Raw genomic sequence first — 922,746 nt, 5'->3', positions numbered from 1 at the left:
CGCCCGCTGCATGGCGCACAAATAGCGATTTTCCTAGCCATTGCTCCAACTGGCGCACCTGATGACTCACCGCGCTATGAGTCACATGCAGCTCCTGCGCGGCGGCCGAAATACTGAGTTGGCGGGCGGCTGCGTCAAAGGCGCGAAGTGCATTGAGCGGGGGAAGTCGGCGCATGAGGATCGAGACGTCGATTTAACTCACACCATCGTACACAAATTCGTCGCTACCCTGGATATCGATCCGGACGCTACAGTGAGAGCTCATCTCACAGGAGGCTGAATTGAATGACAAGGACATTCCCCTCGCGAACAGCAAGGTACGATACAAGACGCTGCTGATCGAGGAAGACTACGCCGTCTCCCAGACCACGGTTCTTCCCGGCGGCGAAACGGAGTGGCATCACCATACGAAGGTAAGAGATCGCTTTGTCGTCGTTCAAGGCGTGCTGACTGTCGAAACGAAAGCCGGCGCGTTGGTCGACACAAGGCGCGTCGATGACCATTACACGGTTGAACCCGGCGTCATCCACCACGTCAGGAACGAGACGCTTCATGATGTCGTGTACATCAACATCCAGTCTGGAGGGGAGCGGGACATCGTGCTCGCTTAAAGGCGGATCGGGCGTGGATCGCCAGGTAGCCGTGCCGCTTTTTACATTTCCATCAACGCATTTCCTCATGCGGCCGGACATCGAACGCCGGCGCTCATCGGTCGTTTGACCGATACCCTCGCTGCCGCCCACCTGCGATCCTCATCTTCAAGCCGACCACGAGCCGCTGCGCGACCGTGGTGCCGGCTCCGGAGTGTCGAACGATGCTGCGCGGACGACGCGCGCTCTATCGCCTCTCCCGCAGATCGTCGCGCAACGCGCCTTCCGTACCGTCGACAACGAGGTCTCTTTGAATCACGCCACGATTCATCCCTTATGGGTCCGTGCATTCCACTGGATCAACGCCGCAGCGGTGATCCTCATGTGCATGAGCGGCTGGCAGGTGTATGAGGCGTCGCCCGTTTTCAAGGCGATACGCTTCCCGGCGGCTATCACGCTCGGCGGCTGGCTGGGCGGCGCACTGCTCTGGCACTTCGCGGTCATGTGGGTATTGGTCGCCAACTTCGTTGCGTACCTGGCGCTGGGCATGTTGACCGGGCGGCTGCGCAGAACCATTTTTCCCCTTACCCTTCGCGCGGTTGCGACCGACCTCGTCGCAGCGCTGCGCGGCAAGCTTGGCCACAGCAACCTCAGCGAGTACAACGCGGTGCAGAAGCTGGCGTATCTCGTCGTCATCGTCGACATTGCGCTGGTGATCGTGTCCGGCCTGACGATCTGGAAGCCGGTGCAGTTTCCACTGCTGCGGACGCTGATGGGCGGCTTCGATAACGCGCGCGTCGTGCATTTCGCCGCGATGGGCGTGCTCGTCGGCTTCTTCGCGATCCACATCGTCATGGTTGCGCTCGTGCCGCGATCGCTGCTCACCATGATCCGGGGCCGCTAACCATGACTTCAGGCAAAGACGTGCGGACCCTCGACGCCGCCTCCATCATCAAGGACGCACAAAAGGAACTGGGTTCGTCTTCGCGGCGCCTCTTTGGCAAGCGAATCCTGACGCTGGGCGGCCTGGCGCTCCTATCGGGCTGCGATCTGACGAATGACAAGTCGGTGAACACACTGCTACGCACGATGTCCTCGTTCAACGACGACGCGCAGGCGTTGCTCTTCGACGGGCACAAGCTTGCGCCGACCTATCCGGAATCGATGATTACGCGGCCATTTCCGTTCAATGCTTTCTACGATATCGATCAGGTACCGGAGGTCGATGCAAAGACCTGGCGGCTCGAACTCACGGGTCTCGTAAAGGGCAAGCGGGTGTGGACGCTGGGCGAGTTGAGCGCGCTGCCGCAACGCAGCCAGGTGACGCGGCATATTTGTATCGAAGGCTGGAGCGCCATAGGCAAATGGGGCGGCGTGCGTTTCTCCGACTTCCTGGTGCTGGCAGGCGCGGATACGACGGCGAAATACGTTGCGCTGCATTGCGCCGACAACTACTGGACGAGCATCGACATGCCAACGGCGCTGCATCCGCAGACGCTGCTTACGCTGACCTACGACGGCCAGGTGTTGCCAGCGAAATACGGTTTCCCGATGAAGCTGCGCATGCCGACCAAGCTCGGCTACAAGAACCCGAAACATATCGTCGCCATCACCGTGACGAATGAATTTCCCGGCGGCTACTGGGAAAACCAGGGCTACAACTGGTTTGGCGGATCGTGATCCGCCCGACGCAGATATTTTCCATCACATCACATCACAACAACGGAGTACCTATGTCCATTCGCTTCAAGCTCGCTGCTTCCCTCGTCGCGCTCACGCTCGCCAGTGCATCGTTCGCTCAATCGCCGGCGGTGAAGCCCGAACGTATCCGTGGCGACATCGTGTCGTTCTCCGGCAATACGCTGACGGTGCATCGCCGCAGCGGCGACACCGTGACGATCGCGATGAGTGACGCGTCGAAGGTTAGCGCCGTCAAGGCAATCCAGCTCGCCGATATCAAACCGGGCTCCTATGTCGGCGCGGCGGCTACGCCCGGCCCCGACGGCAAGCTGACCGCGAAGGAAGTGCTGGTCTTCCCCGATGCCGCGCGCGGCACGGGCGAAGGCCACTATGCATCGGATCTCGGTGCCAACAGTTCGATGACGAATGCGAATGTGGACACGGTTGTCGAGAGCACAAACGGGCGCGACCTGAAACTCTCGTACAAGGGCGGCAGCAACTCGATCACGGTGCCGGCCAATGTGCCTGTCGTGACGCTTGCGCCCGCCACGCGCGCCGATCTGATCGCGGGCAAGAAAGTGTTCGTGGTGGCGGCCCCCGCCAGCGGCGGGACATACGGCGCGCAATTCGTCGTGGTTGAAAAGGACGGAGTCGCGCCGCCGATGTAACTGTGCCTGGCGTACGGTGCCTTTCGCGTGGTTGACGCGAAAGCCCGGAGGGGTGCCTTAGATCTTTTAGACAATGTCGGCGATCTCGCTTGCAACGCAGGCATGGTCGCCGTCGGTCGATTCGCGGGCCGAGCGGCTTTCCTCCCGTGCATGACTCATCTGGAACCTCCAACGCAATTGAGTGGTGTTCGCGGGGAATCGGACTCGCATGTCTGCTGCCACTCGAAACAAATGTAATCATCTGTTAATGGTTCGGCCGGCACCCCTGTTTTGACGGCAAAAGCGTCCTGGCGCTTTGGTACGATCCCGCCTTTTCCGCCAGCGCGTCGTCACCGTGAACCGTCGATATTTGTCCTTGTTTCATCAACATTGCACAAGGTGGCTCGCCCGCATCGAACGGCTGGCGGCTGCCGGCAGAACGAAAGCCCGACTCGTTGTCGTCGCCGCGCTGCGAGCCCTGAGGCATCCGACGCGACGCGGCGTCGCGCTGGCATTCGGTGCGGTGCCGGCGGCGTTCCTGCTGTACGTGCTCGCGCTCGTGCCTTTCACGCCGGGCATCGGCGACATCCGCAAAGTCCGCGTCGACCGCCCAGCGTCGATCCTGTCTGCCGACGGCAAGCTGCTCGCGGACTTCAAGCCGGTCAATCGCGAATGGGTGTCGCTCAAGCAGATTTCGCCGTACATGGTGGATGCCCTGGTCGCGACGGAAGACCGTCGTTTCTACGAGCATCACGGCATCGACTGGAAGCGCACCGCGTCGGCCGCGCTGCATACGTTCTCTGGCGACCGGCAAGGCGGCTCGACGATCACGCAGCAGCTCGCGCGCAATCTGTATCCCGACGACATCGGCCGCGCACCGACCCTCACGCGCAAGCTCAAGGAAGCCATCACGGCGTTCAAGATCGAAGCGGTCTACAGCAAGGATCAGATCCTCGAGACGTACCTGAACACGGTGCCGTTTCTGTATAACGCATACGGCGTGGAAATGGCCGCACGCACCTATTTCAGCAAATCGGCGGCCCAGCTAGACATTCTTGAAAGCGCGACGTTGGTCGGCATGCTGAAGGCCAGCAGCACTTACAACCCTGTGCTCAATCCCGAGCGCGCCTTGCAGCGGCGCAATACGGTGCTCGGGCAGATGAACCGGTATGGGAAGCTCAAGTCCAGCGACTATGAATGGCTGAAGCGTCAACCCCTCAACGTCGATTTCGAACTCCAGACCGCGTCGCCGGGCCCCGCACCGCATTTTGCGGTGCAATTGCGCAAGTGGCTGACCGGATGGGCCGATCGCAACGGCTACAACATCTATGCCGACGGGCTCGTCGTGCGCACGACCATCGATTCGCGTCTGCAGGCAATGGCGACGCAGGCGATGAACTGGCAGACGAACCAGTTGCAATGGATCGCGAACGACACATGGAACGAACGCACGGGTTGCTGGCCGGGCAACGACCTGTTCCAGACGTTCATCCGGCAGACGCCCGAGTACCGCGCCGCGCGCGACGCGGGGCAATCGGATCAGGCAGCGCTACGAAAGCTCGCCACGGACCCCGCGTTCGTCCGCGCGCTGTGCCGGAGCAAAGCGCAGATCCAGGCGGGCTTTGTCGCCATCGATCCACGCAACGGAGATATCAAGGCATGGGTTGGCAGTCGCGATTTCGCCGACGAGCCATTCGATCACGTGCAGCAGGCACGGCGCCAGCCGGGCTCGACGTTCAAGCCGTTCGTCTACGGCGCGGCCTTTGCGGACGGCGCGCGGCCGAGCGATACGATCGTCGACAGGAACGTCGCCATTCCTCTCGCCGGACATGCGATCTGGCGGCCGACCGACGCGGAACCGCCCACGGGTGGTCCCATGACGCTGCGCGACGCACTCGCGTATTCGCGCAACCGCGTCACGGCTCAGCTTATGCAAAAGGAAGGCCCCGAGAAGGTCGCGCGGCTCGCGCGCGCGATGGGTGTGCGCGAGAGTCCGCTCGAAGCGGTGCCGTCGCTCGCGTTGGGCACCAGCCCCGTCACGCTGAAGGAAATGGTCTCGGCGTATTGCACGATTGCGAACCGCGGCGCTTATATCGAACCGCGCATGGTCACGCGCATCGAGGATCAAAACGGCAAGGTGCTCGCAGAATTCCCGAGCGCATCGCCAGAAGCGGCGCTACCGGCCACCGCTGCGCAAACGCTCGTCGACGTGATGCGCGACGTGGTCAACCGGGGAACCGGCTCCGACATCCGGGCCCGCTTCGGGATTCGCGCCGACGTAGCCGGCAAGACGGGCACGACGCAGGGCAACACCGATAGCTGGTTCATCCTGATGCATCCGCAACTGGTCGCTGGCGCGTGGGTGGGTTTCGACGACGCACGTGTGACGCTCGGCAACGACTATTGGGGCGAGGGAGCCCACAGCGCGTTGCCGATGGTGGGCGCGTTTTACGACATGGCGCTGCGCGCGCGAGTCGTCGATCCCCGTGCCCAGCTTGGCCCGCAAACGCGCCCGCCCCGCACGGTCCACGCGCAACGTCGCCGCCACTTTCTGTTCTGGTCGTTCTAGTGTCGTTGGCGGCGACGCTCCCGTAGCGTGTTGCGTCATGTGATGGCGTGCGCCGGGGACGTGACGTGACGCGTGCGTTCCGAGGATCGCGCGCGGAGTTTCGTCGGCTGTAGCACCTGTTTTTCTATCGATTAGCCCACACGTGCCAGGCCGCGTGCCGTGCGAACCCTGGGCGGCCGGTCGCGCAGAAGGAGAGGCATCAAACGCCGGTTGGCCGTCTGCGCCGCCCACTCGCAATACGCGGCGCTGCCGAGCACCCAGCCCTTGAGCGTCGACTGAATCAGGTTATCGACCTCGAGTTCGTCCAGGGGCTGTGCGCCCAGTTCGCGGTAAGCCTGGTGGCGCTCGAACGGCGTATCGCCGAGCGCCCGGTAGAGCGGATGGTCCTTGATGAAGCTATCGGAGCGCAGCCCGACATGATGCGTGTAGCTGGACCACGGGTAGCTTCCCGGCTCTGCCACGAGGCGGTTGCGCACCGGCGCATGATCGATGACCTGACTCGCAAACAGAAAATACCGGTCGGGCTCGATCACCGTTGCGCAGTAACCGCCACGCCACACCGTACCGCGGCGTCCATGGCGGCGGTTGAAGGTCTCAACATAGCGACGGCCGACCGCCTGCATCGCCATCGCCACGCTCGATTCGTATGAAGGTGTGACGAGGAACTGTACGGCGTCAGGCATGAGTACCCACGCATGGACTGCCAGATCGGCGACGCGCGCTGCGTCTGCCAGGCAGGCGAGAAAGTACCGGTAGTCTCCTTCGTCGAGGAATGCGGGCCCCGTGAGCCCCTGCAAGATAACGTGCTGCGGTTGTTCTGGGACGTAGTGCCGTGCGAGCCGTGTCATGCTGAATTAACCGGAAATCCGATGTGAGAGAGCGATCCGACAGCTATCGGACGCGTGACGGTGCGTAATGAAATTCTATCGACGACGTGCGCGCGGTTACATCGCGATTAGGCCTTTTTTCTGGCCTCATTTCGCTGATTTGCCGATCGCGACCTGATTTTCTTATGCCAGCGCTGAATAGCGGCGTCATTGTCTATGGCATCGGGCACCAATATTTGAGGCAGCACGGCGGCATAGCAGTCGAACGAGATCGGGTGCTCCATTCGAATCTCCTCTGACCCGGCCAAGCCCAGCAATGAAGTTCTCGGTTCAGATTGATAGGTATCCGAATGATAACGATCAACTCGAATCAGCGATTCTTCCGACGACGTGAATTCCCGGGTTGGGAGCGATCGGCCATTCGCAGGCCGTCACCGGGAGCAGCGATTCAACGGTATTGACCTGCGCGGCAAACAGACGCTAGGATTGTCGACATGTCCAGTCACGCCAAACTCCTCGCCTCACTGATCCGCGCATGTTGTCAGAACGTGCCGGGGGGGAACTGCGTCTAGCCGTCCAGCTATACGTTGAAGCCAACGCCTTCTGGCCGCCCGTTGCAAAACCGGCGGCCTTTCTGTTTTTTGGCCCTATGTCTTGGGGATGGAGAAACTCGATGCCGCTTGCGCTGTATGACACCTGGTCGCGTGCCGTGCGCCCGTTCACGCCAATCCACGCCGGTCGGGTCGACATGTATTGCTGCGGACCCACCGTCTATGACTATGCACATATCGGCAACCTCAGAACCTACGTGTTCGAGGACATCCTGCGCCGCGTACTGATGCGTAACGGTTTCGAGGTCCGGCACGTCGTCAATATCACTGACGTGGGCCATCTGACTTCTGACGCGGACGAAGGCGAAGACAAGATGGAGAAAGGCAGCCGGCGAACCGGGGAATCCGCGTGGGCGATTGCGCGACGCTACACCGACGCGTTCGTCGCGGACTGGCAAGCCCTGCACCTGCTGGAGCCGACGGTCTGGTGCCGGGCGACCGATCACATCGCTGAACAGATCGCGTTCATTGACGAACTCGAACGCGCCGGCTACGTGTATCGGACGGCCGACGGTCTCTACTTCGACACCAGTAAGCAGGACGATTACGGCTATCTCGCGCGGCTGGACCGCGCAGGTATGCACGCGGGGAAGCGGGTCGCGCTCGGCGCGAAGAAGAACGCAACCGACTTTGCGTTGTGGAAATTCAGTCCGTCCGGAGTCAAGCGGCAGATGGAATGGGACAGCCCATGGGGCCGCGGTTTCCCCGGTTGGCATATCGAATGCTCGGCCATGTCCGCGAAATACCTCGGCACATGGTTTGATATCCATTGCGGCGGCGAGGACCATGTCGCCGTCCATCACAACAACGAGATTGCACAGACGGAAGCGGCATACGGCACGCGGCTTGCCAACTTCTGGATGCACGGACACTTTCTGACGCTCGATACGCACACGAAAATGTCGAAGTCGAGCGGGGATTTCATTCGTCTTCAGACCTTGCGAAGTCGAAGCATCGATCCGCTCGCTTACCGCTACCTGTGCCTGACAGCCCACTACCGGAGTAATCTGCGCTTCAGCTGGGCGTCGCTCGACGGCGCGCAGACGGCATTGAACCGGCTGCGCCATCTCTATTCGACATGGCCGGAAGCAGGTCGCGTCCATCCGGAATTCGCTGCCCGCTTCGACGATGAGGTGAACGAGGACCTGAATCTGCCGCGAGCGCTTGCCATTCTTTGGGAACTCACCAGGAGCAACCTGCCACCCGCGACGCTGAGGGCAACCGTAGACAGCTTTGATACCGTGCTTGGTCTTGGCTTGCGCGAATGGAAACCTGTTGCATCTGATATTCCGGACGACATTTGCGTGTTACTCAGCGAACGCGAGCGGGCCAGGTCTGGGAGGGATTGGGAGAGAGCCGATCAGATACGGGCGGCGTTAAGCGCGCGTGGCTGGAGAATCGAGGACAGCAAAGAAGGGCAACGGCTGATCGGAATCACTAGGGAGCGGACAGATGTCGAGGGCGGTTGATCGCTGCATCAGCGATGAACCGGATGCCCACTTCCGACAAAGTTCGACGGCTACGCAGGGTCGATCCGGCAATGGCGCGTCATTGCGCCCTGACGTGCAGATCGTTGCTTACGGATTGCACGCCCGGCACGCCGCGCGTCACGGCGAGCGCCCTCTGAATCTGTGCTTCCGAATCCACGTAGCCCGATAACTGCACGACGCCCCGATATGTCGCTACGCTGATCGGCAACGACCGCAGCCCCGCGTCCGCGAGTAACGCCTGCTTCACGCGGGCGGCGAGCGTAGCATCGTCAGGGGCGATCTTCCCGGTCGCGGTCGCGGGTGGCGTCGCTGCCGACTGACAGCCGTTGATCAGCACGGACGCGGACAACGCGCATGCCGTCACGATCAGCAACCGGATTTTGCGGTATCGCGGGTTTCGCATGTCTGCCATGACAGCCTGGTTCGTGCACGACCAACGTCGTGCGGGGTCGATTCGCAGGTACACATATGCGTCCTCCTGAGCCGACCATGATAGTGCAGCGTAGCGGACGACGGTACGAACGCGATATGGGCGAAGGGTTCGACCGGTTCAATGGTGTGCGGCACGGTGACGTTCGCCTGGGCGCGCAAGCATCGTCCGGCAGGAAGCCAACCAGACCAAAGTATGACAGCCAATACAAAAGTGCAATCGACGAGGCGCGTGGTCGACGGGCAATCAGGTTGTCGGCACTGTAGGCATGCGCGCGCGGTTCTGATAGGGTCCCGGCGAACCAAAAAAAGACGCACAGACCGTTGAGGTCTGTGCGAAGCCGTCGAGAGGGACTCGACGGCGGAGGTAATGTAGAACGACTTTGACCTGCGGCCGGATTCGGCAGAGACCGCAGGCCGGTTTCACATCAGGTCGCGCGGATATTACGGACGGTTGTACATCGCGTCCCAATCAGCCTTCGAAACGGCAGCGTGACCGGCACCAAACGATCCGCTCGTGACGCCACCCATGCCCGTCGCATTGTTCTGCGCAGCAACCTTAGCCTCGGCTGCCTGAATCTCTGCTGGATAGCTGGTGTTGTCACCATCGCCGGGATGATACCCAGCCTTTTCGAGTTGAATGAGTTCGGCGCGTACCTGCGCACGGGTGACGGGCTGGTTCGACTGGGCGAATGCGGCTACGGGGGCAGCGAGGGCTGCGGCAATGACAACGGCGTGGATCAGGGACTTCATGATAGTTACCTCCGGTATTCGGTTCAGTTTTCAAACAATCGCGTTTGCGAACCGTTGAATGCAGTGTAGGTATCCGCCCGCGCAAGATTAAGGCGGATAACTGGAAAGCATTGTTCTTGGTTCTGGGCACGCACGCGTGTTTCGAACGCGTCAACGGCACTCACGGTTCGCATGTACAGGCGCCTCTCGCCCAGTGGGCAAAGGTCTGCAACGCTGTGGACGCACGAGGCAATACCGTGCGGATCGGAGATTTATTCCCGGCGTGAAAAACTGTTGTGCCGGGAAATCAGGCGACGGCCTGGCCGGCTGTCGGGGCGGCGCATCGACAGCGTAGACGAGGACCAAGGGGACAGCCCGCCCGTTCAGCGCCGGTATCGGTCAGCGGGAAATCCTCGCCCGGAGCAGCGTCGACGCGGCGCCTGCTACAGAGGACAAAAGTCCTTTAGACATCGGGTCCAACGCGTGAAGGCCCCACCCGGCGCGAGTTCATTGGGTTGATGCGAAAATCACGCTTTGCCCAAATACGCCTGTTTCGGAGGACCCGCGTGCAAGACTTCCCACGCATCAATCCCGCTCGTCTGCTCGACGATCTCAAGGCTTTGCGTAACTTTGGCGCCAATGGACCCGGCGTGGTGCGTCTGTCGCTGTCGCCGGTCGATATGGACGCGCGCCGCTGGCTTGCCAGCCGGATGACCGATGCCGGGCTGGACGCAACCATCGATGGTGTCGGGACGGTGTTCGGGCGCTCGCGCAAGTCCGGCCCAGCGCTCGTGATCGGCTCGCACACCGACACGCAGCCGACGGGCGGCTGGCTGGACGGCGCGCTCGGCGTGATCTACGGCCTCGAAATCGCGCGCGCCCTCGACGAATGCGCGGCGACACGCGACTTCGCGGTGGACGTGGCATCGTGGATCGACGAAGAGGGCGCGTTTTCGAGTTTCCTTGGCAGTCGCAGTTTCGTCGGCGATGCAATCGATGCGTCGTTGCAGCACGCGCGCAATCGTGACGGCCTGTTGCTCGGCGATGCGCTCGCACAGGCAGGCGTGGCCGACGTGCCGCGCGTGATGCTTGATCGGACGAGACAACGCGCGTATCTCGAACCGCATATCGAACAGGGCGGGCGGCTCGAAGCATCGGGGAAGTCGATTGGCGTGGTGACGACGATCGTCGGCATCCGCGAATTTCAGTTGCGCTTCACCGGGCAGCGGAATCACGCGGGCACGACGCCGATGTCCATCCGGCGCGACGCGGGAGCGGCGCTGGTTGCGTTCATCGCGCGTATCGATGCTGCGTTTGGCCGCCTGGCGGATGCGGACACGGTGTGGACTGTCGGCCGGATCGATCTCGATCCCGGTTCGTTCAGTGTGGTGCCCGGCAAGGCCGATATGTACTTGCAGTTCCGTGACGGGAACTCCGAGCGGCTGCATGCGATGGAAAGCGCGCTTGCTGCGTTAGCGGACGAGTGGAATTTGCAGCACGCCGTGCAGGTCGAACTGATACCTTGCGACGGCCCGGAAGAGCCGGTCGTAATGGATACGGCGTTGCAGCAGCGCATTGCGCAAGCGGCCGAAGCGGTCGCACCGGGCCAGTGGATTCATATGCCGAGCGGTGCGTCTCACGATGCGCAGGTGATCGCGCATCACATTCCCGCATGCATGCTTTTCGTGCCGAGCATTGGCGGCGTCAGTCACGATTTCATCGAGGATACTTCGGAGGCCCATATCGTGCTCGGGTGTGAAGTGGCCGCGCGGGCAGCGGCGGGGATCGTGGAGGCGCTGAGGGGTCCCGTTTGACGCGTGATGGGTTCGACTATTCGGGGCGAATAGCGATAGCCGGTCGGGTTGGCAATCCCGGTGTTGCTGATCTTCATTGGGGAAAAGGTCATTTTTGTTTCGTTCATTGCCGGGCTCGATTTTCTGTGTGCCGGGGAACAGGAAGACTCAGTGCAACGTCGTGCGAAAAAAATCGACCACATCTCCATTGAACTGCTCGTGGAACGCCGCGCGATCGAAGCCCGGCAAGCTATTGCAAAGGGCGGGCATTTTGCGGGCGAGGCGCGCATTGCAGGGCGGCAGAAAATCGTAGTGTCCTGCGTTCGGTACGACGTGATATTCAGGCGGATAGGGCAGGCCGGTGCGCACCGCTTCTTCATAGTAGGGGTCCGGCTGATGACGGTCATCGGCGGCACGCCACAGTTGGATTGGGATACGTACGCCGCTTAAGCCCTCGCGTCCAAAGGCAAACCCGAAAGCGGGAGCCGCAATCACCGCGGCCTTGATTCGCGGGTCCCGCACCCACATGCTCGCGGGCACCGCCTCAGCCAGATCGGGATTGACTCCGGCATGCTGCAGCGCGCTGCACAGGTCGTGATCCGCGTGTGCGTGACAATATGGAGCAATCTCCGACAGTTTCGGCACACCGCCCACCGTCACGAGTACGGTGAAGCCGCCATTGGAGAAGCCGAATGCGCCGACGCGCGCCTTGTCCAGATGCTCATGATCGGCCCACTCGTCCAGCATGTAGTCCACCAGTCGGTGCAGTTGAACGGGACGACGCCATAGTTGCATAACGCGGCTCTGATCGTCGAACGTGTCACCCGCATGGCTCACCGCCGCTGCCACGAAGCCGGCGTGGGCCAGCGCGATGGCGGTGTCATAGTGGCTGTCGTACCATCCGCCGCCGCCGTGCGAGATCACGATCAACGGCAAGCCTCGCCCGGCGACGGGCGCATCACGTGCGACAGTCTCCGTGGAGTTGCCGACGGTTTGCCCGGCTGCGGCAGCGTTGGTCGGATACCAGATTCCGGCCGTCAATGGCGGTTCCGTGCCATTGGCGATCTTGACCTCTTCGAAGTCGACGTTGGCGGCAAAAGCCGGCGCAGCAAGCAAACCGCAAACGACAGCGACCACAGCAAATATCTTCACGGCAGGCGATCTCCCTCTTTGTCGTTGTTCGCGCCGTGCGCCGTTGGCACTTCCCCGACGCGATGGGTTCAGTTGCGGTCCGGTTTGCCCCACAGAAGTGATTCAGAATGCCGTTGCAAATATTCCGGCAGTGTCCAGGACTGACAAGGGTTCGACGTAATTCGCCCAGCGCCTGATGGACATCGGCTTGAAGCGGAGAGTCCTTCGCAAGTGTAGCGTTTGCCGCATCGAATGAACGTTGCGCAGCTTCCAGTGTTGCCCGAGTTTCGGGGACCAGTTCACTGTCCACCTTCTGGAACAGCGACGCCGAGTTCCGGACGAGCATTCGCTGCCTATCGATTCCGCAACTACCAGCCTGCTGTAATGCGTGTTCCTGGGGCGCCAGAAAGTGTACCGGCCCTGAATGTTGATGTTGCGGTGCGACAAAAACCAGCCTATAACCATCCATATGGATGGTGAGAGGATGGAAAAATGAAGAAACCCGCTGCACTCGAGCTGATTCGTCCCAAGGGCGGCGAGTCGGAAAAAATCACGATCAACCTCGGCCCCGTCGATCTCGGACAGATCGATCTGCTGGTCGAAGAAGGCTTTTATTCGAACCGGACCGACCTGATCCGGACGGCCATTCGCAACCAGCTTGCTCTTCATGCGCAGGTCGTGCAGGACACGGTGACACGCCGTGCCCTCGTGCTCGGACTCCAGCATTTTTCGCGGCAGGACCTCGAGGCGGTTCGCGCCGCGCGCCAGCGCCTCACCATTCAGGTGCTGGGACTCGCCAGCATTGCCAGCGACGTCACGCCCGAACTTGCGCTCGCCACCATCGAAAGCGTCACGGTGCTCGGCGCGTTTCACGCCTCGCCTGCCGTCAAGACGGCGCTCGCTGACAGAATCCACTGATCAGGCTGCGCAATACCCACTTCCGCTAACCGGACACAAACGATGAAATTCGACGAAGGTTTCATGAATTCAATGCACGAAGCGATGAGCTTGCTGCGTACTCGCGGTCCCGCCGAAGCGACGCAAGCCATACAACGCGCGCTGCGAGGCGACGTTGTCGATGGCGTGAGCGACGCGGCGCGAGATCCAGCCGTTTTTCCGTTCGCCGGGACAATAGCCAAGGATGTCACGCCACATACCGCACGAGAACATGCCGACGACGTCGAAGACCGGGGGCATTTCAGCACGCATGCGTATTCGAACGCCGCGGGCTCGCGGCAGTATCGGCTGTATGTGCCAGCGGGCGCAGTCGGTGAGCCGCTGCCATTGATCGTGATGCTGCACGGCTGCACGCAGAACGCCGACGACTTTGCCGCAGGTACGCAGATGAACGCGCTTGCCGAGCAGCATCGATGCCTGGTCGCTTATCCGGTGCAGCCGCAACAGGCCAATCCGTCGAAGTGCTGGAACTGGTTCAAACCCAACGATCAGCACCGCGAGAATGGCGAGCCGTCGTTGATCGCAGGCATCACGCGCGAGATCATCGCGGCCCATAATGTCGATCGGTCGCGCGTGTATGTCGCGGGCCTGTCTGCGGGCGGCGCGATGGCGGCGATCATGATCGCCACCTACCCTGACCTGTACGCGGCGGCGGGCGTGCATTCCGGTCTGCCAGCCGGCTGCGCGCACGATTTGCCCTCTGCGCTCGCCGCAATGAAAGGCGGCAAACGCCGCAGCGCGACCGCGCACGGGAAGCCCGCCAAAGACGCACCGAAGCGGCCCATGATCGTCTTTCATGGCGACGCGGACGCCACGGTTCACGTCACGAACGCTACGCAACTGGTGCAGGGTTTCGACGCGCGGCCTGACGGCAGTGTACGGCGTCAGGCCGGAGCGGGCCGGCGTAGCTGTACCGTCGCGAAGCTTGTTTCCCCCGATGGAAACGAGGCGGAGCTGTGGACGATTCATGGCGCGCCACACGCGTGGTCGGGCGGTAATGCACGCGGCAGTTATACGGACCCGAGCGGCCCGGACGCGAGTGCCGAGATGCTGCGATTCTTTCTTGAGCATCCCAAACGGGGATGAGGCGGTTTGCTGTTTCGCGCGGCCTGTCAGCCGCTAAACGCAACGCGGTAACAACAAACGCCGCTCTTCGCACGAAAAGCGGCGTTTGCCTTTTGAGTACTTCCAACCTCTGCTTAACTCGACTGCTTCGCCGATGAGTGTGCTTTCGGCACCGAGCCAGCCTGCACGAGGCGCGCGTCTTCCTGCGTCACAGCGCCGACGAATTTCCAGCCGTCCGGCAACTTCACGAACGTGTAGCCCGTGGGCGCATCGACGAATACGGTGTACACGGGCGAGTCAGCCTTCGCCTCGGAAACCGCTTGCGCGTGCGATACCATCGGCACGGCCAGCAACGTGGCAGCGAACAGGGAAGAGGAAATCAGCTTCATTGCACAATCCTTAAGATGTTAAACCGCCCGACCATCGCATCTACCCGATGGGCACGATATTTTGTGACGACTATTACATATATTGAAGCACAGGCTCAGTGCGTGCGTCCATATTTTTGTTATGATCGACATAGAATTCAGTTTTCGTGGGTTTGCGACAATTGCATGCCCGGAGAGAGGGGACATGGAGCCAGCCAGTGGCGGCGAAACCAAAGGGCGCGGCAGGCCGAGAGCATTCGAACGCGAGGTGGCGCTCAGGCGCGCCATGGACCTTTTCTGGGAAAAAGGCTTCGACATGTGCTCGATGTCGGATCTCGTCGATGCAATGGGCGTCAACTCGCCGAGCATCTACGCGGCATTCGGCAACAAGGAAAGCCTGTATCGCGAGGCGATCGAGCTTTACGTGCGCGCTGAAGGCGGCGCGGCGTTGAGGAACTTCGAATCGCGCGCGACTTTGCGCGAAAGCCTCGAAGCGATGTTCGATGCAAGCATCGACCTTTTCACGAGCGGACAGCGTTCTCGTGGATGCATGATTTTTCTCGGCGGCGCGGGGATCGGCGCGGAGCACGTCGAGCTGCGAAACTTTCTTCAGGGGTTGCGTCTCAGGATGACGCGTACCGTAGAAAAACGCTTGAAGAAAGCCGTCGAACAGGGCGAACTCGCGCGCGACGTGGACCACGCGGCGCTTGCCACCTTGTGCATGTCCGTTTTCTCCGGCCTGTCCGTCCAGGCCGCCGACGGTGCCAGCAAACGCAAATTGCACGCGGGAGTGGCGCAGTTGCTGGCGGTGATTCCTTTTCGCGCTGCGTCGTAGTGGGTGAATACCATCCTTGCGTCGAACGATCTCCCTCTGGCTCGCCGGACGTTCCGTGCCGTTCTTCAGAAGAGGCGAACGCGCCGATGGCAGCGCTAACGGGCGGTACCGCTATTGGAAACTGTCGTGCAGATAATCGCGCACGGCCGTCAGTATTTCATCGGAGAGCGGATCGCCCCGCACCGCGCGCGCGAGCGTGGCCGCACCCACCAGCATCGAAAGGCGGGCGATGGCGCGCTGACGCGCTCGCTTCGACGGGCGCGGACCCGCAAACGACGCGAGCCGGCTGAACATCGACTTGAGCCCTTGCGCATAGGCGCCGCGCACCGGCTTGGTCGTCTCCTCACGTGCCACGTCAGCAGCGAGACCGACGGCGGGGCAGCCACCGCCGGGCTCGTCGCGCTGCTTCGGGCTGAGATAGTGCTTCGCGAGCGCGTCGACGAACGCCTGTTCGCCCGCATCGTCCTTGACCAGCGCTCTCCAGCGCACCACGGATTCACCGAATGCACGCTCGCACGCCACGGCGGCGAGTTCGTCCTTCGATTCGAAATGGCCGTAGAACCCGCCATGCGTGAGCCCCGCGCTCGCCATGATGTCGGTGACCGAGACACCATTCAGCCCGCGTTCCTTGAAGAGGCGCGCGGACGCCGCCTCGATCAGCAAGCGGTTCCTGTCGGTTTGTTCCTTCGATACGCGAGGCATCCGGGCCCTCCGTGGTGAGTGCGGCGCGCGTCGCCCCTGCGCTTATTGCGCGTATTGTGCTTCGCCGTTGCCGAACGACCAGTTCTCCTTCGGCACTTCGACGAGACTGATGAACAGGTCTTCTCGCCGCAGTCCGACGCGCGCGTGAAGACCTTCGCTCAGCGCCTTGTAGAAGGCTTTTTTGAGTGTGATATCGCGGCCCGCATTCAATGTGAGCTGCACGATGATGCATTGAGGCGAGCGCTCGATGCCCAGATAGGTCGGATCGGCAATGAAGTTGCCGGACTTGTGCTCGTTGATCACCATGAAACGGTCATTGACGGGCACGTTCATCGTGGTAGTCATCGCCTTGTAGACCTCGTCGGCGACGGCACTGCGATACTCGGCGGATTGACCTTCTGCGAGATCGATACGTACAAGTGGCATGATAATTTCCTCGACTGGAACGTCGGTGACGGCGCGCGGCATTGGTTTGTGCGCAAGAAAAGCCCGAATAGCGGATCGGGAGCACGTTGATAATAAATGACGGTCATCATTTATGCAATAGATGATGAACGTCATTTATTGGATGGAAGCCATGTGATCGATGCGATGCTTTTGATCGCTCTTGTGGTGCCGACGCGCGACGCGTGGTTTGAGGCGCAGCTACCTTCCCGTCATCGAGTCTACGACCTCCTGGGTCGTGACAACGGCATGCGCAAGAAACGCATAGTTGATCATCGCCGCCTTATAACCGTCGCCCCAGATCGGATGACGCGGCCCAGCCGTCGCGTCGGAGACGACGCACACTTCGAAACCCTGCTCGATCAGGTCGCGCAGGTGAGACTCGACACACATATTGGCTAGCATCCCGCCCAGCACGACTTTTTGCACGCGATGCTTTCGAAGTTGCAGTGTCAGGTCATTTGTCTGCGGTCCGAACACCTTGTGCGGACTCACCACGATAGTCTCGCCGTCCTCGATAAACGGCTTGAACTCATCCAGCCAGTCGGCCCCCGATTTCTCGAATCCGCTCAGGTTCAGCGCCCCCGCTCGTGCGAAGGTGCTTGTCGCAAACTCGTCTGCCTCCAGTGGGCCGTTGAATTTCCATGCACGGTCGGTCGGATAGAAATAGTGTGGGGAAATGAACACGCTGAACTTCGCTGCTTTGGCTGCCGTGAAGATTTTCACCATATTTTCGACCGTTCGGTTTTCGGTCACGCTCGCACCGACGGCGCCCCAGTTTTTGCCCGTAGGGCTCAACACGTCGTTCTGTGGATCGATAAACACAACTGCCGTATCGGCGGGGTCGTAGCTCATGGTCGAACTCCAGTGAGTGGATGGCGTGACTTGGGCATTGCTGTACTAATGTATGCCATCAGAGTCGACCCTGCATGCTTACGGACCTGTTATGGTTGAAAGGCCGCCGTCCGGCTATTTACATGTATATGGCGCGCTCGCCGATGCCGTGCGCGATTTGACAGCAGAACTGGCACGGGTGTGTTCGGCGCTGGATTTCCTTTGAGGACGGGTCTATAACTGGAGGACAAGAAAAGGCGCGTCCCTAAACATGTGCCCCTGTGACCTCTTCAGAGGATGCCTCCGATCATAAAAGTCACGCTGCTGGCCGGAGCAGGCTTCCTTTTCCTCAATCGGCAACCGAAAGTCTGTTTTTTCTTCAAGTCAATGTATTTCGATTCGTTATCCTTATCGGATTGAATCGAATTGCATTATCGACAAAGGTGCAGAAATGAGAGTTCTTTTGGCTTCGTTATTGGTAGTTTCTGCATTGTCCGCGGTCACGGACTTTGCGTATGCGCAGACAACATGGCAACAGCCGTCCGGAAGCGCCGACCCACAAATGGCGCCCGCTGCGACGATGTCCCAACCACAAATGGCGCAGCCCGCCAGTTCGATGAATCGCTATGAATACGATTCCGTCGGTCCTCAGCCAGGTGGATCGAGTGGAAGCGGACGAGGAAGGAATGGCGGGCCGTGTGTCGTCGGATTGTCCTGTGATATCTACCAGGGGAGTTGAGTTCGGAACGATGGAATCCCGCCGGACGGATTCCGTGCAGTGGGTCCCCACGCGGCGCGCCGGATCATCGTCGGAAATGGCGGGAATTTTTTCTGGCAGTCTTCCCGCGCGTCAACGCCAACCGAGACCCGGAGCGACATGCGTGAGAATCGATTCTATGACGTGCGCGCAGTACTCGACGCCTAACTGGTTAGGCACGGTGAGTAGCAACGTATCGGCTGCCGCAATAGCTTCGTCTTTTGCCAGTTCTTCGATGAGAACGTCGGGCTCCGCAGCGTAATTCCTGCCAAAGATCTTCTGGACGTCGTCGTCGAGAAAACCGATTGTGTCCTTGCTCTGCGTGCCCCGTCCGAAATACATGCGGTCCTGTTGATTCACGAGCGCGAAGATACTCCGGCTGACCGACACGCGCGGCGCTCGCGTATGCCCGGCCTCTTTCCATGCGTCACGGAAAACCTGGATCTGCTCCGCTTGCTGGATATGAAGCGGACGGCCCGTTTCGTCGTTCTTCAGTGTGGACGTCTGCAGGTTCATGCCCATTTTCGCGGCCCAAACGGCCGTCGCGTTGGAGCCCGAGCCCCACCAGACGCGCTCACGAAGTCCTTCGGAATGAGGTTCGACGCGTAGAAGTCCCGGCGGGTTGGCAAACATGGGGCGCGGATTCGGCTGTGCAAAACCCTTGCCTCGCAGCACTTCATAAAACACTTCCGTGTGACGGCGTGCCAGATCGGCGTGCGTCTCGCCTTCTTCTGGCGCGTACCCGAAGTGGCGCCAGCCATCGATAACCTGTTCGCCGGAGCCTCGGCTAATACCGAGTTGCAGGCGTCCGCCAGCAATCAGATCGGCTGCGCCAGCATCTTCTGCCATGTAGAGCGGGTTCTCGTAGCGCATGTCGATGACACCCGTTCCAATCTCGATCGTGCGCGTCTTCGCGCCGATTGCGGCGAGAAGTGGAAAGGGCGATGCAAGCTGTTGAGCAAAATGATGGACGCGAAAGAACGCACCATCAGCGCCGAGTTCTTCGGCGGCGACGGCGAGGTCGATGGATTGCAGAAGTACATCGGCTGCCGATCGTGCCTGTGAACCCGGAGAATTGGCCCAGTGACCAAAGGAGAGAAAGCCAATCTTCTTCATAGCAGTAGATTCGATTAGCCGGTATCTGCGACGCCGGCTGCGAGAGCAGGAAAGCTGTAACACTACAGCATCGGTCTGCAACGCGCCGGAACTCGCCGTTCCAGACGACCGGCGCGCGAGTTCTCGCGGCTATTTAAGCCGTGAGCGAGGCGTTCTGCGGGAACAGCGCGCGGCGAGTCTCTTCGTCGAACTCGGCCTTGAACACCTGCCTGTCTTTCAGCGCCAGCGCGCGGATAGCCGCCGGACGCGCCGAGATCTCGTCGACCAGACGCTTGACGTGCGGATAGTCGGAGAGTCCCTTTTCGCCCAGGATATAGCCGGCGAAATGCGCCCAGCCCCACAGCGCGATATCGGCGATCGAGTAAGTGTCGCCCGCCAGATACGGCGAACTCGCGAGACGCTCATCGAGAATGCGATAGTGACGCTCGACTTCTTTCAGATAACGGTTGCGCGCATACGGCAGCGGTTCCGGTGCATGGTGCAGGAAATGCACGGCCTGGCCGGAAAACGGCGACAGCCCTGTCGCGACGAACTGGAGCCACGAGAGCATCGCGGCATGCTGCGACGGCGCGGCGGGGACGAACTTCCCATGCTTTGCGCCGAGGTGCAGAAGAATCGCGTGCGAATCGAATACGGTCACACCGTCATCGACGATGGCCGGGACCTTGCCGTTCGGACTGATCTTCCGGTACGCGGGCGCGTGTTGTTCTCCCTTGAAAGTATCGACGGCGGAAAGCTCGAATGGTGTTTCAAGCTCTTCGAGCAGAAGCGCCACCTTGAGAGGATTGGGAGACGGGTGGAAGTAGAACTGAAGCATGGTGTTTCCTTGATGAGGGAATAGATGAGATCGCAGCGCACGCGTAGCCTGTTCGGGTAGTCACATGCTGAACGCAATGTCACCGTCTGCCGTACGGTCCTCCCGATGAACACATTCGATGAAGTCGAACATGTGCGCTGAAGACGAGTTGGCGTTTCGCACACCACGCGGCAACCGGGAACACGTCCCACTGCGTCATCGACGCGCACCGGCTCCTGAATTCTGACAAATAGCTTACAATGTCGTCAGGACTTTCCGACACCGTTGGCGCGATCCAGTCCGCAGCGGGGTCTCCATATAAGGGTCTGAGGAGGCGATATGCACTTCTATCACCACGGCGTAGCGATTCAGCCGTCGGTCGCACGAAGCGGCAATACCTTTGTCGCCCGGGTCGCCATTCTCGAAGAGGATGGCGAGGCGACGTCGCTTGGCGATCTCGGTCACTTCGCGAACCGGCAATCCGCGTTCGCGTTTGCGGTGCGCTGCGGCACGGCATTCGCGGATAACGAACCGATGCCGTTGCCGCCCTGCGATATCCCGTCAAAGCAAGCCGGTTCCGCACACAAAACTGCCGTCGATCTTCCTTGAGGCGCAACGGTTTCGTCTGCAACGATTAGCGCGTTTCGAGGCCGGGCCAATATGTTCGCCAGCACGAAGCGTCACGTGGAATCGAACACCCGGAGGCGGTATCCATGATTCACTCGGAAGTCCACAAGTTTCCCTACACGCGCGCGAGCGGCATGCAGCGTACCTACGACGTGACGATCAACCTGGCCCGGCGCGATTCGGGCGTGTACGCGTATCGGTCATGGGTGCACTACGCGGGGAGATTCAAGGGCAATGGTCTCGACTTTCCGCTTGTTTCGCGGACCACGGATCACGCGATCACCGAGGCGCGTGCCCGTGTTGAAGAACACATCGAACATCTGCTCGGGGTAACGGAATGACCTGCACTGAAGCGGGTGCCGCATAGGCATGGCAGAAGACGGGCACGATGTGTCAGTGCGCCGGTCTTGCCCGCAGGGGCGCCGAAGGTCGTGCGCCGCTCTGTCTCTTCAGAAGGTAACGCGAGCCGCGCTGCGCAACGGCTCGCCGCAAGCCGCGTCAAATCCGCCCGAAACCGCCGCCGCCAGGCGTTTCAACGACGAACACATCACCCGCCGCCATCTCGACACTGGCGATATGGCCCAGCGCGACGATCTCGCCGTCCGCCCGTTCGACGCGATTGCTGCCTTGTCTTCCCGAAGCGCCGCCTGCCGCGCCGAATGGCGCGTGGATGCGGTTGTTCGACAGGATCGAGGCTGTCATCGGCGCGAGAAAGCGGATGCGCCGGATCGCGCCATTGCCGCCTTTCCACTGTCCCGCGCCGCCCGAACCGGTGCGGATCAGATGCGATTCGAGCCGCACGGGGTAACGCCATTCGAGCACTTCCGGGTCCGTCAGGCGCGAGTTGGTCATATGCGTCTGCACGGCATCGACGCCATTGAAGCCGTCTCCCGCGCCGCTGCCGCCCGCGATCGTCTCGTAGTACTGGTAGCGCGCATCGCCGAACGTGAAGTTGTTCATCGTGCCCTGGCTCGACGCCACGACACCGAGCGCGCCATACAGCGCATTTGTGATCGCCGATGAAGTTTCGACGTTGCCCGACACGACGGCAGCGGGATAGACGGGATTGAGCATCGAACCCTCCGGCACGATCACGGAAAGCGGCCGCAGGCAACCGGCGTTGAGCGGGATATCGTCGCCCACCAGCGTGCGGAACACGTAGAGCACGGCTGCCATGCAGACCGCCTTCGGCGCATTGAAGTTGTTCGGCAGTTGTGCCGACGTGCCCGTGAAATCGACCGTTGCGCTGCGCGTGGAAGCATCGACGTGGATCGCCACGTCGATCACCGCGCCGTTGTCGAGCGCATAGCGATACGCGCCGTCCTTGAGCGCGCCGATCACGCGGCGCACCGCTTCTTCCGCATTGTCCTGCACGTGCTGCATGAAGGCGAGCACCACGTTGCGGCCGAATTGCGCGACCATGCGGCGCAGTTCGTCTACGCCTTTCTGATTGGCCGCGACCTGCGCGCGCAGGTCGGCCATGTTCTGCGTGATGTTGCGAGCGGGATAGCGACCCGACGCCAGCAACGCGCGCGTTTCGGCATCGCGTAGCACACCTGCTGAAACGAGCTGCCAGTTGTCGATCAGCACGCCTTCTTCTTCGATGTGCGTGGAAGCGGCCGGCATCGAGCCCGGCGTGATCCCGCCGATATCCGCATGATGGCCGCGCGAGCCAACGTAGAAGAGCGGCTCCTCGCTGCCGTCGGCGAACACGGGTGTGATGACGGTGACATCGGGAAGATGCGTGCCGCCGTGATACGGATCGTTGAGCATGAACACATCGCCGTCGCGCATCGTGCCGCGATTGCGTTCGATGACGGTCCGGATGCTTTCGCCCATCGAGCCCAGATGCACGGGCATGTGCGGCGCGTTCGCAATCAGATGGCCGGCCGCGTCGAAGATCGCGCACGAAAAGTCGAGCCGTTCCTTGATGTTGACCGAGTAGGCAGTGTTCTGCAGACGCAGACCCATTTGCTCGGCCACCGACATGAACAGGTTGTTGAAGATCTCCAGCCGCACCGGGTCGGCTTGCGTGCCGATCGAGCGGCGCGTCGGCAGCGCGAGCACGCGCGTCATCACGACGTTGCCGTCGCCCGTCAGCGCCGCCTGCCAGCCAGGCTCCACCACGGTCGTGCCGTTCTTCTCGGCGATGATGGCCGGGCCGTCAAGCGTGTCGCCCGCCATCAGCGTATCGCGCGCATAGAGCGACGCGTCGTGCCAGCGGCCGCCCGAATACATGCGGACCGTCGCGGCGGCCGTGGGCGCGCCGCCGGCAGGGCGATCGGCGATGCTGCCTGCCACCGGCTGGGCATCCGAATGACCGATTGCTTCAACGGAGGCGAGTTCCACCACGAGCGGCGTATCCGCCATGAGAAACGCGTAGCGCTGCCGATAAGCCGCTTCGAACGCCGCGCGCATCGACAGTACGCTGCCCGCATTGACCGCGAGCGCCGAATCGGTGCCCTGATAGCGCAGGTGCACACGCCGCGCCGTCGAAATGCGCGCCGCGTCGACGCCTTGATCGAGCAGCACGCGGGTTGCTTCATCGACGAGCGCATCGAGCGCTGCGTCGATGGAGGCAAGCGACGTGTCGTCGAGCACGATTTCGAGCGCGCGCTCGCGCATCGCGGTCTGATCGGCGAGACCCATGCCGAACGCCGACAGCACGCCCGCGAGCGGGTGCGCGAACACCTTCGTCATGGCGAGCGCATCGGCCACGCCGCATGCATGCTGGCCGCCCGCGCCGCCGAAGGTCGTGAGCACGTATTGCGACACGTCGTGGCCGCGCTGCACCGAAATCTTCTTGATCGCGTTCGCCATGCTGCCGATCGCGATCTCCAGATAGCCTTCCGCGATCTCTTCCGGCGTGCGGCGCTGGCCCGTCGCCGCGCAAATCTCGTCGGCGAGTGCGCGAAAGCGTGTCGCCACCGCTTCGCGGTCTAGCGGCTGGTTGGCATGCGGACCGAAAACATGCGGAAAATAATCGGGTTGAATCTTGCCGAGCATCACGTTGCAGTCGGTCACCGTGAGCGGGCCGCCGCGCCGGTACGCGGCCGGTCCGGGGTTCGCGCCCGCCGACGCAGGGCCGACACGCAGACGTGCGCCGTCGAAGCCGAGTATCGAGCCGCCGCCGGCCGCCACCGTGTGAATGCTCATCATCGGCGCACGCATGCGAACGCCCGCCACCTGCGTTTCGAACACGCGCTCGAACTCGCCGTTGAAGTGCGATACATCGGTGGACGTGCCGCCCATGTCGAAGCCGATGACGCGCTCGAAGCCCGCCGTCTGCGCCGCGCGCACCATGCCGACGATGCCGCCTGCGGGGCCGGAAAGAATCGCGTCCTTGCCCTGAAACAGATCGGCACGCGTAAGGCCGCCGCTGCTCTGCATGAACTGCAGATTCACGCCGGGCATCTCGCTCGCCACCTGATCGACGTAGCGGCGCAGGATCGGCGACAGATAAGCGTCGACGACGGTGGTGTCGCCGCGCGACACCATCTTCATCAGCGGCGACACCTCATGCGAAACCGAGACCTGCGTGAAGCCAATGCGCCGCGCCAATGCCGCGACTTCGCGCTCATGCGCGGTGTGCCGATAGCCGTGAACGAGCACGATGGCCAGCGCGCGGATGCCCGCGTCGAAGACCTCGCGCAAGGCTGCTTCCGTGGCGGAAAGATCGAGCGGCACGACAACGTCGCCTTGCGCGCTCACACGTTCGTCGATTTCGATCACGCGCTGATAGAGCGCTTCGGGCAGCGCGATGTCGAGGTCGAAGAGGCGCGGACGGTTCTGGTACGCAATTCGCAGCACGTCGCGAAAGCCGCGCGTGGTCACCAGCGCGACGGGCTCGCCCTTGCGTTCGAGCAAGGCATTGGTCGCGACGGTCGTCCCCATCTTGACCATCTCGACATCGCGCGGCGTGATCGCTTCGCCTTCGCGCAGGCCAAGCAGATGACGGATGCCCGCAACGGCCGCGTCGCGATAGTGTTCGGGGTTTTCGGAGAGCAGCTTGTGGGTGGTCAGCGAGCCATCCGGCCGACGCGCGACGATATCGGTGAAGGTGCCGCCGCGGTCGATCCAGAATTGCCAGCGGGACGGCGTGCATGCTTCGGGTACGTGATCTTGGTTCATGGTGCGATGAAAGATGAGAGCGACATGCAGGGACGGTTGATCGAAGGGGCGCGCAATCGTGCGCGCCGGGTTCATGCGGATTCGAGTTCGCGTCCGCGTGTTTCGGGCAGCGTGAGGGCGGCGACGATCAGCACGCCATAGGCGGCTACTGCAAAAATGCCGATGCTCGTGCCAAGACCGAACTCTTTCGACAGTGAGCCGATCAGCACGGGAAACAGCGCGCCGATCGCGCGGCCGACGTTGTAGCAGAAGCCCTGTCCCGAACCGCGCACGCGAGTGGGGAAGAGTTCGGTGAGAAACGCGCCCATGCCCGAGAAAATGCCGGAGGCGAAAAAGCCAAGCGGGAAGCCGAGCCACAGCATCGACGTATTCGTGAGCGGCAGCGACGTGTAGGCGAACGCGATCGCCATCGAGCCGACTGCGAACAGAATGAAATTGGGCTTGCGGCCAATGCGGTCCGTGAGCCACGCGCTCGACAGGTAGCCGACATAAGAGCCAGCGATGATCATCGCCAGATAGCCGCCCGTGCCCATCACCGTGAGATGGCGTTCCGTCTTGAGGAAGGTGGGCAGCCAGGTGGTGATCGCGTAGTAGCCGCCTTGCGCGCCCGTCGTGAGCAGCGCGGCGCGCAGCGTCGTGGACAGCAGCTTCGGCGCGAAGATTTCGGTGAAGCGCGGCGTATCGTTGGCGTCGCGCCGTATTGCTTTCGCCTGCTCGAATACTTCGGGTTCCTTCACATAGCGGCGGATCACCAGCACGAGAAACGCGGGCACGAGGCCGATCAGGAACAGCGCACGCCACGCGAGTTCCGGGGCCATCGCCGAAAAGAGCACGGCGTAGAGCAGGGCGGCCATGCCCCAGCCGAGCGCCCAGCCGGACTGCACGAGGCCCACGGCCTTACCGCGGTCGCGTGCGCGAATCACCTCGCCGATCAGCACGGCGCCCGCGGTCCATTCACCGCCGAAGCCAAAGCCCATCAATGCGCGGGCGGCGAGCAACTGACCGTAGTTCTGCGCAAGTCCGCACAGCCCTGTGAAGACGGCGAACCACAACACGGTCAGTTGCAGTGTGCGCACGCGGCCAATGCGGTCGGAAAGTATGCCCGCGATCCAGCCGCCCAACGCCGACGAAAGCAGCGTCAACGTGCCGATGAACCCGGCATCCGCGAGCGTGATGCCCCACGTCGCGACGAGCGTCGGGATCACGAACGAGAGCATCTGCGTGTCCATGCCGTCGAGCATGTAGCCGACCTTGCAGCTCCAGAACGCGCGTCGCGCGCGCGGACCGGCTTCTGCGTACCAGGAAAGCCGGCTTTCGCTGGCCGCTTCGCTGGGCTCGTCTGCGATTGCCGTGAGTGTCTTGCTGTCCATCAGTTGCTCCTGTCGATCGACGAGTGGGGCATGTCTGGCGCCGCCCGCATGCCTGAAAACGATTCAAAGGATTGAGTCAGCCCCTCTGGTCGGCGCGGCCAGATCTCGTTCAACGAATGGGATGCCCAGCGATGCGGCGCAACGCGCCGCGTTGGTCAGAACACGGCTAGCGACGCGTTCGTGATATCCGTCATCAGCATGTGGCCCGGTGCATGGGCAATCGCGAGAGGCAGCTTCGCCGCCATCAGCGCGGTCTGCGGGGTCACGCCGCACGCCCAGTAGACGGGCAGTTCGCCCGCACGGATCGTCACGGCGTCGCCGAAGTCGGGGCGCGCGAGATCGGCGATGCCGAGCTCGGCAGGGTCGCCGATATGGACGGGCGCGCCGTGCACGCCGGGAAAGCGGCTCGTGATCTGCACCGCGCGAATCGCATCGGCGCCGCGCATCGGACGCATCGACACCACGAGTTCGCCGCCGAACACGCCCGCGCGCCGGTTGGGAATATGTGTGCGATACATCGGCACGTTGCGTCCCTCTTCGACGTGGCGCAGCCCGATGCCTTCGAGCGCAAGCATGTGCTCGAACGAAAACGAGCAGCCGATCGCAAACACGACGAAATCGTCCTGCCACAGCGCTTCAATGGAGTCGACGCGCTCGCTCAGTGCGCCGTCGCGATAGACGTTGTAGGCCGGTACGTCCGTACGGATGTCGATATCGCGGCCCAGCATGGGTACGCGGAAATCGCCCGGTTCACCGACGCCCAGCAGCGGGCACGGTTTCGGATTCGCATGGCAGAAGCGCAGGAAATCATGCGCATGGGCGGCGGGCAGTATCGCGAGATTGGCTTGCGCGTACTCGCCGCAATGTCCGGCGGTCGGGCCGCGAAAGTCGCCGTGACGAACGGCCTGGCGGAATTCGGATGGAGTCATGGTCGGGCGGGCTTCTGATGTTTTCGGTTGGCGGCGCGCGTCACACCTCGAATTGCGTACCGTCAGGCAAAGCATAGAAAAGAAGAAAATTTGACGCCAACTAGTTTTCTTTGCTGTCCACGAATAGAATTTCTTAACGAATCTGCGGGTTTTCCCGAGTCACGTCGTTTTTTTTGAAGCGCTTCGCGCCATGAATACTCGCTTTCTCGAAACCTTCGTCACGCTGGCGAAATTGCGCAGCTTTCGCACGACAGCAACGGCGCTGCATGCCACGCCCGCTGCGATTTCCCAGCGTCTGAAGGCGCTCGAAGATGAATTGCAGACCGTGCTGGTCGATCGCGACAGCCGCGAGTTCCGCCTGACGCCGAATGGCGATTACCTGCTCGGCTACGCGAAAGCCGTGGTCGAGGCGACGCGTCAGTTGCAGGCGGCCGCGTCCAACGAAGGCGCGATGCGCGGCAAGCTGCGCCTGGGCGTGATCGAGACGGTCGTGCACAGCTGGCTCGCCGACTACATGCGCATGCTCGCCACCGACTATCCGCAACTCGAAGTGGATCTCGCGGTGGATGTGAGCGTGGTCCTGCAGCGCCGTTTGATGGCGGGTGAACTCGATCTGATCATTCGCGTGGAGGGCAGCGATGAGGAATCGGTGGTGTGCGACGCGCTCGCCAACTATCCCGTTCACTGGATCGCGCGCGCGGGTCTGTTGCCGTTGTCCCGCAGCGGGCTCGCAAAACGCGTGTTGCGGCATCCCATCCTGACGTTCGGCCGTGGGACCGCGCCGCATCGCGCGCTCGAAGACATCGTCAGCAAGCTCGCGCTCGCGAATGGCGTGCCGCTTGCCGACACGCGCATCACCGGCTCGCCGTCCATTTCAGTGATCGTGCAACTGGTGCGCGACGGCTTTGGCGTCGCGGCTATTCCGCGGCTTTTCGTCGACGAACTGATCGCGCGCGGCGAAGTGGTTGAGTTGCCTTTGCAACCTTCGCCGCCTTCGATCGTCGTGTCGATGTCGCGCCGCTCGGATGCGCCGCTGTTCGTGCACGGCGCGGCGAATGCTGCACGCACTGCGTGTCACGCGTACTGCGAGCATGGCGACGCGCGGCTGATCGAGCGGCTGTAATGCTGCGTTTTCGCGAACGCGCGGACGGCTGAAGGATTTTTGATCAGCGTTGACAACGCAAAATTCGGCGCTTTAGACTGCATCCATTCCTCGCGGCCCGACAAAGATGTCCGCCCGAGGATCCGGCACAGAAGCCCCCTGACGAACCGTGTGTTCGTCAGGGGGCTTTTTTTTGTTCGCATTTTTGGGAGTTCGAGCCCATTTCTGGAGAATCCGCATGTTGCTTAAGCCGTCCGGCTGGATGCGTCTGGCCTTCATTGCAGGACTTGCAGTCACGTCGCTTGTCGCGAATGTCACGGATGCCGCCGAACCCGTGAAGGTCGGCCTGCTCGAAGACGCGTCGGGCAACTTCGCGCTCGCGACCATCCCGAAGATTCACGCCACGCAGCTTGCCGTCGACGAAATCAACGCGAAGGGCGGCATTCTAGGCCGCCCGATCCAGCTCATCGCGTACGACACGCAATCGGACAACACCAAGTTTCAGGAACTCGCGCGGCGCCTCGTGCAGACCGACAAGCCGGACGTGATCTTCGGCGCGTTCTCCAGCGCCTCGCGCGAAGCGATTCGTCCCATCATGGATCGCGCGCATCAACTCTACTGGTACGACAACCAGTACGAGGGCGGTGTGTGCGACACCAATACCTTCGTGACGGGTGCCGTGCCCGAGCAGCAGTTCTCGACGCTGATTCCGTGGATGATGCAGAAGTTCGGCAAGAAGGTGTACACGATCGCCGCCGATTACAACTTCGGGCAGATCTCCGCCGAATGGGTGCGCAACATCGTGAAGGAGAACGGCGGCACGATGGTGGGCGAGGAGTTCATCCCGCTGTCGGTATCGCAGTTCGGTCAGACCATCCAGAACATCCAGAAGGCCAAGCCCGATTTTGTCGTGACCTTGCTGGTCGGCGCGAATCAGGCGTCGTACTACGAGCAGCAGGCTTCGGCGCATCTGAATCTGCCGATGGCGAGTTCGGTGAACGTCGGTCAGGCGTATGAGCACAAGCGCTTCAAACCGCCTGCATTGAAGGACATGTACGTGACCGCGAACTATGTCGAGGAAGTCGACACGCCTGCCAGCAACGACTTCAAGAAACGCTTCCACGCGAAGTTCCCGAATGAGCCGTACATCAATCAGGAAGCCGCCAACGCTTACGACGCGATCTACCTCTACAAGGCCGCCGCCGAAAAAGCGAAGTCCACCAATCAGGATGCCGTGCGCAAGGCGCTGGAGAGCGGCGGCATCTGTACGGAAGGCGCGCAGGGCAAGGTGTGCATCGACCCGAAGAGCCATCATGCGAGCCATACGATCTTTCTCGTGCATGTGAAGGACGACCATTCCGTCGATATCCCGAAGGTCTGGGACGACGTGCAGCCGTACTGGCTCGGCAAGGTGGGCTGCGATCTGCCGAACAAGCCGGATCACCGTCAATACACGCCGTCGAATCTGCCGAAGAAGTCGTGACCCGAACGGGCGCGCCCGGATGCAATGAAGCGCGCGCCCGTTCTCTGAAAGTGGAGCAATCATGGCCACCTTGTCGGTGCTCTATTCGCTGATCTATCAGTTCGGCGACAGCTTTGCGTATCTGGTGCTGGCCGCGCTCGGGCTTGCGGTGATCTTCGGCATGATGGGCGTCATCAATCTCGCGCATGGCGAGTTCATCATGTGCGGCGCGTATGTCACCATCATCTCGGCCAAGCACGGCATGCCGCTGCCGCTCGCGATGCTGCTCGGCGCGCTGTCGGCGGCCATGGCGGGCGTCGTGATCGAGCGGCTCGTGATTCGTCATCTTTATGACCGCCTGTTCGATTCCGTCGTGGCGACGTGGGCCATCAGCCTGATCGTGCAGCAGACCATGCTGCTCGTCGCCGGTCCTTCGCTCGAAGGTATCGGCACGCCGTTCGGCGCGTTCTCGCTCGGCGAGTATTCGTTCTCGACGTATCGCGCGGTGCTGCCGTTGATCGCGCTTTGCATTCTGTTCGCGCTTTATCTACTGTTCTTCAAGACCAACTACGGCGTCTGTGCGCGCGCGACGATCCAGAACGCCAGCATCGCGCAATGCCTCGGCCTGCGCACGGATCGTCTCTACACACTGACCTTCGCGCTGGGCGCGGGACTCGCCGGACTCACGGGCGCGCTCTACGCACCCACCATGACGGCCGTGCCGACGATGGGCAGCAACTTCATCGTGCAGGCGTTCGTCTCGGTGGTGGTCGGAGGCGCGAATGTGATTGCGGGCACGACGCCGGCGGCGGGCGTGCTGGCGATCATCCAGACCGCGCTCACCGCGTCCTACGGTCAGCTGTTCGGGCAGATCGGCCTGCTCGTCACGGTGATCGTGGTGATCCGGTTGATGCCGCAAGGGCTCGGCAACCTGTTCATGCGCTTGCGCCGGGAGGAGTCGTGAAGCAGTCGGGGAAGCAATCGGTGAAGCAAGCGCAACTGGCTGCCTCAGGCCCGGCACCGCGGGCGCTGCGTTACGTGCCATGGCTCGTGGCGCTGTGTCTGCCGCTCGTCGTGGACGCCAACACGAGCGGCAATCTCGCCTACTGTCTGCTGTGGGCGTTCAGCGCGGTCGGGCTTGCCGCGATGTGGGGCTACGGCGGCATCCTGTCGTTCGGGCAGACCGCGTTCTTCGGGCTGGCCGGCTATAGCTACGGCATCTTCACGCTGAACTTCGGCGACACATGGTTCGATGCGTGGCTCGGCCTCGGCGCGGGCATCGCGGTGAGCGTCGTCGTGGCGGCGCTGATCGGCTACATGATTTTCTTCGGGCGCATCAAGGGCGTGTTCATCGGCATCGTGACCTTATCGGTGACGCTTGTGCTCGAGACCTTCATGGCGCAGACGGCGGGGCCGCAATGGGCGATCGGCGAGGCGCGCCTGAACGGCTACAACGGCATGGGCGGCATGCCGCCGCTGACGATTCCGTGGCCCGGCGGGCCGCTCACGCTGGAGAACACGAGCTTCTACTATCTGGTGCTGATCCTGCTGATCGCCGTCTACGCGTTCATGCGCAAGCTGCTCGACGGACCTTTCGGACTCACGCTGATTGCGATCCGCGAGAACCCGCAGCGCGCGGAAATGCTGGGCGTCGATATCCGTCTTCATCAATTGCTGGTCTTTGTGCTCGGCGGCACACTGGGCGGATTGTCGGGTGCGCTGTACACGATCTGGGGCTCGTACATCACGCCGTCGACAATGGGCCTCACGGCTGCGGCCATGCCCGTGATCTGGGTCGCCACGTCGGGCCGGAAGAGCATCGGCGGCGCGATCGTCGGCACGGCATTGCTCGTGTGGCTTTCGCAGAATCTCGCGGTATATGGCAGCCAGTACGCGCTGATCCTGATGGGCGCGATCCTGCTGGTGGTCGTGCTGGCCGCGCCCGAAGGCCTGCTGCCGTTCGTAGCAAGGCAGTTGCGGCGCTTCGAGCGTGAGCGAGGCCTTGGCAACGGCCGCAACCGTCCGTGTTTCGACGAACCGCTCAAGCAAGAGGAGGGCAAATCGTGACCGTGCTGCTCGAAACACGCGCGCTCAAGAAGCACTTCGGCGGTGTGCAGGTGATCAACGGTATCGACTTTCAGATCGACGCGGGCGAGATCCGCTGTGTGATCGGACCGAACGGCGCAGGCAAGAGCACGTTCTTCAAGCTCATCACGGGGGAACATAGACCGTCTGAGGGCAGCGTGCATTTTCTCGGGCAGGACATGAGCCACGTGCTGCCGCACGAGCGCATCCGCATGGGGATGAGCATCAAGTTTCAGATACCCGGCGTCTTTCCGGATCTGAGCGTGCGTCAGCATCTGCAACTCTCGTTGCATCGCGCGAAGGACGACCGGCCTGGAAGTATCGAAGAACTCTTGCAGCGCTTCTTGCTGGAACAGGAAGAGCATGTGCTTGCGCGCAATCTGTCGCATGGCAAGAAGCAGTGGCTCGAAATCGCAATGGCCGTGTCGCTGCGGCCGAAGCTGCTGTTTCTCGACGAGCCCGTTGCGGGCATGTCGATCGAGGAAACACATGCGACGGGCGAACTCATCAAGCGGCTATCCGCATCCGGCCTGACGATGATGGTAGTCGAGCACGACATGACCTTCGTCAAGCAGATCGCGACGCGCGTGACGGTGCTGCACGGCGGCAGGCTGCTCGCCGACGGGCCACTCGAAGAGATCCTCGCACGCGACGACGTCGCGGAAGTCTACCTGGGGAAGAAATCATGAGCGCGCTTCTCGAAGTCGCGGACGTGGCAGCGGGCTATGGCGGCGGGCGCGTGCTCAACGGCGTGTCGTTCGGCATCGGGCGCGGCGAAGTGCTGGCGCTGATCGGGCGCAACGGCGTCGGCAAGACCACGCTGATGCGCACGCTGATCGGGCTCGTCAAGCTCGACGCGGGCCAGATCGTACTCGACGGCGCGCCCATCGGTCATGAAAAGCCCTACGTGCGGGCACGCAAAGGCATCGGCTATGTACCGCAGGGCCGCGAGATCTTCGGCGCACTGACGGTCGCGGAGAACCTTCAGGTCGGCGCGCAGGCGAACCCGGACAAGGCAGCGCTGATGCGCGAGAAAGTTGTCGGCTACTTCCCCGTGCTCAAGACGCGCTACCGGCAAAAGGCGGGCACGATGAGCGGCGGGGAACAACAGCAGCTCGCCATCGCGCGCGCGCTGGTCAGCTCGCCGCAGGTGCTGCTGCTCGACGAACCATCGGAAGGCATCCAGCCTTCCATTGTCGATCTGATCGGCGAGACGCTGCTGACCATCGCGCGCGAGACGGGCATCGGCGTGGTGCTGGTGGAGCAGGATATGGGCATGGTCGAGCGCATCGCGACGCGTTGCTGCGTGATGGACAAAGGCCGCATCGTGGACACGTTGAGCCCGGCGCAACTCGGGGACGAGCAACTGATACGCCAGTATCTGGCACTGTGACGGAGAGCAGAACATGAAATGGCTAGAAGAATCGATCATGATGAAGCGCGGCGTCGGCGCCGATCGCGAACCGGTGGAACATCATCTGACCGAGGAACTGCAGAAGACCTTCCACTACACCATTGGGCCGTATTCGCAGCCGGTACTGCACGTGAAGCCCGGCGATCGCGTGGTGGTGGACACGCGCGACGCGTTCGAAGGGAAGATCAAGAGCGAGACGGACAAGCCATCGCAGGTGCTGACGGTGCCGTTCCTCAATCCGCAGAACGGTCCCATCATGATCGAGGGCGCGGAGAAGGGCGATGTGGTCGCGGTGTACATCGAAAAGATGTCGCCGCGCGGCGACGATCCGCACGGCTTTTGCTGCATGATTCCGAACTTCGGGGGACTGACGGGCACCGACTACACGGCGCTCCTTAACGAGCCTTTGCCCGAGGTGGTGCGCAAGATCAAGATCGACGAAGAGAACGTGTACTGGAGCAAGCGCAACACGCTGCCGTACAAGCCGCATATCGGCACGTTGAGTCTGTCGCCCGAACTCGATTCGATCAATTCGCTCACGCCCGATTCGCACGGCGGTAATATGGACGTGCCCGACATGGGGCCGGGCAGCATTACCTATCTGCCCGTGCGCTCGCCCGGCGGGCGGCTCTTCATCGGCGACGCGCACGCTTGCCAGGGCGACGGCGAAGTGTGCGGCACAGCCGTCGAGTATCAGAGCACGACGACCGTACGGGTCGATCTCATCAAGAAGTGGAAGATCGACTGGCCCCGGCTCGAAAACGAGGACGCGCTGATGAGCATCGGCAGCGCGCGGCCGCTCGAAGACGCGACACGTATTGCGTATCGCGAACTCGTGCTGTGGATGGCGGCGGAGTACGGCTTCGACAAGTGGGACGCGTATATGATGCTGAGCCAGGTCGGCAAGGTGCGGCTCGGCAATTTTGTCGATCCAAAATATACGGTCGGCGCGATGGTCGCCAAGCACTACCTCAAGTAAAACGATCTGCCGTGCGGGCGCCGTCCCGCACGCATCATACGGAGAGCACGTCACGACATGGCATTGTCCGATCCCATCAGAGTTGGTCTGCTTTGCTCCACGAGCGGCTCGACGGCGCTTCTGGAGCAGTCGCAATGGCGCGGCGCGTGCCTCGCGATGGACGAGATCAACGCGCGCGGCGGCATCGACGGACGCGAACTCGTTGCAATCCACTACGATCCGGGCTCCGACCCCGCCGTGTTTCGCGAGCTGGCCGAGCGCCTGATCGTGCAGGACGGCGTCAACGTGATCTTCGGCGGTTATACGTCCACGAGCCGCAAGGCAATGCTGCCCGTCGTCGAGAAGCACAACCGGCTGCTGATCTATTCGCAGCAATACGAGGGCTTCGAATACTCGGACAACATCATCTACAGCGGCGCGTCGCCGAATCAGAACGGCGTGCAGCTCGCCGACTTCATGACGCAGACGTTCGGCGCGCGCGTCTACTTCGTGGGCTCTCGCTACGTCTATCCGTACGAATGCAACCGGACCATGCAGGAACTGCTGCTTCAGCACCCGGAAGGCGCCATACTCGGTGAGCGGTATCTACCCCTCGAAGCAGACCGCGAGCAGTTCGCGCAGGTCGTCGCGGATATCGCGCGCAAGTCGCCCGACTGGATCTTCTGCACGGTGATCGGCGCGACCGTGCCGTATCTGTACGAGGCCTACGCGCATGCGGGTTTCGATCCCGCGCGGATGCCGATCGGCAGCCTCAACACGTCCGAGACCGAAATTCACGCAATGGAGCGCGGCATTGCGGCGGGACACTTCACGGCGGCGCCCTATTTTCAGAGCATCGATACAGCCGAGAATCATCGCGCCGTGCGGCAGCATCAGGCGCGCTTCGGTGCCGATACGCCGACCGACATGAACTGGGAAGCCGCTTACTATCAGATGCATATGTTCGCCGAAGCCTGCACGCGCGCCGGTTCGGACGAAATCGGCAAGATCATGCCGCATCTGCTCGGCTCGGAATTCGCGGCGCCGCAAGGCAGGGTGCGGATCGATCCCGTCAATCATCACATGGCGCTCTATCCGCGCATCGGCCGCGCGAATGCAGACGGCCAGTTCACCGTGCTACGCGAATCGAAGTTCGCCGTCGGCCCCGACCCGTATATGACACGCCAGACGCTCGGGGACTGGGTGACGAAGTTGAGCACACGGGACTACTGACGTGAGCGCGCGCATGGGCAGAGACCAACGCAGCCTCACCAGTTCGATTCTGGAGCGTCATCCGCGCGTGCTCGTGTTCCATCCCGACGATGACGACGGCCAGACGCTCACGAACCATCTCCGGCGCATGGGCTTTCAGGTCGAGCGATGCTGGCCGCCGCTGGAGACGTTGCCCGACAGGACGGATCTGGTGTTCCGTGCGCTGTTGCCCGAAGAGCGCGCGCCGAAGGACGAATGGTCCGGGCCGGATGCGCCGCCCGTCATCTGCGTGGTCGCGTATGAGAATCCGACCTTCATCGATCAGGCCATCAAGATGGGATCGGACGGCATCGTCACGACGCCGATCCGCGCCTCGGGCCTGCTGTCGACCGTGATCATGGCGCTCTATCATGCGCGCCGCTCGCGGCAGCACTTGCAACGCATCGCGAGACTCGAGCAGAAGCTGCTCGACAGCCGGCATCTGCAGGAAGCGAAGGGCATTCTGATGACGATGCATGGCGTCAACGAGAACGAAGCGTACGACATGCTGCGCGCCCAGGCGATGGAGAAACGTGTGTCGATCGACGACATCTGTCACTCGGTGATCCAGGCGGGCGAGGTACTGCAGATCAAGCGCGGGATGATGCCCGAGGATGGGCGAGGCGAAGACTGAGTTCAACCGTAGGTTCAACAAGAGGCAACCAGCATGGACTTGCAACTGAAGGGACTGAAGGCGATCGTGACGGGCGGGACCAAGGGCATCGGTCTTGCCATTGCGCGCACGCTCGCGCAGGAAGGCGCCGACGTCGCCATCTGCGCACGCGACGAGGCGGCCGTGACGGCGACTGCGGGCGCACTGGCGGAGCTGGGCGGCGCACGCGCGTCGGGCGCTGCCGTGGATGTCGCGGACGGCGACGCGCTGAAGGCCTGGGTCGGGCATGTCGCGAAGGACTGGGGCGGGCTCGATATCGTGGTGGCCAACGTCAGCGCGCTCGCTATCGGCAACGATCTCGAATCGTGGCGCAAGGAGTTCGAGACCGATCTGCTCGGCACGGTCAATCTCGTGGATGCGGCCATGCCCTGGCTCGAAGCGAGCAAGGCGGCGTCGATCGTCGCGATATCGAGTGTATCGGGGCGCGAGATCGATTTCGCCGCCGGCCCTTACGGCGTATTCAAGGCGGCACTCGTTCACTACATGCAGGGACTTGCGAATCAGCTCGCGTCCAAAGGCATTCGGGCGAACACGGTATCGCCCGGCAACGTCTATTTCGAAGGCGGCGTGTGGGACTGGATCGAGCATAACGATGCGGCGCTGTTCGAGCGGGCGCTCGCATTGAATCCGACCGGGCGCATGGCGAGGCCGCAGGAGATCGCGAATGCCGTGGCGTTTATCGCGAGCCCGGCGGCGAGTTTCGTGAGCGGCACCAACTTCGTGGTCGATGGCGCGCTCACGCGCGGCGTGCAACTTTGAAGAGGGCGGCACGCGTCAACGCGGCCCCGACTCCTCGATAAACCGTTCGAGCAGACGCTTCAACTGCTTTGCGTTACGAGGGCCGAGCGCTTCTTCGATGGCGGCGTGATGCGCGTCCACGCCCGGTTGCAGGCGGGCGAGCAGCTTGATGCCCCGGTCGGTGATGAAGATCAGCACCTTGCGGCTGTCGTAGTCGTCCGCCGACCGCTGCACCAGGCCGCGGCTCACGAGCTTGTCGACGTTCTTGGTCAGCGCGGGAAGGTTGAGCAGAACCTGAGCGGCGAGTTCGCTCATCGAGTGTCCCGCCTCGTCGGACACGGCGTGCAGGATGCGCCAGTGCTCTTCGTTCACGCCTTCTTCGGCGGTCAGCTGGGCGAGACTGAGCTTCATCTGCCGATGCGCGGATGCGATGAGCCAGGCAAGGTAGGAGGAGAGGTCGGTGTCCGGCATGGTAGATGCTTTGTGAAAGACGAATAGCTGAATCTTACGCAAATAAACTTTCTGCGGAAAGTATCGGTGCAAGTGTCCTCTGGCGCGTGCCCGCGATGGTGCGCGCACGCCATTCGTTGGTGCATGCTGAATCGTTCGAACCCGCCGCGTCGACCGTCTGATGAAGCCGCGTTCCCGTGCCTGCCGTCCCGGGCAGGAGATGACCATTGCGTTGTGCGTGCCGCTAGGCGGCGCGGCCGGGCTTTGGGGGCCGTGCGCGCTCGCTTCGGCGCAACTTGCCGTCGATGAACTGAATGCGTCGGCGGGCATCGCGGGCCGCCCCTGCCGGCTTTTGACCATCAATGCGGGTGACGACGCGCGCGAGCTCGACTGCGCGTTGAGCGATCTCGTCGGCGACGGCACAATCGATGCGCTCGTCGGCATGCATACGAGCGCAGTGCGCCTCGATCTGCTCAAAGCCGTAGGCGGACAGATACCGTTCGTCTATACGCCGCTCTACGAAGGCGGCGAGCGTACGCCCGGCGTGTTCGCGATAGGCGAAACCACGCGGCGCCAGCTCCAGCCGGCCATTCACTGGATCAGCACGCAGCGCCGCCCGAAGCGTTGGTTCTTCGTCGGCAATGACTATGTATGGCCTCACGCGACGCATCGGCTCGCGCGACGTTACGTGCTCGATGCGGGGGCCGAGGTGGTCGGCGACATGTATCTGCCGTTCGGCGGAGGCGACTATGGCGAGGTGCTCGATGCGATCCGCAAGCGGCGAGCGGATGCCGTGCTGCTGTCGCTGATCGGCCAGGACACCATCGACTTCAATCGCGCGTTCGGCGAGGCCGGGCTCGCAACCAGCGTCGTGCGGCTTTCGTGCGCGCTCGGGGAAAACGAACTGCTCGGCATCGGGGCGCGCAACACGGCGGAGCTGTATGTGGCCTCGGGCTATTTCGCTTCATTGGGCACGGATGCGAACCTCGCGTTCAAGGAACGATATCGCGGGCGATACGGTGCGCGTGCACCGACGCTCGACACCTTCGGTCAATCCACCTACGAAGGCATTCATTTTCTCGCTGCGCTGTTCGACGACGCCCGGCGCAGACGGCTGTCCGCGCAGGCAGGACTCGCGCAACTCGGCATCGCGCCGCTTTCTTTCCGAAGCGCCCGCGATTCAGCCTATGCGGGCGGCCGCGTGAACCGCGTGCCCATCTATCTCGCGCGGGCCGCGGGCCATCATTTCGAAGTGCTTTCGCCGCTATAAGCACTCCTTGCGTCGTGTCGCATCGTGCTTTGTCCAATTTACTTTCCATGGAAAATAAATTGTTGACGCGGAAAATATGTGTCCATACCATGGCTCGCAGATCGGGACATGTGCAGAGCGTTTCGTCCCGTTCATTACGACACGCCTGCATGACAGTCTGACAGCAGGCCGCAATCCGTCACGAATCCGTTCGAGTGAGGAAGCCATGGCAGTGAAACGTCCCACGCCTGCACAGCTTGACGAAGTCGCCAGCAGTCTCGGCATCCATCTGTCCGAGGCGCAGCTTGCTGCGTATCACACATTGTTGCAGCCGAATTTCGACGCATACGATGTCATCGACGCGATGCCCGACTACGTCCCGCGCGTCACTTATGCGCGCACACCGGGGTATCGTCCTTCGGGCGAAGAGAACCGCTATGGCGCCTGGTACGTCAAGAGCGAAGTGAAGGGCGCGCCCACGGGCAAGCTGGCGGGCAAGACCGTCGCGCTGAAAGACAACGTATGCCTTGCGGGTGTGCCGATGATGAACGGCGCCTCGACGCTCGAGGGCTATGTGCCCGATGTCGATGCAACCATCGTGACGCGTCTGCTCGATGCGGGCGCGACGATTGTCGGCAAGGCCACCTGCGAGTACTTCTGCTTCTCGGGCGGCTCGCATACCAGCGCGCCGGCGCCCGTGCACAATCCGCGAAAGATGGGCTATTCGGCGGGCGGTTCGTCGTCGGGTAGCGCGGCGCTCGTGGCCGCGGGCGAAGTCGATCTCGCTATCGGCGGCGATCAGGGCGGCTCTATCCGCATGCCCGCCTCGTACTGCGGGATCTACGGCATGAAGCCCACGCATGGGCTGGTTCCTTATACGGGCGTCATGCCGATCGAACTGACGATCGACCACACGGGACCGATGACGGCCAACGTGACGGATAACGCGTTGATGCTCGAAGTGCTGGCCGGCCCCGATGGCCTCGATCCGCGCCAGTACGCGGGGCAGACGGCCAAACCCTATTCGGACCTGATGAAGGAAGGTGTGCGCGGACTGAGGATCGGCGTCGTGAAAGAGGGTTTCGGATGGCCGCAATCGCTCGCGGAATCGGATGCGAAGGTGCGCGCCGCCGCCGACCATTTTGCGGAACTGGGCGCAAAAGTCAGCGAGGTATCGATTCCGATGCATCGCGTGGGCCCGTCGATATGGCTGCCCATCGCCGCCGAGGGCGCCACGCAGCAGATGATGAAGGACAACGGTCACGGCTTCAACTGGAAGGGCCTGTACGTGACGGGCATGGTGGACTATCACGCTGGCTGGCATGAGCGCGCGGACGAACTGTCGGAGACGTTGAAGATCACGATGGTGCTCGGCGAGTACTTCATCCGCCACTATCGCGGGCACTTTTATGCAAAGGCGCAGAACCTGTCGCGCCAGCTCACGGCCGCCTACGACGCCGCATTCGCCGACTACGATCTGCTCCTGATGCCGACGCTGCCGCTCACGGCGACGCCTCTGCCCGAACCGGGCGCGAGCGTCGAGGAAATCGTCACGCGCGCTTTCGAAATGTTGCCGAACACCTGCCCGTTCGATTGCACGGGACATCCCGCGATGAGCGTGCCGTGCGGCACGGTCGACGGTCTGCCCGTCGGCATGATGCTGATCGGCAAGCATTGGGACGAAGCGACCATTTATCGCGGCGCCTACGCATTCGAACAGTCGATCGACTGGATGAAAGTCTGACCCTTGTGATCCTTCTCGCGTCTCTTTCCGGAACCCCTCTATGGACCGACGTGCGTTTCTGAAATCGTCTGCGGCATCGGTAGCCGCTGGCATGGCGGGCTCGTTTCCCTTCATCGCCGAAGCGGCCGACGAGATTCTTGTCGGCGGCATCACGGACCTGTCGGGCGGCCTCGATATCTACGGCAAGCCGATGGCGGACTGTCTCACCATTGCCGTCGAGGAGTGGAACGCGCAGGGCGGCCTGCTCGGCAAGCAGATCAAGCTGCTGAATTACGATCCGCAGTCGAGCATGCAACTCTATACGCAGTTCGCGCAGCAATCGGCGTTGAAGGACAAGGTCGCGGTCGTGCACGGCGGCATCACGTCGGCTTCGCGCGAAGTCATGCGGCCCGTGCTGGACCGTTATCGCACGCTCTATTTCTACAACACGCAGTACGAAGGCGGCGTGTGCGACCGCAACACCTTCTGCACGGGCGTGACGCCGGGCCAGACTGTCGCGAAGCTGATTCCTTACGCGATGAAGCAGTGGGGCAAGAAGGTCTATGTCGTTGCCGCCGATTACAACTACGGCCAGATCACCTCGCAATGGGTGAAGAAGTTCGTTCAGGACAACGGCGGATCGGTACAGTCAATCGACTTCTTTCCGCTCGACGTCACCAATTTCGGCTCGACCATCTCGAAGATCGAGGCGGCGAAGCCCGACATGCTGGTGTCGGCGCTCGTCGGCGGCTCGCATATGTCGTTCTACCGGCAATGGGCGGCAGCGGGGCTGCACAAGAAGATTCCGCTGGCATCGACGACTTTCGCGGGCGGCAACGAGCAGATCGTTCTCTCGCCCGAGGAGTGCGATGGTTTCCTGGTCTCGTACAACTACTTCGAGAATCTCGACAACCCGGTGAACAGGGCGTTCAAGGACCGTTTTCACAAACGTTTCGGCGCGAACTACCCGAACATCACCGAGCTGGCGATGGGTACGTATCAGGGCTTCAACCTCTGGGCGCAGGGCGTGAAGAAAGCGGGCACGCTCGACCGCATGAAGGTGATCGAGGCGCTGGAATCCGGGATCAGCATCGACGCGCCCAGCGGCAAGGTGTCGATCGATCCGGCGACGCATCACTGCGTGCTCAACGTCAGCATCGCGCAGGTGAAGAATCACAAGCTCGACATCGTGCAGACGTTCCAGAACCAGCCTCCCGTGGATACCAGTGCGGTGTGCAATCTCATCAAGAACCCGCGCGACAACCAGCAGTACGTGATCAAGCTTTGAGGCGCACGCTGCGCCTTCATGGAGAGGAGCTACGATGGATCTTGCCGCGATCGTTGTGATTCAGGTGCTCTATGCCATCGCGAGTCTCGTCGTGATTTCATCGGGGCTCGCGGTCATCTTCGGCATGATGAAGGTGATCAATCTCGCGCACGGCGAATTCATGATGCTGGGCGCGTATGCGGCTATCGAAGCGATCCGCTTCGGCGTGAACCTGTGGGTGGCGATTCTCGTCGTCGCGCCGCTTGTGGTCGCACTGATCGGCGTCGTGCTGGAACGGGTCTTCATCCGGCGGCTGTACGGCCGCATGATCGACACGATGCTGGCGACTTGGGGACTGTCGCTGCTGCTGATCGGTGTCGTCACCTCGATTGCGGGCAATACGACGGCGGGCATTTCCGCGCCGCTGGGCAACTTCACGATCGGCGGATACTCGGTGAGCAGTTATACGCTCGTCATCATCGCAGTCGCGGTGGTGCTCGGTGTCGCGCTGCGGTGGGTGCTGCTGCATACGTCGCTCGGCCTGATCGCGCGCGGCACGATGCAGAATCCGCAAATGGCCGACGCGCTGGGCATCGCGCCCGGCCGCGTGTACTCGGCCACCTTCGCCATCGGCGCGGCGCTGTCGGGACTCGCGGGCGCGTTGCTCGCACCAATGACGGGTGTCGTGCCGACCATGGGCGGCGCGTTTATCGCCAAGGCGTTTATCACGGTAATTGGCGGCGGCCCGGCGATCGTGGCGGGACTGGTCAGTTCGTCGATGCTGTTCGGCGCGATCAATCAGATCGCCACCTTCGCGTCGACGCCCGTGCTCGGCGAGGTTGCGCTGCTGGTCGGCGCCATCGTGATGCTGCGGCTTCTGCCGCGCGGCATCACCGGCCGCTTCTTCAAGGGGGCATTGTGATGACGCCTGTCAACGCGAACCGCACCATGCCCGTCGCCGATGCGCTCTCGCGCTTCTCACGGTCGTGGAAGAGCGCGGCACTCGCGCTGGCCGTCGGCATGGTGATGTTGATCGTGCTGCCGCGTGTGCTCGATGACTTCGCGCTCGTGCAGGCCACCGTCTACGCCGTGATGGCGATACTCGCGCTGAGCCTCGGCTTCGTGTGGGGCTTTGGCGGCATACTGTGCTTCGGCCAGTCGGCGTTCTTCGGTCTCGGCGCTTACACGTATGCGATCGCCGTCACCAATATGGGCGACAGCACCGTGCCGTTCGTGCTCGCCATCGTGTTGCCCGCCGCCTTTGCGGCGGTGCTCGGCTATCTGATCTTCTATGGGCGGCTTTCGGATGTGTACATGGGCGTGATCACGCTCACTGTCACGCTGATTCTCTTCAACCTCGTCAACTCGACAGCCGGGCCGGAATGGAAGATCGGCACTGCGGCGCTCGGCGGCTTCAACGGTATTCCCAACATCGCGCCGCTCAATACGCCGGGCAATGTCGACGATGTGATCGGTCCACGCGGACTGTTCGAACTGTCGCTGGGGGCGTTGCTCGGCGTCTATTTCCTGCTGCGCGTGCTGCTCGCGTTCAAGATAGGACGGGTGATCGTCGCGAGCAAGGAGAACGAACAGCGTCTGCTGCTGCTCGGTTACGACTCGCGCGTCTACAAGCTCCTGACCTTCGTGCTGGGTGCGGCCATTGCGGGGCTGTCGGGCTGCCTCTTCGCGAACTGGGGCGCCTTTACGAGTCCCACGGTGTTCGGCCTCGCGCAATCCGCGCAGATCATCATCTGGGTCATCGTCGGCGGGCTTGGGACGCTGGTCGGACCCGTGATCGGATGCGTGGCGATCCAGTGGCTCACGACGCAGATCGGCACGCAGCAAACCATCAACTCCAACCTCGTGCTCGGCGCGATTCTCGTCGTGTTCGTGCTGATGGTGCCGAAGGGCATCGTGCCGAGTATCGGTGAGCTGGGCATGAGATTGTTCGCAGCCGTCCGGCCCCCGCGCCGCACATCGGGCGACACGCGCAACGCCGCGCAGGACGACGCACATAGCGCCTCGCGCGAGGAAGCCGCATGACACAGCCGCTGCTGGAAACACGCAAGCTCAATGTCCGTTTCGGCGGCGTGCACGCGACCCGCGACGTCGACTTCTCACTCGCCGAGGCGGAGTTGCGCTGTGTGATCGGGCCGAACGGCGCGGGCAAGAGCACATTCTTCAAACTGCTCACGGGACAGGTCAAGCCGACGTCGGGCGAGATCCTGTTTCGCGGCAGGGACATCACCGCGATGCAACCGCATGAGCCCGCGCGTCTGGGCATCGGCATCAAGACGCAGGTGCCGAGCCTGTTCAACGGACTTTCAGTGTGGGACAACGTGTGGCTGGCGGCACGGCGCGTGAATACGCCCATGCAGACCGAGCGCGTGACGCGCGACGTGCTGGAGCGCGTCGGCATGCTCTCGCATCGCGACGCGATCACCGGCTTGCTGGCGCACGGCGAGCGTCAGTGGGTCGAGCTGGCTGTCGTGATCGCCGCCGACCCGCCGCTGATTCTGCTCGACGAACCCGCTGCGGGCATGAGCGATGCGGAAGTGGCGCGCACGGCGGAGCTGATACGCGAGATCAACCGGCGCCATGCCCTCGTCGTGGTGGAACACGACATGAGCTTCATCCGGCGGATTGCCAGGAAGGTCACGGTGCTGCATCAAGGCGCGATCATTCGCGAGGACACGCCCGAGCGCATCATGAGCGATCCGTTCATCCAGCAAATCTATCTGGGCAAGAAGCCGCACTGACGGGAGGCGCGATGCTTGAAGCAAACGGCTTGTGTGCGGGCTATGGCGCCATTCCCGTGCTCTACGGCGTGACACTGTCCGTCAGGAGCGGCGAGGCTATCGGCATTCTTGGGCACAACGGCATGGGCAAGACGACCTTGCTGCGCACGCTGATTGGCGCGCTGCCCGCGACGGCGGGCACCATCCGCTTCAATCACGACGACGTGACGGCACTTGCGCCGCACGCGCGCGCGAAACGCGGCATGGCGTATGTCCCTCAGGGGCGCGAGATTTTCCCGGCGCTGTCTGCCTACGACAACTTGCGGCTCGGCCTCGTGAAGACGGGGCGTAAGCCCGAAGGCGCGATCGACGCGCTGCTCGAGGATTTTCCGCGCCTTCGGCCTTTGCTGGACCGGCCAGGCGGGGCGCTCTCGGGTGGCGAACAGCAACTGCTCGCCCTGGCGCGCGCGCTGGCGGGTGAGCCGTCGATGTTGCTGCTCGATGAGCCAACGGAAGGCATCCAGCCTTCGATCATCGAGGAAATCGCCGAGACGCTCGTGTCGTTGCGGGAAAAGCGCGGCCTGACGATCGTGCTAGTCGAGCAGAACCTGGACTTCATCGCCGCCGTCTCGCAACGGGTGCTGGTGATCCGGCGCGGGCGCATCGGCGATGAAATTCCACGCGAGCATCTGGCCGACCTCGACAAGGTCAGCGAGTACACGGGCGTACACGCCTAGGCGCTCTTCAACACATCGAGCGCGGCGGCGCATGCGCCTTGCAATTGCTCGCGCATCAGGTCCTGAACGTCCGCCGTCTGGTTGACGATCGCATCGCGAATCCGTACCGCCTGCTCATACGATGCGCGCATCCGTCCACCGCGTGACATCGCGATACGCCGCAAGCGGCGCACAGGCCCGATCAGTGCGGCATGGTTCTGTTGCAGCGTGCGGTTGTCGGCGATCGTCATCACGATCGTATAGAAGCGATCCAGTGCGTCGACATAGCTCGCCGGGTCGTCCGCTTCGACGCTCGCCTGCATTGCGCTGATCACGTCGTCCAGTTGCGCCGCGCCGAGCGCCGTGATGCGCTCCGACGCCAGCTGCACCGCGAGACATTCGAGTGCGGCGCGCACCGTATAGATCTCTTCGACATCGCGCAGCGACACGGCACGCACATAAGCGCCCACACGCGGCAGGATCGTCACCAGCCCTTCGCGCTCCAGTTGCGCGAACGCTTCGCGCATTGGCGTGCGGCTGACGTTCAGTTGCTTCGCGACCTGCACTTCGGACAGCCGGCTGCCCGGCGCCAGCACCCCCTCCACGATAGCCTCGCGCAACGCGGGCACGACCACGCCGTCGCTCAACGAATCGCCCGTGGTATCCAGCGTGCGCAGCCGCGCGTGATACCGCGTGGCGATCGACTCCAGCGTGGGCGTATGGCGGACAGGCGCCTTTTTAGATGCAGTTTTTGCGGCAGGCATTGACACCTCGAAGTTCTGTGAATACGCTGTATACAGATTATACATCAGGAGACGACATGGATCGCAGTCCATTGCAGGCCCCCGTTCTGATCGAGCAGACGGGCGACACGCTCACCTTCACATTGAACCGCCCGGACGCTGGCAATGAAGTATCGGGCGCGATGTTCGACGCGATGTCGGCTGCGTTGCGCAGCGAGGCCGTCGAGCCGAGGGCGCGCGTGCTGCGCCTGCGCGCGAATGGCGACGTGTTCTGCACGGGCCGCGAGCGGGCGGGGCGGGATGCCGTGTCGATACGCGCCGAAGTCGCGCGGCTGATCGAGTTGAAGCGGCTGTTGCGCAATACCTCGCTGATTTCGCTTGCGCAGGTGCACGGCGACGCGTTCGGCTTCGGTTTTGGGCTGGCCATCCTGTGCGACTTCACGCTGGTCGCGTCGTCGGCGCGGCTCGGCTTTCCGGAGATGCGCGCCGGCTTGCCGCCCGCTGCGATCATGGCCTATCTCGGCCGCTACGCGTTGCCCAAGACGGTGTTTCCGATGGTGCTGTTCGGCGATGCCATCACACCCGAACTTGCCATGCAGGCGGGGCTGATCACGCGCGTGTGCGAGCCAGCGAGCCTGCATGCCGAAGCGGACGCGCTAGCCGAACGCGTTCTCTCGCTGGACGAAGCGGGTGCAAGGCAATGCAAGGCGTTTTTCCTCGCGGCGCAGGAAAGCAGCGTCGAACACAACTTCCGCAACGCAACCGATATGTTGACCGTCAATGCGCTGCGGCTGATGCAGGGCCGCTGAACACGGTAGTGCATCTCTCACGCAATACAACACGACGTGCTGCGGCGCGGGCGTCATCGGACGAGGACGTCGCGCGACCTTGACACGTCGACAGGAGACAGACATGAACGTCAACGCAGGGCCGAGGCTCGACCGCTTGCCGATGTCGGGATTTCACCGGCGCATCATGTGGTTGATCGGCATTGGGATGTTTTTCGATGGGTTCGATATTTACGTCGCGTCGACGGTGCTCGGCGCGACGCTCAAAAGCGGCTTCTCCACGCTCGGACAGAACGCGCTGTTCGTGTCGTTGACTTTTCTCGGCATGATGCTCGGCTCGCTTGGCACCGGCTTTCTCGGGGATCGCTTCGGGCGCAGGTTCACCTATCAGGCGAACCTCGCCGTATTCGGTCTGGCGTCGCTCGGTGCGGCGCTCGCGCCGAACATGAGCGTGCTGATTGCGTGCCGCTTCGTCATGGGGCTCGGCCTCGGGGCGGAAAACGTGGTCGGTTATTCGACGCTGACGGAATTCGTGCCGCCGCAAAAGCGCGGCAGGCTGCAGGGCCTGATGGCCGTTTTCGTGGTGTCGGGATTGCCCGTTGCCGGGCTGATCGGATTGCTGCTGATTCCATCGTTCGGCTGGCGCGCGATGTTCGTGCTCGGCGGACTTGGCGCGCTCGGTGTCTGGTATGCGCGCAAGGCCTTGCCTGAGTCGCCGCGCTGGCTCGATTCCGTTGGACGGCACGACGAAGCCGACGCGATCCTGCGTCGCATTGAAGCCGAAGTGACGGTTGCGCGGGGTGGCGAGCCGCTGCCCGCTCCCGTTTCGATGAAAGCGGGCGCGGCCGTGCCGCAGGCGCTCACGTTCCGTTCGCTGTTCAGCGGCGCGATGCTGCAGAGGATGATCGTCGGTTGCGTGACGCTGGTGGTCATCAACACGCTGTTGTACGGTTTCGTGACCTGGCTGCCGACGTTCTTCGTGCATCAGGGCTTCAGTATCGCGAAGTCGTTCGGCTTTGCGCTCGTGATGTCGCTCGGCGCGCCGATCGGCTCCGCAATCGGCGCGCTCACGGCCGATGCGTGGGGACGCAAGCCGACCATCATCGGCTCGTCGTTCGCGGCGATCCTGTTCGGCGCGATGTACCCGTTCATCACGAGCCCGGTGATTTTGCCCATCGTCGGACTGCTGTTGACCATTCCCATTTACGTGCTGGTCGCGCTGCTGTTCGCCGTGTATGTGCCCGAACTCTTTCCGACTGAAGTACGGCTGCGCGCGTCGGGTGTGTGCAACACGCTGGGGCGTGGCGCAACCATCGTGACGCCTTTCATCGTGGTGGCGCTGTTCGCGCAGCACGGCATTGTCGGCGTGCTTGCCCTGATGATCGGCCTGCTCGCCGTGCAGATCGTCGTGGTTGCCTGGCTGGGCGTCGAGCCGACGGGACAGCGCCTCGAAGATCTTCAGCCGGAAGACACAGTCGCGCGCGATTCGCTTCATGGCGACGCGCACGCTTCGCCTCTCAAGTGAACCAACAGGAATGATGCAATGGATACGACGAACACCCAGCACTACGACGCACAATTGTTGATCGACGGCGAATGGACGGATGCCGAGGAGCACCGCTCGCTCGATATCGTGAATCCCGCGACGGGCGAAGTGATCGGCGCACTGGCGGCCGCGTCGGCGAACGACGTCGACCGCGCGGTGCAGGCGGGGCACCGGGCGTTCGAAGGCGGCGCGTGGCGCGACATGCCGATCCAGCAACGCGCGCGCGTGCTGAATCGTTTCGCCGATCTGTTCGAAGCCGACCTCGAACAGTTCTACAAGCTGGAGACACTGAACAACGGTCGCCCGATCTCCGAGACGCGTGCGCAGATTTCGCGGTTGCCGCAGTTCTACCGGTACTTTGCCGCGCTCGCACTCACGCGCCGCAGCGACGTGATTCCCATTGAAGGGCCGTACCTGTGCTACACGCAGCGCGTGCCGCTCGGCGTGGTCGCACTGATGACGTCGTTCAATCATCCGTTGATGATCCTTTCGAAGAGTCTCGCGCCCGCGCTCGCCACAGGCAACAGCGTGGTCATCAAGGCATCGGAGCAGACGCCGCTCACGACGGTCCGGCTCGTGAAGCTGCTGCAGGAAGCGGGCGTACCGAGAGGCGTCGTCAACGTGGTGAATGGCGAAGGCCGCGAAGCCGGCGCGGCGCTCGCGCGGCATCCGCTGATCCGCAAGGTCGTGTTCACGGGCGGCACGGAAGTGGGCCGCACGATCGGTGAGGCGGCAGCGCGCAATTTCGCGTTGACCACGCTGGAACTGGGCGGAAAGGGCGCCGTGATTCTGTTCGACGACTTCGACATCGAGCGCGCGGTGAACGGCGCGGCGTTTGCGGCCTTCATCGGCGCCGGGCAAACCTGCGTGTGCGGCGCGCGCATCCTCGTGCAGAAGTCGATGTACGCGGCGTTTCTCGAACGTTTCCGCGTGAAGTCGGAAAGCATTCGGGTCGGCGATCCAGCCGATCCGAAGACCCAGCTCGGCCCGGTGATTTCGGACCGGTCGAGGCAGCGCATTCTGGCGATGCTCGAACGCGCGAAGGAGGCAGGCGCAAAAGTGCTGACGGGCGGACGCGTGCCGCAAGGATTGACGTCGGGCTATTTTCTGGAGCCGACGGTGATCCATGACGCCAGCCCGCATTCGGAGATCGGCCAGGACGAAGTGTTTGGGCCCGTCACCGTCGTCATGCCCTTTGAAGACGAAGCCGATGCCATCCGTATCGCCAACGACACGCAGTTCGGCCTTGCGGCTTCCATCTGGACGCAGGACGTCGCACGCGCGCACCGGGTTGCGGGCAAGCTCGAGTTCGGCATGGTCTGGGTGAACGACCATCACCGGCTCGATCCCGCTTCGCCGTGGGGCGGCTTCAAGAACAGCGGCGTCGGGCGCGAGACAGGCATCGAATCATTCGATCAGTTCAGCGAGCCGCGCGCGGTGACGGTCAACACGACCGGCAAGACAGTCGACTGGTATGCGGACGATGGTCAGTTGAAGCGGTTGAACTGACGTGTAAGTGGGGTGTGGACGTGGCGGATCGTCCAGACCGGCTCGACCCGACCAGGATGGTCGGCGAGCCGGTCTGGAAACGGTCCGCGATAGCGTGGCCGGCGCTCGTATCCGATGTCCGGTCATTGAAACGGTATTGGTATTCCGCAAGGCGACTTTCGTCAACCGGTCACGCGATCATGCAAACGGCGAGCCGGTGCATGTTGAATCTGACTTCGCTCGGGACAACGTATTGTCAAAGCCGGGCTGCGAAGGCAAACAATCCGGATCTCCTTTTCGACACTTGCGTCTGGAAACAGGTTCTGGTCAATTACCCGCTTCTCGGCCCGTGCAGCTTCCAGAACACTGGCGTTCCCGGCACGATGGGAGAAGAGGGACACGTCATCACGCCAGCGGGTCTGCCGAACGGGATCATGTTCGTGGCGCGGCGCGCGGGCCGTGCGACGATCGATCTCGTCGCGGGAGACTGGCGGGCCCAACGGTTCTTCATCCTCGACGTCGTGGTGGAGGCGGGTGACGCGCGATGACCGTCGCAGTGTGGCAAGCATGTCAAGCACTGCCATCAGCGGAACCGGCTCGTGATGTGCTCGGGAATATTCTCCGGCGTCACCACGACGACCGACGACGACGGCGATACAGCCGACGCCGGCAAAAGTCGATGAAAATGCATGACGTGCTGGCACGCCGAGCGCATGTCCTGACGAAGCTCGTGATGCAAGATCGCCTGGATCCTGCCTTCGCGCAGAAGCCGGACGTTGTCCCTGTCGAGATCGTGTCCGATAAAGCAAACGGGGGACTGCTGCCGCGCTTCGATCGCTTTGAGAATGGCGATATTTCCGCCGCCCATCGAGTAGACTGCATCGATTTTCCTGTGTGCCGCGATGACCTTGAGAACCCGCTCTTCAGTGAGCGAGTCAAGGCCATGGCCACCACTGGCGTCGATCAGCGTGAGCTGCGGTTGACGGGTCCTCAACGCGCGCCGGAAGCTTATTTCACGTTCTTCTTCGCCGCGGAAGCGCTCGTCGCTCATCGTTATCAAAACCTTTCCCGGCTGCGAAGCGAGCCATTGGGTGATGAGATAGGCCGCAGTCGCGCCAGCGACGCGATTGTCGAGCCCGGCATAGGCAATGCGCCCTGACAATGGAACGTCCGTGAAGGTCGTGATGACAGGGATGCCGCTGCGTTGCAACTCGCCTATCGCTGCTGCGATTTCGGGAACGTCGCGCGCCTTCAGAAACACCCCGTGGCTGCCTCGTCGTCCAATTGAACGAAGCGTCTCGAGTACTTCGTCCGTCGTCATCGTCTCGCGCAAGTGGAATCGCGGTCGAAAGACGGCAGGGTGCAGCACCGGAAGCTCGGCTTCGAGCGCGCTTCGTATCTCGTCGGCGAACCGGGCAGGCGCTTCCACGACGACATCGACAATCAGCTTTCGCCCGGTGGTTGCGAGTTGCAGTTCCTGTTTTTCGAGTTCCCTGATGGCCTGCTCGACGCGCTTGCGGGTGTGTTCCCGAACGTGGGCGCGATCATTCAGTACCCGGTCGACAGTTGCAACACCGAGTCCTGCCTGAAGCGCAATCTCCTTGATCAGGAAGCGATGAGCCATTGGGCATCTCAAGTTTGATAGATTTGTGATGGATAAATGATACGTTGGACCCGGCGACGATGCCTACCAGGCAGATTTCGGAGAAGCGCGGGACACTGTGGGTCATTCTGGGTCATTCTGCTGCGAGCCTTGGCCGGTCCGGCGGCCGAGCGACCCATCCCTCACACAAATTCGTTCTGATGAATCTCCCTTCGCTGCGCGACTGGATTTTTTCGCTAAAGACCTTTCTTGCAGGGATGCTCGCGCTTTACATCGCGTTCTGGTTCGACCTTCCGAGGCCGTACTGGGCGCTGGCATCCGTGTATATCGTGTCGAATCCGTTCGTCGGTGCCACCCGGTCGAAAGCGCTGTACCGCGTGATCGGCACCGTGCTTGGTGCGCTCGCTTCCGTGGCTCTCGTGCCGCCTTTCGCAGAGACGCCTTATCTGTTGAGCGCCGTGATAGCGTTGTGGACGGGCGTGTTCGTCTATATTTCGATCTCGACGCGGGCAGCGCGCAGCTATGTTTTCCTGCTGGCCAGTTATTCGCTGTCCGTCATCGCGTTGCCGGCGCTATCGAACCCGCTGACGATATTCGATGTGGCCGTGGCGCGAACTGAAGAGATCACGCTCGGCATCGTTTGCGCGAGCATCGTCGGCAGCGTGTTTTTTCCGAGCCGGCTCGCGCCGACGCTGATCGAGCGCACCGATTCATGGTTCCGCGATGCGACGCTTTACACGAAAGAGTCGCTGGCGGGCCGCGCCGTGGGTGCGCTCGTTTCGGGAAGCCGCCAGAAGATGGCGACGAGTGTGCGCGGCTTCGAATTCCTGTTGAGCCAGTTGGCCTACGATCACGTCAGCCCTGCGATTCTCGCGCGCAGCGAGGAACTGCAAGGCCGGATGCAACTTATCCTGCCCATCACCTCGGCGCTCGCGGACATAGTCGCGGCTACGCGGCAATCCGGGCCCGGCGTGCCCGCCGGCCTGAACGAGCTGCTGCGCGATACCTGCCGCTGGATGGATGCGTCGCTTGGCGAGGACCCCGAGCACGGGGCGCCGCGATTGCGGATGCGTATCGCGCAACTGGACCCCGCCCGCGACGAACTGACGACCTGGCAGGCCGCACTGTTGACCAGCGCGCTGTCGCGCTTGCGGCAAGTGGTGGATCTGTGGGCCGATTGCCGGACGTTGCGCGACATGATCGTTCATGAAAAAGCGAACTGGCGGCCGCGCTTTCGTCATTGGCGGGTCGGCACACGTCACGCTTTTCTCGACCGGGGTCTTGCCTTGTTCTCAGCCAGCTCGGCCGCGCTGGTCATCTTCGTTTCGTCGAGCATCTGGATCGCTTCGGGCTGGCAGGACGGGGCAGCGGCTGTGTCGTTGGGCGCGATCGGTGTGTGCTTTTTCGCCGCGCTCGACGAGCCCGTGCCCATGATGATCACCTTTCTGAAGTGCGCGACGACGGGCGTCGTCATTTCGGCTTTCTATCTGTTTGTCGTGTTGCCGAGCGGCCAGGACTTCGGCATGCTGGTCATCTTCTTCTCGTTTGTGTTCGTGCCGCTCGGTCTGTTGATGCCACGTCCGAAATGGGGGTTGATATCGACGCTCGTAGCGTTGACGACGGCGACGTTTCTTGGCATCGACAGCGCTTACGACGCCAACATCCTGAGCTTCCTGAACGCGAATCTCGCGGGGCTGGCGGGTGTGGTGTTCGCTTCGGTGATGACAGGCGTGATCCGTCCGTTCGGAACGGATGCGGCGACGGCGCGGCTCACCCGCTCCAGCTGGCGGGACGTGGTGCTCAGCGCGTCCGCGTTATCGATCGATCAGCAACGCGACCTGAACGCGCGCATGCTCGACCGGCTCGTGCAACTGATTCCGCGCGTGGCGCCGAGCGAGGACGACAAGCATCCTTCGACGGAAAGCCTGCGCGACATGCGCGTCGCGCTCAACACACTCGACCTGCGCAGACTGTCCGGCAAGTTTTCCGGGGAGCTGCCGCTCATGCTGAACCGTGTGCTCGACGACGTGCGCTCGTACTATGAACGATGCCTCGAATCGGGCGGCCGGCAAGGCGTGCCGTCGACGCTGGCCGCCGACGTCGATGCCGCCATCGGGCGGATTCTCGCAGACTTCGCGGCCGATCCCGGCGCGCCCGGCTACAAGCTGCGCAAGGGCGCGCTACATGCGCTCGTCGGACTCCGATTGTCGCTGTTTCCAGCCGCGACACTGGACGTCGCCGCGTGACGGGAACCCGTTCGACGGCAAGGAAGATTCTTCGTGCGCTTCGCGCCAGCGTGAAGGTCCGCACGGCCGGTGCCGTGAGCGCTCAGATCACGCCCCGATCGCGCTCCGAATGGCCTCTGCCAGTTCTGCCGCCTGGAACTTCGCCACATAGCCGTTGGCACCCGCGTTTCGCACGTGCGCTTCATTTGCCGCGCCCGTCAGGGACGAATGGATCACGACGGGCATATCCCGTGTGCGTTCGTCCGCCCTGATGCGCCGCGTGAGGGTGAAGCCATCCACTTCGGGCATCTCCAGGTCGGTGAGCACCATCGATACGTTGTCGCGCAAGCGCGCTTTGTCGCGCTTGGCTTCATCGGCCAGTTTGACGAGAATCTGCCACGCTTCCTCGCCCGTCTTGGCCATGATGCATTCGGCGCCGATGTCGGCAAGCGCCTGCTGAATCATGGTGCGCGCGAGTCCAGAGTCGTCTGCTGCGAGAATTCGGGTGCCCGGCGGCACCTGAAACGCGGCGGTTTCCGGGGCCGCCGACTCCGGCTGATGCGCTGGAAGCACGTCACGCAACACCTGCTCGACGTCGACCACTTGAGCCAGACGCGAATCCCCCGTGTTGCCGTCGATCCTTGCGATGCTGGTAACGAGCCCCGACCCGGCCGCCGCCGCTTCGGCCGGAAGCACCTGATTCCAGTCCAGTCGCACGATGTCGTCCACATCCTGCACGGCGAAACCCTGCGTCGTGCGGGCGAACTCGGTAACGAGCAGGATGTTCAGGCCGCGCGTGGGCTCGCAGCCCATAAGCTGCGGCAGGTTCACCACCGGGATGATCTGCCCGCGAATGTTGACCGCGCCCATCACGCAACGGGACGCGCCAACGATGGGCGTGATGACGGGCATCGTGAGAATTTCGCGGACCTTGAACACGTTGATGCCGTATAGCTCGTGCGCGCTGTCGCCCGGCACGGTGCCGAGCCTGAAAAGGAGCAGCTCGAACTGGTTCGAACTGGTCAGGGTCGTGCGCGCTTCATTCGATTGTTGGTCCATCACTTGGCTCTGTGGGTTGCACGGGGCGCAAAGCATGCGGTTCCCGGTCACTTGTATATCGGCGGCGCGGCGGAAAACATGAACCTCCGCGATATGCTGCCGGTAGTGCCCCCCGTTAGCGCCCCTTTACCCGCCACACAACTAATTTGCAAATACCCGTCATACGCGTAAAATACATTTACCTGCCAGACAGGTGACCCATACAGGCATCCCGCGATGAAACGCACCTTGCTCAATCCGCACCAGCTTGGCCAGATCCTGCGCACTGCAAGGCGGGCGAAAGGGCTTTCGCAGGCTCAGGCCGCGTCGCGGGTGGGCTTGAGCCAAAGCCGGCTTTCGGCGATGGAGCTCAATCCCGACTCGATCACATCGGAGCAGCTTTTCGCGTTGCTGGCCATGTACGGCCTCGAGCTGAGCGTGCAGACGCGGGCCGCCAGCGCGGCGCCGGGCCAGGAGGACTGGTAGCCATGGGCCGTCCGTCTCATGCGCGCGCGCTTTCGGTGTGGACCAATGGTCTGCGCGTGGGCACGTGGCGCATTCCATCGCGCGGCGACATGGAGTTTCAGTACGACCGCGACTGGATGGCCTCGCCTGCCGGGAGGCCGCTGTCGCTTTCGCTGCCGTTCGGGATCGACGATGCGCCGTTGCGCGGCGAGCGCGTGCGCAACTACTTCGACAACCTGCTGCCTGACAGCGAGCCGATCCGCCGGCGTCTTGCCACGCGTTTCCGGACGGCCACGGTCGACGCTTTCGACCTGCTCGAAGCGATTGGCCGCGATTGCGTGGGCGCGGCGCAACTGCTTGCCGAGGATGCGCAGCCGGAGGGATTCGACCGTATCGAAGGCACGCCGATGTCGGATGACGAGATTGGGGAGATGCTTGCGCGCACGGTGGCGTCGGGCGGTCCGGGGGCGGGGCGGGACGACGAATACGACGACTTTCGTATCTCGCTTGCGGGCGCGCAGGAAAAGACTGCGTTTCTGTGGCACAGGAAAAAGTGGATGCGCCCTCACGGCGCGACGCCCACGACGCACATCTTCAAGTTGCCGTTAGGACTCGTCGGCAACAAGAAGGCTGACTGGACGACGTCCGTTGAAAACGAGTGGCTCTGTCTCGCGCTGTTCCGGGCGTTCGGCTTGCCCGCGCCGAATGCCGACATCCTGGGGTTTGGCGAGCAGAAGGTGCTGGCTGTGGAACGCTTTGACCGCCGGCTTCATTCGTCGAAGCAATGGATCTTGCGTCTGCCGCAGGAAGATTTCTGCCAGGTGCTTGGCAAGCCGTCGCATCAGCGCTATGAAGCGGATGGCGGTCCTGGCATGATCGACATTGCGGGCGTGCTGCGTCAGTCGGAGCGGCCCGACGCCGACCTCGAGACCTTTCTGAGCGCGCAGATTCTGTTCTGGATGCTTGCCGCGCCGGACGGTCACGCGAAGAACTTCAGCATTCATTTGCTGCCGGGCGGGCGTTATGCGCTGACGCCGCTGTACGACATCATGTCGATCTGGCCGGTTGAAGGTGACGGCGGCAATCAATGGTCGTGGCATAAGGCGAAGCTTGCGATGGCGGTGGCCGGTAAGAACCGGCACTATCTGATGAAGGACATCCAGCGACGCAATTTCAATGCGATGGCGTCGCGGTGTTTCTATGGTCCTGACGCTGAGTCGCTGATGGGTCGATTGATCGATGCAACGCCGGGGGCAATTGAAACGGTCGCGGCGGCGTTGCCAAAAGGTTTTCCTGAGCGCGTGGCGCAACGTATCTTCGACGGATTGCAGATGTCAGCGGGGCGGTTGGCGGCGATGCCGCCGGGGATTTGAATGCGGTGGCTCGCGGGTTTTGATTTGAAGTGGTGCTTATTGGTTGGTGCTTATCGCGGCGCGAGGGCGTACACACAGCTTGCCGCTGAAGGTCTTCGTGGTTCGCGTGGCGCTGTTTGGTGTGCTGGTCTTTGCTTTGGCATCCGCGTGACGTTAGCGTGCTTTAGGCGTCGCCCCCGTGCGCTTGCCTTTTCGCTGGCATCCGCGATTCGTTAGCGTGCTTCACGCGTCGCCCCTGTGCGGGGCGGCACCTACTTTTCTTTGCCGCCGCAAAGAAAAGTAGGCAAAAGAAAGCGGCTCACACCGCCAGTGCTAATACTTGCCGGGCCTATCCGTCATTTTGTGGGCGAGGCATATCATGAGAGGTAAAAGTCATGGATATGCCAATGAAGAAGAAACGCACGGTGGCGTCTCAGGCAGCGGCCCGAGGGCCGCTGCCTGAACTGCCCAAAGCACTGCTGGACGAGCTGGTCAAGGGGCCGATGACGCCGACCGAGGTGCAGGATCTGATGCTGGCGTTTAACAAGGCGATTATCGAACGCGCGATGGGTGCGGAGATGAATCTGCATCTGGGGTATCCACCGGGCGAATCCAAACCCGCTGGCCAGGCCAACGAGCGCAACGGCGCCAGCCGCAAGACGGTCATCACCGATCGTGGCGTCGTCCGGGTCGAGTTGCCGCGCGACCGCGACGGCAGCTTCGAGCCGATCCTGATCCCCAAACACGAACGCCGCTTCACCGGCTTTGACGAGCGCATCATCGCGATGTACGCGCGTGGCATGAGCGTGCGCGAGATCCAGGCCTTTCTGGCCGAGAGCTACGGCACCGAGGTGTCGCCCGATTTCATCAGCTCGGTCACCGACGAGGTGATGGCCGAAACGCTGGCCTGGCAGAACCGTCCGCTCGAGACGATGTATCCGGTGGTCTTCTTCGACGCGTTGCGGGTCAAGATCCGCGATGACGGTGTGGTCAGCAACAAGGCGGTGTATCTGGCTCTGGGCATTCAGGCGGACGGCCAGCGCGATGTGCTGGGCCTGTGGATTGAGCAGACCGAGGGCGCGAAGTTCTGGCTCAAGGTGTTCAACGAACTCAAGAACCGCGGCTGCCAGGACATCCTGATTGCGGTCGTTGACGGCCTGAAGGGGCTGACCGACGCGATCGGCGCAGCTTACCCGAAGACGGCGGTGCAGACCTGCATCGTGCATCTGATCCGCAACAGCCTGGAATACGCTGGCTGGAAGGACCGCAAGGCTGTCGCCCAGGCGCTGCGTCCGATCTACGCAGCTGCCAGCGAAGAGGCAGCGAAGCAGGCTCTGCAGGCCTTTGCTGATGGGCCATGGGGCGCGAAATACCCGACTATCGTGCAGTCCTGGCAGCGCGCCTGGGAGCACGTCACGCCGTTCTTCGTGTTTCCACCCGAGATCCGGCGGGTCGTGTACACCACGAACGCCATTGAGAGTCTGAACATGCAGTTGCGCAAGATCATCAAGACCCGCGGTCACTTCCCCAATGACGAGGCTGCAATCAAGCTACTCTGGCTGGCATTGCGCAACGTCCTGGCCAAAAACGTGCGCTCAGCCTTCGACTGGAAGTCAGCCATGAACCAGTTTGCTATTCTGTTTGGCGATCGATTTACGCAGGCGCGCGGCTAACGATTCCTTTAACCGCCTCGCCCACAAAAATGCGGACAGGCTCTACTTGCCTGAGGGCCCCCAAAGGGTCTTACGCTTCACACGGCAACTTTCCTGTTCGCGTTCGTTGCCAACGCTCTGAATGAGCGCCTCACCCGCTTCACACACCTGCGTTTCAGCACGCCGCGCCAGACAGTCCACCGCCGCCCAGGTGGCAAACTGTGTGTAGGCTTTCGCGCCATACGCGCACCACTCCGGACCGATAGCGCACGCATCCCACGTTGTAAGAGCGCCGAGCCATACGACGCGACAACCTACACACAGTTTGCCACCTGGGCGGCGCATACCATTCGCTGCCGCTGGCTCATGTATGGGTGTTTGAAGTGGGTGAGGCGTTCATTCGAAGCGTTGGCAACGGGCACTACCCAGGGCACGGGCGTGTGAAGCGTGGGGACGTTGGGGGCCCGTGGGCAAACGTCAAGAATTGGCGGTGTGAGCCGCTTTCTTTTGCCTACTTTTCTTTGCGGCGGCAAAGAAAAGTAGGTGCCGCCCCGCACAGGGGCGACGCGTGAAGCTAGATAACGCATCGCGGATGCCAGCGCAAAGGCAAGCGCACAGGGGCGACGCGTGAAGCACGCTAACGAATCGCGGATGCCAGCGCAAAGGCAAGCGCACAGGGCGACGCGTGAAGCACGCTAACGAATCGCGGATGCCAGCGCAAAGGCAAGCGCACAGGGGCGGCGCGTGAAGCACGCTAACGCATCGCGGATGCCAGCGCAAAGGCAAGCGCACAGGGGCGACGCGTGAAGCACGCTAACGAATCGCGGATGCCAGCGCAAAGGCAAGCGCACAGGGGCGGCGCGTGAAGCACGCTAACGCATCGCGGATGCCAGCGCAAAGGCAAGCGCACAGGGGCGACGTGTGAAGCACGCTAACGTAACGCGGATGCGAGCGAAAAGGCAAGCGCACAAGGGACGCCGCGTGAAGCACGCTAACAAATCGGATGCCAGCGCAAAAAAGCGCACACCCCAAAACCTACCCTTACACTCCCAACCCTTCCTCGACCAACTCAATCCAGTGCCGCACCTGCGTCTTCCCAGCCCCGTCGAGATGCATCTGGCAACCAATATTCGCAGTAGCGATAACATCCGGCCTGCCACTCTCAAGCGCCAGCATCTTGTTATCCCGCAACTTCTGCGCGAGCTCAGGCTGCGTAATCGAATACGTCCCCGCCGAGCCGCAGCAAAGATGCCCATCGGGCACAGCAGCTAGATCGAACCCTAACCGCGCAAGCACACTCTCCACCGCGCCGCCGAGCTTCTGCGCATGCTGCAACGTGCAAGGGCAATGAAACGCGACCCGCTTCGCGACGGCATCATCAGCGGGCCGCAATGCATCGAGCGGCTCCGCACCCAGCACCTCGACGAGATCGCGCGCCAGCGCACTCACCCTCGCGGCCTTCGCCGCATAAAGCGGATCATTACGCAACAGATGCCCATATTCCTTCACGAACGCGCCACAGCCGCTCGCCGTCTGCACGACCGCTTCGGCGCCGGCTTCGATTGCCGGCCACCACGCATCGATATTGCGCCGCGCCCGATCCAGCCCTGCGTCCTGCGCATTCAGATGATAGTCAGTCGCCCCACAGCACCCGGCTTCGCGAACGGACACCACGCTAATCCCCAGCCGATCGAGCACGCGCGCCGCAGCCGCATTCGTATTCGGCGACAACGAAGTCTGCACGCAACCTTCGAGCATCAACACGCGACGCGCATGACGCAACGCGGGACGCGCTTTCGCAGGCACGGCGGCACGCGCCGGAATCTTCGCCTGCACGCCGGCAGGCAACAATGGCCGCAAAGCGCGCCCCGTCTTCAGCAAGGCATCGAACACAGCAGGCCGCGGAATCACCGTCCGCAAGCCCTTGCGCGCCAGCCGCTCGCCGATGGGCCGCTCCACACGCCGTTCGAGCTCGGCGCGCCCGATATCGAGCAGCCGGTGATACGTCACGCCCGACGGACACGTCGTTTCGCAATTGCGGCACGTCAGACACCGGTCCAGATGCAGTTGCGTCCTGTCGCTGACAGGTTCGCCTTCGAGCAGCTGCTTGATCAGATATATGCGCCCACGCGGTCCGTCGAGTTCATTACCGAGCAGTTGATACGTCGGACACGTCGCATTGCAGAAACCGCAATGCACACATGAGCGCAGGATGCTTTCCGCTTCGGCTGCATCGGGCAGGGTCTTCGCGTGAGAGTCGAGATTCGTTTGCATGATCGCGCTCGCTTCAGAGATCGGCGTACAGTCGGCCAGGGTTCAGCACGCCACTCGGATCGAGGCGGCGTTTCAATTGATGCTGATAGCGCAGCAGCGGCGCGGCGAGCGGTTGGAACGGCTCGCGATCGGGCGACGGCGTGAAGCAGGTCGCGTGACCGCCCGCCGCATGCGCGAGCCGACGGATGTCGGCGGCGGGCGCATCGCTCTTGAGCCAGCGCTGCGCACCCGCCCAGTCGAGCAGCACATCGCCGGGCAACGGCATCAACGGCGTCGCATTCGGCAGCGATAGACGCCACAACGGACGCGTGTCCGCGAAGAACGGCAGCCGATGATCGCGCAGCGCATCCCAGAACGCGCAGTCGATTTCTTCTCCGCCGATCCGGTCCACGGCCGACTTCACCGATCCGCTTCCGCCTTCGAGCCGCACCTGCAGCCTGCCATCGGCATAACATGCGCCGCTCACAGGCAGCGCGGCCTTGCGCCATGCCGACAGCTCGCGCATCGCGTCATCGGCGCCGACCGTGAGCGCGAAGCTGCGGCGCGCGCGCGGTTTCGGCAGCACTTTTAACGACACCTCCGTCAACACGCCGAGCGAGCCGAAACTGCCCGCGAGCAGACGCGACATGTCATAGCCCGCGACGTTCTTCATCACCTGACCGCCAAAGCGCAGATGATCGCCGTCGCCCGTGATCACGCGGCAGCCGAGCACGAAGTCGCGCATCGATCCCGCCCACGGCCGGCGCGGTCCCGAAAGGCCAGCCGCGACGGCGCCGCCGAGCGTGCCCTTGCCGTCGAAAAGCGGCGGCTCGCACGGCAGCATCTGATCGGCGTCGTCGAGCACGGCGTTCAGTTCGACGAGCGGCGTGCCGGCGCGCGCGGTGATCACCAGTTCGGTCGGGTCGTACGCAACGACGCCGCGATGCGAGCGCGTGTCGAGTTCTTCGCCTTGCACGTCGCGGCCCAGAAAACGCTTGCTGTCGCCGCCGCGAATGCGCAACGGCGTGTGCTGGGCGACGGCGCGCTGCACTTGCGCGACGAGACGCGCGCTATCGTCCATCGAATCGAATTCGCGTCTCATCAGAAGCGCTCCAGCTCGGGAAACGGCAGCTTGCCGTGATGAATATGCATCGCGCCGTGTTCGGCGCAGCGATGCAGCGTGGGAACGTTCTTGCCGGGATTGAGCAGACCGTCAGGGTCGAAAGCGGCCTTCAGCGAATGGAACAGCGTGAGTTCCGCGCTGCTGAACTGCACGCACATCTGGTTGATCTTCTCCCGTCCAACGCCGTGTTCGCCTGTGATGCTGCCGCCCACTTCGACACACAGTTCGAGAATCTTCGCGCCGAGCGTTTCGGCGCGCTCCATTTCTCCAGGTGCGTTGGCGTCGAACAGAATCAGCGGATGCATGTTGCCGTCGCCTGCATGAAATACGTTCGCGACTCGCAGACCATATTCGTTCGAGAGTTCGGCGATGTCGCGCAATACGCGTGCGAGTTGGCGGCGCGGAATCGTGCCGTCCATGCAGTAGTAATCCGGCGAGATGCGGCCCACGGCGGGGAATGCATTCTTGCGGCCCGCCCAGAAGCGTTGCCGTTCGGCTTCGTCCCGAGCGATGCGAATATCGGTTGCGCCTGCTTCACGCAGCAATGCACCGACGCAATCGCAATCTTCCTGCACATCGGATTCCGCGCCGTCGAGTTCGCACAGCAGGATCGCTTGCGCATCGACGGGATAGCCCGCGTGGATGAAGTCTTCGGCGGCGCGGATCGCGAGGTTGTCCATCATTTCGAGGCCGCCCGGAATCACGCCCGCGCCGATGATCCGCGCGACGGCAGCGCCCGCCTTTTCAACATCGTCGAAACTCGCGAGCAGCACCTTCGCGCTTTGCGGTTTGGTCAGCAGCTTGACCGTGACTTCCGTCACGATGCCGAGCATGCCTTCGGAACCCGTCAGCAGCGCGAGCAGATCGAAGCCGGGCGAGTCGAGCGCTTCGGAGCCTATCGTCAGACGCTCGCCGTCGATGGTCAGCACTTCGAGCTTCAGGATGTTGTGCACGGTCAGGCCGTATTTCAGGCAGTGCACGCCGCCCGCGTTCTCTGCGACATTGCCGCCGATCGAGCAGGCAATCTGCGACGAAGGGTCGGGCGCGTAGTAAAGACCGTGAATCGCGGCCGCCTGCGAGATCGCGAGATTGCGCACGCCCGGCTGCACGCGCGCAATCGATGCCTCGGGGTCGATCTGCAAGATGCGGTTGAAGCGCGCCATCACCAGCAGGATGCCCTGTTCGAGCGGCAGCGCGCCGCCCGACAGACCCGTGCCCGCGCCGCGCGCGATGACGGGCACCTTGCGCGCGGCCGCGAATCTCAACAGCGCCTGCACCTGCTCGATCGAATCGGGCAGCGCGACCATCATCGGCGTGGTGCGATACGCGGCGAGACCGTCGCATTCGAACGGGCGCAGATCTTCCTTATCGTGCAGCAGCTGCATCGAGGGCACGAGACGCTGCAGCTCGGCAACCAGCGCGGCCTTGTCATGCGACGGGAGTGGTCCGTCGATCCGTTCGTCGTAGGCGTAGCTCATGGGGTGTCTCCGCCGGCGCACGTGATGTGTCATGCGCCGCTTATCCGTGTTGCCGCCGATTGTTCCCGTTTCGTCTAGCGCTGTCGATGGACACGGCAGGTGGTCGTACCAGTTTTTTGGTTTCCGCGAGACCACGCATAGCGCGCGGAACTGGGCGCGGAAAGGAGATTGGCGCTATCATGAGCGACATCCAGAACCTGTTTTACAAGTGGTCATACCAGTGATTTCAGAGCCGGAAAATCCCGCCAGACAGTCCGATCGCAAGATCGCCGACGTGGTCGCCGAGCGCATCGAAAGGCTGATCGTCGACGGCGTGCTGAGGTCGGGGCAGGCGCTGCCATCGGAGCGTCGCCTGACGGACAAGCTCGGCGTATCGAGAACGGCCTTGCGCGAAGGGCTGAAGCTGCTGCGCGCACGGGGCATCATCGAAACCGCGCAGGGCAAGGGTTCGTTCGTCGCGAATCTGACTGCGCAGCCGCCGCAATCGCCGTTGATGCATCTGCTCGCGTCTCAGCCGCGCACGCTTTACGATCTGTTCGAAGTGCGCGGCATGCTCGAAGCCGAGTCGGCGCGTCTGGCCGCGTTGCGCGGCACGCCCGCCGATTACATGATGATCACGCGCCGCTACGAGGAAATGCTCGCCGCGCACCATGCCGAAACCGATCCGGCCACGCATGCGCGCCTCGACCATGCGTTTCATCTCGCGATCTGCGAGGCGTCGCACAACCCGGTGCTCGTGCATACGCTGCGCTCGCTGACGGAGCTGCTGCTGAGTTCGGTGTTTGCGTCCGTGAACAATCTCTATCACCGGCAGCCGCATCGCAAGCGAATCGACCGGCAGCATGCGCGGCTCTACAACGCGGTGACGGGCAAACTGCCCGAGCAGGCCTACCGGGCCGCGGCGGATCACATCGACGGCGTGCGCGAAAGCCTGCAGGAAATCGAACAGGAAGAGCAGCGGTTGGTGCGGGCGACGCTCAGGCTCGAAGGATGGAAATAAGGCGCTTCGCTTCGGCGCTTTTTTGCTTGCGCAAAAACGCAACTACCAGTCTGCCGCGCTCCGGTCTCCGACCACGCCTTCGGCGGCAACTTCGCTTCGCAAGAGAAGGGCTGAGCGTACCGCGGTAAGGGCTACTGGGCCTTTTTCTTCCGCGCCGAGGACTTCATCTCGACGACATCGGGCGACCGCTTGCGCTTGCCGGGCAGCACGCCCATGCGCGGGTCGCGCTCGCGTGCAAGCGCGACCATCTCATGCGCAACCGTTTCGAACTCGGGATGGGTCTGCGACACATACAGCCACTTGCCGAGCACCGGATGCGGCGCGAGCGCAGGGAAGTCATCGAGCAACCCCGCTTGCCGGTCATGCGACGTGCACACCACCAGCCCGTTCCACGGTTCATCGCCGCTTGCCACCGCGAGATACAGCAGGCCGTCGAGATACGCCGCCTGAAAGTTGAAGAACCGTTCCCGCGAGTATTCCGGATCGCGTTCGAGAGGCTCGAAAATCCATACGAGCGGGTTCTCCCGCTTGCGCTTCGGGTTCAGTTCGACGGGCTGCATGACGGGGCCTTCAATGAAATTTTTCCGATGATATATCCAGCGACCGTGTCCGGCAGGCGGACCGTGCGACAGGTTGCCACCCGTTTTTCACACGTGATTGCGCAAGAAACAGGTATCGTATCGTCCATGGTGCAGTGCAGCGCATCGATATGACTCAGCGCAAATCAGGAGAAAGGAGCAGCAATGGCAAACAAGATCGAAACAATCGGCATCGTCGGCGCGGGCACGATGGGCAACGGCATCGCGCAGGTATCGGCGGTGGCGGGGCTGAAGGTCGTGCTGATCGACGTGACGGACGCCGCGCTCGAAAAGGGCATGGGGGCGCTCACGTCCAGTCTCGCGAAGCTCGTCGAGAAGGGCAAGATCGAAGCGGCGGCGCGCGATGTGGCGCTCACGCGCATCGAGACTTCGACCGACTATCAGCGTCTGTCAGGCGTCGACCTCGTCGTCGAAGCGGCGACCGAAAACGCCGAACTGAAAATTCGCATCCTGCGGCAGATCGAATCCGTGGTGAGCGGCGAGACGATCATCGCGTCGAACACGTCGTCCATTTCGATCACCGCGCTCGCTGCGACGCTCGGCAAAGCGGAACGCTTCGTCGGCATGCACTTCTTTAACCCGGTGCCGTTGCTGCCGCTCGTCGAAGTGATTCGCGGCGTGCAGACCAGCGACGAGACGGCTGCCGCCGTGCGCGAACTGACCGGGCGCCTCGGCAAGACGCCCGTCAGCGTGAAGAATGCGCCCGGCTTCGTGGTGAACCGCATTCTCGTGCCGATGATCAACGAGGCGTTCTTCGTGCTGGCGGAAGGCATTGCGTCGGCGGAAGAGATCGACGCGGGCATGCGGCTCGGCGCGAACCATCCGATCGGCCCGCTCGCGCTCGCGGACCTGATCGGGCTGGACGTGTGCCTTTCCGTGATGGACGTGTTCCTGAAGGATTTCGGCGATTCGAAATACCGCGCGTGTCCGCTGTTGCGCGAACTCGTGGCGGCGGGCCGTCTGGGCCGCAAGACGGGACACGGCGTGTATCGCTACGATCCGAAGTAATCGGTCGCGCGTTGAGTTTTCAAGGCTTCAACCAAGCTCGAATGACGTGACGCCATACAGCCGCGCAAGCGGAATGTCCGGCGCGTGCCTGGTGTACATGCGCGCCGTTTCAAAGACGCTCGCCATGCCGTGCCGTTCGGCGAGCGCAATCGCTGCCGTGTTGAGCTCGGGCACGTCGAGCGCGACGGCTTCGCCCGCGCAGCGCCCGGCAAGTGCAGTGAACAGCGCTTCAGCGGTTTGCGCATCGTCGGCGAACAGCGGGCCGATCTTGCGGCCTTCACGGCATCGACGCAGCACCGCATAGCCGCGTATCTGCTCATCGACAACGTTTGCGAGCGCGACGGTTTCCGGTTGATCGATCCATGCGCGCAAAAACGCTTCGCGCGGCGCGGGAAAGAATCGCCCGTCATACAGCGCCAGTTTGTCGAAAGGCAACTGGCGTACATCCGTGAGTGCCGATGCCGTAATGCCGGCCTCCGCGATACCCTGAAAGCGTATGTTCCGGTGCGCGAGTTGAAAGCCTGACTTCCTGTAGTTCGGCTGCTGTGCGACCACGCCGTCGAGCCCGATATTCCGCTTGCCGAGATACGCGATTCCATGCTGCCAGATGCGCAAGCCCAATCCCTTGCCGCGAAACTCCGGCCTCACGATATACAGTCCAATGAAGCCGAACTGCCCGCCATAAGCAACGGCGGAAATGCAGCCGACCGGCTCGCCGCGCAATTCGCCGATAAAGAACCCGTCGGGATCGGCGGCGCGAAAGCAGTGCGCGTCGTACAGGCCCGGATTCCAGCCTTCGCGCGCGGCCCATTCGATGGCGAGATCGACTTCATCGGCGTTCATCGTCCGTACGATGAAGTCGCGTGTCGTGTCGGTCGCTTCGTTCATCACGTCACCTTTTCGTGGCCAGGTCATCCGAATACATATCATGCAGCCAAAATCAGTTCCACGTCCGCGTATGAACCGTCGTGTCGTTATCTCGGGTTGTTCGGGCGGGGGCAAATCGACGCTGCTCGATGAACTCGCGCGGCGTGGATATCGAGTGGTTGCGGAGCCGGGCAGACGCATCGTGGCCTCGGAATTGCAGGCGAATGGCACGGCCTTGCCATGGCATGACCTGCATGCGTTCCTGCATCGTGCAACCGATCTTGCGCTCGTCGATCTGTCCGAAGCCGATGTGCCCAATCAATGGGTGTTCTTCGACCGCGGGCTGATCGATGCCGTATCGGGTCTGGAGCATCTGACAGGCAAACCCGTTGCATCCACATCCGATCTTGCGCGGTGCTATCACCATTGCGTGTTCATGGCGCCGCCGTGGCCGGAAATCTATGTGCAGGACGCAGAGCGTCGTCACGACATCGATAGTGCAATCGCCGAATATGAACGGCTGATGCATATGTATTTCACGCTCGGCTATGAGCTTCAAGTATTGCCGAAAATTTCTGTCCACGAGCGCGCGGACCATGTTTTGCGTATGCTCGATCCCGTTCAGGCGCAGCGCGCAGTACATGGCATACGTTGGTGCGAACCGGATTAAAAGCCCTTGTTCAATGCACCTGCGCGCAGCATTCGCGCACCGTCGAAGGGATTATTCAGCAAACGCTAAAGTCGCGATACGATGCGCCGATATGCCGTAGTGGCGAGCGGCCTTATCGAGGCATGCAGGCCTGTTTTTCACCTTCCACTGACCGGGAGTGCGGTGTGACTCGTTCGATGTCGTACGCGATGGCGCGCATGCCATGAAGCGCAATCCATTCTTCCGTCTGCTTGCGCGTCTGCGCGTAGGCCGCAAGCTGCTGCTGATCTATTTGCTCGATTTGACGGCTGTGGTGTACATCAGCGGCATTCTGATCCACGAGAAATACATTTCGATCGACTTCTCGAACAAGGAGATTGTCGGCAATGCGTATATCGGCACGGTACGCGATGCCTTGATCGACGTGGCGATGGCGGGCGCGGGACAGCGTCCGCCCGCTGCCCGCCTGAAGAGCGCGCAAACGGATCTCGCCAGCACGGAAGCGCGCTACGGCGCGCATCTGGAAAGCGCCGGGCTGAACACCCGCGTGCGCGCCGCGCTGGATGTGCTGGCGCGCGAAGCGCAACCCACTGCCGCGCAAATCAACGAAGCGCTCGAAGCCTGCCGCGAACTCGTGACACGCGTCGGCAATCAGTCGAACCTGATTCTCGATCCCGACCTCGACAGTTACTACGCGATGTCGCTGTCGATCTTGCGCTATCCCGCGTTGCTCGAATCCGTGAACCGGATTGGCCGGCAGTTGCACGAAGGCGTGCATGCCGTGCGCTCGCATGACGAACTGCGCACGCGCTATCTCGTGCTCGAAGGGCAACTCGATGCCGTGCTGCAAGGTCTGCGCTCTGACTTTTCCGAAGCGGGCGCGGCCAATCACGCGCTCGACTCGACGCTCGGGCCGTCGATGGCGCGCATGCTGACGGCTGTCGAATCGTACCGGCACGCGGCGCGCATCATCATCGACAGCAACGGCGAGGTCGATCCGACGCTGCTGTCGATTGTCGACGTGCAGCAGCAGACGCTCGTCGCCAGCGTGCAGGATACGTGGCGCAGCACGGCCGATCAGCTCGACGAGCTGTTGCATGCACGCGTGCGCGGTCTCTTCTCGCGCATGTGGCTGCACCTGGGCACGGCGCTCTTCCTGTTGTGCAGCATTCTGGGCATGGTGTATTTCGTCGCGCAGCAGATTTCGCGGCCGTTGCGCCAGCTTGCGCGCGTGATGGACACGGTGCGCAGAACGGGCGATCACACCGTGCGCGCGAGCTGGCACAGCCAGGATGAAATCGGCCAGCTGGTGCGCGGCTTCAACGAAATGCTCGAGCAGCTCGACCGCGAGCGCGACGTGCAGAAGGAACTTGCGGCGACGGCGCGCGCATCGGCCGCGCAGCATGCGCTCGTCGAATCGACGCCCGTGCCGATGATGGTGACGGCCGTGCCCGGTCATGAAGTGCTGCATGCGAACCAGCCCGCGCTGTACTGGCTCAACGGCTGCACGACCGACCCATGGGCCTACGGTCTCGATTCCTCGGTGCGCGCGCGCTTTTTCCAGCAATTGTCCGATCGCGATGCCGTCGACGAATTCGAAGTGCGCTGGAAGGCGAGCACCGAGCCGACATGGGCGATGCTGTCCGCTCGGCGCCTGAACTTCCAGGGCCGCGACGCCGTGCTGACGGCGTTCACGCCGATCAACCAGATCAAGCTGATGGAGCAGCGGCTCGAACTGTGGGCGAAGGTGTTCGAGGCATCATCCGAAGCGATCCTGATTCTCGATCAGGAGCGGCGTCTGCTGACGGCCAACGCGTCGTTCTATCGCGCGACGGGTTATCGCGCGGAAGATATCGCGGGCCAGCCGCCCGCGTTCATCGTGGCTGGCGCGAACGGCGGCGCGGTGATCACGGCGCTCGCGACGCTCGTCGACCGCTCCAGCTCATGGAACGGCGAAGCGCAGATCCGGCGGCGTCAAGGCGGCGATTATCCCGCTTGGCTGATGATCAGCGCGGTGCGCGACAAACGCGGCAGCGTCTCGCACTACATCTGCACACTGATCGACATCACCGACCGCAAGAAGAGCGAGGCGCGCATCGAGTTTCTCGCCGAGCATGACGTGTTGACGGAATTGCCGAACCGCGCGCTCTTCACGAAACGGCTGGGCGTCGCGCTCGAACACGCGAAGCAGGCTCAACAACGCGTGGCCGTGCTCTTCATCGACCTCGACCGTTTCAAGGACATCAACGATTCGCTCGGCCATCATATCGGCGACGGCCTGCTGCGTTCCGTTTCGCGGCGTCTCGTGCAGGCTGTGCGCAGCAGCGATACCGTGAGCCGTCTCGGCGGCGACGAGTTCACGATGATTCTCGCCGATGCGGGCAGCGCGGCCGACGTCGCGCGCACCATCGACGAACGTCTGCTGCCGCTCGTGCGCGAGCCGCATGCGATCGGCGGCGTCACGCTGCAGGTTGCGTGCAGCGCGGGCGTGGCGCTCTATCCCGACGACGGCACGGACATCGAAACGCTGATGCAGAACGCCGATGCCGCGATGTATCAGGCGAAGGCAGCGGGACGCAATCTCGTGAAATTCTTCTCGCCGGATATGGCCGAGCGCGCACGTCAGCGGCTCGCGCTCGAAGCCTGCATGCGCACGGCCATCGAGCGGCACGAACTGCGGCTCGCTTTTCAGCCGTGTCTCGATGCGCAAACGGGCGCGCTCGTGAGCGTCGAAGGATTGCTGCGCTGGACACATCCGCAACTCGGCGCGGTGACGCCCGCGCAGTTCATTCCCATCGCCGAAGAGACGCGGCTGATCATTCCGATCGGCGCGTGGGTCATCGACGCAGCGTGCCGGCAACTGGCGCGCTGGCGCGACGACGAGTTGGGCGAGTTGCGCATGTCGATCAATCTGTCGGCGATCCAGTTACGCGACGCGGATATCGTCGACACATTGCGGCGCAGTCTCGCGATGCATGGCGTCGCGCCGCAGCGGCTGGAACTGGAAATCACCGAAACGGTGTTGATGGATAGCGCGGAGAACTATCTCGACGCGATACGCGCGATACGCGCGCTCGGCGTGAAGCTGTCGCTCGACGATTTCGGCACGGGCTATTCGAGCCTTAGCTATCTGAACCGCTTCCCGCTGGACCGGTTGAAGATCGACCGGGCGTTCGTTCGCGACATGCTCGCCGCGCCAGCGGATCTGGCCGTCATCAAGGCGATCATCGAGCTTGGGCATGAACTGGGTTTGCGCGTGGTCGCGGAGGGCGTCGAAAACGAGGACGAAGCGAATACGCTGCGCAGCATCGGTTGCGATGAATTGCAGGGATTCCTGTATTCGCCGGCGATATCGGCTGAAGAACTGGAGATGTGGGCGGCGCAGCGGGTTGCGGCGGATGTCGAATGATGCGTTGGTATAAGTTACCGGCGCGTTGTCATGAAGACGCTTTCGTGTCGGGCCTGAGACGCGCCACGTGGCTGGCGTAAGCGCTGGCGCGTGAATTGCATGTTACTCACCCCGATGGCGCTAATGCGCCAATCGACAGGGAGAGCGATATGAACCGCGATCAGATCAAAGGGGTTGCGCAGCAGGTGAAGGGCAAGGTCAACGAAGTCGTCGGCAAGGTGACGGGCAATCGCACGCAGCAACTGAAGGGCGATTTGCAACAGGCCACGGGCACGGCCCGTAAGGCGTTCGGCGACGGGAAGGAGAAGATCAGAAGGATGGGCCGGTGACGTTTGCGCCGGACCGGCCCATGTTCATCTAAAAGCGATCAATGATCGTGCCGCATGCAGGCCGTGGCGGGTTGCTGCGCGGCCTTGCGGCTGAGCATCAGCGTGACGGCCGCCGACACGGCCAGCGTCGCGCCGACCACGTACAGGCCTGCCGCATATCCGCCCGTCACATTCTTGAGCCAGCCGATCGCAAACGGTCCGACAAAGCCGCCCAGATTGCCGACCGAGTTGATCATCGCGATACCCGCTGCGGCCCCCGCGCCTGACAGGAACATGCTCGGCATCGCCCACAGCGGCGCCTTCGCCGCGCTGATGCCGACATTGACGACCACCAGCGCAAGCACGATCAGAAGCGCCGTGCCCGCCTGTCCCGCGAAGACAAAGCCGACGCATGCCAGCGCGCACGGAATCACGACGTGCCAGGTACGTTCTTCCGTCCGGTCGGAGTGCCGCGCCCACAACACCATCGCGATCACGGCCAGGACGCTTGGAATGCCCGTCAGCAGGCCCGTTTGCAGCGCGCTGAACCCGTACTGCCGGATGATGAGGGGTGCCCACAGACCCAGCGTATACAAGCCCGCCGATGTGCCGAAGTAGATCAGCGCGAGCGCCAGCACCCGCGGATCACGCAACGCACTCAGCGCGCCCGCCGTATGTCCCGAGTGACCCCTGCGCTCGTCGGCCTCGGCCTTGAGCTTCGCGATCAGCCATTCGCGCTCGTCGTCCTTCAGCCAGTGCGCTTTCGACGGCGTATCGGTGAGGAACTTCAACACGACGAAGCCGAGCACGACGGCGGGCACGGCCTCGATGATGTAGAGCAATTGCCAGTCGGCGAGGCCGAACATCGGCGGCAACTGCATGATCGCGCCGGAGATCGGCGAGCCGATGGCCGTGGAGATCGGCGCGGCCGCCATGAACCATGCGGCGGCCGCCGCGCGCTGCTTGCCCGGAAACCACAGGCTCAGATACAGGATGATGCCAGGAAAGAAGCCCGCTTCCGCGACGCCCAGCACGAAGCGCAACACATAGAAGCTGGTCGGTCCCGTGACGAACGCCGAAGCCGCCGACACGATGCCCCAGGTCACCATCACGCGGGCGATCCAGAGCCTTGCGCCCACGCGATGCAGGATGAGATTCGACGGCACTTCGAACAGAAAATAGCCGATGAAGAACAGCCCGCCGCCGAGACCGAAGGCCGTCGGCGAAAGACCGATTGCCTTGTTCATCGTGAGGGCGGCGAAGCCGACGTTGACGCGATCGAGAAAGCTGACGAAGTACAGCAGCATCACGAACGGAATGATCCGTAGCATAAGCTTGCGCGATACCCGCGATTCGAGTTCGGGTTGCATCTGTCTCCTCCTTGGAGGTTGAGCCGGACTGTGCCGGACAATTCAGGCTTCACGCGTTGTCTGCCGTTTGCGGGTCAGTTGTTGTTGTGTGCGTGAAACCTTCGAGCGCGCTTTTCGCCACGCCCGTCGTCGCGGCGGCGAGCGCCGCGCGACCACGGATTTGCATGCGCGTTATGCGGCGACGGCGACCTTCTCGACGAGCGCGCACACGGCTGCCGTCACCTGCGCCGTCGTCGCCTTGCCGCCGAGATCGCCCGTATGCAGCGACGGGTCCGCGGTGACGGTCTCGACTGCGCGCATCACGCGCTGCGCCGCTTCGAATTCGCCGAGATGCTCGAGCAGCATCACGACCGACCAGAACGTGCCGATCGGATTCGCGAGGCCCTTGCCCATGATGTCGAATGCCGAACCGTGGATCGGTTCGAACATCGACGGATAGCGGCGCTCCGGGTCGATGTTGCCCGTCGGCGCGATGCCGAGGCTGCCCGCCAGCGCGGCGGCGAGGTCGCTCAGGATGTCGGCGTGCAGGTTGGTGGCGACGATGGTGTCGAGCGATGCGGGGCGGTTGATCATGCGGGCCGTCGAAGCATCGACGAGTTCCTTGTCCCATTTGACGTCCGGGAATTCCTTCGAAATCTGCAGCGCGACTTCGTCCCACATCACCATGGCGTGGCGCTGCGCGTTGCTCTTCGTGATGACGGTGAGCAGCTTGCGGGGGCGCGACTGCGCCAGACGGAACGCGAAGCGCATGATGCGCTCGACGCCGGCGCGCGTGAGGATGGAGACGTCGGTAGCGGCTTCGATCGGATGCCCTTGATGCACGCGGCCGCCGACGCCCGAATATTCACCCTCGGAGTTTTCGCGGACGATCACCCAGTTCAGGTCTTCGGGCGTGCAGCGCTTCAGCGGCGCGTCGATGCCGGGGAGAATGCGCGTCGGCCGCACGTTCGCGTATTGATCGAAACCCTGACAGATCTTCAGGCGCAGGCCCCACAGCGTCACGTGATCGGGCACGTCGGGGTCGCCCGCCGAGCCGAACAGGATGGCGTCCTTGTTGCGGATCGCGTCGAGGCCGTCGGCGGGCATCATCACGCCGTGCTTGCGGTAGTAGTCGGCGCCCCAGTCGAAGTTTTCGAATTCGAACCGGAAGCTGGTGCTGGTGCGCGCCAGCGCTTCCAGCACTTCCTTGCCCGCTGGCACGACTTCTTTGCCGATGCCGTCGCCGGGGATCGTCGCAATGCGATAGGTGTTCATGTCTCGCTCCTTCAATTTATCTGGAATGGAACTGACTGTACCCAACTGAAAGCGCGGTAACCGGTGCTAAACTCAAAGCATCTTTAACTTGAATTCACAAATCGAGCCGTGACCGGAACCGTTCAACCGACCGACCTGAGCTTTTTCTCGACGCTCGCCGCATCAGGCAGCCTGAGCGCGGCGGCGCGCGAGCTGGGTTTGACGCCTGCCGCCGTGAGCAAGCGGCTGACGCAGATGGAGCAGCGCGCGGGCGTGCCGCTCGTGAACCGGACGACGCGCCGGATGATGCTGACGCCCGAGGGCGAGGTGTACCTGGAGCACGCGCGGCGGATACTCGATGAAATCGACGCGCTGTCCGAGTTGCTGGGCAGCGCGAAGAAGAGCCCGAAGGGTTTGCTGCGGGTGAATGCGACGCTTGGGTTCGGGCGCAGCCATGTCGCGCCGGCGATCTCGCGCTTCGTGAACCGTTATCCGCAGGTCGCGGTGCAGTTGCAGTTGTCCGTCACGCCGCCGCCGCTTACCGACGACGCGTTCGACGTCTGCATCCGCTTTGGCGAGCCGCCCGACACGCGCGTCGTCGCCCGGCGGCTTGCGCCGAACCGCCGCTTGCTGTGCGCGGCGCCTTCGTACATCGCCGAGTATGGGATGCCGATCACGCCGCGCGAACTGGTGAGGCACAACTGCATCGGCATACGGCAGGGCGACGAAGCGTACGGCGTATGGCGGCTCGCGACAGGGCGCGGCGCTGCGCGCAAGACGGAAGCGGTGCGCATCAATGGCAATCTGACGACGAATGACGGCGAGATCGCGGTCAAGTGGGCGCTCGATGGGCACGGCGTTTTGATGCGCGCCGAGTGGGACGTCAATGAGTATCTGGCGGATGGACGGCTCGTGCAGGTGCTGCCAGGGTTTGAGACGCCGGGTGCGGATATTTTTGCCGTGTACTCGCAGAGGCATCAGATGTCGGCGCGGATTCGGACGTTTGTTGATTTCATCGCGGGGGAGTTGAGGGAGGCGCGGGAGGGGTAGGGGATATGATGCGCGGTACTTGACGTTCTTTGACAGAGCGGTCTGGGTTTCATGCTAGGTATATCCGCTTCTTTATGCGGAGATTGATTCGGATATCTATGCAATGGAATACGCTCGATGTACCGCTGGAAAATGGGTGGAAATGTAGGCTGTATCCGGTGTGGCAATACCGGCGGCTCGCTCGGGAACTGCGAGGAGCGGAGTTATACGGCGGTTCAGTTAGCCGGACGCGTAACGGGTCGTGTTCATTAACGATCGACGACCGACAGCGCGAACTGGATAGACGGGATTTCGATCTTCACTTTCGGCCGCGCCCGGACCTGCGGACGGTGACCGGGAAACGTGAACTTGATGTCATACGTTCGTTTCTGCGCGATCTGTTGGATGTCGCGCACTGGAACCTGCCGGCTGATAACGAAGGTATTGAGAAAGCGCTGCGCGAAGCGGTTGCCTCCGGGCGACTCGTGCCCGTAATCGATCGGGAGCGGCGTGCTCTGGCGCGAGCGACGCGTCCGGATTGCGCCCCGGAACGATGGGCGTCGAGTAGTAGTGGACTTGGCAATGCCGGCGGATTCGGCCGAGGAAAATGGGCCGCTTTCGTGGATGCCGGTCCGGGACCGCTGATGTTGAACGGCGAGCCAGTGTTGAGAGGCCCATACGATCCTGCTACGCGAGAAGCGCAGTTAAAGGCGGCATGGGCGGAGATGGCCAATGGAGCGGGCAGAAGTGGTGATGCTCTTGATCTGCTTGGCGCAGCGAGAGCCATAGCCGGCGGCATGGTCGCAGCCGAGAGTGATGAAGACGCAGTCCCGTCGTTTGCGAAGGGCATCTCAGCGGCGACAGGCATTGACGACAGCGCCAAGGCGGACTCGTCACCTCCAGGTGACGCGCAGCCGTTTGGGTATTACCCGGATAAGTTGAGCGACGAGACGACGGAGGTGGCGGCCCGTGGGGTCCGTCTAAGTGGCAATGATCCGGGCGGATTCCGCATTAACCCGAACGGGCTCGATGTGGATTACTTTGATGACCACGGAAATCTTTGTGCTCAATATCACGAGAGCCATGGTCCCGCACATGGTCACAATTTCGACAACGGTGTCAGGGACAACAGTCATGTCTCGATGTCGCCAATCAATTGTAGATAAAGACAACGCCAGGAGCTTAGATGAACGTTCACAGAGAAACGTGGGGTTGGGAACTTGCAACGAATAGCGACCTGCTATTGAAGATCTTTGGAGAATATCCGTCCTTCCATGATTCAGCGATAAGAAGCATTTGCATGGAACGAAACAGGCAATCATCGGTGACGGTCGAAGGGAAACCTCTGTCAGGCGGACGTCGGCGCGGATTGGTCGACCTTGTGCTCGAAATAGAACACAACCGCTATGGTGCTCCGCGCGCGAGTGACTATCTGGTCGTGGTCGATTTTCTGGATCTAAGAAGTTCCCAAATCGACCTGAATGCGATGCTCGAAGAAGCTTCCGTCATGGACATCACTTTGACGAGGGAATTCGATGGGCTGATCAAGCTCGACCTGATGCCTAACGTTGGTCTCGACATACGGCTGACATGCCGTGAGGTCGTAGTCCGCTCCGTCCAGCACTACACGCGCGACGAATCGTAGTTCGACGCATCTGTCAAAGATTGCAAAGGCTCGCGCGGCGCTCGCGCAGCGCAAACAATGTGACACTCCCTTGTCCCGCAACGGACGAATCGGCACCACACCCGCACCACCCCAACGCACGCCTACAGTGCTGCGCTGCACCAGCAAAGTGCCCGCGAGCCTCACCATGAACCAGCCGACCACCTCGCCGCCAAACCCGCAAACCGCCCTGAAACCCAAGCCAGAAAGGCCTTCCCGCCGCCAATAGCCCGCATGGCACACACCTTGCACTAATCCCCGCATCGCGACTCAACGACGAGCCGCAAAGCAGCATCCTCACCGACGAACTTTGGACAACGGCGTCCCCTGAATCTGGTCTCGCACCCGATTCGCGGGACGCCGTAGTCGTTTACAGGCCCGGAACATGACCGACAAAGCCACATCGATCGATCTGCTGAGCTGGCGCACGCCAGCCATGCGCGCCTTCCACTTCGCGTGGATGGCGTTCTTCGTCTGCTTCTTCGCGTGGTTCGCCTGCGCGCCGCTGATGCCGCTCATCAAGCAGGAGTTTCACCTCACAGCGGATCAGGTGGCCAACATCAACATTGCTGCCGTCGCCATCACGATTCTCGTGCGTCTGATCGTCGGTCCGATGTGCGACCGCTTCGGTCCGCGCAAGGTCTACGTCGCGTTGATGACGATCGGCGCGCTGCCCGTGCTGGGCGCGGCGCTCGCGCACAGCTACACGGCGTTCCTGCTATGCCGGCTCGGCATCGGCGCGGTCGGCGCGAGCTTCGTGATCACGCAATATCACACGTCGGTGATGTTCGCGCCCAACGTGGTCGGCACGGCGAACGCGACGAGCGCAGGCTGGGGCAACGCAGGCGCAGGCGCCGCGCAGATGCTCGTGCCGCTGCTGCTCGCCGGCGCCCTCGCGCTAGGCGCGAGCAATGCCGACGCATGGCGTCTGACGCTGGTGTTGCCGGGCATTGCGATGCCCATCACGGCCGCGCTCTACTGGCGCTTCACGCAGGACTGCCCGCAAGGCAATTTCACCGAACTGCGCGCACGCGGCATCGCCATCGACAGCGGCAAGAAAGGAGGCTGGGCCAGCCTGCTCGCGGCCTCGCGCAACTATCGCGTGTGGATGCTGTTCGTCACCTACGCCGCGTGCTTCGGCGTCGAGGTGTTCATTCATAACGTCGCGGCCATCTACTACGTCGATCACTTCCAGCTGTCGCTGCGCGACGCCGGTCTTGCGGCTGGCAGCTTCGGCCTGCTCGCGATCTTCGCGCGTCCGCTCGGCGGTCTGCTGTCGGACTGGGGCGCGAAGCGCCGCGGACTGTCCGCGCGCTCGATGCTGCTGTTCGCGCTGATCGCGGGCGAAGGCGTGGGCCTGCTGCTGTTCTCGCAGGCAAACCACGCGGCGCTCGCCGTGATCGCGATGCTGCTGTTCGGGCTCTTCACGCACATGGCGTGCGGCGCGACCTACGCGCTCGTGCCTTTCATCGATCGCAAGGCGCTCGGCGGCGTGGCGGGCATCGTCGGCGCGGGCGGCAATGTCGGCGCCGTGGCGGCGGGCTTCCTGGCGAAGGGCATGGGCGACCTGCATCAAACGCTGTTGACGCTCGGCGGCTTCGTGAGCGCGTCTGCGATCTGCGCGATCGCCGTGCGTTTCTCCGCCGAACACACCGCTCGCGATGCTGCACTCGGCGCAACGAATTAAACAAATGAATCCCCTCTCTGACAGGATCGGCGACATGAAAGTCATCGTTATCGGCCACGGCATGGTCGGCCACAAACTGCTCGAATGCCTCGCGGAACAAACCACGGCGCGCCTCGACATCACCGTGCTGTGCGAAGAGCCGCGTCCCGCCTACGATCGCGTGCATCTGTCGGAGTTCTTCGCGGGCAAATCCGCCGACGATCTGTCGCTGGTGGCGCCCGGCTTCTTCGATCGCGACGACATGGTGCTGCGCCTGAACGCAAAGGCTGTATCGATCGATCGCGACGCGCACACCGTGACGACCTCGACGGGCGAGACGCTTTCCTACGACAAGCTCGTGATCGCCAGCGGCTCGTATGCGTTCGTGCCGCCCGTGCCGGGCAAGGATCGCAAGGACTGTTTCGTCTACCGCACGATCGAAGACCTCGAAGCGATGCAGGAATGCGGCGCACGCTCGAAGACGGGCGTCGTGGTGGGCGGCGGCCTGCTCGGTCTGGAATGCGCGAAGGCATTGCGCGACCTGGGCCTCGAAACCCATGTCGTCGAATTTGCACCGCGCCTGATGGCCGTGCAGGTCGACGACGGCGGCGGCAAGGTGTTGCGCGGCAAGATCGAAGAACTCGGCGTGACCGTGCATACGCAGAAGAACACGCTGGAGATCGTCGACGGCGAAGCGGGCACGCACCGCATGCAGTTCGCCGACGGCACGCATCTCGACACCGACATGATCGTGTTCTCCGCCGGCATCCGTCCGCGCGACGAGATCGCGCGGTCGAGCGGTCTGGAAGTCGGCCCGCGCGGCGGCATCGTGATCGACAACCAGTGCCGCACGAGCGATGCCGATATCTACGCGATCGGCGAATGCGCGCTGTGGAACGGCCAGATTTTCGGGCTCGTTGCGCCGGGCTACGAGATGGCGCGCGTGACAGCGAAGCAGTTGCTCGGCGAAGCGGATGCCGCGTTCGCAGGCGCGGACATGAGCACCAAGCTCAAGCTGATGGGCGTCGACGTGGCGAGTCTCGGCGATGCGCACGCGGCGACGGCGGGCAGCCGCACGTATCAGTTCAGCGACGAGCGCAAGCAGGTCTACAAGAAGCTGGTTGTGTCCGATTGCGGCAAGTTTCTGCTCGGCGGCGTGATGGTCGGCGACGCGAGCGAATATGGCACGCTGCTGCAGATGATGCTGAACCGCATTCAGTTGCCGGAGTCGCCGGAATTTCTGATCCTGCCGCAAGCGGACGGCAACGCGAAGCCCGCGCTCGGTGTCGATGCACTGCCCGAAAGCGCGCAGATCTGCTCGTGCAACAACATCTCGAAGGGCGCGATCTGCGCGGCCGTGTGCGCAGGCGCGACGACCATCGGCGACGTGAAGAGCGCGACGAAGGCAGGCACGGCATGCGGCGGCTGCGTGCCGCTCGTCACGCAGGTGATGAAGGCCGAGATGAAGAAGCAGGGGCTCGCCGTCAATAATCATCTGTGCGAGCACTTTCCGTTTTCGCGCCAGGAGCTGTATCACATCGTTCGCGTCGAGCGCATCGAGACCTTCGGCGCGCTGCTGGAAAAGCATGGCCACGGCCTTGGCTGCGATATCTGCAAGCCCGCTGTCGCCGGCATTCTCGCGTCGTGCTGGAACGAGTTCGTGCTGAAAAAAGAACACGCAAGCCTGCAGGACACCAACGACTACTACCTCGCGAACATCCAGCGCGACGGCACGTATTCCGTCGTGCCGCGCATGCCGGGCGGCGAAGTGACGCCGGACGGTCTGATTGCCGTCGGCCAGGTTGCAAAGAAGTACGGTCTTTATACGAAGGTCACGGGCGGGCAGCGTGTCGATCTGTTCGGCGCGCGCGTCGAACAGTTGCCGTTGATCTGGGAAGAACTGATCGCAGCGGGCTTCGAATCGGGCCATGCATACGGCAAGTCGCTGCGCACGGTGAAATCGTGCGTCGGCTCGACGTGGTGCCGCTATGGCGTCGACGATTCCGTCGGTCTCGCGATCGACATCGAGAACCGCTACAAGGGCCTGCGCTCGCCGCACAAGATCAAGTTTGCGGTGTCGGGCTGCACGCGCGAGTGCGCGGAGGCGCAAAGCAAGGACGTCGGCATCATCGCGACGGAAAAGGGCTGGAACCTCTACGTGTGCGGCAACGGCGGCATGAAGCCGCGCCACGCCGAACTGATCGCGTCGGACCTGGATCGCGAAACCCTGATCCGCTATATCGACCGCTTCCTGATGTTCTACGTGCGCACGGCCGACCGGCTGCAACGTACCAGCGTGTGGCGCGAGAACCTCGAAGGCGGCCTCGACTATCTGCGCGACGTCGTCATCAACGACAAGCTCGGCATCGCGGCGGAACTCGAAGCGGAAATGCAGCACGTGGTCGACACGTACGAATGCGAGTGGAAGAAAGCCGTCACGGACCCCGAGACGCGCAAGCGCTTCCGTCACTTCGTCAACAGCGACAGCGTCGACGACAACGTCAGCTTCGTCCCGACGCGCGGCCAGATCCGGCCCGCCACGCCCGAAGAGCGCCAGCGGCCGGTGCGCATTCCCGTCGTCGTCGAACAGCCGACAGAACCCGCTGAAACGGTTTGACCGGCAGCCCCCACGTCATTCACTCATCCGATAGAACGGAGATCGACATGAACAACGACCGTTTGCCCACCACTTGGACGTCGGTTTGCACGCTCGACGACATCGTGCCGAACACGGGCGTCTGCGCGCTCGTCAATGGCGAGCAGATTGCCGTGTTCCGCGTCGAAGGCGATCGCGGCGGCGTGTACGCCATCGACAACTTCGACCCCGCATCGCAGGCGGCCGTGCTGTCGCGCGGGCTGATCGGCAGTCTCGGCGATCGCCTCGTGGTCGCTTCGCCGATCTACAAGCATCACTTCGATCTGCGCACGGGCGAATGCCTCGAAGCGCCCGAGAAGTCCGTCAGCGCCTTCGCGGCGCGTGTCGAAGACGGACACGTGTGGGTGTCGGCGTAATCTGTTGAACGGACTCTGACGATGGCGTGCGAGAACATCAAGACGGTTTGCCCCTACTGCGGCGTCGGTTGCGGCATGGTGCTGCATGTCGAGGAAGGGCAGGTCGTCAAGATTTCCGGCGACAAGGATCATCCGACCAACTACGGCCGCCTCTGCACGAAAGGTCAGTCGGCGCATGTCGCGCTGCGCAAGTCGGGCCGCCTCGAAAGCGCGTTCGAGCGGCGCACGCGCGACGCCGATCCGATTCCCGTTTCCGCCGATTTCGCGATTCCCGACACCGCACGCCGTCTGCGCGCGATTCTCGACGAACATGGTCCCGATGCGTTGTCCTTCTACGTGTCGGGGCAGATGTCGATCGAGGCGCAGTACCTCGTGAACAAGCTCGCCAAGGGCTTTATCGGCACCAACAACATCGAGTCGAACTCGCGGCTGTGCATGGCGAGCGCGGGCAGCGGCTACAAGCTGTCATTGGGCGCGGACGGCCCGCCTGGCTCGTATCAGGATTTCGACAAGGCCAATCTGTTCTTCGTGATCGGCGCGAACATGGCCGACTGCCACCCGATTCTTTTTCTGCGCATGATGGATCGCGTGAAGGCGGGCGCGAAGCTGATCGTCGTCGATCCGCGGCGCAATACGACGGCGGACAAGGCGAATCTGTTCATGCAGATCAAGCCGGGCACCGATCTCGCGCTGCTCAACGGCCTGCTGCATCTGTTGCATGAAAATGGCCGTACCGACGCGCGCTTCATCGGCGAATTCACGGAAGGCTGGGACGCGATGCCCGCGTTCCTCGACGACTACACGCCTGAGAAAGTCGCCGCGCTCACGGGCATTCCCGAAGCCGACATCCGTCAGGCCGCGCAGTGGATCGGCGACGCGCCCGAGTGGATCAGTTGCTGGACGATGGGCCTGAATCAGAGCACGCACGGCACGTGGAACACGAACGCGATCTGCAATCTGCATCTGGCGACGGGCAAGATCTGCCGCCCCGGCAGCGGTCCGTTTTCGCTGACGGGTCAGCCGAATGCGATGGGCGGGCGCGAGATGGGCTACATGGGTCCGGGCTTGCCGGGCCAGCGCTCGGTGCTGGTCGATGAAGACCGCGCGTTCATCGAAGACCTGTGGCAAGTGCCGCGCGGCACGCTCAAGACGAAGCTCGGCGGCGGCACTGTCGATATGTTCTCGCGCATGGTGGCGGGCGACATCAAGGCGTGCTGGATCATCTGCACGAACCCGGTGGCGAGCGTCGCGAACCGGCAGAACGTGATTGCCGGATTGCAGGCCGCTGAACTGGTGATCGCGCAGGACGCGTTTCTCGACACGGAGACCAACCGCTACGCTGACGTCCTGCTGCCCGGCGCGCTGTGGGCCGAGGCGGAAGGCGTGATGATCAATTCCGAGCGCAACATGACGCTGATGCAGAAGGCCGTCGATCCGCCCGGCGCCGCGCTCGCCGACTGGCAGATCATCGCGCGCATGGCGTGCGAGATGGGCTTCGCGGATGCGTTCACGTATGCGTCGGCGGCTGAAGTGTTCGATGAGATCGCACGCGTGTCGAATCCGAAGACGGGCTACGACCTGCGCGGCGCGAGCCATGCGCGCCTGCGCGAGACGCCGCTGCAATGGCCGTGCGCGCCCGACGCCGCGTCCGACCGCAATCCGCTGCGCTATCTGAACGACGGCGTGAGCCAGACGCTGAAAGTGCTGCCCGACGGCACGCGCCCCGCGCTGGTATTTCCGACCGCGAGCGGCAAGGCGATGTTTTTCGCGCGTCCGCACGTCGATCCCGCCGAGATGCCGGGCGCGCAATTCCCCATCGTGCTGAATACGGGCCGCCTGCAGCATCAGTGGCACACGATGACCAAGACCGGCAAGGTGCCGATGCTCAACCGGCTGAACCCTGCGCCCTTCGTCGAACTGCATCCGGAAGACGCCGCATCGCTCGGCGTGCGCGACAAGGACCGCGTCGAGGTTCGTTCGCAGCGTGGGCGCGCGGTGCTGCCCGCCGTCGTCACCGAGCGCGTGCGGCCCGGCAACTGCTTCGCGCCGATGCACTGGAACGACGTGTATGGCGACGACCTGTGCATCAACGCGGTGACGAGCGACGCGATCGATGCGATCTCGCAGCAGCCTGAGTTGAAGTTCTGCGCGGTGGCGCTGACGCGCGTCGAAGCCGACCCTGTCGAAGAAGCGTTGCCGCACGATACTGAAGAAGCACCCGCCGTCACGAAGGAAACGCCCATCGCGACGGCCGGTCAGCCACAGGAACCGGATATGTCCCGTATCGACGCTCTTGCCGCCCTGCTCGGCATTACCGACACGCCCGCGCCGGCGCTGGACGACACGGCGCGGCTCTACATGGCGGGTTTCGTCAGCGGCTTGCGTTCGTCGCAAGGCGACGCGCGAGGCGTGCCTACGTTGCCCGTCAATGCGCCGCTATCCGCGAATGCGCGCCTCTGGTTCGACGGCGTGCTCGCGGGTCTTTTCAGCCGCGCGCCGGAAGCAGGTCCGGCGCTGACTTCCGTGACGCAACCGGCCGCCGCCGGTGAGCCGGCCGTGCGCATCGCGCATGCGCGGCCCAAGGTCGCGCTGCTGTGGGCATCGCAGACGGGCAACATCGAATCGCTAACCGAGCAGTACGCGACGCAACTGATGGAGTCCGGTTTCGAAATCCGCATGTCGTGCATGGCGGACATGCCCGTCACCGCGCTCGCGCAGAGCAAGTACGTGCTGCTGATGACGAGCACGTTCGGCGACGGCGACGCGCCCGACAACGGCCAGAGCTTCTGGAACGCATTGCAGGCCGACAGCGCGCCGCGTCTCGTCGATCAGCAATACGCGGTGCTCGGATTCGGCGACCCCAGCTACGACCAGTTCTGCGGCCACGGCCGCAAGCTCGACGCGCGCTTCGCCGAGCTGGGCGCCAAACGCCTGCATGCGCGCGTCGATTGCGACACGGATTTTCAGCCGGCCGCCGACAAGTGGCTCGAAGCCGTGATCGCGAAGATCAAGGCTGATGACGCGTCGCTGTATGAAGTGCCCGCGCAAGGCTTGATTCCCGCCGTGCTGCCTGGCGCGACGCCGTCGAAGACGAGTCCCGCCCAGTCGCGGCTCGTCGACAATCTGCGCCTCAATCGCAACGGCTCGAAGGACACGCGCTACTTTTCGCTGGCCATCGGCGATTCGAACCTCGAATACGAAGCAGGCGATGCGTTGGGCGTGTGGCCGAAAAACTGCCCCGAACTCGTCGACGAACTTATCGATCTGTCGGGCGTGAAGCCGGACGCGTCGGTGCATGTGGCGGGTGTCGGCGACATGCGGATCGCCGACGCATTGGCGCGGCACTATGAAATAGCGCGGCCGAGCGTCGAAGCGCTGCAGCTGATCGCCTCGCGCAGCCGCAACGATGCGCTCGCCAGACTGCTCGCCGACGATCGCAAGGCCGACCTGAAGCAATGGCTGTGGGGCCAGCAGCTCGCCGACGTGCTGCACGAGTTTCCCGCCGATCTGTCGGCCAGCGAATTGCTCAGTGTGCTCAAGCGCCTTCAGCCGCGGCTCTATTCGATCGCATCGAGCCCGAAGGCACATGCGGGTGAAGTGCATCTGACGGTGGCCGCCGTGCGTTACAACAATGGCCGGCGCAACCGCAAAGGCGTGTCGTCGACGTTCCTCGCCGATCGCGCGCACGACGTCAGCGTGCCTGTCTTCGTGCAGAAGTCCGCGCATTTCCGTCCGCCGCGCAGCGGCGACACACCGATGATCATGGTCGGGCCGGGCACGGGCGTCGCGCCGTTTCGCGGCTTCCTGCACGAGCGCAGCGCGCGCGGCGCGACCGGGCGCAACTGGCTCTTCTTCGGCGAACAGCATGCGGCAACGGATTTCTACTATCGCGACGAACTCGAAAGCATGCAGCAAAGCGGGCTGCTGACGCGCCTCGATCTGGCGTTCTCGCGCGATCAGGCCGACAAGGTGTATGTGCAGGACCGGATGCGCGAGCAGGGCGCGCAGCTGTGGGCATGGCTCGAAGAAGGCGCGCACTTCTACGTGTGCGGCGACGCGAGCCGGATGGCGAAGGACGTCGATGCCGCCTTGAAGGAAGTGGTCGCGCAACACGGCGGCCTGAGCGCGGAGCGCGCGGAAGAATACGTCGGGGCAATGGCGAAGGACCGCCGCTACGTGCGCGACGTGTACTGATGGGGGCGCGGCGAACCTGCCCGCATCCTTGTTCGCATGCTGCCGGCATGTCAAGCATTTCCGATTAAATCGTACGCGATGTATAATGGGTTCTTGTTGAGACATCCGTCTCGTGCCAACGAGGACGCAAATGAAGACCACCGCCAAGGCAGAAGACACGAACCCGAAGCTCGCCGACTTCCTGTGTTTTGCCGTCTACTCGGCGAACCTGGCATTCGGCAAGGCTTACAAGCCGATTCTCGAAGAACTGGGGCTCACGTACACGCAATACATCACCGTGATCGCGCTGTGGGAAGAGGACCATCAGACCGTCAGCAGTCTCGGTGAAAAACTGTTTCTCGAATCGAACACGCTCACGCCGATTCTGAAGAAGCTCGAAGCGATGGGCTATCTGGAGCGCCAGCGCGACCCGGAAGACGAGCGCCAGGTGCGCGTCAGCCTGACCAAGGCTGGGCGGAAGCTGCGCGAAAAGGCGTTCGGCATGGATCTGGTGGAGGCTTGCGGCCTCACGCCCGACGAGTTCTCGAAGATGCAGAAGTCGATCGTCACCCTGCGCAACAACCTGATCAAAGCTGTGAACGAGCAGGACTGAGTAACGCCTGGCCGTGCCCGTCGGCCGTGCCAGGCGCGTCGTCAAGCCGGATTCCCGGCTTTTTTCACGGCATATACATCGCACGCGATTAAATCGTGCTTGACATGAAAAGTTTTGGGCCTAGAATGTGTCGTACGCGATCAAATCGTGTGCGGTTTAAAGAGGTGGGTGACGTCGAAGAGGCGTGATCCACGGAATTTTTAAAGTTACGGCGCCCTTAGGCGGGTGCCTCCATCCTGGCGGAGTTCAACATGAACAAGTTCTTCAAAGTCGCAGTCTGGTTTGCCCTTGGCGCGGCAGCGTCCAGTTCTGCTTTCGCGAGCGGCTACGGCCCGGCGCCGCATTACAACCCGCTGCAAGGCGCGCCCGTGTCGCAGCAAGGCCCGAGCGCCATCGTCGCCGACGCAGGCCGCAATGCAGCTATCAACGACGATATGGGCGGCGTAGCAACCCAGACTGTTCAGTCGGGTCACCGCACCATTTCTGCCGAGTTCGGCCTGTCCACCTTCAAGCATCATTAATTGGCGAGCAGAGGAGAGAGAACGTCATGGCAAGAATCGACAACGTCCTGTACACGGGCAAGACGCAAACCACGGGCGGCCGCGAAGGCGCGGCGCGCAGCTCGGACGGCCGGCTGGATATCCAGCTTTCGCCGCCGGGATCGAGCGGCAAGGGCACCAACCCCGAGCAACTGTTCGCAGCGGGCTGGTCGGCGTGTTTCATCGGCGCAATGGGACTGGCAGCGCGCGATCTGAAAGTGGCGCTGCCCGCCGATACCAGCGTGAACGCCGAAGTCGATCTGGGCACGGGCGAGGGCGGTTACTTCCTGCAGGCGCGTCTGAACGTGAGCCTGCCGGGCGTAAGCGCTGAAGTCGCACGGAAGATCGTCGACGCGGCACATCAGACGTGCCCCTATTCGAAGGCGACGCGCGGCAATATCGACGTCGAAATCGCGCTGGCGTGAGGGCGCGGCGGTGGCCGGTTCGCTGGCGTCCTTCAGACGATGGGCGCGGCGGAGCGGCTATTGCGCCTTGCCGCCCGATTGCGGCGGCTGCGGGTTATGCGCGGGATTCGTGTCGTACCTGAATACACGCTCGATACCCGAGTCGCGATCCAGCGCCAGCGACGAGAGCGCGGCTTCGAGCGAGTCGGCCGTCGCCTTTGCGTAAATCTGCTCGCCCTCCACGTACACGGTGAAGGAGCGCAGGTATTTCGCTTTCTTGTCCGGGTTGTCGATGGTCTGCCGCGTCCAGTCATAGAGCGGGTACGCAGCCGTCCCGACTTCCTCGGCTTCCCTGACGTAATCGGCGAATGCGTCGAACTGGCATTTCAGTTCCGCCCGATGCCGTTTCAGCACGTCATGGAGCGGCGCGTAAGACTGCGCAGCGGGATCGGCGCGCCACGCGCCAGCGCGTTCTTCCGAAGCGGTGATCCGGATCTGGAACTGCCATGTGTCCTGCATGGTTTTCCCCAATCGGGCGATGCCGCGATTCTAGCGAATGGCTGAATTCTCAGCCTGCCCGTCCAGACCAATTCTGAGGTCTCAGAACGGCACCGTCTGCCACTCTTTTTCTACCCGAAAAAACATATAAGAATCAATGGATTAAAAATTTCCTCCTTGGAAAAAAAACTGGCATGGGCTTTGCGCTACAGGCACCCGCTGGCCACGGCCATAGACAAGCGATGCCACCCGCGCATCCCGATCAAGGAGACATGCTTTGCAAACCACTTCACCCGCCCACGGCACTTCGCAGCCGGTGTCCACGCAGCAACCCACCACCAAAACACGCTTCTGGCCGGAAGGCTGGTGGAAGCTGATGGAATACCGGATCGGCATCATCCCGCTGCCCATCTACTTCATCCTGCTGGCGCTGATCACGGGCTTCGCCGTCACCGGCAAGGTGCCCGGCGAAATTTCGATGGCGATCGCGGTACTGGCCTTCTTCGGCTTCACCTGCGCCGAGCTGGGCAAGCGTCTGCCCATCCTGCGCAATATCGGCGCGGCCGCGATCTGCGCGACCTTCGTGCCCTCGGCGCTCACGTACTACCACCTGTTGCCGAAACCCGTCCTCAACCTGACGACGGAGTTCACCAAGCAGACGAACTTCCTGTATCTGTTCATCGCGTCGATCATCGTCGGCAGCATTCTGAGCATGGACCGGCGCGTGCTGATCCAGGGTTTCATCAAGATCTTCGTGCCGCTGGCAGTCGGATCGATTGCGGCGGCTATCGTCGGCACGGCCGTCGGCGCGATGTTCGGGCTTGGCGTGCGGCATACGCTGCTGTATATCGTCGTGCCCATCATGGCGGGCGGCGTCGGCGAGGGCGCGATTCCGCTGTCCATCGGCTATTCGGAGATCATGCACCTGCCGCAGGGCGAGCTGTTCGCACAGGTGCTGCCGCCCGTGATGCTCGGCAGCCTGACGGCGATCGTGCTGTCGGGCGCGCTCGACATGATCGGCAAGCGCTTTCCGCATCTGACGGGACAGGGGCGTCTGCAGGTCGGCGAGAAGGATGAAATGGACCCCGTGAAGGAAGAGATCACCGGCCATATCGACGTCTCGCATATTGCCGCAGCCGGCATTACCGCGATCACGCTGTATCTGCTCGGCCTCATGTGCCGCAACCTGTTCGGCCTGCCCGCGCCCGTCGCGATGCTGTTCCTCGCGGTGCTCGTGAAGCTCGCGCGCGCGGTGTCGCCGCAGTTGCAGGAGGGCGCGTTCGTCGTCTACAAGTTCTTCTCGACGGCCGTCACGTATCCGCTGCTGTTCGCGATCGGCGTGGCGATGACGCCGTGGGACAAGCTGATCGCCGCGTTCACGATCGCCAATATCGTGACCATCGTCGTGACGGTGGCGACGCTGATGGGCACGGGCTTTGTGGTTGGACGCTTCCTGAAGATGTACCCTATCGACACCGCAATCGTGAACGCCTGCCACAGCGGCCAGGGCGGCACGGGCGACGTGGCGATCCTGACGGCGGCGAACCGCATGACGCTGATGCCGTTCGCGCAGATCGCCACGCGCATCGGCGGCGCGATCGTGGTGACGCTGACGCTGATCCTGCTGGCGCATTTCGGCTGACGCGACGGCGCCCGATGCGGCGCGGCGGCGGGCGGCGCGATCGGCTTGCGCCGCCCGTTTTCGTATAAGGTGCCGTGCGCGAGTCCAGCGCAAGCCGGCATCCGGCGTCCGGCATCGATGAGGTTGAATGTGCGCGTGAGAATAAGAGGCATACCGTTATGGGCATGGGCCGCTGCCGGCGCGCTGTATCTCGGCGCAGCGGCCGCGGCCGTCGAATTTGCGTGGGACCGTGCCATCGATGCGCTCGCGCAAGTCGGCGCGCATCGGCTGGACCTGTACGCCGCCAGCCTGAAAAGCGAGTTGGGCCGCTTCGAGACGATGCCCGCCATCGTCGCGCGGCAAGACAGCGTGCGCGCGCTGCTGCGCGCAGGCTCGCGCGCTTCGCCTGAACTGCTGCACGAAGTCAACACGTATCTCGAAGCCGTCAATGCCGACGCGGGCAGTCTCGCCACCGACGTGATCGACCTGCAAGGCGAGGTGATCGCCGCGAGCAACTGGAACCAGTCGTTCAGCTTCGTCGGCACTAACGTTTCCTATCGGCCTTACTTTAAGGACGCGCTCGCGCACGGCGCGGGGCGCTTCTTCGGCATCGGCACGAACACGGGCATGCCGGGCCTGTACTTCTCGAGCGCCGTGCGCGACGCGGGCAAGCCGATCGGCGCGGCGGCCGTGAAGCTGAGCGTCGATGCGCTCGAAGCGGCATGGCGCACGCCCGGTGAAGCGGCGATGGTGATCGACGGTAACGGCGTGATCGTCATCTCGACGGTGCCCGCGTGGAAGTTCACCGCCATCCGTCCGATCACCGCCCAGCAGCAGCACGATATTCAGGCTTCGCGGCAATACGCGGGCCGCAACGTCGACGCGCTGCCTTATCGCCGGGTCGGCGACTGGAATGGAGCGGCATGGCTCGGGCGCTTTCCCGACTGGCGGCGGGCGGGCCACACCACGCAGTTTCTCGTGATGTCGCGGAGCGCGCCGCAAGCGGGCGACTCGATCATGGTGTTGCTCGACGTCGCCACCGCGCGACGCCAGCAGCAGATTGCGCTGGCGTTCGTGACGGGCGCGTTTCTGATCGCCGGGTTGTATGCGCTGTACGCGACCCAGCGGCGCCGCACGATCGCTGAAAAGCTCAAGGCGCAGGACGCGTTGCGCCTCGTGAACGACCGGCTGGAGATGACCGTCGCGCAACGCACGGCGGCGCTCGTGGAAACCAATGAACGGATGAAGCAGGAGATCGTCGAGCGCAAGCGGACCGAGCAGCGTCTGCGCGACTCGCAGCAGGAAGTCGTGCATGCGGGCAAGCTCGCCGTGCTCGGGCAGATGGCCGCGGGCCTCACGCACGAGCTGAACCAGCCTCTTGTCGCGATCCGCACGCTGTGCGACAACGCGCGCACGTTCTTCGAGCGCAACCAGCCGGCGCAGGCGGTGGCGAATCTGGAGCGCGTGGCGAAACTCGTCGACAGCATGGCCGTGCTGACGGGCGAGTTGAAGACCTTCGCGCGCAAACCGGATGTCGAGCGGGTGGCGGTGTCGTTGAGCGAAGCCGTCGCGCACGCGCGGCTCATCTACGAAGCGCGCATCCGCGACGAAGGCGTGCAGCTCGACGTGAGGATTCCGGCGGGCACGACGGTATGGGCGGAATCGAGCCAGTTGCAGCAGGTGATCGTCAACCTGCTGGGCAATGCGCTCGACGCCGTGCGCAACGAACCAAGACGTGTCGTCACGATTGCCGCCGCCGATCCCGACGCGCGCGAACGCGTGCTGTTCACGATTGCGGATAGCGGCCCCGGCATCGCGCCCGACGTGCTCGCGCATCTGTTCGAGCCGTTCGTAACGACCAAGCCGCGCGGGCAAGGTCTCGGCCTCGGGCTTGCCATTTCGTCGCGTATCGTGGAAGGTTTCGGCGCGAGGATTTCCGCCGCGAATCTTGCAGACAGCGGCGCGGACGGCGGCGCACAATTCACTATCGAATTCGCGGCGGCAACGTCGCAGAGGGTGGTTCATGGGAGATGACATTCGCGTGCTCGTCGTCGAGGACGACGAGAACGTTCGCTTCGGCGTCGAACAGGCGGTGGCGCTGGCGGGGTTTGCCGTCAGCGCGTTTGCATCGGCGGCACAGGCGCTGGCCGAAGTCGCGCCGGGCGCGCCGCTCGTGATCGTGTCGGATGTGCGGATGCCCGGCATCGACGGATTGCAGCTGCTCGACAAGGTGATGGCGATCGATTCGCAGATCCCCGTCGTGCTGATCAGCGGGCATGCCGACATCTCGACGGCCGTGGGCGCGATGCAGGTGGGCGCGTACGACTTCATCGAGAAGCCTTTTTCCTCCGACCATATCGCGGGGCGTGTCGCGCGCGCGGTCGAGAAGCGGCGCCTCACGCTCGAAGTGCAGGGCTTGCGGGCGGCGCTCGACAACTGGCAAGGCATCGAGGCGCTGGTGCTCGGCAAGTCTCCCGCCATCGCCGAAGTGCGCAAGAAGATTCTGCGGCTCGCCGACACGTCGGTATCGGTGTTGATCACGGGCGAGACGGGCACGGGCAAGGAGCTGATTGCGCGCAGCCTGCACGATTTCGGCGGACGCCGCGACAAACATTTCGTCGCGCTCAATTGCGGCGGCCTGCCGGAACAGATTTTCGAAAGCGAGCTGTTCGGGCACGAAGCGGGGGCGTTCACGGGCGCGATCAAGAAGCGCGTCGGCAAGATCGAATGGGCGCACGGCGGCACGCTTTTTCTCGACGAAATCGAAACCATGCCGGTCGGGCTGCAGATCAAGATGCTGCGCGTGCTGCAGGAACGCACGCTGGAGCGGCTTGGCGCGAACGAGTCGATTTCCGTCGATTGCCGGGTGATCGCCGCGTCGAAGGCCGATTTGACGGCGCTTTCCGCCGACGGGCGCTTTCGCTCGGACCTGCTGTACCGGCTCAACGTCGCGCAGATCGAACTGCCGCCGTTGCGCGAGCGCCGCGAAGACGTGCCGCTGCTGTTCGAGCACTTCGTGCTGGCGGCCGCGCGCCGCTTTGGACAACCTGCGCCCGTTGTGTCGGCGTCGCAGGTTTCGGAACTGATGACGCACGCGTGGCCCGGCAACGTGCGCGAGTTGCAGAACGTCGCGGACCGCTTCGTGCTCGGTCTCACGGGCGACAGTCTGCTGGCCGAGGGCGGCGGCACGGCTGTCAAGGGCGGTACGCTCGCCGACCAGCTTGCGTACTTCGAGCGCAGGTTGATCGAAGACATGCTGCGGCGTCACCACGGCAACGTGGCGGAAGCGAGCGAGGCGCTCGGCATGCCGAAGAAGACGCTGTATCACAAGCTTCGCCAGTTGAAAATCGCCGCGCGCGATGTGCAGGGCGAAGAGATCGATACGTAGCGTTTGCATTGTCAGGCAAGGCAGATCGTAGGACGTGCTAACCGGCTCGTGATCGTTGCAGATGAGGCATATCACGCTGGGAGAATATACGAGACGATGGGGTTCCAGCAGCAGGGGCGCGTCGCCAGCTTGTGCCAGGATCCACGTAACATGAGTGCACGCTGAGCCGACGCTAACTGAATTGAGTGTGACAGGTATCTGGCAAAGTTCGACCACAAGCGGTAGGTCGGCTAACGTGAGTTGAGTGTCGAAAAAACTCGTGACAGTGTGCGGCGCTTCTTTCGCTTCCCGAATGTCATCACTCCGTCGGCCGAGCCACGTCAACATCGACGTCGATCACTTCACAGATTAAATTTGGTTTGCCAATATCAACATCACGGGCCTCCTTAACGTATTAATTCAGTCTCGTCATCTTCACGATCGCACACTCTTGGGCATTGGTTCCTTACGTCCTTAGCATCAAATCAACCTCATCAGTCAAGCTCCACGTGCAACGACCAAGACGCCTGCGGCGCCTTTTCTTTTTCCCCGTTATCAAGAGCTGGTGATGACCTACTCGATAAACTATCGACGCGCGACCATCGAAGACGTTTTGACAATTTGCGAATTGGGTCAAATCTTGAATGCGAACCACCACTCGGCACGCCCCGACATCTATGCGGATGCCACCACGGAGTTCGGCCGAGACAAGCCGCACTGGCTCTCCAGCCTCCAAGGAGAAGATCGAGCTACGTTCGTTGCAGAGCTTGGCGCCAAAGCTGTTGGTTTCATTACGATTCAGGTGGTGAAACCGATAAGTCCGCTTTTGCAGCCAATGGTCGTTGGTCGCATTGGTTCTGTCGCAGTCTCAGAGCAAGTGAGAGGATGCGGGGTCGGCAGTTCCCTTATTAAACTCGCGGAAGAATGGGCGCGGGAGCAAGGCGCCACTGATATCAGGTTAGCCGTCTGGAAGTTTAACGAACAGGCGATCGATCTGTACCAGGAACTTGGCTACGAGATTCGGGCGTTCGAGATGGGAAAGCGGATTCCGACCGTGGTGGATACATCCTCCGCGTGAGCCGGTGCCCGGCGACCCTGGTTTCCCAACGAAGGTCCGTTCAAAGCTTTTCTGGCCGATCACGCATATATCCGTGCTTCGAATGGCACCGCACGGTTCAAGCCTGAGGAAGTCGAAAGATCGGAGCGATGGTTGCGAGACCGAATCAACAATCTGGAATTTGGTTGATCAGCGATGCGAGCACATGGTCGGCCCATACCCCATCGATCATCAGATAGGACCGAGCCAGTCCTTCGCGCTCAAATCCTAGCCCTTCCAATAGTTTTGCGCTACGAACATTCTCAGGCTTAAAATTCGCCATTACCCTGTGCAATCCGATCGCATGAAAAATATAAGAGATCGCAGCCGTCAAAGCTTCTCGCATCAGACCTTGGCCTTCAAACCGCTTTGCAAGCGAAAATCCAAGATGACATGCCTGAAAGGGTCCGCGAATGATGTTAGTGAAATTGCAATCACCGACCAGCTCGCCTTTTTCCGCCGAAATTAGAAGTAGATGCAGTGCCAGTCCTGAGCTGTTGTTATGCGCCATCGTGGCTAGCCGTTGGTGCACCGAGTCAGGCTCGAAGAAGTCTTCGGCCCGAAGCGGCTCCCACGGCTGCAGGTGATTGCGATTTTCGATGAAGTATTCCCTCAACTGGCTCGCGAACCGCTCACATGCCGGAACAAGCTTCAGGCGTTCCGTTGAAATTGGACGCGGTGGTAAATCGATTTGAACAGGCGTCACTTCGTCCTCCGTCGACAGCGTGGCGAAGTATGTTCAGTCAGAAGTTTTTCGTCAACAATTGGGCTAGCGACACATCATGTAATGTCCATTCTGGGAATGGCCGAGAGACCGCTTGGGGGCGGGCTGCGTCAGTCTGCTCCTCGAACTCATCGCTCGAAAGCGGCCACTTGAATTCAGCGGCCCGAAAACAGCCAGTCGGCAGTGCGTACTCCCGACCCTCAGTCGCCGTTCGGACTGCTGACACCGCAATGACCGCTGTCGGGGTGTAACGGACGCGCCTCCGCCAAGTTGATCTGCAATTGACGGCCGAAGCCGACTCACATGCGGTCGACTCGTGTTCTGGGTGGTCGTCTGCCCGTTTGGGCCATTAATGAAAATATGATGGTCTCTAAAAGGCTTTTTACTGGTTGAGTGTCGCATCAACCGTCATGGGATGGTTTTTGCGCACTATCCACCCCTTGAGAAGACGCCGGCGAACGGGGATGTCGTAGATTTTCTCGGCAATGCTGGCAAGAGCAACCACCGTCAGCAGCAAGCCTGCGCCGACCCAGGGTGTAACGTGGGGTCCGAGGTGCTCGATGTCGGCAAACATAAGCTGGAAAAAGGCGCCAACCGGCACATGCAGCACGTATACGCCGTAGGAAACCGCTCCAAAAAATAAAAATACCTTACGAACCTTGTGCGACGGTTCAACGGCCGCGGCGACCCAGACCAACACCGGAAATACGAAGAGCGCGATGGAAAAGATGAATGCCGTGTGGAAAATATCGGGGATAGGCAAGCAGAAAAGCAATATGAAAGCCGCCACCAGTGCGATTGCAAGGACGTTACTGGTCTTTCGTCGGGCGGCGCGAAACCGGAACAGGAGAATACCTGTCGAGAAAGAATACGCAATGCGTAGCAATCCGCCGTAGCTCCCGGCGAGAATCCATCCGGCGCTAAAAGGCTTGCCGCCATGAATGCCCTTGGCGATCAGCATCACACCAGACGCTGCGACGACCATAAGCAGCACTCGGGTGGAAAGATACTTGAAAAACACTGCGTAGCCAGCGTTCGCCAGGAGTTCGAAAAACAGTGACCACGAGGGATAATTCAAGGGGTACAGGACCCTTTCGGCATAGCTGAGCGGATAGAAGATTCGCATCACGAGAGGACATGGGATCATCAGCAGGCCAAGAGGGAGTGCTGAAGCCACGAGGTGCCAATCCGAAAGAGGTAGCCGCCATAGCAGACCCGCGGTTCCGAGTAGTGTTCCGAGCGCATAAAGAGGATACAGCCGGATAAGCCTGAGTCTCATGAACCGAAGCGGACTGATGTCGCCACGCGAGAGCTTTTCTTCGTAGGCACTCGCAATAACAAATCCGCTCATTACGAAGAACAGGTCGACCACAAGGTAGCTGTTTTCGACATATACCGGACGAAACAAGCCAGGAAAATGGTACATGACGACGAGCATCGCCGCCACGCCGCGTAGACTGTCCAAGGTCGAGTACTTGTCCGACGTGGTTTGCATGTTCATATGCCCCTCTGCCCGATACGCCGTTCAATCGCGAGACAGTGCCCAACATCACTACATGATCCATGCAGTACTCAGCTTCGCCCTGTGCGTGGCTCGAACACCCATTGCAGACCCTCGGCCGGGCTGTCGCTCGCCGCGTTAGATTGTAGGAAGACTTGACAGAGAGGCTCGGTGGGTTTGCGAACACTTGAGCGCCTTAGTCTTGTCCTTTATCGGCCCTGCCATTGTTGTGACGGAAACGGGCGACCCTCTTGAAGTCGGACATCAATCGCCAGGTTAGCCATTTAGGGTGGGTATTGGTTTGGGCCTCGCGCTCGGACGTCGCGTGCTTCCTGACGGCATCTAAGCCAGTAAAAGTTCGGGCCGACCACTGCACCGTCCGGTGTGCATCCGAGGCACGGCAATCGATGCGTATTGCGCTAAGAAATTAGTTACAGCCGGACCGCACCGTGGTAGCAATTTTAGTTGACGCGGAATTCGCGCTGACGACGCTTTGATAGAGCCAGCACCACGGCCGCCCACCACCACTCAGTCCCAACATACGGCGGTGGCACACATCCCGATTCGCACAACTCGGCGAGGCTATTGGGGCTCCAGGTGTTGAACAACGAGGGCGGGGATGGCCGCCGTGCCTGGTTGCCGTACATTCGCGTCTGAAAGCCGCGCAGCGGGAGCGCAGAGATCCGACAAGTCTTTGCAGGAATGAGAAAGAAGTACAACCGGCAAGAGCCTAGTCTTAATGTCTTCGTCGTTGGGTCAATGACCGCGTCGACGAGATCGGCGCCATCTCGTGCCTGCATGCGTGATCGGGATCGCGATGATCGGCAGGCTCCATTCGAGCGTGGCGCCTTACCCAGGCCGCGACGGCAACATCGATCGGACCTCACACACCGAACAAGGAGAAATTTCATGGCTGCGAGCGGCAATCGCGTAGTAACGTTCATGGGTCCGATGAAGATGGAGCTGCAGACTTTCGACTATCCGAAGCTGGTCACCCCGACAGGCAAGAAAGCCAATCACGGCGCCATCCTCAAGATCGTGACGACGAATATCTGCGGCAGCGATCAGCACATCTACCACGGCCGTTTTGCCGCGCCTAAGGGGATGGTGATGGGACATGAGATGACCGGGGAAGTCATCGAGGTCGGGCCGGACGTCGAGTTCATCAAGAAGGGCGACCTATGTTCGGTCCCGTTCAACGTCTCTTGCGGACGCTGCCGCAATTGCAAGGAGCGGCACACCGATGTATGCATGAACGTCAATGACGCCGTCGATTGCGGTGCCTATGGCTTCAATCTGGGCGGCTGGCAGGGTGGCCAATCCGACTACCTCATGGTGCCTTACGCCGATTGGAACCTGCTGCCTTTCCCGGACAAGGACCAGGCGATGGAGAAGATCCGGGATCTCACGCTGTTATCGGACATCCTGCCGACAGGCTTCCATGGTCTGATGGAGGCCGGGGCCAAGGTGGGCTCGACCGTCTATATCGCCGGGGCCGGGCCGGTGGGCCGGTGCGCCGCGGCGGGCGCCCGCCTGATCGGCGCGTCCTGCATCATCGTGGCCGATACCAACCGGGCGCGGCTGGACCTGCTGAAGAATAATGGCTGCGAGGTGGTCGATCTCACCCAGGACACGCCGGTGGCCGACCAGATCGAAGCGATCCTCGGCAAGCGGGAGGTGGATTGCGGCGTGGATTGCGTCGGGCTGGAGGCGCACGGCTGCGGCCCGGAGGCGAACAGCGAGCACTCGGAGGCGGTAATCAACACGCTTCTCGAAGTGGTGCGGGCCGGTGGGGCGATGGGCGTGCCCGGCATCTATACCGACGCCGACCCGAAGGCGAGCACCGATCTGACGAAGAAAGGCCAGCTTCCCGTTGGCTTCGGCAAGGCCTGGATCAAGTCGCCGAAACTAACGGCGGGGCAGGCGCCGATCATGCACTACAACCGCGACCTGATGATGGCGATCCTGTGGGATCGGATGCCCTATCTTGGCGCCATGCTGAACACTGAGATCATTACGCTGGAGCAGGCGCCTGAGGCGTACAAGACGTTCAGCGATGGCTCGCCGAAGAAGTTCGTCATCGATCCGCACGGCAGCGTGAAGAAAGCCGCATAGAGCCGGAAGTCGTTACGGGCCGCTCGACTACGCCTCCCACTTCACGCTCGCTGACATCTTCCGCACGATCCTTTACGCGCGCATCGGCCGGGCCGCGTTAAGCGGCTCGGTGCTGCGTTCAGCAGTGACAAGGAGCAGACGAAGGAGAAGATCGGCGACCATCACCATGCGGATCGACATCCAGTCGACTGGCTTCTACAGCGCGGCCACTGCCGGAGTGCGGGCCAGACGGTTGTCGCAGACGAAGCGTATTTCGAATCGAAGCTCATCATTGGAGATCGAAACATGACGAATGAAACTCTCAAGGGACTGAAGATCGCGATCCTGATCGAGGAAGGATTTGAGCAAGTCGAAATGGTCGAGCCTCGTAAGGCGCTCGACGAAGCCGGCGCCGAGACGCGCATCGTCTCGCCCAGAAATGAGCACGTGCGCGCCTGGAACTTCACGAAATGGGGAGACGAGTTCCCTGTCGACGTCGCCCTCGACCACGCCAAGCCGCAAGATTTCGACGCGCTCCTCCTGCCGGGCGGCGTCTTGAACCCGGATGTGCTCCGGACGGAGCCGAAAGCGGTGGCCTTCGCAAAGGCTTTTTTCGATGACGGCAAGCCAGTGGCATCGATCTGCCACGGTCCGTGGACCGTCATTGAGGCCGGCGCAGCGCACGGCCGGCGCATGACCTCGTGGCCATCGCTCAAAACCGACCTTAAGAATGCGGGAGCGGACTGGGTGGATCAGGAGGTCGTCGTTGACCAAAACCTGGTCACGAGCCGCAGCCCCGACGATATCCCCGCATTCAATCGAGAAATGATCAAGCTGTTTAGCACTATGCGCGGGCGGCGGCATGCTGCGTGATATTGTGGGGAGCGCAAGCGAGAACATGGTACAGCGCCGCTTCGGTTCCTCGTTGTGGGACGGGGCGGTAATCGGCCAGGGCACCTGGTACATCGATGAGGCCGACCGTGCCGCCGCGTTTTGGAGATCATAGGGGGCGATACCCGCAAGCGGCACCAACAAGGAGGCAGGCATGGTCAGGACAGCGTAGTTCGTCAGGCTCGAAGCGAAGCCGGGCAAGGAGCAGGAAGTCGAAAGCTTCCTGATGGGCGGACTGCCGCTCGTCGAGCAGGAACCCGCGACGATTGCGTGGTTCGGGCTGAAAATCGCGCCGTCGGTGTACGGCATCTTCGATGCGTTCCCCGACGACGCCGGCCGTCAGGCGCACCTCTCGGGCAAAGTAGCCGAGGCACTGATGGCGAAGGCGTCCGATCTCTTCGCCAAACCGCCGGAAATCATGAACATCGATGTACTTGCGGCGAAGCTGCCGTCGTAGCCGCGCCGGATTCGGTTGCGGGACTTCGTGGCGTCGCAACGCATGAACAACCTGCCCGTTGGTAAAACGATCGATGAAGCGGGAGAGGGTGACGTGGCCACGCCTTTCGACGTTGAATGGCTCCCGTCAGATAACTCTCTCCGACCTTTCAGTCAGCCAGATCCAGATTTTTGCTAACCGGAGTGCCAATAAGCGGCCGTTGGCGGCCTCACCCTATCGGCCAATCGAAGACTTCAGTCGGATGCGACGGATGACCGCTTTAGCGCGGATTAGACGCGGTCGCGCGTATAGTTGTGTTGATTTGCACACCCAGTTGCCCCTCAGTATGACGAAGGAAACCTTGCATGACTGACCGAGAAATCATTGTCCCCAATGGAATGGAGCAGATCGTAGAACGCGCAGGCTATGCGCCAGCCGTCAGGGTAGGAACAACTGTCTTTTGCGCCGGGCAAGTAGGGCGTACGCGTGAGCTTGAAGTCATCCACGACCCTGAAGCACAGTTCCTCGCGTGCTGGGAGAATCTAAAGACACTTCTCGATGCGGCAGGCTGTACGTTTGAGGACGTCGTCGAGATGACGACTTACCACGTACAAATGAGCGTACACATGTCGGTCTTCCGCGAGGTCAAGAACCGCGTTTTTCCGCGTGGAAAGTGTGCCTGGACGGCGATCGGGGTATCGGAGCTTGCACATCCCGGTTTACTGGCCGAAATCAAGTGCGTGGCGATACAAAGAAGCGCTGCTAGGGCGTAACCGGCCGCTGAAGGTTTGAGTCCCGCCGCCTGATGCCAGTATTTGAATGTTTCAGTTGGATCGCCAGGGAAGTTCGGCGATCAGTTCGGGCGGCCCGTTCGTTGTCAGCCGATGGATTTCCGGGTTCGGCCACTCTCCACGCGCGATGAGAATCGTCATGGCGCGCATCAGTTCGAACACGCGAACCATCTTGGGCGTTTCTGCGCACCGAACACCAGAATCGCCGCACGTTGCATCTGCGCCGCGATCGGCGTTGCCCGTGCGAGGCATTTGCGCGCATATGATATGCGTGGACGCAAAATTCAGGAGGCGCTCCGACGAAGTACGGATCCTGGCCATCTTGCGCACTGAAGTGCCTGCGTTCATTATTGTCGCATGGATGCCCATCCATCCAGGTCGTACGTATTACGTCCCGAACGATGCAGGAGGGTGTTATGTCGGCTCAGAAAGTGACACTAAGCAAAGAATTTCTTGCACGGCAGCAGAGCCGCCTGGTTGCGTTACGGGCGACGTTGCTGGGCAGAGAGGAGAGTACGATCGCAAACGAAGTTTCAGATCAAGAGCAGCACGGCAGCGAAGCCGAGGAGTTCGAGGACGCGGCTCAGGCAATGGCCCAGAAAGAGATCAACCAAGGATTGCGTAACGCGAACGATCAACGGATTAGTGACATAGAACGCGCGCTGCAGAAAATTGAGGATGGAACATACGGCATTTCTGATGAGAGCGGCGAGCCGATACCGCTTGAGCGGCTCGAGGCCGTCCCGGAGGCTGTCTTGACGGTGGACGAGCAAGAGATGCGAGACACAGGCAAATAAGCGTTGGCGAGTGCCGTCGTGGCCCTGTCCGCGAATGAGCGCCGCGTCGTCGCGCGATGGCCGCATCAGTGGTCCTTTCTGTCTTCGACTCCCTGGAACCACTGCTCAGCGCGCGAGCGGACCACCACCCATGATCGAGGTTGCTGCTGCCCGAATTCGCGGTCGATGTATCGACGTCCCCACTCGATCGCATCCCGGATTGCCTCGTCCTCGGTTGTCCATTCGGGTTGAATCGTTTGAGGACGGGCCTCGAGAACCGTCTGGCCACTACTGCTAATATTTAAACGCGCGATCCACGCGCCATAGGTGTTGCGCTCCGGTCGGACCGTGATTAGAAAACCGCCGGGGAAAGAGGTGCTTGAATCCATCGGTAGGCGCCATACAGAGACAATTCCGGGCTTATTTGTTCTCCGATATCTGCAATCGGAAGTGACACACCAGAATGATGACCTATGCTATGCATGATCATCAATGACGGGAGGATTCTATGTTGAAAGTAGACGATGGTCCCGACGCTACGTTTGGTAGGCGCATGCTATGGTTCATCGCACTATGGCTGCTAGGTGTAGCCGGCACAGCACTGCTGGTCTTGCCCTTTCATCTTCTGATTGTTGCGGCGATGCATCATTAGTCAGGCTGGCTGCTTGACGATCGACCCGATGGAGTTTTCAAACATGCAAGAATTTGATTTCTACATCAATCTTGAGAAGCCAACGCTTGGACTTTATGTACGCAATGGAGCAGGGCTGGCTGATCTCGCGAATCCACAAGAGTGGCAATTTGAGGGGCATGTGTGGGAGAGCGAACTCACGCCGGGTATTCTGGCCGACCTGAAAAACAATGGTCATGCGTTCCAGGAACTCGGCGCATGAGATCGTGTTTGACCGACTCAAGGCAAGTCGCAAGCGTGCGGCTGGCGCATCACGGCATTTTTGTCCGGCGTGCGTGGGCGCCGGGTAGTTAGCGAAGGATGACGTATCAGATCGGATGATGATCGAGATTTCTGGGTAGCTGCCCAATCTGGCGAAAAACCGAAAACCAGTCTTCGAGATGCCATGTTTTCGCAATCAAAGGTCCGCGCAACTCATGGAAAGAATGAATGGCAAATTTGATCTGGACGGCACTCGGCGCGATGCCAAGCAACTCACCGGATTGGGTACCAGTGACTTCCGCGCGAACACCAACTCGGTCACCATGAGTCAATAGATCGAGAATGGTAATTTCCATGTCAGGAAGCGCAATGGCCATTCGCGCGAATGCGTCTGCCATCTGATCGGCTCCCGGCTTCGCGCCCGGTGATTCCGGAATGTATTGCCAATCCGGGGTGACGACCTGTCGCAGCAACGCGACGTCTTTCGCGGCAAACGCCCGGTAGAACGCTTCAATTGTCGTGCGAACCATGTCTTCACTGATGTTTTGGCTCATGTCCTTCCTCGCCTCAAGCGGAAGCTGCGCTTCCAGTCAGGAAAATTCCTTGCGAAAGACGTCCCGTCATAGCCTCGTACGATGTTGTCGACTTCGTACGGGGAAGTTTCCTGGGCCTCCACGATCAGCGCGACTGTGTCAGGTCTGAGTTTCTCAGATATTGCTTCTATCGTTTCGTCGTCGAGGACGTCTCTGATTGTATGCTCAGCCAGCCCGCCCGCCGTGCCGACGGTGATGCCCAGGATTGCCGTTGCTGGTCCGCCCAGCATTCCGAAGAGCGCTCCAGTCATTGCACCGATGACAGTGCCCCAGAGTGACCGCGTGTGCTTTTCGAGCATAGTGACGTTGCCCGCTGCGTCCTTCCGGACCAGCATACCACTCTCCACCTTGAAGCCGTCGTCTTTGTCTTCGCACTCTTTGAAATCGCGGCTTGCTTTCTCCGCGGTTTCAACACTGTCGAAGACCGCGATGATCAAGTGTTGAGACACTGGGCAGCTCCTTGCGCCGTTGAAGCGATTATCCAAGGATAGTGAATTTTCCTGAACGGCCGCTATATCCTTTGACGATTCGATATATCGGCAATGGTGACCATCGATCGCGATGCGTACGGTCCGGAGAATTTCCGGGGTGCGCTCTCGCAACTTCGTCACAATCATCCGTACCCGTGGCGGCAACGGGCGCTGTGTTTGAGTCAGGATATGCAGATCGAAAGGAGGAATATCGAAGTCCGGCAATATGCGAACCAGCCGACCTTCTACGAGCGCGTCGACGCAAGCTGGTTCTTCCACCACGCCAATACCCACGCCTGACACGATCATTTCGTACATTGGCCGCCAGTGGCTGGTCTTGATCGATGTGCGAATCGGGACGCTTTCCACGACGCTTTGTACTTGCGTAAGGGGTAACTGTTCCGAATTGAACATGCTCTGAACCCGAATGAACGGGTGTTTTACCAGATCAGTCGGCTTGCGAATTGGCCCGTGTTGCGCAAGATAGCTGGGCGAGGCAACGAGCATCCGGCCAACGCTACCAAGTTCGCACGCTATGAACGCGCCGTCTCCGAGCTGTCCCAGACGAAACGAAATGTCCACTCCCTCAGTGACGAGGTCGACTATCCGGTCGTTCAGGACCAGGTCCAGCTTAAGTTGAGGATAGGCGGCGCGAACGAGCTTCAATGCCTCGGGCACAATTGTCTCGCCGAAGCAGTGAGGTGCTGCCACCCGAATTGTTCCGTTGAGGGCCTGCTGGTCGTTAGAAACTTCGGCAATAGCCTGCTCTACGTCGTGCAGGATTTTTTTACTGCGTTCATAGAAATCCAGACCCTCGGGCGTGCAACTGAAAGCTCTTGCACTCCGGAGCAACAGGCGACAGCCGAGAAATCTCTCGAGTCGCTCGATGCGCTCGCTCGCCGCTGGCTGTCCAATATTGAGGTCCCTGGCCGCTCGGGAGATGCTTCCGCGCTCGACGACCCTGACGTAAATGCGCATCGCTTCCAGCAGGTTCATGACACCGGGTCTTTCATCTTCCGCCTTTGGCCGACAAATGGGGGACAAGTTGGTTACATCGATCATAGCGACGTGGCGGGAGAATCAAAAGGGGCCGAACCCGATATGAAGTATCAACAGAAAGGCGGTCCGAGACCTGGCGCTATCCGCCCCGTGCGCGTCGGCGTTTGCAGAGATCACCCGATGTTAAATATCGGATGAGGAAGGCTGTTCGGAACATGTCGATGCAGATATGTTCGGTGATATGCCGTGTGAAGATAGCGCTGCTTTCTCCTTAGAAAGATGCGGCTTTCCGAAGCAGGGAAAAACGGTCACGAAGCGAAATACGGATACCTAACAATATTGAATGCGATGTCAAATAGCGCCACCGAACCGCAAGCCGTTTGTCACCCCATTACCCGCAGCGCGATCTTCATAACCGCGACGCTTTCTGCTGGCCGGGAAGCAGCGGACGCGGTCCGCAGTTGGTGCGGGGACATTGCTGCCCTGGTACGCTCGGTGGGCACACGCGTGCCCACGGGTGATCTGTCTTGTGTATGCGGCTTCGGTTCGGATGCATGGGACGTGCTATTCGGTGCGCCGCGTCCTGCCAGCCTCCATCCATTTCGCGAAATCATTTCGGGCAATCGTCACGCGGTGGCCACGCCCGGCGACATCCTGTTGCATATTCGCGCGGATCACATGGACCTTTGCTCTGAACTTGCCACGTTATTGCTCGACGCACTCGGCGCTGCCGTCAAGGTCGTCGACGAGGTACATGGCTTCAGGTATTTCGACCTGCGCGACATCGTCGGCTTTGTCGATGGCACCGAGAACCCGCGTGGCCGTGAGGCCGTCGACTTCACGACGATAGGCGATGAAGACGCTTCGTTCGAAGGCGGCAGCTTCGTGATCGTGCAGAAGTACCTGCATGATATGGCGGGCTGGAACGCGCTCTCCGTCGAGGATCAGGAGCGCATCATTGGCCGCAAGAAGCTTTCGGATGTTGAACTCGATCCATCAGTGAAGCCGTCCTGTTCGCACAGTTCCCTCACCACGCTCGACGAGAACGGCAAGGAGGTGAAGATCCTGCGACACAACATGGCGTTCGGCCGGCCCGGTGCCGGCGAGTTCGGGACGTACTTTATCGGCTATGCGCGCTCGCCGGCGCCCATCGAGCAGATGCTGGAAAACATGTTCGTAGGACGTCCACCCGGCAACTACGACCGTTTGCTCGACTACAGTCACGCGATGACGGGCGGTCTCTTCTTTATTCCATCGGCGACGATGCTCGAAGCGCTTGCTGACCGCCACCCTGAAACGGGCGACGATGTCGCGAGCGTGCCTGTTGCTGCGTCGATGTTCAATGAACCACGTGCCGATGGTTCATTGAACATCGGCGCTCTCAAAGGAGATCCTCAAGATGAGTAACCTTCACCGTGAGCGGTAGACGTCAGGGGACCGGTCGGGTCTCAATGATCTCGCGCACGGCGTCATCGACATTCTCCAGCAGCACGAAGCGCAATTGACTGCGTGCATCGGCGGGAATGTCCTCGATGTCCGCGGCGTTGCGCGCGGGTAGCAAAACCGTTTTGATGCCTCCGCGCAAGGCGGCCAGAACCTTTTCCTTGATCCCACCGACGGGCAACACGACGCCCCTCAGGCTGATCTCGCCCGTCACGGCGCAGTCGCTGCGCACGGCCTGTCCCATCAGCAGCGATGCGATCGCAATGAATATTGCCACGCCGGCACTGGGGCCATCCTTGGGCACCGCACCGGCCGGCACGTGAACATGAATGTCACGCTTTTCGAAGCCTGCGCAGTCGATATGAAGCGCGTCGCAACGCGATTTGACCAACGTCAGCGCGGCTTGTGCGCTTTCCTTCATTACATCGCCCAATTGACCGGTCAAGACCAGCCTGCCTCCGCCTGGCGTACTGCTCGCTTCAATGAAGAGCAGATCGCCGCCAACGGGTGTCCACGCCAGTCCTGTTACCACGCCCGGCATGCTGGTGCGCATCGCCACCTCGTTCTCGAAGCGGTGATGTCCCAGTATCGACGACAGATCGTCGGGTTCGATCTTTGCGCGGGTGGCTGCGTCTTCCGCCACGCGTAATGCGACATGCCGGAATACAGCGCCAATTTGCCGCTCCAGGCTGCGCACACCCGCTTCGCGAGTGTAATCGCGAATGATGGACCGCAAAGCCTCGTCGCTCAGATCACATTGCGCCGGCGTGAGACCACAGGCTTCGAGCTGACGCGGAACCAGGAAGCGCCGTGCGATTTCGAACTTCTCGGCCTCCGTGTATCCCGGCAGATCCAGCACCTCCATGCGGTCCTTCAACGGGCCGGGAATGCCCTCCGGCTGGTTGGCGGTGGCAACGAACACGACGGCGGACAGATCGAACGGCACGCCCAGGTAGTTGTCCCTGAAAGAGGCATTCTGTTCGGGGTCCAGCACCTCGAGCATGGCTGCGGCAGGGTCGCCATGCGCGCCTTGACCGAGCTTGTCGAGTTCGTCCAGCAGCATTACGCAATTGCGCGCGCCAGCCTTGCGGATGGCCTGGATGATATTGCCCGGCATCGCGCCGATATAGGTGCGCCGATGGCCGCGAATTTCCGCCTCATCGTGCACCCCACCGAGACTCACGCGCACGAAGGGCCGTTCCAGCGCCCGGGCGATGCTCTGGCCAAGCGAGGTCTTCCCCACGCCCGGCGGCCCCAGAAAGCACAGAATAGGCGCCTTGCCGTGCGGGTTGAGCTTTCTGACACCCAGGTATTCGAGAATGCGGCGCTTGACTTTGTCGAGGCCAAAATGCGCATCATCCAGGATGTGCCGCGCCTGTGCGATGTCGATGGGTGCTTCGGGTGGAAGCTGCCAGGGCAGTTCGGTCAGCCATTCCAGGTAGCTCACACTGATCGAGTATTCGGACGAAGCCTCCGGCATCCGTTCAAGCCGCGCGAGTTCCCTACGGGCATGGGTCTCGACATCGGGCGGCATGCTGGCAGCTGTAATCGCCCCGGCCAGCTTGCGCGCTTCCTCCTGGCCTTCCGCGTCATCGCCCAACTCGTGTTGGATGGTCCTCAATTGCTCGCGAAGCATCATCTCGCGCTGGCGCTTGTCGATGCGGCTACGCGTCTGATCACCGATCTCGCGCGACAGACGAAGGACTTCGATACGTCCGGCGACCGCGTCAAGCACCTTGTCGAGGCGCTTGCATAATTCGAGGGTTTCCAGAATCGCCTGCCTGGTTTCGAGCGGGATCTCGATCAGGCCCGCCAGCGTGTCGGCCAGCAACCCGGGTGAATTGATCGCATCCAGCGCCTTTACCAGTTCGCCGCCGGCATTGGGCAGCAGGCCGATCATTTCGCCCGCGCGCTCCTTGAGCACCAGCGCTCGCGCGGCGACGGCGGGATCATCGGTTTCCTTGTCGGGCAGGAACTCCACGCGGGCCGCCCGGTAGTCGGGTCCGGTGACTGGCGCGATCAGGCGGAAGCGTTCGACGCCCTGGCAGATCAGGTGATGCGCGCCGTCGTCCGGACTCGTGACATAGCGCAATACGTTCGCCACAGTGCCGATTGTGTTCAGGCCCTCGAAGGGCGGGTCCTGCATGTGCGGATCACGTTGCAGCACGACGCCCAAGGGCTGCTGGCGCTTGATGGCTGCCTGAACGTCTTCCTTGCTTTGCCCGCGTCCCGCCGTCAACGTTAGCACCATGCCTGGAAACAGCACGGTGTTCCGGACGGGAAGCAGGATCAGGGTGTCTTGGGGAAGGGCCGGCTCAAGGGCCGTTTCAAGGCTCGCCGAACTGGATTCGGGAGCCTCGCTTTCGCTGTCCATGCTCATCTTCGTTCCTTGATTCGCGGCGAGTTAGCCGAGCCGCTCGAGTTCCAGCAAAAGGCAACCATGTTCGGCATTGCGCCGTGCGAGTCGAAAATGCCCGGCCGGAAGGCGGATGTGCCGCTCGAAGCGTCCATAAGGAATTTCCATGCAATGAACCGCACCCACCGCAAACCCCTGCGGCAGATTCCTTTCGGCAACGACTATCAGCGTTCCACCTTCGAGAGTCAGGTTCACTTGATCGGGACGCACGCCGGGCAATGCAACCACGATGGCCAGCTGGCCATCGTGTTCGAATACTTCAATAGGCGGTTCCCATACAGGTGTCCTGGATGGCTGGCCCGCTAGCCGGAAGAACTGACGATGCAATCGCTCGGCACGCTCAAGGGCGTCGATGGCGGTTTCCAACAGTGCTGTATGGATTGGCGTTGTCATGGCCGGGTCTCTGCCTGATCAGCCGACCGTGCCGGCTGTTCATTCATCAAAGGCGAAGCGTGCACAGCTGTCAAGCACATCAGGCGAGCGTAAGAACTGCCCATCCGCGCCGGACGGGCAGATGCCTGGTTGCTTGCTTCTTCCGATATCAACAATCCGGAAGTGGCGGTGTTGATGGCTTGGGCAATTGCCCGATAATCAAGCCGGTCTGCCTGCGATAGTGATTGCCATCAGCATTTCGACGTGTCACGTTTGTGCGCGTCGGGATCTAGCTCTCATCGAGCAGTGCTTCAATTCGACGTGCCGTTTCACCAGCGTTGGCGCTCACCCGACCGAGAATATTGGGCGTGCATTTTTTCAGCAGCGCTACGATCATCCGTACCCTGGAAGGGATTGGCCGTTGTGCCTGAAACAGGATGTGCAGATCAAGCGGAGGCACATTGAATTCCGGCAGAATCCGTATCAACGTGCGATCCGCGAGTGCGGCGGCGCACGCGGGCTCCTCGATAACGCCGATACCGACGCCAGCCGTTATCATTTCGTACATAGGCCGCCAATGGCTTGTCTTGACTGCCGATTGAATCGGAGCACTCTCCACGACGCTGTCTACATGTTTAAGCGGCAACTGATCCGCGCCGAACATGCTCTGCACCCGAATGAACGGATGGTTCGTCAGGTCGGACGGCGTACAGATCTGGCCATGTTGTTCCAGGTATTCGGGTGCAACTACGAGCGCGCGATCAATCTGGCCGAGCTTACAGGCAATGAATGCGCCTTCTCCAAGTGGTCCGAGGCGAAACGAGATGTCGACACCTTCCGTCACGAGATCGACGACCCTGTCGTTCAGGACGAGATCCAGATCCAGTTGGGGATAGGTTGCCCGGATGACCTTCAACGCCTCCGGCACGACGGTCTCGCCAAAGCAGTGGGGCGCTGCAATACGTATGGTTCCTCTGAGATCCTGCCCGTTGTTTGAGACTTCTGCGATGGCCTGTTCCACGGCGCACAGGATCTTCTTGCTGCGCTCGTAGAAGGCCATACCTTCAGGCGTGCAGTTGAACGCGCGTGCGCTGCGCAGCAGCAGGCGGCAGCCCAGATACTTTTCGAGCCGCTCGATGCGCTCGCTGACCGCGGGTTGGCCAATATTGAGGTCTCGTGCCGCGCCCGAAATGCTGCCACGTTCAACCACTCTGGCATAAATGCGCATGGTCTCCAGCAGGTTCATGGCGCCCACCCCGCCTTCGCACCGGTTGCGCGCAGTTCGAACTTCGACGGGTTGCGCCGTTCGAGCCACGCATGGCCGGTACGGCCCTTGCCCTGGGCGCGTGTTGAGATGGCAACAGGCATGTGACTGGATACGCACGAGGCTTCGTGCAGATCAAAGGCGAGGTATGTCAACGCGCGCATTTGGGCATGTGATTGCCGGTATGCGTTGGCTCTTTCCTTCAATGTTGATCCGTACATGACGTGCCTCCGATAGTTACGCATCGGCCCGCGCTACTGTTGAGAGCTGAAACGATGCACGATGAGGCAAAGCGTAAGGCGGCCCCGTTCATCGCAGTGGGCACAAATCAGGGGGCGGTGAATCAGTACAGTTTTGCTAGGATCTCGATACCGGCAAAAGCCACGCCGGTGGCCGTTCGCGGGACGGTTGGGCTGTGCTGCCCGTCCGACCAGTACAGTGTCAGGGACACGTCTAATGAATATTTACGAGAAACTCGCAGACGACATCGAGCGGCTGATCCGTCAGGGTGTTTACCGTCACGGGGAGCGCTTGCCTTCGGTACGTCAGACGAGTCAACAGCACCGGATCAGCATCTCGACCGTGATTCGGGCGTATTTGTTGCTCGAAAGCCGCGGGTTGCTGACAAGCCGGCCGCAGTCGGGCTACTTCGCCAACTTCCGGGGCGGTGACGAAGAAGGGCAGGCGCTCGATCTGCGCCCGTCGAGACCCATCCCGATCTCGTCGCCGGTAGATGTCAGCCGGCTGGTACTTTCCACGCTGCGCTCGATTGGCGTCGACGACGCGTTGCCGCTTGGTTCACCGTACCCGGACCCCAGTCTGTTTCCATTCGAACGAATCAACCGTTACGCGTACGACATCGGGCGCGGCAAGTCCAGATGGGGCGTAACGGACGCCTTGCCACCCGGCAATCCGAATCTCGTGCGCCAGATTGCGCGTCGCTACCTCGAGAATGGCATGGCGGTCGATCCGAACGAAGTCATCATTACGGTCGGCGCGACAGAAGCGATCAATCTCTGCCTTCAGGCTGTCGCGAAGCCCGGGGATGTGATCGCTGTCGAATCGCCGACGTTCTACGCGATGCTTCACGCAATTGAGCGATTGGGCATGAAGGCGATCGAGGTGTCGACGCACCCCGAATATGGCATCGATATCGACGCGCTGGCTGCGATTGCCGACTCACAGGCTATCGCTGCGTGCATGGTCATGCCGAACTTCCAGAATCCGCTGGGATTTCAAATGCCTGACGAGCGCAAGCGCGAACTCGTCGAGTTCGCGACGAAGCGGGATATCCCTGTCATCGAAAACGGTGTCTACAACGAACTGTATTTTGGCAACTCGCACCCGAGCACACTGAAGGCCTACGATACGAAGGGCCTGGTGCTGCATTGCTCGTCGTTTTCGAAGAGCCTGACGGCTGCCTACCGGATTGGCTGGGCTTTGCCCGGGCGCTATCGCGATCAGGTCGAAAAGCTCAAATTCCTGAATACGTTGACGTCGCCGACGATACCTCAGCAGGCGATCGCGGAATACCTCGAACGCGATGGCTACGAACATCACCTGCGAAGGGTCCGAAAAGCGTACGCACAGCAGGCCAATCTGATGAAGGTCGTTGTGTCGCGTTTCTTTCCCGAAGGTACGCGGATGTCGAATCCCGCAGGCGGATATGTGCTGTGGATCGAACTGCCGCCCAAGGTCGACGGAATGCGCCTCTACAATCTCGCGCTCGATGAGGGCATCACAATTGGACCGGGGTATATGTTTTCAGTGTCCGATGCGACTTATAGAAACTTTATCCGCCTCAACTACAGCAGCCCGTGGACGAGCGAAATCGAGCAGGCGGTGATCACGATCGGCAAGCTGGCGGCCGTTTGTGCCCGCTAACGAAGGCGGTCTGTCACTTCGTCAGCCGCCCGCGACGGGCGGAAAGAATGCGATCTCGCTGTTTTCGCGCAGGACAAATCCGCTGTTGACCAACTCGTGACCGACGGCGATGCGAATCGGGAGGCTCGCATGCAGGGCTTGCGCCATGCGCTCGTCTCTCGATGCCAGCGTAGCTCGCAGATGGTCGATTGCCAGTTCCGCCGAGTCGATGTGGATGACTTCGGATGTCACGCCAACCTGTTACGCGTGACCGGTAGGATTTCGGCCTTTTGCTCTGGCCGGGCAGCTTTGCGCGACCTCTGGCGTCATTCGGGGCGCTTTGGAGCAGATTCACGTGAATTGATATAGACGCACCGGTACGATCTCTTCGGGCAGTTCGCACCCACATAGCTCGAGAACCGACCGCTCGATGTTGCGGGTCATGACATCGAGGGCGAGCGCGTTCGGTGCAACGCTGAACGGCTCCGCAACTTCGCTGGCGATCGCCTCGAGAGCGATCAGCGTGTAAGAAATGAAGACGCAAAGTAGTGGCGTGAAAAATTCTGTCGAGTCGACAAGGCCAAACGGCAGCAAAACGCAGTAGGTGTAGACGGTACGATGCAGCAACACGTTGTAGGCAAACGGAATGGGTGTGGACGCAATGCGTTCGCACCCACCCACACACTTTTCGAGTTCATTGACTTGCGCATCCAGCATCCAGAGCTTCGTATCCGAAATCGATCCTCGACTTTGCAGGTCAGCGAGTTCCCGACGAACTTCCTTGAGAAGCGCGACGGGCCGGTAACGAATCTCCCGCAATCTCCCGGCGCGGTCGGTTCCGAGAAGCCGGGTAAGATCGCCTTCTGGATCAGTACCGCGCAATTGATGCTTGAGTGCGTAGACAAACGCAATCAGGGTATGCGCGACGGAACGGCTTTCGTCGCTCTGAGGCGCATAACATTGCAGTTGTGAAGTGAGGTCACGAGCGGAGATCAGCAAATTGCCCCAGAGTCGGCGCGCCTCGTCGAATCGCTGATAGCTTGCGGTATTGCGGAATGCGAGGAAAATCGCAAGAGTAAGCCCGAAGAGCGTAAAGGGCGTTGTGTTAAGGGGGATCTTTTCGCCAAAGATGCGTCCCTGCGTGACGACGGCCAGACTGCTGACGACCGCCATGAACAAAAGCTGGGGAATAATCGATTGCAATACGGAACCGTTCCAGACGAACAACAAGCTGAACCAGTTCTGTCTCGGCCTCAGGATCATAGCGTGCTCTTCTTTTGTACAGATTGATTCGCCGCCAACTCAGACGTCGGCCGGCGTCCGGAAGGATATGCCCGTCCATGTCCCCCGGAATAACGATTGGGATCAGTGATAGCCCGGGTCTCCCTCCCGCACTTTGCCCCGGAATACACGATATTGCATTGCGTTGTAGACAAGGATGATGGGCAGAATGATGGCGGTGCCCACCAGCGCAAACAGCTGGCTTGATGGGCTCGACGACGCCTCCCAGATCGACAGTGAGGGCGGCACGATGTTTGGCCAGATACTGATCAGCAAGCCGCTGTAGCCAAGAAAGCAGATCGCGAGCGTGAGAATGAACGGCATCGCTTCGTGCTGCAAGCGGACTGAACGGAAGATTCCCCACACGCACGCGATCACCAGAAGGGGAACGGGAAGGAACCAGCCGAGGTTGCCGCTGCCGAACCAACGATGCGCAACGGCAGGCAGGCCAATCACTGTCCACAGGCTCACGATGGTAATGGCGCCGAGCAGCACGCACACGAGCGGTCTCATCAACTGGCGCATATTGCGTTGCAGCTCGCCTTCCGTCTTCAGGATGAGCCATCCGCAGCCGAGCGTCGCATACGTGATGAGCACGCCGATTCCGCAGAACAGGCTGAAGGGCGAGAGCCAGTCGAACGGACCGCCGACGAAACGTCCGTCGGCGATTTTGATCCCTTGCAACAGCGATCCCAACACGATGCCCTGGCAGAGCGCGGCGAGCCCCGAGCCGCAGATGAACGCGAGATCCCACGCATGCTGCGTACGGGTCGCTTTCCCGCGCAGTTCGAACGCCGCGCCGCGAAAGATCAGACCCACGACCATCAGGATCAACGGCAGATAGTTGGCGGGCAGCAGCGTCGAATAGACAACGGGGAATGCACCGTACAGGCCGGCACCACCGAGCACGAGAAACGTTTCGTTGCCGTCCCAGACGGGGGCGACTGTATTGAGCATCACTTGCCGGTCGTTTTTCGCCTCGAAGAATGGAAACAGCAGGCCGATGCCGAGATCGAAGCCGTCGAGCATCACATAGATGAACACGCCCAGCCCAATGATTGCGGCCCAGATAACAGGAAGGTCGATTTGCATGGCTCATTCTCCTTCCAGCGCTTCGAGAGCGCGGTTGTGCAATACGGGATGCTTGCGTTGATCGCGGCGCTCGATGTGCTCGTCAGGACCACGCTTCATCATCATCAGCATGTAGTAGATGCCGACGCCGAACACCAGGAAATACACCAGCACGAAGATGAGCAGGGACACGCCCGCCTGCTGTGCATCGACCGGCGACAGAGAATCCACCGTGCGCAATACGCCGTAGACGGTCCACGGCTGACGGCCGACTTCCGTGGTGATCCAGCCGGCCAGCAGCGCCACGATGCCCGACGGTCCCATGCAGAATACGAAGTGCTGAAACCAGCGCGTCTCGTACAACTGGCCGCGTATCCTGAGCAGCAGACCGACCAGCGCCGTCAGCAGCATTAGCATGCCGAGACCCGCCATCAGCCTGAACGTCCAGAAAATAATGGGTGAATAAGGCCGGTCCTGAGGCGGGAACTCTTTGAGGCCACGAATTTCGCCATTCCAGCTATGCGTCAGAATCAGGCTGCCCAGGTGCGGAATCTGAATGGCGTATCGCGTGACTTCGGCGTCCATGTCGGGCAGACCGACCAGATTCAGCGCTGTTCCGCCTTTCTCCGTTTCCCATAACCCTTCGATCGCAGCGATTTTCGCGGGCTGGTACTTGCGTGTATTGAGACCATGCGCGTCGCCCACCAGGATCTGTATCGGCGTCAGCAGGAGCAATATCCACAATGCCATCGAAAAGCTGCGCATGACGGGCTTGTCGCGTCGGCCGTGCAGCAGGTGCCACGCGCCGCACGCCGCGACGATGAAGCCGGCCACGATGAAGGCGGCAATCGTCATGTGCGCGAGGCGATACGGGAATGACGGATTGAAGATCACCTTGAACCAGTCGACGGGCACAATACGGCCGTTTTCGATTGCATATCCTTGCGGCGTATGCATGAAGCTATTCGACGCGAGAATCCAGAACGTGGAAATCAGCGTGCCGACTGCGACCATCAACGTCGCAAAGAAATGCGCGCGCGGACTCACGCGATGCCAGCCGAACAGCATCACGCCGAGGAAACCTGCTTCCAGAAAAAATGCCGTCAATACTTCATAGGTGAGAAGCGGCCCGGTGATATTCCCGGCGATGCTGGAAAAGCCGCTCCAGTTGGTGCCAAACTCATAGGCCATCACCACGCCCGAGACGACGCCCATCCCGAACCCGACCGCGAAGATCTTCGACCAGAAAAGGAACATGTCCTTGTATGCGGTGTCGCCCGTCAGCAGCCAGCGCCATTCGAGCACGGCGAGAAAGCTGGCCATGCCGATGCTGATGGCGGGAAAGACGATATGAAACGATACGGTGAACGCAAACTGCAACCGGGCGAGATGAAAGGCGTCGAAGATTTCCATAATCGGTCAATAGCTCCCGTTGATGACGACATTTGCCGGATGACTCGCCAGGATCGATTGTGACGTGACCCGTATAACGTACTGAACGACAAGCCGCTACTCACGGAGCCTGCGGTTGTGTCCTCAAACCCCGTGCGCAAAGGCAACTGACAACGTCAACTCGCCGTCGCGCGCGTGACCTTGACTGGCACAGACTTGTAGGAGGGCGTGCCACACTCCTTGTCGATGTAGTCGAGCGGGACCAGAACGTTGGCTTCCGGGTAGTACGCGGCTACCGAGCCCTTTGCAATGGCATACACGATCGCGGTGATGTTCTTCATGCGCAACTGTCTGCCTGAGACGATAGTCTCGATGTCGACCAGGTCGCCATGTTCGAGCCCGTGCTCTTCGAGGTCGGATTCGTTCATGAACAGCACGTCACGCCGGCCGAATACGCCGCGATAGCGGTCGTCCATCGCATAAATGGTGGTGTTGTACTGGTCGTGGCTGCGTATCGTGATGAGCCGCAGTACGTTCTCTGCGCCGAGCACGTCCGCGTCTTCCTTGACGCCGTCATAGACCGAGAAGATCGCCTTTCCGGACGGCGTGGGCCACTGCCGCTCGGTTGGCGGCAGCGGGAGGCGAAATCCGCCGGGATGCCGGATACGTTCGTTGAACGCTTCGAAGCCCGGGACGGTCTGCTCGATCAGGTCGCGGATCTTGTCGTAATCGCCAATGAGTTCCATCCACGCTACCTTGCTGTTGGGTAGCGTCGCGCGCGCCATGCCGGCGACGATGGCGGGCTCCGAGCGCAGATGTTCCGACGCCGGGGTGAGCTTGCCGGCCGATGCATGAACCATGGACATCGAGTCTTCCACCGTCACCGACTGCTGACCTCCAGCCTGCATGTCGAGTTCGGTACGGCCGAGGCACGGGAACAGGTAGGTTTCCTTCGATACCAGCAGGTGAGTGCGATTGAGCTTCGTGCCGATATGGACGGCCAGGTCGAGCCCGGCCATGGCGGGAAACGACGCTTCCGGATCGGGCAACGCGACCGCGAAGTTTCCACCCAGGCAGATCAGCGCTTTCGATTTGCCTTCGATCATCGCCTGCATCGCCTGGACGGCATCATGGCCGTGTTCCGAGGGTGGGGTAAAGCCGCAGGTTTGTTCGATCAGCTTGAGAAACTCGCCGGACGGCTTCTCCGTAATGCCGACCGTGCGATTCCCCTGTACGTTCGAATGTCCGCGAAGCGGGCAGATGCCTGCACCTGGTTTGCCGAAGTTGCCGCGCAGCAATAACAGGTCGGCAATCAGACGGACGTTGGCTGTGCCTTTGTTGTGCTGTGTGATGCCCATCCCGTAGGTCACGATGGTCGCATTGGATTTCGCGTAGGCAAGGGCGACTTCTTCGAGATCGGGGCGCGTGAGGCCACTCGCCTTTTCGATATCGTCCCACGACGTCGCTTCGAGATCAGCGGCGAACGCGTCGAAACCCTCCGTGTGCGCGGCGATAAACTCGCGGTCGAGTACATTGCCTTGCTCCGCCTCCGTCTGAAGCAGTGCTTTCATGACGCCCTTCAGCGCGGCTGCATCGCCGCCTGCGTCAACCTGAAAATAGGTCGAGGCAATGCGCGTGGATGCATAGGTTGCCATTTCGAGGAAGTTCTGCGGATCGGCGAACCGTTCGAGCGCGCGCTCACGCAGCGGATTGAACACGATGATGGGAACGTTGCGCCGCGACGCTTCGTGCAGCGTTCCCATCATGCGCGGATGATTCGTGCCGGGATTGTGACCAATCGATATGATGAGCTCGGCCGAGTCGAAGTCTTCCAGCGAAACAGTTCCCTTGCCGATGCCGATTGAACGAGGCAAGCCGACGCTGGTCGGCTCATGACACATGTTCGAGCAATCAGGAAAATTGTTTGTACCGTACTCACGGGCAAATAACTGATACAGGTATGCCGCCTCGTTCGAGGCGCGACCGGAGGTATAGAATTCGACCTGGTCCGGCGAAAGCGTCCGCAGGATTTCACCTATGCGCGCAAACGCGTCCTCCCATTCAACAGCACGATAGGTATCCGTTGCCCGATCGTAGACGAGCGGATGGGTAAGGCGTCCCATGTCTTCCAGTTCGTAGTCCGATTTTTTCAACAAGGAAGTCACGGTGTTGCTGGCGAAGAACTCGGGAGGAACACGTTTGGTCGTCGCTTCCCAGGTGACAGCCTTTGCACCGTTCTCGCAGAACTGGAATGTGGAGCGATGTTCCTTGTCAGGCCACGCGCATCCGGGACAATCAAAGCCATCCGGCTGGTTGGTCCGCATGAGCGTAATTGGGGCGGAGATGCTTTCCATCTGCTGGCGGACCGCCTGAGCCGTGGCGCGGAGCGCGCCCCACCCACCCGCGGGTCCGTCATATGGGCGAATGCCTGGAACTTCGCGTCGTGTCGTCATCTCGCACTCCGTTAAGGTTTCCGAACCAGAAATTTATGCACCGATCGATGGCGTGGTGAGGTTTCTATTTCCATATACGGCTACGGTCTCGAGTCGAAAAGTTATTGACGAGTTGTGCGCTCTTTACACGAGCGCACAACCGATGTCTTTGCTTGTATAGATCGAGTGAAGAACGGGTAGGTCGGTTACAGGTTGAAAGTGATCTAATCGATAAGCACGCCATTGGAGACAACGCTCATGTGATTCACCTGGTATGTTTACCAGACTCTGTTGAACCACGCTTCTTACGTCCCTTGCTGGATGCGGAATCTGCGAGCGGTGTCTGCGCTTCGCCATCGGGCTGCGCATCGTGCCCGTTACCTGCTTTCGGTTTGTCCTTTGCCGGTTTCGATGCCGATGCGACCTTGTGGAATTTGACCTCACCACTGTCTTTGTCATAGGTGACGTCGGCGGTATCACCGGATCTGAGTGCATCGCCGAGCATTTCCTTCGCGAGCTTTCTTTCGATTTCCTGTCGAATCTGTCGCTTCAGTTCGCGAGCGCCGAACTCGGGCTGGTAACCCGCTTCGACCAGATGCTCGATGACGGAATCGTCGATCTTGAGCGTGATGCCTTGCGCGGCAGCAGTGCGTATGACGCGGTCAATCTGGATTTGAACGATAGAACGGATGTTCTCGCGCGACAGCGAGTGAAATACGATGATCTCGTCGAGACGATTCAGGAATTCGGGGCGGAAGTGACCCTTTAGCACCGTCATCAATTCGTCGCGCAAGGCCTTTTCGGTCATGCGAGCGGCTTCGGGCCGCTCCAGGTTTTCCATGATGATCGACGCACCCAGATTGCTGGTCGCGATGATGATCGTGTTGCTGAAGTCCACGACCCGGCCCTTGCCATCCGTCAGGCGTCCATCGTCGAAGACCTGTAGCAACACGTTGTTCACGTCGGGGTGCGCTTTCTCGATTTCGTCGAGCAGGATCACGCTGTACGGGCGACGCCGCACGCGTTCGGTAAGCTGACCGCCTTCGTCGTAGCCGACATAGCCGGGCGGCGCGCCGATGAGCCGCGCCACTGCATGACGCTCCATGTATTCGGACATGTCGATGCGGATCACCGCCTGTTCATCGCCAAATACGGTTTCGGCCAGCGCTTTCGCGAGTTCCGTCTTGCCGACGCCCGTCGGTCCGAGAAACAGAAAGGTAGCGATCGGCTTGTGTGTCTGACCGAGCCCCGCGCGCGACATACGCACCGCATCGCTCACGGCGATGACGGCATCGTCTTGCCCTACGACTCTTTCACGCAGCGTCTCTTCCATCCTGAGCAGTTTCTGGCGCTCTTCCTGCGTCAGATCGGACACGGGAATGCCCGTGAGGCGCGAGACGACCTCCGCGATCGCTTCGACGGTCACCTCCAGCGTCTCGGAGCCGGTTTTGCGTTGCCACGCCTCGGTCTGCTCATCGAGCGCCTTTTGTTTATCGTTGATGCGATCCTCGAAGCCTTTCGCCTCGTCGAAGCGTTTGCGCGACGACGCGTAATCCTGCTCACGCCTGAGTTGCGCAATCTCGGCTTCTAGTTCCTGAATGCCGGCAGGCCGCGAAGTCGCGCCGATGCGCACGCGTGCGGCGGCCTGGTCGATCAGATCGATGGCCTTGTCCGGAAGGAAGCGCGAAGTAATGTAGCGATCGGACAACTCGGCAGCGGCGACGAACGCATCATCGGCAAACGTTACCTGATGGTGCGCTTCGAGCTTGTCGCGCAGTCCGCGCAGGATGACGATGGTCTGCTCGACCGTCGGCTCCGGTACCAGTACGGGCTGGAAACGCCGTTCGAGCGCGGCGTCCTTTTCGATGTACTTCTGATATTCGTTCAGCGTCGTCGCGCCGATCAGGCTCAGTTCTCCGCGCGCGAGCGCGGGCTTGAGCACGTTTGCGATGTCGAGTCCGCCTTCACCGCCACCCTGGCCTGCGCCGACGATCGTATGCAGCTCGTCGATGAACAGGATCAGTTCGGCCTGTTTCGCAGTGACCTCATCGATCATCTGCTTTGCGCGCTCCTCGAATTCACCGCGATACTTGGCGCCTGCCACCATCGAATTGATGTTCACCTCGACGAGCCGCTTGCCGCGAAGCACCTCGGGCACATCGCCGTTCACGATCCGCTGTGCAAGGCCCTCGACGATCGCCGTCTTGCCGACGCCCGGCTCGCCGATCAGCACGGGGTTGTTCTTCTTCCGGCGCGCGAGCACCTCGATTGTGCTTTCAATTTCCTGTGCGCGCCCCAGCACCGGGTCGAGCTTGCCCTGGCGCGCCATTGCCGTCAGGTCGCGTCCGAACTTGTCGAGATTCGGCGTGCCCGTCGGCGTATCGACACGGCCGTCCTCGGCGCCCTTGCCGACGACCTTCACGACCTTCTGCCGCAGTGCCTCAGGCGTGACGCCATACTTTTTGAGCAAGGTGCCTGCAATGCTGTCGGGCACGGCCGCGAGGCCGATCAGCAGATGTTCGGGGCCGACGTACGAATGCCCGAGATCGCGCGACGCCTGAAACGCGTGTTGAAATGCCTTCTTCAGACGTGGGGAAATCGTCATCCTGTCGAGCGGCGTGTCGGCTTCGGCCGTTCCCGTCTGCGCGTGCTCGTCGATGTATCCCTTGATGTCTTGCGGCGACAACTTCAGTTCTTTCAACAGCGCGGCGACGATGTCGGTATCCGCGAGCACGTAGAGCAGGTGCTCGGTATCGAGTTCTTTCCGGCGCAGTTCGTGCGCTTTTTCGGCGGCTCGCTGTAGCAGTTCCAACGTCTGTTCACTAAAGGCGTCGGTTGCATCGACCGATTCGCGCGGCACTTCGGCGGCAAGTCCCGCTTCTTCGCCGTCACCATCGTCAAAGCCGCCGAAGAAGCGCGACAGGCCCGAGCCGCCACCCAGCAACGAGTCGAATGGGTTAACCATGCTCTGATGGCGCATCAATTGTCGGTAGTCGTAGTCGCATATCGACATGGTCTTACGTTCGCCGTTCTGCACGACGCTTACACGGGCCACGGCGGGACGGGTATGACAGATATCGCAGAGCAAGGGCATGGTGAAATTGCCTCCGTCATATGGAGCGTTTGCATCCATCCGCTGATACGCACGGATTTTTGCAGGACAGTCTTCTGCTCCGAATTGGTGTGCCAGCGAAAACTCATTCCCCCCGAGTCACAAAGCGAGCGAGGACGGCGTCGCGTGACCGGGCAGGTACTGTGTATATAGTCGATCGATACGTCGTCTCCAAGGCAAAACGCGGAGGCCACGGTCTCGCGCCGCCGGAGATACCGGTGAAGAAATTCTAGGGACTGGACAGGCCTGTGTGAATATCGGAAGTACCGATGATATGTATCGGCTCGCATTGCCCCGTTCCAGGTCGGTTCGATGCGGTTTTGCCGTGTCGGATCGCGATCGTTGCGCCATGATAGAGACGCGGGCTATCCACGCGAGGCAGTGCTGCGCGACGTTCACTTCTACAGCGAATGGTTGGTCAAATGCTTTGTTCTGTGAAGGAGATGTGCGATGAGCGATATTACCTGGGTGATTGTGGCTAATGGTGAGCGTGCGCGTGTTTTCCAGACGCAAGGGCTAGCGCTCGATTTGCAGGAGATGGAGGATCTGGTCAACACTGCAGGACGTGGAACCGGACTAACGGATAAAGAAGCAGAAGTGCTTGATCGGGGTGAGCAAAAGGAAAAACTTGAAGCGAAATTTTCGAAGCGTGTTGCAGACTACCTGGAACAGGGACGCTTGCATCAAAAGTATCATCGCTTGATCATCGCTGCCGAAGCAAAATTTCTCGGTATGGTTCGCGCGGACCTGAGCGAAGAAACGCAGCGATTGATATTCGAGGGGGTGAGCGATGACTTCTCGGAGCTTGACGTAGTTGAAATACAAAAGCGCCTCAGGAAGGAGCGATGAGACGAGCAGATACGCCCGCGCGGGATTGTATATTCTCCAAAACGGTTTTCATGGCCGGGAGCAACGGTGCGAAGTGACTGCTCCGCTCTGATACCGGCCCTTGAAACTGCGGCGACCGGACCGGCAGCAGCGGGTCGACTAGGGAAGTTCGGGGGTCGATCCAGGCGGCCCGTTCGTCGTCTGCCGATGGATTTCCGGGGTCGGCCAGAAGCGGTCGGTCGACGCCGACGCCTAGATCGTGGACAATTTCCGTGTCTGTCTCTTGATGAGCGAGTGGTGAGATAAGGGAAAGCTGATGGGACACAAGTTGGCCGATGATGAACTGGAACTGTACCGACGAGTGGACGAAGTTCTGTTCTATGTTTGGGACCCGGTTGGAGTCGCGAACAGCCCGGCGGCACGCGACGAATATTATGGGTACCTGCCCATCGTTTTCTCAATGCTGCAGGATGAGGGAGCGAATGCGTCGATAATCGCGGCATACCTGGGCCTATCCGTCATTTTGTGGGCGAGGCATATCATGAGAGGTAAAAGTCATGGATATGCCAATGAAGAAGAAACGCACGGTGGCGTCTCAGGCAGCGGCCCGAGGGCCGCTGCCTGAACTGCCCAAAGCACTGCTGGACGAGCTGGTCAAGGGGCCGATGACGCCGACCGAGGTGCAGGATCTGATGCTGGCGTTTAACAAGGCGATTATCGAACGCGCGATGGGTGCGGAGATGAATCTGCATCTGGGGTATCCACCGGGCGAATCCAAACCCGCTGGCCAGGCCAACGAGCGCAACGGCGCCAGCCGCAAGACGGTCATCACCGATCGTGGCGTCGTCCGGGTCGAGTTGCCGCGCGACCGCGACGGCAGCTTCGAGCCGATCCTGATCCCCAAACACGAACGCCGCTTCACCGGCTTTGACGAGCGCATCATCGCGATGTACGCGCGTGGCATGAGCGTGCGCGAGATCCAGGCCTTTCTGGCCGAGAGCTACGGCACCGAGGTGTCGCCCGATTTCATCAGCTCGGTCACCGACGAGGTGATGGCCGAAACGCTGGCCTGGCAGAACCGTCCGCTCGAGACGATGTATCCGGTGGTCTTCTTCGACGCGTTGCGGGTCAAGATCCGCGATGACGGTGTGGTCAGCAACAAGGCGGTGTATCTGGCTCTGGGCATTCAGGCGGACGGCCAGCGCGATGTGCTGGGCCTGTGGATTGAGCAGACCGAGGGCGCGAAGTTCTGGCTCAAGGTGTTCAACGAACTCAAGACCCGCGGCTGCCAGGACATCCTGATTGCGGTCGTTGACGGCCTGAAGGGGCTGACCGACGCGATCGGCGCAGCTTACCCGAAGACGGCGGTGCAGACCTGCATCGTGCATCTGATCCGCAACAGCCTGGAATACGCTGGCTGGAAGGACCGCAAGGCTGTCGCCCAGGCGCTGCGTCCGATCTACGCAGCTGCCAGCGAAGAGGCAGCGAAGCAGGCTCTGCAGGCCTTTGCTGATGGGCCATGGGGCGCGAAATACCCGACTATCGTGCAGTCCTGGCAGCGCGCCTGGGAGCACGTCACGCCGTTCTTCGTGTTTCCACCCGAGATCCGGCGGGTCGTGTACACCACGAACGCCATTGAGAGTCTGAACATGCAGTTGCGCAAGATCATCAAGACCCGCGGTCACTTCCCCAATGACGAGGCTGCAATCAAGCTACTCTGGCTGGCATTGCGCAACGTCCTGGCCAAAAACGTGCGCTCAGCCTTCGACTGGAAGTCAGCCATGAACCAGTTTGCTATTCTGTTTGGCGATCGATTTACGCAGGCGCGCGGCTAACGATTCCTTTAACCGCCTCGCCCACAAAAATGCGGACAGGCTCGCATACCTTGACACCATCGCGAGCGAGCGAATGGGGCTGGATGCGAATCCTGAACATTCCAACTGCGTCGCTCAATTGCTGCTCGACTGGAAAACCGAAGTCCGAACAATTTTTGCACGGCCGAAGTGAGCTCACGGACCAACTCAAGCCCTCAGCGTCAATGAGGCTCAGCTTCCACAAACGGCCTAAACAGTCACTCGACGTCAGTATCTGAATCGGTGACAATCGGGTCGCAGGCTTACGCTACGCATGAATTGGAGCGGTGCAAGATCGATAAATGGCTACGAACCGTACAAAAACTCGGCTGGCTGGCGAGCTCAATCGCTTCGTGCAGCAGTAAGCGCGCAAGGCTCAGGCTTCAGAGCCAAACGACCGGCAATACGATCGCAAGCTCGAAAGGAAAATGAAGCGCCTCTCCCCGTCCCAGCTATCCGCCCTTCTGTCTCAAGAAGACCAAGAGTTGGATGAGCCGGGGCATGAGAAAGGGTGAGAACGACCAGAATTGGACACTCGACGGGAATCCCGGAATCGTAAACAATCAGGCGATGGACCGTGAGATGAGGTTAAATTCAATCACGGCCAAATCCCGTCTCCACGCACGGACCCCATCCGCCAAACAGAATGACCTGGACGCCTCCACCTCAAGGCAAGAGCAACGCGCCAACGTGGTTAAAGACGAGCCTTACTCCGCTCTATCGTTTGCTATGCGGACTTTTAGTACTAGGCGCGCTTGTGCCCATTGTGATGCAAGTATTTGACATTCCGATTCCGTTCGATACGCCTCGGACGTTTTCGCTTTTTATCCTGGCCGGGGGCGTGCTCGCGCTCACACACGCCTTGCGCACTTGGCTTTTGCGCCTGCCAATCCCGACCCGATACTCCCAACCGGTGCCATATGGCTATCCAGGATGGCGCGGCTTTCTCCAAGCCCAGTTTGCTACAGGATTTTTCCTGTTTTTCTTCGGTGCGCTGCTGCTCCTGCTTTGAGTCGCAAACGTCGCCGAGTCTAATCGCCGCTTTGTAGAAAGATCGGTGTCTCTTATGGGTCGGTTCATAGCATTGATCGTCGGCTTCATTCCAGCAATCAGTGCGGCGCCTTATCCCACCGCGCGATGCCCATCACGGGGTGATGGGCATCCGATACAGCCGCACCTTTCTTTAAACCTGGCCTCCTGTCTTCCTCACTCGCCGGTTCGCTTGGGCACCCTTGACAGCAGCGGTCCAAGGCCTTCGGCGACGGTCAGATGAGAGATCACGGCATCCCGGAGTTTCTGGTACGGGAGATCCGCAATCATCGCTGTCTGCATGGCCGCCATCACTTCTCCAGCTTCCGAGCCGATCATCGTGAAGCCGAGTATGCGATCGTCGTTTGCGCTGACGAGCACCTTCATGAAGCCCTGCGTCTCGTCGGTCGCTTCCGTCCGCAGCACGTTGTTCATGGGAAGTATTGCGACACGAACGCCGATACCTTGACGTTGCGCATCGCTTTCGCTTAGTCCAACGCGCGCGAGCGGGGGATCGGTGAACAGCGTGTACGGAATCAGACGATCGCCAGTGCTGCGATTGCCGCCTGCCAGGTTGTCGCGCACGATTCTGAAGTCATCGACCGATACATGCGTGAATTGCGGACTGCCCGCGACTTCGCCAATTGCCCAGACGTCGGGTGCCGAGGTTTGCAGCCGGTCGTTCACCCGAATGTATCCACGTTCGTCGAGCTGGATGCCTGCTTGCTCCAGGCCGATGCCGGCTGTGTTGGGAACCCGGCCGGTGGCGACAAGAATGTCGCTTCCATCCAGAGTCCGGTCACCCGAAGGCGTGCGCACGACGACGCGGACATGCGTGCCCGAGCGGCCCTCGACGCTGACTATCCGTGCATCCAGCACGACATCGATTTCTTCCGCGCGAAGCATGCGCATCATCTCCGCGCCGACGTCCGCATCTTCGCGGGCCATCAGTCTTGCACCGCGCTCGATGATCGTCACGCGACTGCCGAAGCGCCGGTAAGCCTGCGCCATCTCCACGCCGATATAGCCGCCACCGAGGACGATCAGATGTGCGGGTGCACGGTCGAGATCCAGCGCGCCGATGTGCGTCAGCGGTTCGGCAGCGCGCAGTCCCGGGACGTCGGGAATCGCTGCGTGCGTCCCGACGTTGACCACGACCTGGCTTGCGCTGAGCGTACGCGTGCCGCCGCCGTTCAGTTGCACCTCGATGGTCTTCGGCCCGACAAAACGGCCGACGCCCATGATCAGCTCAGCGCCGCTCGATTCATACGCCTGCACGTGAAACGCGGCTTCACGTTCGACCATGCCGCGCTTGCGTTCGCGAACCTTTGCCATGTCGATGGTGACAGGTCCCGTAGTCGCGCCGAAGTCAGCGGCATGCCGCGCCAGATGAGCCACGCGCGCGCTCCAGATTTCGTTCTTGCTCGGCAGGCACGCGACGGCCGGGCACGAGCCGCCCACCCACTGCCGTTCGACCACGGCCACACGTTGTCCTGACCGGCCCAGATGCCAGGCCAGCAGTTTGCCGCCCTGGCCACTGCCGAGAATCAACGTATCGAACTGTTCAACCTGAGACATGACTTTCTCCAATCCAGCTAAGGGTGAATGCGCGACGATCGCGACAGGTCCGTCGGCGTCGGCGCGCCAGGTGTACGGCGCGGGCGGCACGTCATCGCGCCGCCTGTCCGCGCGTCAAAGCGACGTCATTTGACCGGCGGGAAATCGACGTCGGTGTCGTTGATGCGGTTGAAGGTGTTCGTGAAAATCGTCATGGCGATTGCCAGTGAGATTTCTGCGAGTTGCGTGTCGCTGTAGCCTGCTGCGCGAATCGCTGCGAGTTCGCTTTCGCCGATCGTGCCGCGGGTCGTCTGCAGGGTCAGCACGAAACGGATGAGGGCGTCGCGTCGGGCATCGCCAGTCGCCTGACCCGCGCGAATGTGCTTAAGCGCTTCGGGCGACAGCCCCGTCATCTTGCCCAGCATCACGTGCGCGGCGACGCAGTAGTCGCAGCCCGTTTGCTCGCTCACGAGCAGCTTGATGGTTTCCAGATCCTGCTTGCTCAGACTGCTCGATGCCAGCGCGCCTTCCGCGTCTAGCGCCGCATTCAATGTCGCGGGCGCGAGATGGCCGAGCGCCGCGAACAGATTCGGCACGCTGCCGCCGGCTATTTTGCGAACCCGTCCATAGACTTCGGCGGTGGCGCCCGTTGCGTTCTCGACTGCGGGGATGGCGATGCGACTCATGTTGGACCTCATTCAGTGGTGGTTAGGAGCCTCCACTTTAGGTGCGGCGAATGAGCTTGTTGAGTCCTTGAATCATCAATATCATGCTCAAAAGTATCACGCGGAGTCGCGATGTCACTTTCGCAAGATTGGCTGAGCCGTTTGCTCGGCATGATGACCGTGCACGGTCAACTCGAATTGCGCTGTTCGTATGGCGCACCGTGGGAAGTGATCTATGGCGATTCGGACCCGGGCGAGATGCCGTATCACATCATTCTCAGCGGGTCGGCCATTCTGGAGACGCCGGGTTCCGGCAAGCCGCAGCAGCTTTGCGCAGGCGACATCGTAATGCTGGCGCACGGCGGCGCCCACATGCTTCACGACGGTAGCGGCGCGCGGCCGAAGCGGGCGCACGAGCGCGCCGCACTGAACCTGACCATTAGCGAAAACAAAGGCACCGGCCCGCGTCTCGACATGCTCTGCGGGCGGATCATTCTGGCGCCGCCACATGACCGGTTCATCCGTGCGTATCTGCCTGCACGGCTTGTCACGCATACGTCGCCGACAAAAAGCGGTGTAAAGCACGGCACGGATGGTGCGGCCTACGAGCACTTGAACGGTCTCGTGGCACTCATGCGAGCAGAGGCGGGTGCAGACAATCTTGGCGGCTACGCGATGATGAATGCGTTATCGGCGGCGCTGTTTGCGCTGACGATGCGCGTGGCCAGCGAGTCCGATGAAGCACCTGTCGGACTGCTTGCGCTCGCAGGCAATCCGCGCCTGTCTCCCGCGCTCACGGCGATCTTCAGCGACCCGGCACGGGCATGGACGCTGCCGGAACTGGCGAACCTCTGCAGCATGTCGCGTGCAACGTTGATTCGTCACTTTCAGGACAAGCTGGGCCGTTCGCCGAATGATCTCTTGACCGATATCCGCATGGCGCTGGCGGCCAACGAACTGAAAAGACCCGGCATTTCGACCGAGGTTGTGGCCGAGACAGTCGGCTATCAGTCCGTCGCCGCATTCCGGCGCGCGTTCAGTCAACGTTTGGGCATGACGCCAGCGGACTGGCGTCGTTCGCAACGGGAGAAACAACATGCGGAGCTTGCAACCTGACGGCGGGAGCGTGCCGCAGAACGGTTGCGCGGCGCGCTGCCGCGCAAGCGGACGTTACGTTGAAGCGGCTATCTGCATTGCGAGTTCTTCGGGCTTGATGCTGGCGATCGGTTGAAGGATCGAACCGTCGAATGTACGGGGTTCGAGCCTGTTTGCGAGCAGTTTCGGCAGGTCGGGATTCGCCAGCGCGCCGCGTCCGACGGTCACCAGATCCGCACCGGAGGCCAGCGCGTGGTTGATACGCTCAGCCGTGTGCAAGCCGCCGTTTGCGATGACGGTGACGGCGGGCGCGTAACGGCGTGCCAGCGTCACGAGGCTATCGTGCGTGCCTTCGAAGGCCGGCTGCCAGGCCTCGAACTCCGTGACGTGAAGGAAGTCGATGCCTGCATCGGCAAGTGTGCCGAAGATCACTTCGGCATCCGCCTCGCCACCCGACCACCTGGAACCGAAATCGTTGACCTTGCTTTGTGAAATCCGGATACCCACGGGTACAGCATCTCCGATGCCGAGCCTGACTGCTTCGACAACATCGACGAGCAGTTGCACGCGAGCCTTCGTGTCGCCGCCCCAACGGTCAGTCCGGCGATTGGTCCCCGCTGTCAGGAACTGGTCGAGGAGATATCCGTTAGCGCCATGAATTTCCACGCCCTGGAACCCGGCGATATTCACGGCACGTCGTGCCGCGTCGACGAAGCCCTGAATCGCTTCGTCAATCTCAGCATCCGTCATCTGTTTCGGCTCAGCATAGCGTCCCTGGCCGAAGTAGAACTTCATCTGTTCGCCCTTGGGGCGGACGGCCGACGGTCCCACGGTATGGCTTCGATAAACGTTGCCTTGACTCAACGCCCCGGCATGCATGAGTTGCGCGAACACAGGGGTCCCATGCTCATGCATCTCGCGATTGAACGTCGACCATGCCTTCGCCTGTTCGTCGTCGGCCAGTCCTGGCTGAAACCGGTATCCTTGCGAGAACGCCTTGTCGGTGTAGATGCCTTCCGTCGTTACCAGCCCGAAACCGCCCTTCGCGAAGCGCTTGTAGTAGTCGAACATGGTTTGGGTCGGATGCCCGTATTCCGTGGCCGTGATTCGCGTCATGGGTGCGACGGCGATGCGGTTGCGTAATGCGATGCCATTGCGGTTATACGAAGAAAGGATGGGGGAGGTTGCGTCGCTCATTTCGCTGCTCGTCTGGTGAAGAAGGTGACTGCATGGTAGGCGTCGCGAGCGGCAGAAAACAGAGGTCGGCGCGTGAAGCCGCCCTAACACTTTTGGATATAGACGATGTTCCTCCCGGACGTTCAGACATTCCTCGCCGTTGCCTCAGCGGGCAGCCTGTCGGCGGCGGCTCGTCAGCTGAACGTGGTGCCCATGCAGGTGTCACGGCGCATCGCCGCGCTCGAAGAAGACCTCGGCGTGCGCCTCTTTCATCGGACCACTCGCTCCCTGACGCTGACCGCAGAAGGGGAGGCGTTTGTCCCTTACGCAAGGGCGATGGTGGCTGCGGAAGCCGGCGCGCGAGCTGAACTCAGTCCGTCGTCGGGCACTGCATCTGGCATATTGCGTTTGACCGCACCGAGTGGCTTCGGACAATCGGTCGTGTTGCCGATGTTGCCGGGACTGCTGGAGGCCAACCCGGAACTTCGTATCGACCTCGACCTTTCCGATCGCCAGGTCGATATCGTGGGGCAGGGGCTGGATCTCGCATTACGCATTGCACCGCTGGGAGATTCGGAACTGGTGGCCAGAAAGATTGCTCCGAATCCACGGCTTATTTGTGCTTCGCCCGGGTATCTGGAGAGGCACGGACGACCTGCGACGTCGGCGGAACTGGACCAGCATCGTTGTATCAGACTTGACTCGGTGGGAAGTTGGCCGCTCGTTGTCGACGGCAAGCTGATACGCGAGCGCATTGAAGGGTATGTCACCACGACCAGTGTGGAAGCGGCACGCACGGCGGCTGTGCAGGGACTCGGGCTCGCAATGCTGACGTACTGGGACGTCTTCAGGCAACTGGCCGATCATTCGCTCGTGCAGGTTCAACTGGAGGACGCCGCGATGGAAGACCTGTCAGTGTGGGCGGTCATCCCAAGCCGGCGATATGTGCCGAATCGGGTGAACATATTCCTCAGTGCGCTTCAGAAGGAAATCTCAGATCTGGCAGAAAAGTGCGGCTAGCTGTGCCGAGACCAGACTCCGGCGTCCCGCTTTTCCAATCTAACGTGCATCGGAGATAGAAGGCCGTTTGGTGCAGCTCACGCGTCACCGCGCAAGCCGTCGCTGTGCCGCTATGTATCTGCAGACATGGCGGGCGCCGCGCTTGAATGCAGCAGCGTCTTGCGGAATTGCTCGACCAGTGGTCTCAGGTTGACCCGATGCCACGCCGCCCATAGCGCCGTCCGATAACTGAACCACGAGACTTCACGCAGCACCACGCCAGCGGGCGCATGGCGCCGCAGGCTTTGCTGGATCATCGTGACGCCGAGGCCCGCCGCAACGAGTCCAAGTGCCGCGAGCGGCTCGGTGGCTTCCATCGCGATATCGGGTGTGAACCCGGCTTTCGCGCATGCTGCGATGAAATTGTCGTGGCGCAGCGCGCCCTCTTCATACATCACGGCAATCCACTTCTGCGCCGCCAGATCGTTCGGTGTGAAGCGCGACGCGTTCGCCAGCGGATGGTCCTCGGGAATCGCGAGCAGCATGGGATCGTCGAGTACCAGCGCCGATTCGAGGTCCGGGTCGTCCGAAGACAGTGGCTCGCAAACAAGCGCAATATCGAGGCTGCGCTGACGCAAGCCGGTCAGCTGATCGGCCGACCGGTAGCTGTAAAGGGCGATGTGCACGTCGGGCTTCTGCGCGCGTAGTTGCCGCAGCGCGCGAGGCAGCACGCCGGAGTGCATCGCGTTCTCCAGATAGCCGATGCATAGCCCGCCTTCGTCGCCGCGCCCAAGACGTCGCGCCAACGATTCCAGCCGTTTTGCGTGCGTCAGGAACGCCTGCGTTTCCGCAAGAAAGGTGCGCCCATCGGTAGTCAGCCGGATGCGCTGCTGCGAACGTTCGAATAGTGTAAGACCCAGATTTTCCTCGAGCTGGGCGATCTGGCGGCTCAATGGCGATTGCGAGATATGCAGCTTCTCGGCGGCGCGCCCAACGTGCTCCTCTTCGGCGACCGCGACGAAATAATGCAGTTGACGGATATCAAGCATATAAGACCTCTTCGGACTCAAGTTTGTCGAATTATGTCTTAGACAGACTTAACTTGTCACCCTAGACTTTGCGCTACCGACTCAATCAAAGGAGCAAGTCATGAGCATCAAGGACAAACTGCCGGCCGGCACGCAGCTGGGTTTTGGCGCTGCGCCGCTGGGCAACATGTTTCGCAACATCCCTGAGGAAGAAGCGCTGGCAACCGTCCAGGCAGCGTGGGATCAAGGCGTGCGTTATTTCGACACGGCCCCGTTGTACGGCGCGGGCCTCTCGGAAATCCGGCTTGGCGATGCGCTCGCCGGCCGCAGGCGTGACGACTACGTGCTGAGCACGAAAGTAGGCCGCGTGATTCTCGACGAAATCGAGGATGTCGGCGCGCGCGATCTCGGCGAGAAAGGGGATGTGTTCGCCTACGGCCGTCCGAACAAGATCGTCAACGACTACTCGGCCGACGCGACGCAGCGCTCGATCGAAGACAGCCTGAAGCGCCTGAAGACGGATCGTCTGGACATCGTCTGGGTGCACGACGTCGCGCAGGACTTCTACGGCGACGAGTGGCTCGCCATGTTCGAATCGGCCCGCAAGGGCGCGTTCCGTGTGCTGAACCGTCTGCGCGACGAAGGCGTGATCAAGGCGTGGGGGCTGGGTGTCAACCGCGTCGAGCCGTGCGAACTGCTGCTCGATCTCTCGGAAGTGAAACCGGATGGCTTCCTGCTCGCAGGCCGCTATACGTTGCTCGATCACGAGCGTGCATTGCAGCGTCTGCTGCCCACCGCTGCCGCGAAAAACGTGGAGATTGTCGTCGGCGGTCCGTATAGCTCGGGCGTGCTGGCGGGCGGCGCACACTTCGAATACCAGAAGGCGTCGCCTGAGATTCTCGCGAAGGTCGAGCGCATCAAGGCGCTCGCCGCGCGTCACAACGTGAGCGTCAAGGCCGCCGCGCTGCAGTTCGTGCTGGCCAATCCGGTGGTAGCCGCAGTGATCCCCGGCGCGAGCAAGCCGGAGCGCATCGCGGAAGACCACGCCGCCGTCAAGGAAGCGGTTCCTGCAGACTTCTGGCGCGAGTTGCGCGAGCAAGGTCTGGTCGCCGCCAATGCACCGCTGCCCGTCAAGGCTTAAGGAGACTGACATGGCCCAAGCCAATGCGTCGATCCGCATTCCCGTTTCGCCCGACAAGGTGTGGCAACTGATCGGCGGCTTCAACTCGCTGCCGGACTGGCTGCCCTACATTCCGTCGAGCGAATTGAGCGAGGGCGGACGTGTGCGGCGTCTCGCCACGCCGAACGGCGATGTGATCGTCGAGCGTCTGGAAGCCTTCGACAACCGCGCGCGCAGCTATACCTATTCGATTCTCGAAGCGCCGTTTCCCGTCACGGGCTATCGCTCGACGCTGCAGGTGCGCGAGGGCGAAGAGGCGGGTGCATCGCTGGTCGACTGGAGCGGTGAGTTCACGCCGAACGGTGTGAGCGACGACGAAGCATCGAGACTTTTCGAAGGTATCTATCGCGACGGCCTGCACGCGCTGGCGGCAGCGTTCGCTGATAAAGGCGTCGCGTAACTTGCGCGAATTCGGGCCCGATGACGCACTATCAGGCGTCCGGGCCCGTGATCACGCGGGACGCTCGGCACCCGCGGCATTACGCTTCGCCGCCATGCTTGGCGTTCAGTTCCTCGATCAGCTGTCGCGCGCCGGGCGAGAGCTGCGCGCCTTTTCGGGTAACGAGTTCATAAGGCTCGCTGCGCGAAGCAAGATGCAGCGGAAGGATGCACGTCATCTCGTGACTGGCGAAAAACTGTGCGACGTCGATCGACACCAGCGCGACGAACGACGGATTGCTTTGCAGCAGCGCGAGCGTGGCGAATGCAGACGTCGTTTCGAGCAGATGCATGGGGAAGCGAATATCGGCTTCGCGAAACTCGCGCTCCAGCAATAGCCGCATCGGCATGTTCGCGCGATACACCACCCAGCGGTATTCCGCGACGTCCTGAAGCTTGAGCTTCTTCGCGCGCCGCAGCGGATGCTGCACATTGGCCACGACTGCGAGCGTTTCCTCCTGCATCCGCGTGGTTTCGTAGTGCTGCGGCGTCTGACTGATCGTCGTCCGGCAGATCGCCAGATCCAGCCGGCCTTCGTCGATCTGGCTGAGCAACGTTGCGCTCGTGTCTTCCACGATCTCGACTGAGATTTCGGGGTTACGCGCGATCAGCGACGTAATCGCATCGGTGAGCAGCGGCACGGCGCCCATGATCACACCGACGGCCACACGGCCGCCCTGGCCGCGCATGATCCCGTCGATCTCTTCACGCATGTGCGACAAATCGGTGTGGATCAGACGCGCATAGCGAATCACGCAGCGTCCTGCTTCGTTGGGCTCGAGTCCCCGGTTCGTGCGATTGAACAGCGGCGTCCCGAATGTTGTTTCGATTTCCTGCAAGGCCTTGCTGGCGCCCGGCTGCGTGAGCGCGACCTGCTGCGCCGCCTTCAGCAATGAGCCGTGATCTCCGAGGGCGATCAGGAGTCGCAGCTGCTTCAGATGCAGGCGGGAAATGATGGAGTTGAGCGGCGGCGTCATGAGGGTTGAGGAAAAGTTATATCTGTATCAAATCTTCTCAATTACTGAGAAAGGGGCGTCTCCTTATACTGGCCCACAAACGGCGTCTCAAAAGCGCCAGCATCAATGCGACGGCCAGGTTCTGGGCCGTTGAAGTCCGGCGCCGCGCCGCCCACAGCCACTATAACTGACGCTCATTCCCATGTCTCTCATCAACTACATCACGCAGATTCAGTTCGACTATGGCGCCATCCGTTTGCTCAGCAGCGAATGCCAGCGAGTGGGGATCAGGCAGCCGTTGATCGTCACGGACAAAGGTGTCCGGGCGGCAGGCATCATCGATATCGTGCTCGACGCACTCGCTGGCAAGGCGTCCGTCCCGATCTATGACGGCACGCCGCCGAACCCCAACGAGGCTGCGGTGCGCGACGCAGTGGCGGCCTATCGCGCGGGCGACTGCGACGGCATCATCGCCGTCGGCGGCGGCTCGGCGATCGATCTGGCCAAGGGTGTTGCCGTTTGCGCGACTCACGAAGGCCCGCTGCAACGCTTCGCCGTGATCGAGGGCGGCGCGACCAACATCACCGCGAAAACCGCGCCCGTGATTGCCGTGCCCACCACAGCGGGGACGGGCAGCGAAGTGGGCCGCGGCGCCATTCTGATTCTCGACGACGGCCGCAAGGTCGGCGTGATCTCGCCATTCGTGGTGCCGCGCGTGGCGATCTGCGATCCGGAACTGACGCTGGGCTTGCCGCCCGCATTGACGGCGGCGACCGGGATGGACGCGATCGCACATTGCATCGAGACCTTCCTCGCGAGCGCATTCAATCCGCCCGCCGACGGTATCGCGCTGGACGGACTGTGGCGCGCATGGCGTCACATCGAGCGCGCGACGCGCGAACCGGCCGACCGTGTGGCGCGGCTGAACATGATGAGCGCATCGATGCAAGGTGCGCTCGCTTTCCAGAAGGGCCTGGGCTGCGTACACAGCCTGAGTCATTCGCTTGGCGGCATCAATCCGCGCCTGCATCACGGCACGCTCAACGCGATCTTTCTGCCCGCGGTGCTCGAATTCAATCAGCACGCGCCATCCGTGCGCGACGAGGACAAACTCAGCCGCATGGCAACCGCTATGGGGCTTGGCAACGGCGCGGAGGTGGCGCCGTCGGTGCGGACCATGACGCAGCGGCTCGGCTTACCGACGGGACTCGCGCAACTCGGCGTCACGCCCGCGATGTTCCCCGACATCATCAGGGGCGCACTCAAGGATCACAGCCACAAGACCAATCCCCGCGAGGCGTCCGAAGGCGATTACCGCGCCATGCTGGAAGCATCGCTCTGATGCATCGTATTTGACTGACACAGTGCCGCGCAGACGGCACTCCAACACATCAACCGGAGACACTCAACATGCAGGCGAGCAAAAAGCTGCGTCGTATCCAGCGCATTTCCGTTTTCTTTTTGACGCTGGCGGGTTGCATCAACTATCTCGACCGCAGCGCGCTATCGGTCGCTAACAGCACCATTAGCGGCGAAATGGGACTTAGCGCGTCGCAAATGGGCCTGTTGCTTTCCGCGTTTTCGATGTCGTATGCGTTCGCGCAGTTGCCGGTCGGCGTCCTGCTGGATCGTCTGGGCGCGCGGCTGATGCTCGGCGCGGGCATGTTGCTCTGGTCGGTCGCGCAGCTGTGCACGGGCTTCGTGCATGGCGTCCAGCAGTTTTTCCTCGCGCGGGTGTGTCTTGGCATCGGCGAAGCGCCGCAGTTTCCCGCCGGCGCGAAGGTGATCGGCGAATGGTTCGCGCTGCGTGATCGTGGCGCGCCAACGGGGATTTTCGTGGCCTCGTCGACCATCGGCCCCGCGATTGCGCCGCCGATCCTCACTGCGCTGATGCTGACCCTCAGCTGGCGCGAGATGTTCATCGTCACGGGTGTGTTCGGCATCCTGGTTGCGCTCGGCTGGTACGCGGTGTATCGCAACCGAGGCGAAGTGGAGCTGAGCCCCGACGAGCAGGCCCATCTCGCCGAAGGCGCGCAGGAAGAACCCAACGCAGCACCGTTGAACAGCGCGCAGTGGCGCAATCTTTTCGCGCAACGTACGACGTGGGGCATGCTGTTCGGCTTCATGGGCGTCATCTACATGGTATGGCTGTATCTGACCTGGCTGCCTGCGTATCTGGAGCACGAACGCGGCATGAGTATCGCGCGCGCGGGCTGGGTCGTGGCGATCCCGTACTTCGTCGGCACGCTCGGCATGGTGGGAAGCGGCTATATCGCCGACTGGCTCTACAGCAAGGGCATGGCGCCGATCACGAGCCGCAAGTGGCCGATCTGCGTGGGGCTGGTGGGCGCTGCGGCGGCCACCGTCCCCGCTGCGTTGACGCCTTCGGCCTGGATGGCGATCGCGTACATCTCGGTGGCGATGTTCTTTCTCAACATGGCTTCCGGCGGCGCATGGTCGCTCGTGAGTGTCGCCGCGCCCCGTCACGCCGTAGCGTCGCTTGGCGGCATCCAGAATTTCGGCGGTTTCCTGGCGGGATCGGCTGCGCCGATCGTCACCGGCCTGGTGGTAGACCGCACGCATTCGTTCGTGAACGCGCTGATCGTGAGCGCGGCCGTCGCGCTGCTTTCCGCCGTTGCTTACATGGTCATGGTGCGCAGGCCCGTGAGCGTCACGCAAGAGCACGAAGAGCGTGGCGCGCTCGCAACCGTGCGGGCGGCCGATTGAACGGCAGCAAGCGCGGCAGCCACCTCACGGCAGTTTCAAACCGATAGACAGTCAAGGTGCAGGGATCGAATGTCAGTCATTACGTGTGTTGAGGATTTGCGTCTGATGGCGAAGAAGCGCGTGCCGAAGGCGTTTTACGATTATGTCGATAGCGGCTCCTATTCGGAATCGACGTACCGCGAGAACAGCCGCGCATTCGACGACCTGAAGCTGCAGCAGCGAGTGGCCGTGAACGTCGAAGGTCGGAGCACGGCCAGCACGATGATCGGTCAGCCGGTGACCATGCCCGTTGCCATCGCGCCAACCGGCCTCGCCGGCATGCAATGGGCAAATGGCGAGATGCTCGGCGCGCTGGCTGCACAGCGCTTCGGCGTGCCGTTCACCCTTTCGACGGTCAGCATCTGCTCGATCGAAGATGTCGCGCGTCATACGGCTGCACCGTTCTGGTTTCAGCTCTACGTGATGCGCGACCGCGGCTTCAATGCGTCGCTGATCGAGCGCGCGAAGCTGGCCGGCTGTTCGGCGCTCGTCGTCACGCTGGACCTGCAGATCAACGGCCAGCGGCACAAGGACCTGAAGAACGGCATGACCGTTCCGCCGCGTCTCACGGCTTCCAATCTGCTCGATTTCGCGTCGAAGCCAGGCTGGATGATGCGTGCGCTGGGCGGCGCCAAAACGTTCGGCAATCTGGCCGGCTACATCAAGGGCGGCGGCGACGTCATCGCGATCAGCAAGTGGGTGGCGCAACAATTCGACCCGACGCTCAGTTGGGACGATCTCGTCGCCATCCGGCGCGGCTGGGATCGCAAGCTCGTGCTGAAGGGCATCCTGAGCGTCGAGGACGCGCGCATGGCCGCATCGATCGGCGCCGATGCCATCGTCGTGAGCAATCACGGCGGGCGGCAACTGGATGGCGCGCCGTCCAGCATCGAAGCGTTGCCGGCCATCGTCGAGGCTGTCGGCGACAAGGTCGAAATCTGGGTGGACGGCGGTATTCGCAGCGGGCAGGACGTAATGAAGGCGCTCGCGCTGGGCGCGAAAGGCACCATGGTCGGACGTGCGTTCATGTACGCACTCGGCGCAATGGGCGAGGCCGGCGTCATGCGAATGCTGCAGATACTGCAAAGCGAACTCGACGTCAGCATGGCCTTGTCGGGCGTCCGAACGATCGGAGAAATCGGCCGGCACAATCTTTTTCAGCGTCGTCATGATCTGCTGTCGCGCGGCAGCGTGCGCGAGTCGCGGGATCGCGCTGAGACGGCAATCGTTTAAGTCAAGGAGCAAGCGGGATGAATCTGAACATCGAAGGCCGGTGGGCGCTGGTGTGCGCGGCAAGCAAGGGCCTGGGAAAGGGTTGCGCGCAAGCGCTCGTCGCGGAGGGAGTAAACGTCGTCATCACGGCACGCGGCAGTGACGCGCTCGAGGCGACCGCACAGGCGCTGCGCACGCTCAATCCCGCGGTCACGGTCAAGACCGTGCCCGGTGACATCACGACGAGCGAAGGGCGCGCGGCCGCACTGGCGGCGGCGCCTCACATCGACATTCTCGTGAACAACGCGGGCGGTCCGCCGCCGGGCGATTTTCGCAACTGGTCGCGAGAGGACTGGATCGCCGCAGTCGATGCGAACATGCTGACACCGATCGAGTTGATCAAGGCAACCGTGGACGGAATGGCCGGGCGCGGCTTTGGCCGCATCGTCAATATCACTTCGGGCGCGGTGAAGGCGCCCATCGACGTGCTGGGACTATCGAACGGTGCGCGCTCGGGGCTGACGGGTTTCATCGCTGGACTGGCCCGGCAAAAGCGTATTGCGCAGGCCAATGTGACCATCAACAATCTGCTGCCGGGGTTGTTCGAAACCGACCGTTTGCGTCAGTCCACGCGAGCAGCGGCCGATGCGCATGGTCAGAGCTACGACACGGCGCTCGAAGCGAAGCGCCAGATCGTTCCTGCTGGACGCTTCGGAACCCCTGAGGAGTTCGGCGCGTTCTGCGCCTTCTTGTGCAGCGCGCAGGCCGGATATCTGACGGGTCAGAATGTGCTGCTGGATGGCGGCGCTTATCCGGGCACCTTCTGACGCGCTCGTCGAACGATGGGCAAGCCTTCCGCTTCGAAGATCCGAAGATAGCGTCGACGCTTGCCAGCCAGTTTGAACGCATTCGTGCAGGTGTTGCGAGCTCGTCATTGCAGCGATGCGAGCGCAATCGAGTGAATAAAGGCGCCCGGGACAGGGCGTCGATTTATCCCATCAAGGAAATAGAAATGAACATCGCAGGGAACCTGTTGATTGGCCAGAGCGTGCGACGCGGAACGAACGGCGTGTCGTATGCCATCGATGCGGCGAGCGGCGAACGTCTGGAGCCGGGCTTCGGTGGCGCGACGCTCGAAGACGTCGATGCAGCATGTGCATTGGCATGGACCGCTTTCGATCTCTTCCGCGAAACCACGCTCGAAGCCCGCGCCAATTTTCTGGAGACGATCGCGGCCAACATTCTCGCAGCAGGCGATGCGTTGATCGAACGCTGCGTCGCGGAGTCGGGCTTGCCGCGCGCGCGAATCGAAGGTGAACGCGCGCGAACGGTGGGCCAGTTGCGGATGTTCGCGGGTGTGGTGCGAGCAGGCGACTTTCTCGAAGCGCGCATCGATCCGGCTCAGCCCGAGCGCAAACCGTTGCCGCGCGTCGATCTGCGTTTGCGGCACATCGGGCTCGGCCCCGTCGCGGTGTTCGGCGCCAGCAATTTTCCGCTGGCGTTCTCGGTAGCAGGGGGCGACACTGCTTCCGCGTTGGCCGCTGGGTGCCCGGTGATCGTCAAGGCCCATGCCGCGCATCCCGGCACGTCGGAACTGGTCGGCATGGCTGTGCAGAAGGCGGTGAAGGACTGCGGAATGCCCGAGGGGACCTTCTCGCTGCTGTTCGGAAGCGGCCGTGAAATCGGCCAGGGGCTGGTTCGCGATCCCCGCATCAAGGCGGTCGGATTCACCGGCTCGCGCCATGCGGGGACGGAGTTGATGGCAGTCGCCGCCGCGCGTCCCGAGCCGGTGCCCGTCTATGCGGAAATGAGCAGCATCAATCCCGTGTTGCTGTTTCCACATGCGCTCGAGCAGCGCGGTGAAGCGATCGCTCAGGCCTTCGTGCAATCGTTGACGCTCGGTGCCGGGCAGTTCTGCACGAACCCGGGTTTGATTCTCGCGGTGGAAGGTCCCGCACTCGATCGCTTCGTGGCCGCGGCTTCGGAGGCGCTGAATCGGGCGCCGGCCGCAACGATGCTCACGCCCGGCATTCATCGCGCGTTTGAAACGGCGGTGTCGAAATTCGCCGACCATCCGCAGGTGCAGACGGTGGCGCGCGCGCAGCCCGCGACGGGCGCGAACAAGGGACAAGGCGCGCTCTTCGTGACAAGCGCCGCCGCGTTTCGTGAGCAAACGGAATTACAGGAAGAGATTTTCGGCGCGGCGTCATTGATCGTGCGTTGCCCGGATCTGGAGACGATGCGTGAATTGATCGAGTCGCTGGAAGGACAGCTGACGGCGGCGTTGCAGATCGATGAAGCCGATTACGCACTGGCGCGTTCGTTCCTTCCGTCACTGGAGCGACGCGTGGGCCGCGTGCTCGTCAATGGCTTTGGTACGGGCGTCGAAGTCGCGCATGCGATGGTGCACGGCGGTCCTTATCCGTCCACCGCCGACGGTCGTTCGACTTCGGTCGGCAGCCTCGCGATCCGCCGGTTTCTGCGGCCGGTGAGCTATCAGGACATGCCGGAGGCGTTGTTGCCCGAGTCGTTGAAAACGGGCAACCCATGGCGAATCAATCGTCTCGTTGACGGGAAGATCGCGTTGGCGCAGCGCGGTTGATTGTCGTTGTCCTGATCAACCTCTTTGCGTTCCTGCTAAAGATTCACCCTCGACGACTCTCCAGGTATTTGTGAACGAATGCGATCGCCATGCTGCCTTCTCCAACGGCGGAGGCGACGCGTTTGACCGGACTCAGTCGTACATCTCCGCATGCGAATACGCCGGGAATACTCGTTTCGAGCAGGTAAGGGTCGCGCGTTTCGGACCAGTGCCCGGCCTTAACGACATCGTCGCCGGTGAGCACGAACCCTCGTTGATCGCGCGCGATCTCCATCGGTAGCCATCCGGTCTCCGCGTCTGCACCGATAAAAACGAAAAGCCCTCCGCAGGCTCTCCAGCTCACCTCTCCCTGTGACCGATCCCGCAAGCAGATCTCGGAAAGACGGGATTCTCCCCGTACCGCGCTCACTTCCGAATTGAGTTGGACGGAGACGTTGGATTTTGCCTTGATCTGCTCGATGAGATAGCGGGACATATTTTTCTCGAGCGAGTCCCCACGCACAACAAGCGTTACGTGCCGTGCATGATTGGCGAAATTCAACGCGGCTTGACCAGCCGAATTGCCACCGCCGATAAGGAATATGTCAAGACCATGCGTACCACTGGAATCGCCGCGCGAAGCGCCATAATGGATTCCCTTACCAGCAAATCGGTCACAGCCCTCGATGTCGAGCCTCCGCCAGCTGACGCCTGTCGCGAGGATGATTGTTCGCGCCTGAATGATGTCGTCCCCATCGAGATGTAGGCAGTGAGCGCCAATCTCGACTTTCCTGACCGATCGCGCAACCACGATCTCCGCACCGAGTCTCTTTGCCTGCTGCAACGCGCGGCTTGCAAGCTCTTCGCCTGATACGCCGTTCGGAAAACCGAGGTAATTTTCGATGCGCGACGATGTACCCGCCTGACCACCGAGTGCCTCGCGCTCGAGGACTAGCGTACGCAGACCTTCAGATGCGCCATAGACGGCTGCCGCAAGGCCAGCCGGACCTCCTCCGATAATTACAGTGTCATAGTCCCGAAGGCTCGGCTGGGTTCTCAAGCCAAGCGCTGTAGCGAGCTGCCGAGTTGACGGGCGCCTGAGAACAGCCCCGTCATGCAGTTTCAAAACGGGAAAATCTGCTGCTTGAAAACGTTCCCCGGATTCGGAAGATTGCTTCTCGAAATCATCGGGCGCTTTCACCTCGAAGCTTACCTGATTGCGTTGCAAGAACTGTTGCAACGCCCTGCAGGTCGGATCCAGGCGATCGCCGATCATCGTCGCCCGAGGCGAAGGCGGCTCGTCAGCGATTTCCTGCAGACCCCCGACGCGCTCTCGGGCGAGGAGGCCCACTTTGACTGCGATTTCCCGGCACGAGGCCGCAATTGAATAATAGTGCTGTGTGTCGACACGCATGACCCGGGAGGGCGAAGCAGCTCGGTAAGAAATAACGAATGGCGAGCTCAACACAAGCGGAAGTTCACCGAACACACTTCCAGGCGTTCTCCAACCAAGCGTGCGCTCAACGCTGTCAAAAACCTTGAAGGCTTCTATTTTTCCTTCCAGCACGGCGTAAAGAGCAGGCTCTCCGCCCTCATGTACGGCAAAATCTCCGGCTTGCAAATGTACGTCGCCGGCGGACTTTGCCAAGCGGTCAAGTTCACTGTCGGGCAGACCAGCGAACAAGGGAACCGTTCGTATATCGTCAATCGTGAGCATATGAAGTGCGGAAAGATGGCGAAAATACAAATGGTGAGAACAATTTGCTTCTCGCGATGATCCGCTTGCGCAAACTATGTCCCCGCGCTTTCTTCATACATTAGATCTCCGACGGCTTTCAGAATATTAAATTTTGTAGCAACTCATCGCAAACAAACGTATCCGTCGGCGCAACCGATGCTCCGGCGGCGCGCCAGCGTTGCGCGGAATTTCACCTGGTGCGTGCCTCGCGGTTCGTCATCATCTCGCTAACCTCCGTGGCATGTGCAGTGCCCCACTCGCATAACGGGGCCAACGCGTTTGCCAGTGTCTGCCCGAATTCTGTTAGCGAGTAGTCGACTCGCGGCGGAATCTCCTTGTGGTCGACACGATGGACGAGGCCATCGACCTCTAATTCCTTCAATTGCTGGATGAGCATCTTATGGCTAACTGCTCCGATCGCCCGCTTCAGCTCGCCATAACGTCGCGTGTCGTGCGCAAGGTGGAACATTATCAAGGGCTTCCATTTACCCCCAATTACGGCCAGCGCCGCGTCGAGGCCACAGGTGAACATATCCCTTTTCATTCGACATTCCATGGGTACTTACCAAAAGGTTCATACTAGCCACAAGTAGAGTGAAGGTCTAGGATGTCGAGCCGCAATCGATATTTTGTAAGGAGTACGCAGATGGGCAGGCTGACCGGAAAGGTTGTACTGATAACGGGAGGAAACAGTGGCATCGGGCTGGCGAGCGCAAAGCGTTTCGTCGAGGAGGGGGCGTTCGTGTTTGTCACGGGGCGGCGTCAAAGCGAGCTTGACAAGGCTGTAGCGAGCATCGGGCACAACGTGCGGGCGCTGCAGGGCGACGTGTCAAAGCTCGATGATCTCGACCGGATTTTTGCTGCTGTGCAGGCGGAAAAGGGGCACCTTGACGTGCTGTTCGCGAACGCGGGGCTGGGCTCGCTGGCGCCGCTTGGAGCTATCACAGAAGAGCAATTCGATCTTACGTTCGACGTCAACGTGAAAGGAACGCTGTTCACAGTTCAGAAGGCGTTGCCGCTGATGAGCGCGGGTGCTTCGATCATCCTGACCGGCTCAACGACAGGTTCGAAGGGGACGCCGGCGTTCAGCGTCTACAGCGCAACGAAAGCGGCAATCCGCAACTTTGCGCGCAGCTGGGCGCTCGATCTGAAGGAATCCGGAATCCGCGTGAATGTGCTGTCTCCCGGTGCGACGGCAACGCCGGGTTTGATGGAGAGCCTTGTCTCGGGCGCTCAACTCGATGCGCTGATCGGCGCATTGAAAGTGCAGACGCCGCTTGGGCGAATAGCTGATCCGGACGAAACCGCTGCCGTGGCGCTATTTCTTGCGTCGGACGAGAGCAGCTTTATGACCGGCAGTGAAGTGTTTGTCGACGGCGGTTTGGCGCAGGTCTAACCAGAACTGGACGCAGACGGATATTCCGTCTGCTGGGATCGACCTCGCTGGTATAGAGAACCTCGCAAGAACTCCACGCGATCTCGCTCACCTCGCCGGGAAATCTCGTCGCGTTGCTGGTCGCGTACTACATTCCAACGTCTGACGGGAACGAAACGGCTATCCGAACATGTCACGAATAACGCCGTAGGAGACCGTGACGTAGCGAGCTTCCTGAACAGGGCCGCTCGCTCGGGAAAAACGTCCCGCTGAATTTCAAAAACCCTTTAATGATTTCCTTCATGGCGACCTCTCGTGGCAACGTAGAAACGGACTGCAAATCACTGCGTGAATCAGTGCAGGCGCTGCCTGGGGCGCGTACGCGTTGATTCGAAGGGTGCCACGCGTGCTGCGAAGGAATATCCCGTAACGCGTAGCACCGTTGCTGGCAGAAAAGGGGCGGCGTCTGAACTATTCGTTTTACCAATCGTGACAAGAACAAATCGGTCTTGGACGCTATAGCTGGACTGGCTCATTCTTCGTTCATCGGTTCCCGGCAAGCACGCGAAGCCGGGACCCAAACTTCACCTGATCCGAAGGAACGAACATGACTCAATCGCAATACAGCCAGGACTCCCGCCTCGCCCTCGTCGACACGATCATCGATGCAAAGGCGCGTAAAGGGCTGACGTTTCAGCAACTGACCGAAGGCACGGGGCTGAGCATCGCGTTTATGACGGCAGCCCTGCTCGGCCAGCATCCTTTGCCCACGGATGCGGCCAAAGTCGTCGCTGGGCGCCTGGATCTATCAGATCAGCAAGCGCGTCTTCTTCAGACCATTCCGCTGCGCGGCAGCATCCCGGGCGGGGTACCGACAGATCCAACGATCTATCGCTTCTACGAAATGGTCCAGATCTACGGCACGACGTTGAAGGCGCTCGTCCACGAACAGTTTGGCGACGGCATCATCAGCGCGATCAACTTCAAGCTCGACGTCAAGAAAGTCCCGGATCCGGACGGTGGCGAGCGCGCAGTTATCACGCTCGACGGCAAGTATCTGCCGACCAGGCCCTTCTGAAACACGCCAGTGTGTGCAGCCAGTTTTCAGAAAACCGGCCGCACATCCCTCCGACCCTGCATGCGCTGGGACAGATGCAGCTGATCGCACGCTCAATGGCGAACCAGCGCTTTCACCTTTCCTGATCGAGAACATCATGAACATCAGAATCATTGCCGCTTTCGTCGTTGCCGCCGTCTTTTCGCTCCCCGCTTTTGCCGCTACTGATGCACAAGTGCCGGACCAGCAACCTGTCGTTGTGGCAGCGCAGTCAGGGGGATTGACGCGTGCACAGGTTCGCGCCGAACTCGTCGCGCTTCAGAAAGCCGGCTACGACCAGTCTCGCGGCGAAGACGTTACCTACCCGACTCAAATCCAGGCGGCAGAGGCGCGGGTTGCAGCGCAGAAGGCCGCGGCTGGCAGCCAGGGTGGAGCCGGCAGCGGTTCGGAGGCGTCCGGTCGTCGCACGGCTGCAGACTGAGCCTCCATCGACGGCGTGAAGCGGGCCTGCCCATTCGCACGCCGGATGATGAAACGATCATTCGCTCCGCCTGGATAATCTGCCCCCATGTCGGTCGATCTCGGCAGATATCCGGTTGAGTCGCCTGAGCAGATTTTTGAATCTTTCGGGCAGGAGAAAAGGGGCAGCTCGGCCCTAGAGTTGAGTCCAGGCCATCCGGAGATTCCCGCTTATCTGGGACAGGCGGTTTGCCAAGTCTATCGACATCGGTGACGCGCGGATCATGTCCTGAACGTTGCCATTTAAGCAGGAACATCATGAACACAATGTTGGACAACCTGTCGTCCCGCTCGGAGACATCCAGGCCACTTGTCATCGCAGCCGTGATGGCCTCGCTGGCGATGGTCGCCATCGAAGCGACAATCGTCTCGACCGCCATGCCGCAGATCGTGACGAAACTCGGCGGACTGCATTTATATAGCTGGGTTTTCTCGTCGTTTTTGCTGACGCAGACCGCGATGACGGTGGTCTTTGGCAAGCTCGCGGATATCTTTGGTCGCAAGCGAATCATGCTGACGGGTATTGTCATTTTCCTGGTCGGTTCGCTGCTGGCCGGCTTCGCGTGGTCGATGCCTGCGATGATCGTCTTCAGGCTCATTCAGGGGATCGGCGCCGGTTCAATACAGCCGGTCACGCTGACCATCGTCGGCGACCTCTATCCGGTCAAAGAGCGTGGAAAGGTTCAGGGCTATCTGGCCAGCGTGTGGGCGACGGCGGCCGTCCTCGGACCCATGATCGGCGGATTGATTGTCCGTGACTTTTCGTGGGCGTGGATCTTCTGGATCAACATCCCCATCGGATTGATTTCAGCCGCAGGATTTGTCCTGTTCCTGCATGAAAAGGAAAGAGACGCCCGGCCGTCGATCGATATCGGCGGTGCGGTTCTCTTTACCGCCGCCATCGCTGCGCTCATGATCGGTTTGACGAACCTGAGTACAGCGGACTATACGCACGCGATGCTCAGCGGCAGCGTGTTCATCGCAAGCGCAGCGCTGTTTGTCTGGCAGGAGCGGCGAAGCCCGGACCCGATGATCTCGTTTAGCCTGTGGGGGCATAGGCCCATTGCGATGACCAACCTCGCGACGGTTTTCTCCGGCATGGCCTTGATGGGGCTGACAACTTTCCTGCCGATGTATGTTCAAGGGGTGCTGCATCGCACGCCGGTGGTCGCAGGCTTTGCGCTAACCATGGTCATGGTGGGCTGGCCGCTGGGCGCCACGCTTTCCGCCCGCTCCTTTCACCGGTTCGATCTGCGCAAGCTGTTGATCGGTGGAAGCGCAGTGATCCCGGTGGGCGCGATGATCTTCGTCTCGTTGACCCCGCATAGCGCGCCGCTTATGGCCGCTATCGGATCGCTGGTCATGGGCTTTGGAATGGGCGCGCTTAGCGTCACTTCTCTCGTCCTCATCCAGGAGCAGGTCGACAAGTCGCAGCGTGGCAGCGCTACCGCCTCAAACCTGTTCTCGCGCAATCTTGGAAGCACGCTCGGCGCGACCGTCTTCGGCGCCTTGCTCAACTACGGACTGGCTCATTCGAAGACGCTTGGCGCCGTCACTTCCGATCAACTGCGCAAGGTGATCGAGTCAGCACCCGGCAGCACGGACAACTTTGCCGCCATTCGCCTGGCCTTGCATCAGTCGGTTCATCTGACGTTTGCCGGACTGTTTATCGTTGCTTTGGCAATCGTCGTTTTCGCGGTTCTCGTTCCCACCGTTGCTGCGGCCAGAAACCGAGAAGCGCCTCAGCGTTGAGCAGGGCTTCATTGTTCCATTCACACGTGATGCGTCGGCAACCGGTTGCACATCCAGTACAACAGTTCCGGCATGCACCATCTTAAGTTCTTCGCCGTAGTCACCTGGCACTACGCGATTTATGGCCGTTAAACAGAACCATCAAAGGGAATAGCATGTCCCGTCTTACTACCGCCACGCTTGAAACCGCGACTGGCGCAACCGCAGAGGTATTCGCGAAGCTAAAAAAAAGGGTAGGTAAAGTTCCCAATGCATTTGCGACGATCGGCACCCACAGTCCTGATGGACTTCAGGCCATATTCGCTGTCGACGCGGCGGTGACGCGAAGCGAACTGTCAGACGCGGATATCGAAACGCTCAAGCTGGTCGTCAGCGAGCTTTCGGGCTGCGATTACTGTGTGGCCGCTCACGCGCTGAAAGGCAAATTCTCGGGCCTGTCTCAAGAGGTGATCACTCAAGTCCGCGCTGGAAAGCCTACAGGTGACGCCAGGCGAGATGCGCTGGTACGGTTCGTTCGGGTCCTTGTCGAAACACGGGGCACGCTTTCCGCTGCTGAACTGGATGCGTTTCGCGCGGCTGGTTACAGCGAACATCAGGTGATCGGCGTGTCTCTGGCGATCGCTTCCATCACCTTTGGAAACCTGGTGAACCGGATCAACGACACCGTGATCGATTTCCCGCTGCCGGCTCAACTGGTGGCCGGGAGCAACGAAAGCACCGCCGGGTGAACGACCCATCCGGGTTCGCGCTATTCAGGTGTGGCGCTGGACGGGTGACTCATCATGGCCGATAACAGCAATTAGAAAACTCCTTGCCGAGCGGTCGTTGAGGTCATCAATGGCTGCTCGCTGGCATTTGCGTGAGCGCGTAACGTCGACGAATCTGGCGGCCGCTTTGTAGAAAGATCGTTGTCTCTTATCGGTCCGGAAGTCGCATTCATCGACAGCGAAAAGTGCGATTCGCCAGCGCCGGTTTGCGAATGGGCCGCAAACCAGCTTGCAGCCGACATACGCATCCTCCGGACTGTTTGCGCTCTACGGAGCCGTCCTCACCCGTCAACGACTCCCACCGGCCGCGCTTTCCTCCAACGCGAGCGCGATGAAAGCCCGTGTCGCCGCGCTTCGATACGCACCTTTACGCAACAGCAGCGCCGCCGTTCGCTTCGGCAGGGTGGGCTCGAGTTTGAGCATGCATAGCTTGTCGCGCTCACGTGCGATCGCGTCTGGCAACAGCGTCGCGAGCGTGGTTCGCTGCACGACTTCAATGACTGCGCTGATCGAGTTGACTTCCATCGCGATGCGAGGCGCGACGCCATGCTGACGGCAATATCTGTCGATGTAGCGGCGTGTCGCAAACTCTTCGTTGAGCAGCACGAGCGACTCGCCACCGAACTCGCGAAGCGTCAGCGCAGTACGTTTCTTTGCGTAAGCGTGCGACCTGCCGACCACCATCGCCAGCGCTTCGACGAAAAGCACCTGAGCCTCGATGTCGGGGGAATGCGTTTCGTCGAATGCAATGCCGACGTCGAGTGCGCCTTCGATCAACATGACCTCCATCCGTTCCTGAGGCATTTCGAGGATGTTCAACGTGATGTCTGGATAACGCTGGTAGTACTTCTCGAGCAGTGGACCGGTCAAATATGCGGTGAACGTCGGCGTCATGGCGAGGCGCAGTGAGCCGCGCGTCAGTTCCTGGACGTCGTGTATCGCGCGTTTACCTTCATCGAGATCCTGCAACGCGCGCTGCGCGTAACGCATATAGGCCACGCCCGCGTCGGTCAGCTGTATTTCGCGCCCGGAACGGTCCAGCAGTGGCACGCCCAATGTGTCCTCGAGCTGCCTGATCTGCTGCGACAGCGTCGGCTGCGACACGTGTAAAGCCTCAGCCGCGCGCGTGAAATTGCGATGCTGTGCGACGGCTATGAAGTAACGGATGTGACGTAGCAGCATGTCTGCCCCTCTCGGGTAACTATTGGTTATGCCTATAGCCACAATCGTAAACCGATCTTGGACACTATGGCAGTTCGCGTCCATTCTTTGTCCAACGCAGCGCAACTCAACCCAGCGCGCTCGGCGACTGAATGGAGCGAATCATGCAAGAGATCATCGACGGCTTTCTGAAATTTCAGCGCGACGTCTTTCCGGCGCGCAAAGAGTTGTTCCGCAAGCTGGCGACCAGTCAAACGCCGCGAACGCTATTCATTTCGTGTTCGGACAGCCGGATGGTCCCCGAACTTGTCACGCAGCGCGAACCGGGCGACCTGTTCGTGATCCGCAATGCTGGCAACATCGTGCCTTCGTTCGGGCCGGAACCGGGCGGCGTGTCGGCCACGGTCGAGTACGCGGTGGCCGCGCTAGGCGTCACCGACGTCGTGATCTGCGGCCATTCGGATTGCGGTGCGATGACGGCCGTCGCGACGTGCAAGTGTCTCGATCACATGCCCGCCGTCGCAAACTGGCTGCGCTACGCCGATTCGGCGAAGCTCGTCAACGAATCGCGCGAGCATGCAGGCGAGCGTGAACGCATCGACTCGATGGTGCGTGAGAACGTGATCGCGCAACTCAACAATCTCAAGACGCATCCGTCCGTGGCGCTGGCGCTCGCGCAAGGCCGCCTGAAACTGCACGGCTGGGTCTATGACATCGAATCCGGTTCCATCGATGCGCTCGACAGCACGACACGTCAGTTCGTTTCGCTGTCCGACCATCCGGATGTCAACGCGAACGCGTGAAGCATGCGTCGCAGCATTCTGATTTTTCCTCGTCGTCGTTCCCTGTCTCATCCATTGAAGGAGCAACACCATGACCCAATCGCAAACCACCCAGTACGCACGCGAAGCCCTGACGGAAACCATCATCGACGCCAAGACGCGCAAGAACCTGACCTTCGAAGCAATCAATGAAGGCACGGGCTTGAGCGTCGCGTACACGACGGCCGCGCTGCTCGGCCAGCACGCACTGCCGGAGCAAGCCGCGAAGCTGGTTGCCGAACGTCTCGGACTCGACGACGACGCGGTCCGTCTGCTGCAAACCATTCCCTTGCGTGGCAGCATTCCCGGAGGCGTGCCGACCGATCCGACCATCTACCGCTTCTACGAAATGGTGCAGGTGTACGGCACGACGTTGAAGGCGCTGGTTCACGAGCAGTTCGGCGACGGCATCATCAGCGCGATCAACTTCAAGCTCGATATTCAGAAGGTGCCGGACCCCGAAGGCGGCGAGCGCGCAATCATCACGCTCAACGGCAAGTACCTGCCGACTAAACCATTCTGATTTTCTGCCCGCAAGAACCTGCATCACGGCAACCTACCTCGTTCAAGGAGAATCGACATGTCGTCGCAACAACAGGAAATTCGCCCGCCGCTTCCGCCGTTCACGCTGGAAACGGCCAAAGAGAAAGTGCGCCTCGCGGAAGACGGCTGGAATTCGCGCGATGCGGCGAAAGTCGCGCTGGCCTATTCGCTGGATACGAAGTGGCGCAACCGCACGGAGTTCGCAAACAATCGCGCCGAAGCGCAGGCTTTTCTGGAGCGCAAATGGCGCAAGGAATTCGAATATCGGCTGATCAAGGAGTTGTGGGCGTTCGGCGGCAATCGGATCGCGGTGCGCTACGCGTATGAATGGCGCGACGACGCGGGCAACTGGTTTCGTTCGTACGGCAACGAGAACTGGGAGTTCGGCGAAGACGGCCTGATGCAACGCCGCTTTGCCTGCATCAACGACATGCCGATCAAGGAGTCGGAGCGTAAGTTCCACTGGCCGCTGGGCCGCCGTCCCGACGATCACCCCAGCTTGAGCGACCTCGGGCTGTGAGCGTTCAGCGCACGCGTCACGCCTGAAAAGCTCAAGGCGTGACGCGTGATTTCGTCGTGGGCGGGTCGGTGCTGGTATCCGCGAAGAGTTGCGAGACGGGCACGGGCCGCTGGTAGAAGTAGCCTTGACCGAACGGAATGCCCAGGCTGCGCAGCGCTTCGTGCTGCGATTGCGTTTCGACGCCTTCGGCAATGACTTCCATTCCGTAGTGCTTCGACACGGCGGCGATCGCGCGTATCAGTTCGCGGCCCTGCTTGTCGACTTGCCGCACGAACTGGCCGTCGATTTTCACGTAGTCGAACGGGAAGCGGCCGAGCAGATCGAGGTTGCTGTGCTGCGTGCCGAAGTCGTCGATCGCGAACTGGACACCTTGCGCCTTCAGGCTGTCGAAGATCGCCTCGATACGCGGATGCTTCTGCAGCAGAAAGCGCTCGGTGACTTCGAGCACGAGCGTGATGTCGTCGGGCAACTGGTCGTTCGCGGCCAGCACGTCTGCGACGAAATCCTTGCGCTCCAGATCCATAGGCGCGACGTTGATGGCGACGCGCAATGGGCGGATGTCCGTCTTTTGCGCGACCTCCTGGGTCGCGCGTTGCAGCGCAAAGCGGGTGACGCTCGCGAGCAGGCTGCTGCTTTCCACTTCCGTCATGAACGCACTCGGGCTCACGGGGCCCCATTTCGGATGCGTCCAGCGTATCAGCGCCTCGACGCCCGTCACGCGGCGCGTGGCGATGTCGACCACGGGTTGATACGCGATATGCAATTGCCCATGCCTGAGCGCGCGGCGTACGGAGGAAAGCAGCAGGCGGCGCGGCGCAAACACGATCAGGTACGCGGCGCCGATCAGCAGGTTCACCAGAATGGCCGCCGCGCCCGCGACCAAAGCGTACTTCCAGTGCGTTTGCGTGACGAATGCCGGCGCGGCTACCACGACGATCGAGAACGACCAGCGTGCCGACGCCGCGCGCGTGCCGCCCAATGCGGCGGCGCTGTCGGCTGAAATCATGTCTCCCCGGTCGTTCAAGGCGCGCGCGTTCGACACGACGAGCACCACCTGGCCCGCTTCGTAACGCACGCCGTGCGCGAGCGTGTCCGCGAGATAGGTGGCCTCGACGATGTAGAGCAGGCCGGTGTGCTTGCCCGTCGGAACATACAGCGGCATCACGGGCGACTGCGGCTGATTCGGCGTGCCTGCGATCAACTCGAGCGTGTTGCCGGCAGGCGCGGGCGACAGATAGTCGGAAAGCGCGACGTCGACACGTCCCATCGCCGAGGAGCAATAAAGCCGCTGGTTCTCAACGAGGTTCACGCTGCGCACGTACTGAACGTAGGTTTCCAGTTCGGAGAGGCGAAGCTCGACGTTGGGGCAGGGCTGTCCTGGCAGCGCCGACAGTTCCTGTTTCCGGCGTGACGTGACGTTGTCGAGAATGCGGTCGATCGATTCGACCATGTCGCTGGCGATCAGGTTTTCGCGCTCGCGAATGGCGGCCTGATCTTCGTGACGCGCCCACCAGGCAGCGGCGGCGATCACGCACGCCCCGCACACTATCGCGACGACGAGTGCGACCATCGGGGTGAAGCCGCGCCCCATGACAGCCGATTGGCGGATAGATGAGAACCTCTTCACATCGTGGTCGCAGGAACGAGGTTGTAATCGTCGGATAAATATAGCATGCGAGCCGTTCGCAAATCCGTGCTCCGAAACATCACTGCACATTGCCATTCGAATGGCATTCCTGATCAATTGGTCGACATGTCATTCGTTGGAAGGTATTTCTTTAATATGCCTTTTCCACCGAATTGGCCATTCAGCAAATAATGCGTTTGTCGGCTTATGTCTTTATGGAAAACCCGTAGGCCCATTTATGCAAAATAAATTCCAATAGCAGCGTTGACTCCAAATCGATTTCACTCATCACGCATAATCGAAATATTCGAGAAATATTTTGTAATGGGCGTTGACACGCTGACGTTTGCCCAACTAATCTACCGTCCATCGTAAGCTGACAGTCATTCGAAACGGGCGCATCAAATCATTATCGCGCGCGTGTCGGCCCTGCGAGCCTTGCGCGTGACGTCCGTCGCGCGTCGGTTTCATGCCGTAATTTTTTCTCTAGTTCACGTTTCAACAATGTAAATATCAGCGAATTCGGCTGAGGCCGGTTTTCGTCTGTTCATTGAAAAATCTTTCATTCGCCTTAACGCGCGTGGGGGAGACCTTTTTTCGCGATTTTTAATAATAAAAAGAGACGCATAACCACACATTTCCAGAGCTGCTTTATCCGATAGGACGAATCATGCGACCATATTTTCGGTTAAAGGCGCAGTGCCTGTTGTTGGCTGCGACAGTGGCATTGAGTGCATGTGGTGGTGGAGACGATGGAGGCGTAACGTCGAGCAAGTCTGCACAGGTGGGCGCAACCGCACCGGCGTCGCAACCTGTGCTGGCGGCGCCGGAGTCGCCCGTCGTCGCCGATACGTCGATCAACAAGTCGGTGCCGCCCGTCGAGTTGCCCGACACCGTGAAGCCGATCAACTACAAGCTGTGGTTCCGGCCTAACGCAGATCTCTCCGCGTTCGACGGCCGCGCGGATGTCGAGATCCAGGTCACGAAGAACATCAATCAGATCGTCATTGCCGGGCATCGCATCAAGTTCGTCAACGGCAAGACGACACTGCAGCCAGGCAATATCCAGCTGATCGCAACGCCGCAGGACGACGGCGACTTCTATCAGCTGCGGCCCGTCAGCGGCCAGATTCATCCCGGCAACTACTCGCTGCATATGGAGTGGTCGGGCATCATCAACTTCAAGACCTACGACGATCCCGCCACGAAAACGGGCGGCAGTTGCGGCGACGATCCGTATCCGGGCTGCTCCGCGGCGGAAGGCGTGTTCCGCGTCGATCTGAAGTCGACGGACGGCACCACGAGCGGCGCGATCCTCACGCAAGGCGAAACCAACCTCGCGCGCCAATGGTTCCCGGGCTGGGACGAACCGGCTTTCCGCATGACCTATGAGGTGTCGGCGGAAGTGCCGCAGAACTGGCGTGTCGTGTCGAATGCCGCGGAGAAACCGTCCGTCAACGTGGACAGCGGCTACAAGCGCGTCACGTTCGACAAGACGCCGCCCATGCCGCAGTATCTGCTGTTCTTCGGCGGCGGTATGTTCGATACGCTCGAAGACGACTTCACGAGTCCGCTGAAGGACGGCAAGAATCTGCACCTGCGGATTTTCACGCCGCCAGGCATGCGCGACTGGGCCGTCCCGGCGATGCAGCAGACCAAGCAGGCGCTCGATTACTACTACCGCTATACGGGCATCCCGCTGCCGCTGACGAAGTTCGACACGATCGCCGCGAACGATGCGTTCAAGGAACAGAAGGACCTGAACTTCGGCGGGATGGAGAACTGGGGCGCCATTCTCGAATTCGCCGACGACATTCTTCCGCCGCCCGGCACGCCGATGTCCGACTATGGCGTGACGGTGCTGACGCACGAGGCCGCGCACCAGTGGTTCGGCGATCTCGTGACGCTCGACTGGTGGGACGACGTGTGGATGAACGAATCGTTCGCGACGTACTTCGAGAACAAGACGAAGATTCTGTTCTTCCCCGATCGCTTCAGCTGGGTCGACGAGGTGAGGACCAAGTACGCGGTGATGTCGCGTGACCTGCGCAACACGTCGTTCCCGGTGCAGCCGAACTTCAACGACTGGGCATCGAACGACTTCGTGTTGAGCGCGAGCCCGTTCACGTACGACAAGGGCGGCATCGTGCTGAAGATGCTGGAGAACTATCTCGGCGATGGCGTGATGCGCAGGGGGCTGCAGTCGTATCTCGCCGATTACTCACTCGGCAACTCGACGCCGAAGCGTCTGTGGGACGAGCTGGCGAAGGTGAGCGGCGAGCCGATGGTGGCGATCGGCGACAGCTTCGTGCGGCAAACGGGCGTGCCGCTGGTGTCGCTCGATACCCAATGCGATCTCACGAGCAATCAGACGGTCGTCACGCTCAGGCAGTCGCCGTATCCGAACCAGAACCTGTATCCGGGCATTCAATGGACGGTGCCGTTGACGCTCGCCTATGGCGAAGGTCTCGCACGGCGCAAGACGGTTGCGCTGAAGGACACGCAGATGCAGGTGCGCGTCAACGGTTGCTCGGCCGTGGTCGCGGACCCGAGCGGGCTCGATTACTACGTGACGAACTACGGCGACAACGCGTGGAGCCAGCTGCTTGCGCAAAGCAGTGCGTTGACCGATCCCGTGTTGCTGACCAACCTGCAGATGGAAGCGAAGATGCTCGTGAATTCGGGCCTCGCCGATCCTTCTCGCGCCACGACGATCGGCTCAATCACGCCGCCAGTTAGCGCGATGGCACGCCGTCAGTTGCAGGTGACGCCGCAGGCCGAAACGGTTCGTCCGACGCTGCGTTATCAGGGCAAGCTGAAGCCGCGTAACAAGACGGAGTAACGTCGGCGCGCGCCGGTCCGCATCACGCGGACCGGCGCGCCTTCGTGTTGCGCTCGATCATCGTGTGCGGCTAACGCGTCAGGCGCGCAACTCCGCCGGCTCGAGATAGAAGTCTTTGTTATCCGCGAGCCGCGCGATCATGAAGTCGATGAAGGTCCTCACGCGCAGCGGCTGTTCGGTGCGATGCCGGTAATAGATGTAGATCGATTCGCGCTGCGTCATGTGCTGCGTCAGCAAGGGCACGAGCCGTTTGCCGCGAATATGCGCGGCGGCAGAGAAGCTGCCTAGCTGGCCGATTGCGAGACCCGCCAGCACCGCGTCCGTTTCCGCGTCGATATCGTTCACGCACAGCGTCGTGGCCATCTCGCGATAGACGATTTCATTGCCCATCAGAAATTCCCACGGCGCCTGCTTGCCGGTGTTCGCGCGCCGGTATCCCGTGCAGCGATGCGCGTCGAGTTCATCGACGGTCGACGGTTTGCCATGACGTTCGATATACGCCGGCGACGCGCACACGATCAGCTGGATAGGCAGTAGCCGCCGCGCAATCGCGCCGCCCGACGGCGGCGATCCGCCGCGAAAGCCGACGTCGGCGCGATCGCTGACGAGATCGGTGAAGTGATCGTCGAAACGCACGTCCAGTTGCACGTCGGGGTAGCGCGCGGCGAATTCGAGCGCGGACGGCCATAGCACCGCGCGGCCGAGCGCCATCGGTGCGCTCACGCGCAGCGGGCCCGCGACTTCGTCCTTTGCGCGGCGCGCGTCGTCGATTGCCGACGACAGCGTGGCGAGCGCCGGCTCGACGCTGTGCAGCAGTCGCTGTCCTTCCTCCGTCAGACTCAGCTTGCGCGTGGTCCGATGAAACAGCCGCACGCCGAGCGACTTCTCCAGTTGCATCACGGCGTGACTGGCCGCCTGAGGCGAGATGCCCTGATCGACGGCGGCCTTGCGCAGGCTGCCGACGGCGGCGGCGCGGACGAAGATCGAAATGGCGCGGACCTCGTTCATCGGCGGGTTCCAATTAGCAAATAAAAGTTGATTATCAGTCTAGCAATGTGCGGCTAGTTTGTGCGAATCGGACGGCCTATTCTTCGTTTCACTCTCACCACGAACGAAGGATCACGATCATGAGCAACGTCACGAAACAACAGTTCAAGCGCGTCTGGTTCATCACGGGCGCTTCGCGCGGTCTGGGCGCGCTGATGGCCGAAGCGGCGCTGGCCGACGGCAATGCCGTCGTCGCCACGGGCCGTAATGCCGCTGCGATTGTCGAGCGGCTCGGCGAGTCGCCAGCCTTGCTGCCCGTCGCCCTCGACGTGACCAGCGAAGCGCAGGCGAAAGCCGCCGTCGAAGCCGCCGTCGAGAAGTTCGGCCGGATCGACGTGCTGATCAACAATGCGGGCTTCGGCCTGCTGGCGGCTGTCGAGGAATCGAGCGACGCCGACGTGCGCCGCATGTACGACACCAACGTCTTTGGTCTGCTGAATGTGACGCGCGCCGTGCTGCCCGTCATGCGCAAGCAGCGCTCGGGGCATGTGATCAACATGTCGTCGATTGGCGGTTATCGCTCGGGGGCGGGCTTTGGCGTGTATTGCTCGACGAAGTTCGCTGTCGAAGGCATCACGGAAGCGTTGCATGCGGAGTTGAAGCCGCTCGGCATTCACGCGACGGTCGTCGAGCCGGGCTACTTCCGCACGGACTTTCTGGATGGGTCGTCGCTGGTTGTCGGCAAGGAAATCATCGGCGACTACGATGAGACGTCGGGCAACGTGCGCCGCTTCGCGGTCGGAATGAATCACAACCAGCCCGGCGATCCGCAGAAGCTGGCGACGGCCCTCGTCACGCTCGTCGATGCGCAAACGCCGCCGCTGCGGCTTGCGCTCGGCACCGATACGCTGAAGGCGATCGCGGAGAAAAACGAGTACGTGACGACGGAAACAGAAGCCTGGAAGACGCTGTCGGCGTCCACGGACTTCCCCGTTTAAGCCACTATTGATCGGACGAAAGCGACATGCAAAGGCGCCGCTGCGAGCGCAGCGGCGCCGTTTTGTCTTGCGCGAACAATCCGCGTTATTTCGGCGGCGGCAGCGAGGGATCGAGCCTGGCGGAATCGCGGACCAGTTGGTCCGTCGCCGCTGCGGCGACAGGGTTCGATCCGGCGCCCGGTTTCATCGCCCGTTGCTGCTGTTCGGTCGCAGCGCGAACGGCCGACATGTTCGGCGGCGGCAGCGAAGGATCGAGTTTCGCCGAATCGCGCACCAACTGGTCTGTTTGCGCGGCCCCGGTCTGATACGCACCGCGAGACGCGCTGCGTGAGTCGGTGCTCGCCGTGGAAGGCGTTTGCGTCGGCATCGACGTGGGAGGCGGCAACGAAGGATCGAGCTTCGCCGATTCGCGGACGAGTTCCTCGGTTTCCGGCGTCGGGCCCTGACTGGTTGCCGCGCGGCGGTCCAGACTCTCACGTCCGCGCTGCGCACGCGGTGCGGGCACCACTTTCGGCGCGCCCGTGTCCTGCACGTTCACCGATGCGACGGCCGTCGAAGGCGCCGGCTTCGCTTGCTCAGTGCTTTGCGTGACGGCAACGCTGGGCGTAGGCGCGGGTTTCATCGGCGCGGGCGCCGCCGGAGCAGGGACGGGTGCAGGCGCAACGGGCTGCTGTGCGACGGCGGCACTCTTCGTGATTGCGCGGGGCGGCGTCGACTGGCCGATGCTGCCTTCCGTCATATGATTTTCGCTCGTACGCGAATCGACGGCGGCGGGGCGCACGCTTTCGTCCATGCCGGCCCTGGCTTCGGCCGTTGCACGGCGGTCCGCCTGAAGCAGCATCAGGTACGTGGTCAAGGCCGCGCCGAGCACGAGCCCGGCGAAAATCATCAAAATCTTTCGGGTAGTCATCATACTGACGGTCGTTCGATCGACGCGAGCCTCGATCATCGCCGGCTCGCGGTTTTAGGTCAGACAAATGCCAGCAAATGGCACGCCTGGCGCGTGGAAACAGGCGAGCAACAACCAGAGAATCGCACTTCCCAAAAGGGACAACGACCCTCATGCGCGTGAAACGCAGCGAGTCGAAGCTTCTCCGATTATCGAACGCTTCGGTTTGATTTGCGTGTCGAGAACGCGCGCGGCTGACGGCGCGTTGATTGCACAACTAACGTCTGATCATTCCCAGGGATTCGCTGCGAACAGTCCCTGTTGGCGGCGCATGCCATGGCGCAGAAACCAGTGCCTGACAGCACCGAGCTTGCGCGGCAAACCCGGCATCCGGTTGCCTTCGATGCGGGCTTTTGCGCACGACGTCGCGTACTCGATCGCCTCTTCCTCGGAAGAAAAGTAGCCGAGGATGCCAAAGGCCTTACGCCGTCCGTTCGGGCCGGTGACGAACACGCTGGCTGCATAGCCGCGAGTGCCCACGGACGCAAGTGGGATGATGACGTGGCGCCGGTAATGTACTGCATGCCTGTCCATGATCATCTCCAAGGGTTTTGCCCTAGGCCACATGGTACACGTTGCGAAACTGTGCGGGCAATGCATTGCCGCTGCGAAAAAAAATTCGCCGGCGAATGGTGTTGGCGTCACGCGCGCGATGCAGGCAATGGGGCTGCATCGCGCGTGTTGTGGAGCGTTTTTGCCGCATTGGCGGCGCGATTGCGGCGCGATTGCGGCGGGCAGCGCCTGCTCAGGCGCTGCGTTCCATCGGTTCGCCGAGCACGAACGCGCCGCCCTGGAAGCGTTGGGCCGGGTCGTCGTATTCGGCTGTCGGCGACGTGACGGGGAAGCGGTCCGAGAACTGCGTGGAGCTGTCGCGCGGACGGAAGCCGAGAAAATTCGCCTTCGTGTTGTCCCACCACTTGATGGGGTTGTCCGACGCGCCATAAACCACCGCGTGGCCAACACGGTTCGTGAACAGCGAGCAACGCACGAGTTCGATGAAGTCGCGATAGCTCAGGTACGTGACGAGCATGCGCGGATTCTTCGGTTCTTCGAACGACGAGCCGATGCGCAGGCATACCGTCTCGATGCCGAAGCGGTCGAAGTAGTAGCGCGACAGCGATTCGCCGAAGCACTTCGTCACGCCGTACAGGCTGTCGGGACGTTGCGGCGCATCGGCGTCGAGCACTTCGGTGACGGGATGAAAACCGATTGCGTGGTTCGAGCTGGCGAACACGACGCGCTTCACGCCATGTTTGCGGGCGGCTTCGTACAGGTTGTACGTGCCGCGGATGTTCGCTTCGATCAGATCGTCGAACGGCGCGTCGATCGAAATGCCGCCCAGGTGCACGATCGCATCGACGCCTTCGACCATGCGCATCACGGCGTCGCGGTCCGCCAGATCGACGACGCTCGCTTCCTCGTGCGCAGCCGCGGCGCTCACCGGGACGATGTCGCTCACGCGCACGACGTCGGCCCAGGCGGCCAGCGCATCGCGCAACTGGCGGCCCAGATTGCCGCCCGCGCCCGTCAGCAGCAGGCGGCGGAACGGCTTGTGCGACCCAGCAGGTGTCTCGTTCATTGCTAATCCTTCGAAATAGCCAAAAATAAGGAAAACGTTTTCCAAATATAAATGCGACGCGGGTTGTGCGTCAATTGGCGTACTCATCAAGCCGCGAGAGGGCCGCTATCAAGCTTCATTGCAGAGCTTTTCTGCGACAATCGGGTTACGGCAAAAGAAAACGTTACCTTCCGGATGAAAAAAGTTTCCCCCACCATTCGCGATGTCGCTAGCGACGCGGGCGTGTCCGTCGCGACCGTTTCCAAGTACATCAACGGCGCGCAGCGTTTTTCTCCTGCGGTCGAAGCGCGGCTCAAGGAAGCGATCGAGCGGCTCGGCTATCGCTCGAACCCGCTCGCGCGCTCGATGATCACGGGCCGCACGCGCACCATCGGCCTCGCGATCCTCGACATCAGCAACCCGCACTTCACGAATGTCGTGAAGGGCGCGAACCGCGTCGCGCTGCAACACGACTACACGCTGCTGCTCGTCGACACCGAAGAAAATCAGGCGCGCGAGCGTTCGCTGATCGAGGCGCTGGCGCAACGCGTCGACGGTCTGATCGTCAACTCGCGGATGCCCGACGAAGAATCGCAATGGATGCTCGAACTCAACAAGCCGCTCGTGCTGTTGCGGCGCAGTCCGGGCCTGCCGATTCCGAGCGTCGGTATCGACAACCGGCTCGCCACCTACATGCTCGCGCGTCATCTGCTGAACCTCGGGCACAGGCATATCGCGTATCTCGGCTTCGGCCAGGCGCGCATCAACGACGAGCGGATTCGCGGCGCGCGTGAATGTCTCGACGAAGCCGGCCTGACGCTCGACGTGCACGACGCCCACGCGCCTACCGCGCAGGCCGGCGAGCAGGCCTGCTCGCGCGTGATGCTCGGGCCGCAGCGGCCGCAGGCGGTGATCTGCTACAACGATCTGATCGCGCTCGGCTTCATGAAAGAGGCGGCGTCGCTCGGTTTCAAGCTGCCGCGCGACGTCTCCGTGACGGGCATCGACAACGTGCCGTATGGCGAGTACGCCGCGCCTGCCCTGACTACCGTCGACATTCAAAGCGAGAAAATGGGCGAACTGGCGATGCAGAAGCTGATCGACGGACTCGCGGGCCACGCGGAAGCCGGGCATTCGATGTTCGAGCCGCGGCTGATCGTGCGCGAGTCGACGGCCGCTCGCGGCTGAAGATCGACTCGCGCCATTCGCGCATCTCGCGTTCGTACGCGCGCCGCGCAACGCGGCGCGGCATGCATGATCAGGCATCGAGCTTCGCGGGCGCCATGCGCGGCGTCAGCAGGTGCATGACGACGAGCGCGACGAGGTAGGCGAGCGCGCCGATCGCGAACAGCACCCAGTAGTGCCCCGTACGCTGCAGCACCTGGCCGATCACTTCCGAGAACAGCACGCCGCCGACCGAACCCGCCATCCCGCCGATACCGACCACGGCGCCGAGCGCGCGGCGCGGGAACAGGTCGGATGCCGTCGTGAACAGATTCGCCGACCAGCCCTGGTGCGCAGCCGCCGCGAGACCGACGATGCCGACGGCAACCCACAGATTGTCCACCTGCGACACGAACGCGATGGGCAGCACGCAGCATGCGCAGATCAGCATCGCCGTCTTGCGCGCGGCATTCACGCTCCAGCCCTTGCGCAGCAGCGTCGATGAAATCCAGCCCCCGCCGATGCTGCCGACCGTCGTGATCGCATAGATGACGACGAGCGGCAAGCCGATGTGCTGCATGTCCATGCCGCGCGACTCGTTGAGCCACTTCGGCAGCCAGAAAAGATAGAACCACCAGACGGGGTCGGTCAGGAACTTGCCGATCAGGAACGCCCACGTTTCGCGCTTGCGGATCAACTGGCCCCAGCCGGGCGCGGGGGCGTTCGCGTTGCGGGCGTCGAGCGAGTCGGCGTCGTCGCGCGTGTCGTCGAAGGCTTCGTCTTGCGCGCTGCGGTCGGCGGGACGGTAGACGACGAGCCACACGGCCAGCCACACGATGCCGATCGCGCCGATGATCACGAACGCCGCGCGCCAGCCGTACAGCACGGCGAGAGGCGGAATGATCGCGGGCGCGAATACCGCGCCGATGTTCGCGCCCGAGTTGAAGATGCCCGTTGCGAGCGCGCGTTCGCGGCGCGGAAACCATTCGGCCGTGGTCTTGATCGCGGATGGGAAGTTGCCGCCTTCGCCGATGCCGAGCAGCGCACGCACCATCGCGAAGCCCGTTACCGAGCCGACGGCCGCGTGCAGCATCGCGGCGATGCTCCACACCAGCATCGCGGCCGCGTAGGAAATGCGCGTGCCGAGCCAGTCGACGATGCGCCCGAAGCCCAGCAGGCCGATTGCATAGAACGCGGAGAAGGCGATCACGATGCGGCCGTACTGCACCTGCGTCCAGCCGATTTCGTGCTGGAGCACGGGGGCGAGCAGACCGAGAATCTGCCGGTCCATGTAGTTGATGACGGTCGCGAAGAAGAGCAGCGCGCAGACGGTCCAGCGGAAGCGGCTGGCAGAGCGCACGACGCCGACGACGGCAGATTGCATGTATGTCTCCATTCGCGGCATCGCTCGTCGCGCCGCGTCTTTATTCATGGCCGGCGACGAGCGCCGGTGCGGGATGCGTCGCGCCGGGGCGGCGGCGCGGGCATGTTTCCGTCACGTTTGGAAAACGTTTTTCCAAGAATAGGCGGTTTATCGCTGCCTGACTAGTACGTATTTTCCGGGATATGCGGCGCGACAACGCTTTCTGCGTGGGGTGGATCGGTGTGCGGGAGGTTAATCGTTTTCTACGGGCGTTGCGAAAGATGGGAGGCGTACGTGCTGGCCGAGGATGTCCCGGGTTACAGGCGCATTGGAAATGCGCGCCGGTTTTTTTGCGGCACTGCGCGGGCTGTGCAGAGGAGAATGCGGGCTGTATGCTGTAAAGGCGCGACCGCGCTAAAGCACGGGGCAAAAATGACTACGAACTCCGCCAGACTCCCACCGGACGTGGAAGCACTCTCGACGTTATCCGAATATCTCGAGCGTGCGCTCGACAAGGCGCTCAGCCTGATCATGCTGCGCACAGGCGTCGAAGACGCAAGGCTGTATCTTGGCGACGTGAGCGCGCCCAAAGAGGAATGGGCGAGCTGCGGGACCATTCATCGTGAACTGTCGGACGCGATCCTGGTGGCGACCCAGTCGGGCCTCAACCATCTCAGCATCGACGGGCAGACGTACCGCTTCACGAGAGTGTTTGCCCAGGCGGAAAACCGTGGGGCGATCGTCTTCACGCCTGCGTAACCGGGCATCCGCAGGCGCACTGGTGGGCCTGCCGCTGTTGCGCGCCGCTCAGCTCGGCAGCAACACCGGCAACTGCGACACGCGTCCCGTCTGCACGTCGAGCCACGTCTGCCGGCCGCTCGCCGAATGACTGTAGACGAGCGCGCGCATATCGCGATGCGTGCCGAGAAAGCCCATCAGCGCACGCACGTTGCGCTTGCCGTGATAACGCAGCGAGCGCGACGTCTCGCCATTGACGATGACGACAGGATTGATTCGCACGAGCCGCGCAATGAGTTCAGGGTTGACTGTATCCACGTTCGATCCTCGAATGAAGTGACTGTCCTCGCTAACGTCCCCAGGATTGGCTTCTTGAGTTTTCGGAAGGATCAGTAAGCGTGAGGATGGTCGTGCGCCTCAGTGGGGCACGTGCGCGACGGCAATCCGCAACACGCTCTCCAGTTCCGGGAGATCGACGGGTTTGGTCAGGTGCAGATCGAAGCCCGCCGCCTCGGTTTTCGCGCGGTCTTCACTGGTGCCGAGCCCCGTCATTGCGGCGATGACGGCGCCCGGTGCCGCAAGCGCCTTACGGATATGCGGCAACGCTTCGAAGCCCGTCATCTTCGGCATCGACAGGTCGAGCAGCACGAGATGCGGCTGCAGCGTCTGCGCCAGCTCGATGGCGGCCGCGCCGTCATATACCGCGTGCGCTTCGTGGCCGAGCACCTGCACGAGCGTCGCCATGCTGTCGGCGGAATCGACGTTGTCGTCGACCACCATCACCTTCAGATCGACGGGTTGCGAGGGCGCAGGCTCGTCCTCGCGCACGGCTTCGGCGGCGATCGCATCACTGAACTCGGGCAGCCACACGGTGAACACGCTGCCTTTGCCGCGGCCTTCGCTGTGCGCTTCGATATGACCGCCGTGCAGATCGACGATGGCGCGCGCCAGCGTCAGCCCGATGCCGAGACCGCTCTTGTCGGCCTGTTCTTCAGTTGGCGTTTCCTGCACGAACAGATTGAAGATCGCGTCGATCGCATCGGGATCGATGCCGCGGCCGGAATCGTGGATGCGGATCGCGAGCAGACGGCCCGAGCGAAACACCTGCAAGCTGATCGACGCGCCTGCCGGACTGAATTTCGATGCGTTGTTCAGCAGGTTCTGCACGACCTGCACCATCCGCGTGAGATCGCCTTCGATCGTCATCAGCGTGTCGGGCAGCATCACATCGAGTGTCTGGTTGCGCGCCGCGAGCAACGGCGCGCTGCCTTCGATGCTCAGTTGCGCGATGGCCTGCATCGACACTGGCTTCGGCTCGATCTGCACGCGTCCGAGGGTCACACGTCCGGCGTCGAGCAGATCGTCGACGAGGCGCGTCAGATGTGACAACTGCCGGTCGATCAGCTCATGCTCGGGCACGAAAGCCTGGTGATCGGCCGTCTTCAGTTGCAGCATGCTGACGGCATTGCGCAGCGGCGCGAGGGGATTGCGCAGTTCGTGGCCGAGCAGCGCGAGGAACTGGCTCATGCGCTGGCTCGACGCTTCGAGTTCTTCGAGGCGCCGGCGCCGCGACATGTCGCGTGTGATCTTCGCGAAGCCTTGCAGCGCGCCGTTCGGATCGCGCAGTGCCGTCGTGATGATGTTGGCCCAGAAGATCGTGCCGTTCTTGCGCACGCGCCACTCTTCCATTTCGACGCGGCCTTCGCGCGCGGCGAGTTCGAGATCGCGTTGCGGCCGGCCCGTCGCGATGTCTTCGGGCGTGTAGAAGAGGGAAGCCGGCTGGCCGATTACTTCATGCGGCAGGTAGCCCATCACCTGCGTCGAGCCCGCGCTCCACGTCATGATGTGACCTTGGGCGTCGAGCATCGTGATCGCATAGTCCTTGATCGCGTCGACCAGCACGCGAAAGCGCTTGTCGAGTTCGCGTGCGTTGAAGCGCTCGGTGACGTCGCGAATGAAATAGGCGAGCTCGGTATGTCCGTCGAACTGCACGGGGCACACGGACAGTTCAGCAGGAAACTCGCTGCCGTCGATGCGCTGCGCGACCAGTTCGGTGCGGCTTCGATGCAAGGGTGCATCCACGCTCTGTTCCGGTGCGCTGTTGAACACGTCCAGTTCGGCATAGTGCGCCTTGCAGCGCGCCGGGAACAGCGCGTCGAGCATCGGGCGTCCCATCATCGCGTCGCGCGCATAGCCGAAGGTGCGCGTTGCGGCATCGTTCCATTCGATGATGACACCGTCGGCGTCGGTGCACACGAACGCGTCGTGCGTCGTGTCGAGCACCAGACGGCGGCGGCGCAGCGATGCTTCGAGCTTACTGTCGGCGGCTTCGCGCAGGCTGATCTCGGTACGCAGCCGGGCGATCGTGATGGTGTTCTGTTCGATCAGCGCGCGGTTCTCCGCGAACACGCGTTGATGCGCCATGCCTGACGCGACGAGCGAGGTGATCCGTTCGAGCGTTTCGATGTCGTCGGCGGAAAAGGCGTCGGTGCGGCTCGCCATCAGCTTCACGACGCCCGCCACTTCCGACTGATAGAGCAGCGGCGCGACGACCATCGACGTCGCGCCCACGCGCTTGCACGCGGCGGCATCGACGCGCGGATCGTCCGATGTGTCGCTGCTGTACAGCAGATGCTTTTCGACCGAGCAGAGTCCCGACAGGCTGCCGTCGCGCTTGAGGCGCAAGCCGATGTGGTGCGCGATGGTGCCGCTGCACGCGCGATAGACCATTTCGTCGCCATCGACCCATTCGACGACGGAGCCATGTGCGGCAGGCACGAGTTCGAGCAGCGAGTCGGTGACGAGCGACAGAAAGCGGTCGAGGTCGAGTTTTGCAGCGGCGATTCTGGAATGTGCGTCGATCAGTTTTCGCAAACGGGCGTTTGCCAGGCGCTCGCGGGTGAGTTGGGTGGCGGCGTCGTTGGTGTCGTTGGTGTCGATCTGGCGGTCTTGGCTGGCGTTCATCGTGAGCAACTCCGTTCGAGGCCGGTGGCGCATGCGGCGCGATTCGCTGAGTGTTTATGCATGCTGCATTAGTGCGGGGGCGCTGTTTAAACGGTTATACACGTTTGCGGCGCGGTGGTCGGGTTTTGCTTTTGTTTTTGCTTTTGCTTTTTGTTTTTTGCCTCTGCTTTTTTTGCTTTTGCTTTTTCGCTGGCATCCGCGATTTGTTAGTTCACTTCACGCGTCGCCCCTGTGCGGGGCGGCACCTACTTTTCTTTGCCGCCGCGTAACTATTCAGCGCTTGTAAACTGCTACCAGGATGTGCATAGTGAGGGGCATGACGAAGATGCCCGACATCAAGGAGCTGACACCGGAGCAGAAGGACGCACTTATCATTGATCTGGTGAGGCGTCTGAACGAGCTCGAGGCAAAGCTTGAGAAGGACAGTCATAACTCCAGCAAGCCGCCGTCAAGCGATGGTCCGAAGCGCAAGCCAAAGTCATTGCGTAACACGAGCGACGCTAGGCCGCGCGCCCAACCGGGGCACAAAGGCAAGACGCTCAAACGCGTCGCGCAAGCCGATCACATCGAGATTCACCCGGTGGCGCGGGTATGCGATAAATGTGGCAACCGCATCGCGGCAGCCAGCGTGGCCGTGTTGCCCGAAGGCCGCCAGGTGATTGATCTGCCGCCCACGCGCTTTGAGGTGACTGAACATCGCGTGCAGATCGCACAGTGCCGCTGCTGCGGCAAGCAGCATTCGGGGGCATTTCCCAAGGGCGTGAGCCAGGCGGTTCAGTACGGCCCCCAGATTCGCGCCGCAGCCGTCTATCTGACGCAATACCAGCAGTTGCCGGTTGCGCGCACCGCCCAGGCGCTGGAAGACCTGTTCGGTTTGCATGTGAGTACGGGAACCGTCCAGCACAGTATTGATCAGGCCGCGCAGTTACTGGCGCCGTGCGTTGATCAGATCCAGCAGGCGCTACGCGGGCAACCCGTCGTGCATTTCGATGAGAGCTGCATGCGCGTGGGGCGTGAGTCCCACTGGCTGCATGTCGCCTCGACGCACGCGTTGAGCTGGTATGGCGCGCACAGCAAGCGCGGCAGTCAGGCGCTGGACAGCTTCGGCATTCTCCCCGGCTTTACGGGAGTCGCGGTCCATGACGGCTGGCGGCCGTATGCCGGCTATGAGTGTGAGCATGCGCTGTGCAATGCCCATCATCTGCGTGAACTGGTGTTCGTCCTGGAGTCCACGCAGCAACCCTGGGCACAGCAGATGATTGACCTGCTTCGCCAGGCAAAGCGCGAGGTCGAACTCAGTCGGGCTTCAGGAAACAACATGCTGAGCCCGGCGCGCCAACGCTATTACACACGGCGCAGCCGCGCCCTGATCGCCCGGGCGCGCAAGCTCAATCCACAGCAGGCGCGTGAGCCCTTGCGCCAGGAACGTCGCGGCAGGATCAGGCAAAGCTTTACCTGCAACCTGCTCACACGGCTTCACAAGTATGCCGATGAGGTGTGGCGCTTCATTGCCGATCACCGCGTACCGTTCGACAACAATCAGGCCGAACGCGATATCCGCATGCCCAAACTCAAACAGAAGATTTCCGGGTGCTTCCGCTCGGAATCGGGCATGGAGGCGTTCTGCACGATCCGCTCCTACCTTGCCACCTTACGCAAGCAGAACCGTTCGCTGATCAACGCGCTGGCGTTAGGCTTTGCCGGATTCGTCGTTTCACCTCTGGTTACCGCTGAATAGTTACGCCGCCGCAAAGAAAAGTAGGCAAAAGAAAGCGGCTCACACCGCCAATTCTTGACGTTTACCCACGGGCCCCCAACGTCCCCATCCTTCACACGCCAGTGCTCTGGTTGCTGCCCGTTGCCAACGCTTCGAACAAACGCCTCACCCGCTTCAATTGCCCGTACCCGGGCCAGCGGCAGCGAATGGTATGTGCCGCCCAGGTGGCAAACTGTGTGTAGGTTGTCGCGTCGTATGGCTCGGCGCTCTTACAACGTGGGATGCGTGCGCTATCGGTCCGGAGTGGTGCGCGTATGGCGCGAAAGCCTACACACAGTTTGCCACCTGGGCGGCGGTGGACTGTCTGGCGCGGCGTGCTGAAACGCAGGTGTGTGAAGCGGGTGAGGCGCTCATTCAGAGCGTTGGCAACGAAGGTGGGTCACGTGATTGCCGTGTGAAGCGTAAGAACCTTTGGGGGCCCTCAGGCAGGACCAAGAGTTGGCGGTGTGAGCCGCTTTCTTTTGCCTACTTTTCTTTGCGGCGGCAAAGAAAAGTAGGTGCCGCCCCGCACAGGGGCGACGCGTGAAGCACGCTAACGATTCGCGGATGCCAGCGAAAACGCCTAGATTCAAACAGGAAATCCATCCGCAAAGCGCTCGCGCAAATAGCCTACAAACAGCCCGACCGCCCGCGGCACATGCGACGCATAAGGCCGCACGATATAAAGCTGCTCGGCGAACGCGCCCGTCACGCGCCAGTCAGGCAACACGACGACCAGCTTCCCCGCCTGCACGGCGGCCTGCGCGGTGAAGTCCGGCAGCAGCGCAATGCCCAGGCTTTCGAGCGCCGCGTCGCGCAGCGTTTCGCTATTGTTCGCGGAGAACTGCCCGTTGACGGGCAAGGTGACCGGCCGCGTGCCTGATTTTCGCGCCGACTTGCGCTCGAACGACCACATCGGTTCGCCCGACGAGCGCGGGTAAAAGAGGCAATCGTGAGAAGCAAGTTCTTCCGGTGACTTTGGCATGCCGCGCTTGCGCAGATAGCCGCGCGTCGCGACGATCACCGAATGCGTGTCGCAAAGTTTCCACGCGACGTGCGTATCGGGTGGCTCGGCGCTGTGACGGATGGCGAGATCGAAACCTTCCGTGGCCAACGATACCAGTCTGTCCGACACCTCCAGTTGCACCCGAACCTCGGGATTGTCCGCCAGGAATCCGGGTATTTTCGGCACCAGTTGCTGCCGCGCGAACGCGACAGGCGCCGTCACGCGCACGAGCCCGCGTGGCACGCCCGACAGCTCGCGGACCCGCGCGAAGCTGGCGGCGATCTGCGCATATTGCCCGCGCGTGCTGTCGACGAGCTGCTGGCCGGCTTCTGTCAGCCGGACGCTGCGCGTCGTTCGCTGCACCAGCGAAATCCCCGCGGCACGCTCCAGTTCGGAGATGCGCTGGCTCATCGCCGCCTTGCTGACGCCCAGGCGCGCAGCGGCCGCCGTGTAGGTGCCCTGTTCGGCGAGCATGGTGAGCCAGTGCAGATGGGTCCAGAGTTCGCCAATATTTTGCGTATCCATACACTCATTGTTCACGATGGCAAACATTGAGTTCAATGTTAGCCTCTTTCCAGCACGACCGCACCTTCCTACACTGCTTCTCAAGCCAATCACGAAGGAGCCGAGACATGCAAGCCTATACCGACAGCGCAGACGTGGGACATTTCATTCACGGGGAGCGCGTCAGCGGAACGGGAAGCCGTAGCCAGGCCGTATTCAATCCCGCCACAGGCGCCAGGGCCCGCAAGCTGCTGCTCGGTGAGGCTGCCGATGTCGATGCCGCCGTCGCGAGCGCGAAGGCGGCGTTTCCGAAGTGGGCCGACACGCCGCCCATCAAGCGCGCACGGGTGATGCTGCGCTTTCTCGAACTGATGAACCGTCACCACGACGAACTCGCGGCCATCATCACGGCTGAGCACGGCAAGGTGTTTTCCGATGCGCAAGGCGAAGTGGCGCGCGGCATCGACGTGATCGAATTTGCATGCGGCATTCCGCAACTGCTCAAGGGCGACTACACGGAACAGGTTTCGACGGGCATCGACAACTGGACGATGCGGCAGCCGCTCGGCGTCGTCGCAGGTATCACGCCGTTCAACTTTCCGTGCATGGTGCCGTGCTGGATGTTCCCTGTCGCGATCGCGGCCGGTAATACCTTCATTCTGAAGCCGAGCGAGCGTGACCCGTCGGCTGCGCTGTTCATGGCGGGGCTGCTGAAAGAGGCCGGATTGCCCGACGGCGTATTCAATGTCGTGCAGGGCGACAAGGTGGTCGTGGATGCGTTGCTCACGCATCGGGACGTCAAGGCCGTGAGCTTTGTCGGCTCGACGCCGATTGCGAACTACATCTACGAAACGGGCGCGAAGCACGGCAAGCGTGTGCAGGCGCTGGGCGGTGCGAAGAACCATATGGTGGTGATGCCCGACGCCGATCTCGACAAGGCTGTCGATGCGCTGATCGGCGCGGCCTACGGCTCGGCGGGCGAGCGTTGCATGGCGATTTCGGTTGCGCTGCTGGTTGGCGACGTGGCAGACAAGATCGTGCCTCGACTCGCCGAACGGGCCCGCAGCCTGATCGTGAAGAACGGTATGGAGCAGGATGCGGAAATGGGCCCGATCGTCACGCGGCAGGCACTGGAGCGGATCGAAGGGTATATCGCCGAGGGCGTGAAGGAAGGCGCGACGCTGGTCGTGGATGGCCGTGGTCTGAAGGTCGCGGGTCATGAAGACGGCTTCTTCACGGGCGGTACGCTGTTCGACAACGTGACGCCGGAGATGCGCATCTACAAGGAAGAGATTTTCGGGCCGGTGCTTGCCTGTGTGCGCGTGAAGGACTTCACGGAAGCCGTGGAGCTGATCAATGCCCACGAATTCGGCAACGGCGTGGCGTGCTTCACGAGCGATGGCCATGTTGCGCGCGAATTCGGCCGCCGCATCGAAGTCGGCATGGTTGGCATCAATGTGCCGATTCCGGTGCCGATGGCGTGGCATGGCTTCGGCGGCTGGAAGCGCAGCCTGTTCGGCGACACGCATGCATACGGCGAAGAGGGTGTGCGCTTCTATACGAAGCAGAAATCGATCATGCAGCGCTGGTCGGAGAGCATCGAGAAGGGCGCCGAATTCGCGATGCCGACCGCGAAGTAACACACTTTAGCCCAACCGGCACAGCCCTTTTTAGAAGGGCTGTTTTCATTTGTGCGCTTTGATCTGATGTTTGACGATGCAGTCAATCGACCCGACAGCACGCATTGTTCCCGATTTGAAAACTGTGAATTCTGCGCAGCCTGATTGATGATTGCCTCAGGAGGTTTACCCTACGTCTATAGGCCGACGTTTGAAACTCGACGTCGCGGCAGGCTCTACTGAGGATCAGGCAATGAAGCGCGAATCTTTGAACTTCCGGAATATCGACGACCATAGCGGCGCAGGCGTACGCATGCGCGTCGAAGCAGTATCGAGCGAGAACGCACAGGCGGCTGCCGTGCCGCGCAACTGGGCATGGGCGCATTTCAGCGATTCATACGACTGGATGGATTCGCATAGCCCGTCGGTGGTGACGGAGTTGCTGGACTGAACAGGCTATTGCGAATTGTGGTTCCCAATTGTGGTTCCGATTCGGCCGTTCAGATTCGCAATAGCTTATTGCCGGCCGCGCGATAATACGGCGGCCAGCAATTGAAGGTGTGAATCAATGCATCAGACGAGCGTGAGCTTCACGTCGATGTTATTACGCGTTGCATTTGAATACGGGCACACGATGTGAGCCTTGTTGACGAGATCTTGCGCGGCATCGCGCTCCATACCCGGCAATGATATTTTCATCTCGACTTCGATGCCGAACCCATTTGGAATCGGCCCGATCCCCACGCTGCTGTCGATCGACGCATCGGCGGGGATCGCGATCTTATCGCGTGCGGCAACGAATTTCATCGCACCGATAAAGCAGGCGCTGTAACCGGCGGCGAACAGCTGCTCCGGGTTCGCGCCTTCACCGCCTTTTCCGCCCAGTTCTTTTGGCGTGGTGAGCTTGAATTCAAGGTTGGCTTCGGGCACCGTCGCGCGGCCGTCACGGCCTCCCGTCGCGGTTGCGTGTGCAGTGTAAAGCGCCTTTTCGAGCGACATGGCAAACTCCTTCAATGAAGTGCTACGCGTTGTTGGAAGACTGCTGGTCAGGCTGATTTCGCTGCTTTGAGCTTGCGAATTTCCAGGGCCGGCAAACCGCCCCAGCCCCAATTGTCCGTCGGCACTTCCTCGATCACAACGAAGGTGGATTCGAGCGGCTTGTTCAGCACCTCGAGCAACACCTGGCTCACACCCTTGATGAGTTGCGCTTTTTCTTCGACGGTCACGCAATCCGCGCCGGGTTTCGTCCCTTCTCGCGTGACCTGAATGGTGACAATCGGCATCTTGCTCCCCCTCGATCGTAGTTGAGGAATGGGCGGAGAGCCGGCTACCGTCAGACACGCTCCCCCCACGATGAGTTCGCTGCCCAGCCATCCCGCCAGCAGCGCACCCGCTTTCGCCACGCCGTCCGCGTCACCCAGACGCTCGACGAGCAGATCGCATAGTGTTGCAAAGCTTTCGTTTTCGTGCAGACGAAGGAGCGCTTCGTACTCGCTGGCGTCGACACGCTTGAGGCACGACACGAATTGCCGCCGCCAGACGGTGCTCGATGTGCGTGATGGCCGCGTGTGGAAAGGCATCCGCGCCAAGCAACGTCCGTACCTGTGGAAACGAATGCTCAAGGCATTCGATCAATTGCCGGCGGTAGTTGTTCTGGTAGACCGACAGACCATACGATGCATCGCTGCCGACGCGGCGGGCGGCTTCTTCCGACCCGTCGGTCAGCCACGAGCGAAAGTCCTGTTGCCAACGATGATTCGTCGCGCTCACCAGGTCATAAAAGAGGAATGGCGTGATACGCGAGAATCTCGCTGGATTGCGAGAGCGGAAAGCCGGGCCATGAGCCCGCAAAGGCGCATGCAAACGCGATTAGTGATTGCATGGATTGTGTCCTGATGTTCAATATTGTCGGGCATTGATGGCCATTGAACGCCGCGTGCGGCGCACGCAGCGATGCTTTAACATTTGCGCGACAAACGTGGCCGAATACCTGGAGAATTCCGCATGCCAAACGCACTTGCTCTCGATCTCAGCGCATTTCCTCGTTACGCATTGATCGAGGGCCCTACGCCGATCCAGCATTTGAGCCGCTTGAGCAAGCAGTTGGGTGACGTCGATATCTATGTCAAGCGAGACGATCTCACGGGCCTTGGCGGTGGCGGCAGCAAGCTGCGAAAACTCGAATTCCTGCTGGGTGAAGCGCTCGCGCAAGGCGCGGATACGATCATCACGGTGGGCGCGCGCCAGTCGAATCACGCCCGGCTCACGGCTGCTGCGGCCGCGCGTGCGGGCCTGGCGTGCGAGGTCGTGCTGACGCGCATGGTGCCGCGCGAAGACGACGATTACGTCCACAATGGCAACGTGCTGCTCGACGCGCTGCTCGGCGCCCGCATTCACGATCTGCCCGGCAACGCCGACGCCATGGCGTTCGCGCAGAACCGCGCGGACGAGCTGCGCAAGGCGGGACACAAGGTCTATCTCGCGCCGCTGGGCGGCTCGTCTGCTGTCGGCAATCTCGGATATGCGGCGTGCGCGATGGAAATGCTCGACCAGTCGCGCGCGCTGGGCATTTCGTTCGATCGCATCGCCGTGCCCAACGGCAGCGGCGGCACGCAGGCGGGTCTTGTCGCTGGCTTGCTGGCGATGGGCGAGGACCCGACGCGCGTCGTGTCGCACAACGTGCTGGCGACGCATGAGAACACCTTGTCCAACACGCAACTGAAGGCGAAGGAAACGCTTGCGCTGCTTCGGCCCGACGCGGTTCTTTCCGACGCGAGCGTGATCGTCGAGGACGGGCAGCGCGGCGAAGGCTACGGCATTCCCACCGACGCGATGCGTGAAGCCGTGCGGCTGCTGGCGAGCGTCGAGGGCCTGCTTCTGGACCCTGTGTATAGCGGGAAAGCGTTCGCCGGCCTGCTGCACGACATCAGAAGCAGAGCCATCGGGCCAGGCGCGAAGGTCGTGTTCCTGATGACGGGCGGCCTGCCGGGACTGTACGCATATCGCAGCGCGTTTTGAGCGGATGGCGCGGCACAAGCGCCGCGCTTTATCCCTATCGCCACATTAGCCAACGTCAACCCGCGCGCGCCAGTTGCTCGCGCACGGCCGCTTCCGTCTTGTCGTAATCGCCTTCGCCGAAATGGCTATAGACGATGTGCCCCTGCTTGTCGATCAGATAGACGGCGGGCCAGTACTGGTTGCCATAAGCGTTCCACGTCGCGTACTGGTTGTCCTGCGCGACGGGGTAATGCAGCCCGTATTCCGCAATCGCCGCTTTAACCTTTTTCGTCTCGCGCTCGAACGCGTATTCAGGCGTATGCACGCCAACCACGACGAGCCCTTGATCCTTGTACTTCTGATACAGCTTCTCGACATGCGGCAGCGTGTTGATGCAGTTGACGCACGTGTACGTCCAGAAATCGACGAGCACGACTTTTCCGCGCAATTGCTGCATGGTCAGAGGCGGCGAATTCAGCCATTGATCGATACCGGCGAATTCCGGTGCGACGCTGTTCTTTGCGACGGGAACGGCCGTCGCGGCGCCGCTGTTGGCGACCAGTGCGCCCAGCCCGGCAACGGCAGCAATCGCAACGACAGTGGTCAGGGTTTTGATTCGGGAGAACATGTCAGCGTCCTTTGAGTGGAAGACATGGCTGTATTTGAACGTTCTCGCGTATCCCGGCTGTGTCGCCGTGTCGCGTGTTTGAATCTTCTTGTATCAGCGGGGTGCCTCGATACATTCGGACACAAAGGGGCGCATGGTCTGCGCTATAACGAGGGTATGACTCAATGTTGGAGGCAACCATGAAGCGGCTTTTGGCAATCTTCTTCTTTCTTGCGGGCGGACTGGCAACCGAAATCACGCATCCCGTCCAGTGCGACCTCATGACGACAAGCGGTGTGCAACAAAAGCGCCGGAGAACACGATAATCAATCTCTTCGAGGATAGGCGACGAAAGACTTCATGCTGAAAATGCATCGTCGCTATCAGCGCAGCAGATATCGGTATCCAAACCCTTCGCTTGATCTCCGCAGTGCGCGGTGCGACATTGAGCCACCCGTTCTTCATGCGAGACCTTCAAGCCATGAGTACTCTTACCGCTGTCGAGCGTATCGGCCGGTTTGCCGACGTTGCGCGCGCCAGTCATCTCACGCCGCCGACCCGGCACCTGCTTAAGCGAAACATCCTGGACAGCCTTGGGTGTGCAATCACCGCTTTGCCGGGCTCGCCTTTCAAGGCGCTCAGAGAGCAGTTCGACGAATATCGCGGCGGCGGCCCATGTACGCTGATCGGCGGCGGCTCGACTTCTCCGGATCAGGCGGCGCTGTACAACTCGGCACTCGTGCGTTACGTGGACCTGCTCGACAGCTACATGTCGCCAGGCGGTCTTTGTCATCCGAGCGACAACTTCGGCGCGGTACTGGCGGCAGCCGAACACGCATCGGCGGACGGCGAATCGTTCATGCTGGCGCTCGCAGTTGCGTATGAGATCGGCTGTCGCATCACCGCGATCGTCCCCGTCATGGCGAAGGGTTTCAACCACGCAATTCAACTGGCGATTTCGTCGGCAGCCGCTTCCGGAAAACTGCTTGGTCTCGACGCGGATCAAATCGCACATGCAATCGCCATCGCCACCGTCGACAACATCTCGCTCTCCTGCGTTCACTCTGAACCCGTGTCGTACTGGAAGGGCTTTTCGCCTGGTATCACCTGCATGCGGGCGGTTTATTCGGCCTCGCTTGCGAAGCGTGGTTTTACGGGCCCGCTGCGTCTTTTCGAGGGACCGAACGGACTCGTGCGTATGTTCGATCAACCGCTCGAAGTGGATTGGGAAGATTCGAGGCTGGAGATCGTCCATCAGACTGTGATGAAGAAGTACTGCTCGCTGATTCACGGCCAGCCCGTGCTCGAAGCCACGCTGGACCTGAAGCGCGCACACGCCATAACGGGCGGCGACATCGAAGCCGTGATTTGCGACATCTTCCAGATGGGCTATGACATCGCGGGTGGCGGCGGCTTTGGTGCAAAAGACCATCCGCAAACCAAAGAGCAGGCGGACTACAACCTCAAGTATCTGATTGCCGCAGCCTTGCTCGACGATCAGGTCGGTCCGGCTCAACTGGAACCCGCGCGTGTCCAGGCAGCCGACGCGCAAGCGCTGCTGAAGAAAGTCACGATACGCCCCGACGCCGCCTTTTCGGCGCAATACCCGCAGGCATTGAATACGCGCGTCACGATCCGCTGCCGCGACGGCCGTGTGGTGTCGAAGGAACACGTGGGCTTTGAAGGCGGTCTCGACAATCCGTTCACGTGGGAGCGGACGGTCGAAAAATTCAACTGGCTAAGCGAGCCCTATGCGGACGAAACGCTGCGCGGCGAGATCGTCGATCTCGTTTCCAGACTCGAAGAACATACCGTCGCGGAGTTGATGCAACGCCTCGCGAAGGTCAACCGGGAAGCGGTGTACCCGGTGAAGCATCCGGGAATTCAATAATTGCGTCAGGCATACAGGAGGTTCGAATGGCCCTGATTTCATGTGACATGCGATACGGTAGAACGGACGAACAGAAACGTCAGCTCGCAGCGGGTCTGCTGCGTGTGGTCAGCGAGGCGACGGGCGAAACGAAGAATGACATCTTCATTGTCTTTCGCGAGGGCCGGGGCATCAACTTCGTCGAGCATGGCGAGCATCTTCCCGAATACGTGGAAGGCGCAGCCAACGACAAAGAACTGATCAGCCGCCTCAAATAAACATTGCAGGAGTATTAGCATGCCTTTTATCGAATGTCATATTGCGGCGGGACTGACGCCGGCGCGTCGCGAGCAACTGATGCGAGACATCATTCAGGTCACGCACGACGCGATCGGCTCCGACCCGAAGATCATCAATGTGATCTTGCATGAGCATCCGCGCGAGAACATCAGCATATCGAGTCGCATCAATGGCGAGGAATTCAAGGCCAAAAAGGCGGGTTGAGAGCTTGCCAGAAGCCATGGCCGTGAACGTCGCGGCAATGCGCAAACCGGCTTTGGTGTAGGATGACGATCGACCTGCGCCCAGCGCAGTGCGGGCCTGTGAGGACAGTGTCAAGGCCTTGTCGATCTCATCGAGGTACACAGCATGGATGTCGCCGACCTCAAGGTGTTCGAGGCAGTGGCCCGTCACGGCAGCATGAACCGGGCGGCTGCCGAACTTCATACCGTTCAGTCCAATGTGACAGCGCGTATCCGGTCTCTCGAACGGGAAATTGGTGTGGCGCTGTTTCAGCGCCATGTGCGCGGCGTCAGCCTGACGCCTGCGGGGCAACGCATGCTGCCGTACGCGGCGCGCATTGCGAAACTGCTTGCGGACGCGCGGCTCGCGGCGCTCGACGACGGCCCGCCCGCGGGCGCACTGGCTTTAGGCACGCTCGAAACGACGGCTGCCCTGCGCCTTTCGCCGATATTGAGCAACTTCGCCAGAATCTATCCGCAAGTGCGCCTGTCCCTGACGACGGGCACGAGTTGCAGCCTGACGGAAGACGTGGCCGCATGCCGGCTCGATGGCGCGTTTGTCGCGGGTCCCGTCGAACATCCCGAACTGCACGCGGAAATGATCTTTCAGGAAGAACTGGTGCTGGTGACGCCGCGCAACCTGCGTGCGATGGATGCGCTGCGCGCCGTGCCCGAGCTCAAGACCATCGTGTTCAGATTGGGTTGTTCGTATCGTCAGCGGCTTGAAGCGCTGCTGGCCGAAATGGGCATCGTGACGGCCACGCCGCTCGAATTCGGTTCGCTCGATGCGATCATCGCGTGCGTCGCGGCGGGTATCGGCGTGACGCTGTTGCCGCGCGGCGTCGTATCGGGCGCGGCCGAGCAGGATATCGTCGCGCTTCATTCGTTGCCGCCGGAGAAAGCGCAGGTTGCGACGCTGTTTATTCGCCGGCATGACGCCTACGTGTCGAGCGCGATGCAGGCATTCGTCGAAGTGACGCGCTCGCGGCTCGGCCCCGTGATGGCGGCAGCCTAAGTCAGTAACTTAAGCAGCCTGCGCCTGGGCATCCGGCAAGGGTGCCCGCCGCCGTGCGCTGTTGAGGCGAAAGAACTCGGTGCAAAAGTCGACAAAGGTTCTGAAGCGCGCCGGCAGCAATTCCCGGTGCGAATAGAACAGACAGATTTCGACTTCGCTGTCCGAGATCGAGCAGCCGGGCAAAACGGGCACCAGCTTGCCCATCGCCACATCTTCCCGCGCCATGGCCTCCGGTAACTCCGCAATGCCGGCACCCGCCAGCGCCGCCGCGCGCAACAGCACGTCGTTGCCGTCCATCGACGACATCGGAATCACCTGCACAGGCTGGCCATTTTCGATCACCTGCACGTAGTTCGTGCTGCGCTGGCGCGACTGGGACGGCAACAGCAGAAAGTGCCCGGCGAGATCCGCCGCGCGGTGCGGCGTGCCGCGTTGCGCCAGATAATCGGCGGATGCGACCAGCGACCTCGACGATTTGAACAAGGTTCTGCGAATGACGGCGGACTGCTCGACCTGATGCGGCGGAAGCATCGCCATATCGAACTGTCCGTCATAGAGATTGACGGCGCCTTCGTCCACGGAAACGACGAGGTTCACGTTCGGCGCGACGGCGCGATAACTGGACAGGAACTGCGAGAACGTCTCGCTCACCAACATCGGATGAATCACCAGACGCAGCTTGCCGCTGTCCACTTCGCGCTCGCGCATGATGCGGCGATTCGCTTCGTCGAGTTCTTCGAGCAGGCGGCAGCAACTGAGGTAATACGATTGCGCTTCTTCCGTCAGCGTGACGGAGCGCGTGGTGCGATGGAGCACGCGCGTCTGGATGGAAGTTTCCAGCTTCGCAATCGCTTTAGAAATCGAGCCAGTCGTCACGCCCAGCGAGGCAGCCGCCTTGCTGAAACTTTGATGCTGCGCCGCCGAGACGAACGCCCTCAACATGTAAAGCTGGTCCATGTTCAACCTCTGCTCTGTTGCTGCCCGACTGCACTGGCATCACTCTAGCAACAGATCACGAGAAGAACGCGCGGTTTGTTTTGATAGGGGTATCACCCGCGGTGATAGGTCATCGCCGCGGCCCTTTCTGCCCGTCATGGATTAGCAGTGGGCGAGTGCAATACGCTGCTCAGCCAGCTGCCTTGAGACGCGGATCGAAGTCGAACTCGAGCCGGATGCCGCCGGGTTCATAGATCATCGTGTGACGTTTCGGTCCAGCGCCGAGATTCTCCGGCGCGAACTCGACCTTGACGCCGGGCCACTGCGAGACGCGCCTGAAAATCTCGCTGAGCGCCTCCTCGCTGCCGACACGCAACGCAAGATGATGCAGGCCGACGTTGGTCTTGCGGTCGAACGCTACGAGGTTCGCCTGATTGGTGACTTGCCACAGCGTCAGCATCACGTGTCCATCCGACACGAACGCGGCGGGGTAGTCCGGCTTTTCGCCGACCTGCTTCCATTGCAGGCATTCGACGAAGAAGTCACGCGTCAAGTTCAGATCGCGCACGGCGAGACCAACGTGATCGATGCCGGAAGTGAGTGCCTGGGTAGTCATGTCGGATTGTCCTGTGCAGTAGGCGGGGATTGTCCCGTGATAGCACGCGAAACTCGCTAACGCAAACGAGGCGACGATGGCGGCCATTATAGGGACGCGCCGCGACGAAGATTCTTGAGCCGCTGGAAACCAACCTTTGCGAGCCGGGCGTTGCGCACGACGGCGTTTTGCGTACGTCTGCCGGGACAATCGGCTCGGACAAACGTTTGCCAGGTTGGTCATGACCGCCACGTCGTGCATACTTGCTGCCTGCACGCGCTGCGCATACTGCACGATTGCGATGCGGTAAAAAGTTCGAGAGGAGAAAACGAGTCATGCCGTTGGTGCCGCTGTCGCAACGGGAGGTCACGATCGGGGTTCCACTGCCGTTTTCCGTCTACACGGCGGACGGCAGGCTGCTGATGGCGCGCGGGCACATCATTCACAGCGCGGCGCAATGCGAACGGCTATTTGTGCAAGGGCCGTTCAGGCAGCCGTTTCCCGGCGAGCGGCGCGAGGACGCCAGACCTGAGGACGCGGACATCACGCCTCCGTCCGCCGGGCGCGCGCGGCGCGGCCACGAAGACCAGACGCTGGTTGGCCCCTTTCCCGTATCGGGCTGCATCCCGGAAGACTTCGTGATCACGCTGGCAAACGGCCCGGCCATTTCCTCGCGCACCCGCTTCGTCGGCGCACTCGACGACGTCAGCCTGCTGCTCGCGGGCGCGGGCGTCGATCCCGCGTTCGCGCCGGGCGAGGCTGTCGAAGGCCAGTTCATCGCGGGGCGCTATCGCCATGCGTTCGAATCGGAAGTCGTCGGCCGGCATACGTCGCCGTTCGACGTGCTGTATCTGCGTTACCCCACGGAAGTCCGCTCGCGGGCGTTGCGTCGGCACGTGCGCGTCGGCATCGACGTGACCGCGCGCCTCTCGCAAAACGACCGGCCCATGGCGGGGACGGAGGTACGCGCAGTCGATCTGAGCGCTGCGGGCGTCGGCCTGCTGGTGAACGCGAACTCGAATTCGCTCGCGCCCGGCGAGCACTTCAAGCTCTCGCTGCCGCTCGCGCGTGCCGGGCGCGTGCGCACGGCGCCGCTGAACTGCATCGCGCGCAACCGCCGCACGAAGGACGGGGAAACCCTGGTCGGCGCCGAATTCGGCAATACGTCAGGCGACGTGCGCGCGCTGGTCAAGGAGTATGTGCTGGACGTGCTGACGGGCGCTGTGCCGCCCGAGCGCCACGCTTAGCGCGACAGCCGCTGCGCGCGTCGGATCGGCGCGAAAAAAAGCCGACGTCGTCGTCGGCTAAATCGGTTCCCGCGGTTGCGAGGGGGTGCACAGGAACCGCCGCCATGATACGGACGGCAACATGAAGAGACGCTTAACGACCTGCGAGATGCCGCATTCGCGCCGATCGCATCATGTGGCCGTGCGCGTCACTCGCACAGAAAGTGATCGACGCTTTGCCCCGCCGCGACCGCGCGGCGCAGCCATTCCGGGTGCTCGCCGTCGCCCGTCCACGTGTTGCCCGACGCATCGCGGTAGCGGACCCGTTTCGCTTCGTCGATATCCTGCTGCAGCGCATGTTGCAGCGCTTCCAATGTGATATTGCACTCCTGCATGCGGCGCTTGAGCCAGACGATCAGCCGCTCGCGCGCTTCGCCTTCGAGATGTTCAATGACGGCGGACACGTTGTTTTCCTCGTTTGCAAAAAGACGGTGCATCCCGTCGCGATGGGGCGAGCCGGGCGCTTGCCCGCGACGTCGACAATGTAGTAAGGCCGCGCGCAAACGGGTTTCCGCATGGCACGAGCGGGTTTCGAAACGCACGGCGGCAGGGCTGGAATGTGCCGTAAGGCAGGCCGGCCGGGCTTGCCGGGCGGTGCGCACAGCCGTGCGGAGGGCCAGCACTATACCTACATATGATTCTCGCGGCGCGGCGATTCCCATAAGATGGAATCATCTTGAACGGCATGACGCAGTATGGTGCCGTCGCAAACCAACGGCCGAGGAAAGTCGCTTGCACAACCATCCGATCGCTTCAGTCATCGACGACGACGAATCCGTCCGCACCGCGATGTCTAGCCTCGTTCGTTCGCTGGATTGGGATGTCCGGCTGTACGCATCGGCCGAGGCGTTCCTCGCATCCGACGTGGACCAGGTCGCGTGCATCATCTCCGACGTGCAAATGCCCGGCATGAGCGGTCTCGACATGTATCGTCATCTGCTCGACAAGGGCGTGACGCAGCCCATCATTTTCATCTCCGCATTCGCTTCCGACGCGGTGCGCCGCCAGGCACTCGACCTGGGCGCGATGTGCGTGCTGACCAAACCTGTCGACGGCGCCGAAGTGTCGCGCTGCCTCGCGCGGCTCGAACCTGACGGCTCGCAGGGCGAATGAGGCCGGCGCGGTTTGCCGCGCCGCGGCCCTATGACACGGGTTCTCGAGCTATTCGGATAGAATCCTTACCGGATTGAAATGGGCCGGCTTGCGGGATGTCCGACTGTCGAGCGACGCGTGTGGCGGCGCGAATCAGGGTTGCGCCGCCCGCTGAAAAATGCGGCTGGGAAATGCCGCTAATAATGCCGCTACTAAATGCCGCAAATAAATGCCGTAAATAAATGCCGCAAATAAATGCCGCACACCAGCGCTCTCGAGGAACGCCTATGCCGAAGATGTGCCGTTCATTCCACTCTATAGCCATACCGCACGTTCTCGGGGCGTCATGATGTTCCGCCAGGCGGCAGGGATGACGTCGGCTCGCGACGCGCGCGTTCTTTTTTCTCTGGCGGGCATCGTCGGCGTGATCGTGTTCGTGATCGACGCGCTGACGCCGCTCGACATCGCGATTGCGGTGCTGTATGTGGTCGTCGTGATGCTCGTCGCGTCGACGGGCTTGCGGCATGCCACGATCGCCACGGCATGCGCCTGTGCGGCGCTGACGGTGATCGCTTTTCTGATGTCGCACGACGAGAACTATTCGGGCGGCTCGATTGCGCGCGGCATCGTGAGCCTGCTTGCAATTGGCACGACCTCGTTTCTCTCGCTGCGCAACCAGGCGAACACCGCACGGCTGCAGGAGCAGATCCAGTTGCTGAACCTGACGCACGACGCGATTGTCGCGTACGACATGAGCGACCGCATCACGTTCTGGAACCAGGGCGCCGAGGAACTGTACGGCTGGACGGCCGAGCAGGCAATCGGCCAGCGCATCCACGAACTGACGCGCACCAGCTCATCCATTCCCGTTCACGAATTGCGCGACGAGGTGGTGCGCAAGGGCCGCTGGGAAGGTGAACTGGAGCGCGTGCGCAGCGACGGCAGCTCCGTCATCGTGTCGAGCCGCTTTGCGCTGTGGCGCGACGACAAGGGCAGGCCGCGCGCGATACTCGCGACCAACAACGACATCACGATGCGCAAGCGCATGGAAGCCGAGTTGCAGCGGCAGCAGGAGGACCTGCGCGCGACCATCGACGCGATTCCCGGCATGGTCTGGAGTTCGTCGCGCGATGGCGAACTGAGCTACATCAACCGCCGCTGGAACGAGCTTGGCATCACGCTGACGGGTGGCAGCGGCGACGTGTGGACGTCGATCGTGCATCCCGACGACTGGCCCGCGATGCATGCGGCGTGGCGCGGCGCGATTGCCACGGGCAAGCCGTTCGAGAACGTCGCACGCATCCGCCAGAGCAACGGCTCGTACCGGTGGATGCATATCGGCGCGGACCCGCTGCGTGATCAGAACGGCCAGATTCTGCGCTGGTACGGCGTGAATACCGATATCGAGGAGCGCAAGCAGGCCGAGCAGGCGCTGGAGCGCAGCGAGGCGTTCCTGTCCGACGCGCAGCGTTTGAGCCGCACGGGCAGCATCGCCACGCGCCTGCCCGCGGGCGCGATGTGGTGGTCGGACGAGACTTATCGGATCTTCGAGTATTCGCCTGACTACACGCCGGGCATGGAGCTGATCCTGGCGCGCACGCATCCCGACGATCTCGCACTGGTGCGCGAGGCGTACGAATCGGGGCGGTCGGGCGCGCCGTATGTCGATGTCGAGCACCGGCTGCAGATGCCCGACGGGCGCATCAAGTATGTGCACTACGTCGCGCATCTGGCCGTGCCGCAGTCGGCCAGCATCGAATACGTGGGCGCGCTGATGGACGTGACGGAGCGCCATCTCGCGCAGGACGCGCTCGACCGTTCGACGGCGGAACTCGCGCATGTCACGCGCGTGACGATGCTCGGCGAACTGGCTGCGTCGATTGCGCATGAAGTCACGCAGCCGCTCGCCGCGATCGTCACGGCGGGCGACGCCGCGACGCGCTGGCTGAACCGCGCGAAGCCCGATCTCGGCGAGGTCGGCCAGTCGATCAGTCAGATGGTGCGCGACGCGAAGCGCGCCAGCGACGTGATCCGCCAGATTCGCTCGATGGCGCAGAAGCGCGATCCGAGCCAGGCGGTGCTCGATCTGAACGGTATCGTGAGAGAATCAATCGAGCTTGTGCGGCGGGAACTGGACGCCGCGCGGGTCGAGCTGGAAGCCAGCTACGCGGAGCCGCCGCCGTTGGTGTGCGGCGACCGTGTGCAGCTTCAGCAGGTGGTCATCAATCTCGTGATGAATGGCGTGCAGGCGATGGCAGGTATCACGGGACAGGCGCGGCGCATGTGCATCGCCACGAGCCGCGTGGACGGGCATTATGGGCAGGTCGCCGTCGAAGATTCGGGAACCGGCATCAGCGAGGAGAACGTGGGGCGGCTTTTCAACGCGTTCTTCACGACCAAGGCGGACGGCATGGGGATGGGGCTGTCGATCTGCCGGTCGATCGTCGAGGCGCACGGCGGGCGTATCTGGGCCGAGTCTGAAGAGGGACGGGGCGCAACGATGCAATTCGTTTTGCCGATCGATAAAGGAACGTGCGATGAGCAGTGATGAAATGAACGACCCGAATCAGTCGATCGTTTATGTCGTCGACGACGACGATTCGATGCGCGCGGCCGTCACGATGTTGCTGCGGTCGGTGGGTTTGCGGGTTGAGGCTTTTGCGTCTGCGCAGGAGTTTTTGTCTTTGGACAAGCCTGATATTCCCAGTTGCCTGATTCTGGATGTGCGGCTGAAGGGGCAGAGCGGGCTTGCTGTGCAGGAGCAGATTGCTGCGGGCAATGTGCATGTGCCGATTATCTTCATGACGGCGCATGGCGATATTGCGATGTCGGTGAAGGCGATGAAGGCTGGCGCGATGGATTTTCTGGCCAAGCCGTTTCGGGATCAGGACATGCTCGATGCGGTTGCGACTGCGCTCGCCAAGGACGAGGAACGGAGAAAGTCCGAACGTTCGGTTTCTGATTTGCGGAAAAGGTATGAGTCGCTGACGCCGCGAGAGCGTGAAGTGATGGCTTTTGTTGCTAGCGGGCTCATGAATAAGCAGATTGCTGCTGAGATGAATCTCAGTGAGATTACTGTCAAGATTCATCGTGGGCAGGCTATGAAGAAGATGGAGTCCCGGTCGTTGGCTGATTTTGTTCTTAAGGCGGAAGCGCTGGGGGTTAAGTCATTGGAAGGGGGGGCGTCGGCGCGGACGCAGCGCGGGGTTTGAGGTTTTGGTGTTGTTCTGGCCCGTTTCGGGTTTTTTAGGCGTTGCCGGTCGGTGTGGTTGTTTTTGCGCTGGCATTCGCGGTTTGCTTTTGCTTTTGCTTTCGCTGGCATCCGCGATTTGTTATCTAGCTTCACGCGTCGCCCCTGTGCGGGGCGGCACCTACTTTTCTTTGCCGCCGCAAAGAAAAGTAGGCAAAAGAAAGCGGCTCACACCGCCAGTGCTAGTTCTTGCCTGAGGGTCCCCAAAGGTTCTTACACTTCACACGGCAGCCACGTGACCCACGTTCGTTGCCAACGCTCTGAATGAGCGCCTCACCCGCTTCATATCCCCGCGTTTCAGCATGCCGCGCCAGACAGTCCACCGCCGCCCAGGTGGCAAACTGTGTGTCGGCTTTCGGGCCATACGCGCACCACTCCGGACCGATAGCGCACGCACCCCACCTTGTAAGAGCGCCGAGCCATACGACGCGACAACCTACACACAGTTTGCCACCTGGGCGGCACATACCATTCGCTGCCGCTGGCCCGGGTACGGGTAATTGAAGCGGGTGAGGCGTTTATTCGAAGCGTTGGCAACGGGCACCAACCAGGGCCACTGGTGTGTGAAGTGTGGGGACGTTGGGGGCCCGTGGGTAAGCGTCAAGAATTGGCGGTGTGAGCCGCTTTCTTTTGCCTACTTTTCTTTGCGGCGGCAAAGAAAAGTAGGTGCCGCCCCGCACAGGGGCGACGCGTGAAGCGAGCTAACAAAACGCGGATGCCAGCGAGAAGGCAAACACACGAACCGAACCGCCGCTGCGCGAAGGCAAAACGCGGATGCCAGCGCAGCGGCCAGAACACACCAAACCAAACCAAACCAAACCAAACCAAACCAAACCAAACCAAACCAAACCAAACCAAACCTCAACCCGCGCCGCGTCCGCGCCGACGCCCATTAAACCTTCATATAGGTTGACACAACCATTCGACTGCAAGGGCAACCCTATGTACGGCTAGTCGCGCCAGGCTCATCCGTTTAACTTTGATTCCATCGCGGCAGCGACATCCAGGCCGCAATCAAATCACTGAAACGGGAAAAACCTGCCATGACCACCACAATGCTCGACCTGCACGCCCCGCTAGCCGATGTCGTGTCGCGCCGCCAGGCATCCCCCATCGTCGCCGAACAGCAATGGCGCCGCATGACCGCGTCCGCGTCCGCGCACGACGCCGCGACCCAGCGCGATAACGTCGTCGTCATGCGCTGGACCCACAACGGCGATGCGCCGCTCGAAGTATCGAACGAAGGAAGCGCCGACGATCACTGCATCGGCCTGAACCTGAAGTGCGCGGCAATGACCTTCGATCACGCCGGACGCAGGCTCGTGCACGGCCGCCTGACGGCAGGCGCCGTTCAGGTCACCGCGCCCGCCGTGCCGACCAAGGCCGTGTTCGCGTCGTCCGCGGACGTGCTGCATCTGTTCGTGTCGCAACAGGTCCTCGCCGAGTGCTATCAGGACCTGTTCCAGCACTCGCGCGACACCGGCATCGTGCTCGACGATCCCGAACTCATCCGCGACCCCGTGCTCGAGCGTCTGGGCCAGGCACTGGCCGTCTCGCAGAGCAACGACGCCGCGCTCGGCAAGATGTTTACCGACAGCGTCAGCCTCGCAATCGTGTCGCACATCGTCGCGCGTCATTTCGCCGGTGCCACGCGCCGTTCGCGCGAAGCCGCGCCGCTGCCGCAATGGCGCATGAACCGCGTGATCGAGTTCGTCGACGCTCACCTCGCCGAACCGATCGGACTTGCCGACATCGCCGCGAGCGCCGGCCTCACGCGCATGCATTTCGCCGCGCAGTTCCGGCGCGCAACGGGCGTGCGTCCGCACGAATACCTGCTGCGCCGGCGTGTCGAGCATGCCCAACATCTGCTCGTGACATCGAAGCACAACGTGATGGATGTCGCCCTCAGTTGCGGATTCCGCTCGCAGGCCCACTTCACGACCGTGTTCAAGAAGTTCGTCGGCGAAACGCCGCATCGCTGGAAAGAAAAGACCAACGACGCGCGCTAACGCGCCGTCCCGTGCCTTCGACAGCGCAGCAGCCTCGCCCGAACCGATCGCTTTCCACAGGAGTTTCGACATGCTGGCAAACGCAAACGTGATGGACCCATGGACCCAGACCATCGGTCTGCTAGGGACGGCGTCGCGCCTGATGGCCGTCGCGGAAGCCGCAGCACAGCCGCGTCACAAGACGCGCAGCGCGGATGAGCCCGTGGGCGCGCAGGTGACGCTGATCGACCGCCCGACGCCGTCGACGGCCACCATCGCGTGGCGCGATTCCACGCGCGGCTGTTTCGGCGATCAGGTCTGGCGCATGGCGCGCGCGCGCATGCCGGGCTTTTGCGCGATGAGCGGCCAGGCCATCCGCCCCGGCGACGCCGTGTACAAGCCAAATCCACGGCCCACGCCCGTCAATGGCGATGCGATGATCCTGGCGTCCGTCCTGCGCGACGCGGCCACCCTCTGAACAGGGCGAGTCGTGTCAGGCAGGCGGCGCGCGATGTCCCCTGCAATGCGAATGACGCGGCACATGTGGCATGGTCCCCGGCTTGGGGCGCGACGCGGCCGCGAACGGGCGAGTCGTGCAAGATGGGATCTGGCATCCGCGCTTTGCCTTCGCGGAGCGGCGGTTCGGTGTGTTTGCCTTTGCGCTGGCATCCGCGTTACGTTAGCGTGCTTCACGCGTCGCCGTTCGGTGTTATCGGCCTTTTCGCTGGCATCCGCGTGACGTTAGCTCGCTTCAGGCGTCGCCCCTGTGCGGGGCGGCACCTACTTTTCTTTGCCGCCGCAAAGAAAAGTAGGCAAAAGAAAGCGGCTCACACCGCCAGCTCTTCTTCTTGCCTGAGGGCCCCCACAGGTTCTTACGCTTCACACGGCAATCACGTGACCCACGTTCGTTGCTAACGCTCTTGCGGTGCGCCTCACCCGCTTCAAGCTCCCGCGTCACGGCACGCCTTGCCGAGCAGTCCACGGCCGCCCAGGTGGCAAACTGTGTGTCGGCTTTCGCGCCATACGCGCACCACTCCGGACCGATAGCGCACGCATCCCACCTTGTAAGAGCGCCGAGCTATACGACGCGACAACCTACACACAGTTTGCCACCTGGGCGGCGCATACCATTCGCTGCCGCTGGCTCATGTACGGGTGTTTGAAGTGGGTGAGGCGCTTATTCAGCGCGCTGGCAACGCGCAGGAACGAGGGCGCTGGCGGGTGAAGCGTGGGGCCGTTGGGGGCCCGTGGACAAAGGTCAAGGGCTGGCGGTGTGAGCCGCTTTCTTTTGCCTACTTTTCTTTGCGGCGGCAAAGAAAAGTAGGTGCCGCCCCGCACAGGGGCGACGCGTGGAGTGAGCTAACAATTCGCGGATGCCAGCGAAAGCAAATACCAAAACACCAAACAACGATGCATGTTGCGGCGGCAAAGAAAAGTAAGTTCCGTCCCGCACAGGGGCGCCGCGTGAAGCGCGCTAACAAAACGCGGATGCCATCGAAAGCAAATGCGAAAACACTAAACAAGGACCCATGTTGCGGCGGCAAAGAAAAGTAGGCGCCCCCCCGCAGGGGGCAACGCATAAAGCAAGACAACGCATCGCGGCTGCCAGCGAAAAAGCAAAACACGCCGACCGGCGACCCAATGCCCGACCTACGCGACGAGCGCCGCATCTTCAACCGTCTGGGGTGATCGACATCACGGCTCCAGGACGCCCGGAAACGCGGCCACATCATCGCCTACCCAAGTCTAATCACTCCCCCGCATGCGCTTCGCCGACCACCTTGCCACGGAAGATGTAGTACTGGTACAGGTTGTACCCGATCATCACGGGAAAGATCAGTCCGATACCAGCAAGCATGAACGCGAGCGTATGCGAATCGGAAGCGGCCTCCACGATCCCCAGCTTGCCTGGCACGAAGTCCGGGAACAGGCTCACCGCAAGGCCGGCGAACGACACGATGAACAGCGTCACCGCACCGCGAAACGGCCCGCGCGACGCGCCCATGTACAGCGACGCCATGATGAACGCGAAGGCGAGCGCCGCGGCAAGGCCGAGCGCGATCAGCACATGCATGACGCCGGGCTGCGACCAGCGCTCGAGGCCCACATCGCTGAAGAACCATGTCGCGATGGTCAGCAGCAACGCGGCGGCGACCGTCAGCACCGCGCTCAGCAGCGCTAGACGGCGCGACCATTGCTCGATCATACCCACCGTCTTCTTGACCAGATACGTCGCGCCCAGCAGCGCATAGCCCGCCACCACGCCGATGGCCGCCACGACGACGAACCCCTGGCTCATCTCGCCCGGCACGAGTCCCGTAACGATCTTGCCGAGCACGACGCCTTGCGCGAGCGCGGCGACCAGGCTGCCGATGCCGAACACCTTGTCCCACAGCGGACCGTGCTCGACACTGTGGCGGAACTCGATGGCCGCGCCGCGCATGATGAGCCCCGCGATCAGCGCCATGATGGGCAGGTAGAGATCCTGCATCAGCTGCGCGTACGCAAGCGGAAACGCGCCGAACAGACCGCCGCCGAGCACGACGAGCCAGGTTTCGTTCGCGTCCCAGACGTGGCCGATCGACTCGACCATCACGTCGCGGTCTTCGCGCCGCGAGCGCAGCAGACTGAGAATGCCGACGCCGAGATCGAAGCCGTCCGTCACGACGTAAAAGACCAGCATCAGGCCGAGCAGGCCGAACCACACGTAGGCCAGCAACGAATGTGTAGAGCTATCCATGAGGCAACCTCTTGAGGGGAGTACGCGGCATCAATAGCCGGAAATGGATTTCGTCGACGCGGCGCGCGCCGTGACGATCGCGGGCGGCACGCTGGTCAGGTCGGGGCCCGTGCGCAGCCAGCGGCGCGCGAGGACGAAGAACGTGACGAGCAGCACGACATAGAACGCGAAGAACATCGCCATGCTCAGCGAGACCGAGGAGGGCGCCACCGTGGATGCCGCCTGGCTCGTGCGCAGCAGCCCATACACGACCCACGGCTGACGTCCCACTTCGCGCACGATCCAGCCAGCTTCGACGGCAACGTAAGGCAGCGGAATGCACAGCACCCAGGCGAGCAGCAGCTTGCGGCGCGCGAGCAGCGCATCGAGGCTGCCGCGTGCCTTGCGCAGCGCGTAGACGGTCCAGAACGCCAGCAGCATGAAGCAGAAGCCGATGCCCGCCATCACGCGGAACGCGTAGTAGAGCAGGGGGATCATCGGCGGCTGGTCTTCGGGCTTGAAGTCGGTCAAGCCCTTCACCTGACCATGCAGCGAGTGCGTGCCGAGCACGCTCAGCATGCCGGGCACTTCCAGCGACCAGTCATTGCGCTGCGCCTGCTTGTCGGGCCACGCGAGCAGCGACCACGACGCGCCCGTGCCCGGCGCATTGGTGTGCCAGTGGCCTTCGATCGCCGCGCCCTTCGCGGGCTGCGTCTCGAACACACTGACGCCGCTCGAATCGCCGAGCCACACTTGCAGCGGCGCGGCGATCACGAGCACGGTAAGCGCGATCTTGAACGAGCGCGCGAAGAACTCGGGGTGGCGCTTGCGGAACAGGTTGTACGCGGAAATGCCCGCGATCACGAACATGCCCGTTTCGATGGCCGCAACCCACATGTGCGACACGCCCCACACCATGTCGGGATTGAAGATCGCGGCCAGATAGTTCGTCACCTCGATCTTGCCGTCGACCACGGCATATCCCGCCGGCGTCTGCATCCACGAGTTGGCGACCATGATCCAGAACGCCGAGATGCTGGAGCCGAGCGCGACCATGCCCGTCGCGAACAGGTGCACGCCGCGCGGCACGCGTCCCCAGCCGAGCAGCATCACGCCGACGAAACCCGCTTCGAGCATGAACGCCATCGCGCCTTCGAAACCGAGAATGTTGCCGATGAACTGGCCGCTGTACTGCGAGAAGCCTGCCCAGTTGGTGCCGAACTGAAACTCCATCGGAATGCCGCTGACCACGCCCACCGCGAAGTTCAGCACCAGCAGCTTGCTCCAGAAGCGCGCCTGACGGTAGTACATGACGTCGCCCGTTTTGATCCACAGTGCTTCGACGAGCACGAGGAAAGCGGACAGGCTGATGGTCAGGATCGGCCACAGAATATGGAAGATGGCCGTCATCGCGAACTGTGCGCGCGACAGGTTGGCAACGTGATCAAGCATGGCTGTTCTCCCCAGCGTGCGACGCGGCCTGCATGACGATGGCGCGTGTTGCGGAGTCGGGGCCGACGGCGGCGGCGCGCCCGATCTTCACGGGCACCGACTTGTACGACGGCGTGCGGCTTTGCGGATCGAACGCGTAGAGCGGCACGAGCGGATTCACCTCGGGGTAGTACGCACCGCAGCATCCGTCGGGCAGCGAATACTCGACCACCTTGAAGCTGCGGATCACGCGTTCGATGCCGTCGGTGGAGAGCGCGACGATATCGACGCGCTCGCCCGGATGCAGCCCGCGTTTGTGCAGTTCGTGCTGGTTCATGAACACCACGTCGCGCTGGCCGAACACGCCGCGATAGCGGTCCGAGTGCGAATAGAGGGTGGTGTTGTACTGGTCGTGGCTGCGCATGGTGGTGAGCCAAAGCGCGTCGGGATCGTCGTGCCAGGGGTTCTCGTCGAGCCCTTTGAAGACGAGGAAATTCGCGCGGCCCGTCGGCGTGTCCCACACGCGTTCGCGCGCGTTCGACGTGAGATGGAAGCCGCCCGGCACGCGGATGCGTTCGTTGTAGGCCTGGAAAATCGGGAACACGATTTCGATCGCATCGCGAATATGGTCGTAGTTCGCGACCATCTGCTCCCAGGGCACGCGCGACTTCTCGCCGAGCGTCGCGCGCGCAATGCCCGCGACGATAGCCGGCTCGCTCATCAGGTGCGGCGACGCGGGCTCGTTGCGGCCGGCCGACGCGTGCACCATCGACATCGAATCTTCGACGGTGATCGACTGCGGGCCGCCCGCCTGAATGTCGATTTCCGTGCGGCCGAGGCACGGCAGAATCAACGCTTCCTTGCCATGCACGAGATGGCTGCGATTCAGCTTGGTCGCGATGTGCACGGTCAGGTTGAGCTTGCGGATCGCTTCCTGCATGCGTACCCAGTCGGGAATCGCGGCCGCGAAGTTGCCGCCGAGTCCGATGAACACTTTTGCGTCGCCGCGCATCATCGCTTCGAGCGTCGCGATCACGTCGTTGCCGTGGTTGGCCGGCGGGCGAAAACCGAAGGCGCGCTCGATGCCTTCAATTAGGCCCTTGTTCGGTTTTTCGGTGATGCCGACCGTGCGGTTGCCTTGCACGTTCGAATGTCCGCGCACCGGGCAGATGCCCGCGCCTTCGCGGCCGACGTTGCCGCGCAGCAGCGCGAGATTGGCGATCTGCTGGACGTTCTCCGTGCCGCGATGGTGCTGCGTAATGCCCATGCCGTACACGAGAATCGCATTGTCGGCCTGCATGTAGATGTTCGCCGCGTTCTCGATATCGGCGCGCGACAGACCCGAATGCCGTTCGATCGCATCCCAGGATGTTGCGCGCAGATCGTCGAGCAGCGCATCGATCCCGTGCGTATGGCCCTGGATGAATTCGATGTCGAGGATGCGCGGTTTGTCGGCGGCGAGCGCGGCGTCGTCGGCTTCGACGATGGCCTTCATCATCCCCTTGAGCACGGCGACGTCGCCGCCTACCTTGACCTGATACAGGAACGTGCTGATCGGCGTGTAGCCGAGCGTCGCCATTTCAACGGGGTTCTGCGGCGACGCGAAGCGCTCCAGCGCGCGTTCGCGGAACGGATTGAAGGATACGATCTTCGCGCCGCGGCGCGACGCCGAATGCAGGTCGCTCATCATCCGCGGGCTGTTGGTGCCGGGGTTCTGCCCGAAGATGAAGATCGCGTCGGCGTGTTCGAAGTCTTCGAGCAGCACCGTACCTTTGCCGACGCCGATCGACTGCGGCAAGCCGACGCTGGTCGCTTCGTGGCACATGTTCGAGCAGTCGGGAAAATTGTTGCTGCCGAACTCGCGGACGAACAACTGGTAGAGAAACGCCGCTTCGTTCGACGCACGGCCCGACGTGTAGAAATCGGCCTGATCGGGATGGTCGAGCGCGTTCAGATGGCGGCCCACCAGCGCGAACGCATCGTCCCAGCTGATGGGCGCATAGCGGTCCGTGCTGGCGTCATAGACCATCGGATGCGTGAGGCGGCCGGCCATTTCGAGGTCGTAGTCGTCCCATGCGGTGAGCTCGGACACGCTGTGCGCGGCGAAGAACTCTGGCGTGCAGCGGTTCACGGTCGCTTCCCATGCGACGGCCTTTGCGCCGTTCTCGCAAAACTCGAACGACGAGGTGTGCTTCGGGTCGGGCCATGCGCAGCCCGGACAATCGAAGCCTTGCGGCTGGTTCATATGCAGCAGCGTCTTTGCGCCCGAGACGGGGATGCCCTGAAGCGTCAGCGCTTCACCCGTTGCCTTGAGCGCGCCCCAACCGCCTGCGGGGTCGCTGTAAATACGGATCACCTTTTTTTTGCCCATTTCCGTTTCCTGTCGAGTCGAATCAGTGTCATCGAACGAATGATCGGGTCACGGAAACAAGGCGTCTTGCCTGTTTGCCCGCTGGTTTTATTTCCACACGGAGTTGCCTGACTGATTACCGCGCGTTCAGGTCTGCGAGCGAATCGTTCGATGCCCTGTTTTAGCCGTCAGCGGATGAAGAAGTCGCCATCGCCATTCATCACGATCGAAAAAAAAGCGGGCGATTTGTCTGACACAAATCGCCCGCTTTTTTAAGCACGAACCTGAACTGCAGGTTACGTCCAGTACTTGTAATCGGTCACGCTGCGCTGATACCCACCCATGCCGCGATGCGTGTGCCGCTCGCGCACGGGCTCGCCGAAACTGCCGAGCTTTAGCATCGCAGGCCGCGCTCGCGCGGGCACATGCTCCTTCCACGGCGACGAAACATCCGTCGCCGATACGGGCGTTGGCTTGCCTGCTTCGGCGGCCAGACGTTCAAGCGGCAATTGCGCATTCGCGCCGACCACGAGAATCGCCTGCATCACGCCCGGTGCCTGATACGCACAGGTCGCAGCCAACGCAACGCTACATGCGGCAATCGCATAGCTGGGCCGGAAGAAAGGAAAGGCGATGGTGCGCATCATGCATTCTCCATTACGCGCGCTACATGGCTAAAGGTTTGAGGTTGGTGCCCGGTTAAGACGCGGGTGTCGAGCGCCTCTTTCAGATGCGACGTCATGAAGTCGATGAAGGTCTTGATCTTCGCGTCGATATGATGCCGGCTTGAATAAACGGCGAAAACGCTCGTATTTTGAAGGCGCGATTCGGGGAATAACTGAAGCAGCCTGCCATTGCGGAGGTCGTCGATTACGCAATGCACCGGCAATGCCGCGACGCCCGCGCCCGCCAGCGTGGCAATGCGGGTCGCCTCAGTGTCGTTGATCGCGAACTGACGGGCGCCCTCCGGACCCGTCGACTGTCCCGCCGGCTTCACGAGGCTGAGCTTCACAGGATGGCCGTTCGGCTCGACGCGGAACGGCATCGGCGTCAGCGCGTGTTCGTCGAGATCGTTCGCGGTTTCGACCCGATGCGTCTGAAGAAAAGCGGGGGACGCGACCAGCACGCGCTCGCAGTGACCGATCAGCTTGCAGACGTTGCGCGAATCGGGCAACGCCGGCGCGGCGACGATCGACACATCCACATCATCTTCGAGCAGGTTCGCCATGCGCGGCAGAAACTTCACCTGCACCGCGACGCTCGGAAAGCGCTTGCGATACTCCAGAATGGAATGCGTCAGTTGCGCAAGGCCGAGGTCGGTCACGCAGTGAATCCGCAGCGTGCCGCGCGCGCTGGTGTGCGCGTCGCCCGCCTCGGCTTCGGCGTCCTCCAGGTCGGCGAGAATCTTCTTGCACTTCCGGTAGTAGCGCTCGCCCGGTTCCGTCAGCGAAACCTTGCGCGTCGTACGTTGCAGCAGCCGTGCGTGCAAGTGGTCTTCGAGCGACGACACGGCGCGCGACACACTGCCCGTGCTGCAGTTCATGTGGTCTGCCACCGCGCTGAAACTGCCCGACTCGACGACGCGCGAGAAAATGCGCATGCTCAAGATCTTGTCCATGGAACCGTTCACCTCGTGCTGTCTGATCCGTTTTGTCTTTGTGCGGAATACGTTCTTTTGCCGCTTGAGACAAAGATAGACCGGGGCGACGGAATGAACCATCGTACGTTGGGACGTCTGCTTAATCCAAGTAGTCAGGGCTTCATACGTTCGTATAGGGCGGCGCGCGCGATTCGCTGCGGCCAGACCATCCGTTGCGCGGAGATCGATCAATCCGTTCGCGCTGCAATCCGGCATTGCGCTGGACGCAATCAAAACCGCGTGACATGACGTGTAGACTTCGTGCGTCTCGTCAAGCGGCGGCGCTTCAGGAAATTTAAAGGCACGAAATCGCGCGCGACGCCTCCGCCCGCACGGCCAGCAGCCATGTGCTCAGTGCAAACGCGATGTGTTTCGCGGCGCGCACCGCGCGATGCCGGGGGCATTGCAGGCGCTTAAAACAGGGAAGTCCGGCGTAGAAACATACGGATCTCACCGCGCGTATTCAGGTTTTTTAATGCTTCGACAAAGTATTCTTCACTCCGCATTGCTACGCTGCACGGTGCATTGGAGCACATGGCCGGGCATCATCCGGCGCGGAGGAGTCAACATGAACAAGAACGTGGCCGGCGTCGACATTCCCGACGGCGTGCTGGCTCGCGCGGCTTTCGAGCATGTTCGCGGCATCGAGCCCGAGCTGTTGTTGCATCACGCGTTGCGCGTGTTTCTGTTCGCTGCGTTGATAGGCTGCAAGGAAGCGCTCGCGTTCGACATGGAACTGCTGTACGTGAGCGCGCTTTTTCACAACGCCGGGCTGAACGAGCGGTACGCCCATTCGCCGAACCGCTTCGAGATCGACAGCGCGAACGCGGCGCGCGAGTTTCTGCGTTGTCATCGCGCCGACGAATCCGCGACGGCGCAAGTGTGGACCGCGATCGCGCTGCATACCACGCCCGGCATTCCCGAACACATGCCGCCCCTCGTCGCGCTGCTCAGCGCCGGCGTGCAAATGGACGTGCGCGGCGCGCGCTATCACGAGTTCATCGCGCAGCAGCGCAATGACATCGTGCAGGCGTTTCCGCGCGAACGCGGCTTCAAGACGAAGCTGATCGAGGCGTACGCGCGCGGCATGGAGCATCGGCCTGAAACGACGTTCGGCACGGTCAACGCGGACGTGCTCGACAGATGGGACCCGGACTATCGGCGTCTGAATTTTTGCGGGCTGGTGCTGGGGTCGGAGTGGCCTCACTAGCGGCCGCTCGCGTCAACATATCCAGTCAAGGCAAAGCAAAGTCATGAATACCCCGGCGATCAACCCTCCCGACCTTCTGTCCGCCCAGCCCGATGCGGGTGCGCCGGATCTGGCGATGCCGTATTCGTCGCTGGAGTTCCGGCAGCATCAGATGTTTCCGCGCTTGTCCGCTGCGCAGATTGCGAGCCTGCGCCGCTTCGCGCAGCCGATGTCGTTCAGGGCGGGCGAGCTGATCTTCGAAACCGGGCGCATCGCGCTAGGGCTTTTCGTGCTGTTGCACGGGCGCGTGCGAATCAGCTCACGCGACAGCTTCGGCCGCTCGACGCTCGTGACGGAGCACGACGACGGCCATTTCATGGCCGAGATGGCGCAGTTGTCAGGCAAGCCCGCGCTGATCGACGGCGTTGCGCTGACCGATTGCGACACGCTGGTGGTGTCGCCCGACAAGCTGCGTGCCTTGATCGTCGCCGATGCGCAACTCGGCGAGCACATCATGCGGGCGTTGATCCTGCGGCGGCTGGGGCTGATCGAGCAGGGCCTCGGGCCGATCATCGTCGGCAATGGCGACGATGCGCGCCTCGTCCGCTTGCAGGGCTTCCTGCGCCGCAATGCCTACCCCGCGACGGTGATCGACGCGCGTCACGACGCCGAGGCCGCCACGCTGCTGGCGGGGATCACCACAGGCCCGGACGATTTCCCTTTGGTGTTCTGCCCGAACGGCTCCGTGCTGCGCGCACCCGACGAAGCGCAACTGGCGTCGTGCCTCGGCCTCGTGCCGACCTTCGAGCGCTCGCATGTGTATGACGTCGCGATCGTCGGCGCGGGTCCGGCGGGACTCGCTGCCGCCGTGTATGCGGCCACGGAGGGCCTGTCGGTTGCCGTGTTCGACCAGCGCGCGCCGGGCGGACAGGCGGGCGCGAGTTCGCGGATCGAGAACTACCTCGGCTTTCCGACGGGCATCTCAGGCCAGGCGCTCGCCGCGCGCGCGTTCCAGCAGGCGCTGAAGTTCGGCGCGCATCTGGCGATTCCCGGCAAGGTCACGTGCGTCGACAGCGAAGACGGCATTCATGGGCTGACGCTGCTCGACGGCCAGCGCGTCAACGCCCGCACGGTGGTGGTCGCGAGCGGCGCGGCGTATCGCAAGCCGGGCATTGCGGGCTTCGATCGTTTCGAGGGAAGCGGCATCTACTACTGGGCGTCTCCCATCGAGGCCAAACTGGTCAAGGGGCAGGACATCGTGCTGATCGGCGGCGGCAATTCCGCGGGCCAGGCCACCGTGTTTCTCGCCAACTTCGCGCGCAGCATCCGCGTGCTGATTCGCGGCGCGGACCTGAATGCGAGCATGTCGAAGTATCTGATCGACCGCATCGGCTCGTTGCCGAACGTGTCGTTGTGCACGCGCTGCACGCTGCAAGCGCTCGAAGGCGACGAGGCGGGATTGACGCATGTCCGCGTGCGGCGCGAAGACGAGGGCGACGAGACGATCGAAACGCGTCACCTGTTCCTTTTCATCGGTGCCGATCCGAAGACCGACTGGCTCATGTCGAGCGGTGTCGAACTGGATAGCCACGGTTTCGTCGTGACGGGCTTCGCGCGGCGCTCGCAAACGCCAGGTGGCTCAGGCATTCACTATCCGCTCGAAACCAGCTTGCCCGGCATGTTCGCGGTCGGCGACGTACGCTCCGAATCGACCAAGCGCGTGGCGTCCGCCGTGGGCGATGGCGCGGCCGTCGTGAGCCAGATTCATGCTTATCTCGCGCATTGCCACGCGGCTGCGCAGAACAGTTAACCACGACTGGCGGCCGCGATTCGACGCACGCGCTGTGCCCTGGTGCATGTCGCAGTGCGCGTGACGTCGGGCGATATCGCGCCTGCGGCCGCGATCCAGTTGCACGACACCCATCTCTGCGTTGGATAAGCCAGCGCAGCGCGCGCCGCGCATCGCCAGCACGCCTTCGCTTCGATGCGAACCTCATACGGGACCTTCGCAATGGATGCCCTTGCAACGACTTCAAATTTTTTGAACGGATCGTTCGGATTTTTCCACCCATGCATCTGCCGCGCCGTTCTAGACTGCCAAGCACATCAACCGGTATGCAGCATGCTTCGCATCGTGCCTTGCTCTATCCGAGCCTTTCGATTCCGACTCAACGGCACGTGCCGTGAAGCGTTGCGTGCGCGTGCCTGCGCGATCCGCTCATGACCCGCGTCGGACCGCTCGACATCGATCTCACGCGCCGTGAAGCACGCGTCGACGGCATGACCGTGCGCATCGGGAATCGTGCGTTCGACATACTCGAACTGCTGATCGAGGCGCAGGGCGGCCTGGTGTCGAAGGAGACGATTCTGGAGCGCGTATGGCCGGACTCGGTAGTCGGCGACAACAACCTTCAGGTGCACATGTCGGCGCTGCGCAAGCTGCTCGGCGACAGCCGCGACCTGATCAAGACGATAGCGGGGCGCGGCTATCGGCTGGTCGGTTCTGGCGCCTGCGTACAGCACGAAGCAGGCGCGTCTTTGCACGACGCGCCTCACGGGCTCGTGCAAAGCGCGGTGCCGAACAATCTGCCTGCGTGCGGCTCCGTGCTGGTTGGCCGCGACGAAGCGACTGCACATGTCAGTACCGTGCTGCGCAACGCGCGTCACGTGACGCTGGTCGGTTCGGGCGGCATCGGCAAGACGCGCGTTGCGATCGAGGTCGCGCGACGCTTGCTGGAGCACGCGCCGGGCGGGGTCTACTTCGTGTCGCTGGGCTCCGCATCCGACATGAGCTGCGTGCTGGCGATGATGGCATCGGTGATCGGCGTGCCGCCCGAAAGCGGGTGTTCGACGCGCGAGCGCATCGTCGAGGCGATTGGCGGGCGGCGCATGCTGATCGTGCTCGACGGCTGCGAGCATGTGATCGACGGGGCGGCGCAACTCGCGAACCATCTGCTGAACGCATGCCCGCACTTGCGCGTGCTGTCGACGAGCCGCGAGCCGTTGCGTATTCCGTCTGAGACGTTGTACTGGGTGCCCGCGCTCGACGTGCCCGAGCCGAACGACGATACGCCGCGCGTGCGCCGCTGCAGCGCCGTGAGCCTGTTCCTGATTCGCGCCCGCGCGATCGACGCGCGCTTCGCCACCGACGACGCGAGCCTTCACGTGACGGGCATGGTGTGCCGGCGGCTCGACGGCATTCCGCTGGCGATCGAACTGGCAGCGGCCCGCGCCGCGCTGCTCGGCATCGACACGCTGGCCGCGCATCTCGACGACCGCTTCGGCATGTTGACGGGCGGCACGCGCACCGCGTTGCCGCGCCATCAGACGCTGAAGGCGACGCTCGACTGGAGCCACGCGCTGCTCGACGAAGCCGAACGCAAGACCTTGCGCCGCGTCGGCATTTTCGCGGACCGTTTTCCGCTCGAGGCGGCCGTGGCGGTCGCGAGCGATCACGAAACGCGCGAGCTGGATGTGGTCGCGGCGATGGCGGCGCTGGTTGAGAAGTCGCTGGTGGTCGCGAGCACCGGGCCGGGCATCGCGTCATTCCGGCTGCTCGAAACGACCCGCATGTACGCGCGGCAGAAGCTCGACGACAACGGCGAGCGCCGTGTCGTCGCGCTGAATCATGCGCGCTATCTGTCCACGGTAATCGACAGTAACGCGCGCGCAGCAGGTCAATGCGGTGGAGAACGCTGGCGCAGCGGGATGCCCGCGCTGCTCGACGAGGTTCGCGCGGCACTCGGCTGGGTGCTGTCCGAGGACGGCGACGCAGCGTTACGCGAAACGCTGCCCGCCAATGCCGTCTTTCTGTTCTACGAGTTGTCGCTGATCGACGAGTGCTGCACATGGGCGCGGCGTGCGCTTGCTGCCATTGCGCCTGCGGACGAATCCGCGCATGCGTTGCCGCGCCAGCGCGCGCGGCTGCGGCTTCTCGCGGCGCTGGGTGCGGCGCTCGTGCGGGTTCGCGGGCCCAACCCGGAAACCCATGCGATCTGGAACGAAGTGCTCGCGTCGGCGATCGCGTCGGGCGACCGGCCGCATGCGGATGCGGGAAGCAGATTGATCAGCGCCACGCCGTTGTGAAACTACGCCTGGCGCCCTGCGTCATTCGTCACGTCAGCTCATGGCCACGAGCCGATGCGCGACATCGTCGATCAGGTCAGGGCGATCGAGCTGATCGACCCACCAGCGCAATGCCTTGCCGGCTTCGTCGTCGCGCCATGCGAGATAGAAGTGCGTAACCGAGCGCATCCCCGACACTTCCTTGCGCACCAGTTGCCCGCGATTCAACGGCCCCGCGGCGATACATTCGGGCACCGTGCCGATGCCGAGGCCGCGAATCTGCGCGGCGAGCTTGGTTTCGAGCGTCGGCACCGTCAGCACTTCCTGATTGGCGGCGAGCGCAATGGTGCGCGGCGTGAGCTTGCGTGACGTGTCGCTGATCGCGACCGCGCGGTGCCGCGCGACAGCATCCATCGTCAAGGGCTCGGCAGCCGAGGCGAGGGGATGACCGGGCGCCATCACGAACGCGTGCTGCAACGAGCCGATCGGCTTCGCAACGAGGTTCGCGATGGGCGGCGGCTCGCCCGCCGCGCCGACGACGAGATCCGCGCGGCGTGTGATCAGCGCGTCCCATGTGCCGCCGAGCGTTTCTTTCGACAGCAGCAGCCGGGTGCCGAGATTGAGCTTGTAGAACTCGGTGACGTGAGGCCAGATGAGATCGAACGGAATGATTTCGTCGATGGCGACGCGCAGTTCCGATTCCCAGCCATGCTCGATCCGCTTCGCTTTTAGTTCGAGCTCGCGTGCGGCTTCGAGCAGACGCCGGCCTTCTTCGACGATCACGCGGCCCGCATGCGTGAGCTTCGCGCGGCGGCCCGTGCGCTCGAACAGCTTCACGCCGAGATCGACTTCCAGCTTCTGAACCAGATAGGTCAACGACGAGGGGACCTTGTGCAGCTCTTCTGCTGCGGCTGCGAACGTGCCCGTGCGGTCGATGGCATCGAGCGCCTGGAGGACTTCAAAAGAGAGGTTCATGAATGGCGTCGCGAGGAATGTGTGAATGCGTTATCGCTCATAGCATGAAGGCGCGTTCGCATTCGCGCAACACGAGAATTTCATGGCGGGTCCATTGCAATCATCAGCGTGCGATTCGGCAATCGACGTGACCCTGTTTCACGCAAAATCAAAGCCTTCACCGTACGCGTATTGCGCGCCTTTTTTCGAAGGCAACGCCCATACCGTACCGACCCGGCAAGACACGGACATCCCTATGAACTTCGATGCAGGCGTCGCGGCGTGGCCGCGATGGCGTGACGAACTCAGGCAATACTGGAGCGACGATTATCCGCGCTTCAGGCATGTCGCCAAGGTCGCGATTGCCGCGACGCTCGCGATGGGCTTGTGCATGCGCCTCGAACTGCGCGGGCCCGGCACGGCAATGGTGTCGTGCATCGTCGTGATGATGTTCCAGCAAAGCGGCATGGTGATAGCACGCGGCTTCTATCGCGGTCTCGGCATGGTGTGCGGCAGCCTCGCCGGGCTCGTGCTGGTGTCGCTGTTCTCGCAGGCGTCGTGGCTCTTTCTGCTCGCGCTGGCTGCGTGGATCGGCGTGTGCGTGTTCGGCTCGTCGTACTTCCGCAACTTCCAGTCATACGGTTTTCTGCTGACGGGCTATGCGACCGCGATCACGTCGCTGCCCACGTTGTCGAATCCGTATGGCGTGTTCGACAACATCGTCTACACGATCAGTGAAGTGGTGATCGGCGTCACATGCGCGAGTCTGGTCAGCGCACTGATTCTGCCGCGCCGCGTGGCGCCCGATCTGTACGCGGCAAGCAGGAACAATCTCGGTCATCTGTTCGCAGCCATTCACACGCTGCCCGGCGCGACGCTGCCGCAGGACGGCTTCGGCACGATGCTCGATCTGCTGCGCGAGCGCGCGAACGTGCAAAGCCTGCGCGTCGGCGCTGTGTTCGAAGACCCGTCGATCCGCCTGCAAAATCATGCATTCATCAAGCTCGATACCAGCTTTGTCGATACGCTCGCCTCGGCGCACGCGCTGCACCAGGTGATCGCGCGGGCCTCCGCCAAAGCCGGCTCGCGCACGACGCGCGCCGCCCATGAACTGATTGGCTCGCTGCTCGCGATCGTGCCTGCGGGTCTTGCGCCGGATGCGTCGCCGGAGTTGCAGGTCGATGCGCTGTCGGCCCCGCTTGCCGGGTTCGAGCGCTCGTTGCAAGGTCGAGTCGACGCCGCGCTAAAAGCGCTGGAAGACGTGCCCGCGTGTGAACGTGTCTTCATCGACATGACGGGCGCGGCGCTGCACGGCTTCGCCGGCAATCTGCGCGAGCTGTGCCGCGGTTTCGTGGATGCGCGCCGCGCCGATCAACGCCCCTGGGCGCAATCGGTGCTGCGGCTGATCACGCATATCGACAGCACGCGCGCCACGTCCAATCGCGCGGCGGCCATCCTCGACGGCATGCGCGCGGCGGCGGCCGTGCTGTCGGTGGGCGCGATGTGGCTGGCGTCGGGCTGGGTGGGCGGATCGAGCGCGCTGGTTTCCGTCGCGATCGTCAGCGCGCTGTTCACGCTCGCGCCCGATCCCGTTGTCGCGAGCTGGCAGATGTTTTGCGGCTGCCTTGCGGGTGCGATCGCGGGCTTCTTCATCGCGTTCTTTGTGTTCCCGCTGTTCGACTGCTTTCCATTGCTCGCTGCGTGCATGGCATTCCCGATCGTCGTGAGCAGTTACCTGAACACGTTTCCGAAAACCGCCACGTTGGGTCTCGGCTTCGGTGTGTTCTTCTGCTACACGGTCAATATCGCGAATCCTGTTATGTACCATCCTGCAGAGTTTCTCGATACGGCTTTTGGTCTGTCGCTCGGCATCGCCGCCGCGGCCGTCGCGTTCTCGACCATCGTGCCGCTGGCGGGCGACTGGATTTCACGGCAATACCTGAAGCAGATCCGCTCGCTCGTCACCAGGTCCACGCGCGACGACGACCTGGAAGACCTCTCGCATCGTTTCGAGTCTGGCATGCGCGGCTTCATCATGCGGATCGCGTCAGCGCCTGCGGGGGAGCGTGTGGACCAGACGCGTCTCGTCGCGTCGGCGTTCGCGGCGCTGGAAGTCGGGCGCGCGATGATCGTGATACGCCAGGACACCGCGCGCATGGCCGCGCATCTGCCGAACCACTGGCTCACGCTGCAACACGCGTGGCTCGACGCGATGGCCGAGCTATTCTCCATCGCCACTCCAGCGGCGCGAGACCGCGCGATGAATGCGACGCAGCGGGCGAGGCGGGCGTTGTCGCGCATCGAACCCGGCGACTCCGACTACGCCACGGCAGATGCGCAGAGCGTGAAGCGGATGCGCCGGCTCATGTACTTCACCGAACTGATGTTGAAGGACGACACGCTGCCGTTGTGGCAGACATCGGCAGCGGCTGCCATCGGAGCGTCGGCATGAAGCAGCGTGTCTCGTTCACGAACCGTGCTTGCCGCGCGCTATCGACGGCGGCGCTGTGTGTGATGCTTTGCTCGTGCATCAATAGCGGGGGCATTCGTCCACACGAAACGGAATTGAATCCGGCGTCGCTCGATCCCGGCAACGCGATCCGCACGACACGCCAGGACGCCGCCTGGCCCGCTGGCGACTGGTGGCGCCAATGGAACGATCCGCAACTCGACAGGCTCGTCGAGGACGCGACCGCGGGCAATCCGGGCCTGAAGGAAGCGCAGGCGCGGATCGACAACGCCCGGTTCCAGGCCCAGGTCGCAGGCGCGGCCGAGTTGCCGCAAGTCAACGTGTCGGGCAACTTCGAGCGCGAGCGCTTCGCCCGTTATACGACGCCGGCGCCGCCGGGCGGAACGACCGTGTGGGACAACAGCGCAACGGCGGGTCTTTCGTACGACCTCGACTTGTGGGGCAAGAACCGCGCGATCCGTGAAGGCGCGCTCGATGCCGTGCAGGCCTCGGTAGCCGACGACCGCTTCGCCGTAGTCGAACTGCAGACGGCCGTGGTGCGCGCCTACGTGCAGCTCGCGCTTCAATACGCGCTGCTCGACGCTGACCTGGCCGTGCAGCAGGAAGAACAGCACACGCTCGATATCGCGAAGGCCCGCTTCGAAGCGGGCATCGGCAGCCGTCTCGACGTGTCGCAGGCGACGACGCAAGCGGCCATGAGCGTGACGAAGGTTCAGCAGACGCAGCAGCAACTCGCGTTGAGCCGCATCGATATCGCCGCGCTTGCGGGCAAGGGCGCCGGTTACGGCGACACGCTGAAACGCCCGGCGCTCGCGCTGAATGTGCCCGTCGCGTTGCCCGCGTCGTTGCCCGTCGATCTGCTCGGCCATCGGCCCGACATCGTCGCGCAGCGCTGGCGCGTGCTCGCCACCGAAAAAGGCATGGCGGCCGCGCATGCCGCTTTCTACCCGAACATCGATTTGCTTGCTACAGCGTCGCTGGGATCGGCCGCGACCTTCGGCGGATTCTTCAACCTGTTGAGCAGCAACGGCGCGGGCCATAGCCTGGGCGCGGCGATTTCGCTGCCGATCTTCGACGGCGGGCGGCTGCGCGGCGAGTACGGCGTGGCCGTGTCGGACCGCGACGCCGCCGTCGATGCCTACAACGCGGCCATCGTCGATGCGATGCGCGGCGTCGCGGCGCAGGTGACGTCGCTGCACGCGCTGGACGAGCAGCAGACGTCGACGCAAAGCACGCTCGATGCGGCGCGCGACGCCTACCGGATCGCGGAGTCGGGCTATCGCAACGGCATCACGGAGTTTCTGAATGTGCTCGCGGCGCAGAACGCGCAGCAGGAGCAGGAAGAGCGGCTCGCCGGCGTCGAGGCCAAACGGCTCGACGCATGGGCGTTGCTGATGAAAGAACTGGGCGGCGGTTTCGCCGCGACGGCAGCCGACCGCGCTGCCATGGAGCCTGACAATGCCCGCTGAGATTGAATTCTGTTCGTTCCTCGTGCCGTATCTGCTGCCCGTGCTGATCGGTTGCGTGGTGGTTTTCGTGATGCTCGATCTGCTGTTCGCGCGGCTCGGTGTCTATCGGTATGCATGGCATCCGGGGCTGTTCCGGGTTGCGCTCTTCGCCGCGATGTTCAGCGGCGTCTCCTTGCTGGTGCGTGGATAACGCGGCGATGAACCATGATGAACCACGCGCCTTGCCGACCTGAAACCGCTCGCAACAACACAACAACATGACGATCAAACCGCAATCCTTCCTGCGCGCGTTCTTCACGGTGACGATCCTGCTGATCGCGGTGGTGCTGGTGCGCCTGCTATGGATCAGCTACATGTACTCGCCGTGGACGCGCGACGGCCGCGTGCGTGCCGACGTGATCGACGTGGCGACCGACGTGTCGGGGCTCGTCAGTGAAGTGCGGGTGAAGGACAACCAGTTCGTGCATCGCGGCGACGTGCTGTTCGTGCTCGACCCGTATCGCTTCAACTATGCCGTCGCGCAGGCGGATGCCGACATCGCGCGGGCCCAGGCCGAGATGGCGCGTGCGAAGGCGCAGATGTCGGAAGGCGCGTCGCGCGACCAGATGAAGCGCGAGCAGGCCGCGCGCCGCGCGAACCTCGCGGGCGACGTGATCTCCGATGAAACCCGCGAAGATGCCGCGTCGGCCGCGAACCAGTCGGATGCCGCCTATCGCGCCGACATCGCTGCCTATAGCGCGGCCGAGGCGCAATATAAAGCCGCCGTCGTCGAACAGCAGACGGCGCAGCTCAATCTGACGCGCAGCGTGGTAAGAGCGCCCGCCGACGGCTATATCACCAACCTGAACCTGTGGCCGGGCGACTATGCGACGGCGGGCGCGGCGAGAATGGCGCTCATCGACGCGCACTCGTTCTGGGTCTACGGCTATTTCGAGGAAACGAAGATTCCGCAAGTGCATGTCGGCGACCGCGCCGTAGTGCGCCTGCTGTCGGGCGGCGTCGACATTCAGGGGCATGTGGACAGCCTGTCGAGCGGCATCGCCGATCGCGACAACCCCACCAGCGGCAACGACCTGCTGGCCAATGTGAACCCGATCTTCACGTGGGTGCGGCTTGCGCAGCGGGTGCCCGTGCGCGTGCATCTCGACAGCGTGCCGGCGGGGATGCACCTCGCGGCGGGCATGACCTGCACGGTCACCTTGCTGCCCGGCAAGCGGGTGCCGTCCTGAGTGCTGTCCCGGCCACCGTCCCGAGGGGCGGCGATCTAACGCCCGGCCGCGCGCCGCCAGGCGCCCGGCGACGTGCCCGTCGCCTTCAGGAACAGGCGGTTCAGATGGCTCTGGTCCGCGAAGCCGCAAAAGCTCGCGATTTCAGTGAGCGTCATGCTGGTGGCTTCGATCAGTTGCCGCGCTTCGCCGATGCGTTGTTCGAGCAGCCATTGATGCGGCGTGCGCCCGGTGGCGCGGGAGAACGCCCGGATGAAATAGCCGCGCGACAGGTTGCATTCGCTGGCGACATCGGCGATGGACGCGCCTTGCCGCGACCGCTCGATCAGCAGTTCTTTGGCACGCGCTTCGTGCGCATGAGACAGCGCGCCTTTCGCGCGCGGCCGGCGATCGCGCAGATTGCCGTAGCGTCGCGCGAGGTGCGTGCCGACGATCACGCCCATCTGCTCGGCGAACAGCGAGTCGACCTCGCCGTAGTGAGCGAGATGACTGTCGAGCGCACGCGCAAGATGGCCGAGCACGGGGTCTTTCTGTTCGAGCGCGCAGGTCAATCCGTCGATGCCGGGGCCGCCGTGCTCGTCGCCAAGCCGTGTGAAAAAGCGGCGCGATAATTCGACCAGCACGAAATCGAAATTACCGTATAGATCCGCGCGATAATCTTCTGAGAAATCACGGATATAAATCGAATCCGCTTCAAACCGTTTGGTGACGAGTCGCTCGCCGTTAAAAATATTCCGCCGGTGCCCGCTGTTCAGCGATATGCCGACCAGAAATCCCCGGTCGCATGCCGGCATGGCAATGCGATCCAGATGCGCTTCATCCATGCACTTGCGATAGAAACGGATATCGCCAATGTCTAATTCAATGTCCTTGCGCAATTTGCCCGACACGCATCCAAGCGCGTCCTTCGGCTTGGGCGGCGCGGCCGCTGCGGGATGTGTGTGAGTCGACATGGAGCAACGTCCTCTATTCATGCATGGCCTGCGAAACATAATTCGGCCAGTTTACACGGAAGTGACTGACAATAAATATTCAAAAACAGGCTGGCAGCCTTAATGGCTTTATCGCGGATGGATTCGCGCCGTTTCGGGCGGCGCGGATTTTGGCGGAATTTGCCGCCGTTCGGGCCTTGACGTCCCGCCTTTGCACCAGGATGTGACGCCATCCTCATAACGGTAAAAAAGACCGCACAAATTCATATCAGGTCACTATTATTCAAGACACGCTCCTTAACGCGTGCTTACAATCTGATCGCATATTCTCTTTACTCTGTCCATTTGCGCGATCGACACAGCCCAATTTTTGAGCAGCGTCGCGGCACGATGCGCGCAAGCCGATGACCACGAACGCAGCGAACGGTTGGCGCGCCCGATCTTCGGCCTTCAGCCATGTGCACGTCATCGTTCAATCGAACTCGCGATCAGCGTTTCCTGGAGGTGGGCATGATTCAGATCGGCACATTGCTCGTCAGCTTCGAACTGCGAGAAATTCGTCAGCATGGCCGGCCGGTGCGGATCGGCGCCCGTGCGTTCGACATTCTCGAGGTGCTGTATCGCGCGGACGGCGGCATCGTGTCGAAGGACGCCATCATGGACGCCGTGTGGCCCGGCTCGATCGTCGAGGAGAACCGGCTGCAGGTGCATATCGCCGCGTTGCGCAAGCTGTTCGGCGCGGACCGCGAACTCATCAAGACCGTGCCGGGGCGCGGCTATCTGCTGGTGTCCGAGAACCGTCACGCGCGCGCGCCCGAACGGCAGGGCGGCCCGCTCGCGAATGGCGGCGGGCTGCCTGCCTGTGCCGCGACGCTGTTCGGCCGCCAGGGCGAGATCGCGCAGATCGTGGAGCGGCTCGGCCACGCGTGCGTCGTCACGCTGGTCGGCGCGGGCGGCATCGGCAAGACATGTCTGGCCGTCCACGTCGCGCGCGCCATGCGCGAGTCCGGGGGCGATCGTTTCAGCGAGCCGGTCTGCTTCGTCGAACTCGCCAAAGCCTCGACGCGCGACACCGTGCTCAAGGCGCTGGCGGGCGCATTGCGGATCGATGCATCCGATGAATACCTCACGCAGGAAAGTCTCGCCGACGTGATCGCCGCCGCGCCGTGCGTGCTCGTGCTCGACAATGCCGAGCACGTGATCGACGCGGTGGCGAGTCTCGTCGAAGCGCTGGCCGCGCGCAATCCGGCGCTGCGCATGCTCGTGACGAGCCGCGAGCCGCTGCATATCTGGGCCGAGTCCGTGGTTCGCGTCGAGCCGCTGGCGGTGCCCGCGAGCGATGCCACCACCGACGCGATCCTCGCGCATTCGGCCGTCGAACTGTTCCTGAGCCGCGCGAAGTCGGTTGCGCCCGAGTGCGGCGCCGATGAAAACGCGATCCGTCTGGTCGGCGAAATCTGCCGGCGGCTCGAAGGTCTGCCGCTTGCCATCGAACTGGCCGCCGCGCGCGTGGCGACGCTCGGTGTCGAAGGCGTGGCCTCGCGTCTGGACGACCGCCTGAATCTGCTGACGGGCGGGCTGCGTTCCGCGCTGCCGCGTCATCAGACCTTGCGCGCGACCTTCGACTGGAGCTACGCGCTGCTCGACACGACTTCGCGCATGTTGTTCAGGCGGCTCGGTTTCTTCGCCGGCGCCTTCACGTTCGATGCTGTCTGCACGGTCGCGACCGAGCCGGACATGCCGATCGCCTCGGTCATTTCGAGCTTGAGCGAACTGGCCGCCAAGTCGCTGTTGAGCGTCGAATTCTGCGGCGCGATCGCGCAATACCGGCTGACGGAATCCACGCGTGCATACGCGATGGAGAAGCTGCGCGACGAAGGCGAGTTGCAGCGCATTGCGACGCGTCATATGCATTATCTGCAGGACCGGATCGAACACGGCAAGGTGTCTGTCGGCGGTGCCGCGCCGGGTCTCGCCGGTGTCGAGCCGCGTCTTGCGCTCGACGACGCGCGCGCCGCGTTCGAATGGGCGTTCTCGCCGGGCGGCAATCCCGCGCTCGGTGTCGCGCTGGCGGGCTCGCTGGTGGGGACGCTGCTGCAAGGCCCGCTGCTGCACGAATGCTATGAACGCTCGGGCCGCGCGCTCGCCGCGCTCGATGCACTGCCGCCCGGCACCGTCGATACGCTGTGTGAAATGCGCTTGTGTTCCGCGTACGCGTCAACGCTGCTGCACACGGGCGGCGCGGTGCGCGAGGCGGGCCCGTTGTGGAAGCGCGTGCTGGTGCTCGCGCGCCACGCACGCGACGATGCGTTCGAGGCGCGCGCGCTGTGGGGCGCATGGAACTCGATGCTCGCGTCGTCGGACATTCACGCGTCGTTCCGCTTCGCGACCCGCTTCCAGGCGTTTGCCGAACGCTGCGGCACGCCGTGGCAGCAGATTCTCGCGGCCGAAATGATCGCCGTGTCGCTGCATTGCTTCGGCGAGCATGAGCAGGCGCGCGTGCGGCTGGAACGGGCGGTCGCCGCCTTGACCGAACTCGGGCCCGTCGCGCCCGGCAGCCTCGGCGTCGCGGTCGATCCGTTGACGTTCGGCAACGGCACGCTGGCGCGGATCGTGTGGATGCAGGGGCATCCCGAGCGGGCGATGCAACTGGTCGAGAACGTCGTCAATTCGATCCGGCCTGACATGCTGGAACCGTCGCTGAGTCACGTGCTCGCGGTCGCTGCCGTGCCATTGGCACTGCAATGCGGCGAACTCGAAACGGCCGCGCGCTATCTCGCCGTGTTGCGATCGCAGGTCGCGTTGAACCGCTTCGAGATCTGGCAGGCGTACGGCGAGTGTCACGCGGGCCATCTCGACATCCTGCAGGGACACCCGCACGCCGGTCTTGCAAAGCTCGAACCCGCGCTGCACCGGTTGTTGTCGTACGGATTCCGGCGAGTGCTGACGCCCGTGATCGCCATTTGCGCGGAAGCCCTGGCGAGAACGGGGCGCATCGCCGAAGCGCGGCTGAAGCTCGACGAAGCGCTCGAGTTCTGCAATGCACATGGCGAGCATTTCTTCATCCCGGAACTGCAGCGTGTGATGGGCGTGACGGCGCTGGAGCAATCGCGCGTGATCCAGTCGAACGGGCGCGCGTCGATGGCCGACGAATTCGAAACGGAAGCACGCCGCCATTTGCTCGACGCGATGCAGACGGCCAGGGAGCAACATGCGCCGATGCTCGAACTGCGCGCCGTGCTGCACTTCGCGGACCATCTGCTCGAACGCGGCGAGACGGCGCGGGCAGCGTCGCTGCTGGCCGATGTGTCGACGCGCGTCGACCTGCAATCGGGCGCGCCCGATATCAGGCGGCTTGCCGTGCTTCTGCATCTGACGCACGATTGCCGTCCGTCAACCGATGCCCACAGCGGCCAGCCCGTGATGGCCAACGACCTTTGACGCGCACGATCACCCTGATTCGAATCAGCCTGAAAATTTCTTAAGCGGCACCCAGGCGTGCTCGCGAGTGCCGCGCATGCCTGCCGAAGCAGGCCTTGCGCCAGGCGGGCACGGCGCTGTTCAGGACGCTTAAGCCGCGCATAAGGACTTTGACTGCGCACCCCGCTAAGCTCCGTCTCTTTTGACACCAGACCTCGCCGCGCCAGCGTGCGCGAGGCGATGCAACGACGGAGAACACTCTATGAGCGCGCACAATCAGCGTGACAACTTCGTGAAGGCGCAGGACGGCACGGACATCTTCTACAAGGACTGGGGTTCGGGTACGCCCGTCGTCTTCTCGCACGGCTGGCCCTTGTCCGCCGATGCGTGGGACCCGCAGATGCTGTTCCTCGCCAACCAGGGCTATCGCGTGATCGCGCACGACCGGCGTGGTCATGGGCGCTCAGGCCAGGCTTCGGGCGGCTACGACATGGACACCTACGCGGACGATCTCGCCGCCGTGCTCGATGCACTCGACGTGACGAACGCGATGCTGGTCGGCCATTCGACGGGTGGCGGCGAAGTCGCGCATTACCTTGGCCGTCATGGCTCGAAGCGGGTCGCGAAGGCCGTGCTGATCGGCGCCGTGCCGCCGCTGATGCTCAAGACGGCCGCTAACCCAGGCGGCTTGCCGTTGTCCGTATTCGACGGAATTCGTACAGGCGTGGCGGCCAACCGCTCGCAGTTCTATCTCGATCTCGCGACGCCGTTTTACGGCTTCAACCGTCCGGACGCGCAGGTCTCGCAAGGACTGGTCCAGGACTTCTGGCGCCAGGGCATGCAAGGCTCGATCAAAGGCCAGTACGAGTGCATCAGGCAGTTCTCCGAAGTCGACTATACAGACGACCTGAAGAAGATCGACGTGCCAACGCTCTTCCTGCATGGCGACGACGATCAGATCGTGCCTGTCGACGCTTCGGCCAGGCTTGCGTCGAAGCTGGTGAAGGACGCGACGCTGAAGGTCTATGCGGGCGCGCCGCACGGCATGTGCAGCACGCATGTCGAGCAGGTGAACGCCGATCTGCTGGCGTTCCTGAAGCAGTAACCAGCCGGGCATTCCCGTCGCGCGCATCGACGTGCATGCCGCAAATCATCGAGAACGCCGTCCGTCAGGCATGCCGGGCGGCTTTTGTTCGTTGTACACTGCTTTGCAGCCGGTCCCGCTTGTCGTTTCGTGCCGTCATGACTGCAATCGTCACAGCTCATGTCGATATGGCGTCGTATAGTGCGAGCCCTTCATGGTTGTGCTACTGCCGTTGCAAGCTCCGCCGTCCTCAACATCACCACTCAGATGATGACGATCAAGATCGGTCAACTCGAGATTTCACTTGATCATCGCGAAGTGCGTCTCGATGGGCAGAGAGTCCCGATCGGCAGCCGCGCGTTCGACATCCTCGCGCTGCTGATCGCCGCCGACGGCGAACTCGTATCGAAAGACGAGATCATGCGCGTCGTCTGGCCGACCACGGTCGTCGAAAAGAACAATCTGCAGGTTCATATCTCCGGGCTGCGCCGCGCGTTCGGCGACGAGCGCGAGCGCCTGCGCACGGTGCCCGGCCGTGGCTACCGTCTGGTCATGCATGACGAGGCCGACGCGCGCGACGGCGCCAGCGCGCCGTCCGCCGCGCAAGAGGACGTATCGGCCGGCGCCGACGCCGCGCGGCCTTCGCGTCAGCCGTTGCCCGCATGCGTGCCGGAACTGATCGGCCGGCAGGATGCGCTCGAAGGCGTGGCGGCCGCGTTGCGCGCCCATCAGGCCGTGACGCTGGTCGGCACGGGCGGCATCGGCAAGACGCGGCTCGCGGTGGAAGTCGCGCACAGGATCCAGCACGAGTTCGCCGACGGCGTCGTGTTCGTGCCGCTCGCGGCCGTGATCGATGCGCCGTCGGCGCTCGACGCGCTCGCCTTCGCGATGGGCAGCCGGCTTTCCGCGAGCCGCACGGCGCTCGCGCAGATCGCCGCCGAATGGCGTGACCGCGAGGCGCTGGTGGTGCTCGACAACTGCGAGCAGGTGCTGGAGATCGTGGCCGCCATCGCGGAGTCGCTGACGGGCGCGGGCAGCCGCATGCGTGTGCTGGCGACGAGCCGCGAAGCCTTGCGCGCGCGCGACGAGATCGTTTATCAGGTGCCGCCGCTGTCCGTGCCGACCCGGGACGATCCCGGCACCGACGTGTTGCGCACGCCCGCCGTGCAGTTCTTTCTGGCGCGCGCGCAAGCCGACGGCGCGCATTTTTCGCTCGACGAAACCAGCATTCGTCTGACGGGTGAAGTGTGCCGCCGGCTCGACGGCATTCCGCTCGCGCTCGAACTGGCCGCGTCGCGTGCGGCCGTGCTGGGCATCGGCCTGCTGGCCGAGCATCTCGACGACCGTTTCCGCATCCTCACGGGCGGCCGGCGCACGGCCTTGCCGCGTCATCAGACGCTCAAGGCGACGCTCGACTGGAGCTACCGTCTCTTGAGCAGCGACGAACAGAAGTTGCTGCGCTGGCTGGGCATGTTCGTCAACGGCTTTACGCTCGACGCCGCCTGCGCAATGGCGGAGCACGCCGGGCTCACGCGCATGGAAGCGCTCGATGCCGTGAGCGGTCTCGTATCGCGCTCGTTGCTGACGACGGACTTCGAAGGCTCGTCGTATCGCTACCGTTTGCTCGAATCGACGCGCGCCTACGCGCTCCAGCAACTCGACGACAACGGCGAGCGGCTGGCCGCCGCGCACGCGCATGCGGTGCTGTTTCTGCAGTTGCTCGAAACGGCGCAGAAGCGCTGGGCCGAGCGGCCCGTCGTCGAGTGGCTCGGCGAGTTCACGCGCGAGCTCGGCAACCTGCGCACCGCGCTCGACTGGACACTGGGTGAACGCGGCGATCACGCGACGGGCATTGCGCTCGCGGCCGTCACCGTGCCTTATCTCTATGAGCTGTCGCTGGTCGAAGAATGTTGCAGCCGGGCGCGCGCGGCGCTGCGCTTCGTGCCTTCTGGCGCGCAGGAAGACGGCGGCACGCGCGTCGAAGCGCGCTTGCGGCTCATGTCGGCGCTCGCCGCCGCGCTCGTTTACATAGAAGGCCCGCTCGCGCAAACGCGCGAGGCCTGGACGCTCGTGCTGGACGAGGCGATGCAGGCCGGCCATGCCGACTACGCGTCGCGGGCACGTTGGGGCGTGTGGAACTGGCATCAGTACAGCGGACGCGCGCGCGATGCGCTGACGTGCGCGCGCCGCTTCGGCGATTTCGCGCGCAGCAGCGGCAATGCAACGCATGTCGTGTTGTCGGGGCGCGTCGAAGGGATCGCGCTGCACTATGCAGGCGACCAGCGTCGTGCACGCGAACTGCTGGAGCGGATGATCGAAGAGTACGAAGTCAAGCCGCTGAGCCGCTGGCATACACCCGGTCTGCGCGTCGATCACGGCATCGCCGCGCGCGCGACGCTGGCGCGCGTGCGTTGGGTGCAAGGCGAGCGCGGCGGCGCGTACGATCTCGCCGCGCGCTGCTTCGATTCGGCCGCGCAGTACGACCACGAAATCGTCATCTGCTATGTGCTCGTCGAAGCGCTCGTGCCGATTGCGCTGCTCAACGGCGACCTCGCCGCGGCGCGTCATGGCATCGACGTGCTGAATGAGCTGTCCACGCGTTTCGGCTTCGCGATCTGGAGCGCATGCTGCGCGTGCTACGACGCATGGCTCGCGACACTCGCCAACCCGGGAGCGAGTGCGATCGAACGGTTGACCGCCTCGATTTCCGCGCTGCGCACGACCGGCTATCTTGCGCAGCTTTCGCCGTTGCAGGGGCAGCTCGCCGTGGCGCTGATGAACGCATCGCGCGACAAGCAAGCGCTCGCCGTCATTGAAGAGGCACTGCGCCACGCCGACGACAACGGCGAACGCTGGTACTACGCCGAGCTATGCAGGATCAAGGGCGACGTGCTGTGCAAGCTCGGGCGTCACGACGAGGCACAACGCTGGTTCTCGACATCGCTCGACTGGGAGCAGCGCAACGGCGTCGAGCGCACCATGGCGCGCGATGCGTCGCCGGGCCCGCGCGGCGCGCTGCGTGTCGTTTCCGTTCAGTCTCGCGCCTGACGACGGCACTTGACAACAGCACTTTACAACGCCGCTTAATGACGCCGCTTAATAACGTTTAAGGCGCGCATCAGGACTTTAAGTCCGCCCGTCACTAATCTTCTCGCAAGTCGAAATGCCTGCACGGCATTGTGAAACTCGCGCACAAGCCGCGCGGGGAAACCGTTTGCATCCGCATGGCCGATGCGACGTCGACTGGATTCATCCACTAACCGGACGCTAGCGCGGTTGCCCTCAGGCCACCGTGCGGGTCTCTCGCATGCCTGCGAAATGGAGTTACTCATGGCACATGAACTGTTGACGCCCGACACATGCGCACTCGCGCTTATCGACCATCAGCCGCAGATGTTTTTCGGCACGCACTCGCACGAGCGCACCACTGTCCTGCACAACGTCCAGATTCTCGCGAAGGCCGCGAAGCTCTTCAAGGTGCCGACCATCCTGACGACGATCGCCGCCGACTCGTTCAGCGGCCATCTGCTGCCCGAAGTGCAAGCGGTGTTTCCGGAGACCAAGCCGATCGACCGCACGTCGATGAACTCGTGGGAAGACAAGGGCTTCCGTGACGCCATCAAGGCAACGGGCCGCAAGAAGATCGTGATCGCCGGCCTGTGGACGGAAGTCTGCGTGACGTTCCCGACCATCCAGATGCTGGCCGAAGGCTTCGAAATCTATGTGCCGACGGACGCATGCGGCGACATCACGGAAGAGGCGCACGAGCGCGCGGTGCAACGCATCGTCCAGGCGGGCGCGGTACCGATGAACTCGCTGCAGTTCATGTGCGAGCTGCAACGCGACTGGGCGCGCGGCGAAACGTACGAAGGCTGCATGGACATCTTCAAGGCGCACAGCGCATACGGCATCGGCGTGCGCTACGCGAAGCAGATTCTCGGCGAGCACGCGAGCGAAGCGGGCTGATCGGGCTTCATCGATTCAAAGCATTTTTGGTTTTGATTCGCGCGCGGCGTCGCTGACGTCGCGCGCGGATTACGCCTGACCACGATTCACGGAGAGCGACGATGACCGCACCCATTCAGCCCGCCCGCATTGCGGACCTGGTGATCTACAACGGCAAGATAGCGACGCAGGACGACAAGCGTTCGTTCGTGACGGCGCTCGCCGTCGCGAAAGGCGAGATCGTCGCGAGCGGCAATGATCACGACATGATGCAATGGGCGAACGATTCGACGCGCCGCATCGACCTGAAGGGCCGCACGGTGATTCCCGGCCTCAACGATTCGCATCTTCACGTGATTCGCGGCGGCCTCAATTTCAATCTCGAGTTGCGCTGGGACGGCGTGCCGTCGCTGCGCGATGCGCTCGAGATGCTGCGCGCGCAGGTTGCGCGCACGCCGGCGCCGCAATGGGTGCGCGTGGTCGGCGGATGGAACGAATTTCAGTTTGCGGAGAAGCGCGGCCCGACACTCGAAGAAATCAACGCGATTGCGCCGGATACGCCCGTCTTCATCCTGCACCTTTACGACAGCGCGCTGCTGAACGCAGCGGCGTTGCGCGCCGTCGGCTATGACCGCGACACGCCGAACCCGCCGGGCGGCGAAATCCAGCGCGACAGGCGCGGCAACCCGACGGGCATGCTGATCGCGCGCCCGAATGCGGGTCTGCTGTACGCGACGCTCGCCAAAGGTCCGAAGCTGCCGCTCGACGATCAGATGAACTCATCGCGCCAGTTCATGCGCGAGCTGAACCGCCTCGGCGTGACGAGCGCGATCGACGCGGGCGGCGGTTATCAGGCGTATCCCGACGACTACGCCGTCATCATGGAACTTGCGAAGCGCAACGAGCTGACCGTGCGTATCGCGTACAACCTCTTCACGCAGAACGCGAAGAAGGAAATCGAAGACTTCGCGAAGTGGGTCAAGGTCACGAAACCCGGCGACGGCGACGACTTCCTGAAGGTGAACGGCGCGGGCGAAATGCTGGTGTTCTCCGCCGCCGACTTCGAAGACTTCCTGGAACCGCGCCCCGATCTGCCGGATGCGATGGAAAGCGAACTCGAAGCCGTCGTGCGGCTGCTCGTGCAGAACCGCTGGCCGTTCCGGCTGCATGCGACTTACGACGAATCGATCGAGCGCTTTCTCAATGTGTTCGAACGCGTCAACATCGACACGCCGTTCGACGGCCTGCGCTGGTTCTTCGATCACTGCGAGACGATTTCACAGCGCAATATCGAGCGCATTGCGGCGCTTGGCGGTGGCATTGCTGTCCAGCACCGGATGGCGTATCAGGGCGAATACTTTATCGCGCGCTATGGCGCGCAAGCCGCTGCGCGCACGCCGCCCGTGCGGCAGATGCTGGAGGCCGGCCTGCCCGTCGGCGCGGGCACGGACGCGACGCGCGTCGCGAGCTTCAATCCGTTCGTCTCGCTGTACTGGCTGGTGTCGGGACGCACGGTGGGCGGCACGCAGATGTACGCGGCGCAAGACCGGCTCGACCGCATGGAAGCGCTGCGGCGCTATACGGTCGGCAGCGCGTGGTTCTCGAACGACGAGACCCGCAAGGGTGCGCTGGTGCCGGGCCAGCTCGCGGATTTCGCGGTGCTGTCCGACGACTACTTCACCGTCGATGAAGATTCGATCCGGCATCTGAGCTCGGTGCTGACGGTCGTCAACGGCCGCGTCGTCTATGCCGCCGACGAGTTCGAAACGTTCGCGCCGCCTGCGCTGCCCGTCAGCCCGACGTGGTCGCCCGTCGCGGAGTACGGCGGCTATGCGCGCTACCGTCCCGCCGCTGCGCCGCTGCAGCAATCGTGCAACGACGCGTGCGTGAACCTGTGCGGCGTGCATCGTCATGCGCATGGATGGGCCTGGCGCAGCAACGTGCCTGCCGGCGACGCGAACTCGTTCTGGGGCGCGCTCGGTTGCAGCTGCTTTGCGTTTTGACGCGTGAGCGCGATGAACCGCTTTTCCGCACCCGACGCCGCGCTGCTGTTTCTGCGCGTCACCGCGAGCGTGCTCGTGCTGCTCGTGCATGGACTGCCGAAGGCGCTCCATTACGCGAGCCAGCTCGGCGCGATCGAAGACCCGTTGCATCTCGGCAAGACGCTGACGCTGGCCTTTGCGATTTTCGCGGAAGTGGTGTGTCCGCTGCTGATGATCGCAGGCGTCGCGACACGGCTTGCCGCGCTGCCGATCATGCTGGTCAGCGCAATTGCGCTCGGCCTCGTGCATCGCGAGTGGACACTCGATCAAGGGCAATTCGCGTGGATGCTGCTGATCCTGTTCGGCACCATTGCGATCGGCGGCGCGGGCCGTTACCGGCTTGCGCTGCGGCCGCATGCGTCCGGGCAGCGACAGGCGTGAGCACAGGCGATGGAATCGATCATCCCGGACGCACGCGCGGCGCTTGCCATGGCAGCCGCCGGGTCCGCGCGCGCGTCGCAGCCAGGGATGATGCCCGGCTCGCCGTGAGCGGCCGGGCTAAGCAACGAAGGAGCAAGTCATGTCATATCTGATTTCGTTGGGCGCAGGCCTCGTGGTGGGCCTGCTGTATTACCTCGTGCGCGTGCAGTCGCCCGCGCCGCCGCTGATCGCGCTCGCGGGACTGCTCGGCATCGTGATCGGCGAGCATGCCATTCCGTTCGTGCAGGCACAGATCCGCACGCCTGACGCGCAGACGCAAAGTGCGCCCTCCGTCGCCAGCAACAAACCGGCTTCGCCATGCAGCAAGGACCAGTGAGCGTGGGCGCGCAGGCGCCACGCGCGGCGCAGATCGATCACGTGTCCGGCGAGGACACCTGGCTTGCGAGCATCGCGGGCTATGTCGACACGCTTGGCTTCGTCGCGTTGTTCGGGCTGTTCACTGCGCACGTGACGGGCAATTTCATTCTGATCGGCTCGGGCCTGGCGGGCGCGGGAAGCGGGCTGCTGATCAAGTGGCTCGCGTTTCCCGCGTTCGTCGCGGGCATCGTGCTCGCGCGCGTCCTCGACAACCAGTTGCTGGCGCGCGGACATGGCGTGCGCGCCTGCGCACTGTATGTGCTGCAGGCGGCGCTGCTGACGGGCTTCATGGCGGCGGGCGTGCTGGCCGCGCCCATCACCAACTCCGACGCGCCGCTGACGATCGCCTGCGGGCTGCTCGGCGCGGCAGCGATGGGCGTGCAGAACGCGCATGGCCGCCTGACGGCGCGCTCCGTCGTCGCGAACACGGTGATGACGGGCAACGTCACGCAAGCCGTGATCGATGTGTTCGATCTGTTGTTTTCACCCGCCGACGCGAAAGCGCGGCAAGCGGCGCGCAGTCGGCTGTGGCGCACGCTGCCGCCCGTGGCCGGCTTTGCGATTGGCGCAGGCGCGGGAGCGGCGGGGTATCTGCTCGCGTCATTCTGGGCGCTGCTGTTGCCGCTCGCCGCGCTGTGCGTGCTCGCAGTGCTGTCGAGAAACACAGGCGCAGCGCCGGCGCAAACCTGATCGCGCCGCGCGTCATGACGAGACGCGGCAGCAACCATTACCAGCAAGGAGTGTTTTCATGAGTACCGTCAAGATGTATCGAATGTTGCGCGCGGCTGTCGTGTCGATTGCGGCGCTCGGCGTGACGCTGGCCGGTTCGCCCGCCTTCGCGGAAGCCGACCATCAGGGCGCGGGCAAGAGCACGCCCGTCGTGTCCGTCGGGCCGCAGTACGACACGACGCACGTCTATGTGTCGAACCAGGACATCGACGCGTTCGTCGACAGCTTCGTCGCGACGTTCGGCGGCAAGGCTTCGCCGCGCGCCGTGTTCACGGTCACGCCGACGCCGAGCAAGACCGCCTCGCAGTACGTGCAGACGCCCGTGGGCATGTTGTCGGTGTTCGCGTTCCAGACGCCGGTTCCGTATCCGTTCGGCAACGAGCGGACCGGCTATCTCGTCACCGATATCGACAAGGCCGTGCGCGCCGCGCGCGCGGCGGGCGCCGACGTGATCGTCGATACGTTCGACGACCCGATCGGCAAGGACGCCGTCATCCAGTGGCCGGGCGGTCTCTACATGCAGTTGTACTGGCACACGAAGGCGCCTTCGTATGGTCCGCTCGAAACGGTGCCGGACAATCGCGTCTACGTGTCCGCGCAGGCGGCGGACAACTTCATCAAGCGCTTCGTGCGCTTCTCGCATGGCAAGGTCGTCTCCGATAACCGCCGTGCGGATGGCGGCGAAATCGGCCGGCCTGGCGAGACGATCCGGCGCGTGCGCATCGCGTCGGGCTTCGGCAACATGCTCGTGTTCGCGACGGACGGGAAGCTGCCGTATCCGTATGGCCGCGAGACGACGGGCTATCAGGTCGCCGATCTCGACGCGACGCTCGCCAAGGCGCAAGGCGTCGGCGTGAAGGTGCTGTCGCCCGCGAGCGGCACGGTCGAAGGGCGCAGCGCAATGGTCGAATTTCCCGGCGGCTATGTCGCCGAGATTCACGACCTGAAGAAGTGACGGTGCGTCGTTCAATGAGGCGCGCAAGAAAGGCGGCTGCTTGCGCCGCGCTCGCCATCTGCGGTCTGGCGGACGGCGCGAACGCGCTCGCCGCCGGCACGGCAGGGACAGGCGCGGCGGAAACAGGTGCGGCCGACGCATCGCAATGCACCGCGAAGCGGCCGTCGTCGCTGTCGTTCAACCGCTGGCAGGAAGACTGGTCGGTGCTGGGGTTGCCGTGCGTGCCGCGCAAGCCGTTCGACGCGCTCAAGTACATTCCGCTGGGCGGCGATCCGTCGACCTATCTGTCGCTCGGCGCAACCCTGCGCGAGCGCTTCGAGTTGAACAACACGCCGCTGTTCGGTCTTGGCAGCGCCCGGCCCGACAGCTACGTGATCCAGCGCGCGCAGGTGCATGCCGACGCGCACATCGGCGAGCATGTGCAGGCGTTCTTCCAGTTCGAAGACGCGCGTCCGTTTGGCAAGAATTCCGTCACACCCGTCGACAAGAATCCGCTCGATATCGAACAGGCATTTGTCGCGTTCGTCTATGGCGTGGGCGGTGGCACGTTCAAGGCGCGCGTCGGCCGCCAGGAGATGGCGTTCGACTTGCAGCGCTTCGTGTCGGTGCGCGACGGCCCCAACGTGCGCCAGGCGTTCGACGCGCTATGGGCCGATTATGAAATCGACAAGTGGCGCTTTATCGGCTACATGACGCAGCCCGTGCAGTACCGCGACGTCACGGCTTTCGACGATGTGTCGAACCGGCATCTGACGTTCAGCGGCGTGCGTGTCGAGCGCGCGAACACGGGACCGGGCGATCTGTCCGCGTACTGGTCGCGCTACAACCGCGACAACGCGCGCTTTCTCGATGCGACGGGCACCGAGCATCGCGATGTGTTCGACGTGCGCTACGCGGGCAAGGTCGCGCCGTTCGACTGGGACGCGGAGACGATGCTGCAGACGGGCCACGTCGGCAACGACACGATCCGCGCGTGGGCGTTCGGCGTGTTGAGCGGCTATACGTTTGCCACGGTCGCGGGCTCGCCGCGGCTCGGGCTGCAGGTGGACGGCGCATCGGGCGACGGGCATCCGGGCGACGGCCGCCTCGGCACCTTCAACCCGCTGTTTCCCAACGGCTACTACTTCACGCTGGCGGGCTACACGGGTTACAGCAACCTGATTCACGTGAAGCCGTCGATCACGTTCAAGGTGACGCCGAAGGTCACGCTGTTGACGGCGCTCGGCTTCCAGTGGCGCGCGACGACAGCCGATGCCATCTACGGCCAGGGTTCGGCCGTGGTGCCGGGCACGGCCGGCAAGGGCACGCGCTGGACGGGGATGTATGCGCAGGTTCGCGCCGACTGGCTCGTCAGTTCGAATGTCGCGCTTGCGCTCGAAGCGGTGCACTTCGAAGTCGGCGATTCGATACGCGCGCTGGGGGCGCGTAATGCGGACTATGTGGGCGTCGAGGCGAAGTTCGGCTGGTGATGCAGAGCAACGCTGCGCATGGACGTGCGCATGCCGCGCCTTCCTGCGAAGGCGCGGCATGCAGACAACACGCGCTGCTTCGTCCTACCAGCCGCCGTAACCGCGGTAGCCGTAATAGCCGGGGCGGTACATGGGCACCTGCGCCGCATACTGCATCGGCATGACCGGCTGGCTCACGTAGACGGGCTGGTGGTAGACGGGCACGTACTGCACGGGCGGCGGCTGATACGGCTGGAACACCACCGTTTGCATCTCTTCGGGCGAAGGGCCGTCGTACATCGGCGGCTGCGTATAGACGACCGTCGCGGGGCGGTAGCGCGGACGCGGCGGCGCGGGTGCATATTGCACGGGTGCCGCGTCGTCATCGTCGTAAGCTGCTTGCGTCTGCAACTGCCGCTGCGCGACGTGCGGCTGATTCACGCGCCGGACCTGCGCGTTGTCGTCGGAAGGCATGTCGGACGGCAACGGCGGCGGTTGCTGCGCACTGGCCTTCGACGTGCGCTTCAACTGCTCGCGCAACGAAGCGTAAGTGTCGGCATCCTCCTTCGCGCGGGCGTTGTAGCCGCTGTGATAGGCGTCGCTCAGATCTTTCAGACGCGCTTTATTTTCCTCGTCGGCGGTCATCTGCTCTTCGCCCGGATCGAGCGAAGCCTCGCTCACGCCGCCATTGTCATAGGCTGACCGCGGCCCGTCAGCCCACGCAGCGGCCGACAGAAGGGCTGGCCCGAAGGCCACGGTCAACGCCGCAGACCCGAGCAATGTGCTGATTCTCATGGTTGTTACCTCGCTGGTGGTCATACACGGCAAACACAACTCTGTACGCGTGTCCGGTGCTGACCGCAGGCGAATCAGCATCCCGCCGGAACCTGACATACACCCATGCTGCACGCCTCTACCAGGGTTGTCAGGGACGACCCCGGGTAGCGGACGCGCATCGCGTCGTCCGCACGATCAACATGATGTGGATTAACTTGCCAGCAATCGATCCGGCCGGATGCGATGTAACGCACATTGCGCGCTATTTGTGTGATGAGGAAAAACGCGAGGTTATGCTTTTTCGATGTCGGTGCTTTGCGCTGCGGCTGGTGTCTCGAAGTGTGGGTGCTGGGAATCGTCAGCGCGGCGCCCGAGCGCGGCGGCGAGCGCGTCGCGATCCAGGCCGCCTTCCCAAGCCGACACGACGATCGACGCCACGCCGTTGCCGATGATATTCGTCAGCGCGCGGCACTCGGACATGAAGCGGTCGATGCCGAGTATCAGCACCATCGCCGCGACGGGTACGGTCGGCACGACGGACAGACTCGCGGCCAGCGTGATGAAACCCGCGCCCGTCACGCCCGTCGATCCTTTCGAGGTCAGCATCGTCACCAGCAGCAGCGTGATTTCCTGCGTGACGGTCAGATGCGTGTTGGTCGCCTGCGCGAGAAACAGCACGGCGAGCGTCATATAGATGTTCGTGCCGTCGAGGTTGAACGAGTAACCCGTCGGCACGACGAGCCCGACCACGCCGCGCGGGCAGCCGAGCCGTTCGAGCTTTTCCATCAGTTGCGGCAGCGCCGCTTCGGACGTCGACGTGCCGAGCACGATCAGCAGTTCGTCGCGGATATAGACGAGAAAGCGCCACAGGCTGAAACCGCACATCCGGGCGATCAGCCCCAGCACGATCGCGACGAACAGGGCCGCCGTCAGATAGAACGAGCCGATCAGCTTGAGCATCGGCAGCAGGGAGACGATGCCGTAGCGGCCGATCGTGAACGCCATCGCGCCGAACGCGCCAATGGGCGCGAGGCTCGTGATCATATGCACGATGCGAAAGAAGGCTTTCGACAGTGTCTCGACGAGATTCGTCACGGGCGCTGCCTTGTCGCCCAGCACGGCTAGCGCCGAGCCGAACAGCATCGCGATCACCAGCACGGGCAGGATATCGCCTTGCGTCATCGCGCCGGCGAAGGTGTCGGGGATCGCGTGCATGACGAACGCGACGATGCCGTCGCCATGCGCAGCCTGCGCCGCGTAGCTCGATACGGCGCTCGCGTCGAGCGTGGCGGGATCGACGTTGAAGCCGCTGCCTGGCTTGAGCACATGCGCGGCAACGAGTCCGATCGCGAGCGCGAGCGTCGACGCGGCTTCGAAATACAGCAGTGCCTTGCCGCCGACGCGTCCGACCTTCTTCATGTCCTGCATGCCGGCGATGCCCGTCACGACCGTGCAGAAGATCACTGGCCCGATGATCATCCGCACCAGTTTGATGAACATGTCGCCGAGCGGCTTCAGCGCGACGGCTTCATGCGGCGCGAAGTGTCCGAGCAGCACGCCCGCGGCGATGGCGAACAGCACCTGGATATAAAGAACCTTGTAGAACGGTTTGCGCTTCATGTCTCCTCCGTTTTTCGGGGCAAAGCGGGGCCGTTCCCTTCTGCAGTCGGAAGGGAATCGGCGTATCTGAATGGAACAGGGCGATGCGGCCGTCGAAGCCGCTATGGCGACGGCGGCGCGGCTTTCATAGCACTTGCGCCCACGTGTGCCGCGCGAAATGCGCGCGCTCGAACGCCTCGATATCGGCCAGCGACGCGAGCGACAGGTCGATCGTGTCCATGCCTTCGATCACCATTTGCTTGTGGCGCGCGCCGAGCGGGTACGTGTAGGTCAGTCCTGGCGCACTCGTTACGGTCTGCCGTTCGAGATCGATGCGCAGCGTCGATTCAGGCGTTTGAGTCGAAGCCTGCATGAGTGCATCGATTGCGTCGCGTTCGAGTTGCACGAGCAGCAGCCGGTTGTTCATCGCGTTGGAATAGAAAATCTCCGCGAAGCTCGGTGCGATCACTGCCTGAAAGCCGTATTGCTGCAAGCCCCAGACCGCGTGCTCGCGGCTCGACCCGCAGCCGAAGTTCGCTCCGCCGATCAGGATGCGCGCGCCGTCCCAGGCGCGCTGGTTGAACACGCAGTTGGCGCGCGGCGAGCCTTGCGCATCGAAGCGCAGGTCGTACAGCAATCCTTCCGCAAGACCGGCCTTGTCGACGACGCGCAAAAACTGCTTCGGCATGATCTGATCGGTGTCGAGGTTGTCGATGGGCAACGGCGCAGCCTTGCCTTCGATAATCGTCAAGCGGTTCATTGTGTGTGTGCCTCCAGTGTGCGGACGTCGGTGATGCAGCCGGTCAGCGCGGCGGCTGCTGCCATCGCGGGACTCATCAGATGCGTGCGGCCGCCGCGCCCCTGGCGTCCTTCGAAATTACGGTTGGTCGTCGATGCGCAGCGCTCGCCTTCGTCGAGCATGTCGTCGTTCATCGCAAGGCACATCGAGCAGCCGGGCTCGCGCCATTCGAAGCCGGCGTCGATCAGCGTCTGCGCGATGCCTTCCCGTTCTGCCGCGCGGCGCACGCTGCCGGAGCCGGGCACCACCATCGCGCGCACGCCTTGCGCGACACGCTTGCCGCGCACGATCTGCGCGACGCTGCGCAGATCTTCGATACGCCCGTTCGTGCACGATCCGATGAAGACACGATCGATCCGCGTGCCGGCCAGCGGCTGTCGTGCTTCGAGTCCCATGTAATCGAGCGCGCGGCGCAGCGACGCGGCGGCTTCGCGTGAAGGCTGTTCGGCTTCGCCGGGTATGCGCGCATCGATTGCGATGGCCTGGTCGGGACTCGTGCCCCACGTGACGAACGGTGCGATGTCGCGTGCGTCGAAACGGTGCTCGGCGTCGAAGTGCGCGTCGTCGTCGGAGCGAAGCGCGCGCCAGTCGTCGAGGGCAGCTTGCCACGCGGCTTCGTCGAGCGTTCTGGCGTGTGCGCGCACGTAGTCGAAGGTGGTCGCGTCGGGCGCGATCAGCGCGGCGCGCGCGCCTGCTTCGACGGTCATGTTGCACAAGGTCATGCGCGCTTCCGCCGACAGCGACGCGATGGTCGATCCCGCGAACTCGACCGCGTAGCCGCGCGCGCCCTGTGCGCCGATGCGGCTGAGCAGCCAGATCACGACGTCTTTCGATGACGTGCCATAAGGCAACGTGCCGTCGATCACGATGCGCATGGTCTGCGCGAGCCGGTAGACGAGGGTTTGCGTCGCCAGCACATGCTCGACTTCGGACGTGCCGATGCCGAATCCCAGCGCGCCCAATGCGCCGTACGTGGTGGTGTGGCTGTCGCCGCACAGGACGACCATGCCGGGCCGCACGAGTCCCATCTCGGGCGCGACGATGTGCTCGATGCCTTGCATCGGATCATTCGCGGCGAGCAGGCGGATGCCGGCGCGCTCGCAGTTGCGCGCGAGATTCTGCGCGAGCACGAGCGATGCGGCGTCGCGGATCACGCGCGGCGTTTCGGCGTGAGTCGGAATGATGTGACTGACGACGGCGAGTTGCTGGCGTGGCCTGCGCACCGCGCGGCCACGCGCTTCGAGCGCGCTGAAGGCCTGCGGGCTGGTGTATTCGTTCATCAGATGCAGATCGACGTACAGCAGCACGTTGTGTTCGTCGATGCGCGAGACGAGATGCGACTCGACGAGCTTCTGGTAGAGGGTTCGTTTCGACATGATGAGATGAGTTTCCTTGTGTTGGCGTCACGCGCCAAGAAAGGGCAGCACGCGGTCCAGTAAAAGTTGCGGCGCTTCTTCCGGGATGTAGTGGCCGCAGGGCAGTGCTTCGCCCTGGACTTGCGGTGCGTATGGCCGCCACTCCGCAAGCGGCGCGAAGCACTGCTGGATCACGCCGTGTGCGCCCCATAGCGCGAGGAAGCCGCACTTGATCTGCTCATGCGCGGCGAGCGTCGCGCGGTCGTGTTCGAGGTCGATCGTGACGCTTGCCCGGTAGTCCTCGCAGATGCCATGCGCGGTCGCGGGGTTGGACAGACAGCGCAGATATTCGGCGTAGGCTTCGGCCGTGAACGGCGCGAGCCCTGCGCTGCGCGCGCCGATCGTCTGCTTCAGATAGAGGTCCGGGTCCGCGCGGATCAGCGTCTCCGGAAACGGCGCGGGCCGCACCAGCATGAACCAGTGCCAGTAGGCGCGGGCGAAATCGAACGAGGTCTTCTCGTACATCGCGAGCGTCGGCGCGACGTCGAGCGTGACGAGGCGTTCGACGGCGTCGGGGTGATCGAGCGCCATGCGCGCGGCCACGCGCCCGCCGCGGTCATGGCCGATCACGGCAAACGACGCGAAGCCGTGAGCGCGCATCAATTCGACCTGATCGAGCGCCATGCGGCGCTTCGAGTAGTTCGCGTGATCCGCCATGCCTTGCGGTTTGCCGCTGTCGCCGTAGCCGCGCAGGTCGGCGGCGATCACGGTGAAGCGGGCGGCCAGTGCGGGCGCGACCTTGTGCCAGATTGCGTGGGTCTGCGGGTGGCCGTGCAACAGCAGCAGCGCGGGACCGCGTCCGCCCTTGATTGCGTGAATCGTGATGCCGTCGATGTGGGCCGACGCATCGGTGAATCCTTCGAACATCGTTGTCTCCCAAGGTTGAATCGAGTCTAATTGATGCCTCGGGCGATAGGGTTTCCTTGAATGCATTCCGGTCGTAACTGCAAGGAACGAATCACGTTGGTGGGAGACGGTGAAAATGGATGGCTTTTCAGATCTGAATCTGTTCGCGCTGGTTGCGCGGCATCGCAATCTGGCAGCGGCGGCGCGCGAGCTTGGCGTGACGCCGCCGGCTGTCAGCAAGCGCCTGGCGCAACTCGAGCGGCGGCTCGGGGTGCGCCTGATGAACCGTACGACGCGGCGTCTGAGCCTGACGCCGGAGGGCGAGCTATACCTCGCGAATGGCTCGCGGATACTCGACGAGTTGCAGGAACTCGAACAACTGGTGACGCGTAGCCGCGCTGAACCGGCGGGGTTGTTGCGGGTGAATGCGTCGTTTGGTTTTGGCCGTGCGCGGATTGCGCCTGCGATTTCCGATTTCGTCGCGCGTTTTCCGTCGATGAAGATTCAGCTTCATCTGACCGACAGGCCGATGAGTTTGCAGGAGGAGGGTTTTGATCTTGGCATCCGGTTTGGCGAGGTGCCGGATGCGCGAGTCAATGCGCGCTTGTTGATGAAGAACCGGCGGATCGTGTGCGCGTCGCCCGCGTATGTGGAACGGCATGGGATGCCGTCGCTGCCGCATGATCTGACGCGGCACGCGTGTATCGTGCTGCGCGAGAATGAGTCGGCTTATGGGACGTGGCACTTTTCACGCGGCAAGCGCGTGGAGACTGTGAAGGTGGATGGGCCGCTCGCCAGTAATGATGGTAGTGCAGTGCTGCACTGGGCGCTTGAAGGGCGGGGTGTTGTTGTGCGTTCGGAATGGGAAGTTGGGGAGTATCTGGAGCGGGGCGTGCTCGTGCCGCTTTTGGTTGATTGGGCGCTGCCCGGGGCGGATATTCATGCGATTTATCTTGAGAGGAATCAGTTGTCTGTTAAGTTGCGGACGTTTGTTGATTTTCTTGGGGAGTATTTGCGGGGTTTCCCGCGGTGAGGTTTTTTTTGCGCCTTCGCGAGGTGGGGTTTGCTGCGCATGCTGTTTGGTTTATTTGCCTTTGCGCTGGCATCCGGGGCCTATCCGTCATTTTGTGGGCGAGGCATATCATGAGAGGTAAAAGTCATGGATATGCCAATGAAGAAGAAACGCACGGTGGCGTCTCAGGCAGCGGCCCGAGGGCCGCTGCCTGAACTGCCCAAAGCACTGCTGGACGAGCTGGTCAAGGGGCCGATGACGCCGACCGAGGTGCAGGATCTGATGCTGGCGTTTAACAAGGCGATTATCGAACGCGCGATGGGTGCGGAGATGAATCTGCATCTGGGGTATCGGCATCCGCGAATTGTTAGCTCGCTTCAGGCGTCGCCCCTGTGCGGGGCGGCACCTACTTTTCTTTGCCGCCGCAAAGAAAAGTAGGCAAAAGAAAGCGGCTCACACCGCCAGCCCTTGACCTTTGTCCACGGGCCCCCAACGGCCCCACGCTTCACCCGCCAGCGCCCTCGTTCGTGCGCGTTGCCAGCGCGCTGAATAAGCGCCTCACCCACTTCAAACACCCGTACATGAGCCAGCGGCAGCGAATGGTATGTGCCGCCCAGGTGGCAAACTGTGTGTAGGTTGTCGCGTCGTATGGCTTGGCGCTCTTACCGGGTGGGGCGCGTGCGCAATCGGTCTGGAGTGAAGCGTGTGGAGCACCGAGGGCCGACACACAGTTTGCCACCTTGGCGGCCGTGGACTATCTGGCGTGGCGTGCCGTGACGCGGGAACGTGAAGCGGGTGAGGCGCACCGCAAGAGCGTTAGCAACAAACGTGGGTCACGTGATTGCCGTGTGAAGCGTAAGAACCTTTGGGGGCCCTCAGGCAAGAATTAGCGCTGGCGGTGTGAGCCGCTTTCTTTTGCCTACTTTTCTTTGCGGCGGCAAAGAAAAGTAGGTGCCGCCCCGCACAGGGGCGACGCGTGAAGCGAGCTAACAAAGCGCGGATGCCAGCGCAACGGCAAACGCACAGGGGCGACGCGTGAAGCGAGCTAACAAAGCGCGGATGCCAGCGCAACGGCAAACGCACAGGGGCGACGCGTGAAGCGAGCTAACAAAGCGCGGATGCCAGCGCAACGGCAAACGCACAGGGGCGACGCCTGAAGCGAGCTAACGAATCGCGGATGCCAGCGCAAAGGCAAACGCACAGGGGGCACCGCGTGAAGCACGCTAACGTAACGCGGATGCCAGCACAAAGCCAAAACAACCCAAATCCCAGCGGGCAAACCCCAGAACAACCAAACCGCTCGCACAACACCCACCGCATCGCGGATACAGAACCAGACCGCCCGCGCCGCAAAGGCGCCTTCCTCCCTCATCCCGGATGCGTGACCTCAGCCGCCTCCTGCGCCTGCTCACGATACCCGAGTCGCGCCGACACAGCAGCCCCTGCAGCCTTGAGCAAACCCACGTAATGCAACCTGGTATCAGCCCCGCACCGCATGGTCGGAAACGACACAGAAAGCCCCGCAATCACACGCCCGAATCGATCGAACACAGGCACAGCCAGACATCGCAAGCCTTCTTCCTGCTCCTCGATATCCTCGCCATAACCCTGCGCCCGCACTTGCGGCAAAATGCTCATCACGGCATCGGCAGAGGCCAGCGTCTTCGCCGTCGACTTGCGAAACTCGACATGCGACAACACCTCGCGCGCTTCAGCAGGCTCCATCCACGCCAGCAACACCTTGCCAATCGCCGTGCTATGCAACGGATTGCGCCGCCCAATGCGCGACTGCATCCGCAACCCATAGTCGGCGTCGATCTTGTGAATGTAGATAATCGCGTCTTCGTCGAATGTGCCGAGATGCACGGCCTCACGCGTCGCGCCCGCAATGCGCCGCATTTCGATGTCGGCCTCGCGCACGAGATCGACGCTTTCCAGCGCCTTCGCGCCCAGTTCGAACAGGCGGATGGTCAGGCGATACCGCTCGGTCTCGACCTCTTGCGTCACATACCCAAGCGCCCTGAGCGTCTGCAGCACGCGATGCACCGTCGTCTTCGACAGCGAAAGCCGTTGCGACAGCTCGCTGATGCCAATCTGCCCGCTGTCGCCAATCGCGCCGAGGATCGCGAACACGCGCGCGATCGACGACAGCGATTCGCCTTTGTCGGCGGCGTCCGCGTCGGACGCGGGCGGGGCGGCGGCGCGCTTGCGGGGCGCGGCGGCCGTGGTCTTGAGTTTGTCGATGGCTGCCATAGTCTCTGCGCAGCGGTTGCCCGCAGCGTCCTTCCACAACGATGTTTCTGATCGCCGAAATATACCGCGTGCGCCGCGCAATTCACATCAAATCACATCACCGCGCGAGCCAGCCGCCGTCGACAGCGAGCGTATGGCCGTGCACATAGTCCGAAGCCGGCGACGCCAGAAACACGACGGGCCCCGCGAGATCGTCAGGCGTGCCCCAGCGTCCCGCCGGGATGCGCGCGACGATCTCGCTGTTGCGCTGCTCGTCGTCGCGCAGCGCCGCCGTGTTCGACGTCGCCATGTAGCCCGGCGCGATCGCATTCACGTTGATGCCGCGCGCGGCCCATTCGTTGGCAAGCAGGCGCGTGAGTCCGAGCATGCCGCTTTTCGACGACGTGTACGACGCGACGCGGATGCCGCCCTGGAACGACAGCATCGACGCGACGTTGATGATCTTGCCGCGCTGCTCCCGCTCGACGTAATGGCGCGCAACGGCCTGCGCCAGAAAGAACGCGCTCTTCAGGTTCACGTTCATCACCGCGTCCCAGTCGTCCTCGCTGAACGTGAGCGCGTCCGCGCGCCGGATGATGCCCGCGTTGTTCACCAGCACGTCGATGCGCCCGCAGGCTTCGAGCGCCGCGCGCACGATGTCGTCGACGGGTGCGATGTCCGACAGGTCGGCGCTCACGCCGACATAGCGGCGGCCCAGCGCCTTCACCTGTTGCGCGGTGTCGCTGTCGTCCGAACGGCTCACGCCGACGATGTCGCAGCCCGCGGCCGCGAGCGCGCGCGCCATGCCCGCGCCGAGCCCCGTGTTGCTGCCCGTGACGAGCGCGACCTTGCCGCTGAGATCGAAGGGACGCAAAGGTTGCGAAGGGTGCGAAGTCATGCGCGATTCCTGTTCGATGAAAGCCTGCGTTGCATCTAGCGCAGATCGCGCACGGCGAGATGGTCCATGTCGCTGAACACCTGGTTCTCGCCGACCATGCCCCAGATGAACGTATAGGCGCGCGTGCCGACGCCCGAGTGAATCGACCAGCTCGGCGAGATCACGGCCTGCTCGTTGTGCACGAGAATATGCCGCGTCTCCTGGGGCTCGCCGAGCATGTGGAAGACGGCGGCATCGTCGGCGACGTTGAAGTAGAAATAGACCTCCATGCGCCGCTCGTGTGTGTGGCAAGGCATCGTGTTCCAGAGGCTGCCGGGTTCGAGCTTCGTCATGCCCATCGACAGCTGGCAGGTCGGCAGCACTTCGGGAACGATGAACTTGTAGATCGTGCGGCGATTGCTCGTAGCGGGATCGCCGAGCGTTTGCGGCGCTGCCTCGGCGAGCGTGATGGTGCGCGTCGGATACGTGGCCTGCGCGGGCGCGCAGTTCAGGTAGAACTTCGCGGGATGCGCGGCATCCTCGCTGCCGAAGGTCAGCGACTGCGTGCCCTTGCCGACGTAGATCGCTTCCTCGTTGCGCACCGCGAAGCGCTTGCCGTCCGCCTCGACCCAACCGTCACCGCCGATATTGATCGCGCCGAGTTCGCGCCGCTCCAGCAGATAGCCGACGCCGATCGACTTGCCGAGCGAGCTGGGCACTTCGACGGCGCGCGTCTGCGGAAACGCGCCGCCGACGATGATCCGGTCGATATGGCTATACGTGAGCGCGAGCGCATCCGGCTCGAACACTTTCTCGACCAGAAACTCTTTTCTGAGGCCTGCCGTGTCGAGCGTTTTTGCGTATTCGCTGTTGATGCTCTGCCTGACTTCCATGTCTCCTCCACTGCCGGGCGGCACGCTGGACGCCGCCTCCGGGTTGATTGTGCGCGCAGTCTAGTATAATCGGAACGTCGGTCCGAAATAAGGAAAACGCCAGATATCCATATTGCGGGAGATGAACTGTCATAGCAGGGTAAACGATTAATCTGCGTGCCGACAAAAACGGAACATCGTTCCTTTGTCGATGCTATAGTCCGCGGACAGGTGGATGTAGCCGGACCATACCGGAGCTTTCCGCCGTTCCCATCGCCGGCCTGGCGTCGTATGGAGGAGACATGAAACTGAAGAAGGTAATCGACCGCGTACCGGGTGGTCTCATGCTGATACCGCTGTTGCTCGGCGCGTGCGTGCATTCGTTCGCGCCTGGCGCCGGCAAGTATTTTGGGTCGTTCACGAATGGCCTGATCACGGGCACCGTGCCGATTCTCGCTGTCTGGTTCTTCTGCATGGGCGCGACCATCGATCTGCGCGCCACGGGCACCGTGCTGCGCAAATCGGGCACTTTGCTCGTCACGAAGATGCTGGTCGCGTGGCTCGCGACGATCGTCGCGTCTTCGCTGCTGCCTATAGACGGCATCAAGACGGGGCTGTTCGCCGGGCTGTCGGTGCTGGCCATCACGACCTCGATGGACATGACCAACGGCGGCCTCTATGCCGCCGTGATGCAGCAGTACGGCACGAAGGAAGAAGCGGGCGCGTTCGTGCTGATGTCGATCGAATCGGGGCCGCTCGTCAGCATGATCATTCTCGGCGCGACGGGCGTCGCGTTCTTCGAGCCGCGGCTGTTCATCGGCGCGGTGCTGCCGTTCGTCATCGGCTTCACGCTCGGCAATCTCGATAGCGCGCTGCGCGAACTGTTCGGCCGCTGCGTGGTGCCGTTGATTCCGTTCTTCGGCTTTGCGCTCGGCAACGGCATCGACCTGAACGTGATCGTCAAGAGCGGCATTCCGGGCGTGCTGCTCGGGCTCGGCGTGATCGTCATCACGGGCATTCCGCTGATTCTCGCCGACCGCTATATTGCGGGCGGCAATGGCGCGGCGGGTCTGGCGGCATCGTCGACGGCGGGCGCGGCCGTCGCCAATCCGTCGATCATCGGCGAGATGATTCCGCGCTTCAAGCCGATGGTGCCGGCAGCGACGGCGATGGTCGCCACCGCGTGTCTCGTCACCGCGATTCTCGTACCGATCCTGACGGCGATGTGGGCGAGGCGTGCCCGGCTGAAAGCAGGGCAGAGCGCGCGGATGGACGAGGACGAAGCGGGGCCGTTGCCGCAGCCGCTCGGCGCGCACGAATAACGCGCACAAGCGGCGCAAAAGCGGCGCGAAACCAACGCACCAGCGACTCGCGCGCTGCAGGCAAAACGGCGCGAGCCGGCAGATCAGTCGAGCCGGTTCGCGCCGTTGTCGTCGATGCTGTCGAAAGAAAGGCCGTTCAGGTGTTCATGCGTGGCCTGCTGCATGCGGCCGGCCGATCACGAGGTAATGTGCGAGCGCGAACACTGGGAAAGCCGTCGCGACGCTTGCCACCAGCGTCCAGCCGCCGTGATCGTACAGCGGGCTGGCGAGCGCCGAACCGATCGCGCCACCGACGAAGATGCTCGTCATATACAGCGCGTTCAAGCGGTTGCGGCTCGCGGCGTGCAGCGCGTAGATTTCGCGCTGGCCGAGCACCATGTTCATCTGCACCGCGAAGTCGAGCACGACACCCGTCACGACGAGACCGGCAACGCCCCACGCCGGATGGATCAGACCTGGCGTATAGGCGAGCGCGCCGACCACGAGCGCGATCAGCGTCGCACGCACCGTGTGGCCTGCGTCCGCGAGCCGGCCCGCGATGGGCGCCGACGTCGCGCCGATTGCGCCCACCAGCGCGAACACGGCGATTGCCGTCTGCGACAGGCCGTAATGCCGGGTCAGCTCGACGGGCACGGCGGTCCAGAACAGGCTGAACGAGCCGAACATCAACGCCTGATACAGCGCGCGATGACGCAGCACGGGCATGGTGCGCAGCAGATGGCCGAGCGATGCGATCAGTTGCGGATAGGTGGCCTGGTGCGAGGGCTGGCGCTTTGGAATGGTCAGCGCGAGCACGGTCGTGACGATTGCCATAAGCACGGCGGCCGAGCCGAATACGACGCGCCATCCGAAATGACCGGCGACGACGCTCGAAATGGGCCGCGACAGCAGGATGCCGAGTAGCAGCCCGCCCATGATCGTGCCTACGACGCGTCCACGCGTTTCATCCGGCGCGAGATGCGCGGCTAGCGGAATCAGGATCTGCACTGCAACGGAGCTGAAGCCGATCAGCAGCGAGACTGCGAGAAATGCGCCCGGCGCATGCGTGAACGACGCGGCCGCGAGGCTCGCAATCGATACGAGCGCTGTCGTGATCATCAGCTTGCGGTTTTCTAGCAGATCGCCTAGCGGCACGAGGAAGAACAGGCCGAGCGCGTAGCCGATCTGCGTGAGCGAGACGATCAGGCTCGCCATGCTACTCGACATGTGGATGGACGGGGCGATCAGTTCAGTGATCGGTTGCGCGTAGTACAGGTTGGCGACGATCGCGCCGCAACTGAATGCGAATAGCGCGATCAGGCCGCGCGTGAGCGCGGCTGGTGTGTCGCTGCGTGCGAGCGTCGAAGTACTGCTGGGCATGCTGGCTCCTATTTCTTTCGCCTGATTGACGGCTGTCACCTGGATGCTTGGGGGGCGCGTTGTCGACGTTTTCTGTGTTGCTGGGCAGCATAGCGAATTGCAGGGAACAGTGCGCGCGGCGTGTATTCGAAAGGTTAGTGGGTGTGGTTGCTGTTGCGCTGGGATCCGCGGTTTGGCGTTTTTTTCGCTGGCATCCGCGATGCGTTATCTAGCTTCACGCGTCGCCCCTGTGCGGGGCGGCACCTACTTTTCTTTGCCGCCGCAAAGAAAAGTAGGCAAAAGAAAGCGGCTCACACCGCCAATTCTTGACGTTTGCCCACGGGCTCCCAACGTCCCCACGCTTCATTCGGCAACCACATGACCCATGCCCGTTGCCAGCGCTCTTGCTGGGCGCCTCACCCGCTTCACGCTCCCGCGTCACGCTATGCCCTGCCAGACAGTCCACGGTCGCCCAGGTGGCAAACTGTGTGTAGGCCCTCGGTGCTCCACATGCTTCACTCCAGACCAATTGCGCACGCGCGCCACCCTGTAAGAGCGCTAACGTGTACGTCGGGAAAAACTACACACAGTTTGCCACCTGGGCGGCGCATACCATTCGCTGCCGTTTGCTCGGGTACGGGTAATCGAAGCGGGTGAGGCACCTGTTCGAAGCGTTGGCAACGGGCACCAACCAGGGCCACTGGCGTGTGAAGCGTGGGGACGTTGGGGGCCCGTGGGCAAACGTCAAGAATTGGCGGTGTGAGCCGCTTTCTTTTGCCTACTTTTCTTTGCGGCGGCAAAGAAAAGTAGGTGCCGCCCCGCACAGGGGCGACGCGTGAAGCTAGATAACGCATCGCGGATGCCAGCGAAAAAAAACACCAAACCGCGGATCCCACCACAAACCCGACCACACCGAACACCGACCGCAAATTCCACCAACAGAGATTAACCTCCGCGCCGCGAGGCTTGAATAGACACCAAACGCAAACGTCCGTTGCATAGAACGCAATCGCCATCATCGGCATAATCCCCCGCATGGACAAACTCCTCGCGTTGAACACATTGCTCGAAGTCGCCGATGCAGGCGGTTTCGCCCGCGCCGCACAGCGCCTCGGCGTCGCCACGTCGTCGGTCACGCGGCTGATGGACGCGCTCGAAGCATCGCTCGGCACAGCCCTGCTCACCCGCACGCCGCGTAAGGTCAGCCTGACGGATGCAGGCACCGCCTACGTCGAGCAGATATCCAAAGTGCTCGACGATCTCGCCGAGGCCGACGAGAGCATTCTCGACAGCGGCGCTGCACCCGTCGGCGCGCTGCGCATCACCGTGCCGTCCGCATACAACCGCATGCGGCTCGCGCCGCATCTCGCCGCGTTTCTCGCCGAGTATCCGCGCGTCGCGCTCGATGTCGTCGTCGCCGATCACTACGCAGACCTCGCCCTCGATCGCATCGACGTCGCCGTGCGCATCGGTCTGCTGTCGCGCGATCCGAATCTCGTCGTGAAGAAACTCGCGGACAATCCGCGCTATCTCGTCGCAAGCCACGACTATCTGCAACGCGCAGGCACGCCGCCGACCCCCGCCGCGCTCGCCGGGCACGAATGTCTGCGCATCGCATACGGCGGCAGTTATCGCGCGCGCCAGGTATGGACGTTCAGCCGCGACGCGGAACACGAACGTATCGATGTGCGCGGACGGCTCATTTCCAACAGCCTGGAGATGCTGCTCGAAGCCGCGCTCGCCGGGCAAGGGCTGGCGCTGTTGCCGGACTGGCTCGTCAATCACGAGATCGACGCGGGACGTCTGATGCGCCTCTTCACCGATTACGACGTGACGCCGCAGAACGGCGAGGCTGTCGTCTACGCCGCGTATCTGCCCAATCGCCGTCATTCGAGCAAGGTGAAAGCGCTGCTGCGTTTTCTCGAAACGCGCATCGGCGGCGCGACGGAAAGCGCGGCTGAAACGCTTCGTTGACCAGCGGTCCGGTCTTTTCTCCAAGCGTGCGCAATCCCGAAATCAACGCTTGACACCGCATGCGATCCGTTCGACCATTGTGTCCATAATACGATTTTCAAGTCCATAATATGGACGAAATCTTCGGAGACACAATGACAGCCCCAACCAACGGCGTCGACGCGATGACGCCTTATCAACTCCCCAATCCGCCCGAAGCGCTGCGCGAGATCGTCGTCGAGTCGGCGATTCCGCAGGATGAACGCGTCTGGGTGCCGCAGGGAGAGAACGTCTCGTTCCGCCCGCTGTGTCTGAACGTGTCGAGCGGTTACTGGATGAATCTGCTGCGCGTGCGCAAGTCGGGCGTGCTGAGCCGTCATCGCCATCCGCAGGCGGTGCACGGCATGGTGCTCAAAGGGCGCTGGCGCTATCTGGAGCACGACTGGGTCGCCACGGAAGGCAGCTACGTGTTCGAGCCGCCAGGCGAAACGCACACGCTCTATGTACCCGAAGACGTCGAAGAGATGATCACGTACTTCCAGGTCAACGGCGTCATGTACTACTGCGACCCATACGGCAATCACACCGGCTACGAAGACGTGTTCACGAAGCTCGACATGTGCCGCGCGCACTACGAGCGCGTCGGGCTCGGCGCGAACTATGTCGACCAGTTCGTGAGGTGAGCGGTGAATGCGCCTCTCGACTTGCGCCGCGCATCGTACGACTTTGCGGGCGCAGTGGCCGTCGTGACGGGCGGCTTGCGCGGGATCGGCGCGGCGATCGCGGGCCGGCTCGCGGAATGCGGCGCATCGGTTGCCGTGTGGGATCGCGATACGCAGGCTTCGTTCACCGATAGCCCGCGCATCGCGTGCTTTCCCGTCGATATCGCGGACATCGCATCGGTAGAGCGCGCTGCGCAGGCGACGCTTGAACGCTTCGGCGGCGTGAACGTGCTCGTCAACAATGCGGGCTACGCGGGACCGACGATGCCGCTCGACGAATACGATCCCGCCGAATGGTCGCGCATCGTCGATGTGAACCTCAAGGGGACCTTCAACGTTTGCCGGCAACTGGTGCCCACGCTGCGCCGCGCGCGCGACGCGCGCATCGTCAACATTGCGTCGCTCGCGGGCAAGGAAGGCACGCCGAATGCGTCGGCGTATAGCGCGGCGAAAGCGGGCGTGCTGGCGCTGACGAAGTCGCTCGGCAAGGAACTCGCGCGAGGCAGCGTGCTCGTCAACGCGATCGCACCGGCAGCGGTGCGCACGACGCTGCTCGAACAGATGTCGCACGCGCACGTGCAGACCATGATCGACAAGAGCCCGATGAAGCGCCTCGGGGAGCCCGACGAGGTCGCGGAATTGGCGCTGTGGCTGTGCTCGTCGTCGTGCACGTTCAGCACGGGTGCGGTGTTCGATCTTTCTGGAGGACGCGCTACCTGTTGATTTGCCGGAAACACCATGCCATTCACGCAATGACTTCCACACAGACTCGCAAGAGCAACGGAGGAGACAGACACATGCAAGCGAAATCACCGCGCCTCAGGCGCATTCAATGGGTCGCGCTAACGTTCCTGACGCTGGCGGGCATCGTCAATTATCTGGACCGCAGCACGCTTTCCATCGCCAATCATTCGGTGAGCGGCGAGCTGGGTTTGACGGCGTCGCAAATGGGGCTGCTGCTGTCGGCCTTTTCGTTTGCGTACGCATTTTCGCAGCTTCCCGTCGGCGCGATGCTCGACCGCTTCGGCGCGCGCGTGATGCTCGGTCTGGGCATGTTCGTGTGGTCGTGCGCTCAACTGTGCGGCGGCCTCGTGCATACGTTGCCGCAGTTTCTCGCGGCGCGCATCGCGCTCGGCATCGGCGAGGCGCCGCAATTTCCGGCGGGCGCGAAAGTCGTCAGCGAATGGTATGCACTGCGCGAACGTGGCCGCCCGACGGGCATCTTCACCACCTCGTCGACGATCGGCCCGGCACTCGCGCCGCCCATTCTCACCGTGCTGCTGCTCTCGTTCGGCTGGCGCTGGATGTTCGTCGTGATGGGCGTGCTCGGGATTGCGGTGTCGATCGGCTGGTACATGATCTATCGCAATCGCGCCGACATCGCGCTCGAACCGCACGAGGTCAAGCATCTGACGGAAGAAGAGCCGCTCGCGCGCGCGGAACGCAAGATGACGTTCGTGGAATGGCGCGGCCTGTTCGGTTCCGCGACCACGTGGGGCATGATCTTCGGCTTCATGGGCGTGATCTATATGGTGTGGCTGTATCTCACGTGGCTGCCCGCGTATCTCGAACACGAACGGCATCTGACCATCGCGAAGACGGGCTGGGTCGTGTCGATTCCGTACATCTTCGGCACGCTCGGCATGCTGTCGAGCGGCTTCGTCGCCGATGGCCTGATGGCGCGCGGCATGGCGCCCATCCGCAGCCGCAAGTGGCCGATCTGCTGCGGCCTGATCGGCGCGGCCGTGTTCACGGTGCCCGCCGCATTCACGCCGACGCTGACGCTCGCGATCGTCTATCTCTCTCTTGCGATGTACTTCGTCAACCTGGCGAGCGGCGCGGCATGGGCGCTCGTCAGCGTGGCCGCGCCGCGGCACCTCGTGGCGTCGCTGGGCAGCATCCAGAACTTCGGCGGCTATTTCGGCGGCTCGTTCGCGCCGTTCATCACGGGCGTGGTGGTCGACAAGACGCATTCGTTCGTCAACGCGTTCCTGATCAGCGCGGGTGTCGCGTTCGCGGCGGCGCTCGTGTACATGTTCGTCGTGCGCATGCCGATCGCCGAACGCGCCGACGAAGGCGCGGCAGCCGAAACCCGCATGACTCACTCCTGAACTTCACCGATATGACGTTTCAACACGATCTGTTTGCAGGCAAGACGGCCGTCGTCACGGGCGGCACGCAAGGCATCGGCGCGGGCATCGCGCGTCAGCTCGCGGCGCTCGGCGCGCGCGTGATCGCGGCGGGTCTCGCGCCGACCGACGAGCAACGCAGCGCGCTCGCCGCCGACGGCATCGAAGCGGTGCCGCTCGACGTCGCATCGAAGGAGGGCGTCGACGCGCTGTTCGCGTCGTTGCCTTCGCTCGACATGCTGGTCAATTGCGCGGGCGTGATACGTCGCGGCGACGAACTCGACCCCGAGGTCTTCGCGCAGGTGATCGACGTGAACCTCACGGGCACGATGCGCGCGTGCGCGGCGGCGCGGCCGCTGTTGCGCGCGCGGGGCGGCGCGATCGTCAACACGGCTTCGATGCTGAGCTTTTTCGGCGGCGGGCTGGTGCCGGGCTATAGCGCGAGCAAGGGCGGCGTCGCGCAATTGACGAAGTCGCTCGCCATCGCGTACGCGCCCGACCGCATCCGCGTGAACGCGGTGGCGCCGGGCTGGATCGCCACGCCGCTGACGCACGCGCTGCAGCACGACGACGAACGTTCGAAGGCGATCCTCGATCGCACGCCGCTCGGACGCTGGGGCTCGCCCGACGACATCGGCCCGGCCGTCGCCTTTCTCTGCTCGCCGGGTGCGTCGTTCATCACGGGCACGGTGCTGCCTGTCGACGGCGGATATCTGGTCGCCTGATGGCAGGGCGCAGCGGCTCGTTATAATCGCGTCGCTTTGCCCTGCACATTCAACGCTCATCACACGACCATGCCGACACCCGCCGCCGACGCGCTCGAAGCCGCACGCGCCACAGGCACCGCCGCTTTTTCGAAGTTCATGTCGGTGCTGCAGTTGATCGCCGATGCGAAGGATGCGCCCAGCGTGCCGCAACTGGCGGCGGCGAGCGGCTTTCCACGTCCGACGGTGTATCGGATCGTCGGCGCGTTGATGGCCGAAGGTCTCGTCGTCGAAAGCCTGCGCGGCGGAACCTTCGAGCTCGGGCCACGCCTGATGACGCTCGCCAGCCGTAGCTGGGAACGCTCGGACGTGCGCGTCGCGGCGGCGGATGCCTTGCAGGCGCTGCGCGACGCGACGCAGGAAACCGTGCACCTCGCCGTGCGCAGCGGCAGCGAGATGGTCTACATCGAAAAACTGGAAAGCCCGCATGCGGTGCGCATGGCGTCGCGCATCGGCACGCGCGTGACCTTGTATTCGAGTTCGGTCGGCAAGGCGTACCTGGCAGCGCTGGACAATGCGGCGCGCGATGCGCTGCTCGAAGGCGTGACGCTCACGCGCTTCACGGCGAATACGATCGTCGAGCCGGATGCGCTGCGCAACGAACTGGATGAGACGCGCGAGCGCGGCTACGCCGAAGACCGCGAGGAAAACGAACCGCAGATCTTCTGCTACGGATGCGCGATTCGCGCCGCGGACGGCTTGCCCATTGCATGTATCAGCGTGAGCATTCCACTGTTCAGGCGCAGCGACACGCCATTGGAAACCTATGTCGAGCCGTTGCGCGCCGCGTGTGCGGCCGTTGCCGAACGGCTCGGGCCTGCGCCGCGTGCGGCAGGCTGAAGCCGCTGAAGCGGGCACTGCACGTTTCTGTCAGAAGCCGGCCACGCCGCGCGTTTTCAACGCGTGCGGCCCGCGCGTCAACTGTTCCTTCAGAAAGTCCACGCACACGCGAATCTTCGCGGACGATGACGCGCGCGCCGACGTCACGGCCCAGACATCGGCGGGTTGATGATGTTGCGGCAGCACGCGCGCGAGCGCGCCCGATTCGAGGCTCGATGCGACGTCCCAGATCGACGCCATGATCACGCCATAGCCTTCGAGCGCCCAGCGCTGGACGATGTCGCTGTGATTCGACGCGATCGGGCCCGTGACCTTCACCGACTTCTCGCCGTCCGGCCCCGTCAGGCGCCACACGCCGAAGCGCTGGTCGCGATCGCGAAACATCAGGCAATCGTGCTGCGCGAGATCGGCGAGCGTGCGGGGCGTCCCCGCCCGCTTCAGATAGGCGGGCGACGCACACAGGATGCGCGCGCTGTCGACGATCTTGTGCGCGATCAGATGCGGCTCCTGGATGTTGCCGACCCGTACGTCGATATCGAAGTTTTCGCCGACGAGATCGACGCGCCGGTCGAGCAGTTCGAGCCAGATTTCGAGTGCGGCATAGCGCTGTCTCAACAGCATGAGAATCGGCGATACGTGATCGCGGCCGAGGCGCAGGCTCGTGCTGATGCGGATCACGCCGCGCGGATCGCTCTTCAGCCCGGCGAAGGCGTCGGACATGCCTTGCACGTCGTCGAGGATTTTCTGCGCCCACTGGAACGCCGCTTCGCCGTCGCTCGTCACGCTGACGCGGCGGGTCGTGCGCAAGAACAGCTTCACGCCCAGACTCTTTTCGAGCAACGCGATGCGCTTGCTCACATGCGAAGGCGAGATGCCCATTTCGGTCGACGCGGTGATGAAGCTCGCGCGGCGGGCAACGGTGCAGAACAACTGCAGGTCGCGCAGGAAGCCGTCATTATTGGCTAATAGCGCATTATGATTTTCCATTCGGCTGCATTGTGTTGGTGATCGGCACGAGTAATCTAGTCGGAATTTACGAAGACGTCCAATCCTGGGCGATAACACGACGAAATCATGAGACAACTGCAGCTTGCCGTCGCCGGCGCCGGCTTGATTGGCCGACGCCACATCGAACTGATCCAGCAGAATCCGCGTTGCCGTCTGGCGGCGATCGTCGATCCGGGCCCCGCCGCGCGAGATGTGGCGAACCACGCCGACGTGCCGCTCTTTCGCACCCTCGGCGAACTGTTCGCTGCCAGCCGTCCCGATGGCGTGGTGCTCGCGACGCCGAACCAGTTGCATGTCGAGCAGGCGCTCGAATGCATCGGCGCGCGCGTTGCCGCGCTGATCGAGAAGCCCGTCGCGCATACCCTCGATGCAGGCGAGCGCCTGCGCGCCTCGGCTGATACGGCGGGCGTGCCGCTTCTGGTCGGCCATCATCGCGCGCACAGCCCGATTCTCGCGAAAGCGCGCGAGATCATCGGAGAAGGGCGGATCGGGAAAATTGTCGGCGTGATGGGCAGCGCCATGTTCTTCAAACCCGACGATTACTTCGACGCCGCGCCGTGGCGGCGCGAAGCGGGCGGCGGACCCATCCTCCTCAACATGATTCACGAGATCGGCAACCTGCGTTCGCTGTGCGGCGAGATCGTCGCGGTGCAGGCGTTCGCGTCGAATGCGGCGCGCGGGTTTGCCGTCGAAGATACCGTGGCGATCAATCTGCGTTTCGAGAATGGCGCGCTCGGCACGTTTCTGTTGTCGGATACGGCCGCGTCGCCGCGCAGCTGGGAGCAGACCTCGCAGGAAAACAAGAGCTATGCGTCCTACGACGACGAAGACTGCTATGTGATCGCGGGCGATATGGGTTCGTTGTCCGTGCCTACGATGCGCCTGAAGACCTACGCTACCAGGGAGGCGCGCTCGTGGTGGAAGCCGTTCGACGTATCGGTTGCGAGCGTCGGGCGCACGGACCCGCTCGAGCGGCAACTGGATCACTTCTGCGACGTGATCGAAGGCGGCGCACAGCCGCTCGTCACCGTGCACGATGGCCTGCGGAACCTGCGCATTACAGAAGCCATCGCGGAATCGGCCCGAACCGGCGCGATCGTCGATACTCGGGGCGGCGCGACGGTCTGACGCGCTGATTTCGAACCAACGGAGGAAACATGAAAAAAGTACTGATGCTGCATGGGATCAACCACAACATGTTCGGCAAGCGCGATCCGGTGCAGTACGGCACGGTGACGCTCGCCGAAATCGACGATGCATTGCGGGCGCTGGGACGCGAGTTGAATGTCGAGGTCGACAGCTATCAGACCAATCATGAAGGCGACATGTGCGAGCGCATTCACCAGGCATTCACTGACGGCGCCGACGCCGTGCTGATCAACGCGGGCGCGTGGACGCACTACAGCTACGGAATCCGCGATGCGCTCGCGATTCTGACCGTCCCTGTCGTCGAGATTCATATGTCGAACATTCATGCGCGCGAGCCGTTTCGTCATCAGTCGGTTTTCGCGGAAATCGTGAAGGGGCAGATTTGCGGGTTCGGCGTGGACAGCTATCTGCTCGGATTGCGCGCGGCGGTTGCCGCCATCGCATAGGCTTCCCGCCTACGATCGAGACTCCGTTGCCTGCTGTCGGGTACACGGCTTGCTCCGGTGATGGGACGTCGCCGCGCAAGCAGCCCGGGACCATCACTCAAGCAACGGAGGTCGGAACATGCTTTATTACGCGTTGGTTTTCTTCGTTATTGCGCTGATCGCTGCGGTGTTCGGCTTCGGCGGAATTGCAGCGGGAGCGGCCGGCATCGCGAAGATCCTGTTCTTCCTGTTCCTCGTCATCTTCATCGTCACGTTGCTCATGGGTGTCGTGAGACGTTGACGTTGTCGGGCACAGGCGGAGCGTTTTCCGCTTTGTCTGTGCCCGATCTTCCTGTGACGAGCCTTGGCGCGGATGCAACGTCCGCGATCTGTCTTCGCTGCCTTGCGAAGATAAAAGTGTTTTGCTATCCGAACATCAATTGGTACTTCTTCCCGCAATGCGCCTTCTATAAGGCCAATCGGTTCGATTGCGCGAATCAGCCCTTAAATACGCCCTTTTCCGGCGTTTTGGAAATGGCATAAGCCTGGGCATAATGCGATAGACACACAGCGGTTGAAAGAGGGACGCATAAGCGTGTCTTTTTTACCGACGTCATTGCACTAAAGAACTGGTCCCTTCCTCGCTCGCGGCTGCGGCCACATTCCAATCCAGTCCCGTTACGCGCATCACGCGCGCGTGCTCCGTTTTATTTTTATCCGCGTCGACACGCGCCGGCCACCATGTGGCCCGTTTTAGGAATCAACTGATGAAACCGGCAAAGAATACGTTCTGGTCGCGCTACGGCCGCTATGTCATGCTCGGCGTGATGGCCACGGCGTTCGCGGCGCTCGTGACGTTCCTGCATCTGCGTCACGATCAGCGTAACGTGCAAGGCTCGCCGGTGCTCACGGGCGTCGCGAGCGAAATGCGCAAGGACGCGTCGGCGTGGACACATCAGGAACGCGATGCGTCGGAGATGCTGCGCGACATTCGCGAGCACAACGTCACGGCAGTCGGCGTGAGTCCGAATGCGATTCTCGTGTCGACGGGAGACGGCGCGAAGTACTACGTCACCGATCACAACGGCGCGTTCTCGAATGCGCTGCTGCTGGGTGAAATGAAAGCGGACGCGCATTCGCCGTATCAGATGGTGTACCTGCCGGATGCCGATATTCATACGGGCTCCGCGCGCTGGATGGATGCTTTCGACAAGGCCCGCGACGCCATCAGCGTACTGCTGCCGCTGTTGCTGATCGGCGGACTCGTGTGGTTCATGCGTCGCGAAATGACGAGCGGCGCGCGTCTGCTCGAAAGAACGCCCGCGCTTTCATTCGAGGACGTGATCGGCGCAGGCGAGGCGAAGGCCGCGTTGTCCGACATACAGGCCTATCTGACCGACCCGAAGCAGTTCACGGGAATGGGTGTGCGCGCGCCGTGCGGCATCCTGATGACGGGCGGCCCGGGCGTCGGCAAGACGCGTCTTGCGCAGGCGCTTGCGGGCGAGTGCGGGGCGAACTTCATTTCGATCACGGGCAGCTATTTCAGCGCGAAGTACTACGGCGTAGGCATTCAGAAGGTCAAGCATCTGTTCGAACTCGCGCGCAAGAACGCGCCCACCGTTATCTTCATCGACGAAGCCGATGGTCTCGCGAAGCGCACCGATACGGGCGGCGGTCCCGTCGAGGCCGAGAGCAATCGCGTCATCAACCAGTTGCTCGCGGAGATGGACGGCTTCGAATCGAACGAGGGCGTGATCATCGTCGCGGCGACGAATCATCCGGACAATCTCGACGAAGCGTTGTGCCGTCCTGGCCGTTTCGACCGCACGGTGCAGGTGCGTCTGCCCGATCTCGACGATCGCGCGGACATCATCCGCTTCTATGCGGAGCGGCTGACCTCGAAGGCGGAGGATATCGATTTCAATCAGCTCGCGCGGCTGACCACGGGCCTGTCGCCCGCAACGCTCGCGATGGTCGTCAATCAGGCCGGGCTGGTCGCGCGCAAGGCGGGCGACACGATGGTCGCGGCGAAGCACTTTGTCGAAGCGATCAAGATCGCGCGTATCGGCGATGTCAATGGCGCGGAGCGCGCGCTTACTGAAGAGGAGCGCACCCGTATTGCTGTTCATGAAGCCGGACACGGACTCGTTGCCGCGCTGCTCGACACGGGCATCCTCGAAGAGGTGACGATTTTGCCGCGCGGCGGCGCATTGGGCGTTGCGCTGATCACGAAGACCCAGGACAAGCACCTGTACCGCGAAACGGAAATGCGCAACGAGATTCAGGTGCTGCTTGGCGGGCGCAACGCCGAATTGCTGATGTTCTCGGAGGCGTCGAGCGGCGCCGCGTCGGACTTGCAGGAAGCCTCGCGCATCAGCCTCGACATGGTGTCGAAGTTCGGCTTCAACGCGGACGGCGATCTGTTCAGCCTGGCCGCGCTGCCCGCGCAGTACGCGGGTTTGCAGATGAAGGGCGCCATCGAGCACGCGAACGTCCTGCTCAAGGATCTGAACGACGCATGCTATGCGCTGCTGCGCGACAACGAGCCTGTGCTGCGCGCCATTGCGGACCAGTTGCTCGAATCGGAGACGGTGCCGGGCGAAACGGTGTATCGGTTGATCGACGCGCACAAGACGAGCCGCGACGGCTTGCATCTGGCGGAGCAGCCGGAAGCAGCATAGCGAGCCTCACGAAGCGACTTGGAAAGCGATCCACGGGGTGTCGCCAGGAACGGGGTGGCCGGACGCGTACAGTCACCGGAGTGGCCGCTCGAGCAATGGATATCCGCATGGGATCTCGCGCTTCATGCTCTGCACGATCGGGTGACCGGTCTGGTAGCCGGTGACCTTTGTCTCTTGCGCAAAAAGGGGCGGTGGAAAACAAGGCGGCCGATTACCTCGACCCGCCCCCGCCGTGACCGCCTCCGCCGTTTCCGCCCCCGCCGTTCCCACCACCGCCGTGACCGCCTGCGCCGTTTCCGCCTGCGCCGTTTCCACCTGCGCCGTTTCCACTTGCGCCGTGACCGCCTGCACCGGCACCGCCTGCGCCCGCGCCGCCTGCGCCCGCACCACCTGCACCGGCACCACCTGCGCCCGCGCCGCCTGCACCGTTTCCGCCTGCGCCGTGACCGCCTGCACCGGCACCGCCTGCGCCGGCACCGCCTGCACCGGCACCGCCTGCGCCGGCACCGCCTGCACCGGCACCGCCTGCACCCGCGCCGCCTGCACCGGCACCGCCTGCACCGGCACCGCCTGCACCCGCGGCGCCTGCGCCCGCGCCGCCTGCACCGGCACCGCCTGCGCCGTTTCCGCCTGCGCCGTGACCGCCTGCACCGGCACCGCCTGCACCCGCACCGCCTGCACCCGTGCCGCCTGCGCCGTTTCCGCCTGCGCCGTGACCGCCTGCACCCGCACCAGCACCGCCCGCACCCGCGCCGCCTGCGCCAGCACCGCCTGCGCCAGCACCGGCCGCACCCGCACCGGCTGCACCGGCACCGCCTGCACCCGCACCGGCTGCACCGGCACCGCCTGCACCCGCACCGCCTGCACCCGCACCGCCTGCGCCAGCACCCGGACCACCTGCGCCTGAACCACCTGCGCCTGAACCACCTCCACTGTGGCCGCCTGAAGTCTGTCCTTGAGCCAGTTGCAGCGAAGCAGACTTCGCAGAAGGTGCATCGCGGTGATCGAGCGAAGCGGAAGCTACGGGCGGGGAGCCCGCCGCACTGCCAATTGCAGTTCCCTGGACAGAGGGTGACGGCGATCTCACCACATGATCGGACGAAGACGCTTGTTGCGTTGGCGACGTGGGTCGCGTGATCCTGGGCGCATGCCGTGCGATTGCTCCCACGTGCGACGCCGGATGGCGGTGATTCTGTGTGGCGGCATGGCTCGCTTGACCAGGCACCCGTGCAACCGGCTGCGCTGCAGCAGAATCCGGATGAGATCCCGCGCCGTGATCGGCGGGAGCTGACGACACAGGTGGGGCGAGCTCAGCACTCGCAATCGCAGGAGAACGCGCGGGAGGCGACGATAGTGGTGCAACATCACCGGACCAGGACGTGTGTTGCGTTGGCGTCGTGGATCCGATGATCGCGAGCAGCTTGTCATAGTCGAACCGGTCGCCAGACGCGACGATACCCATGACCCCGGCAGCCAATGATGCGCTTGCCCAGGCAACCCAAAGCGCAAGACGTTTGCCCCGCAGGGGCGGTGCGACCTTGATGTCTGCATCCGGGTCAGCTGCACCGGCGTGCGCAAGCTCGGCGTGGCGGGACATCACCACGCGCTGCTGATCGTTTCGTCTGATCCTTCCGTTCGCTACGTTCATGTGGCGTCCCCTTGCGGAGTGCTCATCGAAATGCGCCGCGGGACCGTCTGCTGGTTCGACCCCTGGCTTCGCCACGGCAATGGGAGCGGTCAACCAGTTTTTCTATAGTAGGTCGTTGAGCTATGAACGCGCTCGCCATCTTCGTGGCCGATCCGGACAGGTGGCGGGAGTCGCCCTCCGCGGGCTTTCCGCAATGACCCCGCAGTGGGCGACGACGCGATGCACGTAGAGCATTCGCTGTGCCTGTTCGGCCGGATCTTGACGCGGGAATAAGGCAAACCCTGGGATGGCTTGCGAGTAGCGGGGCGATAGCGAATGATCTCGCTATCGTCGCGATGTTCGAATCGACGTCCACTCGAGGATGATCTGGACTGCCATGCAATGGACCCATCTGAGCGGTTGCCGCCAGGACGGCGTTGATCCCGGCAGCCTGGTGAATTCCTTTGGTCGGCAATCGACGGGCATAGCGCGGCGGTGGAGTCGCACATTCAGACGCTCGAGCAATTGATATTGCAGCGGACAACTGGAATATTCTGGAAGCCCGCGGGTTTCAACGGAAGACCCAGACCGCGCAGTTCAGGGGACGATTATTCCATGGTCGTGCAAGAGATCGGCAGCCACCCCGGGCCTCGTACCGCCGCTGCGCACATGAAGCGTGGTGCCGTTGGTGGAGATGTCCTGCGAATGGAAATTGGCAGGAAAGGAGTGCACGTCTCGTCAATGGCCGCGGCGCAGATTCTCCGCGCTCAGCATACTCGCGATCACGGACGCGCCTCGGGCAAGTTCGAGCTGATAGTCGATCTCCGACTGTGCGACGGCACGGTCAATCGCGTCTCTTCCGTATGAGGTCCATTTCGCGGCCACTGTCAGTCATTCAGGCGCGTGATCAGAGACCCGAATTGACCGGTCCGGACTGGTGGTTGCCATCGCGTTTAGCGTGACGAGACCGTGGAGCGTTCCGGTCGACGAGTAGACCGAGCGCGGAAAGAACCTGTCGTGCCTGGGAGAAGCCCCGTTCGGGACAGCGCTCAAATATGCGGTTGAACTCTGAGACGAGCTGAAGGGCTCGCTGTGGCCCTGGCCGGTCGGGGTCCAATGTCAAGGCAGTCTGTGCGAACCTGATGGGACCGGTCTTGATCATCGCGCGCAAAACCGCGTTTGCACTGCCGCTGGAAAATAGCTCAACGCCGTACGCACGGATCATGGCCCGCACGATTGCTTCGGCGGCGGGCGTAAGGGGCGGCATCGCTTCAATGAGGCGTAGTTGCGCTGAACGTCCATCCGCCTCGGTGAAGCGTCCAATATCGTCGATATCGGCTTCAAGACGCTGCACCGGCAGATTGACGCTGAACAGCAGGAGTTTGATGCGCTCAAAAAGCACCGCTTCCAACGGGTCGATGATTGGAGTGTCCGACATTTTCTTTCCTTCCTGTTCACCTGCGCCAGAACTCATAGCCGCCCGGCAGGCGTCGAATCGCGCCGCGCGAGAACTGGCTGATCAATCGGGTTTCTCGCTCGCCGTATGCTGACGGGCATCCCTACATACGCCGGATATACCGTTCCGATATGACTGAACGTTGCTGGATCCATGCAACGGCGAGTTCGAGGGCTTCATCGCGTGCGTCCTGCGCATTAGAGAAGTCGCCATCTACCCCGAGCGTGCGAGTGTCGCCGACGCGGTCCGTGACGATGGCCGCTGCTGCATAACGTCCCGTCGCGGTTGGGGTTACCACCGGCCGGACTTCGCAACCGTGATACTCCACTACGTTTTCCGCTTGCATACGACACCTCCGGTAAGAGATCGCGCCGCGCCGGAAACGGGCGCGCGACGCTAGAGCGGCCGTCGGCCCTGCAGCACACGGTATTCCAGACGGCGCCGCAGGCCCGCATAAACCGGCAATGCGCGACACGTGACTACAAGAAGTCGTCGCCGCGTCCCGGCGAGCGTGTGTTGGCCAGCAATCAGCGTCGCGCAGGGACGTCAAGCCAGGCGTTGCGATCACTGCCATTCAGCTTGCCTGTCGCGGCCCCATGACATCCTTCGTTTGGCCATCGAACCGTAACGGCGTTTCAGGGCGTTCTCCACTGCCGCCATCGGCGGTCTTCGCGCTTCGGGGTATGTCGCTCCCGTGAAGCGCCTCGAGGAACGTTCTACCCTTGCCGGTCAGGTAAGCGCGGCGGGCTCCCGAGGCGCCGTGTTCCAGCATGACCAGCTGGCGTTCGAGCAGCGCGTCGAGTTCGGCGCGATCCATGTCGAGCTGGTCCGGCGCCTGGCGGACCAGCATCAGCGTTGCAAATTCGTGTGGGCTGAGCATTTCCGTCTCCCGTAAAACATGGCCCGAATAACACGGCACGGTGCAGGAAATCAATGCACAGTGCGCGGCATACAAGGCGCGCGGGGCGATGCAATGTGGTGCTGTCATGCGAAGAAGCGCACCGGCACGTCCCGCGACAGGCGATCACTGCGGGGGCGATCGCCCGCCCCGGCGCAGACGCGAAGCCGCTGCGCCGGGCGATGCTGAAGAAAAGTGACTCATGACCGGTCCCTTAAGCCATTCAAGCCGGGGCCTCTCACGAACAACGAACGGGACTACGCGCTCCAGTCCGTCCGTCGATGGAGAAGCGCCACCGGCAAACAAATCGAAACACGCAGCGCTAATCGCAACTGCCTGAGCGATGCATAAAATAGCTCAACGAACGGAAATTTCAAGAGGCTCTGCAACATGTCTCCCGGGAGGCTTCATGAACCTTTTCGATACGCTGCATGAGCAGATGGAGAGCGTGCGCTTGCCGCTCTTTGCCGTCACAGTCACGGCGGCGGCTCAGGTGAATACGCCACTCATTGCGATGCTTCACTGGCACGGTTTCCGGCGCGCGACACCGTTCGTGCTACCCGGCGTCGACATTCCGCCAAGACCGGTTCCCGGCTCGGCGCTCCAGCTTGATACGCCCTGGCGCAGCTTCGAGACCGTGGACGCCATGCTGCTCGATGCCGCATGGCAATTCGGCGCCTGGAACCTTGAACGCGTCGAGCGGCGTGGCTGTGACGTGATCGGTGCCAGCGCAAGCGAAGCACTCGCGTGCCGTCAGGCGTTCGGCGACTATGGAGAAGAAGCGGCGCGTGGCCCGCAGCTGCTTGCCGACGACACCAGCCGCGTCGAACTGATGCAGCTTGCGGCCCGCAAAGGCTACCTTCGCTGGCTGTTCAGGCCCATCAAGGGCGGGCTGTGGAGCGCCCTCGATGAACCCGACGATACGCTTGCGGCCGACGGAGGACGCCGGCCGCCGTGTCCCGTGGCGCCACAGCCGCGCCGTGCGGACGGACACGGTCGCACCGTCTATCGCCTGGGTGCCGTCAATCGCATCATGCTGCTGCGTTGAAACATTTTGTTACAAAGCGCGGCGTGTTTGCCCTCTTGAAGAGCAGCGGGGCTGCCTCTATTTCGCTTTCCGCCAGTCACTGGCACGGCTGCACGGCGGCGCTTCGCGCGCCGCTAACGTGGCAGCCGGATTCCCTTATTGGTGATCCTTTATCGCTCAGGAGATGGAAATGCAGATTCGTCCCCTCTACGACCGGGTTATCGTCAAGCGAATCGAGACGCAGCGGACGACGGCCTCGGGCATCGTGATTCCGGACTCAGTCGCCGAGAAACCCGAACAGGGTGAAGTCATTGCAGTCGGCAGCGGCCGCCTGCTGCAGGATGGAACGCTGCGCGCACTGCAGCTGAAAGTCGGGGACCAGGTTTTATTCGGCAAATACGCAGGCCAGACCGTAAAGGTCGATGGCGAAGAGCTGCTCGTCATGCGCGAGGAAGATGTCATGGGCGTCATCGAAGCCGATACGGTCGCCCGCAAGGCGGCCTGAAACCTTGTCCGGTAGCGGACCCGCGTGTCCGCGATCCGTCAACGACTTTTATCTGGAGCAACAAAATGAGTGCAAAAGACGTCAGGTTCCACGACAGCGCCCGCACCCGTATCGTCAAGGGCGTCAATGTCCTCGCAGACGCCGTGAAAGTCACGCTCGGGCCGAAGGGCCGCAATGTTCTGCTTGAACGCAGCTTCGGCGCGCCGACCATTACCAAGGATGGTGTCTCGGTTGCAAAGGAAATCGAGCTGAAGGACCGCTTCGAAAACATGGGCGCACAGATCGTCAAGCAGGTCGCATCGAAGACTGCGGACGTGGCGGGCGACGGTACGACCACTGCGACCGTGCTCGCACAGGCGATCGTGCAGGAAGGGATGAAGCATGTCGCCGCGGGGCTCAATCCGATGGATCTGAAGCGTGGTATCGATAAGGCCGTAAGCGCCGTACTGGACGAGCTGCGCAAGCTGTCGAAGCCAATTTCGACCAACCGCGAAATCGCGCAGGTCGGCTCGATCTCGGCGAACTCGGATGAGGCAATCGGCAAGATTATCGCCGACGCGATGGAAAAGGTCGGCAAGGAAGGCGTCATCACGGTCGAGGACGGCAAGTCGCTCGAGAACGAACTCGATGTGGTGGAGGGCATGCAGTTCGATCGCGGGTACATCAGCCCGTATTTCATCAACGATCCCGACAGGCAGGCCGCGTATCTCGACGACGCCCTGATCCTGCTGCACGACAAGAAGATCTCGAACATCCGTGATCTGCTTCCCGTGCTCGAAGCGGCATCCAAGGCGGGCAAGCCCTTGCTGATCGTTGCAGAAGATATCGACGGCGAGGCGCTGGCCACGCTCGTGGTGAACGCGATGCGCGGCATCCTCAAGGTCGCGGCTGTCAAGGCGCCCGGCTTCGGCGACCGGCGCAAGGCCATGCTGGAAGATATCGCCATCCTGACTGGCGCCACCGTCATTTCGGAAGAGACGGGCAAGCAACTCGAGAAGGCTACGCTCGAAGATCTCGGCCGCGCGAAACGCGTCGAAGTGCGCAAGGACGACACGATCATTATCGATGGCGCGGGCGACGCGCAGCGCATCGACGCACGCGTGAAGTCCATCCGCGTGCAGATCGACGAGACGACGAGCGACTATGACCGCGACAAGCTGCAGGAGCGCGTGGCCAAGCTCGCGGGCGGCGTGGCCGTCATCAAGGTCGGCGCTGCAACCGAAGTCGAGATGAAGGAGAAAAAGGACCGTGTCGACGATGCGCTGCACGCGACGCGCGCGGCGGTCGAGGAAGGCATCGTGCCGGGCGGCGGTGTGGCGCTGCTGCGCGCAAGAGCCGCCGTGAGCGGCCTGCTGGGCGCCAACGGCGATCAGGACGCGGGCATCCAGATCGTACTGCGCGCGCTTGAAGCGCCCTTGCGCGTCATCGCTTCGAATGCGGGCGATGAGCCTTCGGTGGTTATTGCGAAGGTGCTCGAAGGCAAAGGCAATTATGGCTACAACGCGGCCACGGGCGAGTACGGCGATCTCGTCGAGGCGGGCGTGGTCGACCCGACGAAGGTTACGCGCACGGCGCTGCAAAACGCGGCATCGATTGCCGGTCTCATCCTGACCACGGACGCGACGATCGCCGAAGCCCCGAAGGACGAGAAGCCGGCGCCGGCCGTCGCACCTGAACTGGAGTACTGAGTCGCTTCCTGCAAGCGCTGGCCGCTCCCTCACGGCCAGCGCACTGCCTTCGGCGCCGCCATTGCTTCCATCTCGCGGCGCCGCTTTTTGCCGCAGACAAAGATGAAACTCGACCTTTGCATTGACTCGAAACCGCTCGACATCGAGATCGACGACGTCGTCGCGGGGCTGCTTGCCGTACGGCTTGGCCTGCCCGGCGATACGAACCACCAGCAAGCGCTGGCCCGCTACCTGAGCGAAAAGGGCGCGCCCTGGATGCTTGATGAGGAGCACATGCGCAGACGCATTCTTCGCCGGCTCATCCTGGACATTGCCGACCCGGCGCTGGTTATCCGCCATCTCATGGCGGAAGAATGAACTGCTCCAGCCGGCAACGACGGGTAATGGCGATACAGGTCGCGTGTTGACACCGCTGTCTTGCTGGTCCCAAAGAATAATCTCGCGATGTCAAGCGCTCCTCGTTCGCCTGCTGGCGCACCTGCCAGGCCGCTTCCCGCTGGCGTGCTAAAAGCAGACTACCTGAAGTTCTCACAGCTCTCGGTTGCCGATGAACTTGCCATTGGCCAATCTCTCGACGACGCCCAGCTGGAGGAAGCTTTGTCCGCCATAGCGTGCGGGTCGATGCGGGCGGCGCGGCCCGCAATGAAGGTCTTCTATGATGGGTGCAGGTTCTGGCTCGCCGGGCACTTTCATCGCTACGAGGCAGCCCGGCGTCTCGGTGCGCGACATCAGGAATTCTGGTGTGACATCGAGCCAGGCTCGAAGGACGCCGCCCTCCGGTGGGCGACCCGGGATTCGTTCCGCGCGACGGCGACGTAGCCGTCTGGTGCCTGGGTGCGGGCCACGACAAATCGCACGGGTATCGTGCAGATACGAACGTCGCGACCCCTCCGGAAAAGATGCGTTTACACGGGCAAAGAACCTCCTTGCCATCACGTGGGCAGTGGCGGCGCGGCCACCACCGCCCACGCCTTGTCGTCAGTGCGTCAGCCGGTCTTGACCTCGATACGCCGCGGACGCGCTTCTTCGCGGCGAGGGATCGTCAGCCTGAGCACGCCGTCCAGCAGATTCGCCTCGATCTTCGAAACGTCAAAGTCCGGTGACAGCGTGAAGGTCCGCGCAAAATGTGGCTCCCGGACCTCGGCATGCTGCAGACGCAGGTTGGCGGGCGTCGGGACGACTGCCTCAGCCTCGATCGAGAGGTTTCCGTCGTGCACCCGTACATCCAGCTTGTCCCGGGTGACGCCGGGCAGGTCGGCCCACAGCGTGACGGCCTGGCCGTCCTCATAAATGTCGACGGCGGGAGTGATCGTCATGCGGCGCCTGGACTGTTCGCCCTGGTGCCGCGCGAGTGCCGATTGGTCGCGTTGTGCGAGTTGGGTCGTGTCGTTCATGATTGGCTCCCGGGTTACTGGACGGAAATCGCGCGCGGCTTCGATGATTCGCGCTTGCCGATGGTGATCGTCAGGCAGCCATTTTCATAACGGGCCTGAACCTTGTCGGGGTCCGCCGTTTGTGGCAGCTCGATGACGCGCCGGAAGGCACCGCTAAAACGCTCCTGCGCATAGATGCGCGTTTCGTCATTGGCGCCCTGCAGGGTCGGTTTGCGCTCCCCGCTGATGCTCAGCACGCCCTTGTCGATCGATACGTCGAGTGCGGCCGCGTCGATGCCCGGCGCGAATGCGACGATTTCGATGGAATCGTCAGTAGCGCCAAGATTGACGGCCGGGAACGTGCCCAAGCGGCTCGCGCGAATGCTGGACGGGAAAGTATTGAACAGGCTTGCCATCTGACGCTGTAAGCGGTCGAAGTCGCTGAACAGGTCGGTGCCGGAATAAAGATCGCTCATGATGTAGTCCTCCTCAAGTGACGCATTGAGGCGAACGGGCCTACGCGCTCCAGTTCGCCCGCCAGCGTCTGGCAAACAAATCGAAACACGCAGCGTGCGGCCGGTCGAGCACCGCACGTCTGCCTGAGCGAAACTTAAGATAGGCCTTGTGGCGGATTTTTCAAGGGCGAAAACAAGGTCACGCCGCGCTCCGTAGCGGCACCGGCTTCTTCGATGCGCCGCCAGGCGGCTGGCTACGGCGCGGTGGCACGCCATCAATGAATGCGCGGTTTTCAGACATCTTGAAATTTCTGGTCAGTGAAACTAAGTTATATCCTGCTCAGGCAGTGCGCGCGATAACCCACCGGCGCGCACTGCGTGTTTCGATTTGTTTGCCCCGCAGCATGGCGAGCGAACTGGAGCGCGCAAGCCCGTTCTCTTCCTTGCTGCCTATAAGGAGATGACGATGAGCACTCTTCATTCTCGTCCGCAGCGCGCTATTGTCGACATTCTGCGCTCTTCCTCCAGACGCGCCCGTCGCGTGCTCCATGCAGAGGTTGTTGCAGTGCTGCGCGCGGTCCGGCGTATGTCTTCGCGCTTGCGAAAGCGCTAGCCGGCCTTTAGTCGGGCAATGCATACAGCGTCTTCGCTGTTCCAAATAATTGTGGGCATCCACCAGACCGACGGAGCACGATAACGTGTTTTTGTTCCTGTTCCGGGAAGTGAAGACGCGTGCATGACGTGATCCGTCCTGCGGCAGCCACGCATCGCGTTCGCGTGGCTGCTGCCTGGTGAGCCACGGCATTGGTAAGAGGTTTTTTCCATGAAGACTCGGTTGGCCATACTCGCGACAGCGACGATGTGCGCGGGGATGGGCGTAGCGGGCGGTGCGCTGGCGGGCATCCCGCCGCTGAATACATTTCCCTTCGACCATCAGATCGGGCACACGCCGCCGGTCCTGCACGGCAACGGTACGTCCGCGCCCAGCAACTTTACGACGACGATTCACGATCGCGCCTCGACGCCCTGTGACGACGCGGATGTGGCTGACATCCTCCGGGGCAAAAGGGGCGCGCCGGCTCCCACGCTGGTGCTGCCGTATTTGAACCAGCGGGTGGCACTCAGGGGCAGCGTCATTTGTCCCGGCTCTGGGTCACGGTTGATGCCCGAGCCTGACGACGTGTTTCCGATCAGGTGAAGTGCGATTGATTCGCCGCTGCGCAAGCGAGGAATGCATCTGACGGTGAGGAAGCGCACGGCGGTGAACCCTCGGAGGAGAAATAACATGAATGCCTGCAAGGCCTGCATGAGGTTGAACGGCCAGCATTCCGAGACGCGTCCGCATGGCGATCTTCGTCTGGAGGGGACGGGTGTTTTCGGGACTCCGCGCGAGCCAATACGACGATATGTGCAGTATCGCTGTCATACGTGCGGGAGTTGGCTGCGTCAGAACACCGAACGCGGCGATCCGGCCGGGTTATGGTCGCTTCAGGACCCGAGCGGTCGCGCATCGGTCACCCGCGACGAGACGGTAAAAGACGAGCACGCCGGCCGCGCGGTTGAATGGTTGAAGAACGCAATCGAGTCCGCAAAGGGAACCGGGTAACGGACGCGCTGACGTTCACTCATGTCCGGATGCGCCGGCACTGCGTCACCGTCCTGTTTCAAGGCAGCAGTCATCTCTCAAGTCCGGCGCAACACTGACCGAACGCAAAAAGACGGAGGCTCTGATTCTCATGGAATCGTTTGTAGTGCCGACATAGAGCGAGCGGCACGGTCCGCGCGCGCTTCGGCGCTGACGCGGCAGTCGGCGGCAGTGCAGGCTGGGAATCGTTCAGAGCGCTGGGCCCGCGAAGGAAGCGCGGGTCGCACCTGGCCTCAAGCCTCAAACAGGAAGCGCGACGCGAACAGCAGTACGGACGTGGAGTCCTTCACTTCGATTTCAACATCGTTTGAAGTTCTGGTTCCGCTCGGACTTATCGTTTCAATTCGAAGATGCTGTCGATCTCAACCGGGATGCCCATCGGCAACGTATGCGCGCCAAGCGCGCTTCGAGCTGGAAGCTTGTCTTGCCCAAACAATGTCAGCAAGACGTCACTGGCGCCATTGGCTACTTGCGGATGCTGGGTGAACGACTGTTCTGCACGCACGTAGACTGTCAGCCGGCTGCATCTCTCGACGTTGTCGAGCCCGCATGCCTGATCGACGCAGGCCAGGATCATGAGCATCGTCAGACGCGCTGCGTGCTGAGCCCTTTCCAGAGACACATCGGCGCCGACTATTCCGACAATCGGCTTGCCATCCTCGAAGGGCCCGAGACCGGAGACATAGAGTTGACTCCCCGAAATGGAGACCGTCCGATAGGAGCCGAGCGGGTCAATGGGTGGCGGCAATTCGAGGCCGGCTTGTGCAAGGCGTTCGGATACGTTCATGTTCGGCTCAGTCTGAGGTGATGAAACAATAGCGTACTCTGGTCAATTCTGTTTGATGCATTGGGGTTCGAAAGTCCACTGTAATGTACCCAGCCAGTAGTTCAGGGTCGGCTAGTGCCAGACGTCCGATCCAGGATGCCGGCGAAACCGGGCAGAACCAGCTGGACACATATCCGTCGGATATCTACTCTCGCGTTGAAGTGGCGGACGGGCGGGCAAGATCACACGGTGCATCCCGACCCGCAACGACGGGCCTCGAAGCGCATCGGAGCGACCGTCGCCGAGATGGCGAGCGTTACGTGCCGATGCTCTCGCAGCCTGACTATCAGGTGGCTTCAGGGTCGAACGGCTGCCTGACGCCCTCACTCAACGCATCATCAACACCGCCGCGCCCGACAGGCGCCCACTGCGCAGGTCGTCCAAGGCGCGATTTGCGTCGGCGAGCGGATAGCGCGTCACTTCGATATCGAGCTGCATGTCGCCCGCGATCTTCATGAACGCTGCGCCGTCGGCGCGCGTCAGGTTCGCAACCGATACGACGCGGCGCTCACCCCACAAAAAGGCATAGGGAAACGCGGGAATATCACTCATGTGTATGCCGCCGCACACCACGATGCCGCCCTTGACGACCGCCTTCAGCGCGGTCGGCACGAGCGCGCCGACGGGCGCGAAGATCAGCGCGGCATCGAGCGGTTCGGGCGGCGCTTCGTCGCTGCCGCCTGCCCACGTCGCGCCGAGCCTGCGCGCGAGTTGCTGCGCGGTGTCGTCGCCTGGCCGCGTAAACGCGTATACCGTGCGGCCCTGATGACGCGCGACCTGCGCGACGATGTGCGCCGCTGCGCCGAAGCCGTAGATGCCGACGCGCCTCGCGTCCCCTGCCATGCTGAGCGTCCGGTAGCCGATGAGACCGGCGCACAGCAGCGGCGCAGCTTGCGCGTCGTCGTAGCGCCCGGGTAACGGCAGGCAATAACGGTGATCGGCAATCACCTGTTCGGCGTAGCCGCCGTCGATTGTGTAGCCCGTGAAGCCAGGCGTGTCGCAGAGGTTCTCGCGGCCGCTCGCGCAATACGGACAGACGCCGCACGTGCGGCCAAGCCACGGCACGCCGACGCGGTCGCCGATATCGAAGGCCGTCACGTCCGCGCCGCGCGCCGCGACCCGGCCAACGATCTCATGACCCGGAATCACCGGCCGCTTCGGCTCGCTCAATTCGCCATCGACGACGTGCAGATCGGTGCGGCACACGCCGCATGCCAGCACGTCGATCAGCAGTTCTCCCGCCGATGGCGCTCGCTGGAGCAACTCGCGTTCGGCGAGCGTGGGAGTCGATCCGTCGAAAACCATTGCGCGCATGCTCGATCCTCCTCGCGTGGAATCCGCCAATGCCGCGTCAAATGCGCCGCGACGCGCAACAGTTCAACCGCGCGATGCGGATGCCGCGTCGTCCGTGAGCCGCTTCTCAGGCTCCTGAGAGGGTTGAACGGGCGCGGCAATAGATGGGAGCCACGGCTGCCATGCGCGCATCCACATCGACCACATCGAGAACATCGACAGCGGCGACGCGAGCGAGAAAAAATCGGGTTGCAGAAACCAGCGCGCGGCGGCTTCGACCGACGGCACGGCGGTAATGTGAATCGCGACGCTTTCCGCATTGCGGTCGGGCAGTTTGCGCCGCGTAATTTCTATATCGACGGTGGGCAGGTGGGCGGTAAGTTTCGTCTCCATGCTCGGCCTCGCGATGACAGGTCAGGTGCTGGGAGCGGGCATGTCTGGGAAGGCACGCCCGACGGTGACGCGTTCAGCAAACTCTATCATGCAGCACTGCATGATCCCTGTCCCGACTGCTGACGCAACGGGCGAGGCGCTTTGTGTACGCGCCGTGCCCGAAGCACAAAAGCACCGCGGCACGGAAGTGCCGCTGCGTGCCCGTCAGCGTCGTCCGCCGTGGAATCCACCACCGCCGAAATGCGCGCCGCCAAAGCCGTTGCCGCCGCCAAAGCCGCCGAAGTGCTGGCCACCGAATCCGCCGCCTCCACCGCCTCCACCGAACCCGCCGGCGTGCTGGCTGAAGCGCTGCTCGCCAGTCATGCGCGCGTCATGCTGCTGGTCGAGATCGCTGCCGACCCTGCCGTCCGGTTGGGCCGTTTGCCAGCCGCTCGACGTGTGCTGTTCCCACGATCCGCCGTCCGAACGACGATAGACATTGCCGTCGTGTCCCGCGTAGACGTCGCCGTTGTTCCAGGCAACGGCATTGCCGCGCGACTGGTTTGTCACGATCCCTTTGCTGGCGGTCTGATATTGCCCCGTCTGCGTATTGCCGGACACACCGAATTCGGCGGCGCCCGCGCGGCCCGTGCGGGCGTTGTAACCGGCGACCTGACGGCCCGCCGCATAGTTGCCGTTGTACTGATTGCCGACGATACCGCCGCGACCCGCGCCTTCCCGCCCAGTAACGGGATTGGCGAACGAGCCTTGCCGGCCGGCCGCATAGTTGCCCGAATACGGATTGAATGCGGCTCCGCGTGCGCCCTGAAAGCGCGCGCCTGTGGCGGGGTTATAACCGGCTCCCGCCGTGCCGCGCCATTGCGTGCCCGTCCATGCATTCCAGCCTGTCGTGTGGGTGACCGTGCCCTGGCCCCAGCGGCCGTAGAAATTCGCCTGGTTGACGTTCACGTTGTTCCAGCCGCCGCCCCAGTATCCGCCGCCCCAGTACGGTCCCCAGTAAGGCGACGCGCATCCCCAGACCGCTCCCGCGGCAAAGCCGAACGCAAAGCCCTCTGCCGCGCCCAGCGCGAAACTCGCGCCGTACCCGTAGGTCTGCGGATAGCCGTAGTAATACGCACCGACATACGGCGCATACACATAACCCGTGCCGTAGACGACCGTGCCTTGCGCATCGACGACGACCCCGAGATACCCCGGCGTATAGCCGACGACGACGGTATCCGGCGTCACCGAATAGATGTGGACATACGTCACGTAGTGCAGCGGCGCGCTGGTGGGAATCGTGTAGATCACGGCCGGAACCTCGGTCGCGACGGTCCAGCCGCCCATTGGCGATATCGAGACGAACCAGACGCCGTTGGCGACCGCGTAGAAATGCGTCGAGTCGACTTCGATGACGGGCGTCGCCGTATTGATCGCGTATCGCAACGGCGTGCCGGAGATCGGCTCGAAGCGCGGCGCGCCATCATACGAAACCGACAAGGCGGCTTTCTGACGGGACACCGCGGCCGTCTGCGGAATGGACGCGGCAATCGCCGCCTCTCTCGCTTGAGGCGTGCCCGGCACGGACACCAGCACATTCGCCTTCGGATCGTGCGGAGAAATTCTCGCGAAGTCTGCAGGAAGCTGATTGCCCGGAACGTAAGTCCAGAGGCCGTCAGTCGTCGCAGCCGTGAACCAGCGCCCCGACACGAGCACGTAATACTGGTTCGTCGTGGGATTCACGAACACGGCGTGATCGGTATTGGTAACGGTCAGCAGTCCCGTGCCGTCGACGGGCTTCAGTTGCGCGGGACCGTCCGTCACGATCAGTTCCGCCGGACGGGTCGCGACGAGCAGGGCAGGGGCCTGAGCGGCAGGCTTGCCGCTGGCGGGCAGCATCGGGTCGGCGGCATTGTTTGCGGCCGCTTGCTGCGCGGCATCGGACAGCGTTTGCGACGGCGTCGCGAGGACTTGCCAGGGGCCGTTCGTATCGCGCGCATTGAACCAGTAGCCGGCCGCATGCAGGTACAACGTGCCGCCGGCGTCACGCATCAGCAGCGCGCGGCTGTTGAGCGCGCGCTGGAAGCCTGTGTGTCCGACGTTTTGCCATGCGGGCGCGCCGTCGACCAGCACGAGCACGGTGGGCTGCGTGGCGAACAGGATTTGCGGCGGGTCGTTCTTCACCGGCTCGCGCATCGTATTCGACAGCTCTTGCGATGCCGCGTAGCTCGTCTGCAACTCGTCGAGCGGCATGCTCATGCCCGCTGCGGGCAAGCGCGCGAGCAACGAACGACGAATGCTGTCGGCGAGATTCGCGTCGGTTGGAACGTCGACGCTGTCGATCTGTATCCCGGTGAGTTGCACCAGCCCGGATGGCTTGTCGATATGGGCACGGGCGGAAAAATGCGCGACGCCGAAGGTCGGCGTACCGTTGGCCTTGCCGACGGCAACTGCGGCGCGCCCCGAAATGCGATTGCCGTCCCACTTCTCGATTTGCGGCTGATACATCTCGACATGCTCGCCGTTCGTCTCGAAGTTGCGTGGCCAGTCCGCCTGCGTGGCCGGCACGGGGGCGTTCGCCGCAAACGACGGCGCGATTTGCCAGGTCAATGCGGTGAGCGTCAACACCGACGCGACGATCTGAGTCAATCTCACCCTCGCGCCGCGCTCTTTAAAGTTTGCGTTCATCTTCGAGATATGTCTTCCGTGATTGTTGGTTGCCCAAAAGAAAAAGCCGCCTCTAAAAGAGGCGGTTAAAGCTGGCGGAGACCAGAGAAGATTCCTAAATATCTGTGAATCGTTAGAACCGGTGTCGAATGCCTGTCGAAACGACGTATTGGCTCTTGCTCGTCGAGGGTGCAGCGGTGCCGTTGACCTGTGTCAGGTTCGCGCCGACCTGATTGTCTGCGCCGATCTGCATGACGCTTTCAGCATAGACGTCGGTGCGTTTGGACAGCGCGTAGTCGGCCTGGACGCCGAACTGGTTCCAGTGCGAGGAACTGTTGCTCGTGCTGGACGTACGCGGCGTGCTGCGCAAGCCTTGCGTGTACGTGTACGCAGCGCCGAGACTCAACTCAGGCGTCACGCTATAGCGCGCGTGGATTTCGTGGTTGTTGTAACGCAGCGAGGAGTCGCCGATGCTGTCCTGATAGCGGGTCTGCGTGAAGACCGTGCCGATCGTCAGCGGTCCCATCACGTGGCTCACGCCAAGACCCCAGGTGCGCTGATTCTGAAGGCCCGGAAGGTTCGTCATCGCCGAGGGCGGAAGGTTCTGGATCGCGCCCGAACTGTTGTTGGAATTCAAGCCCTGAATCTGCAGATAGGCGGCTGCGAATTGCAGGCTGGCGTACTTATAGCCAGCACCGACGCTATATGCGCGGTTGTTCGCAAAGCCGCTCGCGTTGTTTGAGAAGCCATACAACGCGTTGAACGAAGCCCCAGCATAGTTTGCGCTTTGATACTTGACCGAATTGCTGATGCTGAACGTGCTGTTCAGGTTGTCGTTATCGCCGCGGTGCGCGAAGTACGTGCCGCCCCAGGTGCCGGCTGCGGAGACCGGGCCCAGATAATCGACAACCGAGTCGTACTGGCGGCCGAGGGTCAGCGTGCCGTAATCGGCAGCAGACACGCCGACGAATGCCTGGCGGTTGAACAGGCTGTTATTGGACTGATTGTTATTGGCCAGGCTGCCGTTGTTCACGTTGAAGCCGCTTTCGAGGTTGAAGACGGCCTTCAGCCCGCCGCCCAGGTCTTCCACGCCGCGCATGCCCCAGCGGCTTTGCTGCACGTTGCCGCTCGTCATGCCGACGGTTGCCTTCCCGTCAGTCAGCCCGCCCGGCGTCATGGGCGAATTGCGCGTGGCCTCGTTGCTCACGTAAGTCAGGCCCGCGTCGACGAGGCCATACAGCGTGACGCTGCTCTGCGCGTGCGCCGCACCCGCGAAGGCCGCCGAAGCAGCCGCGAAAATCAATGTGGTTTTTTTCATATTCGTGTTCCGTACTAAGCCTGGCGACTTGAATGAATGTGCTGTGCTCCGTGTTCGAGATAGCCGCGGCAAGTAGCGTTGAAAACTCGCGGCATGCGTCGATCACGCAAAGCGCACTATAGAGTCTGAGTTGATGTTTCGTTATGTTTAATAATTAAAAACTATTTTTTAGGAACTCAAAATAAATCCGATTTTTAATGATAAGAAGATGTTTTTTCTGATGAAAACCATCTCGATATTTAGTTTGAAAATGGCGCGGATTTGATTTTGTGTTGTGGCATTGCTACGTTGCTCGTTTACATGGGTGATAATCGTATTTGCGGTGATTTAGGCTGTATCGCTGAATGGATTTGGTGATTTAATGTTGATATATATGTCTAATCTGTTTTATTTCTGTTGCTCATGCTGAATAAGTTGCAGGCAATACGAATTTTCTTAAGAGTCGCCGAGAACAACTCGTTCAGTCGAGCCGCTTCGAGTCTCAATCTTTCCAATGCGGTCGTGACGCGCTATGTGGCGCTGCTGGAGGCGCATCTCAATGCGCGTCTCGTCAATCGCACGACGCGCAGCGTGTCGTTGACGGAAGCGGGCCGCGCTTATGCGAGAGGGTGCCAGCAACTGCTGGAGTTGCTGGATTCGATGGAGTCGGCCGTGACAGAAGAGGCGGGCGAGCCCACGGGCACGCTCAAGATCGCGGCGGCCGCCTCATTTTCACTGGCGACGCTGGCGCCTTTGCTGCACCGCTACCGGATGCGTCATCCGAAGGTGAAGCTGGACCTCACGCTGCTGCATCATTCCGTCGATCTCGTCGAAGACGGGTTCGACGTCGGCATCGTCGCGTCGTGGCAGGTGAATGGCAGCACCCTGGTGAAGCGTCCGTTGCTGTCGGTGCGGCCCGCCGTCGTCGCGTCCGCCGGCTATATCGACAGGCACGGCGCGCCGGCCTCGCTCGAAGACCTTGCCTCGCACAGCTTCCTCGCGCCTTCGCGAGACATGCACGGAACTGAGTGGTCATTCGCGAGCGCCGACGGTCACGAGCGGACCTTGAATCTCGACTCGGTGTGCAGGGTGAACAGCATGATCATGCTTCGGCAACTGGTGCTCGCCGACATGGGCCTCGCCATCCTGCCCGAAGACTACGTCATCGGCGACATTGCGAACGGCGCGTTGCTGCGCGTGCTCGAACAGTATCGGGTGACCAACGGTCTCAAGGAAATGTCGCTCGTCTATCCCGGCCGCCGGCATGTGTCGGCGAAAGTGCGCACCTTCGTGGACTTCACGATCGAATACTTCCGGAGAGGTTTCGCGCCGGGTGCGCCGCGAGCCGACTTGACATCGAGCTGAGCCGTCCGGCGCAAGGTCGTCCGGAAGAGGGGCTTGCCAGCTTCTTTTGGCTTCGGTAAGGTCGCACTGTTCCACAACGCAGCACGGGAGAGATCGTCCCCAGCGGACGACGCCGACGGAGCAACCGCCCCGGAAACTCTCAGGCAAAAGGACCGTGCAGCTGGAACATCTGGAGAGCGGCGCCGTGCGCGCCCACCGAAGGGGAGCCCCCGCCGTTCGCGGCGCGCGGGCGAAACTCTCAGGTACATGGACAGATGGGGCATCGGCGCCGGCTGCTGCGTGCAGCGGCAAGAAGCGACAGCACGAAGCGCGGCCGGCGATGCTCAACGAACACTGGACCATGTCATGTCACGAATCGCCATCATCGGCGCCGGGATTACCGGCGTCACGACCGCTTACGCCCTTGCGCAACGCGGCTATCGCGTCACTGTCTTCGAGCGTCACCGCTACGCGGCGATGGAAACCTCGTTTGCCAACGGCGGGCAACTGTCGGCAAGCAACGCCGAGGTCTGGAACAGCCGCGCGACCATCATCAAGGGTCTGCGCTGGATGTTCAGGCGCGACGCGCCGCTGCTGATGAATCCGCGTCCCGACTGGCACAAGTACAGCTGGATCGGCGAGTTCATGCGGCAGATTCCGCACTACCGCGCGAACACGATCGAGACCGTGCGCCTCGCGATTGCCGCGCGCGAGCATCTGTTCGGTATTGCAGCGCGGGAAGGCATCGACTTCGATCTCGAACGGCGCGGCATCCTGCACTTCTACGCGACGCGCAAGGAGTACGAGTCCGCGCTGAAGGTCAATGCGCTGCTGCGCGAAGGCGGCCTGGAGCGGCGCGCCGTCACGCCGGAAGAAATCCGTTCAATCGAGCCCGCGCTGCACGGCGAGTTCTACGGCGGTTTTTTCACGCCGTCGGATTCGACGGGCGACATCCACAAGTTCACGCGCGGTCTTGCCGACGCATGTGCGCGGCACGGCGTCGAGTTTCGCTACGACACGGCGGTGCAGTCGATTCACGAGGAAAGCACCGGGCGGCTCGTCGTCGCGAGCCAAACGCAAGGGCAGCGCGATGCGGCGGCGTTCGACAGCCTCGTGATCTGCGCGGGAGTCGGCAGCCGCGCGTTCGCGGCGATGGTCGGCGATCATGTGAACGTGTACCCCGTAAAGGGCTATTCGATCACCGTGTGTCTCGACGATGCGAAGAGCCAGCAGCACGCGCCGTGGGTCAGCCTGCTCGACGACAGCGCGAAGATCGTCACCAGCCGGCTTGGCGCGGACCGCTTTCGCGTCGCGGGCACGGCCGAACTGAACGGCCTGAATCGCGATATCCGTTCGGACCGCATCGAGCCGCTCGTGCGCTGGACGCGTGAGCATTTTCCCGGCGTATCGACAGCGCGTGTCGTGCCGTGGGCGGGGCTGCGTCCGATGTTGCCGGGCATGCTGCCGAAGGTTGGACGCGGCAAGCGCCGTGGCGTGTTCTACAACACGGGTCACGGTCATCTCGGATGGACGCTGTCGGCGGCGACGGCGGAGGGTGTCGCGCAGGCATTGTCGGCGTCGTCGGTATAACCGGCGCGTAGCGGACGATCCGCGCAGGCGGGCGGCCAGGACTTTCGAAGTCGAAACGCGAAGCAACGTGCGTGAGCGTTTGCGAGCATGCGTTGCCGCGAGCGTCTGGCTGCCCGCTTCATCGACGCGAACCGTCACGAATGAATGACGCGTTTTGCGCGACAGTAATCGCGTCACGGCGGCGTAGCCGCTGACGCGTATCGAGCTATCAGCGCGGACCATCAGCGCGGACTATCAGCGTACCGGCAGCAGTGCCAGCGACGCACGCCAGGATTTGTACTCGCTGCAATTTTGCTGCCCGCTCTCTATAAATGAATCAGGACGAACGGGTCAACCGTTCGCGTCCTGGATTGTCCATTGCGGGCAAACATGCAACTGAATCTCAAGTCGATCTCGATCCACCCGGACAGACATCAAGGGTCGATCGCATCCGTCTGCGCTTGCGGGTGGATCGTCATGCGACATGGTTTGCGTCGGCCGGATGGGCTCTGTTTCTTTTCGGACTCTTCGGTGTGCTATGTCACAGTCGCCGGCTGCGACGCACGAAATAATGTCTTCACAGTGCCAGGCATAACGAACGCCACGGAGGTGCGCTGTGTTTCACTCGACTCTATCCCGCACCTGGTTATGCACCGCCGTGACAACGGCCTGCCTCGCCGGATACCCCCACGCCAACGCCGAAGCGATCGCACCGCATGCTGCGGCTGCTTCCGCGCCGTCGCCTGCGTCCGCGCCAGTGAAAGAGAAACGAACGGCGCCCGCGAATGCGAACGCCCCGCTCGACTTCCCGGCGATCGTCGAGCGTTACGGGCCCGCCGTCGTGAACATCCGCGCGATCCTGCCGGAGAAGCCGCTGGCAGCGCCAACGCCGCCAGCGCCGGCCGCGGCGCCTGCGGCCGCTTCGGGCGCGAGCTCCGAAGCGATCGACGGTGACGACCCGCTGTTCGCGTTCTTCCGGCAGGCCATGCCGCAGTTGCAGGACGGGCAGAGTAGTTCTCCGCGTGCGATGTCGGGCGTGGGCTCGGGTTTCATCGTCAGTCCCAACGGACTGATACTGACGACGGCGCATGTCGTCGACGGCTCCGATGACGTGACGGTGCGCCTGACCGACCGGCGCGAGTTCAAGGCAAAAGTCGTCGCCGTCGATGGGCCAAGCGATGTCGCTGTGATCCAGATCGAAGCGACGAAGCTGCCCGTCGTCAAGCTCGGCGATTCGACGCGTGTGCGCGTCGGCGAACAGGTGCTGACGATCGGCTCACCGGACAGCTATCAGAACACGGTCACGGCGGGCATTGTCAGCGCGACGTCGCGCACGCTGTCCGATGGCACGACGTTTCCGTTCTTCCAGACCAACGGCGCGTTGAATCCCGACAACTCGGGCGGCCCGGTTTTCAATCGCGCGGGGGAAGTGGTCGGCATACACGTCCAGGTCTATGCCGACGGCGATCGTTTCCAGAGTCTGACTTTTGCCATCCCGATTGCGATGGCGAACAAGGTGCGCGCACAGTTGCAGGCGCAGTCGAAGTCTCAAGATGCAGACGGTGCCCACGGCGCGTTCGGCATGCAGGTGCAGGACGTCGATCCGGGACTCGCCGGCGCGTTCGGTTTGCCGCGCGCGGCGGGCGCGCTGGTGATCGCCGTCGAGCCCGGCAGTCCCGCCGCCACGAGCAAGCTGAAGCCCGGCGACGTGATCGTGCAGATCGCCGACAAGCCAGTCGAGCACGCCGCGGACCTCGCCGACCCGGATGCGCTGCCGCAGACGGGCTCGAAAGTCCCCGTGAAGCTGATTCGTAATCGCAAGCAGGTGACGATCATGGTCAACCTGGCGGCGTCGGCGCAATACGCGAGCACGGGTGTGAGCGATGTCGGTCCGCTGGATCATCTCGGTCTGAGCATGCATCCGCTGACGGACGACGAACGGCGCACCACCGGGCTGGCCGAAGGCCTGATGGTCGAGGATGTGTCGGGCGCGGCGGGTCCTGCCGGTATCAAGCCGGGCGATGTGGTGTTGTCGCTGAACGGCACGCTGGTTGCATCGCAGGATGAACTGGCGGCGCTGGCGGCGAAGGCGGGCAAGAAGGCGGCACTGCTGATCCAGCGTAATCACGCGCGCAGTTTCGTGACTGTCGATCTGAAGTGAAGCGCAAGCGCTGCGGCGCGGCGATTGAAATGTGCGCCGCGTCCGCCGTTCTTCGGTTAGAACGGCTAGGCCATCTGGGGCTGGGCCGTGTGGACCAGGCCGTCTGACCGGAGAGCGAACATGTCCCGCTACCACGCGCGCATCACAGGAAAGGATCAGGCGGCACTGGCCGATCTCGTGACGAAGTACAAGGTCACGGTCGCGCGCCATACGGTCGGGAAAGTGCACGGCGGCTATCGCGTCGACGCGCACGCGACCAATGCGCAGATCAAGGCGCTCGAAGCGGACGGCTACCAGGTCGAGCGGCTGGAAGATGCCGAGGCGCAAGGCAAGGTGCGCCAGGCGGAGACGCGCGCGCAACTGGCCGCGCCGCATGCGCTGGAAGCGCTGTCAGTCGCGGCGGGCACCGGCTATCTCGATGTCGACCAAATCGAGGCGGCGCTCGCCGCCGCAAGCGCCGCGCCCAACGATGCGTTCACGAAGCTGATCAAGCTGCCTCACCCAACCTGGGAAAAGCGCAGTTGCCACGCGCTGAAGATCGGCAAGGGCGACGCGGCGGGGCGCCCCGGCATCTATTTCCTCGGCGGCGTGCACGCGCGCGAATGGGGCAGCCCGGATATCCTGATCCATTTCGTGCAACTGCTCGCCAACGCGTACACCACGCACAAACCGGTCAAGATCGGCAGCCGCACGTTCAAGGCGGCGGACATCAGGCACGTGGTCGAAAGCAAAGACCTGTTCGTGTTTCCGCAAGCGAATCCCGATGGCCGCCACTACAGCATGTCGACCGAGTCGATGTGGCGCAAGAACCGCCGGCCCGCGCCGCCGGGGCATGTCAAGCCGCAATGCTGCGGCGTCGATATCAACCGCAACTACAACTTTCTGTGGAATTTCCCGCAGTATTTCGATCCGGAAAGTCCGATCGCCAATTCCACCGATCCCTGCGACTACGAGGTGTATATCGGTCCTGCCGCCGAATCGGAGCCGGAAACGAAGAACGCCGTGTGGATGTTCGACACCTACCCGAACATCCGTTATTTCGTCGATCTGCACAGCTATTCGGAAGACATTCTGTACAACTGGGGCGACGACGAGAACCAGAGCGGCCATCCCGACATGAACTTCCAGAATGCCGCCTACGACGGCAAGCGCGGCATTGCCAACGACAAGGCGTATCGCGAGTACATCGCGACGGCGGACAAGAAGATCGCCGTCGATCTCGCCAACGAAATGCGCGACGCGATCAAGGCGTCGCGCGGCCGCGTGTACAAGACGGAGCAGTCGATGAGCCTGTATCCGACGGCGGGCACGTCCGACGACTATGCATTCAGCCGTCACATCGTCGACGCGAAGAAGGCGAAGGTGTTCTCCTACACGATCGAATGGGGCAGCCCCGACAATCCCACGCCGTTCCATCCGCCATATGCCGAGATGAAGCAGATCATCGACGAGGTGACAGCGGGGCTGCTGGCTTTTTGCATTGCAGCGAAGTGACGATGCTGCCGTTTCAAAGCCCTTCGAAGCGCGGTATCCCGGCCACGCTGGACGACCTCGCCGCGCACCACATCGTCACGCGTCCGTTGGGCCCGTCGCATCTGATCGAGGTCTTTTCCGCGCTGCATGGCGATACGCGCTTCGCGTCGTATCGAAAGTTCGCAGTCGAGCGGACTTCGTAGCTGGCGCAATCGTTTGCGATGCGCGTCGTCCTGCCTGGACCGAAAGCAACGCGGCGCCAGATTTCTGCCGCTTCCGCGCGCAACTGAGACGCACGGTAAAGCCGTGCGGGAAAGCGGCGCTATCGTTATCCGAAAAGAGCCGGACAGGTCGCGTGGCGGTGCGTCATGGAGATCGACGGCACCGTGGACGCGATGACGCCGCTCCGCTGTCGCCGGGGACAGCCGGGCGCCGCGTGCCGGGCAGCGACGGGTGACGATCGGGGGCCAACATGGCGGTAACAGGAGTGGAAACGCCGGCGGGTGTCGGGACGCTGCGCTCAGCGAGCCTGGCGGACGTGGAACTGGAGCATCTGGAGAGGATGGTTCAGTACGTGGTTCGCCGGACGGACACGGACGACGTGTCGAAGCTCGACTACGAATACTGGGCGAAGCGCCTGCGCAAGCTGGCGCAGACTTACGATCTGGTGGCGACCCAACGGCAGCGGGTCATCGCGCTGCTCGATCTGCTCGAACGGGAAATGCTGTATCAGGCGCGCCGCGCGGCCGCCGTCTGAACGCCACCTGCTTCGATTTGCCGTGCGTCAAGGTCGTCGCGAAGCCGTTCGGATCGATCAGGCAAGCATGCCCAGCGCCGTCTCCAGCACCATTCGCTTGAACTTCTTCTCATGCTGCGGCAGCGGCGAAAACGCCAGCATCAGATGGCTGTAGGCGACCGTCTTGCTGATCGCGTTCAGCAGCATGAAAAACATCAGCTCCGGGTCCTTGACCTTCAGTTCGTCTTGCCGCGCGGCGTCGGCGAAGAGCGGCACCATCGCGTCGTGATAAGGGCGCACCAGCCGCTCGATCAGCACATTGAGCCGCTCGCCTTCTTCCGTCGCCGCCGTCGAAAAGAAAATGCCCACGTCGGGGTCGTCGAACACCTCGTCGATGAATCTGGCCACCGCCGTTTCCACCCGCGCTCTCGCGCCCAGCGACGCGGTCCGCAACGCCGACGTCGCGTCGATCATCGGCGCCATCTGCCCGGCGATCTGTTCGACGACGGCCAGCCACAGTGTCTCTTTCGAGCCGAAATGATGCGCGACGAGCGCCGCATCGACGCCTGAATCGCGTGCGATCTCGCGCACGCTCGTTGCCTCGAATCCCCGTTTGCCGAAACTCTTGCGCGCATTGCGCAGGATCGCGTCCGGCCCGACCGACACACCCGATGCCGGGCGTCCACGCGCACGCTTCTTGTCCTTTTGGGGTTCTGCCGCTGCCATCACATCTTTCATTCGAATGAGTCTGCCGATCGTCCCGTCAGGCGTGAGTTTAACCGAGCGTCCGGACGCGAGCCGCAGTGGTCCTGGCGGCGCATGCGTTTGACACGCGCGCCCGGCGACGCTACGATCTCGATATTCATCACGTGTTGAATTAATCATGTCAGAGCGCATACGGAACGAAGAGCTTGCCGATGTCTGGCGCCGGACTGTCGTGGCGATCGGCAATTTCGACGTCACGCCGGAACCTGCCAAAACCCTGCGCCCACCGCGTCCGGCGCGGCGCAGCGCGCGCCCAGCCGCATGCTGGGACGGGCGCAGCGAGCCGACCGTGCGCGTGCTCGACAAGCCGACCGCGCAGACGCTGACGGTTTCATGGTGCGACGCGCGCACGGGCCATTACGGCTATCAGACATGGCGCGTGAACATCGCGCGCCGGGCCGGACAATGCGTGCTGACGGGCCGCTCCATCAGGGCGGGCGAAACCGTCTACTGTCCGCGCGCGAACGGCACACCGCCGGGGAACGCGGGCGCGATGATCGTCGCCTCGGGTGTCGATATCTGAGGCCCACATGGCGCCGAACGCCGCCTGTGGCGCCCGGAGCGCGCGGAATGTCGCGCAATGGAGACACGGTAAGGCTTCGAAATAATGCGCAATCGATGCGCAATCACGCAACAGGCCGACGGTTTGCAGGCTCTTCGAGGCTTGCCGGCACGATGACGGACGACGGGTTGTGTTTTAATCACGGGTACTGTGGTTGCCTTTCAACGTATCTGTCCTCCATCACCATCAGATGTCCCCCGTCGTCAAGTCCGAACTGCTGGAAAAACTGTGGGCCCGCATGAGCGAGCGCGGGGATTTCCCGATGCTCTCGCAGGCGTTGCGCACCACCGTGTCGGCGATGAATAACGACGATCTGGACTTCACGTCGCTCGTGCAGGTCGTGCTTTCGGATGTCGGCCTCACGCAAAAGGTGCTGCGGCTCGCCAATTCCGCCATGTATGTCGCGTTCGGCGGCAACATCACGACGGTGACCCGCGCGCTCATGGTCCTCGGCATGGATACCGTCGGCCATCTCGTGGTCGGGATGAAGATCGTCGATCACTTTCATCACAGCGCGCCGCACCGTATCGACGCGAAGCTCGAACTGAACCGTGCGCTGTTATGCGGAACGGTTGCGCGGCGCATCACGGAAGGCGTCGATCTGCGCGTCGCGGAAGAAGCCGTGGTGTGCGCGCTGATGCGTCAGGTCGGCCGGCTGCTGGTGGCGTTCTATCTGGAAAGCGAATGGGACCGGCTGCGCCGCACGGCGGCGACCGACCAGATCGACGACAGCGACGCCTGCGCGCAGCTGCTCGGCGTGAGCTTCGAGGACATCGGCAGCGAGGCGGCGCGCCGCTGGCGTCTGCCAGAAACGATTTCGGCGGGCATGCAGGCCATCGGCTCGGCATCGGACGAGCCGCTCTCGGAGCATGTGCGCTGGCTGCGGGCCGTCAACAGCTATTCGACGGAAGTCGCCAACGTGCTCGTCACCCAGGCTGCGGGCGACGAGCTGGAGCGCGGCCTCGCCGAACTCGCGAGTCTCTATAGCGACGCGCTGAGGATCGATGCGGCCCGGCTCGACGCGCTGAGCGCCGCGTTGGTCGACGAAGAAAGCAACGAAGGGCTGATGCAGGAGATCTCCGAGTTGCGCGCGCATGCCGATGCGATCGTGCGCACCGGGAAGTCCGCGCAGGCGCGTCTTTCGGCCGGTCTCGAAGACTTGCGCGCGCTGCCGTCGAGCAAGGCACTTTTGCCCGTGCTGACACTGGCTTCCGAAACCATTCTGGCGGGCCTGTCGATGTCGCGTACGCTCGTGTTCGTGCGCCAGGCCGACGCGCGCTATCACGCGCGCATCGGCTTCGGCCCGGACATGGAACGCATGCTGCCCACACTCAGCTTCGGCGCGGGCTTCCAGCCCGACGTGTTCCATCTCGCGATTGCGAACCCGGTTGGCATCTTCATCGAGAACGCGCACGAGCCGCGCATGGAAGCGCGTCTGCCGGACTGGTTCAAGGCGCATCTCGCCGATGCGCAGGCCTTCGTGCTCCTGCCCGTGAAGTCCAACGACACCACGGTCGCGCTCGCGTACGGCGACTGGACCGACGTGCAGGCCGTGCACAAGATCACGCAACCGGAAATGGCGATCCTCAACGAGCTGACGCGTGAGCTGAGCCGTTTCTTTTTCGGCGCGAATCTCGAACAGGCCGAAATGCTTTGAGCTTGCCGTGCGCGACGCGGCTGCGCGGGCACGCGGCCACGCGTCGACGTACAGGCGGCGGTCAGCGTTGCCAGCCCGCGAGCAGCGCCGGCAAGTGCGCCATCTCTTCGAACACGTCGGCGACGCCGACGGCTCTCAACGCTTCTTTCGAGCTATGGCCTTTTTCACCGGGACTGTAGCCGAACACGGTCGCGCCCGCCGCGCGGCCTGCCGTGGCGCCCGTCACGGTGTCTTCGATCACCGCGCAACGCGCCGGATCGACGCCGAGTCCCGCGGCTGCGGCGAGATAAACGTCCGGGTGGGGTTTGTTTCGCGGCGTCTCCTGGCCGCTGAAGATGCGTCCCTCGAAGTCGTCGAGCACCCCGGCTTTCGCCAGCTGCAGGCGTAGCTTGACACGGTCCGCGCCGGATGCCACGGCAATCCGTCCATCGAGCCGCGCATGCAACACAGCGACCGTTTCGACAATGCCTTCGATCGCCGTCACTTCACGTTCGAGCGCGGCGTTGCGGCGCGCGCGAAACGTTTCGAGCCAGGCGGGCGTGATACGCACGCCCGTTTTCGCTTCGATCAGCGGCGCCTCGTCCATCACGGTCTTGCCCACGAAGATCGACATTGCTTCGTCGACGCTCAGATGCCAGCCCAGTTCGCCGAGCATCGCTGCCAGCACGGTATTGGTGATCGTTTCCGAATCGACGAGCACGCCGTCGCAATCGAATAACACGGCGTCGAAGGGGAAAGCAGACATCGCGGTCCTTTTTTGGGTCGGTCAAAACCCGTAAGGGTACCGCGATTGCAGACGTGATGCGCCGCGGCGGCGAAGGTCATGGACGAATCGACGAACAATTTGAATCGTCTTCTTGACGGATTGTATGACAGGAATATAATCCAACCCATCGATCGGCCGCCGGGCGTTCCGCAGCAACCAGCAGCATGGAACGCAAAAGGGACCGCAAAAAAACGCTAACGTCACGGAGACAGCATCATGCAGATGGATGCCAGCATCGGAGCGCGCCTGGACAGGCTGCCTTTGTCCGGCTTCCATTGGCGTCTGCTGGGCCTGATCGCGGCCGGCATGTATTTCGATTCGTTCGACATCTACATCGCCGGCACCGTGCTCGCTGCGATGATCCATAGCGGCGAATCCACGCTCAGCCTCAACGCGACGTTCGTCTCCGTCACCTTCATCGGCATGATGACGGGCGCGTGGCTTTCCGGGCTGCTAGGCGACCGCTTCGGGCGCCGCTTCTGCTATCAGTTCAATCTCGGCATCTACGGCTTCGCATCGATTGCCGCGGCGCTCGCGCCGTCGATCTACTGGCTGATCTTCTTTCGTCTCGTGATGGGCGTCGGCATGGGCGCGGAGATCGTCGTCGGCTACGGCACACTGAGCGAGTTCATTCCCGCAGTCTGGCGCGGCCGCTTCGGCACCATTCTCAATCTGATCATCAACACGTCGCTGTTTCTGTCGACCTTCCTTGGCTGGCTGATCGTGCCGCAATACGGCTGGCGCTGGATGTTCGCGATTGCGGGATGCGGCGCGCTGTTCGTGTGGTTCCTGCGCAAGTCGATGCCGGAGTCGCCGCGCTGGCTCGCGTCGCGCGGACGCGGCGACGAAGCGCGGCAGATCGTCGAGCACATCGAGACGGCGTGCGGTAACGCCGTCGGTTATCCGGCCAATGCAGCGGTCAACGCGCCTGAACCGTCCACGCGCGAGTTCTATTCGAGCGAAACCGGCCGTCTCGGCGATCTGTTCTCGCGCCGGCTGCTCACGCGCACGATTACGGCCATCACGGTGCTCGTCGCGCTCTTCACGGTCAACTATGCATTCGTCAGCTGGATACCGACTTTTCTCGTCAAGCAGGGACATAGCGTTTCCAGTTCGCTTGGTCTGACAGCCGTGATGTTCGCGGGCGGCCCGATCGGCTCGCTGATCGCTTTTGCACTCGCCGAGCACCTTGGGCGGAAGTGGGGCATCGTATTGTTTTCGCTGGTGTGCGTGGCCTTCGGCGTGGCGTATCCGTTTGCGCAGTCGGCGGTGGCGATCACGGCGCTTGGGTTTGCGATCACCTGCTGCATCTACGTGCTGTCGTCGTTCAGCGTCGCGACGTATGTACCCGAACTGTTCCCGACGGAACTGCGTCTGCGCGGCTCGGGCCTCGCGAACACGGTAGGCCGCGCGGTCAGCATCGTCGTGCCGTATGCGGTGGCGAGCGCATTCATGCGCTTCGGCATTGCGGGCGTGCTGACGCTGATCGTCGGCACGCTGCTGCTTCAGGCGCTGATCGTCGGCGTGCTGGGCGCGGAAACGAAGCAGCGTTCGCTCGAATCGATTGCCGCCGGCACCGGCGACACGAGCGCGGAAATCATCGAAGGCGGCGCGACGGCGGCCATGAAATAAGCGCCGCGCAACGTACGCCGCGACGGACCACTGCACAAACAAAGGACACTCGAGACATGTCATCGCCCATTGAGAACTACCGCATCTATGCCGTCAAGTACGCGCATTTCGAGCGCCGTTCGCGCGACAACTTCATCGGCGGCGATTCGCACGACGTGCCGATGCCGCTCGATTACTTCGTGTGGGCCGTGGTGGGCGAATCGCGCACGTTCATCGTCGACACGGGCTTCGACCAGGCCATGGCCGACAAGCGCGGCCGCACGATCACGAACACCGTGGAGCGCGGGCTGAAGCAGATCGGCATTCGCGCCGACGACGTCGAAGACGTGATCATCACGCACATGCATTACGACCACGCGGGCAACAGCACGCTGTTTCCGCGCGCGCGTTATCACCTTCAGGACCGCGAGATGGCGTATTGCACCGGGCGCTGCATGTGCCATCACGCCTTGAGTCATCCGTTCGAGCCTGAAGACGTGAAGTCGATGGTCGGCCGCCTGTTCGACGGACGCGTGCAGTTTCATGACGGCGCGTCGGAGATCACGCCCGGGTTGAGCGTGCATTGGGTCGGCGGACATACGAACGGCCTGCAGGTCGTGCGCGTGCACACGGCGCGCGGCTGGGTCGTGCTCGCTTCGGATGCGTCGCATTTCTACGCGAACATGCAGGAGCACCGGCCGTTCCCGGTTGTCTACAACGTCGGCGACATGCTCGAAGGCTATGAGGCCGCGCATCGGCTGGCGAGTTCGCCGGAACATGTGATTCCGGGCCACGATCCCGCTGTGCTGACACGCTATCCGTCGCACGATCGCGAGACGGAAGGCTGGATCGTGCGTCTCGACGCGCAAGCGCGCTGAGCGGGGCGGCACTCATGATGCTGAAAGGCAAAGGCGCGTTAGTGACAGGCTCGTCGAACGGCCTCGGGCTGGCAATGGCGCGAGCGCTCGCGGGCGCTGGCTGCGACATCGTGCTGCACGGACTCGAAGCGCCGCAGCAGATGACGCGCACCACCGGCGAGCTGGCATCCGCGTTCGACGTGAACGTCGCTTACGTGCAAGCGGATCTCGCGACGCCAGCAGGCGTCGATGCATTGATCGGCGCCGCGCGCGAACGCGTGAAAACGCTCGACGTGCTGATCAACAACGCCGTGGTACGGCATTTTGCGGATATCGAATCATTTCCGATCGAGCAGTGGAACAACGCGCTTGCCGTGAATCTGACGGCCGCGTTCCGCGCGATTCAACTGACCTTGCCCGGCATGCGCGAACGCGGCTGGGGACGCATCTTCAACATGACGTCGGTGTACGGCGCGCGCGCTGTGGCTAATCGCGTCGATTACGTGACGACCAAGACGGCGCTGCTTGGGCTGTCACGCTCGGTGGCCATCGAGACGCTGAACCAGGGCATCACGTGCAATGCGATCTGTCCGGGCTCGGTGCTGACGCCGAACATCGACGGACGCATCAACGCGTTGATGGACGAGAGCGGGCTGAATCGCAGCGATGCCGTGCGCGAGTTCCTCAAGGGCAAGCAGCCGACGGGCGAACTGGTCGAAGCCGCGCATGTCGGCGAGATGGTCGTGTTTCTGTGCGGACCGGCAGCGAGCCAGATCACGGGTGCGATGATGCCGATAGAAGGAGGCTGGCTTGCAGGCTGATTCCATCGACGCCGACGCATTGCGCAGCGGCACGTTGACCCGCACGCTGGCGCGCTTCGTCGCGGACACGCTGTGGCGCGACTTGCCCGCTAACGTGCGCAACGAAGCGAAACGCTCGCTCGTCAATTACTTCGCGGTCGCGCTGGCAGGCTCGCACGATCCGACAGTCGATAAGGCCGTCAACGTCTATCAGCGTTTTCGCGCCGATGAAAACGCGAGCATCGCAGGACGCAGCGAGCGCACGGACATGCTGAACGCAGCCGCGCTCAACGCGATGAGCGCGAATGTCTACGACTTCGACGACACGCATATCCCCACCATCATTCATCCGACTGCGCCCGTCGCGGCGGCGCTGTTCGCGCTTGCCGAATCGCATGCGATGAGCGGCGAAGCGCTGCTGCTCGCGTTCGTGCTCGGCGTCGAAGTGGAATGCCGCATCGGCAATGCGGTGTCGCCGGAGCACTATCAGCGCGGCTGGCACATCACGTCGACATGCGGCGTGTTCGGCGCGGCTGCCGCCGTGGCGAAGGCGCTCGAACTCGATGAGCAACACATTGCATGGGCGCTCGGTAACGCATCGGTGCAAACGGGCGGACTGGTCGAAACGCTCGGCACGATGTCGAAGAGCATCAGCGTCGGCAATGCGGCGCGCAACGGATTGCTGTCGGCACTGCTGGCAGAAGATGGCTTTTCAGGCCCAGACGCGCCGCTCGAAGGCGAGCGCGGCTTTCTGCGCGTGACGGCGTCGCAACCGTCATGGAGCGCGCTGACGCGTGAACTCGGGCACGAGTGGGAACTGCTGAAGAACACGTATAAGCCGTATCCGTGCGGCGTCGTGCTGAACCCGGTGATCGAAGCGTGCCTCGATTTGCGGCGCGACGCGCGCTGGTCGCTCGGCGATATCGAACAGATCGAACTGACGGGGCATCCGCTGCTGCGCGAGCGCACCGACCGGCCAGGCGTGCGCACGGGCCGCGAATCGCAGGTCAGCGCGCAGCATGCGGTGGCCGTGGTGTTGTCGCGCGGCAAGGCTGGCCTCGATGAATTCAGCGATGCGGCCGTCGCCGACGCGTCGCTACACGAGGCGGGAAAGCGTCTGCGTTTCATCGACGACCCGTCGTGGCCCGTCGAATCTGCACAGGTGACGATCATTCTGCGTTCGGGCGAGCGCATCGCGCATCGCGTGCATGCGGCGCGCGGCAGTCTGGCCGCGCCGCTCGCGAACGTCGAACTCGCGGACAAACTGCATCGACTGGCCGCGCATTCACGCTCGGGCGTCGATGCGCAAGCGTTGATCGACAGATTATGGAAGTTCGAGACCGAACAGGACGCGGCCGCGGTGATGCGTCTCGCGCGTGCTCGCGGCTCGAATTGAGCCGGAATTTTTTCATTCACGAGGATTGTCATGTCGAGTAGTCAGGCATCAAGTCAGCAACGCGGTCCGTCGCCCGGTTTCGTCGGCGTCGGCACGATGGGTCGGCCCATGGCGCGGCGGCTGATCGAAGCGGGTCACAAGGTCATCGTCTACGACCGCGATGAAGCCGCCCTCGCGGAACTCGAGGCGGCGGGCGCGCAGGTTGCCGCGTCGGTGCGTGAAGTGGCCGACAGTGCGCGCATCGTCTTCACGAGCCTGCCCACGCCCGCGATCTTCAAACAGGTCGCGCTCGGCGAGGGCGGCCTGATCGACGGCAGTGCGATCAAGGTACTGGTCGATCTGTCGACGGTCGGTTCGCGCATCGAAAAGGAAGTGGCAGAAGGGCTGCTCGTAAAAGGAATCGAAACGGTCGATGCGCCCGTGAGCGGCGGAGCGGCAGGCGCGAAGAAGGGCACGCTCGCGATCATGGCGGCGGGCAATCCCGTCGCGCTGGAGGAAGTGCGCGGCCTGTTCGACGTGCTCGGCAAGGTGTTCGTGGTCGGCGACAAGGCGGGGCAGGGGCAATTGCTGAAGCTGCTGAACAACATGTTGTCGTCGACGGCGTTCGCGATCACGTCCGAGGCGTTCGTCGCGGGCATGCGCGGCGGGCTGGACCCGGAAGTGATGATGTCGGTGATCAACGCGGGCAGCGGCAAGAACGGTGCGACGCTCGACAAGTTTCCGAAGCACGTGTTGCCCGGCACCTTCGATTTCGGCTTTCCCGTCGGCAGCGTCTGCAAGGACATCGGTCTCGCCGTCGACGAGTGCCAGGCGCTCGGCGTACCGATGTGGGTGGGCAGCGTCGCGCGCCAGATGTGGAATTACGCCGCGATGCAGAACGGCGCCGCGCGCGATATGACGGAACTCGTCAAATACGTCGAGCGCTGGTCGTCGGTCGACGGCCTCGAAGATTGAAGCAGCACCGGATCGAACCCACTACACGCAACACGCAACACGGAGAACTTCATGATCGTTGAAATGCGTATCTATCATTGCGCGCCGACGCGCCTGCCTGCCTTGCTCGACCGCTTCACGACGCACACGCTCGGTTTCTTCGAGAAGTACGGCATCCAGCAGATCGGTTTCTGGACCACGCTGATCGGCCCGAGCAATCACGCGCTGACCTACATGATCCAATGGGAAAGCCTGGCCGAGCGCGAGCAGAAGTGGAACGCGTTTCAGGCCGACGCCGACTGGATCGCGGCGCGCGCCGCGACAGAAGCTGAGCGGCCGATCGTCGAGCGCATCGAGAATCACTTTTTGACGCCGACCTCGTTCTCCGCGCTGCGCTAGGAGACGGATGCCATGACCCAGAAGAAGCGCATCGGTTTTATCGGGCTCGGCATGATGGGCGCACCGATGGTGCAATGCCTCGTCAACGCGGGCTTCGACCTGTACATCGACGACGCGGATGCTGCGCGCGCCGACACGCTCGCCGCGCAAACGGGCGCGCAGCGTTTGACGCACGACAACGCCGCCGCACTCGACGCGTTGATCACGATGCTGCCGAACTCGGCCATCGTCGAAAGCGTGCTGCTTGGCGGTGGCCATGACGGTTGGGCAAGCCGGCTCGCGAAGGGCGCCGTCGTGATCGACATGAGTTCTTCGGAGCCGGAGCGCTCGCGCAAGCTCGGCGCGGCGCTCGAGGAACGCGGTCTCGCATACCTGGACGCGCCCGTCTCCGGCGGCGTGAAGAAAGCGAAGGAAGGCACGCTGGCGATTCTCGTCGGCGGCCGCGCGGACGTGCTCGCGCAGTACCAACCCGTGCTGGAAGCGATGGGCAAGAACATTCTGCATATCGGCGGCGCGGGCTCGGGGCATGCGGCGAAGGCGCTGAACAACTACGTGTCGGCGGCGGGACTCGCGGCGACCGTCGAGGCGCTGCTCGTCGCGCAGCGCTTCGGCATCGAGCCGGAGGCGATGACGGACGTGCTCAATGCTTCGTCGGGCCGCAGCAATACGTCGGAAAACAAGGTCAAGCAGTTCATGCTGAGCGGCACGTTCGCGTCCGGCTTCGCATTGCAACTGATGAACAAGGATCTGAAGATCGCTCATGCGCTCGCGCAGTCGGTCGGTTATCCGATGACGCTCGGCGACACGGTCACGGCAGTCTGGAGCGAAGCCGCGCAACGTTCGACGCCCGCCACCGACCACACCGAAATGTATCGCCTGCTCGATCGCGATGCGCCCTGATTCTGGACAGGAACCTGCCATGTCACATGCAGCGCAGTTTTATATCGACGGACGCTGGGTCGAACCCGCGTCAGCCCGCTGGTTCGATATCGTCGATCCCGCCACGGAGGCACCGTTCGAGCGGCTCGCGCTCGGCAACGCGGAAGATGTCGACCGCGCGGTCGCGGCCGCGCGCCGGGCGTTTCCCGCGTGGTCCACGACGAGCGTCGCGGAACGCGTCGCGTTGTTGCGGCGCGTGCTGCAGATCTACGAACGCCGCTACGACGAGTTCGCCGAAGCGATGCGCCGCGAGATGGGCGCGCCCGTCACGTTCGCGCGTAATGGCCAGGCGGCGCGTGGCCCCGCGCATCTGAATGCGCTGATCGACGTGCTGGAACGCTTCGAATTCGAAGAACAGCGCGGCAGCACGCGCGTCGTGCTCGAAGCGATCGGCGTGTGCGGTCTGATTACGCCGTGGAACTGGCCCGTCAACCAGATCGTCGTGAAGATCGCGCCCGCGCTCGCGGCGGGTTGCACGATGGTGCTCAAGCCGAGCGAGTATTCGCCGCTGAGCGCGCTGCTCTTCACGGAAGTGCTCGACGAGGCGCAAGTGCCCGCCGGCGTGTTCAATCTCGTCAATGGCGATGGTCCGGGTGTCGGCGAGGCGATTGCGAGCCATCCCGATATCGACATGGTGTCGTTCACGGGCTCGACGCGCGCGGGCGTGCTGGTCGCGCAGTCGGCCGCGCCGAGCGTCAAGCGCGTCGCGCAGGAACTGGGCGGCAAGTCCGCGAACATTCTGCTCGACGACGTCGATCTCGAAGAGGCCGTCAAGCGCGGCGTCGCGGCCTGCTTCGTGAACTCGGGCCAGTCGTGCTCGATTCCGACGCGCATGCTGGTGCCGCGTCATCTGATGAACGATGCAGCGCAGATCGCGAAGCGCGCGGCGGAACTGTATCGCGTCGGTCCGACCGACGACGCTTCGACGCAACTCGGCCCGCTCGTCAACCGCAACCAGTTCGAGCGCGTGCAGGCGCTGATCCAGACGGGCATCGACGAAGGCGCGCGGCTCGTGACGGGCGGCACAGGCTTGCCTGAAGGCATCGATAAAGGCTATTACGCAAAGCCGACCGTGTTCGCCGACGTCACGCCCGACATGACGATCGCGCGCGAGGAAATCTTCGGGCCGGTGCTGTCGATGATTGCGTACGACAGCGAAGCGGACGCCATCGCGATCGCCAACGGCACGGATTATGGGCTCGCCGCCTACGTGCAATCGGCGGATATTGCACGCGCCCGCAAGGTGGGCCGCGCGTTGCGCGCGGGCGGCGTGCATCTGAACTATCCGCCTGCCGATTTTCATGCGCCGTTTGGCGGCTACAAGCGCTCGGGCAACGGGCGCGAGTGGGGCGAAGCGGGTCTGCGCGAGTATCTGGAAACGAAGGCGTTGGTCGGTTACGGCGCTTAGCCGGTAAGTATGGCCAATACGGCCAAAAAATTTTGCACGTTTAGATTGTCGGACAATCATTGCGTCAGGCAGTCGTAACGCGCAAAGCAACTGAACGGGTTGAAGCAACAGAGAGGACCTCAAGATGGACAGCAACGAACGTTTCGAAAAAGGTTTTGAAAACCGCAAGGAAGTGCTTGGCGCGGGCCATGTGGAGAAGTCATGGGCCAATGCCGACGACTTCAACCGGCCGATGCAGAAGTTCGTCACCGAGAGCTGCTGGGGCGACATCTGGGGCGACAGGACGCTGTCGTTCAAGACGCGCAGCATGCTGAACCTCGGCATGCTCACGGCGATGAGCCAGCATCACGAACTGGCCGTGCACGTGAAGGGCGCGCTGCGCAACGGCGTGACGAAGGACGAGATCCGCGCGGTACTGATGCAGGCGGCCGTGTATTGCGGCGCGCCGCTGGCGCTGGCTGCGTTCCGCGTCGCGACGGAAGCGATCAAGGCATACGAAGCGGAGACTTCGGCGGCCTGATGCTGTGACGACACCACACCAGGCAGCGCGAAACCCAATAAGCAATGCCGACAGAGACTTGGAGACAACGATGAAAACCCTCACTGCGACCGACATCGCACAGTCCGAAGGCGAGCAATCGATCGAAACGAAAAGACGCAATGCCATCAAAGGCGCGTTCTTTTCCGAGTACATCGACATGTTCGATATCTATCTACCCGTCGTCGTGCTGTCGCCGGTGCTGGCGTTTTTCCAGCCGCCGCATCTGTCGAGCGGCATGGAGACGATCCTCGCGTCGCTGGTGTTCATCACGACGCTGCTCGGGCGTCCTATCGGCGCGCTGCTGTTCGGCATGATCGCGGACCGCATCGGGCGTCGCAAGGCGTCGATCTGGTCGGTGTCGGGCTTCGGCGTGGTCACGCTGCTGATCGCGCTGCTGCCGGGCTACGAGAGCATCGGCATCGTGTCGTACTGGGCGCTGGTGCTGCTGCGCTTTGTCGACGGGATTTTTCTGGGGGGCGGCTACACGGGCGCGATGCCGCTGGCCATCGAGTATTCGAAGAAAGAGCAGCGCGGCTTTGTCGGCGGTTTCATCATCGCGGGCTTTCCGGCTGCGTATGTGTCGATCAATCTCGTCGCGATGCTGATGTTCGCGCTCTTTCCGCTGAACGGCATGAACTCGCCCTACGCGCAATGGGGCTGGCGCATTCCGTTCGTGCTGGGCGCCGTGCTGGCGGGCATTCTCGCGCTGTACTACGTGCACAAGGTCGCCGAATCGGAGATCTGGAAAAGCGAAGCCGCCGACAAGGCCGACCAGCCGGAGAAACTGCCGCTCACGGACCTGCTGCGCGGCAAGAGCGGCCGCAACCTGCTGCAGGTGCTGGTGATGATGACGGGCTTCTGGCTCACGCAGAACATCATCACGATCTACCTGCCGACGGGCCTGCTCGTGAAGACGCTGCATCTGACGGGCTTCCAGATGACGTCCACGCTGATGATCACGTACTTCGTGCTGTTCTTCAGCTACATCGGCTCGGGGCTGATCGCGCAGGCGATCGGGCGGCGGCGCTTCTTCGTGATCGTCGGCCCGCTGATCGCGACGGTCGGCGCAGGGCTGCTATACGTGCTCGCGAACAACGACGGATTGTCGCTGCCCACCATCATCGCGCTGGTCTGCGTGCTCGCCGTGCTCGTCACGTCGCCGTGGGGCGTGATCGTCACGTACATCAACGAGCGCTTCGTCACCGATGTGCGCGCAACGGGCTTCGGCGTCGGCTTCAGCCTCTCGGTGATCATCCCGTCGTTCTACGCGTTCTATATGAACTGGCTCGGTGCGTTCATGCCGTTGCGGATGACCTCCGTGGTGCTGCTGTGCATCGGCGGACTAATCGGCGCGGTGGGCGCGATGATGGGACCGGAAACGAAGGACGTCGACTTCTGACGAATCACCTGACTTCAAGGGAATAGCGGAAATGAACAAGGAACGGATCGGATTCATCGGTCTCGGCAACATGGGCGGCCGCATGGCGCGGCGTCTCGTCGATGCGGGCATTGCCGTGCTCGGTTACGACACCGCGCCCGAGCGCGTCAAGGCAGCGGGCGCGCAGGCCGCGGCATCGATCGCGGACGTGATGAAGTTCGCCGACGTCGTGATGATGTCGTTGCCGGACAGCAAGGTCGTCGAGGCCGTGGTCGAAGGCGAGGGCGGCGTGCTCGCGCATTGCCGCGCCGGACAGATCGTCGTCGATCTGAGCACGGCCGCCGCCAGTTCGACGATACGGCTCGCGCGGCGCTTCACGCAGAGTGGCGTGCAGTATGTCGATGCGGGCATTTCAGGCGGCGCGGCAGCAGCGGAGAAAGGCACGCTGACGCTGATGGTCGGCGGCGACGCGAGCGCCGTCGAAGCGCTCAAATGGGCATTCGCGCCGATCAGCTCGAAGGTCGCGCACATGGGCGAGAGCGGCGCGGGCCACACCACCAAGCTGCTGAACAACTTCCTGAATGCCGTGAGCCTCGCGGCGAGCGCGGAGGTGATGGTGGCGGGCAAGAAGGCGGGGCTCGATCTGCATCTGCTGCTCGACGTGCTCAACAGCAGCAGCGGCGTGAACTTCGCGACGCTGAACCGCTTTCCGAAGATCGTCGATGGCGATTATCTGGAAGGCGGGCTGACGGGCAAGCTGATGACCAAGGATGTCGTGCTGTATGTCGATCGCGCGCGCGAGCTGGGCGTGGTGTCGCTGAACGCAGCGGGGCCGCTCGCGAGCTTCGGTCTTGGCACGGCGCTGGGTTATGGCGACGTGATCAGCAACCGCGTGGTCGATGCGATCGGCGATGTGTCGGGCGGCGTGCGACTGTACGACGGGAAGATTCGCAAAGAGGAGAAGCAGGCATGAAGGTATTTCACGGCAGGGCGGAAGGGAAGTTGTCGGAACTGCGCGGCGAGACGTTTTCGGGCACGGTGTGGGCCGACCCCGTGATGCCGCCGACGGATGGCGTCACCATCAACACGGTGTTCTTCGCGCCGCGCGGCCGCACCTACTGGCATACGCACGAGCAGGGCCAGGTGCTGCAGGTGACGGCGGGCAAGGGCTGGATTTGCAAGGAGGGCGAGGCGCCGCAGGAAATCCGCCAGGGCGACATCGTGTTCATCGGGCCGAACGAGCGTCACTGGCACGGCGCGAGCGACGGCAGCTACATGGTGCACATCGCGACGTCGATCGGCAAGGCGACGTGGCAGGAAGAAGTGGCCGAAGCGGATTATCCGCAGGGGCTCGTCGCGGCGGGCTGACACGGCGCGCGGCGCGGGGAAAGCATTGTCGTCATCGGAAGGAGCAAGCGAATGAAGCAGGGAGAGCAGCCGGCGCGCGCGCCTCGCGAGCCGCAGCAGATCAGGGATGACTTCGTGCGCGTGCACGGCGTCTGGAATGCCGCGTGGGACAGCATGCTGCGCCTCGATGCGGGCTTTGTCGATGCGTACGTGAAGTTCTCCGCCGTGCCCCAGCGCAGAAACCATCTCGATGACAAGACGCGCGCGTTCATCGCGCTCGCCGCCGACGCATGCGCGACGCAGCTGTACGGACCGGGCGTCGCGCATCATATCGAACGCGCGCTCGGGTTCGGCGCGACGCGTGAAGAGCTGATGGAAGTGCTGGAGCTGATCAGTACGATCGGCATTCACACCAGCAATGTCGGCGTGCCCGTATTGCTCGAAGTGCTCGAGGAAGAAGGCTTGCGCGCGGGACCCGCGCCGCTCGACGAACGCCGCCGCGCACTCAAGGATGCATTCGAGAAGAATCGCGGCTACTGGCATCCAACGTGGGAAGGGCTGCTCGAACTCGATCCCGATCTGTTCGAAGCGTATGTCGAGTTTTCTTCCGTGCCGTGGCGCACGGGCGTGCTGAGTCCGAAGATCAAGGAGTTCATGTATTGCGCGTTCGACGCGTCGTCGACCCATCTGTATGTGCCCGGCCTCAAGCTGCACATACGCAACGCGCTGCGCTACGGCGCGACGGCCGACGAACTGATGGAACTGCTGGAGATCGTCAGCACGACGGGCATTCACGGCGCCGAACTCGGCGCGCCGCTGCTCGAAGCGGCACTGGCGAAGCAGCGCGTGGCCGTCGATGCTTGACCTCGGAAAGTCTCGCCTGAACGCATCGAGCGGGACCGACACGCGTGCTGCGCGCCCGCCTCGAAACCCCGATTCAGGCGGGCGCGATTCCCATTCGACGTTCCGCGCATTGCAGGCGCTGCCGCTCGCGCGGCTCGCCGCGAACGGCACCGACCACGCGCATGTGCGGGCCGTGGCGATACTCGGCTACAACTGAAGCGCTGCGGCGAGGCAACAATGAACGCGTTTTATGCGTAACGGAGGACGGAAAACGGCTGGCGGTGAAGTATCATAGCGACTGTAACTTTGTCGGACGGGAAGACAATAATGTCGACTGATATCGGGTTGGTCCGACCTGAGACGCTACGTCATCAGGTCGAAAACGTGCTGCGGCAGGCCATCATGAGCGGGCGCTTTGCGCCAGGCGCGCGTCTGATCGAGCGCGAACTGTGCGAGTCGCTCGGCGTGAGCCGTACCTCGGTACGCGAAGCGCTGCGCAAGCTCGAGGCGGAGAAGCTCGTGCGCAGCGTGCCGCACAAAGGCCCTATCGTCGCCGTCATCTCGCAGCAGGAAGCGAGCGAACTGTATGCGTTGCGCGGGTTGCTGGAAGGCTTCGCGGCGCACGAGTTCGCCAGACTCGCCAGCGACGCGGCCATTGCGCAATTCGGCGAGGCCGCGAAGGAACTGCGCACCCAGGCGATGGCGCAAGACCAGGCGGGCGTGCTCAAGGCCAAGACCGCGCTCTATGAGGTGCTGCTCGACAACTGCGGCAATGCGCTGGTTAAGGAGGTTCTGAACAGCCTGTATTCGCGGGTGAATCTGCTGCGCGCCACGTCGCTGATGCATCCCGACCGGCTGCCGAGCAGCCTGCGCGAAATCGACAAACTCTACAAGGCGCTCAAGGCACGCGACGCCGACGAAGCCCAGGCGCTCGCGCGCCTGCACGTGGCGAACGCGGAGAAAGCCGCGATGCGCATGCTCGGCGAGAGCGACGACGCGCAAGCCTGAGCGATCCCGGTGCGAAGCCGGTGCGAACCCGGCCGCCGGCTTCGCATCGCTTCGATGCAACGCACAATGCGTGCGTCCACAAGCACGTTATAAACCCCGCACTACGCCGGTCTGGTCGTCAACGCAGCGCGAGCGGCCGTCAATCCTCATACGTGAACCGACCTTCATTTGCGCGGCAACCGGGCGCCAATGCGCTGCCGCGCGCCTGGTAAATCGGCATCGCTTCGTCTACGCTTAATTGAGCCGGCCTTGAGGGCGAGAGTGATGCCGTACTCGCCGAATCTGCGCAGCCGACCCGTCCCGACCAAGCAATCAAACGGTTCCAATTTCAAAGCTTTTGTTGTTTGAGAGGGGTTGCGCGAGCGTGCCCGTCCACCCGTGGTCTACGTGCGGACAGCCGCCGCGCTCCAGCGCTCGCAAGCTCAAACGATAAAAAGCCGAGGAGACGCTCATGATTCCATCCCCGCGGTACCTCGCCGTTTTCGTTCCCTTGCTGTTCGCCGCGCTCGCATCGCCCACCGCGCGAGCCGCCGACGAAGTGCAGAACACGTCCACCACCACGTCGTCGCCGATGCCGTCGACGTTTGCGCCCGTCAGTCAGTCGCAGCTCGACAGCGCCGCCGGCAACACGTCCGACTGGCTGCATCCGAACGGATCGTATGCGCAGACGCGCTTCTATCCGGCCACCCAGATCAACCGGACCAACGTGGCGAAGCTCAGGCCGGTGTTCATCTTCCAGACGGCTGTCAACGAATCGATGGAAACGGCGCCGATCGTGTCGAATGGCGTGATGTTCATCACCACGTCGTTCAATCACGTCTATGCCGTCGATGCCGTGACGGGCAAGGAGTTCTGGCACTACAAGCACAAGATGGGGCCGGTCACGACGTTCTGTTGCGGGCCCAACAATCGCGGCGTGGCGATCTCCGGCGATCGGCTGTTCATGGGCACGCTCGACGCGAAACTGGTCGCGCTCAACGCGAAGACGGGCAACGTGCTGTGGGAAACCAAGATCGCCGATCCTGACGAAGGCTATTCGGAAACGATGGCGCCGACGGTGGTGGACGGCAAGGTGCTGATCGGCACGAACGGCGGCGAATACGGCATACGCGGCTTCGTAAAGGCGTTCGACGCGAATTCCGGGCAACTGCTGTGGACCTTCTACACGATCCCCGACACCGGCCAGGAAGGCGTATGGGCGACCAAGGACGCAACGGGCCGCGACGAGAAGCGCGATATCGCCGCCGAGAAAAAGCAGCTCGCGGATAAAGGCGGCGACTTCTACAAGACGCTCGGCGGCGGCGTGTGGATGACGCCTGCCGTCGACCGCAAGACGCATACGGTGTTTTTCGTGGTCGGCAACCCGTCGCCGGACCTGTATGGCGCGATCCGGCCGGGCGATAACCTCTATACGGATTCTCTCGTCGCCATCGATCTCGACACGGGCAAGTACAAATGGCATTACCAGTACGTGCCGCACGACGTGTGGGACCTCGACGCCGTCAGCCCGCCGATCCTGATCGACGTGCGCGACACGAACGGCACGATGATTCCCGGCGTGATCCACGGCGGCAAGACGGGCCATATTTACGTGCACGATCGCGCAACAGGCCGCCTGATCCGCTTCTCGCAGGCGATGATTCCGCAGGAGAACATGTGGACGCTGCCCACCGCCGAGGGCGCGCGGATGCTGCCGGGTGCGAACGGCGGTGTCGAATGGTCGCCCATGGCGTTCGATCCGAAGACGCGCCTCGCCTACGCGGCCAACCTGCATCAACCGATGACCTATCAGGTCACGGACGCGCCCTATCCCGGCGGCAGCAAGCTGTGGCTGGGCGGCGCGTTCAAGGTGATTCCGTCCGAAGAGCAATGGGGCAAGCTGTCGGCTGTCAACGTCGACACGGGCAAGGTGGCGTGGGACTTCAAGACGGCACAGCCGTTGATCGGCGGCGTGCTCGTGACGGGGGGCGGGCTCGTGTTCAACGGCGAAGGCAATGGCCTGTTCCGCGCGTTCGATGCATCGACGGGCAAGAAGCTCTGGGAATTTCAGTGCGGCGCGGGCGTCAATGCGCCGGCCGTGTCGTATAGCGTGCGCGGCAAGCAGTACGTCGCCGTCGCGGCGGGCGGCAACACGCAACTGGACTTCAAACGCGGCAACACGGTGCTGGTCTTCGCGTTGCCGTGATGACGAGAGCCCGGACGTCATCTCCAACCGCGCAGCGCGCCGCGCGTATCGTGGCGCGCGTCTGCGCGGTGTTTCTTTGTGTGGGCGGTGCTATGTGGCCGCTAGCCGACGCACGCGCCGACGCGCAAGCGGGCCAGACGAAGGCGCAGACCTGCGTCGCCTGTCACGGCCCGATGGGCAATTCGACCGATCCGCAGTATCCCGTGCTCGCCGGACAGACCCAACGTTACATGTACCTTCAGTTGAAGGACTTCAAGGAAGGCCGTCGCAAGGACCCGCGCATGTCGCCGATGGCGGCCAACCTCTCGAAAGACGACATGCAGGATCTCGCCGACTATTTCGCCGCGCAGAAACCCGTTCCCGTCGATTTCAAGGCGGACGGCGTGGCGGTCGAAGCGGGGCGCAAGAAGTCCGCTGCGGAGCTTTGCACGATGTGCCACCTCGGCAACTTCGCGGGGCAGAACGAGATACCGCGTGTGGCCGGGCAGCACTATCAGTACATCGTCAAGCAGTTGCAGGACTTCCGTTCCCGCACGCGCACCAACGATGCCGGCAACATGGGCAGCGTCGCGCGCAATCTGACTGACGACGATATCCGCAACCTCGCCAGTTACGTCGCGAACCTGCAGTAGCCTCGGGAGACGAACATGTGTCACGCCGTGCGATATGGGGCGACTGCGTTGTTGATGGCGGGCGCACTGTGGGCCGCATCGGGCGCCGCGCTTCCCGCAGCCGCCGAAGAAGCGGGCGAGGTGAATCGCACGCTGCTCGCCGCCGCGAAAGACGGCGACCGCGCGAGCGCGATCGCCGCGCTCGATCGCGGCGCGGCCGTCGATACGGCAACCCGCATCGGCGATACAGCGTTGCTCACTGCGTGCAAGAAGGGCGACGCCGAACTGGCGCGCGTGATGGTCGATCATGGCGCGAACGTGAAGCATGCCAACGCGTCCGGCGTCACGCCGCTGATGGCGGCCGCGTATGGCGGCTACGACGGCATCGTCGCGTTGCTGCTCGCGCGTGGCGCCGATCCGCTGGCGACGGATCGCGTCGGCAAGACCGCGATGGAATACGCGGCGGGGCAGGGGCAAACGCAAGTGGTGAAGCAGTTGCTCGATGCGGGCATTGACGTGAACCGCCGCTACAAGAACGATCTCACGGCGTTGATGTGGGCCGCGGGATACGATCGCGCCGATACCGTCAAGCTGCTGCTCGCACGCGGCGCTGATGAGTCGCTGAAGGACAATCGCGGCATGACGGCGAAGGACATTGCCGCGCAGACACAATCGAATCAGGTGGCGAATCTGTTGTCCGCGCATTAGTTGCGGCGAAAGCGGTTATTAATCCGGTTCGGCACGGATCAATACCTGGTTGAAAAGAAAAGCGTAATTCTTCAATTCGGTTTGTCGGTCGCGCGATAAAACATTACGACAATGATTTCGATGTGATTTTTCGAAGCCGAAACAATAGATGCGAACGCAAGTTTCGCTCCTATTCGCCACGCATCGCGCGTAAAAACGTGCCTTGACAAAGTCCCGCTCGACCTCCTATTTTTCCTCTGCCAACCTTCATTACCAAATCTTTCCTGATCGGAAAGAAATAAAGGACCGAGTACAACTTACCGGGGTGGATTGACGTTTGTAATTAGTGATCCGAATTATTAGAAAATTGGTGCGGGCTGTATCGAGGCTGTTAGAAACAAGAAAGTTTAATGTCAGCCGCTGTGAGTGCCGACGAATTCTGCACTGCTGTCTGTTGCCTATGCGCCTCATCGGCGAAGGCGGCCTTCGTGTAGCGGTAACTTACCTGTCACAGGGACAGAAATGAAACCAGACCGTAGCATTAGCTGGAGCCGCCCGCGTCTGGGGCAGCTAGCCGCTTCAGGCGCGATGATTCTCGGGTTGCTGGTTCTGGCGGCATGCGGGGGAGGCGACGGCAGTCCCGCTTCGTCGGCAACGAGCGCGTTGAGCCAGGCGGCGAATCCGCAAGCGCTCGCGCAACAGCAGGCACAGCCGCAGGCGGCCAACAAGCCATACACCGATCCGATTCCCTATTCGCCGCATGCGAACGACGGCCTTGCCGCATCGCAGGTCACGGAGAAAGCGGCTGTGATGCACTACCAGTGGAAGTCGGGCAAGACGACGGTCAACTATACGACGACGACAGGCCACCTGACGGCAGCGGACGCAAACGGCAATCCGGAAGCCACGATGTCGTACGTGGCTTACACTGCGCCAGCCACGAACGGCAAGCCGCGCCCGCTGACGTTTCTCTATAACGGCGGTCCGGGGTCGTCGTCGATCTGGCTGCGGCTCGGTTCGTTCGCGCCCACGCGCGTCGCGACGCCCGATCCGCTGCTCACCAACTGGCCGAACTATCCCGTCGTCGACAATGCTGAAAGCCTGATCGACACGACCGATATGGTATTCATCGATCCGCCCGGCACGGGTCTTTCGGAAGCGGTCCTGCCGCATACGAACAAGCAGTTCTGGGGCGTCGATTCCGACGTCAACATCATGCGCGATTTCATCATCCGCTATCTGGCGGCCAACCATCGCGCCGGGTCGCCGATCTATCTCTACGGCGAGTCGTACGGCACGCCGCGCACCGACATGCTCGCACTGGCGCTGGAAACGGCAGGCGTGCCGCTGACGGGCATCGTGCTGCAGTCGTCGATTCTCAACTACTTCGCCGACGCAATCGAAGCCGTGGCAATTCTGTTGACCACGGAGGGGCTGCAACTCGACACCGACACGCTCGCCGGTTATTACCCCGGTTATGCGGAAGTCGCGGCGTATTATCGGCAGGTGTCGCCGCCGTTGATCGATCAAGGCCTGTTCGCGCTGCAATCGGAAATCTTCGCGACGGGTCAGTACAACCACTTCAAGCAGTATGCGCAGACGTGGGTGCTGAGCCAGCTTGGCATACCCGATGCGCTCGGCAACCCCGTGGTCCCGCCGACGCGCACGCTGCAATCGTGGGAGTGGCCGTCGAGTCTCACGCTGCAGGCGCTGCAGGGCTACTTCAGCACCGACTCGTTTGGCTTCGCGCTGGTGCCGGGCTATACGATCGGCCGTTACGACGGACGCGTGTCGCTGCCCAATTCGGACCCGCGCCTGCAAACCGATGGCGACCCGTCGGACATCCTGATCTCGCAGCCGTTCACGACGGCGCTCGCGACGCAGATGCCGGACTATCTCGGCTACACGGCGCCGAACGCGACCTACATGCCGCTGAACGACGACATCATCGAGGCATGGGACTTCTCGCATGACGGCCAGCCGCTGCCCGATACGCTGCCCGATCTGCTCGGCGCGATCACGCTCAATCCGAAGCTGAAGGTGCTCGCGGAGAACGGCTTCCACGATCTCGCCACGCCGTTCTTTACGACCGAGAAGGAACTGGCGCGTCTGCAAACGGTGCGTGGCCTGAATCCGAACCTCCAGGTGAATTTCTTCCAGGGCGGGCACATGATCTATCTGGACGATGTGGCGCGTCCGAAGATGAAGAGCGATCTGGTGAACTACTACGGCGGGCAGCCGATTCCGCTCGCGCTATCGCTGTGGACCTTGCCCGCGCCGTGGCGCGACGAAAGCCCGGCGGGCACGCCGACTTCCACCGCACAGGCTGCGACGGCGCAGTAGGCTCAATGGAACAGGTCCCCGCCCGACACGGATGCGGGGATTCCCGGCTCATCTATTCAGGGCGAGTGATCATGTCATCAATCGATAGGTTGTCGCGCGTTGTTCCCATCATCGTCGTGCTCGGCGCCGTGATGGGCAGCGCGCACGCGGCGACGCAGGCCGTTGCGCCTGTGACGCTGCCAAAGGGCGCTCATGGCGTCGACGGTCCGTTTTTCCCGAGCACCCGCGCAGCGGCCATTACGCCATCCACGGGGACGCAATTGCAGCAGCAGGCGCAACAGCGCATCGACGCGCGCATGGGCGCGAATTCGGTGCTGAGCAATGGCGCGTCGATCACGAAAGCGCAGGCGCAAAGCAGCGGTCTTGGTTTTATCGCGAAGCACTTCGATCAGATCGACACCGCGCATTCGGGGCGGGTGTCGTTGAATGACGTCAGGCAGTATTTGCAGCAGCAACAGGGGCAATAAGAAAAGCCCGCGCATCGGTCGACGTCGATGCGCGGGCTGTTCTTGCAATGCCAGACGCAGCGTTGCGGATCAGTTCCCCATCAACGCGCGCACATGTGCGCGCGTGCCGCCCGACAGCCCTTCCGCGCTGTACCCGCCTTCGAGTATCGACACCACGCGGCCCTCGCAGGTTTCGTCGGCGATGCGCACCAGTTCGCGCGTGATCCAGTGGAAGTCGTCATCGTCGAGACGCAGCGCGGCGAGCGGATCGAGCCGATGCGCGTCGAAGCCCGCTGAAATGATGATCAGATCGGGGCGAAACTCGCGCACGGCGGGCAGCATGTCCGCCTCGATGCGCGACCGGAACAGATCCGAATCGCAACCCGGCGGCAGCGGCACGTTGAGGATATTGTGGCTCACGCCTGTTTCAGCCGACTTGCCCGTGCCGGGATACAGCGGCGATTGATGACTCGATGCATAGAAGAGTTCGGGCCGGTCGTAAAACGCAGCCTGGGTGCCGTTGCCGTGATGAACGTCGAAATCGACGACGGCCACGCGCTCCAGTTTGTGCACGTCGTGCGCATACGCCGCCGCGATGGCCGCCTGATTGAAGATGCAAAAGCCCATCGCTTTGCCGGGCTCCGCGTGGTGCCCGCATGGACGCGTCGCGCAGAATACGTTGCGCGCATCGTCGTTGAGCACGGCATCGACGCCCGCGCATGCCGCGCCGACGCAGCGCATGACGGCCTCCCACGAACCCGGCGACATGACGGTATCGCCGCCGTCGAGCGGCATATAGCCGTGCTGCGGCGCGATCTCCGCCACTTCGTCGATGAAGTCCTGGTTGTGAATGAGATGCACCTGTTCGAGCGTGCCCATCGGCGCGTCGCGCCATTCGAGCGCCGCGAATTCCGGCGCGCGCAAGGTTTGCAACACGGTCTTCAGCCGTTCCGGCGATTCGGGATGATGCGGACCGGGCTGATGGTTCAGGCAGGCGGCGTGCGTGTAGACGAGAGTGGGCGGCATGGGGTGCTGATGCGCGGAAGGCCGGGCATCGTCTCCTTGGTCTGGATGTTTTCGAATGAGGAGAACGCGCTGTGCAGCGCTAGCGGCTCCAGAGTATTCTGGCAAGTGTAAGGTCGCGGCTTTCGCGCCGAACAATAAAACAAACTTTGGCACGCCATTGACGTTCGTTTATGGAAGCGCCGCACCGCGATCGCGCCGCACATCGTTCGGCGTCTTGCCTGTCCAGCGCTTGAACGCATGACGAAAACTCACGGCGTCGCTGAAACCCAGCGTCAAGGCAATGTCTTCGATGCTCAGCGCCGTCGTGCCCAGATAGTCGACAGCGAGCGCCTTGCGCACACCCGTCAATAGCTCGCTATACGACGCGCCTTCCGCTTCGAGCTTGCGGCGAAGCGTGCGCGAGGTCATGCACAGGCTCTGCGCGATCTCTTCGATGTCCGGGAATCTGCCGGGCGTACGCGTGAGTTCCTGGTAGACACGCCGCGTCACGCCCGCTTGCCAGCGGAACTGTTCGACCAGACGCGCGCATTGCGTCGAGACTTGTGCGGCCGTGATCGGATTGGCGAGTTGCGGCGCACGCGAGAGCCACGCGGCGGGGTAGCTCAACAGATTCTGCGGCTGCTCGAAGGCGAGCGGGCACTCCAGCACGTCCGACAGCAACGCCGCATGCGGCGGTTGCGCCTGCGTGAACATCGCGCGCGCGGGCACGCACCATGCGCCCATCACGTCCTTGATGACCGTCACGTGCACGGCGAACTGCAGGTCGATCAGAAAGCGATACAACGGCTCGCCGATGTCGGGCATGCGCACTTCGTCGCGATTCGGAAAGACCCACGATGCCGCGTCGTCATGCTCGAACCAGCGGATGTCGAGCATGCCGTTGGCGAGTTGATGGTATTTGACGGCGGTATCGAAGGTCTGCGCGAGCGCTTCCGAGCACAGCAACGCGTAGCCATACATGCCGTAGCTCGAGGCATGCAAACGGCAGCCGACACGCACGCCGAGATCGGGCCGCTCGCATAGACGAACGGCATTGCGCGCCGCGATCAGGAATTGCAGCGAGGAAGTCAGCGTGAACGGGTTGGCGACGGCCGCGGCGTCGAGTTCCGTGCCCGCGAGCACGGCATTCGCGTCGATGCCGGCTTCCGAGGTCACGTCGAGCAGCGCGACGAGCTTGGACGGCGCAAAGCGCTTTTCGCGCCATCCGATCACGGACGGCGCGTGCCGATGAGTTGCCGCCGCGTGTGCGGGCGCGCGTTGCTGCATACGTGAATGAGTCCTGTGTCCGAAAAGATACCGCTTGCGTGCCCGGAATTCTTCGCCCGAACGCATTCGCTCGCCATAGGGTTCACCCTTATTCACCCTGCCAATACCTCGCGCAAACACACATGAATGGCGGCTCGCGCAGCGATCGAGGGCGAAGCAGCTTGTCCGTTGCGATCACCATTTCGGCCTCGCCGATCATTTGCATCCGCGCGGGCGCGCGCGATAGTTCCACCTGCATAAAAGATCGATCAGGAGACAGCGTGGACGACAGCCACCTCAGCCCCCGTCATTGCATGAAGCCGCCCGTGGAAAGCCACGCCAGCCAACGGCACTGGATTGCCTCGTATGGCTCGATCCCTGCGGAGATCGACGCCGGCCGCTATCCGTCGATCAACGCGCTGCTGCAAGGCGCGATGCGCGAGTTCGCGGCCAGGCCCGCGTTCCGCGCGTTCGGCCACACGTTGACCTATGCGGACATCGACCGCCTGTCGTCGGCATTCGCTGCGTATCTGCAGAAGGTGGCGGGCGTCGGCAAGGGCGACCGCGTGGCCGTGATGCTGCCAAACGTGCTGGCGTTTCCCATCGCGTTCATCGCCATCGCGAGGATCGGCGCGGTGCAGGTCAACGTCAATCCGCTCTACACGGCGCGTGAACTGGAGCATCAGCTAAACGACGCGGGCGTCGAAACGATCGTCGTGTTCGACGGCGCGACGCGCACGCTGGCCGAAGTCATCGGCGGCACGAAGATTCGCACGGTGATCACGGCAGGCGCAGGCGACGGCAGCGGCGCCACGCTTGCCGGACCCGCCGCCGATGTGAAGCCGGACGGCGCGCTGCACAACGCGCTCACGCTGCCGCAAGCGCTCGCGCAGGGCGAGCGGCTCGCCGCCGATCCCGTCGACGTCACGGGCAGCGATCTGCTCTTTCTGCAATACACGGGCGGCACGACGGGGCTTTCGAAGGGCGCCGCGCTGTCGCATCGCAATCTGGTCGCGAACATCGAGCAGTTCAAAGCCTTCATGCCCGATTCGCTGCGACCCGGCGTCGAGGTCGTCGTCACGGCGATTCCGCTTTATCACATCTTCGCGCTGACGGTGAATTTCCTCACGTACTTCTCCGTCGGCGCGGAGAACTGGCTCGTGGCGAATCCGCGCGACGTCGAGCCGTTCATCGACGTGCTGAAGGCCGCGCGTCCGACCGTCTTCGTCGGTGTCAACACGCTATACGCGGGGCTGGCCGCGCATCCGCGCCTCGCGGAAGTGGACTGGTCGCGGCTCAGGCTGTCCGCGGGCGGCGGGGCGGCCATGATCGATGTCGTGTCGGCGCGCTGGAAGTCCGTGACGGGCAGCTTTATCCGCGAGGGCTACGGGTTGTCGGAGACGTCGCCCGTGGTGTCGTTCAACCCGCAGTTCATCGACGGGTTCACGGGCAACACGGGTCTGCCCGTCCCTTCCACCGACGTCAAGCTGCTCGACGACGACGGCCGCGAAGCGGGCGTCGGCGAGGCGGGTGAAATCTGCGTCAAGGGCCCGCAAGTGATGCGCGGCTACTGGCAGCAGCCCGAGGCCAATGCGCGCGCTTTCACGGCGGACGGCTATTTCCGCACCGGCGACATCGGCGTATTCGACGACAAGGGCTTTCTGAAAATCGTCGATCGCAAGAAGGACATGGTGATCGTCTCCGGCTTCAACGTTTACCCGAACGAAGTCGAAGCCGTGGCGACCGCATTCCCCGGCGTCGCCGAATGCGCGTGTGTCGGCGTCCCCGATGAAAAGACGGGCGAGGCGCTCAGGCTGTTCGTCGTCACCGCGCCGGGCGCGGACGTGACGCAGCAGGCGCTGATCGCGCATTGCCGCGCGAGCATGGCGGCGTACAAGGTGCCCAAGGTCGTTCACTTCGTCGATGCGTTGCCGAAGTCGACGGTCGGCAAGATACTTCGTCGCGAGTTGCGACGCGTCGAATGACGGGCGGATTGCTGTCACCCCATCTGCGGGCATAAGCTGGTTCATGTGACATGCGGCGGCGGCGGGGCGGCAGGCGCCTCGCGGCCGCGCATCCGACGTGAAGCGCTTGTTTACTCGACAGGGCGGGCGATGAGCCGAGCCACCAGTCATCGGGATCATGCCGGCACCCGCCGCCTCCATTCCTTGCTGCGCCGCGTGCCGGGCATCGCGACGCTACGCGCGTATCGGCGCGCATGGTTCTCGCACGATCTGATCGCGGGCATGGTGCTCACCACGGTGCTCGTGCCCGCCGGGCTGGGCTACGCCGAAGCGGCGCACCTGCCCGCCATCACGGGGCTCTACGCCACCATCGCGGCCGTCGTCGCGTATGCGGCGTTCGGGCCGAGCCGCATTCTCGTGCTCGGTCCCGACTCGGCGCTGGCCGCGCTGATCGCGTCGATCGTGCTGCCGATTGCAGGCGCGCGCCCGGAGCACGTGGCGGCGCTGGCGGGCATGCTGGCGATCCTGTCGGGCGTGTTCTGCATCGCGGTCGGCGCATGCCGTCTGGGGTTTCTCACCGACCTGTTGTCGAAGCCGATCCGCCAGGGCTTTCTGAACGGCGTCGCGCTGACGGTCATCATCAGCCAGGCGCCGAAGCTGCTCGGCTTCGACGTCAAGGGCAGCAACCTGGTGCAGGTCGTGGCGGGCCTCGCGCGCGGCGTAGTGGACGGCAAGCTGAACGAGGTGACGTGCGCGATCGGCGCCGCGTGCCTGCTGGTCATTTTCGCCTGCAAGCGCTGGATGCCCGTGGTGCCGGGGATACTCGTCGCCATGGTCGGTGCGACGCTGGCCGTCGCGCTGCTCGGGCTGGACGCGCGAGCGGGCGTCGCCGTGGTCGGCGACGTGCCGCAGGGCTTGCCCGTGCCGTGGTTTCCTTCCGTTTCATTCGATCAGATCGTCGCGCTGGTGCCCGGCGCGATTGCCGTCGGGCTGATTTCTCTCGCGGATATCAGCGTGCTGTCGCGCGTGTTCGCGGAACGCAGCGGCGAGCGCGTCGACCGCAATCAGGAACTGGTCGCGCTCGGCGCGGCCAACATCGCCGCGGGGCTGTTCCACGGCTTCCCCGTCACGAGCAGTTCGTCGCGCACGCCTGTTGCCGAATCAGCGGGCGCGAAAACGCAGCTCACGGGGGTCGTCGCCGCGCTGTGCGTCGCCGCCTTGCTGATCTTCGCGCCGACGCTGCTGCGCTCGCTGCCCGCCGCCGCGCTTGGCGCCGTGGTCGTCGCGGCGGGCCTCGGGCTGTTCGAAGTGCGAGACGTGATCCGCCTGTTGCGCCTGCGTCGCAGCGAGTTCACGCAGTCGATGGCGTGCTTTGCGGGTGTCGCGCTGATCGGTCCGATCCAGGGCATTTTCATCGCCGTCGGGCTGGCGCTGATGGCATTCGTCTGGCGCGCGTGGCGGCCCTATGACGCCGTGCTTGGCCGCGTCGACGGACGCAAGGGCTACCACGACATTTCGCGGCATCCCGCTGCGCGGACCATTCCGGGGCTGGTGCTGTACCGCTGGGATGCGCCGCTTTTCTTCGCGAATGCCGAGATTTTTCGCGACCATGTACAGCGCGCGATCGAAACGGCGGCCGCGCCCGCCAGGTGGGTCGTCGTCGCCGCCGAGCCGATCACGGATGTCGACGTCACGGCCAGCGAAATACTGCGCGCGTTTCATGCAAGTCTGCACGAGCGGCACATCGAACTGTGTTTTGCCGAGATGAAGGGACCGGTGAAGGACATGCTGCGGCGCTACGGTCTGTTCGACACGATGGGCGAACAGCATTTCTTTCCGACGACGGGCGTGGCCGTGGATGCGTACCTGGAACAGCACAACGTGGAATGGCACGACTGGGAGGACGACGCCGACGCGCAGCAAAAAGGCAAGCCGTGACGGGCGACAGCAGCCCTCACTGCACCGCCGCCACAGCGGCAACGGGCACGCGAATCGAAATGTGAAAGCCCTCGCCCGGCGCACTGACGAACGACACCGTGCCCTGTAGCTGCCTGACGCGCTCGCGAATGCCAAGCAGCCCGAACGACGCGCTGACGGGCGGCAGCGCGAGCGTTGCGCCCACGCCGTTGTCCTCGATGTCGAGCGAGACGAGATTGCCGGTGCGCGCCAGCTCGATGCGCACGCGGCTCGCGTTCGCGTGACGCGCGACGTTGGTCAGCGCTTCCTGCACGATGCGAAACAGGTTGGTCGAAGCGAACTCATTGAACCGGGCGGGGAAATGCGGATCGCCAGCTTCGATATGAACCGTCGCGACGACGCCGTAGCGCTTCGTGAAGTCTTCAGCGAGCCATTCGAGCGCGGCCGCGAGGCCCAGATCGTCGAGCAGCGGCGGGCGGAGATCGGAGGCGATGCGGCGCAGCGACGTCGCCATCGCGTCGATCTCCTGTTGCAGCGCGCGCGTTTTTGGCACGAGCGGCGCGGTCTCGGTCTTCGCGGCCAGCGTCGCTTCCATCAGCGCGACACTCATTTTCAGCGCGGTCAACTGCTGCCCGAGGTCATCGTGCAGTTCGCGCGCGATGCGCTTCTGCTCGTTCTCGCGCGTGATCTGCACCTGCGCCGACACCTCGCTCGCCCGTTCGAGTTCCTCAAGGCGCATGCGGTCGGTCATGTCGCGCGTGACCTTGGCGAAGCCGAGCAGCGTGCCGTTGGCGTCGCGCACGGCTGAAATGGTGACGTTGGCCCAGAACCGCGAGCCGTCGCGCCGCACGCGCCAGCCTTCGTCCTCGACGCGCCCTTCGGCGGCGGCCGTTGCCAGTTCGCGGGCCGGCTTGCCGGCGGCGATGTCCTCTTCCGTGTAGAACGTCGAAAAATGACGGCCGATAATCTCGTCGTGTGAGTAGCCTTTGATGCGCTGTGCGCCCCGATTCCAGCTGGCGACATTGCCGGCAGGATCGAGCATGAAGATGGCGTAGTCCTGAACCGCTTCGATCAACAGGAAAAACCGGTCGTCGAGCCGCACATCCGATGCGGACGCCGCGTCATCGTTGCGGGACGGATCGTTGCCCGGCGCGGTCATCGTGATTCCCGGCGGTTGGTGAAAGACGGTTGATTTATATCAGTTCGCGAACGCTTGTGCCAGTTGGCCGGGCGCGTCCGGCGGCAGACGCTTTGCCGCGTTGATATGGGTCAATCGCGCTTTCACGCGTCGCCGATACCCTGACGGCATGGATCTGCGCAAGACTCGCTCTGCGGATCCGATGAAAGCGCGTCAATGGGAGGCGATGGTGGGCATCGGCATGCAGATTGTCTATCTGGGCTGTCATGCGACGGCGGCGCTCGAAGCGGAGGCGGCGATGCAACTGATGCGACTGCAACCGTTCGGCGCATCGCTGTCGGACTGCCATCTGGCCATCGAAGCGCTGCGGCTGCGTTCGGGCAAGCCGCTTTACGATGTGCGCCTCGACCTCGTCACCGCGACACACGAGCGACAGCCGATCGGCCGCCATGCGGCGGAGAGCGCGGAAGAGGCCGTGCGCCGCGCGTTCGACGCCGCGGAGTGCGCGCTCCAGGCAGCGGCCGCTGCATCCACGACACGCCGTTGAGTGCGTGCCGTGTGCCGCGCCGGGTCACACTTCGTCGGCAAAAACGCCGTGCTCGGGCTCGGATTCGGTCCCGTCGATCCACTGCACATGCCATTGCCCGGCGATGGGCGCACGACCTGCATCGCGGTACCAGCGCGCCTGCCCGGATTCGCCTTCGAACGGTCCGTCGAGATCGAGCAGATCGAGGCCCGCCAACTCGCAGCAGACACGATCGCCTGCCGCGTCGAGAATGCGCGTGCTGTCGTTCGACAGTGCCAGCGCGCCCCATTCCGGCAGATCGATGACGGCATGTCCTTCGCGCGACCATTTACGGGCGTCGCGGTCGAGCCAGAGAATGGCATAGACAGACGGCTCGGTGCATTCGAACGTATCGAGGTGAAGGGTGATTCGCATCGACGGCTCCTTTTCGGCGTGGCGGACGCTTTCAATCTACCGCGTGTGCGTCGCTGGAAGTTGAGGCACGTCAAGGGCCGCCGACATGCGCCTGCGGCAAAGCGCTGCTGCCGCGAAGTCAGATGACGACGTCGGCGAGCGGGCGGCGCGGCGAGTGCGCAGCCTGCGGGCCGCGTCCGACGCGCAACAGCAGTTGCGGCGTCGCGTCGAGATGCAGCAGGCCGCTGATCTGCAAGCGTAGCGTGCTCACTTCGATTGGTTGGTTGAGGTAGGAGGCCGTCAATCCTTCGGCGGTGGCGACCAGCAGCATGCGTTCCAGCGCCTGTCCGGCGGCAACCCATGCCTCGCGGTCGTTGCGCGAGGTGGCGATGCCGACGATCAGCGGCGAGCCGTCGACCAGATGCCGGTGCGTGGCAGGCGTCCCCGCGCCGGCGTCGAACACGCGGACCACGGCGGAGACGAGCGGCACCGCGAAATCGAGCAGCCCGCTCACGGCTGTTCCGTACGCGGGCATCCCGTCGTCGACCCGGCGCGGATGAATCCAGACGGCAAGTTCGCGGCGAAAGCGCGGGTCGGCGAACTGGGTATGGTCGGCCTCGGCGACGAGCTGCGCGATTGCCTGGCGATCGGCGCGCGCATGCAGGCAGCCCGCGAAAGCGCCTTCCGCCTCGCAGGCGTCGGCCAGCTTCTGTTGCACGTCGGCGGGAACGGGCTGGTCGGCAAAGGGCGCGCGCGTCGTGACGCGCCGCGTGATCGCGTCGAACAGGGACGCCACGGCCGCGTCGCCGCGACCGTCACGCGACACATGCACCAGCGCGACGACATCGGGGTCCGGGTCCGAAGGAAACAGCGTGATCGCGTAGCTGAACCCGAAGTGGCTCAACGCCACGCGCAGGTTGAAGAGCGCCGCGCCGCAACTGATGATCAACCCGCGATCGAACGGATCGACGACGGGCAGCGCCCGCAGTCGATCCACGCACACCTGCACGGTGCTGCCGTCGATCATGAAGCGCCACGGCTGCGTATTGTGATTGGACGGCGCGAGCACTGCGTATTGCAGTGCAAAGCGCAGTTGCTCGGCGAGCGGCGCGGCGGGATCGAACCGGGTTTCGTCGATTTCCCATGCCGAACGCGGATTGGCGTGGACCATCCCGGCGTGCTCGCGCTAGACCCGCGCGAGCCCCTCGTGGTCGAGGATGCGGATCGTCTTGCCGTTCGCATCCACGAGCCGCTCGCGCTGGAACTTCGAGAACATGCGGCTCACGGTTTCGAGTTTCATCCCGAGATAGCAGCCGATTTCCTCGCGCGTCATGCGCAGATGGAACTCCGCGGCGGAGAAGCCGCGCGCCTTGAAGCGCCGCGACAGATTCAGCAGGAAGGTCGCGACGCGCTGCTCGGCCGTCATCGTGCCGAGCAGCATCATCTGGCTGGATTCGCGGACGATCTCGCTGCTCATCATCTGGTAGATGTGATGCTGCATCGGCTTCAGCTCGCGGCAGACCGCTTCGAGCTGCGCAAACGGAATGATGCAGACCACACTGTCTTCGAGCGCGATCGCATCGCAGTTGTGCTGACAGGTGCCGACGCCGTCGAGCCCCAGCGCCTCGCCGGCAATCTGGAAGCCCGTCACGTGCTCACGGCCCTCGCGATGCATCACGACCGTCTTGAAAGAGCCCGCGCGCACCGCGTAAATGCTGTGAAACGCGTCGCCCGCGCGATAGAGCGCGTCACCACGCTTGACGGAACGCGTCGCGCAAATGATGGCGTCGAGCCGGGTCAGTTCATCCGCGCTCAGTTCGGCGGGCATGCAGAGCGCACGCATCGCGCACGCCGAGCAGCGGGGCGCGCGACGCGCCGGCGGCTCAGCGCGCGAAACGGGATGAATCGGCACGACGCGCGCCGCGCGCATGATCGGACGATCGCTGTCGGCGGCGGCGGCGGCGGTTTCAGTGACAGTGACAGTGGCAGTGGCGGCAAGCATGGTCGGCTCCTGTTCGCTCACGAGGACGCGCGTTGCGTCCGGGCGATGCCTGCGATGGCGCGGCAGGCCGCGTCGAATTCAGACGTCTTGTCGAAGAAAAAATCGGCGCCCGCCGCGTTGCATGCGTCGCGGAAAGCGCGCGCGATGTGGTTCGTCAGCACGATCTTGACGATGGCCGGGTGCAGCCGGGACAGCGTCTCGATGAGGGCGAGGCTGTTGCCGTCGGCAAGGCGCAGGTCGAGCACGACGATATCCGCGTCGCAGGCACGGATGCCTTCCAGCGCCGAGTCCCCGTCTTCAGCCTCGCCAGCGATTTCCACGCCCGCAATGGCGCCCAGCAGGCAAGCAAGACGGCGCCTCACTTCGACGGCGGTGTCGACGAGATAGACCTTGGCGGCGAGCGCTGGCACGGCGGTATCCATGTCCAGCAGTATCGACGGCTCTATCTCAAAAATGTATAGGAGACGGTGGAACCGGCCCTAGGAGTTTAGGTGGGTGTTATAGGAATATTCCTACTGACAGCGGCGCAACCTTAGGAGTCGCGGCTAGATGTCGGACCCGTCGTCGATCAGCTTGTGCCGGATCGCATAGCGCACCAGGCCGTTTTCGTTCGGCATCTGCATTTTTTCGAGGATACGGGTCTTGTGCGTGCTGATGGTTTTGACGCTCACGCACAGTTCGTGCGCGATTTCGGTGATGCTCTGGCCGGAGACGATGCGGCGGAACACGTCGTACTCGCGATCGGACAGGCGGTGATGCGGCAACGCTTCGGCGGGTTCGTTCAGATGCTGCGCGAAGCGCTCGGCCATGGCGAGACTGACGTAGACGCCGCCCGACGCCACCTTCGTCACGGCGCCGACCAGTTCGGCGCTGGCGCTTTCCTTTGTCATATAGCCGGATGCGCCCGCCTTGAAGGCGCGCACCGCGTATTGCTGCTCCGCGTGCATGGTCAGCACGAGAATGCGCAGCGCGGGTTGCTCGTCCTTGATCTGCTTGATGAGATCGACGCCGTTGCGGCCCGGCATCGACAGGTCGAGTACCAGCACATGGGCTTGCGTGGCGCGGATCAGCGCGATGGTCGTGCCGCCGTCGCATGCCTCGCCCGCCACCTCGAAGCCGCTCGCGGATTGCAGGATGTGGCGCAACCCGTCGCGCACGAGTGTGTGGTCGTCGGCAAGCAATACCTTGATCATGGATGCGTATGTTCCTGTTGCACGGCTGGCAAGGGAAAGGTCACCGTCAACGCAAAGCCCTGGTTCCTCGTCGTGTCGATCCGAACCGAGCCGCCCAGCATATGAGCCCGCTCGCGCACGCCGATCAGGCCAAACGGCCGGTCGATGCCCGCGTGCTCTCCCGTACCCGCGTCGGGTTCGGCGCCACGGCCATTATCCGCGATGCGCAGCACATAGTGTTGACTGCTCGCGTGCAGCGTCAGCTCGACGGCACTGGCTTCGGCGTGACGCGCGACGTTGGTCAGCGCTTCCTGGACGATGCGGAACAGGGCCGTCGCAGCGTCCTTTTTGAACGCAGCGTCGCCTGCGTCGATGTATCGTTCGACAGCGATCCCATAGCGGCTGGTGAAATCGTTCGCAAGCCATTCGATGGCAGGCGCGAGGCCCAGATCGTCGAGCATCACGGGGCGCAGATCGGCGGCGATGCGGCGCAATGACGCCACCGTCGCATCGATCGTGCGAGCCATGCCGTGCAGGCGCGACATGGCGTCGATCCGCTCACGGGTGCCCGAACGCGAAGTCAGCTGGTCTTCGAGCACGGAAAGCTCCATTTTCAGCGCGGTGAGCTGCTGGCCGAGGTCGTCGTGCAGCTCGCGGGCAATGCGCGTTTTTTCCTCCTCGCGCACGCTCTGCAGGTTGGCCGACAGCCGCCGCAGTTCCTCACGCGACTGCTTCAGCGCGTTTTCCGACTTCACGCGTTCGGTGACGTCGCGCAACATCACCGTATAGAGCTTGCCGGCGTCCTCGCGTATCTGCGAAATCGATGCCTCCAGCGGGAATTCTTCGCCGTTCGCGCGCAAGCCGAACAGAATCGGCTGGCGTCCCATGATTCGCTCGGAGATGCCCGTCGCGCCGAATTGCGCGACGTGCTGCGCGTGGCTGTCGCGATACCGCTGCGGGATGAATCGGGACAGCGGCGTGCCGAGCGCCTGCGCGGCGGACACGCCGAAGATGCGTTCCGCGGTCGGGTTGAAAATGACGATGTTCTGCGCTTCGTCGATCGTGATGATCGCTTCCATCGACGAGCGGATGATGCCCATCATGCGCGATTCGTCGCGGCCCGCGTTGGAGGTGGAAAGCGCCTGCGTGCGCGCGGCGGCGATCACGCTGACCACGGCGGCCGCAATCGACAACGCGCACAGCGCCGCGACGAGCGCGAGCGTCGCCGCGCCGCTCGACGCGACCACGACAAGCACGGCGACTGCCGCCAGGCCGCAGGCGAGCGCGGCAAGTTGCGCCCGGGCAGCGCGTCGATGCGCGAGAGACTTGCTGGCGACGTCGAGGTCGACTTTCATCCGTGCCTGCCCCGCGAGAAAGACGGACAGCGCGCAACGCTTCGCGACGAATGCCGCCTTCCTGCGAAGCGCGCGCGTGGCGCCGACATGGCGCGCCGTTTTGTGCGCGGCGCGCCGATGCACCCAGGTTGCGCGCTGCCGTGCCCGTCCGCCGCCTGGCGTCTGGCGTCCCGGCAGCGACGCCACGTTCATCTACGCGTCAATGCGACATCAGCACGGGCACGGTCATCGATTCCAGCATCGTCCGCGTGACGCCGCCGAACACGCGTTCGCGCGCCCGTGCGTGCCCATATGCGCCCAGCACCAGCAGGTCCGCGTGCAGATCGGATGCGCGGTTGAGCAGCGTCGCGCCCGTGCCGACGCCGATAGGGTGCGGCGTCGTCGAAAACGACGCGCGCACGCCGTGTGCGTCGAGCCATGCGGCGACGTCGATGCCTTCGGGCGCATCCGCCCCTGGTTGACCGTCATGCTGCGCACGGTGCCGCACGATCTCCACGCCGACATGGCGCGCCCGTTGCAGCAGAGGCATTGCGTCGGCGGCGGCGCGCGCTGCTTCGCGGCTGCCGTCCCACGCGAGCAGCACGTTTTCGCCGAGCGTGCGTACGTCGCCCGCATACGGAACGACGAGCGCGGGACGGCCCGCCCCCAGCACCAGATCGCCGGCGAAGTTCGGCGCGACGAACGAAGCGGGATCGTTCGGGTCTTGCTGGCCGAGCACAAGCAGATCGGCGTGCCGCGCATGCAGTGTGGCGACGTCGAGCGCGGGTCCGGCCGGCGCGCGCCATTCGGCGCTGCGGCCGGCGCGTTCGGCGGCGGCGAGAAAGGCGTTCTGCGCTTTCTCGCGGCGCTCGTCCGCGTGCGCTTCGAGCTGCCCGAACGACAGCGTCCGGTCCTGCCGGAAGAGGGGCCTGAAAAGATCCTGACAGACCACGTACAGGCCGATCAGATGCGCATCCCAGCGCTGCGCGAGTTCGAGCGACAGCGCGATGCGCGTGTGGCTGCGGCGGCTATCGTCGATATGGACGAGCAAGGTCTTGTAGCTCATGTCAGTTCCTTTTTCTCAGCGAAACGCTCAATGCGACAACAGCACGGGCACGGTCATCGACTGGAGCACGGTGCGCGTCGCGCCGCCCAGCACCAGCTCGTGCAAACGGGAATGCGCGTAGGCGCCCATCACGATCAGATCGCAACCCGATTCCGCCGCCTGCGACAGCAGCACGTCGCCGATCGGCGTGTCGCCGCTGGCGGACGCTTCCCGCACGTTCACCTTGACGCCGTGACGCGCGATGGTCAGCGCGATGTCGGCGCCCGGAATGCGCCACAACGGCGGCTCGTCGCGCGTCGCACCGACGGTGAGCAGCGTGACGTCGGCCGCGTGCGACAGGAACGGCATCGCATCGTGAATCGCGCGCGTCGCTTCGCGGCTGCCGTCCCACGCGACCAGCACGCGCTGGCCGACCGTTGTGTGCGCGCCCGCCGACGGCACCAGCAGCACCGGGCGGCCCGCCGACATCAGCAGATGCTCGACGAACTGGTCGGCGATGAACGATTCGGGGTCTTGAGGATCCGTCTGTCCGGCGATCACCAGATCGGCGAGGCGCGCGTAGGGCGGCGCGACGTCGTTCGCATAGCCTGCCGCCGCGATCCAGCGCGCGTCCACTTTTGCGCGCGCGGCTTCCGCATGGAACAGGCGCTCGAGCGCGGCGCACCGTTCGTGACGTTCCCGCTCATGCTCCACATAGTACGAAGCCGTGCCGCCCATCACGAACAACGCGTGCGGATCGGGCAGGTAAGTCGTAAAGAGGCCCGTCAGCCTTGCATGGAACTGATGGGCGACACGTAGCGCGACTTCGAGACGCGGATGCGCGTGAATGCCCGTATCGAGTTGCACGAGAATGCTCTTGTAACTCATCGCCGTTACTCCAGAACACAGAGACGTGGGCGGGCATCGGCCCGCGATGCAATCGAGTCTACGAGGTGCGCTCGCATGCCGGTTGATGCAGATCAAGCGGTGTCGTATCGGAAATCAAGCAGACGTTTGCCCGTTGATTGATCGACGTCAAGCGGGTCGCCCTGCATGCGTCTAGATTGGCGTGTGTGAATTACTTCATTCCTTCAATGGAGGATGTCGTCATGAAAGCACTCGTTTATCACGGTCCCAACGAGAAGTCGCTCGACCAACGCCCGATGCCCGAACTCGCGGCGCCTACGGATGCCATCGTCAGGATGACGCGCACCACCATTTGCGGCACCGACCTGCACATCCTCAAGGGCGACGTGCCGACTTGCGAGCCTGGCCGCATCCTCGGCCATGAAGGCGTGGGCGTCGTGCACAGCGTGGGCAGCGCGGTGAGCGGCCTCGCGGTCGGCGATCACGTGCTGGTGTCGTGCATTTCGTCGTGCGGGCGATGCGACTATTGCCGGCGCGGCATGTACTCGCATTGCACGACGGGCGGCTGGATTCTCGGCCATCGCATCGACGGCACGCAGGCCGAGTACGTGCGCATTCCGCACGCGCAGACGAGTCTCTACCGGATTCCCGCCGGACTCGACGAAGAAGCGCTGGTGATGCTCTCCGACATCCTGCCGACAGGCTTCGAATGCGGCGTGCTCAACGGCAAGGTTCAGCCGGGCAGCACGGTGGCCATCGTCGGCGCGGGGCCCATCGGGCTCGCGTCGCTGTTGACCGCCCAGTTCTATTCGCCCGCGCAGATCATCATGATCGACCCGGACGCGAACCGGCTCGACGTGGCGCAGCGCTTCGGCGCGACGGCCTGCATCGACAACAGCCAGGCGGATGCCGTCGCGCAGGTCATGGCGCTGACGGAATCGACGGGCGTGGATTGCGCGATCGAAGCCGTCGGCGTGCCCGCAACCTTCGAACTCTGCGAAGCCCTGATCGCGCCCGGCGGCACGATTGCGAACGTCGGCGTGCATGGCGTGAAGTGCGATCTCCATCTGGAGAAACTGTGGGACCGCAACATTTCGATCACGACGCGTCTGGTCGATACCGTCAGCACGCCGATGCTGATGAAAACCGTGCGCTCGGGCCGCCTCGATCCGAAGCAGTTGATCACGCACCGCTTCGCGCTCGACGACATGCTCGCTGCGTACGAAACGTTTTCGCATGCGGGTAGCACGCATGCGCTCAAGGTGCTGATCGAAGTCTCGTGAAGCGGGCGCGCTTTTCATTAACCAGCGGTCTTATGTTGGGGCATTTCAAGGAGAGTCGACATGTACAAGAAGATCCTCGTCGCGGTGGACGGCAGCCACACATCGAAGCTGGCCGTGCAGGAGGCCGTGAAGCTGGCATCGCTGACGAGCGGGACGGTGCATGCCGTCTATGTCGTCGATAAATCGCCGATCTTCAACTACGCCGGTTATTTCGACCCGACCGTGCTGACCGACGCATTGCGCAGCGACGGGCGCAACGCGCTGGAAAGCGTCGAGGCCGTATGCAGGGAGTCGGGCGTCGCGTGCGCGAAGGAACTGGTGGAAACCGGGCCGCTCAACGACGATGTCGCACAGACACTGCAACGCTGCGCCGGGCGCCTGGGCGCGCAACTCGTGGTGCTTGGCACCCACGGGCGGCGGGGCATGAAACGGATCGTGCTTGGCAGCGTCGCGGAACACTTCGTGCGGATTGCGCCGTGTCCCGTGCTGCTGGTGCGCGGCAGCGACGAAGCGGAGCCTGCCGCGGCAGAGGAATGAAGGCAGAGGAATGAAGCATGCGCCGTTCGCGTCAGCGCGAGCGGCGCGCCCGCACGATCAGAAAAAGGTCGTCGAGCAGTCTTCATCGGAGGCGCGGCGTTCGTGGCCCGCTGCGAAGTGCCCGACCGTTTGCGCGAGCAACGCGACCGATCCTGTTGGCAGCTTCAGATTGGCAGCGAGCGCCGTGCGGTTCATCCAGCCGCGCGCGGCAGCCGCCAGCCCCGTCGACGCGCAGAACAGGTAGACGTTCTGCAGAATTGCGCCCGCGCTCGCCGACGCAAACGCTTCGCGCTGCGCAGCCGGAACGTCCTGCATGCGTGTCAGGTCGGCGACATAAACTAGATTGACGGGTGCGTGGCCGAGAAACTCCTGATAACCCGTCATCGCGCGCAGGTCGGCGGCGGCGACTAGCGTCAGCGCATGCGCGACGGGATCGTAGCGATACGCGCCGCTCGCGAGCAGCACGTAGATGTCGATCTCGTAGCCGCCCAGCGCCGACGGCGCGGTGCGGCCGTTACCGCGCGCGCGATTGATGCCGTCGGCGGCCCACAGCAGATCGCCGAGCGTGCCGTGATCGAGCGGCGTGTCGGCGAACTCGCGCGACGTTTGCCGCGCGGCGAGCGCGTCGAGCAAGGGCATGCCGCCTGTGCGTTGCGCGGGCGCGAAGCCGATATACGGAACAGGTGTGCCTTCGACGGGCCGTGGCGCAGGCGTATTGAGCAGCGCGGAACCGATGCGGAACAGAGGGTTGGTCATGGTGTGCCGTCCGCGTAGGGAAGGCGACTTCCACGTGCGGACCTCCGTAAGAACGTGAGTCCATCGTCCCACGCTTCGAATCGCGCCGGTTGATACAGATCAAGCGGTCCCGCTCTGGGAAGCACACACTGGTTCGTGTGCAAAGGAGAAAACCATGTTAGCTATCGATGTCATGACGCCGTCCGTCATCTGTGCGCAACCGGAGATGACCGTGCAGGAAGCCGCGCAACGTCTGGTCGAAAACAGGATCAGCGGCATGCCCGTGGTCGACGCAAACGGCGCGCTGGTGGGAATCCTGAGTGAGGGCGACCTGCTGCACAGGGTCGAGATGGGCACGGAGAAGCGCCGTTCGCGCTGGCTCGAACTCTTTTCATCGACGCGCGATCTGGCCAGCACCTTTGTGAAGGAACACGGGCGGCGGGTCGCCGACGTCATGACCGCGACGGTGATCGCCGTCGACGAAACCACGCCTCTCGCCGACATTGCCGAACTGATGGAGACGCGCCGTATCAAACGCGTGCCCGTGACGCGTGACGGCGCGCTGGTCGGCATCATCACGCGCGGCAACCTGATACGCGCGCTGGCGAGCACCGCTGCACCAGCGCCCGCGCAGGACACGCCGTCCGCCGACGACCGCGAAATCGCCGATGCGATCGTCGCCGCGCTGAGCGACAAGCGTTGGGCCTTGTCGAAGGGAAACGTCATCGTCAAGGACGGCGTCGCGCATCTGTGGGGCGTGATCGAATCCGAAGCAGAGGAGCGTGCGCTTTGCATCGCCGCGCTCGAAGTGAAGGGCGTCAAGGAAGCGCGCGCGCACCTGAGCTATCCGACGCCCATGCCTTTGATGTGACGATTGCAATGACGTTGCAATGACGTTGCAATGAGCTTGCAAGCCGCGCCGTGAGTCGCGCGGCGAAGGACCTTGACGCATGTCGGGCCCTTCGTCGCGCGGTTTGCATTTCGGGTGCAGAATCCACAGCGGCGGCTCCAGGTCATCATCCGTTTTCGATTGTTCGCCAGATCCTTCAAGTCAATTCGCCTTGAGCCGCTTTATCGCGGCGAATCGTCTGTCTACATTCACTCCATCGCAGGCCGGCGGATTCGAGTAGCCGCCGGTCCCGTCAAACGGTATCGAATCGATTGAGGAAACAGATTATGAGCAAGCTTGCAGGTAAGGTCGCTGTCGTCACGGGCGCTTCGAAAGGAATCGGTGCGGGCATCGCCAAGGCGCTTGCAGCGGAAGGCGCATCCGTCGTCGTCAACTATTCCAGCAGCAAGGCTGCTGCTGATGCAGTCGTCGCCGACATCATCGCGGCGAACGGCAAGGCGATTGCAGTCGGCGGCGACGTGTCGAAGGCGGCGGACGCCCAAGGCATCATCCAGGCCGCTGTCGAAACCTACGGGCGTCTCGACGTCGTCGTGAACAATTCAGGCGTCTACGAATTCGCGCCGATTGAAGAATTCACTGAAGACCAGTTCCACAGGCAGTTCAACATCAACGTGCTCGGCCTGCTGCTGACCACGCAGGCGGCCGTCAAGCATCTGGGCGAGGGCGCGAGCATCATCAACATCAGCTCGGTCGTGACGAGCATCACGCCGCCGACGAGCGCGATCTACAGCGGCACGAAAGGCGCTGTCGACGCGATCACGGGCGTGCTCGCGCGCGAACTCGGGCCGAAGAAGATTCGCGTCAACGCGATCAATCCTGGCTTCGTGATCACGGAAGGCACGCATGAAGCAGGGATTGCCGGCTCCGACTTCGAAACGAACGCGGTCAGCCAGACGCCGCTTGGCCGCGCCGGCCAACCGCGCGATATCGCAGCGATCGCCGTGTTCCTCGCCTCCGACGACTCCGGCTGGCTGACGGGCGAACGCGTCGTCGCGAGCGGCGGTCTGCGCTGATTCATCTTCAACTGGCGGTCACATCATCGGCATATGCAGATGATGGGGATCGCTCAAGGTTTCCGCGACGCGCTGCAACGCGTCGCGGCAATCTTCCCGATCCTGCGGGCCGCCCAGACAGACGCGAATAGTATTGGGCGGGTTTCCGTCCGTCGAAAACGCTGCACCCGCCACCGCTCCGACACCCTGATTACGCAATTGCAGCGCAAGTTCGGGCGCACTCCAGTCGCATTGCGGCGGAATCGGCAACCACAAATGAAAGCCGTCGGACTGCGCTTCGTAATCCCAGCCGGCGAGTTCCTGCGACGCAATCGCCTGGCGCGCGTTCGCTTCCTTGCGGATCGCGTCGAGCATCTCGTGCGCGGTGCCGTCGTTGACCCATTGCGTTGCAAGCAGCACCGTGAACGGACTCGGCATCACGGTCGTCGCGCGCAACGCGCCGGCGACGCGTTGCGTTTGCCTTGCTGTCGGCGCGCGCAGATACGCGACGCGCAGCCCCGCGCCGAAGGTCTTCGAAAAACCCGTCACGTACCAGGTCAGTTCGGGCGCGAGCGAGGCTAGCGCAACGGGCCTGTTCGCCGGCAGCCAGCCATACGCATCGTCTTCGATGATGGGGACGCTGTAGCGCAATGCGACATCGGCAAGCGCTTCGCGCCGCTGTACCGAAAGCGTCAGCGTGCTCGGATTCTGCAAGGTCGGGTTGCAGTAGAACGCGCCCGGCTTCTCGCTCTTGCACAGCGCTTCGAACGCGTGCGGCAGCGGTCCTTCTTCGTCGCGCGGCAGCGGCTGCAAGCGCACGCCGAGTTGCGACGCGATCGCCTTGATGCCGGGATACGCGAGCGTGTCGAGGCAAATGGTTTCACCCGGTCTCGCAAGCTGCGATACGAGCGCGACGAGCGCGCTATGAATGCCGGGACACACCAGCACGGTATCGTCTTCGCACTCGGGCAAGCGCTCCTTCAGCCACGCGCGACCTGCTGCGCGGTCGTCGGGCGTGCCGCCGAAATCCTGATAGCGCAGCAGCCGGTAAGGATCGGTGTGCGCAAGCAGATGCGCCGCCGACTCTCTCAGGCGCGCCGATAACTCCGGCGGCTCGGGCGGCATGTTCATCGACATCTCGACGCTGCTGCCGCCCGCGAGCGGCAAGGTCTGCGTGCGCCCGCGCACGAACGTGCCGCTGCCCGCGCGGGCATCGAGCAGGCCGCGCTTGCGCGCCTCGGCGTAAGCACGCGCGACGGTGGTGTAGTTCAACTGCAATGCGCCCGCCAGATCGCGCAAGCCGGGCAGACGGTCGCGCGGGCGCAGACGCCCGCTCGCGAGATCTTCCTCGATCAGATCCGGTATCACGAGATACGCCGGTTTGCGGCTCTCAGTCAGCCGCTTGAGCCAGTGATGCGCGAGACTGTCCATGCTGTCATTTCCAATGCAGACCTAAAAGCGTCATTCAAGGTAACACGCGAATTCCGCGAAAAATAAATCACTTTCCATTCAATTCGAAACTTGATTGCATTGATTGGATGAATGCACGATTGCGGGGTATCGCGCACCATTCGCACGCAAAAGGCGCTGCGTCGTTGTGCGAAACCGGTGCGCCCGGGTTCGCCGCCAATCGCCGAAAACCCGCATCAGACAAGGCTCGCAAAGAAATTTTCGGGTCGCTCGAACAATCGCGATTTGATTGATTGGAAGTTGATTGCATGAAGCGGGCCGGAAATTGGCATATCCGTTGCGTTAAGAGATTCGCCAACCGGGATATTTCCCGTCGAGCAATCCGATCAATTACGCGACTTATTGGAGAGCGATATGCCTGCCGTCAACAAACCGCTGCATCAGAAAGGCGACTACCTGGTCGACTACGAAGAAAAGGTCTTTCCCGACGTCAAGGCCGAACCCGGCGAGAAAGCACTCGTCACCTTTCACACGGTCGCATTCGAAGGCTCGATCGGTTTCGTCAACCTGCTGCAGGCCACACGCCTGCAACGCAAGGGCTTCGATACGTCGGTGCTGCTGTATGGCCCCGGCGTCACGCTCGGCCTGCAACGCGGCTTTCCGACGCTCGGCGACGAAGCCTTTCCCGGCCATCTGAACTTCAACAAGCAACTCGTCAAGTTCATGGAAGAGGGCGGCAAGGTCTACGCATGCCGTTTCGCATTGCAGGCGCTGTATGGACATGGCGAAGCGTCGCTGATCGAAGGTATCCGGCCAATCAATCCGCTCGACGTGCTCGACCTGCAACTTCTCCATCGCAAGGAGAACGCGCTGATCATCCATACGTGGACCGTCTGAGCGCGCCGGGTGACGATCATGTCCGAGCAGCGAATCATCCGTGCAGCGGCGGTGCAGATTGCGCCGGAGTTCGAGCGTCCCGGCGGCACGCTCGACAGGGTATGCGCCGCAATCGACGAAGCCGCATCGAAGGGCGTGCAGCTGATCGTCTTTCCCGAGACGTTCGTGCCGTACTACCCGTACTTCTCGTTCGTGCGTCCGCCTGTCGCGTCGGGCGCCGAGCATATGCGGCTCTACGAACAGGCCGTCGTCGTGCCGGGTCCCGTCACGCAGGCGGTGAGCGAACGCGCGCGCCGTCATTCGATGGTGGTCGTGCTCGGTGTGAACGAGCGCGATCACGGCAGCCTGTACAACACGCAACTCGTGTTCGACGTCGACGGACGTCTGGTGCTCAAGCGCCGCAAGATCACGCCGACGTTTCATGAACGGATGATCTGGGGGCAAGGCGACGCGGCAGGGCTCAAGGTCGCGCACACGGGGATTGCGCGCGTCGGCGCGCTCGCCTGCTGGGAGCACTACAACCCGCTCGCGCGCTACGCGCTGATGACGCAGCACGAAGAGATCCATTGCAGCCAGTTTCCCGGCTCGCTGGTCGGGCCGATTTTCGCGGAGCAGATCGAGGTCACGATCCGTCATCACGCGCTCGAATCGGGCTGCTTCGTCGTGAACTCGACGGGCTGGCTCAGCGAGGCGCAGATCGAGTCCGTCACGACGGACCCGAAGCTGCAAAAGGCGCTGCGCGGCGGCTGCATGACGGCGATCGTGTCGCCCGAGGGCCAGCATCTCGCCGAGCCGTTGCGCGAAGGCGAAGGGATGGTCGTCGCCGATCTCGACATGTCGCTGATCACGAAGCGCAAACGGATGATGGACTCGGTCGGCCACTATGCGCGGCCCGAGTTGCTGAGTCTCGCCATCAACGATCGTCCGGCGCTGCCCGTTGCGCCGATGTCGAGGTCGTTCGAACACGCGGGCGCGGATGCCGCACCCGACGAAACCACCAGTGGAGGTCAGGATGAATGGCAGCGTGAACCTGTCGCCGGTTGAACCGCGCACGCCGCGCCAGCTGATGGAACTGCGCACGGAACTGCAGTCGGCGGGGCTGCGCCTCGTCGATCCGAACGCGGGTGCCGCGAGCCGGCGCGGCGGCGCGGGTCCGTCGGATCACAAGGCCGTGACCGTCGACGGCGTGACGATCATGGTGCCCGTGCACACCAGCTCTGCGTGGCATTCGCCGTTCGTCGCGGGGGCGCCGGATGAAGCGGGCGCGAGCGCGCTGATGCGCGGCACGATCCCCATCGCCAGCATCAGTTTTCCGAAGGCGCCGCGTTTCACGCAGTTGCAAACGCTCGATGGCGTGCCGTACTCGCACATCGCGACGCTGCACGGCACCGACGTCCTCGCCACGACGGTGCTGCAAACCTGCATCCGCTACGAGAGCCGCAAGAAGACCTGCAAGTTCTGCGCGATCGGGCAGTCGCTCGCGGCAGGCCGCACGATTGCGCGCAAGACGCCGGAACAGCTTGCGGAAGTCGCGCGCGCTGCTGTGCTGCTGGACGGCGTGAAGCACATGGTGCTGACCACGGGCACGCCTGCCACGCCGGATCGCGGCGCGCAGATCCTGTGCGACAGCGCGTTTGCGATCAAGGCGGCCGTCGATCTCCCGATCCAGGCGCAATGCGAGCCTCCCGACACCGATGCGTGGTTCGAGCGCATGAAGGCGAGCGGCATCGACACGCTCGGCATGCATCTCGAAGTGGTGACGCCCGAAGTGCGCGCGCGCGTGATGCCGGGCAAGGCGAGCGTGCCCATTTCGCGCTACATGGAAGCGTTCAGGGCGGCCGTCGCGGTGTTCGGCAAGGGACAGGTCAGCACGTATATCCTCGCGGGCCTCGGCGATACGGCGCAAGCCATTCTGTCGATCTCGCGCGAACTGATCGACATCGGCGTGTATCCGTTCGTCGTGCCCTTCGTGCCGATCAGCGGCACGCCGCTCGAAGACCATCCCGCGCCTTCGCCCGAATTCATGAAGTCGATCCTGGCGCCGCTCGGTGCGATGCTGCGCGATGCGCAGATGCGCTCGGCCGATATCAAGGCGGGCTGCGGCAAATGCGGCGCGTGTTCGTCGCTCGCATCGTACGAGGACTGATCATGTTCTGCGAGACATTCGACGAACTGGATGCATTGCCGCTCGACTTCACGCCCGCCGAGTATCGCGTGAAATGGGCGACGCTGCCGTGGGAAAGCAACGAAGCCTATGCGTTGCGGCGCGCGGTGTTTTGCGTCGAGCAGGGCATCTTCGTCGGCGACGACCGCGACGAGATCGATCGTCACGCCAGACTGCTGGTCGCGCTGAGCTGCATTGCCGGGATGCCGGAGCAGGTGGTCGGCACGGTGCGGATTCACGAAACGCAGCCGCGCACGTGGCTCGGCTCGCGTCTTGCCGTGCATGCGGCGTTCCGCTCGCACGGCAAGCTCGGCTCGACGCTGATCCGCCTTGCCGTCAGCAGCGCGCACGCATTGGGATGCGATACCTTTCTCGCGCATGTGCAGCGTCAGAACGTGCCGCTGTTCAGGCGCCTGCACTGGCAGACGGTTGCGGAGGAAACGCTGTTCGGCCGGCCTCACGATCTGATGGAAGCGGACCTCGCGCACTATCCGCCGTGCTTCACGCCGGAAAGCGGCTTCGTCACGTCGTCGCGAGGCCGCTCATGAGTCTGCAGGCGCTGGTCGAACGGATGCGCGCAAGCCGCGGCTTCCGGCACAAGACGGATATCGCAGGCGTGGTGGCGTCGCTGGCGTCGCGTTTGCCGAACGGCGCACGCGATCTTTCGCAAGCCGTGGCCGTGGGCGACGACTGCGCGGCGCTGGCCGATGGCGACGGCTATCTGCTGTTCGCGATCGAAGGGCTGGTCAGCGATTTCGTCGAGACGATGCCGTGGTTCGCGGGCTACAGCAGTGTGATGGTCAACATCAGCGACGTGTATGCGATGGGCGGCCGGCCGCTCGCCGTCGTCGATGCGCTGTGGAGCGACGGGCTCGATGCCGCTGGGCAGATTCTCGCGGGCATCGCGGCGGCGTCGAGTGCGTATGGTGTGCCCGTTGTCGGCGGACATAGCAACACGCGCAGCGCGCAGGCGCAGCTTGCAGTGTCGATACTCGGCCGCGCGAACGCGTTACTGTCGAGCTTCAACGCGCGACCGGGCGACCGTCTGGTGATGGCCGTCGATCTGCGCGGCCGTTTCGAAGATCCGTATCCGTTCTGGAATGCGTCCGTGGGCGCGCCCGCCGGGCGTCTGCGCGACGATCTCGAACTGCTGCCGCTACTCGCGGAGAGCGGCCTGTGCGACGCGGCGAAGGACATCAGCATGGCTGGCGTGCTGGGCACGTCGCTGATGCTGCTCGAATGCTCGGGCGTGGGCGCACGCATCGATCTCGATGCAATCCCTCGTCCGGAGGGGGTGGACTTCGAACGCTGGCTCAGCGCGTTTCCGAGTTACGGCTTCGTGCTTTCGGTACGCGATGCGCACGTGGATGAGGTGCTCGCGCGCTTCGCGCAACGCGGCCTCGCATGCGCGACGATCGGCACCGTGGATGCGTCGCGCGAAGCCGTGCTCGCGCAGCAGGGCGATTCGGCGTTGCTGTGGAGCTTCAGGGACAGCGCGTTCATCGGCGCGCCTGTGGGAGCGCAGGCATGAACGGCGCCGCGATGCGCATTGCGCTGTTCACGCATTCCGTCAATCCGCGCGGCGGCGTGGTGCATACGCTCGAACTGGGCCGCGCACTGCATGAAGCCGGGCAGGACGTGACGATCTTCGCGCCGTCCGCCGGCGGCGCGCCCATGTTCCGCGCGTCGCCTTGCCGTGTCGTGCTCGCACCCGTCGCGGCCCACGGCAACGATACGGTTTCGATGGTGCGGGCGCGGATCGACGCACTGAAAGCGGCCTTGCTTGACGATGGCCCTTCCGGCTTCGACGTGCTTCATGCGCAGGACAGCATCAGCGGCAACGCGCTGGCGGAGTTGCGTGAAGCGGGCGCGGTGCGTGGCTTCGTGCGCACGATTCATCATCTCGATACCTTCGACGATGCGCAACTCAACGAGTGGCAACGACGCGCGTTCGCGGACGCCGATGCGGTGTTTTGCGTGAGCGATGCATGGACACGCAAGATTCGCGACGAGTATGGCGTCGCCGCGTCTGTCGTCGATAACGGAGTCGACGCCGTGCGCTGGCGTTCCCCGGGCGGCCCAGACGTATGCATGAAGCTCGGCGTGACGGGCGAGCCGGTCGTACTGGCCGTGGGTGGCATCGAGGAACGCAAGAACACGCTGCAACTGCTGGAGGCGTTTGCCTTGCTCAGGAAAACGCATACCGGCGCGCAACTCGTGATCGCAGGCGGCGCGAGTCTGCTCGATCACGATGCCTATACGCGCCGCTTCGTCGCGCGCGCCGCACAACTGGGGCTGCGCATCGGACAAGGCGAACAGATTGTCGTCACAGGCCCGCTCGATGACGCAACCATCCCGGCGCTGATGCGGCGCGCCGACGTCGTGTCGATGGTGTCGTTGCGCGAGGGCTTTGGTCTCGTCACGCTCGAAGCGCTGGCGGCGGACACGCCCGTCGTCGTGTCGCGGATCGAACCGTTCACAGGTTATCTGGATGAACGCGTCTGCTGTTGGGCCGAGCCGCGTGACGCCGCCAGCATCGCCGATGCATTGCGCCGCGCGCTGCATGATCGCGGCGGCATCGACTTCGAACATGCCGTACCCGAGCTTCTTGCACGCTTCAGTTGGCACGAAAGCGCTCGCCGTCACATCGCGCTGTATGCGAGCCACGTGCAGCACGTCATGCAAGCGCTCGGCGCCTGAATCTCTCTATCAAAGGAAACGTGATGCCAGTCATGCACTTCAGGGTCCAGTGGCCGGACGGCAGCGAGGCCAACTGCTACTCGCCTTCGACGGTAGTCGGCGAATACTTCATCGCCGGACAACGTTACGCCCTCGCGGATTTCGTCGAGCGGGCGCGCGAGGCGCTGCATATCGGCTCCGAGCGCGTGCGCGAGAAGTATGGCTTCGCGTGCTCGGCGGCGATGGATCAGCTCGCGCAGATCGAAGCGCAGGCGCAGCACTTCGCCACCGATCCGCATGCGGAAGTCCAGGTCGTCGAACTTTTGTGAACCGAACGCAGGAAAGAATCATGTCGAACGCAAACATCATCGCTCCCGAAGCAACGAACGCGGCTCCCCACCATACGGTGATCGTCGTGGGCGGCGGACAGGCGGGACTGTCGATCAGCTATTACCTGAAAGAGGCGGGCATCGATCACCTGGTGATCGAAAAGCACACGGTCACGCATACATGGCGCTCGCAACGCTGGGATGCGTTCTGCCTCGTCACGCCGAACTGGCAATGCGCGTTGCCGGGCTACCCGTATCGCGGCGGCGATCCGCACGGCTTCATGAAGAAGGACGAGATCATCGCGTATCTGGACGGCTTCATCGCGATGGTCGATGCACCCGTGCTCGAACATACGGAAGTCCGCAAGATCAGGCGCCAGGCGTCGGGCGGGTATCTGGTGTCGACGTCGAACGGCGACTTCACGGCCGATCAGGTCGTGGTGGCATCCGGCGGCTATCACACGCCCATCGTGCCGCGCATGGCCGAACGGCTGCCCGCCGACATCGTGCAATTGCAGTCGTCGCATTACCGCAATCCGCAGGCGTTGCCCGAAGGGGCGGTGCTTGTGGTGGGCTCGGGGCAATCGGGCGCGCAGATCGCGGAAGACCTGCATCTCGCGGGCCGCAAGGTGTACCTGGCCGTCGGCGAAGCGCCGCGTTGCGCGCGCTTCTATCGCGGCCGCGATGTGGTCGACTGGCTCGCCGACATGCGCTACTACGACATGCCCGTCGACCAGCATCCGTTGCGCGAGGGCGTGCGCGACAACACGAATCACTATGTCACGGGCCGCGACGGCGGGCGGGATATCGATCTTCGGCGCTTTGCGCTCGAAGGCATGGAACTCTATGGCAGGCTCGACGATCTGCGCGACGGTCGCCTGCAATTCGCGCCGAATCTGATCGAAGCGCTCGACAGCGCCGACGACACGTATAACCGGATCAACGCGAGCATCGACGGCTTCATCGAGAAGCATGGCATCGACGCGCCGGCCGGTGCGCGTTATGAACCCGTGTGGCAACCCGAAGGCGAGCGCACGTCGCTCGACCTGGCGGACAGCGGCATTACGTCGATCATATGGTGCATCGGCTTCAGGCCGGATTTCAGCTGGATCGATGCGCCCGTTTTCAACGGACGCGGCTATCCCGCGCATGTTCGCGGCATCACGCCGCAAGCGGGGCTGTATTTCATCGGGCTGCCGTGGCTGCATACGTGGGGATCGGGCCGCTTTTCGGGCATCGCGCGCGATGCCGGGCATGTGGTCGATACGATCCGTTCCGCCCTCGACGCGACGTCGACGAGTCTTGCGGCGTGAGCATGATTCAACGCTATCGCGCGGGCATGCCGCAACTGAGCTACACGGGGCTGTCGGAAAACTGGTTGCTCAAGGAGTGCGGGCATCGCCATTGGGAGGCGCTGGCGGCGCACGCGGGCCGCGAGCAGACCGACTTTCACGACGACAACGGCGGTCGCTCGTACGCGGCCTTTACGGCAATACGCTTGCACACGAGCGGTCTCGACACGATCGGCGAAAACGACACGTTCGAGATTCGCAGCACACTGTGCAGAACGGGTCCTGTGCGCCATTTCAGCACGCATCGCATCATGCGCGGCGAGACGGAGATCGCGGAACTGTCGATGTCGTCGGCATTCGTCTCGCGCGGCGAGCAGCGCAGCAACCGTTGCGTCGCGCGCGCGGCGCTGGCGGCGCTGCCGGGTGATGTCGAGCCGATGCCCGAACGTGCATGGCAGATGATGCAGATGAGCAAGCGTTTGCGTGCCGCGGACGGCAGCGCCATGCCGGATCTCGCGCCCGCGGCCGACGAGCCGATCGAATTCCTGCCATGCCCGAATAGCGATTTCAATGGCGCGGACTTTCTCTATTTCGCGAGCTTTCAGGCTTTTGTCGATCGCGCCGAATGGCAATGGCGGCGCTTCGGCGAGCCGCCCATCATCGCGAGCCGGTCGTTGTTCTACTACGGCAATGTCGATGTCGGCGATACGTTGAGCGTGCGCGTGGTCGGCAGCGCGGAAGACGAACAGGGTATCCGCCACTGGACGCAGGTGAGCCGCAAGAGCGACGGCATGAAGATCGCCGACATCACGACGGAAAAGCACTGGAGGCGCCGATGAGCACGAGCCGCGCACGCCGCCGCGCCGTGCCGCTCAAGCGCGTCTATACGCGAGCGGATATCGAAGGTGTCGCGCATGCCGACAGCATGCCGGGCGAAGCGCCGTTCGTACGTGGGCCGTTCGCTTCGATGTACACCGACAAGCCCTGGACGATACGCCAGTACGCGGGCTACGCGCAGGCCGCCGATACGAACCTTGCGTTCCGCACAGCATTGGCCGAAGGCGCGCAAGGTCTCTCTGTCGCGTTCGATCTGCCGACCCAGCGCGGTTACGATTCGGACGACCCGGCCGTCAGCGCCGACGTCGGCATGACGGGCGTCGCGGTCGACACGGTCGAAGACATGGCGCGCCTGTTCGAGGACATTCCACTGGAGCGCGTGTCGGTATCGATGACGATGAACGGGGCCGTGTTACCTGTGCTCGGCGCCTTCATCGTCGCGGCGGACGAAAGCGGCGTTCACGCCTCGCAATTGCGCGGCACGATCCAGAACGACATCCTGAAAGAGTTCATGGTGCGTAACACGGGCATCTTCGCGCCCGAACCATCGCTGCGTATCGCCGCCGATGTGGCCGCGTATCTCGCGCAACAGATGCCGCGCTTCAACGCGCTGTCGGTTTCCGGCTATCACTTTCAGGAAGCGGGCGCGGACGCCGTGCTCGAACTCGCGCTGACGCTGGCCAATGCGCGTACCTACGTCGACACGCTCGTCGCGCGCGGCATGCACGCAAACGACGCATGCGAGCGCATGAGCTTCTTCTTCGGCGTCGGCACCGATTTCTATGTCGAGGTCGCGAAGCTGCGCGCCGCGCGGCTGCTGTGGTCGGAGATTGCCGCACAAAGCGGCGCAACGTCGGACAAGGGTCGCGCGCTGCGCATGCATTGCCAGACGTCGGGCTGGTCGCTGACTGCGCAGAAGCCCATGAACAACGTCGTGCGGACGACGGTCGAGGCGCTCGCGGCGGTGTTCGGCGGCACGCAGTCGCTGCACACCAATGCGTACGACGAGGCGCTCGCGCTGCCTTGCGCGGAGTCTTCGCGGCTCGCACGCGATACGCAGCTGGTGCTTCAGCACGAGACGGGCGTTTGCGACGTGGTCGATCCGTGGGCCGGTTCGTACATGATGGAATCGCTCACGGCCGATATCGCAAGCCGTGTGCGAACGGTGCTCGATGAGATCGACGCGCGCGGCGGCGTCGTCGAGGCGATACATTCAGGATGGGTACGCACGCGCATTCACGAAGCGGCGCTGCGCGTGCAGGCGGAAATCGAAAGCGGGCAACGCGTGATCGTGGGCGTGAACCGCTTTACGACGGATGATGCGGACGAGCGTCTCGTTTCGCAAGCACTGGATGCCGCGCAGACACGTACGCTACAGGCGCGCCGCATCGCGCACGTGAAGCGCTCGCGCGACGCGGCTCGCGTGCGCGACACGCTCGCCGCGCTGCAACGTGCGGCACGCGATGGCGAAGGCAACCTGCTTGAACTGACGATCGAATGCATGCGTGCGCGCGCGACAGTCGGCGAGTGCACGCAGGCACTGGAAGCCGTATGGCCGCGGCATACGGTGGATTTGCCGATATCGGCACGGATGTATGGCGAGCTTCAATCGTCGGACGCCGAATGGATGGCGGCTTGTGCAGCCGTCTTGCGGGCGTCGAGGCGGCTAGGGCGGGCACCGCGTATCCTGTTGAGCAAACTCGGCCAGGACGGCCACGACCGGGGCGTGCGGGTTGTCGCTGCCGCACTGAAGGACGCGGGATTCGACGTCACGACGGGCGGTATGTTCGCGTCGGCAGAGGAGGCATGCAGACTGGCGTTGAAGTACGACGTCGATGTGATCGGCGTGTCGTCGTTGGCGGGCGCGCATGTCGAACTGGTGTCGGGTCTGCTCGACGCATTGCGCAAGCGGCGCACGCGCATCCCGGTGGTGATTGGCGGGAACATCGACAGCGCCAGTTGGCAGGTGTTGAACGCGCGCGGCGTAGCGGGATGCTTTCCCACAGGCGCGAGCATCCCGACGATCGTCACGGAACTGGCGGCGCACGCCTGCGAGATCGATCTGGCGGCCGTGTCATAGCGAAACGGCACGCCGCCATGTTCGCAGGCTGGATGGGCGGCTTCGGCGCGGCGACGCTTCGATCAATATCCGTAGCCGCCTTGACACGGCACATAGGCGCGTTGATAGCTGTCGTAGCAAGCGCCCGACGGCGGTTGCGGATAAACCGGCTGCGAATAAACCGGTTGTGCATACACGGGTTGCTGATAGACAGGTTGCGCGTACGCGGGCTGCGCATTGGCAACCGAGGTCACGAGCGCACCGAGCACTGCACCGCCGATCAGCGCCCCCACGATGGCGCCGCCATCGACGCCGCCGCCACGGCCCCAGCCGCCGCGCCCGTGCGCCGATGCCTGCTGGGCCACCGACAAGCTACCAATCATCAACAAGACAAGCGCTGCGCGTTTCATGATTTGATTCTCCACTTTTCCGTTTAACGGATTCATGGAGATCATCTTAATCAGCACTCGATGAAATAACTTATGCAGTTGGTAACTGCACATTTCAGCGCTTACAAATTCGCATGTGGCTGAGAACGACTGCAGCGGTTCGCTCAGACGTTGAACTGTCGTCCTACATAGTCGATGTGAACGTACATCGCGTGTTGCGCGGCATCCGCATTGCCTTCGCGAATCGCGTAGTAGATGGATTCATGCTGGCGCAAGCGGCTGCGTGCCTGCTCGGCTGCATTCGCGTTGTTGACGGTTGCGTCGTACGTGTTGCTTGCGATGTGTTCGCGCAGCATGCCGATCACGCTCGCATAGAACTGATCGAGCAGCCGGTTTTGCGATGCTGCAACGAGCGCCGTATGGAATTCACCGTCGGTTGTGGCTTCCTCGTCGACGTCCTTACCTGCCACGGCGTCGCGCATGCGTTCGAGCACCGCCTCGAAGCGTTCGAGTTCCCGGTGGGACGCACGTTGCGCGGCGAAACGCGCGGCGGCGCACTCGAACACCAGGCGGAACTCGAGCGTTTCGGAACGTAGCGGCGGGGTATCGGCGATGAGTTGAAGCCACGGCGCCGCCAGTGACGCCGGTTTGCTGCGCAGCAGATAGACGCCGCTGCCGCGTCGCGTTTCCAGAACACCTTTGGTTGCGAGGCGTCCAATCGCTTCACGTACCGTCGCGCGCGACACACCCAACGACTCCGCAAGCGTACGTTCCGAGGGCAAGCGTTCGTCAGGCTGCCAGCGGCCTTCCTGAATGCCTGACTCGATGTGGCGGATTGTCTGCGCCAATGCGCCCCTTGCTTTCAAACGACTTTCCACGATTCATCCTTCATCCGCCACGCGGGGAGGGCCCGTTTTCAGCCCCATCAAAAGTGGCCTGACCAGTTTGCGTGTCCTGTTGGGCCGACCGCAATATGAGTCCGCGCCGGCAAACGCTCCGCACTTCAACTGAGAGCGTCACGCGCCCCAACCCACAATCCGGAACAGGAGGAACATGATGAGCCAGGCCACACTCGCCATCAAACTGCACGACATCGACGATGTGCTCATTGCGCGCGGCGCGCTCAGCGCAGGCACTATTCTCGCTGATTTCGACAATCTCGTTGCCGCGGCTGACATTCCTGCCGCACACAAGATTGCCTGCCGCGACGTTGCACAAGGCGCGCCCGTGCGGCGCTATGGCCAGATCATCGGTTTCGCGACGCAGCCGATTCGCGCAGGCGATCACGTGCACGTTCACAACATGTCGATGGGCGACTTCGCGCGCGACTACGCGTTCGGCGAAGATATGAAGCAGGTCGATCCCGCGCCCGTGCCGCTCACGTTCAACGGCTTCCGGCGAGCGGACGGCCGCGTCGCAACCCGCAACTACATCGGCGTGGTCAGTACCGTGAACTGCTCGGCCACCGTCACGAAGCTGGTCGCGCAGCACTTTGCGCAACCGGGCGCGCTCGATGCGTATCCGAATGTCGACGGCATCGTGCCGATCACGCACAGCTTCGGTTGCTGTATCGACCATCATGGCGAAGGCATCCAGCAACTGCGCCGTACGGTGGGCGGCTATGTGAAGCATCCGAACTTCGCCGGCATCGTCATCATCGGTCTTGGCTGCGAGGCGAACCAGATGGGCGCGATGTTCATCGCCGAGGGCGTCGAGCCGGGGCCGCTGCTGGTGCCGCTCGTGATGCAGGAAGAAGGCGGTACGCAAAAGACCGTCGATGCCGCCATCGCCGCTGTCAAAAACATGTTGCCTGTCGCCAACCAGGCCGTGCGCGAGCCGGTTCCCGTTTCGCACATCAACATCGCGTTGCAGTGCGGCGGTTCCGACGGGTATTCGGGCATCACGGCGAATCCGGCACTGGGTGCCGCTGTCGATCTGCTGGTGCGGCACGGCGGCACGGCAATCCTGTCGGAAACGCCGGAAATCTACGGCGCCGAGCATCTGCTGACACGTCGTGCCGTGAGCAAAGACGTGGGCGAGAAGATCGTCGAGCGAATTCACTGGTGGGAGGACTACGCGAAGCGCGAAAAAGGCAGCATCGACAACAACCCGACGCCGGGCAACAAGGCGGGCGGTCTCACGACGATTCTCGAGAAATCGCTTGGCGCGGTTGCTAAAAGCGGCTCGTCGCCGCTGATGGGCGTGTACCGCTACGCCGAGCCGATCGATACACACGGCCTCGTCTTCATGGACGCGCCCGGCTATGACCCGATGGGCGCGACCGGACAGATCGCGAGCGGCGCGAACCTCGTCGTGTTCACGACGGGGCGCGGCTCCTGTTTCGGCGCAAAGCCCGCACCGTCGATCAAGCTCGCAACGAACTCGACCATGTACAAGCGGATGGCCGACGATATGGACATCAACTGTGGCGACATCATGGACGGCACCGTGAGCGTGGAGCAGAAGGGCGAAGAAATTTTCCGGATGATCATCGACGTTGCATCGGGTCACAAGAGCAAGAGCGAAGCGCTCGGCGTCGGCAACGAGGAATTCGTGCCCTGGATGATTGGTGCGCAGATGTAAAGGCACGTGCGCATCCGTGCGGTGTAGCGGGAGCCATGGGCGTCCGGCGCGCCGCACGCCGCAAGATAAATGCTGGCCGGGCCATGTCGAACCCGTGCCAGGATCAAGGAGACTCGACATGAAAATCAAACAGGCCATCGAACGCTTTCCGGGCGGCATGATGGTCATTCCGCTGCTTTGGGGTAGCCTGCTCAACACCTTCGCACCGAAGGTATTGGGTATCGGCAGTTTCTCGACCCAGCTCGCGCATGGCGCGCTGCCAATTCTCGCTGTGTTCTTCGTGTGCATGGGAGCCGAGATTCAGTTGCGCACGGCACCGCGTGCGCTGAAGAACGGCGCCGCCATCACGCTCGCCAAGCTCGCGAGCGGTGTGCTGATTGGTTTGCTGGTCAGCAAGCTATTCGGGGCGAACGGATTTCTCGGCCTGTCCGGCATGGCGATCATCGCCGCCGTGACCAATGCGAACATGGGACTGTATGCAGCGTTGACCCGGCAGTTCGGCGACGAGGTCGACCGCGGCGCACTTGCGGTGCTGTCGATTCTGGAAGGACCGTTCGTGACGATGCTCGCGCTGGGTTTGTCCGGGCTGGCGAAGATCCCCGTTCTCGATCTCGTTGCCACCGTGCTGCCGATCGTCATCGGCATGGTGCTGGGAAATATCGACGCGGACATGCGCAAATTCCTCAAGTCAGGCGGCGATTTGCTGATTCCGTTCTTTGCGTTCGGTCTCGGTGCGCAAATCAATCTGCACGCCATTCTCGGCGCGGGCTTGTCGGGAATCGTGCTTGGTCTGATTACGCTCGCGGTCGGCGCGATATTCAACGTCATCGCATCGCGCCTTTTCGGTGGCTCGGGTGTGGGCGGCGTAGCGTCGGCTACGACGGCGGGCAACGCTGTTGCGACGCCTACCGCGATCGCGGCCGTCGATCCGCATCTCGGCGCACTGGTCGCGGTCGCAACGCCTCAGATCGCGGCATCGACGATCGTCACCTCGCTGCTCGCTCCGCTGCTGACGGCTGCGTATGCACGCTGGCGCACGCGCCGGCTGAACAGGGTTGCGGATGACGTAGCAGTCGCCGCGCACGCCGACGCTTGAACGCAGCCGGTGCGCGCCGCGCAGGGACGCGAATGCGCGGATGCCGTTGCCCTGGCGAGGCGCAATGAAAAAACCCCGGCGCCTGTGGGCGCCGGGGTCCAGTACTTGCCACGCTCGATACATCGTTGCTGCAAGCTCTGCGGGTTGAAGGCCGAAGCCCCGGGCACTCGCGCAGTGATCCCAACGCGCTTCGTTAAAAGGAGGAAGGAAATGCTCGAAGCGCGTTGAGCGGATTATTCGCGGGTAGCCGTGTTTCGTACAGCAGCAGTTGGCGATGATTTCAGCGCAGCAGATTCATTAGATCAGCAAGCGGTCATCGGCAGAAGGCTTGCGTTCGACGAGCGCCGCGAGCTTGCGCAATGCCGACGTCAATTCCGTGCGACGCGCGCAGCCGCCAAGCGAAATACGGATGGCGTTCGGCGCGTCGCCCGTCTGACAGAACGCGGAAGACGGCGCGACCACGAGACCTTCGGTGCTCGCCGCCGCCGCAAGGCTTTGCGCGGCCCAGTGGGCGGGCAAGGGTTGCCATACATGAATCGCGCCGCTGGACGCGGGCATGCTCACCGTCGACAGTATCTGGTTTGCGGCCAGCAGGCGTTCTGCCGATTCCTTCAGTATCCCCGCGAGCACATCCGCTGCCGTGCCGTCGAGTATCCACTGCGTGACGAGCGAGGTGGTGAGGGGCGGCGACATCAGCGACAGCGAGCGCAGCGCCTTCAGAAACGCTTCCTGCCCGGCGGCGGCAGGCAGCACGACAAACGCCGCGCGCAAGCCCGGCGAGATGCATTTGGACAAGGTGGACAGGTAGTACACCTGCTGCGGCGCGAGACTCGCGAGCGGCGCAGGCGGATGGTCGGCAAACAGCCAATAGGGATCGTCTTCGACGACAGGCACGTCGCGGCGCGCCGCCACGGCCAGAATCTCCTTGCGGCGACGCTCGGGCATCGTCTGCGCGGTCGGGTTGCGGATGGTCGGGTTCAGATAGATCAGTCCGCCTTGTGTGCGCGAGCAAGCGGCATCGAGCGCGTCGGGCCGCATGCCGTGCTCGTCGGACGCGATGGTGTCGAGCGTGCGGCCGAGTTGCCGCGCGATGAGCGGCAGGCCGGGATAAATCAGCTGCTCGGCGAAGACGGGCGCGTTCTGCTTCGTGAGCGCCAGTATCAGCGCAGCGAGCGCCGAATGCGCACCCGGCGTCACGACGACGCGCGAGGGGTCCACGCGCCCGAGTATCGGCTTGAGCCAAGCCGCGCCTGCCTGGCGGTCGGTATCGCTGCCGCCGCCCAACTGATAGGTCATCAGCAGATCGACGTCGCTGCGCACCAGCACCTGCGACAGTCCGCGCCTGAGCAATACGGCGAGGTCGAGGTCGGCGGGCGGCGGCGGAATGTTCATGCTCAGATCGACTTGCTGCATGAACGTCGCGACAGGCGGCGCGATGAACGTGCCCAGCGGACCACGCGATTCGATCAGGTTGCGCCGGTGCGCCTCGGCAAAGCCACGCGTCACGGTGGTCAGATCGACACCGATCATCTCCGCGAGCTTGCGTTGCGGCGGCAAGCGGTCGCCCGGATTCAGCTTGCCGTTCGCGACGGCGCGCTCGATCAGATCGACGATCTGCAGATAGCGCGCCTTGCCGTTGTCCGAAAAGTTCGTGATCCAGTCCGGGCGCCGCACGGCGCGTTTTTTCGAGGATGAAGTCATGTGTGGCAACTTGTCGCGCATGTATGGCATATGTCTTACTCTAGCATGCGCCGCCATAGCCTATGTATGTATCCGCCGCAAGGCCATAGCCATAGCGGAAGCTCGCGCGTGTACGACGGTTTGGGGGATAGATGCATGGGGCTATGTAACCCGGCAACCAACCTGAAAGCATGCGCAACCCACCTACACACGGGGGTTCTCCCCAAGCAGCGGGACCATGGCCCCGCTCCCATCCCATTCGCAGACAACTCGCACGCGCAGGCCGCGTCGCCGCAACGGGCGCGCTGAGCTTGCTCGGCGGCTGCAGCATGGTGCTTTTCAATCCAAAAGGCGACATCGGCGAGCAGGAGAAAAACCTGATCCTGATCGCGCTCGGGCTGATGCTGCTGGTCGTGATTCCCGTGATCGCGCTCACGCTGTACTTCGCGTGGCGCTACCGGGCATCGAACACGAAGGCGAAGTACGCGCCGACGTGGGCCCATTCGACCGCCATCGAAGTCGTCGTGTGGACCATTCCGTGCATTATCGTCGCGACGCTTGCGGTGCTGATCTGGAAGACAACGCATAGCCTCGATCCATACAAGCCGATCGAATCGGACGTGAAGCCCGTTCGCGTCGAAGTGGTCGCGCTGAACTGGAAGTGGCTGTTCATCTACCCGGATTACGGCGTGGCCTCCGTCAACCAGCTTGCGCTGCCGGTGAATACGCCCGTCGATTTCCGGCTGACGGCGGAGTCGCTGATGAATTCATTCTTCATCCCGCAACTGGGCAGCCAGGTCTACGCGATGTCCGGCATGCAGACACAGCTGCATCTGATCGCGAACAGCGCGGGCACGTACGCGGGCCGATCGTCGGCGTTCAGCGGGCCGGGCTTCTCGGACATGAACTTCGATACGGTCGTCACGAGCCGCGGCGACTTCGATGCATGGGTCGCGCGCGCAAAAGCGTCGCCGCAAACGCTCGACGTGACGGCCTACGACAGCTTGCAGCAACCGAGCAGAAAGAACCCCGTGACGCTGTACAGCAACGTGGCGCCGGGACTGTTCGACGGCATCGTCTATCAGTACATGCGTGACGCGGCCGGCCGCCCGATCTGTACGACGGCCAACGCTGACATGTATGTCAAGCCGGCCCGCTTGCCTTCACACGCAGCTTTGGTATCGGAGTAGTGGATATGTTTGGAAAACTTACGCTCGATGCGATTCCGTATCACGAGCCCATCATCATGGGCACGCTCGGCGTCGTCATACTGGGCGGCCTCGCGTTGCTCGGCGCGATCACGTATATCGGCAAGTGGTCGTATCTGTGGAAAGAATGGATTACCTCGGTCGATCACAAGCGGATCGGCGTGATGTACATCATTCTCGCGCTCGTCATGCTGCTGCGCGGTTTTGCCGACGCGATCATGATGCGCGCGCAGCAGGCTGTCGCCTTCGGTGACGCGGCGGGCTATCTGCCGCCGCATCACTACGACCAGATCTTCACCGCGCACGGCGTGATCATGATCTTTTTCGTGGCGACGCCGCTGATTCTCGGCCTGATGAACGTCGTCGTGCCGTTGCAGATAGGCGCGCGCGACGTCGCGTATCCGTTCGTCAATTCGCTGGGCTTCTGGCTGTCGGCTGTCGGCGCGGTGCTGGTGATGATCTCGATGTTCGTCGGCGACTTCGCGGCGACGGGCTGGGTCGCTTACCCGCCGCTGTCCGAGCTGGGCTACAGTCCAACCACGGGCGTCGACTATTACATATGGTCGCTGCAGGTGTCCGGCTTAGGCACGACGCTGAGCGGCATCAACTTCATCGTGACGATTCTGCGCATGCGCGCGCCGGGTCTGAACCTGATGAAGATGCCCGTGTTCTGCTGGACGGCGCTGATCACGAACATCCTGATCGTCGCGGTGTTCCCCGTGCTGACGGGCACGCTCGCGCTGCTGACGATGGACCGCTACCTCGACATGCATTTCTTCACGAACGAGCTGGGCGGCAACGCGATGATGTACATCAACCTGATCTGGGTGTGGGGCCACCCCGAGGTGTACATCCTGATTCTGCCCGCGTTCGGCGCATTCTCCGAAATCATCGCCACGTTCTCCGGCAAGCCGCTGTTCGGCTACAAGTCGATGGTGTATGCGACGGCGTCGATTGGCGTGCTGTCGTTCTTCGTGTGGCTGCATCACTTCTTCACGATGGGCTCGGGCGCCAACGTCAACGCGTTTTTCGGCATCATGACGTCGATCATTTCGGTGCCGACGGGCGTGAAGCTGTTCAACTGGCTCTTCACGATGTATCGCGGCCGCATCCGCTACCACACGTCCACGCTCTGGACGATCGGCTTCATGGTGACGTTCGCCGTCGGCGGCATGACGGGCGTGCTGCTCGCCGTGCCGGGCGCGGACTTCGTGCTGCACAACAGCCTGTTTCTCGTCGCACACTTTCACAACGTGATTATCGGCGGCGTGGTGTTCGGCTGTCTGGCGGGCATCAGCTACTGGTTCCCGAAAGTGTTCGGCTTCACGCTCGACGAGTTCTGGGGCAAGGTCGCGTTCTGGTGCTGGCTGGTCGGGTACTGGCTCGCGTTCACGCCGCTGTATATCCTCGGCTTCCAGGGCATGACGCGCCGGATGAATCACTACTCGGTGGCCGAGTGGCATCCGTGGCTGATCGTTGCGCTGGTGGGTGCCGTGATCGTCGGCATGGGCATACTCGCGTTGCTGATCCAGTTCGCGGTGAGCATTCGCAAGCGCGAGCAGTATCGCGATCTGACGGGCGATCCGTGGGATGCGCGCAGCCTCGAATGGTCGACGGCTTCGCCTGCGCCGTTCTACAACTTCGCGCATGTTCCCGTCATCACGTCGCTCGAGCAGCATTGGGACGACAAGCAGTCCGGCCGCACGCGTGCAAGGCCCGCGAAGTACGAAGACATTCATATGCCGCGCAACACGGCGGCGGGCTTCATCATCTCCGCGTTCAGCCTGCTGTTCGGCTTCGCGATGGTGTGGCACATGTGGGTGTTCGCGATCGTCGGGCTGATCGGCATGATCGCGACGTTTATCGCGCGCTCTTACGATCAGGATGTCGACTATTACGTGCCTGCTGCCGAAGTGGAGCGGATCGAGAACGCGCGCTACAGGACGATCGAAGGCGCGCGTGACGAAGAAATTGCGGAGATGGCCTGACCATGACAAGCGTATCGAACTACCAGACTAGCGGGCATCACGACGCGCACGGCCACGACCACGACAGCGGAACCCGCACCACGCTCGGGTTCTGGATTTACCTGATGAGCGACTGCCTGATCTTCGCGACGCTGTTCGCGACCTTCGGCGTGCTCGCCAATGCAACGGCGGGCGGGCCGACGGGCAAGCAGTTGTTCGAGCTGCCATATGTGCTGGGCGAAACGTTGCTGCTGCTCGCCAGCAGCTTCACGTTCGGCATGGGCATGCTGAGCGTGCATGCGAACCAGCGCGGCAAGGTGATCGGCTGGCTGGCCGCGACGTTCGTGCTGGGCGCGGCCTTCATCGGCATGGAAATCTACGAGTTCGCCCACCTGATCCATGACGGCGCGGGCCCGTCGACCAGCGCGTTCCTGTCGGGCTATTTCACGCTCGTCGGCACGCACGGCTTGCACGTGACGACGGGGCTGCTGTGGATCGTCGTGATGATGCATCAGATCAGCCGCTTCGGCCTGACGCCCGTGACCGAGCGGCGCATAGCGTGCCTGAGCCTTTTCTGGCACTTCCTCGATCTCGTCTGGATCTGTGTGTTCAGTCTTGTCTATCTGCGTGAATTTCTATGAGCAAAACTTCTGGAGCGAATCTGACGCATGATCACGTTCATGATGCGTCGCACGGCAGCGTGAAGAGCTATGTGGTGGGCATGCTGCTGTCGCTGGTGTTGACCTTCGCGTCGTTCGGCGTGGTGATGACGCATGTCGTGCCGCGCTCGATGGGCCTGACAGCTGTGGTCGTGCTGTGCGTCGTGCAACTCGTGGTGCAACTGCGGTACTTCCTGCATCTGGGCTCGTCTGCGGATCAGCGTTCGAATACGGGGATTTTCGCCTGCACGGCTCTGCTGATCGCGATCATCGTCGCGGGTTCGCTGTGGGTCATCCACAACGCGAATGTGAATATGATGCCGACGCAGATTTCGATCGAGCGCGCGTTGGCGCGCGATTGACAGGTGGTTTGCGCCCGGTGTTATCGGGCGCATTCTCCCTGCTTCAACTTATCGCGGCAGCCACTCCGGCGCGCAGGCGCCAAGCGGCAACAGCGGATATCGGTAGTGCCCAGGCGTGCGCGACATGGTCACCTGCTCCGCGACGCCCTTGTAAAACCCCATGAGCGTCTCTGCCAGCAGCGGATCGGGATCGACGTAGGCGTGTTCGTCATTCGATCCCGCCATTGTCCGCGCGAATTTCTGATCGAAGATGCCCATCGACATGAGCCACGCGACGGCCCGCGAAAGCGACACCGATACCGTGTAGCTGCCGCCCTCCACGGCGCGGCGCTTCAATGCCTGGAGCACGCCGGCCGTGCCGAGCCACGCGACCACATAGTCGCTGATGATGGAAATCTGCGGTGTGGTGTGCGGCGTGGACGTCGGCGTGTCCGTGCCGCCGAGGCTTTCCAGCCAGTACGGCCCGGCATATGCCCCCGTCGATACATCGAACCCGACGCGCTCCGACCATGCGCCCTCGCGGCCGGTGAAATACACAGTCGCGCTGATCAACCCGGGATGTTGCTTGCACAACGCGTCCGGCGACAGGCCGTAGCGATCGAGAAAGCCCGAGCGGCGATTTGAGAAGAAGATGTCGGCACCTTCCAGCAACCGGTCGAAGGTCTGGCGGGCCGTTGCATCGTCGAGATCGAGCCGCGACGAGCGCAAGCCGACGTTCGACGTATAGTGGAACAGGCTGTGTTCATAGTCCGACTTGCGCCAGATGTTCAGCACGTCCGCGCCGTGCAGCGCCAGCGCGCGGCCGAGGCCCGCACCGGCGATGACATGTCCGAGACCGAGCGCGCGAATGCCGCCGAGTACGTCGCCGCCTTGCTGGAACGGAATGGGATCGCTGTCGGCCACCTTCTCGATGGAGATCAGCGGCTGGCGCTTGAGCACACTCTGGAACACGTCTAGATCGAGAAATTCCTGCGGCGAGCGCACCATGTAGAGCGGAATGCCGGCCTTGCCGCCGGCTTCTTCCAGTTCCGCCGCATTCCACTGCGCGACCGCCTTCGCCACCGAATCATGACCGGGCGGGCACTGCAGCAGTTGCAGCGCGGTATTGCGCATCTTCGGATAGTTGCAGATAAAGAAGACCCAACGTCCGTCCTTGCATTGATGGAAATTGGCGGTGACGCCCGTATTTTCGTCCGAGCCCATGTTGCCGGGCAGCCCGTTCACGAGTTCGAGCGTGCCTTCGTGAAAGGTGGCGAAGCGGCGCAGCGCCTTACGCACGTCGACGTGAATGTTCTGGCTTTGCCCTGTTTTCATGCGCCAGATCGATGCGATCTGCGCGGCTTTCACGGCAAGCCCGATGGCGGAGAAGGTGCCGAAGCGTAATACGCTCGGAATGATCGGGTCCTTGCCGTAAAAGCTGAGTTGGCCGCCGAACTCGTTCAAGGACGCGCCGATCGAGTTCAGGACAGCTTCCGTTTCGCCGTGGATATCGAACTCGTCGCTGACGGTGCGGTTGGCGAGGTGCTCGCGGATTTTTGCCTCAAGCTGATAGTTGTCTGCTTGCATAGCGATTGAATGGTGAAGGCGAAGGTTGCGTCGCGGGTCGTGGTCAATAAGCGCGATCAATAAAGCGCGATGCCCGTGATCCGGCCGTGCGTGAGCAGGGTTTTTTTGTCGCCCGTGCGGAGATCCACCGCGACGATGTTGCCGTCGAGATCGGCCACGAAGGCACGGTGATTCGGTACGTCGAGCGCAAGGCCGATGGCTTCGGCGAAACCGGTGCAGATCACCTCGTAGTTCACGAGGCCCGTTGCCGTGAGCTTCGCGCGGTTCAGTGAATTGCCGTCGGGTGCGGCGCCGCGATCGGTCCAGTAGAGCGTGTCCGTGGCCGCATCGATTTCGAGGTCGATCGGCTCGGGCAGGTCGTCGAGCAGCAGTTCGATATCGGTGCGCGTGGCGGCCGTCTCGCCTGCGCCCATCTGCAGCGGTGCGCGGAAGATGCGGCCCTTGCCGCCTTTCGCGGGGCCCTTCTGCGTCCACAGGAAGGCGTCGCGCTTGTGATCGACGGCGATGCCGACGCACTGGTTCAGCACCTCGTCCTTGCCGCCCGCCTGTACCGAGCGGTCGACGAGTTGCGTCAGCGCGCCGCCATCCGTGCCGCTGCGCCAGATCGCGGCGCCTTCGCGGTCGCACCAGTACAGTTGCGCAGCCGTGCGGTCGAGATACAGCTGTTTGGGCGTTCTGATCGCGCCATTGCCGACCAGCAGGCGCCGTTCGCTGCCGTCCATGCGTGCGACTTCGACCGTGCCGTCGTCCTTGTGAAAATCGGCGCCCATGTTGGTCCAGTACACGAGACCCTGCGCCGTGTCGACCTGAATGCCGTCGGGCGTGCCGCCCAGATCGGCGAGCAGCACGCGGACGTGGTTTCCTTCGCAGTCGAGCGAGATGATCGATGGCGGGCTGATGCACAACGCGACCAGCGTTTGCATGGCGGATGACTCTGCGTTCATGAGTTGCATGGCGTGGCGTTATTGGGCAGCTTTGCGCGCGCTATTGATGATGGTGATTTCCCGTTCGTCGCGTGCCTCGGCCAGTTGTGCAATCGAGCGGTCGCCATAGCCGCTTTCGATTTGCTCGACGAGCAGCTTCTTCGTGGCTTCGTCGAAATGCACGGTCGATGCAAGCTGTTCGCGCCAGCGCGTTTCCATGCCGGGCGCGAGATGGTCGACGAAATGCGAAAAGCCGCCATCGCCGCCGCCCAGATGAAACGACAGGAAGGGTCCGTTGGTGGCCCAGCGGATGCCGAGCGACTGGGTCACGACGCTGTCGAGGTCGGCGGCCGTGATCACGCCTTGGTTCACCAGATAGACGCATTCGCGGAAAATCGCCGATTGCAGGCGATTTGCGACGAATCCGTCGATTTCCTTGCGAATTTCCAGCGGACACTTGCCGAGCGCGCGATAGAAGTCGAGCGAAGCGTCGATCAGTGCGCGGGCTGTCTGCGGATTCGGCACCACCTCGACGAGCGGCAGCAGATGCGGCGGATTGAACGGATGCCCGATGATGAGACGGCCGGGCGATTGCATCTGGCTGGCTTGAATCGAAGCGGGAATGCCCGAACTGGACGAAAAGAACAGGCAATGCGCAGGCGCGGACCGTTCGATGGTTGCCCAGAGAGCGGTCTTGAAGTCGGCGCGTTCCGGGCCGTTCTCCTGAACGAAATCCGCGTCGGCAACGGCGTTGGCAAGATCGGACTCGAACGAGAGTTGCTGAAGTGCGGCGCGCATGTCGTAGCCGAGCGCCTGCAGAGCCGGCATGGCCTGTGCCACGTAATCGCACACCTTCGATTCGATGCCAGGCTGCGGATCGTTGATGACCACGCGCAGCCCGTTCGCGAGAAAGAGCGCGGCCCACGACGCGCCGATGACGCCGCCGCCAATCACTACGACCTTTTTCTGATCGAGAGGATGTTTGACTTTCGAGGTATTCATGATTGTTTTTTTCGTGTGGAAAAGTAGTGATCTGAAGCGCGACGAAATTAATCTGGAAAAATGAAAACTAAACTTGAATAATTTATATTTCGTATCGCTAACCGATTGAATTTCAGATTAGCATTTAAATGGAAAGATCATTTCAGTTGGAAACAATTTTCTCCAAAATTGCACAAACCGTACGGACCCACGACTGGACGGGACAGTCGCTGACGGTCTGCGCCAGGTGCCTGGAATGGAGGTTCAACTATTCAGGAAGGGGTGTGGAATGTCCGATGGATACGTCAACGCGATAGCGCGGCGTGCCACCAGTCGGACAATCGTGCGATGCCCGCCTTGACGGGGCGGTGTCGGGTCCCGAAGGGACGCCGGTGCGGCCGGGCGACGCCCAGGCGCATGAGAAAGTGCCACGATTCGGCGCCGTAACGCGCCGACGGAACAGCGGGGTCAGCCTGCCGGACCCGCGCTGATCTCTCGATTCACCTGCTGTTCTGTCTGAATGGCGCATCGCGCGCCACATCACCCTGATAGAAAGCGGCGAACCGGTCGAGTTGCCGCTGCGCATCGGCGGAATCAACACCGTCTGCCAGCACGGCGCTCGAAAACCCCGTGCGTTCCATCTGGATCAATTGGTCCGCGAGCACGTCGCCCGTTGCGCGCAGATCGCCGCTGAAGCCGAGCCGGCGACGAATCAGATACGCCTGGCTGAACGCGCGGCCATCGGTGAAACTCGGAAAATGCAGCTCGATACGGTCCGCTTGAGCGATCGCCTCGCTATGGGCAAACGGATCGGCGTCGTTATCGAGCGCGACGACATGGGGGACGGTATCGGCGAGATGGTCGGCTGCAGCAAGAATACGGATACGCGGTGTCATGCGGAAACCTCCATCGGCGTGCGGGCGGCATTGGCGGCCGTCTTGAACGGATCGAGCCCGATACGCCGTACCGTTTCGATGAAGCTCTCGCGGCGCGGCCCCGACTCGGATCTCTGTTCGACATACGCCCGCAGCACGGCTTCGATCACATCGGGCACTTCGTGCGCGGAGAACGACGGACCGATCACCTTGCCCGGTTGCGCAGGGCCGCTTGCATCCGATCCATCGGAGCCGCCAAGCGTGACCTGATACCACTCGGCACCGTCCTTGTCGACGCCGAGAATGCCGATATGTCCGCTGTGATGATGCCCGCAGGAATTGATGCAGCCGCTGATGTGCAGATCGACTTCGCTGATATCCTCCAGCTCGTCCATGTCCTGATAGCGTTCGGTGATGGCCTCGGCGACAGGCAGCGAGCGCGCATTCGCCAGCGCGCAGAAGTCGCCGCCGGGACAGGCGATCATATCCGTCAGCAGATGCACATTGGCGCTCGCGAGTCCCACGCTGCGCGCCGCTTCCCACAACGCGAGCAGATCGTTTTCGTGTACCCAGGGCAGCACGATGTTCTGCGTGTGCGTGACACGCGCTTCGCCGGCCGAGAAGCGGTCGACCAGATCGGCGACCCGATCGAGCTGATCGGCGGATGCGTCGCCGGGTGCCTGCAACAGGCGCTTGAACGACAACGTCACGATGCGCAGCGACGGATTGCGGTGTTGTGCGACGTTGCGCTCCAGCCAGCGCGCAAATTGCGGAATGCTGGCGCGCGCATCGTGAATCGCCTTGCGCGCGGCAGGGTCGGCCGGCTTGCCGGCAGTGCCCGTCGACGGTTGCACGAAATACGCGCTGACGCGTTCGAGTTCCGCGCGCGGAATGGTATGCGGTCCGCCGTCGTGCTCGACGATCTGGCGAAACTCTTCTTCGACTTCGTCGATGAACTTCTGGCCTTCCGCCTTCACGAGTATCTTGATACGCGCCTTGTACTTGTTGTCGCGCCGCCCGTACTGGTTGTACACGCGGACCACGGCCTCGATGTAGTTCATGATGTGCTGCCACGGCAAGAACTCGCGCAGCACCGTGCCGATCACGGGCGTGCGTCCCATGCCGCCGCCAACCATCACGCGAAAGCCCAGTTCGCCGTTCTCGCCATAGCGCAGCCGCAGGCCGACATCGTGCCAGTCGGTCGCCGCGCGGTCGTCGCTTGCACCTGTGATCGCGATCTTGAACTTGCGCGGCAAGAACGCGAACTCCGGATGCAGCGTGGTCCACTGACGCATGATTTCGGCAAAAGGGCGCGGGTCCGCGATCTCGTCGGGCGCCACGCCCGCGCGCTCGTCGCAGGAGATATTGCGGATGCAGTTGCCGCTCGTCTGGATGCCATGCATGTCGACGGTCGCGAGCAGGTCCATCACATCTGCGGCCTTCGAGAGCGGAATCCAGTTGAACTGCACGTTGGTGCGGGTCGTGAAGTGCGCGTGATGGGTTGGCAAGCGAACGGTGCCGAGCTTGCGCTGGGCATCGAGCGCCTGCCGATAGACATCCGCTTCCGGCGCGTCGTATTCACGCGCCACGCGCGCGAGCACGCGAAGCTGCGCACTCGACAGCTCGCCATACGGCACGGCGACGCGCAGCATCGGCGCGTGCCGCTGCACGTACCAGCCGTTTTGCAGGCGCAGGGGACGAAAGGCGTCTTCACTCAGCCTGCCGTCCTGCCAGCGCTCGATCTGGTCGCGAAACTGCGCGGCGCGATTGAGCAGAAAAGCTTTGTCAAACTCGTTGTACTGATACATGGCTAACCTGGTGGGCGGCGAAAGCCGGGTTTTCCAGCTTTCGCCCGGGGACGCGGAACGACGGCCGATATCATCGGCATGCTCGCTCGAATCTACTGGCGCGCGTATCCGCCGACAAGACGCAGATGACGCGAAATTGACGGCAGCAGATGAGAAAACCGGGCAGCGCGCGCCATGACGCGCGGACTGCCCGGTTGGAGAGAAGAGGGAAGTTGGGGCTTGCTTGGGGGGGCGAGTCTATTCAGGCAGTGCCGTGGTATGCGGAATCATCGCCGCCTGGCCATGCAGTGTGCCGTGCTCGTCGATGAGTTGCCACACGGTCGCGCGTTCTATCCAGAAGCGGCGGCCTGTCTTCGCAATGCGCACGCCGCGATAGCCGGTGACGAAGCCTTCGCGCGTGACCTGATCGAGAAACGCCTGGCGTTCGCTGCGTTCAGGCGCTTCGGCGGAAAGGCGTGACGGCAGGGCTGTGATTTCATCCCAGTCGTAACCGAAGAGCGTCTGAACGCGGCGGTTTCCGTAGACGAACACAGGGTCTTCAGCCGTATTGTGCGCGAGCAGCCCGAAGGGCGCGTCGTGATACAGCCACGCGGCGGCATCTTCGGGGCGCTCATGCTTCGCTACGAGTTGGGTGCCCAGCAAGCGCTCGTAGCTGCCCGCGAGCAGGTTGAAGAAATTCAGGTCGGTGCGTAAATCCATTGGGTGTCCATCTCCAGGCCTTGTCGAAAGACATTCTAGCGTGATGCTGTTTTTCGCGAAGGAGTCATGCCCTGATCCACGAGAAGTTGCCCGATACGACTGCTTCGAAACGCTCGTCGCTGGCTTCGAGAATGCTCTGCTTCCAGTACGCGCCATGCTCCGAATAGTGGGCGAGGAGATCGGCGAGCATTTCGCCCGTTGGCGCATCGTCGAACGGCACGCGCACCAGCAAGACGACGTTGCCGTAGTCCGAATCGAGCCCGAGCTGCGCCTGGTCCTGCGCATACACCAGCAGATTCGCTTCGAGCATGAGCCGGTAGACGGTCGTGATGCGTCCCGCCGTCACCGCGCCGAAGTCGAAGCCCAGGTAGATCGCGTCCGGATCTTCGTCGAAGCAGTCGAGCCGCACGTCGAGACCGCCCACTTCGATCGAATGTGTCTGCAACACGTGCTCGACGTCCGGCAAGCCGACCGCCTCGCACAGCGATGCGACGAGTTCTGCGTAACGATCTTCACTCACGGTGCGAATACCCGCTCAAACAAAAGAGAATCCTGCAGGGCACACAGCGGCTGACCGCTGCGCGAGCGGCCAGCCAGCGTGCATTACGATGCCTGCGCGGCCTTCTGGATGCTCGACGCACCCGACTTCATCGCTTCGCCGAGCGCCTGCAGCAGGCTCGCATTCGATTGCGCCTGTGCGATTTCGAGCTGCTGCTGAGCGTTGCTGTTGATGGTGTTTTCCGCGCTTTGCGTCGCGCTGCTCGAATTGATGCCGTTCGTGACGGTGCTCAGTGCGGATGTTGCTGCCGTTGCAATACCGGGCATGGTGGCTCTCCTGGAAAGTTCCGGCAGACGGTATGTCCAACCGGTGGTTAAAAAAGCGAATCAATGACGTTCGACGGATCAGCCGCGCAACGCGTCCTCGCGCAACTGCCCGACGATGCGGCTCGCAGCGACGAGGCCGCGATAGATGCGGGCGCGCGCGTCGCGGTCGGCGGCCGTGCCGTCTGCCGCGTGGTTGAGCTGCTCGGCGCTCTCTTCGAGCGCCTTGCGCAGTTCTGCGACGCGCGTATCGGCGTCGGCGGCCGTCACGACGTTCTGCAACGCCATGAAGTGTTGGGCGTGGCGTTCAATGGCTTCGTACATGGTCATCTCCGTAACGTGTCGGCCGTCTGCGCGACGGACGTCTGGGGTGGGTCGAGCACATGCCGCGCGGCGGCGGGCCCGGCGAGCTGGGGGGCAAGCGGCGAGGGCGGGTCGTTTGCGGCTTTCGAAACCGACGGCGCGCCATCGCTTGCGGGTTGCGGGGTGTCGGCGGCTGCGGGCGCTGCCGCGTCGCTGGCCGCAGCGGGCGCGCTGGCGCCGGTGTCGTTGTCGAGGATGAAGATGTGCTTCACGCCGTCGGGCGTTTGCGCGTAGCGCACCGTATCCGACGACACGATCGCGATATAGCTCGCGCCCGCTGGTGCGTCTGCCTGATCGGCGCCTGTTGCGTCGATGCGGATCTCCTTCACGTTGCCCGGCAGATCGGGACGGATACGCTTGACGCCTTGCTGCAACGCGTCCATGTCGACATCCTTGCCCGCAATCGCGAACACGCCGCCGCCGTCGTAATGCACGCTGATGCCCGACACGGGCAAGCTCTCGCCGATACTGCGCCGGATCACTTCGGCAATGCCGTACTGCGCCTGCACGCGCGGCGACGTGATCGCGGCAAGCAGGCGCCGCGCCGCAAGGTTCTCGGATTCGTTCGCGACGAGGCCGCGCACGAGCACGCCGCCGTGACCATCCAGCGACGCGCGCAGTTCGTTCAGATGCGCCGCCGCGAACTCGCGGTTGACGTTTTCCATCGCGGCGACGTCGTTGGGCAGCATCGAGGCCTTCGCGCGCGTCGTCATCGTCAGTGCACCGATACTCGCGATCACAGCCAGCGCTACACATGCCGCGCCGAGCGCGACGAAGGTGCGGCGCCGCGAGCGTTGCTGGCCGTGCCGGTCGTCCTCGGGCTGGCCGGGCTTGAGCAACGTCGACAGCAGCGCGAGATCGCTCGGCCATTCGACATCGTCAGGCCCGATGCAGATCACGCTCTGGTCGAACTGCATCGGCAGAAAGTCGAGCATGAAGACGGGCGCGGTGTCCTCCACGCGTTCGGCCTCCGGGCCTTGCGTGCCTGCTTCATCGCTTGCGTCGACGTGAGGCGCTTGCGCGGCGAGCCGCCGCACGGTCACGACGTCGCTGTCGCCGACCTCGACGACCGCGGATGGGCCCGTCCAGTCGGTGATGCGAATGTCGGCGTCGTCATCCGCGTCGATCCGGTAACGACCCGGGCCGAGCGGTGCGGTCGCGCCAGCATGAATACCCGTCAGGATGCGCAGTTGTTTCATGAGTTCGGTCGGTCAGGCGGAGCAGCGGGGGCAGCTGTCGCGCTGTTCCGCTTCCTTCGATGAGTCGCAGATTAATGGACGCAAGAGCCGCGATACGGGCCGTTTGCGAAGGCACTCGCGCGCACGCGAAGTGTCGTCAGCGCGCGGATTCATCGGGCCCGGACGCACCGGCTGGAAGCGTGTTGCGTGCGCGTGCGATGCCGTCGAGCGCCGCATTGGCGCCCGCCGCGCGTCCTTCACGGTTCGGCAGCATCGGGCTTCCCGCGACGAGCGCGAGCAGCGGCGCAAGGACGTTGCGAGTCTCTGTCGATGCATTCGCCCGGGCTGCCGCGCCCGCTGCCGACGCCTGCGACGCTTCATCCGCCTGCCGAGCTGCGGCGGCACGCGCCGTGGCGTCCATCAGCGACTGGCGGACCTGGGCGAGCGATGCGAGCGGCAATGCGCCTTCATGCCGCCGCAGCGCGCGCAATTGGGATAGCGCATCGTGCAACGAGCGGCCCGGCTTCAGCAAGGCGTCGCACCAGGCACCCGCCAGCGCTTCATGACGCGATGAACCGGCTAGTGTCAAGGCATGCGCGGCGAACTCGGGCACGACACGCGCTGCGTTCGTCGTACCGTCTGCGCCGTCCAGCATGAGGTCGTCATCGTGCTTGCCTTCCCGGCGTTGCTGCTGACGTTGTTGTTGCTGTTGCTGTTCGTCCTGCTGCTGCCCTCCGCCGCGCGAACCGCCATTGCCGCCGTCGCGAGACACGCGCAGTGCCGCGCTTCGCTGACGGTCGGTGGTTCTCGTGTTCTGAGCCGCTCTCGCGTTGCCGCCTGAGCGGCTCGTTGCTGGCCGGCGTGCCGCAGCAAACCGCGTCGCGGCAGCCTTGCCCTGGCGCTTCTTCAAAAGCGCTTTCGCAAGACGCCGTGCATTGGCCGAGCGCGCCTGCCCCTGCAGATGCGCGTGATGCGCATGCGCGAAGCGCACGTTGTTGCGCAGCGACGTGGCAAAGCGCGCGCGCGTCTGTTGCCGGGCCGGTTCGGTCACGCCCCGTTGCGTCTGCGTGGCCTCTTGCGCGGCGGAAGTGCCTGAGGCGCCCGTGGCCGGGCGCGAGTGAAGTGGATTCATCGCTGCACGGCCGTCAGCAGCAACTGGTTCGCAAAGCGCAGGATCGCCGACGCACCGAGGGGCGCCACGACGACGAGCGCCACCACGACGGCAATCAGCTTGATGCCGAACGACAGCGTCTGATCCTGCAGCGACGTGATCGCCTGCAGGAACGACACCAGCAGGCCGACGCCGGCCGCGACCACGACGACGGGCAGCGACACGTACAGGCACAGCAGCAAGCCTTGCGTCGCGAGGCCGACGAGCGTATCGAGAGTCATGGCAAATCCGTAGTTGAAAGACGCGGCGCCTACCGGTAGCCGAGAATGAGGCCATGCATCAGCGTGGACCAGCCGTCCATCGCGACGAACAGCAGCAGCTTGAACGGAATCGCGACGTTGGTCGGCTGCACCTGGTTCAGGCCCATCGCCATCAGCACGTTCGCGATCACGAGATCGACGACGATAAAGCCGATGTAAAGCAGAAAGCCGATCTTGAAGGCGTCCGTGAGTTCCGTCAGCGTGAACGCGGGCGCGAGCACGATCAGGTCGGTGTCCTTCAGCGCCTTCGCCTGCTGCGCGGGCCACAAGGCCGTCGCCGAGCGCAGGAAGAACTGCCGCTCGCGCGACTGCGCATGCGCTTCGAGGAACGTGCGGAACGGCTCGCGCGCGGCGGCAATGCCCGCCGTCACGTTCTGCGTGACGTTGCCGGGCGCCTGATTGGCCTGCATGCCCTGCATCGCGGAGAACGCGACGGGCGCCATGATGTACACCGAGACGATGATCGCGATGCCGTTGAGCACCATGTTCGGCGGCACCTGCTGGACGCCGAGCGCGTTGCGCAGCAGCCCGAGCACGACGACGATCTTCATGTACGACGTGACCACCATCGCGATGAAAGGGATCACGCTGATCGCCAGCACGACGATCAGCAGCCCGGTGATGTCACCTGTCTGAATCGCCGGCATAAGCCATCCTCGTGATACGTACGCCAAGATGTTCGCCGACGCAGACGATTTCGCCATAGCCGACCGTTTGTCCATGGGTGACGAGCCGCACAGGCGTATCGAGCACGGGCGCGGCCAGTTCGATCACATAGCCTGGCCGCAACGCGGCGAGTTGCGCGAGCGGCAGCGCCACGCTGTCGATTTCGAATTGCACGGGCAGATCGAGCAGGCCGATGTCGAGCGGAGCGTCTTCGTCGTCGTGCTGCCGGGTGCTGTGCGAGCCGGTTTCGGAGCTTTCGTCGGACGCGGCGGCTGCCGTTTCGTGCCGCGTTTCGTCGTCGCCGGGCCATTCGGCCTGCAAGGGTTCGTCGTTCATGAAGGGTTTCTCTTCTACAGTGACCTGCGTGCCGTTAATCACGACACGCGCATGTATGCGCCGCATGCCCGTTGCCGTCGCGCCCCATGTGGCGCGCGCGGTGCATGCGGCGCCGCGGTTCAGCGCTTGCGCGACGGAGGGCCCAAAAGCGCGCAGAACGACATCGCCGGGACGCAGCGACTGCAATGCGGCAAGCGGCACGTTGCGTGCGCCGAGCGCAATCGACCCTGCGACCTTTAGCGTCGATGCCGACGCATACGCCTCCGTTGCAAGCCGCGACGGCAGCGTGGCGAGCCGCTTGTGCAGCACGTCGAGCGTCGCGCCGGATGCGCTGAGCGAAAGCCGGTGCATGACGCCCTCGTGCAGCAACGCGACGTCGAAGCGTTCGCCGCTCGCAACGCCCGCAGGCGCGCGTTCCACCGACGCCACACGCCAGCGCCCAAGGTCCGCTGCCTGAAAGCGCTGCACCAGCGGTGCGAGCAATGCATTCGCGAGCGTGCTGCGCAAGGCGTGCCGCGCGCGATCGCCCGCGCTTGCCGCTACGATCTGCAACGCGGGATAGCGCGCCAGATCGAGTTCGATATCGAGCGTGCCTTCCAGATGCGCGAGCACGATGCGGCCCGCTTCATCGAAGGCCGTGTTGGCCGCGTTGGCCGTATTGGCCGTTACCGTCGGCGTGATTTCGAGCGCATCGATTGCGCCGAACTGGCGCAACGCTTCGAGATGACGCGCATCGCACAGAATGCGGGCGGCACGCGCCGCATCGGGCGTGACGCGGCGCAGCTTCTCTGCATACGGTTGGTCGCTGGACACAGTGGACAAGGGCGTGGGCTAGTGGATAGTCAGTTCGAGCGTGCGCGCTTCGCCTTGCGACGCGAGCAGTTGGCGCAACTCGCGTTCGAGCAGGCCGGCATGATGCAAGAGTAGTTCGCGCGTGTCGGCCGACTCGACATCGAAGCGAAGCAAGAGAACCGCTGGCGAAAGCGTCAGATGCAACTGCGTGCCGGGCAGCCGTTGCGGATCGATGCGCATGGCGACTTCCCAGTGGCCTGCCTGACGGATCGCGGGATTCGACGCAAACTCGGCGATATGGCGTGCGAGCCCATGCGCGAGTTCGAGCATCTGCTGCTCGCGGCGCAGCACCGCCGCGACCACGCGCTGACTCGCGCTGCCGATGCGTTGCGCGAGCGAGTCGTCGGCATGATGTTGCTGGCTGGCTTCGTCGTCGAGCGACGCGGCAAGGAGGGCGTCGGGCGACGGCGTGTCGTCGCGTCGCAAGAGCGCGGCGAAATCCGCGTGCCGCGCGCGGCGCAGGCGCGCGCCCGACGAAGCAGGCGGCGTCTGCGCGGGCGCGGCGATCACGCGCACGGGACGCGATGGGGTTCTCGACATGCGTTACCTCAGGCCGTCACGTGGCCGATCGGCTGCAGTTCAAGATGTCCGCCCAGTTCCTGATACGAATAGACGGAGAGCCAGCCGAGCCGTCCTTCGATCATGCGCCGCACGTAGCGCCGGATATCCATCGACGTGACGAGCGCGATGCCGGGACGCGGCGCCAGCCCCGCGAACGATTCGATGCTGTCGACCAGAAAGTTGATCTGGTCCGGCGGCAGCGCGAGGTAATTGCCCGTCGGCGTCTGCTTGATCGCCTGGCGGATATGCTGTTCGACGGGCGCGTCGAGCAGGATCGCGGGCAGAATGCGCGCGCCGAGCGCGGCCCGGTGCGCGAGAAAGCGCGCGAGATCGCCGCGCACGTACTCGGTCAGCATCAGCACGTCTTTCTCTTTCGGTCCCCACGCAATGAGGCTTTCCATGATGTTGCGGATATTGCGGATCGGAATCTGTTCTTCCAGCAGACGCCGCAGCACGTCGGCGATGCGCTGCGGCGGCAGCACTTTCTGCACCTCGGCGAGCAGGCCCGGATACTCGATGCCGAGTTGTTCCTGAATCCACTGCACTTCATTGACGCCGAGAAAGAGCGACGCATTGCGCCTGAGCAACTGCACGCTCACATGCGCGATGACCTGTTCGGCGCGCCAACCGGTGGTCTTGTCGGCGAGCGTGGTCTCGTCGTGCCAGTAGCTTGGCTGCGTCGTGCCGTCGATCGGTTCGCGTTGCTCGCAGCGTTCGGCGAGCGCTTGCGCCTGCGTGTCGTCGGGCTGCGTTGCGAGCCGTTGCGGCAGATCGGCGAGCAGGACCTTGCCTTGCGGCAGTTCGAGCGTGAACGACGGCACGTCGTGCATCAGGAACTCGCAGGTGGACGGCGCGAGCTTCTCGCTGATCCACATGTGAATGCCGGGAAACGGCAAGCCAAGTTCTTCCTGCAGCGACGTGCGCTCGGTTTCGAAGGCGTGATTGAGCCGCTCGACGGCGAGGCGGCCGCGCAAGTCCGGCGCAAGGCGCACGCCGAGTGCGCAGGAGAACGCGGGCGGCACGCTGGAAATGGCGGGCGTTTCGCTCTTCGCACCGGCCCGCTGCATCGAGCGCACGGCTTCGAGGTCTTCGAAGGCGCGCGACGGACCGCGCTTCTTCAGCTTCCATGCAGTGAAGCCGAGAATGCCGCTCAACACCAGAAAGAGCGGCCACGGAAACCCAGGCACGGCGGCGAACGCGACCAGCAGCAGCGCTGCGAAGCCGAGCGCGGGCGCGCTGCCCATCAGCTGCTTGCCGATCTCCGCGCCGAGCGAGCGTGGTTTCTCGTCGCGGTCGTCGGCCACGCGCGTGATCATCACGCCCGCCGCAACGGAGAGCAGCAGCGCGGGCAATTGCGCGACCATCGCATCGCCGACCGAGAGAATCGAGAAGCGGTTGGCCGCTTCGCCCGCCGTCATGCCGTGATACAGCACGCCGACGGCCAGACCCGCGACGATGTTGATCATCGTGATGATGAGGCCGGCGACGGCGTCGCCCTTGACGAACTTCATCGCGCCGTCCATGCCGCCGTGCAATGCGCTTTCCAGTGCGAGCGTGGCGCGCTTGTGGCGTGCTTCGTCAGCGGTCAGCAGATTGGCGCGCAGGTCGGCATCGATGCTCATCTGCTTGCCCGGCATCGCGTCGAGCGTGAAGCGCGCGCCGACTTCCGCGACCCGCTCCGAGCCTTTCGCGATCACGATGAACTGCACCAGCGTGATGATGATGAACACCACCATGCCGACCACCAGATTGCCGCCCACCACCAGCTTGCCGAAGCTGTCGATGATATCGCCCGCTTCCGCATGCAGCAGGATCGACTTGGTCGACGCGATGCTGAGCGACAGCCGGTAGAGCGTGGTGAACAGCAGGATCGACGGGAACGCGGACAGCGAGACGACGCTCGGCACATAGAGCGTGATCATCAGCAGCGTGACGGCTGTTGCGATGTTCAGGCCGACGAGGATGTCGATCATGAAGAACGGCAGCGGCAGGATCATCAGCGAGACGATCGCGACGATCATCACGAGAATGCCGATCTCGCCGCCGGCGGGGAGTTTGAGTGTCTTGAGCATGAGCGTGTGTGGAGCGAAGCGGGAGTGTGTAGTAGGGCGGGTCTTCAGCCGGATAGCGACGGCGCCGCATCGGCGTCGCGCGGCAGCGCGAGCGAATCGACCCAGCGCAGGATCGCGGCGACGGCTTCGAACAGTTCGTCGGGAATCGGCTCGTCGAGCTCGACCTTGTAGAGCGCGCGCGCGACGGGCGGATGGCCGACGATCGGCACGCCCGCGAGCTGCGCGTCGCGGCGCATCTGCAGCGCGGCTTCGTCCATGCCCTTGGCGATCACCACGGGCAGTGGATATTCGTCGGGCGCGTAGCGCACGGCCACCGCGTAGTGCGTCGGGTTCACGACCACCATGCTCGCGGTCGCGATCTTGCGCGGCGCGGAGGTCGCAAGCTCGCGCGCGAGCTTGCGCCGCTCGCCCTTGATGATGGGGTCGCCTTCGTCCTGCTTGAACTCGCGCCTGATTTCGTCCTTGCTCATTTTCTTGCCGCGAATGAAGAGGAATTTCTGCAACTTCAAATCGACGCCGCCGAACACGACATACAGCGCGGCCGCGACCGCGAGCAGCCGGATCACGACGAAACTCGCGAGCTTCGACAACTCGGGCAGTGACTGGAACAGGGAACCCGTGACGAGCGGCAGCAAGCCCGTGATCGTCTTCCACATCACGATAGCGAGCACGATGCCCTTGATCGTCATCTTCGAGAGTTCGAGCAGCGACTTGAGCGAGAAGATGCGCTTGATGCCCGCCATCGGGCTGACGTTCTCGAACTTCAGGCCGACAGCTTTCATCGAAATGACGATGCCTGTCTGACCGGCGAGCGCGGCGACGGCGGCGAGCATCGCCGCGCCGAGCGTCGGCAGCAGCGCGCCCGCCATGCGCGAGCCGATCTGGCTCAACGCGAGCAGCAGGGTCGTCATGTCGTGCGGCCCGGCGACGAACTTCAGCGCGATCGAAATGCACGAGCGCAAGCCATCGACCATCCTGTCGCCCGTCGCCATCAGCATGCCGACGCCCGCGGCCAGCAGCGCGCCGTCGACGAGGTCCGTGCTCTTCGCGACCTCGCCGTCCTCGCGTGCCTTGCGCAGGCGTTTCTCGGTTGGCTGTTCGGTTTTGTCGTCGCTCATGGGTGCTCCCTCCTGTGCACCGTTATGTGCTGGCGCAGTGTAGGTTGGGCGCGGCAGCGCCTGTGCAGCCGGGGCGAAGCCCCGGGCACGAACACGAAGCAGGGCAAGACGGCACGTTCGGGACGCCGCCAGGTTCGCTTTCGCGCGACTCGCTTCGGTTGCAGCACGAGCCTCGCGGTGCCTGCCTGATACCTTGCGTAGCGATGACGCCCAGCGTCCTGTTTTCACCAAGAGGGTCCACGCCATGCTCGCCAAATCATCGCAACCTGCTTCCTCTCGCGCCGCGCCGAACTATCTGCAATGCGGCGATGCAACCTTGAACGCGCTGATCGAGATTGCATCGGCGGGGCTGTTCCGGCATTTCCCGCAAGCCAGCGCCGACACGACCGATATCGAGCTGGTGCTCGACGCGTTGCGCGCGTTCCGTCCGAAGGTGGCCGAGATCGATACGCTCGCGGGCGTGCTGCACATCGTGAACGGCCGCTGGGAAGAAGCGTCGCGCACGCTGCGCGACGTGATCGACGCGGCGCCGTCGTTCTCCTACGCGAAGGGGATGTATGCGTACTGCCTCGCGGCGCAGAAGGACGCCGGCTGGCGTCAATGGGCCGACCAGGCGCTCGAAGGCGAGGCGGGCCCGGAAACGCGCGCGCTGGTCCGTGCGCTGACCGTGCGTGCCGATCTCGAAGCCGCGCGTGCGAATCATCGCGGCGGCGAGTTCGTGCTGCCGGCGTCGTATCTCGACCTCGCCGAAGAGCAGGAGCGCGAGCAGACGAAGACCGCGCGACAGCCGTCCGGCGACGCGCCCGCGTTCGCGTCGCACGCGTTCTTGCGCGCCTGACAAGAGGAACCCTTCATGTCGATCTCCACGATTGCCGAAGCCGCCGTGCACGCCGCCGCCGATGCCGCGAAGCCCGAAGCCTTGCCGCAGATGCCCGCGCCCGAATCCGTCAGCCGTTTCGAAGACCTGATGCAGCAGCCGCTCGCCACGCCCGGTAACGACGCGTCGCAGCACGCGGGCAACCATGTCATCGACGCGATCCGCAAGCAGGACGGCCAGATGGAAGCCGCGCTCGAACAGGTCGAAACCCTTAGCGCGAACGCCGCTTCGCTCACGCCGACGCAGCAGATCGCGGCGGCTGCGCAGGTGTCGCTGAACCTGTCGCTCGCGCAGTTCGATTTCCAGACCAAGATGGCCGTGGTATCGGCGTCGAAGTCGTCGGCCGAAACGCTGATGAAGAACCAGTGATGAGCATGGCAACCCTGACTCCATTCACCAGACGCATGCTGACGGCCAGCGTGCTCGTGGCATGCGCGCTGCTGGCGGGCTGCAAGAAAGAGCTCTACACGGGTCTTGCCGAAGAGGACGTCAACGAAATGACGGTCGCGTTGCTGGAGCGAGGCGTACCCGCCGACAAGAGCACGCCGGACGGCGGCAAGACCTACACGCTTCAGGTCGGCGACGGCGACATGGTGCGCGCGATGCAGGTGCTGCGCGAAAAGGGCCTGCCGCACAGCAAGTTCGACGATCTCGGCAGCCTGTTCAAGAAGGATGGCCTCGTCTCCACGCCGACGGAAGAGCGGGTGCGTTTCATCTACGGGCTGTCGCAGGAATTGTCGGGCACGCTGTCGCATATCGACGGCGTGCTGGTCGCGCGCGTGCAGATCGTCATTCCGAACAACGATCCGCTTGCGCAGACCATCAAGCCGTCGTCCGCTGCCGTGTTCATCAAGTACCGTCCGGGCCTCGAACTCGATGCGCTGGTGCCGCAGATCAAGAACCTCGTCGTGCATAGCGTCGAAGGACTGTCGTACGACCAGGTCAGCGTGACGGGCGTGGCGGCCGATCAGGTGGATGTGGATAGCCGCGTGAGCGCGCATGCGCCCGTCTGGCCGTTCGTGCTGAGCGGGCTGTTCGCGCTGATGGCGGCGGGCATCGGCGCAGGTTATGTGTTTCGTGCGCGGCTGGGCAGCATCGTCGCGCCGCTCAGGGCAAGTCTTGCGTCGCTCGTGCAACGCCTGCCGCGACGCAGGCAGAAGTCGGCATGAGTATGGCGATGGCAGCATCCGCCGCGATGCCGCGGCAACGGTCTAAAAACGAGCCGCGGCTCGCACCCGCCGACGCCGCGCAAATTCTGCTCGGCTGGCAACGCAATGCGCGCAGCGCGTTGAAGTGGCTGCATCGGGACTGGCTCGCAACCGCACTGGGCATCGATCCGGCGTCCCGTCACGAAGCCGCGCTGGCCGCGTTGCGCGAACGGTGCGACGAAGCCTGTTCGCTCGCCATACTGCGCGTGCTGCTGCCTTCGCCGCCGACGCTCGACGCATTCATCGCCAGGCCCGCCGTACGGCTGGACGCGCTGCCCGTCGCAACCGGCTTGCGCGTGTTGCGGATGCAGGCCTTGCTGGCGCGGCGCGCGGAAGTGCGGCGTCTGGTCGATCGGAGCACGCGCACGCGCCTCGCGGACTGGATCGGTTGTCCGCTCGACGATCTGCTTGGCAAGGCAGTACCCGAAGCGCCGTCGCTGGCCGACGCGAAACGCGAGCGTGCCGGCACGCTCGCGCTCGGCTCGCTCGATGCCGATGCGCTGGCGCTCGAAGGGTTGGCACGGCTGCCGCTAATGGACACGTCCCCAATGATGCTGCGACTCGCGCTGCCACGTGCGGACGCCGGGCCGGCCACGGCGCACGCGAAGCCTTCGGAAGGCGACTGCGAAGATGCGTTCGCGTTGCTGCGCGAGCGCCTCGTTCCTCTTTTGCCGGAGTATGCATGGTTATCTGGCTGAGCCGTCCGCGCGAAGCGCACGCGACGCCCGACACGGGTCGCAACGACATGCGCAAAGGCAGGAACGAGCCGCGAGTCGGACTTGTCGGCGATATCGTGCCGCGCGAGACCTTCGGCATGCTCGCGACGATCGACGATGTATACGGTCGAGTCGAGGCCGAACGTCAGGCGATTCTCGCCGCCGCGCAGATCGAGTGCGAACGGCTGCTTCAGGCGGCGCGCGATGAAGCAAAGGCGCTGGTCGCATCGGCGGCGCGAGAGCGTGAAGCGGCGTCGGAGCAGGGCTATGCGGAAGGCGTCGCGCGAGGCGAAGCGCAGTGGATCGAGCGCGTTGCAGCGCTGAGCGCGGACGCGCAGCGCCTGCAACAAGGCATGCGCAACCGGATGGCCGAACTCGTGATGCTCGCCGTCGAGCAACTGGTGCGCGCCGAAAGCGCGCAGGCATTGTTCGCGCGGGCGACGGACACGATCGACCGCATCGTCGAAGGCTCGACGAACCTGCGCGTGAGCGTGCATCCCGCGGATCTCGACGCAGCGCGCGCCGCATTCGGCGAGTTCGACGCGCGTCTGCGCATGCTGGGTCGACCCGTGCCGCTCGCGGTGACGGCAGACCCCCGACTGGAACCGGGCGCATGCGTGTGCGAGTCCGAGCTGGGTATTGTCGACGCGAGCCTGACGACACAACTCGATTCGATGCGCGCGGCAATCGTGCGGGCACTGAATTCCTCGCTGAACATCCACAGCGCGCAAACCGGGACACACGCATGAGCACGACGGCCTCGAAGCAATCACCGCAAGCCCCGGCGCTGGCCGACGTATTCGGCCTGCACGAACACGGCCTGCGCGAACTGGGCGGCGCGATCGAGCGCGAGATCCGTGCGCTGTTGCCCGTGCGTCAGACGGGCAAGATCGCTGAAGTGGTCGGCACGCTGATCAAGGTCGCGGGCATCGACCTGAAGCTCGGTGAGTTGTGCGAGCTGCGTACGCCGCAGGGCAAGCTGTTGCAGCATGGCGAAGTGATCGGCTTCACGCGCGAGCATGCCGTCGTGTCGCCGTTCGCGCAGTTGACCGAAGTGTCGCGCGCGACGCATGTGATCGGCTTGCAGCGGCCCTTGTCGGTGCCCGTCGGCGATGCGCTGCTGGGCCGGGTGGTCGACGCGCTCGGCCAGCCGATGGACGGCCGTGGCCCGATCCAGGCGGAACGCAGCCGGCCCATTTTCGCCGACCCGCCCAACCCGATGACGCGCCGCATGATCGAGCATCCGATGGCGACGGGCGTACGCGTGATCGACGCCATGACGACGCTCGCGGAAGGCCAGCGCATGGGCATCTTCGCGCCGGCGGGCGTCGGCAAGAGCACCTTGCTCGGCATGCTGGCGCGTGGCGCGCAATGCGACATCAACGTGATCGCGCTGATCGGCGAACGGGGCCGGGAAGTGCGCGAGTTCGTCGAATTGATTCTCGGCGAGCAGGGCATGGCGCGTTCCGTCGTCGTATGCGCGACGTCGGACCGTTCGTCGAGCGAGCGCGCGAAGGCGGCCTACGTCGCCACCGCGATTGCCGAGCACTTTCGCGACGAAGGCAAACGCGTGCTGCTGATGATGGATTCGCTGACGCGCTTCGCGCGCGCGGGCCGCGAGATCGGACTCGCAGCGGGCGAGCCGCCCGCGCGGCGCGGCTTTCCGCCTTCGGTGTTCGCGGAGTTGCCGCGTCTGCTGGAGCGCGCCGGGATGGGCGAGCGCGGCTCGATCACCGCGCTCTACACGGTGCTCGCCGAAGACGAGTCGGGCAGCGATCCGATCGCCGAAGAGGTGCGCGGCGTGCTCGACGGTCACCTGATCCTGTCGCGCGAGATCGCCGCGCAGAACCGCTATCCTGCCATCGACGTGCTCGGCAGCCTGTCGCGCGTGATGTCGCAGGTCATGCCGCGCGAGTTCATGGCGTCGTCCGCGCGGCTGCGCAAGCTGCTCGCGAAGCATCGTGAGGTGGACATGCTGCTGCAGATCGGCGAGTACCAGCCTGGCACCAATGCGCTCGCCGACGAAGCGATCGCGAAGATCGACGCGCTCAAGGCGTTCCTGTCGCAGCCGACGGATGCCTACGCGGACCCGGCTGAAACCGAGGCCGCGTTGCACGAACTTGCGCAGGGTGACGCGCAATGAGCGCGCCGAAACGGCAGATCGCTGCATTGTCGCGCGCCGTGTCGCGCCGCCAGCGCGCCGAACAGGACTTGCGCGCGCGGCTCGCGCAACGCGTCGCGGCACGCTTGCCGCTGGTGGAACGCGAAGCGCAGGCGCGCGGGCGCGCGGCGGAACTCGAAGCGCAGGCCCGTTCGTACCGGCAGCGCATCAGCGCGATGATGGCGGGCGCGGAGCCGTTTTCGATCGACACGTTGACAGCGATCCGCCTGTATGCGGACGAGGTCGACAGACAGTTCGCCACGGCATCCGACGCCGTGACGGCAGCGCAACAGGCGCTCGCCGCGCACGATGCGGAAATCGCGAGCACGCGCGGCGAGATCGCCAGGAACCGTGGACGCATCGACCTGTGCGAAAAGCGCATCGGCACGTTGCAGCGCGTGCTCGACGGCATTGCCGCCGACGCCGAAGACGAAGACATCGAGGAGACGGCGCTCGCGCGCCTTGCACGCGGATGAACGAGCTGTTGCAGTTTTATGGCCCCTGGTTGCTCAGGCACCTTGCCGTGCTCGGCGTCTGCTCGCTGCGGCTCTACGCGATCATGACGCTGTTTCCGCCCACCGCCGACGGCGTGCTGCAAGGCCGCCTGCGCAACGGTGTCGCGTTGAGCTTCTCGCTGTTCGTCGCGCTGGCGCAGCCGGAGTCGTTCGCCGAGTCGCTGACGGGTTTCGCGCTGGTGGTCACGAGCTTGCGCGAAACGCTGATCGGCGTCGTGATGGGCTTCGCGGCGGCAACGGTATTCTGGGTCGCGGAAGGCGCGGGCATCTATCTCGACAATCTCACGGGCTACAACAACGCGCAGTTGAGCAACCCGATGCTGTCGCAACAATCCACGCCGTCCGCGACGCTGCTTGGCCAGATTGCGACCGTTGCGTTCTGGTCGCTCGGCGGCATGCAGTTTTTGCTGGAGGCGCTGTACGAGTCGTATCGATGGTGGCCGGTTGCATCGACGCAGCCGATGTCGACGGATTTTCTGGCCGTGTTCGCGATGCATCAGACGGACACGCTGATGCAGACCATCGCGAAGCTCGCCGCGCCGATGCTGCTCGTCCTGCTGCTGATCGATCTCGGTGCGAATCTCGCGTCGAAGGCCGCGCAGAAACTCGATCTGAGCGCCTTGAGCCAACCCATCAAGGGCGCGGTGACGGTGCTGATGCTGGCCGTCTTCGCGGGGCTGTTCGTGCATCAGGTGCAGGATCAGCTCGACTTGCGGCTCTTCAGGGAGCAGGTCCGCGCGATCGCCCAACTGAGCGATCGCGGCACCGATCTGAAGCCCGGTGCGCAGACTCATCGTAACGAGCGCAACGGGCGCAACGATATCGCGCCGTGATGTGGGCGGCCCGCGCGCGACCCGCGCGCAACAAAAGAAGTGAGCTTTGTTGAGGGTTCTTGTCTGCCGCGCGCGCCAATTCTCAACTTTACTCAAGCCTCAACGGTTTCCTCTGATTATTGAGCTTTTCAGATTTCTGCCTGGCTACAGTGCATTCCGTCACCGCGACTTCATCAGCAAGAACGTCGCAATCGTTTCAACGCGCTCGCGCGGCGTCATCCCGACGGCGGCGCGCGCTCCACGACGGAATCAGCCATGCTCGTTACTTACTACTTCCCGTATGTGTCGATGCTCAACGCAGCGTCGGTGCCTTCCAGCGTCGTCGATCTGATCCGCAACGGTCATGTGCATGCCGCGGCGGCCAATGTGCAGCGGCTCGTCGATAGCCACGACGATGCGCCGCCTGCCGCGCTGCTGCAATTGCAGGGCGATCTGCAACTGTCGCTCGGCATGGAGGTCGATGCCGACGACTCGTACCGCGAAGCGCAAAAGCGCATGCGCGACGACAAGGACGGCATGCGCTTCGCGTCGTGCCGCAACGCGGGCTGGCAGGCGCTGTTCCGTTACCGCTACGGCACCGCGATGTCGTGCTTCATGCAGATCGCCGATCATCCGCTGGCGAGCGCGGCGCTGCGGCTCGATGCGCTGTTCGGCGCGTTCGGCGTGCTGTTCAGCGTGGGCCGTCTGCGCGATGCCGATGCCGTGCTCGATACGCTCGAAGACCTGCTCGACGAAGCGGCCTCGAACGGCGCGTTTCATCATGCCGACGGCTGGCAGCGTCTGTTGAGCACCGTGCGCTTCGACGTCGAAGCGCAGAGCACGCTGCGCTCGCGTGCGGCGCTGTCCGATCACATCTACTGGCAAGTGGGCCTGACAGGCGACGCCGCGCCGCGCGTCGCGCCGCAGCGGCCCGCCGCGCTGCGCCTGCTGACGGGCGCGATCGAAGACCCGTTGCTGCGTGGCCGCGTCGAGTTTCTCGATGGGCTTGCGCGGCTGGCGGGCGGCGAGCGCGAGGCGCAGCAGCGGATCGTCGCGCATGCGGAGTGGGCGGGCAAGCAGGGCATCCAGAACTATCAGAGTGCGGTGCGTATCGAGATCGTGCTTGCGAGTCTTGCGGGCGGCGTGTCGTCGCTGGCCGAGTCGGTGCTCGTGCTGCTGACGGCCGAGGTGCGCATGCCGCAGAGCCACCGGCAACTCGAGTATCTGTATTGCCTCGCGAAGCTGCGCCATTTGCAGGGGCGCAGCGGCGAGTCGCTGGAGCTGTACACGCGCTATGCGCTGGCCGCCGTCAGTTGCATCCGCGACGAAGCGGGCGCGCTCGCGCGCTACGTGCAGCGCATCGCGCGCGCGCCGGAACAGCTCGACGATATCGGCACGCGGTTGCCTGCGCGTTATCGTCGCGCGTACCGGTATCTGCTCGACAACCTGGAGCGCAAGGATCTGTCGATCCGCGAGATCGCCGCGCAAGTCGGCGTGACCGACCGTGCATTGCAAAGCGCGTTCAAGACGAGCCTCGGCTCGACGCCGACCGAGATCATCCGCCGCCTGCGCATGGAGCGCATTCGCGCGGAACTCGAAGCCGACGACAGCGCGCACGAGCAAGGCATTCTCGCGACAGCCGTCAAGTGGGGCGTCAGCAACCGCTCGACGCTCGTCAACAGCTACCGTCGCGAATTCAACGAATCGCCCTCGGACACGCTGAACCGCTGAGATTCTTTCGAGACCATTCCGCCAGAACCACACCTATACCGAGCGTCGAACATGAAACTCACATTCCGTCACCGCGCGATCGCGGCTGCCCTGTTGCTGATGGGCCTGAACGCGGGCCACGCCGCGCCGATCACGTGGCGGCCCGGCGAAGTGCATATATCCGTGGAAAGCCGCGATCTCAAAGACGTGCTGCGCGACTTCGCGGCTAGCCAGGGCATTATCGCGACGATCGCGCCGAACGTGCAGGGCACCGTGTCGGGGCGCTTCGATCTGCCGCCGCGCAAGTTCATCGACACGATGGCGGCGACGTTCGGCTTCGTGTGGTTTTACGACGGCAGCGTGCTGTCCATCAGCACCGCCGACGACGTGACCACCAAGGTCATCAAGCTCGACTTCGCGGGCACGCAGAGCCTGCGCTCGACGCTTAAACAGATCGGGCTCGACACCGACCGCTTCCCGATCGTCTACGACCCGGAGCAGGGCGTTGCGCTGATCACCGGGCCGCACCGGCTGATCCAGCTCGTCGACGAAGTGGCCGCGCGGCTCGACCAGAACGCGAACCGCCGCACGGGCAGCGAAGTGCGCGCGTTTCCGCTGCGCTACGGCTGGGCGGCCGACCACACGATCACCGTGAACGGCAAGACCCAGGTCGTGCCTGGCGTCGCGCATGTGCTCGCGAGTCTCTATCACCCGGAGCGCGACAGCGATCAGCAGGGCACCTCGCGCGCATCCGCCGACGGCACCGCGAACCTGCAACAGGTCAGCCCGTATGCGGACGTGCAGGGCGGCACCAACGGCGGCTCGCCGTACAACAACGGCGGCGTGAATCCGCCGCTGCCCGATGTGTTCGCAGGCGTGACGGCGGCGGGCGGCGGGCCCGTTGCGATGCCAGGCGCGGGCGGCGTGGGTGGCACGCAGGGCGGCGCATCGGGCAGCGGGCCGCAGAGCGCGGGCCGCGCGGCGACGGCGGCCGTGCCGGACGGCGCGGGCTCGCTGCCCGTCATCCAGGCCGACGCGCGGACCAATTCGGTGCTGATCCGCGATCTGCCCGATCGCGTCGGCCAGTACCAGCAGCTGATCGACCGGCTCGACGTGAAGCGCAGGATGGTCGAGATCGAAGCGCACATCATCGAGATCGACGACGGCGCGTTGAAGCAACTGGGCGTCGACTGGCATGCGCATTCGAGCCACGTCGATTTCCAGACGGGCAGCGGCAGCGCCAACGCGAACAACTTCAACGGCACGGTGAGCCCGACTTTCTCGTCGCTCGATACGGCGGGCAATCTCGTCGCCACGGCGACGCCGACGGGCGGCTCGCTCACGGCTGTGATCGGCGACGCGAGCCGCTATCTGCTGACGCGTATCGATGCGCTGGAGCAGACCAATCTCGCGCACATCGACGCGAGCCCGAAAGTGGCGACGCTCGACAACGTCGAAGCCGTGATGAACAACAAGACGCAGTTCTTCATTCCCGTCTCGGGTTTCACGTCGAGCAATCTGTTCAGCGTGCAGGTCGGCAATACGCTGCGCGTGCTGCCGATGGTGGTCGATACGAACGGCGTGCAGCAGATCAAGCTGCAGGTGCACGTCGAAGACGGCCAGCCGACGGGCAACAGCGTGAAAGACATTCCCGAGATCCGCACCAGCGAGATCGATACCGAGGCCGTGGTCGGCGAAGGGCAGAGTCTGCTGATCGCCGGTTACCGGATCGACAACGACTCGACTCTGAATACGGGTGTGCCCGTGCTGTCGAAGATTCCCGTGCTCGGCGCGCTGTTTCGCTCGCGCACGCATCAGAGCAGCCACATGGAACGGCTCGTGTTGCTGACGCCGCGCGTGATCGAATTCTGAGCGCGGCTTCAGTCCGCGTCGCGGACCGTGTAGGGCGGCGCCTGCACGACGGGCGCTGCCGCTTGCAGGATGTCTTCGCGGCACTTCGTGCTGGGCGGATAGATACGCTCGCAGTTGATCGTGCGCTTGGTCTGCTTCGCGGCAGCCCCTTGCGACGCGAGGCGGCGTTCCCAGCCTTCCGTGTAGACGGCGCCCCACGGACCGAGATCGAGAATGGTCGTGTACCAGTCGATGCAAAGCGGCAGCATCGCGAGGCCCAGCAGGTCGCAGACGGCGTTGTGGCCCGCATGGCGCCCCATCGGGCGGCTGTGCTGGCAGGACATCACGGATGGCCGCTCGCCGTCGATCAGGATGCGCGCGCAATCGCCCGCTGCGAAAACGCCGGGTACGCTGTCGACGCGCAGGAAGGCATCGACGGGCACGCGTCCGAATGCATCGGGTGTGACGGGGAATTGCGCCGTCAGCGGACTGGCGCGCATGCCGCCGCACCAGACTACCGTTGCGGCGTCGATGGGTTCGCTGTTTGTCAGTTGAATGCCGTCGCGTGTGACGGATTCGAGCGACACGCCCGGCCGAAGCTCGACGCCTTGCGCGCGCAGCGCTTCTTCGATCACCGGCTGCGCGCCGCCCATCGCCTGGCCGATCTTCGCGGAGCGGTCGGCGAGAATCACGCGCACCTCGGCGCTCGCGTTGCCGCCTGCAATGCCGCGCAGACGCGCGGGTAATTCGGCGGCGAGTTCGACGCCCGTCAGGCCTGCACCCACGACAACCACCGTATAGCGTCCCGGCGCCTCGGGACGTTCCGGCAAGGCAAGCAGATGTGCATGCAGCTTCGCGGCGCCGTCGAAGGTATCGACGTCGAAGGTGAACTCGCGCAGCCCGGGAATGGCCGGGCGCGCCAACTCGCTTCCCGCTGCGAGGATCAGGCGGTCGTAGCTGATCCATTGAGTAGATGAATCGCCGGATTCGAAGCCGACGCGACGATCGGGCAGATCGATCGAGCGGACCATGCCCTGAAGCCGCCGCACGCCCGCCGGATCGAGCACGTCGGCCAGCGGCACGAGCGTGGCGTCGAGCGGCTGCTCGTAGTTGCGCACGCGAATGCTGTGACACGGCGTGCTGTTGATCACGACGACTTCGACCTGATCCGCGGGGACGCGCAGCTCGTCGAGCTTGCGCGCCGCGCCGAGCGCGCTCCACAGTCCGGCAAAGCCGGCGCCGATCACTACGATCCGCTTCGTGTCCGTTTCCATGTCGGGCGTGCTCCCTGGATTGGAGTGTGGGGCGCAACGTCATTGGTTGCGCGTGAACCTATCTGTGTGCGAGCGTCGGCATCCGGTAATCTTTGCGTTTCCTGTCCACCTTCTGTGCGCCGCCTAACAGTAGCGCCTTTGGGCAAACATTACCATCGCTGGGAGTGGACGTTCGCGCGCCATTTTTTACGACCCGTTTGCCGCTATATGTGTGGGACCTCGCGCTGATCCGGCCTCGATACGCTCTATGATCGGGTCGTGACTACCGCGATCGCAAGACAGAATTCGACGCTTCGGTTGGAATACCGCCGTCTGTCATTACAAACTCCAGTTCAAGCGATGAAACCATCGTGCTCCGGATCGCATGAGTGCCCGGTGCGAACGGGTGTGTCTCACACGGGTCGACGCAGCGGCGGCGATGAAAGATTTAGTCAGGAATACTGGTAAAAGGCACGATACCCACGGCGATCCTGTGACCGCCGCGACCGTATCTCGGCCTTCTCAGGGCTGGAGCACAGCCAGGTACGGTTTACTCATCAACGGGTGAGCGATGCGCAGGCTGAATTCAATAAGAATCCTTCGCGCAGTCACAGCGACGACTGTCGTCGTGCACCACGTCCTGATACAGGACGGGCGGATGTTCGGCGAATTTCGCGTCGACGTATTCTTCGTACTAAGCGGCTTTGTGATCGCACTCGCGCTCGAAGCGGGCACGCACAGCGTGCGTGACTTCGTCACAAGCCGCTTGGTGCGGATCGTGCCGCTCTATTGGCTCGCGACGTTGCTGGTGTTCTTTGGCGCGCTGCTTAGACCCGATCTGTTCAATTCGACGACCGCCAACATCCCTGGTCTGCTGAAATCGCTTTTCTTCATTCCATACAGGAAAGAGAGCGGCCATATGTTTCCGATGCTGTTCGTCGGCTGGACGCTGAACTACGAGATGCTCTTCTACGCGACGTCGGCGCTTGCGCTGTGGCGGTTCCGGCGGCATGTCCCGTTGATATTCGCGGCGATCACGCTGATGCTCGCCACGCTGTTCCTGATCGCAAGCCTCGCCCATTCGAGCCGGCCGATCGTCGAATTCCTCGCCTATGACCGGTTGCTCGAATTCCCGTTGGGTATCGCCGTGTGGTTCGTATGGAGGAAAGGGGTGCGCATTCCCGTCGCGCTGGCCGCGACGGGAGCCGTCGCGATGTATGCGCTGATGACCTGTATCGAACGGGTATGGCCGGACATCTCCCCGCTTCTGGGAAATGGCGTGCCGACCTGTCTGCTGCTGCTGAGCACGCTGAGTCTCGAAGGGCGCGTGGTGGACAGCGCCTTCACACGCGGATTGCTGTATCTCGGCGATGCGAGCTATGCGACCTACCTCAGCCACCCGTTCGTCATCGAGGCAATGCGCAAGCTGGTCCCCAAAGTCGTGCATGGTTTCGATGTGCGCTCGCCAACAGGGGTGATCCTTGCGATCGTGGTGGCTTCGGCGGTGGGTTGCGTGGTCTATCGCTACATCGACAAGCCGTTGCATCGCGCGATCGGGCGCCTGATCAAGGTCAAGCGTGCCGTCAATGCGCCTGCTGCGGGTAAGGACGCGTCTTGCCGTGTGACCTGAGGGGCGGCCGCGCGTGAAGCCTAGTAGGCACCGCCCGTATCGACGGAAAGATAGAGCATGTCATGTTCGAGAAGGTTGATGAAATGCTCGTCTTCCTGGATCAGCTCCTCTAGCACGTCGCTGTTGGACAGCACGCCGATAACCCGTCCGGAATCGATCACGGGCAGATGCCGTATCCGCCGGATATGCATCAACGCGAGGCACTGTTCGCACGTGTGCTCGGGCGTGACGTAAAACACCTGGGTCGTCATGATGTCGCCCACTTGGGTCCCGGCGGCACTGCGGCCGGCCAGTTCGACCTTGCGCGCGTAGTCGCGCTGCGACAGGATGCCGACAAGATTGCTGCCCTGCAACACCAGCACCGTGGTGACATCCTCGTCGGCCATCAGACGCAGCGCCGTTAGCACGGCGTCCGTGGGGCCGACCGAAATCACGTTCCGGGGGTTCTCGGACAGAATTTGCCGGGCGCTCTTTCTCTCCTTTTTCATGATCGTCTCCACGAGAGGACGGACAGCTGCGCACGCCGGCGCCATCGATCTGCTTACGTGCCTGCCCGTTTTTCAACGATGGTTCATTCAAGTGTAGTCGCTTCGTGGAGGTGCGGATCCGGCGTCGAAGGCCCCGCCGGTGCGGTCGGGCATGTGGCGGCCGAAGGGCCGGTTACCGAACGCCGTTGAAGGTGCGCCGGGCGAGATGTCTGGCGGTCTGTAGCGTTTGGCGGGTTCGCGCTGGATATCGAAGCTTGCGGTCGCTTCCGCGATGCCGCGACGGGCCGTTCCGGGGCGCGGCGAACGGCGTACACTGTTAATACGGCGAAACTGCCGTGTCGGAGGTTGCTATGGCCCGAAAGTTCTCTGATATCTTCAGGCGGCGCCCAGTGACAGGCGCCCCTGACGACGCAGCCCACGGTGAATCTCAAGCGCAACGAGATGAGCACACGCGGTTTTCACCGGCGCAGGCCAAAAAGCTCTGGGAGACGATAGGTCGTCGTCGCCACAGAGATGCGCGGGGCCGCTAGCGTAAGCTGCCTGCGGCGACTGCGCCCGCAATCACCGCAACGGCGGGGCTGAATCGAATGGCCTGTTCGCCCCGCTCCATCCATCTGCAATCGCGCGGCGAGTGACAATGCTGTCTGTCGCGATGAATCAGGCGCTCAAAGCCCGCCCGTCTCGATGAGAGGGCGGGCTTTTTTTGGCGCACATCGCGGAAGACCGTGTCGGGGGGCGCCCGTTTCTCAACAGATCGCTCGGCATAGCGAAATGATTTGACGGGTTGCATACGAGCAAGCTGCAGCGCTTTCCATCGAACGCAGGTCTTTTCGGGAAACGCCGGACTGGCGAGGAGCAGGCTGTGTAAAATCCGGGTTCGAGAACCTTCACAGACTGCCGTCCATTCGACGCGATGCGCGCATGATCAGCCTTGATATGAGCCCAGCGCTGCTCAACTGCGGCAGTTCCGGAATCTGACGCGGCACACGCACAATGTCGGTCGACCTCGTCTGGATTCACGCAACATATCAACACCGACAATGCGGAGAGGGGCGTGGCCGTCAACTTCGACCTGAATGACTTGCAGGCGTTTCGAGCCGTTGTGGAACTGGGAAGCTTCCGCAAGGCCGCCGACGCGGTCAACATTTCCCAGCCGGCCTTGAGCCGCCGCATCGACAAGCTCGAGGCGGCGCTTGGCGTGCGCCTCTTCGAGCGCACCACGCGCAGCGTCACGCTCACCACCGTCGGGCGCGTGTTCGCCCCGAGCGCCGAGCAACTGCTCGACGATCTCGACGTCGCGCTGCTTGGCATCCGGGATGTCTCGTCGAGCCGCCTGGGTCATGTGACGATCGCCTGTGTACCGTCGGTGGCCTACTATTTCCTGCCAAACGTTGTCGCGAGTTATCACAGCCGTTTTCCACGCATCCGGGTCAAGCTGCTGGATTCGAGCGCGAACGAGGTGCTTGGCGCCGTCATCAGCGGCGAAGCCGATTTTGGCGTGAGCTTCATGGGCAGCCAGGAATCGGAGGTCGAGTTCAAACTCCTGTTGCAGGAGCGCTTCGTTGCCGCGTGCCGTCGCGACCATCCGCTCGCGCGCAAGAAGCGTGTGAGCTGGAACGAGCTTTACGAGCACGAGTACGTCTCCGTCGACAAGACCTCCGGCAACCGCCTGCTGCTCGATCAGGCGCTCTCCGCCGTGGCCCCGCGCGTGCCGAGCGTCTGCGAGACGCGCCACGTCACGACCATGCTTGGGCTGGTCGAAGCGGGGCTCGGCGTCGCGGCCGTGCCTTCGATGGCCATGCCCGGGCGCGAGCATCCCATCCTGACCAGTGTGCCGCTGGTCGATCCCGTGGTGAAAAGGCGCGTCGGCATCGTCACGCGGCGCGGACGGCCGCTCACGCCTGCCGCGCAGGAGTTTCACCGGACGATCATTGAAATGAAGCGCGGCGTTGCCGTGAACGGCGATATCGAGAGCAGCGGTGTGAACACGAAAGAGAAAATCAGAAGGAAGACAGCATCGTGACGTTGGCAAGGCCGCTTCGGTTGCTCTACGTGCAGGTCTTGCTGGGCATGGCGCTCGGCGTGAGTCTGGGGCACATCTGGCCGCAAGCCGGCGCGTCGCTCAAGCCCCTCAGTGATGCATTCGTCGGTCTGGTGCGGATGATGATCGCGCCGATCGTGTTCTGCACCATCGTCTCCGGCATCACGTCACTCGCAAGCGGCTCGACGATCGGACGCACGATCCTCAAGGCGCTGGCGCTTTTCTATCTGCTGACGGCCATCGCGCTCGTCATTGGCCTTGCAACCGCCTACGCGCTGCGCCCCGGGGCGGGCATGCACATCGACCTGCGCCACCTGGACACGAGCCTGCTCGCGCAACTTGCCGCGCACTCGCCGCCGCGCGGGTTGGACGAGTTCGCGTTGAACCTGATCCCCGAGACGCTCGTCGGGGCGTTCGTGAAGGGCGATGTGCTGCCCGTGCTTCTGCTTTCGCTGCTGTTCGGTTTCGCGCTCAATGCGAACCCGCGTGCGGGGCGGGCGGTGCTCGAACTCATCGACGGGGTCGCCGACCTGGTCTTTCGCATTCTCGCGATGATCATGCGGCTTGCGCCCGTGGGCGCGTTCGGCGCGATGGCCTTCACGGTGGGCCGCTTCGGCATCGGCTCGGTCAGCTCGCTCGGCATGCTGATGGTGTCGTTCTATCTGGCGTGCCTGCTGTTCGTCGCACTGGTCCTTGCGCCGCTTGCACGGCTGCACGGCTTCGCGCTGTGGCGGTTGTTGCGCTACATGCGCGAGGAACTGGTGATCGTGCTCGCAACCTCTTCGACGGAGCCTGTCCTGCCGCGGCTGATCGTGAAGCTGGAAGCGCTTGGCTGCGACAGGGGGATCGTCGGCCTCGTTCTGCCAGCAGGCTACTCGTTCAATCTCGACGGCACGGCGATCTATCTGACGCTGGCTTCCGTGTTCATCGCGCAGGCGTGCGACATCCCGCTCACCTGGCCGCAGATCGCGACGATGCTCGCCGTCATGCTGCTCACTTCCAAGGGCGCGGCGGGCGTGTCCGGCAGCGGGCTCGTCGCGCTCGTCGCGACATTGACCGTGATTCCGGATTTGCCCGTCGCCGGCGTGGCGCTGCTGGTGGGAATCGACCGGTTCATGTCGGAGGCGCGCGCCCTGACGAGCGTGATCAGCAATGCGTGCGCGGTCATCTTCGTTTCGCAGTGGGAAGGGGCCTGCGACCGCGGGCGTCTCCTGCAGATGCTGCGCGGCCCGGCGCCGCGCGACGCGGACGACACCGACGCCCCCGCCGCGAACACGCCAGGCTGACGGGCAGGCGGCTCACGGCACGCCTTCCGGCTCGCCGTATCTCAATGCATCGTGACGGAATCGAGCCCGGTCGATCTCACTTCGGGTTGTACTTCGGGCGAAGCGAGATAGTCGAGGAGGGCTTTGGCTTCCTTCGGATGCTGTGCGCCGATGGGGATGCCCGCAGCGTAGCGCGTGACGGACTGCAGGGACTCGGGAATCTTTCCGACGAATGTCGCGCCCTTGACGGGTAACAGCTCGCTCACCTGCTGGAAGCCGATTTCGTAGTCGCCGTTTGCCACCACCGACGCCACTGGAATCTTCGGAATCATCTTCGCCTTCGGCTTGACCTGATCCTCGATACCGAGCCGCTTGAAGAGTTCGCGCTCGATATACACGCCGCTCGCGCTGTCCGAGTAGGCGATCGACCCGGCGTGCAGCAGGGCTTGCCTGAGCGCCTCGACCGAGCTGATGTCGGGCTTCGCCGCGCCGTCGCGCACGACCATGCCGATGCGCGAATCGGCCAGTTCGACCCGCGATCCGGGGACGATCTTGCCTTCCTTGATCAGATCGTCGAGTGCGTAACCGACCATGATCACGACGTCGGCGGGCTCGCCGCGCGTAAGACGGTTGGGAATCGCCTCCGGCGATTTGCCCATCGAGGGCCCGAGCGCCGTGTCGAGCGTATTGCCCGTCGCGGACGCGAATTTCGGGCCGAGCGCCTTGTACGCGGCGGTGAAGCCGCCCGAGCTCATGACGTGCAGGTCGGCGGCCTGGACGCTCGCTGCCGCCGTCGACGTTGCCACGAGCGCGACGGTACAAAGTTTCAGAAGAAGGTTTTTCATGGATGAAGGTGTATCGGGTTGCGTATTCAGACGTGTGCGGGACGAGCGCGGGATCAATGCGCTGGCGTCAGCGTCACGGCGCGGCGGCGATAGAGCGCGAGTGTCGCGCACAGGGCGCAGACGGCGGCGAAGCTCATCCAGTAGCCGGGCGCGGCCTTGTCGCCGCTAACGTGAATGAGGGCGGTGGAGATCGCGGGCGTGAAACCGCCGAACACCGCCGTCGCGAGACTGTAGGCCAGCGAGAACCCCGCGACGCGCACTTCCACGGGCATCACTTCCGTCAACGCGACGACCATCGCGCCGTTGTAGATGCCATACATGAACGAGAGCCACAAGAGCACGAGCAGCATGTTGATAAAGCTCGGCGCGTGAGCGAGCAGCGACAGTGCCGGATACGCGGTCGCGATGGCGAGCACCGTCATGGCGAGCAGCAGCGGCCGGCGGCCAATCCTGTCGGAGAGCGCCCCGCCGATCGGCAGCCACACGAAGTTCGACACGCCGACGCACAGCGTCACCAGCAGGCTGTCCGCGGTGCTCAGGTGCAGGACCGTCTTGCCGAAGGTGGGCGCGTAGATCGTGATGAGGTAGAAACTCGTGGTGGTCATCGCCACCAGCATCACGCCTGCGATCACGACGGCCCAGTTCTGGACCAGCGTGCGGAACACCTCCTTCATGGCCGGGCGATGCTGGCGCGCCTTGAACTCCTGCGTTTCCTCGAGATTGCGGCGCAGCATGAAGATGAACGGCACGATCATGCAGCCGACGAAGAACGGCACGCGCCATCCCCACGCCGCGATGGCCGTCGCGTCCAGCCATTGATTGAGCGCGAAGCCGAGACCTGCCGCCACGACGATCGCCACCTGCTGGCTCGCGGACTGCCAGCTCGTGAAGAAGCCCTTGCGGCCGGGCGTGGCCATCTCGGCGAGATACACGGACACACCGCCCAGCTCCGCGCCCGCCGAGAAGCCCTGCAGCAGCCGCCCGATCAGCACCAGCGCCGGTGCCATCAGGCCGATCGTCGCATAGCCCGGTACAAAGGCGATCAGGATGGTGCCGCTCGCCATGATGGAGAGCGTGACGATCAGGCCCTTGCGGCGGCCGACGTCGTCGATATAGGCGCCCAGCACGATCGCGCCCAGCGGCCGCATCAGGAAGCCGGCGCCGAAAACCGCGAAGGTCATCATCAGCGAGGCGAATTCGCTCGCGGCGGGAAAAAAGACGTTGGCGATCTGCGTAGCGTAGAAGCCGAACAGAAAGAAGTCGAACTGCTCGAGGAAATTCCCGGCCGTCACGCGGAAAACCGCTGCGGCCTTTGAATGCCCGGGCGAAGGAATAGAGGGCGAGGGGTGCATCGAGGTGTCTCCTGAAATCCTGTGAATGCGCGGTAATCCGGCGGATTGTCGTTTCAGGAATGTTCGCCCGGAACCGGTCAAACGATAAGTGCAATGTTGTGAACGATTGATGTTCATTGGTTATCAATCGATGCCGTGCCGGCGTCACGCTTTGCGGTGCGGATGCGCGCGGCGGCACTTTGCCTGATCGCTCAACTCGCGCCGCGCGTCGCCGTTAACCCGTACGACGTCCCGCACCCATTCGCCGCGTCACTTCGCTCGCTTCGCGACGTATGGGCTCGAATCGTTGGGCCCGGACTGCAAGTTTGCCAGGGTTGGCAACACCGCGCCATGGACGTCCGTGCTGCACGGCGTGCGATCAAACAAACATCTCTCATGGTTTTCAAAGGACTCTGTACCGCATTAGTCGCAGTCGTGCTGAACCTGGCGGCTGCGTCCGGTTGCGAGGCTCAATACTCCACCGGCTGGTTGGCCAACACACATGGCACGGCGACGACTCGCGTGGGCAATGTGGCTCGCTCGATGTGGGTGGCATCGGAAGGGGTGATCTATACCGCGTCGATGTGGGACGAGGGCGAGGGCGGCATCGCGATGTATCAGAATGGACAGAACATCGGGTCGATCGGCGCGCACGGCGAGTTTCAGGGCGGCGCGATCACGGGCAACTCGACCTCGCTGTTCGCCGCGCTGCAGTTCAACGTCGCATATGGAAGCGGGAAGATCGGTCGATACAACCGGCAAAGCCGCACGCGTGACCTGCTCATTGCGGTAAGCGACACGACCACCGAACGCCTCGCGGATGTCGTCACGGGACTCGCGACGTCCGGCGCGCTGCTCTACGCGAGCGATTTTCCAGGCAGCCGGGTGCGCGTGTACACGACCTCGGGGGACTGGTTACGCGATATCGCTGTGGCAGGGCCGGGCGCGCTCGCGGTGGACGCGGGCGGCAACATCTGGGTCGCGCAGCCGGGCACGGGTGCCGTGGTCCAGTTCAGCCCGACAGGCGAACGCAAAAATACCATCCAGCTGGCGGCGAAAGCACAACCCGCTTCGCTGTATTTTGACGCGGTCACCGGGCAGCTATGGATTGGCGACGAAGGGCCGGACATGAACATCAAGATCTATGACGTCTCCAGCACACCGTATGTTGCCGGAACATTTGGTGTTCAAGGCGGATACCTCAATACAGTCACGGGGATCAAGGGGCAGGTAGGCGACGGGCGGTTCACGCGCGTGACGGGGATTGGCCGGGATTCTGCGCGCAATCTCTATGTGCTGAACAACCCGTGGGGCGGATCATGGGACCTCGGCCGCAACGGAGGCACCGACATCCACGCATACGATGGCACCGGCGTGTTGCGCTGGCAGCTCCAGTCGGTGAACTTCGAAGGCAACGCCGCGCCGGACCCTGCCACCGACGGGGCAATCTTCTACGGCGGCATGCACATCTACGCGGGCACTCCGGGAGGCGCGTACGTTGCGAACACAATCGATCCGTTTACCTACCCCGCCGATCCGCGCATCAATCTAGCCGACCACGAACGCGGCGAACATTTCGCCCAGGTCGTCAGCGTGGGCGGACACCGGATACTCGTTGCAGCAAGCCAGAACCCGGATACCTTTTACTTTTTCCATTTCAATCGGACCAGCGGGTACATTGCGATTCCCGATAGCACGCTGCCGGGAACGGCGTTCGGTACGACGGTAAAAGTCCGAAACGGCTTTTGCCTGGATAGCAAGGGCGATATCTGGGCTGGCCTCGACAAGACCAACGCGATTTCACACTATCCGCTGACGGGTTTCGACGCGGACGGCAAACCGTTGTGGGGTGCCGCGATCACGATGCCGATTCCGGCGACGATCTCGCAACTGACGCGCATCATGTACCTGCCCGAAAGCGATACGATGGTACTCACCGGGATCACGGGCAGCACGGACTGGACCGCGGTTGGATCGCGTGTCGAGGTGTATCACGGGTGGCTGGCCGGCAACAGAACTGCGCCGGATCCCGTGATCAACCTGACTGGCGCCAATCCCAAATCGGTCGTGGCCGCAGGGAATTATCTTTTCGTGGGCTACGTCCATACCGTGCCGAATATCGACGCGTACAACCTCACGACGGGGAAGCTCGATATCACGCTCGTCAATAGCAACCCGAACGCAGTCGATGTCGGCAACGACGTGGACTCGATGTATGGACTTCGGGCGTACCGGCGTTCGAACGGCGAATATGAAGTCACGAAGGACAACTACAACGATTCGAGCATCGTGCTTTATCGCTGGACGCCGGCCGCCTCGAGCGGGGCCGGCGCGAGTGCGGCGAAGTCGATGATGGTGTCGCCATTCAAGTGAATTGACGATGCGCATGAGCCGCGGCGATCGGGCTGACGCATCATCCTGGATGAATGGCGTGCCGTTCGTGCGTCGCCTCAGCGCGCAACGACGAACGATGTGTGCATGCCCATCTCATAGTGCCCCGGCCGGTTGCAAATCAGCACGTAGTGTCCTGGCGCGAGTTTCAATGACAGGTGCTTTGTCGAGCCCTGCGCCAGGTCCTCCACTTCGCCCATTTTCTTGAACCGGCTTTCCGTGACCTGGCCTTTGTGGACAGGCAGATGCGCATCGTCCATGTCTGTCTTCAGCACCACCAGCTCATGTTCGGTATTGCCGCTCGTTGCGTTGTTCACCTCGAGCGTGACCCGCCCGGCATTCACCGTAACGGGATCGAGTTGAATCATGTTGTCCGTGAGCTTGACATGGATCGTCCCGTCGGCATTGGCGCTCAGCGGCGCAACGCCGAGTGCGAGCGCCGCCAGCATGTACACAGCATGGTTTCTGTCGATCATGATGTTTCTCCTCGAAGGGCTGCGTCGCCTCGCCACGGCGCCGGATTCGCCGGCCCCGTAAGCTCCTGGGTCCAATGTTCTCTCCATGAGTGTCGGGCGTCTGCGGAAACGTTCTCCAATCTGCATGGGTAAGAACCCTCGTCATCGTCGCGGTCGCTCGAGACCACTTATCGCGGCGCTCAAAGCTTCGCCTTCGCGCAGCGGCGCAAGCAGGCTTGCACACATTGCGCGCGTGAATGTCATCACGGATGAAGGACCCGAGCTTGCCAGTGCCGGCGAGCCTCGCAGATAGAACGTGAATGGGTGTCGAAATATTCCGCCCAATTTCGGCCTTCAGGCGGATGCTCGCTTTCGAAATTGCGGAGGATGGTCAGTCGATGGTGAGGGATCGGTTGTGACAGGGTGCTGGTCCATTGCAGCACCTGTTGAGAGCGCTTACTTCATCGAAGCACCATGCCAGGCCATTTGCGATGTCTGTGCGGCACCGAACAGAACCGATCGCGAACCAGGCGAATAGTGGCAGTCGTGCAAGGCCGAACTGGGAATCGTGATGCGCGTTAATCTCTCTCTCCCTCTGTTTGTTCTGCCATTCCTGGTTGTCGGCTGCAACACGCCGCCCATTCCGCCGGGAAAGTCCGTCGATATTCCGACTGCTCTGGAACACGTTTTAGATGGCCTGTGCAATGCGAAGAAGAATCTCGCGGCACACAAGCAGGACTATGGCGTTGCGCTCGATTCGATTACCGTGGAGCTTGATCTGACTGTCGACGGGACAAAGAATCCTCCCGTGGCGGTTGCCCCCGATATTCAGTTTGTTCCGACCGTCAGTTACGGGCAGATCATCACAGCGACCAAGGGAAGCAGGCTCACGCTTACATTCAGGAATACCGCTGCCACCAGCGCGTCAGGCGGCGTGGAGTGCAACGTCTCCAAACAGTAAATCACGCACGGGAACGGCGCAGCCGATCGTAGCCTGGTGGTCGCGCCGTGCGTTCAACGCTTCGTCACCGATAGATACGCGGCGACCTGATCGATTTGTTGTTCATCGAGTGCGGACGCGACGGCCTTCATCGTGCCGGGCTTCGCGCCGCTTTCCTTCGCGCGTGCCTGAAACGCATGGATTCGGGCGATCGTGTATGCAACCGGCTGACCTGCAATGGCAGGGAAATGCGCACCGTTGCCCCTTCCGCCTGCACCGTGACAACTGAAGCAGGCGGGAACGCCGGGCGCGCCCAGTTCGGCCAGTTGCTCGCCAGCCGAGAGAACCGCTGCTGATGATCCAGGAACCGCGACGACGGCAGGCTTCGGCGTTTGCGCGGCCGGCATGCCGTCTGCGGCCGGGACCCGGTTTTGTGCAAAGCACGTGCTCGCGAATGCGCAGAGCGATAGTGTCGCGCACACGCGCGCCATCACGCTGAAGAATGAATCGGTATTCGGGTGGGGGCCGCGTAAGTTCAGAGTATCCATCGTTCGCTTTGCACCAGGCTGAGCCTATACGGTACGCACATGCAGGGCGCGGAAAGGTCAGGAACGCACGGCTTTTTCGGATCTCAACGCTCGCACGCGATGTGGCCGCCTTACCGCGAAGTGGCCTGCAAGATGCGCTGCGTTTTGTCTGATCACGTACACGAGCGCGAGGTCCGCAGACGCACTGCATCAGAAGGATTTCGATCGGCTTGCGCGCAGCGTACAGGTTGATTGCCTAAGGTGACTTCAGCGTTTATGCTGAACAGATTGTGCTGCGTGGTGAATGACGAATGATGAATGACGATCCGCGCGGCCAGGTGGCCTATCCCACTCGACGTGACATGGGACTCAGGTTGGCCCGACGCGGGACGTCCCATGCTTCAGTTCGAGTCGGACCGTTGAACACAGGATGTTCGAGCGACGGGAGAAGTCCATGCGCAAGCCTCTACAGACGGGCGCTATGTTGATGGCACTTGCCCTTGGCGGATACGCAGCCGCTCATCCGGACATCGCGAGTTGCTGCTTTCGAGAATCTGATTCGGGCGAGAGTAGGGAAAGCCACGCGGCAAGCGTATCGCAGGCAATGGCGACCGGCGATGACAGGAACGTAGCAATCCAGGATGGGTCGGTTCCCGAGGATTCGTTCCGTCCCATCGAACGCGTGGCTCCCGGCAGACTGGATAAATCGGTCAGTTACGTGAGCACGGTTCGCGAGGGCGTGACGAACAGCAACGTCGATGACGGCAGACCAGCCCTCCATCCGTCGACGCCGGACACGGCGGCGACGCTCCCTGCCACGATGGGTGCGCCGCGCGTTGTCCTGGATGGCACGGCCATGCTCACCGGTAGCTGGCTAAGCAGCGGCCAATACGTACTCACGTTCGTCCTGAACGCCCGGAATTGACGCCAGGCGACTGACGCCATGTGGCGATTGCGCCCGTTCTTCAAGACGTTCGAAGCGCCTTGCGGCGAAGCTGGCCGACCGATAGCCACAACGCAGAAACGAGAAAGTAGACGGCGCCTACGGCTGCGTAGCCGGCCACCCTGCTAATCGCGGAATGCGTCGGCGCGCCGCTTTGCGTCAGGAAAAATGCCCCTGCCAATGCCGACTGTCCGCCGCTCAGGATCATCGCCCATTGCGCGCCAAGGTGTTTCCAACGGCGGACGGCAGTGGCGAGTTGAAGCAATCCGGAAAGTATCGCCCAGGCGCCGAATACACCCAGCACCCAGTTCAATCCCAAGGCGACCATCACCGCAACCGTTGCAACGGAACTGACGATGACGTTGATGGCTTGAGTACGATTTTCAGCCAGCCCACCGTTACGCGACGCGTCGATGTAATTGGCCAGAGCATCCCACGCGGGATACACGACCAGCAGTGCAACTGCGGTGACCGGGAAGTGCTGCCCGACGGAGAAAGCCAGTACGACCCAGGCAACGGAAAATGCAGTCCGGACGAAATAGTAGCGCGTGAGCCAGCGTTCTTTCTGAGCTCGAGTGATATCTTCCTGACGATCAACCATTGCAACTCCCTAACGGATTCTAATGAACGTGCCGAAGGGAAGGATCGCACTGGATTGGAGCCGGTGGCATCGGTCAAATGACCGACCATGGGCGGGCGTGCGTTGTGCGATAGACGTGCGTAATGGAGGCCTGGTAAGAAATATAAAATGATTCCGGCTTCATTTAAATGGTGCCGCGTAAGGCGATTCGATTCTCACGATTCATTCTAAAAAGCACCGTTTCCGCGCGGGGCGCACCAGTTATATGGTTTCGGTCATTTTTTCCACGAAGCGCCGGGCAAATGCAGGTTTTACCATTGCATGAAAATGCCAGCCGCATATTTAACCTTTTTTGAATCGCTTTTTATGATCATTTAAAAATTATTGGGTCGCCTGTTCGTTTTGATCTTGTAAAATCGCGCGCATTAATCAGCAACAAACAAGAAGAGGCGTTATGGGGGCGCAGGATATTATCGCGGCCGTCACGGGTGGGCTTGCGCAGGGCGACCGGTTGTTGAAGCTGGATACGCCGCTGGGCGGCGACCTGGTTGTGCCGCAGCGGGCGGTGGGCAGTTCGCGCATCGGGAGGCACTTCGATTTCACCGTCGACGTCGTCTCGACTTCTTCGGGCATCGAACTTAAGAAACTGATCGCGCAGCCCGTCACGCTCTGGCTACAGCAGTCTGACAAGTCTTATCTGCCTCATAACGGCTTCGTGCACACCGCACGCCGGCTCGGCTCTGACAGTGCGCTAACCAGTTATCAGATCGGGTTCGCATCGTGGATGCATTTTCTCAAGTTCCGGCGCGACCAGCGTATCTGGCAGGACATGAGCGTCGAGGATATCGTCAGCGATGTGTTCAACGCGCATCCTCAAGCCCAAGGGCGATTCCGGTTTGAACTGTCGAAGCCGCGTCCCATACGCTCGTATTGCCGGCAGGACGAGTACGACTGGAACTTCGTGCATCGGTTGCTGGAGTCGGAAGGCCTGTATGGTTTCTGGCAGCAGGCGCAGGACGGCAAATCTCATACGCTGGTGATCACGGACAAGCTCTCGGCGTTCGTCGCGATGTCACCCGGAACGGTGCAGTTTTATCGCGCGGGAACGAACAGCGAAGCGGATGCGCTCACGCAATGGTCGGGCACGCGCACGCTTCAAAGCGCGCTGCTGACCACGCGCACGTTCGACTACAAAAGCCCGTCCAGCGTATATAACCCGAAGGGCACCAGCACTCCCACGATGCCCACGCAAGGTGCGTTGCCTGCGCAAGCCGAGGTCTACGAATACACGGGCGCTTACACGTATGGGCCGCAGGATCGCGGTGACGCGCTCTCGCGCATCCGTGTGGAGGAATGGGAGTCGCAAGCGAAGCGCTTTCACGGAGCGGGAGGCGTGCGTGGCATCGACGCCGGACGGCGCTTCTCATTGAGCGGGCATCCCGATCACGACCGTGATGCTGCCGGTCAACGGGAGTTTGCCGTGATCGAGACCGTCTGGACGATTGAGAACAACCTGCCTGTCAACCGTGATGCGCCGGTGTTTCCTCATAGCCTGCAGGCGTCGGTGGCGGCCGTCCGTGCGCGGCATGAAGGTGCGACGGCGGCCGGCCCGGTGTCCGTCAACGGATCGGAAGGATTCTTCCGGGTCGATATCGAGGCGCAGCGCACGACGGTGCCGTATCGCAGTCCGCTCGAGCACGAAAAGCCAGACGTGCAACTCGAATCGGCAATCGTTGTCGGGCCGGGGAACGAAGAAGTCTATAGCGACGAACTGAATCGCATCAAGGTGCGCTTCATCTGGGACCGGCTCAATAGCGGAGACGAACGCGCGTCGTGCTGGCTGCGCGTCGTGCAATCGGATACGGGTGGCCGTTATGGCGGTGTGCATCTGCCGCGTGTCGGCGAGGAAGTTCTTGTCGATTATGTCGATGGCGATTGCGACCGGCCGATCGTGGTTGCCCGGATCTACAACGGCGCGATGAAGCCGCAATGGCATTCGAACGGCTTGCTGTCCGGTTACCGGTCGAAGGAATTCGGAGGCAGCGGATACAACCATCTGGTGATGGATGATGCGACCGGGCAGAATCGCCTCCAGCTTTATAGCAGCAGCGCGAATTCGTCTCTGCATCTGGGTTATCTGATTGCACAGAATGGAAACGAGCGGGGCGCCTATCTGGGCAGCGGGTTCGACCTGAAGTCGGACGCGTATGGCGCGGTGCGCGCGGCGCAAGGTCTATATGTCACAACTCACCCTGTAGTTAGCCAGCCACTCGATGTGCGCGCGGCGAGTTCACAACTGGTGAATGCCGGGAGCGTGCTGGATGCCATGTCAGATGCGAGCACGACGCATCAGGCGGAGAGCCTTAAGGATGGCAGCGACTCGCTGAAGTCCTTGACGGATGCAACGCAAGATAGCGTAGCCGGTTCTTCGTCTGGCGGTAACACGGCGGGCGGCGGCACGGGCAGTGCGGCAGCGTTCCGTGATCCCGCGATGCTGATGGCAAGTCCGTCAGGCATTGCCTTATCGACGGGACAATCAATACATATCGCGGCCAATGAACATATCAACCTTGTCAGCGGACAGAGTGCGTACTTGGCAGCGGGCCATGCGTTCGTAGCGAGCGTTGCCGAAAAGCTCAGCCTGTTCACGCTGAACGCCGGCATGAAACTCTTTGCGGCCAAAGGCAAAGTTGAGATTCAGGCCCATTCTGGCGACATCGAACTGACCGCGCAGAAGGCCTTCAAAGTACTATCCGCGACGGAAAATATCGAAGCGGCGGCCAAGCAGGAGATCCTTCTCACATCGGGTGGCGCGTACCTGCGGATCAAAGGTGGAAACATCGAGATTCATGCGCCGGGAAAGATCGACATCAAGGGCAGTCAACATTCATTCGCTGGGCCGACGGGCGATGCGTACCCGCTGCCTTCGATGCCTAAGTCCATCTGCATTCCCTGCCTGCTCGCCGAATACTCGCAGGGCGCGTTGCTGGGTACGAAGTGAGTTCGAACGTGCCCACACTCAGGACTATGACGGCCGACGCGCTGGAGCAGGAAATTGTCGGTTTCCTTGCCCGCGACGCAGGCCAGCCGCTTTACGCCTTCGTATATGGCGTCGCCTATCCGACGCTTTTCTCTGCGTTGGCGGGCAGGGCGCGAGGCTTTCCGGCGACCTCGAATATCGAACTGGTGTTCGACGCCCCTGACGACACGGGTGCAAGGCAATTCGGACCGTTTGTCATCCCGATCGAACCGTCGCGACGGGATGTGGTACGCGAGCTATGCGAGAAATGTGTGGAGGATCCGCGCGGGCTCTCTTTCATCGTCTCACCGCTTTCGCTGCAACGGCTTGTCGAGGCAATCAGGAATAGACTGGATGCCGTGTGCGACGATGGAACGGAGTGGCAGGTCAAACTGTTCGACACGCGCGTGATACCCGTATTGGCACAGGCATTGACGCAAGCACAGTTGACGTCGTATCTCGCGATGGTCGACGAATGGTGGTATCTGGATCGCAAGCGCTCGCTTCAGAAAGTGATCCATGGGTTTCAGGCCAATGCGGACCACCGTTCGCCACTGAGGTTGAATGATCGACAGGTCAGCATCTTTACCGACGCGGGATTAACCGATTCGATTCTTTACATGTTGGCGCAGACGGATGACGACCTGCTTGCGATGATCGACGAGTCGACCCGCTACGACATCGTAGCCAATGCGCTGCACGGGGCGACCGAGCGGGAAAAGAACAGTTCCTTGCTGCTGGCTGACCGGGCACGTTGCGCACTGATCGCATTTTGTGAGGAAAAACTCGAGTGATGCATTTGAGAAAACTGCTCAAGGTTGGCATTCTTGTCGGAGTCGGTATTGTGGAATCTTCAAGTTTGACGGGTTGCGCGAAAGAGCCGTATGAGCTCGAACTCGTGGGGTATGACTACACGAACCGGGCTTTGCTCGACTTTGCGGTGAACGGCATTTCGGGCGGCAACATATTCCTGAGCACAAAGACATCGGGCGGCGGCAAATACGCTTGCTGTGTCCGGCTCGATCGCTCGACGAAAACACCCTTCATGGTCGACGTCGAATACATGCGCGAAGCGCTGGTGGCCTATCCCTCGGACAAGATCGTCGAGCCCGCCGACAAGGACCATCTGAAGGCACGCGTCGAAGTCAAGGGGCCTATTCCTGAGAAACCTGCGTATCTCGAAGTGCACTTCTATCCGGATGGTCATATCGAAGGTGCGATTTCGGGTGACGACGGACCTTCGCCGCCGCGTTTGAAGCTCGAACGCCGCTTGCCCTACGTTCGCTGACGGGGCGGGCATGCTTGACGATACCCAGCTTACACCGATGGCAGGACTGCGCCCGCTGTCGCTCGAAGAGCGCAGGCAACGCGCGGCCGCGATGGCTTGCCTCGACCCGTCGAAGAAGCCCGGCACGCCCGACTGCTCGCAAACGGTCTGGATTTCGGTCTTCTTTGATGGCACAGGCAACAATCGTTTCAACGACACACCGAAGCTCAAACACAGCAACGTCGCGCGGTTGTTCCTGACGCATCCGGAAAGCGATGACGAACTGGGTAAATACGCGATCTATGTTCCGGGTCTCGGCACGCCGTATCCGGAAATCGGCGAGCACGGCTACAGTACGATGGGGCTCGGCGTGGCGTCGGGCGGCGACGCACGGCTTGCGCGGGCGCGCGCCGATTTCGATAAGCTGGTTGCGAAAGCCAAAGCGCGCGCAAAGAATCCGACACAGCCGATCCGGATGATCAATCTGGCGCTGTTCGGTTTTTCGAGGGGCGCGGCGCTTGCGCGCGCATTTGCGATTCAAGTTGCAAAGGACTGTCGCCAGGGTGCGGGCGGCTGGACATATCAAGGGCATCCCATTCGGCTGTATTTCATGGGACTGTTCGATACCGTCGCTTCGGCGGGTGTGCCCGCAGGCGCCAAAACCTATGACCACAGTCCACTCGTCAGAATTGGGACCTATGTGATCTCGCCGTTGGCGGGCATTGGATTGTCCTTCACGAATAAAGACGGTCACTACGAGTGGGCGAAGGATCTGCGCATACCGGCAATGGTGGAACAGTGCGTCCATTACGTCGCCGCGCATGAAGTCAGAGATTCGTTTCCGCTCGATTCCGTGCGCGACGGGAAGCACTATCCGGCCAATGTTCACGAGGTCGTCTATCCGGGTGTGCATTCGGATGTCGGCGGCGGTTACGCGCCAGGGGAGCAGACGCGCGCCTTGAAGGACGAAGACAAACTCAGTCAGGTGCCTCTTCTACATATGTATCGCGCGGCGAGAACGGCGGGCGTGCCGTTGTCCGCGCTTGAAACATTGGGTCCGGGTATCAAGGGGACGTTCGCTGTCTCGTCAAGGACGGCGGCACTGTTCGACTCGTATATGAGCCGCGCGCAGGCGAGTGGCCCCATCGAGAAGGCGACGTCGGATCATCTCTACCAGATGTATATCGCGCGCAGCTATCTGTCTAAGCTCACGAATGACGAGAAAGCGCAGGCACGGGTGACAGCCTCCGAGCAGGTGCTTGCTGAGACCCACAATAACGACCTCGTGCCGAACGTCAGGAAGGAACTCGCCATTGTCACGGCGGATGGCAACGCGGTTAACGAGGCCACCGCCGCCGCGGAGACGAGGCGGCTCAATGGTGGAAAGCTCAGCTTGCGGGAAGAGACGCTTGCAAGAGCCTATGAAGATGTCACGTTGATCGTCGGACCTGCGGGCCAACGGGACCAATTGCTCGAATTTTTCGACTATCTGGTCCACGATTCCGTCGCCGGTTTCGCGAAAGACTTTTCCAAGTTGCAGAACTGGCGAATGATGTACTTTGGTCAAGTCGCTTATGAGCCGGCGAATGACTGGAGTCTGTCGGGGCCCGCATCGCCGCTTTAGAGGTCATGCAGACGCCACACGGATTTTCGTAAAACGCTTTGTTCTTCGCGGTCAGATAGCAATTGCAAAGCGCGAAGGCACGATCCCGAATCAGCTGCAACGCGACGAACCGTTTCCTTGTCCCAATAGATGCACTGCCCTGTCTCAGGTGGGGTCAGGATTCGATGGAAATCCACAGTCAGGGGACTGGACATGGATCGGGTCGAGAAATCCGTTTTCATCAGCTATCGCCGCACTCATGCGCCGCGGGCATTGGCTGTTTTTCAGAACCTGACGCAGCACGGATATGACGTATTTTTCGACTATCAGGGCATTGCTAGTGGCGACTTCGAGACTGTCATCCTCGAAAACATCAGAGCCCGCGCGCACTTCCTGATTCTGCTCACGCCTTCTGCCCTGGAGCGCTGTGATGGGGCCGATGACTGGTTGCGCCGTGAAATCGAAGTCGCCCTGAACAATCGACGCAACATCGCGCCGCTGATGCTGGAGGGTTTCGATTTCGGCACCCCGGCGATTGCAAACCACCTAACTGGCAAGATCGACGCGCTTAGGCGCTACAACGCGCTGCGCCTACCAATGGAGTATTTCTTCGAAGCCATGAGCCGCCTGCGCGACAGACACTTGAACGTGCCGCTGACGGCTGCGATTCACCCTGCCTCAATGACCGCGCAAAAGGCCGCGAAAAAAGATCAGGCGTCGGCTGCCACGGCTGTCGCGGTGGATGGGAACGAACTTACGGCGCAACAATGGTTCGAACAGGGCTTCAACGCGACGGATCCGAACGAGAAGGTGCGCTGCTATAGCGAAGTTATTCGTCGTCTGCTGTGAACCGGATCAGAGGCGAAGTTCAGGCAGCCACTGCCGATTACCAGAAATACCTCAACCTGCTTGGCAGTAAGAGAGAGGGGGAAAAGGCATAGCATAAGGGTGAGAGCAGGACGGCCGGTCTGCCAAATGGTCGTCGCCGCTTTAAACGGCGTCGAAGCGCTCTTTTCAGGTCGCTCCGCGCACGGTGCAGTCAGCGTGACTGCGACACCAGCCTCACGCCTTTCGTCCCCCTCGCTTCTTCCGGGCATAAATCGCAGCCCCCGTTTCAACCGGAATGAATGGCGCCTGAAAATGATCGATCAGAAAATCGATAAATGCCCGTGCGCGCGCAGTCTGGTTCCGCTGGCTGGGATAGTAGACAAACAGATCCGCCGACGGCAATACCGTTTCCGGCAGAACCAGTTTCAACCTGCCGCTCTGAACGTACTTCGCCAGATCCCATTCGGAACGAATCAATATCCCATGTCCATCGAGCGCCCATCGCAGCACGATATCGCCGTCGTTGCTCGACAGCGCGCCCTTGACTTTCAGCGCTTCCGTGCGGTCGCCCTGCATGTACCGCCAGACGCCATACGCATCGTCGTTCTGTCGATGAATGATGCAACGGTGCTGAACCAGATCTTCCACGCGCTCCGGTGTGCCGAAACGTTCGAGATATCTGGGTGAGGCGCAGAGAAAGCGCCGATTGCTCATGATGCGCCGTGCGCTAAGCCGGCTGTCGGGTAGTTCGCCGAAGCGGATCGCCATGTCGAATGCTTCCTCGACGAGATCGATGGGCCGGTCGGTCACTTCGAACTGGATCTCGACATTGGGAAACCGTTTGGCGAAGTCGGACACGAGCGGCGCGATCGTCGTGCGCCCGAAGCCGAGCGTCGCGTTGATCCGTAATAGCCCATGCGGGTCGGACCGGGACCCGGATATGTCGTCTTCCATCTGCCGGACTTGCGCGACGATCTGCGTCGCGTAGCGCAGGTAGGTCTCGCCTTCCGGCGTGAGGCTGACACTGCGTGTGGTCCGGTTGACGAGGCGCGCGCCCAGTCTCTGTTCGATCAGCCCCAGCCGCTTGGTCGCCGCCGGCGGCGTGAGATCGAGCGCACGCGCCGCGCCCGACAGGCTTTTCAGCCTGGCGATGAGGATGAAAAACTCGAAATCGGAAGCCGGGTCGGTCGCCACTTCGGTTTATTCGCCAAAAGTAAAAAATGAAATGAATTCAGGTGAATTCTAACGTGGCGTTCCGCGGATAAGCTAGTTTCCATTGCAGCCAGACACATGCAAAACGTGCTCAAAACTCAGGAGACGCCATCATGAGAATCGTTGAAATCCGCGAAAAGACCGTTCCGATCAGTTCTCCGATCCGGAATGCCTATATTGACTTCAGCAAGATGACGCTGAGTCTCGTCGCCGTGGTGACGGACGTCATCCGGGACGGAAAGCCGGTTGTTGGGTACGGCTTCAATTCCAACGGTCGCTACGGCCAGGGCAAGCTGATGCGCGAGCGTTTCATTCCGCGCATTCTCGAAGCCGATCCCGCCACGCTCGTCGACGATACGGGCGGCAACCTCGATCCGCACAAGATCTGGGCGACGATGTTCACGAACGAAAAGCCGGGTGGCCACGGCGAGCGTTCGGTCGCCATCGGCACGATCGACATGGCGATCTGGGATGCGGTGGCCAAGATCGAAGGCAAGCCGCTGTTCCAGTTGCTGGCGGACCGTTACGGCGATGGCCAGCCCAATCGCAAGATCTTCGTGTATGCCGCGGGCGGTTACTACTACCCGGGCCAGGACCACGAAAAGCTGAAAGACGAGATGCGCAGCTACATCGACCGTGGCTATACGGTGGTGAAGAAGAAGATCGGCGGCGCTTCGCTCGACGAAGATCTGCGCCGTATCGACTCGATCCTGAGCGTGCTGCAGGACGGCCAGAAGCTCGCCGTCGATGCCAACGGCCGCTTCGATCTCGACACCGCTATCCAGTACGCGAAGGCACTGTCGCAATACGACCTGTTCTGGTACGAAGAACCCGGCGATCCGCTCGACTTCGAATTGCAAGCCACGCTGCGCAATTACTACGACAAGCCGATGGCGACAGGCGAAGACCTGTTCTCGATGCAGGACGCCCGCAACCTGATCCGTTACGGCGGCATGCGCCCCGACCGCGACTGGCTGCAGTTCGACTGCGCACTCAGCTATGGCCTCGTCGAATACCTGCGCACGCTCGACATGCTGCATCAGCACGGCTGGTCGCCGAGCCGCTGCATTCCGCACGGCGGACACCAGATGTCGCTGAACATCGCGGCGGGCCTTGGTCTCGGCGGCAACGAATCCTATCCGGACCTGTTCCAGCCGTACGGCGGTTTCCCCGATGGCGTGAGGGTGGAAGGCGGCTATATCACCATGCCCGATCTGCCCGGTATCGGTTTCGAAGGGAAAGCCGATCTCTTCGCCGAGATGCAAAAGCTGTCGGCATAAGCCGCTAATCTTCGGCACGAGCAATGCGCCATCACCATCAACTGTGCTCCACCGCGCGATTCGTCTCGATTGCAGCAAGCACGCGCATCGACAGTTCCGGACCATGAACGCTCGCAGCCTCGTCATTGGGCACGTTCAGGAACCGCGCGACGATGGCGATAGCCGTGTCGTTGCCCGTATCGACGGTGTCCGTCGCGGCGCGCCGCCACTCGTCGTCGTGCTGCATGAAAAGACACAGCGCATATAGCGCCGACACGACGGGCAGATTCGCGTGACGGCTCGTCACGTGGCGCAAAAGGCTCGCGGCTTCGCGCCATTGCGTCTGGTTGATCAGCAGACGCGCCTCGCACACGTCGGCCAGCGGGCTGTCCGGCTGCCACGCACGCAACGCGCCGAGCACGTCATGCAACTCCGGCATGGCGCCGATGCGCATGCCGCCTGAAAACACCGACATCATCGCGTTGAGCACGGATGGACTGCATTGAAGATTCGACATGGCGGTCTCGCATGAACGGTTGACGATCGAAAGCGGGCACACGCCCGACACTGCATTCTGTGTGTGCCGTCGCCTTTGGTCTTTCGGGTGCGCGAAGCGTCGTGCCGCGTGCCGAAGCGCGTCCTCGGCGGGGTGAAGTGGGCACGACGTCCCGGCGCGGTGCGGCGCGTCGACTGCATGCGTCATTCGCGACGCGTCACGCGGCTTCGCGCTGCATGCGTGTGGCGTGCTCACATGAATCTATCGTCGAGGCTGAATCGGGATCGGGCAAAGATCGCCGGTTCGTCTTCTTTTTAACCAGAGAGAATTCGATGAACTCCATTACCCAATCCTTTCTCAACCCCGTGAACTACACGCCCGTCGGCGGCATGACGGGAGGCGCGTCGCAAGCCGTGCCGGGTCAGGGCGGCGACGTCGGCAAGCTGCTGCAGGATCTGTCGCAACTGATCGACGGTCAGCAGAACAACGCGGGCGGCGCGAACAACGTCAGCCAGTTCCTGCAGGATCTGGCGGGCGTGCTCGGTGGTCAGCAAGGCGCACAAGGTGCGCAAGGCGCGCAGAATCCCGCTTCGCCGATGGGCGGGCAGCCCGGCTCGATGCCGCCCGCGGGCTCCGCTACGGGGGCGTCTGCCAGCAACGGTCTGGGCACGGCTGGACAGGGCATGCACGACATCAAGATCAACAGCAAGGCGGGCGGCGACGCACTGCATCTGCAGGAAGACTCGCAGGGCAACCTGTACAACGGGAGCGGCAACAACGTCGGCCATATGGGCGCGGACGGCTCGGTCACGTTGAACTCGGGCGCGACGAAGGAAGCCGCGATTCTCGAAACGGGTCACTCCAACGGCAAGATGAACATCGCGCAGGTGTTCGGCGGCGGCGGGCTGACGAAACCGGAAACGGGCGATGGCGGCAACAAGGTGTTCGATTCGTCGCAGGTGTCGGTGTCGTCGGGCGATCTGAATCAGAAGAACGACGTCTGATCGGACGCGAGATGCGGCGCGCGAGATTCGTCGGACGCGCCGCTGTTGTGCCGACGCGCTGCTCACCAACGACTCCGCAAAACGCTCAACGCGCGGCCAGCGAGGCCGCCGTCACCGGGATCGCATGCGCAGGATCGCGCCGCCAGCGTTCGATGATTGCGGCAATGCGGCGCGCGTAGTCGTCGCGCAGCGCAGGCGTCGACGAATGATAGGCGCCCACGGCCGTCCACGTGTTGCCGTAGCGCACCACCTGTTTGCGCAGATGCCACGCAGCGATATAGACGTTCTTGCACGGCACCATCAGCGCGTCGCGCCGGATGCCGTATCGCTCCAGCTCCGGCAGATGGATCGAGTTGATCTGCATCACGCCGTAGTCGGTCGAGCCGTTGGCGTTTGTATGCGTCGCGTCGGCGTTGTTGTGCGATTCCTGCCACGCGATCGCGCGCAAGATCAGCGGATTCAGACGTTGCCAGGCGGCGGCATCGTCGAAGCAGTCGGCGCGGGCTGCCGGCGTCGCAAGCGACATCGACGCGCCCAGCAGCGCGCCAGCGAGACGCAATGCGCGGCGGTTCATGCGGCGCTCCGGGGTCATGGCGTCATGCCATCGCGCGAGCGCATGTCGTGCCAGTGCGCGAGCCATGCGTGGTACGCGTCGATACGCGCCTCACGGCGTGCTTCGGCGAGGCGTTCCTGTTCGAGATGCGCGTCTTCCCGATGTGCTTCCTCGCGATGTGCGTCGAGGCGCCTTTGCTCCGCGCGCGCGGCTTCGCGATGTCGCGCTTCGATCCTGTCGTCGGCGGCGTTCACGTTGAGCAAGCCGTCGCGTTGCGCGGTCTGCGCGAATGCGTGAGCGCACAACACGACGGATAGCGAGATGGACATGGCAATGACGGCGCGTCGTCCGGAGAGGCGCATTGGCTTGCTCCTTGATGGTTCGGCATAAGCGGGCGGGATGGGATGCGAACGAGGATACGAGCCACGCCGTATCGAACACCCGCGCGACGCGAAGCATCGATACGGCCGGGCGAAGCACATGGCGGCGCGCTGCGCTTTCGCGTTTGCACATCTGGCTTCGTGCGCCGCGCGGTCCGGCCGCTGAAGAGCTTTTATCGTGACGCCACCAGGTCGACGACGCATTCGATACGGCGCTTCGTCGGCCTTCTCCTCAGAGGACTCGGATGAACACTCTTTCTCTTCTCAACGGCGTGGGTGGTGTGTCGGGGCTGTCGCCCGTCGCGGGCGTGCAGGGCGATGGCGCGTCTCGGGACGCATCGGTTGCGAATCTGCTGAGCGATATCGCGAAGCTGATCGACGGCGGCGGAGCGGGGCAGAGCACGGGACAAGGTGCGGGGACGGCGGGCGCATCGGCGGCCGGCGATAGCGGTCTGTCGCAGTTCTTCGCCGACCTCGCGGCCATGCTGCGCGACCCTGACGGCACGGGCGCGCAAGGCGGGGCGGGCGGCGCGCCGTCTGGCGGCTACGAAAATTTCGCGGCGATGCCCGGCAGCGGTACGGCGGGCATCGGCAATGGCGGTGCAGGCAATACGGTCGCAAGCAATACCGCCGCAAGCAATACCGAAAGCCCGAACGGCGCGCCCGCTTCCACGTCCGCACCGCCTCCGACGAGCACTGCATCGACAGGCGCCGCACCCGAAGGACTCAGCACCGCGCCGCAAACCCAAGCCTTGTCGCCTGCGCAAAGCAAGCAGACCGCCGACGCCTACGTCAGCAATCTGCAAAAGGACTTCGGGCTTACGAAGGATCAGGCGGCGGGCATTGTCGCGAACCTGTGGCACGAGAGCGGCGGCATGAACTCGGGCATCAACCAGGGCGGCAAGATCGGCGCGCCGGGTTCGAACATGGCCGACGACAACGCGAACGGATACGGCATCGCGCAATGGGGCGGTACGCGCAAGCAAGGTCTGCTCGACTACGCGCGCCAGCACAACCTCGATCCATCGAGCGAGGCCGCGAACTACGGCTTTCTGAAACAGGAGTTGCAGACCTCGCAGGCGGGCGCGATTGCGGCCGTCAAGGGCACGAATAGCGCACAGGCCGCGACGCAGGCCTTCTGCAACGCCTTCGAGCAGCCGTCCGATCCGCAGATGGCATCGCGTCTCGGGTATCTGAACCAGATTCTTGCGTAAGACTTCGCGCCGCCCAATAGGCGGCGACGCGCCGTTTGAGGTCGGCGCTCGCACGCCGTTGACGCATGCGCGAAGGGTGGTTCGCATGCGTGAACGGGCGCATCACAACGAGCATGGCGAATGGATACCGGTGGCGGGCGGGTTGCCGCATCGTCGGGCGCGTGCATCGTGTGCCGCGCGGGTCGCATTCGTCCTGCACTGTGCCTCTTTCCAATCTGCGCTGTGGTGCTGGAAAGCCCGTTCACGCGGCCATCGGCTGTCGACTGTCGAGCGTCTCGTCATGCCGTGCGACGAACACATAGCCGAGCGAGTAGACCGTTTTCAGCGGCGACTCGTCGCGGCCATCGAGCGCGAGCTTCGAGCGCAGCTTGTAGATGTGCTGTTCGAGCGAGCGGCCCGCGAGGTCGGCGTCCTTGCCCCACACGGCGTTGGCGAGCTGCTCGCGGCTCATCAGCGAGCCTGCGTTCATCAGCAGCAGCCATGCGAGGCTCAGTTCGCGCGCGGTCAGCGCTACGCAACGCTCGCCGAAGCTCACCGTGCGCGCGGTCCGGTCGATCGTGTAACCCGCCACCGTCAACCGGTCGACGACGCGCGAGCCACGGCAACGCGAAATCGAGCGCCGCGCGCGCGCCATGATTTCTTCGACGTTCGCCGTGCCGATCACGACTTCATCGACGCCCGCGTCGAGCGCCTCGATCACGGCTTCGCTGTCCCACGAACGGCCGATCATCATCACAGGCAGATCGGTGCGGAAATGGCAACTGCGCCACTTCAGTGTCGCGAGCGCGGGAATCTGGCTCTGGGTTGCATCGAAGATGACGAGCGCCGCCGAATCGCGTTGCAGGAAGCGGATCAGCGAAAGCTCGTCGGTGAAACGCGTGCAGGATGTGCCGTTCTGTTCGAACGCTTCACTGATCTGTTTGAACAGCACGTCGCTGAAAGTGAAACAGGCAATTCGCATGTGTACTCCATTACCATCGCGGCGCGACCCAGGCGCGCCGATATCCCCCGTCGTTCTGGTCCGAGGCGCCGTCTATGTTTTTGCAGCGCTCTCGTCATACAGAACACCTGATAGCAAGGGGCTATTCCATCCGTTTCTCAATCGGTGGCGAATGCGAATGAACACGCGAAAAATGCTTGTGGGACAAAGGTTTGCAGCGCGAGCCCCGCGGCATCGAAAGACGCGGCGCAAAAAATCTTTTGTGCTTTAGCGCAGCGAAGAACCGTTCGATCGAGCGAAGCGCCATCGCGCACGCGCCCACTATCTGGGTGAGCCGCGCTTACTTGCCTGCTGCGTAGCGTTGCTCTTCATGCAAGCGGCGTTCATGCGACTGCGCATACGCGGCGGAACGTGCCTTGAGCAGGGGATCGTCAGACGGCGCAATGCCATCGGGCAGCTTCAGCGGATCGAAGCTGATATCGCGGCATGGGCCGTCGATCTGCGGCTCTTCACGCTGCACGACGAGCGTGCCCACGTCGATCTGCGTGCGGTTCGCGGGCCATTGGCGTGTCGAATCGTTGGTGACGTCGCCCGGTTGCGCGAGCGTGATGATCATGTGCCAGCGCACGGCGCCCTGCCGCAGACGCCCGGCGAGACCGCGCTCCAGAAAATCCGTGTCGTGCGTTTGCGCGGCGGCGAGCGGCGTATAGGCGTCGTCGGGTTCGACGCGCCAGCGCACGTCCTGCGCATGACCGTCGCGATCGATCAGCCGGAACGCCGAGACGCTGTAGTACGCGGCATTGTCGAAGCCCGACGAAGGCGGATGATCGCGCAGCCATTGGTCGAAGCGCGCGGCTTCGGGATGCGTCTTCATGAACGCATCCATGCCGGGGTTGTCGCCGTACGTGGTGGCGTCGTGCGCTTGCCGGGAGGCTGCGAGCATGTCGAACAAGGCCTCGGGCGTGCGTACCGGAAAGATAGGCGCGGAGTTCATCGCGGTGCGCCATTCGCCGCCGCCCGGCGTGACGATGCGCAGCGCAAGGCTGCGCACGTTCGAGGCGCCATCGGCCTGCGCGGGATTGCCGCCGCCGATCGACAGGCGTCCCACCACCTGCGACCTGCCCGCTGCGAACACGCTTGCGCGCGAGAGCGGCGCGGCGTTGCCGTTGCTGTCGAAATAGCCGGTCACGCACACGCCTTTAGCGTGATTGCGCCGAAAGCCGGGGTGCTTGCCCGATACGGCTTCGAAGCGATCGACGATCTGGTTCGCCGTGGGCTGCGTGCCGAGCAGGCCGCCGAGGCCATGCGAGTACGCGTACGCGCCTGCAATCGAGCCAAGCGTGACGACGGCGAGCGCGCCGCCCGCGACAATGCTAAAGGGAAGTCTGGGCATGAATCGACAACGGATACAACACGCGTCAGTGCGCGCGCGGGATCAAACCGAACCGAACAGCGGATCGAAACGGCGTTCGGCGATCTCTTTGCCAAGCGGCGCGAGATCGCCATTGCTGGTTGCGCCGATCAGCGCATAGCCGAGATTGGACTCGCGCCACGTGACGACGTTCATCGTGTCGATGCGTTGCGACGCGACGGACTGATTCGCCTTGTTTTCCTTGATCACGCACAGCGCGACGGGATCGCCTTTTTGCGGCAGATAGATGATCTGCACGAGAGGGCGTCCGTGGAATTTCAGGCGCTGCACGCGGATGAAGCGCAAGCCCGCCTTGCTGAGGTCGGGCACCCTCAGCGCAATGCCGTCCTCGCTGCGAATCTCGTTGACGGTGCTTTGCGCGTCCGACGAATCAGGCCACAGATGCGCGACGGTATCGCGTGAATAGAGTTGCTGATAGCTCGCGGCCACCTGTACCCACGGCAGCGAGCCCATCGTTGCGGACGCGACTGTCGCGGTGTTGCCAGACGGCTTGCCGGGCGCGTCGAGGCCGACGCCGGGCGCGAGCCGCAGCACGATTGCGGAGCAGAACGCGCCGCCGACGAATGCGACGGCAAGCCACGCCGGCGCGATGCGCAGGCGCGAGCGCACGGGCGCGGAAGGCGGCATGTGCGCGTCGTGTTCGATCGCGGAGTCGTTCGCGCCCGGCGCGTTGCCTTGCGAAGCGGCGGCCGCCACGGCCTGTTCGGCCTGCTGGGCTTGCGCGGCGGCGCTCAGCTTCGCGGCTTGCGTATGCGCGCGGATCAGATCGTCGACGCGTCTGGCAAGACTCTCCGGTACGGGCGGCAGTTTCTGCGTGGCGAATGCTTCGCGATAGGGCAGGCGCGACGCCTGGAGAAGGGCGACCTTATCCGCGAACTCCGCGTGTGCGCGAAGTTCGTCCTCGATCTGCTGACGTTCTTGTGGCGATAGTTCGTCGTCGACATACGCCATCAGCACGGTATCGTCGACTTTCATACGCTCGGGCCTTGGTAGGGAGTACCGCAACACGCTAAATCAATCATGTCACAGCTATCTGAACAACAAGTATAACGTCCTGTCCACGCATGGGGGCAATGCTCCGATCCAACGTGCTTCCGCGCGAAGAACCTTGCATGCGCGGTCAACTCGCCACGGACCGCTCGGGTAGCGGCGCCTGGCTGAACATCGCGTCGACATCGCGCTTCGCGATCAGCTTGCCGAGCTTGTCGAGATCGACCTGGCCCGCCGTGCCGATCAGCGCGTAGCTCAGCTCCGACTGCCGCCATGTGACGACGTCCATGTCGTCGATTTTCTGCTGCGCGAGCGACTGGTCGGGCTTTGCGTCCTTCACGACGCACAACGCGACCGGGCCGCCCGTTTGCGGCAGATAGACGATCTGCACCAGCGGCTTGTCGTGAAAGCGCAGCCTCTGGATGCGCTTGAACGTCAGGCCTTGCGCGCTGAGATCAGGCACGCGCACGGGCAAACCGTCGATCTGATGGATGTCGGCGACGGTTTTTGCCGACACGGCCGCGTCCGTCGCGACGGCCACCGTGTCGCGCGAATAGAGCGCCTGATAACCGGCGGCAGCCATCACCCACGGCGAAGCGGGTGGCGCGGACGCGACCGTTGCAGCACCGCCCGGCAAACCCGGAAGGCTGGGCAACAGCCGCAAGCCGACCACGCAAGAGAACACGCCTGCCGCGAACGCGGCCGCAAGCCACGGCGCGGAAAAGCGCATGAGCGAACGCACGGGCACGGACGGCGGCAGGCCAAGGTTCGGCGGCGCGACGGCGTCGTTCGCGGCGGGATCGGCGGCGGGGCCGGGCGGCACGGGCGCTGTCGCGCTCGCGTGCGTGCGCGACAGCTCGGCGATCTTGCGCGTCAACGATTCGGGCACGGGCGGCAGCTTCTGCTGCGCGAACGCATCGTGATACGGCAGGCTCGATGCGCGGAACAGTTCGATGCGCTCCGCCAGCTCCGGCGAGTCGTCGAGTTCGCGTTCGATCTCGCGGCGTTCCTCGATGTCGAGCTCGCCGTCAACGTAGGCCATCAGCGTGATGTCGTCTACTTTCATGACGCCGAGTCCTTGCCGAGGGTGGCCATTTTCATCGACGGGCCTGGCTTGCTGGCGAACAGCGCGCCGATCGCCTGGCGCGCGCGCGACAGCCGGCTCATTACCGTGCCGATGGGAACGTTCAGCGTTTCGGCCGTTTCGCTGTAGCTGAGCCCTTCGACGGCGACCAGCAGCATCACCGCGCGCTGTGCCTCGGGCAGGCGCTGCACGGCCTCGATAATCTGCGCGTTCATCGTGATCTGTTCCGGGGTACGCGCCTTCGGGTCCTCGACCGTTTCGAGAAAGTCGTCGTCCCATTCCATGCTGGAGCGGCTGCGCACCGAACGGGCACGCAGTTCGTTGATCCACGTGGAGTGGACGATCGAGAACATCCAGCTAAGCGGCGCGGTGTCCGCCTGCAACTGGTGCGCGCGTTCCAGTCCGCGCACGCAGGCACGCTGAACGAGGTCTTCCGCGTCGTGCTGGTCGCCGGAAATGCGCAATGCGAAAGCCCATAACCTTGGAAGCATCTCGGGCAGCATGCTGGACAAGTCTGCGCCTGTCATTGAAGTCGTTCCTTGCTACTGACTCGTTAGGCTGCCCTCGACGAAGGCATGAGGCCGGTGCGCGGCAAACGTTGGCGCACTCGAAGATACGGACGGAGTTCGAGCCAGCAATTTTAACGTTGATCGAACAATGTTGCTGACGAGCGTTTTCATCGCGAAGCGTTTGCGTTGGGGTCCGAAGCAGAAAGGCGCGTGAAAGACGGTCATGGCATGCAAACTCAGCCGCCGCACATTCAATCGGCTAAGATACGGCCCGCCAGTTATTTTCGAACGATGGAGTGTTTCAGTGATTCAAGCGGGCAACGTATTCAAGGACAACCTCGCGCAACTGCCGGGCATCGACGGCATCGAGCGGATCGATCTCGTCGACGGCAAAGGCGCCGTGGTCGCGAGCATCGAGAACAAGCCGGGCAAGCAGGGCTCGGTTGCCGTGTACCACTATTTGCGCAACGCGTTCGGCACGCTCGACGCGAAGGCCGCCGAACATGGTCTCGCCGTGTTCGCCGAACATACGGCCGACGCGCGCAACCGACCGGGCGCGCATCCGAACGTGGACCGGCTGCTGGAGATCGCAGCGGGCGGCGAAGCACTGCGCATCGACGTCGTCGCAGCGGCCTGAGCGCGTCACAGCACGCCGAGCGCCAGGGCCTTGAGCGTGGCCGCTGCGCGCGTCGAGCAGTCCAGCTTGCGGAATACGCTTTCGACGTGCGTGCGCACCGTGCTCGGACTCAAGGACAGATCGCGGGCCACTTCCTTGTTGCTCGCGCCGCGCGATATGCCGCGCAGCACGTCGACTTCACGCGCGGAAAGCCGCGCCGTCTGCGCGCGCGGATTCACGACGCGCCGCGGCGCCACACGCTCGTCGATCAATGCATGGACGACATCGGCGTCGAACCGGCCTAGTGCGGCTTCTTCGTGCAACAGCTTCGCGGCTTCGTCCTGCGTGAGCGCGGCACGCCACGGACGCGTTGCGCGCAAGGCGACCCACGCGGCGCTCGCCGCGAGAATGCGCGCTTCGACCGGCAACGCGGCGCCCGACACGCCGCGAAAATAGCCCGAGCCGTCGAGCCGTTCGTACGCGTATGAGCCGAGTTCGGCCGCCTCGGCGAGCGAGCCTGTCTGCCTGCCCGCGCGCGACGTCCAGTACGGCACGAGACGCGCTTTCTCCCACGCCGCCGGCGACAGACGGGCGGGTGCGTCCCAGACGGGATTCGGCACGGCCGCGCGGCCCATGCCATGAACGAGGCCTGCGCAATAGAGCCGGTTTTGCGCGTTCGCATCGAGTGCGAAGCGCGCCGCGCACGACGCGGCCGTCGCCGCGACGCTGCGCGAATAGCCCGTCATCCACGGCAGTTTGAGATCGATGATGTCCGCCACCAGTTCGACGGGCGTGACGTCGTTCATCTGCTGGGTCATCAGCGCGGCATCGATGGACGCCGCGTCGGCCTGGGCCAGTTCGTCGAGCCACTGCGGCGCGAGCCGGACGGCGAGCCGCGCGAGCTTGTCCGGGTAGCGCGCATCGGCGCGCTGGCCGATCAGCGCGCTCGCGCGGTCGATCCCGTAGGTGCGCGAAAAGATTTCCAGTTCGCCTGCCAGCGCCACGATGAACACGGTGACAGGCACGGCGCTGCCGGCGAGCCTGTCAGGCGTGCCCGTGCCGTCCCATGATTCGAACACGTGCCGCAGCGTGGCTTGCGTGTCTTGCCCGAGACCGAGCATGCGCGCCGCTTCGCCCGATACTTCGCAATGAATGCGCGCAAGCGGCGTCATGACCGCGCCGACATCGCCTTGCAATGCCATTGGGCGCGCCCAGTCCGGCTTGAGCGCGAGCATCGCTTCGCGGCTCGCGACATCGTCGCCGAGCGCTTCCGCGAAGCCCGACGCGTTCGCCGTGCAGCCCGACCAGCGCAACAGCGACGCCTCGCGCACGGCGACCACGGCCGCTTCGCCGAGGCCTGCCGCTTGTGCAAGCCGCATGGCGAGCCATGCGGTGCGGATGGAGTGATCCGTCGGCTGGCCCATGCTCAGATCGCCGATGAAGGCGAGCGCCTTCACGGCATCGAAGACGCGAACGACGGGGCCGCCGGATGAGCCTGACGAGGTCTGCATAAGGGTACGGGTCTTTTATCGAGCCTCACTATACCGCGAGCGTTTTTGCGCGCGATCGGTCATTCGACCGATATCCGTGGATATAGGCGTCTGCGGAGCGTCGCCTGAATGTGCGGCGCGGCTAATCCATTCAACGAAGGCGTTCGGGGCCGCGCTCGCATGCCCTCCCAAAAAATGATCATTTTGCGCAAATTGATGATCGAATTGCGCAATTCGATCAAACGGTCTACACTCCAAACTGATCGATTCGATCGAGTGATGACTGTTTCAATCAAAATCGCGGATAGACGCGGCGCCCAATAAGGCCAGGAGACTCGCATGGTTCAGATTCCCATCAAACGCTCGATCGAGCGCATCCCCGGCGGCATGATGATCGTGCCGCTGCTCATCGGCTCGCTGGTGGCGACGTTCCTGCCGGGCATGCCGAAGTTCTTCGGCTCGTTCACGAATGCGCTGTTCACGGGCGCGCTGCCCATCCTTGCCGTGTTCTATGTCTGCATGGGCGCGAGCATCGACGTGAAGGCCACGCCGTATCTGATGAAGAAGGGCGGCGCGCTGCTCGTGACGAAGGTGGGCGCAGCGGTGATCGTCGGCGTGATTCTCGGGCATGTGCTCGGCGAGCATCCCGTGTCGTCGGGCCTGTTCGCGGGTATCTCGACGCTCGCCGTGGTCGCGGCGATGAACGATACCAACGGCGGTCTCTACATGGCGCTGATGGGCCAGTATGGGCGCTCGGAAGACGTCGGCGCGTACACGCTGATGTCGCTCGAATCGGGTCCGTTCCTGACCATGGTGACGCTCGGCGTCGCCGGTCTGTCGGCGTTTCCGTGGCAGACGCTGGTGGGCAGCATTCTGCCGCTCGCGCTCGGCATGCTGCTCGGCAACCTGGACCGTGAAATGCGCGACTTTCTCGCGAAGGCCGTGCCCGTGATGATTCCGTTCTTCGCGCTGGCGCTGGGCGCGGGCCTCGATCTGCACAAGGTCTGGCAAGCCGGGCTGCTCGGCATCGGCCTTGGCATTGCGGTGGTGATCGTGACGGGCATTCCGCTGTACTTCGCCGACCGCCTGACGGGCGGCACGGGTGTGGCGGGCGTGGCGGCAGCCAATACGGCGGGCAACGCGGCGGCCGTCCCGGCGCTCGTCGCGGCGGCGAACCCGGTGTACAACGAAGCGGCGCAGAGCGCGACGCTGCTGGTCGCCGCCTGCGTCGTGGTCACGGCGATCCTGTCGCCGATCCTCACCGCGCAGGTGGCGAAGCGCTATCAGCAGCGCCAGCAAGGCGCGCGCACGAAGAATCGCGAAGGGCTGGCACGATGAAGATTCTGATTCTCGCGGACGACCTGTCGGGCGCCGCGGACTGCGCGATCGGTTTCGCGAGCGCGGGGCATCGGACGGTCGTCACACTGGAGGCGACGCGCACGCCCGCGCACGACGGCGCGGACACGATCGCCGTCGATACCGACACGCGCCGTCTCACGCCTCGCGATGCAGCGGCACGCACGTCGGCGGCGTACGCCGAGATGAGCGCGCGCGATCAGCGGCTCTACAAGAAAATCGATTCGACGCTGCGCGGCAACTGGGCAGCGGAAGTCGCCGGTTTGCAGGCGCTGGCGGGCATGGCAATCGTCGCACCGGCATTTCCGGCGACAGGCCGCACGGTACGCGAAGGCCGTGTGTTCGTGCACGGCGAGCCGCTCGAACAGACGGCCACATGGAAGCTCGAGCATGCGGGCGTTCCCGCCGGCATCGCGGCGCAACTCGAAGCCGCCGGTCTGACAACGGACCGGCTCGACGCCGAGGCGCTCGCGGGCGAACCCGAAACGCTCGCGGTATGCATCGGCGCAATGGCGGCGAACGGCGTACAGGCGTTGATCGTCGATACACAAAGCGAGGCGGCGCTGCGCGCGCTGGCCCGCGCCACGCTGCAAAGCGATGCGGCGTTCTTCTGGGTTGGATCGGGCGGGCTCGCGCGCGAGATCGCGGCGCTCGATTCCCATGCCGATGCTGAAGGACGCAAGTCCGGCAGCGGCACGTTTCCCGGCGGGCCGATCCTGATTCTGGTCGGCAGCCTGTCGGCTGTCAGCGAGCGTCAATGCGCGATGCTGCGCGAGCGCGGCGGCGTCGAGGAACTGATCGTGCCGCCCGTCGTGCTGCGCGAAGGCGAGCGTCATCGTGACTGGCGCGCGCTGCGGGAACAGATCGGCGTATCGCTGCAGGCGGGTGTCGATCTGCTGCTGCGCATCGGCCGCGACGACGCGTTCGATCCCGCCGAAGGCGCGCAGCTGTCGGCGGCGCTCGCGGCGCTGGTCGAGCCGCATTTCACCAAAACGGGCGGCCTGATCGCGACGGGCGGCGAGACCGCGCGCGCAATGCTGGCCGCCGCGCGTATCGGCAATCTGCAGTTGCTGGCCGAAGTCGAAGCAGGCGTCGCGGTGGCGAGGCCGCTCGACGCGACCCGCGCGCATTGTCCCGGCGTCGTGACGAAGGCGGGCGCTTTCGGCACCGATCACGCGCTGTATGCCGCATGGTTGACCCTGCGCAATGAAACCGAACGCGACGTCGTTTCACACTGACGTCCGCGTATGAACAGCACGTACCCACGAGATCACATCATGAGCAACTACCTTCCCGTAATCGGCATCACGATGGGCGATGCAGCGGGCGTCGGCGCAGAAGTCGTCGTCAAGAGCCTCGCGCACGCGTCGGTCTACGCGCAATGCCGTCCGCTCGTGATCGGCGACGCGAAGCGCCTCGAACGCGCGAACCAGATCGTCGGCGGGACCATGACGATTCGCCGTATCGAGGACGCATCCGATGCACGCTACGAGCAGGGCACGATCGACTGCATTGACCTCGGCCTGATTCCCGACGATCTGCCGTTCGGCCAGCTGTCGGCCGTGGCGGGCGATGCCGCGTATCAGTACATCAAGCGCGCCGTCGAACTCGCGCAGGCGGGCAAGATCGACGCGATCTGCACCGCGCCGCTCAACAAGGAAGCGCTGCACGCAGGCGGGCACAAGTATCCCGGGCACACGGAAATGCTCGCGCATCTGACGGGCGTCGACGAAGTATCGATGATGCTCGTGGCGCCGCAACTGCGCGTGATCCACGTGACGACGCACATCGGCATCATCGACGCGATCCGCAAGATCGAGCCGGGCCTCGTGCAGCGGACCATCGAACGCGGCAACGCGACGCTCGTGAAGGCGGGCATCGAGCATCCGCGCATCGGCGTGTGCGGGATCAATCCGCATGCGGGCGAAAACGGCCTGTTCGGCTACGGCGAAGAAGAAGAGAAGATCATCCCCGCCGTGAAGCTGCTGCAGGAACGCGGTCTGGACGTCACGGGCCCGCTGCCCGCCGACACGCTGTTCTTCCGCGCCGGTCGCGGCGACTTCGATCTGGTGGTCGCGATGTACCACGATCAGGGCCACGGCCCCGTCAAGGTGCTCGGCCTCGAAGCGGGCGTGAACGTGACGGTGGGACTGGAAGTGATCCGCACGTCGGTCGATCACGGTACGGCATTCGATATCGCCGGCAAGGGTGTCGTCGACGAAGGCAGCATGCTCGAAGCGCTGCGCCAGGGCGCGGAACTGGCGACGCGCAGGTGATTGCCAAAAGGGGCTGGTGTAAGATCGAGCCCCCTTCCCAGACTCTCGAGAAACGTGAAGAAAACGACCGACCGTCATCAGGCGATTCTCGAACTCGTCCGCACGCGCGACGCCAACGTCGAACAGTTGTGCGCGGCGCTGAACGTGTCGGAAGCAACGATCCGGCGTGACCTGACGACGCTGGCAAAACAGAAGCGCCTGGTGCGCACCTATGGCGGCGCGACCGCGCTGGTCGGCGTACATGAACCGGAAGCATCGCTCGAGGAACGCAAGGCCGCGCAGCGCGAACAGAAGGAAGCGATCGCGCAGGCAGCCGCGCTGCATGTGCGCGACGGCGACACGGTATTGCTCGACGGCGGCACGACCTGCGCCAGTCTCGCGTGGCATCTGTCCACCCGTGAAGAACTGCATGTGGTCACCAACAATCTGCTCGCGGTCACGGCGCTCGCCAATGCGCCGGGCGTGCGGCTCACGCTGATCGGCGGCGAGCTGCGCGGCTCCAGCATGAGCACGCTCGGGCCGCTGGCGGAACTCATCCTCAGCCGCTTGACCGTCGATTGCGCGTTTCTCGGCGCCGACGGCGTGGTCGCCGGCTTCGGCCTGTGCGAAGCGTCGGCGCAGCAGGCGTATCTGAAGGAGTGCATCGTGTCGCGTGCAGCGGAAATCATCGTGCTCGCCGATTCCGACAAGCTCGGCCGCGCGCGCCAGCAGCACTGGACGCCGCTGCAACGCGACTGGCGGCTGATTACGTCCGCCACGGCCGACGACGCGCTGCTCGCGCCGTTTCGCGCGCTGGACGACGTGACGGTCGAACTGGCCTGAGCCGCCTGTGCGCGTGTTTTATCGCTTGCGCGCTAGCCTTTGCAAGGCGGGTCCCGAACACGCTGTCGGGGCACTATCATGGATTGACCAACGTGACGTCAGCGCCCGCCTTCCATGAACACTATGCGGAACTGTTGTATCAAACTGTGCTGGCTCCTGGGCGCGATGCTCGCGGCAGCATCGGCCGATAGCGTTGCGCAGAAGCCGCCCCACGAGCGTCCGCCCTCCGTTGTCACGGTGGGCGTCGGGGGAGGCGGCCTGCCGCCCATCACGATTGTCAATGACGGCCAGCTTTCCGGCGCTGCGGTCGATATTCTGAAAGCCACGCTCGACCCGTCCGCGCAAGTGCGGGTCGTGACTTTCCCCGATCAGCAGTCGGTGACGGCGGCGGCCTGCGCCGGCTCCATCGACGTCGTGCTCACCGTGCAAATGCCCATCGTCGCGCGGCGCTGTCTGCTGCTGTCGCAGCCCTATTTCGATGCCGATTTCGTCGTGGTCGGGCGCGCGGCGGAGGCGGCGCGCAATGGCACAGCGCCTCGACTGACCGGCAAGCGCATCGCCGTGGAAGTGGGCACGTATATCGAGCAGGTGTCCCGCGAGCGCTATCCCGATGCGACGTTCGTGCAAGTGCGCAGTGAACAGGAGGGCTTGCGCGCCGTGCAGCGCAAGCAGGCGGATGTGTTGATCACGCTGCTGCCCGTCGCCGACTATCTGCTGTCGCAGCCGGAGTTCGCCGGACTGGCGGAAATCAACCGCTACCGCGAGACGGAAAGCAGCATCCATTTCGGCTTCCCTCATTCGCGCAAGGCGCTGCGCGACAGCATCGACGAGCGGCTCGGCGCGCTGCCTGACGACGTGCGTCAACGCATTCTGAGCCGCTGGATGAGCGCGGGTCCGATCTCCAGGGAAACCGCCGGGCCGTTTTTTCTCACTGACGACGAGCGCGCGTGGCTGCGTACGCTGCCGCCGCTGCGCGTGGCCGTGGACAACGGGCTTCCGCCCTACAGCTACGTCGACGACAGCGGCCAGACGCACGGCATGGCGCAGGACTATCTGCGCTATCTGTCGAACCAGCTGGGGATCAGCTTCATACGCGCCCATGAGGCGAGCCTCGACGCCGCCGTCGATGCGTTGCAGGCAGGGGATCTGGATATGAACGCCGTCGCGATTCTGCGCGATCCCGCCTTGCGCGGCGTGCCGGTGTCGCGCCCCTATGCGACGTTTCCGGTGGTCGCCGTGGGCCGCATCGACGCGCCTGCGTTGTCGCAGATGCGCGATCTCGACAGCAAACGGGTGGCCGTGACGGAGGGCGGCGGTCTACGCGGGCTGGTGATGGCGGCGGCGCCGAAAGCGCGCATCGTGGTGGTGCCCGACGTGGCGGCGGGCATGAACGCGGTCGCCGAGGGGAACGCCGATCTCTACGTCGACGACCTGGCGACGGCCCACTACATGCTGCAGCGCATGCATGGCGGCAATCTGCGCATCGTCGGCTCGGGCGGCGCGGCGCTGCAGACGGGCTTTGCCGTCGCGCCGAAGCTGGCTGTCCGGCTCATGCCGCTGATCGACCGCGCGCTGGCGGCCTTGCCCGACACCGAGCGGCTCGCGATCCAGAACCGCTACTTCGGCGCGAACTACGAGCTTGGGCCGTCGTGGAAAGATATCGCCATGCGCTTCGCACCCATTGCGCTGGCGCTGCTGGCCGTGATCGCCGTGCTGTGGCGCTCGCGCCGCGTGCTGCACAAGGAAGCGCGGGAACGGCGCGAAGCGGAGTTGCGGCTGATCGACGTCACCAGCCAGTTGCCGGCGACGGCGTTTCAGTATCGGCAGGGCAACGGCGGGGGCTCGAAGATTCTCTGGCTGAGCGGCAATACCGTCGACATGTTCGGCAAGACCAGCGCCGAACTGCAAGCGAGCCCGGGGTCGGTGCTCGCCTCCGTGCATCCCGACGACCGCGCCGATCTCGAACGCGAGGCGCGCAACGCCATGCACACACTCGCGCCCGTGAGCCGCGAACTGCGCGTGCAGCGCCACGGCGCGTACCGGTGGACCCGGCTGCACGCCGTGCCGCATCGGGTCGAGCAGGGCGATCTCGTCTGGAACGGTTACTGGAGCGACGCCGAAGAACAGCATCAGCATGCCGTCGCGCTGGCCGAGGCGCGCGATGCGGCGCAGCAGGCGTCGCGCGCGAAGAGCGAGTTTCTCGCGGCGATGAGCCATGAAATACGCACGCCGATGAGCGCCGTGCTGGGACTGATCGAACTGCTCGCGCACAGCAACCTGCGCCCCGACCAGGCGGTCAAGGTGAAGCTGATCTCGCAGGCGGCCGAATCGCTGCTGCAAATTCTCAACGACATTCTCGATTACTCGAAGATCGAAGCCGGCAAGATCGCGCTGGAGCGGGGGCCTGTCGATATCCGCGATCTGTGCACGAGCACGTTCGCGCTGTTTTTCTGGCGCGCCCAGGAGAAGCGGCTGAAACTGGTGCTGTGCATCGACGCGGCGATTGCGCCCGTGGTGTGGAGCGACGGCGTGCGGCTACGGCAGATTCTCTTCAACCTGCTCAGCAACGCGATCAAGTTCACCTCGGAAGGCAGTATCAGACTCGACGTCGAACTCGCGGGCGAAACCAATGAAGGCAACGAAGGCCACGAAGGCGACGGCAGGCAAACCATTGTCTGGCGCGTGAGCGACACGGGAATCGGCATCAGCCCGGATCAGCGGGCGCGCCTCTTTCAGCCGTTCGTGCAGGCCGAAGCCTCGACGACACGCCGCTTTGGCGGCACAGGTCTTGGCTTGACGATTTCACGGCGGCTGGTGGCCATGCTCGGCGGCACCATCGGCATGTCAGGCGAGGTGGGGCGCGGCACACAGGTGGAGTTCCGCATTCCGCTGGAAGTGAACCAAAGCAGGTTTCAGAGCTATCCGCTGGCTGGGATCACCGTCGGTCTGCGTGTTCGCGAAGCGTCTGTGCTGCGCAGCCTGACTCAGGCGCTGCAAACTTTCGGCGGCACGGTGGCGATCCTCGATCCTGATGCAGCGCTTTCCCCGGATAGCTTGCCGGCGGACTGCCGGCTGATTATCGACGACCAGCTGACAGCGCAAAGCCCGCCGGCGAATCCACCACTCGTGCAGGGCACGCCGAAAAGCGCGGTTCAGATGCAGGTGGGCGGCATTCCCGTCGTTCCCACGACTGCAGTCACCAAATCCAGCGGGTATGACCGCATGGGCGAGGTCTGCTACCTCTGCGTGTATCCCGTGACGCTCGGCGGCGTGGCTGCCGTATGCAATGCGGTCTTGCACGGGGACGCCGAACTGGGACTGGAATCCGCGGCATCGGCGCTCGCGCCCGCCGCGCCGCGCAGCCGCGCCGATGCGCTGCGCGATCACGCGCTCATCCTGATCGCCGAAGACAACGCGATCAACCGGCATCTGCTGCGGCAGCAACTGGAACTGCTCGGCTGCACGTGCGACACCGTCGAAGACGGCGTGCAGGCGCTGAAGGCGATCGCGTCGGCGGACTATGCGCTGCTCATCACCGACTGTCACATGCCCGAGATGGACGGCTACACACTGGCAACCCGCGTGCGCGAACGGACGGGTGACGCACGTCGCATGCCCATCGTCGGACTGACGGCGAGCGTGGGGCGGGAAGAGCGCGACGAGTGCCTGGCCGCCGGCATGGACGAATGCCTGTACAAGCCGGCCAAGCTCAACGACCTGCTTGCGTGCCTCACCCGGTTCGCGCCGCAGTGCCTGCAGGGGCACTGCGCGTTGGCGAGCGACGGACGGCCCGCGTCGCCGGTGGACGCGCCGCGCGTCACGCCTCATGCGCCGGGACCTGCCGCAGCGGCGCAGCCAGGCGAGCTGCCCGATCTCGACTGGGACGCGATCAATCGGAGCTTCGGCAGTACGGGGCGCGACGAGAAGCTGATAGACATCATCGTCCAGACCATGACGACGGATGCCGACGAGCTCGAAGGCATGCTCGGCGAAGCCGGGCCGGATGTCTTGCGGCAGTGGATTCATCGCGTGGACGGCGCGGCGTCCGTGCTCAGGTACGAACCGCTGAAGCATGCGCTGCAGACGTTTCGCGCCAGCGTGCTGACGGGCGACCGCGCGCTCTACATGGCATCGGGCGAGCAGATGCTGCAGCAGCTGCGGCGGATCACCGATCACGTCGCGCGTCAGGTGTAGCGGCGGCGAGGGTGGCTCGCGTGCTTCATGTCTCGAAGCGGTTGCCCGCGTCGCGCAGACGCCGTATGCCGCTGTCGAGGTGCGCCCGCGCGCTTTCCTTGTCGCCCAGACGCATCTGCTCGTACGCGCGCTGCGCGATCTCGTGCGGCACGGCCTTGAGCGGACGGTTGCTCTGCATCGCCTTGAGTTGCACTTCGGCGGCGCGCTCCAGGTAATACAGATCGTCCCACGCCTCGGCGATGCTTGCGCCCGCCACCATCACGCCGTGGTTCTTCAGAAACAGGATGTCCGCGTCGCCCATGGCAGCCGCGATGCGGTCGCCCTCGGATGTATCGAGCGCGAGGCCGTTGTAGTGCTCGTCGACGGCGGCGCGGCCGTAGAACTTCAGCGCCGTTTGTCCGAGCCACAACAGCGGCGGTCCTTCGATCAGACACAACGCGGTCGCGTTCGGCATATGCGTATGAAACGCGGCCTTCACGCGCGGCATGGCCCGATGCAACTGCGCGTGTATGTAGAACGCGGTCGCTTCCGGGCTGCCGTCGCCTTCGATCACGTTGCCGTCGAAATCGCAGACCAGCAGGCGCGACGCGGTGACTTCCGAAAACGCGAAGCCATACGGATTGACGAAGAACAGATCGTCATGTCCCGGCACGACAGCGGAAAAATGATTGCACACGCCTTCTTCAAGGCCATGCTGCGCGGCGAGCTGAAAACACGCGGCCAGTTCGATGCGGGCCGTGTGCACCGCGTCGGAGTCGAGCGCGGCGCGACGCGCGACAGCGGCCGTATTGACGTTGAGCGTATGTGCCATGACAGGTCCTTTGCACGTTTCACCAGCCGAGCGACGCGAACAGCGGCGGCACCCGGTCGAGCGTCGCAAGCGTGGCGTCGGGCGTGTAGTCGGGCAGACGCTGGCGGCCCGTGCCGCGGTCTATCCACACGCAGCGAAAGCCGATGTCGCGCGCCGCCGCGTGATCCAGATGCGGGCTTGCGCAGATATGCACCACGTCGTCGCGCGATACGCCTAGCTGTTCGTGAGCATAGTCGAAAAGCCGCCGGTCGGGTTTGTAGGCGCCTGCCTGCTGCGCGGTAATCACGCGGTCGATATAGCCGCCAAGCTGCGCGACGTTGCCGGCGATCACGTCGTCGTCGGTATTCGACACGATGCACAGCCGGTAGCCCGCTTCCTTCAGCGCGTGCAGCGTGCCCGTCACTTCGGGGAAGGGCGGCATCGCGGAGATGCGGCTGGTCAGCAGGCGGATGTCGTTGTCGTCGGCGCGCAGATCGAATTCCTCCAGCGCGATGCGCAGCGCGTGGCCCGCGACTTCGCGGAACGAGCGGTGCGGTGGCGTCTGCTCCAGCGCGTGCTCGTGCCTGTCGTAGACGGCGATGAACGCACGCGGATCGATCGCGGCGGCTTGCTTGCCCGCGAGGATCGCGGTGACGGCGTCCAGCAGCCCTTCGTCCCATTGAATCAGCGTGCCGTAGCAGTCGAAGGTCAGCCACGACGGGCGCGGTGTGTTGCCGAGTGACATGAGCGGTTCCTTGTTCATGGATGTCGATAGGGAACACAGACTAAGCCGCGAGTTGCATATTGGGAAATTAAATTAAAATGGCATGCTCAGTGGAAACGTAAATATGAGGCCTTCGCCATGCTCGATCTCGAACTTCTGAAGACGCTGGTTTGCGTGGTGGACGAAGGCAGCTTCACACGGGCCGGCGAGCGCGTGCACCGCACCCAGTCGACGGTCAGCCAGCAGGTGCGGCGCCTCGAGGAACTGGTTGGCCGCACGCTGCTGATGCGGGACCGCACGGGCAACCTGGTGACCGCGACCGAGCACGGCGAGCTGCTCACGCAATATGCGCGCCGTCTGATCGCGCTCTCGCAGGAGGCGCAAGACGCGCTCGCGAGCGACGTCTGGCGCACGCCGATCCGTATCGGCGTGCCAGAAGACTTCGACGCGAAGCGCATGGCGTCGATCTTGTCGGGCTTCGTCAAGGCGCGGCCCGAAGCGCGGCTCGAAACGGTCGCGGGCATGAGCGCCGATCTGCACCGCAAGCTGTCGGGCGGCGAGATCGAGATTGCGCTCGTCAAACGCGAGCCGGGCAGCGGGCCATGTCTCGCATCGTGGCCCGAAACGCTCGTGTGGGTGCGCGGGCGCATGATCGAAGTGCCGCCCGAGGACGGCGAGCCGATTCCGCTGGCGTTGTTTCCGCAAGGCTGCGTGTACCGCAAGCGCGCGATCCGCAGTCTCGATCATTCGCAGCGAAGCTGGCGCGTCGCGTTCGGCAGCCATAGCCTGACGGGCATTCAGGCGGCCGTTGCTTCGGGCCTCGGCATTACCGTGCTGCCCACCACGGCCGTGCTGCCCGAGCATAGCGTGTGCTTCGACCTGCCGCGTCTGCCGCCCACCGAGCTCGCGCTCGTCGGCGCTGGCGGCGCGATGAACGCGGTGCAGTCGGCGCTGGTGGATTTCCTGCGCGAGGCGGTGCCCGTCTAGCTCGCGCCGCGCTGCGTGAAGAAACGGTTTTCGGGACGCGGCAAGCCGAGATGGTCGCGCAGCGTCGTGCCTTCGTACGCGCGCCGGAAAATGCCGCGCCGTTGCAGCTCGGGCACGACTTTATCGGCGAAATCGTCGAGGCCGCCGGGCAGATACGGAAACATCACGTTGAAACCGTCCGAGCCGCGCTCGGTCAGCCATTGCTCCATCTGGTCGGCGATGGTCGCGGGCGTGCCGACCATCTCCAGCCCCGAATAACCGCCGATGCGCTGCGCAAGCTGGCGGATGGTCAACTGGTCGCGACGCGCCCAATCGACGACGCGTTGCCGCGAACTCTTGCTGGCATTGCTCTCGGGAATCTCGGGCAGCAGCGAATCCGGATCGAGTTGCGACACGTCGTGGCCGAGCGCGATTGACAGCGACGCGATGCCGCTGTCGTAGTGCACGAAAGTATCGAGCAGCGCGCGCTTTTCGCGCGCTTCATCGACGCTATCGCCGACCACCACGAACGCGCCCGGCAAAATCTTCAGATGCTCCGGGTCGCGGCCCGCGCGTTCGACGCGGCTTTTCACGTCGGCGTAGAAGCGCTGGCCTTCGGCGAGGGAGGGCGGCGCGGTGAACACGGCGTCGGCCGTTTCGGCGGCGATCTGGCGTCCCGCTTCCGACGATCCCGCCTGCACGACGACGGGCCAGCCCTGAACCGGCCGCGCGATGTTCAGCGGCCCGCGCACCGACAGGTGCTCGCCTTTGTGGCCGAGCACGTGCATCCGCTCCGTGTCGACAAAGACGCCGCTTTCGACGTCGCGGACAAACGCGTCGTCGGCCCAGCTATCCCACAGGCCTGTTACGACGTCGTAGAACTCGCGCGCGCGGTGATAGCGCTCGCCGTGCTCGACATGCGCTTCGAGACCGAAGTTCAGCGCCGCATCGGGATTAGAGGTGGTCACGAGATTCCAGCCGGCGCGCCCGCCGCTCAGATGATCGAGCGAAGCGAAACGGCGCGCGACGTGGTATGGCTCGTCGAACGTCGTCGACGAGGTGGCGATCAGGCCGATGCGCTCCGTCACCGACGACAGCGCGGCGAGCAGCGTCAGCGGCTCGAACGACGTCACGGTGTGGCTGCGCCTGAGCGCGGCGGGCGGCATGTTGAGCACGGCCAGATGATCGGCCATGAAGAATGCGTCGAAGCACGCGCGTTCGAGCGTCTGCACGAAGCGTTTGAGGTGCGCGATGTTGAAGTTGGCGTCGGGGTAGGCGCCGGGAAAGCGCCACGCGCCCGTATGCAGGCTGACGGGACGCATGAAAGCGCCGAGATGCAACTGACGGGATCGGGTCATGATGGAAGCCCTTGCCGAAAAGGTGAAAAGCGGTAAGCGCAATGCAATGAGCGGATTGCGCAGCGTGCGCGAAATACGATACGGCAAGCGCGCAAATCCGGCTCGCCGAATGCACAAACCGGCCCGTGCAGCGATATCAGCGGCTTTCGCTGTTTCCGCATGAAAAGCAAAGCTGCAACGGCGTGATTTGCTACGCACGAAACATTCGAACGACGGCGGCAAGAAGTGCCTATAGTCGGAAGCCTCATGCAGTTTCCATAACCAGCACGCAATCTTCCGATGAACCACACTCTCTCTTTCCTGCGCCGCGCGTTGCACGCGGCCGCGTTCGTCGTGGCGTCGGCCGCGATCGTCTCGCCCGCCCACGCCGACACCCGCGAAGTCGTGATCGGCTATCAGGACATGGTCGTGCCGTGGCGTTACGCGCAGGTCACGGGTGCCGTCGAAAAAGCCACCGGCTACAAGGTGACGTACCGCAAGCTCGGCAGCGGCGCGGATGTGATCCGCGCGCTCGCGTCCGGCTCGATCCAGCTCGGCGAAGCGGGTTCCAGCCCGATCGCGGCGGGGCTGTCGCAGGGCGTGGACCTGTCGCTGTTCTGGATTCTCGACAACATCAACGACGCGGAAGCGCTCGTCGCGCGCGACGGCTCGGGCGTGACGAAGCTCGCCGACCTGAAGGGCAAGACGATCGGCCTGCCGTTCGTGTCGACGTCGCACTTCCATGCGCTCGTCGCGTTGCAGCAGGCGGGCGTCGATCCGTCGACGGTGAAGATCCTCAACCTGCGCCCGCCCGAGGTCGCGGCCGCGTGGCAGCGCGGCAATATCGACGCGACGTACATCTGGGACCCGGTGCTCGCGAAGGTCAAGCAGAACGGCAAGGTGCTGATCACGTCGGGCGAAGTCGCGAAGGAATCGGGCAAGGCGACGTTCGACGGCTTCGTCGCCGCGCGCCAGTTCGAGCGCGACAATGCCGCGTTCATGACGGGCCTCGTCAAGGTGCTGGCCGAAACGGATGCGCAGTATCGCGATCACAAGGCGGCGTGGACGCCCGCGTCGAAGGAAGTGCAGGCTGTCGCGCAGGAGTCGGGCGCAGCGCCCGCCGACGTGCCCGCAAGCCTGGCGTTGTACGCATTCCCGACGCCCGCGGAACAGGCGTCGCCGACGTGGCTCGGCGGCGGCAAGCAGTCGGGCGCGGCGGCATCGCTGGCGGCGACGGCGGCCTTCCTGAAGACGCAGGGCACGATCCAGAACGTGCTGCCCGACTATTCGGGCGCGGTGAATCCTCGCTTCGCGCAACAGGCCGCGCGATGAGCGCGCTGGAAATCCGCGGCGTCGGCGTGACCTATGACGGTGCGGATGAGCCTGCGCTCGCGGGCGTCGATCTGCGCATCGACAGCGGCGAATTCGTCGTCGCGCTGGGCGCGTCGGGTTGCGGCAAGACCACGCTGCTCAATTGCATCGCCGGTTTCGTCGATCCCACGCAAGGCGAAGTGCGGCTGAACGATGCGCCGATCGAAGGACCGGGCGCCGAGCGCGGCGTGGTGTTTCAGAAGCATGCGTTGATGCCGTGGCTCAACGTGCTCGACAACGTGGCGCTCGGACTTCGCTTTCGCGGCGTCGCGCGCGACGAGCGGCACGCGATCGCGCGGCGCACCCTCGCGCTGGTCGGCCTGGAGCGGCATGCGAACGCCAAGGTGTACGCGCTGTCGGGCGGCATGCAGCAGCGCGTGGGCATCGCCCGCGCATTGGCGAGCGACCCGCAAGTGCTGTTGATGGACGAGCCGATGGGCGCGCTCGACGCGCTCACGCGCGAAACGGTTCAGGAACTCGTGCTCGACGTCTGGTCGCGCACGCAAAAGACGGTGTTCTTCATCACGCACAGCGTCGAAGAGGCATTGTTTCTCGCGACGCGTCTCGTGCTGATGACGCCGGGTCCGGGACGCGTCGCGGAAGTGCATGAGCTGCCGTTCGCGCGCGCATATCTCGCATCGCGCGATGCGCGCGCGGTGAAGTCGTCGGCGGGCTTTATCGAGTGGCGCGAGCGTTTGACGCGCCGCTTGCATGAGACGGTGCGGGAGGCCGCCTGATGAACTCGATCGATTCTTCGCGGCAAAACGCAACGGGCCGCGTGCGTGCATCGCGCCGCGCCGACGCCGACGCCGACGCGCCACGCACGCGCACGCGCAGGCGCAAGTCGAATCGCGGCATGCCCGGCGAAGGGCCGACCGCCGCGCTCAGCACGTTTTGCTTGGCGGCCTTGCTGCTGCTGTGGTGGACCTCGTCGCATTTCGGCTGGGTGCCGCCGCTGTTTCTGCCGTCGCCGGAGGCCGTCTGGCGCGCATTCGCCGACGCATGGAACGGCCGCATCCAGGGCGGACTGCCGTTGTCGGAACACTTGATGTGGAGCGCAATCCGCGTGTTCGTCGCATTTGCGCTCGCCTGCGCGACGGCCGTTCCCATCGGCGTGCTGATGGGCGTGAGCCGCGTTGCGCGCGGTCTGCTCGATCCGCCCATCGAGTTCTACCGGCCGCTGCCGCCGCTCGCGTATCTGCCGCTCGTGGTGATCTGGTTCGGCATCGACGAAACGGCGAAGCTTGTCGTCATCTGGCTCGCGTGCTTCGCGCCGATTGCCATGGCCGCGCGTGCGGGCGTACGCAGCGCAACCGTCGAGCAGATCAATGCCGCGTGGTCGCTCGGCGCGAACTTCAGGCAGGTCGTGCTGCACGTCGTGTTGCCCGCCGCGCTGCCGGAGATTCTCACGGGGCTGCGCATCGCGATCGGCTTCGGCTGGACCACGCTGGTCGCCGCCGAGATGGTCGCGGCGACGGCAGGGCTCGGACAGATGGTGCTCAATGCGTCGAGCTTTCTGCGCACCGATGTGGTCGTGATGGGCATCGTGCTGATCGGCGCGATTGCGTGGCTGTTCGATCTCGGCATGCGCGCGCTGGAGCGCAAGCTCGTGCCGTGGAAGGGCAAGCAGTAGCGCGATGGCGGCCTGCTAACGGTGCTCGCTGCTCGCGCGCCTCGCGAGCAGGCACAGTATTTCGTACATCAGCGTCGCGGCGACGAGCGCGGTGTTGCCGCTCGGATCGTAAGGCGGCGACACTTCGACCACGTCGCCGCCGACCCAGTTGAGCCCGTCGAGACCGCGCAGCAGCGCCTGCGTCTCACGGGTCGTGAGACCGCCCACTTCCGGCGTGCCCGTGCCCGGCGTGAACACCGGGTCGAGCCCGTCGACATCGAGCGAAAGATAAACAGGCGCATCGCCGACGATGCGCCGCGCTTCTGCCGCAACAGCGGCCGCCCCGAGCGCGTCGAACTCCTCGATGAACACGACGCGCATGCCGTGATCGAGCGAGTAGCGCCAGCCTTCGTCCGAATTCTGCGCCCCGCGAATGCCGATCTGAATGGTTCGCCTGGGGTCGAGCAGACCCGCTTCGACCGCGCGGCGAAACGGCGCGCCGTGCGTGAATTTCGAGCCTTTGAACGAATCCCAGGTGTCGGTGTGCGCGTCGATATGCACCAGCGCGATCGGCTCGCGCGGCGCCAGCGCCTGGAAGATCGGATAGGTGATGGAGTGATCGCCGCCCGCCGTCAGCGCAAGCTTGCCGGCGCGGAACACCGGTTCGAAGAAGCGGCGGATATCGTCGTGCGCGCGTTCGAGATGATAGAGGTCGGTAAACGGCACATCGCCGATATCGGCGACGCGACAGGCGTCGAACGGATTGAAGCGCGTCACGTGATGGATGCCGCGCATCATCGTGGACATGTTGCGGATTTCACGCGGGCCGAAGCGCGCACCCGGGCGCGCCGTGACGCCGCCGTCGAAGGGCACGCCCGCCAGCGCGATGTCGAAGGTGCTCGGGTCGGTGCTGAACGGCACGCGCATGAAAGTCGGGATGCCCGCGAAGCGCGGCTGCTGCATCTGGGTCAGATCGGTGCCCGTCACATTGAACTCCTGTTTCACTTTCGTTCGGCAGCCAACCGCACGCTTTAGAAGGTTGGCGGCGTATTGATCCACAGCACGCGGGTGATGCAGTCGCCGGGATTGCGGTAGCTGTGCGGCTCGGTGCTCGGGAAGTAGAAGGAGTCGCCCGCCTGCAGCCGGTAGCATTCGCTGCCGAGCGTGAGTTCGAGTTCGCCTTCGAGCACGTAGCCCAGTTCCTCGCCGGCATGGCTGATCTGCTCGTCGCTGCGCGCGAGCGGTTCGAGCACATGAATGTCGCCTTGCAGCAGTTGTCCGGGGCCCGCCACGACGAGCCGTTCCAGCATGATCGAGCCGCCCGCGCGGCCATGCCGGCCCGACGCCTGCTGCACGCCGGGAAAGCGCACGGATGGCCGTTCGCTGGCGCGCTGCACGGGCGTGACGGTCGCGACAGGACCGGACACCAGCGCAGCGATGTTCGTGTCGAGCGCGAGCGCGATCCGGTGCAAGGTCGCCAGCGACGGCGTCGCATGGCCGCCCTCGACTTTCGACAACAGGCTCTCCGAGCAGCCCGCCTGCTCCGCCAGTGCCTTGAGCGTGAGCTGCTGCACCATGCGCGCGTGCCGTAGCCGTGTGCCAAGACCTTCTGCTGCCGCGCCTTGTGCGGAATGAGCCGCTGCCGCGCGGGGCGTTTTGGCGGCGCGCCGTGGCGCGAGTGAGGACGGCCTGCGGGAAGCGCCGTTGCCGGACGTGGGGGTTTTTCTGGTGGCCACCGTGTGCGTTCTGTCGATCAGCGTAAAAAAACGGCCTGGCGAGTATCAGGCGAGAACCGTGAACTCGACTTCGACCGGGTTGAGTGCGTTGATGGGAATGATATCCTGCGGGCACGCCGACATCACGACGATGCAATCCATCGCCGCCTTGATGTCCACATGGTCGCCCGCTTTCGACACGGGCGGCAGCCAGTCGATCGTGTAATCCGGCTTGACGGGAATGTTCATCCACAGGTTGAACGGCTGCGGCACTTCCCGCGTGCGCAGGCCGATTGCCTTCAGCGCCAGCCGCAGATTGTCCGCGCAGTTGTCGTGATAGCTCTCCACGCCCAGGTTCCTGTAGCGATACAGGTCGCAGGCGGCGATCAGCGTATCGTGCACGCCCGGCGACGTGTCGGCGGCCAGTTCGGCGATCGGGCGGCGATGGTTCGTCACGAGCGGGTCGCCCGGCTGCGGAATGATCTTGTCGATATATGCGCGCGTGTGTTCGAACGAGAGGAATTCGTTCAGGTGCGTGGCATTGAAGATCCACGTGTCGCAGACCTGCGTGCCGTGCGGGTTCGAGATGCGGATGGTTTGCCCCGCCTTGACGCGCACGGCGCGGCCGCAGCGGGCGGGCACCGTGTAGGTCTTGCCGGGTTCGGGCGTGCCGTCGGCGGAAATCGGTTCGTGCAAGGTGGCGTTCTGGCCGAGTTCCGTGCCGTTGTCGTCGCTTGCGTGTGCATGCGTGTGGGTATGGGCGTGGGCGTGTGCGGCAGTCGTGCTCATCTGGGTTCCTTGTCAGTCGTTGCAAAGGGTGGTGAGGGTGTGCGCGAGCGCGCGTGCGCCCAGCACGAGGTGACGGGCGTCCGTGGCTTCCGCCGGGTTGTGGCTGATGCCGTCACGGCTCGGCACGAACAGCATGGCCGTCGGGCAGTGCTGCGAGAGATACATCGCGTCGTGAAAGGCGCCCGACGTGAGCCGCAGCGCGGGCGCCTCGAGCGCATGGCAGGCGGCGTCGAGCCGCGCCAGCACCGTCGCGTCGAAACGCACCGGCGCGTGAGTGAAAAGCGGCGCGATGCGCGCGCCGTGGCGCTGCGCGCAAGCCGATACCTGCGCGTCGAACGAATCGAGCACGTGGGCGTCGGGATGACGGAAATCGACGGAGAAGGTCACGTCGGAGGGAATCGTGTTGATCGAATTCGGCGTCACGCTCCAGCGCCCGAATGTGATGCGCGTGTGATCGCCGCCCAATGAGGTGGCGATTGCTTCGAGCGAGGCCCGCAGCGCCACGGCCAGGGTCATCGCATCGCGACGCATCGGCATCGGCGTGGTGCCGGCGTGCGCAGCCACGCCCTGGCAGTGGAACTCGTACCAGCGCACGCCCTGAATGCCCGTGACGATGCCGAGCGGCACGCCGGCATTCTCCAGTTGCGGGCCTTGCTCGATATGCAACTCGACGAAAGCATGCGCAGGCGGCGCGTCGCCGCGTGACGGCAGGCCGGGCAACGCATGCCGATAGCGCTCCAGCGCGGCGCCCAGTGTGACGCCGTCCGCGTCGGCGGCGTTCAGGTAGGCAGGCATGCGCGACGGCTCGACAAATGCGCTCGATCCCATCGCGCCGGGCGCGAAGCGCGTGCCTTCTTCGTTGGTCCAGATCGCGACTTCGAGCGGCCGGCGTGTGCGGATGCCCGCATCGTTGAGCGCGGCCATGCATTCGAGCCCGGCGAGCACGCCGTAGCAGCCGTCTAGCTTGCCGCCCGAGGGTTGCGTGTCGATGTGGCTGCCCGTCATCACGGGCGGCGCGGCGCCGCTGCCGGGCCGGTGGATGAACAGGTTCGCGCATGCGTCGGTGGTGACGGTGCAGCCCAACGCATGCGCATACCCGACCAGATGGCGCCGCGCCTCCAGATCCGTAGCACTGAGAGCGGGGCGGTTCACGCCGCCGTCGGACCGCGCGCCGAATGCCGCGAGTGCTTCGATCGACGCGAGCAGGCGTGTGTCGTCGACGCTTGCGGCGGCGCGCAGTGCATCGTCTGCGAGGTGATGGGTACCGGTGCGCTTCATGACGGCGCCCCCGACGTCTGCGCCGCGCTGTCCGTCCTTGCCGCCGGTGCGCTGAAGCTCAGGCTACGATCGAACCACGGCTTGAGAAATTGCTGGAGACGAGGCGTGCGCGAGTTGCCGAAGAGCTGCGAAGGCGGCCCCGACTCGACGATCTGCCCCGCCTCCATGAACACGACCTTGTCGGAAATCTTCGCGGCAAAGCTCATTTCATGCGTGACCATGACCATCGTCATGCCGTCCTGGGCGAGTGAACGGATCACGTTCAGCACTTCTTCCACGAGTTCGGGATCGAGCGCCGAAGTCGGTTCGTCGAGCAGCATCACTTCCGGCTCGATGGCGAGCGCACGCGCAATGCCCACGCGCTGCTGTTGGCCGCCGCTCAGCCGCGCGGGATAGACGTCCGCCTTGTGCTGCAGGCCGACGCGCGCGAGCGCCGCGTGCGCTTTGGCGCGCGCGTCCGCGCGGCGCATCTTCTTGGCTAGCACGAGCGGCGCAGCGACGTTGTCGAGCACGCTCATGTGCGGCCACAGATTGAACTGCTGAAACACCATCGAAACGGGCCGCCGCACTTCCGCGACGCTCGCCTCGCTGTCGCGATCGCGCGGCGTGCGGCCAGCCGAGCGATAGCCGAGCAGTTGCCCCTTGATCCAGACCTCGCCTTCGTCGTAGGGTTCGAGGAAGTTCATGCAGCGCAGCGCCGTCGTCTTGCCCGAGCCGGACGGCCCGATCAGCGTGACGATTTCGCCGCGCATCACGTCGAGGTCGATGCCCTTGAGCACGCGGGTTGCGCCGTACGACTTGCCGACGGCGCGCAGCTTGAGTATGGGTTGAGCGCTCATATGGCTTTATTGGTGGCTGTATTGGTGTCGCTACGCAGAAAAGGAATCGTCGCCGTCGCGCGCTGCGCCAGCAGCGACACGGCCTGCGTGAGCAGCCAGTAGCTCACGATCAGCAGCGCATACGGACCGATGTACGTGTAAGTGGAGGCGACGATGTCGCTGGCCGTCATCGTCAGTTCGGGGACCGTGATGATGGAAGCGACAGCGCTCTCCTTGATCACGAGAATGATCTGGTTCGCGAGCAGCGGTACCGCGAACGCGAGCGCCTGCGGCAGCTCGATCGAGCGGAATGCCGCCCAGCGGCTCACGCCGAACGCCTGCGCAGCCTCGATCTGGCCGCGCGGCACGCTGGCCCATGCAGCGCGAAAAATCTCGGCGAAATACGCACTCGCATAGATGGCGAGCGACACGACCGTCGCTTGCACGGCCGTCATCGTGATACCGAAAACGGGCAGCCCGAAGTAGACGATCATCAGTTGCGACAGGTAAGGCATGCCGCGGATCAGCCAGACGAACAGGCCGTAGGGCGCGGCTAGCACGCGGGCGTAACGCAGGCGCCACGCATTGAGCGCGAACCCGCCGGCCATGCCGAGCACAGCCGCGATCAGGCTGACTTCAAGCGTGACGAGCATCGCGTCGGCGAAGCGCGGCACGAGAGCGAGCAGGTTATCCATGAAAGTGATCCCCAGTCATGCGCGCGGCACTGCGCGGCGCTCGTAGCAATGCGCGGCAAAGGACAACAGCGTCGTGATGGCCAGATAGAACAGCGCGGCGCACGTGTACACCTCGAGCGGCCGGTACGTCGACGACGACAGTTGCTGGCCGACGCGCATCAGGTCCGTGACGGATATCACCGACACCACCGCCGACGCCTTGACGATATCGATCATCTCCGACACGAGCGCGGGCAGCGTCACCCGCACCACCTGAGGCACTTCGATGTGCCACAGCACCTGACGGCGCGTGAGATTGAACGTGACGGCTGCTTCGATCTGCCCGCGCGCGATCGAGCGAAAGCCCGCGCCCAGAATCTGCGACTGATACGCGGCCGTGTTCATCGACAGCCCGATGGCCGCCGCGACTGTGCCCGGCACCGCGAGCCCGAGCGCCGAAGGCAGGTAATACATCACGAGCAGTTGCGCGAGCACGGGCGTGCCGCGAAACACGCTGACGTAGACCCGTGCGGCGCCCGCGAGCAGCCGGCTCTGGCTGGCCGACATCGTGTAGATGAAGATGCCGGCAAAGAAGCCGCAGAACACGGCAGCCGCCGACAGCCACAAGGTCGTCAATGCGCCGTCCAGCAACTGCGGCAGATAGCCGGCGCAGCGTGCGAGCAGATCGGGGGCGTTCATCTGGCGGCTCGCGGCACGTCAGATGGAGGGCGCGGGGACGGCGTCGACTGGGACGTCCATCGTCGAGCCGAACCACTTTTCCTGCAGCTTCTTCATCGTGCCGTCGCGGTTCGCGCGCGCGATGCCGTCGCTGAAGAGCTTGACCAGTGCGGCGCTGTCGCTGTCCTTGCGCGCCACCCAGGCGAAGTAGCTCTTCGGCCCGATCGTCTGCGGCAGCAGCGCGAACACGCCCGGGCGCGATTTCATCAACGGTCCCAGGTTCGCGACCGATTGCGCGACGGCGTCGAGCCGTCCCACGGCGAGGTCGGCATAGGCTTCGTCGAACGCGACGTACTGCTTGATCTGCTTGATGCCGGGGCCGCCCGCGTCCTTCAGTTTCTTGTCGAGCGCCTGCAATGCCTGCAACTGCGCCGAGCCCGTCTGCGAGCCGACGATCTTGCCGTTCAGGTCGTCGGGCGACTTGATGCTGGTGTCGCCGTTGCGCAGCAGCACGCCCGTCGTCGCGTCGGCGACGGGCAGCGTGAACGCGAAGTGGCTGACGCGGTCCTTGTTGACGGTGACGGCCGTCACGACGATGTCGAAGCGCTTGGCGTCGAGTCCCGGCAACAGTCCCTGAAACGGCAGGTCCAGCTGCTTGACCTTCACGTCGGGGATGGATTTCAGCACGTAGGCCATCAGGTCGGCGTCATAGCCGACGATCTTGCCGTTGTCGACATACTCGAACGGCGCGTAACGGGCCTCCGTCGCGATGGTGATTTCCTTGTTCGTCTTGATGCGCGCCAGCAGATCGTCGGATTGCGACCAGCCCGGCGTAGCGGCGACGAGTGCGAGCGCACCGAGCAACGAGACGACCAGACTGCGAAGAGGCTTGTTCATGACGCTTCCTTGTGAAAGGCCCGTGGCCGATTATGAAAGTGAAAAGAATTAAATTCAAGTTACTTGAATGACGTTCAATAAGCATGAGGCGTGCCATGTGGCGCAGCCCTGCCGGGCGGGGAGGCCGGTCTGCGGGATGCACCGGGGCGGGGAGTTTTGCGCGCCGCCGAGATCGCGCGCGACGCACGATGCACCGTGCTGGGGAGTGGCGCCGCGCGGCGATGTCGCAATTCGTCGCATCGGTGTCGCGCTGGCATCACGGGAGCCGTGCGGCGTTGCCGTTAGTGCTGGAGACGGCCTGCCATCGCATGGCCGCCCCGTTTTCGTTCTGACTACTGGAGAAACGCTGCGCGCGCCGCGCTTGCGGCGCGCGCGCTGACTTGCGCTCATGTTCAGAAACACCACGATTCGCGGCGGGCTCGCCGCCACCATCTCGGGTTGCACGCTGCTGTTGATGCTGGTTATCGCGGCAGCCGTGTTTGCGCTCTTCAAGAGCAATGCCGCGCTCGACGCGATGTATCGAGACGACACGGCTTCCGTCGTGCATCTGAAGACCAGCTCCGAGCGGCTGCTGGTGTTTCGCACGGGACTCGCGGACGTCGAGCAGCTGATCAGCGCAGGCAAGCCGGCTACCGCTGAGATCAGGCAACTGCATGTGCTGCTCGCCGAGAGCAACCGCGAGCTCGATGCGTACCGTGCGCTGCACGCGCCCGACGCGCAGGAAACGGCGCTGCTCGCGGCGATGACGAACAAACGCGACCGTCTGCTGGCGCAGGCTTTTTCGAAAGCGCTCAAGCAGCTCGACGAAGAGAATCTGGTCGACTTCCTGAGCACGCAGCGCGAGATGCCCGTCGCGCTGTTCGACGAATATCAGAAGGCGCTCATCGCGCTGGAGGACTTTCAGGTGCAGCGCCAGCGCATGCGCTTCGATCACGCGAACGAGCGCTTTCACATGACGCTCTGGGGCTTCGGCGCGGCGGGCTTGAGCGCGCTGATCGTCGGCATGCTCGCGCACCGGGCGCTGACGCGGGCGATCGTCACGCCCGTCAATGCCGCCGTCGAATACTTTGCGAAGATCGCGGCGGGCGACCTCACGGCCGTCGTCAGGACGGAGCGCCGCAATGAGATGGGTTACCTGCTCGACGCGCTGAACGACATGCAGCAAGGTCTCGTCGCGGTCGTGCGCAAGGTCAGGGCGGGGACGGACGCGATCATGCACGACGCCCGCGCGATTGCGAGCGGTAACCGCGATCTGTCGATGCGTGCGGGCGATCAGGCCGCCTCGCTCCAGCAGGCGGCCGCCAGCATGGAACAACTGACGGCCACCGTGCGGCAGAACGCCGACAATGCGCACGACGCCAGCGCGCTCGCCACGCGTGCATCCGACATCGCGACACGCGGCGGCGAAGTGGTGCGTCAGGTCGTCGACACGATGGATGCGATCTCGGATAGCTCGGCGCGCATCGTCGGGATTGTCGGGGTGATCGAGAGCATCGCGTTCCAGACCAATATTCTGGCGCTGAACGCAGCCGTCGAAGCGGCGCGCGCGGGCGATCAGGGGCGCGGCTTCGCGGTGGTGGCCAGCGAGGTGCGGCATCTGGCGCAGCGCAGTGCGACCGCCGCGAAGGAAATCAAGGAACTGATCGGCAACTCGACGCAGAGCGTGCGTGCGGGAAGCGAACTGGTATTGCGCGCGGGCTCGACGATGGACGACATCCTGAAAGCCGTGCAGAGCGTGAACGCGATCATGGCGGATATCAGTCTTGCGTCCCGCGAGCAGACGGCGGGCATCGAACTCGTCAACGCGACCGTCGTGCAGATGGAAGCGATGACGCAGAGCAACGCATCGCTGGTCGAATCGGCGTCGACCACGGCGGCCTCGCTGGAAGCGCAAAGCGAGCATCTTCACGGCGCCGTGGCGCTATTCCGTGTGAGCGCGGACGAGCAGGTCGGCTGACGAAGCGCGGCGGCGCTCGGGATGTTGGGTTGCCCCGCGCAGTGAGCGGGAAACTGTCGGCTGCCATCCGCCATTGCGGCCGTTTCATCTGGCCGCATGAATCCGCACCGTCAGCCCCAGCGCCTTGATTGGCGGGCCTTCGGGCGGTCGCCGGCCGATCCGCGCGCACGATTGGCATGGCCCCTGCAGTTGTCGCTGTGGATTGCACGAAGCGCGTCGCACCAGACGGCTTGCGTGCATCTCGTTGCTCAACGCACTCAAGGGAGTCCATATGAACGCGAAACTGATCGGCGCGCTGTTGCTGGCGTGCGTGACGTCGGTTGCCCTGCCAGCCTTCGCAGGCGACGACGGGCCCGCTTCCAGTCCTCTAACCGGCGGTGTCGTGAAAGCGTCGCACGTTGGGCACAGCGCTCAAACGACCTCGCCGGACAAGGCGAGGCCTGGCAATCAAAGCGGCGTCGGCGGTGTCGAGTCGGGAAAAACGCAGTCCGGCCGGCGCGAGCAGCCCGACAGCATCGACCCGATGTATCGCGGCGGTTGATTTGCCCTTGCGGTATCTCCGCTCGCGTCGAACCTGAGCCAGGCCTCAGGTTTGCGTCAAAATTGCCGGACGATAAGCGCTACCGTCGCGCTATTTCACGCGAGGCGCGTCCAACTGTTCGCCAAATCCGGCTAATTGCGGTGTTTGCTTGTTTTTGCCGGTCCGCACGTCTTATCCTTGTTGTTTGGCAGCCGAAAGGGGATAGCGTGGACCGCGTTCAGGCAATGGAAGTATTCACTCGTGTGGTCGATGCGAACAGCTTCACGCGCGCCGCAGAGCAGATGGGCATGCCGCGCGCGACGGTGACGACGACCATCCAGAATCTCGAAGGGGTGCTCGGCGTGCGTCTGATGAACCGGACCACGCGCCGTCTGTCGCTCACGCCGGAAGGCGCGGCGTATTACGAGCACTGCATCCGCATCATCACCGACATCGCGGAAACGGACGCGAGTTTTCAGGCGGGCAATCGCAAGCCGAGCGGGGCGCTGCGCGTGCACATGCCTAATTCTCTCGGGCGTCATCTCGTCATTCCGGCGTTGCGCAGCTTTCACGAGCGCTATCCGGACATCTCGCTCGATCTGGGTCTCTCTGACCGGCCCGTCGATCCCGTCGAGGAAGGGATCGACTGCATGGTGCGGGCGGGTCCGCTCGAAGATTCGTCGATGGTTGCGCGGCGCGTCGGCACGCTCAAGCGCGTGACGTGCGCTTCGCCCGATTATCTGGCGCGCTATGGGGCACCGCGGAGCATCGACGATCTGGCCATGCATCAGGCCGTGAATTTTCGCGTCGCGCACAACACGCGGCCGATGCCGTGGATCGTTCTCGTCGACGGCAAGCCAACGGAAGTGCGGATGAACGGTGTCGTCACGGTCAACGACTCCGAAGCGTACGTCAAGTGCGGACTGGAAGGCTTCGGCCTGATCCAGCCCATGCTCTTCATGGTCGCGTCGAAACTGCGCGACGGATCGCTGCTCGAAGTGCTGCCCGACTTCAAGCCGAAGCCCAAGCCGGTTTCGATCGTGTATCCGAACAACCGTCATCTGTCCGCGAAGGTGCGTGTGTTCGCGGACTGGATCGCCGAACTGTTCGAGTCGACGCCCGCGCTGGCGGACGGCGACATACGGCGCGTCGCCGTGCCGCCACGCGAGACGCAGCAGGCCGATCATGGGCCGATCGCTGCGTGAGCTTCGTCGTCACAGCATGTCTTCGTGACGGCAATTGATCAGCAGTTCGGCCATGCTCGCCGTGTTCGGCAGTTCGAGCGTATTCACGACGATCGATGCGATGTCGCCCGGCTGCGTCATCGCGTCGGGCGGCAGATCGGCGAGTCCGGCGGCCATATCGGTGTTGACGAAGCCGGGGCAGACGGCTGTCGCGCGCACGCCGTCGTCCCAGCCCGCGCGCCGCACTGCGTGAGTCAACGCGATCACCGCGTGCTTCGACATCTGATAGCCGACGTTCAGGTTCTTCACCCGCTTGCCCGACAGCGACGCGAGCTGCACGAAGCGGCCGCTGCCCGCGCGCCGCAGATACGGCAACGCGGCCTGCGCGAGCCGGAAGGGCGCCTTCACGTTGATGTCGAGCGTTTCATCGAGCAGCTCGCTCGCGCCGTCGTCGAACGTGATCATCTTGCAGATCCCGGCGTTGCTCACCAGCACGTCCAGACGGCCGAAACGATCGACGGTCGCATTGACCCACTGGCGGGCGGCATGCTCGTCACGCGCTTCATACGCGAACAGAAACGCGTCGAGCTCGTTATCGAACGATGACGGATCGCGCATGCCGAGCGACAGCCGATATCCGCGCCGATGCAACTCCAGCGCGATTTCGCGGCCGATGCCACGATTCGCGCCCGACACCATCGCTACCTTGTCCATGTGCTGTCCCGTTGACGATGAAATGGGCGACGCTCAGAAGCCCGCGTCGATGGTGATTTTCGTGCCGTCGCTGAAGCGTTCGAGGCGAAACGCGTGCGGATCGACGAGCGGCGTGTCGTTATTGACGAGATCGGCCATCAGCTTGCCGGCCGCCGGTCCAATGCCGAAACCGTGCCCCGAGAAGCCCGTGCCGATGAACAGTCCCGGCACGCGCGCGGCCCCGGAGATCACGGGAATCGCATCGGGCGTGACGTCGATATAACCGGCCCAGCGCTGCGCAATCTTCGCGCCGGCGAGTTGCGGAAACGCCTTCACGAACTCGCGCAGTCCGTTGTCGACATACGGCACGACGGGATCGGGGTCGAGCGTGCGGATGGCTTCGAAGAGGGTGGGACGGTCGAGCGCCCAGCGGCGCGGCCGCTTCAGTTCGTCGAGAAAACGCTTGCCGACGCGGATCTGCAACGCCCCCATCTGGCTCTTCAGCGCCTCGATGTACTTGAAGAACAGGCGGAACGCATCGGGCGTGAGGTCCGCGTGGGTGCGCAGGCCATACGCGACCGTGTAGCCGCCGTCGGCGCGTTTGCGGAAGGCGAACTCCTCGTTGTTCGCGCTGCACGTCGGGCCGCCTTCGAGCGGCTCGGTACGCAGCACCGAGGCGCGCGTCAGCAGTTGCGGCAGCTCGACGCCGAGGTTGCCGCAGAAATAGCGCGTCCATGCGCCGCCCGCGACGACGACGGCATCGCAGCGGATCGTGCCGTGCTCGGTGACGACGGCGCTGACATGTCCGCCGCTCGTTTCGATGCCGCGTACGGCACAGGGCGTGAGTATCTTGACACCTCGCTTGCGCAGCGCGTTGGCGATGGCAGGCGCGGCTTTTTGCGGTTCGGCGCGCGCGTCGCCCGGCGTGTAGATGCCGCCCTTGAAACTGCGCGTCGAGCCGGGGAGCAGTCCGGCTATTGCTTCCGTATCGACTTCTCGCGTGTCGAATGCGTCACCGGCAATCTGCCGCGCGCGAGTGAGCCAGTCGCGATGCCTTGCCAGGGTCGCGTCGTCGTTCGATACATACAGAATGCCGCACTGGTTGAAGCCCGTCTCGATGCCCAGCGTGCGGTCCAGCGTGCGCCACAGCTTGAGGCTTTCGATGCTGAGCAGCAGTTCGCGCGGGTCGCGGCGCGTGACGCGCACCCAGCCCCAGTTGCGGCTCGATTGCTCGCCCGCGATATGTCCTTTCTCGCACAGCGCAACCTGCAAGCCCTTGTCGCTCAGGTACAGCGCAGTGGAAACGCCGATGATCCCGCCGCCGATCACGACCACATCGGCGCGCTCGGGTAGCTGGATGTCGTCGGCGACGGTATCGACTTTCGGTCCCATGTTCGTGTATTGAGTTGGAGGGGTTCAATGCCGGTGTTCGGCGATGCCGGCTGCCGCGGCCTGCGTGTTTGCATGCGATTGCAGTGCTGCCTCGCGCCGCGCTGCGCGCAGGCTGCGCGGCGCCTGCTTGCCGCCGCGCGCGCCGGGGTTCGAGAAGCGGTTAGTCCAGCGGTCGATGTGATTGATCGCATGCGTGAGCGGCACGGTGATCAGCAGATAGACGACGCCCGCCGCGACGAGCGGCGAGAGGTTCGCCGTGTTGACGGCCGTGTTTTGTCCGATCGTGAAGAGATCGCGTTGCGACGTGAGCAGCCCGAGAAAATAAACGAGGCTCGAATCCTTGACGATCGAAATGAACTGGTTGGCGAGCGCGGGCAGGATGCGCCGCACGCCCTGCGGCACGATGACGTGCCGCATGCCGCTCCAGTACGTCATGCCTAGCGCCTGGCACGCATACATCTGGCCGCGCCCCACGCTCTGGATGCCCGAGCGGAAAATCTCGGCGATATACGCGGACGAGATCAACGCGAGCGCGACGATCGCGAGGGGATAGGGGTTCGGCCCGAAGATCGACAGCCCGATGGGCGCCAACCCCTGGCCGACCACGAGAATCACGAGCGCGGCGGGCAGGCCGCGAAACACGTCGATGAACACCTGCGCAGGAAACATCAGCCAGCGCGTGTTGGACACGGCCATCAGCGCGAGCACCATGCCCGCGACGATGCCGAGCACCGTGGAGAACAACGACAGGATCAACGTGTTCACCAGGCCCGTACCCAACAGCGCCGGCAACGAATCGACCAGAAGCGGCCAGTCGAGGAAGTTCTGCAAAAAGGCGTCCATGTGCGCTCTCCGGAAGACGAAACGTGGTCGGTGAAGTGCGGCTGGCGGTTCAGGTGCCTGACTTCATCGCATACGGCGGCAGGTCGGCAGGCTTCGGATAGCCAGGATGGAATTGCAGATAGAGCTTCATCCACGTGCCGTCGGCCACCAGTTCGCCGAGCGTCTTGTTGAGCGCGCTTTCGAGCTTGACGTTGCCCTTGTGAACGGGAAAGCCCGCGGGCAGATTGACCGCGGATATGTCGAGCTTGTCCGCGATGTTCATTTGCGGGTACTTGCTTTGCAGGCCTTCCACCAGGGTCTTGTCGACGAAGTAGCCGTCGATGTACTTGTTGCGCAGCGCGAGGAACCCCGCGTTCAGATTTGGAAAGCGCACGATCTGCGCACTGGGCAGATAGCTGTCCGAATACGTGTCTTCGATGGTGCCTTGCACGACGCCGATCCGCTTGCCCTTGACGGACGCGACATCGCTCGAAATGGTGCTGTCCGGCAGCGTCGCGACGCTCAACAGGCCCGTCAGGTAGCCGTCGGAAAAGTCGACCATCTTGAGCCGGTCTTTCGTGATCGAAATGGAGCCGGCGGCGAGATCGATCTGCTGGTTCGCGACGCTCGGCAACAGCCCGGCGAAGTCCTGCGCGCGGAAGTCGGCGGACAGACCGAGCTTCGCGGCGATCGCGCGAATCAGCTCGACGTCGAAGCCCGTCATCTTGCCGTTGTCGATGTACGAATAGGGCTTGTTGTTCGCGTCGACGCCCGCGACGATTTTGCCCGGCGTGAGCGTGCCCACGTCTTCCGCATGAGCGGCCGATACGGCTGCGGCGCATAGCGAAGCAGCCAGTGCGAGACTGCGTGCAAACTGAAGAAAACGCATCATGAGGCTCCTCTCGAAAGGAACGGCGGTGAACGGAAGTGGAACAGCAATGCGAACGCGGCGTGTGCCGCTCAATGCAGAATGCGCGACAGAAACTCACGCGCGCGTTCGGAGCGAGGGCGCGCGAAGAACTGTTCTTTCGAGTCGTCCTCGACGATGGCGCCGCGATCCATGAACAGGACGCGGTCCGCGACGCGCCTCGCGAAGCCCATTTCGTGGGTCACGCACAGCATCGTCATGCCGTCGTGAGCGAGCGCGCTCATCACGTCGAGCACTTCGTTGACCATCTCCGGGTCGAGCGCGGACGTCGGCTCGTCGAACAGCATCGCGACGGGGTCCATCGACAGTGCGCGGGCAATCGCCACGCGCTGCTGCTGGCCGCCCGACAACTGCGTCGGGTAGCTGTCTTCGTAATCGCGCAGGCCCACGCGGCGCAACAGGGAGCGCGCCTTGCCGGCGGCTTCGTCGCGGCTGCGCCCGAGCACCTTCATCTGCGCGAGCATCAGGTTGCGCCCGACGCTCAGATGCGGAAACAGCTCGAAATGCTGGAAAACCATCCCGACCTTCGCACGCAGCCGCGCGAGGTTCGCGGTTTTCGCCGTGACGTCCACGCCGTCGACGACGATGCGGCCGTCCTGCACGGGCTCGAGCCCATTGACGGACTTGATCAGCGTCGACTTGCCCGAGCCCGAGGGCCCGCAGATCACGACGACCTCGCCGCGTTCGATCGTCGCGGAGCAGCCGGCCAGCACGCGGTGCTCGCCGAACCATTTAGAAACGTTGTGCAGACGGATCATCGTGGCTCCTCGTATTCAGTGACGCCGTGAAGGTCAGGACAGCGCGGCGCGCACGCGTCCGCGCCACAGGTCGTCGAGTTGATAGAGCGCGCTGCCGAGCGGTACGGCGATCTGACTGGCGATGCCTGCGCCGCTCAACGGAAATTCGCCTTCGCTGAAGGCGCCCGCATCGCGGTCCACGCCGAGCATATGTCTCGCGACGCGGTGGCCGAGGTAGCTCATCAGCGCGACGCCATTGCCGTTGCAGCCGAGCGCGTAGTGAATGCCGTCGTGCACGCCGATGTGCGCGAGCTTGTCGCGCGTCATCGCGACGTAGCCTTTCCATGCGTGTGTGATGCGCACGTCGCGCAGCGCGGGCCACAGTTGCAGCATCTTTCCGTATAGCAGGCGGGCCGCTTCGCGTTCGCTCAGTTCGCGGATCGCCGGGCGCGAGCCGAACAGCATCCGCGTGCCGTCGGGAGAGGGGCGTGTGTAGAACAGATTGCGTTTCGAGTCGCTGATCATCCGCGCGCCGGGGTTGAGCGCGTGCATCAAGCCGTCGGGCAGGGGTTCCGTCGCGATCTGATAGCTCGCGACGGGCAGCACGCGGCGCGCGAAGAACGGCAGCAACGGGCCGGTGTAGCCGTTGGTGGCGACCAGCACATCGCGCGCGTCGAGCGAGCCGCGCGTGGTCTGTACGCGAAAGCGCGCGCCATCCTGTGCGCCGTTCGCAATACGTTCGATACGTTCGGCCTGCGCGTGCGAATGCAGCGTGACGCCGCGCCGCCCGGCAAGCTCGCGCAGCGCGCGGTGATACTTCGCGGTGTGCAGCCCGCCGTATTCATCGACGAGGATGCCGCCGTAGTAATAGTCCGAGCCGATCATCGCGCGCTGTGCGTCGCGCTCGATCACATGCACGGTGACGCCCGTTTTGTCGCGCAGCAACTCACCCTGGCGGCGCAACCGGTCGAAATGGCCGGGCGTGTACGCGCCGAAAAAGCGGCCGGTGATCTGCAGATCCGCGTCGAGCGATTCGTCGGCGACGAGGCGCTTCAGATAGTCGAAGCTTGCCATCGATTCGCGCATCAGGCGCACGAGCCGCTCGGCGGGCACGCCGGCGATCGCGTTGGTGAGGGCCAGCTTCTGGCCGCTCGACACCATTCCGCCGCTGCGCGTGCTACCGCCCGCGCCGATCTCGGCCGCATCGAGGACGGCCACGCGCGCGCCGTGGCTCGCGGCTTCCGCGGCTGCCGACAGCCCGCAATAACCGCTGCCGATGACGGCGATATCTACGTGGCGAGGCAGCGGCGAGCGCGCGGTTTCGGGCGGCGCGGCGTCCCACCAGTATGGGTCGCATCGAAAGGATTCGTGGAAAAGCAGGGAATCAGGGCGCATGAGCGTGACGGGTTCCGCGTGGTGAGGCCAGTCTAGGTTCGTGCTGCTCATCCGGTCAAATAGCGACAAAAAGGGCTTCTATTCATTTCTGATATGGCAAGCTGAGGTCTCTGTTCACGGCGAGCGGGCGGGAGAGACGATGAATCAGAGGCAGATCGAGGCATTCCGGCTGGTCATGCTGCGCGGCTCGATGACGGCGGCAGCCGAAGAGCTCGGTACGTCGCAACCGAGCATCAGCCGGCTGATTGCGGAGCTGGAGACGGCGACGGGGCTCACGCTGTTCGTGCGCAACGGCGGGCGTATCCACGCGACGGACGCGGGGAGTGCGTTCTATCGCGAAGTCGAGCGCAGCTTTGTCGGGCTGGAAAAGCTGGAGAACTCGGCACGTGAGATCCGTCAGTTGGGTAGTGGACGTTTGCGGATCGTCGCGGCGCCGGTGCTGGCGCTGTCGTTTTTGCCTGCGGTGATCGAGCGGTTTCTGGCGGATTACCCGCGGGTGATTGTTTCGCTGGAGATGAGAAGTGAAGGGACGATTCAGCGATGGGTGTCGTCGGCGTACTGTGATGTCGGCTTTGCGACGGCTACACCGGACGCGTTTGGCGTGACGAGTGCCGAGTTATACCGGCTGCCGGCGCTGTGTGCGCTTCCTGCGCGGCATCCGTTGACTGCGCGTGAGCGCATCGAAGCGGGCGATCTGCGCGGCGAACAGCTGATCCTGCCGTCGTATGCCGACGACACGCGCAGTCCGCTCGATCGTGTGTTACGGTCGGCTGGCGCCGGGCAGGTGCCGGCGATCGAGACGCCGTATGGCGCGACGATATGCGCGCTTGTTTCGCGCGGGCTAGGGATTGGGATTGTTAATCCGCTTGCAGCGATTGGTGCTGATCCGAAGCGGATCGTGTTTCGCGGTTTTGTGCCGCAGATTATGTTTCGTGGGTTTATGCTGTGTCCGCAGTTGCAATTGCCGAATCCTGTTGTGCAGGTGTTTCTTGAGTTGGTGCGCGCGATGATGGCGCGGGAGATTGGGGCGCGTTCGCGGAAGGGGGTGGGGGCTGCTCGGGGTAGGCGGTGAGGTTTGGTGTTTTTGGTTTTGGTTTGGTTTTGGTTTTGGTTTTGGTTGTGTTTGCGCTGGCATCCGCGATTTGTTAGCGTGCTTCACGCGTCGCCCCTGTGCGGGGCGGCACCTACTTTTCTTTGCCGCCGCAAAGAAAAGTAGGCAAAAGAAAGCGGCTCACACCGCCAGCCCATGTCCTTGCCTGAGGGCCCCCGAAGGTTCTTACGCTTCACACGGCAATCACGTCATTCGTGTTCGTTGCAAGCGCTCTGAAAGAGCGCCTCACCCGCTTCACGCACCCGTGTTTGAGCATGCGGCGCCAGGCAGTCCACGGCCGCCCAGGTGGCAAACTGTGTGTAGGCCGTAGTGCCTCGCACGCCTCACTCCGGACCGTTAGCACGCGCGTTCCACCCTGTAAGAGCGCTACCCTATACGACGCGACAACCTACACACAGTTTGCCACCTGGGCGGCGCATACCATTCGCTGCCGCCTGACCGGGTACGGGTATTCGAAGCGGGTGAGGCGCCTGTTCGAAGCGTTGGCAACGGACACCAATCGGGGCCGCTGGCGTGTGAGGTGTGGGGACGTTGGGGGCCCGTGGATAAACGTCAAGAATTGGCGGTGTGAGCCGCTTTCTTTTGCCTACTTTTCTTTGCGGCGGCAAAGAAAAGTAGGTGCCGCCCCGCACAGGGGCGACGCGTGAACCAGGCTAACAATTCGCGGATGCCAGCGAAAGAACCACCTCATACTCAGGCACCCATTTCACACCAAAAACCTCAGCAACCTGATCGGAGATCGAACCCCTGAGATCATGCCTCGCATCGAGATAAACAGGCGCATCTGCCCGCATTGGCAGCACAGTCAGCATCAGCGATTGCTGCGGATCGATCATCACATTGCGCACGCCGATCTCCCAAGACAGGCCATTATAAAAATGATCGTCGATCAAATCGCCCCCCGAGAACAGCCGCCCGACATCACCTGCATATTGAATCGACAGATAGGCATTACTCAGACCGGTCGCATTCAATGCCGCAATCGGCACCTCGATACGCCACGCAGCGGCCTTGCCAAAGCATTCCGGCGCCGGTTCAACAGCAGCCAGCGCTGCACCGCCTGAAGCAACAGGCTGCACCTTCTGCGCGAGCCGCAACGACGTAACACCGACATCGAACGCAACCATCGGCACAGTCACAGCGAAGCGCTGAAAAACGCCGTCTCGTGGCGCTTCCACGAAAGCATGCGTCGAGCGCACATCCCGCTCCAAGGGCGGATAAACAGCGACATCAAAAGCAGCGACACCCATAGAACGCAATACGAGTTCGCCATCGCGCTCGAACGCCAATGCATCGGTAAGAATCAGCCGGCGCTGCCCATCGAATGGCAGAACGCTGAGCCGTTCAATATCCTCGCTCGCGAGCGTGATGAAAGTGATACGCGAGCCGTCACGACACATCGCGGTGAATACGGAACCAGCCACAGGACGCACAATCAGCCCACCATCCGCCTCATGCGTAATCAAAACTCCATGAGAATCGGCAGATTCGATACGCGTCACGCTATCCGGCTCGAACGCAAACTCAGCCACGATCCCATCCGTTGCGGCGAACACATACGTTGCGCCTTCATGCGTCGAAAGCCGCGTAACGGGCTGCGCAGTCGCATAACGCAATCGCGCGCCACCCAGCGCAAGTCCAATCGGCCACACGAACCACCTTCCCGGCGCAATATCGATCGGCTCGGCAGGCAGCATGACCGTGCGAGTCGCGAGCTTCACCGCGAACTGCACGCCTCGCCGCTCAGGCATCCGATACTGCCGCACATGATTGTTGAAAAACAGAAACCCGCGATCGCCGTCCGCACGCACCGAAAACCGCGGCGTTTCAAGATCGTCCGCACCACGCGGCACTCGCTCCGGCGCGTACACATCGCAGGTCGCCAGTTCGCTGCCCCATTGCTGAAGAAACAGATGCATCGGCCGCAGCTTGCCAAGCACAGCATGCGCTTCGCCATTCGCGCCGTAAGGCGCCTGAAAATCGTAATTGACGACGGGCAGATCGTTATATCCGCCCGACGCCGTCGACTCCTGCCCATCCACATCGCCAGGCAGATTGCGGCCGCCATGCAGCATGTAGTAACCGTACAGATTCACGCCGGAACCAAGCTGCACGGGCAGCATCGCCGCGATGTCATCGGGGTCGAGAACGGGACGGCGCCGGTACATCGTCGGCACGCCCCCACCGAATTCCGCGCCTAGAAACGGCGTTTCGTGCGCTACGGCATCGGCATCGCCAGGCTCGCTGTTATGGGTTTGTGCGCCAAGATCGCCGCCGACCCGGCTCGTCAAGCGAAACCCATACACCTCGCCCGGCGCGGACACCTCCGTCGATGTCCCCCACGGCAAATCCGCATAGCCGCCAAAAACCGGCGCGACTTCGCGGCGCGGAAACACGGCATTGTCCCAGCCGGTGACCGTGTACAGAGGCACGTCAAGTCCCGCTTCGCGCGCGAGGCGCTTGAGTGTCGCGATGTGCGTGGGCCCTTGCTGCGCCCCGGTCAGGTTGTATTCGTTCTCGAGCTGAATGCCGATCACAGGGCCGCCATCCTTCCACAATAAGCCCGCTAGCTGCGCCGCGATTTCAGCAAAGAAGCGCTGCACGTACTGCAGATACAGCGGATCGTCGCAGCGCGTCGGCACCTGATCGACGACCCACGCAGGGATGCCGCCATAACGGACCTCCGCATGCACCCACGGTCCAATGCGAACGAACGCGTACAGCCCGCGTTTCGCACAGTTTTCGATGAATCGACGCAGATCGAGCCGCGCATGCCAGTCGAACTGCCCGGCCCGTCGCTCGTGATAACGCCAGATCACATACGACGACACGATATCGACGCCCGCCGCCTTGACCTTCGCAAGCGCGTCGTCCCACTGCGCTTCGGGCACGCGCGCGTAATGCAACTCGCCCATGACGGGCAGCCACGGTTCGCCGTCGCGTGTCAGATAGCGGCTGTTGATGCCGATCGTCCGGCCATCGGGCGATGTATTCGCGCCCATCCGCAACGTATCCGCGAGCGGTGCAGCGGCAGGGCGGCTTGCATCGGCAGTCAGGATGGTGGCCGGCATCTCGCGCGGGCGATCCATCACGCGGCGATCCACGCACAGACGTCGGCGGTGCCGAGCGTGCGCTGACCGAGCACGAATTGCGCGTTATCGGGTGCAGGCGCTTCGGCAGCAGTCGCGCCGAAGTTGAACGCGAACGTGATCTCGCCGCGACGCCGCACGCGTAATCCTTGCGCAAGCTGTGTAACAGCAAGCCCCGCATCGCGCGCCGCACCTTCTAGCAACGCGCGATGCAACGCCGCGTCGAACCACGCGCTCGCATAGCGCACATGTCCGCGCGCCACGATGGCGGGCCAGTTGTCATCGAAGCGCGCGAGCACGTCGAGACCGTCGCGCGTTTCGATATGTTCGCGCCAGTGCAAGGCGATGCCCGTCACACCTTCGAATGTCGTGGCCGGTTGCAGCGTCGGACGCAACGAATCGACTTCGAGCACCTTGAACGGCAGCACCGTTTGCAGCGCGCCGGGCGGCAACTGCGCGGGAATCGCGAAGTCCGCCGTCTTCGAGCCCGTGCGCGGGCCGATCACCCATTGCGCGGAAGATTGCTCGACGGTCTTCGCAAAGCCCGCCGGCAAGGCGGCAAGACCCGGCACGACGATCAGCTTGTAGCCGGACAGATCGGCATGCGCCGACACGATATCGACGTCGAGCGCCATTTCGCGCAGCGTCCGGTAATACTCGAACGCAAGCGTCTGATAATCGAAACCCTTTGCATGCCGCTGGATTTCGAACATCCATTGCGTTTCGTAGTCGAACACAAGGGCGACTTCGGCGCGCGGCGCGGGGCCGCTTTGCGCGAGCTTCGTCAGTGCAGCGGACTGCGCGATCTCCTGCGCGGCGCGCGCCACTTCGCGGCCGCCCGGCGACAGCGTGTTGTCGGGCAGGTTCAGTCCGGAGTGCATCTGTTCCTGCGCGAACGGCGCCTGTCGCCAGCGGAAATACGACACCAGTTCCGCGCCGTGCGCGAAGGCCTCATAGGCCCACAGACGCACCATGCCGGGCGCGGGCACGGGGTTCCACGGCGCCCAGTTCACAGGGCCCGCTTCCTGTTCCATCACCCAGAAACGTCCTTCACCGATCGCGCGATAGCGGTCGTGATCGAATGCCGATACATCGGGGTGCCCCGTGCGCGCATAGCGCGCCTTGTCCTGTTCGCTCAACGCGATCACTTCCGTGCGTGCGATCGGATAACTGTCCCACGTCGCGACGTCGATGCTCTTGTTCGCGGCGAAGCGATAGTGATCGAAGGTCGTGAAAAAACCCATGAAGTTGTGCAGCATGTCCGCGTTCGGCGCATGACGTCGCAGCACATCGACCTGTTCGCGATGGAAGCTCGCCACTTCGTCCGACATGAAGCGGCGGAAGTCGAGCAGATGAATCGGGTTTGCGTCGGTCGGCGTCAGGTTCGGCAACCCGATTGCATCGAACGATGCATATTCCATGCTCCAGAACACCGTGCCCCAGCGCTGGTTCAGGTTGTCGACGGTCTCGTAGCGGCGCGCGAGCCACGTCTGGAAGCGCGCGCGGGCCGCCTTCGAGTAGCTCGGCACGGTCTCGTGACAGCCGAGCTCATTGTCCGTCTGCCACGCGATGACGGCGGGATGCGAACCATAGCGCTGCGCCATCGCCTCGACGATCCGCAGACATTCGCGTCGATACGGCTCGCTGCAAATATCGTAGTGACGGCGCGAACCGGAATTCCACGTGGTGCCGTCGGCACGCACGGGCAGCATCTCCGGCATCGAGTCGACGAGCCACTTCGGCGGCGATGCGGTGGGCGTGCCGAGCACGATTTTCAGGCCGGCGTCGGCGAGCGTCGTCACGGCGCGGTCGAGCCATGTCCATTCATAGGCGCCCGCGCGCGGCTCCATGCGGCTCCACGCAAATTCGGCGATCCGCACATGCGTGATGCCGAGTTCGACCATCCGGCGCGCGTCGTCGGCCCATAGCGTTTCCGGCCATTGTTCGGGGTAGTAGCAAACACCCAGTTGCATTGTCGATTTCTCCAGAGATCAGTAGTGTGCGGTCGGCCTTGCGCGTCAGCCTTTGCTTGCGCCGAAGGTCAGCCCTGCCACGAAGTGCTTTTGCATCAGGAAGAACATCAGCACGGAAGGCAGCGCGGCCAGCACCGAACCCGCCGCGACGAGATTCCACGCGGTCGTCCATTGCCCCTTGAGCGCGGCGACCCCGACCGTGATGGGCGCGGCGTCGTCGCCTTGCGTGAGGCACAGCGCCCAGAAATAGTCGTTCCAGACAAAGGTGAAGACGAGAATGCCGAGCGCCGCAAGCGCAGGGCGGATCAACGGCAGCACGATGCGCGCGTAGATGGTCCATTCGCTCGCGCCTTCGACGCGCGCCGCTTCGATCAACTCGAACGGCAACTGCTTGATGAAGTTGCGCAGAAAGAGCGTGCAAAAGCCGGTCTGAAACGCAATATGAAAAATGATCAATGCCCATACGGTGTTGAACAGTCCAACCTTCAGCGCCATGTCGCGCACGGGGATCATCAGGATCTGCACGGGCACGAAGTTGCCCGCGACGAACGTAAACAGCACGACGATGTTGCCGCGAAAGCGATACGTGGCGAGCGCGAAGCCCGCCATCGACGCCAGCAGGATCGCGCCGAGCACGGAGGGCACCGTGATCAGCACGCTATTGGCGAAGTAATGCAGCATCGGCGTTTGCGTGAGCGCGGCGCCGTAATTGTCGAGCAGCGCGAAGTGCTTCGGCAGCGTCCAGTAATCGCCTTGCGAAAGCTCGTCGGACGAGCGGATCGACGTGACGAGCACGGCGAGCATCGGCAGCAGCCACAGCAGCAGCGCGAGTGGCAGCGACGCCTTGTAGATCGCGCGATTCCAGGGTTTCCAGCGTTCGACGGGAAGCGGGTACATGAGCGTTCTCCTTGCGCGATAGTGAATCAGCGTTCTTCGCGCAGCATCCGGCGCAGATGGAACACGATGTAGACGAGCATGATCGCGAACAGCACGACAGCGATCGCCGCCGAGTAGCCTTCGCGGTAGTACTTGATGGCCTGGTCGTACATGTAATAGGCAAGCACCGTCGAGCTGTCGAACGGTCCGCCGCCGCTCATCACCGCGATCAGGTCGAAGCTGCGCAACGCGCCGATCACCGTCAGCACGACGGCCATGAAGGTGGCCGGGCGCAGTTGCGGCAGGATCACGTGCCACAACAGACGCCAGCCCTTCGCGCCTTCCATGCGCGCGGCTTCCACCACTTCGGGGTTGATCGACGTGAGGCCCGTCAGATACAGCACCATGCAGTAGGGCGTCTGCGGCCAGAGCGCGGCGAACACAATGCCGAACGTCACGGTGTGCGCATCGCCGAGCACAGGAATGCCGTGACCGGCAATCACCTTGAGCAAACCGAACGCCGGGTCGTAGAACCAGCTGAACACGAGCCCGACCACCACGCCCGACAACACGAACGGCGCAAAGAACAGCGACTTCACCACGCGCATGCCCTTCACCTGCTGGTTCAGGTACAGCGCGAACAGCAGGCCCAACGGCGGCGCAAGCAGGAAGAACACCAGCCAGATCAGGTTGTTCTTCAGCGCGACGTAGAAGGTGTCCGCCTGGAACAGCTCGGCGTAGTTCGCAAGGCCGATGAAGGTCTTCTCCGTCATGCCGTCCCAGTTATAGAAGCTGAGCGCGATGCTGCTGAAGATCGGATAGATCACGCACAGCGCGAACAACGCGCAGCCCGGCAGCAGAAAATAGAACGCCGCGCGGTGACGCGCGCGCCCGGACCTGGACGTGCGGCGGCTGCGCGCCGAAGGCAGGCGAGCGATAGACGTTGACATGACGAAGACCTCGTTCGATGCGGCTCGTCCGTAGCGGCGAGCGGCAGGTGATTCGTGGGCGCAGCGCTTGCGATGCGCCCGGCAGACAGCCGTGTTCTGTTTACACGGCCGCCCTCAGGACATCACTTGTGATAGATGCGTTTGCGCGTCGCTTCGAGACGGGCGAGCAGCGAATCGATCTGCGACGGATCGTTATAGAACTGCTGCATGGCCTTCATGCCTTCGTCGGCCATTTCCTTCGTCATGTCGCGGTCGTAGAACTGCGCAATGCCGCCCGTCGTGCTGGCGAGCGTCTGGAAGCCGACCTTCGAGATCGGATCTTCCGGCTCCGTCGCCTTGCTGTTCGACGGCAACTGTCCCCAGCCGCGCGCGAGATCCGCGTTGATTTCAGGCGTTTCCATGAACGCTAGCAGACGCCGCGCGTCGGTCTTGTTCTTCGCCTTCGCGGGAACCAGCAGCACGTTGACGGGGCCGTCCTCCGCCATCGGCACCTTCGGATCGATCACGGGGAAACGCATGAAGCCGATCTGATCCTTGACGCTCGACGGAATGCCCGCCGAGAAGAACGTGCCCATCAGCATCATCGCGGCCTTGCCGTTGGCGAGGAACGGGCCGATCGAGTCGAGGTCGTAGGACAGCGCGTTGTCGATGTAGTAATGGTCGTCCATCAAGGTCTTCCACGTCGTGTAGACCTTCTTCACGCGCGGATCGGTGTACGGCACTTCACCAGCCATCAGCTTCTGGTGAAACTCATTGCCGTTGATGCGCAGGTCGAGATAATCGAACCATGCGGCCAGCGTCCAGCTGTCGCGCGCGGCGACGGCGATGGGCGCGACGCCGCTTGCCTTGAGCTTCTTGCAGGCATCGAGGAATTCTTCCCACGTCTTCGGCTCGCCCTTGATGCCCGCCTTCTGAAACAGATCCTTGCGATAGAAGAAGCCGTATGCGTCATAGCCGAGGGGCGCCGCATACTGCTTGCCGTTATACGTCGATGCTTCCTTCACCGATGCGTACTGCTGGCTCCAGCCGTTCTTCGCCCAGTCGCCGGACAGGTCTTCGAGCAGGCCGCGCTTCGCGTAGTAGGCCATGCGCTCGCCGTCGTGCCACGACACGACATCGGGCGGATCCGTGGCGAGCCAGCCGCCCATCTGCACCTTGTACGCTTCTTCCGTGATGTAAGTGATCTTCAGATCGACGTCGGGATTGGCCTTCTTGAACTTGTCGAACGCGTCCTGCCACGTCGAGCGCTGGTTGCCGCGCGCCGACACGTTCACGTTCAGCTGACCGGCGTCGGCATCGGCGACGAAGCCCGACAGCAGTGCTGCCGAAACAGCGAGCGCAGCCGTCACGGAACGCGTGTTGAAAGAGGCGAGCCCGGCAAGGCGGCTCAGGTGCTTGTTCATCATCGTGGTGTCTCCTTGAACTGCGTTGTTGGCCGGCCGCTCGACGCGGACAGCGGTCTTCTTGCCCACCGCACCGGCTCTATGGCCGGCTGTTCGGATCGGCGAACCCGGCAGGCGTGGTTCGCGTCGTTGCCCCACTGCTGTTACGACATGTGCAGCGCGACAGCTTGCGTTTCCGTCGCGGCCGTGCGCGTCAGAGCGAGCCCTTCTTGATCGAACAGATGGCAAGCGTCGGCGGGCACGCGCAACGCCAGCGGCTCGCCGTTGCGAATCGACACATCGCCGGGCGCCTTCGCGATCAGCGTGCCGTCCGCGCACTCGACATGCACGTAGCTGTGCTCGCCAAGCTGTTCGGTAATCAGCGATCTGACCGCGAGCGTTTGCGCGTCGCCGTGGAGACGGATGTGCTCGGGGCGAATGCCGAGCGTGACAGGCTGGCCACGCGTGAGACTCGCGCCGTCGACCAGCACGCGCAAGGTCGTATCGCTACGTTCGAGCCTGACCTGCACGCCGTCTTGCGCAATCGCGTCGACTTCGCCGTCGAGGAAATTCATGCGCGGCGAGCCGATGAAACCCGCAACGAACCGCGAACGCGGCCGATGATAAAGCTCGAGCGGTGCACCAATCTGCGCGATGCTGCCCAAGCGCTGCGTATCCGCGCCCGCATGCAACAGCACGATCTTGTCGGCGAGCGTCATCGCTTCGATCTGGTCGTGTGTCACGTAGACGACGCTCGCCTGCGCAAAGCGCTGATGCAGCCGGGCGATTTCAATGCGAGTCTGGCCGCGCAGCGCCGCGTCGAGATTGGACAGCGGCTCGTCGAACAGAAACACGCCGGGCTCGCGCACGATCGCGCGGCCGATCGCGACGCGCTGGCGCTGACCGCCCGACAGTTCGCGCGGCTTGCGTTCGAGCAGGGTATCGAGTTGCAGCACGCGCGCCGCTTCGCGCACCTTGCGATCGACTTCGGCCTTCGGGGTTTTCGCGAGCTTCAGGCCGAATGCCATGTTTTCGTAGACCGACATGTGCGGGAAGAGGGCGTAACTCTGGAACACCATGGCGACGCCGCGCCCGGCGGCGGGGACGCCGTTCATCGACCGGCCGCCGATCGTCACGTCGCCGTCGGTCTGGTCTTCGAGTCCGGCGACGATGCGCAGCAACGTGGACTTGCCGCAACCGGACGGTCCGAGGAACACACAAAACTCGTGTGCGCCGATTTCAAGGTTGAGATTGCGGATGACGGGCGCGTTGGCGCCGAACGACTTCTGAATGTTGCTCAGGGAGATCGCGGACATGGTGTTTTCCCTGGATTTAAACGCTTAAATTCGCCGTGAAAAAAATCGCGCAGAGGCTTGCGCGGCGTGGATTTAAGCGTTTAAATTCGGGTGTGCTCGTAACCGCGATCATGTTCGTCTCCAATGTGCTTTCGAGAAAAGTTATCAAAGCCTGCGGTAGATGCGCAACATCTGATTCATAGTCTCTAAATATGGGATCTTTCCTAATCTTCCTGGCATGACAACCTTAACCGACGTCGCGCGACGCGCGCAGGTCACGGCGGCAACCGTTTCGAACGTGTTGCGCAACCCGGACAAGGTACGGCCCGAAACGGCAGAGCGCGTGATGCGGGCTATCCGCGAACTCGGCTACCGGCCCAACCTGAATGCGCGCGCGTTGGCAGAAGGGCGCTCGCCCACGCTGGCGCTGATGTTGTCGAGTATTGCGAATCCGTTTTATCCCGAGTTCGTGCTCGCGGCCGAACGCGCGGCGCGGCGCGCCGGCTACTTCCTGATGGTGTGCAACACGGACGACGACGCGGAAATCGGCCGTGCGTATCTCACGCAGATTGCGGGCACGCTGGCCGAAGGCGTGCTGGTGCTCAACACGGATATCGCGATCAACGAGCTGTGCGAGTCGGCAGCCGTCGGTGCACCGATCGTGTTGAGCCTGTGGGAGCATCCCGAACAGTTGCCCGCGCTGCCCTGTGTGGCCGTCGATTTCGCGCATGCGGGCGCGCTCGCGGCGCGGCACCTGCTGGAACTGGGGCATCGCGATATCGGCATGCTGGTCGGCGACGGTTGCGGCGGATTGCAGGATGCGCGTGCGACGGGCTTTCGCGAGGTGATGCGCGAAGCCGGTCTCGAACCGGACGACGCCGCCGTGCTGCAGATTCCCGATACGATCGACGCAGGCTTTGCCGCATGCGTGGAGTTGATGGAGCGCGAGCCGCATCTGAGCGCGCTGTTCGCCACCAATGATCTGCTCGCGATCGGCGCGTTGCAGGCGCTGGCGACGCTAGGCCGTAAAGTACCCGGCGATGTATCCGTGATCGGCATCACGGATATTCAGCTGGCGCATCAGGTGCGGCCCTCGCTGACGACGGTGGCGATCAATACGGAAGCGATTGCGCAGGCGTCGATCGAATTGCTGATACGGTTGATTCACGAGCCGCGTGGCGAGGGGCAGCCGCCTGCCGTGATTGCGCCTTTGCCGACGTTGGTGAGAAGGCAGTCCACGTAGAATGGCAGCATGGACCTCAAGCAAATCCAGTACTTCATCGCACTCTTCGAAGACGGCTCGGTGACGCGCGCGGCGAAGCGCCTGAACATCGTCCAGCCGGCGCTCAGCATGCAGATTTCGAAGCTCGAAGCGGAACTGGGGCAGGCGCTCTTCGAACGCGGTCCGCACGGCATGACGCCCACGGACGCGGCGCGGCAAATGTATCGCCTCTACACGCCGATCATGCGCGACATCGAGCACGCGCGCGTCCAGTTGAGCCGTCAGGACGTGATCGTCACGGGCCGCGTGTCGCTCGGCATGGTCGCATCGGAAACGGAAAGCGTGCTTGCCGAATCACTGGCGAAGTTCAATGCGCTGTTTCCTCAGGTCGAGGTGTCGGTGGCCGATGGCTTCAGCGCGCAGTTGATCGACGCTGTCGAAGCAGGGCGCCTCGATGCCGCGATCATCAACAAGCCGCGCGGCCGCCTCACGCTCGACATGCAGCCGCTGCTGGTCGAAGAGATGGTCTACGTGACGGGCATGAGGTGTGTTGCCGCGTTGCCGGACACCATCGATCTTTCACAGCCGCCCGCCGTCGAACTGGTGCTGCCGACGCGCCGCAACGGCTTGCGCGGCGCGCTCGACGCCGCGTTGTTGGCCGCCAATATCATCATCAAGCCCACGTTCGAAATCGATCTGCTGAGCACCATCGTACAGTTCGTCGAGCAGAGCAGCGTCGCGACGATCTTGCCGCGTGTCGTCGTGCAGCGCAAAGTGGACGAAGGCACGCTGCGCGCACACCGCATCACGACGCCGTCAATCTTGCGTCACATCGTTCAGGTGTCGCATCCGAAGCGGCCGGTCGGGCCTGCCGCGCAAGCCCTGATCGACATCATCGCCGAAGAAATCCGCCGCGTCACGAAGAGCGCGGCGGACCCGTGAGACCTCAGTTCGTGTTGAGCGAAGCCGGCTGATCGAGCCGGCCACGCGTCTCGGGCACGATGAACGCGCCAATCGGGAACACGAACGCACGAAGCGTGGCGCGCGCAAGTTGAATCCGGGCGACATCATCGTCGGCGACGAAGATGGGCTACTGGCGATCGCGCCTTCCGATGTGGAAAGCGTGATCGAGGGCGCGCGCAAGCAGGGCGCGAAGGAGGCGGCTGCAATGCGATCGATTGCCGAAGGCCGTTTCGACCGCTCATGGGTGATGCCGCATCGTGAGCGGATGATGAAGGGGTGAGGTGCTGGCGAGCGGCGCGGCGTGGTTGCGCGAGTTGATGTATAAGGGACGCTCGCGCCGTCGGCATCGAACCAACCCGGAAACAGGCAATACTTCATGACACCCTATGTGGACGCGGCGGCTCTCGTCGCACTTGCCCAGCGCGCTGAAGAGAATGGTCCTGCGCCGTGCTCCTGCACGAAGACGCCGCTGGATGGATGGCAATCGCAGCCGCTTTCGCTCGATGAGACGCGGCTTGTCGAGGTGGCGACGCTCATGCGCGAAGATGATCCTGAGCCTACGTTTGCTGAGTACCGGCCGGATAACGTTCAGTACTGGTCGCCGGATGCGCCGATCGCGCCACGGTACTTTCCGTATAACCGGTGTGGCGTGTGGGAGTGTTCGGCGTGCGGGCGGTTGTACCTGCGTTATACGGAAGGCGGCGGGTATTTCGTTGATCGGCGCATTCGGGCGCTGAAAGCGGGGTTGGTGGAGGATGTGGGGATTTGAGGTGGGTTTTGTGGGGCCTTTGGGCTGTGTTTGCTTTTTGCTGCGATTCTAGATTTGACATAACATAAATTATCAACAAAAAATCTGTAGCGGCTCTATCCTAATGTCGTGTTCTGGCTATTTACAGATGTCGTGTTTCTGAACGCTGGCAAGCTGGCACCGTGCTGCAACCATGCGGGAGCCAGCCATGAAGCCGGACACCACACTGGTGAGTCTGAGCATGCGCGAACTGGACAGGCTGAAGGTTATCCAGGCCATCGTTGAGATCGGCCTGAAGCCCGGCCGTGCCGCCGAACGGCTGGGCCTGACCGTGCGCCAGGTCGAACGTCTGGTGACCCGGTATCGGGAGCGTGGGCCATCCGGCGTGGCCTCCGGCAGACGTGGCCGACCGGGTAACCGCAAGCTCGACGCAGGGCTGGCGGTGCGGGCCCTGACGATCGTCCGCGAGCGCTACGCGGATTTTGGGCCGACGCTGGCGCGCGAGAAGCTCGAGGAATGTCACGGCATCCGGCTGGCCAAGGAGACGGTCAGGCGACTGATGACCGAGGGCGGACTGTGGGTGCCGCGCAAACAGCGTCCGCCGAAGCTCTACCAGCCACGGGCGCGGCGCGCCTGCCTGGGCGAACTGGTGCAGATCGACGGCAGCGATCACCGCTGGTTCGAGGACCGCGCGCCGGCCTGCACGCTGCTGGTGTATGTCGATGATGCGACCAGCCGGCTGATGCAGTTGCACTTCACGGCCACCGAGTCGACCTTCAGCTATTTCGAGGCGACGCGCGCGTACCTCGAGCGCCATGGCAAGCCGGTGGCGTTCTACAGCGACCGCGCGAGCGTGTTCCGCAGCACGTGCGCCGGCAAGACGGGGCGCAGCGTGACGCACTTTGGCCGCGCGATGTACGAACTGAACATCGATACGTTCTGCGCGAACTCGAGTTCCGCGAAGGGTCGTGTGGAGCGTGCGCACCTGACGCTGCAGGACCGGCTCGTCAAGGAGTTGCGCCTGAAGGGCATCAGCACGGTCGCTGACGCCAACGCGTACGCGCCCTGCTTTATCGCGGCCTACAACGCGCGTTTCGCGAAGCCGCCGAGAAGCACGTTCGACGCACACCGGCCGTTGCGTGACGATGAGGATCTGGACCGGCTGATGACCTGGCGCGAGACGCGCCGTGTGACGAAGTCACTGACGGTGCAATACGACCGGGTCATGTACCTGCTGGAAGACACGCCGGCCAACCGCGCGCTGGTTCACCGCTACATTGACGTGTGGGAGTACCCGGACGGGCGCATCGAGATCCGCGCCGATGGTCAGGTGCTGGCGTGCCGGCGCTACGACAAGCTCGCGGAAGTCGATCAGGGCGCGGTGATCGAGCACAAGCGGCTGGCTCACGCGCTACAGGTCGCGCAGGCGCTGCAGGCGCAGCGTGATGACCGGCGCATCTCGGGCTCGCCGTCGCGTACCAACCGGGGCGTGGCACCGCGCGCGAAGGACCGGCTGCCCGGCACGAAGAAACCGCGCGAGTTCACGCGCGACGATCTGGATCAGGCAATCGTGCAGATCGCGCAGCCGTCGAAGGCGCTTTCCACACCTGGCCAGCGGTCCGCACGCACTCACTGAACGGACTGACACGCCCTGCCCGTTCAATCCGCATCCTTCGACACTGCGTGAGATTCAAACCATGAAAGACAGACCCAGACCCAACGTCAGAAACACGACATCTGTAAATAGCCGGCGCTACGACATTTCAATCTGGCTTTGACACCAAATGTAGGTCCCAAATAGATGGAATGGTCGCCTCCCGCCTTAACGGGCCGCTCAACGCCGCAGGCCCGTGGGCTGAACGTGCGACATTGCTGGTTCGGCAGTCCTGCCGTCAAGGAGAACCAGATGGAACCCACGACCATTGCCATCGACCTGGCCAAACGCGTATTCCAGATTCACTATGTCGAGCCAGATACTGGCACGATTCGCAGCAAGGTTCTCAAACGCGCCCAGCTCGTGCCGTTCTTTGCCAACCGGCCTGCGAGTCGTGTCGTCATGGAAGCCTGTGGCAGCGCCCATCACTGGGCCCGCGTCCTGGCGCGACTTGGCCACGACGTGCGGCTCATCGCAGCCCAGTTCGTGCGGCCGTTCGTGAAGTCGAACAAGAATGACGCAGCCGACGCTGCGGCGATCTGGGAAGCCGCCCAGCGTCCAGGCATGCGGTTCGTGGCCGTCAAGACCGAAGACCAGCAGGCCATGCTCGCAATGCACCGCATCCGCCAACAACTGGTCCGCATTCGCGTCATGCAGGTCAACCAGCTTCGTGGACTGCTCTATGAATTCGGAGTCGTCCTGCCTCAGGGGCGCCGGGCATCAATCGAGGCCGCCAAACTCGCGCTGGCCTCACTGGCCGACCAGCTGCCAGCTATGCTCGCAGACAGCCTGCAGGATCAATTCTCGCGACTTCGTGAACTCGACGAGCAGATCGCACGGCTCGAACGTCGCATTCTCGACTGGCGGCGCAACGACGACGCATGCCGTCGCATCTCGGAGATTCCTGGCGTGGGTGTGCTCACCGCGACTGCGGCGGTATCTGTGATCGGACAGGCAAAGACGTTCCGTTCAGGGCGAGAGTTTGCCGCTTATCTGGGCCTGGTGCCACGACAGAACGGTTCTGGCGGCAAGGTGAAGCTCGGTGGCATCAGCAAACGCGGTGACGTGTATTTACGAACGCTGCTGATCCACGGCGCCCGATTCGTCATCTCAGCGGCGAAACATCTGCCGGAACGACTGCGTGCACTGTTGGCCCGACGTCCCACGAACGTCGTCGCTGTCGCGCTGGCCAACAAGATGGCGCGAACGATCTGGGCACTGCTGGCGTATGGGCGAACGTATCAGTCGACACCGGCACAGTGACGGCCCCCAGGCACACGCTTTAACCATTCACGGTTGCACAGGTAAATTGAACGATGGCAAGACAGGTTGGACCGTGCAAGGGCAAGCCTGAGACATTTCTCGGACTTCGAGTCCGCCAATTAGATTAGGACCCTTGCGGCGAAATCCATCGGGGCCGGCGGGCATGCCCGCGATCGAGTCCGGATATAAGTCCGCAACCACCCTCCTCGCCATGCACAATTGCCTTGCAAATGGGAGGCGACCATATAAGAAATGTCCGGTTCCGGCCTGCCCAAGGCGCGTGTACATGCTTCAAAGGCAGCCTCGGCCGTCAGTCGCCTTCAAGTAGCTTTTCAAGCCCAAGGATTCCCACCGGTGGATCGGCTCGCCATGGAACCACATAGACCCCATGTTTCGATAGCGTTGCCACCCGCTCCATTTGCTTTCTTTCACTGTTCAAACGCGCCAGCAGCACTGAGTCATTAGTATCCGTGGCCAGCAATGACCGGTTGACCACCCATGCAAATGGTTCGATATCGGCCCTGCGTAGATCTTCCTGCAATGCCGCTGCCTGTGACACCGGCGTCGTTTCTGGCAACGTGACCAGGATGATCCTCGTGTAGTTAGTATCTTGCAATCGCATCAACGGTGTCACGATGCGGCCGGGAGCCTTGTCGTCAAACGCGCGTACCATCTGACGATGGTAGGCGCCCGCGGCGTCCATCAGCAACAGAGAGTGACCGGTCGGAGCGGTATCCAGTACCACGAATGAGCTGCCAGCCTGAGACACGACATGCGAGAAGGCATGAAACACAGCGACCTCTTCAGTACAGGGGGATCGTAGGTCCTCAATGAGCAGTGCCTTCTCGTCCTCTGTCATTCGGGGCGCACGTGCAGCCACGATCTTGTCCACATACTTCCTGGTTTCCACTTCGGGGTCAATTCGCCCCACAGTGAGTCCCGGGACATTTCCCTGAAGGGTCATCGCTAGATGCGCAGCTGGATCAGTAGTGGTCAGATGCACCGACTTCCCGCTGCGAACCAGCCCCAAGGCGATAGCGGACGCGATAGTTGTCTTGCCGACGCCACCTTTGCCCATGACCATGATCAGCCCCCGATCGGCGTGGGCCAATTCCTTAACCAATTCCGACATGGGGTGGTGTGCAAGGTGCGTGAGCACGCCGCGAGGCACATTGCTTACCGATGTCAATTCCGGGGCCAGGAGGGCTCGGAGCGCAGGTAAGCCCACTGAGTCCACTGCGCGCAGCGGCACATGATCCGTGGGAAGCCGGCGCAGCGCTTCCGGCATGGCTGCGAGAGCCTTCTTTCCCAAGGCATCAAGAGCGTCGCCAATGCGGTCATGGGATTGGCTTGCCTGGAAAACCGCGTTCAGGACAAGGCGCTGATTTGCCAGCCCCAGATCTCGCAGCTCGGACGACGTACGCGCGGCCTCTTCCAATGCGCCAGTTTCGGGCCGGGCTACCAGCACGATGGTTGTCATACTCGCGTCGTTAAGCGCTGCCAACGCCTGATTGAAGAGTTTCTCCTGCATTTTCAAGCCGGAATGCGGCCCCAGGCAGGACGCCCCCCGGTCATTACCCTTAAGGAACCCGCTCCACGCTTTGGGCAGGCTCAACAACCGCAACGTGTGCCCGGTGGGGGCTGTGTCGAATACCACATGATCAAAGTCAGATGCACCGTGAGAAAGTAAGCTGGAAAACTCATCAAACGTGGCAATCTCGGTGGTGCAGGCACCCGATAGCTGTTCTCGCACGGTCGCAATTTCGTCGGCACTCGCCTCGGGGTCCATCTGTTCGACAACGCGAACGCGATAGTTCTCCGCGGCGACGTCTGGGTCGATGTTCAGTACGCGCAGTCCGACCACGCCTGGTACCGGGACCGGAGTATTGATCAATTCAATACCGAGCATTTCGTCAAGATTGGACGCGGCATCTGTGCTAACCAACAAGATCTTTTTGCCGGCGTCGGCCAGCGCGATAGCTACGGCGGTGGAAACCGACGTCTTTCCCACTCCACCTTTTCCGGTGAAGAACATGTATCTGGTCGGTGCTTCCAGTAACGCGAGTCGTGATGGCATGTGGTTTCCCGTTCTGATTGACCTTTAATCATCTTGCATTCGGTTGTCACCGTCTGAGAGTCACCGCAACAATACCGCTATGGCCGGGGCGCTCCGAGGAAGAACCGGAATGACGCGTGAACGACGTGGCATAGCGGACCGTGCCTGGCAATGCGGGTGCGGACGTATCGAATACCGCCCCATCGTTCTCTACGTTCGGATGCAGCAATTCAGTTACCGATGATTCTCGTCAGTGTCGACAACAATTTTGTCGTCGATTGATTCGAGACGTGGGGGCGGTCCTGGCGGACTTCATGAGATGCATCTCGGCATAGCATATGTGTCCGTTGACCGGGAGCGCCTCATTGCATCGAATCGGTACATGGCCGGGCCTCATCACGATGACGTGTCCTGGTCTTGCATCGAATGGCCTTTCATCATGCCTGCGGGAGTTCGATTCATTTTGACGTGTGTCAATGCCTGTACCGACGCCGATGGGCGAACTGACCCGACGACGATGTCGGGCCACAGCATCTGCAACAGAGAAAGGAAGCTGAGTTGAAAAATATCACGCGGCGACTAGGGCATATGCAAAGGCAGCGCGACGTACACGCCGAACCCCTTCCCATCAATTCCGGACGTGTACGCCAGTTTCCCGCGCAATTTGGCCACGATGCGTGCGACGATCGACAGGCCCAGCCCGCTTCCTTTCTCGACGTGATTCGCTGCACGAAAGAAACGATCGTGCAGGCGTGGCAGGTTCTCCTGCGCGACACCGGGGCCGTCGTCGCGCACCTCGAGAAACACCGCGTCGGGATCGCTCCAGATAGCGATTTCCACGCGCCCCTGCGCGTGCCCGTACTTGATTGCATTGTCGACGAGATTGTCTAGCAGTATGCGCACCAGCGCGGGCGGCGCACGCACGATGGTCGCTCCATCGGCCTGCAGCGTCAGCGAAATCTGCTTGTGATCCGCAAAGGCATGCTGGTCGACGATGCATGCCTTGGCCATGTCCGCGAGATCGACTCGCGCACTGGGAAGCGGCGCGCTTTCCTCGAGCCGCGCCAGCGCGAGCAACTGATCGGCCAGGTGCGTGCTCCGGTCCACCGCTTCCACCACGCGCTGCATGGCGCGACGCTGACGTTCCGGATCGCGCGCAGTGAGCGCGACTTGTGCCTGGACCTTGATGGCGGCGAGCGGGGTCTTGAGTTCGTGTGCCGCGTCACCGGTAAAAGCGCGCTCGCGCTCCAGCGACTGGCGCAGACGTTGCAACAGCGTATTGAGCGCAGCGACGAGCGGAAAGACCTCGTCTGGAACGCCTTTGTCCGCGACGGCGTCGAGACTGTCGGGTGATCGTGCCTCGATCGCTTCCGACAGTGTGCGCAAGGGTGTCAGGCTGCGGCCGATCGCAAACCAGACAAGCATGGCCAGCACAGGCAACACCAAAGCGAGTGGACGGGCGATGCGCAGCGCGACCATCGAGGAGAGCTCCGAGCGATGCATGCGCTGCTGGAAGATTCGCACGGTACGGCCGCGCGCGGTATCGCCGAGCACGTAGACACGCCACTTCGCATCGTCGACCCGTAGCAGGCCGGATGCGTGGGCCGGCCGTGCCGGCAGGCCAAGCGACGATAGACCGGGACTCGCGGCCAGCACCCGTCCATCTGCAGCAGTCACCTCATACAGCAGCCGCATTGAGGCATCGTTGTCTCCGTCGTCGTCGCGAGGCGCGAGGCTCGCGCCCGCAAAAGCCGGCAGATCGCGCACGTCGAGCACGAGCAGCGCATGGGCGACCTGTTCGACGCGTGTTTCGTCCCATTCCTCGACTTCATGGATTGCCTGGTGATAGCTCGAATAAAGCGAGTACAACCACACCAGTACGATGGCAGACAACACCAGCAAGGTCAGACGTCGCCGGATCGACCGCATCACGTTGCCTTCTCCACCACATAGCCGACGCCGCGGATCGTCCGGATCAACTGGGCGCCCAGCTTCTTGCGCAGGTTCGAGATATGCACCTCGATCGCATTGCTTTCGATCTCCTCGTTCCAGCCGTAAAGGCTATCCTGGAGACGCGCGCGAGAAAGAGGACGGCCCTGATTCGCAAGCAGTTCGACCAGCAGTGCGCACTCGCGCGAACTGAGCGCGATGTGCTTGCTTCCGCGTATGACCGTCAGGCGCTCAGGATCAACCAGCAGGTCGCCGTATTCAATCGTATCGGTGCCGCGGCCCTGCGAGCGCCGTACGACCGCGCGACATCGCGCGACCAGTTCGGTCAGGTCGAACGGCTTGCCGAGATAGTCATCGGCGCCGGCGCTCAGGCCACTCACCCGATCGGCAACGGTGTCGCGCGCAGTCATGACAAGCACGGGAGTATGGTCGCGGCGCTTGCGAATCCAGTCGAGTAGTTCGGTCCCCGACACGCGGGGCAGGCCAAGATCGAGTATGACCAGGTCATATGGCGTGGTTTCCAGTGCCAGTTGCGCGTGCTTGCCGTCGCACGCCCAGTCGACCGTCATGCCCGCCTCGATCAGGCCGTCTTCCACGCCGCTGCCAATCAGCCTGTCGTCCTCGACGAGTAATACGCGCATGGTGTCGTGCTCCTGTTCGTTCCCGGTGGCAACGATAACCGCATACACGCACGTGTATCAAGACCATGTGCCGCCATGGCGGCTCGTTAAGAATCCGTTAACCTGACCTGCCTATTCTCCCGGGCATTCACTGTCCTTACAGGATCAATGCCCATGGCTACGCTGCCGTTTCCCCCCCATTTCCGAACGTTGCTGTGCGTCTCGCTGCTTGTGGCCGCGCCGCTGGCCCATGCAGGCGAGATCAAAACACTGATGAAGGACATGAAATTGGCCATGCAGGGCGCGATGTCCAGCACCACGATACCCGAGCTGCGCGGCTACGTGACCAGGCTCGAAAGCGACGCGCAGCGGGCAAGCCGTCAGCCTTATCGCAGCGACCCATCCACCTACGATGAAGGCATGCAGGCGCTGCAGCAGGAACTGGCCGAGGTCGACCGTGCAATCGAGGCAGACGACATGGACGCCGCCAAGCGCGCATTGCGCCGGATTAACGGTACCAGGAAGCATTATCACGACCTGCTCGGCTGACAAACCTGAAACGCGTTTGCACAGGAATCCCGTACATGAAACACACGTCCCGCTACCCCTTCTCGATCAGCTTGCTGCACTGGTTGCTGGCCTTCGCGCTGATTGGCAATCTGATCATCGGCTTGATGCTCGACGATAACGAGGATCTGCTCACACTCCACAAGTCGATCGGCATCGTCATCCTCTTTCTGGTCTCGGTCCGCGTCGCGAACCGGTTTCGGATGCGGCGTCGGCTGCCGCCGTCGACCAACCGGGCCGGCACGCCGGCTTACCTCGCCGAGAAGGCCGTTCATCACCTGCTCTACGTGTTGATGCTCGTCATTCCGCTGCTCGGTTGGCTGAAGACCAATGCGGCCGGACACGTGGCAAGTTGCTTCGGCCTCGTCTCGCTGCCAACGCTAGTATCAAAAAGCCGCGAGCTGTCGCACTGGTTGGGGGAGCTGCATGCGCTGACGGCCTACGGACTGGCTGCACTCGTCGGGTTCCACGTGTTGGGGGTGGTCGCGCACCGGGTACTCAAGTCGGAAAACATTCTTCCCCGAATCCTGCCTTTGCCCAGGCGTGTCGAGCAGAAGATGCCAACAAGTGATCGAGGTTGAGTCGTCCGCGCCGTACTCAAGTCAATTCGGACTGACAAGCCGCTGGCACGCGCTGCATTCAGAAAATCGCAATGGCTGCTTGCCGCCTTTTTCAAGGTGACCGTCATTTTCGCTCTCGGCATGGCAAGAGTACCCGCGGTCACGCGCAGCGATCTTCGGCGAGCTCCTCTGATAATTCAAAGCCCGAGGATAGCAAATTCAGTTAACCGAAGTAATGGCAACGCTGATGACGATTTCGACAGTGCGAAAGCAGCTTTCGACCGTCGGCTCCTTAGAGACCCGGCGGAGCTTGTTTTCCGTTCAGGCTGACCACGGCACCTTCCTTGATTGTTCACACGGTTACTTGCGGCAGTGGGCCAGGCCCGATTCGGCATTGACCGCGATGCTGCCGCGATTCTTCGCATCGGACAGTTTCTTTCCATCGCGTTATCTATCATCAAGTACGGGTCGCGCCAGCCATTCGCGCCCCTTGAGCATGCCGTCCCAGTAGAGCGGCGGCAGAATCCGCTCCTTGAGAAACCAGGCAAGACGCGACGGTCGTGTGCCGTCGAGCAGCCACGCGGGAAAACTGGGCGCGACCATGCCGCCATAAAGAAACTCGGCCAGTACCACCTTACCCCGCTCGACCGTGAGCGGGCACGAACCGTAGCCATCGTAAGTCGCCAATCCGCTGGCGCGACCGAGACTCGCCAGCACGTTATGGGCAACGACGGGTGCCTGTTTGCGCGCAGCTGCCGCCGTCTTGGCATTCGTTGTGCTGGTGGCATCGCCCAGCGCATAGATGTGCTCATACCGCTTGTGGCGCAACGTGCTGGCGTCAATATCTATCCAGCCAGCAACGTCGGCAAGCGGACTTGCGCGGACAAAATCCGGGGCAGTCTGCGGCGGCACCACATGAATCATGTCAAAGTCGGTTTCGACTGTTTCCCTGCTGCCGTCAGGCAACACGCGTTCGAATACGGCGCGCCGCCGAGGACCATCGACACTCCTCAATGTATGGCCAAAACGCAGGTCAACGCCGTACGCTTCCACATACTTCATCAATGCCGGTACGTAGTCAGGCACGCCGAACAGCGCCGTGCCCGCGCTGAAGAACTGCACCTGCGTGTTGTGCAAGGTACCGTTCCTGCGCCACGTATCGCACGAGAGATACATGGCTTTCTGCGGGGCGCCGGCACATTTGATTGGCATCGGCGGCTGCGTAAACAATGCTTTGCCACCGCGGAGCGTCTTGACAAGTTCCGCAGTATACGGCGCGAGGTCGAAATGGTAGTTCGACGTCACGCCGTTTTGCCCCATTGTCTCGACGAGGCCCTCGACACCGTGCCAGTCAACCTTGATGCCCGGGCAAACGACGAGCCGCTGATAACGCACTCTCCGGCACCCCTCAAGCACCACCGCGTGACTGTCCGGTTCGAATGCCACCACCGCGGCTTTGAGCCAACGCACGCCGCGCGGCACACGCGACGCCATCGTGCGCGCGGTGTCCCCCGAGTCGAATACTCCCGCTCCCACGAGCGTCCAGCCGGGCTGATAATAGTGCACGTCGGCGGGATCGATAATCGCGATATCCAGTGAAGGATCGCGGGCGCGCAGGCTCGAGGCCACGGCAATACCGGCTGCACCGCCACCGACAATCACCACAGTATGTTCTGCTTCGACAACGCCGGGCGCTACTTTTCCAGCATTGGCAATACGCCGCATCACTGCCTTGAGTTCGTAGCCCGCCTTCGCCGTCGTTCGCTCAATTTCCGCCACGCTCAGCGTGTTAGCTTGTGACAGCGCCCACAACGTCGCGGACCGCGTACCCGTGCGGCAATACGCCAGCACCGGCTTGGGTAGTTCCGCGAGAAGCGCTGCAAAGTCGGCCGCCTGCCTATCTGAGGCTTGGCCTGCGGGCACCGGCTGATGAACTGCCTTCAGACCGACGGCCTTTGCCGCCTGCGCGATTTCCTCGAAGTTAGGCTGGTCCGGCGCTTCCGCATCCGGCCGATGAGAAACGATTGATCTGAATCCTAGCGTCTGTAGCGTCGAGACGTCAGCGACGGAAATCTGCGGCGAGACCGAAACATCTGGAGTGAGGGAATGTACATCCATGGTCTGCTTCCTGAAACAGTTAATTTGTGGACATCGGACCGGGACGCGCCCTCACCTGACGGACGCGCACGATCTGTGGTGCGTCAGACAGCATTCAGAGGGATCTTGAGGTACCGCACTCCGTTCGCCTCTGGTGGCGGAAACTCACCCGCGCGAACATTGACTTGCACCGCGGGCAGGATCAGCGTCGGCATCGCGAGGGTCGCATCGCGTGCCTGGCGCATGGCGACGAACTGCTCTTCGCTTACACCGTCGTGCACGTGGATGTTGCGTTCCCGCTGTGCGCGGACCGTCGTTTCCCATGCAGGCCCGCGTCCCTCGGGCGGGTAGTCATGGCACATGAATAGCCGCATGTCGGCCGGCAGGGCCAGCAGCTTGCGGATCGAGCGATACAGTTCATGCGCATCACCGCCTGGAAAGTCGCACCGCGCGGTGCCGACGTCGGGCATGAAAAGCGTGTCCCCGACAAACACGGCGTCCCCGATCTGGTACGCCATGTCGGCCGGCGTGTGCCCTGGCACATGCATCGCCCTGCCCGTCAACTCTCCAATGGCAAACGTCTCGCCGTCCTCGAAAAGGTGGTCGAATTGCGAGCCGTCCAGACGGAAAGCCGGCTCGAGGTTAAATAGCGACTTGAATACCCCCTGCACGCGCCGGATGTGCTGGCCAATCGCGATGCGACCACCCAGTTCCCGCTTGAGATATGCGGCAGCGGAAAGATGGTCGGCGTGGGCGTGCGTTTCCAGGATCCATTCGACGTGCAGCGCATGCTCACGCACGAAAGCGATCACCTTGTCGGCACTGTCTGTCGACGTCCGCCCAGCCTTGGGATCGTAGTCCAGCACCGGGTCGATGATGGCGCACCCGGCATGGTCCCCCGCAAACACCACGTAGGTCACAGTCCAGGTGGCGCGGTCAAAGAAAGGATGAATGGTCGGGTGCATGTCTAATCTCCAAGAATGAAAACATTCTATTCACATACAATCTATTTTTCAATATACTGTGTTGATATAGATTGAACATCACTTATGAAAAAACCTCGTCTCACCATCGATCTCGCCACCATGCAGGCCGGCGCAGCAGATGCATGCGTCCTGCTCAAGGTGCTCGCCAATCCCGATCGCCTTCTGCTGATGTGCCAGCTTTCGCAAGGCGAGTTGTCCGTCGGCGAACTCGAGGAGCAACTCGGTATCCGTCAGCCCACGCTGTCGCAGCAACTGGGCGTATTGCGGGAAAACGACCTGGTCGCTACTCGCAGGGAAGGCAAGAACATCTTCTATTCGGTGGCGAGTCCGCAGGCGCTCGCCGTGATGGCCGTACTTTATGAACAGTTCTGCCCGAAGCAGTAAGGAGGCGCATCATGCTGATTGACCCAGGAAATTTCACACCGGGCTTCTCGCTAACAGGCGGGCTTGTGATCGGAGCCGCGGCTGCCGTGCTGATACTGTTCAACGGACGCATCGCAGGAATCAGCGGCATATTCGGCGGCCTGCTGAACTGGCCGCGCGATGACGTCGACTGGCGTCTCGCGTTTCTGGTGGGGCTCGTAGGCGCGCCCGTCATCGCGGGACTGTTGGGCAAGTCTGCGCAGGCGGAAATCGAGGCGAGCTGGGGCGCGATCCTTGCAGCCGGGTTTCTGGTCGGTATCGGCACCCGCTATGCCAGCGGCTGCACTAGCGGCCACGGCGTTTGTGGTCTCTCCCGGGGATCTGTGCGCTCGCTCGTCGCTACCGCAACCTTCATGGCTACCGGGTTTCTGACTGTCTTTGTACAACGTCACCTGCTCGGAGGCTGATATGGCGGACGTCAAAACAACGCTTATCGCACCCGTTACAGCATTGCTCGCTGGCCTGCTTTTCGGGGTTGGCCTGATGGTCTCTGGCATGGCAAACCCGGCGAAGGTGTTGAGTTTCCTCGATCTGACTGGCCGGTGGGACCCGTCACTCGCCTTTGTAATGGCTGGCGCCATCGCGGTCGGTTCGCTTGCATTTTTCGCAGCCAGACGCCATGACAGGTCATTCCTTGGATTGCCGATGCAACTTCCCGTCAGCACGGCCATCACGCCGAGGCTGGTACTTGGTAGCGCCGCCTTCGGTATCGGCTGGGGTCTCGCCGGTTTCTGCCCGGGTCCCGCGCTTGTCGCGCTGGGCGCGGGCTATCCCAAGGCTGTCGGTTTCGTGGCGGCAATGGTTGCCGGCATGGCCGTTTTCGAACTGATCGAGCGGGCGAAAGCCGCAACGCAGCACGCGTGAGCGGCAATCTGCACTATCCGCGAAAGACTCGCAGTTGAACAGAGAAAGGTTGTTCGATGGAACACGTGATTGCCAGCAGCGCCGCACTCGGTCTTGTCGTCGGCCTCATCCTCGCGCTCACGGGTGCAGGCGGAGCCATCCTCGCAGTGCCCTTGCTGCTGTTTGTGCTGCATCTGAACATTGCCGAGGCCGCGCCCATCGCGCTGTTGGCTGTAGGCGTCTCCGCCGCGCTCGGCGCATTGATGGGGCTGCAGGCCCGCATCGTCCGGTACCGCGCCGCGGCGCTGATGGCCGTAACCGGTACGGCGTTTTCGCCCGTCGGCCTGTGGCTTGCCCATCGGCTGCCGAACGGACCGCTCACACTCGTCTTTGCCGGCGTGCTGGCGTACGTCGCGCTCCGGATGTTCCGACAGGCTACCACCGGCACGCCTCACGAAGTTCGCAGCGGTGCGGCTTTACAACCATGCCAGCTCAATAGCGGCACAGGCCGCTTCGTATGGACGTCGGCCTGCACGCGCGCACTCGCCTTCGCGGGTATCGGCGCGGGTTTCCTGTCCGGCCTGCTCGGCGTGGGCGGAGGTTTCGTCGTTGTCCCTGCGCTGAGGAAAGCGACCAATGCGCCGGTGCCGACAATCATGGCGACATCGCTCGCGGTCATCACGCTTGTGTCCGCGTCTGGCGTCATCTCGACGGCGATTTCAGGTCACATGAACTGGCCAGTGGGCGCGCCGTTCGCTGCGGGCGCATTAGGCGGCATGCTGGCCGGGCGGCTCGTCGCCAGCCGGATGAGCGCTAACAGGCTGCAACAGGGCTTCGCGCTCGTCGCTGGACTCATTGCCGTCGGCATGGTCGCCAAGGTCGCCATGTCCGTTTGAGTTTCCCGATCATAAGCTCACGGACTCCCGGACTCCCCTTGGCGGCATCACTCGAATCGGCCACACGTTGGCTGAGGCACCTCAATTCGCACGGCCCACGGGCCAACGGTTTTTATTGAGGAAGTCCCCGTTCCGGGTCGCCTTTCCAACAACGCAACGCGCAGCGCCCTGCGTTGATGTGTATCGAAACAGACGTCCCCGCACCGCATAGGCTTGACCTGTCGGCCCATCGAACGTGGACGCATCGAAGCGAAGGAGGCAGGAATACCCATTCGAGTATGGAACAGGAGCATCATCGCGCTTGCAGGCAATGCCCACTTCATCATCTGTCACTCTCTTGGAGTGGTGTTGCGACAACCGCCCTTGTCGTTCGAAGAGTGGCAGACCGAGGGGAACAAGATGCTGATGGTCTATGCTGCACCATTTCCTTCCGACAAGATCGAGAAGATTGCGCCATACCTGTCCGCAATTGACGGAAAGCCGTAGCCGACTTCAACCCTCGCCACCGCCACATTGGTGTCCGGCAGCCAGGCGATCGATTCTGCGCTCAAGCGGCTTTGGTCGGGAGGATGGACATGAAGATCGAATCAAACCTTTTGATCTGCGGAGTCCGGGAACAACCGCGCTAACCGGCGGTAGTTGCCAGTCCTGCAGATAATCCGATCACCGCCCGTCGTGCACTTCACTGCGGCGAGGCGGGAGGCTGCGTTAAATATTGCTGTTGCCACATCATGTTGTTCATCATTTCCTGTTGCATCTGCAGGTATTGGTCGGTCATATACTGACGCTGCCGCAGTTGCTCGGGACTGAGTCTGGAGTAGTACCCTCCCATGTGGCCCCAGCCGCCGCCCATCATCCCCTGCCCCATCATTCCGTGCCCCATCATGCCGGGGCCCCACATCCCGTGCATCGTGGTCATCGCACCTTGCATCGTCGCCCAGTGTTGCTGCAGAAGCTTCTGGCGTTCCTTCGGATCCTGCGTCTGTCGGATCTGGTTCATCTGCGCCTGCATCGTCTTCATCTGCTCCTGGAATTGAGCCAGGTTCTTGTCGAATGCCGCCGTGTCCGTGCTCTGGGCCTTTGACGTGCTTTGTGCGGCAGTTGCGTCCTTTGACGCCGCATGGAGCATCGGCGAACTCAACACAATGCAGATTGCGACAGGGAACAGAAGCTTTTTCATGGAAGTCTCCGCGGTGGCGGCAAGCGGGATTGAAGCCGCATTTAACATTACCCGCCGATCGGACCCACCCCTTGACGCGCATCAAAGGATCGATGCGCTGCGATCACAGTCTGCACTGCCGTATAAAGGTGGGAGGAGGAGTGGCTTTCGCCGTTATGCGCGAGCTGCTGACGGCCTTCGGAAAGCTTAATCCGGAGCGGATGCGCTGTTACAGCAAACGCATCGTGAGTGAACGGCGAGATTGAAGCGTTAAGACTCCGGTAAGGAAGTTCGCCCAGGATAATCTGTATCTTCCGGAGACTCTCGTGAGCAAATCGCCTCTCTCGCTGCCGGGTTTGTATGGGGCACTTCTGCTGGTCCTTGCCATGACTTCAATGTCGACAGTCAACGCTGCCACGCCATCGGATCTCCTCGGCTCTTACCGTACCCAGTCGGGCAATGCGGAACCGGACCCGTCGCGTGGGCAACAGTTCTTCAATGCGTCACATGGCCATGAGTGGCAGTGCGCTTCGTGCCACGGCGCAGTGCCCACGCAGACGGGCAGGCATGCCGCCACAGGCAAGTCGATCGCGCCACTGGCCCCTGCGTTCAACCCCGAGCGCTTTACGGACGCCTCCAAGACCGAGAAATGGTTCCGTCGCAATTGCAACGACGTCGTGGGACGTGAGTGCAGCGCAGCCGAGAAGGCGGATCTGCTTGCGTGGCTTTTGACGCTGAAGCCGTAGGCGCCTTTCCCACTATCGAAGTTTCTCTCCGCCGGAGCGCTTCCTATGCTTTTTCACCTTGTGCCCCGTTGTGTCGAAGTTTGTGTCGTCGCGCTAGTGGCCGCCCTGACGGCCCCGATCGCTGCCGCGGAATCTGAAGGGACGTTTAGTCAGGTCAATGTGCTGCCCAGGTATCGGCAGGAGTGCGCAACCTGCCATCTTGCCTATCCGCCGGGCATGCTGCCTGCCGCGTCATGGCAGCGCATTCTGGACAACCTGCAGCACCATTTCGGCACCGATGCGTCACTCGACGCAGACTCCGTCCGGCAGATTTCGACGTGGCTCGCCGCAAATTCGGAAGCAGACGCGGCCGCGCACGCCGCTCCGCCCGAAGATCGCATTACCCGCTCTCACTGGTTCCGCCAAGAGCATGCAGAAGTGCCTGCCGCCGTATGGAAGCGGCCCATGATCAAGAGCGCGTCAAATTGCGCGGCGTGCCATACCCGCGCCGATCAAGGAAATTTCAATGAACACTTCATCCGCATACCGCAATAACAGCAGTGCCGGCGACACGACACAACGTCGCATTCTGGTCTGGGATGCGCCCGTACGGCTATTCCACTGGCTGTTCGCGGCCTGCTTTGCCGGCGCATGGCTGACCGCGGAAAGCGAGCATTGGCGGCTGGTGCATGTCGCGCTAGGCTATACGGCAGGTGGTCTCGTGATATTTCGAATGGCATGGGGGCTGGTCGGAACGAAATACGCCCGTTTTTCCAGCTTCGTTTGCGGTCCGACCTCCGTGTGGAAGTATCTCCTGGGGATATTGCTTGGCCACCCGCAACGGCATGTCGGACACAATCCGGCCGGCGCGGTCGTCATCGTCACCATGCTGGCTTTGGCATGCGCATTGACCATGACGGGTTGGGCGACCTATAACGATGTCGGAGGAAACTGGCTCGGTGAAGTGCACGAGGTTTTGGCCAGCCTCATGCTTGCGCTGGTTGCTGTACATGTGGCCGGGGTGATTGTGAGCAGCCGGCTTCATCGGGAGAATCTGGTCGGCGCGATGCTGAGCGGATACAAGACAGGACACCCCGACGAAGGCATCAGGCGCGCATGGAAAAGCGTCGCGGCGATCATGTTGGCGGGTGTGCTTGCGTTCTGGTGGTGGCAGTGGCAAGTCGCACCTGCGCCAATACCGCCCGGTAGCAACGCAGCGACTTCACACCAGACCGACCGCGATGATGCCGATTGATGCCCCTCAAAGGTCAAGAACATCATGCGTATCCTGCTAGTCGAAGACGATCCGTTGCTTGGCGATGGCATTCGCGCGGGCCTTCGGCAGGCGGGCTTTCAGGTCGACTGGGTTCGCGACGGCCAGGCGGCCGAAGCGGAACTGCGTACCCAGTCCTATGCTGCAGCAGTGCTCGATCTCGGACTGCCGCTCAAGGATGGTATCGACGTGCTGTCGTCGGCCCGTCGCGCGGGCGTGACCATGCCCGTACTGGTGCTGACCGCACGCGACACGGTCCCCGATCGCGTCCGTGGACTCGACATCGGTGCCGACGATTACGTCGTCAAGCCCATTGACCTTCTGGAGCTTGCCGCTCGCCTGCGGGCGCTCGTGCGCCGCGCGCACGGTCAGCCGCAGGAAAAACTGGAAGTGCAAAACATCACACTTGAACCGGCGGCACGGCTTGTCTACCGGAATGGAGATCCCGTCACCGTCTCCACGCGCGAGTTTGACCTCCTGTACGTGCTCATGCTGAATGCGGGCCGCGTGATGTCGCGCGAACAGCTGGAACAGGCCATGTACGGCTGGGGTCAGGAAGTGGAGAGCAACGCAGTTGAGGTGCACGTCCATCGCCTGCGCGCCAAGCTCGGCAGCGAGCTGATCAGAACAGTTCGCGGCGTCGGGTACGTACTGATGCGAGAGGGTTGCGCTACGTGATGATTCTGCCTCGCTCATTGCAGGGTCGTCTGCTGGTGCTGGTCATCGGCGGCGTGATAGGCGTATGGCTGATTACCGCGCTTCTTATCTGGCGTGACGCCCGCAGCGAGCTCGACGAACTGCTCGACAGTCACCTCGCGCAGGCAGCGGCTCTGCTGATCGTGCAGCAGACGCAATCGATTGACGACGATGACGAGATCGATACACGGGTACCTCATCCGTATGCACCCAAGGTTGCCTTCCAGATCTTTCACGAAGGGCAGGCAGTCGTGCGCTCGGCCAATGCACCGACTGAGCCCATGATTCCCGCCAAAGGCGAGTTCGAACAGGGTTTCGCGACCGTGCAGATAGACGGGAACGCGTGGCGCGTGTTTTCCGTGCGAGGTACAGGCGAGGATACACACGTCTACGTCGGCGAGCGTATCGATTCGCGCACCGCGATACTGCTAGCGGTATTGCGCGGTACCTTATGGCCTATGGCCGCCGCCTTGCCCCTTCTTGGACTTGCGACCTGGTGGGCCGTGCGGCAAGGGGTGACGCCGCTCAAGAAACTGGGCCGAAGCATTGCCCAGCGTGGCCCGGATGATCTTGCTCCCGTCGTGATGCCCCAACCCCCTGCCGAGCTGTCCCCGGTGCTCGACGCGCTCAATCAGCTCTTCGAGCGTATCCAGACGGTATGGGAAGCAGAACGCCGGTTCACTGCGGACGCCGCACATGAATTGCGCACGCCTATTGCGGCGATTCGGACGCAGGCTCAAGTTGCGCTGGCCGAAACGGATGACGCTCTTCGTCAGCACGCGTTACGCGCCACTCTCGAAGGGTGTGATCGCGCGACGCGTCTCGTGAACCAGCTGCTGGTGCTTTCAAGACTCGAGTCCGGGGCAACCCTCGCACTCACGAAGGTGGACCTGAGTGCGCTTGCACAGCGTGTCGTCGCAGAACTGGCGCCAACGGCGATCGCGAAGCAGTTGTCACTGGAATTCGAAGGCGAAAGACCCTGCCACGTCGCAGGCGACGACATGCTGCTCGCGGCCCTGGTGCGAAATCTCGTGGACAATGCCATCCGTTACAGCCCGCCTGGGGCATCCGTGCTGATCAGAACGACGACAGATGGCGCCAACGCATCCCTGTCGGTTGGAGACAGCGGTCCAGGACTCGCCGATGCGGATCGCTCGCGGCTGGGTGAGCGCTTCTTCCGGGTTCCGGGTACCAGCGAAAGCGGTAGTGGTCTTGGCTGGTCGATCGTCCAGCGAATTGTCGACCTTCACGCGGCAAGCGTCGACGTGCGTCGCTCACATCTCGGCGGACTCGAAGTCGAGGTGAGCTGGTATGCCCGCAATGATTGATCTGAATCAAGCCACCCAAACCGCAAGGCGCGACGATATCAATGAGCAGGCCAGAATCACGGGTATCCACAGTCTGCCTGATCAATCAGGTGGGAGGTTCACATGCGCATGCGGCTCCAGCTGATCAACGCAATCTTTACGACGCTTCTTCTTGGCGTATGCGCTGTTGCTTACGCAGACGATCTTTCCCACAGTGTCACGGCACACGGTCTCACCGTTCACTACGGCGTGATTCCGTCCAGCAAGCTGCGAGAATCCGGATCGAACGCGGCGAGCAACATCACCGCTCCGAGTCCCAACCAGTACCATCTGACCGTTGCAATCTTTGAGGCGGCCACGGGCAGACGCGTGAGCGACGCCACTGTACTTGCCAGCGTCAAAGGCCCCCGGGCCCACGATACGCACTTTCACACGAAGCCAGTCGAGAGGCGCCTGGATGCCGTCAAGGTGGGCAGCGCCGTCACATATGACAACGACTTCGAGATGCCGTGGAGTGGCATTTACCACGTTGATCTGATTGTTACGCAGAAGGATCAGCCGAAGCCCACGAAGATCCGGTTGAACTACGACCATCGCTTCTGAAGTTGGTATGTGTCCCCGCTATGTCGGCTTGAGCGAGCTGCGGCAGCGGCGTCCGGCTTGACAGATGGCGGTCGATAAGCTTACTGGGTAAACCATGAATTCGATTGGACCCGACGACATCAATCCGGCATTGCCACGCCGAGTACTCATTGCTGTTGATTCATCGAAAGCATCGCGCAATGCGCTCCGTTACGCGAGTCACCTCCTCCCGCACGGTGGCGAAGTCCGGCTCGTGAGCGTGGCCGAGAATCCGCATACACTCTTTCCGAGCGGTCGGCATGTCGGCCACACGCTGGATTCAGTGCGCGAAGAACTGCTGAAGGATGCGGCCGCGGCGCTCGAACAGGCCCAAGCTTTACTGGCGTCATGTGACGTACGCATCGAGACGGAAGTGGTTGACCTCTCGAAGCGCGGCGGGGTCGTTGTTCAAGCGTTGGTGAATGCAGCCAATGCATGGCAAGCCGAACTGATCGTCGTAGGCGCGCGCCACCACCATGGGCTGACGCGCTGGATTGAGGGGACCGTCTCCGAGGCGTTGTCAAAACTTCTGCACTGCCCGCTGCTTGTAGTACCCGAAGGCTATAACGTCGAGAACGAACACTTGCCGGAGCGCATCCTGTTCGCGGTCGACGGAAGTCCACATGCGGCAACCGCGCTGCGCTTTGGTGTGCGGTTTGCGGCACCCGACGCTTCTTTGCGAGCCATCTATGTGATCGATCGCGCGGTACGGCTGAGCGACTTCGTTCCCATCGACGCACTGGAGGACGCATTCTTCGATGAAGGCAAGCATGCACTCGCGGCCGCGGAGCCGGTTCTTTCGCATGTGTCGATACGGTCGAGTACCGCACTTGTGAAGACGCGTCGTACCAGCGACGATGTGGCCCATACCATCGTTCGCGAAGCCAGCAACTGTCACGCGCAATTGATTGTGATGGGCACGCATGGCAGGCGTGGTATATCACGTTGGCTGTTTGGTAGCGTTGCGGGGAGAGTCGCGCATCTTACGCAATCCCCACTACTGCTCGTCGGCACACAGGACGCCTGAGCCGCAGCGCACATAAACCAATTGTGATTTCAATTATCGTGGGACTAAGCCGGCACTGCCGCGCCAGTGCCGTTGAACTCAGACGGAATTCCTATATTCGCGGTCAGGATGCCGGGTAATCGACCCTGATGTATTTCGCTGCCCACAACGATACCAGCGCACACATACAGGAAATCGGTCTTTACGCTCCTTCCCCGAGCGTATGGAACAGTTCCTCTTCCTGGGCACAATGCAGGCGTACGATCGCATCGAGTCCATACAGCAGGCGCTGGATTTCGCGGATGCTATCGGGATCGGGTCCCGCGGCTGGCACTGTGTCCGTCATCTGCCGAAGTAAACGGGAGATCCGGAAGATTTCTCGGTGCATGGCGCTCATCGCCGCCATCGGGTCTTCTCCGCCGAGAAGGGCTGCAAGGCCCGGATAGACTTCCAGGTCGTCGTGCTGTTCATGCGGAACGAGCTTGTGTGCGAGCAAATCGTTCATGCTGGCGAGGGCACCCGCCACGGATGGTCCCGGCAAACCGGGCAGTTTGTCCGCGAGTTCCCTGATCTGCTCGATTACTGGGCCAAGTTCAACATGCTCGGTCTTCAAGCGATCTTCGTCATCACGGGCAAGGCCGCCCACCATTGCCGTCGAACGGATCCGCAACGCGCGTAGCGCGTTCGCGATGACGGCCACATCAATGATCTCCTGAAGCAACGCGCCCGGCAGGGGCGGCAGAAACCCGAACGCGGCGACGATCATTGCCGCCACCGACAGTGCAATGCCCGCCATCACGCTCTGGACGGCAATTCGCCGCGTGTGTTTCGCCACCCGAAACCCCTCGACAAGCCGGTCCAGCCGGTCGACCAGCAGCACCACGTCCGCCGCCTCGGAGGACGCCGCCGCGCCTCGTGCGCCCATCGCAACGCCGACGTCCGCAGCTGCAAGCGCGGGCGCGTCGTTGATGCCATCGCCAACCATGACGACTGGCCCTTCACGGCGTGCCGTCTGGATCGCTGCAAGCTTGTCCGCCGGAGACAGCTCGGATCGCACCTCCGTGACGCCCAGCATTGCCCCCACCGTTTCGGCCACATCGCGTCTGTCGCCCGTGAGCATGACAAGCCGTTTGATGCCCTCGTGCCTGAGCAGCCGCAGCGCGCGTGGGGTTTCAAGCCGGATCTGATCAGCCATCTGCAGAGCCCCGACCATGCTGCCGTCCACCCCGACGAATACGGCGGAAGCGCCTTCGTACGTCAGGCGTTGAAGGAAAACTTCGCTCCAGGGTGCTGGCGTCGCGAGCGACGCCACAAAGACATAAGAGCCGATCGCGACGAAATGGCCATCTACTTCGCCCTTTACCCCGGCACCCGGCTGCTCCTCGACCCGGCTGGGTAGTGACAAGACGAGATTGCGCTCGCGTGCAGCCGCAGTCACCGCTTCGGATATGACGTGCGCAGATGCCTGGCCAAGAGATGCAGCAAGGCGCAGGACCGTCCCGGGAGACGTGCCGGTAGCGGCTTCAATTGCGACGAGGCGCGCGTGCCCTCCCGTCAGCGTTCCTGTTTTGTCGAAGAACAGCACGCTCGCTTGCGCGAGCCTTTCCAATGCAGCCCCACCTTTGACGAGCACGCCGCGCTTCGCGCAACGCGACATGCCGGAAACAATGGCCACAGGAACCGCAAGAATCAGTGGGCACGGGGTTGCAACGACAAGCACCGCAAGCGCCCTGTTGATTTCTCCGGAGATCATCCAGCTACCCGCGGCAAGTGCAAGGGCGGCAAACACGAACCACAACGCGTAGCGATCGGCAAGACGGCTTGCTGGACTGCGCTCGCGCTGCGCTGACTGCACCATTCGCACGATCCCGGCGAACGTACTGTCTGCCGCGCTCGCGGCAGCGACCATCTCGAATGCCGCGCCGACACTTACGACGCCGCTATTGACCGGTTCGCCGGGTGAGCGTTGCTGGATGATGGACTCCCCGGTGAGCGTGGACTCATCCAATTGAGCGTGGCCGATTAACGAGCCATCGACAGGAACGAGATCACCGCTTCGGACCAGCAGACGATCGCCGGGATGTACCGCATCCAGTTCGACACGGCGCCACTCACCGCCCTCAAAGCGGTTGGCGTGACGCGGAGCGCGACTTAGTAAGGCAGTCATTTCGCGGTGTGCCCGCGCCTGTGCGTACGCTTCGAGCGCCCGTCCGCTCGCCAGCATCAGCGAGATCACGGCGGCGGTGAGAAACTCGCTGAGGCCCAGTGCGAAACCGATGGCAAGAAGCGCGAGCACATCGACGCCCGCTTCATGCCGTCGCAGCGTCTTGACGGTCGACACCAGCAGCGCCAGCAGGACAGGCAAGGTTCCAACGGCCCACAGCACCTGCGCGAGAGCGGCGTGTCCGAGCGCGGCAAGCACGATGCCCGTTACGAGGCTTCCGGCCGAGACGGCCAGCAGGACAAGCTCGACTGAGTGAAACGGACGTGGCATGGCGGAAAGATCACAAGGGGTTCGAGTTTCAAATAAAAAAGCTGGAGCCGATTTGAAATCGCTGCTTTCAGCATAAGGTATGAATGCATCCGTGCGGTACCCGGCCTGCGTCGAATCGATATTTCCGGGAAGATCAGACTGCAGGTTCACCGCGAAACATTGAACGTCGATGTGACGAGCTTGAAACTGATTGCGCGGATAATCGAACCGACCCGCCCACACAACACTCGAACCGCAGGGAGCATGCAGCACGTAAGACTTTTCTAGCGTGGCAGAACTCGGGCATTATTTGTCAGAGTGCCGGGTGGATATACGATCACGATCTGATTGCCGTCAGGACCGTCGAGCATCTCCGCTTCTTCGGAATTGCGCTGTCCGATTTGCACAACATGCTGTATAGCTCGCTTGCGCTCGACGGTGAAAACGCACCATTGCTCCCCACAACGGAATAGCGCGCCGATGGGAAGTTTTATCACGTCAGATCGTTCCCAGACCACAATCCTGCCCTGAACCCGATACCCGTCGTTCAGCCGGCCCGGGGGACCCGACAGGTCCGCGATGACATGCACCCGCTGCTCTTCAACCCCCAGCGCCGAAACCTTGGTAAAAGCGCCCGGCTCGACCACCCGCACTTTCGCATCGATTGGCACAGCTCCGCCCCAGTCCTCGACTGACATGCGCATCCCGGGACTGATCTTGACGGCGTCCGTTGAGAGCACATCAACGACGACTTCATAGCGCGATGGATCAGCGAGCACCATCACGGCAGCGCCGGCCGACACGACCCGTTCGTTCCGTTCGTCAACCCGCAGGAGCACGGCATCGACAGGAGCGCGGACTTCCACGGGCTGTCCGGCTTCCAGTGCTCTCAGATTCGCCTTCGCGGCTCGCACTTCTGCTGCCGCAGATGTCGCACGCGCGCGGGCCGCATCGAGATCGCTCATGCCCGATGCTTCGGCGACGCGGAGTTGTTCCAGCCCCTGCTTCGAGATGCCGCCATATTCGATCAATGCCTTGCCTCTCTGATACTCCCTGTGCGCCTGCTCGAGATCGGCACGAACATGATCGACGTGCGCCTGAGCCTCCCCATAAGCGGCTTCCGCCGACTCCACATGGGCACGCTGCTCCGCACTTTCACCGGGCGTCATAGGGACGGGCACCAGCACCGCGATCACCTGTCCCGCACGCACATGATCGCCTTCGCGCATGGTGACGCGCAGCAGGCGGCCGGTAATCGGCGCCGTGACGACATAGCGGTCATGTGCCCGGATTTCCCCGTCCTCGTCGATCGTGACGCGAAGCGCTCCCCGGCTCACCTGTGCCGTATCGACAACGACCGGTTTCGGCCAGAACGCGCCCGCCAAGACCGCGGCAGCTGCAAGCGTCGCGACAGCGATCAGTGAGGCCGACCGAATCCGGTTGCGCTTCATGATTCGCGCGCCTTGAGGACCGCGACGATATCGAGGCGCCTGATCTTCCACGCCACGACCAATCCGGAGCAAGCCACCGAGCCGGCGGTGACGAGTAGCGCGTACGCGAACGTCGGAGCTTCGATGACAAGCGGCAGACGGTACAGATCGGTGGCCAGGCCTCGGACCAGCAACGCGCAGATGCCATATCCGAGCAACAGGCCGATAGGCGCTGATGCCGTAGCGAGCACGAATTGTTCGCCAAGGAGGATCCGGGCGACTTCTGCGCGAGTGAAGCCAAGTACGCGCAACGATGCCAGTTGCTGTGCGCGTTCCGAATAGGCGATACGCATCCCGTTGAAAGCAACCCCGAAGGCGATGATGCAGGCGAACACAAAATTGATTGTGGTCGAAAGACGCACGCTTTCGTCCATGATCTTGCGGAAACTGTCTATTACCGTTTGCCGGACGGCCACCGTATTGACGGCCGGCATACGCTTGAGCGTGCCGTACAGGGGCTCCAGCGCGCGCGCGTCAGTCTGCAGCCACGCCCCTGACCAGTTGCCGCTCTCGTCAAGCAGCCGCGCAAGGGAATGCTGATCCATGTACGCCCGAATGCCGACCAGCTCTCCGACCTTACCCGTCACCATCACCTGTCGCGTCTGGCGCTTGCCCTCGAGTAACTCCACCGTGATCCTGTCACCTGCGCGCAGTCCCAGCGCGTCCGCGAGTTGTGACGAGATCAGCATCCCGTCCGGGGGCACGCGCAACGGCCGCCCCTGTTCATCGACAAGGCGATGCATAGCTGCCGTCGTCGAGATTCCGCTGAGGTTGATCCGGCGAGAGCGGTATCCATAGGAGAGTCTGACCGGCACATCGCGAAACGGCTCGACCGTCAACACGCCGGGCAAGCTTTCGAGCGCGAACAATGCCCGATGCGACAGTGGCTGTGCAAAAGTGATGGTCACGTCCTGACGTTCAACGCGTTGAAACTGCACATCGAAGAGATAATCGATAGCATCGAAAAAGAATCCCCCTATCACGAGGATCGCGCTCGCACTGGCAATCGCAAGACAGGAAAGCGCAGATTTGACGGGCTGCCGCGCGATATTGCGCACAACCATTCGCCCGGTCACGCTGAGGTGCCGGAACATTCCGGTCCGCTCCGCCCAGCCTGCGGCGAATGCGGGTGGCAATACGGGTCGTAGTGCTTCGACGGGCATCAATCTCCCAGCCTTCGCCACGCTTGCCGCCGTGCCCGCAGCTGCGGTGACGAAACTTACGGCAATGACAGAGATCATGACTGATCCGTCAGCCTGGTACTCGAGACGGGCAAAGCGATAGTATCTCGCGTACATGTCCGTGAGATAGGATCCGAGCCCGAGCCCGGCTGCCACGCCGATCGCGGTTCCCACCGCCGCGATCAGCGAGGCCATATGGAGATAGTGCAGTGCGACCCGCGCGTTTCCGTATCCGAATGCCTTCATCAAACCGATCTGTGTGCGTTGGGTATCGATCAGCCTGCTGAGCAAACTCTGTAACAGAAACATGGCCACGCAGAAAAAGATCGCAGGCACATACGTAGATGTGGTGCGGTTCTGTGCGATTTCGTCCGAGATGAAGCGATGCGATAACTGATCTTCACGCGTGATTGCACCGAGCCCGCCATAGCGTGCCAGTTCGCGGTCGACCCGGGCGATCACGTCCGATACCCGGCTGCTGTTGTCGAGTGCGATTGCCAGGTCGTTGAACGCCCCATCCATGTTGAATGCAGCCGACGCGGCGTCACGCCCCATCCAGATGACGCCGTAGTGCCGATTGTCCGGAAAAATGGACCCGGCTCCTGCTTCATAGACATACTCTGGCGAAAGCGCGATACCGACGATCTTGAGCTCTTTCCAGCGACCGTTCAATACAGCCCCGACGTGCTGCCCCACATCAAGATTGTTTGCTTCCGCGAAAGCAGCACTCATCAGCACCTCATCGTCCCGACCCGGCGACACATATCGGCCACTTCGCAGATGCAGCAGGTTGAGCACCGGCCAGGAAAACTCGGGAATCGAGACGAGATGCCCGGTCGCTGGCTCATCGAGACCGGGCACGTCGAGCGTGACATCAGACACGACGCGCGGATCGACGCGAGCGACACCGGGCAGCGACGCGATACGCGATGCGACTGCGATTGGGGCGCGCTTGAGCGTTACGAACAGCTCGGCGAAGCGGTAAGACACGTAATAGTCCTGCTGCGCCGTCAGCAGACTCAAATACGTCGTGCGCATGGCGACGAATGTGGCCACGCCGCAAGCCACGATCAGCACTGCAGCACATGCTTGCGCCCGCATGTGCCAGAGGTCCCGCCATAGAAGACGTGTCAGGGCACTTACCATGACAGATCCCGGGCTCGCGAACGCCTCGCGTTTCGACGATCTTCGACGATTGTGCCGCTGCTCATGCGCACGACCCGATTCGCCATGTCAGCGATGACAGCGTTGTGCGTAACGACAATTGTCAAGGTTCCGAACTCACGGTTGACGCGTTCGAGTACTTCGAGCACGACCCGCCCCGTCTGGAAATCCAGCGCGCCCGTTGGCTCGTCGCACAACAGGACATCTGGGCGTTTCGCTATTGCACGGGCGATCGCGACCCGCTGCTGTTCACCGCCCGACATCTGGGAAGGAAAATGATCGGCAAGTGTGCCGATGCTGACCATATCCAGGGCGACGTCGGGATCAAGCGGCTGATCTGCAATCTCCGTTACGAGCGCCACGTTTTCACGTGCGGTGAGACCCGGTATGAGGTTATAGAACTGGAACACGAAGCCGACGTGTTCGCGACGGAATCGGGTAAGGTCCCGGTCGGGCACAGAGTCGAGGCGATGGTCGCGGTAATTGATAGTGCCGGCCGTCGGCGTATCGAGTCCGCCCATCAGGTTCAACAACGTGGATTTGCCGCTGCCCGACGCGCCCAGCAGAACCACAAACTCTCCAGCTTCCAGTTCCAGAGTCACGTCGTTGAGCGCGTGCACGCTTACGCTCCCCATCGGGTAGACCTTGCTGACTGCATTGACGGAAAAGACGGTCTCCATTATTCGCTCAACATTAAAGCAGCAAGGTCTGTCAGGGCGGGCAACTGGTCACCACTTCCGTGATCCACTCAAGGTCTAGAATTGCAACACTGCTCCTCGCGCGTCACCGTTTGATTTGCGTCAGTGCTTCCCCTTGTCAGTGAACTCAGGCTGGCGGAACCGACGCAGATCCACCGGACACGGAGTTACTGTGTAACTCCGTGCAAAGCTCCGCGAAATGTCTGCCCGGCAACGCCACGCATGATGATCAAGGTGTGCGGCACCCGGTACATAACTGCATGACGTCGTGCCTGTCTGGATCCTCCCAGGAAAAATGAACATCGATGCCGCCTCGCGCCGGAACCACGACCTTCCTTGTTTTTGTTACGTGTCTGTCACGCGCAGAGATCTGGTACTGGCCTGCAGGCAAATGTGCGAAGAGGAATGGGCCTGCCGTCCTTACAACCAGAAGAGATCGGGTTCCAGCGTAGATCCTCACGTCGACATCGGAGAGGTAATGACCAGACTTCGCCGACAGCGTGACCCGCAGGTTGTATTTGGGTGCGACTGAATGGAAGGCCTTGACTTCATCTTCTCCGATGCCGCCTGTTACATATCGGATCCCGTTTTGCACTGCTGGCGCCGGCAGCGGCTGCGCCGACACGCTGGCACACAGTATTGCCCCAACGAGAAGTGACGTTGAAAATACTCTCGCACGAAAAATAGACATGGTTACCTCCCGGCCCGGCTTCTCGAGCGTGTGGCACTTGTCACGCATACCCGCACGGCGGCTCCGACCTGGTAAAAAATTGTTCACCACACCAGCATGGCGCCCGGGACGAATCATCGTTTGACGTGCGTCAAGCTCCAATGGATGGCGCGACGTAGTGTCGTTCTAGAGGTCTGTGAAAGAAGTTCGGGTTTGACGTCGGCACCCAACCGTGTTGAGGAGAACGTCATGCAACGATATCTTGTGCTGCAACGCACTCTGCCGATAGCGGTAGCGATATGCGCGAGCCTGGCAGCGCACGGCGATGAACTTGCCAGAATTTCAACTCATTCGCAACGGTATGGCGGCGAAGTAGAAATATCGGCATATGATGATCCCCTCCTGAAGGGCGTAACCTGCTACCTTTCAAGGACCCACGAAGATAACCAGTTCGGTAATCCCCAAACGGGATCGATATCCCAGGCCGATGCTTCCTGTCATCAGGTTGGGAAAGTAAGCGTAACGAGGCAGGTGCCAAAACAGGCGGCAGTGTTTGAAGAGTCGCAAGACCCGATCTTCAAAAGCTCTGCACGTGATCCTCGTCCTCGATTCAGAGCGGATGGTAGCGCTTTATTTTATTTACACAGAAAGTGAACTGGCCGGCAATCTTCCCGGCCATATTGATGTCATCCGCCTGCCCGCGCGTGGCAAGGCAGACTGGGGAATAGACGCAACATATCTGAAGCCCGCGATTTTTGCCGCAGTGACCGCTAGCGTGTCAATCCGCGTTCTGCCAAATAACGTACTGCAGCACCGCAAACGCCGCGACGGCGATCAATGCAATGAAGGCACATCCGATAAGAAGCCACCTGCCCATGTCGTCACCTTGGAGACGGGCCCCGACTGGATCCGGGGCTATCACCACGCGGATTACATCGGCCGAATTTAAGCTATCACGCGAGTTACACGAGTTATTGATTCAGATCAAACTGGGAGGAAGATGCCAGCTTGTAACTATGCCTGGTACACGCGCGGTCCATACGTCGGTCGAGCCTGGTCGATCACCCGATCTGCTACATAGCGCAGACCCGGTACGTTCATGTCCTCCTTGCTGGCGAAGAAGCGTAGAAGGGTAGTTACGGAGCAGCGCCTTGAAAGTCGAAAACAATCGCCGCCGGGGTGGACGAACCAGATGGGCCTTTGCGATTGCTGTAAGCACGTTGTTGGCGATCGCCGCAACCTGGCTGAGTGCGATCGTCGATCATCCAATCAACACCGCAATCGTGACGGAAATGATGTCGCCTGAGTGCCGAAAAGTGGGACGCATAGTGCCGGGCTCCGTGCTTTTCGCGTCCCCACCCGACGACGATATCTGCCGCTCGTACTTTCTATATCGGGCGACAGACCACAACGCCGCCAGTGACGTAACCTCTTACACAAGTTTCGTTCTCCACGAACGCGTCGCCGAGTTTCGCAAGCGAATCGGCTACGTGTTTTTGCTAGGGTTGTTCGCGACCGGTGTCATCGTCGGTGGCGCCGCCCTTCTCCGAAGATTCTTTAGAAAGCTGCCGCGTCGGTAGCCTGATGGTTTGGCGTTGGTAGATCAATCACAATGCTCCGCTGGCACGCCATTTAGACTTCCGACGACCGACTCCGCCAGACGGCGAGAATTGGATGCGAGGAACACTTTGCGTGGGCATAAGCCCGGAGTTTATGAGGGTCTTGACACACGTCAATCCATCCCGACACATGAAACCTATGCTAGGTCCATGGCGACACAAATGCGGTTTCTGGAGGAGTCATGTTGAAAAGCGCAGCAATCGTTGGCCTTTTGATACTGCCGGGAGCCTTCTTCGTTCTCGGACTGGCCTGCATTCATCCACGCCTTCGCAGGCAGATCGCCAGCCTCAGCGGTCTGTCCGCTCAATTGACCCGGGCGCGGGATGCGTATTCTGGAATCCGTGCAAGACTCCCGTTGCATCGGGCGCACCGCGCCAGGAAACGCGGAACCTGAAAAGCACAGACGGTGCCTCAGGTGCACAGTCGTTATTGCGTCGGCGCCTGCCACATCGAGCACATGCCCCGCGAACCATGAAACGCGCAGATACCATAGACTGCCACGGGGCCGAGCCGCCTGTCGCAGCTATCGATGCTACAAGCGTCCGGACATTACCCGAAATGTTCCAACTGGCCTGCACGCGTTACGCCAGACGCCCGGCGTTCAGTTCATTCAATCATACGATTGAATATCGGGACGTTGCGCAATATGCGCGCCGTTTCTCGGGGTTTCTCATCACCGAATTCAGGCTTCAGCCGTCCGAGCGCGTGGCGCTCATCTTGCCGAACGGCTTGCCCTATGTAGTGGCTTTCTTTGGCGTACTCGACGCTGGACTTATCGTCGCAAACGTCAACCCTCTTGCAACACCCCGTGAGATTCAGATCCAGCTATCTACGACGGCAGTTTCAGCGATCGTGGTACTCGAGAATTTCGCCTGGAAACTCGACGATATTCTTGATGAGAATCAGGCGAAAGCAGTCGTATCCGTCGCGGTGGGCGATCTGCTTCCGCTGCGAAAGCGTGCCGCCATCGACTTTGTGCAGCGCGTTGCTCGAGACTCGATTCGCCCAACAAAGCGTAGGTACTGGACATTCAGTGCCGCCTTGTCGCGCCAGTACCCCAAAGCGCGAAATCGCCCCTCTGCCTCCCTCGACGATGTGGCGCTGTTGCAGTTCACTGGAGGCACGACAGGCACCCCGAAGTGTGCAATGCTCACACACAGTAACCTGAGCTCCAACGTTGCTCAGATCCGCGCATGGCTGGGTGAGGCGTTTTGTTCTACGCCTCAGACCGTTATCACGCCGCTGCCGCTGTTTCATATCTTCGCGCTGACTGCGAGTCTGCTGACGTTCGTCGAGCTTGGCGGACACAATGTGCTCGTAACGGATCCGCGCGATATCGCTGGGCTCGTAAGAACCTTGCGCCGCACTCGGCCCACCGCCATGTTGGGCGTAAACACGCTGTTCCGCGTACTTCACAACGCACCACATTTCCGCGCTATCGACTGGTCGAGGCTGCGCCTGGTCATCGGTGGCGGCGCAGCGATTCAGCCGTCCGTTGCCGCGCGATGGCAGACAGCAACGGGAGTGCCGATCGTCGAAGGGTACGGGCTGACCGAGGCATCACCGGTGGTATGTGTGAATCCGGCGAATGCAAAGCAATTTTCCGGGTCGGTGGGATATCCATTGCCTTCAACTGAAGTCAGCATTCGCGATGACGACGGCGCCCTGGTCGCCGCGGGAAGCATCGGCGAGGTGTGGGTCCGGGGACCGCAGGTCATGCGCGGTTACTGGATGAACCCTGACGAGACGGCCAAGGCCATCTCGCACGATGGCTGGCTTCGCACAGGCGACGTTGGTTACTTCACTGCTACGCAAATGCTCGTGCTCGTGGATCGCAAGAAAGACGTGATCATCGTGTCGGGTTTCAAGGTGTATCCATCCGAAGTGGAAGCCGTGGTGTCTGCGCTCCCCGGCATAACCACCGCGGCGGCAATCGGCGTGCCGGATGAGCGGACGGGACAGGCCGTGAAACTATTCGTCGTCCCGTCTTCAATAGGCATCACTGTGGCTGAAGTGCGGGCACATTGCCGCGCCAACCTGAGCGCCTACAAGATTCCGAGCTTGGTTGAAGTCCGCGATACCTTGCCTTTGGACCAACTCGGCAAGGTACTCCGCCGCGCCCTGGTCTAAGGATTACGAAATGCGATTGTATCGATACGTGGCTCAATTGCACCGCCAGGCATAACTGCGTAATTGATAACGATCAAGCGCTGCCTTCTGCATGGCACCTATGCTGTAACTCCGCCCCCCAACGCGGCCACGTGAAATGAAAGATGACGCCGCCGGTCGCTCGTCGGCCAACGTCCAGCGGTTGCTGGAGATAGTTGATGCCTTTGCGGCAGAGATGAGTCCCAGAGGGCACAAGCCCCTTGCCGTAGGACTTGAGAGCCACTTCGAACGTGATCTCGGGCTGGACAGTCTCGCTCGCACCGAACTGCTGAGCCGCATCGAGAAAGCGCTCGGCGTGCGCTTTCCACTTGATCTGTTTGGGCAGGCGGTAACGCCACGTGATTTACTGCGCTTCCTCGAGGGGGAAACATCCGGGCGGTCCACATCCCCGATCGGTGCCATCGAGCTTGGCGCGCCGGACGGTGCACTGGACCCGCCCACTGATGCAAGAACGCTGGTCGACGCACTGCAGTGGCATGCATCGCGACGCCCGGAACGCACTCACATCGCATTTCTCGACGATGACTCCGCATCACATACGATGACCTATGCAGCGCTGCACGAGGCCGCCCTGCGGGTATCGCGCGGGTTGCGCGAGGTCGGCGTCAATCCAGGAGATACCGTCGCACTAATGCTGCCAACGGGCAGCGACTATTTCGCATGCTTCGCCGGCATACTGCTCATCGGCGCCATCGTCGTGCCCGTCTATCCGCCTGCGCAATCCGCACGGATCGACGATCACCTGGCGCGGCACGCGGCGATTCTTTATGATGCGCGTGCACGTGTAATGATTGTCTCCTCACACGCGTTTGGAGCCGGCCTTCTGGCCAAGGCCAGGATACCAACGTTACACCAGATCGTTGCGGCGCCTCAACTCATGGGCGAGATGGATACCGAACGGTATGTCCCGCACGCTGACGACGTCGCGCTGCTTCAGTACACGTCCGGCAGCACTGGCATGCCCAAAGGCGTCGTGCTCACGCATGCGAACCTGCTCGCCAATATCCGGGCGATGGGTCAGACTGCCCGGATCGCGGAGCACGACATCTTCGCAAGTTGGCTTCCCCTGTATCACGACATGGGACTGATTGGAGCGTGGTTCGGCCCGCTCTACTTCGGGATCCCACTGGTTCTGATGTCCCCGCTGACGTTTCTTGCGCGTCCGGCGCACTGGCTGCAGACAATCAGTCGCTACCACGCCACCATTACGGCAGCACCCAACTTCGCCTATGAGCGCTGCACACGCAGGATCGAGGACGCCGATCTCGAAGGCGTCGATTTGTCCTCGTTGCGCCTGGCATTCTGCGGCGCGGAGCCCGTCAGTGCATCCACCATGCGCGCATTCACTGCACGCTTTGCCAGCCATGGGTTCAGGCAGACTGCGCTGACCCCTGTCTACGGCCTCGCAGAAAACACGCTTGGACTGGCGTTTTCGGAGCCTGGCCGAGGCGTGCGGACAGACTGTATCAGTCGCGTCCGACTGGCTGACTCGCAGCGTGCAGCACAAGCGGAATTTCCTGATGACGTGCTCGAACTGGTGTCGTGTGGACGCGCGTTACCCGGTAACCAGATTCGTATTGTCGATGCCGACTGCAATGAGGTATCCGAAAGAGCGATCGGCAGAATTGAATTCCGCAGTCCCTCCTCGACCCGTGGGTATTTTCACAACCCCGCGCTGACTGCACAGCTGATTCACGATGATTGGCTCGATACCGGCGATCTGGGATATCTCGCCGATGAAGAGCTGTTTATCACGGGCCGCGTAAAGGATCTGGTGATTCGGGCCGGGCGTCACTTTTTCCCGTATGAGCTGGAAGCGGCCGTAGGGCGTCTGCCTGGAGTACGGACCGGTTGCGTCGCGGTGTGCGGCACGCCGGACATTGAGACGGGTACTGATCGACTGCTCGTCATCGCAGAGACTCGCGTAACTGCCCCTGCCACGCTCGCGACGATACGTACTGGCATCAACGAAGCCTCTGTGGCCCTGCTGGGCGCTCCGCCAGAAGAAATCGCCCTGGTTCCGCCGCACAGCATCCTAAAGACATCCAGCGGCAAGATCCGCCACGCTGCCACTCTGGATCTTTATCTGCGCAGTCGCGGGGACCTTCTGCCACGCCCGCCATGGCGCCAGTGGCTCGACATCGGCGCGAACACCATACTGCCTGTCGGCCGACGGCTCCGAACTGCCGGCGGACGCTTCGCTTACGGTGCATGGTGCTGGATCAGCATCATCTTTGTAGCCATACCCGCATGGCTGACGACTGTGTGGCACCCGGACGCGAAGCGAAACTGGAGGATTGCATCGCGCGCCGCACGACTAGCCCTGCGGCTGACAGGAATTCGCGTGACCGTACGCGGCGTCGATCTCATTGACAGCGCACAGCCAGCGATCTTTGTTGCCAATCACGCGAGTTATCTGGACGGGCTGGTGCTACTCGCGGCCCTCCCCATCCCACTCGATATTGTTGCAAAACGTGAGCTGACCAGCGCACCGCTCCTCGGCCGCTTCCTTCGCGCAATAGGCGTACGTTTCGTCGAACGCGCAGACTATCGGCGCATGGCCGACGACGAGCGCGAACTGGTAAAGCAGGCAATCGCCGGAACTTCGCTGCTCTTCTTTCCCGAAGCAACCTTCGTCAGATCCGCGGGCCTGCGGCAATTTCGGCTCGGCGCTTTTATTACCGCGTGCGTTTCGCGCCGGCCCGTGATTCCTGTCGCAATCGCTGGCACGCGCGTTGTGCTGCCGGATGGACAGTGGTTGCCAATGCGAGCCGGTATCACAGTTACCGTGCTTCCAGCTCTGGCACCGTCGGGAGAAGACATGAAGGCTGCGGCAGATTTGCGCGACGCCACCCGCGACGCAATCGCCGCTTGTTGTGGAGAAAGAGCGTTGAGCGAAATTTCTCCACTGGAGATACCCACTCACCACGACGCCCCATGACCGACGCGGTACCACGCTTCGCTGCGCGACACACTCGCACTTGATCTGGATCAAGCGAATCATGCGTTGCTACGTGGACCATACATCTTGACCCAGCCTGTTTCCGGTGAGCGCGGGTGCCACGACTGTGTTTCTCCCGAATACAGTCCGCCAGAGGTTAAAGCGTTGAAGGAGAGAATTCATGTGGGCGCGTGACGTGATGACAACGTCGGTCATTTTCGCTACCCCCGAGATGAGCGTACGGGAGGCCGCAAGGCTCCTCGTCGAACACTCGATCAGCGCGGTGCCGGTAAAGACTGCCGACGGTAAGCTCATTGGCATCGTCAGCGAGGGGGATCTGGTGCACCGTCGCGAAATAGGCACGGGCGGCCGGCGCCGCTCCTGGTGGTTGGAGTTTCTCGCATCTAGCCGGGAACTGGCTGGCGAGTACGTGAAAGAGCATGCTCAGATAGTGAAAGATCTGATGACTGTCGACGTCATCACCGTAAACGAGGACACGCCTCTCTCGGAAGTTGCATCTCTGCTGGAGCGGCATCGCATCAAGCGCGTTCCGGTGTTGAAAGACGGCAAGATGACAGGTCTGGTGAGTCGCGCCGACCTCGTGCGTGCGCTCGCAAGCAGCACGCACGACAACAAACAAACGCCGGTCGTACAAGCCGACGCAGAGATACGCGAGGCCATCTTGAATGCGATGTATGGCCAACGTTGGGCGCTATCGCGAGGGCAGGTGATCGTCAACGAAGGCGAGGTACACCTCTGGGGTGTGATCCTTAGCGAGGAGGAGCGCAAAGCCGCGTGCATCGCGGCGCGAGGCGTCCCGGGCGTAAAACAGGTCGTCAGCCACCTTGACTATCCGGTGGTGCTCCCGGCGATGTGACCTTGCGAACGACCTGTTGATCTGCCGCCCAACATGCAGCGCGCAGACATGGAATCACGCTCCCGGTCTACGCGGTGCCCTCTCGTTCCACCGGAGACCGGCTCACCGCTGCGTGTCAATCGAGGGTGGTTTTAGACGCCCCGTTCGTGATTGCCTTCACGAACATTGACCTGACACGCCTATATCACACCGCCGATCGGGCGGATGCTGATTGATGCATGTCAAGTACCACGCAAGGCGACCCACCCTCGCGCGCCGCTTCGGTTTGACTATCGACATTCGCTTGCGCGGTATTGTTTGTGCGGACCGTCTCCGCGTGAGCCATCGGCAGGCGGATGGCGGCAGCGCCCGATAGCGTGCAAAGCGTCACGCCGGACTCAACGTCGACACTCAGGGGTAGCGATTGTTTCCTAAAAGACCAGTCCAAACAGTCTCTTTAGCAGTTCTTCCAGTGACATCATGGTCAACGCCAGCGGTACAATGGGTACAAGCACTGCAGCCGCGAGCCGCACGATGGCGTCCCGCGTAATGGGCGCGATACGCATGGTCCGCACTACATCGAAGCTGTTGGCGAGATCCGCGAGCGACTGAATATCTGCACTCCCCACCAGCGCCTCGCCGGCAGGTCCGCCGCCGCGCAGCCATTTGGCGTCGAACTCGCGCACGTACCTCTCGGCCAGCGCGCCGTATTCGCTCAGGCCCATACGCTTCGCCCGCGCCAACTGAGGCGCGAAAACCAGAAAGGGGCCAAATACGAGGAACAGCAGGAAGCAAACCATCGCACCCGTTTCAACCTTGAATTCCGTGAGTGCGGCACCAGCGAAGAAGATGCGGCCGGCGAACTGGGCGGCAAGCATTGCACCGTGCGCGACAAGCAAGGCCGTGAACGCATAGACGGTATTGGCCAGAAATCCCAGCCCGCCGACACGATCGGGATGTGTAGGAACGAGGTTCAGGTCGATGCGCGATACCTGCCAGAGAAACCGTGACCAGATAAACAATCGGAAATACCAGCGGACCAGGAGGAACTGGAATATCGGCACACTCACGTAGCCATACCAGAAGCCGGCGAGCGACAGCTTCAGGCCGCCTGATGTGGGTACTGCATACCAGGTCGCCGTCGTTTGCAGTGCGGTGTACTGACGCCAGACGATGAGGATGCCGACACCATAGACGAGCGCGACCAGCAGCAGCTCGGCCACTACCGAATTACGCAGCCGGAATGCCGCCCTGATGGCCTCGTCGAACCGCATTACGGAGCCCTCGGGAATGATTCCCCGGTCGATGAATGCTCGCGTGATTGGACGAAGGCGACGATGCACGACAAGCTCGGCGATGATCAGGATAGGCACAGCAACCAGGAAGCGAATGTGAACTTCCAGATCGAGCAAAAACGGCACAGCCACGCTGCGATTCAGAAGGTGCCCCTCAAGTGCTGCGAGCACAAGAAGTGGCAGCCAGGCCACGAGCGTGATGACGATCACCCGTTGCCGTATCAGTTCCATCGCATCGTCGGCCATATGAGTCCGGCGCAGCAACTGAAATAGCGGGCCGCCCAGCACCAGCGAGAAATTCTGCGTGTCCTGCAAGATATCGCTAGCGGACGGAGCCGTGTGTGAAGACCTTTTTGGTCCCAGGCCCAGGTAACGACTCATGGTTTGGTACCCTCCTACGCTGGATTGACTCATCCCCGATTGCGAACAACTCAGCCACCATCCACACCTGAGCAATGACAGACTGCCCGCTGCGGACCGCCTCGCTGACCCGCTGATCTCATTCCGGCAGCGCACTGAGCCGGAAGAAATTGCGCGTATCCGCATCGGGCGAACCGAACCACCTCGCGTACAACGCGGGAAACTCCGAAGTAGCGAATAGCCGGCTCAGTGTGCGATCGACCAGCAGGCGCAGATTGTCGTCTCCCCGAGCCATTCCGATAGCCACTGGCAGATAGGTAAAGTGCCGATCGAGCACCGTCAGGTCGCCAGATGCCGGACTGCTGCCGGCAACCGCGAGCAGCAGCGAACGTTCGCCAAAGAACACATTCGACTGCCGGTCCAGCACCCTGCGAACGCCCGACTGCACATCGGAGACGGGAACAACGGACGCAGCAATCTGGAATTGCGCAAGCCTGCCGCCGAGCCAGCGTTGTGCTGGCGAACCATCGACGACCGAAATGGTCTGCCGCGAAATCAGTTGCGCCGGAACCGCACGCCAGGTGGGGTGCGACGGAGTTGCTCCAGACAGTACTTCCTTCAGCCCGGCCGGCGCATCGGAACGCACGACAGCGCCGATTCCGCCTGGATACACCGGGATCGAGAACGACATGCCGGCCCTTCCCGCAAGCGTGTCTGCGTCTCCGCACAACAGGTCGATCCGGTGCTCCTGCACGGCGCGCAAACGGACGTCAGGCGTGACGGCTACCCAGTTGACCTTCAACGTACCGAGACCGCCCTCGGCCTTGATCTCATCGGCGATTTTCTGGCACAGCGCCACGGTGTACCCGGTGATGCGGCCAGTCTGGTCCTTGTAGGAAAACGGCTGCGCGTCGCTGAGGTAGCCCAGATTGATCGTGCCAGACTCTTTGACTCTCGCCAGCGTTCCCGCTGAAGCAGGCTCATCTGCGTGGGCTGGCCGTGGCAGCAGGCCAGCCAGCACGAGAAAAGCGATTGCCAGTGCAGCCACCGCAGAGGCCGCGGACGATCGTCCGGATGAAGTCACCGTGGTGAAGCGGAACGCCATGAAGCCGTAGATCACATAGCCGATCGCCATGACCAGCATGCCGCCGAGCACCGCGTCCTTGCCGGACGCATAAATCGCAAAGACGGAGTACGCGAGCGCGATAACCGTCACAATCGCATTGAGACGGTATTTGGCGGGCGTCGTGCCTGCGTTGCGCATCATCGTGAACAACGCCGACAGCGAAATGATGTACGGCAGCACATTGGTGACGACAGCCAGATTGACCAGTGCCGCAAACTGTTCGCTGAGATTCGGCGAAATGGTCGACAACGCCATCAGCGACTGGACAACGCCCATGATGACCATGCCTGCGATAGGTGCGCCCATGCTGTTCGCTTTGCCGAAAATGCCTGGGAACATCCTGCAGTCCGCCGCATCCTTGGCCGTCTGGGCCAGTGTGAACTGCCAGCCGAGCAGTGAACCCACGCATGCCAGCGCCGCAAGCGCCATCACGATCGAACCGACAGCCGGGTTGAACATGCGCGCAAAGGCCAGGCCGAACGGCCCCGTCGATGCGGCGAGGTCAGCATTGGGCACAATGCCCTGGATAGCTGCCGTGGACAGGATATAGATCACCGCCGCGCCCAATGTGCCGAACATGCACGCCAGTGGGACGTCCCGCTTGGGATTCTCGACGGCCGATGAGTTCTGCACTGCCGACTCCATGCCGAGGAACGCCCAGAGGGTCAGCGAAATGCTTGAACCCATGCCCTCAAGCAGGCTGACGCCCTTGGGATTCCAGGCGGCGGCAAATGTTCCGCCGTGGAACCAGAACCACCCGGCGATCGAGATGAACCCAACGGGCAGGATGACGCCCCATACGGTCACCGCGCCAATGCGTCCCGTGACCTTCGGGCCGCCAAAGTTTGCGACGGTAGTGAGCCACAGCAGCGCGATCACCCCAATGCAGGTGGCGACTGGTGACGATGTGAGCACAGGAAAGAACGCCGCGAGATAGCCGAGCGCCGAGCTTGCGACCGCAACATTCGCGATAGCGATTGACAGGAAGTAGAGGAAGAACACCTGGAAGTAGCCGTCCTTGCCATAGCCATCCTCAGCATAGGCTGCCATTCCTCCCGCGCGCTGGTTCAGCAGCCCCGCTTCGGCGAAGCCATAGGCAATAGCCAGCGACCCGACCGCCGTGACGAGCCACGACAGCAGGGAGATTGCCCCCACCTTTGCCATATTGGTGGGCAGCATGATGATGCCCGAGCCCATCATATTTACCGTAACAATGAACGTCAGTTGCACGACGCTCATCTTCCTGGGTTGATCAGACATGTTTGCCTCCCAACGGCTGGACCGTTCGACGCCGGCTATTCCCGGACAACGTAGGTATAGAAGCGGATACGGCCGCCTTCCCGTTCCTGGAACACGCCCTGCACTTCATAGTTGAAGCCGGGAAACCGGTTGAATGATTCCTGGAAAGCCATGAAGTAGTCGAGCATCGGTTGCGCGCGCTCGTCCCAACGTTCACCGGGCAAGACAACGCCAATGCCGGGTGGGTAGATCAGCGCAAGCGTCGCGGAGATGCGACCACGAACGGCGTCGAGCGGCACATACTCGACATCGTTTGCGACAAGCGACCCGTATGCGGCCTCGGGTGGCATTGCGAGTTCAGGGAAGCTTGACGCGCGAAAGCAGAGGCGCTGCAACTCCTTTACGTTGGATTCGCGATAGAAGTTGTGCATCTCGTTGCAAACCTGACGGAGCGTGTAGCCTGTATATCGTGCGCTATGCGCGGTGTACAATGTTGGCAGCACTTCGGCCAGTGACGCGTCGCGATCCCAGAGGTTCTTGAACCTGACGAGCCTGGCGATCAGCGTGTTCAGCTTGCTTTCGTCCTCGGCCGGTGTCATGAGAAAAAGGATGCTGTTCAGGTCGCACTTCTCCGGAACAACACCCTCCTCGCGCAGATAATTTGCGACGACAGTCGCGGGAACGCCGAAGCTCAGATAGCCGCCCGTCTTTCTATCGATTCCGGGCGTCAGCAGCGTGAGCTTGTTCGGGTCCACCATCGCGTACCCTTTGGCGTAGCCTGCATAGCCGTGCCATGCCGCCTCGGGATCGAATGCCCAGCATTGCTGCTCGCGCTTGATGACGTCTGTCGGCAGCGACTCCCAGGCCACGTTCTCGACGTCCGTCATGAATCTCGAACCACGTAGTGTCACAACGTCGGGCACGAAGGGATCGAAAAACCACTGCTCTTCTGTGCACTGCCCCGTGGCCGCGTAGTGGTGCACGAATTCGCGCAGCTTCTTGCGCGCCTCGATACCCAGTTCGATGCAACCGTCCCACAGCATCTCGCCCGCCTTTCCTTCATGGATCTTCGCGTTCACATCAAGCGAGGCAAAGAGCGGATAGAAAGGCGAAGTGCTCGCATGAATCAGGAACGATTCGTTAAACCGCCTGTGTTCGATGAAGCGCTTCTGGCCACGGATGTGTTCATCGCGCTTGTGAATCTGCGACGCCTGTGAAAAGCCGGCGCCCTGCTTATGCACGGATTGCGTCGAAAACAGTCCCGGCATATCGGGCGTCAATTGCTTCAGGCGCATCGGACTGTGATCTTCGAACAACGGGTGGAACGCGTTGTAGCCGATCCATGCCTCGTCCCACAGCACGTATTCGCACAGGTGTCCGATCTTCTCCAGCACCCTGCGTACGTTGTAGATAGTGCCGTCATAGGTATCGAGCTGGATGCACGCGAGACGGAATGGCCGCTCCGCCCTGCTGCGTGCGGGATCCCTCACAAGCGGGTTTGCCCGGATCTGCTCGCGCAGCCAGTCTTCGTCCCATGCGTCCCAGTCGACCGCGCCGATCATGCCGAACGGATTGCGTGCAGTCGGCAGGAAAACGGGAATGGCACCCGCCTGCACCAGCGCGCCCTGATGCACGGACTTGTGGTTATTCCGGTCGAACAGCACCAGGTCGCCGCGTCGCAGCACCGCACCCGTTACGATCTTGTTCGAGGTACTGGTACCGTTAAGGACGAAATAGGTCTGGTCCGCACCGAATACCTCAGCCGCGTGACGCTCGGCATCCGCCGCCGGTCCTTCGTGGATCAGCAGGTCGCCGAGATCGACGTCCGCGTTGCAAAGATCGTTACGGAAAATGCTTTCACCGAAGTGCTTGAAGAAGAGTTGTCCCGCGGGTGATTTCCGGTAGAACTGTCCGCCCTGATGTCCGGGACAGTCGAAAGCGATGTTCGCTTCCGCGTCGTAGGCAACGAGCCCTCCAAAGAAAGGCGGAAGGAGGCTCATGCCGTACTTCACAAGACTTGCGGCGACCTGTTTCGCGTAGAAGGCGGGAGTTTGCTGGCCAAGGTAGATATAGCCATCGACTTCGCCGAGCCCGCCCGCCACGACGAGGTCGGCGATGCGATGGGTGTCGGCCAACGCCCAGAGCGGGATATGAAAACCGATCGAGCGCACGCCAATCGCAAGGTTACGCGCCTGCTCAAGGTGTTCGCCGTCGACTCGTACGATATAAGCGCCAACATCTGCGTCTTCATCGAAATCCCGCGCGGTGCTGTCGGTGACCTCAACCCTTATGTTCTCCGCCGCAATCCCGTCGATAAGTTCTTTGGTATCGGGATCGTTGCGGTCAACGATCGCCACGACCTTCAGCAGTTTGTGGAAGGGGATGGGAATGGTCGGTGCCTTGACGGAACGGGGAACCATGGTCGCTCCTGCTGTTTGCACCTTGATTCAAGCACTGTGAGGCGGGCACTGATTGACCCAGATCAATCCCACCCGTGAACGTGTCGATACCCTGATTTCATACCTGAGGAGCGGTGCGCATGCAGCCTGGGCTGTCCGGTCGCTGCCCGGCAACCTGCTCACGACACGAGATCGTGGTGCACGGCAGTGATGAAACCAGTGATGCGCAAATGCGCGCGGCGAAGACTGCGGCGACCCTCGCCGATTTAAGATCGGTGAACTGCAACCGGCCTGAGGCGTATCGACCACTTCGAACTTGTCTACCAGTCCGAGTTGCCCCTATGTCCTGCGAAGCGTGCGCGAGAATGCAAGATAGCGAAAGCCCGATCGCACACGCGTGGCTGACGGAAAGACGCAGTCCCACGCGGTTGCATCGCCTCGGGCGGCCCCCGGTTGTCGTTCGCCACTTTCGCTGCAGCCTGTGCGGCACCAACTGGCTGTCGGAAAGCGACCCGCTGCAATCGGGTAATGTCGAGTGGCTGTGTCTGCATTACGCATCAAATGTTATCGCGCCCGTGTCAACGTTGAACCCGGGATCGGGATACGGTTCGCAGACACCGTGTATAGAAGCGACTCGTCCATCTTCAATGCCCGTGAAAGTTCCGCCGGCCCCGGCGCGTGAGGTGAACAGTAAGCGCGGCAAACCGGCAGTTCAAGGCCTTGGCTTGCGGTACTCCATCGATACGTTTCCCTGGCGAAAACGTGACTGAGCGTCGTCGCTTCAGTCGCCGCCATACTCTGATGTGAAACGAAGCGAAGCTCAGCATCATCTGGATTTCCTCCGTTACAAATGACTATCCCAGCAGACCCGACGCTGTCTCGCGGTCACGGACCGGCTAACCAAAGCTGATTTCGAAAACCTTCAATCACGTGCGGTCGAGCGGCAACACATCAGATGACTTCGCGCTCTCCACTCACTGCGCGGAGCCAATTTCCCGCGTTTCTGGTTACCCGATGACACGTTGACGCAGGTCAATCGGTAACCAGGGACCGCTCATATGCTGGCAGTGAGTTCTTCGGTTGAACTGACACCGCTGGCCAGGCGGTCAGGCGTTGCATAGGCGAAATGCCAAGCGGGCCAGCCCACGTCCACGATGGTCGAATAACTCGTCTTTGCGGCGGTTGCAACTGGAGCGCTAATCGCTGCATTGAGCTTTTACAGGGGTTCCTCACGCTCTGATCGCAGGAGACACATGATGATCACGGAAAGAACGAAATTTGGAGTTCATTCGGAAGCGGGCAGACTGCGCAAGGTAATGGTCTGTTCGCCAGGACTTGCGCACCAGCGCCTGACGCCAAGCAACTGCGACGAGCTCCTGTTCGACGATGTTATCTGGCTGGGTCAGGCCAAGCGCGATCACTTTGACTTCGTCACCAAGATGCGAGAGCGCGGTGTCGAAGTACTGGAAATGCACAACCTGTTGACAGAAGCAGTGCATAACCCCGAAGCGCTGAAGTGGATCCTGGATCGCAAGATCCGTCCGGATACCGTCGGCATCGGGCTCGCCAACGAGGTTCGCGCGTGGATGGAGGAACTGGAGCCTCGCAAGCAGGCCGAGTTTCTCATCGGCGGTGTCGTCGCGGAAGACATCCCCGATACGGCCGAATCGAACACGCTCAAGATGTTCCGGCAGTATCTGGGTTACTCCAGCTTCGTCCTGCCGCCGCTGCCGAACACGATGTTTACGCGAGATACCACCTGCTGGATCTATGGCGGTGTCAGCCTCAACCCAATGTACTGGCCAGCCCGGCGCCAAGAAACCCTGCTGACTACGGCGATCTACAAGTTCCATCCGGACTTTGCGAACGGGGAATTTGCCGTCTGGTACGGCGATCCGGACCGCGACCACGGCATGTCCACGCTGGAGGGCGGCGACGTGATGCCCATCGGCAAGGGACTGCTGCTCATCGGAATGGGCGAACGCACGTCGCGCCAGGCCATCGGCGAACTCGCGCAGAACCTGTTCGCGAAGGGTGTCGTCGAGCGCATCATCGTGGCCGGCCTGCCGAAGTCCCGCGCTGCAATGCACCTCGATACGGTATTTACGTTCTGTGACCGCGATCTGGTCACGATATTCCCCGAAGTGGTCAATGAGATCGTTGCATTCTCGGTGCGGCCCGACGAGTCTACGGGAACGAAGCTCGATATCCGCCGGGAAGACAAACCGTTTATCGACGTCGTCGGCGATGCGCTCGGACTCCCAAAGCTGCGTGTCGTCGAGACGGGTGGTAATAGCTTTGCCGCCGAGCGCGAGCAGTGGGACGACGGCAATAACGTGGTTTGCATCGAGCCCGGCGTGGTGGTTGGCTACGACCGCAACACCTACACCAACACGTTGCTGCGCAAGGCAGGCGTCGAGGTGATTACGATCACCGCGAGCGAACTGGGACGAGGCCGCGGAGGCGGTCATTGCATGACGTGCCCGATCGTCCGCGATCCCATCGACTATTGACTCACGGCGGCGGTCGCCGCCAGCGCGCCGCCTCCGAACTGACCTGGACGGGAGAACACCATGGCCTTCAACCTGCGCAACCGAAGCCTGCTGAGCCTGATGCATCACACCAATCGTGAGCTTCGCTACCTGCTCGACCTGTCGCGCGACCTCAAACGCGCGAAGTATACGGGCACTGAACAGCAGCACCTCAAAGGCGTCGAAATCGCGCTCATCTTCGAGAAAACTTCGACGCGCACTCGCTGCGCGTTCGAGGTCGCCGCACACGATCAAGGCGCCAATGTCACCTATATCGACCCGCATTCGTCCCAGATCGGACATAAGGAGAGCATGAAGGATACGGCGCGCGTGCTTGGGCGCATGTATAACGCGATCGAATACCGCGGATTCAGCCAGGAAGTCGTGGAAGAACTTGCGCGCTATGCAGGCGTGCCTGTCTTCAATGGTCTGACGGACGAATACCATCCGACGCAGATGCTCGCGGACGTGCTGACCATGCGCGAACATAGCGACAAGCCGTTGAACGACATCAGCTATGCGTATCTCGGCGACGCACGCAACAACATGGGTAACTCGCTGCTGCTGATCGGCGCCAAGCTGGGCATGGACGTGCGCATCGGCGCGCCAAGATCGCTCTGGCCTTCTGATGAACATGTCGCGGCATGCCGGAAATTTGCCGAGGAAAGCGGGGCACGCCTCACGCTCACCGAAGACCCCAAGGCCGCCGTCGAGGGCACCGATTTCGTTCACACAGATGTTTGGGTGTCAATGGGCGAACCTTTCGACGCCTGGGGCGAACGCATCACTGCCCTGCTTCCATATCAGGTCAACATGGACCTGATGAAGGCGACGAAGAATCCGCGGGCGAAGTTCATGCACTGCCTGCCGGCTTTCCATAACAGCGAAACAGAAGTGGGCAGACAGATTGCCGAAAAATACCCGGCGCTTACGAACGGAATCGAGGTGACCGATGACGTATTCGAGTCGCCCCTGAATATCGCGTTCGAGCAGGCGGAAAACCGCATGCACACAATCAAGGCGATCCTCGTCTCGACACTCGCGGACATCTGAGCAACCCTTATCGAACCGGCTGCGACGTCATGGCGCGAGCGTCAGCGACGCCTGCGCCATGCGCCGTCGGCCATGGACCAGGAGGTATTACATCATGCGTATCGTGATTGCCTTGGGAGGGAATGCGCTGCTGCGGCGGGGTGAGCCGATGACGGCCGAAAACCAGCGTGACAACGTGCGACTCGCCGCCCGGCAGATCGCGCTGGTCGCGCCGGGCAACGAAATCGTCATTGCACACGGCAACGGTCCGCAGGTCGGGCTGCTGGCCCTCCAGGGCGCAGCCTACAAGGAAGTCGAAACTTATCCGCTCGATGTTCTCGGTGCGCAGACGGAAGGGATGATTGGCTACCTGATCGAGCAGGAACTCGGCAACCTGCTGCCTTACGACGTACCGTTCGCAACGATTCTCACGCAGGTCGAGGTCGATCCACATGATCCCGCCTTCCAGCATCCGACCAAACCGATTGGTCCGGTGTATCAAAAGGAGGAAGCTGAGCGGCTTGCAAAAGAGCGGGGGTGGAGCATCGCGCCGGACGGCGACAGATTCCGTCGGGTGGTCGCGAGCCCTCGCCCAAAACACATCTTCGAAATCCGCCCTATCAGGTGGTTACTCGAGTACGGCACGATTGTCATCTGCGCGGGCGGTGGCGGCATTCCAACCTGCTACGACGCTAATCACCAATTGATCGGCGTCGAAGCGGTTATCGACAAGGACCTGTGCTCCGCATTGCTCGCGCACGAACTGGCTGCAGACATGTTGATCGTGGCAACCGATGTCGATGCGGCGTACGTTGGCTGGGGTACACCGGATAGTCGAGCCATCGCGCAGGCACACCCTGACGAACTCGAAAAGCTCGGTTTTGCAAGTGGCTCGATGGGTCCGAAAATTCAGGCGGCGATCGAATTTGCCCGTCTTACAGGCAAGGACGCTGTCATCGGCTCACTTTCCGAAATCAAGGCTATTACGGAACGCCGGGCCGGTACATGCGTGAGCATAGGCGCGCCAGGGGTCCGATATCGCGCCTCTCCCTCCAGCTAACGCACCTATGCAGGCGGACGGTCTGGTAAGCGCTTATCAATTTAAAGTACGACCCATGGCAGACCGGTACCCCGACCGCCTGCTGTTCTCCGCAGTCACGGCATACTTGGTGTCGCTGCTATCCTGACAGGGTACCGAATCGCCCGCCGGCATTCCGCCTATTCGCGCGAGCCACGAAAGGTAATGCGCCATTCCAACGCAAAGCGGTGTGGTATCGCGGGCAGCGGCCGTCACGGTCACTGTGGTCATTCGATTACGGATTCGATTACGGGTAAGCCGATGCTTGAGATGGAAACGACAACTGAGACCGGCTATGAGCGTGGCGTTCACAGATACGCGATGCCGCCGCTGATCGTGTCCTTACATCCGCGGCAGCACATTCGCTGGCACATATAGCGCGAATCGCCTGTCTTCGCCTTAATGAAGGTGCCCTCGGCGCATTGGCGATCGGCATTTACAGCCCCTCACTCGCCCTGCATCTAGCCGTCGCACCACTCGCAAGCATCTAAGCGTTTATGCGGTTGTCCCGGTCGTTCAGCGTTCTGTTGTCCCGATGCTGAGCCCGGTCTCGACAAAACTTGCGGACGCGGCTGCCGTGTCGTCGTGGATTGCTCCACGGACAGCCTGACTGCCGGTTGTTCGATTGCACCCGGCGGGTCCGGCGCCACCGCTGCGCCAATCAGGAATCCACTTGATGTGAGGAAGATTGCGGCAAGAAGAAAGAACTCCATGTTGTGTCTCTTTCATGTTAGGGGTCGTGTCGGTGCGGCTGCGAGGGTTCGTATGTAGCATCGGCAACATCAGGTTCAGCGTCCGCAGCCGCAAGACACAGGAAATCCGCGCACTGCCTCCGCGCCCGCTGCTACATGACGACGGGCAATGAGCGAGTCGACTGGCCATGTGCGATGTCTGCCAGAGAGACCACATCCAACGAGCCACCACGGTTACAGGTGTCGCCTTGAGAATGTGTAAGTGACAAAAACCCGTCGATCTCGTATCCCATCGTAAGAGGATAGACGTTCGGGAAGTTGATTCACGTCATGCTTTTCAAAGCCTCCAGATGCACAAATAACCCTGGTTTAACCGCACCGTGATTCAATGTATCGCCTTGCCGGTTGATTGTTCTCGTAAAGGAAGCGGCGCCTGTGCTGGCTTGTCCTCCGACGTTCCCTCGAACGGCTCCATCGCCGACCCGCTTATCGCGGGCAGCAGCACAAAGTCACGCTCCGTTTCGGACATCCTGGCAATGGCATGCAGCGTGACTCTTGTCGTCCAGCACACGTCAGCCGGCGTCGCCGCGGACGGGTGGACTACGTATTGCTGATAACGGTCCATACTTGCGGGGTCCGCATCCAGTTCCATGACGATAGCCCGAGACAGTCCCTCGATAGCCGAGTCGTACTCCGCCTGCGTCGGAAGCCGCACGGTGATGTCGGATACGCTACTCACCAGCACTCTGTAAAGCAACCTCAGATAGAGCGCTGCGTCTGCATCGGACATCTGGGAAAACGTGATGCGATTCATCACTGCGTGCATGTCGACAAGCTCAAAACAGTTCACGGGAACCAGTTCATCGAGCAGACGTGTAAAGAGTTTCAGGTAATCCAGACGTTCATTCGGCGTCAGGCGCGCAAGTCCGCTCGACATCATCGCTTCCCGTTTGCTCTCGTCGACAAAGACCTGAAAGAGAGCATGCATTCCACCTGGGATACGCGCTCCAATAGTGGGATCGTGCACGATCATGTCGACCCACTCCGCCAGAACATGGGCTTTCTGAGATCCCGGAACGATTCCGTTTTGATCCAGTACATCGTCGAGACTGTCGCCTCGAGGCATCGACGGAGCTATCGTAACCGCCCCCACGTCGGGCGGGCCCGCGCCGGGAACGTGATGAACAGCAGCGCTGGCATGCGACGAAAGCAGAATCGAAAGCCATGCGAGGGCGAGCAAGCTGTGCTTCCTCGTGAGCGTGAGAAACCGTAAGATCACCTTGTTCTCCGGTAAAAATATTGCATCGAAGGCGGCCGCGATACAGCGGCTTCGTGACCCTCCGAACCCGGCGTCGTCACCCCATCGCGATCTACAGGTTCTGCGAGCCGCACTCTTCGAGTTATTATTCGCAGGCCGATTACCCGCCCAATGCAATGATTACCGCTCTGCACGCCGCACTTATTGAAATCGAAGATGAGCGTGCCGTGTCTCTCCAGGCAGCTACCGTATCGGGACGCCGTCGTGCGATATCTGGATGGCCGTGGCCTCGGCAAAATCGACGCGCACACTGTCACCTACCTTCAGCCCATTTAAAAGACCATCGGACGATGCTTCCAACGTCACCGTGTCGGTCGCACCGCGCAACGTCAGTTGATGCTTCGCACGATCGATCTGTTCGACCGTCACCAACGCCTGGACTCTGTGCATCGACAGCGACGACGCTACCGACTGCGCGGTGCTAAATCCACTGTCGATGCGCTCACGAATTCCATTCGACGGACTCTTTCCCGCTCGAATGAGAAGCGCACGGCGATAGGTGATAGAGACTTCATCGCCCGTCTTTAGCGTGCTGACGTCGCCTACGGATCGATCTACTTGCACGTCGACCGGATCACCGCTGTCTTGAAGAAGAGTGATGCTATTTCGCTCGACATCAATCCCGAAGATGACGGCTTTCGTGTGGACCACACTAGTCCCGGAAAATTGCGTCGATTGCGTCGAGTCGGTCGGCTTGGGCTCTTGACCCAAGGCGTCGACCGCTGTTCCCATCGCCGCCGACAGCGCAGCTATGGCGATGAAAGATTTGAAGAGCCATAGATCGCTCATAAAATGTTCTCCCGGTTAAAAGATCAGGGGTGGCCTCGCACGGGGCGAGGAGATCATGCTGTACGTTAGCCCGCATGCTTACGGAACCTGCCCCTGGCTGGCGTCTGTCATTTGCTTCTGTTCGATGTCGATTGCCGATGTCATCGGAGTGACGCATTCCGATGCACCCCCCAGCCCTTGGGTGTCGGGAATCCTTGCTAGCGCCCTGTCCTCCTCGAACATGTGCTCTCGCATGATCGCGGCATCTAGCAGCTCCAGTTCACGGCGCAACGCCTCATGGCGCGACACCGTCAGCGTTTTCATCAGGTTTTCGATCATTGCGCGCAAACGTCTGTCGATTTGCATGCTGCCGGCGCCGCATTGCCGTATTTCCCTGATACTGATGTGCACGTAGTCGCGCCATTGGGGGGTGCGAAAGAGCACGCGAGCCTCACCTCGGCCGTCCCTTACCGGTCGATCGGCAAGCGATCGTTTGCCGACCACGCGCAGCAGCCTGTGCAACTGATCGATAGCCAGCACGGCTGTCGTAGGATCGTTGATAGCGGGAGATAAAGCTTTCAGTGCGATATCGACCTCGATCCTAAACGCGAACATTGGATCCTGCTCCATGGTTCTTTCCGTACCGAGGGCAACGAGGCTCTGTAACCTGCGCTCGTCGGTTTCGCCGATCGCGACGCTCCCAACGTGCAGATAAAACAGCGGTTCGTCCGTTGCGATGAAATCGCCAACCTGAACTGCGAACTCAATGAGGCAATCGAGACGCTCGGCCTCCCGAGCCAGCCCGCGCAGATTCGCCGCAAGGACGACCCCGGAGTGTCCCCGGTAAGGGATCATTCGCCGACCCTGCACACCGTCCTTCAACGCACGATCGCCATCTGCTGCCGAGGCCCACGCTGGTATCGGGGTATGCCCGAAGGCCTGTGTCGCTGGAACTCCCTGGCGCCCGTCTTCATCGAGTGTGCACGGATAAATGTGACGGATGACCGCGAAGCCTTGATCGGCCACGCGCCCTATCAGGCTGACCGGGCGCAGCAACCGCGCCGAGTAATCGATCAGCAGTATGAATGCGACCAGCGAGGCAAGTCCGATAACCGTGGCAAGAAACACCTGCAGTTGCGGCACAATCACGGACTGGCCTAGCTCCGCCATTGTCCTGTGCGTCCACAGAAGCGAAAAAACAAAGAGTCCTACGATCCACCGGATGACGTTATCGCGCAGCAGCGTCGTGGCAATGATGCGTGGCGTGTATTGTCCACCTGCCACCTGAATGGCGACGAGCAAAGAACCGAAACTGAATACCAGACAGGAGAGGTTCAGCGTGAATATCCGGTCGAGAATCGAATGGGCCTCGTCGGCATTGACGGCAAGGAATCCGCTCTGGAGATCATATGCATGGTAGGTAGCCAGCCAAGTACCCACATACTCGGCAATGCGCTTCAACGCAATGCCGGCAATCACCGCAAGAATGGGCACGATCCACAGCGAGGAGCGAACATAGCTGATCACGCTGTATCGTCGGTTCCAGGCCATGCCAAATCTCCCTGTCCAGTTGCGACACGGGCACATCGAGCCCCAATGCACGCTCGCTCCAAGGTTCATGCGAGCCTGGTGGCGTCCAGAAACGTCCCTTTTCCTTCGTCCTTCACCGCAACGACTGATGGGTCGGTGCCTCGCACGAACGCTTCGACTACGTCGCTCACAGTCATGCGCCGCCCAAGATGACCTACCCGCTCCTCGAGTCCCTCAGCGCGCAAAATGTCGCGCGCATCCGCGTGCGCCGACACGATCCGCAGACGCATGCCTGCTTTCGCGAGATCCGCTTGCAGTGCCGCCAGCATCCGCGCGCCCGCAATGTCGACGGCAGGAGAACTGGACAGGTCGCAGATGACCAGCTTGACAGGACTCGCGCTCGAACGGATGTTCTTCCATACCGTCGCCAGGACATGTTCGGTGTTGAAGTAAAGCAGCGATGCCTCCACACGAAACATCAAGACCCCCGGCACGCTCTCGTTATCGGGGTGACGTTCGACATCCGAATAGAGTTGTGTGCCTGGAATGCGTCCCAGCATCGCTACGTGAGGATGGGCAGCGCGGCGGATGAGCAGCAGCATCGAGGCGAGAACCGCGAATATCACACCCTTCAGGATGCCAAACTGCAGCACTGCGACGAATGCGACCATCGACACGAGAAACTCATAGCGGCTCACACGCCATACATGACCCAACTCGCGGATGTCCACCAGTCCCTTGACCGCCACGAGCACGATTGCGGCAAGTACCACATTGGGCAGATTGGTGAGCAGCCCCGTCAAGAACAGCAAGCACAAACCGATTGCGACTGAAGCGAACACGAGCGAAAGCGGTGTCTTCGCGCCCGCCTTATCGTTGACGGAAGATTGCGACAGACCACCGGCTACCGGATAGCCATGGAATAACCCGACCGCGAGATTGGCCGCACCCAACCCCAGCAGTTCCTGACGCGGATCGATCTCGTAGCCGTTCTTATGTGCAATAGCCCGCGCGGCGGAAACGCTCTCGACATATGACAGCAACAGGCATGCGAAGGCCAGCGGGATGATGCCGTCGACGTCGCGCACGCGCAGTGCTGGAAGATGAAACTCCGGCAAACCGCGAGGCAATGTACCGACCACCTTGAAACCCATCTCACGGAGCGGCGTCACCGTCAGCAATACGATCGATAGCAGCACGACAAGCAAAGCAACAGGCCGGCCGGGAAGAAACTTTTCACCCAATAGCAGAAGAGCGAGCGCACCGATACCGAAGGCCAGTACGACCAGTTGCGTATTGGGAAGCTGTCCGACGAGAACCGTGACACGCTCGAAGAACTGCTCGCCGCCTCCCTTGATACCGAAGAGCTTGGGCAATTGCGTCAACGCAATAGTCAGCGCCGCGCCCGCTTTGAAGCCGAGCAGTATCGTCTCGCTGATGAAGTTCACGAGAGAACTCAGTCGAAGAATCCATGCGACCACGCACATCACCGCGATCATCACCGCAGTCAGGGCCGCAATGGACGCGAATCTCGCAGGGTCCCCGCCTGCCATGTCCGCGACGGTCACACCGATGAGCATGGAGATCGCGGACGTGGGACCGATGGCCAGTTGCCGCGACGATCCGAATACCGCGTAGAACAGACCGCCAGCCAGGTAGCAGTAGATGCCGTATTGCGGGGGCAACCCCGCCAGCGTTGCATAGGCCAGCGACACGGGTATGCCGTAGGCAGCGAGCGTCACACCGGCAACCGCATCGGAGGAAAGCCAGCGCCATTGGTAGTGGTATAGCCACTGTGCCGGCGGAAATATCGCGCGCCAGCCGGTAGCGGGTGTCTCGATTCCCGTAGGGATGCCGGAGACCTGTTGGTTATCCATGTAACCCTCCTTCCGGGCGTTCCATGCGGCATTCAATCGTGCCGGCCAGCCCGTTTCGAGCCCGTATCAAACGATGCCTTAACCGCCCGTAGCGGTTCGCATGCGGGGCCACGTCAGTAACACGGTGATGCCGCCGCGAGTGGGAATATCGACACTGCGGGAGCGCTCGAGTCCGTCCAGCTTTGCGACGAGCCGGTATCGTCCCGGTGGAACTCGCGCGTACAGATATGGACCATCCGAAACGGCCGTGAAGATCAAACGGCCATCGCTGGTCAATATGCGCACGTCCACATCGGAGACGAATTCGCCGCCATTCGCGGTGAAGCGCGCACGCAAGCTGTAGTGGGACGCTAGCGCACGCATCGCGGCTGCTTCCTCGGCGCCCACGCCACCCGTTATATACGCGATACCCAGACTGCGAGCGACGGCCGGCTCTCCCGTTTCGGAGGAAAGCGGCGTATCCATTCCCATATGGGCACATGCCGAGCCCATCGCCATGCCCATTGGCATGCCGTCGTCATAGCCCATCATCGAGTGATGACTACCCATGTAGCCGGATAAGTCGACGCCCCGCTCTTTCGCACGCGAAACCAGCAGATCGTGCCATTGTTGTGCGATTGCCTGGCGTTCCGCATGGGTCTGCGCGTCGCGCATTTTCGTACAGAATCCGGCACGCTCAGCAGGCGTCGTCAGGTCGGCCGGTGCAACAGAACGAGCGGGCTGCGTCAATCCTTCGAGCGGAACGACAATAGCCAGGCACAGTAGCGATCTCGCTATGGCCGTGTGAATCGCAGAAGAAAACGTCCACATGAAATGCCTCCACCAATCCAGCTTCCGCACCACGATTCGACGAAGGATGCGTGTCTCCGTGCCACGATGTTGGGGCACCGCTACTCTATTGCGGTCGCCTGGATCCGGCCTTCGCGAATGGCCTGAATGAACGCGCGATAGTCACGCCGGTTTTGAGAGGCATAATCGGTCGCAAATTCGGTGATCGCGTCATCGAACGTTTGACCCGATCCCATATAACCGGCGATCACTGCAGCATCGCCAGAACGCGCGTGTGCGCGCGCGAGCGCATGCGCACACATGCGCGCGTATTGCCTGAGCAGCCCCACATCCAGCGATTCGATGACCACCGACATCTTCATATCGCGCAGTTGGCGGATGTAGAAGTCCCGGCCACCTGATCCGCGGCTCCAGCCGAGAAATACATCGCTGGCCGCCTGCATGATGCGCTGGCCTGCGATGATCCGCTCCCCCTGATTCGCATGCAGGCTTTTTCCCGCATACGGTTCGAGCACCGACTTCCGTGCCTCCTTAACCTGCAGGAAGAGTGGGTCGTTGTCAGATGCCATGAACAGGCCGACGCCGCACACCGTGCCGACACTGCCGACGCCGACCACCTTCAACGCAAGGTCGACGAACTCATATCTGTCGAACAGCACGCGCACGTGCTCAGCAAGGCTCTTGCGATATGAAGCGATTGCGTCCGAGTAACCCGAATGAAGGCCTGGCGCCACGTCTTCAGTCGGATGGAAGATCAGCGGCGGCTCGTCCTTGATATGGGGTCGCCCGCCTTCTTCCGAAACCAGCTTTGGATATAAATGATCAGGAACGGTCTTGCCGCGCTCCACTTCGAGCCGCTGCGCGATGCGCTTGCGGACTGCTTCAATGACAGCGGGATCGCCACTGCGGTCCTGATACTTCTGAAGATCGATTTTGTCGTACCAGACGTCCAGCGCGCGCATGGACGAATAGTCATGCATGCGCTCACGGTATTCGCGCACGAGATCCGTTGCCGCGCGGGTCGCATCGCTATATGGCAATTCCAGGTGCTGCCCCGCGATCACGACGCTCGTTGCGAGGCGTTTCAGATCCCATTCGAACGGCGCCGGAAGCGTTTCGTCGAGGTCGTTGATATCGAAGATCACATTGCGCTCAGGCGTCGCGAAGCCACCGAAGTTCATCAGGTGAGCGTCACCACACGCCTGCACGCGCAATCCGCTCGTGGGCGTTCCAGCGAGGTCGGCAGCCATCACAATGGCGGCCCCACGGTAAAAAGCGAACGGACAGGCAGACATTCGTCCGAAGCGAATCGGCACCAGGCTCGGCAATCGACCTTTGTTGGACAAATCGAGAAGCTCCAGCGGGTCCTGGCGTCGTTCAGGTGCCTTCCACCCTGCTTGCGACGATCTTGGCACTGCATCACGCACCAACCGCCCTTGCGCCGCCCTCTCATCGGGGGTCCGATATGAAACGCGCGTCGCGTCCGCATCACGCGCTGCCTTGTGCGAAACGGCCTTGTCCATCATGTCGCTCCTGAACGGAATCAAACGTCGCCACTTCCGTATGAGATTCACGATACCCGGGCAACAACCCGGCAAGTTGATCAAGGTCAACGCTTCGAAGGCCCCAAGACGCACCATGGGCGCGGATTTCCTCGTGATGGACTCAGCATCGAATCAATGCTGCCGGTATCGAACTGCACTTACCCTGGGTCGACGACGTCAGCTGAGCGTCGCTTCCCGGCGCAGTCACGCTCAGGACCCGCTATGGAGGCACCATTTCCTGCCACGTGCAACTGGCGCGCAGCGCTTGTCGGTGCGTGCCTCTATTTGACCGTCATGAAGGGATCGACTCAAGAGCTTGAGCCGCGCGCGTATTCGCCCGCACCTGTTGGCACGAACTTTATCGGGCTCACGTATGCGTGGCTGGGTGGTCAGGTTCTGGTCGATCCATCACTTCCCATCAGTGATGTCCACGCAAGAATCAATTCAGCATCCATTGGATACGTGCACGTATTCAACCTTGCCGGTCATGCGGCCTCCGTTGGCCTGCTCGCTCCGTTTATCAGCGGTTCCATCTCCGGTAACGTGTTCGACGCACCGAATCAGGTTCATCGCGCGGGCCTCGGCGATCTCCGTCTGAGGCTTTCGGTCGATCTTCTGGGTGGTCCCGCGCTGACACCCGAAGAATTCGCGGGTCGCACACCGGACACCGTCGTCGGCACGAGCCTGACGATCATCGCGCCAACGGGGCAGTACGAACCCGCGCATCTCGTCAATCTCGGAAGCAACCGGTGGGCGTTCAAACCAGAGGTAGGCGTTTCGCAGCCGCTAGGAAACTGGTTCGCTGAAGCCACGGCGGGCGTCTGGTTTTTCACCGACAACACATCGTTTCTCGGTAACAGGCGACGAAGCCAGGCACCACTCGGCGTGCTCCAGCTGCACGGCGGATACACGTTTCGCCCCGGCTTGTGGCTGGCCGCCGACGCAGGCTTCTACACCGGCGGCGCGACGTCGGTCAACGGAGCCATCAACGACGACGCGCAAAAGAATGCACGCTACGGTCTCACGCTCTCGCTTCCGATCAGGCGCGACTGGTCTGCCAAACTTGCCGTGTCAAACGGGTTCATGGTCAGGGCCGGAGGAAACTACAAGTCGGTCTCCCTGACACTTCAATATCGATGGTTCAACCACTGAAGCACCTTTAGCCACGTCTCGCGATTCACTTTGGCTGGTTTCTTCGCCGCGATGCCTGAGTGCGGAAATACGGAACCTCCTTTGATGAAGGTCAACTGAGAAGCTTCGAGCGTTTCTATGCTGATACGCGTGATGAGTCCGTCCGGTCGCATCGTCGCCCGGACTCTAACAGGTAAAGGAGAGGTGACATGTCAGATTCCGTATCTCAACCCAGATCCGACTCGAAAACAGGTCCGTCAACCACGTCCGCGGTCGCTCCAAAGTTGCATCTCGGCGCGCTGACTGCTCTCGTCGTGGGATCGATGATCGGTGGCGGCATCTTCTCATTGCCGCAAAACATGGCTGTCAGTGCCGGAGCGGGAGCGGTGCTGATCGGATGGGCGATCACCGCCGTAGGCATGTTGACGCTGGCGTTCGTGTTCCAGACGCTCGCGAACCGCAAGCCCGATCTGGACGGTGGGGTCTATATCTATGCAAAGCAGGGGTTCGGCGACTATATGGGTTTCTCGTCGGCATGGGGATACTGGATCAGCGCCTGGCTCGGAAACGTAGGCTACTTCGTCCTGCTGTTCGGTACTTTCGGATATTTCTTCCCCGTCTTCGGCGAAGGCAACACACCCGTCGCGATCGCCTGTGCCTCCGTGTTGCTGTGGGGCGTTCATTTCCTCGTCCTGCAGGGCATCAAGGAAGCCGCGTTCGTGAACATGATCACGACCGTCGCGAAGATTGTGCCGATCGTTCTGTTTATCGTGATCTGCACGTTTGCGTTCAACGCACACTTTTTTACCACGGACTTCTTCGGCCTGAATACGCCAAAGCTCGGCGGCGTGGCGAACCAGGTTCGAGGCTCGATGCTCGTGACAGTCTGGGTTTTCATCGGTATCGAAGGCGCGAGCATCTTCTCCGCACGCGCAGAGAAACGGACCGATGTTGGCAAAGCAACGATTATGGGATTCATCGGCGTGCTGCTCGTGCTGGTGCTCGTCAACGTGTTGTCGCTCGGAATCATGGCGCGGCCGGAGCTTGCCGCGCTGCAAAACCCGTCGATGGCTGGCGTACTCGAGCATGTCGTGGGCCACTGGGGCGCCATTCTCATCAGCGTCGGCCTCGTGATTTCACTGCTGGGCGCCCTCCTCTCATGGGTTCTGCTGTGCGCCGAGATCATCTTTTCGGCCGCGCGGGACAACACGATGCCGAGCTTCGTGCGCAAGGAGAATGCGAAGAAGGTTCCAGCTAACGCGCTTTGGCTCACCAATGGTCTGACACAGGCATTCCTGCTCATCACGCTTTTTTCGAAAGGAACCTATCTTTCGCTCATTTATCTGGCGACCTCGATGATCCTGTTGCCGTACTTCTGGTCGGCAGCCTATGCGTTGCTCGTTGCCTGGCGCCGTGATACGTATGAGCAGGAGCCCGCGCAGCGCAACAAGGACCTGCTGGTTGCAGCCATCGCCGTGATCTATGCCGTGTGGCTGCTCTACGCCGGCGGACTAAAGTACGTGTTGTTGTCAGCGCTTTTATATGCGCCAGGCGCCGTGCTTTTTGCCAAGGCGAAGCGCGAGACCGGGCAACCCGTATTCACGCTCGTCGAGAAGCTTGTCTTCGCGGCGGTCGTGGCAGGTGCACTCATTGCGGCATTTGGACTTTATAAGGGTTTTCTCACGCTTTGATAACCGGAGAAACACGATGAACGCCGAAACCATCAAGTATGGCGTTTAACCGGCCGCAGGCAAGCCGTACAAGGCACGTGTCGACATGATCACGGTCACAGCGAGCCTCCCGGGCGCCACCCGGGCGGCGGTCATTCGTTCCGGGCGATTTCGATTCCCGGATCGGCTCGCTACCGCTACGGCTTTTCACAGGGCCTGCATCGCAGCATCGATGACAAGCCCGCCGGGTAACAGTTCACGGCGCGGAAATCTGACCAGCACGAATGACCGGATTGTGGCCCGCTTGCCAGGAATGCGGGCGAAATGAAATTCGATATTCGTCCCGGCCTTGCTATCCGGCGCTTGTACGACATTCATTGAATCGATCCTCACGTGCCTGCTCTTCATGTGCAGATGATCGGCTGGATTCTGGAACACGTTGCAAACACACTCCAGTTCGAGTTCGAGCGATTGCTCCGGCACTCTGAGTTTCGCAAGCGCACGTGAGTTGTTCTCCATCTCTGTCTGGACCCGAGCCAGTTCATCCGGCGCGGTGATCGCAGGTTCACCGACAACGTCACGCAAGCCCGCACCCCGGCTTTCGAGCAAGGCAATGCGTTTGTCGACGAGGGCTCTCGACTGATTTGCCAGATCGCGCCGGTTTGCCGCAAGACGTTCGAAACCAGCCAGTGCCAGCTGATCGATCAGCCTGCTTCCGATTTCGGTACGTAACGCCTTCTCTGAACTGCCGCAAATTCTGACACGATGATCACTGAAACACAGTGTAGTTTGCGGCACGTCGTGACGGATCGAATCGCCCTCGAGCGCAACGCCCAATATGTGCCGCTCGGTCAGTGCCATGCCAAGGACGGCATACGCGTCCGTCAATCCAGCGTCGCGCTCGAACAGCGCGCGTAATGCTTCCGAGCGGCTAAAAGCTTCTGCCAGATCGCCAGGCGTGGCGAAAAATGAACGCATCACCGGGTCCAACGACCACGCTTCGGCATTGGCATCGCGCACCGGCGGCAAGGATGCGACGAGATCGTCCGTGTAGCTGAGTGCCGTCTTCAGCGATTGAGCAAGACGCGCCTCGTGTCGACGCGCGCTTTTCAGTCGTGGATTCATTGCGAGCACGCGTGCGACTGCGTCGCGGATCCTGGTTTCTCTGTCCGGATCCGAGGGTGCTCGCCGGTGCAGCAGGAAATCGCTGAGCATGCCCATGTGTCGCTCTCCGGGTTGGCTTGTCCTTGCTGCTTCCGATTCTCCATGTGCTCAACCTGCTTCTGTGCGGCGAGATTGAGCCGCTACAGCACTTCTTGCGCCGTGTCGCGGTTGGCAGGCCATGCACAGTAGTGAGCTGCGGGAGAAAGCAAGGAGCAGCCAGGTGATCATCCGAGGAAAAAGACCCGCCAGGCGTCGCCTTCGCGAGGGTTCCAGCTACGCAACTGGCGGGGTTTCAATGTCAGCAACAACACCAGACAGCCGGGAGGTGAATCTAAAGCGGCCGCTGGCAAAGCTACAATAGGAGCAAGTCGGCGTGGCTCGTTTGATTTGAGTCAATGGGGCTACGACGGAGCCTCTATCAGCGGCGGACAATAGTATCGATCGGGAACTTTATCTCGACACGAAATCCTCCATCCGATCTGTTCACAAACGACGCAGCACCGTTGAGTTGCCGGACGCGTTCGCGCATGCCTCGCAGGCCCAATGAGTCCGGCTTGTTACCGGACGCTAAAGCGGCGCCGCGTCCGTTGTCATCGATCCGGACTTCACATTCGTTGTTTTTAGACTCGATCGTGACGACGACTTCTGTCGCGAATGCATGACGCGCGACATTGGTCAGCGCCTCCTGAACGATGCGAAAGATCGCGGTGGCGGCCGTATCGCTGAAATCGAGCTCGCCCGCCGACAGACGGGTGTTCACCTTGATCCCGTAGCGTTTGCTGAACTCATCCGCCAGCCACTCTATGGCGGGCAGCAATCCCAGATCGTCCAGCATGGTGGGACGCAGATCCGACGCGATGCGCCGGATCGCACTCATCGTCTCGTCGGTCTGCCTGACCAGCCCGCGCGCCTTCGCGGCGGTCGCCGAGGTGTAGTGACCGGCTTCGACATCCTGTTGCAGGATCACGGCGCTCATCTTCAAGGCGGTCAACTGCTGACCGAGGTCGTCATGCAATTCGCGAGCGATTCTCTTCTTTTCCTCTTCCCGTGCCCGCTCAGTCGCTGCAGCGAGTCCAGCTACATGTTCGAGTTGCTCCAGCCGCTTATGCTCCGTCAGGTCACGTGTCACTTTAGCGAAGCCCTGGAGCGCTCCCTTGTCATCCCGGATCGGCGTAATGATAGCGTCCGCCCAGAAACGCGAGCCGTCGCGCCGGATGCGCCATCCTTCGGCTTCGGAGCGACCCTGTAGGGACGCAGTCTCGAGCATGCGTTCGGGCAGACCTGCCGCCCGTGCCTCCGGCGGATAGAAGACAGAAAAATGGCACCCGATAATTTCGGCGGCGCAATAGCCTTTTATTCGCTGCGCTCCCGTATTCCAGGAGGTCACCTCGCCTGTCGGACTCAACATGAAGATCGCGTAGTCTTCGACGCTGTCGATCATCGCCTGCAGCCGTTGCTCGCTTCTGCGAAGTCGTGCTTCGGTCAGATGTCGCTGCGAGAAATCGTTCGCGACTGCGGCGAAGCCAGCCAGGTCGCCCTGCTCACGTTTTTGCGCAATAATGAGTACGGTCGCCCAGAACCGTGTCCCGTCTTTGCGAGCGTACCATCCCTCGTAACGCGCTTGCCCGGTCGCTACGGCTCTGGCGAGAATGTCGGACCGATCGGGCATGTCAGTCGAGCCGCCCGGATAAAGCACCGAAAACGGCTTGCCGAGGATGTCCTCCGGTCCATACCCTGTGATGTGTTCGGCGGCCGCATTCCATGTCTCGACCTCACCATGCGTGTCGAGCGTGAAGATGGCGAATTCGCCGTCGATATCAATGGCGAAATGATAGCGGTGCTCCCCGGAAAGACTGACTTCCGGTCTCGGGTTCTCATCGCCCATGCCTCGTGCGCTCGCGCCGCTCACCTGCGCCTCCCGTCATCAACGCTGTGTCTGGTTATTCGACCGGCCGGGAAGGGCTGTACGGCTGTACGGCTGTACGGCTGCACGTCGGCACGGCAGAACGCCATCACAGCACAGGGTCGCCGAGCTCCGGATACTCATCTGCGAGAACCCCGAAAACATCAGCGGCCCGCGCGGGCAGGTTGTGCGTGAGGTGCCGTTGCAGATACTCGTCGGACCGGAGCCAAGAATAGGCTCGGCTCACGTCGTCGACGGTGGGCTTGAAGCGCATGATCTTCATCACGACGTCGTCTTCGAATGGCCCAATGATGGCGCGGATCTGATTAGCCGTCGCTTCCGGTGCTTCTGTTACGGATGATGTATTCATCATTTGCTCTCCCTCACAGGCCGTAGTCATGCGCGACCTGTTTGCGATTACGTCGAATGTACGGCCGTCCAGCCCGCCGCCATTGATCTCGACCAAGCCGCGATCCACCGACCCGGTGTGACGTGGCGAAGCGCCCGGCTGCGAGCGACCCATTGGATTGAAGATCAGTTGGTGCTAAAGAATCGGGGGTCTCCATCGCACCGAGTTCTATCGCGATACGGTTCGCTTCACTCGTGTCTACATCGCCGGGAGCGCCACCGGATACTCCATATGGCTGTTCACCTCTTTCACCCCGGGCACGTTTTCGGCAGCCACGCGAATAGCGTCGCTCTCTTCATCGCTCGTGACGACACCCCAAAGGTGCACGACGCCATTCTTCACCAGAATACTTTCGCGCGGCAGCGACCAACGTGTGTTCTTCAGGGCGGCCACGATACCGTCCCGGATCGACAGATCGTCCGCTGAAGCCGCCGCGTCCGGCGCGGCAACAATGCTCGCGAGCGCGCGGATCAGATTCGCGCGGCTCACCAGACCGGTAATCCTTCCGTCCTTTACGACCGGCACGCGCTTGATTCGATGGCGTTCGAGCAACTCCGCAATTTCGCCAACGGACGTATCTTCGTCGACGACAACGACGGCCGTCGTCATCAGATCGCTCACCTTGTGCGAATGCTCCCTTACATATTCGCTCGCCAGTTCGCGAGTCGACGCGAGAAGATCCAGCCACCAGGCCCGCTTGGGCATCCCCGTGCCGATCTCGGCGCGGTGCAGCAGATCGCCTTCCGTAATCATGCCGACCAGCCCGCCTTTTTCATCGACGACAGGCATGCCGCTAATGTGTTGCTCAGCCAGCGTTCTGGCTGCTTCCTGCACCGTCATATCAGGGTGTGCAAATATGACGGACGTAGTCATGACGTCGATTGCGCGCATTCTTGCTTCCTCCATGCGGGTTGCGTGAACGGCAGGCATTCTGATGTCCAGCCCTCGAACAACCGTCAACGCGTAAGTGAATCTTCGGCTAGCGCTGCCGCTTCAAGTTGATCGATATCAAGCGAGTTCATATATCGGACATTCTCGTTAGACGGACTGCTTTCAGACACGCATGCAGGGAACGGATTTTCAATAACCAGCGATGGTCGCGCCTCAATCGTTGACACGCGTCAATGGCACGACGCACGGAGCGCGCTTAATAGATATCCGAGACCGCAGAACAGCGCGGAAAGTCGAATCTCGCAGTCTGCGAAGGTGATTTCATCATGCACGCTATCGACGCCCGATATCAGCATCAACGCGTCACTGATCCTGCCCGATTCTGCTTTCGCTGTCGGCGACATCGCCGCCACGCGGGCGCATACGACGTTTTGATCAAACTGGCTGGCGCGAAGTCCGAATGCCGCATCGAGATTCATCATGCAAATGTAGTCGTGGAAGAAAGGCGACCGTTTACCACGGGTTCGTTGAACGCGCGCCGCTCGAAGCGCGCCGTCGTCCTGCTGGGACTTGCCGAACGGATCGCGCGAAAAGACAGAAGCCGCAGCATACCGGGCAGCCTCGATTTCTCGGCTCGCCTGAAGCAACCTTATATCCTGCGGCCCTCGGTAGCGACGCGCCTGCACACGCGCAGCACGGATGAACGCAAAACGAAGAAAACTGCCGGCGCGTGTCCGGCGGCAAAGTGCCGCTTGGGGGTGATCCCGACCCGGCCCACCGCTGGGGACGTCTTTATGCAACTCAGCGCTCGCCGCGTGCGCGCGCGTTATCGCTATCCGTTACGTAGCCTATGAAAAACGGTCCGGGTTACCCATCGGCGCTTGCCTCGCGCGTGCAAGGCCTGATCGAAAGTCCGACCTATCTTCAGGCGGACGAAGACCTCGCATTCCTCAGACGCCCCGAGATGTGCGGCGTCCGCTTGCAACTCGACTACTGGAAAACGGAGGAGGCGTTGCAGCGCCATGCGATCGACCACACGATTGTGGTATACGGCAGTACCCGTATCCCCGCGTCGTCTGTCGCGCGTCAACGAGTCGAAGACGCCGGGCGCATGCTGCGAGAAGAATGCGACGATCCGCAGGCACACCACGCGCTGCAAGTCGCGAAATCGCAACTTGAACGAAGCCGTTACTACGACATTGCGCGAGAACTGGGCCGTATAGCCGGTTCTGCACGATGCAGCGGTGCACTGTCATCACTTGCGCTGGTGACGGGGGGCGGCCCCGGGATCATGGAAGCTGCAAATCGGGGAGCTTTTGATTCCGGCGCGCCGAGTATCGGCTTGAATATTTCCTTGCCGCGCGAACAGGCACCGAATCCGTATATCACACCGGAACTCTGCTTCAAGCTGCATTACTTCGCCATCCGCAAGCTTCATTTGCTGGAACGCGCGCGCGCTGCTGTGTTCTTTCCCGGTGGATTCGGCACCTGCGACGAGTTGTTCGAGGTCCTGACGCTGCTGCAAACGCAGAAAATCAAGCCATTGCCTGTGGTTCTCGTCGGAGAGTCTTACTGGAGACGCACAATCGATTTCGACTTCATGATAAGCGAGGGAATGATCTCGCAGGACGACATGCGGTTGCTTGTTTTTCGTGAGACTGCTGAAGCCGTATGGCAGTCGATCGTCGACTGGCACGATGCCCATGAAGCACCGCCGTGATCTTGCGCAAGCGCCTTGCATGCTCCGCTAGGAAAATTCCGATAGCTGACCACCATATCCTAGTCAACGTTCATCCCGCGCTGATAGCGGTTACGCCCGCGACCGTCGATACTTCAATCGTGGATTTCGAGTCTCCTCAGGTGGGGCCGAAACCGATGTGCACTGAATCTGCCTATTCGGAGAACGATCATGTCATCCTCTGTCGCGGTGATACCAGCGTATACTGAAAGCCGTTCCGAGCGGTCCTGCCATGCCGCCAGCGAAAGCACGACGAAGTCCCCGACGTGCGTGCTCTCCGACGACACTATCCTTGCCATAGCACGTCGCGCGGGCATGCAAGTGATGCTCGATGGACGGATCGGACGTGAAAGCTATCACAGCGTAACGGGCTCGCTGTCGTCGCTCCACCGTTTCGTCGCCGATGTGTGCAACCTGATGCTCGACGGGTCGCTGCATTGACGAGCCGCGGTCTGCCCGCTTGCAGTGCAGGTCGGCGAGCGCCCTTCTTCTCATGGTGATTGACACAGATCAATAGCTGTCGGATCGCGTGCACCAGGCTCTGGTTGTCTACGACTCGAAAGCGTCATCACAATGCAGACCGCCGAATCACACAGCGTGTGATCATTCCCCGCGCTTTGGGAGCGCCTCTGGCGTTCTTCCCGTGACGCAGTGCATCATCGGACAATCGATGCCGTCTCCCTCGCAGACCACGCTCAACTGTCGACGGAGGAGATACTCGCGCGAATGAACAGCACAGCAGGCGGACTCACGGCCGACGAAGCCGTACGTCGCCTGCGAGTCACCGGTCCGAACCGGGTCGTCCACGATACGCACCACACCCTCGTCGGCGAACTCATCAACAGAACGCTGAATCCCCTCGATCTGCTGCTCCTTGTGCTTGCCACGGCATCGTATGTTCTGGGCGATCCGCGTGCCCCGATCATGATCGGCGCGATGGTATCGATGCCGTGCGAAAAGAATGCGCACTCCAGCACGGCACCCGTCGATTCGCAGTTCGAGCCGGCAAACAAGTTCGGCTCTGATTGCGACTAGCATTGCAGTTGCCATCGCGGGCGTCAGCCTGCCCTTTAGCGCCATCGGCAAGATGCCTGGACTTACAACATTGCCATCGACGTATTGGCCCGCCCTGCTCCTGATCCTTTTCAGCTACGTAGCATTGACGCATCTGACCAAGACCTGGTTTGTCCGACGGTTCGGACTCGGCTGACGGGATTGAGCGACACGCGGCGCGTAAGGTGCGGTGCAGGCACGAGACGTTGCATTGCGCGTCACGAGGATCGAAGCGTTGGTAGCAAAGCACTTCACTGCTTCGACGGCGCCAACTCCCCGTGCGCGTGGCGAGGGCGCGCGCTAGCTCGCGTGGGTACAGCACCGTCCCCCTTTGCGTATGAGCGTGCCACGTCTCGTGCATCGCAAAGCCGCGTACCTGTTTGCCTCATCGTAGCCGAAGCCGCAGCCGTCGCATAGGCGAGTGCCTCGCTGGCAACGGCGCCGTGATCGAGTGCCCATATAAGTCCGGCAAGGAAACTGTCTCCCGCGCCAATTGCACTTCGTACTTCCGTTTTCAACGCAGGCATAAACCACGTTTCGTCGTGCGTCGCGAGCACTGCACCTTTATCGGCTAACGTGAGCGCGACCATCATCGCCTTGCGTTGCGCGATCAACATTCGGGCGGCATCGATCTGGTCGTCGACATCGTTCAGCGGCAGCGCCGTCAATTCGCGCAGTTCGTTCAGACTCGGCTTGACAATGTCGACGTGGCCGCCATCGAGTGCCGCTGCGAGCGTGGAGCCCGACGCATCCACGGCAACCCGGATGTTCGGCCGCGCACCAGTGGCCGCGCGGGCAAGCTGTGCGTAGGCGTCCGGCGGTGCACCGGGAGGCAGGCTTCCGCTCAGGACAAGGAAGCGCGCAGAGCCCACATGAGCGGACACGCCGCGCAGACATGCATTCCATTCCGAGGGCGCGAGAGCCGGTCCAGGCAACACGAAGCGGTATTCACGACGGGTGGACGTCTCCTTGACAGAGAAGTTTTCCCGCGTTTCGCCTTCTATGTCGATGCGCTGGGTGCGAAGGTTCTCGCCATCGAGCAGATCGCTAAGGATGCGGCCCGTCGCTCCACCGGCGGCAAACAGTGCAACGCATTCGCTGCCAAGGCGATGCAACACCCGCGCAACGTTGATTCCGCCACCGCCCGGATCGCGCTGCGCGACTTCGCATCGCAGCTTGTGTGTGTCGACGATGCGGTCGACAGCCGTCGATAAATCGACCGCGGGATTGAGTGTGACTGTGAGAACGTCGATCATGGCAAGCCCCTACCGCACCATTTCAGAAAGCATCGATTTGCGCGGCTGGTCACCCGTCGAACCGTTCGGCGCTTCCGCTTGCGCGACGTGCCGCTTGACGGCAATGAAGCTGTCGGGACTCACCGACATCGCATCGATGCCGCATTCCACGAGGAAGCCTGCATACTCGGGATGCACGCTCGGCGCTTCACCACACAGGCTGACTTTCGCGCCAGCGCGATGCGCCCGTTCGATAACCTCGCGAATCATCCACCGCACGGCTTCGTTGCGTTCGTCGAACAGCGATGCCAGTTCAGCGGAGTCGCGGTCGACTCCAAGTGTGAGCTGCGTCAGATCGTTGCTGCCGATCGAGAATCCGTCGAACCGCTGTGCGAATGCTTCTGCCAAGATCACGTTCGCCGGAATCTCGCACATCACATAGATCTGTAAACCGTTCTCGCCGCGCCTGAGGCCATTGGCCGCCATCGCCTCGAGGACGCGATCCGCCTCATCCGGTGTCCGGCAGAACGGCACCATGACGATCACGTTGTCGAGCCCCGTTTCCAATCGCAAACGCCGCAGCGCGCGGCATTCGAGTGCGAAGCCCGGCCCGTAGCGCGGCGAGTAATAGCGCGATGCGCCACGAAAACCGAGCATCGGATTTTCTTCGACCGGCTCGAAAGCCTGTCCCCCTATCAGATTCGCGTATTCGTTGGTCTTGAAGTCGCTCAGACGCACCACCACCGGACGCGGATAACACACAGCCGCTATGCGGCCGAGTCCGCAGGCAAGCCGGTCGACGAAGTATTCAGTCTTGTCGTCATACCCTTCCGTCATCGCAGCGATAGTCCGGGCGGCGTCGGAATCCTTCAACTGGTCATAGCATGCGAGCGCCATCGGATGAATCTTGATGTGATTGCTGATGACGAACTCCATCCGCGCCAGTCCAATGCCGTCCGCCGGCATGCGCCACCAGCGCAGCGCGGCGTCCGGGTTGGCGAGATTCAGCATGACCTGAGTGCGGGTATGCGGAATAGCCCCAAAGTCGATCTCCTCGACCTGAAAGTCCGCGATGCCTTCGAATACGCGCCCGACTTCCCCTTGCGCGCAGGACACCGTCACTTCCTGCTGGTCGTGCAAAACCCGCGTCGCGTTGCCCGTGCCGACGATGGCCGGCAGGCCGAGTTCGCGGCTCACAATGGCAGCGTGCGACGTGCGGCCGCCGTGGTCCGTCACGATGCCCGCCGCGCGCCGCATCACGGGCACCCAGTCGGGATCTGTTGCCGCTGTCACCAGAACGGAGCCATCGACAAAACGGTCCTGCTCGACGGGACTGTCGATGACGCACACGTTCCCGGTAGCGATCGCCTGGCCCACGCTGACGCCTGTGACGAGTTCGCGTCCCGCCGACTCGAGCCGGAAAGTCTTGATGGCGGTTGACTCGCGCCGCGACTGGACGGTCTCGGGCCGCGCCTGAACAATGAAGATGCCGCCTGCCAGGCCGTCCTTTGCCCATTCGATGTCCATCGGCCGCCCGTAGTGCGATTCGATTTCACACGCGCATCGCGCGATTGTGAGCACGTCACGATCGGAAAGAACAAACGCAGCGCGCTCGGCTTTCGAAGTCGGCACGTTCTTCGTCGGATGCGCGCCGCCTTTCGCGTACACCATTTTCTTCAGCTTGCTGCCACGCTTCTTGCCTATGATTGGCGCGAAGGCTTCGTTGTGCAGAAGCGGTTTGAACACTTCATACTCGTCGGGATCAACGGCACCTTGCACGACGTTCTCGCCGAGCCCCCATGCCGCGCTGATCAGGACGATCTTGTCGAAGCCGGTTTCGGTATCGATCGAAAATGCCACGCCCGCCCCTCCAAGGTCCGAGCGTACCATCTGCTGCACGCCGATCGAGAGTGCCACTCTCATGTGATCGAAGCCTCGTGCCTCGCGATAACTGATCGCGCGATCCGTGAATAGCGACGCATAGCAGCGGCGGCACGCATCCATCAACGCATGCGGGCCGCGAATGGCCAGCAAGGTCTCCTGCTGCCCCGCGAAGCTCGCATCCGGCAGATCTTCGGCCGTAGCGCTGGAGCGTACAGCGACGTCTGGATCGTCGATGCCGACGCGGCGTGCGAGGTCGCCATACGCGTCACAAATGGCCCGCGTCGTGCTGTCCGGCCATTCGCCCCGGAGGATTGCCCGGCGGATGGTTTCCCCGGTATCAACAAGCGAGCGTCGATTGGCACGGAACTCCGATAGCACCGTCGAGATGGTTTCGCGCAAGCCGTTGGCGTCGATGAATTGCCAATACGCGTCGGCAGTCGTCGCAAAGCCGGGCGGAACACGAATGCCCTTGCCGACGAGGCAGCCCACCATCTCCCCCAGCGACGCATTCTTACCGCCCACGGTCGGCACATCGGTACGGCGCAGCGCGTCGAACCAGATGACCTCCGCTCCATTCCTGCTCATGAACTACTCCTCGCTCGTGATTCACGCGTATTGCGGTCCGCTCAGATACTCACGTATCCGGCAAACATCCACGGAAGCTTCATCTGGCCGGCGCGGAAATAGTCGTCCGAATCCGGCATGGCCAGTCCCACGAAGCCGGGCGTACCGTCTGCAGCAAATCGCGGTGTGAATGAGAACGCATGGTTGATCACAACGACGGCTTCGCCGTTCAGATGCGATGGCGCGAAAATGGAGACCTCGCGAAAGAAGTTCGCATGGTCTTTTGCTGCAGCCGCAGTTTTCGCTTTCATCGGACCCGTGCTGTCGTATCGTGCTGGAAGCTCGTAGGTTCTATCGCCGTGCCGGGTTTTTCCCGCGGGAGAGAACACGAGTTCGATACCAGGATACGGGGCGCACAACGCGGCAGGCTGCACGATCGGTCCATCCGGACCCATGACAGCCGGTGAATATGCCCACAACGAAAGATTCAACGTGCGAGTTCCTTGCGCGAAGTATTCCGTCAACCAGTTCATTTGTGCCTCCAATCATTGCCTGTTACATCATGTCCGCCGCGTGATTGCGCCAGCGTTCGGTCAATCAATCACGAGACGATCCACGACGGCTTTCACACCCGACGTGGCGCGCGCTGCGCCCCACACGATCGCGCGTTCAGCCGTCGAGCTGAGGTGGCCGGACAGGGTGACGTTGCCCCCGTCTACCTGAACCTCGATATGCTTCATTTCGCGCTCGGTATGACGCTGAATGGCCTTGCGGATGTTGTACTCGATATCGGTAGGCGAAGCGCTACCCGATATCCTGATGTTGTTCGTGATGCCCGTGACACCGCGCATGTGCCCGATGTGTTTCTCCGCAATATGGCTGCGGTAACCGTTCTTGACGCTACCGCTCAACGTCACCCAGCCTTTTTCGACCTTGATCCTGATCGCGTCTTCTTCAAGACCCGATATCCAGTCGAGCACGGCTCGCACGCTCAATGCAATGTCTTCGTCCGTTCTTTGATCGGTTTGATGCAGCGTCACGTCCATATGCGCAACGACCGCGACCACGCCAGCAATCCGCAGCACGGATCGTTCGGCGGCGAGCTTCTGCGCATAGTCCGAAACATGCCCGCTGAGCGTAACGATGCCATCCGCGACGGCAACGCCAATCCGGTTCGCATCGATAGCCGGATTGTTCGCCAGTTCTTCCTCCACTTCGCGACGCAGTTGACTGTCCGGTTTCATGGCAACGCTCCTCCTGAAGTGCTTCAGTTCGCGAACTGAACGCACGGTTCACACGGTCAGCCTAATCCGTGTGCATCCCGCGCAGTTGATCGAAGTCAAGCAGGTTGCTGTGCCACGCGTGCGTCGCGCTATAAGGACGCGTCCGGGTGGCTTGACGTCGATCAATCGGAAGCGCGTTTTTCGATGGAGAATCAGGATCAACCTTTCGCCCGATACGGAGAAACACCATGGCGCAAGCATCCAGCGTGGAGTCAACGGCCGGGCGCGCGTTCCGGCGCGTGATGCTGGCGATCGACGATTCAGAAGCAACGACACGCGCAGCCGAGTACGCGAAGGCCCTGTTCGCCGGTCGCGCGACGATCCGGGTCGTCACGGTTGCGCAGAATCCGCGCACGCTACTTCCACTCGGCGCAACCACGCAAAACTTTCTCGCGTCTGCGAGGGACGAAATCGTGGCCGATTCGCGCGCAGCGCTCGCCAGGATCGAGGCTATATTTGCCGGGACGAAGCTCGAATCCGGCCTGGTCGATCTTTCCGTGCACCGCGGGAACACTGCTGACGCATTACTCGATACCGCGTCACACTGGCACGCGGACCTCATCATGATGGGCATGCGGCAACATCGGGGCCTGCTGCGCTGGGTCGAAGGCACGGTGTCCGAACCTGTTGCGCGCCGCGCAAGCTGCTCGTTGCTGCTGGTTCCGCAGGACAGTCGCGTTCCGACGGACAAATCCGCTCAACGCATGGTTTTCGCCCTGGACGGCAGCGCCTGTTCTATCGTGGGGTTGCGAACGGGCCTTCAACTGGCGACCCCGGATACCCAATTGCGTGCTATCTATGTCGTGGATCGAGCGAGCCACGTGATGGATGGCGCGGCCATCGACCTGCTGGAAAATGTCTATCTCGAGGAGGGCTGCACTGTCCTTGAGCGCGCAGCGCGCATCTGCGCCGAACGGGGGCGCTACGCGGAGACGGCACTGATCAAGACACGTAAAAGCCGGGATGACGTCCCTCACGCCATCGTACGCGACGTTCAGGACTGGAAAGGCGAACTGCTCGTTCTCGGCACTCATGGCCGGCGAGGCTTCGAACGATGGCTTGTCGGCAGCGTAGCGGCCCGCACTGTGCGGCTTGCCGACACTCCCGTTTTACTCGTGCGCGACTGCGCAGCAATGGCTGCCACGACGTGACAGCACGGCCGGTGAGACGGCGCCCCAGCTACTAAGGAGCCTTCCTCACCGGCGGAGGCTTGCCGGTTGCCGTTTCGTCGCGTCTCATGGGCTCACTCAAGCGGCCGGTCCGACGTCGATGCGCAGCAGTCCCCGCAGATCGCGGTCTATTTCCAGGGCGTCAAGAACCTGCGGATGCGCAACTGGCCCCGCTGCCTGTGGCCGCCGATTCCATCCACACGGTGATACTCACGCATGCGCACATCGATCACAGCTGTTATCTGCCGCTACTCGTGCGCAACGGGTTCAACGGTCGCGGCTGGTACGCGCGGCGCCGCGCTCGCCGCTGTCCGCGCATGCCGACTACCGCGAACTGTTGCAATGGCTGTCGAGTCTGCCCGCCCCGTCGCGCAGTTATCGTTCGAACACGTAGGTGCCCGGTGCATCGTCCAGTCCGTCGACGATCGTGCGCCCAGGCGCCTCGCCGTCCGAATGCTCGCGCAGCCACGCATTCCACCTCGGCCACCATGAGCCATCGACAGGTTCGTTGGCTGCGAGGAACTCCTGTCTGCCGCGATACGGCTCTCCCGCCGCTCGCGTCGCGCAGCGGTAATAGCGATCCGGGTGACCCGGCTGCGACACGATGCCGGCGTTGTGCCCACCCGCCGTCAGCAGAAACGTCAGTTCGTTGTGTGTGAGCAGGTGCAGCTTGTAAACGGAGCGCCAGGGCGAGACATGATCCCGCTCGGTGCCGACGACGAACATGGGTGCCTCGATATCGGACAGCGCAACAGGCCGTCCGCCGACGCAGTATCGCCCTTCCGCGAGATCGTTGTCGAGAAACAGCGAGGTCAGATACTCGCTGTGCATCCGGTACGGCAGGCGCGTCGTATCGGCGTTCCATGCCATCAGGTCGTTTGGCTGCGAACGGCGGCCGAGCAGATACTCGCTCATCATCCGCGACCAGATCAGATCCCGTGACTTGAGCAACTGGAATGCCGCCGACATCTGCGCCCCATCGAGATAACCTTGGCGCCACATTAGCGCATCGAGCGCCGCGAGTTCACTGGCGTCGATGAAAAGGCCGAGTTCGCCGGGTTCGGTGAAGTCCGTCTGAGCGGCGAGCAGCGTCACGGTTTTCAGTTCGTCGCCTCTGCCGTCGCGAACGAGCGCCGCCGCCGCGATCGCGAGCAAGGTTCCGCCAAGACAATAGCCAACCATGTGCACCTGCTGGGCGTCACGCTCGCGCACTTGCGCAAGAGCTGCGAGCAATCCTTCCTGCAGATACGCTTCCAGTCCGACGTCACGGAACGCCTCGCCGGGATTGCGCCACGAAATCGTGTAGACGGTATAGCCAGCGTCGACGAGATAGCGGATCAGTGAATCATGTGGCTGAAGATCGAGAATGTAGTACTTCATGATCCACGACGGCACGATCAGGATTGGCTCGGTTGCGACCGTCAGTGTCGTCGGTGCGTACTGCAGCAATTCACACAACTCGCTGCGCCAGATCACTTTGCCCGGAGTGATGGCGACGTGTTTGCCTGGCTGCCATTCCGACGGGTAGGCGTGCTCGCCGCCCGGACCGCCGTGCACAAGGTCACGCAGGTCTGCAAGCCAGTGCAATGCGCCCGTGACGAAGCTCGTCCCGCCGCTCGACCACGCTGCCCGTTGCACCACTGGATTGGTAGCGACAAAGTTGCTGGGCGAGCACGCATCCAGCCATTGGCGAGCCAGGAAGCGCACCAGTTCTTCGTGATGTCTTTCGACGCCCGGTATCGCCGTCGTTGCAGACTCCCACCAGTGTTGGAGCCGGAGAAAGCCGTCGCGATACACATGAAACGGCCACGCCGCCCAATCGTCGGCGGCGAAGCGCGGATCGCCGGGCGCGTGCTCCCGCCTGGGCTCAGCGACGGTTGCGCGCATGGCGTCGTGTGAAACCTCGGCGCCCGCCAATGCAGCCGCGGTCGAAAGCTCCAATAGCTTTCCCGGCGCAACGGCCATGTGCAGCGTCCAATCCATGATGGCAAGCGCCACGGACGTCGGGGACAGACCGCCCGTCAGGGCAGCGACTCCGGCATGCGCGGCGCGATCAAGAAGGTCGCGCGAAAGCACGGGGTGAGATCTCCCTTCCCCGTGACAACCGGTCTGGGCGTCGCCCCGTGTATCGCCTCGAAAAACGTGGGACGCAGCGGTAGGCGTCGTGAGCCGAGCCGTATGTTCCGGCAATGGTTGTAGCTTTTCGTCGGTCGTCAGAGGAAGCGTTGCCATCGTCGTTCGATTGATCCTGCCAGTGACCCGTGCCTAGGTTACGCGTGCACGGATTCGAACAATTGACCTGCGTCAATCTGCCAAAAGCACATTCAGTTTTTACACCTTGATGGTTCGTGCCATCTTCAGCCCGATCCACGTCATTCCCTCGCGCAATCCGTCCAGCACGGCATCCCGTTCCGTGCTGAATTTTTTGCCGTGCTGAAAGGTATGTTCGAAGTCGCCTTCCGGCGATGAATGTCGGACCTGGATCGTCGACCGATACCCGCCATCTTCAACCGGTTCCGTCTGCACGTTCACGGACCATTCTGCTTCCTGCACGTTTCCCGACAAGGTCATCACAAGCTCCTTTTCCTGCGCCGCCGCGCATCACGAGAAGGCGCGGCGGCGAGAGGCGGTATGTCATTCGACAACGAGATCGTCGACCACGGCTCGCACCCCCGGCGCGCTCCACGCAGCCCCCCTCGCGACGGCGCGCTCCGCATAAGAGCCGACTCTGCCCGTCAGGGTGACCGTGCCATCCTTGACATCGATGCCGATGTGTTTGACTTCGCGATCCGCATGCCGCTGCATCGCGCGAGCGATCTGTGCGCCGATGTCTTGCGGTGCGACATGGCCACGCACTTCGATGCGGTTGCCGACGCCGCGCACGCCGCGCATGTGGCTGATCGCTCGTGCGACGATGTGGGCCTGGTATCCCCAGTCCACCGCGCCCGTCAACGTGACCCACCCTTTTTCGACCTGAACCTTTACCGAATCGTCCGGCAGGCCGACTGTCCAGTGCACGATATCGTGTACGGCACTGGCAATGTCTTCATCGGTGCGTTCGTCCTTCTGCGGCAGCCGGACCTGCATGTCCACCACGACAGCCTTCACGCCCGCCACACGATGCGCCGCCTTTTCGGCGGCGAGCTTCTCAGCGTAGCTTGGAGGATGGCCGGAAAGCGTGACCACCCGGTCCGTCACTTCCACCCCGATGTCCGTCGCTGTCACCGCGGGGTCCCACTCGAGTTCATCCTCGACTTGCTTTCTCAACTGGCGGTCTGATTTCATCGCGCATCTCCTCGATCTGAATCGTGGCTCGCGCCACCAGAGAGAAGCTTCGTCCCGCGGGCAGACAATGGGACTGATACAGATCAAGCATGCGGGACTTCTCAGCATTATTCTGATACCAGTTTTATCCGCAGGTCCCACTCCCGTAAGCCCAGAGCCATGACACGCTTCCTGATTGCGCTGAACGTGCTTGCATTTGCAATCGAAGCGGCGAGCCCCGTTTCGCCGATCGACCGCTTCGCGTTGTGGCCGCTTTATCACGCCAACGCAAAGCGTCCCTGCTTTCCACATTTGGCAAATCGTGACTTACGGTGCGCTGCATACGAACGTCGCGCATCTTGTGTTCGACATGCTCTGCTTGTTCATGTTTGGCGCGGGGTCGAGCGCGTGCTGGGGGCGGGTAGAACCTGCGACTCTATCTCGCGAGCGTCTTATGCGGCGGTGTCGCGCAGTTGCTCGCGGGCCTGACGTCGACAGGCGACGCCTATCCGGCGATCGGCCCATCGGCCGGCGTGTTCGACGCGCTCGTCGCCTATGCGCTGATCTTTCCACCCAGACGGGTGATGCTGCTGTTTCCGCCCATTCCGATGCCCGCCTGGCTCTTCGCCACCGGCTATGCGTTGATCGAACTGTTGCTGGGCGTTTCGCACGAAGCGCCGGGCGTCGCGCATTTCGCGCACCTTGGCGGGATGATCGGCGCTGTCACTGTCATTGGCATTGGTCGCACAAACCGCATCGCGATGCGATTGACTGAAGTCAACAGTCGCAACTCAACCCGCCTCTATCCTGGAAGCGATGCACCGACGCCTATGCGAATGCATCGGCCCATCCACGAAGGAGTCGATCATGTCCGACACGCAACTGCTTACTTACAAACCCGCGCATGGTCGTGCGCCGGCTCGTGCCCGGGGCGACGCCCCTGCCGTTATCGAACTTCCGAAACCCGATATGACCTCGGGCGCGCCGCTGATGAAGGCGCTCGCGCTACGTGCCAGCACGCGCGAGTTCTCCGACGCGCCCCTTACCCCCGCCACACTCGGCGCGTTGCTGTGGGCGGCCGATGGCATCAATCGGCCGCGCACGGGCGGCCGCACCGCGCCATCGGCGCATGCGTTCAATGAAGTCGATCTGTATGCCGTGATGCCGAATGGCGTCTATCGATACGATGCGCCCGCGCATCGGCTCGTCCTCAAGCAGGCTAGCGATGCGCGCAATCTGACCGGTTATCAGGACTTTGTCGGCGCTGCGCCGCTGGACCTGGTGTATGTGGTGAACATGTCGCGTCTGCTCGACATGCCGCCGCAACAGCGCGATATCTTTTCTGCCGTTTCTGCAGGCGCAATGGCGCAGAACGTGTCGCTGTACTGCGCCTCCGAAGGGCTTGGCTGCGTCGTGCGTGGCTGGATCAATCATCGTCTGCTGAGCGACGCACTGAAGCTGAACGAAGACGAACTGCCTATCCTTGCGCAAACGGTCGGCGCACAAGGAACGACGCTAACCTCGCTCGCAGATTGACATCATCTTGTTCCTCCGGACAGCGGGCGACGGTGGCCGTCCGCGCCCGCAATCCCCACATTGCGCCAACAAAGGAAACAGGCCTGGAAATCAGGCCCGTTTCGAATTCCCCGTAGATCCGTTCGGCTTCTTTTGTTCGCAGCACGGAGACCCCGAAAAGCGCGCCATGACAAGCAAGGCACGCCGCGCACGTATCAGTTCACCGTCAGGCGCTTCTGGTCGGCCGGCGCCCTTTTCGGCAGGTTCAACGACAGCACGCCGTCCTTGTACTCGGCCGTCGCTCTGGCGTCATCCACCTCGCCTGCGAGCGAAAACGAGCGGCTGAATGCGCCGGAATAGCGCTCCCGCCGGATCACGCGCTCGCCTTCTTTTTCTTCCTTGTTGCGTTCGACCTTCGCGTTGATCGAGACGATGCGCCCGTCGATATGTACGTCAATATCCTTTTTGTCGAGGCCCGGAAGCTCAGCCTTCACCGTGTAGGCGCCATCGTTTTCCGTCACGTCGATCTTCATTGACGCAAGCTCGGCCTCCTGAGGCGTCGCTATCGACCGCATGGGCCGGAAAAAACCCTGAAACAGATCCGAAACGACCGGGTCCAGCGAGAACGGGTCAAAACGCGTCAGATTGCTCATTGCACTTCTCCTTCAGGTAAGCAGGCCAGGACATGGCCCCAGTTGTCCGACCTTCGAAAGCCGGTTCACATCTTCATCGAAGCTCTCCCCTTGCTGTTCGGGACGAGCAGTATCGTGAGTCGTGCCTTCAGCCTAGCCCGAACCCGCGCCGCGCCGTTGATTCATGTCAAGCGCACTCACCGGCCGCGAGGGCGAAACGCGCGCGAGTGTCCGCGTTCATCCAGAGCACGATTCCTTGCGTGCTCCCGCATCGACATCTGCACCGGTGCGTGTCACGCCGACCTGCTCGACCGTCTTCGATGTGCCGTCGATCGCGCGTTGCAGCATCTCGTGATCGAGCACCTCGCGCTCGAGCAGCAGCCGGGCGATGCGTTCGAGCGTCGCGCGCTGGTTTGAGAGCGTGGCTTTGACGCGTGCATGAGCCTCTTCGAGCATCCGGCGAATTTCCTCGTCGACAAGACGGGCCGTGGCATCGCTGCAAGACGACCCGCGCCATCCACCTGGTCCCGGCACGTCCAGAGCAGTCGTCGATTCGCTCATCGTCGCCAGCCCGATGCGTTCACTCATCCCGTAACGGCTCACCATATGCCGCACCATCGCCGTCGCGCGATCGAGATCGTTCTCCGCGCCGGTCGATACATCGCCGAAGACCAGTTCCTCTGCGACGCGGCCGCCGAGCAGCGCATCGAGCCGGTCGAGCAGTTCGCTTTGGCGCAGCACGTAGCGGTCTTCCGTCGGCACTTGCTGCGTGTAACCGAGCGCGGCGACGCCGCGCGGAATGATCGACACTTTCTTGACGGGATCGCAGTGCTTGCGGCTATGTGCGACGAGAGCGTGCCCCGCCTCGTGATACGCGATCGTGATCTTTTCCTGCGCGTTCATGACGCGGCTCTTGCGTTCCATGCCCGTCATCGCGCGGTCGATTGCTTCATCGAAGTCGGACATGTCGACGGCCTGCTTGTCGGCTTCAGCGGCGTGCAGCGCAGCTTCGTTGACGACATTCGCGAGGTCCGCACCGACGAAGCCAGGCATACGGGAGGCCAGTTCGTTCAGATCGACGTCGTCCGCCAACTGCACGTGGCGCGTATGCACCGCGAGAATCTGACGGCGGCCGTTGAGGTCGGGTCGGTCGATAGCGATATGCCTGTCGAACCGGCCGGGACGCAGCAATGCGGGGTCGAGCGTCTCAGGGCGGTTCGTCGCCGCCATGATGATTACACCCGAATTGGAATTGAAACCGTCCATCTCAATGAGCAACTGGTTGAGCGTCTGCTCGCGCTCGTCATTGCCTGAAGTCAGGCCGGCTCCGCGCACTTTGCCGAGCGCATCCAGTTCGTCGATGAAAATAATGCAAGGCGCCTCGCCTTGCGCCTGCTCGAAAAGATCCCGCACGCGGGCGGCACCCACGCCAACGAACATTTCGACAAATCCCGCGCCGCTCACCGAATAGAAGGGCACGCCCGCTTCACCCGCAACGGCCTTGGCGAGCAGCGTTTTACCCGTGCCCGGCGCGCCGACGATTAGCACACCCTTCGGAATCTTGCCGCCAAGACGGCGATACCGGTCGGCGTCGCGCAGAAACGCGACGATCTGTCTAAGTTCCGCCTTGGCTTCATCGATTCCCGCGATGTCGTCGAAGGTGATGCCTGTTTCGTTCTGCACGAGAATATGGCCGTTGCCGCGGCCCATCTTTGTGTACTGTTGCAAACCGCCCATGCGCGGCATTAGCAGATTCCACACGAAGAACATGGCCAGCAATGGCACGGCCCAGGAAAACAGCATGCCAGGCCACGCACTGTCCACGCCACCCGTGTAGCGGATGCCCGCTGCGGTAAGGGTGTCAGCCAGGCCGTCATCGGCGACACGTACCGTCGTGAAGCGCCACGGCTCGCCATTCCTGTTGAGCGCTGCCGTGTCGGACGCCGGCAGCAGTGACGCGGCACCCGGCATTTTGAGCGCCCCCGTGATGCGGGTGGGCGTTATCTCGACGTTGGTGACCTGTCCCGCAGCAACCAGTTGCTGAAAATCGCTGTACGCAATTTCCGTCGTCATGCCTTGCGCCGTCAGGAACTGTAGTACGACGACCATAACGAAGAACATTGTGATCGCGATACTCACCAGGCCGAACCACCTGGGCGATTTGCGCGGAGCGCGCGATGGACGCTGTGTGGGCATCATGGTTTCTCGGGGCATCGAGGAGCGGCGTGTCCGGTCTCATGATGTTCTGCCGCCATCGCCTCGGGCCGATTGACACAGATCAACAGCCTTCCCGCCTGCGGGGACTTAAATAGGCAAACAGTCCATTACGGTAGCCGCACCGAATGCGCTATCGGACAACGCCCGCGGAGGTCTCTCGTGTTGCACAAATCACTCGTATTTCATCAGGATGCGCGGCAGTTGCTGCTTAACGGCGTAAACGCGCTTGCTGAGGCCGTCAAGGTCACGCTTGGCCCCGGCGGCCGCAATGTGATCGTCGAGCGCGTGCCGGGCGCGCCGCTCGTCGCAAACTCAGGGGTGGTGGTCGCGGGCTCGGTCGATCTGCCTGACCCGTACGAAGAAATGGGCGCTCAGTTGCTTCGCGAGGTCGCAACGCGCACGAGTGAAGTCGCGGGCGACGGCACGACAACCGCCACAACGCTTGCACAGGCGATCGTCGTGGAAGGCAACAAATGCGTGACGGCAGGGCACGATCCGATGGCCCTGAAGCGTGCCATCGAGGATGCGGGCAAACAGGTCGTCGCCGAACTTCACAGGCTCGCACGCCCGTGTTCGACGGTCGACGAAATGCGGCAGATCGCGACGATTTCCGCGAGCGGCGATGCAAGCATCGGCACGCTGGTGGCCGACGCGGTCACGCGCGTCGGGAAAGAAGGCGCAATCAGTATCGAGGACGGCTCCAAACTCGACGACGAACTCGAGACGGTCGACGGATCTCTGCTAGACCGAGGTCTCGTCTCGCCGCTCTATCTCGGGGAAGACCAGCGCAATGTGGTGCTCGACGAACCGAGGGTGCTGTTGTGCGATATGAATATCTCGTCGATCCCACAACTGCTGCCCATCCTCGAAGCAGTCATGGGAACAGGCAAGCCGCTTTTCGTGATTGCCAACGAGATAGAAGGCGAAGCACTGGCCACACTCGTCGTCAACCATCTGCGCGGCACGTTCAAGTCCTGCGCGATCCGCTCGCCAGGCTTCGGTGAGAGCCGCACCGAGCAACTAGCAGATCTCGCTGCCCTGACGGGGGCGACCGTCGTCTCGGCGCAGACGGGACGCACGCTCGAAAACGCCACCCTCGAAGATCTCGGTGCTGCACGGCGCGTCGAAATTACGCGCGACACGACGACCATCGTGGCAGGCAATGGAGATCATGCGCGCGTCGCGGATCGCATAGCCGGACTGAGGAAGCGCATTGACGCGAGCACCGACGGATACGAGCGTGAGAACCTCAACCGACGGCTCACCAAGCTTTCGGGCGGAGTCGCCGTGATCCGGGTAGGCGCCGCAACCGAAACCGCACTGCGCGAACGGAAGAACCGCTTCGAAGACGCGCTTCATTCGACACGCGCCGCCGTCGAGGAAGGCTTCGTGCCAGGCGGAGGCGTCGCGCTGCTGCGCGCGCGCCGTGTCCTCGAACATTACGGCGAGACGCAGGCGCAGAAAATCGGTGCACGGATCGTATACGACGCGCTTGCATCGCCGCTGCGACAGATCGCGCAAAATGCCGGTGCCGATGCGCAGGCTGTCGTCCATGCCGTCGCCGAAGCGGGCGATGCATTCGGCTACGATGCCGCTCACGGCGACTATGCCGACATGATCCAACGAGGCATAGTCGATCCCGTCAAGGTGGCGCGCACCGCCTTGCAGAACGCCATCTCGGTGGCGTCGCTCCTGCTGACGACCGATTGCATGATCGTGCATCCGCCGAAGGATCGCGCCGATGGTGCAGGTCGCGGCGACTGGGGCCGGGAATTTGCATGAGCTCCCTCAATCGAGCATGGCCAGGTCCTGAATGCTACGGGGCGATCATGTCTCGCACTACCGATGCGTGCCAGCCGGTGCGGCAACGTTTTCTGCGCTATTGATGGCCCACGGAGTTGACAATGTGGTATGCCTTCATCGATGCACAACGGCGCCTCGCCCGAACGATTGCAGGGGGAACGCTGCGCAACGACATCTGCGGCGTCTCGACACACATGCCCGCGACGGACACGGCAGACATGGCAAACGCGTTCAGCCACTGGCTACTCAGATCGACATGTGCCTACGGGCAAGCGCCGCCGTTCGAAATCCACGCGGTGACGAGCAACGGGAACGGGATCGATGTTGAAGAGAGCGTCGTCCGTTCCCTGCCGGCGGGCACACTACGCAAATTCACTCGTGTCCGCGTGGCGCCCCAGGCGGTAGTCGGCTGGCCCGTCATGCTTTGCGCGCCGCTGGCGGGCCACCACGCCGTCATGCTGCGCGAAACGGTCGAAACATTGCTCGAGGAGCGCGACGTGTTCGTTTCCGACTGGGCTGACGCGCGTGATGTGCCACCCGATGCCGGTCCTCTGTCGCTCGACGACTATGTGCTTGCGCTCGAATGCTTCCTCAGTACGGCCCACGCACACGGACCGCCGATACACGTCGTCGCCGTGTGCCAGGCGGCCGTACCCGCACTCGCCGCCGCAGCGTTGCTTGCCAGCGAGCGTACGGCGCCCTTCGCCAGCATCTCGCTGATTGGCGGGCCCATTGATACCCGCCTCAATCCGACCATAATCGACCGGTTCGCCACATCGCACACGCTGACATGGTTTCGCAACCATGTGATCGACGTTGTTCCGCCGCCGTATCGCGGTGCGGGAAGGCGCGTCTATCCCGGCTTCATCCAGCAGGCCGCTATCTTCGCAGCGCATCCGGAACGGCACGTCCGTCTCGAATTGGCTTACTGGTCGCACTGGCTGGCAGGCGACACGCGCGCCGCCGTCCAGTCGCTGCGAGCACTGAACGAGTACGCCGCCGTACTGGACATGGCGGAACGCTACTTCCTCGACATCCTTCGCATCGTCTTCCAGGAGCATTTGCTACCGCGCAATGCGTGGTGGGTCCAAGCTCGGCGCGTCGAACTGAACGCGCTCTCCCGCACACCGTTGTGCACCGTCGAAGGCGAACTCGACGACATCACCGGCGCCGGCCAGACGCACTGCGCTCACATATTGTGCGGTGCCTCGGCACCGCACGACCGTCACATAACCGTTCCGGCATGCAATCACTATGACCTTTTCACGGGCTCACGCTGGCGCGACGCCGTTCATCCAGCTCTGAGCGGATTCTGGCGCGAAATCGAGGAAATCGGCGTTGAGCATACCGATCAGACAACCCAAAGACACACCAACCCGTAGCGGGAGGCAGGCGTGACCAAACCACTCAGACACAGAACGACGAAACGGCGCGCTCATTCAACAAATTCGGGCCCGCTCCATGGCGCGAACCGCATCCGGGCTGCGAGACGTCAGGTGCAGGGTGTGGACGCCGCCATGCAGCGAGGGTGCACCTATGCGCATCCGGCTGGCCGGATCATCAGAATAGAAACGCATATCTCAATCGTGTACCTCGCGGGCCGGTTCGCATATAAGATCATCAAGCCCGTCGCGCCGGGATTCGCGGATTTCACCGCGCCAGAGGCAAGGCGAGGTTGCTGCGAAGCCCAGGTGCGGCTGAACAGACCGCTTGCGCAGGGACTTTACCTCGGCGTGCTTCCGATCAAGCGCCGTGGACGTACGCTCACGCTCGAATCGGGGGGCCGCACAGTCGAACACGCAGTCAAGATGCGTCGCTTCGACGAATCCGGGCTCTTTTCCAGTCTCGCGCGAAGCGGAGCGCTGTCGGCGCACGATGTCGATCGTGCTGCCCATCGACTTGCGGCCTGGCATCGGCATGCGCCGCGAGACGCACCGCTCGCCCGATATGGCAGCGCCGCGCTACTCAAGGCGCAGGTCGACGCTGTCAATGCGTCCCTGCAGGCAGGCTGTAACGAGCCGGCTCTGCGTGAAATCGCCGCCTGGTGCAAACAACAACTTGCGCAACGCGCGGGCGCAATAAACAGGCGCCGTGCCGACGGCTTCGTGCGCGCCTGTCATGGCGATCTGCACCTCGACAACGTGATGCGCTGGCGCGGCGAGGTATCCATGTTCGACTGCATCGACTTCGACGATGCGCTGCGCTGGATCGATATCGCCAATGACATTGCTTTCCTCGTCATGGATCTGCGGGCGCGCGCAGGAACGCGTCTGTCGAATCGGCTGCTGAACCGATGGCTTGAGGCAACGGGCGACTATGCGGCACTCGATCTTATGCCGCTCTATGTCGCATATCGCGCTCTGGTTCGAGCGCTCGTGGCGTATCTTTACAGCAAGAACGGCTTGCATCCGAAAGCCGCCGCAGCAGCGCGCGATGCCGCCCGCTACATGGATATCGCCGCAGCCGAGTCAAAAAATCCGCCGCCCGTCCTGCTGCTTTGCCATGGCTTTTCGGGTTCCGGTAAATCCGTCGCCAGTCAGGCACTGGCGGAGTCGAGCGGCGCAGTGTGTCTGTCGAGCGATGTCGAACGCAAGCGTCTGGAGTCCACGCCCGCGGCAACTACCCGCCTGGACGCGACGCACTACACGCAAGTAGCACGACACGCCGTCTACAACCACCTGATCGGCCTCGCAACCTCTGTTCTACAGGCAGGCTACAGCGTGATCGTCGACGCGACTTTCCTCGAGCGTCGCCACCGCAGCGCCTTTTTCTCGCTCGGGGAGCGCCTGGGCGTACCGACGCGCGTACTGGATTTTCACGCCGCCCCCGACATCCTGGCAGAGCGCATCGTCACACGTCAGCGCAATCGTCGCGATGCCTCCGACGCCGATACGTCCACGTTGTCGCTGCAACTCGCCACCGCCGAGCCGCTGACCTCGGCCGAAACGGCGCAGACCTTTGCCTTCGATACCAACGTTCCCGTGCAGACCTTCGACGACCCAGCCTTCTGGAAACCGGTACTCGATCTGATGTCTTCGCCTGTCACCGAATCTGCGTCCTTTACCTGCCGCATCAGATGCAAAAGCGAAAATAACCGCTATGCAGCAGAACAGGATTCCCGCCGACCTCGTTCAGCATCCGCCGGGCGGCAACCTCGATCTCATGACGATGCGCAGTGAACGCGCCTATCAGGTCTTCTTCTCGTAACGACCTCGCGCCGAAATGGTCTTCGAGCGCTTCTGCCGTAATCGCGCATTGCACGGATTGGCGATCGACGAGCGCGGGAAACGTTAACACCAGGTCGCGCGCGCAATAATCAGGGCGACAGGAAGGAAACGATATCTGCATGGCTACGACTCCATTTGGACCGCAAGGTGCAACGCCAGATTAGCCCAGCGCCTGCCGGTGGATTTGATGCACGTCAACGCCCGCGAGACCGTGATCACCGCGCACGGTTGACCTGCATCAACACGATCCGTCCGGCGCGTGCAACGATTGGGTTGCCGCCTTCAAAGTATCGAAGGCTCATGTGTTCCGTATGCGGTTGGGGTGCAAAGATGACATTGCGGGTCGATCTGGATGGAGTGGGCAACATCTATCGCCTGTGCTTCGTCCGCGGGCCGTGGGCGTATTTCACTCGCATCGGTCTCGACAGACAATGGGGCGAAGGTTGGGATAAGGCGTCGTATCAGCTTCATGCGCATCTGCCCTACGGCGACAGCACCGATCAGATTCTGAAGGTCGCTTTCGACGGCCCGCTTTTCCCGCCCGAGGCCGGACTCAACGGTCATTCGCTAAGCGTGTTAGAACTCAATGCGGGCGCGTCGCCCTGGCTGCGCACTGAAAGCTATTTTCACGGCACGCAGATTCACATCATGGCAGGCGTCACACTGCTGAGGTTCACCGAACTGATCGAACTGGCGGGTGGAACCGTCTTCGCACCCATCGGCTGGGGCGAGTTGCCCGAAGCCCCGGTTCCCGTTTGCGAGAAGGCGACGTAAATCGCAGCGCGATGCGACGAACGTTCGACACGGCCTTTGCCGACGGCGATCAGGAGTCGGCAACCAGACCGCCGCCCAGCGCCGCATAGAGCGCAACGGTGTCCTGCAGGCGCTGCGCGATGGCCTGCAGCCACGCAATCCGCGCCTGATGATACTGACCATCGGCAACGAGTATCTGCAGATAGCCGACGGTCCCCGCCCGATACGCGTCCTTGATGAGCCGCAGCGCCTCGCCTGCGGCCTGAACCGCACGGGTCTGCGCGTCGACCGTCTGCGAATCGTGTTCGAGCGCCCGCAGCGCATCGGCGACCTGGGCAAACGCCGCGAGCACCACCTCGCGATACGCGGCGCTCGATTCGTTATAGGCTGCCACGGCGGCCGCACGCTGGAACCACAATGCACCGCCATGAAACACGGGGGCCGTCACGCCCGCGGCGACGCTCCAGACTTGTCCGGCCGGTGTCCCGAGAGAATGAAGCACCGCACTTTCGACACCACCCGAAGCGGACAACGTGATCTGAGGAAACATCGCCGCCGTGGCAACGCCGATATCCGCACTCGCCACATGCAGCACGGCTTCCGCCTGCAAGATATCGGGGCGCCGCCGGACTAGCGAAGACGGCAGTGTCTGCGGCAACACGGATGGCAATTGGATCTCACCCAACGACAGCTCAGGTGCGCTCCATTGCTCGGGGTACATCCCCGCGAGCAGCGCGAGCAGATGCTCGGTTTCATTGCGCTTCTGCTCAAGTCCGGGCAGCGATGCCTCGAGCGTCGCCAGTTCGTTCTGAAGCGACAGTACGGCCGACCACGCGCTCGTGCCCGCCGCAACCTGGGCTTCCGTAATGTGAACCTGTTCGCGCACGAGTTCGAGTATTTCATGCGTCGCGGCAATTTCGTCGTTATAGGCAGCTCGCGCGATCATCGCATTGACGACATTGGCGGCCAGCGTCAGGTAGGTCGCGACAAGCGCATAGCGTTGCGCATCCGTTTGTGCCGCGAGCGCTTCGACCTGCCTGCGCTCGCCGCCCCAGATGTCGAGCGTGTAGCTGACGGTCGCTGACAGCGTAAACAGATTGAAGATCGACGCCGGCGCGTCGATGCCTGTGCGCAAAGGAGAAAACCGCTGACGGGACGCGTCGCCCTGTGCATCGACTTGAGGAAAAAAGACGCCGGCACCCGCGCGCAACAGGTATTCGCTTCGCCGCAACGTCGCCTCTCCGTGTTCGAGCGCGACGTTGCCCGTCAGGGCCTCGTCGACGGCCATGTCGATCGCGTGGCAGCCGAACGAGGTCCACCAGTCGTCACGCAGCGGGACGGCGGGCGACAAGGTCTGCTGCTGTCTTCCGGATGCGATGTACGATGCGTCTGATGCGTCATAGCGTTCGACACTCGGCGTGGCGGGCCGCGAAAAATTCGGGCCCACCGTGCAAGCCGCGACGAGCGCGACGCCCGCTGCCAACGCCACGGCTCGCGTAATACGCGCGGCCGTACCGCGCGTGCAGCGCTCAACTGGCGGCAATGTACACATCGACGATCTGCCCTGGAAACAGGCGTGTCGGCTGTTGCGTGACGACCCGGAAAAGCACGGGTAAAACGCGCACGTCGACACGTTCGGTACGCTGGTCCGTCAGCTGGATTTTCGGCGTCACATAGGGCTGCACACGCATGAATTGCAGATCCGCCTGCACCGACGTACCGCGTATGAACATGCGCGCCTTCAACGCATGCAGGTCCGGCAACCGGCTGATCAGAATCTCGTCGACATAGCAGCGCACGGCCAGCCGGTTCGACGGCGTGCCGAGAACGAGCACGGGTGCGCTACCCTGCGCATATGTGTCGTACACGCCCTGAGACGACAGATACGCGCCGGGCGCCGCGTTCACCGACAGCACTACGCCGTCGGCGGGCGCACGCAGCGTATATCGATCCAGTTGCGCCGATGCAGCCTCCGCGGCCTTGCGCAGCGCATCGACCTGACGCGCCTGGTTGCGCACGTCGTATGTCCACGCGCCTGCGCGAGTTAAGCGGTACTGCCGCGTCACTACGTCGAGGTTGGCGCGCGCAACGGCGACTCCATTCGCGGCATTGTCGAGCGTGTCGCGACTGACGGCCTTCGGGTCGATCTCGTACGCATGCCTCTGCTTGTCGAACTGATCCTGCGCCATCTTGAGGCTGGCCGCCGCTGCGCCGACCTGTGCGCTCGCCACCTCCAGCGTTTCGGGACGCGGCTGCGCGCGCAGTTCGTCGAGCAGAGATTGCGCAGCTTCCGCCTGTGCTTCGAGTTGCGCAACTGTCGCCCGCTGGACGGCGTCGTCGATGACCAGCAACACGTCGCCACGGCGAACGGAGTCGCCGTCGTGCACCAGCAGCCTGGTCACAGCGCCGGACACATCGGGGTAGATATTGATGTTCGCGCCGGCGGGCTGATCGCTTTCTACGATGCCAGTCGCGTACACGCCGTGTGCATACGGATTCGACGCGGGATCGAAGACAGGCGGCTGGGGCGGCTGCTGGGTCCCATAGACCCACGCCGCCACAATGCTCGCGACGAATCCCGCGAACGCGAGCAGAAACAGAAGCCGCTGTTTCATTTTCCGCCTCCCGCGTCGATGGTCTTGAGCTTGCCGTCCTCCATATGCATGACGCGGTCCGCGTAGTCGAAAATCCGGCTGTCGTGCGTCACGATGACGATACAGCGATGGTGGTTGAGGACCTTGTGCTTCACGAAATCGATGATCGAACGTCCGGTGTCGCCGTCGAGCGATGCCGTCGGTTCATCGAGGATCAGGATGTCCGGCTGGCTGACGATCGCGCGCGCAATCGCGACCCGCTGCTGCTCTCCGCCCGACAGTTTCATCGGCGGCAACGCGGCACGGTTGCGCAACCCGACCACGTCGAGCCACGTCATGGCCTCGCTGATCGAATCGTCCCAGTCGCGGCGTCTGAGGATCAGCGGAATAGCGACGTTCTCCACGGTGGTGAGACGTGGAAACAGGTGATAGTCCTGAAACACGAACCCGATTCGCTTGAGACGGAAGTCCGCGATGTCGTTGTCGCCCTGTTGCCAGAGATCGACGCCGTCTATCGACACCGCGCCCGAGTCCGGGCGCAGTATCCCGGAGATCACGCTCAGCAAAGTCGTCTTGCCACTGCCAGACGGACCGACTATCAGTAGCATTTCGCCGAAGCGAGCCTGCATCGCCACGTCCGACAGCGCCTGCGTGCGCGCGTCGCCTTCGCCGAACCATTTGTTCAGCCCGCGCGCGTCGATTGCAACGGCGGCCACGGCTAGCCCCGGAAAATATCGAATGGCTCGATGCGCAGCACACGCCGCACACCGAGGTAGCTCGATGAGGCTGCGATCACTACGACCATCGCAAATGCGAGTGCGAGATTGCCGAAGGTGATCATTGCCGCGTAGTCCGGCACGCGCAGACGGACGAGACTGATCGACGCCGCGCAGAGACCCACGCCGAGTCCGTAACCCGTCAATGCGGTAAACGTTGCCTGAAAGAGGATCATCGCGACGAGTTCACGGCCCTTTGCGCCGATCGCCTTCAGTGCACCAAACTTCTCCAGGTTTTCGAGGATGAACGTGTAGAAGGTCTGGCCGGAAATCGACAGGCCCACAATGAAGCTGATCGCCGTCATCAACAGGATGTTCGTGCCCAGCCCCGTTTCGTACTTGTAGAAGTGCGAGATGCGTTGCATGAACTCTTTCTTCGTGTAGGCAACGTAGCCGAGCGACGCGACAACCTGCTTGATATGTGCGATGTCCGCGGCCGATTTGGGCTCAACGAGAATGTAGGACGTGGTGTAGCGCGTCGACGGAATGTATTCGACTGCCCGTTTGTACGTCGTGTAGAGCGTCGGCGTGCCGAACAGGCCGCTACTCGTCACGGTCGCGATACCGACCACGACGCCACGATGGTCGTTGAGTTCGAAGTCCGTGCCGAGCGTGGGGTTGTGCAGCTTGACGAATTCCGCATCATAGATGGCAATGAAACCGTTCTCCGCGTATATGTCTTCGATCCGGCCTGCTTTCATCTTCGGCCAGCCGAACAGGCTCGCATCGTCCAGCCCGATCACCGTGACGGCCTGATACGCGCCATCGCGCAGACGCACCAGGGCAGCCCCTGAATACAGCGGCACGGCATATTTGACACCGTCTATGCTGCGCACAGCGTCGAGCACATAGTCCGGCATGCCGATGCTGCTCGCGATCGTCTGTACGGCGGGATCCATCACCCACATCTTGGCGCCGACATTGATCACCGTAGAGGACGATTTGTTGAGAATGCCCGCAAACAGCGACGTCATTTCGATCATCAGGAACACCGCGAACGTGATGCCGACGATCAGCGCGGTGAACTTGGCGCTATCGTTGACGAGCAGCTTGAATGCGAGCCTGAGGATGCCTTTCATTTTTTGTCCTCACCTGGTCGGCGGTCGAAGCCGTTGCATCGGTCTCGACCGCCGCCGGATGTCGGCTCCTAGCCCTGTTCTCCGTGTTCAGATTCGGTGCCACGCACGAGCAGCACCGGACACTGCGCAAACCGGACGAAACGCTCGGCCACACTACCCAGCACGATGCGGCGCACACCGCGCCGGCCATGCGTACCCAGGATCACGAGATCCGCGCCCAGGCGCTCGGCGCAATGCTGAAGCGTCGTCGCCACGTCTTCGTTCAGACGTTCGGTCTCGACAAGTTCCACATCGCAAGCGACACCCGCCTGACGACAGGCTGCTTCCGCGTTCTGCAGCGTGGTACGGCCATCCTTACGCAGCGCGTCGACGAGCGCGATGGGGTCGTAATATCCGGCATAGCTGAAGAGGGGCGTCTTGTCGACCACGTACACGGCCTGAATTTTCCCGCCCGTGAGGCGGGCCATCTTGACTGCCTCGTTCAGCACTCGTTCCGACGTCTTACTACCGTCCAGTGCAATCAGGATCTGCTTGTACATGATGACCACCTCCTTGATGTATCCCCTGCACCATGATTCGCCACGCTGCATGACGCGTCGCATGGCATGCTTCTTATCTTCGGTGCTTGCGCGGAGGCGCGCTTGACCTGAATCAAGGCTTGACGTCTCGCAAAGTAAGCTGTGTTTCGCCGGGATCGCCCCTTCGATTGACATGCCTCAATGGATTGAGACGCGGCCGTCATACAGTGGACAGCAAAGCTCCATGCCCGTCACGCCGGCTTTCTCATCCTCGGTCAGGACGACCCAAAAGACGCTGCTTCGTATGTGGCGCCAAATTTCGTCGGCAATCTGGTCCTCGACGCAGGCCGTCCGGCGCTCGTCGTCCCTCATACGGGCAGCCTGCACCCTCCCGGCGAAAACGTTTTGATCGCGTGGGACGGCAGCCACGAAGCGGCTCGCGCCGTGGCCGACGCACAGCCGCTGCTCGAGAGCGCTCGTTACGTGAGCGTCGACATCGTGCAACACGCTGATGGGACGCGCGAGGCGCCCATGGGAATCGACGTCGCGTCGTGGCTCGATACGCATGGGGTGAACGCATCGCTTTCCACGACACGCACACACATCGGTGCGGACGTCGGCACGTCCCTGCTCGACCGCGCGTCGGACATGCAAGCCGACCTGCTAGTGATGGGCGCTTACGGCCATTCCCGCGCACGCGAACGCGTGTTTGGCGGTGTAACCCGAGCGATGCTGGAATCGATGACACTGCCCGTGCTGATGTCGCATTGAGCGCGAACGGCGCGACGATGCGCATCGCTTCGGTATCGCGCCACTCGGTCGCTTTTGCAATGCAATAGAAGAAGAATTGCGTGCAAACTGCATCTGCATGAACCCGACGCCGCTTCGTGACGCGTCACCCTTGTGTCTGTGCGCGGGAACCACCATGCCGGAGCAGCAGAACAGGCCGTTGCGTCGAGCGAACGAGCGACTCCGCGACGCTGCCCAGCAAGAATCGCTGGGCGCCGTGCCTTCCGTGCGTACCGATCACGATGATGTCGGCGTCGCATTCTTCCGCCGCGCGCGCCAGTACCTCCGACACACTTTCACCGTAAGCATCGATCGCCCGCGTTTTCCCGCTGACGCCTGATTCCCGGAACAGCGCATTCGCCTCGTCGAACAGGCGAGTGGCGGCGTTCGACGCGGCGGAAGGTTCAGGTTCGAACTCGAACCGCGTGCTCACCTCGCCCGGCCACCGGCCACGGTCCACGACGGACAGCGCATACACCACGCCGCTGGACAGTTTTGCGAGCCTGACCGCCTCGCCGAGCGCCATCTGCGCGCTCGCGCTGTCGTCGAGCGCAACAAGGATCCGGTCGTACATGATGAACCTCCAGTCGTGATGCTTCGGCCACCCAGAACAGGGACCAGGCCGCATGAAAGGCAGTGTGTTCCAGTCCCACAGTCAGCGCTTGACTCAGGTCAACGGGACTGAGGTCCCGCGAATACTGCATGACGATCAGTGTATGTAGCGCACGAGGAAGCGAACGTTGCCGGGTCACGCGCGCGCTAACGCTGAACGACCCCGTGGAAGCGTTACCGCATCAGCGGCTCTCGGACCGTGAGTTCGAAGTCTTCAGACGAATCGTCGCCGGTCAGAGCATCACCGAAATCGCCCATGAACTATGTGTGAGTGTGAAGACCGTAGCACGCACAAGACGCGCGTACTTGAGAAAATGCAGTTGGCAAATGAGAACGCGCTAGTGCGGTACGCGATTCGCCACAAACTCGTCGATGACAACGAGATATAAACCCACTTTCACATCATTTACGCAGGTGGGAATTTTACTGGATTTGCTACCTCGCTTCCTATCTCCACTTAAAGCGTCGCTAATCCTTTTTAGCCCTACGCGCGCCGATACTTGAAGCATATCGACGCCGCCATCGCGCCGACGCTTCAAGACGCGCGGCTTTTCGGCCGCTGAGTTTCACTTGCGCATAACACCAGGACGTGCCGGCTGTCGACGTCAATAAAGACTTGATTTGCCTCAAAGACGAGTCATTACGGCATGCCACGATAATGCAAAGCAAAGGGCGTCCTCGTCGCACTGGCCAAGGAATATCTCCCATGAACAACGCAAGAACCCCGTCCGCGTGGGAACCGAACGAAACGGACTTCGATGATCGTGCGTCGCTCGGCCAGCAGTTGCGATTTGCGCTTCAGTACGCGATTCTCGCCCCCTCTAATCACAACGCGCAGCCGTGGCGGTTCATCGTCGACGGTCACACGGTTCAGGTATGCGCAGATCGCACGCGGGCGTTGCCCGTTGTCAATCCGGTCGATCGAGAACTGCTCATGAGTTGTGGAGCAGCGCTGCTTAACCTGCGGGTCGCACCGAGCCATTTCGGGCTGTCCTATGCGATCACCGTGTTCCCCTCCGAGTCGGATCCCGACGTGATCGCCGAGGTGCGCGTCTCACGGGAAGGTCATCTAGACAAGGCGCTCGCCAGTCTGTTCACCGCATTGACGGTCCGCGTCACAACCCGGACGCCGTTCGTCGACGAACCCGTGGAGCCACGCCTTCACTCGGATCTGGTCGCCGCGTGCGACGCGGAAGGTGCCATCGCGACCTGTGTCGAGGCGGACACTGCACGTCACGCGATCGCCCAGTTGATAGCTGAGGCAGATCACGCGCAATTCGCCGATGCGCGCTTTCGGAGGGAACTCGCCAGTTGGATTCACTCGCGCCGCCGGGACGACGGTATGCCCGCATATGGCGCGGCTGTCGGGGGTTGCTCAATTTCGCGGCGCCCCTCGTCACGTCAGTCGTGCGTGTGTTTGACGGATGCTGCTGCTCGCGGCGTCCAGGGGGCTCACGGCGTCGTACCTCAATCAGCCTGTTGAAGTGACGACGCTGCGCGAAACGCTAAGGGGCCTGCTGAACGTCGATGCGATGCCGCAGTTGCTGCCGCGTGGGCCGCGGGCCGCAGGTCGATCACTCGTCAAGGCGGCCTCTATCGGACGTCGTCGACTAATGGGAAATCATCTAATCAATAGTGGAGCGTTTATTGTGAGTCATGCCCGCTGGTCCGTTCTGCTTGCCTTCACCTCAGTTCTATTCGCCGCCGGGTTGGACGCGGCCAATGCGCGCGTCGATGAACCGACCGAACTGGTCGACCAGCAGCATTGCATGTTCTGTCACACGTCGGATGCGCCCTTTCTTGCGCCTTCGTTTCGTCAGATCGCGGACCGGTATCGGGACGTCCCGGACGCGAAGGCGATGCTGGAAATCAAGCTCAGAAAAGGTGGCCGTGCGCATTGGGGCGACACGCCCATGCCTCTGCCGGCCGAGCGCGGCGGCCCGCTATCCGCCGAAGATGCACATAAACTGGTCGAGTGGGTCATGTCGCAATGAACTTCGTATCGGCGTCTTTCACCTTCTTCCATCACGGAGCGACTAATGAGAATTACCGTCCACCTCGATACATTTCAATGCGCTGATGTTGCTTATGCGGTTCTCTGGCTCGACCGCGAATCGCGTAAGTGGTCACGGGAAGGACACGCAGTAATCGATCTGCCAGCGTGGGGTGCCTTGACGTACCCGCAAAGAAACACGCGCATTCATGGTGCCGGCCATGACCGCGCGATCTGCGAGCTCACAGGACTGAACCTCGGTTCGCCCGCAAGCCCGTGCGAGGGCGAGTCGGGACAAGCGTTGTGGTATCGCCATGCTCATCACGCGCCGATACCCGGTAAGTGGCACATTCAGTGTGTCGATAACGCAGAATCGGATCCCGAAAACGGCGTGTTCGCCGAAGGTGGCCTCTGATCCGCTTTGTCCGGCCGAACATTACTGCCGCCGCAGTCTCGCCGCGCCTTCTGTCGCCTGAAGTTCTTTTTCCGCGGCGTCGAACGCCCAGCGGACTGCCTGTTCCGCATCTTCACTCGAATAATGTTCGATGGGTTTGAGGTCTCGCGCGCGAGTGATCAGGTCAAGGCGAACGTCGTAAGTCGGTCTGGCCGACGGCGAATGAATTTCCTCGATCGCCAGATGGCAATTCGAAAGAAGCCCGCTGTAAGGTTCCAGACGCACCAGTTGCGCGGCAGCCTCGCCTTCCAGCCGTGCTGTACCACAGAAGCCCAGATAGACGATCTGCATGCCAATGCCCATCTTCGCCTCCGTCCGACGCCCAGATCAACCGCGCGTTGCTAACCGCTTCGGATACCCTGACATCATCGCGTGCGCCGGACTGTCGTCGTTGACCTGTATCAACCAGCTTGACCATGTGCATTCACGCGAGAGCGGAGACCTTGCCCTCGGACCTTCCCATTGCAAGGTCGCTGCGGGAAAGGGAAAACCCGGAGACCTTATCTGGCGGGTACGAAGCTGTCGTAGCACACATCCGGCCAGAAACGAGCGATCATATTTCATACGTGCGCAAGCTATAAACGGGCCACTGCAACCGCGGCACGCACGCCGCCCGGGCCAGCGCGTTGCCGGCGTAGCGGTTGCAACCTTAAGCGACGGAGATCGAATGGAGCCGTACAAGCCACTGAACAGTTTGACTCACGAACTTTTCCGGCAAGTCGTGGAGGCTGCACCCAACGCGATGGTCATGGCCGACCGCGACGGTCTGATCGTTCTCGTCAATGCGCAGGCGGAGAAGCTTTTCGGCTATCCGCGCGACGAACTTGTCGGCAACAGTGTGGACATGCTCGTGCCCGTGCGCCTGCGCGGCGCGCATCCGGAATACCGTCGCATGTTCTACGGCGACCTGAGCAGCAGACCGATGGGTACCGGCCGTGACCTCTTTGCGCTGCGAAAGGACGGCGCCGAAGTTCCCGTCGAGATCGGGCTGAACCCCGTCACGACGACCGAGGGCATATTCGTGCTTGCCGCCATCGTGGACATCACGGAACGCAAACGCCTGGAAGAGCGCTTCCGGCAAGTGGTGGAAGCTGCGCCGAATGCGATGGTGATGGTGGATCAGGAAGGGAAGATTGTCCTCGTGAATGCGCAGACCGAACACCTGTTCGGCTACAGCCGCGAGCAGTTGTTCGGGAAGTCGATTGAAACGCTTGTGCCGGAACGCTTCCGGACAGGGCATCGGGTTTCCCGGTCTGCCTATCTGCATGATCTGAAACCCCGCCGGATGGGCACGGGTCGTGACCTGTACGGCTGTCGTCTGGACGGCTCAGAGTTTCCTGTCGAGATTGGGCTCAACCCCGTCACAACTTCCAATGAAAATTTCGTGCTCGCCGCCATTGTCGACATCACAGAGAGAAAGCGCGCGGAGCAGGAGCTCATACGCCGGACGGAAGAACTCGCGCGCTCGAACCAGGATCTCGAACAGTTTGCATACGTGGCGTCCCACGATCTACAGGAGCCGTTACGCGCCGTTGCGGGTCCGCTTCAGTTACTTCAGCGCCGCTATCAAGGACAACTGGACGCGCGCGCGGACGAGTTCATCATGCATGCAGTGGATGGCGCGACGCGCATGCAAAAGCTGATCGACGACTTGCTCTCCTATTCCCGTGTCGGAAGGTCGGGCGCAGTTCAGCAGTTGACCGAATGTGCTGCCGCACTTGATCAGGCCTTGAAGAGCTTGAGCGTCGTGCTGCAGGAGTCCGGCGCGCAGATCACTCGTGGTGCACTGCCTCCCGTCATGGCGATCCCGACGCAGCTCGCGCTGCTCTTCCAGAATCTGATCGGCAATGCAGTCAAGTTTCGGCGGGTCGATTGGGCGGTGTGCATCGACATCGGTGCACACCGTGAAGGCGACAACTGGGTGATCTCGGTGAAGGATAATGGGATCGGCATCGACCCGCAATACTTCGACCGCATATTCATGATCTTTCAGCGCCTCCACTCTCGCATCGATTACCCAGGAACGGGAATTGGCCTTGCACTATGCAAGCGTATTGTCGAGCAGCACGGTGGACGCATCTGGGTCGAGTCCGAACCAGGCAACGGAACGACATTCTTTTTCACGCTAAAGGCAGTAACCGGGGACGGTACCCCATCCCAGGACAACCCGCGGGAGTAGCTCATGCTTACGCAGGCCGCCGACGAACTGACCCATATCCTTCTGGTCGAGGATAGCCCGACCGACGTCATGATTACGCGTGAAGCGTTCGATTACTACAAACTGCTCAATCCTTTGCACGTAGCCGAGGATGGCGTTGCGGCGATGGAGTTTTTAAGGCGCGAAGGCAGGTATAGCGACGCGCCACGACCCGGCTTGATCATCCTCGATCTTAACCTGCCCAAAAAGAGCGGACGCGAAGTTCTACGAGAACTGAAAGCCGACCCCGATCTGATGAACATCCCGGTCGTCGTATTGACGACTTCCAAATCAGAAGAAGATGTGGCGAGGACATACGGATTGCATGCGAACTGTTATATAGCCAAGCCGGTCGACTTCACCAGGTTTGTCGAGGTCGTGCGCAGAATCAATGAATTCTGGTTCGGCGTGGTGACCTTGCCCCCCGCCAGATCATGAATGCGCCACCGGAGGTTCGGATTCTGCTCGTTGAGGACAGCCCCACAGACGCCTTGCTGATAAAGGAAGCACTGTCTGATGTGCTCGATTTTCAGCATCATTTGTTCAATGCAGGCCTTTTGTCCGATGCGCTCAATCGTATTCAGTCAACTCAATTCGACATCGTGCTGCTGGACCTGGGGTTGCCGGACGCGCAAGGAATCGGCACGTTCCGAACCTTCCAGCACCATGCCGCCGAACTTCCTGTACTCGTGCTGACAGGACTTGACGATATGTCCGTCGGCCTGAGAGCTATTCAGGAAGGCGCACAGGACTATCTTTCGAAGCGCGATATCAGCTCGTCCGAGCTGGGTCGCGCGATCCGTTACGCAATTGAACGCCATCAGATCGCGATGGCGCTCAAGGAAAGCGAGGAACGGTTTCAGCTTGCAGTCAGCGGTGCAAGCGCCGGACTGTGGGACTGGAACGTACAGACGGGCGCCGTTTATCTGTCGACCCAATTCCAACAGATCATGGGGTACGAGGGGCATGAACTACCCAACGACAGTCAGCTCATTCTCGACCTGATACATCCGGACGACATCGAACGAGTCAGGGCGCAACTCGCGGCGCACCTTGCACAAAGGTGCACTTACGAAATCGAATACCGGATACGTGTAAGAACTGGCGAGTACCGATGGATGCACGCGCGAGGCCAAGCGCTGTGGAATCAGTCCGGCGAAGCGTACCGCATGGTCGGATGGATTATCGACGTCACCGAGCGGCGTCTCGCCGACGAGGCGCTACGCGAGTCGCGCGAAGAACTGAAGCGGCTGTCGGCGAACATTCAGCGTGCTCGCGAGGAAGAAAAGACCAGGATTGCACGCGAGTTGCACGACGATCTCGGTCAACAACTGGCCGCGCTCAAGATTGAATGCTCGAAATATAGCAATCGTGCCAAGGATATCGACACGACGAAAGAAACAGCCGATATGAGTAATATCTATTCGCTGATCGATCAACTGGTCGTTTCGGTACGACGCATAGCCACAGATTTGCGTCCCGCCATGCTCGACGATCTTGGGCTGCTGTCCGCTATCGAGTGGTTCATCGAACGATTTTCGTCGCGATACGCGATCTCCGTCGTCCAGCATATCGACGCGGAAGATATCGACTTCAATCACGACAGCTCAACTGCCGTGTTCCGGATCGTTCAGGAGGCGCTGACCAACGTGGCGCGCCACGCCAGCGCGACACAGGTGACGCTGGAGATTGCCAGCAGCGAATCGCACTGCATCGTGCGTATCGCGGACAACGGACACGGCTGTCGAAGCGATGTTCGACCGTCGCCCAGCTCGTTCGGGCTAATAGGCATGCGCGAACGAGTCGCAGCCTTGAGCGGCGAACTGACGATCCAGACCGCACCGGGGCAAGGCTTCGCGCTAACCGTTTTGCTGCCGCTCTCCGCTGTTGAGGCTAAGAGCCTTTGAACGCCATGCGCAAGGTCACTTCTACGAAAACGGATCGCTGGAGTGCGCCCTTTGCGCACAACGGTGGGCGAAAACGGGGAGGCACATCACGGTACGTCGTCTACGAATACTTTGTGGCTCGGCAATTCTGGCCGCCTGCATAACAATCCCAATTGAAGGCGAGGAATTGGCAAGAATCTCAACCCACTCGCACCGCTATGGCGGGCAGATCAGTATTTCGGCATTCGACGATCCACTCCTGAAAGGCGTTACCCGTTACCTCTCCCAGTCGCACGACGAGAATACGTTCGGTGACAATGGCTTCCCGACGGCGACATCCTCCGACGTATAAAAGAGGGAAAAGTGCCTGCGGGTGATTTCCTCTGCAGAATAGCCCTTCGCGCGCTGCGCGCCGGGGTTCCAGCTGGTGACGTTGCCGGAGAGGTCGAGCATGAAAATCGCGTAGTCCTGCACCGCTTCGACCAGCCGCCGGTAGCGATGATCGGCCTCGATGTCACTCAGATTGCGGAACTCCCGCCAATCGGTCTTCCTTGCGGCATGGCGGTCTCCCTGGCATCCAGCCCCGTCCGAGGCGGCATAGCCGACTGCGACGGGCCGTCCTTTCTTCTGCGCCGGCCAGGCACCGGATTGTGTTTCGCCGGGCGCTGAAGCTTGCGTCTGGGCAATGCACGGAATCCGTACTTCAATGACCACTTCTTTCCCCGGCGCCGTGTCGACGCGCAACGGAACAGCGCTGATGGCGGCATCAACTCGCCCATCCTGCGTCTCCCGACTTACTCCCGCAGCGCTGCACCGAAAGTCACCCGTCTGTCGCCGGCATTGGCGTGGTTTCGCGACCGGCGCCGACATAGGCTGCTTATGAAGTGTTCAGCGCATGTTCAGAAATAGATGTGTCAATTCTGGATCATATCGAGCAGATCGTTACTATCTTACTTCCTGTCATTCAAAACGACTAAACGGCTGGATAAACTTACCGACAAGGCAAGCGTGCAGACCGCGAAGGGCTGTTGCAGACGGCGAAGCGCCTGCCCGAGCGGGAATGGTTTGGCTTTCCGAGGAGTTAAACCATGAGCACCGATGAACTGGAAATTCAGGATCTGCTTCATATCGAGGCGGTGGTAACCCGCCTGGAAAACCTCAACCTTGCTGGCTGTGCTTCGGAACATCGGTTCATCACCGATCCCGACTACTGGCACAGACGGCTTCTGGGCACGTGCGTCGTCGCCAGCTCAGCGCAGGTCATCACGAAGAAACAGGATCTGCTCGAGCGTCTGTCGGCGATATCGCGTCGCCTGGGGAGGATGCATGCACAGCACCCGGATTAAGTACAGGGGGTATCGTCTCCAGCCTCTGGCGGCGTACGAGAGCGGCGAATATGTCGCGATGTTTATCGTGCAGTCACCCGACGGCAGGGAAAGGGCCTCGTCGGTACTGGGCAGTTTCGGAAACGCGGACGAGGCAAGGCAGTTCGCGCTTGAACGCGGCATGGCCGAGGTTGACAGCGCATGTCGCCAACTGTGAGCCCGATGAGTAGATTCCCCTGAAGCTGCAGAGCATCCGGTCTGCCAACGCATTCAGGCAGGCGCGTGTGGCCGCTCATCGGCGTGATCGTTGACGCGGCCCTCGACAGGAGGAAGGGACGTGATCAAGGTTCTACTGGCTGATGACCACGCGGTGGTACGCGACGGATTACGCCATGTCCTGCTCGACGCCAGCGGGTTTGAAGTCGCGGGTGAAGCGTGGGACAGCACGACGACCATCGCGATGGTGCGCTCCGTCGGCGCCAATGTACTCCTGCTCGATCTGTCGATGCCTGGGCAGAACGGTATCGATCTCATCAGGCAGATCAAGGACGAGAACCCTGCCTTGCGGATACTCGTGCTGTCGATGCATGCGGAGCACCAGTACGCCGCGCGGGCCTTCAAGGCAGGCGCATCGGGTTACCTGACCAAGGAAAGCGCGAGCAGCGAGTTGCTCAATGCGATCACGAAAATCGCGTCCGGTGGGGTGTATGTGGGCCTGTCAATGGCCGAGCGGTTCGCCCAGAACCTGAATGAACCGGCGGAGGCAATGCCCCATCAGCGGCTATCCGAGCGCGAGTTTGATGTCTTCAGACGAATTGTCGAAGGCCAGAGCCTCACCGAGATTGCCCATGAGCTGTGCCTCAGCGTGAAGACGGTCAGCACGCACAAGACGCACATCATCGAAAAAATGCAGGCGGGGAATGAAAGCGCGCTCATCCGCTACGCGATACGGCACAAACTCTTCGAGGATGAGGTTGACCCTTAGCCAGAGGTCGGACTTGCAACTGGTGCCTCGTAATTTGTCTTACTCTTACCCATATCCCCGCGCGGAGGCCCCAACTAGTCGCCGGCAAACGTATTAAGGACGCCGCGTGCCAATGTAAATCGGCGGCATACGGAAATCGAAGTCGTACAGACAGCCACTTCCGCTATCGCTACTTTCGCCAGTGAGAAGAAAACTCCCACTTTGATACGTATTTCGTCCGGCTCGCCTGGTTCGAACATCACATCCTCTTCCAACTACCATCCGCAGTGGCTTTAGAGCAACGCACATGAATGAAAATGCGCTTCTTCCGACCTTGAGACGATAGCGCTGGCGATGGGCAAGTTTCTCCGCCCCTTCGAGCAGGACGAAGGGCGGTGACCAACCAATGAATTCAGACAAACGGTCCTGGCGAGCTGACTGCCAGCGAGAAACAGACTCAATACATCACATAGACGAATTGCGATATCGCCTCAGCCTGTTCGTCGGGGGCACGAAGCGCCTTGGCGATCTTACGCAACTCGGGCTCGAACAACGCGAGTTCCTCCAACCCCTGTTCGCGCCATATCGCGACTAACGAGTCGATCATATCTTTCTCGACTACGATCGGGTCCGGCTCGAAGACGTCAAGAAAATACGATGAACACGTGGAGTCCGCCTTCTCCAGCAAGAAAGGCGCGACGAGCGGCTTTGTCCCCGCCAGTTTTGAACGGAATAGCCTTCCGATATCAATGTTAGTCAAGCTGGTACTCCTTTTTCCACGAGTCGTCAGATTCGATGGGCTTCTGTTCGTCACGGTAGAGGATGTAGTTTCCCATAACGAGCACATCGATGTCGGTGCGCATAAAGCATCGATAAGCGTCTTCTGGCGTGCAGACGATCGGCTCGCCGCGGACATTGAACGAGGTATTGACAAGCAGCGGACACCCCGTCAGTGTCCGGAATGCCTGCAGCAAAGCGAACATCTTCGGGTTCACGTCCTTCTCCACCGTCTGGATCCGCGCACTGTAGTCGATGTGGGTAATGGCCGGGACAGTACTGCGCAACCCATTGACAATTTTCAGCATGTCTTCAGGATCAGGCGATGGCTCCGGCACCCGACGATGAACACTCCTCAAGGGCGCAACGATAAGCATGTAGGGACTGGTCGAATCAAGCTCGAAATAGTCGGCTGCATCGTCCTCCAGGATAATCGGTGCGAACGGCCGGAATGATTCTCGAAACTTGATTTTCAGGTTCATGCGCGACTGCGTGGTCGCCGCGCGTGGATCCCCGAGAATCGAACGGTTGCCGAGTGCGCGCGGACCGAACTCCATACGGCCAGCAAACATCCCGACGATCTTTTGTTCCGCGAGCAAAGAGGCGATGACCATCGCGTCGGTATCGGGATCGTCCAACGGATGATACCTGGCACCCGACTGTGACAGAAATGTGAGAATGTCATCGTCGCTGAAATCCGGCCCGAGAAAACTTCCCTGTTGTGAATCGCCAGCACCATCGTGCTTCGGTCGGGTGCCGCCAAGCATGTAGAAGTCCGCTAGATACGCCGCGCCGATCGCGCCGCCCGCGTCGCCCGCTGCCGGTTGGATCCAGATACCATCGAAAATCCCTGCACGCAGAATCTTGCCGTTCGCCACGCAGTTCAACGCGACGCCCCCCGCAAGACACAGGTTGGCCGCACCCGTCATATCGCGTAAAGTACGCGAAATCTTGAGCATGACCTCTTCCGTCACCGCCTGAATAGATGAAGCGAGGTCCATTTCGCGCCTTCTGATTCTCGACTCGGGCACACGCGGTGGCCCATCGAAAAGTTGGTCGAAACGCTCGTTTGTCAGCGTCAACCCACGATGAAAATCGAAGAACTCGAGATTCAGCCGGAACGAGCCGTCGTCCTTGATGTCGATCAGGTGCTCCCTGATCCTGTCTGCGTAGATAGGCCTTCCATAGGGGGCAAGACCCATCAGCTTGTACTCGCCGCTATTGACCTTGAAGCCGCAGAAGAACGTGAACGCGCTGTACAGCAGGCCGAGCGAATGGGGATAACGGATTTCCTTGAGGATTTCGATCTCGCTGGCGCGCCCTATTCCCAGGCTCGTCGTCGACCACTCTCCGACGCCATCGACGCATAGCACCGCAGCTTCCTCGAACGGCGACGGAAAAAACGCTGATGCTGCGTGTGAACAGTGATGTCGCGCGAAGTAGATGGGGACCTCACAGTTCAACATCTCCTCAATCAGATCCTTGAAATAGGGTTTCACGGCAAAGAAAGAGCCAATCGCACGGCTAAAAGAGGCTTCGGAGTCGGGCGCAAATGCGATCGATGACCGGATAATCCGGTCCGCCGTCAACGCAGGATCGTCATAGAATGCTATCGCCGCGAGCTCGCCGCCGTCGATCTCGGCCTCCTCAAGACAGTAGTTGATCGCGCCACGCGGAAAGCGAGGATCATGTTTCTTCCTGCTGAACCGCTCTTCCTGCGCCGCAGCGACAATCATTCCATCTTTCAGTACCGCCGCGGCCGAGTCGTGATAGAAGGCCGAAACGCCGAGTACGTATCTGGACATGAATCCCCTCCTCTACGATCGAACGCCGCTTGCTGTGAATTTTCGTGTCTGACGGGCCCCTGGTGTTCTTCCGTTGTACTGGATGTATTCATACCCCGCAGTATCCATGACGCCACGCGGATGCATCCCTGCATATGATTCTTCCAGTTCACGCGTAACGATGCGCCCGCGTGTCAGCGGCAAACCGCCAATCAGCACATCGCGCGGTTCGCTATACGTGATCAGTTCGATAAAGTCCCGGCTGCCGGCGTTTTCCTCAAGGCCATCTGGCCGATCAAACAGGCACAGATCTGCTTTCATGTCTGCCGCTATCTGCCCGATATCGGCTATGCCTAACGCCTGGGCCGCAGAGCACGTCAATGCATCGACCATGAAGTCATCGAGGGTCGCCGCTTTCTCCGGTTGATGGGTCAGCGCGGACGACAGCGCCGTCAGCGACCTGTAGCGACTACCACGCACCGTGGTATGTCGGTCGATCGAGAACGCCAACGCGCGATCCTTCAACGACAAGCGAGCAAAGCGCTCTTCCAGCAGCCATTCGCTGACGGCCCCAGGTGCGCAAACCAGGGTCGCGGCCGACTCATTCACCATCGCGACATCGCATCGGGACAGCTGTGAGAGATTGAAAATAGTTGCCTGTGACAGCAGCGACAAGTACGAGAGCAGTCCCACCTCCGTGAAGTAGCGCGTTTCCTTATAGAGCATCGCGTCCGTCGCCGTCGAACTGAGTCGGACGCAGAGCCGGCTCCCGAGCCGCTCAGCAACCCGAGCGGCGGCAACGAGCGTTGCGGCAGATCCGACCTCGCCAGGCACGACTGCAGGCATGAACGTGCAGTATTGCCGCCTGAACGAATGGCTCAAGCGCACAATGCCTTCCAGCATACGTGCGCCCGCTTCCGCGCCGTTCGCGCTGCCGCCATCTTCAGTGAGTTCAACATAGAAGAGGCGGCGCGGCCCGTGCGCTTCGTCGGATGCTGCGCAATCTGCAGGGTTCCTGAAAAAAATGCCCGCCGTGGTGACCCCATATGAGGCAAGTTGCAGTGAATAGCCGCTCCAATCCTGATGAGCCGGCGTCGCGTCGGCTTCGATCAAGCCGGGAAGACAGACGGTTGAATCGCCCGGCATCAGGCAGGCACGCTGCGACGTGTGTGGCGGCATCACCCCCGCGATGCGCCCGCCTTCGATCTCTATGTCACCGCGCACAAAGCGATGCCGGCGGGAATCGAAGTACAAGGTATCGACGATTGCCCACGTTCTTTCGCACGTGCCCGACTCCAGAACGTCCATGTGTCCCTCATGTGGCAATGCCTTGCGAGGGGGACGCCCGTCCCGCGCCCGGCTCCCGCTTAACAGAATCGACGTGCCTTGACCTCTCTTCCTCGTCAACGATTCCGGAAGCTGCATCGTGCATCGAACCATCGTCAATGTGCACGCCCGCTCGCAGCAACGGCGCAACGACCTTCGCCAGTGCGCGTCCCATGAGCTGATGCGCAACTGGGGTGTAATGGCAGTCCATCCGGAAACGCAACTGTCGCCTTTTGTTGGCTGGAAATCGCTGGAAGTCGTCGAGAACGTGATAAATGAGAACGTCGATCGACTTGGCGAGTTCGTCAAAACGCATGCGGATATTCTTGTAGCTTGCGGTTTCCTCGACGTACTGATACACCGGCATGACAACGATAACAGCAGGCACTGAAAGTTCGGATACCCACTTTGCGAGGATAGCCTGCATGAGCTTCCAGCTATCATTGCTCGCGGCGCTGTACTCTGGCAGGGGTTGGAATCTAGTTATCCGCTGGCAAAGATCCTTGAAATCAGGGCCGATCCTGTTGACCATCCTGCGCAGACTCGAACGCACCGACGCTATGCCGCCTCCCGATGGGAGGGACACGTGCCTGTACGGGGGCGGAACGGGGATGCCTCTCAGGCTCAAATCATTGCCGGCCGTAAGTTCGAACCACGGCTTGGGCACACGAATCGCCTCGCCCGCGCGGTCCGCCCAATCGCGTTCGCGAACCATGTTGCGTTGGATGTTCTCCACAAGCACGCTAATAACGACAGCGTCGTAGTCGATCTGACCGGAATATTGCTGGAAGACCAGGTATTGCTGGTCAGTACCGCTGCCGCTCAGACCGAAGTTGAGTACCTCGGTATCGGCCAGTTGCTGCTCCAGAATGTCCGTATACCGTTTGCCGTTGCTGACGCCATCGCCCGCGGTGTAGGAATCGCCGAAAACCAGCACACGATGTGCAGTGTGCTTGCGGTGAGTCACCGGGTGATCACAGCGAAAACCGTCGCGATTGGTTTTCACAAGATATCCGCCACCCTCATGGGGAATCCTAAGCTTAAGGCCCGGCGCGAAACGGTAGCCTAAAATCGGATCGTAGCGCATCAAGCGCCGATGCAGACCGGGCGACTCTCCATCCTGTGTGTGCTCGCTCATGATCGTCTCGTCTCCTGATTCCCGGGTGTTCGCCCCCGCTTCCACAGTTTCGACAAATCATCTATGACGTCCCACATTGCATGTCGCAGAGGATGCGTCTCCTCTGGTTCTATCGTTCAGTCTCCACACTATCCCCGTGAAACACTTGAATCGATTTCGTCCCGTGCACCGAAGTCCACGGGTCTTCTCTCGTTGTCTGCCTCGACGTTAAGACGCTTGCGCAACTTCGCGACAACGCCAGCGTCGCCGCGCTCGAATTCACGCACTGAGCGAGCCCGCTGGCAGCCGTATCGCTCGCGACTGCTCTACCTCGTTGGGTCGTCTGCTTATTCACGTGCCCGACATATCACCGGCGCTCAATTTTCATAACATACAAGCACGTTTTGCCATTCGATCGCCATACGCTAGTCGAAATCGGCAAATTTTTACGGAGTTTTCGTTCGCTGTTTAAAACACGAACGGCGTGAAAGGAGGGACCGCACGCTCAAACCCGATCTGCGTTTCCGGGCAGCTCGAAGCATTCAAAGAGTCGAACTGCGCGAGAGTGTCGACTAGGCGATCAGTTCTTCCGAAGAAATGCCGAAGATCGAGTTCTTGCACCGCGAACCCAAGTGCTCGAACTTTGATTGTCTGACTCTCCAGCCATTGCGCGCACTAGTTCGCGGTGTTCAAGCGCATTGACGACGATTCCCGCCCGCAATTGACCTCCGACCAGGCTGACGAGTTGTTCTGGTCTGGCGCCCACATCGAAGGATGAAAGGTATATGCGCACTGCGAAGCCTCCAGTGAACAAAAAGAGAATTTCTGGATTGCCCCCGACGCCCCCTCGATACGGTTGGCCGAGACCGAGCCACCAAGGACGATCGAGTTACGGAAGGCGGACAATCACGCCATCGCTCGGCTACGTTTGACTGGCGATATGAGACTCGCGAGACTATCCCTAGCCGCAAGCTGCGTCGGCATTGGAGTTCGTTACACAAGCCCTTGATCGGTCATCGCCAACAATAGTCGTTCAGCGCCGATGCCGAAACCGGCTTCCTCCCGACAGGCGCCGCGACCAGCCACTTGCTGTTGTGCTCCGAGTTCCGTAAAGCGCATTTCGAAGCCCCGACCGTTCAGATAGCAAATAAGGCCTCTGCGCGCCGAATCGTCGATTTCATAGCGAATGCCGAGTGAATCGAAAAAGCCGATCGCAACTTCCTGGCTGCGCTTGACCGCGAATTCTGGGTTGAGGCATAAACACTCAAATCCAAGATGGGAGAATTCGCGGTAGCGGCCGGCTTGAGGTCGTTCGTAGCGATAGCATCGAGCGATATAAAACAACATTCGCTCCCGTTGTCGGCCCAGCAACTCGCTGCATCGCTTCTGGAACCGTGCCGTTGCCTCAGGAATCAGGCAGCAGGCGTGTCCCTTCTTATCGGGAAAGGCCCACATCTGGTCGATGATCTCGCTGCCGCCGGCTTTTTGAATGAATGTATCTTGCGACCACAGCGCGGGGACAATCGCCTCCTCTACTTTATTGTCCTGCTATGGGCGTAACGAACCACGGCGCATCGAGTGACGACCGTGATGATGACGAGGTTGGTTCGAGACGAGACAGGGTTCCATGTCAGCAATATTGGCACATCAATTGTGACCTGTGAACCGCTCCGCATGTGACGAGGTCCGCAGCGCGATCTCAACGGCCCAAACGAGTCACGCGGCTAAAGGTTGTCGACGACTTGAACGGGCTTGCGAAGCGACCCGGCTGTTCCGGTCGGCGAACTTCTCGCGGGCCAGCTAGGCCATCTGGTTGATGGTTTTGCGAAACCTGCGCAGCGATAGGGCGAACAGCGTCGTGCCAATCGCGATCAATGCGCAGAACGGCCGCCACACCACGTCGATGCCCGCGCCGCGGTAAAGTATTGCCTGACCCAGTTCGACGAAGTGCGTGGTGGGTGCCGCGAGCATGATGTCCTGAACGATTTGCGGCATACTCTCCCGTGGAGTGATGCTGCCCGACAGCATCTGCAACGGCAGCAGCACGAGCACGATCAGCATGCCGAACTGCGGCATGCTGCGAGCGAGCGTCGCGAGGAAAATGCCCATCGACGTCGTCGCGAACAGGTGCAGCGCGGCGCCCAGCATGAATAGCGCCACGGATCCCTCGACAGGCACGTGCAGCGCCCCCCGTACAACGAACGTCAGCGAGAACGCAGCGGCAGCGAGAACGACGAGCCCCATCGACCAGACCTTCGAAAGCATGATTTCCGCCGGCGTCACGGGCATGACCAGCAAATGTTCAATGGTGCCGTGCTCGCGCTCCCGGATGAGCGCCGCACCGGTGAGAATGATCGACAGCATCGTGACGCTGTTGATTATCTCCATTAATGCGCCGAATCGCACATGTTCGAGGTTCGGGTTGAAACGCATGTGTATGGCGATATCGACGGGCGGCGTCGCGTTCGCCCGATAGTGTCGCGCGAACGTATCGACCTCGCCACTCACGATCTGCTGCACGTAGCCGCTGCCGGTGAACGCCTGACTCATCCGGGTCGCATCGACATTCAGCTGGATGACGGCGCGCCGGCCCGCGAGGATGTCGCGCTGGAAATTCGGCGGGATGTCGAGCGCGAAAGTGTATGTGCCGGTGTCGAGACCCCGGTCGACGGCCGATGCCGAAATGAGCGCGGGCGTGTCGAACTGCGGCGGAAAAAATGCCTCGACTATCCGCGCCGAAAGCGGCGACGCGTCCTCGTCGACCACCGCGATCGGCGCCTTGTGCAGCGTATCGGGTTGCGCTGTCGCGGCCGAGTAGATCGATACGGTGAACGTGTAGACGATCAGCACGAGCATGATCGGATCGCGGCGCAGGCTCCACAGTTCCTTGATGCCGAGCCGGTAGATGTTCGAGAACCTGCGTATCATCGTCACGTCTCCTGCTTGCGCAGCATCGCCATCGTCACCAGCATCACCACGGGTATCGTGACGAGCAGCGGCCAGAACTGTGTCCGCAATTCGTCGAAGCCCAGCGCCTTGTTGAATACGCCGCGGCTAATCGTGAACATGTAACCTGCGGGATAGATGTGTCCGATGACCCGGCCGCTGCCTTCCATCGAAGAAAGCGGATTGATCAGCCCCGCGAACTGGATCGTCGGCACCATGGTGCCGACGATGGTGAGAAAAATGGCGGCAATCTGGCTGCGCGTGAATGTGGACGCAAGGAGCCCAAGGCTGGTCGCCACGATGCTGAAGACAAGAACGGCCGCAAGCAGCGTGATGAAGCTGCCCTTCACGGGAACGCCGAACGCGAAGCGCGCCATCAGTGTCATCAGCAGGAAGTTGACGAGCGCGAGCAGCACGTACGGCACCTGCTTGCCGAGCAGAAATTCCGCACGCGTGACGGGCGTGACGTACAGGTTCACGATCGAACCCAATTCCCGTTCGCGCACGACCGCAAGCGCGGTCAGCATCGCCGGCAGCATCAGCAGCAGCATCGGAATGATCGCGGGCACCATTGCCGGAAGGCTTCTCACGTCGGGGTTGTAGCGAAAGCGCGTCTCGATGTCGAGCCGGGCGGCAGGCGCAGCGCCGAGCCGGTGCTGCGCCTGATCTGCGAGCCAGGCCGCGTGCATGCCTTGAACGTAGCCGCGGATCGTCTCCGCTCGCTGCGGCATCGCGCCGTCTATCCACGCGCCTATCTCGACCGGTCTACCGCGCTGCAGGTCGCGTGCGAAGTCCGGCGGTATCTCGACTGCGAGCGAGAGCCGGCCGCTGCGCATGCGCCTGTCGACGTCGTCGTAGTCGGCAAGCGGCGCCTGCTGAACGAAGTAGCGCGAGCCCGAAATGTTCAGCGCGTAGTCGCGGCTCAGTTCGGTCTGGTCACGGTCGAGCACCGCGAAGCTGAGCTTTTCGACATCCAAATTGATGCCAAAGCCCATGACGCACATCAGGACGAGCGAGCCTAGCAGCGCGAGCGTCGCGCGCACCGGGTCGCGCCGCAGCTCGAGCCCTTCGCGCCACATGTAACTGAGCATCCGCGTCGGGCTGAAGCGGCGCTGGCTGGTCGCGCGGGCGGCCGCTTCGCGCGGCGGGGCAATTGTCGTGCCCCGCGACGCGATATCAATGGCCGGCTCGCCGCCCGCATCGACCAGATAGCCGATGAATGCCGCTTCGAGCGTTGCCGCGCGGCGCGCACGCACGAGCGCGTCCGGCGCGTCGCTGGCGAGCACCTTCCCGGCGTGCATCAGCGAGATGCGATCGCAGCGCTCCGCTTCGTTCATGAAGTGCGTCGAGATGAAGATCGTCACGCGGTCGCGGCGGGCCAGATCGAGCATCAGCTGCCAGAAGCTGTCGCGCGCAATCGGGTCCACCCCCGAGGTCGGTTCGTCGAGAATCAGCAGTTCCGGCTTGTGCACCATCGCCACCGCGAGCGACAGGCGCTGCCTGACGCCCAGCGGCAGGTTCGCGGGCAGCGTGTCGAGCACGTCCGCGAGGCCGAAGCGGTTCACCATTTCGTCGACGCGCGCGGGAATCTCGCGCTCGTTCACATGGAACAGCCGCGCATGGAGTATCAAGTTCTGCCGCACGGTGAGCTCGCCATACAGCGAGAACGCTTGCGACATGTAGCCGACGCGTCGGCGCGTGTCGATATCGTCAGGATCCACCGGGTGCCCGAACAGCGTGGCGGAGCCTTCAGTAGCGGGCAGCAGTCCCGTCAGCATCTTCATCGTGGTCGACTTGCCGCAACCGTTCGAGCCAAGAAAGCCGAAGATCTCGCCTCTGCGGATGCGGAAGCTCACGTGGTCGACCGCGACGAAGTCGCCGAAACGCATCGTTAGATCATGGGCTTCGATCGCCAGGTCCGTTTCGTCGCCCGTCTGCAGCGGTGTGATCTGGACAGCGTGGTGCCCGCGTCGTCTCGCCTCAGGCAGCAACGCAATGAATGCTGCCTCAAGCGTGCGGCAGCCCGTTTGATCGAGAATCGCGGCCGGCGTGCCGGTCGCGAGCACGCGTCCGGCATCGAGCGCGACGAGCCAGTCGAAGCGCTTTGCTTCGTCCATATAGGCGGTGGCGACGATCACGCTCATCGCGGGATGCGTATCACGAATGCGCGCGATCAGGTTCCAGAACTGCGTGCGCGCGAGCGGATCCACACCCGTGGTCGGCTCGTCGAGAATCAGCAGGTCCGGGTCGTGAATCAGCGCGCAGCACAGCGCGAGCTTCTGCTTCATGCCGCCGGAGAGCTTGCCCGCTGGACGCGACAGAAACGGATAAAGCCCCGTGCTGCGCGTCAGGTCGTCAACGCGGCGGCGGCGTTCGGCTACGTCGTGGCCGAATAGCCGCGCGAAGAATTGCAGGTTCTCTTCGACCGACAGCGTCGGGTACAAATTCTTCCCCAGGCCCTGCGGCATGTACGCGATGCGCGGGCACACGTGGTTGCGGTGGCGCGCCGACGCCATGTCGCCGCCCAGGGTTTCAACCGTGCCGTGCTGCACCTTGCGGGCGCCCGACGCCAGCGCGAGCAGGCTCGACTTGCCGACTCCGTCTGGCCCGATCAGGCCCACCATCCGCTTCGCGGGAATGTCGAGCGTGACGCCGTCGAGCGCGACCGTCTCGCGGAAGCGCAGTGTCACGTCATGCAGTCTCACGACCGGCGCGCCGCTCGCGTCGCCGCTACGGAGGTCGTCGGCGAGGCAGGGCAGCATGGCGCTCACTGCGGCACCCGGATCGACAGGTTCGCGGGCCACGGGACCCGCGAATCGATACGGACCCACGCGACACCCGGCAGCCCCGTCTTGACGAGCTTCAGATGCTGGAGCAGCAACTCGCGGCTGATGCGCGCCTTGACGCGAAACATCAGTTTCTGGCGCTCGTTCGCGGTTTCGACGGTCTTCGGCGTGAACTGCGCGGTGCTGGCAACAAACGTTATCGCGGCCGGGATCACGTAGTTGGGCGCGGCATCCAGCACCACGCGAACTTCGGCGCCGAGCGCGACCTTGCCGGCTACCGTCTCGGGCAGGAAAAAGGTCATGTAGACATCGGAGAGGTCGATCATGTTGAGGACCGTCCCGCCCGCTGCGAGCACCTCGCCAGGCTCCGCGACGCGGTACTGCACGCGGCCGTCGCGCGGCGCGGTGAGTTCGCTGTCGACGATATCGGCATTGACCCGCGCGATAGTGGCCTGAGCGGCAACCACCATCGAACGCGCCGCGACGAGCTGCGCGCGGGCTGCGTCGATCGCGGCCGTCGCGGTCGCGACCTGCGCGATGGCGGCGTTCACTGCTGCCTCGGTGCTGCGCATCCGCGCGCGGTCGTCGTCGAGTTCCTGCATCGACGAAGCGCCTTCGCGCGACAGCGTTTCCGAGCGCGCGAGCTTGCGTTGCGCGGCGTCGAGTTCGGCTTCGCGCTGCGTCACGAGCGCCCGAGCCGCGGCCTTGTCGCTCACGCGCTGCGCGACCTGCGCCTCGACGCTCGCCGCGTTGTTGATCGCCTGCTGATGCTGCGCGCGCGCTTCGTCGAGTTGTGCTTCGAGCACGGTGACCTGCATCCTCGCAAGCGGCTGGCCCGCTTTCACGAAGTCGCCTTCGTCGACATAGAGGCTGTCGACGCGGCCGGCGAGCTTCGTCGCGACGTCGATTTCGGTCGCCTCGACACGGCCGTTGCCACTCGCGAACGCGTCGCCCGGGCCGTCCGTGTGCAATCGCGTCCACGCATAATAGCCGGCAGCGGCGACGAGCATCGCTGCGACGGCGATCAGTCTTTTTGTTGTTGCAACGTTCATTGCGACGGGTCCTGTGAGGTCGAATGTCCGGCTATCGACGGCGGCTGGCCGGCCCGGGCCTCGTGCTCCAGATTGCCGCCCAGCGCCGAGTAGAGCGCGACTCGGCTCGACAGTAGCGCCCTGCGGGTCTGCACGAGCGCCTGCTGCGCGTCCAGCAGATCGCGCTGTGCGTCGAGTACTTCGAGGAACGGCGTCGCGCCGCTGTCGTATCGCAGCCGTGCAAGCCGCGCGCGCTCGGTCTGCGCATCGAGGGTCGCGCGTGCCGATTGAACCTGGTCGGCCAGCCACACGCGTGCCGACAACGCATCGGCCACGTCACGAAACGCGGACTGAATGCTTTTTTCGTACTGCGCGAGCGCCTCTTTCTGGCGCGCCTCTTCGAGATCCAGGTTGCTGCGGTTACGTCCCGCGTCGAAGACCGGCAACGACACGCTCGGCAGAAAGATCCACGCGCCGGTGCTGGACGAGAACAGGTCCTGAAGCGCGGTACTGCTGGTGCCGATCGTGCTGGTCAGCGTGATGCGCGGGAAAAAGGCCGCGCGCGCCGCGCCGATGTTCGCATCGGCTGCGCGCAGCTGATGTTCGGCGGCGACGATGTCGGGGCGATTTTCCAGCAATTGCGATGGCAGGCCCGCACCGAGATCGGCCCGAATGCTGTTGTCGTCCAGTGGTGCCGGCGGCGACAGCGCCGTCGGCGAGCCGACGAGCACGTCGAGCGCATGAGCATCGGTGGCACGCTGCTGCTGTAGCTGTGCGGCGAGAGTACGCGCCTGTTCAAGCAGAATCTGCGACTGCGTCAGGTCGAGCCTCGACGTCGCGCCGACCTCGTATCGCCGCCGGAAGATACGTAAGGATTCCGTGCGGGTCGCAATCGTCTGGCGTGCGATTGCAATGCGCTCGTCGAACTCGCGTAGCAGAAGGTAAGCGTCGGCGACCTGCCTGATCAGCGTAAGGGCGGCGGCGCGCCGCGATGCGTCGCTGGCCAGATAGTTTTCGAGCGCGGCATCCTTCAGGTTGCGCACGCGTCCCCAGAAGTCGAGTTCCCAGTTGCTTTCCGTCAGGCTCACGCTATAGCCTGCGCCGTCGATCGGCTGGCTGCCCAGGATGCCGCCCGGCGTCCGGAAGCGGATGTACGACCCACCCGCCTGGATGGTAGGGAATTGATCGGCGCGGCGTACACCGTATGCGGCGCGCGCCTCTTCGACACGCTGCACTGCGATGCGCAGGTCGCGGTTATGCTCGAGCGCCTGCGCGATCAGGGCCTGAAGCTGCGGGTCCGGAAAATAGTCGCGCCAAGCCATGTCGGCGGCAGTTGACTGGCCCGCGTCAGGCGCGTCGGTCGGCCACGAGGGGGCGACCGGCAATATCGGGCGTTCATATTGCGGCGCGAGCGACAGGCAAGCAGACAGTGATAGCGACAGCGCGAGCGCCATGACGGCCGCGTGCAGCCGACAGGCATACTGCTTCAGGCGTTCGCTGGGAGCGGCATCGTTGCGCATGGCATAGCTGCAGGTAGGCTATTCGCATCGCATCGCTCCATCCGCGCACAAGCGGTGATGCATTTGGCAGACGGGCAGCGACGAGCAGGTTCTGCGCCTATGGTGCCGCGTCCTGGCCGCGCGTCGTTGACGCAAGTCAACGGGCCAGCCGGCCAGCGGGGAATGAGCGGAATTCTGTTGGAGATGGCGTTCGAACGTCTCTGCAGAGAGGCTGGACAATGTCCGAAAGTGCCCGCACACGGTCCTACCGTTAGCCGACGACAGATGCTGTCGTCGGCCCGACTGCATCCGGCAGAAATCGACCTTGTTATTTGATAGCGAAGCCCGACGGCTGTCGTACAGCTGTACCGCGAGGGGTATCGTCGACCATTCTGGTGCCACCGAGCGAGAGCGGGATAGTCTCGAAATGGCCCGGCCACGTCCAATTCCAATTGCGCATGAGGATCATGCACAAAAAATACATAACGTCGAATGAACGCTGATGCGGCGGCCCTTAAAGCGTCTATATGAAATGATGTCTGTCGGCAGGCACGCGAGCCGGCATAGCGGAGCTGCCGCGAGCCGCGTGAGTCATTTAGAGTTCGGAATCGGCGAAGAGTGTTTCCAGGGCTTGGGGCGATGCATCGCGCAATGTGGCAACCGCAACGGCAGCGTTCTGCTCGCGCTGTACGGACAACGCGAGCGTCGCGCGCGATTCGTCAATTGTGCGCACGAAATACATCGCGGCGGCACTGTCAGGTTAAATTGCTTACACTACTGCCCGGAAAGCGCCGCCAGGTTTTGACTCTGGCGCTTCGTCGCGTTTGATCTTGCCGCCTGGCAACGTCCATCTCGCGCCCGCTCGGGCGACCAGCAGAATGCGGTCGTCGCCATGCTTAACATCCGGCGATGTCACCTCGCTGCAGATTTATCAACGGTGTCCGGAGCAGTCTCCGTGCGAATGTTTCAGGCACCCTCAAACTCGCAAACTGCCATTCTTTCAATTAGCCGACCATACCGAGGGCAGTCGTTCCGGTTCAGGCGGCAGACGGAACGCGGTAGACATTGAGTCTGGCCGCAGAGGATTATCATGTTCACGCATCTACTCGTGGCGACGGACGGTTCGGTACTCTCAAAATCCGATGTCCTGCTGACAGTGTCACTCGCCAGCGAAAACATGGCGAAAATGACGGCGCTTCACGTTATACCGGAGTTCCACTTTTTGCGTACGGCACGGAAATGCTTGCAGACACTGAGGAACGATTTCTTTAGGTCGCCCAGTAGCACGCGGATGACTACCTCGGAGCGGTGAAGAAAGAAGCGAGCCTCGCCGGCGTTGAATGCGAGACTATAACGGCGACGCGAGCGCATCCGTATGAAGCGATTATCAGCGTCGCAATACAGCAGAAATGCGATCTCAGCGTGATGGCCTCTCATGGTCGTCGCGGGAATCGGTCACTGCTGCTCGGCAGCGAGACGCAGAAGGTACTCACGCACAGCGACATTCCCGTGCTGGTGGTCCAGTCGTCTGTGACGCTTGAGGCGGTCCGTGGAAAGGAACACGGTACGCCCAGAGACTCAGCGCAGTAGACAAACCAGATGTTCATCGTGGCGCGGGCTACTATCCGGCTTGCATCACCACGATGTCGCGGACCGACCGGAGAGGCAGAGATCAGAGACAGTTGAACCGTGCGCCGACCGTCCCGATGCTCAGTCCACGCGACCGCTACGAATTGCCCAGATGGCCGCGACGGCAAGGAAAACCAGGCATGAGCTCCACTGGGTCAACACGCTTGACCATGCCAGTGAGGGATTCGTTGTCGCTTCAGCGTGGCCGGCCAGATACAGGAGACTGCCAGAGGGCAACTGCATCTGCTTTTCCACCAACCACCATTTCAGCGTCAGGACGATCGACGCCAGTCCGCTGCCCACAAGAACGGCACCCAGCATTGGGGCATGACGCGCTGACGCCCCGCCCGGTTCAATGCGGTGGCCAATGTGCCACACGACAGCGCCAGTAACTGCTATCGAGAGAGCGACAAACCAGCCCGGAAACCTCAGGCCAACTGCCACCAGGAACCCCGCAAGCGTGACGAGCTGCGGCCACGTGCCGCGCACCACTGCCAGGCAGACTGCTCCCAAGCGGTCCACTATTTCTCTCCTGCAATGATTACGGCGCGCGTACGTCCGGCCTCGAACGCAGCGCCGTGAGAATGCCCCTTAACAGCTCGACCGGTGGTGGCGGACAGCCTGGAATGGCCACGTCCACGGGAAGCAGATTGGACAGCGGCCCGCACACGGCATAGCTGTCCCTGAAGATGCCACCCGTGCACGCGCAATCGCCTGCAGCGACCACCAGCTTCGGATGAGGCGTCGCGTCCCATACCCGTCGGACCGCTTCCTTCATGTTCAGCGTGAGCGGACCGGTGACCAGCAGCATGTCCGCATGACGCGGACTCGCGACGAACTTGATGCCGAGACCCTCGATGTTGTAGTAGGGGTTATTCAGCGCGTGAATTTCCAGTTCGCATCCATTGCATGAGCCCGCATCGACCTGGCGGATGCACAGCGCGCGACCGAGCACGTCGAGAATCTCCCGCTGTATCTGTTGCTGATGCGAGGTTATCCACGCGTCGTTCGTGTCTGGGAGGGAGCCGGCAGGAATGTCTGTCCGTGCGATCTGTTTGAGAAGTTGCCACATTACAGGTCGTGTCCCGCGTAGTTCAGGTTGAACGATTTGTTGATCAGCGGGAAATCGGGAACGATATTGCCGATGATCGCGTGCTCCAGCGCCGGCCAGTTCTGCCACGATGGGTCATGGCAATGACACCGGGAAATGGTTCCGTTTTCACCCGTCTCGATGGCCACGAACACATCACCGCGCCAACCTTCGACCCAGCCGACACCGCAGGATGGCGACTGGCCGGTTTCGACCGGCGTGACGACGGCGCCGTCAGGCAGACCGTCGAGGAGCACGCCAATCAGCCGCAACGACTCGTAGACCTCGTTGAACCGCACGGCGACGCGAGCAGCCACGTCGCCCCGGTTGTCGCACACCATTTGAGGCTGGACTTCGTGATACGGTGCGTAAGGATGATCAACGCGGACGTCGATGCCAAGACCGCTCGCCCGCGCCGCCAGACCGCACACACTGAAATGCGTGGCCACGTTCGTCTGGAGCTTGCCTGCACCTGCAAAGCGATCCTGTAATCCCGATTGCTCTTCGTAGATGCGCTGCATCACGCGGACCGCGTCTTCGGTTCGCTCGCACTGGTCAGTGACGGCCTCGATGAACTCCGCAGCCATATCGCGCTCCACCCCACCGGGCACGATCTGGTCCATCAGATAGCGATGTCCGAATACCCGGTCGTTCAGACGCAGCCAGTCTTCCTTCAGCCTGGAGAACTGCGCGAGCCCATAGGCGAAGCCGGCATCGTTGCCAAGCGCGCCGAGATCGCCCAGATGATTGGCGATACGCTCACGTTCGAGCAACAGGGCACGCAACCACTGCGCGCGTGGCGGCACAAAGACGTTCAGTGCGCGTTCGGCGGCCATGCAATAAGCCCACGAGAAGGCAACCGTCGTGTCGCCGGCAATCCGTCCCGCCAGACGATGTCCGAGCAGCAACGGCGTCTGCCCGAACAGCCGCTCGATGCCGCGATGCGTATAACCGAGCCGCTCTTCCAGTCGCAACACCTTCTCACCGACGACGGAGAAGCGAAAGTGTCCCGGCTCGATAATGCCCGCATGTATCGGTCCCACCGCGATCTCATGAACACCGTCTCCAGCGACCTGCACGAACGGGTAGTCAGCTTCCTGCGATTCGAAGCGCTCGTTTCCGGACGACAAAGTCTGAAGCGGATAATAGTCGGCTGGCCAGTTACCGTGATTCAGCCACGGCCGCGTGTCCGCCGCGCCCGTCGCGTACAGCCCGAGCAGATCGTGGACGGCACGCTGCATGCGCGACGCACATGGAAAGATGCTGGACAGATCCGGATAGCTTGCCGCGCCTTCATTACCCATCGCGACAGGCAACTGCGCCCACAACAGGCCATCCTGCATCGCATAGGCTGCCGACATCACGCATGTGCCCGCACCCGCTTCTGCACCCCACAACGAGATCAGCCGGTCGCCCTCTTCTCGTGCTGTGCTGGCGATGCGGACCCACGTTGCGGCGTCGGTGTGTGCCAGCCAGGCAGATGCCCGGCCGGCGGACGCCGATATCCGCGTAAGGTCCGAAAGTCCGAGTGAGTCGATCCGCATGCGTCACCCCGCAATCATCGCTGCCGCCTGCCGGTACCACGCGGCAAGATACGGCGGAATGTAAAGCCCCAGCATGAGACCGAGGCCCAGATGCACAAATACGGGCAGGAGTGCCGGCGGGTGTTCGAGCGGTGTTGCCGTCGTCTCGCCAAATACCATGTGCTGCACGCGCGCGAAGATGGTCGCGAACGCCACCGCAAGTGCGATCAGAAGCACAGGCGTCGCCCACGGCAGTTCGCTGATGGCCGTCGTCAGGATCAGGAACTCGCTCGCGAAGACGCCGAACGGCGGCATGCCGAGAATGGCCAGCGCACCCAGCATCATGCCCCACCCGACCGTCGGGCTCACGCGCAACAGCCCGCGAATGTCGTCGATCATCTGCGTGTGGGCCTTCTGGGCAGCATGGCCGACCGTGAAGAAGATCGCCGACTTGACGAGCGAATGCACGGTCATATGCAGCAGACCCGCGAATGTCGCGGTCGGCCCGCCCAGTCCGAAAGCGAACGTCATCAGGCCCATGTGTTCGATCGACGAATACGAGAACAGGCGCTTCACGTCTTTCTGGCGCAACAGCGAAAAGGTGGCGACCAGCACCGACACCAGTCCGAACCCGACCAGCAGGCGCCCCGGCAGACCGTTCTGCAAAGCCCCGTCGGCAAGCACCTTGCAACGTAATACCGCGTACAGCGCGACGTTGAGCAGCAGGCCGGAGAGCACGGCGGAAATCGGCGTAGGCCCTTCGGCGTGCGCGTCCGGCAACCAGTTGTGCATCGGAACGAGGCCGACCTTCGTGCCATAACCAATCAGCAGAAAAACAAACGCAAGCGACATGATGGTTGGGTCGAGCGCGCCCTTCACCGCACTCAGACTGGTCCAGAGCAACGCATCGCCGCCCGTGAGCTGACGGCTTGCCGCAAGATAAAGCAGGATCGTGCCGAACAGCGCCTGCGCAATGCCGACCCCGCACAGGATGAAGTATTTCCACGCCGCTTCGAGACTGGCCGCCGTGCGATAGACGCTCACCAGCAGCACCGTCGCGAGCGTCGCGGCCTCCATCGCGACCCACAGGATGCCGACGTTGTTGGTGAGCAGCGCGAGCAGCATCGCGAACACGAACAGCTGATACATGCTGTGATAGAGACGCATACGCGCCGCCGTCATCTTGCCGCGCCCCTGCTCGATGCGCATGTACGGCCGCGAGAAAATCGACGTGGTCCAGCCGACGAACGCCGTCAGTGCAACGAGGAAGACGTTGAGGGGATCGACGAAGAAAAGCTTTCCGAGTGCAAAGGCCGGACCGTGGGCAACGGTTTGCGCGGCCAGCAGCATCGCCGCAATGAAGGTCAGGAAGCTGAAGGCTATGTTGAGTTCCGGCGCCAGATGGTGCTGTCCGACGAGTGCCAGACATCCGCCCGCGACGAGCGGAATGCCGAAGACCAGCAGCAGGACCCACGCTTCAGTCATCTTTGAGCTTTTCCAGGTGGTGGATGTCCAGGCTGTCGAACTGCTCGCGGATCTGGAACATGAAGACGCCGAGAATCAGGATGCCGACCAGCACGTCGAGCCCGATGCCGAGTTCGACGATCATCGGCATGCCGTTGGTCGCCGCTGCCGCCGCGAAGAAAAGGCCGTTCTCCATCGAAAGAAAGCCGATCACCTGTGGTATCGCCTTCGACCGCGTGATCATCATCATGAACGAGAGCAGCACGCACGCGAGCGCGATGCCGAGCGTGCCGCGCGCAACCGAAGACGCGAGCTGGCTGATCGGCGTCGCCACGTTGAACGCCACGATCACGAGCACGATTCCGATCAGCAGCGTCGTCGGGATATTGAGCAGTGTCTCGACATCGGTTTTGACGTTGAGGCGCTGCACCAGCCGGTAAAGAATCCACGGGATCAGGCCAACCTTGAGGACCAGTGTCAGCAGCGCGGAGACGTACAGATGAACGTCCTGCGAAACAAAGCCCAGCACGAAGTTCGCCGATACCAGCGCGATACCCTGCAGCGTGTAGAGGTGAATCAGCGACAGGATGCGGCGCTGGCTGAGCATCGCAAACGACACCATCAACAACACGGCCGCCAACAGGTTGATGATCTGCGTCGACAGACCGTGGAGACCGTGCATTCATGCCCCCAGCAGAAAGTGGACAAGCATGCCGATCACCGCGAGCAGAAAGGCCGTGGCGAGAAACTCCGGCACCCGGAAGATGCGCATCTTCGCGTTGGTCGTCTCCACTACGGCGAGCGCCACGCCGCCTACCAGCAGCTTGACGAACAGCGTTGGTATGGCGAGCAGCAGCGCGACGGGATTGCCGGCCTCCGCGATGCCCCAGGGCACGAACAGGGACAGCCCGATGCACGAGTAGGCAAACAGCTTGAGACTCGCCGCCCACTCCATCAGCGCGAGATGCCGCCCGGAATACTCGAGGATCAACGCCTCGTGAATCATGGTCAGTTCGAGATGCGTGGTCGGATTATCGACGGGCAGTCGTGCGTTCTCGGCCAGCGACACCATCGTGAACGCAATGCCCGCGAACGCGAGGCTCGGATAGATCGCAAGCTCCTGATGGCTCAGCGTACCCACGATATGCGTCAGCAGCGTCGAGTGAGTAATCAGCGACGCGGAAAAAAGCACCATCAGCAGAGCCGGTTCGGCCAGGAAGCCGACCAGCATCTCGCGACGCGCGCCCAGCGTGCCGAATGCCGTGCCGATATCCATTGCGGCGAGCGAGATTGCCACGCGCGCCAGCGCGAACAGCCCGACCAGGGCAACGGCGTCGGCAGCGGTCGACAACGGCAGATCGGTCGAGAGCGTCGGTACGATGGCGCACGCGAGCGTCATGCAGCCCCAGATCACGTACGGCGCACCGCGAAACACGGGGCTCGCGTGATGTGCGACGACCGATTCCTTGTTGAACAGCTTGTGCAGCATCCGGTACGGCTGCCAGATGGATGGCGCGCGACGGTTCTGCAGCCAGGCACGGCACATGTTGATCCAGCCCGTCAGCAGCGGAGCCGCCGCGAGCGCCAGCAGGATTTCGAGCAGCTGCGAGGTTAGTCCGGAGAGCGTGATCATCGTCTGACCAGTATCAGCAGGACAATGAGCACAAGAAAGCTGTACATCAGATAGACAGCGATGCGGCCCGCCTGGAGCAGGCCGGCCAGCGCGGCGATGCGTCTGACAATGCGTTCGATGGGTTCGTAAAGCATCGCCCACGTGCGGTCCGTCACGGCGACGCGATATGTGGGGCGCGCGTCGAAGGGCGACGGGAGTTGCCGTTCGATCCTGAACAGTGGCGCGAAGATCTCGCGGATCGGCTGGCCGAACCCTTCGGCTGTATCCTGCATGCGCGCGTTCACGAACGGATGGCCGCAAGCCCACGGACTCGCGCGGCGCAACCGCCCATGGTAGAACCGGCGCACCAGTATCCAGGCCAGCGCGCAGCAGCCGACGAAGAACAGCAGAAAGACCAATGGCATGTAACTCGCACGACCGATGTTCGTGGGCGCCAGCAGCAACCAGCCATTCCGGGCGACCGCCGGCCCGATGCCTGCGCCGATCAGCGCCTGCGTCACACGATCGAGCACGGCCACGAACTGCACGGGCAGCAAGCCAAGCAGCACGCACGTCGCCGCGAGCCATACGAAGCCGACACGCTCCCATGGGCTTGCGTCCCGCGCGTTACCAAGCTTTGGCTCGCGCGGCTGCCCGAGGAAGATGATCCCGAAGAACTTCACCATCGTATAACCGGCGAGCGCGGCAACGAGTGCGATCAGCGCCGCGACGAGCGGAACGATCATGTTCAGGAATGAGTCCGGCAGGTCGGGCGTGAACAGGAAGCTCTGCAACAGCAGCCATTCGGACACGAACCCGCTCAAGGGCGGCAGCCCAGCACTCGAAAGCGCGCCCAGCAATGCGACCCATGCGGTCCATGGCATGAACCGGATCAGTCCGCCCAGGCGTCCGAGATTGCGCTCACCCGTTGCATGCAGGACGGAGCCTGTCGATATGAACAGCAGGCTCTTGAACGCGGCATGGCTTGCGATCTGGTAGAGCAGCGCCGTCAGCGACAACGCGGCGAGCGCCGACATGTCGAACGCCCGGAACAGGACCGCGAGTCCCATGCTGACGAACATCAGACCGATGTTATCGACCGACGAGTAGGCGAGCAGCCGTTTCATGTCGGTCTGGATCGCACTGAATACAACGCCGAACAGCGAGGTGAAAAGGCCGAGCGCCAGCATCACGACACCCCACCATGCGATCTGTACGTGCATCAGGTCGAACACCGTCCGCAGCATGCCGTAAAGCCCTGCCTTCAGGACAAAGCCGCTCATCAGTGCTGACACGGGCGAGGGCGCTGCCGGATGCGCCTCGGGCAACCAGACATGCAATGGGAAGATACCCGCTTTCGCACCGAAGCCGAGCAGCGCCAGCGCGAACGCGATGGATGCCCAGAATACGTCCAGATGCTGTTGCCGCATGCCGGCAAACGTGTAGTCGCCCGTCCCCGCCTGCAACAGCCCGAAACACAGCAGCAGAGCGAGCGCGCCCACGTGCGAAATCAGGAAGTACAGGTAGCCGGCTCGCCGGATTTCGGGAATGCGATGGTTGCTCATGACGAGAAACGTTGCCGCCAGCGTCATCGTTTCCCAGGCGACCATGAAGGCGTAGGCATCGTTTGCCACGAGGACGAGTGCGAGGCCCGCAAGGCACACGTGATATTCGAAGCAGAGCAACCCGGGGGGCGTGCCCTCACCCTTGCGGAAATAGCCGGCGGAAAAGGCACTGACGCCCGCGCCAACCATGCCGAGTACAGCCAGGAAATATGCCGACAGCGCATCGAGCCTGACATGGAACGGCAGACCCGGCAGACCTAGTGGCAGGATCGCCTCTTGAGAAGGGGAAAAGATACTGGCAATACCCAGCGCGCAGAGCAGCAACCCAAACAATGCGCCTGCCGGGAACAGCGCGTGTGCAACGACTCGCGTTCGATGCAGACTTATGAGTCCCAGCACCCCGACAACGAGCCAACCGGCTATCACGGCAAGCACGAACGGAAGGATGGTGAGAGAGGCCATCGTGCGTCGCTCTGCGCTGTCTGCCTATTCGCGGCCTACAGCCGCATCAGACGCGAAGCGATCGACGACTTGCGTAGCACGTCCTCCAGCATCGGTGACGCCTGAGCGCCCGCCTGCCTGACCGTCCGGTTGAAGAAGCTGTGCGCCTGCTGCAAATCCGCACTGCATTGGATGTCTCCTCACGAGGCGGGGATCCTCACGTACGGGATCGTGCGCCAGGAACATACAGTTATCAGATTATGATAATGTCGTTATCATCCTATCAGCTTTGCCCGCAGGATTCCATACGGCAGCGATGACACCCGCTGCGCCACGGCGCCGTCGTGTTTTCACTCCCATCAAATGGCTATTCACGCCCACGCAAGGCCGCATACCTATCGTGTGACGGAAGGAGTCTTTCACGCATGCCCGCGCACTTCTTTCGAACATTGACCGGAAAGGACCGCAGTACCGAGGCGAACAGGCGCCTCGGGTTTTCCCTTGCGTTCGTGGCAGGCGCGGCGAACGCGGGCGGTTATCTGGCCGTGAAGCAGTACACCTCGCATATGAGCGGCATTGTTTCCGCGATCGCGGACGAGGCGGTGCTGGGTGATGTCGCGCTGGTGCTTGCCGGTTTCGGCTCGCTGATTTCGTTTCTGCTGGGCGCGGCCTGCTCGGCGGTGCTCGTCAACTGGGGACGCCGTCAGCGCCTGCACAGTCAATATGCTTCCCCACTCATGCTCGAAGCCGCCCTGCTTCTGTGCTTCGGCCTGGTCGGCAGTCATCTGGCTCTACGGGACACCTTGTTCGTGCCCGCCACTGTCGTGTTGCTCTGCTTCATCATGGGACTGCAGAACGCCATGATCACCAAGCTGTCAGGCGCGGAAATCCGCACCACGCACATGACGGGCATCGTCACCGACATTGGTATCGAACTTGGCAAGCTCTTTTACTGGAACGCGTCGAACGATGATCCTGCCTCAAAACCCGTTATCGCCAACCGGGAGCGACTCAAGGTGCACGCCGGCATGCTCGCGAGTTTCTTTGCGGGCGGCATCACAGGTGCCCTCGGTTTCAAGCATGTCGGCTACGCATCGACCATTCCGCTCGCGGCCGTGCTGACGGCGCTAGCAATCATTCCATTGCTTGACGATCTTCGGGAGCGCCCGTGGCGGCCCGCGCGCAAGCCGCAATGACCGCGGCGACGAACTGACAGGGCGCGGAGTCACCTCATCCATGTCGGCGAAACACGCACATGTTATGATAATGTCATTATCATTTGATTTGCGCTTCAGTCTGACGAAATACACTGACACCGGGCTGCCTGTAGCAAGTCTTGAGACGGTGCCACGAACAGACGTGCGAAACGTGTCCGAAAGACCGGCAAGGAAAGAACGTGATTGATCCTGGTGCTGCCCTGCTGTCGTACGACCACGCATGCCGACTCGCTCGGGACATGAAGGGCGAACACGGCCTGGTCGTGGTCGGCGTCGGCACGGCCGGGGAACGCGGGTTCCAGATGCTTCACCGGTTTGCGGAGATATCCGACAGTCTCGACGCTCACGGAATCAACATCGTTTTTGTCTATCCGAAGGCATCGGCGCGCCATGTGTTCGACGCGATCTCGATCCGTGGCGCCCGCTATCGCGGAAAGCCATGCCTCTTTCTCGACGGCGATGGCCGGCTCTTTCGAACACCACTACCGCCTAGAGCTGTCCGCGCGGTCTATCTCGACGCCGATATGCGACCCGTCGATACTACCTGCGTGATGCTGGACAGCGAGACATGGCACGATGCGTTGCGCAGCTTTCTTGCGGACATTGTTGGACGGCGTCTGCACTAGGTCGATTCGAGTCGTATCGGCCTGATAGGACCGACGCGCAGGAAGGGAGAAACGCTGTGGTAGATGCTTTGATTCGGGTGACGGCCCAATGGGGAGTCGATGAAACCGTAGCGGAGATAAGGATCGAATACGGCAAAAGGATTGACTGGGACGAACGCACGGCCTGCGCACAGACCTGACCAGACACACTCCCCCAGCCGGATTGAATTCACCCCGCTTCTCCCATCCTGAACCACGCCACTACAAGGACGAGACATGACCGAGCCTACGGACCTTCAGCCAGTCACATTAAGCCACGCAGCGATCTGGGCGCTCGAGCGCCTTTCGCAACCACGCTACGGGCGCGACACACCAGCCCTGAGCTGGTCCGTCACTCACGAACTGATCCGTGCCGGGTTTGTTGCCGTCTCCGAAAACGGTCGCGGGGCAACGACGCTCACCCAGGCGGGACGCAGTTTTCTGCTTGGGCGGACGCAAATCTGACGCTCTTGTTGCTGCTGGCGGCCGCCAGAACTGCCACCTGGACTTAAGCGCACGCCTGTCGATTGAGCGCCGTGACATCAATTACTGTAGCGAAAGCGAACAATCCATTATAATTTGATTAACATGTTCCAACCTTCGCTGCCACCATGGAATCGAAAAGCGCCAGACTGACAGTCCTGATTGACCCCGTAAAAAAAGAAGCGTTCGAGAAACTCTGCGCCGCACAGGACCTGACACCATCCCAGGTTGTGCGGCAGCTTATCAGAGACTACCTCGAGCAGCACGGCGTGACGTGGAAAACGCGGAGTACCATCGGCGCACGTACACGGCGATGACAGTTTCTGCCCAACACGCTTAACGAAGCTCAGGATCACCCTGCACGCCTCGACCTCCTCCACCGTCGGCATTGCCCACCAGGGCCGGTAACCAGCCTGTGCGTAGGTGCTGGAATGCGGCGAACGCAGCGTCGTGACGCCGCCGGCAACTCGTATCCAGGTGGCGTCTTCGCGCGGATGAAACGGGTCGCTCCCAAACCGTGTGTTCACGCCGCCACTGCACTCGCGCCGCGATTGATTGACGCTCCCATACGGCTGCCAGCCCCGGCAGCCGTCGGTTTCGATAGTCCATTGCCCGCGTAATCCAATCCCTGCCACCACTGCCCAGAGGTCGCCCCCAAGATCGGCCTGCCCCCGTCCATCGATCTTCGCGTCGAAGCTTCTACGCGGCCAGATCACCAGGGCTCCGGCGCGAAGCGCGTGTCGAACGGCAACGGCACGGCAGGACAGACGGTTTGCGCCCCTTGCGAATTTCTCACCTTGAGCGCTCAAACTGCGGCATCTGTGACTCCCATAAGCGGCAGCGCACATAGTTGCCGATTTTTTTCCTGTACGCTGATGGCTCAAACACATGCTCGATGGAGCAGTTACCACGGCAGAAGGCCCCTGCGGCGATCGAGCACAGCCGACGGGCTTGCTCACGCGAGAGCAATACTACTCGTTGCACCATCAATGTTTAGCGATCGATAGAGACTGAAGGAGGGTACGATGGAAGGCTCACCTTATCCGATTCGATACCAGGTTTTTGGGGTCTCTCGACCATCAGATTCCAGCCTGTTTATTGATTATGTCGCGGGGAGCATAGAGCAACGTCGCGCGAATATCATCAGTCTCATTAGCGACGGAGCAGACGCGGCCTTGAAGAGATGGTGCATGTTTGGACACCTTTCAGATTGTGACGTTTTCGAGATCGAGTGTCTTCCGGATCAGGTGTCTGCAGAAGAAGCAGTGGGATTTTGGAGAGCATATTTCGCATCTTTAGGCGAAGAAATTGTTTCGGCGAAGCACATATGTGGCGATGCTTAACTTAATTGATCTCTGATTCTTATGACGTTGTGTTGTTACGTCGCCAGACTTGGAATCCGCGCTCGGAACTGGTGCGAGTTGTATTGCTATTCGTGGCTTGGGGCCTTCCGGCCAGCACGGGGCGGGTTGAGCGACAAGTAGGGAGCGCTATTCGACGCGACGTCGCGTCGAAATTGCCGACGCCGTGGAAATCACCGGATCGGTGAAGCGCCGCTCGTCGCGGTATGCATGCCATCGTGATCTGGCCACAGCGATATTCAACGCGCCTATCCCTCGCCCGTGCGCATTGGTGATCGCCGCCGCCGTCGAAATATCGCTGACGAAGTACTCGTCTTCAGCATACGCGTAGCCCTGCTTTCGGATCTGCGCGATGCGGTCTTTGATCTTGCGCGGCTGATACACGGTCGACGACGTATACGGCACGAGATTCGTGCGCGACAGGAATACGAGGTAATCAGGCTGAGACGGGCGCCGGCGTGCTAACACTGGTTGGCTCAGCCGCTACCGGATTCTGCGGTGCCCGCTTCGGCGGTGCCTTCCCTGACTGACAAGCGACCGCGACTCCCGGGCCAGGATGGAAGCTGCAGCCGGGACTCTACCAACCGGATTCAATCAGCCCCGGCGTCGGAACCACGACCGCTGATATGCGGCTGATGAGATACGTGCTGCTTTAATCTTCTGCTGAAAACCAGCACCCTTCTGCGATCCGGTAAGATTGAGCAGATTAGAATCCGCTGAAGAACGGCTGTCCGCAGATCATGTGGAAGGACAGTTGGACGGTACTCACCGATGGAACCGATATGGATGAACGTAAGCGGGACAGCATGATTGCTTATCTCCGCCACCGGATGGAAGAATATGACATTGAGCCGGACGATCTGGCTTCGGCAATAGCCGGTGATCAGGAACTACAGGAGCGAGCACGATATCGTAATGCGACTGGGGACACATGGACAGGCGACGGGGAAATGCCCCAGTGGCTGAAGCAGGCGATTAGCGCGGGACAGAGACTCGATCACTTTGAGACGGCGTCAGCGTCATCGATGCCTGATACGCGGCAAAAGACAATCAACTGGCGGGACGACCCTTTCGCAGGGAGCCCACTCGCGCGACAGCACGCCGACTGACGAGTTCGCCTTCGTACTGGACTAATGCGGCTTACGACGTTGTGTGTCCGATCGCACAGGCCCTATTCCCTACCAGTCTGTGGGAACGCGCGAGAACGGAAAGGCCGTCCGGTACACATCGCGTCGACAGCATCTCCGCTTCTTCGGATCTCTCACCTTTACCGGTGGAACGCCTAAAAACGGCGTGTGCCTGGTGCATCTGGTATGGCCGCGAAGGAGAACATTCAGACCGAGGTCTAAAATGGCGGGGGTAGCTACGGGCGTATGGAATGAAATATGGCCTCGCCTACAACCGAATACTCCTATTTCGAACGTCGCACGGAACGCCAGTTTATGAGTTAAAGCTCGTCAGAGCGGCAAACCCCACTACGGAAAAAAAGCCGCGCCTGACCGGCAGGGCCAACCGTATGTGAAGACGCCGCCTTGAGACTCCTCGGACACGGCCTGTATTGTCAAGACACGATCATTTCAGTTTCTGGTCAACGCGGTAGGCGCAGACAATATCGCCATCGCGCTGGCATCGAGCATGACGCGTGTGGCCGAACTGATGAAAGGTAAAAGGTTCACACCCGAGACCGCCTTTCACATGGAAACCACGCTCGGGTTACCGCACGGCTTTTTCGACCAGCCCAATCCCGCCCTCGCGGACGAGACCATCGCTCGCCTGAAGTCGCCGCTTGACTTCGTTCAGATCGATGAAGGATTCGACGCCGGGTACGAAGCACTCGCGCGGGCCTCCGCGAGCGGCTTCGACATCGCCGATCGCCCGAATGGCAAGAAGCGCATGGACAGTGTCGAAGCGAGCCGGTTCATGGAGCGACTCGGACTGCCCCAGTTGGCTGGCTGGACAACCCGTGCACCGAAGGCGAGATTCCAGAGTCCGTGTCGGACATGCTTGCACCCGCTCCACGTGGTCGGGCATCCGTTCAGCAACCCGAGCCGCCTGCCCTAGCAACGATCGACGGCGCGAAAGCCGACCGCTCGGGCGGTAAGACGCGCACCAGGCGCGAGCGTGCAACCGCCTTGCACGATTCGGACAGCCCCTCGATAGTTTCGTCGGACGTCGCGGAAGACAAGGCGTCGATCGTCGTCAGCCCGCAACCTAATGTCGATATTTTCCCCGGCGGCAACGGCACCTGATCTATGACAACGCAGCCGGCTTGGTGCCCTTGATAACTTTTTTCGCGACGAGGCGTTCTCCGCCGCAGCCGACGATTAGGCGATTTGCGCCTCGCCTTTGCCGACCGCTTGAGCGCTAGCCCCAATTTTCCCCTGCCCGATCAACATGATCGGCGCGCAACCGGCTCGCGCGTTGTACCTGGTCTTTGAAACTCCTCCATCAAATACGGACATACGCAGGTTGACGCCTTGATAGCGAGCCGAAGGCACATAAAAGTGTCAACGCACTCGTTCCGTGCGATACAACGACCAACCTGCGCGGCAGGTGGGGATACGTCACAAGTTCTGACGTGAGGTGGCGACGTAAGTCGCCGCGCTGAGATACAGCGATCGGCGAAGAGAATCCGTGCAATCCGGAGCACCGCTGCCTTGTCGTGCGCGTCCGGCCGACGTTCCGCGCCCCGGGAGAAACACGGGGCCGACCTCGTACCAAATGGATCCGCCGTCTGATCCCGCTCTCAACGAGTGGCACCACCTCAACGGCGGCCACCGACGTACCCTGAGGCGATTGTTCTTCAGTACGCGGATCCGGGTAGTGTCACACACCGCCCCTTCTGGTCGCCACTTCCAGCGAGCCCGGTCACCTTCCACCGGATCGCTCACAGCCCTGTTTGACACCCACACGCATCGGTCCTCGAATCTCGATGAACTCTCATAAAGTTTTTGCCGCAAACGGCCGATAAATCAGTGAACGTTTTAGATTTACTGCCTGTCCGACGGCTATCCATCACTGCCCTGGCGATGAACGCGCTTTTTGTAAGGTGAAGTAAGGCGAAGCCTGTCTGATCGGTTCAAGGAAGAGAAACCCAGTCGTGAATGACATCGCCACATGCGTCGCCATGATCGGACTTGACGAGCGTAAGCAGCTCATCGTCACCGCTTGCGATAACCAGTTTTTCCGGTTGACGGGCTCACCGGTCAACGACGCACAGACTTTTCCAGTTCCATTCGACGTAATGGTCACGGGTTCCATAGCGAATGAATTTCGCGAGAAACTGCTCGCGTGCTTTCGGTCCGGCTGGGTGCAGCAACCAGAGCAAACTCACGACATCCGCAAAGGCACCGTCTGGTGGCGTCTGTCGCTTAAACCGATCAGGCATGAGAGCAACGGCGCCAGTGTGCACAAGATTCTCATGACGGGTCTCGACATGAGCGCGGGGATCGACCAGCGACAGGAGCCAGAAGTCGAGGCCTCGCGTTATCGCGCCTTGGTCGACCTGGCCTACGACGCGATCGTGACGATGGACGAGGAGCACAACATCACTTTGTTCAACCGCGCGGCGGAGAACCTCTTCGGTTATTCGTCAGCCGAAGTAATGGGTCGGCCGATCGTTACCCTGTTGCCCGAGAAGTTCCGCGCTGATCATCCACGCAGGGTGAAGCAGTTCGCGGACTCCTACCAGCCGAACCTGCGGCGGGCGACTGCTCCACGTATGGACGAAACCAATAGCGTGTACGGTCGACATCGTGACGGGTCGATCATACCCGTCGAAATCGCGGTGTCCAGAATCGACCTGAACGGTGGGGTCGAATTCATGGCGGTGGTACGCGACATCACCGATCGCGCCAGGCTAATGGAACTGCTGAAGAAGCAGGCCACGACCGACGCGCTAACAGGTTTGCCGAATCGTCGGGAGTGTCTGGAATACATAGAAGCGTTACTTGGCAATACAGACGTGTTTTCAGTTTTCATTCTCGACATCGATTTCTTCAAGGAAATAAACGACAAGCATGGACACGATGCTGGCGATGAAGTGTTACGCACGCTCGCGAAAGTTGGAGCGTCAATGACGAGCCGGCCATGTCTGTTCGCGCGTTGGGGCGGCGAAGAGTTTGTGGCAGCGCTGCCGGGCGCTGATGCCCGTGTTGCGTATGACATCGCGAACGCGTTGCGCGAACGTTACGAACGACAGGATTTCGCGCACGTATCGCACCTCAAACCGATTCCGTTCACGGTGAGCATCGGCGTGGTTACCCGCGAAACACACGAGGCCGACGTGGAGACGTTAATGAAGCGTGCGGACCGCGCGCTTTATCGGGCCAAGAAGTCTGGCCGTAATCGTGTCGAAGCGGGATAGATCATGTTTTTAGCAGAACGGGACACGCACGCCGCATGCAGTCCTGACGCGGGCCGGATGAGCGAGGGCCCGGTGATGTAAAAACGGTCGTAAGCGCTCGGGATTGGTGGGTTCGACCTTTAAAGCGCTATGGGCCTACAGGTTGTGAGCCGAACCAGGGATCGGCTGGTCGCGGTGGCGACGACCTGACGCCCGTCGAGCGCATTTCACTGCGAAGACCGGCGCGTTCGGTTTTTACGTCAAGTAACCGCACTTGGCTCGACAACGCCGCCATCACCGATGGACCACCACTATCGGGCTGTGGTCTGACAGGAGCGGACGATCGACATCCTCTCCGAAACGTCCGCCACTTCTCGTCGATACGTGTAAACCCGTTCTGGGCAGACCCAACATAAACTGTCGACGTCTCACTTTTCTGGAAAGCGAATGTTTCGTTTCTGGAATTCGGGCAATAGAGCAATGAATTGTATTCCCGCAGTCTTAGGTTTTGATTAAGAGGAGGAGGCATTTCATGGCATTTGATATTTGTTTTTATATTCCGGCAATAATTACGCGAATCATTCGGAAAATTTATTAAAGAAGGCATTATTTCTTGTTGCAATGTCTTATCTCGTCAATGAACGGATCAGGTGCCAGGCGTTTTCCCTGACCTTCGATGTTCTTCCCTCCGCGTTTTTCTCTGCTCACTGAAATTTACGCTTTCTACTGCATAACCTGGCCTTACAGAGCCGCGAGAGCAAGGCGAAGTACAGCATGTCAATCTCTACACGGTAACTTGACGGCAGGTTGTTCCCAGTCAAGCACCACTTTCCACAATTCCACCAACGATATAAATGAATGCGGCAATGCCGCATAAGTTCTGTTGTCGACGTGCCTGCATCGCTTCTCATTGTTATTCAGCGTCCTAAACGGGAATTCAACATTACGAAAATATCGACAGGCAAGTGTATGAATATTTCGTTATCCATACATTCATTCGCATCTCTCTATACAAACCATCAAATTATTTTCTGTGCATTCTTGCCACTCCTTCCTCATCCTTACCACCGGAACGAAGCACTGCACACAGCACTCAAGCGTTTCTCTCACCTGTTTTGCTGCTCAAAGGAGCCGACTGATGAAAAAACCGTTACTGGCCGCTCTACTCGTGGCGACGGCCGTGCTTGCAGCGTGCGGCGGAGGAGACAACTCCGCGTCGACGCCGACTTCATCGACACCCGCCCCCGCGCCGTCCAAGCTGTTGACGACCATCGCCGTGCCTAATTCCACGACGCCGGCGTTCAGTTTCGATATCGGCTACACGGAAGCAGGCAGGTACTATCTGGCGGACCGAAATAACAAATCCGTCGACGTCGTCGACACGAAATCGAACACGCTGATCGCGCAAATTACGGGAGGTTTTTCGGGCGCAGGCGCGAGCACGGATGCGTCCGGGCCCGACGGCATCGTCGGTGTGACGGGAACGAACACGCTGTATGTGGGCGACGTCGATTCGGTGAAAATCGTCGATACGGCCGCGATGAAAACGGTCAAGACGATTCCGATCAGTACGTCAGGTTCGCGCGTCGACGAAGGCTGTTACGATCCCGATGATCATCTCATCATGTTCGCAAGCCCGGGCGAGACGCCGCCGTACGTCACGTTCATCTCGACAACGACGCAAGCAGTCGTATCGAAGCTGACCTTCACCGGCTCATCGGGACTGGAAGCTTGCACGTATGACGCGGCGTCGAAGAGTTTCCTCATCAATAACGACGGAACGACGGCTAATCCGACGGGCGAACTGGACGTCATCACAGCCAGTTCCGTCACATCGGGTACGCCTGCTGTCAGCAAGGCATTTTCACTCGGCAAATGCGAGCCGTCTGGCATTGCACTCGGGCCTAACAGCGATGTGCTGATCGGCTGCGATCCTTCCGCGGGTAATCCGCTGATCACGTTGATTCTCGACCGCAACACGGGGGGCCAACTTGCGTCGATACCCTTTGGCGGAACGGACCAGGTCGCGTACGATCCCGGCTCGAATCGCTATTTCCTGCCGGCGCGCCATTGGGTGACGAGCGGAACGGCGGCGGCATCGGGCTTCACGCCCCAGATGGGCGTGATCGACGGCGCGACGCGCAAGCTGCTCTACACCGTCGCGGTAGGCACCGGCGCGCACTCGGTTGCAATCGACAGCGGCCTCGGCCAGGTCTATGTGCCGTTCCAGCCAGGCGCCGCCGCGTTTCCGAACGGCGGAATCTCGGTCTTCGCCACGAAGTAGTCGAGTCCTCACGTAGACGGTCTCTGCACGAGATTCCGGTCGTCGCAGTGTTCAGCCAGTGGACAAGAAATTGTGCGCTGGCTTTTTCGCTTCATCGACATATGACTGGTCGACTGCCGTGGAGTTATGCCGCGCGGCGGCCGCGCGCAGTGTGGTCCGTCCGAAAGGTTGTCCAGCGACAATGGGGCAGGCATCGCTGCTCATACGCCGAGCAAGGTGTTGCAGCCGCCTTTTCCAGGTCGGTCCTTCGAACGCCTCGATTTCTGGAGCATTTGTCATGGACATGCAGGAACTGGTTTCTGAATTTCTCGCGTCGGAACATGGGAGTCAGGCAACCCAGGCACTAGCCGATCAAGGTATCAATGCCGACGACGCCCCGCAGATGCTGGGACAGGTGGCCGAGACGGCGCATGCTCACGTCGAGGAGCAGGGTGCCGGGCTGCTTGGCGAGCATCCGGGCAAGAGCTTCTTTGCGGCGTTTGCCGCTGGGCTGGTCAAGGGCGATCCCCCGCTACTCGACATTCGCGGGACGTGTCGAATGGCACGCCGCCCCAGATTTCTTCTTCTCGGTAGCGTTAGGCTAGCACATGAAGACTCCAATCCATTCGATGTTTGAACGGCTCCGGCATTAACCTCAGACTGCAATCAAGTCACCGAATCGGCTGGCATGGACCCAAGGTCCGTTCGCGGATTCGAAGACCGAATCAGACGCATGATAGTCCATGCGATCACGTATGCCGACCCACATATCGCAAACAATATGTTGTAGCCCGCATTGACGTTTCCGAGAGCCTTGAAGTGATCAAGAAGCGCACCGACAAACAAGGGAAAGACAGTTCCACCAATTGCGCCAGCCATGCCGCCCATTCCGACAATCGATCCCACGAGCCTCTTCGGGAACATGTCCGACGCGGTAGTGAACAGATTCGCAGACCAGCCCTGGTGTGCTGCAGCGGCAAGGCTGAGAAGTCCAACCATTGCCCACATGTTGTCGATCCAGGGCGAAAACGCTATGGCTACCACGAGGAACGCCAAGCCAAGCATGGTGATCTGACGTGCTCGAGTGAAATCCCATCCGCGAGCGATCAGGCGCGACGATAGCCACCCGCCCTATATACTGCCGATCGAGGTCGGTACATAAACGACCACCAGCGGCAACCCTAGCTTCTTAAGATCAAGATGATATCGGGAAGTATCCTGTTCGATCCATCCGCTACCACTTTAACGTTTGTAGATCCCGATGTTCGCGGGATCTGAAATGCGAGTTGCCGAACGCCAGAAGAGATTGCGCGTTTCAGAGACTGACGCAATTTCGTCGGCCGTTTTAGAAGGCCGGCTTCACCGAGTCAATGTTTTCCTTCGTGACCCGGACAGTTGGCAACACAACCTTGGGCGGCACCTTCTCCCCTTTCAGGATCTTTAGCGCGACTGCCATGCTTTCAGTTCCAGCGGGCGGATACAGCCACGTGGCCGCTTCGTCACCGGCCCGGATCGCTTCAAACTCTTCTTTCTGCCCGTCGAGGCCCAACACCTTGATCTCACTCGACCGGCCGCTCTCCTTGATCGCCTGGATCGCGCCGAGCGCCATCTCGCCGTTCGCGGCGAATACAAGGTCGACCGTGCCGGCAGGATGCGCCTGCAGGATGTTCTGCATCACAGCGTAGGCTTTCGGCCGGCGGTAATCGGCCGGTTGTTTCGCGATGACCTTGATGTCCGCGGATTTCCCGGTCACCGACGTGACGCCGCCTATCCGGTTCACGGATGTCTCGTCACCTGGAATGCCTTCGAGCAAGACGATGTTGCCTTTGGGTTTGCCGTACTTTTTTGTAAGCGTTTCGACGATGTACTGACCCGCATCCACACCCAGTGCGCGGTTATCGCCCGATACCATTGTGATTGCGCCCTTGACGATCAACTGCGTATAGGCAGGGATGTTGAGCAGATTGAGAAGGTTGTTCAGCACGCCGATCAGCAAGACACCAACGATCGTGCCTCCGATGCCACCCGCGCCACCCGACAGACTCGTGCCACCGACCACCACAGCGGCAATCGCATCGAGTTCAAGCCCCTTTCCGAGGTTCGCTTCACCGATGTTCAGTTGCGTCGACATCACAAGACCACCGAGCCCCGCGAACAACCCGGAAAGGCAGTAGGCAATCACGCGAATCCTGTCGACAGGTACGCCCGACAGGCGCGCGGCTTCCGCATTGCCGCCCACGGCATACACGTGCCTTCCGTAGCGCGTCATTCTCAGAATTACCGCCGATGCCACGGCCATCACGATGAAAAGCAGCGCCTGAACGGGCACGCCTGCGAGGCGTCCACGTCCAATCCATGCAAGCGACGCCGGAACACCAATGACCGGCTGACCATCCGAATAAGCGAGTCAGACGCCGACAAGCGCCGTCATCATGCCAAGCGTGACGATGAACGGCTGGATACGGCCTTTGGTCGTGATAACGCCGTTGGCCCACCCGCAAATCAGCGCGATTGCGAGGCCACCCGCGAGCGATGCCACCGGCCCATATGGCTTGAGACCCGCAATGGCGAGCGTCGTGAGCGCGAGAATCGATCCGACGGAAAGATCGATACCCGCCGTCAATATCACGAACGTCATGCCCAGCGATGTCAGTCCCACCACCGACACCTGGCGTACGACATTCAACAGGTTCTCGGCCGTGAGAAAGTAAGGCGATGACACTGCCGCCGTCACGCACAGCAGCATGAAGATGGCGAGAATGCCAAAGCGCTGGATGAGCTCAATGCGCCGATAGGCGCCGCCTGAAAATCGTCCGCTCGAAGCAGTCCCGGACATAGGTTCTGCGAATGCCATGATTTACCTCGCTATCATTTGAAGGACCGACTCTTCTGTTGCGCCATGAGCGGAAGCTTCCCCCGTCACTACGCCATCACGCAGCGCGACGATGCGGTCCGCCATGCCCAGGAGTTCAGGCATTTCCGAGGAGATCAACAGAACCGCCTTGCCAGAGCGTGCAATCTCGTCAATCAACCTGTAGAACTCGACCTTCGCGCCGACATCAACGCCCCGCGTCGGTTCGTCGAGAATCAGAAGTGTGTAGTCGTGGGCAATCCATTTGCCGAATACGACCTTCTGCTGATTGCCACCCGACAAAGTTCCGACGGGCACTTCCGCGCTCGATGCCGACACCGCGAGTTGCCGGCATACGGACGCCACTCGTGACTGTTCGCGGCGTCGGCTAACGAAGCCGAAGCGACAAATGCTCTTGAGTGTGGGAAGCATCGCGTTCTCGCGGATGCTGAGGCCGAGCACCAGCCCTTGAGCCTTGCGATCCTCCGGCACCAATGCGACGCCTGATTCGATCGCCTCGGCGGGCGTCTTCGGGCGATGTGCACGCCCTCGCAGCGATATCTCGCCTGACGCGATGTCGTCGAGTCCGAAGATCGCACGGGCCACTTCCGTACGTCCCGCGCCCACGAGTCCCGCGAGGCCTACGATCTCACCGGCACGTATGCTAAAAGTGACGTCCTTTACGCGCTCCGCGAGTCGCAGCGCCTTTACATCGAGCACAATCTGCGCAGCAGGTTCGTCGCCGTTGTCGCGCCGATCTGGAAAGCGTGTATCGACTTCGCGGCCCACCATGAGCCGTATCAGCGATGCGCGATCGAGGTCCGCCACCCTACGCGTACAGACCGAGCGACCGTCTTTCATGATCGTGCAGGTGTCGCAAAGGTCGAAAATCTCATCCATCCGGTGCGACACATAGAGAATCGTCACTCCATCGCGCGACAGAGTTCGCACGACGTTATAGAGCAGAGTCATCTCACGATCGGAAAGCGTCGCTGACGGTTCATCCATGATCAGCACGCGCGCTGAGACGGCGAGCGCCTTGGCGATCTCGACGAGTTGCTGTTCAGCTACCGACAGCGTGCCGACACGCCTTCGCACGTCGATCGGTGCGCCGATGCGCGCGAGCAGCGCCTTCGCTTCGCTGCGCATGGATGCGGCATCGAGCAAGCCACGACTGATCCGTTCACGGCCCAGAAAAATATTCTCGGCAACACTCAAGCCGGGGATCAGGTTGAACTCCTGATAAATCGTCGATACGCCCACTGTCACTGCTTCGCTCGGCGATGCCGGTGAGTAGGATTTGCCGTCGAGTAACAGTTCGCCTTCATCGGGTGCAGTGGCGCCGCTCAGAATCTTGATCAGCGTTGATTTGCCCGCACCGTTTTCTCCAACCAGCGCGTGCACGGACCCACGGCTGCATGAAAATTCAATGCGATCCAGAGCCCGTACACCAGGGTAGGTCTTGCTGATTCCCTTCACTTCGAGAGCATTCATGGACTGCCTCTGCCAGGCGATGCAATACCGTGTTGACATGACTTCGAACCGCTGCGACGGCCGGGCAATTCACGCGACCTGCAACTGGATCTTCAATACGTTCCTGTCTTCAGCGAGGCGCGTGAACGCAGCCTGAACGTCATCGAGGCGATAGATCGTGGTGAGAAACGGCGCAACGTTCACGCGCCTGTAACCGAGCAGGGTCGCGGCCTCGTGCATGTCGTCGCCCATGCCGGCAACACTGCCTTGCACGCCCTGCTCCCGCAGCACGAAATCGAGCGCGGAGATTCTGAACGTATGACCCGGCTTGGCAAGTCCAAACGCAATCACGCGGCCGCCAGGACGGATCAGCGTGAACGCCTTTTCGTATAGTTCGGTTGAACCGACGCTTTCAATGGCGACGTCGATGCCGCGTCCATCGGTTGCGCCGCGCACGGCGGCCTCGAGCTGAGCGGGGTCGGTCACGACCAGATCCGCGCCCAGTTCTTTTGCGAGTCGCGCCCGCTGCTCGTTCGGCTCGACGACGATGACAGGTGCCGCGCCCGCGCGGACGGCGAGCTGCATATGCATCTGGCCGATCGGCCCCGCGCCGATCACCAGCACACTCTCGGCAAGCCGCAGATGCCCCTTCCGAAACGCCCGCACGATGCACGAAAGCGGCTCGACCATCGCGCCTTCTTCCACGGGCATCGCCGCGGGCAACGGGACGACCGCATAGGCCGGCACACGCACGTACTCGGCCATGCCACCGTCCACATGAATGCCGAGTTGAACCATCTGTGTGCAATTGAGAATCTCGTTCTTGCGGCAATAGAAGCAACTGCGGCAACCGAGATTGATGTCGGCGGTGACCGCCTGACCGACCTTCAGCCCTTTTACGGCCGAGCCGACTTCGGCGATCGTCCCGGAGAACTCGTGCCCCAGAATCAATGGCAGGCGGTCGCTCGAGTAGTTGCCGTGATAGATGTGCAAGTCGGTTCCGCAAATCCCACAGCGCTCGACCTTGATAAGCACGTCCGACGCGCCGCACTCAGGAACAGGCACGTCGCGCAACTCGAACTGCATCGGAGCAACAAGTACGGCAGCTTTCATGACTTCTCCCTGACGTTGAAACGCGGGCACGACCGGTCCCATCCGCCACGTAATTGCGCGGCGGAGGAAGCGGGCGCGGAACCCGCGAGTCGTTCTCTGCTACCCGATTGCGGGTCGGCGACGAACCGTTATTGAGGAGTGGGCGCGTCCTGCCGGATCAGCTCACGATGCTTCAGTTCGGCCCAGAATGCGGATGGAATCTGTGCCCGGAACGTTTGCAGGTTGTCTTCGAGCTGGGCGACCGTGCGCACGCCGGGAATATTGGTGGGTATGGTCGGGTGGGCGAGCACGAACTGCAGCGCCGCCGCTTTCAACGGCACCGAGTATTCCCGGCACACCTTCTCAATTTTGCGCACCCGTTCGAGGACCGCATCGGGCGCGGGCGAATAGTTGTATTTCGCGCCGGGAACCGCGCCCGTCGCGAGAATGCCGCTGTTGTAGCCGCCGCCGAGGATGACCGACACCTGCCTCTCCTCACACAGGGGCAGGAAGCCGTCGAGCGCGTCCTGCTCGAGCAGCGTGTAACGTCCGGCGAGCAGCAGACAGTCGAAGTCGTGGCGTTTGACGGCCTCATGCGCAACCGGCCATTCGTTCACACCCACGCCTACCGCCTTCACGACGCCTTCGTCGCGCAACTTCAGCAGCGCCTTCGCCGCGCCCGACATGGCCGCCTCGAACATTTCCGGCTGCCTGTCTCCATGCGTATAGCTGTCGATGTCGTGGATCAGTGCGATGTCGATCTGCTCCAACGCCAGTCGCTGCAGGCTGTCCTCGATCGACCGCATGACACCGTCGTAGCTGTAGTCGAACTTCATTTCGAACGGCAGGCCGTCGACCCACGGCGTAAAGTCGATTTCCGCGCGCTTGCGGGGCTTGAGAAGTCGTCCCACCTTCGTCGACAGCACATATTGGTCGCGCGGATACCAGCGCAACCCCTGCCCACAGCGAGCTTCGCTCAAACCATGGCCGTACATGGGAGCTGTGTCGAAATAGCGCACGCCGGCGTCCCAGGCAGCCTTGATCAGGGCCGCGGAATCCTCCTCCGTGATCGGCCGGAAGATGTTGCCGATCGGCGCCGCGCCGAAGCCCATCAGCGTTGTTTCGAGTCCCGAGCGCGGCCATTTGCGCTTTTCTGCTGGATTCATCGTTGTCTCCTGTCGACCAGCGGCGGCGCTATTCGCGCATTTACTGGTCCGATGCAAGTCGTTGCGAACGAAAGTCGGCTACTGTCGAATCTGTTACGTAACCCACCGGATAGTTACTTGTGATTCATACTATGCCCCGATCCAGGATCAATCAAAGGGGGTTTTCCCGGAGCATTTGCCGGCTTACGCGGACTCGATCCACGCCTGGCAGGCAGTTGTTGCACGCTCACGGGATGGTGGAAGCAGCCGCAAAAACGCAACCATCGCTTCGACCGAATTTTCAAGCAGGTGACGACCCGGGTGGGTGGTTAAACCTCTGGCTTCCGCTTCTTCCAGCAGGCGAGTTTGCGCAGGCTTCATGATGAGGTCTGCGATGACAGCATGCGGACCGGCATTAGCGAGATCGATCGGAAGCGGATCGCCAGGACGCATGCCGCACGGTGTCGCGTTGACCACCAAATCGTGACAGGCCTGAGCGCGCGGCACACTCTCCCGGACGACCACGCCGCTCCCACGCTTTTGCAATGCCTGCGCGAGCCGCCGCAACGACGTCGCATTGCTGTCAAAGAGATCGAGCGATGCAATACCCGCGTCGATCAGCGCATGCGCGACTGCCACACCAGCGCCGCCTGTCCCGACGATGAGCGCCGACTTGCCGCGAACCCCGTGGCCACGACCAGGCAGGCCTTTGACGAAGCCCTCACCGTCGAACATCGCGCCCGTCCAGGAACCGTCGGCTTCGCGCCGTAGACAGTTGACCCCGCCCGTTTGCTGCGCCGCCTCCGACAATCGCGCCGCGTGAACGGTCGCCTGGAGCTTGTGCGGCACCGTGACGACCACACCGGCCAGATTGACGATGCCACGCAGCCCTTCGAGCACGGGCCCAAGGTGAGTAGCGGGCACGTGAAACGGCACGAGGGTCGCATTCACGCCGTCCCGCTGGAAGCACGCATTGAAGAGTTCCGGCGACTTTGCCTGCGCGATGGGGTCGCCCAGAATGGCGACGATCCGGGTTTCTCCGTCGATGTGCATCATTGGCGGCGTCCTGTCTGTGCGGTAATGCGTTCGATCAGACGCTGCACGCGCAGCGCATCGTCGCCCGTTACCAATGGGCTGCGATCCTCGCGAATCGCGCAGAGGAAGTCCTTGAGCAAATCACGATGCGCCGTATGGGAAAAGTCCATTGGCTTGGCGCCAAAACCCGACGACGAAGGATCATGAAATTCATCGACACGACCATCGTGGAAAAACGCGCGCAAATGTCCCCCTTCGAGAACCGCTGTCCCATTGGTGCCGATCAGCTCAATTCGCTCAGGAAAACCCGGATACGCCGCCGTCGTCGCAAGCGCGTGACCGGCGGCGCCGCTTTCGAACGTGAGTATGGCGCTCGCGAAGTCTTCTGCTTCCATCGAATGCAAAGCGGTTGTTGCCGTTGCACCGACTACCGTTGATACGTCTCCCGCCAGCCACATCAGAATGTCGAGCGAGTGAATGGCCTGCGTCATCAGCACGCCGCCTCCATCGCGCGCATAGGTCCCACGGCCGGGCTCGTCGTAATAGGACTGAGGCCGCCACCAGCGCAGATCGACGCCGGCATAGGCGATCGCGCCCAGTGCGCCGCTCTTCGCGAGCGTCGCAAGCCGCTCGACAGCGGGACGAAAGCGATTCTGGAAGACCACGCCGAGTCGCACGCCCGCGTCGCGGCACACCTGAACCGCGCGTTCTGCGCGAGGCATCGATATGTCTAGCGGCTTTTCAAGCAATACATGCTTGCGCGCAGCAGCGGCCCGCTCGACGAGTTCGAGATGCGTGTGCGGCGGCGTCAGCACCAGAACGGCATCGACGCGTGGGTCCCCCAATACGGCGTCGAACGATCTGGCAACCGGAAAGCCATACGTGCCGGTGAAGCGCTCCAGCCGTTCCGCCGATCGACCGACTACGCCCACCACCTCCACTTCGTCGTTCAGTTCGTTCAGTGCAAGCGCGTGAGGCGTCGCGGCAAGACCGGCGCCAACGATCGCGATTCGGCTTTTACGCATCAGTACGTCCTCAATGAGGCTACTTCAGATAAGCGTCGTCAACTCTGGAACGGCTTCGAACAGATCCTGAGCCAGACCATAGTCTGCGATGCTGAAGATCGGCGCTTCCGGATCCTTGTTGATCGCGACGATCACCTTGCTGTCTTTCATGCCGGCCAGATGCTGGATCGCGCCGGAGATGCCGACGGCCATGTACAACTGCGGCGCGACGATCTTGCCCGTCTGGCCGACCTGATAGTCATTCGGAACGAAGCCCGCATCTACGGCTGCACGCGACGCGCCCAATGCCGCACCGAGTTTGTCCGCCAGGGGCTGGAGCACCTTCGTGTAGTTCTCACCGTTCCCCAGTCCACGGCCACCCGACACGATCACCGACGCCGATGTCAGTTCCGGCCGGTCCAGCTTCGTCAATTCGCGGTTCACGAACGCGGATATTCTCGCGTCCGCGGCGGCTTCGATTTTCTCGATCGATGCGCTGCCGCCTTCGGCCGCCACGGGGTCGAAGCCCGTCGTGCGCACGGTGATGACCTTGACGGGGTCGCCCGATTGCACCGTCGCGATCGCGTTGCCAGCGTAGATCGGGCGCTCGAATGTATCGGTGCTATTCACAGCCGTGATGTCGCTGATCTGCGCGACGTCGAGATGCGCCGCAATGCGCGGCGCGATGTTCTTGCCGTATGCGGTAGCGGGCGCCAGGATATGCAAATAGTCCCGCGCGATATTCAGCACCGTGCCTTCGATGTTCTCAGCCAGTCCTTCGGCGAGTTGCGGCGCGTCGGCGAGCAGCACTTTGGAAACACCCGCGATCTTCGCGGCGCCGTCGGCCGCGCCCTGCGCATTCGAACCCGCGACCAGCACGTGAACATCACCGCCGATCTTCGAAGCAGCAGCAACCGTGTTCAGCGTTGCGGTCTTGATCGATACGTTGTCGTGTTCTGCAATTACCAGAATCGTCATTTCATCCGTCTCCTGCGTTGTCCTTACAGGGCTTTGGCTTCGTTCCTGAGTTTCTCGACCAGCGCCTTCACGTCCGGCACCATTACGCCTGCGGAACGCTTCGGCGGCTCCGCGACTTTCACCGTCTTCAGGCGCGGTGCGACATCGACACCGAGATCGGCCGGCTTCAGTGTCTCCAGAGGCTTCTTCTTCGCCTTCATGATGTTCGGCAGCGTGACGTAGCGCGGCTCGTTCAGGCGCAGATCGGTCGTGATGACTGCGGGCAGCTTGAGCGAGAGCGTTTCCGCGCCGCCATCGACTTCACGCGACACGGTAGCCTTGCCGTCCGCCACCACGACCTTCGAGGCAAACGTCGCCTGCGGCAAGCCAGCCAAAGCGGCCAGCATCTGACCGGTCTGATTCGAATCGTCGTCGATGGCCTGCTTGCCGAGAATCACCAGTTGCGGCTGCTCCTTATCGACGAGCGCCTTGAGAATCTTCGCGACCGCGAGTGGCTGCAATTCTTCCGTCGACTCAACGAGAATCCCGCGATCCGCTCCAATGGCCAACGCGGTGCGCAGCGTCTCCTGACACTGCGTCACGCCGCACGACACCGCAACGACTTCCGTCGCCACGCCCGCTTCCTTCAGGCGAACCGCTTCCTCAACGGCAATCTCGTCGAACGGATTCATCGACATCTTCACGTTCGCGATATCGACGCCGCTTCCATCCGACTTCACGCGAACCTTGACGTTGTAGTCGACCACTCTTTTGACCGTGACCAGAATTTTCATGTGCAACCTCTTCCTTCAACAAAAGCCGGCGCGCAACGGGCCGGGTCGAATCTCACTTGATGACCAGCACCTTCGAACGATCGAACGCCACCGTCACCGCGACGATCAGGATCAGTCCGAACACGATCTGCTGCGCGAACACGCTAATGCCGACGAACGTCATGCCCACACGCGCGACCGACACGAGGAGCGCGCCCACCAGCGTCCTGCCGATGCCGCCCGCGCCACCCGTCAGCGCCGTTCCGCCGACGATCACCGCGGCAATGGCGGGAAGCAGGAACTGATCTGCCAGCGTTGGCGAACCGCTGCCCAGTCGACCGGCCATGACGACACCCGCAAGCCCCGCAAAGAAAGACGACGTGCCGAACACCAGGCATTTGGTCACCCACACGCGCACACCCGAGGCGATCGCCGCCGGTTCGCCGGCACCGATCGCGTCAGCGTGGCGGCCGAATACCGTCGATCGATGCAGAAACAGACAGAACGCAAACACTGCGATGCCGAGCAGGATTTCGTGCGGCACGCCGAACGAAGTACCCGTGGTCCAACCGAGCGAGGCGTTGCGCATCTCGTCGCTGATCGCGATGGAGCGTGTACCGGAAAGCGTCAACGCAGCCGCCGACGCAATCCCGCCCACCGCAAGCGTCGCGATGAAGGACGGAATGCGCAGCATGGTCTGGATCACCCCGCTAAGCAGACCAATGCCAAACGACGCAGCGAGTGCGACGACGGCAGCCATCGCTCCGTAACGCGGCAGCAGCATCGCCACGATCACGCTCGCGAGAGACGCCACGGACTGCAGCGACAGGTCGATGCTGCCGAGCAAGACGACAAAGGTCGTGCCAGCCGCCATGATGAACAGTGTCGAACTGTCGGCGAGCAAGCCGAGTTGCGTCGAAGGTGCCAGAAAGCTCGGCTGCGCGATTTCAATCAACACGTACAGCACGATGAGTGCGAGAAAGGGCGCGTTGTCGCGCAGCTTCGCCGCGAGTGGTGCGTTCAGTTGTGGCATGTTGACCTCAGACCATGTGTTCGACAATTTCGACCTGCGAGGGCTTACGCCCAACCTCGCACGGCAGGACCTTTTCAGCGCGGCCGTCTCGCATGACCATCACGCGATGGCTGAGCCCAAGAATCTCTTCGAGCGTATCGCCCGTTAACACGACAGCGACACCCTCTGCTGTCAGTTCGCGGATGAGTTGATAGACCTCTTCCTTTGCACCGACATCGAGGCCGCGCGTCGGATGATCGAGCACGAGAATCCGGCTGCCTGCGAAACGCCATTTCGCGAGCACCACCTTCTGCTGGTTGCCGCCCGACAGGTTGCGGCAGGATGCATCAGGCCCTGGTGTCTTGATGTGCAGCCGCTGTATCCATTCGTTGGCAAGCGCGCGCTCGCTTGCCTTGCGAACCACGCCGCCACGGCTGACGGCGCCCAGACGCGGCAGCGTGAGATTTTGCGCAACGCTCATCTGGGTGACGAGCCCCTCGACCTTTCGCTCACGCGGAACGTATCCGATGCCAAGCGCGACGGCATGATTGGCCTGAGGCTTCAGACGGGTCGTACCCACCATCACCTCCCCCGCGTCGAGCTTTTCCAGGCCCGCAATGATCCGGCACAGTTCTTCGCGCCCGGACCCGACCACGCCCGCGACACCGAACACTTCGCCGCAGTGGACATCGAAGGAAACGTCGTTGAGCACGTGACCCAGCGACGCGTGGCGCACCGACAGTGCGACCTCCGCGCGGCAGGGCTTTTGCAGGTTTTCGCGGTAGTACTCGCTGTGCAGGGACCGGCCGACCATCAGTTCGTGGAGCTTCGTCACCGACGCATTGCCCGACGACATCTCCGACACCACCTTCCCATCCTTCATCACATACACGCGGTCGCTGAGCGACAGCAGTTCATCGAGCCGGTGCGACACGAACACGAACGACGCGCGCGACTTGAGTTCACGCACGAGTCCGAACAGGATGTCGATCTCCCCCGCCTCGAGCACGGAAGTCGGCTCGTCGAGCAGGATGATCGGCGTGCCGCCCGTGCGGCTCGCAAGCGACAAGGCTCGCGCGAGTTCAACCATCTGTCGCTGGCCGAACGACAGGTCCTCGCACAGCGTCAGCGGATCCACGTCCAGACGCACCGTCGCGAGTTCCTTCTTCGCTGCCCGCTTGAGCTTTGCCCAGTTCATCCGGCCGAAGGTGACGAAGTCTTCTTCGCGACCGAGGAACAGGTTCTCGGCAACGGTCAGATTCGGCAGGATCGATTGCTCCTGATAGACCATCGCGATGCCCTTGGACGTCGCGTCGCGCGGATTGCGGATCACGAGCGGCTTGCCGCCAAGCTCGATCTCGCCCGTGTCCTGACGGTATGCGCCCGTCAGGAGTTTCATCAGCGTGGATTTTCCTGCGCCGTTTTCGCCGATCAGACCGACGATTTCATTCGGCCGGACTTCGATCGATACGTCGTCCAGGGCGAGCACACCCGGAAAGCGCTTGGTGACGTTCTTGAGTGAAAGCATGTCTGTTCTCCTCACGCTCATTTGACGATGCGCCGGCGCGAGCGATTGAGCGCGAGGGTTACGGCTGCGATGATCAATACACCCTGGATGCCCTGTTGCACGTAGGGAGGCACACCGAGCAGCACCATGCCGTTGCCGAGCACAATGACGATCAGCGTGCCGATCAACGTGTTCATCGGACTGCCGTTGCCGCCTGCGAGCGACGTACCGCCCACCACGATCGCGGTAATCGCAACGAACAACTGACCATCGGCAATGCGTGCATGTCCCTGCCCGTATTGCGCAACGGCGAGGATGCCCGCCACTCCATAGAACGCGCCCGCCAGCGCGAACACCACGATGCGCACGCGCGATACCCGCACCCCGCTCAGCCGCGCGAGATCCTCCCCGCCGCCGATTGCGAGCGTGTGCCGGCCGAGCAGCGTGTGTTTGTAGACGAACCACGCGACCCCGAGCATCGATATCGCGATCCAGACCGACAGAGGCAGACCCAGATAGCGCGTAATCGAAATGGCGCGCAGCGAAGGATCGCTCACACGGATCGTGTTCCCCGACAGCCACGCTGTACCGATCCCCGTTGCAACGAAGCCGATCGCCAGTGTCGTAATGAACGACGGAATGCGCAGGAACACGTGCAGCACGCCATTGGCAAGACCCAGCGCGGTACCTGTGGAAATCGCCACGGCCAGCACCCACAGCCCGAAGTGGTTGTCGTTATACGAGTTCTCGACCAGCATCGAGACCGCAATCGCAGCGACCGCGACGATGCCTTCGGCCGACAGATCGATGCTGCCGAGCTGAATGACGAACGCGGCACCGAGTGCGATGGTGAGAGGAATCGCAGCACCTATCGCAATCCGCGACAGATTCATCGGATCGAAGAAGTCGCGGTTCAGCGCGCCGATGCAAAGACCGAGCGCCACCAGCACCAGCAGCGGTGCAAATCGTCGCACGAGTGCCTGCTTCGATACGATCGGGGTCCCGGTTGTTTTTGTGGGCACGGCCTGCCGGGTGGGCGCCAAGGTCAGCTTGTTCATCGATACACCACTGGACCCGCGACGCGGGCATAGAGATTGTTCCAATCGCCGCCTGGCGCAGCCGCGCGCTTCAGCACATCCTGCACGTTAGCTTTGGTCACGAACGTTGCCTTGCAATAGGACTCGCGCCGGTCCTTGGGCAACGCTGCTACGTCGACCTTTTTCTCCTTCGCCTGAAGACCCATTGCCAGGCCGATGCCACCAAGCCAGTACGGGTCCCAGTCGACGGAAGCGACCAGTTCACCGGCCTTGATCGCGCTCAGGCCGGGCGGCGTGCCGTCCATGCCCGTCACGGGCATCTGGCCTGCGAGACCTTCGGCGCGCAGTGCCTCGATCGCGCCGAGCGCCATGTCGTCGTTCGCGGCCCATACGCCTTTGATCTTCGAGTTGAAGCGCGTCATCCACGCCTGCATGATCGGAAACGCCTTTTGTGAGTTCCAGTCGGCGACCTGGAAGTCGAGCAACTGAATGCCAGGAAATTTTTTCAGTGCTGCGTCGAGCCCGGCTTTACGTTCGATTGCCGGCACGTTGCTGAAGATGCCACCGAGCGCGACGACGCCTCCCTTGCCGCCCATCTGCTTGAACAGTTGCGTGGCGGTTTCTTCGCCGTACGCAACACCGTCATAGGAAAGATGGGCTACATAGTTCGGGTTCGCGTCCCACGGATGCAGATCCTTCGGCTTGTTCCAGATAGTCGTGACGAACGCGCCCGCTTTCGAGCAGGCCTCGACGATCACGCGCGCGTCGGCGGAATCATTCGGATCGACGTTGAGCACGAGATTGCCGCCCGTCCGTTGCAGCAGCGCGCGAATATCGGCGATGCCTTTCTCGGAACTCCCTTCAGTCGTGAGCGGCACATACGGCAAGCCGACGCTTGCCGCGAAGCTCTGCGCGCCCTTGTTGAAGGCCGCGTGATACGGGTTGGTCAGCGACCGGAACGAGCAGGCCAAGGTGGTCTGCCCCGCGCCGAGCGACAGCCTTGAAACGCTGCTACCGACCATCGCAAAGGCCGCCCCTGCGCCGAGCCTGATGAAGTCACGGCGTGAAAGAGCCGGGTGTTGATCGTGTTTGGACATGATGTCTCCTTCCAATAAATATATAGATAGTTACTCATTGTTATGGAGTTCGATACCAGAACTCTCTCTCAGGCCGCGCGGCCCGACCCTACGCCAGCGTCGCGGCGGCGACGGGCGCTGTCCGTCCGGAATGGTTGGCCAACTGGCCTGCCGCCGGTGCCTGGGCCGCTGCGCGCCCGCGAATCAGGTCCGACGCTTTCTCTGCGATCATCAGTGTCGGCGCATTGGTGTTCGAACTGACGATGCGTGGCATAACGGATGAATCCGCGACGCGCAGACCTTCGATGCCGTGAACCCGCAACTGCGGATCGACCACGGACATATCGTCCACACCCATCTTGCAGGTACCGACCGGGTGATATCCGGTGCGCCCGTACTGCTGCGCGTACTCTTCGTATTGCGCCTGCGTGCGCACTGCGCCGCCAGGGAAGTGCTCGCTTTTGATGAACTTGCGCAGTGCGTTCTGCGTCATGATTTCGCGGCTTTGACGAATGCCCTCCACAGCGACCTTCAGGTCATAGGGATCGCGGATATAAGCGGGATCGATGACGGGCGCATCGGCGGGGTCCGCGCTGTGCAGCGTTACGCTGCCGCGGCTTCGTGGGCGCAGGAAATATGAATTGAGCGTGCAACCCGAACCTGACGGAACAGGCGGCACGCCGGCCTCGACGCCGGCTCCAGGCAGGAAGTGGAACTGCAGATCGGGCGTCGGCACGCTGCTGTCGGAATACCAGAACGCCCCGCCCTCGGCGATGTTCGACGTGACCGGGCCCTTGTTGAAGATTTTGTATTCGAGGCCGGCGAGCAGCATCATGTGCTTCTTCGCGTACTTGTCGAGGCTGTAGTGGCCGTTGAGCTCGTACACGATATCGATGTCGAAATGATCCTGCAGGTTCTCACCAACGCCCTTGAGCGAATGCAACGGCTTGACGCCCGCGCGCTCCAGATCGGCGGGGCGGCCAATGCCGGAGAGCATCAGTAACTTGGGAGAACCGATCGCGCCCGCCGTCACGATCACTTCGCGCTCGGCCCGCGCAACGACGACGTTCGTCCGCGAGTGCTGCTCAGCGAATTCGACGCCTACCGCGCGGCCCTTCTCGATCACGATGCGCGACACCAGGCAATTCGTCTTTACCGTCAGGTTGCTGCGGGCACGCGCGTCCCGCAGATAGCCCACTGCGGCACTGCAACGCCGCCCATTGCGCTGCGTGACCTGATACACGCCGACGCCTTCCTGTTGCGCGCCGTTGAAATCGCTGTTGTACGGCAGGCCGGCTTCCTGACCGGCGCGGACGAAAGCCTTGGTGAGTTCATTGACGGTGATGAGGTCGGACACGCCGAGCGGACCGCCGACACCGTGATACTCGTTGCACAGGCGCTCGTTGTCTTCCATCCGGCGCAGATACGGCAGCACGCCGTCGCGAAAGGCCCAACCCGTGCAGCCGTCGCGCTCCCATGCGTCGTAATCGGAGGGCTGGCCGCGCGTATAGACCATCGCATTGATCGAGCTGCCGCCACCGAGCACGCGGCCCTGCGCGAACGGAATCTGGCGGCGTTGTGTCTCCGCCGCCGCCGCGGTGCGATAACCCCACGTCAACGGACCACCCGTCATCTTGAAGAAGCCGACGGGCATATGGATGTAGGGATTCGTATCAGCGGGGCCGGCCTCGAGCAACAGTACCCGGTTGCTTGCGTCTTCACTCAGACGTGCTGCCAGCGCGCAGCCTGCCGGGCCGCCACCCACGATCACATAGTCATACATTGCTGTCTCCGATTCTGCGTTCTGCGGCCGCGCAGTTCCGCGTGGCCCAACCTTTGCGCGGCTCTCTGTGACCGCTTTCGTAAAAAAATGGCCTTACGCGATCCAGCGTGGCCGGTTGCCGAGTTGCACATGCACGGACTTGAGCTCCGTGTATTCCTCGACACCATAGCGACCTGTCTCGCGACCGATGCCCGATTGCTTGACACCGCCGATCGGCAGTTCAGGACCGCCCGTTATCGTGCAGTTGATCCAGATGCGCCCGGCCTGCACCTCGCGCAAGCTCTTGAACGCGCCTTGCAGGTCGCGTGTCCAGATACTTGCCGCGAGGCCGTACGGCACGCCATTCGCCAACTGGATGGCCTGCTCGAAGGTATCGAAGGCGGTAACCGAGAGCACCGGCCCGAAAATCTCTTCCTGGGCGAGCGCGCTGCCAGGTTGCACGTTGCGGAACATCGTCGGCTGGATGAAGTAGCGCTCGCCTTCGTTGCTAGAAGTGCCGCCGCAGACCAGTTGCGCACCATCGTGCTTGCCGGCGTCGATGAAGCCGCGAATCTTGTCGAACTGCCGCGCTTCGACGATGGCGCCGACGTGGTTGGACGCGTCGAGCGGATCGCCGACACGCACTTTTCCAAGTACCGCCTTCACGCGCTCGACCAGTTCTTCTTCGACCGAACGGTGAACGACGAGCCGGCTGCCCGACACGCAGCACTGACCCGCGTTGAACGCGATACCGAAGGCGATGGCATCGGCTGCATCGTCGAGATCGGCGTCGGCGAATACGATCTGCGGATTCTTGCCGCCCAGTTCCAGCCCGACCTTTTTCATGTTGCCGCCAGCGGCCGTGAGCACCGAGCGGCCCACGGGCGTCGAGCCGGTGAACGAAATCATGTCGACGTCCATGTGTTCCGCGAGCGCCTGGCCGACCACCGAACCGAGCCCCGTCACCACGTTGACCACGCCATCGGGCAAGCCGGCCTCGGTGAGCAGCGCGGCGAGCTTGAGCGTCGTGGTCGACGTCAGTTCCGCCGGCTTGACGACCACCGTGCATCCCGCAGCCAACGCAAACGGCAGACGTTCCGAAAGAATGAAGAACGGAAAATTCCACGGCGTAACGATGCCCACCACGCCGACCGGTTGCCGCACCACCAGACCGAACATGTCGGGGCCGAGCGTGTCGTGCGAGTCGCCATGCACGACGCGGGCAAGCCCCGCCGCATATTCCCAGATTCCCGCCGCCGCAGTGACTTCGCCGCGCGACTGGCCGATGGGCTTGCCGCTTTCGAGCGTCTCGAGATACGCCAGCGTCTCTACGTTGTCGCGAATCAGTTGCGCCGTTTTCAGCAGCACCGCTGCACGCGCCTCGCCCGACAGCCGCGACCAGCGGCCGTCGTCGAATGCGCGACGCGCGGCGGTGACGGCAACGTCCAGGTCCCGCTTCGACGCCCGCGTCGTGGCCGTCACCGGCACGCCATGCCCGGGGCTCTTACGCGTTACCCACTCGTTATCTGCGCCCGAATAGTTCTTGCCGTCGATGAACATCGGCGTACGCACCAGTTCGGACGGTAAGCGCAGCGAGGCTGCCAGTTCACCCAGATCCTTCATTCCTGCCTCCAATATGTGCAATTCTTTACGGCGCCGCTCTAAACCATGACGCGTCGAGGGCAGTGCCGTCGCCATGCCGCTGGCCTGAAGCGTGATGTTGTTGGCCCAATTCTGCACCATCCAGTTACTTCCTGACAACCCGCTTTTTGGTTTATAGTCACCGTCATTAGGCCCCTGTAAGGGCGCTCCCACCCTACTTCGTTACGACCCATATGACCGCTGCCACCACGCCCCAACGACGCGCATCGAAGCCCGCAGAAACGGTTGTTACGCGCCAGCCCCGGCAGCGCGACCCGGAGGTTACCCGGGCCAACATTCTCGAAGCCGCGAAGAAAGAATTCGCGAAGCTCGGCCTGGCCGGTGCGCGCGTCGAAGCCATTGCAACGCGCTCCAAAGCCAACAAGCGGATGATCTATCACTACTTCGGCAGCAAGGAGGAACTCTTCGTCGCGGTGCTCGAAGATGCCTACGCCGACATCCGTTCCGCCGAACTGAAACTCAACCTCGACCATCTTTCGCCGGAAGACGCGCTCGTTGCCCTTACCACGCATACCTGGAACTACTACCTGCGAAACCCCGAGTTCATGACGCTCGTGAACAGCGAAAATCTTCACAAAGCACGCCACGTCAAGAAGTCTCAGCGGTTTCACGATCTGCACCAGGGGTTTATCTCCATGTTGCAGCGCATCCTCGATCGCGGCGTCGAAGCGGGCGTGTTCCGGTCGGGTGTCGACGCACGACAACTGCACATCACGATGGCCGCTATCGGCTACTACTACCTGACGAACCGCTTCACAAGCGGTGTGATCTTCGACATCGACTTCATGGACAAGGCGGCGCTGAAAAGCCGTCTCGAGTTCAACATCGAGACCATTCTGCGAATCGTGCGCCCGTGAAAGCCCGAGCGCGCGGAGTCCGCAGTCGCCCTTCGCGCGCCCTGACATCACGCCACCTTTGCCTGTGTCGGAAGCACGTTCTGCGTCGAACGCACGAGCAATGCTTCATCGACGAGCGGCCGGAAAGCCATGCGCGCCAGCACGTCGCGCTCGACATCGACCCCTTCCGCAACCTCGATCAGACGCACGCCGTCTGCCTCCAGGCGAAACACCGCACGCTCCGTCACATACAGCACTTCCTGATTGCTAAGGCGCGCCTGCTCGCCGCTGAACGTGATGTGCTGCACGCGATCGACCAGTTTGGGCACGCTGCCCGGCGACACGATGTTCAGACGCGCGCCCGCCTGTTCGACCGCTAGTCCCTTCGCTTCAAAGCTTCCGCAAAACACGATCTTGCGCGCGCCCTGCGTGATATCGATAAAGCCGCCAGGACCCACGACCGTCGAACCCAGCTTGGACACATTGATGTTGCCCTCGCCGTCCATCTCGCCCATGCCAAGGAAAGAGACGTCGACACCGCCGCCGCTGTAGAAATCGAACTGGTCGACGCTCGACAGGATCGCGTCCGCATTGCGTGCCGTGCCGAACATCGGGCCGTCGAGCATCGCGCCGTTGTGGATGCCCTGTTCGACCGATCCCCAGAACGTGCCGAGCCGCCCGTGTTCCGCCAGCAAGGCGGGGATGCCGCCTGGAATGCCGAAGCCGAAGTTCGCCGACTGCCCGGCGCGCAATTCCTTCGCCGCCCGCGCAGCGATGATGCGGCGGATGCCTGTTGGCACTTCGTAGAAGCCCGCGCCGATTGGACATAGCGCTTCGCCGCTGAGCGCCGGATCGTAGTCCGACACCACGCATTGCACCTGCTCGGGGGTTTCGACGAGCGCATCAACGAGGATGCCGGGAATACGAACGAGGCGCGCGGGCACATATCCTTCGGGCTCACGCTCTTTCACCTGCACGATGACGCGACCGCCGCAGTTGTGGGCCGCGAGCGCTGCCGCATAGACGTCCAGATCGGCCGGTTCGCGGCGCAGCGTGACGTTGCCACTCCCGTCCGCCGAGGAGCCGCGCACGATGGCGAAATCGACCTTGAACGGCTTGTAACGCAGGTACTCGCGTCCATCGAGCGTAATCAGTTCGACCATGTCTTCAGTCGCGCGCTCGTTGATCTTGCCGCCATCAATACGCGGATCGATGAAGGTGCGCAGGCCCACATGCGTGACGAGGCCAGGGCGCCCCGCGCCGATTTCCCGCAGCAGCGTAGAGATCGCACCAGCCGGAAAGCTGTACGCCTCGAAAGCGTTTTCCTTCGCGAGCTTCTGCATCGATGGCGCCCAACTCCAGTGCCCACCGATCACACGCTTGACCATGCCTGCATGAGCAAAGCGTCCCAGGCCACTGCCCCGCGCGTCGCCGATACCCAGCGCATGCACGACCGTCAGATCGCGCGGATGCCCGGTCTCGAGGAAACGCTGCTCGAGCTTCGCAAGCACGGCGTCCGCTTCTAGCAGACCGCCTCCCGAACCCGCCAGCGCGATCGTCGCGCCGTCGAAAATCTGCTCGACCGCATCAGCAGCCTCCTTCCACTTGCTCACTGCTCCCTCCTTTCAGATCGGCCGCAAAACCCGTTGACAGCGGCGTTTCGTTGGTCTTAAATAACCCACCAGATGGTTACTTGTTGCCAATGTTGGCACACGAAACATCTGATTTCAAGGGCTATTGCGCGGCGCTCGGGTTTACCTGCACTGCCCCGCTGCATCGCAACAATCAGGTATGACGATTACAGATGGAGACGACATGAAGCTCTCAGAAACGCATGAGCAGATCCGCGACACGACACGGCGCTTTTCGCAGGAAGTGATACGCCCACTAGCCGAGGAACTGGACCGTGAGGAGCGATTCCCCGCGGAGATTTACAGGCAGATGGGTGAACTCGGCCTGTTCGGCATTACAGTGCCCGAGGAATTTGGCGGCGCCGGGCTCGACGTCACCGCTTACGCGCTTGTGATGGAAGAGCTGTCGCGCGGTTACGCGTCGGTTGCTGACCAGTGCGGCCTGCTCGAACTGGTCGGTACGCTCCTGAGTGTTCACGGCACCGACGAACAGCGCGCGAAGTTCATGGAGCCCTTGTTGCGCGCTGCGCTCCGGCCGGCTTACTGCATTACCGAATCGGACGCCGGTACCGACGTGTCGGGCATCCGCACCACCGCGACGCGCACTGCCGACGGATGGGAACTCAGCGGCGCCAAGCTCTGGATTCACAACGCGCCGGTTGCGGACCTGGCGTTCGTGCTCGCCCGCACCGATCCGGCGGCCGGCAAGCGCGGCATGAGCATCTTCATCGTCGATTGCCATCTGGCGGGTGTATCGAAAGGTCCTAAAGAACACAAGATGGGGCAGCGTGCGTCGCAAGTCGGCGAACTGCATTTCGACCGCGTCAAACTTCCGCACGACGCACTGCTCGGACAGGAAGGGCGCGGCTTTCACATCATGATGAGCGTGCTCGACAAGGGCCGCGTCGGCATCGCCGCGCTGGCTGTCGGCATCGCGCAGGCCGGTCTCGAAGCGGCGCTGGAGTATGCGCAGACGCGCAAGCAGTTCGGCAGTCACATCGCCGAGTTTCAGGGTGTCCAGTGGATGCTCGCCGATATGGCGAAGGATATTCGGGCCGCACGGCTGCTCGTGCACGACGCGGCTGAACGCCTTGAGACGGGCGACCGCGCAAGCATCGCCTGCTCGATGGCCAAGTGCTTCGCGGGCGACACGGCTGTCAAGCACAGCGCCAACGCAGTGCAGATCTTTGGCGGCAGTGGCTACATTCGCGGCTACGAAGTCGAACGGCTCTATCGCGACGCGAAGATCACGCAGATCTACGAAGGCACGAACCAGATCCAGCGCACGATCATCGCCCGCGATCTGATTGCCAATGGAGCGTCGGTATGAGCGACCGTCCTGTTGCACTCGTCACGGGCAGTCGACGCGGCATCGGGCGGGCGATTGCAATCGAGCTCGGCCGCGCAGGGTTCGACCTTGCGCTCACTGACGCTATCGACTCCGACGAACTGGATCAGGCCGTTGCCGAAGTCGAACAGACAGGCGCCCGTGCGATTGCCGTCGTATCCGATCTTGCCGATATCGACTCGCACCCATCCACGCTGGTCGATATCGAAGCACGGCTCGGCGGTTCGATCGATTGCCTCGTGAACAACGCGGGCGTATCGGTGATGTCGAGAGGCGACCTGCTCGATGTATCGCCTGAGAGCTTCGACCGTTGCATCGCCGTGAACACGCGCGGCACGTTCTTCCTCACCCAGGCGTTCGCGAAGCACTTCCTCGCGCGCTCCCGGCCCAGTATCGCGCCGCATCCGAGCGTCATCACGATCACGTCGTCGAATGCGGTCGCGGCCTCGCCATTGCGCAGCGAATACTGCGTGTCGAAGGCGGGTCTGTCGATGGCGACCACGCTGTTTTCATTGCGGCTCGCCGAGCACGGCGTGAGCGTCTATGAAGTTCAGCCCGGTCTGATCGAAACGGAGATGACCGCCCCCTCCCGCGCACGCTACGACGTGCAGATAGAGCAAGGCCTCACGGCCATCAAGCGCTGGGGCGTGCCTCAGGAAGTTGCGACCACTGTGCGCACGCTGGCGACGGGCGGACTGCCCTATAGCGTTGGACAGGCTATCCGTGTCGACGGCGGCCTGCTCGTGACCAAATACTGACACGCATATGAACCTGACACTCAAACTGCCGACCGCGTCCGGCACGATGGATACCTACCGCCTGCAAGGCACGCCGCTCGATGTTCGCGCACCTGCCCGGCCGTTCAACCGCATTGCCTATTCGGCCGCCCACGTGGTGGCCGATCCACTCCGCGCCGGCGAACTCAATGAAGCGCCTGCAATCGATTGGGAACGCACACTCGAATATCGCCGCTACCTGCTCAAGCAAGGGCTCGGCATTGCTGAAGCGATGGATACTGCACAACGCGGCATGGGTCTGCCCTGGCAAGCCGCGCTTGAGCTGATCACCCGCACAATTGAAGGCACGCGCGATATCCCCGGCGCGTTGATCGCGTCCGGCTGCGGCACGGATCACGTTGCACCGAATTCGATTACGAACTGCGACGAGGTGATCCGCGCATACGCAGAGCAGCTCGAAGCCATTCAACGCGTCGGCGGACGCGTCATCCTGATGGCGAGCCGCGCACTGGCCCGCGTGGCCCGCTCCCCGGACGACTATCGGCGTGTCTATCGCGAAGTGCTGGCCATGTGCGACGAGCCGGTGATTCTTCATTGGCTCGGCGAGATGTTCGATCCTGAACTTGCTGGCTACTGGGGAGCGTCGGATTACGAGAGCGCGGCGCAAGTCTGCCTTGGTGTGATCGGCGACAGCGTCGATCGCGTCGACGGCATCAAGATATCGTTGCTCGACGACACCAAGGAAATCTCCTTTCGCCGGCAATTGCCGCCCGCAGTCAAGATGTACACGGGCGACGATTTCAATTACCCCAGCCTGATCGCCGGCGACGACGCGGGATATTCGCATGCGCTGCTCGGCATCTTCGACGCGATCGCTCCCGCCGCATCGCAAGCCCTGGCCGCGCTCGCTGGCGACGATCTCGACACGTTCAACGCGCTGCTCGCACCGACAGTGCCGCTGTCGCGCCACATCTTCCGGGCGCCGACGCAGTACTACAAAACAGGCGTCGTCTTCCTCGCGTATCTGAATGGATTTCAGGATCACTTCTTCATGCTCGGCGGTCACCATGGCATGCGCCCACCCGCCTATCTTGCGGACGTATTCCGCCTCGCGGACCAGGCTGGCCTGCTCCGCGATCCTGAAGCCGCCGTCGCACGTGTGCGCGCGGTCATGGCATCGCTTGGCTGTAGAGACTGACCATGACCCACTCAAACGGGCCCGTGCGACACATCGTGCTATGCCGATTCCGCAGTGAAGTGGCGGCGCACAGTCGCCTCGCCTTCTTCGAGCAGATCAGGCGGCTTGTGGAAATACCTGAGATCGCATTTACGAACTTTCAATGCGGACCAAACATTTCGCCAGAAGGATACGGTCTGAACCTTGCCGATGGCTTCATGATGGATTTCGAAAGCCGCGACGAGTGTTTTAACTACCTCGCGCATCCGACTCATCGCGCGATCGTTGCGCGGCTCATCGAAGCACTGGAAGGCGGCGTTCATGGACTGCTCGTCTTCGATATCAATCTGGACAATCATGAGAAACCTGAAAGGAAGACTCGACCTCTGCTCCATCAACACCGCAACGCTCGGGCACCGCGAATCGCTCAGCCGCACGATTGACCGGATCGCCAGCGCGGGATTCGGCGGCATCGCACCATGGCGTCATGAAGTGGAGAAAGCGAACGTTGCCGGGATCGCGAAGCAGATCAAGGCGCTCGATCTGACCGTCACCGGCTATTGCCGTTCGACATACTTGCCGGCTGCGACGCGAGCGCAGTTCAAAGCGAACATCGATGACAACAAGTCTGCCCTGCGCGATGCTGCAACGCTCGGCGCACGGTGCTTCGTGATGGTGATCGGCGGCTTGCCTGAAGGGAGCCGCGATTTGAGCGGAGCGCGCGCGCAGGTCTCCGATGGCATCGAGGAGTTGCTGGAAACGGCACGCGAGTTCAATGTCCCGCTCGCGCTCGAACCGCTCCATCCTATGTATGCGGCAGACCGGGCAGTGCTCAACACGCTCGCGCAGGCACTCGACATATGCGACGCGCTCGATCCCGAACGCTCTGGCTTTCTCGGGGTGGCTGTCGACGCTTACCACTGCTGGTGGGACCCCGCGTTGCAGGCGTCGCTCGCGGCGGCTGGCCGCAGCGAGCGGATTCTCGCGTTCCATGTATGCGACTGGCTGCGCGAAACGCGCGACCTGCTGCTCGACCGCGGCATGATGGGCGACGGCGTCGTCGACCTATCGGCACTGCGTGAAGGCATAGAACGCAATGGATACGATGGGTTGGTCGAGGTCGAGATATTTTCGAAAGAGAACTGGTGGCGTCGGGACGCGGATGAGGTACTTCGCGTCTGCGCGGAGCGGCTTCAGACGGTGTGTTAATGAAGCTGACCAATTACGGGAGGAGACAGCCATGAGGGACATGATCCGCTGGGGCGTGCTCGGTGCCGCCAGAATCGCCGACAATTTCGTCGTGCCCGCAATCGAGCGATCGAGCAACGGCCGCGCAGTCTGCGTAGCTGCCCGCGATGGCGCGCGTGCCGCAGCGTTCGCGGCAAAGCACGGCATAGCTGCCTCGTGCGCGAATTATGAGGAAGTGATTGCGAGCAAAGAAGTCGATGCCGTGTATATCCCGTTGCCGACGGCCAGTCACTTCGAGTGGTGCAAAAAGGCACTTCTCGCGGGCAAGCACGTGCTGTGCGAGAAGCCAATCGCGATGAACGCCGCTCAGGTTCAGGAACTCATCACGCTTCGCGATGCGACCGGACTCGTATGCGCCGAAGCGTTCATGGTGGCGCATCATCCGCAATGGGCATTCGTGCGTGATCGGATCGCGGACGGTTCGCTCGGCAATCTCGAACTCGTGGAAGGCTCGTTCACGTATTTCAACGACGACCCCGCAGCCCTCAAGAACGACCTCGCGCTTGGCGGCGGTGGCGTGCGAGACATTGGTGTCTACCCAGTCGTGACAACACGTATCGCAACCGGCCTTGAACCGCTCTCGGTGCGTGCCGACATTACCATCGACCCGCGCTATGGCACCGACAAGCTTGCAATCTGCGCGTTGGACTTTCCGGGCTTTCGACTGAACTTCTACTGCGGAACGCAGCTTGCGCGGCGCCAACACATGGTGTTCCATGGTTCCAAAGGCTGGCTTTCCCTGGACGCGCCATTCAATGCGGGCGTGTATGCCGACGCGAAAATCAGACTGCGTACCGATGCCAGCGGCGTTGTCGAAACGTTCGATTTCGGCGGTGTGGATCAGTATCAGTTGATGGTCGAGAATTTCGGCTCTGTCCTGCTTGGACGCAGTGATTCGATCGCATTCACTCTGGAAAATTCGCTTGGAAACCAGCTTGTCATCGACCAGATCCTGTCGCATGCGACCCGTTAGGCACCCGCAATGAAACTCGCTTCACAAACAATCGATACGCATCGCCTTCGCGAGGCTCGCACACTGGCCGCCGCATGCGCCAACGCCGAGGACGCCTCTGTATGGCGATGGTTCTCCGCATTGATGGAGAGTGGAAAAATCCGCTGGTGCCTGCGGGACAAACAATGGCTTGTCACGGTGAACCATCGCCATGTGGCAACCGCCTCGTCTTTCGATGAAGCAATTCGGACGGCCAAAGCGCAATCGGGTTTTACGCACATGTAAAACAACACGTCGCGCGACTCACGGCGACGCTCTTGATCGTTGCGCATCACAGAGCTGGAACGCCTCCGCGCGCCATTTCCACTTTGACCGGGACCACGTCGCATCGAGCCTATTCCTCATTGCGTTTTCGCGTAATCCACATATAAATAAACAGGTTTCAGTCGGCCAAGCTCAAGAATAATTGGGGCGAAGTCGAATTGAACAAAAACGGCCTGGGTTCCATTCCTCATCGGCTGCGCGCCGACCTGGAAGGCGCAGGGCAATAACATTCCGAGGTCAGACATGGCGGCAATACAGCACGTTTTCGTTCTCATGCTTGAGAACCGTTCTTATGACAGTGTGTTCGGGTGGTCCAACCTGACAGGCAAAACACCGACGGGCGAGGCAACAACCGCCAACGGACTGCCCTCCACTCCCATCGTCAACTTCGGAAGAACCGGGACTTCGTACACTTTGGGTAAGGGAGCTCCGTACGCCCTCGGCTTCGACCCCGGTCACGAATTCACAGACGCCTGCGTTCAGCTGTGTGGGCTGCAGGTCGCCAGCGGAGATACGGTGCGCAATGACTCTTTCGTGTGCGGCGTCACTGGCTATCCGCCCTTTGCAACGGACACTTCAACGACAGGTTTTGCCGCGACTTATGAGGACCATTCGGACATAGTGCGGGATGCCTTCAACGCGTTCACACCTGACCAGCTTCCGGTCCTGAATTTCCTGGCCAGCCAGTTCGGGGTGTGCGACAACTGGTTTGCCTCGATGCCGGGCCCGACGTGGCCAAATCGGTTTTTTGCGGTGGCCGGAACCTCGTCTGGACTCGACCACTCGCCAAGCGACGCGCAGGTGGTGGAAGCCATCTTCTTCAACGCGCCACTCTTCACGTTTCCGAATGGCACGGTTTTCTCAAAGCTACAGGCGTCGGACTGGCTTATCGTGCAGGGCGACGTCGCGCAGGCGCGCGGCATCCACGGGATGCAAAACCTCCTTAACCGGTTCGTCGGGATGGATACGCTCATGTCTCGGCTCGCCAACAACGCATTGACCGAGAAATTCATCTACATCGAACCGACGTACGATGCGAAGAACGACTTCCGCAACGGCAACTCGATGCATCCCGCCGGAGATGTCCGCAGCGGAGAAGCGCTGGTGAAGCAAGTGTACGACGCTATCAGCAAATCGAGCCTCTGGCCCAACAGCGTGCTGCTAATCGTCTTTGATGAGCACGGCGGCTTCTTTGACCATGTGACACCTCCCATTGCCAAACCGCCCGGCTCGGCCGAGAACGGTCACCTGAAGACACACAACTTCGGCTTTGACAGGCTGGGTGTACGTGTACCTGCTATTGTGGTCTCCCCCTTCGTTCCGGCCGGGACCATTGACCATTCGCAGTATGACCACACGTCGATTCTGAAGACGACGGACAAGCTGCTCGGTCTCAACGGGGAGCTCAATTTGACCGCGCGTGTGAGCGCTGCGGACGACTTCGCAAAGATGCTGAGTCTTGCGACACCCCGCACTGACATCCCACAATGTCCTCAACCCGTCGCGGCGGGCGGTGAACCGAGACCATCGAGCGAAGGCTCACCGCGAGCAAAAGACCCATTCCTGCCGCTATACGCACACCACTAGCACAGGCGCACCTGTATCTGCCTCAAGCGACGGGCCTTGAGCCCGTCGCTGAGATGGACGGCCTCTGCGGGAGCAGTTCGCAGAGCCTGGCGTGACGAGACTCGCTCGAACCTGGTTGCGCTCGAGTGTTTGGGCATTCTCTTCAACGATGCTGGTCAATTACGTGCTGACGGATAATCGCTCAATCTCAGCCGAACCGGTCGCAACGGGTGATTGGCCGAAACGAAGTCATCCCGTCTGGACATCGTGAACATCGACCCGGTATGGCCGTCCACTCCGCGCATCGCTTCAGCCTCAGTGTTGTCCGATGCTTCGTGTCAACGCTTACCCCTCCCGTGCGGATGACGTGCGCGAGAGGTATTTCAACCGCCTGCTAGAAGCGAAACACCGCGACCGTTTCCTTCAACTGCCCCGCCTGTTGCTCGAGCAACTGCGCCGCTGCCGCCGCCTGCTCGACCAGTGTGGCATTCTGTTGAGTCGCCGTATCCATCTGCGCTACCGCGAGAGCGACCTGTTCAATACCTGAGCTTTGCTCGGAAGAAGCGGCCGATATCTCGCCCATGATATCGGCCACGCGCTTCACACTGGTGAGGATTGCCTGCATGCGGCCGCCTGCCTGGTTCACCAGCGTGCCTCCGGCCTGCACTTTTTCGCTCGACGTCTCGATCAGTTCCTTGATTTCCTTGGCCGCCGACGACGAGCGCTGCGCCAGCGTTCGCACTTCGGAGGCCACCACCGCGAATCCGCGCCCCTGCTCACCTGCACGCGCGGCTTCGACAGCCGCATTGAGGGCAAGGATATTGGTCTGAAACGCAATGCCTTCGATGATCGCGATTATGTCGCCGATGCGCGCAGAACTTTGATCGATCTCGGCCATTGTCGCTACCACCCCCTCGACGGCAGTGCTGCCATGGTGGGCCGTTTCCGTGGCGCTGGTCGCGAGCATCAGCGCCTGGGAGGCGTTCTCGGCATTCTGCCTTACCGTACCCGTCAGCTCTTCCATGCTTGCCGCCGTTTCCTGCAATGACGCCGCCTGCTGTTCCGTGCGCGAAGACAAATCGAGGTTGCCCGAGGCGATCTGTTGCGCGGCCGTTGCGATGGTGTCGCTCACGCGGCGCACAGCGTTCACTGTGTTTGCGAGACCGTCGCGCATTTGCGAAAGACCCTGTAGCAGTGCGCCCATTTCATCGCTTGAGCGAATCTCGATTCGTTGCGACAGGTCACCCGCCGCGATCCGGCCGAAGTGCTTCAGCGCCTCGTCGAGCGGACCGCTGATTGCGCGGCGCAGCGACTTGAACGTTAACGCGCCGGCGAGCAGGCCGAGCACGACGGTGCCGGCCGTTATTGCGCGAAAAAGCCGGAAGCCGGCTTCTGCACCCGCGTACCGCGCCTTCGCTTCGTCGCGCTGAAACTGCTTCAGATTCGCGCTGGCCGTGACATAGTCGGTATTGGCCAAAGCGATTTTCTTCAACGCGAGTTTGACTGCCGTGCCGTCCATACCCTTGACCGAATCCGCGAAAGCATCAAGGTCATTTTGCACCTGGCTGCGCTTTGCGTTGACCACAGCAGCAAGGCTGCTTTCAGTCGACGTGGCGGGCAGAGCCAGATATCGCGTCCAGGCCTCCATGCCTTGCCCCTTGAGCATGCGGTAGGTGGCCACGTCTTTGTCGACGGTCGGTGCTGTGGGATCGAATGCGATCCGGTCGATGGTCGTCCGCTCGCGGCTGATGGACAGTTCGGCGTCGCCGATCAGCCGTGTGCTGGCGAGCCGGTTTTCGTACGTCTCGCGGTTGGCGTCGTTGCTGCGCGCCATACCCGTCACGCCGAGCGCGCCGATAACGATCAGCAGCACCGAGAGCAGGAATATCGCCACGCCAAGTCGCGCGCGTATGGACAATTTTGGCATCGTGTACACCCTCAGCGAGCGCTCGGACCGTCGAGCGGACGCTGCGTCATTTCTCCATCGACGAGCCGCATCAGCGCGAGTGGGTTGGCATTCTTCAGCGCGTCCGGCAGCAGTTCGTCCGGGTAATTCTGATAGCACACCGGCCGCAGGAAGCGGTCGATGGCGAGCGTGCCGACCGAGGTGCCGCGCGCATCGGATGTGGCGGGCCACGGTCCACCATGGACGATCGCGTCCGACACTTCGACGCCGGTCGGATAGCCGTTCACGAGCAGACGGCCAGCCTTTTCTTCGAGCCGTTCGATCAGCGTGCGGTGCGACTGCAAATCGCCGGGCGACGCGAGCAGCGTGGCCGTCAACTGGCCGCGCATCGCCGACGCGAAGCGCAGCAGGTGTTCCGCGCTGTCGAGTTCGACCACGATCGTGGCCGGTCCGAAGATTTCTTCTTCGAGTGGCCGGCCCGGATCGAACAGCAACGCGGCATCGGCGATGAACAGCTGCGCGGTGGCTTGCTGACTTTCACCTTGCGCAGCTGTATGCAAGGTGATACCTGCGTGATTCGACGCGCGTTCGATGCCCGCGCGGAAGTTGGCGAAGATGCCCGGATTCAGCATGGTCTGCGGCACCTGCCGCTCGATTGCCTTGCCGAGGCTGTTTATGAATGCCCCGAATCGCGGCGAACGTACGCCGAGCACCAGACCGGGGCTTGTGCACAGCTGGCCGCAGCCGGTCGCGACCGAGGCCGCCAGTTCATCGGCAAGCGCCTCGCCGCGCTCCCGCAAGGCGCCCTCCAGCACAAACACCGGATTGACGCTCGACATCTCCGCGAACACCGGAATGGGTTGTTCGCGCGCGGCCGCAAGCTCGCATAGCGCCCGGCCGCCGCTCAGCGAACCGGTGAAGCCAACCGCCTGAATGCCAGGCGCCTGCACGAGGCGCGCACCGACGCGCTCGCCATAGATCATGTTGAAGGTGCCTGCCTGCATGCCGGTACGTCGAATCGCGCGCTCGATTGCATCCGCCATGCGCTCCGACGTCACCAGATGGCCAGAGTGCGCCTTGACCACGACCGGGCAGCCGGCAGCCAGCGCGGCGGCAGTATCGCCGCCGGCAACGGAGAACGCCAACGGAAAATTGCTCGCGCCGAACACCGCGACCGGGCCGACGCCGATCCGGTATTGCCGCAGATCGGGCCGCGGCAGTGGTTGCCGTTCGGGCAACGCCTGGTCGATGCGCGCACCGTAGAAATCACCCCGGCGCAAAACCTTGGCGAAGAGCCGCATCTGGTTACTGGTACGCGCCCGTTCACCGACGATACGCGCGGTCGGCAAAGCGGTTTCGCGCATCACGTCGGCGATGAAATCGTCACCGAATGCGTCGATCTCCGCCGCAATCGCGTCCAGGAAATCCGCACGAGCGGTCGCGGGCAGTGCACGGTAACGCGGAAATGCTGCCGCCGCGGCCTCCACGGCCGCGTCGACTTCAGCGTCGGTCGCCTGAGAGAAAGCCACGGGATAAGCTTCGCTGGTCGATGCCGAGAGACTGTGCAGCGGGATATCGCCACGCGCGCTGCGCTGGCCGCCGATGTAGTTGTGGCCGAGAATGGGTGCTGTCACTTGGTGTTGTGCTCGTTGTAATTGGCATGGTAAGCAGCGCTCGCAGGTCTACGCGCTGCGCGCGCCGCCATTGTCAGGGTCGCGAGATTCAGCCCGCGACTCAAACTCAAACAGTCAGCAGGAAAGGCGCGCCCGCGGACTGTGCGACCTCGCGGATCTTCTCGCGCAATGAATCGGGTATCGGAATGCCCTCCGCGCTGCGCTCGATGCGTGTGAGACGCTCAGGGTCCCCTGGGATCAATACTGGTTGAGACGGGTCGGCGGGCTGGCTTTCGCGCAGCGCGTCGATTACCGCATCGAGGTCAGCGTAGTATTCCTCGATGGGACGGAACGCCGCCGGATTCATGGCAAGGAAGAAATGGCCGATGTTGTCCGGCTCGGCGCTTTTTTGCGTGCGGTTGCGCACAGGCGAAAACGAACCGCCGCCCAGCGTGCTCCCGAAAATCTGCGCGAACAAACCGAGGCCGTAGCCCTTGTGACCGCCGAGCGTCTTGCCGTCGCCGCCCAACGGCGCGAGGCCGCCACCCAGGCGCTCGAAAAGCAGCCGGTAAGCTTCAGCCGAATCGGTCAGCGGGTTGCCGTTCGCGTCGAGCGCCCAGCCCGGTGGCAACGGCTTGCCCTGTAACGCGTACACCTTGACCTTGTTCGACGCGACCACGCTGGTCGACATGTCGAGAATGACGGGCGGATGACGGCCGGCCGGCGTGGCAAAGGCGAACGGATTGGTGCCGAGCATCGGCTCGGCCCCGAAAGTCGGCACCACCGTTGCAAGCCGGGTCGAGCACGACACCATCGCGATCAGTCCGCGTTCAGCCGCCATTTCAGCGTAGTAGCCCGCCGCGCCGAAATGCTGTGAGTTGAACACGGAGACCGCGCCCATATCGCACGCCAGCGCTTTCTCGATGGCCAGTTCCATCGCCATGCGCGACGTGGGGTGTCCCATCGCCGCATTGCCGTCGATCAGCGCGGTAGTCGCGGTCTCGCGCACGATGCGCGCGCTTGCCTTCATGTCGATCTGACCGGCGCGATACAACTGGTCGTAGAACATCAGCATCGAGATGCCGTGCGAGTCGATGCCCTTCAGATCGGAATCGATCAGGATGTCGGCGGAAGCCACGACCTGCCCGGGCGACATGCCCCAAGCTTCAAGAATGACCTCGATTTGCTGCCGTGCAATTGCGGCCCCGACGCGGGGCATGGTGTCTGCCATGACTGACCTGCTAAATGAAAGAATTGAATCGAAAAGAATGGCCGACGCGTGGCGTTAAAGTTGCGCGTTAAAACTTATTGCGCTGTCGACATGGACTCCGGCCCGCGGCGGCCCGCGAGACCGAGCCGCAACCAGACCACCAGCGCGCCGGTGCCGAGCAACAGCAGGCTAACGGCGGGCACGAGCATCGGCGCCGACGTGCTGCCCGTCACCTTGCCCACCCACGGCATGATGTTTTGCGCAAGGAAACCGCCGACGCTCGATCCGGCTGCGATGACCGCGAGCGCCGCAGCGCCGCCCGCGCCCTTCATAAACGAGGCCGGCAGCAAGCGCGGGGGCAATGCCCAGAAACATGGAATCATCAGATACAGACACGGCGCGCCGAACGAGAGCGCTGCGAAACGCACCGCGTTGCTAAACGGCCCCACGCTCGCGACAAAGCACAGAATGCCGAGCAACGCTGCAGAGAACGCGGCGATCAGCACGCGGCGCGGCGTTTTCAGACGACGCGGCAACCACAGCAGCATCAGCGATGTGATGAGCCACGGAATCATGTTGAGCATGCCATTGACGCTGCTCGTCACGCCGAAACCCTTGACCAGGGTCGGCAGCCAGTACGCGATGCCGTAGATCGCGATAGAGATGGTCCCGTACCCGACGCTAAAGAGTCCCACCGTGACGAGCGCGGCCAATGACCAGCCACTGCCGCCGGCGAGGCGGGCGGCGGGCGGATCCGCGCACAGCCGGCTTTCGACGACATCTTTCTCGCGGGCCGTCAGAAAGTTGGCAGACTGCGGACCATCCGGCAGGCAGTACAGCGTGACGAACGTCAGCAGCACGGCCGGCGCGCCGGTGGTCAGGAACACCCACTGCCAGCCGGCGAGGCCGGCTATGCCATGCAGTTCCAGCGAGAAGCCGCCGATCAGCGAGCCGAGCATGTTGCCCATGCTGCTGCCGAGCGTCAGCAAGCCGATGATGCCGGTGCGCTGCCGTTCAGGAAACCACATGCCGAGATAGAGGATGATCCCAGGATAAAGACCGGCTTCGGCGGCGCCGAGCAGGAAGCGCAGGATCTGGAAGGCCAATGCAGAAGGCGTCCACGCGAGCAGCAGCGTCGCGACGCCCCACGTGAACATGATCCGCGAGATCCAGCGGCGCGCGCCGAAGCGATGCATCAACAGATTGCTCGGCACCTCGCACACCAGATAGCCGATGAAGAACAGCGACGACGCAAAGCCGTACGACGCCTCGCTCATCTTCAGGCTGCTCAGCATCTGCAGCTTGGCGAAGCCGATATTGGCGCGGTCAATATACGCGACCAGGAAAATCGCAATCAGCAGCGGCACGAGCCGCCATGCTATGCGCGTAAAAAGTTGGTCTTCACTGCTTCGATCGGTCACTGTCGTCTCCATACCGGACCGCCTTTTGCGCGGCCCGTCGTAAATGCTGATGCGGGTGGTTTCGTACGGCCTTGCCGCACGCAATCATGTGTTAGACCAGCCGCCTGCGCCCGCGCGGTTGCATCATTGCGCGGACCAGGCAACCGTTTCCCTGCTTATAGTCCAGCCCCGTTTGCAGACGGGCGCTTTTTCCATGCTTCGAAGTCGGCGCGCGTCGCCTCGTCCGGCGGGTATAGGCCGAAGGTCGAGCGGCCAGCACGCACCTGGGCGTCGACCCAGTCTTCGAATACCGTCATCGCGGCGGCTTCTTCAGCAATCTCGTTGGCCAGATGCGCCGGAATCACCACAACCGCTTCCGCATCGCCGACGATGATGTCGCCCGGATACACCGCCACGTCGCCGCACGAGATCGGCACGTTCAGATCGATAGCATGGTGATGAATCAGGTTGGTCGGTGCCGACGGACGCGCCTGATAGCATGGAAAGTCGAGCTTGCGCAGATCCGGCGTATCGCGAAAGCCGCCGTCGGTTACGACGCCGGCCACGCCGCGCATCATCATCCGCGTGATCAGAATGCCGCCAGCCGAGGCCGCGCGCGCGTCCTTGCGCGAATCGACCACCATCACGTGACCAGGTGGAATTTCCTCGACGCCGCGGCGTTGCGGATGGCTGCGGTCCGAGAACACGCCGATGTGATCGAGGTCCTCGCGGGCCGGGATGTAGCGCAGCGTATAGGCTTCGCCAACCATGCGCGCGGCCGACGGGTTGACGGGCAGCACGCCTTGCACGCAAACGTTGTGAAGGCCGCGCTTGAAAAGCGCCGTGGTCAGGGTCGCCGTGCTGACATTGCGCAGGCGGGCGCGGTTCTCGTCGGTGAGCGAGCTCGGGATAGTCACTGCGGTCACTGCGGTCACTGCGGTCACTGCGGTCGCTGATGTCACAGATTTACTCCTGGTTTCGGTGAAGTGGTGGCCGGCCGGGCGTCAGAACTTGTGGCGAATCGCGAAACGGACCGTCGCCTGCTGGTTACCCGACGCAGGCGTCAGGCCATTGAGCGAGGCGCGCGCTGCGCGCCCGGTCGAATCGATGCCCGACGCGTGCTGCAAAACGCCGATCAGATAGAAATCAGTGCGCTTGGAGACGATGTAGTCGGCACTCAGCGAGCCCTGTTGATATTTCGCGTGATTCGCGCCGCTGCCGTCGGTGTAGTTATACGCAGCGCCGAACGAGAGCGCCGGCGTCAACTGATACTGCAGGTTGACTTCAGCGCTGTTGAAGCTCGCGGTGCCGTCCACGCCGGCCGGATTGAGCGGCGACACCGTGCCGCTCAGATGCTTGAATTTCGTGTTCGAATAAATCCCGCCGAGAGTCACCGCGCCGATCACGTAGGTGGCGCCGGCGCTGATGATTTCTTCGCTCTGTGCCGAGGCATAACCATTGATCACCGGCGAACTGCCGAAGTTGTTGGTGGCCGCTGTCGCGCCGACTGCCGTACCGAAGAAAGAGGCATTCGGATTGCGCGCATTCAGGTAGCCGACGCCGACCGTGAGCGGCCCGCGAGCGTAACCGGCACCGAGCGAGTAGATCTGGTTGCCGGCCATGCTGCCCGGCACGCCACCGAAGCTATACATGCCTTCCGCGGTCAAGCCTCCATAGCTGGCCGTGCGGTACTTGACCGCGTTGTTCACGCGATTGGTGTTGTTGAGGTTGTCGAGGTCACCCGGATGCGCGCCGATGCTGCCCGAGAACATCGCGCTCGGCATCAACGGATGGATGTAGTCGACCACCGGATCGTACTGACGACCGAACGTGACCGTGCCGTACGGGCTCGAAACCCCCACATACGCCTGGCGGCCGAACAGCAGCGAACCTTGGCCCAACTTGCCGCTGTTCACGTCGAAACCGCTTTCGAGCACGAAGATCGCCTTCATACCGCCGCCCAGATCTTCGTTGCCGCGCAGGCCCCAACGGCTGCCACTCAGAATGCCGCTTGACAGGCTGTACTGGCTGTGTCCCTGGCCCGGGCTGGTTTGTACATTGCTCGTGTAGTTGACGCCCTCGTCAATAATGCCGTATAGCGTCACGCTGCTTTGCGCCTGAACCGCTGCCGGCGCTCCCGCGGCGGCAAGCGCGGCGATTGCAAATGCCACGTGTGCGGCGAGAGGTTTCGAAGAGGTTGCGAGGGACTTATGCACTGCGAGGTCTCCAGTCACTTTTTATCAATACAAGGAGGAGTTGCGCTTTGCCGATACACGGCGGACACAACGGAAAATCCAACGAGGCAATACCTGGCCTCGTCGGCAGAAACGGTGTTGATCAATGAGCGTGCCGATGGGCGCGAAGCAGTTACGGGGCCTTCAGAATGCGATCGGCGATCATCGAGCCGATCGGCATGGCGGAGGTCGCGGCCGGCGAAGGCGCGTTGCACACGTGCACCATGCGCGGCGTGTCAGCGAACAGGAAGTCGTGCACCAGCGTGCCGTCGCGCATGACTGCCTGTGCGCGAATGCCGGCTTCATAAGGCAGCAGGTCGTCGACCGTTAGCGACGGGCAATACTTGCGGCACTGCTCGAGATAACCGCGCTTGAACAGCGAGTTCTTCATCTCGCCCATGCCGGAGCCCAGGTTGCGCCAGATGGTTTTCCAGAAACCGGGAAATGCGGCGTATTCGGCGACGTCGCGCAGATTGACGGAAAGCTTCGGATAGTTTTCGCGGCCGAATCCGAGCACCGCATTCGGTCCGACTGTCACGCTGCCGTCGATCATCCGCGTCAGATGCACGCCGAGAAACGGCAGATCCGGGTCGGGAATCGGATAGATCAGATGGCGCACCACATTATTCTTCGAGGCCGGGAGGCGGTAGTACTCGCCGCGAAACGGCACGATCTGGTGATCGATTTTCACTCCCGCGAGTCTGGCGAGCCGGTCCGATTGCAGGCCGCCGCAGACCACCAGCTTCCTGGCCCGCCATTGCTGTTCGTCCGAAGCGCCGACGGCGACGTAATCGCCCAACTCGGCAATCGACGTGACCTGCGTGCCCAGGCGAATTTCACCGCCTGCCTTCCTGATGACGCGCCCCATCGCTTCGCATACCTGACGGTAGTCGACGATCCCCGTCGCATCGAGGAACAAGCCGCCCATACCGACGATATTCGGCTCACGACGCTGCAACTCGGCGGCATCGAGCCGCTCAACGCGCAAACCGTTCTGTTGCGAGCGCGCGTACAGCGCTTCCATGCGCGACAGCTCGAGCGGACTCGACGCGACCAGCAGCTTGCCGCATACGTCGAACGGAATTGCGTGCTCCGTGCAAAACTGCTTGGTTGACTCGGCGCCGCGCTTGCACAACTCCGCCTTCAGACTGCCCGGCTGGTAGTAGATGCCCGCGTGGATGACACCGCTGTTGTGCCCGGTCTGATGCCTCGCGAGCGCGGTCTCTTTCTCAAGCAGCAGCAGCGAAGCCGTGGGCTCCCGTTTCAGCAACTCCATCGCCGTCGCCAGACCGACAATGCCGCCACCGATGATGCAAAAGTCATAAATCATTTTTTTCGCTTCTTCTTTGCGAGCCAGCTTGCTAAATGCTTTCTCGTCCGCTTATCAGGTTGTCAGACTAAGTGGTCAAAAAAAGAGATCGCCGTGCGGGACGAGCGCGGAACCGTGAAGGTCCGCGCCGCCTGCCCACTACCGTCAATCGCTAGGGGGTAACTCGATTTTCTGGCGTTTGGCTGCGGCGCGCAGATGCCGCTCGGCGGACTCGGCGGCAGCGCGATGGTCGCCGCGCTCGATAGCCTCGTACAGCTCGCCGTGCTCCTGGCGCGCGTAATCGCCCGCGTTGCTCGCCGTGTTGGCCCACTGCGCGCGACGCACCGCCACCAGTTGGCCGTGCAGGAAGTCATGGAACGCGACGAAATACTCGTTCTTGGTGGCTGCAGCGATGGCGCGGTGAAACGCGACATCGGCCGCGGAAGCCGCGTCGAAATCAAGGCGTTTCTTATCCATCTCGCGGATCGCGTCGCTCATGCGCTTCAGATCTTCCGGAGTACGTCGGCGCGCCGCCGTCATAGCCGCCTGGGTTTCGATCCACAGACGCATCTCAAACAGTTGCGCAAGATCCAGCTTCTGGTTGCCGCCGCCCGGCAACCGAAAAACCGTACCCGACGGTGTCTGCGAAATGAACGACCCTGCGCCGCGCCGCGCGACCAGGACGCCGTCCGATTTCAACTGCGCGATGGCCTCGCGCACGACTGAGCGGCTCACGTTGAGTCGTTCCGACAGTTGCTGCTCAGTTGGCAGGCGCGACTCGGCAGGAAAATGACCCGCGTCAATTTCCGCGCGAAGCGCGCTTACCACACGTTGCACAAGCGAATCGGGACGTTCAAGCTCAAGCATCAACAGGATCTCATTTCATCAGGTTGTCAGACAATAACGAATTTCTGTTGCAGTGTCAACCGATGCCCCACTCATACCTCCGCTCACCGACCATGCAAAACGTCCTCTTCGGCGCTGCGCGGCTAGCGCACACCTTGCACGCTCGCCCGACCGGCCGCGCCGCCGTCCCTACCGGCCGCCCCCGTATCCGATCCGCGCTTGACCTTGGCTAGCCGATCGGCCTGGTCACGCGCGGCATGGCAACCGGATCGATTTGCGCTCAGCGCGTCAAAGGATGCGGCGAGTGCGCGGAAGCACGCGCGCCCAGCGCTGCGGCCGCTTCATCTTCCGGCTCTGCGGACAGATCCCGCCTGAAAGTCTCCGCGAGGAAAAACGCACACACAAGACTCAGCACCCCCGTTGCCGCGATATAGATCGAAATAGGCAGCGTCTGGCCATACGTAGCGAAAAGATAGGTGGCGATCAATGGTGTCGGTCCTGACGTGATGATGCCGGCGATCTGATACGGCAGCGACGCCCCCGTATAGCGCACCCGCGTACCGAACAGTTCCGCGAACCACGTCGATTGCACGCCGTACACCGATGCCTGGCTCAACGCGATACCGCAGACGTACGCCACGAAAATCAAGGTCGGATTGCGTGTCTCGAGCAACGGAAAGAAGGCGAATCCATAAATGGCGACGAACACCGCGCCGAGCATGAACACGGTCCGGCGTCCGATCACGTCCGACAGTTTGCCGAACAGCGGCAGCGTGATCAGCGCAAACGCGCAGCCCACAATGATGGCGTTCAGCAGTAGCCCACGCGACAAGCCGAGCCGCGTCGTTCCGTACACCAGCACGAACACGTTGATGACGTTGAAGGTGATGTCGACCGCGAAGCGCGTGCCGATCGTCAGCACGAGGTCTTTCGGATGCCGGCGCAGCAATTCGATCAGCGGCGCCTTCACGACCTGCCTGCTCGCCTTGATCTGTTCGAATACCGGTGACTCCATGACGCGCAGGCGGATGAACAGGCCGATCGCGATCAGCGCGACGCTCAGCAGGAACGGCAGGCGCCAGCCCCATGAAAAGAACGCGTCCGACGGCATACTCGACACGGCTTTGAACACCGCGGTCGAGAGCATCAGCCCGAGCGGCACGCCCAATTGCGGAAACGCGCCGAAAAAGCCCCGCTTCCTGGCGGGCGCCGTTTCCACCACCATCAGCACCGCGCCGCCCCATTCGCCGCCGACGCCGAGCCCTTGCATGAAGCGCATCGCCACCAGCAGAATCGGCGCCCACACGCCAATCGAGGCGTAGGTGGGCAGCAGGCCGATCACGAAGGTGCTGACGCCCATGATCGTCAGCGTCGCGACGAGCGTCGCCTTACGTCCGATACGATCGCCAAAGTGCCCGAAAAACACGGCGCCGAAAGGCCGCGCGAGATAGCCGACCGCAAAACTGCCGAACGCCGCGATGGTGCCGACCACGGGATCGAACGAGGGGAAAAACAGCTTCGCGAAAACCAGCGCGGAAGCGGTGGCATAGAGAAAAAAGTCGTACCACTCGATGGCGGTCCCGACCACCGAAGCGACCAGCACACGGTTGACGGCCGACCGGCTGATAACAGACGCGTTGCCGGACGATACAGGCGATGTATTCATGTCTCCTCCCTTCTCTGGGAATCTATGTCTTGAACTGCTGGGTGCCGGCGGCGCAGATTCGGCGGCACGTTACGGTTAATTCGCTGCGCTCACCAGTGCAGTTCCATCGGGAACTGGTCGAGCGTTTCGACGCCGCCCGAGGTCAACCGCACGATCCGTTCCGTGCGCAAACCGCCGACGTTCGGCACCGTGATCGTCGCCTTCAGGGTGAAGACCATGTTTTCCTGCAGCACGGTCCTGTTGCCCGGCCCGATCCAGGGTGCTTCTTCTTCGGGGTCCATGCCGGTGCCGTGACCGGTGCCATGGCCGCGCGCTTCGCTCGAGTATTGCTCGTAGTTCGACTTCACCAGCGCCTGCTGGATCACCGCGTTCAGTTCCATGGCCGCCATGCCGGGACGCGCGGCGGCAAGCCCCGCTTCGACTGCGCGCGCCGCTGCCGCGACGATCGCCGTCTTCTCGGCACTCGCCGGACCGTAAGTGAAACCGCGGCCGCCATCGGCAACGTAGCCACGATAACGGGCGCCGATGTCGGTCATGATCAGGTCGCCCGGCTGCAGGATACGGTCGGTGGGACGCGCCAGGTTATACGCCGAGCGCGGACCGGATTGCACCATCGAATCGAACGCTGTCCGCTCCGCTCCTCCCGCGAGCATCGCGCGGTCCGCGATGAGAGCGAGTTCACGCTCCGTGTAGGGACGGCCGTCGGCGAGCGCGTCGCGAATCGCGGCCATCGCCGAATCGGTCAAGGCGGCCGCTTTGCGCATCAGCGCCACTTCGGCGTCGCTCTTGATCGCCTTGATTTCGGCCAGCACCATCGTGGGCTCGAGCTTCAGTTTGCCGAGACCGGCATTCAGGCGCTGCAGCAAATCCGCGGGAATATAGGCGGCGCCGGCGAGGCCGACCGTACCGCTGCCGTGCCGCGCGGAAAACGCCTGCACCTGTTGCGTGACTTCACGCAGGCTACGCACCTCGAAGGCGGTCACGCTCGTCGCATAGTCGAAGCATTGATCCGACACGAACAGCACGGGGTCGCCATCCACGGACAGCAGCAGGATCGCGTTGGCAATGTCTGATACGCCGTCGAGCGGACGGAACTCGGTGAAGTAGCTGATGTTCGCGCCACGCCAGCAATCGCCGAAAGCAAGCAGGCCGACCAGGCCCGCCTTGTCGAGTGCGCTGCGGACCTTGGCGACGCGACCGAGGAACTCGTCGGTAGTGATGCCTTCCGGCGGGATGTTTGCGGTACGGATGTTCATTGCCTTTTCGTCTCCTGTGCGGCTGCATGCTCGGATGCTGGATGCAGCCCGTTCTCGATGCCCATGATGGGAAACCGGTCGCCTTGGAATGCAGGACGTCCTCTGCATAGTAGAATCGATAGATATGCTTTTATAATGAAAAATAACGCGAAATCTATATCAATACGGAATACATGGAGACGACATCTTGACCTCGGCAATGCATCCTGACGACGGCACGGCTGCCATCGCGACGGGCCGCTTCGACCCCACGCGTCTGAAGACACGCCAATTGGCCCTGATCGTTCATCTCGACACTCATCGCTCGGTATTGCGCGCGGCAGACGCCGCGCACATGACCCAGCCCGCGGCGACCAAGTTGCTGCGGGAACTGGAAGAGACGATGGGTGTGCCGTTGTTCGAACGGCATCCGCGCGGTGTCGAGCCCAACTGGTACGGCGAGGTGCTGATCCGCCATGCGCGCAGCGTGCTGGCGGAGTTGCGGCACGCGTACGACGAAGTATCCGCGCTCAAAGCCGGCTTGACCGGGCAGGCGATGATCGGCACCGAGGTCACGGCCGCCACCAACCTCGTGCCGAAGGCCGTCGCGTTACTCAAGAAGCGCTTTCCGCAGATTCGCATCAGCATCGAGATGGAGTTCAGCGAGGTGCTGGTGCAGCGTTTGCAGGAAGGCAAGCTGGATATGATCGTCGCGCGAATCCGCAATCCAGACGATCTCGCGGAACTGCACTACGCCCCGCTGGCGGAAGCACAGCACGGCCTATTCGCACGCGCTGGCCATCCGCTCGGCAAGCGCAAGAGTCTGAGCTGGAACGAACTGGCGCCGCAAACGTGGATCCTGCCACCCAAAGGCAACGTGATGCGCAATCAGTTCACGCAACTTTTTCTCGAACGGCAGCTCGCGTTGCCGACGGATGTGGTCGAGAGCTCGTCCCTGCCTGTCATCACGAGTCTGCTGCAGATGAGCGATATGATCGCGCCGCTTGCGCGCGAGCCGGTGCGGCCGTATTGCATTGCCGGCGCGCTCGAACCGCTACCGTTCGAGCTCCATTTGAAGCTCGGACCGGCCGGCATCGTCACAAGGCGCGGCGACAGGCTCTCACCGGGTGCGCGGGCGATGCTGCAAGCGCTGCGCGAGGCCGCCGGATTCGACACCCAAGGCCCCGACGCCGACAGCGACTGACATGCCGCGCCCGGACTCAGCGCGCGCCGTCCACCGCAACGCTTGCGCCGGGCTGTAGCAACCACTCATGCGCCGGTTCGTTGTGTACGTGCCAGGCGCGGCGCGGACCCGCCATCACATTCAAATAGTAGAGGTCGTAGCCGTGCGCCGCGGCAACCGGGTGATAGCCGCGCGGCACCAGCACGACGTGCTTGTCGTACGCCGCGAGCGTTTCGTCGAGACTGCGGTCGTCGGTGTAGACGCGCTGGATCGCGAAGCCCTGCGGCGGCGAGACGCGGTGGTAATAGGTTTCCTCGAGATAGGTCTGCTGCTCGCCATGATCGGTATCGTGCCGATGCGGCGGGTAGCTCGACCAGTTGCCTGCGGGCGTCACCGATTCCACCACCAGCAAGCTCTCCGCCGGCTCGGTTTCCGGCAGGATGTGGCGCACGTGACGCAGGTTGGCGCCCGCGCCGCGGGTTTCCTGCTTGACCTCCTCAGGTGCAATGAAGCGCGGCGGCAGACCGCCCTTCGCGGGCGCTGAGCAGATGCCGAGTTCGACGTCGTCCGTCGCCACGATCGTGTAGCGCGTGTGCGGCGGCACATACATGGACCACGGCGCGCCATCGAACGGCGTCATCCGTGCGCCGATCGCGCGACTCGCGAGCCCTTCGCAACCGACCATCGCGTGGCCCTTAACGAGTACGACTACGACTTCGCGATCACGCGTCTCCCGCGTGACCGTGGCGCCGACCTTAAGGTCGAAAACGTCGAAGCCGACGTATTTCCAGCCGGCGCTCGCTGGCGTGACGTGGATGATCTGGCCGTCTTCGGCATGCGTCGACGGTTTGACGAGCAGGTCGCTCATGTCTTCCTCCAATTATTCAGGTTTGCCAAGCGGCAGAACTGGGCGGTCGCGGCTGACACGTGAATGGCCTCAAGCGACCAAAGCGCCCATTGCTTTGACGACGCCTTGTTTGCGAATCGCTTCCAGATGGCGTGCGACTTGCGGGACAAATCGCGTATGTGCACGCAGATCGCATCCGAAAATCGACTCGATTTCGAACAGTGTTCGTACCGCATCAACGGCATCCGCGTGCAAGGTCGCGCGGACCGCTTCCGTCAGTGTGTCGGCGAGGGGATCCGCGATCGCGTAATTGCGCCCTGTCTCGTCCTGACCGCTGAGGTACGCGATCCACCCGGCCAGCGCAAAGGCAAGACGTTCGGTCGGCGCGCCCCTTTTCAGGTTGGCGCGCACGCTTTCCAGCCAGCGCTGCGGCAACTTCTGCGAGCCGTCGGTCGCGATCTGCTGCAAGCGGTGATCGAGCGCGGTGTTGCGAAAACGCGTGAACAGTTCAGCGCGATAGCTGGCCAAAGCGGGTCGCGACAGCGTCGGCTCCACCTCGTCGCGCAACATGCTTTCGACAAAATTCAGCACGGCAGGCGCGCCGATCGCCTGATCGACCGTGCCATAGCCAATCAGCGACCCGAGGTACGCGAGCGCCGAATGCGCACCATTCAACATCCGCAATTTGGCCTGCTCGTAGGGACGCGCGTCACGCACGAGCATCGCGCCTGCGCCCTCCCACGCCGGCCGCGGTCCTGCGAAGCGGTCCTCGATCACCCATTGCGAGAACGGCTCGGTCATCACCGGCCAGGCGTCGTCGGCGCCGAGTTGCTTCGCGACGCGCGCGCGATCGGCGTCGGTGGTGAGTGGCACAATCCGGTCCACCATCGTGTTGGGAAATGCGCCCTCTTGCTCGATCCAGTCGGCCAGCACGGCATCCGTTTGGCGCGCGAACGCCAGCGTCAACGCGCGCATGGTGTCGCCGTTGGACGGCAGGTTGTCGCACGACAGCACGGTGAACGGGCCCAGACCTGCCGCGCGGCGCAGCGCCAGCGCGCGTACGACGAAGCCGATCGCGCTACGCGGCGCGGCGGCCTCGCGCAGATCATGGGCAATGTCGGGATGATCGAACTGCAACGCGCCGTTGGCCGGATTGCGGCAATAGCCCTTCTCGGTGATCGTCAAGCTGACGATATGGCAGCGCGGATCGGTCATCGCATCGAGCACGGCGGCGGGCGACTGCGGCGCGACCAGCGAGCCGATCAGCGCACCGATCACCTGGAACGAATCAGCGGCGCCGTCGCGCACATCCAAGGCATACAGGAGATCCTGCGGAGTAAGCGCCTCCGACGTGTCCGCCCTTCGCAACGACACGCCGACGATGCCCCAGCGGTGATCGCCAGCGCGCAACGCGTGCTCCGTGTACACGGCCTGGTGCGCGCGATGAAACGCCCCGAGGCCCAGATGGACGATGCCTGGTGCAAGGCTCGCGCGATCGTAGGCGGGAACGACGACTTCGCCAGCAGCGCGCGTCGCGAGTGATGCCAGGGCTGCATTACTCAGCCGCATGATCGGCCGGATGTTTAGCGAGACCTTCCCAGATGCCGTTCAGATAGACCGCACCGAGCGCTCTGTCGAACAGCCCATAGCCCGCGCGGCCCGTTTCGCCCCAGATCATTCGCCCATGGTCCGGCCGTGCATAGCCTTCAAAGCCGGTTTCGAAATAGGCTTTAACGATCTCCGCCATGTCGAGCGAGCCGTCGGCCGAGCGATGCGAGGTCTCATGAAAATCGCCCGACGCATCGGCTTTCACGTTACGCAGGTGGGCAAAATGAATCCGGCCACGCGCGCCGAACTCGCGTACCAGTGCCGGAATATCGTTCTGCAGGTCCGCGCCCAGCGAACCCGAACACAGCGTCAGGCCGTTGGCCGGATCGTCGACGATAGCGAGCACGCGCTGCAGGTCGGCGCGATTCTTCACGATGCGCGGCAGCCCGAAAATAGGCCGCGGTGGATCGTCGGGGTGAATCGCCATTTTGATGCCTGCTTCTTTGGCGACTGGAATGATCGCGCGCAGGAAGTAGTCGAGATTGGCCCAAAGACCGGCTTCGTCAAGCGCTTCGTAGTCGTGCAACAGGGCTTTCAATTGCTCGGGCCGATAGCTCGCGTCCCAGCCGGGTAGCTGGATACCGTCGCTCACGTCGAGTTCGCGGATCGCTTGCGTGTCGAACGCGAGCGTCGTCGATCCATCAGGCAGGGGCATTTCCAGCGAGGTGCGGGTCCAGTCGAAAACCGGCATGAAGTTGTAGCAAACCACCTTCACACCGCAGGCGCCGAGGTTACGTAGTGTCTGGCCGTAGTTCGCGATGAGCGTGTCGCGCGTCGGTTTGCCGAGCTTGATGTCCTCGTGCACCGGCACGCTTTCGATCACTTCCAGCGTCAGGCCGTGAGCCTCTATCTTCTCTTTCAGCGACAGGATCCTGTCGATCGGCCAGACCTCGCCCACAGGCACGTCATAGATCGCTGAGACGACTCCGACCATCCCCGGAATCTGACGGATGTAAGCGAGCGGCACGGGGTCGGTGTCGCCATACCAGCGAAAGGTCATTTTCACGTTCGAGTCTCCTCCGCACGCTCGCTGCGCCTTCGACGACGCTGCGTATCATGGATTGGTTGGTTCGGCCCTTCCGCGGTGGTCCAGCGCGGCGACGCCGCGCACGGACGCCATCAGCCTGTCGGGTTTATGCGTGAGGGGCAGTCAGGAGTCTCCATGCTAGCGGCGATCGCCATGCCTTTACAATGAAGAATAATGGCTCATCTATATGATTATGGAATACATGGCACTGCAAGCGCGCCGCCCGTCTGCAGTCTGAAACACCGCGCGCGACTCCTTCAGTTCGCCGACTTCCTTCCGCTCTAAGCCAACAGCGGCAGTGCTACATATGCAGATGGCTCGCAGGCTTCTGGTGCAAATAGGTAAACCGGCTGAGAGGTTCCGTATAAGCAGGATACCTTATCAATCAGACAGGACGGTATTTCATACGGCGGGCGCAGCGGCATCCCTCGTTCAGCCATCAACTTGACGAGCTCGCGCAGGCCGAGCTTGTAGCCCAGATACCAGCGCATACGAAAAGTCATCGCGTCACGGTCAAAATGACGTCCGGCGAACAGACCGTCCAGACTCATCAGCTTGTCCATCTCCAGTGCCCAAATCGGGAAGTCAGAGCGCTAACCGATTCGTTGATCGCTATTTGCACCGTCCCCTCCGAGCGATGGGATTAAGTCGAGGGCGAAGGGGCGGCACTTTTCCAGTTTCTGTCAAAACGTGTCGAAATCTTGCTTCATCGCGAGCCACCTGAATTACTGAATCGGTTGGAAGGAAGGTCTTCGCGGTAACACCGCGCCACGTGCCCACGATGCCGTCCAGTCCAGGCCTCGCGTGCGGTCGCGAGTGAGCAGAATTTCGAAATAACTGCGCACGAGCCGGGAAGAGATGACCGTTAGCAAACTGTACTGTCGACGTTTGGCACTACACAGAAGACTGCGCCGACGGCACCAGAGAAACCCGGTGACGAAGAATAGCGGTTGCGCCCGCCGTTGCGACTTGCCCCCGGCTGATGGATACAGAAAACTTTCGCGTTCTGATACTAGACTGTGAAAACACGCTACAACGCACGCATCCTTCCAGGAGAAATGTCATGAGCACTCTATTGATTGGCGCAAGCGGGAGAACGGGTCGGCTAGTAGCCGAAAAATTGCATGCCTCCGCCATCCCGTTCCGTCCGTTGATACGCAACGCGGCAAAAAGCGATGCTTTCGAGCGGTTCGGCGTGCGACCGCTCATTGCCGACCTGTCTGGCGATTTCTCGCATGTATTCAACGGTATCCATACTGTCATTTATGCCGCCGGCTCGGCTGAAACCGAGGGCGCGGAGCACGAACGCCTGATCGACCGCGACTCGATCATCAAGTCGGTCGATTACGCAAAGCAAAGCGGCGCAGGCCTTTTTGTCGTTATCAGTGCATTGCTTGCGTACGCGCCGGAACGCTCGCCGCAAGCACTGCAACACTACGCGCAAATGAAACGCGAATCGGACGACTACGTGATTGCTAGCGGGCTGGATTACCTTGTGCTACGCCCCGGCACGCTCACAATGGAGCCGGGGGTCGGAACCATCCAGGTCGTGTCGGATGTCGACTCTGCGGGCGACCCGGTGGCGCGTGAAGATGTGGCCGAAGTCCTTCTCGATGCGCTCAAGGCGCGCCTGGTGAACAAGGTAATTGGTTTTGTAGGTGGAGACGTGCCTATTGGAGATGCGTTAGCGCGCGTGTAGCTCTGCGACCCGATCACGGCATCAAATCCGCTTTCTCGAACGCTTACCGCTGCACGTCAACTGACTGCTCCGTTGCATGCCCGGTGACAAGCACTCGATTACGCTTCCGTAACGTGCGTGCGTCAAGCCAGAGAAACTGGTGCGAGTGACATCACCTGGAAGATGCGCTGAAATAAGCGAAGATCACCTATTGCAGGCGTGACATCCTTTTAGCGCGCAGACGAACGTACACTGGGATCAGCAATTCCCGTTGAAGCCACGCCCCTCACCATCCACCACGCGCATTTTTCGGTCGTACCGACATCCTTCCAGCACGCGCGAGTGATGATTGGCTCGTCATCTTTATACCCGTCGCCAGATGGACCACGCTACTAACTGGGCGGTAGCCCTATATCGAGCACAATGAATACCACTCTCATCTACCGTAGCCCTAACGGTGATCGCTGGCTGCTGTGCTCTGGAGAACAGCAGGCGCCGTTCGTCCGACATGTGGCCAACGCCCCGTCGGGCGGAGCTGTATCTGATGTTTCCGTCGACGCGTTTCTCAACACGACCGGCAACGGGTATCGAGGACCGCAGCAAGACGCGCTACATGAGTTGCTCTCTGCAGGAACGCTGGCATCCAGCGCGCCAGTTCCAGAGCGACAGGTGCAGTCGGACGTCCAGGCAGACTCTTTGTTGCTTAGCGTCGTCCAGGTCCGAACCTTTGTGCGAACGCGCCGACTTACCGGCGCAAGTGGATTCCTTTTCGCGCGGGGAGATCGCCTCTTCCTGGTAACGAGCCGCCACGTGATGGCTGACACGCCCAGTCAGCATTTTCCCGATCGCCTTGAGATGGAAATGCATGTTGACCCCACCAATCTGGGCGCGTCAGCGTGGATTTCCTTGCCTCTTTACGTCGAGGGGATGAGTCTGTGGCGTCAGGCAGCCGATACGGGCGGCGAGATCGACGTCGCTCTTCTGGAAATTCCGCGCGCACAACTACCCCGCGGCGCCGTCTTCCGTGCTTTCGGTCCCGAACACATTGTGACGTCTGGAGATTCCGTCCCGATCGGCGCATCGGTACTGATCGTCGGTTTTCCCCTGAGTTTTCACGACTCGTTGCATCACTTACCGGTCGTCAGGCACGGCGTGGTCGCTTCCACCTTCGGCCTGCGTTTCCAGGGTAAGGGATGTTTCATAACCGACGCACGGACCCATCGAGGGACCAGTGGTGCACCCGTGGTGATCCGCCGCTCATCGAATCGAACGGGCGCACAGCGCGATGACCTCTCCTGGGGGCTTCTCGGCGTTCATTCGACCGCATTCGACATGGGAACGCGTGACCTGCACGTCGACGAAAGCCTTGGCTTGAACTGTGCATGGTACGCCGACGTCCTGACGACCCTCAGCGAGGATTGCGGAAAAACCTGATCGGCTTCTACGCCGGATTCACAACCGACGCCCGCCCATCGACCTTGACTTTCCAGGCACGAAGCGCGTTGCAATCGGCCGGCACCTCGATCTTCGCGAAGTGCGCAAACAGCAGCCCGGCCCAGACGGTGATGTCCGCCATCGAAAACGCATCGCCCGCGACGTAAGGCTGGGCTTCAAGCACGCTATCGAAATAGCGCATGCCCGCAACGGCCCTTTCGCCCTGAAGCGTCCCCCACTCGGCGCGAGACGTCCACTGCGGATGTTTGAATTCGCGCAGCGCATCGCCCAACCCATCTGTCGCATGATGAAAGTAAATGCCGACGGGGTCGATAAGCTCCGACTCCGCGCGCTTTTGCATCATGTGAATCACACCCTTGTCGCGTGCTGTCTTGCCCGTGAGGATCGGGTTGCCGTCCAGATTGTCGAGATACTCGGTAATCGCCGTACATTCGGCGATTCGCGTGCCATCGTCGAGTTCGAGCACCGGCACCGTACCTGTCGGATTGATCTTCAAAAACGCGGCCTGTTTGTGTTCCGCCGCAGGCAGATCGACCTTGATGAACTCGACCTGAGAAGCGAGCTGCTTCTCCGCCAGCACGATGCGAATGCGCAATGGGTTCGGAAACCCGGGGATGTCATAGATTTTCATACCTGATCCTTGATCGAAGTTAACTTACCAACCGCTAAGTAAGTGCGAACGAATCGTAGAGAGGATCGAGGTATCGTGTCAAGACTTACTTATCGATAAGTAAGCTTACCGATCAGTTGGTAAGCAATCTGCTATGATTGCGCGCATGGATACTCCCGACACGAAAAGTCGCATCCTTGCGGTTGCGCGCCGCATGGTGCAGGCGCACGGATACAACGCGCTCAGCATTCGCGAGGTGGCGAACGAAGTCGGCATCAAGGGCCCCGCCGTTCACCATCACTACCCGACCAAGGGCGACCTCGGCGCGGCGCTCGCGCGGCAGTACAGCGACGACGCGGTCGCCTTTCTGGACGGATTGTTAGAGGAGCACAGGAGCGAGCGCGCGACTTTCGACCACTACATCAAGGTGTTTCGAGCCGCCCTCGAAAACGACAACCGTATGTGCCTGAGCGGCATCATGGCTGCCGAGCATCACGATCTTCCCGAGGAGGTCAAGGTCGAGGTGCAGCGATTCATGGATATCAACGTCGAATGGCTGACTCGCCTGCTTTCGCTCGACGCCGGGCGAAAGGACAAGAAAGCAAACAAGGCCCGCGCGATGGCCATCTTCGCGGCAATCGAAGGGGCGCAGCTGATTGCGCGCGGCCGCTCCGACATTCGGGTTTTCGATGAAACGCTGCGGGCGTATCGAACGCACGGACTGATTCCCTGACGCTCCAGGCGCAGGCGTTTCAGACGCACGCTGCGTCGACATGAATCAGAGAAAAACGGCATGCCGTAGCACGCCGGCCATGTGTCGTACGAGAACAAGCTTCGAAGCAGCGAGTCGCTATGGCGTTCGACGGATTCAACGCGAGACGGTGCGTGGATCGGCGTCGCCGGCATGCTGCCGATGGCTGGGCAACCTTCCCGTTAAACCTTGCCGGCCCGCACGTCGAAGGCGCCGCCCGTGAGCACCTGATCACGCAACGTCACCGGCTTCTTGCCGGGCAACAGCGGGAACACCAGCTCCGCAAAACGGATCGACTCTTCGAGATGCGGATAGCCCGACAGCACGAAGCTATCGGCGCCCGCATCGACGTATTCCTGAAGCCGCGCCGCGACGGTCTGCGCGTCGCCCACGAGGGCCGTGCCTGCGCCGCCGCGCACGAGGCCGACGCCCGCCCACAGGTTGGGACTGATCTCCAGCTTGTCGCGGCGTCCGCCGTGCAACTCGGCCATGCGGCGCTGCCCCACCGAGTCCATCCGCGCGTAGTTTTCCTGGGCGCGGCGGATGTCCTCGTCATCGAGCTTGCTGATCAGGCGGTCCGCTTCGGCCCATGCTTCGTCATTGGTTTCGCGCACGATCACATGCAGCCGGACACCGAGCCGAAGCTTGCGGCCATACGCCGCCGCGCGCCGCTGGACATCGGCGAACTTTTCGGCAACCGCGGCGGGCGGCTCGCCCCAGGTCAGATACGCATCGACGTGTTTGGCGGCGAGCTCGTGCGCGGCTGGCGAAGAACCGCCGAAGTACAGCGGCGGATGCGGCTGCTGCGCGGGCGGATGAAAGTTGCGCGCCTGCTCGACGTGAACGTATTTGCCCTTGAAGTCCACCGTCTCGCCCGCGAGCAGATCGCGCCAGACACCGAGAAACTCGTCGGCGGCCGCGTAGCGTTCGTCGTGGGTGTAGAACACGCCGTCGGCGGCGAGTTCGGTCGCATCGCCGCCCGGCACGACGTTGAGCAGCAGACGCCCGTGCAAGGCCTGATCGAGCGTCGCCGCCTGACGTGCGGCCGCCGTCGGGCCGCTGATCGACGTACGCAGCGCGACCAGCAGCTTGATGCGCTGCGTGACGGGAATCAGGCTTGCCGCCGTGACCCAGGGGTCCTGGCAACTGCTGCCCGTGGGAATCAACAGGCCGTCATAGCCCAGATCTTCCGCCGTGACGGCGATCTGACGCATGTATTCGTTGGTCGGCGGCCGGCCGAAATCGGATTTGCCGAGATAGCGGGTATCGCCCGAGGTCGGCAGAAACCAGAAGATATCCAGACTCATGAATGCTCCTTCGGCATGTACGCGGCGCCACGCGTGCGTATGGTCACACCCCGCGCGATGCAGGCGCATCCCCAGGGTAATCGCATATTGGATCAGTACCGTCGAGCCAGGCCTACTATCGAATCCGGAAATGCTTATGAGGAGATGTGCTTTGGGAATGGCGCCGCGAAACGTCCGGTACGTAATCGTCTTTATCCATTGGCAGCAATCGCGCTCCGCGTCGCCACACGGCCCCGTTCGCTCGGCGCATGCGCGAGAGACTGAAGCGTTCGCTGCGTGTCGCCAGTAATACCGCTATGTGTCAGTCTTCGCCGCGCCAGGCCGTGAGCCGCCGCTCCGCAACCACCACGGCCTGATTGAACGCGAGTCCCAGCACCGCGAGCGTGACGAGGCCCGCATACATCTTCGGAATTTCGAAGGTGAATTGCGAGTAGTTCACGAGGTAGCCGAGTCCGGCCTTCGCCCCAACCATTTCTGCCGCAATCAGCACCAGAATCGAATACGCGCCCGCCACGCGGATACCCGTGAACACGGCGGGCACAGAAGCGGGCAGCACGACTTTCAGAAACAGCTGCGATCAGGCTCGCGCCAAGGAGCGCCGCGACGCGGCGTCCCATGTGAAAGACACGACGCTTCATTGAACAGGTTCCGTAGTGAAAAGTGCGAGAAGAGCGTTGCGTGACGTATCGCGTTCAGGCGTGCTCAGAACACGCCATCGTGTTCCAGCGTGATGCGGTGAATGCGCCGCCGCGCCGATCCATAGTCGCGGGCGGCGTAGTGCTGCACCTGCCGGTTGTCCCAGATCGCGACATCGCCCGCGCGCCATTCGAAACGCGCCTGCACTTCGGGCGTCTTGATCAGGTCGTAGAGGTAATTGAGCAGGCTCTGGCTTGCCGTCTTCGAGACGCCCAGCACATGGCTCGTATGGCCTTCGTTGACGAACACGAGCTTGCGGCCGTTTTCCGGGTGCGTCTTGATGACGGGCACTTCGATGGGCGGGTATTTCTGCGCGGCGTCGCGCACGCGCGCCAGCCCTGCTTCGACGCTGTCTTCCTGCGTGCCCTCCGGAACGTCATAGCCACTCAGCAGTTCCGACAACGCGCTCTTTTTCGGCGATGCGATGAACGTGTTCACCGCCGTCAGCTTTTCGAAGTAGCGGGCCAGATCGGGGTCCAGCAAATCGTAGACTGCCGCCGACGAGGACCAGATCGTGTCGCCGCCGCCCCCTTCGGGAATTTCCTGTGCACGGAGCACGGTGGCCTTGGGCGGTTGAGGCTGCCACGACACGTCGACATGCCAGTTGTCCGTGCCGCCCGAGCGCGTCTTGTCGCTATGAGCAATGACTTCGATTTCTGGAAACCCTGCCACGGCAGGCAAATAAATGTTCTTGCGGATCGGATTGCCGAAGATGCGCGCGAGCGCCACGTGCTGCTCGGGCGTGAGCGTCTGTTCACGAAAAAAGATCACACCGTGATCGACAAGCGCCTGACGCAATGCCTGACGGTTATCGTCGGAGAGCGGTTTCGACAGATCGACGTTCTCGATGACTGCGCCGATCAACGGCTTGTAGCGGCGCACCCGCAATTCCTGGTGGTCATCGACGTGCGATTGCGGCTGCTCCAGCACTGTGCTCATGACGATCTCCGTTGTCGAGAGTGGAAAGTGACCGTCATCAAATCATCGTGGCGTGGCGCAATACAACCAACCAATTCGCACACCTTGTTCATCGATACCGTGCGTAGCTTCGATGAAACGCTCATTTTCGATGCGGCGCGCGACTGCCTATATTCGAAGGTTTTGCCGGCAATGGCGCTAACCGCGCCATCTGAATTGATTTGACGCTGCATATGACCCGCATCTGCGTTCATGAGACTCTAGTTTGTCGCGTTCGGCGCGGTTCTCCGTTTTGAACGCGGCGACCTTTTTTCTCACTCACCTACGGGGTTGATATGGACCGCATCGATTCAGTCGTTTTGAAGCAAAATACGGGTTATACGTTGCTCGAAGAGGGCTTTAGTTCGGGCACGGTAAAGAAAACGGAAAGGCTGCCGTTTACGATAAGGGTGGTAAGTAACCGCATGGAACTCGACATGGCCGTCGAGATGCGCCGCGCGGCGTATCGGCGGCATTTGCCGGAATTCGCCGAGACCATGAGCGTCGAAGCGCTGGATGGCGCGCCCGGCACGGTCGTGCTACTCGCGCAATCGCGGCTGGACGGCGGCCCGCTCGGCACCATGCGGGTCCAGACGAACGCCTTCGCTCCGCTCGCCGTCGAACAATCGGTCCATCTGCCGGACTGGCTGAGCCAGGCGCGCCTCGCCGAGGCAACCCGGCTCGGCGTCGCGCGCGGCGCGATCGGGCGGATGGTGAAGGTGGCGCTGTGCAAGGCGTATTACATGTTTTGCGCGCAGAACGCGGTCGACTGGATGTTAATTACCGCTCGTTCGCCGCTCGATCGGGAATACGAGGCGATGCTCTTCGAAGATGTGTACGGCCAGAATGAATTCCTGCCGATGTCGCACGTCGGCGGGTTGCCGCATCGGGTCATGGCAAAGCCGGTTGCACTGGTCCGCCAGCGCTGGGCGAAGGTCAACCATCCGTTCTTCGGGTTCTTTTTCGAAACGGATCACGTCGACATCGACGTCAGTGTCGCAGCGCTGCGCGGCGAAGCCGGCCCCGGCATCGAGCGCGGCAGCGTGCCGGACAGCGCCCCGGAATACCTGAGGTCGTTGAGCGAAGCGTAAGGCAGGTAGAGCAAGGTGTCCGCCCGAAGTCATTCGGGCGGACCACAAGAGGGGGGACGTCGGCGCAATCGTGTTTTCGCTGCCGACCGCCGGAGCATTGCAATGAAATCGGGAATGAAGTCACTGGGGAACCGCAGCAGATGACAAGCGTTAAGTGGGCGTTTCGGGACCGACTGACCGGCTGGGCTTTCCTGCGCTTCTCTGTATACGTAGCGCCATTTGTCATTGCGCTTGGCACTGTTGCCGTCCTGCTCTGGGCGCCGCGCCAATTCGATACGACGGGGACGGTTCCGCTGAGCTTCTCCGTGATCGCTGATCCGTCGGCGACGCTGTCGCCCGCTGCCGCTGTCGAACGCCTGCGCAGCGGCCCGCACACCACCCGTTTCAGTACCCATCTGGCGGAAACGCCGTTCTGGTTCATGTTCACCGCGCCCGCCATGGGGGGCGACGACGCCACTTTCGTCGATCTTCCGTCGCGGCACGCGCAAACGATTTCCTGCTGGCGCGCGGGCCCCGTCGCCACGCTGCTCGGTGCGGGCGACCGCCACGGCACGAGCGGCGCGATGCGCGACAACAAGGCCGGTTTTGCGCTGAAGCTCGACGGGCACACGCCCGATGCACAGATACTGTGCCGGGGCACGTTTTCGGGGCCCGCCTATATCAGCGCCTCGGCGTCGAGCCTCGACAAGCTCGAGGAAACGACGCTCGACTTTTACCAGAGCGCAGCGCTGATCACGGGCGGCCTGCTGACGCTCGCCATCTTCGTGTTCGTGACGGCCATCATCAACCGCGAATGGACGTACGTCATTTTTGCCGCCTGGCTCGTCGGCAATCTGCGGTTGAGCGCCAACGCGATGGGCTTTGACACCGAATGGCTGGGCCGGATCGTCCCGCCTGACCATATCGAGTTTTTGCGGGAGTTCACGTTCGCGGCCTACTACGTGCTGACCACGACACTGTTCGTGGAACTGTTTCGGCGCGAACTGAAAGCGATCGGTCTGCGCTGGAGCCTGCAGGCCGTGCGGTACGGCGGCTGCGTGCTGATGGCCGCTGCGTTCCTGCTGAGTTACAGGCACTTCATTCCCGTGCTGTGGGCGACGGCCAGTTTCTGCATCCTGGTGCTGACCTACTTCCTCGTGCAGTTGTTCTTCAAGGCGCGCTCGCGCACGGTGCTCTGGTATGTCGCGTCGATGGCCATCGTGCTGGTCGCGACGCTGTCGGAAGTGCTCGCCGCCGCGTTCGGCGTGAAAGCGCTGGCGGGCACGCACAGCCCCGTCGTGACGGCGCTGTCGTCGAGCATGCTGTGTGCGTTCGCGATTGCGGAACGGATGCGCGAAGAACGCGAGCGCCGCCGCCAGATGCAGGTCGAACTGCGCAACACCTATGACGTCACGCCGATCGGCCTCTTCACGCTGAACGGAGCAAGCTGCTTCGTCCGCGCCAATCCGGCGCTGCACGCCATGCTCGGTCTGAATGACGAACAGGACGGCACGCGCCGCTGGGGCGACTATTTCGCGCCGGGCGCCGAGCACGCCCTTGGCGAATTGCTGGGACGCGACGACTCGGCGTCGATCGAAATCGACGGCGCAGCGGGCACGAAGACGGACTCGCGGCGCTACTCCTTGCGGGCGATCCGCGCGAACGGCTTTATCGAAGGCTCGCTCGAGGACGTGACGGACCGCTCGAAAGCGGTCGAGCGGCTGCACTTCCTCGCCGAACACGACCCGCTGACGGGTCTCCTGAACCGTCGCGGCGTCGAGCATGCCATCGACCGGCAATGCGGCGAAAGCGCCCCATGGGCACTCGCGTATCTCGATCTCGACCGCTTCAAGGTGTTCAACGACCTGTTCGGACACGGAACGGGCGACGAAATCCTGCGGCATGTCGCTGCGCGCCTCGTCGAGCGTCTCGGCGCCCATATCCCTATCGGGCGCATTGGCGGCGACGAGTTCGTGTGCGTGCTCGCGAACATGCCGATCGACGACGCCATCGTGCGTTGCCGCGAACTCGTCACGGCGTTGAACGCCGCGCCGTTTCATGTCGACACGCGAGCGTTCCAGGTGCGGGGATCGATCGGTGTCGTCGAGTGCTCGCAAGGCGAACGCGCGCTGGACGCCCTCGCCTATGCGGACCGTGCGTGCCGCGCCGCGAAACGCGGCGGTAATGCGCGGCTCGTGGCGCTGCGCAAGGGCGCGCCCGCCTTCGAGGAGCGCGCCGCCGAAATCAACCTGATCGAGGCGCTGGGACAAAGCCGCCTGCCCGACGGGCTGTTCCTCGTGATGCAACCGATCATGTCGATGCACACGCCGACCGAAGCGCTCGACTTCGAGATACTGCTGCGCATGCGCACGCCGGACGGCGCAGTGGCGACGGCTGCGAAACTGATCGCCGCCGCCGAAGACTCGGGCACGATCGTGGAGATCGACCGCTGGGTGCTCACGACGACGCTCGCATGGCTCAGCGAGAACCGCGCGTCGCTCTCCACCACGCGCTTCGTGTGCGTGAACCTGAGCGGCGGTTCGCTCAACGACGAACATTTCCTCGACGAGTTGTTCGCGCTGTTCTCGCGTCATGCGGACATCGTCCATTACCTGTGCATCGAAATTACCGAAAGCGTCGCGCTGCACGATCTCGAACATACGGAACGCTTCATCGCGCGCGTGCACGACATGGGTGCAAAGATCGCCATCGACGATTTCGGCGCGGGGCAGACCTCGTTGCGTTACCTGAAGAAACTGTCGGCCGATGCATTGAAGATCGACGGCGAGTTCGTACGCACGATGTGCAACCATCCCGCCGATATCGCGATCGTCGAGGCGATCATTACGCTCGCGCGCAATCTGGGCATGCGCAGCATCGCGGAGTGGGTCGAAGACTTCCAGACCCTGCGCGCGCTGGAGGAACTGGGCGTCGACTACGTGCAGGGCTTCGGGATCGCGAAACCGCAAGAAGCCAGTGACATTCTCGCGGCCTCCTCAGCCGCGAGCTTCGTGACGAACGGCGAGCTCGCGCGGTATCTGAAAGAACAGCAGACCACGCATCGGGGCGCTGACGATCAGCGACTGGAGCGTGAAAACGCGGTGTGAGGCGGTGACGGCCGCGTGTCGCTGCGCGGCATCGGGTGGCGGCCGGAAAATGCGGGCTTCAGATCAGCAACCTATCCGCCAGCGCCGCTTTCACCGAATGTTGGTCGGCACGCTGCTTGTCGAGAACCCGAACCATCATCATCAAAAGATGATTGACGGGCGTGGCGATGCCGAGCGCCGCGCCGCGGCCCACGATATGCCCATTCAGATGGTCGATTTCGCTGGGCCGGTGTGTCGCGACGTCATGTGCCGTCGATGAATACTGGCCCGCCGGAATTGTCGCCATGATTCTTGCTACCGTCGCGTCCACGTCCCTGGAGATGTTCACGCCGTCCGCGCCGGCAACCGCAAGGCATTCCGCGACGATATCGCGCATTGCCTGGTTCACCGCTATCCCGCCTCGCTGACAAAGCTCGCCGAAAGGCAATTGAACGAGTGCCGAAATCGCGTTGTACGCGCAGTTCAAAACGAGCTTTTCCCAGAGCGCGCCGCGTACGTTCGCGGATACCGAAGTCGATATCTCCGCGTCATTCAGGGCGCGAGCGAGACGCTCGCCGGAACTGCCCGGCTCGATGATCAGTTCGCCGCGTCCGTGATGTCGCACGTGGCCCGGTCCGCCCATCTCGCTTCCGACGTAGACGACGGCAGCCAGTACTTCGCACTCGACCAGGGTGCGGACCCGTTCAGCGTTATCGACGCCGTTTTGTAGCGTGACGATAACGGCAGACGCCGAAAGGTAGGGCTTCATCGCCTCCACCGCGGCTTGCGTATCGGGCGACTTGACGCAAAGCAGGATCGTGTCTGCGCCCGCCACACCCGAAGCATCCGTGCATGCCCGTACGTCGATGAATTCGTCGAAAGCGCGCGACTCGAGGCGCAGTCCCGTTCGCACGATGGCTGAAACATGATTCTGCCTGCCGATCAACGTCACTTCATGCCCGGCTCTGGCAAGCATGCCGCCGTAGAAACAGCCCACTGCGCCTGCGCCCATCACTGCAACTTTCATTTAGCCCTCTCACTTTTGACACCGTCGGTGAATGCGCGCCTGATGTGCCAAACCATCAAGGAACGCTATCTACCGATAACACCTGGCCGCGTCGACTATTCCTTGCGCCCGCGCGTGAATCAGCGGGGTTCGACATGTTCGACAAAATCGCGGCGCCCGATGCCATTAGATGAACGGAACTTGTCTCCCATATTTCTCAGGGGTGTCGAAATGTATCCGCGTTTTTTTGCCATCGCCAGCGACGAGGCGTCGCTGCTGCGGCCCGCGGCGCGAAGCGCACGGAGCGTCTCTGAAAGTTCGCTTGAAGCGTCGAACGTCGATTCCGGGCTGGCAAGCGGCGCTCGCCAGCCTCGGCAGATCATCGAGTCGGGGTGACGGCCGTCATCCGGCAAATCTCACACCACAGCCGCGACACCCAGCGTCAGTAACAATGCCGTGACGGAGATGATCGTTTCGCAAACCGTCCACGTCTTGAAGGTCTGCGGCACGCTCATGCCGAAGTACTCCTTCACGAGCCAGAAGCCTCCGTCGTTGACGTGCGACAGGATCAGCGAGCCCGCGCCCGTTGCCAGCACCAGCAGTTCGGGGCGCACGCCCGTCGCCGTCGATGCGGCCGCTGCCGCGATCGGCGCGATGATGCCCGCTGCCGTCGCCATCGCGACCGTCGCCGAACCCGTTGCAACGCGAATCAGCGCCGCCACCAGCCATGCGAGGATCAGCAGCGGCACATGCGCGCCCGTCGCGACATCGACGATCGCCTTCGACGCGCCGCTGTCGATCAGAATGCGCCCGAAGCCCGCACCCGCGCCCACCACCAGCGTGATGCTCGCGGTCGGCGCGAGACACTCGTTGGTGAACTTCAGGATTTGCTCGCGCCCGAAGCCGCGTGTCGTGCCGAACGTGTAGAAGCTCAGCAGCACGGCCAGCAGCAGCGCCATGTCGGGATGGCCAATCAGATGCAGCACGTCGTTGGCCGTGGTCTTCGCGGGCACGATCAGGTCGGCCCAGCTACCGACCAGCATCAGCAAGACCGGCAACAGCACCGTCAACAGCGTGATGCCGAACCCCGGCAAGGCCTGGTTGGCACGCCTCGCATCCTGCTCGATGAACTGTTGCGCCATCGGATTCACGCCGTCCAGTACCACGACGCGCGCAATCAGCTTTGAAAACAGCGGACCGGCAATGGCCGCAGTCGGAATGCCGACGATCAGCGCGTAGAAGATCGTGTGACCGATATCCGCGCCATACGCGGTGACGGCCAGCAGTGCGGCCGGGTGCGGCGGAATCAGCCCGTGCACGACGGACAGACCCGCGACCATCGGAATGCCGACGCGGATCATCGAGGTGCCTGTGCGCTGCGCAACGTTGAACGCAATCGGGATCAGCAGCACGAAGCCCACTTCGAAGAACACGGGCAGGCCGACCAGGAACGCGATGCACATCATCGCCCAGTGCACGTTCTTCGGTCCGAACAGGTCGATCAGCGTGCGCGCGATACGCTCGGCGCCGCCCGACTCGGCCATCATCTTGCCGAGCATCGTGCCGAGGCCGACCACGATTGCGATATGCCCGAGCGTGCCGCCGACGCCCGTTTCGAACGACTTGAGAATCGACGTCATCGGCATGCCGACGGACAGCGCGAGCGCGACCGACACCACCATCAGCGTGATGAACGGATTCAGTTTGAAGCGTGCGATCAGCACGACGAGTGCGACGATCGCGATCAATGCGTAGACGAGTAGCAGACTGCCGGTGACGGTCGCCATGTTTGCTCCTGATAAAGGTGATCGGCAACAGCACACGGCGCGCTGCGATGACGCGCTTTCATGCCTGTTGCCATGCCGGGCGTTAGAACTTGTGGCGGATGCCTGCCACGGTGACGAACTGGCCTTGATTGCTCGACGGATTCGAAATGCCTTCAATCCACGCATTCGCGCCCGACGCGCGCTGATAGATACCGTTCAGGTACAGGTCAGTCGTCTTCGACAGGAAGTACTCGCCGCCCAGTGCAAGCTGGTTGTAGTGCGCGTTCTTCGCCGACGCCGCCGTGCTGTTCTGCAGCGTGTAGATGTAGCCGAGCGTGACGAGCGTTGCGGGCGTCGCCTGGTACTTGAGCATCGCTTCGTAGTTCTGGAAGTGCAGGCTGCCGCCCGCGATGATGTCGAAGTGCGAATTCGTGTACAGCAGCGCGAGCGTCGCCGGACCGATCGTGTATGCACCGCCCGCACCCCATACCTGGTTGCGCTTCACGTTGCTGATGATCGAGGTGCTCGTGCTGTAGTAGTTGTCGGACGGTGCGGCGCCCGTTGTACTGGTCGCCGGCTGGTTGGTGAGCGAGTACGCGGCGTCGAGGCGCAACGGGCCGTTCACGTAGTCGGCGCCGACGCTCCATGCGCGGTTGTTGGCGAAGTCGCCCGCCGTGTTCGAGAACGCGTACATGGCATTCGCGGTGAAGCCGGCGATCGTCGGCGTCGTGTACTTCACTGCGTTGCTGGTGCGGTACGTGTTGTTCAGGTCGTCGTTGTCGTAGACCGCGTTGCCATACTGGCTCAACGCGCCGACGCCGTTGGCCTGCAGGTTCGACAGATAGTCCTGCACGCTGTTGTACTGGCGGCCGAGCGTAATCGTGCCTGCCTTGCTGTTTTGCAGCGCGACCCATGCGCTGCGGCCGAACAGGCGGCCGCCCTGGCCCAACGCGCCCGTCTCCAGGCTGAAGCCGTTTTCGAGGCGGAACAGCACCTTGTTGCCGCCGCCCAGGTCCTCGCTGCCGAGCAGGCCCCAGCGCGAGCCCTGTACGTTGCCCTGCGTCGCCTGGATGTTGTGCTCGCCCTTCTGGTTGTTCGTGTACGTAAAGCCGGCATCGACGATGCCATACAGCGTGACGCTGCTTTGCGCGTGGGCGGCTTGCATGCCGAGTCCGGCAACAGCGACGGCAATGGCTGAGCGGGCAATCTTGTTATACATCGTGGTTTCCTCTGGTTGAAATAAAAGTCAATGGATTGATGGCTGATCCAATGACTTAAGGCATCCTAAACAGACGTGACGAAGCAGCACCTTGAACAAGGTGCATCGGCCAATCTGACCGTTGAAGCTGGCAGTGAATCAGTTCAGTGCAGCCGGTTTATCTGTCTCGTTCAATCCGGCCATGCGCGACGCGCCGCAATCCGGCGCGCGTCGCGTTTGTGAAACGGCGTGACAAGCGGTTCGGGCGACGCCAGCGCCCGCTCGAGCTCGGCCACGATCCGCGCAAGCACCACCTGCTCTTCGCCCGCGTGCAGGTTGCATGGATCGAGGTAAAAGAAATGCAGTTCGGCTTCGTGGTCGCGCACGATCACGGGAGCGTCGTCGCCTTGCGGATGCGCCAGCGCGTCGGCGAGATCCCACGCGGTGATGCGGGCCTGATTCGGATCGATATGAAGCTTCAGACGGTCGAGCGGATTGCCTGTCGGGTCAGCCTCGATTTCCGCCCATACGCCCGTCTGACGGTTCAGCGTTTCCCGCCACAGCGTCAGGTAGCTGCGCTCCGTTGCGCGCAGGGCAGCGTGATCGCGCGTGCGCCATTGCTCCAGCGCCGCGATGGCGCCGACGATGCCTTCCTTGCCGACCTTCATCCCGCGCCCAATGCCGCCGTTCTGGAAATACGCGGCGCGCACCAGCGCCTTCGAGCCCGCGACGATGCCCGCCGTCAGCCCGCCCAGAAACTTGTGCGCCGAATACAGCGCAAGGTCGGCGCCCGCCGCGATGAAGCGCGTGAGGTCGTATTCGGACGCGGCATCGACGATCACGGGCACGCCCTTCGCGTGCGCGACTTCGATGAATGCTTCGAGCGGGATCATGCCGTATTGCACGGTGTGATGCGAGACGACATACAATGCGGCCGCAGTGCGCTCGCCGATTGCCGATGCCAGTTGATAGCCATGCGCTTCCGTCGCCGCGCCGACGGGCACGACGCGGGCGCCCGCGAGCCGGATCGCCTGGTCGACGGGTGCGCCATAATTGACGAGGTGGCCTGTCTGCACGACGACTTCGTTGCGCAGGCCCGTGGTGTCCGGCAAACGTTCGATCAGGCCGAGGTCGTCGCCCGTCATGGCGGCGGCGATGCTCAACGTGATGGCCGCCGAGCACGACGCCGTCACGTACCCGCTTTCGCTGCCGCACGCCCGCGCGATCGCGGCCGAGGCCTTGCGCTGCAGGTCGTCGATCTCGACGAACTGCGGCAAGAACTCCGCGACGATGTCGATCACGGCTGCGCCGACGCTGGACGCGCCCAGGCCCGTCATCGTGCCCGAGACGTTGATGACGGGGCGTAAGCCTGATCGAGAGCGGATGTCCATTCCAGCGCCTCCGAAAGCGTCATTCCTTAATTAAGGAATATATGTTGTAATTGTGGATGAGTCTAACATACAATGTCCTGGCGTCAACTGGACAAAAACATCCCTATCCGAGGACTACATGGCACGACCGCCCCGTTCCACCGCGGCTGCTCAGACGCCCGCCCGCGTCGATGCGAGCCCCGCTGCCGAAGCCGCCGCGCCTCGCACGCGCACCAGCGCACTCGATCGCGCGGTGCAGATTCTCGATGCGCTTCAGGAGGCCGGCAAACCGGCCACCGCGTATGAGATCGCGCATGTCCTGAACGCGCCGCTGTCGACGGTCTACTCGATCATCAACGACATGGTCGACAAGAACCTGTTGTCGCGCTCGGCCGACGGTGCGATCTGGCTCGGCTCGCGGCTCTATGGTTATGGGCTCACGTATGCAGGCTCGCTCGACTACCTCGCAGTGGCCAACGAGGAAATGCAGCGGCTGTCGGCGGAAGTCGAAGAGACCGTGCAGGTGTGCGGGCTGGAAGAAGGCATGATGGTCGTGCTGCAGATGGCCGAAGGCCCCGGCCATTTCCGCGTGACCTCGCGCGTGGGCAGCCGCGTGCCGGTGAACTGGACCGCGTCCGGGCGACTGCTGGCGGGACATTTGCCCGCCGCCGAGTGCACCGCGTTTTTCAGGCAATACGCGCAGCCGTCGCCTACCGGCCGCGCCGAGACGCGCCCCGACGTGCTCGCGCGCAACGCACGGCAAGCGCTCGATGAGCGGCTGTCGATCCAGATCGGCGAGTCGGATGCATCCGTGGCGTGTCTGGCCGCGCCCGTGATGAACCGTTCGGGCGCATGCGTCTTCACCATTTCGATCGTGATGCCCGAGGCGAAAGCGGAGCAAGGCACCGAGCGTTACGCGCAGGCCGTGCAGAGCGTCGCGGCTCGCATCGAAACCCGCCTTGGCTGGCGCTGATCCTGCCGCTGTCGCTGACAGCAGAGCGCCTTGCGGCGCATTGAATTTCCCTGAGAACTCTTTCGCTTTTCGACTTGCCGATGAATTGTTATGAGCGGCTGCGCGCGCGCGGCCTGACGCTTCCCACTGTGCCGACGCCCATCGGCAACTTCATGCACTGCACACGCGAGGGCGGCCTGCTGTTTCTGTCCGGCCAGGGGCCGCTCGACGAAACCGGCCAACTGCTGACAGGCAAAGTCGGCGCGACGGTCACGGCCGATGAAGCCTATCGGCACGCGCAACTCGTCGGTCTGAACCTGCTCGCCGTATTGCATGCGGAACTCGGCGATCTGCAGCGTGTGCGGCGCGTCGTCAAGCTGCTGGGCATGGTCAACGCGACCTCCGAATTTGCCGAGCATCCCCGCGTGATTAACGGTTGCTCGGACCTGTTCGTCGAGGTATTCGGCGATGCCGGCCGTCACTCGCGTTCGGCTGTCGGCGTGGGCTCGCTGCCGAACAACATCACGGTCGAAATCGAGGCCATCGTCGCCGTGCGCGACTGACCATCAAGAAAGTGGCCAGTCGCTCTCGACCGGCCGCCCCCAGCATCGGCATGCAGCCGGCGAGAGCGTTGAGCGTGTCGATCGGCTATGACGCGCTGATCGCGACGGCGCATGCGTCCGCCCGGCCCGCTCACATCCGGGCTCCCCCGATCATGAAAACGCGGCCTGATAGACCTTCGGTGTCACGCCCGTTTGCTGCTTGAACACACGCGTGAAGTGCGACTGATCGGCAAAGCCGGTTCGCGCGCCGACTTCCGCGATGGGTCTGCCGGACCGCAGCATCGGCAAGGCGTGGCGCACGCGTTCCTGCTGCTGGAACGCATGCGGGCTCAGCCCGGCTTCGCGTTCGAATGCACGCAGCAGCACGAACGGCGTCACGCCGAACTCGCAGGCAAGCGTCGACAGCGTCACGCGTGCGTGAAGGTCGTCGCACAGACGGCTCTTGACGGCGCGAACCAGTTCGGGCTCCCTGCGCACCACGGGCAGACCGGCCGCGCGTGCCGCGTGCCGCGCACGCAGTCCGACGACAGCACACGCAAGCGCCTCGCTGCGCTTGAACGGATCGTCGTCCACTTCGGAACACCAGTTCACGCCGTAGAGGTAACGCGACACCTCGGGGTCGACGATGAACGGACTCGTCACCTCGAACCGTTCGCTTCGCGCGATGCCGAGCCGCTCGCAATAAGCGGCAAGCGCTGCAGGCTGCACGTGTTCGACTCGCATCTTCCAGTGGCCGTCGCCTGCGGCTACGCCCGCATGCACCACGTCCGCATCGATGACGATCACGTCGCCGCGATGGCACAGGCGCCGCTCCTGCCGGACCTCGACCGCGAGCGTTCCGCCCGTGATCACGGCAAGGCAATGGGTGTCATGCGTGTGCGGCGGATACCGGTGGCCGACGAACTGACCCTTGAGCATGACGGCATCCATGACGTCGGGCGCGCGCCAGAGCTTGACGGAAGGGGTCGGCAATGTGGCTTTCATCGTGATGCGGGCTGGGGAAGCGGACAAAAAATATCATCATAGTCCTCCAGCCGCGGCATGGTCATGCACGGCTGCGCGTCGAGCCGTTCGACGAAATCGCTCCAGCGCGCGAGCGTCTGCGCCCGCTCGGCCGACGAACAGTAAGGGACATGCCAGGCGAAGAACGGTTCGAGCACCTCGTAGCCCACATAGCCGAGCGTGCCCTGCAGCAGGTGACGCAGCATGCCGCGCGAGAGTTCGCCGTGTATGCCTTGCGCGCCGAACATGTGCTCCCGTCCGCCCAGCGTGACGCCGATCACGGCCCGTTTGCCCACCATGCCGCCTCGCCCGTAGATGCGCTTGCCGCCATACAGCGCACCCGACAGGAAGCAGCGGTCGATCCAGCCCTTGACGAGCGCCGGGACCGAGAACCAGTAGAGCGGGAACACCAGCATCAGGATGTCGCTGGCCATCAGCGCATCGACTTCGCGCCTGATGTCGGGCGCAACGGTGTCGTGTTCGAGCGCATGGCGCTGCTCTAACGCGTAGACGAGGTAGTCCGGATCGGCGCGTCGGGTGAAATCGCTCGCGCGGACGACGGGATCGAAGTCCAGCGCGTACAGATCGGAAAAGCTCACGTTGTCGCCGCGCGCCGTCAGCACGCGTCGCGCGTCATGTGCCATTGCCGTGCAGAAGGAGCGCGGTTCCGGGTGAGCATGGACGATATGAACGCTACGCATGAGGAATCGACCTCCATGAAACAGCCGGGATATACGCGTTGAGATATGCAAGCTCGCCGTCGATCGCCTGCGCGGCCGACAGCGTGGCGCCTTCGCGCAACAGGCGCCGCGTGGCCTGAAGCGCGCTCGGCGGCTTCGAAGCGAGGCGCAATGCGTACTCGACAGCCGCTTCGCGGACCTCGGCGTCACGCACCACGCGCGAAACGAAGCCGCGTTGCAAGGCTTCTGCCGCGCCGACCGGCCGGCCGCTCATCAACCAGTCGCGCGCCACCAGATCGCCGACCCGGCGAGCCAGCAAGGCCGTGGCGCCCGCCTCGGGGACGATGCCGAGGTCGGCGAACGGAAAGCGGAACATCGCGCTTTCGCCGGCCACGACCCAGTCGGCATGCAACAGCATCGTCGCGCCAAAGCCCACTGCCGCACCGTTTACAGCGGCGACGAGCGGCTTGGGTTGCTCCGCAAACGCCTTGATGCAGCGCGCGACCGCGCCGTCGGCGGACTGCGGCCACAGTGCGCCGAACGCCGCTGTGTCGTGACCCGCGCAGAAGCAATCGCCGGTGCCGTGCAGCAGCACGCAATGGACACGCACGTCGCCCTGCGCAAGCCGCAGCGCGTTCGCGAGCGCATCGAACATCGTGCCGTTGAGCGCGTTGCGCTTGTCCGGGCGGTCGATACCGATGGACCACACCTGTCCGTCCAGCTCCGATGTGAGGTTGGCGATCATCATGCGAACAGCGCGAAGCCGCCGACCAGTTTGCCGATCCTGTTCCTCGGTCCGACGAGGCCGATTGCGAGGTATTGCAACGAAGGGCCGGAAAGCGCGTTGACGGCGTCGAGGAAGGCGTCGTAGTCGGTGGTGGCTTGCCCTTGCACGGGAAAATCCACCACGTCGCAGTGCGGCAGGGATTTCTGCCGAAGCTCGCTCAATTGCTGCGCAGTGGCCTTGAGCACGGGAATGCCGATGGGGATCAGACCGGGATGCGCGGTGCCGTCGCTCTCCCGCAATGGCGCGCCGACGAGATGGCTGTGGCGCTGCCCCAGCGTGAACGCGACGACGGCTGCCGCGTTCGATGCCTTGCCCGGCGCCAGCGCTGCGTCCACGACGATGACGCAGCGCTCGGGCTTGCGTGCGGCTTCCGTATCGACCGACGGCTGTGCTTCTGCTTGCAAAGACAATTCCCTTCTCCTGTTGGACCGACCTTGGAGAGATGCTAGGGAAAGTCCTGTCGAAAGTATTGGACGATTTTGCAGGCGTTGGCTTGACCGCGAGCAAGCCGATCCGGCGACAACGCGTCTCCCGTCTCACCCCTACCCGATTCGGGTAGTCCCGCCTTTCCGATGCGCCCTCTATTGTCGTACCCCATACCGCCTGGAGACAGCAACGGCGTCCACGCCTGCCGCACAACAAAAAGGAACCCATCGATGACCCGGTCCGCCTCCCCGCCTCTTTCAGGCGAATACGACTATCTCGTGATCGGCGCCGGCTCCGCCGGTTGCGCCGTGGCAGGACGTCTGTCCGACGATCCCACCGTCAGCGTCGCCGTGCTCGAAAACGGCGGCCCCGACGACCACTACCTGATCTGGACACCCGTGGGCCTCGCGAAAACCGTCGTCAAGCCGGGGCCTTACAACTACGGCTACTACACCGAGCCGCAGCCGGCACTCGACGGCCGCCGCAGCTATCAGCCGCGTGGACGCGTGCTAGGCGGCTCGTCGTCGCTCAACGGCATGGTTTATATCCGGGGCCATCGCAAGGATTACGACGACTGGGCCGAGCAGGGCTGCACGGGATGGAGCTATGACGACGTCCTGCCCTACTTCAGGCGCAGCGAAAACAATACGCGTTTTGCCGGCACGGCCAACCCGTGGCATGGGACTGACGGCCCCCTGTACGTGAACGATCTCCGTTCGCCCAATCCGTTTTGCCGGTACTTCCTGCAAGCCGCGCAGCAGGCGGGCCACGCGCTGAACGACGACTTCAACGGCGCCGAACAGGAAGGCTTCGGCTACTACCAGGTGACCCAGCACAACGGCGAACGCTGGAACGCCGCGCGTGCGTACCTGCATCGCGGCAAGACCGTCGATGGGCGCTATAACGGCGGCCGCCATAACCTGCATGTGCTGACGGGAACGCAGGCGCTGCGCCTCGTGTTCGAAGGACGGCGCGCGGTCGGCGTGGTGGTCTCGCGCGACGGCGTCGAACAGACCTTGCGCGCCCGGCGCGAGGTGATCGTGAGCGGCGGCGTGTTCAATTCGCCGCAACTGCTGCTCGCTTCGGGGATCGGACCGGCGAAACATCTGCGGGAAATGGGCATCGACGTACGTCACGATCTCCCCGGCGTCGGCGAGAACTTGCAGGATCATCTCGACATCGTCATCAACACGCAACTCGACAGTACCGATCTGTTCGGCGCCACGCTGCGCGGCGGCTTGCGGCTGTTGAAGGAAATCCGCCGCTACCGGCGCCAGCGTGCCGGCATGCTGACATCGAACTTCGTCGAAGCAGGCGCGTTCGTGAAGAGCCGGCCTGAGCTCGATCGCCCCGACCTGAATCTCGTCTTCACGGTCGCGCTGATCGGCAATCGCAACATGGGCAGCCGACGCAAGCTGGGGCATGGCTATTCTGGGCATATCTGCGTGCTGCGCCCCGAGAGCCGCGGTGTCGTGCGTCTCCGGTCGCCCGACATGCGCGAAGCGCCGCTGATCGATACGCGTCTGATGAGCGCGCCGCGCGACATGGAAACGTTGATCGCCGGGATTCGGATCATGCGCGACGTGATGAACCAGCCGGCCATGAAAGACCTCGGCGGACGCGAGATGAAAAGCGAAAGCTTCGCGAGCGAGGAAAGCCTGCGCGCCTTCGTGCGCAGTCACGCCGATTGTCTGTACCACCCGGTCGGCACCTGCCGGATGGGGGCCGCCAATGACCCGCTCGCGGTCGTCGATAGCGAACTGCGTGTGAGAGGTGTCGAGCGGCTGCGCGTCGTCGATTGCTCGATCATGCCAACGCTGATCGGCGGCAATACGAATGCGCCCGCGATGATGATCGGTGAAAAGGCAGCGGACATGATTCGCGCCGCCGCGCGCTGATTCGAAAGACCCACCACCTGGATTCAGCGTCCGCGACTGCTGATGCCGCGGGCGCGACCTGTCCAACAGGAGCATTCAATGCCACACCCGACGCCTTATCCATCATTGCCCGCGTCCGCGGCCACCGTATCCGCGCAAGAGCGTGCGCTGCGCGAACTGCCGCCGGACGATCCCCTCGAAGAAGCCGACGCGCGGCGCGGCTTCATCGGCACGATTCCCAACGCGGAGATTCGCGGCGCGTACGATCAACTGGTCTGGAGCCTCGCAGACTACCGCTTTCTCGAAGAACAACGCGCGCCCGCGACGGCTCACCCCGCGCTATGGCGTCACGCGCGCCTGAACATGCTGCATGGGCTGTTCAGGGTGACCGAGCGCATCTACCAGGTGCGAGGCTTCGACGTCTCGAACATCACGTTTATCGAAGGCGACAGCGGGCTGATCGTGATCGATCCGCTGACCTGCAAGGAAACGGCAGCCGCCGCGCTCGATCTGTATTTTGCGCATCGCCCGAAGCGCCCCGTTGTCGCCGTGATCTACAGCCACAGTCACGCCGATCATTTCGGCGGCGTGCGTGGCGTCGTCAGCGAGCAGGATGTGATCGCAGGCAAGACAGCGATCATCGCGCCAGTGGGATTCATGGAAGAGGCGGTGTCGGAAAACGTGATGGCGGGCACGGCCATGGCGCGCCGCGCGCAGTTCCAGTTCGGCCACACGCTCGCGCGCAACGCCTGTTGCCAGATCGACGCAGGCATGGGCAAAACCATTCCGCGCGGGACGATCACGCTGATCGCGCCCACGCAACTGATCAAGGCGGCGTCGGAGACGCATGTGATCGACGGCGTCGAGATCGTGTTCCAGCTGACGCCCGAAAGCGAAGCGCCCGCCGAGATGCATTTCTACTTTCCGCAGGAGCGCGCGCTCAATCTCGCGGAGAACGGGACGCGCTCGCTGCACAATCTGTGTCCGCTGCGCGGCGCGCAGGTTCGTAATGCACAACTGTGGTCGCGCTACCTCGGCGAATCGCTCGATCGCTACGGACACGACGCCGAAGTCGTGTTCGCGCAGCACAACTGGCCGACGTGGGGCAAGGAGCGGATCGTCGGCTACCTGGCGGCGCAACGGGATCTCTACAAGTTCCTGCACGACCAGACCGTACGGCTCATGAATCACGGGCTGAATGCCGCCGAGATCGCGGAGCAGATCCGGCTGCCCGATGCGTTGCTCGACATGTGGCATACGCGCGGCTACTACGGCACCGTATCGCACAACGTGAAGGCGGTGTACCAGCACTATCTGAGCTGGTACGACGGCAATCCGAGTAACCTGCACGCGCTACCGCCAGAAGCCTCGGCGCCCCGCTACGTCGAGTACATGGGCGGCGCCGGTGCGATCCTCGAGCGCGCCCGCGTGGACTTCGAAAAGGGCGAGTACCGGTGGGTCGCACAAGTAATGAATCATCTCGTGTTCGCTCAACCGCGCCTGCGCGAGGCGCGCGAACTCGGCGCGGCCGCGCTGGAGCAGATGGGCTATCAGGCGGAATCGGCGACCTGGCGTAACGCGTTCCTGCTCGGCGCGCGCGAGTTGCGCGAGGGCCGCGATGCTTCGACGCAATTCAGCAACCGCAGCCGTGACATGGTGTGCGCGATCACGGAAGAAATGTTCTTCGACTATCTGGCGGTACGGGTCGATGGGTTGAAGGCGCAGCATCTGAAGATGCAGATCGACTGGCGGTTCACCGACATTTACCGGCAGTTCACGCTGAACCTGCAACACGGCGCGTTGACGTGGTCGTCGTCTGTGCGCGGCGAAGGCGCCCATCTGCACGTTTCGATGTCGAGGCAGACGCTGAACCGCATTCTCTGTGGCGAGACGGGCTTCAAGGATGCTGTCGCGACGCGTGAGATTCTGCTGGAAGGCGACGTGGCGCTGTTCCGCGCGCTGCTCGAGACGCTCGATCAGTTCGATGGCGATTTCAATGTCGTAGAACCGTAACCCCTCTAGTCCGACACCACGACCGCCTTGCCCTGCTCTTTCGTCATCTTCGCCGGCAAGGCGATCATGACGAGCCAGGTCCGCACGAGCACACCCGCAAACCACAGAGATACTGGCATCCCCAGAATCGCGACGAAAAGCAGCACGCCGTTTGCGCCGAAGTTCTCCGACAACAGCCTGCTCAGTATCAGGTAGAACGGGGCAATCCCCATGGACAGGTACATGAAGATCCTGGGGAACGGCGAGCGCTCCTTGTTGAAGCGCTCATACGCCTTCATCCCACGCTGAACGTCGTAGACGATTTCGTCGCCATTATCGACGAACGCCTGCGCGACGAACCGTGTCCTGGCGATGGTGTGCAGCACGCTCTTGCGTGCAAGCAACATCCAGCAGGCCGTCAATGCGATTCCGCCTAGCAGGCCTGGCCATCGTATATACGCAGGCATTGGCGCGAATACGAAATAGTAGAAATAGCCGAAAATGCCGAAGAAGAAGTAGGCGACGAAGAGGCCAAACATCGTGACGACGCCGAACGCCTTCAACGAGTTGGTGCCGCGATTCGTGAACGATATGGCGAGCGGTCCGCAGATGCATAGCAACATCACTAGCAAGCCGATCTTCCATGTCCAGCTGGATGCGGCCAGTTCATCTACGTAGATAACGTAGGCACATACCGTTGCGGCAAGCATGGGTATAGGTGACAATCGGGCTACTTTTTTCGCCGTGGCCAGCACGTGGTCGGGCTGCGCCTGCCGTGGCTTGGTGATGGATTGCATGCGCGACATCAGTACAAAAACGAGTAATGGAAATTCATCAGGGCATATACATCAGCGGATAGGAATCGTAGTCCTTCGGCATGGACTTCGCGAGGTATTCTGCAGCTTCCTTGACTGTTTCACCGAAGGAGCGAAACCACGACGAGACATGCTCGGTCGCATGGACATGCTTGTCGACCGCATCGAGCACATATCCGAACAGTACGGCGGCAGCAATCGTTCCGACAACGATAATCCCGACGGACAGCGCCCCTGCGGCTGCGAACGCCACGACCGCGCCAACAGCAGCCGATGCAAGCGCCGCACTCAGACCCGCCTTCGCGAGATCCATGCCAATCTTGCCGAGCAGATCAGCGAAATCTTTCTTGCGTTTTCCGTCTGGCCCAATCTGCTCGTAATCATGCAGCCATTCCGCGACATCGAGCGAAACGGTAAAGATCAGCGCGATCAACCCGGCCTTCCTGAATGCACCCTTCGAGCTTTCCCACGCGGCGGCTGCACCCGATTCCACCGTGCCGGCACCGCCCGCGATGGTCAACACCTTCTCGTGCTTTACGCCGTAACGCGCCGCCGTCACCAGCTTCCGCATGCGCGGATTGCCGGTGAACACGACGTACCATCGCTCCCCCACGTTCTTGTGAACGATCTTCATCAACCTGAACTTTTCGAAGAACAGTTCCTTGATCCATTCCTTGTTGTCGCTGAGAAACGCCGTCGCGCCTGCAAGCTGACCGATGAGCCAGTTGCGTGTTGCGATCTTGTTCGTGTCGAGCGCGGTCTCGTCGCCGCCGCCCGCGGCGACCGCATCGAGCACTTCCTGCGGGAACGAACGCTTGTCGACCTCCGCGACATGGGCTTCCTGCGTCGGCTGTTGCACCGTGCCTGCAGCCAGTTTGATCGGCACGGGACACATCCATTCCGGCTGCGCCACCAACGGATCGAACGGTTTCGGCGCGCGCAGATAATCGGGAAGCGCCGGCTGTGGATACGACAGAAGCGACGGCACTTGCGGCTTGCTGGTGGGCGCAGATGCGAATGGCGGTTTGCTCGCCTGATTGATACCCAGCGCAATGATGATCGGATCGGGCTTCGCCTTCGGATCAGGATTGCTGCCCGTCAAACCGAACTGCAGCATCGAATAGCGCTGCAGTACCTTGCCGTTCTGCTTGAGCAGCAGTTCCCCCTTGAACGCGCGGCTGATCCAGATGTGATAGCGCTCACCGTCCGTGAACTGCCCCTGCTGCACGCGCTTCTTTTTGGCCACGTCGTAGAGCCAGTCTTCAGTCGCTTCGACCGTATACGTCGCGCCTTTGTTGACGTGAATGTCGAAGATCACATCGCGATGCTTGCGCAACAGTACGGTCATATCCGTTTCGGCCCAGCATTCGACAGGTTCGCCCGGCAAGTCGATGCAGGCCGTATGTTGAATCATGGGACGGTTGCCCATTGTCATTCTCCGCTGCGTTTGAGCTGGTCCGCGACGAACTTTCCGAAATCGATGCCGTTCAGCTCGCCCTTGCCTTCGCCATCGAGCACGACGTGATGCAACGTGCCGTCTTCGGACATCAGCTTGATCGGTTCGCCTTGCGGCACGTTGCCGTCCGCGTCGACATAACGCAGGCGCATGTCCGCCTTCTTGCCCTCCATGTTATACGTACGGTTCAGGCTCGTCGGGCCATTGAAGGTATGCTGCGCACCCTTGATATCGATATTGCCGGGCGCGTGAATTTCGATGTTGCCCTCGCGGATGCGAATGTACGCACCGCCCGAGGTCAACAGCACTTCCTGTTTCGCGGAAGCTTCAATCTGATCGGTCGCGGACAACAGCTTCAGCGTCTTTTGCGCGGTGATCTCGACGTTATCCGACTGCGCCTGCACTTCGACCTTGCCCTTCGCCGCGAACAGCTTCATTCCCGCGTTCTGCACGAACAGGCTGATCTTCTCGCCGACACTCGCAATCAGCGACTTGCCCGTGGCAATGTGCGTGCTCTGGCCGCTGACCAGATTCGTGTGTTGCGTCGATGCGAAATGCGCGGACTGCTGCGTCGACATCGCCAGACCTGATGGCGTCGCGAACAGCATGATGGGTTCCTTGAACGCGTTCGCGTTGCCCGTGCCGCCGCCCGCCGTGTTGCCGCCCGCGCCTGTTCCTGCGCCTGTTCCTGCGCCTGTTCCTGCACCGGTGCCCGCGACGCTGTTCTGCGTCGCATCGCTGAACGCCTCGAGCGCCTGCGTGCCGTCTTTGAGCGATTCCGCCTGATGCGTCTCGCTCGCCGACGACATCGCATCGAGCACACTCCGCGAGTTCTCCAGCTGCGCGCGCGCCGCGCTCACATCGAGCGGCTGGCTTGCCATGCCCGTCGACGGATGCGTCGACACATACAATCCCTGCGAGGCCCGCACTGCCCCATACGCATCCGATTTCAGATCGAAGCCGCTGCCCAGGTACGCACCACGCGTGTTGCCGTTCTGCGCGACCAGATACCCCAGATGCAGGAACGAGTTGGCGCTGCTGCTATAGAGCTGCACGCGGTTCTGCCCGCTCGCGTCGTCCATCACCATCTGGTTGTAGCCGCTGCCCTGATACTCTTTCGAGCGATAGCCCGACAGGATGCCGTTCGAATGCCATTGCGGCGTCGTTGCGCCGTTATAGACGCGCCCCGTCACCACGGGCCGGTCGCAGTCGCCATCGAGCCAGCTGACGATCACCTCCTCGCCGATACGCGGCACGTGCACGCTGCCATAGCCGCCGCCCGTATCCGACATCGCCACGCGGACCCAGCACGAGGCGTTCTCGTCGCCCGGATTCAACCGGTCCCAGTGAAAGCGCACCTTGATACGGTTCAGCTCGTCGGTATACACCTCTTCATTCGAAGGCCCCACGACGGTCGCCGTCTGCAGCCGCATCTCCGGCTTGTGATGCTCGAACGGGCTGCGGTACGGGATGATCTTGCGCTGCGCCTCGACGCGCGCCATATAAAACCCTTCGCTGCCGTCGCTGGCCTTTACGGTCAGCGATCCGGCGCCATGCTGCGCACGCGCCGCCGCGATCGCGTCCTTCAGGCTGTGCGGAAAATCCGTCGCGCCAACGGAGACAGGCAGATTGTTCTCGATCACCCATTCGACAGCGATCACCGCGAACTGCCGCTCCTGCGCGCCGCCCGAACCATGCTCCGGGTGATTCGCCAGCTCGAACCAGCGACCCGCATCGACGCCGCGCACGGCCCCCACACCATCGAAACGCCGTGCGCGCGATTCCCACTCTTCCATGCGCACTTTCGACAGATGATCGCCGCGATCCTGCGCGCCATACGTGTAGGCACCCGTGTACTCGTAGACCTCGGCCTGCGCGGGCAGATTGCCCTGCGTGGCCATCGTCGGCACGGACGTGCCTTTCGGATTGGCCGCCCCCGCAGGCGACTTGTAATCGAACGTGCGCGTAGTGAGCGTCGTGCTTTGCAGCGTGCGCGTGCCGGCCCACTGCACGAACGCATCGGTCTCGCTGTCCGTGCCCGCGCGATAGAAGTTCACCATCTGCGGGCTCAGAGGCTCGAGCGTACCGATATCGTCCGTGATGACGAGCGTATGCGACCTGCCGTCGTCGGCCTGTTCGACATAACTGAACAGCCCTTCCGCTTCCATCAGCCGGTGACAGAAATTCCAGTCGCTTTCGTATTGCACGCAGAACGAGCGCTGCGCGAGCGGCTGGCTCAATGCAAAGCGGAATGCTCCCTGCGCCTGCGGATGGGCATTGAATATATCGGTGAGAATCGCATCGGCGGTTTTATCCTGCCAGATGCGGGCATCCGTTCTGAAGCGCAGAAAATGCAGCCATGACGTAAAGCCAATCTGATAACGGGTGAGCGAACTGTCGGAACCGAGCCTGCGCGCCGTATGCACATAACCGTGATGCGGCCGATAAGTCCGGTCGGTCTGCTGGACCCATAACGTGACAGGCTGCGCAATCAGCGATTTGAGTTCGATGCCGTCGCGCAATGAAACCACATCGACCGTAAAGGCGCTCTCCCGGCCCAGCCGCGCATGGCCGATCGCGCGCTGCGGCAGCAGGACATCGCCGCCCAGCGGCGTATCCAGCCTGAGCAGCCGGTCGGTCTGCATCAGCCCGCCAGTCATCGCCGCGATGATGTCCTGCGCCCCCATACCGCCTCTTTTTAATCCGATTTGCGCCCACGCGCTACCGCGCGATAATACAGAAATGAAGACGTAAATCGCAATCGTATTTTAAAGGCAATGTGTATCAGGTCGTAATTGCCGGATTATAAAATGCTTGGCGCATATCGGAAAAATTAACTTATTGAATTGCCATTTCGATTTAACAATTAGCGCTTCGGCGCAATGGCGGCCACAACGGCTCGTTGCAAGCGACGTCAAAATGGCCTTGTCGAACAGGCGATCCAATAAAGGTGCGAGCGGCGGCGCAGTAGCCGGCGCAGTCAATACAAAACCGCCGGTGTCGATCAATTCATATGGATTCCTGATCACACAGATCGTTCTTATCCTGTTGTGATCAGGCTATTCTCAGTTGTCGAATGTGCCGAGATATTCGGGCGCGGCGTCGCGGCGTGTGTTCAATTCGAACATCACACCGCCCGGCGCGCGGCAGAAGAAGCGCGAACCACGGCCATTATTGAAAATGCCGGTTTCGATCTGCACGCCATCCGCCTTGAAACGCTCATACAACGCTTGAACCTCATCGAAACCCGGCAGTTCGAAGCCGACATGAAAGTTCTTCGGCCATGCCGGGACGTCGCCGCTGGCGTGATCGATCACGACGTCATAGCCGGGGCGCTTCAGGATGTACGATTTCTCCCACGTTCCCGCGATCGTAAATCCCAGGTACTGTTCAAAGAACTTCGCGGTCGCGGCGGTATCGGCGGAAGGGAAGCTCAGATGGTTGAGCTTCATGCTTTGGGTAATGTCGTTCATCGTCGGTCTCTCGTAGATGGCGGCGGCCCTATGCCATGTCCGCCCAAGGACCTCAGAATAAAAGCAGAGACTCACCTTCAACAACTCGCATTGCGCGCACCCGCCGAGACACGCGAAACCCGCCTGCGCGAAGGCCTTTCAGCCGATAGCCCGCCACGCACGGCAAGCCGCTTGCTCACATTCGTGCATGTTTCGCCGTGCGTTCACGGCGTGCCCGTCTTCGACAGATAGCCGAACACGGCAGCCCGTACGCGATATTCGAGGTTCTCGATATCGGTCTCTCTGCGCTCGCCAGCCGCATCGACGATGCCCCTCACAATGGCGAACAGGTCGCCCGCCGCGACTTCGGGCTGGGTGTGCCGGGGGATCGCGCGTTTGATGACCTCGGTGGCGATCTGTTCGAGTTCCGGCTTGGCCAGTTCATCGCGCAAGGCAGGCCGCCCCTCTGCGATATCGAGTAGCCGCGCAAGACGCGGACGCTGCAATTGCTGGCGCACAGCGGCGCCGATCAGATGCTCCAGGCCGGCCTTGCCGCTGCGCTTCGTGAGCGCGACGGCGATGTCCTCGTGAAAGCGCATCGTCTCACGCCGGATCAGCGCGACCGTCAGTGCGTCCTTGCCCGGAAAGTACTGATAGAGCGAGCCGATGCTGACGCCGGCGCGCGCGGCCACCGCATTCGTGTTGAATCCGTCGAAGCCGTCCGCTTCGAGAATCTGCGCGGCGGCCTCGATGATCGATGCGACCGTCTCTTCCGAGCGCGGCTGGCTCGGTGTTTTTCGGGGCCGCAAGCGCTTGTGCGGTGTCCGCTCGTTCATTCCTTGTTTTCCTTGTGGAGTCGCGTGCCCGTCGAAACGGTGCCACGAAACCTATTCTAAAGGCCACGGGATGCTGGAATGCAGATGCCAGCCACGCGCCGGGAAACCAGGCAAAGCGGACAGATTCAGCGCCCGGATATGCCCGGTCATGAAAACGACGAACACGCGGATGCGCGCGGGCAGATGCTGTCGGCAGAGGTAGCAGATGTAGTGTCCCCGATCGAGCACCGCGCGCAACACCAGGTCCACGTCGTTGAAAGTCGATCGGGCCGTCGGCAGGAACTTGCGCATATGGCCGTCGACCCTTCAGTTGCGATCGCCATGAACGCGATGATTCCCGCGTAGCTCGTCGAAAAACAGGTGGACAGGACGTCGGCCGGGTTGGGCAAGCCAAACGAAAAGCATGCAGCGATGCATCCGGGTGATCCATCGCCCGTTCCCACATTTTGCCGTGTTCGTGGAGAAATCTGGCTAGCCGCTGGGCGAAAGGAGGCCGGCTTTCGGCGTGGCCGGCTTGTGCGTTTCGACTGACCAAAAAGCGCGCCGCCGATTGACGCGATTGTGGAAACACCGTGCGTCCCTGAACGACGCTACCGCGGCATTTTTCCGTCACTTAACATAGGACCGGTTCAGTGTCGCTTCGTCTGAAAGGGAGAAGGCTTTGGGGCAACGGCCGTCGATCACATCGAGGTTCGCCGCCTGGCCTGAGAACGAATCATGAAAACGAAACTGGAAGCGCCCCCGCTTTCCTTGCTCGACCGGTATCGCGGCCGGGAATTCGCGGCGCTCTACACGACCACGGTCACCGTATCCGGCGGCGAGACGGGACATGGCCGCGCGTCCGGCGTGGCGCGCTCGGCCGACGGCAACCTCGATGTGCAACTGCGCTTGCCTACCGAACTCGGCGGTCCCGGCGATGGCACCAATCCCGAGCAACTGTTCGCCGCGGGCTTTGCGGGCTGCTTTCACGGCGCGCTCAATCTGCTAGGCAAGCGCGCAAAGATGGAACTCAAAGACATCGCCGTCGACGTGCAGGTCGCCTTTGGCCGCGATCCGATGGATGGCGGCTACGCGCTCGTGATCGATGTGCGGGTGCGGATACCGGGCGTCGGCCGGGCGGTGGCGGAAGAACTGGTGCGCAACGCCGAGCGTTTGTGCCCCTATGCGAAGATGGCGAGGCAGGGGACGGTGAACATCGTGGCCGTCCTCGATTGAGCGCGACGGCAGAACGACTCCGCGCTCACGGGCACCCGCCCGGCGAGCCGCGATCCGGACGGGACATCGAAACAGCGACCTAGTAGGCGATGGTCGCCGCGCGGCGCAGCTCGTCGGGCGTCGCAGTGCCGAAGCCGAAGAACTCCAGATAGGCCGGAATCATCTCGAACAGCATGTCGGTGCCGACCTGCACTTCGCAGCCCTTCTCACGCGCGGCGCGCAGGAACGGCGTGTATTCGGACTTCATCACGACTTCGCCGACGAAGCATGTGGGCGAGATACGCGCGACATCGAAAGGCAGCGGATCGCCCTCATTCATGCCGAGCGGCGTCGCGTTCACCACGACGTCGTAGCCGTCGGGATCTTTCGAGCCGGTGCGCACCGTCAACGCCGGGTAGTGCTCGCGCAACCGCTGCGCCAGCCCTTCGGCGGATTCGTTGCGCGCATCGTACAACGCGAGTTCGGCGACGCCCGCAGCCGCCAGCGACGCTGCGATCGCCGAGCCGACCCCGCCCGAGCCCGAGATCAGCACCCGTGCGCCCTTCAGTTGCCGCCCCTTGCCCAGCACGCCGCGCACGAAGCCGGCGCCGTCGAACTGATCGCCGAGCAGCGTGCCGTCGGGACGCTTGAGCACCGCGTTGCAGGCGCCCGCGATACGCACGGCGGGCGTGACCTCATCGACCAGCCCGACCGTCGTCACCTTGTGGGGCATCGTGATCAACGCCCCGCGCAGATTGGTGAAGCGGAAGATCGACGCGAAGCTCTGCTCGTAATCCTCCGCCTTGACGCCCATCGGTACGACGACGGCGTCGATACCTTTCTGCTCGAACCATGGGTTGTAGATCATCGGCGACTTGAAGCTCTCGGTCGGAAAACCGATGTGCGCGACGAGGGTGGTCTTTCCGGAAATCATGGTCAAAGTGCTCTCTCAGGCGTCAGGTTCTGCTCGGCGGGTGTCAGCGTGCTTCAGTGGGCGAATGACGCAGCCCGCGCGGCGTCGTACTCGGTTTTATCGACGGGATGCGCATCGGGCTTGCCGAGTTCGTCCATATGCACACGGTATGTCTCGCGGGCGCTGAACGCGGCCAGTGCGGCGATGATGGTGACCGCGAACGCGAGGCCGCCGACCGTCAACCAGATATTGCTGGACCCCGGAGGCGCCACAGCCGTGAACAGCGCGGGCAGCATGGCGGTGATCGCGGTGCCGATGTTCTGCGCAATCGCCATCGCCGAGACGCGGGTGGCCGTCGGGAACAGTTCGGGGTAGAAGCTCGGGAACACGGCGTTGTAGCCCTGATAGACCACGCCCCACATCAGGATCGACATCACGAAGGCGAGCGACACGCTGTGGATGCTGATGGCGTAAAGGTACGCGAACGCCAGCAAGCCCGACAGCAGCGAACCGATGATGATGGGCGGGCGGCGGCCGATCTTGTCCGACAGATTGCCGACGTACGGAATCACCAGCACGGCGACGATATTGCCGACGACGGGGATCCACAGGTACATGTCCTTCGCGAAGCCGATGCCGTAGGCCGGCTGCACCGCATACGCCGCGCCGAAGATGGTCGCCACGACGGGAATCACGTTCATCAGCGCCATGCAGATCACGCGCAACATGTTGGGCGTGTTGTACTTGAAGGCATCGACGATCGGCGAGCGGGCACGTGCGGCGCTGCCTTCTTCCTTGAACGCGGGCGTCTCGTCGACCTTGCGGCGAATGACCCAGCCCGCGATGATGACCACGAAGCTCATCAGGAACGGAATGCGCCAGCCCCAGGTATTGAACTGCTCGGCGGGCATGTAGTGCGCAAGCGGCAGGAACACGGCGGCTGCCAGAATCTGCCCGGCCTGCACGCCTTGCAGCGTGAAGCTGGAATAGAAGCCGCGCCGGCCGAACGGCGCGTGCTCCAGAATCATCGAGCTTGCGCCGGAGATTTCACCCGCCACCGCGAAGCCCTGCACCAGACGCAGCAGCACGAGAAACACAGGCGCCAGCACCCCGACCTGATCGTACGTGGGCAACAGGCCAACGCCGATCGTCGAGAAGCCCATCAGGAACATGCATGCGAGCAGTACTTTCTTGCGGCCGTGCGTATCGCCGAGGTGGCCGAGCACGAAGGCGCCGATTGGCCGCGCCACGTAGCCCACGCCGTACGTTGCCAGCGACGCGACGATAGCGGTCGTCGCATTGCCCTTGGGAAAGAATATCTGCGGAAAGATCAGCGCCGAGGCGGTCGCGTAGATGAAGAAATCGTAGTATTCAAGCGCCGATCCGATCCAGCCGCTGGCGGCGGCCTTCTTCGACTGATGCTTACCCTTGGGCTCGTGAGCCGGGACTGCGGTCATGGTTGTCTCCTAGCTTTGTAGGCTGACGACTATCTGAATGTCGACAGGATGGAGCGCAGCGTAGCGCCCCGAGGGCCTATCGCACAAGGGATTATCGCCACTTTTTGTTCGATCATCGCGCACGACTGCGCGATGATCGAACGCTCCGAGGGTTTCTCCGGGTTCTGGCGGCGTGTCGGACGGTGCTTCGGGCAGCCTGCTGCAGTGCGTCGAATGACGGTGCGCGGCCGGCAGGAATCCGGTGTCCACCATGCGGCGGATGAACTGAAGAAAACGCCGCGAAGAAGCCAGCCGAGTTCAGGATGCCCACGGGTTTGTCGCGTCCCCGCTGCCGACGCCGGGATTCCGAACCCCGCCGCAGCCAGGCTGTATCATGGCGGCCTCGCGCCGCCGCCTTCATGCGGCGCTTCTGCCTTCATTCACAACGACCCAAAGGAACACCGCCATGACGGCCGCAACCCAATTCGATCAGGTTTCCGTTGTCAAACGCGCCAACGTCTACTTCGACGGCAAGTGCGTATCGCACACCGTGCTCTTTGCCGACGGCACCCGCAAGACGCTCGGCGTGATTCTCCCCGGCACGCTCAACTTCGGCACCGACGCACCCGAACTGATGGAAGTGCAGGCGGGCACCTGCCGCATCCGCCTGGAAGGCAGCGACGAGTGGAAAACGTACAGCGCAGGCGAGACGTTCTCGGTGCCCGGCAAGAGCCGCTTCGATATCGACGTGGTCGAAACGCTCGACTACGTTTGCAGCTATCTGTAACGACTCGTGCGTGTTGCCGCGACGACGCACATGCGTGCGCGGCAACCTCCCCTCGCGTCATGGCTTCGCCCGTTTGGCGTTTTGCTTGCGCGTGCGTTTCGACCGTGAGTCGGGGACGATCCGCGCCAGCTTCTCCATCACTTCCTCATGCTCCGTGCGGAGCACTTCGACGAACGCCGACGCCAGCCGCTCGCGTGGCTGATTCGGCGGGAACAGCAGATACATCGGAAACATCACCGCTGGGGCGAATGGCCGGATGGCGATATCCGGCCCGGCGAAATCCAGCGCCACGCCCGGATGCGCAAGCGTCACGCCCATTCCGCAACGCACCAGCTCGCAGCAGATCGCCGTGTATTGCGCCTCGATCGCGAGCTTGCGTTCGACGCCCGCGCGCACGAACACCTCGTCCATCTGCGCGCGCGTGCCGTCGCCGTGACACAGCGAAATAAACGATTCGCCTTGCAGATCGGCGGGCTTGATGACCGCCTTCGCAGCCAGCCGGTGCGCAGCAGGCATCACGCAAACGGCGGCGACGGTCGACAGCATCTCGACTTCGCAATTCGACGCCTCGCTGATATACACCGCCACGCCCAGATCGCAGAACTGCGATGCCGTCCAGTGATTGACCGTGCCTGAAGTGTTCACGTGCAGCGACACGGTCACGCCCGGATGCAAGTCCTGAAAGCGCTTGATCGCATGCGGCACGAGCGTCAGCCCCGCTGACGGCATCGCCGCGATACGCAGACGTCCGCTGCCCAGGTTGCGAATCTGCGCAGCGGCGTTGGTGAGTCCCTGCAGGCCGACATACGCGCGCTCCACTTCACGAAAGAATGCCGTGCCCTCGCTGGTCGGAATCAGCCGCACGCCGCTGCGCTGAAACAGCAGCAAGCCCGTCTCCCGTTCGAGCTGCGAGATCAGCCGGCTCACGTTCGGCTGCGAGGTGAAGAGCGCCTTCGCCGCCGCCGTCATCGACCCCGCCACCATCACCGCGCGAAACGCCTCGATATGCTTCAGGTTCATCGTCCTCAACCCATATCAACCATGTATGGATAGCTATTTTATTCGTATTGGACGATATGACCATTGCGGACCAGACTGTGATCCATTGACACGCCGCCAGAGCGTCCCTTCCCACATTGAATGGAGATCGTCGTCATGCAAGAAACGCTGCGCCGCCGTTGCCGTCTTACGATCCGTGTTCTCTCCGCCGCCCTCTCTACCGCCTGTCTGAGCGCGCCCTTTCACGCGCACGCCGAGACGACCTTGTATGTCGCGAACGTCGGCGGCTCCAACGAGCAGCTCTATCGTCAGAAGATCATTCCGCCGTTCGAGAAGGCGCATGACGTGAAGATCGTCTATGTAGCGGGGAATTCGAGCGACACGCTCGCGAAGCTCCAGGCGCAGAAAGGGCATCAGCAGATCAATGTCGCGGTAATGGACGACGGCCCGATGTACCAGGCGATGCAGCTCGGCCTGTGCGCAAAGGTCGACGAGGCGCCCGTGATGAAGGATCTCTATCCGCTCGCGCGGCTCGGCCCCACGGCCGTCGGCGTCGGCATGGTGGCGACGGGCATTGGCTACAACGAACAGGCGTTCAGGAAGCTCGGCCTGCCCGCGCCCGACTCGTGGCAGGTGCTGACCGACAAGCGCCTGAAGGGCAAGCTCGGCGTGCCGCCCATCACCAACACATATGGCCTGCATACGCTCGTGATGCTGGCGCGCCTGAATGGCGGCGGCGAGAAGAACATCGACCCCGGCTTCACCGCGATGACGCAGCAGGTCGCGCCCGACGTGCTGTCGTGGGCGCCGACGCCCGGCGAGATGGACGGTCTGATGCAGGCGGGCGACGTCATCATCGCGCCGTACGGCAGCGGCCGCGCGGTCGCGCTGCAGAACACCGGCTTTCCGCTCAAGTTCGTCTATCCGAAGGAAGGCGGCGTCGCGTTGCAGGTCGCGGCGTGCCCGGTGGCGGAGAACGCGCAGCCCAAGCTTTCGCAGGACTTCATCCAGTACCTGCTCAGCCCCGAGGTTCAGGCGATGCAGGCGCAAGGCATCGGCCTCGGCCCGGTCAACAAGACCGTCAAGCTGACGCCCGAGGTGGCCGCGCGCGTGCCGTACGGACCAGATCAGGTCAGCAAACTGACCGCGATGGACTGGGCCACGATCAACCAGCACCGCACCGAATGGACGGAGCGCTGGAACCGCTCGGTCGAGCGATAAGCACCGCCGCCGCATCGCAGCCGCAACGCCCGCCTCCGCACAGGACCGCCGCTCATGACCTTCCTCACCCTGCAAGGCCTCTCGAAGCGCTACGGCGACTTCACCGCCGTCGAGCACCTCGATCTGTCCGTCGAACGCGGCGAGTTTCTGTCGCTGCTCGGCCCGTCCGGCTGCGGCAAGACCACCACGCTGCAGATGATCGCCGGCTTCGTCACGCCGAGCGCGGGCCGCATCACGCTGGGCGGCCGCGACATCACTCAAGAGCGCCCCGAAAAGCGCGGCATGGGCGTCGTGTTCCAGAGCTACGCGCTGTTTCCGCACATGACGGTGGCGGGCAACGTCGGTTTCGGCCTGGAGATGCGCAACATGAAGCGCGAAGAACGCGCGGTGCGCGTTGCCGAAGCGCTCGATCTCGTGCGCCTGAAAGGACTCGACGCGCGTTATCCGAAGGAACTGTCGGGCGGCCAGCGCCAGCGCGTCGCCATCGCGCGAGCGCTGGCGATGCGTCCCGAACTGCTGTTGCTCGACGAACCGATGTCGAATCTCGACGCCAAGCTGCGCGAGGAAATGCACATCGAACTGCGCGCAATCCAGAAGCGCCTCGGCATCACGACGATCCTCGTCACCCACGATCAGGTCGAAGCAATGACGATGAGCGATCGCATCGCCGTGCTTCACAAAGGGCGCATCGCGCAACTGAGCACGCCGTTCGATGCCTATGAGCGCCCCGCCACGCCGTTCGCGTCGACCTTTCTCGGCCGCACGAATACGCTGCCCGGCGAAGTGCTGGGACGCAATCCGCGTTGCGCGGTCGTCGACGTCGCGGGCACGACGCTGCACGTGCCGCACGAAGGCCGCGAGGTGGAAGGCGCGGTGCACGTGTATATCCGCCCCGAGAAAGTGCGTCTGGCGAATGGCGATGCGCGTATGCATGGACGCATCGCGAACCGCGTGTTCATCGGCAATCAATGGCTGCTCGAAGTCGACACCGAACTCGGCACGCTGCGTGTCGCGCAGCCGAATTACGGCGCGCCGCCGCCCGAGGAAGGCCACGAAGTCGGACTTGCTTTCACCGACGACGATCTGCGCGTGCTGCCCCGGGAGAGCGCCCATGGCAACGCTTGACGATTCGCGCGCAGGCGCCGCGCCCTGGCTGCTGTCCGCGCCTGCCCTGCTGCTGTTCGGCGCACTACTGCTCGTGCCGCTCGTGCTGACGCTGCTGCTATCGTTCCGCGTCTTCAGCGACGTGGCGGGCGTGCAGACCGCGTACACGCTCAAGAACTACGCCGAGGTGGTGAGCGACCCGTACTACGCGGAAATTTTCCTGCGCACGGCGGGCCTCGCGCTCGCGGTGACGCTGCTGAGCGTGCTGCTCGGGGTGCCCGAAACGATCGTGCTCGCGCGCATGAAGCGGCCGTGGCAGTCGCTGTGCCTGCTGATCGTGCTCGGGCCGCTGCTGATCTCCGTCGTGGTGCGCACGCTCGGCTGGCAGATTCTGCTCGGCAACAACGGCGTGCTGAACAACGCGTTGCAGGCTCTGCACATCACGTCCGAGCCGATCCGCCTCGTCTTCACGATGACGGGCGTGATCATCGCGCTCACGCATGTGCTGGTGCCGTTCATGGTGATGTCCGTGTGGGCGACGCTGCAAAAGCTCGATCCGCAGGTCGAGTGGGCGGGGCTGTCGCTCGGCGGCTCGCCGCTGCGCGTGTTTCGCCGCGTGGTGCTGCCGCAGATCATGCCCGGCGTGCTGTCCGGATCGATCATCGTGTTCGCGCTGTCGGCGTCGGCATTCGCGACGCCTGCGCTGATCGGCGGGCGCCGTCTGAAAGTCGTCGCGACGGCTGCCTACGACGAATTCCTCGGCACGCTGAACTGGCCGCTCGGCGCAAGCATCGCGGTGCTCCTGCTGGTTGCGAACGTCGCGATCGTGATGGGTTGCAGCCGTCTCGCCGAACGCCGTTTCAAGCACGTTTTCGAGTGACACCATGAAACAGAACGGATTCTGGGGCCTGTTGTTCAACGCGTTGTTCCTCTCTTTCATCCTCGCGCCGCTGGTTGTCGTGATGCTGGTCGCGTTCACCGATAAAGGCTTCATTTCGATGCCGTTCGACGGCGCGTCGCTGCGCTGGTTTCGCGCGATTCTGGAAAACGGCGACATCGTGTCGGCGTTCTGGCTGTCCGTGCGGCTCGCGTTTGCGGCAGCGACCATCGGCGTCGCGCTCGCGGTGCCCGCCGCGCTGGCGATTGCGCGCTACCGCTTCACCGGCCGCGCCGCGCTGATGAGTTTCTTCCTCTCGCCGATGATGATTCCCGCCGTCGTGCTCGGCATCGCGTTCCTGCGCTTCCTGTCGCTGCTGCATCTGAGCGGCTCGTTCTGGGCGCTCGTCGCGACGCACGTGATCGTCGTGCTGCCGTATGCGCTGCGGCTCGCGCTGTCTTCCGCCGTCGGCCTCGACCGCGACGCCGAGCGCGCCGCGCTGTCGTGTGGTGCGAGCCGCTTCACCGCGTTTCGCCGCGTCGTGCTGCCGATGATCCGCACGGGTGTCGCGGGCGGCTGGGTGCTGTCGTTCATCCAGAGCTTCGACGAACTGACGATGACCATTTTCGTCGCGACGCCCGGCACCACGACGCTGCCCGTCGCCATGTACAACCAGATCGCGCAGACCATCGATCCCCTCGTCGCGTCGGTCTCGGCGGTGCTGATCGTCGGCACGGTTCTGCTGATGGTGCTGCTCGACCGCATGGTCGGACTGGACCGCATATTGATTGGAGAAGCACGATGACCCGCAACTCATCCGCCCACCCCGACGTGCTCGTGCTGGGCGGCGGGCTGGTCGGTTCCGCCGTCGCCTGGGGCCTTGCGCGCGAAGGCGCGCAAGTCACCGTGCTCGACCAGGACGACGGCGCGTTTCGCGCGTCGCGCGGCAATTTCGGGCTGGTCTGGATTCAGGGCAAGGGCTACGGCCTGTCGCCGTACGCGCGCTGGTCGCGCAGTTCGGCCACGCGCTGGCCCGCGCTCGCCGCCGCGCTGCTAGACGAAACGGGGATCGACGTCGCGCTGCGTCAGCCCGGCGGCTTTCACTTCTGTTTCTCCGACGACGACCTCGCCGACCGCGCCCAGCGGCTCGGCACGCTGCAACGCGAACTCGGCGACTACCCGTATCAGTTGCTCGATGCGCGCGAAGTGCGCGAACGCGTGCCGCAGATCGGCCCCGACGTGATCGGCGCGAGCTATACGCCGATGGACGGGCACGTCAATCCGCTCAAGCTGCTGCGTGCGCTGCACACAGGCATGCAGCGGCGCGGCGTGAAGCTCGTCAACAACGAGGAAGCACTGCGCATCGCGCCCGACAGCGGCGGCTTCGCGGTGCAAGGCAAGCGCGGCACGTATCGCGCGGCACGCGTGGTGCTCGCGGCGGGCCTGGGCAATCGCGCGCTCGCGCCGCATGTCGGGCTGCATGCGCCCGTTGCGCCGAATCGCGGGCAGGTGCTGATCAGCGAGCGCGTCGCGCCGTTCCTGCATTACCCGACGCTCAACGTCCGGCAAACGGACGAAGGCACCGTGCAGTTCGGCGATTCGATGGAAGAAGTCGGCCTGAACGATTTCACCACCACGCACGTGCTGTCCGACATCGCGCGGCGCGGCGTGCGCGCCTTTCCGTTGCTGAAGAACGTCCGGCTGGTGCGCACGTGGGCTGCGCTGCGGGTCTACAGTCCGGACGGCTTTCCGATCTACGACCAGTCTGCGTCGCATCCGGGCGCCTTCGTCGTCACCTGCCACAGCGGCGTGACGCTCGCCGCCGCGCATGCGTTACGCGTTGCGCCGTGGATCGCCGGCGGTGCGATGCCCGACGAGCTGCCCGCGTTTTCGGGCACGCGCTTCACCGAATCCCCTGCTCTCATTCCCGCTCACTGATTCCGACATGACTTCCACCCCGCTATTCAAGGCCCTGCCCGGCGCCGATGCGCCCGTCGATATCTGGTTCAACGATCAGCCGTTGCGCGTGCCGGGCGGCCGCTCGGTGGCCGCGGCGCTGCTGGCTTCCGGCATTGCGCGCTTCCGCGCAACGCCCGTGTCCGGCGCGCCGCGCGCGCCGTATTGCATGATGGGCGCGTGCTTCGAGTGTCTGGTCGAGATCGATGGCGTGCCGAGCCGGCAAAGCTGCATGGTGACCGTGCGCGACGGGATGCGCATCCGTTCGCAGGAAGGCGCGCGCGATCTGCCGCCCGTCGCTGTTTCGCTGGAGGACGCTCATGGCCGCTGAACACGCAGCAGAGTTCGTATCCAAAGCCGTCGATGTCGTCGTGGTGGGCGCCGGTCCCGCCGGCATGAGCGCGGCAACGCGCGCGGCGCGCGCCGGTCTGTCCGTCGTGCTGCTGGACGAGCAGGATGCCGTCGGCGGACAGATTTATCGCGCGATTGGCCGCGCCGACGCACGCCGCAAGGAGATTCTCGGCCCGGACTACGCAGCGGGCGCCGCGATTGCCGACGCGTTCGCACGCTCCGGCGCGCGCCATGTCGCGCATGCGTCCGTGTGGCAGGTCACGCGCGAGCGGGCCGTGCATTACCTGAAGGACGGCAAGGTCGGCAGCTTCGACGCACAGCGGGTGATTCTCGCCACGGGCGCGCTCGAGCGGCCGTTTCCGATTCCCGGCTGGACGCTGCCCGGCGTGCTGACGGCGGGCGCCGCGCAGATCCTGCTGAAAAGCGCGGGCGAAGTACCCGCCGAGCCGCCCGTTCTGGCGGGCTGCGGCCCGCTGCTCTATCTGCTCGGCTGGCAGTACGTGAGAGCGGGTGTGCCGATCCGCGCGCTGGTCGATACGACGCGTCACGAGGACCGCTGGCGCGCGAAGAAGCATCTGCTGTCCGCGTTGCGCGCGTGGCCATTTCTCGGCAAGGGCCTGCAACTGATCCGCACGCTGCGCGACGCGGGCGTGCCGATCTTCGAGGCCGCCGACGATCTGCGCATCGAATCCAGACGCGACGCCGACGGCGTCGAGCGCGCCGCCGCGCTGAGCTTCACGACCCAGGGCCGCGCGCACAAGGTGGAAGCCAGCGTGATCCTGCTGCATCAGGGCGTCGTGCCGAACACGCAATTCACGCTCTCGCTGCGCGCGCAACACCACTGGGACACGGCGCAGCTGTGCTTCGCGCCGACCACGGATGCATGGGGCGAGCTCGACGTGCCGGGCATCTTTATCGCGGGCGACGGCGGCGGTATCGGCGGCGCGCTGGCTGCCGCCGAACAGGGCGCGTTGAGCGCGCTCCAGGCCCTGTGCCAGCTCGGCGCGATCGACGCGGCCACGCGCGACACGGAAGCCGCGCCGCATCGCCGCACGCTGGCGAGCGTGATGCGCATCCGTCCGTTTCTCGACAGCCTGTACCGTCCGCGCGACGCGAACCGCATTCCGCACGACGAGGTGATCGTCTGCCGCTGCGAAGAAGTGACGGCGGGCGACGTGCGCGGCTTCGTCGAACTCGGCTGCGTCGGCCCAAACCAGGCGAAATCGTTCGGACGTTGCGGCATGGGTCCGTGCCAGGGGCGCATGTGCGGCCTCACCGTCACCGAGATCATCGCGCACGCGCGCAACGTGCCGCCGGGCGAAGTGGGCTACTACCGCATCCGTCCGCCCATCAAGCCGCTCACGCTCGGAGAACTCGCCGGTGAATGACCCCGCCATGTCCCCTTGCGCCGTCACGCGTGAAGCCGATGTGCTCGTGATCGGCGGCGGCCTGCACGGATCGAGCACCGCGTTTCATCTGGCCGCGCGCGGCGCGACGGTGATCGTGCTCGAAGCCGACTATGTGGCGCGGCATTCGTCGGGTGTGAACGCGGGCGGTGTGCGTACGCTCGGACGGCCTGTGCCGGAAATTCCGCTGGCGCTGATGTCGCGCGAGATCTGGCACGCGTTGCGCGAGACGATCGGCGACGACGGCGGCTTCGTGCCTTCCGGCCAGTTGAAGATCGCCGAGACGGAGGCCGAACTCGACGATTGCCGCGAACGCGTCGCGCTGCTCGAAGCGCATGGCTTCACGCACGAGAAACTGATCGACCGCGCGACGCTGCTCGAACTCGAGCCCGCGCTCGCGCCGCACGTGACGGGCGGCATCTGGGTCGAGCGCGACGGCTACGCGTTGCCGTTCAGGACCACGACCGCCTTCCGGCTCGCAGCGCAGCGACACGGCGCGCAGTTCTTCGAAGGCACGCCTGCTACCCGCATCGAACAGCGCGGCACACGCTGGCTTGCGCACACGCCGCGCGGCGCGTTCAGCGCGGAAAAGCTCGTCATCACAGCGGGCGCATGGGCGGGCCAACTGGCCGCGCAGGTCGGCGAACACGTGCCCGTTCATCCCGAAGGACTGATGCTGATGGTCACGCATCGCGTCGCGCCCTTCTGCCGGGCGACGCTCGGCGCCACGGGCCGCCCGCTGTCGTTCAAGCAGTTCGACAACGGCACGGTGGTGATCGGCGGCAAGCTGATCGGCATCGCCGACCTCGACGGCCGCCACGGCGAGGTCGACTTCGCGCGCCTCGTGCGCAGCGCGAATACCGTCGTCGATCTGTTTCCGCATTTGCGGCATCTCGGCGTCAATCGCGCGTGGGCGGGCGTCGAAGCCTTTACCGACGACTCGCTGCCCGTGATCTCGGCGAGCCGCCGCGCGTCGAATCTCGTTTATTCGTTCGGCTATTGCGGCAGCGGCTTTCAGCTCGGGCCGGCATGCGGGCGGCTCGTTTCGGAGCTGGTGCTCGAAGGCAAGGCGTCGTTGCCGCTCGATGCATTCGCGATCGACCGTTTCGCGCGGACCTCCGCCTCCGAACGGGCGGCGAGCGCCGTCGCTCATTGATTCCATTGCATGACGCGCGCCCTGTCCGGTGCGCTTTCGACTCTTCAACCAGGAGCAAACCAGCGTATGTCCGATATCATAAGAATCGAAACGAATCAGCGCATGAGCCGTGTCGTCAAGGCGGCGGGGCTTGTGTTCATCGGCGGCCAGACGTCGAACGATCACGCGCCCGATGTCAAAGTCCAGACGGCCAGTGTGCTGGCGAAGATCGACGGTTTTCTGGAGAAAGCGGGCGTCGACAAAACGCGTCTCGTGTCGGCTCAGGTGTGGCTCGCGAATATCGAGCGCGATTTCGCGGGCATGAACAGCGTCTGGGACGCGTGGGTCGCGCCCGGCTGCGCGCCGACCCGCGCGACGGTCGAAGCGAAGCTGGCCGCGCCGGAACTGCTGGTCGAGATTGCCGTCGTCGCGCTGGCGTAACGGCGGCGCGTCGCAGCGCGCGCCGTCTGGCTAAGCGTTCGCTACGCGATACGTGCCCCGGCCCGCCTGCTTCGCGCTATACAGCGCCTGGTCCGCGCGCCGGATCAAACCGTCGACGGAATCGTCGTTCGCCGCCAGCGCAATACCGACGCTGGTGCCGATGCTGACGGCCTCGCCCGTCGACAGATGGTATGGCAGCGCGATGTCGCGAATCACGCGCTGAGCCAGTGCGACAACGGAAGGTAGCGTGGTGTGGTCGGCGATGATCGCGAACTCGTCGCCGCCCAGCCGCGCGACCAGTTCACCGGGACGCAGCACGCGCGATAGCCGCGAGGCGACCGTCTCGAGCACCTCGTCGCCCGCGCAATGGCCGAGCCGGTCGTTGACCTGCTTGAAGCCGTCGAGGTCCAGATACATCATCGCGATCGCCCCGCCCTTCATCCGTGCGCGGTCCAGCAGGATCTGCTCCAGCCGGTCGCGCAACTCGCGGCGGTTCGGCAGGCCCGTGAGCGCATCGTGCCGCGCGAGGTGCAAGATCTTCGCCTCTGTCTGCCGCCGCTCGGTCACGTCCTCGATGATGATGACGGCGCTGCCGTCCGGCACCGGGTTGCGGGTCAATTCCAGCTGACGGCCGTCCTCCAGTTCGAGGCCCATCGGGCTGCGCTCGTCGCCCAGCCACGCGCTGAACCGTTCGACGAGCCGCTTGCGCAGCGTCCCGCCGAACTGCGCGATGCCGACGTGGCCGATGAACTCGGGCAGCGGCACGTTGAGCTTGAGCATCTCGACGGTCGCGCCGAACAGTTCCGCCGTGCGGCGGTTGGCGATCACGACCTTGCCCGCGCCGTCGACGGTGCACAGCCCGTGCGGCATGTACGCCAACGCGGCGTCGAAGCGCGCGGCCAGTTCGGCGTGGCGCTGTTCGGCCGTCATCAGCGCGACGAGGCCGTTGTAGTGGCGTCGCACCACCGAGACCATTGCCGCGTTGTACGCAACGAGCGGCGGCACCAGAATCCATGCGCCGCTTTGCGGCGCGATCAGCGCGCCAATGCCGATGGGTATCGTGCCGAGAAAAATCTGCGCGATCGCGAGCCGCGGCAGCGCCGCGTTGCGCGACGCGATGCCGCCAAGGATGCCTGCCGCGACCATGATCGCGAGCGTGGCCAGTTCCTTGTCCGGCGACAGAAAGCACGCGGCCGTGCCGAGGCCGAGCAGCAGACAGGCAATCAGGCTGACGGGCGCGTAGCGGGCGGCCCACGGGCCTGGATGCACCTCGCCGACGCGGCTGCGTGTCACGTAGAGGCGCACGATCCCGAGGCGGGCGGCCAGCACGGCGATATCGGCGATCAGCCAGAGCGCCGTCCATGTCTGATGCAGCCGGAAACACGCGACAGCGGCCACGAAGATGCTGGAGATGCCGGACAGAAACAACGGCCATGCGTTGTCGAACAGCGCGGACAGCAGCGCTGCCCGCACCGACGGGCTGACAACGGCCTTCTCTGGCGTGGGCGTCGCCAGTAGCGAATCGAACATGGAAGTCTTCTCGGACATGGCTCGACCGTGGTCAGGACGCTGTGTTCCGGCCCATCGCGGGGCAAGCTTTGCTCGCTGACTTAACGGCCTGAAAACACGCGGCTTGAGTGAGGTAAACGCTACGCAAGCGCCAGGTGACGCATGATGCCGTAATTTTGGCCGCTCGTGCTGATTGCGTGTATATGTTACTCACGCAAAATTCCGTGGAGCGCGCAGTCGTGGGGACGGGTATTCGACGATGCAGACCTGATCGAGCCGGCCGGCGCGAAGAAGCGTGAGCGGCAATTCGCGGCCGGTCACGCCTGAAGGAGGGTTAAAACGATTGCCGACCTCGAGCCAGGTCGATGATGTTCGCGACGTTGCCGCGTGCGCAGTCAACGATGTGCTTGCCCGTCACGGACAGGCAAGGCAAAACCTTTTGCCTGCTCGCGATCCTGCAGGTTCACGGCGGCAATCACCGTATTGCGCGGAATCAGGATTTTCAGGCCATCCACTTCGGCTTCGCACATGCCTTCGCTTGCGTCGAAGGTGTCGCACGCCAACTGGCTCCAGTCGTCCTCTCTCGGATGTTCGCTGAATACGTCGTGCGAAACGTTGCGCCAATATGCGCCGTGCAGAATGACAAGCCATGCCATCACGACCTCGATCGAAAATTTCCGCTAGCGAGCGCCGCGCGTTCACGCGGTGGATGCGCCCGACGGATTGCGCAGCAACCAGACGCCAGGCGTGTTCCTCAGCATCCAGTTACCACAGACGGTACAACGGTATTCGTCACAGCGTTCGACGGAAGACCCCGGCGACACTTTGACGTCAGCACCCATCGCGCTCAAATCGCCATGCGGCGGCGCTGACGACGGCTTTCCTGCTAACGCCTTGCATGCGTCGCACGGTTTCATCTGCGTGCCTCTAACAATGCCACGCGCTCAACTCTTGCGCGACGTCTTCGCGACGAACGGTGTCGGCGCGTGCTGCACCTTGTCGCTTCCGCATTTAGGACATTTCAGCTGCGCCGTTGCATGTTCTGCGACGTGCTCCGCGTGCTCGAACTTTTCCCCACAACTCTCGCAACGATACTGATAGGTCGGCATGCTCATTCTCCGATGCGGAAGAATTGGATGCGGATGCAAAACCGCATCGCCGCGAAAACGCATACGGCAGTAACCCATTCTAGTGCGGCATGCATCGATTGAAGGGTTTTTCGTATTGCCGCATGCGTGCTGGCCATGCGGGCAGCATCGAACATTATTTTTTCTGCACCCACGTTCGGATATCGATACCCGTTCGAATAAATGGGCACTTAAAATTTCGTGCATGGCCCATGCACGATTTCATTCAATTATCCGATCGATCGACGCCAGAGAACCTATCGCATGCACAACAAACGAATACGGCTGCACACCCTGTTCTTCGGCACATTCATCGCGATGAGCGCCTGCGTCTCCCATGCGCAATACACGACCGACTGGCTCGCGAATACCTATGGCACGCTCGCGGCGCACGTCGGCAATGCCGCGCGTTCGATGTGGGTTGCGCCCGAAGGTATCGTCTATACGGCGTCGATGTGGGACGAGAACGAAGGCGGCGTCGCGCTTTACCAGAACGGACAAAGCATCGGATCGATGGGTATCCATAGCGAGTTCCAGGGCGGCGCCATTACCGGCAATGCGACGTCGATTTTCGCGGCGATGCAGGCGGGCACGCAATACGGCAGCGGCGGCGTCGGCCGCTACAACCGCGCGACTGGCACACGCGATCTCGTCATCAACGTCAGCACATGGAACGCGGTGACCCGCGCCGATGCGATCACGGGACTCGCAACGGCGGGCTCGTTGCTCTATGCGAGCGATTTCTTCGGCAATCGCGTGCGCGTCTTCACGACGGATGGCGCATGGCAGCAGGACTTCAGCGTCGCGGGGCCCGGGGCGCTCGCGCTGGATAGCGCGGGCAATCTCTGGGTGGCGCGCAAGAGCGCGGGCGTCGTCGTCGAATACGGTCCCACGGGCGCCTTGCTCAACACGATCCAGATGCCCGCGACCTCGCGCCCTTCCGCCTTGTACTTCGATGCATCGACGGGTCTGCTGATGGTCGGCGACGAAGGCCCCGATATGAACATCAAGCTCTACAGCACGACCGGCGCGCCGCAACTGGCCGGCACCTTCGGCGTCCAGGGCGGCTATCTCGACGCCACGACGGGCGTCAAAGGCCAGGTCGGCGACAAGCGCTTTACGCGTATCGAAGGCATCGGCAAGGACTCGGCCGGCAATCTGTACGTGCTCAACAATCCGTGGGGCGGCGGCTGGGATCTCGGCCGTAACGGCGGCACGGATATTCACGCGTATAACAGCGCAGGCAGCCTGCTATGGAAGCTGCAGTCACTCAACTTCGAAGCCGTCGCAGCGCCGGACCCCATGACGGATGGCGCATTGTTCTATAGCGGCACGAACATCTATTCGGGCACGGCGGGCGGCACCTTCGTCGCGAATACCGTCGATCCCTTCTCGTATCCCAACGACCCGCGCCTCAACGTCAACGACACGCAGCGCGACGAGCACTTCGGCCAGCTCGTCAGCGTCGGCGGCAACCGGATTCTCGTCGCGTCAGGGCAGAACCCGGCCATCTTCTACTTTTTCCATTTCGAACCGTCGAAGGGTTATATCGCCGTGCCGGACGCTTCGTTGCCGGGTGCCGCGTTCAATACGACGCGCGCCGTGACGGGCGGCTTCAGCATCGACAGCCGGGGCGATGTGTGGGCCGGGCTCGATCGGACGAATCATATCTATCACTATCCGCTGACGGGCTTCGATGGATACGGCAAGCCGGCCTGGGGACCCGGCATCGCATTGCCGATTCCCGCGAGCATCCGCCCGTTGACGCGCATCATCTATCTCGCCGAGAGCGACACGATGATTCTTGCGCAAGGCATCGCGGGCAGCTGGGACTGGACCGCGATGAATACGCGGATCGAGGTGTATCACGGCTGGAGCGCGGGCAACATGACGCGGCCCGACCCGGTGATCAATCTCACCAGCGCGAATGCGAAGTCGATGACGGCGGCGGGCAACTATCTGTTCGTCGGATATGTGCACACCGTGCCGAACATCGATGCCTTCAATCTCACCACGGGCCGCCTCGACACCACGCTGACCAATTCGAACCCGGGCAACGTGGACGTCGGCAACGATGTCGACTCAATGTACGGCCTCAGGGCTTACCTCAGATCGACGGGCGAATACGTGGTCACGAAAGACAACTACAACGGATCGAGCATCATTGTTTATCGCTGGATGCCGTAACGTCGCGGCGCAACGTCTTTGCGCAGGGGCGGCGCCGCTGCGGCTCAGGCCGCGGGCGCGCCCGGCACGTCCGGCGTGTACTTTCGCAGCCGCTGCGAAATGAGGTGCGAAGGCTTTTCGACGATCCGGTAGAACGCATAGCTGATCGCAAAGGCCAACGCCACTTCGACGAACCATGCATAGCGCGAGGTTTCGTCGAATGCCGTCATTTCGAGTAGCGCCAGTGCGGTCTTGTGGCAAAGATAAAGGCTGTACGACCACGCGCCGCAGGCAGCCAGCACTATCCACACACCTGATCTGGACGGCGTCGCGGTTTCCGTTGCGATCCAGATTGCCGCGAGGACCTGAAATACCGGCAGCGTGATATCCGGTGTGATCAAGGGTAGCGCGGCCGGTTTGAGACTCGACTCCGACAGCAGAATCATCACGGCGGCGCCTGCCGCAACGACCACCATTCTCAGCACGACGAGATGGTTGGCAAGCAGCCGCACGCTCGCATCCAGGCCGCGCCGCATCGCCATTGTCAGTGGCGAATACGCGCCACGAATCTGAAACTGTGCGGCGTTGCGCTGCGTCTCCGCGATCAGGCAGCCTGAAATCCAGCCGGCTGCGTACAGCAAGGCCGTGCCCGGAACGCGATAGGTTTCATACACGCAACCATGACAGACGGGATGCCCGAACAGCCGCACACACGCAACCATCGCAGCCGCCATCACCGCACAGCCGGCGATCATTTCGCCGATATAGTGAAAGCGCGGCCGCAACAGTGGATAGACCGCGTAATACACCATCTCGCAGTAAAGCGACCACAACACCGACTCCAGATAATTCTGTCCCGTCGGCAATGGCTGAACGACGCATAGCAGCACCACGAGCGGCAATCCGATACGGATGAACCGCGACGCGTAATAGTTGACTGGCTTGAGCGCGACGTCCTTGTGATATGCCGCGTGAATGCAATAGCCGGAGATCACGAAGAACACGATGACAGCGGCAGGCCCGGCGAATAATGCCGTCGATCCGGACCACAGCGCGCCGCCCAGAAACGATAGCCGATGCGGCAAGAGTTCGCGAAAAAGGGGTGGCTTGAAGTGGTACATCAGTACCCAGAACGCCGCGAGGAAACGAATGGCGTCGATTTTTAAGGACTTTCCGGAATTGGCCGACGCCGGCAGGTTCAAGGTAATCGCCATTTTTTTCGCCCCTTTTATTACGGCTGCGTCGATCTTATCGTCGCAGCCAATAACAAAAATGGAAAATAATTGGCGAAATTATTTAGCGCCGTTTGAGCCTGACATGCTCAAACGGCTCTTGCAGCAATTACATCGGCGGCGCGACGCCATCCTTCTCGACCACGACGCGTTGTGCGACGTAGCTGCCCTGCGAAGCCGGCGTCGCGACCACGAACACCTTCTTGCCCGGCGTCAGATCGCCGTGCGTGGCAGGCGTGAACGTCACGACGGGCACGTTGGGCGGCACGGTCACGACATTGCTGCCGCCCTTGTACGACAGCTTCAGGTCACGCCCGCTCGTGCTTTGAACCACGGTGTCGACGTTGGCGTTGGTCATCGAACTGTTCGGTCCGAGGTCCCAGTCGTAATGCCCTTCGCCGGTGCCGCGCGCGGACTCGGGGAATACCACGACTTCCGTTGCCGTCAGCTTGCCGTCGGTGCCCGTGGTCGCTGCCGTGCCGATGAAGGTGCCCGGCTTGATATCGGACAGTTGAATTGCCTTGACGGCAGAAACGTTCAAGGCCGGCTTCACTTCGATCGACACCGTGTCGCCGCTGCGGCGATGGACCTTGAGCGTGTCGCCGTCGAGCGACACGATTTCGCCGCGGATGCGCGCGGGCTTGGTGGCGGGCGCCTGCGCGAACGCAGCCGTCGCAAGCGTGGCTGTCAGAACTGTGGCGCCGAGTTTGATGCGGAAAGACATGAAAACTCCCAACGGTTTGGTTTAAGTGTAACGAGAGAGAACAAGGTCAATGCGTCACGAACCGCCGAACCAGTTGTAGCCCTGGTTCTCCCAGTAGCCGCCCGGATACTGGTTCGTGATTTCGATGGCGACGATATGCTTCGGATTCTTGTAGCCGAGTTTGGTGGGCATGCGCAGCTTCATCGGAAAGCCGTACTTGGGCGGCAGCACGTCGCCGTCGTAAGTGAGCGTGAGCAGCGTCTGCGCGTGCAACGCGGTCGGCATGTCGATGCTGGTCCAATAGTTGTCCGCGCAACGTAGCGACACATACTTCGCGCTCGTATCCGCGCCCGCGCGACGCAGGAAATCGGAGAAGCGCACGCCGCCCCAATGTCCGATCGCGCTCCATCCTTCGATACAGATATGCCGCGTGATCTGGCTTTCCTGCGGCAGCGCGCGCAGTTCGTCGAGGGTCCACACGCGCTTGCCATGCGCGAGTCCGCTGATCTGCAAGCGATAACTCGCGGCGTCGACTTCGGGCACTTCGTCGATGTCGTAGAACGCGTTGAACGGAAACGGCCGCGTGATCATCGACTCGGGATAGGTCGGCGCGAGTGTGTTCGGGTCGAACAGCAACGCCTGCACGTCGTCGTTGAAAAACGAAATGCGGCGCAGCGCCGTATTCACTGCCTTGTCGTTCGTCAGGTCGCATCCTGACAACAGCGCGATGCCGCCCAGCGTCAGCAGCCGCTGCCCGAACAGTCGTCGCGCGGGTGATTTGAGTTCGCGCTGCGCATCGCGGATGATCGACTCGCCGTGCGTCGCGAGAAAAGAGCCCGGCTGCGGAGTGCGTTTTCGGATCGTCATGATTCAGCGCCCCCGGATCATCAGCAGCAGCGAGCGCGGCACGAGCGCGACCATCACGACATGCACGACGAAGAACACGACCAGCACGCTCATGCAGACGAAGTGCACGATGCGTGCATTGTCATAACCGCCCAGCAGCGTGCGCAGCAGCGGAAACTGCACGGATTTCCACACCGCGAGCCCCGACAGCACGATCAGCACGATATCGGCGATTACCACGAGATAGGCGAGCTTTTGTATCGCGTTGTATTGCGCGAGGTCGTCGTGCTTCAGACGTCCGCGCAAGACCGCGATCAGATCGGCGGCGAGTTGTTTTGGCTTGAGCGGCAACAGCTTGCGTCGAAAGCGACCCGACGCAAGATTCGCCGCCAGATACACGATGAAGTTCGCCACCAGCAGCCACATCACCGCGAAGTGCCATTGCAGCGCGCCGCCAAGCCAGCCGCCTAGCGTGATCGAAGGAGAAAACTGGATGACGGGAAAGATCGGCGACGCATCGTAAATCTGCCAGCCGCTCATGACCATCAGCACGACGGCCAAAGCATTGATCCAGTGCGTAATCCGCACCCACCCCGGTTGAACCGTGTTGTGACTCAAGACCACTCCAGGTTTGATGTTGTTGTTTCGCGCGCCCTGCGATCCACAACGGGCAATGCGCACACGCGCGCGGCAGGCACCGCGACATATGGGCTAACGCAGTCGATCGATGCTTATTCCGTCGCGTCGTCAGATTTTTTTCTTGCGATTGGCTTGCAATGGCACCGCGGACGGCATGTCTGCTGGACGGTACACGGTGCTTGCATCGCTTTAATGTTATGTTATAACATCGCCGACATTGCCTTTCGTCACGACGAGAGGACGGAGAGTCACAACAAGATCATCGCGTAAGCGATTCGAAAACAAGCCTGCCACATAGTCCATTCATAGGATTCCTATGGATCGGGTGCGCTCGCGCCGTGAAAACGAATCGAACAAGATTTCAACGACAGTCAATCAAAACAAAATGCGCAAACACACTCACGTGATGGCCGCCACGCTGCTTCTGTTCAGTGCCGCTTCGCGGGCATCGGCGGCGACGGACCCTTCCGCGTCAGCAGGGAATATCGCCGATCCAACCGAGATGACCGACGTGAAGGTGAGCGCCAAACGTCTCGATGACGTTCGCAACGGCTTGTTGCCCGAAACGGGCAGCAGCGTCTATCGTTTCACACAGGACGACATCGACGCCCTGCCCGCCGGCCAGAATACGCCGCTCAATCAGGTGCTTTTGCAGGCACCCGGCGTCGCTGCGGATTCATACGGCCAGTTGCATGTACGCGGCGATCACGCGAACCTGCAATACCGGATCAACGGCATCATCATTCCGGAGCCGATCAGCGGATTCGGTCAATCGCTCGACACGCGCATCATCGATCAGGTCAATCTGCTGACGGGCGCACTGCCCGCGCAATACGGCTACCGGACAGCGGGCATCGTCGATATCCGCACCAAAACAGGCGACACGGGCAACGGCGGCTCGATCGACGTGTTCGGCGGCAGCCATCAGACCATCAAGACCAGCGCCGACGTCTATGGCAGCAAGGGCCCGTTCAGCTACTATCTGAGCGGCTCGCTGGGCATGAACAATCTGGGCATCGAAAACCCGACCGCGAGCGCCAACGCCATTCACGATCACACGCGGCAAGGCGACGCGTTTGGTTATCTGTCGTACATCATCAATCCGCTGACGCGCGTGAGTCTGCTGTTCGGCACGACCAGCAACCAGTTCGAAATTCCGAATACGCCCGGCCTGCCGACCAGCTTCACGCTCAACGGCAACAACACGTTCGATTCATCGCAACTCAACGAAACCCAATCCGAGCTGAACAACTTCGCAGCCATCGCGTTGCAAGGCACGAATGGCGGCGCATTCGATTATCAGGTCGCGTTTTTCACGCGTTACACGCGCACGCAGTTCAACCCGGACCCCGTCGGCGATCTTCTGTTCAACGGCGTCGCGGCGCAAGACTTTCACAGCAACTCTGCCAATGGCGCGCAAGTCGATACCACCTGGCGTCTGAACGACAAACACACGGTGCGCGCGGGCCTGTTCTTCCAGCAGGAGCACGCGGTATTCAACAACAGCGTGAACGTCTTCGCCGTCGATGAAAACGGTAACCAGCTCTCGGATCAACCGTTCAACATTCAGGACAACAGCAGCAAAACGGGCTACCTGTACAGCTTGTACGCACAAGACGAATGGAAGGTCACCGACCGCCTCACAGTGAACTACGGTCTGCGCTACGACCGGATGGACGAGTACACGAGCGCGAGTCAGTTGAGCCCGCGCATCGGCGCGGTCTACACGCTCACACCCACGACCACCGTGCACGCCGGCTACGCACGCTATTTCACGCCGCCCGCATTCGAGCTGGTCTCCGGCTCGACGATCTCGAAGTTCAACGGCACGACGAACCAGAGTCCGTCCAGCCAGAACGATCCCGTGCAGCCGGAACGCAGCCATTACTTCGATATCGGCGTGACGCAAAAGCTTGGTTCAGCGCTGACGCTCGGCCTCGATGCGTACTACAAGAAGTCGACCAATCTGCTCGACGAAGGACAATTCGGCTCGGCCCTGATCTTCACGCCGTTCAACTATCAATACGGAAAAACATACGGCGTCGAATTCACGGCGAACTTCAGGCGCGACAACGTCTCCGCTTATCTGAACCTGGCGTATAGCCGGGCGCAGGGCAAGCAGATCAGTTCGGCGCAGTTCAACTTCGATCCCGACGAACTGGCCTTCATCAACAGCCATTGGGTGTTTCTCGATCACGATCAGCGCGTGACGGCTTCGTTCGGCGGGACCTACGATCTCGGCAGAACCACCTTCACGTTCGACGGGCTGGTCGGCAGCGGACTGCGCAGCGGCTTTGCCAATACGGACCGTCTGCCCGTCTATGCTCAGGTCAACCTCGGGGTGATCCAGCATTTCAACCAGCCGCTGATCGGCAAGTTCGACGCGCGTCTGGTCGTCGTCAACGCCTTCAACCGCGTCTACGAACTGCGCGACGGCTCGGGCATCGGGGTCGGCGCACCGCAGTACGCGCCGCATTTCGCGGTGTATGCGGGCGCGACGAAATACTTCTGATACTTCAGAAAGCGCTTAAGCGCCCGCTTCCTCTTCGGCAAGAATCTGCTGGATGACCTGCTCGAACGCTTCGACGGGTTGTCCGCCCGTCACCAGATACTTCTGGTTGAACACGATCGACGGAACGGACTGAATGCCCATGGCCTGAAACTGCTGCTCTTCGGCGCGCACTTCGTCGGCATAGTCGTTGCCGTTCAGCACGTCGCGTGCTTTCGCCGCATCGAGGCCGACAGATTGCGCGGCCTCGACCAGCACATCGCGATTACTCGGGTCCTTGCCGTCGCCGTGATACGCCTGCAACAGCGCGCGCTTCAACGGCAACTGCTTGCCTTCGATACCTGCCCAATACAGCAGCCGGTGGGCGTCGAACGTGTTGTACACATAGTTGCGCGCGCCGAACGCAAAGCCGACGCTCGCGCCGCGCTCGCGGATCATTGCCTGCGTCTCTTCGATCTGCGCCGGCGTGCGGCCATATTTCTTGCCGAGATAATCGACGATCGCCTCGCCTTCCGGCCCCATCTGCGGATTCAGTTCGAACGGATGCATGACGATCTCGACATCCACCGCTTCGCCGAGACGCGACAGCGCAAGCTGGAGCGACGAAAGCCCGATCGCACACCACGGGCAGGCGATATCGGAGACAAAATCGATTCTGAGTTGTTGCGTCATGTGTTGCGGACCCAATGAATGTTGTGTGGATCGGACCACCTTATCAGAAACAGGCGCGGCCGTTTTCTACTGCGCCGCAACATACCCGAATTCGCGAATTCGCGCGTGTCTTCTGGCAGGCGGCGTCATTTTCACCAATAATGGCCCAATAACTGTCGCAGAATGAGGACGGCCATGGATTACCCACCCGAAGCCATCCGTACCATCGCGCTGGTCGGCCACGCCGGTTGCGGCAAGACCTCGTTGATCGAGGCGCTGCTGAAGGAAGGCGGCGCGATCCACGCGGCAGGCAGCGTCGACCGGGGCTCGACGGTCTGCGACTTCGATCCGCTGGAGCGCAAATACCACCACTCGCTTTCTTCCGCGATCGCCCACCTGCATTACCAGAACACCCGCATCTACCTCGCCGACACGCCCGGCTACCCCGACTTCTCCGGCCTTTCCATCAGTGCGCTGCCCGCCGTCGAAACCGTCGCGATCGTGATCAACGCGCGCACCGGCATCGAAATGACCACGCGCCGCATGATGGCGTGGGCCGAGGCGCGCAAGCTGTGCCGGATCATCGTGGTGAACGGCATCGACGGCGAAAAGGTCGATCTGCCCGGCCTGCTCCAGGAGATCCAGGAGACGTTCGGCAAGGACTGTCTGCCCATCAACCTGCCCGCGCAAGGCGCGACGGCCGTCGTCGACTGCTTCTTCAATCCGTCCGGCGAATCCGATCTGCTGACGGTGGAATCCGCGCATAACGCGCTCGTCGATCAGGTGATCGAACTCGACGCGAAGCTGATGGAGCTGTATCTCGAACAGGGCGAAGCAGTCCAGCCGGAACAACTGCACGAACCGTTCGAGCGTGCATTGCGCGAAGGGCATCTGGTGCCCGTGTGCTTCACGTCGTCGGCGACGGGCGCGGGCATCCGCGAACTGCTCGACGTGTTCGTGAAGCTGTTGCCCAATCCGCTCGAAGGCAATCCGCCACTCTTCTATCGCGATGTCGACGGACGGCGCGAGACAGTGCAGGCCGAGCCCGATCCCAGCAAACATGTGCTCGCGCATGTGTTCAAGATCGTGATCGACCCGTATATCGGCAAGATGGCCGTGTTCCGCATCCATCAGGGCACGGTGCGGCGCGACAGCCAGCTCTATATAGGGGACGCGCGCCAGCCCTTTCGCGTCGCGCATCTGATGCTGTTGCAGGGCAAGGATCACGAGGAGATCGCGCAGGCGGGACCGGGCGATATCTGCGCGACAGCGAAAATCGACGAGATTTCGTTCGACGCCGTGCTGCACGACGCCCCCGAAGACGGCAACATCCACCTCGCGCCGCTCGCGTTCCCCACGCCGATCTACGGCCTCGCCATCGAGCCGGAGCGGCGCGGCAACGAGCAGCGGCTGTGGGAGATCCTGCAAAAGCTCGCGGCGGAAGACCCTTGCCTGAAGATCGAACATCCCGTCGGCACCAACGAGACCGTCGTGCGCGGACTGGGCGAACTGCATCTGCGGCACATGCTGGAGCGGCTCGCCGATCAATACAAGCTCGGCGTCATCACGCGGCCGCCGAAGATCGCGTACCGCGAGACGATTGGCGGCAAGGCCGAAGGGCATCATCGGCACAAGAAGCAGACGGGCGGCGCAGGCCAGTTCGGTGAAGTGATGCTGCGCGTCGAGCCGTTGCCGCGCGGCGCGGGCTACGAATTCGTCGATGCCGTGAAAGGCGGCGCGATTCCGGGCCAGTTCATGCCCGCCGTCGAAAAAGGCATCTTGCAGGTGATCGAGAACGGCCCGCTTGCGGGCTTTCCGATGCAGGACGTACGGATCACCGTGTTCGACGGCAAGAGCCACCCTGTCGATTCAAAGGAAGTCGCGTTCGTCACGGCAGGCCGCAAGGCGTTCATCGACGCCGTGCTCAAGGCGCAGCCGATCCTGCTCGAACCGATCGTGAACATCGAGGTGATGACGCCCGAGACGACGATGGGCGACATCATCGGCGATCTGTCGTCGCGTCGCGCGCAGGTTCAGGGCACGCGCAATCTGGCGGGCCGGGCCGTGGTCGTGGCGGGGAAAGTGCCACTATCGGAACTGGCCGACTATCAATCGCGCCTGAATGCGATTGCGGGCGGGCATGGCAATTACAGCATCGAATTGAGCCATTACGACCCTGTTCCGCCGAACCAGCAGGACAAGCTCGCATCGCAATACAAGAAGCAATCCGATACGGCCTGAGACGCCCGTGCGGCGACCCGGGACAGTGGCTAGCGCGCCTTGCCGCGCGCGCCCTTCTTCGCGCTCGCGGGGCGCGGCGCATCCTTGACGGGCAACGCGCCGCCCGTCATCTGCTCCATCCACGACAACGCATCCACGTAGGCGAGGAACTGCTGCAGATAGCCCGGCGACAACTCGCGCATCAGCGACAGCGACCGATGCACGAGGCTGCTCGAATTGAGCGGCCCGGCATTGCCCGGCACCTGTTCGAGCGACACGCGCACCTGTTTCTCGGCGCTGACCCTGGACCAGGTTTCGCGGAAGTAATCGAGCGCCTTCAATTCGGAGCGGACGGCGGCGTTGAGCGGGACGCGCTCGTCGCCCGCCTGCGGGTGGCTCGCGATGTAGTCGGCCAGTTCCCCGAGCGGTCCACGCGCGGGCCTGCACGGCACAGCGGCGCACTCGGGCGCCTGTGCCGCCGGCGCCCGGCCCGCGAGATCGGCGGCATAGGCTTCGAGCAAGGCCGACAGACGCGCGTCGAGCATGCGGCGCGCTTCGCCTTCGTGCGCGGCTGCCCGCCGCGCGAGCGCCGCGATGAAATGAAAACGCAGCGGATCGAGCCGGTCGCCGCCCTGCTCGCGCCAGGCGTCGAGCGTCGTCTGCGCGTCGCTGCCGCGTGCGGTTTCTTCCCCGGTTGCGTGGTCGTTACTCACGGTTCCCGCCGCCCGACGACGCGGGCCTCGGCACCGCCGCAATTTCCACGCGACGGTTCTTCGCCCGCCCTTCACTATCGGCGTTCGAGCTGACCGGCTGCTCCGAGCCAAACGCCGCCGCGAACACCGACGACGCAGGCACGCCCGCATCGATGAACGACCGCGTCACCGTCAGCGCACGCTGCGCCGACAGTTCCCAGTTGTCCGCGAAACGCCGGTTGCCGGAGCGCACCTGCTGATCGTCGGCAAAGCCGCTGACCATCAGGATTTCGTCGTGCGAGCGCAGATAGGCGGACAACGGCCCGGCCAGGCTCTTCAGCAGATCGCGCCCCTGCGGCTGCAACTGGTCGGAGTTCAACGCGAACAGCACGTTGCCGCTGATGCCGATGCGCCCGTTGACCAGCGTCACGCGCCCGGCCGCGAGCGGCCCGGCGAGCGCCTGCTCCAGCGTCTTGCGGCGCTGCGCTTCCATCTGCCGCTGCTTGACGGCGTCGTCGAGCCGCGCGGACAGTTCCAGTTGCACGCCGATCACGCCGACCAGGATCAGCACGAACGCGCCCAGCAATACCGACATCAGATCGCTGAACGCGGCCCAGATGGGCGTCGTTGGCTCGACGCCGCCGTCGATATCGTCGTTCATGCCGCGTCGGCTCCAGCCGATGCGCGCTGACCCGCCAGCTGTTGCAGGTCTTCGACGATCTGCTTCTGCGACAGCATGCTCAGGTCGATCACTTCCCGCGCCTGCGCGACGTAGTACGCAAGCTGCTCGTCGCTACGCAGCAGCGACTTGTCGAGCGCCGCCTCGATGCGTTGCAGATGCGCCATCAGCTTGTCGTTCGATTCGCCGAACAGCCGCACGCCCATGCCGAATGCTTCGCCGAGGCTCGCCACTTCGACGGCGCTGCCCGCCACCTGCGCGGCGACGTCGCCGAGCTTGCGGGTCTCCGTTTCGACCTTGTCGTTGAACTGCATGCCGACGCGCTCCAGCAGTCCCGCCGACGTCGCGACGAGCGCATCGACGGCCGTGCGCTGTTCGGTCGATGCGTGGTTCACGGCGTCGAGCAGCGTTTCGAGCGTGGCGAGCAGACGGCTGCGCTCTTCGAGCATCGCCGTGTCGCGGACCATGCTGTCGGAGAGCTTCTGCCGCAGTTCGGCGACGACTTCCGCCGCCGCGCGCGGCGCTTCCGACGCGGCCTCCACAAGGCGCGAAATTTCCGCAATCGTGCCGCTCGCGTGGGCTTGCGTCTGCGCCGAGATGTCGCGTGCGGTCTGCGCGAGCGTGTCGCAGATTGCCTGCTGGCGGCTCGCGGTGCGCTCGCCCGTTTCGTCCCACTTCTGGCTCAACGTGGACGCAACCGTTTCGAGCGATGCGCTCCATGCGTCCAGACGCTGCTGGTCGCGCGACGCCAGTTCGGCCTGCAAACCGGCATGCGACTCATCGACCGCGCGCAACAGCGCTGCCGAATGTTGCTCGAAGGCAGATGCCGCCGTGGTGAGCGCTTCGCGGTTGTGCTCCGCGAGCTTTTCGCCGATGCGCTCCTGTTCGGTGAGTGCTTGCGTCCAGGCTTGGGAAACCTGTCCCGCCGCGGCATCGAGGCGCGTCGACACGCCGTCGAGCAGAACGGTCGAGCGCTGCTCGACAGTCTGCGTGAAGCCTTCCAGCGACGTGCGCAGATCCTTGGCCAGCGACTCGCTCACGCTCCGGTGTCCTTCGAGCGCTTCGTTCCAGAGTTTCGCCACGTTCGCCGTGGTCGACTCGAAGCCGTTCGAGAGGCCGTCCAGTTGCCGCTGCACCGCCTGCTCGACGGTTTCGCGCAGCGACGCCATTTCGAGCGCGTGAGCGGCCATCGTGGCCTGCATCGCCGGCTGCAATGCCGCGCCCGCCGCGCGCGCGCTTTCCGCCGCGCTCGACAGCTGGCCCGCCGTCGCGTCGAGGCGTGCGGAGACGCCGTCGAGCAGTGCCGTCGAGCGTTGCTCGAAAGTCTGGCTGAAGCCTTCCAGCGATACGCGCAAATCCTGTGCGAGCGACTCGCTGGCGCTCCGGTGTCCCGCGAGCGCTTCGTTCCATAGCTTCGCAACGTTCGCAGTGGACGCGTCGAAACCCGTCGTCAGGCCGTCCAGTTGCCGCTGCACAGCGTGCTCGACAGTCTCGCGCAGCGACGCCATCTCGCGCGCCTGACCGGCCATCGTAGCTTCCATCGCCGGCTGCAATGCCGCGCCCGCCGCGCGCGCGCTTTCCGCCGCGCTGTCCTTCAGCGACTGCGCAACCGTCGACACCAGCCGCGCGTACGCCGCTTCCGTGCGTCCATGAAAGGCGTGCTGGTTCGAGATCAGCCGCTCGTTCAGCGCGAGGCTCTGCTGCTCGATGGTCGACATCATCGCCTGAAGGCGGTCGACCAGCACGGGCATCGTGTCCGCCTGGCGCTGCAGCAGCCTGAAGGTCTCGTCGCGCTTCTGGCTCTGCGAGAAGGCGCGCAACGTGGTCGCGATCTTCGTGTCGAGCAGCTGCGCGGCGTGGGCGCGCTCACGGCGGCACAACGCCGACAGCAAGCCGAGCATCGCCGAGGTCGCCACGCCCGCAATCGAGGTGCCGAACGCAAAGCCCAGGCCCTTCACGGGCGCGGCCAGCGACGCGCGGATCGCCTGCAGATCCGTCGCGCTGTCGAGCGCGGCGCCCGTGCCCCGCAGCGTCGTCACCATGCCGAGCAGCGTGCCCAGCATGCCGAGCAGCACCAGCAGCCCGACCAGGTAAGGCGTGAGCGCCGGACCCGGCAACGCGACGCGCTCGCCTTCGATGCGCAGGCGCACCGGATTGCGCAAACCGGGATGCAGCTGTTCGAGCCAGACCCCGAGCCGGGACGGCGCTTCGGACAGTTCCGCGAGCGCGCGCGTGAGCGTCGCGGTGGCCTCCTGATACCGCTGCAGTTCCAGCGCGCCTGCCACATAGCAGCCAGCGACCAGCAGCGTGACGGCGAGCGCCAGCGGATTCGACACGATGTAGCCCGCGCCGACCCAACCGGCCACCACCAGACCTACGAGAAAAACAACGACAAAATCAATGCGATATCTGGACATCTTGTCCCAGTTAGCTGATGCGAAGGGCAGCCAGCAGCCCTTCGACCGGTTGAAAACGAATGTCGAGTTCGGCAAGCAACACGCTCTGCATGTCCTTGCGGAACACGTCGAGCCACGCGCCGGGCCGGGGTGCGGCTTGCGTCCCCGCCTCAGTGGGCAGCGTGACCTCAGCGTCGTGCTCAGCCTGTGCAGCCTGGCGCAGGCGCTCGAAATGACCGCTGAGCAGACCCGGCACCGCGCCGAACAGGCTGCGCTCGCGCGCGCCGAGCGAGCGCTCCATGATCGCGTCGACCACCGCGAGCCGCGTCATCTCGGAAGTCTGGGCCGCCACCATATTGCGCAGCCGCCCGCGCAGACTGCCGATGCGGGTTTCCATCGCCTGCTGCAACGCCAGGTAGCGCTGCCGAAAGTCCGCGTAATTGGCTTCCGCTTCGGGCGGCTGCGCGTTGTGCGCGTTCTGCGGGTGCGCGCTGCCGCGCCGCCGGCGCGGTGCGAGCACGCTGTCTCCGGCAATCGCGTCCGCCAGCGACGCGCGCACGCGCGCGCACTCGTGCTCCATGCTGCCCGCGCCCCGCGCGCCGGACGCGACGGCGGGCGGCGCGCTGTTGAGCGCGGTCGAAAGCGCAATCGCGTCCGTCCAGCCGAGCCATTGGCTCAACTGGTCCGACAGGGACTGGCTGGAGGCGGGAACGTCAGCGGCAGTCAGGCGTGCGAGCAGACGGACGAGCGTCGGACCGCTGACCGCCGTGCGCTGAAGGGCTTGAACCATACCACCAGAAATCTCGAAAAGGCAGCATTTTACGCGCTGCCGGAGCGGAGATCGCCAGACGGGATGTCGACGGGGTGCCGCCGGCATGCCGCACCCGCCGCAAACCCCGGCCAACATTGGCAGACACGGATTCACCACCGCCGTCGCGCGCTCGCGACGGCGGCCTTGCAGCGCGGATAGCCACGCCTCGTCTCGCGAAACGGCTAGTTCATCGTCAGCACGACACGAAAGCGCGCGGCGCCGCTCATCATGCGGTCATACGCTTCGGCGGCGCGTTCGATCGGATAGGTTTCGATCATCGGCTTGACGTCGGCGAGCGCGCTGAACGCGAGCGTGTCCTCGGAATCGGCCGACGAACCGGACGGCCAGCCCTGCACCGCATTGCGCCCCATGATGAACTGCACGGGCGGCACTTCGATCGGCTTGTCCGCGACGCCGAGGATGATCAGCTTGCCGTTCAGCGCGAGGCCGCCGAGCGTGGCCGTCATCGCGTCGGCGCTGGTCACCGTCGCCAGAATGACCGACGCGCCGCCCAGCGCCTTGAGCGCATCGGCGGGATTCTGCGCGCGGCTGTCGATGTAGTGATGCGCGCCGAGTTGCTTCGCGAGCGGCGCCTTGTCCTCGCCACGTGCAATCGCGACCGTGTTGAAGCCCATGCGCCGCGCGAACTGCACGCCGAGGTGCCCCAGCCCGCCAATGCCGAGAATCGCGACCACCTCGCCCGCGCGCGCGCCGCTGTTGCGCAACGCGTTGAACGTGGTGATGCCCGCGCAAAGCAGCGGCGCGGCGTCGACGTCGTTGAGTTCTTCGGGCATGCGCGCCAGCGCCTCGACAGGCACGACGAGATAATCGGCATAGCCGCCGTCGTAGCTGATACCCGGCACCTGTCCCTTTTCGCACACGACGAAATAGCCGCGCCGGCAATTCGCGCAGTGGCCGCAATGTCCGCCGTGCCAGCCCACGCCCACGCGCTCACCCGCTTTCCATCCTTCGACGCCCGCGCCCAGCGTATCGATCACGCCCGCGACTTCGTGCCCCGGCACGCGCGGATACTGCAGGCCCGGCCACTGGCCTTCCTTGGTCAGCGAATCGCTGTGGCAGATGCCGCACGCCTGCACCTTGATCAACACCTGGCCCGCGCCGGGCGCCGGCACGTCGCGCTCCACGAGTTCCAGCGCGCCGCCCGGCCCGCTCACCTGTACCGCTCTCATCTTTCGCATCGGATTTGCTCCAGTCGAAGAACAGTCATGCCAGCGCGGCCTCCGAAGCTTTCGCAACGCATCGCAACGCAACCGGCTGGTCCGACATGGATACTAGGTGCTCAATGGAGCAGGCGCAATTGAAGGGACGCGTGCGGACGCTCACACGCGACGCCTCCGTCACGGCAATTTCACAGGCACTGGCCGCGTGAGCAGATCGACATAGAAATCGAAAAAGCGTGCGTTATCGAAACGCTTGATGATCGTCATTTTCTGCAGCCCTGCCGGCGGCGAGCTTGCGTACCCCGTCGCCTTGCCGTCGTTCGCGCCGAAGCTCGTGTCGACGTCGACCCAGCGCTCTTCTGTCTGCGTGGCGAAGCTCGGGTCCATCAGCCACGCGATCGTGAGCGTGTCCCAGATGTCGGTCGTGTAGTTCGGATTGGTTTCGAAACCGTTCTTGCCGTCGAAACCATAGCCGTTCAACTGCTTGAACAACTGCGTGATGATGGTCTGTCTGTTCGGATCGTGCGCGACGCGGTCATAGATGGTCTTGTCCATCTTCACGGTGTCGGTCACGTCGAGGGGAACCACGGTCTGCCTGATCGGCAAACGCAGCACTTCGCGCGCCGCTTCGGGATCGAACCACCAGTTGAATTCGGCTGTCGCCGTGGTGTTGCCCGGCACGTCGATTGCGCCGCCCATGTAGACGATCTGCTTGATCAGCGGCACGATCTCGGGATGCTGTCTGGTCGCGAGCGCGATGTTCGTCAGCGGACCGATCGCGAGTATCGTCACCTGGTGCGGGTTCGCCTTCACGCTATCGACGATGAAATCCACCGCGCTCCTGCTCTGCACTTGCGTATGCGTCGCGAAGCCGTCAGGCGGCGCGACGAGTTGAGCATCGGACGTCGGCTCCGGCGTGCTCCATGCGCCCAGATAGCCGTCACCGCTGGGAAATTGCGCGAGTTCCTGCTGAATCTCCGCATACGGATGCGCCAGCGCGTAATTCGCGCCCGCATACACGCCAATGCGGTCTCCAACACCGAGCCGCTCCATCGACTTCAGCGCGTCGGCGACACCTTGCCTGAGCCACTGGTTGCCCGACACGACTGTGATGCCGAGCACCTCGATCTTGCCTTGCGCCTGCAATTGCGCGGCCATCACGCCAAGCTGGCCGTCGTCGCTCAGCGTGTTGTAGTCGCTGTCGACGATCACCTTCGGCGCATCACGCGCGACGCCATTTCCGCCGCAGCCCGCCAGCATGACCGCACATGACATCGTGACGAAAAGTCGCTTCAACGGCGTCTCCTTGTTGTAGTTCGGGTTCGTGCGGCGCGATCGGGACCGCGTCGGCAGAAGGCTCATCATAGTGGCAAAGCCGGCGCGAGCAAACCCGCGTTCACGCCAAAACCCGCTCGTGACGTGCGTTTCGCGCCGATGCTCATGCGTGTTGCATGCACACGCGGAAGGTTGCGCCCGCAAGCACCACGAGACACGTGACGTTCTGCTCAACGAACGGCAGATCGTCGGGTAGAGTCAACATCTCGACGGAGACATCGGGGCATTGCGGTGCAACCATAAGGAGGAAACAAGTGCAGGCAAGACACACTCTCGCGGTCATATTTGCATGCGCGGCGCTCGGCGCGCTGTCCGTTCAACCGGCGCGCGCGGATGGCGCACCCGACGAAACCATCACAGTGGAAGGCCTGTCGCGCCCAACCGACATCCTCATCGACAAATGGGGCGTGCCGCACATCTTTGCGCAGAACGAGCACGACGCGTTCTTCGTGCAGGGCTTCAATGCCGCGCGCGACCGGATGTTCCAGATCGACTTGTGGCGGCGTCGCGGTCTCGGCGAACTCGCCGAAGTGTTCGGCCCTGCCTACGTCGAACAGGACAAGGCGACGCGGCTCTTTCTGTATCGCGGCGACATGTCGGTGGAATGGCAACGCTACGGGCCGGACGCGAAACCCGTCGCGACGCGTTTCGCAGCGGGCGTGAATGCGTATATCGACTGGCTCGCCGCCCATCCGGACCGTTTGCCGTATGAGTTTCGCCAGGTCGGCTACTGGCCCGCGAAGTGGTCCGCCGACGACGTGGTGCGCATCCGCAGTCACGGTCTCACGCGCAATCTGACAAGCGAAGTGGCGCGCGCGAAGGTCGCGTGCAAAAGTACACTCGAAGCGGATTCGATCCGCTTCGGCTTGCAACCGCAGTGGCAACCGCACATGCCCGAAGGACTCGATCCCTGCCTGCCCGACAACGTCCTCAAGGTCTTCAATCTCGCCACGCAAAACGTGCACGTGACACGCGATTCGTTGAAGAGCGCCGACGCGTCGACAACCGTAATCGCCGCCGCCGACAATCCCGAAGAAGTCACAGAAGGCAGCAACAACTGGGTGATCTCGCCGGACAAATCGACAACGGGCCGCGCCATCATGGCCAACGATCCGCATCGCGCGTATGCCGCGCCGAGCCTGCGCTACATCCAGCAGATCAGCGCGCCGACGCTCGACCTGATCGGCGGCGGCGAGCCGTCGGCACCGGGGGTTTCGATCGGACATAACGGCGCGATCGCGTTCGGCCTCACGATCTTCAACATCGATCAGGAGGACCTGTACGTCTATGAACTGAATCCCGCGAATCCGCGCGAATACCGCTACAAGGGGCGCTGGGAGCCGATGCGCATCGTGCGCGAACAGATCACGGTGCGCGGCAGCGCGCCCGTCACGGCTGAGCTCGCGTTCACGCGGCATGGTCCCGTGATCTACACGGAACAAGCGAAGCATCGCGCGTTTGCCGTGCGCACCGCGTGGCTCGCGCCGGGCATGTCGCCTTACTTCGATTCCGTGCGCTACATGCGCGCGAAGAACTACGCGCAGTTCAAGAACGACCTGTCGACATGGGGCGCGCCGACCGTCAATCAGGTCTATGCTGACACGCACGGCGATATCGGCTGGGTGCCGAGCGGTCTTGCGCCGAAGCGTCCGAACTGGGACGGCCTGCTGCCCGTGCCGGGCGACGGGCGCTATGAATGGGCCGGCTTCTGGCCGCGCGACGCGATGCCTTCCGTGTTCAATCCGAAGCAGGGCTACTTCACCACGTCGAACGAAATGAATCTGCCCGACGGTTACCCCTATGCAGAGCGCAAGCTCGGCTTCGAATGGACCAACGGCTCGCGCCATCAACGCATCGACGAAGTGCTGAAGGCGTCGCCGAAAGTATCGATCGAAGATAGCGAGCGCCTGCAGAACGACGACGTGTCGATTCCCGCGCGGCGGCTCGTCGCCCTGCTCGCGCCGCTGTCGTCCGACGACGCCGACACGCGTGCCGCGCTCGCGCTGCTCAAGGGCTGGGACGCACAGATGGGCGCGAATTCGGCGCAGGCGGCGCTGGAAGAAGTCTGGCTGTCGCGGCATCTTGGCCGCGCGTTCAAGGATGCCGTGTTGCCGAAGGCCGCCGCCGATGCATTCAGCGCGCCCGACACGGCCGTGATGCTCGATTCGCTCGAACATCCCGACGCACGCTTCGGCGACGACGCGCAAGGCAGGCGCGACGCCGTCCTGCTGACGAGCCTGGGCGACGCGTATCGCGAGATGGTCCGCCTGCAAGGCGCGGACGCGAGCGCATGGCAATGGGGCAAGCTGCAGACCAACCTCAACGCGCATCCGTTCGCCGATCTCGTCGACGCCGACATGCGCGCGAAGCTCAACGTCGGACCGACGGGCAAAGGCGGCAGCGCCTACACGCCCAACCAGTCGACGTATCGGGCCAGCGACTTTCGCGAGACCAACGGCCCGTCGTTCCGGGTGATCGTCGATGTCGGCAACTGGGACAACTCGCGCGCCGTGAATCTGCCCGGCGAATCGGGCGATCCCGACAGCCCGCACTATCGCGACCTCGCACAGATGTGGCTGAACGGCGACTATTTCCCGCTGCTCTACACGCGCGCCGCCGTCGAGCAGGCGACGCAAACGCGCATTCATCTCATACCCGGCGCATCGACGCGATGACCTCCGCCGCCCGTCCCTCCACCATCCCTGCACACGGCGAAGCCCGGCAGATGGACGCGCGCGCGCCGTTCGTGATCGTGATGAACGCGGGTTCGGGCCGCAAGCAGGGCGAGACCACGGCCACGTTGATCGCGAACGCATTCGGCAAGGCGAACCGCGAGTACGAACTGATGCTGGTCCATGATCCGTCGCAACTCGGCGCGACGGCGCAACGCGCAGTCGAGCTTGCGCGGGCACGCGGCGGCGCGGTGGTCGGCGCGGGCGGCGACGGCACGCTGTGCGCCGTCGCGCAGGCGGTAATCGGCAGCGGCTGCGCGTTTGGCGTGCTGCCGTGCGGCACCTTCAACTATTTCAGCCGCGACCACGGCATTCCCGCCGATCCCGCGCAAGCCGTCGATCTGCTGCTGACGGCGCGCGCGCATCCCGTGCAGGTCGGCTACGTCAACGACCGAATGTTCCTCGTCAACGCGAGCCTCGGGCTGTATCCGAAGATGCTCGAGCACCGCGAAATCTACAAGCGGCAATTCGGGCGCAGCCGGCTGGTCGCGCTGTGGTCGGCCGTCACGATGCTGTTGCGGCGGCATCGGCATCTGCGTCTGCATGTCGATCACGAAGGCACGATGCGGGAGATTCGCACCTCGACGCTGTTCGTCGCCAACAACCGGCTTCAGCTCGAACAGGTCGGCGCGGCGGAAGCGCCGTTGCTGGCGCAAGGCTTGCTGGTCGCATTGGCGCCGCGCGCGACCGGCCGGATTGCGCAGATCGTGCTGTCGCTGCGCGGCGCGCTGAGCCGCATGAGCGACGCGGACAACGTGATCGCCTTCGCGTTTCGCCGCTTCACCGTGACGCGTCCGTCGAAGCGGCGCAGGCGTGTCAAAATCGCAATGGATGGCGAGGTCACGCATATGCAGATGCCGCTCGAATTCCGTGTCGGCGACACGCCCCTTTATCTGCTGAAACCCGAGGCCGATGTCGCCGCCCGGAACCGCTCATGACGCTGTTGCTCCAGATCTCCGATCCGCATTTCGGCACTGAACGGCCCGGCGTCGTCGAAGCCTTGCTGCAACTCGCCGCACGCGAGCAGCCCGAGCTGGTCGTGCTGTCCGGCGATATCACGCAGCGCGCGCGGCGCAGCCAGTTCACCGCGGCGCGGGCGTTCATCGACCGGCTCGGCGCAATACCCGCGCTGGTGATTCCCGGCAATCACGACATTCCCCTCTTCAACCTGTTTGCGCGCGTGCTGCATCCGTATGCGAATCATCGGCGCGTGTTTGGCGCCGATCTCGAACCCGTGTTCGAGTCGCGCGAACTGCTGGTGATCGGGCTGAACACGACCCGTCGCGCGCGGCACACGGATGGCGAGGTGTCCGCGGAACAGATCGAACGCGCCGCGCGGCGGCTCGAACGCGCGACGCCGTTGCAGCTGCGCGTGGTGGTCACGCATCATCCCGTGGCGTCCGTCGCGGCGGAAGACACGCGCAACCTGCTGCACGGCCGCGAACCCGCCATCCAGCGTTGGGCGCAGGCGGGTGTCGATCTGATCGTGGGCGGACATATCCATTTGCCTTACGTGCTGCCCCTCGCGGGCCGCATGGACATCGCGCGGCCCGTGTGGGCCGTGCAGGCGGGCACGGCTGTATCGACGCGCATTCGCGGGCAGATGTCGAATTCGGTCAATCTGATTCGCTACGACGCGGGCGATCCGAATGGACGCAAGGCCGTCGTGGCCCGCTATGACTACGACGAGAACGGCAACGCATTCGTGCCCGTGCTGGAGCATGAACTGGAACTCGCCGGCCCGGATGAAGTGCTGTCGCCCGTTGCCGCGCGCGCGGCGGGAACGCCATGATCGAGCTTGCGAGCTTCGCGGGCCGGCATGCGCTCGAACTGATGGCGGCGACGTTGCTGGTCGCGGCGTGCATCGCGTATGGCGCGGTTCAGGTGGCCCGTGCGCGCATGCTGACATTCGATGCCGCGATACGCGTGGGCGTGGTTGTCATCGTCATTGCGGCCGCGTGCTTCGCGGCCCTCACGCATGCGCTGTTGACCGATCCGGCCTTGACCCGCTTCGACCTCGCGTTCGCGCTCGATCTCGGGGCTACCGTGCCACGCGAAGTCAAACATGTCTTCGCTGTCGCGACACATCTTGGCGACCCCGAGGTGCTGGCCGTCTGCTGCGCGGCGGGTGTCATTGCGCTGCTGTCGACGCGCCACATTCTGCTCGCCTGCACGCTCGCCGCGGCTTCGGGCGGCAACGGCCTGTTGAACATGACGCTGAAGCACTTGATCCGGCGCGCGCGCCCCGAATACGACACCGCGTTCGCGTCCGTGCATAGCTGGAGTTTCCCGAGCGGCCACACCTCCGGCTCGCTCGCGACCTACGGCGCGATCGCGTATGTGCTCGTGCGGACGCTGCCCGTGCGCTGGCGGCTGCCCGTGGTGCTCGGCGCGGTAGCGGTTGTCGGGATGATTGCGTGGAGCCGGTTGATCATCGGCGTGCATTTCGCCAGCGATGTGCTGGCGGGTGCGATGTCGTCGACAGCTTGGCTCACCGCATGCGTGCTCGTGGCGGAGTGGCTACGGCGACGCGCTGTCGGCTGAGACGGAAGGCGGCACGGCGTTTCACCTTCACGCCGAACCGATTTTTCGGTCGCGCCGCTGCCGGGCGAACACGAACTTCAGCCATTCGCGTCCATTGACGACCAGCATGCCGACCAGCACGAGCGCCGAGCCCACGAGAAAAGTCGGATCGAGCCGCTCGTGCAGCAGCAGCGCACCGAGCGCGACGCCGAACATCGGCGCCATGAACGACAGCACGCCAAGCCGCGACGCGAGATAGATTCTCAGCAGATAGAACCACGCAACATAACTGAAGAAGCAAACGACGAAGGCCTGAAACCCGAGGCTCGCCCACGCTAGCGCGGTGCCATGAAACGTGGACTGGCCGGACAGCACGGCGAACGGCAGCAACACGACGAAGGCCCACACCAGTTGATAGAACAGCGTCTGCGTGGCGGGCGCTTCGCTCAGGCGCGACGCGCGCACGGCCACGGTAGTCAAACCCCACACGGCGCCCGCGCAGATGCCCAGCAGGTCGCCCAGCATCCAGTTCGGCGCCGACGGCCCTGCTCCCCCTCCCGCGCCCGGCCCGACGAAGGTCACCACGATCCCGACGAAGGCGATCGCGATGCCTGTCCATTGGATGCGCGTCAGGCGTTCGGAGGGCAGCACGATCTGCAAGCCGACTGCCGCGAACATCGGTGCGGTGTAGAGGAACACGGCCATGTGGGACGCCGTGGTCAGGCGCAGGCCTTCCGCGACGAACAGAAACTCGGCGGCAAACAGCACGCCGACCAGCGAGCCCGGCCCGAGCGCAACGCCCTTGAGCCACGTGTCGCGCACGATCAGCCGGCCGAACACCCAGACCAGCACGGCGGCAACCCCGGAGCGCAGCGATACCTGAAGCATGGGTGCGACGTCGGCCGCGATCGATTTCATGGCCGCCTGTTGGAGTCCCCATATCAGGCACAGCATCACCATGCTTGAAACGGCGAGGCCGTCCAGAGTCTTTCTCATTGGATAGTTGTCAGCAGATCTTGCGCGACAGCGCTCTTGTGGCGTCGCATAGCGTGGTTCGCGTGAATCGGGACAGCGCGGCGGGACCGGCCAATGATGCCGCGTGTCAGGCGGCAGCACGCCTTCACGATGAATGTGTGAAGCCGGTTACCCGATCATTCCCCGCGCGCAAGGCACACGATTGTCAACCATTTGGACTGCGTTGTCGAATCGCCGCCGGCGCGCGGGAACGCGTCAAAGCGCACTACGGAAAGATCGGCGAGGCGGGTTCCGCGCCTTCGAGATCGGCGCGCGGCACATGCTGCGCGATCAATTGCTCGATTTCATGTTCGCGCGATCCGGGCACGTCCGCCATGATCAACAACTGGCCGTCGCGTATCGCATCGCGAAAACGTTCGAGCTGCGTATTCGGCTCGTTGACGCCGATCATCGTGGCCGTCCAGGCACCGAAACCGGCGCCCGCCACGGTCAGCATGACGACGGCGCCGCCCGCGATGGCCAGCTCCGCAGGCGGATAGACAAGCGCCACGAGTCCGAGCAGCGCGCCCGTCACGCCGCCAAGCGCCACGCCGCGCTCCAGCGAGTGCACGACGTCGCTGCTTTGCAGCAAGGAGGCTTGTGGCAATTCTTCGAGGGCGACGCTGTGATTCGCGAGCACGTGGATGTGCCGCCATGTGATTCGCGCGCGCAGCAGGTCGTCGACGATCGCTTTCGCGGTCAGCGTATCCGGGGCAATGAAATAAAGGCGTCTCATATCGGCTCTCCGTCAAATGGCGGCATCCGGCAACGGATGCAACGGGGCGATGCCTCTAATCGTACGCCTGAATGGGCCTTTCAGCGGGACGCAATCACATGCCGTTCAGCATGCTGCAATGCGGCACCTAGCCATGGCCCGTCACGAACTTCTTCGTGGCGTGATAGCCGTGCTTCGTCGCGTCGGCCACCGCATGACCTGCCGCTTTCGCGCCGTGTCCGACGGCATGCACGCCGTCGCGAACGGCGTGCCCGGTCTCCCGGCCAGCAGTCTTCGCGTCGGTCTTGAACTGATGAGCGCCGCTCGCGAGGCTCGCATGCGCCAGCGGGCTGACCACGGCGAGCATGGCCACGATGATTGAAATTCTGGGCGTTTTCATGTCCCCGATTCTCCCACATTGACGGGCGCGCACCTGAGCCAGCCCGGTAAGCATCGTGTCGATTTTGTATCGCGATGTTTCCGCGGCCGTTCCCGATCAATCAGAGGATCGTCTTGCAACGCGCCGGCTTTCCCTTGCGCGAGCTTGCGTCTAGGCTAGAACAAGCTCGACGCGCATCTATCACCAGCGTTCTGCCGCAACGGAGCGAGGTCCGCCATGCAATTGTCCGCCGTCACCGTCGTCAAGCCCGAAACGACCAACTTCATTCTCGGGCAATCTCATTTCATCAAGACCGTCGAGGATATCCACGAGACGCTCGCGGGCGCCGTGCCCGGCATCCGGTTCGGCCTCGCGTTCTGCGAAGCGTCCGGCAAGCGTCTGGTGCGGCGCTCGGGCACCGACGATGCGCTCGTCGAGATGGCCAGCCAGAACGCGCTGAACGTCGCGGCGGGCCACAGCTTCTTCGTGTTTCTCGGCGACGGCTTTTTCCCCGTCAACGTGCTGAATGCGCTGAAGGCCGTGCCCGAGGTGTGCCGCATCTTTTGCGCGACGGCGAACCCCGTCGAGGTGCTGGTGGCGCAAACCGATCAGGGCCGGGGCATCGTCGGCGTGATAGACGGGTTTTCGCCGCTCGGTGTCGAAGGCGCGGAAGACGTGCAGTGGCGCAAGGATCTGTTGCGCACGATCGGCTATAAACTTTGACCCGCAACCCGAATGGCACATCGACATCTTGCGCCCGGCACGCTGTGGCCCGCGATCGAGCGGCAGACCGAACACGCGCTGCGCTGCGGCGCGCTGAAACCTGTCGATACCATCCAGACCGTGATCGAAAGCGGCGTTGTCCGCTTCGTCGTGCGACAGGTGTCGAGCCTCGCGCGCAAGGAGCAGCAGCGCCGCCAGGCGCGCGAACGGCAAACGCAGAAAGGTCCTGCCCCGAACCCGTTTCTTCCGTATGAGCCCGACCTGTTCGTCGCCGATATCACCGACACGCATCTGGCCTTGCTCAACAAGTTCAACGTCATCGATCATCATCTGCTGATCGTCACGCGCGATTTTCAGCGGCAGGAAGCGCTGCTCGATCTCGCGGACTTCGATGCGCTGATGGCCTGCATGGCCGAATTCGACGGCATCGGTTTTTACAATGGCGGCCCCGAGGCGGGCGCCAGTCAGCCGCACAAGCATCTGCAGATCGTGCCGCTGCCGCTCGGCGACGCCGCGCCGTCCGTGCCTGTCGCGCCGCTGCTCGCCGAAGCCGTCGCCGATGGGCCAGCGATGCGCGTGCCGGGCCTGCCGTTTCGTCATGCATTCGCGCGCATGGCGTCGAATGCCCCGGAGCCCGCCGATACCGCCAGAACGGCGCTTGCCTGCTACCACACGTTGCTCGGGGCAGCAGGTATCGGCGCGATCGAGGCCAATGGCGCGCGATGTCAATCGTCGCCGTACAACCTGCTCGTCACGCGCGAGTGGATGCTGCTCGTTCCGAGATCGGCGGAACATGTCGAGGGCGTGTCGGTGAACGCGTTGGGGTTCGCCGGATCGTTGTTCGTGCGCGACGCGGCGCACCGGGCGTCGATCGAGCGGCTCGGCCCGATGACCGTGCTGCAACGCGCCGGCCTGCCCTGGCCGCAATAGGATCGCCTTATGACTGGCACATGAAACTGGTATTTCCGCCGTTTTCGGGCTTCGCCTAATCTCTGCATACCGGGAACGAACCCGAGAACGAACGCGCTGGCGAATGCCGGCCACGGAGACAGGCATGACCGCGCAGTCCACTGCATCCGCTACGCAAACCGTAATCGCCACCGATATCGTCGTGCCTACCTCGGCCGTCGCGCTGGGCGCCACCCTCGACTACGACGCGCCGCTCCTTCCCGGCGACGCCCTTGCGCTTCTCTGGCACTGGATCTTCTTCCGCCCGACCGTCGCGCAGGCAGAGATCGGCGAAGACGGTCATCCGCGCAAAGGCGGCTTTCTTCCCGACCTCGGCTTGCCGCGCCGCATGTGGGCGGGCGGCCGCCTGCGCTTTCACGCGCCCGTGACGGTCGGCAGCGCGATCACGCGCGAATCGTCGATCCTGAACGTCAGCGAGAAGCAAGGCCGCACGGGCAAGCTCGGCTTCGTCACCGTGAAGCACCGCATTTATTGCGAGGGCACCCTTGCAATCGACGAAGAACAGGACATCGTGTACCGCGAACCGGCCGCACCTGGCGCGCCCGCTCCCGCGCCAACCGCCGCGCCGGATTCCGCGCAATGGCACCGGCAGATCGTCCCCGATGAAGTGCTGATGTTCCGTTACTCGGCACTGACCTTCAACGGCCATCGCATCCATTACGACAAGCCCTACGCGACGCAGGTGGAAGGCTATCCGAATCTCGTCGTGCATGGACCGCTGATCGCCACGCTGCTGATGGATCTGCTGCGCAGGCATTGCCCTGACGGCAAGGTACTCGAATTCTCTTACAAGGCGATGCGTCCGAGCTTCATGGGCAACGCCCTTCATCTGTGCGGCCAGCCGTCGGCGGACGGCAAGACGGTCGAACTCTGGTCGAAGGACCACGAAGGCTGGCTGACCATGACGGCGCGCGCGACGCTCGCCTGAATCTACAAATCCGCAACCGCATACGCATAGACCATGATCCACACCGTCACCGATCCGTTTCAGGATATCCGCGAAGCCGTTCGCGACCTCTGCCAGCAATTCCCCGCCGAGTACTTTCGCAAGGTCGATGAAGAACGCGGCTATCCCGAAGCCTTCGTCGACGCGCTGACCCAAGCGGGCTGGCTCGCCGCGCTGATCCCGCAAGAATATGGCGGCTCGGGCCTGGGGCTGACGGAAGCGTCCGTCATCATGGAAGAGATCAACCGCTCGGGCGGCAACTCGGGCGCGTGTCACGGGCAGATGTACAACATGGGCACGCTGCTGCGCCACGGCTCGGCGGAGCAGAAACGGCTGTATCTGCCGAAGATCGCGAGCGGCGAACTGCGCTTGCAGTCGATGGGCGTCACCGAGCCGACCACGGGCACCGACACGACGAAGATCAAGACCACGGCCGTGCGCAAGGGCGACCGTTATGTCGTCAACGGGCAAAAGGTGTGGATTTCGCGCGTCCAGCACTCCGACCTGATGATCCTGCTCGCCCGCACCACGCCGCTTGCCGACGTGACGAAGAAAAGCGCAGGGATGTCGATTTTCATCGTCGATCTGCGCGAAGCGATCGGTCACGGCATGACGGTTCGTCCGATTCCGAACATGGTGAATCACGAGACCAATGAACTGTTCTTCGACAACCTGGAAATTCCCGCTGAGAACCTGATCGGCGAAGAAGGCATGGGCTTCAGGTACATCCTCGATGGACTGAACGCCGAGCGCACGCTGATCGCGGCCGAATGCATCGGCGACGGCTACTGGTTCATCGACAAAGTCTCGCAGTACGTGAAGGACCGCGTCGTGTTCGGCCGCCCGATCGGCCAGAACCAGGGCGTGCAGTTTCCGATCGCGCGCGCGTACATCAACGTCGAAGCGGCGAACCTGATGCGTTTCGAGGCCGCGCGCCGCTTCGACGCGCACGAGCCATGCGGCGCGCAGGCCAACATGGCGAAGCTGCTCGCCGCCGACGCGTCATGGGAAGCCGCCAACGCCTGCCTGCAATTTCACGGCGGCTTCGGCTTCGCGGCCGAATACGATGTGGAGCGCAAATTCCGCGAGACACGTCTCTATCAGGTCGCACCCATCTCGACGAACCTGATCCTCTCGTACGTCGCCGAGCACATCCTCGGTCTGCCGCGTTCCTTCTGAGAGCGAGCCCGATCATGCGTCCGCTCCAGGGCATCAAGGTCGTCACGTTCGAACATGCGATCGCCGCGCCCTTCTGCACCCGTCAGCTCGCCGATCTCGGCGCGCGCGTCATCAAGATCGAGCGCCCCGGCACGGGCGACTTCGCGCGCGGCTACGACGAGCGCGTGTCGGGCCTCGCATCGCATTTCGTGTGGACCAACCGCTCGAAAGAAAGCATCACGCTCGATGTCAAGCAGCCGCAGGCACTCGACATCGTGCACAAGCTGCTCGCCGATGCCGACGTGTTCGTGCAGAACCTCGCGCCCGGCGCGACGCAGCGCCTCGGCTTCGACTACGCGACGCTGAGCGTGAAGTATCCGAAGCTGATTGTCTGCGATATCTCCGGCTATGGACTGGACGGACCCTTCCGCGACAAGAAAGCCTATGACCTGCTGATCCAGAGCGAGTCAGGCTTTCTGAGCATCACAGGTGCGGAAGGCGAGCCTGCGAAAGCGGGTTGCTCGATCGCGGACATTGCGGCGGGCATGTATGGCTACACCAACATCCTTGCCGCGCTGCTGGAACGCGCGCAGACGGGACGCGGCAAGCATATCGACGTGTCGATGCTCGAAAGCATGGTCGAGTGGATGAGCTATCCGCTCTACTACTCGATCGACGGACAGACGCCGCCGCGTCAGGCGGGCGCGTCTCACGCGACCATTTTCCCGTATGGTCCGTTCGTCGCCGGCGACGGCAAGACGGTGATGCTTGGCCTGCAAAACGAGCGCGAATGGAAGAACTTCTGCGAGACCGTGATCGCGCGTCCCGAACTGCTCACGGACGAGCGCTTCGCGTCGAACAGCGGCCGCGCGCAGCATCGCGAGGAACTCACGCGCGTGATCGTCGACGCGTTTTCCGCGTGGACAGCGGCGCAGGTGATCGAACGTCTGGAGCAGGCCAGCATCGCCAACGCGCGGATGAACGACATGCACGATGTCTGGCATCACGAACAGTTGCAGGCCCGGCAACGCTGGACGCATGTACAGACGGCTGCGGGCGAGATACCCGCGCTCTATCCGCCCGGCATGGCCGCCGCAGACGCGCCGCGCATGGACGCCGTTCCCGCGCTCGGCGCGCATACGGACGCGATCTTGCGTGAACTGGGCTTCAGCGCAGCGGAGGTGGACGCGCTGCGCGCATCCCATGCCGTGTAGCCGTTCGGCAACCGCACAATCCGGGCAATCATTTCAAAACAATCGCACCCCGCCTTGGCCTCGTGCTGTCTTCAGCGAGCCACTCCAATCAGGAGACACCATCATGTCCGTCAACGCCGCCGGTCGGCTCGACCGTCTGCCCATTTGCAGTTTTCACTGGAAGATACTTGGCCTGATCGCCGGTGGCGCGTTTCTCGACGCGTTCGACATCTATCTCGCCAACGGCTCGGTCGCAGCCATGGTGAAGGAAGGCTTCACCGATCTCCAGCATGGCGCGATGTTCGTCTCGGCGACCTTCGTCGGCATGATGATCGGCGCGTATGCGGCGGGCCATATCGGCGACCGGCTCGGACGACGTTACTCGTATCAGCTGAATCTCGGCATCTTCGGGCTGGCTTCGATTGCCGCGTGCTTCGCGCCGAACATCGAATGGCTGATCGTGCTGCGCTTCATCATGGGCGTGGGGCTCGGCGCCGAACTGGTGGTCGCGGCGGGCACGCTCGCCGAGTTCGTGCCGCCCGCGACGCGCGGCAAGTGGGTCTCGCTGCTCGCCATCATCATCAACAGCGGGTTGTTCGCGGCGCTCGCGGCGGGCTACTGGATCATTCCGAACCTCGGCTGGCGCTATATGTTCGCGATCGCGGGCATCGGCGCGCTGGTCGTGTGGTTCCTGCGGCACCGGATGCCCGAATCGCCGCGCTGGCTCGAATCGACGGGCCGGATCGACGAAGCGGAAGCGACGCTCGCCGCCATCGAGCGTGAAGTCGAAGCGCGCGTCGGCACCTTGCCGCCCGTGCAACGCGTGGTCAACCTGAACGTCGGCGCCGTGCCGCTGCGCGCACTGTTCGCGCCGGGCATGCGCGGGCGTACCTGCGTCGCGGCGCTCACGGCGATTGCCGTCAACATCGGGCTGTATGGTTTCATCGCGTGGCTGCCGACCTTCTTCGTCAGCGAGGGCCTGTCGATCGTCAAGTCGCTCGGCTTCGTGATGCTGATGTCGATCGGCTCGCCCGTCGGCGGCCTGGTCGGCTATCTGATCGCCGACCGGATCGGCCGCGCGAAAGGCATCGTGCTCGCCGCGCTGCTCAGCATCGTGTTGGGGTGGATCTACGTGACGTTGCGCGAGCCCGCGCAGATCATCGTCGTCGGTTTCTGTCTCGTCACGACGATCTATACGATCACGACGCTCGGGCTGTTCGGCTACATTCCTGAACTGTTTCCGACGGAAGTCCGCCTGCGCGGCACGGGCGTCGCGGGCACATGCGGACGTGCCGCGTCGATCGCCACGCCGTATCTGGCGCTGCTGCTGTATCAGCGGGTCGGGGTGGGGGGCGTGATTGCGATGGTGAGCGTGATCTTTGCCGTGCTGTGCGTCGCGATCTGCATCCTCCGCGTCGAGACGAGCCGGCACGCGCTAGAGGATGTCGCGCCGGGAACCAGCGACGCCACGTCTGCTGCCGGCCACCGCGACGGCGCGCACGCGGCGGAACACGCCTGAGCGCCCGTCGAAATCAGCCGGGCGTGGCTTGCTTGCGCAGCGTCACGCCCTGCCATGTTTCGCATTCGACCTGCTCCGCAATCAACCCGATGAGCGTTCGCCGCACGGCCACCGTTGCCGAATGCATGGGCACGCCGTTTGGCCAGCAGATGCTGGCTGGACGGCGAATCACGGGATCGACGATCTTGCGCATCTTCGGCATGCGGGTTCGATCGAGTTGCGCGAGCGCCGACGACGGCAGAATCATGCACGCCCGGCCCGAATGGGCAATCAGCAACATGGACGGCAACGAATCGATATCGGCGATGATGTTCAACTCGACCTTCTCGCTCGAAAAGGTCCGCTCGATCAGAAGCCGCAAGCCATTCGATACACCAGGCGCAACCAGCTTGACGCCCGCGAGCCTGGCGAGCGGACAGGTGGTCGAACGCGGCGAGACCGCGCCGCCTGGTTCGCCGAGCAGATAGAGCGTCTCGTCGAGCACGGGCAGCGCGGAAATGCCGGGCGTATCGGACTCGCGAAACAGGATGGCGAGGTCCAGCCTGCCGTTCGCGAGCAGCTCGTTCAGATAGCCGCTCATGCTCTCGAAGAACTGCAGACGGATGCCTGGATAGCGGTCCTGAATCCGCTCGAAGAGCGGCACGGCGAGCACCGATGCCATGGTCGTCGGCAGGCCGACGGCAACCGTGCCCGACTCGCTGCCCGCGCCTTTCGTCACTTCCTGCTTGAGCTGTTCCATCTGCCGCAGCACGAGCCGCGCATGACGATAAAGCGCATCGCCTTCGGCCGTCGGCGTGACGCCATGATTGCTGCGCAACAGCAGCGGCACGCCGAGTTCTTCTTCGAGACGCGCCATCTGCTGACTTAGCGAAGGCTGCGCGACAAAGAGCTTTTCCGCCGCTTTGCCAAGGCTGCCGTAATCGACGATGCTGACAAAGTAGCGAAGCTGGCGAACGTCCATGAGCGGCTGGAGAGGTGAGCAGTTGTGCGATGCGCGCCGTCCGGTTTGTCGCTACATGCCGGGGCGCTCGGAGCGGGAGCCCATTCTATACCGCTGCTTGCCCGATGGACGCGGGATGCGCGCCGATGCTTCAGGCGCGGCTTGCGTCGAGAATGCCTTGCGCGCGAAGCATGACGGGCCGGTCCACCATCTTCCCGTCCACTGCCACTGCCGCGCCGTTCGCACGCTCGAACGCGTCGAGCACTTTCTTCGCCCACGCTATGTCCGCCGCGCCCGGCGCGAAGCAGTCGTTGACCGTCGAAACCTGTTTGGGATGAATGCACAGCTTGCCCGCAAATCCCCAGCGCTTTGCTCTCGTCGTTTCGGCTTCGAGCGTTCGGGCATCGTCGATGGCGGGCGTCACGCCGTCGATGGGCGGCCGGATCTCCGCGACGCGCGACACCATTGCGAGCCTGGCGCGAAACGTATCCAGTTCCGCGCCGTCGGATGCCATGCCCAGGTCGGCGCAAAAGTCGAGCGTGCCGAACATCAGTTGATGAACGAACGGCGCCTTCGCGACTTCGAGCGCGTTCCACATGCCCTTCGCGCTTTCGATCAACGGAAAGACGGGCATCGTGCTTCGGGTGCGTGAAACGAGCGTGGCGATATCGGCTGCGCGCTCGGCTTTGGGCAAGACGATGCCCGCGACGCCGCGCAATCTTCCCAGCGCGGCGTCCTGCTCGAACCAGGGCGTGCCGACCGCGTTCACGCGGATCAGCACGGGGCGCTCCCACGAGAGCCACCCGGCGACGGTCTGTCTGGCGCGGTCCTTGTCGCCGGGTGCGACGGCGTCCTCGAGATCGACGATGACAGCGTCCGCGCCGCTGCCCAAGGCCTTCTCGAAGCGTTCCGGACGCGTGCCCGGCACGAACAGAAACGAGCGACGGTGGCGATCAACAGGCTGCGACATCTCGACTCCCGGCAAACTGGTTCATCACAGTGCGACCGTCAGTTCGGGCACGGCGCTGAACAGATCGCCGACCAGACCATAATCCGCCACGCTGAAAATCGGCGCTTCTTCGTCCTTGTTGATCGCGACGATCACCTTCGAGTCCTTCATGCCCGCCAGATGCTGGATCGCGCCGGAGATGCCGACCGCGATGTACAACTGCGGCGCGACGATCTTGCCCGTCTGGCCGACCTGATAGTCGTTGGGCACGTAGCCAGCGTCGACGGCGGCGCGCGATGCGCCCAACGCGGCCTGTAGTCTGTCTGCCAACGGCTCCAGCACTTGCGTGTAGTTCTCGCCGCTGCCCAGACCCCGCCCGCCAGAAACAATGATGTTCGCCGACGTCAGTTCCGGACGGGAGAGCTTCGTGACTTCGCGGCTCACGAACTGCGAGATGCCCGCGTCAGCCGCTGCGTCGATCTTCCCGATGGATGCGCTGCCGCCTTCCGGTGCAACGGGATCGAAGCCTGTTGCACGCACTGTGATGACCTTGATCGGGTCTTGAGACTGGATCGTGGCGATCGCGTTGCCGGCGTAGATCGGACGCTCGAATGTATCGGCGCCGACCACAGCCGTGATCTCGCTGATCTGCGCCACGTCGAGCTTTGCCGCGATGCGCGGCGCGATGTTCTTGCCGTAGGCGGTGGCGGGCGCGAGGATGTGCGAGTAATTCTTCGCGATCTCCAGCACCGTCGCTTCGATATTTTCCGCAAGGCCTTCGGCCAGTTGCGGCGCATCGGCGAGCAACACCTTCGATACGCCTGCCACTTTCGCAGCCGCATCGGCTGCGCCCTGCGCATTGTGCCCTGCCACCAGCAGATGAATGTCGCCGCCAATCTTGTGCGCGGCAGCAACCGTGTTCAGCGTCGCTGCCTTCAGCGCCGCGTTGTCGTGTTCGGCAATTACCAGAATCGTCATGTTCTTTCCTGTGCTTCAGAAAACTTTGGCTTCGGTCTTGAGCTTCTCGACCAGCGCGGACACGTCGGCCACCTTCACGCCCGCCGGGCGCTTCGGCGGCTCGCTGACTTTCAGTGTCTTCAGACGCGGCGTGACATCGACGCCCAGGTCTTCGGGCGTCACGGTTTCGAGCGGCTTTTTCTTTGCCTTCATGATGTTCGGCAGCGTCACATAACGCGGCTCATTGAGGCGCAGATCGGTCGTGATCACAGCTGGAAGCGTGAGCGACAGCGTTTGCGCGCCGCCATCGACTTCACGCGATACGGTCGCCTTCCCGTCCGCCACGACAACTTTCGATGCAAACGTCGCTTGCGGCAAGCCCGCCAGTGCAGCGAGCATTTGCCCCGTCTGATTGGCGTCGTCGTCGATTGCCTGCTTGCCGAGAATCATGAGCGAAGGTTGTTCCTTGTCGGCCAGCGCCTTCAAAAGCTTCGCCACCGCCAGCGGTTGCAGTTCTTCATTCGACTCGACCAGCACCGCGCGATCCGCGCCGATCGCCAGCGCCGTGCGCAGCGTTTCCTGACTTTGCGCAACGCCACACGAACGGCAACCACCTCGCTGACAACCCCCGCTTCCTTCAACCGCACCGCCTCTTCGACGGCGATTTCGTCGAACGGATTCATCGACATCTTCACGTTCGCTACGTCGACACCCGTGTTGTCCGACTTCACGCGGACCTTCACGTTGTAGTCGACCACGCGTTTGACAGGGACCAGCACTTTCATGGTCGTCTCCACTTTGATAGAAGGATCACGAGCCCGAGCCTCGTTTGCAGCCTCTATTTGAAAGCCTGCCCTGCACCGGCGCAAATATCAGATTGCTCTGCCCGTCATAGGTTTCGGCGATGGCAGGCACCCTCGCTGCCGATTTTTTGCCACGCCCCTACAATAGATGTCGCCGCGGCGAAGCCCTCCGCCAGTGTTGTTAGACAACGCATTGACATCATGAATATTGCCCACATCAGATCGCGATTTTTTGTTGCCGTCCTGTTCCTCACGATGCTTGCCTTCGGCAATACCGTATCCGCGCAAACCGTCGACAGCTCCGATCCGCAGATTCTGATCAAGTCAGTCACGCAGCAGGTGCTCGACGAAGTCCACAAGCAGGCGATCGACCCATCGGATATCCCGCGCATCATGGACATCGTGAACCGGGACATCCTGCCTTACATCGACTTCGAACATACGACGCAGCTTGCGCTCGCCCGCTACTGGCGCACGGCCACGCCCGCGCAACAGCAACAGCTCACGCAACAGTTCAAGATGCTGCTGATCCATCTGTATTCGGGCGCGCTCGCGCAGCTCAAGCCGGATCAGAAGATCGACTATCCGCCCATGCGCGTCGCGCCGACGGACTCGGATGCCGTCGTGCGCACGATTGCCTCCACCAACGCGCAGCCCGTCGAGATCGACTACCGTCTGCGCAAGACGCCGCAAGGCTGGCGCGTGTACGACCTCAACGTGATGGGTGCGTGGCTCGTGCAGACGTACCGGCAGCAGTTCGGCGAGACAATCCAGCAAAGCGGTATCGACGGGTTGCTGCGCTTTCTGACGGACCGCAACCAGCAACTCGCGTCGGGCAAGCCGCAGTAAGCGGCGTCATTCGGATCGGCCGCGCGCGGCGGCCGTGAGCCGAGAGCGCGTCTTCAGGCGTGAGCGCGCGGCCCGCGCGCCACCTTGCATTGCGTGCCGCCCAAGCGCTTGCGCAGGTAGTCCACGGCGGCTCCTGCAAGGCAACTGGCGCAAACGCGGCCCACTCCGATGATCAATCGCCATCAGGAATGGCTCGATGGACTCGTCGCGGCGGTGCGACGCGCGCGTGACTGAAGCGCGCCGGTTGCGCGCAGCCGGCCGGCGGGCATGTCGAGCATGTCCCGGCGAGGCGGTCTCCCCCTGTTGACTACCATCGATGCGCGAGCCGCCTGGACCTTCTGTACCTCAGATCAATTGACTGCGGCGCGCTCGCCATCATGTCATCTGGTGCTTCTTATCGCGATCGCATACAGTGAGTGAAGAACGCCTGCAAATATCGACGTCTGTGTCAAAGCGATTCGAAACGCTCTTTCTCTCGTTCTGGCGGGAGTAGACAAATGAACAGGTTGCTTATAACTGGCGCGGCGACTGTTGCCACACTGTCCGGGGTCGCGCAGGCGCAAAGCAGTATTACGCTTTATGGGCTGATCGATGCTGGCCTGACTTACACCAACAACCAGATCAGCGGCACGGGAGGCGGACATAGCAACTGGCAAATGACGAGCGGTGCCGTTCAGTACAGCCGCTGGGGGCTTCGCGGGTCCGAGGATCTGGGCGCGGGATTGAAGGCTGTCTTCACGCTGGAAAGCGGCTTCAACCTGAACAATGGCCAGTATTCGTCGAGCAACAGGATCTTCAATCGGCAGGCGTATGTCGGGTTGACGAGTCGCAGCTATGGCTCGCTGACGCTTGGGCGCCAAACCGACGGCATGGTCGATTTCGTCGCGCCGCTTTCATTGACGGGCACGGAGTTCGGCGGTACGCATTTCGCGCATCCGTTGGACAACGACAACCTGAACGATTCGTTTCAGATCAATAATTCCGTGAAGTACCTGAGTCCGGATATGGGTGGACTCAAGGTCGGTGCACTGTATGGCTTCTCCAACGAGGCAGGTGCATTCACGAACAATCGCGCCTATAGCTTCGGCATTTCGTACATATGGGGCGCGCTGAATTTCGGTGCTGGCTACCTTCAACTCAACAGCTCGGCGCGCACGCCGGCAGGGTTGAACACGAACGGCGCAGTCACCGATACCACCGGCTCGTCCCTGCAAGGCGCGCAGTCGCCAACCAGCGTGCCTTTGGGCGTACTAGCCAGTAGCCAGAAGACCTTTGGCGCCGGCGTCAACTACACCTTCGGCCCAGCCGTGGCAGGCTTTGTCTACTCGCACAGCAAGCTCGCCCAGTTTTTCCAGTCCGGGCTGAGCGGCACGTTTCAGAACTTCGAGGGCAATTTTCGCTATGCGCTGAGCCCCACGATCGAACTCGCGGGCGCCTATACCTATACACGCGCGGGCGGCAATGGCGGTGGTGGCGTCCCGCACTGGAATCAGCTGAGCGCCATGGCCGATTACCGCTTCTCGCGACGCACCGACGCCTATGTTCAAGGGGTATGGCAACGCGTCAGCCCAAGCGGCACTTCGCCGTTGGGCGTGGCATGGATCAATGGCATAAGCGCCCCCTCCGCGACGACTAATCAGATTCAGGCGACGGTTGGCCTGAAACACCGCTTCTGACCCACCGACGGCGTGCCACGAGCGCAAATCCGATCGAATCCCACGCACGCCGTTCAGCGCCGCGCCATGCCATTCAGCTTGACGATGCCTGCCCGCGCATCGTTCGATATTCGCGACGAACGATATCCATCAACTCGGCGACGGACGTGCTGGCCGTCTCTCGCTGATACGTCACACGGCCTCGTTGCATCAGCATGACGCGATCGGCTATGTCGAGCGTCTGCGCGTAGTTGTGCATGATCATGATGATCGACAGACCGCCCTTTCCCTTCAGGCGCAGAATCAGATCGATGATCAGCCCGGCCTCGCGGGCGCCCATTGCCGCGAGCGGTTCGTCGAGCAACAGAATCCGTGCATTCGAATTGACCGCGCGCGCCACCGCGATGGCCTGCCTTTGGCCACCGGAAAGCTGCTCGACAGGCAAATCGACGGATGGAACATGCACGCCGATCTCTTCGAGACATTCCGCGGCCCGCTGGCGCATCGCCCGATGATTCAGCAGGCGGAACGGACCGGGGCGAATGATCTCCCGGTTTAGGAACATGTTGTGATAAATGCTCAGCGAATTCGCGAGCGCCAGATCCTGATACACGCACTCGATACCTAACGCGCGCGCGTGATCGACGGAACGCAGCAGGGTCTCTTCGCCGCCAAGAAACAGCTTGCCGCTCGTCTGCTGATGAAAGCCAGTGAGAATCTTGATCAGGGTCGACTTGCCCGCGCCGTTGTCGCCCAGGATGCCGAGAATCTCGCCTTGTCTGAGCGTCAGCGACACGCCGTCGAGCGCGGTCACGGCACCGAATCGCTTGACTATATCTTCCCCGCGCAATGCCTCTTGCGGCAACGAGGACATCACAACTCTCCTTTGCGCGCCAGACGGACGACGTGGATGTTGAAGATCATCGCAGCGAGAATCGCCGCACCAAGAATCATGTTGAAGGTAAACGCATTGATACCGATCAGCGTGAAGCCATCATTCAGAATGCCGAGCACGGCTGCGCCGATCAGACCGCCGATGATCGTGCCCGATCCTCCCGCGAGTGGCGTGCCGCCAATCACGGCCGCGGCCACGGCGAGGAACATGATCTGATTGCCGCCCGCTTGCGGATCGATGGACGAAATACGGAAGCCCTCCAGGATGCCCGTCAAACCCGCGAGCACCGAAGCGAGTATGAAGTTGCGGAGCTTCAGACGCCTGACATGGATACCCGCTTCGCTCGCGCCCAGCGGATTGGCGCCCGATGCGATCGTGTGCAAACCCCAGCGCGTGTGACGCAACAGCACGTGCATGAGCGCGGCGAGGGCGATTGTCCAGATGATTTCGCTGTAGCCCCACGCACCGACGAACTCGGCGAAAACGCCCTCCTCGGGTGGCGAAGCGGGCGTGCCGCGTGAAATGGTCAGCGTGAATCCGTTCACGAAAAACAGCGTGCCCAACGTGGTGACGAACGAAGGAATCCGCAGATAGACCGATACCGCGCCGTTGAAAAGCCCAACCAGCCCCGCCGCGACGACACCCGCCAGCATGGCCAGCCAGGCGGGCGCGCCTGCCTCGTGAGCAAAATGCATGACGAAAGGCGCGAATGCGAAGACCATGCCGGCGGAAAGATCGATCTCTCCGCCGATCATCAACATGATTTCACCGAACGCAATGATCGCGACGGGCGCGATGAACTGCGACAGGTTCTGGAGGCTCGCGTGCGTCAGCAGAAAATCATGGTTCGCCGTCTCGAAGTAAGCGCACAGAATGATCGCCACCGCGAGGATGCGGATTTCGCTCGAGCGCACGAACGCCCGCGGCCAGCGCCGCGGGCGTTGTGCTTTCTTGATGTCCACCACAGGCGAGCTCACCCCTTGATCGCCCCCGAGCGCGGCACGATTTCAGGCTTCGTGCTCTTGCCTTCGTAACGGGTGGAGGTGCTCAGGTAAGGATCGACCGAGCCCTTGGTCACGAATTTCAGGCCGGTGTTGACATTGGCCGGCCCGACGAGCCCGCCCGACGCCAGGAACACGAACGCCTGGACTACCGTATAGAAACCTTGCACGTAGGGTTGCTGGTCGATCGTGAAGTCGAGGAAGCCGTCGTGAATCAGCTGGACCGTGCGCGGCAGCAGGTCGAACCCGCCGCCATGCACGCCTTTGGCGGGCAGATTGGACTCTTTCATCACCTCGGCGACGCCCTGGGTGCTGCCCGCGTCGACAGCAAACATGCCTTTGAGATCCTGGTGGCCGAGATAAAACGACTTGATCTTCGAGAGTTCTTCGTTGACGGTCGCACCAGTGGCAATGGTTTGCACGTCGATTTTCTTGCCCGACTTCTTGATGGCAGCGGTGGCGCCGTCCAGCCGGGGCTGAATGTTGAGCTGCCCCGGCGTGGCGATGAACAGCGCAACCAGGCCGCTATCGATGAGACTGGCGATGCGCTCGCCCATCTGATATCCGGACAGATACAGATCCTGGCCGATGTAACTCAAGCGTGGATTCGCGGAACCCTGTGGCGCATCGGCGTTGTACGCGAACACGGGGATACCCGCGTCGAGCGCGGCCTGGATAGGTTTGTCGAAAGCCTTTGGATCGACGATGGGCACGGCGATCGCGTCGGCCTTGCCGGCAATGGCCGCATTCACGGCATTGACCATTTCGGCGATGTCGGCATTGGCCGAGCCCGTCCACTGGTAGTCCATGCCGAGCAAAGCCGTGGAGTCCTGAATGCCGTATTGCGTCGGAACAAAAAAAGGATTGGTGGTCACATGGTTGACGAAGACGATCTTCCAGCGCTTGTGGGCGGGGAATGGTCCCGCCTCTGCGGCCAGGGCGGGTGTGATCGCTCCGCCAAGCATTGCCATTGCCGCACTCAGCGCGGCACCTTGCAGCATGCCGCGACGCATGCTCTGAACTTCGCCTTTGGGGCTCCGCTTGCCGGTCATGTCATCCTCCAGACTTTGAGTTTTTGGATAACTTGCTGTGCATGACGGCGCAGGCGAGTGATGCCCCGGCCGGGCCGCACCACACTTCACAACCCCGTGTGCATGCGTGTGCGCCTGACGACCCTGCCAAAAATCCTATATCACGTACTTTTTCTGACTAATCAACGTATACCCTTAACTATAGTCGGACTATTTGGATCAGTTCGAGGCGAATCGCGTGGATACCGCCTCGATCCAGCCGCCAGCTGCCCGAACGCTTCCAGCGTGCAGCGCTTATCGGTGCCATACGCCGACCGCGTGACGACCACGTGACGACCACGTGGCGCTTCACGGCGAGGCGCACGCGAAGGGGAACTTTTCCCGCTATCGCGCGCTCTCGTAGAAGCACACGTCGCGGCACACCCGCCGACGGACACGGTGCGGCTCATGCAAAGGGGCTGCGCGTGTGACATCTCGCTCAACACACATTTTGGGAGCGGCACATGCAACTCGGAATGATTGGACTTGGGCGCATGGGCGCCGACATGGTGCGGCGGCTTTCCCAGGGCGGTCAGCAGTGCGTCGTGTTCGACGTCCAGCCCGCTGCGGTGCAACGGCTTCAGCAGGAAGGCATCGACGGCGCGTCGACGCTCGAAGATCTCGTCGCCAGGCTGCAAAAGCCGCGCGCCGTGTGGCTCATGGTGCCTGCCGCCGTGGTCGATTCGACGCTCGACAAACTGGTGCCGCTGCTGGAGCCCGGCGATATCGTGATCGACGGCGGCAACTCGCACTATCACGACGACATTCGCCGCGGCAACGAACTCGCCGGGAAACAACTACATTACGTCGATGTCGGCACGAGCGGCGGCGTGGCGGGGCGCGAACGCGGCTATTGCCTGATGATCGGCGGCGAGACGGATATCGTGAAGCACCTCGAACCCGTCTTCGCCGCGCTCGCACCGGGCGTCGCCGCCGCACCGCGCACAGCGGATCGGCAACAGGACGGCAGCACGGCGGAGCGCGGTTTCCTGCATTGCGGGCCGCAAGGTGCCGGCCACTTCGTCAAGATGGTCCACAACGGTATCGAGTACGGGATGATGGCCGCGTATGCGGAAGGATTGAACATCCTGCGGCACGCGAATGCAGGCAAGCAATCGCGCGAAATCGATGCGGAAACCTCGCCGTTGCGCGACCCGCAGTTCTATCAATACGACCTCAATCTGGGCGATATCGCCGAACTGTGGAGACGCGGGAGCGTCATCAGTTCGTGGTTGCTCGACCTGATCGCAGGCACGCTGTCGCGCGACGGCGAATTGAAGGACTACGCGGGGCGGGTATCGGATTCGGGTGAGGGCCGATGGACTATCGATGCCGCGATCGACGAAGGCGTACCTGTGCCGGTGCTGAGCGCCGCGCTTTTCGCACGCTTCAGTTCGCGCGGCGAAGCGGACTTCGCGAATCGCGTGCTGTCCGCCATGCGCAAGGACTTCGGCGGTCATGCGGAAAAGCCGGGCTCTGCGACCGCTTAAGGGAAGGCCGTCAAGTCGCACCACGACGCAGACGGGCCACTCGTCGCGTGTCGACTTCGAATGACCGATGGACGCATTTTTCCTGTCTAAAGTGCGATGGTCATTCGAACGCGCTGGCGCACAACGCGCTTGTGCAGTGGGCCACTTCTGGTGACGGGAGTCAGGCAAAATAGACGCGGAAGTCACGCGCGACCGGCGGCATCGCACACTTGCGTTGCGCCCATGGACGCATGGAGACGCGCTATGGAAAACCTCCCGAGAAACCGCTCGACGCTTGCTGCGTTGGTGCTCCTCCTGGCTGGATGTGCCACTGCCGGCGCGCCGCAAAGCGGGCCACATCTGAGCCCAACGGAGTGCCGCGACCTTGCCGCGATCAGAAGCAACGCACCTCCGACGAGGGAGCAACAACAAAGCGAGCTCTCGGCCCTGAGGAAAGCGGGCTACAACCCGTCACCCTGGAACGACGACCCGAAGTTCCCAGAGAATCTGCACGCCGCGCAGCGCCTCGTCGACCAGTGGTTCAAAACGGAATGTCAGCAGTCTCAACCCGGGTGAAGCCCTCACGCCGCTACGCACTTACTTCGTTGCTTTCCTGACCCGGCGCATGACGTCGGGTTCGCCGCCGTAGTCGCTATTCATCCAGTCCGGAATACGCTTGCCGCAGTGGCAAGCCGTGCTCCTGGCGAATCGTGTTTTCAGTCAACGGATAGGCAGCGCTATCGGCATATTTTCCTAAGCCCACCACTTTATTTTCGTCTTCGATTTTTGGATCTGCAGGGTGCGACGTCTTTGCCTGGGCAGTCTCGCCCGGTCCTTGCGCGCCCATACCGGCCGTCGAACTGGAGGGTTTCGAAATCAGACTGGATTCGCCTTTCAGATTGTTGTGCGCGTGGATCATTTCATGGGCGAGCCCGATGAACGGTGGCCGCTTGCCATCCGGCGTAACGGTTTGCTGCGGGTTCCATTTGACGGACGACACAGTACCTTCGCCCGGTGTCGAAGCTTTTTGATCGCTGGCCGATCTGGTGACGTTCCCGTCCGCATAAGTCCGCGGGCGCCCGAACAACGTTTGCCGCTTCTCCGAGGCCTGGGGCATGATTGCGACCTTGTAGCCGAACTTGTCGTTACGCTGGTGGTCCCCGATCTCTTGCAGCAACTGCTTGCCCGCCGGTTGGCTCGCGATCTCATCCAGCGCTGCATGAACCTGCCCGGTAAACGCCTTTGAATCGCCGGGCCGCGTTTTGATCACCACGCCGTTCCATTTTGTTTGTGTCGTTACCATGTCGCCCGTCGGCGGGACAATGGGACGGCTGGTCTTCTCCTTCACCGTCTTCGAAAACGACGACAACGCGCTCAATCTGGCGCCGGGCAGCCTGGCTTTGGCCGGGCTGGCCGGATTGGCTGCCGGTTTGGCAGTCGATGTGGACGGCGCCGATACCGGGTGATCGCTCGACGTACTCCCGGTTCGGCGAATTTGACTGGACATCGCAACGCTCCTGTATGCGGCCAACATGGCTACGTGGGTCACCTGACGCTTGTGTGACAGTGGTGAGCCAAGTATGCGCAACAAGGTGGCGCGCGGCGGCGAGCATGCGAAGTGATACACGTCCACCCGCAACGATGCTTGACGGAATCATTCAGGACGCTATCCGTGGCCCTGACCTCCGTTGAGCCGTCTCGATCGTCACGAACAGCCGATCAGCGCCTTTAGCCGTACAGCTTCGATTCCGCCATCAACGCCGGCGTCCCTATTACGTCGTTAATGCCGTCGAAATCGAGCATGCGATCTTGCCAGGGGTAAGTCGTTCCGTTCTCGCGCAGACTGGCGTAGTAGCCCTGCAACGTATGCGCGACCGCGCGCGCCGTGCCTCCGGGAAATATAACGATGCGGAATCCCAGCTGCGTCAGCGCCTGCACGCTGTGCACGGGCGTCTTGCCTCCCTCGACCATGTTCGCGAGCAAGGGAACCCGTCCTGCGAAGCGATCGCAGGCCGCTTTCATCTGTTCAACCGAGCGCAGCGCCTCGATGAACAGCGCATCGGCGCCCGCTTCCAGATATCGCTCGGCGCGATCGAGCGCCGCATCCAGTCCCTCGACGGCCACGGCATCGGTGCGCGCCAGGATCATCGTGTCGCGGTTCGATCTCGCATCGACAGCCGCGCGCAACTTGCCGCACATCTCGGCGGCCGGGATCAGCGATTTTCCATCCAGATGTCCGCAGCGTTTCGGGAAGGTCTGATCTTCCAGCTGGATCATGGCCGCGCCAGCGCGCTCGAAACCACGCACCGTACGCTTGACGTTCAGGGCGTTGCCGAAGCCTGTATCGGCATCGACGATCACTGGAACATCGACACGCTCGGTAATCCGCGCAAGCGTATCTTCGACTTCTGACGACGTCGTCAGTCCCACATCCGAGCGGCCCAGCCGCGTGTAGGCAATCGATGCGCCGGAAAGATACAGCGCCTTGAAGCCGGCCTGTTCGGCGATCAACGCCGTCAATGCGTCGAAGACGCCAGGTGCAAGCACCGAGCCTTGCTGAAGGAGGGTCGTAAGTCCGTTTGCTTTCGTCGCCATTGTCTCTATACCTGTTTTCGGACGGGTAACGCCGCCACCATGTCGGCCAGCCCGCCTCTGTTCTGCTTACGCGCCAAGGCGGCCCTGGAAAGCCTCGCACGTGGTCACCTCGCCGACCGTGCACAGATCGGCAAGCGCGGCATCGTGCGCTGCCTGCGTCGATGCCGCGCAACCGTCGCCTAAAACGAGCACGCGATAGTCCCGCATATGCGCGTCGCGCGCGGTGCTGGCCACGCCGCCGTTGGTGACGATGCCGCAGATCGCCACGGCCTCGATGCCCGCGCGACGCAACACCCAGTCAAGCTGCGTGTTGAAGAAGGCGGAATACGCGACTTTCCACACCGACACATCGACGAGATCGTCGAGGGCGGCAACTGTCGCGTGACCGTGTGACCCAGCGACAAAGTCGCCTCGACGCAGAAACGGGCGCAAATTCCGCAGATGCGGCGAGATCATCGGCTCACCTTGGGCGTCGGGCCATAACGTGAACTGACTTGCCGCGACGAATCCACCGCGCTGCTTGAGCGCGCGCGCCACAGGCGCCACGCGCTGCGGCAAGGCGCGCGCCGCGTCCGACGCCGCGCCGCCGCGATGATAAGCGCCGCCGTCGCTCACAAAGTCGTTCTGCAGATCGACGATGACGAGCGCGGTCTGCCGTGGATCGAGTTGCGTGCTGGATGTCATCATGCGTATCTCTCAGGTCGTGCGGCGCGTGATCAGCAGATTGCCCAATGGATCGACTCGACCGCTGAAACCGGGTTCGAGCCAGATCGTCGTATCGGCCTGTTCGAGGATCGCGGGCCCCTCCACCGTTGCGCCCACTGGCAAGTCGAGGCGTGCATAACGCACGGCGTCCCACCACTGGCCGTCATGAAACACCGCTTGCGTGCCAGGCGATGCGGGCATCGTCGTGGCCTTCGGCGCGAGCACGGCCAGATCGAACTTCGGGCGCACACCGATGCGCGCATAGCGCAGGTTCATGATGCGCACGGGGATGCCGTCGAGCGCACGGCCGAACGCCGTGCGATACGCCGCTTCGAAAGCGGCGCCGATGGTCGCGCGATCGAGCGCATTGCGCTGCACTTCGACACGCACCGTATGACTCTGGCCGACGTACAGCATGTCCAGTTCGACGTTTTCACGCACCGCTTCGAAGGCGACGCCCGCCGAATCGAGCCGCTGCTGGCACGTGTGCGCCATGCCCGAGACGCGGGCACGCAAATCGTCGACGTCGAGTTCGGCCAGCCCCCGGTTCAACGTCTGCACGGCGTCGTGGCGCATATCGGCAATCACGCAGCCGATCGCCGACGTCACGCCCGGAAAACGCGGCACGATGCCCGTCGTGGTGCCGACCTCGCGCATCATCGCGCACACATGCAGCGCGCCGCCGCCGCCGAACGGCATGTAGGCGAACTCGCGCGGATCATGGCCCCGCTCGATCGACACCAGCCGGATCGCGCCAGCCATCTTCGCGTTCGCCACAGTGAGGATCGCTTCGGCTGCCGCATACGCATCGAGTCCAAGCGGCGCGCCGACGTGCATCTCGATCGCCTCGCGCGACTTGCCGACCTCCATGCGTGACAGAAGCCCGCCGCCCAGCGGGCGATCGGCGGCGATCCGGCCAAGCAGCACGTTGGCATCGGTGACGGTCGGGCGCATATTGCCGCGTCCGTAGCACGCAGGACCCGGCACGCTGCCAGCCGACTCGGGGCCGACCTGCAGCAGGCCGCCCGCATCGACCGATGCGATGGACCCGCCCCCCGCGCCGATCGTTTCGATCTGGATCATCGGCGCGCGCACCACCATGCCGAAATCGATCGAGGTCTGCGCGGACAACGACGCTTCACCGCGCGCAACCAGCGAAACATCGAACGATGTACCGCCCATATCGCCCGTCACGAGGTTCGGAAAGCCTGCCGCCCGCCCGATCGCGGCGCAGGCGATCACACCCGCAGCCGGGCCGGACAATGCCGTGCGCACGGGCACGTCGCACGCGGTCTGGCGCGACATGATCCCGCCATTGCTCTGCACCACCAGCAGTTCGCCGCCGAACCCGTGCGCTTTCAGATCGCTCTCGAGACGCGTCAGATAGCTGCCCACGACGGGCTGCAACGACGCGTTCAGCGTGGCCGTCGAACATCGTTCGAACTCGCGGATCTCGGGCAACACTTCCGTCGCCGCCGTCACGTTCGCGTTGGGCCAGATCGCGCGCACCGCCGCCACGGCATGCGCTTCATTGATGGAATTGGCGTAGGCGTTGACGAAGAACACGCACACGGCCTCGCAGCCGCGTTCGAGCAGCGCACGCGCGGCGGCCTCAACCTGAGCGATGTCCACGGGCGTGTGCAGCGTGCCGTCGGCGAGCACGCGCTCGCTCACTTCGAGTCGCAGATCGCGTGGCACGACCGGTTCGAACGTGCCGCGCAAGCCCCAGGTGCGCGGCCTGTCGCGGCGGCGCATCTCGAGCACGTCGCGAAAGCCTTCCGTCGTGATGATGCCGGTGCGGGCCACCTTCCGTTCGAGCAGCGCATTGGTGCCGACCGTGGTGCCATGCACGACGGTCGCAATCGCACGTGCTCCGCCCTGCCCCTCGGCTTCTCCGCCAATGCGTTCGATGCCGTTCATGAATCCGCGCGCTTCTTCGCCGCGTGTCGACGGCACCTTGACCACCCGCGCGGTGCCGGCGGCTTCGTCGAGGACGAACAGGTCGGTGAACGTACCACCCACGTCCACGCCGACGACGAGAGAACCGTGTGCCGCATCCTTCATGCTTCTTGCTCCTTCAGTCCCACCGTGACATAACCCATCGCGCGGTCGTGTTCGCGCGCCGCATCCGATCGTTCCGACGGCGCGCCATAGCCGCCCCCGCCGGGCGTTTCCAGCCGCACGCGCTCACCTCGCTTCAGGCGGATGCCGAGCATCTTCGACGCCATCGGCGGCGTGCGCCATTCGCCATCCTGCTGATAGCGGAACACGTTGCGCACCGACGCCGCGCCGCCCGCGATGCCCTGCGGCGCGGAGCGTCCGCGCTCGCCGAAAATGAACGCTTCCGCTTCCTCTTCGAGCAACTCGATTTCATAGATCGCGCCCAGCCCGCCGCGAAAGGTGCCGTCGCCGCCCGAATCAGGACGTAACGCCCATTGCGTGAAGCGCACCGGATACGCGGCCTCCAGAATTTCCAGCGGCGGGATCGTCGCGGTCGAAATAGGCGCATTGCCGTGGCTCAGGCCGTCGCCTTGCGAATGTCCGCCGTGGCCGCCGCCGAAAAAACTGAACATCACCCAGCGCTGACCTTTGCGTGCGCCGCCGCTGCGATGACCCGCTATCGACAGCGCGTTGATCGTGCCGTACGCCTGCGCCATTGCGAGTTCCGGCGCGGCCTTGGCCATCGCGCAGAAAATCACGTCGATCATGCGCAGGATCGTTTCCGTATAGCCGCTGACCGGGCGCGGCCGGTCAGCCGAAATCACGAGCCCATCCGGCAATACGAACGACACGGCGTCGAGCACGCCCGCATTCGCGGGCACATCCGGGAACAGATGCTTCAGCGCGACATAGCAGGCGGCGATCGCCGTGGCGCGCGAGATGTTCACCGGTCCCGCACAAGCCGGCGATGTGCCGGTGAAATCGAGTGTCAGCGTGTCGCCGGCTACACGCATGCACAAGGCGATCTTCAGCGGTTCGTCGCGCACGCCGTCGTTATCCAGCATGTCTTCGAACCTGTAGTCGCCATCGGGCAGCGCCGCCACGTGCGAGCGCATCAGCCTGACTGCCCGTTCGCGCAACAGGGCGAGCGATTCGAGCACGACGTCGTCACCGTAGTCGCCGAGCAGATCGTTCAGGCGGCGCGCGCCGAGTTCGAGCGCGGCAAGCTGGCCGTTCAGATCGCCCCACAGGCTATCGGGCAAGCGCGTGTTCGCTTTCAGAATGGCGAGCACGTCGCCGTCGAGTTCGCCGCGCCGCACGATCCGCACAGGCGGAATTTGCACGGCTTCCTGCCAGCACTCCGTGGCGGCCGGGTTGTAATTGCCCGGCACCGCACCGCCGACGTCGTGCCAGTGAGCCGCCGACGCAAGGAAGCAGAACAGCTTGCCGTCGCGAAACACGGGACGCACCAGCTTGAAGTCGTTCGCGTGCGTGCCGCCTTCGTACGGATCGTTGAAGAGCCACACATCGCCGTCGATCATGCCGCCCCGCTCGCCTGCCACGCGGATGGCCGCCTTCACCGCGAACGCCATCGCGCCGACGAACACCGGCAGGCCCGACTTGCCTTGCACCAGGGTCGCGCCGGAAACGGCGTCGTAAATCCCGTGGCAGGCGTCATGGGCTTCCGCGATGATCGGATTGAAAGCGCTGCGGTACAGGGTTGCGTCCATTTCGTCGGCGATCTGTTCCAGCCGGCCCTTGAGGACCGCCAGCGTGACCGGGTCTAGCATGAGGTGACTCCGTTGGGTGTGGGGTAACGCTGCTTGAGCAGGTTGAGCAGGCCGCCTGCGTCGACCATGTCGAGCAAAAACGCAGGGACGGGATCGCACGGCAATTCGCGGCCGTTGGCCAGCAGGATGCCGCCGCCGTGCGGGTCGATTGCGATACGCTCGCCCTCTTCGATCGTTTCCGCGTCGGCGCACGTCAGCAGCAACAGGCCGACGTTGAAGGCGTTGCGAAAGTACAGGCCATTGAACGCGGGTGCGATCACGGCCCGCACGCCCAGCCGCACCAGCGCAGCGGCCGCCTGTTCGCGCGATGAGCCGATGCCGAAGTTCGGTCCTGCCACGAGCACATCGCCCTTCTGCACGCCTGCTGCAAAATCGGGGCGCTCGTTTTGCAAGCAATGGCGGGCGATTTCGTCGATACCGAATTTCATGTATGCGCCGGGTGCGAGCGAATCGGTGTTGATATCCGCACCGACCCGCCATACGCGATGCATATCGGGAGCCCGCCCGGTTTCGTTGGACGCCGTGAAGCAAACGGTCATGCGAGCACCTCGCGAGGATCGGTAATGCGTCCGCGCAACGCAGACGCCGCGACCGTATAGGGCGAGCCCAGATAGACCTGCGCCGTCTCGGCGCCCATCCGGCCTTTGAAGTTGCGCGCGGTGCTCGACACCACCGTGCTGCCTTCGGGAATCGAGCCACCGTACCCGGCACACGCGCCGCATGTCGTCGCGAGCACTTGCGCGCCAGCGGCTCTCAGCACATCCATCACGCCTTCGCTTGCCGCTTGCGACTGATCGCGGATACTGGCGGGTGCCACGACGAGTTGCACGCCGTCTGCCACCCGGCGCCCGCGCAATATATCCGCCGCCGCGCGCAAATCTTCGAGTTTCGCGCCGGTGCACGCGCCGATATAGGCAACCTGCACAGCGACATCGCCGAACGCACGGACATCGCGCGTATTCGCCGGGCTGTGCGGTGCGGCTACTTGCGGCGCGAGTTGCGCGGCGTCGAAGTCGTGCGTTTCGACGCGGGCTTGCGGATCGCTTTGCCAGCGAGCGATATCGATTTCATCTTGCACGCCTACGGCGCGAAGATAGTCGACGGTGATGGCGTCCGGCGCGATCAGGCCGACCTGCGACCCCAGTTCAGCGCTCATGTTCGACAGCGTCATGCGTTCCTGCATCGACAGTGCGCTGATGGCTTCACCGCAGAATTCGACGGCCTGATAGCGGCCGCCGTTCATGCCGAAGCGGCCGATCATATGCAGCATCATGTCTTTCGCCGTCACGCCATGCGAAAGCCGATGACGCCAGTGCATCTGCAAGGTCTCCGGCACCTTGACCCAGATCTGCCCGGATACCGCGACGCCAAGCATCTCCGTGCTGCCGATGCCGAACATGTACGCGCCGAACGCGCCGCCCGTGGGCGAATGCGAGTCGCCGCCCACGCAGAACATGCCCGGTCGCAGGTGCCCATGTTCCGGCACGACCACATGGCAGATACCGACGCTGTCGTAGACGTTCGGCAACTGCTGCTCGCTTGCCCATTGACGCGCGATGCGTACGATCCGGCGCGATTCGTCGTCGGCCTCCGGCACGTAGTGGTCGATCACCAGCACCACCTTCGATTTGTCCCACAACGATGCGCCGAGCTGTTCGAGCATCGGCTGCAACCGGCGCGGACCGCTCGAGTCGTGGAACATCGCAAGATCGACGTTACAGGTGACGATTTCCCCGACCTCCACTTCGGACCGCCCGCAGGCCGCCGCAATCAGTTTTTGCGCAAGGGTTTGTGCTGCTGCCATCGACTACATCCCCAAATAGGCGCGACGCAAGTCGTCGCTGGCCATCAACTCCGCGCACGTGCCGGAGTACCGGATCAACCCGTTTTCGAGCACGTAGCCACGCTGTCCCGTTTCGAGCGACTGGCCGACGTTCTGTTCGACCAGCAGGATCGCGAGTCCCTCGTTCTGCAAGCGTGCAATCAGTGCGAACATTTCTTCCACCATCAACGGCGACAGACCCAGCGACGGCTCGTCAAGAATCAGCAAACGAGGCTCGGCCATCAAACCCCGGGCGATTGCAAGCATCTGCTGCTCGCCGCCCGACATCGTGCCCGCCGCCTGATCGATCCGTTCGCCAAGACGCGGGAAGATCTCCAGCATCCGCGCGAGGTTGTGGCTGCGACTCGGCTTGCCGCGCGCAAATGCACCCAGCTCGAGGTTTTCGCGCACACTCAGGTTCGGGAAAATTCGCCGGCCTTCCGGCACCTGGATCAGGCCCGCTTCGACCACGGCGCGGTAGTGCCGCCCGGTCAGGTCGTGCCCGTCGAACCGTACGACGCCCTCCCACGCAGCATTGATGCCGCACACCGTGTTGTTCAGCGTGGTCTTGCCGACACCGTTACTGCCGAGCAGCACGACAATCTCGCCTTCGTCGACACGCATATCCACGCCTCGCAGCACTTCGGTGCGTCCATAGCCTGTGCGAAGCCCGCTCACTTCGAGCAATGCGCTCACCGACGTTCTCCTTCACGCGCCAGCCGTTGGGCCGTGCCGTGACCGAGATACGCCTCGATCACGGACGGGTCCGATGTCACTTCACGCGGCGTGCCGCCCGCGATCAACCGGCCTTGCGCCAGCACCCAGACGTGTTCGGCGAGGCTCATCACCGCGCGCATCACGTGCTCGATCATCAGCACCGTCACGCCGCTGTCGACCAGGCCGCGAATCACGGGAATCATCTCGTCGATCTCGCTTGGATTCAGTCCGGCGAGCACCTCGTCGAGCAACAGCAGGCGAGGCTTCGTCGCGAGCGCGCGCGCCAGTTCGAGGCGCTTGCGGCCGCTCACGGTCAGATCGGCTGCTGGCTTATCGAGGTTGTCGTGCAGATTCACCCGTTCCGCGACCGCCTCCGCAGCCGCCAGCGCAGCCCGCCGCCCGGGTTGATGCAGGTGTGCGCCGACCGCGATGTTCTCGCGCACCGTCTGTGCGCCGAATGGCTGCACGATCTGGAACGTGCGCGTCAAGCCGAGCCTTGCCGACTGATGCGGCGCCATCCCCGTAATGTCGCGCCCCAGATACTGGACGCGCCCGGCACCCGGCCGAAGGAACCCCGACAGCAAGGCGAACAGCGTCGTCTTGCCGGCACCGTTCGGACCGACGAGCGCCGTCAGCGTGTTGGGCATGACATCGAGACTGACGTCCTGCACCGCCTTCAGGCCGCCGAACGTGATGGACAGGCCACGGGCCTGCAAGAGCGCTTCAGACATGGGCTTGCTCCTTGCGCTCGCTGGCGCGACCCTGCTTCACCGGCCGCCCCATCAGGCGCCGCACCGACATGCCCGCACCCGTCAGACCGCGCGGCAAGAACATGACGATCACGACCAGCACCACGCCATAGATCACCATGCTGATACCCGGCAATTCGCCGAACAGGTTGCGGGTCGATTCACCGAGGACATAAAGGAGCGCCGCGCCCAGTACCGGTCCCCACAACGTGCCGACTCCGCCGACTATCACGCCCACCAGTGCTTCGATCGATATCGCAGGGCCGAACGCGATACCGGCATCGATGTACTGGAACATCTGCACATAGCAAGCGCCCGCCGCCGCCATAAACGCAGCCGACAACGCGATCGCGCCCAGCTTCACGCGCACGGGATCGACACCGATCGCCCGCGCGGCGCTTTCGTTGTCGCGCACCGCCTGCAGGTACGCGCCGAACCGCGAATGACGCAACCATGCGGTGACCAGCAGCGCAGCAATCACGAACGACAGCAGCAAATACACATAGCCGCGCCTGGACCCGAATTGCAGGTTCGCCGCGCTTGCGTGCAGCGGCACCATCAAACCGACACCGCCGCCCGTGAACGGCACCGACACGGCGAGGATGCGCGCGACTTCGGCAAAAGCCAGCGTCACCAGCGCAAAGTAGGAGCCCTTCAATCCGCCGCGAAACGCCAGCGCACCCACCACCAGTCCGGCAAATGCGCCGAAGGCGATTGCGACGGGCAACGCAAGCCACGGATTCCAGCCCCAGCTCAATTGCGCAATGGCCTGCGTGTAGGCGCCCACGCCGAAGAACAATGCATGTCCAAACGACAATTGCCCGCCATAGCCGCCGAGAATGTTCCATGACTGCGACAACAACACCGCGTATAGCGACATCATCAGAAACGTGAGCAGCACGCCAGATTGCAACACGCTGGCGGCCACGGCCAACAGCACACCGAAGATCAGGATGGAACGAATGTCGCGCATCGGTCAGGCCCTCGCGCCGAAAAGCCCTTGGGGGCGAACAAGCAGCACAACGATGAAGATCGCAAAGATGCCCATCTGGCCGAGCGTATCGCCAAACCACAACCCTCCTAGCGATTCAACCACGCCAATGAGCAAGCCGCCGACCAATGCGCCCGCAAAGCTGCCCATGCCACCCAGCACGACGATCGTGAACGCGATCAGCACGAAGCCGCTTCCGACCTGAGGATTGACGTAATACGTCGGCAACAGAAAACAGGCCGCCGCGCCGACACACGCCATGCCGATGCCGAAGGACAGCGCATAGACCTTGTCGACGTCGATACCCATCAGCTTCGAGCCGTGCTTTTCGCGAGAAACGGCGCGTATCGCGCGGCCCAGGTCGGTCATGCGGATGATCAGGAACAACACCGCCGCGACAACCAGTGCGCCGAAAAAGGCGATGACCTTGGGTAACGCGATCATGGCCGGTCCGATCTCGATCGTCGATAGCGTGTAGGCCGTTTCGATGTTGCGCGTATCGGAATGGAACCAGACGAGTGCGAGGTTTTCGAGCACGATGGACAAGCCGAGCGTAACCAGCAGAATGTTTTCATCCTTGCCGTGGCTCGCGCGATTGATCACGAAACGCTGCAGCAGGTAGCCAAACGCGAACATGCCGAGCGTCACGATGGGCAGGGCCATGTACGGGTCGATGCCCAGTCGCTCCTTCAGCAGGAAGACCGCATACAGTGCAATCATCAGCGCCGCGCCGTGCGCGAAGTTGATGATGTGCAGCACGCCGTAAATCAACGTCAGGCCGAGCGCGATGAGCGCATACACCGCACCCGTCGTCAGTCCGTTCAGCAGCGCCGACAAAAGGATGACTGGATCGAACATGCGCTGCCTCAGCTCTTCAGCGGAAATTGCGGTGCGACCTCGCGGTAGGCGGGCGGCAACACGACCTTGATATCGCCGCCGAGCACCTGTGTCAGCAGCGGCTGCGCGCCGGTGTTCTGACCGTTGACGAAATGCGTCGGCCCGTACGGCATCATGTGATCTTTAAACGTGCTCGATGCAAGCGCCGCATTGATTGCCGCGCGATCGGCCGATTTGGCGCGCTCGAGCGCATCGGCAAGCAGCATCGTCGCCGTGTACGTCATGAACACTTCGTACGAGAAAAATGCGCCCTTTGCCTCGACCCGTTTGCGCAATGGCCCGACTCGCTCATCCTTGGGATTGAACCAGTGATTGCAGTCGATGATCCCGTCGGCAATATCGGGAAACTCCTTCAGAAACTTGTAGCTCGACGCCGCGCCGCCAAGTACCGAATAGATTGCTTTCGGGCGCACCTTCTGCTGTTTCATCGCTCGCAGCAGCAGCGCGTACTCGTTGTAATAGTTTGCCGGGATCACGATATCCGGATTGACCGCGCGCATGCGCAACACGATATTGTTGAAGTCACGTGTCGGATTCGGATGCTTGATGACTTCCTTGATCTCGAAGCCGTACTTCGGAAGTTCGCTGCTGAGCAGCGCGGCGGTGCCCGCCCCGAATAGCGACTCTTCGTGCACGATCATGACCGTTTTGGCCGGCTTGCCGGCTCCGGTATTCAGTGCGTCGAGGTTCTCCACCGCGCGTGCGCTGCACATCCGATAGCCCGGGCCAAAGCGAAACGTGTTGGTCAAGCCGCGTTCCACGATCTGATCCGCCACGCCCACGTCCACGACATGCGGCAAGCCGTATTTGGCAGCGGTTTGCGTGGTCGCGAGACAGATTGCCGATGCGTATGCGCCGACAATCGCCGAGACACCTGCCTCGTTCATCTTCTCCACTTCGGCCGCACCGGCTTCTGGACGCGACTGCGCATCGCCCAGCACCGGCTCGATCAACGCACCGCCCTGCGACCTGATTCCGCCAGCGTTGTTGATGTCTTCAATAGCCAGCAGTGCGCCGAGACGACATTGCTGCCCCGAATAAGCCAACGCTCCCGTGACAGGATGCAGCACGCCGACCTTGATGCTCTTGCCGCTCGCCGCGCGAGCGACCCAGGGTGCGGCAACCAGTGCTGCTGCGGCGGTGGACTGGCGCAGAAATGTGCGACGCGAACTCATGCGATCTCCGTTGGATAGCGTTAGTTGAATGTGGCAGACAGTTCTTCGCTGACCCAGACCTTTGCATCGATGTCGCCGATTCGCGAGAGCTGTAGCTGATATTGATAACGATCGGGCCTGTAAAGGCCTTGCAACAGTTGTACGGGTCGCTCGTCGGTGTCGCGCACCAGACGGGTGACCGCGAGCAGTGCCGAGCCGACAGCGATGTCCAGATGGCGCGCCACCACAGCGTCGGCCAGGCGCGCGGAAATAGTTTGTGTCGCGCCGCCAAGTTGCACGCCCGCTTCCTCGAGCAGCATCAGCAAGGGCTTGCGCTTGAGGTCGCGGCTTTTGATTTCCGCCACGGCTTTCGGCACGTGCGTGGTGATGAACGAGACAGGCCCCGCCGACGTGCTGCGCACCCGCACGCTCTTATAGACGGCGTCGCCCACCGCCAGGTGCAGCGCCTCGGCGATTGCCTCCGAGGCGAGCACCACTGTGCTGTCGAGCACTTCGACCGTGGTCCGAAGGCCCATATTCACGATGTTCTCGAGCAGGCCGGTCAGATGCGCTTTCTGGCGCGAAACCGGCGCGCCTTTCGAATCGCCCTGCTTCTTTCCTGCGGCAGCGCGCAGCGGCCATGTGCCGACGCCCGGTCTCCGCGTGACCAGCCCGTCCGCGACGAGCATCTCCATTGCCTTGCGTATCGTGATGCGTGCGACTGAGAACTGTTCGGCGAGAAGATGTTCGCCGGGCATGCCTTCGTCGTCGAAGCGGCCCTCCTGAAGTTGCTCGCGCAACACCAGATAGATTTGGTGATATTTCGGCAGTGGCAGCGTCGTTTCCATGGAGGTCAACTCTAGAAGTGTCGTAATGTCCGGTCAATAGAACAAACTGGAAAATAAACATTGTTCTACATCGTAAGCGCCGATGAGGCGCAAGCCGTCAGTAAGTGGTTCGCAAGATTGGCTTCCGTCGTCAACTCTGCGCTGTGACGGATCGAAAACATGCACGCAACCGGTCGCATAACGGGCACGGCATGACCCATGGAACAAGCACCCTGTGAGCTTGTTCCATCGGGAAAACACCGAAAAGTCCGTGCATCGCAGACGATTCAACATTCTGCGCAGCAATAGGACATTCTGCGCATCAAATGTTCCATTGACAAGACAAAATAGGCTGCTTAATTTTCGTCGCAAATGAGAGCCGCGGCGGTTCCGATCGCTACCCGTCGACTGTGAAGAGCGCCAGCACTGCGGTTGGAATGCGTATGCACGCGCTACTTTCAGCCATCGACAGTCGAGCGATCACACCGGTAATTCATCGATTCCATTTGCTTAGGATGCCTTCTTTGCAGTTAGCCTCGCGGCCGGCGAATCATGACCGTGAAACATGCTCTTGGTTTCGCACTAAGGGACCCACGTCAACGAACAATTCTGGAAACAGGATGAAAAAATCAATTTGTATCGCCGGAGTCATCGGAGCACTTGGAGCATATTGCGCAGCCGCCCAGGCGCAGAGCAGTGTCACCCTTTACGGTATCGTCGATGAAGGCCTGACGTTCAATAACAACTCGCGTGGTGCACACCAGTACAGCCTCGTGAGTGGTGAAATTCAGGCAAGCCGGTGGGGTTTGAAAGGCGTCGAAGATCTTGGCAGCGGCATGAAAGCGCTATTCGTCCTCGAAAGCGGCATGGATCTCAGCAGCGGGAAGCTCGGCCAGGGTGGGCTGCTGTTCGGGCGCCAGCTGTACGTCGGCCTGGGCACACGGTATGGCACGGTGACACTTGGACGTCAGTACGATTCCGTGGTCGACTATGTCGGTCTGTTCGAAGTCGGCGATCAATGGGGCGGCTTCTATACCGCGCATCCGGGCGACCTCGACAATATCAACAACTCGAACCGCGTCAACAACGCGATCAAGTACACGAGCAACAACTATGGCGGTTTCACATTCGGCGGCGTGTATAGCCTCGGCGGTGTAGCAGGAAATGTCACCCAGAACCAGATCTGGTCGCTTGGCGGCTCGTACTACAACGGCCCGCTCGGACTCGGCGTCGGCTACCTGAACATCCGCAATCCGAATACCTCGTTCTACGGCACCAGCGCACTCGCGAATACAACGGGCTCCGCGCCGCTCGCGTCACTGAACAACATCGCGTCGCCAGTGTTTTCCGGCTTTGCCAATGCGCGCACCCAGGAGGTATATGCCGCGGGCGCCGCGTACACCTATGGCGCCGCTACGTTTGGCGGCACTTATTCGAATACGCGCTTCGACGATCTGAACGGCGGCGGATCGGGTCCGAATCCATTCGGCAATCGCGGCACCGCGATGTTCAACAACGTCGAAGCCAACTTCAAGTATCAGATAACGCCAGCCTTCCTGGTCGGCGTGGCCTATGACTACACGAAAGGCAGTTCGGTAAGCGGCAGGGACGGTGCGACCTATCATCAGGCACAAGCAGGCGCGGACTACTTCCTCTCGAAACGCACGGATGTGTACTTCGTCGGGATCTATCAGAAAGCGTCCGGTACGGATTCGACGGGCAGCAGCGCGGTTGCTGCAATCAATGGCGTCACGCCGTCGAACGACAACCATCAGCTCGTGCTGCGGGTGGGGATGCGTCACAAGTTCTGATGTGAAGCGGCGACGTATGTCGCCGCACTGAGGAACGCCAGCCGATCGTAGTTTGTGATTCCGTCCGGCAGACGGCGCCCTACTTCCGATTCTTCTCCTTGAGCCGCGCCCGATGCGCGGCCACTTTCGCCCGATTCCCGCACACAGCCATGCTGCACCACCTGCGCGCATGGCCTCGCGTGTGATCGGCGAACAGCAGCGTGCATGCAGGGCCCTCGCATGCTTTCACCTGCGTGAAGTCCTCTTCGCAAACGAGTTTCGCCAGCGCCTCGGCGATCGGCATCAGCAAAGACTCCGCGGACTCCCAGCGCCGCACCGTGCGAAACGAAAACGCGGCGGGCGCGTCCGCGCCATTTGCGACGATCTCGCCATGCTGTTCGTCGCGCGCGAGTAACGTGTTCAATGGTTCGAGTTCGCGCAAATCGCTCGTTGCGAGCGGATGTCCTTTCCTCTTTTTCACATAGCCGCGAAACCACTCGCGCAGTTCACGCGCCTTAGCCGCGATCGCGTCGAGCTCGGCGGGCGCCGTGCGTGCGCGGATTGCCGCGAGCGCGTCGGGCGGCGCCATGCCGGCCTGGTCGAGCCAGCGGAGTAGACCTTCGCCGTCGCTGATCCAGTCGACGGGCACGTCGACGGGCGTGGCAATCGAATTCAGGAAATCGAGCCCCGGCGCGTCGGCCAAAAACATGGCCGGTATTTGGCGGTAGTCCATCGCTATGACGAATGTAAGGTGACGATAACTCCATCGTAACCACTAAAAAAGCGCTTGACAAGTTACATCGCCAATTCGTAACCTATAAAACATCGATTGAACGGTTACGCGGAAAGCGCGATCCTGAAGCAAGACTCGACCACAGGCCGCGTTGACACGATCGAGCGAAATGTATCTTTACGGAGAGAATGCCATGTCCACGATTGCCCATCGCCACGCCGACGTTGACGGTTTCAACGTGTTCTATCGGGAAGCGGGCCGCGCCGGCGCGCCCAAGCTGCTACTGCTGCACGGCTTTCCCAGTTCCAGCCATATGTTCCGCGACCTGATTCCGCTGCTCGCCGGGCGGTTTCATATCGTCGCGCCGGATTTGCCGGGCTTCGGCCAGTCGGACATGCCGGACCGGGACCAATTCGCGTACACGTTCGACAATCTCGCCAACGTGATCGACCGGTTCACGGAAGTGATCGGCTTCGACCGCTACGCCGTCTATGTTTTCGATTACGGTGCGCCGACGGGTTTCCGGCTCGCGCTGAAGCACCCGGAGCGCATCACGGGGATCATTTCGCAGAATGGCAATGCGTATGTGGAAGGACTGAGCGAAGGCTGGAATCCGATTCAGGCGTACTGGAAGGACCCGAGTCAGGCGAACCGCGACGCGCTGCGCGCGCTGCTGACCCGCGACACGACCATCTGGCAATACACGCACGGCGTAAGCGACACGACGCAGGTTTCGCCCGACGGTTATTCGCTCGACGACTACTACATGAACCGTCCCGGCGCGCACGAGATCCAGCTCGATCTGTTCGGCGATTATCAAAGCAACGTCGCGCTGTATCCGGCGTTCCAGCAGTACCTCCGCACCCATCAGCCGCCGTTCCTCGCGGTGTGGGGCAAGCACGATCCGTTCTTCCTGCCGCCCGGCGCCGAAGCGTTCAAGCGCGATTTGCCGAACGCGGACGTACGTTTCTTCGACACGGGCCACTTCGCGCTCGAAACGCACGCAGCCGACATCGCCGCCGCCATCACCGGCTTCCTCACCCGCTGAAACCGATGGGCGAACGGCTGGTTCGCCCGCTTACCGCGATCCCCCTTAGGAGAACCCTCATGCGTGCAATCGTGCTCGAAAAGTTCGGTGGTATCGACAGCCTCGTATATACGGAGCTGCCGGAGCCCGAACCGCTGGAAGGTCACGTCGTCATCGAAATCAAGGCGTTCGGCATCAACCACGCCGAAATGCATATGCGGCGCGGCGAATGGGCCGAAGCGGCGAAGGTGAGCGGAATCGAATGCGTGGGCATCGTGAAGTCGTGTCCGGGCGGCGAGTTTCCCGTCGGCGCAAAAGTCGCGGCGCTGATGGGCGGCCTCGGCCGCACGATCGACGGCAGCTATGCGGAGTACACGCGCGCACCCGTTTCGAATGTTGCGCTAATCGAATCGGATCTGCCGTGGGCTGAGCTTGCGGCGATTCCCGAAACCTATGCGACGGCGTGGACATGCCTGTTCCGCAACCTCGAAGTGACGGCGGGGCAAACGGTGGTGATTCGCGGCGCGACCTCTTCGTTCGGACAGGCGGCCGTGAATCTCGCTGTGAATGCGGGCGCGAAGGTGATCGCGACGACGCGCAGTCCGGCCCGCTTCGACATGCTCAAAGCACTCGGCGCCGAACGCGTCGAACTGGAAGGCCCCGATCTGTCGAAGCGTATCGCTGAGGCGAAGCAGATCGACGCCGTGCTGGACCTGGTCGGCAACAGCGTGATTCTCGATTCGCTCGCGATGCTGCGCCGTGGCGGTCGCGCGTGTCTCGCCGGGTGGCTTGGCGGTCTTGCGCCGATCGCGGATTTCAATCCGCTGCTGCAAATGTCGAGCGGCGTGTACCTGACGTTCTTCGGCAGCTTCGTGTTCGGTACGCCGGGCTTTCCATTGTCCGATGTGCCGCTGCAGACCATCGCGGCCGATGTCGCTGCCGGGCGCCTCAAGGCGAAGCCCTCGCGCGTGTTCCCGTTCGATCAGATTCACGAAGCGCACCGTGTCATGGAAGCGAATGAAGCGGGCGGCAAGATGGTCGTCGTCCACTAAAAGCTGTTGCGCTACCCAACGAGGAGAAGAGACATGTCAAGCAAAGTAGCGATTGTCACGGGCGCGAGCCAGGGCATCGGCCGATCGACGGCAATCCGGTTGGCGAAGGACTTCGGCGCGCTCGTGCTGGTCGCGCGCAACCGCGAGAACCTGGACGAAACGGCGCAGGCCGTGACCGATGCGGGCGCGAAGGCGCTCGCCATCGACATCGACCTGTCGCTGCCGAATGCCGCGCAGGAAGTCGTCGATAAGGCGCTGGCGACGTTCGGCCGGATCGACGCGTTGCTCAACATTGCAGGCGCGGTGCCGCAAATCGACGTGTTCGACATGACCGACGAACAGTGGGAGCACGGCCTTGCATTGAAGCTGCATGGCGCGCGGCGTCTGACGATTGCCGCGTGGCCCGCATTGAAGGCGGCGTCGGGGTCGGTCGTGCTGATGTCGGGGAATTCCGCGCTTTTTCCGAAGGCGCCGTATGCGGCCGTCGGCACGATCAACGCGGCCATCGTCGCGTTGGCGAAGGCGTTCTCGGATCGCGGCATCGAAGACGGCGTGCAGGTCAACAGCGTGTTGCCCGGCCCGGTGATGACGGGGCGTCGCCAGTCGTATCTGGAGCACTGGGCGCCGCTGCACAACATGAGCGTCGAAGAAGCGACGGCGAAGTTCCCGAAGGAAGCGGGCATTGCGCGGTACGGCGAGCCCGAGGAAATCGCCGGGTTGATGGCGTTTATCGTGTCGCCCGGCGCGCGCTGGATGACGGGTTCGTCGCTGCGCATGGACGGCGGAGAAGTGAAATCGATCTGATGCTGCGGCCGGCACGCGGTGGTCTCGCGTGCGTGCCTTTGGTCAAGATGCCTGCAAGAGCATCCATAAGCCCCTAACCACGACGATAGCGCCTGTCGCTCGGGCAATGCGATCGGGAAACGGCGCGAGACGTTCGGCTGTGATCGCCAGCGTCACGCATGCCATCGCGCGCAGGTCCATCGTGCCGTTGACGAGCAGCACCGCCGTCAGTCCGGCGCAGCACAAGATGCAATGCACGCCGAGACGCATGCCGCCCGTCCACGCTTTGCTTGCGCTGTGCGTCGCGGTCAGCATGCGGCCGCACGCCAGATAACGCGACTTCCATCTGCTGAACTGCAGGATGCCGGCTAGCGGCACGACGCAGGCCGCCGCGATGGGAACCGCGCGCGCCATCGACGGCACGCGCAACGCGAGCGACATCAGCGCGACGCCCAGCACGAACACGATCACGCCGAGAACAGCCCACACCGAAAAATAGCCCACGCCCGCCAGCGCAGTCATCCTGCTCGCGCGCATCGAGCCCCCTTCGCCCATGGCTTCGTGATAGCGCCACAACACCGGCGCGAGCGACGGCAACATCATCGCGACCATCATCACCATCCACATGCCGACGAACGTCGCGGCGACGCGAGGCCATTTCTGCCCGCACATCGGCGCCCATGTCATCGACATCGACCAGCCGCCCGGCATCGGCAGTTCGCTCATCGTCTGCATCGACACGCATCCGGCGACCGTCAGCGCCGCCGCAGCCACGAAGACGAGCGCCGCAACGCCGAAGAAGGCGCGCCGCGACGCTCGCGGATTTGCCACGGCCTTCAAGGTGCCCATTCGCACGAAACGCCCGCGAAGTCCACGCCGCACCTCAACGCCGTTCGTACTCGTCGTGGCGCCGCCACCAGATGCCCTTCTCGTTGCGCCCTTTCGGCGCGCGGTCCAGCCACTGGTACATGCCCCACAATCCGTCCACACCGCGCGCATAGGACGAATACGCGTGATACACCACGCCGTCCTCGCGCACGAAGGTACTGATGCCCGGCCGGTCGCGCGAATACGTGGGCACGTCGGTGCCGCAACTGGCCGCGAACCGCACGACGGGTTCCGGCGCGGGCGTCATATCCATTGCATGGCCCGCCCGTTCGAAGTTGTACTCGATGTCGCCCTCGCGCTGCTGCGCTTCCGTAAACGACACGCTGAAATCGAAGTTGAAATCGCTGCCGTCCGTGGAGGCCCACGGAAACTTCCATCCCATCCGCTGCTTGTACGACTGCAACTTCGCGAGCGGCGCGCGCGACACGGCCATCAGCGTCACATCGTGATTCGCGAGATGCACGGCGACGCCGTCGAAGCCATCCGCAATCGCCGAGCAAGACGGACAACCTGCCGTGTAATCAGGGCCGAACATGAAGTGATAGACGATCAGTTGCGAGCGTCCTCTGAAGAGTTCCGGCAACGTCGCGCTGCCTTCTTCCGTTTCGAAACGGTACGGCTTGTCGATCTTCACCCACGGCAGCGCCTCACGCTGCCGCGCAAGTTCGTCGCTGCGCCGCGTCAATGCCTTCTCCGCTTCCAGCAATTCGAGGCGTGCTTTCAGCCATGCGTCGCGTGTGGCGACCGTATGCTTGCTCATCTTTCGTCCCTCCGTTGGGTGTCCGCTGCGTGATGCCGATGAAACTGATGTGGATGAAACGTGTCGTGCTAGATTAGTGCGGGACATCCAATGGACGGGAGTGACAAGTGTGGCGTGATTCAGATGGACGCAACCCTCGCAGCCGCCGCGCGCTCGCTCGCCGCGGGTAATCCCCTCGGTGCGCTGAACCGCGTCGCGTTGCGCGACGACGCGCCCGCCCTCGCGCTGCGCGGCATCGCGATGGCGCAGCTGGGCGACCTCGTGCGTGCGAAGTCGCTGATTCGCAGCGCGGCGCGCGCCTTCGGTCCGAGGGACGCCGTTGCCCGCGCGCGATGCATCGTTGCCGAAGCGGAGATTGCGCTCGCGTCCCGCGATCTCGGCTGGCCCGCGAAATCACTCGAAGCCGCCCGCCAGACGCTCGAAGCGCATGACGACACGCTCAACGCCGCGCACGCGCGCAATCTTCAGGTCCGCCGCCTGCTGCTGGTCGGACATCTCGACGAGGCCGAGCGGCTGCTCGACGGTCTCGATTCCGCGCCGTTTCCGCCTGCATCGAGCGCCGCGCACGAGCTGATCGTCGCGGGCATCGCGATGCGCCGTCTGCGCACGAAGACCGCGCGCGCGGCGCTGGCGAGAGCGGAACGTGCCGCGCGCCATGCCGGCATTCCCGGTCTCGCCGCGGAAGTGGAAAGTGCCGCGCGTCTGCTCGATACGCCCGCAGCGCGTCTGATCGCAGGCGGCGACGAGCGGCTTTTGCTGCTCGAAGAAGTCGAAGCGCTGATGGCGTCGAAAGCGCTCGTCATCGACGCCTGCCGTTATGCCGTGCGCGACGCGGACCACGCCGTGCCGCTGGCGACGCGCCCCGTGCTGTTCACGCTTGCGCGAACGCTGGCCGAAGCCTGGCCCGGCGACGTGCCGCGCGACACGTTGATCGAACGCGCATTCCGCATGAAGCATGCGGACGAATCGCATCGCGCGCGCCTGCGTGTCGAGATAGGACGGCTGCGCACGATGCTCGGCGCGCTCGCCGATATCGATGCAACGAAGCGCGGCTTTGCGCTCACGCCGCGCCGCGCGTCCGAAGTCGTCGTGCTGGCGCGGCCCGTCGAAGAGGAACACGCGTCGTTGCTGGCCTTGCTGGCGGACGGCGAATCCTGGTCCAGTTCCGCGCTCGCGCTCGCACTCGGCGCCAGTCAGCGAACCGTGCAGCGCGCGCTCGATACGCTCGCGTCGACGGGCAAGGTGCAGTCGTTCGGTCAGGGTCGCGCGCGCCGCTGGACCATGCCGCCCATGCCGGGTTTCGCGACAGCCTTGTTACTCCCCGCCGCGCTGCCCATCGATTAGCATCTAAGGCTCGACACTTCACCGACGAGGACGCAAGCATGAAACGCTCACCTGCTGAAATCGTGCGTGAATATGGACCTTTTCCGGGCATCGACAACGTGCATGGCGTCACCTACGACGGCCAGCATGTGTGGTTCGCATCGGGCGAAGCGGTCAACGCGCTGGACCCTTCGAGCGGGAAAACGGTGCGTTCGATCGGGGTTCCCGCGACAGCAGGCACGGCGTTCGACGGACAGCACCTGTACCAGATCGCCGGCGACCAGATCCGCAAGGTGGACCCGCAGACGGGCGCCGTGCTCGCGACGCTTCCGGCACCCGCCGGCAGCAACTCAGGGCTTGCGTGGGCGGAAGGCGCGTTGTGGGTCGGGCAGTATCAGGAGCGCAAGATCCATCAGCTCGATCCAGCAACGGGCGCGATACTTCGCACCATCGAATCGAACCGTTTCGTGACGGGCGTGACGTGGGTGGACGGCGAACTGTGGCACGGCACGTGGGAAGGCGATCAGAGCGATTTGCGGCACGTCGATCCGCGCACGGGTGAAGTGCTGGAGATGCTCGATATGCCGGAAGGGGTCCGGGTGTCGGGCGTCGAATCGGATGGAGCCGAGCAGTTCTTTTGCGGCGGCGGCAACAGCGGAACATTGCGTGCCGTGCGCAGGCCGAAGCGGAATACGAAGAGCACGGATGCACAAGCGCCCGTTGACGCGATCAGCGACTGACACAGATTCCAGGAAAGCCCATCGTCGACAGCGCTATACTTGCGCGCTTTTACCGCCGACGCTGGCATCAAGGAATACTCATGAGCACGCTACCCCCTTGTCCGCAATGCAATTCCGGATTCACGTACGAAGACGGGGGCGTGTACATCTGCCCGGAATGTGCGCATGAATGGTCGACGCAGTCGGCCATGCCGCCCGAAACAGCCGCAAAGGTCTATCGCGATTCAGCCGGAAACGTCTTGCAGGACGGCGATACCGTGACTGTCATCAAGGACCTGAAGCTGAAAGGCTCGGCAGGCGTGATCAAGATGGGCACCAAGGTGAAAAACATCCGGCTGGTGGACAGCGACCACGATATCGATTGCAAGATCGATGGCTTCGGCGCCATGAGTCTGAAATCGGAATTCGTCAGAAAGGTGTGAGCGGCAAACTGCCGCCAGCCTTCGGCACGGCTCACTCCGTGCGCCGATGCTCCACCGCGAACTTGATCAATTCGGCCTGCCCTTCTATCTCGAGCTTGCGCTTGAGATTCAGCCGATGCGTTTCGACGGTACGCACCGATAGACCATTGCGTTGCGCGATCTGCTTGCTCGACAAGCCTTCGGCGAGTTGGTCGAGAATATCGCGCTCGCGCGGCGTCAAACGTTCGATCGGATCGCGCATCGCCGACGCGTGTATCAGCCGCGCGCTGAGCCCTTCGCTGAAGTAGGTCTTGCCGTCGAGCACGGCGCCGATCGCGCGGATGATCTCCGCGCCCGGCGAATCCTTCAGCACGTAGCCGCTCGCGCCCGCGCGCACGGCCTGGGTCACGTATTCGACGTTGTCGTGCATCGACAGCATCAGCACGCGGATGCCCGGATAGCGCTCATGAAACAGCGCGGCGAGCGCAATGCCGTTCATCCCTCGCATGCCCACGTCCATCAACACGAGGTCTGGCTCGTGCGCGGCCGCGAGCGCCAGCGCTTCGTCGGCGTTACCCGCTTCGCCGACCACGGCGAAACCCGGCACGGTATCGAGCCGTGCGCGCAAGCCGTCGCGCACGAGGGGATGATCGTCGACGAGGATGAGGCGCGCCGCGCCCGCTGGACTGTTCATGAAGGGTCTGCCTGCATTTCGATGTGAAGCGCTTGCTGCGCGAACAGCGGCGCAGTCGCCGTGACGAGGGTATGGCCCGGCCGCGACACCAGCTGCAATTCGCCGTTCAGCGCCTCCAGCCGCTCGCGCATGTTGCGCAAGCCGACGCCCGCGCTCGGGTCGGCCTGCACCCGTTCGACGTCGAAGCCACGTCCATCGTCGCTGATCGACAGCGTGACGCGGCGCGCGCTGACTTCCAGCGCGACGGCGGCCTGCGTCGCCTGCGCGTGCCGGAAGATGTTCGTCAGCGCTTCCTGCGCGATGCGGAACAGCGCCGTCTTCACCGTGTCGGGCAGTTGCGCGGCGTGATCGTGCACGATCTGCGTAAAGCCGATCGACAGATGGCTTTGCGTGCTCAGTTCGCGCGTCAGTTGTTCGAGCGCTGCCGCCAGCCCGAGATCGTCGAGCATCGAAGGACGCAGTGCATGCGAGATGCGGCGCACTTCGCGCAGCGCGTCGCCGAGCCGCCCGATGCCTGTGGACAGCGCGGCTTCCGCCGGCTGCACGCGCGGCTCGGTCAGCTCGAAACGCGCGAGGGCAGACTCCAGCAGCAGCTTGACGGAAACGAGCATCTGGCTGATGCCGTCATGCAGTTCGCGCGACAGCCGCGCCCGTTCGTTTTCCTGCGATTCGACCACCTGCTGCGCGAGCCGCTTGAGCTTCGCGTCGGCGCTGCGGTATTCGCTGACGTTCAGCACCAGCGCGCACACGGCGATCACGCACAGCCCCGCCAGCGCGATTGCGCCGATCCATAGCATGGTGTGCTCAATGTCGGACGACGCGCGTTGGTCGATGCGCGCAAGCGTGGTATCGACGTCGTCGAGATAGATGCCCGTGCCGAGCATCCAGCCCCAGCGCGGCAGCGGCACGACATAGCCGAGCTTCGGCGCGAGCTTGCCGGTGGACGGACGATGCCACACATAGCGCACATAGCCGCCGCCCTCGGCGGCCGCCGCGATGAGTTGCTGGATGGTCAGCGAGCCGGCGGGATCGCGCAAGGTCCACAGATCGCGTCCGACGAGATCCGGCTCGCGCGGATGCATCAGCGAGCGGCCGTGCATGTCGTAGACGAAGAAGTAGCCGTCCTGGCCGAAGTCCATTTTTTCGAGCATCGCGAGCGCACGGTGGCGCAGGAGCGCGTCGTCGCGGGCGTTGACGCCCGCTTCGTCATAGAGCGGCCTGATCGCGCTGGTGGCGAGATCGACGTAATGACGAAGCTCGATTTCCTTGCTCGCCATGTACGCCGATTGCGTCGTATCGTGCTGCGCGCTCGCAAGCGCGGTGGCCTGATGGCGCACCCCGAGCGCAATGCCCGCGATCGCGGCCAGAAACGGCACGAGGGCGAGCAGAAAGATCTTTGCCTTGAGTTTCATCTGCGGAAAGCCAGTCGGACTGCCTACGTAATTCTACGTAGCGCGCTTACGTAGTTGTGCGCTTGTGGCGCACACGACGAAGACGAATACTACACGCCCAAGAGCATGGCACATCTTCGACCATGCGCGGCGCGACCTCGACGCGCTGCATTGGGCCTCGCCGGCGAGCGCTGACGGGCATGCAAACAAAATTATGGAGACTCCCATGAATCGGGCATCCAGTATTCTGATCTGGACAGCGGTTGCGCTTCTCGGCGCCTTCGCGTTCGGCACCATCGCGCTTGCGCACGGCGAGAAGATCAGCGCCCTCTGGGTCGTGATCGCCGCCGTCTGCGTCTATCTGATCGCTTATCGCTTCTACAGCCGCTTCATTGCGAATCATGTGCTGCAACTCGACGGCCAGCGCATGACGCCTGCCGTGCGGCACAACGACGGTCTCGACTACGTGCCGACCAACAAGTACGTGCTGTTCGGCCATCACTTCGCGGCGATCGCGGGCGCAGGTCCGTTGGTCGGCCCGGTGCTCGCCGCGCAGATGGGCTACGTGCCCGGCATGCTGTGGATTCTCGCGGGCGTCGTGTTCGCGGGCGCCGTGCAGGACTTCATCGTGCTGTTCATCTCGACGCGGCGCGACGGGCGTTCGCTCGGCGATCTCGTGAAGATGGAGCTGGGCACCGTGCCCGGCGTGATCGCGCTGTTCGGCGCGTTCCTCATCATGGTGATCATCCTTGCCGTGCTCGCTCTGATCGTCGTGAAGGCGCTGACCAATTCGCCGTGGGGCACGTTCACCGTCGCCGCGACGATCCCCATTGCGCTGTTCATGGGCGTCTACACGCGCTTCATCCGGCCGGGCCGCATTGGCGAAGTGTCGGTGATCGGCTTCGTGCTGCTGATGGCATCGATCGTGTTCGGTCAGAGCGTGCACGACAATCCCGCGCTCGCCGCGTGGTTCACGTTCAGCGGCACGCAGCTCACGTGGATTCTGATCGGCTACGGTTTTGTCGCATCGGTGTTGCCGGTGTGGCTGCTGCTTGCGCCGCGCGACTATCTGTCGACGTTCCTGAAGATCGGCACGATTCTCGGCCTCGCGATCGGCATTCTCGTTGTCGCGCCGGAACTCAAGATGCCCGCGCTGACGAAGTTCGTCGACGGCACGGGCCCCGTGTGGTCGGGCAATCTGTTCCCGTTCCTGTTCATCACGATTGCTTGCGGCGCGGTGTCGGGCTTCCACGCGCTGATCTCGTCGGGCACGACGCCGAAGCTGCTCGACAATGAGAAGAACGCGCGCTTCATCGGTTATGGCGCGATGCTGATGGAATCGTTCGTTGCCGTGATGGCGCTGGTGGCGGCTGCCGTGATCGAGCCGGGCATCTATTTCGCGATGAATGCGCCTGCTGCCGTGCTCGGCACGACACCCGACGCGGTTGCGCAGACGGTATCGCAATGGGGCTTCATGCTGACGCCGGAGATGCTGACGCAAACCGCGCAGGCCGTCGGCGAAACGACGATTGTCGCGCGTGCGGGCGGCGCACCGACGCTTGCTGTGGGGATGGCGCAGATTCTCCATCAGGTGATTGGCGGCCAGGCGATGATGGCGTTCTGGTATCACTTCGCGATTCTTTTCGAAGCGCTCTTCATCTTGACGGCCGTCGATGCAGGTACGCGTGCGGGGCGCTTCATGCTGCAGGATCTGCTGGGCACGTTCCACCCTGCTCTCAAGCGTACGGAATCGCTGCCGGCGAATCTGATCGCGACGGCGCTGTGTGTTGCCGCTTGGGGATACTTCCTGTATCAGGGCGTGGTCGATCCGCTTGGCGGCATCAATACGCTGTGGCCGCTGTTCGGCATTTCGAACCAGATGCTGGCGGGGATTGCGCTGGTGCTCGGCACGGTGGTGCTGTTCAAGATGAAGCGCGAGCGTTTTGCGTGGGTAACGCTCGTGCCGACCGTCTGGTTGCTGGTCTGTACGATGACGGCTGGCTGGCAGAAGATTTTCGACGCGAATCCGAAGGTTGGATTTCTTGCGCACGCGGCGAAGCTTGGTGCATCTGCCGATGCGGGCAAGATCGTGGCGCCCGCCAAGTCGATCGAGCAGATGCATCGGATCATGTTCAATGATTATGTCGATGCTGCGCTGGCGGGGTTGTTTATTTTCGTGGTCGTGAGTGTGGTGTTTTATGGCGTGCTGGCGGTGGTTCGTGCGCGACGCGCGGATCGGCCTACGGTGCGGGAGACGCCGTTCGAGATTCTGCCCTCCGGGCAGCGTGCAAGCGGTACGCAGTAAACGGAGCGCGTTATGTTCTCTGGACTTCGGGATGATGTGCTTAACGCCGGGCGATATCTGGGGCAGGCCATGAGGTTGATGGTCGGGATGCCGGATTATGCGACTTACGTCGCGCATATGGGTGCTGCGCATCCTGATCGCCCGGTTATGTCGTATGAGGAGTTTTTTCGCGAGCGGCAGGCGGCGAGGTATGCTGGGGGCGCTGGGAAGTGTTGTTGAGGTGGTTGGCGTTTTTTTTGTCTGCGACGCTGGGGGGTGGGCTTGGGTTTTGCGCTGGCATCCGCGTTTCGTTAGCGCGCTTCATGCCTCTTCGTTCGGTGTGCTCGGCCTTTGCGCTGGCATCCGCGTTACGTTAGCGCGCTTCACGCGTCGCCCCTGTGCGGGGCGGCACCTACTTTTCTTTGCCGCCGCAAAGAAAAGTAGGCAAAAGAAAGCGGCTCACACCGCCAGCGCTAATACTTGCCTGAGGGCCCCCACAGGTTCTTACGCTTCACACGGCAATCACGTGACCCACGTTCGTTGCCAACGTTCTGAATGAGCGCCTCACCCGCTTCACACACCCGTATTTCAGCATGCCGCGCAAGACAGTCCACCGCCGCCCAGGTGGCAAACTGTGTGTAGGCTTTCGCGCCATACGCGCACCACTCCGGACCGATAGCGCACGCATCCCACCTTGTAAGAGCGCCAAGCCATACGACGCGACAACCTACACACAGTTTGCCACCTGGGCGGCGGATACCATTCGCTGCCGCTGGCTCATGTACGGGTGTTTGAAGTGGGTGAGGCGTTCATTCGAAGCGTTGGCAACGGGCACTACCCAGGGCACGGGCGTGTGAAGTGTGGGGCCGTTGGGGGCCCGTGGATAAGAACACGGGCTGGCGGTGTGAGCCGCTTTCTTTTGCCTACTTTTCTTTGCGGCGGCAAAGAAAAGTAGGTGCCGCCCCGCACAGGGGCGACGCCTGAAGCTAGATAACGTAACGCGGATGCCAGCGCAAAGCCCATTCGCGGATGCCAGGCGCAAAGCCAATTCGCGGATGCCAGCGCAAAGGCAAACGCCCAAACGCGAATACCAGCGCAAACCCAAATCACCCCTCCCAGCGTCGCAGACAAAAACCCCTTCAAACCACAACTTTCGCCGAACGCCCCCGCCTGGCCGTCGCAGACGACAACCCCCCGACCAATTCAAAATACTCCTCCTCAAGAAACGGCTCCGCATGCTCAAGCAAAAACCGCCTGAACATGACACAAGTCGGCGACAACTGCTTGGAAGCCAGATGCACGATCTGCCACGTACGCTCAACGGGCGTCCCGTTCACATCGAGCAACGCAATCTCCCCCGTCCGCAATTCAAGCCCAAGCGTATGCAATGAAATCAGGCTCACCCCCATCCCGGCCATCACAGCCTGCTTGATAGTCTCATTGCTCCCAAGCGTCACACACCGCGAAGGTGTAAAAAGATGCTGCCGAAACGTATGCTCGGCCACCGCCCGCGTCCCCGACCCCGGCTCACGCAACAAAAACGTATCCCCCGCCAGTTCCTGTAAATCAAACCGCCGCGCATCGCGCAAAGGATGCGTAACCGGCGCAATGATCACATGCGGATGATAAGCAAGCGGCTCAGCCGTCGTCCCCAACTCAGGCGGCGGCCTGCCCATGATCGCGAGATCCGTCGCGTTGTCCTGCAAGAGCCGCAACAACGTCTCGCGATTGCCGACAGAAAAATGCACATCCACCTTCGGATACTGCTTCGAATACCGCGCGAGCAGTTTGGGCGCGAAGTAAGTCGCCGAACTCACGATGCTGACCGTGATCGACCCGCTATCCGCCTGCGCCAGCGAAATCATCGTGTCTTCCGCGTCCTTGATCTCGCCGAGAATCCGACTCGCGTGATGCGACAGACGCTCGCCCGCTTCCGTCAGACTGAGGCGCCGCGCGATCCGCTCGAACAGCGGCATGCCGATAGCTTCCTCCAGTTGCCGAATCTGCATCGATACGGCCGGCTGCGTCAGATGCAGTTCTTCCGCCGCACGCGCAAAACTCGGCAGCCGGCTCGCGATCACGAAAATCTGCAGTTGCCTGAGCGTCAGCGAGCGGATCAGGTTCATGTGGCAATGTCCATGGGCGTGACAAGGGGCGGCAGGCGCCCGCCGCCACGCAGCGATATCGACCGGTTCAGCGGCTCGCGCGCGGTCCGGCAGGCGGTGCCGCAGGCGACGTCGGCGTGCCGTGCGCAGGCGGCGACAGCTTGCGCAGCGAGCCTTCGTAGCTCAACGACTCCGTCTTCAACGGATGCGCGAAATCGTCGTTGTCGCCGGGTACATCGGTACGCAGCAAGAACACGCCGCCCGGCACGCCGTCGGCGAGCACGAACGTGTAACGCTTGCTCGTGAACTTCGGAAAGCGCTGCGCGTTCGGATCGTGCAGATACGGCTGGATCACGATCTTGCGCGCCTTCACAGGCTTGCCGTCGACCTGTATGGTGGCGTCCGTAATGGCCGGCGACGCCGCGAGCGCCAGCCGCACGCGCTGCTGGAAATAGCGCCGCTGGCCGCCCGTCGCCTGCTCCATCCCCGCGATATCGCGCTCGAGAAAATACAGGATCACCGGGTTGCAGGGCAGGTTGTCCGGCAACTGCACCTTGCCGCTCGCATCGCTGACGGTGGCGTCGCCGTTCGCATTGCCCGCACTCGCGACGAGCACGCGGACCCTGTCCGTCTGCTTCTCAGGCGGCGCGGAAACGACAAGCGAATAGTCGAGCTCGGTCTGCGACGCGACACCCTGCAAATGCGGCGTGAGAAACAGCAGTTTCTCGGCGGGCGCGATGGGCGTGGCGGGTGCGCCAGGTGCGCTCGGGCCGCTCGCTGCGCTGGCGGCATCGGCTGCGCGCGCCGCGTGCGGCGAGTTCAGCCACAGCACGAGCGCCGCCACCGCGGCCACGCGACGCATCGCGAACGCACGCGTGCCAAGCCGTGCGTCCGCTGCCGAAGCGCCCGTCATTTCGGCGCATCCGACGCAACGGGCGCGCTCGCGAGCGGCAAGAGCGGCACTTCATAGCTGGCGAGAATCTTGTCGATCGTGTCCTGATGGGTTGCGATCCACTGGTCGATCTTGTCGTGCCACGCCTTCTCGCCGTAGCGCACGCCCATCGAGATTTCATAATCGAAACGGATGCCCGGCTGCGGCGGGAACGGCACGAGCTTCACGCGATCGCTGGCCTGCTTCGCGAAGTAGCCCGCAATCGGTCCCCAGACGAACACCACGTCGACATTGCCCTGCGCCAGATCGTGCTGGATCATCTCGCCCGGAAACGCATTCGGGTCGCCGCTTTGCGCGCGATACGACACGGCCTGGTCGATCAGGTTGTTGTTCAGCAGCCAGTCGACGGCGGGTGTCTGCGAGAAAATGCCGAGCTTCAGCTTTTTCAGCTGATCGGGCGGCAGCTTCAACAGATCGGCGGGTGCGTTGATGTTCGCGAACTCGGGGCGCTTGATGAACACCATCGCGTAAGTGGAATGCAGCCACGGTCGCGTCGTCGACGTCATGTCGTAACCATGCGGCACGCCGATGATCAGGTCGCATTTGAACTGATCGCTGTTGTCCACCTTGTCGCGCAACGTATGGCGCACGAAGCCCATGCGCTGCGGGAAGTACGTGTATTCGAGCTTGTAGCCGAAATCTTTGGCCATCGCGGCCGCGATCTTGTTCTCGAAGCCCTCGCCCTTGTCGTTCGACAGCGGCATGTTGTTCGGATCGGCGCACACCCGCAGCACCTTGTCCGCGCCGTCGTTGTTCGGCAGATTCGGCGCAGGTGCGCCTTGCGCCCGGGCTGACGGCCCGCCGGCGCATGCCCAGCACAGCGCCAGCATCGCACACACGGCATGGACGGCGGAACTTCTGCGATCGGTCATCGAGGTCTCCCGGGTTGGCGTCATGCGACTGGCGGCGCGATGCGATGCATGGCATCGCGGCACGTCATGCTCATCGCTCGACTTTATCGTCACTTCGCATCGATCGCCTGCAGATCGCCGGGCTTGATCGAGCCGTCGGAGCGGCCCTTCAGGTAGGCGAAGAGGTTCTCCCAGTTCTTCTGCATCATCTGACTCGAACTGAAATCGGGCATGCCTTTGTCGACACGTCCGCCGAACACCGTGCGATGAAACTCGTTCTTGTCGAGCGTCTTGAACGCATCGATCAGCGACGGACCGACAAGGCCTTCCTGCTTCGCGCCGTGGCAGCGTTCGCAGGCGAGCGCGCGCCAGGTTTTCCATCCCATCAGCGTATCGCTGTCGACCTTGTTGCCGTCGACCACCTTATACGCAACCTTCTGGGCCTGGGGAGGCGCGTCAGACGATTGTCCCCAGCTATTGCTCATGACAACAGGTAAAGCGCTCAACGCCAGTAACGCGCCTGCAAGCGACAGCACAACACGGCCTTTCATGCGTTCGTCTCCCTAATCATTTCGTTTGAAGCTGCTGTTCATGCACAACCGGACCGCCATGCGGCGCATCGCATCTGCAACGTGCCGCACGCCACTTCTGTTCGGAGCCGAAGACCGCGTACGGGCGTCTCCGGCTACGTCACTGCTGCTGCGAAACGGCTGTTGAAAACCGCTGCAACGCTCAGGCCGTATCAGCCGTTCCCGCCCGGAATGGCGAAGATAAACAGCGTGCCGCCGAGCGCGGTGTACTTCGCCAGCTCGCGATAGCCGCCCACGGCGCCGAGGCCTTCCGTCGACTTCTGCAGGCCGGCCGCCATGCCGATGCCCGCCCAGCCGCCGATGCCCGAATACACGCCGACGAACTGCTTGCCCTGATACTGATACGTAAAGACGTTGCCGATGATCCCCGACGGCGTCTTGAACTTCCACAGTTCCTTGCCGTCCTTGATCCGCACTGCCTTGATGTAGCCTTCCAGCGTGCCGTAGAAGACGATGCCGCCTGCCGTCGCCAGCGCGCCCGACCACACCGAGAAACGTTCCGGCTTGGACCAGACGATCTTGCCCTTCGAAGCATCCCACGCGATGAAGTTACCCATCGCGCCCTTCTCGTTCGGACCGGGAAACATCGACAGCGTCGCGCCCACATACGGCTGGCCGGACACGTAGTCGACATCGAACGGCTCGTAGTCCATGCAGACGTGGTTGGTCGGCACGAGGAACAGGTTCGACGATGGATCGAACGCGGCCGGCTGTTGATCCTTCGAGCCCAACGCCGCCGGGCAGATGCCCTTGACGTTGTGATCGGGACCGGCTTTCTGCGTCGAGTACGAGGCGTTGCGAATCGGCAGGCCGCTCTTCAGATCGACGCTGTCCGCCCAGTTCACGGCCGGGTCGTACTTCTGCGCGACCAGCAGTTCGCCCGTCTCGCGGTTCAGCGTATAGCCGAAGCCGTTGCGGTCGAAGTGAACGATGGCAGGCGTCTTCTTGCCGTTGATCGAAATGTCGGAGAGGATCATTTCGTTGACGCCGTCATAGTCCCATTCGTCGTGCGGCGTCATCTGATAGACCCACTTCGCCTTGCCCGTATTCAGGTCGCGCGCGAAGATCGACATCGACCACTTGTTGTCGCCGGGACGCTGCGTCGGGTTCCACGTGCCCGGATTGCCCGTGCCGTAGTAGACAAGGTTCAGCTTCGGGTCCCACGCATACCAGCCCCACGTGGTGCCGCCGCCGAGCTTCCACTGATCGCCCTTCCAGCTCTTGATCGACGAATCCGCGCCGACGGGCTGCATCTTGCCGTCTGCCCAGGTCATCGTCTGTTGCGGGTCGAGCAGCATCTCGTTGTCGGGCCCGGTGCTATAGGCCTTCCACGCTTCCTTGCCCGTCTTGATGTCGTACGCGATCAGACGGCCGCGCACGCCGAACTCGCCGCCGGAGATGCCCGTCAGCACCTTGTCGCCGAATACGTGCGGCGCATTGGTGTTGGTTTCACCCGCTTTCGGATCGCCGTTCTGCGCGCTCCAGACCACTTCGCCCGTCTTCGCGTTGAGCGCGACGAGCTTGGTGTCGGCCTGTTGCAGGAAGATCTTGCCGTCACCGTAGGCGAGCCCGCGGTTCACGGTATCGCAGCACATCACGGAGATCACCGATGCGTCCTGCTTCGGCTCGTATTGCCAGATGAAGGTCTGGTCCTTCAGGTTGATTGCGATGACCTTGTTGGGAAACGGCGAGTGGATATACATCGTGTCGCCGATCACGAGAGGCGAACCTTCGTGACCACGCAACACGCCCGTCGACATCGTCCAGGCGACCTGCAGTTTGCCGACGTTACTTTCGTTGATCTGCTTGAGCGTGCTGTACCGGTGATTGGAATAATCACCTGCTTGCGCCGCCCAGTTAGATGGGTTCTTGATTAGCGAGTCCAGCTGCGGATCGGCATAAGCCAGGAACGAGTTCAGCGCCGTCGCAACCAACACCGCCAGTCCGAGAACCAGGGTGCGTACGTTCATGTCTCCTCCAGATGGGTGATACTGGTTGAATCCGTCCAGTTACCGATGACACGCTACCGGGTCGCTCCAGCCGCGCCGCTGGATGCAGGTAACGTCTTTGCTGCGCCGGATCCATTGCCCGGCCCATGCGTATGACGGCGGATCGCATATTCCATGCCGGTCGCTACAGCACGCGCTGACACGCCGCTGCGCGGCGCCGCGGCGTCAACATGTTCCGCTTCGCCGCGTGCGGCGGGACATTCTGTGTCAGATACGCAAACCATCGGACCGCGCCCGGTGCGCGCACGCAGTCAGGCGGCATTCGGGCTTTGCAAAGCACGCAGGGGCACTAAGCTCTTCATATCAGCAACCATTCGACACCAGCGGAGGTCCGTCATGGCACAAAGCGAACACGTGTATTCCGACGAGGAAATCCAGAAGAAGCTCGAAGGCCCATTGCAGCACTGGTATCTCGAAGAGGGCTGGCTGCGGCGCAAGTACCGCACGGAAAGCTGGAAAGGCACGCTGATGGTGGTCAACACCGTCGGCCATCTTGCCGAAGCGGCGTGGCATCACCCGGATCTGACGGTCTCGTATGCGTTCGTCGTCGTGAAGCTGAAGACGCATTCCGCCAAGGGCATCACCGACAAGGACTTCGCGCTCGCGCGCAAGATCGAAGAAGTGATCGGGTGGCAGCCGGGCAAGGAAGGCGGCCCGCTGGAAGGCACGCCTGCCGACGATCAGCGCTTCCGCTACATCAAGTACGACGCGCCAAAGAGCTGACGCCGTTCGCGCGAAGGCCCGGGCCTCGACCGCGCGGCGAGATTGGCTGGTCGCGCGCCGGGTCGCGCGTGGTACGGCTCTTGCCTGACTCCGGAACCGCGCCGCTGCGGCGGCTCCGCGCGGGCTTGTGCCGTTTTATCCGTGCGGCTCGATTGCGCCGCCACACGCCCATACGACTCGACAAGGAAGCTCTCGCATGCGGATGTCATCCGAACGCACGTCGACACTGCCTGCCATCTCGGCGATCACCGTTGAGGCGCCCGGCCGGCTCCACATGGGCTTTCTCGATCCCGGCGGATCGCTTGGACGCGCGTTCGGCAGCGTCGGCGTGGTCATCGAAGGATGCGGCACGCGCGTCACCGCGCGGCCCGCCGACGACGCGCAGATCGAAGGCGCCACCACGGCAGAGCAACGCGAGCGCATCGAGCGCTATCTTGCGCTGCTGCGCGACGCCTATGGCGGGCCGCCCGTTTCCGTCCAGCTCGAACAGGCAGCGCGCGCGCATTGCGGCATCGGCTCGGGCACCCAGCTCGCGCTCGCGGTCGGCACCGCGTATGCGCGGCTTGTGGGGATGTCGGCGACGACGGCGGAACTCGCGCAACGCCTCGGACGCGGCGCGCGCTCCGGCATCGGCGTGCTCGGTTTCGATCATGGCGGGTTGCTCGTCGACGGCGGGCCGGGACGTACCATAGCGGGCACCGCAACGCGCGCCGCCTTGCCGCCGCTGCTCGCGCGCCAGCCATTTCCCGACGACTGGCGCATCGTGCTGATCGACGACACCACGCGCGAAGGCCTGCACGGCGACGACGAAAAGCGCGGCCTCGCCGCCCTGCCGCCCTTCCCGCAGACACTCGCCGCACACGTCTGCCATCAGCTGCTGATGCGCGTGCTGCCCGGCATGGCGCAAGGCGACTTCGACGCGTTCGCCGCCGGCGTCAGCGAAGTTCAGCAATCCATCGGCGAATACTTCGCGCCCGTGCAAGGCGGCGTCTATTCCAGCCCCGCCGTCGCGGCGGCCTTGCAGGCCATCGCGGCGAACCAGACAGCGGGTGTCGGGCAGAGCTCGTGGGGCCCGACGGGCTTCGCATTCGTACAGAGCTCGCGCCACGCCGACGACGCGCTCGCGGCAGCCCGAGCGGCGACGCGCGAACACCCCGGCATCGTGTGCTCGGTGACGCGCGGCCGCAACTGCGGCGCGCGCTTCTATGCCGTCCAGCAGCCGCGCTTCGGCGCCAACGCCCAATGAGCCGGATGCCCGCAATCCGCCGACCGATCGAACGCAACCGTACTCGACACCGGTCGCGCAAGCCCCGCTTTTGACTACGAACGAGCCGACGCCATGTCACAAACCACTGAAAGGCCCTACATCCTGCACATGTTCACGCCGACGCCGCAGATGAGCCCGTTCGACGTCAACATGGCCGCCGACGCCGGTTATCAGATCGTCGTGCCGTATTGCGACGTCGACGTGCGCAACGTCGTCCAACTGACCCAGGACGCGATCTTTTCGCGCGGGCCGAAAGGCGTGTCGCGCACGGGCATTTTTATCGGCGGGCGCGATGTGATGCTCGCCGCCGACATGCTCGACCGCGCGCGCGAAGCCATGGTGCCGCCGTTCGAAGTCTCCGTGTTCGCCGACCCGAGCGGCGCATATACGACGTCCGGGGCGCTCGTCGCGTTGGTCGAGTGTCACCTGAAGGCGCAACACGGCGAAGATCTGAAGGACAAGCACGTGCTGATACTCGGCGGCACGGGCGCCGTGGGCCGCATCACGGCCGCCATCGCGGCGACGCTCGGCGCGCATGTGACCATCGCGAGCCATTCCGACGCCGCGCGCGCCGAACGCGCGAGCCATGACGTCGACGAGCGGTTCGGCATCAAGACCTCGGGCGCCGGCACGGGCACGCCGCAGACGCTGCATGCCGCGCTCGCGCGCGCGGACATCGTGTTCGCGACGGCGGCGGCGGGCATCCAGGTGATGAGCGCCGCCGATCTCGCGCAGGCGCCGCGCCTGCTGATCGCGGCCGACGTCAACGCCGTGCCGCCGGAAGGCATCGCGGGCGTCAACGTGATGGACGACGGCAAGCCGCTGGCAGGCGCCGCGCGGCCCGATGCAATCGGCATCGGCGCGCTGGCAATCGGCAATGTGAAGTATCAGGTCGAGCATCGCCTGTTCACGCGGATGCGCACGGCGGGCAAGCCTGCGTATTTCGGCTTCACGGAAGCGTTCGACGAAGCGCGCGCGGTCGTCGCCGAGCGCAACTAGCACGCGGCCGGACGAACGAAACGAGGCGACGCGATGCCCTTCCATGGAGCCGGCTCCGCCCATACCCGCGCACGCGTTTCGACGTCCTCGCCGTTCATCGCAGTGACGGGCCTGTCGGCGCGCATGCTCGCGCAATCCGCCGCGCATGCCGGTTACCAGGTGGCCGCGCTCGATCTGTTCGGCGACCGCGACACGCGCCGTTACGCGAAGCTGTGGCTCGATACGGGCGGCAGCGGCTTATCCATCGACGGGGACAAGCTGCAGGCTGCGCTGGAACGCGTCGTGCGGCTGCCCAGGCTGATCGGCTACGTGGCTGGCAGCGGGATGGAGCCGCACATCGGCTGGCTGCAGCAGACGGCGAGACTGCCGCGCCTGATCGGCAACGACGCCGACGCGACAGCGGCCGTGCGCGATCCGAAGCGCTTTTTCTCGTTGCTCGATGAACTGCGCATCGCGCATCCCGAGGTGGCCTTCGTGCGGCCCGAGCGGCCCGAAGGCTGGCTGCACAAAGCCGCCGACGGCTGCGGCGGCACGCATATCCGTCCAGCGGAGCAAGCGGATGCGCGCGACGGCTACTTTCAGCGCATAAGCGACGGACTGCCGATGTCGGCGCTCTTTCTCGCCGCGCAGCACGAAGCGTTCGTGATCGGCTACGCGGAGCAGCTTTGCGTGACGGGCGGCACACTGCCGTATCTGCATGCCGGCTCGCTCGGCCCCGTCGATCTGCCTGCGGGCATCGCGCGGCAGATCGATTCCGCCGTACGCTCGATCGCCGCGCGCGCGAATCTGAGCGGACTCAACAGCCTCGATTTTCTGCTCGACGGCGATGCGATCCGGGTGCTCGAAGTCAACGCGCGGCCGTCGTCGACGATGGCGCTGTACGAGCGCGCGTGGCGCGACGCGTGGCCGCGCGGATTGCTCGCCGCGCATATCGACGCGTGCCTGCATGGCCGCCTGCCGCCCGGGCGCGCGGGTGCGCCGCAATGCGGCGTCGCGCAACAGGTCGTGTTCGCGCCCGCCGCCTTCACGGTGACGCGCCGCTTCAGCGATGCCCTGTTCGTCGATCCCGTCTGTCACGACGTGCCGAACCCCGGCACGCGCATCGAAGCCGGCCAGCCCGTTTGCACGGTGCTCGTGACGGGCTCGATAACGGGTGGGCGCACCGCCCTGCAACGCGAGCTGCAACACCAGACGCAACGCCTTCTGCAACGCATCGAAACCCGCTCCCAACCCTGCCATGAACTCGTCGACTCACACGGCTGACCCTGGCGGCAACCCGCCGCCCATCCCCCGCGACGCGCCCAGCGTCAACGCGCTCGCCGCGCCGCTGGTCGCGCACCTGCTCGCGGACGCGGCGCGGCTGCGCATCGCGGCGTCGCGCCATCCGTTCGGGCCGACCATCGTCGATGCGGGCGTCGCGACGCCCGGCTGCATCGAGGCGGGCGTGACGATCGCGCGCATCTGCATGGGCGGCCTCGGCCGCATCGAGACGCGCGTCAGCGCCGAGCACGAGCCGCTCTGGCCCGCGATGATCGAAGTGCATACGGCGTCGCCCGTGCTCGCCTGCCTCGGCAGCCAGTACGCGGGCTGGAGCCTGTCCGCGAGCAAGGAACAGAACAATGGCAAGAAGTTCTTTTCGCTGGGCTCGGGACCGGCGCGAGCGCTGGCCGGCAAGGAGACGCTGTTCGACGAGCTCGGCTATCGCGACGCGCATGATGCAGGCGTACTGGTGATGGAGGTCGGTCAGCCGCCGCCGCAAGCGGTACTCGAAAAGATCGTCGGCGACTGCGGCATTGCGCCCGGCAAGCTGACCGTGATCGTCACGCCGACGCAGTCTGTCGCCGGGACGGTACAGGTCGTCGCGCGCGTGGTCGAGGTCGCGCTGCACAAGTCGCATGTGCTCGGCGTGCCGCTCGGCGACATCGTCGAAGCGAGCGGCACGGCGCCGCTGCCGCCGCCCGCGCCCGATGGCCTCGCCGCGATGGGCCGCACCAACGACGCGATCCTCTACGGCGGGCGCGTGCATTTGACTGTGACGCGCGACGCCGTCGCGCGGCGGCTGGCGGCCGAGTTGCCGTCGTCGAATTCGCGCGATTACGGGCGGCCATTCGCCGAGATTTTCGCGTCGTTCAATTACGACTTCTATCAGATCGACCCGTCGCTGTTCGCACCCGCCGAGGTGTGGGTCAGCAGCCTCGAAAGCGGCACGACGTATCGCGGCGGACGGCTCGACGGCGCGTTGCTGCATGCGCTCTGGCAAGGCGACGCGTTCGTTGCGGGCGAAGATCCGGCGGCCGGCGATCCGGCGGCCGGCGATTCCGCTGCCGAACCCGGCACGCCGGGCATCACCAGTCCGGGGGCGCCATGAGCGACGCATCCGCGGCAAGCGGCCTGCGCGTCGCGATCATGACGGACGAAACCGGCTGGCACACGGGTCGGCTCAAGAAAGCGTTCCGCGCGCGCGGCGTCGATGCGCGCTGCGTCGATCTCGCGACTTGCCGCATCGACACGTCGTGGTCGCCGTCTGGCCTCGCCATTCCGGGCTTCGCGCGCGACCTGCCCGACGCCGTGTTCGTGCGCGGCATAGCGGGCGGCACGTTCGAGCAGGTCACGCTGCGCCTCGGCATCCTGCACGCGCTGCGCGAGTGCGGCGTGCCCGTCTACAACGACGCGCGCGCCATCGAGCGCAGCGTCGACAAATCGATGACGAGCTTCCTGCTGCATCGCGCGGGCGTGCCGACGCCGCCAGCGTGGGCGACGGAATCGGCGGCTTTCGCACAGCGCGTGCTGATGCGCGAGACAGCGGCCGCGCGCCGGGTCGTGATCAAGCCGCTGTTCGGCTCGCAGGGCAAGGGCTTGCGGCGGCTCGGCGCGAACGCGTCGAACGGCGCATTGACGCCGCTGCCGCCGCTGCGCAGTTATAGCGAGGTCGCGTACCTGCAGCGCTTCGTCGGCAGTGCGCGCGCGCGGCCCGGTAGCTACGACTGGCGCGTGCTCGTGATCGGCTCACGCGCGGTTGCTGCGATGCGGCGAACGGGCGGTCGCGGCTGGATTCACAACGTCGCGCGCGGCGCGCGCTGCGAGCCTGCCGCGCTGGACCCTGCGCTCGCGAGTCTCGCCGAGCGCGCGACAGCCGCGCTCGGGCTCGACTACGCGGGCGTCGACCTGATCCCCGACCTGTCGATGCCGGGCGAAACAGGCGTGCCGCTGGTGCTCGAAGTAAACGGCGTCGCGGCATGGCGCGGGCTGCAATCGGTGACGACCGTCGATATCGCCGCGGCGCTGGTCGACGATCTGCTCGACCGCAAGCTCGCGGCCAGCCGCGCTACGACACTGCCGCTGCCCGCCGTGCCGCTCCATGGACGCTGATGATCTGCTCGGCCGCGCCCGCGCCGCCTTTTTGCTAGCGTGCCGGCTCGATGTCGAAACGGCGAAGCCGGGCAATGTCAGCATCGCGAGCGCGGGACACGGGATGCAGGCGGCGCAGTTCATCGACAGCGCCGAAGCCGCCGCGCCCGCGCTGTTCGCGCGCGGCGCGCGCGTCGGCGAGCGCATTCTCGATGCCGTGACGCGCACGCAGCGCGTCGCGGGCTGCAATACGAATCTGGGCATCGTGCTGCTGGTCGCGCCGCTTGCCGCCGCGCTGGAAACCTTGAGCGCAGCAGTATCGACTGCAAGTCCACTGGACGCCGCGCGCTGGCAGACATCCGTTGAAAGCGTGCTGTCGCGCCTCGACGTCGACGACGCCCGCGCTGCCTATCGCGCGATCTCGCTCGCCAATCCAGGCGGACTGGGCGACGCCCCCGAGCAGTCGGTGCATGCGCCGCCCACCGTCGGTCTGCGCGAGGCGATGTCACTGGCCGCCGAACGCGACAGCATCGCGCGTCAATACGCGAACGGTTTCGCCGGCATCTTCGGCACGGGCCTCGACGCAATCGCGAAATCGCACTGCAGCACGACGACGGGTATCACACTTGACGTCTTTCTCACCTTCCTCGGCGCGTGGCCCGATTCGCACATACTGCGCAAGCATGGCGCGCCCGTGGCGCAAAGTGTCACGCGCGAGGCGCGCGAACGTCATGTGCAATGGCGCGGCGAGCACGCCGCCCGGCTCGATGCATGGGACGCCGAACTGAAGGCGCAAGGCGTCAACCCAGGCACGAGCGCCGATCTGAGCGTCGCAACGCTGTTCGCCGCCGCGCTGCTCGACCCTTCGCGCTTCATGAGCGAGCGTCCCTGAGTTCGATTGGCATGGTTCCTGTTACACGGGAACGCGGTGCGTCCCCCTCAAACAACGCGCGGTTGGTCGCCACGCGTCGCGAGTTCGTCACACGTCGACAGACCCAATTCACTGGAGGAACAGCATGGCCAAGATCAACCGCGTAATGGTAGGCGAGTCGCTTATCGGCGAGGGCAATGAAGTTGCCCACATCGATCTGATCATCGGGCCGCGAGGCTCGGCAGCCGAATCGGCTTTCTGCCACGCGCTCACCAACAACAAGGACGGCTTCACGTCGCTGCTCGCAGTCGTTGCGCCGAATCTGCTGACCAAGCCCAACACCGTGATGTTCAACAAGGTGACGATCAAGGGCGCGAAGCAGGCGGTGCAGATGTTCGGTCCGGCGCAGCATGCCGTGGCGCTCGCCGTCGCGGATTGCGTCGAAGACGGCACGATTCCGAAGGACGAAGCCGACGACCTGTTCGTCTGTGTCGGCGTCTTCATCCACTGGGAAGCCGACGACGACAAGAAGATCCAGGAGTTCAACTACAAGGCCACACGTGAGGCACTGCAGCGCGCGGTAGCGGGCGAGCCGAGCGCCGCCGACGTCGTGTCGAAGAAGGCCTCGGCTGCACACCCGTTTGCGCCGAACTAGGCGCGCCTTATGCGTGACACGCAGTGTCGCGCGCGCAACGCGCGGCGGGCCGCGAAGGTCTGCCGCGCGTTGCGCCTCACGTGTTGCTTCGATCTTCGATGGATGCAGAACCCTACGCTAAAGGCTTCCACATGACCTCACGTTGTCGCGCGCGCCTCGCCGTCGCGGCGTTCGCGTGCGTTGCAGTGCTTCCGCTCTCCGCGCTGGCAGCCGATGCTGCCGCCCCCGCCAGCGGCTACGACTATCCGACACAAGGCCGCGTCGAATACGTGCTCGGCTGCATGGACGACAACGGCCATGATTTCGCCAACGTCTACAAGTGCTCGTGCGTCATCGACAAGATTGCGGCCGCCCTGCCATATGACGACTACGTCGAGCAGATGACGTTCGCGAAATACGCGACGCTCGGCGGAGAAGGCGGCAATGAATTCCGCGTCGACCGGGCGCGGGCGCAGACCAGGAAGTATCGTGCGTTGCAGCAAGAGGCATATCAGGCGTGCGGGCTCGCGAAGGCAACGCCATCCGCGGCGAAATAGGGCAACTGCGGGGCCTGCTGCGGCCGCGCTGACGACGTGCCCGTCTAATGCCGACGGACACGCCGGGTATACGCGTGCATCACTCAACGCGCTCGCGCTGCCGTTCGATGATCACACCGACGGCGGCGACATCGTCGAACTTTGCGGGTTTGCACAACTTGACGCGTACCCACTGAGCGCCGAACCTGTCGATCAACAGCCGGGCGATCTGCTCAGCCAGCGCTTCGAGAAGCTGCACCTTGTGTGTCGCAAGCAGCGTGTGCAGCTCGGCGCGCACGGCCGCGTAATTGATCGTGTCGTCGATCCGGTCCGTCTCGCACGCGCGCAGCGACGGCACGCCGATCGCGAGATCCAGTTGCACGGGCTGGCGCTCGTGCAGTTCAGCCGCATCGATGCCGATCACCGTCTGCGCGACGAAGCCCTCGATATACACGATATCGAGCGCGGCGCCGCGCTGCGGCGGCTCTGCCGGCTCATGCGCAGGCCGCGCGCTGGACGGCAACACGACAGTGAAATGGATGGGACTGCTGCCGGGGTTGAAACGGTCCATGTAGGGGCTCCACATTGAGGCGCGCGAGCGGCGCATCGGTTTTTACGGCAATCTGTCGATGCGAAGCAAAAAGCAGGCGCACTCGCCCACACTCGTACGACTATTTATTGATGTATCGCGACACGAGTTGTACAGTGTTTGCTGAGTGCCCTGGAACAGATTCAAACCACATATCGGCAGTTCTTTCACGCGCGCGAGAGACGCGCGGCACATCGGGAAACACACGGGGAAACACTTACATACAGCGCAGGCCGGGCCCATCGGCAACTGGATGGACACCGCGAGCCGAACGCATCGGAGACGCCCCTAATGTCATCGCTCGTTGACATCGATTCGCATGTCCGGGATGTACTGAACATCGTCAACAACCAGCCCGCCTCGTGTTCGATGAGCCATTCCGTCGCGCAGTCGTGGACGCGTTGCCTGGTCGATTTCGGCCTGGACCCTGGACGGTTCGTGCTGCCGCCCGTGCTGACACAGCACGAGCTAAACGTGCGGCGCGAGGCGGCGGGCGATCTGATCGCCTGCTCGAAGCTGGAAATGACCACGCTCTACCAGCAACTCGCCGACCCCGAACTCGCGGTGATACTCGTCGATGCCAACGGCGTGATCGTTCATCAGGTGTCGTCGGTGCCGTTCGGCGAGGCCGTGGCCGCCGACGGCCTGCGCCCCGGCGCCGTGTGGAGCGAGCGCGAAGCGGGTACGAACGGCATGGGCACGTGCCTGACGGAGCGCGAATGTCTCGCGATCTATCAGCATGAGCATTTCTATCCGCGCTATACGTCCCTCACCTGCTCGGCGGCGCCCATCTTCGACGAACGCGGCGCGATAGTCGGCGTGCTCGACGTGACGAGCCGCTCGCGGATGCTGCAGCAGCATTCGCTCGTGCTGGTCGGCATGTCGCGGCAGATGATCGAGAACCGGCTGATCGACTCGCGCTACCGGCGCGCCAACACGGTCCACTTCCATAGCCGCCCCGAATTCGTCGGCACGCTGCACGCGGGCAAGCTCGCTGTCGACGACGACGGCATCGTGCTCGCCGCCAATCGCAGCGCGCTGTTCCAGCTCGACCTGCGCTCGCCCGACCAGCTGTGCGGCAAGCGCATCGAAGAAGCGTTCAGCGCGACGCTCGAAGACATGATCGCGCGCAGCATTCGCGGCTCGTTCCATCCGATCACCGTGTACAGCGCGCACGCCAGCAACCGCTTCTTCGTGATCGCGCAGACGCCGCGCGACGCGACCTCGTTCGGCAACGCGAATCACGTGGCAACGAGCGCGCGCGGACAGTGGAGCGACGTATCGATCAACCGCAGTATCACTGCGCGCGCCAAAAGCGCGCGCGAGACGCGCGACGCGAAACCGGCGGCCGGGCTCGACAAGCTGTCGCATCTGGAATTCGGCGATCCGCGCATGGCTGCGCAGAGCCAGCTGGCCGCACGTGTGATCCAGCGGAAAATCCCGATTATTCTCAGAGGCCAGACGGGCACGGGCAAGGAAGTGTTCGCGAACGCGCTGCATAGCATCAGTCCCAACGCGGCGGGCGCATTCGTCGCGGTGAATTGCGCGTCGCTGCCGGAGACGCTGATCGAAAGCGAGCTGTTCGGCTATCGTGCGGGCGCGTTCACGGGCGCGCAGCGCGAAGGACGGCGCGGCAAGATCGTGCAGGCGAACAACGGCACGCTGTTTCTCGATGAAATCGGCGACATGCCGATGGCCTTGCAGGCGCGGCTGTTACGCGTGATCGAGGAACGCGAGGTGACGCCGCTCGGCGCCGAAACCACCATCAAGGTCGATTTCCAGCTGATCAGCGCGAGCCACCGCAATCTGCTCGATCTCGTGCAGCGCGGCCTGTTCCGCGAAGACCTGTACTACCGGCTCAACGGCATCGAGATCAACCTGCCGCCGCTGTGCGAGCGCGCCGATCTGTTGCCGCTCGTGCAGCACATACTCGAAAGCGAATCGGAAGACCCGCCCGAACTCAGCGCCGAAGCGCGACAGGCGCTCGCGAACTACGCGTGGCCCGGCAACATCCGGCAGTTGCGGCACGTATTGCAGATGGCGATCGCGCTGTGCGACGGACCGGAGATACGCTGCGCGCATCTGCCGGCGGAGATCGTCGATGAAATGCGCGGCGCGGGCGGCGCGCCCGCGCGCGCTTCGGCGGCGGGACCGTTGGCGCAACAGGCAAACGCAGGAGCCGTGCCGTTCGACGACGAGGCTGATCTGTCCGCCCTCAACGCGATCCAGATCAAGGAGCGCGAAACGGTGCTCGCGATGCTCGACGAGCACCGCTGGAACGTGAGCAACGTTGCGAAGACGCTCGGCATCAGCCGCAACACCTTGTACCGGAAGATGCACAGACTGCACATCCGGCTGTCGCACGACGCCTCGCAGGCGTCCGTCGACGACGCGTGCGGCAAGTGACTCACAGATGACCCGTACATGACCCGCGTATGAGCGCACCGTCGCCCGCCCGCCGCCCTGGCGTTTTTCGCCCCGACGCGCGCTTCGCGTGGTGCATCACGGGCTCGGGACACATGCTGGAAGAATCGATCGACATCGCGCTCGCGCTGCCGGGCGCCGATCTGTTTCTGTCCGCTGCCGGCGAGGAAGTGTTGCCGCTTTACGGTTGGCCCGTGCCCAGGCTGCGCGAGCATTTTCGCGTGATGCGCGACAACAGCGCGAGCAGCGTGCCCGTCGGCATGCTCTACGAGGGCCTCTATCACACAGTCGTGATTGCGCCTGCGACCAGCAACACGGTTGCCAAATGCGCCTTCGGCATCTCCGACACGCTGCCGACCAATCTTTATGCTCAGGCAGGCAAGCAATGCGTGCCCGGCATCGTTTTCGCGTGCGACACCGAGCCGAGCGTCATCACGCAGAGCCCGCACGAGTGGGTCGAAGTGCGTCCGCGCGCGATCGAGCTGGAAAATGTCGAGCGGCTTGCGCGCATCGAATACACGACTGTTGCGCGCTCGCTCGACGAACTGCGCGCGGCATTGAGCGAACGGCTGTCGAACCTCGGGCTTGCATGGAACACATCGTCTTCCTGACTGGCAGGCTTGCCGAAAAAAGCGTCGTGCAGGTACTGGAGGGCATGACGAACGCGCCATTCACGTGGGAGGTGCGCGAGATCGGCTTGCAGGTTGCCGCGCTGATGACGGCCGACATGATCCGCCGGCGTGTGCCTTTGCCGCTGCGCGCGGACCGGATGATCGTGCCGGGGCGCTGTCGCGGTGATCTTCTGGCGTTGAGCGAGCATTTCGGCTTGCCCGTCGAGCGTGGTCCGGAGGAGGCGAAGGATTTGCCGCTGCATTTCGGGCAGGCCGCGCGGAAGTTCGATCTGTCGCGTTACTCGACGGAGATTTTTGCGGAGATCGTCGATGCGCCGAGACTCGATCTCGATGGAATCGCTGCGCGGGCGAGGCATTATGCGGAGCAAGGCGCGGATGTGATTGACGTGGGCTGTCTGCCTGATACGCCTTTTCCGCATCTCGAGGATGCTGTGCGGATGCTGAAGGATGGCGGCTATCGGGTGAGCGTGGATTCGATGGTGACGGATGAGCTTCTGCGCGGCGGGCGCGCGGGGGCCGATTATCTGATGAGTCTCAACGTGGACACGTTGTGGGTTGCTGACGAAGTATCGTCGACGCCGGTTGTGGTTGCGCGCGAGCCGCGTGACACGGCTTCGTTGCATCAGGCGATTGATGCGCTCGTTGCGCGTGGCAAGCCGTTTCTGGCCGATCCTATTCTTGATCCGATTCCGTTTGGCTTTGCTGCTTCTATCGCGCGGTATGTCGCATTGCGGGAGCGGTATGCCGATGTTGCCATCATGCTTGGTGTTGGAAATCTTACCGAGCTGACGGAAGCTGATACGAGTGGCATTAATGCGGTGCTGCTCGGTATTGCTGCTGAGTTGCGCGTTTCTGCTGTGCTGACCACTTCCGTTAGCCTGCATGCGCGGCGTGCCGTGCGTGAGGCTGACGTTGCACGGCGTGTCATGCATGCCGCTTTTGAGGCGCAGGTGCTGCCTAAAGGTATCGATTCTGATTTGTCTGCTTTACATGCCAGGCGGCCTTTTCCTTATGACGCTGATGAGATCGCTGCGTTTGCCGCACAGGTGCGGGATCCGAATTTTCGTGTTCAGGTCACTACGGATGGGATTCATGTTTATAACCGCGACGTGCATGTTGTTGAAGGGGATCCGTTTGATTTGTTTCCGCATCTGAAGCTTCAGGATGATGGCGGGCATGCGTTTTATATGGGCGTGCAGACAGCACGGGCGGAGATCGCCTGGCGGCTGGGGAAGAGGTTTGATCAGGATCAGGCGCTGGATTGGGGGTGTCAGGTGGAACGGGCTGTTGAAGACCTTCAGGTCTGGTGTGCCCCTGGCACGACGAAGTTGAAAGGGTCTTAATAGGGGGTGCTGGGGGGGTTGTTTGGCTGCGTTTGCCTATGCGGTGGCATCCGTGAATTGGCTTTGCGGTGGCATCCGTGAATTGGCTTTGCGCTGGCATCCGCGTTACGTTAGCTCGCTTCATGCGTCGCCCCTGTGCGGGGCGGCACCTACTTTTCTTTGCCGCCGCAAAGAAAAGTAGGCAAAAGAAAGCGGCTCACACCGCCAGCGCTAGTTCTTGCCTGAGGGCCCCCAAAAGTTCTTACGCTTCACACGACAACCACGTGACCCACGTCCGTTGCCAACGCTCTGAATGAGCGCCTCACCCGCTTCACACACCCGCGTCATACCATGCCGTGCCAGACAGTCCACCGCCGCCCAGGTGGCAAACTGTGTGTAGGCCGTAGTACCTCGCGCGCCTCACTCCGGACCGATAGCGCACGCCCCACCCGGTAAGAGCACCACCCTATACGACGCGACAACCTACACACAGTTTGCCACCTGGGCGGCACATACCATTCGCTGCCGCTTGCCCGGGTACGGGTGATCGAAGCGGGTGAGGCGTTTATTCGAAGCGTTGGCAACGGGCATGCGTCATGTGGTTGCCGAGTGAAGCGTGGGGACGTTGGGGGCCCGTGGGTAAACGTCAAGAATTGGCGGTGTGAGCCGCTTTCTTTTGCCTACTTTTCTTTGCGGCGGCAAAGAAAAGTAGGTGCCGCCCCGCACAGGGGCGACGCATGAAGCGAGCTAACGTAACGCGGATGCCAGCGCAGAGTCTGGAAACCCAAAACAAAAGCAAAAGCAAAAACCAAAAGCAAAAACCAAAAGGCGAAACAAAAAAAACCTGACGACCCCAGCGGGGCCACAACCTCCAGGCCGTCAGCCAAGACACAGACAGACAGACAGACAGACAGACACACACAACACTGAGCCACACCCCGCCCCAAAAAACTCACTTTCACGCACGCGACTTCCTATCCCTCAACTGCAAGATCATGGGCGTAAAAATCAACTGCATAGCAAGTCCCATCTTCCCGCCAGGCACAACAATGACATTAGGCCGCGACATAAAGGAGTCATGCAACATCGTAAGCAGATAAGGAAAGTCGATCCCTTTGGGCTTGGAAAACCGGATCACTACAAAGCTCTCATCAGGTTGCGGAATCTCCCGAGCGGTAAAAGGATTAGAAGTATCAACAGTGGGAACACGTTGAAAATTGACATGCGTACGCGAAAACTGCGGGCAAATGTAATTCACATAATCCGGCATCCGCCGCAAAATCGTATCCACCACCGCCTCATGCGAATAACCGCGCAGCGTCTGGTCACGATGCAGCTTTTGGATCCACTCCAGATTGATGATCGGCACCACGCCGACGAGCAGATCCGCATGCTGTGCGATGTCGACCTTGCTGGTCACGGCCGCACCATGAAGCCCTTCGTAAAACATCATGTCCGTGCCCGGCGAAATATCCTCCCACGGCGTAAACGTCCCCGGGTCCTGCTTGTACACCACCGCGTCCGCTTCATCGTGCACGTAGCGCCGGAACTTCCCGCCACCCGAACTCCCATAACTCGCGAACAACTGCTCCAACTCCTCGAGCAGGTTCGCATCGGGCCCGAAGTGGCTGAAGTTGCGCACGCCGTCCCGCTCGCTCTGCCGCAACGCCTCGCGCATGCCGAGCCGGTCGTACCGATGGAACGCATCGCCTTCGACAATCTGCGCATTGATCTTCTCCCTGCGAAAAATATGCGTGAAGCTCCTCATGACGGTAGTCGTGCCCGCCCCGCTCGACCCCGTCACCGCAACGATCGGATGTCTGACTGACATGCGCTGTCTCCTTGCTACAGTTCAAGAGTCAGACCGAGGTCTCCGGAAGGAACAATGAGCGCTCACGAAAAAGCGGCGACGTGAAAGGCATGTCGATACCCAGGTCGTGCTCGCGGTGGTAGCGCCCAATACGCGCCACTTCGCTCGACGAGCCGAGTATCAGCGGCATGCGCTCATGGAACGTGCGCGGCGCGCCGTCGAGCACGCGCTCGCGGCCCGTCGTCGCCATGCCGCCCGCCTGCTCGACCAGAAAGCCCAGCGGGCTCGCGTCGTAGACGGCGGACAGGCGCCCGCGCATCGCCGAGCGCGTCCGGAAGTCGCGCGGCATCAGGAACAGCCCGCCGCGCATCAGAATGCGATGCACTTCGGGCACCAGCGCGTCGCTCCAGCGCAGACTGAAATCGCGCTCGCGGCAGCCCGCGCGGCCCTCGCGGCACTCGTGCACGTAACGGCGCACGGGCGGCTCCCAGAAGCGCTCGTTGGAGGCGTCGACGGCAATCTCGCCCGTCTCCTCCGGAATGCGGATCGATGGATGCGTGAGCATGAACTCGTCCGTCTGGCCGTCGAGCGTGAAGCCGTGCGTGCCCTCGCCAAGCGTGATGACGAGCATCGTCGCCGGGCCGTAGATCGTGTACCCCGCTGCCGCCTGTTCACGGCCGGGTTGAAGGAACGGCGCGCCATACGCTTCGCCATAGGATTCGCAGTCCAGCTCGCCATAGGCTTGCGCTCGCGCGTCGCCGCCGTTCACATCGCTGCCTTGCGGCTGCACGCGCATCACCGAAAAGATCGAACCCGCCGTGCCGTTGATGTCCGCATTCCACGGGCAGTTCAGCGGATCGAATGCAAGCTGGTACTCGGGCATGGCCGCGCCGTCCAGAGGCGCCGCGCGGCCGTTGCGCATAGCCGCCTCGGCCAGCTTGCGACGTCGCGTGGAATACGCGAGCACCGCGCCGCCCGCTACCGAATCGGCCTGCGCGCTCTCGCCCAGCGTGCCGCGCGCAAGCGCCGCGCCGATGGTCTTCACCGACGCCGCGACGTCGTGCAGCACGGCCTGCAACGCGGTGGACGGCCGTGTCGACATCAGATGGTCAGCGTCGCCAGCCAGGAACCTCGTGAGCGTAATGTTTGCGTGACGCATGATGCTCTCCTACGAAGTGGGGAATTCTGGCGCGGCGCCGGGTTCCATCCCGGCGCCGCCTGATTCGGAGAACACGCTGCTCGCGCGGATATCGGCGGCGCTCAGCAGCGTCAGCGCGGCTGGGTCGGCGCTTGCGCCGCCGCCCAGCGCATCGGCGAACAGGCGATTGGCCTGGCGCAGGCGCGCGCGGTCGAGCGCGTTGCGCACCGAGCGCGCGTTCGCGAAGTTCGGCTGACGCACGCGCCGCGCGAGGTAGTCCTCGAAAGCGCGGCGCGCGTCGGCGTCGAACCGGTAATGCATCGTGTCGAGCATGCGCCCGGCGATCAGCAGCAGTTCGTCGGGTGCATAGTCGGGAAACGACAGGTGGTGCGCAATCCGCGAGCGAAAGCCCGGATTGCTGCGAAAGAAGGTGTCCATCCGCGCGGCGTAGCCGGCCAGAATCACGACGAGATCGTCGCGCTGGTTCTCCATCGTCTGGAGCAGGATTTCGATCGACTCCTGGCCGTAATCGCGCTCGTTTTCCGGGCGATACAGGTAATACGCCTCGTCGATGAACAGCACGCCGCCCATCGCGCGCTTGAGCACTTCGCGTGTTTTCGGCGCGGTGTGGCCGATGTACTGGCCGACCAGATCGTCGCGCGTCACCGAAACCAGATGATTGCGCCGGATATAACCGAGCCGGAACAGCACATCCGCCATGCGCAGCGCGACGGTGGTCTTGCCGGTGCCGGGATTGCCGCTGAAACACATGTGCAGCGTCGGCGCGCCGCATTCGATGCCGAGCGCTTCCCGCGCTCGGCCCACCAGCAGTTGCGCGGCGATCTCGCGGATGCGCGTCTTCACGGGCGCGAGGCCGACCAGATCGCGATCGAGTTCGTCGAGCACCTCGGCGATGCCCGACTCGTGAAAGAGCGCGAGCAGGTCGACGCGCGGCGCTTGCATTTCCTCCTGTGCCGGTGGCTCCGTGACGACGGCGTTCATGACGATGTCTCCCTGTTGGTGTTCTGATCCGCGGGACGGGCGTGCCTCCGCTAGCGCGGCGCGGCGCGCACCGTCGTGAGCGAATAGCGCTGCACGCGCGAGCGGTCGTCCTGGCGCCCCAGCACGAAGGGCGGCTCCACCTCCGGCCGGTTGACGATGAACGACAGCCGCATCGTTTCGAAACCACGCACCGAATCGAAGGCATTCACCTTGATGTAGTGCTGCGGATACGCGTCGCGGCACCGCGTCACTTCCATCATCACGCCCGCTGCGTCGCGCAGATCGAACATCGGCAGGCCCCACATTTCCCAGTACGTATTGCGCGGATGCGGGTCGTCGGTGAATTCGACCGAGCACGACCAGCCCTGGCTCAGCGCGTACTGGATCTGCATGCGGATTTCGTCGTCGGTCAGATCGGGCAGGAAAGAAAACGTCCCCTGGGTGATGCGCATGGCGGGCTCCTCATTCGGATGCGGCGGGTACGACGCTGATGGCTCAGGCCACGCTCGGCGTGACGGCGAAATCGGGTGTATCGGTCGGCGTGTAGTTGAACGTGATGTCGCCCCATGTATCGAGCGCCTGCTTGAGCGGCGTGCAATGACGCGCTGCCGCTTCGAGCAGATCGGGGCCTTCGCTGGCGATGTCGCGGCCTTCGTTGCGCGCCTTGACCATCGTTTCGAGCGCGACGCGGTTTGCCGTCGCGCCCGCCTGAATGCCGGACGGATGGCCGATCGTGCCGCCGCCGAACTGCAGGATCGCGTCATCGCCGAACAGATCGAGCAACTGATGCATCTGCCCCGCGTGAATGCCGCCCGACGCGACGGGCATCACCTTGCGCAAGCCCGCCCACGGCTGGTCGAAATAGAGGCCGCGCGTAAGATCGACGGGATTGTGGGACTCGCGCAGCACGTTGTAATAGCCCTGCACCGAGAGCGGATCGCCATCGAGCTTGCCGACGGCCGTGCCCGCATGCGCGTGATCGACGCCCGCCATGCGCAGCCACTTCGCGATCACCCGAAACGAAATGCCGTGGTTGCGCTGCCGCGTATATGTGCCGTGTCCGGCGCGATGCAGATGCAGGATCATGTCGTTCTTGCGCGCCCAGCGTCCCATCGACGTGATCGCCGTCCAGCCGATCACCAGATCGATCATCACGATGCACGAGCCGAGTTCCTTTGCGAATTCGGCGCGTTCGTACATGTCCTCCATCGTGCCCGCCGTCACGTTCAGGTAGTGGCCCTTCAGTTCGCCCGTTTCGGCTTGCGCGCGGGCTACCGCCTCCATCGCGAACAGGTAGCGGTCGCGCCAATGCATGAAGGGCTGCGAATTGATGTTTTCGTCATCCTTCAGAAAGTCGAGACCGCCCTTGAGGCCTTCGTACACGACGCGCCCATAGTTCTTGCCCGACAGCCCGAGCTTGGGCTTGACGGTTGCGCCGAGCAGCGGGCGGCCGTATTTGTCGAGCCGTTCGCGTTCGACGACGATGCCTGTCGGCGGGCCCTGAAAGGTCTTTAGATACGCGACGGGAATGCGCATGTCTTCGAGCCGCAGCGCTTTCAGGGGCTTGAAGCCGAACACATTGCCGATGATCGAGGCAGTGAGGTTCGCAACGGAGCCTTCCTCGAACAGATCGAGGTCATAGGCGATGAACGCGAAGTACTGCGGTTCGCTTTCGCTGGCGCTGGGGACGAGATCGACGCGAAACGCTTTGGCGCGGTACATGTCGCACGCGGTCAGGCGGTCGGTCCAGACCACGGTCCAGGTGGCCGTCGACGATTCGCCCGCGACGGCGGCGGCGGCTTCTTCGGGCTCGACGCCCGGCTGTGGCGTGATGCGGAACAGCGCGATGATGTCGGTGTCTTTTGGCGTGTAGTCCGGCTGCCAGTAGCCCATCTCGCGATACTTGAGGACACCCGCTGAATAGCGCGAGCGTTGCGGTGTGCTTTCTGGTGTGCGTTCGCTGCCTGCGGGCTTCACGGCTTCCTTGCTGAAATCGTTCATCGCGCTGCCTCGATATGGATCGTGGCGCGCCTGTGGTGCTGCGCACGCCTTGGGTGGGAGCTGGCGCGCATCGAAAGTCGCCGGCCTTGCAGGTCAATGTAGGCGGCATGCCGGATGAAGTGAATTCACGATTTTTTTCAGCAGGCTTAAGTGATCCGTTAACACGCGTGCACCGAATGCAAAATGCGTCCACAATGGGTTATCGGCTCGTGGAACACTTTGCTGCGGTTCCGCTACAGTAAGGCGCGTAAACGGCGCGCCCTTTCCCGTCGGGCTGTAACTGGTACGACAGTTGCATCAGCAACATGGGCCGAGGCGAAGGGATGTGTTGCGTGCGCGCATGCAGGCGTTCTTTCGCAATGGGACCGCCGTTTTTGTTTTCTTCATTCGCTAAAGGAGGACGAACATGCAGTGGACTACCCCTGGATATACCGATATGCGGTTCGGGTTTGAAATTACGATGTATATCGCTACGAGGTGATGGCCCCGTACGGGGCCGGGCCTGGTTTTCGTCGTGGGTTTTTTTTGCCGGGACGGCCCCGTCTGTTTTTTGCTTTTTCGTTTTTGATTGTGGTTTTTGTGCGGTGCCGCAAGCAGTTGCTGTCTGTTAGCGCGCTTCGCGCGTCGCCGTTCGGTGTGCTGGCTTTTGCGCTGGCATCCGCGATTCGTTAGCGCGCTTCAGGCGTCGCCGTTTCGGTGGGCTGGCCTCGGCGCTGGCATCCGCGTTACGTTAGCCCCCTTCACGCGTCGCCCCTGTGCGGGGCGGCACCTACTTTTCTTTGCCGCCGCAAAGAAAAGTAGGCAAAAGAAAGCGGCTCACACCGCCAATTCTTGACGTTTGTCCACGGGCCCCCCACGTCCCCACACTTCACTCGGCAACCACATGACGCATGCCCGTTGCCAACGCTTCGAATAAACGCCTCACCCGCTTCGATCACCCGTACCCGGGCAAGCGGCAGCGAATGGTATGTGCCGCCCAGGTGGCAAACTGTGTGTAGGTTGTCGCGTCGTATAGGGTGGCGCTCTTACCGGGTGGGGCGTGCGCTATCGGTCCGGAGTGATGCGTGTGGAGCACCGAGGGCCGACACACAGTTTGCCACCTGGGCGGCGGTGGACTGTCTGGCACGACATCGTGACATGCGGGTGCGTGAAGCGGGTGAGGCACTCGTTCAGAGCGTTGGCAACGAACGTGGGTCACGTGGTTGCCGTCTGAAGCGTAAGACCCTTTGAGGGCCCTCAGGCAGGAACTAGAATTGGCGGTGTGAGCCGCTTTCTTTTGCCTACTTTTCTTTGCGGCGGCAAAGAAAAGTAGGTGCCGCCCCGCACAGGGGCGACGCCTGAAGCACGCTAACGTAACGCGGATGCCAGCGAAAACGCAATTCGCGGATGCCAACGCAAAGACAAACGCCCAGTGCAAAGGCAAAACCAAACCAAAACCAAACCAAAACCAAACGATGATCCACGAAACCATCATCACAACATGCTCCACCGACGGCGTCGCCCACACCGCCCCGATGGGCATTCGTCACGACGAAAGCGGCCTGACGATCCTCGCCCCATTCAGGCCATCAAAAACACTAGACAACGTACTAGCCACCCGCGCAGCGGTAATCAACTTCACGACCAACGTCCGCGTCTTCGCCGGCTGCGTAACGGGCACCCAACGCGACTGGCCGACAAGCCCGGCCACCAAAGTCCCGAGCCTCAGGCTAAAAGAATCCCTCGCCCACAGCGAACTAACCCTCGATCACGTCACAGAAGAAGACCCACAACGTCCAGTCCTCCACATGCGCTGCGTGCACACGGAAAACCACGCCCCTTTCACGGGCTTCAACCGCGCTCAGGCAGCCGTCGTCGAAGGCGCCATCCTCGTGAGCCGGCTCTTCATGCTGCCCGCCGACAAGATCGACCGCGAAATGGCCTACCTGCAGATCGCCATCGACAAAACCGCCGGCCCCGATGAACTCACCGCATGGCAATGGATCACAGCCGCCGTGGAACGCTTCCGTACAACCGGCAACGCCGCCGACAAAAAAACCGCACCGCACTCGTCCTGACGGAGACCCCGATGACCGCATTGCTCGCAAGCGTCCGCTCGGCGGAAGAAGCGTTCGACGCAGCCGGCGCCGGCGCCGACCTGATCGATCTGAAGGAACCCCTCGAAGGCGCGCTCGGCGGCGTGTCGATCGACAACATCTGGCGCATCGCGCGCACGCTGCGCTCGCGCTATCCCGTCAAACCCATCAGCGCCACGATCGGCGACCTGCCGCCCGATGCGCTCGACGCCATCACGGCACGCATCGACGAAGTCGCCGAAACAGGTGTGGATTTCGTCAAGGTCGGCGTCGTGCCGGGACCGCATGCGCACGGCTGCCTCGCGCGCATCGCCGGCTTGCAAGCCAACGTGTTGCCCGTGCTGTTGTGCGACGACGGCGTCGATGCGGAACTCGTCGCGTATGCCGTCTCGCTCGGCTTCGCAGGCATCGTGTTCGATACGGCAGGCAAGACGGGCCGCACGCTGCTCGATTGCATCGACCACGCAACGCTTGCGCGCTACATCGCGACGATACGCGCGTCGGGCGCGATGGCCTGCATCGCCGGTTCGCTAGGCTGGACACAACTCGACGCGATCCGCACGCTCGCGCCCGATGTCGCGGGCTTTCGCACCGCGCTATGCGAGAACGGCCGCACCTCGCGCCTCGATCCGCGCCGTGTCGCGCAATGGGCCGACGCGCTGCATCACGCTGCCGCCGTCGCGTCCACAGCTCCCGCGTAACAATCCGCGTCAAGCGCGCGGCATCGCGCCCTCACACCGCCGACGCATTCAGCAGCCGGTCGCGCACCAGCGCGACATCCGTCTTGCTGAACAACTCGACTTCGTAGTTCGCCTCTTTCACGTAACGGACAAAGCTCGCGTCGATCACGCCATCCGACGCGAGTGTCCCGAGCGGCACGTTCGCGCCGACCGGGCACGACTTCACCACCATCAGACGCTCGGCGTTCAGAGACGTCGACAGCCACGCGGCGAGGCTGTCGGAGGTCGTGTCCCAGTTGGTCATCGAGTTGGGCGTGACGCGCATCAGGCTCACGGGCATCCACACGGCAACCTTGCCGTGACGCAGCGCGCGCCGGATCAGTTCCTCGCTGGTCGCCAGCACGAGGTCGGGCAGCACGGCCTGCATCATCAGCGCGTACTGCGTCATCGCGAGCAGGCACATGTTGTGGGCGGCGAGATCGTCGAATTGCCATTCCTGCTGATACACGCGCACGCTGTCCGCAAAATCACCGCCGCCCGGCACGATCACCACGCGCCCGCCGCCGACCTCCCACAGCTGCGTGAGCCAGTCCCGCAGCGACGGGTCGTGACTCAGGCTGCCCCCGATCTTCACCACCCACATGTCCGTTACCTCGCTTTCGTTCGACCTCGCGACGGGCATGCCCGACGGCCCGGCCCGTCCGCGTCCGCCCTGCACTCGCGGCGCCATCGCGAGTCTGCGCTGGCCGCGCCGCACGCGCATCGATCGCGCCGCGCCCGGCGCGTCGCAGGCAGGCCCCGCCCCGTTGACCGCGTCACGCGGCGCGCTGCGCTCGCCTGCTCGCCGACATCAGCCATGCGACGGCCACGCTCGGCGCGCATGTCGCGATCCATTCGGCGGCATCCGCCGGCGCGTTGCCTGCTATCTGCGTGAGCGTGCCGAAATCCACGTAGTCGCGCGCCTGGGTCTTCGCCAGCGCCGCGGCCAGAAAGCGCCCGCAGCCCGCGCCGACGACGGGCGCGCGCGCCAGCGACGGATGCGCCGCACACACCTGCTCGAAGCTTGCGCCGATCGCGCGCAGCTGCGCGTCGCGCCATGTGTGCGCGAACTCGCGCCATTCGTCTTCGGTCGCCTCGCCCGCATCGCGGCCAATCGTTCTCGCCAGCCGCGCGCAGCTTGCCGCGATGGTCTTCGGCCCGTTGTCGGCGCTCGCATGCTGGTCGTGCGGCGGCCACAGTTCCCCCGTCAGCCGGTAAATGTCGGCGCTCGTCGCGAACCATTCGTTCATCACGCCCGCCGTCTCGCCGCGAAACGCGATGCGATGCGCGATGCCGCACAACGGCGTGCGAACGACCCCGTGATAAGCGAGCTCGCCTGTGACGAGACGCGTCGCGTCGCTGACGCCGCGTGCGGCGACACGCGCTTCGGCAACGGGCACGATGTCGGTCGTCGTGCTGCCGATATCGATCAGCACGCAATCGCGCATGCGGGTCGCGACATGCTGCGCCGTCGCGAGCCAGTTCGCCGACGCGACGGCACGCCATTGCGCGACGCTCTGCGCAGCATCCAGCCAGCCGCACGCGCCTGCGAAAAACGCCGTATCGGCGCCGAGCCGCGCGCCTAAGGCATCGACGAGCGCACGCACGCCGTGCTCGCGGTCGGCGAACAGATCGACCATTTCGCCCGTCATCGTGACCGCGTGGCGCGCGCTCGCGTGAGTGAGATCGGGCCAGCGTTCAGCCGCCGAACCGATCGCGCGATGCAGATGATCGAGCCCCTGCCACAGCGGACACGCCCATTGCGCGATATCGGTGACGGCACCGTCCGCGTCGACACGCGACACCTTCACATGCGCGCCGCCGACGTCCCAGCCGAACACGGCAGGCCCGGCAATTGACGGCGCCGGCACGGACGCGCTCATGATCCCGCTCCGCATGCGGACAGCTTCGCTCCCGCTGCGCCGCCGGACGCCGAATCAGTCACACGCGGCGCGGCCCGCAGGCCGTGTGCCGCCAGCACGTCGGCGGCGAGATTGCGGCCGAGCCGCGCGGACAAGCCCGCATACGCGACGGTCGCGCGCGGATTGACCTCGATCACGACCGGGCCGCGCGCCGGATGCCACACGACATCGATGCCGGCAAACCCGCGCAAGCCGGGCAGCGACGCCGCGACCTGCTGCGCGAGCGCGTCGAGCGTGCGGCCTTGCGGGCTGTCGCGATCGATACGGTCGATATCCACGCCATCGAAGCCGACCACCTGCCCCGCATGGCCCGCCACATGCGCGGCGACGTCTATCCTCTGCCGGTTGATGCTGACGAGCGTCGCGCCCGCCTGATCGCAGATCAGCGACAGGCTCAGCGCGTCGCCGTCCACCCAGGCCTGCAGCACGGTTTCGCGTTGCGCCGCGCGCCGCACCGCATATTCAGCGCGTGCCGCGTCGGCGTCGTCGAACACCAGTGTGTCGAGGCCGCCCGCGCCGTCGTCGGGCTTGACGACCCAGCGTGACTGCGTGCGCGGATCGAGCTGCGCCGGTTCGAGCGCGGGCGTGGCGGCAATCCCGCGCGACGCGAGCCGCGCCGCCGTCGCACGCTTGCTCGACGCGAGCGCGATCGCTTCCTTCGTGCAACCGATCCAGCGCGCGGGACCGACGGCGTCGGCGAGATCGAGCATCAGGCCATCGCATTCGGGCGCGACGATCCACGCGTAGTCGTGCTCGCGAGCGGCGCGCGAGACGAACTCCAGCATCGACTCGCCCGGCCTCGCGCGGCAATGCGCCACGCCCTGCGCGACCTGCTCGAAGCGCGAACTCGCGAAGCTGACCTCCACGCCGTCGAGCTGCCGCAGATCGCCAACGATCGCATCGCGCATCACGCGCCCTTCGACGACCAGCGCGCTCAGATCCGCGAGACTGCTGCTGCCCGCGAGTTGCGCGTCGATGCCACCGCCAGTGAGATACTCATAAACCCAGAGCTTCATCAAGGAACGTCTCCGCATGCAGGTGATCCCGGTTCTCGATCTGCTCGACGGCCACGCGGTCCGCGCGATACGCGGCGACCGCGCGAACTATCGCCCCATCCAGTCTTCGCTGTGCGCAACGAGCGAGCCGCTACCCGTCGCCCGCGCCCTCGTTGCCGCGACGGCCGCGCCGGCGCTGTACGTCGCGGACCTCGGCGCGATCATGTCGCGCGACGCCGATCCGTCGACGCTGGCCGTGCTCGCCGCGACCCTCGCGAACGCACATGTCCATGCGCATCTCGAGCCGCCCAGCGGCCCGTTCGAAATCTGGCTCGACGCGGGCTTCGCCGATTACCCGTCGATGCTCGCCCACCTCTCGCGCATCGCCGCCGCAACCGGCTCCGCCCACACGCGCATCGTGCCCGTGTTCGGCACCGAATCGCTGCACTCGCTCGACGCGCTGCGCGAGGCCGAAGCGGCTGGCTACGCGCCCATCCTGTCGCTCGATCACCGCGGCCGTCAGCTGATCGCGGCACCCGAACTCGCGCAGGCGCTGCGCGCTCCCGCATCGTGGCCGTCGCGCGTGATCGTGATGACGCTCGATCAGGTCGGCGCCGACGCCGGCCCCGACCTCGACACCCTCAACCTGATCCACGCACAGGCGGGCCAGCGTTCGATCATCGGCGCAGGCGGTATCCGTCATCGCGACGATCTCGATGCAGCAGCACGCAGCGGCGCGCGGGCATGGCTCGTCGCATCGGCGCTTCACGACGGCAGGCTTCGCACGCCAGCCGCAATGCGCTCCGGCGCCGCGACCTGATCCGCGAAACAATATCCATGCCACGCGGCCCGCGGCGCAGCAACGGCGCGGCTCGCATGGGCAATGGGCCGCCCACTGTCCTCAAGTGACACACTGTTGCAGCGCGAAGCACATACTGTGCTGCGCGCGGCCTGTCGCGCGGCGGGATGTCCCGGCTCGCCCATGAGGTGTTCAGGTTCGGCGCAGCGGGCCGTTTCCGCGCGTTTTGCCCGCGCGGTCACGTCGAAACGCCCAGCGGCTTGCTGGCCCAAGGCCGCCGCCAACTGGCGATGAAATCGGCACGGACCTTGCTGATCGGGGTCTTATGCACGAGTCCACGTCCCCCGTCACACATGTCAACGCGACATCCGCCGCCGATGGGCCATTGCCATCCGTTTCGACGAGCCGCGACTGGACCTGCCCGTTCTGCCCTTTGCTGTGCGACGACATCGAGGCCCATCTCTCCCGTGCCCAGACGCTCGCAGCACCCCACACGCAATGCGCGCGGCTCGCCGATGCCCTGGCTCGCCATGACGCCGGCGACAACGTCTGCTCGCCCGGTATCGACGGCGCCCCCGTCTCGCTCGATATCGCGCTCGACGCAGCCGCCGCCGTGCTCGCGCAGGCTCGCCGGCCGCTCTTTGGCGGCTGCGCAACGGATATCGCCGGTGCGCGCGCGCTCTATGCGCTTGCTGCCGGCTGCGGCGCGGTCCTCGATTCGCTGCATGGCGACGCGCTGAGCGCTGCGACGCTCGCGCTGCAGGATCGCGGCGCGTTCTTCACGACCTTGTCGGAAGTGCGCTCGCGCGCCGATCTGCTGGTGGTTTTCTCATGCGAGCCCGCCGCCCGGCATCCGCGCTTTTACGAGCGCATTGCGAGCGGCACGTCGATGCAGCGCGACATCCGCTTCGTCTGTTGCGCAACCGATCCGGCCGCCAGTCAGGCGACTGACACGCGTAGTACCTCGCTACTCGCCGACGCTTCGCCGCACGACGTGCTCGCGCTCTGGTCGGCGCTGGCAGAAGGCCGCCGGGCCGAATCTCTCGATGACGGCGCGGGCATCGCGAACTCGCTCGCCTCGTTGATGGCGCGCATCGCGCAAGCGCGCTACACGGCCTTCGTGATCGAACCCGCCGCGTTGCCTCACCCGCATGCGGCGCTGCTGATCGAAGCGCTGCATCGCATCGTCAAGGCGATCAACCGCACGAACCGGGCAGGCGTCCTGACCCTCGGCGGCGCGGACGGCGTGCTGAGCGTCAACCAGACGGTCGCGTGGCTGTCGGGCTTTCCGTTACGGACACGCGTGTCGAAGCCCGACCGGCCACCCGGCACGCCGCCGCTCGACCACGATCCGTATCGCTATCGCACCGAACGTCTGCTCGCCGCGCGCGAAGCGGATGCGTTGCTGTGGACGGCGAGCTTCGACCCGCATCCGCCGCCGTCCACGCTCGACGCGAACACGCCTTTGATCGTGCTCGGCACGCCGGCGCTCGGCTCCGCGCTCGATCCGCACGCGCGCGGCGCGAAGACGATCTTCATTCCCGTCGCGACGCCCGGCATCGACAGCGATGGCCACCTGTTTCGCGTCGATACGTCCGTCGTCGTGCCGCTGCATGCGGCGCGGCACGTTGCGCTGCCAACCGTCGCGTCCATCGCGACGCATCTGGCCGACGCGCTCGCTGCACGCGCCGCGCAGACACGGAGCCCGGCATGAGCATCGCGCGACTCCGAGGCGGCCGCGTCTACGATCCCGCGAACGGCGTCGACGGCGAGCTGCGCGACCTCTATATCCGCGATGGCCGCATCGTCGACGCGCCCGCCGACGGTGCCGTCGATCGCGACTACGATGCGCAAGGCATGATCGTGATGGCGGGCGGCATCGATCTGCATTCGCACATCGGCGGCGGCAAGACGAACCTGTCGCGGCTGCTGTTGCCCGAAGATCATCGCGACGACGCGCCGCGCGATGCATCGTACGAAGCCGTGCAGGATGAACGCGGCCGCTATCTGCGCATGCCGTCGTGCGGCGTCTGCACGCCGGGCACGCTCGCCACCGGCTACCGTTACGCCGAAATGGGCTACACGGCGGCCTTCGAGCCCGCGATGATCGCGTCGAACGCGCGCCACGCGCATCTGGAAATGGGCGACACGCCGATCATCGATCACGGCGCTTACGTGATGCTCGGCAACGACGAACTGCTGCTGCAGATGCTCGCCGCGAAAGACGACTTCGAGCGGGTGCGCGATTATGTGGGCTGGACGATGCACGCAAGCCGCGCGCTCGGCGTGAAGGTGGTCAACCCGGGCGGCATCTCGGCATTCAAGTTCAACCAGCGTTCGCTCGATGTCGACGAAGCGCACGTGCATTACGGCATCACACCGCGCGACGTGTTGCGCACGCTGACACGCGCGCTGACGGAACTGCGCGTGCCGCATCCGCTGCACGTCCACGCCAGCAACCTGGGCGTGCCGGGCAATATCGATTCGACCATCGCGACGATGGACGCCGCCGGCGGCCTGCCCATTCATCTCACGCACATCCAGTTTCACAGCTACGGCACGGAAGGCCCGCGCAAGTTTTCGTCGGGCGCGCGGGCGATTGCCGAGGCCGTCAACGCGCGGCCCAACGTGTCGATCGACGTTGGGCAGATCATTTTCGGGCAGACCGTGACCGCTTCCGGCGACACGATGATGCAGTTCAAAAATGCGCCGCTCGCGCGGCCGCACAAGTGGATCGTCGGCGATATCGAATGCGATGCGGGGTGCGGCGTCGTGCCGTTCCGCTATCGCGAGCAAAGCTATGTGAATGCGCTGCAATGGATCATCGGCCTCGAAATCTTCCTGCTGGTGGACGACCCGTGGCGCGTGTCGATGACGACCGATCATCCGAACGGCGGGCCGTTCACGAGTTATCCGCATCTGATCCGCCTGCTGATGGACAAGTCGTTCCGCGACGCGCAGATCGACCGGCTGCATCCGGAAGCGAAGGTGGCGAGCGCGCTGCCGGAACTCACGCGCGAGTTCTCGCTGTACGACATCGCGATCATCACGCGCGCCGGCCCGGCGCGCCTGCTGGGGCTCAAGGATCGCGGCCATCTCGCGCCGGGCGCCGCCGCCGACATCGCCGTGTATCGCGACGATGCGGACCGCGAGCGGATGTTCACGTCGCCCGCTTATGTGTTCAAGGACGGCCAACTGGTCGCGCGCGACGGCAACCTGGTGTCGACGCCAACGGGCGGCATCCACTTCGTCTCGCCCGACTACGACAGGACCATCGAAAAGACCGTGCGCCAGTACAGCGAGGCGAACCTCGCCACGAACTTCGCGCATGCCGCGATCAGCGACGACGAAATCTGCGCATGCTGCCGCGGCGGACGGCTGTTGCCCGTCGCGTGCCTCGCGCGAGCATGAAGGCGGACGCGCGATGCAGATCAACGACACCCTGATCGACGACACCTTCGCGGAAGCGTTCCCGATGAAGGCGACCCGCCTCGTCATCACCGCGCACACGCCGCGCTGGGCGCGCGCGGCAGCCGACTCGCTGACGGGTTTCGCGACCTCGGTGATCGACTGCGGCTGCGAAGCGGGCATCGAGCACGACATCGCGGCCGACGCGACACCCGACGGGCGTCCCGGCATTTCGGTGCTGATTTTCGCGGTATCGTCGAAGGAACTGGTCAAGCAGATCGCGCGGCGCGTCGGACAATGCGTGCTGACCTGCCCTACCACGGCCGTCTACAACGGCATCGATCCCGCGACGACGCGTGCGCCGTTGTCGGACGTCGCGCCGCTTGGCGGCTCGCTGCGCTTTTTTGGCGACGGCTGGCAGATATCGAAAGTACTCGGCGGCGTGCGCTACTGGCGCGTGCCCGTGATGGACGGCGAGTTTGTCTGCGAAGAATCCGTGCAGACGGTCAAGGCGGTCGGCGGCGGCAACCTGCTGCTGCTCGCGCGCGATCTGGACAGCGCGTTAGCGGGCGCCGAAGCCGCCGTCGCCGCGATGCACCGGCTTGCGAATGTGATTACACCGTTCCCGGGCGGCGTCGTGCGGTCGGGATCGAAGATCGGCTCGAAGTACAAAGGCGCCGTCGCCTCCACCAACGACGCGTTCTGCCCGACCCTCGCCGGCTTGTCGCAGCGCAGCGAACTCGATGCGCAGACGGGTTGCGTGCTGGAGATCGTCATCGACGGGCTGACGGACGCGGACGTCGGCGCGGCGATGACGGCGGGCATCGAGGCGGCATCCGCGGCGGGCACGGGCGTGGTGCGTATTTCGGCCGGGAACTATGGCGGCAAGCTCGGGCCCTACCACTTCAAGCTGCGCGAACTGGCTGCGGGCATTGTGCAGCGCCCAAAAAACGGCAGCGCGACATGAGCACCATCACGTTGCGCGTCAAAGCCGCGCCGGGTTTTCGTGTGGATGGCTCGCCGCTGCTGCCGTCCGCCTTGTCGGCGCTGTCGGGCGCGGAGATTGCGCATCGGTTGCTGCCTGCGGGCAACGAAGCGTGCGCAATCGGCGATCTGTTCGACGTAGCCGTCGATCCGAACGGCGATGACGCACGTCTCGTGATCGAAGGCGACGCAAGCTGGCTGGACCGGCTCGGCGCGCAGCTCGACGCGGGCAGTCTGCGCATCAGCGGCCCGGCGGGCGACTACGCGGGCCTGCGCATGACGGGTGGCACCCTCGACATAGCGGGCGACGCAGGCCATTTCGCAGGCTGCGAAATGCGCGGCGGAACGCTCGTCGTCGCGGGTCATTGCGGCGACTTCGCGGCAGGCGCGCTGCCCGGCGGCATGGAAGGCATGACAGGCGGCACGCTGATCGTGGCGGGCAATGCGGGCGCGCGGCTCGGCGACCGGATGCGGCGCGGCACGCTGTTGACAGGCGGCGACGCGGGCGATTACGCGGCCTCGCGAATCGTCGCCGGGACGATCGGCATTGCGGGCCGGGTCGGCGCACACTATGGTTACGGCATGCGGCGCGGCACGCTGTTGATGTTGCAACGGCCTGAGCGTATCCCGCCCACCTTCACCACGGGAGGACGCGGCTTCGACGTGTTCTGGTCGCTGTTCGCGCGCGCGCTCAAGGCCGAATGCGAGGCGGCGTCGGCCGTGAGCACTGCCGTCGCGCAACGCCTCGCGCCGTTTGCAGCACTCGACGCCCGCACGCCGCCGCAGCGCTACGCGGGCGATCTTGCAGTCGATGGACGCGGCGAACTGCTGGTCGTCGAATGATCGAGGGAACCGACATGAACGCGACACGCTCGACCGATATCGCGCGCAGCGGCATAGAGAGGCCCGAGCGCTTCCCGATGGCGCTGATCGTGCTGCATTGGCTGATCGCAATCTGCATCATCGCGATGCTCGGCATTGGCCTCTATATGGTCGGATTGCCGCGCGGCCTGCCGTTCAAGGCCGTGCTGATCAACTTTCACAAGTCGCTTGGCTTGACGATTTTCCTGCTGGTGCTGATGCGCATCGGAGTTGTCATGGTATCCGGCAGGCCGCCGTTGCCGCCGATGCGAGCGTGGCAACGCGCCGCCGCGAGCGCTACGCAGGTTCTTTTATACGCTGCAATGATCGCAATGCCGGTGACGGGCTATCTCGGCTCGTCGTTCAACACGTACGGCACGCGTTTCTGGGGACTGCTGCTGCCGAAGTGGGGTTGGGACGACAAGGCGTTGCGCCATTTCTGGTTCACCATTCATGAGATCACCGCATGGATCTTCATTGCGTTGATCGCGTTGCACGTCGCGGGCGCGCTCAAGCATCAGCTGATCGACCGCGACGGGCTGTTGCGCAGGATGTTGCCGTGATGCGCGGCGCTCATCATTCGAGGCCGGTTTCAAAGGCGTTTTTGCACGTTCTTTCGGGAGCAAGGTAACGATGAAGGTCAAGGTGCTCGGTTCGTCGGCGGGCGGCGGCTTTCCGCAATGGAACTGCAACTGCCGCAATTGCGACGGCGTGCGCAAAGGCACGATCGCGGCGCGGCGGCGCACGCAGTCGTCGATTGCAGTGAGCGTCGATGGCATGGCGTGGCTGCTCGTCAACGCATCGCCCGATATCCTCGCGCAGATCGCTGCGAATCCTGAAATGCAGCCAGCACGCCATGCGCGCGACACGGGTATCGCAGCCGTGCTGCTGATGGACGCGCAGATCGACCACGTAACGGGCCTGCTGATGCTGCGCGAAAACAGCGCGCCGTTGCCGCTGCATGCGACGGATGCCGTCTGGCAAGACCTGTCGACAGGTTTTCCCGTCGTGTCGATTCTGTCGCACTACTGCGGCATCGAACGTCACACCATTGAGCTCGATGCAGGCCCGTTCGAGATCGCCGCCTTGCCCGGCGTGCGCATCGAGGCGCTGCCGCTGTCGAGCAAGGCGCCGCCCTATTCGCCGCATCGCGCGGCGCCGCAGCGCGGCGACAACATCGGCCTGCTGCTGACGGCGCCCGGCTCCGGCAAGCGCGTGTTCTATGCGCCCGGCCTCGGCGTGCTCGAACCGCCTGTGCGCGAGGCGATGCGCAGCGCCGACCTGCTGCTCGTCGACGGCACGCTCTGGACCCCCGACGAAATGATCGAACTCGGCCTGTCGAAAAAGACGGCTGCCGACATGGGCCATCTCGCGCAAACGGGACCGGGCGGCATGATCGACGTGCTGGATTCGCTCGATAGGCCGAACGCGCGAAAGGTGCTAATACATATCAACAACACGAACCCGATCCTGATCGACGACGGCCCCGAACGGCGCACACTGGCGCAGCACGGCATCGAAGTCGCGCACGACGGGATGCTGTTCGAGCTGTGAGTCGCGCAGATGCAAACGCAAAAGCAGACCACTGATACGGAGACCCGACGGATGAGTTTCAAAGGCGACATCGGCCCGGCATGGACCCGAGCAGAATTCGAAGCGCAATTGCGCGCGAAGGGACAGGCGTATCACATCCATCACCCGTTCAACGTGAAGATGAACAGCGGCGGATGCACGCGCGAGCAGATTCGCGGCTGGGTCGCGAACCGCTTCTACTATCAGATCAACATTCCGCTGAAGGATGCCGCCGTCCTGTCGAATTGCCCCGATCGCGAAACGCGCCGCCGCTGGGTGCTGCGCATTCTCGATCACGACGGCTATGGCGAGGATGAAGGCGGCATCGAAACGTGGGCGCGGCTGGGCGATGCCGTCGGGCTCTCGCGCGATGAATTGTGGTCGCTGGAACACGTGGTGCCCGGCGTGCGCTTCGCCGTCGACGCGTATGTGAACTTCGCACGGCGCGCGCCATGGCAGGAAGCCGTCTGCTCGTCGCTCACGGAAATCTTCGCGCCGCAGATCCACAAGGACCGGCTTTCGACGTGGCCCGAGCATTACCCGTGGATCAAGCCAGAGGGCCTGGCGTATTTCCGTTCGCGCATCTCGCTTGCGCAGCGCGATGTCGAGCATGGCCTCGCCGTCACGCTCGATCATTTCCGCACGCGCGAGCAGCAGGAACGCGCGCTCGACATTCTGCAATTCAAGCTCGACATTCTCTGGACGATGCTCGACGCGATAGAAAAGGCGTTCCCGGCATGAACACTCATGACAACGCGCAAGCCACGGACAAACGCGGCCCGAAACTGAGCAGCCTGTTTCGCCTGCAATGGGAACCGGCACAGGACGCGCATGTGCTGCTGTATCCCGAAGGCATGGTGAAGCTGAACCAGAGTGCGGCGCAAATCCTGTTGCGTTGCGACGGCACGCGCGACATCCCGACGCTCGTCGCGGAACTGGAAACGGCGTTCAACGCGACGGGACTGACGCCGGAAGTCGAAGCCTTCGTCGACCACGCGCGCTCGCGTGGCTGGCTGGAGTGACAGCATGACCGACCTCTCGACACCCGCAACAGAACACGCGCAACAGGCCGCGCGCAGCGGCGTGGGCCCGCCGCTGTGGCTGCTCGCGGAACTGACTTACCGTTGCCCGCTGCATTGCGCGTTCTGCTACAACCCCGTCGACTACACCAGTCATCGCGACGAGCTGAGTACCGCGCAGTGGATCGACGTGTTACGCCAGGGCCGCAAGCTCGGCGCCGCGCAACTGGGCTTCTCCGGCGGCGAGCCGCTGATGCGCGCCGACCTCGAAGAACTGGTCGCCGAAGCACACAATCTCGGCTTCTATACGAACCTCATCACGTCGGGCGTCGGGCTGACGGAGGCGCGGCTCGATACGCTGAAGGCCAACGGGCTCGATCACATTCAACTGTCGTTTCAGGACTCGACCCAGGAACTCAACGACTTCCTCAGCAGCACCCGCACCTTCGACCTGAAGAACCGCGTCGCGCGCTCGATCAAGGCGCATGGCTTTCCGATGGTGCTCAACTGCGTGCTGCATCGCTACAACCTGCCGCATGTCGACAAGATCATCGACATGGCGCTGGCCATGGGCGCCGAATATCTGGAGCTTGCGAACACGCAATACTACGGCTGGGCACACGCGAACCGCGCGCAACTGATGCCGACCGCGGAGCAGTTGCACGAAGCGGAAGCCGTGGTCGAACGTTACCGGAAGGAGATCGGCAACCGCTGCAAGATTTTCTTCGTCGTGCCCGATTACTTCGAAACGCGGCCCAAGCGGTGCATGAACGGCTGGGGCTCGGTGTTTCTCGGCGTCGCGCCCGACGGCGCCGCGCTGCCCTGCCATTCGGCGCGCTCGCTGCCGGGCCTCACGTTTCCGAACGTGAAGGACACGCCGCTCGGGCATATCTGGTATGAGAGCGACGCGTTCAACCGCTTTCGCGGCTTCGAATGGATGAAGGAGCCTTGCCGGAGCTGCGACGAAAAGACCCACGACCTCGGCGGCTGCCGTTGCCAGGCGTATCTGTTGACGCACGACGCCGCCAATGCCGATCCCGTCTGCGACAAGTCTCCTCATCACGAGCAGGTTGTACGCGTGGTGCGCGACGCAGCCCAGCGTCCCGCCACGCTCGCGCCGAACGAACAGCCCGTCACGTTCCGCAACGACGCAAACTCGAAACGCCTCAGCGCCGACGCACGCGGGATCACAGCGACGCCTCACACCGGGAGCACCCGATCATGACGACGCCCGCTATTTCCGTGCTTCTCGTCGACGATCATGCCGTCGTGCGCGAAGGCTACCGAAGGCTGCTCGAACTGAGCCCCGATGTGCGCGTCGCGGGCGAAGCCGCCGACGCCACACAGGCGTATCAGCGCTTTTGCGCGTTGCAGCCGGATGTCGTCGTGATGGATCTCGCGTTGCCGGGCGCGAGCGGGATCGAAGCGATGCGCCGCATGCTCGCGAGAGAGCCGGACGCGCGCGTGCTCATTTTCAGCGTGCACGAAGAGACGCTTTTCGTGCGTCGCGCATTCGATGCCGGCGCATGCGGCTATGTGACCAAAGCGAGCGCGCCCGATGTGCTCGTCGAAGCGGTGCGCGCCGTCGCACGGCGCGTGCGCTATCTGAGCGCCGATGTCTCGCATGCGCTCGCGCTACGGACGATGTTCAGCGAAGGGCCGCCCGGACGGCAACTGTCCGCGCGCGAGTTCGAAGTGCTGCGCCTGCTCGTTCAGGGCTATACGCTGCCCGTGATCGCAGAAAGGCTCGGCCTGAGCCAGAAGACGATTGCGAACCATCAGTCCGCGATCCGGCAGAAGTTCGGCGCAAACAACGGCGTGCAACTCGTGCAGATCGCGCAGCGCCTCGGTTTGCAGTTCTCCGAGCTTGCCGCGCCTCACGAGCTTTTCGGTTCGGCGGGATCGATGGAAGCGTTTGGTTCGGGCAGCCCGAGCTGAGCCGGTACGCGCGCGCACAGCAGAAAGCCGCGCGCCGGCTCGCTCGCGACATGAAACTCGCCGCCTAGCGCTTCCACGCGTTCGCGCATGCCGATCAGCCCGAGCCCGATGCGCGGCTTCGACAGATCGACGCCGGGGCCGTCGTCGGCGACCGTGACGACGATTTCTTCGACCCGCTCGCGGCTGGCAGGCGCTCTCACCAGATAGATTTCGACATTCGCTTCGCGCGCGAACTTCGACACGTTCGTCAGCGCTTCCTGCACGAGCCGGTAGAGCGTGATGTTGAGCGCGTCGGTGAAGCCGTCGAAGTCGCCTTCGATGGTCAGCTTGAACGACGCCTCGGGCAGCCGCTCGCGCCAGCCCTCCACGCAATGTTCGAGCGCGCTCGGCAAGCCAAGCTCGTCGAGGCCGATGGGCCGCAGCTTGCGGATCATCCCGCCAATCTGCCGATACACGAAGCCCGCGCTTTGCATCACGGCAAGCGACGCACGATGCACCTCGCCGCCCCGCGCCGACAGATCGCGTATGCGCGCGGCGTCGAGTGCGATCGCATTCAGGTATTGACCCAGTTCGTCATGCAGTTCGCGCGCGAGATGACGGCGCTCGGCTTCCTGTGCCTCGATGCCCTGACTCGCGAGCCGCCGGTTTTCGGCGAGCAGCCGCGCGGCCTCCTGTTCCGCCTCGCGGCGGCGCTGCAATTCCTTCTGCGAATCCCGATAGCGCCGCCACGAGAACCATGCCAGCCCCGCTGCGAGCACGAACAGCGTGACGGGCAGTTCGTCGAGCTGATAGCGCTCGGCGCGGCGGCTCCAGCGATACGCGATCTCGGAGACGTCGAAGACCGAGCACAGCGCGCCGACGATGACCGTCAGCACCACGACGCAGGTGAAGTCGCGCCACGCGACCGGCCGCGACTCCGTGGCGCGGGTGGCCGCGCTTTTGCCCGCTGCGGGCTGCGGCGCGCGCGAGGGGTCTGCCGCGCCCGATGCATCCGCGCGACTGTCTGCATCTGCTGCTTGCCGTGGGTCCGGCCCGGCGTCTGCCGGTCTGGCTGAGGAGAGAGCTTCGGGCATGAGCGTGTCGATGGAAGCGGTCATTCATTCTACTCACCGAACGGGTGCTTTTCGTGTTGCTTTTTGCAGGTTTGGGAGCGTCTCCCGAAAGAATCGGGAAAGCTTCCCGGGCATGACGTGCCTTTGTTATGCGACGCTGCAATCACCGGCGAAGCGACATGGAGACAGGCATGCGCAGTTCGCGAGCGCGTCGCCGACACAAGGCTAAAACAACCTGCTGGAGACGACAACGATGAAACCTTCACGGCGCAAATCACGACGCGCCCGTCTGCATCCTCGCAAGCGCGCATTGCAATTGGTGTGCGGCAGCGCATTGGCCAGCCTGTGCGCGGCGGCCTGGTCGCAGGAGGCCGCACCGCCGCCCGCCGATACTCCCCCCGCCGACGTCCAGCAGACTGCGCAGAACACGACGCAGGAAGCCGAAATGCCGTCGATTCTCGTGATCGGCACTACGCCGCTGATCGGCATCGGCACCGCGATCGAACTGGTGCCCGCCAACGTGCAGACGATCCGCGGCCACGAGATCGACCAGCAGCATCCGAACACGCTGACCGACTACTTCGCGACCAACCTGCAAAGCGTCGACATCAACGATGCACAGGGCAACCCGTCGCAGATGGACATCAGCTATCGCGGCTTCACGGCTTCGCCGCTGCTCGGCACGCCGCAAGGGCTGTCCGTCTTCATGGACGGCGTGCGGATCAACGAACCGTTCGGCGACGTCGTCAATTGGGACCTGATACCGCAGGCCGCGATCGATACGATCCAGCTGATTCCCGGCTCCAATCCGACCTTCGGCCTCAACACGCTCGGCGGCGCGATTGCCATCACGACGAAGAACGGCAGTAACTCGCCGGGTGGCGAAGCGGAGATCAGCGGCGGATCGTTTGGACGCAAGAGCGCGCAGATCCAGCAAGGCGGCGTGATCGGCAGCAATGTCGACTATTACTTCACCGCGAACGCGGCCAACGACGACGGCTGGGCCGATCACAACGGCAGCCGCTTGCGCCAGGCTTTCGGCAAGCTGCGCTATCACGATGCCGACACGACGCTGTCGATATCCGGAGGCGGCGCCGACAACACGCTCGACGGCTCGCAGACGATTCCGCGCTCGTTTCTCGACAACCGCAAGCAGGCTTACACGTTTCCCGACCAGAACAACAACACGGTCGGCTATCTGACGATTGCGGGCGAGCACTATTTCACGCCCAATGTGCAGTTGAGCGGCACGCTCTACTATCGCCACTATCGCAACAAGAATGTCAGCAGCAACGTCAACGACGACTTCGATCCCGATGATCCCGACGACGCACCGCCCGCGACCAACGTGCAGTCGACGGTATTCACGCAAAGCTACGGCGGGAGTCTGCAACTGGCGCTGTTGCAGAACCTGTTCGGCAAGCGCAATGAACTGACGCTGGGTGTCGCCGCCGATCTCGCGAATACGCACTTCACGCAATCCTCGCAAGATGCGACCTTCACCGACACGCGCGCGACCATCGGCACCGGTCCGTTCCTCCCGACGACGGATGCGAAGACGCGCAATGAAACCTACGGCGTCTATTTCACCGACACGTTCTCGTTTACCGATCAATGGGCGTTGACGTTTGCGGGCCGCTACAACTGGTCCCGCACGACGATCGGCGACGAGAGCGGCGTGCAGCCGCTGCTCGATGGACGTCATGTGTTTTCGCGCTTCAATCCTGCTGTCGGCATTACTTACAACCCGACCGATACGCTCACCGCGTACTTCACCTACAACGAAGGCATGCGCTCGCCGACATCGATCGAACTGGCGTGCGCGGACCCGGATGCGCCCTGCTCGCTGCCGAATGATTTCATTGCGGACCCGTCGCTCAAGCCCGTCATTTCGAAGACGTTCGAAATCGGCGCGCGCGGGCGCATCGGCGGCAATACGACGTGGAGCGCCGCACTGTATCGCACGACGCTCGACGACGATATCCAGTTCATCAGCAGCAATGGCGCGGCGAGCTCGCTCGGGTTCTTTCAGAACGTCGGCAAGACGCGCCGGCAAGGCTTCGAACTCGCGGGCCGCACGAAGTATGGTCCGGTTGGCGTGAGCGCGAGCTATAGCTATATCGACGCGACCTATCAATCGACATGGACCGAGAGCAGCGCGAGCAATTCGAGCGCGGACGCGAACGGCAACATCACCGTGAAGCCCGGCGACAAGATTCCCGGCATTCCGCAGAATACGGTGAAACTGCGGATCGACTACACGCCGTTCGCGGCGTGGAATATCGGCACGAACCTCACGTATCGCGGCAGCATCTTCGCGCGCGGCGACGAAAACAATCAGGATGTGAATGGCACGGTGGCCGGCTATTTTCTGATCGATCTCGACACCACGTATAACGTGACGAAGCAGCTTCAGGTGTTTGCGACCGTCAAGAATCTGCTGAACAAGCACTATGCGAACTTCGCGATTCTCGGCGAGAACTTCTTCAATGGACCGAACCATACGTTCGATCCGGGTGGTGTCACGAATGAGCAGTTTCTTGGAATCGGCGCGCCGCGCGGGGTGTGGGTTGGGTTGAGGTATGCGTGGAAGTGAGTGCGTTGCGCTGGATTGCTTACTGGTTCTTCTGCCCGCCGCGAGCGGGCTTTTTTTCGCCTGCTTTTGATGGTGAAGTTTCGATCGACTCAATCAGAAAAGACTGATTTTTCGCATAGTGTTGCGCCCGCGAGCGTGTCAACAATCTTTGACAGAAAGGCTACGCGAGTTTCGCTAGGCTCTTCGCTCCAAAAATAAGCAACACGAATAAATGAATCAGAAGACCTATCGGCTCGTGTATAGCCGGTTGCGCGGTATGCTTGTCGCCGTCGAGGAAACCGCCACGGCAGCAGGAAAGGCGGGAGAGACACGCGCGACGGGCCGCGCGTCGGGAGCGCTGGAGATATTACTGTCGTTGCGTCAGCTTGCGCTGACGGCGCTGCTCGCGCTTTCGCCACTCATCGCGGGCGCGCAGATCGTACCGGGCGGCGCGCGCGCGCCTGGCATGGTCACGACGCAGAACGGTATCCCGCAGGTCAACATCACCAAGCCGTCCGGTGCGGGCGTGTCGATGAATACCTATGGCCAGTTCGACGTGCAGAAGAACGGCGCGATCCTCAATAACTCGCCGGTTATCGTGAGCACGCAGCAGGCCGGGTACATCAACGGCAATCCGAACTTCGGGCCAAACGATGCGGCGCGCGTGATCGTCAACCAAGTCAACAGCAGTTCGCCGTCGCAGTTGCGCGGCTATCTCGAAGTCGCCGGCAGAAACGCACAGGTCGTTATCGCGAATCCGAACGGGTTGCTGGTCGACGGCGGCGGCTTCATCAATACGTCGCGCGCGACGCTCACGACAGGTACACCGAATTTCGCGGCTGATGGTTCGCTTGCCGGCTTCAATGTCACGGGAGGCACTATCGCCGTGCAGGGCGCGGGGTTCAATGGCTCAAGTATTGACCAGGTGGATCTTCTGGCGCGTGCGGTGCAGGCCAATGCCGCAATCTACGCGAAGAACCTCAACGTTGTGACGGGGGCGAACAACGTCGACTATGGATCGCTTGCCGCGACGCCCATCGCTGGCAGCGGCCCCGTGCCGGGTGTCTCCATCGACGTAAGCAATTTAGGGGGCATGTATGCCAATCGCATCGTTCTGGTTGGCACGGAGAACGGTGTCGGGGTGTCAAGCAAGGGCGTGCTCGCTGCACAGGCGGGCGACCTGATCCTGACGACACAGGGCAAGCTGGTTCTCGCCGGTCAGACGAACGCAAGCGGCAACATCACTGCGAGCGCGCACGATGGCATCGACAACAGCGGCACGACCTACGCGCAGCAGAGTGTCAGCGCAAACACATCGGGCGCTTTGTCCAACAGCGGCACGCTCGCCGCGCAGCAGAACACTGCCATCAGTGCGGGCAGCGTCGCATCGACGGGTACGCTTGGCGCGGGCGTGAACAATGACGGCACGATTGCCGGTTCCGGCGACCTGTCTGTGACAACGACAGGAGCACTCACCGCGACGGGCCACAACCAGGCTGGCGGCAATACGACCATCCGGGGCGCGGGCGTCAATCTCGCCGGCAGCAATACGTCGGCCAACGGCGCGCTGACGCTTTCCAGCAGCGGCGACCTGACCCTGTCGAATGCGACGACCACGGCGGGCGGCGCGCTCAGTGCAAACGCATCGGGCACGCTGACCAACGACGGCGGCAAGCTGTCCGGCGGATCGGTTCAGGCATCGGCGGCGAATGTATCGAACACGGGCGGACACATCGTTTCCGGATCGACGCTTGGCTTGAACACGGCGGGCGCGCTCGCGAACCGTCAGGGTGTGATCCAGTCGGCGGCGGGTGCAACGATTGGCGGCGCTTCGCTCGACAACACGGGCGGACAGATCCTGTCGCTCAACGGCGACGGCCTGAACCTTGGGGTGACAGGCACACTGCTGAACGGCGTCGGCGGCATCATTGGCGGGAATGGCAATGTCCAGTTGAGTGCGCCCATCTTCACGAACCAGGGCAAGGTGAACGCGCTGCGTGACGCGGTGCTGCGTGCGTGGAACGTGACCAATAGCGGTTCACTCACAGCAGGCGGCATCTTGACTGCGGCAGCAACGGGCGCACTGAGCAATGCAGGTGGCTCGCTGTCCGGCTCGACGACCACCGTGTCAGGTGCGTCTGTCGACAACACGAACGGCAGCATCGACGGCGATACGCTCGCGGTCACGTCATCGGGCGACTTCGTCAACCGCAACGGCAAGCTGACGCAGTACGGCACGACCGACCAGACTATCAGCGCGGGCGGCAAACTCGACAGCACGGGCGGCACGATAGCGTCGAACGCCAATAACCTGACGCTGTCGGGCCAGTCGGTCACGAACGATAACGGCACGCTCCAGCATGCGGGCGCGGGTGTGCTCAAGGTGAAGGTAACAGGCGCACTATCGAACGTCGACGGCAAGGTTCAGACGAACGGCACGCTGACCATAGCGGGCGCGAAGCTGGACAACAGCGGCGGCACGCTGACCGCGCAACAGGCGGCACAGGTCAATGCTGACGCGGGCATCGTCAACCGCAACGGCACGCTGTACGGCGACAACGGGCTGACCGTCTCGACTCAGGGCGACATTGACAACACTGGCGGCTCGGCGCAGTCGGCGGGCGACCTGTCCTTGAGCGCGGGCGGCGCGTTGTCGAACGCACAGGGAACGCTTTCTGCCAACGGCGCGCACGGTACTGCTAATGTCGCAGCCGCGAGCATCGACAACACCAAAGGCAAACTGACCAATGCGGGCGACGGCGCAACGACCGTGACGGCGTCGAACGTCACCAACACGGGCGGCACGCTCGGCGGCAATGGCGACGTGACGATCAACGCGCAGACGCTGGAGAACGGCGCCGGCGCGAATCTCGTCGCGGGCGGCGCGGCGAATCTGAACGTTCAACAACGCGTGAACAACGCGGGCGGCACGCTGTTCGGCGGCACGGCGCTGAACCTGAACCAGGCGAACGCGGCCGTCATCAACGACGGCGGCGCGATTCTCGGCGGGCTGGACGTGTCAGTGAATGCCGCGTCGCTGTCGAACGCGGGCGGCGCAATCCGCGCAAACCGGGACGTGTCGGCGAGTGGTGTCGTTTCCGGCGACGGCGACATGATCGCGGGCCGCAATCTCTCGCTCGCCATCAACGGCAACTACACGAGCGGCGCAAGCAACAACCTGCGCGCTGACGGCGACATGAGCGTCAGCGCAACGGGCACGCTGACCAACACGGGCACGCTCGCCGCCACTGGCGCGCTGACCGCGACGGGCGCAAATGTCGTAAACGCGGCGGGCGCAGACATCAATTCGTCCAATACGACGGTCAATGCGAACGGGACGCTGACCAACGCCGGACGCATCGAAGGCGACGCTGTCGCAACGAACAGCGCAACGCTTGCCAATACCGGCACGGTCATCGGTAATGATGTGACAGTCAATGCGAACGACGTGCAGAACACGGGCGCGGCGGCGGTGATCGCGGGCGCGAACTCCGTGCGTATCTATGCACAGAACTCGATCACGAACGCGGACGGCGCGCTGATCTATAGCGCGGGCAATCTGGAAATTGCAAAGGACGGCACACGCGACGGTTCCGGCATGCTCGCCAACCAGACAGCCACGCTCACCAACAGCGCGGCGATCATCGAAGCAGACGGCGACATCGACATCGCCGCGCGCACGGTCAGCAACATCCGGACAGGCGTGCAAACGGCAGCAGGCACCCCGCAGGACGCGGGCACCACTACCCTGACGCTCTGGACGGCAGGCCTTGGCGACGACCTGTCGGCGGGCGTGTTCGGCAACTACCACAGCCTCGATTTCCCGCAATGGAACTGGAGCGCGGGAGCCATGGCCGACCAGACCATCTATGGTCTTGCGCAACCCATCACCGTGAAAATCCCCGCGTCACAGGTCACGAACCTGGACACGAAGGCACAAACGTTCTCGCTCACGCAGCCTGTCTACGACCACTACCAGTCGGGCGCGACCGTGGTGGCGCGCAACATCACGAACAACGCAACGCAGTGGTACAACAGCCTGACGGATAACGGCGACGGCACGGTGTCGATCACGTTCTGGCCGGACTTCGATCCCAACAAAAACATGCAGCCGGACCGGCAACAGGTGCGTTGGGACATCAAAAACCATGACTACGTCGAGAAGTCGCGCACCACACAGACCACGACGACCACCGACCAGCTCGTGAACGCGGGCAACGTCGCGACGATTCAGGCACAGGGCGCGATCCGCATCAATGCGAATGGCGGCAGCATCGATAACCAATCGTCGACGATGGCGGCAGGCGGAGACCTGGTACGCCGTGCGGACAGCGGCAGCGTCACCGATACGGGTACGGTGCTCCAGCAGGCGGTCGTCACCAGTACGGAATCGGTCTTTTACTGGCATCAGAAGACAGGCGGCAGCAGTGATACGACGCAGCCCCGCAGCGACGGCGCTTTCGACGGCGTCAGCCAATACACAACGACCGTCGATGCCCTGCCCGCGATTGCCTCGTCGAACTCGAACGTGCAGACGGATGCACAGTCCATCAGTATCAACTCCGTCGACCGTCAGGGGAACACGGTGGCCGGTTCCGGCGTCACGGGCGGCAGCGCGGACGGCACGCAGACGGGCACTATCAGCGGCCAGTCTTCGAGGCCGCAGACGGTTGGCGGCGCGACGGGCGGCATTCCGAACCTGAAACTGCCGGTGAGTGGCCTGTACACCTACAACACCGCGCCTGGCGCGACGTACCTGGTTGCGACCGATCCGCGCTTCACGCAGTACGCGAATTTCATTTCGAGCGACTATCTGCTGAAACAGTTGGGCTACGACCCGTCGACTGTCGAGAAGCGTCTCGGCGATGGGCTGTACGAGACGACGCTGATCCGCAACCAGGTGACACAACTGACGGGCCGCACGTTCCTTGCAGGCTTTACCGACAACCTGGACGAATACACGGCGCTGATGAACAACGGCGTCACGTATGCGAAGGCGTTCGGTCTGGAACCGGGCATTGCGTTGTCGGCCGCGCAGATGGCGCAACTCACGACCGACATGGTCTGGCTAGTGTCGCAGGACGTGACCCTGCCCGACGGCTCGCACCAGAGCGTGCTCGTGCCGCAGGTGTATCTCGCGCAGTCCAGCACGGTTGACCTGACGCACAGCGGCGCGCTTGTCGCGGGCAACGCGGTGAACCTGAACGCGAGCGGCGACGTGAACAACAGCGGACACATCGTCAGCAACGTTGCGACCACGGTCATCGGCAACACCATCACGAACAGCGGCATTATCGGCAGTGCAGGCACGACGGCCGTTGCAGCCGTCCAGGACGTGCGCAACTCCAGCGGACGCATCGGCGGTGCCGATGTCGTCGTGCAAGCCGGTCGCGATGTCATCAACGAGACGCAGACCTACGGCGTGTCGAAGTCATTCGCCGACCGGAACTACACCGGTACTGCCACGGGTACGGCCGTCGATGCGGTCAGCACGATTTCAGCGACGAACAACGCGGCCTTGATCGCGGGCCGGGACGTGAACCTCAATGGCGCACAGATCCAGGCTGGCGGCAATGCGGCCATTGCAGCGGGCCGCGATCTGAATGTCGGGACGGTCGACCTCACCGCGACGAAGGATTCGAGCGGGTTCGGCGGTCAGGATTTCCTGCATGACAGACAGACGCGGAACCTCGGTAGCGCGATTGTCGCGGGCGGCGATCTGGCGACGGTATCGGGGCGCGATACCACGCTTACCAATGCGACCGTTCGCGCAGGCGGCGACGCAGCGATGGTTGCTGGCGGCAACCTGACTGTGACGGCGGCGAAGGACGTTCATACGCACAGTGAACAGTCGATGAGCAACAGCAAGAGCCAGTCGACCAGCTCGTCCTATGACGAACAGGTGCAGGGTTCGAGCATCGGCGCGGGCGGCAACGCGACGCTTGCTGCCGGTCTGTCCGGCAGCGGCAACCTCGCAATTCTCGGCTCGACGGTCGCAACGGATACAGGTGGCGTCAAACTCGTCTCGACGGGCGACGTGACCATCGGCAGTGTCACTGAAACACACGACTCGCAAAGCTGGTCGCACAACGAACACTCCGGGTTCATGTCGAAAACGAAGACGACGGATACGACCAGTGCGCATCAGGTGATCGCGAACGGCTCGACGGTATCGGGCGATACGGTCACGGGTGCAGCCGGTCGCGACATGACGATCACCGGCTCGACCGTTGCCGCAACGAATGACGTGAACCTGTCCGCAGCGAACAACCTCACGATCAACACGTCGCAGGATACGAGCGATGCGAGTCACTTCCATCAGACCACTAAAACAGGGCTTGGCAGTTCGGGGGGCGTCGGTATCTCCTACGGCAAAGTCGACACGAAGAACACCACGCACGACAGTTCGACCACGAACAACGCCAGCATGATCGGCAGTACAGGTGGCAGCGTGAACCTGACGGCAGGCGCTGACCTGCACGTCACAGGCAGCGATCTGATCGCTGCGAAGAACGTGACAGGCACAGGCGAGAACGTGACCATCGACGCAGCGACGAACACCGCGCACCACGACGAAACGCAGGAAGTCAGCAAGAGCGGCTTCACGCTGGCCGTGAAAGCGCCGGTGATCGACGCGATTTCGAACACCGTCGACCAGGCGCGCGCGGCGAGTCGCAGTCAGGATGATCGCGCGGCGGCGCTGCATGGCATGGCGGCGGCAAGCGGCGCGCTGGATTCTTTGGGCGCGGCAGGCGGCGCGATGAAGGAACTCGCGAGTGGTCAGACGCCGTCAGGCAAGATCGAACTCAGCTACGGCAGCAGTCACAGCAAGAACACGTTTGCAGAGGATAGCACCAGCAACCGGGGTTCGAGCGTCACGGCGGGCGGCACGGCGGCATTTTGTCGCGACGGGCAACGGCACAGCGGGAAGCGGCAATCTCACGATTGCCGGTTCGAACGTGAACGCCAACGACGTGATTCTCGCGGCAAAGAATCAGGTCAATCTCGTCAATACAACCGATGCCGATACGACGCGCAGCACGAACCAGTCGAGCAGCGCGAGCGTGGGCGTGTCATACGGCACGCAGGGATTCGGCGTGTCGGCGTCGATGGCAAAGGCGCACGGTGACGCGAACAGCGACGCCACCATGCAGAACAATACGCATGTCACGGCCGCGAATACGGCGACCATCATCTCGGGCGGCGATACGAACATCATCGGCGCGAACGTGAACGGCCGTCAGGTGAATGCCGATGTCGGCGGCAACCTGAACATCGCGAGCGTGCAGGATACGATGGCAAGCAACGCGCATCAGGAAAGCATGGGTGGCGGATTCAGCATCAGTCAGGGCGGTGGCAGCGCGAGCTTCAGTTCGCAGCACGGCAACGCGAACGGCAGCTATGCGGGCGTGAACGAGCAGGCAGGTATCCAGGCGGGCGACGGTGGATTCAACATCAACGTCAAGGGCAACACGGACCTGAAAGGCGCGATCATCGCGAGCGATGCGGATGCGTCGAAAAACAACCTGACGACAGGGACGCTCACGTATTCCGACATACAGAACCAGTCGAGTTACAACGCGCATTCGAGCGGGTTCAGCGCGGGCGCGACGACGGGCGACGGTGGCTCGAACTACAGCACGCACGGCCCCACTTCCGGCAAGAACGCAGGCGGCGGTGCGCCGATGTTGAGCCAGAACGACAGCGGCAGCGATAGCGCTACTACGCGCAGCGGGATTAGCGCGGGTACGATCAACGTCACGGACAGCGCGCATCAGACGCAGGACGTGGCGAGCCTGAACCGCGATACGTCGAACACGAACGGCACGGTCGCAAAACTGCCGGACGTGAACAACATACTGAACAATCAGGCTGACATGATGGCGGCGGCGAGCGCGGCAGGCGAAGCGGTGTCGCGGCGCGTGGGCGACTTCGCCGATTCGAAACTCAAGGAAGCACAGGCAGCTGGCGACCAGGCTGGCATCGACGCATGGAAGGAAGGCGGCACGGCGCGCGCGGAAATGCAGGCGGCAGGTGGTGCACTCGTCGCGGGTCTCGCGGGCGGTAATGCGCTTGGCGGCGCGGCTGGTGCAGGCATTGCGTCGATTGCTGCGGGCAAGCTGAACGAACTGAGTGGTGCGATTGCAGGTTCGAATCCGACTGGCAACGCAGATATGAACCAGGCGCTAGGCAACATCGTTGCTAACGCGATTGCGACTGGCGCGGGCGCGGCGGTCGGCGGCAATGCGGGCGCATTCTCCGGTTATGACGTGGACCGGTACAACCGGCAGTTACACCCCGAGGAAAAGCAGGTCATCAAGGATTTGGCTAACGGTGACGCAACCGAGGAGCATCGTCTTGAGGCGGCAGGATGCGCGCTTGTGCATTGTGCGGCTGAGTACGCCCCGGGGACCGCGGACTATGCCAAATACTCAGCGCTGCAGACGGAAGGCGCTGGTTATACCGCCGAACAGGCGCAGTTGCAGAACTATAACGGTACCTCTTTCTCGGCGGCGAGCTATGGCGGAATGGTGCAGCGGACGCCGGGAAGCAGCTTGTTTCATTACAGCGCTGGAGATGCGCAGGCAGACAACTCTGCATTTACATCAAACGTATTGGCACAGCAGCCGGGAAAAATTGACTATCTGAGCGTAGGCGGCACTGCTCTCGGAATGTCTGGTAGTTTGGCTGTGAATTTGCATAACGGAAATGTTTACATCGGTGGTGGCGGAGCTGTTCCGATTTCGACCGGTGCGTCTGTAACTATTGGAGTGATTCCGGCGTATGCGGGACAACTCCCGTCGAAACAGGCAGAAGCGACTGACGGACTTCTCAATGGTGGTGCATACGGTGCAAATACTTGCGCCTTCGGCGTGTGTGTCGGGGGAAGCCACGCAATAGGCGGAGATACATCCGTTGAAGTAGGTTTGGGTTTCGGGGGCATTACGCGTGCTGCAAACATCGGCGCAGGTGCAGGAACCAGCGTTAGCGTGCCGGCTGGCACACTGCCCGGCATGCAGCCGAGGCGATAAGGGGCGTGAAATGGTACGGTTAGAAAAGCTGAACAAACGGCTTGGAATTGGGTTCGCATTGATCGGAGCGTTCGCGATATTTTTTGCCGCTAGAAGTAATCCGACAGATGCGGGGAAGAAGCTTCTCTTTATGAGCAGCGATGTTGACGCCGTGTTGCGCAACGGCGGGCATGTCGTTTCGAGAACTCAAAATAGCAAATATGGCTCTGCTCTTATATTTGTGACGATTGATGCAGATTCATGGTCTTCTGGACTAGCGGATAGTTACACGGATACTTTAAGGTCACTGGGCTGGAAAAAAGGGAGCGACGAAGACCGGACTTTCCTTTGCAAAAACGGTGCTCGGGCAGATGTCTATAGGGACGCGGAATACAACGAGGGGAAGCCAGCGTATGGACTCAGCATGAGCTATAACGCTCGGACTATCCAGCAGTGCAAGCACAACGAAAACGGCTAATAACTCTATATTGAGGGTGGCCACAGCCGCTTTCCGCATCACCCGCAGCATCAGGAACCATCCAAATGAAAATCCGAAAGAGGCTGGCGGCTCTGCCGCTCACAGCCCTGATCACACTCGCGTCCAACGCGCAGCAAACGCCGACGCCCGCAGAGGCGGCAGCCGCCGCGCGCGCAAACGCGGAACAGAACCAGCAGCTACAACAACAACGCGACGCACAGCAGCGCGAGCAGACCGTCAACGCGCCCGCCGTGCGCTCGACCGTGCCGAACGCCGGGGTCTATCCCGAACTCCTGCATGAATCGCCGTGCTTTCGCATCGACACATTCGCGCTCGACGTACCCGCCACGCTGCCCGATGTCGCGCGCAAGCATGGCGCGTCTAATCTCCCGCTCGATCCTTTCTGGTTCGCGCGTGAATGGCTCGACCACTACAAGGGCCAATGTATCGGCAAGGCCGGACTCGACACACTGACGAAGGGGTTGCAACAGACGATTCTCTCAGGCGGCTACGTGACGACGCGCGTGCTGCTGCCTGAACAGGATTTGTCAACGGGCGCTCTGAAATTTGCCCTCGTGCCGGGTGTCGTGCGTCATCTGCGCTTTGCCGATCCTGACATGCGCGGTACGTGGAAGTCTGCATTCCCGGCCCGCGACGGCGACCTGCTGAACCTGCGCGACCTTGAGCAGGGACTGGAGCAGATGAAGCGCGTCGCGTCGCTGGACGTGGACATGAAGATCGAACCGACCGACACGCCGGGCGAAAGCGACATAGTTCTGAACGTCAAGCACTCAAAGCCCTGGACGTTTGTCGTGTCGGCCGACAACTCCGGCACGGACGCGACGGGCAAATGGCAAGGCAACGTAAGTCTCGGCATCGACAACCCACTTGGCCTGAACGACGTGTTCATGGTCGGCGCGAACCAGGACCTGTCGTTCGGCAACAAAACACTCGGCTCGCATGGCTTCAACGGCTCGTATTCCGTGCCTTGGGGCTACTGGACGGCAACGCTGTCGGGCAACACGAACACGTACTACCAGAACGTCGCGGGCGTGAACCAGACATTCGTGTCGAGCGGCAACTCGCAGACGGCCACATTCAGGCTTGCGCGCGTGCTCTCGCGCAGCCAGAGCGACGTGCTTGGTGCCTACGTCCAGCTATCGAAGCGCTTCGGCGAGAGCTTCATCGAAGGCGCGACCATCCCGATACAGGACCGCAACAACACCTTCATCGAAGCAGGCACAACGGATCGTCATTTCTTCGGAACGGCGCAGTTCGACGGCACGCTTGCCTATCGCCAGGGCATTCACGGCTTGGGCGCAACGGGCGACCCGAACCCGAACCTGTATGACCCGACCGCGCAGAGCAAAGCACACCCGACGTATCTGTACAAAATGACCGTGCTCGACGCCAACCTGTCGATACCGTTCGCCCTCGCGTCGCACAACTTCCGCTACGTGACGACCTTCCACGGCCAGTACACCAACGACCTGCTGTTCTACATCGACGACCTGACCATTGGCAGTCGATACACCGTACGTGGCTTCGACGGCGAAACGATGCTCGCGGCAGAGAAAGGCTTTTACTGGCGCAACGAACTGCAATGGCCCATCTTCCAGACGGGACAGACGCTCTACGCAGGTATCGACTACGGGCGCGTGTTCGGCACGAACACAGCGATTCTGGCGGGCACCCAACTCGCGGGCGCGGTGATCGGCATTCGCGGCGGCATCCCGGCGAAGTATGCGGGTTTCTCGTATGACCTGTTCGCGGGCACGCCCATCTACAAACCGGCCGGATTCCCTACTGCGTGTGTGACGGTCGGGTTCCAGATGACGGCGCAGTTCTAGGAATCCAACCAGACCGATCTCATCTGCCCGGTTGACAAGGTGCATTACTGAATATCCATGTTCACGCGTCGGAAGGATTCCACCCATCGCTACGACGCGTGCCTGGCGCTTATCTTCAGTGACGGAGCTTTTCCCATGTTTTTTAGAAACGCAATCGGGGCCATTGGCGCTATTACCTTAAGCGCTGCCTGCACGATCCTTCCTCAACCTGCCCATGAGCTAACGACTGAAACGCCTGACTACGATGCAAACGTCTCAGCGCGCATTCGCATACTGACTGGAAACGGGGCCGGCGGCGCATTCTTTCGTCCGGGCGAAGCCTGCTACAAAGGATTATTCGAGCGCGACGACAACAAGGTCGTGGTCGGAGACGGGTTCTGGTCAGCGTGGAAATATTCCTCGCGCAGCATTACCATCGGCATGCCAGCCAGTCCGCGCAAGTGGATGACCGTCGATGGACTCGAATTCAAGGATTTGATCAGGGAATACGTTGTTCCCGCCGGGAAGCCACTTACGGTGGCGATGACAGTCAGTAGCAGCGCTGGAAACTATCACTCGTCATGCACACCTCCAGCGACAACTTTCGCACCGGAACCCGGTCAGGACTACGACATCTTCATGAATAATGAGGGCAGACGCTGTTGGGTCGAAGTCCGTAGAATTGACGGACATGGGATAGACGAACTCACAGTTCAAAAGGTTGCACCCAAATGCGATGCGTCGCCGAAATAAGAACCGATGTGCGCCATAGTATGTGGGCGTCTCGTATTGCGGGGGCGATATCCCAACCGCCCCCGCAACCCATTCACCGCGACTCAATCGACCCCTGACTCGGCGGCGACGTCACAATCCCCCACGCCAGCGGCAAATCGCCAATCTGCCCGACCGTCTGATAAGTCTTCGCATCGAGCACGAACACGGCATTCGAGCGCCCGCACGCCATCAGCACCTTCGACCCATCCGGCGTGAAGCTGAAATGCCAGCAACGCTGCCCGACAGGCGCGTCGGCGACGTGCTCGTAGGTTTTCGCATCGAACACCTGCAAGGTCTTGTCGCGCGCGGCGGCGACGAGCAGATGCTTGCCCTCGGGATCGAACGCGACGCCGTACGGACCCATCTTCGTATCGACCGTCTTCAGAGTCTTCAACGTCGCCCCGTCGAGCACGACAAACTTGTTGGTGTTCTCCAGCGTCACCACGTACTGCTTGCCATCTGGCGACGCCTTGATGCCGCGCGGCCGCGAGCCCTTGTCCATTTTCACCGTACGCACGAGCTTGCCCGTGCCCGTTCGATACACCGACACCGTGTCGTCGCCTTCATTGGTGACGAGCAGCTCGCGCCCATCCGGCGAAAACTCGACGCCCTCTGTCTCGTGTCCGCTCTTCACGGAGCGCACCACCTTCATCGTCTTCAGATCGACGATAGCCACTTCGGCGGGCGGGCTGTTCGCGTCGTCATCGTCGTCGTGGCCGCCTTTGCCGCCTCCCGCTTCCGGCTTGCCTTCGGGCTTGCCCTCGGGCTTACCTGCGCCCTCACCGCCCTGAGCGCCCTGATTCCCCGCCAGCGCCTGCGGCGGCGGCCCGCTCTCGCCGGGCTCATACGTCACATAAGCAAACCCGCGATGCACGCGCACGAACTCCGGGTTCTTGCCGATCTTCACGCGCGCGACCACCTTGTCCGTCGACGTATCGATCACCGACAGATCGCCCGTCTTGTTCGCCACCAGCAGCTTGCTGCCGTCCGCCGTCAGACTGAGCCCGCGCGGGCCATCCTTGCCGAGCCCGATGGTCTTCTTCAACGTCATCTGATCGAGGTCGATCACGCCGACGCCATTCGTCTCGCTGGTCACGTACGCGACGGCCGCTGCCGACGCCTGGCCGATACTCGCGCCAAGCAGCACGGCGAGCGCAACGGATACGGCCACGCGTGTGTGTCTGGTCGTGCAATGCATCGATGTCTCCTGCGGAGTGTTGTTCGACGGGCCCGCGCCGAATCACGCGAGCCATGTTCGTTGTGCCGCAAGGGCAGATTCACCCAGGCTCAAGTTAGCGCATCGCGCGCCGGTATGACAGCATGGGAGGCCGGGAGTTTTTCCCGAAATGGGTGGGCACGCGCGGCTCAATGCGCGGCTTCCGGTTCCGACGCGAGCAGGCCGACTAGCGCGTCGACGCCGCGCCGCCACGACTGGTCCGTGTTGCCACGGATATCGACGGAACGCTGAAATACGACCTGTCCGCTCGCCGTGTCTTCGATGCGCAGATTGATGTTGAGGATCAGGTTACTGATTTTCTGCACCCAGCACACGCCGACGCGTTGCACGCCGAGCTTTCGGCCGATTTCCAGCTCGCAACCGTTACAGGCGCTCAGGTCCTGGGTCTTCGCGTAGCTGTCGATCAGCGCCGCCGCCGGACGATTGTCCGCGACCTTGTACAGGCTGCGCTGGTCGACGCGCGTGCGCAACCCGGCGCTCGCCATGGCGGCGCGGGCCTGTTGCGACTGGGTGACGGAAGCATCGTTGTACGCCGCGTTGTCGTCGATCACGACGCAGTCAAGCAGCGCGATGGCGGGCGGCGCAGCCGCGACTGTCACCGAAACGGTACACAGTGCGGCGGCAGCGGCGAACCGGCCGGACAGCGCGCGAGCGCGCCGCAGTCCGCACGGGCCGGCGTTGGAACGGCAAACAGTCACGGCGGCATGCCCTCCACGATCGATAACCACACGCGACGGGCGCACCGACGCCCCGCCCTTGCGGCGATCGTGAAGCAGATAACGCGCCTGAACGCGGCAGCGGGCTGACGGAAAAGCGGGCTGACGGAAACTCAGGTCTCGGAGACGGAACCCGCAGTCTGCGCCGCCGCTTCCGCCGCCAGCGCCTTGCCGACCTCGTCGGCAAACCGCTGCAATGCCGAAAGTGGCCCGCAGACGCTGTGATACATCTGACTGCCGATCTGCGCGTCCAGCAACACCTGCATGCCAGACTTTTTAGCCATTTCGATCAGATCCACCTGAATCTCCTTGCCGGGTACGCTCTATCGCGACAACACCAGCGTACCCAGTCAATTTGACCGTCATTCCCCTGAACAGAGGCCATGAAGCAGATCAATTTACCTGTTTCGAAGGCGAACCTTACGGGCGAACTCACACGCAAACTCAAGGCGACTTAAGCGGTGCCGACACCACGGTCCGCGACGCAAGCGGCTGCGCGTCCTTCGCGGGCGGCTCGGCTTTCGGCGCACGCGCCGTGTCGGCGCTCATGATCGAAAACCCAAACGTGTTCACGCCGTCCTGACTGCGCGCGAACACCACGCCGCCGTGCATATCGGCGACCGCCTTGACGATCGCCAGCCCGAGGCCGTGGTTCTCGCGGCTGTTGGTGCGCGACAGCTCCGCGCGATAGAAACGGTCGAACGCGTGATCGAGCACGTCCCGCATGATCGGCTCGCCGGGATTGGCCACGGCGACCCACACGCGGCCCGCTTCGCGCGACACCGTCACCTGGATCTTCGCGCCGGGCGTCGAATGGTGGATCGCGTTGATCAGCAGGTTCGCGAAAGCCCGCCCGAACAGCGAACGATTGACGCGCGCTACCGCGTCGCCGTGCAACTGCGCCTGCACCTGTGCCTCTTCCATCGGCATTTCGAGGAACTCGACGGTGCGCGCAACTTCCGTTGCGAGCGACACTTCGACCAGTTCCGTGGCCCGCTCGCCCTGATCGGCGCGTGCCAGAAACAGCATGTCGTTGATGATGCCGCGCATCCGCTCGAACTCTTCGAGATTCGATTGCAGCGTGCGGCGCAGATCGTCGACCGAGCGGTTGCGCGTCAGCGCCACCTGCGTCTGCCCAATCAGGATCGTCACAGGCGTGCGCAACTCGTGCGCGACGTCGGCATTGAACGACTCGAGGCGCACATACGCCTGATCGAGCCGCTCCAGCGCGCCGTTGAACGAATGCGCCAGATCGTTGAGTTCGAAGGGAAGCTCGGTGGTGCGCAATCGCTGCGAGCGGTTATCCGCGCTCACTTCGGATGCGTCCACCGTCAGTCTGCGCAAGGGCGCGAGGCCGATGCGCGTGACCCAGTAGCTCAGCAGCGACGCGCCGAGCGCGCCGAGCGCCGACAGCGCCGCCAACGCAAGGCCGAATTCGCGCAACGCCTGCTCGGTCGGCGCGTAACTGGTCGCGACCTGCAACTGCACCTGAGGACGCTCGCCGTTCGGCGGAATGGTCAGCGTGCGCGTCAGCAAGTCATGGTCGGTGCCGTTGTGCGTGACGCGCGCATAGTCGCCGCGCCATTGCTGCGCGATCGTGCCCGTCACAGGGTGGCCGTAGTTGAACAGCGGAGTCGTGCTCGAAATCGAATAGACGCTCGTGCCATCGCGCGGCGTCATGTCCCCGAGCTTCTCTTGCGCCATGCGCCACTTGTCGCGGTTGACCGCGTGATGCACGATGATCCGCGCGACTTCCGTGCGGCTATCGAGCGAATCGCGCAGGCGCTGCTCCAGTTGCGAGCGCAGCACGAGGAACAGCCCCGTGTCCACCAGCGTAAAAACAGACAGCGCGACGAGCGCGAACAGCAGCGCGAGACGCCGTGCGATGGAACGGGTCGAGCGAGTCATGATGCCTCCGCTTCCTCGCGGACTTCGAGCACGTAGCCCATGCCGCGCATGGTGTGCAGCAGCTTGGTCTGGAACGGTCCGTCGAGCTTCGCGCGCAACCGCTTGATCGCCGTCTCGACGACGTTCGTGTGACTATCGAAGTTCACGTCCCAGACGAGTTCCGTGATAATCGCCTTCGACAGGATATCGCCCTGCCGGCGCGCGAGCACGCTGAGCAACTGGAACTCTTTCGCGGTCAGGTCGAGCCGCACGCCGCTGCGCGTCGCGCGCCTGCCGATCAGATCGACATACAGATCGCCGACGCAGATCAGCGTCGATTCCTGCACGCGCGTGCGCCGCGCCAGCGCGTGCAGCCGCTCGACCAGTTCGAGAAACGAAAAGGGCTTGGTCAGATAGTCGTCGGCGCCTTCGCGCAGGCCGCGCACGCGGTCGTTCACGTGATCGCGCGCGGTCAGCATGATGACGGGCGTCGACTTGCGCATGCGCAGCGCCTTGAGCACGCTGAGCCCGTCGCGCTTGGGCAGCATCACGTCGAGCACGATGATGTCGTAATCGAACTCGGACGCGAGATGCAGGCCCTCTTCGCCGTCCAGCGCGACGTCCACCACCCAGCCCTGCTCCGTCAGGCCACGGCGCAGATAATCGACGACCTTGAATTCATCCTCCACGATGAGCAGCTTCATGGGCGCTCCTTTTGTATTGTCCTCTGCATTATAAGTAGGCTTTTCAAACCTGTTCAGCCCGTCCCCTACAGCTTTCTTTCAGTCCGGCAGATGCGTCGTGGATGCGCCGTTATCGTTCGATGCATCCTTTGCGGCCTCGCCCGGCATGCGCTGCGCGTCCGCTTGCTGCACGTCCCAGCCGCCGCCGAGCGCTTTCACCAGCGCAACCGAGGTCGTCATCTGCTGGCCGTGAATCTGCACGTCCGTACGCTCGCTCGTCAGCAGCGACTGCTGTGCGGTGATCACATCCAGATAGGCGACGAGTCCGCCCGAATAGCGGTCGTTGGCAAGCGACAGCAGCCGCTGCGCATCGGCGACGGCATCGCGCGACTGGGACGCGGCGCTGTCCAGCACGGAAAGCCCCGTGATGCCGTCCTGCACCTGCTGGAACGCCGTCAGCACCGTCTGCCGGTAACTGGCCTGCGCGGCCTTGTAGCCCTCGCTGGCGAAATCGACATTGGCCGCGCGCCGCCCGCCGTCGAACACCACCTGGCTCACCGCGGTGCCTAGTGTCCACACCAGGCTCGGCGCGCTAAACAGGCTCGCGAGGTCCGTGCTTTGCCAGCCGATGCCCGGCGTCAGCGTCAGGCTCGGAAAGAATGCTGCCTTCGCGACGCCGATCTGAGCATTCGCCGCCGCCATCGCGCGTTCCGCCGATGCAATATCCGGACGGCGCTGCAGTACATCGCTCGGCAGGCCAAGCGGGATCGCAGGCACGGAATACTCGACCACTTTCGGCTCGATCGAGAACTGCGGGGCGGGCACCGCGACGAGCGCGGAGATCGCATGCGCAAACGCCTCGCGCTGTGTAACGAGAAGCTGCGCCTGAACGCGCGTCTGATCGAGCAGCGACTTCTGCTGCAACACGTCGAGCCCGGAAACGGAGCCGAGATCGTGCTCGGTCGTCACGTAGTCGAGCGCTTTCTGTTGTAACTGCACCGAGCGGTTCAATACATCGATTTCCGCGTCGAGTTCACGCAGCGAGAAGTAATCGGTGGCGAGATCGGTGGTGAGCACGAGCCGCGCATTCGCGAGGTCGTCGCGCGACTGTTCCGCCGACGCCCGCGCGCCCTCCACTTCACGGCGGATGCGGCCGAACAGATCGACGTCGTAGTTGATCGTCGGGCCGATCTGCAAGTCGTTTTGCACCATCGACTGGTTCGGCACCGTGAAGCTCGTGGCGGGCCGGTTCTTCGAAATGCGCTGCCGCGCCGCCGACGCCGACAGATCGACCTCCGGAATCAGTTGCGCGCGCGTGTTGGCGAGCGTGGCGCGCGCCTGCGCGTAATGCGCGCTGGCGGCGGCGAGCGTCTGGTTTTCCGCGAGCGCCTGCGTTTCGAGCGTATCGAGCGTCGCGTCGCCGAACGCCTTCCACCAGTCCGGCGCGAGCGGCGCATGTGAGGGCTGCGCAAGACGCCAGTACGAATCCGTGCGCCACGTGGGCGGCGCGTCCGTCATCGGCGTCTTGTAGTCGGGGCCGACCGTGCACGCGCACAGCGTGGCCGCAAGAGCCAGCGTGCCCGTTCGCGCGGCAAGGATACGGGGATTCACGACGCCGCCTTGCTCTTGGCCTGGACTTGCGATTGCGGTCGCGTCACTTCGACATGGTCGCCGTCCTCGATCGAATCGCTCGGATTGATGATCACGCGGTCATTCGGTTCGATGCCGTTTTCGATTTCGAGCGTCTGCCCGAGATCCTGCGCAATCGTCACCTTGTGCAGATGCACGATGCCGTCGTTATCCACAACCGCGACGCGCGGCCCTTCCGCGCGGAACAGCAACGCATTGCCGGGCACCGTCAGCTGCGCGCGTGCGCCCGAAGGCAGCGAGACCTGCACATACGCGCCCGGCCTCAGCTTGCCGTCGGGATTACGCAGCGTCACTTCGACCTGCAATGAACGCGTCGGCACGTCGATGGCGCCGGAAATGTGCGTAATGCGTCCATTGAACTGCTGGCCCGGCAGTTCGGCCTGCGTGACCACCACGTCCTCGCCGACCTTGATGTTCTGCGCGTAGGCCTGCGGCAATTGCACAAAGACGCGCAACGGGTCCGACTGCGCGAGCGCGAACAGCGCGCGGCTCGTGCCGCTGCCCGCGTCGATCAGATCGCCGACATCGACATTGCGTTGCGTGACCACGCCCGCGAACGGCGCGACGATCCGCTTGAAGCTTTCGAGCTGGCGCAGCCGCTTCACGTTGGCCTCGGCAGCGGCAAGATTGGCGACATCCTGCGAGTAGGTGCTTTGCCGCTCGTCGAGTTCCTGTTGCGAGACGGCGTCGCGCTGACGCAGTTGCTGCCAGCGCTCGTAAGAGCTTTTCGCGAGGCCGAGGCTCGACTGGATCTGGTCGCGCTGCGCAACGGCTTGTGCAAGCTCCTGATCGATCTCAGGCGTATCGAGTTCGGCGAGCAACTGGCCTTCCTGCACGCGTGCGCCGATATCGGCATACCAGTGCAGCAGATAACCCGTCGCGCGCGCGAAGATGGGCGATTCGACGTAGCCGCGCAACGTGCCCGGCAGAACCGTGACGCCCGCGCTGCCGTCCGTCTGCTTCGGCGTCACCACATCGACGTATTGCTTCGCGTTCTGCTGCGTGGTTTGCGCGACCGAGCGGCTCTGCATCATGTTCGCCACGACGGTGCGCAACGCGCCGATCGCCAGCAGGATCAGCACGATCACGACCGCGATCTTTGCGCGGCGCCATTCGCGATGGCGCGGCGGCAGCGCGTGCCCGTCCTGAGCGTCCCGCGCGGGAATCGCTAGCGAAGAATGCGTCTTTTCAGTCATCTCAATCGTCCGTGTTCGGGCTGCGTCCGTGCTCGTCGTCTCGACCATGTCGTCCATGCGCGTCACCATGCTGTTGCTCGCCGTGCTCGCGTATTGCCTTGCGATGGGCAAGCCGGCTATGAATGCCCGCGAACAGCAAGGGCACGAAGAAAAGCGTCGATACCGTCGCGAACAGCAGCCCGCCGATCACCGCGCGTCCGAGCGGCGCATTCTGCTCGGCGCCTTCGCCGACTCCGAGCGCCATCGGGATCATGCCGATGATCATCGCGAACGCGGTCATCAACACCGGCCTGATCCGGCTCGCGCCCGCTTCGAGCGCGGCAGTGAGCGGCGGCGCGCCCGCCGTCAGGCGTTGGCGTGCGAACGAGACCATCAGAATGCTGTTCGCGGTCGCGACGCCCATCGTCATGATCGCGCCCGTGAGCGCGGGCACGCTCAGATGCGTGCCCGTCAGGAACAGCATCCACACGATCCCCGCCAGCGCCGCCGGCAAGGCGCTGACGATGATCAGCGGATCGATCCACGACTGGAAGTTCACGACGATCAGCAGATAGACCAGCACGATCGCCATCGCCACGCCGATGCCCAGCCCGAAGTAAGAGGTACGCATGGTCTGGACCTGGCCGCGTATCGCGATCTGGCTGCCGCGCGGCAATGTCGCGCGCGCCTGATCGACGAGCTTTTCGATCTTCCTGTCGACGCTGCCGAGATCGCTCCCCTCGACGCTCACGAACACGTCGATCACGGGGCGGATGTTGTAATGCGTGACCATCGCGAACTGGGTCTGCGGCGAGACCTGCACGAGGTTGCCGAGCAGTTGCGTCGGCCCGGTCAACGATGCCGATACTGGCGTGCGCAACAGTTGATCCACTGACGAGATCTGATATTGCGGCGTCTGCACGGCGAGGTTGTATTCGACGCCGTTGCGCGGGTTGAACCAGAATCCCGGCGACGTCTGCGTACTGCCCGACAGCGAGATCAACACGTTCTGCGCGACATTGTTCGCGTTGAGATTCAACTGCTGCAAACGCGTGCGGTCCATTTGCAGATTGATGACGGGCTCGTCGAGCTTCTGCTGGATGTGCGCATCGACGGCGCCTGGAACGGCGCGGATCTGCTTGAGCAGCTTGCGCGCAATGTCCAGATTGCCTTCCTGATTCGCGCCGACGATCTGCACGTCGACAGCGGCAGGCAAGCCGAAGTTGAGAATCTGCGTGACGATATCGGCCGGTTGAAAAAAGAACTCGGTGCCCGGAAAACGCTGCGGCAATATCGCGCGCAACCGGTCGACATAGCCGAGGCTTGGCTTGTGGTCTTCGTTGAGCGCAAGCAGGATGTCGCCGTCGAGCGTGCCGATCGTCCCCGCATTGCTGTATGAGAGATTGATGCCGCTATAGGGCAAACCGAGGTTGTCGAGCACCGTGCCGAGTTCGTCGGGCGGAATCACCTCGCGCACCACTTTCTCAACCTGATCGGCGAGCCGCGCCGTTTCTTCGATCCGCGTGCCCGTCGGTGCGCGCATGTGCAGCCGTATCTGGCCGGCGTCGACGCGTGGAAAAAAGTCTTCGCCCAACACGAATACCAGGCCCAGGGACACCACACAGAAGCCGAGAAACAACGTGCCGAACATCCGACGCCGCACCAGCAGGCTGCTGAGCACCATGATGTAGGCTGCGCGCATCGTCTCGAAGCCGCGGTCGAAACGGTGATACATCCGCATGAACAGATTGGGCCGTGCATTCGCATCGCGCTTGTGCGCGTGACCCATCAGCAGCATCGCGAGCGTCGGCACGAGGGTTCTCGACAGCACGTACGACGCGAGCATCGCGAACACCACGGCTTCCGCGAGCGGCACGAACAGATAGCGCGCGACACCCGTTAGAAAGAACATCGGCACGAACACGATACAGATGCACAGTGTCGACACGAGCGCGGGAATCGCAATTTCGCCCGCGCCGTCGAGAATCGCGTCGTGCAGATTCGTGCCCATGTGCAGATGCCGCTCGATGTTCTCGATCGTGACCGTCGCATCGTCGACCAGTATCCCCACCGCGAGGGCGAGGCCGCCTAGCGTCATGATGTTGATGGTCTGCCCGAGCGCATGCAGCGCGATCAGCGACGTCAGAATGGACAGCGGGATCGAAATGGCGATGATGCAGGTGCTGCGCCAGTTGCCGAGAAACAGCAGGATCATCGCGGCCGTCAGCGCGGCGGCGATCAGGGCTTCGCGAACCACGCCTTGAATGGCGGCTTTCACGAACACCGATTGATCGAATAGCGGCGTGACCTTGAGATCGGGCGGCAGCGCGGCTTCTGCGCCGGGCAGTATCCCGCGCAGCGTGTTGACGATCGACAGCGTCGACGCGCTGCCCGTCTTCAGAATCGAAATCAGCACGCCACGCCGGCCGTTCTCGCGCACGATGTTCGTCTGCGGAGAAAAGCCGTCGCGCACGTGCGCCACTTCGCGCAGATAGGTCGTCGCGCCGTTGACCGTGCGCACGGGAATGTCGTTCAGACCCGCGACGGTAGTGGGCGAGCCGTTCATGTTGACCGTGTATTCCTTCGGTCCGATCTTCGCGGTGCCCGTGGGCAGAATCAGGTTTTGCGCGTTGACGGCGTTGACGACGTCGAGCGGCGTCAGTCCCTTGGCGAGCAGCGCGCGGGTGTCGAGATCGACGGAAATCAGGCGGCTCTTGCCGCCATAGGGATAGGGCACGGCTGCGCCCGGAATCGTCACGAGTTGCGGACGCAGGAAATTGAGCGCCGTGTCGTTCAGGTCCTGCTCGGATAGACGCGGGCTCGATAGCCCCAACTGAATCACGGGGATGCTCGACGCCGAGTAGCTGATGACGAGCGGCGGCGTCGCGCCGGGCGGCATCTGTTTCAGTTGCGCCTGCTCGACGGCGACGGTCTGCGCGATGGCGGTCTGGATGTTCGCGTTCGGCTGCAGAAAGAGCTTGATGATCGAAATGCCCGCAAGCGATTGCGATTCGATGTGCTCGATGTCGTTGACGGTCGTCGTCAGGCTGCGCTCGTTGACGGACGTGATGCGGTTCGCCATGTCCTCGGCGGACAGGCCCGTGTAGTTCCAGATGATGCTGACGACGGGAATGTTGATTTCCGGCAGCACGTCGACGGGCGTCGTGAACAGCACGAATGGCGTCGCCAGCACGATCAGTATGGCCATCACGATGAACGTGTACGGCCGCTTCAATGCGAGATTGACGATCCACATACAGGTGTTGGTATCCGAAAGAAGCGCGCAAGTGTGACGTGAGGCAGCGGCGTCAGTGTCTTGCGGCGCGTCCGCGGCAACCAGGTGTAAATGCTAGTGCGCGCGGCCCAACGAACTGATGGCGCCAAAATGGCGGTTTTGCCATTTTCGGGTTTGAATGCTATTTGTCGTGCATGCGCGTATTACCGTCCGTTTCAGAGTGGGCGCGCGTTTTGCGGCACACGACTTGCAGGCGTGACAGGCAATGGGGATCGCTATACTCGTTCCACTGTTCGACAAAAAGGCCAACATGAAGCGTTTTTCGATGATTCGCGAGTTTCATCTCGCCGACTGGTTTACGCTCGGCAATGCCGTGTGCGGCACGGGCGCACTGTTTTCGATGATGAGTTACATCGGCAGCGAGAACGTCATGCACGTGTATTTCGCCAGTGCGCTCGTGTTTGCGGCGCTGCTGTTCGACGTGCTGGATGGACGCATCGCGCGCTGGCGGCAGAAGGCTTCGCTGCTCGGCAAGGAACTGGATTCGCTAGCCGACGTGATCTCGTTCGGCGTGGCGCCCGCCATCATCGGCTACGGCTGTGGGATGCGCGGCCTGTACGACCGCGTTCTGCTTGCGTATTTCGTGGCGTGCGGCGTGTCGCGGCTCGCGCGCTATAACGTGACGGCAGAGACGATGTCGGGCGGGACGGGAAAAGTGACACACTTCGAGGGCACGCCTATTCCGACATCGTTCGCCATCGTGCTGCTGCTTGCCATTGCCGCGTGGCAGGGGGCTCTCGGTCCGCAATTATGGTTCGGCGAATGGCGGATTGCAGGTCACGTGCTGCATCCGTTGACGCTGGTCTATGGCATTTCCGGATCGCTGATGATCAGCCGCATCCGTATTCCCAAGCCCTGATTATCAGGTATGCAGTGCTCGATCAATTGCCATTGTAAACGGTGCGATTGAGCGTTTGCAGCTGCCCGTCACGCTCGGACTGGATCAATTGCTGGCGCACGTCCTGACGCGTCTCCGGGACGTTGCGGGCCCCTTGCGCCGCGCTACCCCAATTGACGCCGCCCTGACCCGTGTCTGCTGGCGCGGCCGATTGCGCCTGGGTCTGGTCCATCGGTTGGTCGGCCGGCATTTGTTGCGCGTATGCGCTCGACATGGCTGCTACGCCCGCCGTTACCACGAGGCTGAGAAGAAGTTGCTTCATTTCAAGGCTCCTTGATCGCGAGAGACTGTGCAGCGAATACAGTCGTCGCAGACGGCTCGCGGTGTCTGCAACGGCTGTGTCCACTTTACGCTTCAAGAGTGGCGCAACGCTGGCATAAGTATGACGAAGCTGCCAGATTCGCAACGCGCTTATGCGCGGCCTTCGAAGCCCAACAGTACATTGACGGCATTGATGCCGATCTCGTCGACCATGTAGCCGCCTTCCATCACGAAGAGCGTCGGCAAACCAAAACTCGCGAGCATTCCACCGACGCGCAGATAGTCCGGCGTGCGCAAACGGAAATGGCTGATGGGATCGCCCTCGAATGTATCGACACCGAGCGAAACGACCAGCGCGTCGGGCGCATGATCCGCGATTGCCAAACCCGCCTGCTGTAACGCGGGTGCGTACTGTTCCATTGCCGTTCCCTTCGGCAGCGGCAGATTGAGATTGAAGCCCAGGCCTTCGCCCCTGCCGCGCTCGTCGGCAAAACCCGAGAAGTAGGGAAACGATACGGCGGGATCGCCGTGTATCGACACGAACAATACGTCCTTGCGGTCGTAGAAGATATCCTGGGTGCCATTGCCGTGATGGAAATCGATATCGAGCACGGCGACGCGCTTCGCGCCTTGCGCGATGCACCGTTGCGCGGCAATCGCGGCATTGTTCAGATAGCAATAGCCGCCCATGTATTCACGGCCCGCGTGATGACCCGGCGGGCGGCACAACGCAAAGACCGCCTTGTCTCCGCGTGCGAGCGCATCGATTCCCGTCAGCGCCGAGTTCGCGCTCGACGACACCGCGCTCCACGTTCCTGCGTTGATGGGCGAACCTGCATCCATCGAAAAGAAGCCGAGCTTGCCGTCGATGAATTGCGGCATCGCCGTAGAGGGCAAGCCACGAACCGGCCATACGAGCGGCAGCGCCTGGCAGGTGCGGCCCGTTGCGGCCCACTCGTCCCATGCCGATGCGAGAAATTCGACGTAGCGTTCGCTATGGGCGCCGATATAGCACGACCGCTCATAGATGTTCGGCGCCAGAACATCGCCCAGGCCCGCCGCCCTGACCTGCTTCAGCACGGTCTCCGCGCGAATGGGCTTTTCGAAAGAATCGGAGACGGCGCCGTCCTTGAGTTCGACGCCTTGATGCAAGCGGTGATCGCTACTGTAAATAGTTTGCATGGTTCTGTACGCCGCACAAAGGAACGCACAGTCTACCGTTGCGACACCGCGTTGCGAACGACGTCAGAAAAGATACAGTCCCGCGACGAAAATCGCGCCCGAGAACAGCAGCGCCGTCACGCAATAGCCCATGATGTCGCGCACGCCGAGCCCTGCAATCGCCAAAGCAGGCAGCGCCCAGAACGGCTGCGCCATATTGGTCCACGCTTCGCCGTAGGCAATCGCCATTGCGGACTTGCCGAGGTCGGCGCCGATTGCCTTCGCCGCCGGCATCACGAACGGGCCCTGCACGACCCAGTGCCCGCCGCCGCTCGGCACCGCGAAATTGATCACGGCCGAACTCAGGAAAGTCAGCAGCGGGAACGTGTGCACGTTCGCAATTTCGATGAACCAGTTCGTGATCACGCCCGCCAGACCCGAGTGGTCCATCGTGGCCTGAATGCCCGCATAGAACGGAAACTGAATCATGATTCCCGCTGTGCCGCGTGCCGCATTGCCAATTGCACGCGCGTAAGCCATCGGCGTCTTGTGCAGCAGAATGCCCGCTGCGAGGAAGACGATATTCACGGTATCGATGTCGAGGCTGAAGCCCTTCTTCATGAAGCGGATCACCAGATACGCGGCGATCAGCAGCGCGACCAGAACAGACAGAATGCGGCTCTCTTCAATACGTTCGGCCGGCGTGGATTGCGCGGTGATCTTGCGCTCCATCACGGGCTCGTCGACGAGCAGCGCGGGGTCGACCGAGACGACATCTTCGGCTCGCGGCATCATCGCGCGCACCAGCAGCGGCAAGGCGACGATCAGCGCGGCGGTGATGAAGAGGTTGTATCCCGTGAAGAGCGTCTGCGATACGGGAATCAGGCCAATCACTTTCTCCATCGGATTGCCTTTGGTGGCCGCGACCAGCGGCACCGAGCCCGACAGGCCGCCGTGCCACGTGAGGAAGCCCATATACGCGGCCGCGACCAGCAGCCGGTAGTCGACGCCGCGCACACGCCGCGCCACTTCTCGCGCGAACATGGCGCCGAGCACGAGACCGAAGCCCCAGTTGATCGCGCAGGCCACGCCGCTCACGAATGCGACCAGCATGGTGCCTTGCGCAGGCGTCTTCGCCACGCCGCCGAGCGCCGACAACGCCCGCTTGACCGGGCCCGACGTCGCCAACGCATGCCCTGTGACAAGGATCATCGCCATCTGCATCGTGAATGCGAGCAGATTCCAGAAACCGCTGCCCCATATGAAGACGAGATCGCCGGGTGATTGGGGCGTCAGACCCAATGCCAGCGCAAAGGTAATCGCCGTTAGAAGCAGCGCGAAAATAAGAGGATCAGGCAGAAAGCGATGAACCACCTGCGTAAAGAAGCGGGCAATACCTTGAATCACGACGTCTCCGGCACTTGTTGAATTGTTCGTTGGATGCGCGCGAGATTCTGCCACAGCTATGCGTAACGAGTCGGCGAACTGCACAAGCAGCCGCCTTACGTTCTATGGGAGAGGAATCAATACAGAGGTGGCGCTGAATTAAAGCTTTCAACGACCTTAAAGATATGAATGAAACGTGCGCCGTGGTTGACGGCGCATTCGTTTCAATGCCCCAGATAAGCGGCCTTGACCATTGGATCATTGCGCAACTGCACTGCCGATCCATGCGTCGCGATGCGGCCGTTTTCCAGCACGTAGCCGTAATCGGCGACGTTCAACGCGGCGGCCGCGAACTGCTCGACGAGCAGCATCGTCACGCCTTGCTCTTTCAGACGCTCGATGATTCGAAACACCTCCTCGACGAGAATCGGCGCGAGTCCCATCGACGGTTCGTCGAGCAGCACGAGGTCCGGGTTCAGCATGATCGCGCGCGCCATCGCGAGCATCTGCTGCTCGCCGCCCGACAACGTGCCCGCCAGCTGATTGCGGCGCTCCTTGAGGCGCGGAAACAGGTCGATCGCGCGTTCGAGGTCCGCATTGATGTCGCCGCGCGGACGCGCCCAGGTCAAACGTGGAAACGCGCCCAGCAGCAAATTGTCGGTGACGGTCATCGTCGAGAACACGCGCCGTCCCTCCGGAGAATGCGCGAGGCCGAGCCGCGCAATACGGTGCGAGTCGAGCGAATCGATGCGTTTGGCGGATGCGCCTTCGCCCATTGTGATCTCGCCTTCGCTCGGACGGATCATGCCGGACACGGCACGCATCGTCGTCGTTTTGCCCGCGCCATTCGAGCCGATCAGCGTGACGACGGAAGCCTTAGGCACGTCCATCGAAATGCCGTGCAGCACCTGAACCTTGCCGTACCCCGCGTGCAGATTGCGGATCGATAACATCGCGTGTTCCCCATTCGTGCCGTTGTCGTGCGATCGAAACGCGTGCTCAGGCGGTCACGCCGCCCAGATACGCCTCGATGACTTTTTCGTTTTCCTGGATCTCCGACGGCTTGCCCTCGGCGATCTTCTGCCCGAAATCGAGCACCGATACCGTGTCGCACACCGACATCACGACGTCCATGTGATGCTCGATCAACACTACGGTAATGCCGTGATCGCGGACCTTGCGAATGATGCGCACCAGCTCCTTGATATCGGGCGCGGTGAGGCCGGCCGCCGGTTCGTCGAGCAACAGCACTTGTGGATCGAGTGCCAGCGCGCGGGCGATTTCGAGCAAACGCTGCTTGCCGTACGGCAGATTGCGCGCCTCTTCCGCCGCGACATTCTCCAGACCGACGAAGCGCAGCATGCCGAACGCACGCTCCCGTGCCGCGCGCTCTTCCTGACGGTAGCGCGTCGTCATCAGGCCGATATCGGCGAAGTTCGAGCGGAAGGTGTGATGCAGACCCACCAGCACGTTCTCGAGCGCGGTCATTTCGCCGAACAACTGCACGTTCTGGAACGTGCGCGCGATGCCCGACAGCGCGATCGCAGAAGACGTGCGCCCCGCGATCGAATCACCGCGATACTCGATCGCGCCCGCAGTGGGAATATAGATGCCCGTCAGCACGTTCATCATCGTGCTCTTGCCCGAGCCGTTCGGTCCGATCAGACCATGGATCGTGCCGCGCCGCACGTTCAGGTTCACGTTGTTCAGCGCCTTCAGGCCGCTAAACTGCATCAGCACGCCGCGCACGTCGAGAATCGTTTCGTGGCCTTTGGCTTGCACGTCGAGCACGGCGTCGGCGGTGATTTCCGCGGGCTTGTCGGTGTCGACCGTCACGGTGCGTACACGGCCATGCGTGAAGAACTTGCGCACGAAACCGACCACGCCGTCCTGCAGGTAATAGACGACCAGCAGAATCATCAAGCCGAAAATCGTCAGCCGCCAATCGGTCAGCGCGTCGATCCAGTAAGAGAACACCGCGAGGCCAACGGTGCCGACGATCGGAATCGCGACCTTGCGCGGCGTCACGCTCTTGCGCGCTATCGAGAACAGCGCCCCCGCGATCACGACAACGGCAAGCGCCGTCGCGACCATGCGGAACATCGAGATGTCATCGAGCAGCTTGGGCAGCAATACGATGATCGTCGAGCCGATCAGCGCGCCCGTGCGGGTCTTGCGGCCGCCCATGATGATCGCGAGCAGGAACAGGATAGTCAGCTCGAAGTTGTAGGTGTTGGGCGAGATGTACTGTTCCGAGTACGAATAGAGGCAGCCCGCAAGCCCCGCAAAGCCCGCGCTGATCACGAACGCGTAGACCTTGTGCCGGTACACCGAGACGCCCATGCAGTCGGATGCGATCGGGCTGTCGCGCAGCGCTTCGAATGCGCGGCCCAGGTGCGATTTCAGCACGCGATGCACGACCACGAGCGACACGACCAGCAGCGCCGCGACTACCCAGTAGTATTGGGTTTCATCGAGCCTATGGCCGGCGATCACGGGCTTCGTGATCTTGATGCCCATCGGCCCGCTGGTGAGAAAATCCATTTCGTTGATCAGGATCTGGATGATCGTGCCGAACGCGAGCGTGACCATCGCGAGATACGGACCGGACACGCGCAGTGCCGGCAGTGCGAGAACCGCGCCGAACGCGGCCGTCACGACGATCGCCATCGGCACCGTCACATAGAACGGCATGCCGAGCTTGATGAAGAGCACGCCCGCCGTATAAGCGCCGACGCCGAACAGCCCAGCGTGTCCAAGCGATACTTGCCCTGTATAACCGACCACGATGTCGAGACCGAAGAGCAGGATCGCGTAGATCATGATCGTCTCGACCAGGTGGATGTAATACGGATTGCCCGACAGCACCGGGAACACCGCGAGCGCGACTAGCCCGAGCAGCGCGCCGATGAGGTTTTTCTTTTTCACGGCCGACCTCACACTTTCTTGATCGCGGTTTTGCCGAACAGACCTGCCGGACGCAGCGCGAGCACGATAAGCAGCAGCACGAGTCCGGGGACATCCTTGTACCCCGTCGAGATATAGAAGCCGGTGGTCGTCTCGGCGATCCCGAGTATGACGCCGCCGACCACGATGCCAAGGCCGCTCGACAATCCGCCGATGATCGCCACCGCAAACGCCTTGAGGCCGAGCACCGCGCCCATCGTCGCGCCCGTCAGCGTGAGCGGCGCGATCAGCACGCCGGCAAAGGCCGCCGTCAGCGACGACAGCGCATACGAGAAGGTGATGACGAGGCCGGTGTTGATGCCCATGAGCGCGGCGGCGTCGCGATCGTTCGAGGTGGCGACCACTGCCTTGCCGAAGATGCTGCGCCGGTTAAAGAACTCGACGGCCAGCATCAGCACCAATGCGCCGCCTACGACGAGCAGTTCCATCGGCAGCACGTTCGCGCCGAACACCTTGATGGGCGCTTCGGGCAACGGCGACGGAAAGCGCAGATCGTCGCGGCCCCAGACGTTCTCCGCGACGTTCTTGAAGATGATGCCGAGCGCAATGGTCGACATGATCCAGCCGAATTCGGACTTGATCTTGATCGCGGGCCGCACGCCGATCCGTTCGACGAACGCGCCCTGCAACAGGCCGAATACGCACACGAGAGGAATCATCAGCCAGTAGTTGACGCCCAGCGTGACGAGCGTGAGACCCACGAGCGCACCGAGCATCAGCGCGTCGCCCTGGCCGAAGTTCAGCGTGCCGGATGTCGCGAACGTGAGCTGGTAACCGAACGCGATCACGGCGTAGATCATGCCGAGCGCAATGCCGCTATAGATGAGCTGAAGAAGAATGGCCATAGTCCAATTGCCTCGATCGCAACGCCCCGTGGATGATGCCGTGAGCCATGCAGCACAAAGCCGCCCCCGCCGGTCGGGCGGGCGCGGCTTCGCATTTCATGCCGTGCTCAGTTTGCGGATGCCTGCTTGGTGCGCAGTTGTCCGCCGCCTTTCTTGTCGGCGTCGTACGCGTAGATCACGCGGCCGTCCTTCACCTCGCCGACGACGGGCACGTTCGGGCTGATCGCCTCGTGGTCGTCGTGCGAGAACGGTTTGTCGTACACCATCACGACGCCTTCGACCTTCGTATTGAGGTTTTCGAGCGCGGCGCGCACCTTCGGGCCGTCCGTCGTGCCTGCCTGCGTGATTGCAGCGGCGAGCAGATAGACCGAGTCATAGCCTTGCGCGGCCGACACGGGCGAGTCGATCCGGTTGTTCTTCGGCTTGAATTCCTTCATGTAGGCTTCGATGAAGGCCTTGCGCTTCGGCGTGTTCGGTTCCTGGATGAAGGTCTGCGGCATGCGCGCGCCTTCGCCATTGGCGCCGGCGTTGTCGATGTAGTTCGCCATCGACAGTGTCCAGCTGCCTATCAGCGGCACCTTCCAGCCGAGCTTGGCCATGCCGTTGGCGATCTGCGCGAGTTCGGGTCCGATGCCGTAGGTCAGCACGGCTTCCGCGCCCGCGTCTTTCGCCTTGAGCAACTGGGCCGTCATGTCGACGTCCTTGATGTTGAACTTCTCGACGGCAACCGGCTTCACGCCCTTGGCGGCGAGCGCCTTTTCGAGATCCTCGCGGCCGAGTTGTCCGTAGTTGGTCGAGTCGGCGAGAATCGCGACCTTCTTGAAACCGCGCCTGGTCACGGCTTCTTCGACGATCATCGGCGCCTGAATGCGGTCGGCGGCTGCGTTGCGGAACACGTAGTTATCCGGCTGATCCGCGAACTGCTTCGTGACGATGCTGCCCGTTGCGACGTTGTTGAATACGGGGATTTTCGCTTCCTGGAAGAAGCGTTGCGACGCGAGCGCGACACCCGTGTTGATGTAGCCGACCACCGCGACTACCTTTTCCTTGTTGATGAGTTCCTGCGCGATCTGCACGCCGCGTTCGTTCTTTGCTTCGTCGTCGCGTTCGACGAGTACGATCTGCCGGCCCAGCACGCCGCCTGACTTGTTGATCTCAGCGGCCGCGAGCCGCACCCCGTCGCGCATGCTGACGCCCATCGACGACGAACCGCCAGTGAAAGGACCGTCGACACCGATCTTGATCGGATCGGCTGCATAGCCACCCGTTGCGACCACACACAATGCGAGCGCAGCAACAACGCTCTTCAGGCGAAGTACCATGTTCGTCTCCGTAGCATGTTCTTTATTTTCGACGGGCGCGGGCTGTCTCCCGACGCCGCCTGATCCGTATAACGGCGTGCTTTATATCGCCTTCATACGAAATGGCAACCTAGTATAGAAATCGTAAGCTTTTTGCCACTATGCGGAGTTACCCGTAAGGGGCAACACATTCAGTGCGCTTACGCACGTAGGCACTGTGTCGGTGCAGGTGCAACGAGTGTTGGTTGTGCGTGCAACGGGGAATGGATGCGCGCCTGGCCGGCATGCGGATGTCGGCTAACAGGGGTGATGAAGGATTACGGGTCAGAACGACAGGTCAAAGACCCAGATCGCTCAACGCGGGATGATCGTCGGGGCGACGGCCGAGCGGCCAGTGGAACTTACGCTCGCTTTCCTTGATCGGCAGGTCGTTGATGCTCGCGTGACGATGCTGCATCAGGCCATCAGGGCCGAATTCCCAGTTTTCGTTGCCGTATGAGCGGAACCAGTTGCCTGCGTCGTCACGCCACTCGTAAGCGAAGCGCACCGCGATGCGATTGTCCGTGAAGGCCCACAGTTCCTTGATCAGACGGTACTCGAATTCCTTGCTCCATTTGCGTTCGAGAAACGCGCGCGCTTCTTCGCGGCCTTGCACGAATTCGGCTCTGTTGCGCCACCATGTGTCGGTGGAATAGACCAACGCGACGTTTGCGGCGTCGCGTGAGTTCCAGCCGTCTTCGGCCAGGCGTACTTTCTGAGTAGCGGTCTCGCGCGTGAACGGTGGCAGCGGCGGACGTGCTTCGGTAGTGCTCGACATCGACTTCTCTCTATGTGAATAGTGACGGTGTGGGTCATTATTCGCGAATGCGAGGGGTTGTCGTGTCGGGAAGCTTGAGGTTTATTGGATTTGCACGGCGAGCGTGTGATCCAGGGAGATGAATACCGATGCAGGTTGTAATGTCGCTCCGTAGCAGGACTTCAGCCCACATCGTCCTGCGTGACTACGTCGGCGCTATCGCGTGAATCAAGAGTGATGTCCTTACTGTAGGCTCATGAATAAACGTCGTTACCGTGTTCATTCCGATCCACGCTGAGAACCTTAAACATTCTGCCGCGTTAAACACATCCGCAGCATCAAACATGACGAGCGGGGTATCCGACCAACGAATGTTCATTCTTTCAATTGGTGTGGCCGCATTAAAATCGAATCGCTCAATTGCTGAACGAACATCGGCATCGCTATCTGCCCATTTCCACCTAACGATCAAACGAATATCAGCAGTGGTTGCAACCATCGTCTGTAGCGGCTCGTCACCAAGAACGAGCACGTCCGTCCCATGCACCGATAGACTTGCAGCATAGTCGGCTGTTTTACAGGCTATGTCGTAATCTGACAGCGCACCGCTCGGCATGCCACTAGTGCCTGACCATAGATTCGCTCTTGCTTCTTCCATTACTATGAGCGGCCCTCCCGTACTATTCAGCCAAGTCGAGAATACGAAATTGTTCATAACGCACCTAATCTCCGTTTTTCCTGTGTCACTTGACCTGCTTGCTTGAGACTACATTGCCTGCAATGCGGATATAAGCGCTGAGGTTTGTCATCAGTGTTGAGAGCATTTGGGGTTTGATGATCCGGAATGAAGTCTCCACTCTTTGTTCCCGGTTCTGTCGCGCCGCAAGTATGGCAACCATCCCTATAGCCAATGGCATTAACCTGCTGCCGTTCTTCTAACGTGAAATCACGAGCCGGTCCGCGAGCCGGGATAGATTCCGTTGCAAACGGCCCTGGCGTCAACGTATCGACGCCCGCCAACCCCAGCGGATCGATCCAGCTTATGGGGTTCTTGCCGTAGTTGTACTCATTCAGCCCACCCGCCAGCCCAATCGGATCCCTCGATATGAACCTTCCCGCATGCGGATCATAGTACCTGTGCCGATTGTAATGCAGCCCCGTCTCATCATCTGCCTGCTGGCCCTGAAACCTTATCGGATTGCGCACTTGCGCCTGAGTCGCCGCCGAGACCCGGTCAATCACCTCTGCCGCTTCACCCCACGCCTTATAACGCGCCTCCCAGACAATCTCACCTGCGTCATCCGTGAGCATCTGCGGCGTGCCGATCACATCGCAATGATAGTAATACACCTGCGCCAGCCCGTTCGGCGTCGACACTTTCATCAACGGATCATCTTCCGGCGTATGCCGATCCGACTCACGCCGCTGCGGCGTCTCTAATCCCTTGACAGGCGCAGCGACGAACTGCGCAAGCGGCACGAACGATCCCGCTTCATACACGTAGTGCGTACTCTGCGATCCCGCAACTTCATACGCCAGCCGATCGCCATCCCAACCGAACACGGTCTTCGCACCGTCGACGTCTTTAGCAATACGCCGACCGAACGCATCATAAAAGTACTTCGCCTGCCTCGCACCGGCAGAACTGCGCACACTCACCGCACCGAGCCGGTTAAACTCATCCCACTCATAACGCTGCTCGCTGCCCGGCGACTGCTTCGCAACGAGATTGCCGCGCGCATCGTATTCGTAATGCTCGCCCGCATACTCCTTCAACAGATTACCGACTACCTCAGTAAAATCCCAAGTGTGGTCTCCAAAACTGTCACGTCGACCGCCGTCGAACCGTTGCATCTGCGAACCGAGCCGCCACTTTATCCGTGGATGAAGCTCGCAGGACGGTGGATCGAGAACGCCGGGTTCGAAGCCGGACAGCGCGTAAAGATCGTTGTTGAACACAGGCGGCTGATCATTACCGCCGAGCGAAAAAACAAAAGGCCGTGTATGCGGCCCTTTGCTCATTTTCTTCCTAAGAAGGCACGTAGCTTCTGTTCGACTTGGACCACGTGTTCACACACAGGAAGATTCATCGGCCAGTACTCGACCACGATCCGCCCAACCCGATTGGCGTCAACGGTAGAAGATTGAGCCGCACTGCCTTCTAAATAGCTAAGGTATTCCTCAAGTACGGTACGCACATAATTGCGCTGTGCAATCTCGATCCCATCACACTCGCCAAGTTTCGAGACCTCAGCAATAGCCGCCTTCAATTCATCCAGCAGTTTGTCATCTTTTCCAATCATGGTTTGCTGAGCGCGTCCAAATTCAGAGCGAATTTTTGAACCTGCACGCGAGGCAAACATGGGCCTTGTGACGGTTCCCGACCTTCAATCATAGGCTCACCTTCTCGCACCTTCCATTGCTGTATCTTGGTCATATCGTTCCACTCTGGTTTGACTGCCAACGATTCTCGGCTGGCGGAGAAAATCTCAAACAGATATCGCCCCTTCGCATACGCCTTACTCTCCTCATAATAGCGAAGACCATATTCACTTGCCCCCGCACTGCGCATATTGATCGTATCAACATCAAACGATTCCAATATTTCTTTCCGCCTTCCTCTCGAAACACCCGCATTCTTCAGATACTGCGACGCCTGATTGACGCCTGAGTATGACCCGCCACAACAGCAAACTTTTGCTAACCCAAGCGGATCAACCCAATGCACCGGATTCGGCGCGTACTGATAAAAATTGATCCCGCCTCTGAGCCCAATCGGATCCCTACTAATGAACCTGCCTACATTCCGGTTATAAACAAACCGCCCGGACGCACTTCACCCGCACGCGAGCCGCAACCTCTTATCCGGCAAGCCTTGCAGCCTGGTCACTCTTGCCGCCGCCATGGAACATCTGCTTGTAGAACATCGTCGTCAGTTCGCATAGGCAGCAGTAAGGAAATGGACGAAACGCCCAGCTTGCCTCGTGAAAAGTGATGCCCGAGCTGGAAAGCCATATTCTCGTCCATCTTGCCGATGAAGGCCGGATGATAGGCGCCCGGCGCGCCTAGATCAGGATCACGTGGTCGCTGAGCTGGACGCAATTGCGTCCGCCGCGTTTCGCGCTGTACAGCGCTTCGTCGGCATCTCTCGCCAGTTGCTCGATGGTGGCGTCGCTCGCGGCCATGCACGCGACACCGATACTGCATGTGTAGCCGGGCAGCGTCGCGTCGTCTTTCTGCGCGACGCGCCGGCGGATACGCTCCGCATGGTCCCTCGCCTCGTCGGGAGGCACGCGCGGCAGCAGCACGGCGAACTCCTCGCCGCCCCAGCGCGCGACATGCCCCGGCGCCGGCAACATGTCGGCGACGCGCTTCGCGAAGTCGATCAGAATGCGATCGCCCGTGGCGTGCCCATACGTGTCGTTCACCTGCTTGAAATGATCGAGATCGATCAGCAGCAGCGACAGCAATCCGCCCGTGCGCATCGCCTTCTCGCGTTCCTGTTGATGCGCGCTCAGAAACGCGCGACGATTCAGGAGCCCCGTCAGCGGGTCCATGAACGACTGCTGCTCGAGCTGATTGCGCAGCCGCTCCATCGCGGCGAACAGCAAGCCGACCGTCACCGTCAGCGACATCAGCGCGCCCGTGATCAGATAGATCTTCTGGATCAGGTCGGGAGCGAACAGGCCCACGCTCGCCCAGGCCGGGACGAACATCGACAGGCCGCGCGCCGCCGTCACCGCCGTCTGCACCAGCAGCATCGAGCCGACGTAGAGCGCCGTATTGCTGCCTTTGCCGAAACGCAGCATCGTGAAGCTGTTCAGCCCGAACGTCGCCGTCAGGATCGCGGACATGCACAGCGTGCGTCCCGCCACGGAAGGATGAACCCACGTCATCCAGCTCATGGCGATCACGCCCGTCACGAGCAGCAGCGCGACGAAGCGGCGCGAAGGACGCAGCCCATAAAACAGCTGACCGCCGATAAGCCACAGCCCCGTGCCGAGAATCAGGCCGACGTTGGCGACGACAATCGAAAGCCAGTCGCCGATGCCGCCGCGCAACGCAAGCAATATCGCCGACAACGACACGGCCAGCGCACCTGACGCCCAATGCCCGACGCCGCGAATGTTTGCCGGAAAACCGCGCCCCAGCGAAAACATGACGAGCGCCATCAAGCCTGGCATGACTGCCGACATCAGAATGACGGTGCGAAGATCAAAGGCTGGCATACGGCTCCGGAAGCGGGCTCGCGACATGAAACGCATCCGTCTCATGTGCGCTTGCGGGACAACCTCGCAATATACCTCAGGCCGCGCCGCCGTCACTCCAGCAGTTTCAGCACGGTCTGCGGCATCGAGTTGGCCTGCGCCAGCACCGAGATACCCGCCTGCTGCAACACTTGCGCCTTCGACAGATTCGCTGTTTCCGTCGCGAAGTCCGCGTCGGTGATTTGCGAACGCGCCGAACTCATGTTCGTTGCTTGCGTGTTCGTCGTCGAGATGGCGGCCTGAAACGTGTTCTGCGTCGCGCCGAGCGTTGCCTGGAAGGTATTGACGCTCGTGAGAACGCTATCGATCGTGCTCATCGCCGCCTGAGCGCCCGATGCCGAAGAAACCGACAGCCCGCTGATGCCGAGGCTGCCTGCATCCCATTTCTGCGAGCCGAAGTCGGCGGTGATCTGCTGGTTCTCGAATGCGCCGATCTGGAAGTTGATCGTACCGACGCCGTTCAGAACGGCCTGGCCGTTGAACGTGGTCTGTTGCGCGACGCGCGTGATTTCCGTCAAGCGGGTCGACACTTCCGACTGCAGGTTCACCAGCGCGGTGGAATCGAGCGAGCCGTCGCCCGCCTCCACTGCGAGCTGGCGAATGCGCTGCAGGTTGTCGACGATCGATTGCAGCGCGCCGTTCGTCGTCTGCACCATCGAAATGCCGTTGTTCGCATTCGCCGCCCCTTGCGTCAGCGCATTGATCGACGCCGTTTGCGTTGTCGAAATGGCGAGACCGGCCGCATCGTCGGCGGCCGTATTCACACGCTTGCCCGACGACAGGCGGCTGATCGCCTGCGAGAGCGCGCTTTGCGAGCCCGACAGGTTGTTCTTCGCCGTCAGCGACATGATGTTGGTGTTGATGTTCAGCATTCGCTTCCTCGTTCCTCAATAACTGCCATTAAAGACCTTTCGCATCGCCGGCCTGCCAATACATTCATTAGCGGCGTTGCTTCTTTTCTAACGGTTCGATAACGGCAAAATTGAGAGCGCAAAACCTTTCATTCATGCCATTTACGCTTACTTCAACTTTCTTACCGACTATTTTTAAATGAATAAAAAAACCCGCATGTGCGGATCGCGCATGCGGGTTTTGCATCAGCAGCAATGCATCAGAACTTGTGGCGAATCCCCACAATCGCGATCTCTTGCGTGCTCGTGCCGTTATAGCCGTACGAGCCAATCGACGCCTGCGCTGCCTGGGTCGTGCCATCGGACAGACGCTGCGTGCCGTTGGCATGCTGATACGCTGCGACGGCGTAGAAGTCGGTGCGCTTGGACAGGTTGTAGTCCGCGCCGATGCTGACCTGGTGATAATGCGCCGACGTATCGCCCGATGCCGCCGTGTACGCATAGCCCACGCCCGCGATCAACGCAGGTGTTGCCTGGTACGCGACGAATGCCTTGCCGCTGTTGTACTTCTCGGTCGTCGAGAAGCTCGAGCTTGCATCGGCCTTCAGTTGCGTGTTGCTGTACGACGCGCCCAGCGTCACGGAGCCGAGTACGTACTGACCGCCCAACTGGGCAATGCTGACCGACTTCGCGCTCACGTAACCGTCGTTGATGTGGCTGTCGAAGATCGAGTCCGTCGTGCTGCTCGCCCAGCTCGTACGCCCGCCCGTTGCGGAGTTGTTGGTTGCGCGCAGATAACCTGCCGCCAGCGACAGATTGCCGACAGAGTACGTCGCTGCGCCGCTATACGTATAGCCTTGTCCCGTCTGGCCAGCCACGCCGCTGAATGCATACAGGCCTTCGAACTGGAAGCCCGCGTAGTTCGGCGACACATACTTGACCGCGTTCGACACGCGCGCGCTATTGTCGTTGTTGTCGACGTCGCCGGGCGTCGCGAACGTGGAGCCGAAGTAGTTGTCGGCGGTGACGCCCTGAACCGTATCCGTGATGGGATCGTACTGACGGCCCAGCGTGACGGTGCCCCACTTGTCGCCCTGGAAGCCGACGTACGCCTGGCGGCCGAACAGGCGCGAACCCTGGCCCATCTTGTCCGTGCCGACATCGAAGCCGCTTTCCAGCGCGAAGATCGCCTTCAGGCCGCCGCCGAGATCTTCACTGCCCTTCAGGCCCCAGCGGTCGCCGCTCAGGTTGCCGTTGATCATGCCCGTCAGGTTGCTGTTCGAATCGGCGTTGTGCACGTAGCCGATGCCTGCATCGATAAGCCCGTAGAGCGTGACGCTGTTCTGTGCGTGAGCCGCGATGGTCATCGAGCTCAACGTGAATGCAACAGCCGCAATTGCAGTTCTTTTCATCTGTTCCTCTATCACTCGTTTAAAAATGTATTGCGACCGCGAGAATACAGGTGCGTAAAAATAGATAAATTACTTGTTGGTTATATGCAACTCATTAGTTTTCCTGTCTTTTATAAAGCAAAAAAAGGCCATGTGAACTCACATAGCCGAAGTCCGGAACCATTATTCATCTGCGTGGAAAAGAGAATATGAAGCGAATTCCAGACAGGCGCCAATCTAGGTGACGCAATTTTTGAAGTCAACGCGTGAGGCCGCATGACGCGTTTCCGAATCTTTCTTTCTTGCAGCGAATAAGCGGAACGACCGCACGCCAAATAGCGTCCACGCGCCGTTGCCGGAACAACTTCCACGCGTTGCGATGTCAGACAAGCCAATCGGACCGATCTGGATGATTCGCTTGGCGCGAGCACACACGCGCTTCACAGCCACCACAACTCCCAAGCCAAACTCGGCCTTTCGTTGTAGGACAACGTATAATGCAGATAAATCTCGAAAATCCCCAGGAGCGCTACATGGCCGCGTCTGCAGCACCAGGTTCGACCCCACGGCGGGCACGCGGGAGCCTTGCTGATCAGGTCGTCGCCTATGTCAACGAGCAGGTTGCTTCGCACGCGCTCAAGCCGGGCGATCAACTGCCGACCGAAACGACGCTGATGTCCTTGCTCGGCGTCAGCCGCACCGTCGTGCGCGAGGCCATTTCGCGTCTGCAGGCCAATCGCGTGATCGAAACACGTCACGGGATCGGCAGCTTCGTACTGGAGCCGCGCCGCGAGCCGCTCGGCCTGGACATGGTGCCCGCCACCACGTTGAACGATGTGCTGTCAGTGCTGGAATTGCGCATCAGCCTCGAGACGGAATGCGCGGGGCTCGCCGCGCAGCGCGCAAGCGAACGCGATATCGCGAAGATTCGCGCGGCGCTCGATGCCATCGAAGAAACGAGCCGCGCAGGCGGCGACAGCACGGCCGCCGATTTGCGCTTCCATATTTCGATTGCGAACGCGACGGGCAACCGCTATTTCGTCGACATTCTCACGCAACTGGGCACGGCGCTGATTCCGCGGCATCGCGTGGATTCGGCGGGGCTCGCACAAAGCGATCCGAATGCCTATATGGCGCGAGTGAATCTCGAACACGAAAACATACTCGATGCGATCGCGCGCAAAGATCCTGACGGTGCGCGCGCGGCGATGCGCATGCACCTGTCCAGCAGCCGCGAACGCCTGCGCCGCGCAAGTGCCCAGGCGGAAGAAGCGGCGGCGACACGCACGTTTTAAAACACGACGTCGAGCAAACGAAAGAGCGGCCTGAATCCGGGGCCGCTTTTTCATTACAAGGCCAATCGCATCAGACGATCATGCGTTGACGATCTGCCCGTCGCGACGCCGCCAGAGTCCGGGTGGGTTGTCGTCGGCCAGCGCCTGCGGCAGCAGTTCAAGCGGAAAATCCTGATAGCACACAGGGCGCAGAAAGCGCTCGATCGACGTCGAGCCGACCGACGTCACGCGGCTATCCGCCGTTGCCGGGAAAGGGACGCCGTGCACCATCGCGTGACACACTTCGACACCCGTCGGGAACCCGTTGACGAGCAGACGCCCCGCCTTGCGTTCCAGAATCGGCACCAGCTTCCGCGCGAGTTGCGCGTCGTCGCGATCCATCGCAATCGTTGCCGTCAGTTGTCCCGCGAAGTGCTCCGCGACTGCCAGCAACCCCGGTCGTCCTTACATCGCACGATGGTCGATGCGTGACCGAACACCTCGTCTTCCAGTTCGGGCTTCTTTAGAAAGACGGCTGCCCTGTCCGCGCCATGAGCCGCCCGCCGCCCGATCAGCATGTCACCCGTCAATCGCACGACCTCTCTTCTCCATCCGGCTGATTTCAACATCTGTCATCGTACAACATATCTTCACGATAACACAACGCACCCCTCTTCCAGCGCGGCGCTTGCCGCACGCTTTCAGGGTTTACCATCCTTTCTCGCGGTCAACTGACAACGTATCTTGTGTTCAGACGTCCTATGACATACCATATTTTGCAAGACGCACCTTGCCGGACGAGCAGCGCCCGACCCAGGAGATAGAGATGGCTTTGTCGTCACCGCATCAACCGTATCAACCGTTACCGAACAGCTTTCGCGCCGCCGTCAAGAACGGCGAGCGCCTGATCGGCTGCTGGGCATCATTGGCCAGCCCGATCACGACGGAACTGCTCGGCACCGTGGGGTTCGACTGGATCCTGCTCGACGCCGAGCACGCGCCCAACGACGAACTCACGCTGATACCGCAGCTGATGGCGCTGAAAGACAGCCGCTCCGCGCCCATCGTGCGTCCGCCGTCCAACGACAACGTCATCATCAAGCGCATGCTCGACGCGGGCTTCTTCAACTTCCTGATCCCGTTCGTCGACAGCGCCGACGACGCGCGCCGCGCCGTCGCCGCGACCCGCTACCCGCCGCACGGCATTCGCGGCGTGTCGGTCGGTCAGCGCGGTAATCGATACGGATCGGTGACGGACTACCTGCAGGTGGTCAACGACAACATCTGCGTCATCGTGCAGATCGAGAGCCGCGCGGCCGTCGCCGCAATCGACGAGATTCTCGCGGTGGAAGGCGTCGACGGCGTCTTCATCGGCCCTTCGGACCTCGCCGCCGCGTATGGTCATCTGGGCAATGCCGGTCACGCGGACGTTCAGCAGGCTATCGCGCATGTCTTCGAACGCGCGAAGGCAGCGGGCAAACCATCGGGCATCCTCGCGCACGTGCAGCAGGACGCCGAGCGCTATCTCGGCATGGGCGCCACACTGGTCTCCGTCTGCGCCGACATGGGCCTGTTGCGCAGCGGCGCGCTCAATGTCCGCCAGCACTTCATGCCGGCCTGATCGGCCCGACTGCACGCACGGACGTCACCTCACATCACATTATCGGGAGTAGCGAATGCAAACAGCAGGCTTCATCGGACTCGGCATCATGGGCAAGCCCATGGCAGCCAATCTTCGCAAGAACGGCGTCGAGCTCACCGCATTCACGCGCAGCGGCGTGCCCGACGAGCTGACGCAGGCGGGCGTGACGGCATCGGCGAGCCCTGCGGATGTCGCCGCGAAAGCGGACGTGATCTTCATCATGGTGCCGGACACGCCGGACGTCGAGCGCGTGCTGTTCGGCGAGAACGGCGTGGCAAGCAAGCTGCGCCAGGGGCAGATCGTGGTCGACATGAGCTCGATCTCGCCCATCGCCACGCGCGACTTCGCGGCCCGCGTGCGCGAGAAGGGCGCGGACTATCTCGATGCACCCGTGTCGGGCGGCGAAGTCGGTGCGAAAGCCGCGTCGCTGACCATCATGGTGGGCGGCGCACAAGCCACCTTCGACAAGGTCAAGCCGCTGTTCGACATGCTCGGCAAGAACGTCTCGCTGATCGGCGAAGTCGGCGCGGGACAGATCTGCAAGGTCGCCAACCAGGTGATCGTCGCCGCGACGATCGAAGCCGTGGGCGAAGCGCTGCTGCTCGCATCGAAGGCCGGCGTCGATGCCGAGAAAGTGCGCAAGGCATTGATGGGCGGCTTCGCTTCGTCGCGCATTCTCGAAGTGCACGGCGAGCGCATGACGAAGCGCACGTTCGACCCGGGCTTCCGGATCGAACTGCATCAGAAAGACTTGAACCTCGCGCTCTCCACAGCGCAAGCGCTCGGCGTCTCGCTGCCGAACACGTCGACCTGCCAGGCCCTGTTCAACGCCTGCGCGGCGCACGGTGGCAAGGCATGGGACCACTCGGGGATGGTTCGCGCGCTCGAATATCTCGCCGACCACGAAATCGGGCAGCAGCCGAAATGACGTTTTACGCAATCGTCTCAAACGCGGTGGATGGCGATCTCGCCGTATTCCGCGTCGATGGTTCGGCGGGCGGCATCGAACGTATCGCACGCCATCCGGCCGGCGACACCGTGATGCCACTCGCCCTCTCCGCCGACGGCCGCGTGCTGCACGCCGCCACGCGCGGCGCGCACCGGCACATCGTCACGTATTCGGTCGACACCTCCACGGGCGCTCTCACGCATGTGCGAACCGCGTCGATCGAATCGAATCTCGCATACCTGTCGCTGACGCCGTCAGGCGACTGGCTGCTCGGCGCATCGTATGGCGAGTCTTCCGTGAGCCTGTATCGCGCGGGGCCATTGGACAGCGCTGACATCAGGCCGCGTCAGGTGGTCGAGGGCTTCGTCCATGCGCACGCGGTGATCGCGTCGGCGGATGGCCGCTTCGCCTACGCAACCTCGCTCGGCTCCGACACGGTGTTCTGTTTTTCGATCGTCGGCGACACGCACGACGCGATGCTCGAACTCGTGCAGAAGGTGACCGTGGAAGCGGGCTTCGGCCCGCGTCATCTGCGCTTGTCGCCGGATGAAAAAACGCTGTACGTGTCGAGCGAATTTCGCGCGACGGTCGCCGTGTTTTCACGCAGCGGCGAAACAGGCGAGCTGTCGGCGCGCAGCGTATCGCCGCGCGCCAGGTCGCTCGCGTACCTGAACGATGGCTGCCTGCGCACTGCGCAAACCGATCCCGCAACAGCCGCGACACTCGTCTGGGGCGCCGATTTGCAGGTGACGCCCGATGGCCGCTACGTCTACGTCGCCGAGCGCACGTCGAGCCGTCTGATCGCGTACCGCGTGGCCCGCGAGGGCTCGCTCGAATACGCGGGCTTCACCGACACGGAAGCGCAACCGCGCGGCTTCAGGATCGACCCGTCGGGCCGCTTTCTCGTCGCTTGCGGCGAGAAGTCCACGCAGGTCGTCGTGTATGCGATCGACGCCGACTCGGGCGCCCTCTCTGCCGTTTCGCGCTGCGAAGGCGGACGCGGCGCGAACTGGGTCGAGATTGTCGCCCAGACGTAGCGTTTCCACGGCGGACGCGGCAGCGCGAAGCTTTTTCATCGAATTCACAGGCCCATAACAGGCCACTTTTGGGACCCAACCCCAGGACCGACTCTCATGTCTACGATTACCCAAGGCGCCCCAACCGTCACCGAATTGCGCGTCGTCCCCGTGGCCGGCCGCGACAGCATGCTGATGAACCTGAGCGGCGCTCACGGCCCGTTCTTCACGCGCAACATCGTGATTCTGCGCGACAGTGCGGGCAACACCGGCGTCGGCGAAGTGCCGGGCGGCGAGAACATCCGCAAGACGATCGACGACGCGCGTCCGTTCGTCGTCGGTCAATCCATCGGTAACTTGCAGGCTGTGCTCAACAAGGTGCGCAAGCAGTTCGCGGATCGCGACGCGGGCGGCCGCGGCCTGCAGACCTTCGATCTGCGCACGACGATTCACGCCGTGACGGCGCTCGAAGCCGCCCTCCTCGATCTGCTCGGCCAGCACCTGGGCGTGCCTGTCGCGGCGCTGCTCGGCGAAGGCCAGCAACGCGACGAAGTCGAAATGCTCGGCTATCTCTTCTACATCGGGGATCGGAAGAAGACGGACCTGCCGTACGTGAGCGGCGTCGAAGGACGCGACGATTGGGAACGCCTGCGCACGGAAGAAGCGCTGACGCCGGAATCCGTCGTGCGACTTGCCGAAGCCGCGCAGGCGCGTTACGGCTTCAACGACTTCAAGCTCAAGGGCGGCGTGCTCGCGGGCGACGCCGAGATCGAAGCGGTGACGGCGCTGGCCGAACGCTTCCCTGAAGCGCGCGTGACGCTCGATCCGAACGGCGCGTGGTCGCTGGCGGAAGCGATCCGCCTATGCCGCGACCAGCACGACGTACTCGCATACGCGGAAGATCCGTGCGGCGCGGAGAACGGCTACTCGGGCCGCGAGGTGATGGCGGAATTCCGCCGTGTGACGGGCCTGCCGACGGCGACCAACATGATCGCCACCGACTGGCGTCAGATGGGCCATGCCATCCAGTTGCAATCGGTCGACATTCCGCTCGCCGACCCGCACTTCTGGACGATGCAGGGCTCGGTGCGCGTTGCGCAGATGTGCAACGACTGGGGCCTCACGTGGGGCTCGCATTCGAACAATCACTTCGACATTTCGCTCGCGATGTTCACGCATGTCGCGGCGGCTGCGCCGGGCAAGATCACTGCGATCGACACGCACTGGATCTGGCAGGACGGCCAGTATCTGACACGCGATCCATTGCAGATCGCCGGCGGCAAGGTGAAGGTGCCGGCGAAGCCGGGCCTTGGCGTCGAACTCGACATGGACGCGCTCGAGAAGGCACATGCGCTGTATCAGCAGCATGGACTCGGCGCACGCGACGATGGTGTCGCAATGCAGTACCTGATTCCGAACTGGAAGTTCGACAACAAGCGGCCTTGCCTCGTGCGTTGATTTTTTCACGGCCTGAAACCATTCCAGAACGACGCGGCCTGCGTAGCCGCCGATACTTCAACACTGACTGACACACCCAAGCGAACTCAAACATGACCACGCCACAAGAACTCAAAGCGATCGTATCCGAAGGCCTTCTGTCGTTCCCCGTCACCGACTTCGACAGCAACGGCGACTTCCGCCCCGACACGTATGCCGCGCGCCTGGAATGGCTTGCGCCGTATGGCGCGACTGCGCTCTTCGCTGCGGGCGGCACGGGGGAGTTCTTCTCGCTGACGAAGTCGGAGTATTCGAATGTGATTCGTACTGCGACGGAGACCTGCAAGGGCAAGGTGCCGATTCTGGCGGGCGCGGGCGGCCCGACGCGTGTCGCGATCGAATATGCGCAGGAAGCCGAGCGCAATGGTGCGCAGGGCGTGCTGCTGATGCCGCACTATCTGACGGAAGCGTCGCAGGAAGGCATTGCGGCGCACGTCGAGCAGGTGTGCAAGGCGGTGAAGAACATGGGCGTGATCGTTTATAACCGCGCGAATTCGAAGCTCGGGGCGGATTCGTTGGAGCGTCTTGCCGACAAGTGCCCGAACCTGATCGGGTTCAAGGATGGCGTGGGCGATATCGAAAGCATGGTGACCATTCGCCGGCGCATGGGCGACCGGTTCTCTTATCTTGGCGGTCTGCCGACGGCTGAAGTCTACGCGGCGGCGTATAAGGCGCTTGGGGTGCCTGTTTATTCTTCGGCGGTGTTCAATTTCATTCCTAAGACGGCGATGGAGTTTTATCGCGCGATTGCTGCGGATGATCATGTCACTACTGGCAAGCTGCTTGATGAGTTCTTTTTGCCTTATCTGGCGATTCGGAACCGTCGGCAAGGGTATGCGGTGAGTATCGTTAAGGCTGGGGCCAAGCTTGTTGGACATGATGCCGGGCCTGTGCGGGCGCCCCTCACCGATCTGAATGAAGACGAGCTTGAGCAGCTCGATGGGCTTATCAAGAAGCTTGGAGCGCAGTAACGTTTTTTGTCTGCGACGCTGTTGGGGTTTTGGCCTTTTCGTTGGCAGCTGGGATTTTGCGTTCGCGGCGCGTAGCGGTTTGGTTGTTCCGGTCTTTGCGCGGGCATCCGCGATTTGTTTTGCTTTTGCTTTTGCTTTTGCTTTTGCTTTTGCTTTTGCTTTTGCTTTTGCTTTTGCTTTTGCTTTTGCTTTTGCTGGCATCCGCGAATTGTTAGCGCGCTTCAGGCGTCGCCCCTGTGCGGGGCGGCACCTACTTTTCTTTGCCGCCGCAAAGAAAAGTAGGCAAAAGAAAGCGGCTCACACCGCCAGCTCTTTTTTCTGCCTGAGGGCCCCCAAAGGTTCTTACGCTTCACACGGCAACCACATGACCCACGTTCGTTGCCAACGCTCTGAATGAGCGCCTCACCCGCTTCACACACCTGCGTTTCAGCACGCCGAGCCGGACAGTCCACCGCCGCCCAGGTGGCAAACTGTGTGTCGGCTTTCGCGCCATACGCGCACCACTCCGGACCGATAGCGCACGCCTCCCACCCTGTAAGAGCGCCAAGCCATACGACGCGACAACCTACACACAGTTTGCCACCTGGGCGGCCCATACCATTCGCTGGCGCTTGCACGAGTGCGGGTAATTGAAGCGGGTGAGGCACCTGTTCGAAGCGTTGGCAACGGGCACCAACCAGGGCCACTGGTGTGTGAAGTGTGGGGACGTTGGGGGCCCGTGGGTAAACGTCAAGCACTGGCGGTGTGAGCCGCTTTCTTTTGCCTACTTTTCTTTGCGGCGGCAAAGAAAAGTAGGTGCCGCCCCGCACAGGGGCGACGCTTGAAACACGCTAACAATTCGCGGATGCCAGCGAAAGCGAAAGCGAAAGCGAAAGCAAAAGCAAAAGCAAAAGCAAAAGCAAAAGCAAAAGCAAAAGCAAAAGCAAACCGCGAATGCCAGCGCAAAGCAAGAACCAAATCCCAGACGCCACCGCAAAGCCCAGAACAACCACACCACCGCTCCTCGATCCATTCCCGCCATTTGCTCGAATAGATAGCAGAAATAGTTGGTTTGGCCGCCAGTTTACGTTCACTAGACTCCCACTCATCTTGTCATAACAAGTTGAGCCATGTCGAAACCGGCAAGCCCCCTCGCCCCTGTCACCTCCGTGCCGCTCTACGCGCAGATCAAAGATGCGCTGCGCGTGCAGATTCTCGACGGCACCTACGCGCCGCATTCGCAGATGCCGTCCGAGCATGAACTCTGCGCAATGTACGGCGTCAGCCGCATCACCGTACGCCAGGCACTCGGCGACCTGCAAAAAGAAGGCCTGTTGTTCAAGCTGCACGGCAAAGGCACGTTCGTATCGAAACCAAAGGCGTTTCAGAACGTGAGTTCCCTGCAGGGCTTTGCAGAAGCGATGTCATCGATGGGCTACGAAATCGTCAACCAGTTGCGCAGCTTTCGCGTCGTCGAGGCCAATCGCAACGTGGCCGCGCGCCTCGGACTCGAAGAAGGCGCGCCCGTCACGGAAATTCATCGCGTGCGGCTGCTCAACCGCGAGCCCGTGTCGCTCGAACTGACGTGGCTTCCCGAAGCGCTCGGCACGCGTCTGGCGAATGCCGACCTCGTTACGCGCGATATCTTCCTGATCCTCGAAAACGACTGCGGCGTGCCGCTAGGCCACGCGGATGTCGCCATCGACGCGATCCTCGCCGACGACGAAATCGTCGACGCGCTGCGTGTCGAGGAAGGCAGCCCGGTGCTGCGCATCGACCGTCTCACGCACGACGCGGCAGGCACGCCGATCGACTACGAACATCTGTACTTTCGCGGCGATGCGTTTCAGTACCGCTTGCGCATCGACCGGGAAAAAGCGGGCAAAAGCGCGAAGCACAAAGCAACGAGGAAAGCACGATGAACACCCATGTACTCGAATACGACATCGTCGTAGTCGGCGGCGGAACGGCGGGACCGATGGCCGCTGTCAAGGCGAAGGAAGCCAATCCCGACCTGAAGGTCCTGCTGCTCGAGAAAGCCAACGTCAAACGCAGCGGCGCGATCTCGATGGGGATGGACGGGCTGAACAATGCCGTCATTCCCGGCCACGCGACGCCCGAGCAATACACGCGCGAAATCACCATCGCCAACGACGGCATCGTCGATCAGGCCGCCGTCTACGCATACGCCAGGCACAGTTTCAAAACGATCGAAGAACTCGACCGTTGGGGCGTGAAGTTCGAAAAAGACGGCACGGGCGATTATGCCGTCAAGAAAGTGCACCACATGGGCTCGTATGTTCTGCCCATGCCCGAAGGACACGACATCAAGAAAGTGCTGTACCGGCAACTGAAACGCGCGCGCATCGCGATCACGAATCGCATCGTTGCAACGCGTCTGCTGACCGATGCGCACGGCAATGTGAACGGCGTCATGGGCTTCGATTGCCGCACGGCGGCGTTCTACGTGGTTCGCGCGAAAGCGGTGATTCTGTCGTGCGGCGCGGCGGGCCGCCTCGGCTTGCCCGCCTCCGGCTACCTGATGGGCACGTACGAGAATCCGACCAACGCGGGCGACGGCTACGCCATGGCCTATCACGCGGGCGCGGCGCTCGCGAATCTCGAATGCTTCCAGATCAACCCGCTGATCAAGGACTATAACGGTCCTGCCTGTGCCTACGTAACGGGGCCGCTGGGCGGCTTCACGGCCAACGGCAAAGGCGAACGCTTTATCGAATGCGATTACTGGAGCGGACAGATGATGTGGGAGTTCTATCAGGAACTCCAGAGCGGCAACGGCCCGGTGTTTCTCAAGCTCGATCACCTCGCCGAAGAAACCATCCAGACCATCGAACAGATTCTGCATACGAACGAACGTCCGAGCCGCGGGCGCTTTCACGCCGGACGCGGCACCGATTACCGCCAGCAGATGGTGGAGATGCATATCTCCGAGATCGGCTTGTGCAGCGGACACAGCGCGTCGGGCGTGTACGTCAACGAGCGCGCGGAGACCACGGTAGGCGGTCTTTACGCTGCCGGTGACATGGCCGCCGTGCCGCACAACTATATGCTCGGCGCGTTCACGTATGGCTGGTTTGCAGGTCAGAGCGCAGCCGCGTTCGTTGCGGGCCGCGAACATGCGCCGCTCGATCAGCAACAGATCGATGCCGAACGCGCGCGCGTCTATGCACCGCTCGAACGCGAACATGGGCTTGCGCCTTCGCAGGTCGAATACAAGCTGCGCCGCATGGTCAACGACTATCTTCAGCCGCCCAAGGTGACGCGCAAGATGGAAATCGGCCTGCAGCGCTTCGAGGAAATCGCTGACGACATCGCGTCGATCAAAGCCACGCATCCACATGAACTGATGCGCGCGGCCGAAGTGCGCGCGATCCGCGATTGCGCCGAGATGGCCGCGCGCGCGTCGCTGTACCGGACCGAAAGCCGCTGGGGTCTGTATCACCATCGCGTCGACTATCCGCAGCGCAACGACGCCGAATGGTTCTGCCACACCCATTTGCGCAAGGATGCCTCTGGCCGCATGACCAGCGAGAAGCGCGCTGTCGAACCGTACATCGTGCCGCTCGACGAACGCGAACGCGGCTCGTACAGCAACCTGCGCATTCACGACGACAAACCCGATCCGCGCGCGAACGCCCAGGCGCTCGCCGATGTGACCGCCTGACGGGAGCACCCGCGATGTCCTTCATTCCACACGACATTCTTCATCGAAGCGCGGCACCCGTCACGATCGACGAAAGCAAATGCATCGCCGACAAAGGCTGCACGGTATGCGTCGATGTCTGCCCGCTCGATCTGCTCGCCATCGACCTCAGCAAGGGCAAGGCCTATATGCAGTTCGACGAATGCTGGTACTGCATGCCGTGCGAACAGGATTGCCCGACAGGCGCCGTGAAAGTCGATATTCCCTATCTGCTGCGCTAGCGAGACGACGCGAGCCCGCAGCACTCACTGTCTTTGCATGGATACCAACGAAAGAGCCGACATCATGACCATCCGCTACGCGCTACCTCACTTCCTTTCCGTTGCTTCCCTCGTCTTCGCCTTCACGGCGGGTTCGGCGCATGCCGAAACGATCCGCGTCGCCATCGGCACGCAGGACACGACGATCAACTGCGCGACAGGCGGCCTGCTGATCCGCGAACTCAATCTGCTCGACAAATATCTGCCGCATACGGGCAAATACAAGGACGTGACCTACGACGTGCAATGGAAGGACTTCACGTCCGGCGCGCCGATCACCAACGAGATGGTCGCAGGCAAGCTCGACTTCGGCGTGATGGCGGATTTTCCGGGCTCGCTGAACGGCGCGGCGTTCCAGAAGGCGGGCCGCAAGAGCGTGTTCATTACCGTGTTGTCGGGCAGCGTGGACGGCAGCGGCAACGGCATCGTCGTGCCCGAGAATTCGACGATCCGTTCGATCGCCGATCTCAAGGGCAAAACGATTTCCGTGCCGTTCGCATCGACGTCCCACGGCATGCTGCTGCGCGCGATCAAGGCACAAGGCTGGAATCCCGACACCGACGTGAACATCATCACGCAGGCGCCGGAGGTAGCAGGCAGCGCATTGAAGGCAAACAAGATCGACGCGCATGCCGACTTCGTGCCGTTCGCGGATCTGTTTCCCTATCGCGGCATCGCGCGCAAGATTTACGACGGCGCGCAAAGCCATGTGCCCACGTACCACGGCGCGCTCGTCGATGCAGCCTACGCGCAGAAGTACCCCGAAGTGGTCGTCGCGTACCTGCGCGCCGCCATCGAGGCGAACCGTCTGATTGCGCAAGACCCCGAGAAATACAGCCTGCTGATCCAGAAAACGACGGGCATCGAAGCCCCCGTCGATTATCTGTATCACGGTCCGCTCGGCCTCCAGACCCGCGACCTCACCTGGAAGCCGGAGTATCGCCAGGCCACTGCGACCGCAATCGAAACGCTCAAGCTGCTGAAGAAGACGGACGTCGATCTGGACGTGAACACGTTCATCGACGATCGCTATATCCGTCAGGCGTTCAAGGAATCCGGACTGGACTACGATGCCGCGTTGAAGAACTACGCGAAGCAACCCCTCGTCGCCAACGACGCCGTCACCGGCAAGCCGATTCGCAACTTCAACGACGTCGCCCAGGTGTGGCTCGACAGCGAAGCGAAGGTCCGCAATTACGCAACGGCGGATGAAGCGTTCGCGGCACTCGGCAAGATCGAGCAGTCGGGCGGCAAGGCGCGTGCCGTGTTCGTTCACGATCACGCCAGCGGCCTCAAGCTGTTCGCAAACCAGGCGTGGTACGTGAAGGACGCGCATGGCGCGATCACCGCGTTCCTGCTGAAAGCCGGCGCCGACCAGTACGCGCAACAGGTGTCGGGCGCCGTCGTCGATTTTGCCGCCGCGAAAACGGGCGCGGCGCAAGCCGTCGCGTCGCGCTGAGCGCGTTGGATCGTCACGTCACATCGGGAACCCGTCCATGGCCGCCACTTTTGAACTCCGCGACAGACGCGAACAGACACGCCGACGCGCGCCTCTCTTCACACCAGCGACCAGGCGTCGCGCGTGGCGCGCCACATCGCTCGCGGTGTGCGTCGCGCTCTGGCAACTGGCCGTGCACTTCAGGCTGTCGGCGGGCTTCATCACGTTCGCCAACGTACCCGCCCCTTCCGATGCGCTGCCCGCGCTATGGTCGCTGCTGCATTCGCCCAAGCTGCCGATGCATCTGGCCGCAAGCATCTGGCGCGTGCTGGCGGGCTTCTGTGCAGCAACGGTGGTCGGCGTCGGCCTGGGCCTCGCGATCGGACGCTACCGTGCCGTCGAAGATACGGCGCTGCCCGCGCTCGAAGTGCTGCGGCCCATTCCCGCCGTCGCGTGGATACCGCTCGCGATCCTGATGTTTCCCTCGTCGGAACTCAGCATGATGTTCATCACCTTCATCGGCGCGCTGTTTCCGATCCTGCTCAATACCGTGCATGGCGTGGAAGGCGTCGATCCACGCCTCGTTGCGACGGCGCGCAGCCTCGGCACAAAGCCGCTCGCGCTGTACACGGAAGTCATCCTGCCCGGCGCCGCGCCCGCGATTTTTACGGGCCTCGCGATCGGCATGGGAACCGCGTGGTTCTGTCTCGTCACCGCAGAGATGATCGCGGGCCAGTATGGCATCGGATACTTCACGTGGGAGTCGTACACCTTGCAGAACTACCCGGATATCGTCGTCGGCATGGCGCTCATCGGCGCACTCGGCATGGGCAGCAGCGTGCTCGTCAAACGGCTGGGCATCGCGCTCACGCCGTGGTACCGATTGCAGGAGAACCGCCGATGAGCAGCGCCGGCCTTGAAGCCGCCACCACGGCGGCCAGCATCAGCGTGCGCCAGCTTGCCGTCGAAGTCGGTCCGCCGCACGCGCGCATCGCCACGCTCGACGGCCTCGACGTCGATATCGCGCCCGGTCAGTTCGTCTGCGTGCTCGGCCCTTCGGGTTGCGGCAAGTCGACCTTGCTCGGCGCGATAGCGGGCCATATCGCCGCGACGCACGGCACGATTGCCGTCGACGATGAAGCGGTCGACCGTCCGCATCCCGAGCGCGGCCTGGTGTTTCAGCAGCACACGCTGTTTCCGTGGAAGCGCGTGATCGACAACGTCGCTTTCGGTCTCAAGATGAAGGGACTCGGCGCGAGCGAGCGGCGCAGGCAGGCAACCGAACTGCTCGAACTCGTCGGACTGGGCGGATTCGACGCGCACTATCCGGCGCAGCTGTCGGGCGGCATGCAGCAGCGCGTCGAGATCGCACGCGTGCTGATCAACCGGCCGCGCGTGCTGCTGATGGACGAGCCATTCGGCGCGCTCGACGCGCAAACTCGCCGCATGATGCAGACACTGCTGCTCGATATCTGGGCGAAGGTGCGCACCACTGTCGTGTTCGTCACGCACGACATCGAAGAAGCGCTGTTTCTCGCCGACCGCATCCTGATGCTGTCGCAGCGCCCGGCTCGCGTGGTGGCGGACATCCCCGTGCCCTTGCCGCGCCCGCGCCGCGACGACACGACGCTCGACCCCGCCTTCATCGATATCAAGCGCCAATGCCTTGCACTGCTGCGCGAGACGGCATGACGCCGCGCAACCTCACACTTTGATCGTCCATGACCGACCCGACCATTCTGACCTACGATCCCCAAACACTCGCGCCGGAAGCGGCAGCATTGCTGCCGCGTCTCGCGGATGCCGATGCCGTCGTGCGGCGCATCGCGCTGCTCGAACTCGCCGACCTCGAAGACCCCGACGCGCTGCAACCCATCGTTGCCGCGCTGAAGCACGACGAATCCGCCGACGTGCGCAGCGAAGCCGCACGCGTGCTCGGCGCGTGGGAGCAACGGGAGATCGTCGCGGCGTTGTGCGAGGCGCTGACCGACGCGCAGCACGATGTGCGCGCAGCGGCTGCGTCGAGTCTGTCGGCGTTGAAGGACGCGGCTTCCGGCGAAGTGCTGTGCGCGTGGGTCGAGCATCCCGAGCCGTTCGTGAAGGCGGCCGTGTTGCGCGCCTTGCGCGAACTGCGTTATGCCGACGCGTTCTCAGCCGCAGTGCGCGCGCTCGATCACGACGACTCGAGCGTACGCATCGAAGCCGTCGGTGTGCTCGGCTGGCTCAAGGATACGCGCGCACTCGCGCCGCTCGCGCGGGCCGCGACGCGTGACGCCAGCGCGGAGATCCGCCGCACGGCCGTCGGCGCATTGGGCTTTGCGCCAGCGGACGATGCCGCGACAGCCGACGCGCTGCTGCACACGCTCGCCGATCCGGCGTGGCAAGTGCGCGAAGAAGCCGCCACGACGCTAGGCAAGCTGCGTGCGCAAGCCGCTCGCGACGCGCTGATCGCCGCGCTGGACGACGCCTACTGGCAAGTGCGTCTGCGCGCGGCGCGGGCCCTGGGTCAACTGGGCGACCGCGCCGCCGCACAACCGCTCGTCGCGCTGCTGTCGCACGCCATCAGCAACTTGCGCAAGGAAGCGGCGCTCGCGCTCGGCGAACTGCGCGATCCATCGACACTCGCCGCGCTGGAACACGCACACGACGACGCCGATCCCGAAGTCCGCAAGGCCGTGCGGATCGCCTTGCAACAGATCGCGCAGACCACGCGATGAAAACGCCTCGCCACATCGAGATCGACCACGCAGCGCACACGTTGACGCTGCATTGGCCCGACGGCGCGACGCAGTGCGTCGCGCATCGCGTGTTGCGGCAGCTTTGCCCTTGCGCCGAATGCAAGCGCCTGCGCCTGCACGGCGGCGCACCCGTCGTGCCGGACGACATCGCACTGCTGGACGTTCGCCCCGCCGGATACGGCGTCCAACTGCTGTTCAGCGACCGCCACGAACGCGGCATTTTCCCGTGGGCGTTTCTGGAACGCCTGCCGTCCACACGCTGATCCAAGCAGGCCGGTCCATATCTAACATGCGCACTCGATATCTTTATCTGAATTTACTATTTAAATTCTGCATAACGCAGTGATAGCCTGATTTCGACCTGCAGACGCTGAGCGCGTCTGCTTTCACATCTAATCGTCCGTCGAAGCGGAACATCCGGCAAGGAGCCAACGTGAGCGTCGAATTCATCGGCATGATCCAACAGCGCAAGGTATCGGAAACGCATCTGCCGCAAGGCCCCGCAATCGATACCGACTACGTGCGCGCCTTTGCGCAGGCCCACGAGAACGCGGGCTTCGATCGCATACTCGTGCCGCACAGTTCGACGAGCCCCGACGCGACCATCACGATTGCGTATGCTGCGAGCGTCACCTCACGCGTGCACTTCATGCTCGCGCACCGCCCGGGCTTCGTCGCGCCGACGCTGGCCGCGCGTCAACTGGCCACGCTCGATCATTTCTCCGGCGGACGTCTCGCCGTGCACTTCATCTCCGGCGGCAGCGACGAGGACCAACGCCGCGACGGCGACTACCTCACGCATGACGAACGCTATGCGCGCACCGACGAATATCTGCAGATCCTGCGGCGCGTCTGGACTGAAAACCAGCCGTTCGATCATGAAGGCCGCTTTTATCGCTTTGAAAAGGCTTTCTCGGATGTGAAGCCGAAGCAGACGCCGCATGTGCCGATCTATTTCGGCGGTGCTTCGGAGGCTGCGCTCGCCGTTGCGGGCAAGCACGCCGACGTCTACGCCTTGTGGGGCGAATCGAAACAGCAGGTCGCCGAACTGATCGCGCGCGTGCGTGCCGAAGCCGGCAGGCATGGCCGCAACGTGCGCTTCTCGGTGTCGTTCCGCCCGATTCTCGCGTCGACGGAACAGGCCGCGTGGGAACGCGCCGAGCACATTCTCGAAGAAACACGGCGTTTGCGCGTCGAACAGGGCTTTTCGCGCGGCGGCCCGCAGCAGAGCGAAGGCGCCAAGCGCCTGCTGGCCGCGTCGGGAGACGGCGTGCGCGCCGACGACCGGCTGTGGACGGCCGTCGCCAAGGAAATCGGCGGACGCTCGAATTCCACGGCGTTGGTCGGCACGCCGGCACAGGTCGCGCAAACGCTCTCCGAGTATTACGAGTTGGGCGTGACGACCTTCCTGGTTCGCGGATTCGATCCGCTCGAAGATGCCATCGACTACGGGCGCGAGCTGATTCCGGCGACGCGCGAGTTGACCGCGCGCATCCGCCGCGCCGCGTGACGACGGGAGCCCATCGGAACATGAGTACCCTACTTCACGATACGCCCTCGCTCGCGCTTCGCCAGACACCCGTGCGCAAGTTCTGGTTCGACGACGACGCCGCGCCGCAGCGCACGCTCGCGCAAGAACGCCGCCACCGGCAGGAGCGTCTTGCAGGCGCATTCCGCCTGTTCGCGCGGTATGGCTTCGCACAAGGTCTCGCGGGTCATATCACCGCGCGCGATCCCGAATGGACCGACCACTTCTGGGTCAACCCGCTCGGCAAGCATTTCGGCCGCATCCGCGTGTCGGACCTGTTGCTCGTCAACCGTCATGGCGAGATCGTCGTCGGCGACGGTCCCGTGAATCAGGCGGCATTCGCGATTCACGCCGCGATCCATGAAGCGCGGCCCGACGTCGTCGCCGCTGCGCACACGCATTCGCTGTATGGCAAAGCATGGTCCACGCTGGGACGCAAGCTCGATCCGTTGACGCAGGACTCGTGCTCGTTCTACGAGGATCACGCGCTGTTCGACGACTTCAAAGGCGTCGTGCTCGATACCGGCGAAGGCGCGCGCATCGCCGACGCGCTTGGCCAGCACAAGGCGGTGATCCTGAAGAACCACGGCATACTGACGGTCGGACCGAGTGTGGAGGCGGCGGCATGGTGGTACATCGCGCTCGACAACGCATGCCACGCGCAACTGCTCGCCGAAGCGGCCGGCACGCCGCAGCCCATCCCGCACGACATGGCCGCGTTGACGCATCAGCAGGTCGGCCGTCCCGGCGGCGCGCTGCACTCGTTCGAGAGCTTGTACGAAGGGCTCGTCGAAGAAGAACGGGAGCTGCTCGACTGATGGCGATTCACAAACTGCGTCATTTCGTCGGCGCGATCGCGGCGCTCGGCGATGCCAATACCGCTGAACCCGAATTGCTCGAACGTGGCGGGGATGCCTTGCGCGAGCTGATCGACGCCGACGACTGGCTGCCAGAGGCTTTTGCGCAACCTTCCCCCGAGCGTTATCAGCAATACCTGCTGTATGCCGACGTGCAACAGCGCTTCAGCGTCGTCAGTTTTGTCTGGGGTCCCGGACAGCAGACGCCGATCCACGACCACACGGTGTGGGGCTTGATCGGCGTGCTGCGCGGCGCGGAACTCGCCGCGCCCTTTACGCGCGACAGCGACGGCACACTGCGCCAGGCAGGCGACGAAATTCGCCTTGAAAAAGGCGCTGTCGAAGCGGTCTCGCCGCGCATCGGCGATATTCACCGGGTGCGCAATGCGTATGATGACCGCGTGTCCGTCAGCATTCACGTCTATGGTGCGAACATCGGCGCAGTGCTGCGCTCGACCTACGCGCCCGACGGCCTGAACAAGCCTTTCATCTCCGGCTACTCGAACGAAACCATCCCGAACCTGTGGGATCTCAGCAAGGAACGTCGTCATTCATGAAGTCATATCCGCTGCGCACTTATGAAGACGTGCGCGAAGCGCTGCTCGCCAGGCGTGAAATCGCCCTGCTCGATGTGCGCGAAGAAGACCCGCATGCGCAATGTCATCCGCTTTTTGCGGCGAATCTCTCGTTGTCGCGCATCGAACTCGACGCGTGGACGCGCCTGCCGCGCCGCGATGTGCCTGTCGTCCTGTTCGATGCGGGCGAAGGCTTCGCGGAGCGCGCCGCCGACACCTTGACGGCGCTGGGCTACACGAACGTCGCGTTGCTCGCGGGCGGATTGGACGGATGGATACGCGCAGGCGGCGAAGTGTTTCGCGACGTCAACGTGCCGAGCAAGGCGTTCGGCGAATTCGTCGAAGCGCAGCGGCACACGCCGTCGCTTTCGGCTGAAGCCGTCGATGCGCTGCTGAAGAACGGCGACGACGTCGTCGTGCTCGACGCGCGCCGCTTCGACGAATATCAGACGATGAACATTCCCGGCAGCATCAGCGTGCCCGGCGCGGAACTGGTGTTGCGCGCACGTGCGCTGGCGCCGAAGCCCACCACGCGTGTGATCGTCAATTGCGCGGGGCGTACGCGCAGCATCATCGGCACGCAATCGCTGGTCAACGCAGGGCTGCCGAATCCCGTTGCCGCACTGCGTAACGGCACGATCGGCTGGACGCTCGCGGGCCAGCAACTCGAACATGGCAGCGACCGTCGTTTCGATCTGCAAACCGGGCTCGACGCCGCGGACATCGACGCATCGCGGCGTGCCGCGCTCGCGCTCGCGCAACGCGCGGGCGTGAGCCGCACGACGCTCGACGAAGCCGCGCGCTGGGCCGCCGACTCGTCGCGCACCACCTATCGCTTCGACGTGCGCACGCCCGTCGAATACGAACGCGCGCACGCGCCCGGCTTCCAGGGCGCGCCGGGTGGACAGCTCGTGCAGGAGACGGACATGTTCGCGCCTGTGCGCGGCGCACGTGTCGTGCTGTTCGACGACGACGGCGTGCGCGCGAACATGACGGCTTCGTGGCTCGCGCAGATGAACATCGACACGTACGTGGTAGACGCCGCATCGCCGGACGACCTGACGGCAAGCGGCCCGTGGCAAGCTGCGAAGCCGCAGCCTGCTGCGACGCCGGCGCTCGCGCCACAAGAACTCGCGGCGCTGCTCGCCGACACGGCGAGCGGTACGGTCGTGCTCGATGTGACGTCGAGCGCCAATCATGTGAAGGCGCATATTCCGGGCGCGAACTGGATCGTGCGCTCGCGCCTGTCGAATGCCTTCGACGATCTGCGCGCCTTGCCCGATGCGAAGCGCTATGTGATCACCTGCGGAACGAACGCGCTCGCGCCGTATATCGCACCGGAAGTCGCGGCGTTGACGGGCAAGCCGGTGCAGGTGCTCGATGGCGGCACGTCGGCGTGGATCAGCGCGGGCCTCCCTGTCGAGCATGGCGATGCCCGTCTCGCTTCACCGCGCATCGACCGTTACCGGCGCCCCTATGAAGGCACCGACAATGCGCGCGAAGCCATGAACGCCTATCTGGAATGGGAATACGGTTTGGTCGCGCAACTGGACCGCGACGGCACGCACGGGTTCTTCGTGATCTGATCGGGACTTGTCGGGAGTCGTCCGAAATCTCAAGCCGCGCGCGACAAACGTGCGGCCTTGAAGCTCTTTTCGATGCTTTCCGACAGCACCGTCAACGCCGACTGCATCTTGCCGAGCGCCCGCGAGCGCACCATCCACACCGCGATTTCAGGCTTGAAGTCACTGAGCTGGATCACGTCGAGTTGCGCCGCGTACGCGCTTGCATCCAGCAGCGGCAACGGCACGAGACCCAACCCGACGCCGTCGGCGACGAGGCCGAGTTGAAGCTCGGTGCCGAGCGTTTCCAGATTCAGCTTCAACGCGTAACCCTGCGCGGCCAGCGCGTGTTGCAGTCCCGCGCGAAAGCCGCAACCATCGGGATTCAGCACCCAGCCATACGCCTGGCATTCGGCCAGCGTATGCGCGCGCTTTTTCATGCTGCCCTTGCGCGCGACGACGGCCAGCTTCAATGGACCGAGCACCTCGCCCACCAGTGCTTCGGGCAGTGCACGGTTAGCAGGCAGCAGCACGACGGCCGCGTCGAGTTCACCGTCTTCGACCTTTTGCAGCAGCGGATTGCCCCAACCCGTCGATACACGGGCCTGCAATTCCGGGTGTGCTTCACGCAACGCATGCAAGGCCTTCAGCATCGCAACGTCGGCGACCGTCTGCGCGACGCCGAGACGCAGCACGCCCGCAAGCGGCGCATCGTCGGTGACGAGATGTCTGAGCGCTTCGACTTCACGCACGATCGCGCGGCATTGCTCGTAGACGGCGCGCCCCATCGGCGTCGTCTTTAAAGGCTTTGTGTTGCGGTCGAGCAAGGCCACGCCGAGCGCTTCTTCGAAGTTCTGGATGCGGCGCGTTACGGCGGGCTGCGTAAGCGCCAGCGCATTGGCTGCCTGATTCAGCGACTGGCTGCGCACGACAGCGACAAAGGCCTCGATCTCATCGAGTTTCATTGAGTGCTTTCCGCTTGATGAAGGTTGGATCAACGATGTGTCGAGCTTAACGTGATTGACGTATCGCATTCAAGGCCGCACACGTATTTCGATCTCGCATATTAGCAAAGCAGAACAATGCGTTTGCCTTATAAAAAGCGCCTGCGTATCGTAGGCTTTTCATCCTCTCTCGCATTGGTCACGATCCATCATGCACCGTCTGATTGCCCGTGTTCTCCTCGTGGCGTTATCCGCCGCCCCGTTCGCCGCTCACGCCGACACCACCCTCAAGGTTGGCGATCAGCAGTTGCAGACGCGCGGCATTCTCGAAGCATCCGGGCAGTTGAAGGACGTGCCGTACAAGATCGAATGGTTCAACTTCCCCGCTGCGCAGCCGCTTGGCGAAGCGCTGAATGCGGGTGCAATCGATGTCGGCGGACTCGGCGACGCGCCGTTGATCTTCGCCTACGCAGCCGGCGCGAAGGTGCGCGCCGTCGCGGTAACGCGCTCGCAGCCCATCGACCTTGCGATCATCGTCCCCGATCAGTCGCCCATCAAAAGCGCCGCCGATCTGAAGGGGAAGCGCATCGCGACGACGCGTGGCTCGATAGGCCATTACCTCGCTATCGCAACGCTGGAACGCGCGGGCATCAAGCTCTCCGACGTGTCGCTACGCTTCATGCAGCCCGCCGATGCAAAGGCGGCGCTCGCGTCGGGCAACGTCGATGCGTGGTCCACATGGGACCCGTACGTGGCGCTCGCCGAACAGCGCGATCACGACCGCAGCATCGCGAATGGTGTGAATCTCTCGTCGGGACTGAGCTTCCAGGCGGCAACGGAAGACTCGATCAAGGCCAAGCGCACGGAGATCGCCGACTTTCTGAAGCGCGTCGCGGCCGGGCAGCGCTGGGCGCTGTCGCATCCCGATGAAGTTGCCGCGATGCAATCGCGCGTGACAGGCTTGCCGCCCGAAGTGTTGAAGACCGTCTATCAGCGCGCGCAACTGCACCCTATCGCGATCGACGACCATGTGATCGCCGAGCAGCAAAAGACCGCCGATCTCTATCACCGCGCCGACGTCATCAAAACGCGGCTGGATGTCGCGCCGAGTTTCGACCGTCAGTTTCCGCTGGATGCGCAGTGATCTCGCGCCGCGCATTGTTCAGTTCCATCGACACACCGGGTCCGATATGACACGCCGCCATCCCGACACTGCATTCGTCGATAACGAGCGCGACGCCGATGCCCTCGACGCGCTCGCGGACCTCGACAGTCCGCGTGCCGATACGTGGCTCGCCGCGTTGACCGATGATTTCGCCGCCAGCGCCGCCGCGCTCGACGCGGGGCCGCATTTTCCACACGACAACCTCGCGAAGCTGCGCCGCGCCGGGCTGCTCGCGTTGACGGTGCCGCGCGCGCTCGGTGGCCGCGAAGCGACCCTTGCGCAGACGTTGAAGGTGATACGTGCCATTGCGCGCGGCGAGCCTTCGACAGCGCTGATCGTCGTGATGCAATGCCTCTACCATCTGCGTTTGCAGGCGAATCCCAACTGGCCGGTCGCACTCAAGGAACGCATTGCGCGCGACGCCGTCGAGCGCGGCGCGCTCATCAATTCGCTGCGCGTCGAGCCGGAACTCGGTTCGCCGTCGCGCGGCGGACTGCCGGGCACCGTCGGCAAACAGGAAAGCGATTACTGGATACTGAACGGCCGCAAGCTCTACTCGACAGGCAGCCCGGGGCTGACGTGGTTCGCCGTATGGGCCCGCACGGATGAAGCATCGCCGCGCGTCGGCACATGGCTCGTGCATCGCGACACGCCCGGCATCCGCTTCGGCGAACCGTGGAATCATCTCGGCATGCGCGCGACGGGCAGTCACGAAGTCATTTTCGACAACGTGCGCGTGCCGCTCGATCACGCTGTCGATCTGCAATTCCCGGGTCCGTCAAACGGCATGGACCCTGTCACCAGCCTCTGGATGAATGTGCTGCTGCCTTCGATCTACGACGGCGTCGCGCGCGCGGCCCGCGACTGGTTTGTCCATTGGGCAGCCCAACGCGTGCCATCGAGCCTGAACGCGCCGCTATCGAGCCTCGACAGTTTCCAGCAGACGGTAGGACGTATCGACGCATTGCTCTTCAATAACCGCGTGTTGCTCGACGCGGGCGCGGCCGGGCATGTGAGCGCAACGGAAGCACCGACGATCAAATATCTCGTGAGCCAGCATGCAATCGAAGCCGTCGAATTCGCGCTCGAAGCAAGCAGCAATCCGGGCCTGAGCCGCAACAATGCGCTCGAACGCCATTACCGCGATGTACTGTGCGCGCGCATTCACATGCCACAGAACGATACGGTGCTCGGCAATCTCGGGCGCGCGGCGTTCGCGTCGCTCTCATAGCGCGACCGTGCAAACCGCTCGAAGGGCGTGCCGATTGCGCAATGGCATGCGTCGCGGATAACGGCTAGATCCCGCCGGTGCCCGTATAACGATAACCGGCGGGATTTGCGCACGACCGCTGTTATTCCTGAATGAACTGCAGCAGGTCAGCGTTGACGAGCGAGGCGTGCGTCGTGCACATGCCATGCGGCGCGCCTTCGTAGATCTTCAGCTTGCCATTCGGAACCAGCTTCGACGAAAGTTTCCCGGAATCGTCCAGTGGCACGATCTGATCCGCGTCGCCTTGCAGTACCAGCGTCGGCACGGTCATCTTCTTCAGGTCTTCCGTGAAGTCCGTTTCCGAGAAGGCCTTGATGCAGTCGTACGCGCTCTTGATCGAGCATTGCATGCCTGCATACCAGAACGCGTCGATGGTGCCCTGCGACGGCTTCGCGCCTTCGCGATTGAAGCCGTAGAACGGCAAGGCCAGATCCTTGAAGAATTGCGAGCGGTTGTCGATCACGCCCTTGCGGATGTCGTCGAATACCGAGATCGGCAGGCCGCCCGGATTGGCAGGCGTTTTCAGCATCAGCGGCGGCACGGCGGAAATCAGCACGGCCTTGCGCACGCGTTGCGTGCCGTGCCGGCCGATATAGCGCGCGACTTCGCCGCCGCCCGTCGAATGGCCGACCAGCACCGCATCCTTCAGATCGAGATGTTCGATCAGCTCCGCGAGATCGTCCGCGTAGCGGCTCATGTCATTGCCGTCCCAAGGCTGGCTCGAACGGCCATGCCCGCGCCGGTCATGCGCAATCACCCGATAACCCTTTTCCGCGAGATACATCATCTGCGCGTCCCACGCGTCGGCATTCAGCGGCCAGCCATGCGAGAACACCACCGGTTGACCCGAACCCCAATCCTTATAGAAAAGCTGGGTACCATCTTTCAATTCAAACGTAGCCATTACCTGAACTCCTGGATTGATGCCAATTCAGCCGTGGCGCTTTTCGTCTATCCGGCGAAAGCAGCACGGCGAAATACGCGCTTCGCGCTGCGCGATCCCTATCGCGGCCAGTGCATCGCGTACCAATCCAGTATCCGGGCTATCGGACGACGTGCATTGTGTATCTCCCCGACACTTTGGTATCCGCACGACCATTCGCGTTCGATGCCTTCGGGCGCCGCTCACGCATGCGCCGTGCGGACATGAATCGCAGCGTGCGTTCGCATAACCAGGCGCGGCAACGAAGCTCTACAGTCTGCATACATTCGATGCGCGAAACCTCGCGTATCCGTTATTCAATTCCAGCATTCATTCCCACCATCATGGAAAGCAACATCAAGAGTTCGACGCCGCACAGCGACATGGCCGCGGATCACATTGAACACGACGACCCGCCGCGCGATCATCTGCGCTTTCAGCTTCCCCATGCGCATCTTTCAACCGTGTTCGGCAACGACTGGTTTGCGCTGAAGGCGGAATCGTTCGCGCGCTTCTTCGGCACGCCAACGTTTCTGCTGTCGCAGACCTTGATCGTCGCGATATGGATCGGCTTGAACGTCTGCGGCGTGACACGTTTCGACGTGTATCCGTTCGTGCTGTTGAATCTCGCATTCAGCCTTCAATCGGCTTATGCCGCGCCGTTGATCCTGCTCGCCCAGACGCGTCAGGCCGATCGCGACAAGGCACATGCCGATGCGGACGCGCGTCATCGCGAAGCATTGGCGGCCGCGGCCGAACGGCGCGACAAGGCGCTTGCGCATCAGACGGGGCAAATGCAGGCGCTTCTGCGGCAGAACACCGAACTAACGGAGTTGACTCGCGACCTCACCGAACAGATCGCCCGGCTCACGCAGGACGTGCACGAGAAACTCACTCGCGACAAGCACGCGAAAGCAACATAAGCTCGCGCGGCTCACCCCTCGGCAACGACAGGCACAGGAAGCGCGATCTTCATGCTTGCGCCGCGCGCTGACGGTGCCGCGCACGAGATCGAGCCGCCATGTCCTTCGACAATCGACCGGCAGATCGACAACCCCAGTCCCATTCCCTCTGCTTTCGTCGTAAAGAATGCGCTAAAGAGTTTCGCCGCGACCTCGGGTGAAATGCCCACGCCGGAATCCTCGACCGTAATGGAGACGCGTCGCCCTTCCTCGATACGTGTCTGCAACCGGAGTTCGCGTGCCCGGTCCTGAATCGACGACATCGCCTGCAATCCGTTGACGGCCAGATTGATCAGCACCTGCTGCAATTGCACGCGGTCGCCATTCACCGTCAACTCGCCCGGCGACAGGTCCATCTTCACGACAGCGCCGTATCGCTTGACCTCGCGATCCAGCAAGTCGATCGTTTCGACGACGAGGCTATTGATGCCAAGCGGCGCAAACGTCGGTTCGCTCTTGCTGGCCAGCGCGCGTATCCGGCGGATGATCTCGCTCGAACGCCGCGCATTGCTCGCCATCGCTTCGAACGCGTGGCACGCTTCGTCGAGATTCGGTATGTCGCGCCGCAGCCAGCGCAGGCCCGCTTCGCCGTGCGTTGTGATCGCCGCGAGCGGCTGACTGACTTCATGAGCGATCGATGCCGCCAGCTCGCCAAGCATCGTGACGCGCGTGGCATGGGCGAGCTCGGTGGTCGAACGGTTCAGCGCTTCGTGTGTCTCGTTCAGCTCGCGCACCTGCTCCGCGAGACGTGCGCTGTCGGCTTGAATGCGTAAGGTCAGGGCCGTCGTCGCGATGATCGACAGACAGGCCACCGTGGCACGCGCGAGTGCGGAAAAAGACTCTTCGTCGAGATGCCCGATCAGAAAGCCGATCAGCGTCGCCCAGATGCACGCAATCGCGACGACCAGCGTGCCACGGCGCGACAGCACGGTGGCCGCCAGCATCACGACAATCGAGTACAACACCATGATCGCCGTGGCAAAGTGACCGAACGAATCGATCAGGAAGACCATCAGCGCCAGTCCACCCGCGAGCGCCAGCGTCAGTGCGGGATTCTGCTTGCCGAGGAAAGACACGCGTTCCATGTTCATGTCGAGAGCGGGAGAATTGGACTTGTCAAATCGCGCTCCAGGCGCGGGACGGCAGCGCGGCACAAGTCCGCGACGCCCTGCCTGGCAGCGCAGTTCACCCCGAATAGCGGTCCTTGCTTCGCACCGCCTCTCGTTGCAGGCAGTACAGCATGGCTGTCCGGGCGGGGCGCGATGCTTGCGTGATGGGTCACGAACTCTCGTTAACACGCCGTGCCGGCCTTTATTCCAGTGGCAGCAGTGAGACGTGCGACTCGGCAGGCGCTGAAAGCGGAATTGAAGCCGGCGCCTGTCGATGGCCGCCAATATGGCGCGCGCGCGTAACGCGAGCTTTCGTCGAGCGGGAGTTTTATCGGATTTGCACGGTAGCGTGCAGGCCGAAACGCGTTGAAGTCAGTTGCGCGTCGCAGTCAACACCGCGACGCGCAACCGCATTGAAAGCGAACGGCACATTGCGTGCCGCCAGCCGGACTCCATTGCTCAGGCGAGCACGTCCGAGAACACGCGGGTCGCGAAACGGTTCGAATCCGTTCCCGCATTGATCACGCCGACCGATTTCAGGTCGTCGGCATACAAAGCGATCTCTTTCTTGAACGCATCGCCGACGGGGTGATGATGGTCCGTGTGACTTTTCAGCATCGCCGTCAATTGCGCGACGTCCGCGCCCGGCGCATTCGCCGAGAAAATCGTCGCCGCCTCGGCGGGATGGTTCGCTGTCCATTCGGTCGCTTCGAGAAGCGCCTGCGTCAGCGCCTGCGCGGTTGCGCGGTCCTTGCGGATCAGCGAGCCACGCACGCCCAGCACGCAGCACACGCGCGTCGCGTACTCGCCGCACAGGTTGTTCGACACTTCCTGCAGATGATCGGTCTCGCGCAGCGTCCAGATGGTCGGATCGCCATCGGCAATGGCCTGCACTTCGCCTTTTTTCAGCGCCTCGCCGAGCAGCGTGGCGGGGTACTGGCGCCAGCGCACGTCGTTGTCGGGATCGACGCCGAGCTTCTTGAGCGTGATCGCAAAGAAGTTCTTCGCGGGGCTCGCCATATCGCTCACGCCGACCGTGCGCCCTTTCAACCCCTGCAGATCGACGATGCCCGATGCTTTGGTCGCGAGCAGCCGCATGCAGCCGCCGTGGATGCCCGCCGTCAGCTTCACGTCGAAGCCCTGCTCCAGTGGCTTGATCCAGCGCAGCGCCATGCCCACGCCCGCGTCTGATTTGCCCGTCGCAATCGCTTCGAGCAACTGGTCGGTCGAACCGGCGAAGTTGATCAGTTCGACATCGAGCCCATGCTTGCGAAAGAACCCCTGCTTGACGGCGACGGGCACGGGCGCCGTGCAGATCGCGCCTGCATTCCACGAAAGCTTGAGCGGCTTGAGGTTCTCGTCGGCGACGGCGCGCATGCCCGGCAGGAACGATGCGCCGCCCAGCGCGGCAGCGCCCGCCGTCCACGCGGTCTTGCGCAGCCATGCGCGGCGTGATGCGTTGGCGGGGGTTGGAGGGTCAATCCTGTCGTCGGTCTTCATGTCGTTGTTTTTCCAATGCGTAGGGTGGTGATGGGCAGCGTCACGCAACGAGGCCGAGTTGCGCCAGCACCTGGCGGCGCAGCGCAACCAGTTTCGGGTCGTCGCGGTGACGCGGATACGGCGCGTCGTTGCGCACTTCGGCGACGATGCGCGCGGGCCGTTCGCTCAGCACGATCACGCGGTTCGCCACGTACAGGGCCTCTTCGACGTCGTGCGTGACGAGCAGCACCGAGAAGCGCGCGGCCTGCCACAAGCGCACGAGTTCGCCCTGCATGCGGATGCGCGTCAGCGAATCGAGCTTGCCAAACGGCTCGTCGAGCACGAGCAGTTGCGGATCGTTGACGAGCGCGCGCGCCAGCGCCGCGCGCTGCGCCATGCCACCCGATAGCTGATGCGGAAACGCATCCGCGAATCTGTCGAGGCCGACCAGTTCGAGCGCGGCGTCGATGCGCGCCACCGCACTGTCGCGTGATGCGCGATCGCGTCCCGTTCGCTGCGCTTCGGGGCCAAGGCCGACGTTGTCGCGCACGGTGCGCCACGGGAACAGCGTCGGGTCCTGAAACACCACGACGCGCGACGGGTCCGGCCCGGCAATCGGCTCGCCGTTCGCATGCAAGGCGCCGTGAGCAGGCGTATCGAGCCCCGCGACGAGGCGCAGCAAGGTGGACTTGCCGCAACCGCTCGGCCCGAGCAGCGCGACGAATTCGCCGGGCTCGACCGTGAGGCTGATGTCGTCGAGCACCGCGAGCGCTTCGCCGCGCAACGCAAAGCGATGACTGACGTTGCGCACGTCGATGCGCGCGCCCTGCCGCGCATCCGTATGCGCGTGCGACGCTTGAGTAGCCGCTACCATTTGAGCAATCCTTTTTGCCAGGCCAACAGACGGTCTCGCACCTTGAACAGCAGCGTGATCAGACCGGAGCACATCAGCGCCATCACGAGCAGTGCGGCATACATGTTCGAATACGCAGCCCAGCCTTGCGCCCATTGCAGATACCAGCCGAGCCCCGCCTTCACGCCCATCATCTCGGCGACGATCAGCACGGAGAACGATGCGCCCAGTCCCATGAACAATCCGACGAACACCGACGGCAGTGCGGCGGGAATCGCCACGCGCAAGATCAGGAACGACGCGCGTGCGCCGAGCGTGCGCGCGACGTCGTAGTAAGCGGAGTTCACGCCGGCGACACCGGACCACGTGAGCACTGCAACGGGAAACGCGGTGGCGAGCGCGATCAGGAACACGCTTGCGCTGAAGCTCGATGGAAAGAAGAAGAACGCGAGCGGCAGCCATGCCGTCGCGGGCAACGGGCCGATCAGGCGCAGCACGGGGTGCAGCCAGTAACCCACGGCACGCGACCAGCCGATGCTCACGCCTGTCGTGAAGCCCGCCAGCGCACCGAGCGCATAGCCGTAAGCGAGCAGCACGAACGAATGCCCGACACTCGACGCAAGCCTCGGCAGATCGTCGAAATACACGGCGATCAGCGCCTGAGGCGGTGCGAAGAACGGTCGCGGCAGCCATTCGAGCTGCGCCGTGACGAGTTCCCACGCGGTAATGCCGATAGCCAGCGCGAGCAGCCACGGCCCCGCCGCGATCCATCTGTCGATGCTTGCACGCTTGGTGTCCGCGTGCGGCCTGATTGCGCCATGGCTCAGCCACGCGCGCGCGCCGATCGCCGCCGACAACGCCGCCAGCGCGAGTTTCAGGATCAGCAGTTCGCGCGTGTACGGCCAGTCGTCGGCCGCGGGCCACCATTGCGTGACGGCCGCGCCGCCCAGCCACGCGAGGGCCGCCAGTGCGGCGACGATCTGCCCGCGAAGGTCGCGCGGCGCAGCGGCAGCGTCTGCGTGCAGGCCCGCAAGATCGATTGCCTGAGTGTGTGAAGACATGTCGATACGCTCCTTGAATATTCGGCTAGGCGTTACCGATGGTCGTATCCGAGATGGCGCGCACGTCGATGCGGCGCGGCAGGATTGCATCGCGATACGCGGCGTCGGCTACTTTTTGCAGCGCCGCGATGTCGGCGTCGGAGACGAAGTGCTGTTTGAGCGACGCGCGCTTCGTGATCTGCTTCGCGGCGTCGAGCGGCGAGCGCGTGAGGGTTGCATAGATTTGCGCGTAGGCGTCGGCATTCGCGACCGCCCAGTCGCCTGCGCGCTGATAGCGCTGCAAAACATCCGCGATGGCGGCGCGCTTGCGTGTGTCGGCCAGCGCCGCGCCGGATGCCGTGATGAAACCAAGGCCGCTATTGATACCCGTTCCGTCGCGCAACACGCGTGCGCCGCGTTGCACCGCGATGCCGTAGTACGGATCGAACGTCGCCCACACGTCGATCGAGCCGGACGCGAATGCCGCGAATGCATCGACAGGCAAAATGAAGCGCACGGAGACATCGTCCTTCGACAATCCCGCTTCGGCCAGCGCACCGTATAGCTGGAACTGAGAAATGCTGCCGCGCGCCGACGAGACGAACACCGTGCGGCCCTTCAGGTCCGCGACCGTTCGGATCTTCGAATCCTGTGCGACGAGGATGCCGAGTTGCGCGCCCGAGCCAACCCGCGTTGCGACGATCTTCAAGGTCGGATCGCCGACAGCGGCCGCGAGCACGGGCAGGTCGCCGGCGGGCGCGAGATCGACGGCGCCCGCGCGCTGCGCCTCGAAAAGCGGCGCTGCGCCCTGGAAGTTGGCCCAGCGAAACGCGTACGGCGTGCCGTCGAGTACTTTCGCGGCTTCCGCGAGCGCACGCGTGCCGCCGGCCTGATCGCCGAGCACGATCGTGGTGGATGCCGCCTCGGCCGCTTGCGCGCCGCGCGCGGCTGACGCGGAAAACGCAGCGACGGCAGGCGCCGCCGCAAGCGCGCGAAGCACGCGCCGCCGCGCGGAAAAAGACGTTGAAACAGAAGCGCTCATAGGCCCTCGCAGTCGATATGCAGGCAAGCGTAGCGACGAAGGACCACCGTGAGAATTATTCTATTTATATATGTTTATCTCTTAGCAATATTTATGTTTTGCATCTTTTGAACGACGTGTCGAACGTGACGATCACCACGTCTATGCTTATCGGAAAGCGTGCAATCAATAGCTGAAACATTCGCTTAGGAAGCGCCGGTTCCGTTGCTACGATGGCGAACCGATCCATTGCTTCGCCCGATTCAACATAGAAAACGGAATACACGTATGGCGTCTATCACACGACGGGCTCTTGCCCGCATCGCGCTTGCTTCCCTGTTTGCGCTCACATCCGCGCTCACATCGGCGCAGAGCTTCGCGCAAACGTCCAACGCCAATGGCGCGCCTGTTTCGTTGCGTATCGGTTATCAGAAATCGTCGACGCTCATCACGCTGCTCAAGGCACGCGGCTCGCTCGAAAAAGCACTCGCGCCGCTCAACGTGCGCGTCTCGTGGAACGAGTTCACGAGCGGCCTGCCGTTGACGGAAGCACTCAATGTCGATGCCGTCGATTTCAGCGCCGATGTGGCCGACACCGTGCCGATCTTCGCGCAGGCCGCGCATGCGCGCTTCGTGTACGTCGCGCAGGAGGCGCCTTCGCCCGGCGCGCAAGCGATCATCGTCAAGAAGGATAGTCCGTTGCACGCGCTCGCCGACCTGAAGGGCAAGCGTATCGCGGTGACGAAGGCGGCGGGCAGCCACTATCTTCTGCTGGCGGCATTGCACAAGGCAGGCCTCACGGCGAGCGACGTCAAGATCAGCTACCTCACGCCCGCCGATGGCCGCGCAGCATTCGAGCGCGGCAGCGTGGATGCATGGATTACGTGGGACCCGTATGTCGCATCCGTCGACAGGAACGCCGATGTGCGCATTCTTGCGAACGGCGACGGCCTCGCTTCGTATCAGCGCTATTACCTCGCGTCGAGCACGTTCGCCGATGCCCATCCCGAAGTGGTCCAGGTCGTGTTCGATCAACTGAAGGAAGCGGGCGAATGGCTGCGCGCGCATCCCGACGACGCAGCCAGAACGCTCGCGCCAATATGGGGCCTCGACGCGAGCACGATCGAACGCGCGAATGCACGGCGCAGTTATCAGGTGCGAGCCGTTGCCGTGCAGAACTACAGCGAGCAGCAGATCATTGCCGATGCGTTCTACAAGAATGGCCTGCTGCCCGCGCGCGTCGAAACGAATCAGGCGCAGTTGTGGGACTTCGCTGCCAAACGGGCGAAAGCCATCGGCAGCTAAGGCATGAAGGACTAGCGCACGAACGGCGTCAACGCGCGCAGCCAGGTCACCACCGCCACCGCGCCGCCGTCGGGTTCGCCCACGGCACGCTCGCCGAGATAGCTCGCGCGCCCGACGCGCGGCATCATCGCAGCCGTCGATGCCGCGCCCTTCTCCGCCGCATCGACCGTTGCGGTCCATGCGGCAGCGAGCGGCTCGCCGCGACCCGTCGCTTGCGTGAACGCATCCGCGGCGGGACGCAGCGCATCGAGCATCGTGCGCTCGCCGGGTTGCGCGCCGCCTAGCTCGGAGATCGCCTTGACGGCCAGATCGAACGCAGCGGCCCATTCGGACACGGCGGGTGCAGTGCTCTCGCCGAGACGGCGCGATGCACGCAGCAACGCGGTCGCGTAGAACGGCCCGGAACTGCCCGCAATCGCACGACGCAGCGTGACGGCGAGATCGGCGAGCGCATCGGCCGCCGATGCCCATGCCGTGGCGGGCATCGCCAGCACGGCTTCGCCCGCGCGTTTCATGCTGGAACCGAGATCGCCGTCGCCCGCTTTCGAGTCGAGCTCGGTCAGACGCGCTTCGCCGTCGATCAAGGCGCGCGCAGCGGCGTCGAACGCAAGCTGCAACCGCGTGCGTTGCGCGGCAGGCGCGTTCGATGCAACGGCGTCCTCACTTGCGCCTGCTGCGATACCCGTCGCGCCGTCGACATTCACGCGTCCCTCGCCCGGCCATGTCGCGACCTTGGTCGGCGCGTCCAGTAGCGCAAGGCGCGCGTCGTCCACGCGCATCACCGAGATCGAACAGCCCGGCATGTTCAGCGCAGACAGCAGCGTGCCGCACCATGCGCGCTCGATACGCACTCCGCGTTGACGCAGACCATTGATCGCCGCGCGCGCGACGACGGCCAGTTCCATCGGCGTGGTCGCGCCCAGACCATTGACCAGCAGTGCAACACGCTCGCCGCTCGCCAGTTGCAGGTCGTCGGTGATCGCGGTGAGCAACGTGTCGGTCAGCTGATCGGCCGGCATCGGCCGGGTGCGTTGCACGCCCTTCTCGCCGTGGATGCCGAGGCCCAGCTCGATCTCGTCGTCCGCGAGACTGAAGCTCGACTGTTGCGTCGCAGGCAGCGTGCAGCCGTCGAGCGCGACGCCCATGGTGCCGATCGCGTCGGCCGCACTGCGCGCCATCGCCGCCACTTCCGCGAGTGTCTTCCCCGCCGCAGCCGCCGCACCCGCGATCTTGTGCACGAACACCGTCCCCGCAATGCCGCGCCGCCGCCCGCGCTCGACGGTATTGCGCAGCGACACATCGTCGGCCACTACGACGACTTCGACGGGAATCCCTTCGGCGCGCGCCAGTTCGGCGGCGAGGCCGAAATTCAGGCGGTCGCCCGTGTAGTTCTTGACGACCAGCAGCGCTCCGTTCGGTCCCGCCGACGCGCGAATCGAAGCAAGCACGGCATCCGTCGACGGCGACGTGAACACCTCGCCGCACACGGCGGCCGCCAGCATGCCTTCGCCGACATAGCCCGCGTGCGCAGGCTCGTGTCCGCTGCCGCCGCCGGAAATGACCGCGACACGCCGTGCATGCGGCGCGGGCAGATCGCGCCGCACGACGACGTTCGCGTCGCGCAGCAACGCGGTGTCGGGCGCGAGCATCGCGAGACCTTCGAGCATCTCGCGCACCACATGCGACGGATCGTTCAGCAGCTTTTTCATGGCCTGGAATCTCGGTGAATGCGAATTGGGATGACGGATAAAAGGTTGGGCCGCGAGCGGTCCGAAAGGGACACTTTAGCTTCAGCGCGCAGTCGACGCATTCGCCGGACCCTGCGTCTTGAGGAAATCGACGAACGCGCGCAAGGGCGCAGGCAGGTGACGCCGCCCCGGATAGTAGAGAAACGGCCCGGAAAACGGCTGCCACCACGGTTCGAGAATCGGCTCCAGCGCGCCGCTGTCCAGATGCGGCCGCAGCATCCCTTCGAACAGATGGATCACGCCGACACCTGCCAGGGCGGCGCTGACGGCAAGCTCGATGGCCGCACCCGGCCTGACCACCAGCGGTCCCGACGGATCGAGCCGCACCACTTCGCCGTTGCGCTCGAAATCCCACGTCGGCATCGCGCCGCCCGCGAACTGGCCGCGCAGGCACGCATGATCGAGCAGGTCACGTGGATGCTCGGGTCTGCCATGCGCATCGAGGTATTCGGGCGTCGCGGCCGTCGCGAAACGCTGCACGCGCGGGCCGATGGGGATCGCGATCATGTCCTGCTCGAGCCGCTCTTCGTAGCGAATGCCCGCATCGCAACCGATCGACAGCACATCGGCAAAGCCGTCTTCGACCACGACCTCGACGCGAATGTCGGGATACGCCTTCAGGAACGGCGCGATGACGGACGGCAGCACGATGCGCGCGGCGCTGGACGGCACGTTGAGCTTGAGCGTGCCGCTCGGCTTGTCGCGGAACACGTTGAGGACGTCGAGCGCCGCTTCCATTTCGCTGAACAGCGGCGTGAGCTTTTCGATCAGCCGCTGGCCCGCTTCCGTCGGCGCGACGCTGCGTGTGGTGCGGTTGAGCAGCCGCAAGCCGAGCTTCGTTTCGAGGCGGCGCACGGCGATGCTCAAACTCGACGCGGAGACGCCGCTCATGCGCGCCGCGTCGCGAAAACCGCCCGCGCGCGCCACCGACACGAAGGCGGCAAGGTCGTTCAGTTCCATGATGGGCCATTGTTCAAGATATTCAACAGCCCGTACACTTTAGATGGGTTTATTCAACAGCGCAATCCGCGCACACTGCGGCTCATCGACAACCCGGGAGCGCGCAATGCCGAACCTCAATTCCACCGATACCTTCCCGCTAGCCGGCCGTCCCGTTCGCCGCATGGGCTACGGCGCGATGCAACTGGCGGGTCCCGGTGTGTTCGGCCCGCCGAAGGACCGCGATGCGTGCCTCGCCGTGTTGCGCGAGGCCGTCGCTTGCGGCGTCAATCACATCGACACCAGCGACTTCTACGGGCCGCACGTCACCAATCAGATCATCCGCGAGGCGCTGCACCCTTATCCCGACGACCTGACTATCGTCACCAAGCTGGGTGCCGTTCGCGGCGACGACGGTTCATGGCTTCCCGCGCGAGAGCCGGACGACCTGCGGCGCGGCGTGCACGACAATCTTCGCAACCTCGGCCTCGATGCGCTCGATATCGTGAATATTCGCGTCATGGGAAACATCCACAGCCCGGCGGAAGGATCGATCGAGGAACAGGTCGTCGCACTTGCGCAATTGCAGCGCGAAGGGCTGGTGAAGCACATCGGCCTGAGCAACGTAACGGCCACGCAGATTGCGCAAGCGCAGCGCATCGTGCCGATCGTCTGCGTGCAGAATCACTACAACCTCGTACAGCGCGAAGATGATGCGCTCGTCGATCAACTGGCCGCGCAAGGCATCGCGTATGTGCCGTTCTTTCCGCTTGGCGGCTTTACGCCGATCCAATCGTCGGCATTGTCGGATCTCGCGCATACGCTAAACGCGACGCCGATGCAGGTCGCGCTCGCGTGGCTCTTGCATCGGTCGCCGAATATTCTGCTGATCCCCGGTACGTCGAAGGTCGCGCATCTGCGCGAAAACATGCAGGCCGCGCAGCTGCGCCTGAGCGACGCCGTGCTCGCCGAACTCGATGCGATTGGACGCACGAGTGGCGACCACTAAGCTCAGCGGCACGGTGAACGCATTGCGGGCTTCGTGGCTTCGTTGCTTCGCGCGGAGCCTGCAATGATGAATCAGGGCATGGCGGCCTCCAGCGCGTCAAGCGTCGGCTCATCCAGTTCGGCCGAAACGCCTGCGTCGTCATGGCGCGGTTTCTTTATGATGTATTTCTATGGGATCTTCTTCAGAGCGGCAACACATGTCCGCAAAGAACCTTCGGATACGCGCTTTTATCCATTGCGGAGTTCTTCATCAACACGCTCACCGGGCTTTCGCAATGAAGCTGCGAATGCGTGCGGGCCTGTTTCGATGCTCTTCAGTGGGCTAGCCCAAGGCATTCTTCTCACCCCACTATGTGCGGTAACGCACAGTGCCGCCTATCTGCAGAACGAGACGCCTGACGCATTTTCTGAAAGCGGCAAACTTCAGGCGCACACGACATCATTCTCTTAAAACATTCCACCCGTACATCACGCAGATCAACTGATTTGAACGCCGTAGTAATGCCTTTTTCCCGCTTGAGAAAGCTCGGCAAAAGGGCCATGCCTCGACTATGTTATGAGAGCACGTGAGCGGTGTATATCAGCGCGATCATTTGAATACGACTACGCCTGATCGTCTACGTTACATGCGGCCTGCCGCCAGCTCCCCCGGCCGCGCCGTGCGAAATCCGCTTGCCCCGCAACCGGGATGCGATCATGGAGAAGACTGCCGTGCAGCCGATCCACCACGTCGACAGGCTCTACGTCATTTCCGATCTGCACCTTGGTGGGCCGCCGGGATTCCAGATTTTCGGCTCCACCGAAGAACTGGCGGGACTCATCCGGCTGCTTGCCGATCAGGATCCCGACGATGAAGTGGCGCTCGTCATCAACGGAGATTTCGTCGATTTTCTCGCCGAAGAAAACGCGACCTATTTCGACCCGCACGGCGCCATTCATAAGCTCGAACGGATCGCTAACGACGACACCTTTCGTGCCGTCTTCAAGGCCTTTCCCTATTTTCTCGGCAAGGAGCGGCGGCGGCTGATCGTCAATCTCGGCAATCACGATCTCGAACTGGCCTTGCCTTGGGTACGCGAGCGCCTCGTGCAGATTCTGACGGGAGAACAGTCGGCGCTGTCCGGCGCGCATTCGCGCCTGTATCTGGTTTTCGACGGCAGCGGTGTGCTGTGCAGCGTCGGTGGGCGTTCGGTTCTCTGTCTGCATGGCAACGAAGTCGATCGCTGGAATCCGGCGAACTTCGAAAGGATTCGCGAGATAGCGCGCGACGTGCAGATCGGCCGGGCGGTTGAACCGTGGATTCCGAATGCCGGCAGCAAGATGGTGATCGACGTGATGAATCCCGTGAAGCGCGAGTTTCCGTTCGTCGATCTGCTCAAGCCGGAGCAGGCGGCCGTGGCGCCCACGCTCGCGGCATGCGCGCCGCAACTGGTCGGCGAGCTCGACCGGGCAAAGAAACTGGCGGCCGTCGCATTGACACGCGTATGGGCCGGTGTGCGCAAACCCGACGGCATGCTGGGTGTGCCCCAACCGGAAGACGCAGCGGCGCCCGCCGCTTTCGATACCGCGCGCGCGCCCATCGCCATGGCCGCGAGGTCGCGGCAGGCCGCGCATCAGGCACACGAACTGTTGCTGATGGCCGATGATCGGGCGCGCCGCGGCGTCACCGCCAACGACCTCGTTGCAGGCGTCGAGGGTCTGCAACTCGACGCGTTCGGCGCACTCGTCAAATGGTCTCGAAAGGAATCGCCCAGCGAAGTCTTGCGCGAGGCGCTCGAAAACCTCGACCGCGATCGCAGCTTCGAGATTGGCGAGCGCGACGACACCGCGCAGCAGCTCGATGCCGAAGTATCGCCCGACATCGATGTCATCGTGGCCGGTCATACCCATCTGGAACGCGCAATGCGTCGCAGAAACGGACGCGGCTGCTATTTCAACAGCGGTACATGGGCGCGGTTGATTCGCATCAAGGCCGAGGTCCGTGCCGACCCGCAACGGTTCGCGCAAGTCTTCGCGGCGCTCAGGCGCGGCACCATGGCTGATCTCGACAACGCAGAGGACCTGGTCATCAAGTCCTGCACCGTCGTGGTGGTATGGCGGGATGCCCCGGACAGTGTCAAGGCGGAGCTTCGCCACGTCAAAACCGTCGACGGTCAAACAGCACTCGACGCGGACCTGGCGGCAAGCCGCATGGAGATTCGATGATGCGCAAAATCACACTCGAATTACTCCGTCACGGGCCGCCTCATAATCAGTTGCTGTCGCCCCTTACCGAATACATCGCGCTGTGCGAAAACCATAGCGCCGTCACCTTCCACGTCCCGTTCGAACACAACCAGATGCTTTACCGGCTGCGCGCATTGAGCTATCAGCTCGGGCCCGAAGCCCGTGAATTCCAGATGGCGGATACCGCCCGTGTGCTGGGCCGGCTGCTTGGCGAGATTCCCGGCCTGACCGCCGATCTCAACCGGCAAAGAACGGGCACAAGCGACGGCGACACTGCCGAGCAGGTCACGCATCTGCGGCTGATCATTTCCGCGTCGGAACTCGCCTTGCTTCCCTTCGAACTGGCGACCGCTCCCAATGGCTTCCCCGGCGAAGGGCAAGCGCTTTCACTGCAAACCCAGCAGCCGGTCTGCATTACACGCGAGACACGGCGGGTTGCGCAGGAATACGTTCGCTGGCCGCGCAAACCACGCATTCTGTTCGCCTTCGCGTCGCCGCCCGACCTGGAAACGGTGCCTGCCGAAGCGCATCTGCTTGCGTTGCGCGAGGCGCTGGCGCCGTGGCTCGCGCTCTCGGACGACTACGACGACGAGCAGCGCCTGAAGATCATTGGTGACCGGCTGTCGGTATTGCCGAACGCATCCGCCGAGAGCCTCGAAGATGCCTGCGCGAAAAACGACTATACGCATGTGCACATTCTCGCGCACGGCGTGCAAACGAACACGCCCTATGACAGCCGCTTCGGTCTCGCGTTTCATGCTGACCGGCATGCTGACGGCGTCGAAGCGATTTCGGGCGATCGTCTGGCGACCATCCTGCGCACGCCGCGTCATGGCCAGCCGGGCCGCTTCACGCGGCCCGCCGTCGTGACGCTCGCCAGCTGTAACGCCGGCAACGTCGGCTCGGTGACGGGGGTTGGCGCAAGCATCGCCCACGCGCTGCACGAAGCGGGCGTCCCGCTCGTGATCGCAAGCCAGTATCCGCTGTCGTTCGGCGGCTCGGTGGTGTTCGTGAAGGACATGTACGAAGGCCTGCTGTGGGGAGAAGACCCGCGCAAGCTGGTTGTGGGCATGCGCAGGCGGCTGCATTCGTACTTCAAGGACAAGCACGACTGGGCGAGTATCGTCACGTACGCATCCTTGCCACCCAATTTCGACGCACAGCTGGTGGATGCACGCATCCAGCAGGCCATGGCCAGCGCCTTGATCGCGCTGAACATGGCCGACCGCGCAATGGGCGCTCATCCATGCCAGGAGCCGCAACTTCCGGCCACGGTGGCCCGCGTCGAAAACCTCGCGCACCGCGATACGCTAGCCAGAGCGCAGGAGCGGGTGACCGAGGCCAAGGCCCGCCTGATCGTGACGATGGGCGAGCATCCGGAACAGCAGGCGCGCATCCTCGAACTCCTCGCGAGTACCGAAAAGCGCGAAGCACAGATGATTTACCACTCGACGCAACAAGGCAAATTCGATCCCAACTCGAACGATGGCATGTTGCTGATCAGCAAGCTCGAAACATCGAGAAACCACTATTGGTCGAGCTACCTGAAGCAGCGCAAAAGCCCTTCGCAACTGGTTCAATTTCTTTCGCTGACACTTCTTCTGCAATGTCTCGGCCGCCTGCCAAGGCCACTCGATCAGCCCGGGCAGGATATGACGTCGATCTGGTTGAGCGCTCACATGCAATCGCTCAACGATGCGGATCACGGCGACGGGAGCAATCGCGCGTGGGCCTATGGCAATCTGATGGAACTGTATCTGATCGGGAAGTACATCGATGACCTGCCACCCGCTTATTGCGGAGACTCGCTCACAAGCAAGGCGCTTGAAGCGGCCCGCACACTGGTATCGTTAGCTGGCTCGACGTCGTTCGAAGTGTTCTCGACGCGGCGCCAGATCATGCGCTATCGCGACTGGTTTGTGCCGATGGTCTCAGGCGCATACAACATGCAAGCGCTAATCAGAGAATTACTCGAGGTTCTGCCCGCCTGTGACGAACCGGATTGGGACTTTTGACCTTACGCAGCGGTGCAACGCATCGCTCAGCCGTGTCGTCCTTCTTGCGCCATGCCATGAGTGGTTTGCTGAATGTTCTTTACCGCACACAACTTCGCAGCTGGCGGTCACCCCTCACTCGAAAAATCCGGATAGACGTCCTAACCTGAAATTTCCGACGCTTTAATAAAAGCAAAGGAAATGGCAGGTCAATTATCTACTGATAAAGGATGAGTTCGATCTGTTCTTTAGGCACTTCATCTCTTATGAACAGGCGTCTTCGCATACGCACCGCCTCCGCACGCACTCTCCTCGCCTGAAAGCGCAGGCGATCGAACTGGAATGCCGGGGCAGTCGCACACGGTCTACTTACCTGCTTGTCGAGGGGGCATCCGATGTCCTTCATATTCCGCTGGTCTCCCCTATTGCGCTGGACGACTTCGATCGCGCTTGCCTTGACCCTGGCCGTCGCGGCTTGCACGATCCAGTTGGCACCGGCCTATGACCCGGCACTGGTCAACGGGATGCGCGCCGTCAACAACGACATCATGCAACTCTACGCAACAACCGGGATGGGCGTCGACAAAGCGACGTTCCCGCAGCGCGTCGACGAATACAACAGGATCATCGGCGCCGTCGATGCACTTGCATTGGAGTCGCAAAGCCGCCCGGTCCCCGATAGCGCGATCCGGGACAAAGTCGAGCAGGCGCTCGGGCAATGGCTCGCATCGAACCCTGCGCCGCCCATGAGGCGCGACGAGGCGTTGAGCCTCGCAGCCGCCGAATGTGCCGATGCACGCAAGATCAAGCGCGCGCCTGACATCACGATGCCCGCGCCGACGGCCAAGGCGGACACCCGGCAGTACGTCCCTGCCAGCGCGATGGCGCTAAAACAGGTATCACGGGCCATGGCCTTGCTCAGAGATACCGACTGCGCACACGGATTGAATAATGGAGAAGTCGCGGCGAACAAAGGCTATACACAGTACTTCGTTTCAGAAGCTCTCTTTTATGAGAACTTCTTGCAACGTTGAAATCATTACGTTCAAGGAGTCGCCATGGCACTGGATCTCACGCAGGCAGCCGGCACGTTCGTGCAAGGCATTTCCTCGACGGTCAAAACGGTCACGGGTAGTGACATCACGTTGATCGCCGGGTTTTCACAAGCACAGTTGCAGGCTCTCGCGCAGCAGTCCGCACTGGTCGCGGGCATGATCGAGGCCAATGCTTTCACGGCCGCAGAGAAGATGTTCTATCTCGATGGACTCGATCAGATGGCGAGAGGTTTCGTGAATACTTTTGTGCAGATCGTCGAAGTTGAAATCGAAATGATCTACAACGCGGTCGTGAAAGCAATCTACGATTCCATTGGCAATCTGGCAGGCGTGACGCTGGCCGTGCCGCGCGCGGCCGTATGAGTGTTCGTACAACGGCCTGAACCTGCTGCGCGTTCGCCGCGGTCCCGTCAGTGGCGCATCCCCGCTCAACCCCCGTCGACAATCCGCAACAGGTCCGAAATCGCAACCGGTTTGACGAGATGATGATCGAAGCCGGCCGCCCGCCACGCATGCCCGTCGCGGGCTTGTCCCGGTTCTGAAACGGCAATGAGCACGGCACCTCCGCTAATCGGGTGTGCACGGATAGTCCGTGCAACCTGATAACCGTCCGGAGGGGCAATGCCCAGGTCGATGATCGCGACATCGAGTGCAATCTGCCCATTGAGGATCAACGCGGCGTTACCGGAGCGGGCGATATGCACCCCGTGCCCGTGCGATTCGAGCAACGCAGCAAGCGACGTGGCGTCGTCCAGTTTGTCGTCCACTATCAGGATGCTTCGAGCGCCGCCCTTGTTCACCAATGCGCCCTCGGCCCGTGGCGAAGAGAGCGACGCCGGCCCGATGAATTCGGGCAGACGCAGCACAAAATCAGCCCCCGTCCCCGCGCCCTTCGATCGGACCGTCACCGTTCCGCCATGTAGCGCGGCAAGCGCACGCACCAGCGACAGGCCTATCCCCAGACCGCCCTGCGACGCGGCAATGCTTCGCCGCGACTGGATGAACGGCTCGAAGATCGCTTCCTGTTCTTCCGGCAGGATGCCGACGCCCTGATTACGCACCCTGATCGACACCATGCCTTGCGACTGCCCGACGTCGATTTCAATATCGCTTTCGTCAGGTGCGTACTTCGTCGCATTGGACACGAGGTTGTCGAGCATCTGGACGACCCGCACGTCGTCACCAAAAACAGCGCAGGCCTCATTCTCCAGATGTATCGAAACCCGTTGCCGCCTCGCGTCGATATCGGGCCGGTTGGCCTCGACTGCCGCAGCGATGGCCAGACCGACATTGACGGAGCCGCGATCGATTGTGAGCCTTCCATGCGCCAGACGCGAAACATCGAGTAAATCGTCTACGAGGCGCGACAGGTGTTCCACCTGCCGCCCTACCGTTTGCCACGCTGCGCGCGTCGCGGCAGGGCTGGTCTGGAATCTCGGCTCCATCAGTTCCAGGGCGTTGCGCATCGGGGCGAGCGGGTTGCGCAATTCGTGAGCGAGTGTCGCGAGGAACTGGGACTTGCGCGCGTCCGCCTCACGAAGGGCGCGCTCGGCGCGCCACAAACGCAGCAGCGCGCGGACATTGGCGACAAGCTCAGGCGCTTCGACCGGCTCCGTCAGATAGCTGTCGGCCCCGCTGTCCAGGGCGCGAATCCGGTCCGAGGCGCTCAACAGGACCGCGGAGGTTTGCAGGACCAGTACCGACCGCGTCGAAGGATTCTGTTTGATCCGCTTGCACACATGCACGCCATCACTGTCGGGCAGCAGCACGTCGAGCAGGACCACGGCGGGTTTGCGCGATGTGACAAGCTTCAGCGCCTGTTCACCCGTCGACGCCTCGAGCACGTCGAAGCCCGCACGACGCAGCACACGCGTTTTCACAAGCCGCGCGGCATCATTGTCGTCGACGTTGAGAATCAGTTCCGACCAGCCGGCAAGCGGCGGGTCTGTTTCGGGTAGATTCTGCATGCACCATTGCCAGTCGTTGCCGGGGTGGCCACTATCACAAGAACGGGCCGGGCTTCGGCCAAGGGTAGCACGACAGCGAGCCAGATCAGTGCGTTATCGTCAGCGTTTCGGGCCTGCGCCCTGATTTACCGTGAAAGCCGTGTCATGTCACGATGTTCTGCGCACTAGTGCGAATGTCGATGGTGAACGTCGGGGAAATGTGCGTGCGAGTGGGTAATGGGCAGGTGCACATGGGGATGCGTGTGTGGCTCATCACCCGCATAGACAAAGTCGTGTTCGTGCTGGTGGTGTTCGTCATGACGATGCCGATGCGTATGCGCCAGCCGCTCGTGCGTGTGTTGATGTTCGTGCCGCTCGCGCACGTGCAGCCAGATACCCAGCGCCATCAAGGCCGCGGCGATCCAGAACGACAGATGCGGCAGTTCGGGCCAAATGACGAGCGAGAGGGCCACGCCGAAAAGCGGCGCGACGGAAAAATACGCGCCGGTGCGCGCCGTTCCAAGGTGACGTAGCGCAATCACGAACAGCACAAGACTTACGCCATACCCGGCAAGTCCCGTCGTCATGGCGGCGCCGACCATACCTGCAGCAGGCAGCGAGGCGCCCGTCGCGAACGCGATCGCGAGGTTCACCGGTCCGGCAATCAGCCCTTTCAGACACGCGATCACCATCGCATCGTTGGTCGAAACCTTGCGCGTGAGATTGTTGTCGATTGCCCAGCACAGACACGCTGCGACGATCAACAGCGCGCCACCGGGAATGCCTGCCCCGGCCGGTTGCCACGACAGCATCACGCCGCCGGCGACGATCGCCACCATGCCAAGGAATACCTGGACGTCGACGTTCTCGCGAAACACGACCCATGCGATCACGGCCGTCAGCACGCCCTCGAGATTCAGCAGCAATGAACTGGTCGCCGCCGGTGTGCCCGACAGCCCGAGCATCAGCAGCGCAGGGCCAGCGACGCCGCCAGCAGCAATGGCACCGAGCAGCCATGGCAGCTCAGCCCGGCTGATCCCGTGACGCGTGCCTTGTGTGGTGGACGTTCGCAGCCGCCGGACGATGATGCCGATACCGAGCCCAATGCCGCTGCCGAGATAGAACAGCCCTGCAACCAGGAAGGGTGACATTGACCCGAGCAGGGCCTTGGCGAGCGGCGTCGCCGCGCCAAAGAGCGCTGCGGCGGCAAGCGCGGTGAAGATCGCGCTGGAGCGGGAATTCATGGGATCCGAGCTGTGCAAGTGCACACTGAATGTCTGGATAACCAGTGTAGCGCACCGTCGGTTGCGTCGTTCGGTGAAGGTTGGTGGGGCCACTGCTCGCGAACGTGCCGGGGACGCCAGCGTCTCGCCCCTGATGTCCCGTGGTACCGCTCATGCCATAGATCATCGTGCCCGTGAGGCTGTCATAACTGTTGTTGTAGCTCGCCGTGTACGACTGCACGATCAACGGCGAAAACACCACGGACGAACCAAACGGATTGACGAACTGCTGCTTGATATAGGTAGGGTTGGTCTGCTCGCCGAGCTTCACCGTGCCGAATGCGCCCGTCAGGCCGACATAGGCATTGCGCGAGAACAGACCGTCCGTCGCGTTTCGTCCGTTTTGCCCCGTGTCCGGTCTAAAGAAGCGGCAGCCGCGGAGCGAGGCGTGCGTTTGCGGATCGAACTGGAGGTCGATACTGTCACGTCGATTCTCGACCTCGTTAGCGTGGGCATCGGGTACGCCGTGCTACCGCTGAACGCAACGACCAGCGACGCGCTCAAGCGCCGCTTTCAAGCGATGCGGATGACCGAGCCGACGCTGTTCAGCCGCCTCGCGATTGCCCCCGCGTGTGGCGGGTTATTCCATCACGGCAAATAGTGGATCAGCGCGATAGAAATGGCATTTCGCAGCGAATGAATCAACGCAACCGTCCAGAAGGCCCAGCCTCGACGCATTTGTTCAACGACGAATACATAGCCCAGCACGACACCAATGGGAAACGTCGTGAGCACGTATTTCCAGCTATAGAAATGCAATGAAGCAAAGAACGCTGCCGACAACACGATAGCCGTCCAGGGGCTGACACCGAATTTCTTGCGAAGCAGCGTGATGCATCCCCACTGGTTGAATGCCGTTTCAGCCAGAGGTGCGATCAGGCAACCGAGAATCAAGGCAGAGACGATGCCGTACGAACCCAAACCCGGTCCGCCTATCTGCTGAGCTGGGAAGAATACATCAGCAATATAGTCGAGCGGCAGAGGCAACAACTCCGTGGCTAACAGCGCCAGGGGAATCATTAGCCACGGCGGTGTATTTCAGTCCCGGTTCGAAATGTACCGCCAGTAAATGACGATGATCCCGCATTGGGTGATGGCATGCTCTACCCGTCTATTCTGGTTATGGGCCGCCCTTTATTCCCGCATCGCATTTTAATAGAGAAGACCCGAAGCCAAGACGGTGGACGCAACACCGTTACGTACTCCGGCGATCAATGGTAAGTGGTCGTAGACGACTGAAGCTTCGTCAACACACCGCTTTTGAACCGGAACCAGCCTTGGGAACTCTGCATCACGACTTCGTCGCGTTGCCAGAACACGCGCTTGACCGTCATGCGCTTATCCGAACGCTGCACGAGTGGCGGTTGATGGCGAAAGTCGTACAGCACCGGGCCAGCATCGGTCTGCACGAGCGAACGCGTGACAGTCTGACGGGCGTTGTCAACGTCATCGAAATGGGTCAGCGTGGTCGCGCCGAAGCGATCGAAAATGACTCGATCGAGCATTCCCACGAAATCGCGGTCTGTACGCGAGAATTGCAGTGTGCCCGAGGGCGTGACGAACGGGCCGGACGCGTTGCTTTGCGCATGAACGCAAGTCCAGACTGTGCAGGCTGCAAGTGCAGCGAGGAATAGTCGTTTCGGCCGCATGTCAGCCGCGCCTTCGCGACATAGCGGAATTGCATCGCGAAGTCAGGATGATAAATTGAATCATGATATGAATGAGGTGCAGGCAACCGCGAACACGCGAGAATATAATGCCTCCCCCAATATCTGTCTTGTCTGCTCCCTGCGACCGGCTTTTTAACGCAAGCCGCAGGCGGCCCGCTATTTCCTGTTCGCGCCTTCGTCTCGCGGGGTTGCCTTGGGCGCAGCCTTCCAGGTGGAAAGATTCCCAGCAGGAGACGGCTTTTTCGGCTGCTTAGGCTTCTTTGCCTCGCGATTACTGCGCAGTTGACTCTTTGCCATCATCATTCTCCCGTTACTCTACTGGCCGCGGATGCGGCCACGTTATCACCCATTCTGTGCGCATTTATCGTGGCTGTCGCGATCTGTTTCGTCGTAGGTCACGCCACCCACGGTGAAATTACGCATGTACGAACAGAATCGGTAAATCGCGCTCCTTGCGTAGAAATCGGTATAGATTGCGCGATCGGCACCGACAATCTGGAATCGCAGAGAAGAAACACGCAGACAGGTCAGCAATCGTTCGCGCTGATCGAACAATAGGATTACACTCGAAGCATCGTGAACGAAGGAGGCTCGCATGTTCGAAGCCACGCCTCAAAATACGTTCCGCGGCCTGCCGTTGACCGCAGAACAGGACGCGGAAGTGCGGCATTACATAAGAAAGAGAAAACAACGCAGCGCGCCCTGGAACACACCCGAACTGGACGCGATGCTCAACGACATGCTGGCACCTCCCGTCGAGGAAGACGAAGCATCCGATGCCGCATTCACTGAAACCAGGTCTGCCACAGAACGGGCGCTTGGGTCACTCGACGAGTCGATGGAACCCGTTGAAGCGAGCGAACAACGCAATGCCGCAATCGAGGCGGAGGGCATGAAGCGCCCAATGCAGTAAAACCCATTTATGCCGCAGCTTCAAAAACATTCTGCAACTACTTTCTGGAATCTATATGCAAAAGCAAACCAAGGTGCATCCGGCTCCTCCTTCAAAGCAAAGCGACTACGCCAGCCAGCAGGCGGCGCGTGTCTCCGTGCAACGGAAGGCGGAAAGCGAACGCGCGCAGAAGCGTCTTGAAATGGATGCCCGCCTCGATGTCAACGCAAGCAAGTGGCGGTATGTCTGCAACGGTGAATAAATGACAAAAGCCGGCGTGGTCATCCACTTTCCCAATCCGACCCGGATCCACGACGCGTCGAGACACTGCGTGTGTTTCTGGGGATATGACAAAGCTCGCGAGATAGCCTTCCAGGTCGATGACGGAGTGCTCGCCAGACTGAGCCCCAACAAGGATTCTGACGAATCCTCGTTGCTTGCCGCATTCGACCGCAACCGCGAAAGAATCCTGGAGATCGCGAGAACGGTTTATACGGGTGGCCCGCAAAACAGGTACACGATCTCCTGAGCAGGGAGATTCACTGCATACATGTGGAGCCGGGCGACGCTCCCTAATGTCGACGCCCGAGGTGCTTGCTGACAGAAAACTCGCTGGCAACCTCTCTGTGCACCTCGCTGACTGCGATGACGCCGTTACGTGCGTTTCGCGGCTCCCAGTCGATTCCAATGGCCTCGTCGGCCATCGCACCTCGCGGTATGAGAAACATCTGCAAGCCCTGCGTATAGCAGTCGTGATCTGGCAGGCGACGGTTGATCTCGTCCACGAATTCTTCCGGCGTGATGATGGGCTTTCCCATGTCCATGCTGTGCTCCCTCGCTGTATGCCCACATTCCATTGATCTGCATATCGACGCGTGAATGCGTTTGCGCCTCGGATGCGTCGTGTTCAGGATAACAGCGCATTCGCTGTTGCGGGTCATGATCTGTAGCCGGCAATCCGGATCGACCTGCCGCTTCGCCCGCTCGATACTCAACTACTACTGGAACGCGTCGCCGCGATAGCTCAGCGCTTCGAAGCGCATAGGCGCGCCATTGCGGCTGGTGAGGTCCTGCTGTACTCCCGTTCCAATGCTTGCGGGCAAACTGAGACGCACTGTCAAGTCGTGACCTGATTCGCCCCTATCATTGCGGCGATCGTGAGACAGGAGACGGGAACGGGTATGAGTGCAGACACGCTGGACTACGAAGTGCTGACACTGGTGATGGAAAAGCGGATTGCCAATCACGTGAAAGCCGCTAAACGGAAACGGTCACGAAATGAAGCAGCCGAACGGGTATTCTTTGCCGCTGCCGCGAACGAAGCTCTGTTCGTGTGGATGCTGTTGGCAAACCGGATGAACTCGGATCTCTATCTGGCTGATAAGGCGAGATTGACGCGAATGATCGAGGATGTAGTGAGGGATTGTGGGCAAGCCGTCGAAGCGGGGTTTCATCGCGAAATGTTCGCGGGTGCATGAGGTGCTGAAAGGGATTGTCCGGCGGCGCCGGGGGCGGTTTGGTTTGGTTTGGTTTGGTTTTCGCTGGCATCCGCGATTTGTTAGCTAGCTTCACGCGTCGCCCCTGTGCGGGGCGGCACCTACTTTTCTTTGCCGCCGCAAAGAAAAGTAGGCAAAAGAAAGCGGCTCACACCGCCAGCCCATGTTCTTGCCTGAGGGCCCCCAAAGGGTCTTACGCTTCACACGGCAATCACGTGACCCACGCTCGTTGCCAACGCTCTGAATGAGCGCCTCACCCGCTTCACACACCTGCGTTTCAGCACGCCGAGCCAGACAGTCTACCGCCGCCCAGGTGGCAAACTGTGTGTCGGCTTTCGCGCCATACGCGCACCACTCCGGACCGATAGCGCACGCCTCCCACCCTGTAAGAGCGCCAAGCCATACGACGCGACAACCTACACACAGTTTGCCACCTGGGCGGCCCATACCATTCGCCGCCGTTTGCCCGAGTACGGGTAATCGAAGCGGGTGAGGCACCTGTTCGAAGCGTTGGCAACGGGCACCAACCAGGGCCACTGGTGTGTGAAGTGTGGGGACGTTGGGGGCCCGTGGACAAACGTCAAGAATTGGCGGTGTGAGCCGCTTTCTTTTGCCTACTTTTCTTTGCGGCGGCAAAGAAAAGTAGGTGCCGCCCCGCACAGGGGCGACGCGTGGAGCACGCTAACAATTCGCGGATGCCAGCGAAAGCAAAAGCAAAAGCAAACCGCAGATGCCAGCGCAAAGGCCGAAAAGGCCAAAAAAAAAACACCAAACGGCAACGACTACGCCGCCCCCCTCCTAAACCCCGCCCCCGCATGCCGCGCAGGCAAACAATCCCCCTCCCCGAACAGCCTGTTCCGCAACGACCCATCCCCATACGCAGTCTTATAAAGACCCCGGCTCTGCAACTCAGGCACAACGAGATCAATAAAGTCCTCATAGCTTTCCGGCACAACCGTCCGGCTCAGATTGAAGCCATCAATCCCCGTCTCCTCGATCCAGCCCTGCAACTCATCCGCGACCTGCGCCGCACTGCCCACAATCGCCGGATACCTGCCGCCCAACTCGAACATCTCGAGCAACTTCCGCCGCGTCCACCCATGCTGCTTCGCCGTCCGCGTCGCGGACTCGATGGCATTGCCAGGCGCATAATCGACAGGCTCGTCAAGATCGTATTGCGCATAGTCAATGCCAGTACTGGCAGCAAAATGCGCAAGCCCCGCTTCACGGCTCGCATATCGCAAATAGTCCGCATACTTCTCACGTGCTTCACGCTCAGTAGTGCCCGCAACAACGGCCGCTCCGGCAAACACCTTAACGTCGTCCGGCCGGCGCCCGGCAAGCACAAGCTGCTCTCGCAGCGCCTTCACCGTTTCTCGCGCAGCATTCCGGTTCGGCGGCGAAATAAACACACATTCGGCATGACGCGCTGCAAAACGTTGACCACGCCCGGAACTCCCTGCCTGAAAGAGCACAGGCGTGCGTTGCGGCGACGGCTCCGCAAGATGGTAGCCTTCGACGTCGTAGTATCGCCCCGCATGCCGAACCTTATGCACCTTCGCGGAATCGGCATACACCCGCGCGCCCTTGTCGCGCCGCACGGCATCCGCTTCCCAACTGCCTTCCCACAGCTTGTAGAGCACTTCGAGATATTCGTCCGCGCGCTCGTAGCGTTCGTCGTGCGGAAGCTGCTCGCTCAGCCCCATCGCGCGCGCCGCGCTGTCGAGATACCCCGTGACGATATTCCAGCCGATGCGCCCTTGTGTCAGATGATCGAGCGTCGAGAAACGGCGTGCGAGCAGATACGGCTGTTCATAAGTGAGATTGACGGTCACCCCGAAGCCCAGGTGCTCCGTCACGGCAGCCATCGCCGAAACAAGCAGCAAGGGATCGTTGACGGGCAACTGGATCGACTCGCGCAAGGTCACGTCGACGTTGCGCTGATAAATGTCGTACACACCGACGATGTCGGCCAGAAACAGACCATCGAACAATCCGCGCTCCAGCGTGCGAGCGAGATCGGTCCAGTACGGCAACAGGCGATAGTCGGTCGACCGGTCGCGCGGATGCGTCCACAACCCATGGTTGATATGACCCACGCAATTCATATTGAACGCGTTGAGCAGAATCTGTTTCCTCGCCATTACAAGGCTCCATGCCGGGGCGGCAGCGTGTCGTTGAGATAGTAGTTGCCTACCGCGTGATACTTCCAGCGCACCGGATCGTGCAGCGTATGCGTGCGGGCATTGCGCCAGAAACGGTCGAGCCCCAGACCATCGAGCGTCGCGGAAGTACCGGCGAGTTCGAACAGACGCGAGCCCGCATCCAGCGATACGGTCGTGGTGAGCGCACGCGCCTCCGCGACGGCAACCGATGCCTGCGCCACCGAGCGCTCCGTCGGCCCGGCCTGCGCGGCATCGACAAAGCGTGCCGCGCGGCGCAGCAATGCCTGCGCCGCGCGCAGGCGCACTGCGAGGTCGCCGAACTGCGCGATGGTCAGCGGGTCGTCGGCGGCGCGCGCAATCTTTGCGTCGATCCACGGTCGGGAATGCTCCCGCACGAACTGCAATGCGGCCTGGAACGCGCCGCGCGCCTGGCCGAGATCGATCGCTGCGTGAATGATCTGCGCGAGCGGTCCGATCGTCGTCGGACGCTCGAACGATGCCTGAAACGGAACGACCCATTCCGGCTCGACACGCACGTGATTGAACTGCACCGACCCGCTGCCCGTGACGCGCTGACCAAAGCCATCCCAGTCGTCGATCACCTCGACGCCGTCGGCGTCGCGCGGCACGAAAGCGAGCCACGTGATGTCGCGCCCTTTCTCCTCCGTGATCACCAGCGTGGGAATCCAGTGCGCGTACAGTGCACCCGTGCAATAGAACTTGCGGCCGTCGATATGCCATCCGGCCGCCGTGCGCGCCAGCCGCGTGCGGCGTTTGAAGTCCTTGTGGCCGGTTTCGGCGAGCGCGTTGCCGAAGCGCTCGCCAGCCAGTACGCGATCGTAGAAAAAGCGCTGCTGTTCGCTGCTGCCGCCGACGCGCAGCACTTCGAGCGCGTAGTAATGATTTTGCGGAATCTGGCCGAGCGAGCCGTCTGCCGCGGAAATCGTCGCGGTCACTTCCGCGAGCGTCCCGCTGCTCACGCCCGCGCCGCCGAAGTCGCGCGGCACGGTGATGCCCCACAGCCCGCTCGCCACGAACGCGTCAAGCTCGGCCCACGGCAACCGCCGCTCGCGATCGCGTAACGCTGCATCGGGGGCGAACGCCTCAGCGAGTTGCTTTGCGATACGCAGCGCGTGCGCGTCGTCGGCAATGCGGTCGGGCATCACCCGACCCGTGCGCGTGGTATCGCGCGTCTCTTCAGAAATATCGAGGCTCATGCTTCAGTTCCACGAATGCCGCGCAGGCAGCACATGATTCAGGTGATAGTTGCCCAGCAGATGCAGTTTCCAGCGCACCGGGTCGTGCAGCGTATGTGTGCGCGCATTGCGCCAATGACGATCGAGTTGATGGACGGCACGAGTCGAGGCCGAACCCGCCAGCTCGAACAGCTTCTCGCTTGCTTCGAGGGCAATGCGTGTGGTCAGCACCTTGGCCTCCGCGACCGCAACGGACGCCCGCGCGCTGGCCTCGGCATCGATGGGCGCGGCAGCGACGGCATCGAGCGTATGGCCTGCCTCCAGCAACACCTCGCGTGCGGCGTGCAATTCGATCTGCAGGCGGCCGACGTCGGCGATGATGTAGGGATCGTCCGTCGCGCGCTCCAGACCCGAATCGATCCACGGCCGCGCACGCTCGCGCACGAAGGCAAGGGCATCGGCTACCGCTGCCTCGGCAATGCCCTGATCGATGGCTGCCTGGATCAGCTGCGACGTCGGCCCGAACAGGCCGGGACGGTCGGCGAGCTGCCAGATCGGCAGCACATCCTGCGGATCGACGGCTACGTTGTCGAAGATCACCGTGCCGCTCGCCGTCGTGCGTTGACCAAACGAACTCCAGTCGTCGATCACCGTGAGACCCGGCGCGTCGCGCGGCACCCAGACCTGGACGGCATGTCCTGCATCGTCGGTCGCACGCGCGGGCACACGGTGAGCGAACAGCGCGCCGGTGGAATAGAAACGCTTGCCGTCGAGACGCAGCCCGTCTGCTGTCGCGCGCAGCCGCGTCGTGCCCTGCAACACCGTGGACGCAGCGGCCGAGCGCCGTTCGGGGCCCGCATTGCCGAGCCGATGACCCGTCAGCACTTCGCCATACAGGCGCGCTTTCTGCGCCGGCGTACCGATTTCACGCAACACACCCAACACGCCGAAATGATTCTGCGGAATCTGGCCCAACGCAGGATCTGCGCTGCAAAGAATCACGAACACTTCGGCCAGCGTCGCGAACGATACGTCTGCGCCGCCGTATTGAGCCGGCACCGTGATCGCACCCAGTCCGCTTTCGGACCAAAGATCGAGTTCGGCCCAAGGCAGAATGCGCTGGCGATCGCGCTCAGCCGCACCGCGTGCGAAGAGAGCCGCTAGCGCATGGGCGGCTGCGAGCGCCCCGGAATCGTCGGCGATGCGCTTCACGCGCGCGGGGTCCGGCCGCTGCGGCAATTGCGTTGCGGCCAGGGAGGAGTCGACTGTAGACATGGTGGCTCATACGAACGGGTAAAGCCCTACGCTCGCGACGCAACCGTCGCGGCTCGCTGCGGACAGGGCCAATCCTGTATTGGATCAGCCCAGGCGAGCCTGGCCTACTATCGAATTTGACATTGCTTATGACAGGTTCCGGTTTTCGAACACGGACGGCAGCATCGACACTTCAGGAATAGAACGATGGCGTGGGCAGTTCGTCGTTGACTGCCCACTCGCCCAGTTCCTGCAATTTGTAGTCGACGGGATCGTGCAGCGTTTGCGTGCGCAGATTGCGCCAGAACCGGTCGAGCCGCAGCGCGCCGTGCGTGGCGCGCGCACCCGCCACCTCGAACAGGCGGGTGCTCAGATCGAGACCGATGCGCGTGGCGGCAACTTTGGCCGTCGCGATTGCAACGGCGACGTGTCCGCGCGTTGTCTCGTCGAGTTCCGCGCCGCGCGCCCAGGCCTCGTCGAACAGTTGCACCGCGCGCCCGGCGAGCAAACGGACGCTTTCCAGCCCGACCCAGAACTCGCCGTAGTGGCGCAGCGTATGGGGGTCCTTGCTGGCCTGCTCCGCCGGCGACTTGAACCAGGGGCGCGATTCGTTCCGTGTGTAGTGCTTCATCTCCGCAAACACGCCCTCGCCGATGCCGAGGAACATTTGCGTGAAAATCAATTGCGCCAACAACGGACGCAGACACGCGAACGGCGTGCTCAATGGGCCAGGCTCCAGCAGCAGCTCGCTTTCTGCCACGCGCACATGCTCGAAGAGCGCGCTGCCGCTATCCGTTTGCCGCTGCCCGAAGCTGTTCCAGTCGTGATTCAACGTGATGCCCGAACGGGAAGTGGGTATTGCCGCGATCAGTAGTTTTCGGCTGACGGCGTCCAGCCCCGACGCGACCAGCATGTCGGAATCCAGTGCCCCTGAGCAAAAGCTCTTCTTGCCGGAGAATTCGTAGGCGTCGTCGACGCGTTGCACCACGGTGCGCGTATCCAACGGGTTCAGCGTGTTGCCCCAGAACCAGTCCTTCTGCGCGGTCTGCTCGAACCACGGCTCCCATTGATCCGGCCGTCCGAACAGCCGCACGGTGGCGAGCAGCAGATGATGGAATCCGAACACATGCGCAATCGAACTGTCGACTCGCGCGAAGGTCCTGACGACATCGAGCGTCTGCGCCCAGCTTGCGCCCGTTCCGCCGTATTGCTGGGGAATCGACAGCGACAGCAGGCCGCTCGCCCGGATCGCGTCGCGCTCGGCCTTGGGCGTGCCGCCCCTTTCATCGCGTTCGACTGCGCTCGCGGCAAGTTGCTGCGCAAGCGCCTGCGCGGCCTGGAGCGGCGAAGCGGGATTGGATTCAACGTGTGCTGACATGGTATGCAGAGTCGAGAAGATAACGGGCAAGTTTAAGAAAGCCACGACGACAAGACCTACCAACGAGTGCTTGAATGCTTATGCGAATTTCTTCTTAACACCCGAACCGCCACTGCGAATGATGCACCACATTGTCTGCTAAAACAGAAATCCGCTTCTGCAATAGCGCCAGGACTGCTTTGATTCTGAACTTTAATTGGTTCGCAGATGCGATCGGCTTCGTTACATTGAAGCTCAAATCACACGTGACCATAAGGACAATCGATGGCATCGGTTCGGGGCTTTGCATTCTTCGCACGCGCGCGCCGCGCACACGTTCTGCGCAACATCATGACGACGGCGGCCGCCGCGCTGGCGCTGTGCTATTTCGGGAGCACGCAGGCCGCGCCGCTCGCCGAACTGAAGCTCGACTACGCGTATTACTCGCCGGAAAGCCTCGTCATCAAACGCAATGGCTGGCTGGAACAGGAGTTCGCCGCCGATCATACGCAGGTCAAGTGGGTACTGAGCCTGGGAAGCAACCGCGCACTCGAGTATCTGAATAGCGGCGCGGTCGATATCGGCTCGACAGCGGGTCTCGCCGCCGTGCTCGGCAAGGCAAACGGCAATCCGATCCGTGCGGTGTATTGTTTTCCCGGCCTGAATGGACGGCCCTCGTCGTGCGCAAGGATTCGCCCATCAAGAGTCTCGCCGATCTCAAAGGCAAGAAGATTGCCGCCACCAAGGGCACCGATCCTTTCCTCTTCACCTTGCGCGCGCTGCACACCGTGGGCTTCTCGCGCGACGACGTGGAAATCGTGAATCTGCAGCATCCGGACGGCCGCACGGCGCTCGCGAACAGCCAGGTCGATGCGTGGGCGGGGCTCGATCCGCACATGGCCGCCGCGCAGATCGACGATGGCGCGCGCCTGCTTTATCGCAATGTCGATTTCAACACGTGGGGCCTGCTCAATGCACGCGAGGACTTCATCCGCGAGCATCCGGAGCAACTGGCCCGCGTGTTGAAGGTTTATGAAAAAGCACGCGAGTGGATTGCCGCGCATCCCGACGACACGGCGAAGATCGTCTCGGAGGAATCGAAGGTTTCGCTCGCGGTCGCGAAGCTGCAACTGAGCCGCAACGACTTCAGCCATCCGCAGCCCGGCGTGCAACAGATCACTGCGCTCAAGGCAGCGGCGCCGATTCTCGTCGATGAACAGCTGGTGAAAAGCGGCACCGATCTCAATCAGGTCATCGACGCGCTGATCGATCCGAAAATCGCGCAGCCTGTCATCGCGAGCAATGGCGCAAAATGATTCGCCCGCAACTCCACTCATGCGAGCAACCTGCACTGGCGCAGGCTTGAATCATGGCCGCCACTGAACCGACACTCGCGCTCGACACGCGCGATTCACACGCGCGGGCCGCAAGCGAACGTACATTGCGCAAACAGCCCCGCGACGCCATGCGCTTATGGCGCTACGCAGGGTATTTGTTGCCCGTGGTCTTTCTCGCGTTGATCGAAGCGCTGGTGCGCGCGTCCGTGCTGCCGATGCATCTCGTCCCGGCTCCCAGCACGATCGCGCAAACGCTGTGGGATCTCGGCGGCGCACGCGTGGCACGACACATCGGCGCAAGCGTCGCGCGGGTGTATGCGGGCTTCGCACTCGGCTCGGCGCTCGCGTTGCTGATCGGCGCGGCGATGGGACTGAGCCGCCGCGTCGATGCGTTGCTCGACCCTGCGTTTCAGGCACTGCGCGCGATTCCTTCGCTCGCATGGGTGCCGATCCTGCTGCTGTGGATGGGCATCGACGAAGCGCCCAAGATCACGCTCATCGCGATTGGCGCGTTCTTTCCCGTGCAACTCAGCGTGGTCGCCGGCATTCACGGTGTCGACCGCAAGCTGATCGAATTCGGCGAACTCAACCGGCTGACGCCGCGTGCAATGTTCACGCGCATTCTGCTGCCCGCGTCGATGCCGCAGATCTTCACGGGACTGCGCACGGGACTGAGCCTTGCGTGGATGTTCATGGTCGCCGCCGAACTGATCGCCGCAACGCGCGGCCTCGGCTATCTGCTCAGCGACGGCCGCGAGACGGGCAGACCCGATCTCGTTTTCGGCGCCATCCTGCTGCTGGCGTTGCTCGGCAAACTGAGCGACGGCGCGTTCAAGCTGATCGAAACGCGCGTGTTGTCCTGGCGCGATGCGCGCCACGTCTCGGGAGACGCGCCATGAGCCCGCATTCCGTCCCCTTGCTGCAAGTGCGCGGCCTCGCGCGGCGCTTCGGGCCGCGCACGGTATTCGAACAGGTGTCGTTCGAACTGGCACGCGGCGAGATCGTCAGTCTGGTCGGCCCGAGCGGATGTGGAAAAAGCACGCTGCTGCGGGCCATTGCAGGCCTCGACAGACACTCGGAAGGTACTGTGCTGCTGGACCAGCATTCGCAGCGCGGCCCATCCGACAGGATCGGCATGATCTTTCAGGAGCCACGGCTGCTGCCCTGGCTCAGTGTGGCCGACAATGTCGCGTTCGCCGCCGGCCCTCGGCAGGGACACGATCCGCGCGTCGATACCTTACTGGCGGAAGTGGGTCTGTCGGGTGTGCGCGACGCGTTGCCGAAACAGCTGTCGGGCGGCATGGCCCAGCGTGTCGCCCTCGCGCGCGGACTTTTCGGGGAACCAGACCTGCTGTTGCTCGACGAACCGTTCAGCGCCGTCGACGCCATCACGCGCTCGCGGCTTCAGCGTGTCCTGCTTGCGCTCGCGCACTCGCACGAAACGACCATCCTGCTCGTCACGCACGATCTGGACGAAGCGCTTCTTCTGTCCGATCGTGTTCTATTGCTGTCGCCGCCGGGCAATGACGGGCCAAGCCACATCGCGCGCGAGATTCACGTCGCCGCGCCACGGCCCCGAAATCTCCGCGATCCCGCGATGGACGCACTGCGAGATACGCTGCTGGACGGTATCGCGTCAACGCCGATCTGATCGTGTCGGGCGGACCCGCATCCTGAACCGCGCAATGCACGACGACGGGCGCTTCCGGCTATCGCAGCGGCCAGGACGCATGGCCCCCAGCACATGTCAGATAGCTACCATGCTTCGGCAAGAAACGGCACTAGCGCTGACAGCACCTCGTCCGGCGCGTCCTCGGGCAGCAGATGACCGCCTGGCAGCGCCTGTCCCGTCACGCGCGCGGCCCATTTCGACCACACGTCGATGGGCAGCGTCTTTCGTGCTCTCTGCTCCCGCTCGCTCCACAGCACCAGTACTGGGCATGCGAGCTTCTTCCCTGCCGCGAAATCGGCGGTGTCGTACTGAAGGTCCTCTGCCGTCGCGGCACGATAGTCCTCGCAGATGGCATGACGCACTTCGGGCTTGCGAAACGCGGCGCGATAGGCATCGAGTGCTAGCGGGTCGATCGCGTCGAGTCCGCCTGCCATCTTCGACAGTGCCGCATCGATGAACGCGTCGGGGTCCGCGTCGAGCATGCGCTCCGGAAGATCGAAAGGTTGCGCGAGAAAGAACCAGTGCCACGCATTCAGCGCGAAGGTTCTATCCACATCCGCAAACGCGTCCAGCGTGGGGATGACCGTCAGCGAAGCGTAGGCGGCTACGCGCGCGGCGTGATCCAGCGCCAGCCGGTATCCGACGCGCGCGCCACGGTCATGCCCGGCCACGGCGAACCGTTCATGCCCCAGACGATCCATCAAGCCAACGAGCGCTTGTGCAACGCGCCGTTTGGTCCATCGCGGCTGGTCATTTCGCGTGCGGCTGTCGCCGTATCCCGGCAAGTCGGGCACGATGACCGTGTGGGATTGCGCGAGCCTCGGCGCAATTTTTCGCCACGCGATGTGGGTTTGCGGATAGCCATGCAACAGCACGACGGGCGGGCCGGAGCCGCCTGTCACGCCACTGAACGACACGTCATCCGTATCAACGTCGAGTCTTGCGAAGCCGGGGAAAAAACTGCTTTCGGCAGGCTGAGCATTGCCATGCGTCATGGACACCTCCTTATGCGACGCGGCAGGCACTCGAACGGAACGAACACACCGACGCGCCAGACGAAGCTTAAGCGATCGTGGTGGTTTTGTTTTGCGGGGTGGCGTCGTCGACGTCCACACGCTGCAGGTCGTGAACGAGGTTAGCGACGGATGATCGACGTCGTCTGGGTGCTCGCGCAAGCTCAGAAGAACAGCAACGAGCGCAGTTCGATACTGCGGCGCGCCCTGGCATCGGGCGGCGACGACGGATCGTCGAATGCGGTATGCGCCGTCAGCCGTGCGATATCGTCGCCCGCGGAATCGTAGATTTTCAGCAGCAGGACCTCCTCCGGCGTCATCAACGGAAAGTAGTACCAGCGGTGCCGCGGATTGAAAACGAATGCATACGTCTCGCCGACCTTGTCCGGATAGATCAGATCCGACGGCACGAGATCGGTCAGCGCGATACTGCGCGCATCGCACAATGCGAGCGGCGACGACTCGACCGTAGATCCGACAGGACGCCACAGGTTGACGATCGCCACCCTGCCTTTCAGCAATGCTTGCGCTTCATGCGGCGGCAGATGATCGCGCACGCGGCGCGGACCCGAGACGAATGTCTGATCGTTGTGAATGAATTTGACAGGTTCGCGTACACCGCTCGCTCGCGCCGCCTGGCCGTCGCGAAGCGTGTGATCGAAGATGACGGCGCGCTTCGCGCCCGTCCAGCGTTTGAGCAGTGCTTCGGCCTCAGGGTAGTAAACCCGTTCGATCGCGGCAGGGTCCGAGAAGTCGCTGAGCGCGCTCGCGTGCTGCCGCAGCTCGAAGCCATTGCGGTCCAGCGACAGGCCACCCGGCGGCGGCGACACGCGCGCATTGACGATGCTCACGCGCTGCGTTCGATACACGCCGCTGCGCTGCGGCTCGCCTGCAGGCGGCTCATACGCATACGTGGCGGGCTTTTCTCCCGTCGCGACGAGATAGTTCAACGCGGCTTCGACAACGGCTGGCTGTTCGACGACGATATCGCTCATTGCTTACGCTCCATGCAAGCGCGCGGCTCAACTAGTCCGGCGCTATTTCGCCGATCACATGAAACATCTCGAACGTGTAGCCCATATTGAAGTAGCCCGCACGCGCATAGACGGCGATACGCTCGAGGCGTTCTCCCGCATCGCGCGGCGAGTGCTCCGGCTGCGGGCCCGTGCGTGCTTCGGCGGCGTAGGCGGAGCGCGCCTGCAACCGATGACGGACAGCCTGGAACGGATGAAATATGGCCTGACGATAAAACGATGCGAGGTTCATCGACATGATGCATCCTCCTGCTCATGGCATATTCATCGAATCTAGTCAGTGGCGGCGCATTGCACAAACAAGCATTTGTGCAATGCTTTGCAACGCACCGCCGATGGATGAACCGGCCCTCAGGCGTCCGCCCGCCCTGTCACGGTCGGCAGGCTTGCATAGTCCTCGCCGTCGATATCGTAACCAGACGGTTCCCAGCGGATCGCGAGCAGCACCAGCAGCGACGTCAGCGGAGCAATGGCGATGACCCAGAACACCTTCGTGCCGAGCGCGCCCGCCAGCACCGGGAACAGAAACAGCGAGATCGTCGATGCCGTGCGCACGAGCGTCTGATTGAACCCCACGCCGATACCGCGCAGTGAAGTCGGGTAGCTGAGCGACGCGTAGGTCATCGAATGCGACCCGGGCCCGAATCCTTGCCCGAACAGATAACCGCCCAATAGCAGAATCGCCGCCACCACCAGCGCCGTGCCGCCCGGACGACCGATCAGCGCGAGTCCGATCAACGACGCGAATTGCAGCGAGTGACCGAGCACGGTCATTTTCCACGCGCCGACCGTCGGTGCGGTTCGCACGCCGATCAGCCCGCCCACGAACGCGAACAACAGATTGAGCGCGAGCGATGCGACGATTGTCGTCAGCGGTCCCTGCGCGAAAAAGCTCGTGATGATGACAGGCAAGCCAAAGATGATCGCGTTGTAACCGAACGACGACGCACTGCCGATCACGGCCGCGAGTATCGTGCGTCGGCGGTAGGTGGCGTTGAACAGCACGCCGTAGTTGCGCCACGAAGCGCGGCGCGGTTGTGCGACGGGCGCCGTGGTCCGTTCGACGACGGCATCGACGCCATACGAACGCTTCAGGCTGCGCGCAGCGCCTTCCAGGTCGCCCTGGTTCGCTGCCCACACAGGCGATTCGCTGATATAGCGGCTGCGCACCAGAATGATGACGATCGCGGGCACCGCACCGAATGCGAGCGTCAGCCGCCACAGCCAGCCGAGCTGGTGCTCGGGCAGGATCGCGTACAAACCGAGAATCAGCAGATAGCATGTACTCGTCGCGGCATACCACGCGGGGCACCACGCCGCGACGCTTGCCGCCTTGTTGCCCTTGCCCGCCACACGCGAGAATTCGGCCAGAAACGCCATCGCAACGGGCAGATCGAGTCCGACACCGAATCCCATCAGGAAGCGCGCGCCGCCGAGCACCCATGCGTTTGGCGCGAGACCGGCCGCAATCGCGGCGACGACGAAGAACAGCATGTCGGCCATGAACACCCGATAGCGGCCGATCCGATCCGTCAGATAGCCGCCGAACAACGCGCCGAGAATCGCGCCGAACGTAATCGCCGACGATACGAAGCCCACTTGCACGGGCGACAGTGCGAACTGTTTCGCGATGTCCTTGATGCCGTACGCAAGCGAGGTCAGATCATAGGCATCGAGAAACACCCCGCCTAGTGCAATCGCGATGACGATGCGCGCATTGCTGCCCTTCACCGCGCCTGCATTGACGATACGGGAGACATCCTGCGCGGACCGGATGACGGCTGGGCGCGTGGTGTCGTGCGCAACGGACGAGTCCAGCGCAGTGGTTGGAATAGCGACGGTAGACATGATGGATGTCGAACAGGAAGTCAGAAGTTCCTGCATGCTAGCGACGCCCATCGCGTCTTCCAAACGACGATTGAATATATGCAAATTGACGTTGCTACGATGCGCTTCGCTTCGCGCTGTGCGCGTTGCGTATCGACGATTGATGCTTTCGATATGCGCAAACATTGTTTGGATCCGCACGTATAGCCACTTAACGTCGTGATCCGGAATATCCCGATTCACGCACGAAACTCCGATCAGCAAACGCGACACATCACCATCATGACTTCATCCAATTCACGTACGGCCGAGCATCCCATCGACAGACAATTTCTGGAGCGCTGGTCGCCGCGCGCCTTCGCGCAAGACACGCTTCCGGAAGCGTCGCTGCTGACCTTCCTCGAAGCGGCACGCTGGGCGCCTTCTTCGTACAACTCGCAGCCGTGGCGCTTTGTCTATGCACGGCGCGATACGGAGCACTGGACCCGCTTTCTCGGCTTTCTCAACGAGTTCAACCGGGGCTGGGCGCAACATGCCGCCGCCATTCTGATCGTGCTGTCGAAACGGACATTCACGCCGCCGGGCGCAACCGACGAGGTCGCGCTGGCGTCCCATTCATTCGATACGGGCGCAGCATGGGGCTATTTCGCGCTGCAGGCCAGTTTGTCCGGATGGAAGGCTCATGGTCTTGCCGGCATCGACCGCGAGCGCATCCGTGCCGAACTGGCTGTTCCCGACGACTATGCCGTCGAAGCGGCGATCGCGATCGGCCGCCCCGGCGACAAGTCTTCACTGCCTGAAGGACTGCAAAAGCGCGAAACGCCGAGTCCGCGCAATCCGCTCTCCACGTTTGCCGCAGAGGGACAGTTCGTGTTCTGATCGCGAGCGCGAGCACGTCTTCGCGATTCTTGTCGAGACGCCTTCGACGCAATGCTCGTACGTCTTTATCCGTCGCTCGAACCTTCGAGACCTTAGGCGGATGAGGCATGCCGTGGCGAACGCAGAGACGATCTGCCAGGCGGACACCGTGCATCCTGCTCGCCCAGCACAGGATGCACGCTGCCGTTACTGCAGAAGTTTCAGCACCTGCTGCGGCATCGAGTTCGCTTGCGCGAGTACCGAGATACCAGCTTGCTGCAACACCTGGGCCTTCGACAGGTTCGCTGTTTCCGTTGCGAAGTCCGCGTCGGTGATCTGCGATTCGGCGGCGCTCATATTGGTCGCTTCCGTTTGCGTCGTCGAAATGGCGGCCTGGAACGTGTTCTGCGTCGCGCCGAGGGTCGCCTGGAAGGTGTTGACGCTCGTCAGCACGTTATCGATCGAACTCATGGCCGCTTGCGCGCCCGAAGCCGTCGCCACGCTCAAGCCGCTGATGCCCAGCGAGTTCGCGTCCCAGCTTTGCGTGCCGAAGTCCGCGGTGATCTGCTGGCCGTTGAACGCGCCGATCTGGAAGTTGACCGAGCCGACACCGTTCAGCACGGCCTGACCGTTGAACGTAGTCTGTTGTGCAACGCGCGTGATTTCCGTCAGACGCGTCGACACTTCTGCTTGCAGATTGGCGAGCGCGTTCGAGTCGAGCGAGCCGTCGCCCGCTTCCACGGCCAACTGACGGATGCGCTGCAGGTTGTCGACGATCGATTGCAGCGCGCCGTTCGTGGTCTGCACCATCGAAATGCCGTTGTTCGCGTTTGCGGCCCCCTGCGTCAACGCATTGATCGATGCCGTTTGCGACGTCGCGATCGCGAGACCCGCTGCGTCGTCAGCGGCCGTGTTGATGCGCTTGCCGGACGACAGACGGTTGATGGCCTGCGAGAGCGCGTTTTGCGAACCCTCCAGGTTGTTCTGCGCCGTCAGCGACATGATGTTCGTATTGATGTTAAGCATTTCAACCCCTTTCGGTTCTGGAAAGATCGACATGAGCGGCAATGCGGTCTATCCGGTACTTCGCGCCGCCACTCGACGGGGTTTACGACGGCTCTAAATATTGCTTTAGGTTTCTTCAGTTAATTTCCGTTTAAGAACGATGCGGAATTGCGGTGCGGAAATACCGCTCAACAACACTACAACCTATTGATATATATTGACATTTTTTAATCAATTCATACTTCTTCCATTTCCATTAACCGGCATTACAAAGAGAACCTCTCTAATTTTAATGTTACGAATAATTATGCAAGCTTTATAGCTTCATGAAAGGGGTAATCGGTAAAACCTCGTTTATCGCTGACGCGGTAATAACTTTTACTGACAGTCCGGTTGCCATTGCGTCCGCGAATCTTTCATGCAGACAACCTGTCGTTTGCCGCGCGGGGTTGGCCAACATATTTCACGGCGAGGCGACGCAAGCCCCTTTCTCGCGCGCCGTTTAGCTGCGGGCCTCGATGCGTCGTGCGGGACGTGCGAGCAGCAGGACGATCGTGACCACGCAAAACACGGCGCCCGCATGGAACGTCGCAGCCGCGCCTATCGTGTCCCACAAAGCGCCCGCGATCACACTGGAAATCAGCGTCACCAGTCCGCTCGCGAGATTGAACAGACCGAACGCCGTGCCGCGCAAATGCGCGGGCGCGCTGTGCGACACCATCGTCGCGAGCAGCCCTTGTGTCATGCCCATATGCAGGCCCCACAGCGCGACGCCCGCGAGCAGGAGGCTCCAGTGAACGGCATACGCAAGCACGACATCGGACACGCCAAGTATCACCAGCCCGCCAACCAGCAGCCTGACATGACTCGTCGAATCCGCGAGCTTGCCGAACGGATAGGCCGAGAGCGAATACACGACGTTCATCGCGACCATCACGAGCGGCACCAGCGCGACGGGCACGCCGCTGTCCAGCGCACGCAGCACGAGAAACGCCTCGCTGAAGCGCGCGAGTGCGAACGCGGCCCCGATTGCGACGATCCACCAGTACGCGTCATCCAGTTGGCGCATGCTGTCGCGCCGGATCGGATTGACACGCTTCGCGCCGGCCTGGCGCGCGGGTTCGTTGATGCCGGCCGCCAGCAACGCGACGGCCAGCGCGCCAGGAATGACGGCCAGCCAGAACGCAAGCCGGAAGTCGTTCGCCCAGGTCAGCATGATCGCGGCCGCGAGCAACGGCCCGAGAACAGCGCCCACTGTATCGAGCGACTGCCGCAAGCCGAACGCGGCCCCGCGTAGCGGCGGCGGCGTGATATCGGCGACCAGCGCATCGCGCGGCGCGCCGCGAATGCCCTTACCGATCCGGTCGATCACGCGCGCCGTCACGACGAGACCGAGGGTCGGCGCTATCGCGAACAAGGGCTTGCTCAGCGCGCCGAGTCCATAACCCGCGACAGCGAGCCATTTGCGATTGCCGAGGTAATCGCTGAGCGCACCGGAGAAGACCTTGACGATGGGCGCAGTGGCCTCGGCGATGCCTTCGATCAAGCCGATCGTCGTTGCACTTGCGCCGAGGCCCGCCAACATAAACATCGGCAGCAGGCTGTGAACGATCTCCGATGAGATGTCCATCAACAGGCTCACGCAACCCAACACCCAGACGCCGCCGGGTATCTGCCGCAGGGTGCCGACGCGGGACGGGCCGGATGCCGGCTTGTCAGCGGAAGCGGGACGCTCGTCCATATACGCGTTACACCTTGCGAAAAATGAAACGCCCTGCCCCTGTCATCTGATCGAGCGAGACGAACTGTCCGTCGCGCTCGGTGAACTCGAAGGTCGAGCCCGGCGCGGATGCCATGCGAAACACGCGATCACGCGCTGGATATCGTCATGAAACCGCAGTTCCGGTAGATGCTGGCAAAGCGGCTTGTCGAAGGTGAGCTTGCCTTCGTCGACGAGCATGCCCGCCGCCAGCGCGACGAACAGCTTCGTGTTCGACGCGATGGGAAAGAGCGTCGACGCATCGAACGGCAAGCGCTTGTCATAGTCGCGAAAGCCGTATCCGCGCGTCAGCACAGGTGTGTCGCCGACGACGACAGCGACGCCGACAGCGGGCGCGTTCCATTGCTGCAGTAGCGAAGCGACGTGGTCGTCGAAGCCTTCGAGTCTTTCCAGCGGCATCAATCGGATTCTCCTTGCCTCGAATGTTCATGAACCGGCTTTCTGCACGCATCAAGGCGTGCCGTCGAATACGGCCGCCTCCGCGAAACCGTTATCCGCATGGAAGCACGTGAAAGCAAACTGTTGCCGGGCGAAAGTGGGTTCTATCCGAACACTTTCGCCTCCTCCGGCGGCATCTGGATAACGCGCAAGACCGCCCGATAAGGACTTCTGCGAAATGGCACGCTCGGCACAGGGTTGTGCGAGAACCGACGCAACAGGAGCACCCATGTTCGCATACTTCATCCGCATCATCTTCGAACTGTTGGACCGCACAGAAGAACTGCTGGACCGCGCCGAGCACCACCGCCGCGATGCGTATCTCTCGTCGTCCGCCGATATCTTCGAACTCGAACGCCGCATGCGGCAGATCGAGGCGGCAGACCAGGCTGTCACAGCTAAACCTGATCGAGATTTCCGAACTGATGGGCTAGTGCACGCGCTTTAATTCTCTTTTAATTCGCGCCGCCTACATTGCAGACACGAAGACTTTGAGGTTGCATCGTGAATGCCTTGAATCTCAAACCCTTGCGATGTCGCGTTGTGCACACGCGTTTGCGCGCTTCGTCTGCGCGCACCCGACCGGTCTATCGACGGGCAAGGTTGCGTTCGCAATGCTTCCGGTCCGGCACTCACCGGCCTGGACGAAGACGATACGTTCGTTGAACGTCTCCGGGCATCACGCGTTCCACGCTGTCCGTTCCAAAGCATCTGCAATGAACGGCTTTGATCTTCAAGATGGAGAACCGTCATGAACACATTCACCAAGGCAGGTCTCGTTGCTGTCGCGCTCGTGTTCGCGCAATCCGCAACCAGTGTCGCTTTTGCGGCGCCCGCGAATCTGCCGCCGCTTCATCAGCAGGGCGCGGTCGCGTATCTTTCGGGTGGCGTCGGCAGCGATCAATCGGCTGCGCTGAAGGAGGTCATGCACACCTATCCGCTCACACTCGAATTCACAGGCGCGACGCGTCACGGAAACGAGTACCTCGCCGACGTTCCCGTTCATATCGCCGACATGAATGGCAAGACACTCCTGAATGCGACTTCGGACGGACCATTCATGCTCGCATCGCTTCCGGATGGGCGCTACACGGTCACTGCGAGCCACGACGGCAAGACCCAGCAGCGCGTCGTCGACGTCAAATCGTCGGGCCACGTCCGCGCAATGTTCGTATGGCCGACGCCCGCCGAAGGGAGCACCTCATGAGCGCCGACGCGGACGCGCCCGTCGACGAAGCGCGCCGCCGATGGATGATCGCGACATCGGTGGCGGGCGGCATGGCGGGCGTAGCCGTCGCCACGCCGTTCGTCGAATCGTTCAGACCATCGGCCTCGGCGCTGGCGGCGGGCGCGCCCGTGTCCGTCGACATCAGCCGCTTGCAGCCCGGCGACATGCTGACGGCGGCATGGCGCGGCAAGCCCGTGTTCATCGTCAATCGCACCGAAGCCATGCTCGCCGACGTGCGCGCTGCCGATCCGCTCGTCGCCGACCCGCACACGACACGGCCCTTCTCGATGCCGTTGCCGCCCTACTGCAACAACGAGCTTCGCTCGCGCACGGAGCATGGCAATCTGCTCGTGGTGGTCGGCGTATGCACGCATCTCGGCTGCACGCCAAGCCCGCGTTTTCAGCCGGGCCCGCAAACGAGTCTTCCCGACGACTGGCCTGGCGGATTTCTTTGCCCATGTCACGGCTCGACGTATGACCTCGCTGGCCGCGTGTTCAAGGACAAACCCGCGCCGCAGAATCTCGACGTGCCGCGCTATCGTTTCGAGTCCGCGCATGTTGTCGTGATCGGCGAAGACGAACAGGGCGAAGCCTGATCGCGCGCAGTTTTGATGTTCGTCAACGGCCCCTTTAAGATTCGTTTAAGTGTCGGCCGCTATGGTGTCCGCTCCGTCGCCTGTCACTGCAAGGCCGCCTCGCCGCACTTTTTACATGCCGCTTGAAATGCCCTTCAGGTTTGCCGTCATTTTTACTGCGCTCTGCTTGCAGCTCGAATAACGGCAACACCCGCTTCTTCTCCTCACCTGGACGCAACGCGTCTGTCAGCGCGATCGCGCATGCATGCTCCGCTTCGCGCAATCGCCCTCGCCGTACCCCTCGCTCTGCTTTTTCGATCATGCCCTTACCCGCATTCGTTGCGCCGTCGGCGCGTAGTGGCAAAGTCATTCTGGCGTGCGCGCTCAGCTCCGTTTGCGCAGCGTTGATCTTTTCACCGGATCGCGCGAAGCATGCCGCTGATCTGGACGACACGCCCGACGCGCAATCGGCATCGCTGAACCGCCCGGCCGCCGATACGACGCATCGTGCGCAGCCTGCATCAGCGGCCTCTGCTGTCGAGGCCGCGCCGCAACCCGTCGTCAGATCGGCGACCGTCAAGAGCAGCTTTGCGGAAGCGGCGCAGCGTCTTGGTCTCGATGGCCACACCACCGCCCTGCTCGCGCGTGCATTCTCCGGCGAGATCGACTTTCGTCGCGATCTGAAGCCCGGCAACACGATCAGCCTCATCGTCGATCCGCCGGAAGGCGAACAACCCGGACCCGCGTCTTCGACAGGCACACCGCTCGCCGTGCGCATCGCAACGGCGACCACCTCGCACGATCTGTTTCTGTATCGCAAGCTGGACGGCAAGCCGTTCTACTACACAAAGGATGGCGCAAGCACGGCGCCTGCGTTCACGCGCTATCCGCTCGCCTATGAGCGCGTGTCGTCGGATTTCTCGCTGCGTCGGCTCGACCCCGTGACGCACCGCTGGCAAAGCCACGACGGCGTCGATCTCGCCGCGCCCGCCGGCACGCCCGTGCATGCGACGGCGCGTGGCACGGTCGCGTTCATCGGACGGCAGACGGGATATGGGAAGGTGGTCGTGTTGCGCAATCCGCCGCCGTATCAGACGGTGTTCGCGCACCTGTCGCGCTTCGCGAAAGGCCTGCATCGGGGCGCGCAGGTGCATCCCGGCCAGGTGATCGGTTATGTCGGCTCGACGGGCTGGGCAACGGGTCCGCATCTGCACTACGAGGTGCACGTCGATTCCGTGCCGAAGGACCCGTTGACGGTCGCGCTTCCCGGCAACGATCCGCTGGATGCGACCGAACGCGCGCAGTTCGCGAAGGAAGCCGACCGTCTCGCCGCGCTGCTTTGAGCGAGCGCATCCATTCATTCGCAACCAACCCCCGACCGACGTGCTGAAACTTCATCTGTTCCTCATGCTTTTGCTGATCGCGAGCATGGTGCCCGCGATTGCGCACGCGAAGCGCGCCGCCTTCAAACCCGCCGTGCAGGCACGCGCCGCCATCGTCATCGATATGACGACGGGCCGCACGCTCTACGCGAAACATGCCGACGAACGCCGGCCCATCGCCTCGCTGACCAAGCTGCTGACGGCGATGGTCGCGCTCGACGCGAAGCGCCCGATGATCAAACCGCTGCGCATCACCGATGCCGACGTCGACCGGTTGAAATGGTCGCGCTCGCGCCTGCCCGTTCATTCGCTGCTGTTGCGCAGCACGCTGCTGCATATTGCGCTGATGTCCTCGGAAAACCGCGCGGCGTTTGCATTGAGCCGCGACTATCCGGGCGGGCGGCCCGGCTTCGTGCGCGCGATGAACCACACGGCCCAGCGTCTGCATATGACGCGCAGTCATTTCGTCGATCCGACGGGCCTGTCGCCGCACAACGTATCGACGGCCCGCGATCTCACGCGCCTCGTGCGCGCCGCGTATCGCTACCCGGTCATCCGGCAGTATTCGACGGCTCATCAGAAGCTGGTGCTGGGCGGCGACGGCCCGTTGATGTACCGGAACACGGACCCGCTCGTGCATCGCGCATCGTGGCAAGTCGGATTGCAGAAAACCGGCTTTACCAACGAAGCCGGGCACTGCCTGATCATCGTCACGATGGTGCGCGGCCATCCCGTGCTGATCGTGCTGCTCGGCGATCCCAACGCACAGGCGCACTTCCAGGACGCGGCCACTCTGCGCCGCTGGCTCGTCACCGCGCAGCGCCAGTAGACGCATCGCGCGGCCTCTGAAGGGCCAGAACAGACGCGCCGCTGTACACTTCCGGGCAACGTCGCCTCGCCGGCGATTTCCCGGGCAATTCATCATGGACCGCATCGACGCAATGAAGGTGTTCGTCGCGACGCTGGACGAAGGCAGTCTGGCTGGCGCAAGCCGCCGGCTCGGCCGTTCGCCCGCCGCGGTGAGTCGCGCCATTGCCTTTCTCGAAGCGCACGTGGGCTCGCCGCTCCTGCATCGCACCACCCGCACGATCAAGCTCAGCGAGGCGGGCGAACGCTATGCGGCGGCGTGCCGGCGCATCCTGACCGATCTGGAAGAAGCCGACCTGCTGGTCGCGGGCGAGCGTTCCGCGCCGCGCGGCCTGCTGAACATCACTGCGCCCGTCGCGGCAGGCCAGGACATGCTGCGCTCGATCCTCGACGACTTCATCGACGAATACCCCGCCGTATCCGTGCGCCTGCACATGCTCGACCGCCCCGTCAGTCTCGTTGACGAAGGCATCGACGTCGCGTTGCGCATCGCGCATCTGCCCGATTCGACGCTGATCGCGATTCCCGTGGGCGAAGTGCGGCGCGTCGTCACGGCGTCGCCGCGTTATCTGGCAAAGCACCCGCAGATTCGCGAGCCCGCGGACCTCGAACAGCATCAGATCATTTCGATGACCCACTTCGGCGTCGACTCGTGGAGCTTTCCACCCGCCGAAGGCTCCACCATCGCGCAAGTCGTTCATTTCGCACCGCGCCTGATCGTCAACAGTATCGACGCCGCCGTGGCGTCCGCCGTCGAAGGACGCGGCGTCACACGCATGTTCTCGTATCACATCGCGCAGCAGGTGAAGGACGGCCAACTGCGCATCGTGTTGCGCGACAGCGAGCACGCGCCCTTGCCCGTTCATCTTCTGACGCCGCACGGCCGCCTGTCGGTGCCGAAAGTGCGCGCCTTCGTCGATTTCGCCACGCCGCGTTTGCGCCGGCATTTCAAGCAGTTACAGCGTATCACCGACACCCATTGAACCGCCCGGCGGAAGAATGTCTGCCGCCAGACGTGGATTCTCTCTGCGTTCGACTCAATCTAGACTTGCTCCATCGACATCGGGCCGCGCGGCCCAACGGGATAAAGGAGCAGGTGCATGGGTGCCGAACAGAAAGTGGTGATCGTGACGGGCGCGTCGCAGGGCATTGGCGCGGGGTTGGTCAAAGCGTACCGCGACCGCAATTTCCGCGTCGTCGCGACGTCGCGCTCGATCCAGCCCGGCGACGATCCAGACATTGCCGCCGTGCCAGGCAACATCGCCGACGCGCAGACCGCACAGCAGATCGTCGCCATCGCGCTGGAGCGCTTTGGCCGGATCGACACGCTGGTCAACAACGCCGGCATTTTCATCGCGAAGCCCTTCGACGCCTACACGCCCGAAGACTACGACGCCGTCATGGCGACCAACGTCAACGGCTTCTTTCATATCACGCAGCGCGTGCTGACGGAGATGAAAAAGAAACGCAGCGGCCATGTGGTGAACATCACGGCAAGCCTCGTCGACCGGCCGCGCGCCGGACTGCCCGCGGCAATGGCCGCGTTGACCAAAGGCGGGCTGAATGCCGTGACGCGATCGCTGGCAATCGAGTACGCACCGCTCGGCATCCGCGTGAATGCAGTCGCGCCAGGCGTGATCAAAACGCCGATGCACCCGCGCGAACGGCACGAAGCACTCGCACGTTTTCATCCAATCGGGCACCTCGGTGAAGTGACGGATATTGCGGAAGCCGTGCTTTATCTGGAGTCGGCGGGCTTCGTGACGGGCGAGATACTGCACGTCGACGGCGGCAGTAACGTCGGTTCCTGAAAGATCGGAGATTGACCGTATGACATGCCTCGATATTTATTATTTTGGATGCCGTAGTATTTTTTAAAATCAACGTTTTAGTCGAGGAGTCGCAGCCAGCAGTAGCGACAGCAGCACGGAGATAAGAATGCAGGACACAGCTATCCGGATCACGAAGCCACCCGTCTTCAACATCACGCGTGGCACGGTGGCGGGCGCGAGCGCAAGTCTGGTCGGGATCGGCCTCGCGCGCTTCGCCTACACGCCGCTTCTTCCCGCCATCATCGACGCGCACTGGTTTGCGGCATCGACAGCCGCGTATCTTGGCGCTGCAAACCTGGGCGGCTATCTGGCGGGCGCGCTGCTCGGCGGCTATCTCGCGAAGCGCGCGAGTACAACGCACGTATTGCGCGCGATGATGCTGCTGGCCACGATTGCCTTCGTCGCCTGCGCCTTTCCGTTGTCGTTTGCGTGGTTCTTCGTGTGGCGCTTCGCGTCGGGTCTTTCGGGCGGCGCGCTCATGGTGCTGGCCGCGCCGACTGTGCTCGCGCATGTGCCGCCATCGCGCCGCGGCCTCGTGAGCGGCGCGATTTTCGCAGGCATCGGCCTCGGCATTGCGGCATCCGGGACGCTCGTTCCGCTGTTGCTGCTTCAAGGCGTCAAGCAAACGTGGCTCGGTCTCGCAGCCATCGCGCTGCTGTTGACCGTCGCAGCATGGAACGGCTGGCCGAAGCACGATGCCCATGCACATGCAACGCCCGCGCATCACGCGAAGCGCAGAACACACAGCGGCTTCACGTTACGCGCGCTGTATGCGGAGTACGCACTGAACGCAATCGGCCTCGTTCCCCACATGCTGTTTCTCGTCGATTTCGTATCGCGCGGACTCGGCAAGGGGCTCGATACGGGCGCGCAATACTGGGTACTGTTCGGCCTCGGCGCAATCGCCGGGCCGTTATTGAGCGGACACCTCGCCGACCGTGCGGGCTTCCGCCCTGCGCTGCGCGTCGCATTCGTGATACAGATCGTCGCGGTCGTATTGCCGCTGACGGGCACGAGTCCCGCGCAGCTGATCGCGTCCAGCGTGCTGATGGGCGCGGCCGTGCCGGGCATCGTGCCGCTCGCGCTCGGCCGCGTGAACGAACTGCTCGCGCATCACCCTGCCGCGCAAAAAGGCGCCTGGAGCACGGCCACGACCGGTTTCGCGGTGTTGCAGGCAGGTGCTGCATACGGCATGTCGTTCCTCTTCACACAGAACGGCGGCAACTACCGGATGTTGTTCGCGATCGGCGCGGCGGCGCTTGCGCTTGCGCTGTCCGTGGACCTGTTCGCCGCGCTTCGCGGAAGCCCGGAGAACGGTTGAGCCTTTCCTGCCATACCTGAACAAAGGAATCACAGCATGAACCAGCCCACGACCGCCGTTGCGATGCGCACCGCGCCGGAAGTCGCCTCACCTGGCTACACGGAGCGCAATCAGCAGCACTGGATGCGCAATCTGTTCGTCTGCGTGTTCGGCTCGTTTACGACACTCGTCAGCCTCAGCATGCTGCTGCCGTTTCTGCCGCTCTATGTGAAGCAGCTCGGCGTCGAGTCGCAGGCCGATGTGATCCAGTGGTCGGGCGTCGCGTTCGGCGCGACGTTCCTCGGCACCGCCGTCACCGCGCCGCTGTGGGGGCGCCTCGCCGACCGCTATGGCCGCAAGCCGATGCTGATTCGCGCCGCCGTCGGCATGGCCGTGGTGATGTCGCTGATCGGCATTGCGCACAATGTGTACGAGCTCGTCGGGCTGCGTCTGATCGCGGGTCTGGTGGGCGGGTATGCGTCGGCCTCGACGGTCATGGTCGGCACGCAGGCGCCGCGCGAACGCGCCGGCTGGGCCCTCGGGCTGCTGTCGACGGGCGCGCTCGCGGGCGCACTGGTCGGGCCGTTGATCGGCGGTTTGCTGCCGGGCTGGATCGGCATCCGCGGCACGTTCTTCGCGGGCGGCGCGGTGATCGCGGTGGCGGCGCTGCTGACGATCTTCGTCGTCAAGGAAGACTTCCGCCCCGCCACCGATTCGAAGCGCAAAGCCACCAGCGGCACGACAGCCGCGCCCTCCGCGCGCACTCACTATGCGGCAATCGGCGCATTGCTCGCCACGGCGATGATGGTGCTGCTCGCCAACATGTCGATCGAACCGGTGATTACCGTGTACGTCGGCAGCCTCGGCGTCGGGCCGGATCAACTGGCGCGCATTGCGGGTGTCGTGATGGCCTGCTCCGCGTTCGGCAGTATGCTGACGGCAGCGCGGCTCGGCGCGCTCGCGGACCGGATCGGCGGGTGGAATGTGATCATCGGTTGCCTGATCGTCACGGGCCTGGTGATGCTGCCGCAAGCGTTCGTTCATCAATGGTGGCAACTCGCTGCGCTGCGCGCGCTGATGGGCATGTCGCTCGCGGGGCTGTTGCCCGCCATTGCGAAGCTCGCGCGTCACGCCGTCGACGAGAGCAAGACGGGTCAGATGCTCGGCTATCTGCAATCCGCGCAGTTCAGCGGACAGGTGATCGGCCCCGTGATCGGCGGACAGATTGCCGTCCATTTCGGCATGCATTCCGTGTTCTTCGTCACCGGCTCCCTGCTGGTCGTATGCGCGGGGTTCGCGCAGTGGGCGCGCGGGCGGTAGCCGGGTTCGCTCCCGATGCACGCGTTGGCGATCTTGTGCGTATACTTCGTCGGTAGACTTTCGAAGCATTCGCAACTTCGCGACATCGCAGTCATTCGGGAGCGACAGTCATGTTCATTGCAATGAACCGGTTCAAGGTGGCGTTGGGTTCGGAAAGCGCCTTCGAGGAAGTGTGGACGACGCGGGACACGCATCTGAAGGACGTGCCCGGTTTTGTCGAGTTTCATCTGCTGAAGGGACCGCAACGCGACGACCACGTGCTGTATTCGAGTCACACCGTGTGGGCGGATCGACCGGCGTTCGAGGCGTGGACGCAGTCCGAGGCGTTTCGCGCCGCGCACCGGAACGCAGGAAGCGAGTCGCGCGCGCTCTATCTCGGTCATCCGGAGTTCGAGGGCTTCGAGGTACTCCAGACCGTGAAGTAACGGACGGGGCGCGTCATGCACGCGGGTTCGCCCGTTTTTCAGGCGCACGACGGTCACTACGCGTTCGGCAACGGCGCGATTGCGCTGCACTGGACGATTGCCGACCGTTCTCTGTGCGGCGTTTGCGTGGCGGATCGCGCGCACGGCCGCACGCTGGCTATTGACGCACCGTTCGCTCTCATCTTTGCCGATGGGCGCACGCTCGACGCAGCCAGTTTGCGGCTGGTCGCGCCGTTGCGCGAGGAAGCACTGCCTGCCAATCCCGATGCACTACGCAAAGCCGGGCGTGGTGCTGGCAAACGCGTGATTGCCACACTCGGCGATAGCGAGCGACGTTTGCGTGTCGAATGGAGTGTCGAGCAGCGCGAGGGCTCGCGCTATCTTCGTCAGCATCTGTCGATAACGGCGCTCTTGCAGGACGAATCCATCGCGTCGATTTCGCTGCTGCAAGCGCGAGCGCCGAACGCAAGAAAGGCCGGCGACCTCGCAGCCGTGCCGGTTGTCGACGGCAATCTCTATCTGGGCTTCGAGCTTCCGATGTCCGAAAGCGAAGTGCGCGACGGCGTCGCCCGCTTCAGCGTTAGTCGTGCACTGCCGCTCGAAAAAGGAAAAACACTCGCTTACTCGGCTGTTGCCGGGGTGTTCCGCGAAGGCCAGTTGCGGCGCGATTTCGCAGTCTATGTCGAGCGCGAACGGGCGCGTCCTTACTGTCCGTTTCTGCACTACAACTCATGGTACGACATCGGCTTTCTGACGACATACACGCAGGCTCAGGCCATCGAGCGCATCCACGCAGTCGGTCATGAATTGCACGAAAAGCGCGGCGTGCAACTCGACTCATTCCTGTTCGACGATGGCTGGGACGACTATAGCGGCAACTGGTCATTCAGCCCTGCGTTTCCCGACGGCTTCCAGCCTTTGAAACACGCCGCTGCGCGATATGGCGCCGCCCCGGGCGTCTGGCTGTCGCCATGGGGCGGCTACGGACCGCCGCGGACGGAACGCGTGACGCGCGGCCAGGCCGCCGGATACGAGACCATCGGCGACGGCTTCGCGCTCTCGGGCCCAAGGTACTATCGCCGCTTCCACGATGTCGCGATGGACCTGCTCGCCCGGCATGGCGTCAATCACTTCAAGCTCGACGGCACGGGAAACGCGAACAGGGTCGTGCCCGGCAGCCGCTTCAACAGCGATTGGGACGCGGCCGTCGAACTCATCGAAGCGATGCGTGGCGTCAAGCATGATGTGTTCGTCAATCTGTCGACAGGCACGCAAGCGTCGCCGTTCTGGCTGCGCCATGTCGATTCGATCTGGCGCGACGGCGCGGACTATGGGTTCGCCGGCACGGGCAGCGACCGGGAGCGCTGGATCACGTATCGCGATGCGCAAACGTATCGCAATGTCGTGTGTCGAAGTCCGCTGTTCCCACTCAATTCGCTGATGCTTCACGGCATCATCTACGCGCAGGAGAATGCGCGCCTCAATTCCGATCCCAGTCATGCGTTTGCGCATGAAGTGCAATCGTACTTCGGCAGCGGCACACAATTGCAGGAACTGTACGTCACGCCGTCCTTGCTCGGTGAGCACGACTGGGACGTGCTCGCGCAGGCGGCTCGCTGGGCGCGCGCTCATGCCGACGTGCTGGGCGATAGCCACTGGATCGGCGGCGCGCCGGATCAGCTTGAAATCTACGGATGGGCCGCGTGGGCGCCATCGAAAGCAATCGTCACACTGCGCAATCCGGATGATCACGCGAACGGTTTCACGCTCGATCTAAGAGCGCATCTCGAACTGCCGGGTGGCATTGAAGGTCCGTTCCGCGCACGCTTTCCGTTTGTCGACGGCGATACGAACCTGCCGGCGCTATGGGACGCAGACCGCCCGCAAGCAATTCGCCTCGATCCGTTTCAGGTTCTGACGATTGAATTGTCGCCAGTATTGTCTGGCGGCCTATGAAAGCGTCGATGCCAGGCCGACCGCCCTGGCTTCCAATTGATGTTGATCGAAGATCAACACCGTATTGTCTCCGGGCTCGAGCCACGGAGCCGGGCAATAGAGCCTTCTCTGCGGGCCGATATTCCAGTAGCGACCGAGGTTATGCCCATTGACCCAGACGATGCCTTTGGTCCATTCGCTCATGTCGAAATAGACGTCGCCAGTAGCGTCGATTGACAGTGTCGCAATGAAGAAGAGTCCGGCTTTATCGGGATTTGAACAAAGCGGTCGCAAGTTCTCGACAAACGATTCATCCATTGGCAGCAGCACGACTTCCCAGCCTGTCAGAACCTCGCGTGCGCCCGACGCATGATGCAGAACAACGGGGTCGACAATGCCCTTTCGGTCGATCATCGAATGCCCGTAATTCACGCGTCCCATGCCTTCGACAAGGATCTCCAGCACTTGCGCATCATCCTGAACCGACGAGGCACCAGGCAGCGCCAAGCGCTTGCGATGCACCACGTTCAGCGGCAATGCGCGCTCTTCCGGCATACGTGCGCGCGACACGCCGCCCGCATATTGGTCGCCGATGAACACGGTCGCGTAGTCGTGAACATTGGCTATATCCAGCGAACCGTTTTCATAGCGCCCAAGTCTCTTCCGATACAGCACGAAGCCAAACCCCTGCCCGTACATTTCGAATGGCTGCGGATGCGTTGTTTGCGCCGAAGGAAGTGCGGCAGGAAGATTGTCCCAAATGGACGCATAGCGTTGCGGCATCAACCGGCGAGTACCGTTTGCGTCCTTCGCTGTAAGCGTATCGATTGGCAAAGGCACTGGCGGCAGAGGTGTCGACAGATATCCGGCAATGATGCTGCGGTACTGCATATAGCGTTGTGTGGCCACACCTTGCTCGCTGACAGGCGCGGCATAGTCATAGCTCGTGATGTCGGGCTGATACTCGCCCGAGTCGGCATCCACGTTCGCGCCCGCATAAAAGCCAAAACTCGTCCCGCCGTGAATGACATAGAGATTGAACGACAGGTTCTTGCGCATCAATTCATCGAGCGTCGCGCAAAGATCGACTGAGGTGCCTTGAAAAGCACGCTCGCCCCAATGCGTGAGCCAACCTGGATACACCTCTCCCGCCATCGCAGGCACGGACGGAAACGCCTTGCGCACGGCTTCGATCTGCGCCGCGTTGCCGTTGCTCAAGGCTATCGCGCCGCCGGCGACATACGACCGGCTCTGCTGCAATTGAACGAGACCATCTTCCGTATAGAACGGCCCATCGATCCCGCCGCGAATCCAGATCTCCCTGATCTCCTCCAGATAGGCTTGATTGCTGTCGAATGATCCAAACTCATTCTCGATCTGGATCATCAGAATCGGACCGCCGTTTTCAGCCATCAAGGGCTTGACGCGTGGCAAGAGTTCGGCGATGTAGCGCTCGACGGCGTGCATGTAGCGCGGATCGTTAGCGCGATCCGTGCGCAGCCGGATAGCCGGATACCTCAGCAGCCAGCACGGAATGCCGCCGAGATCCCATTCCGCGCACACATAAGGACCTGGCCTGAATAGCACCCACATGCTCTCCGCCTGGCAAAGACGGATGAATGCCTCGATGTCGCGATTGTCCGTATGAAAGTCGAACGTACCCTCGGTTGGTTCGTGATAATTCCACATCACGTACAACGCAATGGTGTTCATCCCCATTGCCTTCGCCATCTGGATGCGATGCCGCCAGTAGTCGACGGGAATACGCGCCGGGTGCAATTCACCGCTTCGGATCTGAAACGGTTTGCCGTCGAGCAGAAAGCCATCGCCATTCGCAGCGAAACTGAACACATGCGGGCCAGTCGGTTCGACCGTGTTTGGCGCTTGCCTGGACGCTCGCTTTTTCATGTGCGCGCTGCTCCGCAGACGGAAGGCTGAGAATATTTGAACTGCGTATAAGGATAAACGACTCCGCAACGGCTGTACTGGATCTGTAAAAGCCAGATAGCGCAAATCCGTGCACGTCAATGATAGAACCGGCCGGGAAGACGAGCCGGTCCTTCTGGCACGAATGCTATCGAGGCGTCGGCGCATCCTCGCGAATCAGCTGGCGGCGCTTCAGTTCGACCCAGAACTCCGCGGGGATCTCGGTGCGGAAGGTTTGAAGATTGTCTTCGAGTTGTGCCACCGTGCGCACACCCGGAATGCTGGTGGGAATCGCGGGATGCGCGAGGACGAATTGCAGTGCGGCGGCCTTGAGCGGCACAGAATAATCCCGGCACACCTGCTCCATCTTGCGCACGCGTTCCAGAATCGATTCCGGCGCCGGGGCGTAGTTGTATTTCGCGCCGGGCACCGCACCCGTCGCGAGAATGCCGCTGTTGTAGCCGCCGCCCAGAATAACCGACACCTGCTTCGCTTCGCAAAGCGGCAGAAAACCGTCCAGCGCGTCCTGCTCGAGCAGCGTGTAGCGGCCGGCCAGCAGCAGGCAGTCGAAATCCTGCCTGCGGATGGCTTCGTGCGCGACCTGCCACTCGTTGACGCCGAGCCCCACCGTCTTCACGATGCCTTCGTCACGCAGCTTCAACAGTGCTTTCGACGCACCTGCCATCGCAGCCTCGAACATCTCGGGCTGACGCGCTCCGTGCGTGAACACATCGATGTCGTGGATCAACGCGATATCGATGTGCTCCAGCGCGAGACGCTGCAGACTGTCCTCGATCGAGCGCATCGTGCCGTCGTAGCTATAGTCGAAGACGAGTTCAAACGGCAGCCCGTCGACCCACGGTTCAAAGTTGATTTCGGCGCGCCTGCGCGGCTTCAGAATGCGCCCTACCTTGGTGGACAGCACGTACTGGTCGCGCGGATACCAGCGCAGCCCCTGTCCGCACCGCGCCTCGCTCAAACCATGACCATACATCGGGGCGGTATCGAAGTAGCGTACGCCCGCGTCCCACGCCGCCTTGATCAGGGTAGCCGAATCCTCCTCGCTGATCGGCCTGAAGATGTTGCCGATCGGCGCCGCGCCGAATCCCATCATGGTTGTCTCAAGCCCTGAACGTGGCCATTTACGCTTTGCTATGGGATTCATTTTTGCCCTTTCTCATGGGTGGAGTCGCGTGTCATGTGATGGTCCAATCGCATCTTCACTTGACCTTTGCAGCAGCGGCAAGCTTGCGTACACCCTCTTTCGCGTCCTCATTCGAGTTCATGAAATTCGTCACGACGTCGCTAATGGCACCCGCTGTGACGGGCGACTGAAGTTCACCGAAAGCCAACGAAGGCAGGAACCCGCCGGATTGAATCGTCGCCTGCTCGTCTGCGCGTGATTTTTTGGCGCAGCTATCGAACTTGTCCATGGGTACATCCAGCCTGACTGGAATGGAACCCTTGTAGAGGCTGAACTGCTGCTGAAAATCAACGGACATGATCGTTTTGGCAAGTGCAATCTGTCCTGGCGTCGCATCCTTCTTGCCGTTCTGCTGATAGAACACGAAGGTATCGGCTGTGTATGTGTAGGCATTCGACGTGCCGGGCGCCGCCGCGCAGACATAGTCGACGTCCGCCTTTTTGTTCGCGTTGGTGAACTCGCCCTTCGCCCAGTCGCCCATGAACTGCATGCCGCCCGAGCCGGAAATCACCATCGCCGTAGCGAGATTCCAGTCGCGGCCGTGGTAGCCCTTGTCGAAGTAAGTGCGGATCTTCTGGACCGTCTCGAACACCTGCACCATCTGCGGCGAGGTCAGCGTTTTCTGATCGAGATCGATGAGTGCCTTGCGATAAAAGTCCGTGCCCTGCGACAGCACGACGGTCTCCCAGATGGTCATATCCTGCCAGGGTTGACCGCCATGCGCGACAGGCGTGATACCCGCGGCGCGAAACTTGTCGGCGAGTGCAAAGAACTCCGGCCAGGTCGTCGGCGGCTTGCCGCCCACTTTGTCCAGGTCCGCCTTGTTGATCCACAGCCAGTTGATGCGATGCACGGAGAACGGCGCGGCCACGTAGTGCCCGCCCGCCTTCACGGCACTGTCGATTCGCGCAGGCGTATGCGCTTTCCAGTCGGTCGCGGCCTGATCGATCGTGACCAGCGATCCCTGCTCCGCCCAATCCTGAATCAGCGGCCCCTTGATCTGTGCTGCCGACGGCGCGTTACCCGAGATCACCTGCGTCTTCAGCGCCGTCATGGCCGCCGCGCCCGCACCTCCCGCGATAGCGAAGTCTTTCCACTCGTAGCCCTGTTTGCTCATATCGTCCTTGAGCACCCGGATGGCTTTCGACTCGCCGCCCGAGGTCCACCAGTGCAATACCGAAATCTGTTCGGCAGCAAGTGCGGCGTGAGTACCGGTGATAAGCAGCGCGGCAGCCGTCGCCACCGATGTCAGTGATCGTTTCATTGCAGTCTCCGAATTTTTCTTTATGGTTGGCGCAACGCATTCGCAATCAGAGCGACTGTGCATGCGTGCCCGATTCAATTACAGATCAAACCCGAGTTGTGCCTTGCCAAGCGGCGTCAGGTCGTCGGTTGTTGCACGGCCGGTGAAATCGACTTCAAAATGATCAGTCGGGAAATCAGGCGGGCTCTCGCCCTTCAGGAAGCTCGGCAACTGGCGTTTCAGATAAGCGTCGTTTTTGGCGCACGCCGGCACCGAGGCGATATACATCACATTGCTGTACCCCGTGCCCTTATGTTCGTCTTCGACGGCATGAATGACGTCGCTGTGCCAGAACACCGTGTCGCCCGCTTCCATTTTGGGAATCGACGACAACGCCTCGAACAATGGCGCATGAAATTCCGGCTTGATCGAGAGTGCCCGGCCGGGCATGGCCCCGCAAAGGTCGTCTTCGGCGACGTCGTCCTGGAGTGCGCGCAGCAGGATGTACACCATCGAATTGGCGATGGGTACGAGTTGCAGCGTGCCGTCACCCGGCCCCTGCGGCGTCAACGCTGTCCAGCCCTGGAAGGTGCGGAACATCGAACAGACAGCGGGCGACGCGATCTCTTCCACGTCAGGCCGGAACGCCGCGTCGAAAGGATCATAGTCGCGCCAGTTGCCGGCAAACACGTGGCGGTACACCTTGCGAAAATTGCTTTCGATCCAACGCTCGACCGACCCGCCGTCGCAATGCGCCGACAAGCCAAGCGACGCCGAGCCAGGCGGCCGCCGACGCAGACGGTCAGCGTAGACGGGCACCTGCTCCGGATCGAAGTGAACGCGTCCGTCGCTCTCGTTTCGCCAGAGTTTGTTGAGGAATACACGGGCCGCCGTCAGCGCTTCCGACTGACGGGCCAGCACTTGGGGCTTCGACCAGTACACGCCGTAGATCTGCGGCTTGCTCGAGGCCAGCTGGCCAAAATATTTGTCCTCGGCGCGATTTTCGAGGCGCTTGTCGAGGTTGTTTCGTTCGACATATTCGGCGATATCGTCGTCCCAACGCTGCACCTGCGCGCGTGGGAACACATTACGAATCACACATGCGCCGCGTGCCTTGACGAGTGCGATCTGCTCGGCCGTCACATGTCCTGCGGTAATGTCGGCGAACTGAATCTCAGGAATGACGTTTTCCCCGCGATCGCGCTCGCTTGCAATGCGCTTCGCCTCTTCGCCGATCGCCGCTTCGACTTCGGCAAAGACCTCCCGGTAATTCGGCAATGCCGCGCGCAGCTCCTTTTTTGCCTGCCGGATTGCGCCCGGCAAGTCTTCGATTTCCAGCGCCATGATCGTCTCCGTTTGCATTTCGTGTCCGGTAGGATATGCCGTGCATGCAAGACGTAGTGATACTATTCAGGCAATTCATTTGCGTTTTCGGCCATGAAACCAGCCTGCGAACATGTCGAGTTCGACGAGGGCTGTTCGGTCCGGGTTTACCATCGGAGCGAGAGGGAGCAAATGTACAGAAATCCTGTGGCGCTACAGCCTCCAGGCAGGCTCCAATCGCAAATTAACAGGCTGAGACACGCTGCCTCTCATAACGACGGTCAATTGCAGCTGCACTTCCGTCCATGAAAGCCATCTACGAACACGTTGATTTCGGTGCAAGCTGTTCAGTCAGGGTGTATAACCGCCGCTTGCCTCGAATTCCATTTGAGCGGCACCACCATCCCGAGTACGAGCTGACTCTGACGATGAACAGCCAAGGCAAGCGCTACATCGGAGACTCGGTCGCGGTCTATGGCGACGACGATTTGGTGCTGGTCCCGCCAGATTTGCCTCACACATGGTCGTCGAACCGCTCTATCGACCCGTTACAGCCGCAAGTGGCTATCGTCGTATGGTTCGATGGCACGTGGGTACAACGACTGACCGACCTGTGCCCGGAGTACGCCGACCTGCGCAACCTTCTCCGGCGCGCCACTTGCGGGCTGAGTTTCCAGCAAGGCGCCGGTACGCAGATGCGTGCGCAACTTGACCGGTTGCTCTCGGCCAACGCACGAGAACGGCTGACCGCCGTGCTCGATGTTCTCATGCTGCTCGCGGACTTTCCGGGCGAAGCGCTAACGTCGCCGAGCGCCTTCGACGCGCGCGCAGGCACGACTTCGGCATACGGGCCGGACCGGCTCAACCGCGTGCTGTCGTTGATCGACACGCAATTTACGCATCCACTGAAACTCGGGACCCTCGCGAAGGCCGCCGGGATGTCTGAACGAACGCTGACGAGGCACTTTACTCAACACCTCGGGGAAAGCGTAAGCGCATACATTGCTCGCGTGCGCATCGGTCACGCGTGTCGGATGTTGGCAGATACCGCGTTGCCGATATCGGTAGTCGCCAGTCGATCGGGATTTCCCAATCTGGCAAACTTTAACCGCCAGTTCAAGATGGCGAAACAGATGACTCCAGTCGTTTATAGGAAGCAGTTTTCCGGAACGAAGAACGATGCTTCACCGTCGCTCACAGAGCGATCACCTTCTCTTGATTCGAAGCAACGCGTGTCGAAACAACGCAGCCGCTCTCCCACGTAACCTTGATGGACCGGGCACTACAAGGCGATTTGAGTATCAACGTGATCTTCAAATGTGAATTCGCCTGCTGTTTTGCAGGCGATGCTTTCAAACGAATCGTCTGCGATCGGCAAACTGCAGAAAGAGCACCGAGGTCAATCGAACGACTCTCGGCCCAACGCGCGGTGCTTCGCAACGCCGTCAAGGCCCAGGTGAGGGGCGTGCTCATCCGGCGATTTGTGAGCGCGGTGATCTCTGCGGAACGCATATGAGCCCTGCACGGAACACCGTTTGCTCAATCCGACTGGCACCCACTGGCGAACTCACAGGCGCCCGGCCCCCCTGGGTCAGCAACATCACATGGAATAGGTGAACGCCATGAAGACTCGATCGGAACGTGCGTCGTCGCACCTGGACTCGGCCGCGCGCGCGCTCGGCTGGTTTAGCCTTGCACTCGGCGTTGTCGAAGTTCTCGCGCCGCGATCAGCGGCGAAATTAGCGGGCGTTGAGCGAAGAGACTCGCTCGTACGCGCCTATGGCGCCCGCGAACTCGCATGCGGCGTCGGACTGCTCTCTTCGAAAAATCCCGCACCGTTCCTGCTGGCGCGCACGGGCGGCGACATGCTCGACCTCCTTACCGTCGCGGTGGCGCACGATCGATGGCGTCGTCGCTCGCGTGCCTTGCTCACAGGCATTGGGCTCGCGGGCATCGCGGCAGTCGATGTATATGCGGCAGCACGCGCACTAACGCGTACCGATAGCGAGCGCAATTCCGGCCACACGCGTATGTCGCGAGACTACACCACTCGCAGCGGATTTCCCCGCCCTCCGTCGGAAATGACGGGTGCGGCGCTGTCCGCCGCAAGAGGACAAGCCGTAACGCGGGGATAGCGTCCGGGCGCCTACGCCGCTGCGTGCCGCAGGTTATGCCAGCAGGTCGCGGCGAAGCACGCCCGGCGATGCCGCGCAGTTTCGATCCGCACACAGATCGAGCGAGGTGCGCTTTTCCATTTGCGAAAGGAAATCACGCGATGCAAACCGACCCGACAATCGACCCGGTCGCGGACCCGGTCAAGCAGCCTGTCGACGATGCTGGGCAACAACCTCGTCCTGCGCACGGCTTGCCGCCGGACATGGACCCGCTCGCGCCCCCGCCCGAACCGGACGAAGAAGAAAACGGCCTGCGCTCCGTCAGGCTCGATGCTCGCGCGGGCCGCGGATAATGGCCGCACGCGAGGCCTCGCTGCTGTTTCGCGTCGCCGAACGCGCCGTGGTGGCGCTGTACGACGGCGGCGTGCTGTCGCCAGCCGTCCTTCAGCGCGTGCTGGGGGCATTTGCCGATGCGAGGGTGAAGTGGGATACGGCCGTCGACATTCGATCCGTCGACGGCCGTACTTTTCACGAGATCGTGGTGTCGACGCTGATGCCAGCGCATACCCCGACAGATGCCGCGCGCGATTTTGCGCGAATCATCGCGCAGTTGACGGCTGGCGAAGCGACGGGCGCCCCTTCCTCCGATGCGGGCACTGCGCCGACGAAACGTCAAACCCGTCGCGACCGTGAAGAACCGTCGGGCGACGATGAAGCGCTGGTCGAGCAGCTTCACGCCGCAAGCCGTCCAAAGCGCCGTACGGGCAAAGCACCTGAGCGCAAACGCCCCGCGGCGCCGTCAGCCGCTTCCGCCGTTTCGACAGGCTTCAATCCGCTGGTGAACGCGCAGCTTCCTCGCAAGCGCTGACGCACGCGCCTCTCGCCGCCGCCAGGCACGCGCATTGCTGGTTCGCCTTGGCGCTCGCCCGCTCGTAAGACGCCGCTCACGGCCGAGACGAGGGCCGCGTGCTGGCGACCACGGCGACTTGCCGACGGCCAGCCCTTTACCGACAACTAACAAGGCGGATGTCAGCAATGACGGTAACCGCTCATAAAAACGCGATGAACCATACGCACTTCGTCGAGTGGGAGCTATCCCATCTTGAACAGCTTATCTTGCACATCGGCGCTGCTGCGCAATTTCCGCCCGCCTACTGGGAAGCGAGAGTCGCGGGGTTATCGCGGCAGGCCGCCGTTGCCGATCATCTTGCGCGTATCGAGCGTTTGAAGAAAGCGCTGCCGGCCGATGAACTTCCTGCCATGGTCGCCTGACGCATTCGCCTGGCCGGCCAGTTTCAGGCCGCGCGAACCCGGAAATGACACTACATGCCTCGCTACATTCGTCGCCGCCTCCTCGAGGCGGCGCGACAGCAGCGGGCACACGTCCGCATCAACGGGGAAGCAGCGAGTAACCTCGGGGCTCGCCCTGCGCATGCCTACTGCTCTGGTCGACGGGCGGAGGTCACCTTCCCGCGAAAGACCCAGAAAGCAAACGTGCTGTAAATGAGCACGGCGGGTACGAGCACTGACGTTCCGCCAAGCACGAACGCCTGGGTACGCGGCGGGGAACTGCCTTGCGCGATGGTGATAGACGGCGGCAACACTAAAGGGAATATCGTGTACAGCACGCAAAACAGTGCGAACACGAACCAGATCAGCGCGAACACGAGCGGGGCGAACGCGCGCCGTCTGGCAATGCCGTAGACGAAGCCCGCAGCCAACGACGCAAATACGAACACTGCGACGGGCAACGCCACTCCTCCAGAGTCATCCGTCCACCGACGCGCGTAGTAGTCGTTCAGATGCAGCGTCCACAGCGAAACAATCGCGGTAGATGCCGCCGTCGCAGTCCCAAGCGCGAGACTTGCGCGCCTCGCGCGCTGCTGCAGGCTGCCTTCGGTGCGCCATATCAGCCAGCTTGCACCCAGCCACGCATAACCGAGCGCCAATGCGACGCCGCAAAAGAGCGCAAATGCGCCGAGCCAGTCCCAAGGTCCGCCCTGATATGTGCCTCGGGCCGTACGGATGCCCTGCACGAGCGAACCGACGAGAACGCCCTGGCAGAATGCGGCCATCGTGGACCCTGTCAGCATGACCGCGTCCCAACGCGCCTTCGCCCGCGCCGTCGCCTCGCCTCGAAACCCGATCGCGACGCCGCGCAGAATCAGCGCAAACAGCATCGCGAAAATCACGGGGTACATGGCGGTGAGCAGCGCACTGTAGACGGGCGGGAACATCGCAATGAGCCCGCCACCGCCGAGCACGATCCACGTTTCGTTTCCGTCCCAGACGGGCAAGATCGTATCGATCATGATCTCCCGATGCTTCGGGTTCCGCTCGCTGACGAACAGCACGCCTACGCCCAGGTCGGTGCCGTCGAGCAGCACATACATCAGCACGGCAAAGGCCAGCGTTCCCGCGGCCGCGAGCGACAGCCAGCTGGTGTGGACGAGCGCGTTCATCATTTGCCCGCCCCGTGCGCCGGCGCTGTCCCAGCACGCGGCCGGATGTGCTGGACCAGCGACGGATGCGGGCCCTGCTCGCCCTCCTCAGGCGGCCGCGCCAGCAGACGGACCAGGTAGTAAAGCCCGACGCCGAACATCACGACGTAGAGCGCAACCGTCGCCGCGAGCGACCACGCGACGGTTTGCCAGCCGATTTGCGGCGAGATGCTTTGCGAGGTACGCAACGCGCCGTAAACGGTCCATGGCTGACGTCCGACCTCGGTAACCGTCCACCCTGCAAGCATCGCGACAAAGCCTGCGGGGCTCATCGCTACCATCGCGCGGTGAAGCCATGTCGCATCGTACAGACGGCGTTTCCATCTCAGCACGAGCCCCGCAATGCCGGCCGCAATCATCAGCAACCCGAGCCCGACCATCGCACGGAACGCGAAGAACACGGTCGGCACGGGCGGAATATCGGACGGTGGAAACTCTTTCAGGCCGCGTATCGTGCCTGACAGATCGTGGCGCAGATAGAGCGACGCGACGCGCGGAATAGAAACTTCGTAGTGGTTGCGGCGCTCGCGCATGTCGGGAACGGCGAAGAGCACCATCGGTTCCCCGCTCCCCGGCGCGCGAGCGTCCCAATCGCCTTCCATCGCGGCGACTTTCTGCGGCTGGTGCTCGAGTGTGTTTTCGCCGTGTTTGTCCCCGGCCAGCAACTGCAGCGGTGCAGCGAACAGTGCCATCCATAGCGACATCGACAGCATGGCGCGCGCGCCATGTGCATGGCGGTCTCGCAGCAGATGCCAAGCTGCGACCCCGCCAACCAAGAACGCCGTGGACAAAAACGCGGCGAGTGTCATATGCACGAGGCGATAGGGGAACGACGGATTGAATACGATGGCCCACCAGTCCACGGGAAGAAAGCGGCCATCTGCGCCCATCTGGTAGCCAGCGGGCGTGTGCATCCACGAATTCGCCGAGAGAATCCAGAACGCGCTGAGTATCGACCCGATTGCCACGAGGACGGTGGCGCCGAAATGCCACTTCCGCCCCACCTTTTTCATGCCGAACAGCATCACGCCAAGAAAGCCGCTCTCAAGGAAAAACGCGACCACGATCTCGTACATCATCATTGGACCGATAACCGGCCCGGTGCGCACCGCGAACGCTCCCCAGTTGGTGCCGAACTGATATTCCATCACGATGCCCGACACCGCGCCGACCGCGAAGGTCAGCGCAAATGGCTTCAGCCAGTAGTTGTAGATGTCGATGTAGACTTGCCGCCCTGTCCATAGCCATAGCGCCTCAAGGACCATCAGATAATTGGCGAGTCCGATCGAAAAGGCCGCTAGCACGATATGCAGCCCGATCGTGAATCCGAACTGCGATCGCGCCAGATCAATACCTGCTTCCATTGGCCGCTCCAGGGAGTGACGCGCCACAGCGGCCGTCCGCTGCCCGGTCTCCAGCAAGCGTCATTCCGCTTTCCGCCGCCAGCCGCGCGTGGCCACTCGCGCTTGCCGCAAAAGGAACGGGCGGCGGGGAATGAGGCTTGCTGGCTATATCACATCGTGCTATTTCCCTGGAGCAACTCGCCATGAGCAAGATCAGCAAGAACCCGTCCTACCCGTTCGCGTCCGGTGGGTGGGGATCGTTGAAGTCTGTCACGACGATACTGGCGCAAGAAAAGGTCGCGTTGAAAGACAGCACGATTCTGCTCAAGCAGAACAAGCCGGACGGCTTCATGTGCGTGAGCTGTTCGTGGGCCAAGCCAGCCGACCCTCATACATTCGAGTTCTGCGAAAGCGGCGCGAAAGCGACCGCATGGGACACGACCGCGAAGCGCATGACGCCGGAGTTCTTCGAACTCAACACCGTGACGTCGCTCCTGAACTGGCACGATCATGATCTGGAGGAAGCAGGCAGGCTCACCGCGCCGATGAAATACGACGCCGCGACGGACAGATACATCGAGGTCGGTTGGGAGGAGGCGTTCCGTGAGATAGGCCGGGAACTGCGCGCGCTCGATCCCGAAAGCGTCGTCTTTTATGCGTCAGGGCGGGCGTCGCTCGAAACGTCGTACATGTATCAGCTTTTCGTGCGGATGTACGGCTGCAACAACCTGCCCGACAGCTCCAACATGTGCCATGAAAGCACCAGCGTCGGACTGAAGGAAGCCATCGGCGTAGGCGTCGGAACGATCACACTCGAAGACTTCGAAAAGACCGACCTGATGTTTTTCTTCGGACAAAACGTCGGCACCAATAGTCCGCGGATGCTCCATCAGCTGCAGGACGCACGCAAGCGCGGCGTGCCCATCATTACCTTCAATCCGCTGCGCGAGCCCGGTCTCGTTTCGTTCGCGAACCCGCAGTCACCCGTGCAGATGCTGACGCCCGCCGAGACCCAGATCAGCACGCAATATCATCAGGTCAAGACGGGCGGCGACACGGCCGCGATCCTCGGCATGTGCAAGGCGGTCATCGAAGCCGACGATCATGCAAAAGCCCAAGGCTTGCCTCGTGTCATCGATGTGGCGTTCGTCGACCAGCACACGAGCGGCTTCGAAGAGTTCGCCGCCTGCGCGCGAGCAACGGAGTGGAGCGAGATCGAGCGTGTCAGCGGCCTGACGCGCGCTGCGCTGCTCGATGCCGCGGGCGAATATATGCGGGCCAACGCGGTGATGGCGCACTATGGAATGGGACTGACACAGCATCGGCTGGGCGTGCAGAACGTGCGCATGCTCGTCAACCTCTTGCTATTGCGCGGGAACATCGGCAAGCCAGGCGCCGGTCCTTCGCCCGTGCGCGGACATTCCAACGTTCAGGGCCAGCGCACGGTGGGCATCACCGAGAAGCCGGAACTCGCCCCGCTCGATCAGCTCGCAAAGCAGTTCTCGTTCGAGCCTCCGAGAAAGAAAGGCCTGAACACCGTCGAAGCATTCGAAGCGATGGTAAAAGGCACCGTGAAAGCCGTCGTCAATCTGGGCGGCAATCTCGTACGGTCCGTGCCGGACCGGCTGCAAACGGAGCCCGCGTGGGCGCGCCTGCGACTCACCGTCAACGTGGCGACCAAGCTCAATCGCAGCCATCTCGTTCACGGCGAAGTGTCGTATGTACTACCGTGCCTGAGCCGGATCGAAATTCACCGTACGCCACTCGGCGACCAGGCCGTTTCGATGGAAGACAGCACGGGCTGCATGCATGGCTCGAAAGGCGCCGCCGAACCCGCCAGCGAGAAGGCCCGCGCGGAGCCGTACATTGTGGCAGGCATCGCTAAAGCGACGCTCGGCGAGCGCTCCACCGTCGACTGGGATGCATGGCGCGACGATTATTCGCTGGTGCGCGGCGAAATCGCGACGACGTATCCGGACATCTTTCACGACTTCGATGAACGGATGTGGCAGCCGGGCGGCTTCCACCGGCCTATTCCTGCGCGACATCGCGAGTGGAAAACGCAATCAGGCAAGGCGGAGTTTCTCACGCCGCATTCTTTGGGCGAAGATCCCGACATGCCGGAGAAAGTGCCCGAAGCACTGCGTCTGATGACGCTGCGCAGCGACAGCCAGTTCAATACCACAATCTACAACATCGAAGACCGTTTCCGGGGCGTAAAAGATACGCGCATGGTCATCCTGATGAATAAAGCGGACATCGAAAAGCGCCGTCTGCACGAAGGGCAGAAGGTGACGCTGCAGACGATCGCCGACGACGGAATCGATCGGCGCCTCGAAGGACTCGAAATCAAGGCGTATGAAATACCGGAAGGTTGTATCGGCGGCTACTTCCCGGAATGCAATGTACTGCTGCCGCTTTGGCATTACGCAAAGGAAAGCAAGGTACCGGGTGCGAAGTCGATCCCCGTGAGGATCGTCCAGTAAGTGATCGCCAGCATGCACAAGCGCTAACGAAGACGCACGCGGGAACAGGACATGCTGCCGGTACATGGAACGGTCCATTGCCCGCGTCCGCAATCATGAGAGGTCCATACCATGCCTTACGTACCCACCATCACGACGATGATTCGTCTGGATCACACGCACGTCGTTGCAGCCTTTCATCGTTACGGCAGCGAGACCGCATGGTGGCGCAAACGTGCGATCGTCAACTCTGTTTGCCGAGCGCTTGAAATTCATGCCCAGCTCGAAGAAGAGATTTTCTACCCAGCCCTCGCGCGCATCGCACCGACTGACGAGACCCTGAAGAAGAGTCGGCCCGAGCATGACGAACTTCGTGAAGTGATCGCGAAGCTGCGCGGAATGGGCCCCGAGAATGCGGCCTATGACTCGCTGTTCATGGAGTTGATGCGCGACACCCTGCACCATGTCGCCGATGAAGAAACAAGGCTCCTGCCCCTCGCGGAACGCGCGCTCGGACCCGAGCTGCGCACCTTGGGCGCAGACATGACGCGCCGGCGCATCCAGCTGCTTGGCGAACATCCCGTCGAAGTCGCGGTGAATACGGCCGGTACGTTCCCCGTCGCGACTGCCGTGCTCGTGGGTTTGCTCGCATGCGGCGTGGCGCGGCTCGTCGGCGGCAATCGGCGGCCGGCACGGATGGTGTGACGATGCACGATCGCTTTTCCCGACCATCCCGAGCGGAAAATGGCGACCTTCCCCGAGCAATTCGACTTTCTGTCGGAGAAGGAAGCATTGCGATACGGCGAGAGCCGGGCGCGCACTTTCATCGACTCTGTCTTTTCCACACCGTCGCACCGGCGGGACCGCCGTGATTGCGCCGGAGGAGCAGATTGTCCGGCAACGATCCGGGCGTCGAACGCCTGCCGCCACGCCGCGCACCTTCGTTGCGCACCTCGAATCAGCCCTTCGCCGCGACGCCGCGGCACGACAGTGAGAGCGTCCGATGGCGAGCGAACCGGAAACGACCGACAACAATGCGGCTGGCGACGCGTCGCCGCACCTCGATGAAAAGGAACGTGATCAGGCATCCGCCCATAGCTCGCCGCAAGCCCTCGTCATCCATGAAATCATCCGGGAGGAAGGGGAAACCGCGCTCCAACGCAAACCGCTTGCGCTAATGTGGTCCGCGCTCGCGGCCGGCCTGTCGATGGGGTTTTCGTTTCTGACGCAAGCAGTGTTGAAGAGCAAGGCGTCTGGCGGGGCCGAGGGCGCTGCGCTGATTGCGCCCGCCGGATATTGCGTGGGCTTCATCATCGTCGTACTGGGCAGGCAGCAACTGTTCACCGAAAGCACGCTGACTGTCGTGCTTCCCGTGCTGACACGCAAAGACCTACGCACGACTGTTGCCGCATTGCGGCTCTGGGTGATCGTCCTCGCCGCCAACCTCGCGGGCACCTGGATATTCGCGGCGATCCTCGCCTCTCCCTCGTCCTTCACACACGCCCTTGCCCCCACGCTGGACGAGCTCGCGCAAACATCGCTCGGCTCGTCCCTGGTCAGCACGGCGCTCAAGGCTGTCCTCGCAGGATGGCTCATTGCGCTGATGGTCTGGCTGCTGCCGAGCGCGCGATCCGCGGCGGTGCTGATCGTCGCCGTGCTGACGTACGTGGTGGCGGTATGCGAGCTTTCGCACATCATTGCGGGCTCCGTGGAAGCTGCGTATGTCGTGCTTCGCGGCCACGCTGCCATACAGGACTATCTGCTGCGATTTTTTGCACCGACGCTGCTTGGAAATGTGATCGGCGGGATTGCCCTCGTCGGCCTGCTCAACCACGCTTCCATCGCGCCCGAGATGACGGGCGGTCACTAGGCGCAGCCAGATCGGGATACGTGTTTCAGATCGCCCATGCGGCACAGCCGTGAACAAACCAATGCCATACGGCCAAAGCGAAGAATATTTTCACCTACCAGGCTATCGACGTGTAACCGGCACCCCCTGGCCGACGAACTAACTTGACCAGTCAATACCCGTTCGCCGATCCTGCTAATGTCGATTCACTTTTCCTGCACCATGTGCGGCCGATGCCTTCGCCCGGACATGTCCTGCGGCGCCTACCAACGGCGTCCGCGTGTGTGCCGCATCTATCCCGCTGAGGTCAATCCGTTCTTACCGCTCGATCCGGTTGCGAAGGTTTGTCCTTCCGATGCGTGGTCCGACGCGGGTCCGGTACTCATGCGCGCGGGTCGGATCGCAAATGCCGACACGGCGGCACTCATCGCACAGTCGCGTGAAGCCGACGAGCGCGACCGCGTCGCCAAGACCTATCTGTGTGCGCTGCTCGGATACGACACGGCTGCTCTCGCCAACGAAGGTTTCGCGGTCTATGCGCCCGCACGCCCTCGCCTCGAAGCTGCACTGCGGGCGGCGCAACAATCCGGCGCGACGCTTGACGATGCGGAGCCGCGCTCATCGCACCCCTGGCAGTTCATCACGAATCGCTCGACGACACTCGCGACGCTGCGGTCAATCGGCGCGAGCGCTGGGCGGGCTGAAGATCCATCCGGTCCGGCACAGGCCCCGGCGTACCTGGGCTTCTTCGACGAGGACATCGGCGATGGGGATCGAACGGATTCACCGCGCGCGCCGGGTCCGCCTCAACGGTAACCCGCTCGTGCTGGCGAGCAAATTACCATGACAGTCGTTATCTGGAGTCTGAACATGCTGCCCCGTTCTCTCACTGCCATCATTGCGAGCGCTATGGCGTTGCTCGCCTCGCATGCGTTCGCTGCTGCGCCGCGCCCGGTTGTCGTTGAACTGTTCACATCGCAGGGCTGTTCGTCGTGCCCGCCGGCGGATCGCTTTCTGTCCGAGTTGAGCGACTCACGCACCGACGTTCTGCCCCTGGCGTTTCATGTCACATACTGGAATCAGCTCGGCTGGAAAGACCCGTATTCATTCGACGGCGCCGATGCGCGTCAGGCCCGGTACGCCCAACGGTTTCGCGACTTCGCGTACACGCCGGAAGTGGTGATCGACGGCAAGGCCGAGGTGGTGGGCTCAAATCGCACTGCAGCCAGCGCGGCCATCGACCACGCCAGGTCCGCCGGTGTGACGGCCGCCACGGTTCACGCTACACATGTGGACGGCGGTGTTTCCGTATCCATTGGCCCGGGCACCGGCCGCGCGCATGTGCTGCTTGTCGGCTACGACGCCCGTCACGTCACGGCGATCGGGCGCGGCGAGAACGCAGGCCATACGCTCACTGAATCGAACGTCGTGCGTAGCATTGTGGCAATCGGTCAGTGGTACGGCACGGCGCTCGAGTTGCGTGCCGACGCCGACGCCGGCGAACATCAAGTGGTTCTTCTCGAGGACAATGACGGTGCAATTGTCGGCGCCGCACGCGTTGTCGATTCAGGCGGAGCGCCTGCTCGATGAGTGATGGTTCGTTGCTCGCCAGTGAGTAGACACGAACTTTCACCGGCATCATGGTGGCGGGCATGACACTGACCTGCTTCGCCTCATCGCCGCGCTTGCCCACGAACATGCGATTAGATAGATCACGACCGGTTCGCTCGGACGTCGAGGGATGGCGTGGATGCGATTCGCGCAGGCTTTGCGATAGTTCTGCGAGGTGCCTTTGCGTGGCGATCCGGATCATCGCGCAGCCGGTGGTTCCGCGTCGGTCGGAATGTCAGCCAGATACCGGAAAAGTGCCAGCGCCCGATTCGCCGTGGAGGCCTCGTGCCCGCTCGCAACGAAACTGCTGGCTTGTCGATCAATACGCGCGAGAATATACAGACCCCATACGTCGTTAGTCTGGCGCTGCGCAAACACGACCGTCTGCAGCGCAGTTGGCCGGAACACTGTCAGTCCCAAGGCACGGACCGGCGACACATTTTCCTCGCCCAGCACTATCCGCTGCGGGCTGCGCTCCAGCACCCGCATCCCGTACACCACGGAGCCGGAGCGGCTGTCGTTTGCCCAGAAGTAAGCTGTTCGGCCAGCCATCAGTTCCGACGGGCGGAAGTCACCCCGCCGTTGCTCGCCCTCGGCAGGTCCGGCCAGCGCTGCGGCATCCAGAAACAAGGGACGCCACTGCTGATCCGTCGTGGACCAGTAGCGCATGGTGTGCAGAGAGGAGATCGCCCCGGCACGTGCCAAAAGCGTCTCGGCCCCCCCAGCGGCGCGGACCAAACCTGCGATCGCGACCACAACCCTGGAGCGTGAGCTGGCAGGCCATCCAGTGCACGAGGACGGCCGCCACGCATTGGCATCAAGTTCTTCCGCATCGAGGATCGCGATCGCGGGTTGCACGCCCAACGACGCGTATGCGGGTACCGGTGATGTCCCGCACGGTGGCGTTGGCAACGGGGTCGCGACGGCGAACCCGGTGCCCATCGCGAGCGGCGTACAGAGAGCGGCTGCCCTCAGCCAGTACAGACGCCGAAGACGCACAGTTTTCTCACAGCAGCGAATTCTCATAGACCGACCCGCATTGCTTTCTATCGCGATCGTCAGGCCGCTACCTCTGTGCCGAGGCGAACGGAGGATTGTATCCAAAGCCGGTCCGCAGACGAGCGTTAGAAGATCGAACGCCCCGTGTACGTGGTGAGCCACTCCAACGCCATCACCCCCGCCAGCGAATTGCCATTGCTATCTAGCCCCGGCGACCACACGCACACGGCCATTTCACCCGGCAACAACGCGACGATCCCACCGCCGACGCCGCTCTTCGCAGGCAAGCCGACGCGATAGACGAAGTCGCCCGCTGCATCGTAGGTTCCGCATGTCAGCATCAGCGCCGACAATCGCTTGGCCGAACTCGCATCGAGAATGCGTTCGCCCGTCGACGGCACGACGCCGCCGTTGCTCAGATAAAGCGCTGCTTTTGCAAGCTCGACACAACTCATCGAAATCGCACACTGACGGCAATACGCATCGACGACGACTTCGGGCGGCATCTCCATATTGCCGAAGCTCGCCATGAAATGCGCCATCGCGCGATTGCGATGTGCGTGCTGCAATTCGGACTGCGCGACGCGCATGTCATAGTCGATCGACGCTTCGCCCGTGACCCGCCGCATGAACTCGACGAGCGCCGTCTCCGCTTTCACGAAGCGGCGGCTCAACACGTCGGTGATGACGAGCGCGCCTGCATTGATGAACGGATTGCGCGGCTTGCCTCGCTCCGATTCCAGTTGCACCAGCGAATTGAATGCCGTACCCGATGGCTCACGGCCGACGCGGTGCCACAAGTCGTCGCCGAGCAGCCTGAAGGCCATGGTGCACGCAAACAGCTTGGAGATGCTTTGAATCGAAAAGCGCGTATCGGCCTGTCCCACGCGATAGACGTCGCCAGACGTCGTGACGACGGCCATGCCGAAGCTGTTCGCGGGCACATTCGCCAGTTCGGGGATGTAATCGGCTATACGCCCCTTATCGAGCCAGGGCTGCAAGTCGGCGTGAATCAGTTCGAGGATGCGGGAATAGTCCATCGAGGTTGTCGGTGAGTAAAATCCATACGATGTCGTACGCATCGACGGCTCGACAAACGCAAAGCGGATCACGGCACGCGTGATCCGCTCTCACGGTCTGCGCACAGAGCGGCGAAACGAAGCGCGCCCTATTCTGCACTGAAAATATTTCAGCCGTGCGCTTTAGCGCGCCGGCATCCGCTCCTCGCCGTGCAAACCGCTCGTCGCGTATTCGGACGCTTCGCTGTCGCGGCCCGCATTGCGCTCGTCGAGATACGCCGAGCGATAGCCCGTATGCACGCCCCAGTAGTAGAAGATCAGCGAGAACACGATGACGACCAGCATGTCCCAGCCATACGGCAGCACGCCGAGACCGCCAAACTGCTTGCTGCCGATCAGCGACAGGATCGCCATGACGGGCAGATACGCCACCAGCCACCATGCCGCCTTCAGATCCTGGTTGAAGCCTTCGAAGCCCGACTTCGCCTGGAAGTAGAAGTACACGGGGAGCGCAACGATCATCAGCAGGATGATCTCGCCCGTCAGCGGCCACTTCGCCCAGTACAGGATCAGCGACGCGCACACGAACGCGAACGGCGCGATCACGCTCATGCCGCGAATGTGCAGCGGACGCTCGAGGTCGGTCGCCGCGCGGCGCAACGCCATCAGGCTGATCGGGCCCGTCAGGTACGAGATCACCGTCGCCACCGAAATGACGGCCGCCAGCGAACTCCAGCCACGGAAGAAGAACAGGAAGATGAACGACACCAGCAGGTTGAACCACATCGCCGGGCGCGGCACGCCGTACAGCGGATGCACGGTGCCGAAGATCTTCGGCATCGTGTTATTACGCTCCATCGCGTAGATCATGCGCGTCGTGGTCGCCATGTAGGTCGTGCCCGTGCCGCTCGGGCTCACGAACGCGTCGACGTACAGCAGGATAGCCAGCCAGTTCAGGTTCAGCGCGATCGCCAGTTCCGCGAACGGCGACTTGAAGTTGAACTGATCCCAGCCCTTCATCACGTCAGCCGGATTCACCGAGCCGATGTACGCAACCTGCAGCAGCACGTAGATCACCAGCGCCAGCAGGATCGAGCCGATCACCGCGAACGGCACGCTCTTCGCCGGATTGCGCGCTTCGCCTGCGAGGTTGATCGGGCTCTGGAAGCCGTTGAACGCGAACACGATGCCGCTCGTCGCCACCGCCGTCAGCACCGCCGACCAGCCGTACGGCGCGAAGGCGCCCGCGCCGCCAAGACTTTCGCCGAGGTTTTCCTTGTGGAAGCCGCTCATCATCAGACCAAGAATGGTCAGGCCCGGGATGATGAACTTGAAGATCGTGATGGCCGTGTTCGCACGCGCGAACACCTTCACGCCCCAGTAGTTCAGCAGGAAGTAGACGACCACCAGCACGGCCGACAGCAGCAGACCGGGTGTCGTCAGCTCGCTGTTGATGAAGAGGTTGTGCGCCCATTCGTACGGCCAGGTGCTCATGTACTGGATCGACGCTTCAGCCTCGATCGGAATCACCGACACGATTGCAATCCAGTTGGCCCATGCGCTGATAAAGCCGACCAGCGCGCCGTGCGAGTAGCGCGCGTAACGCACCATGCCGCCGGACTCGGGGAACATCGCGCCGAGTTCCGCATAGGTCAGCGCGATTGCGAGAATCACGATTGCGCCGATCACCCACGCGCACAGCGCTGCAGGGCCCGCGATCTTGGCCGCCTTCCAGGCGCCGAACAGCCAGCCGGACCCGATAATCGAGCCGAGCCCCGTCAGCATCAGCGCGAATGGGCCAATGTGCCGTTGAATTGAGCTATTCAATTGTCTTCCTCATATCTCGTGTACGGAAGCGCTTTGCCACCTTGCGTTGGCATCGGCGAATTCCGGCTTTCCTTGTTATTCGATAGCGAATCGCGACGGCTGTCGCACGCCGCGCCGCGAGAGGTATCGTCGACGGTTCTGGTGCCATCGAGCGAGAGCGGGATGGTCGCGAAATGGCCCGGCTACGTCCAATGCCAATTGCGCATGAGGGTCATGCACAAAAAACATAACGTCGAATGAACGCTTATGCGGCGGGCCCTAAAGCGTCTATATGAAATGACGCCTGTCGGCAAGCACGCGGGCCGGCATAACGGAGTTGCCGCGAGCCGCGCGAACCATTTTGAGTCCGGAATCGGCGAAGCGTGTTTTTCACGGCTTTGGGCAATGCATTGCGCAATGTCGCAATCGCAACGGCAGGGTTCTGCTCGCGCTGTACGGACAACGCGAGCGTCAAGAGTCGGGGGCGATTCGTTCTCCCGATCAGGATGCCGCGTCTCACTTGACCGAGCGCGCTCCTTCATTGCAAAGGAAGCGGAAATCAGGCCGGTGAGATCGAACATCTGCAGACTGCTTTTTGACTTCACTCATTTTTGGTTCGTTGCGCTTCGTTGCGTCATGCGTGTTTCAACCAGACGTAAAACTGGTTTTACGCAGCATTGACAATCTGCTCGCGCAACCAGCGTTGCGCCGGGTCGCGATGACATCGCTCATGCCATAGCATCCCCATTTCATAGCCGGGCACATCGACAGGCGGTTTGACGATCTGCAATGCACTCGTGTTCCGGACCAGCCGCTCGGGCACCATCGCGACGAGATCCGTGCTTGCCAACGCGGACAGCATGAACAGAAAGTGCGGAACGGACAGTACGACGCGGCGCGTGAGCCCCAGTTGCCCGAGCGCTTCATCCGTGACGCCGCGAAACCCGCCGCCGTCAGGCGAAACGATGACATGCTCCAGCGCGCAGAACTGCGCCGGCGTCGGCCGACGTTTCAGCCGCGGATGGCCTGCGCGGCCGGCCAGCACATAACGCTCCGTGAACAGCACCCGGCGATGCATGCCCAAAGGCGACTCGTCACTGGTATGAAAGGCGAGGTCGATTTCGCCTCGTTCCGCCTGCTTCAGGATGCGCTGCGGCATCATCTCGACAACGGAAAGCCGCGTACCGGGCGCTGCCGAACGCAACGCAGCCAACGCTGGCAGCAACACCGTCGACTCGCTGTAGTCGGTTGCGGCCACTCGCCATGTTTGCGTCGCCGTGCCCGGGTCGAATGCCTTCGCGGGCGACATGACGTGCTCCAGCGCTTCGAGCGCTTCGCGCAAGGGCTCTCGCAGTTCGTCCGCTCGCGCGGTGGGCCGCATGCCGCGCGGACCCGGTAGCAATAGCGGATCGCCAAAGATCTCGCGCAGCTTTGCCAGGTGCACGCTCACCGAAGGTTGAGAAAAATTCAATCGCTCCGCTGCTCGCGTCACGTTATGTTCTGAGAGGAGCGCATCGAGCGTAACCAGCAGATTCAGGTCCAAACGTCTGAGATTATTCATCGTAATACCGCACATATCAGAAATTCATTTCCAATATACCTGAGCGCCGCTTACGCTGCTTTCCGTGAATCACGGAGATCGAACCATGAATGTACTACTCGTCTATGCTCACCCCGAACCGCGCTCGCTGAATGGCGCGCTGAAGGACTTTGCGGCCGCACGTCTGGAGGCCAGCGGACACGCCGTGCAGGTGTCGGATCTGTATGCGATGAACTGGAAAGCCTCGCTCGATGCAAGCGACAGCGTGGTCCGGCCCATCGGCAAACGCTTCGACCCCAGCCTCGATTCGAAGCACGCGTTCGAAAACGGTTTGCAAAGCGCAGACATCGCACGGGAACAGCAGAAGCTGTTATGGGCCGACGCGGTGATCCTGCAGTTTCCGCTGTGGTGGTTCTCGATGCCTGCGATCCTGAAAGGCTGGGTGGAGCGCGTGTATGCGTACGGCTTCGCGTATGGCGTCGGCGAGCATTCCGACGCGCGCTGGGGTGACCGCTATGGCGAAGGCACGCTGGCAGGCAAGCGCGCCATGCTGATCGTGACGACGGGCGGCTGGGAATCGCACTATGGCCCGCGCGGCATCAACGGC

The 922,746-nt window shown here is 62.7% G+C and carries 820 protein-coding genes, 27 pseudogenes and 1 riboswitch (2 of these 848 cut by a window edge); of the genes and pseudogenes, 444 read left to right on the top strand and 403 right to left on the bottom strand.

The window, feature by feature from the left end:
- Positions 1-175, bottom strand: partial view of a LysR substrate-binding domain-containing protein gene (locus tag C2L66_RS36315; RefSeq protein WP_060608796.1) — the 5' portion only. Its footprint begins 695 nt before the window's first position; the window shows 175 of its 870 coding nt (coding positions 1-175); the start codon lies at positions 173-175; its stop codon lies off the left edge, out of view.
- A gap of 106 nt (positions 176-281) precedes the next feature.
- On the opposite strand from C2L66_RS36315, the gene C2L66_RS36310 reads away from it, so the two are divergent.
- The 5 genes from C2L66_RS36310 to C2L66_RS36290 all read left to right on the top strand — a co-directional run bounded on the left by C2L66_RS36310 (position 282) and on the right by C2L66_RS36290 (position 5,486).
- Complete coding sequence (locus C2L66_RS36310) at positions 282-611, top strand: cupin domain-containing protein (RefSeq protein WP_060608794.1); 330 nt, start codon at positions 282-284, stop codon at positions 609-611.
- Between the two features lie 289 nt (positions 612-900).
- Positions 901-1,494, top strand: a complete 594-nt coding sequence (locus tag C2L66_RS36305; protein WP_054931032.1) for a cytochrome b/b6 domain-containing protein — start codon at positions 901-903, stop codon at positions 1,492-1,494.
- A 2-nt stretch (positions 1,495-1,496) separates the two neighbouring features.
- A complete protein-coding gene (locus C2L66_RS36300) occupies positions 1,497-2,270 on the top strand; it encodes a molybdopterin-dependent oxidoreductase (RefSeq protein WP_060608791.1) in 774 nt (257 codons plus the stop codon).
- A 53-nt stretch (positions 2,271-2,323) separates the two neighbouring features.
- The gene (locus C2L66_RS36295; RefSeq protein ID WP_060608788.1) at positions 2,324-2,938 is read left to right on the top strand and encodes a hypothetical protein; all 615 of its coding nucleotides are present in this window, start codon (positions 2,324-2,326) and stop codon (positions 2,936-2,938) included.
- A gap of 355 nt (positions 2,939-3,293) precedes the next feature.
- Positions 3,294-5,486: a penicillin-binding protein 1A gene (locus C2L66_RS36290; RefSeq protein WP_233445061.1), complete on the top strand. Its 2,193-nt coding sequence runs from the start codon at positions 3,294-3,296 to the stop codon at positions 5,484-5,486.
- Positions 5,487-5,617: 131 nt separating this feature from the next.
- On the opposite strand, the gene C2L66_RS36285 is transcribed toward C2L66_RS36290, so the two are convergent.
- On the bottom strand, positions 5,618-6,334 hold the full coding sequence (locus tag C2L66_RS36285; RefSeq protein WP_060608777.1) for a transposase: 717 nt from the start codon (positions 6,332-6,334) through the stop codon (positions 5,618-5,620).
- A gap of 107 nt (positions 6,335-6,441) precedes the next feature.
- Entirely contained in the window at positions 6,442-6,597 is a 156-nt protein-coding gene (locus C2L66_RS41020; RefSeq protein WP_158512193.1) for a hypothetical protein, read from the bottom strand.
- 389 nt (positions 6,598-6,986) lie between these two features.
- On the opposite strand from C2L66_RS41020, the gene cysS reads away from it, so the two are divergent.
- Positions 6,987-8,393 carry a cysteine--tRNA ligase gene (gene cysS, locus C2L66_RS36280; RefSeq protein WP_060608774.1) on the top strand — a complete coding sequence of 469 codons (1,407 nt, stop codon included), beginning with the start codon at positions 6,987-6,989 and terminating at the stop codon, positions 8,391-8,393.
- Positions 8,394-8,472: 79 nt separating this feature from the next.
- Here the strand turns inward: cysS and C2L66_RS36275 are convergent, their stop codons facing one another.
- Both C2L66_RS36275 and C2L66_RS36265 read right to left on the bottom strand, forming a co-directional pair.
- A complete protein-coding gene (locus C2L66_RS36275; RefSeq protein ID WP_060610514.1) occupies positions 8,473-8,817 on the bottom strand; it encodes a BON domain-containing protein in 345 nt (114 codons plus the stop codon).
- A 470-nt stretch (positions 8,818-9,287) separates the two neighbouring features.
- Entirely contained in the window at positions 9,288-9,596 is a 309-nt protein-coding gene (locus tag C2L66_RS36265) for a DUF4148 domain-containing protein (RefSeq protein ID WP_054930952.1), read from the bottom strand.
- 545 nt (positions 9,597-10,141) lie between these two features.
- Between C2L66_RS36265 and C2L66_RS36260 the strand changes: the two genes are divergently transcribed.
- The gene (locus C2L66_RS36260) at positions 10,142-11,389 is read left to right on the top strand and encodes a Zn-dependent hydrolase (RefSeq protein ID WP_060608772.1); all 1,248 of its coding nucleotides are present in this window, start codon (positions 10,142-10,144) and stop codon (positions 11,387-11,389) included.
- A 147-nt stretch (positions 11,390-11,536) separates the two neighbouring features.
- Here the strand turns inward: C2L66_RS36260 and C2L66_RS36255 are convergent, their stop codons facing one another.
- Positions 11,537-12,484, bottom strand: coding sequence for an alpha/beta hydrolase family protein (locus C2L66_RS36255; RefSeq protein WP_233445060.1), 948 nt, complete (start codon positions 12,482-12,484; stop codon positions 11,537-11,539).
- 507 nt (positions 12,485-12,991) lie between these two features.
- Between C2L66_RS36255 and C2L66_RS36245 the strand changes: the two genes are divergently transcribed.
- Both C2L66_RS36245 and C2L66_RS36240 read left to right on the top strand, forming a co-directional pair.
- Positions 12,992-13,417 carry a hypothetical protein gene (locus tag C2L66_RS36245; protein WP_054930949.1) on the top strand — a complete coding sequence of 142 codons (426 nt, stop codon included), beginning with the start codon at positions 12,992-12,994 and terminating at the stop codon, positions 13,415-13,417.
- Positions 13,418-13,459: 42 nt separating this feature from the next.
- Positions 13,460-14,542 (top strand): extracellular catalytic domain type 1 short-chain-length polyhydroxyalkanoate depolymerase, encoded by a 1,083-nt coding sequence (locus C2L66_RS36240; RefSeq protein ID WP_060608766.1) that lies wholly within the window; start codon positions 13,460-13,462, stop codon positions 14,540-14,542.
- Positions 14,543-14,655: 113 nt separating this feature from the next.
- On the opposite strand, the gene C2L66_RS36235 is transcribed toward C2L66_RS36240, so the two are convergent.
- Positions 14,656-14,910: a hypothetical protein gene (locus tag C2L66_RS36235; protein ID WP_054930947.1), complete on the bottom strand. Its 255-nt coding sequence runs from the start codon at positions 14,908-14,910 to the stop codon at positions 14,656-14,658.
- 184 nt (positions 14,911-15,094) lie between these two features.
- On the opposite strand from C2L66_RS36235, the gene C2L66_RS36230 reads away from it, so the two are divergent.
- Complete coding sequence (locus C2L66_RS36230; RefSeq protein ID WP_060608763.1) at positions 15,095-15,724, top strand: TetR/AcrR family transcriptional regulator; 630 nt, start codon at positions 15,095-15,097, stop codon at positions 15,722-15,724.
- Between the two features lie 111 nt (positions 15,725-15,835).
- On the opposite strand, the gene C2L66_RS36225 is transcribed toward C2L66_RS36230, so the two are convergent.
- From C2L66_RS36225 to C2L66_RS36205, 5 genes are all read right to left on the bottom strand, one after another.
- Positions 15,836-16,426, bottom strand: coding sequence for a TetR/AcrR family transcriptional regulator (locus C2L66_RS36225; protein ID WP_060608760.1), 591 nt, complete (start codon positions 16,424-16,426; stop codon positions 15,836-15,838).
- A 42-nt stretch (positions 16,427-16,468) separates the two neighbouring features.
- Complete coding sequence (locus C2L66_RS36220) at positions 16,469-16,852, bottom strand: tautomerase family protein (protein WP_054931031.1); 384 nt, start codon at positions 16,850-16,852, stop codon at positions 16,469-16,471.
- Positions 16,853-17,071: 219 nt separating this feature from the next.
- Positions 17,072-17,725, bottom strand: a complete 654-nt coding sequence (locus C2L66_RS36215) for an isochorismatase family protein (protein ID WP_054930944.1) — start codon at positions 17,723-17,725, stop codon at positions 17,072-17,074.
- An 829-nt stretch (positions 17,726-18,554) separates the two neighbouring features.
- Positions 18,555-19,577: an LLM class flavin-dependent oxidoreductase gene (locus tag C2L66_RS36210; protein ID WP_060608756.1), complete on the bottom strand. Its 1,023-nt coding sequence runs from the start codon at positions 19,575-19,577 to the stop codon at positions 18,555-18,557.
- 133 nt (positions 19,578-19,710) lie between these two features.
- Complete coding sequence (locus tag C2L66_RS36205) at positions 19,711-20,394, bottom strand: glutathione S-transferase family protein (RefSeq protein ID WP_060608753.1); 684 nt, start codon at positions 20,392-20,394, stop codon at positions 19,711-19,713.
- A gap of 318 nt (positions 20,395-20,712) precedes the next feature.
- Here C2L66_RS36205 and C2L66_RS36200 point away from each other — a divergent pair, with 318 nt between their 5' ends.
- On the top strand, positions 20,713-20,982 hold the full coding sequence (locus C2L66_RS36200) for a hypothetical protein (protein WP_060608750.1): 270 nt from the start codon (positions 20,713-20,715) through the stop codon (positions 20,980-20,982).
- Positions 20,983-21,086: 104 nt separating this feature from the next.
- Positions 21,087-21,341: a hypothetical protein gene (locus tag C2L66_RS36195; RefSeq protein ID WP_060608747.1), complete on the top strand. Its 255-nt coding sequence runs from the start codon at positions 21,087-21,089 to the stop codon at positions 21,339-21,341.
- 157 nt (positions 21,342-21,498) lie between these two features.
- On the opposite strand, the gene C2L66_RS36190 is transcribed toward C2L66_RS36195, so the two are convergent.
- The 3 genes from C2L66_RS36190 to C2L66_RS36180 all read right to left on the bottom strand — a co-directional run bounded on the left by C2L66_RS36190 (position 21,499) and on the right by C2L66_RS36180 (position 27,505).
- Positions 21,499-25,131 carry a hydantoinase B/oxoprolinase family protein gene (locus C2L66_RS36190; RefSeq protein WP_060610510.1) on the bottom strand — a complete coding sequence of 1,211 codons (3,633 nt, stop codon included), beginning with the start codon at positions 25,129-25,131 and terminating at the stop codon, positions 21,499-21,501.
- Positions 25,132-25,202: 71 nt separating this feature from the next.
- Complete coding sequence (locus C2L66_RS36185; RefSeq protein WP_054930939.1) at positions 25,203-26,501, bottom strand: MFS transporter; 1,299 nt, start codon at positions 26,499-26,501, stop codon at positions 25,203-25,205.
- Positions 26,502-26,656: 155 nt separating this feature from the next.
- On the bottom strand, positions 26,657-27,505 hold the full coding sequence (locus C2L66_RS36180; protein ID WP_409372650.1) for a putative hydro-lyase: 849 nt from the start codon (positions 27,503-27,505) through the stop codon (positions 26,657-26,659).
- Between the two features lie 115 nt (positions 27,506-27,620).
- Here C2L66_RS36180 and C2L66_RS36175 point away from each other — a divergent pair, with 115 nt between their 5' ends.
- The 10 genes from C2L66_RS36175 (at position 27,621) to C2L66_RS36130 (ending at position 37,134) form a co-directional block, all read left to right on the top strand.
- Positions 27,621-28,553 (top strand): LysR family transcriptional regulator, encoded by a 933-nt coding sequence (locus tag C2L66_RS36175; protein WP_007577479.1) that lies wholly within the window; start codon positions 27,621-27,623, stop codon positions 28,551-28,553.
- Between the two features lie 217 nt (positions 28,554-28,770).
- A complete protein-coding gene (locus C2L66_RS36170) occupies positions 28,771-30,015 on the top strand; it encodes an urea ABC transporter substrate-binding protein (RefSeq protein WP_035993542.1) in 1,245 nt (414 codons plus the stop codon).
- Positions 30,016-30,076: 61 nt separating this feature from the next.
- Positions 30,077-30,958 (top strand): ABC transporter permease subunit, encoded by an 882-nt coding sequence (locus C2L66_RS36165; protein WP_054930936.1) that lies wholly within the window; start codon positions 30,077-30,079, stop codon positions 30,956-30,958.
- Positions 30,959-30,978: 20 nt separating this feature from the next.
- Positions 30,979-32,061, top strand: a complete 1,083-nt coding sequence (locus tag C2L66_RS36160) for an ABC transporter permease subunit (protein ID WP_176056932.1) — start codon at positions 30,979-30,981, stop codon at positions 32,059-32,061.
- On the top strand, positions 32,058-32,768 hold the full coding sequence (locus tag C2L66_RS36155) for an ABC transporter ATP-binding protein (RefSeq protein ID WP_054930935.1): 711 nt from the start codon (positions 32,058-32,060) through the stop codon (positions 32,766-32,768). Before C2L66_RS36160 ends, C2L66_RS36155 begins: the two co-directional genes overlap by 4 nt.
- Positions 32,765-33,472 carry an ABC transporter ATP-binding protein gene (locus C2L66_RS36150; RefSeq protein ID WP_035993549.1) on the top strand — a complete coding sequence of 236 codons (708 nt, stop codon included), beginning with the start codon at positions 32,765-32,767 and terminating at the stop codon, positions 33,470-33,472. Before C2L66_RS36155 ends, C2L66_RS36150 begins: the two co-directional genes overlap by 4 nt.
- A 13-nt stretch (positions 33,473-33,485) precedes the next feature.
- A complete protein-coding gene (locus C2L66_RS36145; RefSeq protein ID WP_054930934.1) occupies positions 33,486-34,472 on the top strand; it encodes an acetamidase/formamidase family protein in 987 nt (328 codons plus the stop codon).
- A gap of 57 nt (positions 34,473-34,529) precedes the next feature.
- Positions 34,530-35,684 carry a transporter substrate-binding domain-containing protein gene (locus C2L66_RS36140; protein WP_054930933.1) on the top strand — a complete coding sequence of 385 codons (1,155 nt, stop codon included), beginning with the start codon at positions 34,530-34,532 and terminating at the stop codon, positions 35,682-35,684.
- A gap of 1 nt (position 35,685) precedes the next feature.
- Positions 35,686-36,336 (top strand): ANTAR domain-containing response regulator, encoded by a 651-nt coding sequence (locus C2L66_RS36135; RefSeq protein WP_176053526.1) that lies wholly within the window; start codon positions 35,686-35,688, stop codon positions 36,334-36,336.
- 33 nt (positions 36,337-36,369) lie between these two features.
- Positions 36,370-37,134 (top strand): SDR family NAD(P)-dependent oxidoreductase, encoded by a 765-nt coding sequence (locus C2L66_RS36130; RefSeq protein ID WP_054930932.1) that lies wholly within the window; start codon positions 36,370-36,372, stop codon positions 37,132-37,134.
- A 15-nt stretch (positions 37,135-37,149) separates the two neighbouring features.
- On the opposite strand, the gene C2L66_RS36125 is transcribed toward C2L66_RS36130, so the two are convergent.
- On the bottom strand, positions 37,150-37,584 hold the full coding sequence (locus tag C2L66_RS36125; protein ID WP_035993560.1) for a MarR family winged helix-turn-helix transcriptional regulator: 435 nt from the start codon (positions 37,582-37,584) through the stop codon (positions 37,150-37,152).
- Between the two features lie 160 nt (positions 37,585-37,744).
- On the opposite strand from C2L66_RS36125, the gene C2L66_RS36120 reads away from it, so the two are divergent.
- The 7 genes from C2L66_RS36120 (at position 37,745) to C2L66_RS36090 (ending at position 45,277) form a co-directional block, all read left to right on the top strand.
- Complete coding sequence (locus C2L66_RS36120) at positions 37,745-38,833, top strand: substrate-binding domain-containing protein (protein WP_233445059.1); 1,089 nt, start codon at positions 37,745-37,747, stop codon at positions 38,831-38,833.
- A 205-nt stretch (positions 38,834-39,038) separates the two neighbouring features.
- A complete protein-coding gene (locus tag C2L66_RS36115; RefSeq protein WP_060608741.1) occupies positions 39,039-40,556 on the top strand; it encodes an amidase in 1,518 nt (505 codons plus the stop codon).
- Positions 40,557-40,596: 40 nt separating this feature from the next.
- Positions 40,597-41,823 carry an urea ABC transporter substrate-binding protein gene (locus tag C2L66_RS36110; protein WP_060608738.1) on the top strand — a complete coding sequence of 409 codons (1,227 nt, stop codon included), beginning with the start codon at positions 40,597-40,599 and terminating at the stop codon, positions 41,821-41,823.
- 34 nt (positions 41,824-41,857) lie between these two features.
- On the top strand, positions 41,858-42,724 hold the full coding sequence (locus C2L66_RS36105; RefSeq protein ID WP_060608735.1) for a branched-chain amino acid ABC transporter permease: 867 nt from the start codon (positions 41,858-41,860) through the stop codon (positions 42,722-42,724).
- Positions 42,724-43,845 (top strand): branched-chain amino acid ABC transporter permease, encoded by a 1,122-nt coding sequence (locus C2L66_RS36100; protein ID WP_060608732.1) that lies wholly within the window; start codon positions 42,724-42,726, stop codon positions 43,843-43,845. The genes C2L66_RS36105 and C2L66_RS36100 overlap by 1 nt, the downstream gene beginning before the upstream one ends.
- Positions 43,842-44,561, top strand: coding sequence for an ABC transporter ATP-binding protein (locus C2L66_RS36095; protein WP_054930929.1), 720 nt, complete (start codon positions 43,842-43,844; stop codon positions 44,559-44,561). Before C2L66_RS36100 ends, C2L66_RS36095 begins: the two co-directional genes overlap by 4 nt.
- A gap of 11 nt (positions 44,562-44,572) precedes the next feature.
- On the top strand, positions 44,573-45,277 hold the full coding sequence (locus C2L66_RS36090; protein WP_060608729.1) for an ABC transporter ATP-binding protein: 705 nt from the start codon (positions 44,573-44,575) through the stop codon (positions 45,275-45,277).
- Here the strand turns inward: C2L66_RS36090 and C2L66_RS36085 are convergent.
- Positions 45,274-46,020: a GntR family transcriptional regulator gene (locus C2L66_RS36085; protein WP_054931026.1), complete on the bottom strand. Its 747-nt coding sequence runs from the start codon at positions 46,018-46,020 to the stop codon at positions 45,274-45,276. The genes C2L66_RS36090 and C2L66_RS36085 overlap by 4 nt on opposite strands.
- A gap of 56 nt (positions 46,021-46,076) precedes the next feature.
- Here C2L66_RS36085 and C2L66_RS36080 point away from each other — a divergent pair, with 56 nt between their 5' ends.
- From C2L66_RS36080 to C2L66_RS41405, 4 genes are all read left to right on the top strand, one after another.
- On the top strand, positions 46,077-46,808 hold the full coding sequence (locus C2L66_RS36080; RefSeq protein ID WP_060608727.1) for an enoyl-CoA hydratase/isomerase family protein: 732 nt from the start codon (positions 46,077-46,079) through the stop codon (positions 46,806-46,808).
- Between the two features lie 103 nt (positions 46,809-46,911).
- Positions 46,912-48,312 carry an MFS transporter gene (locus tag C2L66_RS36075; protein WP_060608722.1) on the top strand — a complete coding sequence of 467 codons (1,401 nt, stop codon included), beginning with the start codon at positions 46,912-46,914 and terminating at the stop codon, positions 48,310-48,312.
- 18 nt (positions 48,313-48,330) lie between these two features.
- Positions 48,331-49,842, top strand: coding sequence for an aldehyde dehydrogenase (locus C2L66_RS36070; RefSeq protein WP_054930925.1), 1,512 nt, complete (start codon positions 48,331-48,333; stop codon positions 49,840-49,842).
- A 200-nt stretch (positions 49,843-50,042) separates the two neighbouring features.
- Positions 50,043-50,369 (top strand): hypothetical protein, encoded by a 327-nt coding sequence (locus tag C2L66_RS41405; protein WP_167352380.1) that lies wholly within the window; start codon positions 50,043-50,045, stop codon positions 50,367-50,369.
- Between the two features lie 35 nt (positions 50,370-50,404).
- Here C2L66_RS41405 and C2L66_RS36060 read toward each other — a convergent pair whose 3' ends face one another.
- Positions 50,405-51,445 carry a LacI family DNA-binding transcriptional regulator gene (locus C2L66_RS36060; protein ID WP_054930923.1) on the bottom strand — a complete coding sequence of 347 codons (1,041 nt, stop codon included), beginning with the start codon at positions 51,443-51,445 and terminating at the stop codon, positions 50,405-50,407.
- A gap of 179 nt (positions 51,446-51,624) precedes the next feature.
- Between C2L66_RS36060 and C2L66_RS36055 the strand changes: the two genes are divergently transcribed.
- On the top strand, positions 51,625-53,670 hold the full coding sequence (locus tag C2L66_RS36055; protein ID WP_060608716.1) for an FUSC family protein: 2,046 nt from the start codon (positions 51,625-51,627) through the stop codon (positions 53,668-53,670).
- 87 nt (positions 53,671-53,757) lie between these two features.
- Here the strand turns inward: C2L66_RS36055 and C2L66_RS36050 are convergent, their stop codons facing one another.
- Positions 53,758-54,708 (bottom strand): chemotaxis protein CheV, encoded by a 951-nt coding sequence (locus C2L66_RS36050; RefSeq protein WP_060608714.1) that lies wholly within the window; start codon positions 54,706-54,708, stop codon positions 53,758-53,760.
- Positions 54,709-54,924: 216 nt separating this feature from the next.
- Between C2L66_RS36050 and C2L66_RS36045 the strand changes: the two genes are divergently transcribed.
- From C2L66_RS36045 to C2L66_RS36035, 3 genes are all read left to right on the top strand, one after another.
- The gene (locus C2L66_RS36045; RefSeq protein WP_054930920.1) at positions 54,925-55,173 is read left to right on the top strand and encodes a helix-turn-helix domain-containing protein; all 249 of its coding nucleotides are present in this window, start codon (positions 54,925-54,927) and stop codon (positions 55,171-55,173) included.
- 2 nt (positions 55,174-55,175) lie between these two features.
- Positions 55,176-56,525: a type II toxin-antitoxin system HipA family toxin gene (locus C2L66_RS36040; protein WP_060608711.1), complete on the top strand. Its 1,350-nt coding sequence runs from the start codon at positions 55,176-55,178 to the stop codon at positions 56,523-56,525.
- A gap of 380 nt (positions 56,526-56,905) precedes the next feature.
- Positions 56,906-58,177: an IS256 family transposase gene (locus C2L66_RS36035; RefSeq protein WP_409372571.1), complete on the top strand. Its 1,272-nt coding sequence runs from the start codon at positions 56,906-56,908 to the stop codon at positions 58,175-58,177.
- A 1,020-nt stretch (positions 58,178-59,197) separates the two neighbouring features.
- Here C2L66_RS36035 and glcF read toward each other — a convergent pair.
- The 3 genes from glcF to glcD are packed head-to-tail and all read right to left on the bottom strand — an operon-like array spanning position 59,198 to position 63,010.
- Positions 59,198-60,430, bottom strand: coding sequence for a glycolate oxidase subunit GlcF (gene glcF, locus C2L66_RS36030; RefSeq protein WP_060608708.1), 1,233 nt, complete (start codon positions 60,428-60,430; stop codon positions 59,198-59,200).
- Between the two features lie 13 nt (positions 60,431-60,443).
- The gene (gene glcE, locus C2L66_RS36025) at positions 60,444-61,511 is read right to left on the bottom strand and encodes a glycolate oxidase subunit GlcE (RefSeq protein ID WP_054930913.1); all 1,068 of its coding nucleotides are present in this window, start codon (positions 61,509-61,511) and stop codon (positions 60,444-60,446) included.
- Entirely contained in the window at positions 61,511-63,010 is a 1,500-nt protein-coding gene (gene glcD, locus C2L66_RS36020; RefSeq protein WP_054930912.1) for a glycolate oxidase subunit GlcD, read from the bottom strand. Before glcD ends, glcE begins: the two co-directional genes overlap by 1 nt.
- Before the next feature lie 223 nt (positions 63,011-63,233).
- On the opposite strand from glcD, the gene glcC reads away from it, so the two are divergent.
- Complete coding sequence (glcC, locus tag C2L66_RS36015; RefSeq protein ID WP_054930918.1) at positions 63,234-64,010, top strand: transcriptional regulator GlcC; 777 nt, start codon at positions 63,234-63,236, stop codon at positions 64,008-64,010.
- 131 nt (positions 64,011-64,141) lie between these two features.
- Here the strand turns inward: glcC and C2L66_RS36010 are convergent, their stop codons facing one another.
- Positions 64,142-64,570, bottom strand: coding sequence for a hypothetical protein (locus tag C2L66_RS36010; RefSeq protein ID WP_060608705.1), 429 nt, complete (start codon positions 64,568-64,570; stop codon positions 64,142-64,144).
- 183 nt (positions 64,571-64,753) lie between these two features.
- Between C2L66_RS36010 and C2L66_RS36005 the strand changes: the two genes are divergently transcribed.
- Positions 64,754-65,617 carry a 3-hydroxybutyryl-CoA dehydrogenase gene (locus C2L66_RS36005; RefSeq protein WP_060608702.1) on the top strand — a complete coding sequence of 288 codons (864 nt, stop codon included), beginning with the start codon at positions 64,754-64,756 and terminating at the stop codon, positions 65,615-65,617.
- 27 nt (positions 65,618-65,644) lie between these two features.
- On the opposite strand, the gene C2L66_RS36000 is transcribed toward C2L66_RS36005, so the two are convergent.
- The gene (locus C2L66_RS36000; protein WP_060608698.1) at positions 65,645-66,505 is read right to left on the bottom strand and encodes a GNAT family N-acetyltransferase; all 861 of its coding nucleotides are present in this window, start codon (positions 66,503-66,505) and stop codon (positions 65,645-65,647) included.
- Between the two features lie 70 nt (positions 66,506-66,575).
- On the opposite strand from C2L66_RS36000, the gene C2L66_RS35995 reads away from it, so the two are divergent.
- From C2L66_RS35995 to C2L66_RS35985, 3 genes are all read left to right on the top strand, one after another.
- Complete coding sequence (locus C2L66_RS35995; RefSeq protein WP_060608695.1) at positions 66,576-67,154, top strand: AAA family ATPase; 579 nt, start codon at positions 66,576-66,578, stop codon at positions 67,152-67,154.
- Between the two features lie 202 nt (positions 67,155-67,356).
- Entirely contained in the window at positions 67,357-70,542 is a 3,186-nt protein-coding gene (locus C2L66_RS35990; RefSeq protein ID WP_060610504.1) for an EAL domain-containing protein, read from the top strand.
- Between the two features lie 149 nt (positions 70,543-70,691).
- Positions 70,692-70,871 (top strand): CsbD family protein, encoded by a 180-nt coding sequence (locus C2L66_RS35985; RefSeq protein WP_035996074.1) that lies wholly within the window; start codon positions 70,692-70,694, stop codon positions 70,869-70,871.
- 38 nt (positions 70,872-70,909) lie between these two features.
- On the opposite strand, the gene C2L66_RS35980 is transcribed toward C2L66_RS35985, so the two are convergent.
- Positions 70,910-72,220, bottom strand: a complete 1,311-nt coding sequence (locus tag C2L66_RS35980) for an MFS transporter (protein ID WP_060608692.1) — start codon at positions 72,218-72,220, stop codon at positions 70,910-70,912.
- Between the two features lie 171 nt (positions 72,221-72,391).
- Positions 72,392-73,474, bottom strand: a complete 1,083-nt coding sequence (locus C2L66_RS35975; protein WP_060608689.1) for a tartrate dehydrogenase — start codon at positions 73,472-73,474, stop codon at positions 72,392-72,394.
- 108 nt (positions 73,475-73,582) lie between these two features.
- Here C2L66_RS35975 and C2L66_RS35970 point away from each other — a divergent pair, with 108 nt between their 5' ends.
- The 10 genes from C2L66_RS35970 (at position 73,583) to C2L66_RS35925 (ending at position 86,573) form a co-directional block, all read left to right on the top strand.
- On the top strand, positions 73,583-74,503 hold the full coding sequence (locus tag C2L66_RS35970) for a LysR substrate-binding domain-containing protein (RefSeq protein ID WP_054930906.1): 921 nt from the start codon (positions 73,583-73,585) through the stop codon (positions 74,501-74,503).
- A 98-nt stretch (positions 74,504-74,601) separates the two neighbouring features.
- Positions 74,602-75,648 carry a hypothetical protein gene (locus C2L66_RS42000; protein WP_233445058.1) on the top strand — a complete coding sequence of 349 codons (1,047 nt, stop codon included), beginning with the start codon at positions 74,602-74,604 and terminating at the stop codon, positions 75,646-75,648.
- Between the two features lie 20 nt (positions 75,649-75,668).
- Positions 75,669-76,127, top strand: a complete 459-nt coding sequence (locus tag C2L66_RS35960) for an Imm50 family immunity protein (protein WP_060608687.1) — start codon at positions 75,669-75,671, stop codon at positions 76,125-76,127.
- 403 nt (positions 76,128-76,530) lie between these two features.
- Complete coding sequence (locus C2L66_RS35955; RefSeq protein ID WP_060608685.1) at positions 76,531-77,832, top strand: MFS transporter; 1,302 nt, start codon at positions 76,531-76,533, stop codon at positions 77,830-77,832.
- 34 nt (positions 77,833-77,866) lie between these two features.
- Positions 77,867-80,428 (top strand): nitrite reductase large subunit NirB, encoded by a 2,562-nt coding sequence (nirB, locus tag C2L66_RS35950; RefSeq protein WP_060608682.1) that lies wholly within the window; start codon positions 77,867-77,869, stop codon positions 80,426-80,428.
- Positions 80,429-80,475: 47 nt separating this feature from the next.
- Positions 80,476-80,823, top strand: coding sequence for a nitrite reductase small subunit NirD (gene nirD / locus C2L66_RS35945; RefSeq protein ID WP_060608679.1), 348 nt, complete (start codon positions 80,476-80,478; stop codon positions 80,821-80,823).
- A gap of 21 nt (positions 80,824-80,844) precedes the next feature.
- The gene (locus C2L66_RS35940; RefSeq protein ID WP_060608676.1) at positions 80,845-85,017 is read left to right on the top strand and encodes a sulfite reductase subunit alpha; all 4,173 of its coding nucleotides are present in this window, start codon (positions 80,845-80,847) and stop codon (positions 85,015-85,017) included.
- A gap of 130 nt (positions 85,018-85,147) precedes the next feature.
- Positions 85,148-85,609 (top strand): MarR family winged helix-turn-helix transcriptional regulator, encoded by a 462-nt coding sequence (locus C2L66_RS35935; RefSeq protein WP_054930900.1) that lies wholly within the window; start codon positions 85,148-85,150, stop codon positions 85,607-85,609.
- A 251-nt stretch (positions 85,610-85,860) separates the two neighbouring features.
- Positions 85,861-86,130, top strand: coding sequence for a hypothetical protein (locus C2L66_RS35930; RefSeq protein WP_054930899.1), 270 nt, complete (start codon positions 85,861-85,863; stop codon positions 86,128-86,130).
- 26 nt (positions 86,131-86,156) lie between these two features.
- A complete protein-coding gene (locus C2L66_RS35925; RefSeq protein ID WP_060608673.1) occupies positions 86,157-86,573 on the top strand; it encodes an organic hydroperoxide resistance protein in 417 nt (138 codons plus the stop codon).
- 57 nt (positions 86,574-86,630) lie between these two features.
- Here C2L66_RS35925 and C2L66_RS35920 read toward each other — a convergent pair whose 3' ends face one another.
- The gene (locus C2L66_RS35920) at positions 86,631-87,071 is read right to left on the bottom strand and encodes a hypothetical protein (RefSeq protein WP_054930897.1); all 441 of its coding nucleotides are present in this window, start codon (positions 87,069-87,071) and stop codon (positions 86,631-86,633) included.
- A 256-nt stretch (positions 87,072-87,327) separates the two neighbouring features.
- Here C2L66_RS35920 and C2L66_RS35915 point away from each other — a divergent pair, with 256 nt between their 5' ends.
- The 4 genes from C2L66_RS35915 to C2L66_RS35895 all read left to right on the top strand — a co-directional run bounded on the left by C2L66_RS35915 (position 87,328) and on the right by C2L66_RS35895 (position 93,116).
- Positions 87,328-88,692 carry a 2-hydroxycarboxylate transporter family protein gene (locus C2L66_RS35915; protein ID WP_060608670.1) on the top strand — a complete coding sequence of 455 codons (1,365 nt, stop codon included), beginning with the start codon at positions 87,328-87,330 and terminating at the stop codon, positions 88,690-88,692.
- 117 nt (positions 88,693-88,809) lie between these two features.
- A complete protein-coding gene (locus tag C2L66_RS35910; protein WP_060610501.1) occupies positions 88,810-90,705 on the top strand; it encodes a sensor histidine kinase in 1,896 nt (631 codons plus the stop codon).
- Positions 90,695-92,059 carry a sigma-54-dependent transcriptional regulator gene (locus C2L66_RS35905; protein ID WP_060608666.1) on the top strand — a complete coding sequence of 455 codons (1,365 nt, stop codon included), beginning with the start codon at positions 90,695-90,697 and terminating at the stop codon, positions 92,057-92,059. The genes C2L66_RS35910 and C2L66_RS35905 overlap by 11 nt, the downstream gene beginning before the upstream one ends.
- Before the next feature lie 547 nt (positions 92,060-92,606).
- A complete protein-coding gene (locus tag C2L66_RS35895) occupies positions 92,607-93,116 on the top strand; it encodes a GNAT family N-acetyltransferase (protein WP_060608663.1) in 510 nt (169 codons plus the stop codon).
- A 145-nt stretch (positions 93,117-93,261) separates the two neighbouring features.
- Here C2L66_RS35895 and C2L66_RS35890 read toward each other — a convergent pair whose 3' ends face one another.
- Together C2L66_RS35890 and C2L66_RS35880 are read right to left on the bottom strand one after the other, a co-directional pair.
- Positions 93,262-93,840, bottom strand: coding sequence for a GNAT family N-acetyltransferase (locus C2L66_RS35890; RefSeq protein ID WP_060608661.1), 579 nt, complete (start codon positions 93,838-93,840; stop codon positions 93,262-93,264).
- 400 nt (positions 93,841-94,240) lie between these two features.
- Positions 94,241-95,359, bottom strand: a complete 1,119-nt coding sequence (locus tag C2L66_RS35880; RefSeq protein WP_060608659.1) for an acyltransferase family protein — start codon at positions 95,357-95,359, stop codon at positions 94,241-94,243.
- Positions 95,360-96,268: 909 nt separating this feature from the next.
- On the opposite strand from C2L66_RS35880, the gene C2L66_RS35875 reads away from it, so the two are divergent.
- From C2L66_RS35875 to C2L66_RS35855, 4 genes are all read left to right on the top strand, one after another.
- Positions 96,269-97,474 (top strand): alcohol dehydrogenase catalytic domain-containing protein, encoded by a 1,206-nt coding sequence (locus C2L66_RS35875; RefSeq protein WP_060608656.1) that lies wholly within the window; start codon positions 96,269-96,271, stop codon positions 97,472-97,474.
- Between the two features lie 285 nt (positions 97,475-97,759).
- Positions 97,760-98,326: a type 1 glutamine amidotransferase domain-containing protein gene (locus C2L66_RS35870; RefSeq protein WP_060608653.1), complete on the top strand. Its 567-nt coding sequence runs from the start codon at positions 97,760-97,762 to the stop codon at positions 98,324-98,326.
- A 244-nt stretch (positions 98,327-98,570) separates the two neighbouring features.
- Complete coding sequence (locus tag C2L66_RS35860) at positions 98,571-98,801, top strand: putative quinol monooxygenase (RefSeq protein ID WP_457920654.1); 231 nt, start codon at positions 98,571-98,573, stop codon at positions 98,799-98,801.
- A gap of 344 nt (positions 98,802-99,145) precedes the next feature.
- Entirely contained in the window at positions 99,146-99,553 is a 408-nt protein-coding gene (locus C2L66_RS35855) for a RidA family protein (protein ID WP_054930880.1), read from the top strand.
- A 51-nt stretch (positions 99,554-99,604) separates the two neighbouring features.
- On the opposite strand, the gene C2L66_RS35850 is transcribed toward C2L66_RS35855, so the two are convergent.
- Complete coding sequence (locus C2L66_RS35850) at positions 99,605-99,919, bottom strand: hypothetical protein (RefSeq protein WP_060608650.1); 315 nt, start codon at positions 99,917-99,919, stop codon at positions 99,605-99,607.
- 68 nt (positions 99,920-99,987) lie between these two features.
- On the opposite strand from C2L66_RS35850, the gene C2L66_RS35845 reads away from it, so the two are divergent.
- Positions 99,988-100,368, top strand: coding sequence for a TraR/DksA family transcriptional regulator (locus tag C2L66_RS35845; RefSeq protein WP_060610498.1), 381 nt, complete (start codon positions 99,988-99,990; stop codon positions 100,366-100,368).
- 65 nt (positions 100,369-100,433) lie between these two features.
- Here the strand turns inward: C2L66_RS35845 and C2L66_RS35840 are convergent, their stop codons facing one another.
- Positions 100,434-100,736, bottom strand: a complete 303-nt coding sequence (locus tag C2L66_RS35840) for a DUF6566 family protein (protein ID WP_060608647.1) — start codon at positions 100,734-100,736, stop codon at positions 100,434-100,436.
- Between the two features lie 306 nt (positions 100,737-101,042).
- Here C2L66_RS35840 and C2L66_RS35830 point away from each other — a divergent pair, with 306 nt between their 5' ends.
- The gene (locus C2L66_RS35830) at positions 101,043-101,240 is read left to right on the top strand and encodes a hypothetical protein (protein ID WP_054930877.1); all 198 of its coding nucleotides are present in this window, start codon (positions 101,043-101,045) and stop codon (positions 101,238-101,240) included.
- A gap of 106 nt (positions 101,241-101,346) precedes the next feature.
- Here C2L66_RS35830 and C2L66_RS35825 read toward each other — a convergent pair whose 3' ends face one another.
- From C2L66_RS35825 to C2L66_RS41990, 3 genes and pseudogenes are all read right to left on the bottom strand, one after another.
- The gene (locus C2L66_RS35825; RefSeq protein WP_060608645.1) at positions 101,347-101,793 is read right to left on the bottom strand and encodes an ester cyclase; all 447 of its coding nucleotides are present in this window, start codon (positions 101,791-101,793) and stop codon (positions 101,347-101,349) included.
- A pseudogene (locus tag C2L66_RS41995) lies at positions 101,790-102,080 on the bottom strand (DUF1269 domain-containing protein); the annotation flags it as partial. The pseudogene C2L66_RS41995 and the gene C2L66_RS35825, both read right to left, overlap by 4 nt.
- Positions 102,081-102,398: 318 nt before the next feature.
- Positions 102,399-103,298, bottom strand: a pseudogene (locus tag C2L66_RS41990) (LysR family transcriptional regulator); the annotation flags it as partial.
- Between the two features lie 351 nt (positions 103,299-103,649).
- Here C2L66_RS41990 and C2L66_RS35815 point away from each other — a divergent pair.
- A complete protein-coding gene (locus C2L66_RS35815; protein WP_060608642.1) occupies positions 103,650-104,708 on the top strand; it encodes a Dyp-type peroxidase in 1,059 nt (352 codons plus the stop codon).
- Positions 104,709-104,730: 22 nt separating this feature from the next.
- On the opposite strand, the gene lon is transcribed toward C2L66_RS35815, so the two are convergent.
- The 3 genes from lon to C2L66_RS35800 all read right to left on the bottom strand — a co-directional run bounded on the left by lon (position 104,731) and on the right by C2L66_RS35800 (position 108,778).
- The gene (gene lon, locus C2L66_RS35810; protein ID WP_060608639.1) at positions 104,731-107,124 is read right to left on the bottom strand and encodes an endopeptidase La; all 2,394 of its coding nucleotides are present in this window, start codon (positions 107,122-107,124) and stop codon (positions 104,731-104,733) included.
- A 24-nt stretch (positions 107,125-107,148) separates the two neighbouring features.
- Positions 107,149-107,553 (bottom strand): Hsp20/alpha crystallin family protein, encoded by a 405-nt coding sequence (locus tag C2L66_RS35805; protein WP_082433815.1) that lies wholly within the window; start codon positions 107,551-107,553, stop codon positions 107,149-107,151.
- A 268-nt stretch (positions 107,554-107,821) separates the two neighbouring features.
- Positions 107,822-108,778: a LysR family transcriptional regulator gene (locus C2L66_RS35800; protein WP_060610495.1), complete on the bottom strand. Its 957-nt coding sequence runs from the start codon at positions 108,776-108,778 to the stop codon at positions 107,822-107,824.
- Between the two features lie 474 nt (positions 108,779-109,252).
- On the opposite strand from C2L66_RS35800, the gene C2L66_RS35790 reads away from it, so the two are divergent.
- Positions 109,253-110,680 carry an aminotransferase-like domain-containing protein gene (locus C2L66_RS35790; protein ID WP_060608634.1) on the top strand — a complete coding sequence of 476 codons (1,428 nt, stop codon included), beginning with the start codon at positions 109,253-109,255 and terminating at the stop codon, positions 110,678-110,680.
- Positions 110,681-110,701: 21 nt separating this feature from the next.
- Here the strand turns inward: C2L66_RS35790 and C2L66_RS35785 are convergent, their stop codons facing one another.
- The 6 genes from C2L66_RS35785 to C2L66_RS35760 form a co-directional block, all read right to left on the bottom strand.
- Positions 110,702-110,911 carry a MoaD/ThiS family protein gene (locus tag C2L66_RS35785; RefSeq protein ID WP_060608631.1) on the bottom strand — a complete coding sequence of 70 codons (210 nt, stop codon included), beginning with the start codon at positions 110,909-110,911 and terminating at the stop codon, positions 110,702-110,704.
- A gap of 99 nt (positions 110,912-111,010) precedes the next feature.
- Positions 111,011-111,922, bottom strand: a complete 912-nt coding sequence (locus tag C2L66_RS35780) for a bestrophin family protein (RefSeq protein WP_054930868.1) — start codon at positions 111,920-111,922, stop codon at positions 111,011-111,013.
- Positions 111,923-112,024: 102 nt separating this feature from the next.
- Positions 112,025-113,032 (bottom strand): cytochrome d ubiquinol oxidase subunit II, encoded by a 1,008-nt coding sequence (gene cydB / locus C2L66_RS35775; protein ID WP_060608628.1) that lies wholly within the window; start codon positions 113,030-113,032, stop codon positions 112,025-112,027.
- Positions 113,033-113,035: 3 nt separating this feature from the next.
- Entirely contained in the window at positions 113,036-114,424 is a 1,389-nt protein-coding gene (locus C2L66_RS35770; protein ID WP_060608627.1) for a cytochrome ubiquinol oxidase subunit I, read from the bottom strand.
- A 155-nt stretch (positions 114,425-114,579) separates the two neighbouring features.
- Positions 114,580-116,856 carry an FdhF/YdeP family oxidoreductase gene (locus C2L66_RS35765; RefSeq protein WP_060608624.1) on the bottom strand — a complete coding sequence of 759 codons (2,277 nt, stop codon included), beginning with the start codon at positions 116,854-116,856 and terminating at the stop codon, positions 114,580-114,582.
- A 244-nt stretch (positions 116,857-117,100) separates the two neighbouring features.
- Positions 117,101-119,929 (bottom strand): ATP-dependent Clp protease ATP-binding subunit, encoded by a 2,829-nt coding sequence (locus C2L66_RS35760; RefSeq protein WP_060608621.1) that lies wholly within the window; start codon positions 119,927-119,929, stop codon positions 117,101-117,103.
- A 468-nt stretch (positions 119,930-120,397) separates the two neighbouring features.
- On the opposite strand from C2L66_RS35760, the gene C2L66_RS35755 reads away from it, so the two are divergent.
- From C2L66_RS35755 to C2L66_RS35740, 4 genes are all read left to right on the top strand, one after another.
- Positions 120,398-120,796, top strand: coding sequence for a host attachment protein (locus tag C2L66_RS35755; protein ID WP_054930863.1), 399 nt, complete (start codon positions 120,398-120,400; stop codon positions 120,794-120,796).
- Positions 120,797-121,091: 295 nt separating this feature from the next.
- On the top strand, positions 121,092-121,400 hold the full coding sequence (locus C2L66_RS41015) for a hypothetical protein (RefSeq protein WP_158512192.1): 309 nt from the start codon (positions 121,092-121,094) through the stop codon (positions 121,398-121,400).
- Positions 121,339-122,610: an IS256 family transposase gene (locus C2L66_RS35750; RefSeq protein ID WP_409372583.1), complete on the top strand. Its 1,272-nt coding sequence runs from the start codon at positions 121,339-121,341 to the stop codon at positions 122,608-122,610. Before C2L66_RS41015 ends, C2L66_RS35750 begins: the two co-directional genes overlap by 62 nt.
- A gap of 787 nt (positions 122,611-123,397) precedes the next feature.
- Entirely contained in the window at positions 123,398-123,640 is a 243-nt protein-coding gene (locus C2L66_RS35740; protein WP_060608618.1) for a hypothetical protein, read from the top strand.
- 194 nt (positions 123,641-123,834) lie between these two features.
- Here the strand turns inward: C2L66_RS35740 and C2L66_RS35735 are convergent, their stop codons facing one another.
- Positions 123,835-125,235 carry a mercuric reductase gene (locus tag C2L66_RS35735; RefSeq protein WP_060608615.1) on the bottom strand — a complete coding sequence of 467 codons (1,401 nt, stop codon included), beginning with the start codon at positions 125,233-125,235 and terminating at the stop codon, positions 123,835-123,837.
- Between C2L66_RS35735 and C2L66_RS42215 the strand changes: the two genes are divergently transcribed.
- The gene (locus C2L66_RS42215; RefSeq protein WP_257722153.1) at positions 125,234-125,368 is read left to right on the top strand and encodes a hypothetical protein; all 135 of its coding nucleotides are present in this window, start codon (positions 125,234-125,236) and stop codon (positions 125,366-125,368) included. The genes C2L66_RS35735 and C2L66_RS42215 overlap by 2 nt on opposite strands.
- Here C2L66_RS42215 and C2L66_RS35730 read toward each other — a convergent pair.
- A complete protein-coding gene (locus C2L66_RS35730; protein WP_060610492.1) occupies positions 125,361-125,900 on the bottom strand; it encodes a carboxymuconolactone decarboxylase family protein in 540 nt (179 codons plus the stop codon). The genes C2L66_RS42215 and C2L66_RS35730 overlap by 8 nt on opposite strands.
- A gap of 111 nt (positions 125,901-126,011) precedes the next feature.
- Here C2L66_RS35730 and C2L66_RS35725 point away from each other — a divergent pair, with 111 nt between their 5' ends.
- Positions 126,012-126,995 (top strand): AraC family transcriptional regulator, encoded by a 984-nt coding sequence (locus tag C2L66_RS35725; protein WP_060608612.1) that lies wholly within the window; start codon positions 126,012-126,014, stop codon positions 126,993-126,995.
- Between the two features lie 54 nt (positions 126,996-127,049).
- Here C2L66_RS35725 and C2L66_RS35720 read toward each other — a convergent pair whose 3' ends face one another.
- On the bottom strand, positions 127,050-128,171 hold the full coding sequence (locus C2L66_RS35720; RefSeq protein WP_060608609.1) for an NADH:flavin oxidoreductase: 1,122 nt from the start codon (positions 128,169-128,171) through the stop codon (positions 127,050-127,052).
- A 105-nt stretch (positions 128,172-128,276) separates the two neighbouring features.
- On the opposite strand from C2L66_RS35720, the gene C2L66_RS35715 reads away from it, so the two are divergent.
- Positions 128,277-129,170 (top strand): LysR family transcriptional regulator, encoded by an 894-nt coding sequence (locus tag C2L66_RS35715; RefSeq protein ID WP_060608606.1) that lies wholly within the window; start codon positions 128,277-128,279, stop codon positions 129,168-129,170.
- A 110-nt stretch (positions 129,171-129,280) separates the two neighbouring features.
- Here C2L66_RS35715 and C2L66_RS35710 read toward each other — a convergent pair whose 3' ends face one another.
- The gene (locus C2L66_RS35710) at positions 129,281-130,198 is read right to left on the bottom strand and encodes a LysR substrate-binding domain-containing protein (protein WP_054930837.1); all 918 of its coding nucleotides are present in this window, start codon (positions 130,196-130,198) and stop codon (positions 129,281-129,283) included.
- Between the two features lie 100 nt (positions 130,199-130,298).
- On the opposite strand from C2L66_RS35710, the gene C2L66_RS35705 reads away from it, so the two are divergent.
- Both C2L66_RS35705 and C2L66_RS35700 read left to right on the top strand, forming a co-directional pair.
- Positions 130,299-131,318: an aldo/keto reductase gene (locus tag C2L66_RS35705; RefSeq protein WP_054930836.1), complete on the top strand. Its 1,020-nt coding sequence runs from the start codon at positions 130,299-130,301 to the stop codon at positions 131,316-131,318.
- Positions 131,319-131,328: 10 nt separating this feature from the next.
- Positions 131,329-131,757, top strand: coding sequence for an SRPBCC family protein (locus C2L66_RS35700; RefSeq protein WP_054930835.1), 429 nt, complete (start codon positions 131,329-131,331; stop codon positions 131,755-131,757).
- 79 nt (positions 131,758-131,836) lie between these two features.
- On the opposite strand, the gene C2L66_RS35695 is transcribed toward C2L66_RS35700, so the two are convergent.
- Positions 131,837-132,772: a LysR family transcriptional regulator gene (locus C2L66_RS35695; protein ID WP_060608605.1), complete on the bottom strand. Its 936-nt coding sequence runs from the start codon at positions 132,770-132,772 to the stop codon at positions 131,837-131,839.
- A 181-nt stretch (positions 132,773-132,953) separates the two neighbouring features.
- Here C2L66_RS35695 and C2L66_RS35690 point away from each other — a divergent pair, with 181 nt between their 5' ends.
- From C2L66_RS35690 to C2L66_RS35670, 5 genes are all read left to right on the top strand, one after another.
- Positions 132,954-134,093 (top strand): iron-containing alcohol dehydrogenase, encoded by a 1,140-nt coding sequence (locus tag C2L66_RS35690; RefSeq protein WP_060608602.1) that lies wholly within the window; start codon positions 132,954-132,956, stop codon positions 134,091-134,093.
- Positions 134,094-134,161: 68 nt separating this feature from the next.
- Positions 134,162-135,478: an MFS transporter gene (locus C2L66_RS35685; protein ID WP_054930829.1), complete on the top strand. Its 1,317-nt coding sequence runs from the start codon at positions 134,162-134,164 to the stop codon at positions 135,476-135,478.
- Positions 135,479-135,547: 69 nt separating this feature from the next.
- Positions 135,548-136,750, top strand: coding sequence for an alpha-hydroxy acid oxidase (locus C2L66_RS35680; RefSeq protein WP_082670504.1), 1,203 nt, complete (start codon positions 135,548-135,550; stop codon positions 136,748-136,750).
- A 17-nt stretch (positions 136,751-136,767) separates the two neighbouring features.
- Positions 136,768-137,556 (top strand): SDR family oxidoreductase, encoded by a 789-nt coding sequence (locus C2L66_RS35675; RefSeq protein WP_060608597.1) that lies wholly within the window; start codon positions 136,768-136,770, stop codon positions 137,554-137,556.
- A 185-nt stretch (positions 137,557-137,741) separates the two neighbouring features.
- Positions 137,742-139,331, top strand: coding sequence for an aldehyde dehydrogenase (NADP(+)) (locus C2L66_RS35670; RefSeq protein WP_060608594.1), 1,590 nt, complete (start codon positions 137,742-137,744; stop codon positions 139,329-139,331).
- 43 nt (positions 139,332-139,374) lie between these two features.
- Here the strand turns inward: C2L66_RS35670 and C2L66_RS35665 are convergent, their stop codons facing one another.
- Together C2L66_RS35665 and C2L66_RS35660 are read right to left on the bottom strand one after the other, a co-directional pair.
- Positions 139,375-141,027 carry an FAD-dependent oxidoreductase gene (locus C2L66_RS35665; protein ID WP_060608591.1) on the bottom strand — a complete coding sequence of 551 codons (1,653 nt, stop codon included), beginning with the start codon at positions 141,025-141,027 and terminating at the stop codon, positions 139,375-139,377.
- 211 nt (positions 141,028-141,238) lie between these two features.
- Complete coding sequence (locus C2L66_RS35660; protein ID WP_054930824.1) at positions 141,239-141,592, bottom strand: winged helix-turn-helix transcriptional regulator; 354 nt, start codon at positions 141,590-141,592, stop codon at positions 141,239-141,241.
- Between the two features lie 102 nt (positions 141,593-141,694).
- Here C2L66_RS35660 and C2L66_RS35655 point away from each other — a divergent pair, with 102 nt between their 5' ends.
- Positions 141,695-142,444, top strand: coding sequence for an SDR family NAD(P)-dependent oxidoreductase (locus tag C2L66_RS35655; protein ID WP_060608590.1), 750 nt, complete (start codon positions 141,695-141,697; stop codon positions 142,442-142,444).
- Between the two features lie 146 nt (positions 142,445-142,590).
- On the opposite strand, the pseudogene C2L66_RS41985 reads toward C2L66_RS35655, so the two are convergent.
- Positions 142,591-142,727, bottom strand: a pseudogene (locus tag C2L66_RS41985) (carbonic anhydrase); the annotation flags it as partial.
- A 303-nt stretch (positions 142,728-143,030) separates the two neighbouring features.
- Here C2L66_RS41985 and cynS (C2L66_RS35645) point away from each other — a divergent pair.
- From cynS (C2L66_RS35645) to C2L66_RS35630, 4 genes are all read left to right on the top strand, one after another.
- The gene (gene cynS, locus C2L66_RS35645) at positions 143,031-143,501 is read left to right on the top strand and encodes a cyanase (protein WP_060608587.1); all 471 of its coding nucleotides are present in this window, start codon (positions 143,031-143,033) and stop codon (positions 143,499-143,501) included.
- 136 nt (positions 143,502-143,637) lie between these two features.
- On the top strand, positions 143,638-143,961 hold the full coding sequence (locus tag C2L66_RS35640) for a DUF4148 domain-containing protein (RefSeq protein ID WP_060608583.1): 324 nt from the start codon (positions 143,638-143,640) through the stop codon (positions 143,959-143,961).
- 317 nt (positions 143,962-144,278) lie between these two features.
- The gene (locus C2L66_RS35635; RefSeq protein WP_054930833.1) at positions 144,279-145,751 is read left to right on the top strand and encodes an MDR family MFS transporter; all 1,473 of its coding nucleotides are present in this window, start codon (positions 144,279-144,281) and stop codon (positions 145,749-145,751) included.
- A 155-nt stretch (positions 145,752-145,906) separates the two neighbouring features.
- Positions 145,907-146,479 (top strand): carboxymuconolactone decarboxylase family protein, encoded by a 573-nt coding sequence (locus C2L66_RS35630; RefSeq protein ID WP_060608580.1) that lies wholly within the window; start codon positions 145,907-145,909, stop codon positions 146,477-146,479.
- Between the two features lie 327 nt (positions 146,480-146,806).
- Here the strand turns inward: C2L66_RS35630 and cynR are convergent, their stop codons facing one another.
- On the bottom strand, positions 146,807-147,700 hold the full coding sequence (cynR, locus tag C2L66_RS35625) for a transcriptional regulator CynR (protein ID WP_054930819.1): 894 nt from the start codon (positions 147,698-147,700) through the stop codon (positions 146,807-146,809).
- Positions 147,701-147,843: 143 nt separating this feature from the next.
- Here cynR and C2L66_RS35620 point away from each other — a divergent pair.
- The 3 genes and pseudogenes from C2L66_RS35620 to C2L66_RS35610 all read left to right on the top strand — a co-directional run bounded on the left by C2L66_RS35620 (position 147,844) and on the right by C2L66_RS35610 (position 149,563).
- A pseudogene (locus C2L66_RS35620) lies at positions 147,844-148,504 on the top strand (carbonic anhydrase).
- A 48-nt stretch (positions 148,505-148,552) separates the two neighbouring features.
- On the top strand, positions 148,553-149,023 hold the full coding sequence (gene cynS / locus C2L66_RS35615) for a cyanase (protein WP_054930818.1): 471 nt from the start codon (positions 148,553-148,555) through the stop codon (positions 149,021-149,023).
- Positions 149,024-149,080: 57 nt separating this feature from the next.
- Entirely contained in the window at positions 149,081-149,563 is a 483-nt protein-coding gene (locus C2L66_RS35610; protein ID WP_054930817.1) for a nuclear transport factor 2 family protein, read from the top strand.
- Positions 149,564-149,594: 31 nt separating this feature from the next.
- On the opposite strand, the gene C2L66_RS35605 is transcribed toward C2L66_RS35610, so the two are convergent.
- Positions 149,595-151,133, bottom strand: coding sequence for an EAL domain-containing protein (locus tag C2L66_RS35605; protein ID WP_233445057.1), 1,539 nt, complete (start codon positions 151,131-151,133; stop codon positions 149,595-149,597).
- A 727-nt stretch (positions 151,134-151,860) separates the two neighbouring features.
- On the opposite strand from C2L66_RS35605, the gene C2L66_RS35600 reads away from it, so the two are divergent.
- On the top strand, positions 151,861-154,032 hold the full coding sequence (locus tag C2L66_RS35600; RefSeq protein WP_054930815.1) for a M1 family metallopeptidase: 2,172 nt from the start codon (positions 151,861-151,863) through the stop codon (positions 154,030-154,032).
- A 78-nt stretch (positions 154,033-154,110) separates the two neighbouring features.
- Here the strand turns inward: C2L66_RS35600 and C2L66_RS35595 are convergent, their stop codons facing one another.
- A complete protein-coding gene (locus tag C2L66_RS35595; protein ID WP_060608576.1) occupies positions 154,111-155,040 on the bottom strand; it encodes a LysR family transcriptional regulator in 930 nt (309 codons plus the stop codon).
- A gap of 119 nt (positions 155,041-155,159) precedes the next feature.
- On the opposite strand from C2L66_RS35595, the gene C2L66_RS35590 reads away from it, so the two are divergent.
- Positions 155,160-156,017, top strand: coding sequence for an oxidoreductase (locus tag C2L66_RS35590; protein ID WP_054930813.1), 858 nt, complete (start codon positions 155,160-155,162; stop codon positions 156,015-156,017).
- Positions 156,018-156,102: 85 nt separating this feature from the next.
- Here the strand turns inward: C2L66_RS35590 and C2L66_RS35585 are convergent, their stop codons facing one another.
- From C2L66_RS35585 to C2L66_RS35575, 3 genes are all read right to left on the bottom strand, one after another.
- The gene (locus tag C2L66_RS35585) at positions 156,103-156,930 is read right to left on the bottom strand and encodes a hypothetical protein (RefSeq protein ID WP_224102337.1); all 828 of its coding nucleotides are present in this window, start codon (positions 156,928-156,930) and stop codon (positions 156,103-156,105) included.
- A gap of 264 nt (positions 156,931-157,194) precedes the next feature.
- On the bottom strand, positions 157,195-157,500 hold the full coding sequence (locus tag C2L66_RS35580) for a hypothetical protein (RefSeq protein WP_035996092.1): 306 nt from the start codon (positions 157,498-157,500) through the stop codon (positions 157,195-157,197).
- A 211-nt stretch (positions 157,501-157,711) separates the two neighbouring features.
- Positions 157,712-158,545 (bottom strand): NAD-dependent epimerase/dehydratase family protein, encoded by an 834-nt coding sequence (locus C2L66_RS35575; protein WP_060608573.1) that lies wholly within the window; start codon positions 158,543-158,545, stop codon positions 157,712-157,714.
- 174 nt (positions 158,546-158,719) lie between these two features.
- On the opposite strand from C2L66_RS35575, the gene C2L66_RS35570 reads away from it, so the two are divergent.
- Entirely contained in the window at positions 158,720-159,712 is a 993-nt protein-coding gene (locus C2L66_RS35570) for a LacI family DNA-binding transcriptional regulator (protein ID WP_054930810.1), read from the top strand.
- Positions 159,713-159,782: 70 nt separating this feature from the next.
- Here the strand turns inward: C2L66_RS35570 and C2L66_RS35565 are convergent, their stop codons facing one another.
- Positions 159,783-161,072: an MFS transporter gene (locus C2L66_RS35565; protein WP_054930831.1), complete on the bottom strand. Its 1,290-nt coding sequence runs from the start codon at positions 161,070-161,072 to the stop codon at positions 159,783-159,785.
- 411 nt (positions 161,073-161,483) lie between these two features.
- Here C2L66_RS35565 and C2L66_RS35560 point away from each other — a divergent pair, with 411 nt between their 5' ends.
- A complete protein-coding gene (locus tag C2L66_RS35560) occupies positions 161,484-161,810 on the top strand; it encodes a hypothetical protein (protein ID WP_035996093.1) in 327 nt (108 codons plus the stop codon).
- Between the two features lie 48 nt (positions 161,811-161,858).
- On the opposite strand, the gene C2L66_RS35555 is transcribed toward C2L66_RS35560, so the two are convergent.
- Both C2L66_RS35555 and C2L66_RS35550 read right to left on the bottom strand, forming a co-directional pair.
- Positions 161,859-162,107 (bottom strand): hypothetical protein, encoded by a 249-nt coding sequence (locus C2L66_RS35555; protein ID WP_035993779.1) that lies wholly within the window; start codon positions 162,105-162,107, stop codon positions 161,859-161,861.
- Between the two features lie 99 nt (positions 162,108-162,206).
- Positions 162,207-164,753 (bottom strand): PAS domain S-box protein, encoded by a 2,547-nt coding sequence (locus tag C2L66_RS35550; protein ID WP_060610490.1) that lies wholly within the window; start codon positions 164,751-164,753, stop codon positions 162,207-162,209.
- Between the two features lie 316 nt (positions 164,754-165,069).
- On the opposite strand from C2L66_RS35550, the gene tnpC reads away from it, so the two are divergent.
- A complete protein-coding gene (gene tnpC, locus C2L66_RS35545) occupies positions 165,070-166,491 on the top strand; it encodes an IS66 family transposase (protein WP_060601355.1) in 1,422 nt (473 codons plus the stop codon).
- 607 nt (positions 166,492-167,098) lie between these two features.
- Here the strand turns inward: tnpC and C2L66_RS35540 are convergent.
- Positions 167,099-168,040: a LysR family transcriptional regulator gene (locus C2L66_RS35540; RefSeq protein WP_060610487.1), complete on the bottom strand. Its 942-nt coding sequence runs from the start codon at positions 168,038-168,040 to the stop codon at positions 167,099-167,101.
- A 107-nt stretch (positions 168,041-168,147) separates the two neighbouring features.
- Between C2L66_RS35540 and C2L66_RS35535 the strand changes: the two genes are divergently transcribed.
- Positions 168,148-169,659, top strand: a complete 1,512-nt coding sequence (locus tag C2L66_RS35535; RefSeq protein WP_054930800.1) for a CoA-acylating methylmalonate-semialdehyde dehydrogenase — start codon at positions 168,148-168,150, stop codon at positions 169,657-169,659.
- A gap of 232 nt (positions 169,660-169,891) precedes the next feature.
- Positions 169,892-170,089: a hypothetical protein gene (locus tag C2L66_RS35530; protein WP_054930799.1), complete on the top strand. Its 198-nt coding sequence runs from the start codon at positions 169,892-169,894 to the stop codon at positions 170,087-170,089.
- A gap of 122 nt (positions 170,090-170,211) precedes the next feature.
- Here the strand turns inward: C2L66_RS35530 and C2L66_RS35525 are convergent, their stop codons facing one another.
- The 3 genes from C2L66_RS35525 to C2L66_RS35515 all read right to left on the bottom strand — a co-directional run bounded on the left by C2L66_RS35525 (position 170,212) and on the right by C2L66_RS35515 (position 171,408).
- Complete coding sequence (locus tag C2L66_RS35525; protein ID WP_035993798.1) at positions 170,212-170,637, bottom strand: organic hydroperoxide resistance protein; 426 nt, start codon at positions 170,635-170,637, stop codon at positions 170,212-170,214.
- Between the two features lie 47 nt (positions 170,638-170,684).
- Positions 170,685-170,921 (bottom strand): tautomerase family protein, encoded by a 237-nt coding sequence (locus C2L66_RS35520; protein WP_060610485.1) that lies wholly within the window; start codon positions 170,919-170,921, stop codon positions 170,685-170,687.
- Positions 170,922-171,051: 130 nt separating this feature from the next.
- A complete protein-coding gene (locus C2L66_RS35515) occupies positions 171,052-171,408 on the bottom strand; it encodes an HvfC/BufC N-terminal domain-containing protein (RefSeq protein ID WP_233445056.1) in 357 nt (118 codons plus the stop codon).
- A 234-nt stretch (positions 171,409-171,642) separates the two neighbouring features.
- Between C2L66_RS35515 and C2L66_RS35510 the strand changes: the two genes are divergently transcribed.
- Positions 171,643-172,656, top strand: coding sequence for a D-cysteine desulfhydrase family protein (locus C2L66_RS35510; protein WP_060608570.1), 1,014 nt, complete (start codon positions 171,643-171,645; stop codon positions 172,654-172,656).
- A gap of 55 nt (positions 172,657-172,711) precedes the next feature.
- On the opposite strand, the gene C2L66_RS35505 is transcribed toward C2L66_RS35510, so the two are convergent.
- Entirely contained in the window at positions 172,712-173,263 is a 552-nt protein-coding gene (locus C2L66_RS35505) for a thioredoxin family protein (protein WP_054930798.1), read from the bottom strand.
- A gap of 460 nt (positions 173,264-173,723) precedes the next feature.
- Between C2L66_RS35505 and C2L66_RS35500 the strand changes: the two genes are divergently transcribed.
- The 4 genes from C2L66_RS35500 (at position 173,724) to C2L66_RS35485 (ending at position 176,648) form a co-directional block, all read left to right on the top strand.
- Positions 173,724-175,133: an MmgE/PrpD family protein gene (locus C2L66_RS35500; RefSeq protein ID WP_060608567.1), complete on the top strand. Its 1,410-nt coding sequence runs from the start codon at positions 173,724-173,726 to the stop codon at positions 175,131-175,133.
- A gap of 26 nt (positions 175,134-175,159) precedes the next feature.
- Positions 175,160-175,390: a tautomerase family protein gene (locus C2L66_RS35495; protein WP_007579042.1), complete on the top strand. Its 231-nt coding sequence runs from the start codon at positions 175,160-175,162 to the stop codon at positions 175,388-175,390.
- 19 nt (positions 175,391-175,409) lie between these two features.
- Entirely contained in the window at positions 175,410-175,616 is a 207-nt protein-coding gene (locus C2L66_RS35490; RefSeq protein WP_054930795.1) for a tautomerase family protein, read from the top strand.
- A 144-nt stretch (positions 175,617-175,760) separates the two neighbouring features.
- Positions 175,761-176,648: a LysR family transcriptional regulator gene (locus tag C2L66_RS35485; RefSeq protein ID WP_054930794.1), complete on the top strand. Its 888-nt coding sequence runs from the start codon at positions 175,761-175,763 to the stop codon at positions 176,646-176,648.
- Positions 176,649-176,657: 9 nt separating this feature from the next.
- On the opposite strand, the gene C2L66_RS35480 is transcribed toward C2L66_RS35485, so the two are convergent.
- Positions 176,658-177,605, bottom strand: a complete 948-nt coding sequence (locus C2L66_RS35480; protein ID WP_054930793.1) for a LysR family transcriptional regulator — start codon at positions 177,603-177,605, stop codon at positions 176,658-176,660.
- Positions 177,606-177,774: 169 nt separating this feature from the next.
- Positions 177,775-178,200 carry a VOC family protein gene (locus C2L66_RS35475; RefSeq protein ID WP_060608564.1) on the bottom strand — a complete coding sequence of 142 codons (426 nt, stop codon included), beginning with the start codon at positions 178,198-178,200 and terminating at the stop codon, positions 177,775-177,777.
- A gap of 314 nt (positions 178,201-178,514) precedes the next feature.
- Between C2L66_RS35475 and C2L66_RS35470 the strand changes: the two genes are divergently transcribed.
- Complete coding sequence (locus tag C2L66_RS35470) at positions 178,515-179,426, top strand: PilZ domain-containing protein (protein ID WP_060608561.1); 912 nt, start codon at positions 178,515-178,517, stop codon at positions 179,424-179,426.
- A gap of 188 nt (positions 179,427-179,614) precedes the next feature.
- Here C2L66_RS35470 and C2L66_RS35465 read toward each other — a convergent pair whose 3' ends face one another.
- The gene (locus C2L66_RS35465) at positions 179,615-179,869 is read right to left on the bottom strand and encodes an H-NS family nucleoid-associated regulatory protein (RefSeq protein WP_054930806.1); all 255 of its coding nucleotides are present in this window, start codon (positions 179,867-179,869) and stop codon (positions 179,615-179,617) included.
- Positions 179,870-180,197: 328 nt separating this feature from the next.
- Here C2L66_RS35465 and C2L66_RS35460 point away from each other — a divergent pair, with 328 nt between their 5' ends.
- The 5 genes from C2L66_RS35460 to C2L66_RS35435 all read left to right on the top strand — a co-directional run bounded on the left by C2L66_RS35460 (position 180,198) and on the right by C2L66_RS35435 (position 186,273).
- Complete coding sequence (locus C2L66_RS35460; protein ID WP_054930791.1) at positions 180,198-180,578, top strand: response regulator transcription factor; 381 nt, start codon at positions 180,198-180,200, stop codon at positions 180,576-180,578.
- Between the two features lie 325 nt (positions 180,579-180,903).
- Entirely contained in the window at positions 180,904-183,105 is a 2,202-nt protein-coding gene (locus C2L66_RS35455) for a PAS domain-containing sensor histidine kinase (RefSeq protein WP_082670503.1), read from the top strand.
- The gene (locus C2L66_RS35450) at positions 183,095-183,769 is read left to right on the top strand and encodes a response regulator transcription factor (RefSeq protein WP_054930790.1); all 675 of its coding nucleotides are present in this window, start codon (positions 183,095-183,097) and stop codon (positions 183,767-183,769) included. Before C2L66_RS35455 ends, C2L66_RS35450 begins: the two co-directional genes overlap by 11 nt.
- Before the next feature lie 1,081 nt (positions 183,770-184,850).
- Positions 184,851-185,816, top strand: coding sequence for a helix-turn-helix domain-containing protein (locus C2L66_RS35440; RefSeq protein WP_054932433.1), 966 nt, complete (start codon positions 184,851-184,853; stop codon positions 185,814-185,816).
- A gap of 70 nt (positions 185,817-185,886) precedes the next feature.
- On the top strand, positions 185,887-186,273 hold the full coding sequence (locus tag C2L66_RS35435; RefSeq protein WP_054932432.1) for a DUF3331 domain-containing protein: 387 nt from the start codon (positions 185,887-185,889) through the stop codon (positions 186,271-186,273).
- Positions 186,274-187,545: 1,272 nt separating this feature from the next.
- On the opposite strand, the gene C2L66_RS35430 is transcribed toward C2L66_RS35435, so the two are convergent.
- From C2L66_RS35430 to C2L66_RS35410, 5 genes are all read right to left on the bottom strand, one after another.
- Positions 187,546-188,535 carry a cytochrome d ubiquinol oxidase subunit II gene (locus tag C2L66_RS35430; RefSeq protein ID WP_060608559.1) on the bottom strand — a complete coding sequence of 330 codons (990 nt, stop codon included), beginning with the start codon at positions 188,533-188,535 and terminating at the stop codon, positions 187,546-187,548.
- Between the two features lie 30 nt (positions 188,536-188,565).
- Positions 188,566-189,966, bottom strand: coding sequence for a cytochrome ubiquinol oxidase subunit I (locus C2L66_RS35425; protein ID WP_060608556.1), 1,401 nt, complete (start codon positions 189,964-189,966; stop codon positions 188,566-188,568).
- A complete protein-coding gene (locus C2L66_RS35420) occupies positions 189,959-192,316 on the bottom strand; it encodes an FdhF/YdeP family oxidoreductase (RefSeq protein WP_060608552.1) in 2,358 nt (785 codons plus the stop codon). Before C2L66_RS35420 ends, C2L66_RS35425 begins: the two co-directional genes overlap by 8 nt.
- Positions 192,317-192,591: 275 nt before the next feature.
- Entirely contained in the window at positions 192,592-192,942 is a 351-nt protein-coding gene (locus C2L66_RS35415) for a hypothetical protein (protein WP_233445055.1), read from the bottom strand.
- The gene (locus tag C2L66_RS35410) at positions 192,939-193,913 is read right to left on the bottom strand and encodes a LysR family transcriptional regulator (RefSeq protein ID WP_060608549.1); all 975 of its coding nucleotides are present in this window, start codon (positions 193,911-193,913) and stop codon (positions 192,939-192,941) included. Before C2L66_RS35410 ends, C2L66_RS35415 begins: the two co-directional genes overlap by 4 nt.
- Before the next feature lie 589 nt (positions 193,914-194,502).
- On the opposite strand from C2L66_RS35410, the gene C2L66_RS35405 reads away from it, so the two are divergent.
- The 3 genes from C2L66_RS35405 (at position 194,503) to C2L66_RS35390 (ending at position 199,209) form a co-directional block, all read left to right on the top strand.
- Positions 194,503-195,144, top strand: coding sequence for an HD domain-containing protein (locus tag C2L66_RS35405; RefSeq protein ID WP_054932425.1), 642 nt, complete (start codon positions 194,503-194,505; stop codon positions 195,142-195,144).
- 43 nt (positions 195,145-195,187) lie between these two features.
- The gene (locus tag C2L66_RS35400) at positions 195,188-196,933 is read left to right on the top strand and encodes an FAD-dependent oxidoreductase (RefSeq protein WP_060608546.1); all 1,746 of its coding nucleotides are present in this window, start codon (positions 195,188-195,190) and stop codon (positions 196,931-196,933) included.
- A gap of 410 nt (positions 196,934-197,343) precedes the next feature.
- Complete coding sequence (locus C2L66_RS35390) at positions 197,344-199,209, top strand: ATP-binding protein (RefSeq protein WP_082433927.1); 1,866 nt, start codon at positions 197,344-197,346, stop codon at positions 199,207-199,209.
- 33 nt (positions 199,210-199,242) lie between these two features.
- Here the strand turns inward: C2L66_RS35390 and C2L66_RS35385 are convergent, their stop codons facing one another.
- Positions 199,243-200,163: a LysR family transcriptional regulator gene (locus C2L66_RS35385; protein WP_054932423.1), complete on the bottom strand. Its 921-nt coding sequence runs from the start codon at positions 200,161-200,163 to the stop codon at positions 199,243-199,245.
- A gap of 235 nt (positions 200,164-200,398) precedes the next feature.
- Here C2L66_RS35385 and C2L66_RS35380 point away from each other — a divergent pair, with 235 nt between their 5' ends.
- The 4 genes from C2L66_RS35380 (at position 200,399) to C2L66_RS35365 (ending at position 205,310) form a co-directional block, all read left to right on the top strand.
- Positions 200,399-202,594, top strand: a complete 2,196-nt coding sequence (locus tag C2L66_RS35380) for an FUSC family protein (protein ID WP_060608543.1) — start codon at positions 200,399-200,401, stop codon at positions 202,592-202,594.
- On the top strand, positions 202,591-204,081 hold the full coding sequence (locus C2L66_RS35375) for an efflux transporter outer membrane subunit (protein WP_060610476.1): 1,491 nt from the start codon (positions 202,591-202,593) through the stop codon (positions 204,079-204,081). The genes C2L66_RS35380 and C2L66_RS35375 overlap by 4 nt, the downstream gene beginning before the upstream one ends.
- Positions 204,071-204,271 carry a DUF1656 domain-containing protein gene (locus C2L66_RS35370; RefSeq protein WP_007579001.1) on the top strand — a complete coding sequence of 67 codons (201 nt, stop codon included), beginning with the start codon at positions 204,071-204,073 and terminating at the stop codon, positions 204,269-204,271. The genes C2L66_RS35375 and C2L66_RS35370 overlap by 11 nt, the downstream gene beginning before the upstream one ends.
- A 67-nt stretch (positions 204,272-204,338) precedes the next feature.
- Positions 204,339-205,310 (top strand): HlyD family efflux transporter periplasmic adaptor subunit, encoded by a 972-nt coding sequence (locus C2L66_RS35365; RefSeq protein ID WP_060608540.1) that lies wholly within the window; start codon positions 204,339-204,341, stop codon positions 205,308-205,310.
- Positions 205,311-205,345: 35 nt separating this feature from the next.
- On the opposite strand, the gene C2L66_RS35360 is transcribed toward C2L66_RS35365, so the two are convergent.
- Entirely contained in the window at positions 205,346-206,260 is a 915-nt protein-coding gene (locus C2L66_RS35360) for an AraC family transcriptional regulator (protein ID WP_060608537.1), read from the bottom strand.
- A 489-nt stretch (positions 206,261-206,749) separates the two neighbouring features.
- On the opposite strand from C2L66_RS35360, the gene C2L66_RS35355 reads away from it, so the two are divergent.
- From C2L66_RS35355 to C2L66_RS35310, 10 genes are all read left to right on the top strand, one after another.
- A complete protein-coding gene (locus C2L66_RS35355) occupies positions 206,750-209,680 on the top strand; it encodes an ATP-binding protein (protein WP_054932418.1) in 2,931 nt (976 codons plus the stop codon).
- A 241-nt stretch (positions 209,681-209,921) separates the two neighbouring features.
- Positions 209,922-210,764: an alpha/beta fold hydrolase gene (locus C2L66_RS35350; RefSeq protein WP_060608534.1), complete on the top strand. Its 843-nt coding sequence runs from the start codon at positions 209,922-209,924 to the stop codon at positions 210,762-210,764.
- Between the two features lie 246 nt (positions 210,765-211,010).
- Positions 211,011-213,791: a winged helix-turn-helix domain-containing protein gene (locus C2L66_RS35345; protein WP_060608531.1), complete on the top strand. Its 2,781-nt coding sequence runs from the start codon at positions 211,011-211,013 to the stop codon at positions 213,789-213,791.
- A gap of 282 nt (positions 213,792-214,073) precedes the next feature.
- Complete coding sequence (locus tag C2L66_RS35340) at positions 214,074-214,709, top strand: hydrolase (protein ID WP_054932415.1); 636 nt, start codon at positions 214,074-214,076, stop codon at positions 214,707-214,709.
- A gap of 101 nt (positions 214,710-214,810) precedes the next feature.
- A complete protein-coding gene (locus tag C2L66_RS35335; RefSeq protein WP_060608527.1) occupies positions 214,811-216,691 on the top strand; it encodes an amidohydrolase in 1,881 nt (626 codons plus the stop codon).
- Between the two features lie 12 nt (positions 216,692-216,703).
- A complete protein-coding gene (locus tag C2L66_RS35330) occupies positions 216,704-217,111 on the top strand; it encodes a DoxX family protein (protein WP_054932413.1) in 408 nt (135 codons plus the stop codon).
- 139 nt (positions 217,112-217,250) lie between these two features.
- Positions 217,251-217,487, top strand: a complete 237-nt coding sequence (locus C2L66_RS35325) for a DUF1427 family protein (RefSeq protein WP_060608524.1) — start codon at positions 217,251-217,253, stop codon at positions 217,485-217,487.
- Positions 217,469-218,218, top strand: coding sequence for a YoaK family protein (locus tag C2L66_RS35320; protein ID WP_060608523.1), 750 nt, complete (start codon positions 217,469-217,471; stop codon positions 218,216-218,218). Before C2L66_RS35325 ends, C2L66_RS35320 begins: the two co-directional genes overlap by 19 nt.
- Before the next feature lie 58 nt (positions 218,219-218,276).
- Entirely contained in the window at positions 218,277-219,212 is a 936-nt protein-coding gene (locus C2L66_RS35315; RefSeq protein ID WP_060608518.1) for a hypothetical protein, read from the top strand.
- A gap of 14 nt (positions 219,213-219,226) precedes the next feature.
- Entirely contained in the window at positions 219,227-220,681 is a 1,455-nt protein-coding gene (locus tag C2L66_RS35310) for an alginate export family protein (RefSeq protein WP_233445054.1), read from the top strand.
- Positions 220,682-220,765: 84 nt separating this feature from the next.
- On the opposite strand, the gene C2L66_RS35305 is transcribed toward C2L66_RS35310, so the two are convergent.
- From C2L66_RS35305 to C2L66_RS35285, 5 genes are all read right to left on the bottom strand, one after another.
- Positions 220,766-221,455, bottom strand: coding sequence for a hypothetical protein (locus C2L66_RS35305; RefSeq protein ID WP_060608513.1), 690 nt, complete (start codon positions 221,453-221,455; stop codon positions 220,766-220,768).
- A gap of 273 nt (positions 221,456-221,728) precedes the next feature.
- Positions 221,729-223,057, bottom strand: coding sequence for a dicarboxylate/amino acid:cation symporter (locus C2L66_RS35300; RefSeq protein WP_060608510.1), 1,329 nt, complete (start codon positions 223,055-223,057; stop codon positions 221,729-221,731).
- A gap of 124 nt (positions 223,058-223,181) precedes the next feature.
- On the bottom strand, positions 223,182-223,796 hold the full coding sequence (leuD, locus tag C2L66_RS35295) for a 3-isopropylmalate dehydratase small subunit (RefSeq protein WP_060608507.1): 615 nt from the start codon (positions 223,794-223,796) through the stop codon (positions 223,182-223,184).
- The gene (gene leuC / locus C2L66_RS35290) at positions 223,793-225,211 is read right to left on the bottom strand and encodes a 3-isopropylmalate dehydratase large subunit (RefSeq protein WP_060608504.1); all 1,419 of its coding nucleotides are present in this window, start codon (positions 225,209-225,211) and stop codon (positions 223,793-223,795) included. Before leuC ends, leuD begins: the two co-directional genes overlap by 4 nt.
- 27 nt (positions 225,212-225,238) lie before the next feature.
- Complete coding sequence (locus C2L66_RS35285; RefSeq protein WP_060608503.1) at positions 225,239-226,117, bottom strand: alpha/beta fold hydrolase; 879 nt, start codon at positions 226,115-226,117, stop codon at positions 225,239-225,241.
- A 115-nt stretch (positions 226,118-226,232) separates the two neighbouring features.
- Here C2L66_RS35285 and C2L66_RS35280 point away from each other — a divergent pair, with 115 nt between their 5' ends.
- Positions 226,233-227,129 (top strand): LysR family transcriptional regulator, encoded by an 897-nt coding sequence (locus tag C2L66_RS35280; RefSeq protein WP_054932404.1) that lies wholly within the window; start codon positions 226,233-226,235, stop codon positions 227,127-227,129.
- A 126-nt stretch (positions 227,130-227,255) separates the two neighbouring features.
- Positions 227,256-227,513 (top strand): annotated as a pseudogene (locus C2L66_RS35275) (IS256 family transposase); the annotation flags it as partial.
- A 963-nt stretch (positions 227,514-228,476) separates the two neighbouring features.
- On the opposite strand, the gene kdgR reads toward C2L66_RS35275, so the two are convergent.
- The 3 genes from kdgR to kduI form a co-directional block, all read right to left on the bottom strand.
- Positions 228,477-229,361 carry a DNA-binding transcriptional regulator KdgR gene (gene kdgR, locus C2L66_RS35270; protein ID WP_054932403.1) on the bottom strand — a complete coding sequence of 295 codons (885 nt, stop codon included), beginning with the start codon at positions 229,359-229,361 and terminating at the stop codon, positions 228,477-228,479.
- A gap of 97 nt (positions 229,362-229,458) precedes the next feature.
- Positions 229,459-230,238 (bottom strand): 2-dehydro-3-deoxy-D-gluconate 5-dehydrogenase KduD, encoded by a 780-nt coding sequence (kduD, locus tag C2L66_RS35265; protein ID WP_060608500.1) that lies wholly within the window; start codon positions 230,236-230,238, stop codon positions 229,459-229,461.
- Between the two features lie 35 nt (positions 230,239-230,273).
- The gene (gene kduI / locus C2L66_RS35260) at positions 230,274-231,110 is read right to left on the bottom strand and encodes a 5-dehydro-4-deoxy-D-glucuronate isomerase (protein WP_060608497.1); all 837 of its coding nucleotides are present in this window, start codon (positions 231,108-231,110) and stop codon (positions 230,274-230,276) included.
- Between the two features lie 281 nt (positions 231,111-231,391).
- On the opposite strand from kduI, the gene kdgT reads away from it, so the two are divergent.
- A complete protein-coding gene (gene kdgT, locus C2L66_RS35255) occupies positions 231,392-232,411 on the top strand; it encodes a 2-keto-3-deoxygluconate transporter (protein ID WP_054932400.1) in 1,020 nt (339 codons plus the stop codon).
- Positions 232,412-232,555: 144 nt separating this feature from the next.
- Here the strand turns inward: kdgT and C2L66_RS35250 are convergent, their stop codons facing one another.
- On the bottom strand, positions 232,556-233,770 hold the full coding sequence (locus tag C2L66_RS35250; protein ID WP_060608494.1) for an MFS transporter: 1,215 nt from the start codon (positions 233,768-233,770) through the stop codon (positions 232,556-232,558).
- A 1,014-nt stretch (positions 233,771-234,784) separates the two neighbouring features.
- Here C2L66_RS35250 and C2L66_RS35245 point away from each other — a divergent pair.
- The 6 genes from C2L66_RS35245 (at position 234,785) to C2L66_RS35220 (ending at position 240,157) form a co-directional block, all read left to right on the top strand.
- Positions 234,785-235,723 (top strand): LysR family transcriptional regulator, encoded by a 939-nt coding sequence (locus C2L66_RS35245; protein ID WP_054932397.1) that lies wholly within the window; start codon positions 234,785-234,787, stop codon positions 235,721-235,723.
- Positions 235,724-235,857: 134 nt separating this feature from the next.
- Positions 235,858-236,385, top strand: coding sequence for a 2,4'-dihydroxyacetophenone dioxygenase family protein (locus C2L66_RS35240; protein WP_054932398.1), 528 nt, complete (start codon positions 235,858-235,860; stop codon positions 236,383-236,385).
- A 3-nt stretch (positions 236,386-236,388) separates the two neighbouring features.
- Entirely contained in the window at positions 236,389-237,147 is a 759-nt protein-coding gene (locus C2L66_RS35235; RefSeq protein ID WP_060608491.1) for an SDR family NAD(P)-dependent oxidoreductase, read from the top strand.
- 74 nt (positions 237,148-237,221) lie between these two features.
- Positions 237,222-238,535 carry an MFS transporter gene (locus tag C2L66_RS35230; protein ID WP_054932395.1) on the top strand — a complete coding sequence of 438 codons (1,314 nt, stop codon included), beginning with the start codon at positions 237,222-237,224 and terminating at the stop codon, positions 238,533-238,535.
- An 11-nt stretch (positions 238,536-238,546) separates the two neighbouring features.
- Positions 238,547-239,278, top strand: a complete 732-nt coding sequence (locus C2L66_RS35225; protein WP_054932394.1) for an SDR family NAD(P)-dependent oxidoreductase — start codon at positions 238,547-238,549, stop codon at positions 239,276-239,278.
- A 69-nt stretch (positions 239,279-239,347) separates the two neighbouring features.
- Positions 239,348-240,157 (top strand): IclR family transcriptional regulator, encoded by an 810-nt coding sequence (locus C2L66_RS35220; protein ID WP_054932393.1) that lies wholly within the window; start codon positions 239,348-239,350, stop codon positions 240,155-240,157.
- Between the two features lie 30 nt (positions 240,158-240,187).
- Here the strand turns inward: C2L66_RS35220 and C2L66_RS35215 are convergent, their stop codons facing one another.
- On the bottom strand, positions 240,188-241,144 hold the full coding sequence (locus tag C2L66_RS35215) for a LysR family transcriptional regulator (protein WP_054932392.1): 957 nt from the start codon (positions 241,142-241,144) through the stop codon (positions 240,188-240,190).
- Between the two features lie 87 nt (positions 241,145-241,231).
- Here C2L66_RS35215 and C2L66_RS35210 point away from each other — a divergent pair, with 87 nt between their 5' ends.
- The 4 genes from C2L66_RS35210 to C2L66_RS35195 all read left to right on the top strand — a co-directional run bounded on the left by C2L66_RS35210 (position 241,232) and on the right by C2L66_RS35195 (position 245,420).
- Positions 241,232-242,293, top strand: coding sequence for a Gfo/Idh/MocA family protein (locus tag C2L66_RS35210; RefSeq protein ID WP_060608488.1), 1,062 nt, complete (start codon positions 241,232-241,234; stop codon positions 242,291-242,293).
- Between the two features lie 29 nt (positions 242,294-242,322).
- A complete protein-coding gene (aroQ, locus tag C2L66_RS35205; protein WP_054932390.1) occupies positions 242,323-242,760 on the top strand; it encodes a type II 3-dehydroquinate dehydratase in 438 nt (145 codons plus the stop codon).
- Between the two features lie 118 nt (positions 242,761-242,878).
- Positions 242,879-243,040, top strand: a complete 162-nt coding sequence (locus C2L66_RS35200; protein WP_035993948.1) for a DUF1328 domain-containing protein — start codon at positions 242,879-242,881, stop codon at positions 243,038-243,040.
- A gap of 466 nt (positions 243,041-243,506) precedes the next feature.
- Complete coding sequence (locus C2L66_RS35195) at positions 243,507-245,420, top strand: AAA family ATPase (protein WP_060608485.1); 1,914 nt, start codon at positions 243,507-243,509, stop codon at positions 245,418-245,420.
- Positions 245,421-245,492: 72 nt separating this feature from the next.
- Here the strand turns inward: C2L66_RS35195 and C2L66_RS42210 are convergent, their stop codons facing one another.
- From C2L66_RS42210 to C2L66_RS41975, 4 genes are all read right to left on the bottom strand, one after another.
- Positions 245,493-246,416 carry a hypothetical protein gene (locus C2L66_RS42210; RefSeq protein WP_060608482.1) on the bottom strand — a complete coding sequence of 308 codons (924 nt, stop codon included), beginning with the start codon at positions 246,414-246,416 and terminating at the stop codon, positions 245,493-245,495.
- Positions 246,417-247,954: 1,538 nt separating this feature from the next.
- Entirely contained in the window at positions 247,955-248,485 is a 531-nt protein-coding gene (locus C2L66_RS35185) for a hypothetical protein (RefSeq protein ID WP_054932388.1), read from the bottom strand.
- A gap of 121 nt (positions 248,486-248,606) precedes the next feature.
- Positions 248,607-248,849: a hypothetical protein gene (locus C2L66_RS35180; RefSeq protein WP_062918172.1), complete on the bottom strand. Its 243-nt coding sequence runs from the start codon at positions 248,847-248,849 to the stop codon at positions 248,607-248,609.
- Between the two features lie 228 nt (positions 248,850-249,077).
- Positions 249,078-249,383: a hypothetical protein gene (locus tag C2L66_RS41975; RefSeq protein WP_233445053.1), complete on the bottom strand. Its 306-nt coding sequence runs from the start codon at positions 249,381-249,383 to the stop codon at positions 249,078-249,080.
- 427 nt (positions 249,384-249,810) lie between these two features.
- On the opposite strand from C2L66_RS41975, the gene C2L66_RS35165 reads away from it, so the two are divergent.
- The 4 genes from C2L66_RS35165 (at position 249,811) to C2L66_RS35150 (ending at position 252,978) form a co-directional block, all read left to right on the top strand.
- Positions 249,811-250,449 (top strand): hypothetical protein, encoded by a 639-nt coding sequence (locus C2L66_RS35165; RefSeq protein WP_060608479.1) that lies wholly within the window; start codon positions 249,811-249,813, stop codon positions 250,447-250,449.
- A gap of 169 nt (positions 250,450-250,618) precedes the next feature.
- Positions 250,619-250,933, top strand: a complete 315-nt coding sequence (locus C2L66_RS35160; protein WP_054932386.1) for a co-chaperone GroES — start codon at positions 250,619-250,621, stop codon at positions 250,931-250,933.
- A 65-nt stretch (positions 250,934-250,998) separates the two neighbouring features.
- Entirely contained in the window at positions 250,999-252,621 is a 1,623-nt protein-coding gene (gene groL, locus C2L66_RS35155) for a chaperonin GroEL (protein WP_060608477.1), read from the top strand.
- Positions 252,622-252,723: 102 nt separating this feature from the next.
- Complete coding sequence (locus C2L66_RS35150) at positions 252,724-252,978, top strand: hypothetical protein (RefSeq protein ID WP_054932382.1); 255 nt, start codon at positions 252,724-252,726, stop codon at positions 252,976-252,978.
- A gap of 171 nt (positions 252,979-253,149) precedes the next feature.
- Here the strand turns inward: C2L66_RS35150 and C2L66_RS41005 are convergent, their stop codons facing one another.
- The 3 genes from C2L66_RS41005 to C2L66_RS35135 all read right to left on the bottom strand — a co-directional run bounded on the left by C2L66_RS41005 (position 253,150) and on the right by C2L66_RS35135 (position 254,470).
- Positions 253,150-253,350, bottom strand: a complete 201-nt coding sequence (locus tag C2L66_RS41005) for a hypothetical protein (RefSeq protein WP_148654645.1) — start codon at positions 253,348-253,350, stop codon at positions 253,150-253,152.
- A 257-nt stretch (positions 253,351-253,607) separates the two neighbouring features.
- Complete coding sequence (locus C2L66_RS35140) at positions 253,608-254,015, bottom strand: Hsp20/alpha crystallin family protein (protein ID WP_054932380.1); 408 nt, start codon at positions 254,013-254,015, stop codon at positions 253,608-253,610.
- A gap of 14 nt (positions 254,016-254,029) precedes the next feature.
- The gene (locus tag C2L66_RS35135) at positions 254,030-254,470 is read right to left on the bottom strand and encodes an Hsp20/alpha crystallin family protein (protein ID WP_060608471.1); all 441 of its coding nucleotides are present in this window, start codon (positions 254,468-254,470) and stop codon (positions 254,030-254,032) included.
- 802 nt (positions 254,471-255,272) lie between these two features.
- On the opposite strand from C2L66_RS35135, the gene C2L66_RS35130 reads away from it, so the two are divergent.
- Together C2L66_RS35130 and C2L66_RS41000 are read left to right on the top strand one after the other, a co-directional pair.
- On the top strand, positions 255,273-255,647 hold the full coding sequence (locus C2L66_RS35130; RefSeq protein WP_060608468.1) for a hypothetical protein: 375 nt from the start codon (positions 255,273-255,275) through the stop codon (positions 255,645-255,647).
- 87 nt (positions 255,648-255,734) lie between these two features.
- Positions 255,735-256,055, top strand: coding sequence for a hypothetical protein (locus C2L66_RS41000; RefSeq protein WP_148654644.1), 321 nt, complete (start codon positions 255,735-255,737; stop codon positions 256,053-256,055).
- A 370-nt stretch (positions 256,056-256,425) separates the two neighbouring features.
- On the opposite strand, the gene C2L66_RS35125 is transcribed toward C2L66_RS41000, so the two are convergent.
- The 5 genes from C2L66_RS35125 to C2L66_RS35100 form a co-directional block, all read right to left on the bottom strand.
- Complete coding sequence (locus C2L66_RS35125) at positions 256,426-256,881, bottom strand: RidA family protein (protein ID WP_054932376.1); 456 nt, start codon at positions 256,879-256,881, stop codon at positions 256,426-256,428.
- Between the two features lie 366 nt (positions 256,882-257,247).
- Positions 257,248-258,234 carry a zinc-dependent alcohol dehydrogenase family protein gene (locus C2L66_RS35115; protein ID WP_060608462.1) on the bottom strand — a complete coding sequence of 329 codons (987 nt, stop codon included), beginning with the start codon at positions 258,232-258,234 and terminating at the stop codon, positions 257,248-257,250.
- A gap of 63 nt (positions 258,235-258,297) precedes the next feature.
- Positions 258,298-258,606 carry a hypothetical protein gene (locus C2L66_RS35110; protein ID WP_054932374.1) on the bottom strand — a complete coding sequence of 103 codons (309 nt, stop codon included), beginning with the start codon at positions 258,604-258,606 and terminating at the stop codon, positions 258,298-258,300.
- A 204-nt stretch (positions 258,607-258,810) separates the two neighbouring features.
- On the bottom strand, positions 258,811-261,276 hold the full coding sequence (locus C2L66_RS35105) for a carbohydrate-binding family V/XII (RefSeq protein WP_082670501.1): 2,466 nt from the start codon (positions 261,274-261,276) through the stop codon (positions 258,811-258,813).
- Between the two features lie 112 nt (positions 261,277-261,388).
- Positions 261,389-262,573, bottom strand: a complete 1,185-nt coding sequence (locus tag C2L66_RS35100) for a porin (RefSeq protein ID WP_054932372.1) — start codon at positions 262,571-262,573, stop codon at positions 261,389-261,391.
- A 402-nt stretch (positions 262,574-262,975) separates the two neighbouring features.
- Here C2L66_RS35100 and C2L66_RS35095 point away from each other — a divergent pair, with 402 nt between their 5' ends.
- The 6 genes from C2L66_RS35095 to C2L66_RS35070 all read left to right on the top strand — a co-directional run bounded on the left by C2L66_RS35095 (position 262,976) and on the right by C2L66_RS35070 (position 269,856).
- Complete coding sequence (locus C2L66_RS35095) at positions 262,976-263,917, top strand: LysR family transcriptional regulator (protein WP_082670500.1); 942 nt, start codon at positions 262,976-262,978, stop codon at positions 263,915-263,917.
- Positions 263,918-263,991: 74 nt separating this feature from the next.
- Positions 263,992-264,082: riboswitch (glycine riboswitch) on the top strand.
- 180 nt (positions 264,083-264,262) lie between these two features.
- Positions 264,263-265,486 carry a D-amino acid dehydrogenase gene (locus tag C2L66_RS35090; RefSeq protein WP_060610467.1) on the top strand — a complete coding sequence of 408 codons (1,224 nt, stop codon included), beginning with the start codon at positions 264,263-264,265 and terminating at the stop codon, positions 265,484-265,486.
- Between the two features lie 595 nt (positions 265,487-266,081).
- Complete coding sequence (locus C2L66_RS35085) at positions 266,082-267,626, top strand: trypsin-like peptidase domain-containing protein (RefSeq protein ID WP_054932371.1); 1,545 nt, start codon at positions 266,082-266,084, stop codon at positions 267,624-267,626.
- A gap of 120 nt (positions 267,627-267,746) precedes the next feature.
- Positions 267,747-269,120, top strand: a complete 1,374-nt coding sequence (locus tag C2L66_RS35080) for a M14 family metallopeptidase (protein ID WP_060608458.1) — start codon at positions 267,747-267,749, stop codon at positions 269,118-269,120.
- Positions 269,121-269,122: 2 nt separating this feature from the next.
- Positions 269,123-269,302: a hypothetical protein gene (locus C2L66_RS35075; protein WP_060608456.1), complete on the top strand. Its 180-nt coding sequence runs from the start codon at positions 269,123-269,125 to the stop codon at positions 269,300-269,302.
- A 269-nt stretch (positions 269,303-269,571) separates the two neighbouring features.
- Positions 269,572-269,856 (top strand): hypothetical protein, encoded by a 285-nt coding sequence (locus C2L66_RS35070; protein WP_225031460.1) that lies wholly within the window; start codon positions 269,572-269,574, stop codon positions 269,854-269,856.
- A 57-nt stretch (positions 269,857-269,913) separates the two neighbouring features.
- On the opposite strand, the gene C2L66_RS35065 is transcribed toward C2L66_RS35070, so the two are convergent.
- Positions 269,914-270,573 carry a TetR/AcrR family transcriptional regulator gene (locus tag C2L66_RS35065; protein WP_060608453.1) on the bottom strand — a complete coding sequence of 220 codons (660 nt, stop codon included), beginning with the start codon at positions 270,571-270,573 and terminating at the stop codon, positions 269,914-269,916.
- A 145-nt stretch (positions 270,574-270,718) separates the two neighbouring features.
- Between C2L66_RS35065 and C2L66_RS35060 the strand changes: the two genes are divergently transcribed.
- Positions 270,719-271,123, top strand: coding sequence for a DUF3331 domain-containing protein (locus C2L66_RS35060; protein ID WP_060608450.1), 405 nt, complete (start codon positions 270,719-270,721; stop codon positions 271,121-271,123).
- 229 nt (positions 271,124-271,352) lie between these two features.
- Complete coding sequence (locus tag C2L66_RS35055) at positions 271,353-272,819, top strand: HDOD domain-containing protein (RefSeq protein WP_060608447.1); 1,467 nt, start codon at positions 271,353-271,355, stop codon at positions 272,817-272,819.
- Between the two features lie 61 nt (positions 272,820-272,880).
- Here C2L66_RS35055 and C2L66_RS35050 read toward each other — a convergent pair whose 3' ends face one another.
- Entirely contained in the window at positions 272,881-273,564 is a 684-nt protein-coding gene (locus C2L66_RS35050; protein ID WP_054932361.1) for an HAD family hydrolase, read from the bottom strand.
- A 237-nt stretch (positions 273,565-273,801) separates the two neighbouring features.
- Between C2L66_RS35050 and C2L66_RS35045 the strand changes: the two genes are divergently transcribed.
- The 20 genes and pseudogenes from C2L66_RS35045 (at position 273,802) to C2L66_RS34950 (ending at position 293,338) form a co-directional block, all read left to right on the top strand.
- Entirely contained in the window at positions 273,802-275,217 is a 1,416-nt protein-coding gene (locus C2L66_RS35045) for an MFS transporter (protein ID WP_060608444.1), read from the top strand.
- A gap of 56 nt (positions 275,218-275,273) precedes the next feature.
- On the top strand, positions 275,274-276,074 hold the full coding sequence (locus C2L66_RS35040) for an N-acyl homoserine lactonase family protein (RefSeq protein ID WP_035994047.1): 801 nt from the start codon (positions 275,274-275,276) through the stop codon (positions 276,072-276,074).
- 14 nt (positions 276,075-276,088) lie between these two features.
- The gene (locus C2L66_RS35035; protein ID WP_060608441.1) at positions 276,089-276,874 is read left to right on the top strand and encodes an SDR family oxidoreductase; all 786 of its coding nucleotides are present in this window, start codon (positions 276,089-276,091) and stop codon (positions 276,872-276,874) included.
- Positions 276,864-278,249, top strand: coding sequence for an MmgE/PrpD family protein (locus C2L66_RS35030; protein WP_060608438.1), 1,386 nt, complete (start codon positions 276,864-276,866; stop codon positions 278,247-278,249). The genes C2L66_RS35035 and C2L66_RS35030 overlap by 11 nt, the downstream gene beginning before the upstream one ends.
- 30 nt (positions 278,250-278,279) lie before the next feature.
- Positions 278,280-279,203: an NAD(P)-dependent oxidoreductase gene (locus C2L66_RS35025; RefSeq protein ID WP_060608435.1), complete on the top strand. Its 924-nt coding sequence runs from the start codon at positions 278,280-278,282 to the stop codon at positions 279,201-279,203.
- Between the two features lie 51 nt (positions 279,204-279,254).
- Entirely contained in the window at positions 279,255-279,581 is a 327-nt protein-coding gene (locus C2L66_RS35020) for an NIPSNAP family protein (protein ID WP_054932355.1), read from the top strand.
- 12 nt (positions 279,582-279,593) lie between these two features.
- On the top strand, positions 279,594-280,481 hold the full coding sequence (locus C2L66_RS35015; RefSeq protein ID WP_054932354.1) for an NAD(P)-dependent oxidoreductase: 888 nt from the start codon (positions 279,594-279,596) through the stop codon (positions 280,479-280,481).
- Positions 280,482-280,500: 19 nt separating this feature from the next.
- Entirely contained in the window at positions 280,501-281,928 is a 1,428-nt protein-coding gene (locus C2L66_RS35010; RefSeq protein WP_060608433.1) for an aldehyde dehydrogenase family protein, read from the top strand.
- A 124-nt stretch (positions 281,929-282,052) separates the two neighbouring features.
- Positions 282,053-282,448, top strand: coding sequence for a carboxymuconolactone decarboxylase family protein (locus C2L66_RS35005; protein ID WP_035994063.1), 396 nt, complete (start codon positions 282,053-282,055; stop codon positions 282,446-282,448).
- A 70-nt stretch (positions 282,449-282,518) separates the two neighbouring features.
- Positions 282,519-283,868 (top strand): MFS transporter, encoded by a 1,350-nt coding sequence (locus C2L66_RS35000; RefSeq protein WP_054932352.1) that lies wholly within the window; start codon positions 282,519-282,521, stop codon positions 283,866-283,868.
- A gap of 16 nt (positions 283,869-283,884) precedes the next feature.
- Positions 283,885-284,820: pseudogene (locus C2L66_RS34995) on the top strand (NAD(P)-dependent oxidoreductase); the annotation flags it as partial.
- Entirely contained in the window at positions 284,817-285,215 is a 399-nt protein-coding gene (locus C2L66_RS34990) for a cupin domain-containing protein (protein ID WP_054932350.1), read from the top strand. The pseudogene C2L66_RS34995 and the gene C2L66_RS34990, both read left to right, overlap by 4 nt.
- A gap of 51 nt (positions 285,216-285,266) precedes the next feature.
- Positions 285,267-286,058, top strand: a complete 792-nt coding sequence (locus C2L66_RS34985) for a carboxymuconolactone decarboxylase family protein (RefSeq protein WP_060608430.1) — start codon at positions 285,267-285,269, stop codon at positions 286,056-286,058.
- Positions 286,051-286,254 (top strand): hypothetical protein, encoded by a 204-nt coding sequence (locus tag C2L66_RS34980; RefSeq protein ID WP_060608428.1) that lies wholly within the window; start codon positions 286,051-286,053, stop codon positions 286,252-286,254. The genes C2L66_RS34985 and C2L66_RS34980 overlap by 8 nt, the downstream gene beginning before the upstream one ends.
- 110 nt (positions 286,255-286,364) lie before the next feature.
- Positions 286,365-287,045 carry a GntR family transcriptional regulator gene (locus tag C2L66_RS34975; protein WP_035994078.1) on the top strand — a complete coding sequence of 227 codons (681 nt, stop codon included), beginning with the start codon at positions 286,365-286,367 and terminating at the stop codon, positions 287,043-287,045.
- Positions 287,046-287,496: 451 nt separating this feature from the next.
- Entirely contained in the window at positions 287,497-289,230 is a 1,734-nt protein-coding gene (locus C2L66_RS34970; RefSeq protein ID WP_054932347.1) for a pyrroloquinoline quinone-dependent dehydrogenase, read from the top strand.
- Between the two features lie 92 nt (positions 289,231-289,322).
- Positions 289,323-289,862, top strand: coding sequence for a c-type cytochrome (locus C2L66_RS34965; protein WP_224099389.1), 540 nt, complete (start codon positions 289,323-289,325; stop codon positions 289,860-289,862).
- A 54-nt stretch (positions 289,863-289,916) separates the two neighbouring features.
- Positions 289,917-290,549, top strand: a complete 633-nt coding sequence (locus C2L66_RS34960; RefSeq protein WP_098021691.1) for an ankyrin repeat domain-containing protein — start codon at positions 289,917-289,919, stop codon at positions 290,547-290,549.
- Positions 290,550-291,050: 501 nt separating this feature from the next.
- Positions 291,051-292,871 (top strand): S10 family serine carboxypeptidase-like protein, encoded by a 1,821-nt coding sequence (locus C2L66_RS34955; protein ID WP_060608422.1) that lies wholly within the window; start codon positions 291,051-291,053, stop codon positions 292,869-292,871.
- A 71-nt stretch (positions 292,872-292,942) separates the two neighbouring features.
- Entirely contained in the window at positions 292,943-293,338 is a 396-nt protein-coding gene (locus C2L66_RS34950; RefSeq protein WP_054932343.1) for a hypothetical protein, read from the top strand.
- A 69-nt stretch (positions 293,339-293,407) separates the two neighbouring features.
- On the opposite strand, the gene C2L66_RS34945 is transcribed toward C2L66_RS34950, so the two are convergent.
- Positions 293,408-294,343, bottom strand: coding sequence for a histone deacetylase family protein (locus C2L66_RS34945; protein ID WP_060608420.1), 936 nt, complete (start codon positions 294,341-294,343; stop codon positions 293,408-293,410).
- 168 nt (positions 294,344-294,511) lie between these two features.
- A complete protein-coding gene (locus C2L66_RS34940; protein ID WP_060608417.1) occupies positions 294,512-295,609 on the bottom strand; it encodes an AraC family transcriptional regulator in 1,098 nt (365 codons plus the stop codon).
- A 293-nt stretch (positions 295,610-295,902) separates the two neighbouring features.
- Between C2L66_RS34940 and C2L66_RS34935 the strand changes: the two genes are divergently transcribed.
- Positions 295,903-297,573 (top strand): AMP-binding protein, encoded by a 1,671-nt coding sequence (locus C2L66_RS34935; protein ID WP_060608409.1) that lies wholly within the window; start codon positions 295,903-295,905, stop codon positions 297,571-297,573.
- A gap of 129 nt (positions 297,574-297,702) precedes the next feature.
- Positions 297,703-299,490: a SulP family inorganic anion transporter gene (locus tag C2L66_RS34930; RefSeq protein WP_060608406.1), complete on the top strand. Its 1,788-nt coding sequence runs from the start codon at positions 297,703-297,705 to the stop codon at positions 299,488-299,490.
- A gap of 16 nt (positions 299,491-299,506) precedes the next feature.
- On the opposite strand, the gene C2L66_RS34925 is transcribed toward C2L66_RS34930, so the two are convergent.
- A complete protein-coding gene (locus C2L66_RS34925) occupies positions 299,507-300,628 on the bottom strand; it encodes a PAS domain-containing sensor histidine kinase (protein ID WP_060608404.1) in 1,122 nt (373 codons plus the stop codon).
- Positions 300,629-300,836: 208 nt separating this feature from the next.
- Between C2L66_RS34925 and C2L66_RS34920 the strand changes: the two genes are divergently transcribed.
- Positions 300,837-301,154, top strand: a complete 318-nt coding sequence (locus C2L66_RS34920) for a hypothetical protein (protein ID WP_054932365.1) — start codon at positions 300,837-300,839, stop codon at positions 301,152-301,154.
- A gap of 24 nt (positions 301,155-301,178) precedes the next feature.
- Here C2L66_RS34920 and C2L66_RS34915 read toward each other — a convergent pair whose 3' ends face one another.
- The 8 genes and pseudogenes from C2L66_RS34915 to C2L66_RS34880 form a co-directional block, all read right to left on the bottom strand.
- Positions 301,179-301,547, bottom strand: a complete 369-nt coding sequence (locus tag C2L66_RS34915) for a DUF3564 domain-containing protein (RefSeq protein ID WP_054932336.1) — start codon at positions 301,545-301,547, stop codon at positions 301,179-301,181.
- Between the two features lie 118 nt (positions 301,548-301,665).
- Positions 301,666-302,697: an Acg family FMN-binding oxidoreductase gene (locus C2L66_RS34910; RefSeq protein WP_060608400.1), complete on the bottom strand. Its 1,032-nt coding sequence runs from the start codon at positions 302,695-302,697 to the stop codon at positions 301,666-301,668.
- Between the two features lie 15 nt (positions 302,698-302,712).
- A complete protein-coding gene (gene fnr, locus C2L66_RS34905) occupies positions 302,713-303,528 on the bottom strand; it encodes a fumarate/nitrate reduction transcriptional regulator Fnr (protein ID WP_060610464.1) in 816 nt (271 codons plus the stop codon).
- A 17-nt stretch (positions 303,529-303,545) separates the two neighbouring features.
- The gene (locus tag C2L66_RS34900) at positions 303,546-303,950 is read right to left on the bottom strand and encodes a response regulator (RefSeq protein WP_060608397.1); all 405 of its coding nucleotides are present in this window, start codon (positions 303,948-303,950) and stop codon (positions 303,546-303,548) included.
- 123 nt (positions 303,951-304,073) lie between these two features.
- Complete coding sequence (locus tag C2L66_RS34895) at positions 304,074-304,721, bottom strand: response regulator (protein WP_054932333.1); 648 nt, start codon at positions 304,719-304,721, stop codon at positions 304,074-304,076.
- A pseudogene (locus tag C2L66_RS34890) lies at positions 304,718-305,929 on the bottom strand (PAS domain-containing sensor histidine kinase); the annotation flags it as partial. The gene C2L66_RS34895 and the pseudogene C2L66_RS34890, both read right to left, overlap by 4 nt.
- 325 nt (positions 305,930-306,254) lie before the next feature.
- The gene (locus C2L66_RS34885) at positions 306,255-307,100 is read right to left on the bottom strand and encodes a universal stress protein (RefSeq protein WP_054932332.1); all 846 of its coding nucleotides are present in this window, start codon (positions 307,098-307,100) and stop codon (positions 306,255-306,257) included.
- A 27-nt stretch (positions 307,101-307,127) separates the two neighbouring features.
- Positions 307,128-307,967, bottom strand: coding sequence for a universal stress protein (locus C2L66_RS34880; RefSeq protein WP_054932331.1), 840 nt, complete (start codon positions 307,965-307,967; stop codon positions 307,128-307,130).
- Between the two features lie 221 nt (positions 307,968-308,188).
- On the opposite strand from C2L66_RS34880, the gene C2L66_RS34875 reads away from it, so the two are divergent.
- Entirely contained in the window at positions 308,189-309,229 is a 1,041-nt protein-coding gene (locus tag C2L66_RS34875) for a zinc-dependent alcohol dehydrogenase family protein (RefSeq protein WP_060610458.1), read from the top strand.
- Positions 309,230-309,289: 60 nt separating this feature from the next.
- On the top strand, positions 309,290-309,766 hold the full coding sequence (locus C2L66_RS34870) for a universal stress protein (RefSeq protein ID WP_054932330.1): 477 nt from the start codon (positions 309,290-309,292) through the stop codon (positions 309,764-309,766).
- 57 nt (positions 309,767-309,823) lie between these two features.
- Here the strand turns inward: C2L66_RS34870 and C2L66_RS34865 are convergent, their stop codons facing one another.
- On the bottom strand, positions 309,824-310,522 hold the full coding sequence (locus C2L66_RS34865) for a SagB/ThcOx family dehydrogenase (RefSeq protein ID WP_060608394.1): 699 nt from the start codon (positions 310,520-310,522) through the stop codon (positions 309,824-309,826).
- 154 nt (positions 310,523-310,676) lie between these two features.
- Between C2L66_RS34865 and C2L66_RS34860 the strand changes: the two genes are divergently transcribed.
- Both C2L66_RS34860 and C2L66_RS34855 read left to right on the top strand, forming a co-directional pair.
- Positions 310,677-311,372: a CBS domain-containing protein gene (locus C2L66_RS34860; RefSeq protein ID WP_054932328.1), complete on the top strand. Its 696-nt coding sequence runs from the start codon at positions 310,677-310,679 to the stop codon at positions 311,370-311,372.
- A 305-nt stretch (positions 311,373-311,677) separates the two neighbouring features.
- Positions 311,678-312,424, top strand: coding sequence for a glucose 1-dehydrogenase (locus C2L66_RS34855; RefSeq protein WP_054932327.1), 747 nt, complete (start codon positions 311,678-311,680; stop codon positions 312,422-312,424).
- An 18-nt stretch (positions 312,425-312,442) separates the two neighbouring features.
- Here C2L66_RS34855 and C2L66_RS34850 read toward each other — a convergent pair whose 3' ends face one another.
- On the bottom strand, positions 312,443-313,834 hold the full coding sequence (locus C2L66_RS34850; RefSeq protein WP_054932326.1) for an aminotransferase-like domain-containing protein: 1,392 nt from the start codon (positions 313,832-313,834) through the stop codon (positions 312,443-312,445).
- Positions 313,835-314,227: 393 nt separating this feature from the next.
- Here C2L66_RS34850 and C2L66_RS34840 point away from each other — a divergent pair, with 393 nt between their 5' ends.
- Genes C2L66_RS34840 through scpA form a run of 10 tightly spaced genes read left to right on the top strand, consistent with a single transcriptional unit; the run spans position 314,228 to position 324,091 of the window.
- Positions 314,228-314,710: an MSMEG_0572/Sll0783 family nitrogen starvation response protein gene (locus tag C2L66_RS34840; protein ID WP_012403844.1), complete on the top strand. Its 483-nt coding sequence runs from the start codon at positions 314,228-314,230 to the stop codon at positions 314,708-314,710.
- Between the two features lie 18 nt (positions 314,711-314,728).
- Positions 314,729-315,754, top strand: coding sequence for a Nit6803 family nitrilase (locus C2L66_RS34835; protein WP_060610456.1), 1,026 nt, complete (start codon positions 314,729-314,731; stop codon positions 315,752-315,754).
- Positions 315,723-316,856: an MSMEG_0568 family radical SAM protein gene (locus C2L66_RS34830; RefSeq protein ID WP_060608388.1), complete on the top strand. Its 1,134-nt coding sequence runs from the start codon at positions 315,723-315,725 to the stop codon at positions 316,854-316,856. The genes C2L66_RS34835 and C2L66_RS34830 overlap by 32 nt, the downstream gene beginning before the upstream one ends.
- 2 nt (positions 316,857-316,858) lie before the next feature.
- A complete protein-coding gene (locus tag C2L66_RS34825) occupies positions 316,859-317,422 on the top strand; it encodes an MSMEG_0567/Sll0786 family nitrogen starvation N-acetyltransferase (protein ID WP_035994141.1) in 564 nt (187 codons plus the stop codon).
- A complete protein-coding gene (locus C2L66_RS34820; protein WP_060608385.1) occupies positions 317,419-318,405 on the top strand; it encodes a sll0787 family AIR synthase-like protein in 987 nt (328 codons plus the stop codon). Before C2L66_RS34825 ends, C2L66_RS34820 begins: the two co-directional genes overlap by 4 nt.
- Positions 318,402-319,574, top strand: coding sequence for an MSMEG_0565 family glycosyltransferase (locus C2L66_RS34815; RefSeq protein WP_060608382.1), 1,173 nt, complete (start codon positions 318,402-318,404; stop codon positions 319,572-319,574). Before C2L66_RS34820 ends, C2L66_RS34815 begins: the two co-directional genes overlap by 4 nt.
- 23 nt (positions 319,575-319,597) lie before the next feature.
- A complete protein-coding gene (locus C2L66_RS34810; RefSeq protein WP_060608379.1) occupies positions 319,598-319,882 on the top strand; it encodes an MSMEG_0570 family nitrogen starvation response protein in 285 nt (94 codons plus the stop codon).
- Between the two features lie 20 nt (positions 319,883-319,902).
- The gene (locus tag C2L66_RS34805) at positions 319,903-321,195 is read left to right on the top strand and encodes an MSMEG_0569 family flavin-dependent oxidoreductase (RefSeq protein ID WP_060608376.1); all 1,293 of its coding nucleotides are present in this window, start codon (positions 319,903-319,905) and stop codon (positions 321,193-321,195) included.
- Between the two features lie 2 nt (positions 321,196-321,197).
- Positions 321,198-322,013, top strand: coding sequence for a Pnap_2097 family protein (locus tag C2L66_RS34800; RefSeq protein ID WP_060608373.1), 816 nt, complete (start codon positions 321,198-321,200; stop codon positions 322,011-322,013).
- Positions 322,010-324,091, top strand: coding sequence for a methylmalonyl-CoA mutase (gene scpA, locus C2L66_RS34795; RefSeq protein WP_060608369.1), 2,082 nt, complete (start codon positions 322,010-322,012; stop codon positions 324,089-324,091). Before C2L66_RS34800 ends, scpA begins: the two co-directional genes overlap by 4 nt.
- Positions 324,092-324,153: 62 nt before the next feature.
- Here scpA and C2L66_RS34790 read toward each other — a convergent pair whose 3' ends face one another.
- The gene (locus C2L66_RS34790; RefSeq protein WP_060610452.1) at positions 324,154-324,480 is read right to left on the bottom strand and encodes a hypothetical protein; all 327 of its coding nucleotides are present in this window, start codon (positions 324,478-324,480) and stop codon (positions 324,154-324,156) included.
- Between the two features lie 143 nt (positions 324,481-324,623).
- Complete coding sequence (locus C2L66_RS34785) at positions 324,624-325,337, bottom strand: FadR/GntR family transcriptional regulator (RefSeq protein ID WP_224099376.1); 714 nt, start codon at positions 325,335-325,337, stop codon at positions 324,624-324,626.
- 178 nt (positions 325,338-325,515) lie between these two features.
- Between C2L66_RS34785 and C2L66_RS34780 the strand changes: the two genes are divergently transcribed.
- Together C2L66_RS34780 and C2L66_RS34775 are read left to right on the top strand one after the other, a co-directional pair.
- Positions 325,516-327,042, top strand: coding sequence for a UxaA family hydrolase (locus C2L66_RS34780; RefSeq protein WP_054932323.1), 1,527 nt, complete (start codon positions 325,516-325,518; stop codon positions 327,040-327,042).
- A 118-nt stretch (positions 327,043-327,160) separates the two neighbouring features.
- Complete coding sequence (locus C2L66_RS34775; protein WP_060608366.1) at positions 327,161-328,138, top strand: 2-keto-3-deoxygluconate permease; 978 nt, start codon at positions 327,161-327,163, stop codon at positions 328,136-328,138.
- Between the two features lie 297 nt (positions 328,139-328,435).
- On the opposite strand, the gene C2L66_RS34770 is transcribed toward C2L66_RS34775, so the two are convergent.
- On the bottom strand, positions 328,436-329,839 hold the full coding sequence (locus C2L66_RS34770) for an aminotransferase-like domain-containing protein (protein WP_233445051.1): 1,404 nt from the start codon (positions 329,837-329,839) through the stop codon (positions 328,436-328,438).
- 308 nt (positions 329,840-330,147) lie between these two features.
- Between C2L66_RS34770 and cyoA the strand changes: the two genes are divergently transcribed.
- From cyoA to cyoD, 4 genes are read left to right on the top strand one after another with little or no spacing between them, the layout of a single operon-like run.
- On the top strand, positions 330,148-331,008 hold the full coding sequence (cyoA, locus tag C2L66_RS34765; RefSeq protein ID WP_060610446.1) for a ubiquinol oxidase subunit II: 861 nt from the start codon (positions 330,148-330,150) through the stop codon (positions 331,006-331,008).
- 5 nt (positions 331,009-331,013) lie between these two features.
- Positions 331,014-333,014: a cytochrome o ubiquinol oxidase subunit I gene (gene cyoB, locus C2L66_RS34760; RefSeq protein WP_060610443.1), complete on the top strand. Its 2,001-nt coding sequence runs from the start codon at positions 331,014-331,016 to the stop codon at positions 333,012-333,014.
- A gap of 2 nt (positions 333,015-333,016) precedes the next feature.
- Positions 333,017-333,634 carry a cytochrome o ubiquinol oxidase subunit III gene (gene cyoC / locus C2L66_RS34755; RefSeq protein WP_060608363.1) on the top strand — a complete coding sequence of 206 codons (618 nt, stop codon included), beginning with the start codon at positions 333,017-333,019 and terminating at the stop codon, positions 333,632-333,634.
- A complete protein-coding gene (cyoD, locus tag C2L66_RS34750) occupies positions 333,631-334,014 on the top strand; it encodes a cytochrome o ubiquinol oxidase subunit IV (protein WP_060608360.1) in 384 nt (127 codons plus the stop codon). The genes cyoC and cyoD overlap by 4 nt, the downstream gene beginning before the upstream one ends.
- 48 nt (positions 334,015-334,062) lie before the next feature.
- Here the strand turns inward: cyoD and C2L66_RS34745 are convergent, their stop codons facing one another.
- The 17 genes from C2L66_RS34745 to sctU all read right to left on the bottom strand — a co-directional run bounded on the left by C2L66_RS34745 (position 334,063) and on the right by sctU (position 350,265).
- Positions 334,063-335,580, bottom strand: coding sequence for a CoA transferase (locus tag C2L66_RS34745; RefSeq protein WP_060608357.1), 1,518 nt, complete (start codon positions 335,578-335,580; stop codon positions 334,063-334,065).
- A gap of 56 nt (positions 335,581-335,636) precedes the next feature.
- Positions 335,637-336,533: a hypothetical protein gene (locus tag C2L66_RS34740; protein ID WP_060608354.1), complete on the bottom strand. Its 897-nt coding sequence runs from the start codon at positions 336,531-336,533 to the stop codon at positions 335,637-335,639.
- A 9-nt stretch (positions 336,534-336,542) separates the two neighbouring features.
- The gene (locus C2L66_RS34735) at positions 336,543-337,505 is read right to left on the bottom strand and encodes a 3-hydroxyacyl-CoA dehydrogenase NAD-binding domain-containing protein (protein WP_060608351.1); all 963 of its coding nucleotides are present in this window, start codon (positions 337,503-337,505) and stop codon (positions 336,543-336,545) included.
- Between the two features lie 479 nt (positions 337,506-337,984).
- Positions 337,985-338,380, bottom strand: a complete 396-nt coding sequence (locus C2L66_RS34730; RefSeq protein ID WP_060608348.1) for a DUF934 domain-containing protein — start codon at positions 338,378-338,380, stop codon at positions 337,985-337,987.
- Entirely contained in the window at positions 338,377-340,167 is a 1,791-nt protein-coding gene (locus C2L66_RS34725; protein ID WP_060608345.1) for a nitrite/sulfite reductase, read from the bottom strand. Before C2L66_RS34725 ends, C2L66_RS34730 begins: the two co-directional genes overlap by 4 nt.
- A 237-nt stretch (positions 340,168-340,404) precedes the next feature.
- Complete coding sequence (locus C2L66_RS34720) at positions 340,405-340,866, bottom strand: MEKHLA domain-containing protein (protein WP_060608342.1); 462 nt, start codon at positions 340,864-340,866, stop codon at positions 340,405-340,407.
- 64 nt (positions 340,867-340,930) lie between these two features.
- Positions 340,931-341,386 (bottom strand): CesT family type III secretion system chaperone, encoded by a 456-nt coding sequence (locus C2L66_RS34715; RefSeq protein WP_060608339.1) that lies wholly within the window; start codon positions 341,384-341,386, stop codon positions 340,931-340,933.
- Between the two features lie 83 nt (positions 341,387-341,469).
- Positions 341,470-341,691, bottom strand: a complete 222-nt coding sequence (locus C2L66_RS34710) for a hypothetical protein (RefSeq protein WP_007579464.1) — start codon at positions 341,689-341,691, stop codon at positions 341,470-341,472.
- Between the two features lie 78 nt (positions 341,692-341,769).
- Complete coding sequence (locus C2L66_RS34705; RefSeq protein ID WP_035994195.1) at positions 341,770-342,012, bottom strand: hypothetical protein; 243 nt, start codon at positions 342,010-342,012, stop codon at positions 341,770-341,772.
- Between the two features lie 2 nt (positions 342,013-342,014).
- Complete coding sequence (locus tag C2L66_RS34700) at positions 342,015-343,250, bottom strand: hypothetical protein (protein ID WP_060608335.1); 1,236 nt, start codon at positions 343,248-343,250, stop codon at positions 342,015-342,017.
- Positions 343,251-343,386: 136 nt separating this feature from the next.
- Positions 343,387-344,361 (bottom strand): hypothetical protein, encoded by a 975-nt coding sequence (locus C2L66_RS34695; protein ID WP_060608332.1) that lies wholly within the window; start codon positions 344,359-344,361, stop codon positions 343,387-343,389.
- Entirely contained in the window at positions 344,358-344,621 is a 264-nt protein-coding gene (gene sctS, locus C2L66_RS34690) for a type III secretion system export apparatus subunit SctS (RefSeq protein ID WP_035994205.1), read from the bottom strand. The genes C2L66_RS34695 and sctS overlap by 4 nt, the downstream gene beginning before the upstream one ends.
- Before the next feature lie 29 nt (positions 344,622-344,650).
- On the bottom strand, positions 344,651-345,307 hold the full coding sequence (gene sctR, locus C2L66_RS34685; RefSeq protein WP_007579477.1) for a type III secretion system export apparatus subunit SctR: 657 nt from the start codon (positions 345,305-345,307) through the stop codon (positions 344,651-344,653).
- Complete coding sequence (gene sctQ / locus C2L66_RS34680) at positions 345,285-346,475, bottom strand: type III secretion system cytoplasmic ring protein SctQ (protein ID WP_060608329.1); 1,191 nt, start codon at positions 346,473-346,475, stop codon at positions 345,285-345,287. The genes sctR and sctQ overlap by 23 nt, the downstream gene beginning before the upstream one ends.
- An 18-nt stretch (positions 346,476-346,493) precedes the next feature.
- Entirely contained in the window at positions 346,494-347,054 is a 561-nt protein-coding gene (sctP, locus tag C2L66_RS34675; protein WP_060608326.1) for a type III secretion system protein SctP, read from the bottom strand.
- 8 nt (positions 347,055-347,062) lie between these two features.
- Entirely contained in the window at positions 347,063-349,147 is a 2,085-nt protein-coding gene (sctV, locus tag C2L66_RS34670) for a type III secretion system export apparatus subunit SctV (protein WP_054932295.1), read from the bottom strand.
- A 44-nt stretch (positions 349,148-349,191) separates the two neighbouring features.
- Positions 349,192-350,265: a type III secretion system export apparatus subunit SctU gene (sctU, locus tag C2L66_RS34665; RefSeq protein WP_060608323.1), complete on the bottom strand. Its 1,074-nt coding sequence runs from the start codon at positions 350,263-350,265 to the stop codon at positions 349,192-349,194.
- 244 nt (positions 350,266-350,509) lie between these two features.
- Here sctU and C2L66_RS34660 point away from each other — a divergent pair, with 244 nt between their 5' ends.
- The 10 genes from C2L66_RS34660 (at position 350,510) to sctC (ending at position 360,136) form a co-directional block, all read left to right on the top strand.
- Complete coding sequence (locus tag C2L66_RS34660) at positions 350,510-351,103, top strand: HrpB1 family type III secretion system apparatus protein (RefSeq protein ID WP_060608320.1); 594 nt, start codon at positions 350,510-350,512, stop codon at positions 351,101-351,103.
- A gap of 15 nt (positions 351,104-351,118) precedes the next feature.
- Positions 351,119-351,511, top strand: coding sequence for a type III secretion protein (locus tag C2L66_RS34655; protein WP_060608317.1), 393 nt, complete (start codon positions 351,119-351,121; stop codon positions 351,509-351,511).
- A complete protein-coding gene (sctJ, locus tag C2L66_RS34650; protein ID WP_060608314.1) occupies positions 351,511-352,311 on the top strand; it encodes a type III secretion system inner membrane ring lipoprotein SctJ in 801 nt (266 codons plus the stop codon). Before C2L66_RS34655 ends, sctJ begins: the two co-directional genes overlap by 1 nt.
- A gap of 8 nt (positions 352,312-352,319) precedes the next feature.
- Positions 352,320-353,048 (top strand): type III secretion protein HrpB4, encoded by a 729-nt coding sequence (locus C2L66_RS34645; protein WP_231950319.1) that lies wholly within the window; start codon positions 352,320-352,322, stop codon positions 353,046-353,048.
- Complete coding sequence (gene sctL / locus C2L66_RS34640; RefSeq protein ID WP_060608307.1) at positions 353,033-353,815, top strand: type III secretion system stator protein SctL; 783 nt, start codon at positions 353,033-353,035, stop codon at positions 353,813-353,815. The genes C2L66_RS34645 and sctL overlap by 16 nt, the downstream gene beginning before the upstream one ends.
- Complete coding sequence (sctN, locus tag C2L66_RS34635; protein WP_060608305.1) at positions 353,812-355,209, top strand: type III secretion system ATPase SctN; 1,398 nt, start codon at positions 353,812-353,814, stop codon at positions 355,207-355,209. Before sctL ends, sctN begins: the two co-directional genes overlap by 4 nt.
- On the top strand, positions 355,206-355,703 hold the full coding sequence (locus C2L66_RS34630; RefSeq protein WP_060608302.1) for a type III secretion protein: 498 nt from the start codon (positions 355,206-355,208) through the stop codon (positions 355,701-355,703). The genes sctN and C2L66_RS34630 overlap by 4 nt, the downstream gene beginning before the upstream one ends.
- Positions 355,700-356,575: a type III secretion system export apparatus subunit SctT gene (sctT, locus tag C2L66_RS34625; RefSeq protein WP_054932286.1), complete on the top strand. Its 876-nt coding sequence runs from the start codon at positions 355,700-355,702 to the stop codon at positions 356,573-356,575. The genes C2L66_RS34630 and sctT overlap by 4 nt, the downstream gene beginning before the upstream one ends.
- Positions 356,576-356,830: 255 nt before the next feature.
- Positions 356,831-358,285 carry a helix-turn-helix transcriptional regulator gene (locus C2L66_RS34620; protein ID WP_060608298.1) on the top strand — a complete coding sequence of 485 codons (1,455 nt, stop codon included), beginning with the start codon at positions 356,831-356,833 and terminating at the stop codon, positions 358,283-358,285.
- Positions 358,286-358,336: 51 nt separating this feature from the next.
- The gene (sctC, locus tag C2L66_RS34615) at positions 358,337-360,136 is read left to right on the top strand and encodes a type III secretion system outer membrane ring subunit SctC (RefSeq protein WP_054932284.1); all 1,800 of its coding nucleotides are present in this window, start codon (positions 358,337-358,339) and stop codon (positions 360,134-360,136) included.
- An 8-nt stretch (positions 360,137-360,144) separates the two neighbouring features.
- Here sctC and C2L66_RS34610 read toward each other — a convergent pair whose 3' ends face one another.
- On the bottom strand, positions 360,145-361,389 hold the full coding sequence (locus C2L66_RS34610) for an NAD(P)/FAD-dependent oxidoreductase (protein ID WP_060608295.1): 1,245 nt from the start codon (positions 361,387-361,389) through the stop codon (positions 360,145-360,147).
- A 550-nt stretch (positions 361,390-361,939) separates the two neighbouring features.
- Here C2L66_RS34610 and C2L66_RS34605 point away from each other — a divergent pair.
- The gene (locus tag C2L66_RS34605; RefSeq protein WP_082670497.1) at positions 361,940-362,998 is read left to right on the top strand and encodes an acyltransferase family protein; all 1,059 of its coding nucleotides are present in this window, start codon (positions 361,940-361,942) and stop codon (positions 362,996-362,998) included.
- A 20-nt stretch (positions 362,999-363,018) separates the two neighbouring features.
- On the opposite strand, the gene C2L66_RS34600 is transcribed toward C2L66_RS34605, so the two are convergent.
- Positions 363,019-363,486 carry a CBS domain-containing protein gene (locus C2L66_RS34600; protein ID WP_054932301.1) on the bottom strand — a complete coding sequence of 156 codons (468 nt, stop codon included), beginning with the start codon at positions 363,484-363,486 and terminating at the stop codon, positions 363,019-363,021.
- Between the two features lie 1,054 nt (positions 363,487-364,540).
- Here C2L66_RS34600 and C2L66_RS34595 point away from each other — a divergent pair.
- Together C2L66_RS34595 and dctA are read left to right on the top strand one after the other, a co-directional pair.
- A complete protein-coding gene (locus C2L66_RS34595; protein WP_054932280.1) occupies positions 364,541-365,509 on the top strand; it encodes a LysR family transcriptional regulator in 969 nt (322 codons plus the stop codon).
- Positions 365,506-366,813, top strand: coding sequence for a C4-dicarboxylate transporter DctA (gene dctA, locus C2L66_RS34590; protein WP_060608288.1), 1,308 nt, complete (start codon positions 365,506-365,508; stop codon positions 366,811-366,813). Before C2L66_RS34595 ends, dctA begins: the two co-directional genes overlap by 4 nt.
- A gap of 41 nt (positions 366,814-366,854) precedes the next feature.
- Here dctA and C2L66_RS34585 read toward each other — a convergent pair whose 3' ends face one another.
- Both C2L66_RS34585 and tcuC read right to left on the bottom strand, forming a co-directional pair.
- Positions 366,855-367,637, bottom strand: coding sequence for a substrate-binding domain-containing protein (locus C2L66_RS34585; RefSeq protein ID WP_060608286.1), 783 nt, complete (start codon positions 367,635-367,637; stop codon positions 366,855-366,857).
- A gap of 53 nt (positions 367,638-367,690) precedes the next feature.
- A complete protein-coding gene (gene tcuC / locus C2L66_RS34580) occupies positions 367,691-368,989 on the bottom strand; it encodes an MFS transporter (protein ID WP_054932277.1) in 1,299 nt (432 codons plus the stop codon).
- Between the two features lie 375 nt (positions 368,990-369,364).
- Between tcuC and C2L66_RS34575 the strand changes: the two genes are divergently transcribed.
- The gene (locus tag C2L66_RS34575) at positions 369,365-371,341 is read left to right on the top strand and encodes an SMP-30/gluconolactonase/LRE family protein (RefSeq protein WP_060608283.1); all 1,977 of its coding nucleotides are present in this window, start codon (positions 369,365-369,367) and stop codon (positions 371,339-371,341) included.
- Between the two features lie 77 nt (positions 371,342-371,418).
- Here the strand turns inward: C2L66_RS34575 and C2L66_RS34570 are convergent, their stop codons facing one another.
- Positions 371,419-371,835 (bottom strand): cupredoxin domain-containing protein, encoded by a 417-nt coding sequence (locus C2L66_RS34570; protein ID WP_060608281.1) that lies wholly within the window; start codon positions 371,833-371,835, stop codon positions 371,419-371,421.
- Positions 371,836-372,385: 550 nt separating this feature from the next.
- Between C2L66_RS34570 and C2L66_RS34565 the strand changes: the two genes are divergently transcribed.
- Positions 372,386-372,775 carry a hypothetical protein gene (locus C2L66_RS34565; protein WP_054932274.1) on the top strand — a complete coding sequence of 130 codons (390 nt, stop codon included), beginning with the start codon at positions 372,386-372,388 and terminating at the stop codon, positions 372,773-372,775.
- 53 nt (positions 372,776-372,828) lie between these two features.
- Here the strand turns inward: C2L66_RS34565 and C2L66_RS34560 are convergent, their stop codons facing one another.
- Positions 372,829-373,302: a c-type cytochrome gene (locus tag C2L66_RS34560; RefSeq protein ID WP_082670496.1), complete on the bottom strand. Its 474-nt coding sequence runs from the start codon at positions 373,300-373,302 to the stop codon at positions 372,829-372,831.
- Between the two features lie 433 nt (positions 373,303-373,735).
- Here C2L66_RS34560 and C2L66_RS34555 point away from each other — a divergent pair, with 433 nt between their 5' ends.
- Positions 373,736-374,206: a hypothetical protein gene (locus C2L66_RS34555; protein WP_148654643.1), complete on the top strand. Its 471-nt coding sequence runs from the start codon at positions 373,736-373,738 to the stop codon at positions 374,204-374,206.
- A 40-nt stretch (positions 374,207-374,246) separates the two neighbouring features.
- Here the strand turns inward: C2L66_RS34555 and C2L66_RS34550 are convergent, their stop codons facing one another.
- Positions 374,247-374,825 carry a DUF308 domain-containing protein gene (locus tag C2L66_RS34550; RefSeq protein ID WP_060608274.1) on the bottom strand — a complete coding sequence of 193 codons (579 nt, stop codon included), beginning with the start codon at positions 374,823-374,825 and terminating at the stop codon, positions 374,247-374,249.
- A 433-nt stretch (positions 374,826-375,258) separates the two neighbouring features.
- On the opposite strand from C2L66_RS34550, the gene C2L66_RS34545 reads away from it, so the two are divergent.
- The 5 genes from C2L66_RS34545 (at position 375,259) to C2L66_RS34525 (ending at position 381,542) form a co-directional block, all read left to right on the top strand.
- Entirely contained in the window at positions 375,259-377,805 is a 2,547-nt protein-coding gene (locus tag C2L66_RS34545) for a type VI secretion system Vgr family protein (protein ID WP_060608271.1), read from the top strand.
- A gap of 26 nt (positions 377,806-377,831) precedes the next feature.
- Positions 377,832-378,617, top strand: coding sequence for a DUF4123 domain-containing protein (locus C2L66_RS34540; RefSeq protein ID WP_060608268.1), 786 nt, complete (start codon positions 377,832-377,834; stop codon positions 378,615-378,617).
- Positions 378,618-378,667: 50 nt separating this feature from the next.
- Positions 378,668-379,111 (top strand): DUF3304 domain-containing protein, encoded by a 444-nt coding sequence (locus tag C2L66_RS34535; RefSeq protein WP_158512191.1) that lies wholly within the window; start codon positions 378,668-378,670, stop codon positions 379,109-379,111.
- 10 nt (positions 379,112-379,121) lie between these two features.
- Positions 379,122-380,714: a T6SS phospholipase effector Tle1-like catalytic domain-containing protein gene (locus C2L66_RS34530; RefSeq protein ID WP_225031507.1), complete on the top strand. Its 1,593-nt coding sequence runs from the start codon at positions 379,122-379,124 to the stop codon at positions 380,712-380,714.
- Between the two features lie 192 nt (positions 380,715-380,906).
- Positions 380,907-381,542 carry a toll/interleukin-1 receptor domain-containing protein gene (locus tag C2L66_RS34525; RefSeq protein WP_060608260.1) on the top strand — a complete coding sequence of 212 codons (636 nt, stop codon included), beginning with the start codon at positions 380,907-380,909 and terminating at the stop codon, positions 381,540-381,542.
- Positions 381,543-381,755: 213 nt separating this feature from the next.
- Here the strand turns inward: C2L66_RS34525 and C2L66_RS34520 are convergent, their stop codons facing one another.
- On the bottom strand, positions 381,756-382,715 hold the full coding sequence (locus C2L66_RS34520) for a LysR family transcriptional regulator (RefSeq protein WP_060608257.1): 960 nt from the start codon (positions 382,713-382,715) through the stop codon (positions 381,756-381,758).
- A gap of 131 nt (positions 382,716-382,846) precedes the next feature.
- Here C2L66_RS34520 and C2L66_RS34515 point away from each other — a divergent pair, with 131 nt between their 5' ends.
- Entirely contained in the window at positions 382,847-384,013 is a 1,167-nt protein-coding gene (locus tag C2L66_RS34515) for a mandelate racemase/muconate lactonizing enzyme family protein (protein WP_060608255.1), read from the top strand.
- A gap of 37 nt (positions 384,014-384,050) precedes the next feature.
- On the opposite strand, the gene C2L66_RS34510 is transcribed toward C2L66_RS34515, so the two are convergent.
- Positions 384,051-384,509: an HrpB1 family type III secretion system apparatus protein gene (locus C2L66_RS34510; protein WP_054932281.1), complete on the bottom strand. Its 459-nt coding sequence runs from the start codon at positions 384,507-384,509 to the stop codon at positions 384,051-384,053.
- Positions 384,510-384,820: 311 nt separating this feature from the next.
- Here C2L66_RS34510 and C2L66_RS34500 point away from each other — a divergent pair, with 311 nt between their 5' ends.
- The gene (locus C2L66_RS34500; protein ID WP_060608253.1) at positions 384,821-385,492 is read left to right on the top strand and encodes a hypothetical protein; all 672 of its coding nucleotides are present in this window, start codon (positions 384,821-384,823) and stop codon (positions 385,490-385,492) included.
- Positions 385,493-385,577: 85 nt separating this feature from the next.
- Here C2L66_RS34500 and C2L66_RS34495 read toward each other — a convergent pair whose 3' ends face one another.
- Together C2L66_RS34495 and C2L66_RS34490 are read right to left on the bottom strand one after the other, a co-directional pair.
- Positions 385,578-386,066, bottom strand: coding sequence for a lytic transglycosylase domain-containing protein (locus C2L66_RS34495; protein WP_054932268.1), 489 nt, complete (start codon positions 386,064-386,066; stop codon positions 385,578-385,580).
- 14 nt (positions 386,067-386,080) lie between these two features.
- Positions 386,081-386,407 (bottom strand): hypothetical protein, encoded by a 327-nt coding sequence (locus C2L66_RS34490; protein ID WP_060608250.1) that lies wholly within the window; start codon positions 386,405-386,407, stop codon positions 386,081-386,083.
- 263 nt (positions 386,408-386,670) lie between these two features.
- On the opposite strand from C2L66_RS34490, the gene C2L66_RS34480 reads away from it, so the two are divergent.
- Positions 386,671-387,639, top strand: a complete 969-nt coding sequence (locus C2L66_RS34480; protein ID WP_060608247.1) for a phage tail tip lysozyme — start codon at positions 386,671-386,673, stop codon at positions 387,637-387,639.
- Between the two features lie 241 nt (positions 387,640-387,880).
- On the opposite strand, the gene C2L66_RS34475 is transcribed toward C2L66_RS34480, so the two are convergent.
- The 5 genes from C2L66_RS34475 to C2L66_RS34455 all read right to left on the bottom strand — a co-directional run bounded on the left by C2L66_RS34475 (position 387,881) and on the right by C2L66_RS34455 (position 392,612).
- A complete protein-coding gene (locus C2L66_RS34475; protein ID WP_054932265.1) occupies positions 387,881-388,600 on the bottom strand; it encodes a winged helix-turn-helix transcriptional regulator in 720 nt (239 codons plus the stop codon).
- A gap of 319 nt (positions 388,601-388,919) precedes the next feature.
- Complete coding sequence (locus C2L66_RS34470) at positions 388,920-389,972, bottom strand: catalase family peroxidase (RefSeq protein WP_060608244.1); 1,053 nt, start codon at positions 389,970-389,972, stop codon at positions 388,920-388,922.
- Positions 389,973-390,014: 42 nt separating this feature from the next.
- Entirely contained in the window at positions 390,015-390,986 is a 972-nt protein-coding gene (locus C2L66_RS34465) for an anti-sigma factor (protein WP_060608241.1), read from the bottom strand.
- 145 nt (positions 390,987-391,131) lie between these two features.
- Positions 391,132-392,067, bottom strand: coding sequence for an anti-sigma factor (locus C2L66_RS34460; RefSeq protein ID WP_060608238.1), 936 nt, complete (start codon positions 392,065-392,067; stop codon positions 391,132-391,134).
- Positions 392,064-392,612 (bottom strand): RNA polymerase sigma factor, encoded by a 549-nt coding sequence (locus tag C2L66_RS34455; protein WP_054932258.1) that lies wholly within the window; start codon positions 392,610-392,612, stop codon positions 392,064-392,066. Before C2L66_RS34455 ends, C2L66_RS34460 begins: the two co-directional genes overlap by 4 nt.
- Before the next feature lie 286 nt (positions 392,613-392,898).
- On the opposite strand from C2L66_RS34455, the gene C2L66_RS34450 reads away from it, so the two are divergent.
- Entirely contained in the window at positions 392,899-393,231 is a 333-nt protein-coding gene (locus C2L66_RS34450) for a DUF2322 family protein (protein WP_054932257.1), read from the top strand.
- A gap of 5 nt (positions 393,232-393,236) precedes the next feature.
- Here the strand turns inward: C2L66_RS34450 and C2L66_RS34445 are convergent, their stop codons facing one another.
- Positions 393,237-394,721 (bottom strand): HD domain-containing phosphohydrolase, encoded by a 1,485-nt coding sequence (locus tag C2L66_RS34445; RefSeq protein WP_060608236.1) that lies wholly within the window; start codon positions 394,719-394,721, stop codon positions 393,237-393,239.
- A gap of 318 nt (positions 394,722-395,039) precedes the next feature.
- On the opposite strand from C2L66_RS34445, the gene C2L66_RS34440 reads away from it, so the two are divergent.
- From C2L66_RS34440 to C2L66_RS34420, 5 genes are all read left to right on the top strand, one after another.
- The gene (locus C2L66_RS34440) at positions 395,040-396,038 is read left to right on the top strand and encodes a 2-keto-3-deoxygluconate permease (RefSeq protein WP_054932256.1); all 999 of its coding nucleotides are present in this window, start codon (positions 395,040-395,042) and stop codon (positions 396,036-396,038) included.
- Positions 396,035-397,294, top strand: a complete 1,260-nt coding sequence (locus C2L66_RS34435) for a four-carbon acid sugar kinase family protein (RefSeq protein WP_060608233.1) — start codon at positions 396,035-396,037, stop codon at positions 397,292-397,294. Before C2L66_RS34440 ends, C2L66_RS34435 begins: the two co-directional genes overlap by 4 nt.
- 39 nt (positions 397,295-397,333) lie before the next feature.
- Entirely contained in the window at positions 397,334-398,332 is a 999-nt protein-coding gene (gene pdxA, locus C2L66_RS34430; RefSeq protein WP_060610440.1) for a 4-hydroxythreonine-4-phosphate dehydrogenase PdxA, read from the top strand.
- A 54-nt stretch (positions 398,333-398,386) separates the two neighbouring features.
- Complete coding sequence (locus C2L66_RS34425) at positions 398,387-399,154, top strand: DeoR/GlpR family DNA-binding transcription regulator (protein ID WP_060608230.1); 768 nt, start codon at positions 398,387-398,389, stop codon at positions 399,152-399,154.
- Between the two features lie 114 nt (positions 399,155-399,268).
- Positions 399,269-403,348, top strand: a complete 4,080-nt coding sequence (locus C2L66_RS34420; protein WP_060608228.1) for an ATP-binding protein — start codon at positions 399,269-399,271, stop codon at positions 403,346-403,348.
- Positions 403,349-403,373: 25 nt separating this feature from the next.
- Here C2L66_RS34420 and C2L66_RS34415 read toward each other — a convergent pair whose 3' ends face one another.
- Both C2L66_RS34415 and C2L66_RS34410 read right to left on the bottom strand, forming a co-directional pair.
- The gene (locus tag C2L66_RS34415; protein WP_060608225.1) at positions 403,374-404,159 is read right to left on the bottom strand and encodes an aldolase; all 786 of its coding nucleotides are present in this window, start codon (positions 404,157-404,159) and stop codon (positions 403,374-403,376) included.
- 19 nt (positions 404,160-404,178) lie between these two features.
- A complete protein-coding gene (locus tag C2L66_RS34410) occupies positions 404,179-404,883 on the bottom strand; it encodes a haloacid dehalogenase type II (RefSeq protein ID WP_060610437.1) in 705 nt (234 codons plus the stop codon).
- Between the two features lie 117 nt (positions 404,884-405,000).
- Here C2L66_RS34410 and C2L66_RS34405 point away from each other — a divergent pair, with 117 nt between their 5' ends.
- On the top strand, positions 405,001-405,849 hold the full coding sequence (locus C2L66_RS34405) for a LysR substrate-binding domain-containing protein (protein WP_054932251.1): 849 nt from the start codon (positions 405,001-405,003) through the stop codon (positions 405,847-405,849).
- On the opposite strand, the gene C2L66_RS34400 is transcribed toward C2L66_RS34405, so the two are convergent.
- The gene (locus C2L66_RS34400) at positions 405,846-407,186 is read right to left on the bottom strand and encodes an LLM class flavin-dependent oxidoreductase (RefSeq protein ID WP_054932260.1); all 1,341 of its coding nucleotides are present in this window, start codon (positions 407,184-407,186) and stop codon (positions 405,846-405,848) included. The two genes, C2L66_RS34405 and C2L66_RS34400, sit on opposite strands and share 4 nt — an antisense overlap.
- On the opposite strand from C2L66_RS34400, the gene C2L66_RS40995 reads away from it, so the two are divergent.
- From C2L66_RS40995 to C2L66_RS34385, 4 genes are all read left to right on the top strand, one after another.
- Positions 407,185-407,349 (top strand): hypothetical protein, encoded by a 165-nt coding sequence (locus C2L66_RS40995; RefSeq protein ID WP_158512190.1) that lies wholly within the window; start codon positions 407,185-407,187, stop codon positions 407,347-407,349. The two genes, C2L66_RS34400 and C2L66_RS40995, sit on opposite strands and share 2 nt — an antisense overlap.
- A 116-nt stretch (positions 407,350-407,465) precedes the next feature.
- Positions 407,466-408,497, top strand: coding sequence for a taurine ABC transporter substrate-binding protein (gene tauA / locus C2L66_RS34395; RefSeq protein ID WP_054932250.1), 1,032 nt, complete (start codon positions 407,466-407,468; stop codon positions 408,495-408,497).
- A complete protein-coding gene (locus tag C2L66_RS34390) occupies positions 408,494-409,273 on the top strand; it encodes a taurine ABC transporter ATP-binding protein (RefSeq protein ID WP_054932249.1) in 780 nt (259 codons plus the stop codon). Before tauA ends, C2L66_RS34390 begins: the two co-directional genes overlap by 4 nt.
- Positions 409,273-410,169: an ABC transporter permease subunit gene (locus C2L66_RS34385; RefSeq protein ID WP_060608222.1), complete on the top strand. Its 897-nt coding sequence runs from the start codon at positions 409,273-409,275 to the stop codon at positions 410,167-410,169. The genes C2L66_RS34390 and C2L66_RS34385 overlap by 1 nt, the downstream gene beginning before the upstream one ends.
- Positions 410,170-410,184: 15 nt before the next feature.
- Here the strand turns inward: C2L66_RS34385 and speB are convergent, their stop codons facing one another.
- The 8 genes from speB to C2L66_RS34345 all read right to left on the bottom strand — a co-directional run bounded on the left by speB (position 410,185) and on the right by C2L66_RS34345 (position 416,997).
- On the bottom strand, positions 410,185-411,135 hold the full coding sequence (gene speB / locus C2L66_RS34380) for an agmatinase (protein ID WP_082670559.1): 951 nt from the start codon (positions 411,133-411,135) through the stop codon (positions 410,185-410,187).
- A gap of 44 nt (positions 411,136-411,179) precedes the next feature.
- Positions 411,180-411,725 carry a cupin domain-containing protein gene (locus tag C2L66_RS34375; protein WP_054932247.1) on the bottom strand — a complete coding sequence of 182 codons (546 nt, stop codon included), beginning with the start codon at positions 411,723-411,725 and terminating at the stop codon, positions 411,180-411,182.
- Between the two features lie 204 nt (positions 411,726-411,929).
- On the bottom strand, positions 411,930-412,652 hold the full coding sequence (locus C2L66_RS34370; protein WP_060608221.1) for a DUF1989 domain-containing protein: 723 nt from the start codon (positions 412,650-412,652) through the stop codon (positions 411,930-411,932).
- Positions 412,653-412,664: 12 nt separating this feature from the next.
- Positions 412,665-413,930: a M20 family metallo-hydrolase gene (locus C2L66_RS34365; protein WP_060608215.1), complete on the bottom strand. Its 1,266-nt coding sequence runs from the start codon at positions 413,928-413,930 to the stop codon at positions 412,665-412,667.
- Positions 413,927-414,769 carry an amino acid ABC transporter ATP-binding protein gene (locus tag C2L66_RS34360; protein ID WP_060608214.1) on the bottom strand — a complete coding sequence of 281 codons (843 nt, stop codon included), beginning with the start codon at positions 414,767-414,769 and terminating at the stop codon, positions 413,927-413,929. Before C2L66_RS34360 ends, C2L66_RS34365 begins: the two co-directional genes overlap by 4 nt.
- Positions 414,766-415,443: an amino acid ABC transporter permease gene (locus tag C2L66_RS34355; protein ID WP_060608213.1), complete on the bottom strand. Its 678-nt coding sequence runs from the start codon at positions 415,441-415,443 to the stop codon at positions 414,766-414,768. The genes C2L66_RS34360 and C2L66_RS34355 overlap by 4 nt, the downstream gene beginning before the upstream one ends.
- Before the next feature lie 15 nt (positions 415,444-415,458).
- Positions 415,459-416,121: an amino acid ABC transporter permease gene (locus tag C2L66_RS34350; RefSeq protein ID WP_054932242.1), complete on the bottom strand. Its 663-nt coding sequence runs from the start codon at positions 416,119-416,121 to the stop codon at positions 415,459-415,461.
- 18 nt (positions 416,122-416,139) lie between these two features.
- Entirely contained in the window at positions 416,140-416,997 is an 858-nt protein-coding gene (locus C2L66_RS34345; RefSeq protein WP_054932241.1) for a transporter substrate-binding domain-containing protein, read from the bottom strand.
- A gap of 388 nt (positions 416,998-417,385) precedes the next feature.
- On the opposite strand from C2L66_RS34345, the gene C2L66_RS34340 reads away from it, so the two are divergent.
- The 3 genes from C2L66_RS34340 (at position 417,386) to C2L66_RS34330 (ending at position 420,679) form a co-directional block, all read left to right on the top strand.
- A complete protein-coding gene (locus C2L66_RS34340; protein WP_060608210.1) occupies positions 417,386-418,954 on the top strand; it encodes a methyl-accepting chemotaxis protein in 1,569 nt (522 codons plus the stop codon).
- Positions 418,955-419,225: 271 nt separating this feature from the next.
- Positions 419,226-419,495 carry a hypothetical protein gene (locus C2L66_RS34335; RefSeq protein ID WP_060608207.1) on the top strand — a complete coding sequence of 90 codons (270 nt, stop codon included), beginning with the start codon at positions 419,226-419,228 and terminating at the stop codon, positions 419,493-419,495.
- A 206-nt stretch (positions 419,496-419,701) separates the two neighbouring features.
- On the top strand, positions 419,702-420,679 hold the full coding sequence (locus C2L66_RS34330) for a LysR family transcriptional regulator (RefSeq protein WP_060608205.1): 978 nt from the start codon (positions 419,702-419,704) through the stop codon (positions 420,677-420,679).
- Between the two features lie 9 nt (positions 420,680-420,688).
- Here the strand turns inward: C2L66_RS34330 and C2L66_RS34325 are convergent, their stop codons facing one another.
- The 6 genes from C2L66_RS34325 to C2L66_RS34300 form a co-directional block, all read right to left on the bottom strand.
- Positions 420,689-421,372: an SDR family NAD(P)-dependent oxidoreductase gene (locus tag C2L66_RS34325; protein ID WP_060608203.1), complete on the bottom strand. Its 684-nt coding sequence runs from the start codon at positions 421,370-421,372 to the stop codon at positions 420,689-420,691.
- Positions 421,373-421,405: 33 nt separating this feature from the next.
- Positions 421,406-422,743 (bottom strand): NAD(P)/FAD-dependent oxidoreductase, encoded by a 1,338-nt coding sequence (locus C2L66_RS34320; RefSeq protein ID WP_054932235.1) that lies wholly within the window; start codon positions 422,741-422,743, stop codon positions 421,406-421,408.
- A 24-nt stretch (positions 422,744-422,767) separates the two neighbouring features.
- Entirely contained in the window at positions 422,768-423,586 is an 819-nt protein-coding gene (locus C2L66_RS34315; RefSeq protein ID WP_035994323.1) for an amino acid ABC transporter permease, read from the bottom strand.
- Positions 423,587-423,635: 49 nt separating this feature from the next.
- Complete coding sequence (locus C2L66_RS34310; RefSeq protein WP_060610431.1) at positions 423,636-424,454, bottom strand: substrate-binding periplasmic protein; 819 nt, start codon at positions 424,452-424,454, stop codon at positions 423,636-423,638.
- A 71-nt stretch (positions 424,455-424,525) separates the two neighbouring features.
- Positions 424,526-425,251 carry an amino acid ABC transporter ATP-binding protein gene (locus C2L66_RS34305; RefSeq protein WP_060608195.1) on the bottom strand — a complete coding sequence of 242 codons (726 nt, stop codon included), beginning with the start codon at positions 425,249-425,251 and terminating at the stop codon, positions 424,526-424,528.
- Between the two features lie 33 nt (positions 425,252-425,284).
- On the bottom strand, positions 425,285-426,625 hold the full coding sequence (locus C2L66_RS34300) for an NAD(P)/FAD-dependent oxidoreductase (RefSeq protein ID WP_060610428.1): 1,341 nt from the start codon (positions 426,623-426,625) through the stop codon (positions 425,285-425,287).
- A gap of 139 nt (positions 426,626-426,764) precedes the next feature.
- On the opposite strand from C2L66_RS34300, the gene C2L66_RS34295 reads away from it, so the two are divergent.
- Positions 426,765-427,697 carry a LysR substrate-binding domain-containing protein gene (locus tag C2L66_RS34295; RefSeq protein WP_060608191.1) on the top strand — a complete coding sequence of 311 codons (933 nt, stop codon included), beginning with the start codon at positions 426,765-426,767 and terminating at the stop codon, positions 427,695-427,697.
- Positions 427,698-428,389: 692 nt separating this feature from the next.
- On the opposite strand, the gene C2L66_RS34290 is transcribed toward C2L66_RS34295, so the two are convergent.
- The 6 genes from C2L66_RS34290 to C2L66_RS34265 all read right to left on the bottom strand — a co-directional run bounded on the left by C2L66_RS34290 (position 428,390) and on the right by C2L66_RS34265 (position 437,322).
- On the bottom strand, positions 428,390-430,825 hold the full coding sequence (locus C2L66_RS34290) for a beta-galactosidase (protein ID WP_060608190.1): 2,436 nt from the start codon (positions 430,823-430,825) through the stop codon (positions 428,390-428,392).
- Positions 430,825-432,798 carry a beta-galactosidase gene (locus tag C2L66_RS34285; RefSeq protein WP_060608187.1) on the bottom strand — a complete coding sequence of 658 codons (1,974 nt, stop codon included), beginning with the start codon at positions 432,796-432,798 and terminating at the stop codon, positions 430,825-430,827. Before C2L66_RS34285 ends, C2L66_RS34290 begins: the two co-directional genes overlap by 1 nt.
- A 45-nt stretch (positions 432,799-432,843) precedes the next feature.
- The gene (locus C2L66_RS34280) at positions 432,844-433,695 is read right to left on the bottom strand and encodes a carbohydrate ABC transporter permease (protein WP_060608183.1); all 852 of its coding nucleotides are present in this window, start codon (positions 433,693-433,695) and stop codon (positions 432,844-432,846) included.
- Positions 433,696-433,721: 26 nt separating this feature from the next.
- Positions 433,722-434,624, bottom strand: coding sequence for a carbohydrate ABC transporter permease (locus C2L66_RS34275; RefSeq protein ID WP_060608180.1), 903 nt, complete (start codon positions 434,622-434,624; stop codon positions 433,722-433,724).
- Positions 434,625-434,746: 122 nt separating this feature from the next.
- Positions 434,747-436,030, bottom strand: a complete 1,284-nt coding sequence (locus tag C2L66_RS34270; RefSeq protein ID WP_054932231.1) for an ABC transporter substrate-binding protein — start codon at positions 436,028-436,030, stop codon at positions 434,747-434,749.
- A 140-nt stretch (positions 436,031-436,170) separates the two neighbouring features.
- Positions 436,171-437,322 (bottom strand): ABC transporter ATP-binding protein, encoded by a 1,152-nt coding sequence (locus C2L66_RS34265; RefSeq protein ID WP_060608177.1) that lies wholly within the window; start codon positions 437,320-437,322, stop codon positions 436,171-436,173.
- A gap of 217 nt (positions 437,323-437,539) precedes the next feature.
- Between C2L66_RS34265 and C2L66_RS34260 the strand changes: the two genes are divergently transcribed.
- The 6 genes and pseudogenes from C2L66_RS34260 to C2L66_RS34235 all read left to right on the top strand — a co-directional run bounded on the left by C2L66_RS34260 (position 437,540) and on the right by C2L66_RS34235 (position 443,151).
- Positions 437,540-438,544 (top strand): LacI family DNA-binding transcriptional regulator, encoded by a 1,005-nt coding sequence (locus C2L66_RS34260; RefSeq protein ID WP_060608175.1) that lies wholly within the window; start codon positions 437,540-437,542, stop codon positions 438,542-438,544.
- A 9-nt stretch (positions 438,545-438,553) separates the two neighbouring features.
- Complete coding sequence (locus C2L66_RS34255) at positions 438,554-439,465, top strand: LysR family transcriptional regulator (protein WP_060608174.1); 912 nt, start codon at positions 438,554-438,556, stop codon at positions 439,463-439,465.
- 112 nt (positions 439,466-439,577) lie between these two features.
- Positions 439,578-439,766 (top strand): annotated as a pseudogene (locus C2L66_RS34250) (RraA family protein); the annotation flags it as partial.
- A 96-nt stretch (positions 439,767-439,862) separates the two neighbouring features.
- The gene (locus tag C2L66_RS34245) at positions 439,863-440,255 is read left to right on the top strand and encodes a hypothetical protein (protein WP_060608169.1); all 393 of its coding nucleotides are present in this window, start codon (positions 439,863-439,865) and stop codon (positions 440,253-440,255) included.
- Between the two features lie 187 nt (positions 440,256-440,442).
- On the top strand, positions 440,443-441,870 hold the full coding sequence (locus C2L66_RS34240) for an ISNCY family transposase (protein WP_060600942.1): 1,428 nt from the start codon (positions 440,443-440,445) through the stop codon (positions 441,868-441,870).
- Positions 441,871-442,140: 270 nt separating this feature from the next.
- A complete protein-coding gene (locus C2L66_RS34235; protein ID WP_060608166.1) occupies positions 442,141-443,151 on the top strand; it encodes an IS110 family RNA-guided transposase in 1,011 nt (336 codons plus the stop codon).
- Positions 443,152-443,461: 310 nt separating this feature from the next.
- Here C2L66_RS34235 and arsA read toward each other — a convergent pair whose 3' ends face one another.
- From arsA to C2L66_RS34220, 3 genes are all read right to left on the bottom strand, one after another.
- A complete protein-coding gene (arsA, locus tag C2L66_RS34230; RefSeq protein WP_060608163.1) occupies positions 443,462-445,228 on the bottom strand; it encodes an arsenical pump-driving ATPase in 1,767 nt (588 codons plus the stop codon).
- Between the two features lie 558 nt (positions 445,229-445,786).
- On the bottom strand, positions 445,787-447,136 hold the full coding sequence (locus C2L66_RS34225; protein ID WP_060608160.1) for an ATP-binding protein: 1,350 nt from the start codon (positions 447,134-447,136) through the stop codon (positions 445,787-445,789).
- A complete protein-coding gene (locus C2L66_RS34220) occupies positions 447,136-447,798 on the bottom strand; it encodes a response regulator transcription factor (RefSeq protein ID WP_054932217.1) in 663 nt (220 codons plus the stop codon). Before C2L66_RS34220 ends, C2L66_RS34225 begins: the two co-directional genes overlap by 1 nt.
- Positions 447,799-447,951: 153 nt before the next feature.
- On the opposite strand from C2L66_RS34220, the gene C2L66_RS34215 reads away from it, so the two are divergent.
- Positions 447,952-448,326 (top strand): cytochrome b562, encoded by a 375-nt coding sequence (locus C2L66_RS34215; RefSeq protein WP_054932216.1) that lies wholly within the window; start codon positions 447,952-447,954, stop codon positions 448,324-448,326.
- A 35-nt stretch (positions 448,327-448,361) separates the two neighbouring features.
- Positions 448,362-448,925 (top strand): cytochrome b, encoded by a 564-nt coding sequence (locus tag C2L66_RS34210; RefSeq protein ID WP_060608157.1) that lies wholly within the window; start codon positions 448,362-448,364, stop codon positions 448,923-448,925.
- Positions 448,926-449,351: 426 nt separating this feature from the next.
- Here C2L66_RS34210 and C2L66_RS34205 read toward each other — a convergent pair whose 3' ends face one another.
- Entirely contained in the window at positions 449,352-451,022 is a 1,671-nt protein-coding gene (locus tag C2L66_RS34205; RefSeq protein ID WP_060608154.1) for a bifunctional protein tyrosine phosphatase family protein/NAD(P)/FAD-dependent oxidoreductase, read from the bottom strand.
- A gap of 83 nt (positions 451,023-451,105) precedes the next feature.
- Positions 451,106-451,966, bottom strand: a complete 861-nt coding sequence (locus C2L66_RS34200) for an MBL fold metallo-hydrolase (RefSeq protein WP_054932213.1) — start codon at positions 451,964-451,966, stop codon at positions 451,106-451,108.
- Between the two features lie 84 nt (positions 451,967-452,050).
- On the opposite strand from C2L66_RS34200, the gene C2L66_RS34195 reads away from it, so the two are divergent.
- The 4 genes from C2L66_RS34195 to C2L66_RS34180 are packed head-to-tail and all read left to right on the top strand — an operon-like array spanning position 452,051 to position 454,149.
- Positions 452,051-452,371, top strand: coding sequence for an ArsR/SmtB family transcription factor (locus C2L66_RS34195; protein ID WP_054932212.1), 321 nt, complete (start codon positions 452,051-452,053; stop codon positions 452,369-452,371).
- 11 nt (positions 452,372-452,382) lie between these two features.
- Positions 452,383-452,817, top strand: a complete 435-nt coding sequence (locus tag C2L66_RS34190; RefSeq protein WP_060608151.1) for a YeeE/YedE family protein — start codon at positions 452,383-452,385, stop codon at positions 452,815-452,817.
- A 1-nt stretch (position 452,818) separates the two neighbouring features.
- The gene (locus C2L66_RS34185; RefSeq protein WP_054932210.1) at positions 452,819-453,274 is read left to right on the top strand and encodes a YeeE/YedE family protein; all 456 of its coding nucleotides are present in this window, start codon (positions 452,819-452,821) and stop codon (positions 453,272-453,274) included.
- Between the two features lie 56 nt (positions 453,275-453,330).
- Positions 453,331-454,149, top strand: coding sequence for a sulfite exporter TauE/SafE family protein (locus C2L66_RS34180; protein ID WP_060608149.1), 819 nt, complete (start codon positions 453,331-453,333; stop codon positions 454,147-454,149).
- A 682-nt stretch (positions 454,150-454,831) separates the two neighbouring features.
- On the opposite strand, the gene C2L66_RS34175 is transcribed toward C2L66_RS34180, so the two are convergent.
- Positions 454,832-455,329, bottom strand: a complete 498-nt coding sequence (locus C2L66_RS34175; protein WP_060610426.1) for a hypothetical protein — start codon at positions 455,327-455,329, stop codon at positions 454,832-454,834.
- 365 nt (positions 455,330-455,694) lie between these two features.
- Here C2L66_RS34175 and C2L66_RS34170 point away from each other — a divergent pair, with 365 nt between their 5' ends.
- The 7 genes from C2L66_RS34170 (at position 455,695) to C2L66_RS34140 (ending at position 460,957) form a co-directional block, all read left to right on the top strand.
- On the top strand, positions 455,695-456,054 hold the full coding sequence (locus tag C2L66_RS34170; RefSeq protein WP_233445121.1) for a DUF1924 domain-containing protein: 360 nt from the start codon (positions 455,695-455,697) through the stop codon (positions 456,052-456,054).
- A gap of 45 nt (positions 456,055-456,099) precedes the next feature.
- Positions 456,100-456,588 carry a diheme cytochrome c gene (locus tag C2L66_RS34165; RefSeq protein WP_060608143.1) on the top strand — a complete coding sequence of 163 codons (489 nt, stop codon included), beginning with the start codon at positions 456,100-456,102 and terminating at the stop codon, positions 456,586-456,588.
- Positions 456,560-457,288 carry a cytochrome b/b6 domain-containing protein gene (locus C2L66_RS34160; protein ID WP_060608140.1) on the top strand — a complete coding sequence of 243 codons (729 nt, stop codon included), beginning with the start codon at positions 456,560-456,562 and terminating at the stop codon, positions 457,286-457,288. Before C2L66_RS34165 ends, C2L66_RS34160 begins: the two co-directional genes overlap by 29 nt.
- Positions 457,289-457,312: 24 nt before the next feature.
- Entirely contained in the window at positions 457,313-457,984 is a 672-nt protein-coding gene (locus tag C2L66_RS34155) for a response regulator (protein ID WP_054932205.1), read from the top strand.
- Positions 457,984-459,330: an ATP-binding protein gene (locus tag C2L66_RS34150; RefSeq protein WP_060610423.1), complete on the top strand. Its 1,347-nt coding sequence runs from the start codon at positions 457,984-457,986 to the stop codon at positions 459,328-459,330. The genes C2L66_RS34155 and C2L66_RS34150 overlap by 1 nt, the downstream gene beginning before the upstream one ends.
- A 102-nt stretch (positions 459,331-459,432) precedes the next feature.
- Positions 459,433-459,912 (top strand): hypothetical protein, encoded by a 480-nt coding sequence (locus C2L66_RS34145; RefSeq protein ID WP_060608137.1) that lies wholly within the window; start codon positions 459,433-459,435, stop codon positions 459,910-459,912.
- A gap of 94 nt (positions 459,913-460,006) precedes the next feature.
- Positions 460,007-460,957: a universal stress protein gene (locus C2L66_RS34140; RefSeq protein ID WP_060608134.1), complete on the top strand. Its 951-nt coding sequence runs from the start codon at positions 460,007-460,009 to the stop codon at positions 460,955-460,957.
- A gap of 181 nt (positions 460,958-461,138) precedes the next feature.
- Here the strand turns inward: C2L66_RS34140 and C2L66_RS34135 are convergent, their stop codons facing one another.
- The 5 genes from C2L66_RS34135 to C2L66_RS34115 form a co-directional block, all read right to left on the bottom strand.
- Complete coding sequence (locus C2L66_RS34135) at positions 461,139-463,430, bottom strand: heavy metal translocating P-type ATPase (protein ID WP_060608130.1); 2,292 nt, start codon at positions 463,428-463,430, stop codon at positions 461,139-461,141.
- A 263-nt stretch (positions 463,431-463,693) separates the two neighbouring features.
- On the bottom strand, positions 463,694-464,860 hold the full coding sequence (locus tag C2L66_RS34130; protein WP_060608128.1) for an efflux RND transporter periplasmic adaptor subunit: 1,167 nt from the start codon (positions 464,858-464,860) through the stop codon (positions 463,694-463,696).
- Complete coding sequence (locus C2L66_RS34125; protein ID WP_224102469.1) at positions 464,857-467,157, bottom strand: ABC transporter permease; 2,301 nt, start codon at positions 467,155-467,157, stop codon at positions 464,857-464,859. The genes C2L66_RS34130 and C2L66_RS34125 overlap by 4 nt, the downstream gene beginning before the upstream one ends.
- Before the next feature lie 62 nt (positions 467,158-467,219).
- Positions 467,220-467,924, bottom strand: coding sequence for an ABC transporter ATP-binding protein (locus C2L66_RS34120; protein ID WP_060608121.1), 705 nt, complete (start codon positions 467,922-467,924; stop codon positions 467,220-467,222).
- Between the two features lie 247 nt (positions 467,925-468,171).
- A complete protein-coding gene (locus C2L66_RS34115) occupies positions 468,172-468,633 on the bottom strand; it encodes a hypothetical protein (protein WP_082670558.1) in 462 nt (153 codons plus the stop codon).
- A gap of 96 nt (positions 468,634-468,729) precedes the next feature.
- Between C2L66_RS34115 and C2L66_RS34110 the strand changes: the two genes are divergently transcribed.
- The 6 genes from C2L66_RS34110 (at position 468,730) to C2L66_RS34085 (ending at position 476,219) form a co-directional block, all read left to right on the top strand.
- A complete protein-coding gene (locus C2L66_RS34110) occupies positions 468,730-469,266 on the top strand; it encodes a CreA family protein (RefSeq protein ID WP_322789558.1) in 537 nt (178 codons plus the stop codon).
- Positions 469,166-469,561, top strand: a complete 396-nt coding sequence (locus C2L66_RS42330; RefSeq protein ID WP_322789561.1) for a hypothetical protein — start codon at positions 469,166-469,168, stop codon at positions 469,559-469,561. Before C2L66_RS34110 ends, C2L66_RS42330 begins: the two co-directional genes overlap by 101 nt.
- A 202-nt stretch (positions 469,562-469,763) precedes the next feature.
- Positions 469,764-470,192, top strand: coding sequence for a hypothetical protein (locus C2L66_RS34105; protein ID WP_063803396.1), 429 nt, complete (start codon positions 469,764-469,766; stop codon positions 470,190-470,192).
- Positions 470,193-470,790: 598 nt separating this feature from the next.
- Positions 470,791-472,362 (top strand): AMP-binding protein, encoded by a 1,572-nt coding sequence (locus tag C2L66_RS34095; protein WP_060608113.1) that lies wholly within the window; start codon positions 470,791-470,793, stop codon positions 472,360-472,362.
- A gap of 136 nt (positions 472,363-472,498) precedes the next feature.
- A complete protein-coding gene (locus C2L66_RS34090) occupies positions 472,499-475,342 on the top strand; it encodes an AMP-binding protein (RefSeq protein WP_060608111.1) in 2,844 nt (947 codons plus the stop codon).
- 181 nt (positions 475,343-475,523) lie between these two features.
- Positions 475,524-476,219 carry a CBS domain-containing protein gene (locus C2L66_RS34085; RefSeq protein ID WP_060608108.1) on the top strand — a complete coding sequence of 232 codons (696 nt, stop codon included), beginning with the start codon at positions 475,524-475,526 and terminating at the stop codon, positions 476,217-476,219.
- Positions 476,220-476,629: 410 nt separating this feature from the next.
- On the opposite strand, the gene C2L66_RS34080 is transcribed toward C2L66_RS34085, so the two are convergent.
- The 3 genes from C2L66_RS34080 to speC all read right to left on the bottom strand — a co-directional run bounded on the left by C2L66_RS34080 (position 476,630) and on the right by speC (position 482,638).
- Complete coding sequence (locus tag C2L66_RS34080) at positions 476,630-477,874, bottom strand: hypothetical protein (RefSeq protein WP_060608106.1); 1,245 nt, start codon at positions 477,872-477,874, stop codon at positions 476,630-476,632.
- A 118-nt stretch (positions 477,875-477,992) separates the two neighbouring features.
- The gene (gene potE / locus C2L66_RS34075) at positions 477,993-480,239 is read right to left on the bottom strand and encodes a putrescine-ornithine antiporter (protein WP_060608103.1); all 2,247 of its coding nucleotides are present in this window, start codon (positions 480,237-480,239) and stop codon (positions 477,993-477,995) included.
- Between the two features lie 35 nt (positions 480,240-480,274).
- Positions 480,275-482,638 (bottom strand): ornithine decarboxylase, encoded by a 2,364-nt coding sequence (gene speC / locus C2L66_RS34070; protein WP_060608099.1) that lies wholly within the window; start codon positions 482,636-482,638, stop codon positions 480,275-480,277.
- A 1,235-nt stretch (positions 482,639-483,873) separates the two neighbouring features.
- Between speC and arcA the strand changes: the two genes are divergently transcribed.
- The 3 genes from arcA (at position 483,874) to arcC (ending at position 487,240) form a co-directional block, all read left to right on the top strand.
- The gene (arcA, locus tag C2L66_RS34065; RefSeq protein ID WP_060610421.1) at positions 483,874-485,130 is read left to right on the top strand and encodes an arginine deiminase; all 1,257 of its coding nucleotides are present in this window, start codon (positions 483,874-483,876) and stop codon (positions 485,128-485,130) included.
- A gap of 60 nt (positions 485,131-485,190) precedes the next feature.
- Entirely contained in the window at positions 485,191-486,201 is a 1,011-nt protein-coding gene (locus C2L66_RS34060; protein WP_060608096.1) for an ornithine carbamoyltransferase, read from the top strand.
- A 94-nt stretch (positions 486,202-486,295) separates the two neighbouring features.
- Positions 486,296-487,240: a carbamate kinase gene (gene arcC / locus C2L66_RS34055; protein WP_060608094.1), complete on the top strand. Its 945-nt coding sequence runs from the start codon at positions 486,296-486,298 to the stop codon at positions 487,238-487,240.
- Positions 487,241-488,335: 1,095 nt separating this feature from the next.
- Here arcC and C2L66_RS34045 read toward each other — a convergent pair.
- From C2L66_RS34045 to C2L66_RS34020, 6 genes are all read right to left on the bottom strand, one after another.
- On the bottom strand, positions 488,336-489,190 hold the full coding sequence (locus C2L66_RS34045; protein ID WP_233445049.1) for a hypothetical protein: 855 nt from the start codon (positions 489,188-489,190) through the stop codon (positions 488,336-488,338).
- Positions 489,191-489,451: 261 nt separating this feature from the next.
- Positions 489,452-490,057, bottom strand: coding sequence for a hypothetical protein (locus C2L66_RS34040; protein ID WP_060608088.1), 606 nt, complete (start codon positions 490,055-490,057; stop codon positions 489,452-489,454).
- Between the two features lie 78 nt (positions 490,058-490,135).
- Entirely contained in the window at positions 490,136-491,587 is a 1,452-nt protein-coding gene (locus C2L66_RS34035) for a DUF2254 domain-containing protein (RefSeq protein ID WP_063803394.1), read from the bottom strand.
- A 65-nt stretch (positions 491,588-491,652) separates the two neighbouring features.
- On the bottom strand, positions 491,653-493,443 hold the full coding sequence (locus C2L66_RS34030; RefSeq protein ID WP_060608086.1) for a SulP family inorganic anion transporter: 1,791 nt from the start codon (positions 493,441-493,443) through the stop codon (positions 491,653-491,655).
- A gap of 78 nt (positions 493,444-493,521) precedes the next feature.
- Complete coding sequence (locus C2L66_RS34025; RefSeq protein ID WP_060608083.1) at positions 493,522-494,253, bottom strand: carboxypeptidase-like regulatory domain-containing protein; 732 nt, start codon at positions 494,251-494,253, stop codon at positions 493,522-493,524.
- Between the two features lie 80 nt (positions 494,254-494,333).
- Positions 494,334-495,755 carry a DUF2252 domain-containing protein gene (locus tag C2L66_RS34020; RefSeq protein ID WP_060610418.1) on the bottom strand — a complete coding sequence of 474 codons (1,422 nt, stop codon included), beginning with the start codon at positions 495,753-495,755 and terminating at the stop codon, positions 494,334-494,336.
- A 315-nt stretch (positions 495,756-496,070) separates the two neighbouring features.
- Here C2L66_RS34020 and C2L66_RS34015 point away from each other — a divergent pair, with 315 nt between their 5' ends.
- On the top strand, positions 496,071-496,928 hold the full coding sequence (locus C2L66_RS34015; protein WP_054932200.1) for a transporter: 858 nt from the start codon (positions 496,071-496,073) through the stop codon (positions 496,926-496,928).
- Positions 496,929-497,116: 188 nt separating this feature from the next.
- The gene (gene arcD, locus C2L66_RS34010) at positions 497,117-498,598 is read left to right on the top strand and encodes an arginine-ornithine antiporter (protein WP_098021687.1); all 1,482 of its coding nucleotides are present in this window, start codon (positions 497,117-497,119) and stop codon (positions 498,596-498,598) included.
- 186 nt (positions 498,599-498,784) lie between these two features.
- On the opposite strand, the gene C2L66_RS34005 is transcribed toward arcD, so the two are convergent.
- The 5 genes from C2L66_RS34005 to C2L66_RS40990 all read right to left on the bottom strand — a co-directional run bounded on the left by C2L66_RS34005 (position 498,785) and on the right by C2L66_RS40990 (position 503,591).
- On the bottom strand, positions 498,785-499,798 hold the full coding sequence (locus C2L66_RS34005; protein ID WP_060608081.1) for a hypothetical protein: 1,014 nt from the start codon (positions 499,796-499,798) through the stop codon (positions 498,785-498,787).
- A 361-nt stretch (positions 499,799-500,159) separates the two neighbouring features.
- Complete coding sequence (locus tag C2L66_RS34000) at positions 500,160-501,650, bottom strand: PAS domain-containing sensor histidine kinase (RefSeq protein WP_103323737.1); 1,491 nt, start codon at positions 501,648-501,650, stop codon at positions 500,160-500,162.
- A 103-nt stretch (positions 501,651-501,753) separates the two neighbouring features.
- The gene (locus C2L66_RS33995; protein WP_225031342.1) at positions 501,754-502,110 is read right to left on the bottom strand and encodes a hypothetical protein; all 357 of its coding nucleotides are present in this window, start codon (positions 502,108-502,110) and stop codon (positions 501,754-501,756) included.
- A gap of 141 nt (positions 502,111-502,251) precedes the next feature.
- Positions 502,252-502,944, bottom strand: a complete 693-nt coding sequence (locus C2L66_RS33990; RefSeq protein ID WP_054932177.1) for a CBS domain-containing protein — start codon at positions 502,942-502,944, stop codon at positions 502,252-502,254.
- Positions 502,945-503,174: 230 nt separating this feature from the next.
- Positions 503,175-503,591 (bottom strand): hypothetical protein, encoded by a 417-nt coding sequence (locus C2L66_RS40990; RefSeq protein ID WP_148654641.1) that lies wholly within the window; start codon positions 503,589-503,591, stop codon positions 503,175-503,177.
- A 203-nt stretch (positions 503,592-503,794) separates the two neighbouring features.
- Between C2L66_RS40990 and C2L66_RS33980 the strand changes: the two genes are divergently transcribed.
- The 3 genes from C2L66_RS33980 to C2L66_RS33970 all read left to right on the top strand — a co-directional run bounded on the left by C2L66_RS33980 (position 503,795) and on the right by C2L66_RS33970 (position 505,717).
- The gene (locus C2L66_RS33980; protein ID WP_060608076.1) at positions 503,795-504,664 is read left to right on the top strand and encodes an LOG family protein; all 870 of its coding nucleotides are present in this window, start codon (positions 503,795-503,797) and stop codon (positions 504,662-504,664) included.
- A gap of 189 nt (positions 504,665-504,853) precedes the next feature.
- The gene (locus C2L66_RS41505) at positions 504,854-505,123 is read left to right on the top strand and encodes a hypothetical protein (protein WP_063803393.1); all 270 of its coding nucleotides are present in this window, start codon (positions 504,854-504,856) and stop codon (positions 505,121-505,123) included.
- 210 nt (positions 505,124-505,333) lie between these two features.
- A complete protein-coding gene (locus C2L66_RS33970; protein ID WP_267894170.1) occupies positions 505,334-505,717 on the top strand; it encodes a cation-transporting P-type ATPase in 384 nt (127 codons plus the stop codon).
- A gap of 269 nt (positions 505,718-505,986) precedes the next feature.
- Here the strand turns inward: C2L66_RS33970 and C2L66_RS33965 are convergent, their stop codons facing one another.
- The 4 genes from C2L66_RS33965 to C2L66_RS33950 are packed head-to-tail and all read right to left on the bottom strand — an operon-like array spanning position 505,987 to position 510,662.
- Positions 505,987-506,991, bottom strand: a complete 1,005-nt coding sequence (locus C2L66_RS33965; protein ID WP_060608067.1) for a 1-phosphofructokinase family hexose kinase — start codon at positions 506,989-506,991, stop codon at positions 505,987-505,989.
- Between the two features lie 9 nt (positions 506,992-507,000).
- Positions 507,001-509,439, bottom strand: coding sequence for a phosphoenolpyruvate synthase (ppsA, locus tag C2L66_RS33960; RefSeq protein WP_054932168.1), 2,439 nt, complete (start codon positions 509,437-509,439; stop codon positions 507,001-507,003).
- A gap of 41 nt (positions 509,440-509,480) precedes the next feature.
- Positions 509,481-509,951: a hypothetical protein gene (locus tag C2L66_RS33955; RefSeq protein ID WP_060608064.1), complete on the bottom strand. Its 471-nt coding sequence runs from the start codon at positions 509,949-509,951 to the stop codon at positions 509,481-509,483.
- Between the two features lie 60 nt (positions 509,952-510,011).
- A complete protein-coding gene (locus C2L66_RS33950) occupies positions 510,012-510,662 on the bottom strand; it encodes a BON domain-containing protein (RefSeq protein WP_060608061.1) in 651 nt (216 codons plus the stop codon).
- A gap of 227 nt (positions 510,663-510,889) precedes the next feature.
- Between C2L66_RS33950 and C2L66_RS33945 the strand changes: the two genes are divergently transcribed.
- Both C2L66_RS33945 and C2L66_RS33940 read left to right on the top strand, forming a co-directional pair.
- Complete coding sequence (locus C2L66_RS33945) at positions 510,890-511,852, top strand: universal stress protein (protein WP_060608058.1); 963 nt, start codon at positions 510,890-510,892, stop codon at positions 511,850-511,852.
- 150 nt (positions 511,853-512,002) lie between these two features.
- Positions 512,003-512,148 (top strand): annotated as a pseudogene (locus C2L66_RS33940) (MBL fold metallo-hydrolase); the annotation flags it as partial.
- 97 nt (positions 512,149-512,245) lie between these two features.
- Here C2L66_RS33940 and C2L66_RS33935 read toward each other — a convergent pair.
- The 3 genes from C2L66_RS33935 to C2L66_RS33925 all read right to left on the bottom strand — a co-directional run bounded on the left by C2L66_RS33935 (position 512,246) and on the right by C2L66_RS33925 (position 515,155).
- Positions 512,246-514,102: a PHA/PHB synthase family protein gene (locus C2L66_RS33935; protein ID WP_060608055.1), complete on the bottom strand. Its 1,857-nt coding sequence runs from the start codon at positions 514,100-514,102 to the stop codon at positions 512,246-512,248.
- A gap of 99 nt (positions 514,103-514,201) precedes the next feature.
- Positions 514,202-514,441 (bottom strand): hypothetical protein, encoded by a 240-nt coding sequence (locus C2L66_RS33930; protein WP_054932163.1) that lies wholly within the window; start codon positions 514,439-514,441, stop codon positions 514,202-514,204.
- Between the two features lie 63 nt (positions 514,442-514,504).
- Positions 514,505-515,155 carry a BON domain-containing protein gene (locus C2L66_RS33925; protein ID WP_060608052.1) on the bottom strand — a complete coding sequence of 217 codons (651 nt, stop codon included), beginning with the start codon at positions 515,153-515,155 and terminating at the stop codon, positions 514,505-514,507.
- A gap of 452 nt (positions 515,156-515,607) precedes the next feature.
- Here C2L66_RS33925 and C2L66_RS42205 point away from each other — a divergent pair.
- Together C2L66_RS42205 and C2L66_RS33915 are read left to right on the top strand one after the other, a co-directional pair.
- A pseudogene (locus tag C2L66_RS42205) lies at positions 515,608-515,805 on the top strand (rhomboid family intramembrane serine protease); the annotation flags it as partial.
- Positions 515,806-516,001: 196 nt separating this feature from the next.
- Positions 516,002-516,670 (top strand): SagB/ThcOx family dehydrogenase, encoded by a 669-nt coding sequence (locus C2L66_RS33915; RefSeq protein WP_060608050.1) that lies wholly within the window; start codon positions 516,002-516,004, stop codon positions 516,668-516,670.
- Positions 516,671-516,864: 194 nt separating this feature from the next.
- Here C2L66_RS33915 and C2L66_RS33910 read toward each other — a convergent pair whose 3' ends face one another.
- On the bottom strand, positions 516,865-517,302 hold the full coding sequence (locus C2L66_RS33910) for an Hsp20/alpha crystallin family protein (RefSeq protein ID WP_060608048.1): 438 nt from the start codon (positions 517,300-517,302) through the stop codon (positions 516,865-516,867).
- A gap of 216 nt (positions 517,303-517,518) precedes the next feature.
- The gene (gene ftsH, locus C2L66_RS33905; protein ID WP_233445102.1) at positions 517,519-519,402 is read right to left on the bottom strand and encodes an ATP-dependent zinc metalloprotease FtsH; all 1,884 of its coding nucleotides are present in this window, start codon (positions 519,400-519,402) and stop codon (positions 517,519-517,521) included.
- 255 nt (positions 519,403-519,657) lie between these two features.
- On the opposite strand from ftsH, the gene groL (C2L66_RS33900) reads away from it, so the two are divergent.
- The 3 genes from groL (C2L66_RS33900) (at position 519,658) to C2L66_RS33890 (ending at position 524,480) form a co-directional block, all read left to right on the top strand.
- Positions 519,658-521,280, top strand: coding sequence for a chaperonin GroEL (groL, locus tag C2L66_RS33900; RefSeq protein WP_054932159.1), 1,623 nt, complete (start codon positions 519,658-519,660; stop codon positions 521,278-521,280).
- A gap of 122 nt (positions 521,281-521,402) precedes the next feature.
- Positions 521,403-522,683, top strand: a complete 1,281-nt coding sequence (gene phaZ / locus C2L66_RS33895) for a polyhydroxyalkanoate depolymerase (protein WP_060608042.1) — start codon at positions 521,403-521,405, stop codon at positions 522,681-522,683.
- Between the two features lie 12 nt (positions 522,684-522,695).
- Positions 522,696-524,480, top strand: a complete 1,785-nt coding sequence (locus tag C2L66_RS33890) for a bifunctional aminoglycoside phosphotransferase/ATP-binding protein (RefSeq protein ID WP_060608039.1) — start codon at positions 522,696-522,698, stop codon at positions 524,478-524,480.
- Here the strand turns inward: C2L66_RS33890 and C2L66_RS33885 are convergent.
- Positions 524,374-524,649, bottom strand: coding sequence for a DUF1488 family protein (locus tag C2L66_RS33885; RefSeq protein ID WP_082433906.1), 276 nt, complete (start codon positions 524,647-524,649; stop codon positions 524,374-524,376). The two genes, C2L66_RS33890 and C2L66_RS33885, sit on opposite strands and share 107 nt — an antisense overlap.
- A 209-nt stretch (positions 524,650-524,858) precedes the next feature.
- Here C2L66_RS33885 and C2L66_RS33880 point away from each other — a divergent pair, with 209 nt between their 5' ends.
- A complete protein-coding gene (locus tag C2L66_RS33880) occupies positions 524,859-525,302 on the top strand; it encodes a hypothetical protein (protein ID WP_054932170.1) in 444 nt (147 codons plus the stop codon).
- A gap of 49 nt (positions 525,303-525,351) precedes the next feature.
- On the opposite strand, the gene C2L66_RS33875 is transcribed toward C2L66_RS33880, so the two are convergent.
- The 5 genes from C2L66_RS33875 to C2L66_RS33855 form a co-directional block, all read right to left on the bottom strand.
- Entirely contained in the window at positions 525,352-526,833 is a 1,482-nt protein-coding gene (locus C2L66_RS33875) for an efflux transporter outer membrane subunit (RefSeq protein ID WP_060608037.1), read from the bottom strand.
- Positions 526,811-527,896: an HlyD family secretion protein gene (locus C2L66_RS33870; protein WP_060608034.1), complete on the bottom strand. Its 1,086-nt coding sequence runs from the start codon at positions 527,894-527,896 to the stop codon at positions 526,811-526,813. The genes C2L66_RS33875 and C2L66_RS33870 overlap by 23 nt, the downstream gene beginning before the upstream one ends.
- Positions 527,893-528,591: an ABC transporter ATP-binding protein gene (locus tag C2L66_RS33865; RefSeq protein ID WP_054932155.1), complete on the bottom strand. Its 699-nt coding sequence runs from the start codon at positions 528,589-528,591 to the stop codon at positions 527,893-527,895. Before C2L66_RS33865 ends, C2L66_RS33870 begins: the two co-directional genes overlap by 4 nt.
- Positions 528,592-528,593: 2 nt before the next feature.
- Positions 528,594-529,730, bottom strand: a complete 1,137-nt coding sequence (locus C2L66_RS33860; protein WP_054932154.1) for an ABC transporter permease — start codon at positions 529,728-529,730, stop codon at positions 528,594-528,596.
- 68 nt (positions 529,731-529,798) lie between these two features.
- Positions 529,799-530,269 carry a universal stress protein gene (locus C2L66_RS33855; protein WP_060608031.1) on the bottom strand — a complete coding sequence of 157 codons (471 nt, stop codon included), beginning with the start codon at positions 530,267-530,269 and terminating at the stop codon, positions 529,799-529,801.
- Between the two features lie 213 nt (positions 530,270-530,482).
- Between C2L66_RS33855 and C2L66_RS33850 the strand changes: the two are divergent.
- Positions 530,483-531,019: pseudogene (locus C2L66_RS33850) on the top strand (universal stress protein); the annotation flags it as partial.
- Positions 531,020-531,143: 124 nt separating this feature from the next.
- Here C2L66_RS33850 and C2L66_RS33845 read toward each other — a convergent pair.
- Positions 531,144-531,611: a universal stress protein gene (locus tag C2L66_RS33845; protein ID WP_054932152.1), complete on the bottom strand. Its 468-nt coding sequence runs from the start codon at positions 531,609-531,611 to the stop codon at positions 531,144-531,146.
- Positions 531,612-531,793: 182 nt separating this feature from the next.
- On the opposite strand from C2L66_RS33845, the pseudogene C2L66_RS33840 reads away from it, so the two are divergent.
- The 4 genes and pseudogenes from C2L66_RS33840 to C2L66_RS33825 all read left to right on the top strand — a co-directional run.
- Positions 531,794-532,038: pseudogene (locus tag C2L66_RS33840) on the top strand (response regulator transcription factor); the annotation flags it as partial.
- 317 nt (positions 532,039-532,355) lie between these two features.
- Positions 532,356-533,263 (top strand): annotated as a pseudogene (locus C2L66_RS33835) (Acg family FMN-binding oxidoreductase).
- A 35-nt stretch (positions 533,264-533,298) separates the two neighbouring features.
- The gene (locus tag C2L66_RS33830) at positions 533,299-533,643 is read left to right on the top strand and encodes a c-type cytochrome (RefSeq protein WP_062917959.1); all 345 of its coding nucleotides are present in this window, start codon (positions 533,299-533,301) and stop codon (positions 533,641-533,643) included.
- Positions 533,644-533,688: 45 nt separating this feature from the next.
- Entirely contained in the window at positions 533,689-534,057 is a 369-nt protein-coding gene (locus tag C2L66_RS33825) for a DUF3564 domain-containing protein (RefSeq protein ID WP_054932150.1), read from the top strand.
- A gap of 21 nt (positions 534,058-534,078) precedes the next feature.
- Here the strand turns inward: C2L66_RS33825 and C2L66_RS33820 are convergent, their stop codons facing one another.
- Complete coding sequence (locus tag C2L66_RS33820) at positions 534,079-534,399, bottom strand: hypothetical protein (RefSeq protein WP_054932149.1); 321 nt, start codon at positions 534,397-534,399, stop codon at positions 534,079-534,081.
- Here C2L66_RS33820 and C2L66_RS33815 point away from each other — a divergent pair.
- The 3 genes from C2L66_RS33815 to C2L66_RS33805 are packed head-to-tail and all read left to right on the top strand — an operon-like array spanning position 534,386 to position 538,200.
- Entirely contained in the window at positions 534,386-536,275 is a 1,890-nt protein-coding gene (locus C2L66_RS33815) for a sensor histidine kinase (protein ID WP_321176132.1), read from the top strand. The genes C2L66_RS33820 and C2L66_RS33815 overlap by 14 nt on opposite strands.
- A 3-nt stretch (positions 536,276-536,278) precedes the next feature.
- Positions 536,279-536,731 (top strand): response regulator, encoded by a 453-nt coding sequence (locus C2L66_RS33810; protein ID WP_060608026.1) that lies wholly within the window; start codon positions 536,279-536,281, stop codon positions 536,729-536,731.
- Positions 536,728-538,200 carry a hybrid sensor histidine kinase/response regulator gene (locus tag C2L66_RS33805; RefSeq protein WP_060608023.1) on the top strand — a complete coding sequence of 491 codons (1,473 nt, stop codon included), beginning with the start codon at positions 536,728-536,730 and terminating at the stop codon, positions 538,198-538,200. The genes C2L66_RS33810 and C2L66_RS33805 overlap by 4 nt, the downstream gene beginning before the upstream one ends.
- Positions 538,201-538,497: 297 nt before the next feature.
- Here the strand turns inward: C2L66_RS33805 and C2L66_RS41960 are convergent.
- Positions 538,498-538,701 (bottom strand): annotated as a pseudogene (locus C2L66_RS41960) (PAS domain S-box protein); the annotation flags it as partial.
- 566 nt (positions 538,702-539,267) lie between these two features.
- Here C2L66_RS41960 and C2L66_RS33790 point away from each other — a divergent pair.
- A complete protein-coding gene (locus tag C2L66_RS33790; RefSeq protein ID WP_054935269.1) occupies positions 539,268-539,525 on the top strand; it encodes a hypothetical protein in 258 nt (85 codons plus the stop codon).
- Between the two features lie 316 nt (positions 539,526-539,841).
- On the top strand, positions 539,842-540,489 hold the full coding sequence (locus C2L66_RS33780) for a response regulator (RefSeq protein WP_060608015.1): 648 nt from the start codon (positions 539,842-539,844) through the stop codon (positions 540,487-540,489).
- Positions 540,490-540,925: 436 nt separating this feature from the next.
- Here C2L66_RS33780 and C2L66_RS33775 read toward each other — a convergent pair whose 3' ends face one another.
- The 10 genes from C2L66_RS33775 to C2L66_RS40985 form a co-directional block, all read right to left on the bottom strand.
- A complete protein-coding gene (locus C2L66_RS33775) occupies positions 540,926-541,228 on the bottom strand; it encodes a hypothetical protein (RefSeq protein WP_060608014.1) in 303 nt (100 codons plus the stop codon).
- Positions 541,221-543,050, bottom strand: coding sequence for a carbamoyltransferase family protein (locus C2L66_RS33770; RefSeq protein WP_060608011.1), 1,830 nt, complete (start codon positions 543,048-543,050; stop codon positions 541,221-541,223). Before C2L66_RS33770 ends, C2L66_RS33775 begins: the two co-directional genes overlap by 8 nt.
- Before the next feature lie 12 nt (positions 543,051-543,062).
- Positions 543,063-544,337, bottom strand: a complete 1,275-nt coding sequence (locus tag C2L66_RS33765; RefSeq protein ID WP_060608007.1) for an amidohydrolase family protein — start codon at positions 544,335-544,337, stop codon at positions 543,063-543,065.
- A 7-nt stretch (positions 544,338-544,344) separates the two neighbouring features.
- Positions 544,345-545,493, bottom strand: a complete 1,149-nt coding sequence (locus C2L66_RS33760; protein WP_148654640.1) for an SGNH/GDSL hydrolase family protein — start codon at positions 545,491-545,493, stop codon at positions 544,345-544,347.
- A gap of 972 nt (positions 545,494-546,465) precedes the next feature.
- The gene (locus tag C2L66_RS33750) at positions 546,466-546,984 is read right to left on the bottom strand and encodes an aminoacyl--tRNA ligase-related protein (protein WP_267894174.1); all 519 of its coding nucleotides are present in this window, start codon (positions 546,982-546,984) and stop codon (positions 546,466-546,468) included.
- Between the two features lie 288 nt (positions 546,985-547,272).
- Entirely contained in the window at positions 547,273-548,400 is a 1,128-nt protein-coding gene (locus C2L66_RS33745; RefSeq protein WP_409372678.1) for an ABC transporter permease, read from the bottom strand.
- 2 nt (positions 548,401-548,402) lie between these two features.
- Positions 548,403-551,180, bottom strand: a complete 2,778-nt coding sequence (gene rbbA, locus C2L66_RS33740; RefSeq protein WP_060610415.1) for a ribosome-associated ATPase/putative transporter RbbA — start codon at positions 551,178-551,180, stop codon at positions 548,403-548,405.
- Positions 551,181-551,185: 5 nt separating this feature from the next.
- Complete coding sequence (locus tag C2L66_RS33735) at positions 551,186-552,256, bottom strand: HlyD family secretion protein (protein ID WP_054932132.1); 1,071 nt, start codon at positions 552,254-552,256, stop codon at positions 551,186-551,188.
- Positions 552,253-553,755: an efflux transporter outer membrane subunit gene (locus tag C2L66_RS33730; protein WP_060608000.1), complete on the bottom strand. Its 1,503-nt coding sequence runs from the start codon at positions 553,753-553,755 to the stop codon at positions 552,253-552,255. Before C2L66_RS33730 ends, C2L66_RS33735 begins: the two co-directional genes overlap by 4 nt.
- A gap of 574 nt (positions 553,756-554,329) precedes the next feature.
- Positions 554,330-554,467 carry a hypothetical protein gene (locus C2L66_RS40985; RefSeq protein WP_158512189.1) on the bottom strand — a complete coding sequence of 46 codons (138 nt, stop codon included), beginning with the start codon at positions 554,465-554,467 and terminating at the stop codon, positions 554,330-554,332.
- Positions 554,468-555,042: 575 nt separating this feature from the next.
- Between C2L66_RS40985 and C2L66_RS42450 the strand changes: the two genes are divergently transcribed.
- Positions 555,043-555,324: a universal stress protein gene (locus C2L66_RS42450; protein WP_409372677.1), complete on the top strand. Its 282-nt coding sequence runs from the start codon at positions 555,043-555,045 to the stop codon at positions 555,322-555,324.
- Between the two features lie 120 nt (positions 555,325-555,444).
- Here C2L66_RS42450 and C2L66_RS33720 read toward each other — a convergent pair whose 3' ends face one another.
- The 7 genes from C2L66_RS33720 to hyfB are packed head-to-tail and all read right to left on the bottom strand — an operon-like array spanning position 555,445 to position 563,079.
- Positions 555,445-555,885, bottom strand: coding sequence for a hypothetical protein (locus C2L66_RS33720; RefSeq protein WP_060607997.1), 441 nt, complete (start codon positions 555,883-555,885; stop codon positions 555,445-555,447).
- Between the two features lie 19 nt (positions 555,886-555,904).
- Positions 555,905-556,435, bottom strand: a complete 531-nt coding sequence (locus C2L66_RS33715; protein WP_060607994.1) for an NADH-quinone oxidoreductase subunit B family protein — start codon at positions 556,433-556,435, stop codon at positions 555,905-555,907.
- A complete protein-coding gene (locus C2L66_RS33710) occupies positions 556,435-557,997 on the bottom strand; it encodes a hydrogenase large subunit (RefSeq protein WP_060607991.1) in 1,563 nt (520 codons plus the stop codon). The genes C2L66_RS33715 and C2L66_RS33710 overlap by 1 nt, the downstream gene beginning before the upstream one ends.
- A gap of 3 nt (positions 557,998-558,000) precedes the next feature.
- Positions 558,001-559,461 carry a hydrogenase 4 subunit F gene (locus C2L66_RS33705; RefSeq protein ID WP_054932126.1) on the bottom strand — a complete coding sequence of 487 codons (1,461 nt, stop codon included), beginning with the start codon at positions 559,459-559,461 and terminating at the stop codon, positions 558,001-558,003.
- Positions 559,454-560,122 (bottom strand): hypothetical protein, encoded by a 669-nt coding sequence (locus C2L66_RS33700; RefSeq protein ID WP_054932125.1) that lies wholly within the window; start codon positions 560,120-560,122, stop codon positions 559,454-559,456. Before C2L66_RS33700 ends, C2L66_RS33705 begins: the two co-directional genes overlap by 8 nt.
- A complete protein-coding gene (locus C2L66_RS33695) occupies positions 560,123-561,073 on the bottom strand; it encodes a respiratory chain complex I subunit 1 family protein (RefSeq protein WP_060607988.1) in 951 nt (316 codons plus the stop codon).
- Positions 561,070-563,079, bottom strand: a complete 2,010-nt coding sequence (gene hyfB / locus C2L66_RS33690; protein WP_060607986.1) for a hydrogenase 4 subunit B — start codon at positions 563,077-563,079, stop codon at positions 561,070-561,072. Before hyfB ends, C2L66_RS33695 begins: the two co-directional genes overlap by 4 nt.
- 404 nt (positions 563,080-563,483) lie before the next feature.
- Between hyfB and C2L66_RS33685 the strand changes: the two genes are divergently transcribed.
- The 5 genes from C2L66_RS33685 to C2L66_RS33665 all read left to right on the top strand — a co-directional run bounded on the left by C2L66_RS33685 (position 563,484) and on the right by C2L66_RS33665 (position 566,745).
- Positions 563,484-564,254 carry a YoaK family protein gene (locus C2L66_RS33685; RefSeq protein WP_060607984.1) on the top strand — a complete coding sequence of 257 codons (771 nt, stop codon included), beginning with the start codon at positions 563,484-563,486 and terminating at the stop codon, positions 564,252-564,254.
- A 200-nt stretch (positions 564,255-564,454) separates the two neighbouring features.
- Positions 564,455-564,901 (top strand): hypothetical protein, encoded by a 447-nt coding sequence (locus C2L66_RS33680; RefSeq protein ID WP_224099304.1) that lies wholly within the window; start codon positions 564,455-564,457, stop codon positions 564,899-564,901.
- Between the two features lie 255 nt (positions 564,902-565,156).
- Positions 565,157-565,384 (top strand): hypothetical protein, encoded by a 228-nt coding sequence (locus C2L66_RS33675; protein WP_007740954.1) that lies wholly within the window; start codon positions 565,157-565,159, stop codon positions 565,382-565,384.
- Positions 565,385-565,530: 146 nt separating this feature from the next.
- Complete coding sequence (locus tag C2L66_RS33670) at positions 565,531-565,719, top strand: ribbon-helix-helix protein, CopG family (protein WP_054923536.1); 189 nt, start codon at positions 565,531-565,533, stop codon at positions 565,717-565,719.
- 708 nt (positions 565,720-566,427) lie between these two features.
- Positions 566,428-566,745, top strand: coding sequence for a hypothetical protein (locus C2L66_RS33665; RefSeq protein WP_082433902.1), 318 nt, complete (start codon positions 566,428-566,430; stop codon positions 566,743-566,745).
- Between the two features lie 147 nt (positions 566,746-566,892).
- Here the strand turns inward: C2L66_RS33665 and C2L66_RS33660 are convergent.
- Positions 566,893-567,186 (bottom strand): annotated as a pseudogene (locus tag C2L66_RS33660) (IclR family transcriptional regulator domain-containing protein); the annotation flags it as partial.
- A 359-nt stretch (positions 567,187-567,545) separates the two neighbouring features.
- On the opposite strand from C2L66_RS33660, the gene C2L66_RS33650 reads away from it, so the two are divergent.
- From C2L66_RS33650 to C2L66_RS33630, 5 genes and pseudogenes are all read left to right on the top strand, one after another.
- Complete coding sequence (locus C2L66_RS33650; RefSeq protein WP_060610412.1) at positions 567,546-567,872, top strand: H-NS histone family protein; 327 nt, start codon at positions 567,546-567,548, stop codon at positions 567,870-567,872.
- 448 nt (positions 567,873-568,320) lie between these two features.
- Positions 568,321-568,994 (top strand): annotated as a pseudogene (locus C2L66_RS33645) (hypothetical protein); the annotation flags it as partial.
- An 869-nt stretch (positions 568,995-569,863) separates the two neighbouring features.
- Positions 569,864-571,129 (top strand): sensor domain-containing diguanylate cyclase, encoded by a 1,266-nt coding sequence (locus C2L66_RS33640; RefSeq protein WP_082670492.1) that lies wholly within the window; start codon positions 569,864-569,866, stop codon positions 571,127-571,129.
- A 1,117-nt stretch (positions 571,130-572,246) separates the two neighbouring features.
- Positions 572,247-573,392 (top strand): YncE family protein, encoded by a 1,146-nt coding sequence (locus C2L66_RS33635; protein WP_060607967.1) that lies wholly within the window; start codon positions 572,247-572,249, stop codon positions 573,390-573,392.
- Positions 573,393-573,669: 277 nt separating this feature from the next.
- Positions 573,670-574,008 (top strand): hypothetical protein, encoded by a 339-nt coding sequence (locus C2L66_RS33630; protein ID WP_233445100.1) that lies wholly within the window; start codon positions 573,670-573,672, stop codon positions 574,006-574,008.
- A gap of 708 nt (positions 574,009-574,716) precedes the next feature.
- Here C2L66_RS33630 and C2L66_RS33620 read toward each other — a convergent pair.
- The 15 genes and pseudogenes from C2L66_RS33620 to C2L66_RS33550 all read right to left on the bottom strand — a co-directional run bounded on the left by C2L66_RS33620 (position 574,717) and on the right by C2L66_RS33550 (position 591,718).
- Positions 574,717-575,283, bottom strand: a complete 567-nt coding sequence (locus tag C2L66_RS33620; protein WP_233445118.1) for a substrate-binding domain-containing protein — start codon at positions 575,281-575,283, stop codon at positions 574,717-574,719.
- Positions 575,284-575,289: 6 nt separating this feature from the next.
- A pseudogene (locus C2L66_RS41950) lies at positions 575,290-576,117 on the bottom strand (ABC transporter permease); the annotation flags it as partial.
- A 111-nt stretch (positions 576,118-576,228) separates the two neighbouring features.
- Entirely contained in the window at positions 576,229-577,716 is a 1,488-nt protein-coding gene (locus tag C2L66_RS33610; RefSeq protein ID WP_063803392.1) for a sugar ABC transporter ATP-binding protein, read from the bottom strand.
- A 69-nt stretch (positions 577,717-577,785) separates the two neighbouring features.
- A complete protein-coding gene (locus C2L66_RS33605; RefSeq protein WP_060607958.1) occupies positions 577,786-578,808 on the bottom strand; it encodes a zinc-dependent alcohol dehydrogenase in 1,023 nt (340 codons plus the stop codon).
- 128 nt (positions 578,809-578,936) lie between these two features.
- A complete protein-coding gene (locus tag C2L66_RS33600) occupies positions 578,937-579,899 on the bottom strand; it encodes an aldo/keto reductase (RefSeq protein WP_409372676.1) in 963 nt (320 codons plus the stop codon).
- Between the two features lie 237 nt (positions 579,900-580,136).
- Entirely contained in the window at positions 580,137-580,988 is an 852-nt protein-coding gene (locus C2L66_RS33595) for a shikimate dehydrogenase family protein (RefSeq protein WP_063803391.1), read from the bottom strand.
- Positions 580,985-581,992 carry a Gfo/Idh/MocA family protein gene (locus C2L66_RS33590; protein WP_060607953.1) on the bottom strand — a complete coding sequence of 336 codons (1,008 nt, stop codon included), beginning with the start codon at positions 581,990-581,992 and terminating at the stop codon, positions 580,985-580,987. Before C2L66_RS33590 ends, C2L66_RS33595 begins: the two co-directional genes overlap by 4 nt.
- 24 nt (positions 581,993-582,016) lie before the next feature.
- A complete protein-coding gene (locus tag C2L66_RS33585) occupies positions 582,017-582,949 on the bottom strand; it encodes an electron transfer flavoprotein subunit alpha/FixB family protein (RefSeq protein WP_060607950.1) in 933 nt (310 codons plus the stop codon).
- Positions 582,950-582,972: 23 nt separating this feature from the next.
- A complete protein-coding gene (locus C2L66_RS33580; RefSeq protein ID WP_060607947.1) occupies positions 582,973-583,722 on the bottom strand; it encodes an electron transfer flavoprotein subunit beta/FixA family protein in 750 nt (249 codons plus the stop codon).
- 52 nt (positions 583,723-583,774) lie between these two features.
- Positions 583,775-584,734 (bottom strand): ABC transporter permease, encoded by a 960-nt coding sequence (locus tag C2L66_RS33575; RefSeq protein WP_054932106.1) that lies wholly within the window; start codon positions 584,732-584,734, stop codon positions 583,775-583,777.
- A gap of 7 nt (positions 584,735-584,741) precedes the next feature.
- Complete coding sequence (locus C2L66_RS33570; RefSeq protein WP_054932105.1) at positions 584,742-586,241, bottom strand: sugar ABC transporter ATP-binding protein; 1,500 nt, start codon at positions 586,239-586,241, stop codon at positions 584,742-584,744.
- 17 nt (positions 586,242-586,258) lie between these two features.
- A complete protein-coding gene (locus C2L66_RS33565) occupies positions 586,259-587,194 on the bottom strand; it encodes an ABC transporter permease (protein WP_233445099.1) in 936 nt (311 codons plus the stop codon).
- Positions 587,195-587,274: 80 nt separating this feature from the next.
- Positions 587,275-588,354 (bottom strand): sugar ABC transporter substrate-binding protein, encoded by a 1,080-nt coding sequence (locus tag C2L66_RS33560; protein ID WP_054932104.1) that lies wholly within the window; start codon positions 588,352-588,354, stop codon positions 587,275-587,277.
- 88 nt (positions 588,355-588,442) lie between these two features.
- Complete coding sequence (locus tag C2L66_RS33555) at positions 588,443-590,116, bottom strand: GMC family oxidoreductase (protein ID WP_060607944.1); 1,674 nt, start codon at positions 590,114-590,116, stop codon at positions 588,443-588,445.
- 93 nt (positions 590,117-590,209) lie between these two features.
- The gene (locus C2L66_RS33550; RefSeq protein ID WP_060607941.1) at positions 590,210-591,718 is read right to left on the bottom strand and encodes an aldehyde dehydrogenase family protein; all 1,509 of its coding nucleotides are present in this window, start codon (positions 591,716-591,718) and stop codon (positions 590,210-590,212) included.
- A 212-nt stretch (positions 591,719-591,930) separates the two neighbouring features.
- Here C2L66_RS33550 and C2L66_RS33545 point away from each other — a divergent pair, with 212 nt between their 5' ends.
- Positions 591,931-592,614, top strand: a complete 684-nt coding sequence (locus tag C2L66_RS33545) for a TetR/AcrR family transcriptional regulator (protein ID WP_054932102.1) — start codon at positions 591,931-591,933, stop codon at positions 592,612-592,614.
- Between the two features lie 47 nt (positions 592,615-592,661).
- Here the strand turns inward: C2L66_RS33545 and C2L66_RS33540 are convergent, their stop codons facing one another.
- Positions 592,662-594,206, bottom strand: a complete 1,545-nt coding sequence (locus tag C2L66_RS33540; RefSeq protein ID WP_054932101.1) for an acyl CoA:acetate/3-ketoacid CoA transferase — start codon at positions 594,204-594,206, stop codon at positions 592,662-592,664.
- A 202-nt stretch (positions 594,207-594,408) separates the two neighbouring features.
- Here C2L66_RS33540 and C2L66_RS33535 point away from each other — a divergent pair, with 202 nt between their 5' ends.
- The 8 genes from C2L66_RS33535 (at position 594,409) to C2L66_RS33500 (ending at position 601,597) form a co-directional block, all read left to right on the top strand.
- Complete coding sequence (locus C2L66_RS33535; protein WP_060610406.1) at positions 594,409-595,554, top strand: acyl-CoA dehydrogenase family protein; 1,146 nt, start codon at positions 594,409-594,411, stop codon at positions 595,552-595,554.
- The gene (locus C2L66_RS33530) at positions 595,551-596,330 is read left to right on the top strand and encodes a 3-ketoacyl-ACP reductase (RefSeq protein WP_060607939.1); all 780 of its coding nucleotides are present in this window, start codon (positions 595,551-595,553) and stop codon (positions 596,328-596,330) included. Before C2L66_RS33535 ends, C2L66_RS33530 begins: the two co-directional genes overlap by 4 nt.
- A gap of 7 nt (positions 596,331-596,337) precedes the next feature.
- Positions 596,338-597,507 (top strand): dihydrodipicolinate synthase family protein, encoded by a 1,170-nt coding sequence (locus C2L66_RS33525; protein WP_060607936.1) that lies wholly within the window; start codon positions 596,338-596,340, stop codon positions 597,505-597,507.
- Between the two features lie 2 nt (positions 597,508-597,509).
- Positions 597,510-597,929, top strand: coding sequence for a Dabb family protein (locus C2L66_RS42445; RefSeq protein ID WP_082433897.1), 420 nt, complete (start codon positions 597,510-597,512; stop codon positions 597,927-597,929).
- Positions 597,844-598,695 carry a sugar phosphate isomerase/epimerase family protein gene (locus tag C2L66_RS33515; protein WP_060607933.1) on the top strand — a complete coding sequence of 284 codons (852 nt, stop codon included), beginning with the start codon at positions 597,844-597,846 and terminating at the stop codon, positions 598,693-598,695. Before C2L66_RS42445 ends, C2L66_RS33515 begins: the two co-directional genes overlap by 86 nt.
- The gene (locus tag C2L66_RS33510) at positions 598,649-599,707 is read left to right on the top strand and encodes a Gfo/Idh/MocA family protein (protein WP_233445098.1); all 1,059 of its coding nucleotides are present in this window, start codon (positions 598,649-598,651) and stop codon (positions 599,705-599,707) included. The genes C2L66_RS33515 and C2L66_RS33510 overlap by 47 nt, the downstream gene beginning before the upstream one ends.
- Positions 599,708-599,716: 9 nt before the next feature.
- Positions 599,717-599,971, top strand: coding sequence for a hypothetical protein (locus tag C2L66_RS33505; protein ID WP_233445097.1), 255 nt, complete (start codon positions 599,717-599,719; stop codon positions 599,969-599,971).
- Between the two features lie 282 nt (positions 599,972-600,253).
- A complete protein-coding gene (locus C2L66_RS33500; RefSeq protein WP_060607928.1) occupies positions 600,254-601,597 on the top strand; it encodes an alkaline phosphatase family protein in 1,344 nt (447 codons plus the stop codon).
- A 373-nt stretch (positions 601,598-601,970) separates the two neighbouring features.
- Here the strand turns inward: C2L66_RS33500 and C2L66_RS42325 are convergent, their stop codons facing one another.
- The 10 genes from C2L66_RS42325 to C2L66_RS33450 all read right to left on the bottom strand — a co-directional run bounded on the left by C2L66_RS42325 (position 601,971) and on the right by C2L66_RS33450 (position 615,016).
- Positions 601,971-603,503, bottom strand: coding sequence for a methyl-accepting chemotaxis protein (locus C2L66_RS42325; protein WP_060610404.1), 1,533 nt, complete (start codon positions 603,501-603,503; stop codon positions 601,971-601,973).
- Positions 603,504-603,514: 11 nt separating this feature from the next.
- Positions 603,515-605,116 carry an aldehyde dehydrogenase (NADP(+)) gene (locus C2L66_RS33490; RefSeq protein ID WP_060607925.1) on the bottom strand — a complete coding sequence of 534 codons (1,602 nt, stop codon included), beginning with the start codon at positions 605,114-605,116 and terminating at the stop codon, positions 603,515-603,517.
- Between the two features lie 106 nt (positions 605,117-605,222).
- Positions 605,223-606,326, bottom strand: a complete 1,104-nt coding sequence (locus tag C2L66_RS33485) for an Ldh family oxidoreductase (RefSeq protein WP_060607922.1) — start codon at positions 606,324-606,326, stop codon at positions 605,223-605,225.
- 74 nt (positions 606,327-606,400) lie between these two features.
- Positions 606,401-607,738, bottom strand: coding sequence for an MFS transporter (locus tag C2L66_RS33480; RefSeq protein WP_060607920.1), 1,338 nt, complete (start codon positions 607,736-607,738; stop codon positions 606,401-606,403).
- A gap of 143 nt (positions 607,739-607,881) precedes the next feature.
- Positions 607,882-608,631 carry a ribonuclease activity regulator RraA gene (locus C2L66_RS33475; RefSeq protein ID WP_233445096.1) on the bottom strand — a complete coding sequence of 250 codons (750 nt, stop codon included), beginning with the start codon at positions 608,629-608,631 and terminating at the stop codon, positions 607,882-607,884.
- Between the two features lie 78 nt (positions 608,632-608,709).
- On the bottom strand, positions 608,710-609,921 hold the full coding sequence (locus C2L66_RS33470; protein WP_082670489.1) for a porin: 1,212 nt from the start codon (positions 609,919-609,921) through the stop codon (positions 608,710-608,712).
- A gap of 151 nt (positions 609,922-610,072) precedes the next feature.
- Positions 610,073-611,269: an L-2-hydroxyglutarate oxidase gene (lhgO, locus tag C2L66_RS33465; RefSeq protein ID WP_060607914.1), complete on the bottom strand. Its 1,197-nt coding sequence runs from the start codon at positions 611,267-611,269 to the stop codon at positions 610,073-610,075.
- A gap of 144 nt (positions 611,270-611,413) precedes the next feature.
- Complete coding sequence (locus C2L66_RS33460) at positions 611,414-612,115, bottom strand: FadR/GntR family transcriptional regulator (protein ID WP_060607912.1); 702 nt, start codon at positions 612,113-612,115, stop codon at positions 611,414-611,416.
- A 259-nt stretch (positions 612,116-612,374) separates the two neighbouring features.
- Positions 612,375-613,760 (bottom strand): MFS transporter, encoded by a 1,386-nt coding sequence (locus tag C2L66_RS33455; protein ID WP_060607909.1) that lies wholly within the window; start codon positions 613,758-613,760, stop codon positions 612,375-612,377.
- An 89-nt stretch (positions 613,761-613,849) separates the two neighbouring features.
- Positions 613,850-615,016 (bottom strand): M24 family metallopeptidase, encoded by a 1,167-nt coding sequence (locus C2L66_RS33450; protein ID WP_054932091.1) that lies wholly within the window; start codon positions 615,014-615,016, stop codon positions 613,850-613,852.
- A gap of 187 nt (positions 615,017-615,203) precedes the next feature.
- On the opposite strand from C2L66_RS33450, the gene C2L66_RS33445 reads away from it, so the two are divergent.
- Positions 615,204-616,199, top strand: coding sequence for a LysR substrate-binding domain-containing protein (locus C2L66_RS33445; RefSeq protein ID WP_060607907.1), 996 nt, complete (start codon positions 615,204-615,206; stop codon positions 616,197-616,199).
- Positions 616,200-616,215: 16 nt separating this feature from the next.
- Here C2L66_RS33445 and iolB read toward each other — a convergent pair whose 3' ends face one another.
- From iolB to C2L66_RS33425, 4 genes are all read right to left on the bottom strand, one after another.
- Positions 616,216-617,046 carry a 5-deoxy-glucuronate isomerase gene (gene iolB, locus C2L66_RS33440; protein WP_060607904.1) on the bottom strand — a complete coding sequence of 277 codons (831 nt, stop codon included), beginning with the start codon at positions 617,044-617,046 and terminating at the stop codon, positions 616,216-616,218.
- A gap of 69 nt (positions 617,047-617,115) precedes the next feature.
- Positions 617,116-618,594 carry a mannitol dehydrogenase family protein gene (locus C2L66_RS33435; protein ID WP_060607901.1) on the bottom strand — a complete coding sequence of 493 codons (1,479 nt, stop codon included), beginning with the start codon at positions 618,592-618,594 and terminating at the stop codon, positions 617,116-617,118.
- A complete protein-coding gene (gene uxuA, locus C2L66_RS33430) occupies positions 618,581-619,639 on the bottom strand; it encodes a mannonate dehydratase (RefSeq protein ID WP_082670488.1) in 1,059 nt (352 codons plus the stop codon). Before uxuA ends, C2L66_RS33435 begins: the two co-directional genes overlap by 14 nt.
- Before the next feature lie 302 nt (positions 619,640-619,941).
- The gene (locus C2L66_RS33425; protein WP_063803389.1) at positions 619,942-620,223 is read right to left on the bottom strand and encodes an IS6 family transposase; all 282 of its coding nucleotides are present in this window, start codon (positions 620,221-620,223) and stop codon (positions 619,942-619,944) included.
- Positions 620,224-620,723: 500 nt separating this feature from the next.
- On the opposite strand from C2L66_RS33425, the gene C2L66_RS33420 reads away from it, so the two are divergent.
- Together C2L66_RS33420 and C2L66_RS33415 are read left to right on the top strand one after the other, a co-directional pair.
- On the top strand, positions 620,724-621,359 hold the full coding sequence (locus tag C2L66_RS33420) for an SDR family oxidoreductase (RefSeq protein ID WP_060607895.1): 636 nt from the start codon (positions 620,724-620,726) through the stop codon (positions 621,357-621,359).
- Between the two features lie 402 nt (positions 621,360-621,761).
- On the top strand, positions 621,762-622,772 hold the full coding sequence (locus C2L66_RS33415; protein ID WP_082670487.1) for a trypsin-like peptidase domain-containing protein: 1,011 nt from the start codon (positions 621,762-621,764) through the stop codon (positions 622,770-622,772).
- Between the two features lie 7 nt (positions 622,773-622,779).
- Here the strand turns inward: C2L66_RS33415 and C2L66_RS33410 are convergent, their stop codons facing one another.
- Positions 622,780-623,424 (bottom strand): glutathione S-transferase family protein, encoded by a 645-nt coding sequence (locus tag C2L66_RS33410; RefSeq protein ID WP_060607892.1) that lies wholly within the window; start codon positions 623,422-623,424, stop codon positions 622,780-622,782.
- A gap of 133 nt (positions 623,425-623,557) precedes the next feature.
- Between C2L66_RS33410 and C2L66_RS33405 the strand changes: the two genes are divergently transcribed.
- Entirely contained in the window at positions 623,558-624,136 is a 579-nt protein-coding gene (locus C2L66_RS33405) for a TetR/AcrR family transcriptional regulator (RefSeq protein WP_054932084.1), read from the top strand.
- Between the two features lie 200 nt (positions 624,137-624,336).
- Here the strand turns inward: C2L66_RS33405 and ssuD are convergent, their stop codons facing one another.
- The 3 genes and pseudogenes from ssuD to C2L66_RS33390 all read right to left on the bottom strand — a co-directional run bounded on the left by ssuD (position 624,337) and on the right by C2L66_RS33390 (position 627,096).
- On the bottom strand, positions 624,337-625,461 hold the full coding sequence (ssuD, locus tag C2L66_RS33400) for an FMNH2-dependent alkanesulfonate monooxygenase (RefSeq protein WP_060610395.1): 1,125 nt from the start codon (positions 625,459-625,461) through the stop codon (positions 624,337-624,339).
- Positions 625,462-625,762: 301 nt separating this feature from the next.
- Positions 625,763-626,035, bottom strand: a pseudogene (locus C2L66_RS33395) (ABC transporter permease); the annotation flags it as partial.
- A gap of 128 nt (positions 626,036-626,163) precedes the next feature.
- The gene (locus C2L66_RS33390; protein WP_060607889.1) at positions 626,164-627,096 is read right to left on the bottom strand and encodes a TauD/TfdA dioxygenase family protein; all 933 of its coding nucleotides are present in this window, start codon (positions 627,094-627,096) and stop codon (positions 626,164-626,166) included.
- Positions 627,097-627,123: 27 nt separating this feature from the next.
- Here C2L66_RS33390 and C2L66_RS40980 point away from each other — a divergent pair, with 27 nt between their 5' ends.
- The 3 genes from C2L66_RS40980 (at position 627,124) to C2L66_RS33380 (ending at position 631,291) form a co-directional block, all read left to right on the top strand.
- The gene (locus tag C2L66_RS40980) at positions 627,124-627,300 is read left to right on the top strand and encodes a hypothetical protein (RefSeq protein ID WP_156516767.1); all 177 of its coding nucleotides are present in this window, start codon (positions 627,124-627,126) and stop codon (positions 627,298-627,300) included.
- A 239-nt stretch (positions 627,301-627,539) separates the two neighbouring features.
- On the top strand, positions 627,540-628,205 hold the full coding sequence (locus C2L66_RS33385; protein ID WP_233445094.1) for an N-acyl amino acid synthase FeeM domain-containing protein: 666 nt from the start codon (positions 627,540-627,542) through the stop codon (positions 628,203-628,205).
- A 140-nt stretch (positions 628,206-628,345) separates the two neighbouring features.
- Positions 628,346-631,291, top strand: coding sequence for a putative bifunctional diguanylate cyclase/phosphodiesterase (locus C2L66_RS33380; RefSeq protein ID WP_060607877.1), 2,946 nt, complete (start codon positions 628,346-628,348; stop codon positions 631,289-631,291).
- Between the two features lie 58 nt (positions 631,292-631,349).
- Here the strand turns inward: C2L66_RS33380 and C2L66_RS33375 are convergent, their stop codons facing one another.
- The gene (locus tag C2L66_RS33375) at positions 631,350-632,297 is read right to left on the bottom strand and encodes a ketopantoate reductase family protein (RefSeq protein WP_060607874.1); all 948 of its coding nucleotides are present in this window, start codon (positions 632,295-632,297) and stop codon (positions 631,350-631,352) included.
- Positions 632,298-632,507: 210 nt separating this feature from the next.
- On the opposite strand from C2L66_RS33375, the gene C2L66_RS40975 reads away from it, so the two are divergent.
- The gene (locus C2L66_RS40975) at positions 632,508-632,672 is read left to right on the top strand and encodes a hypothetical protein (RefSeq protein WP_158512187.1); all 165 of its coding nucleotides are present in this window, start codon (positions 632,508-632,510) and stop codon (positions 632,670-632,672) included.
- A gap of 20 nt (positions 632,673-632,692) precedes the next feature.
- Here C2L66_RS40975 and C2L66_RS33370 read toward each other — a convergent pair whose 3' ends face one another.
- The 3 genes from C2L66_RS33370 to C2L66_RS33360 all read right to left on the bottom strand — a co-directional run bounded on the left by C2L66_RS33370 (position 632,693) and on the right by C2L66_RS33360 (position 636,631).
- Positions 632,693-634,063 carry a GntT/GntP/DsdX family permease gene (locus C2L66_RS33370; RefSeq protein WP_060607872.1) on the bottom strand — a complete coding sequence of 457 codons (1,371 nt, stop codon included), beginning with the start codon at positions 634,061-634,063 and terminating at the stop codon, positions 632,693-632,695.
- Between the two features lie 82 nt (positions 634,064-634,145).
- Positions 634,146-635,261 carry a porin gene (locus C2L66_RS33365; protein ID WP_054932079.1) on the bottom strand — a complete coding sequence of 372 codons (1,116 nt, stop codon included), beginning with the start codon at positions 635,259-635,261 and terminating at the stop codon, positions 634,146-634,148.
- A 170-nt stretch (positions 635,262-635,431) separates the two neighbouring features.
- Positions 635,432-636,631 carry an aminotransferase class V-fold PLP-dependent enzyme gene (locus C2L66_RS33360; RefSeq protein WP_060607869.1) on the bottom strand — a complete coding sequence of 400 codons (1,200 nt, stop codon included), beginning with the start codon at positions 636,629-636,631 and terminating at the stop codon, positions 635,432-635,434.
- A gap of 118 nt (positions 636,632-636,749) precedes the next feature.
- On the opposite strand from C2L66_RS33360, the gene C2L66_RS33355 reads away from it, so the two are divergent.
- Together C2L66_RS33355 and C2L66_RS33350 are read left to right on the top strand one after the other, a co-directional pair.
- On the top strand, positions 636,750-637,583 hold the full coding sequence (locus C2L66_RS33355; protein WP_060607866.1) for an IclR family transcriptional regulator: 834 nt from the start codon (positions 636,750-636,752) through the stop codon (positions 637,581-637,583).
- 80 nt (positions 637,584-637,663) lie between these two features.
- Positions 637,664-638,125: a RidA family protein gene (locus tag C2L66_RS33350; protein ID WP_054932076.1), complete on the top strand. Its 462-nt coding sequence runs from the start codon at positions 637,664-637,666 to the stop codon at positions 638,123-638,125.
- Positions 638,126-638,275: 150 nt separating this feature from the next.
- Here the strand turns inward: C2L66_RS33350 and C2L66_RS33345 are convergent, their stop codons facing one another.
- The 4 genes from C2L66_RS33345 to C2L66_RS33330 are packed head-to-tail and all read right to left on the bottom strand — an operon-like array spanning position 638,276 to position 641,004.
- Complete coding sequence (locus C2L66_RS33345; RefSeq protein ID WP_060607863.1) at positions 638,276-639,109, bottom strand: helix-turn-helix transcriptional regulator; 834 nt, start codon at positions 639,107-639,109, stop codon at positions 638,276-638,278.
- Complete coding sequence (locus tag C2L66_RS33340; protein WP_060607860.1) at positions 639,106-639,828, bottom strand: NAD(P)H-dependent oxidoreductase; 723 nt, start codon at positions 639,826-639,828, stop codon at positions 639,106-639,108. The genes C2L66_RS33345 and C2L66_RS33340 overlap by 4 nt, the downstream gene beginning before the upstream one ends.
- Complete coding sequence (locus tag C2L66_RS33335) at positions 639,821-640,555, bottom strand: enoyl-CoA hydratase-related protein (protein WP_060607858.1); 735 nt, start codon at positions 640,553-640,555, stop codon at positions 639,821-639,823. The genes C2L66_RS33340 and C2L66_RS33335 overlap by 8 nt, the downstream gene beginning before the upstream one ends.
- Positions 640,552-641,004: a DUF2000 domain-containing protein gene (locus C2L66_RS33330; RefSeq protein WP_054932072.1), complete on the bottom strand. Its 453-nt coding sequence runs from the start codon at positions 641,002-641,004 to the stop codon at positions 640,552-640,554. Before C2L66_RS33330 ends, C2L66_RS33335 begins: the two co-directional genes overlap by 4 nt.
- A gap of 246 nt (positions 641,005-641,250) precedes the next feature.
- Between C2L66_RS33330 and C2L66_RS33325 the strand changes: the two genes are divergently transcribed.
- Together C2L66_RS33325 and C2L66_RS33320 are read left to right on the top strand one after the other, a co-directional pair.
- Positions 641,251-642,918, top strand: coding sequence for a GMC family oxidoreductase (locus tag C2L66_RS33325; RefSeq protein ID WP_060607856.1), 1,668 nt, complete (start codon positions 641,251-641,253; stop codon positions 642,916-642,918).
- A 78-nt stretch (positions 642,919-642,996) separates the two neighbouring features.
- Positions 642,997-644,910, top strand: coding sequence for an alkyl/aryl-sulfatase (locus tag C2L66_RS33320; RefSeq protein ID WP_060607853.1), 1,914 nt, complete (start codon positions 642,997-642,999; stop codon positions 644,908-644,910).
- Positions 644,911-644,915: 5 nt separating this feature from the next.
- Here C2L66_RS33320 and C2L66_RS33315 read toward each other — a convergent pair whose 3' ends face one another.
- From C2L66_RS33315 to C2L66_RS33290, 7 genes and pseudogenes are all read right to left on the bottom strand, one after another.
- Entirely contained in the window at positions 644,916-645,644 is a 729-nt protein-coding gene (locus tag C2L66_RS33315; protein ID WP_233445092.1) for a hypothetical protein, read from the bottom strand.
- A 79-nt stretch (positions 645,645-645,723) separates the two neighbouring features.
- The gene (locus C2L66_RS33310; protein WP_060607847.1) at positions 645,724-647,133 is read right to left on the bottom strand and encodes a hypothetical protein; all 1,410 of its coding nucleotides are present in this window, start codon (positions 647,131-647,133) and stop codon (positions 645,724-645,726) included.
- 2 nt (positions 647,134-647,135) lie between these two features.
- A complete protein-coding gene (locus tag C2L66_RS33305) occupies positions 647,136-649,847 on the bottom strand; it encodes a type VI secretion system Vgr family protein (RefSeq protein WP_060607844.1) in 2,712 nt (903 codons plus the stop codon).
- 81 nt (positions 649,848-649,928) lie between these two features.
- Complete coding sequence (locus C2L66_RS40970) at positions 649,929-650,168, bottom strand: hypothetical protein (protein ID WP_148654639.1); 240 nt, start codon at positions 650,166-650,168, stop codon at positions 649,929-649,931.
- 57 nt (positions 650,169-650,225) lie between these two features.
- Complete coding sequence (locus tag C2L66_RS33300) at positions 650,226-650,633, bottom strand: VOC family protein (RefSeq protein WP_176056901.1); 408 nt, start codon at positions 650,631-650,633, stop codon at positions 650,226-650,228.
- 203 nt (positions 650,634-650,836) lie between these two features.
- Positions 650,837-651,448: a TetR/AcrR family transcriptional regulator gene (locus tag C2L66_RS33295; RefSeq protein WP_060607841.1), complete on the bottom strand. Its 612-nt coding sequence runs from the start codon at positions 651,446-651,448 to the stop codon at positions 650,837-650,839.
- Positions 651,449-651,499: 51 nt separating this feature from the next.
- Positions 651,500-651,754 (bottom strand): annotated as a pseudogene (locus C2L66_RS33290) (hypothetical protein); the annotation flags it as partial.
- A gap of 411 nt (positions 651,755-652,165) precedes the next feature.
- Between C2L66_RS33290 and C2L66_RS33285 the strand changes: the two are divergent.
- The gene (locus tag C2L66_RS33285; protein ID WP_060607835.1) at positions 652,166-652,663 is read left to right on the top strand and encodes an Ohr family peroxiredoxin; all 498 of its coding nucleotides are present in this window, start codon (positions 652,166-652,168) and stop codon (positions 652,661-652,663) included.
- A gap of 79 nt (positions 652,664-652,742) precedes the next feature.
- Here C2L66_RS33285 and C2L66_RS33280 read toward each other — a convergent pair whose 3' ends face one another.
- Both C2L66_RS33280 and C2L66_RS33275 read right to left on the bottom strand, forming a co-directional pair.
- Complete coding sequence (locus tag C2L66_RS33280; RefSeq protein WP_054932062.1) at positions 652,743-653,576, bottom strand: shikimate dehydrogenase family protein; 834 nt, start codon at positions 653,574-653,576, stop codon at positions 652,743-652,745.
- A gap of 53 nt (positions 653,577-653,629) precedes the next feature.
- The gene (locus tag C2L66_RS33275) at positions 653,630-655,012 is read right to left on the bottom strand and encodes an MFS transporter (RefSeq protein WP_054932061.1); all 1,383 of its coding nucleotides are present in this window, start codon (positions 655,010-655,012) and stop codon (positions 653,630-653,632) included.
- Between the two features lie 445 nt (positions 655,013-655,457).
- On the opposite strand from C2L66_RS33275, the gene ppnP reads away from it, so the two are divergent.
- Positions 655,458-655,778, top strand: a complete 321-nt coding sequence (ppnP, locus tag C2L66_RS33265) for a pyrimidine/purine nucleoside phosphorylase (RefSeq protein WP_007730846.1) — start codon at positions 655,458-655,460, stop codon at positions 655,776-655,778.
- A 57-nt stretch (positions 655,779-655,835) separates the two neighbouring features.
- On the opposite strand, the gene C2L66_RS33260 is transcribed toward ppnP, so the two are convergent.
- The gene (locus C2L66_RS33260; RefSeq protein WP_060607832.1) at positions 655,836-656,798 is read right to left on the bottom strand and encodes a LysR substrate-binding domain-containing protein; all 963 of its coding nucleotides are present in this window, start codon (positions 656,796-656,798) and stop codon (positions 655,836-655,838) included.
- Positions 656,799-656,933: 135 nt separating this feature from the next.
- Here C2L66_RS33260 and C2L66_RS33255 point away from each other — a divergent pair, with 135 nt between their 5' ends.
- The 9 genes from C2L66_RS33255 (at position 656,934) to C2L66_RS33215 (ending at position 665,268) form a co-directional block, all read left to right on the top strand.
- Positions 656,934-657,998: an ABC transporter substrate-binding protein gene (locus tag C2L66_RS33255; RefSeq protein ID WP_054932070.1), complete on the top strand. Its 1,065-nt coding sequence runs from the start codon at positions 656,934-656,936 to the stop codon at positions 657,996-657,998.
- A 54-nt stretch (positions 657,999-658,052) separates the two neighbouring features.
- A complete protein-coding gene (locus tag C2L66_RS33250; protein WP_060607829.1) occupies positions 658,053-659,123 on the top strand; it encodes an ABC transporter ATP-binding protein in 1,071 nt (356 codons plus the stop codon).
- Positions 659,110-659,982 carry an ABC transporter permease gene (locus C2L66_RS33245; RefSeq protein WP_060607826.1) on the top strand — a complete coding sequence of 291 codons (873 nt, stop codon included), beginning with the start codon at positions 659,110-659,112 and terminating at the stop codon, positions 659,980-659,982. Before C2L66_RS33250 ends, C2L66_RS33245 begins: the two co-directional genes overlap by 14 nt.
- A gap of 4 nt (positions 659,983-659,986) precedes the next feature.
- Complete coding sequence (locus C2L66_RS33240) at positions 659,987-660,784, top strand: ABC transporter permease (protein ID WP_054932057.1); 798 nt, start codon at positions 659,987-659,989, stop codon at positions 660,782-660,784.
- Positions 660,781-661,917 (top strand): NAD(P)/FAD-dependent oxidoreductase, encoded by a 1,137-nt coding sequence (locus C2L66_RS33235; protein WP_060607823.1) that lies wholly within the window; start codon positions 660,781-660,783, stop codon positions 661,915-661,917. Before C2L66_RS33240 ends, C2L66_RS33235 begins: the two co-directional genes overlap by 4 nt.
- A 7-nt stretch (positions 661,918-661,924) precedes the next feature.
- Positions 661,925-662,266, top strand: coding sequence for a (2Fe-2S)-binding protein (locus C2L66_RS33230; protein ID WP_035995056.1), 342 nt, complete (start codon positions 661,925-661,927; stop codon positions 662,264-662,266).
- The gene (locus C2L66_RS33225) at positions 662,256-663,674 is read left to right on the top strand and encodes an FAD/NAD(P)-dependent oxidoreductase (protein ID WP_060607820.1); all 1,419 of its coding nucleotides are present in this window, start codon (positions 662,256-662,258) and stop codon (positions 663,672-663,674) included. The genes C2L66_RS33230 and C2L66_RS33225 overlap by 11 nt, the downstream gene beginning before the upstream one ends.
- Before the next feature lie 7 nt (positions 663,675-663,681).
- Positions 663,682-664,848, top strand: a complete 1,167-nt coding sequence (locus C2L66_RS33220; protein ID WP_176056900.1) for an NAD(P)/FAD-dependent oxidoreductase — start codon at positions 663,682-663,684, stop codon at positions 664,846-664,848.
- A gap of 66 nt (positions 664,849-664,914) precedes the next feature.
- Complete coding sequence (locus C2L66_RS33215; protein WP_054932053.1) at positions 664,915-665,268, top strand: RidA family protein; 354 nt, start codon at positions 664,915-664,917, stop codon at positions 665,266-665,268.
- Positions 665,269-665,298: 30 nt separating this feature from the next.
- On the opposite strand, the gene C2L66_RS33210 is transcribed toward C2L66_RS33215, so the two are convergent.
- From C2L66_RS33210 to C2L66_RS33200, 3 genes are all read right to left on the bottom strand, one after another.
- Complete coding sequence (locus C2L66_RS33210) at positions 665,299-666,816, bottom strand: sensor domain-containing diguanylate cyclase (RefSeq protein ID WP_176056899.1); 1,518 nt, start codon at positions 666,814-666,816, stop codon at positions 665,299-665,301.
- A 356-nt stretch (positions 666,817-667,172) separates the two neighbouring features.
- The gene (locus C2L66_RS33205) at positions 667,173-667,433 is read right to left on the bottom strand and encodes a hypothetical protein (RefSeq protein ID WP_054932051.1); all 261 of its coding nucleotides are present in this window, start codon (positions 667,431-667,433) and stop codon (positions 667,173-667,175) included.
- Positions 667,434-667,721: 288 nt separating this feature from the next.
- Positions 667,722-667,886, bottom strand: coding sequence for an FmdB family zinc ribbon protein (locus C2L66_RS33200; protein ID WP_007585164.1), 165 nt, complete (start codon positions 667,884-667,886; stop codon positions 667,722-667,724).
- Between the two features lie 282 nt (positions 667,887-668,168).
- Here C2L66_RS33200 and C2L66_RS33195 point away from each other — a divergent pair, with 282 nt between their 5' ends.
- Entirely contained in the window at positions 668,169-670,091 is a 1,923-nt protein-coding gene (locus C2L66_RS33195; protein ID WP_060607814.1) for an SMP-30/gluconolactonase/LRE family protein, read from the top strand.
- Between the two features lie 44 nt (positions 670,092-670,135).
- On the opposite strand, the gene C2L66_RS33190 is transcribed toward C2L66_RS33195, so the two are convergent.
- The 4 genes from C2L66_RS33190 to C2L66_RS33175 form a co-directional block, all read right to left on the bottom strand.
- The gene (locus C2L66_RS33190; RefSeq protein WP_060607810.1) at positions 670,136-671,284 is read right to left on the bottom strand and encodes an acyltransferase family protein; all 1,149 of its coding nucleotides are present in this window, start codon (positions 671,282-671,284) and stop codon (positions 670,136-670,138) included.
- A 127-nt stretch (positions 671,285-671,411) separates the two neighbouring features.
- A complete protein-coding gene (locus tag C2L66_RS33185; RefSeq protein WP_060607809.1) occupies positions 671,412-672,026 on the bottom strand; it encodes a hypothetical protein in 615 nt (204 codons plus the stop codon).
- Positions 672,027-672,080: 54 nt separating this feature from the next.
- Positions 672,081-672,872 (bottom strand): molybdopterin-dependent oxidoreductase, encoded by a 792-nt coding sequence (locus C2L66_RS33180; RefSeq protein ID WP_035995074.1) that lies wholly within the window; start codon positions 672,870-672,872, stop codon positions 672,081-672,083.
- Between the two features lie 3 nt (positions 672,873-672,875).
- A complete protein-coding gene (locus C2L66_RS33175) occupies positions 672,876-673,469 on the bottom strand; it encodes a cytochrome b/b6 domain-containing protein (RefSeq protein WP_060607807.1) in 594 nt (197 codons plus the stop codon).
- A 337-nt stretch (positions 673,470-673,806) separates the two neighbouring features.
- On the opposite strand from C2L66_RS33175, the gene C2L66_RS33170 reads away from it, so the two are divergent.
- A complete protein-coding gene (locus C2L66_RS33170) occupies positions 673,807-676,002 on the top strand; it encodes a TonB-dependent receptor (protein WP_060607806.1) in 2,196 nt (731 codons plus the stop codon).
- Between the two features lie 15 nt (positions 676,003-676,017).
- Here C2L66_RS33170 and C2L66_RS33165 read toward each other — a convergent pair whose 3' ends face one another.
- Complete coding sequence (locus C2L66_RS33165) at positions 676,018-676,671, bottom strand: DsbA family oxidoreductase (RefSeq protein ID WP_060607803.1); 654 nt, start codon at positions 676,669-676,671, stop codon at positions 676,018-676,020.
- A gap of 174 nt (positions 676,672-676,845) precedes the next feature.
- On the opposite strand from C2L66_RS33165, the gene fusA reads away from it, so the two are divergent.
- Entirely contained in the window at positions 676,846-678,891 is a 2,046-nt protein-coding gene (fusA, locus tag C2L66_RS33160) for an elongation factor G (protein ID WP_054932043.1), read from the top strand.
- Between the two features lie 29 nt (positions 678,892-678,920).
- Here fusA and C2L66_RS33155 read toward each other — a convergent pair whose 3' ends face one another.
- From C2L66_RS33155 to C2L66_RS33130, 6 genes are all read right to left on the bottom strand, one after another.
- Positions 678,921-679,583, bottom strand: a complete 663-nt coding sequence (locus C2L66_RS33155) for a DUF2894 domain-containing protein (protein WP_060607800.1) — start codon at positions 679,581-679,583, stop codon at positions 678,921-678,923.
- Positions 679,576-680,223: an OmpA family protein gene (locus C2L66_RS33150; RefSeq protein WP_060607797.1), complete on the bottom strand. Its 648-nt coding sequence runs from the start codon at positions 680,221-680,223 to the stop codon at positions 679,576-679,578. Before C2L66_RS33150 ends, C2L66_RS33155 begins: the two co-directional genes overlap by 8 nt.
- A complete protein-coding gene (locus tag C2L66_RS33145) occupies positions 680,220-682,658 on the bottom strand; it encodes a DUF802 domain-containing protein (protein ID WP_060607794.1) in 2,439 nt (812 codons plus the stop codon). Before C2L66_RS33145 ends, C2L66_RS33150 begins: the two co-directional genes overlap by 4 nt.
- A 10-nt stretch (positions 682,659-682,668) precedes the next feature.
- The gene (locus C2L66_RS33140) at positions 682,669-683,427 is read right to left on the bottom strand and encodes a DUF3348 domain-containing protein (RefSeq protein ID WP_060607791.1); all 759 of its coding nucleotides are present in this window, start codon (positions 683,425-683,427) and stop codon (positions 682,669-682,671) included.
- Positions 683,428-683,630: 203 nt separating this feature from the next.
- Positions 683,631-684,647 carry an alcohol dehydrogenase gene (locus tag C2L66_RS33135; RefSeq protein ID WP_054932037.1) on the bottom strand — a complete coding sequence of 339 codons (1,017 nt, stop codon included), beginning with the start codon at positions 684,645-684,647 and terminating at the stop codon, positions 683,631-683,633.
- 159 nt (positions 684,648-684,806) lie between these two features.
- The gene (locus C2L66_RS33130) at positions 684,807-685,904 is read right to left on the bottom strand and encodes a nucleoside hydrolase (protein ID WP_054932040.1); all 1,098 of its coding nucleotides are present in this window, start codon (positions 685,902-685,904) and stop codon (positions 684,807-684,809) included.
- A gap of 314 nt (positions 685,905-686,218) precedes the next feature.
- On the opposite strand from C2L66_RS33130, the gene C2L66_RS33125 reads away from it, so the two are divergent.
- The 4 genes from C2L66_RS33125 to C2L66_RS33110 are packed head-to-tail and all read left to right on the top strand — an operon-like array spanning position 686,219 to position 691,240.
- Positions 686,219-688,639, top strand: coding sequence for a penicillin acylase family protein (locus C2L66_RS33125; RefSeq protein ID WP_060607788.1), 2,421 nt, complete (start codon positions 686,219-686,221; stop codon positions 688,637-688,639).
- On the top strand, positions 688,636-689,634 hold the full coding sequence (locus tag C2L66_RS33120; protein ID WP_060607785.1) for a diacylglycerol/lipid kinase family protein: 999 nt from the start codon (positions 688,636-688,638) through the stop codon (positions 689,632-689,634). Before C2L66_RS33125 ends, C2L66_RS33120 begins: the two co-directional genes overlap by 4 nt.
- Positions 689,631-690,488, top strand: coding sequence for a metallophosphoesterase family protein (locus tag C2L66_RS33115; protein ID WP_060607783.1), 858 nt, complete (start codon positions 689,631-689,633; stop codon positions 690,486-690,488). Before C2L66_RS33120 ends, C2L66_RS33115 begins: the two co-directional genes overlap by 4 nt.
- Positions 690,485-691,240, top strand: coding sequence for a phosphatase PAP2 family protein (locus C2L66_RS33110; RefSeq protein WP_060607780.1), 756 nt, complete (start codon positions 690,485-690,487; stop codon positions 691,238-691,240). Before C2L66_RS33115 ends, C2L66_RS33110 begins: the two co-directional genes overlap by 4 nt.
- A 27-nt stretch (positions 691,241-691,267) precedes the next feature.
- Here the strand turns inward: C2L66_RS33110 and C2L66_RS33105 are convergent, their stop codons facing one another.
- The 3 genes from C2L66_RS33105 to C2L66_RS33095 form a co-directional block, all read right to left on the bottom strand.
- Positions 691,268-692,215, bottom strand: a complete 948-nt coding sequence (locus C2L66_RS33105) for a DMT family transporter (RefSeq protein WP_054932032.1) — start codon at positions 692,213-692,215, stop codon at positions 691,268-691,270.
- A 244-nt stretch (positions 692,216-692,459) separates the two neighbouring features.
- Positions 692,460-692,969: a hypothetical protein gene (locus C2L66_RS33100; protein WP_060607777.1), complete on the bottom strand. Its 510-nt coding sequence runs from the start codon at positions 692,967-692,969 to the stop codon at positions 692,460-692,462.
- 127 nt (positions 692,970-693,096) lie between these two features.
- Positions 693,097-693,348, bottom strand: a complete 252-nt coding sequence (locus C2L66_RS33095) for a hypothetical protein (RefSeq protein ID WP_054932030.1) — start codon at positions 693,346-693,348, stop codon at positions 693,097-693,099.
- 216 nt (positions 693,349-693,564) lie between these two features.
- Between C2L66_RS33095 and C2L66_RS33090 the strand changes: the two genes are divergently transcribed.
- From C2L66_RS33090 to C2L66_RS33065, 6 genes are all read left to right on the top strand, one after another.
- A complete protein-coding gene (locus C2L66_RS33090) occupies positions 693,565-694,050 on the top strand; it encodes an adenosine-specific kinase (protein ID WP_060607774.1) in 486 nt (161 codons plus the stop codon).
- A 12-nt stretch (positions 694,051-694,062) separates the two neighbouring features.
- Entirely contained in the window at positions 694,063-694,980 is a 918-nt protein-coding gene (locus tag C2L66_RS33085) for an ATP adenylyltransferase family protein (RefSeq protein WP_060607772.1), read from the top strand.
- A gap of 124 nt (positions 694,981-695,104) precedes the next feature.
- A complete protein-coding gene (locus C2L66_RS33080) occupies positions 695,105-695,947 on the top strand; it encodes an HTD2 family dehydratase (RefSeq protein ID WP_060610388.1) in 843 nt (280 codons plus the stop codon).
- A gap of 33 nt (positions 695,948-695,980) precedes the next feature.
- The gene (locus tag C2L66_RS33075; protein WP_054932027.1) at positions 695,981-697,144 is read left to right on the top strand and encodes an acyl-CoA dehydrogenase family protein; all 1,164 of its coding nucleotides are present in this window, start codon (positions 695,981-695,983) and stop codon (positions 697,142-697,144) included.
- A 14-nt stretch (positions 697,145-697,158) separates the two neighbouring features.
- Positions 697,159-698,337: a CaiB/BaiF CoA transferase family protein gene (locus C2L66_RS33070; protein ID WP_060607768.1), complete on the top strand. Its 1,179-nt coding sequence runs from the start codon at positions 697,159-697,161 to the stop codon at positions 698,335-698,337.
- Between the two features lie 103 nt (positions 698,338-698,440).
- Entirely contained in the window at positions 698,441-699,835 is a 1,395-nt protein-coding gene (locus C2L66_RS33065) for an MFS transporter (RefSeq protein ID WP_060607765.1), read from the top strand.
- 13 nt (positions 699,836-699,848) lie between these two features.
- Here C2L66_RS33065 and C2L66_RS33060 read toward each other — a convergent pair whose 3' ends face one another.
- The 4 genes and pseudogenes from C2L66_RS33060 to C2L66_RS33045 form a co-directional block, all read right to left on the bottom strand.
- Positions 699,849-700,796, bottom strand: a complete 948-nt coding sequence (locus C2L66_RS33060; RefSeq protein WP_060607763.1) for a LysR substrate-binding domain-containing protein — start codon at positions 700,794-700,796, stop codon at positions 699,849-699,851.
- 130 nt (positions 700,797-700,926) lie between these two features.
- Positions 700,927-701,745 (bottom strand): HpcH/HpaI aldolase/citrate lyase family protein, encoded by an 819-nt coding sequence (locus C2L66_RS33055; RefSeq protein ID WP_060607760.1) that lies wholly within the window; start codon positions 701,743-701,745, stop codon positions 700,927-700,929.
- 24 nt (positions 701,746-701,769) lie between these two features.
- The gene (locus C2L66_RS33050) at positions 701,770-702,702 is read right to left on the bottom strand and encodes an electron transfer flavoprotein subunit alpha/FixB family protein (protein ID WP_060607758.1); all 933 of its coding nucleotides are present in this window, start codon (positions 702,700-702,702) and stop codon (positions 701,770-701,772) included.
- A gap of 15 nt (positions 702,703-702,717) precedes the next feature.
- Positions 702,718-703,466: pseudogene (locus C2L66_RS33045) on the bottom strand (electron transfer flavoprotein subunit beta/FixA family protein).
- Positions 703,467-703,739: 273 nt separating this feature from the next.
- On the opposite strand from C2L66_RS33045, the gene C2L66_RS33040 reads away from it, so the two are divergent.
- Positions 703,740-704,333 (top strand): MlaC/ttg2D family ABC transporter substrate-binding protein, encoded by a 594-nt coding sequence (locus tag C2L66_RS33040; protein ID WP_224099316.1) that lies wholly within the window; start codon positions 703,740-703,742, stop codon positions 704,331-704,333.
- A 497-nt stretch (positions 704,334-704,830) separates the two neighbouring features.
- The gene (locus tag C2L66_RS33030) at positions 704,831-706,009 is read left to right on the top strand and encodes a porin (RefSeq protein ID WP_054932019.1); all 1,179 of its coding nucleotides are present in this window, start codon (positions 704,831-704,833) and stop codon (positions 706,007-706,009) included.
- A gap of 73 nt (positions 706,010-706,082) precedes the next feature.
- Here the strand turns inward: C2L66_RS33030 and C2L66_RS33025 are convergent, their stop codons facing one another.
- The 3 genes from C2L66_RS33025 to C2L66_RS33015 are packed head-to-tail and all read right to left on the bottom strand — an operon-like array spanning position 706,083 to position 708,936.
- A complete protein-coding gene (locus tag C2L66_RS33025) occupies positions 706,083-706,862 on the bottom strand; it encodes an ATP-binding cassette domain-containing protein (RefSeq protein WP_060607755.1) in 780 nt (259 codons plus the stop codon).
- Entirely contained in the window at positions 706,862-707,845 is a 984-nt protein-coding gene (locus C2L66_RS33020; RefSeq protein WP_060610386.1) for an ABC transporter permease, read from the bottom strand. Before C2L66_RS33020 ends, C2L66_RS33025 begins: the two co-directional genes overlap by 1 nt.
- Before the next feature lie 11 nt (positions 707,846-707,856).
- Complete coding sequence (locus tag C2L66_RS33015; RefSeq protein WP_060607753.1) at positions 707,857-708,936, bottom strand: sugar ABC transporter substrate-binding protein; 1,080 nt, start codon at positions 708,934-708,936, stop codon at positions 707,857-707,859.
- A 482-nt stretch (positions 708,937-709,418) separates the two neighbouring features.
- Between C2L66_RS33015 and gnd the strand changes: the two genes are divergently transcribed.
- Together gnd and C2L66_RS33005 are read left to right on the top strand one after the other, a co-directional pair.
- Positions 709,419-710,444 (top strand): phosphogluconate dehydrogenase (NAD(+)-dependent, decarboxylating), encoded by a 1,026-nt coding sequence (gene gnd / locus C2L66_RS33010; protein ID WP_060607749.1) that lies wholly within the window; start codon positions 709,419-709,421, stop codon positions 710,442-710,444.
- Positions 710,445-710,687: 243 nt separating this feature from the next.
- The gene (locus C2L66_RS33005; protein ID WP_054932017.1) at positions 710,688-710,999 is read left to right on the top strand and encodes a DUF4148 domain-containing protein; all 312 of its coding nucleotides are present in this window, start codon (positions 710,688-710,690) and stop codon (positions 710,997-710,999) included.
- A gap of 76 nt (positions 711,000-711,075) precedes the next feature.
- Here C2L66_RS33005 and C2L66_RS33000 read toward each other — a convergent pair whose 3' ends face one another.
- From C2L66_RS33000 to C2L66_RS32940, 13 genes are all read right to left on the bottom strand, one after another.
- Positions 711,076-711,930, bottom strand: a complete 855-nt coding sequence (locus tag C2L66_RS33000) for a M91 family zinc metallopeptidase (protein WP_158512186.1) — start codon at positions 711,928-711,930, stop codon at positions 711,076-711,078.
- 221 nt (positions 711,931-712,151) lie between these two features.
- Positions 712,152-713,018 carry an isocitrate lyase/PEP mutase family protein gene (locus C2L66_RS32995; protein WP_054932012.1) on the bottom strand — a complete coding sequence of 289 codons (867 nt, stop codon included), beginning with the start codon at positions 713,016-713,018 and terminating at the stop codon, positions 712,152-712,154.
- Between the two features lie 66 nt (positions 713,019-713,084).
- Positions 713,085-713,705, bottom strand: coding sequence for a cysteine hydrolase family protein (locus C2L66_RS32990; protein ID WP_082433888.1), 621 nt, complete (start codon positions 713,703-713,705; stop codon positions 713,085-713,087).
- A 9-nt stretch (positions 713,706-713,714) separates the two neighbouring features.
- A complete protein-coding gene (locus tag C2L66_RS32985; protein WP_060607743.1) occupies positions 713,715-715,787 on the bottom strand; it encodes a hydantoinase/oxoprolinase family protein in 2,073 nt (690 codons plus the stop codon).
- A complete protein-coding gene (locus tag C2L66_RS32980) occupies positions 715,784-717,454 on the bottom strand; it encodes a hydantoinase B/oxoprolinase family protein (RefSeq protein ID WP_060607740.1) in 1,671 nt (556 codons plus the stop codon). Before C2L66_RS32980 ends, C2L66_RS32985 begins: the two co-directional genes overlap by 4 nt.
- Positions 717,448-717,993, bottom strand: a complete 546-nt coding sequence (locus C2L66_RS32975; protein ID WP_060607737.1) for a LeuD/DmdB family oxidoreductase small subunit — start codon at positions 717,991-717,993, stop codon at positions 717,448-717,450. The genes C2L66_RS32980 and C2L66_RS32975 overlap by 7 nt, the downstream gene beginning before the upstream one ends.
- Positions 717,990-719,258 carry a 3-isopropylmalate dehydratase large subunit gene (locus tag C2L66_RS32970; protein WP_060607734.1) on the bottom strand — a complete coding sequence of 423 codons (1,269 nt, stop codon included), beginning with the start codon at positions 719,256-719,258 and terminating at the stop codon, positions 717,990-717,992. The genes C2L66_RS32975 and C2L66_RS32970 overlap by 4 nt, the downstream gene beginning before the upstream one ends.
- A 3-nt stretch (positions 719,259-719,261) precedes the next feature.
- Positions 719,262-719,972, bottom strand: a complete 711-nt coding sequence (locus tag C2L66_RS32965; RefSeq protein WP_060607732.1) for an ABC transporter ATP-binding protein — start codon at positions 719,970-719,972, stop codon at positions 719,262-719,264.
- Positions 719,969-720,724 (bottom strand): ABC transporter ATP-binding protein, encoded by a 756-nt coding sequence (locus tag C2L66_RS32960; RefSeq protein WP_060607728.1) that lies wholly within the window; start codon positions 720,722-720,724, stop codon positions 719,969-719,971. The genes C2L66_RS32965 and C2L66_RS32960 overlap by 4 nt, the downstream gene beginning before the upstream one ends.
- Positions 720,717-721,715: a branched-chain amino acid ABC transporter permease gene (locus C2L66_RS32955; protein ID WP_060607725.1), complete on the bottom strand. Its 999-nt coding sequence runs from the start codon at positions 721,713-721,715 to the stop codon at positions 720,717-720,719. Before C2L66_RS32955 ends, C2L66_RS32960 begins: the two co-directional genes overlap by 8 nt.
- A gap of 3 nt (positions 721,716-721,718) precedes the next feature.
- Positions 721,719-722,591 (bottom strand): branched-chain amino acid ABC transporter permease, encoded by an 873-nt coding sequence (locus C2L66_RS32950; protein WP_060607722.1) that lies wholly within the window; start codon positions 722,589-722,591, stop codon positions 721,719-721,721.
- Between the two features lie 8 nt (positions 722,592-722,599).
- Positions 722,600-723,805, bottom strand: coding sequence for an ABC transporter substrate-binding protein (locus tag C2L66_RS32945; RefSeq protein ID WP_054932003.1), 1,206 nt, complete (start codon positions 723,803-723,805; stop codon positions 722,600-722,602).
- 20 nt (positions 723,806-723,825) lie between these two features.
- Positions 723,826-724,632, bottom strand: a complete 807-nt coding sequence (locus C2L66_RS32940; RefSeq protein ID WP_060607718.1) for a GntR family transcriptional regulator — start codon at positions 724,630-724,632, stop codon at positions 723,826-723,828.
- A 599-nt stretch (positions 724,633-725,231) separates the two neighbouring features.
- Between C2L66_RS32940 and C2L66_RS32935 the strand changes: the two genes are divergently transcribed.
- Positions 725,232-726,422, top strand: coding sequence for a porin (locus C2L66_RS32935; RefSeq protein ID WP_054932001.1), 1,191 nt, complete (start codon positions 725,232-725,234; stop codon positions 726,420-726,422).
- 79 nt (positions 726,423-726,501) lie between these two features.
- On the opposite strand, the gene C2L66_RS32930 is transcribed toward C2L66_RS32935, so the two are convergent.
- Positions 726,502-727,134, bottom strand: a complete 633-nt coding sequence (locus C2L66_RS32930; RefSeq protein WP_060607715.1) for a CGNR zinc finger domain-containing protein — start codon at positions 727,132-727,134, stop codon at positions 726,502-726,504.
- Between the two features lie 193 nt (positions 727,135-727,327).
- Between C2L66_RS32930 and C2L66_RS32925 the strand changes: the two genes are divergently transcribed.
- The 3 genes from C2L66_RS32925 to C2L66_RS32915 are packed head-to-tail and all read left to right on the top strand — an operon-like array spanning position 727,328 to position 730,017.
- Complete coding sequence (locus C2L66_RS32925; RefSeq protein ID WP_060607711.1) at positions 727,328-728,182, top strand: alpha/beta fold hydrolase; 855 nt, start codon at positions 727,328-727,330, stop codon at positions 728,180-728,182.
- A gap of 59 nt (positions 728,183-728,241) precedes the next feature.
- Positions 728,242-729,213, top strand: a complete 972-nt coding sequence (locus C2L66_RS32920; protein WP_054931998.1) for a zinc-binding alcohol dehydrogenase family protein — start codon at positions 728,242-728,244, stop codon at positions 729,211-729,213.
- A gap of 33 nt (positions 729,214-729,246) precedes the next feature.
- Positions 729,247-730,017, top strand: a complete 771-nt coding sequence (locus tag C2L66_RS32915; protein ID WP_060607707.1) for an SDR family oxidoreductase — start codon at positions 729,247-729,249, stop codon at positions 730,015-730,017.
- 42 nt (positions 730,018-730,059) lie between these two features.
- Here the strand turns inward: C2L66_RS32915 and C2L66_RS32910 are convergent, their stop codons facing one another.
- Both C2L66_RS32910 and C2L66_RS32905 read right to left on the bottom strand, forming a co-directional pair.
- A complete protein-coding gene (locus tag C2L66_RS32910) occupies positions 730,060-730,845 on the bottom strand; it encodes a DUF2182 domain-containing protein (RefSeq protein ID WP_060607705.1) in 786 nt (261 codons plus the stop codon).
- 34 nt (positions 730,846-730,879) lie between these two features.
- A complete protein-coding gene (locus C2L66_RS32905; RefSeq protein WP_060607702.1) occupies positions 730,880-731,644 on the bottom strand; it encodes a DUF899 domain-containing protein in 765 nt (254 codons plus the stop codon).
- Positions 731,645-731,767: 123 nt separating this feature from the next.
- Here C2L66_RS32905 and C2L66_RS32900 point away from each other — a divergent pair, with 123 nt between their 5' ends.
- From C2L66_RS32900 to C2L66_RS32890, 3 genes are all read left to right on the top strand, one after another.
- Entirely contained in the window at positions 731,768-732,988 is a 1,221-nt protein-coding gene (locus C2L66_RS32900) for a hypothetical protein (protein WP_060607699.1), read from the top strand.
- 38 nt (positions 732,989-733,026) lie between these two features.
- On the top strand, positions 733,027-733,707 hold the full coding sequence (locus C2L66_RS32895; protein ID WP_054931993.1) for a Vgb family protein: 681 nt from the start codon (positions 733,027-733,029) through the stop codon (positions 733,705-733,707).
- An 80-nt stretch (positions 733,708-733,787) separates the two neighbouring features.
- A complete protein-coding gene (locus C2L66_RS32890; RefSeq protein WP_054931992.1) occupies positions 733,788-734,129 on the top strand; it encodes a zinc ribbon domain-containing protein YjdM in 342 nt (113 codons plus the stop codon).
- Positions 734,130-734,160: 31 nt separating this feature from the next.
- Here C2L66_RS32890 and C2L66_RS32885 read toward each other — a convergent pair whose 3' ends face one another.
- Together C2L66_RS32885 and C2L66_RS32880 are read right to left on the bottom strand one after the other, a co-directional pair.
- Positions 734,161-734,802, bottom strand: coding sequence for a response regulator (locus tag C2L66_RS32885; protein WP_054931991.1), 642 nt, complete (start codon positions 734,800-734,802; stop codon positions 734,161-734,163).
- On the bottom strand, positions 734,799-736,214 hold the full coding sequence (locus C2L66_RS32880) for a cache domain-containing protein (protein ID WP_060607697.1): 1,416 nt from the start codon (positions 736,212-736,214) through the stop codon (positions 734,799-734,801). The genes C2L66_RS32885 and C2L66_RS32880 overlap by 4 nt, the downstream gene beginning before the upstream one ends.
- A 205-nt stretch (positions 736,215-736,419) precedes the next feature.
- On the opposite strand from C2L66_RS32880, the gene C2L66_RS32875 reads away from it, so the two are divergent.
- Both C2L66_RS32875 and C2L66_RS32870 read left to right on the top strand, forming a co-directional pair.
- Positions 736,420-738,498, top strand: a complete 2,079-nt coding sequence (locus tag C2L66_RS32875; RefSeq protein ID WP_060607692.1) for a carbon starvation CstA family protein — start codon at positions 736,420-736,422, stop codon at positions 738,496-738,498.
- Between the two features lie 12 nt (positions 738,499-738,510).
- Positions 738,511-738,717 carry a YbdD/YjiX family protein gene (locus tag C2L66_RS32870; RefSeq protein WP_054931988.1) on the top strand — a complete coding sequence of 69 codons (207 nt, stop codon included), beginning with the start codon at positions 738,511-738,513 and terminating at the stop codon, positions 738,715-738,717.
- 899 nt (positions 738,718-739,616) lie between these two features.
- Here C2L66_RS32870 and C2L66_RS32865 read toward each other — a convergent pair.
- The 5 genes from C2L66_RS32865 to C2L66_RS32845 form a co-directional block, all read right to left on the bottom strand.
- Positions 739,617-740,603: a LysR family transcriptional regulator gene (locus C2L66_RS32865; protein ID WP_060607689.1), complete on the bottom strand. Its 987-nt coding sequence runs from the start codon at positions 740,601-740,603 to the stop codon at positions 739,617-739,619.
- A 67-nt stretch (positions 740,604-740,670) separates the two neighbouring features.
- The gene (locus C2L66_RS32860) at positions 740,671-741,495 is read right to left on the bottom strand and encodes a hypothetical protein (protein WP_060607686.1); all 825 of its coding nucleotides are present in this window, start codon (positions 741,493-741,495) and stop codon (positions 740,671-740,673) included.
- Positions 741,492-742,406: a substrate-binding domain-containing protein gene (locus tag C2L66_RS32855; protein WP_054931985.1), complete on the bottom strand. Its 915-nt coding sequence runs from the start codon at positions 742,404-742,406 to the stop codon at positions 741,492-741,494. The genes C2L66_RS32860 and C2L66_RS32855 overlap by 4 nt, the downstream gene beginning before the upstream one ends.
- Positions 742,407-742,495: 89 nt before the next feature.
- A complete protein-coding gene (locus tag C2L66_RS32850; RefSeq protein ID WP_060607681.1) occupies positions 742,496-742,936 on the bottom strand; it encodes a c-type cytochrome in 441 nt (146 codons plus the stop codon).
- A gap of 191 nt (positions 742,937-743,127) precedes the next feature.
- Positions 743,128-744,945: a methanol/ethanol family PQQ-dependent dehydrogenase gene (locus C2L66_RS32845; protein WP_054931983.1), complete on the bottom strand. Its 1,818-nt coding sequence runs from the start codon at positions 744,943-744,945 to the stop codon at positions 743,128-743,130.
- Positions 744,946-745,320: 375 nt separating this feature from the next.
- Between C2L66_RS32845 and C2L66_RS32840 the strand changes: the two genes are divergently transcribed.
- The 9 genes from C2L66_RS32840 (at position 745,321) to C2L66_RS32800 (ending at position 753,383) form a co-directional block, all read left to right on the top strand.
- Positions 745,321-745,707: a 4a-hydroxytetrahydrobiopterin dehydratase gene (locus tag C2L66_RS32840; RefSeq protein ID WP_060607679.1), complete on the top strand. Its 387-nt coding sequence runs from the start codon at positions 745,321-745,323 to the stop codon at positions 745,705-745,707.
- Between the two features lie 196 nt (positions 745,708-745,903).
- The gene (locus C2L66_RS32835; protein WP_060607676.1) at positions 745,904-746,953 is read left to right on the top strand and encodes a beta-ribofuranosylaminobenzene 5'-phosphate synthase family protein; all 1,050 of its coding nucleotides are present in this window, start codon (positions 745,904-745,906) and stop codon (positions 746,951-746,953) included.
- A 93-nt stretch (positions 746,954-747,046) separates the two neighbouring features.
- Positions 747,047-747,973 carry an NAD(P)-dependent methylenetetrahydromethanopterin dehydrogenase gene (locus tag C2L66_RS32830; RefSeq protein WP_060607674.1) on the top strand — a complete coding sequence of 309 codons (927 nt, stop codon included), beginning with the start codon at positions 747,047-747,049 and terminating at the stop codon, positions 747,971-747,973.
- Positions 747,974-748,006: 33 nt separating this feature from the next.
- Positions 748,007-749,236, top strand: coding sequence for an ATP-grasp domain-containing protein (locus tag C2L66_RS32825; RefSeq protein WP_060607671.1), 1,230 nt, complete (start codon positions 748,007-748,009; stop codon positions 749,234-749,236).
- Complete coding sequence (gene mch / locus C2L66_RS32820; protein ID WP_060607668.1) at positions 749,211-750,341, top strand: methenyltetrahydromethanopterin cyclohydrolase; 1,131 nt, start codon at positions 749,211-749,213, stop codon at positions 750,339-750,341. Before C2L66_RS32825 ends, mch begins: the two co-directional genes overlap by 26 nt.
- Positions 750,338-751,342, top strand: a complete 1,005-nt coding sequence (locus tag C2L66_RS32815) for an ATP-grasp domain-containing protein (protein ID WP_060607665.1) — start codon at positions 750,338-750,340, stop codon at positions 751,340-751,342. Before mch ends, C2L66_RS32815 begins: the two co-directional genes overlap by 4 nt.
- Positions 751,332-752,213: a triphosphoribosyl-dephospho-CoA synthase gene (locus tag C2L66_RS32810; protein ID WP_060607662.1), complete on the top strand. Its 882-nt coding sequence runs from the start codon at positions 751,332-751,334 to the stop codon at positions 752,211-752,213. Before C2L66_RS32815 ends, C2L66_RS32810 begins: the two co-directional genes overlap by 11 nt.
- A gap of 124 nt (positions 752,214-752,337) precedes the next feature.
- Complete coding sequence (gene fae, locus C2L66_RS32805; protein ID WP_054931976.1) at positions 752,338-752,847, top strand: formaldehyde-activating enzyme; 510 nt, start codon at positions 752,338-752,340, stop codon at positions 752,845-752,847.
- A gap of 131 nt (positions 752,848-752,978) precedes the next feature.
- Complete coding sequence (locus C2L66_RS32800) at positions 752,979-753,383, top strand: hypothetical protein (RefSeq protein ID WP_060607659.1); 405 nt, start codon at positions 752,979-752,981, stop codon at positions 753,381-753,383.
- Between the two features lie 79 nt (positions 753,384-753,462).
- Here C2L66_RS32800 and C2L66_RS32795 read toward each other — a convergent pair whose 3' ends face one another.
- The gene (locus C2L66_RS32795) at positions 753,463-753,933 is read right to left on the bottom strand and encodes a dihydroneopterin aldolase (protein ID WP_060610383.1); all 471 of its coding nucleotides are present in this window, start codon (positions 753,931-753,933) and stop codon (positions 753,463-753,465) included.
- 309 nt (positions 753,934-754,242) lie between these two features.
- Between C2L66_RS32795 and C2L66_RS32790 the strand changes: the two genes are divergently transcribed.
- From C2L66_RS32790 to C2L66_RS32780, 3 genes are read left to right on the top strand one after another with little or no spacing between them, the layout of a single operon-like run.
- The gene (locus C2L66_RS32790) at positions 754,243-756,357 is read left to right on the top strand and encodes a sigma-54-dependent Fis family transcriptional regulator (protein WP_060607657.1); all 2,115 of its coding nucleotides are present in this window, start codon (positions 754,243-754,245) and stop codon (positions 756,355-756,357) included.
- A 29-nt stretch (positions 756,358-756,386) separates the two neighbouring features.
- Complete coding sequence (locus C2L66_RS32785) at positions 756,387-756,986, top strand: flavoprotein (protein ID WP_060607654.1); 600 nt, start codon at positions 756,387-756,389, stop codon at positions 756,984-756,986.
- Positions 756,965-758,350: a DUF6513 domain-containing protein gene (locus C2L66_RS32780; RefSeq protein ID WP_060607651.1), complete on the top strand. Its 1,386-nt coding sequence runs from the start codon at positions 756,965-756,967 to the stop codon at positions 758,348-758,350. Before C2L66_RS32785 ends, C2L66_RS32780 begins: the two co-directional genes overlap by 22 nt.
- A gap of 937 nt (positions 758,351-759,287) precedes the next feature.
- Here the strand turns inward: C2L66_RS32780 and C2L66_RS32775 are convergent.
- Genes C2L66_RS32775 through C2L66_RS32755 form a run of 5 tightly spaced genes read right to left on the bottom strand, consistent with a single transcriptional unit; the run spans position 759,288 to position 764,280 of the window.
- Complete coding sequence (locus C2L66_RS32775) at positions 759,288-760,160, bottom strand: phosphoribulokinase (RefSeq protein WP_060607648.1); 873 nt, start codon at positions 760,158-760,160, stop codon at positions 759,288-759,290.
- A gap of 28 nt (positions 760,161-760,188) precedes the next feature.
- On the bottom strand, positions 760,189-761,298 hold the full coding sequence (locus C2L66_RS32770; RefSeq protein ID WP_060607645.1) for a class 1 fructose-bisphosphatase: 1,110 nt from the start codon (positions 761,296-761,298) through the stop codon (positions 760,189-760,191).
- Between the two features lie 9 nt (positions 761,299-761,307).
- Positions 761,308-762,279, bottom strand: coding sequence for a CbbX protein (gene cbbX, locus C2L66_RS32765; RefSeq protein WP_060607642.1), 972 nt, complete (start codon positions 762,277-762,279; stop codon positions 761,308-761,310).
- Positions 762,280-762,329: 50 nt separating this feature from the next.
- Complete coding sequence (locus tag C2L66_RS32760) at positions 762,330-762,731, bottom strand: ribulose bisphosphate carboxylase small subunit (protein ID WP_060607639.1); 402 nt, start codon at positions 762,729-762,731, stop codon at positions 762,330-762,332.
- 43 nt (positions 762,732-762,774) lie between these two features.
- Positions 762,775-764,280, bottom strand: coding sequence for a form I ribulose bisphosphate carboxylase large subunit (locus C2L66_RS32755; protein WP_060607636.1), 1,506 nt, complete (start codon positions 764,278-764,280; stop codon positions 762,775-762,777).
- Between the two features lie 406 nt (positions 764,281-764,686).
- Here C2L66_RS32755 and pqqA point away from each other — a divergent pair, with 406 nt between their 5' ends.
- The 3 genes from pqqA (at position 764,687) to C2L66_RS32740 (ending at position 767,056) form a co-directional block, all read left to right on the top strand.
- Entirely contained in the window at positions 764,687-764,761 is a 75-nt protein-coding gene (gene pqqA, locus C2L66_RS42200) for a pyrroloquinoline quinone precursor peptide PqqA (RefSeq protein ID WP_007576927.1), read from the top strand.
- A 973-nt stretch (positions 764,762-765,734) separates the two neighbouring features.
- Positions 765,735-766,337 (top strand): DUF447 domain-containing protein, encoded by a 603-nt coding sequence (locus C2L66_RS32745; protein ID WP_060610380.1) that lies wholly within the window; start codon positions 765,735-765,737, stop codon positions 766,335-766,337.
- Positions 766,338-766,348: 11 nt separating this feature from the next.
- The gene (locus C2L66_RS32740; RefSeq protein WP_060607633.1) at positions 766,349-767,056 is read left to right on the top strand and encodes a (5-formylfuran-3-yl)methyl phosphate synthase; all 708 of its coding nucleotides are present in this window, start codon (positions 766,349-766,351) and stop codon (positions 767,054-767,056) included.
- A gap of 31 nt (positions 767,057-767,087) precedes the next feature.
- On the opposite strand, the gene C2L66_RS32735 is transcribed toward C2L66_RS32740, so the two are convergent.
- The 3 genes from C2L66_RS32735 to C2L66_RS32725 form a co-directional block, all read right to left on the bottom strand.
- Positions 767,088-767,678, bottom strand: a complete 591-nt coding sequence (locus tag C2L66_RS32735; protein ID WP_054931965.1) for an amino acid kinase family protein — start codon at positions 767,676-767,678, stop codon at positions 767,088-767,090.
- A 172-nt stretch (positions 767,679-767,850) separates the two neighbouring features.
- Positions 767,851-768,957 carry a hydantoinase/oxoprolinase family protein gene (locus C2L66_RS32730; RefSeq protein WP_060610378.1) on the bottom strand — a complete coding sequence of 369 codons (1,107 nt, stop codon included), beginning with the start codon at positions 768,955-768,957 and terminating at the stop codon, positions 767,851-767,853.
- Positions 768,954-770,012 carry an ATP-grasp domain-containing protein gene (locus C2L66_RS32725; RefSeq protein WP_060607632.1) on the bottom strand — a complete coding sequence of 353 codons (1,059 nt, stop codon included), beginning with the start codon at positions 770,010-770,012 and terminating at the stop codon, positions 768,954-768,956. Before C2L66_RS32725 ends, C2L66_RS32730 begins: the two co-directional genes overlap by 4 nt.
- 16 nt (positions 770,013-770,028) lie before the next feature.
- Between C2L66_RS32725 and C2L66_RS32720 the strand changes: the two genes are divergently transcribed.
- The 11 genes from C2L66_RS32720 (at position 770,029) to C2L66_RS32670 (ending at position 780,572) form a co-directional block, all read left to right on the top strand.
- Positions 770,029-770,811 (top strand): HisA/HisF-related TIM barrel protein, encoded by a 783-nt coding sequence (locus C2L66_RS32720; RefSeq protein ID WP_060607631.1) that lies wholly within the window; start codon positions 770,029-770,031, stop codon positions 770,809-770,811.
- Positions 770,812-771,115: 304 nt separating this feature from the next.
- The gene (locus C2L66_RS32715) at positions 771,116-772,504 is read left to right on the top strand and encodes a molybdopterin-binding domain-containing protein (protein WP_060607629.1); all 1,389 of its coding nucleotides are present in this window, start codon (positions 771,116-771,118) and stop codon (positions 772,502-772,504) included.
- Positions 772,501-774,201, top strand: coding sequence for a formylmethanofuran dehydrogenase subunit A (locus C2L66_RS32710; protein WP_060607628.1), 1,701 nt, complete (start codon positions 772,501-772,503; stop codon positions 774,199-774,201). Before C2L66_RS32715 ends, C2L66_RS32710 begins: the two co-directional genes overlap by 4 nt.
- 13 nt (positions 774,202-774,214) lie before the next feature.
- Positions 774,215-775,165, top strand: a complete 951-nt coding sequence (gene fhcD / locus C2L66_RS32705) for a formylmethanofuran--tetrahydromethanopterin N-formyltransferase (protein WP_054931963.1) — start codon at positions 774,215-774,217, stop codon at positions 775,163-775,165.
- Positions 775,162-776,025, top strand: coding sequence for a formylmethanofuran dehydrogenase subunit C (locus C2L66_RS32700; RefSeq protein ID WP_060607625.1), 864 nt, complete (start codon positions 775,162-775,164; stop codon positions 776,023-776,025). Before fhcD ends, C2L66_RS32700 begins: the two co-directional genes overlap by 4 nt.
- Before the next feature lie 14 nt (positions 776,026-776,039).
- A complete protein-coding gene (locus C2L66_RS32695) occupies positions 776,040-776,606 on the top strand; it encodes a cytochrome b (RefSeq protein ID WP_054931962.1) in 567 nt (188 codons plus the stop codon).
- A gap of 70 nt (positions 776,607-776,676) precedes the next feature.
- Positions 776,677-777,597, top strand: a complete 921-nt coding sequence (gene pqqB / locus C2L66_RS32690) for a pyrroloquinoline quinone biosynthesis protein PqqB (RefSeq protein ID WP_054931954.1) — start codon at positions 776,677-776,679, stop codon at positions 777,595-777,597.
- Between the two features lie 51 nt (positions 777,598-777,648).
- Positions 777,649-778,356, top strand: a complete 708-nt coding sequence (pqqC, locus tag C2L66_RS32685) for a pyrroloquinoline-quinone synthase PqqC (protein ID WP_035995294.1) — start codon at positions 777,649-777,651, stop codon at positions 778,354-778,356.
- Entirely contained in the window at positions 778,353-778,637 is a 285-nt protein-coding gene (gene pqqD / locus C2L66_RS32680) for a pyrroloquinoline quinone biosynthesis peptide chaperone PqqD (protein ID WP_060607622.1), read from the top strand. Before pqqC ends, pqqD begins: the two co-directional genes overlap by 4 nt.
- A 4-nt stretch (positions 778,638-778,641) precedes the next feature.
- Complete coding sequence (gene pqqE, locus C2L66_RS32675; RefSeq protein WP_060610377.1) at positions 778,642-779,859, top strand: pyrroloquinoline quinone biosynthesis protein PqqE; 1,218 nt, start codon at positions 778,642-778,644, stop codon at positions 779,857-779,859.
- The gene (locus C2L66_RS32670) at positions 779,856-780,572 is read left to right on the top strand and encodes a response regulator transcription factor (protein WP_060607620.1); all 717 of its coding nucleotides are present in this window, start codon (positions 779,856-779,858) and stop codon (positions 780,570-780,572) included. The genes pqqE and C2L66_RS32670 overlap by 4 nt, the downstream gene beginning before the upstream one ends.
- On the opposite strand, the gene C2L66_RS32665 is transcribed toward C2L66_RS32670, so the two are convergent.
- Positions 780,512-781,669, bottom strand: a complete 1,158-nt coding sequence (locus tag C2L66_RS32665; RefSeq protein ID WP_060607617.1) for an ATP-binding protein — start codon at positions 781,667-781,669, stop codon at positions 780,512-780,514. The genes C2L66_RS32670 and C2L66_RS32665 overlap by 61 nt on opposite strands.
- Positions 781,670-781,877: 208 nt before the next feature.
- On the opposite strand from C2L66_RS32665, the gene C2L66_RS32660 reads away from it, so the two are divergent.
- The 5 genes and pseudogenes from C2L66_RS32660 (at position 781,878) to C2L66_RS32640 (ending at position 796,270) form a co-directional block, all read left to right on the top strand.
- Positions 781,878-784,220, top strand: a complete 2,343-nt coding sequence (locus C2L66_RS32660) for a TonB-dependent receptor (protein WP_060607616.1) — start codon at positions 781,878-781,880, stop codon at positions 784,218-784,220.
- Between the two features lie 211 nt (positions 784,221-784,431).
- Positions 784,432-793,231 (top strand): annotated as a pseudogene (locus tag C2L66_RS32655) (hemagglutinin repeat-containing protein).
- Positions 793,232-793,241: 10 nt separating this feature from the next.
- Positions 793,242-793,688 carry a hypothetical protein gene (locus tag C2L66_RS40965; protein ID WP_148654637.1) on the top strand — a complete coding sequence of 149 codons (447 nt, stop codon included), beginning with the start codon at positions 793,242-793,244 and terminating at the stop codon, positions 793,686-793,688.
- Between the two features lie 65 nt (positions 793,689-793,753).
- Entirely contained in the window at positions 793,754-795,538 is a 1,785-nt protein-coding gene (locus tag C2L66_RS32645; RefSeq protein WP_060607609.1) for a ShlB/FhaC/HecB family hemolysin secretion/activation protein, read from the top strand.
- A 135-nt stretch (positions 795,539-795,673) separates the two neighbouring features.
- Positions 795,674-796,270, top strand: a complete 597-nt coding sequence (locus C2L66_RS32640) for a hypothetical protein (protein WP_148654636.1) — start codon at positions 795,674-795,676, stop codon at positions 796,268-796,270.
- 73 nt (positions 796,271-796,343) lie between these two features.
- Here the strand turns inward: C2L66_RS32640 and C2L66_RS32635 are convergent, their stop codons facing one another.
- The 8 genes from C2L66_RS32635 to C2L66_RS32600 all read right to left on the bottom strand — a co-directional run bounded on the left by C2L66_RS32635 (position 796,344) and on the right by C2L66_RS32600 (position 806,895).
- The gene (locus tag C2L66_RS32635; protein WP_060607608.1) at positions 796,344-797,489 is read right to left on the bottom strand and encodes a cytochrome D1 domain-containing protein; all 1,146 of its coding nucleotides are present in this window, start codon (positions 797,487-797,489) and stop codon (positions 796,344-796,346) included.
- Positions 797,490-797,656: 167 nt separating this feature from the next.
- Entirely contained in the window at positions 797,657-798,226 is a 570-nt protein-coding gene (locus C2L66_RS32630; RefSeq protein ID WP_082670483.1) for a DUF3280 domain-containing protein, read from the bottom strand.
- A 131-nt stretch (positions 798,227-798,357) separates the two neighbouring features.
- Positions 798,358-798,543 (bottom strand): hypothetical protein, encoded by a 186-nt coding sequence (locus C2L66_RS32625; RefSeq protein ID WP_054931943.1) that lies wholly within the window; start codon positions 798,541-798,543, stop codon positions 798,358-798,360.
- A 145-nt stretch (positions 798,544-798,688) separates the two neighbouring features.
- On the bottom strand, positions 798,689-800,152 hold the full coding sequence (locus tag C2L66_RS32620) for a heavy metal sensor histidine kinase (protein WP_060607605.1): 1,464 nt from the start codon (positions 800,150-800,152) through the stop codon (positions 798,689-798,691).
- Positions 800,149-800,835 carry a heavy metal response regulator transcription factor gene (locus tag C2L66_RS32615; protein ID WP_007576885.1) on the bottom strand — a complete coding sequence of 229 codons (687 nt, stop codon included), beginning with the start codon at positions 800,833-800,835 and terminating at the stop codon, positions 800,149-800,151. Before C2L66_RS32615 ends, C2L66_RS32620 begins: the two co-directional genes overlap by 4 nt.
- Positions 800,836-800,913: 78 nt before the next feature.
- Positions 800,914-802,425: an efflux transporter outer membrane subunit gene (locus tag C2L66_RS32610; protein WP_054931941.1), complete on the bottom strand. Its 1,512-nt coding sequence runs from the start codon at positions 802,423-802,425 to the stop codon at positions 800,914-800,916.
- Positions 802,422-803,660: an efflux RND transporter periplasmic adaptor subunit gene (locus tag C2L66_RS32605; protein ID WP_060610370.1), complete on the bottom strand. Its 1,239-nt coding sequence runs from the start codon at positions 803,658-803,660 to the stop codon at positions 802,422-802,424. The genes C2L66_RS32610 and C2L66_RS32605 overlap by 4 nt, the downstream gene beginning before the upstream one ends.
- 1 nt (position 803,661) lies before the next feature.
- A complete protein-coding gene (locus C2L66_RS32600) occupies positions 803,662-806,895 on the bottom strand; it encodes an efflux RND transporter permease subunit (RefSeq protein ID WP_060607603.1) in 3,234 nt (1,077 codons plus the stop codon).
- Between the two features lie 289 nt (positions 806,896-807,184).
- Between C2L66_RS32600 and C2L66_RS32595 the strand changes: the two genes are divergently transcribed.
- On the top strand, positions 807,185-807,793 hold the full coding sequence (locus C2L66_RS32595) for a CDP-alcohol phosphatidyltransferase family protein (RefSeq protein ID WP_060610367.1): 609 nt from the start codon (positions 807,185-807,187) through the stop codon (positions 807,791-807,793).
- A 22-nt stretch (positions 807,794-807,815) separates the two neighbouring features.
- Here C2L66_RS32595 and C2L66_RS32590 read toward each other — a convergent pair whose 3' ends face one another.
- The 10 genes and pseudogenes from C2L66_RS32590 to C2L66_RS32545 form a co-directional block, all read right to left on the bottom strand.
- Entirely contained in the window at positions 807,816-808,094 is a 279-nt protein-coding gene (locus tag C2L66_RS32590) for a hypothetical protein (RefSeq protein ID WP_054931939.1), read from the bottom strand.
- A 149-nt stretch (positions 808,095-808,243) separates the two neighbouring features.
- A complete protein-coding gene (locus C2L66_RS32585) occupies positions 808,244-809,275 on the bottom strand; it encodes a histone deacetylase family protein (RefSeq protein ID WP_060607598.1) in 1,032 nt (343 codons plus the stop codon).
- Positions 809,276-809,338: 63 nt separating this feature from the next.
- Positions 809,339-810,661, bottom strand: coding sequence for a TIGR00366 family protein (locus C2L66_RS32580; protein ID WP_060607596.1), 1,323 nt, complete (start codon positions 810,659-810,661; stop codon positions 809,339-809,341).
- A 203-nt stretch (positions 810,662-810,864) separates the two neighbouring features.
- Positions 810,865-811,593 carry an ABC transporter ATP-binding protein gene (locus C2L66_RS32575; RefSeq protein WP_054931936.1) on the bottom strand — a complete coding sequence of 243 codons (729 nt, stop codon included), beginning with the start codon at positions 811,591-811,593 and terminating at the stop codon, positions 810,865-810,867.
- 46 nt (positions 811,594-811,639) lie between these two features.
- Positions 811,640-813,568 carry a branched-chain amino acid ABC transporter ATP-binding protein/permease gene (locus C2L66_RS32570; RefSeq protein ID WP_060607592.1) on the bottom strand — a complete coding sequence of 643 codons (1,929 nt, stop codon included), beginning with the start codon at positions 813,566-813,568 and terminating at the stop codon, positions 811,640-811,642.
- Positions 813,569-813,576: 8 nt separating this feature from the next.
- Positions 813,577-814,452 carry a branched-chain amino acid ABC transporter permease gene (locus C2L66_RS32565; protein WP_035995333.1) on the bottom strand — a complete coding sequence of 292 codons (876 nt, stop codon included), beginning with the start codon at positions 814,450-814,452 and terminating at the stop codon, positions 813,577-813,579.
- Between the two features lie 107 nt (positions 814,453-814,559).
- A complete protein-coding gene (locus C2L66_RS32560) occupies positions 814,560-815,774 on the bottom strand; it encodes an ABC transporter substrate-binding protein (protein WP_054931934.1) in 1,215 nt (404 codons plus the stop codon).
- A gap of 316 nt (positions 815,775-816,090) precedes the next feature.
- Positions 816,091-816,570, bottom strand: a complete 480-nt coding sequence (locus C2L66_RS32555; protein WP_060607589.1) for a nuclear transport factor 2 family protein — start codon at positions 816,568-816,570, stop codon at positions 816,091-816,093.
- Positions 816,571-816,754: 184 nt separating this feature from the next.
- Positions 816,755-817,264, bottom strand: a complete 510-nt coding sequence (locus C2L66_RS32550; RefSeq protein ID WP_082670482.1) for an Imm21 family immunity protein — start codon at positions 817,262-817,264, stop codon at positions 816,755-816,757.
- Positions 817,265-817,563: 299 nt separating this feature from the next.
- Positions 817,564-818,343, bottom strand: a pseudogene (locus C2L66_RS32545) (RHS repeat-associated core domain-containing protein); the annotation flags it as partial.
- On the opposite strand from C2L66_RS32545, the pseudogene C2L66_RS42440 reads away from it, so the two are divergent.
- A pseudogene (locus tag C2L66_RS42440) lies at positions 818,302-818,481 on the top strand (hypothetical protein); the annotation flags it as partial. The pseudogenes C2L66_RS32545 and C2L66_RS42440 sit on opposite strands and share 42 nt — an antisense overlap.
- A gap of 86 nt (positions 818,482-818,567) precedes the next feature.
- Here C2L66_RS42440 and C2L66_RS41930 read toward each other — a convergent pair.
- The 6 genes and pseudogenes from C2L66_RS41930 to C2L66_RS32520 form a co-directional block, all read right to left on the bottom strand.
- Entirely contained in the window at positions 818,568-818,912 is a 345-nt protein-coding gene (locus tag C2L66_RS41930) for a hypothetical protein (protein WP_224101896.1), read from the bottom strand.
- The gene (locus tag C2L66_RS42435; protein WP_054931930.1) at positions 818,849-819,151 is read right to left on the bottom strand and encodes a hypothetical protein; all 303 of its coding nucleotides are present in this window, start codon (positions 819,149-819,151) and stop codon (positions 818,849-818,851) included. The genes C2L66_RS41930 and C2L66_RS42435 overlap by 64 nt, the downstream gene beginning before the upstream one ends.
- Before the next feature lie 90 nt (positions 819,152-819,241).
- A pseudogene (locus tag C2L66_RS42430) lies at positions 819,242-819,364 on the bottom strand (RHS repeat-associated core domain-containing protein); the annotation flags it as partial.
- A gap of 250 nt (positions 819,365-819,614) precedes the next feature.
- Positions 819,615-820,778 (bottom strand): GGDEF domain-containing protein, encoded by a 1,164-nt coding sequence (locus C2L66_RS32530; protein WP_060607584.1) that lies wholly within the window; start codon positions 820,776-820,778, stop codon positions 819,615-819,617.
- Between the two features lie 92 nt (positions 820,779-820,870).
- Entirely contained in the window at positions 820,871-821,689 is an 819-nt protein-coding gene (locus C2L66_RS32525; RefSeq protein WP_054931928.1) for a flagellin domain-containing protein, read from the bottom strand.
- A 239-nt stretch (positions 821,690-821,928) separates the two neighbouring features.
- Positions 821,929-823,080: a porin gene (locus tag C2L66_RS32520; protein WP_060607581.1), complete on the bottom strand. Its 1,152-nt coding sequence runs from the start codon at positions 823,078-823,080 to the stop codon at positions 821,929-821,931.
- Positions 823,081-823,592: 512 nt separating this feature from the next.
- On the opposite strand from C2L66_RS32520, the gene C2L66_RS32515 reads away from it, so the two are divergent.
- Entirely contained in the window at positions 823,593-824,354 is a 762-nt protein-coding gene (locus C2L66_RS32515; RefSeq protein ID WP_060610363.1) for a FadR/GntR family transcriptional regulator, read from the top strand.
- Between the two features lie 78 nt (positions 824,355-824,432).
- Here the strand turns inward: C2L66_RS32515 and C2L66_RS32510 are convergent.
- Positions 824,433-824,872: pseudogene (locus tag C2L66_RS32510) on the bottom strand (aldehyde dehydrogenase (NADP(+))); the annotation flags it as partial.
- A gap of 287 nt (positions 824,873-825,159) precedes the next feature.
- On the opposite strand from C2L66_RS32510, the gene garL reads away from it, so the two are divergent.
- The 19 genes from garL (at position 825,160) to C2L66_RS32425 (ending at position 843,093) form a co-directional block, all read left to right on the top strand.
- Complete coding sequence (gene garL, locus C2L66_RS32505; protein WP_060607577.1) at positions 825,160-825,954, top strand: 2-dehydro-3-deoxyglucarate aldolase; 795 nt, start codon at positions 825,160-825,162, stop codon at positions 825,952-825,954.
- A gap of 55 nt (positions 825,955-826,009) precedes the next feature.
- Positions 826,010-826,903: a 2-hydroxy-3-oxopropionate reductase gene (locus C2L66_RS32500; protein WP_054931924.1), complete on the top strand. Its 894-nt coding sequence runs from the start codon at positions 826,010-826,012 to the stop codon at positions 826,901-826,903.
- On the top strand, positions 826,900-827,961 hold the full coding sequence (locus C2L66_RS32495) for a lactonase family protein (RefSeq protein ID WP_060607575.1): 1,062 nt from the start codon (positions 826,900-826,902) through the stop codon (positions 827,959-827,961). The genes C2L66_RS32500 and C2L66_RS32495 overlap by 4 nt, the downstream gene beginning before the upstream one ends.
- A gap of 96 nt (positions 827,962-828,057) precedes the next feature.
- On the top strand, positions 828,058-829,398 hold the full coding sequence (gudD, locus tag C2L66_RS32490; protein WP_060607572.1) for a glucarate dehydratase: 1,341 nt from the start codon (positions 828,058-828,060) through the stop codon (positions 829,396-829,398).
- A 92-nt stretch (positions 829,399-829,490) separates the two neighbouring features.
- Complete coding sequence (kdgD, locus tag C2L66_RS32485; RefSeq protein ID WP_060607568.1) at positions 829,491-830,408, top strand: 5-dehydro-4-deoxyglucarate dehydratase; 918 nt, start codon at positions 829,491-829,493, stop codon at positions 830,406-830,408.
- On the top strand, positions 830,365-830,805 hold the full coding sequence (locus tag C2L66_RS40960; RefSeq protein ID WP_158512185.1) for a hypothetical protein: 441 nt from the start codon (positions 830,365-830,367) through the stop codon (positions 830,803-830,805). The genes kdgD and C2L66_RS40960 overlap by 44 nt, the downstream gene beginning before the upstream one ends.
- Positions 830,806-831,228: 423 nt before the next feature.
- The gene (locus C2L66_RS40955; RefSeq protein ID WP_148654635.1) at positions 831,229-831,441 is read left to right on the top strand and encodes a hypothetical protein; all 213 of its coding nucleotides are present in this window, start codon (positions 831,229-831,231) and stop codon (positions 831,439-831,441) included.
- A gap of 76 nt (positions 831,442-831,517) precedes the next feature.
- On the top strand, positions 831,518-832,309 hold the full coding sequence (locus C2L66_RS32480; RefSeq protein ID WP_060607566.1) for a GntR family transcriptional regulator: 792 nt from the start codon (positions 831,518-831,520) through the stop codon (positions 832,307-832,309).
- The gene (locus C2L66_RS32475; RefSeq protein ID WP_060607563.1) at positions 832,306-834,072 is read left to right on the top strand and encodes a fumarate reductase/succinate dehydrogenase flavoprotein subunit; all 1,767 of its coding nucleotides are present in this window, start codon (positions 832,306-832,308) and stop codon (positions 834,070-834,072) included. The genes C2L66_RS32480 and C2L66_RS32475 overlap by 4 nt, the downstream gene beginning before the upstream one ends.
- Positions 834,073-834,086: 14 nt before the next feature.
- On the top strand, positions 834,087-834,332 hold the full coding sequence (locus tag C2L66_RS32470; protein WP_060607562.1) for a 4Fe-4S dicluster domain-containing protein: 246 nt from the start codon (positions 834,087-834,089) through the stop codon (positions 834,330-834,332).
- A gap of 64 nt (positions 834,333-834,396) precedes the next feature.
- The gene (locus C2L66_RS32465) at positions 834,397-835,830 is read left to right on the top strand and encodes an ABC transporter substrate-binding protein (protein ID WP_060610360.1); all 1,434 of its coding nucleotides are present in this window, start codon (positions 834,397-834,399) and stop codon (positions 835,828-835,830) included.
- 37 nt (positions 835,831-835,867) lie between these two features.
- Positions 835,868-836,713: an ABC transporter permease gene (locus tag C2L66_RS32460; protein WP_054931913.1), complete on the top strand. Its 846-nt coding sequence runs from the start codon at positions 835,868-835,870 to the stop codon at positions 836,711-836,713.
- Positions 836,710-837,501 carry an ABC transporter ATP-binding protein gene (locus tag C2L66_RS32455; protein WP_054931912.1) on the top strand — a complete coding sequence of 264 codons (792 nt, stop codon included), beginning with the start codon at positions 836,710-836,712 and terminating at the stop codon, positions 837,499-837,501. The genes C2L66_RS32460 and C2L66_RS32455 overlap by 4 nt, the downstream gene beginning before the upstream one ends.
- A gap of 29 nt (positions 837,502-837,530) precedes the next feature.
- A complete protein-coding gene (locus tag C2L66_RS32450; RefSeq protein ID WP_060607558.1) occupies positions 837,531-838,526 on the top strand; it encodes a HEAT repeat domain-containing protein in 996 nt (331 codons plus the stop codon).
- Positions 838,523-838,810 (top strand): gamma-butyrobetaine hydroxylase-like domain-containing protein, encoded by a 288-nt coding sequence (locus tag C2L66_RS32445; protein ID WP_060607554.1) that lies wholly within the window; start codon positions 838,523-838,525, stop codon positions 838,808-838,810. Before C2L66_RS32450 ends, C2L66_RS32445 begins: the two co-directional genes overlap by 4 nt.
- A gap of 170 nt (positions 838,811-838,980) precedes the next feature.
- A complete protein-coding gene (locus tag C2L66_RS32440; protein WP_060607551.1) occupies positions 838,981-840,057 on the top strand; it encodes an LLM class flavin-dependent oxidoreductase in 1,077 nt (358 codons plus the stop codon).
- A 20-nt stretch (positions 840,058-840,077) separates the two neighbouring features.
- Positions 840,078-840,893 carry a class II aldolase/adducin family protein gene (locus C2L66_RS32435; protein ID WP_060607548.1) on the top strand — a complete coding sequence of 272 codons (816 nt, stop codon included), beginning with the start codon at positions 840,078-840,080 and terminating at the stop codon, positions 840,891-840,893.
- Positions 840,893-841,489 (top strand): cysteine dioxygenase family protein, encoded by a 597-nt coding sequence (locus C2L66_RS32430; RefSeq protein WP_060607545.1) that lies wholly within the window; start codon positions 840,893-840,895, stop codon positions 841,487-841,489. The genes C2L66_RS32435 and C2L66_RS32430 overlap by 1 nt, the downstream gene beginning before the upstream one ends.
- Complete coding sequence (locus C2L66_RS32425; protein ID WP_060607543.1) at positions 841,486-843,093, top strand: rhodanese-related sulfurtransferase; 1,608 nt, start codon at positions 841,486-841,488, stop codon at positions 843,091-843,093. Before C2L66_RS32430 ends, C2L66_RS32425 begins: the two co-directional genes overlap by 4 nt.
- Before the next feature lie 29 nt (positions 843,094-843,122).
- Here C2L66_RS32425 and C2L66_RS32420 read toward each other — a convergent pair whose 3' ends face one another.
- Positions 843,123-844,034: a LysR family transcriptional regulator gene (locus C2L66_RS32420; protein WP_060607540.1), complete on the bottom strand. Its 912-nt coding sequence runs from the start codon at positions 844,032-844,034 to the stop codon at positions 843,123-843,125.
- Positions 844,035-844,224: 190 nt separating this feature from the next.
- On the opposite strand from C2L66_RS32420, the gene C2L66_RS32415 reads away from it, so the two are divergent.
- On the top strand, positions 844,225-845,157 hold the full coding sequence (locus C2L66_RS32415; protein WP_054931904.1) for an ABC transporter substrate-binding protein: 933 nt from the start codon (positions 844,225-844,227) through the stop codon (positions 845,155-845,157).
- Positions 845,158-845,203: 46 nt separating this feature from the next.
- Positions 845,204-846,409: an acyl-CoA dehydrogenase family protein gene (locus C2L66_RS32410; RefSeq protein ID WP_060610357.1), complete on the top strand. Its 1,206-nt coding sequence runs from the start codon at positions 845,204-845,206 to the stop codon at positions 846,407-846,409.
- Between the two features lie 121 nt (positions 846,410-846,530).
- Here the strand turns inward: C2L66_RS32410 and C2L66_RS32405 are convergent, their stop codons facing one another.
- Positions 846,531-847,352 carry an alpha/beta fold hydrolase gene (locus tag C2L66_RS32405; protein WP_054931903.1) on the bottom strand — a complete coding sequence of 274 codons (822 nt, stop codon included), beginning with the start codon at positions 847,350-847,352 and terminating at the stop codon, positions 846,531-846,533.
- Positions 847,353-847,660: 308 nt separating this feature from the next.
- On the opposite strand from C2L66_RS32405, the gene C2L66_RS32400 reads away from it, so the two are divergent.
- Positions 847,661-848,293, top strand: coding sequence for a DUF1003 domain-containing protein (locus C2L66_RS32400; protein ID WP_060610354.1), 633 nt, complete (start codon positions 847,661-847,663; stop codon positions 848,291-848,293).
- A gap of 11 nt (positions 848,294-848,304) precedes the next feature.
- Here C2L66_RS32400 and C2L66_RS32395 read toward each other — a convergent pair whose 3' ends face one another.
- The 5 genes from C2L66_RS32395 to C2L66_RS32375 all read right to left on the bottom strand — a co-directional run bounded on the left by C2L66_RS32395 (position 848,305) and on the right by C2L66_RS32375 (position 853,855).
- Positions 848,305-849,417: a sensor histidine kinase gene (locus C2L66_RS32395; protein ID WP_233445091.1), complete on the bottom strand. Its 1,113-nt coding sequence runs from the start codon at positions 849,415-849,417 to the stop codon at positions 848,305-848,307.
- A 483-nt stretch (positions 849,418-849,900) separates the two neighbouring features.
- A complete protein-coding gene (locus C2L66_RS32390; RefSeq protein ID WP_060607535.1) occupies positions 849,901-850,941 on the bottom strand; it encodes an ABC transporter substrate-binding protein in 1,041 nt (346 codons plus the stop codon).
- Positions 850,942-850,981: 40 nt separating this feature from the next.
- A complete protein-coding gene (locus C2L66_RS32385) occupies positions 850,982-851,794 on the bottom strand; it encodes an ABC transporter ATP-binding protein (RefSeq protein ID WP_060607532.1) in 813 nt (270 codons plus the stop codon).
- Positions 851,788-852,834 carry an ABC transporter permease gene (locus C2L66_RS32380; protein WP_060607529.1) on the bottom strand — a complete coding sequence of 349 codons (1,047 nt, stop codon included), beginning with the start codon at positions 852,832-852,834 and terminating at the stop codon, positions 851,788-851,790. Before C2L66_RS32380 ends, C2L66_RS32385 begins: the two co-directional genes overlap by 7 nt.
- Before the next feature lie 25 nt (positions 852,835-852,859).
- Entirely contained in the window at positions 852,860-853,855 is a 996-nt protein-coding gene (locus C2L66_RS32375) for an ABC transporter substrate-binding protein (protein ID WP_060607527.1), read from the bottom strand.
- Between the two features lie 267 nt (positions 853,856-854,122).
- On the opposite strand from C2L66_RS32375, the gene C2L66_RS32370 reads away from it, so the two are divergent.
- A complete protein-coding gene (locus C2L66_RS32370; RefSeq protein WP_060607524.1) occupies positions 854,123-855,139 on the top strand; it encodes an aliphatic sulfonate ABC transporter substrate-binding protein in 1,017 nt (338 codons plus the stop codon).
- Between the two features lie 11 nt (positions 855,140-855,150).
- On the opposite strand, the gene C2L66_RS32365 is transcribed toward C2L66_RS32370, so the two are convergent.
- Both C2L66_RS32365 and C2L66_RS32360 read right to left on the bottom strand, forming a co-directional pair.
- The gene (locus C2L66_RS32365; protein WP_060607520.1) at positions 855,151-856,848 is read right to left on the bottom strand and encodes a dihydroxyacetone kinase family protein; all 1,698 of its coding nucleotides are present in this window, start codon (positions 856,846-856,848) and stop codon (positions 855,151-855,153) included.
- 81 nt (positions 856,849-856,929) lie between these two features.
- Complete coding sequence (locus tag C2L66_RS32360; protein WP_054931895.1) at positions 856,930-857,847, bottom strand: LysR family transcriptional regulator; 918 nt, start codon at positions 857,845-857,847, stop codon at positions 856,930-856,932.
- A 106-nt stretch (positions 857,848-857,953) separates the two neighbouring features.
- On the opposite strand from C2L66_RS32360, the gene C2L66_RS32355 reads away from it, so the two are divergent.
- The 6 genes from C2L66_RS32355 (at position 857,954) to C2L66_RS32330 (ending at position 864,472) form a co-directional block, all read left to right on the top strand.
- Positions 857,954-858,835, top strand: coding sequence for an aldo/keto reductase family oxidoreductase (locus C2L66_RS32355; protein WP_060607518.1), 882 nt, complete (start codon positions 857,954-857,956; stop codon positions 858,833-858,835).
- Positions 858,836-858,898: 63 nt separating this feature from the next.
- A complete protein-coding gene (locus tag C2L66_RS40950) occupies positions 858,899-859,285 on the top strand; it encodes a hypothetical protein (protein WP_148654634.1) in 387 nt (128 codons plus the stop codon).
- A gap of 245 nt (positions 859,286-859,530) precedes the next feature.
- Positions 859,531-861,039 (top strand): metallophosphoesterase, encoded by a 1,509-nt coding sequence (locus C2L66_RS32350; RefSeq protein WP_060607515.1) that lies wholly within the window; start codon positions 859,531-859,533, stop codon positions 861,037-861,039.
- Positions 861,036-863,075, top strand: coding sequence for a CHAT domain-containing protein (locus C2L66_RS32345; RefSeq protein ID WP_060607512.1), 2,040 nt, complete (start codon positions 861,036-861,038; stop codon positions 863,073-863,075). Before C2L66_RS32350 ends, C2L66_RS32345 begins: the two co-directional genes overlap by 4 nt.
- A gap of 434 nt (positions 863,076-863,509) precedes the next feature.
- A complete protein-coding gene (locus tag C2L66_RS32335) occupies positions 863,510-864,088 on the top strand; it encodes a hypothetical protein (protein WP_224100655.1) in 579 nt (192 codons plus the stop codon).
- Between the two features lie 24 nt (positions 864,089-864,112).
- Entirely contained in the window at positions 864,113-864,472 is a 360-nt protein-coding gene (locus C2L66_RS32330) for a hypothetical protein (protein WP_060607506.1), read from the top strand.
- A gap of 65 nt (positions 864,473-864,537) precedes the next feature.
- Here the strand turns inward: C2L66_RS32330 and C2L66_RS32325 are convergent, their stop codons facing one another.
- From C2L66_RS32325 to C2L66_RS32315, 3 genes and pseudogenes are all read right to left on the bottom strand, one after another.
- Positions 864,538-866,076: an ATP-binding response regulator gene (locus C2L66_RS32325; protein WP_060607503.1), complete on the bottom strand. Its 1,539-nt coding sequence runs from the start codon at positions 866,074-866,076 to the stop codon at positions 864,538-864,540.
- A 164-nt stretch (positions 866,077-866,240) separates the two neighbouring features.
- Complete coding sequence (locus C2L66_RS32320) at positions 866,241-867,299, bottom strand: DMT family transporter (protein ID WP_060607500.1); 1,059 nt, start codon at positions 867,297-867,299, stop codon at positions 866,241-866,243.
- Between the two features lie 85 nt (positions 867,300-867,384).
- A pseudogene (locus C2L66_RS32315) lies at positions 867,385-867,705 on the bottom strand (porin); the annotation flags it as partial.
- Between the two features lie 21 nt (positions 867,706-867,726).
- Here C2L66_RS32315 and C2L66_RS32310 point away from each other — a divergent pair.
- Positions 867,727-867,939, top strand: coding sequence for a type 2 periplasmic-binding domain-containing protein (locus C2L66_RS32310; protein ID WP_054931887.1), 213 nt, complete (start codon positions 867,727-867,729; stop codon positions 867,937-867,939).
- Here the strand turns inward: C2L66_RS32310 and C2L66_RS32305 are convergent.
- Positions 867,927-868,358 carry a CPBP family intramembrane glutamic endopeptidase gene (locus C2L66_RS32305; protein WP_060607496.1) on the bottom strand — a complete coding sequence of 144 codons (432 nt, stop codon included), beginning with the start codon at positions 868,356-868,358 and terminating at the stop codon, positions 867,927-867,929. The two genes, C2L66_RS32310 and C2L66_RS32305, sit on opposite strands and share 13 nt — an antisense overlap.
- Before the next feature lie 191 nt (positions 868,359-868,549).
- The gene (locus tag C2L66_RS32300; RefSeq protein ID WP_054931885.1) at positions 868,550-868,987 is read right to left on the bottom strand and encodes a hypothetical protein; all 438 of its coding nucleotides are present in this window, start codon (positions 868,985-868,987) and stop codon (positions 868,550-868,552) included.
- Between the two features lie 616 nt (positions 868,988-869,603).
- On the opposite strand from C2L66_RS32300, the gene C2L66_RS32295 reads away from it, so the two are divergent.
- The 3 genes from C2L66_RS32295 to C2L66_RS32285 are packed head-to-tail and all read left to right on the top strand — an operon-like array spanning position 869,604 to position 870,429.
- Positions 869,604-869,921 (top strand): hypothetical protein, encoded by a 318-nt coding sequence (locus C2L66_RS32295; RefSeq protein ID WP_054931884.1) that lies wholly within the window; start codon positions 869,604-869,606, stop codon positions 869,919-869,921.
- 55 nt (positions 869,922-869,976) lie between these two features.
- Complete coding sequence (locus C2L66_RS32290; RefSeq protein ID WP_054931883.1) at positions 869,977-870,162, top strand: hypothetical protein; 186 nt, start codon at positions 869,977-869,979, stop codon at positions 870,160-870,162.
- The gene (locus C2L66_RS32285; protein WP_054931882.1) at positions 870,163-870,429 is read left to right on the top strand and encodes a DUF1488 family protein; all 267 of its coding nucleotides are present in this window, start codon (positions 870,163-870,165) and stop codon (positions 870,427-870,429) included.
- Between the two features lie 43 nt (positions 870,430-870,472).
- Here C2L66_RS32285 and C2L66_RS32280 read toward each other — a convergent pair whose 3' ends face one another.
- Complete coding sequence (locus tag C2L66_RS32280; RefSeq protein ID WP_054931917.1) at positions 870,473-870,724, bottom strand: hypothetical protein; 252 nt, start codon at positions 870,722-870,724, stop codon at positions 870,473-870,475.
- Positions 870,725-871,081: 357 nt separating this feature from the next.
- Between C2L66_RS32280 and C2L66_RS32275 the strand changes: the two genes are divergently transcribed.
- A complete protein-coding gene (locus C2L66_RS32275; protein WP_060607489.1) occupies positions 871,082-871,378 on the top strand; it encodes a hypothetical protein in 297 nt (98 codons plus the stop codon).
- Between the two features lie 800 nt (positions 871,379-872,178).
- Here C2L66_RS32275 and C2L66_RS32270 read toward each other — a convergent pair.
- The 4 genes from C2L66_RS32270 to C2L66_RS32255 all read right to left on the bottom strand — a co-directional run bounded on the left by C2L66_RS32270 (position 872,179) and on the right by C2L66_RS32255 (position 877,389).
- Positions 872,179-873,540, bottom strand: a complete 1,362-nt coding sequence (locus C2L66_RS32270) for an LLM class flavin-dependent oxidoreductase (protein ID WP_060607487.1) — start codon at positions 873,538-873,540, stop codon at positions 872,179-872,181.
- Positions 873,540-874,778 (bottom strand): SfnB family sulfur acquisition oxidoreductase, encoded by a 1,239-nt coding sequence (locus C2L66_RS32265; RefSeq protein ID WP_060607485.1) that lies wholly within the window; start codon positions 874,776-874,778, stop codon positions 873,540-873,542. The genes C2L66_RS32270 and C2L66_RS32265 overlap by 1 nt, the downstream gene beginning before the upstream one ends.
- Positions 874,779-874,781: 3 nt before the next feature.
- Positions 874,782-876,032 carry an SfnB family sulfur acquisition oxidoreductase gene (locus tag C2L66_RS32260; protein WP_060607478.1) on the bottom strand — a complete coding sequence of 417 codons (1,251 nt, stop codon included), beginning with the start codon at positions 876,030-876,032 and terminating at the stop codon, positions 874,782-874,784.
- Between the two features lie 172 nt (positions 876,033-876,204).
- Positions 876,205-877,389 carry an acyl-CoA dehydrogenase family protein gene (locus C2L66_RS32255; RefSeq protein WP_060607475.1) on the bottom strand — a complete coding sequence of 395 codons (1,185 nt, stop codon included), beginning with the start codon at positions 877,387-877,389 and terminating at the stop codon, positions 876,205-876,207.
- Between the two features lie 264 nt (positions 877,390-877,653).
- Between C2L66_RS32255 and C2L66_RS32250 the strand changes: the two are divergent.
- From C2L66_RS32250 to C2L66_RS32240, 3 genes and pseudogenes are all read left to right on the top strand, one after another.
- Positions 877,654-878,684, top strand: a pseudogene (locus C2L66_RS32250) (aliphatic sulfonate ABC transporter substrate-binding protein).
- A 53-nt stretch (positions 878,685-878,737) separates the two neighbouring features.
- Entirely contained in the window at positions 878,738-879,604 is an 867-nt protein-coding gene (locus C2L66_RS32245; protein ID WP_060607472.1) for an ABC transporter permease, read from the top strand.
- A complete protein-coding gene (locus tag C2L66_RS32240) occupies positions 879,601-880,356 on the top strand; it encodes an ABC transporter ATP-binding protein (protein ID WP_060607469.1) in 756 nt (251 codons plus the stop codon). Before C2L66_RS32245 ends, C2L66_RS32240 begins: the two co-directional genes overlap by 4 nt.
- Positions 880,357-880,460: 104 nt before the next feature.
- On the opposite strand, the gene C2L66_RS32235 is transcribed toward C2L66_RS32240, so the two are convergent.
- The 4 genes from C2L66_RS32235 to C2L66_RS32220 form a co-directional block, all read right to left on the bottom strand.
- Positions 880,461-881,372: an alpha/beta fold hydrolase gene (locus C2L66_RS32235; protein ID WP_054931869.1), complete on the bottom strand. Its 912-nt coding sequence runs from the start codon at positions 881,370-881,372 to the stop codon at positions 880,461-880,463.
- 182 nt (positions 881,373-881,554) lie between these two features.
- Positions 881,555-882,385, bottom strand: a complete 831-nt coding sequence (locus tag C2L66_RS32230) for a CmcJ/NvfI family oxidoreductase (RefSeq protein ID WP_054931868.1) — start codon at positions 882,383-882,385, stop codon at positions 881,555-881,557.
- Positions 882,386-882,416: 31 nt separating this feature from the next.
- Positions 882,417-882,662: a hypothetical protein gene (locus tag C2L66_RS32225; protein WP_060607467.1), complete on the bottom strand. Its 246-nt coding sequence runs from the start codon at positions 882,660-882,662 to the stop codon at positions 882,417-882,419.
- 113 nt (positions 882,663-882,775) lie between these two features.
- Complete coding sequence (locus C2L66_RS32220; protein ID WP_060610350.1) at positions 882,776-884,272, bottom strand: MFS transporter; 1,497 nt, start codon at positions 884,270-884,272, stop codon at positions 882,776-882,778.
- Positions 884,273-884,533: 261 nt separating this feature from the next.
- Here C2L66_RS32220 and C2L66_RS32215 point away from each other — a divergent pair, with 261 nt between their 5' ends.
- Positions 884,534-885,130, top strand: a complete 597-nt coding sequence (locus C2L66_RS32215) for a nitroreductase family protein (protein WP_054931866.1) — start codon at positions 884,534-884,536, stop codon at positions 885,128-885,130.
- Between the two features lie 186 nt (positions 885,131-885,316).
- Here C2L66_RS32215 and C2L66_RS32210 read toward each other — a convergent pair whose 3' ends face one another.
- The 3 genes from C2L66_RS32210 to C2L66_RS32200 form a co-directional block, all read right to left on the bottom strand.
- Entirely contained in the window at positions 885,317-886,135 is an 819-nt protein-coding gene (locus tag C2L66_RS32210) for a flagellin domain-containing protein (protein ID WP_035995499.1), read from the bottom strand.
- 481 nt (positions 886,136-886,616) lie between these two features.
- Positions 886,617-887,855, bottom strand: coding sequence for an MFS transporter (locus C2L66_RS32205; RefSeq protein WP_060607456.1), 1,239 nt, complete (start codon positions 887,853-887,855; stop codon positions 886,617-886,619).
- A 42-nt stretch (positions 887,856-887,897) separates the two neighbouring features.
- Entirely contained in the window at positions 887,898-888,293 is a 396-nt protein-coding gene (locus C2L66_RS32200) for a serine hydrolase domain-containing protein (RefSeq protein WP_060607452.1), read from the bottom strand.
- A 268-nt stretch (positions 888,294-888,561) separates the two neighbouring features.
- On the opposite strand from C2L66_RS32200, the gene C2L66_RS32195 reads away from it, so the two are divergent.
- From C2L66_RS32195 to C2L66_RS32145, 11 genes are all read left to right on the top strand, one after another.
- Positions 888,562-888,780 carry a DUF3563 family protein gene (locus C2L66_RS32195; protein WP_060607448.1) on the top strand — a complete coding sequence of 73 codons (219 nt, stop codon included), beginning with the start codon at positions 888,562-888,564 and terminating at the stop codon, positions 888,778-888,780.
- Positions 888,781-889,083: 303 nt separating this feature from the next.
- A complete protein-coding gene (locus C2L66_RS32190) occupies positions 889,084-889,539 on the top strand; it encodes a carboxypeptidase-like regulatory domain-containing protein (RefSeq protein ID WP_060607445.1) in 456 nt (151 codons plus the stop codon).
- Positions 889,536-890,156 (top strand): ubiquinol-cytochrome c reductase iron-sulfur subunit, encoded by a 621-nt coding sequence (petA, locus tag C2L66_RS32185; protein WP_060607442.1) that lies wholly within the window; start codon positions 889,536-889,538, stop codon positions 890,154-890,156. The genes C2L66_RS32190 and petA overlap by 4 nt, the downstream gene beginning before the upstream one ends.
- Positions 890,157-890,455: 299 nt before the next feature.
- A complete protein-coding gene (locus tag C2L66_RS32180) occupies positions 890,456-891,478 on the top strand; it encodes a M23 family metallopeptidase (protein ID WP_082670479.1) in 1,023 nt (340 codons plus the stop codon).
- Between the two features lie 40 nt (positions 891,479-891,518).
- On the top strand, positions 891,519-892,346 hold the full coding sequence (locus C2L66_RS32175; protein ID WP_082433879.1) for a serine hydrolase family protein: 828 nt from the start codon (positions 891,519-891,521) through the stop codon (positions 892,344-892,346).
- Positions 892,347-892,440: 94 nt separating this feature from the next.
- A complete protein-coding gene (locus tag C2L66_RS32170) occupies positions 892,441-893,367 on the top strand; it encodes a LysR family transcriptional regulator (RefSeq protein ID WP_060607439.1) in 927 nt (308 codons plus the stop codon).
- 117 nt (positions 893,368-893,484) lie between these two features.
- Positions 893,485-894,195, top strand: a complete 711-nt coding sequence (locus C2L66_RS32165) for an SDR family NAD(P)-dependent oxidoreductase (protein WP_054931859.1) — start codon at positions 893,485-893,487, stop codon at positions 894,193-894,195.
- Positions 894,196-894,322: 127 nt separating this feature from the next.
- A complete protein-coding gene (locus tag C2L66_RS32160; RefSeq protein WP_060607435.1) occupies positions 894,323-895,537 on the top strand; it encodes a YbfB/YjiJ family MFS transporter in 1,215 nt (404 codons plus the stop codon).
- A 36-nt stretch (positions 895,538-895,573) separates the two neighbouring features.
- Complete coding sequence (locus C2L66_RS32155; protein ID WP_054931857.1) at positions 895,574-896,836, top strand: MFS transporter; 1,263 nt, start codon at positions 895,574-895,576, stop codon at positions 896,834-896,836.
- A gap of 110 nt (positions 896,837-896,946) precedes the next feature.
- Complete coding sequence (locus C2L66_RS32150) at positions 896,947-897,261, top strand: antibiotic biosynthesis monooxygenase family protein (RefSeq protein ID WP_054931856.1); 315 nt, start codon at positions 896,947-896,949, stop codon at positions 897,259-897,261.
- 15 nt (positions 897,262-897,276) lie between these two features.
- The gene (locus C2L66_RS32145) at positions 897,277-899,217 is read left to right on the top strand and encodes an alpha-galactosidase (RefSeq protein WP_060607432.1); all 1,941 of its coding nucleotides are present in this window, start codon (positions 897,277-897,279) and stop codon (positions 899,215-899,217) included.
- Here C2L66_RS32145 and C2L66_RS32140 read toward each other — a convergent pair.
- From C2L66_RS32140 to C2L66_RS32125, 4 genes are all read right to left on the bottom strand, one after another.
- Positions 899,212-901,104 (bottom strand): beta-galactosidase, encoded by a 1,893-nt coding sequence (locus tag C2L66_RS32140; RefSeq protein ID WP_060607428.1) that lies wholly within the window; start codon positions 901,102-901,104, stop codon positions 899,212-899,214. The genes C2L66_RS32145 and C2L66_RS32140 overlap by 6 nt on opposite strands.
- Positions 901,105-901,270: 166 nt before the next feature.
- Entirely contained in the window at positions 901,271-902,236 is a 966-nt protein-coding gene (locus C2L66_RS32135; RefSeq protein ID WP_233445089.1) for an aldo/keto reductase, read from the bottom strand.
- A gap of 106 nt (positions 902,237-902,342) precedes the next feature.
- The gene (locus tag C2L66_RS32130; RefSeq protein ID WP_054931852.1) at positions 902,343-903,590 is read right to left on the bottom strand and encodes an ABC transporter substrate-binding protein; all 1,248 of its coding nucleotides are present in this window, start codon (positions 903,588-903,590) and stop codon (positions 902,343-902,345) included.
- Between the two features lie 78 nt (positions 903,591-903,668).
- On the bottom strand, positions 903,669-904,913 hold the full coding sequence (locus C2L66_RS32125; protein WP_060610344.1) for a DUF1479 domain-containing protein: 1,245 nt from the start codon (positions 904,911-904,913) through the stop codon (positions 903,669-903,671).
- 284 nt (positions 904,914-905,197) lie between these two features.
- Between C2L66_RS32125 and C2L66_RS32120 the strand changes: the two genes are divergently transcribed.
- From C2L66_RS32120 to C2L66_RS40945, 5 genes are all read left to right on the top strand, one after another.
- Positions 905,198-906,157 (top strand): helix-turn-helix domain-containing protein, encoded by a 960-nt coding sequence (locus C2L66_RS32120; protein ID WP_060607421.1) that lies wholly within the window; start codon positions 905,198-905,200, stop codon positions 906,155-906,157.
- A gap of 357 nt (positions 906,158-906,514) precedes the next feature.
- On the top strand, positions 906,515-907,027 hold the full coding sequence (locus tag C2L66_RS32115) for a hypothetical protein (protein WP_060607417.1): 513 nt from the start codon (positions 906,515-906,517) through the stop codon (positions 907,025-907,027).
- Positions 907,028-907,167: 140 nt separating this feature from the next.
- Positions 907,168-907,359, top strand: coding sequence for a hypothetical protein (locus C2L66_RS32110; RefSeq protein WP_060607413.1), 192 nt, complete (start codon positions 907,168-907,170; stop codon positions 907,357-907,359).
- Entirely contained in the window at positions 907,359-907,874 is a 516-nt protein-coding gene (locus tag C2L66_RS32105) for a hypothetical protein (protein WP_060607410.1), read from the top strand. The genes C2L66_RS32110 and C2L66_RS32105 overlap by 1 nt, the downstream gene beginning before the upstream one ends.
- Before the next feature lie 167 nt (positions 907,875-908,041).
- The gene (locus tag C2L66_RS40945; protein ID WP_148654633.1) at positions 908,042-908,278 is read left to right on the top strand and encodes a hypothetical protein; all 237 of its coding nucleotides are present in this window, start codon (positions 908,042-908,044) and stop codon (positions 908,276-908,278) included.
- Positions 908,279-908,442: 164 nt separating this feature from the next.
- Here C2L66_RS40945 and cydB (C2L66_RS32095) read toward each other — a convergent pair whose 3' ends face one another.
- Both cydB (C2L66_RS32095) and C2L66_RS32090 read right to left on the bottom strand, forming a co-directional pair.
- Entirely contained in the window at positions 908,443-909,471 is a 1,029-nt protein-coding gene (cydB, locus tag C2L66_RS32095) for a cytochrome d ubiquinol oxidase subunit II (RefSeq protein ID WP_082670478.1), read from the bottom strand.
- Positions 909,468-910,871: a cytochrome ubiquinol oxidase subunit I gene (locus tag C2L66_RS32090; protein ID WP_060607404.1), complete on the bottom strand. Its 1,404-nt coding sequence runs from the start codon at positions 910,869-910,871 to the stop codon at positions 909,468-909,470. The genes cydB (C2L66_RS32095) and C2L66_RS32090 overlap by 4 nt, the downstream gene beginning before the upstream one ends.
- A gap of 182 nt (positions 910,872-911,053) precedes the next feature.
- Between C2L66_RS32090 and C2L66_RS32085 the strand changes: the two genes are divergently transcribed.
- The 5 genes from C2L66_RS32085 (at position 911,054) to C2L66_RS32060 (ending at position 916,754) form a co-directional block, all read left to right on the top strand.
- Positions 911,054-913,336 (top strand): FdhF/YdeP family oxidoreductase, encoded by a 2,283-nt coding sequence (locus C2L66_RS32085; protein WP_060607401.1) that lies wholly within the window; start codon positions 911,054-911,056, stop codon positions 913,334-913,336.
- 111 nt (positions 913,337-913,447) lie between these two features.
- Positions 913,448-914,020, top strand: a complete 573-nt coding sequence (locus C2L66_RS32080; protein WP_060607398.1) for a hemerythrin domain-containing protein — start codon at positions 913,448-913,450, stop codon at positions 914,018-914,020.
- A gap of 298 nt (positions 914,021-914,318) precedes the next feature.
- The gene (locus tag C2L66_RS32070) at positions 914,319-915,185 is read left to right on the top strand and encodes a formate/nitrite transporter family protein (RefSeq protein WP_060607396.1); all 867 of its coding nucleotides are present in this window, start codon (positions 914,319-914,321) and stop codon (positions 915,183-915,185) included.
- Between the two features lie 177 nt (positions 915,186-915,362).
- Complete coding sequence (locus C2L66_RS32065) at positions 915,363-915,980, top strand: YkgJ family cysteine cluster protein (RefSeq protein WP_082670477.1); 618 nt, start codon at positions 915,363-915,365, stop codon at positions 915,978-915,980.
- A 54-nt stretch (positions 915,981-916,034) separates the two neighbouring features.
- Positions 916,035-916,754, top strand: coding sequence for a DUF1223 domain-containing protein (locus C2L66_RS32060; protein ID WP_060610338.1), 720 nt, complete (start codon positions 916,035-916,037; stop codon positions 916,752-916,754).
- 219 nt (positions 916,755-916,973) lie between these two features.
- Here the strand turns inward: C2L66_RS32060 and C2L66_RS32055 are convergent, their stop codons facing one another.
- The 4 genes from C2L66_RS32055 to C2L66_RS32040 all read right to left on the bottom strand — a co-directional run bounded on the left by C2L66_RS32055 (position 916,974) and on the right by C2L66_RS32040 (position 922,160).
- Positions 916,974-917,633, bottom strand: coding sequence for a DUF6675 family protein (locus tag C2L66_RS32055; RefSeq protein ID WP_060607392.1), 660 nt, complete (start codon positions 917,631-917,633; stop codon positions 916,974-916,976).
- Positions 917,634-917,899: 266 nt separating this feature from the next.
- A complete protein-coding gene (locus C2L66_RS32050) occupies positions 917,900-918,814 on the bottom strand; it encodes a glutaminase (protein ID WP_060607389.1) in 915 nt (304 codons plus the stop codon).
- 162 nt (positions 918,815-918,976) lie between these two features.
- On the bottom strand, positions 918,977-920,620 hold the full coding sequence (locus C2L66_RS32045) for an APC family permease (RefSeq protein WP_060607387.1): 1,644 nt from the start codon (positions 920,618-920,620) through the stop codon (positions 918,977-918,979).
- A 646-nt stretch (positions 920,621-921,266) separates the two neighbouring features.
- Positions 921,267-922,160, bottom strand: a complete 894-nt coding sequence (locus tag C2L66_RS32040) for a LysR family transcriptional regulator (RefSeq protein WP_054931837.1) — start codon at positions 922,158-922,160, stop codon at positions 921,267-921,269.
- Between the two features lie 85 nt (positions 922,161-922,245).
- On the opposite strand from C2L66_RS32040, the gene C2L66_RS32035 reads away from it, so the two are divergent.
- Positions 922,246-922,746 carry the 5' portion of an NAD(P)H-dependent oxidoreductase gene (locus tag C2L66_RS32035; RefSeq protein ID WP_060607384.1) on the top strand. 276 nt of this gene lie beyond the right edge of the window, so only the first 501 of its 777 coding nucleotides appear in the window; it begins with the start codon at positions 922,246-922,248; its stop codon lies beyond the right edge, outside the window.

The organism is Paraburkholderia caribensis, assembly GCF_002902945.1.
Taxonomy (GTDB): Bacteria; Pseudomonadota; Gammaproteobacteria; order Burkholderiales; family Burkholderiaceae; genus Paraburkholderia; species Paraburkholderia caribensis.
Note: the sequence above shows the minus strand (reverse complement) of the source record. Positions and strands in the feature narration are given on the sequence as shown.

Coding starts and splice junctions, on each gene's coding strand:
- C2L66_RS36300 (WP_060608791.1), top strand. CDS start 1,497: ATGACTTCAGGCAAAGACGTGCGGACCCTCGACGCCGCCTCCATCATC.
- C2L66_RS36295 (WP_060608788.1), top strand. CDS start 2,324: ATGTCCATTCGCTTCAAGCTCGCTGCTTCCCTCGTCGCGCTCACGCTC.
- C2L66_RS36285 (WP_060608777.1), bottom strand. CDS start 6,334: ATGACACGGCTCGCACGGCACTACGTCCCAGAACAACCGCAGCACGTT.
- C2L66_RS41020 (WP_158512193.1), bottom strand. CDS start 6,597: ATGGAGCACCCGATCTCGTTCGACTGCTATGCCGCCGTGCTGCCTCAA.
- cysS (WP_060608774.1), top strand. CDS start 6,987: ATGCCGCTTGCGCTGTATGACACCTGGTCGCGTGCCGTGCGCCCGTTC.
- C2L66_RS36275 (WP_060610514.1), bottom strand. CDS start 8,817: ATGCGAAACCCGCGATACCGCAAAATCCGGTTGCTGATCGTGACGGCA.
- C2L66_RS36265 (WP_054930952.1), bottom strand. CDS start 9,596: ATGAAGTCCCTGATCCACGCCGTTGTCATTGCCGCAGCCCTCGCTGCC.
- C2L66_RS36245 (WP_054930949.1), top strand. CDS start 12,992: ATGAAGAAACCCGCTGCACTCGAGCTGATTCGTCCCAAGGGCGGCGAG.
- C2L66_RS36240 (WP_060608766.1), top strand. CDS start 13,460: ATGAAATTCGACGAAGGTTTCATGAATTCAATGCACGAAGCGATGAGC.
- C2L66_RS36235 (WP_054930947.1), bottom strand. CDS start 14,910: ATGAAGCTGATTTCCTCTTCCCTGTTCGCTGCCACGTTGCTGGCCGTG.
- C2L66_RS36230 (WP_060608763.1), top strand. CDS start 15,095: ATGGAGCCAGCCAGTGGCGGCGAAACCAAAGGGCGCGGCAGGCCGAGA.
- C2L66_RS36225 (WP_060608760.1), bottom strand. CDS start 16,426: ATGCCTCGCGTATCGAAGGAACAAACCGACAGGAACCGCTTGCTGATC.
- C2L66_RS36220 (WP_054931031.1), bottom strand. CDS start 16,852: ATGCCACTTGTACGTATCGATCTCGCAGAAGGTCAATCCGCCGAGTAT.
- C2L66_RS36215 (WP_054930944.1), bottom strand. CDS start 17,725: ATGAGCTACGACCCCGCCGATACGGCAGTTGTGTTTATCGATCCACAG.
- C2L66_RS36210 (WP_060608756.1), bottom strand. CDS start 19,577: ATGAAGAAGATTGGCTTTCTCTCCTTTGGTCACTGGGCCAATTCTCCG.
- C2L66_RS36205 (WP_060608753.1), bottom strand. CDS start 20,394: ATGCTTCAGTTCTACTTCCACCCGTCTCCCAATCCTCTCAAGGTGGCG.
- C2L66_RS36200 (WP_060608750.1), top strand. CDS start 20,713: ATGCACTTCTATCACCACGGCGTAGCGATTCAGCCGTCGGTCGCACGA.
- C2L66_RS36195 (WP_060608747.1), top strand. CDS start 21,087: ATGATTCACTCGGAAGTCCACAAGTTTCCCTACACGCGCGCGAGCGGC.
- C2L66_RS36190 (WP_060610510.1), bottom strand. CDS start 25,131: ATGAACCAAGATCACGTACCCGAAGCATGCACGCCGTCCCGCTGGCAA.
- C2L66_RS36185 (WP_054930939.1), bottom strand. CDS start 26,501: ATGGACAGCAAGACACTCACGGCAATCGCAGACGAGCCCAGCGAAGCG.
- C2L66_RS36180 (WP_409372650.1), bottom strand. CDS start 27,505: ATGCTTTGCCTGACGGTACGCAATTCGAGGTGTGACGCGCGCCGCCAA.
- C2L66_RS36175 (WP_007577479.1), top strand. CDS start 27,621: ATGAATACTCGCTTTCTCGAAACCTTCGTCACGCTGGCGAAATTGCGC.
- C2L66_RS36170 (WP_035993542.1), top strand. CDS start 28,771: ATGTTGCTTAAGCCGTCCGGCTGGATGCGTCTGGCCTTCATTGCAGGA.
- C2L66_RS36165 (WP_054930936.1), top strand. CDS start 30,077: ATGGCCACCTTGTCGGTGCTCTATTCGCTGATCTATCAGTTCGGCGAC.
- C2L66_RS36150 (WP_035993549.1), top strand. CDS start 32,765: ATGAGCGCGCTTCTCGAAGTCGCGGACGTGGCAGCGGGCTATGGCGGC.
- C2L66_RS36145 (WP_054930934.1), top strand. CDS start 33,486: ATGAAATGGCTAGAAGAATCGATCATGATGAAGCGCGGCGTCGGCGCC.
- C2L66_RS36140 (WP_054930933.1), top strand. CDS start 34,530: ATGGCATTGTCCGATCCCATCAGAGTTGGTCTGCTTTGCTCCACGAGC.
- C2L66_RS36130 (WP_054930932.1), top strand. CDS start 36,370: ATGGACTTGCAACTGAAGGGACTGAAGGCGATCGTGACGGGCGGGACC.
- C2L66_RS36125 (WP_035993560.1), bottom strand. CDS start 37,584: ATGCCGGACACCGACCTCTCCTCCTACCTTGCCTGGCTCATCGCATCC.
- C2L66_RS36120 (WP_233445059.1), top strand. CDS start 37,745: ATGAAGCCGCGTTCCCGTGCCTGCCGTCCCGGGCAGGAGATGACCATT.
- C2L66_RS36115 (WP_060608741.1), top strand. CDS start 39,039: ATGGCAGTGAAACGTCCCACGCCTGCACAGCTTGACGAAGTCGCCAGC.
- C2L66_RS36110 (WP_060608738.1), top strand. CDS start 40,597: ATGGACCGACGTGCGTTTCTGAAATCGTCTGCGGCATCGGTAGCCGCT.
- C2L66_RS36105 (WP_060608735.1), top strand. CDS start 41,858: ATGGATCTTGCCGCGATCGTTGTGATTCAGGTGCTCTATGCCATCGCG.
- C2L66_RS36100 (WP_060608732.1), top strand. CDS start 42,724: ATGACGCCTGTCAACGCGAACCGCACCATGCCCGTCGCCGATGCGCTC.
- C2L66_RS36095 (WP_054930929.1), top strand. CDS start 43,842: ATGACACAGCCGCTGCTGGAAACACGCAAGCTCAATGTCCGTTTCGGC.
- C2L66_RS36090 (WP_060608729.1), top strand. CDS start 44,573: ATGCTTGAAGCAAACGGCTTGTGTGCGGGCTATGGCGCCATTCCCGTG.
- C2L66_RS36085 (WP_054931026.1), bottom strand. CDS start 46,020: ATGCCTGCCGCAAAAACTGCATCTAAAAAGGCGCCTGTCCGCCATACG.
- C2L66_RS36080 (WP_060608727.1), top strand. CDS start 46,077: ATGGATCGCAGTCCATTGCAGGCCCCCGTTCTGATCGAGCAGACGGGC.
- C2L66_RS36075 (WP_060608722.1), top strand. CDS start 46,912: ATGAACGTCAACGCAGGGCCGAGGCTCGACCGCTTGCCGATGTCGGGA.
- C2L66_RS36070 (WP_054930925.1), top strand. CDS start 48,331: ATGGATACGACGAACACCCAGCACTACGACGCACAATTGTTGATCGAC.
- C2L66_RS41405 (WP_167352380.1), top strand. CDS start 50,043: ATGTTGAATCTGACTTCGCTCGGGACAACGTATTGTCAAAGCCGGGCT.
- C2L66_RS36060 (WP_054930923.1), bottom strand. CDS start 51,445: ATGGCTCATCGCTTCCTGATCAAGGAGATTGCGCTTCAGGCAGGACTC.
- C2L66_RS36055 (WP_060608716.1), top strand. CDS start 51,625: ATGAATCTCCCTTCGCTGCGCGACTGGATTTTTTCGCTAAAGACCTTT.
- C2L66_RS36050 (WP_060608714.1), bottom strand. CDS start 54,708: ATGGACCAACAATCGAATGAAGCGCGCACGACCCTGACCAGTTCGAAC.
- C2L66_RS36045 (WP_054930920.1), top strand. CDS start 54,925: ATGAAACGCACCTTGCTCAATCCGCACCAGCTTGGCCAGATCCTGCGC.
- C2L66_RS36040 (WP_060608711.1), top strand. CDS start 55,176: ATGGGCCGTCCGTCTCATGCGCGCGCGCTTTCGGTGTGGACCAATGGT.
- C2L66_RS36035 (WP_409372571.1), top strand. CDS start 56,906: ATGCCAATGAAGAAGAAACGCACGGTGGCGTCTCAGGCAGCGGCCCGA.
- glcF (WP_060608708.1), bottom strand. CDS start 60,430: ATGCAAACGAATCTCGACTCTCACGCGAAGACCCTGCCCGATGCAGCC.
- glcE (WP_054930913.1), bottom strand. CDS start 61,511: ATGAGACGCGAATTCGATTCGATGGACGATAGCGCGCGTCTCGTCGCG.
- glcD (WP_054930912.1), bottom strand. CDS start 63,010: ATGAGCTACGCCTACGACGAACGGATCGACGGACCACTCCCGTCGCAT.
- C2L66_RS36010 (WP_060608705.1), bottom strand. CDS start 64,570: ATGCAGCCCGTCGAACTGAACCCGAAGCGCAAGCGGGAGAACCCGCTC.
- C2L66_RS36005 (WP_060608702.1), top strand. CDS start 64,754: ATGGCAAACAAGATCGAAACAATCGGCATCGTCGGCGCGGGCACGATG.
- C2L66_RS36000 (WP_060608698.1), bottom strand. CDS start 66,505: ATGAACGAAGCGACCGACACGACACGCGACTTCATCGTACGGACGATG.
- C2L66_RS35995 (WP_060608695.1), top strand. CDS start 66,576: ATGAACCGTCGTGTCGTTATCTCGGGTTGTTCGGGCGGGGGCAAATCG.
- C2L66_RS35990 (WP_060610504.1), top strand. CDS start 67,357: ATGAAGCGCAATCCATTCTTCCGTCTGCTTGCGCGTCTGCGCGTAGGC.
- C2L66_RS35985 (WP_035996074.1), top strand. CDS start 70,692: ATGAACCGCGATCAGATCAAAGGGGTTGCGCAGCAGGTGAAGGGCAAG.
- C2L66_RS35980 (WP_060608692.1), bottom strand. CDS start 72,220: ATGCAACCCGAACTCGAATCGCGGGTATCGCGCAAGCTTATGCTACGG.
- C2L66_RS35975 (WP_060608689.1), bottom strand. CDS start 73,474: ATGAACACCTATCGCATTGCGACGATCCCCGGCGACGGCATCGGCAAA.
- C2L66_RS42000 (WP_233445058.1), top strand. CDS start 74,602: ATGCAATGGAATACGCTCGATGTACCGCTGGAAAATGGGTGGAAATGT.
- C2L66_RS35960 (WP_060608687.1), top strand. CDS start 75,669: ATGAACGTTCACAGAGAAACGTGGGGTTGGGAACTTGCAACGAATAGC.
- C2L66_RS35955 (WP_060608685.1), top strand. CDS start 76,531: ATGACCGACAAAGCCACATCGATCGATCTGCTGAGCTGGCGCACGCCA.
- nirB (WP_060608682.1), top strand. CDS start 77,867: ATGAAAGTCATCGTTATCGGCCACGGCATGGTCGGCCACAAACTGCTC.
- nirD (WP_060608679.1), top strand. CDS start 80,476: ATGAACAACGACCGTTTGCCCACCACTTGGACGTCGGTTTGCACGCTC.
- C2L66_RS35940 (WP_060608676.1), top strand. CDS start 80,845: ATGGCGTGCGAGAACATCAAGACGGTTTGCCCCTACTGCGGCGTCGGT.
- C2L66_RS35935 (WP_054930900.1), top strand. CDS start 85,148: ATGAAGACCACCGCCAAGGCAGAAGACACGAACCCGAAGCTCGCCGAC.
- C2L66_RS35930 (WP_054930899.1), top strand. CDS start 85,861: ATGAACAAGTTCTTCAAAGTCGCAGTCTGGTTTGCCCTTGGCGCGGCA.
- C2L66_RS35925 (WP_060608673.1), top strand. CDS start 86,157: ATGGCAAGAATCGACAACGTCCTGTACACGGGCAAGACGCAAACCACG.
- C2L66_RS35920 (WP_054930897.1), bottom strand. CDS start 87,071: ATGCAGGACACATGGCAGTTCCAGATCCGGATCACCGCTTCGGAAGAA.
- C2L66_RS35910 (WP_060610501.1), top strand. CDS start 88,810: ATGAGGTTGAATGTGCGCGTGAGAATAAGAGGCATACCGTTATGGGCA.
- C2L66_RS35905 (WP_060608666.1), top strand. CDS start 90,695: ATGGGAGATGACATTCGCGTGCTCGTCGTCGAGGACGACGAGAACGTT.
- C2L66_RS35895 (WP_060608663.1), top strand. CDS start 92,607: ATGACCTACTCGATAAACTATCGACGCGCGACCATCGAAGACGTTTTG.
- C2L66_RS35880 (WP_060608659.1), bottom strand. CDS start 95,359: ATGAACATGCAAACCACGTCGGACAAGTACTCGACCTTGGACAGTCTA.
- C2L66_RS35875 (WP_060608656.1), top strand. CDS start 96,269: ATGGCTGCGAGCGGCAATCGCGTAGTAACGTTCATGGGTCCGATGAAG.
- C2L66_RS35870 (WP_060608653.1), top strand. CDS start 97,760: ATGACGAATGAAACTCTCAAGGGACTGAAGATCGCGATCCTGATCGAG.
- C2L66_RS35860 (WP_457920654.1), top strand. CDS start 98,571: ATGGGCGGACTGCCGCTCGTCGAGCAGGAACCCGCGACGATTGCGTGG.
- C2L66_RS35855 (WP_054930880.1), top strand. CDS start 99,146: ATGACTGACCGAGAAATCATTGTCCCCAATGGAATGGAGCAGATCGTA.
- C2L66_RS35850 (WP_060608650.1), bottom strand. CDS start 99,919: ATGAACGCAGGCACTTCAGTGCGCAAGATGGCCAGGATCCGTACTTCG.
- C2L66_RS35845 (WP_060610498.1), top strand. CDS start 99,988: ATGTCGGCTCAGAAAGTGACACTAAGCAAAGAATTTCTTGCACGGCAG.
- C2L66_RS35840 (WP_060608647.1), bottom strand. CDS start 100,736: ATGGATTCAAGCACCTCTTTCCCCGGCGGTTTTCTAATCACGGTCCGA.
- C2L66_RS35830 (WP_054930877.1), top strand. CDS start 101,043: ATGCAAGAATTTGATTTCTACATCAATCTTGAGAAGCCAACGCTTGGA.
- C2L66_RS35825 (WP_060608645.1), bottom strand. CDS start 101,793: ATGAGCCAAAACATCAGTGAAGACATGGTTCGCACGACAATTGAAGCG.
- C2L66_RS35815 (WP_060608642.1), top strand. CDS start 103,650: ATGTCAAATAGCGCCACCGAACCGCAAGCCGTTTGTCACCCCATTACC.
- lon (WP_060608639.1), bottom strand. CDS start 107,124: ATGAGCATGGACAGCGAAAGCGAGGCTCCCGAATCCAGTTCGGCGAGC.
- C2L66_RS35805 (WP_082433815.1), bottom strand. CDS start 107,553: ATGACAACGCCAATCCATACAGCACTGTTGGAAACCGCCATCGACGCC.
- C2L66_RS35800 (WP_060610495.1), bottom strand. CDS start 108,778: ATGAACCTGCTGGAGACCATGCGCATTTATGCCAGAGTGGTTGAACGT.
- C2L66_RS35790 (WP_060608634.1), top strand. CDS start 109,253: ATGAATATTTACGAGAAACTCGCAGACGACATCGAGCGGCTGATCCGT.
- C2L66_RS35780 (WP_054930868.1), bottom strand. CDS start 111,922: ATGATCCTGAGGCCGAGACAGAACTGGTTCAGCTTGTTGTTCGTCTGG.
- cydB (WP_060608628.1), bottom strand. CDS start 113,032: ATGCAAATCGACCTTCCTGTTATCTGGGCCGCAATCATTGGGCTGGGC.
- C2L66_RS35770 (WP_060608627.1), bottom strand. CDS start 114,424: ATGGAAATCTTCGACGCCTTTCATCTCGCCCGGTTGCAGTTTGCGTTC.
- C2L66_RS35765 (WP_060608624.1), bottom strand. CDS start 116,856: ATGACGACACGACGCGAAGTTCCAGGCATTCGCCCATATGACGGACCC.
- C2L66_RS35760 (WP_060608621.1), bottom strand. CDS start 119,929: ATGCCCTTGCTCTGCGATATCTGTCATACCCGTCCCGCCGTGGCCCGT.
- C2L66_RS35755 (WP_054930863.1), top strand. CDS start 120,398: ATGAGCGATATTACCTGGGTGATTGTGGCTAATGGTGAGCGTGCGCGT.
- C2L66_RS41015 (WP_158512192.1), top strand. CDS start 121,092: ATGGGACACAAGTTGGCCGATGATGAACTGGAACTGTACCGACGAGTG.
- C2L66_RS35750 (WP_409372583.1), top strand. CDS start 121,339: ATGCCAATGAAGAAGAAACGCACGGTGGCGTCTCAGGCAGCGGCCCGA.
- C2L66_RS35740 (WP_060608618.1), top strand. CDS start 123,398: ATGCAAGTATTTGACATTCCGATTCCGTTCGATACGCCTCGGACGTTT.
- C2L66_RS42215 (WP_257722153.1), top strand. CDS start 125,234: ATGACTTTCTCCAATCCAGCTAAGGGTGAATGCGCGACGATCGCGACA.
- C2L66_RS35735 (WP_060608615.1), bottom strand. CDS start 125,235: ATGTCTCAGGTTGAACAGTTCGATACGTTGATTCTCGGCAGTGGCCAG.
- C2L66_RS35730 (WP_060610492.1), bottom strand. CDS start 125,900: ATGAGTCGCATCGCCATCCCCGCAGTCGAGAACGCAACGGGCGCCACC.
- C2L66_RS35725 (WP_060608612.1), top strand. CDS start 126,012: ATGTCACTTTCGCAAGATTGGCTGAGCCGTTTGCTCGGCATGATGACC.
- C2L66_RS35720 (WP_060608609.1), bottom strand. CDS start 128,171: ATGAGCGACGCAACCTCCCCCATCCTTTCTTCGTATAACCGCAATGGC.
- C2L66_RS35715 (WP_060608606.1), top strand. CDS start 128,277: ATGTTCCTCCCGGACGTTCAGACATTCCTCGCCGTTGCCTCAGCGGGC.
- C2L66_RS35710 (WP_054930837.1), bottom strand. CDS start 130,198: ATGCTTGATATCCGTCAACTGCATTATTTCGTCGCGGTCGCCGAAGAG.
- C2L66_RS35705 (WP_054930836.1), top strand. CDS start 130,299: ATGAGCATCAAGGACAAACTGCCGGCCGGCACGCAGCTGGGTTTTGGC.
- C2L66_RS35700 (WP_054930835.1), top strand. CDS start 131,329: ATGGCCCAAGCCAATGCGTCGATCCGCATTCCCGTTTCGCCCGACAAG.
- C2L66_RS35695 (WP_060608605.1), bottom strand. CDS start 132,772: ATGACGCCGCCGCTCAACTCCATCATTTCCCGCCTGCATCTGAAGCAG.
- C2L66_RS35690 (WP_060608602.1), top strand. CDS start 132,954: ATGTCTCTCATCAACTACATCACGCAGATTCAGTTCGACTATGGCGCC.
- C2L66_RS35685 (WP_054930829.1), top strand. CDS start 134,162: ATGCAGGCGAGCAAAAAGCTGCGTCGTATCCAGCGCATTTCCGTTTTC.
- C2L66_RS35680 (WP_082670504.1), top strand. CDS start 135,548: ATGTCAGTCATTACGTGTGTTGAGGATTTGCGTCTGATGGCGAAGAAG.
- C2L66_RS35675 (WP_060608597.1), top strand. CDS start 136,768: ATGAATCTGAACATCGAAGGCCGGTGGGCGCTGGTGTGCGCGGCAAGC.
- C2L66_RS35670 (WP_060608594.1), top strand. CDS start 137,742: ATGAACATCGCAGGGAACCTGTTGATTGGCCAGAGCGTGCGACGCGGA.
- C2L66_RS35665 (WP_060608591.1), bottom strand. CDS start 141,027: ATGCTCACGATTGACGATATACGAACGGTTCCCTTGTTCGCTGGTCTG.
- C2L66_RS35660 (WP_054930824.1), bottom strand. CDS start 141,592: ATGAAAAGGGATATGTTCACCTGTGGCCTCGACGCGGCGCTGGCCGTA.
- C2L66_RS35655 (WP_060608590.1), top strand. CDS start 141,695: ATGGGCAGGCTGACCGGAAAGGTTGTACTGATAACGGGAGGAAACAGT.
- cynS (WP_060608587.1), top strand. CDS start 143,031: ATGACTCAATCGCAATACAGCCAGGACTCCCGCCTCGCCCTCGTCGAC.
- C2L66_RS35640 (WP_060608583.1), top strand. CDS start 143,638: ATGAACATCAGAATCATTGCCGCTTTCGTCGTTGCCGCCGTCTTTTCG.
- C2L66_RS35630 (WP_060608580.1), top strand. CDS start 145,907: ATGTCCCGTCTTACTACCGCCACGCTTGAAACCGCGACTGGCGCAACC.
- cynR (WP_054930819.1), bottom strand. CDS start 147,700: ATGCTGCTACGTCACATCCGTTACTTCATAGCCGTCGCACAGCATCGC.
- cynS (WP_054930818.1), top strand. CDS start 148,553: ATGACCCAATCGCAAACCACCCAGTACGCACGCGAAGCCCTGACGGAA.
- C2L66_RS35610 (WP_054930817.1), top strand. CDS start 149,081: ATGTCGTCGCAACAACAGGAAATTCGCCCGCCGCTTCCGCCGTTCACG.
- C2L66_RS35605 (WP_233445057.1), bottom strand. CDS start 151,133: ATGGTCGCACTCGTCGTCGCGATAGTGTGCGGGGCGTGCGTGATCGCC.
- C2L66_RS35600 (WP_054930815.1), top strand. CDS start 151,861: ATGCGACCATATTTTCGGTTAAAGGCGCAGTGCCTGTTGTTGGCTGCG.
- C2L66_RS35595 (WP_060608576.1), bottom strand. CDS start 155,040: ATGAACGAGGTCCGCGCCATTTCGATCTTCGTCCGCGCCGCCGCCGTC.
- C2L66_RS35590 (WP_054930813.1), top strand. CDS start 155,160: ATGAGCAACGTCACGAAACAACAGTTCAAGCGCGTCTGGTTCATCACG.
- C2L66_RS35585 (WP_224102337.1), bottom strand. CDS start 156,930: ATGATGACTACCCGAAAGATTTTGATGATTTTCGCCGGGCTCGTGCTC.
- C2L66_RS35580 (WP_035996092.1), bottom strand. CDS start 157,500: ATGGACAGGCATGCAGTACATTACCGGCGCCACGTCATCATCCCACTT.
- C2L66_RS35575 (WP_060608573.1), bottom strand. CDS start 158,545: ATGAACGAGACACCTGCTGGGTCGCACAAGCCGTTCCGCCGCCTGCTG.
- C2L66_RS35570 (WP_054930810.1), top strand. CDS start 158,720: ATGAAAAAAGTTTCCCCCACCATTCGCGATGTCGCTAGCGACGCGGGC.
- C2L66_RS35565 (WP_054930831.1), bottom strand. CDS start 161,072: ATGCAATCTGCCGTCGTCGGCGTCGTGCGCTCTGCCAGCCGCTTCCGC.
- C2L66_RS35560 (WP_035996093.1), top strand. CDS start 161,484: ATGACTACGAACTCCGCCAGACTCCCACCGGACGTGGAAGCACTCTCG.
- C2L66_RS35550 (WP_060610490.1), bottom strand. CDS start 164,753: ATGAACGCCAGCCAAGACCGCCAGATCGACACCAACGACACCAACGAC.
- tnpC (WP_060601355.1), top strand. CDS start 165,070: ATGACGAAGATGCCCGACATCAAGGAGCTGACACCGGAGCAGAAGGAC.
- C2L66_RS35540 (WP_060610487.1), bottom strand. CDS start 168,040: ATGGATACGCAAAATATTGGCGAACTCTGGACCCATCTGCACTGGCTC.
- C2L66_RS35535 (WP_054930800.1), top strand. CDS start 168,148: ATGCAAGCCTATACCGACAGCGCAGACGTGGGACATTTCATTCACGGG.
- C2L66_RS35530 (WP_054930799.1), top strand. CDS start 169,892: ATGAAGCGCGAATCTTTGAACTTCCGGAATATCGACGACCATAGCGGC.
- C2L66_RS35525 (WP_035993798.1), bottom strand. CDS start 170,637: ATGTCGCTCGAAAAGGCGCTTTACACTGCACACGCAACCGCGACGGGA.
- C2L66_RS35520 (WP_060610485.1), bottom strand. CDS start 170,921: ATGCCGATTGTCACCATTCAGGTCACGCGAGAAGGGACGAAACCCGGC.
- C2L66_RS35510 (WP_060608570.1), top strand. CDS start 171,643: ATGCCAAACGCACTTGCTCTCGATCTCAGCGCATTTCCTCGTTACGCA.
- C2L66_RS35505 (WP_054930798.1), bottom strand. CDS start 173,263: ATGTTCTCCCGAATCAAAACCCTGACCACTGTCGTTGCGATTGCTGCC.
- C2L66_RS35500 (WP_060608567.1), top strand. CDS start 173,724: ATGAGTACTCTTACCGCTGTCGAGCGTATCGGCCGGTTTGCCGACGTT.
- C2L66_RS35495 (WP_007579042.1), top strand. CDS start 175,160: ATGGCCCTGATTTCATGTGACATGCGATACGGTAGAACGGACGAACAG.
- C2L66_RS35490 (WP_054930795.1), top strand. CDS start 175,410: ATGCCTTTTATCGAATGTCATATTGCGGCGGGACTGACGCCGGCGCGT.
- C2L66_RS35485 (WP_054930794.1), top strand. CDS start 175,761: ATGGATGTCGCCGACCTCAAGGTGTTCGAGGCAGTGGCCCGTCACGGC.
- C2L66_RS35480 (WP_054930793.1), bottom strand. CDS start 177,605: ATGGACCAGCTTTACATGTTGAGGGCGTTCGTCTCGGCGGCGCAGCAT.
- C2L66_RS35475 (WP_060608564.1), bottom strand. CDS start 178,200: ATGACTACCCAGGCACTCACTTCCGGCATCGATCACGTTGGTCTCGCC.
- C2L66_RS35470 (WP_060608561.1), top strand. CDS start 178,515: ATGCCGTTGGTGCCGCTGTCGCAACGGGAGGTCACGATCGGGGTTCCA.
- C2L66_RS35455 (WP_082670503.1), top strand. CDS start 180,904: ATGATGTTCCGCCAGGCGGCAGGGATGACGTCGGCTCGCGACGCGCGC.
- C2L66_RS35450 (WP_054930790.1), top strand. CDS start 183,095: ATGAGCAGTGATGAAATGAACGACCCGAATCAGTCGATCGTTTATGTC.
- C2L66_RS35440 (WP_054932433.1), top strand. CDS start 184,851: ATGACCACCACAATGCTCGACCTGCACGCCCCGCTAGCCGATGTCGTG.
- C2L66_RS35435 (WP_054932432.1), top strand. CDS start 185,887: ATGCTGGCAAACGCAAACGTGATGGACCCATGGACCCAGACCATCGGT.
- C2L66_RS35430 (WP_060608559.1), bottom strand. CDS start 188,535: ATGGATAGCTCTACACATTCGTTGCTGGCCTACGTGTGGTTCGGCCTG.
- C2L66_RS35425 (WP_060608556.1), bottom strand. CDS start 189,966: ATGCTTGATCACGTTGCCAACCTGTCGCGCGCACAGTTCGCGATGACG.
- C2L66_RS35420 (WP_060608552.1), bottom strand. CDS start 192,316: ATGGGCAAAAAAAAGGTGATCCGTATTTACAGCGACCCCGCAGGCGGT.
- C2L66_RS35415 (WP_233445055.1), bottom strand. CDS start 192,942: ATGATGCGCACCATCGCCTTTCCTTTCTTCCGGCCCAGCTATGCGATT.
- C2L66_RS35410 (WP_060608549.1), bottom strand. CDS start 193,913: ATGGACAAGATCTTGAGCATGCGCATTTTCTCGCGCGTCGTCGAGTCG.
- C2L66_RS35405 (WP_054932425.1), top strand. CDS start 194,503: ATGAACAAGAACGTGGCCGGCGTCGACATTCCCGACGGCGTGCTGGCT.
- C2L66_RS35400 (WP_060608546.1), top strand. CDS start 195,188: ATGAATACCCCGGCGATCAACCCTCCCGACCTTCTGTCCGCCCAGCCC.
- C2L66_RS35390 (WP_082433927.1), top strand. CDS start 197,344: ATGACCCGCGTCGGACCGCTCGACATCGATCTCACGCGCCGTGAAGCA.
- C2L66_RS35385 (WP_054932423.1), bottom strand. CDS start 200,163: ATGAACCTCTCTTTTGAAGTCCTCCAGGCGCTCGATGCCATCGACCGC.
- C2L66_RS35380 (WP_060608543.1), top strand. CDS start 200,399: ATGAACTTCGATGCAGGCGTCGCGGCGTGGCCGCGATGGCGTGACGAA.
- C2L66_RS35375 (WP_060610476.1), top strand. CDS start 202,591: ATGAAGCAGCGTGTCTCGTTCACGAACCGTGCTTGCCGCGCGCTATCG.
- C2L66_RS35370 (WP_007579001.1), top strand. CDS start 204,071: ATGCCCGCTGAGATTGAATTCTGTTCGTTCCTCGTGCCGTATCTGCTG.
- C2L66_RS35365 (WP_060608540.1), top strand. CDS start 204,339: ATGACGATCAAACCGCAATCCTTCCTGCGCGCGTTCTTCACGGTGACG.
- C2L66_RS35360 (WP_060608537.1), bottom strand. CDS start 206,260: ATGTCGACTCACACACATCCCGCAGCGGCCGCGCCGCCCAAGCCGAAG.
- C2L66_RS35355 (WP_054932418.1), top strand. CDS start 206,750: ATGATTCAGATCGGCACATTGCTCGTCAGCTTCGAACTGCGAGAAATT.
- C2L66_RS35350 (WP_060608534.1), top strand. CDS start 209,922: ATGAGCGCGCACAATCAGCGTGACAACTTCGTGAAGGCGCAGGACGGC.
- C2L66_RS35345 (WP_060608531.1), top strand. CDS start 211,011: ATGATGACGATCAAGATCGGTCAACTCGAGATTTCACTTGATCATCGC.
- C2L66_RS35340 (WP_054932415.1), top strand. CDS start 214,074: ATGGCACATGAACTGTTGACGCCCGACACATGCGCACTCGCGCTTATC.
- C2L66_RS35335 (WP_060608527.1), top strand. CDS start 214,811: ATGACCGCACCCATTCAGCCCGCCCGCATTGCGGACCTGGTGATCTAC.
- C2L66_RS35330 (WP_054932413.1), top strand. CDS start 216,704: ATGAACCGCTTTTCCGCACCCGACGCCGCGCTGCTGTTTCTGCGCGTC.
- C2L66_RS35325 (WP_060608524.1), top strand. CDS start 217,251: ATGTCATATCTGATTTCGTTGGGCGCAGGCCTCGTGGTGGGCCTGCTG.
- C2L66_RS35320 (WP_060608523.1), top strand. CDS start 217,469: ATGCAGCAAGGACCAGTGAGCGTGGGCGCGCAGGCGCCACGCGCGGCG.
- C2L66_RS35315 (WP_060608518.1), top strand. CDS start 218,277: ATGAGTACCGTCAAGATGTATCGAATGTTGCGCGCGGCTGTCGTGTCG.
- C2L66_RS35310 (WP_233445054.1), top strand. CDS start 219,227: ATGAGGCGCGCAAGAAAGGCGGCTGCTTGCGCCGCGCTCGCCATCTGC.
- C2L66_RS35305 (WP_060608513.1), bottom strand. CDS start 221,455: ATGAGAATCAGCACATTGCTCGGGTCTGCGGCGTTGACCGTGGCCTTC.
- C2L66_RS35300 (WP_060608510.1), bottom strand. CDS start 223,057: ATGAAGCGCAAACCGTTCTACAAGGTTCTTTATATCCAGGTGCTGTTC.
- leuD (WP_060608507.1), bottom strand. CDS start 223,796: ATGAACCGCTTGACGATTATCGAAGGCAAGGCTGCGCCGTTGCCCATC.
- leuC (WP_060608504.1), bottom strand. CDS start 225,211: ATGTCGAAACGAACCCTCTACCAGAAGCTCGTCGAGTCGCATCTCGTC.
- C2L66_RS35285 (WP_060608503.1), bottom strand. CDS start 226,117: ATGTTCGAAGGATTCACCGATGCGTCGGCCCACATCGACGGCATCACG.
- C2L66_RS35280 (WP_054932404.1), top strand. CDS start 226,233: ATGGATGGCTTTTCAGATCTGAATCTGTTCGCGCTGGTTGCGCGGCAT.
- kdgR (WP_054932403.1), bottom strand. CDS start 229,361: ATGGCAGCCATCGACAAACTCAAGACCACGGCCGCCGCGCCCCGCAAG.
- kduD (WP_060608500.1), bottom strand. CDS start 230,238: ATGACTTCGCACCCTTCGCAACCTTTGCGTCCCTTCGATCTCAGCGGC.
- kduI (WP_060608497.1), bottom strand. CDS start 231,110: ATGGAAGTCAGGCAGAGCATCAACAGCGAATACGCAAAAACGCTCGAC.
- kdgT (WP_054932400.1), top strand. CDS start 231,392: ATGAAACTGAAGAAGGTAATCGACCGCGTACCGGGTGGTCTCATGCTG.
- C2L66_RS35250 (WP_060608494.1), bottom strand. CDS start 233,770: ATGCCCAGCAGTACTTCGACGCTCGCACGCAGCGACACACCAGCCGCG.
- C2L66_RS35245 (WP_054932397.1), top strand. CDS start 234,785: ATGGACAAACTCCTCGCGTTGAACACATTGCTCGAAGTCGCCGATGCA.
- C2L66_RS35240 (WP_054932398.1), top strand. CDS start 235,858: ATGACAGCCCCAACCAACGGCGTCGACGCGATGACGCCTTATCAACTC.
- C2L66_RS35230 (WP_054932395.1), top strand. CDS start 237,222: ATGCAAGCGAAATCACCGCGCCTCAGGCGCATTCAATGGGTCGCGCTA.
- C2L66_RS35225 (WP_054932394.1), top strand. CDS start 238,547: ATGACGTTTCAACACGATCTGTTTGCAGGCAAGACGGCCGTCGTCACG.
- C2L66_RS35220 (WP_054932393.1), top strand. CDS start 239,348: ATGCCGACACCCGCCGCCGACGCGCTCGAAGCCGCACGCGCCACAGGC.
- C2L66_RS35215 (WP_054932392.1), bottom strand. CDS start 241,144: ATGGAAAATCATAATGCGCTATTAGCCAATAATGACGGCTTCCTGCGC.
- C2L66_RS35210 (WP_060608488.1), top strand. CDS start 241,232: ATGAGACAACTGCAGCTTGCCGTCGCCGGCGCCGGCTTGATTGGCCGA.
- aroQ (WP_054932390.1), top strand. CDS start 242,323: ATGAAAAAAGTACTGATGCTGCATGGGATCAACCACAACATGTTCGGC.
- C2L66_RS35200 (WP_035993948.1), top strand. CDS start 242,879: ATGCTTTATTACGCGTTGGTTTTCTTCGTTATTGCGCTGATCGCTGCG.
- C2L66_RS35195 (WP_060608485.1), top strand. CDS start 243,507: ATGAAACCGGCAAAGAATACGTTCTGGTCGCGCTACGGCCGCTATGTC.
- C2L66_RS42210 (WP_060608482.1), bottom strand. CDS start 246,416: ATGCACCTTCTGCGAAGTCTGCTTCGCTGCAACTGGCTCAAGGACAGA.
- C2L66_RS35185 (WP_054932388.1), bottom strand. CDS start 248,485: ATGTCGGACACTCCAATCATCGACCCGTTGGAAGCGGTGCTTTTTGAG.
- C2L66_RS35180 (WP_062918172.1), bottom strand. CDS start 248,849: ATGCAAGCGGAAAACGTAGTGGAGTATCACGGTTGCGAAGTCCGGCCG.
- C2L66_RS41975 (WP_233445053.1), bottom strand. CDS start 249,383: ATGCTCAGCCCACACGAATTTGCAACGCTGATGCTGGTCCGCCAGGCG.
- C2L66_RS35165 (WP_060608479.1), top strand. CDS start 249,811: ATGAACCTTTTCGATACGCTGCATGAGCAGATGGAGAGCGTGCGCTTG.
- C2L66_RS35160 (WP_054932386.1), top strand. CDS start 250,619: ATGCAGATTCGTCCCCTCTACGACCGGGTTATCGTCAAGCGAATCGAG.
- groL (WP_060608477.1), top strand. CDS start 250,999: ATGAGTGCAAAAGACGTCAGGTTCCACGACAGCGCCCGCACCCGTATC.
- C2L66_RS35150 (WP_054932382.1), top strand. CDS start 252,724: ATGAAACTCGACCTTTGCATTGACTCGAAACCGCTCGACATCGAGATC.
- C2L66_RS41005 (WP_148654645.1), bottom strand. CDS start 253,350: ATGTCGCGCACCGAGACGCCGGGCTGCCTCGTAGCGATGAAAGTGCCC.
- C2L66_RS35140 (WP_054932380.1), bottom strand. CDS start 254,015: ATGAACGACACGACCCAACTCGCACAACGCGACCAATCGGCACTCGCG.
- C2L66_RS35135 (WP_060608471.1), bottom strand. CDS start 254,470: ATGAGCGATCTTTATTCCGGCACCGACCTGTTCAGCGACTTCGACCGC.
- C2L66_RS35130 (WP_060608468.1), top strand. CDS start 255,273: ATGAAGACTCGGTTGGCCATACTCGCGACAGCGACGATGTGCGCGGGG.
- C2L66_RS41000 (WP_148654644.1), top strand. CDS start 255,735: ATGAATGCCTGCAAGGCCTGCATGAGGTTGAACGGCCAGCATTCCGAG.
- C2L66_RS35125 (WP_054932376.1), bottom strand. CDS start 256,881: ATGAACGTATCCGAACGCCTTGCACAAGCCGGCCTCGAATTGCCGCCA.
- C2L66_RS35115 (WP_060608462.1), bottom strand. CDS start 258,234: ATGCGCGCAATGGTTTTCGACGGATCGACTCCCACGCTCGCCGAACGC.
- C2L66_RS35110 (WP_054932374.1), bottom strand. CDS start 258,606: ATGGAGACGAAACTTACCGCCCACCTGCCCACCGTCGATATAGAAATT.
- C2L66_RS35105 (WP_082670501.1), bottom strand. CDS start 261,276: ATGAACGCAAACTTTAAAGAGCGCGGCGCGAGGGTGAGATTGACTCAG.
- C2L66_RS35100 (WP_054932372.1), bottom strand. CDS start 262,573: ATGAAAAAAACCACATTGATTTTCGCGGCTGCTTCGGCGGCCTTCGCG.
- C2L66_RS35095 (WP_082670500.1), top strand. CDS start 262,976: ATGCTGAATAAGTTGCAGGCAATACGAATTTTCTTAAGAGTCGCCGAG.
- C2L66_RS35090 (WP_060610467.1), top strand. CDS start 264,263: ATGTCACGAATCGCCATCATCGGCGCCGGGATTACCGGCGTCACGACC.
- C2L66_RS35080 (WP_060608458.1), top strand. CDS start 267,747: ATGTCCCGCTACCACGCGCGCATCACAGGAAAGGATCAGGCGGCACTG.
- C2L66_RS35075 (WP_060608456.1), top strand. CDS start 269,123: ATGCTGCCGTTTCAAAGCCCTTCGAAGCGCGGTATCCCGGCCACGCTG.
- C2L66_RS35070 (WP_225031460.1), top strand. CDS start 269,572: ATGGCGGTAACAGGAGTGGAAACGCCGGCGGGTGTCGGGACGCTGCGC.
- C2L66_RS35065 (WP_060608453.1), bottom strand. CDS start 270,573: ATGAAAGATGTGATGGCAGCGGCAGAACCCCAAAAGGACAAGAAGCGT.
- C2L66_RS35060 (WP_060608450.1), top strand. CDS start 270,719: ATGTCAGAGCGCATACGGAACGAAGAGCTTGCCGATGTCTGGCGCCGG.
- C2L66_RS35055 (WP_060608447.1), top strand. CDS start 271,353: ATGTCCCCCGTCGTCAAGTCCGAACTGCTGGAAAAACTGTGGGCCCGC.
- C2L66_RS35050 (WP_054932361.1), bottom strand. CDS start 273,564: ATGTCTGCTTTCCCCTTCGACGCCGTGTTATTCGATTGCGACGGCGTG.
- C2L66_RS35045 (WP_060608444.1), top strand. CDS start 273,802: ATGCAGATGGATGCCAGCATCGGAGCGCGCCTGGACAGGCTGCCTTTG.
- C2L66_RS35040 (WP_035994047.1), top strand. CDS start 275,274: ATGTCATCGCCCATTGAGAACTACCGCATCTATGCCGTCAAGTACGCG.
- C2L66_RS35035 (WP_060608441.1), top strand. CDS start 276,089: ATGATGCTGAAAGGCAAAGGCGCGTTAGTGACAGGCTCGTCGAACGGC.
- C2L66_RS35025 (WP_060608435.1), top strand. CDS start 278,280: ATGTCGAGTAGTCAGGCATCAAGTCAGCAACGCGGTCCGTCGCCCGGT.
- C2L66_RS35020 (WP_054932355.1), top strand. CDS start 279,255: ATGATCGTTGAAATGCGTATCTATCATTGCGCGCCGACGCGCCTGCCT.
- C2L66_RS35015 (WP_054932354.1), top strand. CDS start 279,594: ATGACCCAGAAGAAGCGCATCGGTTTTATCGGGCTCGGCATGATGGGC.
- C2L66_RS35010 (WP_060608433.1), top strand. CDS start 280,501: ATGTCACATGCAGCGCAGTTTTATATCGACGGACGCTGGGTCGAACCC.
- C2L66_RS35005 (WP_035994063.1), top strand. CDS start 282,053: ATGGACAGCAACGAACGTTTCGAAAAAGGTTTTGAAAACCGCAAGGAA.
- C2L66_RS35000 (WP_054932352.1), top strand. CDS start 282,519: ATGAAAACCCTCACTGCGACCGACATCGCACAGTCCGAAGGCGAGCAA.
- C2L66_RS34990 (WP_054932350.1), top strand. CDS start 284,817: ATGAAGGTATTTCACGGCAGGGCGGAAGGGAAGTTGTCGGAACTGCGC.
- C2L66_RS34985 (WP_060608430.1), top strand. CDS start 285,267: ATGAAGCAGGGAGAGCAGCCGGCGCGCGCGCCTCGCGAGCCGCAGCAG.
- C2L66_RS34980 (WP_060608428.1), top strand. CDS start 286,051: ATGCTTGACCTCGGAAAGTCTCGCCTGAACGCATCGAGCGGGACCGAC.
- C2L66_RS34975 (WP_035994078.1), top strand. CDS start 286,365: ATGTCGACTGATATCGGGTTGGTCCGACCTGAGACGCTACGTCATCAG.
- C2L66_RS34970 (WP_054932347.1), top strand. CDS start 287,497: ATGATTCCATCCCCGCGGTACCTCGCCGTTTTCGTTCCCTTGCTGTTC.
- C2L66_RS34965 (WP_224099389.1), top strand. CDS start 289,323: ATGTGGCCGCTAGCCGACGCACGCGCCGACGCGCAAGCGGGCCAGACG.
- C2L66_RS34960 (WP_098021691.1), top strand. CDS start 289,917: ATGGCGGGCGCACTGTGGGCCGCATCGGGCGCCGCGCTTCCCGCAGCC.
- C2L66_RS34955 (WP_060608422.1), top strand. CDS start 291,051: ATGAAACCAGACCGTAGCATTAGCTGGAGCCGCCCGCGTCTGGGGCAG.
- C2L66_RS34950 (WP_054932343.1), top strand. CDS start 292,943: ATGTCATCAATCGATAGGTTGTCGCGCGTTGTTCCCATCATCGTCGTG.
- C2L66_RS34945 (WP_060608420.1), bottom strand. CDS start 294,343: ATGCCGCCCACTCTCGTCTACACGCACGCCGCCTGCCTGAACCATCAG.
- C2L66_RS34940 (WP_060608417.1), bottom strand. CDS start 295,609: ATGCAGCAACGCGCGCCCGCACACGCGGCGGCAACTCATCGGCACGCG.
- C2L66_RS34935 (WP_060608409.1), top strand. CDS start 295,903: ATGAAGCCGCCCGTGGAAAGCCACGCCAGCCAACGGCACTGGATTGCC.
- C2L66_RS34930 (WP_060608406.1), top strand. CDS start 297,703: ATGAGCCGAGCCACCAGTCATCGGGATCATGCCGGCACCCGCCGCCTC.
- C2L66_RS34925 (WP_060608404.1), bottom strand. CDS start 300,628: ATGACCGCGCCGGGCAACGATCCGTCCCGCAACGATGACGCGGCGTCC.
- C2L66_RS34915 (WP_054932336.1), bottom strand. CDS start 301,547: ATGCGAATCACCCTTCACCTCGATACGTTCGAATGCACCGAGCCGTCT.
- C2L66_RS34910 (WP_060608400.1), bottom strand. CDS start 302,697: ATGGTCCACGCCAATCCGCGTTCGGCATGGGAAATCGACGAAACCCGG.
- fnr (WP_060610464.1), bottom strand. CDS start 303,528: ATGCTTGCCGCCACTGCCACTGTCACTGTCACTGAAACCGCCGCCGCC.
- C2L66_RS34900 (WP_060608397.1), bottom strand. CDS start 303,950: ATGGATACCGCCGTGCCAGCGCTCGCCGCCAAGGTCTATCTCGTCGAC.
- C2L66_RS34895 (WP_054932333.1), bottom strand. CDS start 304,721: ATGATCAAGGTATTGCTTGCCGACGACCACACACTCGTGCGCGACGGG.
- C2L66_RS34885 (WP_054932332.1), bottom strand. CDS start 307,100: ATGAGCTACAAGACCTTGCTCGTCCATATCGACGATAGCCGCCGCAGC.
- C2L66_RS34880 (WP_054932331.1), bottom strand. CDS start 307,967: ATGAGTTACAAGAGCATTCTCGTGCAACTCGATACGGGCATTCACGCG.
- C2L66_RS34875 (WP_060610458.1), top strand. CDS start 308,189: ATGAAAGCACTCGTTTATCACGGTCCCAACGAGAAGTCGCTCGACCAA.
- C2L66_RS34870 (WP_054932330.1), top strand. CDS start 309,290: ATGTACAAGAAGATCCTCGTCGCGGTGGACGGCAGCCACACATCGAAG.
- C2L66_RS34865 (WP_060608394.1), bottom strand. CDS start 310,522: ATGACCAACCCTCTGTTCCGCATCGGTTCCGCGCTGCTCAATACGCCT.
- C2L66_RS34860 (WP_054932328.1), top strand. CDS start 310,677: ATGTTAGCTATCGATGTCATGACGCCGTCCGTCATCTGTGCGCAACCG.
- C2L66_RS34855 (WP_054932327.1), top strand. CDS start 311,678: ATGAGCAAGCTTGCAGGTAAGGTCGCTGTCGTCACGGGCGCTTCGAAA.
- C2L66_RS34850 (WP_054932326.1), bottom strand. CDS start 313,834: ATGGACAGTCTCGCGCATCACTGGCTCAAGCGGCTGACTGAGAGCCGC.
- C2L66_RS34840 (WP_012403844.1), top strand. CDS start 314,228: ATGCCTGCCGTCAACAAACCGCTGCATCAGAAAGGCGACTACCTGGTC.
- C2L66_RS34835 (WP_060610456.1), top strand. CDS start 314,729: ATGTCCGAGCAGCGAATCATCCGTGCAGCGGCGGTGCAGATTGCGCCG.
- C2L66_RS34830 (WP_060608388.1), top strand. CDS start 315,723: ATGAATGGCAGCGTGAACCTGTCGCCGGTTGAACCGCGCACGCCGCGC.
- C2L66_RS34825 (WP_035994141.1), top strand. CDS start 316,859: ATGTTCTGCGAGACATTCGACGAACTGGATGCATTGCCGCTCGACTTC.
- C2L66_RS34820 (WP_060608385.1), top strand. CDS start 317,419: ATGAGTCTGCAGGCGCTGGTCGAACGGATGCGCGCAAGCCGCGGCTTC.
- C2L66_RS34815 (WP_060608382.1), top strand. CDS start 318,402: ATGAACGGCGCCGCGATGCGCATTGCGCTGTTCACGCATTCCGTCAAT.
- C2L66_RS34810 (WP_060608379.1), top strand. CDS start 319,598: ATGCCAGTCATGCACTTCAGGGTCCAGTGGCCGGACGGCAGCGAGGCC.
- C2L66_RS34805 (WP_060608376.1), top strand. CDS start 319,903: ATGTCGAACGCAAACATCATCGCTCCCGAAGCAACGAACGCGGCTCCC.
- C2L66_RS34800 (WP_060608373.1), top strand. CDS start 321,198: ATGATTCAACGCTATCGCGCGGGCATGCCGCAACTGAGCTACACGGGG.
- scpA (WP_060608369.1), top strand. CDS start 322,010: ATGAGCACGAGCCGCGCACGCCGCCGCGCCGTGCCGCTCAAGCGCGTC.
- C2L66_RS34790 (WP_060610452.1), bottom strand. CDS start 324,480: ATGAAACGCGCAGCGCTTGTCTTGTTGATGATTGGTAGCTTGTCGGTG.
- C2L66_RS34780 (WP_054932323.1), top strand. CDS start 325,516: ATGAGCCAGGCCACACTCGCCATCAAACTGCACGACATCGACGATGTG.
- C2L66_RS34775 (WP_060608366.1), top strand. CDS start 327,161: ATGAAAATCAAACAGGCCATCGAACGCTTTCCGGGCGGCATGATGGTC.
- C2L66_RS34770 (WP_233445051.1), bottom strand. CDS start 329,839: ATGACTTCATCCTCGAAAAAACGCGCCGTGCGGCGCCCGGACTGGATC.
- cyoA (WP_060610446.1), top strand. CDS start 330,148: ATGGTGCTTTTCAATCCAAAAGGCGACATCGGCGAGCAGGAGAAAAAC.
- cyoB (WP_060610443.1), top strand. CDS start 331,014: ATGTTTGGAAAACTTACGCTCGATGCGATTCCGTATCACGAGCCCATC.
- cyoC (WP_060608363.1), top strand. CDS start 333,017: ATGACAAGCGTATCGAACTACCAGACTAGCGGGCATCACGACGCGCAC.
- cyoD (WP_060608360.1), top strand. CDS start 333,631: ATGAGCAAAACTTCTGGAGCGAATCTGACGCATGATCACGTTCATGAT.
- C2L66_RS34745 (WP_060608357.1), bottom strand. CDS start 335,580: ATGCAAGCAGACAACTATCAGCTTGAGGCAAAAATCCGCGAGCACCTC.
- C2L66_RS34740 (WP_060608354.1), bottom strand. CDS start 336,533: ATGCAACTCATGAACGCAGAGTCATCCGCCATGCAAACGCTGGTCGCG.
- C2L66_RS34735 (WP_060608351.1), bottom strand. CDS start 337,505: ATGAATACCTCGAAAGTCAAACATCCTCTCGATCAGAAAAAGGTCGTA.
- C2L66_RS34730 (WP_060608348.1), bottom strand. CDS start 338,380: ATGACACCGCGTATCCGTATTCTTGCTGCAGCCGACCATCTCGCCGAT.
- C2L66_RS34725 (WP_060608345.1), bottom strand. CDS start 340,167: ATGTATCAGTACAACGAGTTTGACAAAGCTTTTCTGCTCAATCGCGCC.
- C2L66_RS34720 (WP_060608342.1), bottom strand. CDS start 340,866: ATGGATTTACGCACCGACCTGAATTTCTTCAACCTGCTCGCGGGCAGC.
- C2L66_RS34710 (WP_007579464.1), bottom strand. CDS start 341,691: ATGCCCGGTATTGCAACGGCAGCAACATCCGCACTGAGCACCGTCACG.
- C2L66_RS34705 (WP_035994195.1), bottom strand. CDS start 342,012: ATGTACGAAGCCATTGAACGCCACGCCCAACACTTCATGGCGTTGCAG.
- C2L66_RS34700 (WP_060608335.1), bottom strand. CDS start 343,250: ATGAAACAACTGCGCATCCTGACGGGTATTCATGCTGGCGCGACCGCA.
- C2L66_RS34695 (WP_060608332.1), bottom strand. CDS start 344,361: ATGAATCCACTTCACTCGCGCCCGGCCACGGGCGCCTCAGGCACTTCC.
- sctS (WP_035994205.1), bottom strand. CDS start 344,621: ATGACTCTCGATACGCTCGTCGGCCTCGCGACGCAAGGCTTGCTGCTG.
- sctR (WP_007579477.1), bottom strand. CDS start 345,307: ATGCCGGCGATTCAGACAGGTGACATCACCGGGCTGCTGATCGTCGTG.
- sctP (WP_060608326.1), bottom strand. CDS start 347,054: ATGTCGAGAACCCCATCGCGTCCCGTGCGCGTGATCGCCGCGCCCGCG.
- sctV (WP_054932295.1), bottom strand. CDS start 349,147: ATGCTCAAGACACTCAAACTCCCCGCCGGCGGCGAGATCGGCATTCTC.
- sctU (WP_060608323.1), bottom strand. CDS start 350,265: ATGAGCGACGACAAAACCGAACAGCCAACCGAGAAACGCCTGCGCAAG.
- C2L66_RS34660 (WP_060608320.1), top strand. CDS start 350,510: ATGCTCGCCAAATCATCGCAACCTGCTTCCTCTCGCGCCGCGCCGAAC.
- C2L66_RS34655 (WP_060608317.1), top strand. CDS start 351,119: ATGTCGATCTCCACGATTGCCGAAGCCGCCGTGCACGCCGCCGCCGAT.
- sctJ (WP_060608314.1), top strand. CDS start 351,511: ATGAGCATGGCAACCCTGACTCCATTCACCAGACGCATGCTGACGGCC.
- C2L66_RS34645 (WP_231950319.1), top strand. CDS start 352,320: ATGGCAGCATCCGCCGCGATGCCGCGGCAACGGTCTAAAAACGAGCCG.
- sctL (WP_060608307.1), top strand. CDS start 353,033: ATGGTTATCTGGCTGAGCCGTCCGCGCGAAGCGCACGCGACGCCCGAC.
- sctN (WP_060608305.1), top strand. CDS start 353,812: ATGAGCACGACGGCCTCGAAGCAATCACCGCAAGCCCCGGCGCTGGCC.
- C2L66_RS34630 (WP_060608302.1), top strand. CDS start 355,206: ATGAGCGCGCCGAAACGGCAGATCGCTGCATTGTCGCGCGCCGTGTCG.
- sctT (WP_054932286.1), top strand. CDS start 355,700: ATGAACGAGCTGTTGCAGTTTTATGGCCCCTGGTTGCTCAGGCACCTT.
- C2L66_RS34620 (WP_060608298.1), top strand. CDS start 356,831: ATGCTCGTTACTTACTACTTCCCGTATGTGTCGATGCTCAACGCAGCG.
- sctC (WP_054932284.1), top strand. CDS start 358,337: ATGAAACTCACATTCCGTCACCGCGCGATCGCGGCTGCCCTGTTGCTG.
- C2L66_RS34610 (WP_060608295.1), bottom strand. CDS start 361,389: ATGGAAACGGACACGAAGCGGATCGTAGTGATCGGCGCCGGCTTTGCC.
- C2L66_RS34605 (WP_082670497.1), top strand. CDS start 361,940: ATGCGCAGGCTGAATTCAATAAGAATCCTTCGCGCAGTCACAGCGACG.
- C2L66_RS34600 (WP_054932301.1), bottom strand. CDS start 363,486: ATGAAAAAGGAGAGAAAGAGCGCCCGGCAAATTCTGTCCGAGAACCCC.
- C2L66_RS34585 (WP_060608286.1), bottom strand. CDS start 367,637: ATGAAAAACCTTCTTCTGAAACTTTGTACCGTCGCGCTCGTGGCAACG.
- tcuC (WP_054932277.1), bottom strand. CDS start 368,989: ATGCACCCCTCGCCCTCTATTCCTTCGCCCGGGCATTCAAAGGCCGCA.
- C2L66_RS34575 (WP_060608283.1), top strand. CDS start 369,365: ATGGTTTTCAAAGGACTCTGTACCGCATTAGTCGCAGTCGTGCTGAAC.
- C2L66_RS34570 (WP_060608281.1), bottom strand. CDS start 371,835: ATGATCGACAGAAACCATGCTGTGTACATGCTGGCGGCGCTCGCACTC.
- C2L66_RS34565 (WP_054932274.1), top strand. CDS start 372,386: ATGCGCGTTAATCTCTCTCTCCCTCTGTTTGTTCTGCCATTCCTGGTT.
- C2L66_RS34560 (WP_082670496.1), bottom strand. CDS start 373,302: ATGGATACTCTGAACTTACGCGGCCCCCACCCGAATACCGATTCATTC.
- C2L66_RS34555 (WP_148654643.1), top strand. CDS start 373,736: ATGCGCAAGCCTCTACAGACGGGCGCTATGTTGATGGCACTTGCCCTT.
- C2L66_RS34550 (WP_060608274.1), bottom strand. CDS start 374,825: ATGGTTGATCGTCAGGAAGATATCACTCGAGCTCAGAAAGAACGCTGG.
- C2L66_RS34545 (WP_060608271.1), top strand. CDS start 375,259: ATGGGGGCGCAGGATATTATCGCGGCCGTCACGGGTGGGCTTGCGCAG.
- C2L66_RS34540 (WP_060608268.1), top strand. CDS start 377,832: ATGACGGCCGACGCGCTGGAGCAGGAAATTGTCGGTTTCCTTGCCCGC.
- C2L66_RS34530 (WP_225031507.1), top strand. CDS start 379,122: ATGCTTGACGATACCCAGCTTACACCGATGGCAGGACTGCGCCCGCTG.
- C2L66_RS34525 (WP_060608260.1), top strand. CDS start 380,907: ATGGATCGGGTCGAGAAATCCGTTTTCATCAGCTATCGCCGCACTCAT.
- C2L66_RS34515 (WP_060608255.1), top strand. CDS start 382,847: ATGAGAATCGTTGAAATCCGCGAAAAGACCGTTCCGATCAGTTCTCCG.
- C2L66_RS34510 (WP_054932281.1), bottom strand. CDS start 384,509: ATGTCGAATCTTCAATGCAGTCCATCCGTGCTCAACGCGATGATGTCG.
- C2L66_RS34500 (WP_060608253.1), top strand. CDS start 384,821: ATGAACTCCATTACCCAATCCTTTCTCAACCCCGTGAACTACACGCCC.
- C2L66_RS34495 (WP_054932268.1), bottom strand. CDS start 386,066: ATGAACCGCCGCGCATTGCGTCTCGCTGGCGCGCTGCTGGGCGCGTCG.
- C2L66_RS34490 (WP_060608250.1), bottom strand. CDS start 386,407: ATGCGCCTCTCCGGACGACGCGCCGTCATTGCCATGTCCATCTCGCTA.
- C2L66_RS34480 (WP_060608247.1), top strand. CDS start 386,671: ATGAACACTCTTTCTCTTCTCAACGGCGTGGGTGGTGTGTCGGGGCTG.
- C2L66_RS34475 (WP_054932265.1), bottom strand. CDS start 388,600: ATGCGAATTGCCTGTTTCACTTTCAGCGACGTGCTGTTCAAACAGATC.
- C2L66_RS34470 (WP_060608244.1), bottom strand. CDS start 389,972: ATGCCCAGACTTCCCTTTAGCATTGTCGCGGGCGGCGCGCTCGCCGTC.
- C2L66_RS34465 (WP_060608241.1), bottom strand. CDS start 390,986: ATGAAAGTCGACGATACCGTGCTGATGGCGTATGTCGACGACGAACTA.
- C2L66_RS34460 (WP_060608238.1), bottom strand. CDS start 392,067: ATGAAAGTAGACGACATCACGCTGATGGCCTACGTTGACGGCGAGCTC.
- C2L66_RS34455 (WP_054932258.1), bottom strand. CDS start 392,612: ATGACAGGCGCAGACTTGTCCAGCATGCTGCCCGAGATGCTTCCAAGG.
- C2L66_RS34445 (WP_060608236.1), bottom strand. CDS start 394,721: ATGCAGACCTCGTCAGGCTCATCCGGCGGCCCCGTCGTTCGCGTCTTC.
- C2L66_RS34440 (WP_054932256.1), top strand. CDS start 395,040: ATGGTTCAGATTCCCATCAAACGCTCGATCGAGCGCATCCCCGGCGGC.
- C2L66_RS34435 (WP_060608233.1), top strand. CDS start 396,035: ATGAAGATTCTGATTCTCGCGGACGACCTGTCGGGCGCCGCGGACTGC.
- pdxA (WP_060610440.1), top strand. CDS start 397,334: ATGAGCAACTACCTTCCCGTAATCGGCATCACGATGGGCGATGCAGCG.
- C2L66_RS34420 (WP_060608228.1), top strand. CDS start 399,269: ATGAACACTATGCGGAACTGTTGTATCAAACTGTGCTGGCTCCTGGGC.
- C2L66_RS34415 (WP_060608225.1), bottom strand. CDS start 404,159: ATGGCACATACGCTCAACGTCAATACGGCCGCTGTCGCGCGTCGCGCC.
- C2L66_RS34410 (WP_060610437.1), bottom strand. CDS start 404,883: ATGTCACTCGGCAACACACCGCGCCCGTCGTGGCTGACCTTCGACTGC.
- C2L66_RS34405 (WP_054932251.1), top strand. CDS start 405,001: ATGCTCGATCTCGAACTTCTGAAGACGCTGGTTTGCGTGGTGGACGAA.
- C2L66_RS40995 (WP_158512190.1), top strand. CDS start 407,185: ATGATGGAAGCCCTTGCCGAAAAGGTGAAAAGCGGTAAGCGCAATGCA.
- C2L66_RS34400 (WP_054932260.1), bottom strand. CDS start 407,186: ATGACCCGATCCCGTCAGTTGCATCTCGGCGCTTTCATGCGTCCCGTC.
- tauA (WP_054932250.1), top strand. CDS start 407,466: ATGAACCACACTCTCTCTTTCCTGCGCCGCGCGTTGCACGCGGCCGCG.
- C2L66_RS34390 (WP_054932249.1), top strand. CDS start 408,494: ATGAGCGCGCTGGAAATCCGCGGCGTCGGCGTGACCTATGACGGTGCG.
- C2L66_RS34385 (WP_060608222.1), top strand. CDS start 409,273: ATGAACTCGATCGATTCTTCGCGGCAAAACGCAACGGGCCGCGTGCGT.
- C2L66_RS34375 (WP_054932247.1), bottom strand. CDS start 411,725: ATGGTGCAGCAGCTCACGCTCAAGGCACTGGCGGAGCAGGCGGGCTGC.
- C2L66_RS34370 (WP_060608221.1), bottom strand. CDS start 412,652: ATGAGCACGACTGCCGCACACGCCCACGCCCATACCCACACGCATGCA.
- C2L66_RS34365 (WP_060608215.1), bottom strand. CDS start 413,930: ATGAAGCGCACCGGTACCCATCACCTCGCAGACGATGCACTGCGCGCC.
- C2L66_RS34360 (WP_060608214.1), bottom strand. CDS start 414,769: ATGAGCGCTCAACCCATACTCAAGCTGCGCGCCGTCGGCAAGTCGTAC.
- C2L66_RS34355 (WP_060608213.1), bottom strand. CDS start 415,443: ATGGATAACCTGCTCGCTCTCGTGCCGCGCTTCGCCGACGCGATGCTC.
- C2L66_RS34350 (WP_054932242.1), bottom strand. CDS start 416,121: ATGAACGCCCCCGATCTGCTCGCACGCTGCGCCGGCTATCTGCCGCAG.
- C2L66_RS34345 (WP_054932241.1), bottom strand. CDS start 416,997: ATGAACAAGCCTCTTCGCAGTCTGGTCGTCTCGTTGCTCGGTGCGCTC.
- C2L66_RS34340 (WP_060608210.1), top strand. CDS start 417,386: ATGTTCAGAAACACCACGATTCGCGGCGGGCTCGCCGCCACCATCTCG.
- C2L66_RS34335 (WP_060608207.1), top strand. CDS start 419,226: ATGAACGCGAAACTGATCGGCGCGCTGTTGCTGGCGTGCGTGACGTCG.
- C2L66_RS34325 (WP_060608203.1), bottom strand. CDS start 421,372: ATGGACAAGGTAGCGATGGTGTCGGGCGCGAATCGTGGCATCGGCCGC.
- C2L66_RS34320 (WP_054932235.1), bottom strand. CDS start 422,743: ATGGGACCGAAAGTCGATACCGTCGCCGACGACATCCAGCTACCCGAG.
- C2L66_RS34315 (WP_035994323.1), bottom strand. CDS start 423,586: ATGGACGCCTTTTTGCAGAACTTCCTCGACTGGCCGCTTCTGGTCGAT.
- C2L66_RS34310 (WP_060610431.1), bottom strand. CDS start 424,454: ATGCGTTTTCTTCAGTTTGCACGCAGTCTCGCACTGGCTGCTTCGCTA.
- C2L66_RS34305 (WP_060608195.1), bottom strand. CDS start 425,251: ATGATCCGTCTGCACAACGTTTCTAAATGGTTCGGCGAGCACCGCGTG.
- C2L66_RS34300 (WP_060610428.1), bottom strand. CDS start 426,625: ATGCGCCCTGATTCCCTGCTTTTCCACGAATCCTTTCGATGCGACCCA.
- C2L66_RS34295 (WP_060608191.1), top strand. CDS start 426,765: ATGAATCAGAGGCAGATCGAGGCATTCCGGCTGGTCATGCTGCGCGGC.
- C2L66_RS34290 (WP_060608190.1), bottom strand. CDS start 430,825: ATGGATCGCCCGCGCGAGATGCCGGCCACCATCCTGACTGCCGATGCA.
- C2L66_RS34285 (WP_060608187.1), bottom strand. CDS start 432,798: ATGCAACTGGGTGTTTGCTACTACCCCGAACAATGGCCGGAAACGCTA.
- C2L66_RS34280 (WP_060608183.1), bottom strand. CDS start 433,695: ATGTACCCGCTTCCCGTCGAACGCTGGAAACCCTGGAATCGCGCGATC.
- C2L66_RS34275 (WP_060608180.1), bottom strand. CDS start 434,624: ATGTCAACGTCTATCGCTCGCCTGCCTTCGGCGCGCAGCCGCCGCACG.
- C2L66_RS34270 (WP_054932231.1), bottom strand. CDS start 436,030: ATGATGAACAAGCACCTGAGCCGCCTTGCCGGGCTCGCCTCTTTCAAC.
- C2L66_RS34265 (WP_060608177.1), bottom strand. CDS start 437,322: ATGTCCGCGATCTCCCTGAGCAACATTCAGAAGTCGTTCGGCGCCAAC.
- C2L66_RS34260 (WP_060608175.1), top strand. CDS start 437,540: ATGACAACCTTAACCGACGTCGCGCGACGCGCGCAGGTCACGGCGGCA.
- C2L66_RS34255 (WP_060608174.1), top strand. CDS start 438,554: ATGGACCTCAAGCAAATCCAGTACTTCATCGCACTCTTCGAAGACGGC.
- C2L66_RS34245 (WP_060608169.1), top strand. CDS start 439,863: ATGACACCCTATGTGGACGCGGCGGCTCTCGTCGCACTTGCCCAGCGC.
- C2L66_RS34240 (WP_060600942.1), top strand. CDS start 440,443: ATGAAGCCGGACACCACACTGGTGAGTCTGAGCATGCGCGAACTGGAC.
- C2L66_RS34235 (WP_060608166.1), top strand. CDS start 442,141: ATGGAACCCACGACCATTGCCATCGACCTGGCCAAACGCGTATTCCAG.
- arsA (WP_060608163.1), bottom strand. CDS start 445,228: ATGCCATCACGACTCGCGTTACTGGAAGCACCGACCAGATACATGTTC.
- C2L66_RS34225 (WP_060608160.1), bottom strand. CDS start 447,136: ATGCGGTCGATCCGGCGACGTCTGACCTTGCTGGTGTTGTCTGCCATC.
- C2L66_RS34220 (WP_054932217.1), bottom strand. CDS start 447,798: ATGCGCGTATTACTCGTCGAGGACGACAGGCTGATTGGCAGCGGCGTG.
- C2L66_RS34215 (WP_054932216.1), top strand. CDS start 447,952: ATGGCTACGCTGCCGTTTCCCCCCCATTTCCGAACGTTGCTGTGCGTC.
- C2L66_RS34210 (WP_060608157.1), top strand. CDS start 448,362: ATGAAACACACGTCCCGCTACCCCTTCTCGATCAGCTTGCTGCACTGG.
- C2L66_RS34205 (WP_060608154.1), bottom strand. CDS start 451,022: ATGGATGTACATTCCCTCACTCCAGATGTTTCGGTCTCGCCGCAGATT.
- C2L66_RS34200 (WP_054932213.1), bottom strand. CDS start 451,966: ATGCACCCGACCATTCATCCTTTCTTTGACCGCGCCACCTGGACTGTG.
- C2L66_RS34195 (WP_054932212.1), top strand. CDS start 452,051: ATGAAAAAACCTCGTCTCACCATCGATCTCGCCACCATGCAGGCCGGC.
- C2L66_RS34190 (WP_060608151.1), top strand. CDS start 452,383: ATGCTGATTGACCCAGGAAATTTCACACCGGGCTTCTCGCTAACAGGC.
- C2L66_RS34185 (WP_054932210.1), top strand. CDS start 452,819: ATGGCGGACGTCAAAACAACGCTTATCGCACCCGTTACAGCATTGCTC.
- C2L66_RS34180 (WP_060608149.1), top strand. CDS start 453,331: ATGGAACACGTGATTGCCAGCAGCGCCGCACTCGGTCTTGTCGTCGGC.
- C2L66_RS34175 (WP_060610426.1), bottom strand. CDS start 455,329: ATGAAAAAGCTTCTGTTCCCTGTCGCAATCTGCATTGTGTTGAGTTCG.
- C2L66_RS34170 (WP_233445121.1), top strand. CDS start 455,695: ATGACTTCAATGTCGACAGTCAACGCTGCCACGCCATCGGATCTCCTC.
- C2L66_RS34165 (WP_060608143.1), top strand. CDS start 456,100: ATGCTTTTTCACCTTGTGCCCCGTTGTGTCGAAGTTTGTGTCGTCGCG.
- C2L66_RS34160 (WP_060608140.1), top strand. CDS start 456,560: ATGAACACTTCATCCGCATACCGCAATAACAGCAGTGCCGGCGACACG.
- C2L66_RS34155 (WP_054932205.1), top strand. CDS start 457,313: ATGCGTATCCTGCTAGTCGAAGACGATCCGTTGCTTGGCGATGGCATT.
- C2L66_RS34150 (WP_060610423.1), top strand. CDS start 457,984: ATGATTCTGCCTCGCTCATTGCAGGGTCGTCTGCTGGTGCTGGTCATC.
- C2L66_RS34145 (WP_060608137.1), top strand. CDS start 459,433: ATGCGCATGCGGCTCCAGCTGATCAACGCAATCTTTACGACGCTTCTT.
- C2L66_RS34140 (WP_060608134.1), top strand. CDS start 460,007: ATGAATTCGATTGGACCCGACGACATCAATCCGGCATTGCCACGCCGA.
- C2L66_RS34135 (WP_060608130.1), bottom strand. CDS start 463,430: ATGCCACGTCCGTTTCACTCAGTCGAGCTTGTCCTGCTGGCCGTCTCG.
- C2L66_RS34130 (WP_060608128.1), bottom strand. CDS start 464,860: ATGAAGCGCAACCGGATTCGGTCGGCCTCACTGATCGCTGTCGCGACG.
- C2L66_RS34120 (WP_060608121.1), bottom strand. CDS start 467,924: ATGGAGACCGTCTTTTCCGTCAATGCAGTCAGCAAGGTCTACCCGATG.
- C2L66_RS34115 (WP_082670558.1), bottom strand. CDS start 468,633: ATGTCTATTTTTCGTGCGAGAGTATTTTCAACGTCACTTCTCGTTGGG.
- C2L66_RS34110 (WP_322789558.1), top strand. CDS start 468,730: ATGGCGCCCGGGACGAATCATCGTTTGACGTGCGTCAAGCTCCAATGG.
- C2L66_RS34095 (WP_060608113.1), top strand. CDS start 470,791: ATGTTCCAACTGGCCTGCACGCGTTACGCCAGACGCCCGGCGTTCAGT.
- C2L66_RS34090 (WP_060608111.1), top strand. CDS start 472,499: ATGAAAGATGACGCCGCCGGTCGCTCGTCGGCCAACGTCCAGCGGTTG.
- C2L66_RS34085 (WP_060608108.1), top strand. CDS start 475,524: ATGTGGGCGCGTGACGTGATGACAACGTCGGTCATTTTCGCTACCCCC.
- C2L66_RS34080 (WP_060608106.1), bottom strand. CDS start 477,874: ATGAGTCGTTACCTGGGCCTGGGACCAAAAAGGTCTTCACACACGGCT.
- potE (WP_060608103.1), bottom strand. CDS start 480,239: ATGTCTGATCAACCCAGGAAGATGAGCGTCGTGCAACTGACGTTCATT.
- speC (WP_060608099.1), bottom strand. CDS start 482,638: ATGGTTCCCCGTTCCGTCAAGGCACCGACCATTCCCATCCCCTTCCAC.
- arcA (WP_060610421.1), top strand. CDS start 483,874: ATGATCACGGAAAGAACGAAATTTGGAGTTCATTCGGAAGCGGGCAGA.
- C2L66_RS34060 (WP_060608096.1), top strand. CDS start 485,191: ATGGCCTTCAACCTGCGCAACCGAAGCCTGCTGAGCCTGATGCATCAC.
- arcC (WP_060608094.1), top strand. CDS start 486,296: ATGCGTATCGTGATTGCCTTGGGAGGGAATGCGCTGCTGCGGCGGGGT.
- C2L66_RS34040 (WP_060608088.1), bottom strand. CDS start 490,057: ATGAGCGATCTATGGCTCTTCAAATCTTTCATCGCCATAGCTGCGCTG.
- C2L66_RS34035 (WP_063803394.1), bottom strand. CDS start 491,587: ATGGCCTGGAACCGACGATACAGCGTGATCAGCTATGTTCGCTCCTCG.
- C2L66_RS34030 (WP_060608086.1), bottom strand. CDS start 493,443: ATGGATAACCAACAGGTCTCCGGCATCCCTACGGGAATCGAGACACCC.
- C2L66_RS34025 (WP_060608083.1), bottom strand. CDS start 494,253: ATGTGGACGTTTTCTTCTGCGATTCACACGGCCATAGCGAGATCGCTA.
- C2L66_RS34020 (WP_060610418.1), bottom strand. CDS start 495,755: ATGGACAAGGCCGTTTCGCACAAGGCAGCGCGTGATGCGGACGCGACG.
- C2L66_RS34015 (WP_054932200.1), top strand. CDS start 496,071: ATGAAGGGATCGACTCAAGAGCTTGAGCCGCGCGCGTATTCGCCCGCA.
- arcD (WP_098021687.1), top strand. CDS start 497,117: ATGTCAGATTCCGTATCTCAACCCAGATCCGACTCGAAAACAGGTCCG.
- C2L66_RS34005 (WP_060608081.1), bottom strand. CDS start 499,798: ATGGGCATGCTCAGCGATTTCCTGCTGCACCGGCGAGCACCCTCGGAT.
- C2L66_RS33990 (WP_054932177.1), bottom strand. CDS start 502,944: ATGCGCGCAATCGACGTCATGACTACGTCCGTCATATTTGCACACCCT.
- C2L66_RS33980 (WP_060608076.1), top strand. CDS start 503,795: ATGAAAAACGGTCCGGGTTACCCATCGGCGCTTGCCTCGCGCGTGCAA.
- C2L66_RS41505 (WP_063803393.1), top strand. CDS start 504,854: ATGTCATCCTCTGTCGCGGTGATACCAGCGTATACTGAAAGCCGTTCC.
- C2L66_RS33965 (WP_060608067.1), bottom strand. CDS start 506,991: ATGATCGACGTTCTCACAGTCACACTCAATCCCGCGGTCGATTTATCG.
- ppsA (WP_054932168.1), bottom strand. CDS start 509,439: ATGAGCAGGAATGGAGCGGAGGTCATCTGGTTCGACGCGCTGCGCCGT.
- C2L66_RS33955 (WP_060608064.1), bottom strand. CDS start 509,951: ATGAACTGGTTGACGGAATACTTCGCGCAAGGAACTCGCACGTTGAAT.
- C2L66_RS33950 (WP_060608061.1), bottom strand. CDS start 510,662: ATGAAACCGGACAGTCAACTGCGTCGCGAAGTGGAGGAAGAACTGGCG.
- C2L66_RS33945 (WP_060608058.1), top strand. CDS start 510,890: ATGGCGCAAGCATCCAGCGTGGAGTCAACGGCCGGGCGCGCGTTCCGG.
- C2L66_RS33935 (WP_060608055.1), bottom strand. CDS start 514,102: ATGGCAACGCTTCCTCTGACGACCGACGAAAAGCTACAACCATTGCCG.
- C2L66_RS33930 (WP_054932163.1), bottom strand. CDS start 514,441: ATGACCTTGTCGGGAAACGTGCAGGAAGCAGAATGGTCCGTGAACGTG.
- C2L66_RS33925 (WP_060608052.1), bottom strand. CDS start 515,155: ATGAAATCAGACCGCCAGTTGAGAAAGCAAGTCGAGGATGAACTCGAG.
- C2L66_RS33915 (WP_060608050.1), top strand. CDS start 516,002: ATGTCCGACACGCAACTGCTTACTTACAAACCCGCGCATGGTCGTGCG.
- C2L66_RS33910 (WP_060608048.1), bottom strand. CDS start 517,302: ATGAGCAATCTGACGCGTTTTGACCCGTTCTCGCTGGACCCGGTCGTT.
- ftsH (WP_233445102.1), bottom strand. CDS start 519,402: ATGTTCTTCGTTATGGTCGTCGTACTACAGTTCCTGACGGCGCAAGGC.
- phaZ (WP_060608042.1), top strand. CDS start 521,403: ATGTGGTATGCCTTCATCGATGCACAACGGCGCCTCGCCCGAACGATT.
- C2L66_RS33885 (WP_082433906.1), bottom strand. CDS start 524,649: ATGCAGATATCGTTTCCTTCCTGTCGCCCTGATTATTGCGCGCGCGAC.
- C2L66_RS33880 (WP_054932170.1), top strand. CDS start 524,859: ATGACATTGCGGGTCGATCTGGATGGAGTGGGCAACATCTATCGCCTG.
- C2L66_RS33875 (WP_060608037.1), bottom strand. CDS start 526,833: ATGTGTACATTGCCGCCAGTTGAGCGCTGCACGCGCGGTACGGCCGCG.
- C2L66_RS33870 (WP_060608034.1), bottom strand. CDS start 527,896: ATGAAACAGCGGCTTCTGTTTCTGCTCGCGTTCGCGGGATTCGTCGCG.
- C2L66_RS33860 (WP_054932154.1), bottom strand. CDS start 529,730: ATGAAAGGCATCCTCAGGCTCGCATTCAAGCTGCTCGTCAACGATAGC.
- C2L66_RS33855 (WP_060608031.1), bottom strand. CDS start 530,269: ATGTACAAGCAGATCCTGATTGCACTGGACGGTAGTAAGACGTCGGAA.
- C2L66_RS33845 (WP_054932152.1), bottom strand. CDS start 531,611: ATGTACGACCGGATCCTTGTTGCGCTCGACGACAGCGCGAGCGCGCAG.
- C2L66_RS33825 (WP_054932150.1), top strand. CDS start 533,689: ATGAGAATTACCGTCCACCTCGATACATTTCAATGCGCTGATGTTGCT.
- C2L66_RS33815 (WP_321176132.1), top strand. CDS start 534,386: ATGCCAATGCCCATCTTCGCCTCCGTCCGACGCCCAGATCAACCGCGC.
- C2L66_RS33820 (WP_054932149.1), bottom strand. CDS start 534,399: ATGGGCATTGGCATGCAGATCGTCTATCTGGGCTTCTGTGGTACAGCA.
- C2L66_RS33810 (WP_060608026.1), top strand. CDS start 536,279: ATGCTTACGCAGGCCGCCGACGAACTGACCCATATCCTTCTGGTCGAG.
- C2L66_RS33805 (WP_060608023.1), top strand. CDS start 536,728: ATGAATGCGCCACCGGAGGTTCGGATTCTGCTCGTTGAGGACAGCCCC.
- C2L66_RS33790 (WP_054935269.1), top strand. CDS start 539,268: ATGAGCACCGATGAACTGGAAATTCAGGATCTGCTTCATATCGAGGCG.
- C2L66_RS33770 (WP_060608011.1), bottom strand. CDS start 543,050: ATGTCCAGATACGTACTCGGCGTTTCGGCCTTCTATCACGACTCGGCC.
- C2L66_RS33765 (WP_060608007.1), bottom strand. CDS start 544,337: ATGGACGTTCTGGAGTCGGGCACGTGCGAAAGAACGTGGGCAATCGTC.
- C2L66_RS33760 (WP_148654640.1), bottom strand. CDS start 545,493: ATGAGCGAGCACACACAGGATGGAGAGTCGCCCGGTCTGCATCGGCGC.
- C2L66_RS33745 (WP_409372678.1), bottom strand. CDS start 548,400: ATGATACGCAGGTTCTCGAACATCTACCGGCTCGGCATCAAGGAACTG.
- rbbA (WP_060610415.1), bottom strand. CDS start 551,180: ATGCTGCCCTGCCTCGCCGACGACCTCCGTAGCGGCGACGCGAGCGGC.
- C2L66_RS33735 (WP_054932132.1), bottom strand. CDS start 552,256: ATGAACGTTGCAACAACAAAAAGACTGATCGCCGTCGCAGCGATGCTC.
- C2L66_RS33730 (WP_060608000.1), bottom strand. CDS start 553,755: ATGCGCAACGATGCCGCTCCCAGCGAACGCCTGAAGCAGTATGCCTGT.
- C2L66_RS33715 (WP_060607994.1), bottom strand. CDS start 556,435: ATGTGGCAACTTCTCAAACAGATCGCACGGACAGACATTCCTGCCGGC.
- C2L66_RS33710 (WP_060607991.1), bottom strand. CDS start 557,997: ATGCGGATCGACTCACTCGGACTTTCGGACCTTACGCGGATATCGGCG.
- C2L66_RS33705 (WP_054932126.1), bottom strand. CDS start 559,461: ATGACTGAAGCGTGGGTCCTGCTGCTGGTCTTCGGCATTCCGCTCGTC.
- C2L66_RS33700 (WP_054932125.1), bottom strand. CDS start 560,122: ATGCACGGTCTCCACGGTCTGTCGACGCAGATCATCAACCTGTTGGCG.
- C2L66_RS33695 (WP_060607988.1), bottom strand. CDS start 561,073: ATGATCACGCTCTCCGGACTAACCTCGCAGCTGCTCGAAATCCTGCTG.
- hyfB (WP_060607986.1), bottom strand. CDS start 563,079: ATGGCCTCTCTCACCATCCTTCCGTTCGTGCTTGCCGTGATAGCCGGT.
- C2L66_RS33685 (WP_060607984.1), top strand. CDS start 563,484: ATGCCCGCGCACTTCTTTCGAACATTGACCGGAAAGGACCGCAGTACC.
- C2L66_RS33675 (WP_007740954.1), top strand. CDS start 565,157: ATGACCGAGCCTACGGACCTTCAGCCAGTCACATTAAGCCACGCAGCG.
- C2L66_RS33670 (WP_054923536.1), top strand. CDS start 565,531: ATGGAATCGAAAAGCGCCAGACTGACAGTCCTGATTGACCCCGTAAAA.
- C2L66_RS33665 (WP_082433902.1), top strand. CDS start 566,428: ATGGAAGGCTCACCTTATCCGATTCGATACCAGGTTTTTGGGGTCTCT.
- C2L66_RS33650 (WP_060610412.1), top strand. CDS start 567,546: ATGGATGAACGTAAGCGGGACAGCATGATTGCTTATCTCCGCCACCGG.
- C2L66_RS33635 (WP_060607967.1), top strand. CDS start 572,247: ATGAAAAAACCGTTACTGGCCGCTCTACTCGTGGCGACGGCCGTGCTT.
- C2L66_RS33630 (WP_233445100.1), top strand. CDS start 573,670: ATGGACATGCAGGAACTGGTTTCTGAATTTCTCGCGTCGGAACATGGG.
- C2L66_RS33620 (WP_233445118.1), bottom strand. CDS start 575,283: ATGGTATCGGGCGATAACCGCGCACTGGGTGTGGATGCGGGTCAGTAC.
- C2L66_RS33610 (WP_063803392.1), bottom strand. CDS start 577,716: ATGAATGCTCTCGAAGTGAAGGGAATCAGCAAGACCTACCCTGGTGTA.
- C2L66_RS33605 (WP_060607958.1), bottom strand. CDS start 578,808: ATGAAAGCTGCCGTACTTGTTGCTCCGATGCAGTTCGAGTTGCGCGAC.
- C2L66_RS33600 (WP_409372676.1), bottom strand. CDS start 579,899: ATGGGCTTCGGCGCGGCGCCGATCGGCAACATCTTCCGGCCGATCACG.
- C2L66_RS33595 (WP_063803391.1), bottom strand. CDS start 580,988: ATGATGCACATCGACGGAGAAACCCGGATCGTCGCCATTCTGGGCGAC.
- C2L66_RS33590 (WP_060607953.1), bottom strand. CDS start 581,992: ATGCGTAAAAGCCGAATCGCGATCGTTGGCGCCGGTCTTGCCGCGACG.
- C2L66_RS33585 (WP_060607950.1), bottom strand. CDS start 582,949: ATGACGATTCTGGTAATTGCAGAACACGACAACGTATCGATCAAGACC.
- C2L66_RS33580 (WP_060607947.1), bottom strand. CDS start 583,722: ATGAAAATTCTGGTCACGGTCAAAAGAGTGGTCGACTACAACGTCAAG.
- C2L66_RS33575 (WP_054932106.1), bottom strand. CDS start 584,734: ATGCCACAACTGAACGCACCACTCGCGGCGAAGCTGCGCGACAACGCG.
- C2L66_RS33570 (WP_054932105.1), bottom strand. CDS start 586,241: ATGCTTTCACTCAAGAACGTCACCAAGCGCTTTCCGGGTGTGCTCGCC.
- C2L66_RS33560 (WP_054932104.1), bottom strand. CDS start 588,354: ATGTCCAAACACGATCAACACCCGGCTCTTTCACGCCGTGACTTCATC.
- C2L66_RS33555 (WP_060607944.1), bottom strand. CDS start 590,116: ATGTATGACTATGTGATCGTGGGTGGCGGCCCGGCAGGCTGCGCGCTG.
- C2L66_RS33550 (WP_060607941.1), bottom strand. CDS start 591,718: ATGAAGGATCTGGGTGAACTGGCAGCCTCGCTGCGCTTACCGTCCGAA.
- C2L66_RS33545 (WP_054932102.1), top strand. CDS start 591,931: ATGACCGCTGCCACCACGCCCCAACGACGCGCATCGAAGCCCGCAGAA.
- C2L66_RS33535 (WP_060610406.1), top strand. CDS start 594,409: ATGAAGCTCTCAGAAACGCATGAGCAGATCCGCGACACGACACGGCGC.
- C2L66_RS33530 (WP_060607939.1), top strand. CDS start 595,551: ATGAGCGACCGTCCTGTTGCACTCGTCACGGGCAGTCGACGCGGCATC.
- C2L66_RS33525 (WP_060607936.1), top strand. CDS start 596,338: ATGAACCTGACACTCAAACTGCCGACCGCGTCCGGCACGATGGATACC.
- C2L66_RS42445 (WP_082433897.1), top strand. CDS start 597,510: ATGACCCACTCAAACGGGCCCGTGCGACACATCGTGCTATGCCGATTC.
- C2L66_RS33515 (WP_060607933.1), top strand. CDS start 597,844: ATGAGAAACCTGAAAGGAAGACTCGACCTCTGCTCCATCAACACCGCA.
- C2L66_RS33510 (WP_233445098.1), top strand. CDS start 598,649: ATGAGGTACTTCGCGTCTGCGCGGAGCGGCTTCAGACGGTGTGTTAAT.
- C2L66_RS33505 (WP_233445097.1), top strand. CDS start 599,717: ATGAAACTCGCTTCACAAACAATCGATACGCATCGCCTTCGCGAGGCT.
- C2L66_RS33500 (WP_060607928.1), top strand. CDS start 600,254: ATGGCGGCAATACAGCACGTTTTCGTTCTCATGCTTGAGAACCGTTCT.
- C2L66_RS42325 (WP_060610404.1), bottom strand. CDS start 603,503: ATGCCAAAATTGTCCATACGCGCGCGACTTGGCGTGGCGATATTCCTG.
- C2L66_RS33485 (WP_060607922.1), bottom strand. CDS start 606,326: ATGGCAGACACCATGCCCCGCGTCGGGGCCGCAATTGCACGGCAGCAA.
- C2L66_RS33480 (WP_060607920.1), bottom strand. CDS start 607,738: ATGGAGACGACAGTGACCGATCGAAGCAGTGAAGACCAACTTTTTACG.
- lhgO (WP_060607914.1), bottom strand. CDS start 611,269: ATGATTTATGACTTTTGCATCATCGGTGGCGGCATTGTCGGTCTGGCG.
- C2L66_RS33460 (WP_060607912.1), bottom strand. CDS start 612,115: ATGCTTGAGCTTGAACGTCCCGATTCGCTTGTGCAACGTGTGGTAAGC.
- C2L66_RS33455 (WP_060607909.1), bottom strand. CDS start 613,760: ATGAATACATCGCCTGTATCGTCCGGCAACGCGTCTGTTATCAGCCGG.
- C2L66_RS33450 (WP_054932091.1), bottom strand. CDS start 615,016: ATGAACATCCGTACCGCAAACATCCCGCCGGAAGGCATCACTACCGAC.
- iolB (WP_060607904.1), bottom strand. CDS start 617,046: ATGAGCGACCTGCTCGTCAAACCGTCGACGCATGCCGAAGACGGCCAG.
- C2L66_RS33435 (WP_060607901.1), bottom strand. CDS start 618,594: ATGCGGCTGAGTAATGCAGCCCTGGCATCACTCGCGACGCGCGCTGCT.
- C2L66_RS33425 (WP_063803389.1), bottom strand. CDS start 620,223: ATGGACAAGCTGATGAGTCTGGACGGTCTGTTCGCCGGACGTCATTTT.
- C2L66_RS33420 (WP_060607895.1), top strand. CDS start 620,724: ATGAGCACTCTATTGATTGGCGCAAGCGGGAGAACGGGTCGGCTAGTA.
- C2L66_RS33415 (WP_082670487.1), top strand. CDS start 621,762: ATGAATACCACTCTCATCTACCGTAGCCCTAACGGTGATCGCTGGCTG.
- C2L66_RS33410 (WP_060607892.1), bottom strand. CDS start 623,424: ATGAAAATCTATGACATCCCCGGGTTTCCGAACCCATTGCGCATTCGC.
- C2L66_RS33405 (WP_054932084.1), top strand. CDS start 623,558: ATGATTGCGCGCATGGATACTCCCGACACGAAAAGTCGCATCCTTGCG.
- ssuD (WP_060610395.1), bottom strand. CDS start 625,461: ATGAGTCTGGATATCTTCTGGTTTCTGCCGACCTCGGGCGATACCCGC.
- C2L66_RS33390 (WP_060607889.1), bottom strand. CDS start 627,096: ATGAGCACAGTGCTGGAGCAGCCGCAATCGCACGTCGATGACCACCAG.
- C2L66_RS33385 (WP_233445094.1), top strand. CDS start 627,540: ATGGAACTCGACATGGCCGTCGAGATGCGCCGCGCGGCGTATCGGCGG.
- C2L66_RS33380 (WP_060607877.1), top strand. CDS start 628,346: ATGACAAGCGTTAAGTGGGCGTTTCGGGACCGACTGACCGGCTGGGCT.
- C2L66_RS33375 (WP_060607874.1), bottom strand. CDS start 632,297: ATGAAAGTTGCAGTGATGGGCGCAGGCGCAGTGGGCTGTTTCTACGGC.
- C2L66_RS40975 (WP_158512187.1), top strand. CDS start 632,508: ATGTATCCGCGTTTTTTTGCCATCGCCAGCGACGAGGCGTCGCTGCTG.
- C2L66_RS33370 (WP_060607872.1), bottom strand. CDS start 634,063: ATGGCGACCGTCACCGGCAGTCTGCTACTCGTCTACGCATTGATCGCG.
- C2L66_RS33365 (WP_054932079.1), bottom strand. CDS start 635,261: ATGTATAACAAGATTGCCCGCTCAGCCATTGCCGTCGCTGTTGCCGGA.
- C2L66_RS33360 (WP_060607869.1), bottom strand. CDS start 636,631: ATGGACATCCGCTCTCGATCAGGCTTACGCCCCGTCATCAACGTCTCG.
- C2L66_RS33355 (WP_060607866.1), top strand. CDS start 636,750: ATGGCACGACCGCCCCGTTCCACCGCGGCTGCTCAGACGCCCGCCCGC.
- C2L66_RS33350 (WP_054932076.1), top strand. CDS start 637,664: ATGAATTGTTATGAGCGGCTGCGCGCGCGCGGCCTGACGCTTCCCACT.
- C2L66_RS33345 (WP_060607863.1), bottom strand. CDS start 639,109: ATGAAAGCCACATTGCCGACCCCTTCCGTCAAGCTCTGGCGCGCGCCC.
- C2L66_RS33340 (WP_060607860.1), bottom strand. CDS start 639,828: ATGCGTAGCGTTCATATCGTCCATGCTCACCCGGAACCGCGCTCCTTC.
- C2L66_RS33335 (WP_060607858.1), bottom strand. CDS start 640,555: ATGATGATCGCCAACCTCACATCGGAGCTGGACGGACAGGTGTGGTCC.
- C2L66_RS33325 (WP_060607856.1), top strand. CDS start 641,251: ATGACCCGGTCCGCCTCCCCGCCTCTTTCAGGCGAATACGACTATCTC.
- C2L66_RS33320 (WP_060607853.1), top strand. CDS start 642,997: ATGCCACACCCGACGCCTTATCCATCATTGCCCGCGTCCGCGGCCACC.
- C2L66_RS33310 (WP_060607847.1), bottom strand. CDS start 647,133: ATGGGCAACCGTCCCATGATTCAACATACGGCCTGCATCGACTTGCCG.
- C2L66_RS33305 (WP_060607844.1), bottom strand. CDS start 649,847: ATGGGGGCGCAGGACATCATCGCGGCGATGACTGGCGGGCTGATGCAG.
- C2L66_RS33300 (WP_176056901.1), bottom strand. CDS start 650,633: ATGAACGACATTACCCAAAGCATGAAGCTCAACCATCTGAGCTTCCCT.
- C2L66_RS33295 (WP_060607841.1), bottom strand. CDS start 651,448: ATGAACGAGCGGACACCGCACAAGCGCTTGCGGCCCCGAAAAACACCG.
- C2L66_RS33285 (WP_060607835.1), top strand. CDS start 652,166: ATGAAAACGAAACTGGAAGCGCCCCCGCTTTCCTTGCTCGACCGGTAT.
- C2L66_RS33280 (WP_054932062.1), bottom strand. CDS start 653,576: ATGATTTCCGGAAAGACCACCCTCGTCGCGCACATCGGTTTTCCGACC.
- C2L66_RS33275 (WP_054932061.1), bottom strand. CDS start 655,012: ATGACCGCAGTCCCGGCTCACGAGCCCAAGGGTAAGCATCAGTCGAAG.
- ppnP (WP_007730846.1), top strand. CDS start 655,458: ATGACGGCCGCAACCCAATTCGATCAGGTTTCCGTTGTCAAACGCGCC.
- C2L66_RS33260 (WP_060607832.1), bottom strand. CDS start 656,798: ATGAACCTGAAGCATATCGAGGCGTTTCGCGCGGTGATGGTGGCGGGG.
- C2L66_RS33255 (WP_054932070.1), top strand. CDS start 656,934: ATGCAAGAAACGCTGCGCCGCCGTTGCCGTCTTACGATCCGTGTTCTC.
- C2L66_RS33250 (WP_060607829.1), top strand. CDS start 658,053: ATGACCTTCCTCACCCTGCAAGGCCTCTCGAAGCGCTACGGCGACTTC.
- C2L66_RS33245 (WP_060607826.1), top strand. CDS start 659,110: ATGGCAACGCTTGACGATTCGCGCGCAGGCGCCGCGCCCTGGCTGCTG.
- C2L66_RS33240 (WP_054932057.1), top strand. CDS start 659,987: ATGAAACAGAACGGATTCTGGGGCCTGTTGTTCAACGCGTTGTTCCTC.
- C2L66_RS33235 (WP_060607823.1), top strand. CDS start 660,781: ATGACCCGCAACTCATCCGCCCACCCCGACGTGCTCGTGCTGGGCGGC.
- C2L66_RS33230 (WP_035995056.1), top strand. CDS start 661,925: ATGACTTCCACCCCGCTATTCAAGGCCCTGCCCGGCGCCGATGCGCCC.
- C2L66_RS33225 (WP_060607820.1), top strand. CDS start 662,256: ATGGCCGCTGAACACGCAGCAGAGTTCGTATCCAAAGCCGTCGATGTC.
- C2L66_RS33220 (WP_176056900.1), top strand. CDS start 663,682: ATGTCCCCTTGCGCCGTCACGCGTGAAGCCGATGTGCTCGTGATCGGC.
- C2L66_RS33215 (WP_054932053.1), top strand. CDS start 664,915: ATGTCCGATATCATAAGAATCGAAACGAATCAGCGCATGAGCCGTGTC.
- C2L66_RS33210 (WP_176056899.1), bottom strand. CDS start 666,816: ATGTCCGAGAAGACTTCCATGTTCGATTCGCTACTGGCGACGCCCACG.
- C2L66_RS33205 (WP_054932051.1), bottom strand. CDS start 667,433: ATGGCATGGCTTGTCATTCTGCACGGCGCATATTGGCGCAACGTTTCG.
- C2L66_RS33200 (WP_007585164.1), bottom strand. CDS start 667,886: ATGCCGACCTATCAGTATCGTTGCGAGAGTTGTGGGGAAAAGTTCGAG.
- C2L66_RS33195 (WP_060607814.1), top strand. CDS start 668,169: ATGCACAACAAACGAATACGGCTGCACACCCTGTTCTTCGGCACATTC.
- C2L66_RS33190 (WP_060607810.1), bottom strand. CDS start 671,284: ATGGCGATTACCTTGAACCTGCCGGCGTCGGCCAATTCCGGAAAGTCC.
- C2L66_RS33185 (WP_060607809.1), bottom strand. CDS start 672,026: ATGTCTTTCCGCATCAAACTCGGCGCCACAGTTCTGACAGCCACGCTT.
- C2L66_RS33180 (WP_035995074.1), bottom strand. CDS start 672,872: ATGACGATCCGAAAACGCACTCCGCAGCCGGGCTCTTTTCTCGCGACG.
- C2L66_RS33170 (WP_060607806.1), top strand. CDS start 673,807: ATGGATCGGGTGCGCTCGCGCCGTGAAAACGAATCGAACAAGATTTCA.
- C2L66_RS33165 (WP_060607803.1), bottom strand. CDS start 676,671: ATGACGCAACAACTCAGAATCGATTTTGTCTCCGATATCGCCTGCCCG.
- fusA (WP_054932043.1), top strand. CDS start 676,846: ATGGATTACCCACCCGAAGCCATCCGTACCATCGCGCTGGTCGGCCAC.
- C2L66_RS33150 (WP_060607797.1), bottom strand. CDS start 680,223: ATGAACGACGATATCGACGGCGGCGTCGAGCCAACGACGCCCATCTGG.
- C2L66_RS33145 (WP_060607794.1), bottom strand. CDS start 682,658: ATGTCCAGATATCGCATTGATTTTGTCGTTGTTTTTCTCGTAGGTCTG.
- C2L66_RS33140 (WP_060607791.1), bottom strand. CDS start 683,427: ATGGTTCAAGCCCTTCAGCGCACGGCGGTCAGCGGTCCGACGCTCGTC.
- C2L66_RS33135 (WP_054932037.1), bottom strand. CDS start 684,647: ATGCGAAAGATGAGAGCGGTACAGGTGAGCGGGCCGGGCGGCGCGCTG.
- C2L66_RS33130 (WP_054932040.1), bottom strand. CDS start 685,904: ATGTCATGTGCGGTCATGCTGGCGGGCTGCGGCGGAAATGGCGTCGCG.
- C2L66_RS33120 (WP_060607785.1), top strand. CDS start 688,636: ATGACCTCCGCCGCCCGTCCCTCCACCATCCCTGCACACGGCGAAGCC.
- C2L66_RS33115 (WP_060607783.1), top strand. CDS start 689,631: ATGACGCTGTTGCTCCAGATCTCCGATCCGCATTTCGGCACTGAACGG.
- C2L66_RS33110 (WP_060607780.1), top strand. CDS start 690,485: ATGATCGAGCTTGCGAGCTTCGCGGGCCGGCATGCGCTCGAACTGATG.
- C2L66_RS33105 (WP_054932032.1), bottom strand. CDS start 692,215: ATGAGAAAGACTCTGGACGGCCTCGCCGTTTCAAGCATGGTGATGCTG.
- C2L66_RS33100 (WP_060607777.1), bottom strand. CDS start 692,969: ATGAGACGCCTTTATTTCATTGCCCCGGATACGCTGACCGCGAAAGCG.
- C2L66_RS33095 (WP_054932030.1), bottom strand. CDS start 693,348: ATGAAAACGCCCAGAATTTCAATCATCGTGGCCATGCTCGCCGTGGTC.
- C2L66_RS33090 (WP_060607774.1), top strand. CDS start 693,565: ATGCAATTGTCCGCCGTCACCGTCGTCAAGCCCGAAACGACCAACTTC.
- C2L66_RS33085 (WP_060607772.1), top strand. CDS start 694,063: ATGGCACATCGACATCTTGCGCCCGGCACGCTGTGGCCCGCGATCGAG.
- C2L66_RS33080 (WP_060610388.1), top strand. CDS start 695,105: ATGACCGCGCAGTCCACTGCATCCGCTACGCAAACCGTAATCGCCACC.
- C2L66_RS33075 (WP_054932027.1), top strand. CDS start 695,981: ATGATCCACACCGTCACCGATCCGTTTCAGGATATCCGCGAAGCCGTT.
- C2L66_RS33070 (WP_060607768.1), top strand. CDS start 697,159: ATGCGTCCGCTCCAGGGCATCAAGGTCGTCACGTTCGAACATGCGATC.
- C2L66_RS33065 (WP_060607765.1), top strand. CDS start 698,441: ATGTCCGTCAACGCCGCCGGTCGGCTCGACCGTCTGCCCATTTGCAGT.
- C2L66_RS33060 (WP_060607763.1), bottom strand. CDS start 700,796: ATGGACGTTCGCCAGCTTCGCTACTTTGTCAGCATCGTCGATTACGGC.
- C2L66_RS33055 (WP_060607760.1), bottom strand. CDS start 701,745: ATGTCGCAGCCTGTTGATCGCCACCGTCGCTCGTTTCTGTTCGTGCCG.
- C2L66_RS33050 (WP_060607758.1), bottom strand. CDS start 702,702: ATGACGATTCTGGTAATTGCCGAACACGACAACGCGGCGCTGAAGGCA.
- C2L66_RS33040 (WP_224099316.1), top strand. CDS start 703,740: ATGCTTGCCTTCGGCAATACCGTATCCGCGCAAACCGTCGACAGCTCC.
- C2L66_RS33030 (WP_054932019.1), top strand. CDS start 704,831: ATGAACAGGTTGCTTATAACTGGCGCGGCGACTGTTGCCACACTGTCC.
- C2L66_RS33025 (WP_060607755.1), bottom strand. CDS start 706,862: ATGTCCTCGTTGCCGCAAGAGGCATTGCGCGGGGAAGATATAGTCAAG.
- C2L66_RS33015 (WP_060607753.1), bottom strand. CDS start 708,936: ATGACCGGCAAGCGGAGCCCCAAAGGCGAAGTTCAGAGCATGCGTCGC.
- gnd (WP_060607749.1), top strand. CDS start 709,419: ATGCAACTCGGAATGATTGGACTTGGGCGCATGGGCGCCGACATGGTG.
- C2L66_RS33005 (WP_054932017.1), top strand. CDS start 710,688: ATGGAAAACCTCCCGAGAAACCGCTCGACGCTTGCTGCGTTGGTGCTC.
- C2L66_RS33000 (WP_158512186.1), bottom strand. CDS start 711,930: ATGTCCAGTCAAATTCGCCGAACCGGGAGTACGTCGAGCGATCACCCG.
- C2L66_RS32995 (WP_054932012.1), bottom strand. CDS start 713,018: ATGGCGACGAAAGCAAACGGACTTACGACCCTCCTTCAGCAAGGCTCG.
- C2L66_RS32990 (WP_082433888.1), bottom strand. CDS start 713,705: ATGATGACATCCAGCACGCAACTCGATCCACGGCAGACCGCGCTCGTC.
- C2L66_RS32985 (WP_060607743.1), bottom strand. CDS start 715,787: ATGAAGGATGCGGCACACGGTTCTCTCGTCGTCGGCGTGGACGTGGGT.
- C2L66_RS32980 (WP_060607740.1), bottom strand. CDS start 717,454: ATGCTAGACCCGGTCACGCTGGCGGTCCTCAAGGGCCGGCTGGAACAG.
- C2L66_RS32975 (WP_060607737.1), bottom strand. CDS start 717,993: ATGACCGTTTGCTTCACGGCGTCCAACGAAACCGGGCGGGCTCCCGAT.
- C2L66_RS32970 (WP_060607734.1), bottom strand. CDS start 719,258: ATGGCAGCAGCACAAACCCTTGCGCAAAAACTGATTGCGGCGGCCTGC.
- C2L66_RS32960 (WP_060607728.1), bottom strand. CDS start 720,724: ATGTCTGAAGCGCTCTTGCAGGCCCGTGGCCTGTCCATCACGTTCGGC.
- C2L66_RS32955 (WP_060607725.1), bottom strand. CDS start 721,715: ATGCGCGACATTCGTTCCATCCTGATCTTCGGTGTGCTGTTGGCCGTG.
- C2L66_RS32950 (WP_060607722.1), bottom strand. CDS start 722,591: ATGTTCGATCCAGTCATCCTTTTGTCGGCGCTGCTGAACGGACTGACG.
- C2L66_RS32945 (WP_054932003.1), bottom strand. CDS start 723,805: ATGAGTTCGCGTCGCACATTTCTGCGCCAGTCCACCGCCGCAGCAGCA.
- C2L66_RS32940 (WP_060607718.1), bottom strand. CDS start 724,632: ATGGAAACGACGCTGCCACTGCCGAAATATCACCAAATCTATCTGGTG.
- C2L66_RS32935 (WP_054932001.1), top strand. CDS start 725,232: ATGAAAAAATCAATTTGTATCGCCGGAGTCATCGGAGCACTTGGAGCA.
- C2L66_RS32930 (WP_060607715.1), bottom strand. CDS start 727,134: ATGGACTACCGCCAAATACCGGCCATGTTTTTGGCCGACGCGCCGGGG.
- C2L66_RS32925 (WP_060607711.1), top strand. CDS start 727,328: ATGTCCACGATTGCCCATCGCCACGCCGACGTTGACGGTTTCAACGTG.
- C2L66_RS32920 (WP_054931998.1), top strand. CDS start 728,242: ATGCGTGCAATCGTGCTCGAAAAGTTCGGTGGTATCGACAGCCTCGTA.
- C2L66_RS32915 (WP_060607707.1), top strand. CDS start 729,247: ATGTCAAGCAAAGTAGCGATTGTCACGGGCGCGAGCCAGGGCATCGGC.
- C2L66_RS32910 (WP_060607705.1), bottom strand. CDS start 730,845: ATGGGCACCTTGAAGGCCGTGGCAAATCCGCGAGCGTCGCGGCGCGCC.
- C2L66_RS32905 (WP_060607702.1), bottom strand. CDS start 731,644: ATGAGCAAGCATACGGTCGCCACACGCGACGCATGGCTGAAAGCACGC.
- C2L66_RS32900 (WP_060607699.1), top strand. CDS start 731,768: ATGGACGCAACCCTCGCAGCCGCCGCGCGCTCGCTCGCCGCGGGTAAT.
- C2L66_RS32895 (WP_054931993.1), top strand. CDS start 733,027: ATGAAACGCTCACCTGCTGAAATCGTGCGTGAATATGGACCTTTTCCG.
- C2L66_RS32890 (WP_054931992.1), top strand. CDS start 733,788: ATGAGCACGCTACCCCCTTGTCCGCAATGCAATTCCGGATTCACGTAC.
- C2L66_RS32885 (WP_054931991.1), bottom strand. CDS start 734,802: ATGAACAGTCCAGCGGGCGCGGCGCGCCTCATCCTCGTCGACGATCAT.
- C2L66_RS32880 (WP_060607697.1), bottom strand. CDS start 736,214: ATGAAACTCAAGGCAAAGATCTTTCTGCTCGCCCTCGTGCCGTTTCTG.
- C2L66_RS32875 (WP_060607692.1), top strand. CDS start 736,420: ATGAATCGGGCATCCAGTATTCTGATCTGGACAGCGGTTGCGCTTCTC.
- C2L66_RS32870 (WP_054931988.1), top strand. CDS start 738,511: ATGTTCTCTGGACTTCGGGATGATGTGCTTAACGCCGGGCGATATCTG.
- C2L66_RS32865 (WP_060607689.1), bottom strand. CDS start 740,603: ATGAACCTGATCCGCTCGCTGACGCTCAGGCAACTGCAGATTTTCGTG.
- C2L66_RS32860 (WP_060607686.1), bottom strand. CDS start 741,495: ATGACGGGCGCTTCGGCAGCGGACGCACGGCTTGGCACGCGTGCGTTC.
- C2L66_RS32855 (WP_054931985.1), bottom strand. CDS start 742,406: ATGACCGATCGCAGAAGTTCCGCCGTCCATGCCGTGTGTGCGATGCTG.
- C2L66_RS32850 (WP_060607681.1), bottom strand. CDS start 742,936: ATGAAAGGCCGTGTTGTGCTGTCGCTTGCAGGCGCGTTACTGGCGTTG.
- C2L66_RS32845 (WP_054931983.1), bottom strand. CDS start 744,945: ATGAACGTACGCACCCTGGTTCTCGGACTGGCGGTGTTGGTTGCGACG.
- C2L66_RS32840 (WP_060607679.1), top strand. CDS start 745,321: ATGGCACAAAGCGAACACGTGTATTCCGACGAGGAAATCCAGAAGAAG.
- C2L66_RS32835 (WP_060607676.1), top strand. CDS start 745,904: ATGCGGATGTCATCCGAACGCACGTCGACACTGCCTGCCATCTCGGCG.
- C2L66_RS32830 (WP_060607674.1), top strand. CDS start 747,047: ATGTCACAAACCACTGAAAGGCCCTACATCCTGCACATGTTCACGCCG.
- C2L66_RS32825 (WP_060607671.1), top strand. CDS start 748,007: ATGCCCTTCCATGGAGCCGGCTCCGCCCATACCCGCGCACGCGTTTCG.
- mch (WP_060607668.1), top strand. CDS start 749,211: ATGAACTCGTCGACTCACACGGCTGACCCTGGCGGCAACCCGCCGCCC.
- C2L66_RS32815 (WP_060607665.1), top strand. CDS start 750,338: ATGAGCGACGCATCCGCGGCAAGCGGCCTGCGCGTCGCGATCATGACG.
- C2L66_RS32810 (WP_060607662.1), top strand. CDS start 751,332: ATGGACGCTGATGATCTGCTCGGCCGCGCCCGCGCCGCCTTTTTGCTA.
- fae (WP_054931976.1), top strand. CDS start 752,338: ATGGCCAAGATCAACCGCGTAATGGTAGGCGAGTCGCTTATCGGCGAG.
- C2L66_RS32800 (WP_060607659.1), top strand. CDS start 752,979: ATGACCTCACGTTGTCGCGCGCGCCTCGCCGTCGCGGCGTTCGCGTGC.
- C2L66_RS32795 (WP_060610383.1), bottom strand. CDS start 753,933: ATGGACCGTTTCAACCCCGGCAGCAGTCCCATCCATTTCACTGTCGTG.
- C2L66_RS32790 (WP_060607657.1), top strand. CDS start 754,243: ATGTCATCGCTCGTTGACATCGATTCGCATGTCCGGGATGTACTGAAC.
- C2L66_RS32785 (WP_060607654.1), top strand. CDS start 756,387: ATGAGCGCACCGTCGCCCGCCCGCCGCCCTGGCGTTTTTCGCCCCGAC.
- C2L66_RS32780 (WP_060607651.1), top strand. CDS start 756,965: ATGGAACACATCGTCTTCCTGACTGGCAGGCTTGCCGAAAAAAGCGTC.
- C2L66_RS32775 (WP_060607648.1), bottom strand. CDS start 760,160: ATGTCAGTCAGACATCCGATCGTTGCGGTGACGGGGTCGAGCGGGGCG.
- C2L66_RS32770 (WP_060607645.1), bottom strand. CDS start 761,298: ATGCGTCACGCAAACATTACGCTCACGAGGTTCCTGGCTGGCGACGCT.
- cbbX (WP_060607642.1), bottom strand. CDS start 762,279: ATGAACGCCGTCGTCACGGAGCCACCGGCACAGGAGGAAATGCAAGCG.
- C2L66_RS32760 (WP_060607639.1), bottom strand. CDS start 762,731: ATGCGCATCACCCAGGGGACGTTTTCTTTCCTGCCCGATCTGACCGAC.
- C2L66_RS32755 (WP_060607636.1), bottom strand. CDS start 764,280: ATGAACGATTTCAGCAAGGAAGCCGTGAAGCCCGCAGGCAGCGAACGC.
- C2L66_RS32745 (WP_060610380.1), top strand. CDS start 765,735: ATGATCCACGAAACCATCATCACAACATGCTCCACCGACGGCGTCGCC.
- C2L66_RS32740 (WP_060607633.1), top strand. CDS start 766,349: ATGACCGCATTGCTCGCAAGCGTCCGCTCGGCGGAAGAAGCGTTCGAC.
- C2L66_RS32735 (WP_054931965.1), bottom strand. CDS start 767,678: ATGTGGGTGGTGAAGATCGGGGGCAGCCTGAGTCACGACCCGTCGCTG.
- C2L66_RS32730 (WP_060610378.1), bottom strand. CDS start 768,957: ATGAGCGCGTCCGTGCCGGCGCCGTCAATTGCCGGGCCTGCCGTGTTC.
- C2L66_RS32725 (WP_060607632.1), bottom strand. CDS start 770,012: ATGAAGCTCTGGGTTTATGAGTATCTCACTGGCGGTGGCATCGACGCG.
- C2L66_RS32720 (WP_060607631.1), top strand. CDS start 770,029: ATGCAGGTGATCCCGGTTCTCGATCTGCTCGACGGCCACGCGGTCCGC.
- C2L66_RS32715 (WP_060607629.1), top strand. CDS start 771,116: ATGCACGAGTCCACGTCCCCCGTCACACATGTCAACGCGACATCCGCC.
- C2L66_RS32710 (WP_060607628.1), top strand. CDS start 772,501: ATGAGCATCGCGCGACTCCGAGGCGGCCGCGTCTACGATCCCGCGAAC.
- fhcD (WP_054931963.1), top strand. CDS start 774,215: ATGCAGATCAACGACACCCTGATCGACGACACCTTCGCGGAAGCGTTC.
- C2L66_RS32700 (WP_060607625.1), top strand. CDS start 775,162: ATGAGCACCATCACGTTGCGCGTCAAAGCCGCGCCGGGTTTTCGTGTG.
- C2L66_RS32695 (WP_054931962.1), top strand. CDS start 776,040: ATGAACGCGACACGCTCGACCGATATCGCGCGCAGCGGCATAGAGAGG.
- pqqB (WP_054931954.1), top strand. CDS start 776,677: ATGAAGGTCAAGGTGCTCGGTTCGTCGGCGGGCGGCGGCTTTCCGCAA.
- pqqC (WP_035995294.1), top strand. CDS start 777,649: ATGAGTTTCAAAGGCGACATCGGCCCGGCATGGACCCGAGCAGAATTC.
- pqqD (WP_060607622.1), top strand. CDS start 778,353: ATGAACACTCATGACAACGCGCAAGCCACGGACAAACGCGGCCCGAAA.
- pqqE (WP_060610377.1), top strand. CDS start 778,642: ATGACCGACCTCTCGACACCCGCAACAGAACACGCGCAACAGGCCGCG.
- C2L66_RS32670 (WP_060607620.1), top strand. CDS start 779,856: ATGACGACGCCCGCTATTTCCGTGCTTCTCGTCGACGATCATGCCGTC.
- C2L66_RS32665 (WP_060607617.1), bottom strand. CDS start 781,669: ATGACCGCTTCCATCGACACGCTCATGCCCGAAGCTCTCTCCTCAGCC.
- C2L66_RS32660 (WP_060607616.1), top strand. CDS start 781,878: ATGAAACCTTCACGGCGCAAATCACGACGCGCCCGTCTGCATCCTCGC.
- C2L66_RS40965 (WP_148654637.1), top strand. CDS start 793,242: ATGGTACGGTTAGAAAAGCTGAACAAACGGCTTGGAATTGGGTTCGCA.
- C2L66_RS32645 (WP_060607609.1), top strand. CDS start 793,754: ATGAAAATCCGAAAGAGGCTGGCGGCTCTGCCGCTCACAGCCCTGATC.
- C2L66_RS32640 (WP_148654636.1), top strand. CDS start 795,674: ATGTTTTTTAGAAACGCAATCGGGGCCATTGGCGCTATTACCTTAAGC.
- C2L66_RS32635 (WP_060607608.1), bottom strand. CDS start 797,489: ATGCATTGCACGACCAGACACACACGCGTGGCCGTATCCGTTGCGCTC.
- C2L66_RS32620 (WP_060607605.1), bottom strand. CDS start 800,152: ATGACTCGCTCGACCCGTTCCATCGCACGGCGTCTCGCGCTGCTGTTC.
- C2L66_RS32615 (WP_007576885.1), bottom strand. CDS start 800,835: ATGAAGCTGCTCATCGTGGAGGATGAATTCAAGGTCGTCGATTATCTG.
- C2L66_RS32605 (WP_060610370.1), bottom strand. CDS start 803,660: ATGACTGAAAAGACGCATTCTTCGCTAGCGATTCCCGCGCGGGACGCT.
- C2L66_RS32600 (WP_060607603.1), bottom strand. CDS start 806,895: ATGTGGATCGTCAATCTCGCATTGAAGCGGCCGTACACGTTCATCGTG.
- C2L66_RS32595 (WP_060610367.1), top strand. CDS start 807,185: ATGAAGCGTTTTTCGATGATTCGCGAGTTTCATCTCGCCGACTGGTTT.
- C2L66_RS32590 (WP_054931939.1), bottom strand. CDS start 808,094: ATGAAGCAACTTCTTCTCAGCCTCGTGGTAACGGCGGGCGTAGCAGCC.
- C2L66_RS32585 (WP_060607598.1), bottom strand. CDS start 809,275: ATGCAAACTATTTACAGTAGCGATCACCGCTTGCATCAAGGCGTCGAA.
- C2L66_RS32575 (WP_054931936.1), bottom strand. CDS start 811,593: ATGTTATCGATCCGCAATCTGCACGCGGGGTACGGCAAGGTTCAGGTG.
- C2L66_RS32565 (WP_035995333.1), bottom strand. CDS start 814,452: ATGGCCATTCTTCTTCAGCTCATCTATAGCGGCATTGCGCTCGGCATG.
- C2L66_RS32560 (WP_054931934.1), bottom strand. CDS start 815,774: ATGGTACTTCGCCTGAAGAGCGTTGTTGCTGCGCTCGCATTGTGTGTG.
- C2L66_RS32555 (WP_060607589.1), bottom strand. CDS start 816,570: ATGTCGAGCACTACCGAAGCACGTCCGCCGCTGCCACCGTTCACGCGC.
- C2L66_RS32550 (WP_082670482.1), bottom strand. CDS start 817,264: ATGAACAATTTCGTATTCTCGACTTGGCTGAATAGTACGGGAGGGCCG.
- C2L66_RS41930 (WP_224101896.1), bottom strand. CDS start 818,912: ATGTTTGCCTCGCGTGCAGGTTCAAAAATTCGCTCTGAATTTGGACGC.
- C2L66_RS32530 (WP_060607584.1), bottom strand. CDS start 820,778: ATGCCAGCCTTTGATCTTCGCACCGTCATTCTGATGTCGGCAGTCATG.
- C2L66_RS32525 (WP_054931928.1), bottom strand. CDS start 821,689: ATGCTGAACATCAACACCAACATCATGTCGCTGACGGCGAAGAACAAC.
- C2L66_RS32520 (WP_060607581.1), bottom strand. CDS start 823,080: ATGAAAAGAACTGCAATTGCGGCTGTTGCATTCACGTTGAGCTCGATG.
- C2L66_RS32515 (WP_060610363.1), top strand. CDS start 823,593: ATGGCCGCGTCTGCAGCACCAGGTTCGACCCCACGGCGGGCACGCGGG.
- garL (WP_060607577.1), top strand. CDS start 825,160: ATGGCTTTGTCGTCACCGCATCAACCGTATCAACCGTTACCGAACAGC.
- C2L66_RS32500 (WP_054931924.1), top strand. CDS start 826,010: ATGCAAACAGCAGGCTTCATCGGACTCGGCATCATGGGCAAGCCCATG.
- C2L66_RS32495 (WP_060607575.1), top strand. CDS start 826,900: ATGACGTTTTACGCAATCGTCTCAAACGCGGTGGATGGCGATCTCGCC.
- gudD (WP_060607572.1), top strand. CDS start 828,058: ATGTCTACGATTACCCAAGGCGCCCCAACCGTCACCGAATTGCGCGTC.
- kdgD (WP_060607568.1), top strand. CDS start 829,491: ATGACCACGCCACAAGAACTCAAAGCGATCGTATCCGAAGGCCTTCTG.
- C2L66_RS32480 (WP_060607566.1), top strand. CDS start 831,518: ATGTCGAAACCGGCAAGCCCCCTCGCCCCTGTCACCTCCGTGCCGCTC.
- C2L66_RS32475 (WP_060607563.1), top strand. CDS start 832,306: ATGAACACCCATGTACTCGAATACGACATCGTCGTAGTCGGCGGCGGA.
- C2L66_RS32470 (WP_060607562.1), top strand. CDS start 834,087: ATGTCCTTCATTCCACACGACATTCTTCATCGAAGCGCGGCACCCGTC.
- C2L66_RS32465 (WP_060610360.1), top strand. CDS start 834,397: ATGACCATCCGCTACGCGCTACCTCACTTCCTTTCCGTTGCTTCCCTC.
- C2L66_RS32460 (WP_054931913.1), top strand. CDS start 835,868: ATGGCCGCCACTTTTGAACTCCGCGACAGACGCGAACAGACACGCCGA.
- C2L66_RS32455 (WP_054931912.1), top strand. CDS start 836,710: ATGAGCAGCGCCGGCCTTGAAGCCGCCACCACGGCGGCCAGCATCAGC.
- C2L66_RS32450 (WP_060607558.1), top strand. CDS start 837,531: ATGACCGACCCGACCATTCTGACCTACGATCCCCAAACACTCGCGCCG.
- C2L66_RS32445 (WP_060607554.1), top strand. CDS start 838,523: ATGAAAACGCCTCGCCACATCGAGATCGACCACGCAGCGCACACGTTG.
- C2L66_RS32435 (WP_060607548.1), top strand. CDS start 840,078: ATGAGTACCCTACTTCACGATACGCCCTCGCTCGCGCTTCGCCAGACA.
- C2L66_RS32430 (WP_060607545.1), top strand. CDS start 840,893: ATGGCGATTCACAAACTGCGTCATTTCGTCGGCGCGATCGCGGCGCTC.
- C2L66_RS32425 (WP_060607543.1), top strand. CDS start 841,486: ATGAAGTCATATCCGCTGCGCACTTATGAAGACGTGCGCGAAGCGCTG.
- C2L66_RS32420 (WP_060607540.1), bottom strand. CDS start 844,034: ATGAAACTCGATGAGATCGAGGCCTTTGTCGCTGTCGTGCGCAGCCAG.
- C2L66_RS32415 (WP_054931904.1), top strand. CDS start 844,225: ATGCACCGTCTGATTGCCCGTGTTCTCCTCGTGGCGTTATCCGCCGCC.
- C2L66_RS32410 (WP_060610357.1), top strand. CDS start 845,204: ATGACACGCCGCCATCCCGACACTGCATTCGTCGATAACGAGCGCGAC.
- C2L66_RS32405 (WP_054931903.1), bottom strand. CDS start 847,352: ATGGCTACGTTTGAATTGAAAGATGGTACCCAGCTTTTCTATAAGGAT.
- C2L66_RS32400 (WP_060610354.1), top strand. CDS start 847,661: ATGCGCGAAACCTCGCGTATCCGTTATTCAATTCCAGCATTCATTCCC.
- C2L66_RS32395 (WP_233445091.1), bottom strand. CDS start 849,417: ATGGAACGCGTGTCTTTCCTCGGCAAGCAGAATCCCGCACTGACGCTG.
- C2L66_RS32390 (WP_060607535.1), bottom strand. CDS start 850,941: ATGAAGACCGACGACAGGATTGACCCTCCAACCCCCGCCAACGCATCA.
- C2L66_RS32385 (WP_060607532.1), bottom strand. CDS start 851,794: ATGGTAGCGGCTACTCAAGCGTCGCACGCGCATACGGATGCGCGGCAG.
- C2L66_RS32380 (WP_060607529.1), bottom strand. CDS start 852,834: ATGTCTTCACACACTCAGGCAATCGATCTTGCGGGCCTGCACGCAGAC.
- C2L66_RS32375 (WP_060607527.1), bottom strand. CDS start 853,855: ATGAGCGCTTCTGTTTCAACGTCTTTTTCCGCGCGGCGGCGCGTGCTT.
- C2L66_RS32370 (WP_060607524.1), top strand. CDS start 854,123: ATGGCGTCTATCACACGACGGGCTCTTGCCCGCATCGCGCTTGCTTCC.
- C2L66_RS32365 (WP_060607520.1), bottom strand. CDS start 856,848: ATGAAAAAGCTGCTGAACGATCCGTCGCATGTGGTGCGCGAGATGCTC.
- C2L66_RS32360 (WP_054931895.1), bottom strand. CDS start 857,847: ATGGAACTGAACGACCTTGCCGCCTTCGTGTCGGTGGCGCGCGCGGGC.
- C2L66_RS32355 (WP_060607518.1), top strand. CDS start 857,954: ATGCCGAACCTCAATTCCACCGATACCTTCCCGCTAGCCGGCCGTCCC.
- C2L66_RS40950 (WP_148654634.1), top strand. CDS start 858,899: ATGATGAATCAGGGCATGGCGGCCTCCAGCGCGTCAAGCGTCGGCTCA.
- C2L66_RS32350 (WP_060607515.1), top strand. CDS start 859,531: ATGGAGAAGACTGCCGTGCAGCCGATCCACCACGTCGACAGGCTCTAC.
- C2L66_RS32345 (WP_060607512.1), top strand. CDS start 861,036: ATGATGCGCAAAATCACACTCGAATTACTCCGTCACGGGCCGCCTCAT.
- C2L66_RS32330 (WP_060607506.1), top strand. CDS start 864,113: ATGGCACTGGATCTCACGCAGGCAGCCGGCACGTTCGTGCAAGGCATT.
- C2L66_RS32325 (WP_060607503.1), bottom strand. CDS start 866,076: ATGCAGAATCTACCCGAAACAGACCCGCCGCTTGCCGGCTGGTCGGAA.
- C2L66_RS32320 (WP_060607500.1), bottom strand. CDS start 867,299: ATGAATTCCCGCTCCAGCGCGATCTTCACCGCGCTTGCCGCCGCAGCG.
- C2L66_RS32305 (WP_060607496.1), bottom strand. CDS start 868,358: ATGATTCCCCTGGCGCTGTTAGCCACGGAGTTGTTGCCTCTGCCGCTC.
- C2L66_RS32300 (WP_054931885.1), bottom strand. CDS start 868,987: ATGCGGCCGAAACGACTATTCCTCGCTGCACTTGCAGCCTGCACAGTC.
- C2L66_RS32295 (WP_054931884.1), top strand. CDS start 869,604: ATGTTCGAAGCCACGCCTCAAAATACGTTCCGCGGCCTGCCGTTGACC.
- C2L66_RS32290 (WP_054931883.1), top strand. CDS start 869,977: ATGCAAAAGCAAACCAAGGTGCATCCGGCTCCTCCTTCAAAGCAAAGC.
- C2L66_RS32285 (WP_054931882.1), top strand. CDS start 870,163: ATGACAAAAGCCGGCGTGGTCATCCACTTTCCCAATCCGACCCGGATC.
- C2L66_RS32280 (WP_054931917.1), bottom strand. CDS start 870,724: ATGGACATGGGAAAGCCCATCATCACGCCGGAAGAATTCGTGGACGAG.
- C2L66_RS32275 (WP_060607489.1), top strand. CDS start 871,082: ATGAGTGCAGACACGCTGGACTACGAAGTGCTGACACTGGTGATGGAA.
- C2L66_RS32270 (WP_060607487.1), bottom strand. CDS start 873,540: ATGGCGAGGAAACAGATTCTGCTCAACGCGTTCAATATGAATTGCGTG.
- C2L66_RS32265 (WP_060607485.1), bottom strand. CDS start 874,778: ATGAGCCTCGATATTTCTGAAGAGACGCGCGATACCACGCGCACGGGT.
- C2L66_RS32260 (WP_060607478.1), bottom strand. CDS start 876,032: ATGTCTACAGTCGACTCCTCCCTGGCCGCAACGCAATTGCCGCAGCGG.
- C2L66_RS32255 (WP_060607475.1), bottom strand. CDS start 877,389: ATGTCAGCACACGTTGAATCCAATCCCGCTTCGCCGCTCCAGGCCGCG.
- C2L66_RS32245 (WP_060607472.1), top strand. CDS start 878,738: ATGGCCGCCACTGAACCGACACTCGCGCTCGACACGCGCGATTCACAC.
- C2L66_RS32240 (WP_060607469.1), top strand. CDS start 879,601: ATGAGCCCGCATTCCGTCCCCTTGCTGCAAGTGCGCGGCCTCGCGCGG.
- C2L66_RS32235 (WP_054931869.1), bottom strand. CDS start 881,372: ATGACGCATGGCAATGCTCAGCCTGCCGAAAGCAGTTTTTTCCCCGGC.
- C2L66_RS32230 (WP_054931868.1), bottom strand. CDS start 882,385: ATGAGCGATATCGTCGTCGAACAGCCAGCCGTTGTCGAAGCCGCGTTG.
- C2L66_RS32225 (WP_060607467.1), bottom strand. CDS start 882,662: ATGTCGATGAACCTCGCATCGTTTTATCGTCAGGCCATATTTCATCCG.
- C2L66_RS32220 (WP_060610350.1), bottom strand. CDS start 884,272: ATGTCTACCGTCGCTATTCCAACCACTGCGCTGGACTCGTCCGTTGCG.
- C2L66_RS32215 (WP_054931866.1), top strand. CDS start 884,534: ATGACTTCATCCAATTCACGTACGGCCGAGCATCCCATCGACAGACAA.
- C2L66_RS32210 (WP_035995499.1), bottom strand. CDS start 886,135: ATGCTTAACATCAATACGAACATCATGTCGCTGACGGCGCAGAACAAC.
- C2L66_RS32205 (WP_060607456.1), bottom strand. CDS start 887,855: ATGGACGAGCGTCCCGCTTCCGCTGACAAGCCGGCATCCGGCCCGTCC.
- C2L66_RS32200 (WP_060607452.1), bottom strand. CDS start 888,293: ATGCCGCTGGAAAGACTCGAAGGCTTCGACGACCACGTCGCTTCGCTA.
- C2L66_RS32195 (WP_060607448.1), top strand. CDS start 888,562: ATGTTCGCATACTTCATCCGCATCATCTTCGAACTGTTGGACCGCACA.
- C2L66_RS32190 (WP_060607445.1), top strand. CDS start 889,084: ATGAACACATTCACCAAGGCAGGTCTCGTTGCTGTCGCGCTCGTGTTC.
- petA (WP_060607442.1), top strand. CDS start 889,536: ATGAGCGCCGACGCGGACGCGCCCGTCGACGAAGCGCGCCGCCGATGG.
- C2L66_RS32180 (WP_082670479.1), top strand. CDS start 890,456: ATGCCCTTACCCGCATTCGTTGCGCCGTCGGCGCGTAGTGGCAAAGTC.
- C2L66_RS32170 (WP_060607439.1), top strand. CDS start 892,441: ATGGACCGCATCGACGCAATGAAGGTGTTCGTCGCGACGCTGGACGAA.
- C2L66_RS32165 (WP_054931859.1), top strand. CDS start 893,485: ATGGGTGCCGAACAGAAAGTGGTGATCGTGACGGGCGCGTCGCAGGGC.
- C2L66_RS32160 (WP_060607435.1), top strand. CDS start 894,323: ATGCAGGACACAGCTATCCGGATCACGAAGCCACCCGTCTTCAACATC.
- C2L66_RS32155 (WP_054931857.1), top strand. CDS start 895,574: ATGAACCAGCCCACGACCGCCGTTGCGATGCGCACCGCGCCGGAAGTC.
- C2L66_RS32150 (WP_054931856.1), top strand. CDS start 896,947: ATGTTCATTGCAATGAACCGGTTCAAGGTGGCGTTGGGTTCGGAAAGC.
- C2L66_RS32145 (WP_060607432.1), top strand. CDS start 897,277: ATGCACGCGGGTTCGCCCGTTTTTCAGGCGCACGACGGTCACTACGCG.
- C2L66_RS32140 (WP_060607428.1), bottom strand. CDS start 901,104: ATGAAAAAGCGAGCGTCCAGGCAAGCGCCAAACACGGTCGAACCGACT.
- C2L66_RS32135 (WP_233445089.1), bottom strand. CDS start 902,236: ATGATGGGATTCGGCGCGGCGCCGATCGGCAACATCTTCAGGCCGATC.
- C2L66_RS32130 (WP_054931852.1), bottom strand. CDS start 903,590: ATGAAACGATCACTGACATCGGTGGCGACGGCTGCCGCGCTGCTTATC.
- C2L66_RS32125 (WP_060610344.1), bottom strand. CDS start 904,913: ATGGCGCTGGAAATCGAAGACTTGCCGGGCGCAATCCGGCAGGCAAAA.
- C2L66_RS32120 (WP_060607421.1), top strand. CDS start 905,198: ATGAAAGCCATCTACGAACACGTTGATTTCGGTGCAAGCTGTTCAGTC.
- C2L66_RS32115 (WP_060607417.1), top strand. CDS start 906,515: ATGAAGACTCGATCGGAACGTGCGTCGTCGCACCTGGACTCGGCCGCG.
- C2L66_RS32110 (WP_060607413.1), top strand. CDS start 907,168: ATGCAAACCGACCCGACAATCGACCCGGTCGCGGACCCGGTCAAGCAG.
- C2L66_RS32105 (WP_060607410.1), top strand. CDS start 907,359: ATGGCCGCACGCGAGGCCTCGCTGCTGTTTCGCGTCGCCGAACGCGCC.
- C2L66_RS40945 (WP_148654633.1), top strand. CDS start 908,042: ATGACGGTAACCGCTCATAAAAACGCGATGAACCATACGCACTTCGTC.
- cydB (WP_082670478.1), bottom strand. CDS start 909,471: ATGATGAACGCGCTCGTCCACACCAGCTGGCTGTCGCTCGCGGCCGCG.
- C2L66_RS32090 (WP_060607404.1), bottom strand. CDS start 910,871: ATGGAAGCAGGTATTGATCTGGCGCGATCGCAGTTCGGATTCACGATC.
- C2L66_RS32085 (WP_060607401.1), top strand. CDS start 911,054: ATGAGCAAGATCAGCAAGAACCCGTCCTACCCGTTCGCGTCCGGTGGG.
- C2L66_RS32080 (WP_060607398.1), top strand. CDS start 913,448: ATGCCTTACGTACCCACCATCACGACGATGATTCGTCTGGATCACACG.
- C2L66_RS32070 (WP_060607396.1), top strand. CDS start 914,319: ATGGCGAGCGAACCGGAAACGACCGACAACAATGCGGCTGGCGACGCG.
- C2L66_RS32065 (WP_082670477.1), top strand. CDS start 915,363: ATGTCGATTCACTTTTCCTGCACCATGTGCGGCCGATGCCTTCGCCCG.
- C2L66_RS32060 (WP_060610338.1), top strand. CDS start 916,035: ATGCTGCCCCGTTCTCTCACTGCCATCATTGCGAGCGCTATGGCGTTG.
- C2L66_RS32050 (WP_060607389.1), bottom strand. CDS start 918,814: ATGGACTATTCCCGCATCCTCGAACTGATTCACGCCGACTTGCAGCCC.
- C2L66_RS32040 (WP_054931837.1), bottom strand. CDS start 922,160: ATGAATAATCTCAGACGTTTGGACCTGAATCTGCTGGTTACGCTCGAT.